We start from the raw sequence: 904,870 nt of genomic DNA on the forward strand, positions 1-904,870 counted from the left end.
AGCGCAATTCAATCGCAGCCGGCAGCCCGGGCAATCGCAAGATGGGGCAAGCCAGCCGGTCGCTATCCGACGCTTCCCGGCTGCACTCTCCGCTGTCGGCCAAGCTGATACGCAAGATAGAGCGCCTGACCGGGGACGAGGAGGAGAAAAGCAAACGTTCCCTGCTCAGGCTGCACGGCAGCGATACCGGCCATGTCGATGACATGCTGGCGCCGCTCAAGATCAACTGGCTCGTCTCGGTGGATGATTCGGTCGCCTCAGGCGAACTCAGCAGGGCCACGCCGCCGCCGGGCTGCACTCTGTCGGCGGAAGGGAAATGCGTCTTTCCGGTACTGGAGGTGCCGCAGCTGCCGCCGCGGCGCGAGCTGACACCCACCGAAGCCTTTTTCACCTACCCCGGCCCAGGCGCCAACAACCTTGGCTATGCCCAATGGATGCAGTCGCATCCTCTGCATCGCGTGTTCCGGCAGGTCTATCCGCTCCATGAAGCGATCAGCTCGCTGGGGCAGCCTGTCGAGACGCCCATGCATGCCCTGTTGAGAGGCGGCATCTGGAAGCCGCTGAGCTTATACCACACGCTGATGGTGCTGGTGGAAGACGCTGCAAGCGAAGGCCGTTCCAGTGCGTTTGAAACCTTGTTCCGCAACGCCGTGGCGGTCAGTCGCCAGGCTGACGGCTTATTGAAGAAACAGGCGGATTTTTTCAGCCGTTTTTTCAGCGTGCTGATTGCGCTTGGGAACCAGGTGGGAAATGCGGACAACGAGCGCCTCATTGAAACCTTGAGGCAGGAATGGCTGGAAACGGATTTCAACGTCCTGTCCGGCCATGTCGAAACCCATGCGCCGCAAGCGTATTGGCAAGCCGCCGAGCCTGCGCGCATGCAGGCTTCCGGCAGGCGCAGCCTGGCCGATGCGCTGGGGCAGGGCGACATGTCGCCTCGTAAAAGGCAGAAGACGGGTCATGACCGGGACGCTTCCACGGCCGACAGCAAGGGTCAAGCGGCTTTCGCGCTGCAAGCGCCGGGTTCGCCCTGCCAGGATGGGCTGCGCACGCCAGATGCGGACGACAACGCCGAGCGCTCGCCCCCCCTGGAAGGCAAGCGCACTCCGGTCGGGTCGCGCAGCCTTTCATGGAATACACCCCCTCTGAAACGCAAACCCAGGATGGCCGAACTGCCATTCAAGGCATGGGTGGCAAGCGCCTCCACCAAAGAGGCGGGCGCATCGCCGGCCACTGCCCGGCCACCGTCCGGCCAGCTAGCCAGCGGCGCATTGGCGTCCGGCGCAGCCATCACGCCGGCGGACCCGCACGGCGGGCAGTTGTCCAACTAGCGACGTGGCGTTGCCGGGGTGCGGATGGCAGGCGCCTAAGCGCCAACGATCCAGCCTTCCAGCGCATCGAACGGGGGCAGGCCGTAGCGCGCCTCCCGTCTCTGCCAAGCCCAGGCGGCAAGAATCCCGCATAGCACCGCGTCGAGCAGGTCTGCGCTGCCGTCGTCGATCAGCGCAGACCTGAAGCGGCCGGCGTCGAGCTTCACGGCCCATCGGTGCTGGCCGGCTTCAAGCGCCGCGACGATGCGTTCGCGGGCATCGCGGCGCGCCGGCGTCTGCTTGCTGGGCTGGTCGTTCTTGTAGGAGTCGCGGGTGATGTCACGCGCCACCATGCCGGGGTAACCCTCCAGCGCAACCCGGTCCGGGTCGCCTGGGTGCAGGTGGTAGATCGTCACGCCCGACGCCAGCAGCTGCGGCACGCCCGCATGCAGCATGTAGGCCACCGGCGGATTGACCCATTTCATCGACGGCGACGAACCGGCGGGATAGTCGGTTGCCCGGTGTGCAAACTTGCCGCCCACGGGACGCGCATCGCAGAAGGCCTTGAAGGTGGTGCGCAGGTCGGCACGGCTCAATGTGCCGAGATGGCGCATCAGCGCTTCCCAGTCGGTGGGCCAGCCCAGGTGCTCCACCAGTTCGCGCGGCAGCGAGAAGGGAAAGTCAAAGGCGCCCAGCCATGGACCCGGCTGGCGCAGCCAGGCATCGAAAGCCGCATGGTCAGGCAGGGAAACCAGCGACGAGAGCACATAGACATCGCCCTGCAGCTCGCCGCTGGCAATGGTGACGCCCTTGCGCCGGCTCGGCGCCGAGGTGTAGTCGATGCCGTGCAGTTTCATGCCAGAGCGCATGCCGCCAACGGTCGGCACATCAGAATCCTCCCGCCGGAGCCTGTATCGCGGCGATATCCGGCGGCAGGCCGTGGGCGCCCGGCATCCAGCCCAGCAGTGCCGAGGCAGCGTAGGCGCACAGGCCCAGTACGGCGAAGAGGGCGAGCAGACAGTAGAGGAGTCGGAGCCTGGGATTCATGGCAATTGGCGAAATAACTGGCGGTAATGGCTGGATTATTACGTGACTTTCTTGCAATCGGCAGTGCGATGGCGCACAGAGCGAAACCAGTGGGCAGGTTGGAACTCTTCCTGTGTCGCGTGGACTCAGGCCGCTTGCTGTTTGTCACCGTAAAAAGGAGTGTTTCGATGGCCTCGAATTCGAATAAGTCAGTACCAAAAAACAGATCGCCAAGGAAAAACCTCGCGCTTGCTACTGGGCAGACAGGAGGAAATAAGCCCGACGTTCCTCACCGGGGCCAGGGAGCCGGCGCACCGGTGGTCCAGGGCCGCGGCAGCAATCCGGCAAGCCTACTGAACGCGGCGTTCCCGCCGGCGGACCGCGTGGCGAACATGGACCGTCCTTCCATCACGACAGCGGTGAATGCCAGCCGCCCGACGATTACCACCACCACGAATTCCACTGCCACGACCGTAACAAGCACGACCGTCACCAACACGACAACGGTGCCGCAGCAGCGTGTCACGCTATTGAGCCATGACGGCGACTTCGTCTCTCCGGTATGGGACCACTATACCGAGTGCGCCACGCCGATCCATGGCATACGTATGAACGATGCCTGCGGCACTGAACTGGTCAGGCAGATAGGGCGCATACCGTGCACGACAAATTTTTATCCTGCTGATGATGCCTTTATCGACGGCTTCATTGAGGTAGTGCACGGAACTTTTGCTTCCGAAAAAGGCATTGCAGACCTGGAAAAAGAGCAGCAGTGCTGGATCGACCACCAGAAGCGGGTACCATCGGCGCAGCAGGAAAAGCTGAGCGTGTGGATCAAGCTTTTCCAATATGCGTTGATGGCGGCAAAGGCGTTGCACAAGGACGAGGGCCAGGCCGACTGGCCGGACCCGGCCGGGAAGCTCGCCAAGTTGCGTAATCCGATCGATGGGATGCGCAGGAACCTGGCTCGCATCCATCTCGGGGATCTGTCCAGCCAGGACACCAGCTGGCTGGGCGGGACAGGGAACGCGTCCAGCGGATCGCATGCCTCTCCCGCGCCCGACAAGCACCGGCGCACTGGTTCCATGACGGCCTTGCTTCCTTTCCCATCGCCTGGCGGCGGGAAAAAAATGCCTCCGCAGCTTCCCGAGGAAAATATCGAAGGTTTTGATTCCAAGGAAGAAGCGCTGCTTGCCTGGAGGAGGAAAGCCGACAGGCAGTTTGACAAACAGGATGTCAGCCGCTCCCTGTTGCAGTTCTTCGAGCGATCGCTTGGGACCATCTCCACGGACTGGCCCGCCCTTCATTGCATCGCGTACAAATTTCTCGCTTCCATCGTCTTTGCCGAATCGACCCGGGGGATAGGCATCGGCGAAGCGCTGGTCGAGGCGACGGCGAATGAACTGGGCTATGTCAACGAGATATTGATCCTTCGTGAAAAGCTCAAGGCCGTCGTCAGACCCGACTCGGGCGCAACGCCGGAAGACAAACGCTATTGCCAGATGTGGCTCGACTTTTTTGGCAAGGTCAGTGATCTGATGGATTTCAGGCGCGACAATCGGGAAACGGCAATCACCGACTCGCCTGACATGACCCAGACCCTGGCCAACTGTGAAATCGCTTACGACGCCCTGGTGAAAGCGATGCGGCAGGCCGATGAGCTCATGCGCCGGCAGGATGAGGATGCCCGGGCCAAGCAAAAGGCCGAGCGGGCAAAGGAGCGGCGCCGGAAAGGCCGGTCGATGGATTTCCTGATGCCAAGCAAGACGAAAAGGGCAGCACAGCCTTCCGGCACCCGGGATACCGATGCGATTGGCCTGTCGCCGCGGAAAAAAATTGCGAAGGAAGCCCAGCCGCGGGACAAGGTCGCGGGCGAAAAGCCTTCGGTAAAAATGGCGGCGGACATGGACGGCGTGGCGATGCAGGAAGGAGCGCGCGCCCGGAAGAAGTCGCCCGCAGCCGAGAGCTTGCCTGACAGCGGACTTTCGCGAACGAGCCAGCCGACCAGTCCAAAAGGCGGCTCCACACCGAAGCAAAAGTCAGCAACGCTCGAAGTGACGCAGCAGGATGCCGGGCCGGCCCGGGCGGCGGAAAAGAAAAAGGCGATATCCAGGGCAACGCAGGCTGATCAGGAAGGACGCGTCGATGGCCCGAAAATCGAAGAAGGCGACAAGCCCCGGAAAGGCGGCAAGGAGAAAGGCGAGGCGAAGGAGGTAAGGACAGGGAAGAGGGAGAAGACGCCGGCCAAGGTTAGCAAAGGCACGAAGGAAGATTAAGCGATGCCTGTCCCGGGTCCGCTTGTGCTGCAGCGGGCCGGCAGCGCAAGGCTGCTCATGGAATGAAACAACCGCCAGAGTCGCGAAAGGCCTTGCGGCGCCTGGCGATTCTGGCGGTTTTGGAGATCATTGCTGGCGTTGACCATCATGCGGTGTTGCTTCATCAACGTAGCCAGGCCGGCATCAGCGTGGCGCGGCATCCGGCAGCACCACGTTCACATCCAGCACCTCCAGGTTGCCCTGACGATCAAGCGAAATCTTGATGTCGTCGGCATTGACCTTGGTGTACTTGGAAATGACGTCGATCAGTTCCTTGTGCAGGGCCGGCAGGAAGTCAGGTCCCGCGGTGCCATTGCGCTCCCGCGCGATGATGATCTGCAGCCGTTCCTTGGCCGCGTTGGCGGACTTGGGTTTGTTGCTGAACAGGAAAGAGAGCAGGGCCATATCACTTGCCTCTAAAGATTCTCTGGAACAGCCCGGGTTTTTCATAGGTGGTGAAGCGCATCGGCACATCTTCGCCGAGGAAGCGCGACACCACATCCTTGTAAGCCTGCGACACGTCGCTGCCTTCGATGTGGATGGCAGGATTGCCCTGGTTGGAAGCATGCAGGACCGATTCCGACTCGGGAATGATGCCGATCAGCGGAATGCGCAGGATCTCCTGGACGTCGGTATAGGACAGCATCTCGCCGGCTTCGACGCGCTTGGGCACATAGCGCGTGATCAGCAGGTGTTCCTTGACCGGTTCGCCGCCCGACTGGGCACGGCGCGACTTGGCCTGGATGATGCCCAGGATGCGGTCGGAGTCGCGCACCGAGGAGACTTCCGGATTGGTGACGATCACTGCCTCGTCGGCGAAGGTCAGCGCCATCACGGCGCCGCGCTCGATGCCGGCCGGGGAATCGCAGATCACGTATTCGAAGTCCATCGCGGCCAGGTCTTTCAGCACCCGCTCCACGCCTTCTTCGGTCAGCGCGTCCTTGTCGCGGGTTTGCGATGCCGGCAGCACGAACAGGTTTTCGCAATGCTTGTCCTTGATCAGCGCCTGGTTCAGGGTGGCTTCCTGGTTGATCACGTTGATCAGGTCGTATACCACGCGCCGTTCACAGCCCATGATCAGGTCGAGGTTGCGCAGACCGACGTCGAAATCGAGCACGGCGGTCTTGTGGCCGCGCAGAGCCAGGCCGGACGCGAAGCTGGCGCTGGAAGTGGTTTTGCCAACGCCGCCCTTGCCGGACGTTACGACGATTATCTTTGCCACAAACAAACTCCTTTATTAGAAAACGGTGTTGACAACGTTTAACGATGCAATGCGCTCGTCATTGCGATGATTTCTATGCGGTCGCCCAGCAGCCGCACCTGACCAGGCGCATGCGCGAGGTCCTTGGGCAGTCCATCATCGAATGTGCGGTAGTAGCCGGCAATCGACACCAGTTCCGGCTCCATGCTCATGGCGAAAATCCGGGCATTGCTGTCGCCGGAGGCGCCGGCCAGCGCCCGGCCGCGCAGCGGCGCGTAAACATGGATGCTGCCGTCGGCAATCAGTTCAGCGCCATTATTGACCGCGGCGGTGACGATCAGGTCGCAGCCATGGGCATAGACCCGCTGGCCGGCACGCACCGGCGTATCGATGATCATGGCGCCGCGCGCCACAGGCGGCTGTGCCGCAGGCGCTGGCTGTGCCGGCGCAGCCTGCGGCACAGGGGCGGCGGCGGGTGCTGCAGGTGCAGGCTCCGGTACCGCGCGCGGTGTGCCGCGCGGCTTGGCAACCACATCCAGCGACAGGCCATGCGCCAGTATTTCCGCTTCCAGCGGCGGCGGCGCATTGCGCACCGCAACCGGATTGAGGCCATGCGACTTGAACAGCGCAATCAGACCCGGCCAGTCGACGGTCGCAGGCGCGGGCGCCATCGAACCAAGGTCGAGGATGGCGAATTCGCCATCGAAGTAGTCGGCGGCGCCGCCCGTCATTTCCGTCATCGCCGCCTGCAGTACCGGCATGCTGGTATCGCCGAGGATGGCTGCGACCGCGACGACAGTGGAAATCTTGATTTCGATGGGCTTGCGCACTTGGGTATTGGACATAAGAAACCAGGGATGAAGACAAGAGATTTCCGGACCGGCGGACTTGTCGCGCCAGAACGGATATTGCAGGCACTCAATAAAACGGGCCGCGATCCGGCGGCCCACTTGCAAGGGTGCTTGTAACCGCTTGCAGTCCGGCGGCCATTATAACGTCAACCGTTCTGCTTTCTTCTTCCTCTGGCGACATAAAGCGAGCTGAAAATCGTTTTTCCTGCTTGCTGACAGGGCGGCAGAAGCGATGAGTCCGGCATAAAGGTTACAAAGCGAATTTTTTCGAGGAGACAATTCGCATGAACCCAGTCAATCGCTTCGTGCCGGCTGCTTTTCGTGACGCAGGCAGGCACGACGACACCGAGAGCACCGAATCCTGTTCTGAAGAGGAAGTGGCTGCCAACAGGCAATTTGAGCAGACGGTATCGGAACTTGCCCGTGCCCTGATGGCATGGAGTCCCGAACTGATCGGCCCGGATGTGCCGGCCTGCGCGTCCCACCCTGCCGCCGGTGCGCCTGTCGAGTTCCTGACGGAACTGGACGTGCAAACCCGTCCGCGGCTGGCATTGCGGCGGGAGGTGATGGCATGGCTCAAAGGGCTGGGCGGAAACGCGCAGCGACAACAGCAGGTGCTGGACGGCATTGGAGACAACAGCGGGGCCGTCCCGGCGATGGCGCTTTACCAGATGCTGCGGGATATGAACTGAACCGTGGCGGCCTGGCACTGCTCGCCCTGAAGCGCAAAGGCCGCGGATTCCCGCGGCCTTTGCCTGCAGCCTGCGTGGCGGTGCTTACGCCAGCGCCGCCGCCACCTGCTCCAGATGCGTATCGGTGCTGCCGAACTGCATCTCGATGGCCATCAGGCGCTTGAAGTAATGGCTTACGTCGAGTTCGTCGGTGACGCCCATGCCGCCGTGCAGCTGCACCGCCTGCTGGCCGACGAAGCGGCAGGCCTGGCCGACCACCACCTTGGCGGCCGACAGGTCGCGCCGGCGGCGCGCCGGGTCGGTATCGGTGCAGCGCACCGAGGCCAGGTAAGCCATCGACCGCGCCTGCTCGATATGCAGCACCATGTCGGCCATCCTGTGCTGCAGGGCCTGGAATTTGCCGATCGGCACGCCGAACTGCTTGCGGGTGCGAGCGTATTCCACCGTGGCAGCCAGCAGCTTGTCGAGCGCGCCGACGGCTTCGGCGCAGATCGCGGCCAGGCCGACATCGAGCACCTCGCCGATGCGGCCTTCCGCATCGTCGCTGGACTCGCCCAGCAGGGCCTGCGCCGGCAGGCTCACGTTATCGAGCAGGACTTCGCCGCCGATCGCGCCATCGACCATGGTAAAGGGCGTGATGCGCAGGCCGGCCGCATCCCTGGGCACGGCGAACACGGCCATTGCGCCGGGCTGGTCCGGACCCTGGATGCGGGCCGTCACCAGCAGCACGTCGGCCTGGGGCGCATACGCAATCATGCTCTTGCGGCCGTTGAGCACATAGCTGTCGTCGTCCTCGCGGGCGCTGGTCTCGATGGCTTTCCAGTCGAAGCGGCTGGCCGCCTCGTCATGGGCAAACACCGCGATCATTTCGCCGCCGGCCAGTGCAGGCAGCATCGCTTCCTTCTGCGCCGGGCTGCCCAGCGTGGCCAGCGCCCTGGCCGCCATGACCGCGCTGGAGAGGAAAGGCTCCAGCACCAGGCCTTCGCCCAGCGCCGTCATCACCAGCATGGTGTCGATCGCGTTGCCGCCCAGGCCGCCGTCTTCTTCCGGCACGTTCAGCGCCGTCAGGCCGAGGTCGGCCAGACCCTGCCAGACCTTGCGGTCGGCATGGCCTTCACGCGCCGCCTTGGCGCGCTCGCGACGGGTTTCGAAGCTGTAATCCCGGGCGATGAAGCGCCGCGTGGTGTCCTGCAGCATCTGCTGCTCTTCAGTGAATGTGAAGTCCATGTCTTACAGTCCCAGGATCATTTGCGAGATGATGTTCTTCTGAATCTCGTTGGAGCCGCCATAGATCGACAGCTTGCGCATGTTGAGATAGCCGGCGGCCAGCGGCGTGGCGTAGTCGGGGCCGATATGCTCGCCCTGGTAGCCGGCGGCCATCGCCTCGCGCCGCAACTGCAGCGCATAAGGACCGACAGCCTGCGTCAGCAGTTCGGTGATGGCCTGCTGGATCTCGGTGCCCTTGATCTTCAGGATCGAGGCTTCCGGCCCCGGCGCGCGATGCTCCGCTTCCGCCGACAGCACGCGCAGGTTGGTGATCTCCAATGCGGTCAGGTCGACTTCCACCTGCGCCACGCGGGCGGCGAACAGCGGGTCCTTCAGCAGCGGCTTGCCATTCTTCTGCTCCTGCAGCGCAACCCGCTTCAGGCGTCCGAGCTCGCGCTTGGCGATGCCGATGCCGGCGATGTTGGTGCGCTCGTGGCCGAGCAGGAACTTGGCATAGGTCCAGCCCTTGTTCTCCTCGCCGATCAGGTTTTCCACCGGCACCCGCACGTTCTCGAAATAGACTTCGTTGACCTCGTGGGCGCCGTCCATCGTGATGATGGGGCGCACCGTGATGCCGGGCGTGTCCATCTTCACCAGCAGGAAGGAAATGCCGCGCTGCGCCTTGGCTTCGAAGTCGGTGCGCACCAGGCAGAAGATCCAGTCGGCATACTGTCCCAGCGTGGTCCAGGTTTTCTGGCCATTGAGCACGTATTCATTGCCTTCCCGTACCGCGCGCATCTTCAGCGAGGCCAGGTCCGAGCCGGCGCCCGGCTCGGAATAACCCTGGCACCACCATTCCTCGGCCGCCAGGATCTTGGGCAGGAAGCGCTGCTGCTGTGCTGGCGAGCCGAAGGCCATGATGACCGGCGCCACCATCTTCAGGCCGAACGGCACCGCGCGCGGCGCGCCGGCCGCGGCCGACTCTTCCTCGAAGATGTACTGCTGGGTGGCGTTCCAGCCGGTGCCGCCGAACTGCTGCGGCCAGGCCGGCGCAGCCCAGCCCTGCTCATGCAGGATGCGCTGCCAGCGCACGTAGTCGTCACGCTCGACGATCAAACCGCCCAGCACTTTTTTCCGGATGTCGGCCGGCAGCTTTTCCTGCATGAAGCTGCGCACCTGTTCCCGGAATGCGGTTTCTTCCGCTGTGAAATTCAAGTCCATATCAGTCTCCGACGCCGCTCTTAGAACGCGGCGATGCCGGTTTGTTCGCGGCCCAGGATCAGCGCATGGATGTCGTGGGTGCCTTCATAGGTGTTGACCACCTCCAGGTTCACCATGTGGCGGATCACGCCGAACTCGTCCGAGATGCCGTTGCCGCCCAGCATGTCGCGCGCGATGCGGGCCACGTCCAGCGCCTTGCCGCAGGAATTGCGCTTCATGATCGAAGTGATCGAGGTCGCCGCCGTGCCTTCGTCCTTCATCCGGCCCAGCCGCAGGCAGCCCTGCAGGCCCAGCGTGATCTCGGTCTGCATGTCGGCCAGCTTCTTCTGGATCAGCTGGTTGGCCGCCAGCGGCTTGCCGAACTGCTTGCGGTCCAGCACATACTGGCGCGCGGTGTGCCAGCAGGCTTCGGCCGCGCCCAGCGCGCCCCAGGCGATGCCGTAGCGGGCCGAGTTCAGGCAGGTGAACGGGCCCTTCAGGCCGCGCACGTCCGGGAAGGCATTCTCTTCCGGGCAGAACACGCCATCCATCACGATCTCGCCGGTGATCGAGGCGCGCAGGCCGAACTTGCCGTGGATGGCCGGGGCCGACAGGCCCTGCATGCCTTTTTCCAGGATGAAGCCGCGGATCGCGCCTTCGTCGTCCTTGGCCCAGACCACGAACACGTCGGCGATCGGGGAGTTGGAAATCCACATCTTCGCGCCGGACAGCTCATAGCCGCCGTCGACCTTCCTGGCGCGGGTGACCATGGAGCCGGGGTCGGAGCCGTGGTTGGGTTCGGTCAGGCCAAAGCAGCCTATCCATTCGCCGCGGGCCAGCTTGGGCAGGAACTTCTGCTTCTGCTCTTCGGTGCCGAATTCATAGATCGGCACCATCACCAGCGAGGACTGCACGCTCATCATGGAACGGTAGCCGGAATCGACGCGCTCGACTTCGCGAGCGATCAGGCCGTAGCTGACATAGTTCAGGCCGGGGCCGCCGTACTGTTCGGGAATGGTTGGGCCGAGCAGGCCGAGTTCGCCCATTTCACGGAAGATGGCCGGATCGGTGGTTTCATTGCGGAAGGCGTCCAGCACGCGCGGCTGCAGCTTGTCCTGGCAGTAGGCAGCCGCGGCATCGCGCACCATGCGCTCTTCGTCAGTAAGCTGCTGGTCCAGCAGCAGCGGATCGTCCCAGTGGAATTGTGCTTTGGCTTGCATGGCGTTCTCCAGATTGAATGTTCGTTCTAAGACAAGGGTCGGCCGGCGCGACAGGGCGCAGGCCGGTTCGGATCAGACTTCCCGCTGCAGCAGCGACAGGCCGAGTTCGGCGCGGCGCCGCAGCCACTGGCTGGCGCGATAGCGCGGATCGCCGGTTTCCTGCAGCAGGTTGTTCAAGATGGTCAGCACGGTGCGTGTGCCCAGCTCGTCGCCCCAGGCCAGCGGCCCGCGCGGATAGCCCAGGCCCAGCGTGACGGCACGGTCGATATCGGCCGGCTCGGCGATATTCTGCTGCGCAATCTCGGCGGCGATATTGATGATATGCGCCACAACGCGCTGCGACACCAGGCCGCTGCTGTCGCGCACCAGGCTGACCGGCACGCCATCCGCGCCCAAGAGGCCGCGCGCCATCTCGGCATAGGCGGCATCGGTCGCCGGCGTGGTCATGGCCACGCGGCGGCGGGTCAGGTCGAACAGGGTTTCCACGCCGACCGTGCGGCGCGGGTCCAGGCCCTGCGCCACGCAGCAGCGGGTGGCATCGTCGCCCAGCGGCGTAACGAGGCACAGCGCGCGCTCGCTCGGCTTGTCGCCGTCTTCCACGGTCACGCCGGCTGCCTGCAGGAAGGGCGCGATGCGCGCCGCCAGTTCCGGCCGCGCCTGCGACAGCCAGACGGAGGGCGGCAGCGCGGAGGAGGGCGCCGGCTCGGCGGCGACGTCCTTCTTGCCTTCGGCGCTGTAGCGGTAAAAGCCATGGCCGACCTTGCGGCCGACCGCGCCGGCGTCGAGCATCTGGCGCGTCAGATTCTGCGGACGGAAGCGCGGCTCTTCGTAGTATTGGTGGTAGATCGATTCCATTACCGGGTGAGACACGTCCAGGCCGGTCAGGTCCATCAGTTCGCACGGGCCCAGCTTGAAGCCGGGGCCGTCGCGCAGGATGCGGTCCAGGGTCGGGATGTCGGTCACGTTCTCGGCCAGGATGCGCAGGCCCTCGGTGCCGAAGCCGCGGCCGGCGTGATTGACGATGAAGCCCGGCGTGTCCTTGGCGCGCACTGCGGTGTGGCCCCAGTGGCGGCCCAGCGCCAGCATGTAGTCGACGATTTCCGGCGCCGTCATCAGGCCGCCGATCGCTTCGACGATCTTCATCAGCGGCACTGGGTTGAAGAAGTGGAAGCCGGCCACCTGTTCCGGCCGCTTCAGGCCGGCGGCGATCGAGGTCACCGACAGGGAAGACGTATTGGTCGCCAGGATGGCGCCCGGATTGACGATCTCTTCCAGCGTGCGAAACAAGGTCTTCTTCGCTTCGAGCTGTTCGATGATGGCTTCGACGACCACATGGCAGCCGGCCAGCTGCTTCAGGTCGTCGCCGGCATGCAGGCGGGCGATCGCGCTGTCGGCGGCGTCGCGCTGCAGTTTGCCTTTCTCGGTCAGCATATTGAAGGTGCCGGCCAGCGCCTGCCTGGCGGCCTCGGCGGCGCCGGCGCGGGTGTCGTTGAGCCAGACCGTGGCGCCGGCCAGCGCGGCAATCTGGGCAATGCCGCGCCCCATCACGCCGCAGCCGACGATGCCGACGACCAGTTCGGGGGAGCTTGGCTCAGGAAGGTAACTGGATTGCATGCTTGTTCTCCTGGGATGTTCTCTTGTTTCGCCGCGACGCCAGGTCGGGAGTTTTTCAGTGCAAATTTTTATTCTGCACGGTGGAATGCTGTTTGGGCATGCGGAACTCTATGTGAGTGCCATAGAGATGTCAAGAATTGCCGCCCCGCCGCGGACTGATTGATCGGAGGCAATGCTGGCGAATGCAGGCCGTTTACCGCGCTACGCCAATTCACACTAGAATGACGGTTTTGCAGTGCAGAATTCAATTCTGAACCAAATTGATTTTTGGGTTCCATTATGACAGTATCGCCTGAAACAGAATGCATGTACGACAGCATGCGAGGAGACAATATGCTGAACCACTCGGCCGAACCGGCTTTGCCGCGCCGCATCCACGAGGCTTTTCTGCCGTGGGTTGCAAGCCATCCCGACAATATTGCCCTGACGGACGACCATCTGACCTTGCGCTACCGCGAGATGCCCGATGCGGTCGGCGCGGTGGCGGCGCAGCTGGCGGCAGCCGGCGTGCGCGCCGGCGACAGGGTATTGCTGGTTGCCGAGAATTCGGTGGCCCTTGCGGTGTGCATCCTGGCGGTGAGCCAGCTTGACGCCTGGTCCGCGACGGTGAATGCACGCCTGTCGGCCCGCGAGATCGACAATTTCATTGCCCATTCCGGCGCGCGGCGCACGCTGTATTTCGGCGCCGGATCGGCTTCGGCGCAGGCGCACGGCCAGGCCCGCGGAGCGGAATTGCAGCAATGGCCCGTGATCGGGCAGGTCGCCATGGGCCCCCTCAACATACGCACCGAGCCTGAACCGGTGTTCGATGCTGCTCGGCGCCAGCCCGCCGTGCTGGTCTATACCTCCGGCACCACCGGCGCGCCCAAGGCGGTGATGCTGAGCCATGCCAACCTGCTTTTCATCGGCAACAACAATCGCCGCATGCGCAATCTGGCGCCGGGCGACACGGTCTACGGCGTGCTGCCGCTGTCCCATGTGTACGGCTTGTCGGCGCTGCTGGTGGCGTCGATGATCAGCGGCGCCAGCCTGATGCTGGTGCCGCGCTTCTCGGAAGCGGCCCTGGCGCATGCGCTGGCCATGCGTGGCGTGACCGTGATGCATGGCGCGCCGGCGATGTATGCCAAGCTGCTGGCCTGGAGCGAGAGCAGCGGCAATCCGCTGCCGGCGCCGCACCTGCGGGTAGCCCAGTCCGGCGGCGCGCCGCTGACGCCGGCCCTGAAGTCGGCATTTGAAAAGGCCTTCCATCTGCCTCTGCAGAATGGCTACGGCATGACCGAGGCCGCTCCCTCGATCTGCCAGACCCGGCTCGATGCGCCGCGCACCGACTGCTCGGTCGGACAGGCGATTCCCGGCGTGGAAGTGCGGCTCTACGCCGCTGAGCAGGATGCGCAGGGCGTGGGCGAGATCCAGGTACGCGGACCGAACGTGATGCTGGGCTATTACCAGGCGAGCGAGCTGACCGCCGAAATCATCATCGAGGATGGCTGGCTGCGCACCGGCGACCTCGCGCGCATGGATGCCGACGGCGCCTTTCACGTCGTCGGACGCAGCAAGGAGCTGATCATACGTTCCGGCTTCAATGTCTATCCGATCGAAGTCGAGCAGGTGCTCAATGCGCATCCCGACGTGGTGCAGTCGGCCGTGGTCGGCCGCGCCGTCGAAGGCAACGAGGAAGTGATGGCCTTTGTCGAGGTCGTGGACGACGCGCAGATCGACGAGGAGGCGCTGCGTGCCTATGCCAGGGAGCGGCTGTCGCCTTATAAGGTGCCAAGCCGGATCGTGATCATGGAACACCTGCCGGCGGCGGCGACGGGCAAGATCCTCAAGAAGGAATTGCAGCGCATGGCCTCTGCCGGCTACTGACCACGGCATTGACATCGATAACCAGGGGAGCAAGACCATGACGCAACAATTGATGACGTCGCCCGATGCCGTCCTGAGCCGGCCCAATATCAAGGAAGACCGGCATTTCGTCACCGCCCTGGCGCGGGGCCTGGAGCTGCTGGCCTGCTTCCGCTCGGGAGACAAGCTCCTTGGCAATCAGGAACTTGCCGAGCGCAGCAGGCTGCCCAAGTCCACTGTCTCGCGCCTGACCTACACGCTGACCAAGCTGGGCTACCTGCAATACGACGAGCAGGCCGGCAAGTACCGGCTCGGCACCGCGACCCTGGCGCTGGGAAGCGCGATGCTGTCGCGGCTGGACATACGGCAGATGGCGCGGCCCCTGATGCAGGAGCTGGCCGATTTCTCGCACACGATGGTGTCGCTCGGCATGCGTGACCGGCTGAGCATGATCTACGTTGAAAACTGCCGCAGCCAGGCAGCGCTGACCCTGCGCCTGGACGTGGGCGCGCGCATTCCGGTGGCCAGCACCGCGATGGGCCGTGCCTACCTGGCGGAAGTCTCCGCCAATGAGCGCAACGACATCCTGGAGCGGGTGCGCGACCTTGACGAGCTGGCCTGGCCGGCGCTGCGCGACCGGGTGATGCGGGCAGTCGACGAGTATCACACGCTGGGTTGCTGCACCTCGTTCGGCGACTGGCAGCCGGACGTGAACGCGATTGCGGTGGCCTTCAGGCCTACGGAAAACGCGGCCCCGCTCAGCATCAATTGCGGTGGACCGGCCTTCAACCTGTCACGCGAATTCCTGCTGGAAGAAGTAAGGCCAAGGCTGATCGAACTGGTTTCACAACTGCGGCGGCCGTCCGTCGCGCACTACGGCTGACGGCGCTGGCATCTGCCGGTCTGGCGCCTGCCGCGGCGGCGGCGACCGGTTCCGCCGCGGTTTCCGGCTGCTGCGCCGTACAGACCGCGGCCACCGCCTCGCGCATGTCGGCCAGGCGCAGGGGCTTGACCAGATAGGCGCGCGCACCGGCGCGCATGGCGGCCTGCGCATGACGCGGATCGTCATGCGCGGAGAGGACGATGCAGGGAGGCGGCGCAGCACGAGCGCATAGTGCTGTGAGCAGCGCCAGGCCATCCATGCCGGGGAGGGCGAGGTCGCACATCACCAGGTCCACCCTCCGATGCGCCAGCAGCGCCAGCGCTTCCTCGGCTGTGCCGGCGCAATGCACGGCGAAACCCAGCTTCTGCAAAACGGCCGTTGCCAGCATCCGTTCCACGGAGCTGTCATCGATCACAAGCGCACGGCGGGAAGGCGCAGGTTGAACGAGCGGCGTTGAAATCTCCATGCGTGAACTCCCAAATGACGGAACGGGCGTATTAGTATCGCGTCGGCGATGAATGCTCATTGGCCTGGCTCAACTGCTGGCAACGCAGTACATGGTCGAGCTGCAGATTGAAACTGCAGTAGGCCTTGCCGATCTCGGCCAGAAGACGGGCCAGGCCGGCGCGCTGTCCGGCCTGGCACTTCAATTCCAGTACCCGGCACAGTCCCGCCATCCGCCATCCGGCGATCGAGGCGCAGCTGCCGGCAAGCGCATGCGCCACCTTGCGCAGTTGCGGCATGTCGCTTCCCGCAGCCGCCTGCCGCAATGCCGTCAGGCGCGCTTCCGTATCGTTCCGGAAAGTCAGCACGACATCGTCAAAGCCGGCGCCGAACAGGCTGGCCAGGGACAGCAGTTCGGCCCTGGTCAGCGCATCGCGCCGGCTGGCTTCTTCCACGGTATGCGGCGGCAGCCAGAGCAGAAGCAGGTTGCGCAGCGGCACGGGCTGCAGAGGCTTGACGCAGACATCATCCATGCCCGCGCGCAGGCAGGCGTTGCGTTGCTCATCCGACGATGCCGTCGTGCAGGCAATCAACGGCACCGCGCCATGCCGCTGCATGGCGCGAAGGCGCGTGGTTGCTTCAAACCCGTTCGTGCCTGCCATCTGGCTGTCCATCAGGATCAGGTCATAGGGACGTTTCCTGTGCCGTTCGAGGGCCTGAAGGCCAGTGGTCGCCATCTCGGAAGAAAAGCCCAGGCTGTGCAGCATGCGCTGGGCCACGATGCAGTTGACCGGACTGTCATCCGCGACGAGAATGCGGCGCGCCATCGCGCCGGGAACACGGCGTCCGGAATCCATGGCTGAAGACAGTCCGTCAGATGGCATGTGGCTTTCGGTTTGAACTGGAAGGCCGTGCAAAACATCATGGCCATGAACGGCCGGCACGGGCGAGGCTCATGGTAGGCCCCGTCCGTGCCGGCTGTCAAAAGAGGCAGCGCTCGTCAGGCGCTCATCAATTGATCCCAGGTGGCAGGCTCGGGGCCCGATGGCTCGTCCGATACCGGCGCCGTCCGGTTCTTGCGGCCGGCGGCCTGGCGGTTGCGGGTGGTCGACGGCGGCAGGCGGCGCAGGGTGCGCAAGGCATCGGCATCGCAAATGCCAATCGAGCGCTGGTCGACGGTGATCAGGCCGATTTCATTGAACGCCGACAGCGTGCGGCTCACTGTCTCCAGCGTGAGGCCGAGGTAGCTGCCGATCTCGTGGCGCGTCATGCGCAGGTTGAACAGCTTGCTGGAATAGCCCATGTCGGCAAAGCGTTCCGACAGCGACACCAGGAAACGCGCCACCCTGGCCTCGGCACTGAGCGCGCCGAGCATGCTGACCATGGCCTGCTCGCGCACCAGTTCCCGGCTCATCACGCTGTACATCGCATGTTCGAGTTCGATATGCGTACGGCCAAGCGCGGTAAATTTCTTGAACGGCAGCAGAACCAGGTCGCAATTGGACAAGGCAACCGCTTCCGAGGCGTAACGCCGGGTATGAATGCCATCCACGCCGAACAGATCGCCTTTCATCGGGAAGCTCAATACCTGTTCGTTGCCGTATTCATCGATCAGCACGGTTTTCAGGAAACCCGAGTGGACGATATACAGCGTGTCGAACGGCTGGCCGATGGTGTGAATGCGTTGCCCGGTCTTGAATTGCACATGCTGGAACAGCAAGTCGTCATCGTTCATCGTGGATGTCGCTGGAATCCGCAGCAGGGCGCACAACTCCTTCAGATTGGACCAGAGTTTTCCCTGGCGTTGCCAGCCGGCTTCCATCGGTGGCAAGCGCAGCGACATCGCACCGGCCTCGGAACGGTTTTCTTGAACTTGCGTGGCACCCATAGCGATCTCCCAAATCAGTGCATAGATACAGCGTCGGGCCGGAAAGGGGACGAAAACCTGTTCCCGGCAATGGTCTTGCATGACGTCAATGTCTTGCGTGCCTTGCCTGCCAGAAAGACGACGCACGGTTTTTGCGTCTTCGAGTTCGGCAGCCAGATTTGTAACTGTTAGAAGCAAGGCGCGTGAAACACATGGGCAGTATCCCAATACTGGCGGTTACTGACTATCGGGATGCGCTGAATGAGGGTGTAGGGATTTTCCTACCCTTGTCCTACATGTTCTCTGTCAGACAATTGGTGCGCTGAAAGATCGATGTGATGGTTTTAAAGGCTGAAAAGCCTAAGGGTAGGGATAGAGAATTAACGACGAGCGAAAATTATAGTCGCATCGGCATCAGCAGCCGATGCGCTACCGCGTACTGCACCAATTCAGCCAGCGAGGGCATGCCCATCTTGTGCAGGATACGGGTCTTGTGGGTGCTAACGGTTTTGACGCTCAGGTGCAGCAGTTCGGCAATTTCCGTAATTGATTTGCCGATCACAAGCAGGCTGAACACCTCGAATTCGCGGTCGGAAAGGTATTTGTGCGGCAACTCCTCGACCGACGGCATGGCTTCCATGGCCAACTGCTCGGCTACCTCGATGCTGATATACGGCCTTCCGGACGCCACCCGGCGGATAGCGCTGACCAGCTGGGTGCCTGCGCTCTCCTTGGTCAGATAGCCACGGGCACCTGCCCGGATGGCTCGCACCGCATACTGTTCTTCTTCATGCATCGTCAGGATCAGTATGTTGAGCTTTGGCATCTCGTCCTTGATCTGACGGATCAGCTCGACGCCGCTGCGGCCTGGCATCGACAGGTCCAGCATCAGCAGATCGAATCCGCCCTTGCGCACCTGCGCCAGAACTTCGAACCCATCCACTGCTTCACCCACCACTTCAATGTCGTCTGCGCCATCGAGAATGCGCTTGAGTCCCTCGCGCATGATGGTGTGGTCATCTGCAATTACGATGCGAATCATAGTCGGCTTGCCTTCGGCAAATTCCTTGTTTGAAATCTTGAGCACGATCGGTTGTTGCCTGACGTGCATGTCCATTGCTTGCGAAAGTATAGATAGGTTGGGCGGGTACGCCTAGCCCATGCAGTGTTTTTGATAAGTACCGATGATGCGGGCAACTTGATTAGCGCCGTCAATTCCGAACTTGAACGTTTCATAGGCAACTTCTGGTATGCAGGCGTCAGAATGCAGATACATGACAAATGAGCAATTATTTGTAAATATTGGCCAAATGCTGATTCTGCGCATACAGGTCGATTAAGCCAAGTGCGACGATAAGCTTAATTTCTTGTGATGGAAGTGCTTTTTGGTAATCGCGCGCGGTGCCGTTAACGATAGATCGGTAGACAACAGGGGTGGCTATGGACCACGTCGGGTCAGGAAGAAAAGGAGACTTGAGTGACGACTCGGGCAGGGAAATAACTGCTTCCGTGCTTGAACTCGTCGGCAACGCGCTTGAAACCACGTCCGTCATATGGCAGATCGAAGACGATCTGGTCTGTATACTGCGCCCCGCCGCAGCATCGGAACAGGCTGACACCGCCCCGGTTTACCTTGACTCGATGGCTGCGCGTGCACTGCTTCATCCCAACGATCACGGCGAACTCAATGCGGCGCTCAGCCGCTGCCTGTCGAGAAGCATGCCTATCGTTACCGTCGATCTGCGCATCCGTACGCCTGAAGGATGGCTGGCGTGTACAGCACGCATGCGCGGCACGGCGTTTGACGAAGGTGGCCACATTACCCGCATCGTGGCCATGTTCCATCCGATTGCCAGTGGAACGCCGTTGCAGGCATTCCCTGGCGGCGATCTGCCGCCAGGGAAAGGCGCGAAGCTGCCCGCGCTCGGCGATCTGCCGCAGGCAGCCGGCTTTCCGCTTCCGGAAGCGCGCGCATTGTCCAAATTTCTCGCAGCCCAGGCACGGGTGATGAAAATGGTCCTGCATGGCGACGATCTGCAGGCCATCCTCGACGACATCGCGCGCATGGTCGAGCAACTGGCGCCGCAGGCGCTGTGCTCGGTGCTGCTTCTGAGCGAGGATGGCGAGCATTTCATTCGTTCCGCCGCGCCGTCGCTGCCATCGTCGTTTCATCAGGCTATTTTGCAGCTGACGGTGGACCCGGCCACCGGTTCCTGCGGCGCTGCCGCCTACCGGCGCGAACCGGTCATTACCGCCGATACCGCCAGCGATCCGCTGTGGCGCAATTACCAGAGTCTGTCGGTGCCCCATGGATTGGCGGCTTGCTGCTCCAGGCCGTTCTTTGGCAGGTCGGGCCAGGTGCTGGGCACCGTGGCAATCTATCATCGCGTACCGGGCGCGCCGGACAAGTTCGACATGCAGATGCTGGCCGCCGCGGCCGACCTCGCCGGCGTTGCCGTCACCGCCTACATCGCCGAGCGTCAGATACGCGATCTTTCAAGCTATGACGCATTGACGGGCCTGCCCAACCGCGATCGTTTCCGGCAACTGCTTGAGGAGGAGTTGCGCCAGGCGCGTCGGCGAGGCCAGGCGGCGGGCCTGCTGTGCATCGACCTGGACCGCTTCAGGCTGGTCAACGAAAGCCTGGGGCAGAAGGCCGGCGACGCGGTGCTGCGGCAGACGGCGCGGCGCCTGCGCCAGGTTGCCGGCGCAACGGACGAAACTGCCCGGCTGGGCGCCGATGAGTTCGTCGTGCTGGTGCGTAATCCGTCCTCGCTGGAAAGCCTGCGGTCCATGGCGCGTGAACTGGCGCTGGCCCTGGCTGAACCGGTCGAAGTCGACCTGCGGGTGTTTCGCCAGACGGCCAGCATAGGCTTATGCCTGTTTCCGGACGATGGCGACGATGCGCAGGCCCTGATGCGGGGCGCCGACCTGGCAATGAGCCAGGCCAAGGCGCAGGGCGGCAATGCCGTCTGCCATTACGCTGCCGACATGCTGGCCGCTTCGGTGCAGCGGCTGGCACTGAGGGCGGATCTCCCCGGCGCGGCGCAGCGCAACGAACTGCGCCTGCTGTACCAGCCCAAGCTCGATCTGCGATCCGGCGAGGTGACAGGCGCGGAAGCGCTGGTGCGCTGGGCGCATCCGCACTATGGCGTGCTGTCGCCGGCCATGTTCATTCCCATCGCCGAAACCTCCGGCGACATCATGCATATCGGCAATTGGGTAATGCACGAAGCTTGCCGGCAGATGGCGGCCTGGCGCGCGGCGGGCCAGACCGTGCTGCCGGTCGCCATCAATTTGTCGGCGCGCCAGTTTGCCGACCCGGCGCTGGCGGCCAATATCGAATCGGCCCTCCGGCACTACGAGCTCGACGGTGAACTGCTTGAACTCGAGGTGACGGAAAGCCTGGTGATCGAGGACCCGGCGCGGGCGATGAAAATCCTGTCTGCGCTGCAGGCGATTGGCGTCCGGATCGCGGTCGATGACTTCGGCACCGGCTATTCGTCATTGGCGCAACTGAAACGCTTTCCGGTGGACAGCCTGAAGATAGACCGATCCTTCGTGCAGGACATTCCGGGCGAGCCGAACGACGCCGCCATCGTCAAGGCCATCATCGCGATGGGGCATGCACTCAATCTGAAAGTCATCGCCGAAGGCGTTGAAACAGCCGATCAACTGAATTTCTTGCAGCGTCACGACTGCGATGCAATCCAGGGCTATTACCTGAGCCAGCCCTTATCCGTCGACCAGTTGCGGGACTTCATGCAGCGGCATCACGCCGCTTCGCTCATTTGGCGTCCGGCTTGACTCGCATCCAGCGGGCGATGCCGACGATGACGAGGATGCCGACCAGATCGGCCATTGCGCTCTGGGTGCTGACAGTGAAGCCTGCCAGGCCCTTCAAGCCCTGGACCATCATCCAGGCGCTCAGCGCCGACAGGGCGACGTGGCTCAGCGGGCCGGAGTAGTTCTTCGAAAAAGCGGAGAGGAATCGGGATTTATTGGGTTTGGACTGGTTGTTCATGAAAAACCTTGATGAGCGGGGAAGTGGCGACAGGATCAACACATTATCGCGACAAACAAAAGTTTCCCCAAGTAAATTTCTTACCAGGATTTATGAAAGGGTGATTCGGCGCGGCGAGTGTGCTTAAAAAGCTGCATTCCGTTATCTTCTTGCAAATAATCATTATCTTTTTGTTATTTGCACGAAAATCACCGAAGTCGGCATGTTACATCAGGTTTTGCGGCTGTGCGCATTACGTATGATTTCACGCAAAGATATAGCGGTTTTTACCGGCGGTCTTTGCCTTGCCGACAGCCTCCTCGACCATCTCGGTCAGAGCTGCGGCGCTGTGCAGTTCGGCTGGATGAAAGCAGATGCCGATGCTGGCCGTTATCCTGATCTCCATGCCGTTTATCCTGAACGGCCTGGCGATTGCCGCCAGCAGCTTGCCTGCGACGATCTCGGCGTTTTCGGAGGTGTTTACGTCGACCACCAGGATGCCGAACTGGTCGCCGTCGAGCCTGCCGACGACATCCGATTCCCGTACTGCGCGCATGAGCCGTCGCGCCACTTCAGCCAGCAACTGGTCGCAGTGGCGATTGCCATAGGCCTGGTTGAGTTGCCTGAAACCGTCAAGGTCCAGCAGCAGGAGCGCCGCGCCGTTGTAGCCGCAACGGCTGCCGCGCTGCACCTGGTGCTTCAGCAGTTCCATGAACAACGCCCTGCCAGGCAAGCCGGTCAGGCTGTCAAAGTTGGCATTGCGCCAGTTGTGCTGTTCTGCCTGACCGGTATTGCCCAGTTCGGCCAATTTCAGCATCAGGCTGCCATCGTCGAGCCGGCTGCCGCTGACCTGGCACGCAGGCCTGGCCGGGTATTCCTGTTCAAAGCAAAAGCTTGGTTCGGATATCAGCCGGCGAATTTGCTGTGCGACGGCTTCGGCGGGAGGAAGGGCGCCAAAGTCGCCGCGCTCGGCGCGGTACCGGAGGATGTCGGCTAGCTGGCTGCCGTCGCCGGCCAGGTTTTCCGGCAGGTCCAGCATGGCGGAAAAGCGCGTATTGCATAGCCGCAGGCGGTATTCCGGGTCGAACACGGCCAGGCCGTTTTCCTGGCTGTTTGCGATTGCAAGCGCAAGGCTGCGCTCCCTTGCCAGCGCGGCTTCGATGGTGTTCCGACGTGTCTCGTTGTCCGCTTCGGGCGCCGGGACCAGGCGCCTGGCCAGGCGGGGCAGCTGGTCGATGTACAGTTCCTCGCTGTCCTTGACCAGGTAATCCAGGCCTTCCTGGCGCAAGGCCGGCGCTGCCTGGCCAAGGTCGGCCGGTTCCACCAGCAGCAGGACGGGCAGGTCGGGACGGGACTTGCGGGCAGCGCGCAGGATGTCCAGCCCGTTGCCGCCGCCAAGCCGGAAATTCGCCACGAGGAGATCGATACGGTGCTGCGACAGCGCGGTGATGCCTGCCATGTCGCTGCTGACCAGTATGGCGTCGATGCCGTGCGGTTCCAGGCGGCGCTGGACGTCGCGTGCGCGCAGGGCATCGGATTCAGCGTAGAGCAGGGTGCAGTGGTTGGACATGGCGGGCAAGGTGGGTCGTGTGAGGGAAGCGTCGCCTGGCACGGCAGGAACCGGGCGTGGCAGCCGGTGGAGTCAGTTGAGGAATTTCTCGTTTCTGGTAATGACGGTCATGTCGACGAAGGTCGAGCCGGTGTGGCGTGTTGGCGAAAATTCCACCGGAAAGCCAATGTCGTAATTTTTCAGCGTGATCGTTTCGAGCGCGGCGATGAATTTCTCGCGGCTCAGGTCTGCGCCGGCGCGCCGCAGTCCCTCGGCAAAGACCTTGGCGGCGATATAGCCCTCCAGGCTGGAAAAGTTGGGTTCGCCCTTGCCCTCGTTCTTGAGCGCGCGGGTGTATTCCGCCACCACGGGGTTCGAAGCCTTCCAGGGAAACGGCACGACCTGCGATACGCCTACACCCTGGCCATCGGCGCCGAGCGCCTGCGCCAGCGGCTGGCTGCCGACGAAAGACACATTATGGAACTGGCCGGTATAGCCCGCGGTCCGCATCTGCTTCACCAGGGCGGCCGACGCCGCATACGTGCTGATCTGGATGATCGCATCGGGGCGCTTGGCCAGCAGGCGCTGCGCCGCCTGGCTGACGTTGTTGCTGTTGCGCTCGACCGTCGCGCTGTCCACGAGTGTCATGTTGCGCTTGTCGAGCGCGCGCCTGACGCCATCCAGGCCGGCCTGGCCGTAGGCGTCATTCTGGTGGAACGCAGCGATATGGCGGACGCCGACGCGTGCCAGTTGATCGACCAGATGTTCGGTCTCCTCTACATAGCCGGCCCGGATGTGGAATATCTGCCGGTTGAATGGCTCCCGCAGGGACAGGGCGCCGGTGAAAGGCGCGAAAAATGGCACTTTGGCGCTGGTAAAGACGGGCAGTGCCGCGTTGCTGGTCGGCGTGCCGACGTAGCCGAACAGGGCGAACACCTGGTCATTCTGTATCAGGCGCCGGGTATTCTCGACGGTCAGCGCCGGTTCGTACTTGTCATCGGCCGTGACGATCTCGATCTTTCTGCCGTGGATTCCGCCCTGTCTGTTGACCTGGTCAAAATACAGCCGTGCGCCGGCATTGAGGTCTATGCCCAGCTGGGCAGCGGGGCCGGTGAACGCGGCTGACTGGCCCAGCAGGATGCGATTGGCGCTGACGCCGGTTTCGGCGAGGCAGACCATGGGTGACAGGACCAGCAGCAGGGAGGCGACGCTGCGGGCAAGGCGGTTGGATAAGGAAAACATGAGTAGCCTTTGGGCAATCTTGACGGCAATCCGAATGTATCAGAAAAATGCATGCTCACAGGCAATATTTGTATTGATTTTAAGAAATTCATGCAACGGGCCGGCGGTTCAAAGACAAGCGCCCGTTGTCGGCGCGATGAAACGCCATAGGTAAAAACCCCGTGGTCGTTTCGGAAATTATTCCGGGTGCGCAAGTCGATTCAGTTATAGTGATGCTCGGTCAGCGACCTAATGTGAGAGAACGTTTACCGGGGTGAGTGATACTGAACCTGCCGGGTCCGACTCTCCGGCCGGCATGGCGATCCAGGATGATCTTCAGCTTCAGGGCAACGCGGCCGGCGTCAAGGAAAGTCTCTGTTAATTGTCTGTTTGAATGGTCACCATGCTTCATCTTCTTCGTCGCGGCCTTTGCCTGGCCTTTGCTTTGACAGCCGCTGCAGCCCACGCCAATGTGGTCGTGGTCCTGAATTCCCGGGATGCCACCGTCAGCCTGCTGGACCAGACGACGCATCAGGAAATCGGTTCTCTTCCAGTTGGCAAGGAGCCGCATCATCTGATGGCGACGCCGGACAACAAGTCGCTCATCGTCGCCAGTGCCGTCAGCAATGAACTGATTTTCCTGGACCCGCGCACCGGCCAGATGCAGCGCCGCATTCCGGACATCATCGATCCCTACCAGATCGGCTTTTCGCCCGACAGCAAGTGGTTCGTCTCCAATGCGCTGCGCCTGGACCGGGTGGACATCTATGCCTATGACGGCAAGGACATGAAGCTCAGCAAGCGGGTACCGCTGGCCAAGATGCCCAGCCACATGGCGTTCACCAAAGACAGCAAGATGGTGTTCATCACCTTGCAGGGCAGCGACCAGGTCAGCGCCATCGACCTGACGACCCAGACAGTCAAGTGGACCATGCCGGTCGGAAAGCTGCCGGCCGGGATCGCGATGACGCCGGACGAAAAATATCTGCTGGTCGGCATCATGGGCAGCGATTATGTCGAAGTGATCGACTGGCGCACGCAGCAAACCGTCAAGCGCATCAAGGCAGGGGCGGGCGCACATAATTTTCGCCTGACCGGCGACAAGCGTTTCATCTTCGTTTCCAACCGCGTTTCCAATACGATCAACATCATCGACCAGGAAAAACTGGAGAACGTCGGCACGATCGACGTTCCGGGCGGCCCGGACTGCATGGAACTGACCGACGACGGCAAGACGCTGTGGGTCACGCTGCGCTGGATCAAGAAGGTGGCGGTGATCGACGTGCCCAGCAAGAAAGTCATACAGATGATTCCGGTGGGTCGCTCTCCGCATGGCGTCTATTTCATCAATCATTCTCCGAGGTAAGCGGGTGCGACGCCTTGTCGCTACGTTCTGCATCGTCCTGTCTGCTGCGCCCGCCGCGCAGGCCGGCGATTGCCGCGGCACCATCTACCTGACCTTCGACACCGGCAGCCAGTCGCAGGCGCAGCTGGTTGCCGACACGCTGCGCCGTCATCATGCCAAGGCCACCTTCTTCCTGGCCAATGAAAAGACCGTGCGCGGCGATTATTCGCTGGATCCGTCCTGGGCGTCGTACTGGAAAGCCCTGCGCGACGATGGCCATGCTTTCGGCAGCCATACCTTTGACCATGTCTATGCGCTACGCGATGCGGCCGATGGCAAGCTGGAAGTACGGCCGCAGTTCGGCCCGCAGGCCGGCAGGAAGCTGATCTGGACTCAGCAGCAGTATTGCGATGAACTGCGCCGGGTGGACAGCCGGTTCCGCGAACTCACCGGCGCCGGGCTGGACCCCTTCTGGCGCGCGCCGGGCGGCAAGCTGACCCGGGTCAGCCAGGCCGCTGGCCAGGCCTGTGGACTGGCCCACGCCGGCTGGGCACCGGCCGGGTTTTCGGGAGATGAACTGCCGAGCGAGCGTGTATCGAATCAGGAATTACTGGCGCGTGCGCTGAACGGACTGCGCGACGGCGATATCTTCATGGCGCATCTGGGTATCTGGTCCCGCAAGGAAGCATGGGCGCCGGCGGTGCTGGAACCATTGCTTGCGGGGCTGGAACAGAAGGGCTTTTGTTTTGCGACGCTGCGCGAGCATCCTGACATCGGCAAGCGGCTGCGGTCCGGCGTCGCCGTGAAAGGAAATCGTCCGTGATCGCGTCGCTGTCTGATTCTTTTGCCATTGCCCAGGCGTGGCTGTTCGAAACCGTTGTGCAGCCGCTGCTGTTCTGGTCCGGCCTCGGGGAGTTCACCGAGAATGCCTTCGAAGGCACCGAATGGTTTCTGATCGGCGTCTGTGAACTGGTGCTGCTATGGCTGGTGCTGCGTCCGTTGGAGGCAATGATCCCCGTACATGCGTTCGATGATCGCCGTGCGCGCTGGAATGACTTCATCTACACCGTGGTGCATCGCCTGGGCGCCTTCACCCTGGTGATCTTCTTTTTGCTGGACCCGCTGATCGACCAGTTCACAGCCTTCCTGCATCTGCACGGCATCCATCAGTTCGATCTCGACAAGATCTGGCCCGGCGTCACCGACCTGCCGCTAGTGTCATTCTTTCTCTACCTGCTCGTGCTGGACTTTTTCGATTACTGGTATCACCGCGCGCAGCACAATATCGGCTGGTGGTGGGGCCTGCACAGCCTGCATCACAGCCAGCAGAACATGAACCTCTGGAGCGATGACCGGAATCATTTGCTGGATGACCTGCTGCGCGATCTGTTCTTGGCGGTTATCGCGCTGTTCATCGGCGTGCAGCCCGGACAATATGTGCTGCTGGTTGCCCTGTCGCGCATTCTGCAGAGCGTTCAGCATGCGAACATCCGGCTGCATTTCGGCTCGGTCGGGGAACGCCTGCTGGTTTCACCGCGTTTTCATCGTCTGCACCATGCGATCGGCATCGGCCATGAGAGCCGCGGCCGCGGCAGCCTTGGCGGCCACAACTTTGCCGTATTGTTTCCGGTATGGGATTTGCTGTTCGGTACCGCGCGCTTCGGCGATGGATTTGCGCTGACCGGGATCCGGGACCAGTTGCCGCCGCCGCAGGGCAAGGGCAGGGATTATGGCCGGGGCTTCTGGCGCCAGCAATGGCTGGGCCTGCGGCGCATGGTGGAGTACGGGCAGCGGGCGCGTCGCTGACGCCCCGCTGTGATGGATGACGCTGCTTCAGGCGCGCCGCGCAATGCGGCGGTCGCGGGCATTGCCCCAGATGGTGTCGGTGCAGTCGCTGATATGGCGCATTTCGCCGTCCCGGCTGACACAATAGTCCTTGAAGACGATCATGTCCTCGATCTCGACGTCATGGGCAATCCGGGTGTACTCGAAAATCATGCTGCGAACCACTTCGGCGCCGCCGACGATGTGGCTGCCATGCCCGATCCACGTCGGCCCGACGATGTGGCAGCCGGCTTCGATATGCGCACCGGAACCGATGTACACCGGGCCTTCGATGGTGGTGCCTTCCCAGTCGATGCGCGCGTTGAGTCCGACCCAGACGCCGTCGGCCACCTGCTTGCCCGGCAATTTGAGGCTTTCCACCTCGCCCTGCATCACGCTTTGCAGCACGGTCCAGAAGTCGGTGATGCTGCCGATATCGATCCATTCGAAGGGGCGACCCTGGGCGTAGAACGGCAGGCCTTTTTCCGCCAGCAGCGGGAACAGGTCGGAACCGATGTCGAACTCGGTGCCTGACGGAATCAGGTCGATCACTTCCGGCTCGAAGATATAAATGCCGGTGCTGGCGAAGTTGGACAGTGCCTCTTCCTGTGCCGGCTTTTCCTGGAAACGCTGGATGCGGCCATCGGCGTCGGTCACCACCACGCCATAGCTCGATACCTTGTCCCAAGGCACTTCCTTGGTAATCACGGTCGCCATTGCGCCCTTGCGCTTGTGCTCTTCAACAGCAGCCTTGATATCCAGGTCGATCAGTGCATCGCCGCACAGGACGATCGTCGTTTCATCAAAGAAGCCGCCGAATTCCTGGATTTTCTTCATGCCGCCGGCCGATCCCAGCGGGACCGGCACGACTTCGCCCTTGTCGTCCGTATAGCCTTCGAAGGAATAGCCGATACGCACGCCGAATTGCTGGCCTTCGCCGAAATACTCTTCAATCTTTTCGTGCAGGTGACTGACATTGACCATGATCTCGTCTACGCCGCAACGCGCCAGATGCTCGATCAGGTAGGCCATCACGGGCTTGCCCAACACCGGGATCATGGGCTTGGGCACATCGTAGGTCAGTGGCCGTACGCGCGTCCCCTTGCCAGCGGCGAGTATCATTGCTTTCATATATTCACTCGTGAGTAATAGTTGTTGATCGGTAACGATAGCCTGCGGTCCAGGATAGCAGACTGCTGTGCCGGGGGCGGGCATGACAACGCCGAACCACGGCTGGGTGTCATTATGACAACCAAGTCGCTGATCCGGCGTTTTTTGGTGGGCGTGGAACGAAGTGATGCTGCTTTCCGTTCCCGCTGCGCCCACGGCAAGGCTTATACGACTGCCATCTGTTCGCGCATGGCGGTGGTCGGCGCTACCTGGATGAATTCGCTGCTGGAGGAAGCCGCCGCAGCAGCAGCTGCAGCCTTCTTCTCCTGCTGCTCGATCCTTGCGCGGGATGGCGGCAGGCGGCGCAGGGTTTTCAATGCGTTGATGTCGTGAATATAGATCGAACGCTGATCGACCGAAATCAGGCCCAACTCGTTGAATGCCGACAGCGTGCGGCTGGCGGTTTCCAGGGTGACGCCCAGGTAATTACCGATTTCACGGCGCGTCATCGGCAGGTTGAATGCCTTGCCAGAGTAGCCGATTGCAGAGAAACGCTCGGACAGCGACACCAGAAAACGTGCGACACGGGCTTCGACCGTCAGGGAGCCGAGCATGGTGATCATGCCCTGTTCACGGATCAGCTCGCGGCTCATCAGGCCGTACAGTGCGGTTTCCAGAACCGGGTTGGTGCGGCCAAGCGCGGCAAATTTTGCGAACGGGATCAGGATGATGTCGCAGCTCGACAGTGCCACTGCCTCGGACGTGTATTTCTTGGTGTGAATGCCATCGATGCCGAACAGGTCGCCCTTCATCGGGAAGCTGAGGATCTGTTCATTGCCGAATTCATCGATCATGACCGACTTCAGGAAGCCGCAATTAACGATGTAGAGCATGTCGAACGGCTGGCCCGCGGTATGGATGCGTTGACCGGCCTTGAACTGGACGTGCTGGAAATGCTGGTCGTCGTCGCCGACGAATGTGCCTGACGGAATGCGAAGGAGATTACAGACATCATGCATATTGGACCAGATTTTATGCGTGCGACTGCCCGATCCCGCAGACCGCGTCGGTGTAGTGGTCGGAGCAGTGTTGCTTTCGATAGTTTGCGCACACGACATGGTGATCTCCTGTGATGGGTTAAGTTTGAATCGATTAGCGCCGCATCTTTTAAGCATCAGCATTTCTGTGCGGCAGTCTCAGGAAGAAGTATGTCGAAATGAAAACGCGGCCGGTATAGGACAGGCACTTGTTGCGTTGTAGGAAAAGATGAAGTCCCGCGACTTTTTCGCGTTTCTCGGGCGGGGCGAAGAGGAGGACAGCGAGGCAGGTTTACTGGCGTCTCGTGTCGGAGGTAGGAGTACGACTGCGTTTTTTATAGCTGGTTGCAGGAAAATACTGCTTTTCGCCCCCTACACGTCAGATATTTGCGCTTGTTTTGCGCGATGTCGGCTTTGAACAGGTTTTAGCAAGAGGTAAGTGATTTTTCTGACAACTTTACTGGGCGGGTCTGGCTGGCTGCAACGAAACAGGCTTACCGACGATTTGGAAACATAAAATGAACATGAAGCCGATAAACGATTATTATTCTGTATAAATATACAGTACAATTCCAGCCGCTTTCGCCGTGAAAACGGACGAAGTCATCAATAGCGGCACATGAAAAAGATTCTTCTTACCCTCATCCTGGCTACGGCCTACTTCGGTGTCTCTGCGAAAAGCGGTGATGCCGTGGAGATGCTGGTCGATCAGGTCCTGGAAAAAACGGGCGACCTGCTGCGTGGCGCGGGAGTGCGCGGCGGTGCTTCGGTACAGGCGCCGGGCAATCAGCTCATCGAGGTTGCCTTCTCGCCGAATGAGGGAAGCGAGGATCTGGTCGTCAAGGCCATCGGGTCGGCGCGGAGCAGCATAGGCGTGGCGGCGTACTCGTTTACCTCCCCGGTCATTGCCAAGGCGCTGCTCAACGCCAAAAGACGAGGCGTTGACGTGCGGGTGGTGGTGGATGAGAACGGGAACAAATCCAAGGCCAGCCTGGCGGCACTGAATCTGCTGGTGGGCGCGGGCATTCCTACCCGCACGATTTCGCGTTACGCGATTCATCACGACAAATATATGGTGGTGGATAAATCCACCGTGCAGACCGGCTCCTTCAATTACAGCAAGGCAGCGGCTAAATCGAACAGCGAAAACGTGGTGGTTATCTGGAATAACCCCGATCTTGCCCTGTCTTATCTCAAGCATTGGCAGGACCGCTTTGATCAGGGCAGGGAATACAGGAGTACTTACTAACGCCTTTCCGGCTGTGTAGTGTTCCTAATGGCGGTACTTGCTGCTGATGGCCATTTCCACGACCCGCAGGTCCGCCTCGATGGACTGGACCGATTCAGCCTGAGCAACCCGGACCAGTTCGCACAGCACGCGTCTGAGAACCGCCTTGTCTCTCTCGCTGGTGTCATCCCTAACGGAAGAAACCAGCATTTCTATCATCTCGTCGGATCGTTTCATGGCCCTCGTTCTCCTTGGATGCGGCTATGCCTGTACACACTCTTGATTGGGAAGTGTTATGCAATCGGCATGCCAGAGAGTGGATGAGGAAGGAGGGCGGGGAAATCCCTCGTTTACCGGCGCCATGCCTCGGCAACGGAGCTTTTGTGTTGATGTTGGGAAAAAATTACGACGACAGCACATTGAAAAAAAAGCAATCCTGGTAAAAAAGGACCGGCAAAGTTTTCATGATGCCGGCAACGCGTGATGGCGTCGGCAATGAAAAAGGCCACGTATGAACGTGGCCTTTTGTATTCTGGCTCCCCGACCTGGACTCGAACCAGGGACCTGCGGATTAACAGTCCGTCGCTCTACCGACTGAGCTATCAGGGAAAAGAGGCGCTATTATAGGCGGGATATTGCAGTTCGCCAAGAGCGCATTTGAAAAAACTTACCTCGGTAATACAGTGCTCTCACTAAAGAGAAAGAGGGCCTGATTTTGCAATCAGGCCCTCTTGTTCTGGCTCCCCGACCTGGACTCGAACCAGGGACCTGCGGATTAACAGTCCGTCGCTCTACCGACTGAGCTATCAGGGAAAGGAGGCAAGATTATAGTCTTGCCGTTCTTACTTTGTCAAAGCATTGCAACAAATAAAGACTGCTGTCAGTCGGGCGGCTGCCCGGCTGGTAACTGGTATCAGAGAACGCTGGCGATTGCCTTCGCAACCAGGTCAATGTTCTTGCTGTTCAGGGCGGCAACGCAGATGCGGCCGGTGTCGATCGCATAGATGGAATGCTCGGTGCGCAGGCGCTCGACCTGTGCCTTGGTCAGGCCGGAATAGGAAAACATGCCGCGCTGGCGGACCACGAAACCGAAGTCCTGCGACGCGCCATTTTCAGCCAGCTTTTCCACCAGCAGCTTGCGCATCTCGCGGATGCGCAAACGCATGCCAGCCAGTTCCTCTTCCCACTTCTGACGCAGTTCCGGCGTCGACAGCACGGTGGCAACCACCTGGCCGCCATGGATGGGCGGGTTGGAATAGTTGGTGCGGATCACGCGCTTCAACTGCGACAGCACGCGGGCGGCTTCCTCGGCGCTGACGGCCACAATGCTCAACGCGCCAACGCGCTCACCGTACAGCGAGAACGACTTGGAGAAGGAGTTCGATACGAACAGCGGGCCGCCGGTCGCGGCGAAGCGATGCACCACGTTGCCATCCTGCTCGATACCGTCGCCAAAGCCCTGGTACGCCATGTCCAGGAAAGGCAGCAAGCCGCGCTGGCCGACGACGTCGATCACCTGGTCCCACTGGGCATCGGTCAGGTCGGCGCCCGTCGGATTGTGGCAGCAGGCATGCAGCACGACGACGGAGCCGGCCGGCATGGTTTGCAGCGCATTGAGCATGCCGTCAAAGTTCACGCCGCGGGTGGCCGGGTCGTAGTAGGGATAGCTGTTAACAGTGAAGCCAGCCGATTCGAACAGCGCACGATGATTTTCCCAGCTCGGATCGCTGATCCAGACCTGCGCATCCGGGGAGAAGCGCTTCAGGAAATCCGCGCCCAGTTTCAGGCCGCCGGTGCCGCCCAAAGCTTGGACGGTAATCGCACGTTTTTCTTGAATTACAGCGCTATCAGCCCCAAATACGAGTTCTTGCACCGCTTTGTCATAAGCAGCCAGGCCGTCGATCGGAAGATAGGTACGCGGCGCGGCTTTCTCCATCAACAGCGCTTCCGCCTTGCGCACGCATTCCAGCAAAGGCACCTTGCCGTTGTCATCGTAATATACGCCGACGCCGAGGTTGATCTTGTTGGGATTCTTGTCCGCAACAAAGGCTTCGGTAATGCCCAGAATCGGGTCGCGGGGCGCCATCTCGATGGCGGCAAAGAGGGATGCAGGAGCAGGTGCGTTCATTGTGGTTGAATGAAAAGTTGACCGCAAAATCGATTACAGTCGGGTTGGATACTGCGCGGAGGGTAGTGTTGCCTTGCGTAAATATGCAGCCTGATATTTTACCAAAGGTCTGATGACAATGGCTGAATTATCCGAGGTTTCCAGCACGATCGACGAATCGAAAATCATCACTTTCCCCAACTCCGCCTACCAGCTCTACCAGCCGTTTCCGCCTGCGGGCGATCAGCCGGATGCGATTGGCAAGCTGGTCGAGGGCATAGACGATGGTTTGTTCTACCAGACCCTGCTCGGGGTGACTGGCTCCGGCAAGACCTACACGATGGCCAATGTGATCGCCCGTTCGGGCCGTCCGGCCATCGTCTTTGCGCCCAACAAGACCCTGGCGGCGCAGCTCTACAGCGAATTCCGCGAGTTCTTCCCGCGCAATGCGGTGGAGTATTTCGTCAGCTATTACGACTACTATCAGCCGGAAGCCTATGTGCCCCAGCGCGATCTGTTCATCGAAAAAGATTCTTCGATCAACGAACATATCGAGCAGATGCGCCTGTCCTGCACCAAGTCGCTGATGGAGCGGCGCGACGTGGTGATCGTCGCCACGGTGTCGGCGATCTACGGTATCGGTAATCCGAATGAATACCACCAGATGATCCTGACGCTGCGTGCCAAGGACAAGGTCAGCCAGCGCGATCTGATCGCCCGCCTGATCCAGATGCAGTACACCCGCAATGAAGTCGACTTTGGCCGCGGTACCTTCCGCGTGCGCGGCGATACCGTCGATATTTTCCCGGCGGAACATGCGGAACTGGCCATCCGGGTCGAGACGTTCGATGACGAGATCGAAAGCCTGCAGCTGTTCGATCCGCTGACCGGCCGCATCCGGCAAAAGATCCCGCGCTTTACCGTGTATCCCGGCTCGCATTACGTCACGCCGCGCGGCACCGTTCTGCGGGCGATCGAGTCGATCAAGGAAGAGTTGCGCGAACGGCTGGATTTCTTCCGCAAGGAGAACAAGCTGATCGAGGAGCAGCGGCTGGAGCAGCGCACCCGCTTCGACCTGGAGATGATGCAGGAAATCGGCTTCACCAAGGGCATCGAGAACTATTCCCGCCACCTGAGCGGCGCCAAGCCGGGTGACCCGCCGCCGACGCTGGTCGATTATCTGCCGCGTGATGCGCTGATGTTCCTGGACGAATCCCATGTGCTGATCGGACAGTTGAGCGGCATGTATAACGGCGACCGGGCGCGCAAGACCAATCTGGTGGATTATGGCTTCCGGCTGCCATCGGCACTTGATAATCGTCCGCTGCGTTTCGACGAGTTTGAAACCAAGATGCGGCAGACGATCTTCGTCTCGGCAACGCCTTCCGAATATGAAGGTTCGCATGCCGACCAGGTCGTCGAGCAGGTGGTGCGTCCGACTGGCCTGGTGGACCCCCTCATCTCGGTGCGTCCGGCAAGCACCCAGGTCGATGACCTGATGTCGGAAATTACCGAGCGGGTGGCGAAGAACGAGCGCGTGCTGGTGACTACCCTGACCAAGCGCATGGCCGAGCAGCTGACCGAATTCCTGAGCGACAACGGCGTCAAGGTGCGCTACCTGCACAGCGATATCGATACCGTCGAGCGGGTGGAAATCATCCGCGACCTGCGTATCGGTACTTTCGACGTGCTGATCGGCATCAACCTGCTGCGCGAAGGTCTGGATATTCCGGAGGTGTCGCTGGTGGCGATCCTGGATGCGGACAAGGAAGGCTTCCTGCGTTCCGAGCGCAGCCTGATCCAGACCATAGGCCGCGCCGCACGTAACCTGAACGGCATGGCCATTCTGTACGGCGACAAGGTGACGGACTCAATGAAGCGGGCGATAGAGGAAACCGAGCGGCGCCGCGCCAAGCAGGTGGCGTTCAATACCGCCAACAACATCACGCCGATGGGTATCCGCAAGGAAATCCGCGACCTGATCGATGGCGTCTATAGTCCGCAGGAAGCACGCGCCGAACTGCAAGTGGCGCAGGAGCAGGCAAAGTATGAGTCGATGAGCGAAAAACAGGTCAGCAAGGAGATCAAGCGGCTGGAGAAGGCGATGATCGACCATGCCAAGAACCTGGAATTCGAAAAGGCGGCCCAGGTGCGCGACCAGTTGCGGATCCTGAAGGAGCAATTGTTTGGCGCCGGCGGTTCCGACAATGTCGTGCCCATCGCCCGCAGTTAATCACCGAACAACGTAAAATCGCGTTTTTGCTACCGGGTGCAGCCGATGTCCGACGCGATTCCTTCCTTGTTCACCGATGCGCTGAAGCTGGCGCATTCCTCCTGGCGGCCAGTGCTGCATGACGGGCTGGCCGCGGTTTCGCGGACCAGTCCGAATTATCTGCCCGAGCTGGCCGCGGATACCTTTTTACCTACCGAAGGCCGCATTTTCGCGGCGTTTTCCCAGCCTCTGCCGTCGGTTCGCTACGTGCTGGTGGGCGAGGGGCCTTATCCACGGGCTGAAAGCGCCACGGGTTATTGTTTCATGGATGGCGCAGTGCATGCGCTCTGGTCGGAAAAGGGCTTGTCCAAGCCAGTCAATCGCGCGACTTCCCTGCGCAACTTCATGAAAATGCTGCTGGTGACCAGCGGCCACCTGAAAAAGGGCCAGACCAGCGGCGCCGCGCTGGAGCCAATCGCGGCCCAGGCCAGCGCTGCCGGTTCGCCATGGATCCAGACCCGCGAAGAATTGCAGGACAAGCTGCTGGGGCATGGTTTCCTGCTGCTGAATGCGGCACTGGTTTTCCGGCCCCATGTGCCGCCGCTGAAAGAGGCAAAGGCTTGGCAGCCGCTGATGCGGGCAGTGTTGTCCGCGCTGGCTGCGCAGGCTGAAACGGAGAAGGCGGCATTGCCAACCATGGTGCTGTGGGGCAAGGCGGCGGAACTGCTGAGCGGCCTGCCGGAAAATGCGCTCTTCCCCAAGGCCGTATCCGAACATCCTTACAACCTGACCTTCATCGATAACGCTGGCATGCAGGCCCTGTTCGGTCCCATGGACCTATTGCACAGATGATACGTTAATCGCCTAGCTGTGAAATAATGCTGCCCGCCGCAGAAATTCAGAAGGTTCCATCCGAAACCAATACCTGACAAGATTACTCAAGTTTGATATACTTGACTGAAATGTTCGGGAATGTCTTTTCCGTGTACTTGGAGCCGGATGCATGCGTTTAACAACCAAAGGCCGTTTTGCCGTCACCGCGATGATTGACCTGGCGCTGCGCCAGGACAAGGGTCCGGTTACGCTCTCCGGCATCAGCCAGCGTCAGGAAATTTCCCTGTCTTACCTCGAGCAGCTGTTCGGCAAGCTGCGCCGCCATGAAATCGTCGAATCCGTGCGTGGTCCCGGCGGCGGTTATCACCTGGCGCGCAAGGCGGAAGACGTGACGGTGGCCGACATCATCATCGCCGTCGACGAGCCGCTGGACGCCACCCAGTGCGGCGGCAAGGAAAACTGCCATGGCCATACCCCGGAAAACGGCACCCGCTGCATGACGCACGACCTGTGGGCGACGCTCAATGCCAAGATGGTCGATTACCTGGACTCGGTTTCCCTGAAGGACCTGGTGGACCAGCAGAAGCAAAAAATGAATGAACACAACGTGGTCGTCGTACATCGTCCCCAAGCGGCCGCCTGATCCGAACGGAGTTGAATACTATGAATGCACCTTTGACCAAAAACCTGATCGACACCCTGAAAGCGCCGCATTTCCCCATCTACATGGACTATTCGGCGACGACGCCGATCGATCCGCGCGTGGCCGACAAGATGATTCCCTACCTGCGCGAGCAGTTCGGCAATCCGGCGTCGCGCAGCCACATGTATGGCTGGACCGCGGAGCAGGCGGTGGAGCAGGCGCGTGAACAGGTGGCGGCGCTGGTCAATGCCGACCCGCGCGAAATCATCTGGACCTCCGGCGCGACCGAAGGCAACAATCTGGCGCTGAAGGGCGCCGCGCATTTCTACAAGACCAAGGGCAAGCACATCATCACGGTCAAGACCGAGCACAAGGCCGTGCTGGACACCGTGCGTGAACTGGAGCGCCAGGGCTTCGAGGCCACTTACCTGCAGCCGCAGGACAATGGCCTGATCACCATCGCCCAGCTGGAAGAGGCAATCCGCCCGGACACCATCCTGGTCTCGGTGATGCTGGTCAATAACGAGATCGGCGTGATCCAGCCGATCGACGAGATTGGCGAACTGTGCCGCAAGAAGGGCATCATCTTCCATTGCGACGCTGCCCAGGCGACCGGCAAGATGCCGATCGACCTGCAGAAGACCAAGGTCGACCTGATGACGTTCACCGCGCACAAGACTTATGGCCCGAAAGGCATCGGCGCGCTGTTCGTGCGCCGCAAGCCGCGCGTGCGGATCGAGCCGCAGATGCATGGCGGCGGACATGAGCGCGGCCTGCGTTCGGGCACGCTGCCGGTCCACCAGATCGTCGGCATGGGCGAAGCCTTCCGCATCGCCAAGGAAGAGATGGACAGCGAGATCGAGCGCATCCGCGCGCTGCGCGACCGCCTGGCCGCTGGCCTCACACAAATGGAAGAAGTTTATGTGAACGGCGACATGGAGCATCGTGTGCCGCACAACCTGAATGTCAGCTTCAACTATGTGGAAGGCGAATCGCTGATCATGGCGATCAAGGACATCGCGGTGTCGTCCGGTTCGGCTTGTACTTCGGCCAGTCTGGAACCATCTTATGTGCTGAGGGCGCTGGGTCGCAGCGACGAGCTGGCGCACAGCTCGATCCGCTTCACCTTCGGCCGCTTCACCACCGAGGAAGACGTGGACTTCACGATCCAGCTGATCAAGGACAAGGTGACCAAGCTGCGCGAACTGTCGCCACTGTGGGACATGTACAAGGAAGGGATCGACATCAATTCGATCCAATGGGCGGCACACTAATTACTGCATTCAAGGAGCAACACCATGGCTTATTCGGACAAGGTACTGGACCACTATGAAAACCCGCGCAATGTGGGCGCGTTTGAAAAGGGCGACGAGAGCGTCGGCACCGGCATGGTCGGCGCGCCGGCCTGCGGCGACGTGATGAAGCTGCAGATCAAGGTCGGCGCCGACGGCGTGATCGAGGATGCGAAGTTCAAGACCTATGGCTGCGGCTCGGCGATTGCGTCGTCGTCGCTGATCACGGAATGGGTCAAGGGCAAGACCCTGGACCAGGCGATGTCGATCAAGAACACCCAGATCGCGGAAGAACTAGCGCTGCCGCCGGTGAAGATCCACTGCTCGATCCTGGCGGAAGACGCGATCAAGGCCGCGGTGCAGGACTACAAGGCCAAGCACGGCGCAAGCAGCGAAGTCGCCTGAGGGCAGGGCGGCATGGGCGGACGGCAATGACGTCCGCCAGCTTCATGGAGAGAGTGTAACGATGGCAATCACACTGACTGAAAAAGCGGCAAAGCATATCACCCGCTACATAGACCGGCGCGGCAAGGGCCTGGGCCTGCGCTTCGGCGTGCGCACCACCGGCTGTTCCGGCCTGGCCTACAAGCTGGAGTATGTGGACGAGGCGACGGCGGAAGACAATGTGTTCGAGTCGCATGGCGTGAAGGTCTTCGTCGACCCGAAGAGCCTGCCGTATATCGACGGCACCGAACTGGACTTCGCGCGCGAAGGCCTGAACGAGGGCTTCAAGTTCCATAACCCGAACGTCAAGGACGAGTGCGGCTGCGGCGAAAGCTTCCGCATCTGAGCCGCGATACCTGCCTTGCTCCGGCAACAGGCGTCGCGCCTGTGTTGACCCAGCCTGTTGAAGTCGGACAGGCTTTTGTTTTAGATGACCATGCAAAATCACTTTGAGCTGTTCCACCTGCCGCAGCAGTTTGACGTCGACATGAAGGCGCTGGACCAGGCTTATCGTGAAGTGCAGAACCAGGTGCATCCGGACAAGTTCGCCAGCAGCCCCGACGCCGAGAAGCGCGTCGCGATGCAATGGGCCACCCGCGCCAACGAAGCCTACCAGACGCTGAAGTCGCCGCTCAGGCGCGCCACCTACCTGTGCGAACTCAACGGCGTGGACCTGCAGGCCGAGTCCAACACCGCGATGGCCCCGGCCTTCTTGATGCAGCAGATGGAGTGGCGCGAGGCGCTGGACGACGCACGCGCCGGCCGCGACCTCGATGCGCTGGAGCGCCTGGACCAGGATCTCGGCGCGGTGCGCCGCCAGGAGCTGGGCCAAATCGGCGCCGCGCTGGACGGCCGCGACTTCGCCACCGCCGCGCAGGGCGTGCGCCAGCTGATGTTCCTGGAAAAATTCGGCGACGAAGTCGCCGCCGCCTTTGACCGCTTGACGGATTAAGACCACACCATGGCATTACTGCAGATTTCAGAACCCGGCATGTCGACCGCACCGCACCAGCACCGGCTGGCGGTAGGCATCGACCTTGGCACCACCAACTCGCTGGTCGCCACCGTGCGCAACAGCATTCCCGAAGTGCTGGACGACGAGGAAGGCCATGCGCTGCTGCCGTCGGTGGTGCGCTACCTGCCCAACGGCCACGCCAACATCGGCTACAAGGCGCAGGCGGCGCAGACCACCGACCCGCGCAATACCGTGGTGTCGGTCAAGCGTTTCATGGGGCGGGGCCTGAAGGACATTGCCCATGCGGAGAACATGCCGTATGACTTCGTTGACCAGCCAGGCATGGTGCAGTTGCGCACCGTCGCCGGCGTCAAGAGCCCGGTCGAGATCTCGGCCCAGATCCTGGCGACGCTGCGCCAGCGCGCCGAGGATGCGCTGGGCGACGATCTGGTGGGCGCGGTGATTACCGTGCCGGCCTATTTCGACGATGCCCAGCGCCAGGCGACCAAGGACGCGGCCAAGCTGGCCGGCCTGAACGTGCTGCGCCTGCTCAACGAGCCCACCGCCGCCGCGATCGCCTATGGCCTGGACCATGCCTCGGAGGGCGTGTACGCGGTGTACGACCTCGGCGGGGGCACCTTCGACATTTCCATCCTGCGCCTGTCCAAGGGCGTGTTCGAAGTGCTGGCCACCGGCGGCGACTCCGCGCTCGGCGGCGACGACTTCGACCACAGGATCTTCTGCTGGATCGTCGAGCATTCCCACCTGTCGCCGCTGTCGGATGAAGACACACGGGTGCTGATGGTGAAGGCGCGCGAAGCCAAGGAACTGCTGTCGACCAATGCGGAAACCCATATCGACGCGGTGCTGGGCTCGGGCGAGGAAGTGCACCTGACGCTGACCGCATCCACCTTCTTCGACATCACCCAGCACCTCGTTGCCAAGACCATTGCCGCCTCGCGCAAGGCGCTGCGCGACGCCAGCCTGGCGGTGGATGATGTCGACGGCGTGGTGCTGGTGGGCGGCGCGACCCGGATGCCGCATATCCGCAAGGCTGTCGGCGATTTCTTCCAAACCCTGCCGCTGGCCAACATCGATCCCGACAAGGTGGTGGCGCTGGGCGCCGCGGTGCAGGCCAACCTGCTGGCGGGCAACCGCGCGCCGGGCGACGACTGGCTGCTGCTGGACGTGATTCCCCTTTCGCTGGGCGTGGAAACCATGGGCGGCCTGGCCGAGAAGGTCATTCCGCGCAACTCCACCATCCCCTGCGCGCGGGCGCAGGAATTCACCACCTTCAAGGATGGCCAGACCGCGATGGCGATCCACGTGGTGCAGGGCGAGCGCGAACTGGTGTCGGACTGCCGCTCGCTGGCGCGCTTCGAGCTGCGCGGCATACCGCCGATGGCGGCCGGCGCCGCCCGCATCCGCATTACCTACCAGGTCGATGCCGATGGCCTGCTGTCGGTGTCGGCGCGCGAACTGCACTCGGGCGTGGAAGCCGCGATCACCGTCAAGCCGTCCTATGGCCTGGGCGACGACGACATCGCCCGCATGCTGCAGGAATCGTTTTCTTCCGCCGACACCGACATGCAGCTGCGCGCATTGCGCGAGGAGCAGGTGGAAGCCGAGCGCATCCTGCTGGCCACGCAATCGGCGCTGGATGCCGATGCCGCCTTGCTGTCGGACCAGGAACGCACCGAGATTGCCGGGCTGATCGAGTCGCTGCGCAGCACCGCGCAGGGCAGCGACCACCAGGCCATCAAGGAAGCGGTGGAAGCGCTGGCCCGTGGCACCGAGGAATTCGCCGCGCGGCGCATGGACCGCAGCGTGCGTGCCGCGCTGGCCGGCCGCAAGCTGGACGAGATTGCCTGAACGGGCGCATTGAACAACAGGATTTTTGAAGGAAAGCCACGTGCCACAAATCGTCGTGTTACCCCATCCCACCCTGTGCCCGGAAGGCGCCGTGATCGAAGCGCCCAAGGGCATGACGGTCTGCAATGCGCTGCTGGAAAACGATATCGAGATCGAGCATGCCTGCGAGATGTCCTGCGCCTGCACCACCTGTCACGTGATCGTGCGGGAAGGCTTCGATTCGCTCAACGAGCCACTGGAAAAGGAAGAAGACCTGCTGGACATGGCATGGGGCCTGGAAGCCAATTCGCGGCTGTCCTGCCAGGCGGTAGTGGACGAGGACGACCTGGTGGTGGAAATACCGAAATACACCATCAACCATGCGCGTGAAAATCACTGAGCGAGGAGGCGACCATGAAGTGGACCGACACCATACGCATTGCGGAAGAGCTGTTCGAGAAGCACCCGGAAGTCAATCCGCTGACGGTGCGCTTCACCGATCTGCATCGCTGGGTCTGCGAGCTTGACGGCTTCGATGACGAGCCGTCGCGTTCGAATGAAAAGATACTGGAAGCCATCCAGATGGCCTGGATAGAGGAAGCGGAGTAGGAGTAGGGCGTCAGCCTTGCGCACCGCTCAAAGCCCTGCCGCCATGACTGGCGCCAGGGCTTTTTGATTTCCGCCGCAGCCAGCCTGTTGCAGTTTGTCAGCAAGGCAGGCTAGAACGCATCCAGACGGTCCGGCCCTGCCGCCTGCCTCCGTTCAGGACAGACTCTGCGTCAGCAGCGCCTCCAGCACCTTGGTCTGAAACTGCCTTTCCGTCGTAATCGCATAAAAGTTTTCGAACACCTCCGGCACCACGCAGTATTGCTGCAGCAGACCCGTCTTCAATTCATCCTGCACCACCACGGCAGGCACCAGCGCCACGCCGCCCGAGTCGCGCGCCAGCAGGCGCAGCATGGCCATGTCGTCGACCTCGGCGAAGATGTCCACGGCAATGCCCCTGGCTTCGCACAGCATGTTGAACTCGGTGCGGATGTCGCTGCTGTGGCCAGGCAACAGCAGTTTCATGCCCTTCAGGTCGGCGGGAAAACGGAATGGCCTGTTGCTCGCCAACGGCTTGCCAACCAGGCAGACCGGCTGCCGGGCTATCCGGCGACAGCGCCACGCCTGTTCCTCATCGGCACTGACGGGCCGGTTCGACAGCACGATGTCGAGCTTGTGCACCGCAAGCCGGCCGAGCAGTTCGTCCAGCGTGCCCGACTCCAGCACCAGCTTCACGTCCGCCATGCCCATCACGGGACGCAGGAAATTTTCCTGGAAGTTGCGTGACAGCGTGGCAACCGCGCCCACTCGCAGGCGCTGCGATCTCTGGCCACGCCCGGCCGCCACGACCTCGATAAGCTCATTGCCCATTGCGAAAATATTGTCGGCGTAGTCCAGCACCACATGCCCGAGTTCGGTGAGCTTGAGCGCGCGGCCCTCGCGCACGAACAGCGCGTAACCGAGCTGCTCCTCAAGCTGGCGGATCTGCATCGACAGCGCCGACTGCGACACGTGCATCTGTTCCGCAACCCGTGTCAGGTGGCCTTCCTTGGCGACCATCCAGAAATAGTAGAGATGGCGGTAATTCAGGCGTGTGAAAGGCATCGTTCTGTTTTACTGATGAACTAATGGTTAATTATATATTTTACTTAAGCTGTGAGGGGCGGCAAAGTAGCGCATCTTTTTCGTGGGAGTCAACAATGATAAATCCTGGTATCACCGCATGGCTGTGGCTTATGCCGCTGGCCTATGCCTCTGCCTTCGTTCCCGCACTCGCCGGCGTTGGCGAGCGCCATGCATGGCGGATCGCGAAAGGCAGCGCGGCAGCGGTCCTTGGCCTGGTTTTGAGCGTTCTGGCCGTGGCGGCCTGGGAGGCGCGCGCCGGCGCCGCCGCCATCGATGCGCCGGGCCTGGCGATGGCTTGCCTGATCGGCCTGCTCGGCTGGGTCATCCTGTGCTTTTCTCACCGCTATCTGCAGGGCGAGCCGGGCCAGCGCGGCTACATCGCCGCCATGCTGTTCACGCTCGCATCGGTCAGCGTGGTATGCATCACCGATCATCTTGGCGTGCTGGCGCTGGCGTGGCTTTCCAGCAGCCTGGGCCTGCACCGTCTGCTGATGTTCTATGCCGATCGTCCTGTCGCCTGCGTGGTCGCGCACAAGAAATTCCTGGCCAGCCGCCTGGCGGATGTCAGCCTCGCGCTGGCGCTGTGGCTCATCCATGCCGAGGCCGGCACGCTTTCCATGCAGGGCATCGCCGCGCATGTGGATGCCTCGGCAAGCCTGGCGCCCGGCATGCACGCCGCCATGGCGCTGGTGGCGCTGGCGGCGATCTTCAAGTCGGCGCAACTGCCGGTGCATGGATGGCTGATCCAGGTCATGGAAGCGCCGACGCCGGTGTCGGCGCTGCTGCATGCGGGCGTGGTCAACCTCGGTGGTCTTGTGCTCATCAGGCTGGCGGCGCTGCTGTCGGCGGCCCCGGTGGCGCAGGCGATGCTGGTGGTGGTCGGCAGCCTGACCGCGGTGCTGGCCGGGCTGGTGATGATGACGCGCATCAGCATCAAGGTGCGGCTCGCATGGTCGACCTGCGCGCAGATGGGCTTCATGCTGCTGGAATGCGGTCTGGGCCTGTATGAGCTGGCCCTGCTGCATCTGCTTGCGCATTCGCTGTACAAGGCTCATGCCTTCCTGGCGGCTGGCGAAGCGGTGACGCATACCCGTCGCCGCCAGTTGTTTCCCGACAGCGCCGCAGTTTCTGCGCCACAGCGCCTGGCCGGGCGTCTTGCCGCCGCGCCGCTCGCCATGGCTGCCGTCTGGCTTTCCACGACGGCGTGGCAGGCAGTATCGCCGCATGCGCAAGTGCCTGCCATCGCGGTGCTCATCATCGGACTCGGACTTGCCCCGCTGCTGTGGCAGGACACCTTGTCGCGCATGCTGCGCGGCGTGCTGGCCGTGCTGCTGCTGGCCCAGCTCTATGTCGGATGGCATCTGGCGTTTTCCGCGCTGCTGTCCTTGCCAGACAGCCAGGTTGCCGCGCCCCTGGTGGCCTGGGTGGCCGCCTGCTTCGTGCTGCTGTATGGCGTGCAGGCCTGGCTGCTTGCCTTTCCCGGCGGACGCCTCTCGGTTGCCCTGTATCCCTGGGCCTATGCCGGCTTTTATCTCGATGAGCGCTTCACCAGGCTGGCCTTCCGCATCTGGCCGGTGCAGTTGCCTCAGCGCGCACCACATCCATTCCCTATCGTCGCCGGAGAACAAGCATGAAGATCGCAGACGCCGTATTTCGCCCCGGACAGGAGAGCATCGTCGAGTCGCTGGAAGCAGCCTGCCAGGCGATTGCGCCCACCTGGCCGCTGGACCGTTTCATCGCCGTCAATCCTTACTGGAGCTGGGTGAACCAGCCTTTCAATGCCGCCGCGCAGCAGCTCGGCCGCCTTGCAGGCAGCCGGATGTGGATGCCGCGCAGCTTTTACCAGGACGCGTGGGACAAAGGACAGCTGACGCGCGCGCATCTGGCGCTTGCGGTCAAGGAGGCCGGCGCGGCATTCAGTGTCGACAGCGTGATCGAAGCCATGAGGCAGCCGGCGCCGCTTCCTGCTGCGCTGCCATTGCCTTCGGACCTGCTCGACGCGTCACGCGACCTGTCCCGCGAGCCGGCCTGGCGCACCGCCATCACGCATCAGGTAAGCCAGTTCTGCGCCGCGTATTTCGATGCCGAACAGGCAGACTGGCATCTGCCGCATGAAGCCACGCTGTATGCGGGCTGGCGAGCCAATATCCTGCATGACTATGGCATTGGCATGCTGATGAATGCGCCGCAACTACGCACCCGCGTTGCGGCCCTGCCTGGCACAGCGATGGAAGCAATCGGCATGGCCATCGAAGGGCTGGGCATGAAGGCCGCCGGCAGCAAGGATTTGATGACCGCCTGCCTGCTGCGCATCAATGGCTGGGCCGCATGGTGCGCCTATCTGCGCTGGCAAGCCCGGCTGGAAGGCAGGGACGACCAGCATATCGTCGATCTTCTGGCCATACGCCTGTGCTGGGAGTACCTGCTGCATGAAGAAACGGCCGGCGCCGACGCGGCAGCCTGGCGCCAGGGCTGGGGCGGCATGCCGGGCACCGATGCCGGAGAGCCGGATGTCGATGCATTGCTGCAAAGAGGCCTGGAGATCGCCTATCAGGAAAAGCTGTGTGCGTCGCTGATGCGCAGGCCTGCGCAGCCTGCCGTCGCCGCTGCCGTGCAGGCCGTGTTCTGTATCGACGTCCGTTCCGAGGTGCTGCGCCGCGCGCTCGAGGCCGTTTCGCCGCAGGTGCAGACCATGGGATTCGCAGGCTTCTTTGGTCTGCCCGTCAGTTACCGGGCGCTGGGCAGCGATGTCGCCCGGCCGCAGTTGCCCGGCCTGCTGCCGCCCAGCCTGTATGTGACGGACAGCTGCGGCTTGCCCGACCAGGATCGGGCGCTGGCCGCTTCGCAGCGCGCCAGGCTGGCCGCCGTCAAGTCGTGGCAGCCGTTTCAGCGCCTGCCCGGTTCTTCGTTCGCGCTGGTGGAAACCCTGGGGCTTTCCTATCTTGCCAAGCTGGTCAGGCGCAGCCTGCCGGCGAGGGATGCGTCGGCAGATCCTGGCAGACAGGGCCTGGCGGCTCATCCGGGCCTGCGTCCGGTGCTGGTGTTCGAAGGCAGCGACGCGCTGGCGCAGCAGGTCGATCTGGCAGAGAAGGTGCTCAAGGCCATGGGCCTGCGCGACGGCTTTGCCCGCATCGTGCTGCTTGCCGGACATGGCAGCCAGAGTGCAAACAATCCGCATGCCGCCGGCCTGGATTGCGGCGCCTGCTGCGGACAGACCGGCGAGGTCAATGCGCGCGCCCTGGCCGGGCTGTTGAACCAGCAGGGCGTGCGCGATCTGCTCGCCATGCGCGGCACGCCGATTCCGGCCGACACCCTGTTCGTCGCCGGCCTGCACAACACCACCACGGACGAGGTGACGTTGTTCGACACCGATGCCGCGCCAGCCAGCCACCGGCAGGAACTGGCGGCATTGCGCGACTGGCTGGCGCGGGCTGGCGACCAGGCGCGCCGGGAGCGCGCGCCGGCACTGGGTATGGCGCACTTCGAGGCGCGGCCGCAGGCCCTGCGCAATGCGCTGGCGCTGCGCGCCAACGACTGGGCGCAGACCCGGCCGGAGTGGGGGCTGGCCAACAATGCCGCCTTCATCGCGGCGCCGCGCGTGCGCACCCTCGGCATCAACCTGCAGGGACGCAGCTTCCTGCATGATTACCAGTGGACCCAGGATGCCGACAACAGCATCCTGGAACTGATCATGACCGCGCCCATGGTCGTGGCGCACTGGATCAACATGCAGTACTACGCATCCACTGTCGACAATGGCCGCTACGGCAGCGGCAACAAGGTGCTGCACAACGTCGTCGGCGGCCACATCGGCGTGTTCGAAGGCAATGGCGGCGACCTGCGCATCGGGCTGCCGATGCAGTCGCTGCACGATGGACGGCAGTGGATGCATACGCCGCTGCGCCTGTCGGTGTTCATCGAGGCGCCGCGCGAGCGCATCGAGGCGGTGATGGACAGGCATGCGGTGGTACGCCAGCTGGTGGAAAACCGCTGGCTCAGCCTGTTCAGGATCGACAGCCAGACCGATGCCGTGGAAGCCTTCAGCAACGGGTGTTGGCAAGCCCAGCAGCAACTGGGAGCCCGATAGAAAACGCCCCTGTTCCGGCTGGAACAGGGGCGTTCGATGCAGACTGCCTTGATGCGTCGTCTTAACGGTCTGGCTGCAGATAGCCATCGACCACCCGCACCCGGTCGCCCTGATGCCAGGCTGGCTGGTTGTTGTACGGGAAGTTGCGTACCTGGCCGTTTTCCATGCGCACCCTGACCTGATAGCTGGTCGCGGTGCGAGTGCGCTTCTCGACTTCATTGCCGGCATAGCCGCCGCCGACCGCGCCGGCTATTGTCGCCAGGGTCTTGCCGCTGCCGCCGCCGATCTGGTTGCCCAGCAGGCCGCCGACCACCGCGCCGCCCACCACGCCGACGCCGCTGGGATCGGCCTGCGATTGCACTGCATGCACCGATTCCACCCGGCCGCAATTGCCGCAGGCACGGGCCGGCTGGGCCACGCGCAACATGTCCTGCGAATAATCCGGCGAGCGATGGCCGCTTTGCGATGCGGACAGGGAAGCGGCCTGTTGCTGGCGAGGCGCCGGCGCCTGGTCTTCTTCCTTCAGGGCCAGCCGGTCGCTGCCGACGGCCTTGGGCGTTTTTGCCACCGCAGCCGGTTTTGTCGTCGCTGACTGGGCCGGTTGCGGCTGCGCCGCTTCCGCGGCCGCCTTGCTTTCACTGTGGGAATTGGGCAGCAGGCCGGCCATCGCGGCCACGCCGGTGAGGCTGGCAAGCATCACGGAAATGGCCGCGCCGGCGACCAGCGGATGAAGTCGGTTGGGCTTGCTGCCTGGCTTGTTATAGGTATCCATCATCGGCTCCTGTTGTTTGCTTTTTATTATCTGCAAACAACTGTGCGATTAACAGACTGAAGGTGTGTCAGGTGTAAGGGGATGTAACGCCCAGGGGCCAATGAAAACTGGCCCGCCTGCGTTTGCGCGCAGGCGGGCCAGGAGGGAGGCAGGAAACGCGGCGAAGAGGCGTATCAGTCTTCGCGCCGCAGGTGCGGGAACAGGATCACGTCGCGGATATTCGGCGAATCGGTGATCAGCATCATCAGCCGGTCGATGCCGATGCCGCAACCGCCGGCCGGCGGCATGCCGTATTCCAGCGCCCGGATATAGTCGGCGTCGTAGTACATCGCTTCCTCGTCGCCGGCATTCTTCGCCGCCACCTGGGCCTGGAAGCGCGTCGCCTGGTCTTCCGCGTCATTCAACTCGGAGAAACCGTTGGCGATTTCGCGGCCGGTGATGAACAGCTCGAAGCGCTCGGTGATGCCCGGTACCGTGTCCGAGGCGCGTGCCAGCGGCGACACTTCGACCGGATAGTCGATGATGTAGGTCGGCTCCCACAGCTGCGCTTCCGCCGTCTCTTCGAACAATGAAAGCTGCAGCGCACCCAGCCCGGAAATCGCATGGGGCTTGACGCCGAACTTCAGCAATTCCGCCCGCAGGAAGTCGGCATCCTGCAACTGCTCGGCGGTGTAGTGCGGCGCGTACTTGTTGATCGCTTCCACGATGGTCATGCGGTGGAAGGGCTTGGACAGGTCGAGCTCGCGGCCCTGGTAGGTCAGCTGCGCGGTGCCGTGTGCATCGACCGCGGCCTGGCGGATCACGGCTTCGGTGAAGTCCATCAGCCACTTGTAGTCGGTGTAGGCGGCGTAGAACTCCATCATCGTGAATTCCGGATTGTGGCGCGGCGACACGCCCTCATTGCGGAAGTTGCGATTGACTTCGAACACCCGGTCGAAACCGCCGACCACCAGCCGCTTCAGGTACAGCTCGGGCGCGATGCGCAGGAACATTTCCATGTCCAGCGCATTGTGATGGGTGATGAAGGGCTTGGCCGCCGCGCCGCCGGGAATGGCGTGCAGCATCGGCGTCTCGACTTCCATGAAGCCGTTGTCGGCCATGAAGCGGCGGATCGAGGACATGGCCGCGGTGCGCGCCTTGAAGGTGCGCCGGGTGTCCTCGCTCATGATCAGGTCGACATAGCGCTGGCGGTACTTGGTTTCCTGGTCGGCCAGACCGTGGAACTTGTCCGGCAGCGGCCGCAGCGACTTGGTAATGAGGCGCAGCGTGCTGACCTTGACCGACAGCTCGCCGGTCTTGGTCTTGAACAGCGTGCCCTCGGCGCCGAGGATGTCGCCCATGTCGTAATGCTTGAAGGCTTCATGCGCTTCTTCGCTCGTCAGCTCGTTGCTGATATAGAGCTGGATGCGGCCATCGGCGCGCGGGCCGGAAGCGTCCTGGATGGTGGCGAACGACGCCTTGCCCATCACCCGCTTCAACATCATGCGTCCGGCGACGACCACCGTGACCGGCTGGCTTTCCAGCAGATCGCGGTCGACATTGCCGTATTCGGCCTGCAGCGCCGCGGCCTGGTGCTGCGGACGGAAGTCATTGGGAAAGGCCGGTCCCTGCTCGCGCAGCGCCGCCAGCTTGCCGCGCCGCTCGGCGATGATGGAGTTCTCGTCCTTTTCTTCCGTCAGCGCGGTGTATTTGTCAGTCATCATGCTTAAACGCCTTGTTTCAGGGAGGCGGCAATAAAGCCGTCGAGGTCGCCGTCGAGCACCGACTTGGTGTTGCCGGTTTCGAAGCTGGTGCGCAGGTCCTTGATGCGGGACTGGTCCAGCACGTAGGAGCGGATCTGGTGGCCCCAGCCCACATCGGTCTTGGAGTCTTCCAGCTTTTGCTGCTCGCTCATGCGCTTGCGCAGTTCCAGTTCATACAGCCGCGACTTCAGCATTTCCCAGGCCTCGGCCCGGTTGCGGTGCTGGCTGCGGTCGTTCTGGCACTGCACCACGATGCCGGACGGCGCATGGGTCAGGCGCACCGCGGAGTCGGTCTTGTTGATGTGCTGGCCGCCAGCGCCGGAGGCGCGGTAGGTATCGACGCGCACATCGGCCGGGTTGACGTCAATGTCGATCGACTCATCCACTTCCGGATACACGAACACGCTGGCAAACGAGGTATGGCGGCCGCCGGCGGAGTCGAACGGCGACTTGCGCACCAGGCGATGCACGCCTGTCTCGGTGCGCAGGAAGCCATAGGCGTATTCGCCTTCGACCTTCAGCGTGGCGGTCTTGATGCCGGCAACTTCGCCCTCGGACTGTTCCAGGATCTCGACCTTGAAGCCCTTGCGCTCGCAATAGCGCAGGTACTGGCGCAGCAGCATCGACGCCCAGTCCTGGGCCTCGGTGCCGCCGGCGCCGGCCTGGATGTCGATGAAGCAGTTGTTGGGGTCCATCGGGTTGGCGAACATACGGCGGAATTCCAGGGTTTCCACCTGCTTCTGCAAGCCGGCCGCGTCGGCCTCGATGGCTTCGAGCGTGTCGTCGTCCTGCTCTTCGCGGGCCATGTCGAACAGGTCGCGGGCATCGCGCAGTCCGGCATCGATTTCGGTGAGGGAATGGACCACGCCTTCCAGCGCCTTCTTTTCCTGGCCGAGGGCCAGCGCGCGTTTCTGGTCGTTCCAGACGGTGGGATCTTCGAGTTCCTGGTTGACCTGCTCTAGTTTCTCTGACTTGTTATCGAAGTCAAAGATACCTCCGAAGTTCAGCTTCCCGGGTGGTCAGGTCGGCCAGCAAGGCCGACAGGGAATTGAGGCGTTCTGCTTCCATGGTGTGTGCGTCTCGTGCGGGGGAAACCGGCGATTATAACTGAAGGGAAGGGTGGGGTTGAGGCGGCGGAACGGTCGTACATGCCCATGAACCGGAACGCTGCGAGCTTTGAGGGAAATTGGCTTCGCTTGTCGTGCTTGCCGGTTCCAACGGTTTATTACAGCGATTGACTATGGAACGCGTTCGAAAGAAATGCTTACGAACTAAAAACGCGTGGCTGGTGGAATTTTCTCGCAGCCATCATTAACTCCGAAAACGCGGTTAATGATGGCTGCGATATTTCCAACATCCGAAAATGAAGTACATAAATCACTATCTTGTTCCTAATATAGTAAAGAGAGTAAAAAATGATTCCTGCGAAAGAATGTTCTACGAGAGCCAACTCGAAAAATGCCGCGATCGGTGCGGCAGACATTGGCAATAGTCCAACTAAGTCCGTATTTCCGGCATCAATTAATTATGTGAATTTGTATGGTGAAGAGCGTGAGTTTCCTGTTCTGCCTGAAAGTCTTCCTGCAGCTAAATGCTCGGAAATTATTTTGGCGATTGAACTGTATGAACATGCATTTTGCTTAAATTTTGGTTCCGAAAATGTCTTGGGCTTGAAGTTTGATGGAATATCCTATCCCGCTGATAAAACCTTGCAGGAAATTCATGAGCTAATTGACCTTGGCAAGCCAACACGTGTGACTGTGGAATGGAAAGATATGCCGGCAGTCAAAGAAATACTTGAAAGGAAAACTGGTAAAAATGGAGCCTGGAAAATAGAGCACTTTGGCGAACTCGGATTCTGCTCGAACGATTTTTCATCTCTTTAGGATGCCGAAAAATTCATAAAAGATTTTTCGGAAGATATGGCCAGACTGAACATAGGCTTGAAAAGCGAAGTTCAAACGGTAGGAGGCCTTTCCAGACATAGCCGGCCGGCTTATAACGCGCTTATTTACATTCCAGTGCTAGAGGCAAAAAAGATAATTCGTGCAGCGGCCGCAAGTGAGATTTACAGCGCTGCTCCTTTTGTGGCTCAGGCAATGAGGGATCCTGAAAATAACTCATTGGGAATGTTGCCGCTTAATGTGCTATGCAATCTGGGTCCGTTTCTGGCGCCCACTTTGCCCAGGGAAGATGCCTTTGAAGAAATGAAAAATAAAATTCAACAATCGAAGGATATGTTCTTCGAAAAAGAAAAGTTTCTCCGTATAAAGCCCATTCAGGCAAAGGGCGTACGAGCATCAATTGGCGCAACAAGTTGTTTGTTGCTTGATAAAAGTTGGATGGGCAGAGCGCAGGCTGAAAAGCTCGAGAATATTGCTGGCCTAGATTTTTCCCAAAAAGGCTTGGACTTGAAATTCCCCAATAAGGAATATGCTGAACGGTTCTTTCATGGATTGAAAAATTCAGGATATTCTTCAATTGCTTTTTACGAGGGTGCGAGCGGCGATAAGTTCGGAGAATACGAAGCCGTTGTCCATATAGAAAAACTGCATGAAGTCAAAAAATTCGTGGAAGTTACTTGTGGCTATGGCTCGTCCTACACAAAAGATTTGTTCGGCACCAGCAAAGGAATAGCACTTGACACAAATTTCTTTATTGACGAGCTGACATACATTGGCAACCTCAAGAATTCATCCGCTGCGCAAAAAAAACAAATGGCAAAGGCAGTATTGGATGGATTCCTGGATCGGCTGAAGCCGAGTGAGGCTGTTGGGCTTCAACAGGCAATTTCAGAACTGGCGCGACCGAATGCTAAGGAGGAGCCAGGACCGCTTCAGTTTCTGAGGGAGCGTACTGGCATGAAAAGCATCATGCCCGGTGTGTCTTATTCCGACGAGGCAGGCGCTTACAAAGCCGCTCTGGCGAAGATTGGCAAACTGATTACTGAAAGAGGTTGATTTTATGGCAGGCCATAGACAGGCCTGCTGTCTCGGAAAAGGCTGTCAATTACATGCGTCATGGCAGTAAGACTGGCAAGAACAGCTAACTTTAAAGATGTTCCATTTTCAGGAACTGCTATGCCAAATGCTTTTTGCAGACCTTGGAGCAGACACTGTTGAAATTGCAGAAACCAGCCACCTTCGCCATGGCTGGGTTTTGCCATCGTTCCTTGCGGTCTAGCTGTCAGATAGGGATGTGGGATGTGCTATCCAAAGCGAAAACCGTCTTTCCGCCTAGATAACCGTCTGCTTTCTTCCTGGGCAAGCCTCGCTTCGCCAGCCTGAACCCCTGATTCCCGGCCAGTCGACAGCGAAGGCCGCATGCCACGAAGAACATTCGGTTCACTCAAGCCGGCTCCGCATGCTCCACCAGCAGCTGCACCCTGGTCCTGCCATTGAACTCGTTCGCATCCAGCCGGAACGCCACATTCACCCGTTCCGGCAATCCATCCGCATGACCGAACCAGATTGCGTCGTATTGCTGCCCATTCTTTTCCAGCAGCAGCTTCAGGTGCCGTTCCTTCAGCACGCGCTGGCTCACCACCCGGAATTCATCGCAGAACACCGGCGGCGCGAAGCCCTGTCCCCAGACGTGGCCGTCGATCAGCTCGATGAAGGCGGTGGAGAAGTAGGCGTCTTCCAATGGTCCGTCGGTTTCCAGCACGCGTTCCAGCTGCGCCTTCGTGAGTGAGGCTCGACCGACTTCCTCGAACGCATGGGTGAAGCCTTCGAGGTTGTCGGCGCGCAGCGTCAGGCCGGCGGCCATCGAGTGGCCGCCAAATTTTTCGATCAGCGTCGGCGCATGCTTGGACACCAGGTCCAGGCCGTCGCGCAGGTGGAAGCCGGCAATGGACCGGCCCGAGCCCTTGATCAGGCCGTCGCCGGCCGGCGCGAAGGTGATGGTGGGGCGGTAGAACTTGTCCTTCAGGCGCGAGGCGACGATGCCGATCACGCCCTGGTGCCAGCTGTCGTCGTAGATGCTGATGGTGGTGTTGTCGCGCGGGTCGATATGGTCAAGCGAAGCCAGCGCGCTGTCCTGCATCTGCGCCTCGATCACCCGCCGCTCGCGGTTGATGGTGTCGAGCTGCTGCGCGATTTCCCAGGCGCGGCCGGCATCGTCGGTGGTCAGGCATTCGATGCCGAGCGACATGTCGGCCAGCCGGCCGGCGGCGTTCAGGCGCGGCCCGACCGCAAAGCCGAGGTCGAAGGGACTGGCGCGGCGGGCTTCCCGGCCGGCCACGCGAAATAGCGCCGCAATGCCGACATGCATGCGGCCGGCGCGCATGCGCTTCAAGCCCTGCGCCACCAGCACCCGGTTGTTGGCGTCGAGCTTGACCACGTCGGCCACGGTGCCCAGCGCCACCAGGTCCAGCAGCGCATCCAGCCGCGGCTGGTTCTCTGCCGTGAACACGCCGCGCCGGCGCAACTCGGCCCGCAGCGCAAGCAGCACATAGAACATCACGCCGACGCCAGCCAGGTTCTTGCTCGGAAAGCCGCAGGCCGGCTGGTTCGGGTTCACGATCACCCGCGCCGCCGGCAGGGTGTCGGCCGGCAGGTGGTGGTCGGTTACCACCACCTCGATGCCGCGCCGGTTGGCTTCGGCCACGCCATCGATGCTGGCGATGCCGTTGTCCACGGTGACGATGATGTCCGGCGACTTTTCCCGTACCGCCAGTTCCACGATTTCAGGCGTCAGGCCGTAGCCGTATTCGAAGCGGTTGGGCACGATGTAATCGATTTTCGCGCCCATCGCCTTCAGGCCGCGCAGCGCAACCGCGCAGGCGGTGGCGCCGTCGCAGTCATAGTCGGCAACGATGGTCATCCTCTTCTGCGCGGCGATCGCGTCGGCCAGGAAGACGGCGGCGGCGTCCACGTGCAGCAGGCCGGATGGCGCGATCAGCGCGGAAAATTCGGACGACAGCTCGCTGGCATCGACCAGGCCGCGTGCCGCGAACAGCCGCGCCAGCACCGGGTGCACGCCGCTCTGGCGCAGCATCTCCGCGTGGCGGAAGGAATAGGGGCGGGTGGCGATGCGGGTCATGGAACGAGTCGGGCGAGAGAAGGTTGGAGCCAGAATTTTTTCAGGGCCAGGCGGCTGACGTCGGTTTCGCGCAGCCGGTTGCCGTCGCTGGTGACGAGTTTAAGCCCGCCAAGCTTGCCGGCGCGCAGCCCGGCAAGCAGCGGCGCGAGCCAGGCTTCGTCGATTGCATGGAAGGCTTCCAGCCAGGCGGACCAGTCGCCGGCCAGCGCCGGCGCGCTCAGGTCGTCGATCAGCAGCAGGCCGCGCTCGGGCGCGGCAGCCAGCAGTGCGCCGGCGTCGGCCGGCAGGCTGTTTCCCTTGCCGGCGGCCAGCGCGCGGGGCCAGCCCGATGCCCAGACATGGCTGTAGGCCGGCTGCGGCATGGCCTGGCCGGCGGCGCCGCCGCCCCACAGCCAGACGGAATTGACCGGTTTGGCGCCGCGTGCGGCGCGCGCTTCGTTGACCGGGTGGGCATGCCATTCCATCTGCACTTCATTCTGCAATTTGCGCCAGGCGCGTTCCCCGGCGCCCCTGGGCATCCAGATATCGATGTTGCGGCCGCAGGCGGCGTCCATGGTGGCGGTTTTCAGGTCGCGCCAGTCGTCCGAGCGCAGGAACCAGGTGTGCGCGTCGCCATAGCGCAGCGGCAGGCCGGCTTCCTCGAACAGGGCGTAGGCGCTGTCGAATAGCGCACGCGACTCGGCCTCGTCCAGCGCCAGGTGGCGGCGGTCGGTCAGCACCAGATGGTCGCGCGCCACGTGCAGATGCGCCGGCTGCAGCATGAACCATTCGCCGGCGTCAGGCGCGAGGCCGGCCGCCGCCATCGCGGCCGGCGCCACCGGCGGACTGCCGCCTTGCTCCATGCCGGCCTGCAGTCCGAAGCGGCGCGCCAGCCAGGCTTCATGCGGCAGCGCATGGGAAAAATCCTCGCTGGCCTGCAGCGCGCCGGGCGTGCCGCGCGCGGCGAGCAGGGCAAACGCGGGCAGGCGCAGGGCGCGCAGCAGGTCGGCGGCAAGTTCCGGAGAGGGGAAACTGAAGGGAAGCAGGATATCGAGTTGCGGCATGCCGGGATTGTAAAGGCAAAGCGACAAAGGGGATTGCGCCGGATATACGGGATCGGTCCCGGGCGGGCAAACCATTGTCATCCTGTCATTCTTTTGCGCAATGTCCTGAAATGAAACCCGGACTATGGCAAACTGCGGGCGGCATCGCGAGGCGGTTGCCGCTGGCCGCATTCCGCGGCCATGTCCCGTCGCCAACCGCTCCACTGCTTTTCGCCTTCAGGAGTTTTCATTTGAGTCTCAAGAACTTGCCATTCGAATGGCTGGTCGGCCTGCGCTATACCCGCGCCGGCAAGCGCAGCGCGCGCAACAGTTTCATTTCCTTCATTTCCATGATCTCGATGGCCGGCATCGCGCTGGGCGTGGCCGCGCTGATCGTGGTGCTGTCGGTGATGAACGGCTTCCAGAAGGAGGTGCGCGACCGCATGTTGTCGGTGCTGGCCCATATCGAGGTGTTCGATCCCACCGGCGCCTTGCCCGACTGGCAGCAGACCGCCAAGGAAGCCTTCATGGACCGCGAGGTCAAGGGCGCGGCGCCCTATGTCGCCGGACAGGCGATGATGACCCGCGACGACACCGTGCGCGGCGTGGTGGTGCGCGGCGTGCTGCCGCAGGAAGAGCCCAAGGTGTCGGATGTGGCGGCGCAGGTGAAGCAGGGCAGCTTCAATGACCTGCGGCCGGGCGAATTCAATATCGTGCTGGGGCTGGAACTGGCGCGCAGCATGCAGGCGCGGGTCGGCGACCGGGTCACGCTGATCGCGCCGCAGGGCCAGGTCACGCCGGCCGGCGTGATACCGCGCCTGAAGCAGTTCACCGTGGTCGGCATTTTCGAGGCCGGCCATTTCGAGTTCGATTCCTCGCTGGCCTTCATGCATCTGGAAGACGCGGAAAAGATGTTCCGCCTGTCGGCCCCGTCCGGCCTGCGCTTGCGCATCGCCGACATGCAGCAGGCGCCGCAGGTGGCGCAGGACCTGTCGCGCATCCTGTCCGGCGACGTGCTGATCCGCGACTGGTCGCAGCAGAACCGCAACTGGTTCGCCGCGGTGCAGACCGAAAAGCGCATGATGTTCATCATCCTGACCCTGATCATCGCGGTGGCCGCCTTCAACCTGGTGTCGACCCTGGTGATGACGGTGACCGACAAGCAGGCCGACATCGCGATCCTGCGCACGCTGGGCTCCTCGCCGGGCTCGATCATGAAGATCTTCATGATCCAGGGCGCGCTGGTGGGGCTGATCGGCACCGCGCTGGGCGTGGGCGGCGGCGTGCTGGTGGCGCTGAACGTGGATGTGATCGTGCCCTTCATCGAGCACCTGCTGGGCGTGCAGTTCCTGCCGCGCGACATCTACCTGATCAGCGCCTTGCCGTCCGACCTGCGCTGGCCGGATGTCTGGACCATCGGCCTGGTGGCGGTGGTCTTGGCCTTCGTGGCGACGCTGTATCCGAGCTGGCGGGCGGCGCGGGTGCGCCCGGCAGAGGCGCTGCGCTATGAATGATCCGGAAATGACAACCATGAATAGCGTAATGAATCAGCAAAAAGCAGAGCAGAAGGCGGCAAGCCAGCCGCCGGCCGGCCAGGCGGTGCTGGCCTGCCAGGGCCTGGGCAAGACCTATACCCAGGGCAAGTATTCGGTGGACGTGCTGTCGGGCATCAGCTTCGAGGTGCATCGCGGCGAGCGGGTGGCCATCGTCGGCGCGTCCGGCTCCGGCAAATCCACGCTGCTGCACCTGCTGGGCGGGCTGGACGTGCCCAGCAGCGGCAAGGTCCAGCTGCAGGGCCGCGACTTCGCCTCGCTCGATGAAAAGACCCGCGGCCGGCTGCGCAATGAATCGCTGGGCTTCGTCTACCAGTTCCATCACCTGCTGCCCGAGTTTTCGGCGCTCGACAACGTGGCCATGCCGCTCCTGATACGTCGCATGCCGCGCAGCCAGGCGCACGAGATCGCCGCCGCCATCCTGGCCCGCGTCGGCCTGGAAAAGCGCATCACCCATGTGCCGGGCGAGCTGTCCGGCGGCGAGCGCCAGCGGGTGGCGCTGGCGCGGGCGCTGGTCACGCAGCCGGCCTGCGTGCTGGCCGACGAGCCCACCGGCAACCTCGACCGCCAGACCGCGCAGAAGACCTTCGACCTGATGCTGGAGCTGTCGCGCACGCTGGGCACGTCCTTCGTGATCGTCACGCATGACATCGAGCTGGCGCGCCATTGCGACCGGGTGCTGCGGCTTTCCGACAATGGCTTGGAACCCTACGTGGACTGAGGACAAACCGCGATGTGGATAGACACCCACTGCCACCTTGACGCCGGCGAATTCGGCGGCGCCTCCGATGCGATTGCGCGGCAGGCCGGGGAACAGGGCGTCGGCCAGATCGTGATCCCGGCAGTGGACCGGCACAACTTCGGCCTGGTGCGCGACCTGTCTGCCCGCCAGCCGAATTGCCGCTATGCGCTGGGCATCCACCCGATCTGCGTGCCGGGCGCCGGCGAGGAAGACCTCGACCTGCTGCGACAGACCGTGCTGGGCGCGATGGACGATCCGAACCTGGTGGCGATCGGCGAGATCGGCCTGGACTTCTTCCTGCCCAATCTGTGCGAGCCGGCGATGCGGCAGAAGCAGGAATACTTTTATCAGGAGCAGCTCAAGCTGGCGCGCGACGTCGGCCTGCCGGTGCTGCTCCATGTGCGCCGCTCGCAGGACATCATCCTGAAATACCTGCGCCGCATCAGCCTGCCGGGCGGCATCGCCCATGCCTTCAACGGCAGCTTTCAGCAGGCGGAAACCTTTATCGCACTCGGATTCAAGCTCGGCTTTGGCGGCGCAATGACCTTTCCGCGCGCGCTGCAGATACGCCGGCTGGCCTCCACGGTGCCGGCCCCGGCGCTGGTGCTGGAAACCGATGCGCCGGACATTTCTCCGGTATGGCTGCACCCGCAGCGCAACACTCCCGAACAACTGCCGCGCATCGGCGCGGTGCTGGCCGAGCTGCGAAGCATGCCGGTCGACGAGATCGCCTCCCTCACCACCGCGAACGCGCATGCCGCGCTGCCGCGGCTGCAGCTACCCGCCTAATCGCCGTGCGCAGCCTGCTGCTCGGATTCGCATCCGGCGTCGGCCTGCTGCAGACCCGGCCCGCGCTGCCCGGCGTCATGCAAACCGTTTTGCTGCTTGCTGCCCTGTTGCTGGCGGCCGTGCTGGCCTGCCGCATGCGGCGCGCTTCGACGCGCGTGCTGGCCCGCACCGCAAGCGGCGCCATCGCCGGTTTTTTGTGGGCCGCGCTGCTGGCCACGCACTACCTTGCCGAGGAACTGCCCGTCGCGCTGGAAGGACAGGAAATCACGGTGACCGGCGTAATCGCCAACCTGCCATATCGCTTCGAGCGCGGCCTGCGCTTTCACTTCGCGGTCGAGCAGGCGGCAAGTGCCGGGGGCGGCGCGCTGACGCTGCCGTCGCGGATCGCGCTGTCCTGGTATGACGATCCGCGCGCGAAACTGTCGCCGCCGGTCCTGCGTCCGGGAGAGCGCTGGCAGCTGTCGGTGAAACTGAAGCGGCCGCATGGCAATGCCAACCCGGGCGGATTCGACTACGAGGTCTGGCTGCTGGAGCAGGGCCTGCGCGCCACCGGCAGCGTACGCGGGCTGGGTCCTGACAGCGGCAATCGCAGGCTAGCCGCCTTTGTCTTCAGCCCGACGGCCATGGTCGAACGTTGCCGCGGCTGGCTGCGCGAGCGGATGGCGAAGGTGCTGGCCGGGCAGCGCTATGCGGGCGTGATCATTGCGCTGGTCATTGGCGACCAGCGTGACATAGGCCAGGACGACTGGAAGGTCTTCACCCGCACCGGCATTGGCCACCTGGTGTCGATCTCGGGCCTGCATATCACCATGGTCGCCGGCCTGTTCGCGGCGCTGGTGCAGGCCTTGTGGCGACGCTCCTTCCACACCCGCGCCCAATTGCCGCTCCTGCTGCCGGCGCAGAAGGTGGCCGCGCTGGCCGGCACGGCGGCGGCGCTGGTCTATGTGCTGCTGGCGGGCTTCGGCGTGCCGGCCCAGCGCACGCTCTACATGATTGCCGTGCTCGGCATGGCGCTGTGGACCGGGCGCATCGCCAGCGTGTCGCATGTGCTGTGCACCGCGCTGGCGGTGGTGCTGCTGCTGGACCCGTGGGCGGTGCTGTGGCCCGGTTTCTGGCTGTCGTTCAGCGCGGTGGCGGTGATCCTGTATGTCTCGGTCGGACGCGCGCGCCCGGCGTGCCAGGATGGCGCGGCATCGCGCATGCAGGCGCTGTCCGACGCCGCACGCACCCAGTATGCGGTGACGGTCGGCCTGGTGCCATTGACGCTGCTGCTGTTCGGCCAGATCTCGCTGGTCAGTCCGCTGGCCAATGCGATTGCCATTCCGCTGGTGAGCTTCGCGGTCACGCCGCTAGCGCTGGCCGGCAGCGTCGCGCCGGCGCCGCTGTCGGCCTGGCTGCTTCTGGCGGCGCACTGGCTGGTGGCGCAGCTGGCGCTGCTGCTGGAATGGCTTAGCGGCTTCGCGCTGGCGGTGTGGACAGCGCCGATACCGCAATGGTGGATGTTTGCGCTGGGCCTGGCCGGCATGCTGTGGCTGCTCGCGCCACGCGGCTGGCCGGCACGTTGGCTGGGCCTGCTGCTGTGGCTGCCGCTGCTGCTGAATGCGTCCGATGCGCCGGAGCATGGGTTTCGCGTGACGGCCTTCGATGTGGGGCAGGGCAATGCGCTGCTGGTGGAAACCGCAAGCCATCGCCTGCTGTATGACACCGGGCCGGCCTATACGCCCGATTCGGATGGCGGCAGCCGCGTGATCCTGCCGTACTTGCGCTATCGCGGCATCAGCCGGCTGGATGCGATGCTGGTCTCCCACAGCGACATCGACCATGCCGGCGGCGCCTTGTCGGTGCTGGACGAAATCGACGTCGGCTGGGTCGGCTCCTCGCTCGAACCGGACCACGAGATCATCAACCAGGCCAGCCGCCACAGCCGCTGCCTGGCCGGGCAGAACTGGACCTGGGACGGCGTGCGTTTCGAGATGCTGCATCCGACGCCCTCCATCTACGACATTCCCGGCCAGAAGCCCAATGGCCGCAGCTGCACGTTAAAGGTCAGCGCCGGCGGCGTCTCGATGCTGCTGGCCGGCGACATCGAGGCGCCGCAGGAATCGCTGCTGCTGTCGGGCATGCCGCAGCGTTTGCCATCGACCGTGCTGCTGGCGCCGCACCACGGCAGCGGCACCTCGTCCACGTCGGATTTTCTGGATGCGGTGGCGCCGCAGATCGCGGTATTCCAGGTCGGGTACCGCAATCGCTACCGGCATCCGAAGGCGGAGGTGGAGCAGCGCTATGCGGCGCGCGGCATCAGGCGGCTGCGTTCGGATCTGGATGGCGCCGTGATGCTGGACTTCGCCGCCAGCGGGGGTGGCGAAGTGCCGGCAGCCGTCGGCGTCGAAACCCGCAGGCTGACGCAAAAGCGCTACTGGTTTGGCAGGTAGCGGAAGAAGCGCAGCAAGGACATTCCAGGCGGTATCGCCCCGGCGTTGCGCATGTCAGCGGCTGCACCCGATGTTCGCGGAGGTGGGGAAATAAACCTGGAGACGCCTGCCATCTCCGGCCTCTCCAGTCAGGGCTCAATTCGTTTATCGCCTACTGGCCCCGAGTCCGGTCGTTAGACATGATGATGGTATTCGTGGAATTTGTTGCGCTAAGCGCATCGCCCTCGTGGCCGTGGTAGTCGGGCAAATTGCGGTGGCTGGGATTCTCGCAATCAGCGCCGCCGGCCACTGCATCAAGACTGCTTTCCGATAAGGTCTGATTGTCGCTGGAACTTTCGGAGGCGGCACTGCCAGTGTCAATGCTGCCGAAATCTGCTTTGCCAGTGCCGGCCGACTGTTTTTGGGTTCATCGCTCACAATCCGGATCCTCAGCAAGCGGTTTATATTTTTGTCACAATCATTCGATGAACGAATATTTGGTGACCTAGCTTTCGTGCGTTGATCGCTCAAACATAATCCGGTATTCATCAATTCTTTCCGGGCGGGATGACTCGCCGGCTGGGCTAATGGCGTCATCAGCGCTGGCTTCCGCATGGATCATCGCCTGCTGGAACGAGGTGGTGGGAGGGGAAGGCTGGCTTTCTTTTGAGGCATCACCAGCTTTCCCTGTCAGGTGCAATGTCATGCCGGCGGATACGTTCCGCAAGCTTTGAACCATACGAAAGAAAAACAATGACGATGCGCACCGCCTGCCTGACCATCCTCGCCATGCTGGCCTTCGCCGCCAACTCCCTGCTGTGCCGGCTGGCTCTGAAGGACGGGCATATCGATGCAGCCAGCTTCACCGCCTTGCGCATCGGTTCGGGCGCGCTGGTGCTGGCGCTGGTCATCCGCGCGCGCGGCGCGCGGCCGCTCGCCGCCGGCAACTGGCGTTCGGCCTGGGCGCTGTTCGTCTATGCCGCCGGCTTTTCCACTGCCTACCTCGGGCTGTCCGCCGCGACCGGCGCCCTGGTGCTGTTCGGCGCGGTGCAGGCAACCATGATTGGCTACGGCCTGTATGCCGGCGAAAGAATGACGGCGCGGCAGGTGGCCGGGCTGGCGATCGCGGCGGCCGGCCTGACAGCCTTGCTGTTGCCCGGTCTCGCGGCGCCGTCCTTGCCGCATGCGCTGCTGATGGCCATTGCCGGCGTCGCCTGGGGCGTGTATTCCCTGCGGGCCAAGGGCGCCGGCGATCCGGCCAATGCCACCGCCGGCAATTTCCTGCGGGCGGCGCCCATGGCGCTGGCGCTCGGGCTGGCCTGGCTGCCGTGGTCGCGCATCGGAAGCGCCGGCATCGCCTATGCGCTCGCTTCGGGCGCGCTGGCTTCCGGCCTGGGTTATGTGATCTGGTACCAGGCCTTGCGCGGCCTGAATGCGACGACGGCTGCCAGCGTGCAGCTGTGCGTGCCGGTGCTGGCCACGCTGGGCGGCGTGCTGCTGCTGTCGGAACCGCTTTCCTGGCGTCTGCTGTATTCGGCCGTGGCGATTCTGGGTGGCCTGGCGCTGGTCATATTGGGAAAGGCCAGGCCGCGGCAGGGATGAGTGCCGGGCTGGTTTTCCAACGGACGCAGGCTGCGTCCCGGGCAGGTATTACCCGCATGCCCGGGCCGAAACCGCGCCGGGCTTGATTTATTCGGTCATCGATTCACCGTTTCATGGATACCGGCATCGAATTTGATCACGAAAGAAATGTCGCGCAAATGTGCGATTAAAGAACTTGTCGTCAGAACGATATTTGCGACGAGAACCGATCGATGCCAGGGAGCATGCCATGAAGCATAGCCAGAACCAGAATGGACAAGCCAGCGCAAGCGACCCGCAGGCCGGAACGGATGCCGAGCTTTCCGACGATATGCTTGATGCGATCACGGGCGGTGGGAGCAATGCCGTGCCGACCGACATCGAACCCGAACCGGTCGCCAAACCGATCAATGATCTGGTCGGAAGAGTCGTGAGTAAAAACTTCGCCTGATATCGCTTTCCGCCCTCGCGCAAAGGCGTGGCCCGGCATTCCCGTAGAATGCCCTCTCCGACATCAACGCCTCGCCGCAGCAGTCCATGACCCAGCAGCTGATCCAGTTCGTCCACGCCAACAGTTTCCCAGCCGATACCTACCGTGTGTTTTTCAGCCACCTGAAGGCGCACTACACGATTTCCGCCTTGCCGCTGCATGCCCACAATCCCGACTATCCGATCGAGAACGGCTGGGCGGCGCTGGTGGAGGAACTGGTGGATGCGCTCGACCCGCGCCATCCGGCCATCCTGGTCGGGCATTCGATGGGCGGCATGCTGAGCCTGATGGCGGCGCGCGCCCGGCCCGATCTGGTGCGGGCGGTGGTGCTGCTGGATGCGCCGGTCGTGGCCGGCTGGCGCGCCTTGCTGCTGCGCATCGCCAAGGCGGTGGGTCTGGACCGCAAGCTGTCGCCGGCGCGGTTTTCCGAAAAGCGCCGCAACCGGTTTCCCGACCGCGAAGCGGCTTACCAGCACTACGCCGCCAAGCCGCTGTTTGCCGCCTGGCCGCCCGCCGTGCTGCGCGACTACGTCGAACACGGCACCGTGGCGGCCGACGAGGGCCTGACGCTGCGCTTCACCCGCGAAGCGGAAACCGCGGTCTACCGGAGTCTGCCGCATCACCTCGGTTCGCTGCTCAAGGGCAATTTCCCGGTGCCGGTGGGCTTCATCGGCGGCGCCGACTCGGTGGAGTGCCGCCAGGCCGGGCTGCGCGCCACCCGGCGCCTGGTCGGCCGGCATTTCCGCAGGATACCCGGCGGCCACCTTTTCCCGATGGAACATCCGGCGGCCGCCGCCGGCGCGGTGCACCAGATGGTGCAGGCGCTGCTGCACGCCTGAATTGCGCGCCTGCAACATTCCGGCTTTAGCGGAATCAATGACCCTGCCTGCGACGGCTGGAACCAAAAGGGTTTGCGGTATAATTTCCATTTCCCGCACGTGCCGTTCGGCACCATCTGTAATGACCAAGTTTGTATTCGTCACTGGCGGCGTCGTGTCTTCCCTGGGCAAGGGAATCGCCGCCGCCTCCCTGGCTGCGATCCTCGAATCCCGCGGCCTCAAAGTCACCCTCCTGAAGCTGGATCCGTACATCAACGTCGATCCCGGCACCATGAGCCCGTTCCAGCACGGCGAAGTGTTCGTCACCGATGACGGCGCCGAAACCGACCTCGACCTCGGCCACTACGAGCGCTTCATCACGCCGAAGATGAAGAAGGTGAACAATTTCACCACCGGCCAGATCTACGAGTCGGTCATCCGCAAGGAACGCCGCGGCGAGTACCTCGGCAAGACGGTGCAGGTGATTCCGCACATCACCAACGAAATCCAGGAATACATTCACCGCGGCGCCGAAGGGCATGACGTGGCCATCGTCGAGATCGGCGGCACGGTCGGCGACATCGAATCGCTGCCCTTCCTGGAAGCGGCACGCCAGCTGGCGCTGCGCGCCGGCCGCAATTCCACCGCCTTCGTCCACCTGACGCTGGTGCCTTACCTTGCTTCGGCCGGCGAACTGAAAACCAAGCCGACCCAGCACAGCGTGCAGAAGCTGCGCGAGATCGGCATTTCGCCGGACGCGCTGCTGTGCCGCGCCGACCGCCGCATTCCGGACGACGAGCGCGCCAAGATCTCCCTGTTTTCCAATGTGCAGGAAGCCGGCGTGATCTCGGTATGGGACGCCGACACCATCTACAAGATCCCGCAGATGCTGCATGACCAGGGCCTGGACGCGATCGTCTGCGAATGCCTGGCGCTGTCGCCCAAGCCGGCCGATCTGTCGATGTGGACCCGCCTGGTGCATGCGCTGGAAAACCCGAAGGCCGACGTCACCATCGGCATGGTCGGCAAGTACGTCGACCTGACCGAGTCCTACAAGTCGCTGACCGAGGCGCTGCGCCATGCCGGCATCCATACCGAGAGCCGGGTCAATATCGAGTACGTGGATTCGGAAGAGATCGAGCAGCATGGCACCGGCCAGCTGCAGAAGTTCGACGCCATCCTGGTGCCGGGCGGCTTCGGCAAGCGCGGCGTGGAAGGCAAGATCGCCGCCGCCCGCTTCGCCCGCGAAAACAAGATCCCGTATCTGGGCATCTGCCTGGGCATGCAGGTCGCGCTGATCGAATATGCGCGCAACAAGGCCGGCCTCGTGCATGCCAATTCGACCGAGTTCGACGACAGCACCGAGCATCCGGTGGTGGCGCTGATCAATGAATGGCAGAACCACGACGGCAAGGTCGAGAAGCGCGACATCAATTCCGACCTCGGAGGCACCATGCGCCTGGGCGCGCAGACCTGCGAGGTCAAGCCGGGCACGCTGGCCGCCGAGATCTATGGCGCCGTGGTGACCGAGCGCCATCGTCATCGCTATGAAGCCAACAACCATTACCTGGGCCGAGTGGAAGAAGCCGGCCTGATCGTGGCGGCGCGCACGCCGACCGAGTCGCTGTGCGAGATCATGGAACTGCCGCGCAGCGGCGAGAATGCCCACCCGTGGTACATGGGCGTGCAATATCACCCGGAGTTCAAGTCCACGCCGCGCGACGGCCATCCGCTGTTCATCTCGTTCATCAAGGCCGCGCTGGCGCACAAGCAGGCGCTGTCTGAAAGGAAAGCAGCATGAAGCTGTGCGGATTCGATGTTGGCCTGGAGCAGCCGTTTTTCCTGATCGCCGGCCCCTGCGTGATCGAATCGCGCCAGATGGCGCATGACACCGCCGGCCAGTTGAAGGAAATCACGGCCGCGCTGGGCATCCCCTTCATCTACAAGTCGTCCTTCGACAAGGCCAACCGTTCGTCCGGCACCTCGTTTCGCGGGCTGGGCATGGAGCAGGGCCTGGACATCCTGGCGGACGTGAAGAAGACGCTGGGCGTGCCGGTGCTGACCGACATCCACGCGATCGAGGAAATCGCGCCCGTTGCCTCTGTGGTCGACGTGCTGCAGACGCCGGCCTTCCTGTGCCGCCAGACCGACTTCATCCAGGCCTGCGGCCGTTCCGGCAAGCCGGTCAACATCAAGAAGGGCCAGTTCCTGGCGCCGCATGACATGAAGAACGTCATCGACAAGGCGCGCGATGCGGCCCGCGAAGCCGGCTTGAACGAAGACAATTTCATGGCCTGCGAGCGCGGCGTGTCCTTCGGCTACAACAACCTGGTGTCGGACATGCGCTCGCTGGCGATCATGCGCGAGACCAACTGCCCGGTGGTGTTCGACGCCACCCATTCGGTGCAGCTGCCGGGCGGGCAGGGCACGTCTTCCGGCGGCCAGCGCGAATTCGTGCCGGTGCTGGCGCGCGCCGCGGTGGCGGTCGGCATCGCCGGCCTGTTCATGGAAACCCATCCGAACCCGGCCGAAGCCAAGTCCGACGGCCCCAACGCGGTGCCCCTGGGACGCATGAAGGAATTGCTGGCGACCCTGCAGGACCTGGACCGCGTGGTCAAGCGCGGCGGTTTCCTGGAAAACGGCTTCGCTTAAGGCGTCAGGCAGCCAAAGAACAACGGGCCCGGCACGGCGGCCCGCACCTTTTTCGTACACATTGGAGAGACTTGAATGAGCGCTATTGTTGACATTATCGGCCGCGAAGTAATCGATTCCCGTGGCAACCCGACCGTTGAATGCGATGTGCTGCTGGAATCCGGCGTGATGGGCCGCGCCGCCGTGCCGTCGGGCGCATCGACCGGTTCGCGGGAAGCCATCGAGCTGCGCGACGGCGACAAGAGCCGCTACTTCGGCAAGGGTGTGTTGAAGGCCTGCGAGAACATCAACACCGAGATCTCCGAAGCCATCATGGGCCTGGACGCCAATGAGCAGGCCTTCCTGGACCGCACCCTGATCGACCTCGACGGCACCGAGAACAAGGCCCGCCTGGGCGCCAACGCCACCCTGGCCGTGTCGATGGCCGTGGCCAAGGCGGCCGCCGAGGAAGCCGGCCTTCCGCTGTACCGCTACTTCGGCGGTTCGGGTGCGATGCAGATGCCGGTGCCGATGATGAACGTGATCAATGGCGGCGCCCATGCCGACAACAACCTGGACCTGCAGGAATTCATGATCATCCCGGTCGGCGCGCCCAGCTTCCGCGAAGCGATCCGCTACGGCGCCGAGGTGTTCCACACCCTGAAGAAGATCCTGCACGAGAACAAGCTGACGACCGCGGTCGGCGACGAAGGCGGCTTCGCGCCGTCGGTGGCCAACCATGAGGCGGCGATCAAGCTGATCCTGCAGGCCATCGAGCAGGCCGGCTACGAGCCGGGCACCCAGATCGCGCTGGGCCTGGACTGCGCCGCTTCCGAGTTCTACAAGGATGGCAAGTACCGCCTGGACGGCGAAGGCCTGGCGCTGTCGTCGTCGGACTTCACCAACCTGCTGGCGACCTGGTGCGACAAGTACCCGATCATCTCGATCGAGGACGGCATGGCCGAGAACGACTGGGAAGGCTGGGCCACGCTGACCAGGACCCTTGGCAAGCGGATCCAGCTGGTGGGCGACGACCTGTTCGTCACCAACACCAAGATCCTGCGTGAAGGCATCCAGAAGGACATTGCCAACTCGATCCTGATCAAGATCAACCAGATCGGCACCCTGACCGAGACCTTCGCCGCGATCGAAATGGCCAAGCGCGCCGGCTACACCGCGGTGATCTCGCACCGTTCCGGCGAGACCGAGGACTCGACCATTGCCGACATCGCCGTCGGCACCAACGCGCTGCAGATCAAGACCGGCTCGATGTCCCGTTCGGACCGCATGGCCAAGTACAACCAGCTGCTGCGCATCGAGGAAGACCTGGGCGACATCGCCACCTACCCAGGCCGCGAAGCGTTTTACAACCTGAAGTAACCCGCCCCCGCCGGCGGTGCGTGCCGCCGGCTGATACTTGCGAAGTGCGTCCATGCGTCTGATTCTGTTTAGTCTTGCGGCCTTGCTCATCCTGGTTCAGTTTCCGCTTTGGTTGGGCAAGGGCGGATGGCTCAGGGTTTGGGACCTGGACCAGCAAGTGTTCGCCGCGCAGAGAAAGAACGACGAACTGCGGGCACGCAATGGCAAGCTTGCTTCGGAAGTACAGGACCTGAAGGAAGGCACCGGCGCGATCGAGGAGCGGGCGCGTTATGAGCTTGGCATGATCAAGGAAAACGAGATCTTCGTGCAGATTCTTGACCCGAACACCAGTCCGCCGCTGCAGGAAGTGGCCGCGCCGGTCAAGCCGGTGAAGAAGCCGCCGCCGCGCAAGAAGCAGCAATAAAAAAAGCGCCATGCAATGGCGCTTTTTTTATGGTCGATGCAGATTGGGGCACTGGAACTGAAAGGTCGTCATCGCCTTTCAGGTTCATACCTGAAGGTGAATGCGTCGGGGAGGCAAGCAAGAATGCAAGTTCCGAAACAGTTGCGGTTGCGGTTGCGGTTGCGTTTCGCGCAGCGACAGCCGCCGTTGTTTTTGAATTGGTCGTTGCCTCTTAAGTTGCCGTTGTTTTTGAATTGGTCGTTGCCTCTTAAGTTGCCGTTGCTTTTGAAGTTGCCGTTGCCGTTGCCGTTGCTTTTGAAGTGGCAGTGAAGTCCCGTTGAGCGCGCCGTGTCAGCGGTGCCCGGAGCGGGAAAAGGTGCGGCGTCTGTCTGAGCCAAGCTTTAGCTTGGCGAGTTTAGCCGCGCCCCGCTCCGGGTACCGCTGGCACGGGCACCCCGCGCAGCGGGGCGCGATCATCGGGTCGCCTTTTTTGGTTACTTTTTTGGCGAAGCAAAAAAGTAACCCGGCCGCCGGGGCGGACTCCCGGCTTGTCTCCACGGCAGTGCACCCGTCTTGCGTCACCCGGCAACGCCCGGGCAGCACTGTCGGTGTTGTCTTTGACGTGTTGGTTGAACATGGCTTAACGTCAAAAGCAACTGCTGCTTCGCAGTGACGTCTTTACGGCGGGTGAAACAGCACGACCTCACTATCGTCATGACTAGGCCGGGAGTTCGCCCCGGCGGGCGACCTACTTTTTTTGCTTCGCCAAAAAAAGTAGGCAAAAAAAGGCGACCCGGTGATCGCGCCCTCGCTGCGCGAGGGTCCCCGTGCCGTCGGTGCATGGAGCGGGGCGCGGCTAAACTCGCCAAGCTGCGCTTGACTCAGACAGACGCCGCACCTTTTCCCGCTCCACGCACCGACGTCACGGCGCGCTCAACGGGACTTAAAAGCAACGGCAACTGCAACTTCAGAGGCAACGGCAACCGCAACGGCAACGCCAACTGCAACCGCAACTGCACCGCAACCGCAACGGCCCCTCAATGCCTGCTCGGCCCCGGCGTCTGCAACGCATCCAGCGTGGTATCCGCCGCAAACAGCTGCGCGCAGTCCACCTTGTCGAAGTCGTAATGCTGGCCGCAGAAGTCGCAGTCGATGGCCAGATGGCCGACCTCGGCGATCGCGGCCTCGACTTCCTCCTGGCCCAGCATCTTCAGCATGTTGCCCACCCGTTCCCGGTTGCAGGTGCAATGAAAGGCCGGGCTCAGCGGGTCGAACACCCGTATCGTCTCTTCCCAGAACAGGCGCCGCATCACCGTCTGGATATCGGTGCTCAGCAGTTCGTCCGGACGCAGCGTCGAGGCCAGCATCACCGTGCGATCCCAGGCTTCCAGCGCATCGTCGGAGGAAGGCGCGCCCACGCCGCCCTGGGTCGGCAGCTTCTGCAGCAGCAGGCCGCGCGAGACTTGGTCGTCGGCCGCCAGCCACATCCTGGTGTCGAGCTGCTCGGAACGCATCATGTAGTTCTCGATGATCACCGCCACCGAGCCGCCGTCCAGCGGCACGATGCCCTGGTAGGGCTGCTGGCCGGGCAACTTGTCCTTGGGGTCGAGCGTGATGGCGAAGCGGCCGTTGCCGTTGCGGTTGACCAGCTCGGTCAGCGTGATGTCGTCCGCCACCACCGCATCCGGCGCCAGCTTGGCAGTGGCGCGCATCTTCAGCTCGGCATCGCATTCCACCACCAGCAGATGCAGCGGGCCGTCGCCGTGGATCTGCATCACCAGCGCGCCATTGAACTTCAGGTTGGCCGACAGCAGCGCCGCCGCCGCCAGCATCTCGCCCAGCAGCGCGCGCACCGGGCGCGGATAGTCGCGCCGGGAAAGGATCTCGCGCCAGGTGTCGGAGAGTTCTACCAGCTCGCCGCGCACCGGCGTGTCTTCAAACATGAATTTCTGCAGGGTATCTGTCATCAATCGATTCGCTTCAGGCTAGTCTTGAAGTCCTGCGCCCGCTGTACATAACCGGCGCTGGGGCGTTGAAGGCCGGCGACTTCCTCGTCCGAAAGTATCCGCGCCACTTTGGCAGGCGAACCGATGATGAGCGCATTGTCCGGAAACTCCTTGTTTTCCGTGACCAGCGCACCGGCGCCAACCAGGCAATTGCGGCCTATCTTCGCGTTATTCAAGACCACCGCCTGAATCCCGATCAGCGTGTTGTCGCCGACGGTGCAGCCATGCAGCATCGCCTGGTGGCCGACGGTCACGCCGCGTCCCAGCGTCAGCAGAAAGCCGGGATCGGTATGCAGCACCGCCGATTCCTGGATGTTGCTGTTCTCGCCGATGGTGATCTGGTCGTTGTCGCCGCGGATCGTGACGTTGGACCAGACGCTGGTATGCGCTTCGAGCTTGACGCGCCCGATCACGGTCGCGGTTTCCGCAACGTAAGCGGTCGGATGAACGTCGGGGACGAGGTCGCCCAGTTGGTAGATGGCCATGGATTTTTCGTAGAATGGAAGGTTTTTGACGAGCCGTATTTTAACGCCGCCTCCATGAATTCACCGACCACCGAACAAGCCATCAACGATGAATTGCGCGCCGCCGCCCTGCACTGGCTGCTGGAAGCCGATCCGGCCAGCAAGGCGGCAGGCGTCACCGCATTGCGCCAGCGCTGGCTGCAGGGCGCCGTCCGCCTTGCGCCTGAGCTTGAACTGGCCGCGCCGGCGGGCGTGCCGGGCCGGCCGGCGCGACCGGAACTGGTGCCGCCGCTCTCCGTGCAGCGGCGCTCGATGCGCACGGTGGAGGGCAGGGCGGCGCTGCTGCATGCGCTGGCGCATATCGAGTTCAATGCGATCAACCTGGCGCTGGACGCTCTCTGGCGCTATGCCGGCATGCCGGCCGATTACTACGCCGACTGGCTGCAGGTGGCGGCCGAGGAGGCGTATCACTTCTCGCTGCTGGCGGCGCACCTGGCCACGCAGGGCCATGCCTATGGCGACTTCAGCGCCCACAACAGCCTGTGGGACATGGCCGAAAAAACCGCCGGCGATGTGCTGGCCCGCATGGCGCTGGTGCCGCGCACGCTCGAAGCCCGCGGGCTGGATGCGTCGCCGCCGGTGCGGGCCAAGCTGGCCCAGGCCGGCGACCTGGAAGCGGCCGCCATCCTCGACATCATCCTGCGCGACGAAATCGGCCATGTGGCCATCGGCAACCGCTGGTACGGCCATCTGTGCCGCGCGCGCGGGCTGGAGCCGGTGGCGACCTACGCCGAGCTGGCTGGCCGCTACAAGGCGCCGCCGCTGCGCGGGCCGTTCAACATGGAAGCGCGCCGCGCCGCCGGATTTTCCGAATTGGAGCTTGCGCAATTGGGCTGCTGATAGCGGATTGCGGGCTGCGGCGGCAACGCTACACTGGAATCACAAATCAACGGACCATCATCGGGAGTTCAACATGAAGACACCAGTTACCTCGGCGATCGCGCTGGGCATGCTGCTGGCCGCGCTGGCAGGCTGCCAGCGCAACGATACGGCGCGCACCGAAGGGCCGGCCGAGCAGGTAGGCCAGAAGATCGACCAGGCCGCGGTCAAGGCCACCGAAGGCATCAACAAGCTGGCCGAGAAGGCCGGCGCCGGCATGGAAAAGGCGGGCGAAAACATACGCAGGGAAGCCGAACAGGCCCAGGCCAAGAACGGCGAGAAGAAATGATTCCCGCCGCGCCGGCTGGTTCCAGGGAACGGAACGTCAGCCGGCCGGCGTCGCCTGCTGCGCTTCCCGCTCGCGCAGTATCCTGCGCTGCACCTTGCCGGTGGTGGTCATGGGCAGCGCATCGAGAAACTCGATTTCCTTCGGGTATTCATAAGGCGCAAGCTTGCCCCGCACATGTTCCTGCAGTTCCGCCACGAGGCGCTGGCGGGCGGCCTCATCGGCAATGCCGGCATTCTCGGCCAGCACGATGAAGGCCTTGACGATATTGCCGCGCTCCGGGTCCGGCCTGGGCACCACCGCCGCATTCCCCACCGCCGGATGCTTGACCAGGCAGTTCTCGATCTCCGATGGACCGATGCGGTAGCCGGCGGCCTTGAACATGTCGTCCGCCCGGCCCTGATACCACAGATAACCATCGGCATCGCTGCTGGCCAGATCGCCGGTGCGGCACCAGTCGCCGCTGTACTTGGCCGCGGTCGCCTGCGGATTATTCCAGTAGCCCAGGAAGAACACCGGGTCGGGATGGCCGTGGATGTCAGTGCGGTGCAGCGCCACCTCGCCCACCGCGCCGGGCGCCACCGGATTGCCGTCGTCGTCGATCACCGCCACCTGGTGGCCGGGGTAGGGCCGGCCCATGCTGCCCGGCCGCGCTGGCCAGCGACCGGCGCTATTGCCCACGATGTAGTTCATCTCGGTCTGGCCGAACATTTCATTGACGGTCACGCCCAGCGCATCCTGCACCCAGTGGAAGACCGCGTCGCCAACCGCTTCGCCGGCGCTCATGATCGCGCGCAGCCGCAGCCGGTAATGTTCGCGCGGCGCCGGGATCGCCTTCATCATCATCTTCAGCGCGGTGGGGAACAGGAAGGTGTTGGTGACGCCGTACTTCTCCATCAGGCGGAAGGCCGTTTCCGCAGAGAAGCGGCCGCGGTAACCGACGATGGGCATGCCGAAATACAGCGATGGCAGCAGGGCGTCCATCAGGCCGCCGGTCCAGGCCCAGTCGGCCGGCGACCAGAACACGTCGCCCTGCTGCGGAAACCAGTTCTGCGAGGCGACGAAGCCGGTCAGGTTGCCCAGCAGGGCCGACTGCGGCAGCAGGGCGCCCTTGGGCGCGCCGGTGGTGCCGCTGGTGTAGATCAGGATGGCCGGATCGTGCGCGGCGGTCTCCACCGCATCCAGGTTGCCGTCGGAGGCCGCCAGTTCCGATGCCCAGTCGAGTTCGCCGTCGCACTGTATGCCGAGCAGCCGCCTGAGCGCCGGGCAGTCGCGGCGCACCTCGTTCAACGCCGCAATCGCGGCCTGGTCGACAATCGCCATCGCCGCGGCGCTGTCCTGCAGCCGGTAAGCCAGCGCTTCCGGGCCGAACAGGATGGACAGCGGCATCGCGACCGCGCCGATCAGGTGGCAGGCAATATGCGCCACGGCGGTTTCCGGCCTCTGCGGCAGCACGATGGCGACCCGGTCGCCGCGGGTCACGCCATGCCGGCGCATAACCTGCGCCAGTAGTTTGGCGTCGCGGTGCAGGTCGGCATAGGTGAGGCTCGCGGCATTGCCGGCATCGTCCTCGTAATGGATGGCGATGCGCTGCGGATCGTTTGCCCAGCGGATGCAGCACAGCTGCGCAATGTTGAAGTCGGGCGGCACATGCCAGTAAAAGCCCTGATACAGCGCGTCGTAGTCGTCAGTCGCGGGCGCAGCGTTGTTGCTGGCGGATATCATGCTGTCTCCATTATAATTATCGAACGATCGTTCTTTTTAAGCTGCTTTTCGGCAAAGTGGCCGAATAGCGCCCGTATTATCGCTTGGCGCCTCTTTCCTCACCAGTTACCAGACACCGGATCACCATGAAACCATCCCGCTCCGAATTCCTGACCATCCGCCGCCTGCGCTACCACATTAGGCACTGGGGCGACGCCGGCGCACCCAAGCTTTTCATGGTGCACGGCTGGATGGACGTGTCCGCCTCGTTCCAGTTCATGGTCGACTGCCTGAAAAAGGACTGGCATGTGATCGCGCCCGACTGGCGCGGCTTCGGCCTGACCGAGTCGGCCCATTCCGACACCTACTGGTTCAACGATTACCTGGGCGACCTCGACGCGATACTCGACCACTATGCGCCCAACGAAGCGATCAACCTGCTCGGCCACAGCATGGGCGGCAACGTGGTGACGACATATGCCGGCGTGCGGCCGCAGCGCATTGCGCGGCTGATCAACCTGGAAGGCGTGGGTATGCCGGCCAGCCGCCCGGAACAGGCGCCGCGTCGCATCGAGAAGTGGCTCAATGAACTGCGCACGCCGCCGGCGATGCGCTCCTACGGCTCCCAGGCCGAAGTGGCGGCGCGGCTGCAGAAAACCAATCCGCGGCTGTCCGACGAGCGCGCCGCCTTCCTGTCGGGCCACTGGGCGCGCGAAACCGCGCCCGGCGTCTGGGAAATCCTGGGCGACCCGGCCCACAAGGGAATCAGCCCGCTGCTGTATCAGCGCGACGAGACCATGGCCTGCTGGGCGCGCATCGAGGCGCCCACGCTGTACATGGAAGCCAGCGATACCGACCTGTGGCGCTGGATGGGCGCGCGGGAAGAGGCCAGGCTTGAAATCGACCGTCGCATCGCCACCATACCGAAGGTGACGTCCCGCATGATAGAAAACGCCGGCCACATGCTGCATCATGACCAGCCCGAGATCCTGGCCGACATCATCGAGGGCTTTTTGGCCTAGGAGCCTGCGGAACGGCCAGCGTACAATCATGTTTTCCCAAGCAGAACCCGGCCCCGATACCGCATGCGCAACTTTGATCTTCACTGTCATTCCAATGTGTCCGACGGCGTGCTCGCGCCCGCATCGCTGGCGGCGCGCGCCAAGGCGCGCGGCGTCGATGTCTGGGCCCTGACGGACCACGACGAGGTCGGCGGCATCGCCGAAGCGCGCGCCGCCGCCGCGTCGCTGGGCCTGTCTTTCGTGCCCGGCGTGGAAATCTCCATCACCTGGGCCGGCCAGACGGTGCATATCGTCGGCCTGCATGTCGATGAGCGCAACCCGGTGCTGCTGGCCGGCCTGGCCCGCACCCGCTCGGGCCGCGAGCTGCGCGCCCGCGAAATGGCCGATCAGCTGGCGGCGGCCGGCATACCCGATGCCTACGAGGGTGCGCTGGCGTATGCCGGCAACCCGGACCTGATTTCCCGCACCCATTTCGCGCGCTACCTCATCGACCGCGGCGTCTGCCGCGACGTGCCGTCCGTGTTTCGCAATTACCTGATCGAAGGCAAGCCCGGTTACGTGCCGCATCGCTGGGCCACGCTGCAGCAGTCGGTCGAATGGATCAGGGCGGCCGGCGGCACCGCCGTGATCGCCCATCCCGGCCGCTACAATTTCGACGCTATGGCCTACGATGCGCTGTTCTCCGAGTTCAGGGACCTGGGCGGCACCGCCATCGAGGTCATTACCGGCAGCCACACGCCCGACCAGTACGACGAATATGCCAGGGTCGCGCAGCGCTACGGCTTCCTGGCCTCGCGCGGCTCGGACTTTCACGGCCCAGGCGAGTCCCGCGTGGACCTCGGCGCGCTGCCGCCGCTGCCGTCCAGCGTCACGCCGGTCTGGCACGACTGGGTTATCTGAAGATGGCTTTTGGCCGGGCGCGGGCTCTTGAAGAGCTTGGCGCCCGGCCGCATATGCAGGGCGTTTGAAAGGGAGACAAAGCAATGAAACGAATTTTCCTGTTCCTGGCGACGAACATCGCGGTGCTCGTTGTGCTGTCCGTCGTCCTGTCGCTGCTGGGTGTGAACCGCTTCCTGACCGGTTCCGGGCTCAACCTGCCGATGCTGCTGGTGTTCTCGGCGGTGGTGGGCTTCACTGGTTCCATCATTTCGCTGCTGATCAGCAAGCCGATGGCGAAATGGTCGACCGGCGCCCAGGTGATCGATGCGCCCGCCAATTCCACCGAGCTATGGCTGCTCGACACCGTGCAGAAGCTGTCCGACCGGGCCGGCATCCGCATGCCCGAGGTCGCCGTCTACGAAGGCGAGCCGAATGCCTTCGCCACCGGCGCCTTCAAGAATTCGGCGCTGGTGGCCGTCTCCACCGGCCTGCTGCAGGGCATGACGCGCGACGAGGTCGAGGCCGTGCTGGGTCACGAGATCGCGCATATCGCCAACGGCGACATGGTGACCATGACGCTGGTGCAGGGCGTGGTCAACACCTTCGTGGTCTTCCTGTCGCGGGTGGTCGGGTATGTGGTCGACCGTGCGATCTCGCGCGACAACAACAGCGGCCCTGGCATCGGCTACATGGTCACGGTGATGGTGTGCCAGGTCGTGTTCGGCATTGCCGCGTCGATGATCGTGGCCTGGTTCTCGCGCCATCGCGAGTTCCGCGCCGACGCCGGCTCGGCACAGCTGCTGGGCAGTCCGCAGCCCATGGTCAAGGCATTGGCCCGCCTCGGCGGCGTCGAGCCCAGCCACCTGCCGGAATCGGTTGCCACGCTGGGCATCCATGACAAGCCCGGTTTCCTCGACCTGTTCTCGACCCATCCGCCGATCGAGCAGCGCATTGCCGCGCTGCGCGGGATGCGCTGAGGCGGTAGTCAATTTCATTTCAGGAGGGCGGCGGCGTGAAGCTTCCGCCTTTTTTATTCGATGAGCCAATTTTTCCAGATCCATCCAGATAATCCCCAGCTGCGCCTGATCAGGCAGGCAGCGCAGATCATCCAGTCCGGCGGCATCGTCGCGCTGCCGACCGACGCCTGTTACGCGCTGGTGGCGCGGCTCGACGACAAGAACGCGGTCGACCGCCTGCGCCGCATCCGCGGCATCGACGACAAGCATCACCTGACGCTGCTCTGCCGCGACCTGAGCGAGATCGCCCAGTATTCGCGGGTAGACAACCGCCAGTACCGGCTGCTGAAGGCCGCCACGCCCGGCGCCTATACCTTCATCCTGGAAGCCACCAAGGAAGTGCCGCGCCGCCTGAGTCACCCGTCGCGCAAGACCATCGGCCTGCGGGTGCCGGACAACGCCATTGCCCAGGCCCTGCTGGAAGAACTGGGCGAGCCGCTTCTGGGCACCACCCTGATCCTGCCGGACGGAGAGCATCCGCTGTCCGACCCGGAAGAGATACGCGACGGACTGGAAAAGGTGATCGATCTCATCATCGACGGTGGCGCCTGCCAGCTTGAACCCACCACCATCATCGATCTGAGCGGCAGCGAGCCCATCCTGGTGCGCCAGGGCCTGGGCGACGCCGCACCGTTCGGGCTCTGAGCTGGCCAGGCCCGCAATTTGCCTCTGTTAAAATCCGTGCGATGAACAATCTGATCCAGACCTTTGCCGTCTACGCGCTGCCCATCCTGTTTGCGATCACGCTGCACGAGGCCGCGCATGCCTATGCCGCGCGCTACTTCGGCGACAATACCGCCTTCATGGAAGGCCGCATGAGTCTGAATCCAGCCAAGCATATCGACCCGGTCGGCACGCTGCTCATTCCCATCGTGCTGTTCTTCGTCGGCAGTCCCTTCCTGTTCGGCTATGCCAAGCCGGTGCCCGTGGAATACCGCAACCTGCGCAATCCCAAGCGCGACATGGCCTGGGTGGCGCTGGCGGGGCCGGGCGCGAACCTGCTGATGGCCTTGCTGTGGATGATCGCCGTGATCGTCCTGAGCATGTTCATGGATGCCGGCGACTACTTCATGCGCATGGCGCAGGCCGGCATCCTGACCAACCTCGTGATCTTCGCATTCAACCTGTTCCCGGTGCCGCCGCTGGACGGCGGCCGGGTGCTGACCAGCATCCTGCCCGCGCCCTATGCCTACAAGTATGCGCAGCTGGAAAACTATGGCTTTTTCATCGTGCTGGGCCTGGCCATGCTGGGCTTTCTGAAGTACTGGATGGCGCCGGTGATGATGGTTGCCAATAACGCGCTGATGGCGCTGATTTCCCCCCTGACTTTTCTTTTGAGCTGAACCAACATGTACCCTGATCGCGTAGTCTCCGGCATGCGCCCCACCGGCGTAATGCACCTTGGCCATTTCCACGGCGCCCTGAAGAACTGGGTGAAGCTGCAGTCCGAGCATGAATGCCTGTTTTTCGTCGCTGACTGGCATGCCCTGACCACGCACTACGACGATCCGAGCATCATTGAAAGAAGCACCTGGGACATGGTGATCGACTGGCTGGCCGCCGGCATCGACCCGGCGCAGTCCACCCTGTTCATCCAGTCCAAGGTGCCCGAGCATGCCGAGCTGCACCTGCTGCTGTCGATGACCACGCCGCTGGGCTGGCTGGAGCGGGTGCCGACCTACAAGGACCAGCAGGAAAAGCTGGCCGACCGCGACCTGGCCACCTATGGCTTCCTCGGCTATCCGCTGCTGCAGGCGGCCGACGTGCTGATCTACCGCGCCAGCATGGTGCCGGTGGGCGAGGACCAGGTGCCGCACATTGAAATGATGCGAGAACTGGCGCGCCGCTTCAATCACATCTACGGCAAGGAAAAGGACTTCGAGGAGAAGGCCAAGGAAGCGGTGAAGAAGCTGGGCGGCAAGCGCGCCCGTCTCTATACCGAGCTGCGCACCGAGTTTCAGGAAAAGGGCAGCGCCGACGCGATCGAGCAGGCGCGGGCGATGCTGGACGAGGCGCAGAACCTGTCCATGATCGACCGCGAGCGCCTGTTCGGCTATCTCGAAGGCAGCCGCAAGCTGATCCTGGTGGAGCCCCGCGCCTTGCTGACCGAGGCCTCCCGTCTGCCGGGCCTGGATGGCCAGAAAATGTCCAAGAGCTATGGCAACTCCATCGGCCTGCGGGAAGACCGTGAATCGGTCACCAAGAAAATGCGCACCATGCCGACCGACCCCGCCCGCGTGCGCCGCACCGACCCGGGCGAGCCCGAGCGTTGCCCGGTCTGGCAGCTGCACAAGGTCTATTCCGACGAGGCGACCAAAGAATGGGCAGCCACTGGCTGCCGCAGCGCCGGCATCGGCTGCCTGGAATGCAAGCAGCCCGTGATCGACGCGGTGCTGAAGGAGCAGGAGCCGATGCGCGAGCGCGCCCAGCAATACCTGGACGACCCAACGCTGGTGCGCGCCATCATCGCCGACGGCTGCGAGAAGGCGCGTCGCATGGCGCAGGAAACCATGCGCGACGTGCGCGAAGTCATGGGCCTGTCCTACAACTGATGGCCGCGCATGCTCCCGTGGCAGCCGCCTCGCCCTGGGTGCGGCGCTTTGCCCCGCTGATTCCGGCAGGCGAGGTGCTGGACCTGGCCTGCGGCAGCGGGCGCCACGCTCGTCTGCTGGCCGAACTGGGCCATCCGGTGCTGGCGGTGGACCGGGATGAGCAGGCGCTGGCTGCCTGCGCCGCGCCCGGCATCCGCTGCGAGCGGCATGACCTGGAAAGCGGCGCGCCGTGGCCCTATGCCGGGCGCCGGTTCGCCGGGATCGTGGTGACCAATTATCTGCACCGGCCGCTGCTGGCGCCGTTGCTGGACGCGCTGGCGCCGGGCGGCGTGCTGATTTATGAAACTTTTGCGGCGGGCAATGGCCAATATGGCAGGCCGTCCAGCCCGGATTTCCTGCTGCAGCCAGGCGAACTGCTCGAACAGGTCAGGCTGCATGACAATGGCATGCGGGTGCTGGCTTACGAGGATGGCTACCTGGCCCAGCCCAAGCCGGCGCTGGTGCAGCGCATCTGCGCGCTGCGCCATGAACCCGAGGCCGATCCGGCGCGGGCGCTGGCCTTGTAACCGATTGTGGATGGCGGTACCGCCGTCCAAAGCTATCCGCTACAATCGTCCCCTTAAACAATTTTCCCTCATACAACATCATGATCCAGGGCAGCATCGTAGCAATCGTCACTCCCATGCATGCCGACGGCAGTCTCGACCTGCCCGGCCTGCGCAAGCTGATCGACTGGCACATTGCCGAAGGCACCGATGGCATCGTCATCGTCGGCACCACCGGCGAGTCGCCGACGGTGTCGGTGGAAGAGCATTGCGAGCTGATCAAGGTGGCGGTCGAGCATACTGCCCGCCGCATTCCCATCATCGCCGGCACCGGCGGCAATTCCACCGCGGAAGCGATCGAACTGACGCGCTACGCCAAGGAAGTCGGCGCCGACGCGTCGCTGCAGGTGGTGCCGTATTACAACCGCCCGACCCAGGAAGGCATGTACCAGCATTTCAGGAAGATCGCCGAATCGGTCGACCTGCCGGTCATCCTGTACAACGTGCCGGGCCGCACCGTGGCCGACATGTCCAACGAAACCATCCTGCGCCTGGCCGAAGTGCCGGGCGTGGTGGGCGTCAAGGAAGCCACCGGCAACATCGGCCGCGACACCGACCTGATCCGCCTGGCGCCGGCGTCCTTTGCCGTGTATTCGGGCGACGACCCGACCGCGATGGCGCTGATGCTGTGCGGCGGCAAGGGCAACATCTCCGTCACCGCCAACGTCGCGCCGCGCGCCATGCATGAACTGTGCGTCGCCGCCATGGCCGGCAATATCGCCGAGGCAGTGCGCATCAACAACCGCCTGCTGCCGCTGCATAACAAGCTGTTCGTCGAACCCAACCCGGTGCCGGTGAAATGGGCGATGGCGGAAATGGGCCTGATGGACCATGGCATCCGGCTGCCGCTGGTGCCGCTGGCCGACGGCCTGCGCGAGACGGTCCGCGCGGCGCTGCGCGAGTCCGGTGTATTACAATAGCCAGCTTTGCTGGTCCGGGGCGGCCATGCCGCTCGTCCTTTCTGATTCAGCACGACCATGACCTCTCGGAAGATCACCCCTATGGCAGAACGCAGCACCGTGCAGCGCAGCATCGCTTATGCGCTCGCCCTGGCCAGCCTCGCTGGCTGCGGCTCCATCAATTCCTCTTTCGGCACTCTGCTCGAACCGGAACGCATCGACTACAAGAGCGCGTCGACCGCCGCCAGCAAGGGCAAGTCGCTGGAAGTGCCTCCCGACCTGACCCAGCTGCAGCGTGACAACCGTTACGCACTGCCCGAGTCGACCAACCGCGGCACCGCCACCGCATCCGGTTTCAACATGGCGCAAAGCGCCACGGCAGCTGCTGCACCCGCGGCGTCCGCCACGGCGACGCCGGTGGCGCCGCGCGTGACGGAGCAGGCGAGGGTGGAGCGCGACGGCAGCCAGCGCTGGCTGGTGGTGAAGATGGCGCCGGAAGTGCTGTGGCCGCAGGTCAAGGAGTTCTGGCAGGATTCCGGCTTTCTGATCGCCTCTGAGAATCAGGAAGCGGGCGTAATGGAAACCGACTGGGCGGAAAACCGCGCCAAGATACCGGAAGGCTTCCTGCGCAATACGCTGGGCAAGGCGCTGGATTCCTTCTACTCCACCGGCGAGCGCGACAAGTTCCGCACCCGGTTCGAGCGCACTGCCGACGGCAGTACCGAGGTCTATATCAGCCATCGCGGCGCCCAGGAAGTGCTGACCGGCGTGGAAAAGGAAAGAACCGTCTGGACGCCGCGACCCGCCGATCCCGAACTGGAAGCCGAATTCCTGTCGCGCCTCTTGGCGCGCCTGGGCGTCGAGAACACCCGGGCCAAGGCGATGGTCGCCAATGCGCCGCCGGTCGATCAGTCGCGAGCCAAGCTGGTGCGCGCAGCCAACGGCGGCGTGGTCCAGGTCGACGAAAGCTTCGAGCGCGCCTGGCGCCGCGTGGGACTGGCGCTGGACCGGGTCGGCTTCACGGTCGAAGACCGCAACCGTTCGCAGGGCGTGTATTACGTCCGCTACGTGGACCAGAACCAGGACGCCAATGGCAAGGTTGCCCAGAAGGGCTTCCTGAGCCGGCTCTTCTCCAGCTCCAAGGATGACAAGTCCAAGCAGGCGCAGCGCTACCAGATCGCCGTCAAGCCGGCCGGCGAGGTCAGCCAGGTCAGCGTGCTCAATAACGAAGGCAATCCGGAAACCTCCAAGACCGGCGATCGCATCCTGGCCTTGCTGACCGAGCAGCTGAAGTAAGGACGGGTAAGGGTTTGAGATTTGCCAGTCTGGGCAGCGGCAGCGAAGGCAATGCACTGCTGATATCGGGCGGTTCCGGCCCCGGCGCCGCCCGTACCAGCGTCATGCTGGACTGCGGCTTCGGCATCCGCGAAACCGAGCGCCGCCTGGCGCGCCTGGGCATGCTGCCGGGCGAGCTGAACGGCATCGTGGTCACTCACGAACATTCGGACCATGTCGGCGGCGTGTTCAAGTTCGCCCGCCGTCACCGGGTGCCGGTCTGGCTCAGTTACGGCACCTGGCAGGCCGTGCAGCGCGACTGCCATGACGTGGCCATCCATATCTGCCGCGATGGCGACGCACTGCACATAGGCGAACTCGAACTGACGCCCTATACGGTGCCGCATGACGCCCGTGAACCGGTGCAGTATGTGATCAACGACGGCAAGGCCCGCTTGGGCGTGCTGACCGATGCCGGCCAGTCCACACCGCACCTGGTGCAGGCGCTGGGCGGCTGCGATGCGCTGGTGCTGGAATGCAATCACGACCGCGACATGCTTGCCAACTCGCGCTACCCCTGGTCGCTCAAGCAGCGCATCGGCGGCGCCTACGGTCACCTGTCGAATGACACCGCGGCCGAGATCCTCGCCGCGCTCGACCGCAGCCGGCTGCAGCGCATTGTCGGCGCGCATCTGAGCCAGCAGAACAATACCCCCGAACTGGCCCGCCAGGCGCTCGAAAGCGTGCTTATGGGCGGCGGGCCCGACATCATGATCGCCTGCCAGGCAGAGGGCTTCGGCTGGACCGGCATCGAAGCCTGAGTCCAGGGCCGCTCTGAAGGCGTGACCCGTGCCTATGGGCCGATCCGCAGCCTGTGCCGCATTCCTGTTCCCACACGGTTTCCAACGCTTTCACAAGACGAAAAAAAACCGGCCAGAAGGCCGGTTTGAGATCGCTATGCTGATTACTTGGCTGCAGCAGCGGCGCTGGCGGCTTCGGAAGCTGCGGAAGCAGCAGCGGAAGCGGCGGCAGCAGCGTCGGATGCGGCGGAAGCGGCTTGTGCAGCAGCAGCGTCAGCAGCCGGCGCGGCGGCAGGGGCTTCAGCAGCCGGTGCAGCAGGTGCGGCAGCCGGAGCAGCGGCAGGCGCTTCAACAGCCGGTGCGGCGGCAGGAGCAGCAGCTTCTTCTTTCTTGCCGCAAGCCGACAGAGCAACAGCAGCCAGCAGGGTAGCGATCAGATATGTTTTTTTCATGGAATTTCCTCAGTAGATTAGCAATTTACGACGAATGGTTACCGGTGGTATCGCTCGATAGGCATACAGAGCCCGTGCCGGGTGGTCAATGATGCACCGCACAAGCCAGCTTTCCTAAGCCAGCCATTATAGCGGAATCATTTGCCATTGGGATAAAGCCAACTTCACCGGCGGCCTTAAAACCCGGTTTTGCTTCGCCTTTTATGTAACAAAAGTTTACGAGTGGCATTATCCCGGTAACAACCATCCATCCTCGTACCACGTGTACAAGGCTTCCTGGACATCATCGGAACTTGCCGCCACGTCCTCGCCGCTCAGCGAGCGCTCATTGGCCAGCAGCAGCAGCGCCTTGCGATCGGCCCGGCCGATGGCGAATGACTCGCCGTTGATGAACAAGTGCTTGCCGGCATACAGCATGCTGGTCTTGCGCGACAGCTTCACGCCTTTTTTCAGCACGCGCTGGCGGAACTTGCCGGGTTGCAGCATGGAACCGGGAGTATCGAAGACCACGCTCGCCTTGGGCTCGGACATGTATTCGCCGAGGAAAATCGCGATGTCGTCTTCGGTGAAGCGCACCTTGGCCAGTTCCGCGGCCACGGCGTCGAGCATCGGCTTGCCGATTTCCGCCGGGTGTTTCGCGGGCGACAGGTCCGGATCGGCATAGCGGCCGGGCAGGTCGATGCTGTCGGCCATGAACTGCAAAAAGGCTTCCCCGAGTTCCTGGTACGCCGGCGCACGAAACCCGATCGAATAGGTCATGCATTCGCCGACCGCCGTGCCGTCGTGCGCGTAATGCGGCGGCAGGTACAGCATGTCGCCCGGTTCCAGCAAGAACTCCTCTTCCGCCTCGAATTTGGCCAGGATCTTCAGCGGCATGCCTTCCACCAGCGACAGGTCTTTCTGGGCGCTGATGCGCCAGCGGCGCTGGCCGTGCGCCTGCAGCAGGAATACGTCGTAGGAGTCGAAATGCGGTCCGACGCCGCCGCCATCGCTGGCATAGCTGATCATCAGGTCGTCAAGCCGCACATCGGGAATGAAGCGGAATTGCCGCAGCAGGGCGTCGGCCGCATCGTCATGCAGGTTTACGCCCTGCACCAGCAGCGTCCAGTCCCTGCGCGCCGGATCGGGCAGCGTGGTCTGCGGCCCGGACTGCAGGTCCCACTTGCCGCCGGCGCGCGTGATCAGGCGGGATTCGACGTCGTCCCGTGCGGCCAGCGCAAACAAATCGTCCCGCGGCAGCAAAGCCTGGAAACCCGGCAGCGCTTGCCGGATCAAAAGGGGTTTCTTGTGCCAGTAATCGCGGAGGAACTGGGCCGGCGTGATATCGCCTAACAGAGTCATTTTTTTCATGGCGGTATTATCCCGGAAACGGGCGGCAGCAGGTCGCCCCGATCGCATCCGACGCGCCGCGTATAATCGCCGTCATATTCACTGAAAGGAAGGGTCATGAAGATTGCCAAGAACACCGTAGTGACAGTCCACTACAAATTATCGGATGCCCAGGGCAATCTGATCGAGGAAAGCAGCGAGCCCATGGTGTATCTGCATGGCGACTACGAAAACACGCTGCCGGCAATCGAAGCCGCGCTGGACGGCAAGGAGCAGGGCTACCAGGGCCAGATCCAGGTCGAGCCGGAAGATGCATTTGGCGAATACGACGCCGAACTGGTCAAGGTGGAGCCGCGCAACCGCTTTCCCGAAGACACCCAGGTTGGCATGCAGTTCGAGGGCATGCCCGACTCGGGCAGCGACGAGGAAGCAATGATCTTCACCGTCACCGATATTGCCGACGACAAGGTCGTGCTGGATGGCAATCATCCGCTGGCGGGCATGGCGCTGCGTTTCGAACTCAATGTGACTGAAGTCCGCCCTGCGACGGACGAGGAAATCGCGCATGGCCACGTGCATGGCGCCCATGGCCACGGTCATCATGACGATGATGACGACGAAGGCGACGCCTTCCGCACGATACAGGTCCACTAAGCCGGCATCCACGCCAGGCGCCCAGGCGGCCCCGCCCAGTCGGTTCGTGCGAACGACACTGGCAGCGGGGCCGTTTCCTTTGGATCAGCGCTCGCTCAGCGAAAACAGCGTTGCGTCCTCCGGCCTGACGTTGACCTTGAGCCATCCCGCCGGCAGCGCCAGTTCGCCGAGATTGCCGCGCCAGCGGATGCTCTTCGGCGCCGGCAGGCGGGCGCTCCCATGCACCACCAACACCTTGCCGCCGTAGCTGCCGGCCAGCGCCAGGATCTGGCGCCGCACTTCAGCGAAGCCGTCCCGCGCGCCGTCCGGGCTACGCACGCCGGTGCGCCCGGACAGCAGCGCCGGGTTGCCGTCGCAGAACAGCACGATGCCATCCCGCTTTTCCCGCTGGGCGAAGGTAAAGGTGCGCTGCAGCCAGTAACGGTTGGCAATCAGCCTGTCTTCGAATTCGCCGTTGCGGCCGGCATCGGTCAGGTAATGATTATTGGGCGCCGGCAGGTTGACGGTGGCAAACACGATATTGCCCACTTCCCAGCGCGCGTTTTCGGCATAGCTGCGGAATTTGCTCGAGGTCGACTGGCGCGACAGCGGAAGCCGCGTCGCGCCAAAACTCATTTCATCCTGAAAATACACGTCCCTGACCCGGGTCAGCCGTTCCATCGCGGCCGGACGGCCATTGCTGCGCTTGCAGTCGGCCCAGTCGCTTCCGGCCAGCGACAGCACCACGCCGTTCTTGGCCTGCGACAGCAGGGCCAGCCGCTGGTCGTACAGCGCATCGCTGCAGGGTTCGTCCACCGCCTTCACGCCATTGACCACCACGAACGCCAGGTTGTCCGCATCGCTCTCGATGATGGCCTTGCGCATCACGCCGTCGTCGGCCGCGCCGCGAAACACATGGCCGATGGCGCCGAAGCTGAATGGCATGGGCTGGGCCGATGCTGGTGACGCGGGCAGGGCCAGCGCCAGCATCAGCCCCAGGCAGCGCGCATGCAGCGCAGTCATTCGCCTTCTTGCTGCAGCAGGGCTTTCAAACGGTACAAGGCTTCCAGCGCCTCGCGCGGCGCCATGGCGTCCGGATCGAGTTCGGCCACGGCCTGCGCCAGCGCGCCCGGCGCGGGCGGCGCCTCGTCTTCCGGTTCGACCGGAGAAGCGGCAGGGGCGGCGGAGAACAGGTCGAACTGCGGCGACGGCTGCATCGAATGCGCTTCCAGTTCGGCCAGGTGGCGGCGGGCGGCGCGGATCACCGCCGGCGGCACGCCGGCCAGCTGTGCCACCTGCAGGCCATAGCTCTGCGAGGCCGGGCCGGGCTGCACCGCATGCAGGAAGACGATGCTGTCCTTGTGCTCCACCGCCGACAGGTGCACATTCGCCGCGGACGGATAAGCCTCCGGCAACTGCGTCAGCTCGAAGTAGTGGGTGGCGAACAGGGTGAAGCTGCGGGTGGTTTCGATCAGGTGCCGGGCAATCGCCCAGGCCAGCGCCAGGCCGTCGAAGGTCGAGGTGCCGCGGCCGACTTCGTCCATCAGCACCAGCGACTGCGCGGTCGCGCCGTTGAGGATGGCCGCCGACTCGGTCATCTCGACCATGAAGGTGGAGCGTCCGCCGGCGAGGTCGTCGGCCGCGCCGATGCGGGTATAGATGCGGTCGATCGGCCCGATGGTGGCGCTGGCCGCGGGAACGAAGCTGCCGACGTAGGCCAGCAGCGTGATCAGCGCAACCTGGCGCATGTAGGTCGACTTGCCGCCCATATTGGGGCCGGTGATGAGCAGCAGCCGCTTGTCGTCGCCGAGCACGCAGTCATTGGCGATGAAGCGCTCGATCGTGTTTTCCACCACCGGGTGGCGGCCCTGCTCGATGGCGAGCATGGGCGCGTCGACCAGCAGCGGCGCGCACCAGCCATGGCGCAGCGCATGGCTGGCCAGGGACATCAGCACGTCGGTTTCGGCGATTGCACGGGCCACCGACTGCAGGGTGTCGATATGCCCGGCCAGGTCGCGCAGCAGCTGTTCGTACAGCTGCTTTTCCCGCGACAGCGCGCGCTCCTGCGCCGACAGCGCCTTGTCTTCAAATGCCTTCAGTTCGGGCGTGATGTAGCGCTCGGCGTTCTTCAGAGTCTGGCGGCGCCGGTAGTCTTCGGGCACCTTGTCGGTCTGGCCGTGGGTGACTTCGATGTAGAAGCCATGCACCTTGTTGTATTCGACCCGCAGGTTGGCGATGCCGGTGCGCGCCCGTTCACGGGTTTCGAGGTCGAGCAGGAACTGGCCCGCATTCTGCGACAGGCCGCGCAGCTCGTCGAGTTCCGCGTCGAAGCCGGCCGCGATCACGCCACCGTCGCGCACCATGGCGGCCGGCTCGGGCATGATGGCGCGCGTCAGCAGGTCCAGGCAGGCATCCGGCGTGGCCAGCCGGTTTCCCAGGCCCACCAGCAGCGATGCGTCCGCATCGCGCAGGCAGCTGTCGAGGCAGCCGCGGATGGCGGGCAGTTGCTGCAGGCCGCGCGCCAGGCCGGCCAGGTCGCGCGGCCGCGCCGACAGCAGGGCGATGCGGGTGGTGATGCGCTCGATGTCGGGCACGTCGCACAGGCTGTCGGACAGGCCGGCGCAGCCGTCGGCGCGCAGCAGCGCATTGATTGCGGCATGGCGCCGCTGCGCGATCTGGCGTTCGCGCAGCGGATGATGCAGCCAGTGGCGCAGCATGCGCGAACCCATGGTGGTGCGGCAGTGATCAAGCAGCGAGAACAGGGTGGGGCCGGGGTCCTGGCTGCGCAGCGACTCCGACAGTTCCAGGTTGCGTCGGGTGGCCGCGTCCAGGCCGATGAATTCGTTTTCCCTTTCCACCGTCAGCGAGCGCACATGCTGCAGGCTCTGGCTTTGCGTCGACTGCGCATAGCGCAGCAGCGCACCGGCCGCGCCCAGCGCGGCATGCAGGCCATCGGCGCCGTAACCGGATAGCGTGGCCGACGACAGTTGCGCCAGCAAGGCCTTTTCGCCGGCCGGCACGTCGTAATGCCAGGCCGGCACCGTGGTTGCATGCGCCACCCACTCGGCATCGGCATCGCAGTCTTCGCCCAGCAGGATTTCTGCCGGCGCGATGCGTTCCAGTTCATGCCGCAGCCGCGCCTGCACGAAGCCGGGTTCGCCGGAAAACTCCATCAGGCGCAGCGCGCCGCTGGCCATGGACAGCCAGGCCAGGCCTATCGACATGGTCTTGCGCTGGGCATGGCGGCACAGCGCCAGCAGCGGGCGCTCCGCCTTTTCCGGCAGCAGGTCGGCATCGGTCAGGGTGCCGGGCGTGATGATGCGCACCACCTTGCGTTCCACCGGGCCCTTGCTGGTGGCGGGGTCGCCGATCTGTTCGCAGATCGCGACCGACTCGCCGGCCCGCACCAGCCGCGCCAGGTACTGGTCCACCGAATGGAACGGCACGCCGGCCATCTTGATCGGCGCGCCATTGGAGGTGCCGCGCTGCGTCAGCGTGATGCCGAGCAGCCGGGCCGCCTTCTCGGCGTCGTCGAAGAACAGTTCGTAGAAGTCACCCATGCGGTAGAACAGCAGGATGTGCGGATAGGCGGCCTTGATGCGCAGGTACTGCTGCATCATGGGCGTCTGTTTATCGATGTTTTGCAGAAAGCTGGTGTTTTCAGTGGGTTTCAACGCTGTGTCCGTCCGATTGCTTGCCTGTTGCGCTACGGCCTGATGCCGAACGCATGCTTACACGCAATAAAATGAGGGTGTCGGGCTGGCACTGCCATTACGCGGCAGGCCAAAGACAGGATTGTATGCGACCGGCTACGTCAAAGGGGGACCGGAGCTTCAGGCAAAGTGCGGTTCAGGCATGCCCTGGCTGGCGCAATACGCTTCGAATTCCGGCAGCGGCAGCGGCTTGCTGAACAGGTAGCCCTGGCAGGCCGGACAGCCCTGCGCGGCCAGGAAGTCGCGTTGCGGCGCCGTTTCCACGCCTTCGGCGATCAGCGTCAGGCCCAGGCTCTGGCCGAGCGCGATGATGGAGCGCACGATCGCCGCGTCATTCGGGTCGTCCAGCACATCGCGCACGAACGACTGGTCGATCTTGAGCTGATCCAGCGGCAGCCGCTTCAGGTAGGCCAGCGAAGAGTAACCGGTGCCGAAGTCGTCAAGGGAAAACATCACGCCGTGCGACTTCAGCAGGCTCATCCTGTCGATCACCGTGTCGATTTCCTCGATGATCACGCTCTCCGTCAGTTCCAGTTTCAGGCGGCGGGGATCGGCGCCGCTGCGCATGAGCGCGTCCAGTACCTGCGCGACGAAATCGGGATGCAGGAACTGGCGCGCGCTGACGTTGACGGCGACGGACAGGTGCGCCATGGCCGGCACTTGCGCCCAGCGCGCCAGCGTCGCGCAGGCGGCCTCCAGCACCATGCGGCCAAGCGCCAGGATCAGGCCGGATTCCTCGGCCAGCGGAATGAACAGCGCCGGGCTGACCAGGCCGCGCGCCGGGCTGCGCCAGCGCACCAGCGCTTCCGCGCCCATCACCCGGGATGCCGCATCGACTTGCGGCTGGTAATGCAGCAGGAACTCCTCTTGCGCCAGCGCCTGGCGCAGGTCGGCCTCGAGCGCGGCGCGCGCCGTCACGGCCTGCTGCATGTCGGGCGTGAACAGGCGCAGGGTATTCTTGCCCGCGTTCTTGGCACGGTACATGGCAAGGTCGGCGCGCTTGAGCAATTCGGTCACGGTGTCGCTCTGCTGCCTGATCAGGGCGATGCCGATGCTCACGGTGCTGTGATGCAGCAGCGTGGCCAGGCGGTAGGGCGCGTTGAGCGCGTCGATCATGTGTGTTGCCGCCTCGGCTGCCTGGCGCTCGGCACCCGGCTCATCCGCCACCAGGCCCGGCAGCAGAATCACGAACTCGTCGCCGCCCAGCCTGGCAACGGTGGCATCGGCATCCATGCAGCCGGAAAGCCGCTGCCCTACCTGCTGCAGCAGCAGGTCGCCCTGGTCGTGGCCGACCGAATCGTTCAGGGTCTTGAAGTTGTCGAGGTCGACGAAGAACAGTGCAGCCAGGCCCTGGCTGAAGTCGTGGGTCGACAGCAGCGCCTGCAGGCGTTCCCGCAGCAGCGCCCGGTTGGGCAGTCCGGTCAGCGGGTCGTAGTAGGCGAGCCGATGTATCTTTTCCTGGGCCGCATTGCGTTCGGTGACATCGGTGTTGATCGCCAGGATGGACTTGGGCTGGCCGGCATCGTCCCGCACCAGCGTCCAGTGTCCTTCGACGGCGATGCTGCTGCCGTCCTTGCGCCGCTGCACGATCTCGCCGCGCCATTCGCCATTGCGGATGACCTGCCCGGTAGCGGCATAGAACTGCTGCGGGTCGGCGTAGAGCAGGGTGGCGATCGACTTGCCAACCGCTTCGTCGGCGCGCCAGCCGTACAGCCGCGCCGCGCCGTCATTCCAGAAATGGATGCCATGGTTGAGGTCGCGCACGATGATCGCATCCTGTGCCTTGTCCAGCAGGGATGCCTGGGCGCCGATGCGCTGGGCCGCTTCCTCGCGCTCCATTTCCATGGCGGCGCGGGCCGCGAAGATGCGCAGCGTCGAGATGCCGAAGTCGGAGGCGGGCGACGCCTGTCCGCTCATGACCAGCAGCATGCCGATCGGCTCGCCGGCGCCGTTTTGCAGCAACGCGCCCATGCAGGACTGGCCGTTGAGCTGTTCCAGCGGCGAGCCGGCGGGGAAGCGGCCTTCCAGCCGCATGCCGCCAGCCGCGGCGCCTTGCCGCAGCAGGCTGTCGCAAGGCGATCCCGCAATCGCGAAGCTGCCGTTGGCGATCAGCTCGCCATGCACGATGGCCGCCACCGTCGCGGCTTCGCCAGGCTGTTCGGGATGCAGGCGGATCGCCAGCGCGGCCCGGGCCTGCAGCGCATCGGTGATGTTGCGGCAGAGCTGCTCGAAGAACTGCTTGCCCGTGCTGGACGACACCCCGGCCGCAATCTTCAGCACTGCCGCCTGCATGCGCCGCTGCTCTTGCTGGGCACGCAATGTGAGCAGGCCGTAGGCAAGGTTGTCGGCCAGCTCCTGCAGCAGACGTGTTTCTTCGACGGTGGCATCCTGGACGGCGTCGGAATACATCGCCAGCACGCCGAATGCGCGGCCCTGGTCGCGCAGCGGCAGGCAGAACACCGAGCGGTAGCCGCGTTGCGCCACCCATTCCAGCCAGGGTGAGAACACCGGGTCGCCGGCATAGTCGGGGTCATGCAGAAGGTCGCCGGAGATCGAAGGCTGGGCGCTGCGTATGGCCTTGCCGGCCGGGCCGCGGCCTCCCGGATGCTGCTCCGACCAGCTCATTCTCAGCTGTTTCAGATATTCCCTGTCACGGTCGTCGCCGGCATGCGCGACCGGCACGACGCTGCGCCTGCCATCCTGTTCCGCCTGGCCGACCCATGCCATCCGGTAGCCGCCGACCTCGCGGATCACGTTGCATACCTGCTGCAGCAGGGTGGCTTCGTCGGAAGAGCGCAGCAGCGCTTCATTGCAGCGTCCCAGCATTTTCAGCGCACGATTGGTGTGGCTCAGTTCCAGCGCCGCTTCCTTGCGTTCGGTGATGTCGATCGTGGTGCCTATCATGCGCAGCGGTTTGCCATGCGCATCGCGGCTGACGATGGTGCCGCGGTCCAGCACCCAGGTCCAGGCGCCGTTCCTGCCGCGCCGCCGCAGTTCCGCGTGGTAAGCCGGAACGCGACCCTTTGCCGCGTCCAGCGCCATGCGGCTGACGCGCTCGACATCGTCCGGATGAATATGCTCGCGCCATGTTTCAACGGTTTCGGTCGCTTCCCCGTCGCCGTAGCCCAGCATGGCGCGCCAGCGGCGGGATATATGCACCAGGCGGCCCGGAATATCCCAGTCCCATATGCCGTCGCCTGCGCCTTCAAGGGCGAACTTCCAGCGCAGTTCGCTTTCCTGCAGCGCCTGCTCCGCGCGCTTTCGTTCCGTGATCTCGTTGAGCAGCAGGGCATTGTTGTGACGCAGTTCCCTGGTGCGCTGGTCCACCCGTGTTTCCAGCACATCGCGCGCGGTGCGCAGCTTTTCTTCCTGGACCTTCTGTTCGCTGATATCGGTATGGGTGCCCAGGGTGCGCAATGGCTGGCCGTCGGCATCGCGCGCAACCACCATGCCGCGTGTCAGCAGCCATTTCCATTGGCCGTCCCTGGCCTGCACCCGCTGGGTGTTGACGAACTCCGGGGTCTCGCCGCGCAGATACCGTTCAAATTTGTCGATGACGGCCGGCTTGTCGTCCGGATGCACCAGACTTTCGAACTTGTCGATGCTTCGGTCCGGATTGACTGTCGGATAACCCATCAGCATGGCCCATTCCTTCGACATCTTCACCGCGCCGCTGCGATGGTCGAGATCCCAGACGATATCGCCGGCGCTCTCCAGTGCGGTCTTCCATCGGAATTCGCTGGCCACCAGCGCCGATTCAGTCTTTGCCTGCAGCCGGATCTGGCGCACCAGGCGGAATCCGAGCAATTCAAGCAGCAGCACCAGGCCGGTCACCGCAACGGTATTGACGAACGTGTCAGACCGCCAGGGTTCCAGCACCTCTTCCTTGCCCAGTGCCGCCACGGCGATCAGCGGGAAATCCGCGAGCCCTACGTAGCCATAAATGCGCTCCACGCCGTCCTGCCGCGCGGTCAGCAGGGCATTGCCTTCGCTGCCTTTGGACAGATGGTCGCGGTACAGGGGCCGGTCGGAGACGTTCTTGCCGATCAGGTTTTCCGCGGCTGGCCAGCGCGTGAGCACCTTGCCGTCCGCCATCATCAGAATGATGGCGCCGTCCTTGCCGATATCGATGCGCTGGTGGAAATGCTGGAGATAGGTCAGGCGGATTGCAGCAACGGCAACGCCGGCAAACTGTCCCGACGGGCTATTGATGCGGCGCGACAGAGTGACAACCCAGGCGCCCGTGGTGCGGTCTCTGAACGGCGGCCCGACGACGGCGGCGGCGCCGGGATTGTCGCGGTGATAAATGAAATATTCGCGAAATTCGCTGGTCAGATCGTTTCGCATGAATTGCTGGGAATTGACCAGCCACCGTCCCTGATTGTCCATGACCGTAAGCTTGTCCAGAAGGGCGACTTCCTGCGTCAGCCGCACCAGGAGCTGATGCATCGACTGCCTGTGGTCTGTCCCGAGGCCGTCGGCCTCCGCTTGCTGGACGATGCTGATCAGAGCGGTATCGGCAATCCGCAAGGTGTCGTTGGCATGCCGGGAAACGGCGCGCGCCAGGTTGGATGCCGACGTTCTCGTTTCGGCCAGCTGCTGCTGGCGAGTGCTCATGCTGCGCCAGCCATTGATGCCCAATACCAGCAGGCAAGCCGTAACCACAAACAGGGCTGCCACCATGCTGGTCGAAGGCTTGCGCCTGGCTACGCGATGGTGGCGCATCAGTCGGCCCAGATGGTGTAATGCTGCATGCATGGTCGTGATTCGCTGCTGAAGCCGCGTTGGAATTGTATGGAAATTGAGTAGGAATCAAAAGTTAATATACATTAACTTTTGATATATGCACCGATTGAAGCGGCTCCATGAACCTGGAAAGTGATGATGGTGGGCAAAATTTCCTGCTTTTCCATTCGTCGCCGCTATCGTCGAAGACTGGCCCGCAGCCACCAAGTCAACCGGGTCAGCGGTTGCCTGACATCCTCCCGGGACGCTAGACCAGTGGGCGATTTGCCGCGCGCTTGGCCTTCTGCGCATGGCAGGCGCGGATGTATCCCTTCAATTCCTCATAGACGATGGGCTTGGGAAAGTAGGTGACGCCTCTGGGCAGACCGCCCCTTGCCTCCAACTCCTCAATGCTGAGACTGGTCAGCACCGCAATATTGATGTCCGCCAGCTCTGAATAGGACATCACGGTCTGCATTACCTCGTAGCCGTCGATGCCGCGCATTACGATATCCAGGAGGAGTATGTCGGGCCTCACGCCGGCGATATCGATCAGGGCCTTGTAACCGTTTTCGCACATCCTCACCTCGATCGGCATCTTCCATGAGGTGAGCTGTGCTTCATAAATGCCGCGCTGGACCGGATTGTCCTCAACGATCAGCACGGTGAAACGCTCATCGTTCGGGGGCGGCGTCTTGCCGATGGTCGCCTTGTAGGCATGTACGGCGGAGAGTGGGATGCGGCGATGGCCGCCGCGCGTCTTCCATGCTTCGATTTCACCCGACTCCACCAGATGCTGCACAGAAGTAACCGACATGCCGAGCAACGTTGCTGCCTGCTGGGTAGTGCATACACCTTCAGTCATTTTTGACTCCGCTTTCATGATTTTGTTAATTCTCATAAAAAATACCAAATATGTCAAATTATTGTATTTATCGAAATTTTGGCCTATGATGTCGTTTCCATGAGGACATATTTATGAAGTCGCAAGGCTATTTGTCGAAAACAACAGTTTTCCGTCAATCATGGTTCTCATCTTTTACGTCGCGTTCGCGTATGCCGGACGCAGCAGCAACGTTGTGCGCAATGACACCTGAAAAAATGGATAAGGAAGAAACGATGAATGACTTGGAATCGGTAGCTGGTTCATCTGCCAGCTGCAACCATGGACCGATGCTGGATGCGCTGATGGCCAACCTGAAAGTGACGAGTGACGCTGCGCTGTCGCGCAAGCTGATGGTGCCGCCGCCGGTGATCAGCAAGCTGCGCAACAACAAGATCGGCGTTTCGGCAGGCCTCCTGGTGCGGATTCATGATGTCACCGGCATGTCGATCAACAAGGTCAGGACCATGCTGGGTTTGCCGATTCCGCAGCCACGCGAAGGCAGGACGCTGAAGAATGTCGTTTATAGCCCGATCGCGCCGCTGCCGGCCAGGAAGCGCCGTAGCTCGCGCAACGCGGAGTAGGCAATGCAACAGCGCCGCTGTCGCGGCGCTGTTTTGAGGCTTGAAGGACTAGCCAAATTTGCGGGAGCGGTTGTCGCCACGCCGGTTTTCCGACCCGGCGCCGCGATTACCCGTGCCGCTGCCGGCTGTCCTGCCCGACGGCGCCGCCGCTGTCCGTCCACGCGGCTGTGCATTGGCGCGCGGCGCATTGTTTCTGCCGCCGCCGTTACCACTGCGCAGCTGGATAGGCTGCGGCCGTGCAGTCGGATCCGGCTCGAAACCGGCAATCACTTCCCTCGGCAGCTCACGCTTGATCAGGCGCTCGATGTCGCGCAGCATGATGTGCTCATCCACGCATACCAGTGAAACCGCTTCGCCCGTGGCGCCCGCGCGGCCAGTGCGGCCAATGCGGTGCACATAGTCTTCGGGCACGTTCGGCAGATCGTAATTGACCACATGCGGCAACTGGTCGATATCGATGCCGCGCGCCGCGATATCGGTCGCTACCAGCACCTGCAGGCTGCCGTCCTTGAACTCGGCCAGCGCCCGCGTGCGCGCCGACTGGCTCTTGTTGCCATGAATGGCCATGCCGGTGATGCCATCCTTGCCCAACTGCTCCACCAGGCGGTTCGCGCCATGCTTGGTACGGGTAAACACCAGCACCTGACGCCAGTCATGGGCCTTGATCAGATGGGCCAGCAGCGGATGCTTGCGGTCGCGGTCCACCGGGTGAATTTTCTGCGCAATGACCTCCACGGTCGAATTGCGGCGTGCCACCTCGATCATCGCCGGCGAATCCAGCAGGCCGTCGGCCAGCGCCTTGATCTCGTCGGAGAAGGTGGCGGAAAACAGCAGGTTCTGGCGCTTGGGCGGCAATGCGGCCAGCACCTTGCGGATGTCGCGGATGAAGCCCATGTCCAGCATGCGGTCGGCTTCGTCGAGCACCAGGATTTCAATTTTCTTCAGGTCGATCGTGCCTTGCTGCATATGGTCGAGCAGGCGGCCGGGGGTGGCGACCAGGATGTCGACGCCCTGTTTCAGCGTCTTGATCTGCGGATGGATGCCGACGCCGCCGAAGATCACGGCCGACGTCAGCTTCAGGTATTTGCCGTAGATGCGCACGCTTTCTTCCACCTGCGCAGCGAGTTCGCGGGTAGGGGTTAGGATCAGCGCGCGAATCGGCCGTGCGGCCGAGGCAGGCTGGGTACCCGCGCCGGAAAGCCGGTGCAGGATGGGCAGCGTGAAGCCGGCGGTCTTGCCGGTGCCGGTCTGCGCGCCGGCCAGCAGATCGCCGCCGGCGAGGACGGCGGGAATCGCTTGCTTCTGGATGGGGGTGGGGGTGTTGTAACCCTGTTCTGTAACGGCGCGAACAATTGCTTCGGACAAGCCGAGTTCTTTAAATGACATAAAGCTCTATTGGATGGATCGGCCCGCCATGAGCGCCAGTAGCCGGCAGACGGATCGGGAAGTAGGGGTCGGAGTCGACAGCGGCAGCATACTGGCAGTGTGCCGCGGGGCGCAGTATAACAGGCGCGCCAGAGTGGCGCGCCGAAGCAGTGCGTTGGCGTGCTGGATCAGCGGGAGAATGGCGACAGGTGCGCGACCATCTGGGCGAAGATCTTCGGATTGCCGGCGATGATGTCGCCCTTGTACAGATAGTCGGATTCGCCGGCGAAGGTGCCGACGATGCCGCCCGCTTCGGTGATGAGCAGCGAGCCGGCGGCGGCGTCCCAGGGCTTCAGGTTCTTTTCGAAGAAGCCGTCGAGGCGGCCGCAGGCGACATAGGCCAGGTCCAGCGCCGCCGCGCCAGGACGGCGCAGTCCGGCGGTTTTCTCGGTCATGATCTTGAACATCTTCAGGTATTCATCCAGCGCGTCCAGGTTGGAGAACGGGAAGCCGGTGCCGACCAGGGCGTCTGCCAGCCTGTCGCGGCGGGTGACGCGGATACGCTTTTCATTCAGGTAGGCGCCAGCGCCCTTGGATGCGGTGAACAGGTCGTTGCGGCTCGGGTCATAGACCACTGCCTGCGTGATCTGGCCGCGCTGCTGCAGCGCGATGGATACGCAGTACTGGGGAAAGCCATGGATGAAGTTGGTGGTGCCGTCGAGCGGATCGATGATCCACACGTTTTCATTCTCGTCATGCAGGTTGGCCGATGCGCCAGATTCTTCCGCCAGGATCGCGTGATCCGGGTAGGCACTACGCAGCACCTCGATGATTGCCTGTTCGGCGGCCTGGTCGACTTCCGTCACGAAGTCGTTGTGGTTTTTCTCCGTGACCTGCAGTCGGTCGAGGTCGAAGGAGGCGCGGTTGATGATGGCGGACGCGCGGCGGGCGGCTTTGACCGCCGTATTGATCATGGGATGCATAGTGGTTCCGTTAAAATGGCGCATGCCTCGCGAGGCAATGGACCGCATGGAAAGAATATTAATGAGCGATGCGGTCCGGTTGGCTTGGTTCGTACTGCTTGCCAGCCCGTCCGCGAAATTCCCGCTATTTTAAATGAAGCCTTGAAAATCAGTATGTCTCTTTTCCACCGCGTTCGCTTTGTGCTGGTCGAAACCAGTCGTCCCGGCAATATCGGCGCTGCTGCCCGCGCCATGAAAACCATGGGCTTCTCCGAACTCGTGCTGGTACGTCCACGGCGCGACGATGCGCTGCAGGAGGAAGAGGCGGTCGCATTCGCCAGCGGCGCCCAGGATATTCTGAGTGGTGCACGGGTTGTCGAGACGGTCGATGAGGCGCTGGCTGGATGCAATTTTGCGGCCGCGGTCAGCGCCCGCCTGAGGGAATACTCGCCGCCGGTACTCACGCCGCGCGGCATGGCGGCGCATCTGGCGGGGGATGAAAGCCGGCATGCGGCGGTCCTGTTCGGTAATGAGCGTTTCGGGCTGCCTAACGAGGTAGTGCAGCGCTGCAATGTGCTGATCAATATCCCGGCCAATCCCGACTATTCGTCGCTCAATCTGGCGCAGGCCGTGCAGGTGCTGGCCTATGAATGCAGGTTGGCCTCGGTGGGCGACGCGTTGCCGGAGGCAGGCGTCGGATTCCGCGGCGAATCGGCCGACAGGGTGCAGACCGACGGCATGTATGGCCATCTGGAGGAGGCCCTGATTCATCTGGGTTTTCTGAACCCGGCCAGTCCTAAAAAGCTGATGCCGCGCATCAAGCGCATGTTCGCGCGCGGCGGTCTTGAAACCGAGGAGGTCAATATCCTGCGTGGCGTTGCCCGCCTGATTCTCCAGGCCGAGCCAGGAAAGAGAGGGCAGGGTCGGGGTGTGGCGGATGTTGGGCAGCAAGGTGAAGCGCCGTCGAAGGAAAGCGGCGGGCGGCATGGAGGCCAGGAGGAGTAATAGGCGGCGAGCCGGGTATGCTGCCGGGCCATTGACCCGATCGCATAGCGCATCAGCACAAAACGCCCATGGGGGCGGCGCATACCCTATGCAACCTTGTACTGCAGGCTAAATCGGTTACCTGAGCCGGCATGCCAGCTATAACGCGCGTCAACCATGTGGCACGCGCTGGATCGGGTGCCGGTAAGCATGGTTGATTGCTGGTCTGCTGATGCAACGATAATGATCTGGCAATCAGTAACGAAGCGCCGAAACTGCAGCAAGCGAGGATGAGACAAGCGAGGATGAGACAAGCGAGGATGAGACAAGCGGGGATGCCGGGGCCGGGCCGGCCATCGCAAAACCGAAAGCTGGTACCCGCCCCGTGATCCTTGCCTTAACTCCAGGCCCGCAGCAAACCCACCGCCAGGCCTTCCAGTGCGAATTCTTCGCGCCCCGGATGTACACGGATGGTTTCAAAGTCCGGATTTTCCGGAAGAAGCTCGATCACCGAGCCAGACTTCTTGTAGCGCTTCACAGTGACATCATCGCCCAGCCGGGCAACGACGATCTCGCCATTCTTGGCGCTGTCAGCCTTCTTCACCGCCAGCAGATCGCCATCCATGATGCCGGCGTCGCGCATCGACATGCCTCGCACCTTCAGCAGGTAGTCGGGCTTGCTGCGAAACAGCGACGGGTCAACGCTGTAGGTAGCATCGATATGCTCCTGCGCCAGGATGGGGGAGCCGGCAGCCACCCGGCCGACCAGGGGCAGGCTCAGGTGCATGACTGCCGGGTGCGGCGCCGGAACCATGCCGCGCAAGCCGGTTCTGTCGTGGGAGGCGTCCACCAGGCGGATGCCGCGCGACGTGCCCGGCGATATTTCAATCGCGCCCTTGCGGGCAAGGGCCTGCAGATGTTCTTCGGCGGCATTGGCGGAACGAAAGCCCAGTATCTGGGCAATTTCAGCGCGCGTAGGCGGAAAGCCGGTGTTTTCGATGGCATCCTGGATCAGCTTGAGGATCTGTTCCTGGCGGGCGGTAAGTTTGATCATGGAAACACCTGGAATGTAAGAAGCGGGGTGCCGAAATGTAAAGCTGTGTGGAATGACAGCCTGTATTTTTATACAGTGGCTGTGTAAAAGCAAGCGTGTACCCTGTTAATTAAGCGCTTTTAAAGGAAAATATTGCCGAAGCAGTGAATTGGCTTGAGTCGATTCCGGCTTTCTAGTATGATCGCGGGTTTTCCTCTTCCCACACTCGTCTTGACGCCGGGGTGGGCGATTCTTCAATCAGTCCAAAAGGAGTTTTCATGCGTCATTATGAAATCGTATTTATCGTTCACCCGGACCAGAGCGAGCAGGTTCCGGCGATGATCGAGCGCTACAAGGGCATCGTTACCACCCGCGGCGGCGTCGTTCACCGCGTTGAAGACTGGGGCCGTCGCCAGATGGCTTACATGATCCAGAAGCTTGCCAAGGCACACTATGTTTGCCTGAACATCGAATGCGACAGCGAGACCCTGGCCGAAATCGAAACCGGCTTCAAGTTCAACGACGCCGTCCTGCGCCACCTGACCGTCAAGATGAAGCGCGCTGAAACCAGCCCGTCGCCGATGATGAAGGCAGTGCAGAAGGAAGACGCCGCCAAGAGCCACCGCGCTGAAGCCAGCGCCGCCTAAGGCGAGGGATATTCCCGGAGCGTGAACCAGTTTCAGTTTGTTGCAACAATTGCCGAGCGCGAGGTTCTGCGCTACACCCCGGCAGGCATCCCGATCGTTTCCGCCCGTTTGCTGCATGTCTCGCAGCAGACCGAGGCAAGAATAGACAGACGGGTGGAATTTGAAATCGCCGCGGTTGCCGCCGGCGAGATTTCAGGAAGATTCCACAATGCCGACTTGGGCGGAACCTACCGGTTTTCCGGCTTTCTCTCTCGCAAGAGTCGCAACAGTAAAAGCCTCGTGTTTCATGTCAGCGATTTCGAGGCAGTCAACCAACATAGTGATATAGATACAGGAGCCTAAAATGGCATTCGGTAAAAAATTCGACAAGAGCAAGCTCAAGGAAAAGCGCAAGCAGCAAAACCCCCTGTTCAAGCGCAAGAAGTTCTGCCGCTTCACCGCCGCCAAGGTCGAGCAGGTGGACTACAAGGACGTCGACACCCTGAAGGACTTCGTCCAGGAAAACGGCAAGATCATGCCGGCACGCCTGACCGGCACTCGTGCCCACTACCAGCGTCAGGTCGACACCGCGATCAAGCGCGCACGCTATCTCGCGCTGCTGCCGTACACCGACCTGCACAACGCGTAATCGACGACTGGAATAGGAGAAAAACATGCAAGTCATTCTGTTGGATAAAGTCGTCAACCTGGGCAATCTGGGCGACGTCGTTCGCGTCAAGGACGGTTACGCCCGTAACTTCCTGATCCCTAACCGCATGGCACGCCGTGCAACCCAGGCCGCCGTGGCCGAGTTCGAAGTCAAGCGCGCCGACCTGGAAAAGGCTGCCGCCGAGAAGCTGGCAGCTGCCCAGGCCCAGGGTGAAAAGATGAGCGGCCTGACCGTCCAGATTTCGCAAAAGGCTGGCGTTGACGGCCGCCTGTTCGGTTCCGTCACCAATGCAGACGTTGCCGAAGCACTGAGCAAGCAGGGCTTTGCCGTTGAAAAGGTACAGGTTCGCATGCCCCAAGGTCCGATCAAGACCACCGGCGAGCATCCTGTCACCGTTTCGCTGCACACCGACGTGGCCGTCGAACTGACGGTTGCAGTGCAGGGCGAGCACGCCTGATATACGGATACTCATCCGATAAAAAATGCCGGGGATTCCCGGCATTTTTTTTGCGCGTTCCGCCTCTCGGGCAGCTGCTGCGCCGCAGCGGCGCAGCGCCCACCGATTCAGCTGTTGCCTATCATCCGACGCAGGAAGATCTTGAACTGCGCGACTTCCTCGGGCGTGAAGTCACGCAGATGATGGTTCAGCGCATTGATGGCCACCAGCGTCATCTGGTCGGCCAGGCTCTTGCCCTTGTCGGTCAGGCTGACCTGCACCATGCGCCGATCGGCATGACTGCGCAGGCGTCGTATGAAACCCTTTTCTTCGAGCCGGTCCAGCGCACGCGTCATGGCGCCCGTATCGATGGCCATTTCCCGTGCCAGGTCGGCTGCGGTGTCTGCGTGGCCGTGCAGCAGGCGCAGAAAAATGCCGAGCTGGGCATGGGTCATGTCGAACTCGGCAAGCGCGCGGTCTATCGTCGTGCTCAATTGCCCGCCGGCGCGTTTGAGCAGGTAGCCGATGCTCTCGTCCGGGGTGTAGTTGTCCAGTCGGTAAGGTTGGCTCATGGGCGGCGTCAGGTGAAAGGAGCAGCCAATGTAAACAGGGTGCATCCAATTATCAAGTACCGTATCGCACGGTAAACAGTTCGGTCAGCGAATTTCTGGCCTGCTGCTTTGGCCAGCGGCGAGCAGGTATAATGCGCGCCATGAATAGCCGTCCCGATCCGCAAGTCGATTCCCTACGCGTCCCGCCACACTCCATCGAAGCAGAACAGTCCGTGCTGGGCGGCCTGCTTCTGGATAATGCTGCCTGGGACCGCATCGCCGATTTCGTTAGCCAGGAAGATTTCTATCGGTTCGATCACCGCTTGATCTTCCAGCATATTGTCAAATTAATCAACAATTCCCGCCCGGCGGACGTGATTACCGTCTATGAGGCGCTTTCCTCGTCCGGCAAGGCCGAGGAGGTCGGTGGCCTCAGCTATCTGAATGCGCTGGCGCAGAACACCCCATCTGCCGCCAATATCCGCCGCTATGCCGAAATCGTGCGTGACCGCGGCGTGCTGCGCAAGTTGATCACGGTCGCGGACGAGATTTCCGGCGACGCCTTCAACCCGCAGGGCAAGGAAGTCAAGCAGATGCTGGACGAGGCGGAATCCAAGATTTTCGCCATTGCCGAAGAGGGTGCGCGCGGCGCCCAGGGTTTCCAGGAAATCCAGCCGCTGTTGACCCAGGTCGTCGAACGCATCGATGAGCTCTACAACCGCGACAGCCAGAATGACATCACCGGCGTGCCGACCGGTTTTGTCGACCTGGACCGCATGACGTCCGGCCTGCAGCCGGGCGACCTTGTCATCGTCGCCGGACGTCCTTCGATGGGCAAGACGGCATTCTCGATCAACATCGGCGAAAACGTGGCGATCGACAGCGGCCTGCCGGTGGCTGTGTTTTCGATGGAAATGGGCGGCGCACAGCTGGCCATGCGTATGCTGGGCTCGGTGGGCAAGCTCGACCAGCACAGGCTGCGCACCGGCCGGCTGGCCGACGAGGACTGGCCGCGCCTGACGCATGCGATCCAGAAGATGAACGATGCCCAGCTCTACATCGACGAGACGCCGGCGCTGAGTTCGATCGAGCTGCGCGCCCGTTCGCGTCGCCTGTCCCGGCAGTGCGGCAAGCTGGGCCTGATCATCGTCGACTACCTGCAGCTGATGTCGGCCAACTCCGCCGGCGAAAACCGGGCAACGGAAATTTCGGAAATTTCCCGTAACCTGAAGGGCCTGGCCAAGGAGCTCAACTGCCCGGTCATCGCGCTGTCGCAGCTGAACCGCTCGCTGGAACAGCGGCCGAACAAGCGCCCGGTAATGTCCGACCTGCGCGAATCCGGCGCTATCGAGCAGGATGCCGACGTCATTCTGTTCATTTACCGCGATGAAGTGTATAACCCCGATTCCCAGGACAAGGGCACTGCCGAGATCATTATCGGCAAGCAGCGTAACGGCCCCATCGGGGCGGTTCGGCTGACTTTCCTTGGCCAGTTCACCAAGTTTGACAACTACGTTGGCAATGCGCCGATGTACAGCAGCGAATAAACGCCGTTCGCGCCAGCCCAAGGACGCTGTCCCCCCTTTTTATCTGGAGAAACAATCATGTTTGGACGTCTGATGCCCAACGAGGGCAAATTTTTTGAGCTGTTCATTCAGCATGCCGACCTGTGCGTCAAGGGCGCGCGCGAGATGGTGGCGCTGATGACCAGCTTCGATGACCTGGAAAACCGGGTGCATGCCATTGAAGGCATCGAGAAGCAGGCTGACAAGGTCACCCACAACACGCTGGAAATGCTGCACAAGACCTTCATCACGCCGCTGGACCGCGATGACATCCATCAGCTCATTACCCGCATGGACGACATCCTCGACCTGCTCGAAGATGCGGCGCAGACGATCTCCCTGTACGACATCAAGAACACCACGCCGGAAGCCAAGCGCCTGGCCGAACTGTGCCTGGCCTGCACGGAAAAGGTCCGCGCCGGCGTCGCGCTGCTGCACAACATGGACAATTCGCGCGAAATTCTCGCCATCTGCGCCGAGATCGACCGCCTGGAATCGGATGCCGATCATGTGATGCGCGCCGCCATGTCCAAGCTGTTCCGCGACGAGCCCGACGTTCGCAACCTGATCAAGCTCAAGGCCATTTACGAGATCCTCGAAACCGTGACCGACCGCTGCGAGGACGTGGCCAATATCCTGGAAGGCATCATCGTCGAAAACGCCTGACGTTTTCAGGCGCCGGCGGCTGCATGCCGCCCCCTCCGGCGAGCGCCATCCCCTGGCGTTCGCCTGCCTCAATAGAATCCCAAGAACAATTATGCAAACTCTACAGATCAGCATTTATGCTCTCGCATTCCTTGTTGCGCTGGCGCTGATATTCGATTTCATGAACGGCTTCCATGATGCCGCCAATGCAATCGCCACCGTGGTATCGACCGGCGTGCTCAAGCCGCAGACTGCAGTGGCCATGGCCGCCGCCTTCAACTTCGTCGCGATTCTGGTGTTTCAGCTGAAAGTGGCGACGACGGTGGGGAAGGGCACGATCGATCCCGCCGTAGTCGACCACTATGTGGTGTTCGGCGCGCTGGTTGGCGCCATCGTATGGAATCTGATCACCTGGTATTACGGTATTCCTTCGTCCTCGTCACATGCGCTGATCGGTGGCCTGGTGGGCGCCGCTGTCGCGAAGGCTGGCACCGGTTCCCTGATCGCCGGCGGACTGCTCAAGACCATTCTGTTCATCGTACTGTCGCCACTGCTGGGTTTCATCTTCGGCTCGCTGATGATGGTGCTGGTGTCCTGGCTGTTCGTGCGGGCAACGCCGCGCCGGGTCGACAAGTGGTTCCGCCGCATGCAGCTGCTGTCTGCCTCGATGTACAGCCTGGGGCATGGCGGCAACGACGCGCAAAAGACCATGGGCATCATCTGGATGCTGCTGATCGCCGCCGGTGCCTCCTCGCCGGATGAGCACTTGCCATGGTGGGTCGTGATCTCCTGCTACACCGCCATTAGCTTGGGCACGCTGTTCGGCGGCTGGCGCATCGTCAAGACCATGGGCCAGAAGATCACCAAGTTAAAGCCTGTCGGCGGCTTTTGCGCCGAGACGGGGGGCGCGATCACGCTGTTCCTGGCAACCGCACTGGGCGTGCCCGTATCGACCACGCACACCATTACCGGCGCCATCGTCGGTGTCGGCGCTTCCAGGAAGATGTCGGCGGTGCGCTGGGGCGTGGCCGGCAACATCGTCTGGGCCTGGATCTTCACGATCCCGGCTTCGGCCTTCATGGCGGCGATTGCATGGTGGATAGGCACGCTGATTCTTTAAACTGCGTGCATCCGGTAGCAGGCCTACGCGGGAACAAGATGAAAAATGCGCCACTTGCCTGGCGCATTTTTTATGTCATTTTCCGGGGAAAATCCTTATGCAGCCAAGCTCGGCACATTCATCCTCAACTGGCGGTGCGGATATCATGACCGTCCTCGGCGGTCAGGTCGATGCATCGCAATCGGCACAATGCCTCTGTGACCTGGCTGGAATAAGCTTGCCGCACTTTCCGGCGTGACGGCCAATGCGCTTGATACCTACCGGCCGACGAAGTCACAAAGGCCGTGCGTGCATGGGAAGCGCATGGCGATACGGTCATTGTGGTCTTCAATGATCTGGCAACCGCAGCCCTGAAAAAAAACCGGGCCTTCGAATGCAATTCGCCGGCCCGGTTGACGTTGAGTAGTCAGTGACTTCTTTGGATGCGGGAGCAAGTCCCGCCTTCATTGCGGCTACAGCACCTCGCTCGCATGGTCTGCCAGGCGCGACCGCTCGCCGCGTGCCAGCGTCACATGGCCGCCGTGCGACCAGCCCTTGAATCGGTCCACCACATAGGTCAGTCCACTCGAGCCTTCGGTCAGGTAAGGCGTATCGATCTGCGCGATGTTACCCAGGCAGACGATCTTGGTGCCAGGACCCGCGCGCGTCATCAGGGTCTTCATCTGCTTGGGCGTTAGGTTCTGCGCCTCGTCGATGATCAGGTACTTGTTGACGAAGGTGCGGCCGCGCATGAAGTTGAGCGACTTGATTTTGATGCGTGAACGGATCAGGTCCTGGGTGGCGGCACGGCCCCATTCGCCGGCATCGTTATCCGACTTGTTGAGCACTTCCAGGTTGTCGTCGAAGGCGCCCATCCAGGGCGACATCTTTTCCTCTTCGGTGCCAGGCAGGAAGCCGATGTCTTCGCCGACCGGCACGGTGACCCTGGTCACGATGATTTCGTTGTAGGTCTTGGTCTCCAGCACCTGCGTCAGGCCGGCGGCCAATGCCAGCAGGGTCTTGCCGGTGCCGGCCTGTCCCAGCAGCGAAACGAAATCGCATTCCGGATCCATCAAGAGGTTCAGCGCGAAGTTCTGCTCGCGGTTGCGTGCAGTGATGCCCCAGACGCTGTTCTTGTTGTGGCTGTAGTCGCGCAGGGTGCGGATGACGGCGGTCTTGCCGTTGATCTGCGTGACATTGCCATAGAACGACGCCTCGCCATTGCTGGGCTCCATGTAGACGAACTGGTTGACCAGCATCGCCGGCACCAGCGGACCGGTCAGCCTGTAATAGGTATAGCCGGTGCCGTTCTTGCTCTCCTGCCAGGACTCCATGCCCTTGCCATGCTTGGTCCAGAAGTCGTCCGGCAATTGCAGGATGCCGGAGTACAGCAGGTCGGTGTCTTCCAGCACATGGTCGTTGAAATACTCTTCCGCCGGCAGGCCCATCGCACGCGCCTTGATGCGCATGTTGATGTCCTTGGACACCAGCACGATCGCGCGCCCCGGATACTGCGCTTCGAGCGCGCGCACCACGCCGAGAATCTGGTTGTCGGCCTTGCCCACCGGCAGGCCTTCGGGCAGCTCGATATTCTGCAGCTTGGTCTGGAAGAACAGGCGGCCGCGGGCATCCTTGTTGCCCAGCTTTGCCAGCGGGATGCCATCGTCGATCGCATTGTCATCGATGTCGGCAACCAGCGCGTCGAGCGAGCGCGACACCTGGCGCGCATTGCGCGCCACTTCGGACATGCCCTTCTTGTGGTTGTCCAGTTCTTCCAATGTCATCATCGGCAGATAGACATCGTGTTCCTCGAAGCGGAACAGCGAGGTCGGATCATGCATCAGCACATTGGTGTCGAGCACGAACAGCTTGGTGCTGCCAGCCTTGTCGGCGGCGCGGCTGGTGCTGGACTTGGCGCGGGTTTCGACCGCCTTCAATACCTTCGGGCGCGATTTGGCCGCGGCGGGTTCGGGCAGCTTGGCGCGGGTGACAGGCGCGGGTTCAGGCTTGGCAGGCGTGGCGGCAGGTTCAAGCAGCTTGATCGATGGCTTGACGGTCTTGCCTTTTTCCGCCTTGGGATAATCGCTCGGGGATAGCAGCGTTGCAGGCTTGGTAGGTAGTTTCGGAAGGGGCATCAGGACCTCAATCTAGGATGTCCGCAGCCCGTCAGCCGGGTGGGCGAACGGACAGGAGGGACGGTTGGCGGGGTAGTGCATGGAATGGCTGCGGTACCGCAGAATGCAAAAAGCCGTTTTGGAAAAGGAAGGCTCCTTTTCTTCAAACGGCTCTGGACTGAGGTTTCTTTTAGGCTTCAACGTATCGAGCGAATTAATGGATAGCCTTCACGAATTCGAGCACTTCATCAACATGCCCGGGCACTTTCACTCCACGCCATTCTTTCACTAATCGCCCGGAAGCGTCAATGATGAATGTGCTGCGATCAATGCCGCGCACGGCTTTTCCATACATGGTCTTGCTTCTGATCACATTGAACAGATTGCAGACGGCTTCATCGGGATCCGAAATCAGTTGAAAGGGCATCGCAAGCTTGCTGCGAAAGCTCTCGTGGGAGCGCAGGCTGTCGCGGCTGACGCCGAAGATCTCGGCATTGGCCTGCTGGAACTCCGGATACAGTTCGCGGAAACGGATGCCTTCCGTCGTGCAGCCTGGCGTATTGTCCTTGGGATAGAAGTACAGAACGATGTTCTTGCCCCGATAGTCTGCAAGGTGAAAAGTCTGGCCGCTGGTCATGGCGGCAGAAAAATCAGGCACGATATCGTGCAGCGCAGGTGGGCTCTCTACCACAGTGTTCTCCTGTTGTTACGTCGATGTTTGCCGGCCGATGGGCGTCGGTCAAAGCCATAGAGCGGGCCAGCAGGGAGAACGTTCACCGTTCGGGCGATCGTCGCCGGGTGGCGGCCGCCCGGGAATGCAGGCCATGTTGGGCCGGATTTCCGGGTTTCAAGTTCAACATCGTTCAGGCGGTTCCGGCAGCCATCGGCATGCGGACGGGCCTGTGCAGGTGAGCGGATTTTCAGCCCTGCGATGTTTCCAGGATCAGGGCCAGCGCCACTTTCCGGCCCTCGGCCATCAGGATGTTGTAAGTCCGGCATGCCGCCTGGTTGTCCATGGTTTCGACGCCGACCCGGCGCGTATTGAGCGACGCGATCAGTTTCGGATGGATGAAGCGCTGGCGGGCGCCGGTGCCGAGGATCACGACATCGGGCGAAAGGGCGTCGATGCGCTGGAAATCTTCAGCGGTGAGGGCATCGAAGGACCTGACCGGCCAGTCGACCGGCGCCATTTCGGGCATGACAACTAGGCTGCTGTGAAATTGGACGGCATTGATCTCGACGCCGCTCTCGTCGTAGGCGGTGACGGTCTGGTATTGCTGGGTGGAGGTGGCGTGTAGCTTCATGAGATGAATGGGCCGGCCATGTCGGGTGCCGGCACACAGGCGGAAATGAGGGGCATTGTAACGGTTTTCGATCTCCGGACTTTCGGTATCGATTGATAAAACCAGTTGCTTTCGGCAAAATGGCCCTTTTATCGCGGCGCAGCAATCAGCCTGACCGCCCCACCTTTCAAGGAAGCGCCCCGTGCGACCGATTCAGAAATCCAGGAAACTGGCAGACGTCTGTTACGACATCCGTGGTCCCGTGCTGGAAAAGGCACGTCAGATGGAAGAGGATGGTCACAAGATCATCAAGCTCAACATCGGCAACCTGGCCGCCTTCGGATTCGACGCGCCGGACGAGATCGTGCAGGACATGATCCGCAACATGGGCAATGCTTCCGGCTACACCGATTCCAAGGGCCTGTTCGCGCCGCGCAAGGCGGTGATGCACTACACCCAGCAGAAGAACATTACCGGCGTCACCATCGACGACATCTACCTGGGCAATGGCGCCTCCGAGCTGATCGTGATGAGCATGAATGCGCTGCTCAACACCGGCGACGAAGTGCTGGTGCCGGCGCCCGATTATCCGTTGTGGACCGCGGCGGTCAGCCTGTCCGGCGGCACGCCGGTCCACTATGTCTGCGACGAGCAGTCGGAGTGGATGCCCGATATCGAGGACATCAAGAAGAAGATCACGCCCAATACCCGGGCCATCGTGGTGATCAATCCGAATAACCCGACCGGCGCGCTGTACTCCGTCGACCTGCTGAAGGAAATTGTCGAACTGGCACGCAAGCACCAGCTGGTGGTGTTTGCCGACGAGATCTACGACAAGGTCCTGTACGACGGCAACACCCATACCTCGCTGGCCTCGCTGGCCGACGACGTGCTGTTCATCACCCTGAACGGCTTGTCGAAGAATTACCGCTCCTGCGGCTATCGCGCCGGCTGGATGGTGGTGTCGGGCGAGAAGAAGCATGCGAAGGACTACATCGAGGGCCTGAACATGCTGGCGTCGATGCGGCTGTGCGCGAATGCGCCCGGCCAGTTCGCCATCCAGACCGCGCTCGGTGGCTATCAGAGCATCGACGACCTGGTGCGTCCGGGCGGCCGGCTGCTGCGCCAGCGCGATCTGGCGCACAAGCTCCTGACCGACATCCCGGGCGTCACCTGCGTCAAGCCGAAGTCAGCGCTGTACATGTTCCCGCGGCTCGATCCGAAGATGTACCCGATCGCGGACGACCAGCAATTCGCCTATGAACTTCTAGCGGAGGAGCGGGTGCTGATCGTGCAGGGCACCGGCTTCAACTGTCCGACCACGGACCATTTCCGCGTCGTGTTCCTGCCCAACACCGACGACCTGACCGAAGCGGTCGGCCGCATTGCGCGCTTCCTCGACGGCTACCGGCGGCGCCACAGCATCGCATAACGAGCGCACAGGCAAGGCGGGCCGGCGGTCCGCGCTTGCTGCAGGTAGCCGGCCGATGCCGGCGCCATTCCCATCCCCAATCATTTGTCACCAGAGTCCGGAATCACCATGAAACCCATCAAAGTAGGCTTGTTAGGCATAGGCACCGTCGGCGGCGGCACCTTTGACGTCCTCAAACGCAATCAGGAAGAGATTCGCCGCCGCGCCGGCCGCGGCATCGAGATTGTGATGGTGGCGGACCTGAACACGGCCCGCGCCACCGAGCTGACCCATGGCCAGTGCGAAGTGGTCGACGATGCGAACCTCGTGGTGAACCATCCCGACATCGACATCGTGGTCGAGCTGATCGGCGGCTATGGCATTGCCAAGGAGCTGGTGTTGAAGGCCATCGCCAATGGCAAGCACGTGGTCACGGCCAACAAGGCGCTGCTCGCCATCCACGGTACCGAGATCTTCCGCGCCGCGCAGGACAAGGGCGTGATGGTTGCCTTCGAAGCGGCAGTGGCCGGCGGCATTCCCATCATCAAGGCCTTGCGCGAAGGCCTGTCGGCCAACCGCATCGAATGGGTGGCCGGCATCATCAACGGCACCACCAACTTCATCCTGTCCGAGATGCGCGACAAGGGACTGGACTTCGACACCGTGCTGAAGGAAGCGCAGCGCCTGGGCTATGCCGAAGCCGACCCGACCTTCGACATCGAAGGCGTGGACGCGGCCCACAAGGCAACCCTGATGTCGGCGATTGCCTTTGGCATCCCGGTGCAGTTCGACCGCGCGCACGTGGAAGGCATCACCAAGCTCAGCGCCACCGACATCCGCTATGCCGAGCAGCTGGGCTACCGCATCAAGCTGCTGGGCATTGCCCGCCGCACCGATGCCGGCATCGAGCTGCGGGTGCATCCGACGCTGATCCCGTCCAAGCGCCTGATCGCCAACGTCGAAGGCGCGATGAACGCGGTGCTGGTGCAGGGCGACGCGGTGGGCGCGACGCTCTACTACGGCAAGGGTGCCGGCGCCGAGCCGACCGCCTCTGCCGTGATCGCCGACCTGGTCGACATCACCCGCCTGGCCACCGCCGACCCCGGACACCGGGTGCCGCACCTGGCCTTCCAGCCGGATGCGATGTCGGACACGCCGGTGCTGCCGATGTCGGAAGTCACCACCAGCTACTACCTGCGCATCTGCGTGGCCGACAAGCTCGGCGTGCTGGCCGATATCACCCGCATCCTGGCCGATGCCACCATCTCCATTGACGCGATGCTGCAGAAGGAGCCGGGCGAGGGCGAGACCCAGACCGACATCATCCTGCTGACGCACCAGACCCAGGAAAAGCATGTCGATGCGGCGATTGCCCGCATCGAGGCGCTGCCGACGGTGGAAGGCCGGGTCACCCGGATCCGGCTCGAGCAACTGGCCTGAGTCCGCGCGGCATGTCCGCGCATGCCGCCCCGGCCTTGCCCCGCGTCCGCCGGGGCAAGGCCGTATAATTCGCCATCCCCACGCTATACGCCACCAGACAGCCGATGCATTACATCTCCACCCGCGGCCATGCCGCAGCCCAGAACTTTTCCGAAATCCTGCTGGCCGGCCTGGCGCCGGACGGCGGCCTGTATCTGCCGGACACCTATCCGCAGGTCAGCGGCGCCGAACTCGATGCCTGGCGCAAGCTGTCATATGCCGACCTGGCCTTCGAGATCCTGTCGCGCTTCGCCACCGACATCCCGGCCGAGGACCTGCGCGCGCTGGTGAAGAAAACCTATACCGCCGAGGTGTACTGCAACGGCCGGGAGGGCGAGGATGCCGCGCTGATCACGCCGCTGTGCACGCTGGAGGAAAAGGATGGCGGCAAGCTGATGCTGCAGGCGCTGTCCAATGGCCCGACGCTGGCCTTCAAGGACATGGCCATGCAGCTGCTGGGCAACCTGTTCGAATACACCCTGAGCCGCCAGAATGCCGAGCTCAACATCCTCGGCGCGACCTCGGGCGACACCGGCAGCGCGGCCGAATATGCGATGCGCGGCAAGAAGGGCATACGGGTGTTCATGCTGTCGCCGCACCGCAAGATGAGCGCCTTCCAGACCGCCCAGATGTTCAGCCTGCAGGACGAGAACATCTTTAACATCGCGGTCGAAGGCGTGTTCGACGACTGCCAGGACATCGTCAAGGCGGTGTCCAACGACCTGGCCTACAAGGGCGCGCAGAAGATCGGCACCGTCAATTCGATCAACTGGGCGCGCGTCGTGGCGCAGGTGGTGTACTACTTCCGCGGCTACCTGCTGGCCACCACGTCGAACGAGCAGAAGGTGTCGTTCACCGTGCCATCCGGGAATTTCGGCAATGTCTGCGCCGGCCACATCGCGCGCATGATGGGCCTGCCGATCGACCAGCTGGTGGTGGCCACCAACGAGAACGATGTGCTGGATGAATTCTTCCGCACCGGCATCTACCGTGTGCGCAAGTCGTCCGAGACCTATCACACCACCAGCCCCAGCATGGACATCAGCAAGGCGTCCAACTTCGAGCGCTTCATCTACGACCTGCTGGGCCGCGATGGCGAGCGGGTGGCGGCGCTGTTCCGGAAGGTGGAAACCCACGGCGGCTTCGACCTGTCGGGCGGCCCGGGCAGCGACGGCGACGAATTCGCCAAAGTGGCGCAGTACGGCTTCGTGTCCGGCAAGTCCATCCACCAGGACAGGCTGGCGACGATACGCGACGTGCATGCGCGCTACGGCGTGACCATCGACACCCACACCGCCGACGGCGTGAAGGTGGCGCGGGAGTGCATCAAGCCGGGCGTGCCCATGATCGTGCTCGAGACCGCGCTGCCGGCCAAGTTCAACGAGACCATCCAGGAAGCGCTGGGCCATGACGCGGAACGCCCGCACGGCTTCGAGAACATCGAGTCGCTACCGCAGCGCTTCGTGGTGATGCCGGCCGACGCCGCCCAGGTCAAGCAGTACATCGCCGTCCATACCGGACTCTAGGAAGCGACCATGAATGCCAGACCCATGCTGACCGTGCGCGAGGCGCTCGATTTTCTGATGGGCGCGGCGCGCCCGCTGACCGACACCGAAACCGTGTCCACGCTGCAGGCCAACGGCCGCGTGCTGGCGGCCGACCAGTACTCGCAGCTCGACGTGCCGCCGGCCGACAATACCCAGATGGATGGCTATGCGGTGCGCGCCGCCGACTGCGCCAGCGGCGCGGCGCGGCTGCCGGTATCGCAGCGCATCCCGGCTGGCCATGTCGGCCAGCCATTGCAGCCCGGTACCGCTGCCCGCATCTTCACCGGCGCGATGATTCCGCCCGGCGCCGATGCGGTGGTGATGCAGGAAGCCTGCGAGGCCGATGGCGACCTGGTGCAGGTCAATGCGGCGCCGCAAGCCGGCGCCTGGATCCGCCGCGCCGGCGAGGACATCCGCGCCGGCAGCGTAATCCTGCCCGCGGGCACGCTGCTGCGGGCGCAGGAAATGGGACTGGCGGCCTCGGTGGGCCTGGCCGAACTGCCGGTACTGCGCCGGCCGCGGGTGGCGGTGTTCTTCACCGGCGACGAACTGGCGATGCCGGGCGAGCCGCTGGCGCCGGGCGCGATCTACAACTCCAACCGCTACACCTTGCGCGGCCTTCTGGAAAATCTCGGCTGCGAGATCACCGACTACGGCATCGTGCCGGATACGCTGCAGGCCACCCGCGATACGCTGCGCGCGGCGGCCGCAGGCAATGACCTGATCATCACCTCCGGTGGCGTGTCGGTCGGCGAGGAAGACCATATCAAGCCGGCGGTGGAGGCGGAAGGCAGGCTCAACATGTGGCAGATCGCGGTCAAGCCGGGCAAGCCGCTGGCCTTCGGCGAAGTCAGCCGCAACGGCAATGCCGGAGACAGCGCCTTCTTCCTCGGCCTGCCGGGCAATCCGGTGTCTTCCTTCGTGACCTTCCTGCTGTTCGTGCGGCCCTTCATCCGGCGCCTGGCCGGCATGGCCGATGCGGCGCCGGCCGGCTTCATGCTGCGTGCCGACTTCGCCTGGCCCAGGGCCGACCGCCGCAATGAATTCCTGCGCGCCAGAATCAACGCCAATGGCGGCCTGGACCTGTTCCCCAACCAGGGTTCAGGTGTGCTCACCTCCACCGTCTGGGGCGATGGCCTGATCGACAATCCGCCCGGCCAGACCATTGCGCCCGGCGACCTGGTGCGCTTCGTTCCGTTCAACCAGATGCTCTACCTGTCATGAAGATACAGTTGCGCTTTTTTGCCAGCATTCGCGAGGCGCTTGGCACGTCGCAGGAAACGCTGGAGCTGCCGCGGGAGGTCGATACCGTGGGCGCATTGCGCAGCCACCTGCGCGAGCGCGGCGAGGCGTGGGCGGCGGCGCTGGCGCCGGGTCGCGCGCTGCGCATGGCCTGCAACCAGCAGATGGCGGACGAGGCCACGCCGCTGTCCGAAGGCTGTGAAGTGGCTTTCTTTCCGCCAGTGACCGGCGGCTGATTCAAGCGGAGCAAACCATGCCGGTACGCGTGCAGACCGAGGATTTCGATTTGTCCACCGAGGTGCGCCAGCTGCGCGCAGGCCGGCCCGACGTGGGCGCGGTGGCCACCTTCATTGGCACCGTGCGCGACATCAACGAAGGCGCCAGCGTGGCCGAGATGGAGCTGGAGCATTATCCCGGCATGACCGAGAAGGCGCTGGAAGACATCGTCGCGCGCGCCAGGGTGCGTTTCAACCTGGCCGATGCGCTGGTGATCCACCGCGTCGGACCCTTGCTGCCGCAGGAGCAGATCGTGCTGGTGGTGACTTTGTCCGCCCATCGCGGCGAGGCGTTTGCCGCTTGCGAATTCATCATGGACTACCTGAAGAGCGAAGCGCCGTTCTGGAAGAAGGAGCAGACGCCCGACGGCGCGCGCTGGGTGGACGCCCGCAGCAGCGACGAAGCCGCGCTGCGCAGGTGGTCGGAGCCGGCCGCGTGAGCTGGCTTGCGGTCGGAATAGGCGCCGCGCTCGGTGCCTGGCTGCGCTGGCTGCTCGGCATCGCGCTCAATACCGTACATGCCATCCTGCCCTACGGCACGCTGGTGGCCAACCTGGCCGGCGGTTTTCTGATCGGCATCGCCGTCGCGTTCTTCGAGCGCTTCCCCGGCTTGCCGATTGAATGGCGGCTGTTCGCCGTCACCGGCTTCCTTGGCGGCCTGACGACCTTTTCCACCTTCTCCGCTGAATCGATGATCCTGCTCCAGCGCGGCCAGTACGGCTGGGCGCTGGGTCATATCGCGCTCCACCTGGTCGGCTCGATCGCCTGCTGCATCGCCGGGTTCGCCGCATACCGCGCATTGGCGGGCTGAATCCGCAGGGCATGGCCCCTGTCGATGCAGCCTGTTTTCCGCCTCCAAATTTCTCTCTTTAAAGACCGGGTCGCGGTAGCGGTCAGCCGCGCGTCATACCGTGGCGCTTGACCTATATCAACCAGGCAGTCACCGGGCAGCCGCTACAGTGACTGCAGCCGGCGCTTGCGGCACACGCTTGAAAAGCGAATCAACAGCCCAATTTGTCGCTTAGATTAAAACTATCAGGAGCATTACGATGCGACTCGACAAACTCACTACCAAACTCCAGGAAGCCCTGGCCGACGCGCAAAGCCAGGCCGTGGGCAATGACAATCAATATATCGACCCGGTGCATCTGCTGATCGCCCTCTTGAACCAGGATGACGGCGGCAGCCGTTCGCTGCTGCAAAGGGCCGGCGCCAATATCGGCGGCCTGACCAGCGGCCTCAAGAGCGCCCTGCAGCGCCTGCCCAAGGTCAGCGGCACCGGCGGCGAGGTGCAGATCGGCCGCGAACTGCTGTCGCTGCTGAACCTGGCCGACAAGGAAGCCCAGAAGCATGGCGACCAGTTCATCGCCAGCGAAATGGTGCTGTTGGCCCTCACCGAGGACAAGTCCGAGGCCGGCCGCCTGGCCCGTGAAAACGGCCTGACCCGCAATGCGCTGGAAGCCGCGATCACCGCGGTGCGCGGCGGCGGCAACGTCAATTCGCAGGATGCCGAAGGGCAGCGCGAATCGCTGAAGAAATACACGATGGACCTGACCGAGCGCGCCCGCCAGGGCAAGCTTGACCCGGTGATCGGGCGTGACGACGAGATCCGCCGCGCCATCCAGGTGCTGCAGCGGCGCAGCAAGAACAATCCGGTGCTGATCGGCGAGCCGGGCGTGGGCAAGACCGCCATCGTCGAAGGCCTTGCCCAGCGCATCGTCAATGGCGAGGTGCCCGACAGCCTGAAGGGCAAGCGGGTCCTGTCGCTGGACATGGCGGCCTTGCTGGCCGGCGCCAAGTACCGCGGCGAATTCGAGGAACGGCTCAAGGCGGTGCTGAAGGAGCTGGCGCAGGACGAAGGCCAGACCATCGTCTTCATCGATGAGCTGCACACCATGGTGGGCGCCGGCAAGGCCGAAGGCGCGATGGACGCCGGCAACATGCTCAAGCCGGCGCTGGCCCGTGGCGAGCTGCACTGCGTCGGCGCCACCACGCTGGACGAATACCGCAAGTACGTCGAGAAGGATGCCGCGCTGGAGCGGCGCTTCCAGAAGATCATGGTGGACGAGCCCAGCGTGGAAGCCACCATCGCCATCCTGCGTGGCCTGCAGGAGCGCTACGAGGTGCATCATGGCGTGGACATCACCGACCCGGCCATCGTCGCCGCGGCCGAGCTGTCGCACCGCTATATCACCGACCGCTTCCTGCCCGACAAGGCGATCGACCTGATCGACGAAGCCGCTTCCAAGATCAAGATCGAGATCGATTCCAAGCCGGAAGTGATGGACAAGCTCGACCGTCGCCTGATCCAGCTGAAGATCGAGCGCGAGGCGGTGCGCAAGGAAGCCGACGAGGCATCGCAGCGCCGCTTCGGCCTGATCGAGGAGGAGATCGGCCGGCTGGAGCGGGAATATGCCGACCTGGAGGAAATCTGGAAGTCGGAAAAGGCGGCGGTGCAGGGCAGCAAGCACATCAAGGAAGAGCTGGAAAAGGTGCGCCTGCAGATGGAGGAGGCCAAGCGCAAGAGCGACTGGCAGAAAGTCTCCGAGCTGCAGTACGGCCGCCTGCCCGAGCTGGAAGCGCAATTGAAGCAGGCCGATGCCGACGAAGTCACCCCGGGCAAGCCGCAGCTGGTGCGCACCCAGGTGGGCGCCGAGGAAATCGCCGAAGTGGTGTCGCGCGCGACCGGCATCCCCGTGTCGAAGATGATGCAGGGCGAGCGCGACAAGCTGGTGCACATGGAAGATGAGCTGCACAAGCGGGTGATCGGCCAGCACGAGGCCATCGTCGCGGTGTCGGACGCCATCCGCCGCTCGCGCGCCGGCCTGGGCGATCCGGGACGGCCGTATGGTTCCTTCATGTTCCTGGGCCCGACCGGCGTCGGCAAGACCGAGCTGTGCAAGGCGCTGGCCAGCTTCCTGTTCGACACCGAAGAGGCGCTGATCCGCATCGACATGAGCGAATTCATGGAGAAGCATTCGGTGGCCCGCCTGATCGGCGCGCCGCCGGGCTATGTCGGCTACGAGGAAGGCGGCTACCTGACCGAGGCGGTGCGGCGCAAGCCCTACAGCGTGATCCTGCTCGACGAGATCGAGAAGGCGCATCCGGACGTGTTCAACGTGCTGCTGCAGGTGCTGGACGACGGCCGCATGACCGATGGCCAGGGCCGCACGGTGGACTTCAAGAACACCGTAGTGGTAATGACCTCCAACCTGGGTTCGCACAAGATCCAGTCGATGGAAGACAGCGACCCGGCGCTGGTGAAGCTGGCGGTGATGGCCGAGGTGCGCGGCCATTTCCGGCCGGAGTTCATCAACCGGATCGACGAGATCGTGGTGTTCCATGCGCTGGACGAGAAGAACATCGGCGCCATCGCCAAGATCCAGCTGGCAGTGCTGGAACAGCGCCTTGCGAAGATGGACATGGGGCTGCACATGAGCGACGCGGCATTGCAGAAGATCGCAGAGGCCGGGTTCGATCCGGTGTATGGCGCCCGGCCGTTGAAGCGGGCAATTCAGCAGGAAATCGAAAATCCGCTGTCCAAGGCGATCCTGCAGGGCAAGTTCGGACCGAAGGATGTCATCGACGTCAACGTCAGCAATGGCGAACTGAGTTTCGACAAAGCCGCCGCCTGAACTGGCTCACCCAGCAAGCCCGCCTCTCCGGAGGCGGGCTTTTTTATGGGAGATACTTATCCACAATTTATGTGATTAACTCTGTGAGTAAGTCTGTGGGCTAGTTGGCAAGTTGCTGATTCATATGGGAAATATTTTTTTGCCATCGGCACGAATATTTATTGAGCGGTGCATAACTTTGTTCCCGATTTGCAGAAGTTTTTTCCACAAAATATGTGGGCTAGTTTGTGGATAAGCCGGATGCAAAAAATGCAAGTCATTGATAGACAAGGACTAATCCGTGCAGGCGAGAAAATGGTCAGTTCGGCGCAGCGAGCCGGCTGGCATCAGGCGCGATGCCGTCGGCAAGCGACGCAGCCAGCACACCAGCCAGCATGGGGAAAAGGCCCGAGTTTTCCACAGAATGTGTGGGCTACCCTGTTGATAAGCAGGGTGTCAAAATCCCAAGTGGTTGATATGCAATGAAAATTTTTCGCCTTCGGAAAAAAGGCAGTAGGAGGGACGAGTGGGCAGGGGGCGGCAGGAAGGGAAACGCAGCTGGAGGTCGTTCACTGCCCCGCAAGGCCTGGCTCTGAACGACCTCCGGCGTTGCCGGCAGGCTCAGATTTCGAGATTGTCGATCAGGCGGGTTGCACCCAGCTTGGCGGCGGCCAGTACCACCAGCGGCTCGCCCTGGGCGATATCGCCAGCCGAAGGCGGCTGCAGGTCGATGCGCTTGCGGATGGAGATGTAGTCGGGCTTCCAGCCACGGTCGGCCAGGCGGGCCATCGCGTCGCGTTCCAGCGTGAAGATGTCCGGCTGCCCCTTGCGCACTTCCGCCGCCACTTCATTCAGGGTCCGGTACAGCGCCGGCGCTTCGGTCCGCTCCGGCTCCGACAGGTAGACATTGCGCGACGACAGCGCCAGGCCATCCTCGGCCCGGTAGGTTTCGGCGGCGACGATCTCGGTCGGCAGCGCGAACTGGCGACACATATTACGCACGATCATCAACTGCTGGTAATCCTTCTTGCCGAACACGGCCACCCTGGGCTGCACGCAGGAAAACAGCTTCAGCACTACCGTGGTGACGCCGACGAAGAAGCCCGGCCGGAATTCGCCTTCCAGGATGCCGCCAAGGTCGTTCGGCGGGCTGACGCGGAACTGCTGCGGCTCGGGGTACAGATCCTTTTCAGTCGGCGCGAACAGCACATAGACGCCTTCCTTTTCCAGCTTCTCGACGTCGGCATGGAAAGTGCGCGGATATTTGTCGAAGTCCTCGTTCGGCCCGAACTGCAGCCGGTTGACGAAGATGGAGGCGACGATGGGGTCGCCATGCTTGCGCGCCAGCCGCATCAGCGACAGATGGCCTTCATGCAGATTGCCCATGGTGGGCACGAAGGCGGTGCGCAGCTGGCCGCGCATCTGGTCGCGCAACTCGTCGATGGAGGAAATGATTTTCATGAATCGGCCTTCTTGAATGCGCCGCGATCCGCGGCCGGAAAGATTTCAGCTTGGTGTATAGGATAGCCGCACATAGATAGGCGCGAACGCCTCGGCCTGGGTGATTTCGATCAGGGTTTCCTTGGCCAGCTCCAGCAATGCAATGAAATTGACGACCAGCACCGGCACGCCCATTTCCGGCTGAAACAAATCGGAAAACTCGACGAAGCGCGCCGACTGCAGGCGCCGCAGGATGCCCGTCATATGGGCGCGTACCGACAGCGTTTCGCGATTGATCGTGTGATGCGCTACCAGCCGGGCGCGCTTTTGCAGGTCGGCCCAGGCTGCCTGCAGGTCCGCCGCATTCACTTCCGGCCAGCGCAGCACCAGGTTCTGCTCGATGTGGATCTGGGCCGCCACGGTGTCGCGGCCGATCTGCGGCAGTTCATCGATCTGGCGCGCGGCCAGTTTCATCTGCTCGTATTCGAGCAGTCGCCGCACCAGTTCCGCGCGCGGGTCGGCGGCTTCCTCGTCGTCGGCCTTCTTCACCGGCAGCAGCATGCGCGACTTGATCTCGATGAGCATGGCCGCCATCAGCAGGTATTCAGCCGCCAGCTCCAGATTATGCAGCCGCACCTGCTCGATGTAGCCCAGATACTGGCGGGTGACCTGCGCCATCGGGATGTCGAGGATGTTGAAGTTCTGCTTGCGGATCAGGTAGAGCAGCAGGTCCAGTGGCCCCTCGAAGGCATCGAGGAAGATGGCCAGCGCATCCGGCGGGATGTACAGGTCGTTGGGCAGCTTGAGCAGCGGCTCGCCGTACAGCCGTGCCAGCGGCAGGTCGTCGTGCGCCGGGTCCGCCGCGATGCTGTCGGGCGCCAGGGCGGTGTCGACGCTCATCACAGAACGATCAGGTGTTCTGGTAGACGTAAGGCTTCTGGCGCACGCGGGACGCATTCAGGCGGTCCTGGGTGTCGAGGTCGAGCGCCGGCTGGTCCCACAGGCGGGCGCGGCCTTCGCGCTGCGACGCTTCCAGATTCGGGTTCTGCTGTTTGAGGGTGGACAGGAACTGGGTCAGTTCGGATTGGTAGCCTTGCTGCTTCTTGCTGGGTTTCATGGGGTTTTAAACAAGGTGTGGGATGGAAACAGGCGCTATTCTACCCTGAGTGTTGCAGGATTTCGTCACGGGAGAGTCTATGAAAACATTGCTTGCGGGACTGCTGGCGCTGGCCTGCCTGCTGTCGCTCGGCGCCTGCGACCGGGAAGGACGTCCGATACAGGAGTTTGGCTTGGATAAACTGGCGAAAGGCATTTCCACCGAGGCCGACGTGCGCGGCGTGATGGGACAACCCGATACGGTGTGGGAAGAGGAAAGCGGCGCGCGCACGCTGGAATATCCGAAAGGGCCGGAAGGCAGCCGCACCTGGATGTTCGAGATCGACCGCAGCGGCAAGCTGGTGGATTACCGACAGGTGCTGACCGAGGAGACCTTCGGGAAAATCAAACCCGGCATGAGCCGGGACGCGGTCCGGCGCCTGCTGGGCAAACCCAAGAGCGTGGCGGAATTCAAGCTGAAGAACGAGGAAGTGTGGGACTGGCGCTACCTCGACGCCACGCAGAAAACCCGCATGTTCAATGTGCATTTCGACCGCGCGACCGGCCGTGTGACCGGCACCTCGGCATCGCCCGACCCGCAGGCGAATTATTAAGAGCCTGCGCGGCGGTGCGGCCGGGAAACCCGGGACGCTCCGCCGTCAGCGCTTCAGGCGGCGCCGCATGACCGTGGGCGCCGGCTCCACCGGGTTGGCATGCCCGTATTCGAGCTCGGGCGCAAGTTCGAAGCCGTAGGCGGCATACAGGTCGAGCAGGCGGGCCTGGTCCGACCGCACCGCGAGCCTCAGCTCTTCAACGCCGCATGACTGGGCATGGTGCACTACCGCTTCCAGCAGATGCTGCGACAGGTTCTGTCCGCGGTAGCGGGGCAGCACGCCCATGCGCAGGATTTCCCACACGTCGGCATCGCCGTCCACCGGCAGCCAGCGCACCGCGCCGGCCGGCTGCTCGTCGATCAGCAGGATGAAGCCGCCGCCACGCTGTAGATGCTCCGCCACCTGCACAGCGGTCTCGCGATGGCCGCTCGACGTCACGGCCACGGTCTGGCGCCACGCGGCCCGCGTCAGTTCAGCGAGCAGCGTGGCGTCCGCCAGCGTGGCTTCGCGCAGCACCAGGCCCATGGCTTAGCGGATGCGCATGCCGGGCTTGGCGCCCGGCCACGGATTGAGGATGTAGATGCCGGGATCGGCCTTCTCGTCGGCCGCCGATGCCGCCAGCACCATGCCTTCGGAAATGCCGAACTTCATCTTGCGCGGCGCCAGATTGGCCACCAGCACCGTCAGCTTGCCAACCAACTGCGCCGGATCGTAGGACGACTTGATGCCCGAGAATACATTGCGCATGCGGCCTTCGCCGACATCCAGCGTCAGGCGCAGCAGCTTGTCCGAGCCGTCCACGGCGGCGCAGTCGACGATCAGCGCAATGCGCAGATCGATCTTGGCGAAGTCGTCGATCTTGATCTCGGGCGCCAGCGGCTCGATGCCGGCAGCGGCCGGCGCTTCGTCGGCCGGCGCTGCGGCCGGTGCGGCGGGGGCGGCGGGGGCGGCGGGGGCGTCGAACAGTGCGTCCAGCATCTTGGGCTCGACCCGTGTCATCAGATGGGAATACGTGTTGATTTGATGGCCGGTCGGCAGCGGCGTGCCGACGTCGGACCATTGCAGCGGCCCGACATTGAGCAGGGTTTCGACCTGCTGCGCCAGCGCCGGCAGCACCGGCTTCAGATAGATGGTCAGGATGCGGAACGCCTCGATCAGGCGGCTGCAGACTTCCTGCAGCAGCGCGCCGTTTTCCGGATTCTTCGCCAGTTCCCAGGGCTTGTTGGCGTCGACATAGGCATTCACCGCGTCGGCTTCCTCCATCACCGCGCGCAGCGCCTTGCCGTACTCGCGGCCTTCATACAGCGCCTGTATCGTGGCGCCGGCCTCGCGCAGGCGCGCCAGGAACGGGTCTGCCGCATTGGCCCAGTCCGAAGTCACGCGGCCGTCGAAGCGCTTGGTGATGAAGCCGGCGGCGCGGCTGGCTATGTTGACGTACTTGCCGATCAGGTCGCTGTTGACGCGGGCGATGAAGTCTTCCGGATTGAAGTCCACGTCCTCCACCTTGGCCGACAGCTTGGCCGCGATGTAGTAGCGCAGCCATTCCGGGTTCATGCCGACTTCCAGGTAGCGCAGCGGCGAGATGCCGGTGCCGCGCGACTTCGACATCTTCTCGCCGCTGACCGTGATGAAGCCGTGCACGAACACATTGTTGGGCACCTTCAGGCCGGCGAAATGCAGCATCGCCGGCCAGAACAGGGTGTGGAAATAGGTGATGTCCTTGCCGATGAAATGATATTGCTCGGTGGACGGGTCGGCCATGAAGGCGTCGTAGTCGCGGCCGGTTTTGGCGAAGTAGTTCTTCAGCGAGGCCAGGTAGCCGATTGGTGCATCCAGCCAGACATAGAAATACTTGCCCGGCGCGTCCGGGATCTCGATGCCGAAGTAGGGCGCGTCGCGGCTGATGTCCCAGTCGCCCAGGCCGTCATCGCCTTCCAGCCATTCGCGCGCCTTGTTGGCCACTTCCGGCTGCAGCCGCTTGTCGTCCAGCGCCCATTCGCGCAGGAAGTCGCGGCACTTCGGGTCGGACAGGCGGAAGAAATAGTGCTCGGACGACTTCATCACCGGCGTCGCGCCGGTCAGGGTGGAATACGGGTTGATCAGCTCGGTGGCCGCGTAGACCGCGCCGCAGACTTCGCAGGAATCGCCGTACTGGTCTTTCGCATGGCACTTCGGGCATTCGCCCTTGATGTAGCGGTCGGGCAGGAACATGCTCTTGACCGGATCGAAGAACTGCTCGACGGTCTTCACTGAAATCAGCTTGGCGTCGTCGCGCAGCCGGCGATAGATGTCCTGTGACAGCTGGTGGTTTTCCTGGCCGTCGGTGGAATGCCAGTTGTCGAAGGCGATATGGAAGCCATCCAGGTATTGCTTGCGGCCGGCGGCGATGCGGGCGACAAATTCCTGCGGCGTCACGCCCGCCTTTTCGGCGGCGATCATGATGGGCGCGCCATGCGCGTCGTCGGCGCCGACGAAGTTGACTTCGTTGCCCTGCATGCGCTGGAAACGCACCCAGATGTCGGCCTGGATGTACTCCATGATGTGGCCGATATGGAATGCGCCGTTGGCGTAGGGCAGGGCGGTCGTGACGAATAGCTTGCGCGGCTGTGGCTGGCTCATAGGGAAATGCGTTCGGGTAAAAGAGAGTGGCGAACTGGATAAAGGGTCAATTCTAGCAGTCCAGGCGCGGTTGCCGCGCCCTGACCCGGGCCGCGGCCGCATGGATGCCGGGCGGCGCAGGCGCTAGAATGGCGGTTTTCCCAGCACAGGCCGGCCCACAGAGCGGCCGCCCACACACATTCCGCCATGACCGTACGCACCCGCTTCGCTCCCAGCCCGACCGGCTTTCTCCACCTCGGCGGCGCCCGCACCGCGCTGTTCGCCTGGGCCTATGCCCGCCGCTTCGAAGGCGTGTTCATCCTGCGCATCGAGGACACCGATCTGGAACGGTCCACGCCGGAAGCGGTGCAGGCCATCATCGACGGCATGCAGTGGCTGGGCCTGCATCACGACGAAGGCCCGTTCTACCAGATGCAGCGCATGGACCGCTACCGCGAGGTGATCGCCCAGATGCTGGAGGCGGATACTGCCTATTACTGCTACTGCACGCCGGAAGAGGTGGAGGCGATGCGCGAGCGCCAGCGGGCGCTCGGCGAAAAGCCGCGCTACGACGGCACCTGGCGCCCGGAGCCGGGCAAGACGCTGCCGCCGGTGCCGGAAGGCCGCAAGCCGGTGGTGCGTTTCCGTAATCCGCTGGACGGCGAGGTCACCTGGGAGGATGCGGTCAAGGGCCCCATCACCATCGCCAACCGCGAGATGGACGACCTGATCATCGCACGCCCGGACGGCACGCCCACCTATAACTTCTGCGTGGTGGTCGACGACTGGGACATGCGCATCACCCATGTGATTCGTGGCGACGACCATGTCAACAACACGCCGCGCCAGATCAATATCCTGAAGGCCCTGGGCGCCACGCCGCCGATCTACGGGCATGTGCCGATGATCCTCGGCGCCGACGGCGAGAAGCTGTCCAAGCGGCACGGCGCGGTCAGCGTGATGGAATACCCGGCCCAGGGTTACCTGCCGGAAGCCATGCTGAACTACCTGGCACGGCTGGGCTGGAGCCACGGCGACGAGGAAGTCTTCACCATGGAACAGTTCTGCAGCTGGTTCGACCTGGATCACCTGTCCCGGTCGCCCGCCCAGTTCAATCCCGAAAAGCTGGCCTGGCTGAACAATCACTACATCAAGGCGGCCGACAACGAGCGGCTGGCCGCCCTGGCCCTGCCGCAACTGGAGCGGGATGGCGCCGGTTTCGATGGCGCGCCGCCCTTGCCGGCGGTGATTGCGCTGATGAAGGAACGCGCCGCCACGATCGTGGAGCTGGCCGACGCGGCGATGCTGTTCTATCGCCAGCCACGTCCCGATCCGGCATTGCTGGCCCAGCACCTGACCGACGCGGTGCGGCCGGCGCTGGCCGACTACGCCGAGCGGCTCAGGGCGGTTGCCTGGGACAAGGCCTCGCTGTCGGCCATGCTCAAGGAAGTCCTGGCGGCCCACAAGCTGAAAATGCCCCAGCTGGCAATGCCGCTGCGCCTGCTGCTGACCGGCCAACTTCAGACGCCGTCGATCGATGCGGTGATCGAGCTTTTCGGTCGCGACGTGGTGCTGGCGCGTTTGTGCCAATAGGCACGGTGAGGCGCGATGCGATCGGCTGGCATCGCGCCGTCAGTTAAAAAATTTGGCGGAAGTTAATAAACTGCATCGGTTTTATGGCAGAGTACGCGCCATGGGGGTGGCTAAGAACAATACCGACCGGAAATGTCGCGGCGTTTGATGCCGCCGTCCGACCCCGGAATCCGGACAAAAAGGGCGTTCAATGGAAACGCACAGGATGGAGACAGAAGTCGACGCGCTGGCCAGGCTGACCAGCGCCAGCGAGCTGGAAATCTACCGGCGCATTTTCTATGCGTCGCCCGACTATATTGCCTTCAGCCGCTTGTCGGACGGCTGCTTCATCGACGTCAATCCCGGTTTCGAGCGCCTGCTTGGCTTCCGGCGCGAGGATGTCATCGGCAGGACTTCCTACGAAGTCGGCATCTGGCCTGAATTCGGCGCGGACCAGCGCCTGGCCTACTCCAGGAAACTGCTCCAGGAACGGGCCGTGCGCGATTATCCCGGTTATCTGCGCTGCGCCGATGGTCGCGTGATCGAGGTCGAGGCCTCCGCCAACATTGTTGAAATCCATGGCGAGGAAGTGCTGATCGCAATCGTGCGCGATGTCACCGAGCGCAACCGCGCCGCCGCCGCGCTGCGCGAAGCCGACCGCCGCAAGGACGAGTTCCTGGCGATGCTGGCGCATGAACTGCGCAACCCGATCGCGCCGATCAGCATGGCGGCGCAGTTGCTGATGGGCGCGCCGGGCGATGCCGCCCGCGTGGACCAGCTGAGCCAGGTCATTGCGCGCCAGGTCGGCCATATGGTTGGCCTGGTGGACGACTTGCTGGACGTGTCCCGCGTTACCCGTGGCCTGGTGGTTCTGGAGCCGCATGCGCTGGACCTGAACATGCTCCTGATCGATGCAGTCGAACAGGTGCGTCCGCTGCTCGATGCGCGCCGCCACATTCTGACGGTCACGCCATCCGAAGGACCGGCCTGCGTTTCCGCCGACCGGTCCCGGATGGTCCAGATTGTCGCCAACCTGCTCAACAACGCCGCCAAATACACGCCGGAAGGCGGCGCCATCAGCCTCACGATCAGCCTGCAGCCGGAGCATGTCGAACTGGCCGTCAGCGACAATGGCATCGGTATCGCGCCGACGCTGCTGTCGCAGGTATTCGATCTGTTTACCCAGGCCGAGCGCTCGCCCGACCGGTCGCAGGGCGGGCTGGGGCTCGGGCTTGCGCTGGTCAAGAGCCTGACGGAGTTGCATCGGGGTACGGTATGCGCCAGCAGCGCCGGGGTCGGGCAGGGCAGCCGTTTCGCCGTGCGCCTGCCGCGCCTGTTCCTGCCGGACATGGCGCCCGGCCAGATGCAGCCCGAACTGCTGGCGCATGCGCCGGCCCATCCACTGCGTATCCTGCTGGTGGATGACAACGTCGATGCTGCCGATACCCTGGCCGCCTTCCTGAAGGACGCCGGACACCAGGTGACGGTGAGGCATGACGTCAGTGGCGCGCTGGACGCGCTGGAAGCCGGCATGCCGGAAATCTGCATCTTCGATATCGGTCTGCCGGATGTCGACGGCTACAGCCTGGCGCGCCGCGTGCGCGCACTGCCGGGCGGGCAGGATTGCCGGCTGCTGGGCCTGAGCGGCTACGGCCACGAACGGGATCGCGCCCGCGCGTTGCAGGCCGGCTTCGACCAGTATTTCGTGAAGCCAGTGGATACCGGCAGCCTGATGTCGCTGCTGGCGCAATGGGCCGCCTGAATCGATTCCAGTCCGTGTGAAAAAAGTTCAACGAGGATATTTGTATTGCGGAAAACCCTTTGCTATAATTCGCCGCCTGTTCGGGGGTATAGCTCAGCTGGGAGAGCGCTTGCATGGCATGCAAGAGGTCAGCGGTTCGATCCCGCTTACCTCCACCAACAGCAAATGGTTTGGCAATATCGTGTGTGGCCAGCAGTACGGGCAGTTTTCTGTCCCCATCGTCTAGAGGCCTAGGACATCACCCTTTCACGGTGAGTACAGGGGTTCGAATCCCCTTGGGGACGCCAGGACAGGCCCGCCAGCCGACGCAAAAGGCTGGCGGGTCTTTGTTTGAAGACGCTCAGGTTACATAGTGCGGTGGTCGCAAAGTTTTAGCAAAGGCGATTTACAGCATAGTATTGCTAGGCTATAATCTCGCTTCTTCGCACAGGGGGGTATAGCTCAGCTGGGAGAGCGCTTGCATGGCATGCAAGAGGTCAGCGGTTCGATCCCGCTTACCTCCACCACCGCAGGAGAAGCAGGAACGCAGTTCAGTAGTACAGCAGCAAAGGCCGGCAGTACGGGCAGTTTTCTGTCCCCATCGTCTAGAGGCCTAGGACATCACCCTTTCACGGTGAGTACAGGGGTTCGAATCCCCTTGGGGACGCCAGCATTATCCGGGCAGCGATGCCCACATCACAGACGGGGCCGCGAAGCGGCCCTTGATTTTAGGCAGCGTGGTTGCCAAAAGTAGTCGGACAGTTTTTGTCCCCATCGTCTAGAGGCCTAGGACATCACCCTTTCACGGTGAGTACAGGGGTTCGAATCCCCTTGGGGACGCCAGTAAACAGAAAAAGCTCCGCAAGGAGCTTTTTCCATTTGTTAAGTCCCCAATAGGAATGCGCTTGAGCGCATTCCGGGGATTCGAAGCGACCGGGCTTGCAAGCCCGGTCGGCGGCCTGCAGGATGTAGGCGAATCCCCTTGGGGACGCCAGTAAACAGAAAAAGCTCCGCAAGGAGCTTTTTCCATTTGTTAAGTCCCCAATAGGAATGCGCTTGAGCGCATTCCGGGGGATTCGAAGCGACCGGGCTTGCAAGCCCGGTCGGCGGCCTGCAGGATGTAGGCGAATCCCCTTGGGGACGCCAGTAACAGGAAGGGCCGGATCGAAGATCCGGCCCTTTTCTTTTGTGCTTCCCACTGACGTCAGGCAGCAAGCCTCGAAAGAGTCCGGCACGCAGCCCGCGCCGGTTTGCCTGAGCCCGGAAACCCGGGCTTCGGCGCTTACTGGACGGTGATCTGCTTCGGCTGGTCCGCTGCCTTCTTCGGCAGGGTCAGGCTCAGCACGCCGTTTTCCAGCTTCGCCACTGCGGCGGCATCGTCGACTTCGGTCGGCAGCGTGAACACGCGGCCGAATTTACGTGCGGTGCGTTCGGTCAGCAGCGCTTTCTGGCCTTCGGCAACCTCATTCGTCACCCTGGATTCGGCTTCGATCGACACGCGCTTCTTGTCGACGGAAATCTTGACGTCTTCGCGGACGATGCCTGGCAGTTCCGCCTCGATGCGGTACGCGGCGGCGGTTTCCACTACGTTCACGCGCGGCGCCAGCGGCGCGTTGTCGAGCAGGTTGCCGACCAGGCGCTCGAAGCTGCTGTCGAAGGCGCGGTTATTAAGGACGGGAAAAGCACGGTTACGCAGAATGACATTCATTTCTTTTTCTCCTGAAGTGGTCTGGAGCCTCGCTCCGATGGTCCGTAAATAAGGCGCGCCAGACCGATTTCAAGAGTCCGAAAATGGCGAATTGCGTAGGAGGGAAACGTTCAGAGTCCGCCGCCCATCGGCCATGCCATGTCGGGCGTGCGGCGCCGGTCCGGGCCGTTTTGCAGCATGCGCACGATGCCGGCATTGTCGAAATGGACGTGCATCACCGAGTCCCAGGCATTGCTTTCCCGGTAGGGGTAGGACCAGACCTCCAGTTGCGGCAGCGTCAGGTAGGACGTGGCGCTGGGCGCGCCGACCAGGTGCAGCACTTCCTGCTTGTCCGACTTGCCGGGCACGATCCTGCTGAAATGCGCGTTATCGAGCACCTGCTCATAGGAGATCAGCCGGCCGTCGGCGCCGATGCGCGCCATGAAAGTGGACTGGCCCCACGGGCCGGTCATGTATTCCAGCAGGTGGGTATTGCCCTCGCCGTAACGGTGAGTCGGCTCGCCCAGCCGGGCCACGATGCTGGCTTCCGACTCGCCCGGCTGCGGCGGCGCGAGATAGATGCTGCCGCAGCCGCTCAGGCTGGCGAGCGCAAACAGGGCCGCAAGCGCGGCGGTCCGGCAAGTGATCATTTCTGTTCTCCTCTGGGCGGCATATAGGGTTTGAATCACGGGCGGTAATCCGCTATACTCGCCGATCCTGTCCATTCGGGCTGGTATTTTATTAACACTTTGTTCACGGTGTCCGGGGTAATCTCTCCAGGCACCGCATGTGAAAGGTACATCATGTCGGTAGAAAAAAGCAGCAAGGCAGCGATCATCGCGGACAACGCGCGCGGCCAGAATGATACTGGTTCCCCGGAAGTGCAAGTCGCACTGCTGACGGCCCGCATCAACGAACTCAACAGCCATTTCAAGGCCCACACCAAGGATCACCACTCCCGCCGCGGCCTGATCATGATGGTTAACCGCCGCAAGAGCCTGCTGTCCTACCTGAAGGGCAAGGACGCAACCCGCTATCGCGCCCTGATCGAAAAGCTCGGCCTGCGCAAGTAATCATTGCCAGATCCAAGAACCATGTGAAATGCCTGCGTCAGTGATGCTGATGCGGGCATTTTTCGTTTTGCGGTTCTTTCGCAGTCTGCTGGATGCATGATGACGGCGCGATGATGTCGCGTCGTCCGTGGTGAGGTGGAACGACAGCTCCTGAAAATCTGTCGGCAAAATAGAAAGGAATCACCGTGTTCAATAAAGTAAGCAAGACCTTCCAGTACGGTCAGCACCAGGTCACCCTGGAAACCGGCGAAATCGCTCGCCAGGCTTCCGGCGCAGTCATGGTGTCGATCGAGGACACCGTCGTGCTGGCGACCGTCGTGGCCAAGAAGGATGTGAAGCCGGGCCAGGACTTTTTCCCGCTGACCGTTGATTACATCGAGAAAAGCTATGCCGCCGGCCGTATCCCCGGCGGTTTCTTCAAGCGCGAAGGCCGTCCTTCGGAGAAGGAAACCCTGACCTCGCGCCTGATCGATCGTCCGATCCGTCCGCTGTTCCCGGAAGGTTATCTGAACGAAGTGCAGATCATCATCCACGTGCTGTCGGTCAATCCGGAAATCGACCCCGACATCGCTGCGATGATCGGCGCCTCGGCCGCGCTGTGCGTGTCCGGCATTCCGTTCAACGGCCCGATCGGCGCGGCGCGCGTCGGCTACGTCAACGGTGAGTACGTGCTCAACCCGACCGTGTCGCAACTGGCCAATACCCAGCTCGACCTGGTGGTGGCCGGCACCGAGACCGCCGTGCTGATGGTGGAATCGGAAGCGCAGGAACTGTCCGAGGAAGTGATGCTGGGCGCGGTGGTGTATGGCCACGACCAGATGAAGGCCGTGATCGATGCGATCCACGAGCTGGTGCGCGACGGCGGCAAGCCGGAACTCGACTGGCAGCCCGCTGCAAAGAATGAAGAGCTGATCTCCCGCGTGACGTCGCTGGCCGAAGGCCCGCTGCGCGAGGCTTACCAGGTGCGCGACAAGCAGGCCCGTACCGGCAAGCTCAAGGACGTCTCGTCCCAGGTCGCCGCCGCGCTGGCCGCCGATGGCGTGTCCGCCGACAGCGTCGAAGTGGGCAACATCCTGTTCGATCTGGAAGCGAAGATCGTTCGTTCCCAGATCCTGGAAGGCGAGCCGCGCATCGATGGCCGCGACACCCGCACCGTGCGTCCGATCTCGATCCGTACCGGCGTGCTGCCGCGTACCCACGGTTCGGCCCTGTTCACCCGCGGCGAAACCCAGGCGCTGGTCATCGCCACGCTGGGCACCGCGCGCGACGAGCAGAAGATCGACGCGCTGATGGGCGAATACAGCGACCGCTTCATGCTCCACTACAACATGCCGCCGTTCGCCACCGGCGAAACCGGCCGCGTGGGCACGCCCAAGCGCCGCGAGATCGGCCATGGCCGCCTGGCCAAGCGCGCGCTGCTGGCAGCGCTGCCCGCGCCGGAAGACTTCAGCTACTCGGTGCGCCTGGTATCGGAAATCACCGAGTCCAACGGCTCGTCGTCGATGGCGTCGGTCTGCGGCGGCTGCCTGGCGCTGATGGATGCCGGCGTGCCGATGAAGTCGCACGTGGCCGGCATCGCGATGGGTTTGATCAAGGAAGGCAGCAAGTTCGCCGTCCTGACCGATATCCTGGGCGACGAAGATCACCTGGGCGACATGGACTTCAAGGTGGCCGGCACCGCGCAGGGCATCACCGCGCTGCAGATGGACATCAAGATCCAGGGCATCACCAAGGAAATCATGCAGGTCGCGCTGGCGCAGGCCAAGGAAGGCCGCGTGCATATCCTGGCCAAGATGCAGGAAGCCGTGCCGCATGGCAAGGCTGAACTGTCGAACTTCGCGCCGCGCCTGATCACCGTCCGCATCAACCCGGAAAAGATCCGCGACGTGATCGGCAAGGGCGGCGCGGTGATCCGTGCGCTGACCGAGGAAACCGGCACCCAGATCGACATCAGCGATGAGGGCGTGGTCACCATCGCTTCGGTCGACGCCGCTGCCGGCCAGGAAGCCAAGCGCCGCATCGAGGAACTGACCGCATCGGTGGAAGTGGGCAAGACCTATGAAGGCACCGTGCTGAAGCTGCTGGATTTCGGCGCCATCGTGCAGGTGATGCCGGGCAAGGACGGCCTGCTGCATATCAGCCAGATCGCCAACGAGCGCGTCAACGCGGTAGCCGACTACCTGAAGGAAGGCCAGCAGGTTCGCGTCAAGGTTCTGGAAACCGACGACCGCGGCCGCCTGAAGCTGTCGATGAAGGCCGTGGCTGCGGAAGCCGCTCCGGAGTAAGGCAAAAGCGCTTTTCTGTTGCATCTGAAAAATCCGGGGCTTGCCCCGGATTTTTTTTGCTCACGGCGTGGACGCCTTGCCTGCCGGGCCTGGGCCGGGAACAATTTCGCTGTATCGTGACGATGGTTTGTCTGGCAGCGGGAAATCAGTGCAGCGGCGCGAAGAGTCGCGCGTTGACCCGGGCAGCTTGCGCAGCCTGCCTGCATTTTCTGCAGCCTGGTGTGAGCTAACAGACCGATGGGCCGGACCCGCCATTCCTATACTCCCTGCTGTTTGCTGAAATGCCTGCTTCCACCGATTCCCGACCCATGATGCTCCCATGTCCGCAATGCAACCTGAAATGCCGTTCTTCATCATCCTCAACGCCGCATCCGGCCACCGGGAGTCCGACGTCACGCGGGGAATCATTGCCCGCGTGATGCAGGAAGCGGGGCGCGAGCATCACCTGCGCCTGGTGGAGGATCCTGCCGATCTTGCCGAGGTGGCGCGGGCCGCCGTGCTCGAGGCCAATCATGTCGGCGGCGCCGTGGTGGTGGCCGGCGGCGATGGCACCATCAACACGGTGGCCAATGCGGTGCTGGCCAGCGCATGTCCGCTGGGTGTGCTGCCGCACGGCACCTTCAATTACTTCGGCCGCACCCATGGGATACCGGAAGATCCGGAGCAGGCGGTGCGCATGCTGCTGACCGCCACGCCGCGTGCGGTGCAGGTGGGAATGGTCAACGACAGGGCATTCCTGGTCAATGCCAGCCTGGGGCTGTATCCCAAGCTGCTGGAGGACAGGGAAGCGTGGAAGCAGCAATATGGCCGCAGCCGGTTGGTGGCCTTATGGGCCGGACTGGCCAGCGTGCTGCGCACCCGGCGCCAGCTGCGCTTGCGGCTGGAAAAGGATGGCGAAGTCGCTGGCTGGCGTACGCCGACGCTGTTTGTCGGCAATAACCGGCTGCAACTCGAGCGCATAGGCATGGAGGAAGCCGATGCGCTCGACCAGGGCTTTCTGGTGGCGATTGCGCCGCAGCCGGTTGGCACCCTGTCGCTGCTCTGGCTGGCGCTGCGCGGCGCGCTCGGCAACCTGGGCGATGCCAAACATGTGCGCAGCTTCCTGCTGCGCGAACTGGAAGTGATGCGGGCCGGACGGCGCGCACGCAGCATTAAGGTGGCGGTCGACGGCGAAATCATGCAGATGGCCGAACCGCTGCGCTTCCGGGTGTCGCCGCAGCCGCTCTATCTGCTCAAAAGCGGCGCGCCGGCGGGTGAGGCGGCATGAGCCTGGTGATCCAGATTTCCGACACGCATTTCGGCACCGAGCAGGCCGACGTGGTGGAGGCGCTGGTGCGCCTGGTCCGGGAACAGGCGCCCGACCTGGTGGTGCTGTCCGGCGACATCACCCAACGCGCCCGGCGCAGCCAGTTCGCCGCCGCGCGCGCCTTTGTCGACCGCCTTGCGCCGACGCCGCTGGTGGCCATTCCGGGCAACCACGACATACCGCTGCTCAACGTCGGCCTGCGCCTGCTGGCGCCGTATGCCAATTACCGGCGCGCCTTCGGCGAGGAGCTCGAGCCGGAATTCGAGCAGCCGCAACTGCTGGTGGTGACCGTCAATACCACGCGGTCCTACAAGCATGCCGACGGCGAAGTCTCGCCGGCCCAGATACAGCGCGTGGCCGCCAGGCTGGAGGCCTCGCCGGCGGCGCAATTGCGCATCGTGGTGACGCATCAGCCCATCTGCGCGCTGTTGCCGGAGGACGAATGCAACGTGCTGCATGGCAGCGCCGCCGCGGTGCGACGCTGGGCGGAGGCGGGCGCCGACCTGATTCTGGGCGGCCATATCCATCTGCCTTATGTCTGCGCGTTGCATGAGCGGCATGACAAGGTGGCGCGGCGATTGTGGGCCGTGCAGGCTGGCACCGCGGTGTCGTCGCGGGTGCGGCATGGCGCCGGCAATTCGGTCAACCTGATTCGCTATGGCGACGCCGGCAGCGACGGCAAGCGCTCGCCGCTGTCGTGCGCCGTGGAGCGCTGGGACTACCAGCACCAGACACGGCACTTCATGCCGGTGAACGTGATTGCGCTCGACCTGGACCGGGATGCGGCGCCAAGGACGGCAAACGATATTTCCAACGATTGACAAGGAACGTATATGGCAGCTAGCAACCTGTTGGCGCTGATCGACGATATTGCCAGCATCCTCGACGATGTCTCGGTGATGGCCAAGGTCGCCGCAAAGAAGACCACCGGTGTCCTGGGCGACGACCTGGCGCTGAATGCGCAGCAGGTCACCGGCGTCAATGCCGACCGCGAACTGCCGGTGGTATGGGCCGTGGCCAAGGGATCAATGATCAACAAGGCGATCCTGGTGCCGGCCGCGCTGGCCATCAGCGCCTTCGCGCCATGGCTGGTCACGCCGCTGCTGATGATAGGCGGCGCCTTCCTGTGCTACGAAGGCTTCGAGAAGCTGGCGCACCGGTTCTGGCCGCATGGCGGCGATGCCGGGCACGAAGCGCTGGCGCATGCGCTGGCCGATCCGAAGGTGGACATGGTTGCGATGGAAAAGGACAAGATCAAGGGCGCCGTGCGCACCGACTTCATCCTCTCGGCCGAGATCATTGCGATCACGCTGGGCGTGGTGGCCAACGCGCCGCTTGCCACCCAGGTGCTGGTGCTGTCGGGCATCGCGGTGGTCATGACCATTGGCGTGTACGGCCTGGTCGCCGGCATCGTCAAGCTCGATGACGGCGGCCTTTACCTGAGCCAGCGCCCGGGGCCGGGAGCGGGTTTTCAGCGGGCGCTGGGACGGGTGATCCTGGCTGGCGCGCCCAAGCTGATGAAGCTGCTGTCCATCGTCGGCACCGCCGCGATGTTCATGGTCGGCGGCGGCATCCTGGTGCATGGCATACCGGCGCTGGGAGAGTGGCTGCATCATCTGGAAGAGGCCGCGCATGCCGTGCCTGGCGTGGGTGGCGTGCTGGGCTGGCTGGCCAGCGCTGCCGGCGGCGCGGTGGCGGGCGTGGTGGCGGGCGCCATCGTGTTCATGGTCGTTGGCCTGGGCAAGAAGCTGGTCAAGCGCAAGTAAAAGCGACTGCAGGTTTTCGCCGGGGCCGGCAGGGCGCCAGCGCGCTGTTGGCGCGGCGGCCAGCCTGCCGGGCATCTCCTCCGAGCCTGGTGCAGGACGACCGTTTTGGCGCCTGGTGACCCGGCAGACGCACATGGCCATCTACTGTTGGTGACGGCGTCTGCACATAATTTCAAATTAATTGCACATACGTTCAACATCAGTTATATTCTCGCCAGCTTTCAGGCTGGCAAGGCTGCCTCGCCAGCCTTTTCCGCACGCCAGACTACTTCAGCGGAACAGAATACTGACAGGAGACCCGTATGTTTCACGCCAAAAAGGCCTTGTGCGCCACCGGCCTTTGCGCCGCATTCCTGAGCCCGGCGCATGCCGCTACCGATATCCAATGGTGGTATTCGATGACCGGCGCGCTGAGCGACCGTGTGCTCGAACTGGCTGACCAGTTCAACAAGAGCCAGTCCGATTACAGAATCGTCGCCACCTACAAGGGCGGTTACGACGAGGCGATGGCAGCCGCGATCGCCGCCTATCGCGCCGGCAATGCACCCAACATCCTGCAGGTATTCGAAGTCGGCACCGCCACCATGATGCATGCCAAGGGCGCGGTGGTGCCGGTGGCAGATCTGATGAAGAAGGCGGGCGAGAGCTTCGATCCGTCCGCTTATGTGCCTGCAGTAGCCGGCTATTACACGTCGGCCCGCGGCGAGATGCAATCGCTGCCGTTCAATGCCTCGACCACGGTCTTCTACTACAACAAGGACAAGTTCGCCAAGGCCGGGCTGGACCCGGAAAAGCCGCCGGTGACATGGCAGGACGTGGTGTCCGCCGCCGCCAAGCTGAAGGCCAGCGGCGAGCGCTGCGCCTATACCACGGGCTGGCAGTCGTGGGTGCACCTGGAAAGCTTCTCGGCCTGGCATAACGTGGAATTCGCCAGCAAGGGCAATGGCCTGGGCGGCCTCGACACCCGCCTGAAGTTCAACAGTCCGCTGCATGTGCGCCATGTCGAGAACCTGGCGAACTGGATCAAGCAGGGCTACTTCAATTACGGCGGCCGCAAGAGCGAGCCGGACGCCAAGTTCTTCTCAGGCGAATGCGCAATGCTCACGTCGTCCAGCGCCACCTACGCCAACATCGCCAAGAACGCCAAGTTCAAGTTCGCGGTGGCGGCGTTGCCGTATTACAGCGACGTGCCGGGCGCGCCGCAGAACACCGTGCTGGGCGGCGCCTCGCTGTGGGCCATGAGCGGCAAGAGCGCCGACGAGAACAAGGGTGTGGCGCGCTTCTTCAAGTTCCTGTCGCAGCCCGAGGTGCAGGCCAAGTGGCACCAGGACACCAACTATCTGCCCACCACCAAGGTGGCTTACGATCTGACCCGCAAGTCGGATTTCTACCAGAAGAACCCCGGCACCGACATCGCCGTGCAGCAGATGATCGTCAAGACCACCGACAAGTCGCGCGGCATCCGCCTCGGCAATTTCGTCCAGATCCGCAACATCATCGACGAGGAACTGGAAAACGTCTGGTCGGGCAAGAAGACGGCGAAGGAAGCGCTGGACGCGGCGGTCAAGCGCGGCGACGAGCAGCTGGTCCGGTTCGAGAAGGCCAACCGCTAGTCGCGGCAATACAAGGGAAATCATGGAAAAACGCGCCCGCTATAAATCCGCCTGGCTACCTTTCGTGCTGGTTGCGCCGCAGCTGATCGTCTCCGTGCTGTTCTTCTTCTGGCCCGCGGTGCAGGCGCTGTACCAGTCGGTGCTGCTGCAGGACGCCTTCGGCAGCAGCGTGCAGTTCGTCTGGTTCGAGAACTTCGAGGCGCTGTGGAACGACCCGAGCTACCTGGAGTCGTTCAAGACCACCGCGATCTTCTCGGTATCGGTTGCGGTGCTGGGCCTGACGATATCGCTGATCCTGGCGGTCTTCGCCGACCGCGTGGTGCGCGGCACCGCGATCTACCGCACCTTCCTGATCTGGCCCTATGCGGTGGCGCCGGTGGTGGTGGGCGTGCTGTGGATGTTCCTGCTCAGCCCGACCCTGGGCATCATCGCGCATGCGCTGCGGCCGCTGGGCATCGACTGGAACCATACCTTGAACGGCACCCACGCGATGATCCTGATCGTCATTGCCGCGGTCTGGAAGCAGATCAGCTACAACTTCCTGTTCTTCCTTGCCGGCCTGCAGTCGATACCGAAGTCGCTGATCGAGGCGGCCGCGATCGACGGCGCCGGCCCGGTGCGGCGCTTCTTCTCCATCGTCTTTCCGCTGCTCTCGCCGACCACCTTCTTCCTCTTGGTGATCAACATCGTCTATGCCTTCTTCGACACCTTCGGCATCATCGAGGCGACCACGTCGGGCGGGCCGGGCAAGGATACCGAGATCCTGGTGTTCAAGGTCTTCACCGACGGCTTCAAGGGCGGCGACCTCGGCAGCTCGGCGGCGCAGTCGGTGGTGCTGATGTTCATCGTCATCACGCTGACCGTGGTGCAGTTCCGTTACGTTGAAAAGAAAGTGAATTACTCATGATCGAGCGCAGACCAATACTCGACATGATCAGCCACCTGGTGCTGATCCTGGGCGTGCTGATCGTTGCCTTCCCGGTCTACGTGGCCTTCGTCGCCAGTACCCAGACCGTGGAGCAGTCGGCGATGTCGCCGATCTCGCTGGTGCCGGGCAGCCACATGATCGAGAACTACAGCCAGGTGCTGGGCGCCGGCACCACCCGCACCGCGGTGGCGCCGGTGGGCCGCATGATGTGGGTCAGCCTGGTGTCGGCGCTGGCGATTGCGATTGGCAAGATCGCGATCTCGATGCTGTCGGCCTTCGCGCTGGTGTACTTCCGCTTCCCAGGCCGTGGCCTGTTCTTCTGGATGATCTTCCTGACGCTGATGCTGCCGGTGGAGGTGCGCATCACGCCGACCTACAAGGTGGTGTCCGACCTCGGCATGCTCAACACCTATGCCGGCCTGACGATACCGCTGATGGCCTCGGCCACCGCGACCTTCCTGTTCCGGCAGTTCTTCCTGACCGTGCCGGACGAACTGGCGGAGGCGGCGCGCATCGACGGGGCAGGGCCGCTGCGCTTCTTCAAGGACGTGATCTGGCCGCTGTCGCGCACCAACGTGCTGGCGCTGTTCGTGATCATGTTCATCTATGGCTGGAACCAGTACCTGTGGCCGCTCCTGATCGCCACCGATCAGGACATGTACCCGATCGGCATCGGCATCAAGCGCCTGATCGCCGGCGGCGACGCGGCGGTGGAATGGAACATGGTGATGGCCACGCTGATCATGGCAATGCTGCCGCCCGGCCTGGTCGTGGTGATCATGCAGAAATGGTTCGTCAAGGGACTGGTCGATTCGGAGAAATAAGGCGCTGGCCTCGCGGCCGAAGGCGCTCCCAGAGGAAACCGCCGCGCCATTACGGTCGCGGCACAGGAAAGAGACATGGCACAAGTACATCTGAAAGACATCACCAAGACCTACGGCAGCGGCGCCAAGTCGGTTGCCGTCATCCACGGCATTTCGATCGATATCGAGGATGGCGAATTCATCGTGATGGTCGGCCCGTCCGGCTGCGGCAAGTCGACGCTGCTGCGCATGGTGGCCGGCCTGGAAGAGATCACCGGCGGCGACATCGTGATCGGCGACCGCGTGGTCAACAACCTGGAGCCCAAGGACCGCGACATCGCGATGGTGTTTCAGAACTACGCGCTGTATCCGCACATGAGCGTCTACGAGAACATGGCCTATGGCCTGAAGATCCGGCGCTTTTCCAAGGAAGACATCGACCAGCGGGTACAGAAGGCGGCCGGCATCCTGGAGCTGGGCGCGCTGCTGCAGCGCACGCCGCGCCAGCTCTCCGGCGGCCAGCGCCAGCGGGTGGCGATGGGCCGCGCCATCGTGCGCGAGCCGGCGGTGTTTCTGTTCGACGAGCCGCTGTCCAATCTCGACGCCAAGCTGCGGGTGCAGATGCGCCTGGAAATCCAGAAGATGCATCGCGCCCTCGGCACCACCAGCCTGTACGTGACCCATGACCAGGTCGAGGCGATGACCCTGGGCCAGCGCATGATCGTGATGAACGGCGGCCGCGCGGAGCAGATCGGCACGCCGGCCGAAGTCTATGGCCGGCCAGCCACCACCTTCGTGGCCAGCTTCATCGGTTCGCCGCCGATGAACCTGCTGCATGGCAAGGCGGCCGCGGGCGGCTTCCAGCTCGAAGGCAATGGCGCGGTGTCGCTGCCGGCCGGCGTTGTCCTGCCGACGCAGGCCGACTGCATCCTGGGCATACGGCCCGAGCACCTGCAACTGGGCCGGCCCGGCCTGGACATGGAAGTCGAGATGGTGGAGTCGCTCGGCGCCGACCTGCTGGTGCATACCCGCGCCGGCAGCCAGTCGCTGGTGATCCGCGCCCCGGCCGGCACGCCGGTCGAAGCCGGGCAGCGGGTCAGCGCCGGCTTCGATGCCAGCTCTGTCCACTGGTTCGACGCTGCCACGACCCAGCGCCTCAACTGACGCCATTGCGCGGCGTGGCTGCGCGAAAGAGGAAGCCTCATGATCCGATTTGCAAATGCGCTCGCGGCGTCTGCCATGCTGCTGATGGCGCTCGGCCATGCCGGCGCTGCAGACGTGCTGGGCACGCGGCCGGCGCATCTTTCCGGCGAATTGCCGGCGGTGCCGAACGACGCGGCGATCCTGACCCGCATCTGGGCGCCCGACATCGATGAAGGCTATGTGCCGCAGGGCGTGACCATCGCCGACGGCGCGCTGCTGGTGTCGAGCTACCGCAGCGCCGATCCCAAGGTGGGCAGCGGGCCGTGCCGGGTGGCGCGGATCGATCCGGCCAGCGGCCGCACCACCGGCCAGTTCGACATGCCGGGCACCTGCGGCCATGCCGGCGGCCTGGCCTACCTGGGCCAGGGCATGCTGCTGGTGGCCGATACCCGCAAGCTCTACAAGATCGACCTCGCGCGCGCCCTTGCCGGGCAGGGCGATTTCGTGGTCGCCACGCTGGCGCTGGGCGGCGACATGAAAGGCTCGCTGGCTAGCTTCGACGGCACATCCATCTTCATCGCCTCATCGGAAAAGGATGCGGAGAAGGCGCGCGGCTTCTTCCTGCCGCTGTCGCTGTTCGACACCCACAACGGCGCGGTGCTGACGCCGGCCGATGCCAGCCGCATCTTCGCGGTGCCGGCGCTGGCGCAGGGCGCCGCCTTCGACCGCGACGGCGCGCTGTGGATGACCTTTTCCAACAGCAAGGCTGGCGCGCTGAAGAAGCTCGATGCCGCCAGCGGCGCGGTGCTGGCTTCCCACGACATGGTGATCGGCATCGAAGACATTTCCTTCGATGCGCAGGGCCGCCTGTGGACGGTGTCGGAAGCGGGCACGCTGCGCTGGTCGCGCTGGTCGCATTCCTATCCGGTGCTGTTCTCCGTCGATCCGGCGCGGCTGCGCTGAGCCGCGCGAGGGGATGCCTGCAGTATCATGCTTGTCAATTGACTATCAACGAGGCCGGCCACAGGGCCGCCCCTATGGAAACGCCGCCATGCATCAGGATAAGCAGATCGTCCCTTCCACCGAGGATTCGGCCCAGTACATCAATGCCATCACGGTGGCGCGCCTGTACTACTACCAGGATATGACCACCACCGACATCGCGCGCGAACTGAATCTGTCGCGCTCCAAGGTGTCGCGCCTGCTGAGCTTTGCGCGCGACAACGGCCTGGTGGAAATCCATATCAACGATCCGCGCGACCATCCGCAGCAGATCGAGGCGGAGCTGAAGCAGCGCTTCGGCCTGCCGCAGGCGCATGTGGTGTCGGTGCGCGAGTCCGGCGGCGAGCGGGAATGGCTGGAGCGGGTGGCCAGCCATGCCGCCAGCTACCTGAACCGGCTGGTGCAGTCCAACATGGTGATCGGCCTGGCCTGGGGCAACACGGTCAATGAAATCGTCTCGCGCCTCACGCCCAAGTCCACCGTCAACGTGGAAGTGGTGCAGTTGAACGGCTCGGGCACCACGCACAGCATGTCGAACGCGTTTTCCAGCGAGATCATCATGCGCTTCGCCACCAACTACGGCGCGCGGCCGCAGCCGTTCCCGGTGCCGGCCTTCTTCGACTATGCCGAGACCAAGACCGCGTTGTGGCGCGAGCGCAGCGTGCGGCGGCAAGTCGAGCTGCAACAGCGCTGCGACATCCTGGTCTACAGCGTGGGTGCGCTGGCGGCCGAAGTGCCGAGCCAGATCCACAGCGGCGGCTACCTCGATCCGCAGGACCTGCAGGCCGTGACCGAAGCCGGGGCGGTGGGCGACATCGCCACCGTGTTCTTCCGCGCCGACGGCAGCTATCGCGACATTGCGCTCAACAGCCGCACCAGCGGCCCCGACCTCGACCTGTTCAAGCGCGTCAGGCATTCGATCTGCGTGGCGTCCGGCCGCGGCAAGGTGGAAGGCCTGCGCGCCGCGCTGCGCGGCGGCTTCGTCAATGAACTGATCATCGATGAGCCCACCGCCAGGCTGCTGCTGGAGAGCAGTCCGCCGGACGCGCCGCAGGCCGGCGCGGCGGGAGCGCAGCGATGACGGAGTCGATTCAATACAAGATCATCCAGCATCTGGTGGTGGCCCTGATTGCCGGCGGCATGATCGGCCTGGAGCGCAGTTACCAGGGGCGACCGGCGGGCTTTCGCACCCATGTGCTGGTGTGCGTGTCGGCCAGCATGCTGATGCTGGTCACGCTGTACCAGTCGGTCTGGTACGGCATGGAAGCAGGGCATGCGCCCACCAGCACCGACCCGACGCGCATGGCGCAGGGCATCATGACCGGCATCGGCTTTCTGGGCGCTGGCGTGATCATGAAGGATGGCTTTTCGGTGCGCGGCCTGACCACCGCGGCCTCGATCTGGATGACCGCTGCGATCGGCATCCTGGCCGGCATCGGCTTCTATTTCCCAGTGGTGGTGGTGACGGTGCTGACGGTATCGGCGCTGTCCTTCTTCCGCTGGCTCGAAGGCGTGCTGCCGTCCTATTACTACGCGCAGCACGTGGTGCGCTTCCAGTCCGGCAGCGTGATGGAGGAACAGGCGCTGCGCGAACTGATCGCCGAGCATGGCTTTTCCATCGCCAACCTGAGTTACGGCATGCATGACGCCGGCCGCACCTTCGAATACCGCATGGTGATCCGCTCGCGCGACCGCGCCAATGCCAGCCGTCTTGTCGATTCCTGGCGCAGCATGCGCCACGGCGTGATCGAGTTTCGCATCGATCCCGCCTGATCCCCCAGCCTGAAGGAGTAATACACGATGTGGCCTTTTCCCCGTGTCATCGCGCATCGCGGTGGCGGCACGCTTGCGCCGGAAAACACCCTTGCCGGCCTGCGCTGCGGTCTGGCGCACGGCTATCGCGCCGTGGAGTTCGATGTGATGCTGGCCGCCGACGGCGTGCCGGTGCTGATGCATGATCCCGCCTTCGGTCGCACCGTGCCCGGCATCGGCAACGTCGCCGAAACCAGCGCCGCGCTGCTGGCGGGCATGGATGCCGGCAGCTGGTTCGGCCCGCAGTTCGCGGGCGAGCCGGTGCCCGACTTTGCGCAGGTAGTCGGTTTCTGCCACCGCGAGGGCATCTGGATGAACGTCGAGATCAAGCCTTCGCCCGGCTTCGCTGCCGAGACCGGGCGCGCCGCCGCCGCGCTGCTGAAGCAGATGCTGGCGCAGCAGGCCGACGCCAGGCTGGCCGATGATGCATCGATGCCGCTGCCGCTGTTTTCCTCGTTTTCGCCGGAAGCGCTGATGGCGGCCCGCGACATCGCGCCGGACATCCCACGCGGCCTGCTGATCGGCCATGTGCCGGACGACTGGCAGGCCAGGCTGGAGCAGGTCGGCGCGATGGCGCTGCATACCAACCACAAGAACCTGAAGCAGGAACAGGCGCAGGCGATCAAGGCCGCCGGTTATGGCCTCTTCTGCTATACCGTCGACGACCCGGAAGCGGCCAGGCGGCTGCTGGACTGGGGCGTGGATGCGTTCTGCACCGACCGGATCGACCTGATCGGACCGGACTTCGCCGGTTAAGGCTGCATACGCCGGACGGGGATGGTCTAAGGCAGCGTGCTGGAAAAAGCACGGTTTGGTATAGAATTGGATGAAATTCCATCCATTCCTGGATCGTCATGACGCCCAGCAAACCTCCTGCACCCAAGAAGCCTGTCAAATACCCTCCGCATGAAGCCGGGCGGCAGTTGACGGTCGCGCAGAACGTCGCACCCTACGGCGCCGGATTCACCGCCAGCGCCATCGACATGGTCGGCGCGATGCGGGCCGGCATGCCGGCCCAGATCGTTGCCGACACCGCCAGCCGGCTGGGCATCAGCCAGGACAGGTTGTACGAAAGCCTGCGCCTTCCCCGCAGCACGCTCAAGAGCCGCGTCAGCAAGGGCCAGCCGCTGGCAGCGGTGGAGCAGGACCGGATGTACCGGGTTCACCGGGTGCTGGAGCGCGCCCAGGCGGTGCTGGAAGACGAGGCGGCCGCCATCGCCTGGATCAACCGGGAGAACCGCGCGCTGGGCGGCGAGGCGCCGCTGGCGCTGCTCGACACCGAGGCCGGCTATGAGCTGGTGCAGGACACCCTCTGCCGGATCGAATACGGCGTGCTGTCCTGATGGCGGCCGGCGTCACGGTCTGGCGCATCGCCAAGCACACGCTTGAATTTTCCGCGGCGGACCTGAGCGGCGGCGGCGCAAGGAAGACGGGCGGGCGCTGGAACAGCAAGGGGCGGGCGGCCGCCTATGCCTCGGCCAGCATTGCGCTGGCCACGCTGGAAACCCTGGCGCACCTTGGCGACAGCATCGCGGTGCGCAATGCTTTTCTGGTGCGCATCGATATTCCGCTGCCGGTCTGGGAACGGCGCAACCGCATCGAACCGGCCAGCCTCGATCCGGCCTGGCTGGCCGAGCCGGCAGGCTCGGTTACGGTCTTCCTCGGCGACCAGTGGCTAGACAGCGCCGCGGCGGCGGTGCTGGAAGTGCCGTCGGTGATCGTGCCGGAAGAAAGCAATTTGCTGATCAATCCGGCCCATGCGGATGCCGGCCTGATCCGGGCCGCGGTAGCGCGCCAGTTCATCTACGATCCGCGGCTCTGAGGCCGCTTTGCGGCGTCAGGCGTGCGCCGCCAGCAGGCGCCTGGCCAGCTCCACGAAGCCCGCGCCGCAGCGCGCCCCGGTTACATAGGCCGGCGCATGGCGCATGCGGTCGGTGAAGTCGGCCACGTTGGCCACCCCCACCGCATGGGGAAAGTAGGCAAACATCGGCTCGTCGTTCGGCGAGTCGCCGATGAACAGGTAACGTTCCCGCTCTGCGTCCAGGTCCACGCCGTAGCGTTCCCGCATCAGCGTGCGCGCCATGCCCAGCTTGTCGTAGTCGCCGAACCAGCCGTTGACATGGATGGAGCTGATCTTGGCCGTCATGCCGGCGTCGCGCATCAGCGCGGCGATGCGGTCGACCTCGCCGCTGGGCAGCGCCGGCACGTCCTCGCAGAAGTCGATTGCGATGTCGGCGATGCGGCAGAACTGGTCCGACGCCAGCGCGCAGCCCGGCACCGCTTCCAGTATCGCGGCGGCAATGTCCTTCAGGCGCGCCGCATTGGCGGCGCGGGTCGCTTCGTCGGCCAGGAAGCGCTGGCGCAGCTTGCGGCTCTGGGCATCGTGCCAGAAGTAGAAGGCGCCGTTCTCGCCCACCACCGCATCCACCGGCCACATGCGGGCGATGTGGTCGCACCAGCCGGCCGGCCGGCCCGTGATCGGAATCACCCGCAGGCCGCTCTGCTGCAGCGCTTCCAGCGCGGCATAGGCGTCGGCCGGTAGCTTGCCTTCCGTGGTCAGGGTGTCGTCGATGTCCAGAAACAGGCCGGTGATGCGGGACAGGGTGGCGTCTGGCAGGTCTTGCAGGGGCAGCATGCGGTTTTTTTCTTTCCTAGTCTTGTTGCAGTGTGATCAGCACCGGCTGGTGGTCGGATGCCTGGGTGAGGCCGTCGACCCGGACATCCGCAATCCGCGGCGCCAGGTCGTCGGTCACGTAGATGAAATCGGTGGTCATGGCCGATGGCCATTGCTCCCTGTCGTACAGGCCCAGCGTCAGCGAATGCGGCACGCCCGGCCAGCGGGACGACCAGGCATCGTGCAGCGCGGGGCTGCCGTCGGCATGGGCCTGCTGCATGCGGGCATGCAAGGCATCGTCGGGCTGGTAGTTGAAGTCGGCGGTATAGATGGCCGACGCCGGACGCGGCAGGCTGCGGAAGGTGCCCTCGCTGCTGTCGGTCTCGACGAAGGCGCGCGCTTCGGCGCAGGCCTCGGCATGCAGGCCGCGCAAGGCTTCTACTTGTGCTGCGCGCTGCGGCGCCGAATAGTATTCGAGGTGGGTGGTGACTACCCGAGTCAGGCCGAACGGCGTTTCCAGCACCGCCTCCAGGGCCATGCGGCGCATGCTCTTCACGCTCGGGTCAGGCGGCGCGGGCAGCAGGTGGCGCAATACCTGGCGCACCGGCAGCCGCGACAGGATCATGTTGCCGAAGCGGCGCCGGCGGCCCTGCTGGCCCGGCAGGTCGACCGCCACGCCCTCGATCGCCGTATAGCCCGGCAGCAGCGCGGCCAGCGCGGCGAACTGATTGGCGTCGTTGTTGCCCTTCAGGGCCGGGAAGTTGTCCGCCACTTCCTGCAGGCATAGCACGTCGAAGTCGGCCAGCGCGCGCGCATGGTTGACGATGCGGCGCAGATCCACCACGCCGTCGCTGCCGCGGCCCCACTGGATGTTCCAGGTAATCAGATTCATCAGGCGCTCTCCTGTTCCAGGCCGGTTGCCAGCCGGCGTCAGGCTGGCTCGATGCGAAACCCCAGCACGCTGCCATTGGCGCGGTGCCAGGTTTCGGCCAGCCGGGTGGCATTATCGCGGTCGCGCGAGCGGATCACCATGCGGTATTCGAAGATGCGGCCCGAGTCTTCCATGCTGTAGCTCATGTTGGCGATGGAAAAGCCGTGCGCGGCGATCAGTTCGCGCAGCGCCTCTTCCCCCATCACGCTTTCCGACTGGAAGCGCACCACGTGCTGCGCATAGTAATAGGCCGGCAGGATGCGCTCCACCCAGCGGAAGATGGACAGCGCCGCCACGGTCAGCGTCGTGACCATCAGCACCGGGAAATAGAAGCCGATGCCGGCCAGGATGCCGATGGCGGCCGTCATCCAGATCGAGGCCGCGGTGGTCAGGCCGCGCACCGACAGGCCGTCCTTCATGATCACGCCGGCGCCCAAAAAGCCGATGCCGGTCATGATGCCCTGCGCCATGCGGGTGGGGTCGGTACGCACGCTGTCGGCCAGCGGCGCGATATACCAGCTCGACTGGTACAGCGTGACCAGCATCAGCATGCTCGACGAGACGCACACCAGCACATGGGTGCGAAAGCCGGCGGGGCGGCCATGGTAGCTGCGCTCCAGGCCGATCAGGCCGCCCGCCACCAGCGCGGTGAGGAGGTGAAGCAGGATGTTTTCGTAAAGAAGATTCATGCCGGCAGCTGCGGGACCACGCCTTCCATGTAGAGAGCAAAGCGCGCCCGTTGTTCCGGGCTCATGTGCAGGCCGGCCTTGGTGCGGCGCCACAGGACGTCGTCGGCCTGCTGCGCCCATTCGTGCTCGATCAGGTAGCGCACTTCGCGTTCGTACAGGTTGCCGCCGAAATATTGGCCGAGGTCCGACGGCGTTGCGGCATCGCCCAGGATCGCTTCGGCCTTGCTGCCGTGGCGCTGCATCAGCGCGGCCAGCAGGGTCTCGGGCATGCCGGGATAGCGCGCGGCGAGCCGCGGCAGAAAGCCAGCCTGTCCGGCCGGCCCGAGGTCGCCGCCGGGCAGGGGTTCGGTGCCGGTCCACTTGCCGCCGGCCTTTTCCATCCAGGGCGCGAGCTTGTCCAGCGCGGCCTCGGCCAGCTTGCGATAGGTGGTGATCTTGCCGCCATACACCGACAGCTGCGGCACGTTGACATCGCCGTCTTCCAGCACCAGCGTGTAGTCGCGGGTGACCGCAGACGGGTCCTCGGTGCCATCGTCGTACAGCGGACGGATGCCGCTGTAGCTCCAGACCACCTGGTCGGGCGTGACCGGGCGGGCGGAATAGCGGCTGACCTGGTTGCACAGGTAATCCAGTTCCTGCTGGCTGATCTTCCCGCCTTCGCTGATGTCGTTGACCACCATGTCGGTGGTGCCGATCAGCGTGAAATCGCGCTCGTAGGGAATCATGAAGATGATGCGCTTGCCGCTGTCCTGCACGATGTACGCATGCTCGCCTTCATACAGCTTGGGCACCACGATATGGCTGCCCTTGACCAGCCGCACGCCGGCCTTGGTTTTGGCCGTGCCCATGCTGCCTGCCACCTTGCTGACCCACGGTCCGGCCGCGTTGACCAGCATGCGCGAACGCACCGTATGACGCTGGCCGGTGCGCAGGTCTTCCAGTTCGGCATGCCAGAGGCCGTTCTCGCGGCGGGCGGAAAGGAATCGGGTGCGGGGCAAAATCGCGGCCCCATGCTCGGCCGCCGAGCGTAGGTTCAGCAGCACCAGGCGGGCATCGTCGACCCAGGCGTCGGAATAGATATATCCCTTGTGGAATTCTGTCTTCAGGCCGGCGCCGTAGGGCGTGCGCAGCAGGCTGATGCCGGAGGAGCGCGGCAGGGTGGTCTTGCCGCCGAGGCGGTCATACATCAAGAGGCCCAGCCGTATCATCCAGCCCGGCCGCAGACCCTTGGCATGCGGCATCACGAAACGCAGCGGCCAGGCGATGTGCGGCGCAATGCGCAGCAGCACTTCGCGCTCGGCGAGCGCTTCGCCCACCAGACGGAATTCATAATGTTCCAGATAGCGCAGGCCGCCATGGATCAGCTTCGTGCTGGCCGACGACGTTGCGCTGGCGAAGTCATTCTGCTCGCATAGCGCAACCGACAGACCGCGGCCCGCGGCGTCGCGGGCGATGCCGGCGCCGTTGATGCCGCCGCCGATGATCAACAAGTCAACTTGGGAAGGAAATGTCATGAACGTTTGTGCCGAGCGTGTGAACAACTGTCAATATACGCCGCTTTGAACGTATGTGCAAGTTGTTTGAAATAATGTGCAGTGCAGATTGCCTACGCGGCTTGTAGGCATCGTCCGACCCGCTTTTCTCCTGTTCGCTGATTGTTGGTCCGCCATGCGCTTCCGATAATCGAACCACTTTTTGGCCAAGGCCACCATGCACGCCGGCAGCTTTCCAGCAGCGGGCAGCCAACAGAAGACATCATGCAAAACCTGACGGACGACATTCACTACATCCAGCCGGCACGCCCGGCTAGTGCCCCCGCGGCGTCGGCGCGGGCGGCGACGCCCCTGCGCCGGCTGTACCGCGAACTGATGCGCGACCAGCCCGAGCCATCGGCGCTGCAGCGTGGCGAGGAATGGCTGCGGCAGCAACTGACGGCGACCGACCGGCTGGAGTCGGACCTGCCCGAGGACATCGACGACATCGGCGACTGGATCGCCGCCAGCACCGCCCTGGTCGGCCAGCGCTACCGCCATTACCTGGAAGCGCGCAAGGCCGGCGGCCCGCGCCAGTACTTCACCAGCAAGTCGCATGCGCTGTATTTCCTGAAATCGGTTGCGCCGACCAAGCTGGTCGACGGCGCCTGGCTGTATGGCCTGACGCCTTACTGGAACGATGCCCGCTTCACCGCGCTGATCCGCATCTACCTCGAGGAGCTGGGCGACGGCGTGCCCGAGCGCAACCACGTCCTGCTGTTCAAGCGGCTGCTGGCCGCCCATGGCTGCGAGCACTGGGAAAACCTGAGCGAAGACCATTACGTGCAGGGCGTGATCCAGCTGGCGCTGGCGCGCCATGCCGGCGACTTTTTGCCGGAAGTCATCGGCTTCAACCTCGGCTATGAGCAGCTGCCGCTGCACCTGCTGATCTGCGCCTATGAACTCAACGAACTCGGCATCGACCCGACCTACTTCACGCTGCATGTCACGGTCGACAATGCCGACACCGGCCACGCCCGCAAGGCGCTCGAAGGCCTGGTGGAAACCATGCCGCGGGTAGGCGACCGGCGGGCGTTCATGCAGCGCGTGGCGCGCGGCTACAAGCTCAACATGCTGGGCGCCGGCACCAATTCCGTGATCGCCGAGTTCGACATCGACCGGGAAATCGTCGCTGTCTTTACCGCCAAGAGCGCAACCGGCAAGGAGGCCCACTCCGACTATTGCCGCATCGGCGGCCGCGCCGTCAATGACTGGCTGTCGGACCCGGCGCAGATTCCCGCCTTCCTTGATGCGCTGGTCGAGCGCGACTGGATCCGGCGCGGCGACGATCCGCAGAACAGCCGCTTCTGGCGCCTGCTGCAGGGCGAGCGGGCCGAGATGTTCGGCGTCTTTTCCGCTTATGAGCAGCAGGTGATCCACGACTGGATCGCGGCCGGCTGGGAAGGCGCGCAGCGCCGCCAGATCAGCTTCCGGGCGCGGCAGCGGCTGATGGATACGCTGGGACAGCCGGCGCCGAGCGACTGGCATGGCGTGCGCGGCGTGCTGCGCAACCCGGCGCAGCGCAGCGCGGCGGACGGGCAGAACGACTTCAACCTCGAACTGCGTACCCTGGAAGAAACCCTGGCGGCGCAGGAAAGCCGCGAGCAGGCGATGGAACTGCTGGTGCAGCTGATGGCGCCGGCCAGCCACCATACGCCCGCTGGGCTGATGGCCACCCGCATCTACAGCCGCATGCTGGCCTGACGCTGCAGGCTGGCGGCAGGGCAGCGGCGGATGCGTGGGCGATCCAGTATCATCGAAGGGTTTCCATCGCCTCCTGCGCAGCCATGTATCTGATCAACAAGAAAACCGGCGTGCCCGAACCGCTGCCGGAAGACGAGGCTGGCGACCCGCCTTCAGGCGCCGGCAAGCCGGACAAACCGCGACGCGAGGCCGGCAGTTTCGGCCGCCGCAAGCCGGAACCCATTCCCGGCGAATTTACCCGCACCTCCGACCGCAAGCGGCCGGCACGCGCCAGCGCCAGCCCGTGCGAATACACCCGCACCTCGGACCGCAAGCGCAAGCCGGCCACGCCGCGCGAACCCGGCGCGCCGCCGGAAAAGCCGGCGCAGTCGGCCAAGGCCTATGCCGTCTGGCTGCTGGCGCGGCAGGATTACAGCGCTGCCGCACTGCGCCGCAAGCTGGGCTCCAAGGGCTATGACGAGACGGAAGTGGAAGACGCGATGGCCTTCGTCATCGGCAACCGCTATCAGGATGACGGCCGTTTCGCCGAGCAGCGTTCACGCGGCATCGAGAACCGCGCCGGCAACCGGCGCATCGAAATGACCTTGCGGCAGAAGGGGATCGACGCCGACCTGGCCAAGACGCAGGTGCAGCAGCTAGCGCCGGAGGAGGAGCGGGTGCTGCATGCGGTGGCGAAATTCCAGGCCCAGGTCAAGCGCGACGGCATGAGCCAGGAGCTGAAGCTGAAGATCTATCGCTTCCTGGCCTACCGCGGCTTTTCTTCCAAGGCCATCCGGGCCGGCATCGAATCGCTGGGCACGGATGGCGGCTGGGTGGACGACGTCGGCGAGAGTGAATGATGGCTATCGCGGGGCGGTCCGACCGCTAGAGCACGGGCCGGCGCCTGCCGGCGCCGGTGACGGCCTCGAACCCATGCGCCAACTGCAGCAGCGCCAGTTCGCCCTGGTGCCTGCCGATGATCTGCAGGCCCACCGGCAGGCCTTCCGCGGTGAAGCCGGCCGGCACCGACATCGCGGGATGGGTGGTGGCGGTGATGGTGTAGCAGGAGCGCATCCAGTCGATGTAGTTGTCCATCTTCACGCCGGCGATCTCGTCCACATAGGGCTGGTCGATGTCGAACGGCGGCACCTGGTTCACTGGCGCCACCAGGAAATCGTATTTCTTCATGAAGCGGTGCATGCGCATGAACAGCGCCGTGCGCAGCTTTTCGGCACGCGCCAGCTGGGAAGCGCTCAGCTTGCGGCCGGCCTCGATATTCCAGACGATGGTGTCCTTCAGCACGCCCGGGTGACGGTCCATGATGGCGCCGTAATGCAGCTCGAAGGCATAGGCGCGCAGCGCCATGAAGATGTCGTGCGCATCGCGGAAGTCGGGGCAGTCCTCCTCGACGATGCAGCCGAGGTCCTCGAACGTCCTGCGCTGTGCATCCAGCACTTTCGTCACCCGCGGATCGACCGGCAGGCCGCCCAGGTCCATGCTCCAGGCGATGCGCTTGCCGCGCAAATCGCTTTCCAGCGGCGCGCGGAACTGCTCGCCGCCCTGGCTGATGGCCATCGGGTCGCGCGCATCGTGGCCCGCCATCACCGACAGATGCAGCGCCAGGTCCGCCACGCTGCGCGCCATCGGGCCATGCACCGACAGGTTGCTCCAGCCGTTCTGCGAGGGAAAGTCCGGCACCCGGCCGACCGAGGGCCGCATGCCGACCACATTGCAGTAATTGGCCGGGCAGCGCAGCGAGCCGCCCATGTCGGTGCCGTCGGCCAGCGGCGCCATGCCGGTTGCCAGCGCCACCGCCGAACCGCCGGACGAGCCGCCGCAGGTCTTGCCCAGGTCATAGGGATTGCGGGTGGCGCCGAAGACGGCGTTAAAGGTCTGCGAGCCGGCGCCGAACTCGGGCGTGTTGGTCTTGCCGATGCTGATCGCGCCGGCTGCCTGCTGCCGCTCCACCAGCAGCGCGCTGCGGGTCGGCACATAGTCCTCATGCACCTTCGAGCCATAGGTGGTGCGCATGCCGCGGGTCATGATCAGGTCCTTGTGCACCACCGGCAGGCCGTGCAACGGGCCGAGCGGCTCGCCGCGCGCCTGCGCCTCGTCGGCCGCCAGGGCCGCGGCCATCGCCTGCTCGGCATGCAGGGTGACGATCGCATTGACCTTGGGGTTGACCGCCTCGATGCGCGCCAGATGCGCTTGCATCACCTCGCGCGCCGACAGCCGGCCGGCGCGGATCTGCGCCGCCATCTCGACGGCGGAAAGAAAACAGAGATCGTCGTTCATTGTCAGTACCCCAGTGATTGCGGCAGCCACAGCGCCAGTTGCGGGAAGGCGGTAACAAGCAGCAGCGCCACCAGCATCGAGCCTACCATCCACAGGGCCCAGCGCACGGTGGACTCCATGGTCACGCCGGCGATGCGGGTGGTGACCATCAGATTGACCGCCATCGGCGGCGTGAACTGGCCGATGGCCATGTTCATCGTCAGGACGATGCCGAACCAGACCGGGTCCCACTTGTAGGCCGCTACGATGGGCAGCAGGATGGGCAGGAACACCAGGAAGATCGACACCGCGTCGAGCAGCATGCCGGCGATCAGCATCATGATGGTGATCATCAGCAGCATCAGCGCCTCGTTCGAGGTGAAGCCCAGCAGCAGCTTGGCGAAGGCATCGAAGGCGCCCAGCGTGGAGCCGGCATGGGCGAACACCCCGGCCAGCGAGATGATCAGCAAGACGACAGCCGAGATCTCGGCCGATTCCACCAGCACCTCGTACACCTTCCTCATGGTCAGCGTGCGGTACACGAAGAGGCCGACGAAGAGGCCGTAGAAAGCCGCCACCACCGCCGCCTCGGTTGGCGTAAAGAGGCCGGTGCGCAGGCCGCCGAGGATGATCACCGGCGCCAGCAGGCCCCAGATCGCTTCCTTGAAGCTGTCCCAGAAGCGCGGCGTCGGCTCGTCCGACGCGGTGCCCCAGCCGTTCCTGTAGGAGAAGTACAGGGTGGGGATAATCAGCGACAAGCCTGCCAGCACGCCGGGCACCACGCCGCCGGCGAACAGCGCCGGCACCGAGGCCGACGGTACCAGCACGCTGTAGAGAATCAGCGCGACCGAAGGCGGAATGAGGATGGCGGTGGAGCCGGCGGCAGCGATCAGCGTGGCCGAGAAGGGTTTCGGATAGCCCTGCTTGAACATTGCGGGAATCATCACCATCGCCACCGCGGCGGCGTCGGCCGGCCCGGAGCCGGAAATGCCGCCCAGGAACATGCATACCAGGATCGCGACGATGCCCTGCGCGCCGCGCCGCCTGCCCACCACGGCGGACGCAAAGCGCACGATGCGCAGCGCCACGCCGGCGCGCTCGAACATCATGCCGGCCAGGATGAACACCGGCAGCGCCAGCAGGGGATATTTGGCGATGCCGTTGTAGGCATTGGTCGGCACCGACATGATGCCCAGGCCCTCGATCAGAATGACCGCGGTGCCGCTGATGCCCAGCGCCACCGCCAGCGGCGCGCCGATGGCCATCAGCAGCGCAAAGCCGAGAAAGAGGATCAGGCTGCCTTCGGCGATCATGGGCGGCCTCCGGCGCGCGCCACGCGGATCAGGCGTCCCAGGATGCGCAGGCAGATCAGCACCGACAGCAGGGGCAGCCAGAGGCTGTAGATCCATTGCGGTATGCCGATGCCGGGCGAAGTGGTGTCGTACTGCCAGTCATCGAGAAACAGGAAATAGCCGTACCAGGCCATCACGGCAAACATCACGATGCCCAGCGCCATCGACACCATGTCGAAGAGGCGCGCCATCGGGCGCGGCAGCCGGTCGGTGATGAAGGTCATCTTGATATGGCGGTCGCGGGCAAAGGCGGCGGCCGCGCCGAACAGGGTCAGCACCACCATCAGGAAGATCGAGAATTCCTCGGTAAAGGCGAAGGATACGCTGGTGAAATAGCGCACCAGCACATTGGCGAAGGTAATGATGCAGATCAGGGCCATGGCCAGGGCGGCGCAGGCTTCCTCTATCCTGAGCGGCACCCGCGGATGGTCTTCCGGGGCGTCGTCTTTTTCAGGCAATTCACTCATGGTTTGTAGGCAGGGAACGGCCAGGGACCGCGTAAGAAAAACGCCGCCGGCGGGTAGGCAGGCGGCGGACGTAATGCGAAAGGCTTATTTGCGGGCGGCGATGTCGGCTTCGGCCTGCTTCACCAGGTTGGGGCCGATGGTCTTGGCCCACTTGTCATACACCGGCCGGGTCATCTGGCGGAACGGCGCCAGTTCGGCTTCGGACAGGCGGGTCACCTTGACGCCGGTGGCCTCGACTTCCTTGTAGGCGCTGCTGTCGGAAGCGGTCAGGCCCTTGCGCGCCATCGCGGTTTCCTCCTTGCCTGCCTGCACGGCCGCTTCGCGCACCGCGTCCTGGTCAGCCTTGCTCCAGCTCTCCCAGACCTTCTTGTTGACCACGAAGATCAGCGGGTCGGCGACATAGCCCCAGACCGTCATGTATTTCTGGCCGACCGCATGGATCTTGGCGCCGGTGAAGACCGACACCGGGTTCTCCTGGCCATCGACCGCGCCCGAAGCCAGCGCCGGCTGCGCATCGGCCCAGCTCATCTGCGTCGGGTTCGCGCCCAGCGCGGTGAAGGTATCGTTGAACAGCGGCGAGCCGACCACGCGGAACTTCATGCCCTTCATGTCGGCCGGCGTGCGGATCTCGTGCTTGGAATTGCTGATCTCGCGATAGCCATTTTCACCCCATGCCAGCGGCACCACGCCGTTCTTTTCCAGCACCTTGAACAGTTCCTTGCCGGTCTGGCCCTGGGTCAGCGCGTCCAGCGCCTTGTAGTCGGGCAGCAGGAAGGGCAGCGAGAACAGGTTCAGTTCCTTCACCTGCGGCGACCAGTTGATCGACGAACCCACGGCGAGATCGATCACGCCCTGGCGGATCGCGGTGAATTCACGGGTCTGGTCGCCTGCCACCAGCGAGGTGCCGGGATACATCTTGATGTTGATGCGGCCCTGGGTCTTTTCCTTCACCAGTTCGGCCCAGCGCTCGCCGCCCTTGCCCCACGGGAAAGCCGTGCCCAGCACGGTGGAAAGGCGGTATTCGGGCTGGTATTTCTGCTGCGCGAAGGCAGGCATGGATACGGCGAATGCGGCAGCGATTGCCGCGGCGAACAGGGTTTTCTTCAAGATATTCTCCAAGTGGCTGGCGGCTGCATTCCCGAGGAAACGCCGCTCTGAATAGGGGTGCGCAAGGCACTCGCTGTTTTACAGCAATCTTGTGAGGGAGGCAACTGGAGGAGGGGCAATGGCCCGCCTTCAAATTCACTGTGGAGGGCGTCTTGTGCAACCGGTGCAATCGCGGGTTGCGCTACGCTCCACGCGGGCTGCGGCTTCCAGAGCCCACCCTTTTCAACGAAAGGTCGAATGCCCTTACGGGATATTTCACCCGACAAAAAAGCCGGCCCCGAAGAAGACGGGGCCGGCTTTGGTGGTGATGCGGCGTCGTTCAATAACGCCAGGGATTGTCGGGGCGCCGGTCATGGCGGTTGGGCACGCCGTCGCCGTCGCGGTCCCAGCGCGGACCATGGCGATGATCGTGCCAGCGCCGTTCGCGCCATTCGTCGCGGTACAGCGGACGCGGCTGCACATACACCGGGCCCGGCTGGACGTAGACTGCGCCGGGCTGCACATAGCCGTAGCTCGGCGCGCCATACACCGGCGGCGGGGCAACGTATCGCGGCGGCGGCGCGATGTAGCGGGGCGGCGGTCCATAGGGCGAGGGAGCGACATAGGCGCCGGGAACGCCGACATTGATGTCCACATCCACCCGCGCCATCGCCGGCGCGGCAGCCAGCAGCGCGGCGCCGGCCAGCAGGGACAGGATTGCGGAAGAAATGAGCTTCATTGCGATCTCCATTCGTAGGCGTTCATTAAAGCGCCAAAGTCGCCGCGCAGGCGCTGTGCAGCGGTAAGCGTCGTTACAAGATGTATCTTCGGCATCATGGGTTTGTAACGCCGGGCGTCAGAAAGCGCTTACACCCTTAAGCGTGGATGTCTGATTCCTAATATCCGGTCTTTGGCCAAGAATACAACACCCGATTCTTTCCGAGGCATCCAATGAACCAGCAGCCAGGCAATCCGCCGCCACACGCCGATCCGCAATCCGTTTCCGGCACGCTGCACAACGACGAGCAGCGGGTGCTGCCCGTCATCGAGGAAAAGCTGGATGTGCGCAAGGTGACGGTGGAAACCGGCGCCGTGCGCGTCAGAAAGATCGTGCATGAGGAAAGCCGCACCATCGACATGCCGCTGACGCAGGAAGAGGTGAGCATTACGAGGGTGCCGGTGAACCGGATCGTGGAAGATAAATTCCACTCCCGGCAGGAAGGCGACACGCTGGTGATTCCGGTATTCAAGGAAGTCATCACCAGGCACCTGGTGTTGCTGGAAGAAGTGCGCATCACGACGCGACGACATGTCGAACAGAGTGCGCAGCAAGTCAGCGTGAAGCGGGAAGAAGCGGTGGTGGAGCGCTATGACGCAGAGAGCGGAATCTGGAAGCCCGACGCTGCGCGATAGCGTTAGCCACTTGTCACAAAACCAAGCAGCCAACTGAAGGAGCAAAGACATGGACCAGACAGTGATAGGCGTATTCGATACGTATGACCACGCCGAGCGGGCCAAGCAGCAATTGATTACCCGCGGTTTCTCGGCCAATGACGTGCAGGTCCGCGCCCACGGCGCCGACATCGGCACGACAGGTACGACGGGCACTACCACGACCACGCGCGACGATGATGTCGGCTTCATGGACAGCGTGCGCAATTTCTTTGCCGACCTGTTCGGGCCGGACCAGGACGATGCCGGCCATTACTCCGAAGCGGTGCGCCGCGGCGGCGCCGTGGTGGCTGTCACGGTATCGGACGAAAGCCGTGTCGAGAGTGCCCGCGAGGCGCTGGCCGCCACCGGCGCGGTCGATATCGAAAAGCGTGTCGCGGAATGGCGCGCCAGCGGCTACGAGGGCTATCGCAGCGATGCGGCGCCCTATACCCGCGACGAGATCGAGAAGGAACGTGCCCGCGTGATTCCGGTGGTGCAGGAAGAACTGGAAGTGGGCAAGCGCCAGGTCGACCTGGGCGCGGTGCGCGTGGTCTCGCGCATGGTGGAAACCCCGGTCAAGGAGTCGGTCACGCTGCGCGAGGAGCATGCCAGCATCGAGCGCCGCCCGGTCGATCGTCCGGCATCCGAGGCCGACCTGAATGCGCTGCGCGACCAGAGCATCGAAGTGCGTGAAACCGCGGAAAAGGCCGTGGTGAGCAAGAGCGCGCGCGTGGTGGAGGAAGTGGTGGTCGGCAAGACCGCGTCCGAGCGTACCGAGCAGGTGAGCGACACGGTCCGCAACACCGTGGTGGATGTGCAGAACGACGGCCGCACCACGACCGGCGCGACCGCCAGCGCCACCGGCGCCACCGGCAGCATGATGGGCACGACCGCCGACAACATGGCGGCCACCCGCACCTCGGCTGACTACGACGATGACTTCCGTAGCGACTGGAACACCCGCTACGCATCGATGGGCGGCAGCTACGACGACTATGCGCCGGCCTACCGCTATGGCTCGACACTGGGCTCGGACACCCGCTACAAGGGCCGTTCCTGGGACGACATCGAGACCAATGCCCGCAGCGACTGGCAGACCAAGTACCCCGGCAGCGACTGGGAGCGCTTCAAGGCCGCGGTGCGCCACGGCTGGGAGCGGGTTACCGGCCAGCGCCGTTGATCTGATGCCGGCGCCTCGCCTGGCCTGACGGGCCGAGCGGGGCAGGCAGCGAAAGCAACATGCCCGCGATGCTTCATCGCGGGCATGTTTTTTTGCGGCCTGGGCTTGCGCGCCGGCGTTCGCGACAGCGCGCAAGCCCAGGCCGATGGCCGGCTCAGCGGGCAGTCGTTTCCGCGGCCTCCAGCAGGGCCTGTATCTCTGCGTCCTCGGCACTGGCGCGTGCGCTGAGCCCGGCCCAGTTCGGGGCGGAGACGCTGACGCCGTGGTCCAGCAGTTGCCGCACCAGTGCGGCATCGCCCTCGCGAACGGCCGCATGCAGCAGTGTGTCGCCGCGCACATGGTCGTGCATGTCGAGCGGCAGGTCGAGAATGATCAGGCCATTGACCAGCATCGCGAGGTTGCAGGGCAGGCCGCTCTCGAACAGGAATTTCTGGGAATTGACCTGCTGCTTCATGGCGGACGCATACTGGATTTCATCCCGGGCATGCCGTTCCTCGTCGAGCGCGCTGTTCTCCTGTTCCAGCATGGCCGCGATTTCCTGCAGCCGGCTTTCCATTTCCTGCGCGGCGCTGCGCACGGCCTGGCCTCGTTCGGCGGCGTCGTCATCCGCGGCTGGCAGCGGTGCTGCCGCCGTTTCGGCAGATGCCATCGCCGGTTCGGACCTGCCGCCGTCGGCGTCAGCCGGAATGCAGTTGCGCCATTGCACCGGCAGCCACAGCAGGATGCCGCTGACCGCGGCCCCGGCCGCAATAGCGATGGCCATGCCCGGCATGCTGCCCGGCGCCAGAAGGCGGTGCTCCAGCGCCAGAAGCGCCGTGCCAGTGGCCAGCGGCAGCAAGAGCAGTGCGCTGGCGGCGAGCGGCATCATGCGCGGCAGCCGTGGCGCGGGCCAGTAGGCAAGGCGCTGCAGCGCAAACAGCTGCGCCAGGCCGATGGCTGCATACAGGCCCCAGGCCAGCAGCCGCGCCGGGTGCGATGCCGGCAGCGCCGTGCCGGCCTGCTGCGCCAGCGCCAGGGCGCCGGCCATGCTGGCAAACAGCAGCAGGGGCGCGGCCAGCGCGCACAGCGCAAGGAGGACGCCGTGCCGTTGCCCCGCCGACGGGGCAGTGTGGCGCAGCACCGGCGGCGGCGACAGGCAGTACCAGGCGCTGGCGGCCAGCACGCCGGTCAGCATGCACAGCCCGGTCAGGTCAATGCCGGCGAGGATGAGCGATGGCGCGGATGTCCAGGAAAAGGCCGCCACGTCAGCTTCCGCACAGGCCCAGCACTTTTTCCTGCTGGGTGCAGGCCCGGGCCGGCGTGGCAGCTCCGGGCGCCGCCACCGGCCTGCTGCCGGTCTGCGCGGTACGCTGTGCGATGCAGTTGCGCATGGTTCGCTCCATGGGCGGGTAATAGCTCCAGCCCTTGCCCAGCGCCGGCAACTCCAGTTTCACTTCCTTCCACTTCGCATGTCCCTGCGCCTGCAACTGATCGAAGTTCTGGCACAGCGACTCGGCAAAGGCATTCAGGTAGCGCGTGGTGTGCTGCAGGTTGTAGTCATAGGTGACCAGGAAGGCCTTGACCGTCAGCGTCGGCACTTCCTCGGTGATCCAGTTCGGATAGCTGGACGGGCGGATCGCCGCCGGATAGTAGGTTTCCACCGCGCGCCGGGTTTCCGCCGCCTTGTCGTCCAGCTTGAGCAGCTTGATGAACTGGCGCGCTTCCGGCTTCATGTCGGCAAACAGCTTGGCCGGCTGGCCGGCGACGATGACTGCGACATCCACCGACTTGTCGGTGGTCAGCTTGATCAGGGCTTCTTCGTTGCTGACGTAGGTCGCATTGGCTTCCGGCAGCGGCTGGTTGAACATCAGGCGGTACAGGGTGGTGGCCGACAGCGCGGTGCCGCTGCCCACCGGTCCGATGCTGAGCTTCTTGTCCTTGATTTCATGGATGTAATTGAGCGGCGAATCGGCGCGGGCGACGAAGTAGATTTCCTCGTTATAGAGCGGCATCACCACGCGCAGCGGCCGGATGATGCGGCCGGCGGAACGGTTGCCGCTGGCCGCCTGGTCCAGGAAGGCCTGGTAGACGTCGGACTGCACCAGCGCGAATTTCACGCCCGGCTCGTCGCGCAGGCGCGCCACATTGTCGGCCGACCCCTTCGAGGGCAGCACTTCCAGGCTGATGTCGGCCGGCTCGGCGATGTACTTGGCCAGGTCGCGTCCGATCTGGATATAGGTGCCGCGCTCGGATGCCGTGACGATCTTGAATTCGGCTTTCGCCTGTGCAACGGCGGGAAGCAGACTGAGCGTCAGCAGCAGGGAAATAAGGCGTCTCATGTCGGCTCCTGGTTCTGTCGTTATGGATGGGATGCGCTGCAAAGATTCATTGCCGCCATGGCCGCGCTGCAGGCGGGGTCGCTTGCCGACGCGCGCGGTGCGGCGGCGGGCGGGTCGGCAGGCGGCGCGGAGGGCTGGGGAAGCTGGCGTCGGATGACGGGCTTGTCGGCGGGCTTCTCGGCCGGCTTGGCGACGGACGCCGCGGCTGTTGCGGGCAGGCTTTCGACGGCTGCCTGCGCCTTCGCCGGCGGCGATGAAGGGGCAGGCGGGGCAGGGGATGGCAGCGACGGCGTGTCATCGTCGGTCGGCTCCGGCGCCACGCCGGCCGACCGTGGCGCGGCGCGCTGTGCCGCCGTGGTGTCATCGCGCGGCGAGAGCAGCATGGCTAGCGAAAGGCCGGTCAGCGCCAGCAGCGAAATGAACCACAGCCGTACCGGCCAACTGGCGCGTGACGGCGCAGCAGGCGCGACAGGCCTGGAGGACAGCGAGAGTTGCGAGGCGATCGCATAGCCCGGTATCTGCGACGGTGCGGTCGAAGGGGGACTGTAATTCGGCCTGAGCGGAGCGCCTGCCGCAGGCAACGGCGCGGCGGACGGCCCTTGCGGCTTGGCTTGCGTGGCAGGCGGCACGGCACCCGCGGTCCCGACTGCCTCGTGTGCGGCTGGCCTCTCCACATCCGTTCGGTCGTGGCCAATATTTTCCAGTTGGGAAAATAGACGACTCATGGTCCGTCCTCGTGGAAATGATGAATTATTTAAAACAATGTTAAATGATTGCCTGCCGGACTCATGTTCTCGTGAGACAAGAACTTAGCAAATTATAACGAAAAAGGTTAGTGCGGTGAGCGGATTGTTAAACTTTGAGTTGCAACATCCCCTTTGCAGGTTCCCGGCGGCAGCGCTCAGTGCCGCCAGATTGTGATGGCCAAGGGCGCGACAGCCGCAAAGCGAGGAAATGGCGTGCTTTTCAGTCGCTGTGCGTAGGCTTGCGGCAACCTGCTTTTGTTATTCTTCCGCTTTTCCGGCAATTGCCGGAACGCCTCTTTCATTTCCTCGATGACCTCTTCCACACCATCCTCCCGTCCACGTCTTTCCACGATGATCACCATGGGCATCTGCGGCACCGTGCTGATGACGGTGTTCGTCCTGGTGGTGCTGGTCGATGAATTCGCACGCAATTACGCGCAGCGCCAGGCCGGCGTCCGGCTGCAGCAGCTTGCCTGGCAGATGCGCGATTCCCTCAACCGCGGCATGCAGGATGCGTTTTCCGATGTGAGCCTGCTGTCCGAGCTGGCCGAAGTGAGGGAGGCACACGAGCCGGCCGACATGCGGCGCGCCATGGAGCACATGCAGCGCATGTCGCCCAATTACGCGTGGATAGGCATGGCCAATCCGGATGGCACGGTCTATGCCGCCACCCAGAAGCTTCTCGAAGGCAGGGACGTCAGCAGCCGGCTGTGGTTCCAGAATGCGCGGTCCGGCGTTACCGCGGTCGATTACCACCCCGCTGTGCTGCTGGAAAAAAAGCTGCCGCAAAGCGCCGACCCCTGGCGCTTCGTCGATGTATCGGTTCCCGTTCTGCGTCGCGACGGCTCGGTGCGCGGCATCATGGGCGCCCATTTGAGCTGGGGCTGGGCGCGCGAAATCGCGAAAAACCTGCTGGCCCCGACCAGCCAGCAATACGGCCTGCAGATCCTGATCGTGCGCAATGACGGCACGGTGTTGCTTGGCCCTAAGTCCATGGAAGAGAAGATGCTCGCCTCGCCGGCGGTGGAACAGGCGCGCCGCGGCACCAGCGGCGCCGTGGATGAAATGGCGGACGGAAAGCGTTACCTGACCGGCTTTGCGTTGACCGGGCAGGACATCGGTTTCAACGCGTTGAAGTGGGCGGTCCTGGTGCGCCAGCCCTACCACGACGCCATGGCCGACTTCGCGGTGCTGCAAAGCCGCATCATCCTGGTCGGCGCAGCGCTGGCGCTGCTGCTTGGCGGCGCCGGCCTGCTGTTTGCGCGCAGGGTATCGGCGCCATTGATCCGCCTGGCCGACGCGCTGGAACATTACGAGCCGGACCGTCCAACGCCGGTGCCCGTGGTCAGCCAGTTTCATGAAGTGCATCTGCTCTCGTCCACACTGGGCGACATGGTGCGGCGCGAGGAACGTCACCTCGCATCGCTGCAGCGGCTCAATGAAAACCTGGAGCAGACGGTGAAGGAGCGCACCCGCGAGATCGAGACCAAGGCGCGCCAGCTGGAGCAGGCGCTGGAAAAGCAGGGCCAGATCCAGGCGAAGCTGCAGGAAAGCGAAGCGGAACTGCGGGCAACGCTGCATCACGCCAACGACGCCTTCATTGCCTTCGACGAGCATTTCAACGTGCAGGAATGGAACGGCCAGGCGGAACGCCTGCTGGGATGGACCCGTTCGGAAATGCTGGGGCAATCGCTGGTGGAAGCGATACTGGCGCCGCCGATGCGCGCGGCGCGCAAGGCCGGCATGAGGCAGTTCCTTGAGGAAGGCGACTCGGCCATGGTCAACCAGCGGGTGGAAATCGAGGTGCTGCGGCGCGATGGCGTCGGCGTGCCGGTGGAAGTGTCGGTGGCCCATGTGCCGCGCCGCGCGGGGCACCTGTTCATCGCCTTCATGCATGACATCAGCGCCCGCCGCACCCTGCACGAATCGCTGGAAAGAATGGCCATGAAGGACATGCTTACCGACCTGCCGAACCGGCGCGCGCTGATGCACAGGCTGCCGGAGGCCGTTGCGCGGGCCGGACGCACCGGCAAGCCGCTGGCGGTGTTCTTTCTCGACCTGGACGGCTTCAAGGGAATCAACGACCGGCACGGCCACGACGCCGGCGATGAACTGCTGCGCATCCTGGCGCAGCGCATCGTTTCCACCGTGCGCCGCACCGACACCGTGGCGCGCTTGGCAGGCGATGAATTCGTGGTGCTGCTGGATATGCTTAGCGCACGCGACGATGCGCTGGAGGTGGCCCGCAAGCTGCTGGTGGTGCTGGCCGAGCCGTTCCCGCTGGAGGCGGCCACGGTGCAGCTGAGCGGCTCGATCGGCATCGCCATGCATGAGCCTGGCTCCAGCGAGCAGGCCGATACCCTGCTGTGCCGGGCGGATGCCGCGATGTACGAGGCCAAGAAGGGCGGCAAGAGCCGTTTTGCGCTGGCGCTGCCGGCCTGAGACCCGCCTGCCGCCGCCCTGGGGCGGCCGCGGCGCCTGTCATGACCATGAGCCGGCGCCATTGGTCTTCAGTCCCCGTCCGAAATCCATCAGCGGCTCTTATACGCCATTCGCATAGCGGACTTGAAAAAATGTATTTCCGCTTGGCTGTCAATAGCCCTAAAATTGCCGCCTTTGCAAAACGCGACGCCGCAGCGCTGTTTGCCGCGTCCATGGGCGCAAGCGATGCGGCCCGATAATCACATGATCCAGATAGAATCCGTTTCCCAGCGCTTCGCCGGCGCCCACGGTCCGGTCGACGCGGTGCGCGATGTCAGCCTGCAGATCGCCCGAGGCGAAATTTTTGGCATCATCGGCCGCAGCGGCGCAGGCAAGAGCACGCTGGTGCGCACCCTCAATATGCTGAACCGGCCCAGCGAAGGCCGCATCCTGGTCGACGGCCGCGACATGACCGCGCTGAACGCGAGCGATCTGCGCGCCGCTCGCCGCGAGATCGGCATGATCTTCCAGCACTTCAACCTGCTGTCCTCGCGCACCGTGCGCCAGAACGTGGCGCTGCCGCTGGAACTGGCCGGGATGTCCGCCGCCGACATCGACAAGCGGGTCGGCCCGCTGCTCGAACTGGTTGGCCTTACCCAGCAGCAGGACCGCTACCCGGCCCAGATCAGCGGCGGCCAGAAGCAGCGGGTCGGCATCGCCCGCGCGCTGGCCAACCAGCCCAAGGTGCTGCTGTCGGACGAGGCCACTTCGGCGCTGGACCCGGAAACCACCCGCTCCATCCTCGAACTGCTGCGCCGGATCAACCGCGAGCTTGGCCTGACCATCGTGCTCATCACCCACCAGATGGAAGTGATCAAGGCGGTCTGCGACCGCATGGCGGTGATGGATGCCGGCCGCGTGATCGAGCATGGCGCAGTCATCGACGTGTTCCGCCAGCCGCAGCATGAAGTCACCCGCGCCCTGATCGGCGACGTGATTTCCCAGGAATTGCCGCGCGGCGTGCTGGAGCGGGTGCGCGCGCGCCTGGCCGAGACCCGCGCCGGCACCGGCCGCGACCACCTGTTCCGCTTTGCCTTCACCGGCTCGGGCGTGGACCAGCCGCTGCTGTCGGAAGCGGTGCGCCGCTTCGGGCTCGATTTCAACATCCTGCACGGCCAGATCGACGAGATCCAGGGCCAGGCGTTCGGCTCGCTGGCCGTGCTGGCCAGCGGCGAGCCGGCCCAGGTGGCCGAAGCCGTGCAATTTTTCCGCACCCACGGCGTGGTGGTGGAGGAGCTGAACCATGTCATCTGAAATGCTCGACCTGTTTATTAGCGCTTTCGGCGAAACCCTGCTGATGGTGGGCGTGTCCGGCCTGCTGGGCGGGCTGATCGGGGTGCCGCTGGGCATCCTGCTGTACCTCACCGACAGCCGCGGCACCCTGCCCAATCCGGCCTTCAACCGGGTGGCCGGCCTGGTGGTGAACGCGGTGCGTTCGACGCCTTTTATCATCCTGCTGGTGGCGGTGATTCCGCTGACCCGCTTCTTCGTCGGCTCGTCGATCGGCACGGCCGCCGCCATCGTGCCGCTGACCATCGCCGCCGCGCCCTTCGTCGCGCGGCTGGTGGAAACGGCGCTGGCCGAAGTCGACCGCGGCCTGATCGAGGCGGCGCAGGCGATGGGCGCCACCACCCGCCAGATCGTGTTCAAGGTGCTGGTGCCCGAAGCCTTCCCCGGCATCGTCGCCGGCCTGACGATCACCTTCGTCAGCCTGGTCGGCTATTCGGCAATGGCCGGCGCGATCGGCGGCGGCGGGCTGGGCGACGTCGGCATCCGCTACGGCTACCAGCGCTTCCTGCCGGAAGTGATGCTGATGGTGGTGCTGATCCTGATCGTCTTCGTGCAACTGGTGCAGTCGCTCGGCGACTGGCTGGTGCGCCGCCTGCGCCACCGCTGATTTCTTGCAGTCCTCAACTACAAAAGGAAAATCCATGAAACGTCGTCAACTGTTGAAAACCGCCGCGCTCGCCGGCCTCGTCGCCGCCGTCTACGCCGCGCCGCTGCAGGCGCAGGACAAGCCGATCAAGATCGGCGTCACCGCCGGCCCGCATGCCCAGATCATGGAAGCCGTGAAGAAGGTGGTCGAGAAGGATGGCGTGAAGCTGCAGATCGTCGAGTTTTCCGATTACGTCCAGCCCAATGCCGCGCTGGCCGCCGGCGACCTCGATGCCAACAGCTACCAGCACCTGCCTTACCTGGAAGCCCAGATCAAGGACCGCGGCTACAAGTTCACCTCGGTGGGCTACACCATCACCTTCCCGATGGGCATCTACTCGAAGAAGATCAAGTCGCTGAAGGACCTGAAGGACGGCGCCCGTTTCGGCGTGCCGAACGACCCCACCAACGGCGGCCGCGGCCTGCTGCTGCTGCAATCGCAGGGCCTGATCAAGTTGAAGCCCGAAGCCGGCCTGAAGGCGACCGCGCTGGACATCGTCTCCAACCCGAAGAAGCTGAAGATCGCCGAACTCGACGCCGCCCAGCTGCCGCGCTCGCTGGATGACCTCGACGCCGCCGCCATCAACGGCAACTATGCCGAATCCGCTGGCCTGAGCCCGACCCGCGACGCCATCGCCGTGGAAGACGCCAAGGGACCGTATGCCAACGTGATCGCCGTGCGCACCGAGGACAAGGACAAGCCCTGGGTTGCCAAGCTGGTCAAGGCGTATCACAGCGCCGAAGTGAAGCAGTTCATCAACACCAAGTTCAAGGACTCGGTGATCACTTCCTGGTAAGCGGCACGTCCCATGGCCGGTCCGCGTTCGCTGGAACTGTTCTGCCGGGTGGTCGATAATTTCGGCGACATCGGCGTGTGCTGGCGGCTGGCGCGCCAGCTGGCCGGCGAACATCGCGTCGCGGTCAGGCTGTGGGTGGACGACCTGGCAAGCTTCCGGCGCATCTGCGCCGAAGTCGACCCCGCCGCGGAGGAACAGTGGCGGCAGGGCGTGGTGGTGCGTCGCTGGCACGAGGCAATGGCGCTGCCCGCGCCGGCCGACATCGGCGACGCGGTGGTCGAAGCCTTCGGCTGCATGTTGCCGCCTGCCTTCGAGCAGGCGATGGCGCAGCGGCCGGCGCCGCCGGTCTGGATCAACCTCGAATACCTGAGCGCGGAAGACTGGGTGACCGGCTGCCATGGCCTGCCGTCGCCACATCCGCGGCTGCCGCTGACCAAATATTTCTTCTTTCCCGGCTTTGAAGCCGGCACCGGCGGCCTGCTGCGCGAAGCCGGCCTGGAAGCGCGCCGCGACGCGCTTGCCGCCGACGCCACGCAGCGGACGGATTTTCTGGCCAGCCTCGGCGTGCGCCCGCCGCCTGGTGCGCTTCTTGTCTCCCTGTTTTGCTATCCGCAGGCGCCGCTGCCGGCGCTGCTCGACGCGTTGCGCGACGATGCGCAGCCGAGCCTGCTGCTGGTGCCGCAAGGCGTGGCCAGCGCACAGCTCGCCGCCTGGGCCGGCAGGCTGCCGGCGCCGGGCGAGGTGCTGCGGGCGGGCAGCCTGTCGTTGCAGCAGGTGCCGTTCCTGGACCAGCCCGATTACGACCGGCTGCTCTGGTGCTGCGACCTCAATTTCGTGCGCGGCGAGGACAGCATGGTGCGCGCCCAGTGGGCGCAGCGGCCGCTGGTATGGCAGATCTATCCGCAGCAGGAAGACGCTCATCGCGTCAAGCTCGATGCCTTCCTGGCGCTGTACTGCGCCGGCATGGCGCCGGAGGCGGCGCAGGCCTGCCGCAACGCCTGGCATGCATGGAACGGTGACGGCGACATCGGCGCCGGCTGGCCCGCGCTGCGCGCGTCCCTGCCGGCCTTGCAGGCGCACATGGCCGGCTGGTGCGGACGGCTGCGCGGCCTTGGCGACCTGGCCGGCAATCTGCTCGATTTCATCGCAAGGCGGGCGCTAAGCTAGATGGTGCCGTGCCGAAGTTGCCACGCTGCAGGCTTCTAGCGGGCCGTCCTGAAAATCGGTTAGAATAGCAGGCTTTATTTTCGCGAGCGGCCGCATAACAGGCCGCGCGCGGCACTGCCGGGCAGCCCGCCGCGTATCTTTCCCAACGTTTTTCCCATTTTTAAATTCAGCTATGAAAACCGCACAAGAAATCCGCGTCGGCAATGTCGTGATGGTCTCGGGCGAGCCGATGGTGGTTCTGAAAACCGAATACACCAAGTCCGGCCGCAACTCTTCCGTCTGCAAGATGAAGATGAAGAACCTGCTGACCGACGCCGGCCAGGAAGCCGTCTACCGCGCAGACGACAAGTTCGACGTCGTCACGCTCGACCGCAAGGAAGCCACCTATTCCTATTTCGCCGACCCGCTGTATGTGTTCATGGACAGCGACTACAACCAGTACGAAGTCGAAGGCGAGAACCTCGGCGAAGCCATCAACTACCTCGAAGACGGCATGCCGTGCGAAGTGGTGTTCTACAACGAGAAGGCAATCTCGGTCGAACTGCCCACCACCGTCGTGCGCGAAGTGACCTACACCGAGCCGGCCGTCAAGGGCGACACGTCGGGCAAGGTCTTAAAGCCTGCCAAGATCTCCACTGGCTTCAACGTCAACGTGCCGCTGTTCGTGGGCCAGGGCGACAAGATCGAAATCGATACCCGCACCGGCGAATACCGCAGCCGCGCGAAGTAATCCATCGTCAGGAAGAAAAGGGGCTGCAGCGTTGCTGCAGCCCCTTTTTCATTGGGCGTCGCGGTCAGCGCAGTTTGCACAGACGGGCAATGCGTTCCGCCGTGGCGGGATGGGTGGACAGATAGGCTGGCTTGTCATCCTTCGCGCCGTTCAGGCGCTCCAGCGCCGCTGCCAGGCTGGCAGCGCTCAGGCCGCCGGCCTTGAGCCAGTGCGCGGCATACAGGTCGGCTTCGCGTTCCGCGTTGCGTGAATAGTGCAGGTCCAGCATCAGCGGCGGCAGGGCGGCTACCAGGCCGGAAGCGTCGCCGAACAGCGCCATCCCGGCCGCGCCCACCGCTGCGCCATGCACCAGCCGGTGCACCATGTGCCGGTGGTGCAGGTGGCCCAGTTCATGGGCCAGCACTGCCATCAGCGCATCTTCATCGTCAGCCAGCAGCAAGACGAGTTCGTCGGTCAGCACGATGCGGCCTGCCGGCAGCGCAAGCGCGTTCGGGCCGATGCGGCTCTTGCGGAACAGCAGTTCGAAATGCGGCGTATCGGCCGTGCTTGCGGCCAGCGTGCTGAAGCGGGTTCTTATGTGCTGCTGTTGCTCTTCCGGTAAGCGGCTGGCATCGAGCAACCTGGCGTCCAGCGCCTGCATGGTCGCGTCCCCCAGCCGACTTTCCACCGACGACGGCAGCATGGTTGCGACCAGGTCCGCCGCCACCGGTAGCGCGAAACGCCACAGCAGGGCGATGATGGCGGCCATCGCCAGCGCCGCCAGCAGCGTGGCTCGCCAGCTTTGCTGCAGCCGGCTGACCAGGCCATCGGTGTGGCCGGTTGCAGCCAGCATGCGGGCGAAGCCTTCCCGGTCCTCGATCTCGAGATAGGCGCCGTCCGGGAAGGTGACGAGGCGCGTGCCGTGCCGGCTTGCTTCCGATACCCGCAACTGGGACAGCGGACAGCACCGGCTGGCCTCGCCGCTGATGCTTGCCACATCGCCTTCCACCGTCAGAACCACGCGGTAGCGACGCGACGTCTTGCCATCGAAATAGGCGGCATGAATGCTCATCGAGCAGGCCTCATAGGGACAAGTCAAAATCCAGCAGGTCGGCCACGCCTTCGCCGGTGGCGCCGGCCCGGGCCTGTGCATCGGCGACGAAATCGTCGAGGCTTCCATCGACCAGCAGCGCGACCGATTCGAGTTGGTATTTCATCAGGCGCATCTTTGCGAAAGGCATGTACAGGCCCAGCGTGCAGACGATCGCCAGCAGGTTGGTCAGCGTGATGAAGGCAACCCGACCGGGCGCGACCCGGCTTTCGAAACGGTGTGGGCCGATGGCAGTGTGGTTCCAGACCAGGTTCTGCAGCATCGCGTTAAATACCGGATACATCAGCATGACCCATGCATAGAGAACCGCCATGAATACCAGCGTGCCGCCATAGGCTTCGAGCGCCATGCCGCGTTTGCCCAGGGCGACCTGCAGGCCGAACAACAGCAGGCCCAGTACGATGACACCCGCCATGAACACCAGGAACGCTTTCAGGTACAGCATATAGAACCGTCCGACCCTGGCATCGAAGCAAAAGCGGCTGGCGCCATAACGGCTTTCGCTGTGCTGAAAGCGCTTGATGCGCTGGTGCGCCATCGGCGCCAGCAGGAAGGCCGTCAGCGAGGCAATCGCGGGCCACAGCAGATAGGCGACATAGGCGCCCGAGACGCTGCCGCCAAACCCGAAACGGATGCTCCGGTAGCTGGTGTTATAGAGCTTGAACTGCAGGCTTCGCCAGATCAGCCAGGGCAGTGCCGCAATCAGCAGCAAGGCCAGCGCGCCAGCCAGCAGGCCTGGCATTTCGGAGAACAGTTGATAGGCAACGAGCAGCAGCAGCGCCACCGCGCGACCCTTGAGTATGGCTTTCGGCTCGCCATGGTAGTCGAAGCTCGCGCCTGCCAGGCGGGTGTTGCCGTAGAAGTAGCGGGTGCGCCGGACCTTGGCCCAGGCCGAGTAAATACCCAGCGTGATGATGGACAGGAAGGTGTTGGTGATCCAGATGCGAAAGTACTCGGCGCCAGTGCCGGTGAAACTGACGGGCTCGACCATGACCAGCTGGCCGTCGGGGAAGGGCGTATCGGTTGCGGGAAGGATGGCGGACATCGAGGTTCCTGGAGGTGAAGGAAGCACGCAGATTGCCTGCCTCCAGGAAATTGTCAATCAATGATAAAAATTATTAGCGAGGGTGAAGCAGGGTCAGCCCTGTTCCTCGGCCACTTTCAGGATCAGCTTGCCGAAATTGCGGCCCTCGAACAGCATCAGCAGCGTCTGCGGGAAGTTTTCCAGGCCGTCGACGATGTCCTCGCGCGACTTGAAGCTGCCGTCCTTCATCCATTGCGCCATCTTCGCCGCCGCCTCCGGGTAGCGGTCGGCCCAGTCGAACACCACGATGCCTTCCATGCGCGCCCGGTTGACCAGCAGCGACAGGTAGTTTGCCGGGCCCTTGACCGGCGTGGTGTTGTTGTACTGGGAGATCGCGCCGCAGATGATGATGCGCGCCTTCATGTTGATGCGGGTCAGCACCGCGTCCAGGATATCGCCGCCGACATTGTCGAAATAGACGTCCACGCCGTTCGGGCAATGCTGCTTCAGGCCGTCCTTCACCGAGCCGGTCTTGTAGTCGATGCAGGCATCGAAGCCCAGTTCATTGACCACGAAATCGCATTTCTCCTTGCCGCCGGCAATGCCGACGACGCGGCAGCCGCGCTGCCTGGCGACTTGTCCCACCGTTTGCCCGACCGCGCCGGCGGCGCCGGACACCACCACGGTTTCGCCCGCCTTGGGCTGGCCGACTTCCAGCAGGCCGAAATAGGCGGTCATGCCGGGCATGCCCAGCGCATTCAGGTACTTGGGCAGCGGCGCGGCCGACGGATCGACCTTGTAGAAGGCCGCTGCCTTGTCATCGGCGGCGCCGATCCAGTATTGCTGCACGCCGGTGGCGCCGGAGACGTAGTCGCCCACGGCGAATTTCGGCGACTTCGACGCGACCACGCGGCCAATGCCGCCGGCGCGCATCACTTCGCCGATGCCAACCGGGCGGATATAGGATTTGCCTTCATTCATCCAGCCGCGCATGGCGGGATCGAGGGAGAGATAGATGACCTTGACCAGGATCTCGCCGTCGACCAGTTCGCGTACCGGTTCGGACGTATTCTGCCAGTCGCTGTCCTTGGGCGTGCCGACCGGGCGGGCGGCAAGGCGGAACTGCTGGTTGGTGAGGGTGGTTGTCATCGTGGTCTCCTGTTGAGTTGGGTGAGGCACTATACCGCAGATTGAAACGGTCGTGCTTTTTTCACCTTTTGTAAGAAAACAGGAACTTTCTGTTCGTTCATCAGACCAAGCCGGGAGCTTTGCGTTCCGCAAGCTCAATATTGTTGCGCCAGAGCATAAACTCGATGATCTGCCGGTTCCGGCAAGCCAACAGCGACTTACCCGCAGGTTGAAACGCGCCACCGACGCGGCCCTGCGTCCCTAAACCGGCCCTTGTTCTAGTTATTTCCAGGAGATCCCATGCTTCGTTCCGAAACCCTTTTTGGCAAGCGCGAACCCAATTCCACCACCCCCAATTCACCGCTGAACGCATCCACCCCTGGCACCCAGCCGGGTGGCATGTCCAGCGCTGTCAAACCGGCGCCCAGCCCGGCCGGCATGGGACCGGGCGGCGCCAGCGGCGCTGCGCCTGCACCGGCCGCACCGGCCCCGGCTTCGTCCGAAGGTGGCAGCAAGCTCATCGTCGGCCCGAAGATCAAGCTGACCGGCGGCCAGATCACCGACTGCGACACCCTGGTGGTGGAAGGCACGGTCGAGGCAACCATGGAAGCGCGTGAAATCCAGATCGCCGAGCAGGGTTCCTTCAGCGGCTCCGCTGAAATCGACGTCGCCCATGTGCGCGGCACCTTCGACGGCAACCTGACGGCCCGCCAGAAGCTGGTCATCTATTCGACCGGCAAGGTCATCGGCACGGTGCGTTATGGCAAGATCGTGATCGAAGAAGGCGGCGAACTGGCCGGCGATACCCAAGTTGGTTCGGAAGGCGCTCGTTCCGGCCTGTCCGTGGCCAAGGCAGCCGTCTGATCGCATACCGATTCAGCGCTAGACCGTAACGATGCCGGCGCCCATAAGGGCGCCGGCATTTTTGTTTCAGGGGTTTATCTTCCGAAACCCCGGCTCGTGCGACAATACCCGGCTTTGCCGCATCCGAACACCAACAACATGACGCACCCGGAATACATCCTTACCCTTTCCTGCCTGGATCAGCGTGGCATCGTCCATCGCGTATCGGGCTTCCTGGCCGAGCATGGCTGCAACATCATCGATTCCGCGCAGTTCGGCGACGCCCAGTCCAAACTGTTCTTCATGCGCGTGCATTTTTCGCTGGAAGACAGCGGCATCGGCGACGCATTGCTGCGCAGCGACTTCGCCGTGCTGGGCGACAGCATGCAGATGAACTGGCAGTTGAACGACGCGCACAAGAAGCCGCGCATGCTGATCATGGTATCGAAGATCGGCCATTGCCTGAACGACCTGCTGTTCCGCTACAAGAGCGGGCTGCTGCCGGTGGAAATTCCGGCCATCGTGTCCAACCACACCGATTTCTACCAGCTCTCGGCCAGCTACAACATCCCGTTCCACCACCTGCCGCTGGCGACGGGCGCATCCGCCGAGGCCAAGCGCACCCAGGAAGAGAAGGTGCTCAACATCGTGCGCGAGCATGATATCGACCTGGTGGTGCTGGCCCGCTACATGCAGATCCTGTCGCCGCAGATGTGCGAGGCGTTAAGAGGTCGTGCGATCAACATCCACCATTCCTTCCTGCCCAGCTTCAAGGGCGCCAAGCCGTATTACCAGGCCCATGACCGCGGCGTGAAGCTGATCGGCGCGACGGCGCACTTCGTCACCAGCGACCTCGACGAAGGCCCGATCATCGAGCAGGATGTGGAGCGTGTGGACCACGCGATGGGTCCGGACACCCTGACCGCCATTGGCCGCGACGTCGAATGCGTGGTGCTGGCGCGGGCAGTCAAGTGGTTCGTGGAACACCGGATCCTGCTGAATGGCCACAAGACGGTCGTGTTCAGGTAAGCAACAAGATTCAGATCGCCGGATCAGCAAAACAGGCAGGTTTTCCTGCCTGTTTTTTATTGCGCGGCCGCGTTTCGCCAGGGTGGCGCCGTCAGCCCAGCACGCGCCGGAACCAGGCGCTGATGTCGTCCACTTCCTCCTGGCAGACCGAGTGCGGCATCAGGTACTCATGCCATTCCACCTCGTATCCCAGCGAGCGCAGCAGATCGCGGGACTGCTCGGCGCGGATGATGGGAATCACCTGGTCGCCGCGGCCATGCGCCATGAAGATCGGCGTGGCCTGGTTGGACAAATGCCGTTCCTCGGCAATCGTGGTGTGCAGCGGCACGTAGCCCGACAGGCAGAGCAGGCCGGCCAGTTTCTCCGGATGGCGCAGGCCGGTCTGTATGGTCATCGCGCAGCCCTGGGAAAAACCGGCCAGCACGATGCGCTCGGCGGGGATGCCGCGCGCCTTTTCCTGGGCGATCAGCTGTTCCACCATCGCCTGCGACGCCCGCAAGCCTTTTTCATCCTCGCGGCGCGACAGGTCGGCGCCAATGATGTCGTACCAGGCCCGCATCACATAACCGTTGTTGATGGTGACCGGCATGGTGGGCGCATGCGGAAAGACGAAGCGGATGTCCTGCATGCCGGCCAGGTCCAGTTCGCGCACGATGGGCACGAAGTCGTCGCCGCTGGCGCCCAGGCCGTGCAGCCAGATCACGGAGGCGGTGGGATTGGGGCCGGTTTCTATTTCTATGGTTTCAAGCGCTGCGGAAGTCATCTGTGGGAAGCCTCATGCGGTTTTGGGACGGATTGCCGATTTCGGCCGGAAGACCTTGCATACCGACTCGTTGGCCTCGATGTACGGACCGCCGATCAGGTCGATGCAGTAGGGCACGGCGGCGAAGATGCCTGCCACCAGCTGCTTGCCCTCGGCGTCCTTCAGGCCTTCCAGGGTTTCGCGGATCGACTTGGGCTGGCCGGGCAGGTTGATGATCAGCGCCGCATGGCCATCGGCCTCGCGGATCACCGCAACCTGGCGCGACAGGATGGCGGTGGGCACGAAATGCAGGCTGATCTGGCGCATCTGTTCGCCAAAGCCCGGCATTTCCTTGGTGCCCACGGCCAGCGTGGCTTCCGGCGTCACGTCGCGCCGGGCCGGGCCGGTGCCGCCGGTGGTGATCACCAGGTCGCATTGCAGCTGGTCCACCAGCTCGATCAGCGCGGCCTCGATCTGGTCGCGTTCATCGGCAACCAGGCGGGTTTCCACCTCGAACGGGCTGGCCAGGGCGCTGGCCAGCCATTCATTCAGGGCGGGTATGCCCTGGTCCTGGTAGACACCGCCCGATGCGCGGTCAGACACCGACACCAGGCCGATGCGCGCGGCGCCGTCATTCCTCATCGTTTTCTCCTTCGTTTTCCTGATCGGTTTCGGCCGGCTTGGCGGCGCCGCCCTGCAGCTGCTTCAGCACCTGGAAAATTTCGCGGTAGGCCTTGGGCGGCTTCTGTTCGGCCTGTTCGCGGCGGGCATTGCGGATCAGGGTGCGCATCTGCTGCACATCGAGTTCGGGATACTGTGCGCGCAATTCGGTCAGCGCGCCGTCGTCTGCCAGCAGCTTGTCGCGGCGGCGTTCCATGGCATGCATCGCGGCGGTTTCGGCGCGCGACGGCTGCTTCCAGCTGTCGATGGTCTTGCGGATCAGCGCGACTTCCTCGTCCTCGAGGGTGCGCATTTTCTTGCCGACGTACTGCAGCTGGCGGCGGCGGCCTTCGTGGTCCTTGATGGTCTGGCATTCGAGGATGGCGTCGCGCACGTCTTCCGGCATCGGCACGCGCTTGACGCGTTCGCGCGGTTCGGCAATCAGTTCTGCGCCCAGCTTCTGCAAGGCGGTCATTTCACGCTTGAGCTGGGATTTGGATGGGCGGTCGTAATCCTGCTCGAACTCGTTCGACTGGAATCCGGTGGAGCCCCGGTTGGAATTAGGCATGATAGGGATGCGGCATGAGCCATTCGGTAAACGGCTGCTATGATAACTCTTTTACACGGCCCCCTAAAATCCGCTATGAACGATACCTTGTTTATCCACAGCCAGGACCAGTTGCGTGCGCTTGCCGAGGATGTGCTGCGTTACGCCAGGGAAGCCGGCGCCTCCGATGCCGCGGTGCAGATCAGCGAAGGCAGCGGCCTGTCGGTCACGGTGCGGCGGGGGGATGTGGAGACCATCGAGCAGAACAAGGACAAGGGCATCTCGGTCACGATCTACATGGGCAAGCAGGGCGCCGTGCGGCGCGGCAGCGCCAGTACCTCGGACTTCGCGCAGAAGTCGCTGAAGGACACGGTGGACGCGGCCTGCAATATCGCCCGCTTCACCGCCGAGGACGATTGCGCCGGCCTGCCGGACGAGGACACGCTGGAATTCCAGCCGCGCGACCTGCAGCTCTGCTATCCCTGGACCATCAGCGCCGAGGAGGCGATCGCCCTGGCCACCCGTGCCGAGGCGGCCGCCTTCGCGGTCGATCCTCGGGTGGCAAACAGCGAAGGCGCCAGCGTGCATGCGCAGCAGTCGCATTTCGTCAGCGCCAATACCCGCGGCTTCATCGGCGGCTACCCCTATTCCCGCCACACGATGTCGGTCGTGCCGATCGCCGGCCGCGGCGGCAATATGCAGCGCGACAGTTGGTATTCCTCGGTACGCGACCCGGCCAGGCTGGCTGCGCCCGAGGCGATCGGCCGATACGCCGCCGAGCGCGCGCTGGCGCGCCTGAATGCGCGCAAGCTCGACACCCGCAAGTGCCCGGTGCTGTTCGAGGCGCCGCTGGCCGCCGGCCTGCTGGGGGCCTTTGTGCAGGCGGTATCGGGCGGCGCGCTGTATCGCAAGTCCACTTTCCTGCATGACTCGGTCGGCAGCCGGGTCTTCGCCGACCACATCCAGATCGTCGAAGACCCGCACCGGCCCGGCGCGGTCGGCTCGGCGCCGTTCGACGAGGAAGGCGTGAAGACCGTTCGCCGCGACGTGGTGCGCGACGGCGTGGTGCAGGGCTATTTCCTGTCCACTTATTCGGCCCGCAAGCTGGGCCTGAAGACCACGGGCAACGCCGGCGGCGCGCATAACCTCAACATCACTTCCAGCCGCACCACCGCCGGGGATGACTTCGCCGGCATGCTCAGGAAAATGGGCACTGGCCTTCTGGTGACCGAACTGATGGGGCAGGGCGTCAATTACGTGACCGGCGATTACTCGCGCGGCGCGTCGGGTTACTGGGTCGAGAACGGCGTGATCCAGTACCCGGTCGAGGAAATCACGATTGCCGGCAACATGAAATCGATGTTCGAGCAAATCGTCGGCATCGGCACCGACACGCTGGTGCGCGGCACCCGTGAGACCGGTTCCATCCTGATCGAAAGCATGACCGTCGCCGGCAGTTGAGCGCAGCGCGGGCCTTGACGGCACGACGCGTCGCTGGCTGAATGAACTTTTGCATCGCCGCAGCTATTTGTATTGCGGCGTTTCGTTGCCGCCCCTACAATCTGCAACGCCGTTAGCCCGGCAACTTTTCACGTGCCGGGCTGCCGCCATTCCTATACATCACAAAGTCTCTGGAGATAACAACATCATGGAACGACGTTCCTTTTTGAAAAAAGCCGCGGTTGGCGCATCGGTAGGCGCGATTGCAGCGCCAGCGCTGGCGCAGTCGCAGCCCACCGTCAACTGGCGCCTGGCGTCGAGCTTCCCGAAATCGCTGGACGTCATCTATGGCGCTGCCGAGCGCATGTCCAAGCGGGTAGCCGAACTGACCGGCGGCAAATTCAACATCCGCGTGTTCGCCGCGGGTGAAATCGTTCCGGCGCTCCAGGTGGTGGATGCAGTGCAGGCCGGCACGGTGGAAATGGGCCACAGCGCGGGCTATTACTATTTCGGCAAGGACCCGGCATTCTGCTTCGACACCGCGGTGCCTTTCGGCCTGACCTCGCGCCAGCAGACTTCCTGGTTCGAGTTCGGCGGCGGCAAGGAACTGATGCGCGAGTTCTACAAGGACTACGGCATCCTGAACTTCATGGGCGGCAACACCGGCACCCAGATGGGCGGCTGGTACCGCAAGGAGATCAAGACCCTGAAGGACATGGAAGGCCTGAAGATGCGCATCAGCGGCCTGGCCGGCCGCGTGGTGCAGCGCCTGGGCGTGGTGCCGCAGCAGATCGGCGGCGGCGACATCTACCCGGCGCTGGAAAAGGGCACGATCAACGCGGCGGAATGGGTTGGTCCGTACGACGATGAAAAGCTGGGCTTCAACCGCGTGGCGCCGTTCTACTACGCGCCGGGCTGGTGGGAAGCGAGCGCGCAGCTCAACTTCATGGTCGGCATCAAGGAATGGGAAAAGCTGCCGAAGGAATATCAGCATGCCTTCGAAGTCGCCAGCCATGAAGCGCACCTGTTCATGCAGGCCGACTTCGACCACCGCAATCCGGCCGCGCTGGCCCGTCTGCTGAAGGCAGGCGTCAAGCTGCGCACCTTCTCGCGCGACATCATGGAAGCCGCTTACAAGGCGTCGACCGAAGTGATGGAGGAAGAAGCAGCGAAGAACGCGAAGTTCAAGAAGATCTACGAGCCGTGGAAGCAGTTCCGCCAGAACCAGAACCAGTGGTACTCGGTGTCGGAAGCGCCGATCGCCAACTTCATGGTCAGCCGCAAGTAAATCACAGCAAATCACAGGTCGGCGGATCCGCCGTCCTGCAGTTGTTTCAAAGCGCCCGTAGCACGCAAGTCCTACGGGCTTTTTTCTAGTGTCGTAGCCGCAGCAAAGGAGCAGTAAGCCAAGTCAGCATCATTCACCCAGGAGAAAATATGGAACGTCGTTCGTTCATCCGCACCGCCGGCGCCGGCGCACTCGCCGGAAGCCTTGCCTCGATTGCCACCCCATCCGTGGCGCAAACCCTGCCTTCCATCAACTGGCGCCTTGCCTCCAGTTTCCCGAAATCCCTCGATACCATCTACGGCGGCGCCGAAACCCTTGCCAGGCGTGTAGCCGCGCTCACCGATGGCAAGTTCGCTATCCGCGCCTTCCCCGGCGGCGAGATCGTGCCGGCGCTGCAGGTGGCGGATGCGGTCCAGGCCAATACCGTAGAAGTGGGCCATACCTGCTCCTACTATTATTTTGGCAAGGACCCCACCTTTGCATTCGACTGCGCCGTGCCGTTTGGCTTGAACTCACGCCAGCAGACTGCCTGGTTCGATCAGGGCGGCGGCCGTGAGCTGATGCGCGACTTCCTGCGCGACTACGACATCGTCAACTTCATGGGCGGCAATACCGGCACCCAGATGGGCGGCTGGTTCCGCAAGGAGATCAAGACGGTCGAGGACCTGAATGGGTTGAAGATGCGCATCGGCGGCTTTGCCGGACGGGTGATGCAGCGCCTGGGCCTGGTGCCGCAGCAGCTCGCAGGCGGCGACATCTATCCCGCGCTGGAAAAGGGCACCATCGATGCGGCCGAGTGGATCGGGCCCTACGACGATGAAAAGCTGGGCTTCAACAAGGTGGCGCCTTTCTACTATGCGCCCGGCTGGTGGGAGAGCGGCCCGCAGATCTCCTTCTATGTGAATGCAAAGGAATGGGAGAAGCTGCCCAAGGTCTATCAGGCGGAATTCGAAGCGGCTTCCTACGAGGCCCACGTGGTCATGCAGGCACAGTACGATGCGCGCAATCCGAGTGCGCTGGCGCGCCTGCTCAAGAGCGGCGTCAAGCTGCGCAGCTTCTCCCGCAGCATCATGGACGCCTGTTACAAGGCGGCCCAGGAGGTGATGGAAGAGGAAGCGTCGAAGAATGCCAAGTTCAAGAAGGTTTATGAACCGTGGAAGCGTTTCCGCCAGGACGAAAACCAGTGGTTCTCGGTAGCCGAGGCAACCCTGCAAAACTATATGAACAGCGCACGCTGATTTTTGCAAGGCATTGATCCAGCCTGAGAGACGTCGCGATGCGGCGTCATTCTGAGGCCCAGCTTGGGCCGGCACGCAAACAGGTGCCCGCTCCGTAAGAGGGAAACCCAAAGAAAAGGCCCCGCCATCGAGCGGGGCCTTTGTTCTTGTTGCATGGCGACCTGTATTTGATCGCCGGGCTTGCAGGATGCTACTTCTTCTCGCCCTCGGTCGAGAAGTTCAACTGCGGCTCGCCGCCGTCGGCTGGCTTCTGTTCCTCGCTGGTGGAGAAATCCAGGTTGGGCTGAGTCTCGGGCTGGCTGTTCTCGGACGGCGTCTCGATGCGCAGTTCAAGCTGCTCCTTCATGTCGGCATGCTTCTCCACCGACACCAGCTGCGGGAAGGCGATGATGAGCGACACCATCACCACCTGTATCAGCACGAAGGGCACCGAGCCCCAATAGATGTCCGAGGTCTTGACCTCCTTGGGCGCCACCGAGCGCAGATAGAACAGCGCAAAGCCGAACGGCGGGTGCATGAAGGAGGTCTGCATGTTCACGCCCAGCAGCACGCCAAACCAGATCAGGTCGATGCCCATCTTTTCGGCGACCGGACCCACCAGCGGCACCAGGATGAATGCCAGCTCGAAGAAGTCGAGGAAGAAGGCAAGTCCGAAGAACAGGATGTTTACCACGATCAGGAAGCCGGCCTTGCCGCCCGGCAGGGAGGTCAGCAGGTGCTCCACCCACAGGTCGCCATTCACGCCGCGGAACACCAGCGAGAATACGCTGGAGCCGATCAGGATGAAGATCACGAAGCAGGACAGGCGGGTGGTGGAATCCATCGCCTGCTTCAACAGGCTCCAGCTCAGGCGCCGGTTCATGATGGCCAGGATCAGTGCGCCCAGCGCGCCCATGCCGCCGCCCTCGGTCGGCGTGGCGATGCCCACGAAAATCGTGCCGAGCACCAGGAAGATCAGCGCCAGCGGCGGGATCAGCACGAACACCACGCGCTCGGCCATGCGCGAGAGCATGTTCAGGCCCAGCTTGCGATTGAGGTAAGCGAACAGGAAGCAGACTGCGGTGGCCAGGGAAGCGCCGTAGATCATCACCTCATCGGCGGGCTTGTTCGGATGGCGTGCGCCGAACCAGCCGTCGAACAGGTAAGTAATGCCTATTGCCACGACGAGCAGCACCGCCAGCGACTTGACGCCGCTCGATCCGTCCGGCTGGCGCAGGTTGCGTGCCTCCAGCGGCAGGGCCGGCGTCGCGCTCGGGCGGAAGATCGATACCGACATCACATAGCCGGCATACATGGAGGTGAGAATCAGGCCCGGCAGGAATGCCGCCTTGTACATGTCGCCAACCGACCGGCCGAGCTGGTCGGCCATCACGATCAGCACCAGCGAGGGCGGGATGATCTGCGCCAGCGTGCCGGAAGCGGCGATCACGCCGGTGGCCAGGCGCTTGTCGTAACCGTAGCGCAGCATCACCGGCAGCGAGATCAGGCCCATCGAGATCACCGATGCGGCCACCACGCCGGTGGTAGCCGCCAGCAGCGCGCCGACGAAGATCACCGCGTACGCGACGCCGCCGCGGATCGGCCCGAACAGCTGGCCGATGGTGTCGAGCAGGTCTTCCGCCATGCCGGATCGCTCCAGGATCAGGCCCATGAAGGTAAAGAAGGGAATCGCCAGCAGGGTGTCGTTGGCCATGATGCCGAACAGCCGGTTGGGCAGGGCTTGCAGCAGTTCCGGCTTCAACAGGCCCAGTTCGATGCCCAGCAGGCCGAACAGCAGGCCGTTGGCCGCCAGGGCGAATGCGACCGGGAAGCCCGACAGCAGGAACAACACCAGTGCGCCGAACATGATCGGCGCCATATTTGCAATCAGGAATGCGCTCATGATTTTCTGTCCTAGTCGAGCTTGTTGGCGGCCTTGATGGCGGCGATTTCGTCTTCCGGATTGGCCGCGTGCTTCTCGAACTCGCGCGCATCCACCAGGCCGGCGAGGAAGCCAAGGCGCTTGATCAGTTCGGAGACGCCCTGCAGGATCATCATCACGAAGCCGACCGGGATCAGCAGTTTGGCCGGCCACAGGATCAGGCCGCCGGCATTGCTCGACACTTCCTGGTTGCGGATCGATTCCATCGCGTAGGGAATGGAGAAATAGAGGATCAGCAGCGACACCGGCAGCAGGAAGAACAGGAAGCCGAGGATGTCGATGATGGCCTGGGTACGGCGCGAAAAACGGCCCACGACGACATCGATGCGCACATGTTCATTGCGCTTCAGGGTATAGGCGCTGGCCAGCATGAACATCGAGGCAAACAGGTACCACTGGATCTCGAGCCAGGCATTCGAACTCATGTTCAGGCTGTAGCGGATGATCGCATTGCCGGCGCAGATCAGCACTGCCAGCAGAAGCGCCCAACTGACCGCGAGGCCGATCTTTTCATTGATCGCGTCGATCAGACGCGCAAGCGAAAGCAGTAAAGACATGGTTTGTCTCCGTCTTGATTTTCAGATATGGGGGGTTGCCCTCGAGTGGCGTGGCGGTACGTCTGGTACGGGCTTGTTCCTGCGTGAGCGGGTGGGAGTATATGACATTTCTGATAAGGAACAAGCGTTTCGGCATAAAAACCCGCAACGCCGCCAGGACGGCATTGCGGGGACTTTGTGTGGATATGCAGGAGTGTTAAGCCGCGATGATCCTGGCCTTGGAGCGCAACGTCGACGGAGTATAGAAAAAAATGCCTGTCGATGGAAAAAAAATCCATGCACGCCAAAAAAAGTTTTGCCGGTTTGCCAAAATTGATTCGGTCAACGGCAGCACGTGCGGAAGATGGTTGGTGAAGTCGTGAAAATACGTCATCACATGATCAGGCCGGCGTAACAGGTCCTGTTGAAACCGCCGGCCTGGCAACAATCTTCAGCCCAGTTCCGCGCGTACCCTGGCGATGGCCGCCCGTACCTGATTGGGCGCGGTGCCGCCCACATGGTCGCGTGCGGCGACCGAGCCTTCCAGTGTCAGCACCTCGAACACATCGTCGGCAACCAGGTTGCTGAACTGGCGCAGGTCGTCCAGCGACAGGTCGGCCAGGTCGCAGCCGCGGTCGACGCAGGCGCGCACCGCATGGGCGACCGCTTCATGTGCGTCGCGGAAGGGCAGGCCTTTCTTGACCAGGTAATCGGCCAGGTCGGTCGCGGTGGCATAGCCCTGGAAGGCGGCGGCGCGCATCGCTTCCGGGCGCACCGTGATGCCGCGCGCCATGTCGGCGAAGATGCGCAGCGTGTCGGTGACGGTGTCGACGGTGTCGAACAGCGGTTCCTTGTCTTCCTGGTTGTCCTTGTTGTAGGCCAGCGGCTGGCCCTTCATCAGGGTCAGCAGCGCGATCAGGTGGCCGTTGACGCGTCCGGTCTTGCCACGCGCCAGTTCCGGCACGTCCGGGTTCTTCTTCTGCGGCATGATGGACGAGCCGGTGCAGAAGCGGTCGGCGATGTCGATGAAGCCCACGCGCGGGCTCATCCAGATCACCAGTTCCTCGGACATGCGCGACACATGGGTCATTACCAGCGCGGCGGCGGCGCAGAACTCGATGGCGAAATCGCGGTCGGACACCGCGTCCAAGGAGTTGCGGCAGACATCGTCGAAGCCCAGCGTGGCGGCGACCCGTTCGCGGTCGATCGGGAAGGTGGTGCCGGCCAGCGCCGCCGCGCCCAGCGGCAGGCGGTTGACGCGCTTGCGGCAATCCGCCATGCGTTCGGCGTCGCGGCCGAACATTTCCACGTAAGCCAGCATGTGATGGCCGAAAGTGACCGGCTGCGCCACCTGCATATGGGTGAAGCCGGGAAGGATGGTGTCGGCATGCTGTTCGGCCAGGTCGGTCAGCGCGAGGCGCAGTTCGCGCAGCAGGCCGCTGATGTCGTCGATCGCATGGCGCAGGTAGAGCCGGATGTCGGTGGCAACCTGGTCGTTGCGTGAACGGCCGGTGTGCAGCCGCTTGCCGGCGTCGCCGACCAGTTCGGTCAGGCGCTTTTCGATATTCAGGTGGACGTCTTCCAGGTCGAGCAGCCATTCGAACTGGCCGGCGGCGATTTCCGACTGGATCTGCGCCATGCCGCGCTGGATATCCTGCAGGTCCTGGCGGCTGATGATGCCCTGTTCGGCCAGCATGTCGGCGTGGGCGAGCGAGCCCTGGATATCGAACTCGGCCAGGCGCTTGTCGAAGAACACCGATGCGGTGTAACGCTTGACGAGGTCGGAAACGGGTTCGGAAAAGCGTGCCGACCACGCTTCACTTTTTTTGGAGAGTTGTGCTGTCATAATTGTGTCCCGGAGAATTACGGGATTATAGAGCAAGCGGGTAGGCCTTCCGACTGGCAGGGACCGCTTGGACCCGTAGCGTCTCGTTCTCGATCTTATCCATGTCCGCAACCGTTCCGGCCGCCGCGCCCGTATCCGTTCTGCCCGACTGCTGTAACCTCGGCGTGATCCTGCGCACGCTGGTGGCGGTGAACGGCGCGGTGATGGTGGCCATCCTGGCGCAGGCGCCCACCCTTGGCGCGGCCATCCTGTCCTTCATCGAGGCCTCGGTGCTGGTCGAGCTCGCCAGCCTGGCTTCCCTGCTCATCCTTTGCGCGGCCAGGAAGCCGTTGGCCCGTTTCCCGCCCTGGCTGCAGCGCCCGGCCTGCATGGCGGTGCCGGCCTCGGTCACCGCCGTGATCATCCGTTTCCTGGCCACGCTCAACCTGTATGTGGTCGACCCGGCTGGCCTGGCGATGATCCAGGGCGTGGTGACTGCGGCGCTGCTGGGCACGGTGCTGCAGCATTACTTCGAACTGCGCACCCGCGCCTTCTCGCCGGCGCTGGCCGAGGCGCGCCTGCAGGCGCTGCAGGCGCGCATCCGGCCGCATTTCCTGTTCAACAGCCTCAATGCGGTGCTTTCCCTGATCCGCACCGCGCCGCGCCAGGCCGAGGCGACGCTGGAAGACCTGGCCGAACTGTTCCGCGCCCTGCTGCGCGATGCGCGCGACCTGACCACGCTGGAGCAGGAACTGCGGCTGTGCGAACAATATCTTTCCATCGAGAAAATCCGTCTTGGCGAGCGGCTGCAGGTGGAATGGGAACTGACCAACATGAGCGACGAAGTGCTGCACAGCGCCCAGATCCCGTCGCTGCTGCTGCAGCCGCTGCTGGAGAATGCGGTGCATCATGGCGTCGAACCGGCGCGCGAGCCGATGCTGGTGCAGATCCACCTGAGCCGATGGGGCGACAGGCTGGACATTGCCGTGATCAATCCGCATCATCCTGACCGCAGTTCGCCCGGCAACCATATGGCGCTGGACAACATCCGGGAACGCCTGGCGCTGCTGTATGACGTCGAGGCACAGCTGGTGACGACGATTGCGCGCGGCTTTTTCGAAGTGCGCCTGCGCTTTCCCTATGTCAAGGAGAGTTAATGAGTCAACGCATATTCATTGTGGACGATGAGGAGCATGCCAGGTCGCGGCTGGCCATCCTGCTGGCGGATATCGCGGAAGAATGTCCGAATGAGCTGGTCGGCCAGGCCAGCGACGCCGCCGGCGCGCTGCAGGGCATCGTCGACACCCGGCCGGACATCGTGCTGCTGGATATCCAGATGCCCGGCATGAACGGCCTGGACCTGGCCGCGCGGCTGGCGCGGGAAGGGGAGGAAATGCCGGCGGTGGTGTTCGTCAGCGCCCACGAGGACTATGCGCTCAATGCCTTCGACGTGCATGCGCTGGACTATCTGGTCAAGCCGGTACGGGCGGCGCGGCTGGCGCAGGCCTTGAAGCGCGTCGCCACCTTGCGCGGCCGCAGCAGCGGTACCGCCGAAGCGACGCCGCGACGGGCGCATTTCACCGTGCACGAACGCGACCGGCTGCTGCTGGTGCCGGTGACCGATGTGCTGTACCTGAAGGCGGAGCTGAAATACGTGACCCTGCGCACCCGCACCCGCGACTACCTGATCGAGGACTCGCTGTCTTCCATCGAGGAAGAACTGGACGATGTGTTCGTACGCGTCCACCGCAACACCCTCGTGGCGCGCAAGGCCATCATGGGCGTCGAGCGCGGCGTGGTGGGCGCCGACGGCGAGAGCGAGCGCGGGCAGGAAGCATGGCAGGTCATCCTGCGCGATGTCGCTGAACGCCTGCCCATTTCCCGAAGGCAATGGCCAGTGGTCAAGGCCCTGGTGCGTTGAGCCGGCGCCATGACCGGAATCGCATGGATTGCGTTGGGATAACGCTCGTGCGCATGGGGCGCGCCGCCTATTGTTCAGCTGCGTCTCATAGGATAGCCTGTTGACTCTATTGCCATTGGCCACCTTTTCATTCAGCCCGACGCGTGAACCCTGACCCTGGAAACGACCCGACCCCGACCTTGCCGGCGCCCGTACTGGCCAGCGGGGCGCGGCTGATCGCCTGCCGGGAGTGCGACCTGCTGCAATATGAAGTAGCGCTGGGCAATCATGCCGATGCCCACTGCAGCCGCTGCAACAGCGTGCTCTACCGCGGCACCCGCGCCAGCCTGCCGCTGATGCTGGCGCTGATGGCGAGCTGCGCGGTCCTGCTGGTGGTCTCCAACCTGTTTCCGATCGCGGTGCTGGAAGTGCAGGGCGCCCATGTCGAGGCAACCCTGATCAACACCGTGGTCACCGTCTATAACCAGGGGCGCGAACTGGTGGCCACGCTGGTGCTGCTGACCACCATCGTTCTGCCGGCCATCGAGATCGTCTGCATGCTGTACCTGCTGGTGCCGCTGGCGCTGGGCCGCATCGCGCCGGATACGCCGGCGGTGTTCCGGCTGGTGCTGGCCATTCATCCGTGGAGCATGATGGAAATCATGCTGCTGGGCGTGCTGGTCACCCTGGTCAAGCTGACCGACTTCGCCAACATCATTCCGGGCGTGTCCCTGTGGTCGTTCTGTGCACTGATCGTGTTCTTCACCATGGCGGCATCGGCCTTCAGCGTGCGCGATTTCTGGAGTTGGGTGGAAGAGCGCGAGACGGCGCTGGACATGAAGGAAAGCCTGCAATGAAAACACCCGTACAACCGGCGCGCGATGGGAGCGCCTGATGCCTTCCGCCCTGCAGCAGGGCCTGGCTTCCTGCCACAGCTGCGGCATGCTGTCGCGCCTGCCGGCGCATGCGCGCGGCCATTGCCCGCGATGCCATGCGCGGCTGCATGCGCGCAAGCCCGACAGCCTTTCCCGCACCTGGGCGCTGGTCATCCTCGCCTATATCCTCTACATCCCGGCCAACCTGCTGCCCATCCTCGAGAGCCGGGCGCTGCTTACTGCCGAGAGCGACACCATCATGAGCGGCATCCTGATGTTCTGGGAGAGCGGCTCATGGATGATCGCCGGCCTGGTATTCATCGCCAGCATCGTGGTGCCGCTGACCAAGCTGCTGGCGCTGACCTGGCTCCTGGTGTCGGTGCAGCTGAAGAGCCGGCGCCGCGCGCTGCAGCGCACCCAGCTGTTCCGGCTGGTGGAGTTCGTCGGCCGCTGGTCGATGCTGGATATCTATGTCGTGGCGCTGACGGTGACGCTGGTGCAGGTCGGCACGCTGGCCTCGATCGAGGTCGGACCCGGCGCACTGGCCTTCGGCGCGGTGGTCGTGGTGACCATGGTGGCCGCCCATACTTTCGACCCGCGCCTGATCTGGGACGCCGCTGGAGATGCCCGTGAGTGAAGACAAGCTGCCGCAAGGCGCATCCCCGATTCCCGACGCGCTGCCGGTGCCCAAGCGGCGCTGGGCAGTCAACATCGTCTGGCTGATTCCGCTGGTGGCGGCGCTGGTGGGCGGCTGGGTCGCGATCCATTACCTGATGCAGCGCGGTCCCACCGTGACCATTGAATTCGCCAATGCCGACGGCCTGGAAGCCGGCAAGACCAAGGTGCGCTACAAGGAAGTCGACATTGGCACCGTGTCGGCGATCGCCATCGCCAAGGACCGCAGCCATGTGATCGTCACCGCCAAGATGGCCAAGCAGGCCGAGGACCTGCTTGTGACCGACACCAAGTTCTGGGTGGTGCGTCCGCGGGTGACCCTGAACAGCATCAGCGGCCTGGGCACGCTGCTGTCGGGCGCCTATATCGGCCTCGATGCCGGCAAGTCGGAGGAAGGGAAGTGGGACTTCAAGGGCCTGGAAACGCCGCCGCCGATTCCGTCCGACCTGCCGGGGCGGCGCTTCAAGCTGCATGCCGACGACATCGGCTCGCTGTACGTCGGCGCGCCGGTGTACTACCGGCGGGTGGAAGTGGGCAGCATCACCGCCTACAAGCTCGATGAAAACGGCAAGGGCATCACGCTGGAAGTGTTCGTCAATGCGCCGCACGACCGCCTGGTCACCACCAATGCCCGCTTCTGGCATGCCAGCGGCATCGACGTGTCGATCGAATCCTCGGGCGTGAAGCTCAATACCGAGTCGCTGACGTCCATCATCGTCGGCGGCATTTCCTTCCAGGCGCCGGAGGAAACCGCGGCCGGCGATGCGGCTCCGGCCGATGCCTTGTTCACGCTGTACGACAACAAGGCAGCGGCGTTGAAGCTGATCAGCCGGGAAGTGCATAGCTATGTGCTGTACTTCGACGAGTCGCTGCGCGGCCTGGCGCCCGGCGCGCAGGTGGACTTCCGCGGCATACCGCTGGGCGAGGTGAAGTCGGTCAGCATCGAGTACGACCGTGAAGACAAGGTGGTGCGCTTCCCGGTGGAAATTGATATCTATCCAGAGCGCATGCGCGCTCGCTACCGTCCCGGCGCGCCGGAGATGTCGGCGATGGAGCGCAATCCGCAGCAGCTTCTGGACCGCATGGTGGCGCGCGGCTTCCGCGCACAGCTCAAGAGCGCCAACCTGCTGACCGGCCAGCTCTACGTGGCGCTGGACTTCTTCCCCAAGGCGCCGAAGGCCAAGATCGACTGGAACAAGAAGCCGGTGGAGCTGCCGACCGCACCGGGCGCGCTGGAAGACATACAGCAGACCCTGGGCAACATCGCGGGCAAGCTGGAGAAGGTGCCGTTCGACACGATAGGCAACGACTTGAGCCGCGCGCTGAAGACCCTGGACACTACGCTCAAGAGCGCCAACAGCACCCTGAAGCAGGTCGACAGCAGCGTCGTGCCGGAACTGCGCGGCACGCTGGAATCGGCGCGCAAGGCGCTGGGCAATGCCGAACGCACCCTGGCGTCGGATGCGCCGGTGCAATCCGACCTGCGCGACACGCTGACCGAAGTCAGCCGCGCCGCGCGCACCCTGCAGGACCTGGCCGACTACCTGAGCCGGCATCCGGAGTCGCTGATACGCGGCAAGAAAGGCGATTGACATGAGAAGAAAAGCCCGCGCCGCCATCGGCTGCATTGCATTGACCATCGTGCTGGCGGCGTGCGGCAGCGCGCCCAAGGACAAGTTCTACACGCTGGCGCCGGCCAGCGTGATGGCGCCCGCAACCGCAGCCACGGCGTCCGCGCCGGCGCGCTACGGCGTAGCCATCGGTCCGGTGCGGGTACCGGAAGCGCTGGACCGCACGCAGATGGTGGTCAGGGAAGGCCCGAACCGGGTCGAGATCCTCGACCAGCACCGCTGGGCGGGTTCGCTCAGGAGCGAGATCGCGCGGGCGCTTGCCGCCGGCGTCGGCGCACAGTTGCCCGAGGCCCAGGTCAGCGTGCATGACGGCCAGGCGGGCCGCAATGCGGCTTACCGGGTGGCGGTCGACATCGAGCGTTTCGATGCGACGCTCAATGACAGCGTGGCCGTGCAGGCTTTGTGGACCCTGCGCCAGGAGGGCGGCAAGGAACTGGGCAGCGGCCGCTTCGCCGCCACCGAGCCGACCGGGCCGGGCGGTTATGACGCCATTGCCGCCGCCTATGGAAAGGCGCTGTCGGCAATGAGCGCAGAGGTGGCGAAGGCTGTGCGCGGTGCGCAGGCGGCGCCGCGCTAGCTGGCCGCTTGCGGGTCCAGGCGACGGTCTGCGTGCCGTGTGCCGCGCCGGCCGGTGTTGTCCACGATTGCCCTCAGCAGCCTTTCCGTTCTCGCGGGATTGGCGCCGGATGGCACGGAGGTGCCCTGAAAGGTGGCCAGATAAACCAGGCTCTGCGGATTGCTCGCCAGCAGGTCGGCCAATGTGGGAAAGCGCGCGCGGCTTTGCGGGTCGGGATTGACCTGGTCGAATGCGACGTTCCGGTCCAGCAGCATTTCAATCAGCATGGCGGCGCGGTCGGCCTGCCGTGAACCGGTCAGCTGCGCAAAACCCTGGCAGACATGAAACGCAAGCGAACGGGCCTGGCGGTCGGCCAGCGCATGCCTTGCGCCCAGGTTCAAAAGCTTGATCGCGGCATCCCATTGTCTGGCCTTGACCGCTGCCATCAGCGGCATGTCGCCGTTAGCCGCCGGCATGTTGAGCCGCGCGCCTAGTCCGATCAGAACCTCCATTAACGCGAGGTCGCCAGCCTGGGCAGCGCTGCTCAGCAGGGTATGGCCGTCGCCGGTATAGCGGTCGATGTTGTCCTGCAATATCTGGAATTCCTGCAAGGCCGTAAGGAACAAGGGCAGGAGTGCCTCGCGCTCGAGCATGCGCTGCGCTTCGCTGGCGAGCGCGTTTTCATCGACAGACGAACGGTAGTGGCCCATGGCAAAGCCAAGTGCCATCGCGTCGGCAAGGCGGGTGGCCGCAAACAGCCGCGATGAAAAGGCGCCGGCTGGCAGTGTCAGGGTGTCGAGGTCATGCTCGCCGGCGATCAGCGCCTTGCTGGTGTTTTCCAGTTCCACGGACGATGCCGGCCGCAGCGCCGCATGCAGGCATGCATTGGACAAACCAGGCCGCGCGGCGCGCTGCAGCAGCCAATGATGCAAGGTTTCCCGGGCTGTCAATTCCCAGTTCTCATTCTTGGTATTGTCGTCGTCGTCGTCGTCGTCGTCGTCGTCGCTGGCATCGATGGCGTCGAGCATGGCAATCGGATCGCAGCCGGCATCCAGAATCGCGCTCAGGGCTTCATCCGCGCAATTCTTGGCAACCGCGGTGCGCAGCGCTTTCCAGGCGGCTTTGTGTCTGTCATGCGCTGTGGCAACCGGTCCGCTCAACAGCGCTTGGAGTACGGAAAAGCACCCCATCTCCACAACCTCCTTCATGTCGATGTGGGAGAGGTCGAATGTGTGGTAGGCCGCCAGGGTATGGGCCAACTCGATCTTGTCATCGTCAGTGGCGTATGACATCAGCGGAAACTCGGCGTACGCTTCCTTAAGGTCGATGCCAGGTACGCTTAGCAGGGCATGGACAATTGCCATGTGGCGGTTTTTTGCGGCTACTTCGAGTGCAGGGCCAATGGCCTCGGTATCCCAGTGTAATTTATCGAAAGACAGCAATCTTTCTGCAGCCATCAAGTGATTTTCTTTGGCGGCCCAAGTCAGTGCATGGGCGCATCCTTCACTGTCCCGTTCGATCTCCCTTGCAGCCAGGAAGGCTTCGATGATGCCAGTTGACTCGGAGTAATTGAGAACAGCGTGTGTGAATGGAGTCCAATTTTCGTTGGCCACTCCTGCGCGGATCAGCATGTTGGCTGCATCCTCCGTAGCAAGCGCTGCGCGCAACACGTCTACGTGGCCCTCTTCAACCACCCAATGCAACAAGTCCCAATAGTCGTCATCATCACTGTTTGCCAGGAGAATGTGCGGCTCGGCCAACAGCCTCAAAACGACCGGCAAATGATTATTGCCCGCGGCAAAGCTGAGCGCGGTCCCGCCACGCCTATAGCCGAAGTTCAGGTTCGTGTCGGGCACCTCCAGCAGCGCCTGTACCGTGTCGAGATGCCCGTTCATGGCAGCCAGTACCAATGCGCTGAAATCGCCATAGCTATCGACCTCCTCGGATGCCACCATGTTCGCGTCCAGGCCAGGCAAGGCCAGGAGCGCCCGCACCATCTCGGTGTTGCCCCGTTCGGCGGCGACCAGAAACACATGCTTAGGCTCTTTTTCGCCGAGTGTCGGCTCGACGTCATGGCTTCGGATCAGTTCCAGCACAAGACCGCAATGGTTGCCGTCGAATGCCCACTGCAGCATGCTCCAGCCATCCTTTGCCTGGGAAGGAATTCGGATGGTTGGATGCGACAGCAGCATCCGTATCACCTCGACGTGCTGGCCCTCCACAGCATGGCGCAAGGCAGTCCAGCCTTGGGCGTCCCTGGCATTGACGGCAATGGCCGGCGCCGTGAGCAATACCTTCACCAGGCTTTTTCGACCATGCCTGGCGGCCCAGCGCAATGCCGTCCAGCCCTGCGCGTCCTCGGCGTTGACATCGGTCCTGCCGCAGGCGGCCAGGTCGAACACGCTTTCATAGGCGTAGTCCATGACCGCCAGATGCAGTGCCGTGCGGCGATTGGCATCCCTGGCGTTGATATCGATCCGAGTATTGCCTAGTAGAAGCCTGATGGTGTCGGAATCGCCTTCCTGGATGGCAAGGTGCAACACTGTTTTTCCGTCTGCGTTCCTGGCATCCACATCGACCAGCTTGCTGGCAAGCATGGTCTGAATGAGACTCTCGTCCAAGCCGCCAGCGGCGCGAAGCCATTTTCGGTCACGTGCATTGGGAGACAATTCCGCCAGCCATTCCGGCAGGCTATCGGACTCCGTTTCAGCCTCGCCAGAACTCTCTTCCGCACCGTCTCCGGCGCCAACACATTCCCTGGCAGCGATGGTCTGGATAGGGTCCTTGGGTGAGCCACCGACGGCTTGATATATTTGCTCTAGCTGATCGGGAGACACTGGCACCAGCCATTCCGACAAACTAACGGACGCCTCGTCAGCTTCCCCAGAACTCTCTTGCGAGCCCTTGTTGCTGGCAACACATTCTCCATCGCGCTCGTCGGAAGATTGTTTTGCCGGCAAGCGCGACGGGTCATCGGGTTTCTCTTCAGCTTTCGGGGGTGGAAGTCGCGGCCCTGAGGTGATTCGTTCGGGGCCAGCTTGTGAAGGCGTGCGGGCCTGGTGACCTGGCATGTCGAGCAGGGCGAACCCTGCCTTGTCCTGCTGCCTGGTAAGCAGCGGCATGGCAAGCATCTGCGGAACGGGCTGGCTTGCCCTGGCCTTCACTACTGCGTCGGTGTCCCGAAAAGACTGCGGAAGATGCCGCTGTCCGGCAATGGGCTGGCTGCCTAGCGTGGTTTCATTCATGGTCGGGTCCCGGTGGAGAAACAGGTTTGAGGCGTCTGCCCGACCATGCAGCATGGCCGGCTACCTGAAAGGCGCCGCCTGAGTTTCCTGATTCCGGCCCGGGTTCACACCATGAAGCGAACCCAGGCCCGGGACAAGCGCTAGTCCGCCACTGTCACCCCGCGCCAGAACGCGACGCGCCCGGCGATTTCCTTCGCAGCATCCTTGGGCTCGGGGTAGTACCAGGCCGCGTCCTTGTTGACCTGGCCGTCGACCACCACGTCGTAATAGCTGGCCACGCCCTTCCACGGGCAGGTGGTGTGCGTCGCGCTCGGACGCAGCATCGCGCTGTTGACGGATGCGGCGGGGAAATAGCGGTTGCCCTCGACGACGACGATGTCTTCCTGCGCAGCCTCGGCAATGACGGCCTGGTTCCAGACAGCTTTGGTCATGATGCGTCCTCCGGTGGTGGGTTAAGGGTGGTCAGCCGGTGTTGCGCAGTCCGGCCGCGATGCCGTTGATCGACAGGTGGATGCCGCGGTTGACCCGGCCATCCCGCGGCTTGTCCTCCGCGGCATTGGCGCGGTTGCGCTTGATCAGTTCCACCTGCAGATGGTTCAGCGGGTCGAGATAGGCGAAGCGGTTCTTGATCGAGCGCGCCAGAAGCGGATTGGCCGCCAGCCTTTCCTTCGTTCCCGTGATCTGCGCCAGGCAGGCCACGGTCTGCTCATGCTCGGCGCTGATGCGCCTGAAGATCGCATTGCGTAGGCGCTTGTCGGGCACCAGTTCGGCATAACGTGAGGCCACTGCCAGGTCGGTCTTGGACAGCACCATGTCCATGTTCGACAGCAGGGTGGCGAAAAAGGGCCAGTCGCGGAACATGGACTTGAGCAGCGACAGGCGGGCGCTGCGCTCGCGCTTGCTGCCCGCGTCCAGCCAGGCCGAGATCGCGCTGCCAAAGCCGTACCAGCCCGGCAGCAGCAGCCGGCACTGGCCCCAGGAAAAGCCCCACGGTATCGCCCGCAGGTCCTCGATGCGGCGGCTGGCCTTGCGCGAGGCCGGGCGCGAGCCGATGTTGAGTTCGGCGATCTCGGCGATCGGCGTGGCGGCAAAGAAGTAGTCGGTGAAGCCCGGCGTGCCGTACACCAGGTCGCGATAGGCGTGATAGGCCAGCTCGGAGAGTTCGTCCATCACGCGCTCGAACTCGGCCAGGCGGCCGGCTTCGCGGCGGTTGTCGGAGGGCGGCATCAGGCTCGCTTCCAGCGTGGCCGACACCAGTAGTTCCAGGTTGCGCCGGCCGATTTCCGGATTGGAGAATTTCGATGCAATGATCTCGCCCTGTTCCGTCAGCCTGATCTGGCCGTTCACCGTGCCGCTGGGCTGGGCCAGGATCGCATCGTAGCTGGGGCCGCCGCCGCGGCCGACGGTGCCGCCGCGTCCATGGAACAGGCGCAGCGTGACGCCGGCGCGCTTGAACACTTCCACCAGCCTGGTCTCGGCCTTGTACAGTTCCCAGTTCGAGGTCAGGAAGCCGCCGTCCTTGTTGGAGTCGGAATAGCCCAGCATCACTTCCTGCAGCTCGCCCTGCTTGGCGATGAGCCGCCGCACCACGGGAATGGCCATCAGGTTTTCCATGATCTCGGCCGCGCGGCGCAGGTCGGGAATGGTTTCGAACAGCGGGATCACCATCAGCTCCAGGTCGCTTTCCGGCTCGGCCGCGCCGGCCTCGTGCCAGCGGCTGCGCAACAGGCCGGTTTCCTTCTGCAGCAGGAAGACTTCCAGCAAGTCGGATACTTCCTCGGTATGGGAAATGATGTAGTTGCGGATCGCCTTGACGCCGTAGCGCTCGCGGATCTCGCGCGCCGTGCCCAGCACCGCCAGCTCGGACCGGGTCTCGTCGCTGTAGCTGATGTAGGGCGAGTACAGCAGCCCGGGCCGCGCCAGTTCGGCCAGCAGCAGCGCCACCTTGGCTTCCTCGTCCAGCGCGGCATAGTCGGACTCGACCCGCGCGCAGGCGAACAGTTCCGACAGCACCCGCTCATGCACGTCCGAACTCTGGCGCATGTCCAGCGTGGCCAGGTGGAAGCCGAAGATCTCGGAGGCCCGCAGCAGCGACGCCAGGCGCGGCCGCACCATGGCCGCGCCGAAATGGCTGGTCAGCGAGTCGACGATGGTCTGCAGGTCCAGCGTGAACTCGATGGCGCTGGCATACGGTTCGGCATGGCCGACTTCCTTGCGCAGGATGTTGGTCGCGCCCAGCGTCCGGGCGCTGGCGGCCAGCCTGGCATAGATGTAGATCAGCGCGCGCCGGTAGGGCTCGTCGTTGCGATGGTCCGACAGGTCGGGCGAGGCATCGGCCAGCGCCTGCAGTTCCGGGCTGACGCCCACCAGCAGCGTGGAAATCGACAGCTCCGCGCCCAGCGCATGCACTTCCTGCAGATAGAAGTCGAGGATGGTGGTGGACTGCCGCACCAGCGCATGCTGCATCGTGGCGGCGTTCACGTTCGGGTTGCCGTCGCGGTCGCCGCCGATCCAGCTGCCCATCTGCACGAACGGCGGCAGCTTGGGGCTGGGGCTCTTGTTGCGCAGTTGCGGGAACTGGGCGGCGAACTCGACTTCCATGTCCTCGTACAGCGCCGGCAGTTCGCGCAGGAAGGTGATGCGGTAATAGGAGAGCGCGTTCTCGATCTCGTCGGCCACGGTCAGCTTGGTGTAGCGCAGCATCCGGGTCTGCCACAGCGTGGCGACCTGGGCATGCAGCAGTTCGCCGTTGCGGGTGCGCTCGCGCGGCGTCAGCGGCAGGTCGCGCTCGGCCAGCAGGCGGGCGATTTCATGTTCCGCATCCAGGATGCTCTTGCGCTGCACTTCGGTCGGATGGGCGGTCAGCACCGGCGACACCAGGGCGCCGTCGAAGAATTCCCGGATCGCCGCGCCGGGCACGCCGGCGTCGTCCAGCTTCGACAGCGCATACGGAATGCTGCCCGGCTGCGCGGCCGAGCCGGCCAGCAGGTGGGCGCGGCGGCGCCGGTTGTGGTGCTGGTCCTCGGCGATGTTGGCCAGGTGGGAAAAGTAGGAAAAGGCGCGCACCACCGAGATGGTCTGCTCGCGCGTGAGCTTTTTGAGCATGCGGTTCAGCTCGGCCCCGGCCGCGGAATCGGCCTCGCGCCGGAAGCGCACCGCGGTCTGGCGCACGGTCTCCACCACGTCGTAGACGGCGTCGCCTTCCTGTGCCCGCAGCACCTCGCCCAGCAGGCGGCCCAGGAGGCGAATGTCCTCCTTCAGCGGTTCGTCCTTGGCGATGGTGGAAGATGCGGGCCGGGTGGATGTCTTTACCTGCTTTGCCATGATGGGGTTGCGCGCTCCATAGAGGGGGAATGGGGTCAGCGGGCGAAAGTCGGCATGCTAAAATCGGCCGCCTTCCGCCCCTGAAAAGAGACTGTCTTGAATGCTGCTGCCTTGAATCCTTTTACCGGAAAACTTGTCATTGCCTCACGCGAAAGCCGGCTGGCGATGTGGCAGGCCGAAACGGTACGCGCCCAGTTGCGCGAATTATATCCGCACAGTTCAGTTGAAATTCTGGGAATGACCACCCGCGGCGACCAGATTCTCGATCGCACGCTGTCCAAGGTTGGCGGCAAGGGCCTGTTCGTGAAGGAACTGGAAATCGCCATGCTGGAAGGCCATGCCCACCTGGCGGTGCATTCGCTGAAGGATGTGCCGATGGAGCTGCCGCCGGAATTCGAGCTGGCCGCGGTGCTGGAGCGCGAGGATGCGCGCGACGCCTTCGTCTCCAACGACTACGACAGCCTGGCCGACCTGCCGGCCGGCGCCGTGGTCGGCACCAGCAGCCTGCGCCGCCAGGCGCTGATCGCCGCCCGCTTCCCGCACCTGGTGATCCAGCCGCTGCGCGGCAATCTCGACACCCGGCTTGCCAAGCTCGACCGCGGCGACTATGCCGCCATCATCCTGGCCGCCGCCGGCCTGAAGCGCCTCGGCCTGCCGCAGCGCATCCGCAGCCTGCTGGAGCCCGAGCAAAGCCTGCCGGCGCCGGGGCAGGGCGCGATGGCAATCGAGATTCCCGCCGGCCGCGAAGACCTGCGCGCGCTGCTGGCGCCGCTGAACCATGCCGACACTTCGGCCGCGGTGCGCGCCGAACGCACCCTGTCGCGGGTATTCGGCGGCAGCTGCCAGGTGCCGCTCGCGGCTTACGCCACCGTCAGCGGCGACCTATTGCACATGCGCGCCATGGTCGGCACGCCCGACGGGCAGCGCATCGCCCGGGCCGAGGCCAGCGGCCCGGTCGACGCGCCCGAAGCGCTGGGCGAACAGATCGCGGCGGCGCTCAACACCCAGGATGCCGCCGCCATCCTGGCGGCGTGCAAGGCGGATGCCTGATACCGTCGTCATCACCCGGCCGGCGGCGCAGGCCGCCGCGCTGGCGCAGCGGGTAGCTGCGGCGGGCCACGAGGCCATCGTCTTTCCGCTGCTGGCGATCGATCCGCTGCCTGACCAGTCGGCCCTGCGCGCCGCCCTGGCCGATGTCTCTCCCTATGCGCTGGTGGCCTTCGTCAGTCCGAATGCGATCGACGCCGCCTGCGCCATCCGCAGCGAATGGCCGCGCGAGGTGACGCTGGCGGTGGTGGGCGAGGGCAGCCGCGCCGCGCTGGCCCGGCACGGCATCACCGACGCCAATGCCACCATCGTCAGCCCGGCAAACACCCGGCGCACCGACTCCCAGACCCTGCTGGAAACCCTGGATCTCGACCGCCTGCGCGGCGGCCGGGCGCTGATCGTGCGCGGCGAAACCGGACGCGAACTGCTGGGCGATGCATTGCGCGGCGCCGGGATGCAAGTGCAGCAGCTAGCTGCTTACCGGCGCAGCATTCCCCCGCTGGATGATGGCCGCCGCCGGCAGCTGCTGCGTCTGCTTGATGCCGACAGCATCTGGATCATTACCAGCTCGGAAGCCTTGCGCGGCCTGATCGGGATGGCGACCCAGGCCGGCGGCAGGGATTGCGTTGTAAAATTGCAACAAATGCGCCTGCTGGTTCCGCACGAGCGGATCGAGGAAACCGCGCGGGAACTGGGTTTCTCCTCTGTGGCGCTGACCGGATCAGGCGACGAAGCGCTGCTTGCCGCGTTACAATTCCGCGGATGAACGAACCGCCTTACAACCCTGACCTTCCCCAGCCGCCGCACCTTGCAGCGGGAACAGCGGACCCCATGGCGCCTTATCTACGCAATCGCAACGGACGTATCGGTTATGTGCTGCTGGCTGTGCTGGCCCTGCTGCTGGCATTGCAATGGTGGAGCAACCGCTCCGAGCTGCGCCAGCTGCGGCGCGAGATGGCGCAGCGGCTGCAGACCGGCGACACCATGGCCACCGAGAGCCGTGCGATCGCAAGAACGGTGCAGGATGATGTCAAGGAATTGCAGGCCAAGGTCTCGGTACTCGAAAACAAGCAGGTGGAAGGGCAGAGCCAGCAACTGGCGCTGGAGCAGCTGTACCAGGAGCTGTCGCGCAACAGCGACGACTGGGCGCTGGCGGAAATCGAGCAGGTGCTGTCGACCGCCAGCCAGCAGCTGCAACTGGCCGGTAATGTGCAGGGTGCGCTGATCGCGCTGCAGAACGCCGATACCCGGCTGTCCCGCTCCGACAAGCCGCAGTTCATCACGATACGGCGCGCCCTGGCGCGTGACATGGAAAAGCTCAAGGCGCTGCCTTCGGTCGACGTGACCGGCATCGCATTGCGGCTCGACAGCCTGATCAGCCAGGTCGACCGGCTGCCGCTGCTGGCCGATGAAAAGCCGGCGCTGCCGGCAACGCCGGCGAAGAACCACGCCGCAGCGGCCGACGGCACGCCGGCGCAGGGCCCGGCCTGGATCGGTGCGCTGAGCGACAAATGGCAGAGTTTCTCCAGCGAGATGTGGACCGAAATCCGCCAGCTGCTGCGGGTGCGCACCGTCGACACGCCGGACGCGCTGATGCTCTCGCCCAGCCAGGCCTACTATGTGCGCGAAAACCTGAAGCTGCGCCTGCTCAGCGCCCGCTTGGCCTTGCTGTCCCGCAATGAAAACGCGTTCCGCAGCGACCTGATGGCGGCGCAGGATACGATCAACCGCTACTTCGACACCCGCGCCCGCCAGACCCAGTCGGCGCAGACCCTGCTGAAGCAGGTGCAGGCGAGCGACCTGACGATCGAGATGCCGACCCTGAACGAAAGCCTCGGCGCCGTGCGCAACTACAAGTCCAAGCCCTGAACCTCATGCGCATCTTTCTCTGGCTCGTCGCACTGCTGGCCACCGCGATCGGACTCGCGGTGATGGCCCGCTTCAATGCCGGCAACGTGGTGCTGTTCTATCCGCCGTACCGGGTCGATCTGTCGCTGAACTTCTTCCTGCTCCTGCTGCTGCTGCTGTTCCTGCTGAGCTATGGCGTGCTCAATGCCATCCGCACCGCACAGAAGATGCCGGCCCGGGTAGCGCAATATCGCCGCAGCCGGCGCGAGCGGGAAGGCAACCGCGCCTTCCGCGAAGCGCTGAAGGCCTTGTTCGAGGGCCGTTTCGGCCATTCGGAAAAGGCGGCGGTGCGGGCGGAAGACCTGGAGGAGAACCGGGCCCTGGCGGCGCTGATCGGCGCGCGCGCGGCGCACCGGATGCGCCAGACGGCGCGGCGCGACGCCTGGCTGGCCAAGGCCGAAGCCGAACCGGCACTGAAGGCCGCCCGGCTGATGACGGCCATCGAATTGCTGGTCGACGAGGACAAGCCGGAAGCCGCGCTCGACCATGTGCGCGAACTCAACTCGACCGGCACCCGCCATATCCACGCGCTGCGGCTGGCGCTGAAAGCCAACCAGCGCGCAAAGAACTGGCCGGAGGTGCTGCGCCTGACCCGTTCGCTGGACAAGAACAATGCGCTGCATCCGGCGCTGTCGCAGCGCCTGCGTGAACTCGCCTACGACGACCTGCTGTCGGCTCGCAGCCACGACGCCGAGTCGGTACGCCGGGTCTGGGCGGAGGTGCCCGCCGCGGACCGCATCAAGCCGGCGATTGCCGTGCGCGCCGCCGATGCCTTCAACACCCACGGCCTGCATGAGGAAGCGGCCGGCGTGGTGGAGAAGGCGCTGGCCGAGGCTTGGGACGACAGGCTGGTCTGCGCCTACCGCCGCGCCGCCGCGCCGGAAGGATCGCCGGCCCTGCTGGCCCAGATCGAGCGCTGCGAGCAATGGGCGCGCAGCCATCCGGGCGATGCCGAGCTGGGCCTGACGCTGGGCACGCTGTGCCTGAAGCAGAAATTGTGGGGCAAGGCGCAGCACTATCTGGAGCAGGCGCTGTCGGATGCGATCGATTCCGACACCGTGCGCGAAATCCACCTGAAACTGGCGCAGTTGCATGAGGCGCTGAACCATCCCGAGCAGGCCGCCGCCCATTACCGGCAGTGCGCGCTGACCAACCTGATCTGATGGCCGGCTTGATCCGCGTCTCGTGCGCTGAGCGGCAAAGCCGTTATAATCTGCCGACTTAAAATTCTTACCACTTCTGGAAAGCACACCATGAGTCTTAACGACGTCAATTCGGGCCGCGACGTGCCCAATGATTTCAATGTCATTATTGAAATTCCGATGAATGCCGATCCGATCAAGTATGAAGTGGACAAGGATTCCGGCGCGATTTTCGTGGACCGCTTCATGGGCACGGCCATGCACTATCCGTGCAACTACGGCTATGTGCCGAAGACCATCTCCGACGACGGCGACCCGGTCGACGTGCTGGTGATCACGCCGTTCCCGCTGATCCCGGGCGTGGTGGTGCGCTGCCGTCCGCTGGGCATGCTGAAGATGAGCGACGAAGCCGGCGGCGACGCCAAAGTGCTGGCGGTGCCGGTTGATAAAGTGCTGTCGATCTACAGCCACTGGCAAAAGCCGGAAGACCTGAACGAACTGCGCCTGCAGCAGATCCAGCATTTCTTCGAGCACTACAAGGACCTGGAAAAAGGCAAGTGGGTCAAGGTCGAAGGCTGGGTTGGCCCGGAGGAAGCCAAGCAGGAAATCCTGAACGGCATTGAGGCCTACAACAAACTGGAAGCCCAGGGCCAGGCCTGATTCCAGTCCTGATCGCCTGACGAGCGGGCGCGCCGATCCGGAAGGGGCGGCGCGCCCGTTTGGTATATGACGGCGGCGCCGGGACACTAGGGGCGCAGTTGCAGTTGCAGTTGCAGTTGCAGTTGCAGTTGCAGTTGCAGTTAGGGTCCCCGTCTGTGTACCGCCGTGCCATCGATGTCCGGAGCGGGAAAAGGTGCGGCGTCTGTCTGAGTCAAGCGCAGCTTGGCGAGTTTAGCCGCGCCCCGCTCCGGGCATCGACGGCACGGGAACCCCGCGCAGCGGGGCGGCACAGTCGGGGTCGCCTTTTCTTGCCTACTTCTTTTGCTGGACTTTGTCCATTTTTCCACAGCGGGTAAGCCCGAAGAGTTCTACCATGAAGCACCGACTCCGCAACGAGAGGTGCATCATGCCATCGTTCCCGAGCTTACCGATTGCAGTTTAGTATTCCGTCCCCTGTTTTCCAAGCGGGTATGGCACTCCGTTCAGATCCTGATCAAGGGGGCCATCCTTGCTGTGGGTTCGCGCACCGTGACGGCCATCCTGCGCGTCATGGGCCTGTCTGAAGACCAACAGTTCCAACGCTTCCATCGGGTGCTCAATCGCAACACATGGTCGACCCTGCAGGCAAGCCGGCGTTTGCTCATGGCACTCATCGACGCCTTCGCTCCCTTGGGCCCTCTGGTCATGGCGCTGGACGATACCATCGAGCGCCGGCGCGGCGCCAGGATTGCCGCTCGTGGCATCTACCGCGACCCGGTCTGGTCCAGCCACAGCAATGTCGTCAAGACCAGCGGCCTGCGATGGCTTTGCCTGATGCTGGTGGTGCCCATTCCCTGGGCACAGCGTCATTGGGCCTTGCCCTTCTGTTGCGCTCTGACGCCCTCGGCGCGCTACTACGCCAACCGCCGTCGCCAGCCGGTCACGCTGACGGACCGAGCCCGTCAGATGCTGCGCCAGGTGCATCGCTGGCTGCCCGATCGGCGCATCGTGGTTGTGGCCGACAACAGCTTCTCGGTGCTTCATCTGCTTGCCGCGGTGCGGCGCGACGTGACCATGGTCACGCGCCTGCGACTTGATGCAGCCTTGTACGAACCGGCGCCTGCGCGGGTGCCCGGCACGCGCGGGCGGCCACGGCTCGTCGGCCATGCACTGCCGAAGTTGCAGCAGGTGCTGGATGCCGCAGATACGCAATGGAAAGCCATCACGCTGGCTTATTGGTACGGGCACACGCACAAGCGGCTTGACGTGGCCACCGGCACCGCCCTGTGGTACCACGGTGGCGCGCCGGCAGTGCCCCTGCGCTGGGTGCTGGTACGCGACCCTATGAAGCAACTCAAGACCCAGGCCTTTCTCTGCACCGACCAGAAGGCCAGTGCGCCGCAGATCCTGAACTGGTTCGTCAAGCGCTGGCAGATCGAAGTGACCTTCGAAGAAGCACGTGCCCATCTGGGCGTGCAAACCCAGCGGCAATGGTCTGACCGCGCCATTGCCCGGGCTACGCCCGCCATCCTGGGCCTGTACTCGGTGGTGACGTTGCTGGCAAGTCAACTGCTGACATCACAAGTCATCACGGTTCGTCAGGCAGCCTGGTATCGCAAGGAGTGCGCCACCTTCTCCGACACCATTGCCATGGTACGGCGATGGCTGTGGCAAGCCGATCATTTAGCGATCTCTGAAAAACCACCAGACATGATAAAAATCCCGACGGATTTGTTTCTGCGCCTGACTGATACGCTCAGTTACGCCGCTTGAATGGACAAAGTCCAGCTTTTGGCGAAGCAAAAGAAGTAGGTCGCCTGCCGGGGCGAACACCCGGCCTGGTCATGACGACAGTGCAGTCGGCTTGTTTCACCAGGCGTAAAAACGTCACTGCGAAGCAGCAGTTGCAGTTGCCTTTAGCAGTGCGCTGCGATCACTGCTAAGGGCAACATCGCCAGTGCTGCCCAGGCGTTGCCGGGTGACGCAATGCGGCTGCACTGCCGTGGAGACAAGCCGGGAATCCGTCCCGGCGGCCGGGTCACTTTTTTTGCTTCGCCAAAAAAAGTAACCAAAAAAAGGCGACCCGGTGATCGCGCCCCCGCTGCGCGGGGGTTCCCGTGTCAGCGGTACCCGGAGCGGGGCGCGGCTAAACTCGCCAAGCTACGCTTGGCTCAGACAGACGCCGCACCTTTTCCCGCTCCGGGCACCGCTGACACGGCGCGCTCAACGGGGCTTCACTGCCACTTCAAAAGCAACGGCCACTGCAACGGCCACTGCAACGGCCACTTCAACGGCCACTTCAACGGCCACTTCAACGGCAACGTCAAAAGCAACCGCAACTGTCGCTGCGCGTACGTCAAAGGCAACCACAACTGCCGCTGCGCGCAAGACCACCGCAACGGCCGCCCCCACCGAATCCACCTCCACCCTAAAGTCCCGCCACTCCCCGCCGATAAACCACTATCGGCCGCACCGTCCGCGCCAACATCGATCAATAAGGATTCCCCATGCAAGCAAGCGCCCAGATTTCCGCTCTCCCTTCTGGCCACCGCGCCGACGCCTCCGCCGGCAACGAATACCTGGCTTTCAAGCTGGGCCAGGAAGAGTACGGCATCGACATCCTGAAAGTGCAGGAAATCCGCGGCTACGAAAGCGTCACCCGCATCGCCAATGCACCGGAGTTCATCAAGGGCGTGATCAACCTGCGCGGCATCATCGTGCCGATCGTGGACATGCGCATCAAGTTCAACCTCGGCGAGCCGCGCTATGACCAGTTCACGGTGGTGATCATCCTGTCCATCGCCGGCCGGGTGGTGGGCATGGTGGTCGACAGCGTGTCGGATGTGACGACGCTGCAGCCCGAGCAGATCCGCCCGGCGCCGGAGATGGGCACGGCGCTCAATACCGATTACCTGGTGGGCCTGGGCACGCTGGAAGAACGCATGCTGATCCTGCTCGACATCGAACGCCTGATGTCCTCCGCCGAAATGGGCCTGATCGATCGCGCGGCGGCCTGATGTATTGACGCTTCAACAAGGCTTGTCGCATCGCCGCGACAAGCCCGGCCCGCAACACGAACTGGACTGCAAATACCTTTCTGATTTCAATGCTGGCGGCTAAAGACTGCGTTTAAGCTGTCGTTAAATTTACCAGATGCAACTTTTTCGCATCCGTCATCAGATAGGATCCTCTCATGCAAGCCAGCATTTCCTCCCCCAGCAGCATCCATGCAGCCGCGCCCATGACCGGCGCCGACGCCTCCGCCGGCAACGAATACCTGGCTTTCAAGCTGGGCCAGGAAGAGTACGGCATCGACATCCTGAAAGTGCAGGAAATCCGCGGCTACGAAAGCGTCACCCGCATCGCCAATGCGCCGGAGTTCATCAAGGGCGTGATCAACCTGCGCGGCATCATCGTGCCGATCGTGGACATGCGCATCAAGTTCAACCTCGGCGAGCCGCGCTATGACCAGTTCACGGTGGTGATCATCCTGTCCATCGCCGGCCGGGTGGTGGGCATGGTGGTCGACAGCGTGTCGGATGTGACGACGCTGCAGCCCGAGCAGATCCGCCCGGCGCCGGAGATGGGCACGGCGCTCAATACCGATTACCTGGTGGGCCTGGGCACGCTGGAAGAACGCATGCTGATCCTGCTCGACATCGAACGCCTGATGTCCTCCGCCGAAATGGGCCTGATCGATCGCGCGGCGGCCTGATGTATTGACGCTTCAACAAGGCTTGTCGCATCGCCGCGACAAGCCCGGCCCGCAACACGAACTGGACTGCAAATACCTTTCTGATTTCAATGCTGGCGGCTAAAGACTGCGTTTAAGCTGTCGTTAAATTTACCAGATGCAACTTTTTCGCATCCGTCATCAGATAGGATCCTCTCATGCAAGCCAGCATTTCCTCCCCCAGCAGCATCCATGCAGCCGCGCCCATGACCGGCGCCGACGCCTCCGCCGGCAACGAATACCTGGCTTTCAAGCTGGGCCAGGAAGAGTACGGCATCGACATCCTGAAAGTGCAGGAAATCCGCGGCTACGAAAGCGTCACCCGCATCGCCAATGCGCCGGAGTTCATCAAGGGCGTGATCAACCTGCGCGGCATCATCGTGCCGATCGTGGACATGCGCATCAAGTTCAACCTCGGCGAGCCGCGCTATGACCAGTTCACGGTGGTGATCATCCTGTCCATCGCCGGCCGGGTGGTGGGCATGGTGGTCGACAGCGTGTCGGATGTGACGACGCTGCAGCCCGAGCAGATCCGCCCGGCGCCGGAGATGGGCACGGCGCTCAATACCGATTACCTGGTGGGCCTGGGCACGCTGGAAGAACGCATGCTGATCCTGCTCGATATCGAATGCCTGATGTCCTCCGCCGAAATGGGCCTGATACAGCAGGCCTGACCTTTTCCAGAGAGCCATGATGAACAAGACAAGCATGAAGGTAAGAACCCGCCTGGCGATCGGCTTCGGCGCGCTGACGCTGTTTCTGATCGTCGTCGCCGGCCTCGGTGTACGCAGCATGGCGCAGATCGAAAAGCGGCTGGAAGACATCGTGCATGTCAATAACGCCGAATCGAACCATGTCACATCGATGCGCGCCACCGTAGCCGATCGCATGATCGCGCTGCGCAATCTGGTATTGCTGACTGAAGACGCGGAGATGCGGCCGGAAGTCGAGCGCATCGAAGCCCAGACCAGGAAATACAACGGCCATGTGGAAAAGCTCAACGCGCTGTTCGCGTCCGAAGCCAGCACCCTGGCGAAGGAAAAGGAGCTGATGGCCAGCATCATGGAAGCTGCGCAGGCTGCTGCGCCCATCATGGAGCGTGCCGCCAAGGCAGGCCTGGCCAATGACAATGAAGGCGCTACCCGCATCCTGATCAAGGAATTGCGTCCGGTGCAACGCACCTGGATGGAAAAGCTGACCCAACTGGCCGACTTGGAAGACAAGCTGTCCTCCGAGGCCATGGCGGAAGCCGGGGCCAGCTACGCCTTCGCCCGCAACCTGATGCTGGCCATTAGTGCGCTGGCGATTGCCATCGCGGTTGCGGCCGGCTGGCTGATCACGCGCTCGCTGACCCGGCAGCTCGGCGGCGAACCGGACGAAGCCGTCGCCATCGCGAGCCGCATCGCCGCCGGCGACCTCGCCACCGACATCCGCCTGCGCGCCGGCGACACCGACAGCATGCTGTGTGCATTGAAGAAGATGCGCGACGACCTCGCCGCCATCGTGACCCAGGTCCGTGCCGGCACCGACACCATTGCCACTGCCTCGGGCCAGATCGCCTCGGGCAACATGGACCTGTCCTCGCGCACCGAGCAGCAGGCTTCCTCGCTGGAGGAAACCGCCTCGTCGATGGAGGAACTGACCTCCACCGTGAAGCAGAATGCCGACAACGCCCGCCAGGCCAACCAGCTGGCGCTCACCGCATCAAGCGTGGCCACCCAGGGCGGCGAAGTGGTGGCCCAGGTGGTCGACACCATGGCCGCCATCGACAGCTCCTCGAAGAAGATCGTCGACATCATCGGCGTGATCGACGGCATCGCCTTCCAGACCAACATCCTGGCGCTGAACGCGGCGGTGGAAGCGGCCCGCGCCGGCGAGCAGGGCCGCGGCTTCGCGGTGGTGGCCACCGAAGTGCGCAGCCTGGCGCAGAAGAGCGCGGCGGCGGCGCGCGAGATCAAGGGCCTGATCGGCGACTCGGTGGAAAAGGTCGAGGCCGGCGGCCGGCTGGTGGCGCAGGCCGGCGGCACGATCCAGGAAGTGGTGGCCAGCGTGCAGCGGGTGACCGACATCATGGCTGAGATCACCGCGGCTAGTAATGAGCAGAGCGCGGGCATCGAGCAGGTGAACCAGGCCATTGCGCAGATGGACCAGGTGACGCAGCAGAATGCGGCGCTGGTGGAGGAAGCAGCGGCGGCCGCCGGTTCGATGCAGGACCAGGCCGCCACGCTGTCGCAGGTGGTGAGCGTCTTCCGTGTGTCGGGCCACGTGGCAGCAGCCGTGCCGGCGGCTTCCAGGCAGCGCACCGCGCCGTCCGCATCGCCGTTGCCTGCGCCCCGGCCTGCCGCCGGCGCCAGCCGCGCGGTTGCGCCGGCAGCGCCCAAGCGGGTGGCGGCGACGGCAGGCAGCGACGCTGACTGGGAAGAGTTCTGATAACCGGGCCGGGATGCCGGCCCATGCAAGGCATTGAAGATGACAGAAATGGCGCAGGCAACAACGCAGGAAGCGGCGGAAGACATTTATCTGGGGCGTCAGCCCATCGTCGACCGCGCGCAGCAATTGCAGGGCTTCGAACTGCTGTTTCGCAACAGCCTGCAGAACCGGGCCATGGTGGTCAATGATGCGGCGGCAACGTCCTCGGTGATCGTGCATACCCTGTCCGAATTCGGCATTGACAGCGTGCTCGGCGGCTGCACCGGCTTCATCAACTGCGATATCGGTTTCCTGATGAGCGATGTGATTTCGCTGCTGCCGCATGACAAGGTAGTGCTGGAAATCCTGGAGACGACGGTCTCCAACACCGACGTGCAGCGACGCTGCCTGGAACTGAAGGCGCTGGGCTTCCGGCTTGCGCTCGACGACTTCCAGGGCGCAACCGACAGCAACCGCGCGCTGCTGCCGATGATGGACATGATCAAGGTCGACATCGCCGGCCTTTCGGGCGACGCGCTTGAGCGGGTGTCGCGCGATGTGCGCACGCTGAATGCAACCAGGCTGGCGGAAAAGGTGGAAACCCTGGCCCAGTTCCAGCATTGCCGCGACCTGGGCTATCACCTGTTCCAGGGCTATCACTTCGCCCATCCCGAAATGGTCAGCGGCCGCCGGCTGTCGTCTTCCCATGCGGCGCTGCTGCGTCTTCTGGCGATGCTGCAGCAGGACGCCGACATCCGCCAGATCGAGAACGTATTCAAGGAACATCCGGCGCTGGCCGTGAACCTGCTGCGCCTGGCCAATTCCGCGGCGATGGGGCAGCGCCAGCCGCTGCGCTCGGTGGCCAATGCCATCGTGGTGCTGGGCCGGCGCCAGTTGCAGCGCTGGCTGCTGCTGCTGATGCTGGCCAGCGCGGACGCAGGCCAGTCGGGCGCTTCGGCCCTGCTGCATCTGGCCGCCACCCGCGGCAGGCTGATGGAGCTGCTGATGCAGGCCGAACAGCCTTCGCTGGCCGACAGCGCCTTCGTCACCGGCATCGTATCCGTGATGGACGTACTGCTTGGCCAGCCGCTGCGGCAGGTGGTCGACACCCTTGGGCTGGCCGATGACATCCGCGCGGCGCTGCTCGAGCGCACGGGGCCGATAGGCCAGCTGCTGCGCCTGGCGCAGGCGCTGGAGAGCGATGACGACAGCATCGTGCGCGAATACATTACCGCCAATGCCTCGCGCGCCGCGCTCACCATCAATCACAGCCAGGGCCAGGCGCTGCTCTGGGCAAACAAGGTTTTGCAGGCGGCATGATGCACGGACAAACAACAGGCGTGGCGCCGGCGACGGGTGCGAAGATCAGGGTCGTGGTGGTGGACGACTCGGCGCTGATCCGCAGCGTGCTGCGTGAAATCATCGACAGCCAGCCGGACATGGAAGTGGCAGGCGTGGCGCCCGACCCGATCGTGGCGCGCGAGATGATACGCAGGCTGGACCCGGACGTGCTGACGCTGGACGTGGAAATGCCCAAGATGGACGGCCTCGATTTCCTCGAAAAGCTAATGCGGCTGCGGCCAATGCCGGTGGTGATGGTGTCGACGCTGACCGAGCGCGGCTCCGAGATCACGATGCGGGCGCTGGAGCTGGGCGCGGTCGACTTCGTCACCAAGCCCAAGATCTCGATCCAGCACGGCATGCAGGAATATGCCGACACCATCGCCGACAAGATCCGCGCCGCCGCCCGTGCCCGCATTCGCCGGCACGTGGCGGCGCCGGCCGGTGCGGCCGCGACCGCGGCCAGCGCCGCCAGGCCGCTGCCGGCATTGGGCAATCCGCTTGCCAGCAGCGAAAAGCTGATCATCATCGGCGCCTCCACCGGCGGCACCGAGGCCATCAAGGAATTCCTGCTGCAGATGCCGCCGGATTGTCCCGGCATCCTGATCGTGCAGCACATGCCGGAAGGCTTCACCCGTTCCTTCGCCGAGCGGCTGGACAAGCTGTGCCGCATCGCGGTAGCCGAAGCGGTGCATGGCGAGCGGGTGCTGCCTGGCCATGCCTATCTCGCGCCCGGCCATTCGCACCTGCTGCTGGCGCGCAGCGGCGCCAACTATGTGACCCAGCTCGACCAGGGGCCGCCGGTCAACCGCCACCGGCCTTCGGTGGACGTGCTGTTCCGCTCGGCGGCGCTCCATGCCGGCAAGAACGCGGTCGGCGTGATCCTGACCGGCATGGGCCGCGACGGCGCCGCCGGCATGCTGGAAATGCGGCACGCCGGCGCCTGGAACGTGGCGCAGGACGAGGCCAGTTGCGTGGTGTTCGGCATGCCGCGCGAGGCGATCGCAGTGGGCGCGACCCATGAAACCGGCCCGCTGAAGGAATTGCCGGGCATGGTGCTGGCGCAGCTGACCCGCCAGGGCGGCCGCGCGCTGAGAGTGTGAAATGCGTCGGATCGACGATGTAAAAAAAATGCCCGCCGCTGGTGCGCCGGGGCTCAAGTTTTTGACGTGACCTGCCGATATGCAGATATCGGTTTAAGGATTGAATGGAGCAATGATGGCTGATCCGAAAATGAAGTTTCTGGTGGTAGACGATTTCTCGACCATGCGCCGCATCGTGCGCAACCTGTTGAAGGAACTGGGCTACAGCAACGTGGACGAGGCGGAAGACGGCGCGATGGCCCTGTCCAAGCTCAAGAACGAACAGTTCGACTTCGTGATCTCCGACTGGAACATGCCGGTGATGAACGGGCTGGACATGTTGAAGAGCATCCGCGCCGACGCCGCGCTGGCCAAGCTGCCGGTGCTGATGGTGACGGCCGAGGCGAAGAAGGAAAACATCATCGCTGCCGCCCAGGCCGGCGCCAACGGCTACGTGGTCAAGCCGTTCACCGCGGCCACGCTGGACGAGAAGCTGGCGAAGATCTTCGAAAAACTCGAAAAGGTCGGAGCCTGACATGGAAGCCGCGCGGCCGGACCTGACGGCGCAGGGCGGAGAAGGGCAGTTGCAGGAAGCGTTGCTGGCGCGGGTCGGCCAGATGACGCGCAGCCTGCACGACAGCCTGCGCGGCCTCGACTTCGACAAGCTGATCGAACGCGCCGCCTACGACATCCCGGACGCGCGCGACCGGCTCGATTATGTCGCCCGCCTCACCGAGCAGGCGGCGCAGAAGGTGTTGAACGCCACCGAGCTGGCCAGTCCGCTGCAGGACGGCCTGGCCAGCGGCGCCGATGCGCTGGCCAGCGACTGGCGCGCCGCGCTGGCGGATGGCAGCATGCCGGCCGCCAGCCGCGCACTGGCCGAGCGCACCCTGGGCTATCTGGCGCAGGCAAGAGCGGACAGCGACACCACGCGCGCCCATCTGATGGACATCATGATGGCGCAGGACTTCCAGGACCTGACCGGGCAGGTGATACGCAAGGTCACCGAACTGGCGCATGGCCTGGAGCAGCAACTGGTGCAGCTGCTGGTGGACTATGCGCCGGGCGACGTCCGGCGTGAAACCAATACCGGCCTGCTCAATGGCCCGCAAATCAACCCGACCGCCAGCCCCGACGTGGTGGCGGACCAGGCGCAGGTCGACGATCTTCTGGAGAGCCTGGGCTTCTAGCCGGACGCTATCCGTTCCACGTCTTTTTTCAACCAGCCTCGCAGCCGACCGATGTCCCTATCCCATTTCCTGGTGCGCACCGCTTTGCTCGACCCGGCGCGCAAGGTGGTCGCGCATCGATTCGCCTGGCAGCGCAATGCGCCCGGTGCGTCGGACGACGCGCTCGCGCTGCAGCTCGCGGCCGGCCTGCATGATGAAGACAAGGGGTGGCTGCTGGCCGATGGCCACCTGATTTTGCCTGCCACGCCGGCGGCCCTGGAGGCAATCGTCGCCACGCCGCTGCCGCCGGCGGCGCTCACGCTGTCGCTTGACGCCGCAACGCTGCAGGGGCCGCAAGGGCAGGGCTGCGCCGCCGAACTGCGCCGCAAGGGCTATGGCCTGGCGCTGCGCGACGCCGATGCCGACGGTATCGACGCCGCACTGTGCGGCCATGCCACCCAGCTCGAACTTGATGGCGCCGCGGCGGGGCTTTCCGCCCGCTTGAAACGCGTCGCCGCCATGCGCCGCCCATCGACCCGCATCGCACTGCCCGGCATCGGTGTCTGGGCGCATTACGACACCTGCGCCAAGGCGGGCCTGCATGTCTATGCCGACCAGCTGCTGCGCGCGCCTGCGCCGCCGCAGGACGCACGCGGCCTGAATGCATCGCAGACCGTCATCCTGCAGCTGATGGAACTGGTCAACCGCAATGCCGACCTGCGCGAGCTGGAAGCCGTGCTCAAGCGCGACCCGGCCATTTCCTACAAGCTGTTCAGGTATATCAATTCGGTCGGCTTCGGCCTGGGCGCGGAAATCAACTCGATCCGCCATGCGGTGACGCTGCTGGGCTACGCCACGCTGAACCGCTGGCTGGCGCTGCTGCTGGCCACCGCCAGCGCCAGTGAATATGCCGCGCCGCTGATGAAGACCGCCATCATCCGCGGCCGCTTCGCCGAGCTGCTGGGCCTGTACCTGCTGCCCCGCAATGAAGCTGAAAACCTGTTCGTGGCCGGCATGTTCTCGATGCTGGACCGCCTGCTGGGCATGACGATGGACGAGGCGCTGGCGCAGATACCGCTGTCCGAAGCGCTGTGCCAGGCGCTGCTATCGCGCCAGGGCATCTATGGTCCTTTCCTGGCGCTGGCGGAAAGCTGCGAGCAGCCGGACGGCGACAGCGCGGCGCAGGCCGACGCGCTGTTCCTGTCGGCCGAGCAAGTCAACCGCGCCCATCTGGCGGCGCTGGCCTGGGCGCAGAACCTGAAGCTGTAGACGGTCCTATGCAGCAGCGTCGGAGCGGCTTCTTGGCTTTCGCCATCCGTCGCTGCTATATTTTCGCCTTGCGCGTCAGGCCGAAGGCTTGGCCGGTTACCTTGCCGTCCAACCTTGTCGATGAAAGAGCCTGTCATGGATTCTTCCCGTGCAGCCACTGCCGCGCATGACGCCGTGCAGCATTTCTTCGATGTAGATCAACCGCCTCCTCCTGAACCCCACCCCAGCGGCGCTCCCGGCTTCACAGCAGACAGCCGGAGTACAGCGTATTACTGCTGCCGATGAGCTGGTCGGCGGGAAGAAGAGTATGGATTCGCACGGCGACTGTGGACAATCGCCATCCTCAACCTGCCTCCATGCTGTCGTTGCTGGTATGCCGGGGTGTCCAGACCGGCATCATGAAGGGGGCATTGGACTGCATGGACATCCTGATTAATGAAGCCGGCTTGCCGGAGGCTGACACGGTCAAACTGTTGCGCAGCCACTTTGAACGCAAGTCGAATGCGGAATGCAAAGACCTCGAGGCGAGGTCGAATGCTTTCCCCGACTTTTCGATTGGGCCGCAGCGTGCCATGCCCTTTAATGGGCTGTCCGCCATCGACTCTCTCTTCTGCGACTGGCTGGGCGCCAGGATGAAGGCGTACATGCAAAAGATCCTGGCCTCCTCCCTGCCTGACACGGCCAAACGCGACGTGCTCCGGCTGGATTTTCCGGACCGTTCCCAGTTCCTGCGCATGAGCCGGGCGCTTCGCACCTACTGTTCCACCGTGCGCGGCAGCAGCTTGCCTGAGACGATGAAGCAGGAACTGACAAGCCGCTTGCGCACCCATTTCGATCCGGCATGCTCGCTGCTCTGAGTTCACTGCCCTGAACCGCGCGACATGGCAGGCGCCGGCTGCTGGCAGGCCGGCTCTGCCGCCAGGCCGCCCGCTTCGGCGAGCAGCACGCCGTTTGCCCCGCTGTTCCAGCGATGGCCATGGAAGCCATGACGCGATAATGCGGGCTCACCTTGGGCATTTGCGCCAGCTTCATGCCCGCAGCCGGAGCGCCGCATGGCCGAAGACAGCGAACTCGAAAAAACCGAACCAGCCTCACAGAAGCGCCTCGATGAAGCGCGCGAGCAGGGCAATGTCCCGCGCTCGCGCGAACTGGCGACCTGCAGCGTGCTGCTGGTCGCCGGTTGCGCACTGTGGATGCTGGGCGGCCGGCTGGCCGCGCAACTGGGCAGCCTGCTGGCCAACAGCCTGACCTTCGAGCGCAGCCAGGCGTTCGACATGGACCTGCTGGTCTCGCGCGCCGCCTCGCTCCTCATCGATGTGCTGCTGGCATTCGCGCCGGTGGCGGCAGCGCTGATGCTGGTGGCGGTCGGCGCGCCGCTGCTGATCGGCGGCTGGAACTTCAGCACCAAGGCTTTCATGCCCAACTTCGGCAAGCTGAACCCCCTGAGCGGCCTGGGCAACCTGGTGTCGTCGAACGCGCTGGTGGAATTGGGCAAGGCGGTCGGCAAGACCGTCCTGGTTGGCATCGTGGCCTGGATCGTGGTGCGCGGCAAGCAGGACGCGGTCATGGCGCTGGCGCTGGAGCCGCTCAACGTCGGCAGCGCCCATCTGGGCCAGCTGCTGCTGCAGTCTTTCATGCTGATCGTTGCCGCGCTGGTGGCCATCGCCGCCATCGACGTGCCGTACCAGCTCTGGCACCACGCCAGCCAGCTGAAGATGACGCGCGAGGAGCTGCGCCAGGAAGCCAAGGAATCCGAAGGCAATCCGGAGATCAAGGCCAAGATCCGCGCCACCCAGCGCGAGATGGCGCGGCGCCGCATGATGTCCGAGATCCCGACCGCCGACGTGGTGGTGACCAACCCGACCCACTTCGCGGTGGCGCTCAAATACACCGACGGCAAGATGCGCGCGCCCAAGGTGGTGGCCAAGGGCGCCGACGAAGTCGCTGCCAAGATCCGCGAATTGGCGGCCGAGCATCATGTGCCTCTGCTCGAAGCGCCGCCCCTGGCGCGCGCGCTGTTCCGCCATGCCGAACTGGGCGACGAGATCCCGGAAGCGCTGTACACCGCGGTGGCGGAAGTGCTGGCCTATGTGTTCCAGTTGAAGGCCCATGCCAGCCATGGCGGCCTGAAGCCGACGGCGCCGACGGCGCTGGAGGTGCCGCCAGGGATGGATCCGTTGGAAGACAGTCCCGGGCAATAGCACAGCAAACCTGCCAACAGGCTGTCGCGTAGTCCGGGCCTTACGGCGGCTGGCTGGTCCATGTGAATTCACCTTGTGACAGTGATGGCTTTGAAGAGCGCTCCCGCATCTCCCTGGCAGTTTCCCCATGCAAGCGCATCTGTTTATCTTTGTGCGCCTTTCGCGCCGTCTTGATCAGCACGACCGGTTTGTCGTGTTTTTAGCAGTCCTTACACACGTCATGTGGCAAGCAGTCGGTTCTGTAAGCGGAACATTCATCTGAAAAAAGCGCACCAAAATCCAACATTGTGCGAATTCCGAATTGCTTTGGTTGAAATAAAGGCCAAGGTTGTCGAGCCAAATGCGGCCTCGGCAAAGCCGGATTCGCAGCTTTGAGACCACGCATTTGCCAGAGCGGCAGGTCCGGTCTGTCTCATCCGGGGTCCCTTTCTTATACCACCAGAATCGAGAGGAAAAATATGGATAAGGCTCGCTTTGCAGGGAGGAGTGCTTGGAGTATTTTGGATGATCGTCTCCCCAGGAAATTTCAATTGACGACGCTGCAAAGAAGCTGGTGAAGGAATTAACAGGAGAAGATTCCGTTTCTAGTGAAAGCAGTTATGCAGCTTATGCTGAATTTCCTGCATCTGTTTCGAAGGCGGCCCTGACTGCTCTGCTAAGCATGCACGGAGAGCGGGAAACCAGTCACGTCCAGGAGAACGTGTCGCAAATGATGACGGATGCACGGCAAAAATATCTGAAATAGGCTGGGACGGCAGACAAGGCGAATTTAACCACTGAGTTTGACGGCAAGGTCATTAACCTGCTGGTTCAAAGGTTAAGCGGAAGGGCGCGCTTGTTCTATTGTGGAAAAGCCCAGGAGTTGAGTCGAGCGTTACAGAACGGCACTTCCACTAAATATATGTACAACCAGGAAATGGTCCATTTCATGCGCGAGGTAATGGATCCGGAAGCCTACTATCTGGAAACTGAGGTAGTGAATGCCTTGAGTTTGATAGGTAATGAAAAAGAAAATGTGGTTGATGGGCTGGTTTACCTATTTAAAGGAAATATAAATAGCGACTTAATGAAACAGATGCGGGAATTTGACAATGTTTTGTCTGAAATTTTGAATAATAAAAAATTTGGTGATCCGGAGAGTGAAAAAAGGCTGGCTTTTCGAAGAAATTTCATTGAAAAAGCAAGGGAAAAGCTGGCAAACCGACTACCTGAGCCAGACAGGACCGAATACTTCAAGTTTGAAAAACAACAGCGAGAAAATTTAAGCCAGGGTCGCATTGATTACGATAGTTATCGGAGTTCCGTGTTGGGATGGATAGTCAAGCGTCCTCTGCAAGAAGGATTAAAAAAGGCATTGAGCGGGAAAAATGTTGCGGAGTGTCGTGAGATTTTGGTTAATTTAATTAAAGAAAACGGGGCCTACAATAATCACTATCATTTATTCTATGATGACTTGCAAGCTAAAGGAAAAGTGCAAGGCATTTATCAAAAGTTCCTGGGTGCTGCTTTTGCTTATGTGGACTCGAAGCCGAGCGTCCTAAAAACCAGCCAGGAGAAGTATGCCGAATTTGTAACGGCGGCGAAAAGCCGATTGCTGCAGGCTTTGCCGGAATCGATTTCCAAAGCGCATGCGCAGCATGTGAAAGTCATTGATGAGTTGCTGCAAAAGGGGTTCATAGAGCAAGCAGGATATTACGAGAGCAGGGATACTTATCTGTTAGGGCTAATTGCCCCCGTAAAAGATGATAGACATCCCGTTCGCGGCGCGGCAAGCAGCGCTTTCGATGAGTCGGTGTTAAACGCACCTCATCTGGAAAAAATTGTTACTGATGCATTGCAAAAAAGTATCAGATCGAACAATAAAAAAAACGACACCTTGGAAGCCTTAATCATGTGCTGGGGGGGATTCGTGAATAGCCACCACGACGATTTCAGTTTGCAGCCGGTTTGTGAGGCAAAATCGGCTTACTTGAAAACGAAAAATTCAACGCATGCCAACGACCAGCTCATGAAATTCAGGGTCGACGGTGAGTTTAGTGTCGAAGCCCGCAAGCAACTAGTCAAACAGTTGCCCGGGAATCTGCGCCCATCCTATGACGCGCATGAAAAGCTTCTCCTCGATCATCTGGGAAAAGGCCATATAACTCAGCAGACTTACTGGAACGGCATGGTCTTGTTTTTAAATGAACATTTTCGTTTTCCAAGTTAATTAAACCAGGATAATCCCGCAGCTATCGACGCGGCAAAAGCTTGCCAAAGGCATCCGGCCGCGCGGGGCACAGCCGGAAACCGGAAGAAAAGGAGGAATCTTCCTAACGCATCGCGCAAGCAAAAAAGCGCCATAACCACCCTTTGTTCGCTGGATGCAACTCCCTTTGTATCGCCAATAATGTCTCCAGAAATGCCTCTGTGGCGCCATGGTGGCGACGGGGCGCACTCCAGGAGCAGCATTGGCTAATACCGGTATTCATGCAAACACTGACTTGTCGGTGGAAAAGGGACTGTTCTGCCCGCCCGGAGCCGCCCAATGAACGGCCTGACCCTGCCGGCCTGGCTGCGCAACGCCAATTCCAAGGCCCTGGCGGCGCCGGCCATCATCATCATGATGCTGGCGATGATGGTGCTGCCGCTGCCGGCCATCGTGCTGGACATGTTCTTCAGCTTCAATATCGCGCTGTCGGTGATCATCCTGCTGACCAGCCTGTACACCATCAAGCCGCTGGACTTCATGGCGTTCCCGGCGGTGCTGCTGGTGTCGACCATGCTGCGGCTGTCGCTCAACGTGGCTTCCACCCGCGTGGTGCTGACCGAGGGCCACACTGGCCCCGACGCGGCCGGCAAGGTGGTCGAGGCGTTCGGGCACTTCCTGATCGGCGGCAATTACACCGTCGGTATCGTGGTGTTCATCATCCTGACCATCATCAACTTCACCGTCGTCACCAAGGGCGCTGGCCGCATCGCGGAAGTGGGCGCGCGTTTCGCCCTTGACGCGATGCCGGGCAAGCAGATGGCGATCGACGCCGACCTGAACGCCGGCCTGATCGCCGAAGCCGAAGCGCGCCGCCGCCGCACCGAAGTGGCCCAGGAAGCCGAGTTCTATGGCGCCATGGACGGCGCCTCCAAGTACGTGCGCGGCGATGCCATCGCCGGCATCATGGTGACCCTGATCAACGTGGTTGGCGGCCTGGTGGTGGGCATGGTGCAGCACGACATGGCCTTCGACGCGGCGATCAAGAACTACACCCTGCTGGCCATCGGCGACGGCCTGGTGGCGCAGCTGCCATCGCTGATCATCTCCACCGCGGCCGGCGTGATCGTCTCGCGCGTCGCATCCGAGCATGACATCGGCAGCCAGCTGATGAACCAGCTGTTCGCCAAGCCGCAGGTGCTGATGATCACCGCCGGCATCCTGGGCGGCATGGGCATCATTCCCGGCATGCCGCACGTGCCTTTCCTGTTCCTGGCCGGCGTGCTGGGCGGCGGCGCCTACCTGCTCAAGAAGCGGGCCGCGGAAGCCGCCGCGGCGCCGGTGGTGGAAGCCGCGCCCGTGCTGCCGGCGCCGGAAACCGAGGAAGCCACCTGGCAGGACATCGTGCCGGTCGACACCCTGGGCCTGGAAGTGGGTTACCGCCTGATTCCGCTGGTGGACAAGACGCAGGGCGGCGAGCTGTTGAAGCGCATCAAGGGCATCCGGAAGAAGTTTGCGCAGGAAGTGGGTTTCCTCTCGCCGCCGGTGCATATCCGCGACAACCTGGAGCTGAAGCCTTCCGGCTACCGCATTGCGTTGAAGGGTGTCGAAATCGGCGCGGGCGAGGCGCATGCGGGCCAGTTCCTGGCGATCAACCCCGGCATGGTCACCGGCACGCTGCCCGGCACCGTCACCAGCGACCCGGCCTTCGGCCTGCCTGCCACCTGGATCGACGCCAGCCTGCGCGACGAGGCCCAGGCCATGGGTTATACCGTGGTGGATGCCGGCACCGTGGTGGCCACCCATCTGAACCATTTGATCACGATGCATGCGGCCGAGCTGCTGGGTCGCGGCGAGCTGCAGCAGCTGATCGACCACCTGAACAAGGAGTCGCCCAAGCTGCTGGACGACCTGGTGCCCAAGATGCTGCCGTTGTCGACCTTGCAGAAGGTGCTGCAGAACCTGCTGACCGAAGGCATCCATATCCGCGACATGCGGACCATCGTCGAAACGCTGGCCGAAAATGCCGGCCATTTCCAGGATGCCGGCGACCTGACCGCGCTGGTGCGCATCGCCCTTGGCCGCGCCATCGTCCAGCAGTTGTTCCCGAACGGCGGCGAGCTGACCGTGATGGCGCTGGACAACCGGCTGGAGCGGCTGCTGATGCAGGCATTGCAGACCAGCGGCCCCGATGGCGCCGGCATCGAGCCGGGCCTGGCCGACACGCTCGTGATGCAGACCGCCGAGGCGGTGCAGCGCCAGGAGCAGATGGGCATCACGCCCGTGCTGCTGGTGCCGGGCCAGTTGCGCGCGGTACTGTCGCGCTTCCTGCGCCGCAGCCTGCCGCAGTTGAAGCTGCTGTCGCATGCGGAGATACCGGACACCAAGACCATCAAGGTGACGGCGCTGGTGGGAGGGTAGGGGGAGGGAGCATTGCTGCGCCTAACGGCAACGGCAAAGGCAAAGGCAACGGCAACGGCAACGGCAACGGCAACCACAGACGCCGCCCCTACCGCCTCACCATCCCCTCCCTGCGAGGCGAGCGTCCTCCCCCCATCCCCTACCTGGCCTTCCTGAACGGATTACGCTCGTCCAGTTCATCCATGTAGGCAGCAATCCCGCCGCTCTCCTGCTCCAGGAAACGCTCCACCGCATCGCTGAAGGCTGGATGCGCCAGCCAGTGGGCCGACCAGGTTTTCTGCGGCAGGAAACCGCGCGCCATCTTGTGTTCGCCCTGCGCGCCGCCTTCGAAAGCGGCCAGGCCGCGCTCGATGCAGAATTCCAGCGGCTGGTAGTAGGCCGTCTCGAAATGCAGGCAGGCATGCTGCTCCAGCGCGCCCCAGTAGCGGCCGTACAGGGTCTGGCTGTCATGCACCACCAGCGATGAGGCGATTGGTTTGCCGTCGCGCTCGGCGATCACCAGCAGCAGGTTGTCCGGCATGGACGCGCCGATGCGCAGGAAAAAGTCGAGATTCAGGTAGGGCGAGGAATAATGCGCCGCATAGGTGTGGTCGTAGCAGCGCTTGAAGAAACGCCAGTCGGCTTCGCCGATCTGCGCGCCTTCCAGGCGACGGAAGGTAATGCCGGCGTCCCGCACCTTGCGCCGTTCGGCGCGGATGTTCTTGCGCTTCTTCTGTTCCAGCGTGGACAGGAACTGCTCGAAATCGTCGTAGCCGTCATTGAGCCAGTGAAACTGCACGCCGTTGCGCAGCAGGAAACCGGCCCGCTCCAGCGCTTCGGCCTGCTGGGGCGGCGGATACAGCACATGAGTGGACGACACGTCCGCCTGCTGCTGCAGGGCCAGCAGCGCCTTGACCAGCGCCGACCTGGCGGTTTCATCGCGCGCCAGCAGCCGGCCGCCAGTGACCGGCGTGAAGGGAATCGCCGACAGCAGCTTGGGGTAGTACTCCAGGCCATTGCGCCGGTAGGCGTCCGCCCAGGCCCAGTCGAATACATATTCGCCATAGGAATGGCTTTTCACGTACAGCGGCATGGCCGCCGCCAGCGTGTCGTCCTGCCACAGGGTCAGGAACTGGGGTTGCCAGCCGGACTTGCGCGCGGCGCTGCCGGAGGCATGCAGCGCGTCGAGGAAGGCATAGGACAGAAACGGGTTGGCGTCCGCCTGCAGCGATAGCAGGGAAGTCCATTGCGCCTGACCGGCCTCGGCCAGGGAAGCAATAATGCGCGTGCGATAATTCAGGGTCAGCCTCATTCAAGCATGATTGATGGAAGAATCGCCAGGGCGCCGACCGGTACATTGGTGCTCCGGGTTTGCCGGACTCCTGGGTTGCCGATGGCCGGCGCGGGGCTGGGCTGTTGCTTGGCCCGGCGCGAGCAGCCCATTCTACGCAAAATCCGTCGCCGCGTTTGCGCCACCCGGCCGACGGCGACAGTGGCGGGAATGCATGGAACACTTCCCGGTCCAAGCGTTTCCGGCAGAAGCACAAGCACCGAGCATGTCATCAACCGCCCACTGGGCATTCCAAGGCAGAGCACATGAATAACAAGGAATTCTTCAATCTCTATTCCCACGATTTTGCCCGCGTATCGGTCGCCATCCCGTATTGCCGCGTCGCCGATCCGGCATTCAATGCGAAGGAAACGATTGCACTGGCAACCGAAGCGGCCAATCGCGGCGCGGTACTGATCGCCTTTCCGGAACTGGGCTTGTCCGCTTACACCTGTGACGACCTGTTCCACCAGCGCGCGTTGCTCGATGCCTGCAAGGCGGCGCTGGCAAGCATCGTCGAGGCATCTCGGACGCTGCCGGCGGCGCTGGTGGTCGGCTTGCCGCTGCAGGTGGACCATATGCTGTTCAACTGCGCCGCGGTGGTTGCCGACGGCCGCATACAGGGCGTGGTGCCCAAGACCTATCTGCCCAACTACGGCGAGTTTTACGAAGCCCGGCAGTTCAGCGAGGCCGACGCCGCCATCAGCGACCAGATCGAGCTGCTGGGCCAGAGCGTGCCGTTCGGCGCGACCTTGCTGTTCGAAGTGGCCAACATGCCGCTGCTGCGCTTCCACGTGGAGATCTGCGAAGACCTGTGGACGCCGATTCCGCCGTCCTCCTATGCCTCGCTGGCCGGCGCCACCGTGCTGGTGAACCTGTCAGCCTCCAATATCGTGGTCGGCAAGTCGCGCTATCGCCACCAGCTGGTGGGCCAGCAGTCGGCGCGCTGCCTGTCGGCGTACTTGTACTCATCGGCCGGACGCGGCGAATCCTCCACCGACATGGGCTGGGATGGCCAGGCGCTGATCTACGAGAATGGCGAACTGCTGGCGCAATCGGAGCGGTTTTCCGATGCGTCGCACCTGATCTGCGCAGACATCGACCTGGAGCGGCTGTCGCGCGAGCGCATGCATGTGACGACCTTCGGCGACAGCGCCCGTCGCCATCGCGACCAAGTGGCCGAATTCCGCACGATTTCCTTCGAAGTGAATGTGCCCGTGTCCGGGACGCTGAAATTGGAGCGGCATGTCGAGCGCTTTCCCTATGTGCCGTCGGACCACCGGCTGCGCGACGAGCGCTGCATGGAGGTCTACAACATCCAGGTGCAGGCGCTGGTGCAGCGGCTGTCGGCTTCCGGCATCAGGAAGGTAGTGATTGGCGTGTCGGGCGGTCTCGATTCCACCCATGCGCTGCTGGTCTGCGCCAAGGCGATGGACAGGCTGGGCTTGCCCCGCACAAACATTCTCGGCGTGACCATGCCGGGTTTCGCCACCAGCGGCCGCACCCTGGAGCAGGCCAGGAAGCTGATGGAAGTCGTCGGCTGTTCGGCCAGCGAAATCGACATCCGGCCGAGCTGCCTGCAAATGCTGAAGGACATCGGCCATCCCTACGCGGAAGGCCAGGAAGACTACGACGTTACCTTCGAGAATGTGCAGGCGGGCGAGCGCACCAGCCACCTGTTCCGCCTCGCCAATTTCCACAATGGCATCGTGCTGGGCACCGGCGACCTGAGCGAACTGGCGCTGGGCTGGTGCACCTATGGCGTGGGCGACCACATGTCGCACTACAACGTCAATGCCAGCGTACCGAAAACGCTGATCGTCCATCTGGTGCGCTGGGTGGCGGAAACCCACCAGATCGGCGCCTCCGGTTCGGATGTGCTGATCAAGGTGCTGGAAACCGACATCAGCCCGGAACTGGTGCCCGGCAAGTCGGCCGACGTGCCCGACCAGAAGACCGAGAACGTGATCGGCCCTTACGAACTGCAGGATTTCAATCTCTATTACACCCTGCGTTTCGGCCTTACCCCGACCAAGGTGGCTTTCCTGGCGCTGTCGGCCTGGGGCGACCGCAACGCGGGAAGCTGGCCGGAAGGGCCGCATGTGGCGCGCAACCAGTACACGCTGGCCGACATCAAGAAAAACCTCGGCATTTTCCTGTATCGCTTCTTCAAGACCAGCCAGTTCAAGCGTTCATGCGTTCCAAACGGACCCAAGGTCGGCTCGGGCGGATCGCTGTCGCCACGCGGCGACTGGCGCGCGCCCAGCGACTCCGAAGCCTCGGTCTGGATGGAGGAATTGAAAAATATTCCGGAACAATAAGCGGTTCAGTTGCGCCGCCAGGCCTATTTATCGGAGAAAATTGCAAGCCGTCGGCTATACTCCCGGCCGGTTACCGTAATGATGGTGCAGATGTTAGCTACTGATCCGCACCATCTTGCTTCCCGGTTCCGGGACGACTGACAGACACTGTGCAATCCAACAGAAGGAGCTTTTCGTGAAACAGATTACTGCGATTATCAAACCGTTCAAGCTCGACGAAGTGCGCGAAGCGCTGGCCGAAGTCGGCGTGAGCGGCTTGACGGTGACCGAAGTCAAGGGCTTCGGACGGCAGAAAGGCCATACCGAACTCTATCGCGGCGCCGAATACGTGGTCGATTTCCTGCCCAAGGTCAAGGTCGAAGCGGTGGTGGACGATGGCGTGGTGGATGCGGCGGTCGACGCCGTGATCAAGGCCGCCCGCACCGGCAAGATCGGCGACGGCAAGATCTTCGTGCGCGCGGTCGAGCAGGTGATCCGCATCCGCACCGGCGAGACGGGCCCGGACGCGGTCTGACAGCAGGGAATAACGATGGCGGAAGCGGCGCCGGCCGTTTCCCGATGCGGTCCCGAGGCCCGGCTAGCTCTGCGCCTTCAGCAGCACCATCACCGCGCCGGCGCCGCCATCGGCGGCGCGCGCCTGGCAGAACGCCAGCACCTCATCCTTTTGCACCAGCCAGTTCCGCACCTTTTTCTTCAGCACCGGTTCGCGGTTGACCGAACCCAGTCCCTTGCCATGGATCACCCGCACGCAGCGCAGGCCGCGGCGGGTGGCGAGCCGCAGAAACTCGGCCAGCGCCTCGCGCGCCTCGTCGGTGCGCAGGCCATGCAGGTCGAGCTGGCTTTGCGTGACCCAGTGCCCGCGCCGCAGCTTGCGCACCACTTCCTGGCCTATCCCCGTGCGGGCATAGCTGAGCCCCTCGTCGGTTTCCAGTAGCGACTCGATACTGAACTCGTCCGATAGCGACTGCGCCAGCGCCGCCTGCTCGTCGGCCAGATGCTGACGCGCCACCGGCTCGGGCAGCGGCGGGGCGTGCGGCGCCTTCTCGCTGGCGCGCAGCGGCGCCACATTGCCTATGCTGTGCCGGAACAGGTTGGCCTCGCGCTGCGCCAGCGCTTCCTCCTCGCGCCGCCTGGCTTCGGCCCGCGCGCGCGCTTCTTCCTGTTCCTTCAGCCGGTCGCGCAGCGATTGCAGCGCCGCGAAGTCCTTGATGCCCGCCATGACTGCTTCATCCGGTGAATGACGATGACTACGCTTCCTGGCTTTCCAGGTAGCGCTGGGCGTCCAGCGCCGCCATGCAGCCGGTGCCGGAACTGGTGATGGCCTGGCGGTAGACGTGGTCCTGCACGTCGCCGGCGGCGAACACGCCCGGTGCGGTGGTGGCAGTGGCCATGCCTTCCAGGCCGGTCTTGGTGACGATGTAGCCGTTCTTCATTTCCAGCTGGCCTTCGAAGATGCCGGTGTTGGGCTTGTGGCCGATTGCAATGAACACGCCGTGCAAGGGCACTTCGGTGACGTTGCCGTCCTGGGTGGACTTGATGCGGATGCCGGTCACGCCGCTGTCGTCGCCCACCACTTCATCGAGCGTATGGTTCCACTTGATCTCGATCTTGCCTTCGGCGACCTTGGCCATCAGGCGGTCGATCAGGATCGCCTCGGCGCGGAACTTGTCGCGGCGATGCACCACAGTGACCTTCTTGGCGATATTGGACAGATACAGCGCTTCCTCGACCGCCGTATTGCCGCCGCCGACCACGGCCACTTCCTGGTTCTTGTAGAAAAAGCCGTCGCAGGTGGCGCAGGCCGACACGCCCTTGCCCATGAAGGCTTCTTCCGACGGCAGGCCCAGGTATTGGGCCGAGGCGCCGGTGGCGATGATCAGCGCGTCGCAGGTGTATTCGCCGGCGTTGCCGATCAGGCGGATCGGCTTTTCGCTCAGCTTGGTGGTGTGGATGTGGTCGAACACGATTTCCGTGTCGAAACGCTCGGCATGCTGCAGCAGACGCTGCATCAGCTCCGGCCCCTGCACGCCCATCGGGTCGCCCGGCCAGTTCTCGACGTCGGTGGTGGTCATCAGCTGTCCACCCTGCTCGATGCCGGTGATCAGCACCGGCTTGAGATTGGCGCGGGCGGCATAGACGGCGGCGCTGTAACCGGCGGGGCCGGAACCGAGGATCAGGACGTGAGCGTGTTTGGGAGTGGACATGGCGATATGTGAAATGGAAAGAAACGGGAGTGGCAAGACTGGCAATGCCGACAAAGGAAAGCTGCGGGGCAGCGGTCCTGTCGTATATCATGCCGGTCGGGCCGAATTCAACCAGTGCGGATTTCGTACAGTGTTGCAGCCTGAAAATGGTTAAGATTATAGACCAAGCCATCCGACAGTCTGGCTTGATCCCCAGAAACATTCCACGTAGCAATACCCAGCCCCCAGCCGTTTGTTGCACGCCTCCGATTTATGACAAGAACGAGCCAAACCTATACCCGCGACACCAGCCCGCAACCGCAGTTGCCCAGCCGTCTGGTGCGCCTGTTGTCGGAAGCGAAGTGGCTGGTGCTGACGGTGCTGACCACGTATCTGGTGCTGATCCTGCTGACTTATGCCAAGGCCGACCCCGGCTGGTCGCATGCCAGCATGGTGCCGCGGCTGCACAACTGGGGCGGGCGCATCGGCGCCTATATCGCCGACCTGGCGCTGTTCATTTTCGGCCTGTCGGCCTGGTGGTTCTGCGTGTTGCTGTTCAAGGCGGTCTGGCTGGGTTACCGCCGGCTGGCCGACGGCGGCATCGAGGAGCCGGAAGCCATCTACCGGCAGGAAAAGATCATCCGTGCCATCGGTTTCGTGATGATGCTGGCCGGCAGCGTCGGCCTGGAGCATGTGCGCATGTACAGCCTGAAGGTGGCGCTGCCGCGGGCGCCGGGCGGCGTGCTGGGCGCCCTGATCGGCGGCAGCGCCCAGAATGCGCTCGGCTTCACCGGCGCCACGCTGCTGCTGGTGCTGCTGTTCGGCCTGGGCTTTTCGCTGTTCTTCCAGGTGTCCTGGCTGACCCTGGCCGAGCGCATCGGCGGCTTGCTGGAAAATTCGGTGGCGTTGGCGCAGAAGCTGTACGCGGCCCATGTCGACCGCAAGCTGGGCCAGGTCGCGGCCGTCAAGCGCGACGTGGCGGTAGTGCAGGAGCGCGCCAAGATCGTCGAGGCGCCGCCGGTGCGCATCGAGCCGCAGATCGTCACCGTGCCCAAGGCCGAGCGCGTGGTCCACAAGGACCGGCAGGCCAGCCTGTTCGGCGTCGATAATCGCGATACCAACCTGCCGCCGCTGTCGCTGCTGGACGAGGCGCCGCCGGCGCAGGAGACGGTCAGCGTCGAAACCCTGGAATTCACCAGCCGCCTGATCGAGAAGAAGCTGTCGGACTTCGGCGTCGACGTGAAGGTGGTGGCGGCCTATCCGGGGCCGGTGATCACCCGCTATGAGATCGAACCCGCCACCGGCGTCAAGGGCAGCCAGATCGTCAACCTGGCGCGCGACCTGGCGCGGGCGCTGTCGCTGACCTCGATCCGCGTGGTCGAAACCATCCCCGGCAAGAATTACATGGGCCTGGAACTGCCGAATCCGAAACGGCAGATCGTCCGCCTGACCGAGATCCTCGGCTCCAAGGTCTACAACGACGGCGTCTCCAGCCTGACCGTGGCCCTAGGCAAGGATATCGCCGGCCATCCGGTCGTCGCCGACCTGGCCAAGATGCCGCACTTGCTGGTGGCCGGCACCACCGGCTCGGGCAAGTCGGTCGGCATCAACGCCACCATCCTGTCGCTGCTCTACAAGGCCGACCCCAAGCAGGTGCGCCTGATCCTGATCGACCCGAAGATGCTGGAACTGTCGATCTACGAAGGCATTCCGCATCTGCTGGCGCCGGTGGTGACCGACATGAAGCAGGCCGGCCATGCGCTGAACTGGGCCGTCAATGAAATGGAGCGGCGCTACAAGCTGATGTCCAAGCTGGGCGTGCGCAACCTGGCCGGCTACAACCAGAAGATCGCCGACGCCGAGAAGAGCGAGCAGAAGATACCGAATCCGTTCAGCCTGACGCCGGACGCGCCCGAGCCGCTGGAGAAGCTGCCCACCATTGTCATCATCATCGACGAGCTGGCCGACCTGATGATGGTGGTTGGCAAGAAGATCGAGGAACTGATCGCCCGCATCGCGCAGAAGGCGCGCGCGGCCGGCATCCACCTGATCCTGGCAACCCAGCGGCCATCGGTGGACGTGATCACCGGCCTGATCAAGGCCAATATCCCGACCCGCATCGCGTTCCAGGTCAGCAGCAAGATCGATTCGCGCACCATCCTCGACCAGATGGGCGCCGAGGCATTGCTCGGCATGGGCGACATGCTCTACATGCCGCCCGGCACCGGCCTGCCGGTGCGGGTGCACGGCGCCTTCGTGTCCGACGAGGAAGTGCACCGGGTAGTCGACCACCTGAAGGAACAGGGCGAGCCGAACTACATCGAGGGCATCCTCGAAGGCGGCGTTGCCGAGGAAGGCGGCGAAGCCGGCGCGGCGACGGGCGAGGGCGGCGGCGAAAGCGATGCGCTGTACGACCAGGCAGTGCAGGTCGTGCTGAAGAACCGGCGCGCATCGATCTCGCTCGTGCAACGACACTTACGAATTGGTTACAATCGCGCCGCCCGCCTGCTGGAACAAATGGAACAGAGCGGCGTCGTATCCAGCATGCAATCCAACGGCAACCGCGACATCCTGGTCCCGGCCGGCAATACTGCAGAATAGGACAGCACTTGACCTTCAAAGCCCGAATCAAACCGTTGCTGGCCCTCGCGCTGGCCCTGCCCGCGCTGGCGCAGGCCGCCGCGCTGGACCAGTTCAAATCCTTTGTCGGCAGCACGAAAACCGCGCGCGGCGAATTCACGCAACGCCTGGTGAAGAACGAGGGCGGCGCTGCCAAGGTGTCCAATACGTCCACCGGCACCTTCGAGTTTTCCCGTCCAGGCAAATTCATCTGGATCTACAAGAAGCCGTACGAGCAGCAGTTGCAGGCCGACGGCGAAAAGCTCTACATCTACGACAAGGACCTGAACCAGGTTACCGTGCGCAAGCTCGGCAATGCGCTCGGCTCGTCGCCGGCGGCCATCCTGTTTGGCAGCAACGACCTGGAAAAGAACTTCACGCTGAAGGATGCCGGCGAGCGCGACGGCATGGAATGGCTGCAGGCCATACCGAAAGCCAAGGACACCACCTTCGACCAGATCGGCATCGGCCTGCGCGACGGCGTGCCGGTGGCGATGGAACTGCGCGACTCCTTCGGCCAGGTATCGCTGCTGACCTTCACCCGGTTCGAGAAGAACCCGGCGCTGCCGGACAGCCAGTTCCGCTTCACGCCGCCCAAAGGCGCGGACGTGTTCGAGCAGTGAACCATCCCGGCACCGCGGGCAGCGCGCCATGACCGACCTGTTCAGCACCGCGCCGCGCCAGCCGCTGGCCGAGGCCTTGCGGCCGCGCAGCCTGGATGAGGTGGTGGGCCAGCGCCACCTGCTGGGCGAGGGCAAGCCGCTGCGGCTGGCCTTCGAGTCCGGCAAGGTGCATTCGATGATCCTGTGGGGTCCGCCGGGCGTGGGCAAGACCACGCTGGCGCGGCTGATGGCCGATGCCTTCAACAGCGCGTTCATTGCCCTGTCGGCGGTGTTCTCGGGCGTCAAGGATATCCGCGCCGCGATGGAGCAGGCGCAGCAGAACCTTGACCAGCATGGTCGCCACACCATCCTGTTCGTCGACGAGATCCATCGCTTCAACAAGTCACAGCAGGACGCGCTGCTGCCGTTCGTTGAATCGGGCCTGGTGACCTTCATCGGCGCCACCACCGAAAACCCCAGCTTTGAGGTCAACTCGGCGCTGCTGTCGCGCGCCCAGGTCTATGTGCTCAAGTCCCTGACCGACGAGGAGATGCGGCAGTTGCTGCAGCGGGCGCAGGCCAGCGGCCTGGTCGACCTGGCGTTCGAGGATGTCGCCATCGACGCGCTGGCCGGCTATGCGGACGGCGACGCCCGCCGCTTCCTCAACCTGCTGGAGCAGGCGGAAGTGGCAGCCCACACGCAGGGTGTGCGCACGATCGACGCCGCCTTCGTCGAGAATGCGATGACGCTCAATGCGCGCCGCTTCGACAAGGGCGGCGACAACTTCTACGACCAGATCTCGGCGCTGCACAAGTCGGTGCGTGGCTCGCATCCCGATGCGGCGCTGTACTGGTTCTGCCGCATGATCGACGGCGGCGCCGACCCGCGCTACCTGGCGCGCCGCATCGTGCGCATGGCGTGGGAAGACATCGGCCTGGCCGACCCGCGCGCGATGCAGGTGGTCAACGATGCAGCCGAAACTTACGAACGCCTGGGCTCGCCCGAAGGCGAGCTGGCGCTGGGCCAGGCCGTGATCTACCTGGCCATCGCGGCCAAGAGCAATGCCGGCTATAACGCCTTCAACCAGGCGATGGCCTTTGTGAAGAAAGACAAGTCGCGCGAAGTGCCGGTGCACCTGCGCAATGCGCCGACCAGGCTGATGAAGGAACTCGGCTACGGCCACGCCTACCGCTACGCCCATGACGAGCCGAACGCCTATGCCGCCGGCGAGACCTATCTGCCGGAAGGCATGCCTGAGCCGGGCTGGTATCAGCCGGTGCCGCGTGGCATGGAAGCCAAGATCGCCGACAAGCTGGCCTGGCTGCGCCAGCTGGACCGGGACGCCGGCAAGGCCGATTAGCGTGGCGCGCTCCATGCTGCGCGCTGTTTAAGCTCCTGGCCGGCTTTTCGCCGCGGCGCAGGCATGGTTGCCAGGACAGCCTTGTTACAATGGCGGCTTTCGAAACAGCCAGCCGTCCGTCATGATAGACATCCAACTACTACGCAAAGATATCGCCGCCGTTGCCGAGCGCCTGGCAGCGCGCAAGTTCCAGCTTGATGTAAGCGCCTTCAACGAACTGGAATCCGAGCGCAAGCAGATCCAGACCCGCACCGAGGAATTGCAGGGCCGTCGCAACAGCCTGTCCAAGCAGATCGGCATATTGAAGGGCAAGGGCGAGGATGCCTCCGCAGTCATGGCCGAAGTGTCCGGCATAGGCGACGAACTGAAGGCGTCCGCCGCCCGGCTTGATGACGTGCAGGCGGCGATGGGCCGCTTCCTGGAAGCGGTGCCCAACCTGCCGCATCCCTCGGTGCCGCTTGGCGCCGATGAGTCGGGCAATGTCGAAGTCAGGAAAGTCGGCCAGCCTCCCGCCTTCGACTTCGAGGTCAAGGATCATGTGGACATCGGCGCGCGCCTGGGCCTGGACTTCGACACCGCGGCCAAGCTGAGCGGCTCGCGTTTTGCCGTGATGAAGGGCGGCATCGCCCGTCTGCACCGCGCGCTGGCCCAGTTCATGCTGGACACCCATGTCGAGGAGCACGGCTATACCGAGTGCTATACACCCTATATCGTCAATGCCGATTCCCTGCGCGGCACCGGTCAGCTGCCCAAGTTCGAAGCCGACCTGTTTGCGGCGAAGAAGGGCGGCCAGGAAGGCGAGGGCGAGGCGCTGTACCTGATACCGACCGCGGAGGTGCCGCTGACCAATATGGTGCGGGACGAGATCGTCGCCCGCGACAGCCTGCCGATTCGCCTGACCGCGCATTCACCATGCTTCCGCTCCGAGGCCGGGGCATATGGTCGGGATACCCGCGGCCTGATCCGTCAGCATCAGTTCGACAAGGTGGAAATGGTGCAGATCGTCGAGCCGGAGCATTCCTACGACGCGCTGGAGGAAATGCTGGGCCATGCCGAGAACATCCTGAAGAAGCTGGGCTTGCCCTACCGCGTCATCACGCTCTGCACCGGCGACATGGGCTTCGGCGCCGCCAAGACCTATGACATCGAAGTCTGGGTGCCGGCGCAGGGAACATACAGGGAAATTTCCTCGGTATCGAACTGCGAGGCATTCCAGGCGCGGCGCATGCAGGCAAGATTCAGGAATGCCCAGGGCAAGCCGGAACTGCTGCATACCCTGAACGGCTCCGGCCTGGCAGTGGGCCGCACCCTGGTTGCGCTGCTGGAGAATAATCAGCAGGCCGACGGCAGCGTGCTCATCCCGGCGGTGCTGCAGCCCTATATGGGCGGTCTGGAAAGACTGGCGCCGGCCGCGTAAGCGGATTTGAAATAAAGCGCATTTTCCCTATTCCAATTCTGGAAACCCCTCTGCTATAATTCAGCGCCTTGCGGGACTGCGGTGCCGCAAGGAATCAGACCAGGAAAGGTGGCAGAGTGGTCGAATGCGCTGGACTCGAAATCCAGTGTACAGTTATGCTGTACCGTGGGTTCGAATCCCACCCTTTCCGCCAGGACACAAAAAGCGTTAAGAATCAAAGGCCTAGCTGCTAGGAAACGACTCATAACCACACACATTTACCACACACGTTGTGGCGACTAGCGAGGCTCCAGAGATGGAGCCTTTTGTGTTTCTGTTATTTGTCTTTGGCATGAAGGACGATCAGATGGTTGAGACAAGCCAAGAATCTATACCTATGAAGAGTCCAGACATCCTTGCGCACGACCACGAGAGAAGAACAAAGCTTTTCGGCGCGTATATAGCATTTATTGCGGCGGCAGTAGTTGGCGCGATAGCAAACGATGGAAAATTTACAACACAAGGCTGGATGCTATCTCTTTGGATGCTATCTCTCCCCTTCCTTGGTGCTTATCTTCTTGTTGATCATATTGTTTCGGTTGTCCAAAAACGAGAGGTAAGTGGAGTTCGCGGGGCGCTCCAATACATAGGATTGTCTCTTAGTAACCTTGGCTTCGCAGCACTGTTAGCGGCCTACTCGTGGATTGTGTCAATTCTTTATATCGGCTTAGTGTTGAGCCTTTTCTTCGTTGTGATTAGCGTTGTAATGGTGGGCAAACATAGCGAGGACTATTGATGTCTCAGTTTCCCTACTCTGGTCTTTGGCGCAGATTACCCCCGACCTGACCGGGGGGAAAGTTTTACCTCAAAAATCTCAGAGCCCACCTCGTGACATGGGCGTGGGTCTTTCCCCCCGTGGGTGTCCGCTGGTCTACCTGGGGATAATCTGGGGCCTCTAATGCACCAGCTCTGATGCATAAGCCTTGCGCTGCTCTAGAAGCTCCAAGGTATCTTGAAGCATACAGATCTGTTGCAGGACTTTCCGGCGCTCTGCCTGCAGACCACTACTCAACAGCAGAGAAGACTTTACCTTCAGCATGTCTATCTGCTTCTTTGTTGAGACGATGTTCTCTTCTATGCCATCAAGTAGGCGTTCTCGGGTTGTTCTGGTGCCCATGTCGCCTCCATAAGAAGGTGACTCCCTGTCGCTTTGAAGAAGGCAACCAAAAATCGTTCCGTCTCATCCGTATTTTGTGTCTCAAATCTTACAAGTTACTGAACAGTAGATCTGGACCGTTTACACCGTCTCACAAGTTGTCCCACAAATCATTCTCACATCTGCACAGATGGGCTTACGTCCAGTCCAAGACGCATCTTCCCGCCGTACTATTTTCAGTTTTATAAAAATTAGCTTTTTAGTCCTCTCCTTCCGAACATGGTCGACCTTCGGTCTTCCACATAAACCCTTGCGCATCGAGATGTGCGCAAGCTTCTTTCTTAACCACTGTCCTATTTCCTGTAATATTCGCAACAATTCTTTTTGGAAAGACGAGCAATGGTGCGGTCTATACTTCGGTTATATGCTTCGGTAGGACTTGCACTGCTTTTAGCAGGCTGTGGTGATGGTTCTCAAAATGATAGCCCATCCCTCTATGAAGGCACGACCTTGATAGTCAAGGGTGTCCGCTACGAGCGTCCCCCTGGAATCTACGAATGCGGCTCTTTGCCCGTAGACGCGATATGTACCCCCGCCGACCCAAGACCGAGTTATGAGGCCGGAGTGATCCTAGTCGGGTTGAACAGTGCTGATGAAAAAGAAGTTACTAATGCGCTGTTAGCGTACGGCCTTTCGGTTAGGGATCGTCTTGAGTTGCGTGCTATAGGTGACCTGCCTGCGCTTACATATTTGACCGTTGTAGTACCCGTGTTTTTTGAAGAACAGTGGGCAGAAGCCTTCCATAAGGAACCACTAACTCTCGGAGCATGGACCAATAGTTTTGGCTATCCGTCTTGAAGGACCTTTGGGACTCTCTTGATTAACCTAGGGTCTACACCGGATCAAGCTAAGATTCCGAACAACTCTGTTGGTTTCTGAAGTAGCCCCGTGATTCTCCGGACCGTCGGTATTCCTTAAACTAACGATTAGGAATACTGCTATGGATATGCCTATGCCTTCGGGAAGAAATCAGCAAGTGGAAGTCATTACCGGGGTCCAGCGGCGCAGACGCTGGACCCCGGAACAGAAGCTGGAATGGGTCAAGCGCAGTATGGAACCGGGGATGTCGGTGTCCCTGGTGGCTCGGGAAGCGGGTATCACCGCCAGCCAGCTGTTCCAGTGGCGCAAGGCCTATACAGAAGGATCGCTGGTTGCCGTGCGTGCCAATGAGCCCGTCGTGCCAGCGTCTGAACTGCAGGATGCAATGAAGCGCATCAAGCAACTGGAAGCGGCATTGGGACGCAAGACCCTGGAGAATGACATCCTCAAGGAAGCGGTGGACCTTGCCAAAGCAAAAAAGTGGATTGCGCGCTCGCCGCTGTTGCCCGGGGACGACCAATGAGACTGGTGTGTTCGACCCTTGGCGTGGCGCGCAGTCATCTCGTGGCACTGCTCAACCGTTCTGACGACTGGACTGACCGCCGCACGGCACGCAGCCGGATGGATGACACGTTACTGCTGGAAGACGTTCGGCACGTCATTCACGGCCTCGGCACCTATGGCTATCGACGGGTCTGGGGCGTATTGCGACATCAGCATCCCAGGCCGAACGGACAGTCTCCTAACCACAAACGCGTCTATCGGGTCATGCGGGACCATGGCCTGCTGCTCTATCGTCATGGTCAGCGACCGGTCTCTACCCGCAGACACGATGGCAAGGTAGCCGTCGACAGCAGCAATACCCGCTGGTGCTCGGATGGCTTTGAAGTGGCTTGCGACAATGGCGAACGGGTACGGGTAGCCTTTGCGCTGGACTGCTGCGATCGGGAAGTCATGAGCTGGGTGGCGACAACAAAAGGCATTGACGCCGGGCTGGTGGGCGACTTGATGATGCAAGCGATCGAGTCACGATTTGGTCCAAACAGCACGGCGCCATCGGAGATTGAATGGCTGACCGACAATGGCAGTTGCTATACCGCTGCTGAGACACGATCATTTGCGCGTGCACTTGGTCTCAAGCCGGTGACCACGCCGGTTTCCAGCCCGCAGAGCAACGGGATGGCCGAGAGTCTGGTCAAAACCATCAAGCGCGATTACGCCAAGCTGGCATTGCGTCCGGATGCCAAAACTGTGATGCAACAATTGGTGGACTGGTTTGAGCACTACAATACGAAGCACCCGCATAGCGCCCTAAAGTACCTGCCGCCACGCATGTTTAGAGAGAAACAGGCTTTGATTAACTAACGCCGGTGGTACGGGAATATAGGGGCGAGACCAGTTTCACTCTTGAAATCTCTGGAGATAGCTCTACATTAAGAGAGTCTCCTCTGAACCCATTAGGTTTGGATTCAACCCGCACTCCGAAAGGTCTGCGGGTTTTCTTCTGCTTCCCCTCCCGAACGTCTTAGAGCGGGGATCAGGCTACCGTCTGGTCCTTACTCCAGCAGGTCTCACCCTATACACGGGAGTATGGACTCGGCAAGTGTGCTCCTCGACTGTTGTAGGTGCAGTTGAATGCTCTGCTATTTGACGCAAAACATCTCTGCCTTTTGGAGTTAGCAAGATAGCAACTTTCCTGTTGTTTTCTGGATCTCTGCGTGACCGCAATAGTCCTAGCCCGCCAGAGTTTTCGCCTTTGCTGATGGAAAGAGTCTTGAGGTACCTAGATGTGGTACTGACTTTCAGCCCCAGGGAATCTCCAATCTCCCTCATGCAGAAATCTTTATTCGTCGCTGCCGCCAAGAAGAAGCAAATCTCTCCTGCAGTTATATGCGGGTCCATGTCCCGGAAGATTTTGAACATCCGTAGTTGCCCCTCAATGGACCTTAGCAGTTCTTCTGGTGGCACTTGATATTCCCCGAGATAGTTGTCTTCCCGAAATGTAATCGTTACTTTTGTTTTTTGCAACTTTCTATACGAGCTTGTATGAATCTTAGGTGATCAAGCATCGGCGTAATACACGCTTGGATTAACTGCACACTTTCTATCTCTTAGATTGGCTCAGAAAGTAGTGTGGCGTGAGATGGAGATAGGGACTCATTTTATTTAGTATTCGCTGGTCGATATTTCCCGTGTTCGACTACATGTGTAGCCCTTGAAATAGCCCCTTAGAACGGAAAGTCTTCTGCAACCACATTAAAATCAAATTTTTGATCAATATTTCCTTCGCTGGTTTCCAAACGAAGCATTCCATGGCCGGATAAAGGATATTTGTCTTTAATTTCGTCCCCTCGCCAAGCAAATGCCAAAGTTCTTTGAGCTGAAACACTTACCTGCGCCCATCCATCTTTTCCTATCCTAGTGGTAGGAGAGGGAATAAAATATCGATAATTATAGGGCTTAATGTCGGAGTCGTGGTATGGGCACTCCCTCCCTCCTGCAGACAATTTCCATTTATTCCCTGCATAGAGATAGACCGCCGATATATCCGGCGATACACGATCGGTCTTATTATGTAGATCAAAAACGAAGTCTAAAGTGGCTGTTGCATAGTCAGATGTTTTTGTTAACTTGGCCTCAGGGGTCCTAGCCACCACTTGTATTTTGTTTTGGGAACGGGCGCGCGCCTCTTCTTTTGCCCATTCGATATTTTTCCGAAGTTCGGTTTGCAAGTAGGATATTGAGCTACCGTAGACAATGTGCCGCTTATGCTTTAGGTCGAATGGAATATCATTAGGATCTTTAGTAAGAAGAAGGCAAATTTTTTCCTTTGCGTGTGCATATCCGAGTTCATAGAATACATTTGCATTCCGCGTCGAAAGATCAGCGATAATGAAATCGGACATATCAATTTGCCTAAAGATCCTATCTAACATTCCCTCGTCGAATATCTGCTCATCTAATCTTTCAGCCTTGACGCCGCATTCGGTTGCAACCTGTTTAATGCCAAGCTTATAAGTATCATTAAAATCATCGCTAAATGGCATAATGACAAAGGCAAAGCAATTATTCTTTACGATATCCACATTTGTCCTATGAATGAATCGGCATGGAGTCTTTGATCTTGCCTTTAGGTATAGAGTCCTAAAAAGCCAGTCAAGATAATATGTAGAAAAATCTGAAGCGATATCTCGTGATATGAGAGCGACATTCCCGGCGTTACCCTGATATTTGCCATAAGACTTTACCGGGCCATTCTCAATAGGTACCTTAAAAGACTACTTGCGAATTTGAATAACAGTATCTGGTTCTTTGCTTAATTTAGGACGCCGCAGTTCAGCATCAGCCGAAGTCAAGCACATAAACTGCACCTCAGCCTTGGGGTAGTTCCCAAAAACGTAGGGAGGCTGTGCTTCATTTGTATTCACTACTTGAAGCATCTTATTTTGGCTAACACAGTATTGGTTAGCTTCTTGAAATGCTTCTGCCTTCAATGTGCCAGAGCCAGAAAACCCAGTTGCGGCTTGGCGGGACACCATATAGGTGTCTTGACCGATGGGTATAACTCCGGAATTTGCAGCACATCCAGCTATTAGCGCAACTGACGCGACCGATATTTTCCGCATGTTTGGTTCCAAAGATGAAAACCATAATGTTACACGTTCAAAAGGTTCTCAAATAGTTCGGTGAGATAATCTTCGATGGCTTTTAAAGCCAAAGACACAACCCAGGTAACCAATGCAGCAACGAAACCGCTTCGAGCACCAGCGGAGCAAACTGGACCCGTCTGTAGACGACAATTGTGGTTCCCAGCATGGCATCAAATCGTGTTCCTACCTCCTCATGTTTGTAATAGACAACGGTACGGCAACACGGTAATATGTTTCCTATCGGAAATTACTGCTCCGAATTTTCACTTTGTCTTCTCACACTTTTCCATACCACAAATCAAAATGGCTTTGAACCAAAACGCGATCATGAATGCCCTTGACTGGGCGTATGAGAAGGCTGTCAACGGCGTCCCTGGCCTCGATTCAGCACAAGAAATGGCGACCGATTATCTCAAAGGAGAAGAGCCGTTAACAGACAAAGCAAATTCTTTGATTCGTTGGCAGAACACTAAGGCTGCGACCTCGGGATTCTTAACTGGTCTCGGAGGTGTTGTGACGATGCCTATAACGATTCCTGCCAATATAACAAGTGTCCTATATGTCCAAATACGGATGATTGCTGCAATCGCGCATATGGGTGGGTATGATTTGAAAGATGATCGAGTAAAGTCTTTAGTCTACGCTTGCCTTTGCGGCAGTGCTGCTACAGAGATCATTCGGGACATCGGAATCAAGGTAGGAACAAAGATAACTGAGAAGGCAATAGAAAAGATATCAAGCCAACTGATTATAAAAATTAACCAAGCTGTTGGCTTCAGGCTGCTGACCAAATTCGGGCAAACCGGAATGATAAATATCGCGAAAGCTGTCCCCTTAGCAGGTGGATTAGTAGGAGCTGCATTCGATTCAGTTGCAACAAACACAATCGGCAACATCGCTCGGGATACCTTCATTCCGGCATAAGCAGCAAGATTTACATTCGCTGAAGTCCGAAGCCGGCTCTAAGTTTGCGAGAGCAACTTAGGGCTGCCTGGAAAAGAATTTGCCAAAATATCTGTAAGCCCACCCCGTTCTGTGGGCATAGTCTTTACCCCATGGTATCCATTGGTCTGCCTGGGGAAGATTCGGGAACATACTCAGCGTATTCGGCTGACTTCCCTCGCATAGCGTAGCCGCAGGATCTTCACCCTGTCCTCCAGCATCTCTATCTGTACACGGAACAGATCATGCCTAGTCCTAGCGGTGTCTGTGGGAATACTCGCTAGTATTTCTGACATGACCCGGATACGATCCTCCGAGTTAGCTATGTCCCGTGCAAGTCTATAGACGTTTATTTGATAAACCAATGACCCAGCCATATCCCTCTCCGCATAATCTAAGTCTTGGGAAAGCACTGTGCTGTTATGGTTCCGACTGCCCAGCTATGGATCGACGAGAGCACCACTGAAGGGGCTAATAAATCATCGTTTACTGGTTTTTTGTACAGTACTTCGTCTACAATCCCGCTGCGGTGTGCTTGCTGAGGCACTGAAAGGGTTGGGATTACGGTACGACGCACCTCTGCCGCCAGCCGTAATAAGATCGGGATTAGCGCCGGTCGCCGCACCTGTTAAAGCTCTGTATAGCGAAGCTGTTAGCGTTTGTACCGCATCTCACAGTAAAACTGAGCCTCTGTTTCAGACTGCATTGTTACCATCTGCGAAAGGCATGTTTCCATGAATGCCCGTTTATCGCTAGTAAGCCCGAAGACAATCGCACTGGCGATAATGCAACACCCAATAACAATTGATCCGGCTATTTTCATCAGGTTCTTTCGTTGATAAGGACTATTGCATTTTATCAACCAGAAATAATTTGGCGCTAAAATCTGAGAGCCCACCTCGTGATACGAGCGCGGCCCTTCCCCCCGGTGGGGTATGCTGGTCTACCTAGAGGATATCCTGGGGCCTACCTATCGTCATCCCAAGCTCCTTGCCTTATGGCTTGCCGCTTGCGAAGTACCTCAAGACTTCTCTTTAAGATTTCGCGCTGTTCACGGATCAGCTCATGCTTCCTTCCATAACTACTTGGTCCTGAGTTATGCAGGAGTGCATTTAGGGCAGTCAGCCGTATTTGCAGGACTTCGATGCTTTGCGTAAGTCGTCCAAGGTCTTGATGGTGTGCGGTCATCATGAATGATCCTATCTTGCTTGGTGTAAAGAGTTCAGGTGGTGCCTCTAGGGCCGCTCTGGGTTATGCCAAGGGCTAATACCCTTCCATGTCTCTCTCAGTTATAGCGAAGCGAGTTACTAGCACCGCAACTACGCAAGCCACGACTGTGAGGGCTATAAGCAGCTTCATCTTTGTTCTATTGGTTGAGTAGTGAAGTGATGATGAGTTATTTGCCTGACATCCTTTTGACGAAGTGCTGACGGATAGCTGACACCGGGATGTCGTTTTCCAGAGGGCTAGTGCCATACACATGTCAGTTCGTAGGTTCTTTTTAGGTATACCTCAAGGGAACTGTTGAACTCATCAATAAAACTGGTTCGATATAGTTCTTTACACTACCCAAAGCGAACTGGTACATTACGAACTATCCAAAACGAACTGGGAGTTCTCAATGTTAGTCCGTGCTTACCTCAGAGCCTCGACCAAAGAACAAGATGCACAGCGTGCTAAGGAGGATCTTCAGTCCTTCGCTGATGAACGAGGACTGAGAATTGCTAGCTACTACCCTGAGAATGAGTCTGGAGCCTCCCTGAAGCGTCCAGAGTTGTTCCGTCTGCTCTCTGATAGCCAACCTGGGGACATCCTCTTGATTGAGCAGGTAGACCGCCTGTCTCGTCTGAATGCTGAGGACTGGACCAGGCTCAAGACTGAGATCCAAGCTAGACGAATCAAGGTGGTGGCTCTGGATCTTCCTACCTCATGGATGATGGCAACCAATACCGATGAGACTACCTCTAGGATGCTGGAAGCTCTCAACGGGATGATGCTCGACATGCTGGCAGCCATAGCTCGTAAGGACTACACAGACCGCCGTAGGAGGCAGCAGCAGGGAATTGAGAAGCTCAAGGCTGAGGGAGGCTACAAGGGCCGGCAAGAAGACACTGAGCGCAATGAGGCAATCATGAAGATGCTCGCTCAGGGGACTAGCTGGAATCAGATCATTGCTGCTACTGGATGCAGCCGGTCTACCCTATCGAGATTGGGGCAGAGGTTAAAAAACACTACCCCGTGAAAAATATTTTTAATAACGGGTCCTGAGGATTATTCAGATAAGTTGTGCGCCGAAGTCAAGCAGATCTTGCAGAGGATATGGCGCAGATGCATACCAGATCAGATCACCAGTTCGTCGCAATATTGCTCCCAAAAATCATGTGCTCCCCACATTACCTGTTCGGTTGAATAAATGGCTTGGCCATCATAAACAAACATCTGCGTGATTTCCTCGCCGCTTGGCGTGACATATACGTCAACCGTTAGCGTGCTGATATCTGGTGACGGAGAGTCTGTCAAATGGCGATGCTTCGATGCGTCAGCTAATTCGCGACAAATCTTCAGCCAATGACACTGCGCTTTTATATGATCCCGAAACTTCCTTTCTCTCGGGAATTCAAGCCGCATGGATTGGTTGAGTTCGGCATACACCCAGTCGCACATTTGCCAAGCTGCAATTGCGCAATTGATCGCTTGATAATGATGCTCAATGGTATGAGATGGAATTGTTTGGAGTTGCGCTATGTCCCACTCCAGTTTAAGTAATTGATCACGCGCGCGCCGAAGGCTAAAGGTTTTGTACTGTTCCAGAAAGCTACTAGGTTGAGGGATAACCACGGTCCGTTTGTTCATACCTAAAAAATGGTTATTAAATTCCAGATTGTAGAGCAGTAACGTAATGCTAGTCTGAAGGTCCAATTAATCACCTTGCCGCAAAAAAACGCTAATCGCTTTGGGTCGAACTGCGACATTAATCATCTATTGCACTTCGTAGTATGAATTTACTTTCCTGCTGGCACTTTCTTATGTTATGTTCTTTGCCTGTTCGTGGCCAACCACGGGGTCAACAAATAACTTGCGAAAGAATCAATGAGCACTTGCAGAATGCTGGGATGTAGCCTGCCAACTATGGGCTACAGCACCCTCTGCGATAACCACAAGCGACGCAATAGGAGGCATGGACATCCTGAGCAAAGATCCGTTACTTCCTATGAGCTGGAACCGTTCAGGAAGCGCGTAAAGGCTCGTATCGAGAAGAATGCTAGCAACCCTACATGGAAACTCCTGCGCGATCGCTGGGAAGCTCTGGAGGGCATTGCAAAGGGCCATGTGGAACAGTATGGAACGGGGGTTCCTTACAATCTCCACCAGCGCGAAGCATGGGCCAATGTCGCTACGCTGGGAGCAGCGGCACAAACCATGGACATCATTGAGATTGTCCTCGCCATGTACCTTATGCAGGAAGAGAATCCATATCGGTTCAAGTCTGATGAAGCGTTCAGTGGCCAGCTTGTGCGTAGGGTCCGCAATCTTGCTCCTACCAGCATCGCTACCTATCAGGACTTCAGGACGAACAAGGCAAAGCGGGTCTATAGGGATCTCAAGCCCAGAACCGTGGAGATCTTGGCGAGGATGCTACAGGAGACCTTTGGAGTCGCTGGTTTGACTGTGGCGAAGTTGGAACAGCAGGAGGCCGCCCAAAAGCAGAATGAGCAGCGATCTCTGCATAACGCTTTAAGCGAGTTGGTATGACTGTGGGTCCGCTGACGGTAACTCAAGAAGCGTTCAAGATTCTTATAGCAGAACTTGAGATCCATAGGAACAGTCCTGGAGGAGCGCATAGGGCTGCCTTGCTTGAGCTTGTAGACGTAATGACGCAGTATGCGTTCGATAATGAGTTCGGCCGCAAGGCGTTTGGCCTCCCAACGGGATGTGGGAAGACCTCCGCAATCGTTGCATGGATCACGGCGGTTCACCGGCTTGGAATGGAAGACGTTGCGGTATCAATTGCTGCGGGACAGGTGGAGGCTCTTTGCGGGATCAAGCGTAGCCTCATCCGCCATGGAGTCCCTGAGTCGCTCATCGGTCTCAAGCACAGCCAACTCGCTTCGGAGCCATCCACGGGAAAGGAAGACCACCGGTTTCAACTTGTGACTCATGCGAGAGTTCGTGGGGGAACTGTCGTTGACTTGTTGTGCAGGCATGGCGAGAAGAAGCGAAAACTCATGATCTACGACGAGACCTTCTTCCGCTCCAATACGTCATCTGTGTCTCTGCGTGATCTCTCGGTTGCACTCAAGGGTTTTGTGGAACATGTCGATCCCATGGGAAGCTCCTATGCACCCTTAGTGTCGTATCTGGAGCGTTGCCGAGGCTTGATTGAGGCACGGGTGAACGAGCTGAATGCGGGAAGCTCGGAGTCGGTCATCCGCCTCCCAGAACTGCATCCGACAGAACTGAACGGATTCCATGGTCTGCTGGATCAGGCGATGGTGAGAATGGTGAACATTGATCCCTTGAAAAGCCTCTTGGAGGTGTCCCAGAAGCCTCTGCGAGTGGTATCAACAGGACAAGGAGCCGGAGTCATCTGGCACGAATTGGCAATTCCACGTGAACTCCACAATGTCATCGTTCTTGATGCGTCATATCACATCAGGAAGATCGTCCAGCTCGACGACACACTGACCGAAGGATGGTCGTTCAAAGAGTTCGACGTAAAGCGGTATAACAACGTCACTGTTCATCAGCTACTGGCTTCGGGAAGCAGGACGGCGATCACACAATCGTTCAAGGCTGAACGTCAGAATCGAGACATCAGCAAAGAGATCGTGGCAGTCGTGAAGAGCCATTCCGACTCGAAGGGCATTCTGCTGTTCACGTACAAAAGCCACGGCATCGACATTGGAAGGCGGCTGCTGGAGGACATGCGAGGCGCGGGGATCGATACCGAGGAGCGATTCTCGGACGGCAGGAAGCGGATCAATCTCCTGACCTGGGGTAGCGAGACCAGCCTCAACGACTTCGTCCACTGCGATGTGGTCATCATGGTAGGAGTCATGCAGAGAAGCCAGCTCGACATCGCCGCCATGATGGTGGGTCAGCAGGACGATCTATCGGCAGAGATCGACAACAAGACAATCAAAGTCATGCTGGATTCCGAAGTTGCCCATTTGGTCTACCAAGGTGCGTCTCGTGGCTCATGCCGGATCATCGAAGACGGACAAGCCAAGTCAATGAATCTGTATTTCATCCACAAAGACTCAAACATCCGGGAGGAGCTTGCGAAAGTGATGCCCGGAGCTGCCTGGAAGACGTGGGAGCCGAAGTACACGGTCTCCGTAAAGACCTCGATCAAAGACGCACTGGCGTTACAAATTCATCAATACCTTGAAAGCGTCCCTGAGACTACCGAAAAGGTCTCTTCTGTCGTTATCAAGAAGGCAATTGGAATAAAGTCCAATGACGAAGCAGCCAAGAAGGCATTCTCAAGGGCTATTGAATCTGTTCTTCGACTAAGCGAGGAGTGGATTCAGGATGGTCGCTCAATGAGGCGGAAGGCTTCTGTGTTCTAGTAGGTCTTCATTTAAGGGACATCTTCCTAATAGATCTTATAGGAGCATGTCCCCTAATTGAAGGGGCAGCTATATCCCTTTGTGGTATTCACCGTCCAGATGCTTCACCGCAACAGCATCTCCCCGTACAATCCTTGGAATAACCAGAAGGCAACTCTAAGGAATCACTGTGGCGAAGAACTTTAACCAATTAGCATCATTTGTCTGGTCTGTTGCAGACCTTCTCAGAGGCGACTACAAACAGTCCGACTACGGCAAGGTGATCCTGCCGTTCACGCTCCTCAGACGCTTGGACTGCGTCTTGGAAAGAACCAAGCCGGCTGTCTTAGCGGAACACGAAGCCAAGAAGAGCCTTGGAATCGACCTGACTATGTTCCTGACCAAAAAGGCGGAACAGTCGTTCTTCAACACTTCCCCGTTTGACTTTGGGAGGCTCCTTGGCGATCCAGCGCAGATCAAGGCCAATTTGGTCTCCTACATCAATGGGTTCTCCGAGAATGCTAGGGACATCTTTGAGCGGTATGACTTTCACAAGCAGATCGAGAAGCTCGACGACTGCAATCTCCTGTTCCTAATCGTTCAGAAGTTCGCCGCCATTGACTTCCATCCAGAGGTGGTCAGCAATGCCGATATGGGGCTAGTCTTTGAGGACTTGATCCGTCGGTTTGCTGAATTGTCTAACGAGACCGCCGGTGAACATTACACGCCACGGGAAGTAATCCGCTTGATGGTCGATCTGCTTTTCACCGCCGATGACGAAGCCTTGACCAAGCCAGGTATTGTTCGCTCTGTGTATGACCCAACTGCCGGTACAGGTGGCATGTTGTCTATCGCTGGAGAGCATCTCCACGGGTTGAACCCCAAGGCGCGGATGGTCATGTTTGGACAGGAGTTGAACGGCGAGTCCTATGCAATCTGCAAGGCCGACATGCTGATCAAAGGCCAGGATGTCAGCAACATCATCATGGGAAATACTCTTTCGGATGATGGCCACTCTGGCAAAGAGTTCGACTACATGCTGTCCAATCCTCCTTTCGGTGTTGAATGGAAGAAGGTCGAAAAGGAAGTCCTCAAGGAACACGAGCAAAAGGGATTTGCTGGTCGATTCGGTGCTGGTCTTCCACGGGTGTCGGACGGCAGTCTGCTGTTTCTGATGCACCTCTGCTCGAAGATGCGTCCCTATGACAAGACAAAAAACGAAGGTGGCTCACGCTTTGCCATCGTCCTGAACGGCTCTCCCTTGTTCACAGGTGGAGCTGGGTCAGGTGAGTCCGAGATTCGCCGCTGGATCATTGAAAACGACTGGCTGGAAGCCATCATAGCCTTGCCTACCGACATGTTTTACAACACGGGCATCGCCACTTACGTCTGGATGGTGACGAACAAGAAGGACGAGCAGCGCAAGGGTAAAGTCCAACTCATCAATGGTGCGGAGTATTACCGAAAAATGCGCAAGTCGCTTGGAAGCAAGCGGAAGGAGCTAGGCGAGAATGACATTGCTAGACTTGTTGAAGTCCATGGGCGATTCGAGGAGCTGCGCCATGTGAAGGTACTAGATGGCGAAGGTAAGGTAGTCAGCGAGTCATTGGAGCCAGCCGACACGCCGATCTCGAGTTCTCCTGAAGGCGGCAGGGTGGAATCCTTTATGGTGTCACGCATCTTCGACAATGCCGATTTTGGCTTCAGCACAATCACTGTCGAACGTCCGCTGAAGAATGAGCAGGGCAAAATCGAGACGGACAAGAAGGGCAAACCCAAAGCTGATGCAAAGCTGCGTGATACCGAAAATGTGCCGCTGAAAGATGACATCGATTCGTACTTCAAACGAGAAGTCCTGCCGCATGTGCCGGACGCATGGATTGACCACGGCAAGACTAAGGTAGGGTACGAAATTCCATTTAATCGTTTCTTTTACCAATATACGCCACCACGGTCACTTGAGGAAATTGATACGGAATTAAAGGCAGTGACAGGTGAAATCCTTAATTTGCTGCAACAGGTGACAGCATGAGGTTCAAGCCGTATTCAAAGTATAAAAAGTCAGGAATTGAATGGCTTGGCGAAGTGCCAGCGCACTGGAAAATTAGAAAAATTAAATGGCTCTTTCAAATACAAAAACGGATAGCTGGCACTCTAGGCTACGACGTATTGTCAATAACCCAACAGGGGATTAAGGTAAAAGATACAGAAAGCGGAGACGGGCAGCTTTCAATGGATTACTCGAAATACCAGTTCGTAGAAATTGGCGATTTCGCTATGAATCACATGGACTTGTTGACAGGGTACGTTGATATTTCTAAGTTCCATGGAGTGACCAGTCCCGATTACAGAGTATTTACTGCAAGAGATTTAACTATCTGTTTCAAGCAATATTTTCTCTACCTATTTCAAATTGCGTACAAAAATAAAATTTTTTATCCGTTCGGACAAGGGAGCTCACATCTAGGAAGATGGAGGTTGCCAACAGACCAGTTCAACGCTTTTCTCCTTCCATTACCAGAAGTTGAAGAGCAAATTGCCATCTCTGCTTTCCTTGATCGTGAAACCGCTAAGATTGACACCTTGATTTCCAAGCAGGAAAAGCTGATCGAACTGTTGAAAGAAAAGCGGCAAGCCGTCATCCTACGCGCTGTTACAAAAGGAACAAATCCAACAGTACCAATGAAGCCCAGCGGCGTGGATTGGATAGGAGATGTACCTGCACACTGGGAAATTCGGTCAATCAAGTCGATTCTATGCGAGAGAATTGAGAAAAATGATCCAGTAAAAACAACTTTTATCTTATCTCTTACGATGGAGCAGGGAGTGATCCCCTATTCGGAAAGATCGGGTGGTGGGAATAAGGCAAAGGAGGATCTGACCGCTTACAAGTTAGCATATCCGAATGACATTGTGATAAACAGCATGAACGTGGTTGCAGGATCGGCTGGTTTATCGAAATTCTTCGGTGCTGTAAGCCCTGTTTACTACATGCTTTTCCCAAGGCAAAAGGAAGACAAAGTCGAATATTTTAGCAATATTTTTCAATGCCAAAGTTTTCAGCGAAGCTTGCTCGGATTGGGAAATGGAATAATGATGAAGGAGGCTGAGTCATCAGGAAAGTTAAACACTATCCGGATGCGTATTCCAATGGGAAAATTGAGTGCACAAGTCGTCCCTTACCCAAGCTCCCAAGAACAAGAGAGCATCGTGCATTACATAGACAGTGAGCTTAATAAAATTGATGTGCTAATTGCCAAGTCAGAGCAAGCGATTCGCCTTCAAATGGAGCACCGCTCAGCGTTAATTAATGCCGTTGTGACTGGAAAAATTAACGTAATGGAAGCTATTACAGACCTCCAACAAGCCGCTTGACCATGACGACGAGAACAATAACTATGGTAGGTCAGCATCAATGAGCAGTCCGCACAAGGAAATCCACTTCGAGACCGACATTGTCAAGCATCTTGCCTCTCATGGTTGGCTCGAAGGCGATCCCGCGAAGTACGACCGCGAGTTGGCTCTGTACCCCGAGGATGTCATCGGATGGATCAAGGATTCACAGCCGAAGACTTGGGAGAAACTCAAGACGGCGAACAACGGCTCCACTGAGAAGACGCTGCTCAATCGCCTGACTCAGGTTCTGGACAAGGAAGGCTCGTTGGCGGTCTTGCGGCAAGGATTCAAGGACATCAGTTCGGGCAAGATCGACATGTGCCAGTTCCAGCCAGCCCAGGCGATCAATCCAGAGACACTAGAGAAGTACCAGCACGTGCGGTGCCGTGTCGTTCGTCAGGTCCGGTACAGCCTGTCGAACGAAAACTCCATCGACTTGGTCTTTTTCATCAACGGCATCCCGGTTGCCACGGCTGAACTGAAGACTGACTTCACCCAGTCCATCGAGGATGCCAAGAACCAGTACCGGTTTGACCGGATTCCCCGCGAGCCAGGAGCCAAGCGTGAGGAGCCGTTATTGGCATTCAAGCGGCGAGCATTGGTTCATTTTGCGGTATCCACAGATGAAATCTGGATGGCTACGGAACTCAGAGGGAAGAGCACTTACTTCCTGCCCTTCAACCTTGGGAATAACGGCGGAGCTGGCAATCCTGCTAATCCTTCGGGTTACCGGACGGCGTACTGGTGGGAGCGGACGTTGCAGCGCGATGCCTGGCTCAACATTGTTGGAAGGTTCGTCCATCTGTCCCGTGAAGAGAAAAAGAATGACGAAGGCAAGAAAATCGTCACGGAGCGACTGATCTTCCCTCGGTTTCATCAATGGGAAGCCGTTACAAAACTCCTGGAGACCGCCAAGGATGAGAAGGCTGGACAGAAGTACCTCATTCAGCATTCTGCCGGATCGGGCAAGACGAACTCGATAGCATGGCTGGCACATCAGCTATCGAACCTGCACGGCGATTCGAATGCCAAAGTGTTCTCCTCGGTAGTCGTTATCACCGATAGGACAGTCCTCGACCAGCAGCTTCAAGATGCCATTTACCAGTTCGAGCACAAGCAAGGGGTTGTCTGCCGGGTTACCAATGAGGGTGTGAAGTCAGCTCAATTGGCCCAGGCACTGAAGGATGGTGTTCCGATTATCATCGTGACAATCCAGACCTTCCCATTTGTCCTGGAAGCGATCCAAGCCGATACCTCATTGAAGAACCGGACGTATGCAATCATTGCCGACGAAGCCCATTCATCCCAGACGGGCGCGACAGCAAAGAAGCTGAAACAGGTACTGACCGCAGAACAGATCGCAGAGGGTGAAGAAGTTGGCGTGGATGATCTGCTGGTCGCAGAAATGGCGGCACGTCCTCAACCCAAGACCCTTAGCTATTTTGCATTTACGGCGACACCCAAGGCGAAAACCCTGGAGTTGTTCGGGCGCGTTCCTGATCCATCCAAGCCTCCCTCCGAATCCAATCTTCCTGCTCCATTCCACGTCTATTCCATGCGTCAGGCCATTGACGAGGGCTTCATTCTGGATGTGCTGAAGAACTACACACCCTACAAGGTAGCTTTTAAGCTGGCCCACAACGGCAAAGACTACGACAGCGAGGAAGTCGATCAAAGCCAGGCCATGAAGTCACTGATGGGCTGGGTAAAGCTCCATCCCTACAACATCTCTCAGAAGGTTCAGATCATTGTTGAACACTTCAGGGCGCATGTGGCATGGAGACTCGAAGGCAAGGCGAAGGCAATGGTCGTCGCGTCCTCCCGCAAGGAAGCCGTCCGCTACAAGCTGGCAATCGACAAGTACATCAAGTCCAAAGGCTATAAGGACTTAGATACGCTGGTGGCGTTCTCTGGAGAGGTCATCGACCCAGAGAGCAGACCTAGTCCCTTCACTGAGCCAAACATGAACACTGGACTCAAGGGGCGTGATCTTCGGGAAGCCTTCGATACAGAGGAGTTCCAAATTCTACTGGTAGCCAACAAGTATCAGACCGGCTTTGACCAGCCCAAATTGGTTTCTATGTACGTCGATAAGAAGCTGGCAAGTGTCGCTGCCGTGCAGACCCTCTCAAGGTTGAACCGAACCTATCCCGGCAAAGATCAGACCTTCGTGATCGACTTCGTGAACGACCCAGAAGAGATCAAGGCAGCATTTCAGCCCTACTACGAGACAGCCGAGCTAATGGATGTCTCCGATCCTAACTTGATCCATGACCTCCAAAGCAAGCTCGACGCTTCCAAAATCTATACGCCGGAAGAAGTCGATGGGTTGGTGCTTGCGTTTTTCAAAAAGAACCAGAAGGACATGCAAGCCAAGGTCGCCCCTGCCGTTGACCGCTATCGGGTTCGCTTCGAAGAGGCTGTTGAAGCCGACGACAAGGAAGCTATCGATGAGCTGCTGATTTTCCGTAAGGACGTTGGGGGCTTTATCCGCGCCTATGACTTCTTGTCCCAGATTGTTGATTACGCCGATACTGACTTGGAGAAGCGTTCGATCTTCTTCAAGCACCTCCTGCCGTGGCTGAAGGACGAGCGCAGCCGGAAGTCGATTGATCTCTCCGGGGTCAAGCTCACCCATTACAAGCTGAGTGAAAAGGGCAAGCAGGCGATCAAGCTGGAGCAAAACAGCGATGAGTACAAGCTCCAGCCACTCACCAGCGTAGGTTCAGGCCAACCTCATGATCCAGACGTTGTCCTGCTAGGAGAGATAATCGCCAAGATGAATGACCTGTTTGAAGGCGATCTGACGGACAACGATCTACTTGCATTGGCGAATCACGTGGGCGGCAAGATGATGGAAAGCGAAATGCTTGAACAGCAGGCGGCTGCGAACTCCAAGGAACAGTTTGGTGCGAGTCCCGACTACAAGGCTGTGATGATGGAATCCGTAGTCGATGGCTTGGACAAGTATCAGGAGATGGCTAAACAGGTGCTGAACAAGTCGTCCGTGCAGGAAGGACTTGCCGAGATTCTTTTGGAGCTAGTGTATTCAGGTTTCGCAAAGAAACGACATGGTGCCTTGGAGATGAGCAAATAATGGAACTAGAGCAAAACGAGGTTCGGCAGTATCAGTACGGCATTGTGCAAGTACAGAACTTGGCAAACCATATCAATGCCTCCTCTGATTGTTATCCTGAGACGGCACCATCAGAACGAGCAGCTATTTTTCGCTATCGCCTTATGGATTTGATTGGCTTGGTTGAGTTAAGTCCTCAGGAAAAGTGTATTGAACTTCAAATGGCATTAGACTTTTGCTCGATGCAGTCTGAAATGAAAAAATAGGAGATCAGCCTCCAGTTTCTCTAGACGCGAGCCTCCCAGAGCCGTACTCTGGGAGAACAATCGGAAGTACGGATCAATGGAATCTGGACGGCTCTGAAGGAAGCCGCTAAGGCCGGCCTGTTTAAGTTGTAAATTGGAAATAGTTATTCATCAAAAACATAATATTTCCGCCCATTGATTGGGCGAGAGGACAATCGTTTCCGGTTCTTGTTGCTGCTACCTGCGTTCCCTTTGTCATAATTCGACAAATTTCCGGCTTCTTTGTCAGGAAATGTCCTGCGAACATCGGCTGTCGAAAAAATCTTCGGTACAGTCTTTTCTTCAATAGCTTGCTTTAGCCTGTTTATGAACGGCTTTTTGACAGAGAATTTGTTGACTAGCGGCATATTATGCTCCTCATGCAAAGCGTCCATCTATTAGACACTTCAAAGATCAGCAGGTTTTAAGCTAAAGCAGAGTTTTTGTAGTCTCTGCAACGCGTTGACTCTATACGGGAATCCCCAGAGATCCTCCATAGGTTACCTGAGAGAGGGCCTCAGCTTTCTGCTTGACGCTGGCTCCTGAGGAATAAAGCCCATAGGTAATCCGTGGTTTGTCATGGCCTACGATGTCCGCCGTGGTGTTCTCGTTGACTCCTGCTTGCTCTAGCTGGCTGACTACGGTTTTCCTGATGGAGTGGAAGACATGCTGCTCTCCGAAGCCCAGCTTGGTTTTCAGATGCCCAAAGCGTTTTCCCAAAGCAGCACTGCGTTTTCCAAAAGATCCTTCATCTGTGCCGGGGATAATGAATCCATCCTTGCTAGAGGCCCTCAGACGGTCCATGAGAGGCTTTAGGGCAGGGTGGAGAGGAACCTCACGGATACCGGCAGCAGTCTTACTATCAACGATCCTGAGGCCTTGCTCTGATACATGCTCAGTCTTGACCTGTCCCAGTTCCTCAATCCGACAGCCGGTATAGGCAGCACAGGCAATGAGATCAGCGAGAGGTTGGTCTTTCTTGTCGAGTGCAGCCTGATGCAGCCTGGAGACTTCCTCAGCAGCAAATGGAACCCATGCTCTCTGTTTGACGGTCTTAGCCGTGGATGTCCTAGCGAGGTTCTTGACTGTGAACAGAGGGAGCAGGTCAGTCCCGTACTTGTCATCCATGTAACTGATAAAGCTACGGATGAATGTGAGCCGCAGGGAAATAGTCTTGTCTGAGAGTTCCTTCTCCGTCCTCAGCATGGAGAGGTAAGTCTTCACACTGTTCTTGTCAATGTCTGCAGTGGTCTTGAACTTCTCGCAGAGATCCTTCACAGCGTTCTTCTGGAGAGCCTGAGTCTTGGGATTCAGGTGCTTGATTGTTTCTGTCCAGTCATCGAAGTTAGCCGTGAGAGGCTGCACATTATGGAAGATCACCCCTACAGCCTCTTGCGCCGCTTGAACTCCCTCCTTGACCGCCAGCTTCTCAACCCATTCATAAGCAAGGCCCTCAGCTACCTCTTTGCTTATCTCATCCGTAGTCGTCTCGATAGCCTTGCGCCACTCTATGACCTCCCAGAGAATCCCGTTGGCTGGATCATAGGTCCCCTTGGCTTGCTCTAGCTGGTCTTTCCATCGTGCAATGACAATAGGGAGACGTTTCTCAGCCACTCGCTGTTCTCTAGTCTCCAAGGACTGGATGAACCGTGCCTTGTTATCAAAGATTTGGCGTAGTGCTTTAGGGATTTCAAGGACTGCATAGAATCCTTGTCGGCGCTTCTGAAGATACTTGGGAAGTGTCATGTGGCAATCGGGGAAAGTATTAACCACACACATTTACCACACACGTTGTCTTTTGGAAAGCAATTAAATTCAATAACTTATTGACGAATATGGGTATCTTGTTTCCCATTCGCAAAGTCCCACCCTTTCCGCCAAGGATCAAGAAAGTCGCACTGAACAAGCCCCGCCGAGCGGGGCTTTTGTTTTTCCGCGCCGGATTCTTCTGCAACCAAGTACCAGCCCGCGTTGTGTCTGTTCCTTTGCCTCTCCGCAATCGCCGGCACACTCCTACAGGCTTTGAAGTGTTTTTCTGACTGAACCTCCGGTCGATATTGTCTACTATGGATTCGTCTCCTCCTCCGTCCCCCTGGATGGATTTGGCCCGCACCAGGTGCGGGCCTTTTTCGTTGGAATCGGTAGTTGGCGTCAATTGTTCAAAGTCAGGTGCCGTTCGCCGAAACACAGGTACATTTCGAAAACCATGAACAGTCGTGATGTCTCTTTCAAGGAACGCGTGGCAAACAGGCTTCGGTACCTGTGGCGGCTGGCTATTCCCTTGTGGAAATTTCGGGACGCCAACCGGGGCACGATCGAACAGCGGATAGCAAATTACCGGTTCAACCGTGAAATGCGCAACATCCTTCCCTTTTTCATGCTCAAGTGGGCAGGCATCGCCCTGTGCCTGATGAAGATGACCGAACTGCTGTCCGGACTCATGCTGAGCAATGCGGCCCAAAGCACGGATCACCTGTGTGCCACGCTGCTATGCATGGGAGCCGGCATTGCCTTTGCGTTCGCCTGCATCGTGCTGCTAGTTCTGACCACCAGCTATCTTTACCTGAGTTGCGTGGAGCGCTAAACCCGCAACGGCGCCGCAGCGCCAATTTACTGCGGCGCCACATGAATGTGATAAAGGCCCCACGGACATAGGCCAAAACGCTGGTTCAGCGGCTTTGCGGCCATCTCGGGAAAGCGGTCGGCGTCATAGACAGCCCACAGCGGACCCAGCCCGCCCAATGCCATGGGCTGCTCATCGAGCCGGGTGGCGACGATGAAGCGGTACTTGCGCAGATCGCTTGCCTCGACCCTCACTGCATAGCCATCGATTGCCCGCAACAACACGCTCGCATCGGCGGCCGCTCCGGCGGCCTTCAGCACGTCCACCATCGCCGGGCCTGAGAGTCGGTGAGCCTTTTCATCGTATTCGATGACCGGGGAAATGGTGTGCCGCGGGAGTCTGTCGAGCGCTGCGAAGTCAAAGGTCCATGCCCGGTCGAAGCTCAGCTTCTGCTTGACCATTAACTGGTCGAGCGCGGGATCAAGGGCGCCCCGATTGGCTCTGGTGATTGCGCCGGTCACGGTTAGCAGCGCAGGGCCGCCGGACTGTGTCGCGCTTGGCTTTGCATGCGTAAATGGAGAAAGAACCGCGGCCGCTGCGGCGGCCGTCGTATGCAGGAATACGCGTTTTTTCATTTGGGGAAAGGAACAATCTAAGAGGTATCAATCTTCAACATACTGGGCGCCGGCCAGCATGGCAACCCTCCCATGCAGCGTGCCTTGCAAGTGACTTTCTATCGTCGCCAAATCAGCCTTGTAGCTTTCTTCACTGCTTTCAAGCCACATCATGCGGCGGAAGACGGCGCGCGCCCTGTTTGCGGTGCTTGTATTCGGTGACTGGATCTGGGTTTTTGTCGAATGCTTGGACAGAGTGGTGACGAAGGGGAAGAGCGCGGCCGCCTTTAACTCGCCATTGACCATGCCCTGGTTCAGATAGATATCATATTCCGTGTCCACCGGGATTCCTGCTTCCAGATAGGCCAGCAGTTTGCCCCGGGAGGCACCGTTGACCACGTATGCAGTCGTCCCGACAAACGAAATCCTGGACAGATCCAGCGGGATGACCATGCGTTTTTCCATTAACTGACTCCGATTAAGCGCAAGCATCATCATGATGTCCATTTGCAGAGGGTTGATATCGGTAAAGAGCAGGTCCCATTGCGCACTGCCGTTTTCAGCCAGAACGCCTTCAATGACTTCCATGCTGGTCAGCCCGAATTGCGCATCGTCCTCCAGCACCATGAATGATCGGCCATCGTCCGGCTGACGTTCTATGACGCGTTGATGACTCAGGAAACAGCCTTTTTCACGCCAGCTGCGTTTGCCAGGGATCGCATTTTTTTCGGCCGTCGCTTCGTCAAGAGCGGCAAATCGCTTCAATTCCCAGCCTTCACGGCGGCACCTTGCGAAGTTGGCTTCCAGAGTAGACCGACGCTCGACGGCATTGTCCAGGTTGATGTAATGGCATTCCATAGAGAAGTCGCCTTATGTGAAGTGGTGGGCGAGTGGGTGCTGAGGATAGAACTTGCTCGCCTTCAAGGTTACTAGTTGAGTAACGCCGTGCCGAATGTTGCTCAACATCAATCAAGCGGTCGGCCATGCTTAGTGTTTGGAACCCCTTCCTTGATCGCCCTTTTCTGGAAAGACAAATGGATTCAAACCTGCCTCATCGGAACCTCTCCGCGGAAGCACCCGAATACACCGCCGAATGGTTTAATGCCGCCCGTCCCGTATGGGACAGGCTGTTGCCGCAATTGGATGCGCGGCTGGTACTGGAGATCGGTTCTTATGAAGGGGCGAGCGCGTGCTACCTGATCGATGTGCTAAGCCAGAAAGCGCCCCTGGAAATCCACTGCATCGATCACTGGAAAGGCGGCATCGAACATCAAACCGCTGCCGTCGACATGGCCCAGGTCGAGCAGCGTTTCCTTCGTAATACCGCCATCTCGATCGCTAATGGCGCATTCCCGGTCGACATGCATATCCACAAGGGCAGTTCGGAAAGCTGCCTCGGCGCCTTGCTGAGCCGGCAGCCCAAGCCGCAATTCGATTTCATTTACGTCGATGGCTCGCACCAGGCAGCCGACGTGCTGCTTGACGCCAGCATGGCATTCCGGCTGCTCAGGGTCGGCGGCATCATGGTCCTGGACGACTATCTCTGGCATGAGACGCTGGCGGGAAACAGGGACCCCCTGGCGGTGCCGAAGATGGCGATCGATGCCTTTATCAACTGTCATTTCAACCGGCTGCGCATGGTTTCAGCGCCGCTGTATCAGGTGTTCCTGCAGAAGCTGGTCGAATGATCCGGCGCGGAGCAGCTGGTTCCGACTGACTGGGCAACCGGTCGCAGGGCGGCGGGCTAGAATGTGCGGTAAATCGCGGCTGGTCCTCATGCTGCGGCACCGACAAGGGAGAGCAAGCAGATGGCAGGCCCGCTGGATGGATTGAAAGTGATTGAAATGGCCGGTCTCGGCCCTGCGCCGTTTTGCGCGATGATGCTGGCCGACATGGGTGCCGACGTGGTGCGCATCGAGCGTCCCGGCGCCACCAGCGTCACCGGCACGAACGGCGCATACGATGTCCTGTCGCGCAACCGCCGCATCCTGAAGCTGAACCTGAAAGAGGACGCCGCACTGGAAAGCGTGCTGGCGCTGGTGGAGCGGGCCGACATTCTCATCGAGGGATTCCGGCCGGGCGTGATGGAACGCCTGGGGCTCGGGCCGGAGATCTGCCTCTCGCGTCGCCCCTCTCTTGTGTATGGTCGCATGACAGGCTGGGGGCAGACCGGTCCGTTGGCCCATGCCGCCGGGCATGACATCAATTACATCGCCCTGAGCGGCGCACTGCACGCGATAGGCAGGGCAGGCGAACCGCCGGTAGTGCCGCTGAATTACGTCGGCGACTTTGGCGGCGGCGCCATGATGCTGGCCTTCGGCCTGCTCTGCGCGTTGCATCATGCCCGGCTCACCGGGCAGGGGCAGGTGGTCGATGCCGCCATGACGGATGGCGCCGCGTTGCTGTCGGCAATGATGTACGGCATGCATGCGGCCGGTGTCTGGAGCAACCGGCGCGGTGAAAACATGCTCGACGGCGGCGCCCATTTCTACGGCACTTATGCCTGCGCCGACGGGAAATACGTATCGGTTGGCGCGATAGAGCCGCAGTTCTACACGCTGCTGCTGGACAAGGCAGGCATTGCCGATGCCGCGTTTGCCGACCAGAATGCCCTGCGGCACTGGCCGCAGCTCAGGGAACGCCTGGCGCAGATCTTTCTCACCAGGACCCGGGCCGAGTGGTGTGCGCTGCTGGAAGGCAGCGATGCCTGCTTCGCGCCGGTGCTGGACTGGGACGAAGCGCCGCTGCATCCCCATAACCAGGCACGGCAGACTTTCGTGACGGTGGACGGCGTGCTGCAGCCGGCGCCTGCGCCACGCTTCAGCCATACACCCCCGGCCACGCCCGCGTATGCGGCAGCTTCTTTGGATGACAGCGCCGGCATCATCGCCGATTGGGGCAGGGCGGACCTGAACGGAAACAAGACCGGGGGCTGAGCGGTCCCGGCGGCATGCATGCGCAGGCTCGATGCTGTCCTTTGGACTCAACACAAGCAGTCAACACAAGGTCTGGCGTAGCATGCGCAGTAACGATTCCCGATGGAGCGCTCATGAAATTACGTACGCTGCTGCTGTTGCTGCTATTGCTGGCCATTACCCTGTTCGTCGCATTGAACTGGCCGGTCATCATTGCGCCGACCACCCTGTCGCTGCTGGTGACGACGGTGGAGGCGCCCCTGGGCTTGATCATGCTTGGCATGCTGCTCTTGCTGACCGGTGCATTTGTCGTTTTCGCCGGTGTCCACCAGACCGCGATTCTGCTCGAGGCGCGACAGCAGGCCAAGGAACTGCAGGCGCAGCGCAAGCTGGCCGACCAGGCCGAGGCATCGCGCATTTCCGAACTGCATCAGCTGCTCACCGCCACGCTGCAGAAGATGGATCAGCAGACGCAGGAAAACCGCCTGGCTACCCACGCCCGCATCGATGCGCTCGAGCAGAACCTGCGCGCCGCCCTCGCTCAGGAAACCACCACGCTTTCCGCCTATATCGGGGAACTGGAAGACCGGCTCGAGCGCGGCGCGGCGGGCATCCAGCCGCTGCGTGGCGGCTGAGTCGCGGCATCAGCGTGGCATCGGTGCGCCAGCTAACCGACACCGGCAAGCCGGGCCAGTATGTTGGTCGGCGGCCGGCTTTTCAGACGAAAAGCCGGCGAGTCATCCGTTGTGGAGAATGAAAATGCAAAACCCTTCCGAAAACATTCCGCTGATCCAGATGCAGCAGGCCGAAAGCGGCCATTGGCAGGTCAATCAGGTAGGCCTGACCGAACCGCTGGCTTCCTTTGCGGAGATGGAAGCCGCAGTCGATTATGCGAGCGATTTTGCGCAGACCAGCGGTGGTCGCATCGTCCAGCACCTTGACTAGGAGCCTGCGTGGCAGAAGGCCTTGATGCGAGACGTTCGAAAAACGAGGGCGACTTGGTAGCAGCGAAACGCCCGGGGGGTAAGGCGCTGCTTTGCCGACCCCCTGGGCGAGGGTGGTGATGTCAAAGCGCACCGTTTTCCCGCGCATTGCAGCCGACGACCGTTCTGCCGCGCAAGGTCCCGGGCCAGTGGCGCAGGGCCGTCCCGGGCTGCGCGCCATGCTGGAACTGGTACGAGACGCGGTGTCGGCCTGGAGTCGTGACTATGCGCCCAGCATGGGGGCTGCGCTGTCGTATTACACGATCTTTTCGATTGCCCCGCTGCTGCTGATCGTCATTTCCATCGCCGGCATGTTCTATGGCGAGGAAGCGGCACGCGGCGCCGTGTTCTATCAGGTCAGGGACCTGATGGGCGACGGCGCCGCCGTCGCGCTGCAAGGGCTCCTGGCCAGCGCGCGCAAGCCGGCCGAGGGCATCGTTGCGGCTGTCATCGGCGTGGCGCTGCTCGTCGTCGGCGCAAGTTCGGTGTTTGGCGAACTGCAGAGCGCGCTGGACAGGATATGGCACGTCCCGGAACAGGAAAAATCCGGCGGGCTGTGGAAGCTGCTCCGCACTCGCCTGGTCTCCTTCGCCATGATCATTGGCATAGGCCTGCTGCTGATCGCCTCGCTGCTTGCCAGCGCCATGCTGGCGGTGCTTGAAAAATGGTGGGGTACGCTGTTCGGCGCCCGTGCGCTGCTGGCCAGCGCACTCAACATCGGCTTGAGCTATCTGATGATCACCGTGATGTTTGCGATGATCTACAAGATCATGCCGCGCGTTCGCATCGCCTGGCGCGACGTCTGGACTGGTGCGGCGATCACTTCTCTGCTCTTTACGGCAGGGAAGTATGCAATTGGCCTGTATATCGGCACCAGCGGTGTCAGTTCCACCTTCGGCGCCGCCGGCTCGCTGGTTGTGATCCTGGTATGGGTGTACTACTCGGCGCAGATTTTCCTGCTGGGCGCCGAATTCACCTGGGTATACGCCCACCGCTACGGCTCCCGCCGTTCCTCTCGATCCACCTGAAAAAACGTACTCCGGCACCCGTGCGCCAGCTCCCGGTGCTGCTCGCATGGGCAGCACGGGCATGCCTTGCCGGCGGCCCCTGCGTTTTTGTGGGGCGTTGTTAGTTTCCGTCGTTCGAACAAAAGATCTGTTGCCGGCTTAATTCGGGAACAGGGGGTGCTTCCGCGTTACTCAACGCACTGTTCAAGCAAAAAAACCTCCGAAAAAGTCCGGTTTGCAACGTCCAGTCCTTCCCGAATGCTACTAGCCGGCTCAACGATAAAAATTCATTCATTGGGTGTTCTGCGGAGCATTTCATGTCACCTTGCCGGCGTGCGCTTTTGGGCCCGGCCTTTCGCCATATTGGGCATGTTCGTCGCATGCGGTCCCGCATCAGGCCAGCAATTCAACGGCAGGCTGATGGATGCGGTCAGGCTGACCTTATTGCACGAGCCGCAGATAGGCGCTGCCAACCGGCAGTTGATGCTCAGCGAAGGCCAGCTCCAGGCCACCCGCGGTGAATTCGACACGGCGCTCAGTACCGGCGTGGAACTGGCGCAGGCGCGCTCTCCCTTGCTGCAGGCGCTGCAAAGCCCTGCAGCAAGCCAGGTTGACAGCAACACGGCTGCCTATCTGCTGGGCGCGACGACCCGTCTGCGTTCGGGTGTGACGGTGGCGCCCAGCATCAGGATCAACCGGGTGCGCGACAACATCAGTTCGCTGACTTCGCCGGCCACCAGCACCGTCGCGCTCAATTTCACCGTGCCCCTCCAGAAGGGCAGCGGCGCCCGCTTCAATACCGCCGCGGAACGGGCAGCGGAGCAGGTGCTGGCTTCGGCAGACATGAACCTGCGGCACACCATTGCGTCCCGGATCAGCCGCAGCGTCAATGCCTACTGGGATTACCTGGCCGCACTGCAGGCGCTGGAGATCCGCCGGCTCTCCGAAAACCGCTCGCTGCTGTTGCTCGATGATGCTCGCCGGCTGGCCAAGGGCGATGAAATCCCGCAGGCCGATGTGCTGCAATACGAGGCGCAAGTGGCGCGCGACCGTGGCCTGCGTATCGCCGCGGAGCAATCGCTGGTGGAAGCGCGCACGACGCTGGTGCTGGCCATGGGCATAGCCGGTCAGCCCGAAACGTCGATGCCGGCGCCCAGCGACGATTTTCCCGAGTTGCCCGCCGTCGTCATGGAGACCCTGTCCCGGCCATGGCCCCATTCGGCGCTGGCTGCGCGCTTTGACGTCAGGGCGCAGCAGCGCCGCGTTGACGCTGCCGAGATTCTGTATGAGGCAACGCGGCGTGACCCCGTTTCGCAGCTCGACCTGACCCTGTCGGTCGGCTATAGCGGCCTGCGTGAAAACCGGTCCGCGCTCGCCGCCTGGCAGGCCCTGAACGCGCCGGCGGCTGGCTTGAACGCGTCGATCGGCATGGTCTACGTGCTGCCGGTGCAGGGCAATGCCCAGGCTGGCCTGGTCCGGCAGCGCGCGGCGCTTGCCGAGCAGGCGCGCCTTGAACTTGATGGCCTGATGCAGGCCGCGCGTGCCACTGTCAGCGTGCAGCGCGCCAGCGTTTCCAGCGCAGCCCTCCAGTTGGAGCAGGCGCGGCAGCAGGTAAGGCTGCAGACACAGGTGTTTGCCGACGAGCGCAAGAAGTACCGTCTTGGCCTGGCCACCGTACTGGATCTGCTTACCGCCGAGGCAAGGCTTACCGCCGACGAACTTGGCGTGATCGACGCGCGCCGGCGTCTTGCGCAAGCCCTGGCAAGCTACCGTTTCGAGACTGCCACCCTGCTTGGGGCCGATGGCGACGAGCAGCGCATCACCATGGAATCATTGACGACTCTTCCGGAGCTGCCATGAAGCAGGAAATGTTTCGCAAGTCGGCGCTGGAGAACCTCGCCACGCCCGACCGGCTGGATGAGGCCATGCGGATTACCCGTCCGCGCGCCTGGGTGGCCCTGGGCGCCATTCTGTTGATCCTCGTCTCCAGCCTGGTCTGGAGCATTTTCGGCACGCTGCCCGCCAGCGTGGAGGGGCAGGGCATCATCATCCGCGAGGGCGGCACATTCAACGTCGTCTCCTTCGGGACCGGCGTGGTAACGGAACTGGCCGATCTCAATATCGGCGACCCGGTCCATAGGGGGCAGGTACTGGGCCGGATCGCCCAGCCTGAAATGGAGCAGCAGGTCGCGGCGCAGCGCAAGGTGGTCAGGCAACTGGGCGATGAGCAAAATGACCTGATCAGCCGCACCGATGCATTACGGCCCGTGCAGGAAAAGTCGGTCAAGCTTCAGCAGGCGATGCTTCTCCATACCATCGCAACCCGGGAGGAGCAACTGCAATCCCTCCGGACCATTCTTCAGGGGCAGCGGGAATTGCTGGGCGATGGCCTGATCACCCGCCAGCGCTACGAGCAGACCCGGCAGCAGGCTCTTGGCGCTGAAAGCGATATCGACAATGCCCGCACCATGCTGCAAAAGCTTTCCGTCGAGCAGATCGAGGGCGCGGCAGCGCGCGAAAACCGTTTGCGCGAAGTGGGCAACCGCCTGTTGCAGGCACAGAGCCGGCTCGAGGACCTGCTGCTGCAGCATGATCTCGCTTCCCGCATCGTCAGTCCGCATGACGGCGTCGTGGTCGAGACGATGGCGATGCAGGGCGACGTCGTCAAGAACGGCCAACCCATCGTCAGTGTTGAAATTAATGAAGGCCTGCTGGAAGCGGTTGTCTACCTGCCGCCGAATTCCAACGCCAAGCTGCTCAAGGCGGGCATGCCCGCCCAGATTTCGCCGGCAACCGCCAAGAAGGAACGGTTCGGCTACCTGGTCGGCACCGTGACGGCGGTGGCGCAATATCCGGCGACCGAATTGGGCATGCTGTCGCTGTTTAACAATGCCACCCTGGTGCGCGAGCTGACACGCAACGGGCCGCCTATTTCGGTCCAGGTCCAGTTGACCAGGGATGCCGGCACCCGCAGCGGCTATCACTGGTCCTCCAACGCAGGAGCCAAGGTTGAGCTTTCCAGCGGGACCCTGGCAACGGGCACGTTTGTCGTGGAAAAGAAACGCCCGATCAGTCTGCTTATCCCATTGTTGCGCGAACTGACCGGGACCTGACCATGGGCAAGTGGAACACGTTGCTGCGCCGCCTCAACGGCTGCAGGGTAAAGACGCCGACGGTGCTGCAGATGGAGGCGGTGGAATGCGGCGCGGCCGCCCTCAGCATCGTGCTGCAGCATTATGGCCGCTACGTCTCGCTGGAGGAACTGCGCATTGCCTGCGGCGTTTCGCGCGATGGCAGCAAGGCCAGCAGCGTGGTGCGTGCCGCACGCGCGCATGGGCTCAAGGCCCAGGGCATGCGGCTTGAAATCGACGCGCTGCATCACTATGCCTGCCCGATGATCCTGTTCTGGAACTTCAACCACTTCCTGGTCCTGGAAGGACTGAATGACAAAAAAGCCTGGATCAACGATCCGGCGACCGGCCCGCGCGCCGTGACCATGGATGAATTCAATCGATCCTATACCGGCGTGGTGCTGCTGTTCGAGCCGGAGCCCCATTTTGAACGTTCGCCCGATCCCAACGGCATTGTCGTCGCACTGGGCCGCCGGCTGCGCAACGTGCGGGGCGCGGCTGCCTATGTGCTGCTTGCCGGCCTGGGCATGGTCATACCCGGCCTTGCCATCCCCGTGTTTTCCCAGGTCTTTGTCGATAGCTACCTGATCGGCAGGCTGCAGGGCTGGGTCAAGCCGCTGCTGCTGGGCATGGCGCTGACCGCCGTGCTCCGCGCTTTGCTGACCTGGCTTCAACTGTCCTATCTGCTCAGGCTGGAAACCCGCCTCTCCCTGACGGCGTCGGCCAATTACTTCTGGCATCTGCTGCGTCTGCCCATCGAGTTCTTCAGCCAGCGGCACGCCGCCAGCATTGGCCAGAGGGTAAGCATCAACGATGGCATTGCACGCCTGGTTTCCGGGGAGCTTGCGGTCAATGTGGTAAGCCTGGTCACGCTGGTGTTCTACCTGGCCATCATGCTTTCCTATGATGTGCTGCTGACAGTGATCGGCGTCTCGCTGACCATGCTCAATGTGCTGCTGCTGGCCGTGATCTCGCGAAAGCGGCGCGATCGCACCATGCGCCTGCAGCAGCAGCGAGGCAAGCTTGGCGCCACGCTGGTTGGCGGCATCCAGACCATTGAAACCATCAAGGCGGGCGGCGGCGAGGCCGATTTCTTTGGCCGCTGGTCTGGCCTCAAGGCGGGCGTCAACAATACCGAGCAGGACCTTCTGTTCTACACCCAGCTGCTTGGCACCCTGCCTGTGCTGGTATCGGCAGCCATCACCGCCTGCATTCTGGGCCTTGGCGGTTTGCGCGTCATGTCGGGGGAAATCACGATCGGCATGCTGATCGCATTTCAGAGTCTGATGGCTTCCTTTTCCAGCCCGGTCAACAATCTCATGGGCCTGGCCGGCAGGTTGCAGGAAGCCGATGCCGACCTCAAGCGCCTAGACGACACGCTGCGTTACCAGGTTGATCCACGATTCGCGGCATCCGACGCGCCGGCAAACGGGTCGGCGCAGGATACGCATGCGCCAGAGGAAAAGCTTCAGGGTGCCCTGGAGCTGCGTCATGTCAGCTTCGGCTACAGCAGGCTGGAACCGCCACTGCTGGAAGACTTCAGCCTGCGTCTCGCGCCAGGGCAGCGCGTGGCGCTGGTCGGCGCATCGGGAAGCGGCAAGAGCACGGTGGCGAAACTGGTCATGGGCCTGCATCAGCCGTGGTCGGGTGAAATCCTGTTCGACGGGCGTCGCCGTGGCGACATCAGCCCACGCGTACTCAGCGCCAGCCTGGCCGGCGTGGATCAGGACATCTATCTGTTCTCCGGCTGCATTCGCGACAACTTCACGCTATGGGACAGCAGTGTGGCCGAGCCGGACCTCGTGCGCGCCGGGCATGATGCGGCAATTCACGACACGATCGCCAGCCGCGCCGGCGGTTACGACACGCTGGTGACGGAAGGCGCCAGCAATTTTTCCGGAGGCCAGCGGCAGCGTCTTGAGATCGGCCGCGCCCTCACGGGCAATCCGCGCATCCTGGTGCTGGACGAAGCGACCGCGGCGCTCGACACGGCCACCGAGAAGGAAATCGACGACAGCCTCCGCCGTCGGGGCTGCACCTGCCTGATCGTTGCGCACCGCCTCTCCACGATACGCGACTGCGATGAAATCATCGTGATGGACCATGGCCGCATTGTCGAGCGCGGCACCCATGACACGCTGCTGCGGCGCGCGGGCGCCTATGCAGCACTGGTTGGGGAGATCGCAGCATGATGGCCACCGATAGCGCCGGCGTGGCCGCACACTCGGTGCAGTTGCTCGCGCACTATGGCCAAAGACAATTTCCGCTGGCTCTGGAGCCGGTGGTGCTGGGTGTCAGCAACACGGTATGGCTGGTGGAGCAGGGCGGCGTCGACCTGTTCCATGTGGCCATTGCCGGCGGGGTGCCAACGGGCGCGCGGCGTCATGTATGCCGGATCAAGCCGGGCGAAGTCATTTTCGACCGACCCGGGTCGCCTGATTCCGCATTGATGGCAGTCGCCCTTTCCCGCACCGCGTGGATCCGCCTGGAAAACGCCGGCGAAGGCGTGGCAGGCGACCGGGTTGCGGAACAGGCTCTGCAAGAGCTGAAAGAGAATTGGCATCGCACGCTATTGCGTGCCATACCCGGCTTGCCTGCCGAAGCGGTTCAGGCAAGGGCCGGTCATGTCGCGCTGCTGAACGTGCTGGACGAGCAAGCGGGCCAGGCGCAGGTGCGGGAGCATGCACAGCTTCGGCAGGGCGCGCTGGCGGAGCTGCAGCAGATGCGGCATGCGCTGTCCGAGGTGGCTCAGGTGCTGTCGACTTCGGAGACCCGGCTGCCTGCAGCGGCTGGCAACCCGCTACAGGCGGCCTGCACCCTGGTGCTGCGCGCCTCCGGCATCTCTGACCGCGGCCTGAAGGCGATTGCCTTGACTGCATCGAGAAGCGAGCCGTGGCTGGAAAGCTTTTGCCGTGAACATCAGCTGATACAACGGCGGGTAAAGCTCAACGGCCCGCTCTGGTGGCGCCAGGATCACGGTGCGCTGCTGGCCTTTCGTGCCTCCGACGAAAAGCCGGTTGCATTGCTTCCAAATGCCAGCGGCTATGTGCTGAGCGACCCGGAAACCGGAACGACGTGCAGCGTGGATGCCGCAGTCGCCAGCACCCTGACGACCCATGCAGTCCAGTTCTTTCCCAGCCTGCCCGGCGCCGCGCTTCGGTTCAAGGACCTGGTGTGGTTCGGCCTGACCGGCAGCCGCCGCGACCGCCTGCGACTGATCACCTTCGGCCTGGCGGGCGGGGCCGCTGGCATGGTTTCCCCCATCGCCATGCAGGTGCTGACCGATTCCGTGCTGCCCTCCGCCGAACGCGACGAGCTGGGGCAATTGATTGCGCTGCTGTTCATGACAGGCATCTGCATGACGGCGTTTACCTTCTGCCGCGTCCTGGCAACGATGCGCATCCGCACGCGTCTCGGCAACAGCGTCCAATGCGGTGTGATCCAGCGGCTGCTGGGGCTTCCGGTCGCTTTCTTCCGCGATCATGAGGCGGGCGATCTGGCGCAGCGGGCCATGGGAATCGATGCGGCTCTCCAGATCATCAGCAATACGGTGGAAAGCGCCATTTTCGGCTGGCTGTTCGGCCTGTTCAGCCTGTTCTATCTGTTCTTCCTGGACCTGCGGCTTGCCGTTTTGGCCATCCTGCTGGTTGGCGTGCAGTTGGCCTGGACGCTGGTCATGAACTATCGGGCCTTGCTGATCGAGCGTCAGAGCGCTGCGTTGTCCGGGCGTATCGCCAGCCAGGTTTTCCAGCTGCTCACCGGCATTGCAAAACTGCGCGCCCATGGCGCGGAGCGGCGTGCGTTTTCAATCTGGGCCGGGCTGTTCGCGCAGCAGAAGGCGCTGGATATGCGCATCCATGGAATCGGCAACGCCAATGCCACTTTCGACGCCGGTTTCGGGCTGTTATGCAGCATCCTGCTGTTCGGTTCGGTCGCGTTTCTGTTGCCCGACATGCGCGCGGGTGAATTCCTGTCCTTCAGCGCCGCTTTTGCGCAGTTCCTCGGCGCAACCATGGCCTTGGGCAGCGCGCTGACCAGCAGCCTCAGCGTGATACCGCTATACGAAAGGGCGCGGCCGATACTGCAGGCCATCCCCGAAGCCGTCGCAAGCGCGCATTTACCCGGCAGGCTCAATGGCGCAATCGACATCAGTGGACTGTCGTTCGGCTATGAAGCCAATGGGCCGGATGTGCTCAGCGATATCAGCATCACCATCCGCCCCGGCGAATTCATCGCTCTGGTTGGCGCGTCGGGCTGCGGCAAGTCCACGTTGCTGCGCCTGTTGCTCGGCTTCGAAACACCGCGCTCGGGCGCGATTTACTACGACGGCCAGGATCTGTCCGGCCTGGACAAGGTGGCGATACGGCGCCAGATCGGCACCGTGCTGCAGAGCGGGAAGCTGATAGCGGGCGACATGTTCACCAACATTGTCGGCACCGCCCCCCTGGCCATGGAAGACGCCTGGGAAGCTGCCCGGATGGCCGGGCTGGAGGAGGATATCAAGGCCATGCCCATGGGCATGCATACGATGATCAACGACGGCGCAACCACAATTTCCGGAGGACAACGTCAGCGCATGATGATTGCGCGGGCCATTGTCGGCAAGCCGGCCATCCTTTTGCTGGATGAGGCAACCAGTGCTCTCGATAACCGCACACAGGCGATTGTGACAAGCAGTATTGCCAAGCTGAAAGCCACCAGGATTGTCGTTGCCCACCGTCTTTCGACGATCGCCGGGGCCGACCGTATTTTCTTTATCGAGCGAGGACGCATTGTGGAGAGCGGGACTTACCAAGAATTAATGACACTAAACGGGCGTTTTAAAACACTGGCTGAAAGGCAACTCATATGAGCAAGCTGCTGCTGGCTGAAGGCGATAAATGGGTCGACCAGGCCCGCAACGGCAACCAGGACGCGTTCAACAAGCTGATGGAAGCCTATTACAGCAGGGTGTGGCGCTTCCTTCTCAAGTGGGTGAAGAACCGCGACGACGCCGAGGAACTGACGCAAGAAACCTTTCTGGCGGCTTGGCGCGCGCTGCCTGGCTACCGGGCGGGGTCGCAGTTTTCCACCTGGCTGCTGGGCATTGCGCTCAACCTGGCACGCAACCATCACAACCGGGTGGTGAAAAAGCGCCTGAACGATGTGGAACTGGACGAGTCGCTTTACCTGGAACGGCCGGGTGGGCATGATATCGAACCGGAGTCGCAATACCAGCGCAAGCAGGCGATGATCGCGCTGCAGCAATCCATCGACCGATTACCCGAGGACATGCGGGAAGTCATGGTGATGGTCAAGCTGGAGGGCATGCTGCTTGAGGATGTCGCCAGCATGCTGGGCATTCCTTCCGGAACGGTGAAAAGCCGGCTGTCGCGCGCCAAGACCAAGTTGATGGAAGACATGGGGCGTCATTTGTAGTCGGGTCACGGCGGCGGGAGGCGGAACGAAATGCCGACCGCAGTTGCTCAACCTGTCGAATACACCCGTTTTCACCGACTTTACCAAGGACATCAACATGAACGACAAGGAATCCAAACTCGACCACCTGCTGGCAGATCTGGCAGCATCCTATGCCCGTACCGCGCCGCCGCGGGATGGGCTGGAAAAGCTGAAGCGCCGCATGCAGGCGGAGACCAACACGCTGTCGGACGCCGACCTGGAATGGCTTGCCGCCGCCGGCAGGGTTCTGGGCGTGGAGCCCAAAGGCAACAAGGACGAATGACCGTTCAGCCGGCCAGGCTCGACAGATTCCCAAGGCGAAGCCCTGGCGCCGCAAGCCCGGCCATCAAGCCGGATGCCGGCTGGCCGATACAACTGGCAAGCGCAGCGCCATCACCGCAGTCAGACCGACAAATACCGCGCACCCTTCATTTCCCCTCTGAATGTCCCGCAGCTAACTGCAGGCGGCCGTTGTTGATCCCTTTTCCCTGAAGGCAGTACACTGTCGCGGCATGTAGCGCGATTGTCGCGCTGCCTGGCGACGGACATGGATCCGGATGGTGGCTTCCAGCCTGCGTCCCGACGCGGAACACAGGCGCTCATGGCCTGGTCCCATGGCATGGTGCTTGCACAGTCCTGCCATCCAGGCCTAGGAGCCTGCGCGGCAGAAGGTTCGGCGGCTGCAACGCGCGAGAAAACGGTCCAGTTCGGTATCACCACCTGCTCCCAGGGGTTCGGCAAAGCAGTGCTTTGCCCCCTGGGCTTGTTGGTACTACCAAACTGTCCTCGTTTTTCGCACGTTTCGCTACGCCGCCTTCTGCCGCGCAGGCTCCTAGCCTTCCGCTGCCGTACCGGCCTCATCAATAAAAAAACCAGGAGATGTAATGAATCAGCGCCCTGCGAAGTCTTCCATTGTCTTGCGCCTGCTGGGAAGCGCCTTGCTTCTCCCCGGCCTTTCGCTTGCCAGTCCATTCGCCTATGTGCCCAATGAGAAGTCGGGTACGGTATCGGTCATCGATGTTGCCAATGACAGCGTGGTCACCGACATCAAGGCCGGCAGCAAGCCGCGCGGCCTGGCCATCGCCGGAAACCGGCTGTATGTCAGCGACCAGCCGGCCAACGCGCTGGTGGTGATCGACCTGGCCAGCCGCAAGCCAGGCGGAACGGTTGCGCTCGGCGAGTCGCCGGAAGGCGTGTCGGCTTCGGCGGACGGGAAATGGATCGTTGCGGCCAGCGAGGTCAGCAATGCGGTCAGCTTCATCGATGTCGCCAGCGGGCAAAAGGCGTTTTCCGTCACCACGGAAGGCAAGAATCCGGAGCATGCGGTGTTCAGTCCCGACGGCAAGCTGCTGCTGGTGAGCGCCGAGGAAGCCGACAGCGTGGACGTGGTGGATGTGGCGCAGCGCAAGCAGGTGGCGTCGATCAAGGTCGGCATGCGCCCGCGCGGCATTGCCTTCCGGCCTGACGGCGCTGTCGCCTATGTCGCCTGCGAACTGGCCAGCACGGTGTATGCGATCGATGTGCCCGGCCGCAAGGTGATCAAGGAAATCAAGGCCGGCAATTTTTCGAATGGGGTAACCATGTCGCCCGATGGCAAGCGGGTCTACGTCTCCAATGGCAAGGATGGCAGCGTGTCGGTGATCGACACCGCCAGCAATGCGGTCGTGGCCACGATTGCGGTCGGAAAACGCCCCTGGAACATGGCGATCACGCCGGATGGCAGCAAGCTTTATGTGGCCAACGGCCGCTCCAATTCGGTGTCGGTGATCGACACCGCCAGCAATACGGTCAGCAAGGAAATCAGCGTCGGAGAATTGCCATGGGGAGTCGTGATCCAATGAACGCCATCGTCGAAGGAAACGCGCTGCAGGCGCAGGTCAGGCCGGCAGCACGGTACACCTGGCAAGCCATTGTGCTGCACTGGCTGCTGGCGGTGCTGATCATCGGCATGCTGGTGCTCGGCTATTCGCTGGAAGACATCCCGCGCAATACGCCTGCGCGCGGCTTCTATGTGAACCTGCACAAGTCCTTTGGCGTGCTGGCCCTGGTGCTGGTGCTGGTGCGGCTGGGCTGGCGTTTCAGCCACAAGCCGCCGCCGACGGCGCCCGGCATGCCGCGCTGGCAGGCGGTCGCGGCCGCCTGGAGCCACGGGCTGCTGTATCTGTGCATCCTGCTGCAGCCGCTGTCGGGCTATCTGGGATCCTCGTTCGGCAAGTACGGCGTGAAGTTCTTCGGTATCGAACTGCCCAACTGGGGCTGGGAAGACAAGGCGCTGCGCGGCTTTTTCGGGGAAGTGCATGAAGCGGTCGGGTTCACGCTGGCAGTGCTGATCGCCATCCATGTGCTGGCGGCGCTGAAGCACTTGCTGATCGACCGCGACCAGGTATTCCAGCGCATGATGCCGGGCGGGCGCAGATCCTGACCGCACCGACGATCTCCTCCACTTCCAGAACCGGCCGCGCGCCGGTTTTTTCTTGGCCGGGCCCGGCCGGCATCCTGAAGGACTCTGCTGCTTGCTGCTGCATTGAAGCTCTTATTACAACTTGGGACAGTGTTGTTGCAAAAGGGAGCAGCCGTCCAGGCAATCGCCTCGACAGGACAGGCACGGCGCCCGCCATCAGCGGCGATGCATGGCCTCCCCATGGGGAAAAGGGCAAATTTTCCCGACCGGCGGCAGCGCCGGCAGGCTGGCACACGGATTGCGTTAATAGCGATGGCAGCAGGCGAACCATCGCTCCAACCATCCCATGACAGATAAAGAGGAAGACACCATGAATCTCGCAGACATCAGCAAGCTCGGTATCAAGAATCCGTTCAAGGAGCGCTACGACAACTTCATCGGCGGCAAATTCGTCCCGCCAGTGAAGGGCCAGTACTTCGAAAACATCAGCCCCGTGATCGGCAAGACCTTCTGCGAAGTGGCGCGTTCCACCGCCGAGGACGTGGAGCTGGCGCTGGACGCCGCCCATGCCGCCAAGAAGGCCTGGGGCAAGACCTCGCTGACCGAGCGTTCGCTGATCCTGAACCGCATCGCCGACCGCATGGAAGCCAACCTGCAACTGCTGGCGACCGCCGAAACCATCGACAACGGCAAGCCGATCCGCGAAACCATGGCTGCCGACATTCCTCTGGCGATTGATCACTTCCGCTATTTTGGCGGCGTGATCCGTGCCCAGGAAGGCTCGATTGCGCAAATCGATTCCGAGACCTATGCCTATCACTTCCATGAGCCGCTGGGCGTGGTTGGCCAGATCATTCCGTGGAACTTCCCTATCCTGATGGCAGTGTGGAAGCTGGCGCCGGCGCTGGCCGCGGGCAACTGCGTGGTGCTGAAGCCGGCCGAGCAGACGCCTGCCTCCATCATGGTGCTGATCGAGCTGATCGGCGACCTGCTGCCGCCTGGCGTGATCAACATCGTCAATGGCTTCGGCCTGGAGTGCGGCAAGCCGCTGGCGTCTTCCAAGCGCATCGCCAAGATCGCCTTCACCGGCGAGACCGGCACCGGCCGCCTGATCATGCAGTACGCCTCGCAGAACATCATCCCGGTGACGCTGGAGCTGGGCGGCAAGTCGCCCAACATCTTCTTTGAAGACGTGATGGACAAGGACGACGCCTTCTTCGACAAGTGCCTGGAAGGCTTCGCGATGTTCGCGCTGAACCAGGGCGAGGTCTGCACCTGCCCGTCGCGCGTGCTGGTGCAGGAATCGATCTATGACCGCTTCATGGAGCGCGCGGTCAAGCGGGTCGAGGCGATCAAGCAGGGCAACCCGCTCGATTCGTCGACCATGATCGGCGCCCAGGCTTCGCAGGAGCAGCTGGAAAAGATCCTGTCCTATCTCGACATCGGCCGCCAGGAAGGCGCCAAGGTGCTGACGGGCGGCGCGCAGAACATGCTCGACGGCGACTTCGCCAGCGGCTACTACGTCAAGCCGACCATCTTCGAAGGCCACAACAAGATGCGCATCTTCCAGGAAGAGATCTTCGGACCGGTGGTGTCGGTGACGAAGTTCAAGGATGAAGCCGAGGCGCTGGAGATCGCCAACGACACGCTGTATGGCCTGGGCGCCGGCCTCTGGACCCGCGACAATGCGCGTGCCTTCCGCGTCGGCCGCGAGATCCAGGCTGGCCGTGTCTGGACCAACTGCTATCACCTGTACCCGGCCCATGCCGCGTTCGGCGGCTACAAGCAGTCCGGCATCGGCCGCGAAAATCACAAGATGATGCTGGAGCACTATCAGCAGACCAAGAACCTCCTGGTCAGCTACAGCCCGAACGCGCTCGGCTTCTTCTGAGCCGGCGTACAGGCAGGCGCATGCCGCGGCATGCGCCTGGCATCGATGTGATAACGAGATGGGATGGCGTCATGGAAGCACTGGTACCCCGCGTCACCGCCACGCCGGCCGCACTGGAACTGATCGCGCAGTTGCGGCAGAAGCATGGCCCGCTGATGTTCTTCCAGTCGGGCGGCTGCTGCGACGGCAGCTCGCCGATGTGCTACGCCGCCGGCGAATTCAACGTGGGCGACGAAGACGTCTATCTCGGCAACCTGGATGGCGTGCCGTTCTACATCGGCGCCGACCAGTTCGAGTACTGGCAGCACACACAATTGATCATCGATGTGGTCAATGGCATGGGCGGCATGTTCTCGCTGGATAACGGGACAGGCAAGCGCTTCCTGACCCGTTCGCGCATCTATACCGACGAGGAGTCGGCGCAGCTGGAAGGCAAGCGCACCCACGGCGACAGCCTGCGTGACGGGCAGTCGGGACATCCATCGCATCAGGCAGAACAATCGCAGTAATTTCCGAGGAGACTGTAATGCAGAAGAAGAGCTTAGCCATTTTCGTTGCCCTGGCCCTGTCCGCGTCGTTTGGCGCGCAGGCGGCAGGCGTGACCAACGCCATGCTGGAGAGCACCGGCAAGGACAATGCAAGCGTGCTGAACTGGGGCATCAGCCAGGACGGCCAGCGCTTTTCGCCGCTGACCCAGGTCAATGCCAAGAACGTATCCAAGCTGGTGCCGGCCTGGTCGTTCTCGTTTGGCGGCGAGAAGCAGCGCGGCCAGGAGTCGCAGCCGCTGATCTATAACGGCAAGATGTTCGTTACGGCGTCGTATTCGCGCATCTTTGCGCTGGACGCCAAGACCGGCAACAAGCTGTGGAAGTACGAGCACCGCCTGCCGGACGGCATCATGCCGTGCTGCGACGTGGTCAACCGCGGGGCCGCGCTGTACGACAACCTGGTGATCTTCAGCACCCTGGATGCGCAGCTGATCGCGCTGAACCAGGACACCGGCGAAGTGGTGTGGAAGGAGAAGGTCGACGACTACGCCGCTGGCTATTCCAACACCGCCGCGCCGCTGATTGCCAAGGGCCTGCTGCTGACCGGTGTGTCGGGCGGCGAGTTCGGCGTGGTGGGACGCGTCGAGGCGCGCGATCCGAAGACGGGCCAGCTGGTCTGGTCGCGCCCGATGGTCGAAGGCCACATGGGTTACAAGTACGATGCCGACGGCAAGGCCATCGAGAATGGCATTTCCGGCACCACCAACAAGACCTGGCCGGGCGACCTCTGGAAGACCGGCGGCGCGGCCACCTGGCTGGGCGGCACCTACGATCCCAAGACCGGCCTGGCCTACTTCGGCACCGGCAACCCTTCGCCATGGAACAGCCATCTGCGTCCCGGCGACAACCTGTATTCCTCGTCCACCGTGGCAATCGACGTGACCACCGGTCAGATCAAGTGGCACTACCAGACCACGCCGCATGACGGCTGGGACTTCGACGGCGTCAACGAGTTCGTGACCTTCGACCAGGGCGGCAAGCGCCTGGGCGGCAAGGCCGACCGCAACGGCTTCTTCTACGTGGTCGACGCCAACAACGGCAAGCTGGAAAACGCCTTCCCCTTCGTCAAGAAGATCACCTGGGCTACCGGTATCGACCTCAAGACCGGCCGGCCGAACTACACGCCCGAGGGCCGTCCCGGCGACCCGACCAAGGGTGCCGACGGCAAGAAGGGCCAGTCGGTGTTTGCCGCGCCGTCCTTCCTGGGCGGCAAGAACCAGATGCCGATGGCCTACAGCCCGAAGACCAGCCTGTTCTACGTGCCGGCCAACGAGTGGGGCATGGAGATCTGGAACGAGCCGATCACCTACAAGAAGGGCGCGGCCTTCCTTGGCGCGGGCTTCACCATCAAGCCCTTGAACGACGACTACATCGGCGCGTTGCGCGCCATCGACCCCAAGACCGGCAAGATCGCCTGGGAAGTCAAGAACAATGCGCCGCTGTGGGGTGGCGTGCTGGCGACCGCCGGCGACCTGGTGTTCTATGGCACGCCTGAAGGCTATCTGAAGGCGCTGGACGCGAAGACGGGCAAGGAGATGTGGAAGTTCCAGACCGGCTCCGGCGTCGTGGCGCCGCCGATCACCTGGCAGGAAGGCGGTACGCAATATGTGGCCGTGGTGTCGGGCTGGGGCGGCGCAGTGCCGCTGTGGGGCGGCGAAGTGGCCAAGAAGGTCAATTTCCTGGAGCAGGGCGGCTCGGTCTGGGTGTTCAAGCTGTCATCGCTGTAAAGACGTTTCGTTGTAGGCTCTCCCGCTGCCTTCAGGCAGACTTGCCGGTGACCATGATGTGGTTGCCGGTTTTTTTTGGCCTGCGGCAGGGCGAGGGGGAAATGGTGCAGTTGCAGTTGCTTCTGCGGTTGAGGTTGTTTTTGAAGTTGCCGTTGCCGTTGTAGTTGCCGTTGCTTTTGAAGTGGCAGTGAAATCCCGTTGAGCGCGCCGTGTCAGCGGTGCCCGGAGCGGGAAAAGGTGCGGCGTCTGTCTGAGTCAAGCGAAGCTTGGCGAGTTTAGCCGCGCCCCGCTCCGGGTACCGCTGACACGGGAACCCCGCGCAGCGGGGCGCGATCATCGGGTCGCCTTTTTTGGTTACTTTTTTGGCGAAGCAAAAAAGTAACCCGGCCGCCGGGACGGACTCCCGGCTTGTCTCCATGGCAGTGCAGCCGTGTTGCGTCACCCGGCAACGCACGGGCAGCACTGTCGGTGTTGTTGTTCAAAAGGCTTTGAACATTAAACCTTTAACGTCAAAAGCTAACTGCTGCTTCGCAGTGACGTCTTTACGGCGGGTGAAACAACACGACCTCACTATCGTCATGACCAGGCCGGGAGTTCGCCCCGGCAGGCGACCTACTTCTTTTGCTTCGCCAAAAGAAGTAGGCAAGAAAAGGCGACCCGGTGATCGCGCCCTCGCTGCGCGAGGGTCCCCGTGCCGTCGATGCATGGAGCGGGGCGCGGCTAAACTCGCCAAGCTGCGCTTGACTCAGACAGACGCCGCACCTTTTCCCGCTCCACGCACCGACGTCACGGCGCGCTCAACGGGATTTAAAAGCAACGGCAACTTCACAAGCAACTGCAACTGCAACTGCAACTGCAACTGCAACTGCAACTGCAACTGCAACTGCAACTGCAACTGCAACTGCAACTGCAACTGCAACTGCAACTGCAACTGCAACTGCAACTGCAACTGCAACTGCAACTGCAACTGCAACTGCAACTGCAACTGCAACTGCAACTGCAACTGCAACTGCAACTGCAACTGCAACTGCAAAAGCCGCTGCCGCTGCGCGATTTGCACTTTGCTCCTGCCCTGTGTACAATGCGACCTCTCAGACGCGGGGTGGAGCAGTCTGGCAGCTCGTCGGGCTCATAACCCGAAGGTCGTAGGTTCAAATCCTGCCCCCGCAACCAAGGTTTCAAAGCAAAAGGCCCGCAATCGCGGGCCTTTTGCTTTTCCCTTCCCCGTCACAGCGCGCCGTCAACGCGGCTTGTACTCCACCAGTTCCATTGCCACCCGGCCGCCGCTGTAGAAGGTGGTGGAAAGACGCTCGACCCGTTCCAGCTTCACCAGGCCGACGCCACGGCAATACCATTCGGTGGTGGTCACGGGCACCTTGTTGAAGCCGCGCACCGGGTCAGTGAAGAGCGTCATCTCGGCATGGCCGGCGACCCGGGCGCAATGGTCGAAGCTGCCGGCGGCAACCGTCAGCTTCTCATCTACCGCCTCGACCGTGTAGGTCATCAGCAAAGGTCGGCCATACTTGATCTCACGCGGGTATTCATTCTTGCGCAGCACCGTGTAGGCCACGGTCGGCGTGCGCCAGCTGTCGCCAAGCTTCAGCGGCAGCTTCAGCACCGTGCGCGGCGCTTCATCCAGGCTGGCCTGTTCCTGCAGGTCCAGGCGCTGGGCAATGCGCACGATGCCGTCCGGCCGTTCGCGCAGCCAGTATTCGATGCCGATGTTGTCGGGCGTCTCGCTGCGCCGGATGAACAGCGGCTTGCCGTCGTAGACGCGTTCGTCCAGCACCCGTATGGTCTGCTGGCTTCGGCTGGTGGCGCCGTCGCTTTCGGTCTCCACCGCATAGGTCCAGCGCGCGCCGGGCTGCAGCGGGAAGTAGGACGTGCTGTCCCTGGCGCCGCAGCCGGACAACGCCAGGAAGGTGAGCAGGGTGGTTGCGCGCATGCTCATTTCTCCGGCAGTTGAGGGGAGGGCGCGTCGCTGATGCGGATCTTGATCTTGGGGTCCGCCGCGTTGCGCAGCCATGAGTTGCTTGCGCCCAGCGCCGGCGGCTCGGTCGAACCGATCTGGCTTACGCCCTGGCGGTTCTTCTTCATCGCCTCGCCGAGCAGCGCATGCAGGTCGCGCGCATACGGCAGCTTGTAGGCCCTCGGTTCCTGCGCCGGCTTGTTGTCGCGCAGCGCATTGACCCAGATGTAGAGCGCGCCCTGCTGCTTTCTTTCCTTGTCGGGCTCTTCCACCACCACCGCCAGCAGCACGAACTTTTCCGGCGGGGTGTTCGGCGCCGGCCAGCCCAGCATGCCCTGGAACGCCGCCTGCGCGACGAAATAGGAAGCGGTCACCAGCAACACCATGCCTGCCTTGACCCATAGCGGCCAGCGCGTTGCCAGACATAGCAAGAGCAGCAGGAAGGCCAGGGCGACGTAGAGCAGGGTCAGCAGCAGGGAATGATCGGTCATGGCGATTGGACGATGGTTTTGGGCAGGGTGTTGATGTCGGCGACGTTGCCGTCGGCGGTGACGGTGAAGCGAACCGCGGTGCGCTCCGCGCCTTTGGCCGGAAGCCTGACGCTGCCGTAATAGACGACGTCGGCGCGCGGATTGACCTTGACCACGGACACGGTTACGTCCACCGGCGACTGGTTGCGGCTTTCGTAGTACTGCACGTTGACGGTGTATTCGCCGGGCGCGAAGCCGCGCAGCGTCACCACTTCCTGGTTCAGCGGATTGATCACTTCGCGGCCATTGACCAGCAGGGTGTCGCCGACGGTGCCGCGGTCGTCGCGGTCCAGGTGCATCAGGCCGCCTTCGCGCTGGCGGAACCAGGCCAGGTTGCCGGCCGGGTCCTGCACCCAGGTGTCGATGTCGTTGGGGTCGTTGTCGGGCCAGCTGACCGTGATGATGAACTCCGCCTTGGCCGGCACGTCGCCCGCCTTCTTCGCCTTCGGGTTCATCGCCAGCACCGCGATGATGAAGCAGAACACGAAGGCGATCAGAATGTTGAACAGCATGTCGTAGAACGGGTCGACATCGCTGTCGCGCCGGCTGCGCCGCCTTGGCATCAGGCAGCCTGTCCGAGCGCGGTCTCGGCGTACTGCATCGCGTCGGCCAGCAGTTCATCGGCGCAGCGGTCGAGCCGGGTCAGCTGCAGGCCCAGCAGCATGTTGGCCACCAGGCCGACCGCGGTGGTCAGCAGCGCGATGCCGAGGCCGCCGGTCAGGGTCTTCAGCAAGTCCTGTGTCTGGCTCGGATCGAAGCTTTCCAGCCGCGAGATCTGGATCGCGAGGATGGAAAAGCCGATCACCTTTCCCAGGAGGCCCAGCTTGATCTGGATGCCGTTGACCCACCAGGCGCCGTCATTGGGGCCGTGCAGCCGCTCGGCCAGCACGTCGGCCAGGCGGCCGCGCGCGCCGGCATCGGCCGGCTGCTGCGCCAGCAGGTTGCGGAAGTAATCATCGATATGGCTGTGCGGCCGGCCGCGCATGCCGCGACGCCAGCCTTCCATGCTGGCGCGCTCGGCGCACAGCCGCTGGCTGCGCCGGCCGCACCACAGCGTGGCCACGGCGAAGATGGCGACGATGGTCATGGTGATGCCGGTCGGGTCGGCATCCAGCAGCATGCGCCAGACGCCGTACTGCCACAGCAGAACTGCCGCAAACAGCAGCACGCCGGCGAAGGCCAGCCAGGTCAGGAAAAGCGTGTCGGCGGAAGCGGCGTCGCGCTGCATGGTGTCTCCATCGTTCTTGTGATGGAGGACGGAGGCAATTTCCATGCCCCGCGGCATGAACATGGAAGACCGCCGGCCCGGCGTCCGCGCTGCTCCAGCAGGAAACAATGCTGTTGCAAATTGGGACAGCCGGGCAGGGGGCTAGTGATGCAGCTTGCGGTAGATGGTGTTGCGCGATACGCCCAGCGCGCGCGCGGTGGCCGACACATTGCCGCCGTGCGCTTCCAGCGACTTGCGGATCACCGAGGTTTCCACGTCTTCCAGCGTGGTCATGTCGCTGACCACGCGGGTGACGGTGTCGGCCACTTCCCGGCGACGGGCGTGGCTGATGTCTTCCAGGAAGTCGTCAGGCAGATGGTCGATGCCGATCTCGGCATCGTCGCCCAGCATCACGATGGCGGTGCGCAGCAGGTTGGTCAGCTGGCGGAAATTGCCCGGCCAGTTGTGCTCCTTGAACATGCGCATGACTTCGGCCGACACCTTGCACGGATGGCCGTCGGATTCGCTTGCCAGCAGACGGTTGATCACCACTTCGAGGTCGGTGCGCTCGCGCAGCGGCGGCAGCTTCACCACCAAACCGTTGAGCCGGTAATACAGGTCTTCGCGGAAGGTGCCCTGGGCGATCATGTCGCGCAGGTTGCGGTTGGTGGCGCAGATCAGCGCGACATTCACCGGGATCGACTTGGTGCTGCCCAGCGGCGTGACCATGCGGTCCTGCAGCACCCGCAGCAGCCGCACCTGCAGGCTGACCGGCATGTCGCCGATCTCGTCGAGGAACAGGGTGCCGCCATTGGCCTGCAGGATCTTGCCGATGCTGCCTTTCTTGCGCGCGCCGGTGAAGGCGCCGTCTTCATAGCCGAACAGTTCGGACTCGATCAGGGTTTCGGGTATCGATGCGCAGTTCACCGCGACGAAGGGCCCGCCGCTGCGCGGCGAATCGTTGTGGATGGCCTGTGCCAGCAGGTCCTTGCCGGTGCCGGTCTCGCCGGTGACGAGTATTGAGATGTCCCGGCCCAGCACCTTGCCGACCTTGTCGATGAGCCGCTGCACCTGCGCATCGCCCGTGTTGAGGTAGCGCAGGCTGGACAGGCGGCGCGCGGCATTGTCGAAGGATTCGGCCCGTGCCGGCGCGACCGGCCTGGCTTGCTGGGCTGGCGCTTCCTGCTCGGCCGACAGTGGTGTCATGTTATGGAACACCATGTTCGTGCGGCGCATCTCGGCACGGGCATAGACCCGCACGCCGTTATGCAGGCACAGGTTCAGGAGCGACGGCGCGGCGGTACGGTAATGGTCGAACAGCGACGACACCGGCAGGCCGAACAGGGAGCTGAAGGTATGCGTCTGCAGCGCCGACAGCGGCAGGCCGAGCTGGAACAGGCCGCTGCGGCTGGCCGACAGGAAGCGGCCGCTCGGCGAGAACGATGCAATGCCTTCCATCAGCGTGCCGATGAATTCCGGGCGGCTGTGGAAGTGCAGGGTGATGGCTTCGTCGAAGGCGGCGGCGAACAGGTTGTTCTCTATCATCTGCGCCGACATGCGCACCAGCGCCATCGTGTGCTGATGGTAGCTGCGCTGGTCGCCGGTCACGTCGAGCACGCCGATCACGTTGCCCTGGTGATTGAAGATGGGCGAGGCCGAGCAGGTCAGGAAGTGATTGGCCACCAGGTAGTGCTGGTTGGCATGCACCAGGGTCGGCTTCTTCTCGACGATGGCGGTGCCGATCGCATTGGTGCCCTTGCCCTCCTCAGACCAGGAAACGCCCGGCTGCAGCGCCACGCGGTTGGCTTTTTCCAGGAAGTCGGCGTCGCCCAGCGCATGGACGATCACGCCGTTGGCATCGGTCAGCACCACCATGTTGTGGGTGTTGACGATCTGCTCGTAGAGCGTCTCCATCACCGGCAGCGCATGGGTGTGCAGCACCCGGTTCTGCTCGACCAGCAGGCTCAGGTCGCTGCGGCCGAGGGGGCTGAAGTCGGGATGCTCGGTCTCGGAGAGGCCGTAGGATGCGCAACGCTGATGGGATTCATTAAGCATGATGTTCGAGCAGATTGCAGAAAGCATGCCATCTCTTCCTGCCGCTGCGCGAACGCCGGAACCGGCTTCGCCGGTGTTGTCTCCTGCCATAACCGCTCCTTCTTGGTTTGAGGGCGTGATGCACTTTAAGTAGCTATTTTTTCGCAATGGTACACCTGTTGAGAAATGGCGCAACCGTTTACCGAACAGCGCGTAAGGCAAGGTGGGAAGCCGGCTGGCACGGCAATTGCGGTAGGGAGGGCATTCGCTTTTCATACACAGGAGACATTTCATGCGCAAGACATCCTTCCTCTGCACCCTGGTCCTGGCGGCTTCCGCCTTTCTTTCGCCGGCGGCGCATGCCCACGGCGACGTGACGCCGCAGGTGGTCGATACCAAGACGCTGCCGCCGCTGGGCGACAAGTGGGCCGCCGAGAATCCTTACCGCGACAACAAGGAAGCGCAGAAGGTCGGCGCCTCGGCTTTTGGCGCCAATTGCGCACGCTGCCACGGCATCGAGGCGATCTCGGGCGGCATCGCGCCCGACCTGCGGCTGCTGGACCGCGACTGCATGACGCAGAAAATCGAAGCCAAGCGCAAGGCCTGCATCAAGGACAACGACGAATACTTCAGCAGCAGCGTGCGCAAGGGCAAGGTGCGCAACGGCGCGGTCTACATGCCGCCGTTCGAGGGCGTGCTGAACCAGGAAGCGGTGTGGGCCATCAAGGCTTATCTGGAAACCCGGCGCGAGGTGAAGTAACGCCTTACCTCGTACCCACCAGGCCGCCATGCAACGATGGCGGCCGTATAAAAATATTGGAGACCTCATGTTTTTTCCCCTCATACGCTGCGCGGCCACGCTGATGCTGGCCTGCCTTGCGCTGACGATGTCGGCGCCGGCCAGCGCCGACATGGACAAGATCCGCCAGTCCGGCTCCCTCAAGGTGGCGGTCTACAAGGACATGGCGCCGTTTTCCTCGGACGATGGCGGCATCGATGTCGACATCGCCGACGCGCTGGCGAAAAAGCTCGGCCTGAAACTGGCGCTGCTGCCCTTTCCCGCCGGCGAGGAAGTGGGCGACGACCTGCGCAACATGGTGTGGAAGGGCCATTACCTCGGCTACGGGCCGGCCGACGTGATGCTGCATGTGCCGGTGGACCGCTTCCTGGTCGCCCGCAATGACAAGGTAGAGATCTTCGCGCCGTACTACCGCGAGACCGTGCGCCTGGCCTACAGCAAGGACGCGGTGCCGCGCTTCGACGGCCTGGATTCGCTGCAGGGACGCGAGATCGGCGTGGAAAAGGTGTCCATCGCCGCCGTGCTGCTGCTGGGCGAGGGCGACGGCAAGTTCCGCGACAAGGTGCGCATCTATCCGACCGCGGTCGAGGCGCTGCAGGACCTGAAGGCCGGCAAGCTGGCCGGCGTGCTGGCCCACCGCTCCGAGATCGAATCGGTGCTGCGCGACGATGCCCGTTTCGGCATCCAGCAGGTGGCGTTCCAGCGGCTGCCGGCGCAGGGCTGGGCGGTCGGCATGGCGGTGAAAAAGGAGGCGCGCGACCTGGCGCAGGCGCTGCAGCAGGCGCTGGCCGAGCTGACCGCCTCGGGCGAAATGGGCCGCATCTTCGCCAGGCATGGCGTCCAGCCTGTCACGCCCTAGGGCCGCGCGGCTGGCCGTGCTGCGGGCGGCATTAGCCTGGCTGCTGCTGGCCTGCTTCACCGCCGGGCCGGCGCTGGCCGGCGCGCTCACGCGCGAAGCGCTGGCGCGCTATTTCCCGTCGCCGCTGATGGTGGGCGAGCGCGACGCCACGCTGCCGGTCTGGCCGCTGCTGCGCCAGAACGCCACCGCCACCGAGCTGGTGGGCTATGCCTTCGAATCCATCGACTTCGCGCCGGTGCCCGGCTTTTCCGGCGTGCCGATCAACCTGCTGGTGGCCATCGATCCGAAGGGACAGTTTCTGGACGTACGGGTGGTGTCCCACCATGAGCCGGTGTTCCTCGAAGGCCTGGGCGAGGCGCCGATGGCGCGCTTTGCCAGCCAGTACCGCGGCCTGGCGCTGCACCAGAGCATCGCCATCGACACCGCGCCGCGCGCCGGACCGAAGCAGGATGGCAATGTGGTCCATATCGACGGCGTGGCCAAGGCCACCGCCTCGGTGCGCATCATCAACCAGAGCGTGCTGTCGTCGGCGCTGAAGCTGGCGCGCGCCCGGCTGGGCTTTGCCGGCGCGGCCGACCCCGATCAGATCGCTCGCCTGAAGCCGGATGTGTTCGAGAGCCTGTCCTTCGAGGCATTGCAGAAGGAGGGCCTGGTCAAGCATGTGACGCTGACCAACCGCCAGGCCGAAGCGGCCTTTGCCGACAGCGACGCGGCCGGCATCGATGCCGAGGCGCTGGCCAGGCCGGATGCGGTGATGAGCGACTTCTACGTCGCGCTGGCCTCGGTGCCCAGCGTCGGGCGCAACCTGCTGACGCCGGCATCCTGGAACAAGCTGGCAGGCCGGCTGGACCCCGGCGACCATGCGCTGCTGGTGCTGTATGAAGGGCGCTACGGCATCACCGGCGACGACTTCGTGGCCGGCACCGCGCCCGACCGCCTGCTGCTGAAGCAGAACGGGCTGGCCATCGAAATGCGTGACCTCGACCTGGATCTGAAAACCACGGAGCCGGCGCTGCGCGGCAGGTCGCTGCGGGTGTTCCGCATCATTGCCCAGTCGGGGCTGGACCTGGCGCATCCGCTCGAACTGGCGCTGGTGGTCAGGCGTGCCAAGGGCATCATCTATCCGGAGCGCTTCCAGCGCGAGTTTGCCAGCCGGCTGGCGCTGCCGGCGCGCTTTTACGATGCGCCGGTTGCCGCCGACAAGACCTGGGTGGCGGTATGGAAGCAGCGCTGGCCCGACCTGGCGCTGCTGGCGGCCGGGCTACTGGTGCTGACGGTGGCGCTGGCGCGGCAGAAAGCGCTGACGTCCAGCCGGCGCCGCTTTGCCTGGTTCCGCCAGGGCTATCTGTTGTTCACCGCCTTGTTCATCGGCTGGCATGCGCAGGGCCAGCTCTCCATCGTCAACCTGACCGGCCTGCTGCAGGCGATGCGCGACGGCCGCGACCTGTCCTTTTTCCTGTACGACCCGATGACGGTGTCGCTGTGGGCCTTCGTGCTGGTGTCGCTGCTGGTCTGGGGACGCGGCACCTTCTGCGGCTGGCTGTGCCCGTTCGGCGCGCTGCAGGAATTCGTCGGCAAGGCGGCGCGCCTGCTGCGGGTGCCGCAGATCAGGCTGCGGCGCGCCACCGACGCCCGGTTGAAGCTGCTGAACTACCTGGCGCTGGCGACCATCCTGGCCAGCGTTTTCCTGGCGCCGGCATGGACCGACGCGCTGGTGGAAGCCGAACCGTTCAAGACCGCGATCACGCTGAACTTCGTGCGCTCCTGGCCCTTCGTGCTGTATGCCGGCGGCCTGTTGCTGGGCAGCGCAGTGGTCTACAAGTTCTTCTGCCGCTACCTGTGCCCGTTCGGCGCCGGCCTGGCCGTGCTCGGCCGGCTCCGGCTGTTCGACTGGCTGCCGCGCCGCAAGGAATGCGGCAAGCCGTGCCAGACCTGCCGCCACCGCTGCGAATACGAAGCGATCCGCCCGGATGGCGGCATACGCTACGACGACTGCTTTCAGTGCATGGACTGCGTGGTGATCCACCAGAGCGACGCGCTGTGCGCGCCGCTGATCCTGGAAAAGAAGCGCGCCCGCGTCATTCCCGTGCATTCCCTGTCTTCCTGACCTGCAAGGAGCCGCGATGCAACGCCGTACCTTCCTCTCCGCCGCAATGGGCCTGGGCACGGCCGGCGCGCTGGGCTGGGGCCTGTTGCGGCCCGCGGCCGGCGAGCTTGCGCGCGGGCCGCGGGCGCGGCTGCGCATGCATGCCGGCGCCGACCTCGCCTTCGGCACCGAGATCAGCGTCAGGGTGCTGCACGACGATGCCCGCGTTGCCGAGCTGGCGATTGCCGATGCGCTGGCCCAGGCGCGCACGGTGGATGCGCTCATGAGCATCTACCGGCCCGGCAGCCAGGTACATACGCTGAACCGCGACGGCTGCCTGGCGCAGCCCAGCCCGCATCTGCTGGCGGTGCTGCAGGAAGCGGCCCGGCTGTCGGCCCTGAGCGACGGCGCGTTCGACATCACCGTGCAGCCGCTGTGGGACCTGGCGCGGCAGGGGCAAGACGGCGCGCCGGCGCTGTCGCTGATAGGCTGGCGGCGCATCAGCGCGGACGCCAGCGGCGTCATTTTGCAGCCCGGCATGGCGATCACCCTGAACGGCATCGCGCAGGGCTATGCGCTGGACCTCGCGCGCGCCGCGCTGGCGGCGCGCGGCATCCGCCATGCGCTGATCGACACCGGCGAATTCGGCGCGCTGGGCCAGGCTGAACAGGGCAGGGCCTGGACTCTCGGCGTGCGCGACCCGCGCCGGGCGGAGGGCTATGCCGGCGCGCTCGCGCTCGACGGCCGCTGCGTCGCGACTTCGGGGGACTACGCGAGCGCCTTCAGCGCCGACTTCCGCCGTCACCATATCTTCGACCCTGCCACCGGCGCCTCGCCGGCCGAACTCGCCGCCGTGACGGTTGCCGCGCCCACCGGCATCCTGGCCGACGGCCTCTCGACCGCCTGCATGGTGATGGGCGCCCGGCGCTCGCTGGCCCTGGCGGCCGGCATCGAGGGCGTCGACCTGCTGGCCATCGACAAGGCGGGCCGGCACTGGCACAGCGCCGGTCTGCGCTGGCAGCCGGCGGCGGGATAGGGATGCCTTCTGCGGTTCCACATGCGGGCATGTCTTGCTTCTCTGCAAGGCGGGGCGTGTCCGCATTTGCTGTTACCATTCCTGCCTTTCTGTTGTTGTCCGCCATCCTTCCAGTTCACCTCTCCACCGTCCCGCCATGCCTTCGATCCTTGCGCTGAACCGTTTTTTCCTTTTGTTTGCGATGCTGTTTCTGTCCGTCTGCGGACTGGCCCAGGCCCAGGAAGCGCCCGACGCGCTGATACGCCGCGTCAGCCAGGAAGTCATGGATCTCGCCCGCAACGATCCGGCCATCCAGGCCGGCGACCGCAGGCGCATCTATGCGGTGGTCGAGTCGCGCATCCTGCCGCACCTGGATTTCCAGCGCGGCACCGCGCTGACCATGGGCCGCAACTGGCGCCAGGCCACGCCCGAGCAGCGCCAGAAATTGTCGGAGGAATTCCGCAACCTGCTGCTGCACACCTATGCCGGCGCGATGTCGCAGATCAAGGACCAGACCATGACCTTCAAGCCGCTGCGCATGGACCCGACCGACACCGATGTCGAAGTGCGTTCGGAGGTACGTTTGCCGCGTCGGCCGGAGCCGGTGGAGGTGAGCTATCGGCTGCACAAGTCCACCAGCGGCTGGAAGATCTACGACGTCAATGTGATGGGCGCCTGGCTCAGCGAGACCTACCGCACCACCTTTGCTTCGGAAGTGAACAAGGGGGGGATCGATGGGCTGATCCATACGCTGGAAGAGAAGAACCGGCAACTGGCGGCGCGTGATGCGCAGGAAGGGAGCAAGCCGTAACGAAGATAGCTTGTCATATGTAGTGACGCGTGGCCACATTGCATCCGACAGATAACGGTTGCGGTTGCCGTTGCCGTTGCCGTTGCAGTTGCAGTTGCTTTTGAAGTTGCGGTGGCAGTTGCAGTGAAATCCCGTTGAGCGCGCCGTGTCAGCGGTGCCCGGAGCGGGAAAAGGTGCGGCGTCTGTCTGAGTCAAGCGAAGCTTGGCGAGTTTAGCCGCGCCCCGCTTCGGGTACCGCTGGCACGGGCACCCCGCGCAGCGGGGCGCGATCACCGGGTCGCCTTTTTTTGGTTACTTTTTTGGCGAAGCAAAAAAAGTGACCCGGCTGCCGGGACGGACTCCCGGCTTGTCTCCACGGCAGTGCAGCCGTCTTGCGTCACCCGGCAACGCACGGGAAGCACTGTCGTAGTTGTTGTTCAAAAGGTTTTGGACATTAAACCTTTAACGTCAAAAGCTAACTGCTGCTTCGCAGTGACGTCTTTACGGCGGGTGAAACAACACGACCTCACTATCGTCATGACCAGGCCGGGAGTTCGCCCCGGCAGGCGACCTACTTCTTTTGCTTCGCCAAAAGAAGTAGGCAAGAAAAGGCGACCCGGTGATCGCGCCCTCGCTGCGCGAGGGTTCCCGTGCCGTCGATGCATGGAGCGGGGCGCGGCTAAACTCGCCAAGCTAAAGCTTGGCTCAGACAGACGCCGCACCTTTTCCCGCTCCATGCACCGACGTCACGGCGCGCTCAACGGGATTTAAAAGCAACGGCAACTTCACAAGCAACGGCAACTTCACAAGCAACTGCAACTGCAACTGCAACTGCAACTGCAACTGCAACTGCAACTGCAACGGCAACGGCAACGGCAACTGCAACGGCAACGGCAACGGCAACGGCAACGGCAACGGCAACGGCAACGGCAACGGCAACGGCAACTGCAACTGCAACTGCAACTGCAACTGCAACTGCAACTGCAACTGCAACTGCAACTGCAACTGCAACTGCAACTGCAACTGCAACTGCAACTGCAACTGCGCACACGTTGAAGCCAACCATTACCGCTTCCACCCAAGTCCCAGACGCCATCGCGCCACGATCGCAAACTGCAAAGACCCGGTCAACCGGCATGGTCACGCGCCCACCGGCGCCACGCCCCTGCGAACCATGTCTTCCTACGAAAGCAAGGTCAGCGACAGAGGCCGCCGCGCTACTGCCTCTCCCTCACCAGCCCGCCGCAGCACCATCGCTGCGCGGATCCGAACCGCCCTCCAGCAAGCCATTCGGATGGCGGATGATCGCGCCCGCATGGCCCATGGTTTCATCCCAGGCGTCCAGCACATCCACCTCATGTCCCATGGCCCGCAACGCAGCCACCGTCTCGCCGGAAAAACGCGCTTCCAGTTTCAGGGAGTCGGTGGTCTGGCCCCAGGTGCGGCCCAGCAGCCAGCGTGGCGCGCTGATGGCGGCCTGCGGGTTCATGCCGAACAGCGCGATGCGCGAAAACACCGCGCTCTGCGACTGCGGCTGGCCATCGCCGCCCATGTTGCCGTAGACCAGGGTGCGGCCGTCGTCGAAGCGCGCCAGCGCCGGGTTCAGGGTGTGGAAGGGCTTGCGGCCCGGTGTCAGCGGGTTGCGCGCCGCCGGGTCGAGGCTGAAGCTGCAGCCGCGGTTCTGCCAGTTCACGCCCGAGGCGGGCAGCACGATGCCGCTGCCGAACTCATGGTAGATGCTCTGGATGAAGCTGACCGCCACGCCGTCACGGTCGATCACGCCCATCCAGATCGTGTCGGCCGGACCCATGCCCTTGCCCCAGGGCGCGGCATGCAGCGGGTCGATGGCGGCAGCCATCCGGTCCAGCGCGTCGGGCGCCAGCAGGCTTTGCGGGTCGACCGTCATGTAGGCCGGGTCGGTGATGTCGCGGTCGCGAATGGCGAAGGCGCGCTTGGTCGCCTCGACGCAGGCATGCACGAAGGGCGCGCCGGCCGGGTCCATGCCGGCCTGCAGCAGCCGGTCGATCTGGCCCAGGATCAGCAGCGACACCAGGCCCTGCGTCGGCGGCGGCATGTTGTAGACCGTGCCCAGGCTGTGCCGCAGCGCCAGCGAGGTTTTCCATTCGGCGCGGTGGCGGGTCAGGTCGTCCAGCGCCAGCGGGCTGTCCAGCCGCGCCAGGTCGGCGGCCATGGACCGGGCCAGGTCGCCGCGGTAGAAGTCGTCCAGGCCGGCGCGGGCCAGCTGTTCCAGCGTGGCGGCCAGCCGCGGCTGCAGGAACAGGCTGCCGGCGTCGGGCACGGCGCCGCCGGGCAGGAAGGTGTCGGCAAAGCCGGCGATGCCGACCAGTTCGTCGCGCTTGCCGGCGGTGCAGCGCGCCTGGCTCAGCGTCACCGGGATGCCGTGGCGGGCATAGTCGATCGCATCCTGCAGCAGCCGCGCCAGCGGCAGGCGTCCGCCCAGTGCCTCGCGCGAATAGCCCTGTGCCGCATCCCAGCCGGAAATGGTGCCGGCGACCGTGTTGGCCGCGACGCCGCCGCGAAACGGAATGGCGGACAGGCCACGCTCACGGTAGGAGGCAATGCTGGCCGCGCCTGCCGCGGCGCCGCAGGCTTCCAGCCCGCGCGGCGCCTCGCCCGGCCGGGCAATCAGCCAGAAGCCATCGCCGCCTATGCTGTTCATGTGCGGATAGACCACGGCGATCGTGGCGGCGGCGGCAATCATCGCCTCGACCGCATTGCCGCCCTCGCGCAGCACCGCCATCGCGCTCTGCGCCGCCAGCGCATTGGGGGCGGTTGCCATTCCATGCCGGCCGCGCGCCGGGTTGGGGGATGCATTCATCATTTGGCGCTCCGTGGCCTCATCGTTTCAGGGGAATCAGAACCTGCTGCCGGCGCGCATAGCGCTGCGCCAGCATCGCGCACAGCATCAGCTGGATCTGGTGGAACAGCATCAGCGGCAGCACGATCATGCCCACGGCATGGCTGGCGAACAGCACCTTGGCCATCGGCACGCCGCTGGCGAGGCTTTTCTTGGAGCCGCAGAACACCAGCGTGATTTCATCCTCGCGCGACAGGCCCATGCGGCGGCTGATCAGGGTCGAGATCCCCAGCGCGGCGCCGAGCAGCAGCAGGTTGATGACCACCAGGCCGGCCAGCGCCGAAGGCGGCAGTTGCTGCCACAGGCCCTGGATCACCGCTTCGCTGAAGGCGGTGTAGACCACCAGCAGGATCGAGCCCTGGTCGATCAGGCGCAGCGACGGCTTGTGGCGGTCGACGAAGCCGCCGATGCGCGGCCGCAGCATCTGGCCGGCGGCGAAGGGCAGGAGCAGCTGCACGATGATCTTGAGGATGGAATCGAAAGAGGCGCTGGCCGAAATGCCATGCACCACGAACAGGCCCACCAGCACCGGGGTGATGAACATGCCGATCAGGTTGGACGCCGAGGCGCTGCAGATGGCGGCAGGCACATTGCCGCGCGCCACCGCCACCAGGGCGATCGACGACTGCACCGTGGAGGGGAGCATGCACAGGAACAGCAGCCCGGTGTAGAGCTCCGGCGTGATCAGCGTCAGGGCCAGCGGCTTCATCAGCCAGCCCAGCAGCGGGAAGACGATGAAGGTGCTGGCCAGAATCACTAGGTGCAGTCGCCAGTGGGTGGCGCCGGCGACGATGGCTTCGCGCGGCAGCTTGGCGCCGTGCAGGAAGAACAGCAGCGCAATGGCGACACTGGTCACGTCATGCGCGACATCGGCCACGCGGCCGGAACAGGGCAGCACGCTCGCAAGAATCACAGTGAACGCAATGGCCAGCGTGAAGTTGTCCGGGAAGTAACTAGGGCGTGTCATGAGGCAGGCAATCCGTTGATAAAAAACAGCCGCGTATGATACGCGCCCGGAAAAATCTTTGCTTCCTTATAAGCAAGCAGCATGCCGGCCCGCAAGCCTTGTGAGCCGGCCTGATAACTTTTCCAATCGCTTCGTTTCGGGGACGGAAGTTGCCGTCCCGCCAGCCTGCCCGGGTCCGCCGCGGATGCAGGGAAAAACCGGGATGGCCGCAAGGGCCGCAAGGGATGCCAATCCCATGCTGCTGAAATGTAAATAAATCAATGTCGGCTTAATTTACACATTCATGCCGGTGCCTTTTTCAATTCGCACTAAATACCTGAATCGATACGCCTTTGCCAGGCTGGCCCGTTTTGTGCAATTACCTGAATAGCCCGGCTTTTCAATTTGCATAGCGCATTTCAGCGGGCATGGCCGCCATCCAGGCGGACGTGGGGGCAAGACCTTTTCGATGGCGGAGCGATGTTGTTGTATCAATGGAAAATGCCGTTTCGAACGCGCCGGAATACTGGTGAAAACGACCGGTCCTGATTGTTCGCATTAAGGAAATTTCATGGAAACCATACTGTTAAAAGGCAAGGCGGTTCCGAAATTCGATCATGCATTGATTGCATTTCTGGGTGTGCCGGAGGTGGAAGCGATCACCGCTGGGAGCGTGCGCCAGTTCGGCATAGAAAATGGCGATGGCGAGGTGTATCGCATCATCGGCGCCGAGAGCGAGCAGGTATATGACGCGCTGATCGGGCGATTGCGCAATCTGCATTACCGCATCGAAGCGCTGCGGGAAAGCAGCTTTGAAAAATTCAGGGCTGTGGCGCGCATGCCGCCGGAACTCTGACTGCAGGTTTCATTGTGGGCTGATGCAGGGGCTAACCGCCCGATTGCTGACGCCAGGTCTTATCGGCCTTTCGTGAAAGCCGGTATGCATCATCGATCATGGTGCATACCGGCTTTTTCACTCGTGCGGATGGGCGTCACTCAACAGGCATCCGGCTGAACGCAGCGATGGCAAATGCCCAGGAGCCTGCGCGGCAGAAGGGACGGGAGTGCGATTGCAAACAGCAGTGGGTTTGCGATCTGATATTGTCCGGGCTTGGCGAAGTTGCCCGGCCAACATCCGGCTTGCATTCGTCCTTTCTAATTTCAACCTGTCCCTCCATGGCTTCTTCCGACCAGCAAGGTCAACCCAATTTCGATCATCCGCCCACGTTCCGCGCCGCCGTTGCGCTTGCCGCGCACAAGGGAGACCAGAGCGCGGAAGCGCTGGCCCTGCGCTTTGGCGTGACGCCGCAGCAGGTGCTGGCCTGGCACGACGAATTGCTCGAGCACGCCGGCCTGGCATTCCAGACCGAAGGCGAGGCGGCATCGGTCGAACTGTTCGACCATGCCGAACTGGCGCTGACGATCGCCGAGAACTCGACGCAGGGTTTTGCGATGATGGACCAGCGCGGCTATTGCCTCTACGCCAACCGCGCCTGGCTGGAGATGACGGGTTACACGGTGGAGGAAATCCGGTCCAGGCCGCTGCATGACCTGGTGCATCATCACTACCCGGATGGCCGGCCTTATCCGATGGAGGCCTGCCCGATCGACCGCGCGCTGCCGGAGCGCTTCGATGTCCGCGCCCATGAAGACCTGTTCTTCCGCAAGGATGGCAGTACGTTTCATGTGCTGTGCGCCGCCAGCCCCATATTCCGCAGGGGCGTGCCGGTGGCTACCGTGATCGAGATCCGTGACATCACCGAGCAAAAGCAGATCGAGTGGAAGGAGCGGCAGGCGATCCGGTCTGCGATCGCGGCCGCCGAAGCCAATGCAAAGTACCGCACCTTCTTCGAGCAGGACAATTACTTTGCCTGCGTGATGCTGCCCGACGGCACCCTGATCGAGGCCAACCGTCTTTCCGTCGAGGGCTGCGGCTTCCGGCGCGAGGACATGATAGGCCGGAAGTTCTGGGAAGGCGGATGGTGGAGCCGGTCGGACGCGCTGATGAAACAGGTGCGCGCCGGTGCGCTGGAAGCGGCGGAAGGGCATACGGTCCGGTTCGAGACGCGGTATTTCATCGCCGACGGCAGCCAGCGCATGGCCGACCTGGTGCTCTCGCCGGTCACAGACGATGCCGGGCAAGTCCTCTTCGTTGCGCCGACCGCGGTGGACATCACCGAAAGCAAGCGCGTCGAACAGCGGCTGAGCCTGCTCGATACCATCAGCCAGGCAACCCGCAATGCGCTGGACGCCCGGACCATCATGGCGGATGTGACGCGGCTGGTCGGCGTGAGCCTGGATGTGACCCGTTGCGCCTATGCCGACGTCGAAGCCGACAACGACCAGTTCACGATACGCCACGACTGGACCGCCGCGGGCGCGGCCAGCACGGCCGGCGTCTACTCGCTGAACCTGTTCGGCCAGCGCGCTGCGCAGGACATGCGCTCCGGGCGGACGCTGGTGATCAGGAATGTGGACGCGGAACTTGCCATCGGCGACGGCGCCGCAATGTTCAATGTAATCGGCATCAAGGCCATCATCTGCTGTCCGCTGGTCAAGGCCGGGAAGCTGGCGGCGATGATGGCGGTGCATCATGCGTTGCCGCGCAACTGGACGGCCGACGAGATCGCGCTGGTGGAAGCGCTGGTGGACCGCTCCTGGGCCCACATCGAGCGGGTGCGCAGCAACGAGGCGTTGCGCCGCAATGAAACCCACCTGCTGTCGCTGTTCGAGCAGACGGCAGCCGGCATTGCCGAATCGGACCTGGCGGGTCGCATCGTCAACGCCAACGAACGCTATTGCCGGATGCTGGGACGCAGCCGCGCCGAACTGATCGGACGGTCGATCGAAGAGCTCACCCATCCGGACGACCTGGCGCTGACGGCGCTGCAGTTCCAGGAACTGGTCCGGGACGGCAAGCCATTCGAGATCGAGAAGCGCTACCTGCGCGCGGACGGCGCGGCGGTGTGGGCCAATACCGCGGTGAGCCTGATCCGCGACAGCGGCAGCGCCTCCGGCGATATCGCGCTGGCGGTGGTGCTCGATATCACCGAGCGCAAGCGGGCCGAGGAAAAACTGAAGGAGGCCGACCGGCGCAAGGACGAGTTCCTGGCGATGCTGGCCCATGAACTGCGCAATCCGCTGGCCCCGATCGGCGCGGCGGCCGACCTGCTGCGCCTGACGCAGCTCGACGAAGCCCGCCTGGCCCAGACCAGCGCCATCATTTCCAGGCAGGTCAGGCACATGACAGGCCTGATCGACGACCTGCTGGATGTGTCGCGCGTGACCCGCGGCCTGGTCAAGCTCAGTCCCGTCAACCTCGATGTCAGGACCATCGTGTCGGACGCGGTGGAACAGGTGCGCGCGGCCATCGAAGCGCGGCGACATCACCTGACGGTGCAGCTCGCGCCCGAATCCGCACTGGTTTGGACCGACCGCAAGCGGATGGTGCAGGTGCTGGTGAACCTGCTGCACAACGCCGTGAAGTACACGCCGGAAGAAGGCAGCATCGTCGTGTCCATCGACGTGCAGCCGGAGCGGGTGCTGTTTGCCGTGCAGGACAATGGCATAGGCATGTCGGCCGAGCTGATCTCCAGCGCCTTCGACCTGTTCACCCAGGCCGAGCGCAGCCTGGACCGGTCGCAGGGCGGCCTGGGCATCGGCCTGGCGCTGGTGCGCAGCCTGGTGGAGCTGCATCGCGGCACGGTCTGCGCGCAGAGCGCGGGCAGGGGGCTGGGCAGCCGCTTCACGGTATCGCTGCCCCGGCTTGGCGAGCCGTTGCGGCCCGCGGGCGCATGGCAGGAACATGCGATTGTCCCGGTGCGTCAGCGCGCGCTGACGATCCTGATCGTCGATGACAACGCCGACGCCGCCGCCATGCTGGCGATGTTCCTGGAAGGCTGCGGGCACAGGGTGCTTGTCGAGCATGATTCCCATGCCGCCCTGGAACGGGCCGGCCGCGAAGCGCCGGACGCGTGCCTGCTCGACATCGGCCTGCCGGGCCTGGATGGCAATGCGCTGGCACGGGCATTGCGTGCACAGCCCCGGACGGCATCGGCATTGCTCATTGCGGTAACCGGCTATGGCCAGGAGCGTGACCGGCGCGAGGCGATGGCGGCGGGCTTCGATCATCACTTCGTCAAGCCGGTGGATACCGCCGACATTCTTGCCTTACTGAAAACCATTAATTAAGTGTAATTGTCAATTCCTGGTTTGTTCATTGTCGGCTTTTATTACACAAGTTAACAGATGCCAGGAAAAGGATAGCCTTAAGTCTTTGATTGAAAAGTGAATGGCAATTTTGGCCCGGAAATTGCATTGTTAAATGAAAAACAGGCATTTAACAAATTATGGCAACCCGCGATTTCCGCCTGGACACTCTTCGTGGTGTCTTTCTTGCAATTATGATGATCGACCATCTCGGTACGCGGATGGCCGAGTTCACTTATCAGCCCTTCGGTTTCGTGTCGGCAGCGGCGGCGTTCGTGATGCTGTCGGGCTACATGAATGCCTTTACTTCGCCCGCTGCTTATCCCGGCCTGCGCGCGCTGCTGCGCCAGGCGTGGAAGCGCGCATCGCGGGTCTACCGCTATCACTTCGTGCTGCTGCTGGCGCTGCTCGCCCTTGCCGTGTTCATGACCGCCTATCTGCAGCGTCCCACGCCGCTCTATCCGGAGCGTGGCGGCGCGCTGGGCATGCTGGCCTATGGCGCGCTGCTACTGCACCAGCCGTCCTACATGGACATCCTGCCGATGTATTTTCTGTTCCTGCTGCTCAGCCCGCCGCTGCTGGCGGCGCTGCACAGGGGGCATGACTGGCTCGTGATCGGGGGCAGCGTCGCATGCTGGTTCCTGGGCCAGGTGCTCGACCCCCAGGAGTGGCTGGAAGCCAGCCTCGGCACGGGCGTCAGCACCGGTTCATTCAACCTGCTTGCCTGGCAACTGCTGTGGGTGACCGGCCTCTATGCCGGTTTCCTGCACAAGGTGCGACGCCAGACGGCGTTCTTCCATCATCGCGCTCTTTTATGGATGGCGCTCGCCATCGCGGCCGGCTTCTTCCTGGTGCGGCACCAGCTGCTGCCGGTCAGCGATGCCTTTCTGGCCCACGTGGAAAAGGAAGACCTGCGCATCCTGCGGGTGGCCAACATCGCAAGCCAGGTGGTGCTGTTCTGCTGGCTGATCCGGCTGGTGCCGGCCAGCCGCGGCCTGCCGTGGTTCCGTCTGCTCGGCAGGTATTCGCTGCCGGTGTTCTCCTTTCATATCCTGCTGGTCTATCTGCTCGAACCGCTGTCCTGGCGTGTCGCCTACTGGTTTGGCTACAGCGTGAACTTTCTCTATACGGCGGCGGTGCTGGCCACCCTGACCCTGCCGGCATTGTTCTACCGCGCCTATGAACAGGCGCTGGCGGCAGGCGGCCCGCGCACCTGGGCAGGGCGGCTGCATGCGGCGGTGCTGGCGGGAAGGCATCCATTCTCGGGCGCAAAACCGGCAAGGGCGCTGGACGCCAAGTAAGGCGGGGCTTGTATCGGCATGCCCGGAGGGCGGCGACGCTCATCATGGGTGTGGCGCAACGTCGCCATGCGGTTCATGCCGTTGCCAGCGCCAGCGATCAGGCTGACGCCGCGCCAAGGCGGCGCCCGGCCGTCAGTCCAGCGTCAGCAGGTAAGCCACCATATCCCGCGCATCCTCCTCGCTCACGCCGAGCGCCGGCATGGCGGTGTGCGGATCGATTTCCTGCGGCTGGCGTATCCAGCGCGCCAGGTTCTCCGGCGTGCTGGGCAGGTTGCGCACGATGATGCGCCGGGTCGCGAAGCCCTTCAGGGTCGGACCGACATACACCTCGGAGCCAGTGATGCCCGGAATCTGGTGGCAGGCATGGCAGGCATACTGGGTCAGGGCCAGCCTGCCGCGTGCCGGGTCGCCGGCGACGCCGGGGGGCGCCGGTGGCTGGCCGCAGGCGGCGAGCATGCCCGCCAGCGCCAGCATGCATCCTGTGCGCCAGCTCATCGTGCAGCCTCCGCCATCGTTGCATAGTCGCGCGGCGACAAGGCCGGCAACTGCGCCATGAAGGCCACCACGGCCCAGATGTCCTCGTCCGCCAGCCGGAATTCCCAGGCCGGCATGCCGCTCATCTTGATGCCGTGCCGGGTGATCCAGTACATCTCGCCCGGCTTCCAGCGCCTGGCCGCGTCGACCAGGGGGCCCGGAATCGGCTGCATGCTCTTGCCGATGTCATGCTGCGACACCCCCGGCGCGCCGTGGCACTGCACGCAGCGCGCGGCGTAGATCGATGCGCCCTGGCGCACCATGCGCGGCGCCGACAGGTCGGGCGGCGTGATGTCGCGGGCATGATGGCGCACCGAATAATGCATGCCTCTTTCCAGCACGGTATAGACAGGCTGCCAGTGCTGCTTGGTGGCGCCGATGTTGTACCAGCCGGAAAAGAGCAGCAGCGTGCCGGCAAGTGCGGAGAGCACGATGCCCGCCGCCAGCGTGGCGGCCACTGTCAGCAGGACCAGTCGCTTGTTGGAAGTCATGAGAACGATGATGTGATGAAAGCAATACGCCGCTTGAACCCGAATGCCGCCTATTCTGCACGGCCTGCGCCGGCTGTCGACGCGTCCGCGCAAGCGCAGGCGCTCCGAACTCGGCAATTTCCATTGTTCTTGTGCGGACCGTAGCGGCGGCGGAGGAAAACTTGGCAGAATTTGCCATCGCGTACTGCGCAGACTTCCTTCCGGACGCTTTTTGAAACAGCCGCCATGAACCCGCATCGTTTTCCTCGCCCTTTTCCTTTTCCCTGCCAGGCCTTGGGTCGGGCCGCGGCGTGGGGCGGGGCCTGAGCATGGCGCGACGCGGCCATGCCGGCGCTGTCCGCGCTGTCGGAACGGCGCTGTGCCTGCTGTTGCTGGCTGCCTGCGGCCGCGACGAGGAAAAGGCGCCGCGGGTGGCCGGCGGCGACGCCGTGCGCGGCATGGCGCTGATGGCGCAATACCAGTGCGGCGCCTGCCATGCGATCCCCGGGGTGCAGGCGGCGGGCGGCGAGGGCGGCCCGTCGCTGGAAAACTTCGGGCGTCGCAGCTATATCGCCGGGCGCCTGCCCAACATGCCGGACCGGCTGGTGGCATGGATCGTCGACCCGCCGGCCCTGGTGCCCGGCACCCGCATGCCCGTGATGGGCGTGTCGGAAAATGATGCGCGCCATATCGCGGCCGCGCTGTACACCCTGCGATGAGACGGCGCGCCCGCCATCGCCTGGCCATGCTGCCTGCGCCGCTGCTCTCGGGCTGCGGCGCGCAGCTGTCGCAGTCGGTGCTGCATCCCGCCGGCCCGGATGCGGCCATCATCACGCAGCTGACCTGGCTGCTGTTCGGCGGCGGCCTGATCGTCTTTCTCGGCGTGATGCTGCTGCTGGCGCTGTCGCTGCGCGGCGGACGGCCGGCCGGTACGCTGTTATGGATCGCCGGCGGCGGCATTGCGCTGCCGGTGGCGGTGCTGTCGGCGCTTCTGCTGTTTTCCACCTGGCGCAGCGGCCAGCTCAGCACCCGCACCTCGCAGGATGCGCTGCATGTGTCGGTGACGGCGCGCATGTGGTGGTGGGAAGTGCGCTACCGCGATCCGGCCAGCGGCCGCGACATCGTGCTGGCCAATGAACTGCATGTGCCGGTCGGGCGCAAGGTCTACGTCGGCCTGTCCGCGGCCGACGTGATCCACAGCTTCTGGGTGCCGGCGCTGGGCGGCAAGATGGATGCGATACCGGGCCGCGTCAACGGCCTGGTGCTGCACGCCGACCGGCCCGGCATCCACCGCGGCCAGTGCGCCGAATACTGCGGCGAGCAGCACGCGAAGATGGCGCTGCACGTGGTGGCCGAAAGCCAGCAGGAGTTCGATGCCTGGCTGGCCGCCCAGGCGCGGCCGGCGGCGCCGGCCGGCAATGCGCTGACCGAGCGCGGCCGCGCCGCCTTCCTGGCGCAGCGCTGCAATGCCTGCCACGCCATACGCGGCGTGACCGAAGGCACCGACAACGCCGGCGAGGGCACGCTGGGCCCGGACCTGACCCATGTCGGCAGCCGCCGCTACCTGGCCGCGGGCGCGCTGCCCAACCATGCCGGCGCGCTGGCGGGATGGATCGCCGGCGCGCAGGCGGTCAAGCCTGGCGCGCACATGCCGTCGTTCGAGCGCATCGACGGCGCCAGCCTGTCGGCGCTGGCGGCCTACCTGGAGCACCTGAAATGAACCAGCGCGCACCTGCCTGCGCCGACGGCCTGCCCAGCGCCCTGCCGCGCCCCGACGGCGAACTGGCGCAGCTGAAGGCAATCTGGGAAACCCCGCGCGGCTGGCGCTTCTTCAAGAGCGTCAACAACACCAACATCGGCCTGCTTTACATCGGCACCGCGCTGCTGTTCTTCCTGCTGGCCGGCATCCTGGGCCTGCTGATCCGGCTGCAGCTGGCCGTGCCCGACAACACCCTGCTCGGGCCGGCGGCCTACAACCAGGTCTTCACCATGCACGGCACGGTGATGATGTTCCTGTTCGCCATTCCCGTGGTGGAGGCGATCGCGGTGTACCTGCTGCCCGGCATGCTGGGCGCGCGCGACCTGCCGTTTCCGCGGCTGTCGGCCTATGCCTACTGGGCCTACGCCTTCGGCGGCCTGGCCTTCTTCTGCACGCTGTTCGTCGGCCTGTCGCCGGACGGCGGCTGGTTCATGTATCCGCCGCTGACCGGCACGAAATATTCGCCGGGCATGAATGCCGACTTCTGGCTGCTGGGCATCGGCTTCATCGAGATCTCCGCGATTGCCGGCGCGATCGAGCTGATCGTGGGCATCCTGTTCACCCGCGCGCCGGGCATGACGCTCTCGCGCATGCCGGTCTATGCCTGGGCCATGCTGGTGGTGGGCGTGATGATCGTCTTCGCCTTTCCCGCCATCATCGCCAGCACCGCGCTGCTGGAAATGGAGCGCGCCTTCGACTGGCCCTTCTTCATTGCCGAGCGCGGCGGCGACCCTTTGCTGTGGCAGCATCTGTTCTGGTTCTTCGGTCACCCGGAGGTCTACATCATCTTCCTGCCGGCGGCCGGCATGGTCTCGACCATGATCCCCACCATTGCCGGCCAGCCGCTGGTCGGGCGCAGCATGGTGATCGCGGCGCTGGTGGGGGTGGGCTTCTTCAGCTTCGCGCTGTGGGCGCATCACATGTTCACCGCCGGCCTGGGCCTGATGTCGATGAGCTTCGTGTCCGTGGCCAGCATGGCGGTGGCGGTGCCGACCTCGATCCAGGTGTTCGCATGGATCGCCACGCTGTGGCGCGGCACGATACGCATCAACGCACCGGCGCTGTTCCTGCTCGGCTTCATGTTCATCTTCGTGCTGGGCGGCCTGACCGGCGTGATGGTGGCGGTGCTGCCGTTCGACTGGCAGGTGCACGACACCTACTTCATCGTCGCGCACTTTCACTACGTGCTGATCGGCGGCATGGTGTTTCCGGTGTTTGCCGCGATGTATTACTGGCTGCCGCTGGTCAATGGCAACCTGCTGTCGGAGCGGCTCGCGCGCTGGATCTTCGGGCTGATGTTCGGCGGCTTCAACATCGCCTTCTTTCCGATGCACCTGACCGGCCTTTTGGGTATGCCGCGCCGGGTCTATACCTATGGCGCGGAGCAGGGCTGGGGACTGCTCAACATGGTCTCCACCGTCGGCGCCTTCCTGTTCGCCGGCGGCGTGCTGCTGTTCATCGTCGATGCGGTGCGGGCGCTGCGCCGGCCCGCGGGCGACGCCGGCAATCCCTGGCGCGCATCCACGCTGGAATGGCTGCCCTCGGAAGACTACGCCACCCGCAGCATCCCGCAGGTCGACAGCGCCGATCCGCTGTGGGACCGGCCCGCGCTGATGGAGGAGGTGGAAGCCGGCCGCCACTGGCTGCCGGGCACGGCGACCGGGCTGCGCGAAACCATCGCCACCTCGCCCATTGCCGCGCGCCCGCGCTACCTGATGGTGCTGCCGGGCGACAGCTGGTGGCCGCTGGTCGCCGCTGCCGGCACCGCCGGCTTTTTCCTGCTGCTGACGATGAAGCTGCATGTCGTCGCGTGGCTGTGCGGCCTGACCGCCATCGCCGGCGTGCTGGCCTGGCTGTGGCAGTCCGACCAGCCGCCGCCGCAAGCCACGGCCAGGGTGTCGGACCGGCTCTGGCTGCCGGTCAATGCAACCGGCCCGGCGTCGCAGTCGTGGTGGGCAACGCTGATCATGCTGGTGGTCGACGCCATGGTGTTCGCTTCCTTCCTGTTTGCCTTCATCCACCTGTCGATGCGGCTGGACATCTGCCCGCCGGCGGGCGCCGCCTTGCCGCAGCCGCTCTGGCCGCTGCTGTCTTCCGGGCTGCTGGCGGCGGGCTCGCTGCTGATCGCATGGGCGCGGCGGGCGGTGACGGCGCAGGCGTCGCAGCGCGGGTTGCGGATCGCGGTGGCGGCGGCGGCCGTCTGCGCCACCGCCGCCTTCGCCGCCGAATGGCATGGCCAGGTGCAGGCGGGCCTGGCGCCTTCCTCGCAGGCATGGAGCGCGACCGTGGCCGCGATGCTCAGCTACCAGGGCCTGCATGTGCTGTTGCTGCTGCTGATTGCGCCTTACCTGCTGGCCCGTTCCTGGAGCGGCCGCCTGGGCGCCGCCAGCCGCGCCACCATCGACAACTGCGCCCTGATCTGGCATTACACGACGCTGCAGGGCCTGGTGTTCGCGGCAGCGGTCAACTGGCTGCCGCGCCTGATGGGATGACGACGATGCGCGGCGACGACCACCTGATGGCTATCCTGTTGCGCGCCAGCGCGCCGCTGCTGGTCTGGGGCGCGCATTTCTTCCTGTGCTATGCCTTCATCGCCATCGGCTGCACGGCGGGCATCGGCGGGACGACGTTGAAGGCGTTGCTGCTGGCGGCCACCGCGCTGGCGCTGGCCGCCGCGGTAGCGATGGCGGTGCGGCCCTGGCGCCGCATCAACGGCCCGGCGCCGGGGCGGCTGCGCGACCTGGCGGCGCTGTGCGGCGCCGGCCTGGCCGTGATGGGCATGGGCTGGACGCTGATTCCGCTGTGGCTGCTGGGTGTTTGCGGCCGCTAGCTTCATGGGCGGTTTTGCTGCGCAGGGCGCCTGGTGGAATGGCAAGCGAACCGGCCACGGCAAGCGCATCAGACCCGGCCCCAGCGCCGTCGCCGCTTAAACAATTGCGCCGATCATGTTATATTCCCGCGTCCTTTGGGGAGTAGCCTGCTTCCGTCCCCCGGAAGCGCCCGCGTCAACATACTCGGCGATGTTCCATCCCGTGGCGCTGGCAGCCCAGGAGCCTGCACGCAGGCTCCTTTCAGGTTGGCGAGACTAATGGCATGACGGCGCGCCCAGGTCGGGCCGCGCCGCATGCCTTTTTTCGTGCCCGACCCGGAATATCCCTATGAATTTTGCCGCTACCTTCCTGCTTGCCCTAGCCATGTCCACCGACGCCTTCGCCGCCGCGGTCGGCAAGGGCGCCGCGTTGCATCGTCCCCATCTGCGCGAAGCGCTGCGCACCGGCCTGATCTTCGGCGTCATCGAAGGCCTGACCCCGGTGATCGGCTGGCTGCTGGGGCAGGTGGCGGCGCCCTATGTGTCCGCCTTCGACCACTGGATTGCCTTCGTGCTGCTGGGCGGCCTGGGGCTGCGCATGATACGGGAAGGCTGGTCGGGCGACGAGGAAGAGGAAGAGGCGGAAAAGCCGGGCCGGCATTCCTTCTGGCTGCTGGCCATCACCGGCGTGGCCACCAGCATCGACGCCATGGTGGTGGGCGTGGGCCTGGCCATCATGGACGCCGACATCGCCATCACTGCCGCCGCGATCGGCTTTTCCACCTTCGTGATGGTGACGCTGGGCGTGATGCTGGGGCGCGTGCTGGGACGCATCGCCGGCAAGCGCGCCGAAATCATCGGCGGCATCATCCTGATCGGCATCGGCTCGCTGATCCTGTACGAGCACCTGAGCGCAGCCTAGGCGCCTTCTGCCGCGCAGGCGCCTAGAAGATCTCCACGCTGCCGCTTGGCGACTGCACCTGCAGCAGCCGCGCGGCGACCAGCTGGTCGTACAGCTGGATCTGATTGCGGCCATGCTGCTTGGCGTAGTAGAGCGCCTGGTCGGCATGGCCCAGGATCACCACCGGGGTGTCGCTGCTGATGCTGGCATAGCCCACGCTGACCGTGACCCGGCCCACCTGTGGAAACTCATGCTCCTCCACGGTCTTGCGGAAGCGCTCGAAGGCCAGCGACGCGTTCTTCAGCGTGACCGCGCGCAGCAGCACCACGAACTCCTCGCCGCCAAAGCGGAAGATGCGCTCGTTGGCGCGGAAGGAGGCCTTGAGCATGTTGGCCACCAGGATCAGCACCTCGTCGCCATAGACATGGCCGAAGCGGTCATTGATGTTCTTGAAGCGGTCGATGTCGACCACGGCCAGCCAGTTTTCCCTAGCCTGCGCGCTGTGCCGCCGCTCGGCCCGGCCCGGCAGCTGCGGCTGGCGGGCATGGCCGCCCTGCGCCGTCATGCGGGCGAAGCGGGTATCGAAGGTGCGGCGGTTGAGCAGGCCGGTCAGGGCGTCGCGCTCGCTGTAGTCGATCAGGTTCTTGTGGTTGGCATAGACCTGGACGATGCCCCTGATCAGCGCCCTGGTGTCAGGGGCGCAGGGCGCGGCGTATTCCAGCCTGACGCAGCAGCAGACCCGGTCGCCGAGGCAGACCGGCAGCCAGAGCAGGCAATGGCCGCTGCCATCGGTCTGTTCCAGTTCGACCGCCTTGCGCCGGATGGCATCGGACAGCGCGGCATCGCAGGGAACCACGCGCACCGATTTTTCCGGGTCGGCCGGCGCTTCGAACTCGGAGCGGATGCGGCCGTCGCCGTGCATCGTGACCCTGGCCTGCAGGAAGAAGTCATCCGCGGCCTGCAGTACGGCCAGCGTGGCCACCGACAGCGCGCCGGTCAACTGGAGCAGGGCGGAAGCCAGTGCGATATCCAGCGGCTCATGCTCGCGGCAGCGGGTGATCTCGGCGAAATGAAAAAGGAGCAAATCCAAGCGCAGTCCTCGGGAAGGGCAATGCAGGGAGCGGCCTTGCAAATCGGAAAGGGCCTGCGTGCATCAAACGGGTGACATGCTACCGCATTCGGCGTGTCAGCCGTTGATCGCGTTGGCCTCCGGCGCCGAACTTCCGGCCGGTGCGTCGCCGGCGTCCTGGGCGCGCAGCAGCGAGAGCACCGCCTCGGCTTCCAGCGGGCGGCTGAACAGGAAGCCCTGGTAGGCATGGCAGCCGAGTTCGCGCAGCAGCTCCAGTTGCCGCGGCGTCTCCACCCCTTCGGCCACCACCGTCATCTTCAGTCCCTGGCACAGGTTGACGATGGTGCGCACGATGGCCAGGCTTTCCTCGTCGTGGCCGAGGTCGCGGATGAAGGCGCGATCGATTTTCAGGCACTGGGCCGGGAGGCGCTTCAGGTAGGCGAGGCTGGAATAGCCGGTGCCGAAGTCGTCGATGGCGATGTCCACGCCCAGCGAGCGGATGTCCTGCAGCAGCACGTCGATGTCCTCATGGCTGGCCATCACCGTGCTCTCGGTGATCTCCAGTTCCAGGCTGCCGGGCGCGATGCTGTTGGCGGCCAGGCACTGGCGCAGCATCGGGATCAGTGCGTCGCGCTGGAACTGTCGCGGCGACAGGTTGACCGCCACCTTCACCTGGCGTCCCAGGCTGTCCTGCCAGGCGCGCATGTGGCGGCAGGCTTCGGCCACTACCCAGGCGCCGATGCTGACGATCGCGCCGCTGGCCTCAGCGATCGGAATGAAGCGGGTCGGCGGCACTTCGCCCAGCACCGGGCTGGTCCAGCGCAGCAGGGCTTCGAAGCCGGTGATGCGGCCGCTCGGGATGTCGACCTTGGGCTGGTAGGCCAGCCGCAGTTCGCCGCGCTGCAGCGCCTGGCGCAGCTGGCTTTCCATCGCCAGCCGCTCGTCCAGCACCAGGTGGCTGCTCTCGGAAAAGAACTGGACCGCATCCTGCCCTTCGCCGGCGGCGCGGTGACGCGCCACGTCGGCGCGGCGCAGCAGCTCCCCAGCCGCGCTGCCGTCGTCGGGGAAGGAAGCGATGCCGATCGCCGGGCCGAGATAGAAGTCGCGCTGGCCGACCGCCACCGCGTCCGACAGCGCGCCGTGCAGCCTGGCGGCGAGGGCGGCCAGGCTGCCGCGTTCGCCGTCGCAGCGGATCGAAAGCGCGAACTGGTTGCCCATGGTGCGCGCCACCGAGGCATCCGGCGCGGCCTGGCGCAGCAGCTGCGCCGCCTGCCTCAGCACGGTGTCGCCGGCGGCATGGCCCATCAGGTCGATGATTTCCTGCAGCCGTTCCAGCGACAGCGCCATCACGCCCACGCATTCGCCGCCGCCGGCGGCATGGATTTCCGCGTCCAGGGTGCGCAGGAAGCGCGCCTGATTGGGCAGCTCGGTTGGCAGGTCGAAGTCGGCCAGGTAGGCCAGCCGCACTTCAGCCATCTTGCGTTCGGAGATGTCGGTGCGCACGCAGACGATCTGGGCTTCGCCGGTGTCGCTGATCAGGCGCGACGTGGTGCTGATGAAGGTGCGCATCTGCCCGGCGCTGTCCACTACCTCGGTTTCATCGACCATGTCGCCGCCGCCCGCCAGCACCCGGGCATAAGTCTGTTCGCGTTCGCCGGCGCCGTGCGCATCCGGCGTTTCCTGCTCCAGGCGGCCCAGCAGTTCCTCGCGCCGCTTGCCGGCGAAACGGCAATAGGCATCGTTGACCAGCACGAAGCGGCGCTGGCTGTTGAGCACGTACACCGGGCTGGCGATGGCGCCGAGGATGCTGCCCAGGTAATCGGCGCTCCTGGCCAGCCGCGCCTCGCTGGCGCCCAGCCGCTCGATCAGCGCGGAACGGCGCGCCGCATCGCGCGAGATGCGCCAGGCCATCACGCACAGCGAGAGCGTCGCCAGTCCCAGCAGGCCGGCAGCGATCGCCACCCGTTCATGCCAGAACGCCAGCGCGTCCTCCTTGTCCATGCCGGCAATCATCACCAGCGGATAGCTGCGCACCTTGCTGTAGCCATAAATGCGGCGCACGCCATGGGTCGGGCTGATGGCTTCGAACGTGCCGAAGGCCGAGACCGGCAACTGGCTCTGGAACAGCGGCGTGCCGGCAAACGAGCGGCCGACCACGCCCGCCGCCGCCGGCCCGCGCGCCAGCATGGTGCCGTCGGCGTGCATCAGCGTGATCGAGCCGCCATCGCCCAGGGCCACCTGGGCATAGAGGTTGACGAAGTAGACCGAGTCGATGCGCGCCACCATGGCGCCGATGCGCTTGCCGCTGTCGTCGAGCAGCGGCCGGCCCAGGGTCAGGATGCCGCGTCCGCTGGCGGCATCGATGCCGCTGATGGTGATGGCGAGGGTGTCGTCCGGGCCGGGAACCGTGTTCGCCGGCATGTCGGGCGGCAGCGGGCTGCCTGCCAGCAGGTGGCCGTCCTGGTCCAGCAGCGAAATGCCCAGCACATCGCGCGGCAGGGGCGGCAGGCGCATCGCCGGGCGCTGGCTGTCGCCGGATGCGGCGCGGGCGGTGCTTTCCAGGTAATCCTCGCGGGCATTGTCCAGCAGCCGGTCCAGCGCATAGGCGGCGCTGGCGGTCTGTGCCGAGAAGGCCGTGGCCAGGTTGCGCAGATTGTTCTGTTCCTGCCGCAGGGTGTCGTGGTAGCTCGCCGTCAGCGACAGCGCGGTACCAAGCACCATGACCGCCAGCAGCGCGATGGCGGCAATGCAAAGCCGCGGCTGCGGCGGCAGCGCCGGCGCATGCCGGGCGGAAAACGGTTTGTTGAGAGGAAACATGCGGCAGCTGGTGATTCGATCGGCAAGCAGTCTTGCCCCTTAACAACTGGGCCGCCGCTACTCTACTGCAAACGGGGAAAGACTGTGTGCGATTATTAAACATTTTATTCAATAATGTTTACATTCTGTACAAAACGCTAACTTTGATTGACTTTACTTGCCTCTGCTCGGCTGATACCATTGGCCGATAATGAAACAATGTTTTGCTGTGCAGAACAATCCGGCGAGGGTGATGTTGCCCTGATCCGTGACCGGAAACCTGGAGTTCGAGGAGACAAGAAAATGAGTGTAAAAGCGCTATTTAACCTGGACGGCAAGGTCGCACTGATTACCGGCGGCTCCCGCGGCCTGGGCCTGCAGATGGCCGAAGCGCTGGCCGAGATGGGCTGCCGTCTTGCCATCACCGCGCGCAAGGACGACGAGCTGCAGGAAGCGAAACGGCATCTCGAAGCACAGGGCGCCGAAGTGCTGACCATTGCCAGCGACCTGTCCGACACCGCCGGCATTCCGGCCATGGTGGAGCAGGTGGTGCAGCGCTATGGCGCCATCGACATCCTGGTCAACAATGCCGGCGCCACCTGGAACGCGCCCGCCGAAGACTATCCCGACCATGCCTGGCACAAGGTGATGAACCTGAACGTGGACGCGCTGTTCTTCGTCGCCCGCGAAGTCGCGCGGCGCTGCATGATCCCACGGCAGTCGGGCAAGATCATCAACATCGCCTCGGTCGCGGGCCTGCGCGGCAGCGCCACCAACGTCACCACGGTGGCCTATCACACCTCCAAGGCGGCGGCGGTCAACATGACCCGCGCGCTGGCGTCCGAATGGGGCAAGTACAACATCAACGTCAATGCGATCTGCCCCGGATTCTTTCCATCGAAGATGTCGGCCGGCCTGCTGGAAAAGGTGGGCGAGGGCATCATCGCCCGGGCGCCGCTGCACCGCATCGGCGGCGACGAGGACCTGAAGGGCTCGGTGGTCTTCCTGGCCAGCGAGGCCTCGCGTCACATCACCGGCCAGGCGCTGGCGGTGGATGGCGGCGTCAGCGCCGTCTGATTTTTATCTCACGCTACAAAGGGACGGCGCCCGCGTCGTTGCATTCCATGAGTTCAGATCCGCAAGACCGTTTTACAGGCACCCGGCCGGTGGCGCCGCAGCATGCCTTCGACACCGCGAAACTGGCCGCCTTCATGCGCGACCACGTCGAGGGCTACAGCGGTGAGCTGCAGGTGGAGCAGTTCAAGGGTGGCCAGTCCAACCCGACCTTCCTGCTGTCTGCCGGCGGCAAGAAATATGTATTGCGGCGCAAGCCGCCCGGCACGCTGCTGCCCTCGGCCCATGCGGTGGATCGCGAATACCGCGTCATCAGCGCGCTGGCCGATACCGACGTGCCGGTCGCCAGGGCCTATGCGCTGTGCGAGGACGAAAGCGTCATCGGCACCGCTTTCTACATCATGGATTACGTGCAGGGCCGCATCCTGTGGAATTCGGCGCTGCCCGACCATGCGCCGGCCGAGCGGGCCGCGCTGTTCGACGAGATGAACCGCGTGATCGCCGCGCTGCACAGCGTGGACTACCAGGCCGTTGGCCTGGAAGGCTATGGCAAGCCGGGCAACTACCTGGAACGCCAGGTGGCGCGCTGGACCAAGCAATACCGCGCTTCCGAGACCGAAAAGATCGAGGCGGTGGAAAACCTGATCGCCTGGCTGCCGGCCAACATCCCGGCCGGCGACGAGACCCGCATCGTGCACGGCGACTACCGCATCGACAATGTGATCTTCCATCCGACCGAGCCGAAGATCCTGGCGGTGCTGGACTGGGAGCTGTCGACGCTGGGCCATCCGCTGGCCGACTTCGCCTACCACTGCATGACCTGGCGCATGCCGCCCGGGCCATCGCGCGGCATGGCCGGGCTGGACCTGCCGGCGCTGGGCATCCCGACCGAGGAGCAGTACCTGGAAGCCTACTGCCGCCGCACAGGCCGCGCCGACATTTCCAGGAGCGACTGGGAGTACTACATGGTGTTCAACATGTTCCGCCTGACCGGCATCCTGCAGGGCATCATGGCGCGGGCGCTGCAGGGCAATGCGTCCAGCGCCGAGGCGATGGTGGCCGGCAAGCGCGCCCGTCCGCTGGCCGAGCTGGCCTGGCAACTGGTGGAACGCAATCAGCAACGCGCAAGTTAATCGAGACAACAGGAGACAACGATGCAATTCAGCTATTCCGACAAGGTCATCGACCTGCAGAAGCGGGTCACCGCATTCATGGACGAGCATGTGTACCCGGCCGAGGAAGCCTTCGAAGCCGAGATGGATGCCGCCCGCAAGAACGGCAATCCCTGGGTGCCGACCAAGACCGTGGAAGCGCTGAAGGAAAAGGCGCGCGCCGCCGGCCTGTGGAACCTGTTCCTGCCCGAGTCCGACATGGGCGCTGGCCTGACCAACCTGGAATATGCGCCGCTGTGCGAGATCATGGGCCGCTCCCATATCGGGCCGGAAGCCTTCAACTGCTCCGCGCCCGACACCGGCAACATGGAGACCCTGGCGCGTTATGGCACGAAGGAGCAGCAGGAGCAGTGGATGAAGCCGCTTCTGGCCGGCGAGATCCGCTCCGCCTTCGCGATGACCGAGCCCGACGTGGCATCGTCCGACGCGACCAACATCGAGGCGCGCATCGAGCGCGATGGCGACGAATACGTGATCAACGGCCAGAAATGGTGGACCTCCGGCGCCAACGATCCGCGCTGCAAGATCCTGATCTTCATGGGCAAGACCGACCCCGACAATCCGAACCGGCACAAGCAGCAGTCGATGATCCTGGTGCCGATGGATGCGCCGGGCGTGACCGTGCTGCGCCACCTGCCGGTGTTTGGCTACGACGATGCGCCGCACGGCCATGCCGAGGTGCGCTTCGAGAATGTGCGGGTGCCTGCTTCCAACATCCTGCTGGGCGAGGGCCGCGGCTTTGAAATTGCCCAGGGCCGCCTGGGACCGGGCCGCATCCACCACTGCATGCGCCTGATTGGCCGTGCCGAGCGCGCGCTGGAGAAGATGTGCCGCCGTTCGCTCAAGCGCGTCGCCTTCGGCCGCCCGGTGGCCGACCAGGGCGTGACCCGCGAGCGCATCGCCAACTCGCGCATCCTGATAGACCAGGCCCGTTTCCTGGTGTTGAACGCCGCCTACATGATGGACACCGTGGGCAACAAGGCAGCCGCCAAGGAAATCGCGATGATCAAGGTGGCAGCGCCCAACATGGCCTGCCAGGTGATCGACTGGGCCATCCAGGCCCATGGCGGCGGCGGCGTCAGCGAGGACTTCGGCCTGGCGCGCGCCTATGCCAGCTCGCGCACCCTGCGCCTGGCCGACGGCCCGGACGAAGTGCACCGCAACGCCATCGCCAAGCTGGAACTGGCGCGCTATAAAGAGCGCTGATCGAAGAAAGTGTTAAAGGAAGCCGTATCCATGTCGGACCGTCACCTGGCCTTCTGGCCCAAGAATCAGCCGCGGCACCTGACGCTGCCGCGGACCAATCTGTTCTTCAACGCCGAAGTGTCGGCGGCGCGTTACCCGGACAAGCCTTATCTGGTGTACTACGACACGCCTGTGACCTTCCTGCAGTTCAAGGAGGAGGCCGAGCGCATCGCCGGCTTCCTGCAGCAGGAATGCGGCGTGAAGAAGGGGGACAGGGTGCTGCTGTACATGCAGAACAGCCCGCAGTTCGTGCTGGCCTATTACGGCATCCTGCGCGCCGATGCGGTGGTGGTGCCGGTCAACCCGATGAACATGACCGAGGAACTGCGTCATTACGTCAGCGATACCGGCGCCACGGTGGCCTTCGCGCCGCAGGACCTGCTGTCCAACATCGCGCCGCTGCTGGGCGAGGGTCTGAAGCACATCGTGGTGGCGGCCTATTCGGATTACATCCGCACCGGGCATGACTATCCGGCGCCGGCATACATCACCGCGCCGCGCGAGCCGGTGGCGGGCACCGGCCTGACCGCCTGGACCGACATGCTGGCGCACGGCCTGCAGCCAGGCCCGATGACGGCCGGCCCGGACGACCTGGCGGTGATGCCGTATACCTCGGGCACCACCGGCCATCCCAAGGGCTGCATGCATACCCATCGCAGCGTGATGTACAACGCGGTGGCCGGCATGACCTGGGTCGGCACCTTGCCCGACTCGGTGCTGCTGTCGGTGCTGCCGTTCTTCCATGTGACCGGCATGCAGGGCAGCATGAACACGCCGCTGTATGCCGGCGCCACGCTGGTGATGCTGCCGCGCTGGGACCGCGACGTGGCGGCGCGCCTGATACAGCGCTACCGCATCAACGGCGTGCAGCTGATCTCGGCGATGGTGGTGGACCTGCTGTCGCATCCCGGCATCGGCGAGTACGACCTGTCGTCGATCAACCGCATCAGCGGCGGCGGCGCGGCGATGCCGGAAGCAATAGCCCAGAAGCTCAACGACATGCTGGGCATCCCGTATGTGGAAGGCTACGGCATGTCCGAGACCATGGCCGCCACCCACCTGAACCCGATGCAGCGGCCCAAGAAGCAATGCCTGGGCATGCCGCTGTACGACGTTGACTCGCGGGTGATCGACGCCCACACGCTGCTCGAAGTGGCGCAGGGCGAGTCGGGCGAGATCATCGTCAGCGGGCCGCAGGTAATGCAGGGCTACTGGAACAATCCGGGCGCGACCCAGGACGCCTTCATCGAACGCGACGGCAAGCGTTTCCTGCGCACCGGCGACATTGGCATGATCGACGAGGACGGCTACTTCTTCATGGTCGACCGCCTGAAACGCATGATCAACGCATCCGGCTTCAAGGTCTGGCCAGCCGAGGTGGAGGCGCTGATGTACCACCATCCGGCCATCCAGGAAGCCTGCATCATCGCCGCGCCCGACGCCAAGCGCGGCGAGACCGTCAAGGCGGTGGTGGTGTTGAAGGAAGCCTACCGTGGCAAGGTCAGCGAGCAGGACATCATCGACTGGGCGCATGAGAACATGGCGGCCTACAAGAGCCCGCGCATCGTCGAGTTCCGCGACGCCTTGCCCAAGTCTGGCTCGGGCAAGGTGATGTGGCGCGAGATGCAGGAACAGGCCACGGCGGCCGCCAAGGCCGCCGGCTAGCACGTTGCAGACCATGCACACAATGCAAACAAGGAGGAGACAGGCATGCGATTCAAGGACAAGGTAGCCATCGTCACCGGCGCGGCCAGCGGCATCGGCCGCGCCACCGCGCAGCGGTTGTACGAGGAGGGCGCCGCGCTGGCGCTGGTGGACCGCAACGAGGAGGCGCTGGCCACGCTGGCGGCGACGATGCCGGACCCGCAGCGGGTGCTGTTGCGCGCCTTCGACATCGGCAGCGAGGCCGAGGTGGAACGCTTCGTCGCCGACGTGCACGCCCGTTATGGCCATGTCGACGTGCTGTGCAACAACGCCGGCATCGCCGGCGGCGACTACTCGCCCATCAGCGAGACCGACACCGAAGTCTGGCAGCGCATCCTGCAGGTCAATGTGATGGGCGCGGTCAACTTCACCAAGTATGCGTCGCGCATCATGCGCGACCAGAAGGGCGGCGCCATCGTCAACACCGCCTCGGTGGCGGGCGTGCGCTCGGGCGCCGGCGGCAATGCCTACAGCGCCTCCAAGGCAGCCGTGATCAACCTGACGATGACGTCGGCCTGCGACCTCGGCCAGTATGCGGTGCGGGTCAATGCGGTCTGTCCCGGCCTGATCGAAACCGGCATGACCGCCCCGGTCTTCGAGCGCGCCCGCGCCGCCGACAAGGAAGACAGGCTGGGCTCCCGCTGCGAACTGCGGCGCTACGGCCGTCCGCAGGAAGTGGCCGCGGTGATTGCCTTTTTGGCCAGCGACGATGCAAGTTATGTGACGGGCCAGGCGTTGCCGGTGGATGGCGGGAATACGGCGTCGCTGAATCTGCCGGGGATGAAGGTTTAGGAATGACTAAGGTGGTCTTTGACGTTCATTTGCTCGGCGAATCCTGTTCAGTATCAATGCCTTATGCAACGTAGTTGTACTGAGAAGTTCTTTCGCGTCAACTCAAAACGCAGCCATAATTAGAGCCATACTGACTTTGCTAGGCAAGTCATGGCTCTGTAAGGCCGTCTATGGCGTTGACCTATACACAACTGCAGGCACTCAAACCGAGAACCAAACCTTTCAAGAAGTCTGATAAAGATGGCTTGTATGTGGAGGTACTGCCTTCTGGCTGATGCCAGGAAGCGGCGAGACGAAGCTGGGTCATTGCTGGCTGCAGGCATCAGCCCGGCAAAGTCAAAGCAGGAGAGCAAGCACCAAAAGCGGGCAGAGGCTGCCCGGGCTTTGACACTTAAGGCTGCGCTGAAGAAGTAAGCGGATCACAAAAGAAGAGCGTTATAGAGGGCAATAACAAAGATCGCGGCAACGGCCGATGAAACAGCAGACTCTAGCGATGGCAGCAGACCACGGTATTGAACAGCATCGCAAGCCGACCAGGTGCAATGTGTTTCTGGAGAGGATGAACCGGATCATTCCCTGGTATGCACTGTGCGCGGTCGTCTAGCCGCATTATCCAAAGAAAGGAAATGGGCTGCCGCCTATTGGGCTGGAGCGAATGCTGTGCATTCATTTCCTGCAGTACTGGTTCAACCTGGCGGATCTGGCGTACGAGGAAGCGCTCTACGACAGTGCCAGCCTGCGACGCTTTGCCGGCATCGACCTGGGCAGCGAGCCGGTGCCGGATGCGACCACACTGCTCAAATTCCGCCGCCTGCTGGAACAGCACAAGCCGGCCGAGCGTTTGTTTGCAGAAGTGGGCCGTGTACTGCAGGCTGCCGGATGGCCAACGCGGCACTGGCGAAGATGGAGGGCTTGCGCACTCGCATGTACGACGCCGATATCAAGCGTGGACGACCCGGCATCGCATGCGAGAAGCTACTGCGCGCGATGCTGCTGCAGGTGCTCTACAGTGTGCGCTCGGAGCGGCAGCTGATGGAGCAGGTGCAGTACAACATGCTGTTTCGCTGATTCGTTGGCTTGTCCATGGACGATACGGTGTGGGTGCCAACTGTGCTCACGAAGAATCGTGAACGCTTGGCCGAGCACGATGCCATCATCGCGTTCTTCAACGAAGTGGTGACCATGGCCGACGAGAAAGGCTGGTTATCGGGCGAACACTTCAGCGTGGACGGCACGCTCATTGGAGCCTGGGCCGGCCACAAGAGCTTCGTGCGCAAGGCGGAGGACGACCACGACGACAGCGCGACGACGATGGCGACTTCAAGGGACAGCCCCGCAGCAACGAGATCCATGCATCGAAGACCGATACGGATGCGCGGCTGTATCGTAAGGGCAAGACCGCCAGCGAACTGCGATTCATGGGACATACCTCAAGCGACAATCAAGCAACTAGTGTGGCGTCCCGCAAATAAGCAAAGCGCCGCTGCCGTCGACAAGCGCGGATTGTGATACGTGTAGTAAAGGGGGGAGGCAAGCGACGGCTCCGCGGCGGCGCCGCTTGCGCCGGCCAGCTCAGGACCTGTTGCGCCGATACTATGGGCCCCGCAGCGGTCTTTTCCTGGCTTTACGGGGCGCTGGCGTCGCTATGGTCGCCGCCACCGGGCGGTGGCCGAGGCTGGCGCCGCCTACCTCGTCGAGCGGCTTGCCGGATGAAAGCGCGGTGCTGACGCGGGGTGGCGCGCTGTCGCCTGTATCGCGCTGTTAGGGCTGGTCGCCGTTCTGCCTGGACAGGTCCTTGGGATCCGACATGGCCTTCGGGTCCAGGGCGCCCAAGTTGCAGTCAGTTATATCCGCTTCCCCAGTGAGCGTGTGCCATGCGATCGCAATCTGCACGAAAAGAGTTGTCATGCCCCGCTTTCCCGGCACGTCGTTTGAAGTCCATCATGCCCTTGTCAGTCGTGTCGGCTGCATCACGCATAGCTCATCACGGGCGCGCAGCGCCGCGGTGCTGCCGCAAGAAGCTTCATCAAAACAGTCCTTTATTTACCCCGTATCAAAATGTTAAGTATGGGTTCGGCATTAAATAAATAGCTTAGCCGAACAGAAATATTAATCGAAGGACGCACAGACAAATCCATGAGTAGCCATCTGGAGAGGATCAATGGGCGCGTCGTGGCATTGCAGGTTGACGCCAAGGCAGACTGGACTATGCTTCTTATAGCGGCATTGATCTTTGCCGCAGGACAGGCAATCGAATTCTTGCTTCTCTCAGTTATGACAAGAATTACCTGAGCTTGTGCAAATGGGACTGCGGCTGGTATACGACGATCGTGGAGCACGGCTACGATATCGAGCCGCACGGCCATAGCAAGGGGGACGCGGCGAACTGGGCATTTTTTCCCGCTCTGCCACTGATTGCAAAAGCCTTGTTCCACCTGTTTGGCTTTTCTGCCGCAGGCGCGCTGATCATCACAGGAAAAGTATTCTTCTTCTTGTCCATCTACTGGTTCATGAAACTCGTGAGGCTTTACAGCCCGGACGTTCCTGCTTGGCTGGCAGGCGTGACCGTCGCCTTCAGCCCATACGCCATCTATGGCAACGTCGGCTATACAGAGCCGCTTTTCCTTCTTTCCACATGCAGCTTTTTTTGCTTCTTGAAAAGGAAAGAGTATGTCGCAAGCGGCCTATGCGGCGCCTTTCTCACCTCGACAAGATTCGTCGGGCTGGCCGCGATCTTTTCCTATGCCATCGGCGCGATCAAGCAATTCCATTCCAAGGCCGATTCCCGTTCGGCTATCCTGCTCGGTTTGCTGCTCATTCCGCTGGGGTTGGCTATTTTCATGCTGATGCTCTACCTGGTGGTGGGAGATAGCCTAGCCTTCTCCAACGTGCAGCGAGCATGGGGAAGAGCCCCGCAAAACCCTTTATGGATTATCGACAAGGGATTGCGCGGATCGGCATTCGACGTTTATTCAACTGTGACTGCACTGGCCGCACTATTAGCATTGCTGGCGCTGTTGCTGCAGCGCCGCCATGCGCTCATGGTGTTTTCGCTGATCTGCTCCGTCGTTCCCCTGATGACCGGCTTATGGAGCCTGCCGCGCTATATCTGGTGGCAGGCGCCGCTGCTGCTGCTGGTCGCCGAACTCCTGCACAGATCCCGCAGCGCCTTCCTGGCCATTCCCGCGGCACTTGCGGGGCTATGGTTCATGTATTTCTCCTGGTTCTCGGGAAAGGGGTTCGTGATATGAGGAAGGTGCACACTTCCCTGATTCTTCTCCTTGTGGTGTTCTATATCAGCATCGCCTATCTCATCGTGCATCCGAACGTCAGCACGGCCTACAAATCCTATTACATCACGCGCGATTCCGACCTGACCATAAGGGAAAGAAAGGCGCTGCAACCTATCCACGCGAACATGGAAATTTCCTATGTGGACCAGCGGGTCGGATACGACGGCTGGCATGCCGCGGAAGGCGGATACCGCTGGAGTGCGGGCCGGTCCTCCAAAATCGTGTTCCTGCTACATCCCGGGTTGGACAGACAGGGCATGCGCACTCTGTCGCTGAAGATAACGCCCTTGGACAGGCAGCAGACCGACGTTTTCATCAATGGCAAGCTGGTTCATTCCGGCGTGGTTTCCACGAGCAGCCAGGTCAATATCGTGTTCCCGGCATCCCTTCTCCTAGAAGGGGAAAATGTGATTCGGATAGATTGCCCCAATGCGCACGGCACCGAAACGGACCGGCGCAAGAGAGGAATTGCCCTTGACTCATTCTCCCTTCGCTAGAGCGGATTCCGACTGAACTGACGCGACGGGGGGCATATGAGCGGGCAGCGGTCGGTTTCATCCGACCAGTACTGGGCGGCGCAAGGCCGCATCGCCGCCAGCCAGCGTCGCCTGCCGCCATAGCCACTAGAGCGTTTTCAACGCTTACTTGCCATAGCCGGCATGGCGGATGTAGTGCTCGCATTCGTAGCGGGAAACTGGTCGAGCAACTCGCCGATAGCAGCCAATGGTGTGTCGACAGTCCGCTTAGCCGCTTTTCTGGGCAGCGTTCTCAGCTTGGCAAAGACCTGCTTTGTTGGGTATAAAGCCAGGGCTGTAAGGTGGCAGGTCACGCAATTGGGCTCTTGCGGCCTGGATCGCACTTCAGCAACGCCAGCCACCTTATGTGAGCCAAGATTGTCCAGCACGACGATATCACCAAGCGGCCGTTGCGGCACGAACATCTGTCGTACCCACGCCCAGATGCATAGCCATTGTGAATAGAGCCATTTGCAAGACCAAATTCCGCGACGTCTTTTCACTCAAGGTTCAAATAGTAGCGTTTATATTCCGGAGATAAAGGTGTAGGGGTAGTCGACGACGAGTCTGCATCGTCCACCACCCAGTACCGTCGGGTGCAATACCTCGAAGGAACAATGCACCAATCGTCGCTCAGGAAGAGCAGCATTTGCGGTCCAGGCGGCAACGCATAATGCAATGCCTTTCGAATAGCATGCCTCGCGGGAGACGGTGCAGCTAATGCTCGGTGCAATTACTTGAACCACTTGCAATGTATCTGGCCCGCAGGCACAGCAGGGCTTCAGGCCTGCCGTTTTCCTCTTCTGCGCGGCAGTTCGGCTTGAACTCGCCAACCACCTAATCGTCCAGAAACCCCCCTTTGTAAAAACTCCACGCCGTGCCATCGTGCAAATAGAAGAAGCCGTCGCCGCAGGCGTCCTTGCCCGGGAAATAATCCCGGTACTGCCGCGGCACCAGCCGCGCCAGTTCTTCCTCGCTCAGTTCCTCGAATTCCTCCGGCGTGATCGCTTGTCCTACCCGCAGTCTTCGGCCTGCCATGACAATTCCTTTTCGATTGGGAAGCCCGATTATAGAGAAGGCGGCCGTTTTTCCCGATGGGAAACGGGTGGCGCGTCAGGGTAAAACAGCGGGTAAATGTTTCGGAGAAAAATACAAATGTAAATAATTGTTATCTTGTCTTCCAAAAGCGGGGGTCGGCCGTTATGTGTCCTAAATCAACAATCCGTACGGAGATTTTCTTCATGACGACCCAAAACCGATTCGACGCCGATCTGACCGTCCGCTCTTTTGCCTACGTGGCAAAACAGCTCGCCCAGGGCGCAGCAGCCCCTTCGGCGCTGTATGAGCAGATCCTGGCGGAAGCGGAAAAACATCGCAGCGCCCTGCGCCTGATGCGCCGCGACATGGTTGAGAAGGTCGAAACCGCGCTGCGCAGCCGCACCGTGACCAAGGGCGAGTTCCAGCGCCTGTGCGATGCCGCAGTGCAAAAAATCGAACTGGCCCAGCAAGCCATCACGCGTATCGCGATGCAATACGCACCGCAAAGGCTGGCAGCCTGACGAGTCTTTGCGTCAGGTAGCCAGCCTCTGCGCTGCCTGAAAGCCTTGTTGGTGTGACCAGGAGCAAACCCTGCCGGGCGTGTGCCAGCATCCCCGGGGGGCCGTAACCCGGATCGTCATTCCAGCCATGCTTTGCCATTGTTCTTGTCTGTCGTCATTGTCGCTCTGACAGTTTTTTCTACAATGACGCATGTCCGAACTCGTCATTGCCGGTTTCACCGCCATCATCGTCCTAATGACCGTGGCGCCACTGTCGCGTTCCTCGCGCTGGTGGATACGCGGCCTCGACTTTCCCCGCCTGCAGATCTGCGCAGCCGGTCTCCTGTTGCTCGTCGTGCAACTGAGCCTGCTCGACCTGAGCGAATTTCCCGAACAGCTAATGCCGGTGGCAACAGTTGCCTGCCTGATCTACCAGGCGTGGTGGATCCTGCCTTACCTGCGACCCTATCCCAACGAAGTCAGGATGACGCCGGCGCCTGCCGACAGCGACCGGGTGCGCATCCTGTCGTCCAACGTGCTGATGACCAACCGCAATGCCGACGCACTGATCGCGCTGGTGCGGCAGCATCAGCCCGACATCCTGGTCACGCTGGAAACCGATGCCTGGTGGCAGAGCCGGCTCGACGTGCTGGAAAGCGACTATCCGCATACCATCAAATGTCCGCTGGAAAATACCTACGGCATGCATGTCTATTCGAAACTGCCGCTGGAGGATGCCGAGACCCAGTTCCTGGTGCAGCCGGACGTGCCATCGATGCACGCGATGGCGATCCTGCGTTCCGGCCAGCCGGTGCGCATGCACTTCCTGCATCCGGCCCCGCCGAGCCCTACCGAGAACGACGAATCGACCGAGCGCGACGCCGAGCTGCTGGTGGTGGCAAAGAGCGTGGTGACGGTGCCCGGCCCGCTGGTCGTCGCCGGCGACCTGAACGATGTCGGCTGGTCTGCCACCACCCGGCTGTTCCGCAAGATCAGCGGCCTGCTCGATCCGCGCGTCGGGCGCGGCATGTTCAATACTTTTCATGCCGGACACTGGTTCATCCGCTGGCCGCTGGACCATCTGTTTCACAGCCGTCATTTCACGCTGTCGTTCATGCAGCGGCTGCCGAGTGTCGGCTCCGATCATTTTCCTGTGCTGGTGGAACTGGTGCATGATGCCGCCGCCGGCGCCCGGCAGCACGGCCTAACCGCCGACGCCGACGACAAACAGATTGCCGATGAAAAGATCGCGAAGGAACCGGTGCGTCCTTCCGATGTGCATGAGCCGGAAGTCTAGGAGCCTGCGCGGCAAGGCTCGCGTTCATTTCCATCCACGCTGATCAGGCGAGCCAGTCTGCTGCCACCCGCGCCGCCTGCGCCACGATCTCGTTGCGCGGCTTGGCGTCGGGCGCCGTGCCGGTCAGGTAGATTGCCAGCGTGACCGGTGCGCGTTGCGACGGCCACAGCACGGCCACGTCGTTGGTGCTGCCGTAGTCGCCGGTGCCGGTCTTGTCGCCGACCCGCCAGCCGGCTGGCACGCCGGCCCGGATGCGGGCGTCGCCGGTAGTGTTTCCCACCAGCCAGTCCTGTAGCTGCGCGCGCTGCGGCGCGGCCAGTGCGTCATCGAGCACCAGCCGCTTCAGCGTGGCGCTCATCGCCGCCGGGGTTGTGGTGTCGCGCTCGTCGCCCGGCAGCGCCGAGTTCAGCGCGGTTTCCCAGCGGTCCAGGCGAAACGCCGTGTCGCCTACGGAACGGGCATAGGCGGTCAGCCCGGCAGGGCCGCCGACCAGCTGCAGCAGCAGGTTGCCGGCGGTGTTGTCGCTATGCTGGACGGCGGCCGCGCACAGTGCCTCCACCGTCATGCCGTCGCCGACGTGGGCCTGGGTCACGGGAGAGTAGGTGACCAGGTCCTGCCGGGTATAGCGGATGCGCTGCTGCAGCAAGCCCGGGCGGCGGCTGCTCTCCGCCAGCACGGCAGCGGCGAGCACCGCCTTGAACGTGCTGCACAGGGGGAAGCGTTCCGCGGCGCGCCAGGCAAGCGTCCTGCCGCTGCCGGTATCGATGGCGCACAGGCCGAGCCGGCCTTCAAAACTGTGTTCTAGTGCCTGCAGCCGCGCCAGTGCCGCCGTGTCGCGCGGCGTCGGCGCAATGCCCTGGCAACCGGCGAGAAGGGGCAGGGCGGCGGCCCGCAGCAGCAGGCGGCGGCGGGGAAGCGCAGGGGAATGGGTATCAGGCATGGGCGGCGTGGCAGGGAAGTGGAGGAGGCGGCATTCTAGAGCAGTTGCAGCGTAGCCGGCTTGTCGAGACCGGCCAGCCGGGCCGGAAGCACTGCCGCAGGCTGGCGTGGCCAGCCTGCGCTTTAACCGATGCCGTCAGGCGAAAGTGTCGACCGCGCCGTCGCGGGCAATTCTCACCACGCCCTGGCGCAGCTGCGGCGCTTCCGCGCCGGCATGGTCGGCGGCGTCGCGGCCACCGGATCGGTTGCCGCCTTCGAAGCCGGCAAACTGCTGCTGGCCGCCGGCGCTGACATTGGCCTGGCCGAGCTGGATGCCGGATTCGCCCATCATGTCGCGCAGCCGCGGCAGCGCGGCTTCCAGCGCCTGCCTTACCTCGGGCTGCGCCGCCATGAAGTCCACCGTCGCCTGGTTGTTGCTGACGCTGAGCACCACCTGCATCGGTCCGAGGTCGGGCGGATTCATCGTCAGCGAGGCGCTTTGCTCGCCGCCCTGCGCCATCCAGACGATCTTCTGGCCCAGGGCCTGGTCCCAGGCCGGCGTGCCGACTGCCGGGGTGAGCTTGTCGACATGCGTCGTCGGCGCATGCACGGCCTGGCTGGCGGCCTGCAGCGTGGCCAGCGCGGTCGCCGGGGCGGCGGCATCGGCCTGCGTGGCGGCCTGGATGGGCAGCGGGCGCTGGCTGCCGGCATCGGCCGCGGCCATCGCCTTGCCGAAGGCGGCATGCAGGTCGGGCGCGGCCTGGCCTTCGCCCTTGCCGGCCAGCGCGGTGTCGCCTTCCTGCACTGCGCCTGCCTGCGCGCGCAGCTCCAGCGGACCCTGTGGCCCGGCATCCTTGCCGCCCCGGCCAACGGCAACGCCTGCCGCGGGTTCCGCCGCGGTGCCAGCCTCCTGCGCCGGCGTGGTGCTGGCGGCCGCGGTGGCGCTGGCCATGAGCTGCATCATCAGCGCCGCCTGCGGCGCGCCGGGAATGTCGGCCAGGCTGGCTGCGCTGTCCTCGGCGGCCGGCTGCTCGGCCTGCGCGCCTTCACTGGCTTGCGCAGCCGCCGGTGCAGCGGCAGCCGGCTGCGCCGGCGCCTGCTCGGCGGCTTCGGCGCGGCCGCTCTGCGGGGCAGGCTCGGCCTTGCCCGCCTGCTGCCGCGCCGCTTCCGGCGCGCGCGCCTGCTGCTGCGGCGGGCGGGGCGAGGGCGGCGGCGCGGCGTTCGCTTGCGACGGCGGCCGCTGCGCCACCTCGCGCGAGAGCAGCTGGTTGAACGGCGTGGACGGCTGCTGCTGGCCAGCCTTGGGAGCGGCCGCGTTGCCGCTGCCCAGGCCAGCCAGGGTATTGACGATCGAGGGAAGATTCATGTGCGGCCCATCCGTGGTTAGCGTTTGTAGAGCAGCTTGCGGGCTGCCTGTTCATCGGTTTCTTTCTGTTCCCGCTTGGCGACCTTCAGGTTTTCGGCCTTCTGGGCGCGGCTGCACAGCGCGTCGTAGGATATGCGCTTGCGCTCCGATTCGCGCCAGCCGTTGCGTTCCTGCTCCACCCGCCATTCGGCATCGCGCACCACCTGCTGCTGGCCGGTGATGGCCTGGTCCAGCTTGTCCATGAATCCCTGGAAATTGCGATAGGCCATGGGCGTGAAGCCGGTGGTCATCGTGACCTGGAAGCGGCTGGCATAGTCGTCGCGGTAGCCGGAGAGCAGCGCCAGCTTCTGCTGCGCATCCTCCACCGCGCGCACCGCGCGGCCCAGCCGCTTGGCAGCCTCGTCGACATCCTTGGTTGCCAGTTCGATCAGTGTGGTCAGTGCGGAAATATCAGCCATGCGCCATTATCGATGCGGCAAACCTGCGCCCATCAGCCGAACAAAGCGGAAAGTTGGCCGCAACTCTCGGGCATGGTCGACTGTTCATGGATGCCCTGCTGCAGGAAGCTGGAAATGCGCGGCTGCAGCGCGATGGCTTCATCCAGCATGGCGTCGCTGCCGGCGCTGTAGGCGCCGACCGCGATCAGGTCGCGGCTGCGCTGGTAGCGCGAGGTCAGCTGCTTCAGGCGCCGCGCCAGGGCCTGCTGCTCGGGCGTGGTGATGCTGTGCATCACGCGCGAGATCGACTGCTCGATGTCGATGGCGGGATAGTGGCCGGCCTCGGCCAGCGTGCGATTGAGCACGATGTGGCCGTCGAGAATCGCACGCGCCGAGTCGGCGATCGGGTCCTGCTGGTCGTCGCCTTCGGTCAGCACGGTGTAGAAGGCGGTGATGGAGCCGCCGCCTTCGCGGCCGTTGCCGGTGCGCTCGACCAGCGCCGGCAGCTTGGCGAACACCGAGGGCGGATAACCCTTGGTTGCGGGCGGCTCGCCGATGGCCAGCGCAATCTCGCGCTGCGCCATCGCGTAGCGGGTCAGCGAGTCCATAATCAAGAGCACGTTCTGGTTCTGGTCGCGGAAATGCTCTGCGATCGCGGTGGTGTAGGCGGCCGCCTGCAGCCGCATCAGCGGCGGATTGTCTGCCGGCGCGGCCACCACCACCGAGCGCTTCAGGCCTTCGTCGCCCAAAATCTGTTCGATGAATTCCTTGACCTCGCGGCCGCGTTCGCCGATCAGGCCGACCACGATCACGTCGGCGCTGGTATAGCGCGCCATCATGCCCAGCAACATGCTCTTGCCCACGCCGGAGCCGGCGAACAAACCCATGCGCTGGCCGCGTCCGACGGTCAGCAGGCTGTTGATGGCGCGTACGCCCGTGTCGAGCACTTCGGAGATCGGGGCCCGGCCCAGCGGGTTGGCGGCGCGCACCGACAGCGGCGCGGCGTGGCTGGCATTGAGCGGGCCGAGGTTGTCGAGCGGCCGGCCGGCGCCGTCGACCACCCGGCCCAGCAGTTCGATGCCAACCGGCAGGTGGCGGGTACGGTCGCTCGGCCGACGGCGCGGATGATTGACCGCGCCGGGGCGGGGCAGGGACTGCACCACTTCCACCGGGAACACCCGGCTGCCCGGCACCACGCCGTCCACGTCGCTCTGCGGCATCAGGAACAGGCGGTCATTGTCGAAGCCCACCACCTCGGCTTCGATGCGGGTGCCGTTGGGCAGCGGTATCGTGCAGGCGCTGCCCACGGCCAGCTTCAGGCCCACCGCTTCCATCACCAGGCCGGCCACCCGCGTGACCCGGCCCGACACCTGCAGCGGCTCGGCGATGGTCAGCAGTTCGCGGCAGTCGCGCAGATAGGCGCGCCAGCGCTCGCCGGCCGGGCCGAGTTCGTGGTTCATGCCAGCCATTGCCCGTCCTTGCCCAGCGAGGCGGCGATGCGCTGCCAGCGGCTGGAGGTGGCTGCATCGATCTGGTTGCTGGCGGTCTCGATGCGGCAGCCGCCGCGTTCCATCGTGGCTTCATCCAGCACCCGCCAGCCGGCGCTGGCCAGCTCGGCGCCCATGCGCTCGCGCACCAGCAGCGCATCGTCCGGATGCAGGAACAGCAGCGCCGGCTGCTGCAGCGTGGGCAGGTAGCCGATTGCATCGTTGACGATGGGCAGCACCCGTTCCGGCTGGATGGCCAGCGTGGTCTTCAGCATGGCCTTGGCCAGGTCCAGCGCCAGGTCCAGCAGGTCCTGCGCCACCAGTTCCTTGGCATGCGCGATCTCGGCGCCGAAGGCCTGGCTCAGTTGCTGCAGCAGGGTGTTTTCTTCCAGGGCCTGGGCGCGGCCCTGTTCCATGCCGGTCTGGTAACCCTGCGCCAATCCCTCGGCCAGGCCTTCGCGCCGGGCCTGCTCGCGCGCCGCGGCGATCTGCTCGCGCGCCTCGGCCAGCAGGGCTTCGGTATCGATCTGCGGCTGCTCCGGCTCGGCCGGCGGCGGCGGCGCCTCGGGCTCGCCGAAGGAAGCCATCTCCCAGCGCTGGTAAGCGGTCTGCCGCTCTTTCGGCAAGGCGTCAGACATAGGCGTCCTCGCCCTTCGCGCCCAGCTGGATCTGGCCCTCGTCGGCCAGGCGGCGCACCACCTGCAGGATTTCCTTCTGCTGCGCCTCGACCTCCGACAGCCGCACCGGTCCCTTCGATTCCAGGTCCTCGCGCATCATCTCGGCGGCGCGCTGCGACATGTTCTTGAAGATCTTTTCCCGCATCTCGTCCGACGTGCCCTTGAGCGCAATGATCAGCGACTCGGACTGCACCTCGCGCAGGATCACCTGGATGCCGCGGTCGTCGATCTCCATGATGTTGTCGAAGACGAACATCTCGTCCATGATCTTTTGCGCCATGGTCTCGTCATAGGTGCGCAGGTTGGCCATCACCGACGTCTCGCCTTCGCCCGACATGAAGTTCAGGATCTCGGCCGCGGTGCGTATGCCGCCCATGGGCTTCTTCTTCACGCTCTCGTTGCCCGACAACAGCTTGGTCAGCACTTCATTCAACTCGCGCAGCGCGGCCGGCTGCACGCCGTCCAGCGTGGCGATGCGCAGCACCACGTCGTTGCGCAGCCGCTCGGTGAAGCGGTCCAGCACCTCGCAGGCGTGGTAGCGCTCCAGGTGGACCAGGATGGTGGCGATGATCTGCGGATGCTCGAAACGGATCAGGTCCGCCACCGATTCCGAGTCCATCCATTTCAGGCTTTCGATGCCGCTGGCGTCGCGCTGCCCGAGGATGCGGTTGAGCAGCGACGAAGCCTTGTCGTCGCCCAGCGCCTTGGTCAGCACGGTGCGGATGTATTCGTCCGAGTCCAGGCCGATGGAGGTGTTCTCCTCGGTCTTCTCGATGAATGTCGACAGCACCTTTTCCAACTCGTCGTTCTGCACCGCCTTCATCGACGACATCGCCGCGCCCAGCTTCTGCACCTCGCGCGGACCCAGGTATTTCATCACTTCGGCGGCTTCATCCTCGCCCAGCGCGAGCATCAGAATCGCGCCTTTCTGTACGCCTGCATCACTCATTGCCATCCACCCAGTTCTTGACGATATTGGCCACCATGCGCGGGTCCTGCCGCGCCAGCGCCTTGGCCGCTTCCAGATTTTCCTGGTAGCTGCGCTGCTTGGGCGCCGGCAGTGCATCGCTGCTCAGCTCGACCACGGCGCCATCCTCTTCCATGTCGTTTTCCAGCGCGGCCGTATCGCCGCTGTTGTCCGGCAGGGCCGGCGGCGGCGGTGGCGGCGACACGGTGCGCAGCAGCGGCCGCAGCATCCTGAAGTACAGGAACAGCAGCGCCAGGCCGATCAGCAGGTAGCGTCCGCCTTCCTTGGCCAGGGCGATGTACTCCGGGTTCTTCCAGTACACCGGCTCGACCTGCACTTCCTTCTCTGGCGTCACGAACGGGCTGTTGAGCACGTTGAGCGAATCGCCACGCTCCTTGTTGAAGCCCATCGCTTCCTTGATCAGGTCGGTGATCTGGGCCTTCTCGGCATCGGTCAGGGCGCGGGTGGAAGGCTTGCCGCTCTTGTCCATCTCGGTGCGGTAGTTCAGCACCACCGCCACCGACAGCCGGCGCAGTCCGCCCATGGGCTGCTGCGTGTAGCGGATGGTCTTGTCGACCTCGTAGTTGATGGTGCTGTCGCGCCGGGTATTGCCGGCCTGGGCCGGCGCCGCGCCTGGCTGGCCGGGCGCGGCCGGCTGGCCATTGATGGGCGCGGTGGCGTTGGCCTGCGGCTGGTTCGACAGCGCGCCCGGCACGCCGCCCGCGCCAGCGCCGGCCGGGCCGCTGGCCTCGCTGCTCTGCTGGCTGCGGATCGATGCATTGTCCGGCGTGCCGTTGGGCTTGTAGGTTTCGGCGGCCTGCTCGATGCGCGAGAAGTCGACGTCGGCGGTCGCCTCGGCCCGCACGTTGTTGGCGCCGACGATGGGCGTGATGATGGACTCGATGCGGCGCGCGATGCCCTGCTGCAGCTCCTGCACGTATTTCAGCTGGGTGGCGTCGAGCGTGTTGGCATTGGCCGGCTTGTCGTTGTTGGACAGCAGGTTGCCGTCCTGGTCGACCACGGTGACGTTCTTGGCCGGCAGGTCGGGCACGCTGGACGCCACCAGGTGCACGATGGCGCTGACCTGCTGCGCGTCCAGCGTGCGGCCGGGGTGCAGGTTCAGCAGCACGGAAGCGGTGGGCTTCTGCTGCTCGCGCACGAACACGGTGTTCTTGGGCATGGCCAGATGCACGCGGGCAGCCTGCACCGCGGCGATCGACTGGATCGAGCGCGCCATCTCGCCTTCCAGCGCGCGCTGGAAATTGACCTGCTCATGAAACTGCGACACGCCCAGCTTCTGGTTTTCCATCAGCTCGAAGCCAACGCCGCCGCCCTTGGGCAGGCCCTGCGCCGCCAGCTTCAGGCGCACGTCATGCACCTGCTCGGCCGGCACCAGGATGGCGCCGCCGCCGTCGGCATATTTGTAGGGCACGTTCAACTGCTGCAGCGAAGCGACGATGGCGCCGCCGTCCTTGTCGGTGAAGTTGGAGAACAGGACCTTGTATTCGGTCTTCTGGCTCCACATCCAGATGCCGGCCATGACGGCCAGCACCGCCGCCGCGCCGATGGCGGCCAGCACCTTCTTGCCGGTGGGGCTCTGGACAAAGCCCATCACGCCCGCTGGCTGGGGCAGGATGACCGGGCTTGCTTCTATCGCTTCCATGTGTGCTTTCGCATGAATCTATCCGCCTTGTGCTGATCAGTGAATATTGCACTGAATCAATTTTTTTCGCATGGGTGATTGTCGTCCGGCGCGCCAGAATCAATCCGGGGAAAAGAGCCCGATTTCGGCCGCTGATCCAAGGGCTGGCCAGGGGCGGCGCTGTTAAGGTAGCGGCGTGAAATAGCGGCATGGAGCGCGACATGAGCATCAACGGAATAGACAGCAGCAGGATCGAGGCGATGGTGGCGCGGCTGCGCAACGCCGCCGCGCGCGCCGCCGGCCCGGTGACGGCGCCTTCGGAAGCAGGCGAGGCGGAGCAGGCCGGCGCGGCCAGACGGCTCGACTTCGGCGAGGCGCTGCGCAGCTCGCTCGACCAGGTCAATGGCGCCCAGCGCAAGGCCGAGGACCTGGGGCAGCGCTTTGCGCTGGGCGACGACAGCGTGAACCTGTCGGACGTGATGATCGCCAGCCAGAAGGCCAGCATCGGCTTCCAGGCCACGGTGCAGGTGCGCAACAAGCTGGTGTCGGCTTATCACGACATCATGAACATGCAGGTGTGACGGCGCACGGCGCGTTTTGCCGCCCCGCGCGCAGCGTCCGGGCCATAGCCATATTCGTAATATGCCGCACGGCCGGCGGCATGCCCCGCCTTGCCAATCCCGCTATAAGTGTCTCCGGCCGCTGCGAAGCCGGTTGCTGGCCGCCTTGCGCCACACGCCTTGTGCCGGATTAAACCTGCGCCGGAAAGTGCATATCGATTCGTCATAAGCGCGGCGCTCGCCATGCCGCAGGGGCTTCGCTTCCTCGGCGACGGGCATACACTGTGTTGCATGAGGCAGGCTTGCCTTGCAAGCCCGCACTCTGTCAGGACCTGACGGACCCGACTTCCTCCCGCCCGCCAAGCCCAAAGTCATCTTGCTTTGGAGACCATCATGAATACCACACACCTCGTCCTGTTCGCCGTACTGGCGACGGCAGCGGCAGGCATCCAGGCACAGCAGGCCGAATTCCGCGCGCCGGACAGCGGCTTCCATTCCTCGCTGACGCGGGCGGAAGTGCGCGCCGACCAGCGTGACGCATTCGTTGCCGGCCTGACGCCGCAGAAGATGCATGACGGCCAGGACATGCACTACGCCGCTGGCAGCCAGGCACGGCGCGATGTGCGGGCCGACGCCATCCAGTCGGCACGGCTGCATCGCCGCGACGGCACGCGCAGCATCTACTTCGGCGACTGATCCCGTCCGGCGATGCTGGCGGCAGGCCTGCCTCCCGGCATCGCGAAGGCCTGCCACAGGTTGGCCGCCACATCGCCGGCGCCCATGCAAAGGAGGCGAATCATGAACACCCTCAGGAACACCGTAGCGCTGGCCGCAGCGGCGCTGGCCTGCACGGCGGCGGTCGCTGCCGACGCGCCCGCCGGCAAGGCGCGGACCGACCAGCAGCTGATCAAGAGCGCGATGTCGGCGGCGCCCCGCAAGGTGGGGGCCGGCGCCACCATCGTCGCGGCCGACAAGGACGGCGGCATGCGCACGCTGCGCGAAGGAAGCAACGGCTACACCTGCATGCCGGACAACCCGGCCACGCCGGGGCCCGACCCGATGTGCATGGACCGCGCCGCCCTGGACTGGGCCGGCGCATGGATGGCGCACAAGCCGCCGGCGGCCGGCAAGGTCGGCTTCATGTACATGCTGGCCGGCGGCACCGACGCCAGCAACACCGATCCGTATGCCACCAGCCCGGGCGCCGACAAGCACTGGGTCAAGACCGGCCCGCATGTGATGGTGGTCGGCGCGGAGCAGGCGTTCTACGACATGTATCCGAAAAACCCCGACCCCGACACCGCGATGCCTTACGTGATGTGGCCCGGCACGCCGTACCAGCATCTGATGATTCCGGTGAAGTAGAAGGACGTCGGCGTCGGTAGGTAAGTCGTTGATCGCACGGAACGATCGGGTGCGCAGGCTCCTATTGGGCTTGCCTCCGGATGCGGGCACAACGCAACGCGTCGCGGAGGCAGTCTTTAATTTGGTCAGGAGAAATGATGGGCGACAGGAATTCCCGGGTAGCGTCTGCGTCAGGCACGGCGTATTCACGTGATGAGATGCCAAATCTGGAAATGGCAGACGAGAACATGAAGCCAAATATGGCACGGTTACAAGGCATGGGCGCCGGCATGGCGACAGATCGCCCGATGCCACATATGTCCGCGCGCACTCCCTTGAACACGAGTTGGGATCACGTTGTGCTGGAGATTTCCAGGGACAGTCTGGTAGACCTGGAGAACGCGTTGAAACAGCCGAAATACAGTCAACTGCTGATGTACTCATTTGAGCCCGGTGGTCTGGACGATGGCGAAGCACCAGGCGCATTTTCAGCCGACTTAAAAGCCAGACTCGTATCCGGGGTGGCAGCGGCCAAGGAGGAAGCCTCCGCCAGTGAGCAGGCTTCCAGCGATTCTGCCCTGCAATCTGCTGTAGGTCTTGCGGCCCGACAGCAAGCGCTGGACTCTGGCATTAGCCAGGGCGTCTGTCACCAGGGGCCAGCGCCTGGCTTTCCTGTGCAATGCTCCCGGCAAGGGATGCTGCAAGCAGGTCTGAACAGATAGTTCTTAATGAAAATATCAGGCATCCCGGCTTGTGCGTTGCGCGGGATGCCGGTGGCGCGAGCGAGCAGGTTGCCCGATCGCATGGAACGTCAGGGCGAGCCCGCTCACTCACACGGCCTGTCTGCGGGTACCTGCGCCATGGAATGCACGCAGCGCTTCGCAGGCAACCTTCTTTAATTTTCGACAAGGAAAAACAATGGCAACCACATTCCCGGCCGTAACGGATTCCCGCACATCGGCGCCTCGGAACAAGCAGGCAGCCAATGCTGAAGCCCTGCTGCGCGGCACGAACAGTGTTTCGTCCAGAATTCCCGATGTGCTATTGACGAACGAGCGCACCGAACCGCGCGTTGTGCAGCGAAACATATCGGATCTGCTTGCGCAGGAACGGTCTGGCGAGGAATGGGACACGATCAGGAAGTTGCCCACGCATCAGGCCCGGTACACAGCGCCTGTGTTGAACATGCCTGACGTGCGCCTCGACATCGACGCGGCTGCAAGCGCGCAAGCATCGGCGCTCATGGTGACGGATGAACGGGCTGCCGCCAACTGCTGTGGCTGCCTGCCCTGCAATCTGCTGTAGGCCTTGTTGCCGCATTCGCCAGCCGTGCTGGCCAACTGCACATTGGCCACGGCGTCCACCACCTGATCCCGCGCCTGCCAGCCCCGCTCTCCTGCAAAGAAGCCGGGGCGGCGGGGCCGGAAAGGCAGGTTATTCCTCCAGCCGGAATCCGGCTTTCAGCGTCACCTGGAAATGGGCGATGGCGCCATTGACGATGTGGCCGCGGGTTTCCACCACTTCGAACCAGTCCAGGTTCTTCACGGTCTTCGAGGCGCGTTCTATCGCATTGCGGATCGCGGCATCCGAGCCGTCAGGGGAAGAGCCCACCAGTTCAATGATCTTGTAAGTATGTTCGGACATGTCGTCACCTTTCTTTTCGTCGTGTATGAGGGCATTCCAGCCGGCGCCGACGGCGCGCCAGCGTGCTCAGGCTAGACCAGAGCGACCGTCACTGGTTCAGGCAGACCCGGGAAAGATTGCGGGTGCTCAACAGTAAGTCGGCAGGCAGGCTCGGCGAGTGACGCGGCAAAAAGAGAGGGAGGGAGTATCGACAGAACGGGGAGCATGCCGTGGCAGGCATGGCGGCCGGGCAGGGCCGTGGAGAGGATATGGACCGATGCCATGCATGGCCGCGCAAGGCGGCCTGCAGGACTTTGACGGGGTGCGCGATATTGCCGGCGCAGCCCCGGCATTCTTCATGCCGTCATCAATGACGGCGACGCTGCTGTCCGCCGCCCATCGGGCCGCGTTTCTCGATGTGACGGAAGGTGATGCGGCCCTTGCTCAGGTCATAGGGCGACAATTCCAGCGTGACCTTGTCGCCGGCCAAAATGCGGATGTGATGCTGGCGCATCTTGCCCGAGGTATAGGCGATCAGCTGGTGGCCGTTATCCAGGTCGACCCGGAAACGCGAGTCGGGCAGGACTTCGGCAACCAGACCATTCATTTCAAGCAGTTCTTCTTTAGCCATGTTCTTTTCCCTTGTAATCGTTGGCGCCCACGCAAAAGGCGAGGGCACGGCAAAGCGTGGCGCGGCAGCGCGCGCGTCTGTTCTGATGGCAGCCTGGAGCGTGGGCCGCCGGTGAGCTTGTCTTGCCGGTGCCGGCGCGACGCCTGGCGGCAAGGCCTGTCGTTACTTGCTTGCGCCAGCCAGGCAGCATGGCCGGCGCGGTGATTGTTGCGTTGAACAGTCAGCAGGCTGGAAAGGCGTTTGCTTGCGACTGGGCGATGTGGATGGAAGGCGGTGCTGCGTTCCGGCCAGGTTATTGACCGACAAGTCAGTATTATACCCGATCCGCCCGCTTCGCGCCTGGCATGGCCTGGCGCCGGCCGTCATCGTGATGGCTGATCCGTGTCAATCGGCATGGCCGAACGGCGGTTGCAACGGGCGGACTAAGCCGGGTGCCGCTACGGCAATGGTCAACGCATCGAAAAGGAGATTCATGGATTCCGTTCCCCAAGCCCCATCCAGCCCGCGTGCCGCGCTTTCATCGGCTGGCGACGAGCCGCCATCCTCCGCGCCGGCGAGCCAGGCCGCGCCGGTGCTGTCGCAGCCGCAGGCCGACGACGGTGTCAGGCGCTTTTTCCATGCGGCTGCCGGCGGGCCGCGGGCGCAGCCCGGCGCGCTGTCGCAGGCGTGGTCCGCGCTGCCGGACAAGCAGGATTGAACCGGGCCGCATGGCGGGGCAGCGATTTCGCCAGCCGGCCATGCGCAGCCGCATCACTGGCTGCGCGCGCTTCACGTATGCTGGGTGTTTTTCAGCGGAATCCAGCACCATGTCGATATTCTCCTCTGCCGCCGTGCGCGCCCTGGCGCCTCATCTGGTTGATCTGGTCAAGGGCGTGCTGCCGCTCTTCACGCCCGAGCGCGAAGCGGCCGAAGCGCCGCCCGAACAGGTCGACGATGTGCAGCAGCGGCAGATCAGCGAGCTGCAGCAGGCCGCCACGCTGCAGGCCACGGCCATACGCGAACTTGCCGAGCGCAGCGAAGCCTCGATGCGCGCGCTGGAAGCGGAACTGGCCGGGCAAAAGCGGCTGACGCAGGCGGCCCTTGCCGTCGCGGTGCTTGCGGCGCTGCTGGCGGTATGGGCCTTGCTGCGCTAGCCGGCCGCCGTATCAGCCGGCGCCGTGAAGCCGGGCATTCTGGTCGCGCTCGACCTTGCTGACATAGCGCTGCACCAGCGCCAGCGTCGCCGCGTTCGGATTGATGAAGGCGCAGCCTAGGCGGCGCGCCACCCGGCCGTTGTAGAGCGTGAGTTCGCAGCAATTCATCACGCACAGGTGAACGATGACATTCTGCGCGCCCGGCAGCTGCAGTTCGCAGTGGCTGTATTCCGCGCCCGGATTGGCGTCGAGCAGCTGGTGGTCGTCGATCAGCGCGAGGCCGCCGGCGCTGACGTTCTGCACCGCAAACGATACCGGCGGCGGGCCGGCGTCCTGGGCGATCTGGATCGCGCAGCGCGGCGACAGCACGCGGTAGTGCTCGCGCCGCTGCAGCCGGATCATGGTCTTGGGCAGCGCAATGCGCAGCGCCGGCCGTCCGTCGTGCAGGCATGCGGTCGCCTGCTTGGCGAAGAAGGCGATGCGGATGCGATCCAGCGCGGTATCGAAGGAGATGCTGTCGCTTGCCAGAATCCGGTCGATCTGCGCCTGCTCGCGGGCGGTGTCGATGATCACGCTGCCCTCGTTGACTTCCAGCACCGCGGTGGCGAGCGCTTCCTCGCCGTCGGCGAAGATCATGCGCACCAGTTCGTGCTTGTCTTCCAGCCGGCGCAGCAAGGCGATGATTTCACGGCGCGAGTGGATCAGGTAGGGCCCGACGTCGTCGACGCCGATATTCATTTGCAGGTTCATTCAGGTCCATCAGAGGGTTGATCGGGTAAGGCGGCTTTTTCAAGCCGGTAGAGCCAGGCCAGCAGTTCCGCCACGGCGCGGTACAGCGCCGGCGGAATGTCGCGGTCGAGGTCGACCTGCATCAGGAGCGCCACCATCTCCCTGGATTCATGCAGGAATACGCCATGCTCGCGGGCGCGCGCGATGATCTGGTCGGCCACCAGCCCATAGCCCTTGGCGACCACGCGCGGCGCCTTGTCGCCCTGGCCATAGGACAGCGCCGCGGCGCTGCGGCGCGGGTCAGACGGGTTCATGGCGCACGGCCATCAGGTCCAGCGGCAGGCCGGCCGCTTCCAGCGCGGAGGCCAGCTCGCCGCCGCTGGCGCGCAGCAGCGCGGCGCTGCCGCCATCCTGCGCGCGCAGCGTCAGCTGCAGCCGGCCGCCCTGCAGCTGCAGGCTGCCGGCAACGGCGCCCAGTGCCGGCAGCTCCAGCCTGACCGTGCTCTGCCAGGCGCGCTCGGCCGGCGGCTGCGCCGTGGCGGACTGGTCGCGGGCCTGTTCGCGCACTTCCCATTGCATGGCCTGGCCCGGCAACAATTCGCCCTGCCAGCTCACGCCGCGCTGTTCCAGGGTCTCGAGCTGCAGGCGGATCAGGGGCGCGGCGTCGAGCGCCGGTGGCGCGCCATCGGCATGGGAAGGCGCGGCCATGCCGGGCATGCCCTGGATGACCTGCAGCTCGGAAGGGCTGTCGGCGGGAATGACCTGCGCGGCCTGCATCTGCGGCTCGCGCTGCAGCTGCGGCAGGGAACGGGCGCCGTGCGCCCACTGGCTGACGTGAGACTCATAGAACAGGCCGCTGTACTCCAGGCTGCCTTGCAGCGCCTGCGCCAGCGGCGCGGCCTGCAGAGGCGCGTTTGGCGCAGCCAGCGGCGCGGCGCCGGCCAGCGCCGCCATTGGCGCCGACGCGCTTGACGCGGCCGATGCCTGCATCAGGCTGCTGACCAGCCGGGCGGCGGGACTGACGGATGTTTGGTCCTGCGCTGCCGGCCGCTCCAGCAGGAACAGCGGGCGCGGCTCGCGTCCCACCATGGTCAGCGACAGCTGTTCCCCGACCCGGGTGCCTTCCGGCAAGGCCATGCGGGCGGCGGTATCGGCAATGCCCACCACGAAGTCGCCATTGGACAGGCGCGACAGCACCTGCGCCTGAAACGCCTTGCCGGTTTCCAGCGCGGTCAGGCGGCGCAGGCTTTCCTGGCCGGGCTCGCCGAGCGCGGCGACCGGCACCGTAGCGCCGACCGGCGCAGCCGGGGCGATGCCGCCGATGCCGCCGATGCCTGGAGGAGCCGCCATGGGCCGGCCTAGCCCTTGTGGCCGTTATGGCCGCCAAGGCCCTTGTGGCCATCGCGCTGGGACGGCCGCTGGGCGACGCCCTGCAGCAGCCGCGACAGCTGGTGCAATGAAGGTTCGGTGATGTTGCGTATCTCGCGGTCGTCCGCCAGGATGGATTGCAGCAGGCGCACCTTGCGCGCCCGCAGTTCCGCCGGCAGCGCGGGCGCCGGCCCGCCGTGCCTGAGCACTTCCACCTGGTCGGCGCAGGCCTGTTCCAGCCGCTGCAGCGCATCCCAGTCGTGCGAGCGGGCCGCGGTGAGCATCTGGCGCGTCAGGGTCGACACATTCTCATACAGGCGGATGACGTCCTCGCTGCTCATTGCCATGGGCCCGCCACTGTCAGGCCGGACCGGGCCGCGCCGGCGTGCCGCGGGGCGGGCAGAGCACAGGCGCTGCCTGCGCCATGCATACTTCCAAACATACTTCTGTCTCCTGATCCGGATTGAGGCCGCGCTGTCGACTGCCGTCGTGAAAGCGCCCAGGGCGCGAAAATCACACTCTAACGGTATAACGGCAGCTTCAATCAGGACTTTAGAGGGGCAAAGCTGCCCTTATTCAGACATCAACATGGTCGGGACGCCGGGGCAGGGAGGCCGGGCGCGATGGCGCCCTTGGCCGGGCCGGCCTGGCGATGGCGGCCGACTTGCCCCGGTCGCACGAACCGGCCAGGCCGGAGGCGCTAATCCACCAGCTTGTGCTTGATCGCGTAATGGGTCAGTTCGGCATTGTGCCGCAGCCGCATCTTGGCCAGGAGGCGCGAGCGGTACATGCTCACGGTCTTGACCGACAGCGCCAGCTCGGCGGCGATGTCGCTGACCGCCATGCCCGAGGCGATCATGGTCAGGGTCTGGAATTCCCGGTCCGACAGGCTTTCATGCAGCACCTCGTCGCGGTCGTCGCTGACCTGGTTGGCCAGTTGCTGCGCCAGTTCCGGGCTGATGTACTTGCGCCCCGACGCCACCTGGCGGATCGCATTGACCAGCTCGGCCGGGGCGCTCTGCTTGTTCAGGTACCCAGAAGCGCCGGCCTTCAGCGCCCGCACCGCGTACTGGTCTTCGCGGTGCATGGACAGCATCAACACCGCCAGCGCCGGCTTTTCCTTGCGGATCTGCTTCAACACCTCGATGCCGCTGCGGTCGGGCATGGAAATGTCCAGCAGCAGCACGTTGCTGTCGCAGCCGCGCACCAGCTGCACCGCCGACAGGCCGTTCTCGGCTTCGCCCTCGACCACGATATTGCTGGTGTCGGCCAGGATCTGCTTCAGGCCCTCGCGCACGATCGCATGGTCGTCGGCAATCAATACCTTGATGGTCTTCCCGTTGTTCCTGTTCATGATGCGGCCGCTTCCCGGTGATGTTCGCGCGCCGGCGGCAAGGGCAGCCGCACCGCCACCCGGCAGCCCGGCCCGGCGTCGTTCGGCCCGACGTCGATCTTGCCGCCCAGCGCATGCACGCGCTCGACCATGCCGCGGATGCCGAAGGACTTGGGCTTCATGCGGTCGGCCGGCGACAGGCCGCGGCCGTTGTCGCGCACTTCCAGCGCAATCGCATCGTCCAGCACGTCTAGCCTGACTTCAACCCGGGAAGCATGGGCATGCTTGCCGATATTGGTCAGGGCTTCCTGGAAGATGCGGAACAGGCCGGTCGCCTGGTCCGCCGGCAGGTCCACGTCCTCGACGCTGGCGTGGGGTCCGCGCAGTTCGCACGGTATGCCAAGCTGCTTCTCGAATTCCTGCGCCTGCCAGGCAATCGCCGCGACAATGCCCAGGTCCAGCGTGCTGGGGCGCAGGTCGCGGGAAATCCGGTGCGCCGCTTCTATGGTGCGGTCCACCAGCGCATCCACGTAGTCCGCCTTTTCGCGCAGCAGGGTGTTGCCCTCCGGCAGGCGCCGGGTAAGCTGGGACAGGGCCATCTTGATGGCGGTCAGGTTGCCGCCCAGGTCGTCGTGGATTTCCCGCGCGATCCGGGTGCGCTCCTCTTCCTTGACCCGCTCCACGTGGGCCGACAGTTCTTCCAGCTGGCGCCGCGAGCGCAGGATGTCCTGCGCGGCCTTCTTGCCCTGGGTGATGTTGGTCATCAGCCCGTCCCACTGGATGCCGACGCCGTCGATGCGGCGCGGCGTGGCGCGCAGGTTGATCCACTTGATGTCGTGCCAGGTCTCGATCCAGATCCGGCCTTCCCAGTTCCAGCCCGCCAGGCGGCCGGCCGATGCCTGCATCGTCTCCAGGTAGGAAGCGCGGTCTTCGGGTTCGATCAATTGCAGCAGCAGGCCGGGGTCGTTGCGCAGCCGGTTGGCGGAGATGCCCAGCAGGCTGGCGCAGCCGCGGCTCAGGTACGGGAATGCCTGCGTGCCGTCATCGCGCAACAGGAACTGGTACACCAGTCCCGGGGTATTGGAAGCAACCGCTAGCAGGTCGGATGTGCCCGCCTGATGTGCCGCTTCCTGGCTGTCGTGCTGAATGCTTGCCGCCATGCTGTTCTCGTGCCGCCATCCGCCGCTTGATGGCGAAAACGGCAATTGTTATTTCTTGTTCGTAAAATTGTTGCGCATTTCTAATCGAACGCCGCAACGATTGCCGCACAATAGCATTTTTGTGTGGAAACCTGAAGCCAGCGCAAACCCGGTGTGACGGGAAGCGCACACCGCATTGTTTCTTGTGGGAAATTGCGCTATAAGATTGTTTCTGTCTGCCCACCGGTGAACATGCTAAAGACCGGAGGCCGGCTGCCGATAATCAGGGGCAGGAGAGGGAAGCGGAAACCCCCAGCGGATAGTACGACTGGCGCCGGCGCCCTGAACACGCACTGCTAACACTTGAATAACGCAACACCGAACCCCGCGGAAAAACGATGGTCGTCAGCATGAAAACAGGCCGGGTGCAGCAACGTGCCGAAGGCTTGAAGGAATTCGAATTTACCGCACGCGATTTCGAGCGGGTGCGCGCGCTGATCTACAAGCAGGCTGGCATCGCCCTCGCGCCGGGCAAGCAGGAAATGGTCTACAGCCGCCTGGCGCGGCGGCTGCGCTCGATTGGCATGCATTCATTCGAACACTATCTCGACATGCTGGAGCAGGACCGCGCCAGCGCCGAGTGGGAGTCGTTCACCAATGCGCTGACCACCAACCTGACCTCGTTCTTCCGGGAGGAGCATCATTTCCCGATCCTCGCCGAGCATGTGCGCAACCGGCGCGACGTCAAGGTCTGGTGCTCGGCCGCGTCCACCGGCGAGGAGCCGTACTCGATCGCGATGACGCTGTGCGAAGCCTTCGGCACGCTGACGCCGCCGGCGGAGATCCTGGCCACCGACATCGACACCAATGTGCTGGCCACCGCCGAGGCCGGCGTCTATCCGATCGAGCGGGTGGAGCGGCTGTCGCCCGAGCGGCTGCGCCGCTTCTTCCAGCGCGGCACCGGCGCCCAGGCCGGGCTGGTGCGGGTGCGGCCCGAGCTGCGCAAGCTGATCACGTTCCGCCAGATCAACCTGCTCGACGACAGCTATCCGATCAAGTCGGCCTTCGACGTGGTGTTCTGCCGCAATGTGATGATCTATTTCGACAAGCCGACCCAGGGCCGCATCCTGTCGCGCTTTGCGCCGCTGATGAAGCCGGACGGCCTGCTGTTTGCCGGCCATTCGGAAAACTTCCTGTATGTCAGCGACGCATTCAAGCTGCGCGCCAAGACGGTCTACCAGCTGGCTTCGGCTCGCCCATTCTGAGAGCATCCATGCCCATCGCCAAGCCCGAGCATTTCGCCAGCAACCTGTACTACGACCGCACCTTCGACAGCGACGCCGCGAAAATCCTGCCCGGCGAATTCTATTGCACCATCAAGGACATGCTGATCGTGACGGTGCTGGGTTCCTGCGTGGCGGCCTGCATCCGCGACCGGGTGTCGGGCATCGGCGGCATGAACCACTTCATGCTGCCCGATGGCGGGGACAGCGACAATCCGCTGATTTCCGCCTCGGCCCGGTATGGCACCTTTGCGATGGAAGTGCTGATCAACGAACTGCTCAAAAGCGGCGCGCGCCGGGAAAACCTGGAAGCCAAGGTGTTCGGCGGCGGCAACGTGCTGCGCGGCCTGACGGCGCTGAATGTCGGCGAGCGCAATGCCGCCTTCGTGCGCGCCTACCTGAAGGCCGAGGGCATCCGGGTGGTGGCGGAAGACCTCAACGACGTCTTCCCGCGCAAGGTCTATTTTTTTCCGCGCACCGGCCGGGTGCTGGTCAAGAAACTGCGGGAACTCAACAACAACACCCTGGTCAACCGCGAACAGGATTACGCCAGCCGCCTGCAGGGCGGCAAGGTCGGCGGCGAGGTCGAGCTGTTCTGACGCGTTGCGCCATCCGGCGATTTTTTTCCGCCGCCGGCCCGGCGCCAGCCGGCCGGCGGCGGCCGGCGTGCTATGCTCCCGCCATTTCAAAACCAACCCCGCAAGCTGTCCATGACTACACCGACTCCCGTTCCCAGCCCGGCGCAGGCCGCACGCGTCCTGCTGAAACAGCTGCAGGCTGATTTCGAGGTGTTCCGCCAGGCCAAGCCACTGGCCATCGGCATCGACAAGCAGCTCATCGCCAAGCTGCCCGATGTCAACCGCAAGGTGCTGCGCATTGCCCTGGGCATGCACACCAATTCGCTGCGCTACCTGAAGGTGATGGAAAAGGCGACCGAGCGCTTCAACCTGGAAGGGCAGGTCGATGGCGAAGTCACCGACACCCATCGCAGCCATGCCGCGCAGACCGTGCGCGAGCGGCTGAAGAAGGAAGCCGACCAGCGCCGCGCCGAGCGCGCCGCCCAGCAGGCCGAGGAAGCGCGCCGCCAGAGCGAGGAAAAGCTGCACCAGCTGGCGGCCAAGTTCTCGCGCGGCCGCTGATCCACAGGGCCAGGCTTCTCCGGCCCGCGTTGACGCGCCGGCCGGCATCCCAAGGAAGGCTGCAGCGCGATCCATGCGATGCAAAAGCGGCCAGTGCAGTTTCGTAGTGTGCAATACCCCGTAGGGGCATTACGCCATCGGCCAAGCACGGAAGGCCGTCGCCATGACCATCACGGTACGCGACGCAAGGTGCAATGCCCTTCGGGTAGTGCGCCCTACGACCTCTGCTTCCAAGCCGTGCCCCATTTGTAAATGAGAATGATTCCCACTAAAATGGCGGCCGTGTTTCGGAAAAATAAGAAACACGGCGACCGGCGCGGTTAACGCCCGGACGCATTCATCGTCATTTCCGCCAGCCAGACCGGCATTCGCGCCGGCAGTCAGCCAGAAATTTTCCTGTTTCGTCCCGGCCGGACCGCGGCATTGCCGCGCGCCGCGCATGCCTTGCAGCCGGGACGGCAGCGCAACCTACATCAGACCAAGGTATCCCATGCCATTGCGCCGTACCGCGCTCGCCCTGTCGCTGGCCGCCATCCCTCTTTCCCCTGTCCTTGCCCAGACCGCGCCGGCCGAACTGGCGCCGGTGGACGTGATCGGCGAGCGCGCCGGCAGCTACAAGTCCAATAGTGTGCAGGTCGGCACCTTCCGCGACCTGGCGCCGCTGGACGTGCCGCAGACCAGCAATGTGGTCACGCGCGAGGTGCTGGACGCGCAGGCCGCTTTCGGCCTGTTCGACGCGCTGCGCAACACCGCCGGCGTGACCCGCTCGCAACTGTCCGGCTCGACCTACGACAACATCGCGATCCGCGGCATCCTGGTCGAGAACCGCGGCAATTACCGGCTCAACGGCTCGCTGCCCATCATCAACCTGATCGACGTGCCGCTGGAGAACAAGGAGCGGGTCGAGGTGCTCAAGGGCGCATCGTCGCTGTACTACGGCTTCGTGCCGCCGTCCGGCATCGTCAACCTGGTTACCAAGCGGGCCGGCAGGCAGGACGTGACCGACTTCACACTGACGGCCAACCAGTACGGCGGCGCCAGCATGCATGCCGACATCGGCCGCCGCTTCGGCGATGCGCAGCAGTTCGGCGCCCGCGTCAACCTGGCCGAGGGCAGGGAAGATACCGGCATCGCCAACTACGGCGGCAGCCGGCAGCTGGCCAGCGCCGCGTTCGACTTCCGCGCCAGCCGCGACCTGGTCTTCAAGCTGGACCTGGAGCATTACCGCAAGACGGTGTCGGAGCAGGCGGCGATCCGCATCCCGGGCGCCGCCAACGGGCGCATCAGCTTGCCCGGCGTGCCGAACAACCGCCAGAACCTGGCCGCGGAATGGCAGAAATACGATGCCCAGGCGACCAACCTGCTGTTTCGCACCGATTATTCGATCAACGACAACTGGTCGCTGCTGCTGGAAGCCGGCAAGGCGCGCACCGAACGCGACCGCCATTTTTCCGAATTCCGCAGCTACAGCCTGGCCAGCGGCGACGGCACCCTGCTGAATTACTTTGGCCGCGGGCAGACCTATGACAATGAAAACTACCGCGCCGAGGTGACCGGCCGGCTTGCCACCGGGCCGCTGGCCCACGAAGTCAGCCTGGGCTACAACCTGAACCGCCGAGGTTCCGCGTCCGGCGCGTCCGCCACCCCGGTGGGCGTGGCGCAGAACCTGTACGACCCGGTGCCGATCGCGCGGCTGTCCCCGGCCTATACGGTGCCGTCCGCCCGTTCCGACATCCGCGACGCCGGCTGGTACCTGTCGGACCGCATCCAGATCAGCGAACGCTGGCAGGCCATGGCCGGCCTGCGCAGCAGCAGCTACCGCAGCGCCTCGGCCAGTTCCCGCTACGAGGCCGACGACGTGACGCCGTCGCTGTCGCTGATGTTCAAGCCCAGCCCGAAGACCTCGGTCTACGCCAGCTACATCGAGGGCCTGGAGGAGAGCGGCCAGGCGCCGCTGAACCGCGCCAATGCCGGCGAGTGGCTGGCGCCGGCGGTGGCCAGGCAGAAGGAGATCGGCGTCAAGGCGGAAGTGGCGCAGGGCGTGCTGCTGCAGGCAGCCTGGTTCGACATCCGCCGCCCGTCCACCACGGTGGATGCAAACAACCGCTTCGTGCTCAACGGCCTGGCCGAATACAAGGGCGTCGAACTGGCGGCGTCCGGCGAGATCAGCCGCGACCTGTCGGTGATCGCGTCGGCGCTGTTCCTGGACGCCAGCCAGCGCAACGCGCAGAACCCGGCCACCTTCGACAAGACCCCGGAGAATACGCCGCGCCGCACCGCCAGCCTGTTTGCCGAATATCGCTTGCGCCAGGTGCCCGGCCTGGCCGTGAGCGGCGGCCTGTTCTACGTCGGCAGCCGCCCGGTGAACAATGAAAACCAGGCCAGCATCGGCGGCTACGCCACGCTGTCGCTGGGCGCGCGCTACACCGCCCGCATCGCCGGCAAGCCGACCACCTTCCAGGCCGTGCTCGACAATGCCACCGACAGGAATTACTGGAGCGCCGCCGGCAATGGCTATATCGGCGTCGGCGCGCCGCGCACATTGAGGCTTTTGGCCAGGGTGTCGTTCTGATGCGGGCAACGGCTGTCTGGCTGCACCGCTACCTGGGCCTGGCGCTGGGCGCCGTGCTGCTGGTAAGCGGACTGAGCGGCGCCTGGATCGTGTTCGGCAAGAGCATCGACGCCTCGCTCAACGCCAGCCTGCTGCGGGTGCAGCCGCAGGCCGGGCGGGCGCCGCTGGAGCAGGTGCTGGCTGCGGCGCGGCAGGGTGCGCCGGGGCTGGAAGCAAAAACCGTCTTCCTCCCGGAGCAGCCCGACCTGGCGCTGGAAATCCGGTTTCGCGGCACCGACCTGCGCGCCTACGTCGACCCCTACAGCGGCGCGCTGAAGGGCACGCGCCATGCCGGCGACAGCCTGAACGGCTTCCTGCTGGACCTGCACATGCATCTGCTGTCGGGCAAGACCGGCGAGCAGGTGATGGGCTGGGTCGGACTCGGCGCGCTGGCGCTGTGCCTGGCGGGCCTGTGGCTGTGGTGGCCGCGCCGCGGCGGCTTTGGCAAGGCGCTGGGCGTGAAATGGGGCGCGTCGCCGTACCGGGTCTGGCGCGACCTGCACAAGCTGGCCGGCGCGGCATTGTGCCTGTTCATGCTGCTGGGCGCCGGCACCGGCGCGGCGCTGGCGCTGCATGACGTGCTGACCGAGCCGCTGCTCAAGGCCCTGACCGGCGAGGGCACGCGCCGCAAGCCGCCGTCATCGCGCCCGCCGGCCCCGGCAGCGACCGCGGCCAGCCTGTCGGCCATGCTGCAGGAGGCCAGCCGCCTCCATCCGGACGGCCGCATCACCCGCGTCGGCCTGCCGTCAAGGCCCGATGAGGCGGTGCTGGTGCGCATGCGTCTTCCCGGCGAAGTGCACCAGTATGGCCGCACCTTCCTCTGGTTCGACCGGCACGACGGCGCGCTGCTGCGCCAGGACAATGCGCTGCAGGCCAACCTCGCCACGCGGGTGCAGAACTGGTTCTATCCGCTGCATACCGGCAGCTATGGCGGCCTGGCCACGCGCTGGCTGCAACTCGTCGCCGGACTGGCGATGGCATTGCTTTCCCTGTCCGGTGCCTGGCTGTTCTACCGCGGCTGGCGGGCGCGCACGGCGGCGCGGCCCGCGCCGGTCCGCGCCGTCCCGTAGCGTTTCCCGCTATTGGCCCATCTCAGCTGTGGGCAACGATGACATGGTAGTGGCCGCGGCCGGCGCGCTTGACCTCGTACAGCGCCTCGTCGGCCTTGAGCGACAGCGCTTTCATGCCGATGCCGCCCGATCCGGTGAATGTGACGCCTATGCTGGTCGAAACGGCGTGCATCCGGTCTTCGACCATGAACGGCCGGGCAATCGCCTCGAGAATCTTCTGCGCCACGCCGGCGGCTTCCTCCTGGCCGCCGATACCTTCCAGGATGACGGTGAACTCGTCTCCGCCCAGGCGGGCGACCGTGTCGGTCGAGCGTGTCGCCATGCGCAGCCGCTGGGCAAACTCCTTCAGGACCAGATCGCCGGCGGCATGGCCGAAGGTGTCGTTGATCGCCTTGAAATGGTCCACATCGAGATACAGCAGCGCCAGGCCGGCGCCGGTACGGCTGGTGCGCGCGAGCGCGTCACCGAAGCGCTCCTCGAAGGCGCGGCGGTTCGGCAGGCCGGTCAGGGAGTCCGCCCGGGCCTGCATCTGCAGCTGCCGCTCCTGCTGCTTGAGCGTGGTGATGTCGGTGGAGAGGATGTAGATCCCGGCGACCCTGCCGTCATGCATCTGGGGAATGTAGGCGCTCTGCAGCGACCGGGTGTCGCCGTTGATGTTCATGTCGATGTCGAAGCGGACTTCCCGCCCCGCCAGGCATTCCAGGAAGTAGCCCTTGCGCTCCTCGAAGGCATCGGTGCCGATCACCTGGACCACCGGCTTGCCTATCATGTCGGCCGGGGATATGCCCAGCCATTCGTGGTAGGTGGCATTGGCAAACCGGTACACCAGGTCGCTGTCGACGTACGCGATGTAGACCGGAAGATTGTCCGCGATCGTTCGCAGCCGCGCCTCGCTTTCCGCCTGCGACAGTTCGCTGTTCTTGCGGGCGGTGATGTCGATGCCGATGGCGTAGAAGCCGTCGGGATGCCCCGCCGCGTCCAGCCTGGGCAGGTAGGTGGCGTGATAGTGCGCCCTGGCGCTGCGCAACTGCATCTCTCCCTCGAAGCTGACCCGTTCGCCCGCCATTGCCCGTTCCATGTAAGGCCGCACTATCTCGAACTCCGCGAACCGCCTTTCATGGGCGTGGCTTACCGGCTTGCCGGTGAGGTTTTCGCTGGTGCTGCCGTAGTGGCGCGCCCCGCGCTCGTTGATGTACACGAAGTTGCCGTCGCGGTCGACCTGCGCAATCATCACCGGCAGGTTCTCGGTAATGGCGCGCAGCCGCAACTCGCTTTCGATGCTGCGGCGCTCGGACTGCTTGACGGCGCTGATGTCCTTCATCGCCACCACCGCGCCCAGCTTCTTGCCTCCCGAATCGGCCATGGCCTTGCCGCTGGCCAGCAGGACGCGCGCGGGCTGCTTGTCAGAGGCGATCAGCATTTCCTGGTCATGCACGGTTTCGCCGTTCATTGCCCGCACCAGCGGAATGTCGCCTGTACGCAGGCGTGTCCTGCCATCGGGCTGATACAGCCTGTACTCCAGCGCCCACTTGTCCGGCGGCAGGTCCTGGGGACCCAGGCCGTGGAAGTCACGCGCGGCCCGGTTGAACACGGTCAGCCTTCCCTCCGCGTTGCACGCGACGACGCCGACGTCGATCGTGTCGAGCACGGCGTCGAGCAGCCGTTCCTTTTCCTCCATCTTCCTGGCTGTCTGCCGGCGCTCGGTGATATCGCGGATGAAGGCGCCGAACAGCACGGCGCCGTCGATGCGATAGGCTGTCAGCATCATCTCGACCGGCACCTCGGTGCCGGACTTGGTCCTGGCACGCATTTCCAGCTGCCGGTTCAGGTAGGGGCTGTCGCCGGTGGCGAGGATATCGCGCATTCCCTGCTCGAACGCGGCTTGCAGCTTCAGGGGAATGAGCGTGCTGGTCAGACGCTTGCCGATCGCCTCTTCGCGGCGCCAGCCGAACATGCGCTCGGCAGTATGGTTCCAGCCGGTGATCGTGCCGTTGGCGTCGGTGGCGACGAAGGCGTCGTTGGCGCTTTCGATGATGGTCCGGAAATGTTCTTCGCTGGCCTTGAGGCGCAGTTCACTGCGCATGCGCCGCTCCACCTCGGCCTGCAGAGACCGGTTGCTTTCCTCGAGCGCACGGGTGCGTTCCGCAATGCGCTCCTCCAGATCGGCGTTGAGCTGCTGCAGGGCCAGTTCGGCGAGCTTTTTTTCCTGGATGTCCTCGATGACGGAGACGAAATAATGCGGCAGCCCGTCGCTGTCGCGCAGCAGGGATACCGTCAGGTTGATCCAGATGACGGCGCCCTGCCTGGTGATGTAGCGCTTCTCCATGGAGAAGGTCCGCTGCTGCCCGCTCAGCAGCGCTTCGGTCAGGGCGAGGTCCTTTTCGAGGTCGGGCGGGAAGGTGACATGCTGGAAGGTCGTCGCCATCAATTCGTCCGCCGGATAGCTCAACAGGTCGCACAGCGCCTGATTCACGCGCAGGAAGGAGCCATCCAGCGCGACATGCGCAATGCCCACGGCCGCCTGCTCGAACGTGGCGCGGAATGCGTCATTGGCCTGCCGCAGCGCATGCCGGCTCTGCACGGACGCCCTCGCCAGCGCGGTTTGGGCGATCTCCGCCTCGACAAGGCCGGCCAGATCCCGCAGGCAAGCCTGATCCTCGGCGCTCATCTCCCGGGGCCGGGTATCGATGATGCACAGCGTGCCGATCGCTTGCCCGTCCGGCGACTTCAGGACCTGGCCGGCGTAGAAGCGGATGCCGGGCGCGCCGGTGACGAGCGGGTTGTCCAGGAAGCGGGCATCGCCGCATGCATCCGGCACCACCAGCATCGTCTCGTGACGAATGGCGTGGTCGCAGAAGGCAATCGCGCGCGGCGTTTCCGTCTCCGTGATTCCGCAGCGTGACTTGAACCACTGCCTGCTCCGGTCCACCAGGCTGACCAGCGCGATCGGCACGCCGAAGACCCGCTGCGCCAGCCGGGTGATGCGGTCGAACCGCTCTTCCGGCAGCGTGTCCAGAATGCCGATGGCGTGAAGGCTGGCCAGGCGAATTTCTTCATGCAGCGCTGGGGGGTGAGAATCCATACTTCCAGGAAATTAAATTATTTCCTAGAAGTATTAATTAGTTCTGGTTGTCTGTCTATCGGTCATTGGGATTCTCGTTGCAGCCTGGTATCGAATGGCATGGAGCCGGCTCCATGAATACCGGGACCATGATGTTTTTGGCAACCGGACGGGACAGGCTGCCGCGGGCAGGGCCAATGTCGTCAGGCGGGCCAGGACGCGATGGCAGGGGACAGGACAGGGCGAGGCCGGACTGGCGTCAGGCCTGCAGTTCGCGGTACATCGCCACGAATTCGCGGCTGAGCTTGTGGCCGGCGTCCATATGGATCAGGGGCAGGCTCAGGCCATGCGATTCCCGCATCTTGACCGAACTCGACAGCCTGGTCTGCAGCAAGGGCAGCTTTTCCTCGACCAGCTGCGCGACCAGGCGCTGCGGGACCGAGGCGCGCGCCTGGAACTGGTTGACCACGATGCCTTCTATGCGCAGCGCCGCATTGTGGTCGGCCCGGATCTCGTCGAGGTTCCTGAGCAGCGTGTAGAGCGCCTGGCGCGAGAATTCGTCGCAGTCGAAGGGAATCAGGCAAACGTCCGCGGCGATCAGCGCCGACTGCGAAAAAAAGTTATAGGCCGGCGGCGTATCGATGATGATCTCGGCAAATTCCTCCGACAGCTTGTTGAGCGAATCGCGCAGCTTGTAGATCTTGTGGCGCGATTCAAGCTTGGACTGCAGATCGCCGATCTCCGGGTGGGAAGGAATCAGGAACAGGTTGTCGAACGGCGTCGGATGCACATAGTCGCTGTCCGGCGTCGGATAGAACTGGAAGTCGAGCGACTTTCTGAAAAAGTCGGCGAGCGTCGGCGTCAGCGCCGACGCCGCGGCGCCGCCGAGATAGCGGCTGGCATTGCACTGCGGATCCATGTCGATGAGCAGGGTCTTGAGTCCTTCGCTGGCGGCGATCGCCGCGAGGTTGACCGCGATGCTGGATTTGCCGACACCGCCTTTCTGGGTAAAGACCACGCGCTTCATGAGGCTCCTCTCGAATTTGCACCGACAGTAACTGAAAATGCTGCATTGCGTCAAATGCCGTCCGCCGGCCCGGGCCATGTTTGCGATAATAACGGCCATACTTCCACGCAACGTCCGTGCATAATCAGCCGGTCGCGATGCTGCTGCTTGCCAGCGCAGACAGGCGGCCAGCGCAAAAACCCAAGAGCCGGCAAAAATTGAACAAGAGCGGAATTCTTCTCCACGTCGCAGGTTTATGGACGCTTTCCACGCTGGACGCGTCGGCAAAGTGGCTGGTGCTGGCAGGCGTGCCGGTACTCATGGTGACCCTGGTGCGCTACCTGATGCATGTGCTGCTGATGACAGCCGTCGTGCTGCCGTCGCAGGGCAGGGCGCTGCTCAGCACACGGTCGCTGTCCCGCCAGCTTGTCCGCGGCCTGCTCATGGTCTTGTCCACGGTGCTGTTCTTCTCCGTGCTCAGGCGCCTGCCGCTGGCCGAGGCGACCGCGCTGAACTTCATGGCGCCGCTGTTCCTGATGGCGATGGCGCCCTGGCTGCTCAACGAGCCGCATCGCCTGCATCGCTGGGTCGGCGTGCTGCTGGGTTTCACCGGCGTGCTCATCGTGGTGCGTCCGGGCGCGCAGCTCGACCCCGTCGGCGTTGCCCTTGGCCTGCTGACGGCCATCACCTTCGCCTTTTTCCAGATCGCCACGCGCCGCGTCGCGCATGACCATCCGCTGACCACCAATTACTATGGCGGCCTGTTCGGCTCGGTGGCCCTGCTGCTGGCGCTGCCGTGGTTCTGGACCATGCCGGCCTTGTCGGCGGCGCAGTGGCTGCTCCTGCTTTCCACGGGACTGACCGGTTTCCTGGGACACCTGATGCAGATCATGGCTTACAGCAGGACGCAGGCAACGCTGCTCGCCCCGTTCAGCTATTTCCAGATCGCGGCGGCGGTCACGCTGGGCGGACTGGTTTTTGGCCAGCTGCCGGACCTGACGACCGCCGCCGGCATCGCCCTCATCTGCCTGGCAGGGCTCGCAGTGGTGTTATGGGAATCGCGCACGATGATTCGACGGCTCGCCGAACGCCAGTGACCCGGGCCGGCGCCATCGGCGTCGCCGTCACCGTGCGGGCGCCACGCTCAGGCCGGCGCGCGCCAGCCGTGGCGGATCGATGAAGTCGATGAAGCGTTCGCCGCCGGCCGTGCGCAGCATCCGGTCCGCCCGGGCCTTGTCCGCCGCGTCGAGCGACCGGTAGTAATCGCGCGCCCGCTGCAGCATCCATAGGCTGTACGGGCGGACGATGCGCTCGCCTTCCCGGCCTTCCAGCGCGAAGGCATGCATGCCGATCGCCCGTGGCAGCGGGTCGCCCGGATGGGCGGCCATCCAGCTTTCCACCCGGCGCGCCGAGTCGGCAAGCACCGGAAGCTGCTCGGCGAACATGCGCCGCAGCACAGGAAGCAAGGTCGCAGGCATGGCATCGTCGGGCAGGAACTGGCCGGCCAGCGGCGTCGGATGCTGCATGCGCTCGACCCATTGCACCACGTTCGGCGCCAGCCTTCGCATCAGCTCGCCGCTCTTTGGATCGCGATACTGGTGGGCATACAGCGGACCGATCAGGCCGAAATCGCCGATCGAAGGCCGCCCGCCGAACAGGAAGGGATGCTGCCCGAAATGGACATCGAGTTCGGCAAGCAGCTTTTCGTAGGAAGACTCGACGGCCGCCTGCATATGCGGCTGCGCGCCTAGCAGCACCGCAGCCTGCGCAAAGGGCTCGGCGCGACGCGCGCCTATTTCCTTCTGGCGCTGCGGCGGCGCATCCGGCGCGCTGAGTTCGCCGAACGATTGCATCGCCCATTCCCGGTTGTGATGCCAGCGGTAATGCATGGCCGGTATGACCAGCCACTCGTCGCCGTAGGTTTCCAGCAGCAGCGCGGCAAGCCGCTGCAGCGGCGTGTCGGGGTAAACCGACGGGCCCGGACTGTGGGCCTCGAGCGCGTCGATGATGTCGGTGCTGTCCTGCAGGCAGTCGTCGTCCGGCGTGATCAGCACCGGAATCACCGGAAACCCGACGCGGGGAACGATCACTTCCCGGAAGGCGGCGGCGTCGGCCGCTATTTCCTCGAAAGGAATGTCCTTCCAGCGCAGATAGGCGCGCACCTTCCCCGTGAAGTAGCTGATCTGTGCGCCATACAACGTGTAGCCATGTTCCTGCATCTGCGTGCCTCCCAGTTTGCGACACGGCCCGACCTGGCCTGTCCGAGCCCGTGTTCATTGCCGAGCCGGCAGTGTACTGCGCGGCGCCCGGACCATGTCCGGATTTGTGCGATGTGCGCCCTGCGCTGCGTCAGAGGACGGTTACATCAAAGGAAGGCCAGTCATTGCCGGTGAATGCCGCCGCGAAGGGAACGTCGGCAGCACATCCCCGTCACACTTGAGAGCAGACGATCGCAAGCCGCTGGCCGGCCCGGTGTCTGTACAGAGCAACGCGCATCTATGACAAGGAGTGACAGTATGGCTGTTGACGACAATCGCTTGGTCCGGAGGGGGCTGCATCCGCTTCACGGGATCCTGCTCGCCGGGACGATTCCCCTGTTCCTGGGCGGCCTGGCAGGCGATCTCGCCTACTCATCGAGCTACCAGATAGAGTGGAGCAATTTCGCGTCCTGGCTGCTCGCAGGAGGCCTTGTATTCGGCGGCCTGGCCCTGCTGTGGGCCATCATCGACCTGGTCCGCGCCGACCGTCGGGGCGGGGCGCTGCTCCTTTACATGCTCCTGCTGCTGGCAACCTGGATCCTCGGGTTTGTGAATTCGCTGATCCACGCAAAGGATGCATGGGCAAGCATGCCCATGGGTCTTGTTCTCTCGGTCATTGTGTTACTGCTGGCGCTCGCATCGACATGGATCGGGTTTGCCAGGTTCGGCGTAGGAGGTGGACGATGAAATATTTGCACAAAACAAAAGTGGTCCGCCTGCGCCTGCTGGCGCCGATCGCCATTGCAGGCCTGCTGATCGCATGCGGCAGCAACGCCGCCGACGCCGACCAGCGCGGTCCCGACCCGGTGCTCCCGGAGCCGCATCGCGGGCTGCTGCCGTCGATGAAGATTGCCGAACCGGCGCCCTGGGACGGGCAGAAGCCGACGGTACCCGAGGGCTACACCATCTCGGCCATCGCCACCGACCTCGCGATTCCGCGCCAGACGCTGGTGCTTCCGAACGGCGACATCCTGGTTGCGGAAGGAAAGGGCGGCAATGCGTCGCCGATGCGGCCCAAGGACATCATTGCGGGCTACATCAAGGCCAAGGGCACCACTTCCGTCAAGAGCGGGAACCGCCTGACCCTGCTGCGCGACGCCGACGGCGACGGCGTGTATGAGGTCAAGACCGTCTTCGCCGACAAGCTCAATGCGCCCTACGGTCTAGCCCTGGTCGGCGGCAAGCTCTATGTCGCCAACCAGGACGCGCTGGTGAGCTTCGATTACCGCGAGGGCCAGACGCAGGCAAGCGGGCCGCCGGTCAAGATCACGGACCTGCCATCGATGATCAACCATCACTGGACCAAGTCGCTGGCCGCCAGCCAGGACGGGCGGTTTCTCTACGTGGGCATCGGCTCCAACAGCAACATCACCGAGCGCGGCATGGTGGCCGAAGTCGACCGCGCGATGGTGTGGGAAATCAATCCCCAGACCGGGGCGCACCGGCCTTATGCCACCGGCCTGCGCAATCCCACTGCGCTCACCATCCAGCCCGGCACGGGTCAGTTGTGGGCGGTCGCCAACGAACGCGACGAGATCGGCCCGAATCTCGTGCCGGACTACCTGACGTCGGTGAAGGAAGGCGCCTTCTATGGCTGGCCCTACAGCTACTGGGGCCAGCACGTGGACGACCGCGTACGGCCGCAGGACCCGAAGAAGGTTGCCGCGGCGATCAAGCCCGATTACGCGCTGGGTTCGCATGTGGCCGCGCTCGGGGTCGACTTCTCCGAAGCCTCGATGGGCGAGAAATTCGCGGACGGCGCGTTCGTCGGCGAGCATGGCAGCTGGAATCGCCCTGATCCGGCCGGCTACAAGGTGGTGTTCGTGCCGTTCCGCGACGGCCGTCCGGCCGGGCCGCCAGTCGACTTCGTGACGGGCTTTCGCGACGCCAACGGAAAGACCCGTGGGCGGCCGGTGGGCGTCACCGTGGACCCGCGCGGCGCGCTGATCGTGGCGGACGATCTCGCCAACACGATCTGGCGCGTGACGCCCGCACGTCGCTGAGGCGCCCGGAAGCCTTGGGGGCCGCGGCGGTCGGCCCCTGCATGAGCCGCCGGCGGTTCCGCCAGCAAGGCGCGAGGGATGCGTGCGGCGGTCGCGTGCGTCCGCTATGCGCTGCGACGGCGACTGCGCACAATGAGGAGTCCATGAAGAACGCCAGCCATGCCGGCAAGCGGCGCGGCAGAGCCGGTTGCGCCCTGTTGCTGTTTGCTGCCGTGCTGGGTGCGCCCGCCATGGCAATGGCGCAACAGCAGGACGGGCTGATCCAGCTCATCAACGCCTTTCGCGAGGCGCCCGGCGCCTGTGCCGGGGCTGCGACGAAGCCAGCCGGCCCGCTGTCGCCGGAACCCAGGCTGGCGGAAGCCGCATTGTCGCGGGATGGGGGGCAGGCACTGAAGGAGGCCGGGCTGCCCGTTGCTGCCATGGAAGCGATCTCGGTATCCGGCCCCGCGAGCGCGGCAGCGGCCATGGAGGCGATCCGGGGCCGGTATTGCGCCGTGCTTGCAAAACCCGAATACACCTTGATAGGCGTGTCGCGCAAAGGCGATACGTGGCGCGTCGTGCTGGCCCGCCCGCGCTTCCCGGCATCTTCCACTGCGCTGGAAGGCGCAGACAGGAAAATCCTGGACCTGGTCAATGCAGCCCGTGCAAAGGCGCGCACCTGCGGGGTGACACGCTACCCGGCGGCACGGCCGCTTGCATGGAATGAAGCGCTTGCGGACGCGGCGCGCGCGCACAGCACCGACATGGCCAGCAACAATTATTTCGCGCACGCAGCCAGGAACGGCGAACACGCCGGCGAGCGCGCGGAAAAGGCCGGGTACCGCTGGCGCCGCATAGGCGAAAACATCGCCGCGGGCCAGGATTCCCCGGGCAGCGCCGTGGACGGGTGGCTCTCCAGCCCCGGCCATTGCGCGAACCTGATGGATCCCCGGTTCACGGAAATGGGCGCTGGCCATGCGATCGACAGGAAAAGCGACCTGCTGATCTACTGGACCCAGGTGTTCGGCACGCCGCGCCGGGGAACTGCCGGACAATGAGTAAGGACAAGCCAGTAGATGCCTGCCCGCGCCTGCCCGTCAGATAGCCTCCGGCGAGACGCCATGACATGCCAGTAACTGCCATCCAGGCCGTACAAATGGCCGGGCTGGCGCCGGGCCAGGCATGCCTACCGCACGGCAAAGCCGGGGGGCGCGGCGGCAGCCACCATGTTGGCGGACGCATGCAGGATCTCCAGCATGAGTTCGCTGAAACCGTCCCAGACGATCTGCACGCCCAGGCACAGCAGGATGAAGGCGGACAGCCGCAGAAAGACCGCCGTGCCGGCATCGCCGATCAGGCGCAGGAGGCGGTCGCCATAGCGAAAGGCGAGGTAGACCAGCACACCGATGATGGCGAGCGCAATCAGGGCGCCCCCCATCTGCAGCAGCGATATCACGAGCCGCGCGTCATGCAGCGCGACGCCCACCGTGATGGCGACGGAAATGGAGGCCGGACCGCAACTGATCGGGAAGGTGAGCGGATAAAATGCCTGGCGCTGCGCATGGTCCGGCGTGAAGGCGTCCGCCAGGGCGGCGCGGCTGTCCGGCGTCGTCGGCGTGGCGCCCAGCAGGCGCCACGCCACGGAAGAGAGGATCAGGCCGCCGCCCACGCGCACGATGGGCAGCGAAATGCCGAAGAAGTCGAGGACATAGGAACCGATGAGCATGGAGCCGGCCATCAGCCAGAACATGTTGCGCGCGATGCGGCGCGCCAGCAGCGCGCGGGTGATGGGCGAGGCGCCATCGGTCAGGCTCAGGAAAATGGGCGCCGTCGCCGCCGGGTTGAGGATGGGCAGCATGGTCGCCAGCACGAAAAGAAAACCCTTGGTCAATGCCAGCGCTAACTCAATTGTCATGGTGGGATAGGTTGGTGCGATTGTCCGGGGAAAGGAGCACTGCTTGCTCTTCCTCGGTCATCAGGCGCCGCGGCAACAGCGGCAAATCAATCCCGGCGGCGGCCGCCGCTGCCAGGCCAGGCAGGAGGATGAGCAAGGTCGGTAGCTGGCACCAGCGCTCCGGATTCACCCCGACCGACCGGCTGCTCAATGCAAGGACTGCCAAGAACGCAAACGAAATCGCCGCGACCGGCGTGCCGAGGCTGCCCCGGATGCCCTCGCGGCGGGAGCGCTCGCTCAGAAACAGGGCCTGGGTGTGATCGAAATGCACTTGCGTGATTCGGCGCATGATCCGTCGCCCTCCTTCAGGAAAGCCGCCGCGCATGGCGGAAACGCGCATAGCGGTTCAGAAGCTCGTTGATCATCTGGTCCCGCGTGTAGCCGGTCACATCATGCGGCTGGTCGCCCTCGGAACTGTAGGCCATGGCCCGGTAGTGCCGGGTCTCCGGTTCGGCAGGCTCGGTCGCGGCCCATGCGAAGCTCGGCGCGCGGAAGCTGCGGGCGCGAACCGTATACCGGAACAGGCCATGCTCGCCGTGCGGTATGGTGAGATCGAGCCGTTCCGTGCTATAGGCGGCCTCCGGCGCCAGGCCGCTGTCGCGCATCTGCGCCGCGACCGCTTCCAGGGCGGGTCGCGCGCTGTCGGCGAGAAACGCCGTGATTTCCCGCTTGTCGTGGAAGTGCGTGATGCTTGCCAGCCGCTGCTGCCAGTTCATGCCCGCCGTGGCCGGCGGCGCATCGGCGGCGCTGGACAGATCGATCGACGAACTCGTCGATTCTGTCTGCAGCGCGCGCAGCAGCCCGTAACAGATGAACAGCATGATCACGGCGAACGGCAATGCGCTGGCCAGCGCGGCGGTCTGCAGCGCCTGCAGCCCGCCCGCCACGAGCAGCACGGCCGCCACGACGCCGGCGCAGACCGCCCAGAAGATGCGCTGCCATACCGGCGGATTCGGCGCCGCGCCCGAGGTGATCATGTCGATCACCAGCGCGCCCGAATCCGCCGAGGTGACGAAGAAGGTGATGACGAGCAGGGTTGCGATCGAGGACGCGACCACGGAAAGAGGCAGTTGCTGCAGCACTTCGAACAGCGCGGTCGGCAGGTTGTCGGCCACCGTCCGGACGATGGGCGCCGTGCCGCTCAGGTCGAGCGCAATGGCGGTATTGCCGAACACGGTCATCCACAGGAAGGTGAAGAGCACGGGCACCAGCAGCACGCCGCCCACGAATTCGCGGATGGTGCGGCCGCGCGATATGCGCGCAATGAACATGCCGACGAAGGGCGACCAGGAAATCCACCAGCCCCAGTAGAACAGCGTCCATTGGCCCAGCCAGGCATTGGGCTCGTAGGCATACATGCGGAACGTGCGCTGGACGACCGCGCTCAGGTAGGTGCCGATGTTCTGGACGAAGGCCTGCAGCAGGAAGACGGTCGATCCGGTCGCCAGCACGAAGCCGAGCAGGGAAATGGCCAGGATGATGTTGAGTTCCGACAGCCGCTTGACGCCCTTGTCGAGCCCGGTGCCGGCCGACACGGTCGCCATTCCCGTGATGACTGCGATGAGGGCGATCTGGACTGTCGCGCTCACCGGCAGCCCGAACAGATAGGCGAAGCCGGCATTGACCTGCAGCACGCCGAAGCCAAGGGAAGTCGCAATGCCAAACATCGTGCCGAGGACAGCGAAGATGTCGATGGCGTGGCCGATCGGGCCATGGATACGGTTGCCGATCAGCGGAAACAGGGCCGAGCGCAGCGTCAGCGGCAAGCCGCGCCGGAAGGCGAAGTAGGCCAGTGCGAGCCCGATGACAATGTAGATCGCCCAGGCATGCAGACCCCAGTGGAAAAAGGTGAGCACCATGGCCTGGCGCGCCGCCTCGATCGTGCGGCCTTCGCCCACCGGTGGCAGCGCATAGTGCTGGATCGGCTCGGCCACGCCAAAGAAGAGCAGGCCGATGCCCATGCCGGCGCTGAACAGCATGGCGAACCAGGAGAGGTAGCTGTATTCCGGCTCGCTCTCGTCAGGGCCGAGCCGCACGTCGCCGTAGCGGCTCAGCATCAGAAAGATCACGAAGAACAGGAAAATGGCGACGGCAACGATGTAGAACCAGCCGAAGTCCCGGACGATGGCCTGCTGCAGCGCGTCGAACAGGCTGCCCGCCCGCTTCGGAAACACGGCGCCGTAGAGGGCGAAGGCGATAATCAGCGCAGCCGAGATGTAGAACACGGGCGGGTTGACCTGCATCCTTGGTCGGGCGCCGGGGGCGACGGCATTCTTGGGTAGAGGCTCATCCATCGGTCCGGCACTCCTCCAGGTTCGTTAACGGTACGGGATGGCGCTGGCACGCCTTCCCGGGTCGCCGATGCTCGTTCGGCAAACAGATGAGCATGACATCTGGGAATGACTGTTCCTGCGGAAGAAAGTTTTAGGGTTGGGCGGAAGAAAATGTCTTTTATCCGGTTGCGCCGGCAAAGGGGGCCGGCGATGGCCGGGGGGCGATGCAGCCAGCGCCTGCCTGGCGAGGCCGTGGGCAAGTTCGCCAAACGATATAAAATGTCGCCTTTTCCTGTTGCGGCCGCTTGCGCAGGCCGTAGCGATCGCCACCCTGCAGGCATGCGCAGCAGGCGCCGCCAAGGGGACACAAGCTGCTCGTCGGTTGTTCCCGCTTCGACGGTGAAGGTCAGCCACCCGGCGCTGTCCGGCCACCGCCGGATGGCATCCGTTCCCCTGTTTGTTTTCCATGGTTGCGGCCCTGCATGACAGGCAGTTCCTGGCCCGGCGGCCGCCTGCGCCTGGGCGATGAGCAGATTCTTGATTAACAGATAAATGACTTCAACGACTTACAAGAAAAGGACCCTGTCCGTCGCCCCGATGATGGACTGGACAGACCGCCATTGCCGCATGTTCCACCGGCAGATCAGCCGCCACACCTGGCTCTATACCGAGATGGTGACCACCGGCGCGCTGCTGCACGGCGATGTGCCGCGCCACCTCGACTTCGACGGCGCCGAGCATCCGGTCGCGCTGCAGCTGGGCGGCAGCGAGCCGTCTGACCTGGCGCACGCCGCGCGCCTGGGCCAGCAGTGGGGCTATGACGAAATCAACCTCAACTGCGGCTGCCCGTCCGAGCGGGTGCAGAAGGGCGCGTTCGGTGCCTGCCTGATGGCCGAGCCGCTGCTGGTGGCCGACTGCGTCAAGGCGATGCGGGACGCGGTCGACATCGATGTCACGGTCAAGCACCGCATCGGCCTCGACCGGCAGGAGTCCTATGACTTCGTGCGCGATTTCGTCGGCACCATTGCCGAGGCCGGCTGCGCCACCTTCATCGTGCATGCCCGCAATGCCATCCTGAAGGGCCTCAGTCCCAAGGAGAACCGCGAGATCCCGCCGCTGCGCTATGACTATGCCTACCGGCTCAAGCGCGACTTTCCCGCGCTGGAAATCATCCTCAACGGCGGCGTGCGCACGCTGGCCGAGATCGACACCCACCTGCAGCATGTCGATGGCGTGATGCTGGGGCGCGAGGCTTATCACAATCCCTGGGTGATGGCCGGATTCGATGCCCGCTACTACGGCGACACCGCCGCGCCACGGTCGCGCGCCGACGTGCTGGCGGCCATGCTTCCCTACATCCGGAACCAGCTCGCCCTGCATGGCCCGGATGCGCCGGGCGGCGGGCTGCGCCTCAACAGCATCACCCGCCACATGCTGGGCCTCACCATGGGACTGCCGGGCGCCCGTCGCTTCCGGCAAATGCTGTCCGACCCGAAGCAGCTCGCCAAGGGCGACCCGTCGCTGCTGCTGGACGCGCTGGCCAGCCTGCCGGCCGCCGCCTGACCTCCTTCTCCCGCGCTGCCCTTGCGGGCAGCGCCGGCCTGCCTCGCCGCCTGGCATCCGATTTCGTTACCGCGGGTGTCCGGTATGGATGTAACGATTGCCCTTGTTGCATGTAAGTTTTACCCCTGCATTCGACTGCTTTCCGTGAGTTGCGCCCAAATGACTGTTTCTTAAGGCTTTCAGCCGATAAAAACGTTGGCACGGAAACTGCGTTAACAGACTCCGTAAAGCGGGTTTGCAATCTGGCAATGCAAGAATCGCAAGCCGACTGCCGCAGGCTGTGCCCCGCATGCGGCCTCAATGCAGCGGCTGGCAATGCAGATGCAATCGAACCGGAACCAATACAAGGAGCCCACATGCAAGCACTATCCAGGCTGTCCAAGGCCATGCTGGCCACGGCGGTGGTCAGCGCAGCGCTGATCGGCTGCGAGCGGCGTGCTGCCGACACCACGTCGCCCGGCGCATCGACCAGCAGCGCGACCACGCCAAGCACCACCGCCTCGCCGTCCACCGGCAGCGCCGGCAGCGGCGGCAGCGGCGGCACCATGTCCGGCGGCTCGACCACCGGCTCCACCGGCGCCGGCGGCACCGCGGCCGGCACCACCTCGGATGGCAGCACGGCTGGCACCGCGGGCGCCACTGGCGCCACGGGATCGTCCGGTTCCGCCAGCGGCTCGGCTGGCGGCGGCATGTCGGGCAGCGCTGGCAGCAGCGGCGCAGGCAGCACGGGATCGGGCGGCGCCGGCATGTCGGGCAGCACGACCGGCGACGGCACCTCCGGCAGCACCGGCGCGACCGGCGCAGGACCGTCCGGCACCACTGGCACCGGCGGCACGTCTGGCACGACGGCCAGCGGCGCAGCACGCTGAGATCCGCGCACTAATTTGCAAGACGACGCGGCTGGCCCCGCCGCCCGCCGCGTCCTGAACAGAACCACACTTCAACAACCTTTTTGGGGGGATTTACCATGAAAAACACCACACGCACTTCCGCACTGATGATGGCCCTGCTGCTGTCGACCGCCATGCTCGGCGCCTGCAAGAAAGCCGATGACACGGCGGCCACGCCGGCAACCACCGGCACGACTGCCACGACCACCACCACCACGACCACCCCGGCCGCGCCCGCAGCGCCTGCAGCGACGGACACGACCACCGCGCCGGCCGCTGACTCCGCCGCCGCAGCCGCCAACAATGCCGCAGCCGCCGCCAACAATGCCGCCTCGGCAGCGGGCGCCGCCGCAGCCAATGCCACCGACAAGGCCGGCGACGCGCTGGGCGACTCCGCCATCACCGGCAAGGTCAAGGCAGCGCTCTTGGCCGATGCCGAAGTCAAGGGCACCGACATCAATGTCGAGACCAACAAGGGCGACGTGATGCTGAGCGGCTTCGTCGAGAGCCAGGCGCAGATCGACAAGGCGGCCACGCTGGCCAAGAACATCGACGGCGTCAAGCAGGTCAGCAACAAGCTCGAAATCAAGAAGTAATGCACGCGGCGGATGACCTTGCCGTCGTCCGCCTGACCGCCGCGCGGCAGGCGCAGGCATGAGCGGCATCTTCGACGTCGACTGGGCCGAAGTCTTTGCCTTCGGCGTCTCGCCGCTCGAAATCGTCGTGCGCGGCACGGCGATGTACTGGTTCCTGTTCGTGATCTTCCGCTTCGTCGTGCGGCGGGACGTGGGCTCTGTCGGCGTGGCCGACATCCTCATCCTCGTGATCGTCGCGGATGCCGCACAGAACGGCATGTCCGGCGAGTACACCTCGGTGGCCGACGGCATGCTGCTGGTCGGCACGCTGATCTTCTGGAATGCCCTGCTGGACCGCCTCAGCTTCCACTTTCCCGCCTTTGCCCGTTTCACCGAAGCGCCGCCGCTGCTGCTCGTCAAGGATGGCCGCATGCTGCGCGCCAACATGCGCCGCGAATACATCACCGAGGATGAACTGTGGACCCAGCTGCGCCAGCAGGGCGTGGACGACCTGGCGCAGGTGAAGAAAGCCTATCTGGAACCGGATGGGGAATTCAGCGTGATCCGCAAAAATGACTAGCTGTCCGTGCTGCGTGTGCCGCCAGTGCTTTCAGTGATGGCGGTAATGCGGCCGGCGCACCACGTGATAGCGATAGCTGTCGTCCTCATTGTCCGCATCGGGCATGCCGAATTCGCTGCGCAGCTCATGGCGCCGCGTGCGGATGTCGCAGGTCAGTGCGTCAAATGACAGGTCGAGGCCGTCGAGCTGCGGAAACAGCCGGGTCTGCTCGTCTTCGATATGGTGGCCGATGCAGCTTGCCAGCGTGGTGAACTTGGCATTGTAGAGCCGGTCGCCGGCCTGCATGGTTTCAAGTTCGCCGACCAGCCGCCGGATGATGGCATGCTCGACTTCGGCCTGCTCCAGGATGAAGGTATCGTCCATCACTTCGGCCAGCGCCGGATACAGGTGCTCCTCCTTGACCTGGGCGTGGATCACGATTTCGGTGCACGCCAGTTCCACCAGCGTCTGGCGCGCATCGTCGGCGGCGCTCTCGCGCAACCGCTCGAATGCCGCGAACAGGACCAGCAGGCGGTCGTGATCCTCGGTCAACATATCGATGATGTCGGTTGCCTTGCGGCCCATGGCGTTCTCCCCGAATGCGTGCTGGATTCGTTGAGCAATCTTCATGCCCATCGCTGTGTGTAACCGTTTGTCACTATCCGCGCCGCAAGGCGAGCCGGTCTCATCCATTGTCGATGTTGCATTCTTTACCGCGACTGCCTGCAAAATTTACTGAGGCCGCATGGCGCTCTTGCCGCCCTTGCCGGCGTGGCCGGAAAAGCAAGCTGGGCATGCTTGTTGCCTAGCCCAGTACATGATCGCACTAACGCATGACAGAGGACCTCCATGGAAAGCCGCCTCAAACAATATCCGAATGGTGCACGCGGCTCCCTGCGTGTGCTGAAGGGAGGCGCTGCAACGCGTCCGGGCCGGACGCGCGCGCCGCGCCTTTCCAGCCTGTTCGCGCGGGATGCCAGCGCAACCGAAATGCTGCAGGGTTGCCCGGTGGTGACCGCTGCCGGCGACTGGGTGGGCGCGGTGCGCTCCATCCTGATCGACGTGCGCAGCCGGCAACTGCGCTATGTGATGCTGCTGTCGCGGCCCGGAAACGCGCTGGTCGCCATCCCGTGGCATGCGCTGTATTTCGACTCCTCGCTGTCGCGTCTGGTCTACTTCACCTGCACCTGATGCGAACACACCTGCATGCAGGTTGCCGGGCCGGTCCCGGCCAGGTCAGATGAGTGGGGAGAGAGAGCATGGCTACACTGGAACAAAGCATCGATGTCAACGTCCCGGCGGCCGCCGCCTATGCGCTCTGGCTGCAGGCGGAAGGCTATCCGCGCTTCATGGAAGGCGTGCGGGAAGTAAGCCGCGTCGCAGACAACCGCCTGCACTGGCGGGCCATGCGGCACGAGCATGACGTCGAATGGAACTCCGAAATCACCGAAACCATTCCCGACCAGCTGATCCGCTGGCGCGACCTCGGCGGCCAGCACCATGGCAGCCTGGCGTTCGAGCCCTTGCAGGCCGGCCAGACCCGGATCCGCATGCGCATGGAATTCGATGCGCTGCCGATCGACCGCGAGCAGGCGCTGACCCAGCGCATCGCGGGCGATCTCGACCGCTTCAAGCGCATGGCCGAACAGCAGGGCATGCCGGCTGAAGGCAGCGACGCCATGGCCGGCGCCAGCGCCTCTGCCAACGCTTACGCCAGCGCCGATGCTGCCGGCAGCGCCGACGCTTATGCCGACGCCACCCGGAGTCCCGTGGGCAAGACAGTCGGCCAGACCGGCGCCGAGCGCGAAGAGGCACGCGCCTCGACCACTGCCGGCGCACAGCAGGCGCAGGCTGCACAGGGCGCGCATGGTGACGGCGAACAGGACGCGGCAGGGCGCAGCGACGGCGCCGCCCGCGGCGGCCCCCAGGCTTGGCTGCGCAGCCAGTTTGCCGGCTGGGAAGATCCGATGGCGCTGGTGCGCAAGGTCACCGAGGAAGCGGACCAGCTGTTTGCGCGCTTCATCGGCCGTCCGATCGCGGCCAAGAGCGGCGAAGGCGGCGAAGCCGGCAAGTGGATGCCGCCGGTGGAAGTGCTGCAGCGCGACGACCGACTGCTGATCTGCGTCGATCTGCCCGGCATCAGCCGCGAGAGCGTCCATGTCGAAGTCCAGCGCGACCGGGTGCTGGTTGACGGCGAGCGCAAGGATGAATTTGCATCCGGCAATGCGCCCGGCTTTCGCCGTTCGGAGCGCAGCTACGGGCCATTCCACCGCACCGTGCCGCTGCCCGAAGGCGTCGACCCGGACTCCGCGCAGGCAAGCATGCGCGACGGCGTGCTGGAAATCTCGCTGCGCATGCCCAGCCCGGCCAAGCGGCGCGGCAAGCGGCTGGACATACAGGACTGAGCGGCGCGGCCAGCGGGCCGACCGTCCGGGGCGCGGCATGGAACGCCTGCTGGCGGTGCATGTGCCGGGATTGATGACCGGCCGCCAGTCCAGCAGCCAGCCGGTTTTACCTCTTTCGTCACGCCGGCGGCATGGCGCCGGCCAGTGATGTGTCGACTTTCTTTGAAACAGGAGCGTCGTTGCATGCTTGCAGACCTTACCGGATGGATCAGCGCGCTGATCCTGATCCTCACCATCTCGCGCCAGGTGTACAAACAGTGGCGCAGCCGCAGTACCGCCGGCGTGTCGAGCTGGCTCTTCATCGGCCAGCTGGCCGCCTCCACCGGCTTTGTGATCTACAGCTTCCTGGTCGAGAACTGGGTCTTCGTCGCCACCAATGCCTTCATGCTGCTGACTGCCGTGGTCGGCCAGCTGATCTATCTGGACAATCGGCGGCGCGAAGAAAAAAAGCAGAATCGCATGCCCGGTACCGCGCCGCGCAATACCGAACCGGCATAAAGTTTGCATAATTGTCATGATATGGCCACCGTCCGTGGCTGCCGCGCCGGCCGAGACGCCTGCCCGGCGCCGGCGGCGCCGCTTTTCAATCGATGCAGAGGTAATGCAATGAATGACCCAGACGAACATGAACATAGTCCCAAGACGCTGCTCAAGACCATGGCGGTTGCCGCAGTGCTGGCTGCCGCGGTGAGCGCCTGCAACAAGTCGCTGGACAAGCCGGCGCTGCCGCAGCCTCCCCGGCCGCATACTTCCGAGGCCAGTCCTGGCCCCATTGAACTCAAGCGCGCCATCTTCAGCGTACAGCCGGGCGATCCGGTGTTTTACCGCGCCGGCGAGCAGCACGCCCCGCGATTCGTGATCCAGACCTGAGCGCCGTGTCAGTGTTGAACAAGGAGGGAGCGATGTTCCGAGTCACCATCGCCATGCTGCTGGCAGGCTGCTTCATGGCCACTGCCGCGCACGGGCAGACGCCCGAGGCCCCGGTGCAGCCGCAGACCGAAAGAGGCGTGCAGTATCTGTGCGGCGGCGTCGGGCAGGATGAGTCCGAGTACATGAAAACCCAGGCCCGCAGCCATGGCCTGCTGATGACATTCGCCACCCGCGACGGCAGTTACCTGGCCAAGGTGCATGTCGACATTGCCGACCGCAAGGGCGCCCACCTGATGGCCATCGATTGCGATGCGCCGATGCTGCTGGTCGACCTGGCGCCCGCCAATGGCTATCGCATTCTGGCGCAGACCGGCGGCGTCAGCCTGCATCGCACCGCCAGCGTCAGAAAAGGGGGCAACAACCGCGCGGTGTTCGTCTGGCCAAGCCAGGACGGCCCGTCGGAGAAACCGACCCGCGCCGAGAAGCGCGGCCTGCCCGAACCGGACGGCCCATCCGACCCGCAGGGCGAACCGCAACTGCGCAGCCAGTCTGAAATGCGGCGCCCATAAAACTGCCCGACGTGAAAACAGCGCGGCATGAAAGCGTTCCGTAGGAATGCCTTCATGCCGCGCTGTCATTGTGCGGCATGCCTGCGCGATGCATCGAGACCGTGTCCCGACGCCGCGCCGGCAGATTACTTGGCCTGCTGGCGGGAAGCCGCGTCCTGCACCTTTTCGCCGCCGCGCTCGACGTCCTTGCCCATGCCTTTCATCGTGTTGCAGCCGGTCAGGCCCATCACCATCAGCACACCCATTACAGCGATCAGTTTTTTCATGATGTTTTCCCTATAAGTAATTAGCCATGACGGCCATCTTTCCTGTATTTGCCTTCTTGCCCGTCGCCAGGAAAGCCACGCCGGAGGCAATTCAAAAAAAGCGGCTCAGCGCCGCGAACGGATCATTTGCGTCAGGGACGCCAGTCCGCGCGTGGCCACCCGCATCTTGGCCGGGTCCTGCAGGGTCGTGGTGATCATCGCGGCGGCGCTGCTGACCAGCGGCGCGGCGCGGCCGAGGCTGCTGATGGCGCGCCGCGGCCCGATGACGACCAGCGCCGCCACGCCGCCGGCGATCAGCCAGGGATGGCTGAGCAGCCAGCGCATGCTCTGGCTGCGCGGAAAGGGGTGGCTCACCGGGTCATGCATCATTTCCTTCATGCTCGGGCCGGGGTCTCCCGCATCCACTGCATTCAACTGCTGGCGATAGGACGCCCGGCTGGCATGGATCCTGGCCAGCAGCGCATCGCGCTGTTCTTCCAACGGCCCGTCTTGCGGCGGCTTTACGGTCATAGCGTTTCCTTGATCAGGTCAATGTCACGCTGCACTTCTGCGCGCACATGGGAAAATGGCTCGGATGGCGCGACATGCTTCCTGGCCAGGAACAGGCCGGCGCCGGCGCCGGCGCCAAAGGCAAGAAACACCAGCCAGGCCACCAGGATGCGGTAGTCGCTTTCCCAAAAGCTGACGATGATGGCCACGCCCAGGAAGACCGTTGCCAGCAGGCCGAAGATGGCGGCGATGGCAAAGCCGATCGCCTGCTTGACCAGAACCGCGCCCTGCATCTTCGTTTCGATTTTCAGCAGGCTCAGGTAGTCGCCGACGCGCTCGCTCATCATCAGCGCGAGCTGTTTGGATTTTTTTATCTTCTCGAACACATGAAACCCCAGATCTGGTTGGACGATGGACAAGCGCAGCCCGGCAGGCAGGCCGCGCGCCCTGTCAGCGGCGCGTGATCGCGCCCAGCACCAGGCCGACGCCGGCGGCGATCGCCAGCGCCTGCACCGGTCTTTCCTTCACATATTCGCTGGTCATGTCGACGCCGCGGGTCAGTTGTTCCTGCGCCTGGCCAGCCATGTCCTGGGCCGCCACGCGCATCGTGCCGAAGCGCGCCAGCAGGCGGTCGCGGGCGTCGCGCAGTTCACGGTCGGTCAGGGTGGACGCCTTGGCGAGCAGGGCATCGAGATCTTTCTTCAGGTCGGCAAGGTCGCCGCGCAGATTGCCGCCGGAGCTGGCGCCGTTCTGGTCTTCGGCGTCCATGTCGATGGCGGATGACAGGTCTCCCGGGTAGTTCGTTTCCATTGACTTCTCCTGTTTCTCTGTTTTGAAGGGACTGAACTTCTTGGGCTGGTGTTGCAAGGGCTGTGCCACACAGCCGAAAACGCCGTAACAACTTGATAACACTGGAAATACGGGGCAGAGCGTACCGGATGGTTGCTGCTCTGTCATGGAGTTTGCACAACTTACATGCATATTTTTCCACTATTCCGCGGTGATCGATGGTCCCTGCGACCGCGGTCGAAGGCTAGGAGCCTGCGCGGCAGAAGGGTTGGCGGCTGCAAGGCGCGAGAAAACCGTCCAGTTCGGCATCACCAACTGCGCCGAGGGGATCGGCAAAGCGGTGCTTTGCCCACTGGGCTTGTTGGCACTACCAAACTGTCCTCGCTTTTCCGCACGTTTCGCAACAAAGCCTTCTGCCGCTCAGGCTCCTGGTGACGTCGCGCAAGGCAGCCTGCCACGTGCTGTGCGGCACAGGTCGGGTCCGTTATCATCGCGGCATGACACCATTCCGCACATCCATCTTGGCCGCGGGGCTGGCACTGGCGGCCACGTCTGCCCAGGCGCAGCCGCAGCCGCAGACCGTTCCCGACACCATGGCCCAGCGCACGGCCGCCTGCATCGGCTGCCACGGCGAACAGGGCCGCGCCGCCAGCGACGGCTACTATCCGCGCATCGCCGGCAAGCCGGCCGGCTATCTCTACAACCAGCTCATCAATTTCCGCGAGGGCCGGCGCAGCTATCCGATGATGGTCTACATGGTGAGCCATCTGTCGGACGACTATCTGCAGGCGATGGCGGAGCATTTCGCCAGCCTGCATCCGCCGTATCCGCCGCCGCAGCCGCTGCAGGCAAGCGCGGCGCAGCTCGCGCGCGGTCGCCAGCTCGCGCTCGATGGCGACCGCAAGGCCGATGTGCCGGCCTGCGTGGCCTGCCATGGCACGGCCCTGACCGGCATGGCGCCGGCCATCCCCGGCCTCCTGGGCCTGCCGCGCGACTATCTCAGCGGCCAGTTCGGCGCCTGGAAGAACGGCACCCGCCATGCGGCGCGGCCTGACTGCATGGCGACCCTGGCCACGCGGCTGTCGGTGGAAGACATCAGCGCGGTCTCGGCCTGGCTGTCGCAGCAGCCGGTGCCGGCCAATGCCATGGCCGTGTCCGACACTGCCGCCACGCTGCCGCTCGACTGCGGCAGCGTGGCGCAGGCGAGAAAGGCGGGCCGGCCATGAAGCGCGTGCTGATCCTGGTCGTGGCGCTGCTGATCGCGGTGCCGGCCGCCGTACTGGCCTGGCAGATGATGCAGCATCCCGACCGCGCGCATGCCGCGCAGCCGGTGGCCGACAAGGCGGCCCAGATCACGCGCGGCGCCTACCTGGCCCGCGTCGGCGACTGCATGGCGTGCCATACCACGCGCGGCGGCCAGCCCTATGCCGGCGGGCGCGCCATCGCCACGCCGTTCGGCGCGCTGTACTCGCCCAACATCACGCCGGACGCCACCGGCATCGGTGACTGGAGCGCCGACGACTTCTGGCGCGCCATGCACAATGGCCGCGGCCGCGACGGCCGCTTCCTGTACCCGGCCTTTCCCTACACCAGCTACACCCAGGTAAGCCGCGAGGACAGCGACGCCATCTATGCCTGGATGCGGACCCTGGCGCCGGTGCGGCAGGAAAACCGGGAACACGCATTGCGCTTCCCGTACAACCAGCGCTGGCTGCTGGCCGGCTGGCGCGCGCTGTATTTCCGCCCCGGGATATTCGAGCCTGAGCCTGGCCAGCCGCCGCAGTGGAACCGCGGCGCCTACCTGGTGCAGGGGCTGGGGCATTGCGTGGCCTGCCACAGCAGCCGCAATGCGCTTGGCGCCACGCCGCTGCGCGGCGACCTGTCGGGCGGCATGATCCCGGTGCTGAACTGGTACGCGCCGGCGCTGACGCCGCAGGGCGCCACCGGCATGGCCGACTGGGATACTGCCGACCTGGCGCGTCTGCTCAAGACCGGCGTATCGATGAAGGGCGCGGTGTATGGGCCGATGGCGGAAGTGGTGGCGCAGAGCCTGCAGCATCTGAGCGACCAGGATGCGCGGTCGATGGCGGTCTACCTGAAGTCCCTGCCGCAGCAGGCGGCGACGCCGGCCGCTGCCGCCACGGTCAGCGATGCGCAGGCGCAGCGCCTGCTGGAGCAGGGCGCGAAGCTGTACGAGAAGCACTGCGCCGAATGCCACCGGGCCGACGGCAGCGGCAAGCCGCCTGCCTACCCGCGCCTGGCCGGCAACCATTCGATCGCCGCCTCGTCGGTCAACCCGATCCGCATGGTGCTCAACGGCGGCTATCCGCCCAGCACCGCCGGCAATCCCCGGCCGTACGGCATGCCGCCGTATGGGCCGATGATGAATGACGAGGAAGTGGCGGCGGTGGTCAGCTATGTGCGTTCGGCCTGGGGCAACCAGGGCGCGGCGGTGGGGCCGGGGGAGGTGAGTCGTTATCGGACGGTGCCGTTGGAGTAGAGGCGGATTGCGGGGGCGCTCGTTGCCGCGGCACGGCGGGTTTGGCTTGTGGCGGTATCGAGGAGGGGCTGGTATGCAGTTGCGGTTGCAGTTGCCGTTGCTTTTGAAGTTGCGGTTGCCGTTGCAGTGAAATCCCGTTGAGCGCGCCGTGTCAGCGGTGCCCGGAGCGGGAAAAGGTGCGGCGTCTGTCTGAGTCAAGCGCAGCTTGGCGAGTTTAGCCGCGCCCCGCTCCAGGTACCGCTGGCACGGGCACCCCGCGCAGCGGGGCGCGATCATCGGGTCGCCTTTTTTGGTTACTTTTTTGGCGAAGCAAAAAAGTGACCCGGCCGCCGGGACGGACTCCCGGCTTGTCTCCACGGCAGTGCAATCGCCTTGCGTCACCCGGCAAGGCACGGGCAGCACTGTCGGTGTTGCTTTTGACGTGTTCGTTGAACATGGTTTAACGTCAAAAGCAACTGCTGCTTCGCAGTGACGTCTTTACGGCTGATGAAGCAACACGATCACACTATCGTCATGACCAGGCCGGGAGTTCGCCCCGGCAGGCGACCTACTTCTTTTGCTTCGCCAAAAGAAGTAGGCAAGAAAAGGCGACCCGGTGATCGCGCCCTCGCTGCGCGAGGGTCCCCGTGCCGTCGGTGCATGGAGCGGGGCGCGGCTAAACTCGCCAAGCTGCGCTTGACTCAGACAGACGCCGCACCTTTTCCCGCTCCACGCACCGACGTCACGGCGCGCTCAACGGGATTTAAAAGCAACGTCAAAAGCAACTGCAACTGCAACTGCAACTGCAACTGCAACTGCAACTGCAACTGCAACTGCAACTGCAACTGCAACTGCAACTGCAACTGCAACTGCAACGGCCATTGCACCAGTGCCTCCCCAAACTAGCCTTGAAGCGCAGCACCTACAACCCGCGCATTGCGCCGCATCGGCGCGCTCCCTCATCACCCAATTCCATCCTGCACCGCACCATCAAATCTGCTTGACCAAAAATCATGTTCAGACCGAATATCCGACAAACGGACATTAATTCGATCAGCGACACGGACCACAGCAGCTTTCCCTTAATCCAGAGGACAGGAAAGAATGGGCTTGACCGATCCAGTGAGCAAGGAAGCGCCCGCCGGCGACCAGGTGTTTCGCCGGATGCGTATTGCGCCCGCCTACAAGGCGGTCTCCGCGGAGATCGAGCGCATCATCCTTTCCGGTGCGCTGGAACCTGGCGCGCCGCTGCCCACCGAGCAGGAACTGGCGCAGCAGTTCGGGGTGAACCGCTCCACGCTGCGCGAGGCGATCCGGCAGGTGGAGCAGGAAGGGCTGGTCGAGCGGCGCGAGGGCCGGCGGCTGTTCGTTGCCCTGCCGGGCCTGACGGATTTTGCGCCACGCGCCATGCGCGCGCTGGTGCTTCAACAGGCAACATTTCATGAACTGTGGCAGGTGGCCGTGGTGCTGGAGCCGCTGGCGGCGCAGCTTGCGGCAAGCGCGGCGCGCGATGATGACCTGCAGGCGCTGGCGGCGAACCTGGCGCGGATGGACGCGCTGGCGCAGCAGGCGGCAGCAGACAATGCCGGGGCCGAGGCGCAGCGGCAGGCGGCCCTGATCGAACTCGATGTGCAGTTTCATGCGCTGGTGGCGCGTGCCGGGCGCAACCGTGCGCTGATGCTGGCGCGCGAGCCGGTCAGCCTGCTCTACAACGCCACGCTGTCCCGGATGCAGGAGCAGTTGCCGCAGATGCATGCGCGCAACCTGGCGGCGCACCGGCATATTCTTGACGCCCTGCGACGGCACGATGCCGAGCGGGCGGAGCACTGGATGCGTAAGCATATTGTCGATTTCCAGCGTGGCTTCGTGCTGGCACAACTGGACATGCATGTGCCGGTGTCGATGGCCGAATAAAACCCGAGACGGAGGAGACCATGAAAAAAAGCAAAAGCAGTCAGCAGGCAGGCGCGGCGATAAGGCCACGCCATGGATGGCGCACGGGCGCGGCGGTGGCGGTCGCCACCGCGCTGGCGGCGATGGCGCCGGCCCATGCGCAGGAAGTGTTTCGCATCGGCGTGGTCAGCTTCCTGTCGGGCCAGGCGGCGGAAAGCTTCGGCGTGCCGGCGGTCAATGGCGGCAAGGTGCTGATCGACGCCTTCAACAAGGGCGAGGCGCCGGCGCCGTATAACAAGGTCGGCTTCGGCGGCATGAAGATCGAGGCGGTGTATGTCGACGAGAACGGCGGCGCCACCAAGCAGGTGCAGGAACTGCGCAACCTGTACGACCGCGAGAAGGTCGATGCGGTGGTGGGCTATGTCGGCTCCGGCGACTGCCTGGCGGTGGCGCCGGTGGCCGAGGAAATGAAGCGCTTCCTGATCCTCTACGACTGCGGCACGCCGCGCATCTTCGAGGAAAACAAGTACAACTACGTGTTCCGTACCGCCTCCCACGGCACCATGGACAACGTGGCGCTGGCGCGCTACCTGAAGCAGCACAACGTGAAGGTGGGCACGATGAACCTGATCAACCAGGACTATGCCTGGGGCCAGGACTCGCGCAAGGACTTCGTGCTGTCGATGGAAAAGCTCTATCCCGATGCCAAGGTGCAGTCCGACCTGCTGCCCAAGTTCGGCTCCGGCCAGTACGGCACCGAGATCTCGCAGTTGATGAGCAAGCCGGCCGACCTGGTGCATTCCAGCTTCTGGGGCGGCGACCTGCAGAGCTTCATCCTGCAGTCCGGACCGCGCGGCCTGTTCAAGAAGTCGCAGGGCGTGCTGTCGGCGGCCGACCATGTGCTGCAGGGCCTGGGCGACAAGATGCCGGATGGCGTGATCCTCGGCGCGCGCGGCGCCTACGGCCTGATGGCGCCGAAATCGGATCTCAACGACTGGTGGTGGAAGGTTTACCAGAAGGCCTACAACGTCTATCCGGTGCAGGCGCCGTACCGCATGGCCCAGGCGCTGATGGGCCTGAAGCTGGCGGCCGAGAAGGCGATGGCGGCCAATGGCGGCAAGAAGCCCACGCCGGAGCAGCTGGCCGAGGCGCTCAAGGGATCGGAATGGGCCTCGCCGGGCGGACGCATCCGCATGGTGCTGGGCGACGGCCATCAGGCGATCCAGGAAACCGCGATCGGCCGCACCAAGTATGACGCTGCGAAGAAGATGGTCACGCTGCAGGACATCCAGCGCTTCCCGGCCGAATGCGTCAATCCGCCGGCCAACATGAAGTCGGAAGACTGGATCAAGGCCAACTTCCCCGGCGCCAAGTGCGACTAGGAGCCTGCGCGGCAGCAGGCGGCGTAGCGCGTTGCAGCCGCCGAACGTTCTGCCGCGCCGGCTCCTAGGGCAAGCCGGTTGACCACGGCCGCCGGCGCCTGCAGGCAAGCCTGCAGCAGGCCGGCGGCCATGCTCCATCCTTCCAAGGAGGCCAAGCATGAATCAGTTGATCACCATCCTGATCGACGGCATTACCTACGCATCGTGGCTGTTCATCGTTGCGCTGGGCCTGACGCTGGTATTCGGCGTATTGAAGATATTGAACATCGCGCATGGCAGCTTCTATGCGGTCGGCGCCTATGCCGCCGCCAGCTTCGTTTCCTGGTTCGGCGCGATGCAGTTCGCGCCTTCCTGGTCGCTGGTGGCGATGCTGCTGGCCGCGGTGGCGGTGGCGGCGCTGGTGGCGCCGCTGTGCGAGCGCAGCCTGCTGAGGCCCTTCTACGGCCGCGACGAAGTGCTGCTGGTGCTCGTCACCTATGCGCTGTTCCTGATCCTGGAAGACGTCACCAAGCTGATCTGGGGCGTCAATCCCTATTACGTGACCGACCCCTATGCGCTGTTCGGCAATGTCGACATCGGCGAGCAGTCCTATGTCGGCTATGACTTCATGCTGGTGGCGGTGGCCGTGGTGGTCGGCGTGGCGGTCTGGTGGGGCCTGAACCGCACCCGCCAGGGCAAGCTGGTGCTGGCCGTGATCCACAGCGAGGAAGTGGCTTCCAGCATGGGCGTGAACGTGTCGCGCGTCTACATGCTGGCCTTCGGCGTGGGCATCTTCCTGGCCGCGCTGGGCGGCGCATTGACCGCGCCGATGATCTCGGTGCAGCCGGGCGTGAGCGTGGGCGTGATCATCGTCTCGTTCGCGGTGGTCATCATCGGCGGACTGGGCAGCATACCGGGCGCGGCGATCGGCGCGCTCATCGTCGGGCTGGCGCGCTCGCTGGCGGTGCATACCGCGCCGGTGGCGGAGCTGTTCTCGGTCTACATCGTGATGGCGGTGGTGCTGATGTTCAGGCCGGAAGGCCTGTTCCAGCGCATACAGGCAAGGAAGATCTGACATGCAAGCGACTTCTGCAACCCTCGACAAGCCCGCGCTGGCAACGCGCCATGGCGCCGGCCGGCCGCGCACGCTGCTGGCCGGCCTGGTGCTGATTGCCCTGCTGATCGGCGCCGGCGCGCTGCTGCCCAAGTGGCTGACCTTCCTGCTGACCATGGCCGCCTCGCATGGCCTGGTGTCGCTGGGCATCGTGGTGCTGATGCGCTGCGGCGTGGTGTCGTTCGGGCAGGGCATGGTGTTCGCCCTCGGCGGCTATACCGCGGCGCTGCTGTTCAACCGGCTCGGCATGACCGACGCGCTGGGCATGGCGCTGGCCGGCGGCCTGGTGGCGGCGCTGGCGGCGCTGCTGGTGGCGCGCCTGATTGCCGGCTACCGCGGCATCTTCTTCGCAATGCTGACGCTGGCACTGTCCATGGTGCTGTACGGCGTGCTGGTCAAGACCGATGCGGTGGGCGGCTCCGACGGCTTCAACATGGGACGCGCCACGCTGCTGGGCCAGGCCCTGCCGGACGCCAGCGTGGGTTACCTGCTGTACGCCGTGACCATCGGCCTGTCCGGCGTGCTGGCGCTCGCGGCGCGCGTCTACTTCGACAGCACCCGCGGCCTGGTGTCGCTGGCGGTGCGCGAGAACGAGCTGCGGGTGGAATACCTGGGCGGCTCGGTGCGCCAGGCCGTGGCCGCCAACTTCGTGATCGCCGCTTTCCTCGGCGGCGTCGGCGGCGCGCTGACGGTGATGTCGCTGGGCCATATCGACCCCAACTTCAGCTACTGGACCAGTTCCGGCGAATTCGTGTTCGTCGCCATCCTGGCCGGCTACCACAGCGTGCTGGCGGTGTTCATCGCCTCCACGCTGCTGGAAATCGTGCGCTCGTTTTCCAGCCTGTATTTCCCCAATACCTGGCAACTGGCGCTGGGCATCTTCCTGCTGCTGGCGATCCGCTTCCTGCCCGGGGGCATCGGCTCGCTCTGGGCCGGCGGCAAGATCAAGACCGGCGGCGGAGGCCGGCCATGAGCGCGCTTCCCGATACCCGCAACGCGCCGGTGCTGCAGGCGGCCGGCCTGCAGAAGCGCTTCGGCTCGGTGGTGGCCGCCAGCGACATGTCGCTGGAAGTGGGGCATGGCGAGCGGGTCAGCCTGATCGGCAGCAATGGCGCCGGCAAGACCACCTTCGTCAACATGATCACCGGCTATATCCGGCCCGATGCCGGCAGCATTGCGCTGGATGGCCGCGCCATCACCGGCATGACGCCGCGCGCCATCACCCACCTGGGCGTGGCGCGCTCGTTCCAGATACCGCAGCTCTGCGCCGGCCTGACCGTGCTGGACAACATGCTGGTGGCCACCGCCTGCCATGGCCGTAGCCTGTCCTTCCTGAGGCCGGCGCACCGGGCCGATGCGATCGAGCGCGCCGAGGCGCTGCTGAAACGCTTCGGCCTGGCCGCGCAGTCCGGACGGCGGGTGTCGGAATTGCCCGGCGGCGTGCGCAAGCTGCTCGATATCGCAATGGCCCTGACCGAGCAGCCGCGCCTGCTGCTGCTGGACGAACCGACCAGCGGCGTCAGCGTGGAAGAAAAGTTTCCGATGATGGACACCGTGATGCAGGCGCTGGAGGAAGAGGCGATGACGGTGCTGTTCGTGGAGCACGACATGGACATCGTGGAGCGCTATGCGAGCCGCGTTGTGGCCTTCTACAGCGGCCGCATCATCGCCGACGCGGCGCCGGCCGATGCGCTGGCCAATGAAGAGGTGCGGCGCTATGTCACCGGCACCTTGCGCTAGGAGGAAGTGAAAATGCTGCAGATCAAGGCAATCAATGTCGCCATCGAAGCCGTGGAAATCCTGCGCGGCTTTTCGATCGATGTGCCGGCCGGCCAGATGGTGGGCCTGATCGGCCGCAACGGCGCCGGCAAGACCTCGCTGATGCGCTCCATCATGGGCCATCTGCCGCTGCGCGGCGGCAGCATGACGCTCGACGGCCGCGACCTGGCCGGCATGCCGCGTCACCTGCGCGCCGGCCTGGGCATAGGCTACATGCCCGAGGACCGCGGCCTGGTGCCGGAGCTGACGGTGGAGGAAAACATCCTGGTGCCGGTGTGGGCTTCCAAAGCCCTGAAGGAGGCGGAACGCCTGGAGTTCGTCTACAGCGTGCTGCCCGAGATGAAGGAGATGCGCGAGCGGCGCGCGCTGCTGCTTTCCGGCGGCCAGCAGAAGCTGGTGGCGTTGGGCAGGGCGCTGGCGGTCGGCACCCGCTTGCTTTTGCTGGACGAACCCTTCGAAGGCGTGGCGCCGGCACTGTCGCAGCGGCTGTCCGAAGTCATCGGCAGCCTGCGCGGCAGCCAGTTGTCGGTGCTGATCTCGCAGTCGGACCTGAATCATTCGAGCTCGCTGCTGGATGCGGAGGTGGTGATCGAGCGCGGCGCCAACGTGGCCAGGGAGGCGGCATGAAAGTACACGATCACTGGGCTGGGTTTAGCGTGCCGCCGATACGGCACGAGGCCCATTTCGGCGACCGCATCGTGCGCTGCTTCGCCGACCGGCCGGCATCCTTCCACGCGATGTTCGGGGAAGCGCTGGCCAGCCATGCCGACAGGCGGGCGGTGCTGTTCAACGGCGCCAGCCTGAGCTATCGCGAACTTGACCGGGAAGTGGGGCGCATCGCCGCTGGCCTCGCCAGCCATGGCGTGGAACGCGGCGAGCGCGTAATGATGTTCATCGGCAACCGGCCCGAGTTCGTGTCGGTGCTGCTGGCGATACAGCGCCTGGGCGCGATCGCTGTGCCGGTGGGCATACGCGAGCAGCGGCCCGGACTGGCCTACATGCAAAGGCAGAGCGGCGCGAAGGCTATCGTATTCGACGCCGCGCTGGCGGCGGTCGTGCCTCAGGAGGCCGAGACGCCCGGCCTGCGCCTGCGCATCTGCGTGGATGACGCGGGCGACGTGGACGACGCCGGTGCGCTGTCGCTGCCTGCGCTCGGCAGCGGCTTCATGCCGGCCAGCGACGCCGCGCCGGTGCGCGAGGAAGATACCGCGGTGCTGCTCTACACCTCGGGCACCACCGGCAATCCCAAGGGCGCGATGCTGAGTCACATGAACATCGTGCATTCGACCATGCATTACCAGGCCTGCTTCGGGCTGGACCACCATGACTGCGCCGGGCTGGCGGTGCCGGCCAGCCATGTCACCGGCCTGATCGCCGTGATCGCCGCCATGCTGCGCGTGGGCGGCGCGATGCTGATCTTTTCCGCGTTCCAGGCCGAGGAATTCGTCGCCGTCGCGGCGCGGGAGCGCATGACCTACACCCTGATGGTGCCGGCGATGTACAACCTGTGCTTGCTGCGCGGCCGCATGGAAGCGCATGACCTGTCGGCCTGGCGCATCGGCGGTTTCGGCGGCGCGCCGATGCCGCCATCGACAGTGGACGCCATGGCGCGGCAGTTGCCGGGCCTGGCCCTGGTGAACGCCTACGGCGCCACCGAGACCACGTCGCCCACCACGGCCGTGCCGCCCGGCACCAGCGTTGCCGGCAACGACTCGGTCGGCGTGGCGCTGCCGTGTGCCTCGGTGATCGTGGTCGACGATGACGGCAGGGAAGTGGCTGCGGGGGTCAGCGGCGAGTTGTGGATAGGCGGCCCGATGGTGGTGCGCGGCTACTGGGACAATCCGGAAGCGACCGCCGCCGGCTTTACCGCCGGCTACTGGCATTCCGGCGACATCGGCTCTATCGACGAGAACGGCTTCGTGCGCATCTTCGACCGCAAGAAGGACATGTTGAACCGCGGCGGCTACAAGATCTATTCGGCCGAGGTGGAGAATGTGCTGATGGCGCTGCCCGGCGTGCTGGAGGCGGCGGTGGTGGGCAAGCCCTGCCCGGTGCTGGGCGAGCGGGTGCATGCCTTCGTCTATGCGCCCGGCGGCGTGACCGATGCCGACGCGGTGCGGGCGCATTGCGCTACCCGCCTGGCGGACTACAAGGTGCCGGAGGAAGTCACGGTGATGGATGCGCCCCTGCCGCGCAATGCCAATGGCAAGCTGCTCAAGCGGGAATTGCGGGATAGGGCGGCAAGGGCCTGAACCGGATGCTGCCGGGTTTGGCGATGGCTGGTGCAGCCATCGGTTCGATTGAAGTGCTGCGCGGCTCAGGCCGGTCTGTGTTACGCGGACGGGCCGATCGAGTCATCGGCGGCCAGTTTCTTTACAGCCGGCTTCAGTTGCGCCCATGGAACGCCATGCGGTTCAACGGCGCCGACCGGCAGTTGCTGCAGGCCGGGCGAGAACGGTAGCGTGATCGCTACGCCAGGCAGCACGCTGCCGCTGAGTTGAAGTTCGCCCGGTTCCACGCCGCCGACGATGCCTGCGAGGTCGGTGTCGGTGATGCCTTGTGCAGCGTGAGCGATACGGGATGCCGCCTGCTGGAAAATAGTGGTCATGTGACAGTCTCTTGAAGTGTGTTTTGACGATGCCGCCCCTTGATGAAGACGGGGAAGCGCAACCAGGAAGGCCTTGCCGTGTGTACCGTCAGCAAGGCACGCTCCTGCAGGACGTGGTTACCGCGTGCGCCGAAACGGTTCCGGCCGCGGCCGTGGGCAGGGTTGCATTGGCCGGGCTTTCTGTCCGGCCCGCCATGATTGGCCGCGGCTGCCAGCCAGGAAGGCCGGCGGTGTCCTGCCGGCGCGATCGCGCGCTTCGAACGGCGAAACATCCCGGAAGTCTCCTTGCCTTCCAGCGGTACAGCAATAGAACGACCGTGCAAAAAAAGCTGGTCAGCATTGTCCATCCTTCGTATGATGACCGCCAATAAGTTCGTTAGAAGAACAGAGACAAAGGACAAGCACGATGCGCCAGATGCCCGATGGTTTGTTGCTGATCGCAAAGCGCGCCTGCCCGACCTGTGCGCTGGTGGAGCCGCTGGTGTCGCGCCTGGCGGCCGGCGACCTGCCGCTGAAGGTCTATGTGCAGGACGATCCCGGCTATGCCGGCGACACCGGCGGCGCCGCGGAGGTGGTGGACGACCGCGAGCTCGAACACTCCTGGCTGCTCGATATCGAAGTCGTGCCGACCCTGATCCGCGTCGAAGGCGGACGCGAGGTCGAGCGCACTTATGGCTGGCATCGCGACGACTGGCGCCGCATCAGCGGCCTGCCCGACCTGGGCGCGGATCTGCCTGCCATTCGCCCCGGCTGCGGCTCGAAGACACTTGACCCCGGCATGCCCGAGACGCTCGCGCTGCGCTTCGGCGACGTGCAGTTCGCCTCGCGCACCATTGCGCTGGGCGACGAGGAAGACCTGATGGAAGCCTGCTACGAGCGCGGCTGGACCGACGGCCTGCCGGTGGTGCCGCCGACCCGCGAGCGGGTGCTGCGCATGCTGCAGGGAACCAGCCGCAAGCCGGATGAGGTGCTGGGCCTGGCGCCGCCGGACCTGGCGCCGTGCACGGTGGAGAAGGTCGCCATCAATGCCGTGATGGCCGGCTGCAAGCCGGAGTACATGCCGGTGGTGCTGGCAGCGGTGGAAGCGGCGCTGGTGGATGAATTCGGCATGCATGGCGTGCTGTGCACGACCATGTTTGCCGGGCCGGTGGTGGTCGTCAACGGACCGGCCGCGAAGGCGGTCGGCATGAATTCCGGCGTGAACGCGCTGGGGCAGGGCAACCGCGCCAATGCCACCATCGGCCGCGCGCTGCAGCTGGTGATCAGGAATGTCGGCGGCGGCCGGCCGGGCGAGGTCGACCGCGCCACGCTGGGCAATCCGGGCAAGTACACCTTCTGCTTCGCCGAAGCCGAAGGCGGCGGCTGGGATTCGCTGGCCGTCGAGCGCGGCTTTGCCGCCGATGCCTCCACCGTCACCCTGTTCGCCGGCGAAGGCGTGCAGGGCATCGTCGACCAGAAGTCGCGCACGCCGGAGTCGCTGGCGAAGAGCTTCGCGCTGTGCCTGCGCGCGGTAGACCATCCCAAGCTGGCCATGGCCGGCGACGCGCTGCTGGTGGTGTCGCCCGAGCACAGCCGGGTGTTCATCGAGGCCGGCTGGTCCAAGGCGCGGCTGCGCGACGAACTGACTTCCTTGCTGACCTTTAATGCCGACGACATGCTGGCTGGCGCCGGCGGCATTGCCGAAGGATTGCCGGCGGCGCTGGCCGGCAAGCAGGTTCCCAAGTTCCGCCCCGGCGGACTGTTGATCGTGCGGGCCGGCGGCAGCGCCGGCCTGTTTTCCGCTGTCATCGCCGGCTGGGCCGCTTCCGGCCCCACCGGCTCCACCCCCGTTACCAGGGAGATCGCAACATGACGCAACAAACCCTCCTGCTGGACCCGACCGCCGAGCGCGCGCCATCGGCGCGGGCGCGGCTGGCGCGCCCGGCGACGCTTGCCGGCGCCACCGTCGGCCTGCTCGACATATCCAAGGCGCGCGGCAATGTGTTCCTCGACCGTGTCGACGAACGGCTTGCCGCGATGGGCATCGCGGTCAAGCGCTACAAGAAGCCGACCTTCACCCGGGTGGCGCCGACGGCGCTGAAGCAGCAGATCGCCGGCGAATGCCAGCTGGTCGTTGAAGGCCTGGCCGACTGAGGCTCCTGCACGTCGTGCTGTATGCATGACATCGCGGATCTCGAAGGTCGGGGCATACCCGGAGTAGGCATTGCATCCACAGAGTTTGTCGAGGCGGCTGCGCTGCAGTCGAAGAGCCTGGGTTTCGACCCGGCGATGGTGTTCGTGCGGCATCCGATACAGGACCGCAGCGACGAGGAGATGCGCGCGCTGGCCGACGACGCGGTCGACGCCATCGTCGCCGCGCTTACCAGCAAGCCATAGCAGCCTGCGCGGCACAGCGATACCGGCGGCAACCGGCGCCAAGGCGCCCGGTTTCGCCGCCGTCGCCGCGCCGCCTTGCGCCGCAAGGCAAAGCGCGGTCGCGGCATGAGCGCCCGGCCCGACATGGCGCGGCTGCCTTCGGTGGACAGCATGCTGCGCTGGCCGCTGATGACAGCGCTGACCGAGGCGCATGGCCGTACGCTGGTGCTGGACGCGGTGCGCGCCGAACTGGCGGCCTGCCGCGCGGACGGCGCGGCGCCTGCCCATGAAGCAATCGCCGCAGCCGTGGAAGCGCGGCTGCGGCGATTGCTTGCGCCCAGCCTGCGGCCGGTGCTGAACCTGACCGGCACGGTGCTGCACACCAACCTGGGCCGCGCCCCCTTGCCGCAGGAAGCCATCGACGCGATGGTGCAGGTGGCCAGGGGCGCCTCCAACCTGGAATATGACCTGGGCAGCGGCAAGCGCGGCGACCGCGACAGCCACCTGGAAGAATGGCTGTGCCGCCTCACCGGCGCCGAGGCCGCCACCGTGGTCAACAACAATGCCGCCGCCGTGCTGCTGGCCTTGAACAGCTTGGGCGCGCGGCGCGAATGCATCGTCTCGCGCGGCGAACTCATCGAGATCGGCGGCGCCTTCCGGCTGCCCGACATCATGGCCCGCGCCGGCTGCCGCCTGCGCGAGGTGGGCACTACCAACCGCACCCATCTGCGGGACTATGCCGACGCCATCGGCCCGTCCACCGGCCTCTTGATGAAGGCCCATACCAGCAATTACCGCATCGAGGGATTCACTGCCGAGGCCGACCCGGTGGAGCTGGGCGAGCTGGCCGCGCGCCACGCGCTGCCGCTGGTGGTGGATCTCGGCAGCGGCACCCTGACCGACCTGACCCGCTACGGCCTGCCGCCCGAGCCGACGCCGGCCGACGCATTGCGCCAGGGCGCGGGCATCGTCACCTTCAGCGGCGACAAGCTGCTGGGCGGCCCGCAGGCCGGCATCATCGTCGGCCGCGCCGACCTGGTGGCGCGCATCAAGAAGAATCCGATGAAGCGGGCGCTGCGCTGCGACAAGCTGACCATCGCCGCGCTGGACGCGGTGCTGCGGCTGTATGCCGACCCGGACCGGCTGGCGCAGAAGGTGCCGGCGCTGCGGCTGCTGTCGCGGCCGGCGGCGGAGATCGAGGCCCAGGCGCTGCGCCTGTTGCCGGCGCTGGCGCAATGGGCGGGGCCGCGCGCGGCGGTCGATGTGGTGCCGGCGATGAGCCAGATCGGCAGCGGCTCGCTGCCGGTCGACCTGCTGCCCAGCTTTGCCTTGCGGCTGCGGCCCAGGCCGGGCCAGGGCGCGCAGCAGCTGGCGGCTGCGCTGCGCGGCCTGGCGCTGCCCGTGATCGGCCGCATCGCGGATAAGGCGCTGCTGCTGGACCTGCGCTGCCTCGACGATGAAGCCGGCCTGCTGGCCGCGCTGGCGACGCCGTGATCGTCGCCACCGCCGGCCATGTCGACCACGGCAAGACCACGCTGATCCGGCTGCTGACCGGCATCGACACCGACCGTCTGCCGGAGGAAAAGCAGCGCGGCATGTCGATCGACATCGGCTTCGCCCATGCCGATCTGGGCAACGGCCAGGCGGTCGGCTTTGTCGATGTGCCGGGCCATGAGCGCTTCGCGCGCAACATGCTGGCCGGCGTGGCGGCGGTGGACTTTGCGCTGCTGGTGGTGGCGGCCGACGACGGCGTGATGCCGCAGACGGTGGAGCACTTGGCGGTGCTGGACCTGCTGGGCGTCGCGCACGGCGCGGTGGCGTTGACCAAGACCGACCGGGCCGATGCGGCGCGCATTGCTGCGGTGGCGGCGGACATCGCCGCGCTGCTGGCGCCCACCGGCTTGCGCGATGCGCCGGTGTTCCCGGTGTCGGCCATCGACGGCATGGGGATAGAAGCGCTGCGCACCCACCTGGCCCGGGCGCAGCGCGGCCTGGCAGCGCGCGCGCAGAACGGCAATTTTCGCCTGGCGGTGGACCGCAGCTTCACGCTGCCCGGCGCCGGCCTGGTGGTGACGGGCGCCGTGCTGTCGGGCAGCGTTGCCGTCGGCGACAGCCTGATGCTGTCGCCGGCAGGCCTGTGGGCCCGGGTTCGTGGCATCCGCGTCCATGGCGAGCCGGTCATGCAAGCCGTTGCCGGCATGCGCTGCGCGCTCAACCTGGCCGGCGACATCGGCCGCGAGGATGTCGGCCGCGGCGACTGGCTGCTGGCAGCGGCCGTCCACGCGCCGGCCCGGCGCATCGATGTGCGCGTGCAGGCATGGCGCCAGGCCGATGCCCCGCTGCTGCACTGGACACCCGTGCAGCTGCACCTGGGCGCGGCCGAGCAGAGCGGCCATGTCGCGCTGCTGGAGGGCAAGGCGGTGGCGCCCGGCGAAACGGCCCATGCGCAACTGGTGCTGGACCGGCCGCTGCCGGCCTTTTACGGCGATCGCTTCATCCTGCGCTCCCCATCTGCCCAGCGGGTGATCGGCGGCGGCAAGGTGATCGCGCCGGCGGAGGGCGGGCAGCGCCTGTCCAGGGCGGCGCGGCTGGCAAGGGCACAGGCGCAGGACGCGCCGGACGCGGCGCAGGCGCTATCGGCCCTGTTGCACGCCGAGCCGCTGGGCATTGCGCTGCGCGATTTTGTCCAGTCGCGCAATCTGGCTACCGACGAGGCTGCACAACTGGTATCCGGCATGGATATCGCCCTGTTCCAGCAGGGCGACGCCACGCTGGCGCTGGATGGCGGCTACTGGCAGGCACTGCTGTCGCGCCTGCCGCAGGCGCTGGCCGAATGGCACGCGCTGCATCCCGATGCCATCGGCCCAAGCGACGCCGTGCTGATGCAGCGCCTTCGTGGAGAAGCGCGCCCCGAAGTCCTGCAGGCCGCCATACGGTGGGCGCTGGAGCAGGGCGTGCTGGTGCGCGACAGGCGGCTGCTGCGCCTGCCGGGCCACAGCCCGCAACTGCTGGCTGCCGACAGGGAACTGCTGGCGCGCATCGAGCCGCTGCTGCGCGCCGGTGGCCTGCGCCCGCCCATCGTCGGGGAGCTGGCCGCCGCGCTCGGCATGGAGCGCGAAGCGCTGCTGGCCTTTTGCGAGCGCATCGGCCGCCTGGGTTACCTGGAGCCGGTCGCACCCAACCGCTATTTTCTGTCGGAGACGGTGGCGGCGCTGGCCGCGATGGCGGACGAACTGGCGCGCGCCTCGGACAATGGCGAGTTCGACGCGGCGCAGTACCGCAACCGTACCGGCATAGGACGCAACCTGACCATCGAAGTGCTGGAATACCTGGACCGCGTCGGCATCACCCGTTATGCCGGCGGGCGCCGCAGGATGGCGGGGTGAGCCCATAAAAAGTGGTTCTCCGAAGCGTCTGGTTCGCTCGGCAGGCCTTACGGAATCGATCAGCGCCGTGTTACCCTGCCGCATCGGAAGGACAACGCATCCCGGTGGCGCGCCCGGACTTCAAATCCGGTGAGACCTGCAACGCAGGTCTGGTGGGTTCGACTCCCATTTCCTTCCGCCCTGTCTTCGTCCTGCATGTCCTATGCAAAGTTGTGTTCTCGTGGCAATTTTACAGTCTAAAAATTCGTTCTTCGCCCGGTTAACGCGCACATGCATTAAAATGCCTGCTGCTCTCAACCGGAACCGATGATGTTTATTTTTTCTCTGGGCGCCGTGGCCTGGCTGGCCGCACTGACTGGCGCCGCTTATTCCCACTATTGCTATCGCCGCAGGAATGACCAGGTATACGAGGCTCAACTGGGCAAGTCGTACACGGGCGGAACTTGGTAAATTTCAACGCCTGTCACGATGCCTGTTGCAGGTTTCCCAGGTTATTCGGGTTACCGCAGGCTTTTGGTTCCCTTGCTCGCGCTTTGATTGGCGGTTTTTTTCCATAGTGCAACCTGCTGTTGCACAAAGGCGTATTCCTGTTGGGATGCCAATGCCATCTTGACCACAATGCCCCGATGGGAAGCGAGTAGGCTGTCCAGTACGTCAAGCATCACGGCGCATGCCTCTTCCCGCAGTGATTCGCATTGCTCCACATCGAAGCATGGAACCAGGACCAAGCTGCTTACTCCGTTCTCTTTGGCATTGCTGAAAACCTTGATATAGGTCTGGCGTATCGTCTCTTTTTGCTCTGAACTGAGTTCCTCTCGCCCGAGGAGATTGGACAAGGTCAGGGAGTAAGACCGGTCGAGACGCAGTTCGTCAGTCGGCATAATAAAATGCGTTGTCGACATCACTTCTTTTTCATTTGTTGCCGCATAAACCGGGTTTTCCTGACCGTCTTTATTTGAAGATTGCCGGGTTTTTACCGTGTCGGCCGCCAGCCTTATTTTTCTTTTCCTCGGAACGGCCTTTCCAGCGGAAGCGGCTGTGGCAAATAGCGGTTTTTTCGTGAACCCGTCAAGGATTTTATTTGTCGCGCTATTTGTTCCGTATTTCGTCGCAGATGCATGCATCATGATCATTCCAGGATCGTTCATATCACTGGGCAGTATGCCGCACTGAAGCTGGAGCTGGCTGAGCCCATGTTTGGCCGCTGTTGCTCTGGCTGTTTTGGCAACTTCTTGCGCCCTTAATGCCATATAGCTTTCTGGGTCGGCAATTGCCTGGTTGAATTTTTCCGTGATCCTTGGATCGGATGAGAAAAGCCTTATTTCAGGCAGTTCGGCTTCTACAGTTCTTTGCGTTACGATTGGTGTAATCATCGCATCGATACATCTATCGATGGTATTTTCCGTGTAATTAAATATCGGGGTTAAAATTATTTCCTTTTTTTCTTTTATGGCTGTATTAATAAATTTCTGATAGGCGGAAAACAACTCCGCTTCCTGTATTGGGTTAATATCGTTGGAAATGTCTATTAGGCGGCAAACTGTCAGAACTTGTTTATTGAATTTGATGGACTTGTCTTCCCCCGGAACTTGTTTGTCCATGTTTGCAATTGCGTGCAGAGTTTCCTGCCGGTTGACTGCTGTCTCCGGAAAATAAATGTCCGTCGATAGTGAAATCATGACGTGAGCCGTGTCGTCGTAATGTTGCAGGTTCATGATCGCGGGATCGAAAGGCGCTCTGTACCCCTGCAATTCGGAGTTCACGGGAATGATGGCAGCATACGGGTTTTTTTCTTTTTGGACGATATAAGGATGGTCGCGCAAAGCCAAATAATGTGCTGCGACGTTCCATGCGCGAAGTTGACTATTTTTATTAATAGTATTTCTAAAACAGTCGCCCTGCCTATCTTTCCGGTTGAAAAGATTTACCCAGGCGATGCAGAAATCGGAAAATCCGGAGATCCTTCCAGGGTTTATGGAACTTGAGTTTAATTTTTTGATATCGTTAATAAATTCATCGAAAGCCTTTATTTTTTCGGTCCCAAAGATTTTTAATTCTTCCGGTAACTGGGAGGCCGAATTCCAGGGCGCGTCAAGCTCCCCATTTCTACGATCTGGTTGCCATTGAAAAAAGTCATCCTCGAAGGCAATGCAATCAATCATGTTGTCGTTCCTTGCCTTCGTCTCTTTTGTTTCCTCCTCTATCTGCCTTCTTAGTTCCTTGGCTATTTCAAGGAAATATACTGAAGAGCATTTAACTTTGGATAGATTTTCTTTTCCCAGGGAATGCTGCACAATTCCTCTCATGGATTTGATCCAAACTGTGGCGTTGTCTGTAACTTTGTTGATGCCGCTGCTGCCGTTTTGACCTTCAGAAAAATTGGATAGCTCGAACGTTGGCGCACAGGCGAGAAATTTGAGAAGAAACCTTTGAGCGAGGTGTTCCTGATCGCTGTAAAGCACCCAGTCAAAGAACCGAGTAATTAAATTGCTCGATCTTGGCCTGGAATAAAGGATGATTTCCTGAGTTTTTTTTCCGTCATGGGCGGTCGATTGCTTGTAAAAAGCGTGTAGAACGTTATTCGAGCCCAATCCATTGCTTGATTGCACGAATTTATTAATCTCAAGGAATTGATTGCGAAATGATTCGTATGCACTTTGCTTTGCGACCTCCATCCGCTTGGCGCTATTTTGGATTTCGACAAGCTGATCAAGTGAGGAAACTACTGGAATTTCTTGTTCAAAATTGTTCCCTGAAGCACCTTGTGAAGGTGAAAGAACATCTTCAATTTCTTTGAGTTTTTCCAGGTTAATCGATAACTGGGTAGAGCTTTCTATCGGAATAACAATCATGATGTATCTTCAATAAGCAAAAATTTTTAGATCGGCAAAACTGTGCTAGACCATTTTTGATTTGTCCGTTGGACTGACAGGGAAAACGTCGACGTCGACGCCAGGAGCCTGCGCTGCAGAAGGCGGCGCCGACTCCTGGCATAGGTTTTTTGTGCTTATCCGCGGCTTATTGATTGGGAACAACACGAAGGAAAAGGATGCCGCCCAATCAGCGTTTAGACGTCTTAATAATGAGCGAGGCGACATGTGCCGCACGAACTTGAGGCCCAGGGACGGGCGGGCTGGCTTTTGTGAAGGAGTAAGAGAGTCAATCGCGAATGCGTGCCGGACGCGGCACTGCCTGCTGACCGCTACTGGGGTTTTAACGCGCCGCCAGCGCCTCGCCAATCAGCACCAGCACCGGTCCACTGCATGCCGCCAGCCCCGTCTCCAGCTCCGCCAGCCGCAGCTGGAACACATGCTCGTCAGCCAGGCTGCAGTTCTCCACCACCACCACCGGCGTATCCGGCGACTGGCCGCGTTCCAGCAGCTTGCGGGCGGTGACCATGGCTTCGCGGCCGCCCATGTACTGGACCAGGGTGTCGCAGTGGGGAAGGGTGACGATGTCGGGTTCGCCGGGCGCGGTGGCCGAGGTGAACAGGGCGACGCTGCGGGCGACGCCGCGGCGGGTCAGGGGGCGGCGGGCGGAGGCGGCCGCCGCCAGCGCGGCAGTGATGCCGGGAATGATTTCGTAGGCGATGCCGGCGTCTTCGAGTGCCCGCAATTCCTCGTCGGCGCGGCCGAACAGCATCGGGTCGCCGCCCTTGAGACGCACTACCAGCCTGTGTCTGCCGGCGGCATCCACCAGCAGTTGATTGATCAGGGCCTGCGCCGTGGAGCGCTGGCCGGAGCGCTTGCCGACCGGGATCAGCTCGGCCTGCGGACACAGCGCCAGCATGTCGGCTGTCACCAGCGCATCATGCAGCACGGCATCGGCCTGGGCCAGGATGCGCGCGCCGCGCACCGTGATCAGGTCGGCGGCGCCGGGGCCGGCGCCGATCAGGTAGACCTTGCCCTTGCTGTCTGCCATGCAGTCGCTTGAAATCAGGCCAGCCGTATCATGCCGGCCGCCACCGTCTGGTGGCTCACTTCATCGATCAGGATGAAGGCGCCGGTGGCGCGGATATGGTCGTAGCCGTCCGCCGCCAGCGGCTGGGCCACGTTCAGCGATACCCGGGCGATGCCGTTCAGGCCAACCGCGTCGCCGGCATGGCGCTCCTGGGTGTTGATGTCGAGCAGGCTGTCGATCTTCGTCACGCGTGCCGCCACCTGGCGGGTGGTGTGCTTGAGCCAGTACTTGCGGCGCAAGTCCAGCGGTTCTTCCGACAGCCAGCAGATGTCCGCCTCCACGGTTTTGAGCAGCGTGGCGGGCCGTTCGGCCGATGCCAGCATGTCGCCGCGGCTGATGTCCAGGTATTCGTTCAGCAGCAGCGTGACCGACTGGCCCACGGCCGCGCTCTGCAGCGAGCCGTCCAGCGTGACGATGTCCTTCACGGTCGCGCTCTGGCCGCCCGGCTGCACCACCAGCTTGTCGCCGATGCTGACCTTGCCGGCCTCGATGCGGCCCATGTAGCCGCGGAAGTCGTTGGCCTGGTGGCCATCGTGGCGCGCCACCAGCTGCACCGGGAAGCGCAGCGGATCGTCGTGCGACTCGTCATACACGGTCAGCGATTCCAGCAGCTCGATCAGGGTCGGGCCCTGGTACCAGGACAGCTTCTCGCCGCGGGTCACCACGTTGTCGCCGGCCAGCGCCGACAGCGGGATCGGACGGATGTCCTTGAGGCCCAGCTGCTGCGCAAAGGCCTGGTAGGCGGCGACGATGCGGTCGTACACGGTCTGGTCGTAGTCCACCAGGTCCATCTTGTTGACCGCCACCACCACATGCTCGATCTGCAGCAGGTGGGCAATGGTGGAATGGCGCTTGGTCTGGATCAGCAGGTCGACGCTGCCGTCGTCATTGAGCTTTACCTTGGAGACGTCGATCAGGATGATCACCGCGTCCGCGGTGGAAGCGCCGGTCACCATGTTGCGGGTGTACTGCTCATGCCCCGGGGTGTCGGCGATGATGAACTTGCGCTTGGGCGTGGCGAAGTAGCGGTAGGCCACGTCGATCGTGATGCCCTGTTCGCGCTCGGCTTCCAGGCCGTCGGTCAAGAGCGACAGGTCGATGGTGTCGCCCACGGTGCGCTTGTGGCGCGAACGCGATACCGCATCCAGCTGGTCGGCGAAGATGCCCTTGCTGTCGAACAGCAGGCGGCCGATCAGGGTGCTCTTGCCATCGTCCACCGAGCCGGCGGTAATGAAGCGCAACAGGCCGCGCTCGGTCTGTTGCGATGGGCTTTGCGCGGCTTGCGCTGCTTGTGCTACCGGGGCGTTCATCAGAAATATCCTTCTTTCTTGCGTTTTTCCATCGAGGCTTCCGAGGTCTGGTCGTCCATGCGGGTGGCGCCGCGCTCGGTGACCTGGGTCACGGCGGTCTCGGCGATGATCGCGTCCACCGTGGCGGCGTCGGAGGCGACCGGGCAGGTGCAGGAGATGTCGCCCACGGTGCGGAAGCGCACGATGCGCCTCTCCACCTGCTCGCCTTCGCGGGGCGGGGTCAGGTCGGTCAGCGGCACCAGCAGGCCGTTGCGCGGGATCACCTGGCGCTCGTGCGCGAAGTAGATCGGCGGCAGTTCCAGCTTCTCGCGGGCGATGTATTGCCAGACGTCGAGCTCGGTCCAGTTCGAGATCGGGAAGACCCGCATGTTCTCGCCGGGATGGACGCGGGTGTTATACAGGTCCCATAGTTCCGGCCGCTGGGCCTTGGGATTCCACTGGCCGAACTCGTCGCGGAAGGAAAAGATGCGCTCCTTGGCGCGTGCCTTTTCCTCGTCGCGGCGGGCGCCGCCGATGCAGGCGTCGAACTTGTATTTCTCGATGGTTTCCAAGAGCGTCACCGCCTGCGCCGCATTGCGCGAGTCGGTCTGCGGGTTGCGCAGGCGCACGGTGCCGCGCTTGATCGAATCTTCCACGGAGCCGACGATCAGGCGCTCGCCCAGTTCGGCCACCCGCTTGTCGCGGAAGGTGATGACTTCCTCGAAGTTGTGGCCGGTGTCGATATGCACCAGCGGGAACGGGAAGCGGCCGGGGCGGAACGCCTTTTCGGCGATGCGCAGCAGCACGACCGAGTCCTTGCCGCCCGAGAACAGCAGCGCCGGGTTGCTGCACTCTGCCGCGACTTCGCGCATGATGTGGATCGCTTCGGACTCCAGCCAGTCCAGGTGGCGGTTGGCCGCGGCGTCGGTCAGGAAATGTTCGACTGCTGTGTTCATGATGGTGGTCCTACTGTTGTTCAACGTTGTACTGCGTTATGCGATTTGCTTGATGCGGATAAGCTTGCCGTCGACCACGTGCAGTCCGCATTCCTTGGACTCCGGGTTTTCCCACCACCAGCGGCCGGCGCGCACATCCTCGCCGGGCGCGATGGCGCGGGTGCAGGGCTCGCAGCCGATCGACGGGTAGCCGCGGTCATGCAGCGGGTTGTACGGCACGTCGTTGCTGCGGATGTAGTGCCATACATCCTCTTCCGACCAGTCGGCCAGCGGATTGAATTTCACCATGCCGTGCGCCACGTCGTCTTCCTGCACATGCAGCTCGGAGCGGGTGGCCGACTGCGCCCGGCGCTGGCCGGTGACCCAGGCCTTGTTGCCGGCCAGGGCCCGGTTCAGCGGATCGACCTTGCGGATGCGGCAGCATTCCTTGCGCATGTCCACGCTGTCGTAGAAGGCGTTCAGGCCGTTCTGCTGCACGTAGGCATCGACCGCAGCAGGGTCTGGCCGGTAGGCCTCCACTTCATAGCCATAGACTTCGCGGATGCGGTCCAGCATGCCCAGGGTTTCCGCATGCAGCCGGCCGGTCTCCAGCGTGAAGATGCCGATCGGCAGCTTTGCGCGCAGGATCAGGTCGGTCAGCACCATGTCTTCCGCCGCGAGGCTGGACGCGAACACCGCGGGCGTGAAGTCGGCGGCGATGCGCGCCAGGGTCGCACGGGTGGCCGCGACCAGGCCGTCGTAGTCGGCGGAGATCATTTCTGCGCTGCCTCGGCTGCGCGGTCGGCGCGGCGGAACAGGGGCATCTTCTGGTCCCACGATGCCTGGTAGGCTTCCGAGAAATCGGTCAGGCCCTTCAGTGCATCCTCGATGCTGCGGTCCGGCCGCGTGGCGAAGGCATTGAAGCCCACGCGCTGCATGTAGAACAGCTGGTCGCGCAGCACGTCGCCGATGGCGCGCAGCTCGCCGGCAAAGCCCAGGCGGGCGCGCAGGTTGTAGGCGATGGAATAACCGCGGCCGTCGGCGAACTTGGGGAAGTCCACCGCGATCAGCGGCAGCGTTTCCACGTCTTCCTTCAGCGCTTCCGGCCGCTCGTCGCTGGCCAGCCAGACGGCCACGTCGCCGCGCGCCTTGAGCGCGTCGCGGCGCGCCTGCCATACGGCCAGCGGCACGATGACGCGGCCTTCGGGAATGGCGACCGATTCAGCGGTTTCGCCTTCTGCCAGCTTGACTACCTGCCAGTCGTCGGCAACGATCTGGCGGTCCTTGATGATGTCACGCATATGCGTCTTCTCCTGCGTTGTGGTGCGCCTTGATCGGGGTCGCGTACACGTATTCCTTGAATGGGGCCACGCCGATGCGGCGCACGGTGTCGATGAAGCGCTCGTCCTCGGTGCGCTCGCGCACATAGACTTCGAGGATGCGCTCGATCACGATGGGCATCTGGTGCGCCGAGAACGACGGTCCGATGATCTTGCCGATCGAGCTCTCGTTGCCCTGGGCGCCGCCGAGCGACACCTGGTACCACTCGGCGCCGTCCTTGTCCACGCCCAGGATGCCGATGTTGCCGACATGGTGGTGGCCGCAGGCATTGATGCAGCCCGAGATGTTGAGCTCGATGTCGCCGATGTCATGCTGGAAGTCGAGGTTGTCGAAGCGCTCGGCGATGGCCTGCGCGATCGGGATCGATTTCGCATTGGCCAGCGCGCAGAAGTCGCCGCCCGGGCAGCAGATGATGTCGGTCAGGAGGCCCAGGTTGGGCGTGGCCAGGCCGTGCGCCTTGGCTTCCTGCCACAGCGCGAACAGCTCGCCCTGCTCGACGTCGGCCAGCACCAGGTTCTGCTCGTGGGTGGCGCGCAGTTCGCCGAAGCTGTAGCGGTCGGCCAGGTCGGCCACGAAGTCCATCTGCTCGGCCGAGATGTCGCCCGGCGGAATGCCGGTCTTCTTCAGCGACAGGGTGACGATGGCATAGCCCGGAACGCGATGCGGCTTCACATTGCGGTTGATCCAGCTGGCGAAGGCCTTGTTCTCTTCCTGCTGCGCGGCCAGCGCGGCGCCGCCGTCTTCCAGCGTTTCATAGGCGGGCGGCGCGAAGTAGGCGGCCACGCGGTTGAATTCCTGGTCGGTCAGGGTGCTCGGGCCCTCTTTGATGTCGGTCCATTCCGCTTCGACTTGGCGCGCGAATTCCTCGGCGCCGATGGCCTTGACCAGGATCTTGATGCGGGCCTTATAGATGTTGTCGCGGCGGCCGTACTGGTTGTAGACCCGCATGATCGCTTCGGTATAGGTCAGCAGGTGGTCGCGCGGCAGGAATTCGCGGATCACGCTGCCCAGGATGGGCGTGCGGCCCATGCCGCCGCCAACCATCACCCGGAAGCCCACTTCGCCGGCCTCGTTCTTCACCACGGTGAAGGCCAGGTCATGCACGGCGGTGGCGGCGCGGTCCTCGACGGAACCGTTGAAGGCGATCTTGAACTTGCGCGGCAGGTAGGCGAATTCCGGGTGGAAGGTGCTCCACTGGCGCATGATTTCCGCATAGGGGCGCGGATCGACGATCTCATCGGCGGCTACGCCGCAGTATTCGTCGGTGGTGATGTTGCGGATGCAGTTGCCCGAGGTCTGGATCGCATGCATCTCGACCGATGCCAGCTTTTCCAGGATCTCCGGGGTTTCCTCCAGGTTGATCCAGTTGTACTGGATGTTCTGGCGGGTGGTGAAATGGCCGTAGCCGCGATCGTGCTTCCTGGCGATCTCGGCAAACATGCGCATCTGCTTCGAGGCCAGCAGGCCGTAGGGCACGGCCACGCGCAGCATGTAGGCATGGCGTTGCAGGTAGAGGCCGTTCTGCAGGCGCAGCGGGCGGAATTCATCCTCGGCCAGCTCGCCGGACAGGCGACGCCGCACCTGGTCACGGTATTGCGCGATGCGTTCCTTGACGATCTGGAAGTCGTATTGGTCGTAGCGATACATGGTCTATCCTTAATGAGGGCGTCGTTCAGAGCACCAGTTTGGCTGCTACCCCGGTCAGCGTCACGGCCAGCAGGCCGCGCAACGCACGTTCCGGCACCGCACGCGCCGCCAGCGAACCCAGGGTGATCCCGGGCACCGAACCCAAGAGCAGCATGACGAGCAGTTCCCAGTTGATGGACCCGAGCCACCAGTGGCCGATGGCGGCAATGGCGGTCAGTGGTACGGCGTAGGCGATATCGGTGCCAGCGATTTCGGCGGGCTTCAAGCGCGGATACAGCAGAACCAGCAGAGTGGCGCCGACAGCTCCGGCGCCAATGGACGATATTGTAACCAATGTGCCGAGTACCGCACCGGACACGATGGTGGCGGCCACCAGCGCATTGCCCTGCAATTGCCGGCCCGGATGGGCATTCATCCAGTTCTGCATGCGGGTACGGAACAGTATCGCCACCACGGTCAGCAATACCGACACGGCGATGGAGTAACGGATGAACTGGCCGATTTCCTCGTTGAGCGTGCCGAAATGTTTCAGGCCCAGGGTGGCCAGCAGCGCGGCCGGCAGCGCGCCCAGGCACAGGCGCTTGACAATGTTCCAGTGGATATTGCCGTGATAACGGTGGGCAAACGTGCCGGCGGTCTTGGTGGCGGAAGCAAACGCCAGGTCGGTGCCCACCGCGACGGCCGGATTGATGCCGAACAGCAAGGTCAGCAGGGGCGTCATCAGCGAGCCGCCGCCGACGCCTGTCAGCCCGACCAGCAGTCCCACCGCAAATCCCGATCCTACATACGTTAAAGTCATAAGCCCCCGCACAAACGAGCCGGAATCGTAATAAACTTCCCGCTTATGCACAACGACATAGTATTTATTTGCTTATATGCATATGCGTAATATGCATTTCGGCATTCACCCTGACTTCCAGCTCCCATGAATCTTCATCAATTGCGCTTCGTCCGCGAGGCGGTCCGCCAGAATTTCAATCTGACCGAGGCGGCCAAGGCCCTGTTTACCTCCCAGCCCGGCGTCTCCAAGGCCATCATCGAACTGGAGGAAGAGCTGGGCGTGGACATTTTCACGCGGCACGGCAAGCGCATCCGCGGGCTCACCGAGCCGGGCCGGGCGGTGCTGAAGTCGGTGGAAATGGTCATGCAGGAAATCGAGAGCTTGAAGCGCATCGGCAAGGAATTCGCGGCGCAGGACAGCGGCAGCTTCACCATTGCCACCACCCATACCCAGGCCCGCTATTCGCTGCCGCGCGTGGTGCAGCAGTTCGCCCAGAAGTTTCCCAAGGTCAGGCTGTCGCTGCTGCAGGGCAACCCGCGCCAGGTTGCCGAGATGGTGCTGAACGACCAGGCCGACCTGGCGATTGCCACCGAGGCGATCGCCGATGTCGACGGCCTGATTTCGCTGCCGTGCTACCAGTGGGAGCACCTGGTGGTGGTGCCGCCGGAACATGCGCTGCTGCGCGCCAAGCCGCTGACGCTGGAGGAGATCGCCACTTATCCGCTGATTACCTACGATGCCGCGTTCGCCGGCCGCAACAAGATCGACCATGCCTTCGCGCTGCGCTCGCTGAAGCCCGACATCCTGCTGGAGGCGATCGACGCCGACGTGATCAAGACCTATGTCGAGCTGGGCATGGGCGTGGGCATCATCGCCGGCATGGCCTTCGACCCGGAGCGCGACCGCAACCTGCGCGCCATCTCGGCCGGGCACCTGTTCGGCAGCAATGTGTCGCGGGTGGCGATGAAGCAGGGCGCCTACCTGCGCAGCTACGTGTACACCTTCATCGAACTGATGACGCCCACCATCAACCGCAAGCTGATCGACCAGGTGATCAGCGGCGAGCAGACGATGTATGAATTGTGATGCGGCCTGGCGTGGCCGGCGGCGTTGCGGCAAGGCCCGCCGGCCGGAGGCTTGCCGCTATAATGCCGGGCTACTTTTGACCACCATTCCACGCCCCTGCACATGAAGCTAGCCACCCTGAAGGACGGCACCCGCGACGGCCAGCTGGCGGTCGTTTCGCGCGACCTCAAGACCGTTGCCATTGCCGACGCCATTGCGCCCACGCTGCAGCGCGCGCTTGACGACTGGCAGTTCATGGCGCCGCAGCTGATCGAACTGTATGAGCAGCTCAATGCCGGCCGCGCGCCGCGCGCCTTCGATTTCGATGCCCGCAACTGCATGGCGCCGCTGCCGCGGGCCTACCAGTGGGCCGATGGCTCGTCCTATGTGAACCATGTGGAGCTGGTGCGCCGGGCGCGCGCGGCGCAGATGCCCGAATCATTCTGGCACGACCCGCTGATGTACCAGGGCGGCTCCGACGACTTCATCGGACCGACCGACGACATCGTCGTCATGTCGGAAGACTGGGGCATCGACTTCGAGGGCGAGGTGGCGGTGGTCACCGACGACGTGGCCATGGCCGCCACGCCCGAGCAGGCCGCCGGCCATATCCGGCTGCTGATGCTGGTCAACGACGTGTCGCTGCGCAACCTGATCCCGGCCGAACTGGCCAAGGGCTTCGGCTTCCTGCAGTCCAAGCCGGCGACCGCGTTCTCGCCGGTGGCGGTCACACCCGACGAACTCGGCCCGGCGTGGCGCGACGGCCGCCTCCACCTGCCGCTGCGCGCAACCTGGAACAACAATCTGGTCGGCCAGCCCAACGCCGGCGACGACATGGTGTTTGGCTTCCCGCAACTCGTCGCGCACCTGGCCAAAACGCGCAATGTGCGCGCCGGCAGCATCGTCGGCTCGGGCACGGTGTCGAACAAGGATGCGCGCCGCGGCTATACCTGCATCGCCGAAAAGCGTGCGCTGGAAATGATCGAGGGCGGCGAGCCGACCACGCCCTTCATGCGTTTCGGCGACAACATCCGCCTCGACATGCGCGATGCCGACGGCAGGTCCATTTTCGGCGCCATCGACCAGAAAGTGGTGCAGGGCGAGCCGCCGGTCAGCCGCTGAATCCTCATTCGACACAACAACAGGAACAACCATGCAATCCAAACTCTTCCGCTGGTTCGCCGGCATGTCCTGCATTTCGCTGTCCGTGCTGATGGCCCAATCCGCCCATGCGCAGATCAAGGTGGGCGTCACGATTTCCACTACCGGCCCGGCGGCCGCGATCGGCGCGCCGACCCGCAATGCGATGCTGCTGTGGCCCAAGGAAGTGGCGGGCCAGAAGGTCGAATACATCATCCTCGACGATGCGTCCGACACCACCAACGCGGTGCGCAACCTGCGCAAGCTGACCACCGAGGAAAAGGTCGACATCGTGGTCGGCCCCAACACCACGCCGAATGCGCTGGCGATGCTGGACGCGCTGGCCGAGTCGCAGACGCCGATGGTGGCGCTGGCGGCGTCGGCATCCATCGTCGAGCCGCAGGACGCGCGCCGCGCCTGGGCCTTCAAGATGCCGCAGAACGACACCCACATGACCACCATCCTGACCCAGCACATGGCTGACAACGGCGTGAAGACGGTGGCCTTCATCGGCTTCGCCGACGCCTATGGCGAAGGCTGGTGGCGCGAGTTCTCCAAGCTGGCCGAACTGCGCAAGCTGCAGATCGTGGCCAACGAGCGCTTCGCCCGCACCGATACCAGCGTCACCGGCCAGGTACTGAAGATCATGGCCGCCAAGCCGGATGCCGTGCTGGTGGCCGGCTCGGCGACGCCGGCGGTGCTGCCGCAGAAGACGCTGGTGGAGCGCGGCTACAAGGGCCGCATCTACCAGACCCATGGCATCGCGACGCTGGAATTCCTGAAGGTGGGCGGCAAGGACGTGGAAGGCACCTTCTTCCCGACCGGCCCGGCGGTGGTGGCCAAGCAGCTGCCGGAAAACAACCCGGTGAAGAAGGTGGCGATGGATTTCACCCGCCGTTATGAAGCGGCCTATGGCGAAGGCACCGTGACCCAGTTCGCGGCGGACGCCTGGGGCGCCTGGATGCTGATCGCCAATGCCGTGCCCCAGGCGCTCAAGAGCGCCAAGCCGGGCACCTCCGAATTCCGCGCCGCGCTGCGCGCCGCGCTGGAAAACACCCGCGAGCTGACCGTGCCGCAGGGCGTGATCAACATGAATGCCCGCGACCATGTCGGCCTGGACCAGCGCTCGCGGGTGATGGGCCGCATCCAGGGCGGGCGCTTCACCTACGCGTACGGCGGCTAGACGCACAAGGCCTGCCGCCGACTGTCGTCAACGGGATCAGGCGGCGCGCAGGCCTTCCAGCAGCTTCACCGTGGCGTCGAACAGCGGGTCGCCCGGGGCGGCAAGGGCGTCGCAGATGGTCAGATGATTGCGATCGGGCAGCGCCACGTCCGCCGTCAGCCTGTCCTTCCAGACCGACCCGATCAGCGCGTTCTGGCGCTTGAACTCCTCCGATTCCAGCCCGCCCACGGCGGTCACGAAAGGCGCGTCGGCCGCCTGCGGCATGAAGGCCGGCGACAGCGGCCCGATGTGTTCCGTCTTCAGCTTCAGATCCACATTCACATAATCGGCATGCTGCACCGGGGTCAGGTCGTACAGGCCCGACAGCAGCACGCCGCCGCGCACCAGGTCGGCCGGCAGGTCGTCGGCGAAGCGCGGCCACTGGGCCGCCAGCATCATCGCCGCCAGGTGGCCGCCGGCGGAGTGGCCGGCCACCACGATGCGGCTGGGGTCGATGTCGTACTGCTCGGCATTGCGGTACAGCCAGGCCAGCGCCCGCAACTGCTGGCGCGTGATTTCCTCCAGCGAGGCCGTCGGCGCCAGAGTGTAGTTGGTCAGCGCGACATTGAAGCCGGCGCGTACATAGCCGGGGACGATGAAGGAAAAGTCGGACTTGTCCAGCGAGCGCCACCAGCCGCCATGAATGAATACCAGCAGCGGCGCGCCGCGCTTGCTTGCCGGGAACAGGTCCAGGCGTTCCCCCGCGCTCTCGCCATACGCCAGGTCGAGCAGGCCGGCATGCGTGCGGCGCACATGGGCCGAGTCCTTCTGCCAGCGGGTAAAGATGCGGGCATGGTCCGGCACGGCGGCGCGGGCGTTGAACTGGGCATTGTAGTAGGCGGTGGGATCTTGCATCGCAGTGGCGGCGTGAGAATGGAGAGACGGGATGATAGCACCCGCGTTTGCGCTGCTGAAGGCCGGCCCATGCCAGTGCGTCCCCCCGATGGAGGGCGGGGCATTAGTCGCCGCATTCTTGATATTGGTCGCCTGGCCTGCAATCTGGGGATGCAAAAACGGCATGACGTCTTAACATGTAGCTTCCTGACGGATGCGATGGGAGCCGTGATGCCGACCGAGCAGATTGGCGATTATGAAATCGAGTATTCGGGCATGCATCTCGCTGAGAGCGAGGGCTGGACCGCGTGGGTGGAAATCTATGGCCCATCCCGCAATCCGATGCACCGGCAGCCCGTGGTGCCTTCCCAGCGGGTGGCGGTCGAGACCAGTTTTTCCACCCAGCAGGAAGCCGAGCAGGCGGCGCGCCGGATCGCCATCGACATGCTGGAACAAGGCCATCATCGCGCTTCGCCTGGCTGAGCCCGTCCCGAGGCCATCGCAAGGGGGACGCTGTCTGCGTGAACTCTTGCGCGCTGCGGCAATCGGACCGTGATTGTATTGGGAGAATGACGACATGACGATGTGTACTGCATGCAGCGCGCTGCAGCAAGGTGGACACGAGCATGCCGCACTGATGAGTCTGGGCCGTCGTGGCTATATGCAGTCGGCGAAGGCCCGCACCAGCGGCGGCGAATATTTTGTATGCAGGCTGTGCGGCGCGGAATGGCGACGCGAGAACGGCATGCATGAAGTGGTCAGGAAGAAAGCCGGCTGGAGCCTGTCACGGCTGCGCTGATGCGCTGACGTCCGTGCGGCGCGCCGCCTTGCTGCAGGCGCTGCCGCTTATTCGTTCCTATTGCAACGCAGTGCGCCGCGCCAGGGCTGACATCAGCAGCGCGCCGGCGGTTGCTGCCGCCGTATCGAGCAGGACGTCGGTCAGCCGGGCCTCGCGGAACGGCAGAAAGGACTGGTGGAATTCATCGCCGGCGCCGGCCAGCATGGTCAGGCCCACCGCAACGAGCAGGCTGGGACGCCGCATCGACAGCCACACGAGCACACACCAGCCGCCGTAAAACACCACATGGTAGACCTTGCTGAAGTCATCGCGGCCCGGCAGATGGGCAACGGTGGTTTCCTGGCCGCCCATCCAGAGCAGCAGCAGGTACAGCGTCAGCGCGGTGACGGCATAGCAGGCGCTCGGCAGGCGTCGGAGCAGGGCATAGAGATCCATAGTGGGCAGTCCAGGCGGATGAAACGGGCAGACGGTGTCCGCAGAGAGCGGATTTTGCCGGTTCAGGCACGGAATGCGCAAGTTGCGGCAGGGCAGGGGACGCTAGACTTGGGCAACAGCGCCGGCAAGCTGGCGTTGTCCTTGTTCATGGACAGTCATTTTCCGCGAGGCACTCATCTTGTCTTCCTTTCCCGATTTGCCTTCCGGGGCACCCCGAAGCGACGGCCACATCGTCAACCGCATCCTGCTGACCAACGACGACGGCATCGACGCGCCCGGCCTGGCCGTGCTCGAACAGGTCGCCGCCACGCTGGCATCCGAAGTCTGGGTGGTGGCGCCGGAACATGACCAGAGCGGCACCTCCCATTCGATCAGCCTGCACCAGCCGCTGCGCTACAGCCGGCGCGGGGAACGCCGCTTCGGCATTTCCGGCACGCCCGGCGACTGCGTCGTCATGGCGGTGCGGCACCTGATGCAGGACAACCCGCCCGAACTCATCCTGTCGGGCGTCAACCGCGGCGCCAACCTCGGCGTGGAAACCGTGTTTTCAGGCACGGTGGGCGCGGCGATGACGGGCATGCTGTTCGGCATTCCGTCGATTGCGCTGAGCCAGACCTTCGGCGACCCGGCCGCCGTGCGCTGGGACACCGCGCGCCAGGTCGCGCCGGACGTGATTCGCCGCCTGTATGCCGCCGGCTGGGACATCCATGCCTGCCTGAACGTCAACTTCCCGAATGTGGCCCCGGCCGAGGCCGGACCGCTGACGCTGACCCGGCAGGGCGTGGGTCTGGTCAAGGGCATCAACGTGGTGCCGCGTACCGATCCGCGCGGCCTGACCTATCACTGGCTGCAGTTCCACCGCGAAACCGTGGAGAATGCGCCCGACACCGAAACCGCGGTGGTGCGGGCCGGCGGCATCGCGGTCACGCCGCTGCGCTTCGAGCGCACCAATGAAGACGCGCTGGCCCATCTGCGCAATGCGCTGTCGCAGCGCTGAAGGAGGCCGTCGCCGAGCTGGCGGCGTGGCAGGCAACGCATAAAATTCAAAGGGCGGACCATCCACGCACCGACTTTTGAGCGACAATTAACCGTTCATCGAACAAGTGCAGCAGGATGAAGCATCATGGACGGGCGACGACCACGCAGCATAGGACGCGCGATCCTGTTGCTGCTGCTTTGCGCGGCACTGGTTTTCTGGCTGCTGTTCGCTTCGCCCGTCGCTGCGCTCAGGCGCATCCAGGAATGGATAGACAGCCTGGGCGCCTGGGGGCCTGCAGTATTCCTTCTCTTCTATATCGTGGCGGTGGTGGTGCTGGTGCCGGGCTCCATGCTGGCGCTGCTGGCCGGCCTTGCCTACGGCATGTGGGGACTGCCGCTGGCGCTGGCCGCCGCCACCACCGGCGCGTCGATATCCTTCCTGATCGCGCGGCACCTGCTGCGTAGCCAGGTGCAGGCCATGACCCGGCGCCGCCTGATATGGCGCGCTTTCGAGCGTGCGGTCAGCGAGGGCGGCTGGCGCATCGTTGCCCTGGTCAGGCTCAGCCCGGTGCTGCCGTTCAATCTGCAGAATTACTTTTTCGGCATTACCCGTATTCCGTTCCGGCACTACCTGCCGGCCACGCTGCTGGGCATCGTTCCGGGCACCACGGTCAATGTCTCGCTGGCCACCGCCGGCTATGCGATCAGCATGGACGGCATCGCCGATCTCTGGCATCCGCTCAAGCTGCTGCTGTTCGCCCTCGGGCTGGCGGTGACCGGCATTGTCTGCTGGACCATCACCCGCCGGGTGCGCGCCATCCTGCGCATTGCCGCAAAGGCGGCAGGCGAGCCCTGATCCTTTCCCTGCACGACTGCGATTTGCTGTCGATTTTCGATCCAGGCGATGCCTTCGTTTTTTACATGATGACCATCATAAAAAAGAGTATAGTGACGGCACCCGACATCGCATTGGAGCCGTCATGAATCCATCGCCCGACCACACCGCAGCCGCCGCGTCGCCACCGAGGCCGGTAGCCGTCGATCCGCGCACCCGCATGCTGCTGGAAGCGCCCATCGTGCCGACCCTGCTGCGCCTGGGCGCGCCGAACGTCGCGGTGATGGCCGCGCAGGCGGCGGCCGGGCTGATTGAAACCTGGTTCGTCGGCAAGCTCGGCACCGACGCCCTGGCCGGGATGGCCCTGGTGTTTCCCGCCGTGATGCTGATGCAGATGATGTCCGGCGGCGCCATGGGCGGCGGCATCGCGTCCGCGATTGCGCGCGCCATCGGCGGGCGGCGGCACGACGACGCCAATGCGCTGGTGCTGCATGGCGCCGCCATCGCCATCGGATTCGGCCTGGCCTTCACGCTGGCGGTGCTGCTGGGCGGACGCTGGCTGTATGGCGCGATGGGCGGCAGCGGCGCGTCGCTGGACGCGGCGCTGACCTATTCTTCCTGCGTGTTTGCCGGCGCGACCCTGATCTGGCTGTTCAACGCGCTGGCGGCGGTGGTGCGCGGCACCGGCAACATGGCCGTGCCGGCGCTCGTGACCTGTGCCGGCACGGTGCTGCTGGTGCCGCTGTCGCCATTGCTGATCTTTGGCTGGGGCCCGGTGCCGGCGCTGGGCATCGCCGGCGGCGCCATCGCGCTGCTGCTGTACTACCTGCTGGGCACCATCGCGCTGGCGGCTTACCTGATGTCCTCGCGCAGCCTGCTGCGGCCACGGCTGCGCGGCCTGCGTTTTCAGCGCGCCCTGTTCTGGGACATCCTGCGCGTCGGGCTGGCCGGCGCGGTGTCGACCGTGGCGACCAATGTCGCCATCGCGGTAACGACCTCGCTGGTCGGCGGCTTCGGCAGCGCATCGATCGCCGGCTACGGCACCGCGTCCCGGCTGGAATACCTGCTGGTGCCGCTCGTGTTCGGCCTCGGCGGACCGCTGGTGGCCATGGTCGGCACCTGTATCGGCGGCGGCCAGCGCCGGCGCGCGCTGCAGGCGGCATGGCTGGGCGCGGCAATCGCCTTCGGCCTGACCGAAGCGATCGGCCTGCTGGCGGCAGCCTTTCCGCTGGCCTGGCTGCGGCTGTTCGACACCGATCCCGCGATGCTGGAAGCCGGCAGCCTCTACCTGCGCACCGTCGGACCGTTCTACGGTTTCTTCGGCCTGGGGCTGACGCTGTATTTCGCTTCCCAGGGCGCGGGCCGGCTCAAGTGGCCGGTGCTGTCCAACCTGGCGCGGCTGGCGGTGGGCGCCATCGGCGGCTGGCTGGCGCTGCGCTGGGGCGGCCTGGCGCTGGTATTTGCGGCGCAGGCGCTGGCGCTGGTGGTGTACGGCGTGCTGAATGCGGCGACGGTGGCGGCCGGCGCCTGGCAGGGCGCGCTGCAATGGCCGTTCCCGCGGCGCGGCATGGTTTCCTGAGCGGGCGCGCCGCCGTTACACGGCTGCCCGGCGGGCTTCGGGAGGGTGGGCCAGCATGCGGCGCAATTCAGGCAGCACCTGAGCGCGCCAGTGCGGCCCGGAAAACACGTCCCGGTGGGTGGCGCCTTCGACGTCGAGATGCTGCAAGGCCGATGCCGGCAGGCCGGTGCACAGCGCATGCGCGGCCCGGGTCTGGCCGGCGCCGCAGATCTCGTCCGACGCCGCTTCCACCGTCAGCAGCGTGCCATGGCGGATGCGGTCCGGCCGCACCGGCCGGCCGCGATGCCGCAGCATGCCCCGGGCCAGCGCGCAGCGCTGGAATACCTCGCGCAGGTTGTCCAGATAGAATTCGGCGGCCAGGTCCAGCACCGGCTGTTGCGGCGGCAGGGCGCTGCCCAGTTCCAGCATTGCGCGCCAGAAGATTAGCGGGTCGCCCAGACCGGCGGCAACCGAGGTCAGGCGCCGCCGCTGCTCCATGCCGATCGACGCCACCAGCTGCATGGCGCCGCCATAGACGCGGCGCCCGGCGCCCGGCAGCGGCGCCGGCACGACGCTGATCAGTTCCGTCTCGAACCAGTCCAGCGGCGCCCCGGTGGCGAAGCGGTTCACCGGGCTGGGATGGATGCGGGCGTCGATCGGGCCTGCCATCAGCGTCAGGCTGCGCGGCTGGGCCGGATCGCCGTCCTCGGCCAGCAGGGCCGCCGCCGCCAGCGCCGGCACGCAGGACTGGCAGATCGCCACCATGTGCGCGCCCGGCCCGATGGCGCGCATGAAGCGCAGCACATAGTCGATGTAGTCGTCCAGGCCGAAGTGGCCGGCCGACAGCGGCACGTCGCGGGCATCGGCCCAGTCTGTCACATGCACCTGGTAGTCCGGCAGCAGGCCCAGCACGGTGTCGCGCAGCTGCGCCGCCGCATGGCCCGACATCGGCGCCACCAGCAGCAGCGGCGGCGCGTCCGCCGTGCCGGCGCGAAAGCGCAGCAGCCGGCCGAACGGTGCATCGAGCACCGTTTCTTCCTGCACCGTGACGCTGCCGCCCGGCGTGTCCAGGCCGAGGCCGGCCAGCCCGAAATTCGGGCGCGGCTGCCGCAGCGTCTCGCCGTACGTGCTTTCCAGCATCGCCGCGAGCGTTCGCAGTCCCGGCGGATGCATCAGCCAGTTCAATCCTGTCTGGCCGGCGGCGGGCTGCTGGTTCTGGTAGGGCATGCATCACTCCTCAAGGGGGGAACAGTACTGACCGGCTGCAGGCAATTGGGTTCCGGTCGCGGCGATGCGCCTATGCCGCGACGCCTGCCTGATCCGGCCTGGAACGCAACCAGGCCGACGGCGGAACGCCGAACCGGGCGATGAAGGCGCGGGAAAAGGCCGGCTGGCTCTGATAGCCGACCCGGATCGCCACCTGCTCCACCGGCAGGCGCTGACGCAGCAACTGTCGTGCCAGTTTCATCCGGCGCTGCGCGATGTACTCGGCCGGCGGCATGCCGACCTGCTTGTGAAACTGGCTGGCGAACTTGCTGCGCGACATGCCGGCCATGCGCGCCAGCGCATCCAGCGGCCACGGCTGCGCCGGCTGGCGCTGCACCGCCTCCAGCACCCGCGCCAGGCCGGGGTCGGACAGGCCAGCCAGCGCATCCTGCTCGAGCCGGCCCGTCGCGTGGGCATGCCGCAGCAGTTGCACCACCAGCACTTCGCACAGCCGGTTCAGCATGAGCCGGCGGCCGCCGTGCTGGCTCCGCGCCTCGCTGTCGAGCAGTTCCAGCGTGCAGTGCAGCAGGGGCGCGTCGGCCAGGCGGACATGCAGGCAGTCCGGAAGCATGGGCGTCGGCGCATGGGCATCCTCGCCTTCCAGGGCCAGGTTGGCGCAGACCAGGCTGACCTCGCTCCCCGGCGGCACCACCAGATGGTGTTGCAGCCCGCGCGGATAGAACAGCACGGCAGGCTCGTCGATATGGATGGACGGCCGGTCCGGATGATGCATCACCACGGTGCCGCTGCGCACCACATGCAGCTGTCCCAGGGCGCCGGCGCCGGGGAAATGACTGTTGCCGCAGAAACGGCCATCGAAGAAGACGGTCGCGTTAAAAACATTTCTATCCAGGAATTCGGAAAGTCTGTCCATGGTGCCTGTGTGATGAGACGAAAGAGCATGAATTCGGGATGGGCGGGTATGGCGCGACGGGACTTGTCGGCTATCCTCCCGTCCTGTTTTCGACATTTCTCCATGGAAATTTAATCGGTTTGAAGGACTTTTCACCCATGCATGAACAGGCATTGCGCATGCGCAATATCCACAGCCGGGCCGACCGCCTGATGCTGTCCGTGATCTGGACCATGTTCGCCATGGCGCTGGGGCTGGCGGGCTGGCACGACACGCTGGGCTGGGCACTGGCGATCGGACTGCCGGCCGCGCTCGGTCCTACCGCCGCCATCCTGCTCGCGCCCGGCTCCCGCACCAGCCGCTACGTGGTGGCAACCGCGCTGATGGTATTTTCAGCCCTGCACATCCACCAGTCCGCCGGCGCCACCGAGCTGCACTTTGGCATCTTCGTGCTGCTGGCCTTTCTTCTCTGCTATCGCGACTGGTCGGTGATCGTGGTCGGCGCCGCGGTCATCGCGCTGCATCACCTGAGCTTCAACTACCTGCAGGAATGGGGCTTCGGCGTGCTGTGCTTTACCGATACCGGCCTGGGCCGGGTGCTTGCGCATGCCGCCTACGTGGTGGCCGAGACGGCGGTGCTGTCCTATCTGTCGCTGCTGCTGCATCGCGAAGCGGTCCAGGCGGCGGAACTGGGCGCGCGGCTGGACCAGGTCAATGCCTCCGGCGATGGTCGCATCACCCTGGCGGCGCCATCCACCGCCGCGCTGAGCGATGGCGGACGGGTGCTGGAAGGCATGATGACCACGCTGCGCGATGCCGTGGCGGTGGTGCATGCCGGCACCGAGGCGATTGCCGGGGCCGCGCACGCGATCGCCGACGGCAATGCCGACCTGTCGCGCCGCACCGGCAGCCAGTCCGCCGGACTGCGCCAGACCGCGGAGGCAATGGCGCAGCTGACCGTGGCCGTGAAGGACAACGATGCCGATGCCCGCCAGGCCAGCAGCCTGGCCGCCGGCGCCGCCGATATCGCCGAGCGTGGCGGCCAGGTGGTGGAGCAGATGATCGATTCGATGGAAGCGATCCGCGCCCGGTCGCGCCGCATCGTCGACATCATCGCCGTGATCGACGGCATTGCCTTCCAGACCAACATCCTGGCGCTGAACGCGGCGGTGGAAGCAGCCCGGGCCGGCGAGCAGGGCCGCGGTTTCGCGGTGGTGGCCTCGGAAGTGCGCGGCCTGGCGCAGCGCTCGGCCGCCGCCTCCCGCGAAATCGCCGCCCTGATCCACGACTCGGTCGCCGCAGTCGATGCCGGCGACAGCCTGGCCGGGCAGGCCGGACGCACCATGGAGGACATCGTCAGGGCCGTGCAGGAAGTGGCCGCCATCATGGCCCGCATCGTGGCTGCCAGCCATGGTCAGGCCACCGGGATCGCCAGCGTCAATGACGCCATCGCCGGGATGGACCGCGGCACCCGCGACAATGCGGCCCTGGTGCAGCAGGCCGAGGCGGCCGCGGCCAGCATGCAGCAGCAGGTGCAGCTGCTGGGCCAGGCGGTGGGCGCTTTCCGTCTCGCATAAAAGATTGATCACGGATTGAATCCGTTTCGCCGGGTCCGCCGTAGAAAGAGGGCAGTTGCGCAATTTCCCTTTTCCCACGGAGGCATGAATGAAACACGCATTGAAAGCGGCAGCAGCAGTGATGACGGTAGCGACGCTTGCCGCATGTTCCACCCCGGCGATGATGAGCGACATGAAGGCGCCCGTCGCCCCCGCGGCAGTCAGTGTCCCGGCCGGCCACAAGGTGGCGATGATGACGACCGGCATGGGCGATCTGACCTATGAATGCCGGGCCAAGGCTGGCATGCCCGGCCAGTGGGAATGGGTCTTCACCGGCCCGGACGCGATGCTCTACGACATGAACCGGAAGATGGTCGGCAAATACTATGGCGGCCCGACCTGGGAAGCGGCTGACGGCAGCAAGGTCGGCGGCAAGCAGCTGGCTGTGGCGCCGTCACCGAATGCCGGCGCGATTCCGCTGCAGCTGGTGCAGGCCGGCCCGGCGACCGGCAATGGCGCCATGAGCGGCGTGAGCTATATCCAGCGTCTCAACACCATGGGCGGCGTTGCGCCCATGGACGCCTGCGGCGAATCCATGGCCGGCATGAAGAAAACCGTGAAGTACCAGGCCGATTACGTGTTCTACAAGCCAGCCTGATTCCGGCCGGCCAATGTGATGCGACCCGCGCAGCCAGGGGCTGGAGCGGGTCGCAGGGGATTTAGGCATGATGCCTAAAAACGAATGTCGATTTCAATCGACGTCTTCAATATACGCCCGAACGACGGCTTATTGGCGCACGCATGTTTTGATATCGCACAAACAAATTCGCTGGAAAGTATGACGTTCATCGTATAAGGGCAAGCACGTTTTGCCCCGCAGGATGATTACCTGATGCGCGGCATCAGTTCGCCGGTATTGGGATTGACATAGCCGCCCGGGACGCCGAGATAGCGCTCGCCGGTTGACGGATTGATCACGTCGCCGTTGCCGGTGGGAGGATAGTACTGGCCGGTGGCGGGATTGATCGCGCCCGTCTCGGCCCGTTCCGGCGACGGTGGCTGCAACCTTGACAGGTTGCCTTGCCGTTCGCGTTCATCGGCCTGATGCCGGTTTTGCGGCGCCGGGACAGCCCGTCCGGCATCGGACTGATTGGGCTGACTGGACGGATCGGACTGACTGGATGGGTCGGCCTGCGCCAGTGCCATAGTGCAGAAGCCCGCGCACAGCAGGGCGGGCAGGATTTTTTTCATCATGTCAATTCTGAGCCGCCAGCCGGCATAAGGTTCCGGCCGCCCTACAACAGCCCTACAGCAGCCCTTCGAACGGCAGCACCTCGACCATGTCGCCCGCCTGCACATTGCCCTGTTCGTGGCCCAGCACCACCATGCAGTTGGCCTCGGACATCGAGCGCAGGATGCCCGAGCCCTGGGCGCCGGTGATGCGCACCTCGCGGCTGCCGTCGGCGGCCACCGACAGGATGCCGCGCTGGTATTCGGTGCGGCCCGGCTTCTTGCGGATCGCGCCCTGCGAGCGGACCGCGAACAGCGGCAGCGGCGGCACCTGCGCGCCCATCATGTGCAGCAGCGCCTCGCGCGCGAAGAAGTAGAAGGTCACCATCACCGCCACCGGATTGCCCGGCAGGCCGAACAGATAGGCGCTGTGCCCGGCGGAGTGGATCTTGCCGAAGGCCATCGGACGGCCGGGACGCATGCCTATCTTCCAGAAGGTCACGTCGCCCAGCTGGGCCATCATCTGCTTGGTGTAGTCGGCCGCGCCGACCGACACGCCGCCGGAGGTGATGATGGCGTCCGCATTCTCGCAGGCCGAGCGGAACGCGGCTTCCAGCGCGGCCGGATCGTCGGCCACCACGCCCATGTCGATGATGTCGCAGCCCAGGCGCCTGAGCATGCCGTAGAGCGTGTAGCGGTTGCTGTCGTAGACGCAGCCCTCGTCGAGCGGCTCGCCGATCGAGCGCAATTCGTCGCCGGTGGAAAAGAAGGCCACCCGCAGCCGGCGCTGCACCGGCACCTCGGCCACGCCGAGCGAGGCCAGCAGGCCAAGGTCGGCCGGCCGCAGTATCTTGCCTCGGGCCAGCGCGGGCTGGCCAGCTGCCAGGTCTTCCCCGGCCAGCCGGCGGTTGTCGCCGGGGCGCACCACATTCGGCGGCAGCATCACGCTGGCGGTGTCGGACTGGCTGGTGAATTCCTGCGGCACCACGGTATCGCAGCCTTCGGGCATCACCGCGCCGGTCATGATGCGCACGCATTCGCCGGGGCCGACCGGGCCGTCGTAGGCGCGGCCCGCATAGGACGTGCCCACCACCCTGAGCGACAGCGGCGCGTCGCCTGCCAGCTCGGCGCTGGCGAAGGCGAAGCCGTCCATCGCGGAATTGTCATGGGCCGGCACATTGATCGGCGAGACGATGTCGGCCGCCAGCACCCGGTCGAGGGCGCTGCGGATGGCAACCTTCTCGACCGCATGCAGCGGCAGCACGAAACTGCGGATGATCTGCTGCGCCTGCGCCACCGGCAGGGCGTCGGGGTCATAGCCGGACAGGCAGCTGACGACCTGGTCCAGGGTGGGGTGGGTGGTTTGATCAGGGGGTGGTGTTTGCTTGATCGACACTTTTTATCCGCCTATATAGGACATTTCAACTTTCTTGCGCGGGCCTTGCGCCAGCCCTTCGGTGCTGCCGGTGCGCAGTTCGGAGTAACGGTCGCCGCGGGCGCGCCAGACCTGCGCCACCGCGCTGGAGATCTCCTGGTCGCTGTGCCCGGCGCGCAGCAGGGCGCGCAGGTCGTGGCCGCTGGTGGCGAACAGGCAGGTGTAGAGCTTGCCCTCGGTCGACAGCCTGGCCCGGGTGCAGTCGTGGCAGAAGGCCTGGGTCACGCTGGAGATCATGCCCACCTCGCCGCCGCCATCCGCATAGCGCCAGCGCGCCGCCGTTTCGCCGCTGTAGTTCGGGTCGACCGGCTGCAGCGGCATCACTTCGGAAATGCGGCGGACCACCTCGGCCGAGGGAATCACTTCATCCATCTTCCAGCCGTTGGACGCGCCCACGTCCATGTATTCGATGAAGCGCAGGATGGTCGGGCTGCCCTTGAAGTGGCGCGCCATCGGCACGATTTCCTGGTCGTTCATGCCGCCCTTGACCACCATGTTGACCTTGACCGGGCCAAGCCCGGCGCGATGCGCCGCCTCGATGCCGTGCAGCACGTCCGAGACCGAGAAGTCGACATCGTTCATGCGGCGGAACACGGCATCGTCGAGCGCGTCGAGCGACACCGTCACCCGGTTCAGCCCGGCGTCCTTCAATGCCTGCGCCTTGCGCGCCAGCAGCGAGCCGTTGGTGGTCAGGGTCAGGTCGAGTTCGCGGCCGTCCGGCGTCTTCAGCGCGCGCAGCATGGCCACCAGGTTCTCCAGGTTCTTGCGCAGCAGCGGTTCGCCGCCGGTCAGCCTGATCTTTTCCACGCCGTGGGCGACGAACAGGCTGGCCACCCGGGTGATTTCCTCGAACGACAGCAGCGCGCTGTGCGGCAGGAACGCATAGTCCTTGTCGAACACTTCCTTGGGCATGCAGTAGACGCAGCGGAAGTTGCAGCGATCGGTGACCGAGATGCGCAGGTCGCGCAGCGGACGCGCCAGGCTGTCGGCGAGCAGGCCGGTGGGCTGCTCCAGGCTGGCGGGGATGCGCGGCGCCGATGGCAGGCTGCGGTAGTCGGCGACGGGAATGATTCTGGATGACATGGCAGGCGGTTCAGGTTCGGCTCGGTTGCATTCTATTGACATGGGCGGCCGGTCGCATGGCCCGGCCGCTTAACGCAGGTACGATACCACGAGGCCTGCTACCGCACATGCAAGGATCAGCTTGATGGTATCGGCCTTGTAATGCACCAGCGCCAGCAGGGCAAGCGCGCTGATCGCGATCGCCGCCCAGTCCCAGCGCAGCGGCGGCAGGTCGAGCCTGAAGACATGCCAGGCGAAGAACAGCGCCAGGCTGATCACCACGCCGACCACGGCCGCCGAAATTGCGGTCAGCGGCGCGGTGAGGCGGATATCGCCACGCGTCGATTCCACCAGCGGCCCGCCCGCCAGGATGAAGATGAAGGAAGGCAGGAAGGTGAAGAAGGTCGTCACGCAGGCCGCCGCGGCGCCGGCCAGCAGCAGGTGGTCCGGGCCGAACAACGCCTTGGTCCAACCGCCGACGAAGCCGACGAAGGCCACGATCATGATCAGCGGACCGGGCGTGGTCTCGCCCAGGGCCAGGCCGTCGATCATTTGCGTCGCGGTCAGCCAGTGATAGGTTTCCACGCCGCCCTGATAGACATAAGGCAGCACCGCGTAGGCGCCGCCGAAGGTCAGCATCGCGGCCTTGGTGAAGAACCAGCCCATCTGGGCCAGCGGCGCCTGGCGGCCGTACAGCAGCGCCAGCGCCAGCCAGGCCAGGATGCCGATCCCGATGCCGACCGCCAGCAGCTTTGCCAGGTGCGGGCCGCTGTAGCGCGCATGCGGCGGCGGCGGCGTCGCATCGTCGATGATCGCCGGTCCGTAGCTGGCCTGCGCACCTGGCCCGTGTCCGCCGCCAGGCTGGAACTTTGCCGGCAGCAGGCGCCCGCCGACCATGCCGGCCAGCGCCGCCGACAGCACGATGACCGGGAAAGGCAGGCGCAGCACCGCGATGGCCACCAGCGCAGCCGCTGCGATGGCGACCAGCCAGCCGTTCTTCAGTGACCGGCTGCCGATGCGCCAGGCGGCGGCGAGCACGATCGCCACCACCGCCGGCTTGATCCCATACAGCACGCCGGCCACCACCGGCAGATTGCCGAAGGCCAGGTAAATCCATGAAAGCAGGATCAGGATCAGCAGCGAAGGCAGCACGAACAGCGCCCCGGCGATGATGCCGCCCCAGGTGCGATGCATCAGCCAGCCGATATAGATCGCCAGCTGGGTGGCTTCCGGTCCGGGCAGCAGCATGCAGTAGTTGAGCGCATGCAGGAAGCGCTGCTCGGAAATCCAGCGCCGGCGTTCCACCAGTTCGGTATGCATCAGGGCGATCTGCCCGGCCGGACCGCCAAAGCTGATGAAACCCAGCTTGAGCCAGTAGGCGAACGCTTCAGCGAGGCTGACCGGGGGCGGCGCCGTTGTCTTGTCCATCTGTCCTTGCCTTTCGCGGCGCAGAAAAAAGGGAGCGAAAGCTCCCTTGGGTTGTGTTCCATTGCTGTCGAATGCCAGCCCGGACCGGTTTGGTGCGCATGAAGCGCAGCGTCTTCCAGTCCGCGCCGTACGCTGCACAGGCAGCCCGCCACGCCCGTCGGGCGCGGCGGGCAGGAAATCAACGATTGGTTTCCACCTGGATCAGCGGCTCGTTCGACACCGGCGGCAGCGGCTTGCGTTCGCGCGGCACGCGCGGCGCCGGCTGGATGCGGGCAGCCGCTTCCTGGGCTGCACGCAGCTTCTCCGGATCGGTGCTTGCCAGGGTCAGACCAGCGGCGCTGAGCATGGCATTGAGCTCCTGCAGCGGCATGTTGGCGCCTGCCTTGGCAGGAGCCGCGCTGCTGGCGACCGGCTGCGGCTGGGCGGCAGCAGGCGCCTGCGCCGCTTCCGTCGCTTCCGCTTCGACCGGCGCTACCGCTGCCGGCTGCGCCTCGGCGACGGGCGCGCTCTCGGCGTGTTCCACCGGGTTGGCGTCAACCGCTTCGGCTTGCTGGACAATGGCTTGCTGGACAACTGGCGATGGCTGTTCGTCCATCGCCGGCGCAGCGTCGGTGTCCACCGCGCGGGTCGGCTCCGGCTCGACGGCCGCAGGCGCTTCCGGCTGCGCTGGCGCAGCTTCGGCCAGCGTGGCCGCCTCGGCATCCACCGCTGCGGGCGCAATGGCGCTCGCTTCGGTATCAGCCACGGCTTCGCTGGTTTGCGCAGGCACGGTCGGCGCCGCTTCGTCGGCGGCAGGCGTTGCCTGTTCCGGCTGTGCGCTCGCTTCGGCGGGCACGACTTCCACCGTGGTATGGCTGACCGTGACGTCCACCGTGCTTACCGCGATCACGGTGGCGTCGGGAGCCGCCTGGCTGGCAGCCTGCTCTTCGGCAATGGCTGCGGCTTCGCCGGCGATGGCGGCGCCCGCTTCCAGTTCCTCGCCGTTTTCGCCGATCTCGCCGTTTTCACGTTCACGACGATTGCGGTTGCGGCCGCCACGACGGCGACGGCGGCGCGGCTGGTCATCGCCTTCCTCGCCGGTCTCGGCCATCTGGTTTTCCAGGCCTTCCTGCTCGGCGCCGGTCTCGGCCGCCGATGCCGCAATCGCAGCCGCCGGGATTTCCGGCGCGACTGCCGCCGCGGTCAGTGGCAATGCTTCCTCGCTGGCTGCCGCCACGGGTGCGGCTGGCTTGCGCTCCTCGCGCGGTGCGCGCGGTGCGCGCTCCCGCTTGCCTTCACCAGCCTCGCGCGGCTCGCGTGCCTCACGCGGCTCGCGACGACCCTCGGCGTTTTCACGCGGTTCCCTGGCCTCGCGCGGCTCGCGCGGAGGACGTGGCGGGCGCACGGACTGGCCGGCCGGCGCCGCTGCCGGCACGGCGCCGGCGGCTGGCTTGGCCAGCATGTCGTCACGGCCTTCGACCTTGCCGGCGTCGCGCTCATCGCGCTCACGGCCACCGCGTCCGCCGCGGGCACGGCCACGCTGGCCATTGCCGCGCTGGTTGCGCTCGGCACGTTCGCGCGCCACTTCCGGCTTGGCCGCGGCGACCGGCGCCGGCACTGGTGCAACGACCACCGGCTTCTTGCGGAACAGGCCGAACAGGCGGCTCAGGAAGCCTTCCTCAACCTGGGGCGCGGGCGCCACCGGAGCCGGTGCCGGCTCGGGCGCCTTGCGCTCGACGATAGGCGCCGGCTGGTCCGGCGTGATGCTCTTGACCATCGCCTCCTGGCGCGGCTTTGCTTCTTCCTTCTGCCGCTTGTCGTAGCCGATGTCGGTTTCCGCCGCGTCGGCCATGCTGTAGCTGGCCTGCATGTCTTCCAGTCGCGGATCGTCATGCTTTAGGCGTTCCAGCTTGTAGTGCGGCGTTTCCAGATGCTTGTTTGGAATCAGGATCACGCTGACGCGGTGCCGGGTCTCGATCTTCAGGATCTCGCCGCGCTTTTCATTCAACAGGAAAGCGGCGACATCGACCGGCGCCTGCACATGGATCGCGGCCGAGTTTTCCTTCATCGCCTCTTCCTGGATGATGCGCAGCACCTGCAGGGCGGACGACTCGGTGTCCCGGATATGGCCGGTGCCGTTGCAGCGCGGGCAGGTCACGTGGCTGCCTTCCGACAGCGACGGGCGCAGGCGCTGGCGCGACAGTTCCATCAGGCCGAAACGGGAAATCTTGCCCATCTGCACACGGGCGCGGTCGAAGTGCAGCGCATCCTTCAGCCGGGTCTCGACTTCGCGCTGGTTCTTCGAGTTTTCCATGTCGATGAAGTCGATCACGATCAGGCCGCCGAGGTCGCGCAGGCGCAACTGGCGGGCCACTTCATCGGCCGCTTCGAGGTTGGTGTTGAGCGCGGTGGTCTCGATGTCGCTGCCGCGGGTGGCGCGGGCGGAGTTGACGTCGACCGACACCAGCGCTTCGGTATGGTCGATCACGATGGCGCCGCCCGATGGCAGCGGCACGGTGCGGGAATAGGCGGTCTCGATCTGGTGTTCGATCTGGAAGCGCGAGAACAGCGGCACGTCGTCGCGGTAGCGCTTGACCCGGTGCACCATATCCGGCATCACGTGGCTCATGAACTGCTGGGCCTGGTCGTAGATGTCGTCGGTGTCGATCAGGATTTCACCGATGTCGGGCTGGAAGTAGTCGCGGATCGCGCGGATCACCAGCGAGGATTCCTGATAGATCAGGAAGGCGCCGGAAGCGGACTGGCCGGCGCCCTCGATGGCGCGCCAGAGCTGCATCAGGTAATTCAGGTCCCACTGCAGTTCATCGACATTGCGGCCGATGCCGGCGGTGCGGGCAATGACCGACATGCCGCTGGGCAGGTCCAGCTTGTCCATGGTCTCGCGCAGTTCCTGGCGGTCTTCGCCTTCGACCCGGCGCGAAACGCCGCCGCCGCGCGGATTGTTGGGCATCAGCACCAGGTAGCGGCCAGCCAGCGAAATGAAGGAGGTCAGCGCCGCGCCCTTGTTGCCGCGCTCTTCCTTTTCCACCTGCACCACGATTTCCTGGCCTTCGCGCAATGCGTCGCGAATGCTGGCGGTGCGTACGTCCACGCCTTCCTTGAAATAACTGCGGGCAACTTCCTTGAAGGGGAGGAAGCCGTGGCGTTCTTCGCCGTAGTTGACGAAGCAGGCTTCGAGGGAGGGTTCGATGCGGGTGATGACGCCCTTGTAGATGTTGGACTTGCGTTGCTCGCGTCCGCTGGTTTCGATGTCGATGTCGATGAGCTTCTGCCCATCGACAATCGCCACGCGCAGTTCTTCCTGCTGCGTGGCGTTGAATAGCATGCGTTTCATGATTCACTCCGTGACCTTGAGGTCATCTTCAATGCCGCTGGCAACCCGTGTCGCCGTATGCGGCTGGCATTTATGGGGCGCATGCTGGAGCGTGTCTGGTCTGACTGGCCTCACGAAGCCGGTTGCATTGCCGTCGGCACTGCATCGTGCATCCTCGCCGTACTTCCGGTACGGCGCGTTGGCACGCCTTGGTCCGAGGGAAATCGACCTCGGCCTCGTTGAGTCCATTCAATCCAGACACGCTGCAGGGCGGAGTGTCCGAAGGGAATTGCCTTGGTGTGCGGCGTCGCAGCGCATGCGCTGAAGCCGTACGGGCGCTGACGCGGTTTTATCCGGGTGCCGAGTGCGTACTGAAAGCAGGCCGGACGCACATGCAAGGGGCAGGCGCGCGGAACACGGCAACATCGGTACGAGACAGCTCGGTCAAGCCTAACGGAACGTCATGGTTCAACAGTTTCGGCAACCCGGGTACAACCACATCCACCAGCGAGCCCGCACAACAGGCGCTCTCGCCGGAAAAATCCTGAACATCCAGACATCCGATCCAACATTTCCGCGCGCCGCCCGATTGCAACAACGGTGGCAACCCTGGCTCGCGCAACAAATGCTGCATACACATCTTTTCCATCGAATTTGCAATAAGGCGAGGCCGATGGAGACGCCCCTGTGTAGAATGTGCTTTTTATTCTTACACTTACGCCGCAGCCTCCTGGCTACGGCCGGTCGATTATATATTCAAAATGAAGGACTTAGCGAGCTTTTCAGGGAACAGCGAAAGAATCCCGGCCGCAACAGCGCAACCACAAGTCCTCAGCCAAGTCCAACTGGTCACGATTTCGGAAGAAGAAGCCGGTCAGCGTATCGACAATTTCCTGCTGCGCATCTTCAAGGGCGTACCGAAAAGCCATGTCTACCGGGTGCTGCGCTCGGGCGAGGTGCGCGTCAACAAGGGCCGCGTCGACCAGACCTACCGGCTATGCGAGGGCGATGTGCTGCGCCTGCCGCCGGTGCGCACCAGCGAACGTGCGCCCTCGGGCGCGCCGGGCGCCGAATTCACCATCCTGCTCGAAGACAGCCATCTGCTGGTCATCGACAAGCCGGCAGGGGTGGCGGTCCATGGCGGTTCCGGCGTGAGCTACGGCGTGATCGAGCAGCTGCGTTCCTCCCGCCCGGATGCCAAGTTCCTCGAACTGGTGCACCGGCTGGACCGCGATACCTCGGGCATCCTGATGCTGGCCAAAAAGCGCTCCGCGCTGACCAATCTGCACGAGCAGATCCGGGAAGGCAGCCTCGACAAGCGCTACTTCACGCTGGTGAAAGGCGACTGGACCAATCCGCGCCAGCACATCCGGCTGGCGCTGCATAAATACAGCACAGCGGACGGCGAGCGGCGGGTCAGGGTGCAATCCGACGGCATGGCGTCGCACACGATTTTCAACCTTGTGAAAAAATATGGGCCTTATGCCTTGCTCGAAGCGGAACTGAAAACCGGGCGGACCCACCAGATCAGGGTGCATCTGGCATCGAGCGGATTTCCGATTGTCGGAGATGATAAATACGGCGACTTCGCCCTGAATCGCGAAATGCAGCGTTCCGAAGGGCAGAGGGCGGCCTTCAAGCGCATGTTCCTGCATGCGCACCAGCTGACCTTCATTCATCCCGACAGCGGCAAGCCGGTCACGCTGAAGGCGGGACTGCCGCCGGAATGCCAGCGCCTGCTCAAGGCACTGGAACAGCAAGCCGCGGGATGACGCACAATTTGCAACTATCTAGAATGTCGTTACCAGAAAGCGAAAGGGCCTGAACGGCCACATCATGCCAAGAAAACAATTTGATCTCATCGTATTCGACTGGGACGGCACCCTGATGGACAGCACCGGCACCATCGTCAAGTGCATCCAGGCCGCCGCGCGCGACCTCGGCCTGCCGGTTCCGGACCATCGGGCGGCGTCCTATGTCATCGGCCTCGGCCTGCAGGACGCGATGGAAGCGGTGCTGCCTGACCTCGATCCAAAATACTATCCGCGCATGGTGGAGCGCTATCGTTACCATTACCTTGCCCAGGACCAGGAACTGACGCTGTTCGACGGCGTTGCGGACATGCTTGCCGACCTGTCCCAGCAGGGCTATTTCCTGGCAGTGGCCACCGGCAAGAGCAGGGTGGGGCTCAACCGCGCGCTCAACACCGCCAAGCTGCTGTCGGTGTTCGACGCTACTCGCTGCGCCGATGAAACCTTCTCCAAGCCGCATCCGGCCATGCTGCAGGAGCTGACCCGGGAACTTGGCCAGGATCTCAGGCGCACCGTCATGATCGGCGATACCACCCATGACCTGCAGATGGCCATCAACGCCGGCGCCGGCGGCATCGGCGTGCACTATGGCGCTCATACGCCCGAAGAGCTCAAGCCGCTCAACCCCCTCTTCACCGCGGATTCCGTGCCGCATCTGCATGCCTGGCTCAACGAGCACGCCTGATGAGCGACACCGATATTTTCGTTTGCGAAGCGGCGGAACTTGAAGAGGGCGGCAGGGGCGTACGTTTTCCGGTCACCGCCGGCTCTGAAGACCGCACCGGGTTTGTGGTGCGCTACGGCGGCAGCGTGCGCGGCTTCCTGAACCGCTGCGCCCATGTGCCGATCGAGCTGGACTGGAACGAAGGCCAGTTCTTCGAACTGAGCGGCCTCTATCTGATGTGTTCCACCCATGGCGCACTCTACGACCCTGACACCGGGCGCTGCGCGGGCGGCCCTTGCCGCGGCGGCAGCCTTCGCCCGATTAGCGTCGTCGAGCGAGAGGGCAAAATCTACTGGCAGCCGGACGACTACATCCGTCCAGTCCGGGCCTGAGGCAGGCAACCAAGCAACGAGCGATAACAATGAGCATGGATAACCAGAATAATTCGACTGCCTCCTCCACGCCGCCCGAAGCGCCGCTGCGCAGCGTCGCCTGGGAACGTGAAACCCTGGAAAAGCTGGCCTTTGCAACTTTAGCCGAGCAGCGCGCCCGGCGCCGCTGGAATATTTTCTTCCGCTTCCTGTTCGTCGGCCTGATTCTGCTGGGCCTGGCGCTGGCGTTCGACTATACCGGCGCCGATATGGAGGCCGTGGGCAAGCACAGCGCACTGATCGAGATCGACGGCACCATCGAAAGCGGTGGCGGAAGCGGCTCGGCCGATTCCGTGATACCCGCCCTGAACCGCGCCTTTTCCGATGTGGCGGCGGTCGGCGTGATCCTGCGCATCAACAGCCCCGGCGGCAGCCCTGTGCAGGCCGGCATCATCAACGACGAGATTCAGCGCCTGCGCAAGGCTTATCCGCAAAAGCCGTTGTATGTCGTGGTGGACGAAATGTGCGCCTCCGGCGGCTATTACATTGCCGCAGCGGCCGACCGCATCTATGTCAACAAGGCTAGCATCGTCGGCTCCATCGGCGTATTGATGGATGGCTTCGGCTTCACTGGCCTGATGGACAAGCTGGGCATCGAGCGCCGGCTGCTGACGGCAGGCGAGAACAAGGGTTTCATGGACCCGTTCAGCCCGGTGCAGCCCAAGCAGGTCGAGTATGCACGCGGCATGGTCAATGAAATTCACCAGCAGTTCATCGACGTCGTGCGCCAGGGGCGCGGCAAGCGGCTCAAGGAAACGCCGGAAATGTTTACCGGCCTGTTCTGGAGCGGCGCGCGCGCAGTGGAACTGGGCCTTGCCGATGGTTTCGGCACCGTCAATACAGTGGCCCGCAATGAATTAAAGACCGATGACATCGTCGATTACACCAAGCACGAAGGACTGCCCGAGCGGGTGCTGAAGAAGTTCGGCGCCGCGGTGGGCGCCGGGGCCGGCGCCTCCCTGCTTGGCAATGCGGGCGCCAGGCCTGCGCTGCGCTAGAGCACGCCGTCCGGCGGCATCCGGATCATTGGGCCAGCAGGGAAAAAACAGTCGGCTTCTTGTGGAAGTCGGGTAGCTTCCCGGCGTCCACATCCCGTTTCCAGCGCGCAGCCGGCTGCGTCCGGATACTTTCCGTGGCCAGCGTGAGGTCGGTGGCGACGGAAATCAGCGTGCCCGGTTGACATGCCGCCGCCAGGGCTTCCAGCAGCGCGGCATTGCGGTAAGGCGTTTCAATGAACAACTGCGTCTGCCGCTCGCGCCGGGACCGGTCTTCCAGTTCGCGCAGGCGCTTCTGGCGCTGCACGGCATCGGTCGGCAAATAGCCGTTGAAGGCGAAACTCTGTCCGTTCAGGCCGCCGGCCATGACCGCCAGCAGCAGCGACGACGGCCCGACCAGCGGCCTGACCCGAATATTTTTTTCATGCGCAAGCCGCACCAGGTTGGCGCCCGGGTCGGCCACCGCCGGCACGCCCGCTTCGGAAATCAGGCCGGCATCCTGGCCATCCAGCAACGGTTGCAGCAGGGCAGGCAGCGCCGCTGCCTGGGTATTGACATTGAGCTCGCTGATGCGGATTTCCTGCATCGGCCTGGCAAGCGGACGCGCTTGCGCCACGGTTTTCAGGAATGCCCGCGTAGTCTTCGCATTCTCGGCAATGAAATAGTCCAGTCTTGCCGTGGCGGCTTGCACTTCCTCCGGAATTACATCGGAAAGCGTGCAGCCAGATGCGACGTCCGCCGGGCCGAGCGTATTGGGTAGCAGATAGAGCGTGCCGGTCATGGATTGGGATATATCAGGTATGGGCGGTGAAAAAGGCAATGCCTGCGCGGCGCAGCATCGACGTCAGCGCAATCAGCGGCAGGCCGGTGAGGGCGGTCGGGTCGGCGCCGCGCACGCTTTCCAGCAGGGCAATGCCCAGCCCTTCGTTGCGGGCGCTGCCGGCGCAGTCATAGGGCTGCTCGATGTGCAGGTAAGCATCCAGTTCCGCGTCCGGCAGGTCGCGAAAAGCGACGAAGGTCTGCACATTTTCAATCTGGAGCGGCGTCCGGGCCGCAGGTCGGCCATCCAGCAGGCACAGTGCGGTATGAAATATCACCTCACGGCCGCGCATCAGTTGCAATTGCGCCAGGGCGTTGTCATGTGTTCCGGGCTTGCCGATCTGAATCCCGTCCAGCGTGGCGACCTGGTCGCAGCCTATAACCAGGCATCCCGGGGCCTGCGACGAGATCGCCATAGCCTTCTGCTCACACAGTCGCATCGCAGTCGCTTCCGGCGATTCACCTGGCTCCGGCGTCTCGTCGATGTCCGGCGACAGTACTTCAAACGGAAGGCGCAGGCGCTCCAGCAGTTCCTTGCGATAGGGAGAACTTGATCCGAGTATCAGTCTAGGAGCGGCGTTTTCTGGCATGGCGCGTCGGGATGGCGGTGAATTGATCAAAAACCCGTCTAAGGCTTTGACGATTAAAGAAAAAGCCTGTTATTATCGCAGGTTTTCCGGCTATGCCTAAACCTATGGACGCTTTCGTCATCGACGCCTTTGATTTTTGTCGTCAAAAACTTGAGCGCGCCGGCGAAACGGCGCTTGCGGACATGCCGCGGCTGACAGCCGAACTCACCGATGCGCAGGGCAGCCTGCACTGGGCGGTGCAGGGCGGCTCGGATGGGAAGGGTCATCCCAAGCTGACGTTGCAGGTGTCCGGTCCGGTGCATCTGCGTTGCCAGCGTTGCCTGCAGCCTTTCGAGTTTGCGATCGATTCGTCCTCGGTGCTGATTCTCGCCCAGGACGAAGCCAGTGCCGATGCCCTTGAAGAGCAATTGGACGATGACAGCGTCGACGTCGTTGCCGGTTCCAGAACCATGGACATGGCGGCAATGATCGAGGATGAAGCCCTGCTGGCGCTGCCCTTGTCGCCAAAGCATGATGTCTGCCCGGACCCGGCGGATTTCGCGGCGGCCAGCAGCAAGAAGGCGGAATCGCCGTTCGCGGTGCTCAAGAATTTGAAGTAGTGATTCGACCCTGGCTGGATGCGGGGTGTTTCAAATACTGCCGGTCTCGTGCTGGCAGGGATGTTCCCGGTTCCGGCAGTCGAATCATCAGTCGGATGTGTTAAAATTTCAGATCTCAGTTTTAGGAGTTATCATGGCAGTTCAACAAAATAAGAAGTCCCCGTCCAAGCGTGGCATGCATCGCGCGCATGATTTCCTGGTTGCGCCTCCGATCGCGGTAGAGCCGACCACCGGCGAAACCCATCGTCGTCACCACATCAGCCCGAACGGTTTCTACCGTGGCCGCAAAGTGCTGAAGACCAAGAACGACGAGTAATCACACCATTGTGCCAAGCTGAACGCGGCGTAACGAGTTATACGACTTGGCGCCGCTTTTTATATGCTCAAGCAACATTTTCTGTCATTTTGACTCATGCCGATTCTGGCCGATAATGCGGTTGGGCCAGGCACTGAAACAATAATGACAATTACACTTTCCATAGACTGCATGGGTGGCGACCACGGTCCGTCGGTCACTGTTCCCGCTGCAGTATCCTTTCTCGCCGCAGAGCCCGGCGCCGCGCTGATATTGGTTGGTAAAACCGAGGTCATCGAAGCCGAACTCAAAAAGCACAAGGCAGCAAACCACCCCCGTATCACGATCGTCAATGCCACCGAGGTGGTCACGATGGACGATACGCTGGAAGTGGCGATGCGCCGGAAGAAAGACTCCTCGATGCGGGTTGCGATCAGCCTGGTCAAGGAAGGCCGCGCCCAGGCGTGCGTCTCGGCCGGCAACACCGGTGCGCTGATGGCGGTTTCCCGTTACCTGCTCAAGACCCTGCCTGGCGTTGACAGGCCAGCGATCTGCACCATACTCCCTAACCAGAAAGACGGCCCGACCTACATGCTGGATCTGGGCGCGAACGTCGACTGCGAGCCCCAGCACCTGCACCAGTTTGCCCTGATGGGCTCGGCCCTGGTGTCGGCCATGGAAGGCAAGTCCAAGCCTACGGTCGGCCTGCTCAATATCGGCGAAGAGGATATCAAGGGCAACGACCTTGTAAAGCGGACAGCGCAGCTGCTGCGCGAAGACCATGCCCGCGGCATCCTGAATTTCCACGGCAACGTCGAAGGCAATGACATTTTCGAGGGCACGACAGATATCGTCGTCTGCGACGGCTTTGTCGGCAACGTGGTGCTGAAGGCGTCAGAAGGCGTTGGACGGTTCGTCAAGAACGCGCTGACCGCCGAGTTCAAGCGCAATCCGCTGAACATGCTCGGCGCGCTGATCGCCAGCGGTGCCATTCGCGCTTTTTCACGCCGCATGAATCCGTCCCGCTACAATGGCGCCAGTCTGCTGGGCTTGCGCGGCCTGGTGTTCAAGAGCCATGGCGGCGAAAACGCCTACGGCTACGAATTTGCAATCAAACGCGCGTACGAGGCAGTGCACCATGATGTACTTGCCCGGATTTCAAAAGCCATCGCGGAACTGATGCCTCAGGCAGGTCAGTCAGCACAGACCGAAGACGCCCAGCCTGCTCCGCGACTCACCGAAGATAAAACCGCATGACCCTTTACAGCAAAATCATCGGTACAGGTAGCTACCTGCCGCCACGCCGGGTAAGCAATGATGAACTGTCCGCGCAACTGGCGGAGCAGGGCATCGAGACCTCCGACGAGTGGATCGTATCGCGCAGTGGCATATCGGCCCGTCATTATGCGGATGCCGACATGAAGTCCAGTGATCTCGCCGTCAAGGCCGCGCAGAATGCGCTCGACATGGCAGGCTGCAGCGTCAACGAGGTCGACCTGATACTGTTGGCGACTTCCACCCCGGATTATTTCGGCGGTTTTCCCAGCACCGCATGCGTGGTGCAGAACAAGCTCGGCATTACCAATCACTGTGCAGCGGTAGATATCCAGGCGGTATGCAGCGGCTTCGTCTATGCACTGTCGATGGCCGACAGCTTCATCCGGACCGGCATGCACAAGAAGGTGCTGGTGATCGGCGCCGAAGTGTTTTCCCGCATTCTGGACTTCAAGGACCGCACTACATGCGTGCTGTTCGGCGATGGCGCCGGCGCAGTCCTGATGTCCACCGCGAATGAGCCCGGCATACTGGCAACCCGATTGCATGCCGACGGCAGCCAGGCCGGCATACTGTGCGTCCCTGGCAGTGTCAGTGCTGGCGCGATTGCCGGCAGCGCCTTCCTGCACATGGATGGCCAGGCGGTCTTCAAGCTCGCGGTGTCGGTGCTGGAGAAGGTCGCGCACGAGGCACTGGATGCTGCTGGCGTGTCGGCTTCCGAGGTCGACTGGCTCATTCCGCATCAGGCAAACATCCGCATCATGCAGGGCACGGCCCGGAAATTGGGCATGCCCATGGAAAAGATGGTGGTGACCGTCGATCAGCACGGCAACACATCGGCGGCATCGATCCCGCTGGCGCTCGACCAGGCCATGCGCGATGGCCGCATCAAGCCGGGCCAGACCGTGCTGATGGAAGGCGTCGGCGGCGGCTTTACCTGGGGTGCGGCGCTGGTCCGCATGTGACAGACAAAAAAGACAAGAAGACACGATGAAATTCGCATTTGTATTTCCCGGGCAGGGATCGCAGGCCATCGGCATGCTCAATGGTTTCAGCGAAAACCCGGTCGTCAAGGACACCCTGTCCGAGGCCTCCGAAGCCATCAAGGTGGACCTTGCCAAGCTGGTCGCCGAAGGTCCGAAGGAAAAACTCGATCTCACTACCAATACCCAGCCGGTGATGCTGGCTGCCGCGGTCGCAACCTGGCGCGCCTGGTTGGCTGCCGGTGGTGCAATGCCGGCGCTGGTAGCCGGTCATAGCCTGGGCGAATATTCCGCGCTGGTGGCAGCCGGCGCGATCCAGTTTGCCGACGCCGTGCCTCTGGTACGTTTTCGTGCGCAGGCCATGCAGGAAGCGGTGCCGGTCGGGCAGGGCGGCATGGCTGCCATTCTCGGCCTTTCAGATGAGGACGTGCGCGCCGCCTGTGCCGATGCGGCGCAGGGCGAAGTTGTCGAGCCGGTCAACTTCAACGCGCCGGCCCAGGTCGTCATCGCAGGGCACAAGGGCGCGGTCGAGCGCGCCTGCGAGGCTGCCAAGGCACGCGGCGCCAAGCGTGCGCTGGTCTTGCCTGTCTCGGCGCCGTTTCATTCGTCGCTGCTGCAACCCGCTTCGATCAGGCTGCGCGATTACATGGAGGGGCTGACCTTCGCCGCCCCAGCCCTGCCGCTGATCAACAATGTTGATGTGGCCATCGTCAATGATCCGGCGTCCATCAAGGATGCGCTGGTGCGCCAGGCTGCCAGTCCCGTGCGCTGGGTTGAGACCGTGCAGAAGATCGCGGCGGAAGGCGTAACCCATGTGATCGAATGCGGTCCCGGCAAGGTGCTGTCCGGCCTCACGAAGCGGATCAACGGCGACCTCACCGGCGATGCGATCGTCGATCAGGCATCTCTCGAAAGAATACTGGAGCTCGTTAAGCAATGACCAATCCTGCACAACTGGAAGGCCAAATCGCGCTCGTGACCGGCGCTTCGCGCGGCATCGGGCGCGCGATTGCGCTCGAGCTGGCAAGGCAGGGCGCAAGGGTGATCGGCACTGCGACGTCAGAAGCCGGCAGCGCCGCCATCTCTCAATATATGAACGAGCTCGGCGAAGGCCGCGGTCGCGGCATGGTGCTGGACGTAAACGATGCGGAGCGCTGCGCTGCGCTTGTTGCCGACATCCAGAAGGAATACGGCGGCCTGTCCATTCTCGTCAATAACGCCGGTATCACGCAGGACCAGCTGGCCATGCGGATGAAGGACGAGGAATGGGATGCCGTCATCGCAACCAACCTCACTTCGGTGGCCCGGCTGTCGCGGGCCGTGCTGCGCGGCATGATGAAGGCCAAGCAGGGTCGCATCATCAACATTACGTCAGTGGTCGGATCGGCAGGCAATCCCGGACAAATGAACTATGCGGCAGCCAAGGCTGGCGTGGCCGGCATGAGTCGTGCGCTCGCGCGGGAAATCGGCAGTCGCAACATCACGGTCAACTGCGTAGCGCCTGGCTTCATCGATACCGACATGACGCGCGCTCTGGATGAGCAGCAGGTCTCCTCGCTGCTTCAGCAGATCCCGCTGGCCCGGCTCGGTCAGCCGTCGGACATCGCGGCAGCCGTGGCATTTCTGGCCTCGCCGCAAGCTGGCTACATCACTGGCACCACGTTGCACGTCAACGGCGGCATGTACATGAACTGAATGCGATTCGAGCTGACTGGAGCTTAATCGCAGGATGTTTTGCATGCCGCGGCCGGTACCGCCGAATCGCAGTCCGAAAATCAATTTTTCGCGCGCAAACCTGATAAAATGCGCGCACTTTCTGCAACCCCACCCTTTGGAGGCACAACATGTCCGATATCGAAACACGCGTCAAGAAGATCGTCGCTGAACAACTTGGCGTAGCCGAGGCAGACATCAAGACCGAATCTTCTTTCGTTGACGACCTTGGCGCTGATTCGCTCGATACCGTTGAGCTGGTCATGGCTCTGGAAGACGAATTCGAAATGGAAATTCCTGACGAGCAAGCCGAGAAAATCACCACGGTCCAGCAAGCCATCGACTACGCCAAGGCGAACGTCAAGGCCTGATCGAACCAGTTTGAAAGATTCCAGGAGATACGTTTGAGCCGCTCACAACAGCGCCGCGTCGTTATTACTGGTCTGGGATGCATTTCGCCCGTCGGCAATTCCATCGACGATGCGTGGAGCGCCCTGACTGCCGGCACTTCAGGCATCGCAACCATCACGCGCTTCGATGCATCATCCTTCAGCACACGCTTTGCCGGCGAGGTAAAGGGATTCAAGGTCGACGACTATATTCCTGCCAAGGAAGCGCGTCACATGGATACCTTCATCCACTATGGCATGGCTGCCGGCATGCAGGCCATGCAGGACAGCGGCCTTGAGGTGACCGACGCGAACGCGGATCGCATCGGAGTCATTGTCGGCTCCGGCATAGGCGGCTTGCCGATGATCGAGGAAACCCACGCAGAACTGACTAGCCGCGGTCCACGGCGCATCAGTCCGTTCTTCGTGCCAGCGTCGATCATCAACATGATTTCCGGCCATCTCTCCATCAAGTATGGTTTGAAAGGGCCGAATCTGGCGATCGTTACAGCCTGTACCACAGGTTTGCACTGCATCGGCGCCGCAGGCCGGCTTATCGAGTACGGCGATGCGGACGTGATGATTGCAGGCGGCGCCGAATCCACGATTTCACCGTTGGGGCTGGGTGGCTTTGCTTCCGCGAGAGCCTTGTCGGCCCGGAACGACGATCCACTGACCGCCTCCCGCCCCTGGGATAAGGATCGCGATGGATTCGTGCTGGGCGAAGGCGCAGGCGTGATGGTGCTTGAAGAGTATGAGCACGCCAAAGCCCGTGGAGCGCACATCTATGCCGAATTGCTCGGTTTTGGAATGAGTGCGGATGCATATCACATGACCGCGCCGCTGGAAGATGGTGATGGTGCGCGTCGTTGCATGCTGGCTGCGTTGAAAAACGCGGGCGTCAACGCGGACCAAGTCAATTATGTGAATGCACACGGGACGTCGACGCCGCTGGGAGATGTGGCCGAGACAATCGCTATCAAGCGTGCACTGGGTGATCATGCGAAAAGCGTCGTCGTCAACTCGACCAAATCCATGACGGGCCATTTGCTTGGCGGCGCCGGTGGCCTTGAATCGGTCTTCACGGTGCTCGCCGTGCACAAGCAGCTCTCGCCGCCGACGATCAACATCTTTAATCAGGATCCCGCATGTGATCTCGACTACTGTGCCAACATCGCGCGTGACATGCCGATCAATGTAGCGGTGAAAAATTCGTTTGGTTTTGGCGGCACAAACGGAACACTTGTTTTCGGCAAGATCTGACATCCAGAGCCGCCGCTATCCCATCAAGCGGTTCTGCCAACAACCATGACCATCGCGGTCTCGGTCATGGTTTCTCCCTCTCGCCTGCTTACCGCTGCATCTCGCGGCATGGCTGCGCTCGCCGCCCTGGCGCTTGCCCTGATTCTTTTCGCCAATTCAAATTTAAGCGCGATTTTCCGCTTTCAAATTTCGCTGGTTGCCTCCATCTTGCTGGGATGCGCGATATTTATGCTGCGGCGCCCCGGAAAAACGTTCCATATTGATATTTCCGGCATCGGACAAATCCGGTTGACGCAATATAGCGGGGTGTCCATACCATACAAAAATACAGGCATGCCCTTAGACGGTTCATCCGGCCAACTGGTTCAACTGAGTCCGGATTCTATTCTCTGGCCGCATATGATGTTGTTGCGCCTCAAGACTGCCCAGGGTGGGCTTTTTTCAATCCCTGTTCTGAATGACAGTCTGGCCTCCTCGGATTTTGCGCAGTTGCTGGTTTCGTGCAAATGGATTGCTGCTCAGCCGGCCCTTCGTAAAATAAATGATTAACCCGGGTAGAAAATTGAACTTGTTTAATTTCACTGAGTCAACATATCGTCGCGTACATGTTGCACAATATCAAGGATTTGCGGATTGACGACCGAACGCGACATTGATCAACTGCTAGTTGAGCGCGTGCAGCGCGGCGACAAAAGAGCGTTCGAGCTATTGGTCTCCAAATATCAACGCAAGCTCATGCGGCTGGTGTCGAGGCTGGTGCGCGACCAGGCTGAAGCGGAAGATGTTGTTCAGGAAGCTTTTATTAAAGCTTACCGCGCATTGCCGCAGTTCCGTGGCGATTCCGCGTTTTATACTTGGTTGTATCGAATTGGAATCAATACCGCGAAGAATTATCTTGTTACCCAAGGCAGGCGGGCCCCAACGTCAACTGAAGCCGATGCAGAAGAAGCAGAAACTTTTGACGATGGAGAGCACCTAAGAGACATCAATACTCCTGAGTCGATGCTGGCAACCAAGCAAATCGCCGAAACGGTGAACGTTGCAATGGATGCCTTGCCTGAGGAATTGCGAATGGCGATTACGTTGCGCGAGATTGAAGGATTGAGTTACGACGAAATCGCTGAGGCAATGGGATGCCCAATCGGCACCGTGAGAAGTCGTATTTTTCGCGCCAGGGAAGCAATTGCCGAAAAGCTGCGACCTCTGCTGGGTACCGCACTGGATAAACGCTGGTAAGAATAAACAGAACAATGAGTTGTTTACAAGGGATTGGTTGTCAGTTTTGGTGAGGTTAATTATGGATACGAAAAGCTTGGTGCAGGAACGGATTTCGGTTTTCGCAGATGGCGAGACCAGCGATGAACAACTGGAAATCGCGCTGGCGGACCTGCATCAGCAGGATGGGAAAGAAACCTGGGCCCTCTATCACAGAATAGGCGACATCCTGCGCTCTGATGAAATGGATGTCCCGATGAGCGCGGGATTCTCTGCGCGCATGGCGGCTAGCCTCGCTGCCGAACCCGCCTTACTCGCCCCCAAACGTACAAGCAAACCTGCCCGGACGGGTGCGCGCCGTTTCGCACTGCCTGGCGTCCTCGCCGCGGCGGCTGCCGCAGTGGCATTCGTTGGTACGCCGCAGCTCATCGTCGCGTTCCAGGGGCAACCTGCAGCAGCGCCTGCATTGGCTGTAGTTGCGGACGGTGGGGTGGAACGCACTGCACTGACCGCCGGAGCGCGTCCTGGCCAAGTGCTGCGCGAACAGGGAATTGATGAATACCTGATGGCGCACCAGCGGTTTTCTCCTTCCGTGTACAGCTCTGCTCAATATGCGCGTTCGGCTACGTTCGCAAACGAATCTGGTAAATAATCTTTATGCGGCGAACACTGGCCCTGTTTAAATTTGTTCTAGCTGTCTCCAGTTTTATCGCCTTCAGTTCGCATGCAGAGCCTGCGCCGACGGGTGAATCCCGCGACGCGCAGGCTTTACTGCGCACCATACAGTCGGCAGCACAAAAACTGAATTACTCCGGCACCTTCGTGTACCAGCAAGGTAGCCAGGTGCGTACCTCCCGTATTACCCATCTGGTAGAGGGTAAAAACGAGATCGAGAAACTCGAAGTCCTGGACGGGCAGCCTCGGGAGTACATACGCAGCAATGATGAAATCATCTGCTACGTTCCCGATGCAAAAACCCTGCTTGTCGAGAAACGCGTTGCACCAGATGTCTTTCCGGCGCTGCTTGCGGCCAATGCCGATGCGCTTGCCGACCATTACACAGTCCGCAAGGGCGAGTCGGGCAGGGTGGCCGGCTTTGATTGTCAGTCCGTGATTCTCGAGCCCAAGGATGACCTCCGCTATGGTTACAAGCTGTGGGCCGAAAAATCTACCGGGTTGCTACTGCGGGCGCAGACGATCAACGAAGCTGGTGCAGTCGTGGAACAGATATCCTTTACCCAATTGGCAATCGGCAACGTCGACCGGAACCGGGTAAAGCCAAGCTTCGCCAATACCCGGGGCTGGCGGGTGGAGAATGCAGTCATGAGCCAGGTTGATCTGTCAGGTTGGACCGTGAAGCGGCTGCCGCCTGGATTCCTGAGGACACGCGAACTCAGGCGCATGGTCTCCGACATCCCGGTGCAGCCGGGAATGCCTCCCAGCCAGCGCGAGGTTTCCCAGATCGTCTTCTCTGACGGACTTGCTGCCATCTCGGTATTCATCGAACCCGGAACGCAAAGCCGTACCGAAGGCTCCCTCCAACAAGGAGCGATGAATATTCTTGGCAAGCGGCAAGGCGAATTTTGGCTTACCATTGTTGGCGAAGTGCCATCGAATGCGATCCGTCAAGTAGCGAATTCCATTGAATATAAACCGAGCAAGTAGCCAAATGAAATCAGCGTATCCCGTTAGGCGCCTTTTATCCGTCATGATATTAGGCGCTGTGGGCGCTTTCAGCGCGCCCGTGTCTCCTGTTTTTGCTCAACCTGCAGTCGCAACGCCGTCGGCAGCCTTGCCTGACTTTACGGACCTGGTCGACAAAGTCGGACCCGCCGTGGTCAATATCCGTACTACGGAACGCAGCAAGATGGGCGCCCAGGGAAATGGCGGCCTCCCTCCGGGAATGGATGATCCGGAAATGCAGGAGTTCTTTCGCCGCTTCTTTGGGGTTCCCATCCCGCGGCAGCAACCTGAGGCGCCACGCGGCCGTCGCCAGGCGCCTCAGCAGCAGCAAGAGGAAGAAGTGCCGCGCGGCGTCGGTTCCGGCTTCATCATCTCGCCGGACGGCTATGTTCTGACCAATGCCCACGTCGTCGATGGTGCCGATGAAGTGTATGTGACGCTGACTGACAAGCGCGAGTACAAGGCAAAGATCATCGGTGCGGACAAGCGTACCGACGTGGCGCTGGTAAAGATTGAAGGCAGCAATCTGCCCCGGCTGAACTTTGGCGACTCCAACAAGCTGCGGGTCGGCGAATGGGTGATCGCCATCGGTTCGCCGTTTGGCCTGGACAATACCGTCACCGCCGGCATCATCTCCGCCAAGGCCAGAGACACTGGCGATTATCTGCCGCTGATTCAAACCGACGTTGCCGTCAATCCCGGCAACTCCGGCGGCCCGCTGATCAACATGCGGGGCGAAGTCATTGGCATCAATTCGCAGATCTACAGCCGCTCGGGCGGTTATATGGGCATTTCGTTTGCGGTGCCGATCGATGAAGCCATCCGCGTTTCCGAGCAGTTGAAGACCACGGGACGCGTGACGCGTGGCCGCATAGGCGTGCAGATTGGCGAAGTCACCAAGGATGTGGCCGATTCGCTGGGCTTGCCCAAGGCGAATGGCGCACTGGTGCAGCGGGTCGAACAGGGCGGGCCTGCAGAGAAAGGCGGCATCGAGGCTGGCGATATCATCGTCAAGTTCAATGGCGTGGCCATTGAAAAGTCGAGCGACCTTCCGCGCATGGTCGGCAATACCAAGCCAGGCGCGCGTTCCACCGTGACCGTCTGGCGCAAAGGCGCTGCGCGCGACCTGACGATCAATATCGGTGAGATGGAGCCTGATAACAAGGTGGCCAAGGAAGAGGCAAGAAAGCCCAAGCCCGAACAGGCAGTCAATACCCTCGGACTGGCGGTGACGGACCTGACCGAAGCGCAGAAGCGGGAATTGAAGATTGATGGCGGCGCAGTGATCGAGAACGCGGAAGGTGCGGCGGCGCGTGCAGGCTTGCGTCCCGGCGATATCGTCCTGCGGATCAACAACACTGACGTCAAGGATGGAAAGCAGTTCAACGCGCTGGTTTCCAAGCTCGAGCCCAAGAAAACCGTGCTGCTGCTCGTGCGGCGGGGCGAAGCCTCCCAGTTTGTGACCATCAAGCCGAACGGGCAATAAGCCCGAGCGCAGCAGGCCGCGTCAAGTGCGGCCTGCTGCGGTTTCACGAGCAACCTGCTTCCAAATTTCACCCCCAAGCCTCAGCCCGCCCGCACTTGATCGATTTCATCCTCTACTCACGGTCGTATTGCCATCTATGCGAGGACATGCTCGCAGCGCTGCATGTCCATCCGCAGGCAAGCCGGTTCCGGATAAAGGTGCTTGATGTCGATGAGGATGAGGATCTGGTGCGTCAGTACGATGAACTTGTGCCGGTGCTCGTCGGCATGAAGCCGGACGGTTCCAACGTCAGGATCTGCCATTATTTCCTCGATCAGGAAGCGCTGCACGCTTTCCTGTCACCCTGAGCGCCAAGTTTCCGCATCGTCACTGTGTGAAATCCGGTAAAATGCGCCGCTGAATAACCATACCGTAGCAAGGCGCTCGCCTGGGGAGAGCTTCCCCCTCAGAGCGCCTTTTTTGTAATTGGCATCTTGTTAATGAACAACATACGCAATTTCTCGATCATCGCGCATATCGACCACGGAAAATCCACCCTGGCCGATCGCATCATTCAGCTCTGCGGCGGCTTGTCGGACCGCGAAATGGAAGCGCAAGTCCTGGATTCGATGGATATCGAGCGCGAGCGCGGCATCACCATCAAGGCACAGACGGCGGCGCTGTCGTACAAGGCGCGCGATGGCCAGATCTACAACCTCAACCTGATCGACACGCCGGGGCACGTCGACTTCAGTTATGAAGTCAGCCGTTCGCTGTCTGCCTGCGAGGGCGCGCTGCTGGTCGTGGACGCATCGCAGGGCGTGGAAGCGCAGACGGTGGCAAATTGCTATACGGCGCTGGATCTTGGTGTTGAAGTGGTGCCGGTTCTTAACAAGATCGACCTGCCTTCCGCCGATCCGGATAACGCCAAGGGCGAAATCGAAGAAGTGATCGGGATCGATGCGAGCGACGCCGTGCTGTGCTCCGCCAAAAGCGGGCTGGGCGTCGAGGATGTGCTGGAATCCCTGATCGCCAAGGTGCCGCCACCCAAGGGCGACCCGGATGCGCCGCTTCAGGCGCTGATCGTCGACTCCTGGTTCGACAACTATGTCGGCGTGGTGATGCTGGTCAGGGTAATGAATGGCACCCTGCGTCCCAAGGACAAGATCCTGCTGATGGCGACCGGCGCCCAGCATCTGGTGGAGAGCGTTGGCGTCTTTACGCCCAAATCGGTCGCACGGGAAACCCTGTCGGCCGGCCAGGTGGGCTTCATCATCGCCGGCATCAAGGAATTGAAAGCGGCCAAGGTCGGTGACACCGTGACCCTGGCGTCCAAGCCGGCGCCGGCGCCGTTGCCAGGTTTCAAGGAAGTCCAGCCGCAGGTGTTTGCCGGCCTGTTCCCGGTCGAGGCAAATCAATACGACGCGTTGCGCGACTCCCTCGAGAAACTCAAGCTCAACGATGCCGCGCTGATGTATGAGCCGGAAGTGTCGCAGGCGCTGGGCTTCGGTTTCCGCTGCGGTTTCCTTGGATTGCTGCACATGGAAATCGTGCAGGAACGCCTGGAACGCGAGTTCGACATGGACCTGATCACCACGGCACCTACGGTGGTCTATGAGGTCATCCTGCGTGACGGATCCACGCTGATGGTCGACAATCCGTCCAAGATGCCAGAACCGTCCAAGATCGAGGAGATCAGGGAACCCATCGTCACCGTGAACCTGTACATGCCGCAGGAATATGTCGGTTCGGTGATCACCCTGTGTACGCAGAAGCGGGGCGTGCAGACCAATATGAGCTACCACGGCAAGCAGGTGCAGCTAACCTATGAAATGCCGATGGCGGAGATCGTGCTGGACTTCTTCGACCGCTTGAAATCGACCTCCCGCGGCTATGCCTCGATGGATTACGAATTCAAGGAATATCGCGCATCGGACGTGGTGAAGGTCGACATGCTGATCAACAGCGAGAAGGTGGATGCGCTGGCGATTATCGTGCACCGTGCGAACAGCCAGTACCGTGGCCGTGCCGTCGCGGCGAAAATGCGCGAATTGATACCGCGCCAGATGTTCGACGTGGCGATTCAGGCAGCCATCGGCTCCAACATCATTTCCCGTGAAAACGTGAAGGCCTTGCGCAAGAACGTCCTGGCCAAATGCTATGGCGGCGATATCAGCCGCAAGCGCAAACTGCTCGAAAAGCAAAAGGCCGGCAAGAAACGCATGAAGCAAGTTGGATCAGTGGAAATTCCGCAAGAAGCTTTCCTGGCAATTTTACAAGTGGACGAGAAATGACATTGCAAGCATTGTTGGGAAACTTTGCGCTGATTCTGTTTGTGCTGACGGTGGCGACTGGCATCGTCTGGTTCCTGGATGTGTTTTATCTCTCCAAGCAGCGCCGGGCACGTGCTGACGCCGCGCTGGCCGAATTCGATGCTCGCAATGCGCGACTTGCTGCCGACGGCATGGCGCAGGAAACGCATGGGCGTAGTGCTATCGCCGAGCGTTTGCTGAAGCAGCCGACCTGGGTGGAATACTCCGGCAGCTTTTTTCCGGTAATCGCCCTCGTTTTTATCCTGCGTTCCTTTCTTTTCGAACCGTTCAAGATTCCTTCGAGTTCGATGGTACCGACGCTGCAGATCGGCGACCTGATCCTGGTGAATAAATTCACCTACGGTATCCGGCTGCCGGTGGTGAACAAGAAGATCATCGATATCAACACGCCGCAGCGCGGCGACGTGATGGTCTTCAAATATCCTAAGGACATCTCCCTCGATTACATCAAGAGGGTAGTGGGTGTGCCGGGCGACCGGGTCGAGTACCGGAACAAGAAGCTGAGCATCAATGGGAAAGACGTTTCCTACAAGCAGCTCCCCGACTACCTGGATGAAGAGCACCTGACGTATTCGAAACAGTTTGAAGAAAATCTGACCGGGGTGTCGCACCGCATTCTGAACGACGACAGGGCACCCGCCTATGTGCCGAATCCGGATGCTTTCCCGCGTAAGGAATTGTGCAGCTACAACTCGGAAGGATTCGTGTGCACAGTGCCTGCTGGACATTATTTCATGATGGGCGATAATCGAGACAATAGTCTGGATAGTCGCTACTGGGGTTTCGTGCCGGACGAATACATTGTGGGCAAGGCATTCTTTGTCTGGATGAACCTCGGTAATCTGAAGCGGATAGGCAGTTTTCATTAGGCATGGCGGGAGCGAATCGATGAAAGTGTGGTCAAACAAAAAGCAGTACGGCGTCTCGTTGACCGGCCTGATTTTTTTGCTCGCAGTGCTTGGTTTTATCGGTGTTCTGGCCTTGCGCATCGTGCCATCCGTGACGGAGTACATGGCGGTCAAGAAGGCGATCTCGGCAGCCAAAGTGGCTGGAACGACGCCCCAGGAAATCCGGTCCGCATTCGATCGTCATGCCGAGATCGCTTACATCCGTTCCATCAGCGGCAAAGACCTGGACATCAGCAAGGAAAACGACGTCAGTTTCTCTTATCAGAAAGTGATACATCTGGCCGGTCCGGCGAGCCTGGTGCTGGACTATGAAGGAAGCACTTCATCCAATCCGGCGTCCAGGAAGGCCGAATAGCGGGCACCTCATACCAACATGATGGATTTGACATTACTGCAGAACAGGCTGGGCCACACGTTCAAGGACGCCGCGCTATTGCAGCAGGCACTGACGCATCGCAGCCATAGCAGTCTGCATAATGAGCGGCTTGAATTTCTCGGCGATTCGATACTGAACTGCGTGGTTGCTTCGCTGCTTTTCGAGCGGTACACGAAAATCGACGAAGGAGACTTGTCCCGGCTGCGCGCCAATCTCGTCAAGCAGCAATCCCTGTATGAAATCGCGCAAAAGCTCGAGTTGTCGCATTTTCTGCGCCTGGGCGAAGGCGAACTGAAGTCCGGCGGCTTCAGGCGGCCGTCCATCCTGGCCGATACGCTGGAAGCCCTGTTCGGCGCGGTGTTTCTCGACGCCGGTTTTGAAGCGGCGCGCAAGGTTATACGCACGCTGTATATCTCGATCCTGGATACGGTCGATCCGAAAACATTGGGCAAGGATGCAAAAACCCTGTTGCAGGAATTTCTCCAGGGAAAAAAGATCGCTCTGCCGCAGTACAACGTCGTTGCCACCCACGGCGCGGCGCACAACCAGGAATTCGAGATTGAATGCCTCGTGCCCAAGCTGGACATCCAGGTGTTCGGCACCGGCGGCAGCCGGCGTGCTGGCGAGCAGGCCGCCGCCAAGCTGGCGCTGGAAGCCGTGCAGAAGGCCCTGACGAAATCGCCCGCCGGCACGCGCAAGAGCCGGCCGCGCGCTTCCCAACTGAAGCTGGCCGGCATTGCCACGGTGCAAGCCGAGCTGCCGATCGACGATGCCGTGCCGGAAAGGACGGCACCATCGCACTCCGAAGCCAGCCAGAAGCAAACCGCCCAGCCGGCCGATGAAGCCACACCAGGCCAGCCGCTGGCCCCTACCCATACCAAGACCGCATGACTGACTCTGTTGCAACACCCGCGTTTCGCTGCGGTTACATCGCCATCGTGGGCCGTCCGAATGTCGGCAAATCCACCCTGATGAATGCGCTGATCGGCGCCAAGGTCAGTATCACCTCGCGCAAGGCGCAGACCACGCGCCACCGCATCACCGGGATCCAGACGTCCGAGCGGGCACAGTTCATCTATGTCGACACGCCCGGTTTCCAGACCCGGCATGCCAATGCGCTGAACAAGAAACTCAATCGCACGGTCAGCGACACCCTGACCGCGTCCGATGTGATCCTGTTCGTCGTCGAGGCTGGCACCTGGGGGCAGCCCGACCAGCAGGTGCTGGACCTGATCCCGGCCAATGTGCCGTGCATCCTGGTGATCAACAAGTCGGATTATGTGAAGGACAAGAAGGCGCTGATGCCATTCGCCCAGAAAGTGGCCGGGCTACATCCCTTCGCCGCCGTGGTGCCGGTTTCTGCCAAGCAGCGTTTTCAGCTGCAATACCTGCAGGATGAAATCGAGCAGCGCCTGCCGGAAAATGAGCCGATTTTCGATGCCGATGACATTACCGACCGCAGCGAAAAATTCCTGGCCGCGGAAATCGTGCGCGAAAAGGTGTTCCGCTTCGTCGGCGAGGAACTGCCTTACACCAGCACGGTGCTGATCGAGAAGTTCGAGCAGGAAGGCAATCTGCGCCGCGTGTTTGCCGCCATCCTGGTCGAGCGCGATGGCCACAAGGCGATGCTGATCGGCCAGAAGGGCGCCAGGCTGAAGGAAATCTCCACCCAGTCCCGGCTCGATATGGAAAAACTGTTCGGCGGCCCTGTGTATCTGGAAATCTGGGTCAAGGTCAAATCGGGCTGGGCTGACAACGAAGCCGGCTTGCGGGCTTATGGTTATGAATAGGCCACGGCGATGGATGCGGATCGCCAGCTAGACCAGGATGGGCATATTGCGGGGCGCAAGGCGGCAGCGCCTGCCGTCAAGTCCAGCGCTGCGCCAGCCAGGCGGCAACGTACGCCGGAGCGGGACATGCGGGTGGCCGAGCAGCCGGCCTTCGTGCTGCACAGCTATCCCTACAAGGAAACGAGCCTGATCGTCGATGTGCTGTCGCGCGACTATGGGCGGGTGGCGCTGGTTGCCAAAGGGGCCAAGCGGCCGCATTCCAAGCTGCGCGGCGTGCTGCAAACCTTCCAGCCTCTGTCGGTGGGCTGGAGCGGCAAATCCGAAGTACGCAATCTGACGTCGGCCGAATGGCTGGGCGGCCTGCTGCCGCTGGAGAAGTCCGCCTTGCTATGCGGTTTTTACCTCAATGAACTGCTGGTCAAGCTGCTGGCGCGCGACGACCCGCATCCAGCGCTGTTCGATCACTATGTTGAAGCACTGAACAGGCTGGCGCATGAGGAAGCGGCGCCCATCGTACTGCGGCGCTTCGAACTGGCGCTGCTGCGCGAAACCGGCGTGGCCGGCGATATCGCGGTCGATGCAACGAGTCGCCAGGCGGTCGAGCCGGATCGCTGGTACGTGGTCGATCCCGAGCGCGGCCCGCGGCCCGCTCTGCCTTCCGATACCTGGCCGCGGGTGGCGGGCAAGACGCTGCAGGATATGCAGCGCGGCGACTATGCCGACGCGGCTACCCAGTCGCAAAGCAAGTTCCTGATGCGCTTCCTGCTGGCCCATCACCTGGGCGGCGCGCCGCTCAACACCCGCCAGATCCTGCTCGATCTGATGCAGTTGTAAAACCCTACTTTCAGGATCCGTCTCCCATGAGTTATCTGCAACCGGCCAGTCAGGTCATTGAACTGGGTGTCAATATCGACCACGTCGCCACGGTGCGCAATGCGCGCGGCACGGTGTATCCCGATCCGCTGCGCGCGGCCTTGCTGGCCGAGGAAGCCGGCGCCGACCTGATCACGCTGCATCTGCGCGAAGACCGGCGGCATATCCGCGATGCCGACGTGCAGGCGATTCGCCCACGCCTGGTCACACGGATGAATCTCGAATGCGCGGTGACGCAGGAAATGCTGGATATCGCCTGCGCGATACGGCCGCAGGATGTATGCCTGGTGCCGGAGCGGCGCGAGGAGGTCACAACCGAGGGCGGACTGGACGTGCGCCGCTATTTCCCGGCGGTCCAGGCGGCGGTGCGGCAGCTGCAGGCCGAAGGCATACGCGTAAGCCTGTTCATCGACGCCGACCCGGACCAGATCGCGGCATCTTCGGAAGCGGGTGCCTCGGTCATCGAGCTGCATACCGGCCGTTATGCGGATGCTGAAGGCAACAGCCAGCAACTGGAACTGGAACGCATCCGGGCAGGCGTGGCGCACGGCATCCGTCATGGCCTGAAGGTCAATGCCGGGCACGGCCTGCACTACACCAATGTGCAGGCGATTGCCGCGATTCCCGAGATTGCCGAGTTGAATATCGGCCATGCGATCGTCGCGCAGGCGGTATTCGACGGCTGGCAGAAAGCGGTGCGCGACATGAAAGCCATCATGGTGGCCGCCCGCCGCGGCGTCGCGCCATGATCTACGGCATTGGCACCGACATCATCCAGATCAGCCGGATCGAGGCGGCGCTGGCCCGCAACGGCGACCGTTTTGCGCAGCGCATACTCGGGCCGGAAGAGTACGCCAAGTACCAGCGCCGGCGCGACAAGGTGGCGGTGCGCGGCATCCGTTTCCTGGCAACCCGCTTTGCCGCCAAGGAAGCCTTTTCCAAGGCGATTGGCCTGGGCATGCGCATGCCCATGACCTGGCGCGGCGTGCAATTCCTGAATGCGCCCGGCGGGCGGCCGATCGCCGTCGCCAATGGCGTACTGAAACACTATATGGACGACAATGGCCTGAGCGCGCAGGTCACGCTGACAGACGAGGCCGATTACGCGGTCGCCTTCGTGATCGTGGAGAAAAACGCATGAATGCAGCACATCAATCGCCGGTGGCACGCAACCGGCCCGGACCGGTAATGCTGGATGTAGTGGGGCTCACGCTCACCGAGGACGATGCGCGTCGCATCCGCCATCCGCTGACGGGCGGCGTGATCCTGTTTGCACGCAACTTCACGGACCGTGCACAGTTGTGCTCGCTGACCAGGGCCATCCACGATGTGCGGCCGGGCGTGCTGATTGCCGTCGACCACGAAGGCGGACGGGTGCAGCGCTTCCGCACCGACGGTTTTACCCATCTGCCGCCGATGCGCCTCCTGGGCCAACTCTGGGACGAAGATCCTGAAGCGGCGGCGCGCGCCGCCACCGCGGTCGGCTTCGTGCTTGCTTCGGAGCTTCGGGCCTGCGGCGTCGATCTGTCCTTCACCCCCGTGCTTGACCTCGACTACGGCGGCTCCGGCGTCATCGGCGACCGCGCCCTGCATCATGATCCGCGCGCGGTGGCGCAATTGGCCAAGAGCCTGAACCACGGCCTGGCCCTGGCCGGCATGGCCAATTGCGGCAAGCATTTTCCGGGGCATGGCTATGTCGCCGCAGACTCCCACGTGGCGGTGCCGGTGGATGAACGCAGCCTGGAAGACATCATCGCCAGGGATGCGAAGCCCTACGACTGGCTGGGCATGAGCCTGTCCGCCGTGATGCCGGCCCACGTGATCTATCCGCAGGTCGACAGCCAGCCGGCCGGGTTTTCGCGCCGCTGGCTCACGATATTGCGGGAGCAGATCGGCTTTCAGGGCGTGATCTTCAGCGATGACCTGAGCATGGAGGGCGCCAGCGTCGCCGGCACGGCGACCGACGCGGCCCGGGCAGCCCTGAATGCCGGCTGCGACATGGTCCTGATCTGCAATTCGCCCGACAAGGCCGACCAGCTGCTGGCGCAGCTGCCGGCCGATGCAGGCAGCGCCGAGTCGGCTGCGCGCATCGATGGCTTGCTGGCGCGGGGCGGCGCCCCCACCTGGGACGCATTGCAGCAGGATGCGCGTTATCAGGCCGCGCGCGCACTCGCGCTTTCCCTGCGCGCCATGTAAAGGCGCTGCCCGATTCCGACCTGGATTTGTTGATGAATGATGTCCGACCCGACCACCCCTGATCCACGCACCGTCGTCCTCGATACGGTCAGCAAGCTGCCGCATCTGCCCGGGGTGTACCGCTATTTCGACAGTGACAACAATCTGCTCTATGTCGGCAAGGCGCGCGACCTGAAGAAGCGGGTGTCGAGCTATTTCCAGAAGACCCATTCGAGCCCGCGCACGGCGATGATGGTCGAGCGCATCGCGCGCATGGAAACCACGGTCACCCGCAGCGAGGCGGAAGCGCTGCTGCTGGAAAACAATCTGATCAAGACGCTGCAGCCGCGCTACAACATCCTGTTCCGCGACGACAAGTCCTATCCATACCTGAAACTGACCGGGCAGGACTTTCCCCGCATGGCTTATTACCGTGGCGCGGTGGACAAGAAAAACCAGTACTTCGGGCCGTTCCCGAGCGCCTGGGCGGTGAAGGAGTCGATGCAGATCCTGCAGAAGATATTCCTGCTGCGCACCTGCGAGGATTCGGTCTTCGCGAACCGGACCCGGCCCTGCCTGCTGCACCAGATCCACCGCTGCAGCGGCCCCTGCGTGAACCTGATCAGCAAGGAAGACTATGCGGCCGACGTCGAGAATGCCGCCAACTTCCTGCGCGGCCGTCAGAATGAACTGATGGCCAGCCTCGAGCAGAAGATGCATGCCTATGCCGCCGACCTGCACTTCGAGCAGGCGGCAGCGGTGCGCAACCAGATCAGCGCGCTGTCGCGGGTGCTGCAGAAGCAGACCATGGAGACCGGCAGCGATGCCGACATCGACATCATCGCGGTGCTGGTGCAGGGCGGCCGCGCCTGCGTCAATCTGGCGATGGTGCGCGGCGGCCGGCATCTGGGCGACCGCGCCTATTTCCCGCTGCATCTGGAAAACGGCATGAACGCCAGCGACGAGCCGGTCGAGCAGGAAGTGCTGAAAGCCTTCCTGGCACAGCACTATCTGGACAAGTTCATTCCGGCCACCCTGGTGCTGAACATGGAGCTGAACGAACCCGAACTGATGGTGGCGCTGATGGAGCAATGCGGCCATCGCATCAACCTGGTGTTCCAGCCGCAGGGCCAGCGCCGGCAGTGGCTGGAGATGGCGCAGAAGGGCGCCGAGATCGCGCTGGCCAGGCTGCTGTCCGAGCAGGGCTCGCAGCAGGCGCGCACCCGGGCGCTGGTCGAGGCGCTGGCGCTCGAAAGCGAGGACATCGAAACCCTGCGCATCGAATGCTTCGACATCAGCCACACCCAGGGCGAGGCAACCCAGGCTTCCTGCGTCGTGTTCCATCATCATGCGATGCAGAACGGCGAATACCGCCGCTATAACATCAACGATGTCACGCCCGGCGACGACTATGCGGCGATGCGCCAGGTGCTGATGCGCCGCTATGAAAAGGTGGCCAATGGCGACGGCGTGATGCCCGACATCGTGCTGGTTGACGGCGGCAAGGGACAGGTCGAGATGGCGCGCCAGGTGTTCGAGGAACTCGGCCTGGACATCAGCCAGATTGTCGGCGTGGCAAAGGGGGAGGGCAGGAAGGTCGGCCTGGAAACGCTGATCTTTGCCGACGGCCGCGCACCCCAGGAACTGGGGCGCGACTCGGCGGCGCTGATGCTGATCGCCCAGATTCGCGACGAGGCGCATCGTTTCGCTATCACGGGCATGCGCGCCAAGCGGGCCAAGGCGCGCCAGACCTCGCGGTTGGAGGAAATCGAGGGCATAGGCGCCAAGCGCAGGCAGAAATTGCTGGCACGCTTCGGTGGCCTGCGCGGCGTAATGGCCGCCAGCGTCGAGGACCTGGCATCCGTCGACGGCATTTCGCGTCAGCTTGCGGAAGACATTTACCGGCAACTCCATTAAATTACGGCCTGCGCCGCCACCGCGTCCGCGCGCCGCCAACCTTTTACAACAAGAACTGACTTATGCCGCTGAATATTCCGATTCTGCTCACCTGGCTGCGCGTCGCCATGATTCCCTTGATCGTTGGCGTGTTTTACCTGCCAGACAGCTGGATCTCGCTCTTCGACAAGGGCGTGGCGTCCACCGCCATCTTCATCGCCGCCGCCGTCACCGACTGGTTCGACGGCTACCTGGCGCGGCGCTGGAATGAAACCTCGGCTTTCGGCGCCTTTCTCGATCCGGTTGCCGACAAGCTGATGGTGGCCGGCGCCTTGCTGCTGCTGGTGCAGCTGGGCCGCGCCGATTCCATCTTGGCCTTCATCATCATCGGCCGCGAAATTGCCATCTCCGCCTTGCGCGAATGGATGGCGCAGATCGGCGCATCCAAATCGGTAGCGGTCAGTTCGATCGGCAAGATCAAGACGACGGCGCAGATGATGGCCATTCCGATGCTGTTGTACTACGGTGAGCTGTTCGGCGCGATCGACACCGGTTTCTGGGGCCAGATCCTGCTGGTGATCGCCGCGCTGCTGACCGTCTGGTCGATGTTCTATTACCTGCGCAAGGCGTGGCCGCTGATACAGGCGACCGAGCGGGCCCAGTCGTCCGGAATAAAATGATGCGTGCTTGACACACAAGTTCAAATCTCTATAATGCTGGCTTCTCCAGTGACGCGGGAGTAGCTCAGTTGGTAGAGCGCAACCTTGCCAAGGTTGAGGTCGAGAGTTCGAGACTCTTCTCCCGCTCCAAAGTATCGTTGGAAAGAGGCCTGTCCGGCTTCTTTTTTTACCGGAAAAAGCTGGAAGCAAGTGGATCCAAAGAAATTTTTTGAAGATTCCTACTTGCAAAATTTACTGAATCGTCTATAGTGGCGGCTCGAAAAAACGCGGGAGTAGCTCAGTTGGTAGAGCGCAACCTTGCCAAGGTTGAGGTCGAGAGTTCGAGACTCTTCTCCCGCTCCAGAATAAATCTGGGGCCGTGTTTGATGAAGTGGTTCCGGAAATGCAGGGCAGTGTGTTGTAGTAGGTGAAATGCGGGAGTAGCTCAGTTGGTAGAGCGCAACCTTGCCAAGGTTGAGGTCGAGAGTTCGAGACTCTTCTCCCGCTCCAGATTCGAAAAGGAAGTCCGCGAGGACTTCCTTTTTTGTTTCCGGCGGGCGGCTAACATGAGTCGGTTGATGTACATCCGGCAAATATTCAGGCGTTTTTCTTGCCTGAATAAAAATGTCTGGCTGGGCTGTACGTCTGTCGATAAATGCGTATAATCACGCCCGTCGACGTGCTGGAACGAAATGCACGGTGATGAAAGCAGTAGTCCGGTGCATGCATGCATGTGCTGGAACGTAGTAAGGCAGTACAGTCATTGAGTCAATGGCGGGGTAGCAAAGTGGTTATGCAGCGGCCTGCAAAGCCGTGTACGCCGGTTCGATCCCGACCCCCGCCTCCATCCTCTCTTGACGCTTCAGGCGCGTAGCTCAGCTGGTTAGAGCACTACCTTCACATGGTAGGGGTCATTGGTTCGAATCCACTCGCGCCTACCAGAATAGCGGCAGCAAGTCTGCCTGGAAAAGCCGACCATCACTGGTCGGCTTTTTTGTTTGCCTTCGGTTTTCCTTTTCTTTCTTTCCGTTTCTTTTCATCACGCATTTGCGTTTCGACAATGTTTTTGTGTGGGTTTCCGCACATACAAATGTTGTCGAAGAGTCTATTGTTTGTCCTCAAGCCTGTATCAAAAAATCTGTACATACTGAACCCGCGCTGAGCACTGACAGAGCGATCCCTGGAGCGCGCTGGCATGCGGGGAGGCGATTCGAGCATGAAATCGCAGACACTTTTTCGGAAAAAGAGACAACCATGAAACTAAAATTATTGACCATATCGTTCCTGGGCGCATCGCTTGTTGCTTGCGGCGGCGGCGGCGGTGGCGGAGGCGGCGGCACTACCCTTGATACGAGCGTGGCATACCAGCTCACCGCTCGGATCAATGGCGTTGATGTCCCGAACTTTGTCGTCAAGCCAGGCGAGAGCAAGGTTCTGGGCATTACCACTGGACAGGACGTGGAAATCATCGCCAACGCGCCGTCCACCATACTCACGACCGATAACGGCGCCGCCAGTGCGGCAGAATTGGCCAATACAAGCACGAACTACCGTGCCCGTTTCACGACGACCCAGCACACGATTGCAAAGCGCGTCTTTGCGCAATCGACCAATCCGCTCAATACGGCGGGCGTCGTCATCACGGTCAGCAGCAGCGATTCCAGCTTCAATGCAGTCACCCCGAAAGTGGGCGATCGCTTCACCTATGCCGAGACCGACAAGACATTGGCCGGAACTACCGTGCCGTTCCCTCTGTCCACGCACATCGTTACCGCGCTGACCGCGGCTGGATGGGATGAGGACTTTGCCAATCCGGGCAATGTCGTGATGTCGAAAGTTAACTTCAATAAGGATGGCAATCGTATTGGCTACCAGGCAACAGCCAACGATCCGAACGGCTGCAAGAACGCGCTGTTCAACCCGGAAGAGAAACTGCTCGCATTCCCATTGGTCCAGGGCAAGACTTATGGCAGCAGCTGGACAACCTCCTGCGCGCCGGACAGCCAGCTGGAAACGCTCAGCGCCGTCGTCGGACCTTATGAGCAGGTGACTACTGCCGGTGGCGTGTTCAGGGCATTCAGCATCGAGACCAGGACTGTCGTAACCAACAGCACGGATCTGCGGTTGCCGGGCAGGGGTTATCAGCAAACCGTCACGGTCTGGTTTGATCCAATTCTCGGCCGCAACGTGAAATACCGTGGCGTGCGTTCGTATCCAGGTGGCGAGCCGACGACCGATAGGGACAAGTTCCTGACCGAGACAAATATTGACCTGACGAATGTAGTCAAGAACTAAACCTGCGCCGCTTCTTTGCTCCTGAACTTTTGTGGACGAAAAAGCGCAGATGCAGTGCTGGGCCTGTATGCATACGGAGCCCAGCTTTGATCGTCCTCAGAAAGTGGCCGAAAATACAAAATTACTCTATGCCAATTTTTTTGTTTATGGCATGCTAACCGCGCGTAACAGAACGGCAAGTTTCGTTTCTCTTCACAGCCATCACCAGATTTCCTGCCGCATCCGCCCGGAGCGCATTTACCCATAAAGCAAGGAGAAGACCAATTGAAGTTTAATCAAGCCCATCTCATCAGGCGGACCACCAGCGTTGCATTGATCGGCGCAATGCTGGCACTAACCGGCTGCGTCACCACGCCCGATTATCCATCGCTGTCTGCCGACCGTACCGAGGCGCCCAAGCATGAATACCTGATCGGTCCGGGCGATACGGTCAATATCACCGTCTGGCGCAATCCGGAAGTATCGCTGAGCGTGCCGGTTCGTCCGGATGGCAAGATCACCACGCCTCTGGTGCAGGACATGAATGCCAGCGGCAAGACCGCGACCCAGCTCGCCCGTGACATGGAAAAGTCGCTGGAAAAATACATCCAGCAGCCCATCGTCACCGTGATCGTGACCGGATTCGTTGGTCCCTACAGCGAGCAGATCCGCGTGATCGGCCAGGCAGCCAAGCCCCAGGCTCTTCCGTACCGTGAAAACATGTCTTTGATGGATGTGCTGATTGCAGTAGGCGGCGTCACTGAGTTTGCTTCCGGAAACCGTGCAGTTATCGTGCGCAATGTGGATGGTAAGCAACAAACCTATTCGGTTCGCCTGAATGATCTGATCAAGCGCGGCGACCTGTCGGCAAATGCGGCAATGCGTCCGGGAGACATCCTGGTCATACCGGAAAGCTTTTTCTGACGAGAGTCGCAGCAGGCATGAAGGGCTGCATTCCGGAGTCGCCGCGCAGCCGCGGAACACGACTAAGGTCAAGGCAGCCCTTCCTGTAAGGAAATAAACTCCGTATGCAGCAGGAAAAATTGCTTAAAATAAATTGTTACGGATTGATTCAGCGTCCCCGATCGTTTTTTAAATGGCCATAATGTTGCGGCGCAAATTGTTTAAATAACAGAGTTTGTTAAGTCGCGACCTTGTAGGCAAACGTATAATTTCACCCGTTGTTCCGGTTTTTCATCATCCGCAATGATCGTGCGGCAATGCAACATGAAATTCACGAGGACGTCGGTTAGCGGCAGATAGATGGAGAGGTAGAAATGGAAGAAACGATCAACCAGGTGCTCTTCCTGTTAAAGGGCGTATGGAAATATCGGTGGCATGCTGTGATCGTCGCCTGGGCAATTGCAATCGCCGGCTGGGTGCGCGTATATACGCTGCCCGACGATTACCAGGCGTCGGCCCGTGTCTTCGTGGATACCCAGAGCATCCTGAAGCCGCTGATGGCCGGCATGACCACCTTGCCCAATGTCGAGCAACAGGTTTCCATCATGAGTCGTACCCTGCTCAGCCGTCCCAATGTGGAAAAGGTTATGCGCATGGTGGACCTCGACATCCGGGCCAAGACGCCCAAGGAAAAAGAGGAACTACTCAACGACCTGATGAAGCAGATCAGGATCGTCGGCACCGGCCGCGACGACATCTACACGCTCTCCTACAGCGATGAAAACCCGCGCGTGGCCAAGGACGTGGTGCAGGCCTTGCTGACGATCTTCGTCGAGGGCAGCTTTGGCGACAAGAAGAACGATTCCGACAAGGCGATCCAGTTCCTGGATGAGCAGATCAAGAATTATGAAACCAAGCTGGTGGCCGCAGAGAATGCGCTGAAGGACTTCAAGATCAAGCACAGCGGTTCGCTGCCCCAGGGCGGCGACTATGGCACCCAGGTGCAGGCCGCCAGCGATGCGCTGAACCAGGCCAGGCTCGACCTGCGCGAGGCGGAACAGGCGCGCAATGCGATCCAGACCCAGATCTATGGCAACGGCACCGGACCGAACGGCGCGGTGGCAGTCAACCCTGAACTGGATGCGCGCATCCTGACGCTGCAGAAGAACCTCGATACGATGCGCATGCAGTTCACCGAGCAGCATCCGGACATCATATCGACCAAGCGGCTGATCAAGCAGCTGGAAACCCAGAAGGCAGAAGAGGCCAAGACCGCCAAGCCGGGCGGCGACCGCGGCGCGAGCTACAGCCCGATGCTGCAGCAGCTCAATGTTTCGCTGTCCACCGCCGAGGCGCGGGTGGCATCGATGCGCGCCAGGGTGGATGAATACACCACACGCTACGACCGCCTGAAGGCGCAGAGCGTCAACGGTCCGGAACTTGAAACCCAGCTGGCACAGCTGAACCGCGACTACCAGGTCAACAAGGAGAATTACTCCCAGCTGGTGGCTCGCCGCGAGTCGGCAAGACTGTCCGGCGACCTGTCCAATACCACCGACATGGTGAAGTTCCGCGTCGTTGATCCGCCAACCGTGCCGCTGACGCCTGCCGGCCCAAATCGCCTGCGACTGGCTTCCCTGGTATTCGTCGGCGCCCTGATTGCCGGCATCGCAATTGCACTGCTGATGAGCCAGCTGCGTCCGACTTACCTCAGCCAGCATGGACTGCGCGAATCGACCGGCCTGCCTATCCTGGGCTCGGTCTCGATGAACTGGACCGACCATGAGAGGGCGAAGCGCAAGCGCAGTTTCTACGCGTTCGGCGCCTCCCTGGCGGTGCTGATCACGCTGTATGCAGGCGTGATGGCGCGCATGCTGCTAACGACGTGATGACGACATTGGCGCGGCGCGAGTCGCCGCTGCAACAGCTTCGGATGCATTGCATTGAATACGATTGGGAGAAAGCGTGAGCATTATTGAAAAGGCCGCTGGCCGGCTTGACCGCAACAAGGTGGACAAGCCACTCGTACATGATATCGACAACCCGCTGGCGCGCGACTTCGGCCATCATGACCCCGTGATGGAGGCGGCGGTCGCCTACGCGCCGCAGCACGAGCCCATGCCAGACATGCGGCAGCCGAGCGGCCAGCCGAGCCGGCGCGTCGAGATCAACCTGGAGCAACTGCACCGGCTGGGCATGGTGACGCCGGAAGGCGGACGCACGCCTGTGGCCGAGGAGTTCCGGATGATCAAGCGTCCCCTGATCAAGCACGCGTTGTCCAAGGGCGGCGGCGTGGAGCGCCACAACAACCTGATCATGGTGACGAGCGCGTTGCCGGGCGAGGGCAAGACCTTCTGCGCCATCAACCTGGCGATGAGCATCGCGATGGAAATGGACCATACGGTGCTGCTGGTCGACGCCGATGTGGCGCGTCCGTCGGTGCCGCGCTACCTCGGCATCGAAGCCACCGAAGGCCTGATGGATGTGCTGCTCAACGACAAGCTCGACCTGTCGGACGTGATGCTGCGCACCAATGTCGATACGCTGCGCATCCTGCCGGCAGGACAGCCGCACAAGAATTCCACCGAGCTGCTGGCCAGCCTGTCGATGAGCAACCTGCTTGATGATATCGCGCGCCGCTACCCGGACCGTATCGTGATTTTCGATTCGCCGCCCTTGCTGATGACGACCGAGGCCAAGGTGCTGGCCAGCCACATGGGACAGATCGTGATGGTGGTCGAGGCCGAAACCACGACGCAGCATGCGGTCAAGGACGCGCTGCGACAGCTCGGCAGCGACAACAATGTCAGCCTGGTCTACAACAAGACCAAGGCCTTCTCCGGCAACAGCTATGGGTATGGATATAACTGATGGCGCGTCACACTTGCAAAGAATTCGTGCGTCGTCCCGCAGCGCTGGCCGCACTGGCCGTGCTGGGTATGCAGGCAGCGCCCGCGCTGGCTGCTGACTGGCGTTTTACCCCGACGCTGACGCTGCGCGAAACCTATAGCGACAACATCCGGTTGGCGCCGACGGGCAATGAGCAATCGTCATTCGTGACCGAAGTCATGCCGGGCTTTGCCGTGAACGGCCTTGGCCGCCGTTCCCAGTTTCAGGCCACCTATCAGGCGCGTGGCGTTACCTACAGCAACGATGTCGGCAGCAGCAATCTGCAGAACTATCTGAATGCCCGAGGCACCGCGCAACTGGTCGACGACCTGCTGTTCATCGATGGCACGGCCAACATCACCAATCTCAGCACCTCGCCGTACGGACCGCAGGCAATCAACAGCAGCTATGCGATCAACAACCGCAGCGAAGTGCGCACCTATTCGATCAGTCCCTATGTCCGCCAACGCTATGGTTCCGTGGCGCAGGCGGAAGCGCGCTATACCCACCAGGGTCTGAGCAGCGACACCCCCGGCTTTTCCAACTACAACAGCGACCTTCTCAATCTTTTCGTCAACAGCGGCGAGGCATTCCGCCTTGTGAGCTGGGATGTGACGGCATCGCGCCGCCATAGCAGCTACAGTTCGCTCAATTCGGTCGACAACGATTATCTCAATGGCGTATTGCGCTACAAGCTGACCGATCAGCTCAGCCTGACTGGCTCGGCGGGCTATGAGCGCTATACCTACCAGAGCATCAACGACGGTCCCAGGGGTGCATCGTGGAGTGTCGGCTTCGACTGGAGGCCGTCGTCACGCACCAGCCTGGCCGCCACCGCCGGCCGCCGCTTCTTTGGCGATACGTACAGCCTGAACGGCATTCACCGCAGCCGCTATACGACCTGGAACGTCAGCTACAACGAAGACATCACCACCACCCAGCAGCAGCTGGTCGATTCCGGATCGATCAGCACCACCGCTTTCCTTGACCAGGTGTTTTCTGCGACCATCGCCGACCCGACGGCGCGCGCGCAGGCGGTAGAGGCATTCATCCGCGCCACCAATCTGCCTGCAACCCTGGCCAACCCAAATGCCGGCTTGTCCAACCGCTTCTTCTTGCAGAAGCGGTTGCAGGGCTCGGTGGCGCTCAACACCGGCAAGTCCACGGTGCTGGTGTCGGTGTATAACACCCTGCGCCGTCCGCAGACGGGCGTGTCCGACAACGTCGGCCTGCTTACCGCCAGCAACCAGCTATTCATCGACGAATCGCGCCAGCGCGGCGTGAGCGGCCTGTGGAATCTGCGGCTGACGCCATCGACCTCGATGAACCTGAATGCGCGTTATTACCGCACCACCTCGCTGCTGAGCAACCGCACCGACGACAACACGCTCGTCACGCTGGGCCTGTCGCATCAGCTGTCGCCAAAAACCACCGGCACGGTCGAGTTGCGCCGCTACCAGGGCTCCTACAGCCAGACAGGAACCGATTTCCGCGAGAACGCGATTTCGGCTTACTTGACCATGCGGTTATAGCGGAGAAACTACATCGATGTATGAATCTTTTTACGGGCTGCATGCCAAGCCCTTCCAGTTGCGGCCGGACCCGAATTTTTTCTTCGGCAGCAAGGGCCACAAGCGCGCCATGTCCTACCTGGAGTACGGACTGTCGCAAGGCGAGGGCTTCATCGTCATCACCGGTGAAGTCGGCGCCGGCAAGACCACGCTGGTGCGCAACCTGTTTCGCAAGCTCGAGTCGAACCGCATCATTGCGGCCCAGATCGTCAACACCCACCTGAACTCCGACGACACGCTGCGCTCGGTCGTGGCCGCCTTCGGCCTGCCTTTCGACGACCCGAGCAAGACCGGCCTCTTGGCGCGGTTCGAGCAGTTCCTGCGCTATAGCGACAAGCAGGGCAAGCGGGTGCTGCTGGTGGTGGACGAGGCGCAGAACCTGACGCCGCAGACGGTGGAAGAGCTGCGCATGCTGTCGAATTTCCAGACCAACGAGAAGTCGCTGCTGCAGACCTTCCTCCTCGGGCAGCCGGAATTCCGTCGCACGCTGCACAGCGAAGACATGCAGCAGCTGCGCCAGCGCGTGATCGCCACCTATCATCTCGGGCCGATGGATGCCGCCGAGACCCAGGCCTATATCGAGCATCGCCTGCAAACGGCAGGCTGGAAGGGCGATCCGGTGATCACGCCGGAAGCCTATGCGGCCATCTTCGACTACTCGGGCGGCATACCGCGCAAGATCAACACCCTGTGCGACAGGCTGTTCCTGATGGGCTATCTCGAAGAACTGCATCAGTTCAATGCGGAAGAGGTGGGCGAAGTCATCAAGGACATCCAGGAAGAGTTCACGCCGCCGCCGCCGGAAATGAGCGCATTGCCGGCCTACGCCGGCGGCATGCCGCGCGGCTTTGCCGACACCACGGCCGAGAGCATGGAGCACCTCGACGAGAGACTGTCCAAGATCGAGCGTTCGGTCACCTCGGTGCTGGATGTGCTGAAGCGGCTGATCTCGACGTCGAAAATCTGATACCTGATTAAAAAGCTCCCTGTCCGGCGCCAGCGCCTGTGGCGGGGAACAGGAGTACACCATGCAGACAGGCATTACACATTCAGGCGCGCAAGGGCAGGCGGCATCAGGCCCGATTCGCAATGCAATGACGATCGACGTCGAGGACTACTTCCAGGTCTCGGCTTTTGCGCCCCATATCCCGCGTGAAAACTGGAACAGCATGGATTGCCGCGTCGAGCGCAATGTGGAGCGCATCCTCGCCTTGCTCAAGGAACGCGACGTCAAGGCCACCTTCTTCACGCTGGGATGGATCGCCGAGCGTTATCCGCAGGTGGTGCGCGCCATTGTCGATGGCGGCCACGAGCTGGCCAGCCACGGCTATGCGCATCTGCGCGCATCCGACCAGAGCGCCGAGGAATTCCGCGACGACATCAGCCGCAGCAAGGCGCTGCTGGAAGATATTTCGGGCCAGCAGGTGCTGGGCTACCGCGCGCCCAGCTTCTCGATCGGCACCCGTAACCTGTGGGCGCTGGATACGCTGCGCAACGCCGGCTACCGCTACAGCTCCAGCATCTATCCTATCCAGCATGACCATTACGGCATGCCCGATGCGCCGCGCTTTGCGTTTTATCCCAACGGCGAGGACGGCCTGCTGGAAGTGCCGATTACCACGGTGCGGGTGATGGACCGCAACTTCCCGGCGGGTGGCGGCGGCTACTTCCGCTTCTTTCCGTATGCGCTGTCGCGCTGGTTCATCGACAAGGTCAACCGCGACGACAGGCAGGCGGGCATCTTTTACTTTCATCCCTGGGAAATCGATCCGGGACAGCCGCGCCAGCATGGCGTGGGCTTCAAGACCCGCTTCCGCCATTACGTCAATCTGGACCGCATGGAAACCCGTCTGCGGGCACTGACCCGCGACTTCCAGTGGGATCGCATGGACAACATTTTCTTGCATAAATCATGAGCGCCATTATCGAAGCATCGCAGGACCGCGCACGGGCCAACGCGGCGCACGCCGCGCCACAGATCCGCCTGATGCAGCCGCAGGATGCGGCGCGCTGGGATGAGTTCGTGCTGAACTGCCCAGAAGCCAGCTTCTTTCACCGCGCAGGCTGGCAGAAGGTGATCGAACAGGCCTTCGGCCACAAGACCTATTTCTACCTGGCCGAGGTGGATGGCCGCATCGAGGGCGTGCTGCCGCTGGCCGAAATCAATAGCCGCCTGTTCGGGCATTCCCTGGGCTCGCTGCCGTTCTGCGTCTATGGCGGCCCGGCCGCCACGTCCGATGCCGTGGCCGATGCGCTCGACCGCGAAGCCCAGGCACTGGCAGCGAAGCTGCAGGTGGGCCATCTGGAATATCACAACGTCGCGCCGCGCCATGCCGACTGGCATGCCAAGGACCTGTACGTGACCTTCCGCAAGGAGATGGACCCGGACCCGGAAAAGAACATGAACGCCATCCCGCGCAAACAGCGCGCGATGGTGCGCAAGGGCATCAAGGCCGGCCTGGCCAGCGAGATCGATGCCAACGTGGACCGCTTCTTCACCGCCTATTCCACCAGCGTGCACCGGCTCGGCACGCCGGTCTTTTCGAAGAAGTATTTCCGGCTGCTCAAGGAGACTTTCGGCGACGACTGCGAGGTGATGACCATCACCAAGGATGGCGGCCTGATCAGCAGCGTGATGAGCTTCTATTTCCGCGACGAAGTGCTGCCTTATTACGGCGGCGGCATGCCGGAAGCGCGGGAAGTCGCCGGCAACGACTTCATGTACTGGGAACTGATGCGCCGCACCTGCACCCGCGGCTACCGCATCTTCGATTTCGGGCGCAGCAAGAAGGGCACCGGCTCGCACGACTTCAAGAAGAACTGGGGCTTCGAGCCGACGCCGCTGCACTATGAGTACAAGCTGGTGCGCGCCACCGAGGTGCCGGACACCAATCCGCTCAATCCCAAGTACCAGCTGATGATACGCACCTGGCAGAAGATGCCGATCGCGCTTGCCAACCTCATCGGCCCGCATATCGTCAAGAACCTGGGCTGAACCGTGGAGCATCTCCTTTACCTGGCGCACCGGATTCCTTACCCGCCCAACAAGGGCGACAAGATCCGTTCCTATCATCTGCTGCGGCACCTGTCCGAGCGCTATCAGGTGCATCTGGGCACCTTCATCGATGATCCGGCTGACTGGCAGTACGTCGACGCGGTCAAGAAGCTGTGTGGCGAAACCCATTTCGTGAAACTGGACAGCCGCCGCGCGCGCGTGATGAGCGCGACCGCGTTGCTGTCGAACCGGCCGCTGAGCCTGGACTACTACCGCAGCCGCTCGCTGTCGGAATGGGTGGCGCGGCTGCATCGCAAGCTGCCGGTGTCGCGGGTGCTGGTGTTCTCGTCGGTAATGGCGCAATTCGTCGAGCCGCAGCGCTATGCGCGCAAGGTGATCGACTTCGTCGATGTCGATTCCGCCAAGTGGAGCCAGTATGCGGTGCAGAAGTCCTGGCCGATGAACCGGGTGTATGCCCGCGAGGGCAGGCAGCTGCTGCGCTACGAGCGCCGCGTGGCGCGGGATTTCGATGCGTCGCTATTCGTCTCGGCGCAGGAAGCGGCGCTGTTTTCCGGCCTGGCGCCGGAAAGCCAGGCCCGCATCGGCTGGTTCAGCAATGGCGTGGACAGCAGCTATTTCTCGCCGATGCATGACTTCGACAATCCGTATCCGGAAGGCGGACCGGTCATGGTCTTCACCGGCGCCATGGATTACTGGCCCAATGTCGATGCGGTGCAATGGTTTGCCGACGAGGTGCTCCCTGGCGTCCTGCAGCGGCATCCGCAGGCGCGCTTCTATATCGTCGGCTCCCGGCCGGCGCCGCAGGTGCAGGCGCTGGGGCAGCGGCCCGGCATCCATGTCACCGGCACCGTGCCCGACGTGCGCCCCTATCTGGCCCACGCGCAGATATCGGTGGCGCCGCTGCGCATCGCGCGCGGCATACAGAACAAGGTGCTGGAAGCCATGGCCATGGCCAAGCCGGTGATCGTGTCGCCGCAGGCGCTGGAAGGCATCAGCGCACAGGCCGGCCGCGATCTGCTGCTGGCCAGCGATGCCACCGAATTCGTCGGCCTGACCTGCGACGCGCTCGATGAACTGCCGGCCGACCTCGGACGCGCGGCACGCGCGCAGGTGGAAGCCAGCTATAACTGGGACGTCAACATGTCGCGGGTCGACGCGCTGCTGGACATCCCCTCCCATCAATCGAGAACTGCGTCCACATGCTCCTGACCGAAACCCGCGCCGCGCCCCGCGACATGCTCAAGACCATTGCCATCGCCGTGGCGGTGCTGGCGCCGTTCCTGATCTACGCGGCAACGGCGCGTTCCATCGTCGCGATCTGGAACAGCTCGGAAACCTTTGCCCACGGCTACGTGATCCTGCCGATCAGCCTGTGGCTGATCTGGAAGCGGCGCACGACGCTGATGCAGATGTCGCCGCAGCCTTACTGGCCGGCCCTGCTATCGCTGGCGGTGTGCGGCTTCGGCTGGCTGCTGGCCGAGATGGGCGACGTGCAGGTGGTGCGGCAGTATGCGTTCGCCGCGATGCTGCCGCTCACCGTCGTGGTGGTATGCGGCCTGCGCATCTCCTGGGCCATTGCCTTTCCGCTGGCCTATGTGCTGCTGGCCGTGCCGTTCGGCGAGGTGTTCATCGATCCGCTGATCAACGTCACCGCCGACTTCACCGTCTGGGCTCTGCAGATGACCGGCATTCCGGTGCTGCGCGACGGCACCAATTTTTCCATCCCCACCGGCAACTGGTCGGTGGTGGAAGCCTGCAGCGGCGTGCGCTACCTGATTGCCTCCCTGACGCTGGGCTGCCTGTATGCCTACCTGACCTATCGCTCGCGCAAGCGGCAACTGCTGTTCGTGCTGATCTCCATCCTGGTGCCCATCGTCGCCAATGGCCTGCGCGCCTACATGATCGTGATGATCGGGCATCTGTCCGGCATGGAGCTGGCCACGGGCGTGGATCACATCATCTACGGCTGGCTGTTCTTCGGGCTGGTGATGTTCATCATGTTCTGGCTGGGCAGCCGCTGGCGCGAGGACATCAGCGCCGCCGATGAGGCCGATGCCGAGACGGTGCGCCGCGATGGCGCCAGCGCCGCCAGTTCGGTGCAGGTGGCGGCGGCTGCGGCAGCAGTGGTTGCCTGCCTGGCATTCTGGCCCCTGTACGCCGGTTTCACCCTGCGCGCCAACGAATCGGCTGCCGCGCCCAGTCTCTCCGGCCTGCAGCCAGCCTGGGCGGCCGGCCAGCCGTTCACTGTCTGGACACCGCGCCTGAACAAGGCAGCCGCCACGCTGAACCAGGTGCAAGCGCAGGATGGCCAGCAGGTCGGGCTGATGGTGCGTTATTACCGAAACCAGCCGCAGGGCGCCGGATTGATCAGCTCGACCAATCAGCTGGTAGGCGATGTCGAGACCGATCCATGGCGCCGTACCGGCTCTTCGGCGCGCATCGAGGACATCAATGGGCGGCAGTTGCAGGTGCGGGAAACCCGGCTGCGAGGACCGGACGGCGCGCTAGTGGCCTGGCAGTGGTACTGGATCGATGGCGGCTTCACCGCCAACGATTACCTGGGCAAGCTGCTGCAGGCCAAGGAGCGCCTGCTGATGCGCGGCGACGATGGCGCCGGCATCCTGGTCTATGCCCGCTATGACGAAAATCCGGACGCCGCACGCGCCGCGCTGCGCAGCTTCATTGCCGCGCAACTGCCTTCGCTGGAGGCGACGCTAAATGCAAACCGGGCGCACTGATGGTGTCGAAGCGATGAGTGCCGCGCCTCTGGTCGTCCATCTGATCTACCGCTTCGACTTCGGCGGGCTGGAAACCCTGGTGGCCGAATGCATCAACCGCATGCCGGCGCGCCAGTACCGGCATGCGATCGTCTGCCTGACCGGCTACACCGAATTTGCCAGGAAGATCAGCCGCGACGACGTGCAGATCATCGCGCTGGACAAGCCGCCCGGGCTGGGGCTGGGCACGCACCTGAAACTGTGGAAGTTGCTGCGTCAGTTGAAGCCAGCCGTGCTGCACAGCTACAACCTGGCCGCCGTCGAATATGCCTGCACCGCCGCGCTTGCCGGCGTGCCGGTGCGGGTGCATGCCGAGCATGGCCGCGATGCGGCTGACCCGCATGGACTGAACCGCAAGCACAACCTGCTGCGGCGCGGCGTGACCCCGTTCATCGACCGCTACATCCCGGTGTCGGACGACCTGCAGCGCTGGCTGCGCCAGGTGGTCGGCGTGCCGGATGCGAAGACCCTGCTGATCGCCAACGGTGTCGATACCGAGCGCTTCGCGCCGCGCCAGCGTGACTATCCGCGCCGCGAATTCGTGATCGGCACGGTGGGCCGCATCCAGGATGTGAAAAACCACAGCGGCCTGATCGATGCCTTCCTCCGGCTGCGCGAAATCCTGCCGGAGGATGCCGGCCGGCTGCGCCTGGCCATCATCGGCGACGGGCCCTTGCTGCCGCGCATCCGCGAAAAGGTCGATGCGGCCGGCTTGCAGGACGTGGTGTGGCTGCCCGGCTCGCGCACCGACATCGCCGAACTGATGGCCGACTTCGACGTGTTCGCGCTGCCGTCGATTGCCGAAGGCACGCCGGTCACCATCCTCGAAGCCATGGCATGCGGCTTGCCTGTGGTGGCATCCCGAGTGGGCGGCATACCCGAAGTGGTGCAGGAAGGCGTCACCGGCCTGATGCCGCCCCCGTCGGACGCCGAGGCGCTTGCCAGGGCGCTGGCTGTTTATGTGGAAGACCCGCAGCTCGCCGCGCGCCACGGCGCCGCCGGCCGCGAGCGGGTAGAGAAGAGCAACAGTATCGCCGCCATGGTGGCCGGTTATGCCGGCTTGTACGACACCCTGCGCGCAATGAAAACCAGAACCAGCAAGGCCTGACTATGTGTGGAATCGTCGGAATCTTCGATATGCGCCAGATGCGCGACATCGACCTGCAACAGCTGACGCGAATGAATGAAACCCAGCACCACCGCGGCCCGACCGAGGGCGGGGTGCATCGCGAGGCGGGCATCGGCTTCGGCCATCGTCGCCTGTCCATCATCGACCTGTCGTCGGGGCAGCAACCGCTGTTCAACGAGGACCACAGCGTGGTGCTGGTGTTCAACGGCGAGATCTATAACTTCGTCGCGCTGATGGATGAGCTGACCGGCCTGGGCCATACCTTCCGCACCCGCTGCGACACCGAGGTGATCGTGCATGCCTGGGAAGAGTGGGGCGAGGCCTGCGTGCAGCGCTTCCGCGGCATGTTCGCGTTCGCGCTGTGGGACCGCAACAAGCAGACCATGTTCCTGGCGCGCGACCGGCTCGGCATCAAGCCGATGTACTGCGCGCTGCTGGACGACGGCATGTTCCTGTTCGGTTCGGAGCTGAAGGCGCTGATGTCGATACCGGGGCTGTCGCGCGAACTCGACCCGCATGCGGTGGAAGACTATTTCGCCTATGGCTATGTGCCCGAGCCGCGCACCATCTTCAAGGGCGCCTTCAAGCTGCAGCCGGGCTACATGCTGACGCTAAAGGCCGGCGCGGCCACGCTGCCGGCCCAGAAGCAATACTGGGACGTGCCGTTCAAGCCGCATGCGCCGATGTCGGCCGAGGAAGCCGAGCAGGAACTGATCGTCAAGCTGCGCGACGCGGTGCAGAGCCACACGGTGGCCGACGTGCCGCTGGGCGCTTTCCTGTCCGGCGGCGTCGACTCCAGCGCAGTGGTGGCGATGATGGCCGGCATGAGCGACGAGCCGGTCAGCACCTGCTCGATCGGTTTCGACGACCAGGCCTACGATGAATCGGAATATGCAGCCGAAGTGGCGCGGCAGTACAAGACCACGCATTACCGCGAAGTCGTAGACAAGGATGACTATGGCCTGATCGACACGCTGGCCCGGCTCTACGATGAACCCTATGCCGACAGCTCCGCCATTCCGACTTACCGCGTATGCGAACTGGCCAGGAAGCGCGTCACCGTGGCCCTGTCCGGCGATGGCGGCGACGAGAATTTCGCGGGCTACCGGCGTTACCGGTATGCGATGGCGGAGCAGCGGGTGCGCTCGGTGCTGCCTTCCTCGCTCAGGAAGCCCGTGTTCGGCTTCCTCGGCAATGTCTATCCGAAGGCGGACTGGGCGCCGCGCATGTTCCGCGCCAAGACCACGTTCGAGGCATTGGCGCGCGACCTGGTGGAAGGCTATTTCCATGGCGTGTCGGTGATGCCGGACCGGGTCCGGGCGCAGCTGTTCTCCGACGGCTTCAAGCGCTCGCTGCAGGGCTACAGCGCCATCGAGGTCATGCGCGGCCATGCGGCCAACAGCCCGACCGACGATCCGCTGTCGCTGATCCAGTATGTGGACATGAAGACCTGGCTGCCGGGCGACATCCTGACCAAGGTCGACCGCGCCAGCATGGCCCATGCGCTGGAAGTGCGGGTGCCTCTGCTGGACCATGAGTTCGTGGAATGGGCTTCCGGCGTGCCATCGTCGCTGAAGCTGCGCGGTCAGGAAGGCAAGTATTTGCTGAAGAAGTCGCTGGAGCCGCATCTGTCGCATGATGTGCTGTACCGGGACAAGATGGGCTTTTCGATTCCGCTGGCAAGCTGGTTCCGCGGCCCGCTGCGCGAGCGCGTGAAGCAGGCCTTGCTGGGGCCTACGCTGGCCGGCACGGGCATCTTCAACATGCGCTTTTTGCAGGACATGGTAGAGCAGCACCAGTCGGGCCGGCGTGATTACACCGCGCCGATCTATACCGTGATGATGTTCGAGGCTTTCCTGCGCAACTGCCTGGAGGAGGCGCCGGCGCATAGCCTGGCAGCGGCCTGACCAGGGTTGGTCACGGGCGGCCCTCCTGCCTCAGCCGTAGTGTGAATATCCCGAAGGGACATTCACCGAATGTGAATCATGGAATATGGTCGACATGGCGATGTCGGGACGTAATTGCAGTTGCCGTTGCAGTTCCAGTTGCAGTTGCGGTTGCCGTTGCCGTTGCCGTTGCCGTTGCCGTTGCCGTTGCCGTTGCCGTTGCCGTTGCAGTTCCAGTTGCAGTTGCAGTTGCAGTTGCCGTTGCAGTGGCTTTTGAAGTTGCCGTTGCTTTTAAGTCCCGTTGAGCGCGCCGTGCCGTCGGTGCGTGGAGCGGGAAAAGGTGCGGCGTCTGTCTGAGCCAAGCGCAGCTTGGCGAGTTTAGCCGCGCCCCGCTCCATGCATCGACGGCACGGGGACCCTCGCGCAGCGAGGGCGCGATCACCGGGTCGCCTTTTCTTGCCTACTTCTTTTGGCGAAGCAAAAGAAGTAGGTCGCCCGCCGGGGCGAACTCCCGGCCTGGTCATGACGAAAGTGAGATCGTGTTGCTTCACCCGCCGTAAAGACGTCACTGCGAAGCAGCAGTTGCTTTTGAAGTTTGAAGTTTGAAGTTTGAAGTTTGAAGTTTCAATACGAACTTCAACAACAACACCGACAGTGCTGCCCGTGCGTTGCCGGGTGACGCAACGCGATTGCACTGCCGTGGAGACAAGCCGGGAGTCCGTCCCGGCGGCCGGGTTACTTTTTTGCTTCGCCAAAAAAGTAACCAAAAAAGGCGACCCGATGATCGCGCCCCCGCTGCGCGGTGGTTCCCGTGTCAGCGATACCCGGAGCGGGGCGCGGCTAAACTCGCCAAGCTGCGCTTGACTCAGACAGACGCCGCACCTTTTCCCGCTCCGGGCACCGCTGACACGGCGCGCTCAACGGGACTTAAAAGCAACGGCAACTTCAAAAGCCACTGCAACTGCAACTGCAACTGCAACTGCAACTGCAACTGCAACTGCAACTGCAACTGCAACTGCAACTGCAACTGCAACTGCAACTGCAACTGCAACTGTCGCTGCGCGTGCTTTAGCTGCAACTGCAACCACGATCCGACATCGCCATGTCGACCGCAATCCACTATCGCTGAAATGCACCTCGGGGGATATTTCATCCTACGCCGATGCCAGAGCCTAAAAGGAATGGCCGGCTTGCGCCGGCCATTCCTGTGCTTGCTTTCCTGTGTTAGCGCGGCGCGTTGTGCTTGGCCATCGCCCAATCTTCATACCAGCGATAAAACTCCGCCAGCCCCTGCGCCAGCGACGTGGCCGGCGCGAAGCCAACCCAGTCCCTCAGCCTGTCGGTATCGGCATAGGTCGCCGGCACATCGCCCGGCTGCATCGGCTGAAAATCAATCACCGCCTTGCGCCCCAGGGCCTGTTCCAGCGTGGCGATGAAATCCATCACCCGCACCGGCTGATGATTGCCGATATTGAACACCGCATGCGCCGGACGCCCGTTCGCGGCCGGCGTCGGCTTGAACAGCAGCCGCACCACGCCCTCGACGATGTCGTCGATATAGGTGAAATCGCGTTCCAGCTCACCCTTGGCAAAGACCGGTATCGGCTCGCCATTGACGATCTTGCGGGTGAAGCTGAAATAGGCCATGTCGGGCCGGCCCCATGGTCCATACACCGTGAAGAAGCGCAGGCCGGTCAGGGGCAAGTCGTACAGATGGCTGTAGGAATAGGCCATCAGCTCGTTGGATTTCTTGGTGGCGGCATACAGCGACACCGGGGCGTCGGTCTGGTCGGACTCGGCGAACGGCACCTTGGTGTTGGCGCCATAGACGCTGCTGCTGCTGGCATACACCATGTGCGCCGTGCGGTGGCGGCGGCAGGCTTCCAGCATGTTGGCAAACCCGACCAGGTTGGACTGGATATAGGCGGCAGGGTTTTCCAGCGAATAGCGCACGCCGGCCTGGGCCGCCAGATGCACTACATGCGTGGGTTGCACCGACTCGAACAGGGCGGCCACCTGCTGGCCATCCGACAATTCCAAGCGCTGGCAGGCGATGCCGCGCGGCGCCAGCAGCGCCGCGACGCGGTCGTGCTTGAGCTGCGGGTCGTAGTAGTCGTTGAAGTTGTCGCAGCCGACCACGCGGTGCCCCATGTCGGCCAGGCGCGCGGCGACGAAGCTGCCGACAAAGCCGGCAGCGCCCGTCACGAGGATGGTGTGCTGCGTCATCGCGCGTCGGCCTGGCCGCGCCGGCCGATGCCGTAATAGGCCAGCCCGGCGTCGGCCACCGTGGCCGGGTCGTACAGATTACGGCCATCGAAGATGGCGCGGCCGGCGAGCGTCTGGGCCAGGCGCTCGAAGTCGGGCGAACGGAACTCCTTCCATTCGGTGACCAGGGCCAATGCGTCGCAGCCTTCGACTGCTTCCCATGCATTGCCGCACAGGGTGATCTGGCCGCCGAACGCTTCTTCGCCATGTTCCTGCAACAGCAGGCGCCGCGCTTCCGAGGATGCTACCGGGTCGTAGGCGCGCACCTTGCAGCCGGCTTCCAGCAGTTTCCTGATCAGCACCAGGCTGGGCGCTTCGCGCATGTCGTCGGTGTTGGGCTTGAACGACAGGCCCCATAGCGCCAGGGTCTTGCCGCGCAATTCCTGGAAACTGCCGAAATGGCGGACGATCTTGTCGAACATGATCGCCTTCTGTTCTTCATTGACCGTCTCGATGGCGTTGAGCAGATGCAGCCGGCGGCCATGGTCCACCGAGGTCTTGAGCAGTGCCTTGACGTCTTTCGGGAAGCAGGAGCCGCCATAGCCCATGCCGGCGTAGAGAAAATGCGGCCCGATGCGCGGGTCCGAGCCGATGCCCATGCGCACGGCCTCGATGTCGGCGCCCAGCAGCTCGGCCAGGTTGGCCAGTTCATTCATGAAGCTGATGCGGGTGGCCAGCATTGCATTGGCCGCGTACTTGGTCAGTTCGGCGCTGCGTACATCCATGAGGATCAGCTTGTCGTGATTGCGGCTGAATGGCGCATAGAGCTTGCGCATGATGCTGGTCGACTGCGGATCGTCGCTGCCGACCACGATGCGGTCCGGCCGCATGAAGTCGTCGATCGCCGCGCCTTCCTTGAGGAATTCCGGATTGCTGACCACGGTGTAGTCGATCGTCACGTCGCGCTTGGCCAGTTCCTCGGCGATCGCGGCGCGCACCTGGTCGGCGGTGCCCACCGGCACGGTCGACTTGTCGACCACCACGATCGGGCGCGTCATGCGCTGGCCGATGCTGCGCGCGGCCGACAGGATATGGCGCAGGTCGGCGCTGCCGTCTTCGTCGGGCGGCGTGCCGACCGCAATGAAGATTACCTCGGCATGCGCAACCGCGCGGTCGTAGTCGGTGGTAAACAGAATCCGGTCAGCCGCCGCGTTGCTGGCGACCAGCTTGTCCAGGCCCGGTTCATGGATCGGGATCTGGCCCGCGTTGAGCATGTCGATTTTCCTGGCGTCGACGTCAAGGCAAAGGACCGTGTTGCCGACATCGGCAAAACAGGCGCCGGAAACCAGGCCAACGTAGCCGGTGCCGATAATGGTAATTTTCATAAGCGGATTCAGTGTTAAGAGTCGAAAACGGATGCCAGTGCGGCTCGGCCTGGCACAAGGTCAGCAGTATAGCGGCGGCGTCAGGCAGTCCGAGCCTAATAACGCCGGGCTGAATCAGCATCAATATTCTTGCCGCGCCGGGTGCTGCTTTCCGGGCCGGGCAAGAACATCGAAGCAAATTGCACTGCGTTAGATATTGCTCAATGTAAATGTTATCAAGAATGAATTATCATTCAACTGTGCCGGTTTTCCAATTGATTTAGCGCAATAAACGGTGCGTCGCCGCAAAACTGCTTTACTATGCGCCGGCTCATTGCGGACTATGGTCAATCAGGCATGATGCTGCGTTTTTCTTACATGCACGCGCGGCCGAAGGCTACAACACAAGGTAGCACCGCTTTCAGACAGGACAATGAAACTACTTACGTTCAGCACCTTGTTTCCCAACCAGCAAAGGCCCAACCACGGCATTTTCGTGGAGACACGCCTGCGTTACCTGGTGGCCAGCCGCCAGGTACAGTCGCGCGTGGTCGCCCCGGTGCCCTGGTTTCCCTTTACCCATCCGCGCTTCGGCCTGTATGCCAGCTATGCGCAGGTGCCGCGCAGCGAGCAGCGCTTCGGCCTGGACGTGAGCCATCCGCGTTATCCGGTGATTCCGAAGATGGGCATGAGCGCCGCGCCGGTTCTGCTGGCCAATTCGCTGAAGTCCTCGCTGGGCCGCATCATCGACGAAGGCTATGACTTCGACCTGATCGACGCGCATTACTTCTACCCGGACGGCGTGGCCGCCGTGATGCTGGGGCGATATTTCAACAAGCCCGTGGTCATCACGGCGCGCGGCACCGATATCAACCTGGTGCCGCAATACCGGCTGCCGCGGCGGATGATACGCTGGGCAGCCGAGCAGGCGGCCGGCATGATCACCGTCTGCAATGCGTTGAAGGACGAGATGGTGGCGCTGGGCATCGACGGCAGCCGCATCACGCCCCTGCGCAATGGCGTCAACCTCGACCTGTTCCAGCCGGGCGACCGCGCCGCGCTGCGGGCCGAGCTTGGGATGGAAGGCTTTACATTGATGTCGGTTGGCCACCTCGAACCCCGCAAGGGCCATGAACTGGTGATCCAGGCCATGCCGGCGCTGCCCGATGTGCATCTCAATATTGCCGGCAGCGGGCCGGACCGCAAGAAGCTCGAGGAACTGGCCCAGGCGCTGAAGGTGCAGGACAGGGTGCGCTTCCTTGGCCCCTTGCCGCAAACCGAGCTCAAGCGCTGGTATGGCGGCGCCGATGCGCTGGTGCTGGCCTCCAGCCGGGAAGGCTGGGCCAATGTGCTGCTGGAATCGATGGCGTGCGGCACGCCGGTGGTGGCGAGCAATGTCTGGGGCACGCCGGAAGTGGTGGCGTCGCCGGAGGCAGGGGTATTGATGCGGGAACGCACGCCGCATGGCGTGGCCGAGGCGGTGACGGCGCTGCGCGCTGCTTATCCGTCGCACGAGGCGACCAGGCGGTATGCCGAGCGATTCAGCTGGGATGACACCACGCAGGGGCAGATCGCGCTATTTCAAAGGATTGCTGCACAGGGCAGGGCATGAAAATACTGTATCACCACCGAACCCGTTCCAAGGACGGGCAATACGTTCATATTGAAGAGATGATCCGCGCGCTGCGCCAGCTCGGCCATGAAGTCATCGTGGTCGCGCCGCCGAGCGCCGAAACCGAGGACTTCGGCTCCGATGCCGGCATGGTCGCGTGGCTCAAGCGCAGCATCCCGCAGTGGATGTATGAACTGATGGAGCTTTCCTACAGCCTGGTTGCCTACCGCCGCCTGGTCAGGGCAGTGCGCGAGCATCAGCCGGATTGCCTGTATGAGCGCTACAACCTGTTCCTGCCTGCCGGCATCTGGCTCAAGCGCAAGTTCGGGCTGCCGATGCTGCTCGAAGTGAACGCGCCGATCTTCGAGGAACGCACCCGTTACGACGGCCTGGCCCTGAAGAAGCTGGCGCGCTGGTCGCAGGCCTATACCTGGCAGGCGGCCGACTATGTGCTGCCGGTGACCCAGGTGCTGGGCGACATCGTTGCTTCCTACGGCGTGCCGCGTGAACGGATCGTGGTGATTCCCAACGGGATCAATGCCAGCCAGTTCAGCGCAGCGCCCGAGACCCGTGCCGCCAAGGCGGCGCTCGGCCTGGACGGCAATATCGTGCTTGGGTTCACCGGTTTCGTGCGCGACTGGCACGGCCTGGACAAGGTGATCACGATGATCGCCGACGATCCGCCCGAGTCCAGCCGTCATTTGCTGGTGGTGGGCGACGGACCGGCACGAGCGGCCCTGGAAGCGCAGGCCACCGCGCTCAACATCCGGCATCGCGTCAGTTTCACTGGGGTGATCGGGCGCGATGAGGTCGCGCGCTATGTCGCCGCCTTCGATATCGCCCTGCAGCCGGCAGTGGTGGAATATGCGTCGCCGTTGAAGCTGTTTGAATACCTGGCCCTCGGCAAGGCGATTATTGGCCCTGCGCAACCAAACCTGATGGAAATCCTCACCGACGGTCAGAATGCGGTATTGTTCGACCCGAAAGCGGCCGATGGCATGGCAGGTGCGATCGGCAAGCTCAGCGCCGACGTTGCCCTGCGCGAGCGCATGGGCGAGAACGCTCGCAAGACCATCAGTGAGAAGCGACTGACCTGGCGGGAAAACGCGATACGCGCCGTCGAACTGTTTAAAAGGATTCCGAAGCATGCGTGACATAGTCATATTCGGCATCATCTTCGGCCTCGTTCCCGTGATGTGGAAGCGGCCCGCGATCGGTGCCCTGGTGTTCATGTGGATCAGCCTGATGAATCCGCACCGCCTCGCCTACGGCCCGGCGCATGATTTCCCGTTTGCGATGATGGTGGCCGCAGTCACGATCCTGGCCGTGCTGTTTTCAAAGGAGCCGCGCCAGTATCCGGTCACGATGCCGACCGTGCTGCTGGTGGTATTCATGATATGGGCCACGGTCACGACCCTGTTTGCGATTTCGCCTCCCGCCCTGGTCAACGCGGAATGGAGCCGCGTGATCAAGACCTTCGTGATGGTGGTCGTCACTATCATGGTGGTGCAGAAGGAAGACGACCTGAAGAAGATGATCTGGATCCTGGCGCTGTCGCTGGCGATCTTTGGCGCCAAGGGCGGCCTGTTCACGCTGGCGACAGGCGGCTCGTATCGCGTGCTCGGGCCGAGCGGCAGCTATATCGCCGAGAACAATTCCCTGGCGCTGGCCTTGGTGATGGCCGCGCCCATGGTCTGGTACCTGCGGCTGCAGGCGCAACGGCGCTGGCTGCGCCACAGCCTGGAGGCGCTGACGGCCCTGACCATGGTGGCGGCCGCCGGCTCCTACTCGCGTGGCGCCTTGCTGGCCGGCGCCGCAATGATGGGCTTTCTGTGGCTCAAGAGTCGTAACAAGGTCAGCACCGGCCTGGTGCTGCTGCTGATGATCCCGCTAGTGTTTCTGGCCATGCCAGAGCAGTGGCACGAGCGCATGTCGTCGATTGGCGAATACAAGACCGACGGCTCCGCGCTAGGCCGCATCAATGCCTGGTATTTCGCGATGGAAGTGGCGAAGAACCATGTGCTGGGCGGTGGCTTCATGGTGTTCAATCCCGCAATGTTCCGGGTGTATGCACCGGACCCAACCGATTTCCATGCGGCTCACAGCATCTATTTCCAGGTGCTGGGCGAGCATGGCTATATTGGCCTGGCGATCTTCGTCGGCCTGTTGGCCTCGACCTGGCACATGGCGTACCGCATCATGAAGAAGATCCGCATGCACCCCGAACTCAAGTGGGCTGCCGACTTCGCCGCGATGTCACAGGTCAGCATGATTGGTTACATGGTGGGTGGCGCCTTCCTGTCGCTGGCTTATTACGATTACTTTTATTACGTGATGGCGGCGCTGGTCGTTACCCAGCGCATCGTCAACAGGCAGCTTGCGCCTGCCGTACCCAAGAATGTGCTTGGCCAGGACATGGAACTGCAGCCGCGGGCGGCGCTGAAAGCGGGAAGGACTCATGCCGGTGCCTGACATGCAGAATTCCTCGTTACCACTGACACTGACTCGCGGTGATGTGCCGCCGCAAAGCCGCGGGCTCGCGGCGCGCTTTTCCAACGGATTGTTTTCGCTGCTGTCGCCCCAGGGCCAGCATGCCCGGCTGACGATCCTTCTGTTTCACAAGCTGCCCCTGTTCGCCGACCCGCTGACGCCGAACGAGCCGGTCTTTGCGCAGTTCGAGCACATCCTCGACTACCTGAAGGAGCATGCCACTGTCCTGCCGCTGACCGACGCCGCCTCCGCGCTCGCGCGCGGAAAGCTGCCAAAGAAGGCGGTCGCCATCACCTTCGACGATGGCTACGACGAATGGCTCAGCACCGTCAGTCCGGCGCTGCGCGCGCGCAACATGCAGGCAACCTTCTTCGTCACTACCGAGCAGTTGGACGGGCCGGCGCTCTGGCATGAACGCATCATCGCGGCGGTGCGTGCGCTGCCCGACAGCGGTGCGCGCCTGCCGTATGGGTTCGCCGCCTATGCCGACCTGAAGCAGCCCGGCAACCGCATCAGGCTGATTTCCGAATTGCAGGAGCGGCTCAAATACGCGCCGCTGGCGGAGCGCCTGGGCGCCATAGAAATGATCGAGGCGCAGGTCGTGTCGCCGCTGGTGTGGCCCAAACCATTCAACCGCGATTCAGTGCGCCAGCTGCACAGCCAGGGATTCGAGATCGGCGGCCATACGGTCAGCCATCCGATCCTGAATGAATGCGGCGATCAGCAGGCCATGGAAGAAATCGGCGGCTGCAAGGACAGGCTGGAAGCCATCATCGGCGGTCCGGTGCACAGTTTTGCCTATCCAAACGGACGGCCGCTGAAGGACTATGACGGCAGGCACGTCGCCATGGTGCGGTCTTGCGGCTACAAGGCAGCGGTCGCCACCAGCGGCGGCGCCGCACGGCAAGGCTCCGACATCTACCAGCTGCCGCGCTTTACACCGTGGGGACTGACCAGGGAGCGCATGGCGCTGCAGCTGGCGCGCAACCTGATGACGCCCGAGCGCAAGGCGGTGGTGACCGTTCCCGTCGCCAGGGCCAGGCAGGAGAGCACGGCCCGGACGCCAGTGCGCTGCCTGATGGTGGCCAGTACATTCGCGCCATTGCATGGCGGCTCGGCCGTGGTCTACGAAAACCTCTGCATGCACATGCCGCCGGGCAGCGTGCGGGTTCTGACCGCGCACACGAATTACCTCAATGGCCGAGAGATCGAAGGCTGGCGCGAACATGATGCCGCTGCCGTGTATCCTGTCGACCGCATCAAGCTGTTGCGGCCGATGATGCAGCCGCCGCCGGCCAATATCGCGGTGTCTCTGGCACGCTTCGCTTTCCAGGACATCCCGCTGTACGTCAACGTCCTGACCTCGGCAGTCAAGCTGGTCAGGCAGCATCAGATCAACGTGATCTGCATCGGCGAACTGGTGTCGGGCAGCTGGCTCGGGATCGCGCTGAAGAAGATATTCGGCACCCGGCTCATCATCTACGTGCATGGCGAGGAGATCACCACCGCCACCGGCGGCCGGCTGCATGGCAACAAACGGCGCGAGTACCTCAATGCGGCCGACAAGGTGATTGCGGTCAGCGCCTTTACCTGCGACGCCCTGACCCAGCAGATGGGCCTGCGCGCCGAGCAGGTGTCGCTGGTGCCCAACGGCGTAGATACCGAACGCTTCACGCCGGGTGAACGCGATCCGGAACTTGTAAGCAAGCATGGACTCCAATCATGCAAGGTAGTGCTGACCCTGGGTCGTCTGGTCGCGCGCAAGGGTGCCGACATGGGCATACGCGCAATGGCCAAGGTGATCAGGCAGCGCTCCGATGTCCGCTACCTGATCGTTGGGGAAGGCGAACTCAGGCCCGAACTCGAACGTCTGATCGCCGAGGAGAACCTGGGTGAATACGTCACGCTGGTGGGCAAGGCATCCGAAGAAGATCTGGTCCGTTATTTCCGGCTTTGCGATCTCTTCCTGATGCCTAACCGCACGATGCCGGATGGCGACACCGAAGGCTTTGGCCTGGTCTTCCGTGAAGCCAATGCCTGCGGCAAGCCGGTCATTGGCGGCCGTGCCGGTGGCGTGGTGGAAGCCGTGGTCGACGGCCAGTCGGGCTTCCTCGTCAATGGCGAAAATCCGGACGAGATTGCCGGGCGGGTCCTGGCCTTGCTCAACGATGAAACCCTGGCGCGCTTTCTGGGCACACGCGGCATGGAGATTGCGCGGTGTAACAACACCGAGGCAGTGGCCAGGCAGTTTGTGCAGATCTCGGAACGCGTGCTTCGACAACGCTGACGCGTTACAGGGGGAGGGTATGGCGCAGGCAGGCTCGCTTCGCTTGCGCCCGGGTAGACGGCGCTTCTTATTTACAATACGAAAGATACGCCATGTCTTCGCTGCACACGCTGTCCCTTGTCATACCAAGCTATAACCGTGGCCATCTGATCGATGAGACCATCGCGTCTGCCCTGAACCAGGAAACGCCGTTCGACGAGATCATCGTCGTCGATGACGGTTCCACGGACGACACCCTCAGCCGCCTTGAACGCTATGGCGACCGCATCACGGTGATCGCGTCCGCCAATGCCGGCGTCCAGAAAGCCCGCAACAGCGGCGTCGCCGCAAGCCGTTCTTCCCACGTCGTGCTCTGCGATTCCGACGATCTGCTGCATCCGGCATTCTGCGCCGCCGTGCACAGGGCCATGGCCGCGGAGCCCAGGGTCGACATCTGGTACAGCAATTTCATTCCCTTCACCAGCGATGGGGATCAGGCCGACAAGCTGGCGCAGGCGCCGGCCGACTTCCTGGAAGGCGCCCGATGCGGCGACGGCTATTGCACAGAGATTCCGGACCTGTACCGACGGGTGCTTCGCTACCAACCGTTCTTTCCTTCGGGCAGCGCATTCAGCAAGCGCTTCTATGAGACCGTCGGTGGCTATGACGCCCGCTTCAACCGCGTTGGCGGCGAGGACTTCGAATTTCTGTTGCGTGCGGTCTGCCGTGGCCGGCTTGGCTATCTGACTGTGCCGCTGGTGCGCGTGCGTAAGCACGACAGCAACGATTCCCGCGATACCCTGCGCATGCTGCAGGGAGAAATCCGCATCCTTGAACATTCGCTGCAGACGCATCCCGGCGCAGCGCAGCATCGCCAGCAGGTGCAGGCCGTGATTCACCAGCGCCGGCGCGAGGCTTTCGATATCGCTTATGCCCGTGGCGATTTTTCTTCCGCAAAGGAAACCGCGGCGGAATTCGAGAACCTGCCCACCGATCCGAAATTCCAGCTCAAGCGCGTGATCACCGCCTGCCCACCGATGGTGCGAAATGTAGTCTGGCGCTGGAGCCAGTCCGGTAGCAGCGGAGCCTGACGCGATCAAGGCGGGCCAGTGGAGCCCGCAATGCAAAAGCGCCGGGTTGCATCGCGATGCAGCCCGGCGCTTTGCTTTCCCTGATTTGCTCTAACTTGCCGCAGTCGCCTGCGTTTGCGACACGGAAGCCGGCGCCTGGCCCGCGTCCATCGCTGGAAAAATGGCGTCGATCGCCTGTTCACACGCCGTCATCGAATAGCGCTCCATCACCCGTTGCCGTCCGCTGGCGGTCAGCTGCGCCGACAAATCAGGCTCCTGCAGCAGCCTGCCGGCCGCATCGGCGAACTCCGCCGGGCTGTTGGCGATCAGCAGTTCCCTGCCATGCTCTGCCGCGATGCCTTCGGCGCCCAGCGTGGTGGAAATCACCACCCGGCCGTAACCGAAGGCTTCCAAGATCTTGATGCGCGTGCCGCCGCCGGCACGGATGGGCACCAGAACGGCGTCGCACGCCTCGTAGTACGGCGCGACATCGGGCACATCGCCATGCAGCACGAAGGCGCCTTGCGCCGCCTGCTGTTTCATCCAGTCGGTTGGGCCGCGGCCGATCACGGTCAGGATCGCATTGTCCTGGCCAACCTGCTTGCGTATGGCTGGCATGATCTCCTGCGTGAGCCACTTCACCGCGTTTTCATTGGGCGCATAGTTGAGCGTGCCGACAAACAGCAATTGCAGCGGCGCGCGCGGCAGGCGCGCGGGAAGCTGCGCCGGCACCCGTATCGTGTTGGGAATCACGCCGATCTGGCCTTCGGGAAAGCGCTGTCCAAGCAGGGCCTTGTCTTCCGGCGAGCACAGCAGCACGCGTTCCATCTCGTTGAAGGCGCGGGCTTCCTCGCGCGCCAGCTTTCTTGCCTCCAGCCATTCCAGCACATAGCCCATCTTGCCCAGATGCGGCACGCCCAGCATGTTCACCTGCAGCGCCTGTGAACGCGATTCGATATCGTCAAGGTCGAGGATCTTGCGGTCGGCCGAGACGCCGAGCTGCGCTTGCATCGCGCGCCACAGCGGCATCAGACGAATGCGCGATACCAGGACCGCATCGAAATGCTCGCTGCGGAACTCGCTCAGCCGGCTCATGATGTGGTCCACCGGCCAGGTAGACAGCAGCTTGGGATGCGGATTCATCAGCCTGGTGAGGGTGTTGCGCTGCCGTTGCCGCAGCGGCTCACCCTCGTCGGCCACATTGAAGAACACGGTGCGGCTGCACAGGTCCTTCCAGCGTTGCGCGAGGATCTCGGGATGGGTGGGGCGGTCTACCGACACGCAGATCATCGTAATGTCGAAGTGCCGCGCCAGCGCTTCCAGCATGTTCCCCAGCCGCATGGCCGTGCCCTGGCCGCCCAGCGCCGGCAGGGTCTGGGTCAGGATCAATAATTTTTTACGTGTCATCGGTGTACCTCTCGTAGTGCCTTTTGATTTCGGAATGCGTTGCTGTCGGCTTCGCTGCTATTTCGACGCCATGTGCCGGGCATGCTGCAACAGCAGCACCTTGCGCAATAAGTCGACCAGGCGCGGCACGCGCCGTTCCAGCCGCGGCGGGCCGCCCTTGCCGCGCATGCCATCCAGGGCGCCAAGCATGCAGGCCCGCGCCTTCTCGGTCTGCGACTTCGACATCAGGATATTGGCCAGGAACAGCGAGCGGTCGAGCAGCCGCAGCCGCAGGCGGCGGCGGTGGGCGGCCGGCGTGTGCCTGGACCAGAACAGGATGCCGTTGCGCGTCATCAGGTAAAAGTAATACGGCGGCCGGTGCAGAAGGTCGTAGGGATAGCGCAGGTGACGGGCGCGCGCCTCGAACGCGACCAGGCTGCGCCATCCTGCCTGCGACAGGCGGGCGCCGATATCGGTGTCCTCATAGTAGGCAAACAGGGCTTCGTCCAGCAGCCCGATCTGCCGCAGCGCCGCCACCCGGTACAGCACTACGGTGCCGGCTACCCACATGGTGGCAGCATGCTCGGCTTCCCAGGCGCGCGCCTCCTCGATGTTGCCGGGGCGCGCGGTTTCCAGCCGCGGCCAGTCGTGCCGGGCGCCGCAGAAATCGATTTCCTGGTCATCGTCGAGCGCAACGATCACGGGTGAGGTGGCGCCGCAATCGGGATGTGCCTGCATCAGCGCGACCAGCTGCTCCAGGCAGTCGGGGTCGATCACGGCGTCGCTGTTGACCAGCCAGATGAAGTCCGCGTCCTGGGCCAGCGCCATGCGCATGGCCACGTTGTGGCCGCCGGCGAAACCCAGGTTGGTGTCCTGCCGCAGCAGGGTCACGCGGCTCGCATCGATCCCCTGCCGCAGCAGCTGATAGTCCTGCTCGGCCGAGCCATTGTCGATCACCACGATCGATGCGTCATAAGTGGCGCTGGGGCGCAGCGCAAGCAGCGACTCGACGCATTCCAGGGTCACGGCGGCGGAATTCCAGTTCAGGATGCTGATCAGGATAGTCTGCCTGCCTGGCGCCGCATCGTCATGCACGGGCGGGTTGGTGGGCGTCACGATAGGAATTCTCCAAAAATAGCCGGGCCTGGCCGTTGCGGGCAGCCCGTTTCAAAAAAACGAAGCGTCGTGGCGCTTGCGGTCAGGCGAGCCGCGCTTTCAGGCCATTGGCGACATGGTGCAGCTCGGCCGACAGCGGATGCCCGGTAAGGCGCAGTGCGACATACCAGACGCTTGCCAGCGGAAGTGCCAGAATCAGCAGGACCGCCATCGGCGGGAGCGATGCCGGAAGGATGGCCTTGAACATTAGCGCCGCGGCCAGGCAGATCAGCGCCACCGCTGCGCTTGGCCACAGGGCCACGAGCATGGTGCTGAAGCGATGGCCAAGGTAGGCGTAGTGCTGGTAGATCATCACCGGCGCCGCTACCAGGGTGGCGGAGCAGATCGACCAGGAAAAACTCTCGATGTCGCCCTTGAAGAGCACGTAGCCGAACACGATGCGCGTGGCGAGCATGGCGACGATGGGCGTGGCTGAAAGGTAGGGCCGGCCGATCGCGGTCAGCGCCGTCGAGGTATAGTTGAACATCATGCCGACGGCCGATGCAAGCAGCAGCGCATCGATCGCAGGGACGGCTGGCAGCCATTTTTCGCCATACAGCGTCGCGATGATTTCTTCACTGAATACATAGGTCAGCGCAAGTGCGGTCCAGCCGACACCGGTCAGCAAGCTGGTGGCGCGGTTGATCAGCGGGCCAAGAGGTTCCTTCTTGTGGTGCGCCTGCGAGATGTAGGAAAGGGAGCCATAGTTGACGGTGCTGCCGGCCACGTAGGTAAAGATCGACACGGTGGAGCTGGCGCGGCTGAACAGGCCCACCAGCGTGGCATTGCCCAGCTTGCCGAGCAGGATGTCGGGCAGCGCATTATTGATAGAGCCCAGGCAGTTCGACAGCAGCGACCCAACGCCGAAATGCATCACGTGGCGCCATTTGCGAAAGCTGGGCAGCCACGGCAGGATCTTCGGGCGCAGCGGAATATAGGCGATGGCGCAGGCAATGATATTGGCGAGGTTGGCCCAGGCCATGCTCATGGTGCCGAAGCCAAGGGCTGCCAGCCCCAGGCAGGTTACGGCAAAGGTCGCCGTGCCGACGACATTGACGATCGCCTGCTTGCCTGCCGCGAACTCGCGCGTCAGCATCGAATGAGTAATCGAGCCGAATGGGATAAAGAGAAAGCCGATGGCGAGCACCTGCATCACCGGCAGCATTGCCGGTTCATTGAACCATCGGCTGATGGCGCCGCTGGCGAGGAACAGCGCAACGGCAATCAGCCAGGAAGTCGTAAACATCACGCCGATGGCGGCGCGCATGCGCTCCTCGGTCAATTCCGGCTCGCGCTGCAGATAAGTGCCAACGCCGAAGTCGCGGAAGATGTGGGCAATGTTGACGAACACGACCGTCATCGAGAACACGCCGATCTCGGCGGGGCTGAGCATGCGCGCCAGCAACATGCTGACGATGAACTGCACAATCGTCGCTCCCGTGGACGAGAAGAAATTGATTACCAGGGAGCGGCGGATATTGGTCATGACGAAGCAGCGTTCTTATCGGATGAAAGGGGATCAGGAAGTCAGGCTGGGAAACAAGGCCGATTCCTTCATCTGCCCGATCACCTTGCGCGAGGTCTTTTCATAGCGGTCGCTGACGAAGCGCAGCGAACCGATGAAGTGAATGAAGACGGTGTCGCTGTTCATCACGTCGGGTGTGCCGTATTCCGGATAAGGTAATACCTGGGTTCCAGCTGCATTGGCCACCAGGTAATTAGAGGTGATCTGCTCGGTGCCCCAGGCGGACCAGCGCTGCATGCCAACCTTTCGGGCCATGCAGTTGGAAAAATGCACCAGGTCTTCACGCATGCTGGTAGAAGGCGGGAAGCCGGTGAAGCCCGAACAGCCGCGCACATAGAGCGCGTCGGTCGGCAAGCCTACCTGCGCCATGCAGGCTTCGGAATAGCCCTGGATATGCAGTTGGCCATAATAATCGCCCTGGGCATTCGCGCTGGTCGTGGCCAGAGTAATCAGCTTCTGCTTTGGTGCTTCGCCGAGTACGAAGCCGACGCGGCGCGAGATGGCTTGCAGGACTTCCTTTGGCTGGTTGACCGTGACCGTGTCTGCGTCGAGCTGCACAACATAGGATTCGCGCGCGTAATCGCAGATCGCCAGAAGCCGCTCCCAGGTACCGCCGCGCGGGATGTCAGGATGAGTGAATTCATCGGCAGCGCGCAACTCGATATGTGGCACATGCAGCTGCAGGATCTTGCGGTCCGTTTCATCAATGCTGGGATCGCACACCACCACTATCCGCTGCGGAGCGGCAAACCCGACAAACGACTTCAGGGCCACCAAGTAGGCCAGCACGTCGCGCTTCTGCACCATCGACAGCAGCGTAAAGGGCATCGTTCCGGGCTTCAGCGGCGGCGTGTCCAGGATGCCGCGACTGGCTTTTTGATGTAGCCAACGGTAATAGTCTCTTCTCAGGCGCTGCTGGATTTTGGAAATGATGGACATTGTGGCTGTATTCAGTGTTGAGGAGTCACGGACGCACTACTTGGAAAACCCTGCCAGGAAAGTACATCCGGCAGGGGAAGTTTTGTCGGTACGCGATGGGTTTCTTCCAGGAATAATGCATTAAGGAAATGTTGGTAGGGAGTATAGCATTGCTCAAATGACCAAATGTTGATGAAAGCCGCATAGTTGAGTTCGCGTAAAAACCCTCGTCCCGACCTGTTCCAGCGTTACCGGCCTTTCCAGGTCGTTTCACACCTTGACCGTGCGATGGAGCGGATCGCTGCGCATTGAGAAGCGACAATCCGCGCGCTGAATCGATGCGGCCAGTTTGCGTTAACTGAGCGCTTGGAGCGTTTCTTTATTCTTCTCCCTTGGCGGCAACCGCAGCCTTGTGCGCAAGGTGACGCACGAGCAGCCCAGGCGGCATTCTCAGCCAGTGTGCGCGCACGAACAGCAGCCGCCGCGCCAGCCCGGTGAATCCGTCGTCGCAGCTTGGGTGCTGCGGCAGCAGCGCCCGGCCATACAGCCCATCCATCAGGCGCGTCGTCATTGGTCCCGGCCCAAGGCGCGCCGCGGCCTGCAGCGTTGCCGGCGGTACCGGCGTTCCCAGCAGTTGGGCTGAAAAACGCAGGGCATAGAACACCACGCGTTCCAGATCGAGTTCGCTTGCCCGTGCCAGCAGTTCGGACCAGAAGCCGGGCAGGGCAGCGAAGTCGCGCAGCAGCAGGTCGAGATCGCTCAGGTCGCGCAAGCCCTTGTCGAGCTCTTCTTCATGGAACAGATGGCAGGCGCTGTGGATCACCATATCGACCGGGGCCAACACCAATACGCCGGGCCGGTCCGGCAGCGCGCGGGCAGCAGCAATGAGCCTGGCCGAGTCCGGCTTGCTGGACGCCGTCGTCGGCAGGATCGCGTGATGCACGTCGACCACGGTCATGCGCCGGCCATGCTGCATGGGCGGCAGCTCATGCATCCATGCGCGGTAATAGCGGTCATCGTAGGCGCTGTGGTGGCTGGTGGCCCAGCCATGCATCATCAGTGCGGCTTCGGCCTGGTTGATGCGCGCCCTGGGCACCAGGATATCGATGTCGGCAAAGCTGCGGCCACTGGCGGCGGGCGCGCCGGCAGCCAGATAGGCCGCGCCCTTGAGCAGGATCAGCGGCAGCCCGGCACTGTCCAGCGCCTGCCCGATCTGCGTGATTTCCCACTCCACCGCTTCCCGGTGGCGCTGCGCCACCAGCAGGGCGCCCTCGAAATGGGGCATCGCCTGCGGTGCAATCGCGGCCGGTGCATGGCGCTGCGCCAGCAGGGCGATGCGCGCGAGCAGCTGAGCCGCACGCGCTTGGCGCAGCAGCAGGTCCCAGTCCGCCAGCGACAGGCCACGCAGCCGTTCCGGGTCGCGCAGGACCCGCAGCAGGACAGGCGCCGCCCTCACCGCGTGCCTGCCTGGCTGGCCAGCCGGTCGAATGCGGCAATCGCTTCGTCAAGCCTGCTGTAACGGAAGTCGTAGCAATCGGACTGCGCAACGACGCCTTTGAGCGCTTCGAACCCGGCCGCACCGAGCCGGGTGTAATTGAAGGCATTGTCGGCCACCCGCATGAAGGCGCGGCTGCGCGGCACCGGCGTCAGCGAAAGCGCCGCATCGGCTTCGTAGCGTGGAAACACGATCCAGCCGGGCCGTGCAACCTCGCCGGCGCATTCGATGCTGCGGCTCGGCGCCTTCATCTGCGCCACCGTTCCCTTGACCGTATCCATCACGCTGGGGCTGAAGGTGGCATGCGGCACGTAATGCTTGATCACGTCGATCGAGGCGTTCTTCAGGCTCACGGGCCTGGGCAGGGGAACCAGCGCGGCGTCCTGGCGGCGGACCAGGGTCAATTCATCCGACAGCAGCCGCCAGCCATGATGAATCAGCGCGGCGCACAGGGTGCTCTTGCCCGAGCCGGGAGGCGCCGGAAGGATGGCGGCATGGCCATTCTTTTCGACCACGGCGGCATGAATGATCAGGTAATGCTGCGCATTGCTGGAGACGCACCAGTTCAATCCCCATTCGAACATCGGGAACGCCTGGCTGGCGGGCAGTGCGGCGAAGGGCGCGTGGCCGTCGGTGATGAAGTCCACTTGCGGCCTGAACCAGCGACGCAGCCCGCGCGGCGGCGCAAGTTCGACGTGGAAGTCGGCAAAGGGGCCATCGAGCAGCGGATAGTCGCTGTAGAGCAGGCCGAAGGAAGACGCTACCCGTTCGAGGCGGGTGCGCAGGCAGGCGATGAAGGTCCCGGTGCGGAAATACACGCCATCGCCCCTCAAACGCAGGCGCAAGTCGGCGTCTGGCAGTTCGGAAATCTTCAAGATGGGGTGTGCTCGATCAGGCTGAGGGCGGCAAGTTCGGACAGCAGCTGCTCGGCAAGCGCAGCAGGTACGGTGTCGGCGTCGAGATCCCATTCGGCGGCCAGGAAACCGGCCAGGCTGTCCCGGTCCGCAGGACCTTGCCGCAGCCGTTCCAGCAGGCTGGCCGCGATGCCACTCAGCAGGTGAGTGTCGCCGGAGAGGTCGTTGTAGACCACCGCTTCCTCGTCGTCCGACAGCATGCGCAGGCGCTGTCCGGCGCGCAGCTTCCAGTTCATCTGGACGCGGTGTGCAGGCGCATCAGCCGAGGTTGCGCGGTTGCGTGAAAGGCAGACCCTGGGTGGCGCCCAGGTAGCTCATGATGTCGTCTTCGGTCCACTTGATGCCGGCGCTGGGCGTGTAAATGCCATTGGCCTGCCATTCCTTGAAGATCGCGATGGCCTGCAAGTCGGTCGGATATTTATTCAGGCCGGCCTTGAAGTTGAGGTAGGCGGCGATGATGGACTTCACGACTACCGGCGTTTCGCTGCCATTGAGGGCCTCGTACAGTGTCGCCTCGTCCAGCGAGGTGCTCTTGGCAGCCTGGCCTGGCGGCACGTCTTTCTTGTCAACGCGGCTGGGAAATGCATCGTAGAACTTCTGCGGCGCGCCGGTACGGAACATCAGGCTGGAACTGCCGAAGATATCGACGAAGCGGGTTTCCTTGGGCACAGGCCACTGGCGGTTCGGATCCAGCCAGTTGGCCGCGGTAATGCCGTCGCATGCGGCCGCCTCGGTGTTCTGCTGGCTCAGGTTGGCGGAAGCGAAGCCGGAAGGCGACTTGCAGGCGACCTGTGCGAGCGCGGAGCGGCTGGTGAGGGTTAGGATGACTGCTGACGCACCCACACCGGCCCGGGTGAACCTGCGGCGCGATGGATTACGCACCTGCGGAGGCGTTGTCGCTGCGCCGTTCTCCGGCTGGCGACCCGTTTCCTCATGTCCAGAATTTTCCATCGTCATGTCATGCACTCCCGTATCTTCAATTGACGCCATTTTAACCGTCTACTTGAATACTAACAGAATGTAATTCAAAGTTGACAAACAGCATGATGTCTGATTGCTATTGCTTTGACGCTACGCAAGAAGAAGTTGCAAATATCGCATCAATTTTGCCGATTGTCGGCATCATGTTCCAAAAATGCTCGGCCCGACACGGCTTCCAGCGCCGCAGGGTATGATGTTTGCAGAAAAAGTTGCAAATAATATAATTAAATTATCGCATGTGTTGTGCGTGGCCGATTCGAATTCGGTCAACAAGATTCTTCATGAAAGGTCGTTTCATGCGTTTTCCGCTTTTCGCCAAGTTTCTGTGCGGCGCTGTGATGTTGTCCGGCAGCGTGGCGGCGCAGGCCGACAGCGCAGGCGCCGGACAGGGCCTGGGCGGCCGCAGGCCGCAGGCACTGGTCGAGGAGGCTGCACGCTATGAGCATGCGGAAGGCGTGCCGCGCGATTATGCCCGCGCCATCGAGCTCTATTGCGCGGCAGCCAGGGCCGGCAATGCCGACGGGCAGTACGGGCTGGCATGGATGTATGCGAACGGGCGCGGCGTTGCGCGCGACGACGGCATGGCAGCCCATCTGTTCGGACTGGCCGCCGAGCAGGGTCATGTCCAGGCCGCCACCATGCGCCAGCTCGCTTCCGGCAAGCCCGTGGTCCCGCCCTGCATGGTGCCGCCCCCAGCCGCCACTGCAGTCGCCGCGCCGGCCGGCGCGGCGCCGAACTATCCGCGCGGCCACATCTACAACACGGTCGGCAAGGTATCGTTCAAATACGAAATCGATCCGGAGCTGGTGCTGGCATTCATTGCCGTGGAATCCGGCTTCAATGCCAAGGCGGTGTCGCCCAGGAATGCGCAGGGCCTGATGCAGCTGATCCCGGAAACCGCACAGCGCTTCCGCGTCAAGGATGCGTTCAACGCCGAAGACAACATCAAGGGCGGAGTCGCCTACCTGCAGTGGCTGCTTGCGTTCTTCAAGGGCAATGTGCCCCTGGTGGCGGCCGCCTACAATGCCGGCGAACGCGCGGTGGAGCGTTATCGCGGCATTCCGCCTTATCCCGAGACCCGCGACTATGTGCGTCGGATCACCGCGCTGTACCGCAAGACCACCCATCCTTACCGGGAAGGGCTGGTGCAGGCCTCGCCCATCCTTGCCGCATCTTCCGGTACCTCCGGCGTCAAATAGGCGGATCGAGCGGGCGGTCTGCCGCTGGCACGCACCACGGAATGATCCAGCCCGCAACACACAGCATGACCTGGGTGATGTCGCCGTAGCGGCCATTCCATTGCTGCTGCCATTCCAGCGCGAACACCGCCACGGCGGTCAGCACGGCGCCGATCAGCGCCGTCCCGCGCGGTAGGGCCTCGGGCATCGCAATGCGCACGAACCAGGCCAGCGCCATGAACACCCACAGCAGTTCGAGGATGTTGGAGAGCCCGGCGACGCTGCGCATCTGGCCGGCAAACAGCGTCCAGTTGAATGTCGCCACCATCCACGGCCCGCCTGGCGCCAGTTCCGCAACCGAAAACCCGAGCGCGACCATCAGCATGCCCAGCCAGGGCACCATCCGCAGCGGCAACTGGCGCAGCAGGAGGCTGGCCAGCAGCGCGATGCAGGCGCCGGCGCACGCCTCCAGCGACAGCACCCGGCCAACGATGAGCGTCTTGGTCACCAGCAGCGCCAGCAGCGTCAGCGTGAACAGCCCCAGCGCCGGCCTGCCCGGACGCGCCAGCAGCAGCACCATCGCAGCCATGCCGGTGAACAGGCAGGCGTAGGTCAGCAGCTGCGCCATCACGATGCGCTGCGGGTCATGCAGCGCATGCCACAGGCCGGATAGGGCGCGGCGCAGGTGGCTTACATCCAGGGTCGGCACCAATGGGCTGGTCTGCGACAGCAGCCACAGGCACACGATCACCAGCCCGGTGTTGGCCAGTGCGCCATGCCGGAACCAGCGGTCGCGCCAGGCCTGTATCAATCCCCCATGGAAGGTATGCCGCAGCATGGTGCCGGCGAGCAGCGCTCCCAGGCCGCTGCCGAGCGCATTCATCGCGATGTCGACCGGCGAAGCCACCCGCGCCGGGTTGAACTGCTGCAGGCATTCCATGGCCAGGCTGAGCCCGGCGCCCATCACGGTGGCGAGCGCTGCCGCCTGCGTGGCGCGCATCGTCCCGGCCAGCCAGAGCGCGGCAAGCAGCCCGAAGGGCGCATAGACCAGCACGTTCTGCAGCACGTCGGCCTTGTCGAGATGGGCCGGCCAGTTCAGCAGAAAGGCCATCGACGGCAGTTCCGGTGCGTTCCAGTGCGCAAACGGATAGAGGCTGCCGTAGACCAGCAGCGCGGCATAGCAAAGCACCGCGGCCAGCATGCGCCATGCGGAGCGGGCGGGGACGAGAGGCGTAACGAGAGGAAGGTCGTGCGGCATGGAAGAGGGGAGCGTCAAGCTTGATCAGACCCGGGTGGAGGCGGATTGTACGCGAGTAGAATGGCACGCGCGTTGCCGCCTGCGGCCCATAGCTATCCCGTATTCCACCTTCACAAGGCTTTGCTCTCTATGCCAAAAACCATACTCGTGACCGGCGCCTCCGGATTCATCGGCTCGCATACCTGCGTCGAACTGCTGCAGAGCGGGTTCGATATCGTCGCGCTGGACAACCTCTGCAACAGCTCGCGCAAGGCGCTCGACCGGGTGCGCCGGATCACCGGCAAGGATTTTCCGCTGCACGAGGCCGACATCCGCGATCGTGCAGCCCTGGACGCCGTGTTATCGCAGCACCGGATCGATGCGGTGATTCATTTCGCCGGCCTGAAGGCGGTGGGCGAATCGGTGGAAAAGCCGCTGCTGTACTTCGACAATAACGTGGCGGGCAGCGTCAACCTGCTTGAGGCGCTGGCCGACGCCGGCGTCAAGGTGTTCGTGTTCAGTTCGTCGGCCACGGTCTATGGCGACCCCGAGGCATTGCCGCTGGTGGAAAGCGCCCGCCTGTCCGTCACCAACCCGTATGGCCGCTCCAAGCTGATGGTAGAGCAGATACTGGGCGACCTGGCGCACTCGGACGCCGCCTGGCGCATCGGCGTGCTGCGCTATTTCAATCCGGTCGGCGCCCATGAAAGCGGGCTGATCGGCGAAGACCCGCGCGGCATTCCAAACAACCTGATGCCCTTCATCGCGCAGGTGGCGGTGGGGCGGCGCGAAAAGCTGTCGGTGTTTGGCGATGACTATCCAACGCCGGACGGCACCGGCGTGCGTGACTACATCCATGTGGTGGACCTCGCCAAGGGCCATGTGGCGGCGCTGAACCGCCTGTTCGCGCACGACGGCGGCTTCACGGTCAACCTCGGCACCGGGCAGGGATACAGCGTGCTGGAAACGGTGAAGGCATTCGAAGAGGCAAGCGGCCGGCCGGTGCCGTATCAGATCGTGCCGCGCCGTCCGGGCGACATTGCCAGCTGCTACGCTTCTCCCGACCTGGCGGCGCAGCTGCTGGGATGGCGCGCCGAGAAGGGCATGCGCCAGATGTGCGAGGACCACTGGCGCTGGCAGAGCGGTAATCCGGAAGGCTTTGGCGACGACTGAGGCTCGCGTGCGGCGGGGCCGGCAGGCCCCGTTGTGAGGGGTTGTCGCCGCGATGGCGGCATCGGGCGCCGATGTTTCAGGCGCGCGCCAGGTCCGCCAAAAGTAAAAGGCCGGTTGACGATGTCAACCGGCCTTTCAAATCGTGGTGCCCACGGAGGGACTCGAACCCCCACACCTCGCGGCACATGGACCTGAACCATGCGCGTCTACCAATTCCGCCACGTGGGCCTTGGGATCTGCTGCTTCCCAAAGAAGACTGGCATTATAGAGACAAATTCCCCGAAGTCAACATGGCTTGAGCGATTTCTTGCAACTGGCATAGTTCTAGGCGAATGAAGCCTTAGTCCGTTACACTACCCGCTCAATTTTTAACCACCAACACCACACGCTCTTGAGCCAATTTCCCTATTCCATACCCAGCCGCGAAGACATCCTCGGCATCCTCCGTACCGCAAGCGAACCGCAAGACGCCAGCACCATCGCTGCGGCGTTGCATGTGGGACCCGATGAAACCGAGGGTCTGATGCGCCGGCTGAATGCGATGGAGCGCGACGGCCAGATCAGCTCGGAGCGCAGCGGCATCTACAAGCTGAGCCACATGCCCAACTTCGTTGAAGGCAGGGTCAGCGGACACCGCGACGGCTATGGCTTCCTGATTCCCGACGACGGCGGCGACGACCTGTTCCTGTCCGAGAAGGAAATGCAGAAGGTGCTGCATGGCGACCGGGTGAAGGCGCGCGTCTCCGGCACCGACCGCCGCGGCCGCCCCGAAGGCACCATCGTCGAAGTGGTGGAGCGAGCCCACAGCCGCGTGATCGGCCGCCTGCTCAACGAGAACGGGGCCTGGATCGTGGTGCCCGAAGACAAGCGCATCGGCCAGGACATCCTGCTGGCAGGCTCGCCGGGCAAGGCCAAGAGCGGGCAGGTGGTGAGCGTCGAGCTGACCGAGCAGCCGTCCCGTTATACCCAGCCGGTGGGCCGGGTGATCGAAGTGCTGGGCGACATCGACGACCCCGGCATGGAGATCGAGATCGCGGTGCGCAAGTTCGGCGTGCCGCACGAGTTTTCCGACGCGGCGAAAAAGCAGGCTGCCAAGCTGCCCGCGGAAGTGCGCGAGACCGACCTGGACGGCCGTGTCGACCTGCGCGACATCCCGATGGTGACCATCGACGGCGAGGACGCCCGCGACTTCGACGATGCCGTCTATTGCGAGCCGGTGAAGATCGGCCGCAGCAAGGGCTACCGCCTGATCGTGGCCATTGCCGACGTCAGCCATTACGTGCGTCCCAACGATGCGCTCGATGCCGACGCGCTGGAGCGCAGCACCTCGGTGTATTTCCCGCGCCGCGTGATTCCGATGCTGCCGGAAAAGCTGTCCAACGGGCTGTGCTCCCTGAATCCCAACGTCGATCGCCTGACCCTGGTCTGCGATGCGGTCGTCACCGCCAAGGGCGAGATCAAGGCTTACCAGTTCTATCCCGCGGTGATCCACTCGGCCGCGCGCCTGACCTACAACGAGGTCGCCGCGATCCTGACCAATACCCGCGGCGTGGAAGCGGCGCGGCGGCAGGAACTGGTGCCGCACCTGCAGAACCTGTACGACCTGTTCCACGTGCTGCTGCAGGCGCGCCATGCGCGCGGCGCGATCGATTTTGAAACCACCGAAACCTATATCGTGATCAACGGCGCCGGCAAGATCGAGCAGATCCTGCCGCGCACCCGCAATGACGCGCACCGCCTGATCGAGGAATGCATGCTGGCGGCCAACGTCTGCGCGGCCGACCTGCTGGAGCGGCACAAGCATCCCACGCTGTTCCGGGTGCATGCCAGCCCGAGCAAGGAAAAGCTGGACCAGCTGCGCACTTTCCTCAAGCAGATGGGCCTGAACCTGGGCGGCGGCGAGTCGCCCAGCGCGTCCGACTATGCCGAGCTGCTGCCGAAGATCAAGCTGCGTCCCGATGCGCTGCTGCTGCAGACCATGCTGCTGCGTTCGATGCAGCAGGCGGTCTACAGCCCCGAAAACATCGGCCACTTCGGCTTGTCCTATGAAGCCTATGCCCACTTCACCAGCCCGATCCGGCGCTATCCCGACCTGCTGACGCACCGTGCGATCAAGGCCATCCTGCAGGGCAAGCGCTACGATCCGCGCGGCATCGAGGTCAGCGAGCTCAACACCCAGCTGTCTCCGGCCGGCCGGCGCAAGGCGGCGCAAGACAAGGCCAGCGGCAAGAAGAAGCTCGATGGCGACTATGCGATCTGGGAATCGCTGGGCGTGCACTGCTCGGCCAACGAGCGCCGCGCCGACGAGGCTTCGCGCGATGTCGAAGCCTGGCTGAAGTGCTACTTCATCCGCGACCGCCTGGGCGAGGAGTTCACCGGCACGATCTCGGGCGTTGCGCCTTTCGGCATCTTCGTCCAGCTCGACACCCTGTTCATCGAAGGCCTGGTGCACGTGACCGAGCTGGGCGCCGATTATTTCCAGTACGACGACACCCGCCATGAACTGCGTGGCGAGCGCACCGGCATGCGCTACCAGCTGACCGACCGCGTCACGGTGCAGGTCAGCCGGGTCGACCTCGATGCACGCAAGATCGACCTTCGCCTGGTCAACGAGCCCGGCATCCATACCCAGCTGAAGAACGAGGCGCGGCGCGCAGACGGCGAGCAGGGCGGCCGCAAGAAAAAGCGCGGCAAGGCGGACGAGGCGCCGGCAAGCGGCCCGGCCGCTCCGGGTAGCGAGCCGGCCGACATTGCCCAAATCGCCGACACGCCTGTCGACACCCGGCAGGCGCCGCGCAGGACGCGTGGCGGCAACGTCGACAGCGGCGGCAACACCAGTAACAGCGGGAACGGCGGTAATGGCGGCAACCGCAAGCCACGCGGCGCGGCGGGCGCCGCGCCCAAGGCACGCACTTCCCGCAAAAGCGCCGGCGACAAGTCCGGCGGCAAGAAGAAACGACAAAAGTAAATGAAAAGCAAACTGATTTTCGGCTTCCACGCCGTCACCGCACGGCTGCGCCATGAAGCGGAAAGCATTGAAGAAATCTACGTCGACGCGGGGCGTCACGACCCGCGCATGCGCGAGCTGCTGCGGGCCGTGCAGGCCGCCGGCGTGCGGGTGATCCAGGCCGACGAGCAGCGCCTGTCGAGCATGGTGGGCAGCCGCAGGCACCAGGGCGTGGTGGCCAAGGCCGGCGCCATCTCGCTGGCGCGCAACCTCGACGAACTGCTGGACGTGGTGGTCGGCCCGCCGCTGCTGCTGATCCTCGACGGCATCACCGATCCCCATAATCTCGGCGCCTGCCTGCGGGTTGCCGACGGCGCCGGCGCCCATGCGGTCATTGCCCCCAAGGACCGCGCTGTTGGCCTCAATGCCACTGCCGCCAAGGTGGCCAGCGGCGCCGCCGACACCGTGCCCTACATCACCGTGACCAACCTGGCCCGCACCATGCGCGAGCTGAAGGAGCGCGACATCTGGCTGATCGGCACCGCCGACGACGCGGAGAAGGGCCTGTACGATGCCGACTTCAGCGGCGGCACCGCGCTGGTGATGGGCTCGGAAGGCGAGGGCATGCGCCGCCTGACCCGCGAAACCTGCGACCTGCTGGTCAATGTGCCGATGATGGGCTCGGTGGAAAGCCTGAATGTGTCGGTGGCTTCGGGCGTGTGCCTGTACGAGGCGCGCCGCCAGCGCATGGTCAAGGGCGTCTGACAGCGCCTTGACGGGCTGGCAATGCCAGCGCGACGTGATTTGCCGCTACCATCAGTGTCTTCCGTTTCGATTCCATCCATTCCATGTTGACCCGGCTGCGCGAGGACATCGCCAACATCATGCAGCACGACCCGGCGGCGCGCAGCCGCTGGGAAGTGCTGACCTGCTATCCAGGACTGCATGCGGTCCTGCTGCACCGCCTGGCGCACCGCTGCTGGACGCGCGGCCTGCACTGGACGGCGCGCTTTATCTCCCATATCGGACGCTTCCTGACCGGCATCGAGATTCATCCCGGCGCCACCCTTGGCCGCCGGGTATTCATCGACCATGGTTTCGGCGTGGTGATCGGCGAGACCGCGGTGGTCGGCGACGACTGCACCATCTACCAGGGAGTGACATTGGGCGGCACCTCGCTGGTCAAGGGCGCCAAGCGCCATCCGACGCTGGAGCGCGGCGTGCTGATCGGCGCCGGCGCCAAGGTGCTGGGCGGCTTCACTGTTGGCGAGGGCGCCACCGTGGGTTCCAATGCGGTGGTAGTCAAGCCGGTGCCGGCCGGCGCCACCGCGGTCGGCAATCCGGCGCGCATCATTGAAAAGGGCGATGCCAGCCCGGCCCGGCAGGCGGCGGCGCGGATGTTTGCCGCCTATGGCGTCACGCCCGATGCCGACGATCCGCTGTCGAAGGCGCTGCATGGCCTGATCAACCAGACCGCCACCCAGGAAGCCCAGCTCCAGCGCATTCTTGCGGCGCTGCAGGCGGCAGGCATTGCCTGCGACAAGCTGGCCGACCTCGACCGTTTCGACCCCGACCAGCTCAACCGGCTGGTGGAATAGGAGAATTTGATGAGCGACGATCTGCCGCTGGATGCGGTTGAAGTGCGTGTGCTGGCGGTGCTGGCCGAAAAGGAGCAGCTGACGCCGGATAATTATCCGATGTCGCTCAATGCGCTGGTTGGCGGCTGCAACCAGCTTTCCAGCCGCGACCCGGTGATGACGCTGGCCGAAGAGGAAGTGCGGGACGCGCTCGATCGGCTGATGGCCAAGAAGCTGGCGGCCGAGGTCAGCCAGGCCGGCGCGCGGGTGGCGAAATACGAGCACCGGATGCGCCTGCGCTGGACGCTGGAACAGGACCGGCTGGCCGCGCTGGTGATGCTGATGCTGCGCGGCCCGCAGACCGCGGCCGAGGTGCGCAGCCGCGCCGGCCGCATGCATGAATTCGGCAACGTTGCCGCGGTCGAGGAAGCGCTGCAGTTCCTGATCGATAAATACCCGCCGCTGGCGGTGAAGCTGGCGCGCGCGCCCGGCGCCAAGGAAGCGCGCCATGCGCACCTGTTGTCGGGCGAGCCGGCCGAGGGCATGGAGCAGGCGGCCGGGCAGGCAGTCGCCGCACCGCGGCAGGACCGGGTGTCGCAGCTGGAGGCGGAGGTGGCGCAGTTGCGGGAAGAACTGGCCAGGCTGTCGGCGGAGTTCGCCGAGTTCAGGCGCCTGCTGGAGTAGCCGCGCAGGCGGCTTGCCAAAGAGACGATGCAATGAAAATGGCGCCCGCGGGCGCCATTTTATTTTGCCGAACGACGCGGCTTACAGCGTCTTCAGCGCGGCCTTGGCTTCCTCCGCCTTGCCTGACGCGCCACCCTTGGCCACGACTTCCTCCAGGTTCTTGCGGGCGGCTTCCTTGTCGCCTGCCTTCATCTGGGCCATCGCCAGGTTGTAGCGGATGTTGATCGCATTGGGCGCGGCTGCAGCGGCCTTTTCCAGGTAGGGCAGGCCGCGCTTGATGTCGCCGCGCTCCACCAGGATATAGCCCAGCGTGTCCATCACCGCCGGGTTGTTGGGCGCCAGCGCCAGCGCCTTCTCCGCATACTCCACCGCGCGCGCATCCTTCTGCGCCTGGTAGGCCATTGCCAGGTTGTTCAGGGCGCCGATGTTGTTGGGCTCCTGCTTCAGCACGGTCTGGAACTGGTCGATGGCGCCCTTGCTGTCATTGTTGTTCAGGCTCATCGTGGCCATGTGCAGGCGCACCGCGGTGTCCTGCGGATGGGCCTTCAGCCAGGCAGCCACCTTGGCGTCGGCATCCTTGGCGCGTCCGGCCTTGGTCAGCGCCTCATGCAGCTTGACCAGCACCGCATTGCCGCCATTCACGGCCATCGCCTGCTCATAGGGCTTGACGGCTTCCGCCGGCTTCTGCTGCAGCATCATCAGGTCGCCTTCGAGCGAATAGCCGACCGGCAGCTTGGGCAACTGCTTCTGGATCTCGCGCGCGGTGGCCAGCGCTTCCTGCGGCTTGCCGGTGCGTGCCTGCACTGCCGCCAGCGCCACCTGCGCTTCGAGATAGTCGGGCTTGAGGGAAACGGCTTTCTTCAGCGAGTCGATGGCCGCGCCCTGGTTCTGCATCAGCATCTGCACCGTGGCGATGCGGTACTGCGCCAGTGCCGAATTCGGCGCCAGGCCAGCCAGCTTGCGGTAGGTGTCGAGCGCGCCTTCCTTGTCGCCATTGATCAGCGCGGTCTGGCCGGAGAAGTCCAGCACTTCCGGGCTGCTTGGATTGCTGACCAGCAGCCGCTGCGCCAGCGCCTGCGCCTTCTGCTTGTCGTTGATCTGCAGATAGTGGTTGCCCAGGCGCAGCGCAGCCGGCAGGTCGTTGGTGTTGACGTTGGCGGCGCGCTCGTACAGCGCGGTGGCCTCGTCGTTCTTGCCCTGCGACTTGGCCAGGCTGGCCAGCGCGGTGATGGCCTCGACGTTGTTCTTGTCCTTCTCGATGAAGGCTTCGATGCGCGCCTTGGCGGCATCGGGCTTCTTCTCGGCCACGTCAACCTGGGCCAGGTTCACCACCGGCGCGAAGTAGGTCGGCTGCAGCTTGGCCGCTTCCTCGAAGCTGGTGCGGGCCTGCGGGAACTCGCGGCGGGCCAGGTGGACATTGCCCTTCAGGGTCTTGATGGTGGCGTCGTTCGGCTTTTCCTTTTCCAGCTTTTTCACCGCGGCCAGCGCCTGGTCGTATTCCTTCAGGCGCAGATGGTTCATCACCAGCAGCATGCCGGGCTGGGTGCTCTTGTTGTCGAGGTTGCTGGCCATTTCGAGTTCGGCCATGCCGCTCGCATTCTCGCCCTGCGCCAGCTTGCTCATGCCCAGCGCTGTGCGGATCATCGGCGCCTGCGGCGCCAGCGTGGTGGCCTTCTCGAAGTATTCGGTGGCCTTCTCGTAATCCTTCGACTTCATGTAGGACTCGCCGGCCAGGCTCAGCATCTGCGGGTCGGACTGGGTTTGCTGCATCATCGGGCCGAGCACCGCCAGCGCACGCTGCGGGTCGTTGTTCTTCAGCAGGATGGAAGCGAGGAGCTTGGTCGCATAGGGATTGCCGGGATTGGCATCGATATAGCGCTTGACGTTGCGCTCGGCCTGCTCGTTGGAGCCCAGCGCGAACTGGATGGCGCCGGCCAGCAGCAGGCTGGGCATGTGGTCGGGCGCGACCTTGAGCACCTGCTGGATCGACTCCAGCGCCTGCTTCTGATTGTTCTGGCTGAAGTCCAGCAGAGCCTGCGCATAGCTGACGCTGGGCGATCCGGGCGAAAGCTTGCGCGCAGCCTCGATCTCGGCCTTGGCCTCGTCGAAGCGCTTCATCGCAATCTCGAGATTGGCCTTGGCGATGCGGTTCTGCACATGGTCGGGCTTGATCTTGATGGCGGCGTCATAAGCCGCCATCGCCTCGTCATTCTTGTTCTGCGCGCGCAGCAGGTCGGCCTTGGCGATCAGCGCCTCGGTGCTCTGCGGATTCTTCGCCACGGCCTGGTCCACCATGCGGGTTGCGCCAGCGACATCTTTTTCTGCATAGGCGATGCGGGCCAGGCCCACCAGGGCCAGCGGCGCGTCAGGCGTGAGCTTGAGGGCGTCGTTATAGGCTGCCTTGGCGTCGGGGATCTTGTTCAGCGCGGTATAGGCGTCGCCGCGGATGACTTGTGCGCTGGCGTCGCTCAGGCTGCCGGCGGCGTTCAGGGCGTCCAGCGCTTCCTGCTGCTTGCCCTGCGCCATCAGTGCCCTGGCGAGCTGGGGCGCGGTCTTGTCCTTGGCCACGCCAAGATCCATCGCGCGACGGATTTCCTTCTCGGCCGACAGCGGGTCGCCGGATTCATTGTAGATGGTGCCGAGCAGGAAGCGCGCCTCGGCGTCGTCCGGCTTTTTCTGCAGCGCATTCTTCAGCTGGATGATGGCGGCCTTCTGGTCGCCCTTCTGGCGGTACTGGGCGGCTTCCGCCACCAGCGCTTCCGGGCTGTCGCTGCGGCCGCAGCCTGCGAGACCGCCGAGCAGCAAAATTCCGGACATTACGGCGGCCGATGTGGCCAGCTTCGTCTTCTTACTTGGCATGACTTTTCCTCTGAACTTGGTGTGGCGGCGCTGCCGTCACACCGATCTTGACGACGCATTCCGACAGGGCGCACCGCTGCCGGATCGTGCACGTATTTCGCGTAATTTCCTGCGGAAGCGTGTGGCGCTGTACGGTGAGCGGTGACTGTCTTATATCAGTTTGGCATGAGAGTACACCAACCGCCCGGCGTTGACACATGATTCTTTATAGAATTGCACTTGTTTTGAGGAAACGCACAGAACGGCAGGCGCCTGGCTCCGGCGGCCGATAATCACATCCGGGCCATGATGTATGATCCCGGCTTATCGTTATCAGATCAATCACAGGGCGCCCGACAAACCGGCTCTGGCAACTCCGCTTCGGCATGCGCGACCGGAGACTGCCACGCGCATTTTTGTCGGGCGCTCACAGCTACAGGACGGCAACAGCAGCATGCATTCCCTCAAAGAAGTGAAAAACCTTGTCAGCGACACCCTCGGCTTGGGCGAGCGCGGCGCTACCCTGACCGCGGACAGTCCTTTGCTGGGCGCGATTCCCGAACTGGATTCGATGGCGGTGATCAACCTGATCACCGCACTGGAAGAGCAGTATGGTTTCAGCATCGCCGACGACGAGATCAGCGCGGAGGTGTTCGAAACCCTGGGCAGCCTGGCCGCTTTCGTCGACCGGAAGCTTGCCTGATGCAGGCCGCGCCCAGCCATCCGCCGGCGCGCCCGTTCTTCCTGCAAGCCGCTCCCGGCAAGCGCTTCTGTCTGTATCACCCGCCGCAGGGCGCCGCGCGCGGCATGGTGCTGCATTTGCCGGCCCATGCCGAGGAAATGAACAAGTCGCGCCGGATGGTGGCGCGCCAGTCGCGGCTGCTCGCGCAGCATGGTTTTGGCGTTCTCCAGCTCGATCTCTACGGATGCGGCGACAGCGAAGGCGATGCCGGCGATGCCCGCTGGGAAATCTGGCGCGCCGACGTTGCCTGCGCGCTGGACTGGCTGCGCACCCAGGCCGACATCGCGCCGACGCTGTGGGGTCTGCGGCTGGGCGCCTTGCTCGCGCTCGACGTGGCGCAGCAGCGGTCTGACCTTGCCTCCCTGCTGCTATGGCAGCCGGTCACCGACGGCGCAGCCTACTTCACCCAGTTCCTGCGGCTGAAGCTGGCGGCCGACATGCTGGCCGCTGGCAAGGGCGAGGCCGGCGGCGTGGACGCGCTGCGGCGCCGTCTGGCCGGCGGCGCCACCCTGGAAATTGCCGGCTATGCGCTGGCGCCGGCGCTGGCGGCGGCGATCGACGCCGTGGCGCTGGCCGGCATGGCCGCGCCGCCATGTCCGGTGCATTGGCTGGATCTGACGCCGCAAGCCGGGCGCGGCATGCCGCAGGCGCGTGCCGCGGCTGCGGCGCGCTGTGCGGAGCAGGGCTGGCAGCTGTCGACGCAGACGGTGCAGGGGCCGGCTTTCTGGAGCAGCCAGGAAATCGCCGAGGCGCCCACGCTGCTCAATGCCAGCCTCGCCCTGCTGGCCGGGGAAACCGCTTGAACATCGAGGAGCGGGGCGTCAGTTTTCAGTGCGCCGGCTGCTGGTTGTACGGCGTGCTGTCGCTGCCGGCGGCCATGCCGGCGTCGGCGCGGGGCGTGGTGCTGGTGGTCGGCGGCCCGCAATACCGGGTCGGCAGCCATCGCCAGTTCACCCTGCTGGCGCGCGAACTGGCGGCGCAGGGCGTGCCGGTGCTGCGTTTCGACTACCGCGGCATGGGGGACAGCGAAGGCGAACTGCGTGACTTCGCCGACGTGGAGCCGGACCTGCGCGCCGCCATCGACGCGTTTTTTGCCGAAGTGCCCGGCACCACGGAAGTCGTGCTGTGGGGCCTGTGCGATGCCGCGTCGGCAGCCATGTTCTATGCGCACCAGGACCGGCGGGTAACTGGCATGGTGCTGCTCAACCCCTGGGCCCGCACCGAGGAGGGGGCGGCGCGCGCCTACCTGCGGCATTACTACCTGAAGAGGCTGTTCGATCCCGGGCTGTGGAAGAAGATCGCCGCCGGCCGCTTCAAGCCGGCGGCGGCGCTGCGCTCGTTCCGGGGGCTGCTGGGCAAGGCGGCAGGCGGTAACGCGGCATCGAGCCAGCCGGCAGAAGCCGCGCAGGCTGCCAGCCAAGCGCTGCCCCAGAGGATGCTGGAAGGCTATTCCCGGTTCCGGGGGCGCACGCTCTTTATTACCAGCGGCGCCGACCTCACCGCCCGTGAATTCGAGGCGCTTGCGGCTGGCCGCGAATGGCGCCGGGCAATGCGCGGCAGGCAAGTGGCGCGGGAACGCCTGCCCGACGCCGACCATACTTTCTCCCGCACCGAATGGCGCGACCAGGTGGCGCGCTGGACCGCGGATTGGCTGCAGCGCTGGTAAGCGGGGGCAGGGAAGCGGCGCTTCCTGCCGTGGCGGCTAGGAGCCTGCGCGGCAGAAGGCGGCGTAGCGAAACGTGCGAAAAACGAGGCCAGTTTGGTAGTACCAACAAGCCCAGGGTGGCCCCCTGGGCGCAGGTGGTGATACCGAACTGGACCGTTTTCTCGCGCGTTGCAGCCGCCGACCCTTCTGCCGCGCAGGCTCCTAGCGCTCGGCCGGCCCCGGACGCAGCCGCCGCCAGCCGGATTTCAGCAGGCCGCCGCCGAGGTGCAGGGCCGCCGCCGCGATGCCGCGCACCGAGCGCAGATTGAACGCAATGATCCCGCACCGCGGGCGGCTGTGCGACATCCAGTCGCGCTTGTAGGCGTCATCCCCAGTCAGGTAGTCGACTTCCCTGACCCGGTCGACATCGATTGCATGACGCATCAGCCGTTCGGTCAGCAGGGAGCCGATCGAGAGACTGGCGAATTTTTCGTCATAGGCCAGCTTGTAGATCGAGGCGACGCCGGCGCAGACGATCCAGAGCTGTGCCGCGGCCGGCTCGTCGTCGACGGTGGCAATGCCCAGCCGCAGCCAGCCCCGGTCGGCGCAGAGCCGCATCAGGCCGGGCATGAAGTCCGGTGCCGGCTCGGGCGACTTCCAGCTTGCTGCGTATATCTGTTCATAGGCGGCAATGGCGCTTTCGAGTTGCGCTCCGCCGGTCACGATCTCGAACCGCGCCCGGCCCGACTTGTCCAGTTGCCGCCCTTTGCGCTTGAGCGTGTTTTTCAGGCGCGACGGCAATCCGGCCGCATAGTCGTCGTAGCAGCGGCCGGCGACGTCGAGATACCAGTTCTGAAAGCAGAAATAGCGCTGGGTCGCCATGCCGGCCGAGCGCAGCGCCTGCAGCAATGCCTCGAAGGACGGGTCGTCGGGATCCAGCGGATGCAGGTCCAGGACGTCCCAGCGCGGCCGTTCGGCGGCAATCGCCGCCGCCAGTGCGGCCAGCGCCTGGTGCTGGGCGGCTTCGTCGCTGCCGATGAGGCCGTAAAGGGAGCTATACCAGTTGGACAGGCCTTCCAGTTGCCGCATGCCGTGACGGCCTGCAGCTTCACGCAGCGGCAGCACGCATGCCAGCTTGCCGTCGCTCTGTGCGCGCACGCCGTAGAGGCGCAGCCGCGCATCGCTGTCCAGTCCGGCCGCGGCCAGATGCCTGAACCAGGGAAGGCTGAAGAACAGGCCTCTTTGTGACAGCGCCTGTTCAAACAGGGCAGGGGCCTGTTCCGGCAAATCGGCAAAACGGGTATGGGCTTCAGCGACGAACATCGACGGTAGGGTGCATGGAATGCTTCATCAGAAAAGGGCAGCTCACTGTGGCTGGTAAACCAGAATGCAATATTGCTAATAATCAACTACCTGGCATTATTTCTTGCCAAGACTTGTCACATGTTTATCATGTGCGCTTGCCGAGCTATTGGGCGCTTATCGTAATGCTTATCGGAAATTTATCCGGATGCGCTACGCAAGGTTTGCGCTATATCGAGCCGCACTATAACAAGTGCGGAATGCCGCCCGGTAGTCCGCAGTCTTATTCTAATGCCAAGAAAGTTTGATGCAGTTCGGAAATCTAGTGACTTTTTGATATCCCCAAGTCGCATCGATGCGACAATCGAATATCGAAAGCCGCAAGAAGGCTGGCATTGCTTGATGCACTGCAGCATGAATTGCCGGCACGACGAATGTTCTATGTTTAAATGCTTCTTGGATAATTCGTTTCTTCATAGTAATATTTATTTTAGGAAATAAATATTGTTGTGATTGGTCAAGTTGCTTTCCGATCGCGTCGGCAGCCTGGCTTTTGCCTGTATTGACCGGGCCGTTCCCGAAGGGCGCGCGCCGGTATGAGTCTGGAGTAGAAAAAGTGTTAAAAATTTCTAATCACTACGTATCGAAGATTGCTTCCGCACTGCTGATTATCGAGATAGCGATCCTCATTGCGTCTGCCTACCTGGCTGCGGCGATACGCCTGCCGGGCGAAGGCGGTTTCTTCCGCACCGACGACCATCAGTTCCTGCCATCGGCAATGGCCTTCGCGCTGTCCATGGTGTTCGCCATGACGGCGCTGGGCATGTACCAGCATGACTTCCGCGAAGGACTGCGCAACACCCTGCTGCGCATGATGCCTTCCTTCCTGCTGGGCTTCGTGCTGACTGCCTTCTTGTTCTACATGATGCCGAGCTTCTACTTTGGCCGCGGCATCCTGATGCTGATGCTGGCGTTCGCCGCCTGCGGCATCCTGGTGGTCAGGGTAGTGCTGTTCAAGTCCTCCGAATCGCGCCTGCTGGAGTCGCGCATCCTGTTCCTCGGCGCCGGTGCGCTGGCCCGGGAATGTGCGGACCTGGCCAGCAACAATGGCGGCTATCACAAATATGACGTGGTGGGCTTCGTGCCCATGCCCGACGAAACGCCGGCCGTGGCCGGCGGCGCCATCCTGCCGGTGGGCCGGTCGCTGGTCGCCATTGCCAGCGAACACAATGCTTCCGAGATCGTGGTGGCCGTGCAGAACCGGCGCGGCGGCGCCTTTCCGATCCGCGAACTGCTGGACTGCAAGCTCAACGGCATCAAGGTGATCGATTCGGCCACCTTCTTCGAGCGCGAAGCCTGCCAGATCCGCGTCGATTCGCTGCAGCCGAGCTGGTTCGTGTTCGGCAGCGGCTTTGATCAGACATTCATGCGCAGCCTGGTCAAGCGCGCGTTCGACCTGTTTGCCAGCCTGCTGATCCTGCTTGGCACGCTGCCCGTGACCGCGGTCACCGCGCTGCTGATCTGGCTGGAAGACCGTTCGCCGATTTTCTATCGCCAGGAGCGGGTGGGCGAGGACGGCAACACCTTCATGGTGCTGAAATTCCGCAGCATGCGCACCGACGCCGAAAAGGAAGGCGCGCCGGTATGGGCCAAGACCGGCGACACCCGCACTACCCGGGTCGGCCGGGTGATCCGCAAGCTGCGCATCGACGAGATTCCCCAGGTGCTGAACGTGATCAAGGGCGACATGAGCTTCGTCGGCCCGCGCCCGGAGCGCCCGTTCTTCGTCGAGCAGCTGTGCGAGCAGGTCCCTTACTACAACATGCGCCACAGCATCAAGCCGGGCATCACCGGCCTGGCCCAGGTTCGCTACCAGTACGGCGCCTCGGTGGAAGACGCGGTGCAGAAGCTGCAGTACGACCTGTACTACGTGAAGAACAACAGCCTGTTCCTGGACCTGCTGATCCTGCTCGATACGCTGCAGGTGGTGCTCCTGAGCAAAGGCAGCAGGTGAACCTGGCGAGGTCAGCGCCATGGTAGTCAACGTCATCGCGGTCAGCTACGGCATCGCGGCGGCGGCCTTCCTCCTGCTGACGCTCCTGATGGTCACGAGCTGGCGCGGCCTGCTGCACGGCATTGCGCTGGCGGTGGCCAGCGGCCTGACCGCGGCATGGGCCGGCCTGGTGGCGCAACAGGCCACGCATGGCATACAGCTGTCGCTGTTTTCCGATGTGCTGGAACTGGCGCGCGACGCCGCCTGGACCGTGTTCCTGCTATTGGTGCTGAACCCATACCGCAAGAGCGGCGGCACGCCGGCGCTGCAGTCGAAGCTGGCCCTGCCGGCGCTGGTGGCGCTCTACCTGCTGTGCACGGTCGGCACCGTCTACACCCGCTGGATCGCGCGCGACGTCGATGCGATGGTGTACTTCATGTTCAACTTCGTCGGACGGGTGGCGGTGGCCGTGATCGGCATGCTGCTGGTCGAGCAGCTTTACCGCAGCACGCCGCCGCAGGAGCGCTGGGCCATCAAGTTCGCCTGCCTCGGCATCGGCGGCCTGTTCATGTACGACTTCTATCTCTACAGCGACGCCATGCTGTTCCGCTCGCTGAGTTCGGAGATCTGGGCCGCGCGCGGCATGGTCAATGCGCTCGCCGTGCCGCTGATCGCGGTCTCGGCGGCGCGCAATCCGAAATGGTCGCTTGATATAGCGGTGTCGCGCCGGGTGATCTTCCATTCGGCCGCGGTGTTCGGCGCCGCGCTTTACCTGCTGCTGATGGCCGTGGCCGGCTACTGGCTCAAGTTCTTCGGCGGCAGCTGGGGCGCGGTGATGCAGGTCACCTTCTTCGCCGCCGCGCTGGCGCTGCTGGCCGGCATCGTGTTCTCTGGCACCGTGCGCTCGCGGTTGAAGGTCTTCATCAGCAAGAATTTTTATAACTACAACTACGACTACCGCGAGGAATGGCTGCGTTTCACCCGCACCCTGTCGACCAAGGGGCCGGGACTGGGCGAACGGGCCATCCAGGCCATCGCCGACCTGGTCGAGAGCCCGACCGGCGCGCTGTGGCTGCAGGGCGATGCAGGCTACAAGCTGGAGGCCCAGTGGCATATGCCCGATGCGGCCGGCAGCGAGCCGGCCGGCAGTGCGTTCTGCCAGTTCCTGGAGCAAAGGCAATGGGTCGTCGATCTCGGCGAGCTGAGGGACAATCCGGAAAAGTACGACAACCTGGCGCTGCCTGGCTGGCTGGCAGGCCTGGAGCGGGCCTGGCTGGTGGTGCCGCTGATCATGCATGAGAGCCTGCTGGGCTTCGTGGTGCTGTCCCAGCCGCGCAGCCGCATCGTGCTGGACTGGGAAGTGACGGATCTGCTGAAGATCGCCGGCAACCAGGCCGCCAGCTACCTGGCCCAGCAGCAGACGGCCAATGCGCTGATGGTGGCGCGCCAGTTCGAGTCATTCAACCGGATGTCCACCTTCATCGTGCACGACCTGAAGAACCTGATCTTTCAGCTTTCGCTGCTGGTGGCCAATGCCGAAAAGCACAAGAACAACCCCGAATTCCAGAAAGACATGATGGAAACCCTGGACAATTCGGTCAAGAAAATGAAGCTTCTGCTGCACAAGCTCAACAGCAGCGACTCGATCGAAGGGCCGGCGCCGCTTTCTCTTGATAAACTGCTAACCCAGGCGGTGGCGCTGAAGTCGCAGTTCGAACCCAGGCCGACGCTGGAACTGGCCGACACCGGCCTGACCTTGCTGGCCAACTGGGGCCGCATGGAAAGGGTGGTGGGCCACCTGATCCAGAACGCGATCGAGGCTTGCGGCCGCGACGGCCGGGTGCTGGTACGATTGCGCCGCGACGGCGCCAACGCCGTGATCGAGGTTGCCGACAACGGCACCGGCATGAGCCAGGAATTCATCCGCGACCGGCTGTTCAAGCCGTTCGAGACCACCAAGTCCGCCGGCATGGGCGTGGGCGTGTTTGAAAGCCGGGAATATGTGCAGGAACTGGGCGGCCATCTGGAAGTGAAGAGCCGGCAGGGCGAGGGCACCAGCTTCATCATTACATTACCGCTGAACGGCCAACGGGCCGCGCAGCAGCAAGACGAACAGCAAGAGGAGTCGGCGTGAGCCAGTCTAAGAAACATCTGCTTATCATCGAAGACGATCCGGGCCTGCAGAAGCAGTTGCGCTGGAGCCTGGACGACTATGACGTTCTGGTGGCGGGCGACCGCGAGGCGGCGCTGGCCATGGTGCGCCGGCACGAGCCGGCCGTGATCACCATGGACCTTGGCCTGCCGCCCGACCCGGACGGCGCCACCGAGGGCTTCGCCACGCTGCAGCAGATCCTGTCGCTCACGCCCGACGCGAAGGTCATCGTCCTGACCGGCAACCAGGACCGCGCCAACGCGGTCAAGGCCATCGGCCTGGGCGCCTACGATTTCCACCACAAGCCCTTCGATCCGGAGATGCTGTCGCTGGTGATCAACCGCGCCTTCTACCTGCATGCGCTGCAGAAGGAAAACCGCAAGATCCTGTTGAACCAGGCCGACTCGCCGATGGCCGGCGTGATCAGCCGCGACCCGGGCATGCTCAAGGTCTGCCGCAGCATCGAGAAGGTGGCGCCAACCTCGGCCAGCGTGATGCTGCTGGGCGAAAGCGGCACCGGCAAGGAAGTGCTGGCGAGAGCCCTGCATCAGCTCAGCCCGCGCGCCGACAAGCGCTTCGTCGCCATCAACTGCGCGGCGATTCCGGAAAACCTGCTCGAGTCGGAGCTGTTCGGTTATGAAAAGGGCGCCTTCACCGGCGCCGCCAAGCAGACGCTGGGCAAGATCGAGACCGCCAACGGCGGCACTTTCTTCCTCGACGAGGTGGGTGACCTGCCGATGCCGCTGCAGGCCAAGCTGCTGCGCTTTTTGCAGGAGCGAGTGATCGAGCGCATCGGCGGGCGCGAGGAGATTCCGGTGGACGTGCGCATCGTCTGCGCAACGCACCAGAACCTGAAGGAACTGGCCAGCGCCGGCCGCTTCCGCGAAGACCTGTACTACCGTCTCTCGGAGATCGTGATCACGATACCGCCTCTGCGCAACCGCATCGGCGACACCGCGCTGCTGGCGCATCATTTCAAGAACCGCTTCTGCAGCCAGGAGGGCCGCTCGTCGCTCAGCTTCAGCGACGATGCAATGACGATGATCGAGGCCCATCCGTGGCCGGGCAATGTGCGCGAGATGGAAAACATCATCAAGCGCGCGGTCATCATGGCCGACGGCCCGCAGATCGTGGCCGACGACCTCGGCCTGGGCGATTCGCCGGCGACCGATGAATTCATGAACCTGCGCCAGGTGCGCGATGAAGCCGAGTACAAGGCCATCATCAAGGCGCTGGCCCGGGTCGACGGCAACATCGTGCGTGCCGCCGAGCTGCTCGGGGTGAGCCGCCCGACGCTGTACGACCTGATGAGCCGGCACGGCATCAAGTAAGGCGAGCCGCAATGAGCCTGTTCGCAAGCGACTTCATCCAGGCCTCGGCGGTGCGCGCGCCGGAGGCGGAAGCGCTCGTCTACGGCGAGCGCCGGCTTACCTATGCCGAGCTGGCGCGCGAGGTGGAAACCTGGTCGCAGGCCTTGCTGGCGCATGGCATCGGCGCCGGCGAGCGGGTTGCCGTCTACTTGGAAAAGCGGGTCGAGACGGTGGCGGCGCTGTTCGGCGCGGCCGATGCCGGCGCGGTGTTCGTGCCGGTCAACCCCTTGCTCAAGGCCGAGCAGGTGGCCTATATCCTGGCCGACTGCGACGTGCGTATCCTGGTTACTTCGGCCGAGCGGCTGGCGGCGCTGGCGCCTGTGCTGGCCGGCTGCGCCAGCCTGCACACCGTCATCGTGACCGGCCAGGCAAGCGCCGCCGCGCTGCCGCCCAAGGTGCGGCTGGTGCCGGCGTCCGAGCTGCCGCCGGCCGCGCCGCCGCGCCAGCGCCACCGCCGCATCGACGCCGATGTCGCCGCCATTCTCTACACCTCCGGCAGCACCGGCCAGCCCAAGGGCGTGGTGCTGTCGCATCGCAACCTAGTGACCGGCGCCAGGAGCGTGGCCGCCTACCTGCATAACCGTGCCGACGACCGCATCCTGTCGGTGCTGCCGCTGAGCTTCGACTACGGCTTGTCGCAGTTGACCACCGCCTTCCTGTCCGGCGCCTGCGTGGTGCTGATCAACTACCTGCTGCCGCGCGACATCGTGCGCGCGGTGGCGCGCGAGCGCATTACCGGCCTGGCCGCGGTGCCGCCGCTGTGGATACAGCTGTCGCAACTGGAATGGCCGGAGTCCGGCACGCTGCGCTACCTGACCAATTCCGGCGGCGCCATGCCGCGCACCGCGCTGTCGGCCTTGCGCAGGCTGCTGCCGCAGGCCGAGATCTATCTGATGTACGGCCTGACCGAGGCCTTCCGCTCGACCTACCTGCCGCCGTCGGAACTGGAACGCCGGCCCGACTCGATAGGCCGTGCGATTCCGAATGCCGAAGTCATGGTGGTGCGGCCCGACGGCAGCCCGTGCGACCCCGACGAGCCGGGCGAACTGGTGCATCGCGGCGCGCTGGTGGCGCTGGGTTACTGGAACGATCCCGCGCGCACCGCCGAGCGTTTCCGGCCCGCGCCCGGCCGCGAGGGCGGCCTGCCGCTGCCCGAGATCGCGGTGTGGTCAGGCGACACCGTGCGCATGGATGCCGAGGGCTTTCTGTACTACGTCGGCCGCAGCGACGACATGATCAAGGTATCGGGCTACCGGGTCAGCCCGACCGAGGTGGAAGAGGTGATCTATGGCGCCGGCGGCGTGCTGGAGGCGGCCGCGGTGGGCCTGTCGCATCCGGCGCTGGGCCAGTCGATTGCCGTGGTCGCGGTGCCGCTGCCCGACGCCGATGTCAGCGCCGACAGCCTGGCCGCCGCCTGCCGGCGGGCGCTGCCCGGCTACATGGTGCCGGCCACCATCGTGATCCGGCACGACAGCCTGCCGCGCAACCCGAACGGTAAGATCGACCGCAAGCTGCTGCAAGCCGAGCTGGCAGCCCCGCAACTGAAGAAGCAGGCATGATGAGCAATTCCCGCAATACCCGTCCGGTGCATGCGCCGCAGACCCATTTCCAGACCGAGAACAACTGCCTGCTGGTGGGCGGCATTCCGGTCACGCGGCTGGCCCAGCGCGTGGGCGCCACGCCGTTCTTCGCCTATGACCGCAGCCTGCTGACCAGCCGCGTCGCGCACCTGCGCGCCAGTCTGCCGGCCGCAATCGAGCTGCATTACTCGGTCAAGGCCAACCCGATGCCGGCGCTGGTGCAGCACATGGCCGGCCTGGTCGACGGTTTCGACGTCGCTTCGGCCAGCGAAATGCGGGTGGCGCTCGATACTCCGATGGATGCCGCCGAGGTCAGCTTCGCCGGCCCCGGCAAGACCGATGCCGAACTCAGCCAGGCGATCGCCGCCGGCGTGGTGCTGAGCCTGGAGTCGCCCGGCGAGGCGCGGCGCGCCGCGCGAATCGGCGAGGCGCTGGGCATCCAGCCAAGGGCGCTGCTGCGGATCAATCCGGATTTCGAGATGAAGTCGTCCGGCATGAAGATGGGCGGCGGCGCGCGCCAGTTCGGCGTCGACGCCGAGGAAGCGCCGGCGCTGCTGCGCGAGATCGGCGCGCTCGGGCTGGACTTTCACGGCCTGCAGATCTTCAGCGGCTCGCAAAGCCTGTCCGCCAGCACCATCGTCGATGCCCAGAGCCAGACTTTCCAGCTGGCCCAGCGGCTGGCCGACCATGCGCCGGCCCCGATCCGGCTACTTAATATCGGCGGCGGCTTCGGCATTCCCTATTTTCCCGGCGAGCAGCCCCTGGACCTGCATCCGATAGCGGACAACCTCCATGCCTGGCTGCCGCGCGTCAGGGACGCCTTGCCGCAGGCCCACGTGGCCATCGAGCTGGGCCGCTACCTGGTGGGCGAAGCCGGCGTCTACATCAGCCGGGTCACCGACCGCAAGGTGTCGCGCGGCCAGACCTTCCTGGTCACGGACGGCGGCATGCATCACCAGTTGGCAGCGTCCGGCAACCTCGGCCAGGTCATCCGGAAGAACTACCCGGTGGCGATTGCCAGCCGCATGGAAGCCGGCGAGCAGGACACGGAAGTCGTCAACATCGTCGGACCGCTGTGCACGCCGCTCGATATCCTGGCCGACCGCATGCCGCTGCCCCATGCCGATGTCGGCGACCTGGTCGCGGTGTTCCAGTCGGGCGCTTATGGACCGACTGCAAGCCCCGCCGGATTTTTGAGCCGGCCCGCCGCCGGAGAAGTGCTGGTATAGCAGGAACAGCACAAGTGATCGTTAAGTGGTCGTTGAAAGAACTTTTTCGTCTGTATGTTTCCATACTAAAAAAGTTACAAACGTTCTCAAGAGAATTTACAAAATTGCGCGATAAGCGCACCAACATGAAAGGAGCCACGCGATGGCCAATATCTACCCAGTGATCCTGTCAGGCGGATACGGCACCCGTTTATGGCCGCTGTCCCGGGCCGCGCTGCCCAAGCAACTGCTGCCGCTCGCCTCCGAAAAAACCATGCTGCAGGAAACCGCGTTGCGCGTGGCCGGCTGGCCCGAGCTGCAGCCGCCGCTGCTGGTGTGCGGCGACGAGCACCGCTTCCTGGTGGCCGAGCAGCTGCGCGAGATCGGCATCAAGCCGACCGGCATCCTGCTGGAACCCGAAGGCCGCAATACCGCGCCGGCGGTGGCGGCAGCGGCGCACTTCCTGCTGGCCCGCGACAAGGAGGCGGTGATGCTGGTGCTGCCTGCCGACCATGTGATCGGCGACGTCGAGGCCTTCCATGCGGCCGTGCAGAGGGCGCTGGACGTGGCGCTCGGCCAGGGCGCGCTGGTGACCTTCGGCATCGAGCCGACCGCTCCGGAGACAGGCTACGGCTATATTCGCCGCGGCAACACGGTGGCTGGTTTCGATGGCTGCTTCAGCGTCGACCGCTTCGTCGAAAAACCCGACGCCGCCACTGCCCAGCAATTCCTGGCCGACGGCGCCTACAGCTGGAACAGCGGCATGTTCCTGTTCGAGGCCTCGCGCTATCTGGACGAGCTGCGGCAGTTCCAGCCCAGTATTGCCGAACGGACCGAAGCCGCGGTCGCGGGCCGTCACGGCGACCTCGACTTCTGCCGCATGGATGCCGACGCATTCGCCGCCAGTCCGTCCGACTCGATCGACTATGCGGTGATGGAACATACCAAGCATGCCGTCGTGGTGCCGGCCTCGCTGGGTTGGAACGATGTCGGTTCTTGGTCGGCATTGTGGGAAGTGCAGCAGGGCGACAACGACGGCAATGTGCTGCGCGGCGACGTCTATGTCGACCGGGTGAAGAATTCGCTGGTGCGCTCCGAGAGCCGGATGGTGGCGCTGATCGGCGTGGAAGACCTGGTCGTGGTGGAAACCGACGACGCGGTTCTGGTCGCGCACAAGAACCATGTGCAGGACGTGAAGAAGGTGGTCGAACACCTGAAGCGCCACGAACGTACCGAGCACCTGAATCACACCCGCGTCTACCGGCCCTGGGGCTACTACGAGGGCATCGACGCCGGCAGCCGCTTCCAGGTCAAGCGCATCATGGTCAAGCCGGGCGAGAAGCTTTCGCTGCAGATGCATCATCATCGCGCCGAACACTGGGTCGTCGTGCGCGGCACCGCCCGCATTACCTGCGGCGAAACCGTGAAGCTGCTGAGCGAGAACGAATCGACCTACATCCCGATCGGCGTGACGCACCGGCTTGAGAACCCGGGCAAGATGCCGCTGGACATCATCGAAGTGCAGTCCGGCAGCTATCTGGGCGAAGACGATATCGTGCGATATGAAGACATTTACGCACGCGCACCCGAGTCCAAGACGCAGTAATTTCTGTCGGAAAGTTTTACAGGCTGATGACGGCGGCGCCGCAAGTGATTGAATTCACGCGGTTCCGCCGCGGGCATGGTTATTGCTAAATCCTCTGTGTAACAGTTTGTAAGCAAAGAAATAATTGTGATTTTTACAATTAGCTTTGCGGCCGCCAGGCCGGGCAGGCAGACACCGGCCAGGCGGATACCGAGAGAGGATGGACACCATAATGACTACCCAACAGCAGATTGCCATCAGCACCATTCCCCCCGCGGCGACGCGGTTTGCACGGCGCGACTTTCTCAGCGCCCACATCGTCGAAGTCGGCATCCTATTGCAGGAACAGTTCGGCGTTGAACATGCGGCTGCCTTCCTGAAGGACAACTTCATTCACCTTGACGTAGCGATGCGGGTGCTGCTGCGTCCGGCCGAACGCCGCCGGCCGCAGGCCTGAGCGTCAGCCGCCCGCCTCATTTGCCCTGCAGCAGGCGGCTGATGTAATTTCCCGGAATCGCATAGGCAATGCCGCTCGGATTGCTGACCGCGTTTTCCTTGACTCCCTTGACATAGACCATATTGATGATGCCCACCACGCCGCCGGTAGCCGGGTCGAACAGCGGGCTGCCGCTGTTGCCGGGATAAGCGGTGGCATCGAGCTGGAACACCATCAGCGACGAGCGCTGGATCTGGGCGATCATCTTCGCGTCAAGCCGGCTGGCGGTGGATGCCGGCATCGCCAGCGGCGTATGCGCCGACAGCATCGCGCGATGGGTCACATGGCGCATTCCCAGCAGCATGCCGAGCGGGAAGCCGGTAAAGCCCAGCATCTGACCTTCCTCGACCTTGTCCGAGTCCTGCAGCTTCAGCACCGGAAGCGGCGTGCCGCTGATGCGCAGATGGGCCAGGTCATGTTCCTTGTCGACCGCCGCCACGGTGGCAGTGCGAAACACCGGCGCAGCGCCTTCCCCGGTAATGATGCCCAGCATCTCCTTCTGCTCCGTGTTCAGGGCGGCCGGCAGCACATGGGCATTGGTGATGACGCTCAGGCCGTCGCCCACGGCGAAACCGGTCCCACGAAAATCGGCCGACGGACTGCGGGTCTGCTGGAAGGTGCCGATGGCGACGACTGCCGGCTTGACGCGCTTGATCACCTCCACCATTTCCTGGGCCTGCACGGGCAGGGCGGCCAACATGGCCATGGCGAGCAGGCAGGCACGGCGACGACGGAGAAACATGGAAAACCCCTTAATTAAACAAGCACAGTGAAAGAAGAGAATAAGCGCGGGGCGCTGGCAGCACATGTCTCAATCGCCAACCGCGTGATATCGCCAGCGATACCATGCGATGCCGATCAGCTCATAGATCGCATACCAGGATTGCCGCAAGCCTTCCGCGCTCGGCAGAAACGCCGAGAACCCCAGCGGCGGATGGCTGAAAAAAAGCGTAGGGGCGGCGACCACCACCAGGCCGGCGCGCTGGAAGGCATTGCGGGCGCGCGGCATGTGCATCGCGTCCGTCACCAGCAGGATGCGGGTGACGGCTTCAGGCCGCAGCACCTGGGCGCTGAAACTGGCGTTTTCGGCCGTATTCCTGGACTGGCCCTCGATCCATTTCACCGGCACGCCGAAATCCTCGCGCAGCGCCGCGGCCATCGCGTCCGCCTTCGACCAGGCGTTGTCGTCCGCCGCGCCATTGCCGCCGGAGACCAGCACCGGCAGCCTGGTTTCGCGCTGCAGCCGCGCGGCGTAGCGCAGCCGCCCAAGCGCGATGTAGTCCGGAATATCCCGCCCGCCATATTCGGCCGCATCCCGCAGCCGTCCCGCGGCCAGCACGACAATGGCCTGGGCGCCGGTCTTGTGCACAGCTTGGAGGGGCGCGGTAAGCCGCTCCAGCGGCGCGACGAAGAGGCGCGCGCCGGCGGTCGTCGACAGTACGAACAGCGCCGCCACGGCGCCATAGAAGACCACGCGGCCGGCCATTGGCGACCGGCGTCGCAGCAGCAACCCGAGCAGCATCAGGACAAACAGGCTGCTGGGCGGCAGTATCAGTTCACGGGGAAGATCAGCCAGCGTTGCCAGCACAGCGGTCATGCTCATTGCGTTCCTGCGCTCCTTCGGAAAATGCGCGCCAAGTAGATACCATGCGTGCGATTGCCGTCAAGCAGGAATACAAAGAAAGCCTTGCCGAAATTTCATCCAATTCCCTTGAAGCCACAAACCGCCATGCTAGAATCTCGTCCTCACTCGGCCCGAGTGGTGAAATTGGTAGACACAGCGGACTTAAAATCCGCCGCTTACCCGAGAGGGGGCGTACCGGTTCGATTCCGGTCTCGGGCACCAAATCACCAGATCAAAAGATTGCCTTGCCTTAGGCATCATTAAACTGTTCAGTGCTTACTTCATCAGGTGATAGAGCGGTTGCAAAAAACTTCCGTCATCACCGGCACAGAATGGTGCTCAGTCATCTTGCATTTGATAATTCTTCCACGACCCTCACCCTCTCTTCATCCGTACTAGTAACCGCAAGAAGTAATGCCTGAGCTTTTCAACATGTCTGACATAATAAGCAAGCACTAAAACATAGTACTTTTTGTAGACTAATGGCATTATTTTAGGTATTTCACATTCAACAAAATAATTGCCGACGCTCGCATCTTTCAACTTCTTTAATTCGAAAAAAGGATCGATTCCGAGGGTTGACAGGTAGCGATAGAATGGGCCATCTGTAATATCTACAGGCGAATCATGGCGTATCAAGAACCGATCATTCACCGCCATACTAAAGTTTTTCAACTTTGAATACCAATAATATTCGAGGCCCCAGGTTGACGTGGAATCTGAAAAACAGTCAATTACCGCAAGCAATCCTTCTTTTGAAAAGATTGGGGCCATGACCTCAACAAAGCTGACTTCGCGCCAAGTGTTAGTCTGTTTACTCTTCAAAAATTCCCAATAAGTACTAGAATCTGAGGCTACAGCACCTTGATACAAGGTTTTTCCATCACTACATCCTGCGCGCAAGAGTGCGCCTAAGTCGTAAAAGCTAATGCCTACGTCAGGATCGAAAAAAGCGAATGATTCAAAATGAAGCATGTCTGGAAACTCCAGAAAAAACAGTCGAGCGGAATCGAATTTTGAAAGGCCTCCCTTTATGAGCCAGAAATTCTCGTGGACTGTAAATTCTATGGGTTGGTATTGCGATATAACAATGACGATATCATTATCGTAAAAATAATCTGTCAGGCAGAGTGGGCATTTTTGACCGCATCTTATAAAAAGAAGAAATCGTCCGGTTTTTTTGCCAATTTTCTCCACCGAGACCGTTCTTGAGTTGAGATTTAGATCAGCTGGAAGATTCATATCATTGTTAGGAAAATAGTCTGTTGACGCAATCATTTTATTGTGACTGCATTGAATGAAACGCCTAATGTTTAGTGGGGTTTGGATTGTGTTATATGGATTTAAACTTCAAACATTAGACGAGTACTGCTAACTCTAAAAAAATCTGTAAACGCAGCAGGATGCACCGAGTCAACAGTGGTCCGTAGGTCGGATGAGTTCTGATCAGCGTCAATGACCGTCGGTCGAAATTACCACGTCGTGCCTGACACTAAAAACGCTCTTCTAAAAGTTATTGGATGCTCACACTTATATTACTTTTGCTGTTGGGCTGGCGATAAGAAGAGTTGAATTTCTTTTGGATATTATCTTCCCAAGTTTTAAAAATGGAATTTCTACGAATTTATAAAACAAAAAGCATAATAAGACGGTTGCTGATATTGTGAAGAATGGGAAAAGTATGGTATCCGGTGAAATTATTTGTCTGATAAACATTGCGGGGAGTTGCTGCAGTTGGCCATGCAATAAATACAACGAGTAACTGGACTGTCCGAGGAGGCATGTCGGAACTAGTAATGCTATCCTGAACTTCGAATCATTCGATTCTAATGATTTAGATGTGGAAAGCCGATATTCTATTTCTCCGAGCATCCATAAGAAGCCAGTGGCAATGATCGCTGCAAAGGTGAAAGTGAGATTGTATTTATTGATCGTAAGCGTATGGCCGAAGTGGTTTGGAAAAAAAATAAAAAAAAGTGAGAGAAATGACAGGAAGGCTGTTCCAGCGAATGACACTATCAAGGCCATTTTTCCGAAAAGCATGTTTGGCGTCACTCCTTTCTCATGCGCCCAGCGAAGCAAAATTCCCAGAAAGAATGCTGGCCAAAAGGAAAAGAACAGTCCGCTATCCCTTAATGTTGGTATTGCTGTGGCAAAGATTGACGCAGCCAACACCAACATTAATATTTTTTTTCTCCGTGACTTAAAGAAACTCGTAAGATAGATGACAATGTAAAGTTGAATTTCGATGGAGAGGGACCAGTAGACGGCATTAATTGGACTGAAGGCATCCTGCAAATTTCCATTTTTGTTGAAAAAAACTTGTGTCAATGTTGCTATCTTTAACCAATCGATGGCGCCAAACTGAAGCCATTTTGGTGAAGGAACGTGATAGACGCCAGATTTTAAAGAGCTTATAGCTTCTACGAAGTAGGGCAAAGCCGCGATAAGCAATATCGATGCCCAAAATGGCGGCATCACACGAATTAATCGGCGGAGAAGGAAATTATTCGGATGTTGCCCTTTGCGAATTGTTTCTTCGGCAGAGGCATAGATGCAATACCCTGAGATTACAAAAAAAATGGGTACACCCTGGTACCCGTATCTCGCGATAGCAAACAAAAAAGGCGACAAATGCTGAAGTGAATCAGCGATGTGAAACAGGAACACCCAAAGCGCTGATAGGCCACGAACACACTCAAAGACAGTAGTTACCTCGAAACGAGGCTGTTTAATTTCTGGATCCATCGGTATCTTTCGGTTAATTTCCGGATGGAATTATACATAGCTGCCCAGCATGTAAGCGAATCTTTACTCGTTAAAGTAGGCGTGCTGAAAAATCAGGTGGGTAAGCTGGTGGCTTGGATCTGTTAATAGCAACATTGTCAACTGGCGTCGTTTGCTGAAATTAACATTGCGACTTCTTCTCAAAGTGACTGAAGTCGGACAAGGGTTGCCTTGTGCGGAGTCATGCAGATTTAATGGAAATCCTTTTCTTGCCAAGCAAATGGACTCTTTCTTTTTCTTGTTAATAAGGCAAGTCAATCGTTTTTATGTACTACATGGCCAATGGGGAAAATTGTGTTATCTCACTCGGCTATTGCCTTGACGCGATAGTGTCCTAGGTAACTCGCCAGTCTCTTTCGCCAGATGTAGCCGGTGACCTAGCTCGCCGCATCGGTAACTCATGCAAGTTGTCAAAAAATAGGTTTGCTGTTTTTATGAAAGTAGTTTACTGTAAGTAATGTTTTAGTATGGATACAATGCGTTAGGCTTCTTCCTTCGATTTCGTATCCTCATGCGTGTGGATGTGTCCGCACTCAGTTTTACTGAAATGAACAATAGCGATTAATGAAGAGGGCGGCGGTTCGGTTGCACCGTCGTTGATTAAACAGGCAAGGCAAATGGGAAAACGCCATGCCTCCTACGCGATATCGGTGAACATGCTGCCTCGATTTTCTGTAATTATCCCCAATTTTAATAACGGATTAACGCTTGCGCGGGCAATTGAATCGGTTCTGGCGCAAACATTCGCAGCGCACGAAATCATCGTTGTGGATGATGGCTCGACTGACGATTCAAGAGCAGTTGCTGAATCCTACGGCGAACGCGTTCGATATTTTTGGCAGAACAATCAAGGGGTTTCCGCAGCTCGAAACTACGGCGTGGAGATGGCCACGGGGGATTGGTTAGCGTTTCTCGATGCTGATGACGAATATTATCCTAATCGTTTGGAAGCACACGCTCGCTGGATCCAGGATGAGCCCGATCTTGATTTCTTGTTAGGAGATCAGGAATCGCGGACGCCAGATGGCGAATTAATTGAAACGTTTATCGCAAAATCGCAAGGCGGTCGCGCAATCCTGAACGATAGCAGTGGTGCTGATCGCATCTCGTTATCTGTCGACGATTTCGAAAACTTGATCAGCGACGGTTTTACTGAAATCAGAACGATTTCCGTCCCTAAAAAGCGTTTTGTTAGTCTAGGTGGTTTTGCATCGAAATTGAAGATTGGGGAAGATTTGCATTTTTTTGTTCGACTTTTTGCCGTTAGTCACAAGGGCGGAGTTGTTCCAGAAGTTTTATCAATATATTACATCTACCCATCAAGTGTTTTGAGAAAAGATCCGCTGCTAGCCATGCGGAACTTTGTGGATGCCGTCGAAATTTTGGAAAGGGATGTATCGTCAGCTCCTGCAGGGATAAGGCGAGGTGTCAGGCAGAAGTGTAGAGCAAGCAGACTCAGTCTGTCCTATGCGCTATTACGTGCGAATAGGAAAGGCGCCGCATTTCTCAATATAGTTCCTAACTTTTTGAAAGCGCCATCATTGGCGACCATGAGAGACGTGGCGTCGATATGTCGCGGCTTTCCCAGCGAGGCCAAGTTCAACGAAACACGTAACGAGCCAGTTGGCAAGATTCCCGCAAATTAATCCGTGTGTTCATCGCATTTGTTCGGTCTCAAAACATGATGGCCTGATGTCATCAAACGCGTTCAAAATATAATATGGAAATAAGCGTCGTTGTATGCACAAGAAACAGAGCTAATTATCTGGATAGGATGCTAATCAGCCTGCAGCAGTTGCAGGTGCCAGATGGTCTGGAGTGGGAAATTATATTTGTCAACAATGGTTCTTCGGACAATACACGGCCAGTTCTTGAAAGTTCTCAAAAAAGATTTTCCGTTCCAGTCAAGATTATTGATGAGGATCGCCCCGGCTTATCCTATGCAAGAAATGTAGGTTGGAAAGAAGCAAGCGGGAGAATTATCGCTTTTACTGACGATGATTGCTACCCGCATAGTGATTGGTTAGCGCAAATCCATCAAGTATTGGGTGATCCGCACGTCGGCTATGTAGGTGGGCGGGTATTATTGTTTGACTTGACCGACGCTCCAGTCACAATACAGATTTCTGAGTTAACAAAGGACTTTCCAAAAGGAAGTCACATCGAGTCAGGGAATATCATTGGTGCCAATATGGCTTTCAAGCGGCAGCTTTTGGACCAGGTGCAAGGCTTCGATTGTCGCCTGGGCGCAGGAACTCGCTTGCGAGCGGGCGAGGATACTGATCTTTTGATCAGAGCTTCTCTAGCTGGCTTTGAAGGACGTTACGACCCTTCCATCATCGTTTACCACCACCACAGGAGAAAACCCGGCGCTGACATCCATAAGCTTTCTTCCGGATATGCGTACGGACGCGGAGCTTTGTCAATGAAGACGATCTTGGAATCGGATGCAAAATCATTGTATCTGAAGAATTGGTACTGGCGTATCCGTTCTTTGATTGCCAAGAAAAGATTTCTTGAATGTCTGGAAGAGGCGAGGGGAGCAGTTCTTTTTCTCTCGGAATCAAGAAAGAGCAAGTCGTCTGCATTTACAAAGGCAGGGTAGCGCAAAGGCGAATGTTGAAAACCCCGTCAAGAGTCTAAAAAGGGAGTGTAGTCAAAACAGACTATTGTGAAATTCAGAGTACTGATGTAAGTGGTATGCTTATGCCTTTTTTATTGATTCAAAATCTATAAAGTATTAAATGTTTTTCGCAACACAGTTTGCTGCCATGTTTTAAATTCTATTGCGCATTCCTTCCAGTCGAATTAATATCCTTTGCGCCAGCTGACCTCAATTTCAGGTGAGGTGCCTAGCGGTATTGGTCGATTGAGAATTCTTGGGGGGCGCATGGCTGGTTGTAAATCGAATACTTTCTCCGATCGTATTCTTGGAAACATCGCATCAGGTATATTTTGGATAATTATCGGAGCGGTCTGCTTCCTTTTAAAAATTCAGAATCGCAGGTCGCAAAACGACAAAATTCCCAGCGGCGACTCCGATCTAGTCCCCAAGCGAATCGCTTTCTGCGAGAATGGCGCCGGATATGGCGGTGCAATCATTTCCCTCGCCGCTTTCATAGAGAAGATTCCAGCGCCGTTCGAGCCCATTATTTATACGACGATACACTCGGAACATTACGCACGGCTCACGGGCCTTGGCTTGTCCCGACATATCCACCACTCACGGCTCATCAATACGGTACACCTCACCAAATTCGGGATTCCCTTCACCTCCACGATAGACAATTTATTCAATCTCCTTCCAACAGCTGCGCGCTACTACCGCGCGTTCAAGCGTGACGAGGTGGACTGCGTTTATCTCAATAACGATGCCAGCTGCAACTTCGCTGCCGCGATAGCAGGACACCTTGCAGGCCTTCCTTTAATTCTTCATGCGCGTGGTTTCAACAGCGATACCAAGGGAAATCGATGGGTACTGTCTAAACTTGACCAATGCATTCCTGTCTCTCATGCCGTGAAGGATGAATTGGTCCAGTTGGGTGTGCCGGCGGAGAAATGTACGGTAGTGCCAGAGGGCCTGGACCTCTCGGTATTTCGCCCGCGATCGCCAAACGGTTTGGTTCGCCAGGAACTCGGTTTAGATCGCGACGCGCCGGTCGTCACGCTGGTTGGCGGCCTAGTCGATTGGAAAGGTCAGGACGTGATGCTGGCTGCCGCACCTTTAATCTTCCACAGTCTTCCCAATGCAGTGATTCTTCTCGTCGGCAGCGCCTACGGAAGAGACAATAAATTTGCTGACATGATCTTCGAGCAGGCGGCGTCCGCTGCCATGCGGGGAAGAGTTCGTCTGCTGGGAGAGCGGGACGATGTGGCTGAGATTCTCGCCTGCAGCGATGTTGTCGTGCATGCCTCGACTAAGCCCGAGCCATTCGGCCGTACTTTTCTCGAGGGGATGGCGCTTGGAAAGGCAGTGATTGCGTCGAATGAAGGCGGCCCCCTGGACGTCATTTCGCATGGCCGGGATGGACTTCTGATACAGCCCAGGGATCCTCTCGTCTTGGCGCACGCCGTTATCGGGATTCTCAAAGACCGCCAGTTAATGGCCAAGCTCGGATATAACGCCGCGGCGAAGGCGACTGCGTTTTCCATCGAAAGTCATGCAAGCCAGATTTCGGCTGTGCTGTGCGATGTGTTGAAGTTGCGGCTTGTGCCGGAAAATGCACGACAAGTCGCCGTCGACGACGGCAACATAGAAACCACTCAGAAGGATGCGGCGTAGAGCAGAGTGCTCGGCGCTGCAATCCGCATCGTTCAATGATGGATGGTTTTTGACGACACGCCGGCTTTAGTGCCGGCAGAGAGGGTCCTCATGAGCAGAACGCCAGGTAACGACGAGACCACGGTGATGAGGAAGAAGCAACTGGATAGCACTACCCCGTGAATCGGATCAATGCCTAGAAGGTTGAGGCAATAGAAAAAGGTGACTTCGCGCGCGCCTAAGCCTCCCAGGCTCAAAGGCAGTACGGCCACGATGGATGATGCGAGAAACACGGCGAGGTAGGGAATGTATTGCGATATCGAGACGTTTAGAAAGGCCAACAGCAGGCCGATGCCGATAAGCTGCAACAGCTGAACCGCCAGGCCAGAGGCGAATATCCGTAACGTGGTAGGGAATCTGAAGCTGAAAAATAGCCTATGGCCGATCAGGAAGCTTAGAAGCGTCAATACAATGCAAGCAAAGGCCGCCCTAGATGACCACGATCCATGCCACCCCAACCCCACCCAAGGCACCAACCCGCACAACAACAACAACAAACACAACAATCCACTAACCCGATCCGCCAGCGTCACCAGCACCAGCTTCTTCACCGGCACACCCTGCTGCCGATTCAACACGAAAATCTTGTACCCATCCCCGCCTATTCCTCCCGGCAGGAACAGGTTCAGAAACATCCCCGCGTAATAAAGCCGCAGGTTCTGTCCCTCCGACAGCACCACACCCACATGCCGCTGATAGATATTGAGCCGCAGCGCAGCCACGATCTTGGATGCATTGAATAGCACAAATGCTCCCAGCAGCCAGGGCCAGCCACCGGGACGGTTAAGGATGGCTTTGATCTCGGTGAAATCAAGCTTCTGTGCCAGAAATGCCACCAGCCCCACCGAGACCAGGACCTGGACGGCAAGCTTGATCCACTTACGTGCGCGGCTGGACAAGGATCTGCTTCTTGATGTTGTAGGGCTTCTTGTTCTGCGACTCGTAATAGGTGCGCATGATCAGGTCCGCCATGAAGCCGGTGGTGATCAACTGGATGCCGGTGAAGGTCAGCAGCACGCCGACGAACAGCAGCGGCCGGCCGCCTATGCTGCCCACCATGATCTTTTCCACCAGAAGGTAAAGGTTGATCAGCACGCCCACCAGGAACAGCGCCAGTCCGGTGCCGCCAAACAGATGCATCGGACGCTGGCCATACTTCTGGAAGAACAGCATCAGCATCAGGTCGCTGGCAACCTTGAAGGTGCGGCCCAGGCCGTATTTCGATACGCCGGCATGCCGCGAGTGATGTCGTACTTCCATCTGGGTCATCCTGGCGCCGTACATGCTGGCCAGCACCGGGATATAGCGGTGCAGTTCGCCGTACAGTCCCAGGCTCTTGGCAACGTCGCTGCGGAACAGTTTCAGGGTGCAGCCATAGTCCTTCATGTGCACGCCAGTGCTGCGGCGTATCAGCCAGTTGGCGATCTTGCTGGGCACCTTGCGCAGCAGGAAGCCGTCCTGGCGCTTGGCGCGTATGCCGGCGACCACGTCCCAGTTGCCTTCTTCCATGCACTTGATCATCAGCGGGATGTCCAGCGGGTCGTTCTGCATGTCGCCGTCGAGCATCACGATCAGTTCGCCTTCCGCGGCATCGATGCCGGCTGCCATTGCCGTGGTCTGGCCATAGTTGCGGTTCAGCACCAGGATTCGGGTGGATGGCGAACCGTACTGCTCGATCTCCGCGACGGTGCGGTCGCTCGAGCCGTCATCCACGAAGATCACTTCGTGCTCGATGCCGGCGAGCGCCTCGGCAATGCGGCTGGTCAGCAGCGCAATATTGCCTTCCTCGTTCATGACCGGGATGACGACTGATAAAAACATGACTATTCCTTATGGGAGTTCTGAATGGCAAGCTGGCGGCGACCTGCATTTTACCGATGAGAAGGAGCGGGCACCACAAAGTGGGCGACGACGAAGGGCATCGTATCCTTGCCGCCATAACGATAGGGCAGGCTGATGGCCTGGGCTGGCGCCAGCCTGGCGTTCGGATAGGCCTTGCGGAAGCTGTCCAGCCAACCGGTTTCCTCGCCGGCGCGCATGACCAGCAAGCCTTCATCGGGAAGGGCAGTCCGCTCTTCCAGCATCCTGGGCAACAGCAGCGTGCGCAGGGCAGGACGCTGGAAATGCAGATTGCCGGCCAACAGCTTGTCGACGGCGACGACCTCATGCACCTGCGGAAAGCGCTGTGCCAGCTCTTGGGTCAATGCCGGATAGGGATGGTGGGCACGCACGTACCGTCCGTAGGATGGTCCGAGATACACCCGCAGCGGCAGGGCGATCACAAAGCATGCGGCGACGAAGGCAGCAACCTTCATGATGCGACGGAATACCGCCGGCTGGGCCAGGCCGGGCAGCAGCAGAAAAAACAGCAGCGGCGCCGAGAACAGCATGGGCTGCATCCAGCGGTCCTTGACCCGGGTCACTTCGCCAGTGAGCACGATGATGATGATGGACCCGAGGTAGCCGGCATAGAGCCAGAGGAAGAACAGCGCTTCCGTGCTGGGGCGTCGAAGAACGGACCTGGCCGCCTTGCCGAAAAAAGACCTGCATGCCAGCAGATAGATCAGCCATATCGGCGTGATGAAGCTGACCGTGGCCACCAGCAGGCTGCGCAGGCCGGCAAGCACATTGAGCAGGAAACTGGTGGTGCTCTCATCCTTCATCTGTTCGATGGTGCCGCCGGCCGCGGTGTTGAAATGCTGCAGCACCCACAGGCCGTGCGGCAGCAGGCATAGCACCGCGACGGCAATGGAGACGACTATCCTGCGGTTCCAGACAATGGCCCGATGCTGGGGCACCATGAGGCTGGCGACAATCAGCCCGATGGTGAAGATCACGAAGTTGTACTTGGTCTGCATGCCCAACCCCAGCAGCAAGCCGAACAGGGCGTAGCGGGTAGCCGTGGGGCGCCGAAGCAGGGCGAAATAGGCATACAGCGACATGCTGGCGATGGTTGTCAGCAGCACCGAGTGGGTCAGATCGCGCTGCGCCTCCCAGCCTATCTGCGGCAGCAGCAGCAGTGAGGCGGAGACGGCCATCGCCCCCAGGCTGCCGACCAGCGGTCTGGCGGTGAGAAACAGAAAAAAGTAGATACCGAACAGGCACAGGCTCTTCAACAGCGCCAGGGCGAACAGGTTCAGGCCCAGCGTGGAGAACAGCAGCCATTGCAGCCAGTTATACAGCGGCGGCTGCGTGCCGTAGCCCATGCGCAGATGCTGGAACTCGAAGGCCTGCTCGGCTTCGTCCAGGTCCAGCGAGTCGGACAGGTTTAGCCGGATCAGCAGATGCGCCAGGAAATAGAGCGCAAGGACAAGAACGAAGCGGGTCGCTTGCCTGTCTCTGAGCCATGACTGCTGAACCGGCAGCGGATCGCGTGGGGGATTGTGCATGCGTGATGGTTGGTGCCAAAGAGAAACCGAGGCCGGATGTTAGCAAAGTTGCGGTCTGGATGGTTTGCCCGAGCACGGCAGGCGGAACAGTAAACCCGGTTCCGCCTGCTGGATGGGGTGACAGACCGGCCCAAGTTGGGTGCGCTGCGGCGTGTGGCGAAGAAGGCAGCCGTCAGGGCTCAGCCTTGCCGGCAAGCCGATATGCGGTTCGCCGCCGGACAATGAATCGCCAAAAATTCCTGCTTCCACTCCGATTAAACCTCTGTATAATTTTGAACGGTCGTGCTTTTTAGACGGTACAAGGTACAAAATAACGGAGGCAGCATGGATTTGAACTACAGTGCGGAAGACATTGCATTCCGCGATCAGGTCAGGGCGTATCTCGACGCCAATCTCCCCAAGGATCTCCAGCAGAAAGTGCTGAACCACAAGCGCCTGTCGAAGGAAGACTTCGTGCGCTGGCACAAGATCGTCGCCAAGCAGGGCTGGGTCGGCACCGGCTGGCCGGTCGAATACGGCGGCACCGGCTGGAATGCGGTGCAGCGCCATATCTGGGAAGAGGAATGCGCCCGCGCCGGCACGCCGCCCATCCTGCCTTTTGGCGTGAACATGGTGGCGCCCGTCATCATGGCCTTCGGCAACGAGGCGCAGAAAAAATATTACCTGCCGCGCATCCTCAATTGCGACGACTGGTGGTGCCAGGGCTATTCCGAGCCGGGCGCCGGTTCCGACCTCGCTTCCCTGAAAACCCGCGCCGAGCGCCAGGGCGACCATTACATCGTTAACGGCCAGAAGACCTGGACCACGCTGGGCCAGCATGCCGACATGATCTTCTGCCTGGTGCGCACCGACACCGGCGCCCGCAAGCAGGAAGGCATTTCCTTCCTGCTGATCGACATGAAGACGCCAGGCATCACCGTGCGCCCTATCATCATGCTGGACGAAGACCATGAAGTGAACGAAGTCTTCTTCGACAACGTGAAGGTGCCGGTCGAGAACCTGATCGGCGAAGAGAACAAGGGCTGGACCTACGCCAAATACCTGCTGGGCCACGAGCGCACCAATATCGCTGCCGTCGGCCGCGCCAAGCGCGAGCTGCAGTTCTTGAAGCGCATCGCCACCGAGCACCTGAAGAACGGCAAGCCCATGCTGGAAGACCCGGTATTCGCCGCCAAGGTCGCGATGCTGGAAATCGAGATCATGGCGCTGGAAGTCACCGTGCTGAAGGTTATTTCCGAGGACAGCAAGCGCCGCGGTCCAGGACCGGAAGCCTCGATGCTCAAGGTCAAGGGCACCGAAGTGCAGCAGATGCTGACCGAACTGATGGTGGAAGCCGTCGGACCGTACAGCCTGCCATTCGACCGCCACTATCTGGAAGGCCAGGAAGCGCACAGCGTCTTTGGCGACGATGACGCCGCGCCGCTGGCATCGTACTACTTCAACTTCCGCAAGACGTCGATCTATGGCGGATCGAACGAGATCCAGAAAAACATCATCACGCAGATGATCCTCGGACTGTAGGAGACAAGCATGGACTTTGAATTTACGCAAGAACAGCAGCAGTTTTCCGATGCCTTGCGGCGCTGGATGGAAAAGGACTACACCTTCGAGCATCGCAAGAAGATCCTTCATTCGGAGACCGGCGTGTCTTCCGATGCATGGAACACGCTGACCGAGCTCGGCATGACGGCGCTGCCGGTGCCGGAAGAGCAGGGCGGTTTCAGCGGTTCCGCCATCGACATGATGGTGGTGATGAAAGAAATCGGGCGTGGCCTGGTGGTGGAGCCGTATCTTGCCACCGCGCTGGGCGCGCAGTTCCTGAACCTGGCTGGCAAGCAGGAAAGCCTGCTGGAGCAGGTCGCCACCGGCGAACTGAAGCTGGCCGCGGCGCTGGGCGAGAAGCAGGCGCGCTTCGACCTGTTCGACATCACCACCACGGCCGCCGCCAGCGGCGACGGCTATGTGCTCAATGGCACCAAGGTCGTGGTCATCCACGGCGGCCAGGCTGACCAGCTAATCGTGTCAGCCCGCAGCGGCGGCGCGCAGCGCGACACCAAGGGCATTTCCCTGTTCCTGGTGCCGGCCAATGCAGCCGGCGTCAACCGCCGTGACTACCGCACCATCGACGGCCAGCGCGCCGCCGACATCCGGCTTGAAAACGTCCAGGTGCCGGCATCGGCGCTGCTGGGCGCCGCCGGCGAAGGCTGGGAAATCCTCGATGCGGCCGCCGATTATGGCGTGACCCTGCTGTGCGCCGAAGCCATCGGCGCGATGGAAGCGCTGAACGCTTCCACGCTGGACTACCTGAAGACCCGCCAGCAGTTCGGCGTGCCCATCGGTAAATTCCAGGCGCTGCAGCACCGCATGGCCGAGATGTTCATGCAGTACCAGCAGGCCAGCTCGATGGCCACGCTGGCTGCTGTCAAGGTGGCGTCGAGCGACCCGGTTGAGCGTCGCCGCACGGTGTCGGCTGCCAAGGCCAGGGTAGGCCAGGCGGCCCGCTTCGTGGGCCAGCAGGCGGTGCAGCTGCATGGCGGCATGGGCGTGACCGACGAACTGCCGGCGGCGCATCATTTCAAGCGCCTGACCATGATCGAGCAGACCCTGGGCGATACCGACTACCACCTGGCGCGCTTCGTCGCCCAGCCCGGTTTTTCGCAAGCGGCCTGATCGCAACCCGGCAAAGGACTCCTCATGGCACAGCTGAAATGGTATTTCGAAGACTTCGAGCCCGGCCGCACCATCCCGGTGGGCAGCCGCAACGTGGACCAGGATGAGATCATTGCCTTTGCCAGGCAATTCGATCCGCAGCCTTTCCATGTCGACCCGGAAGCGGCGGCGAAGTCCATGTTCGGCGGCATCATCGCCAGCGGCTGGCATACCTGCAGCATGATGATGCGCATGATGGTGGACGGCTTCCTGTCTGAAGCCGCCAGCCTGGGCTCGCCGGGCGTGGACGAGATCCGCTGGTTGAAGCCGGTACGCGCCGGCGACACGCTGGCGGTGACCACCACGGTGCTCGATGCACGCCCTTCATCCAGCCGGCCGGACCGCGGCGTGGTGCATACGATGTGGGAAGCGAAGAACCAGCATGGCGAGACGGTGGCTACCGTCAAGGGCATGGGCATGTTCCTGCGTCGGCCCGAGCAGGGCTGATGCGCACAACAATAACGAACCTGATGGAGACGAGATGCGTGAAATCGCAACGCTGGCCGAGCTGAAGGCTCTGGTCGGTCAGGAAGTGGCGGTATCGGACTGGGTGGAAATCAACCAGGAGAGGGTCAACCAGTTTGCGGAAGCAACCGGCGACCACCAATGGATACATCTCGATGTGGAACGCTGCAAGCGCGAGTCGCCCTTTGGCGGCCCGATTGCTCACGGCTTCCTGACGCTGTCGCTGCTGCCGATGCTGATGCAGAACTCGGTGCGCATGACGGATGTGCGCATGGGCGTCAACTATGGCCTGAACAAGGTCCGCTTCCCGGCGCCGGTGCCGGTAGGCAGCAAGGTACGCAGCCGCACCACGGTGCTGTCGGTCGAGGATATCGAAGGCGGCGCTCAGGTGACCTGGCAGGTGACGATAGAGCGTGAAGGCGGCGACAAGCCGGTCTGCGTGGCAGAGTCGATTTCCCGTCGCTATACCTGAGTCTTTACCTGCAGCAGTGAAAAAAAGGCGCGATGCGGGCAACCGCATCGCGCCTTTTTTACGTGGGTGCGCGGCGCTTGCAGCGGCCGGCATCGATGCATCAGCGCTTGGCGTACTGGCTTGCGCCGAACAGCACCTCGCGCGCCTTGTCGTCGGTGATGGGCTTGCGCAGGTTGGCCAGCACTTCCACGCCGCGCTGCACCGCCGGCCGTGTGGCAATCTCGTCGAACCATCGCTTCAGGTTGGAGAACTCCTCGATTTCCACGCCCTGGTTCTTCCAGGAACGCAGCCACGGGAAGGTCGCGATGTCGGCGATGGTGTAGTCGCTTCCTGCCAGGTATCCCTCCTTGGCCACCTGCTTGTCGATCACGCCGTACAGCCGCTTGGCTTCATTGGTGTAGCGGTTGATTGCATACTCGACCTTCTCCGGCGCATAGATGCGGAAGTGATGCGCCTGTCCCAGCATCGGGCCGACGCCACCCATCTGGAACATCAGCCACTGCAAGGTGGTGAAGCGGTCGCGGTCGGTCTGGCCCAGGAACATGCCCGTCTTGCTGGCGAGGTAGAGCAGGATGGCGCCCGACTCGAACATCGACATCGGCTTGCCATCGATGCCGTCCGCATCGACGATGGCCGGTATCTTGTTGTTCGGCGAGATCGCCAGGAACGCCGGCTTGAACTGGTCGCCAGCGCCGATATCGATGTGATGCACCCGATAGGGCAGGCCGGTTTCTTCCAGCATGATGTGAACCTTGTGGCCATTGGGCGTGGCCGTGGAATAGACGTCTATCATGAACTTCCCTTGAAGTTGAACGGAGGATGCGGTGCTGCAGGATTATGCAGAAGTTTGCGGGTTTACGCAGGCCGTAACGGTTGCGGTTGCGGTTGCAGTTGCAGTTGCCGTTGCCGTTGCCGTTGTTTTTGAAGTTGTCGTTGCTTTTAGTCCCGTTGAGCGCGCCGTGACGTCGGTGCATGGAGCGGGAAAAGGTGCGGCGTCTGTCTGAGCCAAGCGCAGCTTGGCGAGTTTAGCCGCGCCCCGCTCCATGCATCGACGGCACGGGGACCCTCGCGCAGCGAGGGCGCGATCACCGGGTCGCCTTTTTTTGCCTACTTTTTTTGGCGAAGCAAAAAAAGTAGGTCGCCTGCCGGGGCGAACTCCCGGCCTAGTCATGACGACAGTGCAGTCGGCTTGTTTCACCCGGCGGAAAGACGTCACTGCGAAGCAGCAGTTGCTTTTGAAGTTTGAAGTTTCAATACGAACGTCAACAACAACACCGACAGTGCAGCCCGTGCCTTGCCGGGTGACGCAAGGCGGTTGCACTGCCGTGGAGACAAGCCGGGAGTCCGTCCCGGCGGCCGGGTCACTTTTTTGCTTCGCCAAAAAAGTAACCAAAAAAGGCGACCCGATGATCGCGCCCCGCTGCGCGGGGTCCCCGTGTCAGCGGTACCCGGAGCGGGGCGCGGCTAAACTCGCCAAGCAAAGCTTGGCTCAGACAGACGCCGCACCTTTTCCCGCTCCGGGCACCGCTGACACGGCGCGCTCAACGGCACTTCACTGCAACGGCAACTTCAAAAGCAACGGCCAACTGCAACGGCAAAGCAGTTGCCATGACATGCCGCATCAAGGAGTTCCATCCTATGCTTTGTGCTTGATCGACGGCCCCATCGTCGTCAACTGCCAAACACTTGTGCCAATAAAAAAGGCATGCTTGCGCATGCCTTTTGCATGATGCTGCCCCGATCAGGAACGGGTGATCGGCAGTTCCATGTCCTCACCTGGCAACGTCATGTGCTTGGCCAATTCCAGCTTGGCCACTGCATTACGATGCACCTCGTCGGGGCCGTCGGCAATACGCAGCGTACGGTTGCCCGCCCACATGTAGGCCAGCGGGAATTCGTCGGAGACGCCGGCCGCGCCGTGCGCCTGGATCGACCAGTCCAGCACCTGCTGGGCCACGTTCGGCGCCAGCACCTTGATCATCGCGATCTCGGACTTCGCATGCTTGTTGCCCACGGTGTCCATCATGTAGGCAGCCTTCAGCGTCAGCAGGCGCGCCGTGTCGATCTGGATGCGCGACTCGGCAACGCGCTCGCGCCAGACGCTCTGCTCGGAAATGCGGCGGCCAAAGGCCACACGCTCGTTCAGGCGGCGGCACATGTACTCCAGCGCGCGCTCTGCCACGCCAATGGCGCGCATGCAGTGGTGAATGCGGCCCGGTCCAAGGCGACCCTGGGCGATCTCGAAGCCGCGGCCTTCGCCGAGCAGCATGTTGGATGCCGGCACCCGGACATTCTCGAACAGGATCTCGCAATGGCCGTGCGGCGCGTCGTCATAGCCAAACACCGGCAGCGGCCGCTTGATGGTCACGCCCGGAGTATCGGCAGGCACCAGGATCATCGACTGCTGGGAGTGACGGGCCGCTTCCGGGTCGGTCTTGCCCATCAAAATGAAAATCTTGCAGCGCGGATCGCCGGCGCCGGAGATCCACCACTTGTGGCCATTGATCACGTATTCGTCGCCATCGCGCTCGATGCGGGTGGCGATGTTGGTGGCGTCGGACGAGGCCACGGCCGGCTCGGTCATGGCGAAGGCGGAGCGGATCTCGCCACGCAGCAGCGGCTCCAGCCAAAGCTGCTTGTGTTCCTCGCTGCCGTAGCGCTCGATGGTCTCCATGTTGCCGGTGTCCGGCGCGGAGCAGTTGAACACTTCCGGCGCCCAGCCCACCCGGCCCATGATCTCGCACAGCGGCGCATAGTCCAGATTGGACAGGCCTTCCGGCGCGCGCTTGGACTTGGGCAGGAACAGGTTCCACAGGCCCTGCTCGCGCGCCTTGGGCTTCAGGTCCTCGATGATGGCGGTGGGCAGCCAGCGATTGCCCTTTTCAGTGCCGTTGCGGTCGATCTCGGCCTTGTAGGCTTTCTCGTTCGGATAGATATGCTCATCCATGAAGCGCAGCAGCTTGCCTTGCAGTTCCTTGCAGCGGTCTGAATATTCGAATTCCATGTCATCTCCTCGTTGAATTGTTGTTTCAGGAACGGGCGCCGGAAGCGTATTCCCAGCCCATCTCGGCCATCGGACGCGTTGCCTGGCCCGCCTTCAGCGCCTGCTCGCTCGACGCGGTGCCGTCGACATAGCGCTTCATGATGCCCTGCAGGATGCCGGCCATGCGGAACATGTTGTAGGCCAGGTAGAAGGTGAAGTCCTCGCGCCGGATGGTGCGACCGGTGCGTTCGCAATACTTCGCGATGTATTCCTCCTCGCTGGGAATGCCGAGCGCCTTGTGGTCCAGGCCGCCGATGCCGCGGAACTGGCCGGGCGCGATATGCCAGCTCATCAGGTGATAGGAAAAGTCGGCCAGCGGATGGCCCAGCGTGGACAGCTCCCAGTCCAGCACCGCCAGGATCTTCGGTTCGGTGGGATGGAAGATCATGTTGTCCAGACGGTAGTCGCCATGCACGATGCTGGTCTCGTCGCCGGGCGGAATATGGGCAGGCAGCCATTCGATGAGCTTGTCCATGGCCTCGATCTTCTCGGTCTCGGAGGCCTTGTACTGCTTGGTCCAGCGGTCGATCTGGCGGGCGAAGTAATTGCCCGGCTTGCCGAAGGTTTCCAGGCCGATCGCCTTGTAGTCGATGGTGTGCAGCTGCGCGATCACGCGGTTCATCTCGTCGTAGTAGGCAGCGCGCTCCTCGTTGCTCATGCCGGGCATGGACTGGTCCCACAGCACGCGGCCCTGCACGAAGTCCATCACGTAGAAGGCGCGGCCGATGACGGATTCGTCGGTGCACAGCGCATACTGGCGCGGCGCCGGGAAGCCGGCCCGGTTCAGTGCATCCATCACGCGGAACTCTCGATCGATCGCATGGGCCGAGGGCAGCAGCTTGGCGGCCGGGCCCGGCTTGGTGCGCAGCACATAGCTGCGGCCGTTGGCGGTGAGCTTGAAGGTGGGGTTGGACTGGCCTCCCTTGAACTGCTCGACATTCAGCTGTCCCGAGTAGTCTTCCACGTGCTGCTGCATATACGCCTGCAGCGCGTCGACATCAAATTTCTGGCGCTCCGACACCGGCTTGGTGCCCATGAACTCTTCGTACATCGTGTCTCCCACATGTGAGTCGGAATCTTGTTGTCGGGGCATTCTACCGCATAAAATCGTACGATCGTACTAATCGAAAGACGTTTTTGCCGGGCTTCAGCGCCGTGACTTGCGGTACTGTTCGAGCAGGATTTCCATCGTGGTGCTGCGGGTGTCGTCCTGCAGCACGGCCGGCGCGGCATGGTTGACGAAGCGCACCACCCAGTCTTTTGCATGGGTGCCCACGTCCAGCGCGTTGATGCAGCCGGCGGTCTGCGCGAGGTTGCCCAGGAACAGGCGCTCGCCGGTCAATGCCAGCGACAGGATGGCGCGGTTGACGCCGCCATGCAGCACCAGCAGGGCCGTATCCCAGTCGCTGTCCTGACGCAGCCGGTCCAGCGCCGGATGCACGCGGTCCATCAGCTCGCCGATCGATTCGCCATTCAGGAAGCGCCTGTGCTCGGGCACCACGCCTTCGAATGCGCCGGTAAAGGCTTCCTGCAGGTCGGCGTCGGCGATCGATGCCAGCTTGCCGCCGCGGATCTCCACCAGCTCGGGCCAGACTTCAAGCGCAATCTCCTGGCCGGTCTGGGCCAGCACGCCCTGTGCGGTCTCCACCGTGCGCGGCAGGCCCGACACAATCACGCGGTCGAAGCGCACGCCATCGCTTGCGAAGACCCGTCCGGCCGCTTCGGCCTGGGCGCGCCCCTGTTCATTCAGCGGCACCGCTTCCGGCAGATAGGGCTTGCCGGCATCGTCGAAATAGGTCACGTTCCCATGCCGCATCAGGTAGATGCGGCGTCGTTTTGCTGTCGTCATCGTCGAGGCCTATTTGTATTGCGGTTTGCGCTTTTCCAGAAAGGCGCTGATGCCTTCCTGCGCATCGCGGTGATGCAGGCTCTCGACGAAGTTATGCTTCTCGGCCTTGAAATGCTCGTCCAGCGTGTTGTCGCAAGCGTCGCGCGCAAGGGTCTTGATGCGGCCGGTGGCATTCGGCGATAACGCGGCAAGCTCCTCGGCCCATGCCAGCGCATGTTCCAGCGCGGTGCCGTCTGCGACCACGCGGTTGACCACGCCGACGTCATGCAGGCGGCTTGCAGCCACCGGCTTGCCTTCGATCATGATCTCCGTGGCGAGCTGGCGCGGCAGCGCATGCGACAGAAACCAGGAGCCGCCGCCATCAGGCGTCAGGCCGACCTTCACGTAGGCCATCACGAACTTGGCGGAAGCGCCGGCGACGATCAGGTCGCAGGCCAGCGCCAGCGAGAAACCGGCGCCTGCCGCTGCGCCGTCCACGGCCGCAATCACGGGCTTGGGACAGTTGCGTATCGCATCGGTCCAGCCGTTGAGCTGGTCGATGGAGTCGGCCTGCACCGCCTTGTCCTTGCCGCGGTTCTCCAGCAGGCGGTTCAGGTTGCCGCCGGCGCAGAAGAAGTTGTCGGCGCCGGTCAGCACCACCGCGCGGATCGAACTGTCACGCTCCACGGTGGCCAGCGATTCCACTGCGGCGGCGTACATGTCGGGGTGCAGGGCGTTCTTTGCGCCCGGATTGGACAGGGTGAGAATCAGCGTGGCGTCCTGTCGGGAAGCCTTCAGTTCAGCGGTCATGTCGCGGGGAAGGGATGGTTGGGATGAAGGATCATATACCGCGGTCAGCATGCTTGAAAAGCATGGTCGTGCGATTGTGCCCGCGGGTTGCTGCGGTTACTATTCCTGCGGCGCGCCCCGTGCCATCGGCGCGGGCGCCTGCATCCAACAACAAATCAAGGAGATCAGATGTTCAAGCTTTGCGGTTTCGCTCTCAGCAATTACTACAACAAGGTCAAGCTCGCGCTGCTGGAGAAGGGTGTGGAGTTCGAGGAGGAGCTGGTATGGGCGGACCGCTCGGCCGCACTCATGGAGAAGTCGCCTCTGGGCAAGATACCCTACTGCGAGACAGAACATGGCCCGCTGTTCGAGTCGCAGGTCATCATGGAATATATCGAGGACGCCTATCCGCAAAACCCCTTGCTGCCGGCCGACCCTTACCAGCGCGGCCTGCAGCGCGAACTGATCACCTTCATGGAACTCCACCTCGAACTGGTGGCGCGTGAATTGTACGGGCAGGCCTTCTTCGGCGGCACGGTTTCGGAAGAAACCAAGGAGCGTGTCGGCAAACTGCTCAAGCGCAATGCCGCCGCCTTCGGCAAGCTTGCCAAGTTCGGCCCCTACATTGCCGGGGACCAGTTCACCATGGCCGACTGCGCCGCGCTGGTGCACCTGCCACTCATCAGCATGGCCAGCAAGATCGTCTATGGCGAAGACGTGCTGGCGGCGTACCCGGTGCGCGAATACACCAGGATGCTGGCGGAGCGTCCGACGGTGCAGAAGGTCAATGCGGATCGCAAGGCCAACGAGGCGATGCGCAAGGCAATGAAGTAAGCCTGTTTGTGCTGCGATGGCGCAAGCCGCGCCGTCGCAGCACAAGGAGGCATCTGCGCTACAGCGTTGCCAGCCGTTCCAGCGCCAGCTTCAGGGTGGCGTCCTGCTTGGCGAAGCAGAAGCGCACGATGCCCGATTCCCTGGGCTGGTGATAAAACGCCGACACCGGTATCGCCGCCACGCCCATCTCCGTCGTCAGCCACTTCGCAAATTCCGCTTCCGGCAAGTCCGACACCGCGCGATAGTCCACGCACTGGAAGTAAGTACCGTCGGACGGCAGCAGCTTGAACCGGGTCTGCGCCAGGCCGTCGCGGAACAGGTCGCGCTTTCGCTGGTAGAACGCCGGCAGTTCGAGGTAGGGCGCGGGATCCTTCATGAAGGCGGCCAGGCCATGCTGCACCGGCGTGTTGACGGTGAAGACATTGAACTGGTGAACCTTGCGGAACTCATGCATCAACGCCGCCGGCGCGGCGACATAGCCGATCTTCCAGCCGGTGACATGGTAGGTCTTGCCGAAGCTGGAGACGACGAAGGAGCGGGCCGCCAGTTCCGGGTGGCGGCAGACCGATTCATGCCGGTGACCGTCATACACCATGTGTTCGTATACCTCGTCGGACAGCACCAGGATGTCGGTGCCGCGCACGATGTCGGTCAGGGCCGCGATGTCTGAGCCGCGCAGCACCGAGCCGGTTGGATTGTGCGGCGAATTGACCATGATCAGCCGGGTACGCGACGTGACTGCCGCCGCCACCTTGTCCCACGGCACGGCATAGCCGGCATCGCTCACCTCCATCTGCACAAAGACCGGGACGCCGCCCGCCAGCTGGATTGCCGGCACATAGCTGTCGTAGGCCGGCTCGATCACGATGACCTCGTCGCCCGGATGCACGCAGCACAGCACCGAAGTAAGGATGCCCTGGGTGGCGCCGGCCGTGACCGTGATCTCGGTGGCCGGGTCGTAGCGATGGCCATAGATCGCTTCCACCTTGTCGGCGATGACCTCACGCAACTGGGGAATGCCGGTCATCGGCGGATACTGGTTCAGGCCGTTGCGCATGGCGTCGGCCACGGCATCGACCAGCGCTGGATCGCAGTGAAAATCGGGGAAGCCCTGACCCAGGTTGACCGCGCCCTTTTCAGTGGCCAGCGCGGACATTACGGTAAAGATCGTGGTGCCGACGTCGGGTAGGCGCGAGGTGATGCGGGAAAAATCCATGCTGTGAGCTGCTGTGTCAGTGGCCATGTTCATGCGTAATGAGAAAGGGAATGGGTTGTTCAGGCAATTCGTTGTGGCCGCTCATTCTAACGGCACGGCAGCCGGCTTTGCAGCCTCTTGCGCCGCCTCGTGCTCGCGCACCCAGGCTTCCGGCGTCAGGATGCGGAACATGCCGGCCTTGGCCGTGCGCCGTGCCAGCTTCAGCAGCGCCTTGTCCTTGGTCACCAGCATCGATGCCTGCGCATCGCGCGCCAGTTCGAGGAACTTCTGGTCGTCGCGGTCGCTGCAGGCCGGCAACGGCGTGCTGCCGGCCGCTGCCGTCACCATGCTGATCAGTGCGTCGAACTGCGCCTCGGCTGTCGGCCGGGTTTCCTCGCTCAGAGGCAGGTGCGGATAGCGCAGCACATGATGCCATTCATCGCGGCAATCGGCGCGCGTGACGGCTTGCGCCTTGCCTTGTTGCAGGGCCAGCAGGAGGGCGGCCCAGCGTGGATCGTGGAAAACGAAGAGGTCGAGCAGGACGTTGGTATCGAGTACGAGGCGATTCGGTATCATTGCGGAAAATTTTTTCGTGGAAAGTGCATGCTGATTGTTTTATCCCCCGCCAAGAGCCTGGACTACGCATCGCCGGTCAATGCGCCGGAGCATACCCTGCCTGAATTCATCGATCATTCCGCCGAATTGATAGCCGGCCTGCGGCAATTGTCGCCTTCCGATATCGCCAGCCTGATGAAGATCTCGGACCCGTTGGCGGTCCTGAACGCCGGCCGCTATGCATCGTGGACGCCGCAGTTTAACAGCGACAACGCACGGGCGGCAGTGCTAGCCTTCAACGGCGACGTCTATGCCGGCCTGGAGGCGGCCACATTGCCGGCGACGGCGATAACGCACCTGCAGTCGCATGTGCGCATCCTGTCGGGCCTGTACGGGGTGCTGCGGCCGCTGGACCTGATGCAGCCTTATCGCCTGGAAATGGGCACCCGCTTGAAAACATCCCGCGGCGCCAGCCTGTATGCGTTCTGGGGAGATCTGGTCAGCAGGACGCTGGCCCGTGAATTGCGGGAGAGGCAGTCGGCCGCCCTGGTCAATCTGGCTTCGGAAGAGTATTTCAAGGTGGTGCAACCGGCGCTGCTCGGCGTGCCAGTGGTCACGCCGGTTTTCCAGGACTGGAAGGACGGCCGCTACAAGATCATCTCGTTTTACGCCAAGAAGGCGCGTGGCCTGATGGCGCGCTATGCCGCCATCAATGCCGTGACCGACCCGGAGCAGCTGAAGGATTTCGATCTCGACGGTTACGCCTACGATGCAGCCGCTTCCGAGCCGTCGGCGTGGTACTTCAGGAGGCGTTGAGGATGCGCCGGCCCGGAATGGCGGGCCGGCTTTCGGTGAAGAATTACCAGATCTTCCACCAGGGCGAAGTCTTTTCCTTGCGTTTGCCGCCGCTGGCAGCCAGGTCGCTGTTGGGGAAGTTCTGCTTGAACACCCGGGCGGCGTCGTCGCGAAGTTCCGGCATGCCCAGCGCATCATAGGAACGCATCATGATGTACAGCGCATCCTCGACCGCGGGCGTGTCCTTGAACTCGCGTACCACCTGCTGCGCGCGGTTGGCAGCGGCCAGATAGGCGCCGCGCCGGAAATAGTAGTTGGCCACGTGCACATCGTAGCGGGCCATTGCATCGACCAGGTAAGCGAGGCGGTCGCGCGCATCCTGGGCATAGATGCTGTTGGGGAAGCGGTCGATGAGCAGCTTGAAGGAATCGAAGGCTTCGCGCACCGCCTTCGGGTCGCGCTCGGTCAGGTCCTGGCGGGCGACAAAGTCGAACAGGCTCAGCTTGTCGTTGAAGTTGATCAGGCCGCGCAGGTAGTACATGTAGTCAACGTTCGGATGGTTCGGATGCAGCTTGATGAAGCGCTCGACTGCAGCCAGCGCCTGCGCCTGGTCGCCGGAGCGATAGTAAGCGTACGCGATATCCATCTGCGCTTGCTGCGCATAGGTGCCGAATGGGTAGCGCGACTCCAGCTTCTCGAAATACTTGATCGACTTCTCGTAGCCGCCGGCCTTCAGTTCGTCGCGCGCCTCGGCGTAGAGCTTTTGCGCCGACCAGTTCCGGGTTTCGTCTATGGGTTCGGTTTGCAGTAAACTGCACGCCGAAAGCGACAACATGAATGCGATCAAAAGAATTTTGAGGGATTTTTTTTGCATGGGAGTTTCGCGTGAAGACGACTGAACAATAGATGATTATAGCTGATGGGATTTGCCGTGCCGCCAATTGAAGACCCGAACCAACCCGACTTTCCGACCGACCAGGACGACGACTTTGGCGACGATGCCGAAGCCGGCGCCGGTGATGGCGCGCCAATGACGCTTGTGCTGTCGGAAGCCGACTGCGGCATGCGTCTCGACAAGGTATTGACCAGCCGGCTGCCGCAATATTCGCGCAGCCGCATCCAGCAGTGGATAGAAGAGGGCCATGTCACCGTCGACGGCAAGACCGCGCGCGCCAAGACCACCATGTTCGGCGACGAGACCGTGCTGGTTCAGCCGCAAGCGGCCGCCGATGCGCATGCCTACGAACCGGAAGCGATGGCGCTGGATATCGTGCATGAGGATGACGCGATCATCGTGATCAACAAGCCGGCAGGACTGGTGGTGCATCCTGGCGCCGGCAACTGGTCGGGCACGCTGCAGAACGGCCTGCTGCATTATCACAAGCCGATTGCCGATGTGCCGCGTGCCGGCATCGTGCATCGCCTGGACAAGGACACCAGCGGCCTGATGGTGGTCGCCAAGACCATGCAGGCCCAGACCGACCTGGTGCGCCAGTTGCAGGCGCGCACCGTGCACCGGGTTTATCTGGCGCTGGTATGGGGCACGCCGCAGGTTGGCGGCAAGGTCGATGCGGCCATCGGGCGCCATCCGCGAGAGCGCATCCGCATGTCGGTGCAGAACAATCTGAGCGCCAAGCCGGCGGTCACCCGCTTCCAGCGACTTGCCACCGGCGTGCTGGATGGCAAGCCGGTCAGCCTGGTGCAGTGCGAACTGGAAACAGGGCGCACTCACCAGATCCGGGTGCATATGCAGCACCTGGGTTTTGCGCTGGTGGGCGATGCGCTGTATGGCAAGCCGCATCTGGCATCGGTGTTTCACCGCCAGGCGCTGCATGCCTGCCGGCTGGGCCTGATCCATCCCGAAAGCCGGGAAGAGTGCGAATGGACCGCGCCGCTGCCGGCGGACTTTGCCGCCCTGCTGGAAAAGGCCGGCATTGCCAGCGCGAATCTCGACGCATGAGCAACCTGATCGTTCCCGAATGGAAGGTTGACGCGGGGCCGGTGCGTGCCCTGTGTACCACCCGCCGCGGTGGCGCAAGCCAGGCGCCCTATGGCGATGGCGCAGGCGGCCCGGGCCTGAACCTGGGGCAGCATGTCGGGGACGATGCGGCCCATGTGAGCGCAAACCGTGCCTCGCTGCGAGCCTTGCTTCCCTCCGATCCGGTCTGGCTGAACCAGGTGCATGGCGCCGACGTGGTCGGTGCCGGCACGGTTTCGGGCGTGCCCGACGCCGACGCCAGCTTTGCCACGACGCCCGGCGTTGTCTGCGCGGTGTTGACGGCGGACTGCCTGCCGGTCCTGTTCTGCGACCTGAGCGGGCAGGTAGTGGCGGCAGCCCATGCCGGCTGGCGCGGCCTGGCGGCGGGCGTGCTCGGCAATACGGTAGCGCGGATGCGTGATGCCGGCGCGCAGCAGATACAGGCCTGGCTGGGACCGGCGATCGGGCCGCGGCGTTTCGAAGTCGGTGTGGACGTGCTGCAGGCCTTTGCTGGCCTTGACCCGGCAGGGCGGCACTTTGCATTGCAGGCAAATGGAAAATACCTTGCCGATATCTATGCGCTGGCGCGCCTGGCGCTTCATGCCTGCGGCGTGGACCTGTTTGCTGGCGGCGACTACTGTACGGTCGAGGATGCGCCGCGCTTCTATTCCTACCGTCGGGATGGCGTGACGGGGCGCATGGCCTCGCTCATCTGGATCGACGCCTGATGAGCTAGCCCTGGCTCTTGCCGGGCGGCTCCTTGTCCACCGCCTGCTCATCATTAGCCGCTACACGGGCAATCGCGGCCTCGGCCTGCCGCTGCTGTTCCGCAATGCGGCGGCGCTTGCGCTTGCCTCCGCCGCTGATGTATAAGAGTATGGCCACTGGCAACAGGCCATAGAGGATCAACGTCATGACGCCGGCGACCGCATTTTCTTCCGCGATCGACATCATGAGCACGACATACATCCAGCCAATGGCGACTATGAACATGAGGAACACCGCTGGTAATGAAGAGTTGAAACCCTAACGATACGCGAAACCTGGAAGACAAGCATGAAGACGCTCACTCCGCAGGATGCAGCAGCATGGATGGCCCAGCTGTCCGACCCGAATGCATGGCAAAGCTGGCTCAAGCAGCCACAGATGGGGCAATTGAATGGAAACGGCTTGTTGCCCGGCTCCTTGTCCTCCGACCTGGCAGTGCTGATCGAGCCGGAGGCGCTGACCCGCCTGCAAAGCGACTATGTAAGGGAGTTCTCGACACTCTGGCAAAGCCTAGTCACATCGAGCACCCCGGACATCAAGGACAAGCGCTTTTCCGGTGAAGCCTGGAAATCCAACGCGCTGTACGCCTTCAACGCCGCGGCCTATTTGCTCAACGCCCGCTTCATGATGGCCATGGCCGACGCGGTCAAGGCTTCGCCCAAGGTCAAGCAGAAGATCCGGTTTGCGATCCAGCAGACGATAGACGCGATGTCGCCGTCGAACTTCCTGGTCACGAATCCCGAAGCGCAGAAGAAGCTGGTCGAAACCAAGGGCGAGAGCCTGGCCAAGGGCATCGCGCTGATGCTGGCCGACATGCAGAAGGGCCGCATCTCCCAGACCGATGAAACCGCGTTCAAGGTTGGCGAGAATGTCGCCACCACCGAAGGCGCGGTGGTTTTCGAGAACGAGCTTTTCCAGCTGATCCAGTACAAGCCGCTGACCAAGACCGTGTTCGAGCGCCCCCTGCTGCTGGTTCCGCCGTGCATCAACAAGTTCTACATCATGGACCTGCAGCCCGCAAACTCGCTGGTCCGTTATGCGGTGGAGCAGGGCCATACCGTGTTCCTGGTGTCCTGGGTTAATCCCGACGCTTCGCTGAAGCAGGCAAGCTGGGACGACTATATCGAGACGGGCGCGATCAAGGCGATCGAGGTGGTGCGCGACATCACCGGCCAGGACCAGATCAATACCCTGGGCTTCTGTGTCGGCGGCACCATTGTCGCCACGGCGCTGTCGGTGCTGCTGGCGCGTGGCGACAAGCCGGCATCCAGCCTGACGCTGCTGACCACGCTGCTCGACTTTTCCGACACCGGCGTGCTGGAAGTCTATATCGACGAAGCGCAGGTGGCGCGCCGCGAAGCCGAGATCGGCGGCGGCGGCATGATGCCGGGCCGGGACTTCACCGCCGCCTTCTCCAGCCTGCGCCCGAACGACCTGGTATGGAATTACGTCGAGCAAAGTTACCTGAAAGGCGTGGAGCCGCCGGCCTTCGATCTGCTTTACTGGAATGCGGACGCGACCAATCTGCCCGGTCCAATGTTCTGCTATTACCTGCGCAACATGTATCTGGAAAACAATCTGCGCGAGCCCGGCAAGCTGCAGGTGGCAGGGCAGAGCGTCGACCTGGGTCGCCTCGACCTGCCGGCCTTTGTCTACGGCTCCAAGGAAGACCATATCGTCCCGTGGCAGGCGGCGTACGAGTCGCTGAACCTGATCAATACCAAGAAGCGCGCCAACAGCCGCTTCGTGCTCGGTGCTTCCGGCCACATTGCCGGCGTGATCAACCCGGCCGCGAAGAACAAGCGCAGCCACTGGGTCAACAAGGCCACGCCTGCCGGCGCGGCGGAATGGTTCGAGACGGCGACCGAGAAACCGGGAAGCTGGTGGACCGAATGGGCAGCGTTCCTGGCCGAGCAGGGCGGCAAGGAAATCAGCGCGCCGAAACGCTACGGCAACGCGAAATACAAGCCGGTCGAAGCGGCGCCGGGCCGCTACGTGAAGCAGAAGGCGGTGGCCTGATCAGCAGGCCGCGGCATGTGGTACGGTGTGAAACAGGGCTAAAGTCCTGATTTTTAGAACTATAATTCGAAGGGCGCCACCGTGCGCCCATCCATTCCAGGTCCTATCTAGAGCGCAGCGAGAGAGCGTATTAAAGTGAATTTTCCAATGAACAGTGCCAAGAAGGCGTCCGAGCGCTTGATCAAGAAATACCCGAACCGCCGTCTGTACGACACGCAGACAAGCTCCTACATCACGCTGACCGATGTCAAGCAGCTGGTGCTCGGCAACGAGGAGTTCACCGTGGTCGACGCCAAGACCGACGAAGACCTGACCCGCAGCATCCTGCTGCAGATCATCCTGGAGGAAGAGTCCAACGGCTCGCCGATGTTCTCCAGCGGCGCGCTGGCCCAGATCATCCGCTACTACGGGCATGCGATGCAGGGCATGATGGGTTCCTACCTGGAAAAGAACATCCAGGCCTTCATCGACATCCAGAACAAGCTGACCGAGAACTCCAAGGGCCTGTACGAAGGCAAGCCCTTCAGCCCGGAAATGTGGACCCAGTTCATGAGCGTCCAGGGGCCGATCATGCAGGGCATGATGACCAACTACATCGAGCAGAGCAAAACCCTGTTCATCCAGATGCAGGAACAGATGCAGAACCAGACCAAGAACATGTTCGGCACTTTCCCGTTCGCGCCGCCGGCACCGCCAGCGCCCCCCGGCGGCGAAAAGAAGGACAAATAAGCCCGGCCGGAAGGCCGGCGTCGATGCGGGTACAATAGCGGATTCGTTTTTTTCCGCTATTTCCCCCACCTCATGTCTAACCTTACCTCGCCGACGCCCAAGGTCGGCTTTGTTTCTCTTGGCTGTCCGAAGGCGCTGGTCGATTCCGAACAGATCCTGACGCAATTGCGCGCCGAGGGCTACGATACCGCCAAGACCTACGATGGCGCGGACCTCGTCATCGTCAACACCTGCGGCTTCATCGACGCCGCCGTGCAGGAATCGCTGGACGCCATCGGCGAAGCGCTGAACGAAAACGGCAAGGTCATCGTGACCGGTTGCCTGGGCGCCAAGAAGGACGGCGACGGCGACGACATCATCCAGAAGGTGCACCCGAAGGTGCTGGCCGTGACCGGCCCGCACGCGCTGGGCGAAGTGATGGACGCAGTCCACCTCCACCTGCCCAAGCCGCACGAGCCCTTCATCGACCTGGTGCCGGCGCAGGGCGTGAAGCTGACGCCGCGCCACTATGCCTACCTGAAGATTTCCGAGGGCTGCAACCATCGCTGCAGCTTCTGCATCATTCCGTCAATGCGCGGCGACCTGGTGTCGCGGCCTATCGCCGACGTGATGCTGGAAGCGGAAAACCTGTTCAAGGCTGGCGTCAAGGAACTGCTGGTCATTTCGCAGGACACCAGCGCCTATGGCGTGGACGTGAAGTTCCGCACCGGTTTCTGGAACGGCGCGCCGCTCAAGACCCACATGACCCAGTTGGTGGGCGCGCTGGGCGAACTGGCCAAGCAGTATGGCGCCTGGGTGCGCCTGCATTACGTCTATCCCTACCCGCATGTGGACCAGATCATTCCGATGATGAATGGCGGCCATGTCGTGCCCTACCTCGACGTGCCGCTGCAGCATGCGCATCCGGATGTGCTGAAGCGCATGAAGCGCCCGGCCAATGGCGAAAAGAATATCGAGCGCATCCGCGGCTGGCGCGAGTTGTGCCCGGATATCACGATCCGCTCCACCTTCATCGCCGGCTTCCCTGGCGAGACCGAGGAGGAATTCCAGTACCTGCTCGACTTCCTGGAAGAAGCGCAGATCGACCGTCTCGGCTGCTTCGCCTATTCGCCGGTGGAAGGCGCCACCGCCAATGAACTGGCCAACCAGTTGCCCGAGGAAGTGCGCGAGGAACGCCGCGGCCGCGTGATGCAGCTGCAGGAGCGCATCTCGGCCGAGCGCCTGCAGCGCAAGGTCGGCAAGACGCTGTGCGTGCTGGTGGACGCGGTGGACCGCACCGGTGGCGCCACCGGCCGCTCCGCCGCCGACGCGCCCGAGATCGATGGCGTGGTGCATATCAAGGCGCCGTATGAGCCGCATCTGAAGCTCAAGGTCGGCGAGTTCTACGATGTCACCGTGACCGCGGCGGACGCCCACGACCTGTGGGCCAAGGCATGACCAGCCGCCTGCTGCGTGCCGGGCTGTTGTGCCTGGGCCTGCTGGCGGGCGGCGCGCAGGCGCAGGATGCCGCCGGCGGACTGTTCTCGCGGCCGGTGGTCCTGCGCGGGACGCTCGGCGAGGCCAACATCCAGATGCAGGTACGCCCCAAGGCCGATCCGACCGAAGGCATCGAAGGCAGCTATATCGTCTTCGGCCGCAGCGGCCAGATCCTGCTGGCGGGCGAGACCGATGGCGACAGCCTGCTGATGGAAGAATCCGAAAATGGCACCGATGTGTCGGGCCAATGGGAGGGCCGCCAGCAGGACGGCGAAGTGCGCGGCACCTGGCAGTCGGCCGATGGCGCGGTCTCCAGGCAGTTCGTGCTCAAGCCCATCGACGCAGGCAATGCTGCCGCTTCAGCCAGGCCGGCATCGCGCTAGCGCACGTTGAAGTCATTGCATCAGGAGGACAAGTGAGCGAAGAAAAATCATTGCAGACCCGGCTGATACACCATGATTACCACGCCCCGGACGGCTTTGCCGCCTTCCCGACGGCGATCCATCATGCCTCCACCGTGCTCTTCAAGGACGTGGCGGCGCTGCGCTCGCGCAACTGGCAGGACAAGGCCGGCTATACCTACGGCCTGCATGGCACGCCGACCACGTTCACCCTGGAAGCCCGGCTGGCCGCGATCGAAGGCGGCAGCCATTGCGTGCTGGCGCCCAGCGGGCTGGCCGCCATTGCCATGGTGGATCTGGCGCTGCTCCGAACCGGCGACGATGTGCTGCTGCCCGATAACGTCTACAACCCCAGCCGCGAGCTGGGCAATTGGCTCGGCAAGGACTTTGGCATCAGCGCCCGCTATTACAATCCCATGGTCGGCGCCGGCATTGCCGGGCTGATACAGCCCAACACCAGGCTGATCTGGACCGAGGCGCCGGGCTCGGTGTCGATGGAAGTGCCGGACATTCCGGCAATCTGCGAGGCCGCGCATGCGGCCGGCGCGCTGGTGGCGATCGATAACACCTGGTCTGCCGGCATCGCCTTCGCCGCCTTCGACCATGGCGTTGACATCGTGATGCAGGCATTGACCAAATACCAGTCGGGCGGCTCGGATGTGCTGATGGGGGCGGTGATCTGCCGTGACAAGGCGCTGCACCAGCGGCTGGAGACGGCGCACATGCGTCTCGGCTATGGAGTGGGCGCGGACGATGCCTACCTCGTCTCGCGCGGACTGGCAACGATGAAGCTGCGCTTCGATGCGCATGATCGGGGTGCCCGGCAGGTCGCTGCCTGGCTCAAGGCCAGGCCGGAGGTCAGCGTGGTCTTGCACCCGGCTTTCCCCGACTGTCCGGGCCATGCGCACTGGGCGCGCGACTTCACCGGCGCCGGCGGCCTGTTCTCGGTAATCTTTGACGAGCGCTACAGCGAAGCCCAGACCGACCGCTTCATCGACAGCCTGCGGCTGTTCAAGATTGGCTATAGCTGGGGCGGCGCTAACAGCTTGTGCGTGCCCTACCGCATGCAGGGCATGCGCCAGGGATGGCACGCGAAAGGCCAGCTACTGCGCTTCAATGTCGGGCTGGAAGAGCCGGCGGATCTGATTGCGGATATCGAGCAGGCGATGAAGGTGCTGGGGTAATACTTGCCTGCTCAGGCTGCGCAGTCAGGCTTATTGACTGCTCAGCCTGGCCCCTTTGGCGCGTAGCAAGTTGGCGATCTCGGTATGCCCCCTAGAGATGGCGCGGTCCAGTGCATTGCTTGTCCCGTTACTGCTGTCATTGACTGCAATGCCACGGTCGAGCAGCAATTTCACAATGTCGATGAACCCCCGTTCAGCTGCGTAGGTGAGCGGCGCGGTTCCGTACCCATCGACCACATGGATGGATGCGCCGTTGGCCAGCAACTGCTGAACGATGTCCACGCTCCCGCTAAAAGTTGCTTCTAGCAGCGCCGTCCTGCCGTGTTTATTCGCAAAATGGGTCTTGGCGCCATGCTTCAGCAATAGCTTGACGTTGTCCGCAGTCCTTGATCTGCTGGCATTAATCAAAGCGGTATTCCCATCATGATCGACCTGATTGATGTCCATGCCTAGTTCCAGCAGGTGTTTCAGCATGGCAGTACTGTTACTATTCGCCGCCGCGTGCAGGGCATTAACGCCAAGAGATCCAACATGTTTCAGACTCGCCCCGTTGGCGAGCAGTACGTTCACTATTTCCAGGTGTCCCCGCCATGCCGCCTGCATCAGCGGTGTGTTCGATGTTTCCTTGGGCTCCACTTCCGCTCCATTGGCAATCAGCACGTTCAACACTGGCATGTTTCCAATGAATGCGGCCGCTGCCAGCGCCCCGTGGCCGTTCACGTAAGCATTGACGTTGCAGCCATTTGCGAGAAGGAACTGGATTACCGGCACATCGCTATGTTGAGCAGCCATGGATAGGAGAAAGCTGTGGCATGGCCGTTGCGCGTTCAGATCCACGCCATGAGACAGCAGCGCAATGATCGGAACGCTGTCACCGGACGTGACCGCGCAATCCAGTGCGCTGTAATGATTCTTTGCCTGATGGCGGATATCCGCTCCCTTTGCGATCAGCGTCTTTACCAGATCAAGGCTGGCCCCTTTCCGGCTAACAGCCCGCATCAGCACCGAATTGCCATGCGCATCGGTCGCATTGACATCCGCGCCTTTTGCCACCAACAGGCTGCATACCGCGTCACGTCCGCATGCCACGGCGATGATCAACGGCGTATCCCCCTGCGCATCCTTGCTTTCCAGCCCAGCCCCGCACGCCAGCAGCAATGCCGCCTTGACCACCTTGCCGCTCCTGCAGGCTGCCAGCAGCGCCCGGTCGTTCTGCTGCTGGTCGGCCTGGATGTTGCCGCCATCGTGCTGCGCGGCCAGCATAGTCACAAGCTGCAGCACCTCCTGCCGGGTGGTGCCAGCCTGGTCGATGACATGGCCCGGGCTTGCCAGCAGGCTCAGCAGCACCTCGATATGGCCGCCCTCGGCGGCAAGCTGGATGGCGCTAGCGCCGCTCTGGTTAAGCTGTGCCGCGCTGGCGCCCCTGCCCAGCAGGCGCCGTACGATGTCGGCATGGCCGCCAGCGGCGGCCAACATGAGCGCGCTGTCCCCGTTCCGGTTCACATGATGCAGATCAGACTTGCTTGCCAGCCGCCTGACCATCTCCGCATGGCCATGGCTGGCAGCCAGCATCAGCGGTGTGTTGCCCTCGTGGTTAGCCATGAGCACAGTCCGCGCGTTGGCCAGCAATGGCGACAGGATAGTTAACTGGTTCATCAGCGCAGCCATATGCAGCGGCGTGTTGCCCGCATGGTCGCCCATGCCCGCATCCGCACCGCGTTGCAACAGCAACTCGATCATGTTGGCATTGGCGTTGCTCACTGCATGATGCAGCGCGGTAGCGCCGGTTTGCGCGTCACGCTCGTTGATGTTGGCGCCATGCTCGAGCAGCAGAAGCACGGCGGCGGACTTTCCCGCCGATACGGCATGGCACAGCGCATGGTATGTGGCCGCTGGGCCGGGAGCAGTGCCGAGCAGCAGGCTCATCACCGCCGTGTTGCCGGCGCTGGCGGCAGCGTATAGCAGCGCCTGGTCGTCGCCGCCTGCAATGGGCCGCAGGGTAGGCCGGGTCCAGGTGAGCTGCACGCCGGCCGCCGCTGGGGGTCCGATAAGCGTAATGCCGGGATGCGGCGTTGGCGTGGCAACAGCCATGCCGGGGAGTGGCTGTCCTACTGGGACGGCGGGTTCTCCAGGGGCAGCAGTCGGAACGGGATTCAATCTCGGTGGGGCGAATTCGACATCCATGGCACTCTCCTTTATGCATGCATCGGAAGAAAAACCGCCCTCAAAACGAGGGCGGGCAATGTGAAGCGTGCATGGGTAGCGCGGTAGGGCGTTTGGTTCAACCAGCAGGGGAGATGCGCGCAATCCTCAGTTTGGCGCAACAAGCGATAACGTGTTCATCCCTTGAAAAGTCGGCTCAGCCTCGTTCAAGCCGGTATGGGCTTATTGTCATTCAAGGCGAAGAAGCCGCGCAGCAAGCGGTACGCCTTCCACAGCCAGGCTGCGCCCCACACCACGAAGGCAAGCGGAATCCCCACCACGGTGGCGAACAGCAGGCCGCCGAGGATCATCCAGACGACATACCACCAGAAGGACCGGATCTGCCATGTATGGTGGCTATAGACGAAGGTGCCGGCCGCGTCGTCGCGTTTCAGGTAACTGATGATCAGCGGCACCCAGCCAAAGGCGCCCATCGAAAACACCAGGCTGGCGGCATGGAACAGGTAAAGCCACCAGGCAAGGTTCTTGCGGGACTGCAACTGCGTATCGAGTACCAGCTCCTGCATCATCTGCGGCCTCCAAGGTCGTGCCTGGCGTTATTGCGCAAGCAGGGCCAAGATGCCGTCCAGACCGGAAAAATTCAAGGCGACATCGGCTTGCGCGCGAACAACAGGTTTGGCGCGGTACGCCACCGACAGGCCTGCCACCGACATCATCTTCAGGTCGTTCGCGCCGTCGCCCATCACGATGGCTTTCCGGGCCGGGATGCCGAGCTCGGCGCAGACCCGCTCCACGGTACGCTTCTTTTCCTCGGCGTCGACGATGCCGCCGACTACCTTGCCGGTCAGGCGGCCATCCGCGACTTCCAGCACATTGGCGTGGCTGTAGTCGAGGTCGAGCCGCTGACGCACACGGTCGGTAAAGAAGGTAAAGCCGCCGGAGACTAGCAGCGTCTTGACGCCGGCTGCATGGGCGGCGGAAATCAGCGCTTCCGCGCCAGGGGAAAATTTCAGCCGTTCGTCATACACCTTCTGCAACGCATTCGCGTCCAGGCCTTCCAGCAGCGCCACGCGGCGCGTCAGGCTTTCCGCGAATTCGATCTCGCCGCGCATCGCCGCTTCGGTTATGGCCGCCACCTGGGGCTTCAGGCCCTGCATGTCGGCGATCTCGTCGATGCATTCGATGGTGATCACCGTGGAGTCCATGTCCATGGCCAGCAGGCCGAAATCCGACAAGCGCCGGCCGGGTTCGATGAAGGTGGCATCCACCCTGGCCTGCAGGCTGGCCTCCTCGATCTGGCTGCGTACCGCAGGACCGTCGGCCACATCGACGCAGCGCCATGCGTGAGCATGGACCTGCTCGATGCGTGCCGGTTGGCACGGGGCCGCCAGCCGGTCTATGGTTGCGCGGTCGGTGCTGCCTTGGAAAATCAGGTTCATAAGCTGAGTCAGTAAAAAGAGTGGTTCAACCCACCAGCGAGCGCAGGGTGGACTTCACCTGCTGCACACGGGCGGAAAGGTCGGGCATGTTGGCGGTGATGCGCAGCTTGTCCTGGCCGTTGAGCTTGATGTGGCGGTTCTTCTGGATCAGCTCGATGATGCGCATCGCATCCACCGGCGGATTCGGTTCGAACTGCAGCAGCGCCGATTCCGCATGCGCATCGATCTTGACGATGCCCAGCGGCTTGGCGGCGATGCGCAGCCTGTGGGTCTCGATCAGTGCGCGCGCCGGATCGGGCAGCTTGCCGAAGCGGTCGATCAGCTCTTCCTGCAGGTCGTCCACCGCTTCCTGGCTGCCGCAGTTGGCCAGCCGCTTGTACAGCGACAGCCGTTCATGCACGTCGCCGCAGAAGTCATTCGGCAGCAGCGCCGGCACGTGGAGGTTGATCTCGGTGGTGGAGGACAGCGGCGCCGCGAGATCCGGCTCCTTGCCATTCTTCAGCGAACGCACGGCTTCGTTGAGCATGTCCGAATACATCTGGAAGCCGACCTCGATCATCTCGCCGGACTGGCTCTCGCCCAGCACCTCGCCAGCGCCGCGGATTTCCAGGTCGTGCATGGCCAGGTAGAAGCCGCTGCCCAGCTCCTCCATCTGCTGGATGGCGTCGAGCCTGCGCTGGGCCAGCTTGGTCAGGCCCTGCACATCATTGACCAGCAGGTAGGCATAGGCCTGGTGATGGGACCGTCCGACCCGGCCGCGCAGCTGGTGCAGCTGCGCCAGGCCGAACTTGTCAGCGCGGTGCATCACGATGGTATTGGCGCTCGGCACGTCGATGCCGGTTTCAATGATGGTGGTGCACAGCAGTATGTTGAAGCGCTGTGCCACGAAGTCGCGCATCACCTTTTCCAGGTCGCGCTCATGCATCTGGCCATGCGCCACGCCGATGCGCGCTTCCGGCATCAGCGCTTCCAGCATGGCCTTGCGGTTCTCGATGGTCTCGACTTCATTGTGCAGGAAATACACCTGGCCGCCGCGCTTGAGTTCGCGCAGGCAGGCCTCGCGGATCACGCCTTCGGATTCGCTGCGCACGAAGGTCTTGATTGCCAGCCGCTTCTGCGGTGCGGTGGCGATCACGGAAAAGTCGCGCAGTCCTTCCAGCGCCATGCCCAGCGTGCGCGGGATCGGCGTGGCGGTCAGGGTCAGCACATCGACCTCGGCCCGCAATGCCTTCAGCGCTTCCTTCTGGCGCACGCCGAAGCGATGCTCCTCGTCGATGATCACCAGGCCCAGGCGCGCAAATTTCACGTCGCCCGACAAGAGCTTGTGGGTGCCGATGACGATGTCCACGGTGCCGTCGCCCATGCCCTTGATCGCCTGGCTTACTTCCTTGCCGGTGCGAAAGCGTGACAGTTCGGCGATCTTCACCGGCCAGTCGGCAAAGCGGTCGGCGAAGGTCTGCGCATGCTGCTCGGCCAGCAGCGTGGTCGGCGCCAGGATTGCTACCTGCTTGCCGCCCAGCACCGCGACGAAGGCGGCGCGCAATGCCACCTCGGTCTTGCCGAAGCCGACATCGCCGCAGATCAGGCGGTCCATCGGCTTGCCGCTGGTCATGTCGTGGATGACCGCATTGATCGCGGCCGCCTGGTCTGGGGTTTCCTCGAAGCCGAAGCTTTCGGCGAAGGCGACATAGTCATGCGCCGAGTATTCGAAGGCATGACCCTGGCGCACCGCGCGGCGGGCATACAGGTTCAGCAGTTCGGCAGCCGTATCGCGCACCTGCTGCGCGGCCCGGCGCTTGGCCTTGTCCCACTGGCCCGAACCCAGGCTGTGCAGCGGCGCATCCTCAGGCGATGCGCCCGAATAGCGGGAAATCACATGCAGCTGCGACACCGGCACGTAGAGCTTGGTCTCCTTCGCATATTCCAGATGAAGGAATTCGGTCTCGCCTTCGCCGAGGTCCATGCTGATCAGGCCCATGTAGCGGCCGATGCCGTGACTGACATGCACTACCGGGTCGCCGATCTTCAGTTCGGACAGGTCGCGCACCATGGCCTCGACCTGGGTCGCGGCTTCCTGGCGTTTGCGGCCAGCCCTGCGTCCCGATCCGGCATACAGCTCGGTCTCGGTGATGAAGGCGACATGCCCGAGTTCGGGCGCCAGCTCGAAGCCCGCATGCAGCGGCGCCACGCCCAGCATGACCGGCGCGGCGGAGGTGATGAAGTCCTGATAGCCGTCGCACAGCGACAGCGGCAGGTTGTATTCGCTGAAGTATTGCTGCAGGGTCTCGCGCCGGCCGCTGCTCTCGGCGCAAATCATCACCCTTCGGTCGGTGCGATCCAGGTAGCTGCGCAGGTTTGCCAACGGATCGTCCATGCGCCGGTTCACCGCCAGGTTGGGCAGCGGCGAAGAAAGCGCAGACGGCGCATCGTCATACTGCAGCGTCAGGCGGCCGTGCGCCTTGGCCAGCGTGAAGAAGTCCTCGTCGGTCAGGAACAGCGCCTGCGGCTCAAGCAGCGGCCGTTCGCGGTCGCTTTTCAGGAAACGGTAGCGCGACTGGGTATCGTTCCAGAAGCGCTTGATGGCGCCGTCGATGTCGCCCAGGAGCGCAATGGTGGTGTTTTCGGGGAGATACTGGAACAGCGTGGCGGTGTGGTCGAAGAACAGCGGCAGATAGTATTCGATGCCTGCCGACGCGATGCCGTTGCCGATGTCCTTGTAGATCGCCGAGCGGGTCGGGTCGCCTTCGAACACCTCGCGCCAGCGTCCGCGAAAGGCGGTGCGGGCGGTTTCGTCCATCGGGAATTCACGGCCAGGCAGCAGCCGCACCTCGCGCACCGGATACAGCGAGCGCTGGGTGTCGGCATCGAAGGTGCGGATGGTTTCTATCGTGTCGCCGAACAGGTCGATCCGGTAGGGCAGCGCCGAGCCCATCGGGAACAGGTCGATCAGGCCGCCGCGCACCGAGTATTCGCCAGGCGACATCACCTGGCTGACATGGGTATAGCCAGCCAGCGTGAGCTGCGACTTCAGCCTTGCCTCATCCAGCGTCTCGCCCTGCTTGAAGAAAAAGGTGTAGGCCGCCAGGAAGGAGGGCGGCGCCATGCGCGTGAGAGCCGTTGTCGCAGGCACGATCAGCACGTCACACTGGCCGTTCTGCAGTTCATGCAGGGTGGCAAGCCTCTCGGACACCAGGTCCTGGTGCGGCGAGAAGGCGTCGTACGGCAGGGTTTCCCAGTCTGGCAGCAGATGGCAGCGCAGCGCGTCCTGGGTGTCGTCGCCACGGAACCAGGGGATCTCGTTCTGCAGTCGCTGGGCATCGCCGGCATTGGCGACCACGACTGCCAGGGTCTGCCCACGCGCCTTCAGCGTCAGTGCAGCCTGCGCCAGCAGGTAGGAATCGGCCGAGCCGTGGACGACTGGGAGCGCAAAACGGGAGCCGGGTTTGGGAAGAATGTTTTTGAGGTCAAATGGCATCGGAAGGCGGTATCGGGAGTGCCATGTCAATGAAGTGGCGCAGGGCCGCTGATTTGACAGTAAAAAGAGTTGCGATTATAAACCAAGCATCTTTTTTCCATTGCCGCCACCCGCGCCGCCCGGCGCCCATACCATGATCCCTCCCCGGTACTTTGCCCTGATTCCCGCCGCCGGCGTCGGCGCGCGCATGGGCGCCGCCATGCCCAAGCAGTATGCGAGCCTGGCCGGCAAGCCCATGCTGCGCCATGTGCTGGACACCTTTGCAGGCATGGAAGCCATCACCCACACCTTCGCCGTGGTGGGTGGCAGCGACGGCTACATCGACGACCTGATGCGCAACGGGCCCAGCCTGGCGGGACGGGTGACCATCGTGCGCGATGGCGGCGACACCCGCCGCCAGTCGGTGCTTAACGGCCTGCTGGCAATGCGTCCGCAGATCGCCGACGATGAATGGGTGCTGGTGCATGATGCCGCCCGGCCCGGTCTCAGCGCTGGCCTTGCCGTCCGGCTGATCGAGGCCCTGCACGCGGATGACGTTGGCGGCCTGCTGGCCCTGCCCATCGTCGATACGCTCAAGCGCAGCGACGGCGCCGGACGGGTTGACGCCACCGTGCCGCGCGATGGCCTGTGGGCTGCCCAGACGCCGCAGATGTTCCGTTACGGCCTGCTCAGGAAGGCGCTGGAGGCCGCAGCGGAAGTGACCGATGAGGCCAGCGCAATCGAGGCGCTCGGCTTGACGCCGCGCCTGGTGCCGGGCAGCCCGCGCAACCTGAAAGTAACGCTGCCGGACGATCTCGCTCTGGCTGAACTCTATCTGAAAGCATTGAATGACTGACACGACCATGCCGCCGTTCCGCGTAGGACAAGGCTACGACTGCCATGCGCTGGTGAGCGGGCGCAAGCTGGTGATCGGCGGCGTCACGATTCCGCATGCCACCGGGCTGCTCGGACACTCCGACGCCGATGTGCTGCTGCATGCGCTGACCGATGCGCTGCTGGGCGCGGCCGGACTGGGCGACATCGGCCGCCATTTCCCCGATACCGCGGCCGAATTTGCCGGCGCCGATTCCCGCGTGCTGCTGCGTGAAGCCATCGGACGCGTCCGGGCCGCCGGCTACCTGGTCGGCAATGTCGACGCCACCATCATTGCCCAGGCGCCGAAAATGGCGCCGCATATCCCGACCATGGCGGCCAATGTCGCCGCCGACCTCGGCGTTGCCGTCGGCCAGGTGAACATCAAGGCCAAGACGAATGAGCGGCTGGGCTACCTCGGGCGCGAGGAAGGCATCGCCGCTGAAGCGGTTGCCTTGCTGTACCGCGCATAAACGTCAGATCTTGCCGGCAGGCGCAAGCTGGAACGCGATGCGGGCCAGCAGGCCGCCCTGGTCGCGGTTCGACAGGCGCAGCGTGGCGCCGTGGCGCTGTACCACCCGTTCCACGATGGCCAGCCCGAGCCCGGCGCCGTTGGCCTGGCTGCGCGCGCTGTCCAGGCGCGTGAATGGCCGCAGCAGCTGCTCCAGCTCGCTGTCGGGCACGCCGGTGCCGCGGTCGCCAACTTCCAGCACCGCCTTGTCGCCGTCGCGCCAGCAGCGGATATCGATGTCGGTGCGGCTGCTTCCCGGTGTCTTGCCGTAGCGGCGTGCGTTCTCGATCAGGTTGTTGACCACGCGCCGCAGGTCGATGCCATTGCCCAGCACTTCCAGGCCGCTGGTCACATCCGAAAAGATCTGCACGTCGGGCAGGCGCGACGCCTCGCGGGCGATGTCCATGATCAGCGCCGACAGGTCGACCGGCTGGCGTACTTCCTCGCCGGCAGGGCGGGCGTAGTCAAGGAACTGGCCAATGATGGCGTCCATCTGCGCCAGGTCGGACTGCATGCCGGCGCGGGCGTCATCGCTCAGCTTGGCCATTTCCACTTCCAGCAGCATGCGCGAGATCGGCGTACGCAAATCGTGCGAGATGCCGGCCAGGATCAGCGTGCGGTCTGATTCGACCCGGTTCAGGTCCACCACCATCTGGTTGAAGCTGCCGTTGGCCTCTCGGATCTCGGTGGGTCCGCGCTCGGGCAGCGGCGCCGGCTGCTGGCCGCGGCCAATCGCTCGCGCAGCCTGCGTCAGGCGCGCCAGCGGCAGGTTGATCAAGCGGCTGATGAAGGCGGCGCCAGTCAGCGACAGCAGCAGCGTGATCGTGGCCCATCCCAGCAGTTGGATGCCGGAAGTGCGTTCGATGCGTTCCCGGTCCAGCGTCAGCCAGTAATCGTCGTCATCGATGGTGAAGCTGATCCAGAAGCCGGGAATGTCATTCACCGAGCCGGCGAAGCGGGTTTCAATGCCCAGCCGTGAGCGCACCATGGACTGGATCAGCGGCATCAGCGTGGTGTCCTGCGGCGGCGTGACCTTGTCGTTTTCCTCGCGTGGGTAGACCCGGATGCCTTCATTGCTGGCGAGGTCGAACAGCAGCTCGCGGCGCGACGTCGGCGCCGAATGGAGCAGGGCGGAGCGGGTAATCGTGACGATGGACGCCACCTGGCTGGCTATCTGCTCGGCGCGCGGCGTGCGCTCGACGATCCGGAAGCTGACAACCCATGCAGCCATGCTGGCCGCAATCAGGAATGACAGCAGGAAAAAAGTACGCCAGTAGAGTCCGCTGGTGAGCCAGGCAAACCGTGCAGGCTTGGCTAGCATGGAACCGCGAGCACACGCTTCAACGTGGCTGTCCTTCCGGAATGAAGACATAGCCCAGACCCCAGACCGTCTGTATGTACAGGGGATTGGACGGGTCCGGCTCGATCAGCTTGCGCAGTCGGGAGATCTGCACGTCGAGGCTGCGGTCGAACACCTCGTATTCACGGCCGCGCGCCAGTTCCATCAGCTTCTCGCGCGACAGCGGCTGCCGGGCATGCCGCGCAAAGACCTTGAGCACGGAAAATTCGCCAGTGGTAAGCGAGATGTTCTGGCCGTTCTTCTTCAGCGTGCGGGTGCCGAGGTCGAGCACGAAGTCGCCGAAGGTAAACGTCTGCGGGGTTTCCGACGGCGCGCCGGGCGCCTCTTCCGGACCGCGCCGGCGCAGCACTGCGCTGATGCGCGCCACCAGTTCGCGGGGATTGAAGGGCTTGGGCAGGTAGTCGTCCGCGCCCATTTCCAGGCCCACGATCCGGTCGACATCCTCGCCCTTGGCGGTCAGCATGATGATGGGTGTCTGGTCGCCCGCACCGCGCAGCCGGCGGCAGATGGACAGGCCATCCTCGCCGGGTAGCATCAGGTCGAGCACCAGCAGGTCATAGCGCTCGCGCAGCCAGAGCTTGTTCATCGCCTGCGCATTTTCCGCCGTCACGACATTGAAGCCTTGCTCGGCCAAATAGCGTCGCAACAGGTCGCGCAGACGGATGTCATCGTCCACGACCAGAATCTTGGCTTGGTGGGTATTGGTATGGCTGGTCTGCATGCCAGAAAGGTTTGTCGTATTCATTTTGCTATGGTAACGTCAGGCGCGCGGCCGGTTAAGGATGTTTTCTGCGGGCATTACAAAGTGTTACACACTTTACCGGATCCAAGTTCGGACATTGAGCAAACCGACATACACTTTTGACCTGTGACGATAAGCGTCGGCGCCTGACATCCCGAAAGAATCCATGATGAGAAAAACGCTGGAAAAAGTTTGCCTGTCCTTACTCCTGATTACAGGCGCGGTGACCGGGCTGACTCAGCAACGGGACCAGGACCCGCGTCATGCCAGGGACGAAAGAAGCCAGCCTGCCGAACCCCGTGCCCAGCGTCCCGATGGGGATCGCAGCGGCCGCGACGGCCGCAACCAATCAGAGCAGCCGCGCCAGGGACGGCTTTCGCCGGAGGAGCGTCAAGCCTTGCGGCGTCAGATCGATGAAGCAGGGCATGACATTTACCGTTCCCGTCGTTGACCGACACGATACTCAGTTTTTCCAGGGGCGCGACGCTTCCCATTCCTTCCACGCGCTGGCTGCAGCCAGGCATTCGGGCAAATCGTAAAACTTCCCTTTGATGGCTGCCCCGCGGGGGCCCTGGAAGGTGTCGCCATACGTACTCATCTCGAGCCTGCAATCCTGTTCGGGATTGGCCAGATAGCGCTTTTCGGCCATGCATCGCCGCGCCATTTCCTCCCGGATCGGCGCCAAGCGCTTCGCCCGTGCGTCTTCGCATTTTTGATCGAGCGCACGCAGACGCGCTTCGTCATCCTCGGCGCCTGCCCGGCTGGCGAGGAGGGACAGGATAAGCAGGCAGAGAAGCGGCAACTTGCTCATGCATCTTGCTCCAGTTGAGTTTCCACAGGCTGCGCATTGGAAGCCAATGCGCATGCGCCGGTTCTGCTTCCCACGGCGCGCTCGGATGTCCAGCGCCTTGACCAGGTACTGAACTCGTCGGCAGGAATCGGCCGGCTCATATAGTAACCCTGGCCGCTGTCGCAGCCCATCTCCGATAGTAGATTCCACACCTGCCTAGTTTCGATACCCTCGGCAACCACCCGCAGGCCCATGTTGTGCCCAAGGTCGACGGTGGATCGGACGATCTTGGCGTCATTGGCGTCATGCTCCATATTCTTCACGAAAGACTTGTCGATCTTCAGTTCATGCACCGGCAGTTGCTTGAGGTAGGCGAGCGAGGAATAGCCGGTGCCGAAATCATCGATCGACAGCTGAACGCCCAGCCCATGCAAGCTGTTGAGGGTATTCAGCGCGCGCAGGGGGTCGTCCATGATCGCGCTCTCGGTGATCTCCAGGCAGAAGGAGGATGCCGCGACATGGTGCCTGCGCAGTATCGCGGTGAATTTTTCGGCCAGATCCTGATCCATCAGGTCGCGTGCCGAGATATTGACGGAAATACGCGGATGCATGTCTTCCTTAGCCAGTCGCGCGCAGAGTGCCGCAGCCTGGTCCAGAATCCATAACGTCAGCACGCGGATGAAGCCTGTCTGCTCGGAAAAAGGAATGAACTGGTCTGGAAACACCATTCCTCGTTCGGGGTGAACCCACCGCACCAGGGCTTCCAGGCCATGTACTTCGCCCATGCCCAGTGACAGCTTGGGTTGCACGTAAAGCCGGAGTTCGTTGTGGTCGACCGCATGGCGAAGCTCGCTGAGCAGCGACAGGCTTTGCTGGCTGCTTTCATCGTAGGCCGGGTCGTACACCACTGCCTGGTTTCCGCTGCGCTTGGCCACGTGCATCGCCACTTCGACATGGCTCAGCAGGGATTCGGCATCCCGGCCGTGCTCGGGGTAGGCGGCTATGCCTATGCCCGCACCGAGGTCAACCGCCTGGTCGTCCAGCGATATGGGTTTTTCCAGCGACTTGAGCACGCGGGTTGCCACTGCCTTGGCATCGTCCAGCGTTGCGTCGACCAGCATGAGGGCAAATTCGTCTCCGCCAAGCCGCGCGATGTTGGCGCTGTCCACGCCGGCATGCTCGACCAGCCTGTTGCCGACCTTGCGCAGCAGCGCGTCGCCAAAACCGTGACCCAGCACGTCATTGACGTTCTTGAAGCGATCCAGGTCCATCATCAGAATATGGCAACTCTTTGCCGTTCCCAGCGCGTGGGCAAGCCTCCGGGTAAATTGCGCCCGGTTAGGCAGGTCGGTCAATGCATCCCAGTAAGCCAGCTTGTGGATCTCCATTTCGCGTTTGCTGATGCCATTACGCATCGAGACAAAGGCATTCGACAGTTCCAGTATTTCCTCGCCGCCACCGGATGGAATGGGGCCGTCATAGTCGCCGGCGCCCAGCCGTCGCGCGGTGCTGGTCAGCTCGCGCAGGGGGCCGGTAATGCGCCGCGCGGTCAGCAGGCTGAAGACGGCGGCGATAACGATCACGCCCGCAGTCAATACCAGCAGCATCATTTGCAGTGCATCGTAAGGCGCGATGGCAGCCGCGACCGAGCGCTGCAGCACGGCAACCGCTGTTTGCCTTTCCGTACTTGCCAGGTCAATGACAGAGCCCCTGTAAGCGCCGTCATTCCCGGCGATATCCAGGCTGGCCTCGCGCGAACTGCCGCGGGACTGCATGGCGCGCAATAGATTGACGGTGTCACTGGAGGCGAGGGTGGTGGCGCTGATCCGCCAGTTGCCTTGAGCCGGGCGGCTAAGAAAACTCACTTCCAGTGATGACAGGTCGCGCATGTCATTGGCCAGCCGCTGGTCAATCGGAAATGCCATCGCAACCCATCCGACGACAACGGGCGCCTTGACCGGAACGACAACGATCTGGAACGGCGCGTCGTCAACAATGCCGGTGCCGACTGCACTTCCTTCGCGCGCGGCAATGTCCACCAGTTCCAGGATCAGCCGCTGCACATCCACGGAAACCGATTGCGCAGGCCCGGTGCGCATTGCACGCTCGACATCAACCATCACGGTCACCGATGCGCCGATGCGCTCACCATGATTGGTTAGAACCGACGCGATCGTCTCTTCGTCGCGGCTGGCAATGGCGGAAAGGAATCCATAATCCTTTGCCAGCAGCTGCGCTCCCTGGGTGAGCATCTCGGCATTTTGCCGAAGCAGCCTGTGGAACACGCGTTCTCCGACAGCCACCTCTTCTGCGACAAGGGCACGTCCATTGCGCTCGATCGCACTATTGATGATGAAATAGGTGGCGAGCTGGACGCCGAGCACCAGAACGAGGAGCAAGGCGACGATGCGTCTTTCAAGGCTTTTAAACATCGTCGATCAATGCGGCTTGCTATCGGTAGCGGGATTCAGCGCAATGCTGACAGCAACGTCCTGCTTGACGATCGAGATCTCCGATTCCGGCATCGTGGCGCCCAACAGCAGTTGGGGATGCCAGGCCTTAAGCCTATACTTGCCGGCTGGTAAATCGGTGATGCGTACTCTTCCCGTATCGTTCGTCTTGCCAAAATAGGGCGTATTGACTACTTGAATGTAGGCCACCATGCGATCGTGGATATTGCAGCCAATTACCACTGTGCCAGGTTTATCGAACAGCACGGGGCTGCCGGGTGTTCCAGAGTACAGTTTTAGTTCAAACGGTTTCGCTGGCGAAAAGGAATAAACATGGTGACGCACCGTGTCGTTGTTCGGAAAGGCAATCTCCGAGCCCGTTTGTATCACTGTCATTAAGGGCATGAATTTCCGGCTTTTCTGCTCAATTTCCGCTGGTCTTGGACGCGCCGGCAGAGTGCCTGTTAGGGACTCGAGGTAGATGGCAGCGTCTGCCACTCCATTGCCATGCGCATCCTTGACATCGACTTCGAGCGATGCGGCAAATAGAGAGCCTGACAAGCTCAGGCTGCAGGCGGCTAGCGTAAAAGTAGTGGATTTCAGTTTCATCGTTGTGCTATCTGCTTCTCGTGTCACCGGGACGTGTCGCAACATTGTCCATTGGAAATATTTCTCAAATGTACCATATGTTTTGTTGTAGAGAATGAAGCGTGCTGTGAAGCCGGATAGGCGACAAGACAACTTGTATGCGGGTGGCTACACCCTAGGCTTTAACTTCCTGAAACACACCTTTCCTTGCGCATATCCTTTCACGCCGCAGCTCACTTCCAAAATGATGCAGCGGCTGATATACTCAGTGGTTCGCGGCTGTAGCTCAGCTGGATAGAGTACTTGGCTACGAACCAAGGGGTCGTGGGTTCGATTCCTGCCAGCCGCACCAAATAAAGAAGGGCCAGATCTTGGATCTGGCCCTTTTGGTTTTGGAAGCCGAAACTGTATCGAGCGCAAAGAATTGGTCGATAGACGATAGACAAGACGTGATTGCAGGTCTCCCTATCTTCTTCGAAGACATGCATTTTTCACCGCACTGCGGTGGCCAGAATCGCACTCGTTGATGATTTTTGCGTATCCGGAATGCTTTGCTTCTGAACATGAAAGGCAGGTGCGCCTGGACGCGGCTGCGGATGTTCCCGGCTGATCAGAATGATCGCCGCCAACGTAAATATGACGATCAGAAAATCGATTTTTAACGCACGTATGCGTTTTGCCCGCCGGTAAGCAGTCAAGTCGTATTTATTTAAGCTCATATAATTTCCCGGATGGTGACGCCATTTTATTTTGGCTCAGCCAGCGAAGAAAATTACAACAACTTTTTGACCCAGGTGTTTCGAGGCAAAGCAAAACCTAAGCAAACACAAGGAAGGCAACGGTAGCCCAGAACCCTCCAAGCCCTGCAATCAACAAAATAACCGGCGTGTTCACTTCGCGCCGCGCGTGACCTTGGCTGAATTGCCAATAATTGCCTAGTTTCATAGTGCCTTCGGGAGCCCGTGGTATGAGTCCGTCATTCTTTCTAGTTTAGAAGTAGGACTTTGAAACGAACCGTTTGGTTCACTCCGTCCTCGCTGATAAGCCGCAACGCCTCAGGCGTCCGGTTGGCTTACGATAAGGATCGCCACCAATGGAGAAGTGCTATGAAGGCAGGTAAACAATACCCTCAATTCCAGAAGCCCGATCCGGACTTCAGTCCGTCGATCCCGCCCACTCAAACGCCTGAGCAGCCGCCGGCCGTTCCCCCGGCCAGCAGTCCGCCTGGCAAAGAGGCGAATGAAGAGGAATTGCCTGTTCCGCCGATCTTTCCCACCGCATAAATCCTTCCCCTTGAAGGAGTAAGGCGTGACAGCCACTTGGCGCTTGCATGAAATGTTCACTTTGCTGGGCCATGGCGCATGGTTCTCAGGATAATAACGGGCATGCCGGCTTAAAAAGCCTTGGCAGGCCGCCGAAGTCCTGGTTCAGCCGTGGGAGGGGACGACCAGAATACTTCATGTGCCGTTTTTGCGGGGCAAAATGGGTTTTCGAGTCAGTCACTGCAGGGTTTGCCGAGAACCGTTGGCGAGCAGCGTAATGCTGGGAACCCGGTAAAGAATTCAGATTTGGACTGACAGCGCCATTCATTCTTTCCTACATCTTTACAGGGGTCTGTCCTATATCAGCCTGATAACCCAACCGATACCATACAGACATATTGCACATCGTTGCAAACCGTCGAATGGAGGTAGGTATGCCGCTGCAAATGGCTTTCGGGATTACTGTGCGCGATGTACGCGCTGTCTTGGCAAAGTACGCCAGCAAAGTGGTTTGCGCGTCTGATGTAACGAACGATGTGCTGGCTGCGAAATTGTTTCATTCCTTCTCAGAAGAGGAAATGGACGACATTGCCTTGGCCGCCATGGACGCATTTCTGGAGGATAAGCCGGAAGCTGACGGCGCACACCGCGCCATTCGACGGATACTGATCAAACGCGGCGTGTTGGACGTATCCCGACGCGTTTCCGAAAAGCAAGCAGTTTCTGTCGCCGCGCGCGAAAGCACACTATTTGCGACCGCCCACCACTAGTAGTTTTATCGCCTTAATCATACCAGCCGTTCCAGGCCGGCAGGGAGGACCCCTTGCCGGCTTTTGCATTGTTGGTTATGCCCAGGTTCAATCGTCCAATCAAAGCGTAGCGTTGGACGTCTCGCGTCCTTGCAGTGCGCTCAGGAAGCGATGATCTCCATCCCATTCATCATCCTGCATTTACAGTCAGATCCGCACTCCCGTCTCTCGACGACAGTTGCTGTATGTAAATCTTCCCCGCTGCGCTATCATGGTGAGGATGAGCAATAACAACGCCTCCGCCGCTGTCGCAATGATCGTGGCGTCAACCTTTCTCTTTTCCTCCATGGATGCTGCCACCAAGTATCTTGGCAACTTCCTGTCCGTCGTCCTGGTGCTGTGGTGCAGGTATACAATCCAGGCCAGCATCATGGCGGTAGTGGTAGGAAAGATTCGTGGCATTTCGGGCTTCCGCACTTTGCATCCTCGCTTCCAGCTTTTGCGTGGAGTGCTGCTGGCCTCGATTAGTGTTCTGGCATTTTTCAGTATGCGTCAAATGCCCTTGGCCGAATTCACCGCGATCATTATGTTGTCTCCAGTCTTAATCACGGCATGTGCTGGCTGGTTGTTCAATGAGCGCATTGGAAAATTACGTTGGGCTCTCGTCACCAGCGGGTTTCTGGGCACGATCATTGTTATCCGGCCGGGAAGTGGACTGTTTGGTTGGGTCGTTATCATCCCGCTGCTGGCGATGGTTATCTCCAGCGGCTACAGCTTAATTACCAGTAAGCTTGCCGTTCTCGAAAACCCATACACAACCCAGTTCTATAGTGGCGTTATCGGCAGTTTGCTGCTCTTTCCTTTCCTCATGCTTGAGCGAAAGGAATTGCTCAACTTTTTTACCCCGGCAAACGTTACGCATGGCAGCATGCTGCTCTTGATTGGCATATTGGGAACGGTAGGACACTTATTACTTATTATGGCGTTCAGCCGCGCCGGTACCTCCAGCTTGATGCCCTTTACGTATGCACAAATCGGCTTTGCCGCAATGATGAGCTGGCTATTTTTCGACCATGCGCCAGACTTCTGGGCCTGGATCGGAATGCTGATGATTGCAATGAGCGGAGGAGCCACGGCCTGGTTAAACATAAGAAAAAAGCCATAACTTCACAGCAGGGCAATAATCCCCATTTCTCGGTTCAGTTTCGTTCCATCTCTGCCTGATGGAAATAGGCTGACAACACAAGTCGGTCGTGAGTGGAAAGGTCTGTAAATTCGTACCCATGCTTGCAGCCGCTACCGTTATCGCTGGGCACGATTGATCTGAGTATGATGCCAAGGTCAACGAACGCTGTCTCGCCGACCGCATTGATCTTGAATTTAATTCGACCCCGCTGACCTACTTCCCCGAAAGGATGCCTGATGTTAGCCGAGGCGCCGCCGAGACTCATATCAGCAATAATTGCCGCGACATTTTCCTCATGCGCGTTCATTGAAACCGACGCGATGATACTGACAGGTATGCGCGCGCGATGCCTGATGGTTGCACAGCTAAGCTCTTTCGGATAGGACAAGTGTAAGTACGGATGAGGAGAGTGGACGGATTTCACTACATAGGCGCTGAATGCGTATGCCTTCTTTCCGGAAAAAGCGCGGACAATGAATATTTGACTATCGCGAATCAGAACATATTTGTCATCAACGATGGGCATCGTGACAAGGACTGTGCGATTTTTAACATAGCCGATAAAGCGAGCGGTGTACCGAGCCGATAAACCCTGTTGATGAAGAAAAAAAGTTTCCCCGACTTGCCACCTTACTTCATCCATAAGGACTTTTTCGTCACTGCCTTGTTCCGACGCGGAAGCCTGTCCGGCCACCGCAGGAGCAGTTTCATTCGCACCCGGTTTGCCTCTTTCAGCTTTAGCATCAAATTCATTCTGCCGAAGATAGCCACTGTCGACCAATGTAGCTATCTGTTCCGCAGACTCGATCACAAAGCCTTGCGATAGCAGCAAGTCGCCATTGGCAGAATAGACAGAGCGAGGTAGTGCCTTACCAACGCTCAACAGGTGCGCCGGTACCGGGATCAGTAAATTCGAAGCCATGCTTTCTTTGTGTACGGTCGGTTGATGCGGACTGCAACTGGCCGACATCGCTAGTGCTGCGATGCCCGGTGTGCTAAATCCTCATGATATGGGAAATTCCACCCACGGCGAAATCGTACACGAATTATATTTTTCTTTAGGAAATTTTTTCGCTCTCCTGTTCGCATGCGCTTTTTGAAAAAACGCCTCTGTGGCTGGCTCAAAATCTCCTGAAAGACACTTGCGGAAGTGTGGTGGTTACAATTTCATAGCGACATCAAATCGAGACCGGGTCGTGCTGATATCAGTTACACTTTCGCGCCGATAAGTCGCTAGAGTGAATAAGAAACTGGAAATCGCGGTAATAATTTAATCATGCCGATCACCATTGCCGTCATTGAAGGTCATCCAATATTTCTGGCGCATTTTACTGAGATTATAAAATCGGATTCCGATTTTTTGCTCGTTGGAACAGCCGTGGATGGCCGGCAGGGCCGTCAATTAATTCAGGACGTCAATGCCGATATTTACTTGCTGGATCTGGCTTTGCCGGATATGAGTGGCCTAGATTTGCTTTCTGAAATTACTTCTCTGCGGCCGCAAGCAAACACAATGATTATCAGTCTCTTCGATGATGAGCTGAATATTTTGTCCGCAATCGAAAGAGGTGCTGCCGGGTATCTTCTGAAAAGCATCGAGCCAAGTGCTTTTATCTCCGCGTTGCATGACTTGCATGCAGGAGCTTCTCCGCTCAGTCCCGTGGTGGCAAAAAAGCTCCTGCACGTCGTCAGAAGGCACGGAGCGGAGAAACAAAGCCACCCGGTCTCTTCAAGACGTTCTACTGATTCTGTCTCTGAAATGCTGACAGAACGCGAAAGCCAGGTTTTGCGCGAACTTGCGCTTGGGTTGGCGTTTCGTGAAATCGCAGAAAAGCTTGCTATCTCCTGTCATACGGTTGCTCAGCACGTTCGTAATATTTACCGAAAGTTAGGAGTCAGCTCAAGGGGGCGAGCGGTTTACGAAGCAACCAAAATGGGTATCCTGCAGGAGTGAGCTTCTCGGGACGCTTGTGCTTCACCGGATAAGGTCATTTTATCCCAGAGCCCAAGGCCGAAGTGAACCATTTTTGTTGAAAAGTCAATGCCATTGGGACGATGTCTAGGGCAAAAGGGATCCTTGCCACAAGTCATCAAACAGTTGGGAACAGCAGCAAGTGATGTTGGGAAAAAAAGGAAGACTTGCATGGACCTTAGGGCGGCGCTCGATACACAGGTCGAATTGCGCCGCAAAGCCCCAGTGTTTTACACCGCCTGGATATTAGCTGCTTGCTTTCCCTTCGCTCCTTGGATGGGATCGAAGTCCACCCTCTGTCCTTCTTTTAGCGTTTTAAAGCCGGGCATCTGTATCGCAGAGTAGTGTGCGAACAAATCTTCTCCGCCACCATCAGGAGTAATGAAGCCGAACCCTTTGGAGTCGTTAAACCATTTCACGGTGCCAGTTGCCATATCGCGTTCCTAGTTCAATAGAGAAATGATCCCGGATCGACAGTCACATCAGGCTACCGACCGGGGACTTTGGTACCAATAATTACAATATTTGGCCACCAATAGTATACAATTGTTGCCCCGGACATTCGTTTCGGTCAAGAATTTTTTTATTTCATCTGAAAAGTTTGGTCCGTCCGGGCACCTAGGCGATTCTGGGATATTACGGAGTGCTAGGTATAGTCACTTTTGGTCGGCTAACGCCCACAAGCAGGTAAGATTCCGATCTGCTATCGCTACAATGCTGTATATGGCATCCGGGCGCATACGTCGAGGGCAGAGCGATGGTGAATGTCCTCTGACGGTATTGAAAAACGTTACGAGGTTAATCGGTTTGTTTGACTTGATTCAGAGCTAGACATCTAAATGTAACGTCGAGGTTACATCGTGACGCGTTCTCACAAGTCAACCCAATAAATTCCTTCAAGTCACCTCAAGCGCTACCTGAGAAAAGCTTCAGGCGGCAAGGTATCACTGATGAGTAATGTTTGCGCTACCTGAGGCATACATTAATTTATCAAACGTGACCTGGAAGTAGCGGAAGACAGTTAAAAATGAAAAATTTTGGCATTCGGCGCGACGTTTTATAAAACTGCAGAGGAAGGATATGGCGCGCTGCTCTTTGCATAGCTTCAACGGGTGAAGGAATACGTAGGTAACCGCAGCTGAGTCATGCGGCAAGTAGCACGCTTCTCCGGAGCAATCTGTTGGGAAAGGGGGCAACGTCACTGCAACATTTTGACCGTTCGAAACGTCGCCACTAGTCGAACGGAGTACTCCGACACCACTATTCACACCCCTGGCGTCAGTTATCTGCGCTAAAAAAAATGACCAGACAAGTGACTGGAAAACAAAATTTGCGGATTTTTTGCTAGATCCGAAAAGCTACATATTTTCTCGCACTGTCAATGTGGTTAGGGTGATGGTGCGAGTGGTTCTATCTTTAGAGACTAAAGCTGAGTACCCTGCAGCAGGTTCTCGGCTTATTTGATTGAAACTTGCCTTCACTTACTCCCATTTGAGTCAAAAGTCGATTCGACTCTGAACGAGGCGTTATCATCGCGTCTGCCGGGGTCGCACCATTGTGCGGGCTGGCTCACCATTTGATCAGTTACCTAACGAGGTATTCATAATGAGTAAAGTTGAAAAAGTAGCGCTAGTTACAGGTGCAGGATCCGGCATAGGGCGTGCTATTTCGTTGCGCTTGCTTCAAGACGGGTTTGTCGTAATTTTGGTAGGGCGACGTCGCGCAGCGTTGGAAGAGACAGCAGCGCTTAGTGTTTCGGGTGGAAAAGCAATGGTGCTGCCAGCAGACATATCTAAAGAAGAAGAGGTTGATGCTTTATTTGAAAAGGTAAGGCAAGAGTACCAAAGATTAGATCTGCTATTTAACAATGCAGGAATATTCACTCGATCGGCGTCGATTGAGGATGTGTCTTTGGAGAACTGGCAAGCAGCGGTTGATGTGAACCTGACTGGGGCTTTTCTTTGTACCCGGGCAGCATTTCGATTAATGAAGAACCAGCTTCCTCGTGGAGGAAGAATCATCAACAACGGCTCGATCTCGGCGCATGCTCCAAGACCACATTCGGCTACCTATACGGCTACGAAACATGCCATCACAGGATTGACAAAAGCGACTTCTCTTGATGGGCGCAAGTACGACATTGCCTGCGGGCAAATAGACATAGGGAATGCCTCTACGGATATGACCGAGAAAATGGAGCGGGGTATCCTTCAAGCCAATGGTTCCACGGCGATAGAACCAACTTTCGAAACTCGCTACGTTGCTGACGCAGTCTCGTATATGGCTGGTTTGCCTTTGCATGCCAACGTCCAATTCATGACCGTAATGGCAACGAACATGCCGTTCATCGGTCGCGGATAGTCAGGTATTGATGCTGTTCCAGATAACTGCTGGTACAGTTTTGATTGTCTTCCCCAACAGCGCTATTAGCTTGCGTTGGCCGATTTTTGGGGCGCAGCACATAGCCTTGTTTGTAAACGCTTGCAAGGGTGTATTGAGACTTCGTCAGCATTTCCAGTTTCAGCCGCAGCTGGAAGATGGTCACTCTGATGTTACTTCCCTCAGTCGACTTGCCGCTGGATTTAAACAAGGCGACCAAATCTTTGATCAAGATGACTGTCCCCATCTGATTAAGAAACAGCTCCGCCAAGGCACATTCGGACGGCGTTAAGTGGATTGCCTTGGACTGAAACGACAGCAGCCGCACGTCCGGAATCAAAGTTAATGATCCAAAATGCAGCTTGGTTTTCAGGATATTTTTTCTTCGGAGCGCGGCGATGGTGCGGCGACCTAGATCCGACATCGACACCGGCGTGCATACCCAGTCGGCCACGAAGTCAGGGAAATCAGGCGCTTCCGCCAATGCCGCAGTCGATCTGAAAATCAGAACAATAGGCGACATGACGATTGGCAGGAAAGGCGGGTTCTTGATGAAAGTAAGTTCTTTCTTCTCAAGCAATTGAATCTTTTGCACGTATGCAGGTTCCTGTGCGTCGATCAATAATGCGGATGGTCGATCAGGAAAGCTAAGCAGGTGTTCTGGACGCAAGGCACCGATATCAGTAATATCCCACTCGAATTGATCCTGCTGCGCACCTAGCCTGGGAGACACGGCCTGTAACTCTTCCTTACTCGCGTCGAGCATATTGAAGAGTTCTTTCCCTATGACTTTCAAAATAATCCTCATCATTCGACTCCGTTGGCGGTAAGCGTTGTAAGGAACGTGTTCGTGCTAAATCGATCCAGCGAGTGCCATTTGAAACCAGATTTTTACCCTTTGTTAATCTTGGCACCTTGCTCTCTCAGGTAGTCGACCAGTTTGTATCGATTCTGATATTTCTGTTACTTCGTTTCATCTTTCTTATTGCACATCCCCATTTGTAACCATTAGTATATGACTTGTGTTAGCAATAACGCGGTATGTTAGAGAAAATAATTCTCCACTGACACGAGCAATTTTAAAATCTATAGCAATGATCGTGAGACATTGTTTCTCTGGGTCAAGTATTCGTCTCAACTTTGCTGTTGAGCCAAATTGTCTTTGTTACTGCTCGACATAGTTCGTGCAAATTTTGCAGGGCCTTTGGTAATTAAAGCTTTTACTCTTTCGAAACTGGTAATTCAGCCACAGGTGTCGGTAACACCATTTTGCCCAGTATTTTCTGATTTAAGCGTTCAGGCATTTGAAATGCTGTGGCTGCCAAAGTCGGGAGATGAAAAATAGACTGATTTTAAAATATCGGAGGAGAGATGATTCAAGTGGTTGTCGTCGACTACAAGGCAGTTCAGCATTTCAATCTTGAAAAAAAACTCAGAGAACATGGATTTGAGGCTACCATCGTCAATGATCTTGTGCAGCTTACTATGCATTTATTCAATAGACATGTTGACGTTGTAATATTCGATCTAGACTTCTTTGGCTTTGCGGAGGTGTTGGCTGTTAAGAAAATTAGGTCTCTACGAAATCTTCAGTCGCTTGGAATTGTCATCCTCGCTTCCAATTTTAAAACTGCCGATCGCCTTGAATTAATTTCCAGCGGCGCAGATGCATTTTTATCAAAGCCTGTAGAAACCGAAGAACTTATGGCTTATATAAGAAATATATATCGCCGTGCCAACACGAGTCAGGAATCCGCCCCGGCAGCCCAATGGCATTTCCATCGTAACGAATGGCGCTTGGTAGCCCCATCTGGCACCTCCTTGACGCTGAGCCATTTGGAAGTCAGCTTAATGGATATGCTGATAAAGTCTATTGGGAAGCCAGTAAAGAGGAAGGATATTATTGCAATAGGCTTTGGGCTGGATCCTTTATCTTATGACAATCGCCGTCTTGATTCGATTGTAAGTAGACTTCGCCGCAAACTTCACGAAGCGTATCCTCGGTCCCAGCCAATTAAAGTTGTTCATTCTGTAGGCTACATATTTACTGAGCCAGTGAGAAGCGATTGATGAATGCGCGCGTGCGGTTGGTTGCGGTGATAAGATTTCTTTACGAATGCAATGTGGTGGGCATGACCTCTGACCTTTTTAAAAAATCATGAGTCATGCGAGAAATAAGCAGCGTGAACCTTCAGCATTTCGATTTTTACTGATATATCGGCTTTGAGCTTTCGCTTGTATGTATGGACGACTCAGGTATCGTCGTCAGCTCTATAAAAAATCCCAAAGTAAACAATTTTCCTGAGTATTGGTGACCCGACACCTTTTCATTTTATGCGTATTCTGTTGGGCAAAGTGGAGAAAAGCGGTTGCGTTCCCTTCTTCTGAGGTCTGGCTCATGGTGGGCTCTGACGAAGTCTCGGTTTCCCTGATTTATTCGCATCGCGTACATATTCTTGCACCTGCTTGATGAGCAACTAAAAAGCCAATGTGCAGGCCTGAGTCAAAGATTGAAAATCCCCGTTCGTTGCTGATTTTTGCATTTTTGTTCGATCTTCGTCGAGCGACCGGCACAACAAAGTTTATTTATTTTCTCCAAAAAATTTCAGGAACTTCAGGTTGAAATTTTGAAACATACGATCCCGCTTGCTCGCTCTTCGTTCGGGCTTTGCAAACCGTAGGTTTAATCAAATTAAATTCCCTGGAGAAACTGTAAATGCGGTTGGAACTAAAAGTGATTGGCGAACGTCTGTTTGACGCGATCATGTTAAATTACTGCACGCTTGCCAATACACTTTTGCAGCTGTGCTGTGAAACGGACCCTATCCAGATGATCGTTACGCGTTTTGAAGAAAAGCCGCAGGTCAAAGACTTTTTAATTGAGATGGACGGAGCATCGGTCATCTTAGTCGAAGCCACAGACCTTCTAACGATTGAGTCTTTGCAGTCTATGGACCGGAAAGAGCTCGCGTTTCTAGGGCAGGCAGGAAATGCGACCCGTCTCCTGCCGCTGATTGCGGTATTCAATTCGCCGGAATTGCTGTCCGAAATACGCGAATTGCCCGATATTATTTCTGATTGGACTTTTTTCCCTCTTGAAACTGTCGAGTTGGCGAGAAGGATATTCTCGGCATTGAAACGAAAGAATATCGTAAAAACAAAAGTGTTATACGGTGCGCTTTCTTTGATCAGCGAGTCTCGCGCGTTATTGTTTTTCGGAGATGGTGTACATCTAAGCCGGTCTGAATTTGCTTTAATGGAACTTTTTCTGAGTCAAATGGGCACCGTAATTCCACTAGCTGACTTGGCCATGTTGTTTAAATCGACAGGAAAATCCACGGAAGGAAGCAACATCCGGGTTACGATATTCCAGCTTCGGCTCAAGCTCGAAATGTTGACAAAAGGGCAGTACACAGTGACCAGTGTTTACAAGCGGGGTTATTGTTTGAAGCAAAAGTCTCGCTCGACGATCAAAGAAATCTCCGATGGATTGGATGCGCGGCAACGTGTCGCTAGCAGACTCGTAGGCTAAAAAGGCGCGGCAGGTTTTTTTTTCACCTTGCAGCGCGTAATGACGTATAATTCGCCGCATCGTTGAGATTCGAGCTAGTAGTGGTGCAGTATCAGTCTGTCATTCCTTACTTGGTTGAAACGATGTATCGGGTAAAACCCAACTTAACTGAAATAGGAATTTGTATGGCAAATGGTACTGTAAAGTGGTTCAATGATTCGAAGGGCTTTGGTTTCATCACCCCGGACGAAGGCGGCGAAGATCTGTTCGCGCACTTCTCCGCGATCCAGTCGAGCGGCTTCAAGTCGCTGCAGGAAAACCAGCGCGTTTCGTTCGAAGTGACCACCGGTCCTAAGGGCAAGCAAGCATCGAACATCCGTCCCGAATAAGCGACGTTGCATGTTGAAAAAAACCCCGGCAAGCCGGGGTTTTTTTATTTCTGTCCCTTCCTCTCCGTCTGTGCCTTCCTGCGTCTGTCCCTTCCTCTTCCTCTGCTTTTGCCTTTGCTGGGCTCATAGTGCCTTAACGGCACAGATTGCCCTATCGCGACTTCGTGTCAGCCCGCTTTTCCGTTCAAACCGGTTCTGTGATGTCTCAATACGCGATTATCTTTCTATTGAGTAATTTGCAATAAAGGTTTATAAAATGCGCTGCATCTCAACAATGAAGATGGCCCGAAGAAGGTCGTCGTGGTTGGCATGCAAATGACTCGGTGGGTTTTCGGATCATGGCATCGGTCCGGGCTTCTCATCCGAAGAAAAGATCGTGCAGAAAATCACGCGAAGTTAAAACTTTAATGATACGGAGACAGGCATCATGAATAAGTTGAGCAAAAGCGTTGTAGCAACCAAAACCTCACCACGCCGCAAGTTCTTGGGAAAGGCCATTGCGGGGACCGCCACTGCGGCCAGCTTTCCGATGATCGCGTCAGCTCAGGGAGCGACGCAAATGCGCTTTCAGAGTACCTGGCCGAGCAAGGACATCTTCCACGAGTACGCGCTCGATTTCGCCAAGAAGGTCAATGACATGACCGGCGGTGATCTGAAGATCGAAGTGTTGCCAGCAGGCGCCGTGGTGCCTGCCTTTGGCCTGCTCGACGCGGTGTCCAAGGGCACTCTGGATGGTGGCCACGGCGTGATGGGCTATAACTATGGCAAACAAAGCGCGATTGCCTTGTGGACCTCCGGCCCGGTATTCGGCATGGATGCCAACATGGTTCTTGCCTGGCACAAATACGGCGGCGGTAAGGAACTGCTCGATAAGCTTTACACGTCGATCGGCGCCAATATCGTGTCCTTCCTGACCGGGCCTATGCCAACGCAGCCCCTGGGCTGGTTCAAGAAGCCCATCACCAAGCCGGAAGACTTCAAGGGACTCAAGTTCCGTACCAATGGCCTGGCGATCGATCTCTTTACAGCAATGGGCGCTGCGGTGAATGCGCTTCCTGGTGGCGAAATCGTCCCGGCGATGGACCGCGGGCTGCTGGATGGGGCCGAGTTCAACAATGCCACCTCCGATCGCGTGCTCGGGTTCCCGGACGTCTCCAAGGTCTGCATGCTGCAGAGCTTCCACCAGAGTTCGGAGCAATTCGAAATTACGTTCAACAAGACCAAGTTCAACGGCCTGCCAGACAAGATGAAGGCCATCATCGCCAATGCGGTGGAAGCGTCATCTGCCGACATGTCGTGGAAAGCAATCGACCGCTATTCCAAGGACTATATCGAATTGCAGACCAAGAACAACGTCAAGTTCTACAAGACGCCCGATGCGTTGCTGCAGGCGCAGCTGACGATCTGGGACGATGTGGTGGCGAAGAAGGGCGCCGACAATGCGCTCTTCAAGGAAGTCGAGGCGTCGCAGCGGGCATTTGCCGAGCGGGCAATGAAGTGGGACATGGATACGAACAATAACCGTCGCATGGCCTACAACCATTATTTCGCCAAGAAAGCCGCCGCACCGAAGAAGACCTGATTCCATCTCGACATTGTTGCAGACGCCACCCGGCCCGGCCGGGTGGCGTTTTACTGTGCCGGCATCGCAGCCGGTCATGTTGTTTGAGATTTTTCTGCAGAATCGGGAGGCGGCAGCATGCAACGTTTCTTATTTGTGGTCGACGGCATAAGCAGTTGGGTCGGGCAGGTGTTTTCCTGGCTGGTCCTCACGCTGACGCTGCTGATTTCCTGGGAAGTGTTTTCCCGCTATGTGCTCAACAGTCCCAATCCATGGTCCTTTGACCTGATGATCATGATGTACGGGACCATCATCATGATGGCAGGCGCCTATACCCTGGCCAAGAATGGCCATGTCCGCGGCGATGTACTGTACGGTTTCTTCCCGCCGCGCTTGCAGGCGGGGCTGGACCTGCTCTTGTATTTTCTGTTTTTTATTCCCGGCATCATTGCACTGGTCTGGGCTGGCTATAGCTATGCGGCGGAGTCCTGGGCTATCGCCGAGCATTCGACGCTGACAGCCAACGGCCCGCCACTTTACTTCTTCAAGACGACGATCCCGATCGCAGGCGCACTGCTGCTGCTTCAGGGCGTGGTTGAAATCATTCGATGCGTGATATGCCTGCGCGAAGGCGAATGGCCGGCGCGCAAGAAGGACGTCGAGGAAGTCGATGTGGAGAAGCTCAAGGATATGGTCCAGGTCAGTGACGCGGATATCGCCGGCCTGGACAAGTACGTCGACGCCAAGGCAGGGAGCAAAACATGAGAAAAGAAGTCTGGTTTGGCGTCTCCATCCTGGTTGCCATCGTCATCAGCCTGTTCGTGCTGATGCCGCCGCCGTCGGAGATGACGAATGGCCACCTCGGCCTGCTGATGCTGGCGCTGATCGTCGTGGCGATCATGCTGGGCTTTCCAACAGCGTTCACGCTGATGGGAATGGGCGTGATCTTCACCTGGTTTGCCTACCGCAGCCAGAACCCCGACCTGGCGGTCCAGCAGACACTGGACCTGATGGTGCAGCGCGCCTATTCCGTCATGGCCAATGACGTGCTCATTTCGATCCCGTTGTTTATCTTCATGGGCTATCTGGTCGAACGCGCCAACCTGATCGAGAAACTGTTCCGCAGCCTGCACCTGGCGATGGCCCGGGTCCCCGGCTCGCTGGCTGTGGCCACCATCGTGACATGCGCCGTGTTTGCGACCGCGACCGGCATCGTCGGCGCGGTGGTGACGCTGATGGGATTGCTGGCCTTGCCGGCCATGCTGAAGGCTGGTTACGGCACGCAGCTGTCGGCCGGCGCCATCACGGCGGGTGGCGCGCTGGGCATCATCATCCCGCCTTCGGTGCTGCTGATCGTGTATGGCGCAACGGCAGGCGTGTCCGTGGTCAAGCTGTATGCGGGCGCCTTCTTCCCCGGCCTGTTGCTGGCCACACTGTATGTGGTCTATGTGATCGTGGTGGCCAAGCTCAAGCCGCATCTGGCGCCGCCGCTATCGGCGGAGGATCGCAAGGTGGCCTTGCCGCCTTACGCGGTGGCGATAGAGAGCGCTGGCGGCCGCCGCGCGGTGCCGGGGCTGCTCGCGGCAATCAAGGGCAAGCGCAATGTCGGCGTTCCTTCAAAGACGCTGATGTCGCAACTGCTGATTGCATTGCTGCCGGCGTTCGCGTTTCTCGCGATGATGGCGGCGGTGTATCCGATCGTGACTGCGCCCGAAGAAGCAAAGACGGAACTGGTCGAGATGGGAACGGAAAGCACCGCGCTGTCGGACAGCAATACCGACGGCGGACTGGCCGAGCCGGGCACGGATGGCGGGCTTGCCGAGCCTGTGGCAGAGGGAGGGCTGGCAGAGCCATTGGCATCCGGTGGGCTGGCCGAGCCGCCGCCGTCGGACGCGGCATCGCAGGCGCCGCCCGTGCAGGCGCCCCAGGGCGCGGCCAATGCCACGACGAAGCCTGCCGCGCCCGCCGTTCCTTCGCCTGACCAGCCTGCCGCGAAACCGGCGCCGCAGGGATACTGGGTTGCGCTGGCGATCGGGCTGGCTGCGCTGCTCGTGTTCTATGCGATCTTCACCTTCGCCAGGCTGGAAGTGTTCAAGATGCTGCTCGGCTCGCTGTTCCCGCTGATGTTCCTGATTCTGGCGGTGCTGGGCAGTATCGTGTTCGGACTCGCCACGCCAACCGAGGCAGCGGCGATGGGCGCATTGGGCGCGCTGTTCCTCGCGGCAGCCTACCGGCGTCTCAACTTCGGCATGGTGCGCGAATCGGTTTACCTGACGGCCAAGACCAGTGCGATGGTGTGCTGGCTCTTCGTTGGCTCCAGCATTTTCTCGGCCGCCTTCGCGCTGCTGGGTGGCCAGGAAATCATCAATGCCTGGGTATTGTCGATGGACCTGACGCCGCTGCAGTTCATGATCCTGGCGCAGGTCGTGATCTTCCTGCTGGGCTGGCCGCTGGAATGGACCGAGATCATCGTGATCTTCATGCCGATCTTCGTGCCGCTGCTGGGGCATTACAACATCGATCCGCTGTTCTTCGGGCTGCTGGTGGCTATGAACCTGCAGACTGCCTTCCTGTCGCCGCCGGTGGCGATGTCGGCTTTCTATCTGAAGGGCGTATCGCCGCCGCATGTGACCCTGAACCAGATCTTCCTGGGAATGCTGCCATTCATGGGACTGCAGATCATCGCCCTGATCCTGTTGTACATGTTCCCTGCGATCGGCATGTGGCTGCCGGAGATGCTTTACAAGTGAGGCCGTACTGCCTGGCCTGACTTGACCGAATGCCGGCCGGAGCGATCCGGCCGGCATTTTTCATTAAGCAGGGCAGGCAGAGGCGCTCTAGGAGCCGGCGCCGCGGCGCCAGTAGTCCGGCCGGGCGTAGGCGCGCCGGAGAAATTCGACGAAGGCGCGGATGCGCAACGGCAAATGCTGGCGCTGCGCAAACACGGCGTAGATCGCGTTGCCCGGCGCGGCGAACTCGTCCAGCACCGTCACCAGCTGGCCGGCCTCGATGGCCGCGCCGACTTCCCACATCGATCGCCACGCCAGGCCCTTGCCGGCCAGAGCCCAGTCATGCAGCACCGCGCCGTCGTTGCAGCCCATGTTGCCGGAAACCTTGAGCGTGACGTTGCGGCCGTTGTGGCGGAACACCCAGCCGCGCTGGCTGCCTTCGCTGCTGATCGGCAGGCAGTTGTGGGAGGCGAGATCGTCGAGCGATTCGGGGTGGCCGTAGCGCTGCAGATAAGCGGGGGAGGCAACCACCACCCGCTGGTTGTCGGCCAGTTTGACGCCGATCAGGCCGGAGTCGGTCAGCGAGGCAATCCGCACGGCGACGTCCACGCCTTCGCCGATCAGGTCGACCATGCGGTCGTTCAAATTAAGGGTCAGGCTGACGTCGCGATGCTCGGCAAGGAAAGAGGGCATCAGCGGTGCGACATGCAGGCGGCCAAAGCCTGCCGGCGCCGAGATCGACAGATGGCCGGTGGCATTGGCGCTGCGCTCGGCGACCGAGGCTTCGGCGTTTTCCAGGTCGGCAAGGATACGCTGGCAGCTTTCCAGAAAAGCCGTGCCCTCATGGGTGAGGGCGATTTTCCGGGTGGTTCGTTGCAGCAGCTTGACGCCTAGCCTGGCTTCCAGCGCATCAAGGCGCCGGCTGATCATGGCCGGCGCCACGCCCTCGGCGCGCGCGGCGGCCGACAGGCTGCCCTTGCCAACCACGTCGACGAAGGTGGAGATCTGCTTGAACTGGTCCATGCGGTTCAGCCGGGCGTCGCGGCTGGCGCCTGCAGTGTTGCTGTCCCGTCCAGTTCGAAGCGGTGCACCGCGCCATTGACATCGATGCCGAGCCAGCCGCCGCGCGGCGGCTGACTGTCGGCGTCCCAGTCCGGCAGCACCAGGCGCACGTTGTGGCCATGCTGGTGCCTGCCGGGACGATGGGTGTGGCCGTGTATCAGCAGCGCGGCGCCGCTTTGGGCAAAGAGCGTGTCGATCGCGATTGGATTGACGTCCATGATCTCCATCGACTTGCCCATCTGCGCTTCGCGGCTGCCGCTGCGCAGTCCTTCGATGAGCGCCTTGCGCTTCTGAAGCGGCTGCGACAGGAAGGTTTGTTGCCATTGCGGGCTGCGCACCTGTGCCCGGAACGCCTGGTAGTCGACGTCATCGGTGCACTGGGCGTCGCCATGGGTCAGGACGATATGCCGGCCTGCGATGCTTGCCACGTAGGGATCGGGCAGCAGCGTGAGGCCGGCTGCCCTGGCGAATCCGTCCCCCACCAGGAAATCCCGGTTGCCGGCGATCCAGAAAAGCGCCACGCCGGAGGCGCTGAGCGCGGCCAGCGCATCGACGATGCCGCGTACGAAGGGCGTGTCGATGTCGTCGTCGCCGGCCCAGTATTCAAACAGGTCGCCAAGGAGATAGAGTTGCCTGGCGCGGGACGCATGCTGCGCCAGAAAGGCCGCGAACAGCGATGCCGTGGACGGCGAAGAGGGCTGCAGGTGCAGGTCGGAAATGAACAGCGCGACCATCTCTGGCCGCGCTGCGGTCGCCGGCGAGTGAGGGGCCGGCGTAGTCATGTCACGTTTTCGCAAAGGTGTAAACGGTCAGACGATTTCCGCTTTTTCGATGACGACGTTTTGCGCCGGCACGTCGGAAAACATGCCGCTGCGGGTGGTTTGCACGGCGCGGATCTTGTCGACCACGTCCTGGCCTTCAATGACCTTGCCGAAGACGCAGTAGCCCCAGCCGTCCTGGCCCGGGTAGTCGAGGAAGGAATTGTTCTTCACGTTGATGAAGAACTGCGCCGATGCCGAGTGAGGGTCGGAGGTGCGCGCCATGGCCACGGTGTAGGCTTCGTTCTTCAGGCCGTTCTTGGCTTCGTTTTCCACCGGCGCATTGGTCGGCTTCTGCTTCATGCCCGGCTCGAAACCGCCGCCCTGGATCATGAAGTTGTCGATCACGCGGTGGAAGATGGTGCCATCGTAATGGCCGGCCTTGACGTAGTTGAGGAAGTTCTCGACGGTCTTGGGCGCCTTGTCGGCGTCGAGTTCCAGCTTGATGACGCCGTGGTTGGTGGTGAGTTGGACAGCCATGATGATTCCTTGATGGTTGGATGAATGGGAAGCTTGAAAATGGGAGGTCCGTTGCCGCTTACTTGACGAGGCTGGCTGACTCGATGATGACAGGCTTGGCAGGCACGTCGCCCGGACCGGTCTGCACTTCCTTGATCCGGTCGACAACGTCCGTGCCCTTGATCACCTTGCCGAATACGGCATAGCCGGCGCCGTCCTGGCCGGGATAGTTCAGGAAGGCGTTGTTCTTCACGTTGATGAAGAACTGCGCGGTTGCCGAGTTCGGCACCGAGGTGCGGGCCATCGCCAGCGTGTAGGGTTCGTTTTTCAGGCCGTTCGCGGCTTCGTTCTCGATCGGGGGATTGGTCGGCTTCTGCTTGCCGGATGCGTCGAAGCCGCCGCCCTGGATCATGAAGTTATTGATGATCCGGTGAAATACCGTGCCATTGTAATGGCCGCTCTTTACATACTGCAGGAAATTGGCGCTGCTCTTCGGCGCCTTGTCCTGGTTCAATTCCACCGTGATGTCGCCCATGCTGGTCTTGAGCAGGACCTGCGGCGCGTCGGCCGCGGCGGCCAGGCCGGTCAATGTCAGGGCGGCCACGGTGGCCAGGGTCGTCAGGGTACGGCGCATGCCTTGCATCTGTGCTTCCTTATTGCTCATCGAAGGGGTGGAAAGACGTTTCGGTGCTGCGGTGCGGCGCGTCCGGGGAGGGCGCTTCGCGCCGGAACGGTGATTCATCGGTGCTATACTGCCGCGCGAAACCGCATTTTAACAAAATAAGCGCCAGGCACAGGTTCCGTGCCACCGCCGCGCCGCCTCGCCCTCCAGCATGTCGGCACTGCGGGTGCCGACTAGTCCCGTTACCGGCCCACACAGCATCCATTCATGACCGCACTAAAGATCTACAACACCCTCGCGCGCGAGAAACAGGCATTTACCCCAATCGAACCCGGCAAGGTCCGCATGTATGTATGCGGCATGACGGTCTACGATTACTGCCACCTGGGCCATGCCCGCGTGATGGTGGTGTTTGACCTGGTGCAGCGCTGGCTGCGCGCGCAGGGATTTGAGGTGACCTATGTGCGCAACATTACCGACATCGACGACAAGATCATCCGGCGCGCGGTGGAAAACAATGAAACCATCGGCGAGCTGACCGGCCGCTTCATCGCCGCGATGAACGAGGACGCCGCGGCGCTGGGCGTGCAACGGCCGGACCATGAGCCGCGCGCCACCGACCACGTGCCGCAGATGCTGGGGCTGATAGGCCGCCTGGAACGCAACGGCCTGGCCTACAAGGCCGGCGATGGCGACGTGAACTACTCGGTGCGCGACTTCGCCGGCTATGGCGCGCTATCCGGCAAGTCGCTGGACGACCTGCGTGCCGGCGAGCGGGTCGATGTCAACAGCGGCAAGCGCGATCCGCTCGACTTCGTCTTGTGGAAAGCGGCCAAGGAATCGGAACCCGACGCGGTGAAGTGGGATTCGCCATGGGGACGCGGTCGTCCGGGCTGGCATATCGAGTGCTCGGCCATGGCATGCGAGCTGCTGGGCGAGCATTTCGACATCCACGGCGGCGGCCAGGACCTGCAGTTCCCGCATCACGAGAATGAAATAGCGCAGTCCGAAGGCGCGACCGGCGAAACCTTCGTGAATTACTGGATGCATAACGGCTTCGTCCGTGTCGACAACGAGAAGATGTCCAAGTCCCTGGGCAACTTCTTCACCATCCGCGAAGTGCTGAAGGATTTCGATGCCGAGGTCGTGCGTTTCTTCATCCTGCGCGCCCACTACCGCAGCCAGCTCAATTATTCGGACGCCCATCTGGCCGATGCGCGCGGCGCGCTGACCCGGCTCTACACCGCGCTGAAGGAGGTGGCGCCGGACCAGCAGCCGCTGGACTGGTCTGAAGACCATGCGGTGCGCTTTGCCGAGGCGATGAATGACGACTTCAATACGCCGATAGCGATGGCCGTGCTGTTCGAACTGGCCAATGAAGTCAACAAGACCCGCTCGCCGACGCTGGCGCGGCAGTTGAAGGCGCTGGGCGAGGTGGTCGGCCTGCTGGGCCGCACGCCGCAGGCCTTCCTCCACGGCGGCGCGCAGGACGATGCCGACGCAGCTGGCATCGAGGCCCGCATCGCGGCCCGCGCCGCGGCCAAGAAGGCGAAGGATTTCGCCGAGGCCGACCGCATCCGCGCCGAACTGCTGGCCGATGGCATCGTGCTCGAGGACAAGGCGGGCGGCGTGACTGAATGGCGCCGGGCGTAATCGGCATGGCCAAGAGCTTACAGGGCGATACCCAGCTGTTCGTTCCCGCTTACTGGGAAGACGCCAAGCAGGAACTGATGAAGCGCGACCGCATCATGCGTCGCATCATCCCGATGTTTGGCGACCTGCACCTGGTGGGTCGCGGCGACCCGTTCACCACGCTGGCGCGCTCCATCGTCGGCCAGCAGATTTCCGTGAAGGCGGCGGAAACCGTCTGGCAGCGGCTGCTGGCGGCGTGCCAGAAATGCACGCCTGTCCATGTGATCAAGGCCGGCCCGGAGCAGCTGGCCGCTTGCGGCCTGTCGCGGCGCAAGGCCGAGTACATCCTCGACCTCGCCGATCACTTCAAGGCCAAGCGGGTGCATGTGGCAAAGTGGGAGGAGATGGACGACGAGGAAGTCATCGCCGAGCTGCTGCAGATTCGCGGCATCGGCCGCTGGACCGCCGAGATGTTCTTGATCTTTAATCTGCTGCGCCCTAATATTCTGCCCCTTGACGATGTCGGCTTGCTGCGCGGCATCAGCATGAATTATTTCTCCGGCGAGCCCGTCTCGCGCAGCGATGCGCGCGAAGTCTCCGCCAACTGGGAGCCGTGGCGCACGGTCGCCACCTGGTACATGTGGCGTAGCCTCGAGCCAGTCCCGGTAGAATACTGACTTTTCCCGAATTTCCCGCCTGTCGAATCCCAAGGAGCCACGGTGAGCAAGGTAACTTTCCTCAATTTCGAGCAACCTATTGCAGAACTCGATTCCAAGATCGAAGAACTGCGTTTCGTGCAGGATGATTCCGCGGTCGACATCTCCGAAGAGATCGAACGGCTCTCGCGCAAGAGCCAGCAGCTGACCAAGGATATCTACGCCAAGCTCACGCCCTGGCAGGTGTCGCAGATCGCGCGCCATCCGCAGCGTCCGTACACCATGGACTACGTCAACGAGATCTTCACCGACTTCCATGAGCTGCATGGCGACCGCAGCTATGCCGACGACCTGTCCATCGTCGGCGGCCTGGCCCGCTTCAATGGCCAGGCCTGCATGGTGATCGGTCATCAAAAGGGCCGTGACACCAAGGAGCGCGCGATGCGCAACTTCGGCATGCCCAAGCCGGAAGGCTATCGCAAGGCAATGCGGCTGATGAAGCTGGCGGAGAAATTCAACCTGCCCATCTTCACCTTCGTCGACACGCCCGGCGCCTTTCCAGGCATTGATGCCGAAGAGCGCGGCCAGTCCGAGGCGATCGGCCACAACCTGTACGTGATGGCCGAACTGAAGGTGCCGCTGATTGCCACCATCATCGGCGAAGGCGGCTCCGGCGGCGCGCTGGCGATTGCCGTGGGCGATGCCGTCCTGATGCTGCAATATGCAACCTATTCGGTGATCTCGCCGGAAGGCTGCGCCTCCATCCTCTGGAAAACCGCGGAGCGCGCGTCGGATGCGGCCGAGGCACTGGGCCTGACCGCGCATCGCCTGAAGGCCATCAACCTGATCGACAAGATCGTCACCGAGCCACTGGGCGGCGCGCACCGCGACCCGAAGCAGATGGCCTCGATGTTGAAGCGCGCGCTGGCGGACAGCCTGCGGCAGTTCCAGGGCATGCCGGTGCGCGACCTGCTGGCCGCGCGGCATGAAAAGCTGATGAGCTATGGCAAATTCAAGGAAATCTCGCAGCCTGAATAGGGAAGGCGGCGTCGCCGCTGCGTATGAACGCGCGCTGGGAGCGATCCTGGCGCGCGTTGCCGTTTCCGGGCCGGCGCTGCGCATCGGCATCGCCTTCAGCGGCGGCCTGGACTCGTCGGTGCTGCTGCACCTGGCAAGCCGTCATGCAGAAGTGCACAACCTTGCACTGACGGCGTTTCATATCCATCACGGCCTGAGCCCGAATGCCGATGCCTGGATGGCGCATTGCGCGCGCGAGGCTACGGCCTGCGGCGTGCCCATGCTGTCGCGCAATGTCCGCCTGGGCGATGGCGGCGGCCGGGGCGTGGAGGAAGCGGCGCGGATTGCCCGCTACCGGGCCTTGGGCGAGCTATGCCGCGAAACGGGCTGCAGCCTGCTGCTGACCGCGCATCACCAGGACGACCAGGCCGAAACCGTGCTGCTGCAACTGCTGCGCGGCGCCGGTTTGCCGGGCCTGTCTGGCATGGCGCCGTTTCAGCCCGGCCATGACCTGCTGGGCGACGGCGTGGCGCTCGGCCGGCCGCTGCTGGGACTGCGCCGCGCTGAACTGGAAGCGTTCGGCAGCCAGGCAGGGCTGAGCCACGTCACCGATGAATCCAACGCCGACGCGCGCTATCGTCGCAACGCGCTGCGCCAGGATGTGGCGCCGGTGCTGGAGCGGCATTTTCCGGGCTTTGCGCCGCTGGTGGCGCGCAGCGCCGGCCATGTGCAGAGCGCCCAGGCGCTGTTGCAGGAGCTGGCCGAAATCGACCTTGCCGCCTGCCGGGCCGCCGACTGGAGCGCGCCGCTGTATGTGCCGGCGCTGCAGACGCTTTCCGCTCAGCGCGCCGACAACCTGCTGAGGCACTGGCTGTACCGCAACCGGGTGCAGTTGCCAAGCGCGTCGCGCCTGGAGGAAATCCGCAGCCAGATGCTGGGCGCGGCGGGCGATATGCATCCCTTCTTCGACTTCGGGCCGATGACGCTGCGCCGCATCGGCAGCAGGCTGGAACTGCATCCCCGGCTCGGCACGCCGCCGGAGGCGCCGATAACTCTGCGCTGGGAGGGCGAAGCCGAACTGCCTGTGCCCGCCTGGCGCGGCAGGCTGGTGCTGGAGCCCACCGACGGGCTGGGGATCAGCCAGGAAGAGTTGCGGCGCCATCCGCTGATACTGCATCCACGCGCTGGGCAGGAACGGCTGAAGGTGGCGGCGAACCGGCCGTCGCGCAGCCTCAAGGCGCTGTACCAGGAGGCGGAGGTCGCGCCGTGGCGCCGGCTCTGGTCGCCGCTGCTGTACCTGAACGGCGAGCTGGTGTTCGTTGCCGGCCTGGGCATGGACGTGCGGCATGCCGCGATGGGCGATGCCGTGCTGCTGCGCTGGGAATCCGATTGATCTGATCCTGGCAGGGCTGCTGGCGGCAGCGCGCCGGCTCGCGCCGCTCGCCCGAGCCCGGCTTGCAACTTCTTGTCAGTCTGTGTTACGGCCTGTAAAATCGTGCGTTTGTTTTTCCACTCATCACACTTCCCATGGCTTTAATCGTACATAAATACGGCGGCACTTCGATGGGCTCGACCGAGCGCATCAAGAATGTCGCCCGGCGCGTCGCCAAGTGGCATGACGCCGGACATCAGATCGTTGTGGTGCCGTCGGCCATGTCGGGAGAAACCAACCGCCTGCTCGGCCTGGCCAAGGAAGTGATGGCCCAGCCCGATCCGCGCGAACTGGACATGCTGGCCTCCACCGGCGAGCAGGTCTCGGTGGCGCTGCTGGCGATGGCGCTGCAGTCCATCGGCAAGGACGCGGTGTCCTATGCCGGCTGGCAGGTGCCGGTCAGGACCGATTCGGCCTTTACCAAGGCGCGCATCCAGTCGATCGACGACGCCCGCGTAAAGCGCGACCTCGACGCCGGCCGCATCGTGATCATCACCGGTTTCCAGGGCGTGGACGACAACGGCAACATCACCACTCTCGGCCGCGGCGGCTCCGACACCTCGGCGGTGGCGGTGGCGGCAGCGCTGAAGGCGGCCGAATGCCTGATCTACACCGACGTCGACGGCGTCTACACCACCGACCCGCGCGTGGTCAGCGACGCCCGCCGCCTGCGCACCGTGACCTTCGAAGAGATGCTGGAAATGGCGTCGCTCGGTTCCAAGGTGCTGCAGATCCGCTCGGTGGAATTCGCCGGCAACTACCGCATGCCGACCAGGGTGCTGTCGTCATTGACCGACCCGATGATCCCGCTGGAAGAGGAAGCGCGTTCCGGCACCCTGATTTCGTTTGAGGAAGATACACACATGGAACAAGCCACCATCACCGGCATCGCATTCAACCGCGACGAAGCCAAGATCACCGTCATGCAGGTGCCCGATCGTCCCGGCATCGCTTACCAGATCCTCGGCCCGATCGCCGACGCCAACATCGATGTCGACATGATCGTGCAGAACCAGGGCGTGGACGGCAGGACCGACTTCACCTTCACCGTGCCGCGCGGCGAGTACAACCGCGCAATGGACGTGCTCAACACCAGCGTGAAAGCGCACATCGGCTCGGGCAACATCGTCGGCGACACCAAGGTATCGAAAGTGTCCGTGGTGGGCGTGGGCATGCGCAGCCATGTGGGCGTGGCCTCGCAGATGTTCCGCACGCTGTCGGAAGAGGGCATCAACATGCAGCTGATCTCTACTTCCGAAATCAAGATTTCTGTGCTGATCGACGAGAAATACATGGAGCTGGCGGTGCGCGTGCTGCACAAGGCGTTCGAGCTGGAAAAAGCCTGATTTAGCGCCGGTTGCCATTGACCAAGTCCCCTTCAGAAGTTATGATGCGGGACTTCGTTGGACGGACATGCAATACCGTCAACGTGTGGAGACGTGGCCGAGTGGTCGAAGGCACTTCCCTGCTAAGGAAGCATACGGGCTTAAACCTGTATCGAGGGTTCGAATCCCTCCGTCTCCGCCAAAGCAATCACTGAAAACAGCCGCTTCCGAGTGGCTGTTTTCTTTTCCGGGTGCGCCTCAGTATCACAACCCGATGCAAGACCTTGGCTGCGCGTGAAACGGGGCAAAGGTGTGCTTGTAGTGGGCGATATGGTTGCAAGCTCCGAGAGATTACGTCAATCCACCTTGCTCCCATTGCCAGGAGAGTGCAGCGTTGCCGGCTTGTTTGCCGGTGATCCTTGGGCGACGCGATCTCATTCAATCCTTCCTCAGAAGACGAATCATTTATGGCCGAGCTGGCAAGGCTGACCTTCCCCGATCTGGTTTCCCTGGCGATTGCATCGTCCAACGTCAGCGCCGCATGCGCCTGTTCGTCCCACACCCTGCGCAGTTGGCAAAGCGTTCCGCTGGCGCTGGCCGACACGGATTTCAGGGACGTGGGCACGCTTCTGGAAGACCCCTATGTCGAGCCGACATTCGTGGAATATCATCCGGCCGGGACACGCTATGGATCGCCGGATGCGCCCATTGCGCCGCGCTATTTTCCCTGCAACCGCGCCAACGTATCGGCATGCGTGCGCTGCGGCCGGACGTTCCTCCGCTATGTGGAAGCGGGCGGCTACTTCGTCGACCGCAGGATACGCGCGCTGTCGCCGGATCTGCTGGTTGACGCGCCGCTTCCCGAGGCGTAGATCAACGTCGCGGCCTCAGGCAGAAAATGCCTGGTTTCTACACCCGCTCCGGCTGGATGCCATCCCGTTGCGCAACCAGTTCCCTTGCGATATCGAAGAACGCCCGCGGAATGGCGCCGGATTCCGATGCGCGGCTTGCCAGCGCCAGCTGGGTGATCACGCTGGGCGTATCGAAGGGCCGGAACAGCACGCCCTTGATGCCCAGGCTCTGGAACAGGTCGGGCAGGATGGAAATGCCGCAGCGGGCCGCTACCAGGCCCGTGATCGTGGCCACCTCGCGTGCTTCCATCGTGACCTTGGGCGTAAAGCCCGCCTCGGCGCAGAGCCGATAGATCTCCAGGTTCAGCGTCGTGCCCTCATCCCGCGGAAACATCACGAAGTCCTCATTCCTGAGGTCATCGATCGACAAATGCGCGATATCCGCCAGCCGGTGATTGTCAGGCATCAGCACTGACAGCTGATGGTTCTGGAGGGTCGTCATCGCGATCTGGGTCGGAATATCGGTATTTATCGGCCGGATGAATGCCAGGTCCAGCGAGTGGTCCTCGAGGGCGGCCAGCTGCCGCATGGTCGACATTTCCTGCATCACCAGCTTCACGTTCGGGTACCGGGTGCGGTAGGTGTTGATGATCTTCGGAAAAATCGGCGTGAAGGCGGTGGACTTGATGAAGCCGATCTTCAACTGGCCGATCTCGCCCTTTTCAACCCGACGCGCCGTCTCCGCCGCGCCGGCCGCCAAGGCCAATACGCGGTAAGCGTCCTCCAGGAAGATCCGCCCGGCTTCGGTCAGCCGTATCGTGCGGCGCGAGCGGTCGAAAAGCACGGCGCCGATTTCCTCTTCCAGCGCCTGCACCTGCTGGCTCAGCGGCGGCTGTCCGATGTGCAGGCGGTCCGCGGCGCGCGTAAAGGAAAGCTCCTCGGCGACGGCGACGAAATACCGCAGGTGACGTAACTCCATATCGTATCTGTTTAAAGTATGGGTAAGCTACAAAACATATATTAGACAGATGACTTTTGCAAACCTATGATCTGTCCATGGCAAATAAAACCACTCAAGGAGACTGAAATGCCAAACGTGGGTATGCGCATTAACGAAGCGATCGTTCGTCCCGACCCGGCCGTCATCGACGCCTTCAGGCATCTCCCGGTCGCCAATATCGGCGACAGCATCAACCGCACCTTCTGCATGCATCCGGCGATCAGGCCGTACAACGACAACCCGCTGGCCGGACCGGCCTTCACCGTCAAGGTCAGGCCCGGCGACAATCTGCTGCTGCACAAGGCGCTCGACCTGGCGGCGCCGGGCGACATCATCGTGGTTGACGGCCAAGGCGACATGTCCAACGCGCTGATCGGCGAACTGATGGTGCTGTGGGCGATCAAGCGCGGGCTGGGCGGCATCATCATCGATGGCGCGATCCGCGATGTGAACCGCCTCAGGACCGTCAGCATTCCCGTCTATGCAGCGGGCGTGACGCCGGCCGGGCCTTACAAGGAAGGCCCGGGCGAGATTAATTTTCCGGTGGTCTGCGGCGGCGTTGTGGTCCATCCCGGCGACATCATCGTCGGCGACGCGGACGGCGTTGTGGTGATCAATCCGCGGGATGCCGGCAGCGTACTGGAAAAGGCGAGCGCGAAGTCGCGGGACGAGCAGCAAACGCTGGTCGACATCGAGAACGGCACATGGGGCCGTAGCTGGGTGGACGCGACGCTGGCCGCGAAAGGCTGCGACCTGGGGCGCTGATGCCAACGGGCCATCCACCGCTTGCCTAACCAGAATTGCCGGCCTCGCCGGCACAGGGCCGCCATGAGGGAGACAAGGATGTCGACACGCCGATTGCAGTCGGTGCTCTGTCTGGACGACTTCGAAGCCGCCGCCAGACGGCACCTGCCGAGACCGCTGTTTGGTTACATCGCCGGAGCCGCGGAGACCAATGCGTCTCTGCGGTTGAATGCGCAAAGCTATGGCCGCTATGCATTTCTGCCCAAGGTGATGGTGGACGTATCCAAGCGCTCTCAAACCGTGACCCTGTTCGGCGAGACCTATGCTTCGCCGATCGGCATAGCGCCGATGGGATTGAGCGCATTGACGTCCTACCGCGGCGATATCGTGCTGGCGCAGGCGGCCGAGGAAGCACGGGTGCCGATGATCATGAGCGGCTCGTCGCTGATTCCGCTGGAGGAAGTGGCGCGGGTGTCAAAAGGTGCATGGTTCCAGGCCTATCTTCCGGGCCAGGTCGCGCAGATCAAGGCGCTGATTGAACGCGTTGCGCTTGCCGGCTTCACGACCCTGGTGATCACGGTCGACACGCCGGCCCAGGCCAACCGGGAGAACAATGTCCGCACCGGGTTTTCAACGCCGTTGCGCCCGAGCTTGCGTCTCGCATGGGATGGAATGTCGCGACCGTCCTGGCTGCTCGGCACGTTCGCCCGCACGCTGGTTCAACACGGCATGCCGCACTTCGAGAACAACTATGCCACGCGCGGCGCGCCCATTTTGTCTGCCAATGTCGTCAGGGATTTCTCGGACCGCGGGCATTTCACCTGGGAGCACCTGAAGCTGATCCGCAGCCTGTGGCAGGGGCCGCTGGTGATCAAGGGCGTGCTTGGCAGCGCCGATGCGATGATGGCCTGCCGCATCGGCGTGGACGGCATCATCGTGTCGAACCACGGCGGTCGCCAGCTTGACGGCAGCGTCGCCCCCTTGCTTGTACTGCAGCAGATCGTCGAGGCGGCCGGGACGACGCCGGTGATGATCGACAGCGGCGTGCGCCGTGGCTCGGATGTGCTGAAGGCGCTTGCGCTGGGCGCGCGCATGGCCTTCGTCGGCAGGCCTTTCGCCTATGCCGCCGCGGTGGCCGGCAAGGCCGGAGTCGCCCACGGCATCGCGCTGCTGAAGGAAGAAGTCTCCAGGAACATGGCCATGCTGGGAATTTGCGGCATCAATGAAATGACGATGGAGCGCCTTGTCGCATTCGACCGGCAGGCCGTTCCCTTCGAACACATCGCTACTGACGAAAGGGCAGCGTAATGACAGTCAAACTCAAGGTGGTGCGCTCGGGCACCTGGACCAATCCGGTTTTCGATGAACTGGTAGGCAGCCATGCCGGCGTCGATCTCGACGTGTTTTCCGTCAGCGGCGCCGATCAGGAAGCCTGGAGCAAGCTGGCGCAGGCGCAGGTGTATCACCTGATGGCGTCACGGGACGACTTGCCCGCGCAGTGGCATGTGACCGATGAACTGCTGCAGCGCTGCCCGAACCTGCTGTGCGTTTCCTCGTCGGGCGCAGGCTACGACACCATCGATGTCGAGGCATGCACGAAGGCCGGCGTAGCCGTGGTGAACCAGGCCGGCGGCAATGCGATGTCCGTGGCGGAGCAAGCCTTCGGCCTGATGATCGCGGTCTCCAGGCGGCTGTGCGAACAGGACCGGCGGCTGCGCCGCGGCGAGCGCTTCAGCCGGGAAGAGGTGATGGGCCACGACATCGGCGGCAGGGTGCTCGGCCTGGTGGGCATGGGGCATATCGGCACGCGCATGGCCATCCTGGCCCATGCGTTCAACATGACGGTCCTGGCGACCGATCCCTATCTGACTGCGCAGGAAATAGAGCAGAGGGGCGCGACGCCGGTTGCCATGGATGAACTGCTGGCCCGCTGCGATATCGTCTCGCTGCACTGCCCGCGCAACAAGGAGACGCTGGGCATGTTCGATGCCGCTGCCTTCCGGGCGATGAAGCAGGGCGCCCTGTTCATCACCACGGCGCGCGGCGGCATCCATGACGAAGCCGCACTGGCGCATGCGCTGCAGACAGGTCACCTGCGCGGCGCCGGGCTGGACGTATGGAGCGTCGAGCCGCCGCCTGCCGACCACCCCTTGCTTGCGATGGACAATGTGGTCGCTACCCACCACACCGCCGGTGTGTCGCATGAAGCGCGCTACAACATCGCCAAGATCGCCGCAGAGCAGATCGTCCTGCTGGCAGGGGGCAACAGGCCGCCTCGGCTCGTCAATCCGGAAGTCTGGCCTGTCTATGCGCAGCGTCTCAGGCAAGCGCTGCTGTAGCAAGATCGTGGCGCATGTGCTCACGGTCCAGCACGTGCGCCGGCTTATCCACATCCGGCATCTCGTCTGATTGCCCGGCTTTCATTAAAACCATCCATCCCAATGGAGAAGGAGACAAACCATGTCCAGACAACCGTTCGCCCGCAAGCGCAATTCCCTGCCCGCCATGCTGGCGCCCCTGGTGGCCGTCGCGGCGATGCTCGCTCCCGGCGTGGGTGCGGCGACTGACGCAAGCACCTACCCAAGCAAGCCGATCAACCTGATCGTCGCCTACGCGGCGGGCGGCGGGTCGGACATGGTGGTGCGCCTGCTCACGCCTTTCATTGAAAAGGAGCTTGGCAACAACGCCAGAATCGTCGTCTCCAACAAGCCGGGCGCGGGCGGCGCGATCGGGTTCAGCGAGCTGGCGCGCTCCGCGCCGGACGGCTATACGATAGGCCTGATCAACACGCCGAACGTGTTGACGATACCGATCGAGCGCAAGACGACCTTTACCTGGCGCAGCTTCGATTTGCTCGGCAATATCGTGGACGACCCGGGCAATTTCTCGGTGCATGCCGACAGTCCGATTAAGTCCCTGCAGGAGCTGGCAAGGCAGGCGAAAGCCACGCCGGGAAAGATCAGCGTGGGAACCACCGGCACCGGCTCGGACGACCATCTGGCGATGCTGCTGTTCCAGAAGATTGCGAATGTGCAGATGATCCATGTGCCGTACAAGGGCGCGTCGGAAGTGCGCACCGCGGCGCAGGGCCAGCAGATCGACGTGGCCGCGGTCAATATCGGCGAGGCCCAGCAGTTTGCCAAGGCCGGCACGCCCTTGCGCCATCTCGGCGTGATGAGCGCGGCACGCAATCCGCTGGCGCCGGATGTGCCGACTTTCAAGGAGCAGGGCTACGACATCAACCTGGTGTCGCTGCGCGGCCTGGCTGCGCCCAAGGGCCTGCCGGCGGACATACGCGGCCGCCTCGTGGCCGCTACCGAGAAGGCCATCGCCAACCCGGAGTTCCAAAAGAAGGCAACGCAGGCCTTCGCGCCAGTGCGCTATCTGGCGCCGGACCGCTATGAAGCCGAGCTCAAGGAAAGCGACGAGCAATTCCAGAAATTGTGGAAAGACATGCCCTGGGGCGAGAAATAATCAAGGAGGAGCAACGCTGATGACCCGTCCTGAATTCCTGCATGCCTGTTGCGAGGTCCTCGGCGCCATGCACGTGCTGACCGCGCCGGAAGACATGGCGCCGTACCTCACCGACTGGCGCGGCCGGTTCACCGGCAGTGCCGCCGCCGTGCTGCGCCCCGCCGATACCCTGCAGGTCGCGGCCGTCGTTGCCCTGTGCGCCGAGGCGAAGGTGCCGCTGGTGCCGCAGGGCGGCAATACCGGCCTGGTGCTGGGCAGCGTGCCCGACCTTGCGGGAAACGCGGTCGTGCTGTCCCTGAAACGCATGAACCGCATCCGTGCCATCGATCTCGTCAACAACACCATCACGGTGGAGGCCGGCAGCATACTGGAAGAGGTGCAGAACGCGGCCAGCAAGGCGGACCGGCTGTTTCCGCTGTCGCTGGCGGCCGAAGGCAGTTGCACCATCGGCGGCAACCTGGCGACCAACGCCGGGGGCACGGCCGTTCTGCGCTATGGCAGCATGCGCGACCTGTGCCTGGGACTGGAAGTGGTGACGGCGGACGGGAAGGTCTGGGATGGCCTGCGGGGACTGCGCAAGGATAATACCGGCTACGACCTGCGCAACCTCTTCATCGGCGCCGAAGGCACGCTGGGCATCATCACCGCCGCCGTGCTGAAGCTGTTCCCGCAGCCGAAGGCGCAGGTGACGGCACTGGCAGGCTTGAATACGCCGCAGGATGCGCTGCGCCTGCTGGCGATGGCGCAAGCCACCTGCGCTGCAGGCCTGACCGGATTCGAACTGATGTCGGCATGCAGCGTTGCGCTGGTGGCCAGGCATTTTCCGCAGATGCGGACCGGATTCCAGGACGCCCATGCCCAGTATGTGCTGCTGGAGATTTCCGACAGCGAATCGGAAGCGCATGCCACTGCCATGCTCGAAGCAGTGGTCGAGGAGGCGATGGAAGGCGCGGTGCTGTGCGATGCGGTCGTTGCCTCGTCCATTGCGCAGTCCAGGGCACTGTGGAGCCTCAGGGAACACATCACGCTGGCCCAGGCCGCCGAGGGCAAGCATGTCAAGCATGATGTCTCGGTGCCGATTTCGTCGATCGCCGAGTTCATCGGCCAGACCGACGCGCTGCTGCAGCAGGCCTTTCCCGGATGCCGGATGGTGACCTTCGGGCATCTTGGCGATGGCAACCTTCACTACAACGTGTCGGCGCCGGAGGCGATGGCGGATGAAGCCTTCATTCAACATCAGGAGGCCATCAACCTGATCGTGCATGACAGCGCCGTGCGGTTCGGCGGCTCGATTTCGGCCGAACATGGACTGGGCATGCTCAAGCGCGACGAGATACGGCGCTACAAGTCAGACGTGGAAATGGAGCTGATGACGGCGATAAAGAAGGCGCTCGATCCGCATCAGCTGATGAACCCCGGCAAGGTGCTGTGAGCCCGCGAGCCCGACCTCCCGACACGCTGCGCTGACTGCCTGTCGCAAGCCTTCTGGCAACGGCGCTCGATGGCTGACGGTAAGCCGGGGCCGTCGCGATCCTGCCGCGGCGCGGTATCATGCGGCTCCGATTCATCGCTGCCCATCGTCCATGCTCACGCCCGAACAGTTCTTCGCCTTCCTTGCCGCGGCCATCCTGATCACCGCGTCGCCCGGTCCGGACAACCTGATGGTGCTGGGCTTCGGCGTCTCGCGCGGGCGCAGGCAGGGCATGGTGTTCGGGCTGGGCTGCGCGCTCGGGTGCCTGAGCCATACGCTGCTTGCCGCGGTCGGCATCAGCGGGCTGATTGCGGCGTCGCCGATGGCGTTCGGCGCATTGAAGGTGGCGGGCGGCCTGTACCTGCTGTGGCTGGGCGTGCAGGCGCTGCGCAGCCGCGGCGGCGCCAAGGTGGGAACGGTGGCCGGACCGCAATTGCCCTTGCGCGCGCTGTTTGCCAAGGGCCTGTTTGCCAATGCGATCAATCCCAAGGTCGTGCTGTTCTTCCTTTCCTTCCTGCCCCAGTTCGTGATTGCCGACAACGGCCATGTGGCGCTGCAGACGGTGCAGCTGGGCCTGACATTCACGCTGCAGGCCGCCGTGCTGTTCGGGGCGCTAGGCTATTTCTCCGGCGGCATAGGGCAGTGGCTGCAACGGCGGCCGGGTGCGCCGCTCTGGCTCGATCGCATCGCCGGCATGATCTTCATCGGGCTCGGACTGAAGCTGATCGCCGGTCGATGACGGTCAGGCCGGCGACCAGCTTCATGTCACGGCCGCCTCAGTAGCGATACCTGAGTTCGGCGAACACGGTGCGCTGCGGGAAGGGATGAAACAGGAAGTACTTGCGGTTGTTGATGTTGTCGATGCCGGCGGCAACCGTCCAGTGCCTGTCATGCTTGTACTGCACCCGTGCATCAAGCACCAGGTAACTCTGAAAGCCCTGGTAAGTGCCGGGGTTGATATCGCTGTTGTCCACGGTCGCATAGACCCTGCTGCTGTAGCGCGCCGCCAGTGTGTGGCTCCATTGTTCGTCCGGCCGCCAGGTGGCTACCGCGGTGGCGCGCCATGCCGGTACATACGGCGTGCGTTTCCCGACCGAGGTGGCGCCGGCGGCGGTTGGCGCATAGCCGCTGTTGGCCACGATCTTGGCATCCACGTAGGTCATGCTGGCCGACAGGTCGAGGCCGCGTGCCCAGGCATTGCGCCGCTCGGCCACCAGCTCGATGCCGCGCTGGCGGGTGCGGTCCAGGTTCTGCACGAAGGACAGCGGCGTGGCAATGCCGGCGATGGTGGAGGTCTGCGCAACCAGTGCATCGTCGACCAGTTCCCCGAAGAGCGACAGGCGCAGCCTGCCGTCGGCATCGCTGCGTTCCAGCGCCAGTTCTGCCGAGCGTACGTCCTCGGGCTTGAGAAAGGGATTGGCCTGGATGAAGGCGGTGCCGGTCTGCACGCTCTGGTACAACTCGCCGACCGTGGGAAAGCGCAGCGCCCTGGCCAGCGAAGCCGTCGCCGACCACAGCGGCGCGGCTTGCCACGACAGCGAGAATTTGGGCGAGAAGCCGGACCGGCGCACTTCGGGCTGATTGATCGGAAACAGCGCGCCGCTGGCGTTGCTGGAGAGATTGAAGCCGTCATAGGCGTGCCAGCGCTCGTAACGGCCGCCCACTGACGCCGTCAGCGATGGCGCGACCTGCCAGACATCCTGCGCCCACAGCGCCTCGGTCCGGGTGCTGCCGCGGGCATCGCCGGTCAGCGCGCCGGCGGCGCCGGTTTCCCATTGCGTAGTGGCGTAGCTCGGGCTTTCCAGCCGATAGCGGTCGAGATGCGCGCCTACGGTCAGGCGATGGCGCGCGCCGTCGGCCTGACGCCATCCGCCGGAAAGATCCAGCGTGCTCCAGCCGGTGCCGGCGGCATCGGTGATGCGGCCGGCGGCGTCGCTGCGGCCATAGGCACCGGTCGATGTGCGGACCAGGTCCTTGCCATAGCTGAAGTTGCTGGCCTGCGCTTCCCAGGTGAAAGCCTGGTCGCGGGCGGAGCGCAGCGACAGGCCGTGCATCCAGTGCGCTTGCTCGGTCGTGTTGGCGGAGTAAAGGCTGCGCAGGCCAGCCGCGCCGTAGCCGTTGCCGTTCAGGGCTACCGTCCCGGATGCCGCGCCGTAGTAAGGCTGGCCGCCGGCATCGCGCAGGAACGACGATGCGCCGGCTTGCGCACTGTTTTGCCAGTAGCCCAGGGTATAGGCCGCGCGCATGCCGGCGGGAAGGTCGTAGCCCAGCTTGAGCGTTGCGCTGTCCTGCACGGTGTGGGTCAGGTTGCCGGCGCCGACGATCTGTATCGGCGCGCCGCTGCGGTTGCGGTCGGCGATGGCGCCCTGGATCGGCGTCGCCGCGCCCGCGGCCTGCGCCGACTGCGCGCTGGTCAGGTAGGTCACCGGCTGGCTGAAGCTGCTGAGATGATTGAAGGCCAGGCGCCACGACCAGTCGCCGCTGCGGTCACCCAGGCTGACGCTGGCCTGGGTCGCGGGATAACGGTCGCTCTGCCCGTAAAGACTGAAGTTCTGGCTCGACAGCGTCAAGCCGGCCGCGGCTTCGAAGCCGGTTGGCTGCCTGGTGCTGATCTCGGTCACCGCGCCGAAGGAATTGCCCGGATAGGCGGCCGAGTAGGGCCCATACAGGGTGTCGATGCGTTCGACCTCGCCCGGCGCCACCATAAACCATTGCGGCGAGCCATTCTGGTTATTGTTGTTGATCAGGGCCGAGAGAAGAATGCCGTCGACATAGATCAGGCTGCGCGCGCTGGCATTGACGCCGGTGGTCCGCGTTGCCATCGGCGCCTGGGTGTCGCCGATGTAGCGCTTGCGCAGCAGGATGCTGGGCTGGTATTTCAACAAGTCTTCGGTATTGACGGCATTGACGGTCTCCGCCGCCTGGCGCGCCGTCACGCTTTCCACGGTGTGTCCGGGCTGGGCGCGCGCCGCCGGCATGGCTTCCGACTGGATGGTAACTGCGGGCAGGGTCTGGTCGTCTGCCTGGGCATGCAAGGCGCCCAGGCAGGCGAGTGCCGCGGCCGTTGGCCGCAAGGTGATGTATTTCATGAAGGATTCCGATTCGTCCCGTTGCTGCTGACGCCGCCCGGAAGGCGGACGGCGTGCAGGAAGCGCCGGCCGGGCAACGGTTGCCATCGGCCAGCACATGCTTGTCCGGGCAGCGCATGGCGTGCCCGGCGCGACACAAGGTCAGGTCAGCAAACTGCCGGCGGCGCCCGCGGCTGTGCGCTGCGCCAGGCATGCAGCAGCGAGGGCGCCAGGAAGAACAGCAAAGGCCGCGCGGGCCTGCTGGCGGTGGGAAGAATCGGTACGGCCACGACCGGCACCTGCAACGCGTCGGCATGCAGGTGGCAGAACGGGCAGTGTTCCAGGTGGAGGGCAGGGGAAGAGGCAGGACCGTGACTGCCGGCATGCGCATGGCCGGTGTCTGCGTCGGGCTCGGCATCGGTGCTGCACAGATCCTCCGGCGCGTCGTCGGCGTCGACGTGAGTCTGCGCATGGGATGCGGTGGCCGCCTGTGCGAAGGCATGGGAAATTGCCGGCGCCACCGATGCGATGACGACCGCGAACATGGCCAGCCAGGCTGCCACCGCACGCTGCAATTTCTTTTTCCCCATTGTTAATATTTTAACAGAGGGTTAAATCCTGTTCAAAGGCGGGATGACGGCACAGGACGGATTCAGGTGCCGAAATACGGGCCGAGGCTGCCGTCCGGATTGAACATGCGCTTCGTGCTGCGCTGGGTCGGGCCATCGTAAGAGGAAGCAGCGCCGCTGGCCGCGGTGGTGTCGCTGGGCTGGTAGGGCTTGCCCCGCATCGAGGAGCAACCGGCGGCGGTGGCAAGAATCATCAGCACGATAACGGTTTTCATGAGCATTTCCCTCTCTGCAAGGCGGTAATTCGTCCATTGTAAAGCCGGCTCCGGGTTCGGTATTGCGCCGCATCGCCCTGATCTGGCCTGCGACCGGTAAAATGTGCCGCTCTGAAAAATGTTTCTCCCCTCTCAACTGGCTTAATTGATGATCATCGCAACACACTCCGGAAAATTCCATGCAGACGATGTCTGGGCTGCAGCCGTGCTCAACCTGATGTTCCCGGGCAGCGAACTGGTTCGCACGCGCGACCCGGCCACCATTGCCCGCGCCGATTTCGCCGTCGATGTCGGCGGAGTCTGGGATGCGGAGAAGGGCCGTTTCGATCATCACCAGAAGGGTTTCCAGGGCGCGCGCGCTTCCGGCGTGGTGTATGCGAGCGCCGGACTGGTGTGGAAGGAATACGGACCACGCTGCGTGTCGCTGGTGGCCGAACAGGCAGGCCACGCATTGAGCCTGGCGCAGGCGACGGAAATCGCCAATGCGATCGATGCGGATCTGGTGCAGTACCTCGACATGTCCGACACCGGCGCCGCCAGAAGCGCGCCGGGCAGCTATGGCTTGTCGGCCATCATCTCCGGCTTCAATCCGAGCTGGCTCGATGAGCAGGCCGCCGGCGGCGCCGAGGCGGCGGACGCCCTGAGAATGACGCGTTTCCGTCGTGCCATGGAGATTGCGACCGACATCCTCCGCAATGGCGTCCTGTACCGGGTGGGCGCGCTGCAGGCGGTGCAGCAGGTGCGCCAATCGCAGCGCCTGGATGACGGACGGCTGCTATTCCTCGAAAACAGCGCTCTGCCTTGGGCGTCCATCGTGCGCAATGAAATGCCGCAGGTGCTGTTCGTGATCAGCCATAGCGTTGCGGAACAGCGCTATATGCTGCATACGGTGCCCAGCGCGCCCGAAAGCTTCGAGGCGCGCAAGGATCTGCCCCAGCACTGGGCCGGCCTGCAGGGAGAGCAACTGGCAGCCGCGACCGGCGTGCCGGATGCGGTGTTCTGCCATAACAACTTGTTCATCGCCGCCTGCAAGTCCTGGGACGGCGTTCTCGACATGGCGCGTCAGGCGATCGATGCCTGATCTTCATTGCGTATAACCTTTGAAAGGAAGCTGATGGATAAGGTAAAAGCCGTATTGACCGGACATAGCCGTGGCCTCGGGGCGGCGATTGCTGCCGAACTGGCGGCGCACGGCATCCCAACTCTGGCGCTGGCCCGCAACGGCGGAGCGGCAGGCAAGGGGCTCGAGCAGGTGGAACTGGACTTGTCCGACTCGCAGGCGCTGGCTGCGTGGCTGGCCGGCGGCCAACTGGCCAGCTTCCTGGCGGGAGCATCGACGGTTTTGCTGATCAACAATGCCGGCATGCTGCAGCCGGTCGGGCCGCTTGCCATGCAGGCGCCGGACCAGGTCGCGCGCGCCATCGCGCTCAATGTCGCAGCGCCACTGATGCTGGCAGCGGCGGTGGCCGCCGTGCCGGTTGCGGACAGGCGGATAGTGCATGTGTCTAGCGGCGCGGGGCGCAATGCCTATCCGGGCTGGGCGGTTTACTGCGCCGGGAAGGCGGCCCTGGACCACCATGCCCGCGCTGCCGCACTCGACAATGCGCCCGGGCTGCGTGTGTGCAGCCTGGCGCCGGGCGTGATCGACACCGACATGCAGGCGCAGATCAGGGCCAGCGACCCGGCGAGCTTTCCGCTGCGCGAGCGTTTCGAGGCATTGAAGCAGCAGGGCCAGCTGGACACGCCTGCCGACTGTGCCCGCAAGCTGCTGCGCTATCTGCTGAGCGCCGATTTCGGCCAGGAGCCGGTAGCCGATCTGCGCGACGCTTGAAGTTCGGTGCGCGCCGCCTGGCGCCGCTGCATCAATAAAAAATGCCTGCTTGAAAAGCAGGCATTTTTCTTTCAACCCGGTTAAGAGCGGTTGAATCAGGCCTTGCGGGCCTTGCGACGCGACAGACCGAAGCCGAGGAAGCCCAGGCCGAGCAGCGCCACCGTGGCCGGTTCCGGAACCTGGTTGCCGCCACCGCCGAAGATCACGTCCAGCGATCCATTGATGCGCTGGGTGCCGGTCGGGTTGAAGTTGTTGAGCTGGCCCGACTGGAACGTGATGTTGTAGAACGGATTCGGGCTGGTGAAGTATTGGCTGCCGGCCGTGGTCAGGTTCAGCGAGGACGATGCGCCGAAGCTGCCGCAATTGATGCCGTTGGTGGCGCCGCAGGTGGACAGGCTAGGATCGAGCGTGCCCTGGCCGGAGCTGGGCATACCGGTGGCGATCAGGTAGTCGTCGCTGCCCCCGGTGACGCTGAAGGCACTGGTGCCACTGCCCGGCTCGCCAAATTTGCTGTCGGCATTCGGGTCGATGAAGATGCGCAGCGAGCCGCCTGGCGAGAAATTGAAGGTGGCGCCGCTGCCGGTGCCGGCCTGCAAAGTGCCGTTGCCCTGGAACAATGCATACATGCCGTACTGGTTCGCGCTCACTCCGCCGAGCTGCGAGGCGACAGGGGTGCTGCCATTGTTGGCAACGAACTGTCCTGCATTCCACAGCAGGGAAACCTGGAAGGTGTTGCCCGAAAAGGTGATGACTTCGTCGTAGTTGCCGGTGATCTTGTCTGCGGTGAAGGTATTTGCCAATGCACCTGCAACCGAGCTCTCGGTGACCTGGAAATCAGGGAAGGACTGGGCGGAAGCCAGGCCTGCGCTCAGTGCCAGTGCGCCGGCCAGCAGGATATTTTTTGTTGGGTGATTCATGTTTTCTCCGATCAATTGTTACATGGGCGACGTGTCGTCTTCCCACGGAGTAAGCAAGATAGGGGCCAAACGTGAACTTCTTTAAAAAACAACCGTTTACAAAGATCCCGGGAATTTGTCCGCAAGAAATGTAAAGTAAACCGGCAGTGTTTCAATAAGGCATTGAAATTGAAGGAAAAGTGCTGTTGGGCGGGGAAGATTGCACAGCAGGTCGGCAGATACTGAATTGTTTCTTGGGAATCTCGATGTGTAAAACAGGATTTGTCGGAGAAATTTACACAAACGATTTGGCCAGGGACACCGGCGTTTTAACAATATTCTTGTGGCAATGGAAGGTCGGGCAACGCAAGTACCTGAAATACCCCTGCATGCGGCGTGGACGGAGGCGCGGCCCGCGGCGGCGCTGCGGCCGGCGGGTCGGGTGCGGGAGTGGATTGCAGCGGGAGGGGGGGTGCCAGACCCGGGCATGCGGTTCGGCTGGGCGGTACTGTTTAGTGCGGGCGCGGCACGACGCATGCCGCACCCGGCGACGGTCAGGCAGGAACCGGCTGTACGCCGCTCAGCCGAAGATGATCCAGGCGGCCACCAGGATGATCAGCAGCGCCCGCACGATGTAGTACACCGTACGGTTCCAGGCCTTGAAGCGGCGGCGATAGCGGCCGGCGTGCCAGAAGACGCGGAACACCTTGTTGATGCCGCCGGTCTGGTCGCCTGTCTCGTTGGGCGAGCTGGCGGCGGTCATGATCGTGCGCCCCAGCCACTTGTTGATGATTTGCGCCCAGCGGTAGCGCATCGGCCGCTCGATGTCGCAGAACAGGATGATGCGGTTGACGTCGCTGGAATTCTTCGCCCAGTGCAGGAAGGTCTCGTCGAAAATCACTGCCTCGCCATCGCGCCAGCTATAGCGCTGGCCGTCGACATCGATGAAGCAGCGGTCGGTATTCGGCGTGACCAGGCCCAGGTGGTAGCGCAGGGAGCCCGCAAACGGGTCGCGGTGGCTGTTGAGCTTTGCGCCAGGCGGCAGTTCGGCAAACATCGCGGCCTTGACCGAGGGTATCTGGCGCAGCAGGGCCACGGTCTTCGGGCACAAGGCTTCCGCGGAGGGATGGCTGGCGTCGTACCACTTCAGATAGAAGCGCTTCCAGCCGGTCTTGAAGAAGGAATTGAAGCCGGCGTCGTCATTCTTTTCCGCCGCTCGGATCTTCTGCATCGCGATCAGGTTCAGCGCCTCGCCACGGATCATTTCCCAGTTCTCCTGCAGCGGCTTCAGGTCGGGAAACTGGCTGGTCGGCAGATACGGCGTGGACGGCACCCCTGAAAACATGTGCATGAAGGTGTTGAGCGGAGAGACGAACGACGAGTGATCGAAAATCTGGCGGAAGAAAGGCAGCCTGACCCTGCCGCGGAAATGGATGTGCAGGATGGACAGCAGATAGATGGCGACAATGGTCCACTTCATGGCGGCAACAGGAAAGGTAAGGATAGAAAAGGAAGGAGGTCGCTCGCGGTAAGAAAGCAACGAGAGACGCGATTTTAACCTTTTTCAAAATTTTCCTAATTATTGTTGCTTTTTTTGATTGAGATGATTTTCGCTTCTGATCTATCTTCGCAACGCTGACGTGCGGCGAAGGCCGAAGGACGATGCTTGATTCGATCGCAGCCTTGCACCGCCGCCGGTCGCTACAATGCCGGATTGATAACGTCAGGCAATTTCTTGATGACCACAAACCGATTTCCCCTTCATTCACTGAAGCGCGTATCGCCTCGCCATCGCCGGGCGCCGGCCATGTCCGCCCTCGTGGCGACGATCCTGCTCGGCCTGGCGCTGATGCTGGGCATGCGCCCCGCCGTCGCACAGGGCGCCAAGGCCGCGCCGGCGCCGGCCGCGGCGGCTGCTCCTGCCGCCGCGCCAGCAGCGCCGCCGGCCCCGACGCCTATCGCCCTGGCCGACGTCGCCGTCGAAGCCGAGACCGCGAGCGCACTGGTGCGGCGCTTTGAGGCCCGCAGCCGCATGCAGGATGAGCTCGACAGCGCCAGCGAGGAGCTGCCGGTGCTGGCACGCGACATGGCCGTGCGCACGCTGGAGATGCGGCGCCTGCTCACCCGCAACGCGCCGCTGGAAACGATACGCAGCCTGGAAGCGGAATGGCGCTACCTGGAAAACCGCTCGTCGGCGATCACCCGCGACCTGACCCGCGCCGCGTCCCAGCTCGACCGCGACCTAGCCGAACTCGACAAGCTCGACGCCACCTGGAGCGCCACCCGCGAAGCGGCCATCACCGGCGCCGCGCCGGCGCCGGTGATGGCGCGGGTGCGCGAAATCGCGGCCGAAGTTGCCAAGACCAAAAAAACCGTGCTGGAGCGGCGGGCGCGTGTGCTGGCCCTGCAAAGCCAGTCCGCCGAAGTGGGTTCGCGGGCGGCCCAGGCGACCCAGGCGCTGGCGGAGGCCAGCGAGCAGGCGGCGGCGCGCCTGTTCTATACGGACAGCCCGCCGATCTGGCTCAGCGATCCGTTCGACGTGCATGCGCGCGAGTTGCCCGATGTCGGCACCAGCGGCATGGGAGAAACCGTCGCCCTGGCAACCTATATCCGGAACAATCTGCGCAATTTCGGCATTCACGCGCTCGCATTCCTGGCGCTCGCCGGGCTCCTGTACCTGATCCGCAGCAAGGTGCAGGTGCTGAGCCAGACCGACCGCAACCTCAAGCGCACAGGCAAGATTTTCGACATGCCTATCGTCAGCGCGGTGCTGCTGAGCCTGCTGCTGGCGGCCTGGTTCTATCCGCGCGCGCCGCGGCTGTTCTGGCTCGCCGGCGGCGTATTCAGCGCGATACCCACGCTGATCTTTTCCCGCCGGGTCATCGAGCGGCATCTTTATCCGGTGCTGTATGTCGTGGTCGGCTTTTATGTGCTTGACAAGCTGCGCGGCGTGCTCACGCCGCTGCCGGTGATCTGGCGCTGGGCCATGCTGGCGGAGATCGTTTTCTTCCTGCTGGCCCTGGTGCTGACCCTGCGCCACTCCCGGCGCAAGCCGGACGGCCCGCCCTGGACCGCGACCGCCGCCTGGCGCGCGGTGCGCTGGGGCGCATGGCCGGGCCTCCTGGTGTTTTCAGTGGCGCTGGCTGCCAACCTGGCGGGCTATGTGCGCCTGGCCGACCTGCTGACCGCCACCGCATTCTTCAGCGCCTTCAGCGCCGTGGTTGCGTATGCGCTGACGCGGGTCGGCGAAGGCCTGCTGCATGCCTTGCTGTGCGTGCCGCCGCTGTCCTTTCTCGGCATGGTGCAGCGTCATACGCCGCTATTGACCAGCCGCTTCAACCGCTTTTTGAAATGGGTGGCCTTCATCGTGTGGCTCGGCCTGACGCTGCGCGCGCTGGGCCTCTTGCCGCCGGTGCTGAGCCACCTCGACGCGCTGTGGGAAGCCAAGCTGCCGCTGGGCTCGCTGGAAACCTCGGTCGGCAGCGTGGTGATCTTCATCCTCACCATCTGGGGCACCTTCCTGGTATCGCGCCTGGCCCGCTTCATTCTGGAAGAGGAAGTGTTTCCCAACCTGTACCTGGAGCGCGGCCTGCCGTATGCGATCAACCGCGTAGTGCATTACCTGGTGCTGCTGTCGGGCTTCGTAATCGCGCTGGGGGCCATGGGCGTGGACATGACCAAGTTCACGATCCTGGCCGGCGCGTTCAGCGTGGGCATCGGTTTTGGCCTGCAGAATATCGTCAACAATTTCATCTCCGGCCTGATCGTGCTGTTCGAGCGGCCGATCAAGGTGGGCGACACCATCGAGATCGATGGCCAGACCGGACGGGTGCAGCGCATAGGCATACGGGCCAGCGTGGTGCTGAGCACCTCCGGCGCGGAAGTGATCATCCCGAACGGCAAGCTGATTTCCGACAAGGTGATCAACTGGACGCTGTCGAGCGGCCGCAGGCAGATTTCGGTATCGGTGCTGCTGAAGCTGGATGCGGATGTGAGCCGGGCGCGCGAACTGGTGCTGGGCGTGGCGCGCCGCCACAAGAGCGTGCTGCAGGCGCCGCCGCCGGAAGTGCTGTTCGTGCGGCGCGGCATCGACCAGCTTGAGTTCGAACTGCGGGTCTGGACCGATGCGCTGGACGCCTGGATGGAGGTCAAGAGCGACATGACGGCGGAAATCAACGAGGCGCTGCGGCACAATGAAATCGTCGGCGCCGTGCCGGACAAGCCGGCCGATGCGCCCGCCGCGCCGGTGGTGGCCGACCTGCCGCCGGGCTCGCTGGCGGAGCAGGAAGCGGCCGCGCCAGCCAGCCCGGAAACGGAACAGGTCCGTCCGGCGGGCCCTGGTGCGGTTCCGCCAAAGACTTGAACTGGTTGGAATTCATGAAAGGCATGCGAAAGCATGCCTTTTTGCCTATTTGTTGCCTTATTTCCATGCAAATTGGAAAATAAAATTGTTTATCGGTAAATTTTGCGCGTAATTTTTGCTACAGATAGGAAATAATTTCTAGCGGGAATGAACTTTCTGACGTTTCCTCATGTCAATATCGGCGTGTTGATGTAGGGAAATCTTTGTTAAACGTTCAGAAAGACATTCATGTCCTCCATTCTTTTCTCGCTGCCTTGCCGACGCTCCGCGCTGTCCGCTGCGGCTGTTCTGACCCTGTTCATGTCCGCCTCGGCTTCGGCTGCAACCCTGCAGGTCGGCCCGGGTAAAACCTTCGCCACCCCGTGCCGCGCGTTTGCCGCGGCTGCCGACGGCGATACCGTCGAGATCGATGCCGCCGGCAGCTACAACGGCGACGTCTGCGGCATCGGCCGCAGCTGGCTGACCATCCGCGGCGTCAATGGCCGTCCGAAGATCAATGCCAATGGCGCCAATTCCATGGGCAAGGGCATCTGGGTGGTGCAGGGCACCGGCACCGTGATCGAAAACGTGGAGATGTATGGCGCCGCCGTGGCTGACCGCAACGGCGCGGCGCTGCGTCTCGACGGACGCGACCTGACCCTGCGCGGCAGCTACCTGCACGACAACGAGAATGGCATCCTGACCAATAACGACGGCGTTTCCAACATCGTCATCGAGAACACCGAATTCGCCAATAATGGCTACGGCGACGGCTATTCCCACAACCTGTACATCGGGCACGTGAACAGCCTGGTATTTCGCAACAGCTATTCGCACGACGCCAAGGTCGGCCATAACCTGAAGTCCCGCGCCAATACCAACACCATCGTCTACAGCCGCTTTTCCAGCTCGGTCAACCAGCCCAGCTACGAGATCGATCTGCCCAACGCGGGCAAGGCCTATGTGATCGGCAACGTGATCCAGCAGCCGGCATGGAACAACAATCCGGCGCTGCTGGCCTTTGGCGAAGAGGGCGCGAGCAATGTCGGCCAGGAACTGTACGTGGTCAACAATACCTTCATCAATGAAGACAGCTCGCGCGGCACCTTCATCATGGTCGGCGGCGACGTGACCACCCCGGTGCTGATGCAGAACAACCTGTTCGTCGGCACCGGCACCGCCAGCACCCAGTCCAACACCGTCGACCGCACCAACCTGCGCACGCTGTCGGCCGCCTTCGTCGACCGCGCCGGCTACGATCTGCGTCCGGCCAGCGGCTCGCCGGCGATCAATGCGGGTTCGGCGCCGGGCAGCAGCGCGTCCGGCCTGTTGCTGACGCCAACGCTGCAGTACAAGCATGTCGCCGGCAGCGAGGCCCGTCCGGTCAATGGCGCCATCGACATCGGCGCCTATGAAGCCGCGACAACGCCGACCACCACCACGACCACGCCGACCACCACCGCGCCAACCACCACGACCTCGCCGTCGACCACGCCGACCGCGACCAACTGGGTCGCCTGCGCAGGCGAGGGCGGCACCTGCTCGTTCAGCGGCACCCGCCAGGTACGCTACGGCGCCAACGGTGTCTACGCCTACAAGTCGGCCACCGATGCGATCAGCTGCAGCAACGCCGTATTCGGCGACCCGGTCTATGGCCAGGCCAAGTCCTGCAGCTATGCAGACACCACGACCAGCACCACCACCCCGACGACAGCGCCGACCACCACGACTTCGCCGTCGACCACGCCGACCGTGAGCAACTGGATCGCCTGCGCAGGCGAGGGCGGCACCTGCTCGTTCAGCGGCACCCGCCAGGTGCGCTACGGCGCCAACGGCACCTACGCCTACACGTCGGCAACCGGTGGTGTCAGCTGCAGCAACGCCGTGTTCGGCGACCCGGTCTATGGCCAGGCCAAGTCCTGCAGCTATGCAGACACCACGACCAGCACCACCACCACGACGACAGCGCCGACCACCACCACGACCGCCACGGCGCCCAGCACCCAGACCTGGACCCGTTGTGCAAGCGAGAACGGCACCTGCAGCTTCAGCGGCACCCATCAGGTCCGTTACGGCGCCAACAATGTCTATTCGTACAAGTCGGCGACCGGCGCGATTTCCTGCAGCAATGGGGAATTCGGCGACCCGGTCTATGGGACGCAGAAGTATTGCGATTACCTGAACTAGGCGCGTGACGGCGACGCAGCCCGGCTGCGCGCATGAATGCCAAAAAGGCTGCCCGCAAGGTGCAGCCTTTTTTTATGCCCGGCTTTCCGGAAGCCGGGTTCGTCCAGCCCTGTTACGGCCTGGCGCCGATCAATGGTATTGCGGCGTGCCCAGCCAGGCCTGCAGCTGCCGCAGCACGCTGAATTCGCGCAGCCCGGCCTCGGGGTCGCAGGCAATGAGTTCGGTCAGCCGGGGCGGGAAGGCGCTGGCGCGGGCGTCCAGGATGCGGTAGTTGCGCAGCCGGTTGGCCTCGGCCATCGACACGATGCCTGGCCAGCGTTCCGGCCCTGGCGTGACGCCGATCAGGCGCCGGCCGAGCGGACCGATCAGGCTTTCCAGCTGCGGCTGCGGCGCGATGCCCTTCCAGTGTGAATGCACCACGATACCGACATCCGGATGACGCATCAGCATGTCATCCAGTATCCAGGCCCAGCGAAACAGCCAGGCTTGCTGGATACCGGCTTTCAAGGGAGAAAACGGCGAGAGGCGTGATGTTGCGCTGGCCGGATGCAGCACGCCGTCAAATTCAAGAAAGAGTATGCGCATATCCAGACCCGGTGAGCGAAAGTCGCACCAAGGTACTGTATGCATATACAGTTGTCAAGTTGTCTTCAGCCGTAGGCAGGATGCCGCGCTCAACTGTTGATGAAGTCGGCCAGCCTCGCGCGCAGGTTGTAGTCAAGCTGCCATTGCCGGCGCTCGGCGGAGGACTGCGCCTGCGCCGCCAGCTCCTGCTCCGACAATGCCGCCTGCGCCTGGACCAGGCGATGCGCCTGGCCGGCGTCGGGCAGGACGGTGCCGAAGAAGGCGACGGTGTCGCCGCGCTGGATCAGCAGCGTGGGAAAATTCTCCACGTCGAAGTCGCCGACGATGTCGGCTTCATCCTCGACGTCGATCCAGACGAATTGCTTGTCCGGATGGCGCTCGGCGAGCGCTTCGAAGGCCGGGCGGTACTGGCGGCATACATCGCACCATGCCGCGCACAGGCAGGCGACGAACCAGACGTCGCCCGAAAGCGCGTCCAGCAGTTCGCTGCGGTTGTCATGCTGAAGGGTCAGGCTGCTCATGGGCCGGTATTTTAGCCTACACGCAGCCCGGCTGGCCGGCTGCCGCCCAATCGCATCTGCCACGGTAAAATAGCCGAATGCCTACGATTCTCGCCCTGGAAACCTCGACCGAGCTTGCCTCCGTCGCCCTGTATGTCGATCAGCGTCTGCTTGGCCGTGACGCCGCGCCGGTGCAGACCCATTCGCAAACCCTGCTGCCGCTGGTGCAGTCGCTGCTGGCCGAGGCCGGCATCGCGCTGGCCGACTGCGACGCCATCGCCTTCGGCGCCGGCCCCGGCTCGTTTACCGGCGTGCGCACCGCCTGCGGCGCCGTGCAGGGCCTGGCCTTCGGCGCCGGGCTGCCGGTGGTGCCCGTCGTCACGCTGGAAGCGATGGCCCAGGCCTGCCACGAGCGCACCGGCGCGACCGATGTGCTGTGCCTGCTCGATGCGCGGATGGCGGAGGTCTACTGGGCGCAATACCGGCATGGCCCCGACGGCTGGCAGACGGTGATTGCGCCGGCGCTGGCCAAACCGGCTGACGTGGCGCCGCAGGGCGCCGTGGTCGCCTGCGGCAACGGACTTTCCGCCTATGCCGAGGCCTTCGCCGCAGCCGACTTCATCGCGTGCGCCGAGCCCGGCGTCATGCCGCATGCCGCCCAGGTGGCAACACTGGCGGCGCAGCGCTTCCTGCGCGGCGAAACCATGGATGCGGCAAGCGCGCAGCCGCTGTATCTGCGCAACAAGGTGGCGCTGACGACCGCGGAGCGCATGGCGGGGAAGGCGGCATGAGCGCCCAGCCCGCCGGTAACGCGCTGCGCTTTTCTGCCATGCGGGTGGAAGACGTGCCTGAGGTACTGCGCATCGAGCAGGCGGCCTATCCCTTTCCCTGGACCGGCGGCAATTTCCTCGACTCGATCCGCAGCGGCTATCTGTGCCGCGTGGGATGGGATGCATCCGGCCGCATGGTGGGTTATTTCCTGATCATGTCGGCGCTCGACGAAGCGCACCTGCTCAACATCACCGTGGACCCGCCGGTGCACGGGCGCGGCCACGGCCTGGCGCTGCTGGAGCATGCCACCGACTGCGCCAGGGAGCGCGGCATGCGTTCCATCATGCTGGAGGTGCGGCCGTCCAACCAGCGCGCGCTGGCCATCTACGAGCGCTATGGCTACGGCCGGATCGGCGTGCGGCGCAATTATTATCCGGCGCCCAACAATACCCGCGAAAACGCGATCGTCATGAGGATGCCGCTATGAATTCAAGTTCAGGCCGACGTGACCAGGTGATTGCCGAAATGGGCCTGGGTCCGGTATGGAACAAGCGCCGCCAGGCGGCGGACGCCTCCGCGGCGCAGCAGCCCGACCTGCTGGCGCCGGTGGAAGAAGCGCCGCCCGTGGCTGCCGCGGCAGAGCAGGCGTCACCTGCGATTCACCTGGAAGCCCCGCCGGCGGCGCCGCCGGCCGGGGAGGTAGCCCGGATGGACTGGGATGCGCTGCAGCAGGCGGTTGCCGGCTGCGTCAAGTGCCGTCTCTGCGAGACCCGTACCCACACCGTATTCGGCGTGGGCGACCGCAAAGCGAAATGGATGTTCATCGGCGAAGGCCCCGGCCGCAACGAGGACCTGCAGGGCATCCCGTTCGTCGGGCCGGCCGGCAAGCTGCTGGACAACATGCTGCTGGCCATGGGTCTCTCGCGCACCGAGAACGCCTATATCGCCAACGTGGTCAAGTGTCGTCCGACCGATGAGAACGTCCGCGACCGAGCGCCCTCGCCGGAGGAGGCGGGCGCCTGCATGCCCTACCTGCAGCGCCAGATCGAGCTGGTGCAACCGGTCGTGCTGGTGGCGCTCGGCAAGACCGCCGCGGTGTCGCTGCTGGACCTGCCGCCCGACAGCGCAGTGGGCAAGCTGCGCGGGCAGGTTTTCCATTACCGCGACATGCCGCTGGTGGTCACCTATCACCCGGCCTACCTGCTGCGCCGCCTGACCGAGAAGGGCAAGTCATGGGCCGACCTGTGCCTGGCGATGCATGCCTATGCCGGCCAGCGCTGATAGCGGGCCAAGATGCCAGGAGCGGTTTCACCGCCGCTGGCATCAGCTGACCGACCCGCATGTCAGGGCGCTGGCCTGGCTGATCGACGCGCCCTCGCTGCTGGACCCGGCGGCGCCGCAGTGGGCGGGGCGCATCGCCGAACTTGGGAGCGATGCCGGCGATGCGGCGCGGCCCTGGCTGCTGGCCCTCGACGCGGCACCGCAGGCGCTGCATGCCCATATCGCGCTGCATTCCCATGCCCGGCTGGGCCGCTACGCCGAACAGCTGATGACCTTCTACCTGCAGCACCTGGGCGTGCTGGCCGCGCACAACCTGCAGGTGCGCGACGCTGACAAGCGCACGCTGGGCGAATTCGATTTCCTGGTCTGGCGCGGCGACGCGCTGCTGCATTGGGAGTTCGCCACCAAGTTCTATCTGCTGCAGTCGCCGCCGGCCGGCGCGGTGCGCCAGGAACGCGCGGACTATTTCGTCGGCCCGAATCTGGCCGATAGCCTGGGCGCGAAGATGCAGAAGATCTTTCAGCGGCAATTGAGCCTGTCGGACCATCCGGCCGCGCAGCCGCTGCTGCCGCAACCGGTAAGCGCCGCCCAGGCGCTGGTCAAGGGCTGGCTGTTCTATCCCGACGGAGACTATCCGGTGTCGCCCGCGCTAGGCGTGTGCGCTCTGCATTGCCGGGGATTCTGGTGCGGACTCGATGCATTGCCCGAGGCGCCTGCCTATGCGGTGCTGCCGCGCCTGTCCTGGCTGGCGCCGGCGCGGCTGGCTTCGGCCGATACCCTCGACCGCAGCGGGCTTGCCGGGGAACTGGCCAGGCGCTTTGCCGAGGACGAGGCAATGCCGGTGCTGGTGGCCCTGCTGCGGTTGGAGGGCGGCGTCGCGCTGGAAATCGCGCGCGGCTTCATCGTGCCGGAAGGCTGGCGCGAACGCGCCGGGCAGCGGGTGCAGGCAGTGGTGGAATAGGCCGTCCGGGTTCGGCCGCCGGCCGCGGGCCGGCTCAGTGCTTGTGTTCGCCGATCAGCGCCAGCGAGTCATGCTCGCGCTGGTTGGCCGCATGGCGGCGCATCACCATCAACATCGTGCTGGAGACGAACAGGCCGAACAACACGATCACGATATTGACGTTCAGGTCCAGCTTCACCATCAGCGCGTACAGCACCAGCATGGTCAGCACCGACAGGTTCTCGTTGAAGTTCTGCACCGCGATCGAATGGCCGGCGCTCATCAGCACATGGCCGCGATGCTGCAGCAGCGCATTCATCGGCACCACGAAGTAGCCGGACAGCGCACCGATGATGACCAGCAGCGGATAGGCCACCCAGACATTGGTGACCATCGTCATCAGGATCACCACCAGACCCATCGCCACGCCGAGCGGCATCACCGACAGGGATTTTTTCAGCGGCACGAAGCGGGCCGCGGCCACCGCGCCCAGCGCCACGCCGATCGCCACCACGCCCTGCAGGATGGCGGCGCGGTCGAGCGCCATGTGCAGGGACTTCTCGGCCCATTTCAGCACGATGAACTGCAGCGTCGCGCCGGCGCCCCAGAACAGGGTCGTCACTGCCAGCGAAATCTGGCCGAGCTTGTCGGCCCACAGCCGGTTGAAGCAGCCGGCGAAGTCCACCATCAGCTTGACCGGGTTGCGCTCCTGGTGGCTGTAGCGTGCGCCGGTATCCGGAATGCGCAGGTTGAACAGGGCGGCGACGATGTAGGAAACCACGATCACCAGCAGCGCGCCTTCCACCGGCGTGTCGATGCCCAGGTCGAAATACGGTACGTCGACTTGCATCAGCGCCGCGCCGATCCTGGGATTGACCAGCGTGCCGCCGAGCACCGTGCCGAGGATGATGGATGCCACGGTCAGGCCCTCGATCCAGCCATTGGCGGCCACCAGTTTTTCCGGCGGCAGCAGTTCGGTCAGGATGCCGTATTTCGCGGGCGAGTACGCCGCTGCGCCAAAGCCGACGATCGCATAGGCAAGCAGCGGGTGGACGCTCAAAAACATCATCCCGCAGCCGACGATCTTGATCAGGTTGGTGATGAACATCACCCGGCCCTTGGGCAGCGCATCGGCGAAAGCGCCGACGAAGGCGGCCAGCAGCACATAGGAGAGTACGAAAAACAGCTTGAGCAGGGGCGTCATCCACGCCGGGGAATTCGTGCTGGCAAGCAGGGAAATCGCTGCGATCAATAAGGCATTGTCGGCAAGCGAAGAAAAGAACTGCGCTGCCATGATGGTATAAAAACCGCGATTCATCCGTTAGTGTCCGCTGGGAAAGTAGTCTGCCTCCGAGTCGCTTTATACCATGAAACTTCTGGTGCTCCGGCGAATTACGGTCGGTTGGCGGAGTATGGTCAAGTAAAATGAAAAGTTGCTTCTTCATTACTTGAAAAGGTTTGCCAGAAAAATGCCCAGGCCCATTCTCGCCACGATCGATATTGCTGCAATGCAACGGAATCTTGCCGCCGCACGCGCCCACGCCGGCAGGGCCAGGGTCTGGGCGGTGGTCAAGGCCAATGGCTATGGCCACGGCCTGATGAACGCGCTGCGCGGCTTTGCCGACGCCGACGGCATGGCGCTGGTGGAGCCGGACGCCGCCGTCCTGCTGCGGCAGCGCGGCTGGCGCAAGCCGGTGCTGCTGCTGGAAGGCTTCTTCGATGCGGCCGACCTGGAGGCAGTGGCAGGCCACGGCCTGGATACCGTCGTCCATTGCGAGGACCAGCTGCGCATGCTGGAAACCGCGACCCTGCACAGGCCGGTCAATATCCATCTGAAAGTCAACAGCGGCATGAACCGGCTGGGATTCCGGCCGCACCAGATTGCTTCCGTGCATGCCCGCCTGCGCGCCTTGCCCGGTGTCGGGCATATCGTCCTGGTGACCCATTTCGCCAATGCCGACGATGAGCACAACCAGGCCCTGCCGCTGGCCGAGCAGGTGCGGCGCATGCGCGAGGCGGCGTCGGGGCTGGATGTGCCGCTGTCGATGTGCAACTCGGCGGCCAACCTGCTGCACGGCGAACTGGCGGAGGACTGGGTCAGGCCCGGCATCATGCTGTACGGCGGCACGCCCAGCGCGGCGCCGGCCGCCGGCTTTGGCCTGACGCCGGCAATGACCCTGTCCAGCCGCCTCATCGCCATCCAGCAAATAACGCCAGGCGAGGCGGTGGGCTACGGCAGCCGCTACGTCGCCCAACAGGCAATGCGGATCGGCGTGGTGGCCTGCGGCTATGCGGACGGCTATCCGCGCCATGCGCCCGGCGGCACGCCGGTTCTGGTCGACGGCGTGCGCTGCGCGCTGGCGGGCCGGGTGTCGATGGACATGCTGACCGTAGACCTGACCAATGTGCCGCAGGCGCAGGTGGGTTCGCCCGTGACCTTGTGGGGCGAGGGATTGCCCATAGATGAGGTAGCTCAAGCTGCCGGAACGATAGGCTACGAACTGATGTGCGCGGTGGCGCCGCGGGTCGCTGTCGCGGTGCGCGGCGACAACTGACGACAAGACATGGCAAAAGCGAAAACCAATTACACCTGCAGCGCCTGCGGCGGCATCACCAGCAAGTGGACCGGGCAGTGTCCGGCCTGCGGCGAATGGAACACGCTGGTCGAAACCACCATCGAGACCGGCAACAACCGCTACACCACCAGCCAGCCGCAGGGCCTGGCGCAGGCCTCGCCGGTGATGAGTCTGGCCGACATCGAGGCGATCGACGTGCCGCGCTTCGGCACCGGCATCGAGGAATTCGACCGGGTGCTGGGCGGCGGCCTGGTCGCGGGCGGCGTGGTGCTGATCGGCGGCGACCCCGGCATCGGCAAGTCCACCCTGCTGCTGCAGGCGCTGGCCAACCTGTCGCGGGTCAAGCGGGTGCTGTATGTGAGCGGCGAGGAATCCGGCGCGCAGATCGCATTGCGCGCCAAGCGCCTGGCCGTCGATGCCCGCGAACTGATGCTGCAGGCAGAGATTCAACTGGAAAAGATCATTGCCACCCTGGCCGAGCAAAAGCCGCAGGTGGCGGTGATCGACTCGATCCAGACCGTCTACTCCGATGCGCTGACCTCCGCGCCCGGCTCGGTGGCGCAGGTGCGGGAGTGCGCCGCGCAGCTTACCCGGGTGGCCAAGCAGACCGGCGTCACCATCATCATGGTGGGCCATGTCACCAAGGAAGGCGCGCTGGCCGGGCCGCGGGTGCTGGAGCACATCGTCGACACGGTGCTGTATTTCGAAGGCGACACCCATTCCAGCTTCCGCCTGGTCAGGGCAATCAAGAACCGTTTCGGCGCGGTGAATGAACTGGGCGTGTTCGCAATGGGCGACAAGGGCCTGAAGGGCGTCTCCAATCCCTCGGCCCTGTTCTTGTCGCAGCATGACAACCAGGTGCCGGGTTCCTGCGTGATGGTGACGCAGGAGGGCACCCGGCCGCTGCTGGTGGAAGTGCAGGCGCTGGTCGATGCGTCCCATTTGCCGAATGCGCGGCGGCTGTCGGTGGGCCTGGAGCAGAACCGGCTGGCCATGCTGCTGGCCGTGATGCACCGGCATGCCGGCGTGGCGGCATTCGACCAGGACGTGTTCATCAACGCGGTCGGCGGGGTGAAGATTGCCGAGCCTGCCGCCGACCTGGCGGTGCTGCTGGCGATCCAGTCGTCGATGCGCAGCAAGCCGCTGCCGCGTGGCTTGGTGGTGTTCGGCGAAGTTGGCCTGGCGGGCGAGATCCGTCCCGCGCCGCGCGGTCAGGAAAGGCTGCGCGAAGCCGCCAAGCTGGGTTTCTCGCTGGCGCTGATTCCGAAGGCGAACGCGCCCAAGCAGCCGATCGAGGGCATGACCATCATTCCGGTGGAGCGGATCGACGATGCGCTGGCGCGGGTGCGCGAACACAGCTGAAACGCAACTATCGAGAAAAATCTGCAATAGAAAGCCAGCCGGCTGCGCCGCCGCCTGCAGTTCGTAAGGAAGCGTGAAGGGCCGGATCAGGCCTGAAGGCCGGTTCCCACGCCCTGCAGCACCAGGCGCGCCGCCGCGGTGCCGCTGCGCACCGCCGATTCCAGCGTGGCCGGATAGTCGCTGGCCGTGTAATCGCCGGCCAGCGCGAGTCCTGCAATTCCGATGTCGTTCGATGGACGCTGCAGGTCGGGTGTGCAGGCAAACGTTGCCCGCTTTTCCGAAATCACCCGGCTCCATTGCGGCGCCGCCAGCGTAGGCATGCGCAGCACCTCGGCCAGTTGCGCCGCAACCTGCGCTGCCAGCGCTTCGTTGCCCTGTTCCAGCGCAGCGCCGGAGGCGCTGACCACGACCGCCAGCAGGCCGGCGTCCGAAGCGTTCAACTGGCCGCGGTCGAAGACGAATTGGCCCCAGTGGCCAGCCCCGGGCGCGTCCTGCAAGGCCAGGAAGATGCGCGGCAGGCGCACGCTGGCCGCGTATTGAAGATAGACCGTGGTGATGGCTTCCCAGTCGAACGCCGGCACGACGCTGGCCTGCGCCAGCGGAGCGAGCAGGGCGGCGGCTTGGGCAGGCGCGGTGGCCAGCACCACCGCATCATGCGCCTGCGGCTGATCCTGATCCTGATCCTGTGACTGCATTCCCAGACGCCAGCCGCGGCCGGCACGCTCAAGGCGTTCGACCCTGGCGCCGTAGACGACCTGCCCGCCATGGCGTTCGATGTGCATCGCCGCATGCCGCGGGAACAAGGCGCTCAGGTCCACCCGCGGCAACAGCATGTCGGAAGCGCTGCGGCGCGCACCCAGGCTGTCGCGCAGCACATTCAGGAAAATCCTGGCGGAGGCGAGCTCGGGCGGGGTGTTGAGCGCCGCAAGGCAAAGCGGCCGCCACATCAGCCGCACCAGGGTGTCGGTCTGGTCGTGGCGCTGCAGCAGTTCTTCCACCGTGCAGTCCTGGTTCAGTTGCCAGCCCATCCAGCGGGCGGCGGTGGAGAAGCGGGCCAGCGCCATGCGGTCGGCATGACGCAGGCCGCGCGCGCGCAGCAGGGCAAGGGTGACGTGCCAGGGCGCCGGCAGGCGCGGCGCGATGAACGTCATGCCCGTGCCGTCCGGGTAGCACATCTGCAGCGGCAGGCGCAGCAGCACCGATTTCTCCGCAACGCCGATCAGCCGCAGCAGCCGCAGTGTTTCGCCATAGGCGCCGAGCAGGATGTGCTGGCCGTTGTCGAGGGTGCGGCCGTGGCTGGAAATCACCCGTGCGCGGCCGCCCAGGGTGCGCGACGCTTCATACAGCGTCACGCTCGCGCCCTGCGTGGCCAGTTCCACGGCGGCGGCGCAGCCGGCCCAGCCGCCGCCAATGACCGCGATCCGTGGCGTCGTCATGCCCGTCGGCCGGCGTGGCGAGGCCCGGCGTCAGCCGCGCACATAGGTTTTCCACGCCAGCCACAGCTTGCGGATCGGCGTCAGCGAGATCTTGTGCTCCAGCACATGGAAGCGGTCCGCCTCGATTTCGCTCAGCAAGGTGCGGTAAATCGACGCCATGATCAGGCCCGGCCGTTGCGCCCGCCGGTCCTCTTTGGGCAGCACGGCATAGGCTTCTTCATAGGCTTGTTTTGCGCGTTCTGTCTGGAAGGCCATCAGCTGTTCGAAGTTGTCGCTGTGACGCGCATTCAGGATGTCGGCGGCGGTAACCTGGAACTGCTGCAGCTCGCTGATCGGCAGGTAGATGCGGCCCTTGCGCGCATCTTCTCCCACGTCGCGGATGATGTTGGTGAGCTGGAAGGCCAGGCCGAGCCGCTCCGCATAGTCCAGGGTTTCCGGCCGGGTAGCGCCGAAGATGCTGGCCGACAGGATGCCGACCACGCCCGCCACGTGCCAGCAATAGCGCTTGAGCGCCGGGTAGTCGAGGTAGCGGGTCTGGTTCAGGTCCATTTCCATGCCGTCGACGATGGCCAGCAGATGCTTGCCGTCGAGGGAATAAGGCACCAGGTGCGGTTCCAGCGCCTTGGTCACCGGGTGCGTCGGCGCGCCAGCCAGCATGGCGCCGATTTCCTTCCGCCACCAGGCCAGCTTGGCGCGCGCCACCGATTCGTCGGTGGCTTCGTCCACCGTGTCATCGACCTCCCGGCAGAAGGCATACAGCGCCGTGATCGCGCGGCGCCGCTCCGTCGGCAGGAACAGGAAGCTGTAGTAGAAACTGGAGCCGCTCTGGGCGGCCTTTTGCTGGCAGTAGTCGTCTGGTGACATGAATCGGTAAGTGGATGGAGGGCGGCCGAGCCGGGCAAAGCCGCTATGCTAGCCGAGAACCCGGTTTTAAGACAGGCAGGCAGTCCGGGAGCCGGCGCGGTCGTGCGCCCAAACGGGAAAAGCGGTGGACCCGCCTCAGGCCGGCTGCCGCATCAGGGCGCGCGCCAGCAACAGCGCCCAGTCGGCCCGGCCCAGCCTGGGGCGGCGCCGGAACACATCGTAGTCGGCCTGCTCGATGCGCTCCAGTATGCGCAGCCCGCCCTGCACGATCAGGCGCAGTTCCCAGCCTATCCGTCCGCGCAGCCGCCACGCCAGCGGCGCACCCGACAGCATCAGCGCGCGGGCGCGGTCCACCTCGAAGCGCATCAGCGCACGCCAGCGGTCATCGCTTTGCTGCCGGCCGATCTGCGCTTCCCCGACGCCGAAACGCGCCAGGTCTTCCAGCGGCAGGTAGATCCGGCCCTTGTCCCAGTCGATCGCCACGTCCTGCCAGAAGTTGATCAGTTGCAGCGCGCTGCAGATGGCGTCCGACTGCCGCAGGCTCTGTGCATCCTGCACGCCATACAAGTGCAGCATCAAAGCGCCGACCGGGTTGGCCGAGCGCCGGCAATAGTCGAGCAGATCCGCATAGGTGGCATAGCGCACGGTCACCACATCCTGGCGAAATGCCGAGAGCAGGTCGCGCATCGGCTGCAGCGGCAATGCGTGGGCGGCAACCATTTGCGCCAGGCGGACAAACAGCGCTGATTCGACTGACTGCCCGGCCTCGATGCGGTCTAATTGCGCCGCATAGTCCTGCAGCGATGCCAGCCGCTGGTCGGCGCTGGCGTCGCCTTCGTCGGCGATATCGTCAGCGCTGCGGGCAAATGCATAGATGGCCTCCACCGGCGGCCGTAGCCGTGCCGGCAGCAGGATGGAAGCCACCGGGAAGTTCTCATAATGATCAACTGACATCGATTTCCTGAAATCCAAATGCCTTATAATTACTAACTCATCAGTCAGTAACCATCCGGTCCACAGGCTACGGCCCTCATCATCGTGGCGGCCGGAGCGTTTTTTTGCCCCGAATAGTAAAGGAATTCACCGTGCCCAACCTTAACCACGTGCGCGCCAACTCGCCGCGACGCGCTGCCAGCGCCTATCTTGCTGTGGCCGGCCTGGCGCTGAGCCTGGTCCTGGCCGGCTGCTCCAAGCCGGTGGAGAAGGTGGAGGAAGTGCGGCCGGTACGGGCGATCAAGATGGCGGCGGCCAGCACCCGCACGGTGGCGCAGTTTTCAGGCGAGATACGGGCGCGGTATGAATCGCGGCTGGGTTTCCGGGTCGGTGGCAAGATCGTCTCGCGCAAGGTCGACGTGGGCGCCATGGTCAAGCGCGGCCAGGTGCTGATGCAGCTCGACCCGCAGGATCTGCAGCTGGCGCAGTCGCAGGCCAACGCCGCGCTGGGCGCGGCCGAGAGCAATCTGGAACTGGCCAAGGCTGAACTGGCGCGCTACAAGGATCTGCGGGAAAAGAACTTCGTCAGCCAGGCGGTGCTGGACGCCAAGGAAACCGCCTACCGCTCCGCCCGCGCCACGCGCGACCAGGCCGCGGCGGCCCTGCGCACCCAGCGCAACCAGACCGGCTACGGCAACCTGGTGGCCGATGTCGACGGCGTGGTGACGGGCATCGATGCCGAGACCGGGCAGGTGGTGTCGGCCGGCACGCCGGTGGTGCGGCTGGCGCAGCTGGGCGAGAAGGAAGTCGTCATCAGCATTCCGGAAGACCAGGTCGATGCGCTGCGCAAGGTCAGCGACGTGACGGTGCGCACCTGGGCCAATCCCGATGAGGCGCTGCCCGGCAAGCTGCGCGAACTGTCGCCGGTGGCCGATACCGCCACCCGTACCTACACCGCCAAGATCAGCCTGCCCAAGGCGCCGGAGGATGTACGCCTGGGCATGACCGCCTACGTCACCTTCAGCGCCAATGGCGAAAGCCCCATGCTCAAGGTGCCGCTGACGGCCTTGGTACAGAATCAGGGCGCCAGCGCAGTCTGGCTGGTGGAAAACGGCACCGTCCGGCTGGCGCCGGTCCAGCTTGCCGGCGCCTCCGGCAATGAGATGCTGGTAGCTTCCGGCCTCACTCCCGGCCAGGTCGTCGTCACCGCCGGGGTGCATCTGCTCAAGCCCGGCCAGAAGGTCACCGTGCTCGATGCCGAACCGGTAGCCCAGAACAACGCCGGGACCGCCAAATGAAGGGCGGCTTCAACCTCTCGCGCTGGGCGCTCGAACACATACCGCTGATCCGCTACCTGATGGTGGTGCTGCTCCTGGGCGGCGTGCTCAGCTACAGCAAGCTGGGCCAGGACGAAGACCCGCCGTTCACCTTCCGCGCCATGGTCGTGCGCGCCTACTGGCCTGGCGCCACCTCGCTGCAGATGGCCGACCAGGTCACCGACAAGCTGGAAAAGAAGCTGCAGGAGACGCCCTTCATCGACCGCATCAGCAGCTATTCCAAGCCGGGCGAGACCCTGATCATCCTGAACCTGCGCGAGTCGACCCCGCCGCGCGAAGTGCAGAACGCCTGGTACCAGGTGCGCAAGAAGATCGGCGACATCCGCGGCACGCTGCCCGGCGGCGTGGTCGGCCCGTTCTTCAACGACGAGTTCGGCGACACCTTCGGCTCCATCTTCGCGCTCTCCGGCGACGGCTTCACCTATGCCGAAATCAAGGACTACGCCGACTTCGTGCGCCAGCAGCTGCTGAAGGTGCCGTCGGTGTCCAAGGTCGAGCAGTACGGCGTGCAGGACGAAAAGATCTATATCGAGTTCTCCCACAAGCGCTTCTCGCAGCTGGGCGTGCCGTTCGAGACCGTGGTGGCCCAGATCAATGCGCAGAACGCGGTCGAATCCACCGGCGTGCTGGTCACCCCCAGCGACAACCTGCAGGTCAGGGTCAGCGGCGCCTTGCGTTCCGTGTCCGACCTGGAGAACCTGCAGCTGCGCGCCAACGGCAGCAACTTCCGCCTCGGCGACTTCGCCACCGTGCGGCGCGGCTTCCGCGAGCCGCCGCAGGACAAGATGCGCTTCAACGGCCATGAGGTGATCGGCCTGGGCATTTCGATGGAGCGCGGCGGCAACATCATCGAACTCGGCAAGAACCTGCAGAAGGCCACCGCCGAGATCCGCGCCAAGCTGCCGGTGGGCATCGAGCTGCAGCAGGTCACCAACCAGCCGGAAGCCGTCGCGTCCTCGGTCAATGAATTCGTCCATACCCTGATCGAGGCGGTTCTGATCGTGCTGGCGGTCAGCTTCGTGGCGCTGGGCCTGCACACCAAGCCGCTGCGGCTGGACGTGCGTCCCGGCCTGGTGGTGGCGCTGACCATCCCGCTGGTGCTGGCCGTGACCTTCCTGTTCATGCGCATCCTCGGCATCGACCTGCACAAGATCTCGCTCGGCGCGCTGATCATTGCGCTGGGCCTCTTGGTGGATGACGCCATCATCGCCGTGGAGATGATGGTGCGGAAGATGGAGGAGGGCCTGTCGCGCTTCGACGCCGCCACCTTCGCGTATACGTCGACAGCTATCCCGATGCTGACCGGCACGCTGATCACCGCGGCTGGTTTCCTGCCGATCGGCCTGGCCAAGTCGGCAGCCGGCGAATACACCTTCTCGATGTTCTCGGTCAATGCGCTGGCGCTCTTGATCTCCTGGCTGGCGGCCGTGATCTTCACGCCCTACATCGGCTACCTGCTGCTCAAGGTCAAGCCAGCGGCCCATGCCGACGGCCACCACGAGCTGTTCGACACGCCGTTCTACACCCGCTTCCGGCGCCTGGTGTCGCGCTGCGTTGAATGGCGCAAGACCACCATCGCGATCACGCTGGCGGTCTTCGCGCTGGGCGTGCTGGGTTTCCGTTTCATCGAGCAGCAGTTCTTCCCCGACTCGTCGCGGCCGGAACTGATGGTCGAAATGTGGCTGCCCGAAGGCGCATCCTTCGGCGCCACTGAAAACCAGGTGAAGAAGTTCGAAGCTTTCCTCGCCAAGCAGGACAGCATACGCAGCTATACCAGCTATGTCGGCACCGGCAGCCCGCGCTTCTATCTGCCGCTGGACCAGATCTTCCCGCAGACCAACGTCGCGCAGCTGGTCGTGGTGCCCAAGGACCTGAAGAGCCGCGAGGCGATGCGCCAGAAGATCACCGAACTGTTCAAGACCGACTTCCCCGAAGTGCGCGGCCGCGTGCGCCTGCTGCCCAACGGACCGCCGGTACCTTACCCGGTGCAGTTCCGGGTTACGGGCCTTGAAGTGGGCAAGGTGCGCGAGGTGGCCGACAAGGTCAAGGAAATCATGCGCGCCAATCCCAACACGCTGGGCGTGAACGACAACTGGAACGAGTCGGTCAAGGTGCTGCGCCTGGACCTCGACCAGGACAAGCTGCGCGCGCTGGGCGTGACGACGCAGACCGTCATGCGCACCGCCAATACCATCCTGTCCGGCACCACCATCGGCCAGTTCCGCGAGGGCGACAAGCTGATCGATATCGTGATGCGGCAGCCGGTCGACGAGCGTTCCAGCATCGAGCTGCTCAATGGCACCAGCGTGCCGACCGCCAGCGGCAAGGCGGTCACCATCTCGCAGCTGGCGCGCGCCCATTTCGTATGGGAGCCGGGCGTGGTCTGGCGCGAGGGCAGGGAATGGGCGATCACGGTGCAGGCCGACGTCGTCGAAGGCATACAGGGCCCGACGGTGTCAAACCAGATCGATCCCAAACTGAACGAGTTGCGCGCCGCGCTGCCGGCCGGCTACCAGATCAAGCTGGCCGGCGCCATCGCCGACAGCGGCAAGGCGCAGGACTCCATCGCCGCCAATGTGCCGCTGGTGATCTTCATCATCTTCACGCTGCTGATGCTGCAGCTGCACAGCTTCTCGCGCTCGCTGCTGGTCTTCCTCACCGGCCCGCTGGGCGTGACCGGCGCGGCCATGGCGCTGCTGCTGCTGCAGCGGCCGTTCGGCTTTGTCGCCCAGCTCGGCGTGATCGCGCTGTTCGGCATGATCATCCGCAATTCGGTGATCCTGATAGACCAGATCGAGCAGGACATCGCCGACGGCGCCGAGCCCTGGAACGCGGTGGTGGAGTCGGCCGTGCGCCGCTTCCGGCCCATCATCCTGACCGCGGCGGCGGCCGTGCTGGCCATGATTCCGCTGTCGCGCTCGGTGTTCTGGGGGCCGATGGCGGTGGCCATCATGGGCGGCCTGATCGTGGCAACCGGCCTGACCCTGTTGTTCCTGCCGGCCCTGTATGCCACCTGGTTCCGGGTCAAGCGGCCGCAGCCGATGGCATAATGTCAAAAATCACGACGGCGGCCGGAAAAATCCAGTAAAATCCGCGCTTGAAGTTGAAATGCCGATCGCAACGGCACAGCAGGGCGACCCACTTGCACTTCCCGGTCGCCCTTTGCTTTTGCACCGGACTATTTGCGCGAGGATGGCGAAATTGGTAGACGCACCAGGTTTAGGTCCTGACGCCAGCAATGGTGTGGGGGTTCGAGTCCCCCTCCTCGCACCACAGAACGATTATTTTTTGGACGATTCACATGGCAACTGAAGTCGAAACTCTGGAAAAACTTGAGCGTCGCATCACGATCACGCTGCCGCTGGCTGATGTGCAGGCGGAAGTGGAAAAGCAACTCAAACTCCGCGCCCGCACCGCCAAGGCCCCCGGTTTCCGGCCTGGCAAGGTACCGATGAAGATGGTGGCGCAGCAGTACGGCTATCAGGTGGAATCGGACGTGCTCAATGACAAGGTCGGCCGCGCGTTCGCCGCAGCGACCGACGAGAACCAGTTGCGCGTGGCTGGCTTCCCGAAGATCGAAGCCAAGGAAGGCGCACCGGAAGGCATGGTTGCCTTCGACGCCACTTTCGAGGTTTATCCCGAAGTCAAGGTCGGCGACCTGTCCGCCGCCGAAATCGAGCGCACCGTGGCTGAAGTCTCGCCGGCCGAAATCGACAAGACCATCGACATCCTGCGCAAGCAGCGCGTCCACTACCACGTCAAGGGCGAGCAGGGCGAGCACGGCGACGGCGGCGCGGACCAGACCGCACAAAACGGCGACCGCGTCACCATCGACTTCGTCGGCAAGATCGACGACGTCGAATTCCCGGGCGGCAAGGCTGACGACTATGCCTTCGTGCTGGGCGAAGGCCGCATGCTGCCGGAATTCGAAGCCGCCACGGTTGGCCTGAAAGTCGGCGAGTCCAAGACCTTCGACCTGCATTTCCCCGAGGATTACCATGGCAAGGACGTGGCCGGCAAGACCGCCCAGTTCACCGTGACCCTGAAGAAGCTGGAATGGGCGCACATGCCCGAAGTCGATACCGAATTTGCGAAGTCGCTGGGCATCCCCGACGGCGACCTCGACAAGATGCGCGAAGACATCAAGAACAACCTGGAACGCGAAGTGCAGAACCGCGCCAAGGCCAAGACCAAGGACAGCGTGATGGATGCGCTGATCAAGCAGGTCGAGCTGGACGTGCCCACGGCGCTGGTTGACCAGGAAGTCGAGCGCCTGATGGAAATGACGCGCCAGGACATGCAGCAGCGCGGCATGAACATGAAGGACATGCCTTTCCCGCGCGAGCTGTTCACCGCCCAGGCCGAGCGCCGCGTGCGTCTGGGACTGATCCTGGCCGATCTGGTCAAGGAACAGAACCTGCAGGCAACGCCTGAGCAGGTCAAGGCCCAGGTGGAAGAGTTCGCCAAGAGCTACGAAGATCCGCAGGAAGTGATGAAGTACTATTTCAGCGATCGTCGCCGCCTGTCGGAAGTCGAAGCTCTTGTATTGGAAGAAAACGTCGTCAATTACGTGCTTGGCAAGGCGAAGGTCACCGACAAGCCGGTGAGCTTCGACGAATTGATGGCTAATAACGCGCAGGGCTGAGTCCCCGGTGCGATCTCAGAGGGAAATCACATGACTACTAGCATGATGGGAAACAGCGCGCTCGATACACAGATGCTCGGCATGGTGCCGATGGTGATCGAGCAGAGCGGCCGCGGCGAGCGTGCTTACGACATCTACTCGCGTCTGCTGAAGGAGCGCGTGATTTTCCTGGTTGGCCCGGTGAACGACCATAGCGCCAACCTGATCGTTGCGCAGCTGCTGTTCCTGGAAAGCGAAAATCCCGACAAGGATATTTCGCTCTACATCAACAGCCCGGGCGGCTCGGTATCGGCCGGCATGGCGATCTACGACACGATGCAGTTCATCAAGCCGGACGTATCGACGCTGTGCACCGGTCTGGCTGCGTCGATGGGTGCTTTCCTTTTGGCCGCTGGCGCCAAGGGCAAGCGCTTCTCGCTGCCGAATTCGCGCATCATGATTCACCAGCCGCTGGGCGGTGCGCAGGGCCAGGCAGCGGACATCGAAATCCAGGCGCGGGAAATCCTGTATCTGCGCGAACGTCTCAACGCCATTTTGGCGGAAAAGACCGGCCGCCCGGTCGAGCAGATCAGCCGCGACACCGATCGCGACAATTTCATGTCGGCGGAACAGGCCATGGACTATGGAATGATCGACAAGGTGCTGAGCAGCCGCGCGTGAGTCAGCGGCTGACTGAATGAAAAAACGCCCTGGCCAGCAACGCCCGGGCGTTTTGTTTTAGTGCAATTATGCAATATGTTTCAATTGTCAATTTATTGCGCAGACTCGTGACGACATTTCGATTCGCGGGTAAGATCGTAGAACCCTTTTTCCAAAGCTTTTTCCATGTCCGATAAAAAGTCCTCCAGTGGTGAAAAACTGCTGTACTGCTCGTTCTGCGGCAAGAGCCAGCATGAAGTGAAAAAACTCATTGCAGGCCCGTCGGTGTTCATCTGCGACGAATGCATTGATTTGTGCAATGACATCATCCGGGACGAAGCATCGAGCATCGAGACCGTAGCCGGTCCGAAGTCGGATCTGCCCACGCCCCAGGAAATCTTCGACATGCTGGGCCAGTACGTGATCGGCCAGGAAAATGCGAAGCGCATTCTGTCAGTCGCCGTATACAACCATTACAAGCGCCTGAAGCATCTTGGCAAGAAGGATGAGGTCGAACTCTCCAAGAGCAACATCCTGCTGGTCGGTCCTACCGGCTCCGGCAAGACGCTGCTGGCGCAGACACTGGCGCGCATGCTGAATGTGCCGTTCGTGATTGCCGATGCCACCACGCTGACCGAAGCAGGTTACGTCGGCGAGGATGTGGAAAACATCATCCAGAAGCTGCTGCAGAACTGCAATTACGAAGTCGACAAGGCGCAGCGCGGCATCGTGTATATCGACGAAATCGACAAGATCTCGCGCAAGTCCGACAACCCGTCGATCACCCGCGATGTGTCCGGCGAAGGCGTGCAGCAGGCGCTGCTGAAGCTGATCGAGGGCACGATGGCCTCGGTGCCGCCACAGGGCGGCCGCAAGCATCCGAATCAGGACTTCGTGCAGATCGACACCACCAACATCCTGTTCATCTGCGGCGGCGCCTTTGACGGCCTCGCCAAGGTGATTTCGGAGCGTTCCGAGAAGAGCGGCATCGGTTTCGGCGCCAGCGTCAAGAGCCAGGCCGAGCGCACGGCCAGCGAAGTGCTGCTGGAAGCGGAACCCGAGGACCTGATCAAGTTCGGCCTGATTCCCGAGCTGGTCGGCCGTCTGCCCGTGGTGGCGACCTTGAGCGAGCTGAATGAAGCGGCCCTGATCCAGATTCTGCTGGAGCCGAAGAATGCGCTGGTCAAGCAATATGCCAAGCTTCTGCAGATGGAAGGCGCCGAGCTGGAAATCCGCCCGGCGGCCCTGCACGCAGTAGCACGCAAGGCGCTGGCGCGCAAGACCGGCGCCCGCGGCCTGCGGTCCATCCTTGAACACGCGCTGCTGGAAGTCATGTTCGAACTGCCAAACGAGCAGAACGTCGCCAAGGTTGTCATTGATGAAAATACCATCACCAATGGCGCCAAGCCGATCCTGATCTATCACGAGCAGCCCAAGGTATCGGGCGCCAAGTAAAGCAAAGGGTGCGGCCGCTGGCGGCACACCTTTGCGTCAAATTGTAAAGTCCCCAAGTTTTTCTTTGTTTCTCAGGCAAAACCGCTACAATTTGCCCTGTCAACACACAAACAGGCTTACATCGAAAAGCCATTCGCGCATAAAAACGTGAGTGGCTTTTTTTATTTTTTTTGCAACTAAGCATGTTTTTTGTTGATGCCCGGGCTTGTGTTTCGGCTGCTCGCGCCAACATCATGAACAGGATTTTTGATAAGGCCCGCCATGACGACTACTTCTACTGTTACCGCACCTACCCAACTGCCGCTGCTGCCATTGCGCGACGTCGTCGTTTTTCCGCATATGGTGATACCGCTGTTCGTAGGCCGTCCAAAATCAATCAAGGCTCTCGAAGCCGCCATGGAACAAGGCAAGAGCATCATGCTGGCCGCGCAGAAAGCTGCTGCCAAGGATGAGCCCTCCGCCGAAGATATTTACGAGATCGGCTGCATAGCCAATATCCTGCAAATGCTGAAGCTGCCTGACGGCACTGTCAAAGTGCTGGTCGAGGGCGCACAGCGCGCACGTATCCAGAAAATCACCGAACTCGACAGCCATTTCACTGCCGAGCTGACCCCTGTCGAATCCGAGCCGGGTGATGAAGCGGAAGTCGAAGCGATGCGCCGCGCCATCGTCCAGCAGTTCGACCAGTACGTAAAGCTCAACAAAAAGATCCCGCCCGAGATCCTGACCTCGCTGGCTGGCATCGACGACGCCGGCCGCCTGGCCGACACCATTGCCGCGCATCTGCCGCTGAAGCTGGAGCAGAAGCAGGTCATTCTGGAAATCTTCGACGTGGCCAAGCGCCACGAGCATCTGCTGGGCCAGTTGGAAGGCGAACTCGACATCCTGCAGGTCGAGAAGCGCATCCGTGGCCGCGTGAAGCGCCAGATGGAAAAGTCGCAGCGCGAGTATTACCTGAACGAGCAGGTCAAGGCGATCCAGAAGGAGCTGGGCGAGGGCGAAGAGGGCGCGGATCTGGAGGAGCTCGAGAAGAAGATCGTGCTCGCCAAGATGCCCAAGGAAGCCCGCGAAAAGGCGCAGAGCGAGCTCAAGAAGCTCAAGTTGATGTCGCCCATGTCGGCCGAGGCTACCGTGGTGCGCAACTACATCGATACGCTGATCGGTCTGCCGTGGAAGAAGAAGTCCAAGGTCAACAATGACCTTGCCAATGCCGAGCAGGTGCTGGAAGACGATCACTATGGCCTGGAGAAGGTCAAGGAACGCATCCTGGAATATCTCGCCGTGCAGCAGCGCGTTGACAAGCTGAAGGCACCGATCCTGTGCTTTGTCGGCCCTCCGGGTGTGGGCAAGACGTCGCTGGGCCAGTCGATCGCCCGCGCGACGAACCGCAAGTTCGTGCGTATGGCGCTTGGCGGCGTGCGCGACGAAGCCGAGATCCGCGGCCATCGCCGGACTTACATCGGCTCGATGCCGGGCAAGATCCTGCAGAGCCTGTCCAAGACCGGCGTGCGCAACCCCTTGTTCCTGCTGGACGAGATCGACAAGCTGGGCATGGATTTCCGCGGCGATCCTTCGTCGGCGCTGCTGGAAGTGCTGGATCCGGAACAGAACCACACCTTCTCCGACCACTACGTCGAAGTGGATTTCGACCTGTCGGACGTGATGTTCGTGGCGACGTCCAACTCGTACAACATCCCGCCGGCCTTGCTGGACCGGATGGAAGTGATCCGGCTGTCCGGCTATACCGAGGACGAGAAGACCAGCATTGCGCAGCGTTACCTGCTGCCCAAGCAGATCAAGAACAACGGCCTGAAGGAAGGCGAGATCACGGTCACCGAGGACGCGATCCGCGACATCATCCGTTACTACACCCGGGAAGCCGGCGTTCGTTCGCTCGAGCGTGAAGTGTCCAAGATCTGCCGCAAGGTGGTGAAGATGCTGCTGTTGTCCAAGAACGAGCGCAAGGTGGAAGTCAATTCCGCCAATCTCGACAAGTTCCTGGGCGTGCGTCGCTTCGACTTCGGCGTGGCCGAGAAGGAAAACCAGGTTGGTCAGGTGGTCGGTCTGGCCTGGACCGAGGTCGGCGGCGATCTGCTGACGATCGAGGCGATCACGATGCCTGGCAAGGGCGGCGTGATACGTACCGGTACCCTGGGCGATGTGATGAAGGAGTCGATCGAAGCCGCCCGCACGGTGGTACGCAGCCGGGCAAAATCGCTGGGCATCAAGCCGGAGGTGTTCGAAAAGACCGATATCCATATCCACGTCCCGGAAGGCGCAACGCCGAAGGACGGTCCTTCCGCGGGTATCGCGATGACGACCGCGCTGGTGTCGGTTTTCTCCGGTATCCCGGTGCGTGCGGATGTTGCGATGACCGGCGAGATCACACTGCGCGGTGAAGTTCTGCCGATCGGCGGCCTGAAGGAAAAGCTGCTGGCGGCGCATCGTGGCGGCATCAAGACCGTGCTGATTCCCGAGCAGAACGTGAAGGATCTCGCGGAGATTCCGGACAACGTGAAAAACAAGCTCGAGATCGTGCCGGTGCGCTGGATCGACAAGGTGCTTGAAATTGCGCTGGAGCGCCAGCCGACACCGCTCTCCGACGAGGAAATGGCTGAAGCAGCGGTGACCAAGCCGGCCGACAAGGCTGATCCGAACGTCGTGAAGCACTAAGGCGCTTCCGGCCCCGAAATCGCGCTCTCCGGAGCGCGATTTTTTTTGGCTCGGGCAGAATGTCATCTGTTGTAAAAATGCAAATGTTGGATCCTTGACACGTTCTGGGCCGACTTGTTAAATACTCGCTGCGGATTTTCTGCATCCTCGATGATCGATTTATCGTGCGAAAAATCGCAGAGGGGAATAATGAGACGGAGGAGCGACAATGAACAAGACAGAACTGATAGACCATATCGCCGCATCGGCGGAGATTCCCAAGGTGACGGCCACCCGGGCGCTGGATGCCGTACTCAAGGCCGTCACCAGCACGCTCAAGGACAGCGGCTCTGTGACGCTGGCTGGCTTCGGCACGTTTTCGGTGGGCAAGCGGGCGGCCCGCACCGGGCGTAATCCGCGTACCGGCGACCAGATCAGGATCGCCGCCGCACAGGTGCCAAAATTTAGGCCTGGCAAAGCATTGAAAGATGCGATAAACTAGCCGCCTTTGTCGCGGTGACAAGCGGCAAGACCTGGCTGGCTCAGCGTATAGCGGTTTTATCGGGTGCTTAGCTCAGTTGGTAGAGCGGCGCCCTTACAAGGCGTAGGTCGGGAGTTCGAGCCTCTCAGCACCCACCAACAGCAAGTCAGGAATGGAAGGCTTACAGCTTTCCGGCAGTACCAAGGAGTGGTAGTTCAGTCGGTTAGAATACCGGCCTGTCACGCCGGGGGTCGCGGGTTCGAGTCCCGTCCACTCCGCCAGAAAACCAAAAAGGCGAACTTATGTTCGCCTTTTTTCATATGCGCTAGAATTTCGCGCACCAAGCAATTTGTCCGTGATCGGTAGACCATGTTCGATTTCATCCGTACCCACCAACGTTTGATGCAGTTTCTGCTGCTGCTCCTGATTGTTCCTTCATTTGCCCTGCTCGGCCTGGAAAGCTATACCCGCATGGGCGATGAAACCAATGTCGTGGCCAAGGTGGGCGGACAGAAAGTCACCAAGGAAGAACTGGATGCGGCGCAGCGCCAGCAGGCCGACCGGCTGCGGCAGGCCTATGGCGCCCAGTTCGATCCACGCATTCTCGATACCCCCGAAGCACGCCGAGGCCTGCTCGACAACCTGATCGCCCAGAAGGCGCTGGCCGTGGAAGCGGCACGCAACCACCTGTCGGTATCCGACGCGGCGCTGCAGCAGAGCATCCTGCAGATTCCGGAACTGCAGTCCGCCGATGGCAAGTTCGATGTCGAGCGCTACAAGGCGCTGCTGGCGGCGCAAGGCATGACGCCGACCATGTATGAAGCGCAGCTGCGCCAGGAAATGGCCCTGCAGCAGATCAATGCAGCCGTGCAGAACAGCGCATTTGCGCCCAAGTCGCTGGCGACCCGCCTGTCGGAAATCAACGAGCAGCAGCGCGAAGTGCAGGAGCAGCTGTTCAAGGCGTCCGACTATGCCGCCAAGGTCAAGGTAACCGACGACATGCTGCAAGCCTATTACGACAAGAGCGGCAGCCGGTTCGAGACGCCGGAGCAGGTGAAGGCCGAATACGTGGTGCTGAACGCGGCCAATATTGCCAGCCAGGTGTCGGTCAGCGATGCCGACATCAAGTCGTACTACGAGCAGAATGCGAAGCGCTACACCACGGAAGAGCAGCGTCGCGCCAGCCACATCCTGATTACCGCGCCCAAGGAGGCGCCAGCCAAGGAACGCAGCGCCGCCAAGGCCAAGGCAGATGCACTGCTGGCGCAGCTGCGCAAGAATCCGGGCGATTTCGCCAAGCTGGCCAAGGAAAACTCGCAGGATCCGGGTTCGGCGGAACGTGGCGGCGACCTCGACTTTTTCGGCAAGGGCATGATGGTCAAGCCTTTCGAGGACGCTGCCTACAAGCTCAAGAAAGGCGAGATCAGCGACGTGGTCGAGTCCGAGTTTGGCTACCACATCATTCAGGTCACCGACATCAAGCCGGGCGGCGTGCGCTCGCTGGAGCAGGTGAAGGACGAGATCGCGAGCGAGATCAGGAAGCAGCTGGCGGCGAAGAAGTACACCGAGATGGCCGAGACCTTTTCCAACACCGTCTATGAGCAGGCCGACAGCCTGAAGCCGGTGGCCGACAAGCTGGGCCTGAAGATCGAGTCCGCGACGATCACCGGGCGCGAGCCCAAGCCGGGCCTGGGCAAGGATGTCCCGTACAACAATGCGAAGTTCCTGGCCGCGCTGTTCGCCGACGAAGCGGTGCGCAACAAGCACAATACCGAGGCAGTGGAAGTGGCGCCCAACACGCTGGTGGCCGGCCGTGTCGTGTCCTACCAGCCCAAGGCGCGTCGTCCGCTGGAAGAGGTGAAGACGCAGGTCAGGGAACTGGTGCTGCAGCAGGAAGCGATGGCGCTGGCGAAGAAGGCGGGCGAAGCGCGCTTGGCCGAGCTGCAGACCAGGACCGACGCCAACGGCTTCGGCGCGGCCAAGATGGTTTCCCGCACCGCCGCCGGCGGACTGGACGAAAGCGCGTTCATGGCAGTGATGAAGGCCGATGTGAGCAAGCTGCCTGCCGTGGTCGGCGCGGAATTGCCTGGCCAGGGTTATGGCGTGTACCGCATCAACAAGCTCGCGCCTGCTGCCAAGGTCGATGAAGCACGCCGTACCGCCGAGCAGCAGCAGATCGCCGCCGCCCTGTCGCAACAGGAAACGCTGGCCTACATCGACGTGCTGAAGAAGCGCGCCAAGACCAAGCTGGTGAATTCGCCTGCGGCCCCGGCGGCTGCCGGCGAGCCGGAAGGGCAGAAGTAGGCAGAAGAACGGAGCAGCGCAACAGCCGGCACGCAGGCTTGTCGGATACAAAAAAAAGGCGCGAAACCCAAGGGTTTCGCGCCTTTTTGTTTTGGGGCGCATGGCAGGGAGCCCTCGCACACCGCCCTTGGTTCAGCGTCCTTTCCCAGGCGCGTCGCACCCGGCTGGAGAAAGGGTCAGGACGCACCCCGGTCTGCCGCCAGCAGCGTCCCAGCCGCATCGTCGAATGCCTGTGCCGAGATGCCCACGATCTCCAGCACCATGGCGTCGCCGAAGCGGGTGAAGTTGCGGCGGATGGACTTGTTGTACGCAGGGTCGTAATGGTCGATCAGCAGTTCTTCCACCAGCGGCTGCATTTTCCCCTCCAGCGCCAGCTGCTGCCAGTGACTGATCTTGTCGCGGCCGTACAGCATGGCCAGGCAATCCAGGCGGGTGTTCAACGCCTCGGGCGCTTCGACGAAGTGCACATAGTCCTCCATCAGCAGCGCGACACGGTCGGCCTGCGTCAGCTGCACCGAGACGCATTCCGAGGCACGGATCTTTTCCATCAGCGCCTCCGGCACCCGCAGGTTGCCGACCTTCTTGCTCTCCGATTCGACATACACCGGGCGCGACGGATCGAAGCCCTGCAATGCATGCCAGAGCCGGCTCTCGAACATTTTCTGGCTGGGCTGCGGCTCGCTGGGCAGGTGGCCCAGCACGGAGCCGCGATGGGCCGCCAGCTGCTCCAGGTCCAGCACCTGCGCGCCGTGCCGGTCCAGGGTCTGCAGCAGGCGGCTCTTGCCGCTGCCGGTGGTGCCGCACACCACGATGAAGCGAAACCGGGCCGGCAGTTCGGCCAGGGCCTGATTCACCTGGCGCCGGTATTCCTTGTAGCCGCCATCGAGTTGTACTGCCTGCCAGCCTACCTTGGCCAGGATGTGGGCCATTGCGCCGCTGCGGTTGCCGCCGCGCCAGCAGTAGACCAGCGGTTTCCAGTCGCGCGGCTTGTCCAGCAGCGTCCTTTCCAGATGGTTGCCGATGTTGCGCGCCACCAGCGCGGCGCCTTTCTTCTTGGCCTCGAACGGGCTGACCTGCTTGTACAGGGTGCCGATCTCGGCGCGCTCGGCGTCGTCCAGCACGGGGCAGTTGATGGCGCCGGGGATGTGGTCCTCGGCGAATTCGGACGGACTGCGAACGTCGATGATGGTGTCGTAGCTGCCAAGATCGGGCAGCACGGTGGAAATGGGTAGCAGGGCAGGAAACTTCATTGAATCACTTTACGAGCAGGGGTTGCAGCCGTGGCCAGACGGTGTCGAGCAGAAGCGGCTGGGCGTCCGCGGTGGGATGCAGGCGGTCGCTCTGGAACAGCTCCGGCCGTTCCACGAGCCGTTCCAGGAAGAAGGGCACCAGCGGCACCTTCTGCGCGGTGGCGAGCTTGTTGAACACCGCGGCAAATTGGCGGGTGTAGTCCGGGCCGTAGTTGGGCGGGATCTGCATGCCGACCAGCAGCACGCGGGCATGGATGCCCTTGGCGGCGCTGATCATCGCGCGCAGGTTGTCCTCAGTGGACGCGACCGGCAGGCCGCGCAGCGCGTCGTTGGCGCCCAGTTCCAGCACCATCACGTCGGGCTTGTGCTTGTCCAGCAGCGCCGGCAGGCGGGTGCGTCCGCCGCTGGTGGTGTCGCCGCTGATGCTGGCGTTGACCACCCGCACGTCCAGGTTTTCCGCCTTGATCCGTTTTTCCAGCTGCGCGACCCAGCCGCTGCCGCGCGCCAGGCCGTATTCCGCGGAGAGGCTGTCGCCCAGCACGAGCAGGGTTTTTGATGCAGAATAGGCGCTCGCCGTGGCGCACAGCAGCGCGGTCATCAGCAGAACGCGCCGTATTTTCCCAACCATCGATATCCTTTCCAAGATTGCCTGCATGCCTGCACCGATCAATGCCGAAGTTGCGATTGAAGTTTCCCACCTGAGCAAGCGGGTCGCCGATGCGGCCGGTGAACTCACCATTCTGAAGGATGTGAATTTTACAGTGCAGGCGGGCGGCACGCTTGCCATCGTCGGCGCGTCCGGCTCGGGCAAGTCCACCTTGCTGGGACTGCTGGCCGGTCTGGATACGCCGTCCGAAGGCACGGTGCTGCTCAATGGCGCCGATATCTATGCGCTGGACGAGGATGGCCGCGCCAGCCTGCGCAAGGAACAACTGGGCTTCGTGTTCCAGTCATTCCAGCTGCTGGCGCATCTGACCGCGCTGGAAAACGTGATGCTGCCGCTGGAGTTGCGCGGCGACCGCGATGCCCGCGCCCGGGCCGCGGCCATGCTGGAGCGCGTCGGCCTGAAGGCGCGGCTGGGCCATTATCCGAAATACATGTCGGGCGGCGAGCAGCAGCGGGTGGCGCTGGCGCGCGCCTTCGTCAGCGAGCCGCCGCTGCTGTTTGCCGATGAACCCACCGGCAGCCTGGATGCCGCCACTGGCGACGCGGTGATCGAGCTGATGTTTGCGCTGAACCGGGAGCGCGGGTCGACGCTGGTGCTGGTCACTCACGACACCGCGATTGCCGCGCTGTGCGAACGCACCATCACGATTGCGGCCGGCCGGCTGGTCAACGATCAGCAGCTGCGCGTATCAGCTGGTTGAGACAGGTCCGCACCGCTCGCGGCAGCTCGCTGGCCACCAGGCCGACCGGGCCTATGCCCTGATCCACCAGACTGTCGGCGGCGGCGCCATGCAGCCATACCGCCCCCAACGCCGCTTCCCATGCCGGCCAATGCTGCGCCAGCAGTGCGCCGCACAGGCCGGCCAGCACGTCGCCGGTGCCGGCGGTGGCCAGCGCCGGCCCGCCGGTGACATTGATCGCCACCAGCCCGTCCGGACGGGCAATCACGCTGCCCACGCCTTTCAATACCACCACCGCGCCAAAGTCGGTGGCGAGACGGCGCGCCGCAGCCAGCCGGTCGGCTTGCACCTGGGCGGCGCTGCAGCCGAGCAGGCGGGCCGCTTCCAGCGGATGCGGCGTGAGCAGCGCGCCGCCGCGGCTGACCAGCGCCGTGCGCAGGTCGGCGCCGGCGGACACCATGTTCAGCGCATCCGCGTCCAGCACCAGCGGCGCCGCGCCGGCCAGCACCTGGGACAGCATGGAGCGGGCCTGGCCGCTGCTGCCCAGTCCGGGGCCGGCCACCAGGGTGGCGTGTTCCAGGTCGAGATCGGCGGCGCGGCGGCACATGATTTCCGGATGCGGCGGATCATAGGCCGGCGGATCGGCCAGGAAACCGGCGAACACGCGGCCGGCGCCGCTCAGCGCGGCGGTGCGGGCGGCCAACACCGCTGCGCCTGACATGCCCTGGGCGCCGCCGAGGATGGCGACATCGCCGAAACTGCCCTTGTGGGAATTCTGCCGGCGCGGCCGCAGGCAGGCCGCAAACAAGTCGGCGCCGGCCAGCCACGCGCCCGGCGCCGGAAAGAGCGACGGGTCGATCTCCAGGCTGGCGACGTCCACCAGGCCGGCGTGGTCGCAGCCATCGGCGGTATGCAGGCCCGGCTTGTCGGCGATGAAGGTCAGGGTATGGCTGGCCTGGATGGCCACGCCGTCGGGGCCGACGATGGCGCCGGTGTCGGCATCCAGGCCGCTGGGCACATCCAGGGCGAGCACCGGGCAGCGCAGGCGGTTCACCGCGCGCACCAGGTCCGCCAGGTCGCCCGCGATGGGCCGGGCCAGGCCGATGCCGAACAGGCCATCGAGCACCAGGTCCCAGCCGGCCGCCATGTCGGCCTGGCCGAACTGCCCCGTGCTGGCCTGCGCCCGGCGCAGCGCATCCGCCGCATCGGCCGACAGCGCGGATGGATTGCCGCGAAAATCGATGGCCACCGGCCAGCCCCGGCCCGCCAGCAGCGTCGCCGCCTCCATCGCGTCGCCGCCATTGTTGCCGGGGCCGGCAAGCGCCAGCACCCGGCCGCCAGCCGGCAGGAGCCGCATGGCGAGATCGGCGGCGGCCGCGCCGGCGCGGCGCATCAGCGCGCCGGTAGGGGCGGCCGCCAGCGCCGCGCGTTCGATGGCGCGCACCTCGGCCACGCTGTAGAGGCTGCGCGCCGGCGTCATGACAATGCCTGGGTCAGTCCAAGCACATGGTCAGCGATGGCAAGCGAGGCGGTCAGGCCGGGCGACTCGATGCCATACAGGCCCAGGTAATGGCCGCTGCCATGGGAGGCGAACAGGAAGTCGGCGGCAGGCGCGCCCGGCGGGCTGATCTTGGGCCGGATGCCGGCATAGGCCGGCTGCAGCGAATGCGAGGGCAGCGCCGGCCAGTAGGCCCGGATCTCGGCATAGAAGCGGTCGGCCCGGGCCGGGTCGACCAGGTAGTCGATCTGCTCGTCTTCCAGCCACTCGACGTCGGGACCGAAGCGTGCCTGGCCGCCCAGGTCGAGGGTGAGATGCACGCCCAGGCCGCCGGGCTCGGGCACCGGGTAGATCAGCCGTGAAAACGGCGCACGGCCGGCCAGCGAATAATAGTTGCCCTTGGCGAACCAGGCGCGCGGGATGCTGGCCTCATCCAGCCCGGCAATGCTGCGCGCGATGCGCGGCGCCCACAGGCCGGCGCAATTGACCACGGTGCGGGCATGCAGCAGGAAGCCCTCGTCGTCGCTGCCGGCGCCGGCTTCGGCGACCCGCAGCACGATGCCGTCGTCGCGCCGCTCGCCGGACAGCACCTGGCTGGCGAACGCGATCACCGCGCCGGCATGTTCGGCGTCGCCCTGCAGCGCCAGCATGTAGCCGTGGCTGTCGATCACGCCCGTCATGGGCGAGTGCAGGGCGGCGGTGCACTGCAGCGCCGGCTCCATCGCCCTGGCTTCCTCGGCGCTGATCATGCGCACTTCCGTGCAGCCGTTGGCATGCGCCTGGGCGGCGATTTCGGCCAGGCGCTGATGCTGCGCGGTATTGGTGGCGACCACCAGCTTGCCGCAGCGCTGATGGGCGATGCCGCGCTCGGCGCAGTAGTCGTACAGCGCATCGCGGCCGGCCAGGCACAGCGCCGCCTTGAGGCTGCCGCTCGGGTAGTAGAGGCCGGCGTGGATGACCTCGCTGTTGCGTGAACTGGTTTCCATGCCGATGGCGGGGTGCGATTCCACCACCATCACTTCGCGCCCGGCCTGGGCCAGCGCGCGCGCGACTGCCAGGCCAACGACGCCGGCGCCGATAACAATGACGTCCGTCTTATCCATAACGTGCAAGTGTGAGTCCTTCCGTATCAATATCTGTAGTCTGTCCCGAGATCAGGTCGGCGACCAGCTTGCCCGAACCGGCCGCCATGCCCCAGCCCGATGCGCTATGCCCAATGTTGAGATGCACATTGCGCAGCGCTGTCGGGCCGACCAGCGGCACGCCGTCGGGCAGCATCGGCCAGACGCCGCTCCAGAAACTGGAGGCATTGTAATTCGCCGCGTCGGGAAACCAGTCCTCGCCGACCTTGACCAGGGTGCGCAACGCCGCCTCGCGCAGTTCGGGCGCGGGGAAGCCGAGCTCCACCGTGCCGGCCACCCTGATCCGGGTGCCGAGCCGGGTCACCGATACCTTGTAGCTCTCGTCGGCGACCGACGCCAGCGGCGCCTGGTCGAAGTTGCGGATGGCCACCGATGCCGAATAGGCCTTGACCGGATACAGCGGTACCCGGATGCCGAGCCGGCGCAGCAGCGGCAGGCTGTCGTAGCCGGCGGCAATCACGACGGCGTCGGCGGCGAAGCGCTGCTGGCCGATGGCGAGGGTCACGCCGTTGCGGTCGGCTTCGATCGCGTCGACCGCGCTGTCGAAGTGGAACACCACGCCCATCTCCTGGGCAATCACGCGCAGCTGGCGGGTAAACAGCGGGCAGTTGCCGGCTTCATCGCCCGGCAGGTGCAGCGCCGAATTCAACGGGGTGTGATAGGCCAGGGCGGGCTCGATCAGCCTGGCATCGTCGGAATCGATCAGGCGGTGCGGCAGCCCGGCCTCTTCCAGCAGCGACAGCAGCGGCTGCGCCAGCGCGCGTTCGGTCTGGCTGCGAAACAGTTGCAAGAGGCCGCTGGTCTGCTCGTACTGCAGGGCGTAATGCTCGCGCAGCAGATGCATCAGTTCGTTGCTGTAGAGCGCCAGGCGCTGCATGCGCAACTTGTTGACCTGGAAGCGCCCGATATCGCACTCGGCCAGCCAGCGCCGCATCCAGCGCCATAGCGTGGGGCTCATGCCGGGCTTGAGCACCGCCGGGGACTCCGGCTTGAACAGATAGGACAGCAGCTTCTGCGGCATGCCGGGCGCAGCCCAGGGCGCGGCATGGGCAGGCGCCATCAGGCCGGCATTGCCGAAGCTGGTTTCCAGCGCCACATTGCTGTAGCGCTCGAGAACGACGGTCTGATGCCCTGCCGCCGCCAGGAAATAGGCGGTGCACACGCCCGCCACGCCACCGCCGACAACGGCTATCTGCATTGAATCCGGTTCCCGAGAGGTGGTGCAGCCTGATGAGTGCGGCGCCGCAGGTTCAGCGGCGCGTGGTGTGAAGAGGAATCTGAGTAAGGCATGCGGGGCAAGGCGGCTGCGAAGAGTTGCATAGAGTATCCGCAAACCTTGCCCAGCACAATTGATAGCCCGCTCCAGCCGCGGCCGGTGCGGGCAATCGTCTGAAATTGCACACGCCGGCCGGGCAGTCAGCGACGATCAGCGCGGCTGGTACTGCGGTTGCTGGTACTGCGGTTGCTGGTACTGCGGTTGCTGATACTGCGGTTGCTGATACTGCGGTTGCTGATACTGGGGTTGCTGGTACTGGGGTTGCTGGTATTGCGGTTGCTGGTACTGAGGCTGCTGGTATTGCGGGCCCTGCGCCTGCTGCTGCGGCTCGGCGACATAGATCTCGACCCGGCGGTTGCGTGCCCGGCCGGCCTCGTTGTCGTTCGACGCGATCGGCTCCCGTTCGCCACGCCCTTCGATGGCAACCCGCTGCTGCGCCACGCCGCGGCTGGCCAGGTAGTTGCGCGCGCTGGCGGCGCGGTCGATCGACAACTGGTTGTTCAGCGCATCGCTGCCGGTGCTGTCGGTGTGGCCGATGATGGTGACCTGCGCAGCCGGGTTTTCCACCAGGCCGCTGGCGAAACGGTCGAGGATGGGGCGGAAGTTCGACTTGATGTCGGCGCGGCCGGTATCGAAGGAAATGTCGCTCGGGATCTCGAGTTTCAGACGATTGTCCTGGGTCTGGGTCACCTGAACGCCGGTGCCGCGCGTTGCCTGCTCCATGGTCCGCCTCTGGTTTTCCATGCGTGCGGACCAGACGTTGCCGATGACGGCGCCAGCCGCGCCGCCCAGCACCGCGCCGGTAGCTGTACGGCGTCCGCCGCCGCCGCCGGTCGCGGCGCCCAGCACGGCGCCCAGGCCTGCGCCCACGCCAGCGCCGGTGGCAGTGCCGCGTTGGGTCTGGTTCATGTCCGCGCAACCCGAGACGGCGAGGACGGCAGTGAGCATGGAGATCGTTAATTTACGCATAGGGCATCCTTTTTCTTTGGTAAGACAAAAGCTGGCGCGCGGCTCAGCCTGGCCGAATTGTCACCGATGACGGCTCCCGGCACTGTACGCTGGCGTACATACGGGTGCATGCAAGAAAGCTACGCTAGACACCATTGATGCAAGCCTTCTTGCGCTGGATCAGCCGATCCGCATCGAATACAGACTTGTTCCGATGACTCCCGATGACCGACATTGACGCCGTTCCGTGCAATCAACTGCTGGCCGCACTGCCAGCGGGCGCGTTGCATGCCCTGCTGCGTGACGGCTTGCTGGATCGGGTATCGCTCGACGCCGGCAGCGCGCTGCATGAGCAGGGCGGGCGGATCGATCAGGTGTACTTCCCCGACGACGTGGTGATCTCCTTCATGGCCGTGGCAAGCCAGCGCATGACGCTGGAAGTCGGCCTGGTTGGCGATGAAGGGGTAGCGGGCATTGCCGTTGCGCTGGGCAGCATGGTGTCGCCGGTGCATGCCGTGGTCCGGCGCGGCGGCATGGCGCTGCGCATGCCGGCCGACGCCTTTCGCCTCGCGCTGGGCCGGCATCCCGAGCTGGCGCAGGCCGTGGCCCGCCATGCCCATGGCCTGCTGGTGCAGGCGAACCAGGCCGCGTTCTGCAGTCATTTCCATTTGCTGGAAGCGCGCCTTGCCCGATCGCTGCTGATGATGCGTGACCGGGTGCAGTCGAATGCGCTGCATCTGACGCATGAAATCCTGGGCTTGGCGCTGGGCGTGCGGCGGGTGGGAATTACCAAGGCGGCCACTAGCTTGCAGCAGCGCGGGCTGATCAGCTACAGCCGCGGGGAAATACGGATCCTGGACCGGCACGGACTGGAAGTGGCGTCGTGCGGCTGTTATGCGCTGGTGAAGAAGCTGGCCGAAACATAGGCAGGTTTTCTGATTCTTCTGCCTGCCTGATGTTGCAAGGAACGACAAAGCGACAAGGGCGCGGCCAGTTCAATGCCGCGCGCCCTTGTGCAGACTGTATTACTTCGCCTGGTTGCCGATCAAACCGCCAACCGCGGCGCCACCCACCGTTCCCATCGTGCTGCCGCCGGTAAGGACATTGCCGGCAACACCGCCAACGCCTGCGCCGATGGCGGTGTTGCGGGTCTGCGGCGACATGCCCGAGCAGCCGCCGATGCCGACCAGCGCGGCCACAACCACGATACCTGCCATGGACTGCTTGATGATCTTCATTTTTTCTCTCCTTGGTTCCGTCGGGTTAAGAAATCGCACCTGGTCAGGCGCGTCATTCACGCCCGATCCTCCTCAGCATAGGATGGCGCCTGGAAAGTGTCTGTGCGCTGCCGTACCAAGCACTACAGCTGTCCCGCCGCGCTTGCCTGCATTGCACTGATGCATAAACCTGCGCATCTATGTTCGTTAGCGTACTGAATGCAGCGGGCCGTTGCGGGACACTGCGGCCATGACGAAAAGGCCTGGCTGCGAAACGGCGGGCGTGAAGATATGGCAAAGGCAATCCCATCCGGCAAAGGCAATCAACGCAAGCGCTGCATCGCCGCGCTGGCATGCGCCTCGCTGCTGGCGAGCGCTGCGGCCGGCGCTGCCGACAACGAGCGTCTGCGGCAATACCGCGAGTCGATGGAAGGAGCGCGCGCCACTTACACCGCCGATGCAAGGCATTGCAGGCAGGATGGCGACAGCCGCGCCCTTTGTCTGGCCCAGGCAAAGGGCGAATACAAAAAGGCGACTGCCGAAGCGGTCGCCCACTGGCGCAATACGGCCCAGGCCAGAACCGATGCGCGCATCGCAGCGGCGGACGCCGACCATGACGTCGCCAGGGCGCGCTGCAAGCTTGGTCCCGCCGGGTCGCGGGCCGACTGCATGCGGCAGGCCAAGGCAGAGCGCCTGGCAGTCACGGCCGACGCCAGGTCGGACCTGCGCGTGACCGAGGCGCGCAATCGCGACAAGGAAGAAAGAAAAAAGGCTTACTACAGGGCGGCGCGTGAAAAATGTGACGCCCTGGCTGGCGCTGCGAAGGAGGCCTGCATGACTCTGGCCCGGGCGCAGTACAGCGAGTAAAGGGAGCTCCGCGATCGCGGAAGACCGAGGATGCCTTCGCAAGAAGGCAAATTTGAAACATCAATAAAACAAAGGAAATCATCATGACCATCACCAAACGCATTGCAGCCGCCGTCTTCACCGCATCCATGCTGGCCCTGACCGGCTGCGCATCCGGCCCGTTCGCCAAGAGCGAAAAGACCGAGTCGCCCAAGCAATACGCAGGCGACGCCCTGATCACCACCAAGGTCAAGGCAGCGCTGGTCAATGACCCGATGCTCAAGGCGCGCGAGATCAATGTCGAGACCTACCAGGGAACGGTGCAGCTGAGCGGCTTCGTCGCTACCCGCGAAGAGGCTGCCAAGGCCGGCACGGTGGCACGCGGCATCGAAGGCGTGACGTCTGTCAAGAACGACATCCGCCTGAAGTAAAATCCGGGCAGGGAGGGGCCGGCGATACCGGCCGCCGCGAGGCGCGCGGCGGTATGCCGGCCCTTGCATGAAGCGGCTGCGCCAGCGCAAGAAACGACAATGAACAAACCTTTTGAAGCTGCACCGCAGGCGCCAAGCGCAACCCGCAATCCGGAACCCGACATCGTTCCGGTCGAACGTCCCGGCGCCGAACCGGCGCTGACAGTCAATCCCCGCGTGGCCGTCGACGCCCGCGGCCTGGCTTTATGCATCATCGCCTCGGTGGCCTTTCTGTATGCGCTGCAGTGGTCACAGAAATTCCTGATCCCGGTGATGTTCAGCATCTTCATCTCCTATACCTTGAATCCCGTGGTCCTCTGGCTGCAGCGCATGCGCATGCCGCGCGTGGTCGGCACCACCCTGGTAATGCTGGTGCTCACGCTCGGCGCGGCGGCCGCGGCCAACACCCTGCGCACCCAGTTCCAATCCATCATCGACGGCCTGCCGGAGGCCGCGCACAAGATCTCCAGCGCAGTGGCGCATGCCCAGCAGGGCAAGAAGTCGGCGATCCAGCAGATGCAGGAAGCCGCGGCCGAAATCGAGAAGGCCACCAGCCAGGCGGCAGGCAACAAGCCGCCGGCGCGCACGGTCGTGGTGCCTGAGTCCCCCAAGCTGCGCATAGGCGACTGGGTCTGGGCCGGCTCGCTGGGCGCGGTGGGCCTGGTCGGGCAAACCACCATGGTGCTGTTCCTGGTGTTTTTCCTGCTGCTGTCGGGCGACACCTTCAAGCGCAAGCTGGTCAAGCTTACCGGGCCGACCCTGAGCCAGAAAAAAATCACGGTACAGATACTCGACGACATCAACACGTCGATCCAGAACTACATGTTCATGCTGCTGGTGACCAACCTGCTGCTGGCGGCGATGATGTGGATCGCGCTGCACTGGATCGGCCTGGAAAATGCCGGCGCCTGGGCCGCGGCCGCGGGCTTCCTGCACCTGGTTCCCTATTTCGGGCCGCTGCTGATCACGATCGCCACCGGCGTCACCGCCTTCCTGCAGTTCGGCACCGCCTCCACCGCCTTCCTGGTGGCCGGCATCTCGCTGGGCGTGGCGACCGTGGTCGGCACCTTCGTCACCACCTGGATGACCGGGCGCATCGCCAAGATGAATCCCGCCGCGGTCTTCATCGGCCTGCTGTTCTGGGGCTGGCTGTGGGGTATCTGGGGGCTGCTGCTGGGCGTGCCCATCATCGTGGTGATGAAGGTGATCGCCGAGCATGTCGAAGGGCTGCAGTCAGTGGCGGAGCTGCTGGGCGAGTGATGCGGCGCCCGCCGCCGGCGCGGCAGGCTTTCCGTTTGGTATGGCCGGGCATTACAATGGCGCCCATTTGACAACACGATGGCCACCATGAACCTGCGTCGATCCCTGTTGCGCGGCATTGCCGCCTCCCTGTTGCTTGCCGCTGCGCCCGCCGCGCTGGCGCAGGCCTATCCTTCCAAGATGATCCGCTTCGTCGTGCCGTATCCGGCCGGCGGCCCGCTCGATGCGATTGCCCGGATGCTTGCCGAGAAAATGCGCGACGGCATGGGCCAGCAGGTCATCGTCGACAACAAGCCCGGCGCCGGCGGCAATCTTGGCGCCGACATCGTGGCCAAGTCCGCGGCCGATGGCTACACCATCGTGATGGGCGCGGTGGCGACCCATGCCATCAATCCGACGCTGTTCGCCAAGATGCCCTATGACCCGGTGCGCGACTTCGCGCCCGTGTCGCTGGTGGCCAGCGTGCCCAATGTGCTGGTGATGAATCCGGACATCGCCAGCCGCAACGGCATCGCTTCCGTGCCTGACCTGGTGAAGTATGCCCGCGCCCATCCGGGCCAGCTCAACTTCGCGTCCGGCGGCAACGGCAGCGCCGGGCATCTGGCCGGCGAGCTGCTCAAGTCCATGGCCAAGGTCAGCATGGTGCATATTCCTTATGCCGGCGCGGCGCCTGCCCAGCTGGGCCTGCTTGCCGGCCAGACCGACCTGATGTTCGACAACCTGGCATCGGCCAGCCAGAACATCCGCGCCGGCAAGCTCAAGGCGCTGGCGGTCACCACGGCAAGGCGTGCAGAGGCCGTGCCCGATCTGCCGACGATCTCGGAAGCCGGCAAGGCCGAAGGCCTGGGCGGCTTCGACATCAATACCTGGTTCGGCGTGCTGGCGCCGGCCGGTACGCCGGCCCCGGTGGTGGAGCGCCTGAATGCGGAGATCCGCAAGGCGCTGCAGTCGGCCGACGTGCGGGAGCGCATGAGCAAGCTGGGCGCCGAGCCGTCGCCCACCTCGCCCGAGCAGTTCGCGTCGCTGATCCAGGCCGAGCTGAAGAAGTATGCGGCGGTGGTGAAGGCGTCCGGCGCCAAGGTCGACTAGGCGACTGAGGCGCTTCCGGCCCGACCAGCCCAGGCGAGGCCAGAGATAAACTGGCCGGTATCGATTAACTGGTCAGGCCCGAAGCGCCGGAAGCGTTCCAAAGACCAGACCATCGCCGGTGCAACCTCTGGCAGGCGTCATGCGCCGTCCACAGCGGGATGCACGCCTGCCTGCGCCACGGCGCGGCGCATCAGCGCCTCCATCGCGTCCGGCGGCAGGGGCCGTGAAATGTAATAGCCCTGCACCTCGTCACAGGCAAGCTCGCGCAGCAGCCGCAGTTCTTCCTCGGTTTCCACGCCCTCGGCCACCACGCTCATCTCGAGCACATGCGCCATCGATACGATGGCGCGGAAGAAGGCCACGCCCTGCGCGCCGGAGCCCAGCTGCGACGTGAATGCGCGGTCGACCTTGAGCACGTCGAGATCGAGCTGCTGCAGCTGCGACAGCGAGGAATAGCCGGTGCCGAAATCATCCACCAGCAGCCGCACGCCCAGCGCCTTGATCGCGGCCAGCTGCTCCGCCACCGGACGGTCGGCGGCCAGCATGCAGGACTCGGTCAGCTCCACTTCCAGCAGCCCCGCGTCTATCCGGTGGCGCGCCATGCAGTCCGCCAGCATCGCCGCCACGTCGCCCTGGTTGAACTGCTGGGCCGAGACATTGATCGACACCGGCACTGGCGGCAGGCCCAGACCTTGCCAGGCGCCCAGCTGGGCGCACACCTTGTCGGCCACCTGCTCGCCCAGCGTCAGGATCAGCCCCATGGACTCGGCCACCGGGATGAACTCCAGCGGCGGCACCATGCCGCGCTGCGGATGCTGCCAGCGCACCAGCGCCTCCATGCTGCGCAGCTCGCCGGTGAAGGTGTCGACGCGCGGCTGGTAATGCACCAGGAACTGGTCGCCCTCGATCGCATCGCGCAGCGCCTGCTCCAGCGCCAGCCGCTGCACCAGGCTGGCCGACAGGTCCGCATGATAGAACCGGAACTGTCCCTTGCCGCTGGCCTTGACGGCGTACATCGCAATGTCGGCATGCTTGATCAGCGTCTCCGCGTCCTCGCCGTCGGCAGGGTACATGCTGATGCCGATGGATGCATGCACCGCGTGCCGGCTGCCGTCGGCGAGCACGAATGGCGTTGACAGCGCATCCACCACCCGCGCGGTAATGGCTTCGACCTGATCAGCGCTGCCGATCTGCTCCAGTATCACGGTGAATTCGTCGCCGCCCAGGCGCACGCCATGGTCGCCGGGGCGCAGCGCGCTGCGCAGCCGCAGCGCCGTCATGCGCAGCAACTGGTCGCCGGCCGCATGGCCCAGGGTGTTGTTGATGTTCTTGAAATCGTCGAGGTCGAAGAACAGCAGGGCCAGCATGCCGCCGCCGGCCTGCGCCCTTGCCAGCATCTGGGGCATGGTCTGCATCAGCCAGTGCCGGTTGTGCAGCGTGGTCAGCGCATCTTCATTGGCCATGCGGGCCAGCTGCTCGGCATGCGCGCGCGAGTCGGAGATGTCGCGCACCGTCATTGCCAGCGCATCCTCGGACCGGACCAGCTTGCGGTGCAGCCACAGGGGCCGGTCGCGCCCGACGGCGCTGACCTGGAATTCATCCTCGTGGAAACCCTCGTCCATGGCATGGCGGAAGATGTGCATGACCTTGTTCAGCGCGGCGCCGCGGTATAGCTCGCTGAAGGACTTGCCAATCAGTGCGGCGCGCGCATAGCCGACGAAGGCGGCGCCGCGCTCGTTGCAGTCTTCGACCTGGAAGTCGATGATCTGGCCCTGGCCATCGGTCTGGCTGCGCACCATGAAAAAGCCCTCGCGGGCGCCGTCGGTGGCCAGCCGGTAGGTGTCCTTGATGCGCGCCTCGCGCTGCGCATGGGCGGCGGCGCGCAGGGAAGCCAGCATGCCTGCAATGCCAGCGATGATCAGCACCACGGTCAGGGTCGTGGCATAGCGCCGGTCGGTCAGCGCGGCTTCCTGGGCAGCGATGTAGATCTGGCTGGTGGCAAGACCGGCTGTTGCCACCAGCGGATAATCCGCAAGCCGTTGCCATGCCAGAATGCGCGCCGCGCCATCGCTGAACTGGCCGGCACTGCCTGGCAGCACGCCGGCATCGCCTTGCGGCCCCGGCGTGGACGCCAGTAGCGCGTGTCCTGCCTGCGCGCTGTCGCCCGTCCTGGCGGCGACGAGGGCGCCGTCGAGGCGGTGCAGCGCAATAAGGTCCTGGCCGCTCATGCTGGACTGGTCAAAGAAGGAGAGCAGGACGGCAGGTTCGACCGCAACCAGGATCACGCCATCGAACCCGCCATTGCGGTCGCGCAGCGCCCGGCTGAAGGCGATCACGGGCCTGCCGAATGAGCGGCTGATATAGGGCTGGCTGATGAACAGGCCGACATCGGCGCTGCCCTGGTGCGCCCTGAAGTATTCCCGGTCAGCCACGCTTTGCGGCGATGGATTGGGCATGGTGCTGGACAGGTTGCGTCCGTGACGGTCGAACACCACCACGTAGAGCTTGGATGTGGGTGGATACAAGCCGTGGCCAGCCTGGTCTTCCAGAGAGGGCCGCTGGCTGGTGTTCTCCCAGTAGTACTTCAGCGTCAATGTGATCTGGTTGATTTCGCTGACGGTGCGCTGCAACTGCTCGGCGTAGGAACGTGAAAGCGCTTGCGCATGCAGCGTGGCCCCCGCTTCGGCCAGGCGGCGCTCCCGTACTGCCTTGGCGCTGACCATGATCCATATCAGCGCAATGACCAATGCGCACAGCACGGGCAGGGCGATTGCCAGGCGCGGCAATCTGTTCATCTGTATCTTCAAGGTAAAAACGTCTCCGGCCAGGCCAGCACAGCTTGCGGTTGGCATCGCCAACCATGTCAGGCTTGCTGTCTTTCATCAGCTTGGGGCGCATTATTGCATCGTCCGGGCGCGGCAAACAGCACTCGGCGGTTTTTGATGTAACGCAAGGGAAACCGCAAGGCGGGGTTCTAGCATGGGCTGGCTTTGATGACAACCTGAAATGACCAGAGGAGAGTGCCATGTTTAAACATCTGCTGGTGCCTACGGACGGCTCGCCGCTGTCTGCCAAGGCGGTGCAGGCCGCCGTCGGTTTCGCCAGGGAGGCCGGCGCACGCATCACGGCGGTGTCGGTAGCGGAGCCGTTCCCGTACTCCGCGCTGTCCGAATCCGCCTTTCTGCCGGACCAGACCCGGTATGAAAAGCAGATGCAGGACCAGGCGCGACGTCACGTGGACGAAGTGGCGGAGGCGGCGCGCGCCGCGGGCGTGCCCTGCGAAACCCGGGTCGCGCTGTCGTTCAGTCCTTACGAGGAAATCGTGCGCCTGGCCGATGAACTGGGCTGCGATGCGATCTTCATGGCCTCCCATGGCCGCAAGGGCGTCAACAGGCTGTTCGTGGGCAGCGAAACCCAGAAAGTGCTGGCGCACAGCACATTGCCAGTGATGGTGTTCCGATGACCGCGGCGACTTCTGGCAATGGCAAATGGGCGCCGCGCCTGACACTGGGCCTGCCGGCGGTGGATGCCGCCCATCGCGACCTGCTCGACGAACTGGCGAGGCTGGCCGACATGGCCGATGCCGAATTCCCGGAAAGCTATGCGCGCTTTGTCGCCCAGGTCGAAAAGGACTTCCGCGAGGAGGAAGACCTGATGGAAGCCAGCAGCTTCTCGGGCCTGCCCAGCCATCGCGAACAGCATGCCCGGGTGCTGGGCGGATTGCACCATGTGGCCAGGCAAGTGATGGCCGGCGAGCTTGCGCCGGGAAGGGAAGTGGTCGCGCTGATGCCCGGCTGGTTCCTGCTGCATATCGAAACCATGGACAGCGCGATGGCGCTATGCACCCAGGGCGCACAGGCCAGCGTCTGATCGCGCTGCGGCGCAGCGCCTGGCTGTCAAACGGAAGCGGCCTTGCGGGCGCCTCCTACCCCAGCTGCCTCGCGACCGTTTGCGCTGCCTCCGGATAAAGCGGACGCAGCACGGCAACCAGGTCATCCAATGAGCCGCCGCAGGTAAAAACCAGCATGTCGCCTGGCTGGCAACGGGCCAGCATGCGCGCCAGCGCCTGCCTGACATCCGGTTCGGCATCGCTCCAGCCGACGCCCGCTTGCCGGGCTCCGGCCAGCAGGTGATCCGCGGTATCGCCCGGCGGCCGTCCGCGGGGTTCGGCCTCGTAGACCAGCAGTTCGTCGAAACCGCCGCCGCAGATGCGGCCGATATCGGCGAGGTCGCAATCGCGACGGTCGCCCGGCACGGTGATCACGGCGCGCAGCCTGCCGCTGCACAGCGAGCGCGCCATCGCCACCAGGCTGGCGCAGGCGGCGCTGTTGTGGGCATAGTCGACCAGGATGGCGATGCCGCCCGCCTCGAACAGGTTGGCGCGCAGCGGATTGCCGGCCGCGTCCGAGACGAAACTGGCCAGCCCTGCCACCGCCAGTTCCGGCGCATGCCCGGCGCCGATCAGCGCCGCCGTGGCCGCCATGGCATTGGCGACGTTATGCATCGCATGGCCGCCCAGCGCGGCAGGCATGGCGTTCACCCCGATCAATGGACGGTGCCGCCCCTGGCTGGCCAGCATGATGCGGCCGTCTTGCAGGTAGACGCCGCGGCCGCCCTGCGCCAGATGGCGCAGCAGCACGGGCGCCGCATGATCCATCGAAAAGTAGATCACCTCGACGCCGCGTCCCAGCCGGGCGCGCATCGCCACGCAGTGCCCATCCTCCGCATTCAGCACCGCCGCCCTGCGCGCCGAGCGGGCCACCACCGATTTCACTTCCGCCAGCTCTTCCACGCTGTGCACGCCGTCCATGCCGAGATGGTCGGCGCTGACATTGAGCATCACCGCCACATCGCAGCGATCGAAGCCGAGGCCGCGCTTGAGCAAACCGCCGCGCGCCGTTTCCAGCACGGCGACCTCGGCGTGCGCGGCTTCCAGCACCATGCGGGCCGACCAGTAACCGGTGCAGTCGCCCTCGTCGATCTGCTGGCCGGCCACGTGTATGCCTTCGGTCGTGGCAATACCCGTGCGCAGGCCGGCGCGCGTGAGCGCATGCCCGAGCATGCGCGTGGTGGTGGTCTTGCCATTGGTGCCGGCAACGGCAATGACGGGAATGCGGCCGTCGCCGCCATGTGGGAACAGCGTATCGAGGAGGGCGCCGGCTGCCTGCCTGGCAGGTTCCGCCCCCATGCAGTCCATCTCGGCCGCGTCGGCCACATGCAGCCGCTGCTGCCTGTATCCCCAGCCAAGCTGTGCCGGCTGTCCCGGCTCGGCCAGCGTCTGCAATGGAATCCGCCGCGCCAGCGCCGCCCTGGCGATGGCCGCCGCGCCGGGTGGCGTCGCATGCTGCTGCGCAAGCAGGCGCAGGCTGGACAGTGCCGCTGCGGCATCGGCATCGGCCGCCTGGCCCTGCAGCAAACGGGCTGTGATCTGCATCGACTGCTCCAGCGCGCTTTCGGCAAGCGCTTCGATCCGATAGCCCAATGCGATCCGGTAGCGCTGCGGCCAGCCATGCTCCTGGCGCACGGTCCAGAAGGCGGTCGTGCAGCCGGCCGCACGCTGCAGGGCTTGCGCAAGGGCGCAGACCAGGTGAACCGCGGTGGCATGCCTGGCAAGCGCCGGCCCGGCAAGCGATGCCAGCAGCGCTGCGGCCGCTTCCGGAAGAGGCGTCGGGGGAATGTCATGGCCAAGTTCGATCACGGCCATCAGGCAAGGCTGTCTGGCGTAACGGTTCGGGCCGCGCAGGAAGCGCAGTTCGGTCAGATTCATCGGTTGCTGGCGCTGGTGCAGGCAGCGGCGTGGGCATTACTCATGTTCGAGGTAATCGATGGGCATGTCGCGGTTGCTCTTGCTGCCGGCCTCGGTGCGGCTTACGGCGATCAGGCCGATATCGACTTCCTCCGGGAAGAAATCGATGGCCCGGCTCAGCGCCTTTTTCAATGGCACGCCCTCGGCAATCCAGCTGTAGACGGTATGGGCCAGCAGGTGCCGCACGATCTGTTCGCCGATGCCGGTTGCGGCCACCGCGCCATGCGGTCCGGCGTAAAAGCCGCTGCCGATGATGGGCGTGTCGCCAACCCGCCCCAGCAGTGCCGGCGCGGTGCCGCCGGTGGAGCCGGCAACGGCAAAGTGGCCCTGGGCGTCGCGGGTAACGGCGCCAACCGTGTCGCCGCCCTGGGGCGCAGGGTAGTTCCAGTATGTGTCGAAGGCCTGGTTGTCGACGCCGGGCAGGGCAGGGCTGCCACTGGCCATGCGCTCCTTCAGTTCCTGATGGCGCCGGCGCGCATGCTCGCTGATCACATGCGGCTGCTGCAGGCCAACCTGCGCGGCGAACCGGCGCGCGCCGTCGCCGGCCAGCAGCCAGTGCGGCGTTTCCGCCACCGAGCGCGCTACCCGCACCGGATTGCTGATGCCCTGCAGGCAGGCCACGGCGCCCAGCCGGCCGCGGGTGTCCATCACCGCCGCATCCATTTCGACCGTCGCGCCGTCAAGGCCCAGCACCGAGCCGCTGCCGGCGTTGAAGCGGCCGTCATCCTCCATCGTCACCACGGCGGCGACGGCGCCGTCCAAGGCATCGCCGTCGCGCATTGCCGCAATGGCGGCGTGGGCGGCGCGCACGCAACCATCCGCATAAAGGCTGGGCGCCCCAGCCCCGCCATGCACGATTACCGCCATTCTTCCCGCATGCCCGTTCATCATTCACCATCCCGATCGAAGCATCAATTCTGGCGCATCAATCGCACTGTGTATGTGCGATGGTTGACATAGCAGGCAAGCGTCGAGCTACACAGATTAAAAAATGCAACTATCGATAAAGTTTTTACGCTTTCCGAAAAACCAAACGACAAACCCGCTGCCAGAAGAATCGCCGTTTACGACCAAGCGTGACGAGGCGAGGCGAGGACCGTGGCAATCCTGCCGCGCCATGCGTTTTCAGCATCACGACAATGCATTTCCCTGCGCGTGGGGTTCACTATTCTCCCGGCGCAGGCTGCGCCGCCTGCCCGGAAAATCCATCCATCAAGCCAACCCGGTCAGCGCATCGTGCCGCCGGTGGCGCCGCCGCCCATGCCGCCGGAGCCTGCCGCGCTGGAAGCGCCGCTGCCGCCTGCCGAGCCGGCGGTGCCCGAGGATTTATTGCCCGTGCCCAGCTGGCGGCTGTTGCCGCTTTCCATGCCGGCCGCGCCTTGGCCGGTGCCGGTGGCGCCGGAACTGGAGGTGCCGGATGCGCCGGACATGCGGTCGCTGCCATTGGTGGCGCCCGGGGTGCCGGATGCGCTGTGCTGACGGCTTACCGACGGCGTGCTGTCATGCCGGCTGGTGCCTTTCGGGCCGCGTTTTTCCGTCGTGGCTGCGCCGTCCATCAGTCCCTTGCCAGGCGCCTCGCTGGCGTGGCCGGATGGATGGCTGTCGTGGCTGCCGCCTTGCTGGGCGTAGGCCGATCCGGCAGCAAGCAGGGAAGTCAGCAGCGTGGCAATAAGTTTGCTCTTCATGAAGTGCTCCTAATGGAAAAGAGGCGCAAGGCGGTAATCGCCGCGCATGCCGGTTAGAAAATGGCTGCAGGCGGAGTTCAATCAACTGTCGCCCGAGGGGTGTTCGGACAAGCTTTGGCCGTTTTCATCGGCCTGCCATCGCAACGCGCAGGCATGGCCAGGGGAAATTTTCCCGCACGGATGGGTGGCGCTAAGCCGGCAGTTAGGTATGCATTTCTGACAAGAGAGTCATCCTTCGTCCTATACAGCGATAGATGAGCGTTCATTAGGATGAGTCAGTGCCGATGCCGTCACTGTCGATAAAGCCAGTGAAGCGGGCAGTGCATCTGACTTTCGTTGACTCTTTCAGAAAGGAATATCATGGCTTCCACCAAGCAAGACTCCAAGCAGGGCAAGCAGGGCGACCGAACCAGCATGCGCGGATTCGCATCGATGGACCCGAACCAGCAGCGGGCCATCGCCAGCGAAGGCGGACGGGCGGCACATCGCAGCGGCAATGCGCATGAATTCACTTCGGAAGAAGCACGCCGTGCCGGCAGCATGAGCCACAAGAACAGTCGCAAGAACAGCGGCAATCAGGGCAGCGCGTCGGCCGGCAACGAGGGCGGCGGTTCGACCCGCGGCGGCACCAGCGAGCAGCACGCGGAGGCTGGCCGCCAAAGCCACAAGAACCAGAAGTAAGGAACACCGGAATCAGGCAAAGCGGCGGATGCGGGGCGCATCCGCCGCTTTGCATTTGTCCTACTGATATTTGCCCGGACGGCAGGCGGCCCGGCTTCAGATATTGCAGAGCCTGGCGCCGGGGCGCGGGCTGAAGTCGCGGATTTCGTCGACCAGGCCGGCGGCGAGCGCATCGCGGGCAGTCAGATGCAGGTCGGTGTGGGCATGTACCTGAAGCTGCGCCGGGGTGAGCTTCAGAAACCGCCGCATCACCGATTCGGTTCGGCTGTCGTCGGCGCGCAAGCCTTCCACCACCACGGCCAGTTCATCGGCGGCAATGCCGGAATGCGGCGACGCATGCGACTTGTGGATCATGAAGCGGGCCGTTTCCGACGCATAGCGGCGCTCGCCGGCGAGGAACAGCGTTACGGCAATCGACGCCACCACGCCGGCGTTGTACATGATGAAGCGCACCGGCGACGCCGACAGCACGTTGTAGAGGCAGATGCCGTCGCTGATGTAGCCGCCGTGGGAATGCACCAGCAGATGCGCGGTGGTCACGCCATCCTGCGCCATCTGGGCCAGCGCGTCGAACACGCGCCGCACCATGGAATCGTTCACATCGCCCGACAGGGTGTACCAGGCCTCATTGCCTGCGTCTTGGGTCATCCGCTTCCTCCTCGTCATCCGGCGCTGCGCTGCGCCATACGGATCAGAGTGCGCCGCGGCCGGTTTGTTCAGCAGCCACCCGACCAGCGGAAGCGGGCGCCCGCCTGGAGGAAAGTGCGGCATGTCATGACCCTTGCTATGTCTTGCCAGCAGCCACTCCCGCACATGCGCCATGTCCCTGGCCTGCTCGCACCGCTTTCCCACCAGCTTCGCCGGCCGTCCAGAAACATTTGGCCCGACGCTCTTATAATGCCCGGATGGAAAAATTCTTCGTTGTTTGCGGCGCCGCATCGGCATTCATCGGCGTGGCCGCCGGCGCCTTCGGCGCGCATGGGCTGAAGCAGCGGCTGGATGCCGACATGATGGCCGTATTTGAAGTCGGCGTGCGCTACCAGATGTACCACGCGTTCGCGCTGATCGCCACGGCCTGGGTCATCAGCCGCTGGCCCGGCAGCCTGGCCAACAGGGCCGGCTACCTGTTCATCGTCGGCACCGTGCTGTTTTCCGGCAGCCTGTACCTGCTGAGCCTGTCGGGCATACGCTGGCTGGGCGCCATCACGCCGCTGGGCGGGCTGGCCTGGCTGGCCGCCTGGGCCTGCCTGGCCTGGGCCGTGCTGAAAGGCTGAAAACCCGCCGGGCGGATGGCCGCCCCAGACTTTCTCACTGCAGCAGCTTCAGCCCGGGCGGCAGGGTGTCGCCCAGCATCCGGCGTTCGTCGGCTTCTTCCAGTTCCACCACTTCCAGCACCATCGCGCTCCAGGCGGGCGCCGCCTGCGCCATGCGCAGGCGCTCGGCCACCCGCTGGCGCAGCGCGTCCGGCAGGTCGCGGCTGCGGTCGCCCGTCAGGCGGGCGATGTGGGCAGCAGCAAAGGCGGCCGGCTCGATGCGACGCCAGTCCAGCGTCAGCAGCCATTCCAACCAGGCCGACGCCGCTTCCACCGGCGCGACTTCATGCGCGCTGCCATGCACCGGCACCCGGGCGCCTACCCGGCCCAAGGCCCAGAGCATCAGGCGCTGGTCCGGCCGGGCCTGCAGCTGTTCCAGCAGCCAGTCGCCGATCTCGACCTTGTAGGCGCCGGGGATGCGTTCCAGCGAAGCCGCCAGCCGCAGCATGTCATCCAGTCCGCCCGGCGTCAGCGTCGGCGGACGGCGCTTGCGCTCCCGTTCGTCGGCCTGCACGTTGAACGCAAAATCCTCCAGCAGCCGCAGCTGCGCCTCGGCCGGCAGCCCGGCCGCCACCCGCCGCCACAGCGTCCACCACTCGGCGCATACCTGGCTGTCGGCGCGGTGCTGCGCGCCTTCCGGGAAAATGGTCCAGAGCTGCTCGATGCGCCAGTCGTCCAGCGGATAGCCGATGCCGGGGCGCAGGCAGTAGCCGGCGAGGTTGAGCCACAGCCGTTCATGGTCGGCCGAGCGGCGCCTGCCGCGCGCGCCTTTCCACAGCGCGTCGTAGAGCTTGCGCAGCAGCGGCAGGTCCCAGCGCTCGCGGCTGCCGAGCAGCTTCTCCAGGTGCAGGCGCAACTGCCGGATCTCCTTGGGCGGCAGATTCTGGCCGCGCTGGATGAAGACGCGCTCGATTTTCTGCACCGCCTCCGCGAAGCCGGACGGCAGCCCGGGCTCGCCGGCCTCCGGCCCGGCCTCGACGCCGCGCAGCTGGAACTCCAGTTCCCAGCGCCGGGCCGGGTCGTGCGCGGCCACGCAGGAAACCTGCAGCGTTCCCAGTTCCGTCAGCATGCTGGCCAGCCGCACTTCCATTTCCTGCTTGCCGCGGCCCTGGTCCGCCGGCAGCACCGCCGCCAGCGGCGGCAGGCGCTGCGCATCGGTTGCGGATAGGTCGACCAGTTCGCCGGCGGTGGCCGCACCCGTCGACGCGGCAAGATGGAAACGCACCGGCTGGCCCAGTCGCAGTCCGAAAACCCGTTCCTCCAGCAGCAGTTCGGCGCCAGGCTGGCTGCCGCGCGGCAGGATGCAGACGGCCGGCTCGCCAGCCTGCTGGCCGCCTTCCAGCGCCAGGAAATAACTGCGGGCCGCGCCGCCGCCGATCTTCTGCGCCTGGCCTCGACGCGCCAGTCCATGGGCCACCGCGCCGCGCGCGACGGCCACATCGGGGTTGTCGTTGTGAAGGAGGGTCAGTGGCGCGCTGCGCCATGCCTGCAGCACGTCGATCAGCCGCTCCGACAGCGCGTTTGCGCGGAACACGCCGCCGTTAAGCAGCAGCGTGTCGGGCATCGCCGGGCTGTGCCGGTCGTCCGCCTCCAGGCCCAGGGCCTGCCGCGCATCGGCCGTATGCCGTTGCAGGAAGCCGGCCAGGTGACGGGTGATGGCGGCGTCGCTGGCATACGGCAGGCCGAATTCGACCAGGCCGCCGCGCCGCGGCCGGCTGGTTTCGTTCGCCGGCACGCGCGGGAAAAAACCGTCCACCAGCAGCTGCCGCACTTCCTCGCGGCCCAGCTCCACCGAGCGCGCCGCGCCGACCAGGCGGCTGCCGCCGCCCAGCAGCGTGACTGGCGCCTGCTCCGGGGCGTCAGTCGCGAGCAGCTGCTCCTTGGCCGCGCGACAGCGCTCCATCAGCTGCGACATGCGGCTGGCCGACAGCTTCTGCGGCGCGCTGCCCGGCTGGGCCGGGTGCAGCCGCGACTCCGCCAGGTGGGCCAGCACCAGGTCCATGTTGTCGCCGCCCAGCATCAGGTGCTGGCCGACGCCGATGCGGTCCAGCACCGGCTGGCCGTCGTCCATCGCCACCCGGATCAGGCTGAAGTCGGTGGTGCCGCCGCCGACGTCGGCCACCAGGATCAGGCGGCTTGCCGCCAGTTCGTCGGCCAGCCGGTCGCGGTGCCGGTGCAGCCAGTCATGCAGCGCCGCCTGCGGTTCCTCCACCAGCTGCAGCCGCGGCAGGCCGGCCAGGCGCGCCGCCTGCACCGTCAACGCCCGCGCCCCTTCGTCGAACGAGGCCGGGATGGTCAGCACCACGTCCTGGCGTTCCAGCGGATGCTGCGGGAAATGCGCATTCCAGGCGCTCCTGACATGCGCCAGGTAGCTCGCGCTGGCGTCCAGCGGCGATATCCTTGCCACGTCGTCCGGCGCGCCCCAGGGCAGGATGGGCGCGGTGCGATCCACCGCCGCGTGCGACAGCCAGCTCTTGGCGGACGACACCAGCCGTCCCGGCACCTGGGCGCCGAGCCGGCGCGCAAGCTGGCCGATCACGGCCGGCTCGTCGGCCCGGCTCCAGGGCAGGCGCAGCGCGCCGGGCGCAAACTCGCCGGCGGCCGGATGGTAGCGCAGCGAAGGCAGCAGCGGCTCGGCCCGCACCTCGCCCGGCGCCACCAGCTGCTCGATGGCGAAGAGGCGCACCGCGTCGTCGCCGGGGGCGGCGTAGGCAACCACGGTATTGGTGGTGCCGAGATCGATGCCGACGATGTAGGCGCTCGCCGGGGTGTGCCGGCGCGGCTCGCCGCCGCGCGTCCCGGCGCCGCGTTCAGGCGCCTGTTTCGCCATGCCTAGTCCGGACGGGCGCCGCGGACGTCGAATTCGACATTCCAGCGGGCGCTGCCGTCGCGCGGCACGGCCGCCAGTTCCAGCGTGCCGGTTTCGCTGACCCGCGCCTGCAGCCGCACTTCAACCACCTGGCCGGGCTGGCGGCCGTCGGCCGGCAGCGTGGCCTGGATCTCGTCGAGTTCCTGCAGCTCGTCCGGCTGCCAGTAGTCCAGCAGGGCGCCGATCTGGTCCTGCCTGCGCACGGTGGAACCGAAGAAGCGGAAATGCACCGGCTCGCCGACCACCAGGCCGAATTCCTGGTCCAGCACGGCGGCCTCGCTGCCTTCCTCCATGCCGAACGGCGCCACGCACAGCGCCTGGATCGGCGGCTCCATGCCGGGGATGGCCGGCATCGCCGATTCCACCGCGACATAGTAGGCCGCGGCCGTGCCGCCGCGGATGCGCACGCCGCGCCCGCGCCGCACATGGCCGTAGTAGGCCGCGCCGCGCGCCACGGCGAGGTCGAGGTCGGCGCCGGCCAGCAGCCTCGCCGCCGGCGCGTTTTCCGCGGCCAGCCAGCTGTTTACCGTATCCAGCGTGCGCTGCGCCAGCAGCTCGGACTTGAAGATGCCGCCGTTGAACAGCACCGCGGTGGGATGCAGGAAGCTCGCGCCCGGATGCTGGGCGGCGAAGCCGGCCAGTTCCGCGGTCGCGCCCTGCTGGCGGCCGAGGAAGGCGGCCAGGTGGCGGGTGATCGCCGCGTCCTGGGCGAAGGGCAGGCCGATCTGGGTCAGGCCGGCGCGGGTGCGCGAGGCCGGGCGGGCCGACGCGTCCACCTGCGGGAAGAAGCCTTCCAGGATGGTGGCTGCGACTTCCTCGCGCGTGAGTTCGGTGCGGATCGAGCCGCCGATCAGCTTGGCGCCGCGGCTGGGCACCACCACCGGCAGCGATGCCAGGGAAGGGTCGGACAGCAGGCTTTCCTTGGCGGCGCGGCAGGCATGGGTGAGCGAACGCATCTGCCACGGGTCGAGCTGGGTGCCGGTAGCGGCCAGCTTGCGCGCCACGCCATAGGCCAGGGTCAGGTCCATGTTGTCGCCGCCGAGCAGGATGTGGTCGCCCACCGCCACCCGGTGCAGTTCCAGGTTGCCATCGCGCTCCAGCACCGCGATCAGCGAAAAGTCGCTGGTGCCGCCGCCGACGTCCACCACCAGGATGATGTCGCCGGTGCGCACCTGCTTGCGCCAGTCGCCGCCGCTGCCCTGTATCCAGCTGTACAGCGCCGCCTGCGGCTCTTCCAGCAGGGTGAGGTGTTCGTAGCCGGCGGCGCGCGCCGCCTCGGCGGTGAGTTCGCGGGCGGCCGGGTCGAACGAGGCCGGTATGGTCACCGTCACGTCCTGCGCGTCGAACGGCGCATCCGGATGGGCGTGGTTCCAGGCCTGCTTCAGATGGTCGAGATAACGGATCGACGCTTCCACCGGCGACACCCTGGCCAGATCGGCCGGCGCATCCACCGGCAGGATGCCCGCGCGCCGGTCCACGCCCGGATGCGACAGCCAGCTCTTGGCCGACGACACCAGCCGGATCGGCGTGGTGGCGCCGCGGCTGCGGGCGAATTCGCCGACCGCATACGCCTGGCTGTCAGTCCAGGGCAGCGCCAGCGCGCCGGCCGGCAGTTCATCCGCATGCGGCAGGTAGAGGAACGAGGGCAGCAGCGGCAATAACTCGACCGAGCCGGGGCCGGTCAGCTGCGGCAGCGCCAGCACGCCGTGGCTGGTCTTTTCGCCATCGGAGGCGGCGCTGTCGACATAGGCCAGCGCGCTATGGGTGGTGCCGAGGTCAATGCCGATGCAGTAGCGCGGCGCGTTCGCGTTGTCGTTCACAGCTCCACCTCCGCCGGCGCCAGCACATGCACGTTATGGCCGTCGGCCACTTTCGGCAGATGCACGTCGGTGGCGCGCCAGCCCCGATGGCCGACCACGCCATTGAACGGCGCGCTGCCGACCACGTTGCCGGTCAGGCGGATCGCCGAGGCGTCGAAACCGGGGCTGACGGTGATCTGGCTGCCTTCGGTCTCGCGCAATACCGGCTCGATCATGAAATGCTCGCGCAGCACCTTGCGGCAGCCCTCATGCACCACGCGGGCGGCGGCGCCGATGTCGGCGTCGGAATAGGCGGACAGGTCTTCGGTGGCGAAATCGATCAGGCGCGCATCGCGCTGCAGCATGCCCAGCAATTGCAATGCGGCGTCGGGCGAGGCTTCCTTCAGGATGCGCAGCGCCGGCTTCGGCTCGGCCGGGGCGGCAGGCGCGGCCGGCTGCGGCGCTGCGTCCTGCTCAGGCAGCTTGTCGATCCGGCCGGCATAGTCGGGATTGCCCACAATCTTGAAAAAGGCGCCGAATGCGAGCGACACGCGGCTGAAAAAGGACGGGCGGGAAGGCGCGCCGCCAGGGTTGGGCTTGTTCATTTGCTATTCCTTTGGTTCTCGACAAGCGGGGGATTATGTCAGAAGCGCGCCAGAGGGGAGTTGATCCGGCGGAAATCGACGCTGTTGGTCCGCTGCTGGTTCGCTGTTGGCCAGTACGTGCCAGCGCGTGCGTTGTCGGGCATTTCGTTCTGTGAGAGGCTACATGATAAATTCACATCCACTTTTTTCCAACTCATCCGTGGCTGCCGCCCGGCCTGCCGCCGAATGCAATGAATTCCGACGATCTCCAGTGTTTCATCGAAGTGGCCGGTTGCGGCAGTCTTTCAAGGGCCGCGGTGGTGCTGGGCAGCGACCAGTCAACGGTGAGCCGCCAGATGGCGCGGCTGGAAAGCGCCACCGGCGTACGGCTGCTGCATCGCAACGGCCGCGGCGTGGCCCTGACCGAAGCCGGAGAAGCGCTGCTGGCCCATGCCCGCCGCATCGGCGCCAGCATCGCCGAGGCGCGCAGCGCGGTGCAGGCCTTTTCCGACGCCGGACCGTCGCAGGTCGTGATCGCAGCCCAGCCCACCATCGCCCGCATGAGCTTCGCCGCCATCGGCCGGGTGGTCAGGCAACGCTTCCCGCGGACCCGGCTGCGTTTCGTGGAAGGCCTGGGCAGCCACATGCTGAACTGGCTGGCCGACGGCGACATCGACCTTGCCCTGCTGTACCTGCCTTCCCATGCCGGCGCCCTGAAGGTGGACCGGCTGCTGCGCGAACCGCTGCACCTGGTGGCGCCGCCGTCCTTCACCCACATCGGCGCCGACTTCCCGGTGCGCCACCTGGCCGAGGTGCCGCTGATCCTGCCGAGCACCCATCACGGCCTGCGGCTGCTGGCCGAATCGCTGGCGCAGAAGGCCGGCATCCGGCTCGATATCGCGATGGAGTGCGACACCTCCACCAACGTCACCCGGCACTTGGTGGAGCAGGGGGAGGGCTGCACCCTGTTGCCGCTGGCGGCGGTGGCGGACGAGGTGGCGCAGGGGCGGCTGCGCACCGCCCGCCTGGTAGAGCCGGACGTGGTGCGCGACGTCGTCATCGCCAGCGCCCGCAACCGGCCGCCGGTGCCGCATCTGTGGGACATCAGCCAGGCGCTGCGGCAGGAAATGGCGCAGATCGTCGCCGGCGGAGGCTGGCCGGATGCGTCGCCCGCCGACTAATTACGACCGCATGAATCCATGCATGACAGAAATGCGAAAAACCCCGCGCATGCAGGTCCTCCATCCATGACAATTCGGCACGGTCGATAAAACATCACGCGCATCCGGCGCGGCAACCCAAATTTATTGAAGGCGATGGCCCCATGAACAACACCGAATCTTCCCTGACCCCCGGCAACGCCACCCAGAACGCGCAACGCAGCGGCGGCCGCATCCTGGTCGACGCCCTGCGCATCCACGGCGTGGACCGCCTTTTCTGCGTGCCGGGCGAGAGCTATCTCGACGTGCTAAACGCGCTGCATGACACGCCCGAGATCGACACCATCGTCAGCAAGCATGAGGGCGCGGCGTCCAACATGGCCGAAGCCGACGGCAAGCTGACCGGCCGGCCCGGCATCTGCTTCGTCACGCGCGGTCCCGGCGCCACCCATGCCAGCTGCGGCGTGCATATCGCCTTCCAGGACTCGACGCCGATGATCCTGTTCATCGGCCAGGTGGCGCGCGAGCACCGCGGCCGCGAAGCCTTCCAGGAAGTCGACTATGTGCAGATGTTCGGCCCGCTGGCGAAGTGGGTGGCCGAGATCGACGACATCCGCCGCATCCCGGAATTCGTGGCCCGCGCCTTCCAGTGCGCGACCTCGGGCCGTCCCGGCCCGGTGGTGCTGGCGCTGCCGGAAGACGTGCTGGACGGCAGCGCCGCGGTGGCCGATGCGCCGGCCTATCGGCCGGTATCGGCTGCCGCCTCGGCCGAGGACGAAGCCGCGCTGGCCGCCGAACTGGCCAAGGCCAGACGGCCGCTGGTCATCGTCGGCGGCTCGAACTGGAGCACCCAGGCCGCCGCCGACCTGGCCGAATTCGCCGCCGCCTGGAACCTGCCGGTGGCCTGCGCGTTCCGCCGACAGGACATCATGGACAACCGCAACGACCAGTACGCCGGCCACATGAGCCTGGGCATCAATCCGCGCCTGGCCGAGCGGGTGCGCCAGGCCGACCTGGTGCTGGCGGTCGGCACTCGGCTGGGCGACATCACCACCGACGGCTACAACCACCTGAGCGTGCCGCAGCCGGCGCAGCGCCTAGTGCATATCCATGCCGACGCCAATGAACTGGGCCGGGTCTATCAGCCGGCGCTGGCGATCAATGCCGGCGTGACGAACGCAGCCGCGATGCTGCGCCGGCTGCGTCCGACCGCGCACCTCGCATGGAATGAATGGACCAACGCCGCCCGCAGCGACTACCTGGCCTTCACCGAAGTGCCGGCGGTCGATCCGTCCTACCAGGGCGTGGACATGGGACGCGTGGTCAATATGCTGGACCAGTCCCTGCCCGACGAAGCCGTCCTGACCAACGGCGCCGGCAACTACAGCGTCTGGCTGCATCGCTTCTACCGTTACCGCCAGAACCGCACCCAGCTCGCCCCCACCTGCGGCGCGATGGGCTATGGCTTTCCGGCGGCGATCGCGGCCAAGCTGCGCCATCCGGAGCGCGACGTGGTCTGCTTCGCCGGCGACGGCTGCTTCCTGATGTATCCGCAGGAGCTGGCAACGGCAGTGCAGTACGGCGCGCCGTGCGTCATCATCGTGGTCAACAACGGCATGTACGGCACGATACGGATGCACCAGGAAAAGCGCTTCCCGGGCCGCATCAGCGCCACCGGCATTCACAACCCCGACTTCGTCGCGATGGCGCACGCCTTCGGCGCCTATGGCGAGCTGGTGGAATCGGCCGACCAGTTCGAAGCCGCCTTCGCCCGCGCCCGCGCCAGCGGCAAGCCGGCGCTGCTGGAACTGCGCACCGACCCGCGCCAGATCACGCCGGCGATGCGCCTGAAGGACTAAGGCGCTCCGTTTGGGGACGATACGACTGCATCACCACACAACGACACAGACAGGGAACGAGACATGAATACGGAACGAAAACAGGTGCTGGCATTTCGCACATTGCCGCCGGACCAGCTGGCGCGCATCAGCGCGCTGCATGAGGTCACGGTGGCCGATCCCAGCATTCCGGCCCAGCGCGCCGCTTTCGAGGAAGCGCTGCCGAAAGCGCATGGCATGATCGGCTCGGTCTTTCCGATCGATGCGGCCATGCTTGCCCGCGCGCCGCGGCTGGAGGTCATCTCCAGCATCTCCGTTGGCGTCGACAACTATCCGCTGCCGGCGCTGGATGCGCGCGGCATCGTCCTGTGCCACACGCCGGGCGTGCTGACCGAGACTACCGCCGATACCCTGTTCGGGCTGGTAATGGCCTGCAGCCGGCGCCTGGTCGACCTGGCGCAGCTGGTGCGGGAGGGCGGCTGGAAGAGCAATATCGGCCCCGACCTGTTCGGCTGGGACGTGCATGGCAAGACGCTGGGCATCCTGGGCTATGGCCGCATCGGCCAGGCGGTGGCGCGCCGGGGCGCGCTGGGCTTCGGCATGCCAGTGCTGTACCACGCGCGCCGTCCGCATGAACTGCCGGAGCTCGCGGGCCGCGCGCGGCATGCGCCGCTGGAAACCGTGCTGGCGCAGTCCGATATCGTGGTGGTGACGCTGCCGCTATCGGATGAAACCCGCGGCCTGATGGGGGAACGCCAGTTTGCAACCATGAAGCAAGGCGCGATCTTCATCAACGGCGCGCGCGGCGCCATCGTCGATGAGGCCGCCTTGCTGGCCGCGCTGGACAGCGGCCACCTGCGCGCCGCCGGCCTGGACGTATTCGCCACCGAGCCGCTGCCGCTGGACTCACCGCTGCGCCGCCATCCCAAGGTCACGCCGCTGCCGCATGTGGGTTCGGGCACGCATGAGACCAGGCATGCGATGGCGGAACTGGCGACGACCAATCTGCTGCGGGCGCTGGCGGGGGAGGAGCCGGTGGCGCGGTATGCGACCGGCGGTGCGTAGGTAACGCCGTAAGCATCGGGCATGTGAGCCCATGGCGTCATGGCCGCAGCTGCTGCAGCGGCTGCACCTGCTCACATTATGGTTGTGCCGGTGGCGTGATGGGATCGACTTTCGCGCCACGATGCTCGCTGCGCCATTTTCCTGCTGCCACGGCGAAGTCGAACATGTCCTTGACTGAGATGGTCCCGGTGGCGAAGCTGGGACCATCGGGACCAATGGCGTGAATCTTATGAACGTCTGCCGTTGTTGTCACAACGGTCGCATCCGCCCACCAAAAAGAAAATCAGGATGATCACGACACCATTGCGCACATTCCCGGCTGAACTGGATAACTTCTCCCAATCCTAAAGGCTCCGGTCCTTCTCGGAGTCGTGGGCCATTCTTATCGAAAGTGTGAATCAGACTTTCTTGAAGTCTCAGCATTTCTTCCAGGCTTAATTCCGTCCCGCCGGAGAAAGTCTCCAGCAATTCATCCTGCACTACCGGTCGATCTAAACTGTTTGGCATAGCGCCTTTCAAGGTGGATTCAAGAAAACGCACCATGTGATTCGGTGCGGCGGGTCCGTAACGTGTTTTGCGAGGAAGATCCGCTCGGATAGGTCCTGGCCATCCACGCAGCGTCACGCCACCTGGTGCGCCTGGCCAAACAGGTAGCCCTGATACCCATGGCAGCCATGACGAGCGAGGAAGTCGCGCTGCGCCTCGACCTCGACACCTTCGGCAATCACGTCGAGCCCCAGTATCCGGCCCAGCGCGAGTATGGTGCGCACGATGGCGGCGTCGTTCGGGTCCACCAGCACGTCCCTGACGAAGGACTGGTCGATCTTGATCTGGTGCAGCGGCAGCCGCTTCAGATAGGACAGCGATGAATAGCCGGTGCCGAAATCATCCAGCGCGAAGCGTATGCCATGCTCTCTGAGGCCTTCCATCTTGGCGATGGTGTCATCCGAATTTTTCACCAGCACGCTCTCCGTCAGTTCAAGCTTGAGCAGGCGCGGATCGGCGCCCGAGGAAGCAATCGCAGCCAGCACCTGCTGCATGAATTCCGGATGGCCGAACTGGCCGGCGCTGACGTTGACTGACATCGTCAGATGCGCATGGTCGGGTCGCGCCGACCAGCTGGCCAGCTGCCTGCAGGCGATTTGCAGCACCCAGCGACCGATGCCCCGGATGAGCCCGGTTTCTTCGGCCAGCGGAATGAAGGCCTGCGGAAAGACCAGGCCCTGGCGCGGATGACGCCACCGGATCAGCGCCTCGTAACCCACGATGCGGCCGGTGCCTTCGACTTGCGGCTGGTAATGCAGCTCGAACTGATGCTGATGCAGCGCCGCGCGCAGCTCACGCTCCAGGGCCACCCGCGCGTTGATTGCCGATTGCATGTCGGGATCGAAAAAGCAGGCCGTATTGCGGCCCATCGCCTTGGCGTGGTACATCGCCAGGTCCGCCTGCTTGAGCAAATCATCGACGTCGACGATGTGCCGGTCGAACAGGGCCACGCCCACGCTGGGCGTGCAGTGATACTCGATGCCATTGAGCTCGAAGCGGCGGGTGAAGCCAGCCAGGATCTTGCGCACCACCAGTTCCGCATGGGCGCCGGCCGTGACCGCGTCGCCGGCAATGTCCTCGATCATGATCACGAACTCATCGCCGCCGAGGCGTGCCACCGTATTGGACTTGCGCACGCAGCCTTCCAGGCGGCGGGCGACGGCTTCCAGCAGGCGGTCGCCCTTGTCATGGCCCAGCGTGTCATTCAAGCTCTTGAAGTTGTCGAGATCGATGAACAGCAGTGCGCCTATGCGGCCGCTACGCCTGACGGCATTCAGGGCAAGCCGCAAGCGGTCCAGCAGCAGGCGCCGGTTGGGCAAGCGCGTCAGCGGATCGTAAAAGGCGAGCTGCTCGATCTGCTGTTCCGCGATCTTGCTCCTGGTGATGTCGCGCTGGATCGAGACGAAGTGGCTGACGCGGCCGCTGTCATCCGTAATGGGCGTGATGGTCAGGGCCAGCCAGTACTGCTGGCCGTGTTTCCCGTAATTGATGACTTCGCTGTACACCGGCTCACCCTGGCGCAGTGCTGCGCGGATGCGGTCGAGTTCGGCGCGGCTGGTCTCCGGGCCCTGCAGCAGGCGCGGCGAACGGCCGAGGATGTCGTGTGCGGTGTAACCGGTCAGGCGCTCGAACGCATCGTTGACGAAGACGACCCGCGGGCCCGGCTCCTCGAGCGGACTGGCATCGGTAATCATCACCACCTCATTGACGCGGGACATGCAGGTGTGGAAGAGCGTTAATTTTTCCTGGCTCAAGCGGTGCTGCGTGATGTCCTGCATCGTGCCAGCGATGGTGGCGCCGCTCTTCTCATGGCGCAGCTCGGCCCGCTGCATGACGTAAGTCGTGTCGCCGTGTTCCGTGATGATCCGGTGTTCCAGCTGCATGGGCTTTTCATCGCGCACCAGCGCATGCAGGCGCCGCAGCAAGCGTCGGCGATCCGGTTCGGGCACCCTGGCCATCAGGGCCTTGGTCGACGCGATGCCGTCCGCCTGCGCCCGGAGGCCAAGGATGGCGTAGAACTCTTCCGTGCCATGCAGGCGGCCGGTGCCGAGCCGCACTTCCCAGCTCCCTATGCCGGCAATACGCTGCGCCTGCTTCAGGTGATCGGCGAATTGTCTGACTTCCTGGTTCATCCAGCGCAATTCGGCAGCGGTGCGTTCCAGTTCGCGATTACGCTGGCGCAGCTCGAGCAGCACCATGATCTGGTCCGCCAGCATGCGCAGCATGCGGATGCGGATGTCGTCCAGCGTGCGCGGCACCGTGTCCATCACGGCCAGCGCGCCCAACGCATAGCCATTGCTGGAGATAAGCGGACAGCCTGCATAGAAGCGCAGTCCCGGCGAGCCTGTGACCAGGGGGTTATCCGCAAACAGCGGATCGTCCGCCGCATTGGTGACGATGAATGGCTGGGTGCCGCGGATCGTGTGATTGCAGAAAGCGCTTGATCTTTCCGTCTGCTTCAATGCAAGTCCGACCGATGACTTGAACCATTGGCGACGCTCATCCAGCAGGGTAATGGCGGCGATGGGCGTATTGCACAGGCTGGCCGCGGATTCGGCAATACGGTCGAACGCTTCTTCGGGGTCGGTATCGAGCACGTCGAGCGACAGCAGGAATTCGAGTCGACGCCGCTCATGTTGCTGGATGTCCATAGCCTTTACGCGAAGGCTCCCGTTCCGAGGTATGCCGATCAGTGTACAACCGGTATCGCCGGATGCAAGCGGGGTGCTGCATGGAGATGTTCCGTCAAGCAGGTGTATTGAGCATGCTGCCTCGGATGAAGTCAGGGAGTAGCGCCAACGTCAAGGCGCGTGGCACGGCGCAATCCCGACTTGACAGCGCATGGGTTGCAGCCCATGGTGAAGGTACGGTCTGCCGGGCCGCGATAGCGGGCCATGCATTCCGGAAAGCGATTTGCCTTTCATCAAGCAATATGGCAGGAGGCATGAACCTATCCAAGGCGTTCAACTCCTACCTGCTCCAGATTGGAATAGGAGAACTTCATGAATGTATTGATTACAGGACACCACATCGACTTGACCCCCGCCATTCGGGAATATGTGGAAACCAAGCTGGACCGGGTTGTCAGCCATTTTGATCAGGTCATCGACGTGGCCGTGATCCTTGGCGTCGAAGCGCCTGCCGAGAAGGAAAAGCGCCAGCGCGCGGAAGCGAACATGCGCATCAAGGGCGACGTGATTCACGCCGAAAGCTATGCGGAAAACCTGTATGCAGCGATCGACCTGATGGTCGACAAGCTGGAGCGTCAGGTGCAGAAGATCAAGGGCAAGGTGCAGGGCCACCGGCAGGAGAGCGCGAAGCGCATGCCGGAGGAAGAGATCTGATCGGGCGTTGCTGCCTGCCTGGCTAGGCGCTGACTGCCCAGCCCGCTCCCGGTGCATCAGGCGCACAGTGCGGCGCCGGGGGTGGCGGAAGAACATTCTCTCGGGAATGCCCCGTAAAAAAGCACGCATGCATCGCTGCATGCGTGCCGCAACCGCCGAACCGTCGATCTACTCCGCCGCCAGCCCCAGGTCGGTCGCCACCTGCTTGCGCAACATGAATTTCTGTATCTTCCCTGTCACCGTCATCGGGAAGCTTTCCACGAAGCGTACATAGCGCGGGATCTTGTAGTGGGCGATCTGCCCATTGCAGAAGGACTTGATCTCCTCTGCATCGGCCTGCATGCCTGGCCGCAGGATAATGCAGGCGCATAGTTCCTCGCCATATTTCGGGTCCGGCACGCCGACACATTGCACGTCCAGCACCTTCGGGTGTCGGTAAAGATATTCCTCCACCTCGCGCGGATAGATGTTCTCGCCGCCGCGGATCACCATGTCCTTGGAGCGGCCGACGATGCTGCAGAAGCCGTTGTCGTCGATCACGGCCAGGTCGCCGGTATGCATCCAGCGCGCCGAGTCAATGGCTTCACGGGTCTTTTCCTCGTCGCCCCAGTAACCCAGCATCACCGAGTAGCCGCGGGTCAGCAGTTCGCCCTTTTCGCCGCGCGGCACGATGCGGCCTTCGGCGTCGACGATCTTGACTTCCAGGTGCGGATGCACCCGGCCCACGGTGGAGACGCGCAGGTCGACCGGATCGTCCACCGAGCTCTGGAAGCTCACCGGCGATGTTTCGGTCATGCCGTAGGCGATCGTGATTTCCTTCATGTGCATCTGCTCGATGACCCGCGTCATCACCTGGATCGGGCAGGGCGAGCCGGCCATGATGCCGGTGCGCAGGCCGGAGAGGTCGTAGCTGGCAAAGTCGGGATGGTCGAGGATCGCGATGAACATGGTCGGCACGCCATGCAGGCCCGTGCATTTTTCCGACTGCACCGTGTCCAGCACGGCCTTGGCGTCGAAGCCCTCGCCGGGGTAGATCATCGCCGCGCCATGCGTCACGCAGGCCAGGTTGCCCAGCACCATGCCGAAGCAGTGGTACAGCGGCACCGGAATGCACAGCCTGTCCTTCTCGGTCAGGCGCATGGCTTCGCCGATAAAGAAACCGTTGTTGAGGATGTTGTGATGGGTCAGCGTCGCGCCCTTCGGGGCGCCGGTGGTGCCGGAGGTGAACTGGATATTGACCGCGTCATCGAACTGCAGCGTGGCGGCGATGCGCTCCATCTGCTCCAGGTCGTCGGCCGTGGCTGATTCCAGCACCGCGTCGAAGTTCAGCATGCCGGGCGTGTTGTCGGTGCCCAGCCTGATCACCTGGCGCAGATGCGGCAGCCGGGCCGACTTCAGCGCGCCGGGCGCACTGTGATGGATCTCGGGCACCACGTCCTGCAGCATCGCAATGTAATCGCTGCTCTTGAAGCTGGGCGCGAGGATCAGCGCGCTGCACTGCACCTTGTCCAGCACATATTCCAGTTCGGAGCGGCGATACGCCGGGTTGATGTTGACCATCACCAGGCCGGCCTTGGCTGTGGCGAACTGGGTCAGCACCCATTCGGCGCAGTTCTGCGACCAGATGCCGATCCGGTCGCCGGGGTTCAAGCCGAGCTTTTGCAGACCGGCGGCCAGCCGGTTGACGCGCTCGTGAAATTGCCGGTAAGTCCAGCGCACATTCTGGTGCGCCACCACCAGCGCCGGCTGGTCGCCATGGCGCTCTGCCACGCCGTCCAGGAATGCGCCGATTGTTTCGCCGATCAAGGGCACGTCATGGGCGCCGTGGACGTAGCTTGCGTGCTGCATGAAAAATCTCCTGTAGTCCATTGCCAGTCAAGGCCGCGGCTCGCGCGGCCCTGCCAGCATTGCAAAAAAAGCTTACTGCTTGCTGACCAGCGGGCAGCCGGACTGGGCCAGCGGCCGGAATGCTTCATTGCCAGGCACGGTGCCGACGATCTTGTAGTAGTCCCAGGGTGCCTTGGATTCGGCCGGTTTCTTCACCTGCAACAGCAGCATGTCATGCACCACGCGGCCATCCGCGCGCAGCGTGCCCTTGGGGATCACCACGTCGGAAATCGGCAGCTCGCGCATCTTCTTCATCACCGCGCCGGTCTCGTCGGTGCCGGCGGCCTTGATGGCCTTCAGGTAATGGGTGACGGCCGAGTACATGCCGGCCTGCGCCATGGTCGGCATCTTTTTCTGGATGTCGAAGAAGCGGCGCGACCAGGCCCGGGTTTCATTGTTGGCGTCCCAGTAGAAGCCCTCGGTCAGGTACATGTCCTGGGCGTAGTTCAGGCCGATCGCATGAACGTCGCTGATGAACATCAGCAAAGGCGCAACCAGCTGCCCCTTGGAGGCGATGCCGAATTCGCCGGCCTGCTTGACCGCATTGACCGTGTCGCCGCCGGCATTGGCCAGGCCGATGACCTTGGCCTTGGAGGTCTGGGCCTGCAGCAGGAAAGAGGAGAAGTCGCTGGCATTGAGCGGGTGGCGCACCGAGCCCAGCACCTTGCCGCCGCCGGCGGCCACCACGTCCGATACGTCCTTTTCCAGCGACTTGCCAAAGGCATAGTCGGCTGTCAGGAAATACCAGCTGTCGGCGCCGCGTTTCATCAGCGCGCGGCCAGTGCCGACCGAGCTGGAATAGGTGTCGTACATCCAGTGCGCGCTGGTAGGCGTGCATTTCTCATTGGTCACCGTGCTCGATGCCGAGCCCACCACGATGGCGACCTTGTTCTTCTGCTGCGCCACTTCCATTACCGCCAGGGCCACGTTGGTCGGCACCAGGTCCATCAGCGCGTCGACCTTCTGCTGGTCCACCCATTCCCGCGCCCGTGCCGAGGCAACGTCCGCCTTGTTCTGGCTGTCGGCGCTGACCAGTTCGATCGGCTTGCCCAGCACGGTCTTGCCGAAATCGTCGATCGCCATCTTGGCGGCAACGACCGAGCCCTTGCCGGACAGGTCGGAATACAGGCCCGACATGTCGGTCAGGATGCCGATCTTGACGACGTCGTCGCTGACCTGGGCCGAGGCAGAACCGATGCCTGCTGCAATGAGGGCGGCCGCGCAGAGCGTCCTGGTGAACTGGTGCATGCAATGTCTCCGTTGGTGTGCTTGTGATGGGTCATGCCAGGCGGCGCCGCTGTTCTTGTTGTTCGCCGCTTCGCGCATGTTTGCCGTAAGGCGTTAACCAAGCCGCGCCGCCTTGCCAAAAAACACCGATGGCATGCGGTCTTTGAGTAAGACTCAGTTAATTGCAGCCGATTGTATGTGCGATGTGACGCTAATGGCAAGCGATTGTTTGTTGAATTATTGCTGTCAAAATCCGGATTTTGTGAGCTATACTCAGAAAACCGTGCGACTACCTCCGCTTGCTGCGCCCTGGTCGCATTTCACACCCTCAACCACAGGACACTGCAGTCATGGCACAAACATTCCTCAATCTCCCGGGTTTAACCTTCGACCATGGCGAAGACATCGCCGCGCTGCGCGAGACGGTGCAGCAGTTTGCGCAAGACCAGATCGCGCCGCGCGCCGCTGAGATCGACCGCACCGACCAGTTTCCGATGGACCTGTGGAAAAAGATGGGCGAGCTGGGCCTCCTGGGCATCACGGTGGACGAGGAGTACGGCGGCAGCGCCATGGGCTACCTGGCCCACATCGTGGCCATGGAGGAAATCTCACGCGCCTCGGCCTCGGTCGGCCTGTCCTACGGCGCCCACTCCAACCTGTGCGTGAACCAGATCCGCCGCAACGGCAGCGACGAGCAGAAGGCGAAATACCTGCCCAAACTGATCTCCGGCGAACACGTCGGCGCGCTGGCCATGTCGGAGCCCAATGCCGGCTCGGACGTGGTGTCGATGAAGCTGCGCGCCGACTTCCGTGGCGACCGCTGGGTGCTCAACGGCAGCAAGATGTGGATCACCAACGGCCCGGATGCGGACGTGCTGGTGGTGTATGCCAAGAACGATATCGAGGCCGGCCCGCGCGGCATGACGGCCTTTTTGATCGAGAAGAACTTCAAGGGTTTCTCGGTGGCGCAGAAGCTCGACAAGCTGGGCATGCGCGGCTCGCACACCGGCGAGCTGGTGTTCCAGGACTGCGAGGTGCCGGCGGAGAACGTGCTGGGTGGCCTGGGCCGTGGCGTGAACGTGCTGATGTCAGGGCTGGACTACGAGCGCACGGTGCTGTCGGGCGGGCCGCTGGGCATCATGTCGGCCTGCATGGATGCGGTGGTGCCGTATGTGCATGACAGGAAGCAGTTCGGCCAGCCGATCGGCGAATTCCAGCTGATGCAGGGCAAGCTGGCCGACATGTATTCCACGATGATGGCGTGCCGCGCCTATGTGTACGCGGTGGGCCAGGCCTGCGACCGGGCCAAAACGCCGGACGCGGTGCGGGCGTTGAGGAAGGATGCGGCGGGCGCGATTTTGTACTCGGCGGAGAAGGCGACCTGGATGGCGGGCGAGGCGATCCAGGCGCTGGGCGGCAACGGCTACATCAACGAGTACCCGGTGGGCCGGCTGTGGCGCGACGCCAAGCTCTACGAGATCGGCGCCGGCACCAGCGAGATCCGCCGCATGCTGATCGGCCGCGAACTGTTTGCCGAGACCCGGTAAGCTGCACAATCACCAAGGAAGAATGACGCGATGAACAGCATTGAATCCAAGCTCAATCCCCGCTCCGAGGAATTTCAGGCCAATGCCGCGGCAATGAAGGCCGTGGTCGACGACCTGAAGCAGAAGGTCGCAGCCATCGCCCAGGGCGGCGGCGCCGCGGCCCGCGACAAGCACACCGCACGCGGCAAACTGTTGCCGCGCGACCGGGTGCAGATGTTGCTGGACCCCGGCACGCCTTTTCTCGAACTGTCGCAGCTCGCGGCCTACGAGATGTACGACAATGCCGCGCCGTCGGCCGGTATCATTACCGGCATCGGCCGCGTGGCCGGCATCGAATGCGTGATCGTCTGCAACGACGCCACCGTCAAGGGCGGCACCTATTACCCGATGACGGTGAAGAAGCACCTGCGGGCGCAGGAAATCGCGATGCAGAACAAGCTGCCCTGCATCTACCTGGTCGACTCCGGCGGCGCCAACCTGCCCAACCAGGACGACGTGTTCCCCGACCGCGACCATTTCGGCCGCATCTTCTACAACCAGGCCAACATGTCGGCCGAGGGCATACCGCAGATCGCGGTGGTGATGGGCTCCTGCACCGCGGGCGGCGCCTATGTGCCGGCGATGAGCGACGAGTCCATCATTGTCAAGGAACAGGGCACTATCTTCCTCGGCGGCCCGCCGCTGGTGAAGGCGGCCACCGGCGAAGTGGTGAGCGCGGAAGACCTGGGCGGCGGCGATGTGCATACCCGCCTCTCGGGCGTGGTCGATCACCTGGCCAAGGACGATTTGCATGCGCTGTCGCTGGCCCGCACCATCGTCTCCAACCTGAACCGGCAAAAGGCGCCCGACATGCTGCTGCGCGATGCGGTAGAGCCGAAGTATCCGGCCCAGGAGCTGTATGGCGTGATCCCGGTCGATACCAGGAAGCCGTTCGACGTGCGCGAGGTCATCGCCCGCATCGTCGACGGCAGCGTGTTCCAGGAATTCAAGGCGCGCTACGGCACCACGCTGGTCTGCGGCTTCGCGCATATCTTCGGCATGCCGGTCGGCATCATTGCCAACAATGGCATCCTGTTTTCCGAATCGGCGCTGAAGGGGGCGCACTTCATCGAACTGTGCTGCCAGCGCAAGATCCCACTGGTGTTCCTGCAGAACATCACCGGCTTCATGGTTGGCCGCAAGTACGAGAACGAAGGCATCGCCCGTAACGGCGCGAAGATGGTGACCGCCGTGGCCACCGCCGCCGTGCCCAAGTTCACCGTGATCATCGGCGGCAGCTTTGGCGCCGGCAACTATGGCATGTGCGGCCGGGCGTTCTCGCCGCGCTTCCTGTGGATGTGGCCCAATGCCCGCATCTCGGTGATGGGCGGCGAGCAGGCGGCCAGCGTGCTGGCCACCGTCAAGCGCGACGGCATCGAGGCGCGCGGCGGCAGCTGGAGCGCCGAGGAAGAGGGTGCGTTCAAGACGCCGATCAAGGAACAGTACGAACATCAGGGCCATCCCTACTATGCCAGCGCAAGGCTGTGGGACGATGGCGTGATCGATCCGGCCGACACCCGCATGGTGCTGGGCCTGGGGCTTTCGGCCGCGCTGAATGCGCCGGTGCCGGAGACGAAGTTCGGCCTGTTCCGCATGTAAGGAGACGCAATGGACTACCAGACACTGGAAATACGGCAGGAGCAGGCGGTTGCCACCGTCTGGCTCAACCGGCCCGACGTGCGCAATGCCTTCAACGAGACCAGCATCGCCGAACTGACCCAGGCATTCAGGGGGCTGGATGCGGACAGCTCGGTGCGCGCCGTGGTGCTGGCCGCGCGCGGCGTGGCCTTCTGCGCCGGCGCCGACCTGAACTGGATGAAGAAGATGGCAGGCTACAGCCGCGAGGAAAACCTGGAAGATGCGGCCGGCCTGGCGGCGATGCTGCGCGCCATCAATGACTGCGGCAAGCCGGTGGTGGCGCGGGTGCAGGGCGACTGCTACGCCGGCGGCATGGGGCTGGCTACCGCCTGCGACATCGTGGTGGCAGCCGAGACGGCCAACTTCTGCCTGTCCGAAGTGAAGCTGGGACTGATCCCGGCCACGATTTCGCCCTACGTGATCCGCGCCATAGGCGCGCAGGCAGCGCGCCGCTACTTCATCACCGCCGAACGGTTTTCCGCGGCCGCCGCGCAGCGCATGGGCCTGGTGCATGAATGCGTGCCGGCCGATGGGCTGGACGATGCGGTTGGCGCGCTGCTGAAGGCCCTGCTGGCGGCGAGCCCGGATGCGGTAAGCGCGGCCAAGAGGCTGGTCAATGACGTGGCCGGGCAGCCGCTGACGGATGCGCTGGTGCAGGACACCGTGGTGCGCATCGCCGACATCCGCGCATCGGAACAGGGGCGCGAAGGCGTGCGCTCCTTCCTTGAAAAGCGCAAGCCGTCCTGGCTGGAATGAGAACTGGAGAAACCATGTTTAGCAAGATACTGATTGCCAATCGCGGCGAAATCGCCTGCCGTGTCGCCGCCACCGCGCGCCGGCTGGGCGTGAAGACCGTCGCCGTCTATTCCGAGGCCGATGTGAATGCGCGCCATGTCGCGTTGTGCGACGAATCGGTGCCGGTCGGGCCGGCCGCCGCCAAGGAAAGCTATCTGCGCGCCGACAAGATCATCGCCGCGGCGCTGGCCAGCGGGGCGCAGGCAGTGCATCCGGGCTATGGCTTCCTGTCCGAGAATGCAGGCTTCGCCCAGGCCTGTGCGGACGCGGGCATCGCCTTCATCGGCCCGCCGGCCTCGGCCATCGATGCGATGGGCTCGAAGTCGGCCGCGAAGTCGCTGATGGAAAAGGCCGGCGTGCCCCTGGTGCCCGGCTATCACGGTGACAACCAGGAGCCGGAATTCCTGCAGGCGCGCGCCGACGAGATCGGCTACCCGGTGCTGCTCAAGGCCAGCGCCGGCGGCGGCGGCAAGGGCATGCGCATTGTCGAGCGTTCCGAAGACTTCAAGGCCGCGCTGGCGTCCTGCAAGCGGGAAGCGATCAGCAGCTTTGGCGACGACAAGGTGCTGGTCGAAAAGTACCTGACGCGGCCGCGCCATATCGAGATCCAGGTGTTCGCCGACACCCATGGCAACTGCGTCTACCTGTTCGAGCGCGACTGCTCGGTGCAGCGCCGGCACCAGAAAGTGCTGGAGGAAGCGCCGGCGCCGGGCATGACGGAAGAACGCCGCCGCGCAATGGGCGAGGCGGCGGTCGCCGCGGCACGGGCGGTGGGCTATGTCGGTGCGGGCACGGTTGAATTCATCGCCAACCAGGACGGCTCCTTCTACTTCATGGAGATGAATACCCGGCTGCAGGTGGAGCACCCGGTAACCGAAATGATCACCGGCCAGGACCTGGTGGAATGGCAGTTGCGGGTAGCCTGCGGCGAGCCGCTGCCGCTGGGCCAGGCCGATCTCGCCATCCGCGGCCATGCGCTGGAAGCCCGCATCTATGCGGAAAACCCGGACAACAACTTCCTGCCGTCGATCGGCACGCTGCGCCACCTGCGCATGCCGGAAGCGGTGTCGTTCAGCCTGGGCGAAAACCCGGCGCATCCGGCGCCGGTGCGCATCGACAGCGGCGTGCGCGCCGGCGATGCGATCTCGCCTTTCTACGACCCGATGATTGCCAAGCTCATCGTCTGGGGCCGCGACCGCGAGGAAGCGCTGGCGCTGATGGCCAATGCGCTGACGCATTACCAGGTGGTCGGCCTGACCACCAACATCGCCTTCCTGAAGCGGCTGGTGGAAAGCGTGCCGTTTGCGTCCGCCGATCTCGACACCGGCCTGATCGAGCGCAATCATGCGGCGCTGTTCCCGCTGCCGGCTGCCGCCGGCACGGAGGCGCTGGCGCTGGCCGCGGTGGCGTTGGTCTCCGGCGAGACCAGGCATGGCGCGGCGACCGGCGCCGATCCCTGGGCGCGCACCGACGGCTGGCGCATGAATGCATCGCTGCGCCGCAACTTCCGCTTCACCGACCGCGAGCAGGCGCGCGAGGTCGGCCTTTCCTACCTGGCGCACGGCTGGCAGCTCTTGCACGGCGACGCGTCCCATGAAGTGACCCTGGTGCGCCGCGAGGGCAATGACTATGCGGTGCGGCTAGACGGGCGGCTGGTGCGCGGCACGGTGGTGCTCAACGGCGAGGAAGTGCATGTCTTCGCCGGCGAGCGCCACCTGGTGCTGGGCTACAGCGATCCGCTGGCCCATGCCGGCGAGTCCGAGGACGAAGGCGGCAGGCTGACCGCGCCCATGCCGGGCAAGATCGTCGCCATCCTGGTGAAGAAGGACGAGGCGGTGGTGAAGGGTGCGCCGCTGCTGATCATGGAGGCGATGAAGATGGAGCACACGATTGCCGCGCCGCGCGACGGCGTGGTGGAAGAGCTTCTGTATGCCACCGGCGACCAGGTGGAAGAAGGCGTGCAGCTGCTGGCATTTCAGAGCTAGCAGGTGCATGCCTGAACAGAAGCCAGACGACACAGCATGACGACGCCATTGAAAGCAGGCCGCAAGCGCGAGGTACTCGGCACCCGGTCCGAGCGGCGCGTAAAGGAGATCCTGGTCGCGGCGCGCCAGGTCTTTTCCGACAACGGCTATGAAAACTCCACCACGCTCGACATCGCGCGCGAGCTGGGCATTTCGGAAGCCACGGTCTTTTCCTACTTCAGCAGCAAGCGCGACCTGTGCATGCAGGTAATCAAGGGATGGTATGACGAGATCTCGCTGGTGCTGGAGCAGGAAGTGCCGCTGGTGGTGGGCACGCGGGCCCGACTGCATTTCGTGGTGCACAAACACCTGGTGACGCTGATGCAGGACGGCACCGGCATGTGCAAGCTGGTGCTTTCCGAAGGCCGCAGCGCCGATGCCGAATTCGCCGACCTGATTGCCGAGCTCAAGCGGCGCTATACCGCGCCGCTGATGAAGGTGCTGGCGGCGGCGCAGCGCGACGGCGAAATCCGGCAGGACATGCCGCTGCCGCTGCTGCGCGACATGGTCTATGGCTCGATGGAGCATGTGCTGTGGGATTACATGGTCAACCGCAACAAGCCCGATATCGAGACGACCGCTGGCCAGCTGACCAACATGCTGTGGGCCGCGTTCATGCCGGTTAGCCAGTCGCTTGAGCAGCTTGCCAGGTTCCGGGGGGAGGTGTCGGAGGCGTTGCGGCGCCTGGAGCAGGGCACGCAGGGTTGACGGGGTCTAGCGTGTCAGGGGACATGGACACGTGAGACCGGTCCTTGTGGCCTGCCATGCCGAGGCAATCGATGAACACACGCGGCAAGCCGGCATGGGGTCCTGCATCGGCCGTTGGGTCCGCCACAACTAGCCGGCAACAAAAGGCCGCCCGCTCTTTCGAGGGGACGGCCGACCAGATGACTGCAAGCCAGGGTTTAACGGCTGCTGCCGCCGCTGGCGCCACTGCTGGAACTGCCCGCACCCATGCCATGGGTACCGGCGCCGGTGCCGCCCATGGTGCCGGAGGTGCCGCTACCCGAACTGCCGCTCATGCCCGACGAGCCGCTGTTGATGCCGGACGAACCGCTGCTGCCCGACATGCCGGAGCCACCGCTCATGCCTGACGAGCTGCCGCTCCCAGAAGTACCCGAGCCACCGGTCATTCCGGAGGAGCTCGTACTGCCGGAGGTGCCCGCGCCGCCACTCATGCCGGAGGTACCAGTACTACCCGAGGTGCCCGAGCCGCCGCTCATGCCGGAAGCGCCAGAGGTGCCGGAGCCACTGCTCATGTCGGACGAACTGCTGCCGCTCTTGCTCGTCGTGCCGCCGGAAGTCGTTCCGCCGCTGCCGCCGGTCATTGCCGCGCCGCTGCTCGAACTGGGGCTTCCGCTCATGCCGCCACCCGTGCCGCCGCCGCCGGCGCTCTGCGCCATTGCCGAACCTGCGAATGCCATCGCTGCAATCATTGCTGCAATTGAAATCTGCCTCATGTTCACTCCTTGTTAGGTCGTGTTAAGAGCACCACGTTGGGTGCGAGGCTTCAATGTAAGCAATGATAGGAAAACGGGCAGTAGGACAAACCCCGAACTTCGGGTAGGAGGGGAAAACGAATCGCCATAGGACAATCGGCAGTCGCCAGCCGTTAATGATGCGGCAATAGCCGGATTGCCGTGATGAGCCTGCGCAAATACTGTCGAGTTGAAAGGGCAGGTCTGGAGTCAAGACAGGCGCTCTGCTGCTGTACGCTGAATCAGCCGTGGTTGCGCTTGCCGCGCGCAGGAGGTTCGTAATGGCGCAGCAGATAGCTGCCCAGCCAGGCATGGATGTCGGGCGGCATGGCGATGCCGTCGGCCTGGTCGCCCGAATCGAGCATGCGGGTGCCTTCGCCATAACTTGCGGACGCCGACACGATCGCCGGCTCGTCGTTTTCCACGCGCCACAACAGGAATATCTTTGGTTCTGGCGCCGCCCAGTTCTCGAAATAGCCGTCGTTCTCATCGGGGTAGAGTTGCAGCGCCACGCCATGCAGCAGGCGGCTGTCGGGCGTCAACGCTCGTGCCTGGGCGCTGGCATCGGCCCGGTCCACGCTGACTGCTTCAGGCCGCCAGCGGGCCTGGTCCCACATGCTGGCCGGGCGCCGCCAGCGCATCAGGACTGCCAGCGGCAGTTCAGCCATCAGCATTGGTCTTCCCTCCGCCGGCGCTCAATTTGCACCGGGTTCCTTGGACTTCTTCACATCCTCGCTGGGCGCTGCGCTGCCGGACTTCTCGCTGTGCACCGGCGGCGGAACGGCGCGGGCCTGCTCCTGCGCGCCGGAGGCGGTAATCCCGGCGACGGAATCATTGCCAACGGCGGGGTAGGTCTTCCAGCCATTCTTCGCTGCGTCGGTACGCCAGCGCCGCGTGACCTCATCCATTGAAGCTGCCAGTTCCTGTTTTTCCTTTTGCGCTTTGGCGGCCGCCTGCTCGGCGGCACTGGGTTTTGCCGCGCTTGCCGCCGGCCCTGCCGCCTGCGTCTCGCCCGCCATCTTTCCCTTGGGCGCATCGCCTGCCACCGCGGCGCCTGGCGACGTGCCGCCCATGGCCGGGCCGCTTGTGTTGCCGCCGGCGCCTTCGGGTATGCCCGGCGTGCCGCTTGGCATCTGGCTCTTGCTCGCTTCACGCGAGCGCTCCATGATCTCGCCGCTGCTCTTGCTGCCGGCGGCGAGCTGCCCCGGAAAATTGGTCTGCCGTACTTCGCTTCGGTTGCCGCCGGCACGCTCGCCGCAGGCGCCGAGCAGCAGCAGGCCGCTTAGCGCTAGGCAGCCCAGCAGCGCAGTTCGTTCACGCATAGTCGCTCCCCCTTGCCGGCTGTGCCGGCTGCGCCGGCGGGGACTGGCTTGCATGGCGGCCATGCGGCGCCGTTGCCTTTCCGGCCTTGACGTCTTCGTACCAGAGCGCATGGTGGCTGGCTGCCCAGGCTTCGTCCACCGTGCCGTGTCGCATTGCCTCATAGGCGCCCGGCGTGCCCCAGGTGCCGATGAAGATATGGCCCATGCTGGCGGCGATGTAGATCACCGCGCCGCCGACATGCAGGTAGTTGGCCCATTGCAGCAGGTAACGGGTCTGCCTGAAATTGACGAAGTCCAGCATCAGCCCGGATACCGAGACGATGATGCCCAGCAGCGCCACGCCGCCCCAGAACCACACCTTCTCGCCGGCATTGAAGTAACCGGCCGGCACATGCTTGTGGCTGACCAGGCCGCCGCCTTTTTTGATCCAGTCCCAGTCCCAGCGCCGGAACAGGTTTTCGCGCAGGAAGGTGAAGAACATCAGCACGGAGCAGGCAATGAACAGCGGCCCGACGAAGTTGTGAAGATACTTGGAGAGGATGGCCACCCAGGAAAACGCGTTGTGGCCCATCAGGGGGATCAGCAGCTGCTTGCCGTACATGATGATCAGCCCGGTCAGCGCCAGCGCCAGGAAGCTGAAGGCGGTGGCCCAGTGGATCACCCTGTCCCAGAGCGTGAAGCGCTGTATCCTGCGGCCCGACTCGGGTCGGTCCAGCCGGGCCGGACCGACCGCGCGGTAGAAGCCGAAGATGAGCAGCGGCACCACCAGCAGGATGGTGCCGGCGATGGTGGCGATCGGCCCGTTGCGCAGGGTGCGCCAGGTATTGCCGCCGCGCTGCAGCAGCACATCCATTTCCGGCTGCAAACCAAACGGCTTGATGTAATGGCGATCGATATGGCGGCGGCCCGAGTCGGCGTCGCCCAGCCCGGGTTGCGGCGTATCCTTTTCCACCTGCAGGATGGTCTGCTCCTCGGCATAGGCCGGCACCGCCTTTTCATGCGGCACCGCGGCCCAGGACATCGCCACGGCCAGTTGCAGCAGCATGCCAAGAAGCCAGGCGGCGAGGACGCTGTGCCGGGTCGGGTGTGGATGCATGGCGGCTCTCCTGTTCTGCTGTTGTCTTGCCCGGCTCAGGGCATGCGGTTGTATTCGTTCTGGCGCCTGTTGCGATTGTCGATGGCGGCATTCCAGGCCATGCGGTCGCCGTGGTAGTGGCGTTGCGATGGCATGTTGTCGGGCTTGCCGTCGTAATAGCCATGCACCCAGGGCGGATGCTGTTCCACTTCCAGGCAGCCGGTGAGGCCGCATGCCATCAACGCAAGGAGCAATACGCGGACGCGGCTCATGTCGGAAACTTTCTCGGGTTGTTCTGGAAGTCGTTCGGCACCTGGTTCCGGCGCGGGCCATCGCCCTTGTTTTCCACCTTGCCGTTGTTGCGCCTGGTCTCATAGGCGATGTCCCAGCCCCACAGTTCCGGCCCATAGCCGCGGGTTTCCACACGCTGCCGATAGATGTCGGCAATGATGCTGGCATCGCCGCCCAGCAGCGCCTTGGTGCCGCATTGCTCGGCGCAGACCGGCAGCTTGCCCTCGGCGATGCGGTTGCGGCCGTACTTCAGGAATTCCGCTTCCGAGTTGTCCGGCTCCGGGCCGCCCGAGCAGAAGGTGCACTTGTCCATCTTGCCGCGATGGTTGAAGGCGCCGGGGTTGGGGAACTGCGGCGCGCCGAACGGGCAGGCGTAATAGCAGTAGCCGCAGCCTATGCACAGGTCCTTGCTGTGCAGGACGATGCCGTCGGCCGTATGGTAGAAGCAGTCCACCGGGCACACCGCCATGCAGGGCGCGTCGGTGCAGTGCATGCAGGCTACCGAGATCGCCGCCTCGCCCGGCACGCCGTCGTTGACAGTGACCACCCGGCGCCGGTGCATGCCCCATGGCACTTCGTTCTCGTTCTTGCAGGCCGTGGCGCAGCCGTTGCAATCGATGCAGCGCTCGGTATCGCAAATGAATTTCATCCTGGTTGCCATCGTCGCTCCTTGCCGCTCAGGTCGTTACCAGACGGCACAGCGAGACCTTGGTCTCCTGCATCATCGTCACCACGTCGTAACCGTAGGTCCAGCCGGTGTTGACCGCTTCACCCAGCACGATGGGGGCGGCGCCGGCCGGATAGTTTTCCCGCAGGTCCTCCCCCATCCACCAGCCGCCGAAGTGATACGGCATCCAGACCAGGCCCGCCGGCACACGCGGCGTGACGAAGGCGGTGATCTTCATGCGCGCGCCGGTGGGGGTTTCCACCCAGACGAACTTGCCGGTCTGCACACGGAGCTGGGCGGCGTCATGCGGGTTGACTTCCACGAACATGGTCTGCTGCAGTTCCGCCAGCCAGGGATTGGAACGGGTTTCGTCGCCGCCGCCCTCGTATTCGACCAGCCTTCCCGAGGTCATGATCAGCGGATAGTCCTTGGCGAAATTGATGTCCTGCACCGACTTGTAGAGCGTCGGCAGGCGCCAGAATGCGGCCTTGTCCGGATAGGTCGGATAGGCGGCCACGAGATCGCGCCGCGGGCTGACCAGCGGCTCCCGGTGCACCGGCACCGGATCGGGAAAATTCCACACGTGGCAGCGGGCGCGCGCATTGCCATACGGCGCGCAGCCATGCGCGATCACCACGCGGATGATGCCGCCCGACATATCGGTCTTCCAGTTGTTGCCCTCGGCCTGCTTCTGCTCCTCGGGCGTGAGTTCATTCCACCAGCCCAGCTTCTTCAGCAGCACATGGTCGAACTCGGGATAGCCGAATTGCATCTCGCTATCCTTGTTGCTGGAGCCATCGGCCGCCAAGAGCGGCAGGCCGTCATGCTCTACGCCCCAGTTGGCCCGGAACGGCAGGCCGCCCTCGGCCACCGGCTTGGAGATGTCGTACAGGATGGGCGTGCCGGGATGCTTCATCTCCGGCGTGCCCCAGCACGGCCAGGGCAGGCCGTAGTAGTCGCCCTTGCATGGACCGTATTCCGCCAGCAGCGTGGTCGGATTGAAGGTGTGCTTGTTTTCCATGTGCAGCTTGAGCCGCTCGGGCGAAATGCCGCTGTAGCCTATGGTCCAGACGCTGCGGTTGATCTCGCGCAGGATGTCCTCGATCACGGGTTCGTTGTCGACCACCTTGATATGCTTGCAGAGTTCATTGGCGAAGCCGAACTTCTTCGCAAACAGGTACATGATCTCGTGGTCGGTCTTGCACTCGAACAGCGGATGGATCACCCGCTCGCGCCACTGCACCGAGCGGTTGCTGCAGGTGACCGAACCCTGGGTCTCGAACTGGGTAGTGGCCGGCAGCAGGTAGACGCCATCCTTCCTGCCGTGCATGGCCGCGGTCATGGTCGGGTAGGGGTCGATCACCACCAGCAGGTCCAGCTTCTGCATGGCCAGCTTCATGTCGGGCAGGCGGGTCTGGCTGTTGGGCGCATGGCCCCAGTAGACCACCGCCTTGAGGCTGTTGGGCTGGTCCACGAACTGCTTGTTCTCGTTGACGCCGTCGAACCAGCGCGACACCGTCATGCCGGGCTTTTCCATCAGCGCCTTGCTGGCGAAGCGGCCCTGCAGCCACTGGTAGTCCACGTCCCAGACCCGCGCGAAATATTTCCAGGCGCCCTCGGCCAGGCCGTAGTAGCCGGGCAGGGAGTCGGGGTTGGGGCCGACGTCGGTTGCGCCTTGTACGTTGTCATGGCCGCGGTAGATATTGGCGCCGCCGCCGGCCACGCCGATATTGCCCAGCGCCAGCTGCAGGATCGACAGCGCGCGCACATTGGCGGTGCCGACATGGTGCTGGGTAATGCCCATGCACCAGACCACCGACGACGGCCGGTTGGTCGCCAGCATTTCGGCCGCCTTCTTCACCGTCGCCTCGGGCACGCCGGTGACGTCCGACACTTTCTCCGGCGTCCACTTCGCCACTTCCTTGCGCACCTCGTCCATGCGGTAGGTGCGACGTTCGATGTATTCCTTGTCTTCCCAGCCGTTTTCGAAGATATGCCAGAGGATGCCCCAGACCAGCGCGATATCGGTGCCGGGCCGGATGCGCACATAGTGATGGGCAAAGCGGGCGGTGCGGGTGAAGCGCGGGTCGATCACGATCATCTTCGCGCCGAGTTCCTTCGCATGCAGGAAGTGCAGCATCGAGATCGGATGCGCCTCGGCCGGGTTGGAGCCGATGAACAGCACCGCCTTGCTGTGGCTCAGGTCGTTGAAGGAATTGGTCATGGCGCCGTACCCGTAGGTCTGGGCCACGCCGGCCACCGTGGTGGAATGGCAGATGCGCGCCTGGTGGTCGGTATTGTTGGAGCCCCACATGGAGACGAACTTGCGCAGCAGGTAGGACTGCTCGTTGTTGTGCTTGGACGAGCCGATCCAGAATATGGCATCCTGCCCGGCCTGCTGGCGCAGCTGCAGCAGCTTGTCGCCAACCTCGTTGATCGCCTGATCCCAGCTGATGCGCTGGTATTTGCCGTTGACCAGCTTCATCGGATAACGCAACCGGTGCTCGCCATGGCCGTGTTCCCGCACCGATGCGCCCTTGGCGCAGTGGGCGCCGAGGTTGATGGGCGAGTCGAATGCCGTGTCCTGCCGCACCCAGACGCCGTTCTGCACCACCGCTTCCACCGAGCAGCCAACAGAGCAGTGGCTGCAGATGGTGTGCTTCACCTCGGGCTTGCCCTGGTCGGGCGTCACATGGGTGGTCTGCGCCTCTGCCTGCTGCATCACGCGCAGCGGCAGTTGCTGCGCCAGCAGTCCGCCGCCGGTCACTAGCCCGGCGCGTGCAAGAAAGGCACGCCGGCTCAGGCCTTTCGGCACGCCCTGGCCAAGGCTGCGTGGCACCAGGGTGGAACGCTTGACGGTGTCACCGGTTTTACGGAGCAGGGTCATGGGCAGCCTCAGAATTGACGCGCTTTGGCGTAGTACTTACGGATGTGCTCGGTTTCGTGATAGCCGCCGGAAGGAGGCTCCGTGCTCTCGGCCGCGCTGGCCTGACCGGCCGCCTGTATGGGAGCGCTACGGGACAGAAGGGCAAGCGCTGCGCCCAGCAGGCCGGCATTGGCGCTGGTACGCAGGAATCCGCGGCGGCCATTGGCCGGGTTTGGCAAATCGGCAGCGTGCGTCATCTGCGGCGCGGGGCTACGAACTGGAACGGGTTTTGGCGCGGCGGTTTTGGTAGGCATGATGCGGCTATTGCAAGAGCCGTGCCCTTGGACGTTTCGCGACGGGTTCCGGGCCTTCCATCGGCACCCATTGTCGAACCCGCAGGGGGTTGAACAAGTTGCAAGCACCTCTTGTAAATCTTAGCGGTCAGTATCGCAACAAGGGTTTCAAGGCGCCAATGGGTGCAGAGCAATTGCTTTCATCAGTGCATTACTGATCTGGCCGATTCAATGCGGGCATGCGCATCGGCGTGAAAGTTGGATCAAGCAGTCTCAGAAAACGGCGATCGCGCTTGAACGAGCGGAACAGCGGGTACGGGAAGGGGGAAACGGCAGACGGATTCATCGCGGCTCGCCCGGCCGACTCATGCGATTCTCCGGCGGCGGGCTTGAAATGCAGGAACGTGTATTCGCGTGCGCGCTTACACGCCCGCACAGTCTCCAATCTCGAAAGCCTCCCTCTCCAGTTCCACGAAGGCATCAAGCACGCGCGCGACATGAAGGTAAAAGCGCGCACCATGCGCATTGCGCATGTCAGCCAGGCAAGCCTGCACCCAGCCGGCGATATGCTCATTGAAGAAAGCCTTCTGCATTCGCAGGGGCCTTCCCTGCTGGATCAGCAGCGCCATCGCCTCGCAAAGCGATCCGAGGTGATCCTCCAGCTCACTGGCATCGGCTTGCCTGGCCACGCCCAGTTCGCGCAGCGTGCTCCGCAGCGCTGCCAATGGCCGGTCCATCATGAATCCGGATAAGTAAAGCGATGCATGCGGATTAATCAGCGGCGTCCCGGTTGAAACGAACAGCGCATCGAACTCCTCGCGTACCGCCTCGGCATCCATGATGCCGGCAACCAGTACCAGCTGTTCCCAGGCCGGTGCAAGCTTCCCGGTCGCGCCATCGATTGGATCCGCAGTGGCAAGCGCATCGAGCAGGCCGGCGGATGGCGGGGAGAGCAACAGCGTAGCCAGCAGGCCGTAAAAACGAGCGCGGGCCTGCTCTTCGGCTGGCAGCAGAATGAATGGCTCCCGCCCACTGTCGGACTGCATATCGGCCGGTTCTGTGTCAGAGACCGGGGAAAACCTTACATGATCCGTGGGCATGAATTCGTCCGGCTGAGGAGGGGCGCGGGAAAGGCTGAATAGTGCTTCCAGCAACATCTGCTCCGTCTTTATGCACGAAATGCTTCCTGAACGGTTGGAGATCGATCAAAACCTGAGCTTCGATGCGTCGTGGCAACGGATCAGGTGGCTTGTTGTGTTGTCCCGTGAAATAGCCGCGATGGAACGAAATAACGAATCTCTTTACCCACCGGCAGACTTATTTTGAGAGGCTAAAATGGATTTATTTAAATGTTTGTACGCTCCATACAGCATTCGCAATGAAGGCAGGGATGATAATTCGGAAAATTCCATGCTGGTTATTGAAACTCCAAAGCGCGAGGCTTGGCCCCTGTCACCTTCAGGAGCATTCGCGGAAGAATCCACCCCCTTGGGGCTAGCCAATTTACCAGCGAGTTCACGAAGAGCGGCTGGCTCCGACGTTTCCCGCCCTCGTAAAACTCTACATGAAAGAGTCCTGAATTTTGTTAAGGGATGTTCGTCCAGATTTAAGGGATTCTTTGCGCAAAAAAAACTCATTTCTGACTTCGAAAAATATATCTCTACAAAGGATTGCTTCCTGAAAGGTGGAAATTTATGTGCAGTGTGGCAGGATGTGGAGAATGGTTTCTTTTCTGGCGCCAAGGTCGGTCATATAGAAAAATTATGCAATGAAATTTGCCGAAGGGTTGAGCATGCCAACCAAAATCAGTTGGAAAAGATTAATAAATTCGTTATTGATTTGGAAGGATATGCAAAAGACAGCACATTGAAAAATTTGGCGGACGTGTATAAAGGATTTTTCTCAACATTATCAGATGCATTGATATCGAGAAATCTCGATCAAGGTCTGGAACATTTTGTAGAGGCTGTGTACGTGCAAGAACGGGGAAGAGGCGGGAAGGATTTAACGCCCTTGCCTGTGGTGAAAGCAGAAATGCCCGATGTACTTTCGAGAGTTTACCAACTGCAACTTCGGTCCATGCTGCGCGCACCCCATGATGGAGCCGATGAAGAAAAATGTTTGGAAGATAAAAAATTAGAATTAAAAAACAATTTCTTGAAAAGGGCTGATAAGGTATATGAGGATGTCTGCTCCAAACCCGGGAATGGGGCGCTCACAAAATTTGCGTGCGCGGGCGTAAGGAGGAAATTTGAGGAGGAATTCGAGAGACTTGTGAAGGATATTCTCGTGACCCGTTTTTAAGTTTGGAAATCCTGAATACGAGGTGAAATCAGGAGTGTCATTGAAGGCTTCGCGTCGAGTGGCATAAATTTTTGTTGAAAGCCTAATGATGGTGAAGAATTTTTACAATTGCTGCTTTGGCCTAAAGAGGCCATGTCGACCCGGGTTTCGCCTTTATTTGACGGCTTTTGGAAGAAACTTTCCTGAACGTCCTGCAGAAAAACGGAGCTTGTAGATGCATTTTCGCCATTGTTCGCAGCATCAATGCATTACGCTTGTCACATTCCTTTCAGCGAAAAATGGGCTTCACAGCGCATGCTAGTCGCTCAGCAGCATTTCAATCGGGTACGGATTGTGTGGTTTTCATGAAAGTGGTGTGTCAGAAGTCGATCCGCCACTTGTCAACAACAGGCAAGCTGAAAATTCCATGGCTACCCATTAATCCTTACAGCTCTGCCTTCCCTGATGTCGCTGATTGGAGGAACGATCCGGATTTGCTGCTGCTGATCAATCGCAGCAGATATCAGCGTTGCTTGGGACAGCGCCATTGCCCCGCTTCTGTCAGTTTGACATGGCGGCCACCACGAGATGGCCTGGCTGCCAATCGATGGTGGTGCAGACTTTAATACCACGACCACCGACTGGCATCTCTCCTATCGTCGATATGCAACAGCAATGAAACGATAGGCGGGCTGCTAGTGCAGAAGCGAGCTTAACTTGGCACGTGTGACCCGCCAGCCTGGCTTATTCCCCACCCGGCGGCGACAGCACATCCCGGCTGCCGTTGCTCGACATCGCCGACACGACTCCTGCCGCTTCCATCTGCTCCACCAGCCGCGCTGCGCGGTTATAGCCAACCCGCAACTGCCGCTGCACTGCCGAGATCGACGACTTGCGGCTGCGGATAACGAATGCCACCGCCTCGTCGTACAGGGGGTCGGCTTCCGCATCGGCATCCGCCGCTGGCGTGTCGGCCGCCTCTTCGGCGACCGCCGGACCGGCCAGCACCGCGTCCTCGTAATCGGGTTCGCCGAACTGCTTCAGGTATTCCACTACCCGGTGCACCTCCTGGTCGGAGACGAAAGCGCCATGTACCCGTTGCGGATAGCCTGAACCCGGCGGCAGGAACAGCATGTCGCCATGGCCAAGCAGGGCTTCGGCGCCCATCTGGTCAAGCACCGTGCGGGAGTCGATCTTGGACGACACCTGGAAGGCCACCCGGGTGGGAATATTGGCCTTGATCAGGCCGGTGATCACGTCCACCGAAGGACGCTGCGTAGCCAGGATCAGGTGGATGCCGGCGGCGCGGGCCTTCTGTGCAAGGCGGGCGATCAGTTCCTCGATCTTCTTGCCGGCCACCATCATCAGGTCCGCCAGTTCATCGATCACCACCACGATCATCGGCAACGGCTCCAGCGGTTCGGGCGCGTCCGGGGTGAGGGAAAACGGATTGGCGACCTTGCGGCCGGCATCGGCGGCGTCGCGGATCTTCTGGTTGTAGCCGGCCAGGTTGCGCACGCCCAGCGCAGACATCAGGCGATAGCGCCGGTCCATCTCGCCCACACACCAGGAGAGCGCATTGGCCGCCAGCTTCATGTCGGTCACCACCGGCGCCAGCAGGTGGGCAATGCCGTCATAGACCGACAGCTCCAGCATCTTGGGGTCGATCATGATCAGGCGCACATCCTCGGGCGTGGCCTTGTAGAGAAGCGACAGGATCATCGCATTGATCGCCACCGACTTGCCCGAGCCGGTAGTGCCGGCCACCAGCATGTGCGGCGCCCGGGCGAGGTCGGTGACCACGGGCCGGCCGGTGATGTCCTTGCCCAGCGCAATCGTCAGGTGGGATGGCGAGCCGCGGTAGGCGTCGGACTCCAGGATTTCCGACAGCCGTATCATCTGGCGCCGGGTGTTGGGCAATTCCAGGCCCATGCAGGTCTTGCCGGGGATGGTTTCCACCACGCGGATCGAGGTCAGGCCCAGCGCGCGCGCCAGGTCCTTCATCAGGCCGACGATCTGGGCGCCACGCACGCCGGTGGCGGGTTCGACCTCATAGCGGGTGATCACCGGGCCGGCGCCGGCGCCCAGCACCGTGACCGGCACCTTGAATTCCTTCAGGCGCTGCTCGATCAGCTGGCCGGTCTGCTCCAGTTCCTCGGCGGAGATATCGATGGTGGCGCCATCGGCGGCGTCCAGCAGGGTCAGGCCCGGCAATGGCATGGACTGTGGCCGTCGCGGCGGCGGCGCAACCGACGCCATGGACGCCGCGGAGGCCATTGCGTAAGCCGGTGGCGCCGTGCTGGCCAGGCCAGGGTTGCCGGCCGCGCCCAGCGCAGGCATGTCCGCACCCAGGAACAGGTCGCTGCTGTCGATCACGGGGATGTCCGGTGCCGGCATCGGCTCGGCATGCCACGCGGCCGGCGATGCGGCGGCGGAGAAACCAGGTGGCAGGAATTCGCTGCTGTCGATGACTTCGCCAAAACCCGGTGGCAGGAACAGGCTGCTGTCGATGGTTTCCTCGTCCGCCGGTGGAAAATGGGCGGCCGCTGCGGTGCCGTTGACCGGGGCGGGGGAGGGCGACGGGATGGTCCCGGCCTGGGGCGCCTGCCTCGCAGTCGCGGACACTGGCGCTGCCGCCGGGCGCGGCTGGCGCAGGGCTTCGCGCCGCTCGCGTTCGCGGCGCGCGGCCGATTCCTCGGCGCGCGCGCGTGCCAGCATCGCCTCGGTGGGACGCAGGCTCTCGACCGCATCCCAGGCGCTGGGCGCGCGCGGCGTTGGCCGGGCCGCGGGCTTTTCGGCAGCCGCCACAGGCTGCGCCTGGCGGCGTCCGGCGACGGTTTCCTGCGGCGGGATCGGCGGCGGCAGGGTCCAGGACTGGTGCTTGCGCGGTGGCGGCGTGGTGGCGGCGCGCAGGCTGCCCGGGTTCGACCTTGCCGGTGGCGGCTCGGCCGACAGGGTGCGGCGCGGCAGCAGCGTCTCGCCCGGCAGGGACGGTCCGCGCAGCGCCACATCGTCTTCCGTTTCGGTCCTGGCGCCTGGCCGGCCGAACAGCCAGAACAGGCCCAGCGCCATCACCGCCAGCAGCAGCAGCGCGCTCAGAACGCCGCCGAACGCCTGCGTCAGCCCGCCGGCCAGCCAGTGACCGAAAGCGGCCGGCGCCGGGCCGGTGTCGGGCTGGCTGCGCAGCTTCGCCTCGAGTGCGCTGCTCGCGCACAGGATCATCAGGGTGCCCAGCCAGAGTCGTATCGAGCCGCGGCCGCGCGCGCCGGGACCCATGCCCAGCAGGCCGCCGGCCAGGCGTGCAAGCAAGGGCAGCACCCACAAGACCGACCAGCCAAAAAAGGAAAAAACAGCGATTTGCATACTTCGGATTGCGGTGGAGTCGTAAAGCCCGTTGTCGCGTGGGTGTCAGCGTTCGGGGAAATGGCGTGGCAGACATGAGACAGGAGCCTGCGCGGCAGAAGAGTCGGCGGCTGCGACGCGCGAGGGCTGGTGCCGAACCGGACCGTTTTTCGCACGTTTCGCTTCGCCGACTGCTGCCGCGCAGGCTCCCAGTATCTCGAATGCGCGATTAACGCCCGAGAGAGCGATAGACTTCTGTATCCTGTGAAATGGAAAGCAGGCAGTTTACCCGAAACCCAACACGACGCGGCCGCGAAAAGGGTCTTGTTTACCGACTATCCATCAGCCATGAACACTCTTGATGACACCAGCAGGCAGGCCGGCGTTTCCAGCCTGCCCGGAAATGCCCTTGTCGCGTTGGAAAGCGTGCTGTTCCCGGCGATCGAACCGTATCGAAGCGGCACGCTGCCGGTCGACCGGCTGCACACCCTGTACTGGGAGGAATGCGGCAATCCGGACGGCGAACCGGTGCTGTTCCTGCATGGCGGGCCGGGCGGCGGGCTGTCGCCGCGGCATCGTCGTTTCTTCAACCCGGCGCATTACCGCATCGTGCTGTTCGACCAGCGAGGCGCCGGCCAGTCCACGCCGCTGGGCGAGGTGCGGGACAACACGACGCCGCTCCTGGTCGACGACATTGAACGGTTGCGGGAAATGCTGGGCATCCAGCGCTGGCTGGTGTTTGGCGGTTCATGGGGCGCCACCCTGGCGCTGGCTTATGGAGAACGCCATCCGGAACGGTGCAGCGGTTTTATCCTGCGCGGCGTGTTCCTGTGCAGCCAGGAGGAAATCGACTGGTTCATGACCGGCATGGGCAAGTTCTTCCCCGAAGCCCATGCGGCGTTCGCCGCCGAGGTGCTGCCTTTCGAACCCGGCGACCTGCTCAATGCCTATGCCGAGCGCCTGTTCGGCAACGATGCGGCCGCCATGCTGCGCGCGGCGCGGGCGTGGAGCGTGTATGAAAGCCGCTGCGCCTATCTTCACCCGCAGCCCGAATCGGCGGCCGGCGACAGTGACGCGGCCTGCCTTGCCATTGCCCGGCTGGAGGCGCATTACTTCCTCAATGCCGGCTTCATGGAATCGCAGGCCTTGCTCAACAACCTGGAGCATATCTGCCATCTGCCGGCCTGCATCGTGCAGGGCCGCTATGACCTGATCTGCCCGCCGGTGACGGCGATGCGGGTGCATGCGAACTGGCCCGGATCGCGCCTGGACATCATCGCTGACGCCGGCCACGCGGCGTCCGAGCCGGGGATTGCGGCCGCGCTGGTCAGCGCCACCGAGCAGTTCCGCACACAGCGCCGCTTCGGGTAGCGTCGGCCTGCTCATGGCAGCCGACAGCGGTATGCCAACTGTCCTACAACATGACGGGAGCTTGTCTGATATCAACATTTCTGCGCAGTGTTTATTCTTCCATCATCGAACTGGGGAACCAACATGCGTAAATATCAATCAGGCGTTATTGCTCTCGTGCCCGCTGTGGTGTCGGCGGTGTCGGTCTACGTCCTCAGTTCGGCGGAATTCCTGCAGAACTCGCTGCCTTTCGTTCCATGAAAAAAGCCGTCGGCAATGCCCGACGGCTTTTTGGTGCAGCAGGGCGCCAAAGCGCCTTGCAGAGCGTTTCGTTCAGAAAGAGTGACGAACGCCGACGTTGAACAGGCGCACGCTCTGGCCAAACTGCTCGCCACGGAAGGTGTTGAGCGCCACGTCGCTGTCGTTTTTCGTGTATGACACCGAGGTATAGACGTTGGTGCGCTTGGACAGCTTGTGGGAGTAGCCCAGTGCATACTGGTCGCTACGGCCTTCGGCAAGGTCTGTCAGTTCATTGCGGATGAAGGACGCCATCACGCTGCCGGCAGCGCCGACCGGCACGGTAACGCCAGCCAGCAGGTTACGGTCCTTGCCGCCGCCGCTGATGCTGCCCAGGCGATTTTCCGCATAGCCCAGATGCGCCGTTGCCATGCCAAAGTCATAGGTGCCGCCAACCAGCAGAGCGCGATTGTCGCCGGTTGATGTGCCGAACCCGGCAGGCGCGGCCACCGTGTTCGCCTTCAGGTAAGCCAGTTGCAGGTTGAGCGGACCGTTGGCGTAGTTCAGTCCCAGGCCCGTGCTGCGCTTGGCCGAGTAGTCGCCAGCCTGCTCGCCAAGGCTGTAGGTCAGCGTGCCTGCCAGGCCTGCCACGGTCGGGGTGCTGTAGGCGATGGTGTTGTCGGACCGCAGGAAGGGGTCGGCGGCATAGGTGCCATAGCCGAACACTTTCTGCGAATTGCCGGCGAGGTTAATGTGGAAAGGATCGATCTTGTCGAGCGCCGTGTAGAGCACGGTTTGCTGACGACCCAGTTTCAGGCCACCGAAATTGCCGTCCAGTCCGACCCAGGCCTGGCGTCCGAACAGGCGTCCGCCTTGCCCGGAAGTGCCGTTGTCGAGATTGACTCCGCTTTCCAGCACGAACTGCGCCGCCATGCCGCCGCCGAGGTCCTCACGGCCCTTGAAGCCGAGACGGCTGCCTGACTGCTGGCCACTCTCCATCGAGACGGTCTTGCCGGCGGGGTTGCTGTCGTCGCGCCTCGCAATGCCGATATCCATCACGCCATACACGGACACGCTGGTCTGCGCTGCGGCGCCACCGGAAATGGCTGTCAGCACGGCCAGTCCTGCTACTGCTTTTTTCATCTTGGCTATCCCATTTGATGCTGTGTGTTTGAACGTCGCTTGGCTTTTTGCCGTACGAGTATTTGCCGGATGCAATGCGTCCGACAGAGCATGGCGTAAGGTCTGCGCCGGGCAAATGACGGATACCGGAAGGTGTTTCCTCCCTGCATCAGACAACACGTGCCATTGTAGGGACCGCAGCAGCACGGATTGACGGTGCGTGAAGCAATGTACTATTGCTGCGAAAGAAACAATTGTGGCCGATCAAGGCGGCGCAGCCCGGTTCGGCGCTTTGGCCAGCGCCAGCTGGGCTGTTCCAGGGTGTGGACGCCTTGCACCAGGGTTTCACCGTATTCCTTCTCAAGCGCTATCGTGGTGGCGCCGCCTTCCCGCTCTAGCGCTGCCACCAGGCGCGTGGAGTGGGATACGACGACGATCTGGCTTTCGCCGGAAGCCTTGATGATCAGCCGCGCCAGCGCCGGCAGCAGGTCCGGATGGAGGCTGGTTTCGGGTTCGTTGAGCACTATCAGCGCGGGTGGTCGAGGAGAGAGCAGGGCGGCGATGCATAGCAGGTAGCGCAGGGTGCCCTCCGATAGTTCCGCGGCAGACAGCGCCCTGAGAAGCCCATGCTGCCGCATCATGATCTGCAGGCCGTTGCCTACCGGCTGGACACCCACCATGGCGCCGGGAAAGGCGTCGGACACCGCTTCCTTGAGCCCATCTGCATCGCCGATCTCGCATATGGTCTGCCATGTCGATGCCAGGCTGGCGCCATCTGCGCTCAGAACCGGGGTATGGGTGGCAATCTGCACGCGTCGCGCTGGTGCATCGATATCGGTGCGCAGGTGGTCGTAGAAACGCCATGACCGTATCAGTTCGCGCAACGTCAGCATCTCGGGAGCGGCATGGGGGTCCGCCAGTTCAGCAAGCATGCTGTCGAATGGCGACAGGTTTTCAGTCATCTGGCGCCAGGATCCATCCGCGGCCCGGGTATGGACGCCCCAGTTTTTACGATCCACCAGCAGGCCTGCTGCCCGCAGGAAGGCACCGCTCCAGATGCATTCGCGCTTGATTGCCGGATCAGCACCGAACATGGACGCGGAGGGCGAGGGCAGGCCGAGGTCGATCGCATAGCCAAGTTGCCCGGTGCAGAAGCCGAGCTTGAGATTGACCGGCTCGTTGCGGCGCGTGCCCTGAGGCGGATGCATGCCCTGCCGCACCGCCGCGGAGATGGTTTCCGGTCCGGCCCAGAGCGTCGACTGCAGGCCGCCTTCATCGGCCAAGGCAGCAATCAGGCGTCCCTGGGCGGTAAAAGCGAGCAGGCGGAGCGCACGATAGAGGCTGGACTTGCCGCTGCCGTTGGCGCCGGTGACGATATTTAGCTGGCTCAGGGGGATGATCAGCTTCCGGATAGAGCGGTAGTTTGCAATGGCAAGGGTGGTGAGCATTTCGGCAGTGAGTAACGATTGATTGGGCTGGAAACGCCGCACTATGCAGCGGCGGTCGAAGCAGCATGTGTGACATCTGTTCGTTACCCGATCCGACCATCGTCGATCCTGATTCAGGAAATGCAATTATCGAACAAAAGAATCCAATATGGGAAATCAAGACCCGAACCACCAAGAAAGGGAGAAGTGGCAAAGTTTCATACATGATTTCTGCGTGTCGCAATGCAGAAGGAAAATCCGCATTTTCCGTTGAGAGAAGACGCCTGCTAATTGCTAATACAAGGAAAGCGTTGATCGAGATCAGGATCTGGAGTGTGATCCGCGTCAGGCCGGAACAGCCTTCGTTAATTCCCGTCGAAATGACAGCAACTTTGCCATTGTGAAAATTTTCAGGATGCAAGGCGGCTGCACAGACTTCATTACTCAATGAAAGGATCAACGATGAAAGTTTCTACCAACAGCGCCCGTGTGATGCTGGCGGCAACGGCGCTCATGCTTGTCCTTGGCGGCTGCAACCGCAGTGCTGACACGGGTACGGCGGCGGGCGGCAGCGGAACGTCCGGCAGCACGGCTGCTGGGGCTGGCACTGCCGGCACCGGAACCAGCGGAACGAGCGGCGCCACTGGCACGACCGGAACCGGTACCAGCAAATAAGGCGTTGGGCGACCGGCGAGTCAAGTAAGATTCAGTCTGATCCCATTAATGCAGTCATGGCCCGCGCAAGATCGCGGGCTTTTTGAATTGGTCGTACAGGCCGGCCGGAAGGCGCCAGTAAGTGCAAATAGCTGGTAATGGAGGCTTGGCGGAATTTTGTCGCTTCGCTTTCATCTTCACGAATTACCCATAATTTGCATTATGTAAAATCAAATGTGGAATTGCGTATTGGAAGATCATTCTTTAGTATCCTTGCCTTCCCTTACGCGCCCGCCGATAAGCAGGCATCCATCTCCCAAGCGCCTATCTGTGCCCAGCCCGGCGGCCGGCTTCAACTCAATCGCGGTGCCCTGGCCTTGCGCCGGGCCGCGTTCAGATAAGCTTCCGTGGAACGCTGGCGCTCCAGGCCCAGCAGTTGCCCGACCAGCTCCACTGATTCCTTTTCAAGTTCACGCACCGCAAAGGTATTGCGCAGCGTGCGGCCGCCTTGTCGCGGCATTTCCAGGCCGGCGCGCTCAAAGGTTTTTTTGACCTGGCGGTACACGGTGGCCTTATCCAGAGGCTTGCCCGTGGAGAGCGCTGCGGGAAACAGCAACTGGCCCGGTATATCCAGCTTTTTCCGTTCCTCCACCCACTGCATGACCTCGGCCAAGGCAAAGGGACGCAGCAGCGTCTTGTGCTCTCGCGTGGTGCTGTGGGCGGACTCCGGCCTGACGGTAACGGGTAATGAGCCCGCGCTGTCCAGAGAACCGATATCGCGCATCTTTGCGTGCATGGCCTCGGCAACTGTCAGGCCAGCACCCAGCATCAGAGCCTGCATCGCGCGGTCGCGCCGGCGCTTCCACCCGGCGGGCGTCGCATTCGCGACGGGCAGCGCATGCATGAAAGCCTGCTGCTGTGCATCGTCCATCACCACCATTTCCAGGTCCTTGCCGCTCGCGCCTTTCGTCTTGTAAATCTGGAAGGCGGTACTCTGGGCAGGATTCGGCGAGACTTCCAGGTGCTGGAATACCCGTTCCAGCATGCGTACATATTTCACCCTGATCGTGCTCTTGAGCTGCTCCGCAGCGCCAGTCTCGGCCGCCTGGCGGCTGTCCAGGAATTCCAGGATATCGGCGTCATTGACCGTATAAAGGGTCTTGCCGTGATCGCGCATCCAGCGGTGGAACTTGCCGAACATCAGGGTATAGACCTGGATGGTTGCGGGCCTTAGCGGCTGCGCTTTCTTGTCGGGGTCGCGGTAAGCCGGGACACGCCTGCCTAGTTCCACGAACTCGGGCGATGCGATGAATGCCTTGAACGGCGTCATGGGATCGGAAGCCCAAAAATGACCAGTGTCGAATAGCGAGCTTTTCATGGCGAATCAATTTTCCTGTTGGAATCTGAAAACGTAAAATCAATTCAATGCGGTTCAACCGGAAGGATTCGCCATTATAAGGAATGCACCTCTGTGATGCATGTGCAATGTCAATAAAATTTAATATAAGTGATTGATTTCTATCGTGGTTACCCTTCCTTGCGTTTTTGGTGGGAATGGAGTGCGTAGGCTTACGTGTTAAATTCTTTTGGCCGCCGCCCCAGGTTTCGTCCGACTGCCCTATCGGATTTTCCTTGCCCGATTTTGCTGCTAATTAGCCGCTTTCCCCCCTTTTTTAGTGCTCCTCTTTTCTGGCGGCTTGGGTTTTGTTTTCTGGTTTTATTAATGCTTCTTTGATAGTTGCATTTTCAAAGATGGATGGCATTCGCCAATAAAAAAACGGACGACCACGCGGTCGTCCGTTCCTGTTTTCCCGAAAGCCGGTTGGGTTCGCCTATGCAGCTTCCGCCACCCGTGCGGCGATATGTGCCAGCGCCTCATCCACCTGGTCCACCAGAATCAGGCACAGGTCGCCATCGTTCAGGCTGCCCAGCGCGGTGTCGATGGCGACGAATTCGCCGCGGATCTCCCTGACGGAGCTGGTGCGGCGGCTGCCTTCCAGGCCTTCCCGCAGCAAGGCGATCACCTCGCCATCCTGGCGGCCCCGCTGGCACTGGTCCTGGTACAGCAGCACGTCATCGAACACGTCGCCGAGGATGCGCGTCTGCTGGCGGATGTCTTCATCGCGACGGTCCCCTGCCCCGCTGATGACCACCGAGCGACGCCGTGCCGGCAAGGTTTCCACCGCCTTCACCAGCGCCAGCATCGCATCCGGGTTATGGCCGTAATCGGCGATGACGGTGGCGCCGCGGTAGCGGAACATGTTGAAACGTCCCGGCGCATTGTCGCTGTCGTTTGAAAAAGACCGCAGGCCGGCGCGGATGCTGTCCCAGCTCACCCCTACGGCCCAGGCCGCAGCCACCGAAGCCATTACATTTTCGACCTGGAAGGCCAGCGTGCCGCCCAGGGTGATGGGCACGTCGGCAAGCGGAATGCGCACTTCCCCGATGCCCTCGGCCGCCACCAGGTCCCGGCCATCGACGAACACCACCCGCAGTCCCTGCGCCCGGTGCATGGTCATCACCGGGTGATGCCGGTCGGCGGCGAAATAGGTCACCTGGCCGGCGCAGTTTTCCGACATCGAGGCAACGATGGGATCGGCCGCGTTGAGCACCGCCATGCCGTTCTGCGCCACGTTCTGCACGATCACCCGCTTCAGCACCGCGAGATCTTCCACCGTGGTGATGTAGTTCAGGCCCAGATGGTCGCCGCTGCCGATGTTGGTGACCACCGCCACCTGGCAGCGGTCGTAGCCCAGGCCTTCCCGCAGCACGCCGCCGCGGGCGGTTTCGAACACGGCCGCGTCCACGTCCGGATGCATCAGCACGTTGCGGGCGCTCTTGGGGCCGCTGCAGTCGCCGCTGTCGATCCGGCGGCCCTCTATATACACGCCGTCGGTATTGGTCATGCCGGTGCGCAGGCCGCCGCTGCCCAGCAGGTGGGTGATCAGGCGCACCGTGGTGGTCTTGCCGTTGGTGCCGGTGACGGCGACCACGGGAATACGGCCGTCTTCACCCGCCGGGAACATGTCCTCGATGATGCTTTCGCCGACGGCCCGACCCTTGCCGTACGACGGCGTCAGGTGCATGCGCAGTCCGGGCGCGGCATTGACTTCGACGATGCCGCCGCCCTGTTCCTCGATCGGTTTCAGAACGCTGTCGCAGACCATGTCGACGCCGCAGATATCCAGCCCTACCATGCGGGCCGCTTCCACCGCGCAGGCGGCAACCGACGGATGCACGTCGTCCGTGACGTCGGTGGCGGTGCCGCCGGTGGACAGGTTGGCGTTATTGCGCAGCATTACGCGCTGGCCGCGGGACGGCACCGAGTCGGCCTCGTAACCCTGTTCGGCCAGACGCGCCAGGGCGATGTCGTCGAAGCGGATGCGGGTCAGCGACGTGGCATGGCCGGTGCCGCGGCGCGGGTCGCTGTTGATCAGGTCGACCAGCTGGCGCACCGTATGCTCGCCGTCGCCCACCACCTGCGGCGGATCGCGGCGGGCTGCGGCCACGAGCTTGTTGCCCACCACCAGCAGGCGGAAATCGTCGCCGGCGAGATAGCGCTCGACGATCACTTCATCGCCATACTCGCTGGCGATGGCAAAGGCCCGCAGCAGGCTTTCCCGGTTGCCGATATTGACCGTGACGCCCTTGCCCTGGTTGCCGTCCTTGGGCTTGGTGACGACCGGCAGGCCGACCTGCTGGGCCAGCGCCCAGGCGGCCTCGGCCGTGGTGGCGATGCCGCCGCGCGGCACCGGCACGCCGGCGGCGGCCAGCAGCTTCTTGGTCAGTTCCTTGTCTTGCGCGATCGATTCGGCGATGGCGCTGGTGCGGTCCATTTCGGCGGCCTGGATGCGGCGCTGGCGGCTGCCCCAGCCGAACATCACCATGCTGCCGCTGGTCAGGCGGCGGTAGGGAATATTGCGGGCGACGGCGGCGTCGACGATGGAGCCGGTGCTGGGTCCGAGGCGGATGTCTTCATCGAGTTCACGCAGCCGGGCCAGCGCGCCGTCGACGTCGAACGGCAGGTCCTGCTGCGCCGCCCGGCATAGTTCGATGGCGAGATCAAAGGCCAGCCGGCCGACATCTTCCTCGGTATATTCCACCACCACCTGGTAGATGCCGCTTTCCAGCGTGGGCGTGGTGCGGCTGAAGGTGACCGGGCAGCCGGCATTGGCCTGCAGGCTCAGCGCGGTCAGTTCCAGCACATGGGCCAGCGACACCGCGTCGTGGTGGCCGCTGGGCTGCAGCATCGGCAGCAAGGGAAAACGGGCGCGCAGCCGGTCTTCAAAACCCTGCATGCGGGCGATATCGCTTTCCTGCGCCGCGCACTCGATGACGGCTTCGATCGAGGTGTGCTGGCTCCAGAGGTTGGGGCCGCGAAGCGCCCGGATTCTTGATACTTCCATAAATTTGATCCTGTCCCGTAATGACTGTCCGGCCAAGCCGGCTTTAATGCTTGGCCCGTTGCGCCTCGGCGCCGAAGGTGCGCAGGCCGGCGCAGATCAGCTCGGCCGGAATCTGCAGCGCCCAGGCGCTGGCCACCGCGGCCAGCACGCTGTCCGGCGCAAGGTCGGCGCCGCCCAGCGACAAGGCGCCGGTCAGCACGGCATGTTCATTCCTGCCGTTGGCCAGCACGACGTCGCCGTCGCGGGCGAACACGGCGCGGCCGCCATCGTCGCGGTGCGCGGCGATCACCTGCAGCGAGGCCGATGGCGCATAGAAGATCACGTCGCCGTCGCACAGCTCGGCCATCTCCACGGCCTGGTGGTCGGCCGCGTTGAGCACGGCCACGCCGTCGGGCAGCACCACGTCGACCTGGGTGCGGGCCACGTTGTAGAGCTGGTCGCGGTTGCGGATGTCGAAGTCGGCCAGCTGCTCAAGGCCGGAGACGTCGGTCACGACGCCGACGCTGCAGCGGTCGTAGGCCAGGCCTTCGCCGAGGATCACGCGGTTACCGTTTTCCATCACGGCTGCCTGCACCGAGCGGTTGATCAGCAGGCTCTGGCCGGCTTCCCAGGTGGCGCAATCGTCCTTGCGGATATGGCGGTTGTTGAGGAACAGGCCGTCGGCGCAGGCCACGCCGACATGGCGGTGGCTGGCGCACAGGATCTTGCCGATCAGGCGCGCGATGCGGCTGGTGTCGCGGCTGCCGGTGATGCCGACCACCGGGATGCGAGCATCGTCATTGGCGGCGAACAGGTGGTCGATGATGGCGGCGCCGACCGGCTGTGGCTGGCCGGTGGCGGGCTTGGTATGGGCCAGCAGGCCCGGCCCGGCATTGACCTCGATGATGGCGCCGCGCTGTTGCGACAGAGGCTTGGAAATGTCTTCCACCACCAGGTCGACGCCGGCAATGTCCAGGCCGACCACGCGGGCCGCCAGGCTGGCCAGCGCCGCGGTATCCGGGTGAACGCGGTCGGTGACGTCGAAGGCTACGTTGCCGTTGCGCTGCAGTTCGACCTTTTCGCCGGCGGCCGGCACGGTGGCGCGCGAACGGCCCTGGCGCGCCAGCTGCAGGGAAAGCTCGTCGCCTTCTTCGAGCTTCAGCGGCTCCAGCGGGAATTCCTCGTCCTCGCCGCGGCGCGGGTCGGTGTTGACCTGCGACTCGATCAATTCGGCGATGGTGGACTTGCCGTCGCCGACCACGGCGGTGGTTTCGCCGGCAGCGGCGGCAACGACCCGCTTGCCCACCACGAGCAGCCGGTGCTCGACGCCGGAAATCGACTGTTCGACGATCACGCCGCTGCCTTCCCGGCTGGCCAGTTCGAATGCGGCTTCCACCTGTTCGCGGGTGGTCAGGTCGAGCGACACGCCGCGGCCATGGTTGCCGTCATAGGGCTTGACGGCGACCGGCAGGCCGATGTCTTCGGCGGCGTCCCAGGCGTCGGCCGGGTCGTCCACCAGGCGGCCCTGGGGCACCGGCACGCCGCAGCTCTGCAGCAGCGACTTGGTCAGGTCCTTGTCGCGCGAAATGCCCTCGGCGATGGCGCTGGTGCGGTCGGTTTCGGCAGTCCAGATGCGGCGCTGCCGCGCGCCGTAGCCGAACTGCACGAGGTTGCCGTCGTTGAGGCGGATGGACGGGATGCGGCGCTCGGTGGCGGCATCGACGATATGCGCGGTGCTGGGTCCGAGACAGATGCTGTCAACCATCTCGCGCAGGTTGCCGATGGCGGCGGCCACGTCATACGGACGGTCTTCGATGGCGGCCATCAGGAGTTCACGCGCCGCTTCCAGCGCGGTGCGGCCGACTTCTTCCTGGCGGGTGCGGAAGGCCACCTTGTAGACGCCGGACTCCGAGGTCTCGCGAGCCTTGCCGAAGCCGGTCGGCATGCCGGCCAGGCTTTGCAGTTCCAGCACCACGTGCTCCAGGATGTGCGCCGCCCAGGTGCCCTCGCGCAACCGCTCCAGGAAGCCGCCGCGCTCGCCGACGCCGCAGCGGTGCTCGACCAGTGTCGGCAGCCAGGCGGTCAGGCGCTCGTACAGTCCGGGGATCTTGTTGGAGGGGAACTGCTCCAGCTCGCCGATATCGACCCAGGCTTCGATCACGGGCCGGTAGGTCCAGATGTTCGGGCCGCGCAGATGGGTCACGCGGCGAAATACCAATTCTTTCTTTTTCATCATCGTCTGATTCTTGACGGACCGGCTGCCGTCATGCTCGGTTAAGGATTGCCCATCGTTGCGGCAACCAGGTGCTCCATAAGGCTGTATACTCCCGGACCGCCGCCAGCCAGTCCGCTGGACCGACAGAATACCGGAAATAATTGCCTCTCGGACATATGATTCCTCGGATGGGGTATATTGCCATCCCGTTTCAACGGAACAAGTCTCCTTACTTTTTCTAACAAAACTGCGTGCCGCCAGCGGTGCGCATGGAGTTTGCCGCAGAATGACCACCGTATTGCCACTCCCCGACCGACCCGCCGGCGACCTGCCGGAGCAGTGGCGGGATGTTGTAGAAAAACGTCTCGCCGCCGGGGAGAACGTTGTTACCTGGGTTACGGTTGACCTCGACGCCCGGCATCACTTCGCCGACGGCATCGTCCTGCTGACCGATCGTCGCATTCTTGCACGCGCGCCGGGCGAACAGGACTGGCGCGACTGGGCGTTCGAGCCCGGCATGCGGCTGGAACATCATGACCATGCCGGCGTCGGCCATCTGGAACTGGTGACGCCTGCCGGCCGCCTGGCCGCCTGGCATTTCACGCTGGGCATGAACCTTTTGGCAATGCGGGTCATCGATCAGTTCCAGCTGAGGCTGCAAAGCCACCTCGACGGGCTGGAAGTCGAGTCGGAAGACCAGACGGTCTGCCCGAGCTGCAAGGCGCCGCTGGAACCGGACCAGGATGTCTGCCCGGTCTGCACCAAGGTGATCCACACGCCGCCCTCCACCTGGACGCTATTCCGGCTGTGGCGCTTCGCCCGGCCTTACCGCGGCCAGCTGCTGGCCGGTTTCCTGCTGACGCTGCTGGGCACGGCGGCCAGCCTAGTGCCGCCCTACCTGACCATGCCGCTGATGGACAACGTGCTGATCCCGTACCAGAACGGCCAGCGCATCGACCCCGCAGTGGTCGGCATGTACCTGCTGGGCCTCCTGGGCGCGGCGCTGCTGGCCTGGGGCTTGACCTGGGCCAAGACCTACATCCTGGCGCTGGTGTCGGAGCGCATCGGCGCGGACCTGCGCACCACCACCTACGAGCACCTGCTGCGGCTGTCGCTGGAATATTTCGGCGGCAAGCGTACCGGCGACCTGATGGCGCGCATCGGCAGCGAGAGCGACCGCATCTGCGTGTTCCTGTCGCTGCACCTGCTGGATTTCGCCACCGACGTGCTGATGATCCTGATGACCTCGGCCATCCTGTTTTCCATCAACCCGTGGCTGGCGCTGGTGACGCTGGTGCCGCTGCCCATCATCGCCTGGCTGATCCACGTGGTGCGCGATAAGCTGCGCACCGGTTTCGAGAAGATCGACCGGGTCTGGGGCGAGGTGACCAATGTGCTGGCCGACACGATACCGGGCATCCGGGTGGTGAAGGCATTCGCCCAGGAAAAGCGGGAAGCGGCGCGCTTCCGCCTGGCCAACAAGCACAACCTGGCCGTGAACGACCGGATCAACCGGATCTGGTCGCTGTTCTCGCCGACGGTATCATTGATGACCGAACTGGGCCTGCTGGTGGTGTGGGCCTTCGGCATCTGGCAGGTCTCGCGCGGCGACATCACGGTGGGCACCCTGACCGCCTTCCTGGCCTATATCAGCCGCTTCTATTCCCGGCTGGATTCGATGAGCCGGATCGTTTCAGTGACCCAGAAGTCGGCCTCGGCCGCCAAGCGCATTTTCGACATCCTGGACCATGTCTCCAGCGTGCCCGACCCTGCGCAGCCGGCCCGCCTGGAGCGGGTGGAAGGCCGGATCGAGGTGCGCGATGTTGGCTTCCGCTATGGCAACCGGGCGGTCAACCGCGGCGTGAATCTCACCATCGCGCCGGGCGAGATGATCGGCCTGGTTGGCCACAGCGGCTCGGGCAAGAGCACGCTGGTCAACCTGATCTGCCGCTTCTACGACGTGGCCGAAGGCTCGATCCGGCTCGACGGCGTGGATATCCGTTCCTTCGCCGTCGCCGACTACCGCAGCAATATCGGCCTGGTGCTGCAGGAGCCCTTCCTGTTCTTCGGCACGATTGCCGAGAACATCGCCTACGGCAAGCCGGACGCGACCCGCGCCGAGATCATGGCGGCGGCGCGCGCGGCCCATGCCCACGAGTTCATCCTGCGCCTGCCGCACGGCTACGACTCCATGGTGGGCGAGCGCGGCCAGGGCCTGTCCGGCGGCGAGCGGCAGCGCATCTCGATCGCGCGGGCGCTGCTAATCGACCCGCGCATCCTGATCCTGGACGAAGCCACGTCCTCGGTCGACTCCGAGACCGAAAAGGAAATCCAGAAGGCGCTGGACAACCTGGTGAAGGGCCGCACCACGATCGCCATTGCGCACCGTCTGTCGACGCTGCAGCGGGCCGACCGCCTGGTGGTGATGGACCGCGGCCAGGTGATCGAACAGGGGCCGCATGATGAACTGATGGCACGGCAAGGCGCTTATTACCGGCTGTACCAGGCGCAGGCGCGCAATGTCGATCGCGACATTGATGATACGAGGCTACCGGCTTAAGCAAGCGTCATCAGGCGGTGAAGGCGCGTCGAACGTACGCAACAAGTTCTGGCAAGCAAATGGAGCGTAAAGGTTTTGCAAGAGCGCTTCGTCCAGTCGAGAATCGCACGCCGAGTCGGGCCTTCAAAGCGGATTCGGTGGCAAGCTCGTCTGGAAAGGCGTTTTTGGATGGCGAGACAAAAGTCAACAACGCAACTTAAGGAACCAGACACGTTTCAGGATCACACAGCTCGCCCTTTCACTACGGAGTTGATCATGAATCCCACGACTGAGGCCAGAACCACGAGGACCGTCACGACTACCACCACGACCACCGCTGTAAGCCAGCCAACCGCGACCAGAGACGCACCAGATTCAGGCCCGACCATGAAATTGAAGGATAGGGGCGATGTACCACACGACACTTACGAGATACCCAATCCTTTGGTGCGAATGGGGGAAAAAGCGGTAGCTTCCTTGAGAGGCCTGTTTTTCACCACCATGGATGCCAAATGGATAGCGCTGTACCACATCCTGACCGATGTCTCCGAGATCCCCTACAGCCCTTCAGGCAGCGAATTTTTGAGCGGCCTGGAAGCCGTGGTAGCGGAGAACAAGCATCGTTTCCCGGCGTTGCGCGAGTTGCGAGACAAGATGGTCGATCTAACAGATGGAAAAGAAACAACAGCGCAGGTGCAGGTATTCCTGGATCTGTTCAAACTGCTGCTAGAGATGGAATCACCGTCCACCGAAGATCCCCATGTCGCGCTCCTTTGCAACTTCGAATCAGCCAAAAAAATATGCAAGCAGTTGGATTCCATGCTCATCAGCACGGAGTCGGCATCAGTGCCGACCTTGAGGTCGGCGGATGACGACTGAGTATCCACCCGCGTGAATCATTAATCAGACTTGGGGCCGGTTAGCACGACAGGAACCGATCCTTGCAAGGAAGTTCGAAAGGAAAAGCTCGCCGGTCGGAAAAAAATCGGTCGGCGGGCAAAGTCGGAGCGCACGGACCATGGCGGCATCAGTGCGTGGTTTCGTTGGATTGAAGTACCCTGTTTAAAGGCTTGATGGCTGGCGAATGAGTGTGGCGGCGACATTGCCCTCCTTGACCGGAGGGCAATTCAGTTCGTCAAATCCCGGCCGCCAGGCCTGATCAAAGGTGGAATTTCCTTATAAAGGGAAAATTCTGCGCAAAGAAATCAACGTTTTCGGAGAAGAGAAGTGAGCATGGACGGCGATCAACTGCAACTTTCCCGCGACAGCTTCGGCAAGCTGGTGCTGACCACGGCTGACGGCCAGCAGCACGCGGGCGTGGCGCCGGTGCGCGCCTTTCCGATCCAGGCGCCGGATGAAGGCATTTCTCTGATGACCGGCGATGGCAAGGAAGTGGCCTGGATACCTTCGCTCGCCGCGCTGTCCGCCGCGACGCGGGCGCTACTGGAGGAGGAGTTGCAGGGACGGGAATTCATGCCCGAGATCCTGGCGATCCGCGCGGTGTCCAGCTATGCCACGCCGTCCACATGGCAGGTCAGCACCGACCGCGGCGATACCAGCTTCGTGCTGCGCGGCGAGGAAGACATCCGCCGCATCAGCGCTGACACCCTGCTGATTTCTGACAGCCATGGCATCCATTTCCTGCTGCGGGATCTGCATGGCCTGGACCGACAGAGCCGGAAGATACTGGACCGGTTTTTGTAGGGAGGAAGCGCGGCGACGGCGCGGTGATTCTCGGGTTCGGGTAACGGCAAGTGCGGTTGAATTGGGGGTGAGGTGCCGCTGCGGTTGCAGTTGCAGTTGCGGTTGCAGTTGCGGTTGCAGTTGCAGTTGCAGTTGCAGTTGCTTTTGAAGTTGCCGTTGTTGTTGCAGTTGCTTTTGAAGTTGCGGTTGCCTTTAAGTCCCGTTGAGCGCGCCGTGCCGTCGGTGCATGGAGCGGGAAAAGGTGCGGCGTCTGTCTGAGTCAAGCGCAGCTTGGCGAGTTTAGCCGCGCCCCGCTCCATGCACCGACGGCACGGGGACCCTCGCGCAGCGAGGGCGCGATCACCGGGACGCCTTTTCTTGCCTACTTCTTTTGGCGAAGCAAAAGAAGTAGGTCGCCTGCCGGGGCGAACTCCCGGCCTGGTCATGACGACAGTGCGGTCGGCTTGTTTCACCAGGGGTAAGGCGTCACTGCGAAGCAGCAGTTGCTTTTGAAGTTTGAATTTTGAAGTTTCAATACGAACGTCAAAGACAACACCGACAGTGCTGCCCGTGCCTTGCCGGGTGACGCAAGGCGGTTGCACTGCCGTGGAGACAAGCCGGGAGTCCGTCCCGGCAGCCGGGTTACTTTTTTGCTTCGCCAAAAAAGTAACCAAAAAAGGCGACCCGATGATCGCGCCCCGCTGCGCGGGGTCCCCGTGCCAGCGGTACCCGGAGCGGGGCGCGGCTAAACTCGCCAAGCTGCGCTTGGCTCAGACAGACGCCGCACCTTTTTCCGCTCCGGGCACCGCTGACACGGCGCGCTCAACGGGACTTCACTGCAACGGCAACTTCAAAGGCAACTGCAACAACAACGGCAACTTCAAAAACAACGGCAACTTCAAAAACAATTGCAACCGCAACCGCAACCGCAACTGTCGCCGCGCTTACGTCGAAAGCAGCTGCAGCGATGCGCTACTACTTGAAAAGCAACCTTCAGCCCTTCCCCTCCTACCCCACGTGCCGCCGCACCCAGGCCACAATACTCCCCGCATCCATCGCCCCCGCCTGCCGCGCCACCTCGCGCCCATGATGGAACAGCGCCAAAGTCGGAATGCTGCGAATCGCATGGCGCGCCGCCAGCTCCTGCGCTTCCTCGGTATTGAGCTTGGCGACCCGGACCGCCGGCTCCAGCTGCTGGGCTGCCTGCGCATAGGCCGGCGCCATCGACCTGCAGGGACCGCACCACGGCGCCCAGAAATCCACCAGCACCGGAATGTCGCTGCGGCTGACCTGCTGCGCAAAGGTCTGCGCATTCAGTTCCACAGGATGCCCGGCAAACACCGGCCGGCCGCATTTACCGCAGCTGGGATGCATGTGCAGCCGGGCGGAGGGCACCCGGTTCACGGTATTGCAATGGGGACAGACGATATGCAGGGATTCGCTCATTGCATGCTTTCCTCAAGAGAGTTCATTCGGGATAGGACGGATGGCGCCGGCAACGGTTCAGTGCTGGCGCGGTAAATGCTTGATATCTCGCAGACGCCGCAAGCTGCATGCCGGCTTCTTTCCCTATCTTGCACCAGGAGGCTTATGTTTCAACCATCAATCACCCCCGTACGGCTGCATCAGAATCCGGGCGACATTCCGCCCGAGGTGCCCAACATTCCTTCGCCGCAGCCCGAAATCAATCCCGGCTACGAGCCGCAGCCGGAAATGCCGCCGCCGGAACAGGACCCGATCAGCCCCGATTCCCCATCCGGCCCAGGCGTCGTGCCGCAACCCGCCACGCCCGAAGTGCCGCCGATGCCGGACATGCAGGCACGCGCCAGGCTGCACTGACGGCGCGCCAGCGCCATGCGCAAACCGGCGGCATGCTGCCGGTAATTTTTTCAATCTGCGTTCTTTTGCACTGCGGGATTACAATGGCAGCGCCGCGGCCGGGCGACTCGTTCCGGCCGCCGTCCGATGCCAACCCAGGATTTTCCCGTAATGCGTTTCTTGCACACTTCAGACTGGCACCTCGGCCAGACCTTGCACAGCTTCGAGCGTTTCCATGAACACCAGGCCTTCCTCGACTGGCTGATCGACACCATCGTGGCCGAACAGGTGGATGCGCTGCTCATTGCCGGCGACATCTACGACAACGCCAATCCGTCGGCGGCCTCGCAGAAGCAGCTGTACCGCTTCCTGCGCCGCGCGAAGTCGGCCGCGCCGCATCTCAATATCGTCATCATTGCCGGCAACCACGACTCGGCCGGCCGGCTGGAAGCGCCGGGGCCGCTGCTGGAGGAACTCGACGTCAGCCTGGTCGGCAATGTAGTGCGCGACGCCGACGGCAATATCGACTACGGCCGGCTGGTGGTGCCGCTGAAGGACCGCGGCGGCCAGGCGGCGGCCTGGTGTCTGGCGGTGCCGTTCCTGCGGCCGGGCGACGTGCCCCGCGCGGATGGCGCGACGGACGCCTACACAGAAGGCATTGCGCTGCTGTACAGGCAGGCGCTGGCGCATGCGCTGTCCTGCCGGCAGGCCGGCCAGGCCATCATTGCGCTTGGGCACTGCCACATGACCGGAGGCGCCGCGTCCGAGGACTCGGAGCGGCGCATCGTGATCGGCGGCAGCGAGGCGCTGTCGGCCTCGATGTTCGGGCCCGAGATCGCCTACGCGGCGCTGGGCCACCTGCACCTGGCGCAGATGGTCGGCAGGCAGCCGCACCTGCGCTACTGCGGCAGTCCGCTGCCGCTGTCGTTTTCCGAGGTGAACTACAACCACCAGGTGCTGCGGGTCGATCTCGACGGCGAGCGTGCCGGCGAGATCCTGCCATTGCCGGTGCCGCGCGCGGTGGACCTGCTGCGGGTGCCGCTGAAGCCGGCGCCGGTGGAAGACGTGCTGGCGGCGCTGCGCGCGCTGCCGCCGGGCGGCGAAGGCGTGCCGCCCTACCTCGAAGTGCGGGTGCGCCTGGATGCGCCCGAACCTGGACTGCGGGCCAAGGTGGAAGCGGCGCTGGAAGGCCGCCATGCCCGCCTGGCCCGGATCGACACCAGTCTGCCGGTGCGCGGCGAGGAGGACGGCGCTACGCTCTCGCTGGACCAGCTCGACCAACTGCAGCCGGACGAGATCTTTCGCCGGCTGTACCGGCAGAAGTTCGATGCCGAGGCGCCGCCCGAGCAGCTTGCCGCCTTCACCGAGCTGATGCTCGGCATGGACGAGGAGGCCGGCGCATGAGGATACTGGCCATACGCGGCAGGAACCTGGCTTCGCTGGCCGGCGAGTTCTGCGTCGATTTCGAAAGCGAGCCGCTGCAGTCGTCCGGCCTGTTCGCCATCAGCGGCCCCACCGGCGCCGGCAAGAGCACCCTGCTCGATGCGCTGTGCGTGGCGCTGTACGACGCCACGCCGCGCCTGCTGCGCGCCGGCACCCGCGGCATCGCCCTGCCCGATGTGCGCGGCGAAGTGGTGACGCCCTACGACACCCGCAACCTGCTGCGGCGCGGCGCTGCAGATGGCTATGCGGAAGTCGACTTCATCGGCAATGACGGTATGGCCTACCGCTCGCGCTGGAGCGTGCGGCGGGCGCGCTCCAAGGCCGACGGCAGCTTGCAGAAAACCACGATGACGCTGCTGCGCCTGCCCGGGGAGCAGGCCATCGGCGGCACCAATTCCGAGGTCAAGGCCGAGATCGCACGGCGCATCGGACTGTCGTTCGAGCAGTTCACCCGCGCCGTGCTGCTGGCGCAGAACGAGTTCTCCGCCTTCCTGAAGTCCGACGACAACGAGCGCGGCGAACTGCTGGAAACCCTGACGGGCAACCAGGTCTATACCGAGATTTCGCGCCGGGCCTACGAGCGGGCCAAGGAAGAACTGGCGCGCGCCAAGCGGCTCGAAGAGCGCCTGGCCGACCAACGTCCGCTGGCGCAGGAAGAACGCGCGCGGGTCGACAGCGAACTGGTGGACGCGGTCGGCCAGCTGGCCGTCGCCGATGCCGGCCTGGAGCGGCTGGCGCGGCAGCTGCGCTGGCGCGAGGAAACCGACCGGCTGCTGCTGGCAGAACAGCAGGCGGCGGCCGCGCTGGCAGACAGCGTGGCGCGGCGAGATATGGCGCAGCCGCGCCGGGACCGGCTGCGGCTGGTCGAGTCGGTACAGGCGGCGCGGCAGCTGGTGGACGAGGGGCGGCGCGTGCTGGCCGACATCGGGCGCACCCGGCAGGTGCTGACGCAGCATGAGCAAACCCTGGAAAGGTCCGTGGCCGCGGTGTCGGATGCCCGGCAGCGCCTGGCGACCGCCAGCGACAGCCTTCATGCGCTGGAACTGGCGCAGTCGGCCGAGGCGGCCAGGCTGGACCAGGCCAAGGCGCTGGACGTGCGCATCGCCGACCACCAGCCCGGCCTGGCGGAGGCGGCCAAGCTGGCCAGCCAGGCGCACGAGGCGGTGGCGGCGGCGCGCCAGAAGCAGCATGCGCGACAGCAGGAACTGGAACAGGCGGCGCAGCGGTTGCGCCAGGCACGCGAATGGCTGGCCAGTCATGAGCGGCTGGCCCCGCTGGCCGAGGGCTGGCAGCGCTGGGACACCCTGTTCGGCCAGGCGCAGCAGCAGGCAAGCCAGCATGCGGCGGCGCGCGAGGCTGCCGGCACCGCCGCCGCGCGGTTGGACAAGGCGCGGCAGGCGGAGCAGGCACAGGCCGAATCGCTGCGCCAAGCCAGTGCTGCCCAGCAGCAGGCGCTGGCGCAGCGCGACGCCGCCGTGCTGCGGCTACGCGAATGCGAACAGCAGGATGTCGGCGCGGCGCGCGAAGCCTTGCAGCGGCAACGGGAACAGCTGGCCGATGCCGAACGCCTGTGGTCGGCGCTGTGCGAGGCCGGGGCGCGCCAGGCGGCGCTGCGGGCCAGCCTGGAACGCCATACTGCCGCGGCGGCCCAGGCCACGAGCCGGCTGGAACAGGCCGCACAGGCCCAGCCGGCGCTGGATGCGCGGCTGGAACAGGCTGAGCATGCGCTCAAGCTGGCCGAGGCGGCCTGCGGTGAGACCGCCGAGCAGCTGCGGGCCAGCCTGGAGGATGGCGCGCCCTGCCCGGTCTGCGGCGCCGAGGAGCATCCTTACCGTGCTGTCGATCCGCGCTTCGACAGCCTGCTGGCCACCCTGCGCACCGACCTTGCAGCGCTGCGCCGGGCCGCGCAGGAAAACCGCGACAGCCAGGCCGCCGAGCGCGCCCTGCTGGCCGCCGCCCGCCAGCAGGGTCAGTCCGCCGAAGCCGAACTGGGCGCGCTGGACGCGCCGCAGCGCGAGCGGCGGGCACTGTGGGCCGCCCATCCCTTGCTGGCGGTCGCGGGCGGACTTGCCGCGGTGGCGGAGCAGGAACGCCAGCAGTGGCTGAACCAGCAGCGCCAGGCCAACCAGCGCCGGCTGCAGGAACTCGACGCTGCCGAGCAGGCGCTGCGCCGTGCGGCGGCGGCGCGCGACGCCGCCCAGCAGGCGCTGGACCAGGCCGGCATCCGCCTGGCAAGCGCCACCGAATCCATCACCGCCGGCCGGCTCGAACTGGCGGCCGCCAGCCAGGCCGGCGCCGCCGCGCAGGAACGGGAGCAGGAACTGGCGGCCCGCCTGCAGGACGGGCTGAACGCGCTGGACGCGCTGCCGCTGGACGACGGGTGGCAGGACGTCTGGCGCGCCGACCCGGCCCGGTTCCACGAGCGCTGCGCGCGTCATGCCCAGTCCTTCCTGGCCGCCACCAAAGTGGCCGGCGAAGGACAGTTGCAGGTGGCCGCGCTGGAAATGGAAGTCCAGGCGTTGAACCAGGCGAGCGAAGCCGCGCGCGCCGAGGCCGGCCGCGCCACCCAGGCCTGGACCATGCTGGAACAGGCCGGCCGTGCGCTGGCGGCGGACCGGGCCGCCTTGTTCGAGGGCCGGCCGGTGCGCGAGGTGGAAGCCGCCATGCAGGCCGCGCTGCAGGCGGCGCGCACCCGCCAGCAGCAGGAAAACGAGGCTTGCCAGCAGGCGGCGCTGGCGGTGGGCCGCTGCACCGAGGCGCTGGACATGGCCCGCGGCCGGCTGGCCGAGCTGGGCGCTGCCTCCAGCGAGGCGGCGAGCCGGCTGGACGACTGGCTGGCGCAGTATCGGGAACGGCATGGCGCGTCGCTGGACCAGGACGCCCTGCTCGAATTGCTGCAGGCCGATGCCGCCTGGATGCAGGACGAGCGCGCAGCGCTGCAGGCGCTGGACTCGGCCGCCGAGCGCGCCGAGGCGGTGGCGCGGGAGCGCCAGGCGCAACGGGAGGCGCACCTTGCGGCTGGCGAGGAAATCTGGCGTGTTTCCGAGCACGATGCCGCCGCCCTGCGCCTGCTGCTGGAGCAGGCAGGCCATGCGCGCGGCGCGCTGCATCAGCGCGCCACCGCCCTGCAGCTGGCGCTGCAGCAGGACGACGCCCGCCGCCGCGGCGCGGCCGAGATGCTGCTGCTGATCGAAGCCCAGGAAACGGTGCAGCGCCGCTGGGCGCAGCTGAACGAGCTGATCGGCTCGGCCGACGGCAAGAAATTCCGCAACTATGCCCAGCAGTTCACCCTCGACGTGCTGCTGGGCTATGCCAACCGGCACCTGGCCGAACTGGCGCGGCGCTACCGGCTGGAGCGGGTACGCGACACCCTGGCGCTGATGGTGGTGGACCAGGACATGGGCGAGGAACTGCGCTCGGTGCATTCGCTGTCGGGCGGCGAGTCCTTCCTGGTGTCGCTGGCGCTGGCGCTGGGCCTGGCCTCGCTGTCGTCGAACCGGGTGCGGGTGGAGTCGCTGTTCATCGATGAAGGTTTCGGCAGCCTGGACGCCGACACCCTGCGGGTGGCCATGGATGCGCTGGACGGGCTGCAGGCGCTAGGACGCAAGGTCGGCGTGATCACCCACGTGCAGGAAATGACCGAGCGCATCGCCACCCGCATCCTGGTGCGGCGCAGCGCCGCCGGCAGCAGCGAGCTGGCGATCGCGCAGGGATGACGGCGGCGGAACGGGAAGAGCAAAGGAGGAAAGGTTTTTCAACGGGCATTCAAACGGGTAATTCAACAACCATACAAGCAAAAGGAGACCGCCATGCAATATGAAACCCTGCTGTACGAAGTCAGCGAGCACATCCTGACCCTGACGCTGAACCGGCCCGACCGGCTCAATGCCTTCACCGGCACGATGATGGAGGAGCTGATCGCCGCCTTCGACCGGGCCGATGCCGACGACGACGTGCGCGCCATCATCGTCACCGGCGCCGGCCGCGGCTTCTGCGCCGGCGCGGACTTGTCCCAGGGCGCCAAGACCTTCGACTTCGCGGCCCGCGCCGACCGCCCCGACAAGCAGGGCACGCCGTTGCGGCCTGACGGCGGCATCGACTACAGCCATGAGTCGGTGCGCGACGGCGGCGGCCGGGTGTCGCTGCGTATCTTCGAATGCATGAAGCCGGTGATTGCGGCCATCAACGGGCCCGCGGTGGGCGTGGGCGCGACCATGCTGCTGCCCATGGATATCCGCATCGCCTCCAGCGACGCCCGTTTCGGCTTTGTCTTCGCCCGCCGCGGCATCACGCCGGAGGCCTGTTCGAGCTGGTTCCTGCCGCGCGTGGTCGGCATCAGCCAGGCGCTGGAATGGACCATGACCGGGCGGGTGTTCCCGGCCCAGGAAGCGCTGGAAGGCGGCCTGGTGCGCAAGGTGGTGGCGCCGGAGGCGCTGATGGAGACGGCGCGCTCGCTGGCCAGGGAAATCGCCGAGAATGCGGCGCCGGTGTCGGTGGCGCTGGCACGGCAGATGATGTGGCGCATGCTGGGCGCGGACCATCCGATGGAAGCGCACAAGGTGGATAGCCGCGCCATTTACTCCCGCGGACGCAGCGGCGACGCCAAGGAAGGCATCAATTCCTTCCTGGAGAAGCGGCCGCCGGCGTTCTCCGAGACCGTGTCGGGCGACATGCCGGACTTCGTGCCCTGGTGGCAGCCGCGTCCCTACCAGTAAGCTTCAGGCGGCGCGTATGCCCAGCAGGCGCGCCGCGTCCGCCAGGCCAGCGCACTGAACCAGCGGCGTTGCGCCGGCCATGCGCAGCCCTGGTCCGGCGCGGTCGAACAGCACGACCGCCCTCTCGGTATTCAGATGACGCGACATGTAGACAAAGCCGTCAACCGCGTCCGGATGCCGGTAAATCGCCTGCGACCACTTCTGCGGCAGCCGGTAGGAGGCATTGCCCGACAATGCCGCATGGCCGCCCAGTCGCTTCAGGCTGGCGCCGGTCAGGTCGGCCAGCTTGAGAGGCCGGCCGCCAAAAACAATCACGAAACGGCTGGAGATGCTGTCCGGATGCACCAGGAACTGGCCGCGCACCGCCACCGCGTCATGCAGCAGGGTTTCCGCCACGGCCAGCGCCAGGCTCAGGCCGAAATAGCAGGTGCCGTACTGGCGATCGGGGTCGTCGAAGCGGTTGCCGCCGGTGCGGCCGAAATGCGGCTCGCCGCTGTCATAACGGGAAATGCGCACCAGCGCTTGCGGCGGCAGGGTCACGATGGGCAGATGGTCCGGCAGGCTGGGCAGGCCCAGGCGGCGCGTGCGCGGCGCCGCCGTCATGCATCGGCAAAGGCGGCGGCGGCGGCCAGCACCTCTTCCACCTGCCCTTTGGCAAGCGCCTGCAGCGGGGTCCTTTTGCCCAGCGACAGCCTGGGCGTGGTGAAGAACTCCCATTTGGCGCCGCCCGGCAGGCTGCCCAGCGCACGCGAGACCCGTTCCAGCACCGCGCGGTCATACCGCGCATCGGCGAAGAAGGCGGGATAGAGAAAGTCGCCGGACGGGCCGGCCAGCACGAACAGGCGCTGCGCCCGCACCGCCGCGCTCAGCGCCTGGCGCGAAATGCCCAGCCGTTCGCGCATGTCCGCCGAACCCAGAAGGCGGCCGGCGGCGACATCGTCGCGGCGACGCTGCGCTTCCTGGCTGCGCAGGCCGGCCATGAAATCGCTGCCGGCCGGGCCCGAGCCCAGGCCGGCATCCTTCTCCGTTTCCTGCTGGCTGGCGGCGGCAGCCGGCGCCGGGTCCGCCAGGCCTTCCTTTTCGGCCGCGGCAAGCAGCGCCTGGCTCATCACCTGGTACAGCGCGCGGCGGCGGGTTTTCGGCACCGAGCGCGCCAGCGTCGAATAGGCGCGCAGGAAGGAATCGGCGTTGCCGGGCGCGTTGGCCGCACCGGTTTGCAGGAAATCGGATACTGCCTCTGCCAGCAACGTGGCGGCGGCGCTGGAATCGGTGGCGGATGCGCCGGGTGTTTGGTGATAGGACATGAGCGGCCTCCTGAATATGGGGTCAATGTAGCCGTCCGGGTGAATGGTGTCAACCAGGACAAACAGGAAAAGCAAGACAAACGGCGCTGGCGGACGGTAGCGCACTGCGGTCATGCCCTTTCGCCTGCGCCTGCCTGTCGGCTGTTACACTGCGCATCCCGCCGTCCCTACCTGTTCCCCGCCGTGAATTCCAGTTCCTTTTCCAGCCTTGCGCTGTCGCCCGCCATGCTTGCCAATCTCAGCCAGCTTGGCTACCACGAAATGACGCCGATCCAGGCCGCCAGCCTGCCGGTGGTGCTCGACCGCCGCGACCTGATCGCCCAGGCCCGCACCGGCAGCGGCAAGACCGCCGCGTTCGGCATCGGCATGCTGCAGCGCCTGAATCCGGCCTGGTTCGCGGTGCAGGGCCTGGTGCTGTGCCCGACCCGCGAGCTGGCCGACCAGGTGGCCAACGAGCTGCGCCGGCTGGCGCGCTTTGCGGCCAACATCAAGGTGCTGACGCTGACCGGCGGCATGCCGATGCGGCCGCAGATTGCGTCGCTGGAGCATGGCGCGCATATCGTGGTGGGCACGCCGGGCCGGGTGGCCGACCATATCCAGCGCCAGACCATCGATCTTTCCACCGTCCAGACCCTGGTGCTGGACGAGGCCGACCGCATGACCGACATGGGCTTCTACGAGGAAATGTCAGGCATCGTCTCGATGACGCCGGCGCGCCGCCAGACCCTGCTGTTTTCCGCCACCTATCCGGACGACATCCGCCAGGCCACCGCGCCCTTCCTGCGCGACCCGGTGGAAGTGCGGGTGGAGTCGCGCCATGACGACAGCGGCATCGTGCAGCGCTTCATCGAGATCGGCGCCGGACCGGAGGCGCGCGGCGCGGCGGTGGCGGCGCTGCTGGACCACTATCGGCCGCAGTCGACGCTGGCGTTCTGCAACACCAAGGCCCATTGCCGCGAACTGGCCGACGCACTGCACGCGCAGGGTTATACGGCGCTGGCGCTGTACGGCGACCTGGAGCAGCGTGAACGCGACGAGATCCTGGTGCTGTTCGCCAACCGCAGCTGCTCGGTGCTGGTGGCCACCGACGTCGCCGCCCGCGGCCTGGACATCCAGCAGCTGGAAGCGGTGATCAACGCCGATATCTCGCGCGACGCCGATGTCCACGTGCACCGCATCGGCCGCAGCGGACGCGGCAAGGAAGCAGGACTGGCGCTGACGCTGGTCGGGCCGGGCGAACGCAAATGGGTCAAGGCGATCGAGCAGGACCAGGGAACGGCCGTCACCTGGGAAGCGCTTGAAGCCTTGACGCCGGCCGCCGGCGAGCGCCTGCGGCCGCCAATGCGCACCCTGTGCATCCAGGGCGGCAAGAAGGACAAGCTGCGTCCCGGCGACCTGCTGGGCGCGCTGACCGGCGATGCTGGTCTGACCAAGGAACAGGTCGGCAAGATCAATGTCTTCGAATTCATCACCTACGTCGCGCTGGAGCGCGGCATCGCCGAACAGGCGGCGCAGCGGCTGGCCGCCGGCAACATCAAGGGGCGCCCGTTCCGGATGCGCTTCATCGATGCCTGACTGCCACAGGCGCCAGATTCAGGCAGGTTCCGATGCGAAGCGCACCACTCCACCACTGACCGTGCAATGCACCAGTTCCATCGCGCCGCCCAGGAGCGGCGCCGCCAGGATCTTGTAGGTGTCGATGTCCACCAGCCGCGCCAGTTCCTGACCCTTGCCGACCAGGCGCCGGCGGCGGCCGTCGAGCGAGCCGAGATAGGCCCAGCGGTCCACCACGTGCACCTGGCGCAGGCCGGCGCCGCGCTCGACGATGCCCACCGCGCCTGGGAACGGCCACACCGCCTGCTGCATGCCGGCCAGCGCCTCGCGCAGCCGCGCCGCATGCGCCACGGCGGTTTCGGTGCCGATGCAGGCGCCGTTGCAGCGGCCGAGCTGGCGGGAAAAGCAGCCGCGCCTGCCGACCTGGTTTTCCAGGCCCAGCAGCGCCGGGCACAGGCCATGCCGCCGCGCCAGCGCCCGCAGCCCTTCCAGCGCCGAGGCGCGCGAACCGAACAGGCCATACAGCATGCGTCCCGGCGCCTGCTCGCCCGAGCCGCGGATCACCGGCTGCGCCGCGCCTTCGTCCAGCGCCAGCGCGTAGGTGTCGCGCACCATGCGCAGCAGCGCGTTGTAGGCCGGCTGCATCTGCTTGATCAGGCGCGATTCCAGCAGCAGCGCGCCGACTTCGCCCGCGGTGCGCTCGAATTCCACCCGCGCCGTGTCGCGCAGCATCGCCGCTTCCTCGGGCGTGCGCAGGTGCGACAGCACCCGGCTGCGCAGGCAGACGCTCTTGCCGATATATACCGGCCAGCCGTCGTGGCCGATGAAACGGTACACGCCCGGCAGACGCGGCAAGGCGTCGAGGCTGGCGCGGTCGATGTGGTCGGGGTAGCAGAAACCGGCGGCTGGGCTGGGCCGCAGGATGAGGCCAACGGAAGAAACGCGGGAACGCATGACGGCAGTGAGGGAAAACGGCAGATCGGCCGGGCATTATGCCACCGGCGCACCGGTGCTGCCGGAGGCCGGCATGAAAAAAGGCAAGCCCTTCCTGCGACCGGCCAAGCGCGAAAGGTCGAAAGGATCAAGCTTCGCCGCAAACCGCCATGCAAAAATAACAACGTTGATGCGCTGCGCCAACGAAAACCAATAACAACTCCCGCCGCTTCCCATGGAGATGCACGTGAAACAATTGTCTATTGCCTGCCTTTGCGGCCTTGCCCTGTCCTGTGCCGCACTGCCTGTCCATGCCGTCGACGGCGTTTCGTTCGAAGCAGGCACCGGCAGCCATGTGCAGTTCGCGCGCGGCAGCCTGATGTGGAATTTCCAGAAGGCGCTGCACGAGTCCGAGAACCTCGCCATCAAGGGCTACTGGAACCTGGACCTGGCCCATTGGCGCGGCACCCGTTACAACAACCAGCCGGGCCAGCACCAGAACCTGAACGAGATCGGCATCACGCCGATGTTCCGGTTCCAGAAGCCAGGCAGCAAGTTCTACGGCGAGGCCGGCATCGGCGCGCACCTGCTGTCGGAGCTGTACAACAACAGCGACAACCGGCTTTCCACCGCATTCGAATTCGGCAGCAAGCTCGGCATCGGCTACATCTTCAGCCCGCGCGCCAGCGTCGGCCTGTCGATCCAGCACTACTCCAACGGTGGCATCAAGCACCCCAACAGCGGCGTCGACTTCGTCTCGATGAAGGTCAGCTATTTCTTTCCGTAAGCACGCGCCGCAATAAACCAAGCTTCTACATCCGCCCCGCCAGCGACAGCGTTCATGCTGTCGCTAATCGCCCACATTCAGCAAATTTTGCGACAGGTCAAATACATTCGGCTGTCCGGCCTTTAGCTTGAGGCAAGGCGCCTGGATTCATCGCCTGCCTGCCCGACCGGGCGGGCCTCCATGTCATTTCCGCAGCGGCCGGCCCCAGCGCCATGCCGGGTCCGGTGCTGCCAAGACCAAGGAAGAAAAATGGAAGATGATCTCGTTCAACGCATCAAGGCAAACCCGGAGTACCACAGGCTGGTGGCGCGCCGTTCCCGCTACGGCTGGACGCTCGCCGTCATCATGCTGGTGGTCTATTACGGCTACATCCTGCTGATCGCCTTCAACCGCGACTTTCTTGCGACCCGGATGGGCGCAGGAGTAATGACCTGGGGCATACCGATCGGCCTGTTCGTGATCCTCTTCACCGTGGTCATCACCGGCATCTACGTGCGGCGTGCCAATGGCGAGTTCGACGAGCTGACGGCCAGCATCCGGGAGAAGGCCCTATGAGCCGCGCCATCCGGCCCAATCGGCCCACTCGGCCCATCCATGCGGCCGCGGCAGCGCTGCTGGCCACCGCCGGCAGCCAGGCGCTGGCCGCCGGCGACGCGCTCGGACAGACCGTCAAGCAGCCCACCAACTGGACCGCGATCGCCATGTTCGCGGTGTTCGTGGTGTTTACCCTGTTCATCACGAAATGGGCGGCCGCCAAGACCAAGTCGGCCGCCGATTTCTATACCGCCGGCGGCGGCATCACCGGCTTCCAGAACGGGCTGGCCATTGCCGGCGACTTCATGTCGGCCGCTTCCTTCCTCGGCATCTCGGCGGCGGTGTACCTGAACGGCTATGACGGCCTGATCTACTCGATAGGCTTCCTGGTCGGCTGGCCGGTGCTGACCTTCCTGATGGCCGAGCGCCTGCGCAACCTGGGCCGCTTCACCTTTGCCGACGTGGCGGCCTACCGCTTCGAGCAGACGCCGATACGGCTGTTCGCCGCGGCCGGCACGCTGGTGGTGGTGGCCTTCTACCTGATTGCCCAGATGGTCGGCGCCGGCCAGCTGATCAAGCTGCTGTTCGGCCTGGAATACTGGATCGCGGTGGTGATCGTCGGCACGCTGATGATGGTCTACGTGCTGTTCGGCGGCATGACGGCCACCACCTGGGTGCAGATCATCAAGGCCATCATGCTGCTGGGCGGCGCCACCTTCATGGTCTTCATGGTGCTGTGGCAGTTCAACTTCAGCCCCGAGGCGCTGTTTGCCAGGGCGGTCGAGGTGCATCCCAAGCAGCAGTCCATCATGGGGCCGGGCGGCTTCATCAAGGACCCGATCTCGGCCATCTCCTTCGGCATGGCGCTGATGTTCGGCACCGCCGGCCTGCCGCACATCCTGATGCGCTTCTTCACCGTCCCCAGCGCCAAGGAGGCGCGCAAGTCGGTGTTCTGGGCCACCACCTGGATCGCCTACTTCTACCTGCTGACCTTCATCATCGGCTTCGGCGCCATCGTGCTGGTCTCCACCAACCCGGTGTTCAAGGACGCGGCCGGCAAGCTGCTGGGCGGCGACAACATGGCGGCCGTGCACCTGGCCACCGCGGTCGGCGGCAACGTCTTCCTCGGCTTCATCTCGGCCGTCGCCTTCGCCACCATCCTGGCCGTGGTGGCGGGCCTGACGCTGTCGGGCGCCTCGGCCGTCTCGCATGACCTGTACTCGGTGGTGATCAAGAAGGGCACCGCCACCAGCCAGGACGAGCTGCGGGTGTCGCGCGTGACCACCGTGGCGCTGGGCCTGATCGCGGTGGTGCTGGGCATCGTGTTCGAGAAGCAGAACATCGCCTTCATGGTGTCGCTGGCCTTTGCCGTGGCTGCCTCGGCCACCTTCCCGGTGCTGTTCATGTCGGTGCTGTGGAAGAACTGCACCACCCGCGGCGCGGCGCTGGGCGGCTTCGTCGGGCTGATCACCGCGGTGGTGCTGACTGTGCTGTCGAAGTCGGTCTGGGTGGACGTGTTCCACAACAAGGACGCGATCTTTCCCTATACCTCGCCGGCGCTGTTCTCGATGACCGCGGGCTTCGTCGGCATCTGGCTGTTTTCCCTGATGGACAACAGCGAGCGGGCGCGGCGCGACCGCGCCGGCTTCGAAGCCCAGACCGTGCGTTCGGAAACCGGCATCGGGGCATCCGGCGCGTCGGGACACTGAGCATGGGACGGCCCGGCCTGACCGCGGAGCGGCTGCTGGCCCTGTTCGCGGCGGGCTGGATGCTGCTGAACTATCCGCTGCTGGCCCTGTTCGGCCGGCTCGGCCCGGTGGCCGGCATACCGGCGCTGTACCTGTATCTGTTTGTCGCATGGGCCCTGCTGATCGCCGGCATCGCGCTGGTGCTGGGCCTGGGGCGCGACGCCTACGACGAGCAGGCATGAGCGGCAGGCTGGACGGCTGGCAGATCGCGCTTGCGTCTGCCTGCTATCTCGGCCTGCTGTTTGCCATCGCCTTCCATGCCGACCGCCGCGCCGCGGCCGGCGCCAGCCTGATCGGCCATCCGGCGGTCTATGCGCTGTCGCTGGCGGTGTACGCCAGCAGCTGGACCTTCTACGGCAGCGTCGGGCGCGCCGCCGCCGACGGCATCGGCTTCCTGCCGGTGTACCTGGGGCCGACGCTGATGGCGGCGCTGTGGTGGATCGTGCTGCGCAAGATGATCGTGGTCAGCAAGGCCAACCGGATCACCTCGATCGCCGACTTCATCGCCTCGCGCTATGGCAAGAGCGCCCTGCTGGGCGGGCTGGCCACGCTGGTGGCGGTGGTCGGCATCGTGCCCTACATCGCGCTGCAGTTGAAGGCGGTCTCCGCCAGCCTGGCGCTGCTGCAGAGTTTTCCCGGACCGCTGCCGGCGGCCGGGCCGGTGTGGACCGACGCCGGGCTGCATGTGGCGCTGCTGCTGGCCGCCTTCACCATCCTGTTCGGCGCGCGCCATCTGGATGCGGCGGAGCGGCATGAAGGCATGGTGGCGGCGGTCGCCTTCGAATCGGTGGTCAAACTGTGCGCCTTCCTGGCCGTTGGCCTGTATGTCAGCTATGGCATGTACGACGGCCTGGGTGCGCTGTTTGCCCAGGCCGGCGAACTGCCGGCGCTGCAGGCCCTGACCCTGCCGGGCGCCGGCGCCAGCCAGGGCGGCTGGGCCTGGCTGACCCTGCTATCGATGCTGTCGATCCTGCTGCTGCCGCGCCAGTTCCAGATCGCGGTGGTGGAAAACGTCAGCGTGCGGCATGTCAGAAGCGCCAGCGTGCTGCTGCCGCTATACCTGCTGGCGATCAACCTGTTCGTGCTGCCGATCGCCTTCGCCGGCCTGATGCGCTTTCCCGAGGCGCATGCCAATGCCGACCTGTTCGTGCTCACGCTGCCTCTAGCTGAAAACCAGCCTGCGCTGGCGCTCTTGGTGTTCATCGGCGGCCTGTCGGCCGCCACCGGCATGGTGATCGTGGAAACCACGGCGCTTGCCACCATGGTGTGCAACGACCTGGTGATGCCGCTGCTGCTGCGCCTGGGCTTCTTCCGGCTGGCGGCGCATGCCGACCTGAGCGCGCTGCTGCTGGGCATACGGCGGGTGGCGATCGTGGTGCTGATGGCGCTCGGTTACGCCTATTCGCGCGCCGCCGGCGAAGCCTATGCGCTGATGGCGATCGGCCTGATCTCCTTTGCCGCGGTGGCCCAGTTCGCGCCGGCGGTGCTGGGCGGCCTCTACTGGCGCCGCGGCAACCGCAACGGCGCGCTGCTGGGTCTGGCGGCCGGCTTCCTGGCCTGGCTCTACACCCTGCTGCTGCCCTCCTTTGCCCGCTCGGGATGGCTGCCGGCCAGCTTCCTCGATCCCGGCCCGTATGGCCAGGCCTGGCTGCGGCCTTATGCACTGTTCGGGCTGGAGGGCATGGACCCGGTGTCGCATGCGATGTTCTGGAGCATGCTGGTGAACTGCCTGGCTTATGTGGGCGTGTCGCTGCTCACGCGCCAGGATGCGATCGGCCAGGTGCAGGCGCGGCGTTTCGTCGACCCGGCACAGGGCAGCCCATCGGCCTGGCATGGCGCGGCGCCGGCTGAGGCGATGCTGGCGCTGGTCGGCCGCATCCTGGGGCCGGCGGCCGCGCAGAACCTGCGTCGCCAGCATCCGCAGGCCTCGCCCGGCATGCTGATGCACGAGGCCGAGATGGCGCTGGCCGGCGCGATGGGCGCGGCATCGGCCCGGGTGATGGCGCGCTCGGTGCTCCAGCAGGAAAGTTTGGCCGCCGACGACATGCTGGCACTGCTCGACGAGAGCGCGCAGGCCATCGCCCACAGCCGGGAACTGGAACAGAAGTCGGTTGAACTGGAGCGCGCGTCGGCCGAGCTGCGGGCGGCCAACCAGCGGCTCACCGAACTGGACCGGATGAAGGATGACTTCCTTTCCACCGTGACCCATGAACTGCGCACGCCGCTGACCTCGATCCGGGCATTTTCCGAAATCCTGCGCGACCATCCCGACCTGCCGGCAGGCAAGCGCGCCGCCTATCTCGACATCATCATCCGCGAAAGCGAGCGCCTGACCCGCCTGATCAACGATGTGCTGGACCTGGCCAAGCTCGACGCCGGCCGCGCCGAATGGCATGCCGAGCCGCTGGACCTGGCGCAGGTGGTGCGGGACGCGCTGGAAGCGGGCGGCCAGCTGCTGCGCGACAAGGGAATCGCGCTGGAGACGGACCTGCCGCCGGCGCCGCCGGTGCGCGCCGACCGCGACCGGCTGATGCAGGTGCTGCTCAACCTGCTGTCGAACGCGGCCAAGTTCTGCAGCCCGCAGGCCGGCCGCATCGCGGTGACGCTGCGCCGGGAAGGCGATGCCTTGCGGGTGGCGGTCAGCGACAACGGCCCCGGCGTGCGTCCCGAAGACCGGGAAATCATCTTCGACAAGTTCCGCCAGGGCGGCGGCGACACGCTGACCGGCAAGCCGCAGGGCACCGGCCTGGGCCTGCCGATCAGCCGCCGCATCGTCAGCCATTTCGGCGGCAGGCTGTGGCTGGAAGACGCGCCGGGCGGCGGCGCGCAGTTCGTCTTCACGCTGCCGCTGGATACCGCGCCGCAGGCAACGCCGGCAAGCCCGATGGAGAACCCACCATGAGCGCAAGAATTTTGATCGTCGACGATGAACCGAACATCGTGCTGTCGCTGGAGTTCCTGATGGAACAGGCCGGCTTCGAGGTGGCCGTGGCGGAGGATGGCGAGGCGGCGCTGGCGCAGCTGGCCGCCTTCCGGCCCGACCTGGTGCTGCTGGACATCATGCTGCCCAGGCTGAACGGCTACGAGGTCTGCCAGCGCCTGCGCGCCAATCCCGACTGGTCCGGCATCAAGGTGGTGATGCTGTCGGCCAAGGGCCGCGAGCTGGAAGTCAGCAAGGGACTGGCGCTGGGCGCGGATGCCTACGTGACCAAGCCGTTCTCCACGCGCGAGCTGATCGCGCTGGTGCAGAACCTGCTGGCGCAGTGACGGCAGCCATGGCCGCGCCCGGCATCTCGCACCTGCAGCGGCGCTACCTGCTCATGCTGGCGCTGCTGTTTGCCGCCCAGGTGGGCATCGTCGCGGCCGTGCTGCTGCTGGCCGGGCTGGACATGGAGGCCGGCCAGCGCGCGGCCTTCTATCAGGCGCTGGGACAGCAGGCCGGCATGCTGGCCGTGGCCGCACTGATGCTGCTTCTACTGCTGGCGCTGGCATTGAAGCGGGTGTTCGGCCGCTGGCTGGCGCCCCTGTCCCGGCTGTCCGAGGAAGCCGCACTGCTGCAGTCCAATCCCGCCCACCGCAGCGCCATCGACGGCGCGCCGCCGGTGCGTGAACTGGCGGGCCGCTTCAATGCGCTGGCCCACCAGCTGCAGGCCTTGCAGCAGGAAAGCCGCGACAGCATCGACAATGCGCTGCGTTCGCTGGCGCAGGAACGCAACCGCCTGGCCGCGCTGATGGCCGACCTGGCGCTGGGCGTGGTGATGTGCAACCTGGAAGGCCGCATCCTGCTCTACAACAGCCACGCCAGCGCGCTGCTGGACAATGGCGCCGGCGCCGCGCCCGGGCTTGGCCGCTCCCTTTTCGGGCTGATCGAGCGCGGCCTGATCGTGCATGCGCTCGAACAGCTGCAGCACAGGCTGCAGGAACGGCCGGCCGGCGAAGCCGCGCCGGTGCTGCACGACCTGCCGCGCGCCGCGTTCGTGGCCGGCATGCCGGATGGCCGCATGATGCGCATGCAGATTGCGCCTGTGCTCGACGATGCGCAGGCGCTGTCGGGCTTCGTGCTGACCGTGGACGACATCAGCCGGCAGGCGCAGGCGCAGGACCGCGATGCGGCGCTGCTGGAGCGCCTGCTGCGGCAGGCGCGCGCCGGCGTTGCCAGCATCCGCGCCGCCGCCGAGACGCTGGGCGCCTATGCCGATATGGCCGTGGAACGTCGCAGGCGCTTCATCGCGGCCATCGAGGAAGAGTCGCAAACGCTGGCCGCCGCCATCGGGCAGGCGACCGTGCAACGCGAGGACGAGGCGGCGCGCAGCTGGCACCTGGAGGAAATGCGCGGCGACGACCTGCTGGCACTGCTGCAGCGCCGGCTGGAAAGCCGTTCGCTGCAACTGGGCACGCGGTCCCTGTGCGAACCGGCGCCATGGCTGCAGGTCGACAGCTATGCGCTGGCGCAGGCGCTGGCGCGGCTGGGCGCTGCCATCCTGCGTGAATGCGCCACCGGCCCGCTGGCGCTGCAACTGGGCGCCGAGGGCCGGCTGGCCTGGCTGGACTTCGTCTGGCAGGGCCGCACGCCGTCGCCGGCACTGCTGCGCCAGTGGGAAGAGGAAGCGCCGGACGGCGGCGCCAGCCTGCAGTCGGTGGCGCAGCGCCATGGCGGCGAGACCATGCTGCTCCACCAGGAGGGCACGCCGCGCTGGCGCCTGCTGCTGCCGGCCCTGCCCGCCAGTGCGGCCCTGCCGCTGCCGCGGCCCAGGCCGTCGCGGCCCGAGTTCTATGACTTCGACCTGTTCGGCCAGGCCGGCCAGAACGCGGCGCTGGACGCCACGCCGCTGTCGCGCCTGTCCTGCACCGTGTTCGACACCGAGACCACGGGCCTGGACCCGGGCGGCGGCGACGACATCATCGCCATCGGCGCGCTGCGCGTCGTCAACGGCCGCGTGCTGCGGCAAGAGCAGTTCGAGCGGCTGGTGCGGCCGCGCCGGCCGGTCTCGCCGGCGTCGTTTGCGGTGCATGGCATCAGCGACGACATGCTGCGGCGCCAGCCGGGCAGCGCCGAAGTGCTGGCGCAGTTCCATCGCTTCGTGGAGGACACGGTGCTGGTGGCGCACAACGCCGCATTCGACCTGCGCTTCCTGCGCATGCGGGAAGCCGAGGCCGGCGTCGCCTTCGACCAGCCGGTGCTCGATACGCTTCTGCTGTCGCAAGCGCTGCATCCGAACCAGGCCGAGCACAGCCTGGAAGCCATCGCCGCCCGGCTCGGCGTGGCGGTGGTCGGCCGCCATACCGCCCTGGGCGACGCCATCGTCACGGCGGAAGTATTTCTGCGCATGCTGCCGCTGCTGGCCGACGCCGGCATCGTCACGCTGGGCCAGGCGCGCGAAGCGGCGCGGCATACCCGCTATGCCCGGCTCGACTACTGACGATCCAGGAGCCTGCGCGACAACCTTCAACGGACCCTAGGACGATGCATTCCACCGTAAGCCTTCCCCGCGCCGCTTCCGGTTTCCTGCCGGATCTGCGCCGCCTGCTGCGCGCCATTGCCCGCGCCGACCATGCCGGCCTGCGTCGCGCGGCCGATGCCGCCCGCGCGCTGGAGCACGACTGGGCGCAGAGCGCGCCGGCCGCCGCCCTGACGCGCCTGATCTCCGCCGTGTCGGACGCCCTCACCCGGCGCGCCATCGCGCTGGCCGGCGCCGACCTGCCGCCGCCGGCCGCGCGCTGGTGCTGGATCGCGCTGGGCAGCGAGGGGCGGCAGGAACAGACCTTTGTCTCCGATCAGGACAATGGCATCGTGTTCGACGACAGCGCCGATCCCGGCGGGCTGCGGCGCCACCTGCTGCCGCTGGCGCGGCGTGTGAATCAACTGCTGGACGACTGCGGTTTTGCCCTGTGCCCGGGCGGCATCATGGCCGGCAATCCGGCCTGCTGCCTGTCGCTGCATGAATGGCGCGAGCGCTTCGACCGGTGGATCAGCGAGGGCGACCCGCTGGCGCTGCTCAATGCCACGATTTACTTCGACCTGCGGCCGCTAGCCGGCGACCTGGCGCTGGCAAGCGCGCTGTCGGCATGGACCGTCCGCCGTGCCGCGGACAACCGGCGCTTCCTGTTCCAGATGGCCGACAACGCGCTGCGCCGCCGTCCGCCGCTGGGCCTGCTGCACCGCTTCGCGCCGGAAAAGTCCGGGCCGCATGCCGGCGCCATCGACCTCAAGCACAATGCCGCCGCGCTGTATGTGGATGCGGCCCGGGTGCTGGGCCTGGCCTGCGGCGCCGACGCCTGCGGCACGGTCGGCCGGCTGCGCATTGCGGCGCAGCGGCAGCTGCTGCATCCGGCCGAAGCGGCCGACTGGGAAGACAGCTTTCACTTCATCGCGCTGCTGCGGCTGCGGCTGCAGCAGCAGCGTTACCTGCGCGGCGAGGCGATGGACAACTATCTGCGCCCCGACACCCTGGAAGCCGGCGAGCGGCGGGCGCTGCTGCATGCGCTGCGGGCGGCCGGGGCCATGCAGCAGAGGCTGTCGCAGTTGTTCCTTGGAGGCGGTTCCGGCCTATAGCGCCGCCGCGCCGTCGGACTCGGAACCCATGCCAGTCGCTTACGCGCCGAGATAGATGAGCTTGAACAGGAACACCGCGGCAATGATCCAGACGATGACCTTGACCTCGCGCGCCCTGCCGGTCAGCAGCTTCAGCGCTGCATAGGTGATGAAGCCAAATGCCACGCCCTCGGCGATGGAGAAGGTGAACGGCATGGTCAGCGCGGTCACCGCCGCCGGCACGCTCTCGGTGGTGTCGGTCCAGTCCACATGCACCAGGTCCTGCAGCATCAGGCAGGCAACGTAGAGCAGCGCCGGCGCGGTGGCATAGGCCGGCACCACGCCGGCCAGCGGCGCGAAGAACAAGCACAGCAGGAACAGCGCGGCCACGGCCACCGCCGTCAGGCCGGTGCGGCCGCCGGCCTGCACGCCGGCGGCGCTTTCCACATAGGCCGTGGTGCTCGATGTGCCCAGGAAGGAACCGGCGACGATGGCGGTGCTGTCGGCCAGCAGCGCCTTGTTCAGGCGCTCCATCTTGCCGTTCTTGAGCAGGCCGGCGCGGTTGGCCACGCCCATCAGCGTGCCGGTGGCGTCGAACAGCTCGACCAGGAAGAACACCAGCACCACATTCAGGATGCCGAAGGACAGAATGCCCATGATGTCGAGCTTGAACAGCGTCGGCGCCATCGACGGCGGCATCGACACCACGCCGCCGAACTTGTTGTCGGCGAACACGAAGCTCAGCAGGGTCACCGCCAGGATGCCGATCAGGATGGCGCCGCGCACCCGCAGCCGGTCAAGCGCCACGATCAGCAGGAAACCCACCACGGCCAGCACGGCCGATGGCTTGTGCAGGTCGCCCAGGCCCACCAGCGTGGCCGGGTTGGCCACCACGATGCCGGCGCTCTTCAGGGAAATCAGGCCGAGGAAGAGGCCGATGCCGACCGTGATGGCGGTGCGCATCGACGGCGGGATGCCGTTGACGATCTGCTCCCGCAGGCGGAACACGCTGACCAGGATGAACAGGCAGCCGGAGATGAATACCGCGCCGAGCGCCGCCTGCCAGGAGATTTTCATGCCCAGCACGACGGTATAGGCGAAATAGGCATTGAGACCCATGCCCGGCGCCAGCGCCATCGGGTAGTTGGCATACAGGCCCATGATCAGCGTGCCCAGCGCTGCGGCGAGGCAGGTGGCGACGAAGACCGCGTCCTTGGGCATGCCGGCGTCGCCCAGGATGGCCGGATTGACGAACACGATGTAGGCCATGGTCAGGAAGGTGGTCAGCCCGGCCAGCAGCTCGGTGCGGACGTCGGTGCCGTTTTCCTTCAGTTTGAAATAATTTTCCAGCAGCGCCACGGCGGTCTCCAGGTCTGGTTGTTGTGGCCCGGCGGATTAGCGACGCGGGCATTCTTGGGATGGCCACGACGATAGCGCACCGAAGCCCCCGCCATATTGCGATACAGCGATATTCGGTATGCGTTTTCAGTGATAACGGGTATCACCGAAAGCGATGGTGCGCCGCGCTCTTCGCCCCTGCCGTGCGGCCCGGAGCAGTTTGCGGATGCCGCCACAGGCAATGTTGCCTGTCCAAATCAGCGCGACATCGGCATTCGGCACTTTGCCTACTGGAAACGTACCGAAGGAACTCCCGCCTTGGCCACTGTCCAAGCACATTCAGCATCCACCGGCACCGTTCTCGCGGCAACTCACGCATGGATTACCACCAAGGCGAAAAAACGGGCCAGGCCACCCCGGGCCGTCCCGATGCGCGGCGCCGCCACAAACTGCGCCAGCATGCGGCAAGCCTGGCCGTCGGCGTCATCATGTTCGTGGTGTCGCTCGGCCTGATGCAGGCAGTCAAGTCCCCTGCGACACCTGCTCCCGCCGCAGAAGTCAGCAGCGGCGCGCCGCCCGTTGCGCAAGTGTCCCCGATGCCGCCGCTGGCCAGCAGCGGCGGTTCCGGCGCGGGCGACACGAGCGCCGGCGCGGAGGAAAGCGAACCTGTTCCCGCCCGGGCGGGTGGACCCAGCGCGCCGGCTCCCGCCCCGACGATTGCCGCGCAGATCATGGGCATGCCATCGGTCTACATCCATGTGCTGGACGAAAACGCGCGCGAAAAGGCCAGGCTGCTGGCGCCGGAACTGAAAAGGAAAGGCATTGCCCTGGCCGGCATCAGGATGGTCAGCGACGGTCCGCGCGCATCCGACCTGCGTTATTTCCGTCCGTCCGAAAAGGAGGAGGCCATGCAGGTACAGGCAGCCCTGCTGTCGCTGGGCCTGCCGGCACGCCGGCTGAAAAGGATCAGCGGCTTCGAAAGCAGCGCGGTACCCCGGCAATACGAGCTATGGCTTTCGGCGGATTACAAGGGCTGAGCGCGGCCGGGCGGCGCCTGGGTGGCGGCGCTCATGCCTGGCCGCCGGTGGCGCGAGCGAGCTTGACGTTGAGCACGAAGTTTTCCAGCGTCAGCTTGGCGATGGAGGACACCACGATGTAGTCGCGCTCGCGGTCCGGCATGGGACGTATGTTCTCCTCGTAATGCTCGACCACGGACGAGGCGATCAGGCGGGTGGCGTCGTCCTCGTCGATGTTGAGCATGCCCCAGTCGATCGGGTCGGCAAGTTCGATTTCCCTGATCAGTTCTTCCACTGTCTTCAAGTCGATGGCCATTGCTTTCCTTTCAGTGACGCAGCGGCAGACGCCGCGCTTTCATCTTACCGCCGCCCACGCATGCCGGAGCCGATGGCGCGCCGCGACCGATGGGGGCGGGATAGATTCAGAACAGCTTCTGCGCATTTTTTGGCCGGCGCGAGGGGAATCCCGGCGCCGGGACATGGTCAAAACGCTCATGTTTATGAAAGGAAAGAGGCAATGAAAAAAGACCAGGAACCGCCGATGCCGGATGACAAGAGCACGATTTCCAGCAGTGGCGGCGAGAAAAGCGTGCGCGAGACCGGCACCCGGCCCTTCACCATCGACCTGACCAAGCCGGACGGCAAGGAGCAAGTGCCATTGCAGCCCAACGATCGCGACGAGGTGCCAGGCGGCACCCAGTCCAGCGGCCCGCGGGAAGTGATGAAACAGGCTTACAAGGACGTGGAACAGGGCCAGGTCGATACCGACCTGCGGGAACAGCGCGGCGTCGAGGAGACGGTGGACAAGCCTTTCACTCCGGCGGAAAGCATGCCGCAGAAGAAGCACGGGCGCACCTGAGTCGTGCCGCGAGGGCCGAAGGCATGGCGCTAGCCCGCCCTGCCTTATCGTGCCCGTTTTCCTTCAAACCTTGCCGGACGATACACTGCCATGGACATACCCACTTCGCCCGATGCCTGCGCCAACCAGTTGCTTGCGCGGCTGTCAGCGTCGGAATACAGCAACCTGTATCCGCACCTCGAGTGGACCCCGTGCGCGCTGAAGTCGACGTTCTACCAGCGCGACCAGCCTATAGACCATGTCTACTTCCCGCTCAGCGGCGAGCATTCGGTGCTGGCCATCATGGAAAACGGTACCGCGGTGGAGGTCGGCACGGTGGGCAACGAAGGTTTTTCGCCGGTCGATATCCTGACCGGCAGCGAACAGTCGCTGGAAACGGTGACCTGCCAGATTGCAGGCGAGGCGCTGAAGATGCCGATCGCGCCATTCATGGCGGCGATCGAAGGCAATACCGGGCTGCGCAACCTGGTCTTTCGTTACCTGCGCGCCTATATGGCGCAGGTAAGCCAGTCGGTTGCCTGCAACCGACTGCATACCATCGAGGAGCGCTTCGCCAAGTGGCTGCTGATGAATCATGACCGGGTGCCCGGCGACGAGATCCATATCACCCAGGAATTCCTGGCGGATATGCTCGGCGTGCACCGTCCGAGCGTGAGCCTGATTGCCCGCCAGTTCCAGCAGCTCGGGTTGATCCGGTACAGCCGCGGACTGGTGACCATCCTGGACCGGCCCGGCATCGAGGATGTCTCCTGCGAATGCTATGGCGTGGTGAGGAAGCAGTTCGAGCGGGCGCTGGGCATCAAGGCCGGTTAGGCGCCGGCGTTCAGCGTTCAGCGTTCAGCGTTCAGCGTTCAGCATTCGTCGCCACCCGCCGGTCAGGCTGCCCAGGCGCAGCCTGCTCAGCCGCCGTCCCCCTCGCCCAGCAGCGCGCTCTTGAGCTTGCTGTCGGCCGGGCGCTCGCCCAGCCAGATCTTGAGCAGCACCGTATAGAAGGCCGGCTCGGCAATGACCTCGCCAACCTGCCTGCCATTGAGGCTGACCGACGTACCCTGCCCCGGCAGGAAGTCGATGGCCAGCGCATCGCCCTTCTTCAATTCCGGGATCGTCGAAAACAGCTGGCCGAAACGTCCCAGCGGCTCGGCCAGCCTGGCGCGTTCGGCCTTGTCGACGTTCTGCTCGATGCCGGCCAGGAAAGCCTGGCCGAATTCATCCGCATTGACGCCTCGCAGCATCACGATGCGCATGCGCTTTGGACCTGGCACCGCGTAGACATCAGCCGGATGTTTGTGCTTTTCGCCCAGGTAGAGGCCGGCCGAATAAACGGAAAAGATCATCTTGTAGCGCACGCCGGCGCCGTTGAGGCGCAGCTCCCTTCCCTGCATCCGGATGCCGTCGTCGAATGGATAGCCTCCCACCGTGGCGGCTGCGGCACTGCCGGCCACCAGCAGGGTGCAAAACAATATCGATAGTTGCATTTTCAGGTTTTGCTTGCGGTGTCTCATGGATTTATTGGTCTTCGTGGGTTCGGGGCCAGCAAGCATAGTGTCTCGATTGCCCATATGCAATGCCTGCATGGCCAGAGGCTGAAACCTCGGCACGGCGCGGCACGCCGGCATGAAAAAACCCCGCCGCGGCCATGCCGGGACGGGGTTGCGGTTCACGGAACCGTAAGTGCGCGCGCTAGATCCGCGCCTACACCTTGGGCGCGTTCACGTCGCGCTTGGCCTGACGATATCCCGCCAGGGCCGTCTTGAACTGCTCGAAGGCGGCGTCTGCGCCGTCTGCCCCGGCCATGATCAGCGCATCATCCGCGCCGCCATCCGGCAGGCTGGACGGAATGCCGGCCTGCTGCAGCAAGGCGGACGCCCCGCCCAGCATCATCATCGGCTTGCCATGGCGATACTGGTCGCGCAGGAAGTCCATCACGTCGGGATCGCCCTTCCAGCCTTCGATGGCTGCTTCGCCCGACGGCACGATGACGGCGTCGTACAGCACCGCCGGCATGGCTTCCACCGAGACCTCGACATTGAGCGGATCGCCGTCGACCGGCATCACCTGCCCCAGCAGCGGACCGACCAGGCGCGGCACTGCGCCCTCGGCCAGCAAGGCGGTGTACAGGCCGCGGACCGCCGAGGCTTCCACGCCATTGGCCACCAGCAGCGCCACCCGGCGCGTCTTGATGCTGCCATCCCCCGGGAAGTGCGTGATCGACAGCGATGGCGACGGCGCATAGGTCGGCAGCGTATGCGTTGCCAGCACCGGCGCGGCCTGTGGCAAGGGGATGCCGATGCCGTCCGCCACGCCCTGCGCCAGTTCGTCGGCTACGTTCATCAGCAGCGACACCACCCGCTGCCGCACGGCCAGCGTCTGCACCCGGGTCAGCTCGAAGCGGAAGGCCTTGACGATGTGCTGCTTTTCGAAGGTGGTCTGGCTCTGCCAGAACAGCCGGGCCTGCGAATAATGGTCGGCGAACAGCGCCGCCTTGCCGCGCACCTTGTCTTCGGCGATGTGCTCGGGAAAGCTGGTGAAGCCGGCGCCGTAGCCCGCCTGCGCCGGCGATCCGCCCGCCAGCGAATTGGGCTCATACGCCACGCGGCCGCGATGGATGGCCTGGCGATGATGGCCGTCGCGCTGGTTGTTGTGCACCGGCGCCACCGGCGAGTTGATCGGAATCTCGTGGAAGTTCACGCCGCCCAGGCGGGTGATCTGGGTGTCGAGATAAGAGTGAATGCGGCCATGCAGCAGCGGGTCGTTGCTGAAGTCGATGCCCGGCACCACGTGCGCCACGCAGAAGGCCACCTGCTCGGTTTCGGCGAAGAAGTTGTCCGGGTTGCGGTTCAGCACCATCTTGCCCACCGGCTTCAGCGGCACCAGTTCCTCGGGAATGAGCTTGGTCGAGTCGAGCACGTCGAAGCCGAAGCTGTCGGCTTCTTCCTCGGTGAAGACCTGCAGCGCCAGCTCCCACTCGGGGAAGGCGCCCGCTTCGATCGCTTCCCACAGGTCGCGGCGATGGAAGTCGGGGTCGGCGCCGGAAATCTTGACCGCCTCTTCCCAGACCAGCGAGCGGGTGCCGGCGATCGGCGTCCAGTGGAACTTCACGAACACCGACTGGCCTTCCGCATTCACCATGCGGTAGGTATGCACGCCGAAGCCCTGCATCATGCGGTAGCTGCGCGGGATGGCGCGGTCGGACATGGCCCACAGCATCATGTGCGTGCTTTCCGGCGACAGCGAAGCGAAGTCCCAGAAGGTGTCGTGCGCGCTGGCGGCCTGCGGAATGCCGTTATTCGGCTCGGGCTTGACCGCGTGGATCAGGTCCGGGAACTTCATCGCATCCTGGATGAAGAAGACCGGCATGTTGTTGCCCACCAGGTCCCAGTTGCCCTCATCGGTGTAGAACTTCACGGCAAAGCCGCGGACGTCGCGCGCGGTGTCGGTCGAGCCGCGCTCGCCTGCCACCGTGGAAAAGCGCACGAAGACCGGGGTCTGCTTGCCGGCCTTGGTCAGCAGCGAGGCCCGGGTGATATTCGAAAAATCGCCGTAGCTCTCGAAATAGCCGTGGGCGGCCGAGCCGCGGGCATGCACCACCCGCTCAGGGATGCGCTCATGGTCGAAATGGGTGATTTTTTCGCGCAGGATGAAGTCTTCCAGCGCAGTCGGTCCGCGCAGGCCGATCTTCAGCGAATGCTGGTTGTCGGCAATCGGCACGCCCTGGTTGGTGGTCAGGATCTGGCCGGTCGAATCGGTGCGCACCCGGTCCAGCGGGTCGGAAACCGGGCTTTCGCCCTGCGGCGGCACGCCCTTGCCAACCTTGTCCGACGCCTGGTTTTCGGAAGTGGTGCTGGCGCCAACCAGCGCGCTCGTCGGCGCGGCCGTGGCGCCGGCAGCCGGCTTGCGCGCCGCTTCGCCATATTCGCTGCCCTTGGTCGGGTTCTGCGGCATTTCAGCCGCCAGCGCCTGGCTGGCCGTCATTTTCTCAAGCAGGCGTTCCTTCTGCTTGTCCTTGCTCTGCAAGGTCTGCGGCGCGGTGCCGGTGGATGGCGCCGATACCGTGGCGAGGATGGAACCCGCGCCTTCGTCGGCGCCCTTCTTGTTTTTCTTTGTTGCCATGATGTTTGCCTCGTAGGTGAGCGTCCCTGCGCCTGCCTGGAATGGCGGCGGGAACGAAAATAGGGTTGAGGAGGAAGTCGACGGGTCCGGGCGGCCGTCATTCAGGATGGAACTGCTAGGGACTGACTGCCGGGATCGAACCCATGCACCTTATCAGCCGCGCGCGCTGCGGCTGATAGGCGCATTTCCGATAGCGTTGTAGGAAGAGCGGAAGTTTTGCGCCGGATCAAACCCGGCACTTCAGCCAGCCAGGCCTTCAGCCGGCCGGCGGGCGACGCCACTGGCGGGCCAGCACGTCGCGGATCAGCGCCGGCTCCACTGGCTTGACCAGGTGATGATCGAAACCGGCTTCCTGTGCCTGCTGGCGGTCGCGCTCCTGGCCCCAACCGGTCACCGCGACCAGCACGGTGCCGCTGGTGGCCGGGTTGGCCCGCAAGGCGCGCGCCAGCGCATAGCCGTTCAGGCCCGGCAGGCCGATGTCGAGAAAGGCAAAGTCGGGCTGGAAGGCGGGCGCCGCTTCCAATGCGCGCAGGCCGTCCGCCGCGACCAGCAATTCATGGCCCAGGCCCTGCAGCAGCGTGGCCAGGCTGTTGGCGAAGTCGACGTTGTCGTCCGCCAGCAGGATGCGGAAGCGCTGCGCCGGCGCCGCTTCCGGCGCACTGGCGCCCTCCTCCGGCCCTGCCGCCGCGGCCAGCGGCAAGGTGGCGACGAACGCGCTGCCCTTGTCGGTGCCGTCGCTGAACGCTTCCAGCGTGCCCTCGTGCAGCTCCACCAGGCGCCGCGCCAGCGTCAGGCCCACGCCCAGGCCGGCATTGGAGCGCTCCAGCGAGTAATCGACCTGGGTGAACATGTCGAAGATGCGGGTCAGCATCGCCGGCGACAGGCCGATGCCGTTGTCGATCACCTTCACCACCGCGCGCCCCTGGTCCACGCTGGCCTCGAGCCGTATCGCGCCGCCGGAATCGGTGTATTTCGCCGCATTGTTGAGCAGGTTGGAAAACACCTGCGACAGCCGGGTGGCATCGGCTTCCAGCCAGACCGGCTCGGCGGGCAACTGCACGTCCAGGGTGTGGCCGCGGCTCTGGATGAATGGCTCGGCCAGCTCCACCGCGCTCCTGATCACCTGCTGCAGCTGCACCGGGCTGCGCCGCACCATCAGCTTGCCGGTGGTGATGCGGGACACGTCCAGCAGGTCGTCCACCAGCCGCACCATCTGCCGCAGCTGCCGCTCCATCACCTCGCGCGAGCGGCCGGCCAGCGCCGGGTTGGCGCCGGCAATGCGCAGGATTTCCAGGCCGTTCATCAGCGGCGCCAGCGGATTGCGCAGCTCGTGGGCCAGGGTCGCCAGGAATTCATCCTTGCGCCGGTCCGCCACCCGCAGCGCCTGCTCGGCGCTGCGGCGCTCGGCGGTTTCATGCTCCAGCACGCGGTTCGACTGCTCCAGCGCGGCCGCGCGTTGCCCGACTTCGTCGAGCATGTCGTTGAAGGCATCCACCAGCACGCCGATCTCGTCGTTGGTGGTCTTCTTCACGCGCAGCGAGAAATCGCGGCGCTGCATGACTTCGCGGGCCACCGTGGTCACCGCCAGGATCGGACGGATGAAGGCGGCCTGCAGCCACAGGGAAATCATCCCGGCCAGCGCCAGGCTGCCGGCCATCACCGAGCCGAGGATGACGGCATAGTTGCGCAGCCGGTCCATCAGTTCGTAGCGGGCGCGCAGGTAGACCGTCAGCACCAGCTCATGGTTGGCGACCAGCTGCTGGTACACCACGATATGCTCGCCGTCGATGTGGTAGCCGGCCGCTTGCGCCACCGGCGGCACGATGCTGCGCTCCCGGTCGCGAGCGTAGGAAGCGAACAGCTTGCCGCCGGGACCGTAAATGGCGGCCGCGACGATGGCCGGCCGGGTCTTGAGCAGCGCCAGGTTCTCGGTGGCGGCCTTGGGATCGTTGAAGGTCAGCGCCGGCGCGCTGGAGCGGGCAATCAGGTCGGCCTGGGTGCGCAGGTCGTCCAGCCAGGCCGACTGGTAGGTGCGGATGTCGTACGCCAGCATGGCCAGCGCCGACAGCAGGAGCCCGGTAAAGGTGGTGGCCAGCACCACCAGCATCAGCTTCCGGGTGATCGACCTGCTGAAGAATTCCGGCATCAGTTCGGACCCGGCTGCACGATGGCGACCGACATCAGCCGCGAGCTGAGCTTGAAGTCGCCGCGCTCGGCGGCCGCATTCGACACTTCAAAGCGCAGCCTGCCATCCGCATGGCGGAAACTGATCACGCCGGCGGCCTGCTCGTCGGTGACGGTTACGGTCCAGCGCTGCGGCACCTGGGCCAGTAGACTTTCCACCTGCTCGGCCTCGCCCGGCCCGATATAGAGAAGGTGGATATCCTGAAGACTCTCTCCCGGGCGGATGCGCCGTATCGTCACGGGCCGGTTGTTGACGTTGCGGCCAACGGTCGACAGCAGCAGTTCCGCCGCGACCGGCTCGGCATTGACCACGCCGATCACCAGCGGCGAGTCGGCCAGCGCGAAGGCGCGCGACGGCCATTCGATATAGCCAAGGAAGTTATACAGGTAGGCAGCGCGCGCGCTGGCGTCCTGCTGGCTCAGTTCGCCGGACGGCGCCGCTTCGGCCCCGGACAGGGCAATCGCCAGGGCCAGCGTCGCCGCGATGGCGACGAGCGGCGCCAGGCCACGCGCCAGCAGACGGCCGATCGCGCGCGCGCATCGGGAAAACAGGGGGTCAACCAGGGAATCGCTTGGAGAACAGGCGGGCATTCAATCTTTCCAATCAGTGTCGTCCCGCCACGCTGCGCGAAACGATTGCTTTCCGGCGGCAGGCCGCAAGAGCCAGCGGCGCACCAGGAGCCTGGCATGCGTTTTCGGAGAGACCGAAGCATCTCATGCGGAAGGCCCGTTTGCAAAGCCGGGAAGCCGACAGTATACAGCGCCAAAAAACTTTCCATGCATCAAAGCCCGGCACACATGTTGCAAGCGGCAAATGTTTGCGCGGAAGCGTAATGACGTTATGCTCCAGCGCATATAATCCGCGTCAAATTTATTGCCGGCATGACAGCATTTCCGGCAACGGCCCATCGAGACATCCCGACTGCTTCCTCCATGCTATCCAGCGCCAAATCCCCTGTTCCCTTCTATGTCGCCATCGTCGTCCTGAGCGCGGTGATTTTCGCGGTCGATACCCAGACCCGCGTCGGTTACGCGGAATGGCTGCTGTACCTGATCCCGGTGGTGCTGACCCTGTTCCAGAAGCGTCCGCTGGCGCCGTTCTACGTGGTGGGCGGCCAGATCGCGCTGATGGTGGTCGGCTTCGTGATGTCGCCGGACGGCATCGACACCCAGATCGGCGCGATCAACCGCTTCATGGGCTTCGTGGTGCTGGTCTGTATCGCCTACCTGGTGCGCAAGGTGATCATCGAGCGCAACCGCGCGCAAAAGCTGATCTGGCTGCAGCAGGGTGACGGCGAACTGTCCAACAGCATGCTGGGCGAGCTGGACGTGAACCAGCTCGGCGACAAGATCCTGCACACCCTGTGCCGCTATCTCGACGCGCAGGTGGCGCTGCTGTACCGGGTCGAGGCCGGCCTGCTGGTGCCGACCGCCTCCTACGCCGGCGCGCGTTCTCTCTCCGAGCTGCCCTGCCTGACCATGGGCCAGGGACTGGCCGGCGAAGCCGCGCGCAAGGGCGACATCGTGGTGCTGTCCAACCTGCCCGAAGACTACCTGCAGGTGACGTCGGGCGTCGGCGGCTCCCGGCTGTCGCGGCTGCTGATCGTGCCGGCCACCGCCGACGGCAAGCTGCAGGGCGTGCTGGAAATCGGCTTCCTGCGGCCGGGCGCCGACATCGAGGCCGCGCGCGAACTGCTGCGGATGACGGGCGAAGGCATCGGCGTGGCGATCCGCTCGGCGATGTACCGCCAGCACCTGGCCGACCTGCTGGAAGAAACCCGGCGCCAGAGCGAGGAGCTGCAGGTGCAGCAGGAGGAACTGCGCCAGTCCAACGAGGAGCTGGAGCAGCAGAGCGGCATCCTGCGCAAGTCGCAGGCGCAGCTGGAACAGCAGCAGGCCGACCTGGAACAGGCCAATTCCCAGCTGGAGGAACGCACCCAGCGCCTGGAATTGCAGAAGGCGCGCCTGGTCGAAGTGCAGAGAAACATGGAGGCAAGCGCGGTCGAACTGGAACGCGCCAACCAGTACAAGTCGGAATTCCTGGCCAATATGTCGCACGAGCTGCGCACGCCGCTGAACAGTTCGCTGATCCTGTCGCAGATCCTGGCGGACAACAAGCCCGGCACCCTGACGGCCGAGCAGGTGCGCTACGCCCAGACCATCCATGCATCCAACAATGACCTGCTGGCGCTGATCAACGACATCCTGGACCTGTCCAAGATCGAGGCCGGCCACATGGAAGTGCGGCCGCAGACGCTGGCCATGTCCGCGCTGGTGGACCCGCTGCGCCGGCTGTTCGAGCCGATCGCCAGGGAGAAAGGCCTGGCCTTCGAGGTGCGCATCGCCGAACACGCGCCGGCAAGCCTGGTCACGGACAGCCAGCGGCTGACCCAGGTGCTGCGCAACCTGCTGTCGAACGCCTTCAAGTTCACCAGCCGGGGCGAGGTCGTGATGGAAGTCACGCAGAGCGGCCGCAACGTCTGCTTCGCCGTGCGCGACAGCGGCATCGGCATTCCCGCCGAGCAGCAGGAAGTGATCTTCGAAGCCTTCCGCCAGGCCGACGGCAGCACCAGCCGCGAATACGGCGGCACCGGCCTGGGGCTGTCGATCTCGCGCCAGCTTGCCCGCCTGCTGGGCGGCGAGATCCGGGTGCAGAGCGCGGTCGGCCTGGGCAGCACTTTCACGCTGGAAGTGGCAGCCGAACTGGCCGGCGCCGAATCGACGCCAGCCGGCCCGGCAGCCCAGCCCCCGCTGACGCGCGCCACGCCGCGCGCGGCGGCACAGAACGCCGGCGCCAGCGCCAGCACGAGCCTGTCGCAGCCACTGCAGCCGCGCGCACAGCCCGCGCCAGTGCCCGCGCCGCAGGCGCCCACCATCGCCGGCATCAGCGACGACCGCAGCGGCCGCGGCCGCGAACGGCTGATCCTGGTGATCGAGGATGACCAGCGCTTCGCCACCATCCTCTACGACCTGGCGCACGAACTCGACTTCGACTGCATCCACGCCGCCACCGGCGACGAGGGCTACCAGCTCGCGCGCGCGCACCAGCCCAGCGCCATCCTGCTCGATGTCGGCCTGCCCGACCAGTCCGGGCTGGGCGTCCTGGAACGTCTTAAACGCGACCCCGACACCCGCCATATCCCGATCCACATGCTGTCGGTGGACGACCATACCCATACCTCGCTGGAAATGGGCGCGGTCGGCTTTGCATTGAAGCCGGTGGCGCGGGAAGGCCTGATCGCGGCGATCGAACGCCTGGAGCAGAAGCTGCAGAAGGCCGCCCGCCGCATCCTGCTGGTCGAGGACAACGCGCCGCTGCGCGAGAACCTGGCGCTGCTGCTGTCGGGCGACGACATCGAGATCACCACCGCCGGCACCGTCGCCGAGGCGCTGCGCCAGGTGTCGGAAACCACCTTCGACTGCATGGTGATGGACCTGATGCTGCCCGATGCCTCCGGCTACCAGCTGCTGGAGCAGATGGCGGCCGGCGGCAAGTATTCCTTCCCGCCCGTGATCGTCTACACCGGCCGCGCGCTGTCGGCCGAGGAGGAGCAGCGCCTGCGCCGCTATTCCCAGTCCATCATCATCAAGGGCGCGCGCTCGCCGGAGCGGCTGCTCGACGAAGTCACCCTGTTCCTGCACCGGGTGGAAGCCAGCCTGCCGCCCAACCAGCGCGAGCTGCTGCTGCAGGCGCGCCAGCGCGACGCCGCTTTCGAAGGCAGGTGCATCCTGATCGCCGAGGACGACGTGCGCAACATCTTCGCGCTGACCAGCATCCTGGAGCCGCTGGGCGCCCAGCTCGTGGTGACCCGCAACGGCCGCGAGGCGGTGGAAGCGCTGGAGGCGCGGCGCGACATCGACCTGGTGCTGATGGACCTGATGATGCCGGAGATGGACGGCCTGGCGGCCACCCGCGCCATCCGCAAGATGCCAGAGCATGCCCGCCTGCCCATCATCGCGCTGACCGCCAAGGCCATGCGCGACGACCGCCAGCACTGCCTGGATGCCGGGGCCAACGACTATATCTCCAAGCCGATCGACGTCGACAAGCTGGTGTCGCTGTGCCGGGTCTGGATGCCGCGCTGAACGGAGCACGCCATGGCGCATGCACTGACCACATTCGACATCGAGCTCACGCTGCTGCTGGAGGGCGTGTACCAGAAATACCAGCACGACTTCCGCCACTACGCCCGCTCCTCGCTGCGCCGGCGCATACGCCAGGCGATGGAGCGTTTCGGCTGCCGCAGCGTGTCGCACCTGCAGGAACGGGTGCTGCACGAGCCGGAAGTGTTTGCGCAGATGCTGCAGTACTTCACGGTGCAGGTTTCCGAGATGTTCCGCGACCCCGAATATTTCCTGGCGCTGCGGCGGCAGGTGATCCCGCTGCTGTCGACCTATCCGTCGATCCGCATCTGGGTGGCCGGCTGCAGCACCGGCGAGGAAGTCTGGTCGCTGGCCATCCTGCTGGCCGAGGAAGGGCTGCTGGAACGCAGCATCATCTACGCCACCGACATCAACCCGGAAGCGCTGAAGGCGGCCGAGGCCGGCATCTATGCGATTGACCGGGTGGCCCAGTTCAGCCAGTCCTACCTGCGCGCCGGCGGCACCCGCTCGCTGGCCGACTACTACACGGCCACTGTGCACGGCGTGCTGCTGGACCGCTCGCTGCGGCGCGGCGTCGTGTTCGCCGATCACAGCCTGGCCACCGACAGCGTCTTTTCCGAAGTCCATCTGGTATCCTGCCGCAATGTCCTGATCTACTTCGACCGGGAACTCCAGGAGCGCGCGCTGAAGCTGTTCGACGAGGCCCTGATCCACCGGGGCTTTCTGGGCCTCGGCAGCCGCGAGACATTGCGCTTTACCAGCCAGGCCAGCCGCTACGCAGAATTCTGCGCCAGCGAACGCATTTACCAGCGACTCTGACATCACACTTCAATCACCATGCAAGCATCCGTAGCCACAACCGCGCCCCCGTCAGACATTCATATCCTGGCGGTAGACGACATCCAGCAGAACCTGGTGGCGATCGAGGCCCTGCTGGCGCGCCCGGGCCTCAGGGTTCTGAAGGCGGCTTCCGGCGTGGACGCGCTGGAGATCCTGCTCAAGCAGGAGGTCGCGCTGATCCTGCTCGATGTGCAGATGCCCAACATGAACGGCTTCGAACTGGCCGAACTGGTGCGCGGCAATCCGCATACGCGCACCATTCCGCTGATCTTCATGACTGCCGCCATCAACGAGCCGCAGCGCAGCTTTCGCGGCTACCAGGCCGGCGCGGTCGACTTCCTGTACAAGCCCATCGATCCGGAAGTCCTGCGCAGCAAGGTCAATGTGTTCGTCGAGATGTTTGCCCAGAAAAAGCAGCTCTCGTCCCAGCTCGACGAATTGCGCGAGGCGCTCAGGGTCAACGAGATGTTTACCGCAGTGCTCGGGCACGACCTGCGCAATCCGCTGGCCGCGGTGCTCAACGGCGCCGAGCTCCTGCTGCTGATGTCCGGCGAGAAGAAGGTCAATGCGGTGGCGACCCGCATCCGCTCCAGCGCGCAGCGCATGGAAAAGATGGTCAGCCAGCTGCTGGACGTGGCGCGCATCCGCTCCGGCGGCGTGGCGCTGGAGCTGGCGCCGGGCAATGTCGAGCAGGTCTGTCGCCGCATCGCCGATGAGCTGAGGCAGGCCGGGCACACCAACCCGGTCGCCATCCACTGCACCGGCAGCGCCGACGGCGTGTTCGATCCGCATCGCATCGGGCAGGTGCTGTCCAACCTGCTGGCCAATGCGCTGGCGCATGGCGAGGCCGAGGCGCCGGTCAGCGTGGAGATCGACGGCTCGGAGCCGGACTGGCTGCGGCTGCGCATCCATAACCGCGGCGCCATGCCGGAAACCATGGTGGCGCAGGCTTTCATGCCGTTCCGGCCCGGCCGCGAAGGGCGCGGCCAGCCTGGCCTGGGCCTTGGACTCTTCATCGTGAAGTACTTCATCGACGCCCATCGCGGCACCATCACGCTCGCCTCCAGCGTCACGGACGGCACCACCTTCACCATCCGCCTGCCGCGCCGGATCGGCGGCGACGCAGCCTGAGCCGCCTGCCGGAAGCCCGGACTCAGCCGGGCGGCGCCTGCCTGCGGCCGGGCGCGGCGAAGGTCGACAGCGCTTCGCTGATATCGGCGAATTTCACGGGCTTTCCGCACAGCCGGTCGAAGCCGGCGTCGCGCGCGCGCTGCACGTCAGCCGGGCTGTTGTAGCCGGAGACCGCAACCAGCGGGATATGCTGCAGGGCCGGATCGGCGCGCAGCGCCCGGGCGAACGCAAAGCCATCCATGTCGCCTGGCAAGCCAATGTCGCAGAAGATCAGCTGCGGCATGATCTCGTGCGCAATCTTCAGGCCGGAATGCGCGTCGGAGGTGATATCGAGCTCGCAGCCCATGATTTCCAGCATGTGCCTGAACAGCTGAGCAAAATCGCGGTTGTCCTCGATGGCCAGCACCCGCAGTTGCGGCTTGTCGTCGCCCGCAGCCGCCTGGCTGCCCTGGCCGGCGCCGCCCGGCTGGTTCAGCAGCGGCAGCGTGACGGTGATGGTCTGGCCCTGCCCCGGGCCCGGGCTGGCGGCGTGCAGGCTGCCCTGGTGCAGCGCGGCGATCGCCTGCGCCGCGGTCAGGGCCACGCTCATGCTGCCCTTGCTGCTGCCGGCGGCAGGCTCGGCCAGCGGGTTAGCCTGCTCGCCAAAGCCCGGCCCATGGTCGCGGAACGCGATGCAGACGCTCTGCCCCTGCACCTCGATGCCGATCTGCAGCCGACGCCCGGCGGGACTGGCCTTGACCGCATGCTGCAGCAGGCTCTCGAACAGCTGCCCGAGCCGCCGGCCATCCGCCATCACGAACACCCGGCTTTCCGTGGCTTCCAGCTCGACGGCGCAGTTCTTTTCCTGCAGGCGCGGCGCCATCTCGCGCAGGGCCGCGGCCAGCACGTCATCGACCGCGGTCGGCGCGCCGGCCAGCCGGACGTCGCCAAACAGCAGCGCCGACAGGTCCACCATCCGTTCCAGCGTCTGGGTCAGCGCATGGATCTGCCGGTGCAGGATGTTGCCGGCGCTGCGCAGGCGGTCGTCCGCCAGTCCCACCACCTGGAACATGTCGGAGACGGCGCTGATCGCCGCGGCGGGGTTGCGCAGTTCGTGGCTGAACAGCGAAATGAAACGCTGATGCTGCAGATCGCGCTTGCGCGGCGCGGCCAAGGCCTCGCCCCCGGCTGCGTCGGCCGGCGCGGGCGCGGGCGTGTCAGGCGCGTCGCGTGTGTCGCGTGTGTCACGTGTATCGAGCCCGTCATGGGCCGATGCCGGCTCCAGCGTCTCCGGCTGCTGCAGCAGCCGGGCCAGTTCGGGTTCGCTTTCCAGGAAGGCGCGCAAGTCGGGTTCCACCGCAATGTCGGGATGCAGCCGGGCCCAGAAATGCACCTTGACGATATAGGCAATCAGCGAGAACAGCTGCCCGCTCCATTGCCGACCGAGCACATGCTGCACCGCGTCCCGGGCGCGCTGGTTGTGCTCCGGAGCCAGCGCGATCGCGCCGCAGGCCATGAACAGCGCCTGCTCGACCGGCTCGCCGGGCTGGGGCAGGCTGGTCAGCGCGCCCGATGCCGCCAGCAGCACCTGCAGCGCCGCCTGCAGATGGGTTGGACGCGGCGGCAGGTAGCGCAGCAGCGTCATTACTTCCTCGACCGACTGCGGCGCCGCGCTGCGGTCGCCGGCGGGATAGCCCTGTCCGAGCAGGAAGCCCGCATGCCGCATCACGCAGTAGCGGGCCGCACAGAACCGCGACAGATAAACGAACAGCCGCTCCTTGAACAACGAAGGCAGCGGATTGTCGAGATACGCTGCCTGCCCTTCCATCCAGAACTGCTGCAGCACTTCCGGCGCGGCCGGCGTGGACAGGAAGAGATTTGGCACCAGGCCAAGCCGATTTTGAATCTCTTGTTCGAACTGCGCTTTGGACTGATAGCTGCTGGACATAAAGAGTCAGGATAGCGGTGGAAAGAGTGAGGATGCGTGCCGTGCGGGCTGGCGCCGGTTCCCCGGCGGGTGGCGGGTGAGCGTAACACGAAACAGCCGGCCACCGGGACTGCCGCCGCCGTCTTTGCGCACGCGCATTGTCTGCCGTCATTCAGGCAGCGGATTGATCCGGGCCTTTGCGATACTGCGACAAAACCCCTCGCCATGAACATCGATTCCAAGCCAACCCCTACTCCCATGCCGCTGGCGCGCGCCAGACGCACGGAACAGCCTGGCCTGGCGGCGCCGCGCGCCCAGCGCCGGCTTGGCGCGCTGGTATTCCTGCTCTGCGCCCTCGGCTTTTCGCTGCTGGCCTTTCAGGTCGCCCGCAATGGACCAGCCACCATGTTCGACCTGCCGCTGGCGCAATGGCTGCATGCGCACCAGGCCCCGGCGCTGACCGATGCGCTGCTCGCCATCACCCACCTGCATGCCCCGGGCGGCATCGCGGTGCTGGCCAGCGGCCTGGCGATGTACCTGTGCCTGAAGCGGGATCATTACTGGCTGCTGGCCGTGATGCTCACCATGCCGGCCGGCATGGCGCTGAACATGCTGCTGAAGCTGGCATTTGCGCGCCAGCGTCCGGTATTCGACGAGCCGCTGCTGCACCTGGCGACCTTCAGCTTCCCCAGCGGCCACGCGGCCTACAGCACGATGCTGTATGGCCTGCTGGCGGCCTATGTCGCGCATCGGGTCGACCGCTGGCAGTGGCGCCTGGCCAGCGTGCTGGCCTGCGCCGCGCTCATTGGCCTGATCGCCTTCAGCCGGCTGTACCTGGGCGCGCATTACCTGACCGACGTGGTGGCTGGCATCCTCGAAGGCGTGGCCTGGCTGGCCCTGGTGTGGATGGGAGTGACCACGCTGCGCCGGCGCCAGCGGCCCGGCGCCGGGTACTAGTACCCGGCCGTTCGGCGCCGCAGCAGCAGGCGCCTAGCTGAACGACTCGGGCGGCTTCGGCTCGCCAGGCAGGGGAATGAACTCGGTCTCGCCCGGTACGGTATCGAAGCCGCCATTGCGCCAGCGTTCCTTGGCTTCCTCGATGAAGGCGCGGTCGCTGGCGACGAAATTCCACCACAGGAAACGCTCGCCATCCATCGGCTCGCCGCCCAGCAGCATCAGTCGCGCCGGCGACAGCGCCTGCAGCGTTACCGGCTCGGCCTGGTTCAGCACCGCCATCTGCCCGGCAGGCAGCACGCCTTCGTTGATGCTGACGTCGCCCGAGAGCGGGTAGATGCCGCGCTCGGCATAGGCATCCGGCAGCACGAAGCTGGCGCCGGCTTCCATCTCCACGGCGATGTAGAACATGCTGGAGGCGCATTGCACCGGCGAGGTCTGGCCGAAGGCGCTGCCGGCGATCAGCCGCATCGACACGCCAGGCATCTCGATGACGGGCAGCGTGGCGGCCGGATGGTGAACGAAGGCCGGGTCGCAGTGTTCCTGATCGCGTGGCAGCGCCACCCAGGTCTGCAGTCCCTGCATACGGCCGCCGCTGGCGCGCAGGTCGGCCGGCGTGCGCTCCGAATGCACGATGCCGCGCCCGGCCGTCATCCAGTTCACGTCGCCGGCGGTAATGCGCTGCAGCGAGCCCAGCGAATCGCGGTGCTCGATGGCGCCCTCGAACAGATAGGTCACCGTGGCAAGGCCGATATGCGGATGCGGCCGCACGTCGATGCCCTGCCCCGGCCCGAATTCCGCCGGCCCCATGTGATCGAAGAACACGAACGGTCCCACCATGCGCCGCGCCGCCGATGGCAGCAGGCGCCGCACCGAGAATCCGCCGAGGTCGCGCTCATGGGGGGCGATGGCAATGAAAGGCTGCATGGACATGATCGTGCTCCCAGCTTGTGATGGGTGAAATGAAGGAATCAGCCGGCGGCGGGCCGCGGACTGCGCAGTCGGATCAGGCCTTCCTGTGCGATGGTCGCCACCAGCACGCCCTGCCGGTCGTACACATAGCCCAGGCACAGGCCGCGCCCGCCCGAGGCGTTCGGACTTTCCATCTCGAAGCGCAGCCAGTCGTCCATCCGGAACGGCCGGTGGAACCAGATCGTGTGGTCGAGGCTGGCGATCTGCAGCCGGCGGTCGCCGGGGCGCACATCGTGCGGCTGCAGCGAGGTCCACAGCAGGCCGTAGTCGGAGACGTAGGCAAACAGCGCTTCATTGATCAGCGGGTCGTCGCCCAGCGTGATCGGCGCGCGGGTCCATACCTGCTTGTTTGGCTCGGTGGTGTGGCTGCTGAAGATATCGCCGCCGCTCTCGGCCCGGAAATCGACCGGCACCGGCTGGTAGGGACGCGCCGCATTGGCCTGGTTGCGCCAGCGCGGCAGCAGCGATTCGATCCGCTCCGGATCGGCATCGGTAGGCATGTCCTTCTGGTGCGACAGGCCCACTTCCACCGCCTGGAACGAGGCCGACATCACGAAGATCCGACGTCCTTCCTGGAACGCCACCACGCGCCGGGTGCTGAAGCTGCCGCCGTCGCGCACCCGCTCGACCTCATAATCGATCGGCAGCCGGTGATTGCCCGCCAGCAGGAACATCGCATGCATCGAATGCGGACGCCGCCCGTCGACCGTCTTGACGGCCGCATACAGGGACTGACCCAGCACCTGTCCGCCGAACACATTCGGGCTGCCCATGAAGTGGCTCTGGCCACGGTAGCGGTCGGCGCCGATTTCCTCGAGCTGCAGCAGGCGGATGATTTCTTCGGTGTTGTAGAGCGTCGGGTCTGGCATGGGCAAGGGTGGAATGTTAAACAGAATGAAACGCATCTTATTCCAGTTTGACCACTGTCGTCGATGATCGACTAGGTTAAGGTTTCGACAATACCGGGGAGTATGATGCTTATACCAATCCCAATTCATAACGCGCCAGATGAAACCGATGGATTTTTTCGTCTGGCAAGGCGGGTGAGGAGTCAATAGCCCAGCTATTGACGACGATCCCAACGCGGCTAGGCGGAAAAAGACACGGTTTCATGGCGCATTATGGGTTGGGATTGGTATTACATGCGCGGCCATGCGGCCGGCTCTCCCGAAACGGCCGCGCATGCACCTGATGATCTCCACTTATGGAAGCACGCCCCATGGAATATAAAGTCGTCGATACCCAGATCTCTCCGGAAGGCCGCCTGGAAGTCCTGTCCAAGGCCGAAATTCACAAACTGCTGGATAACAGCCACGGCGGACTGCACCAGGTCTTCCGCAACTGCTCCCTTGCCGTGCTCAACTGCGGCAACTACCTCGACGACGGCAAGGAACTGCTGGAACGCTACCCTTCCTTCGACATCGACATCATCGAGCGGGAACGCGGCATCAAGTTGGACATCAAGGGCGCGCCGGCCAGCGCCTTCGTCGACGACAAGATGATCAGGGGCATCCACGAGCACCTGTTCGCCGTGCTGCGCGACGTGCTGTTCATTGCCGACGAAGTCAACGGCAACGTCAACTTCGACCTCAACACCTCGGCCGGCATCACCGATGCGGTATTCCACATCATGCGCAATGCCGGCGTGATGCGCCCGCTCACCAATCCCAATCTCGTGGTCTGCTGGGGCGGCCATTCGATTTCCCGGCTGGAGTACGACTATTCGAAGAAGGTCGGCTACGAACTCGGACTGCGCATGCTCGACATCTGCACCGGCTGCGGCCCAGGCGCGATGAAGGGCCCGATGAAGGGCGCCACCATCGGCCATGCGAAACAGCGCATCGGCACCGGCCGCTATCTGGGCATTTCCGAGCCGGGCATCATTGCGGCGGAGTCGCCCAATCCCATCGTCAATGACCTGGTGATCCTGCCCGATATCGAGAAGCGGCTGGAAGCGTTCGTGCGCACCGGCCATGGCATCGTCGTGTTCCCGGGCGGCGCCGGCACCGCCGAGGAAATCCTCTACATCCTCGGCATCCTGCTGCACCCGGACAATGCCGAGCAGCCCTTCCCGCTGGTCTTCACCGGCCCGCAGAACGCGGCCGACTATTTCGCCCAGATCGACGCCTTCATTGGCTTGACGCTCGGCGAGGAAGCGCAGCGGCGCTATGAAATCATCATCGACGACCCGGTGCGGGTAGCCAAGACCATGGAAGCCGGCATGCGCCGCGTCAGGGAATTCCGCAAGGCGCGGACGGATGCCTATTACTTCAACTGGACGCTGAAGATCGACCACGAGTTCCAGAAGCCCTTCCTGCCCACCCACGAGAACATGCGCAACCTGCGCCTGCACAAGAACCAGCCGACGCACCTGCTGGCGGCCGACCTGCGGCGGGCCTTTTCGGGCGTGGTGGCCGGCAACGTGAAGGAGCAAGGCATCCGCGCGATCGAGCAGTACGGCCATTTCGAGATCCATGGCGATCCGGCCATCATGGAGCCGATGGATGCGCTGCTGACCGCGTTCGTCGAGCAGCACCGGATGAAACTGCCCGGCAAGCAGTACGTTCCGTGCTACCGGGTCATCAAGTAGGGTTGGCGTAGGTCTGCGGCGCCTCACGGTCGGCGTCGAGCTCGGGATAGTGCCGGAAAATGCCTTGTTCGTTGAACGGCAGGCGGCGCGGGGATTGCAGATAGGCGGCAATCCGCGGCCGCCGCGCCACGGCGTCATGCAGGGCCATCAGGTGCGGCAGTCCGGGCGCGAGGTGCGACAGCGCCTTGGGAAATGCATACTTGAGCCCTTCAACGAGCTGGAACATCGACAGGTCGGCATAGCTCAGCGCCGCGCCGGCCAGGTAGTCCGGACCGTCCGGGTTCGCCTGGAGTATCCCCTCGAAGTAGCGCAGGAATTTCTCCATGCGGGCATCAGTGAAGTCGCGGGCACGCCGCAGCGCCTCGCTCTTCTGGTCGTCGTAGTACATTCCCGACGCGACAGGATGATGGGTGTCATGCGCTTCCGTCACCATGTCGGCGATCGTCAGCTGCAGTTGATTCACCCAGCAACGACCGGCCTCCTCCGCGGGCGCCAGGCCGAGTCGTGGCCCTAGAAAATACAGGATATTGGCCGTTTGGCCGATCACCAAGCCATCAGATACAAGGAATGGCGGCGCAAACGGCGGATGGGCGGCGTCACGCTGCCCCATTGCCGCCATCAGCGCCGGACTTCCCTCCTCCCGGGCGACGTCCTGATAGTCGACACCGCTTTCCTCGAGCGCCAGCCTGACGAATTCGCCGCGGCCCTGTATGCCTGGCCAGTAATACAGTTGATAAGTCATGAGCATTTTCCTTTACCGCTGAAATGGCTGCAGAGCGCAACAAGCGACAACAAGCAGCCGCAAAGATGCAATTCAGCAATGTTAATAAAGAATAATTATTGTTGTTGAAACATTCCTGGTGAACGAATGTTCGATCCCGCGAACGGCGCATACCGACTTTACCGGGAGAATGATTGAATGACCGTGGAATCAAACGTATTTGCACAGCAAAATCTGGTTCAGACCCTCATTCACCGTGCTGCCACCAACCCCGACGAAACAGCCTATCACTTCATCAGTGATCTTCCCGGCGCCCATATCAAGCTGACTTGCGCAAACCTGCTGTGGGAGGCAGCCAGCCTGGCCGTCGTCCTGCAGCAAGAAAATCTCGGCGGCAAGCCTGTGCTGCTTGCCTGCCGCACCAACCGCGCCTTCGTCGTCGGCCTCTACGCCTGCCTGCTGGCTGGCGGTATCGCCGTGCCGACCGCACCGCCGCGACGTGAAAGCCTGAAGCAGCGCATCCAGTTCATCGCCCGCCATGCCGGTGTGGCGGCCATCCTGACCGACAGCGACAGCGTGATGGCAACCGGCTTCATACCGGAACTGCCCAGGATCGCCATACCGCAGGAAAACGATACGGCTGGCCGGGCCGATCCCTGTACGTGGGAACCGACGGAAATCCGCCCCGACACGCCTGCGCTGATTCAGTACACCTCGGGCACGGCCGCCGACCCACATGGCATTTTGCAGACCCACGGCCGCCTGGCGCGCGCCTGCGCCGCCGTCCGCCGTTCTTTCGGGCATGACCGGCAGAGCGTGAGCCTGATCACGCTGCCCCTGTTCCACGAGGTCGGCCTGATGTATGGCGTTCTGGAGCCGATGATGAGCGGCATTCCGGCCGTGCTGATGACACCCGCCCAGTTCGTGCAGCGTCCGGGACGCTGGCTCTACCTGATTCAGCATCACCGCGTCACCACCATCGGCGGCCCGAACTTCATGTTCGATATCCTGCTGCGCAAACTGCGTCCCAACCATCTTCGCGGCGTCGACCTGTCGTCGCTCCGGGTGTGCTTCTGCACCGGAGAGCAGGTGCGCGCCGCTACTCTGGCCCGCCTGCTCGACCTGCTGGGGCCGGTCGGCTTGAAATAGCAGGCGCTCCTGCCTTGCTACAGCCTGAGCGAGGCAGGCCGCCACGTCACCGGTTCGCTGGGAAAGGAAGGCCCGGGCACGGACCAGCCCGGCATTGCCGGCCTGTCGCATCCCGTGGTGAGCTGCGGCATGGCGCATGACGACAGCCGCATCCTGGTGGTCGACCCGGTCTCGCGCCGGCAGGCCGCCGAGGGCGAGGTCGGGGAAGTCTGGCTGCAGTGCGATTCCGCCGGCCTGGCCTACTGGAATGAGCCCCTGGTTTCCGAGGCGGTGTTCGGCGCCATGCTCGACGACGGCGACGGCCCCTTCATCCGTACCGGCGACATCGCGTATCTGCGGTCCGGCGAACTCTTCGTCGTCGGCCGCCTGGCCGACCGGATCCGGCTGTGCGGCGCCTACCATGCGCCGCAGGACCTGGAACTGCTGGCCGAGCGCAGCCATTGCGGCCTGCGCCCTTCCTCCTCGGCAGCGTTCACCGTGGATGGCGTGGAACGCCCCAAACTGGTCATCGTTTGCGAAATCAGGCGGGAACTCATGCGACGCCGGGAAAAATGGCCGCAGATGGAGACGGCAATCCGCAATGCGATCCGCCGGGTGCACCTGCTGCCCGTGGACGACGTCGTGCTGCTGGCATCAGGCAGCCTGCCCAAGACGTCCAGCGGCAAGGTCCGCCGCAACCAGTGCCGCACCGATTACCTCAACGGCACGCTGCCCACCGCCGACGCCCACGAGAGCAGGCGTCGCCATGGCGCCGAACCGGCGACGCCTTCCCATTACTAAGTCCCTGCGATGCGCGGCCGGGAGCCGGGCCGCTACCCAATCAAATCACCGCACCCACGGACGCAGACCATGCCCCTACTACAAACCGGCAATGCCAACCACTATGCGCTGCGCATCGAAGGACGCGCCTGGCTCGATGACCAGACGATGGAGCAGATATGGTCGGTGCTGAAGGCGGCGTTCCAGCCGCTGGCACCGCGCCAGGAACTGATGTTCATGATCCTGCTGCCCAACGGCGCAACCCCATCCCGCTGCCTGCCCCGGTCGGTGTTCGAGTCGTCGCTGGCCACGCCGGCCATGCTGGAGGAGGCGCTAGGCTTGAGCATGCCGCCCTGCCGCGATGACAGTCTTTATTCCCGGGTGCCGAACGGCAGCTCGAACTGGAAGTCGGCCAGCCTGTCGTAACCTAGAACTTCTCGTAGCCGGCCAGGTAGCGCCACTGGCCCGGTTCCAGCCCGGCCAGCGGCACCCGGCCGACACGGATGCGCCGCAGCGCAACCAGCCCCAGGCCGGCCTCGGCGCACAAGCGCTCTAGCAGGCCGCGCGGCGGTGTTTTCAACACGATTCGCAAGCGGGTTTCGCTCTGGCGGCTTGCCTTCAGGCCGGCGACTGCCTTGCCGTTGAACAGCATGCCCTGGTTGATCCGCGCCAGCTGCTCGTCACTGACCTGCGTGCCGGTGTCGGCGATGTATTCATGCTCGATCCGGGCCGCATCGTCCACCAGCCGGCGCGCCACGCGCCAGTCCTGTGTCAGAACCAGCAGCCCGCTGGCCTGGGTTTCGAGGCCATCGGTCAATTGCAGGCCGACGAAGTGTTTCTTCAGCGGGCGTGTGCCGGAGCGGTCGGCGGAACTGCGCGTCGCGTGCGTCAGCGCCGGCACAATCAATCCGGCGTCCGGCTTGCCGGCGGGCCCGGTGTCGAGTCCGACCGGCTTGTGAAACAACAGGGTGACCGGCGGCGCCGCCTCGGCGCGTGCGCCGGCAGCCAGCACGACGCGGTTTTCCGGCCCCACACGCAGGCCCGGCTCCTCGCATACCTGGCCGTCGACCAGCACCCAGCCGCCTTCGATGTATTGCTGCGCCTCGTTGCGCGAACAGCCGGTTTCCTGGGCCAGGCGCTTTGCGAGGCGGAGTGTCTCGATCTCGTTCATTGGGCGGCAGGCGCCAGCAGCGCCAGTTGTTCCGTATTCAGGTAGCACCACTGGCCAGGCGCCAGGTCCAGGGCATCCAGCGTCAGGCCGCCGATGGCGACGCGCCGCAGCGCAGAGCAGTGATTGCCTGCCGCGGCCAGCATGCGCTTGACCTGGTGGTATTTGCCCTGTTCCAGCACGATCTCCAGTTCATGTTCCGACACCCTTTCGCAGCGCTGCGCAGCCAGCGGCGCGGGTTCGTCATGCAGCTGCACGCCATTGCGCAGCCGCTCGAGCAGTTCGTCGGTGACCGGTTCATGGGTGGTGGCAACGTAGACCTTGGGCACATGCCGGCGCGGCGACGACTGCGCATGGATGAAGGCGCCATCGTCCGACATCAGCAGCAGGCCAGTGGTGTCATGGTCCAGCCGGCCGACGGGCTGCACCTCGCGCCAAGTGAACTGTTCCGGCAACAGCGTCAGCACGCCGGGATGGTGGCTGGGCTTGCGTGAACACTCGATGTCCACCGGCTTGTTCAGTGCGATATAAATATGCTGCCGGTAAGTCCATTCCTCGCCAAACACGGTGAAGACCAGCTGGTCGGGGTCCAGCGTCAGCCGGTAGTCATCGGCTGGCTGGCCATTGACCGTGACCTCGCCGTCCTCCACCAGTTGCCGGCACCATTTTCGGCTGCCGAAGCCCTGCGACTGCAGCATGCGATCCAAAGTCAGTTTGCTCATGGCGGCACTGTACCAGAAGCGACTTCCGTTTCAGCGGCCGATTCCGGTTAAGCTAGAGCGCCTTCGCCCCGTATCCAGGCGCAGGCACACGATGACGGACACCTTATGCTTTTCAAGTTCCTGCGCACACTCGCAGCCATCCTGCTGATCGCCGTGACACCGCTGCCCCATGCCGGCGATCAGCTGCAGGTCGGCTCCAAGCGCTTTACCGAGTCCTATGTGCTGGGCGAGATCCTGACCGCTGCGGCCAATGCCGCCCAAGCCGGCCAGGTCGTGCATCGCCGCGGCCTGGGCAATACCGCCATCCTGTTCGAAGCCCTGAAGGCTGGCAGCATCGATGTCTATCCGGAATATCTGGGCACCATCAGCCAGGAAATACTGCGTCATGCCGGGCCGGTGCCGATGGAACAGGTCAGGCAGGAACTGGCGGCGCTGGGGCTGGGCGCCGGTGTGCCGCTGGGCTTCAACAACAGCTACGCGCTGGCCATGCCTGAAGACCAGGCGCAGAAACTCGGCATCGTCCGGCTGAGCGACCTGGCGCGCCATCCGGCGCTCAGGCTGGGCCTGTCGCATGAATTCATCGGCCGCGCCGACGGCTGGCCTGGCCTCGCCCGGCGTTATCGTCTGGCCAACCAGCCTCGCAGCCTCGATCATGGCATAGCCTACGATGCCCTCGCCGCGCGCCAGATCGATGTGATGGACATCTACACGACCGACGCCCGCATCGGGCGCATGGGCCTGCGCGTGCTCGAAGACGATCTCGGCTATTTCCCGCGCTACGACGCGATGCTGCTATACCGGCTGGATGCGCCCGGGCGCTTCCCGGTCGCCTGGCGCGCGCTGCAGCGTCTCGAAGGCAGCATCAGCCAGCAGCGGATGATTGCGCTCAATGCCGCGGTCGAACTGGAAGGCCGCAGCTTCGCCCAGGCTGCGGAGGAGTTTCTGAAGGACACGGCCGTCCACCCGGCAACCGAGGCCAGCGCCAGGCCGGCGGTCGCCGCTTCCGGCGGCCTGCAGGCCAAGCTGCTGGAGCGCTTGCTGCCGCTGACCGGGCAGCACCTGTTCCTGGTGCTCGTCTCCGTGGCCGCAGCGACGGCGACCGGCGTGCCGCTTGGCCTGGCGGCCTCGCTGGTGCCGGGCTTGCGCCAGCCAGTGCTGGGGCTGGCCGGCGTGTTGCAGACCATACCGTCGCTGGCCCTCCTCGCCATGCTGATACCGCTGCTGGGGGCGATCGGCACCCGTCCGGCGCTGATCGCGCTATCGGTCTATGCGCTGCTGCCCATCGTGCGCAATACCTGCGCCGGCCTGGCGCAGGTGCCGAACGGCCTGCGCCAGGCAGCGCAGGCGCTGGGCATGCGCCGCACCGACATATTGCTGCTGGTGGAACTGCCGCTGGCGTGGCCGCTGATCCTGGCCGGCGTGAAAACCGCGGCGGTCATGACGGTAGGGACGGCCACCGTCGCCGCCTTCATCGGCGCGGGTGGCTATGGAGAACGGATCGCGGTCGGACTGGCGCTCAACGACAACCAGATGCTGCTGGCCGGCGCCATACCGTCCGCCTTGCTGGCGCTCGTCACGCAAGGCTTGTTCGAACTGGCGGAAAGTGCGCTGCGCCGGCGCGGCGCGAGCTAAGCTGCACGCCCGACTTACAGCTTGCCGGCTTTTTTCAGGCGGTAGGTCAGGCCTTCGACGATGTCCTTGAAACCACCAGCGCGGGCGAAATCGAGCGCGGTCATGCCGGCGCCATTTTTCAGCGTCAGGTCGGCGCCTTCGTCCAGCAACAGCTTCACCGTCAGAATGTGTCCGCCGCGCGCCGCCATCATGATGGGCGTGGTCTGGTTCGGCGATTCCGCGTCGATATAGGCGGAATGGTCCAGCAGCAGCTGCACGATCTGGTTGTTGCCGACCGCGGCGGCATAATGCAGCGCGGCCCAGCCGGTCTGGTTCGGCTCCGCGCCCTTGTCCAGCAGGACCTTTGCCACGTCATACCTGCCCTTGTAGGCCGCCATCATCAGCGCGGTGTCGCCATTGCGGGCGCGGGCATCGAGGTTGATGTCTTTCGTATTGAGCAGCAGGTCGAACACCTTGCCGGCATCCTCCCGCACGGCAATGATCAGTCCGGTCTCGCCGCGCTCTTCATCCACCGTGTTGGGGTCGAACCCGCGCTGCAGCAGCGACCGGACCAATTTGATGTTGTCGAGCTTGACCGCGCCGAAATAGTCGTCGTAAGCACCGGCGAAAGCGATGCCGGGCAGGACGGAGAGAAGGACCGGCACCGCCAGCAAGCGCAGCGCCTGGCGGCGGGAAAGGCGGGAAGTCAGGACGTCATGCATGGGCGTGGGCGCTGGAAAACAGCTTGAAGAAGTTGTCGGTGGTGTGGTGGGCGATGCGCTCCAGCGGTTCGCCGCGCAGCGTGGCGAGGAAGTCCGCCACATGCCTGACGAAGGCCGGCTCATTGGTCTTGCCGCGGAACGGCACTGGCGCGAGATACGGAGCATCGGTCTCGATCAGCATGCGATCGAGCGGAACGGCGCGCGCCACCGCCTGCAGTTCCCGCGCGCTCTTGAAGGTCACGATTCCGGAAAACGAGATATAAAAACCCATTGCAATGGCCGCCTCGGCCACTTCCAGCGATTCGGTGAAGCAGTGCATCACGCCGGCCACGCCGCCCTTGTCGGTGCCCGCGCCCTCCTCGCGCATGATGCGCAGCGTGTCTTCGGCGGCGGCGCGGGTGTGAATGATCAGGGGCTTGCCGGTGGCCCGCGATGCGCGAATATGCGTGCGAAAGCGTTCGCGCTGCCATTCGAGGTCGCCTTCCAGTCGGTAGTAATCCAGACCGGTTTCGCCAATGGCAATGATCTTTGGATGGTCGGACAGCCGGGCCAGGTCGTCCACCGAAGGTTCCGGCGTGTCCGGGTAATCAGGATGCACGCCGACCGACGCATAGATATGTGGATGGCGCTCGGCCAGCTCCAGCACCTGCGGGAAGTCAGGCAGGTCCACCGACACGCACAGCGCATGCGTGACACGGTTCTCCGCCATGCGGTTGAGCAGTTCCGGCATGCGCTCGGCAAAATCCGGAAAATTGATGTGGCAATGGGAATCGATAAACATAGGGCGCCATTGTACGCAATGGCGCAGGCGCTTGCCGGGCCTCGCTTGCCGGCCACCGCATCGCATTGGGCAAGTCTGCCGGTCGTCGGGCAGCCGGGGACGCTGGCGTTGCCACAAGCGCCTTCACGGTTCGTTGCCCGTCAAGACCATGCCGGCGAAAAGCGTCCCGGCGAAAAGCGTCGCTAAAACACGGTGCAGTCTGATATTAAAAATATAGCGCTCCCCCTGTCTTGCCAGCCGGGAACTCCGCGCTGGAGTTGGTTACCCCAATAAGGCTGCTTTTGGTTTTCAGATGCAGCACAACTTGCGAAGGTATTCCTGGGGAAAATAATGACTAAAACTCTTTCAACTGTATTGCTTGGCACTGTGCTTCTGCTGTCCGCCTCGGCACATGCCGCAGGCGCTTATATCGGCGCCAACGTCGGCAGTGCCGAGCACAAACTGTCCATAGACGGCGATTCGGGCAAGGAACACAAGACCGGCGTCAAGCTGTACGGCGGCTACGCCTTGACGGAAAACTTCGGCATCGAGGCCGGTTACGTCCATCTCGGCAAAGTCAGCAATTCCGATACGGACGGCTTCAACACGGCTTCGCTGGACTACCGCGCCCGCGCCTTGTATATCGCCGGCACCGCGGCCATGCCGCTGACTCCGGAATTCTCGGTGTTTGCCAAGGCCGGCGTGACAAACAACCACGGCAAGGTGACGGCGCGCTTGAATGGCTTTAGCGACAGCATGAGCCGCTCCAACACCGCCGCGATGTTCGGCATCGGCGCCGAGTACGGCTTTGCAAAGAACATGAGCGTGGTTGCGGAGTATGAAAACTTTGGCAAGGTGATTGACGGGGATGAAGGCAATACCAAGGCGCAGATGGTTTCAGTCGGCCTGCGCTACAAGTTCTGAGGAAGCGGTGTTCTGAGCGCTGTTTCGGGAAGCCGGCGCTTTGGCTGGCTTCCCTTTTCATTTCTGGCGCACATTCCGCCGGTTCTGCCGAATCGCCTGCCGCTAGCACGCCGGGCGCTGCAACATACCGCAGGACTGAACGCGCCTAAAGCGTGTGGGTGGCGCGCGACGACGTAATCGCCGCGCCGAGGATTTCCTCGATACGCTGACGCGTGCGCTGGCCGCTCTCATCGGCGGGAAAATGAACCCCGATGCCTGGCGCCTTGTTATTGTGGGCGCCGGCTGGCGTGACCCATACCACCTTGCCGGCGATCGGATATTTGCTGGCATCGTCCATCAGCGACAGGATCAGGTAGATTTCGTCGCCCAGCTGGTGGCTGCGGCTGGTCGGAACGAAAATGCCGCCGTTTGCCAGAAAAGGCATGTAGGCAGCATACAGCGCCGCCTTTTCCTTGACGGATAGTGACAGTACGGAGGGACGGGGCGGCGCGGCGCCGCTGATTTCTGCCATGGCCAACCTATGCGAAAACGGTGGAGTAATCCAGCAACATGTCTTCGATGAACAGCTTGGGCGACAGCGGATGGTCTGCAATGGCCCGTCTTTCGTTCATCGACTTCATCACCGCCAGCAGTTTGTTCGCGTCTGCACGCTTGGCAAGCGCGTCGATTTCCCGGCGGTGTTTTGGATAATAACGGATCTTTCCGGAAAACTTGACGGAAAACACGTCATAGAGCCAGCGCTGCAGCCAGGCGGTTATGTCCGCCGGCGAGGATTTCTGCAACTGGTCCGCTGTCTTCAGCGCCGCGTCGGCTGCCGGCTTGGCCAGATGCGCCAGCAGCGTTTCGACCGCGTCCCGCGATCCCGCCTGCGACTGCGCCAGCGCCGCGAGCGGCGCGCCACCCTGCTCGGCCAGCCAGCTTTCGGCTTCCGCCGCGCCCTGCGCCTGAAGCCAGGCCAGGGCCTGCGCCGCGCCTGGCATGGGCAGCGGCACCTTGCGGCAGCGTGAGACGATGGTTGGAAGCAGACGGTCGATATTGTGGCTGACCATCAGGAATACGGTTGCCGGCGGCGGCTCTTCCAGGGTTTTCAGCAAGGCATTGGCGGCAATCGCGTTCAGCGCCTCGGCGGGATACAGCAGCACTACGCGGCGGCCGCTGCGATGGGTCGATACGTTGATGAAGTTAGCCAGTGCACGTATCTGCTCGATGCGAATTTCTTTCGAGACGCCTTTTTCCGCCTTTGCCGCCTTCCCGGTTTCAGCACCGGCGTCATCCACGGCGCCGGCATCCTCCATGCTCTCCGGGCGCACCCGCCGGTAATCCGGATGCGCATACTGGGCAAACCAGCCACAGGCCAGGCATTGCCCGCAGGCATGGCCATCCGGCAGAGGCGCCTCGCACAGCAGCGCCTGGGCGAGCTGTTCGGCGAACTGGGTTTTTCCGACGCCCTGCGGCCCGTGCAGCAATACCGCATGCGGAAAGCGCTCCCGCATCTGCATCACCTGTGACCAGGCTTCGACTTGCCAAGGCAGGGTCGGGCTGATTGTTACCGCCATTACTTGTCCACCATCAATACTTCATGAATCACTTTAATATTCCAAAGATTTTTATTCATAATCAGTCACTTACAACATAAATTTGAAGTTCAACTTAATTCTTCGATTATTTCTGCAAGTGCCTGATTTACTTCACTTATTGTCTGAGTAGAGTCAATCAGACGGAACCGCTTGGGAAACTGTTCGGCCCGGCGCAGATATTCAGCCTGGGTGGCGGCAAAGAATGCAGCCTGCTCCTGCTCGAAACGATCGAGATCGCGCGACTTGTCCAGACGGGCGCGCGCCACTTCCAGCGGCACGTTGAACAGCAGCGTCAGATCGGGCTGCAGGTGCGGGTGCACCCATGCTTCCAGCGCGTCGAGCTTTTCCCGCGCCAGTCCGCGCCCGCCGCCCTGGTAGGCGAAGGTGGCGTCGGTAAAGCGATCTGAAACGACCCAGTCGCCACGGGCAAGCGCAGGTTCGATCACCTGGGCGAGATGCTCGCGGCGCGATGCAAACATCAGCAGCGCCTCGGTTTCCAGATGCATTTTTTCCTTCAGCAGCAGGCCGCGCAGTTGTTCGCCGAGCGGCGTGCCGCCGGGCTCGCGGGTGGTGATCACGGTATGGCCCATCTCGTGCAGCAGCGAGGCCACGAAGGACAGGTGGGTGGACTTGCCGGCGCCGTCTATGCCTTCGAAGGTGATGAATTTTCCTGGTGTCATGAATGTGAAGCGATCGCTATCGTTGATATTTGTTCACTGCCTGGTTGTGTTCCGTCAGGCTACCCGAAAAATGGCTGGTGCCGTCGCCGCGGGCGACGAAGTACAGTGCATCGGTGCGGGCCGGATTGAGCGCCGCGGCCAGCGCCGCCGTTCCCGGCAGCGCGATCGGTGTCGGCGGCAGGCCGGCGCGGGTGTAGGTGTTGTACGGCGTATCGGTCTGCAGGTCGCGCTTGCGGATATTGCCCCGGAAACGCTCGCCCATGCCATAGATCACGGTGGGATCGGTCTGCAGCATCATGCCCTGTCGCAAGCGGTTGACGAACACGCCGGCAATGAGATCGCGCTCGGATTTCTGGCCAGTCTCCTTTTCCACGATGGATGCCATGATCAGCGCCTCGTACGGCGTCTTGTACGGCAGGCCCGGCGCACGGCCCGTCCAGCTTTCCTCCAGCTTTTTTTGCATCAGCGCATGGGCGCGCCGGTAGATCTGCAGGTCGCTGGCGCCCTTGGCAAACAGATAGGTATCGGGGAAAAACAGGCCTTCCGGCTGACGGTAATCGGGCGTCACCTTGGCCAGCAGTTCTTCATCGCTCATGTTGACGGTGTCGTGCTTGAGGGCCGCATTCTCAGCGATGGCCTGGCGCATCTGGCGGAAGGTCCAGCCTTCGATCACGACCAGCGCGTGCTGCGCGAATTCGCCGCGCACCAGCTGCTCGACCAGCCTGCGCGGCGTGGCGCCGGGTTCCAGTTCGTAGGCGCCGGCCTTGATCTTGCCGCTCTTGCCGCCCAGCCTGACCAGCGCTTCGAGCAGCAGCGGCTGTACCGGCACCCCGGCCGCCGCCACCTGCTCGGTCGCGCCGCGCACGCCGCTGCCGGCTTCGATGGTGAAGCCGATCGCCTCGCCATCCTTCTTCATGATGGGCTGCCCGGCCCAATAATAGAAGCCGAACGCCAGCGTCGCGACAAGGACGGTCATTATTGCAAGAAACTTTTTCACACCACTCCGCCTGTTCAAATTCGCGCCCGACCGAACGCGTTTTTCTGACGCCACTATAATCGAGCCGTCATGATAATCGGTGAATCCGTCAATCAACTAATCCCATGAGCACAAGCACCACTCCCTGGCTGGACTTTCTGGCCACCCAAGGCGCCCGCCTCTCTGCATCGACCGCGCCGGAAGTCGTCGGGTTCCAGGACGAATCCAGCGCCGCGAACATCGTCGTGCCGCTGACCCATCTCGGCCTGATCGCCGCCACCGGCGAGGAAGCCGCGTCGTTCCTGCATAACCAGCTGACCAATGACGTTCAGGCGCTTGGCCTGTCGGAGGCGCGGCTGGCGGGCTACTGCACGCCGAAGGGACGCCTGCTGGCAACCATGCTGATCTGGAAATCCAGCGACGCCATCCTGCTGCAACTGCCGCGCGAGATACAGGCGACGGTGCAGAAGCGCCTGCAGATGTTCATCCTGCGCGCCAAGGCAAAGCTGGCCGACGTCAGTGACAGCCAGGTGGCGCTCGGGTTGGCCGGCCCGGATGTCGCGGCCGCGCTGGCGCCATGGTTCCCCGACTTGCCCGCTGCCGCCTATGGCGTGAAGCAGCAGGCCGCCGGCACCCTGATCCGCATGCCGGATGCGGCCGGCGTGCCGCGCTTCCAGTGGATCGCCCCCCTGGAAACCGCGCAGCAGGCCTGGCCGCAACTGGCGCAAAGCCTGCGGCCGGCCGCCACCGCCGCCTGGCGCGCGCTCGACATACAGGCTGGCATACCCCTGGTCGTGCAGGCGACTCAGGAGCAGTTCGTGCCGCAAATGATCAACTTCGAAGTGCTGGGCGGCGTCAACTTCCGCAAGGGCTGCTACCCGGGCCAGGAAATCGTCGCCCGCAGCCAGTACCTGGGCAAGCTCAAGCGCCGCATGCTGCCGGCACAGGTGGCTGCCACCGGCGTGCGGCCCGGCACCGAGGTGTTTGCCAGCAGCGACCCGGACCAACCCTGCGGCCAGGTCGTCAATGCCGAAGCCAGCGGCGACAGGACGCTGTGCCTGGTGGAACTGAAGACCGCTGTGCTTGAGCAGGGCGGCGACATCCGGCTCGGCTCGGCGTCCGGCCCCGTGCTCGAGATCGGCACGCTGCCCTACGAACTGATCGACCCGACCTGAACGGCCTGCGCATGGATTTCTATGTCTATTACAAGGTCGCGCCGGATGCGGCCGCAGCACTGGCGCCGCGGGTGAAGCAGCTTCAGCAGCAGCTCGCGGCCAGCCACGGCGTGGCCACCGCCCTGAAACGCCGCCCCGGCGAACAGAATGGCATGCAGACCTGGATGGAGGTCTATACAGGCGCGCCGTCCGACTTCGCCGCGGCGCTCGAGATCGCGGTTAGGGAAAGCGGCATCGCGGCATGCGCCACCGGCGGGCGCCACACTGAAATCTTCATGGACCTGGAAGCATGTGTCTGATTGTGTTTGCATGGCAGGTGATTCCTGGCCTCTCGCTGCTGGCAGCAGCCAACCGCGACGAATTCTACGAGCGTCCTGCATTGCCGGCGCACTGGTGGGCGGATGAGCCCGACGTGTATGCCGGGCGCGACCTGCGTGGCAATGGCACATGGCTGGGCATTACCCGCGGCGGCCGTTTCGCCGCCCTGACCAATGTGCGCGACCCGCAGTCTTTCCGCCCGGACGCGCCATCGCGCGGCGCGCTGGTGTCCGACTTCCTGCGCGGCAGCGACAGCGCCGCCGATTACATCGAGACGCTGGCGCATGATGCCGACCGTTATAACGGCTTCAACCTGCTGGTGTGCGATGGCACGGACCTGATCTGGTACACCAACGCGGACACGGAAGATCCGCGCAACGGCATGCCGCTGCCGCATGGCATCTACGGCCTGTCGAATGCCTTCCTCGACACGCCCTGGCCCAAGGTGCTGCGCAGCAAGGCGGAATTCGCCAGCCTGCTGTGCCAGGGCGCGCCCGTCGATGCCTACTTCGACATGTTGAGCGATGCCACCCGTCCCAGTGACTGCCGCCTTCCCCACACCGGCGTGCCGCTGGAATGGGAGCGGGTGCTGTCGCCGATCTTCATCGAGTCGCCCGGCTACGGCACCCGCTGCTCCACGGTCGTGCAGCTGCTGCAGGACGGCAGCGCCCAGCTGGCCGAGCGGCTGGCCGAGCCGTGCGGCGCCGCGGCGCCTGTCATCCAGGAGAAAATCTACGGCGCATTGCGATGTGTTCGATCCCCGCGTCCATGAACATGTCGCCTTCAGGCTCGAAACCGTGCCGGGCATAGAAGTCGCGCGCAGTAAGCTGGGCATGCAGCACGACGTCGCGGTCGCCGCGGCGGCGTGCCTCGTCCATCAGGGCGCATAGCACCAGGCTGCCGGTGCCGGCGCCGCGCGCGTCCTGGCGCACCGCCATCCGTCCGATATGGCCATCCGGCAGCAGGCGGCCGGTCGCGACGGGCACGCCGTCCTGGTAAGCCACCGCGTGCAGCGACTGCGCATCCATCTCATCGAGTTCCAGCTCGGCCGGAACGCCCTGTTCGACTACGAACACCTGCTGCCGCAATGCGGCGGCGGCCTGGCGCTGCTGCTCCCAGGAGCCGATCACGATGCGCGTGCTCATTGCTGCACCGGCGCCAGCCGCTCCAGTTCGGCCAGCCGGGCGCGCCATGCATCCGGCAGCGCCACGCCCTTGCGCACCGTGGTGTCGGCATACACGTAAACCAGTTCGCCGGCAATCAGGAATTCCTCGCCGCGGTAGATTTCCAGCACGTAGCGCATCGAGCTGCGGCCGAGCGCGGCACAGCGCACGCCGATGTCGAGCATGTCGTCGAAGCGCGCCGGCGCGTGGTATTCGACGGTGGCCTTGCGGGCAAACATTTCCTGGCCATCCTCGGCCTGCTGCATCACGCCGGGCAGGCCGGTGGCGCGCCAGTATTCGGTGAAGGCGACATCGAAATAGGTCAGGTAGTGGCCGTTGAAGACAATGGCCTGCATGTCGACTTCGGCCCAGCGCACCCGCAAGGGGTGGAAGAATGCAAAATCCGCGCGTGCCATGACGCTCCTTTTCAAATTGACTTGATTGCATGATGGCCTTTGGCCCGAGCGAACGCTCAGGCCGTCCAGCCGCTTTCCGATACGATTTTCCAGTGCCCGGCTTCGCGGCCCCAGTACTGCCGCTTGCGGATCGACGAGCGCTTGCCGCCCGACACCGCGTCCATCGTGAACGTGGCCACGATCAGTTCCTCGCCCGGATAACGGAACAGGCTCAGCTCGCGCAGCGCCAGCGTCGGCTTGTTCAGCTGCTGGATCGCTTTCTGCTGGCGCGCCAGCCAGTCATCGAGCGTGTCGGCCTGCTCGCTGCGAAAGCGGCTCGCATAGTGATGCCGCAGCTGGTCGAAGTCCTGCAGCTGCAGCGCCGAGCGCCAGTTCTCGACCATGGCCTGCGCCTGAGCGCGCTCGGCGTCGACCTGTTGGCGCGGCACGAACTCGGCGTCGCGCGCAATCACGACCGGCGTCTTGTTGACCTCGACACCGGCATAGACCTGGCGCAGGTCGGGATTGGTGAGCACCACGCAGCCGTCGGACGACAGGGGCGGCCGGCTGTAATTGCGGGACGGCGTCCCGTGCAGCCAGATCCCGGACCCTTCCCGGCCCTGCAATTTATCCCATTCATTCGGATAGCTCAGGGGCAGCGCGCCCACGCCATAGAAGTCCGGCAGTCGGTAGCCCGCCAGGCGGCTGGTGACGTAGTACACGCCCAGCGGCGTCTTCTGGTCGCCTTCTTTCTGCTTGTTGATGCCCAGCTTGCCCTGGCTGATATAAAAGTCCTGCGCAAAGCGCAGCTCGCCCTGGCGGTTTTCGTAGACATACAGCCGGGAACGGTGGGCATCCACCACCAGCACCCGCTTCTGGTCGGGACGCAGCTGCAGCACCGCGCGCGGCACCCTGGAAGGGTCGGGGCGTTCGGTAAGGGCCTTGATGCGCGCCATGGCTTCCTGCCTGAGGTCGGCCAGCGCCTCGGGCGCAGCCCCTTCGACCGCGCCGATCCGGTCGACGGGGCGGGTTTGCATCATCAGCAGGTCGCCGCGTACCAGGTGGCCGAGCTGGAAAGTGGGATACGCGTTCACCAGCGCATCGGCCTTGGCCAGCGCGTCGCGCAGGTGACGGTTGCCCAGATCCTTGTAGACCTCGATGAGCATCTGGTCCGGATCGATCCGGCCCGCGCCCGTGGCTGGCGCGGCCGGCAGCAATGCGCTTGCGGCGGCCATGCAGCAGCCGAGGAATCGTGTGCGCAATCTCACTCTCATCAACCGGCCGTGCGTTCCTGCTTGATCAGCCACTTGCCGCGCTGGCGTTCCAGTTCCAGCGTCTTGCGGCTGGTGGCGCTGAGGCGGTCGGATACATAGCTCTGGCGGAAATGCACGACGGCGGTATTGCCTTCGGTGGTTACCTGCGGCTTGTCGATGTCGACCTTGATGCGGCCCTTGCCGGCAATGCGCTGCTGGCGCTCCTCGACCCATGCCTTGCGGGTCATGCCGCCGGCAGGGTCGAAGTCGGGCGCGTAATGGGCCAGATAGGCCTGCACGTCGCGGGCGCTCCAGGCCCTGGCCCAGCTCTGCACCGCGCTCAGCACGGCCTCCCGTTCGGCGGCGGCTTCCTGCGCGGCCCGTGCCTTGGGATCGGGTTTCTCGGTCTTGTCGGCCTTGTCGGTCTTGTCGGCCTTGACCATGCGCACCGGCGGTTCGGCACGCCTGGCGGCGTCCGCCCGCGCCGGTTGGGGCGGCTGCGGCACTGCCTCGCGCGGCGCTGGAGCCGGCGCCGGTCTGGACTCGGGCCTGGCTACCGGCGCCGCCGCTCTGGCTTCCACCGGCGCGGCGGCAACGATGGTGACCGCAGGCGGCGCCGGCTTGCCCGGCGCAAGCGCTACCGCAGCTGGCGCAGGCGACGCCGGAGGCTGCGCTGCGGCTGCCGGCGTTGCCGCGGCAGCAACCGGCGTCGGCGCCACCGGGGCCACCGCCAGCGAAGCGGACTGCGCGCCCGGCAGGGTGAGGTTTCGCACCAGCGCGAGCTGCGCTGGCGCCGGCTTGCCCGGCTGGACCTGCAGGGCCTTGTCGTAGGCCTGGCTGGCCAGGCGTGCATGCACGTCCCCCAGATTGTCGAATGCGGTGGCATAGGCCGGATGCGTGCGCAGCGCCTTGTCCAGCGCTGCCTTGGCCTTGTCGTACTGGCCTGAAGCGGCATACAGCACCGCCAGGTTGTTGTAGGGCTCGGGCAGCTTCGGATAGTCCTGGGTCAGTTTGCTGAAGATGGCAATCGCCTCCGCGGGCCGGGTCTCGGAGAGCATCACGCCTTTCATGAAGCGCATCTGCGCGTCGGCCGGCTGTTTCGCCAGCAGCGCGTCGATGCGCCTGAGCGCTTCCTCACCCTGGCCGTTGCGGGCGAGGCGCGCGATGTCGGCAGCCTCATCCGCCCGCGCCGGGCCGGCGCCAAGCAGCAGCGCCAGCAGGGGCGGAACAAGGAAGCGGAACCGGATCGGCGGGAAGGACGAACTCATCAGGCGTCGTGTGCGGAAAAAAAACCGGTATGGTACACCGGCGAGGCAGCCACCGGTCAGGTTCTTCCGTGGCCCGTCGCGCATGCCGGTTCAGCAGCGGCAAGGCAACCCCGCCACGCCGGCAGGCTCAGCGCTCGATGAATTCCCGGATCAGCTGGTTGATGCGCGCCGGCTGTTCATGCACGACCCAGTGGCTGCCTTCGGGAATGCGGGTCAGGTCCACGTCCGGCACCACGCTCTCCAGTCCATCGAGCAGGCCCTTGGGCAGAGCCATGTCGCTTTCGCCCCAGATCACCTTGGTCGGCACGCGTATGGTGAAGTCTTCCGGCTTCATCTGCGACTCCAGGCGGGCCGGCCCCGCATTGCCTTCAGTGGGCGGATGCAGCGGCGAGGCGCGGTAGTAATTGACGCCGCCGGTCAGGCCGCGCGCCCAGCATGCGTGGTACTTCGCCCTGGTCTCGCCGGTAAACCAGGGCGCCGGCGACTTGCCCATGCCGGTCAGGAAACCTTCCATCATCGCGAAGTCATTCTGGGCCAGCGCCTTCTCGGAGCCATCGGCGCGCAGCCAGTTCATGTAGGCGCTCGCGGCCTGCTGGGCCGGGTCGTTTGCCAGCGCCTTCATGAACAGATAGGGATGCGGCGCATTGACGATCACCAGCTTTTCCAGCATTGCCGGCAGCGCCAGCGCGAAACTCCAGGCGATCGCGCCGCCCCAGTCATGGGCCACCATGATGCAGCGGTCGTAGCCGAGCGCACCGATGAGCAGCTTCAGATCGTCGATGATGAGCCTGGCCTTGTACTGGGCCGGGTCGGACGGCATGTCCGACAGGTTGAAGCCGCGCAGGTCCGGCGCAACGGCGTAATACTGCTGGCCGAACTCGGCCAGCTGCTCATGCCATTCGTACCAGAACTCCGGAAAGCCGTGGACGAACAGCACCAGCGGACGTCCGGGATCGCCGGCGCTGGCGTAATGCAGGCGGGTGCCATTGGAGAGGCTGGCGTATTGCTCGGTCTTGATCGCGGCGGACATGGCGGCTCCTGTTGATGTGAATGGCAGAACGGCAAAGGGCGTGCTTCAGCCCTTGAGCTTCTCGCGCAGCATGTCGCGGATGTGGGGGGCGGCCGCATAGGGATCGCCGGGATTCTTCTGCTGGATGATTTCCTCCATGCGCTGCTGCACATTGCCCAGCGCGCCGGGATGGGAATAGATATAGAAGCGGTCATCGCGGATGGCATCGAAGGTCCATTCCGCCACCTGCACCGCCGACACCTTGCCCGAGCCGACCGCCTTGTCCGACATGGCCTGCGCTGCGCGCTGGCTGGCCGTTGGCGGCGTGTCCTGCTTCAGGTCGTCCGGACGGTTGCGGTGCGAGGCCGATATGCCGGTCGGCACGAAGTAAGGGCACAGCACCGATGCGCCGATCGGCGCGTCCACCAGCTTCAGGTCCTGGTACAGCGACTCCGACAGCGACACCACCGCATGCTTGGAGACGTTATAGATGCCCATGGTCGGCGCATTGAGCAGGCCGGCCATCGACGCCGTGTTGACGATGTGTCCCTGGTAGCTCGAATCCTTGCTGGCGCATTCCAGCATCAGCGGCGTGAAGATGCGCACGCCATGGATCACGCCCCACAGGTTCACGCCCAGCACCCATTCCCAGTCGGCCTGCGAGTTTTCCCAGACCAGGCCGCCGGCGCCGACGCCGGCATTGTTGAACAGCAGATGGACCGCGCCGAAGGCACGCATGGCCTCGTCGGCCAGCGCCTGCACTTCCGCGGCATGGCGCACGTCGCAGCGCAGCGCCGTCACCTGGGCGCCCTGCTGGGCCAGTTCGGCGCGGGCGGCTTCGAGCGCATCCTGCTGGACGTCGGCCAGCACCAACTTCATGCCCAGCCGTGCGCCGATGTTGGCGAATTCCCGGCCGAAGCCGCTCGCTGCGCCGGTGATGACGGCGACCTTGTTCTCGAATGTATGCATGTTGTCTCCTTTGTCTGTGCGCCTCTGCCGGCGCTCTTGTCGGGCGGCCGCGGAGGGCCGCCCCGTTTTGCTAGGCCCGGCGCAGCTGATAGCCGATGCGCGGGAAATGCACCACTACGGTTCCGGCCCGCTCGTCCTCGCGCCGCACCGCATACGCGATCTCGCTGGCGGCAACCAGTTCGCCCGCCACCGGGTCCTGCGCATAGTCGGCCGGCGTCACCGTCACCGGCGTGCCGAGTGGAATGCCATGGGTATCGACGAAGCTTGCATCCGGCGTTGCCGGCTCGGCCGCGCGCGCAATCTGCAATGCTTCCTCGCCGCTGAGCTTTTCGGGCTGCGCCAGCGGGAAGGCCTCGATGGCGTTCATCCAGGTCCGCAGACGCGGGAACTGGTCGAGGATGCCGGCCACCGCCTTGGCCTGGCGCACGAACCAGAGGCAATGGTAGACCGAGAAATCGGCAATGCCAGGCTGTTCGCCCAGCAGCCACGGCTGGCCGCCGGCCAGCATGTCCTCCAGCCAGCGCAGATACTGCGGCAGCGCCGCCGCTGCATCGGCCGGATGCATGCGCGCTGCATTGCCGCGCATTGCGGTGCGGTCGGCGCTGAACGCCTGCATCTGCTCCGGCGTCAGGTGGCCAAACAGGCTCTGTACGCCGGCCGGCTGGAACACATAGGGAATCACGGTCCAGAACAGGGTGCTGTCGGCCCACTGCGCCAGCAGCCTGGCCTGCCCCGCCACCGGCGCTGGATACAGCGTGGGCGACGGCGCTATGCGGTCCAGCACGGCGCAGATCAGCGCGGTGTCGCAATAGATGTCGGCGCCGATCTGCATCACCGGCGTGCGGCGATAGCCGCCTGTCAGCGGCATCAGGTCCGGCTTGGGCATGATGATCGGGATGATCACCGACTTCCACGGCAGCTTCTTCCAGGCCAGCACGCGCCTGACCTTTTCCGCGAACGGCGACGTCGGATAGTGATGCAGGATGATGTCAGTCATGGCGCGGCGCCTCAGGACAGCTTGACCAATTGCTTGCCGAAGTTCCTGCCCTTGAGCAGGCCGATGAAGGCCTCCGGCGCGGCGGCCAGCCCGTCGGCCACCGACTCGCGGAACTTCAGCTTGCCGCTGCCGACCAGTTCGCCCAGTTCCTGCAGGCCCTGCGGCCAGAACTCGGGATGCTCGGAGACGATGAAGCCGCGCATCGACAGCCGCATCGTCAGCATGGTGCGCAGGTTGTTCAGCACCATCGGCTCGCCGTCGTAGCCGGCGATCAGGCCGCACAGCGCGATGCGGCCGAACGGGTTCATGCGGGCGATGCAGGCGTCGAAGATCTCGCCGCCCACATTCTCGAAGATGGCATCGATGCCGTCCGGCGTGGCCGCCTTCAGGTCCTGCGCCAGGTTGCCGGCCTTATAGTCGATGCAGGCATCGAAGCCCAGTTCATTGACCACATAGGCGCACTTCCCCGGACCGCCGGCAATGCCGACGGCGCGGCAGCCGCGCACCTTGGCCAGCTGGCCGACCACGCTGCCGACCGCGCCGCTGGCGGCCGACACGACGATGGTCTCGCCCGCCTTGGGCTGCATGATCTGGGTCAGGCCATACCAGGCGGTCATGCCCGGCATGCCGACCGAGCCGAGGTAGGCCGACAGCGGCACCGGGCCATCCTTGACCCGGCGCAGGCCGGCGCCGTCGGACACGCCCATCTCGGACCAGCCCAGCATGCCGACCACCTTGTCGCCCACCGCGAATTTCGGATTCTTCGATTCGACGATCTCGCCCACCGTGCCGCCCACCATCACCGCGCCGATCGCCTGCGGCGCGGCATAGCTCTTCACGTCCTCCATGCGCATGCGCATGTAGGGGTCGAGCGACAGGTAATGATTGCGGATCAGCACCTGGCCGTCGCTGATGGACGGCACCGGCACCTGCTCCAGCCGGAAGTTGTCGGGGCTGACGTGTCCCTGGGGACGGGATGCGAGGACGATCTGCTGATAGGTGCTCATGAGTACTCCGCCTGATGGATTTAACTGCAAACGAAACTGCGGGAAACCGGTTCAGCCCTTGTCTATGCGCGGGCCGGCGTCGGTGCGCTTCAAAAACTTGAAGGTGCCCATGGACTTGGCCACCAGCCGTTCGCCGTCCCATAGCTCGCCTTCGCAGAAGCACATGGTGCGGGACCGGTGGAAGGCGTGCCCTTTGGCCACGATGCGGCCGCCGGCCTTGCCGCCGGGCTCCATGAAGCTGGTCTTCATCTCGATGGTGACGCCGCCGCGGGCTTCCGGGTCGAGCGAGCGGCCGGCCATGGACATCACGACGTCAAGCAGCGTCATCACCACGCCGCCATGGGTCACGTGCCAGCTGTTCATGTGGCGCGGCTGCAGCGTCAGGGCGATCTCGGCGCGGCCGTCGGCCATGCCGTGGAATTCGACGCCGAGGTCGTGCAGGAACGGGATCTCCGCCGGGAACGGCTGCTGTTTCGGGGTGAACGCCGTCATCAGTGCACCGACGACACGCCGCCGTCGACGGCGAGGATCTGGCCGGTGATGTGCTTGCCGGCGTCGGAGGCGAACAGCAGCGCCGCGCCCTTCAGGTCTTCGTCGTCGCCGATGCGCTGCAGCGGCGCACGCTTGGACAGGTTCTCCTCGCCGCGCTGCTCCAGGATGCCCTTGGTCATCTTGGACGGGAAGAAGCCCGGCGCCAGCGCATTGACGGTAATGTTGTGGCGGCCCCATTCGCCGGCCAGGGTGCGGGTGAAGTTCACCACTGCGCCCTTTGAGGTGTTGTAGGCGATGGTCTGCATCGAGTCCGGGCCGTTGCCGGACAGGCCGGCGATCGAGGCGACATTGACGATGCGGCCGTACTTGCGCGGAATCATCGACTGCTTGCCCACTTCCCGCGACAGCAGGAAGATGCTGCGGATGTTCAGGTTCATCACCTTGTCCCAGGCTTCGGTCGGATAGTCCTGGGCCGGGGCGCCCCAGGTGGCGCCGGCATTGTTGACCAGGATGTCGATGTGGCCCAGGCGCTTCATGGCCTCGGCCACCAGCGGGCCGACTGCTTCCTCGCGCGACAGGTCGGCGGCGATGGCGCTGGCTTCGATGCCGCGCGACTTCAGGTGCGCTACCGCTTCATCGAGATCGGATTGCTTGCGCGAGGACAGCACCAGGGTGGCGCCCTGCTCGCCCAGCGCTTCGGCGATCTGCAGGCCGAGGCCGCGCGAGCCGCCGGTGATCAGGGCGGTCTTGCCCTTGAGGTCGAATAACTGTTGGGTGGTTCTCATCTTGTCTCCTTGTGACTCGTCGAGTCGTCCTTGTTTGAATGGCGGGAATGCGTCGTCGCTCCCGATGTCATGTACGGCTTGCGTGAGGTGGGATAACCCGAAGGGGCATCCCACCGTGGACCGCAAACGGAAAACGCAATTAGACAAACTCCCTTGATCAGCCAATGGCGCAATACCCTTCGGTCATTGCACCCTACGCGATCGGGAAAGTCCTAGATTTCATAATCCATGCACTGGCGCGCCTCGCGTACGGCGATGACGAACGGCTTCAGGGCGACGTGCTGCGGATGGTCCTGGTAGGCGTCGAGCGCGGCGCGGTCGGCGAATTCCGAGTACAGCACCACGTCGTAGGTCGCCTCCAGGCCGGGCTGGGCCAGCGCCACTTCGAACTTCAGGATGCCGGGCACGATGCCGGCGCAGGCGTCCAGCAGTTCCTTCATCTTCTGCGCATTGGCCGCGCGGTCCGCGCCTTCGGCCTGGTCCTTCAGTTTCCACATCACGATGTGCTTCAGCATCGATGCTCCGTATCGTTTCAGCCTCTGAATGAACGGCGCGCAGGCTTGGCCCGCCCGCGCGCCGCGCGGTGTCAGAACCAGTCGTCCTGCATGTCCAGCGTGGTGGTGTCGACGGTTTCCAGCAGGTCCAGCTGCTGATGCACCTTCGGCAGCTCCCACTTGAAGAAGTAGGCACAGGCCTGGAGCTTGCCGCGGTAGAAGTCGGCGTCATGGCTTTCCTTGCCCACCGCCACCAGCGCCTGCTCCAGCCAGATCCACGCCAGCACCGTATGGCCAAAGGCTTCCAGGTACAGCGAGGCGTTGGCCAGGGTCTTGTTCATGTCGCCGGCGGCGTACAGCACGCGCGTCACCGCGTCAATGCGCTGCAGCGCCGCGCCCAGCGCATGGGCATCGGCCGCCAGTTCCTTCACGGCCAGCGCGCGGTCGATTGTTTTCTGCACCGCATTGGCATAGGCCTTGAACGCCGCGCCTTCCTGCATCACGACCTTCCGGCCGAGCAGGTCCAGGCCCTGGATGCCGTGCGTGCCTTCGTGAATCGGGTTGAGCCGGTTGTCGCGGTAGAACTGCTCGACGTTGTATTCGCGGGTATAGCCATAGCCGCCATGCACCTGGATCGCCAGGTTGTTGGCTTCCAGGCACCACTGCGACGGCCAGGACTTGACGATGGGCGTCAGCATGTCCAGCAGCAGCGAAGCCTCGCGCACCGCCTCCGGGTTCTCGTTGGTGCGCTGCTCGTCGACCAGCAGCGAGCAGTACAGCGCCAGCGCCATGCCGCCCTCCACATAAGCCTTCTGCGCCAGCAGCATGCGCTTGACGTCGGTATGCTCGATGATCCTCAGCTGCGGCTTGGCCGGGTCCTTGTTCATCGGATGCCGTCCCTGCGGACGGTTGCGCGCATAGTCCAGTGCATGCAGGTAGCCGGTATAGCCCAGCACCACCGCGCCCAGGCCGACGCCGATGCGGGCTTCGTTCATCATGTGGAACATGTTGGCCAGGCCCTTGTGGACTTCGCCCACCAGGTAGCCGATGGCGCCCGCCTTGCCCTGCGGCTTGAACTTGCCCTCGCCGAAGTTGAGCAGGCAATTGGTGGTGCCGCGATAACCCATCTTGTGATTCAGGCCGGCCAGCACCACGTCATTGCGCTCGCCCAGGCTGCCGTCCTCGTTGACCAGCTTCTTCGGCACGATGAAGAGGGAAATGCCCTTGACGCCGGGAATGAGCTTGCCGTCCGGGCCGGGCACCTTGGCCAGCACCAGGTGCACGATGTTTTCCGACAGTTCATGCTCGCCGGCGGAAATCCACATCTTGTTGCCGGTCAGGCGATAGGTGCCGTCTTCCTGCGGCTCGGCGCGGGTCACGATGTCGGACAGGCTGGAGCCGGCCTGCGGCTCGGACAGGCACATGGTGCCGAAGAAGCGGCCTTCGAGCATCGGCTCGACAAAGGTCCTGATCTGTTCAGGCGTGCCGCACTTGAGCAGCGTGTTGGCATTGCCTATGGTCAGGAAGGGGTAGGACGAGGTGCCGACATTGGCTGCCTTGAAGTAGGCAAAACCGGCTTTCTCGACCACGCAAGGCAACTGCATGCCGCCGCGCTCGTAGTCCTGGCCGGCAGCCATCAGGCCGGCCTCGCAGAATACCTTTAGCGCCGCGCCGACTTCCGGAATCATGTCGACCCGCTCGCCGTCGAAATGCGGCTCCTGCTGGTCGCTCTTCTTGTTATGCGGAGCGAACAGGTCGGTGGCGATCTGTTCGCAGGTGTCCATGGCGGCGTTGAAGGTCTCGCGGCTGTGGTCGGCATAGCGCGCACGCGACGTCAGCGACTCGACGTTGAGCCATTCATACAGCAGGAAGTCGATGTCGCGGCGGGATAGAAGTTTGGATTGCATGCTGGTCTCCGTCGCGCAGGTCCGTGCCTGCGCGATCCTGTTGATGAGATGAGGCAGGCGCCCGCCGCAGCCGGAGCCGCCTGCGGGCGCTGGGGGCAGCCGTGCGCCGCCCCCGCGCTGTCGCGCTTAAACGACTTCGAACAGGCCGGCGGCGCCCTGGCCGCCGCCGATGCACATCGTCACCACCACCAGCTTGGCGCCGCGGCGCTTGCCCTCGATCAGCGCATGGCCGGTCAGGCGCGCGCCCGACACGCCGTACGGATGGCCAACCGCGATCGCGCCGCCGTTGACGTTCAAGCGGTCCATCGGGATGCCCAGCTTGTCGGCGCAGTACAGCACCTGCACGGCGAAGGCTTCGTTGAGTTCCCACAGGTCGATGTCCTCGACCTTCAGGCCGGCCTTCTGCAGCAGCTTGGGGATCGCGAATACCGGGCCGATGCCCATTTCGTCCGGCTCGCAGCCGGCGATGGCAAAGCCGCGGAAGATGCCCAGCGGGGTCAGGCCGCGCTGCTCTGCGAGCTTGCTGTTCATCACGATGGCAACCGAGGCGCCGTCGGAGAACTGGCTGGCGTTGCCCGCGGAGATCACGCCGCCCGGCACCGCGGTGCGGATCTTGGAGACGCCTTCCATCGTGGTGTCGCCGCGGATGCCTTCGTCGGCGTCGATGGTGACTTCGCGGGTCATCAGCATGCCGGAGGCCTTGTCGGCCACGCCCATGATGGTGGTCATCGGCGCGATCTCGTCCTTGAACTTGCCTTCGTTCAGCGCGGCGAAAGCCCGTTGCTGGCTGCGCACGCCGTATTCATCCTGGCGCTCCTTGCTGATGTTGTAGCGCTTGGCCACGTTCTCGGCGGTCTGCAGCATCGGCCAGTAGATTTCCGGCTTGTTCTGCTTGAGCCAGGTCTCGACGATCATGTGCTTGTTGGCTTCCTGCTGCACGCAGGAAATCGATTCGACGCCGCCGGCGGCATAGACGTCGCCTTCGCCGGCGATCACGCGCTGTGCCGCGGTGGCGATGGTCTGCAGGCCGGAGGAGCAGAAACGGTTGATGGTCATGCCGGCGGTGGTGACCGGGCAGCCGCCACGGATCGCGATCTGGCGGGCGATGTTGCTGCCGGTCGCGCCTTCTGGCGTGGCGCAGCCGATCAGCACGTCTTCGACTTCACCGGGCTCGATGCCTGCGCGCTGGATGGCATGCGACAGCGCGTGGCCGCCCATGGTTGCGCCGTGGGTCATGTTGAAGGCGCCTTTCCAGGACTTGGCAAGGGCGGTGCGGGCGGTCGAAACGATGACGGCGTCAGTCATGTGGGTCTCCTGGTTGGAATGAAATTCGGTATGCGGCGATTGGCGCCGGGTTGCGAAACAAACTGGAACGACTTTTTCTTGTGCAGCGAGAATAGCATAATTAAGTACGGTCGTTCGCAAAACTTTTGACAGTCTTTCACCCTTTTCAGGGCGTTGTCATTTTTCGCCGGGCAACGCCGGCAGCGGCGCGAACAGCGCTTCGATATCCTCGCTGGAAAAACCGGCGCCTTCCGAAGCGCGGTCGGCCAGGATGCTGTCGGCCAGCGCCGCCTTTTTCTCCTGCAGCGCGACGATTCTTTCCTCGATGCTGCCGGCCACGATCAGCTTGTAGACAAACACCGGCTTGTCCTGACCGAGGCGGTGCGCGCGGTCGGTCGCCTGGTTTTCCGCGGCCGGGTTCCACCATGGGTCGTAGTGGATGACGGTGTCGGCGGCGGTCAGGTTCAGGCCAACGCCGCCGGCCTTGAGGCTGATCAGGAACAGCGGCACTTCGCCGCGCTGGAAACGCTGCACCGGCAGGCTGCGGTCGCCGGTTTCGCCGGTCAGCATCGCATGCGGCATGTCGGCTTCAGTGAGCGCGGCGGCGATCAGGTCGAGCATGGCCGTGAACTGGGAAAACACCAGCACCTTGCGTCCCTCGGCCAGCAATGCCGGCAACATCGTCATCAGCATGTCGAGCTTGGCCGACTGCGCTGCCTTGGCGGCGGAGAGCTTGACCAGGCGCGGGTCGCAGCAGGCCTGGCGCAGCTTGAGCAGCGCATCGAGCACGACGATGTGGCTGCGCGCCAGGCCCTGCCCGGCGATCGCTTCCCTGACCTTCTTCTGCATGGCCGCGCGCACGGTTTCGTACAGGTCCCGTTGCGCCGCCTCGAGTTCCACCTTTGCCACGATCTGCGTCTTGGGCGGCAGTTCGGTCGCCACCTCGTCCTTTTTTCGGCGCAGCATGAATGGCCGCAGCCGGCGTGCCAGCAGCGCCCGCCGCGTCTGGTCGTCCGACTTCTCGATCGGATTGCGCCAGCGCTTGTTGAAGTCCTGCTGGCTGCCGAGGAAACCCGGCAGCAGGAAATCGAACTGCGACCACAGTTCGCCAAGGTTGTTTTCCAGCGGGGTGCCGGTCAGGCACAGCCGGTGCCGCGCGTTCAGCTGGCGAATCGCGGCCGCGCCGCGGGTAGCGGCGTTCTTCACATACTGGGCTTCATCCAGGATCAGCAGGTGCCAGGCATGCGCGCCCAGCGCTTCATGATCGCGCCAGATCAGCGGATAGGTGGTCAGCACCAGGTCGGAGGCGCCGATCTGGTCGAAGCGCTCCTTGCGGGCCGGGCCATGCAGGTCCAGCACCTTCAGCCCGGGCGCGAAACGCGCCGCTTCGGCCAGCCAGTTCGGCACCAGCGTGGTCGGCATCACTACCAGCGCCGGCCGGTCGAGCCGCCCGGCCTCTTTTTCCGTCAGCACATGGGCCAGGGTCTGCACGGTCTTGCCCAGCCCCATATCGTCGGCCAGCACGCCCGCCAGCTGGTGGCGGCGCAGGAACTGCATCCAGTCCAGGCCCTGCTGCTGGTACGTGCGCAGCGACGCCTTCAGCCCGCGTGGCGGCGCCGTGGTCTGCAGGCCGCCGCCTTCGCGCAGGCGCTGCGCCAGGTCGCGTGCCGCGGTGTCGCCGTGAAATTCCCAGCGGCCAGTGTCGCCGAGCGCCTCGAGCCGGCCAATATCCTCCGGTGCGAGTTCCAATTCGCCATCCGCCAGCGTATCGAACAGGTCGATCAGCGTGCCCACCACCGGTTTCAGGCGCGCGGCGCGTATGCGCAGCCGGTCGCCCTCGGGGCTGGTCAGTTCGATCGCCTCGTCATCGGCGATGCCGTCCAGCCTGCCCTTGCGCCAGCGGGCGTCGCGCCGGAACAGTTCCAGCAGCAGCGGCTCGAGGCGCACATTGCGGCCGTTGACCACAATCCCCAGTTCCAGCCCGAACCAGCCGTCGCTGCGCTGACGGGCGACGCCGTCGATGGCGTCGACATCGATCACATTGAAACGGCTGTCGGGCGCCATCCTGATGCGCCAGCCCTTGCCGCGCAGCAGCGGCAGCGTGTTCTGTACCAGGCCGGACCAGGCATCCCGTTCCTGCGGCGTGAATATCTGCCGCGGCAGGCCATGGTGCTCATGATGATCGACATTGCGCCTGCGCAGTCCCGCCGCGCCCAGCTCCCTGACCCGCGCCGATTCGGATTCGGGCCTGCGCCTGACCTGCACCATGCGCTGCTCGGGGTCGGAAAACAGGGTGGCGTCGCTGAAGGCAGGCACGACGATGTCTTCGTAGCAGAATTCCACGGTCGCATAGTCGAGCATGCCGGGCCGGTAGGCATAGCGCGCTTCATTGTCCAGGTAGACCGACCGCGCTTCCAGCGCCAGCACCGGCACCGGCTCAGTATCGATGGTGCGAAGCGAGGAAAGCTGCTCCAGCGGCGGCGGCGGCAAGGCCGGCATGACTTCGCCCAGCACCGAGGCGACCAGTTCCGCTTCCACCGGCAATATGGGCGGCATCGTCAGATAGGCGGCGACGCTTTGCGCCGGCAACGACTGCATGGTCTGAGGCAGCTGCACCGGGCCGGCCTCGAGCGCTATCGGATCGAGATACCACGGCGGTTCCAGTCCGGTCACGGGCTCGGCGACCGGCTCGACGCCGAGCACCGGGCGCAGCAGGCCATTCTCCACCACCTGCCATGCGATGGCGCCGGCACGGGAGGCTGCGCTGCAAAACGGGCCGCGCATGCCCTCCCTGCTTGCTTCGCCGTCGCTGTCAGCTGCGGCCTGGAGGTACAGCCTTCCCGTCGTCACCAGCTTTTCCAGCGCTTCCGCGCCGGCCTTGCCACGCAAGAAGAAATTGAGGTCGTAATCGCTCTTTCGGGTTGCCCAGAGCGCGCGCAGGATGGACAGATCCTCGTCCACGATGAATTTCGGCGGCTTCAGCAATGCCGCCTGCACATTGTTCCAGCTCTCCCCCGGCCGGCTCCAGTTGCCGTCGGCATTGCGGCGCGCCTTGTACATGCCCACGGCATAGCATTGCTGCCGCGGCGCCCATTCCAGCAGGTAGATCAGGCCCAGGTCCGACTTCGCCGTCTTCCTTGCCTTCGTCGGCCGGCTGGCCTGGCACTGTGCCCGGAAGCTCTCCAGCCAGCGCAGCATTTCAGGCCGTGGTCCGCCGCCTGCGCCAGCCTTCCTTTCAAGGTTGGCCAGCAGCGCCGCGCCGACATGCTTGCAGTTGCTGCCAACCGGGCAGCTGCACCGCCCCATCGCGCGCAGGCCCTTTTTTTCCTCATGGAAAACAATATCCACCTTGTAAGGAAGCGTCTCCGAGCCCTTTACATCGGCGAACAACATGCCGCGGCCCCAGGCGACCCTGATCACTGCATCGACGTAGTCGTAGGCCTTATCGAGGGTTGCCGGTGCGATCCAGTTTCGCACCGCTTTCTCGTCATAGACAACTTCATGGTCTGGCGTGGATTTCATGCTGGGGTGTTTGCCTCGAACGGGAAGACGGGTAACGGAATGGACAGGTCCGGACAGACCGGGAACGGTTGAGGGCAGCCATTGTAAGGCAGCCGGCAGCCTGGCTGCAGCCCGAGGCGGGAAGCGGCGTAAGAATCCAGTAAGTTTCAAGCAAGCCTGCCGTAAGGTAAGACTCCTACACTGCGCCTCAGCATCATGAATTCGCGGGCCCGGCCCGTACAACAAACATTTCAACGGAGACATCATGAGCACTGTGCAGACCGCTGCCTCGGGCAGCATGACCAAGGAGGAGCGCAAGGTTATCTTTGCCTCCTCACTGGGAACGGTATTCGAGTGGTACGACTTCTACCTCTACGGCTCGCTGGCCGCCATCATCGCCAAGCAGTTCTTCGCCGGCACCGACCCCAGCACCGCCTTCATTTTCGCGCTGCTGGCCTTCGCCGCCGGTTTCATCGTCCGCCCGTTCGGCGCGCTGGTGTTCGGTCGCCTCGGCGACATGATCGGCCGCAAGTACACCTTCCTGGTCACCATCCTAATCATGGGCGCGTCCACCTTCATCGTCGGCCTGCTGCCCAACTACAATTCGATCGGCATCGCCGCTCCCATCATCCTGATCATCCTGCGCATCCTGCAGGGCCTGGCGCTGGGCGGCGAATATGGCGGCGCGGCCACCTATGTGGCCGAGCATGCGCCTGAAGGCAAGCGCGGCTTCTTCACTTCCTGGATCCAGACCACCGCAACGCTGGGCCTGTTCCTGTCGCTCATGGTGATCCTGGGCACCCGCACCGCCGTGGGCGAAGAGGCGTTCGCCGCCTGGGGCTGGCGCGTGCCGTTCCTGGTGTCGGTGTTCCTGCTGGCCATTTCGGTGTGGATCCGCCTGTCGATGAATGAATCGCCGGCCTTTGCCAAGATGAAAGCCGAAGGCAAGACCTCGAAGGCGCCGCTGTCCGAAGCATTCGGTCAATGGGCCAACCTGAAGATCGTGATCCTGGCACTGATCGGCCTGACCGCCGGCCAGGCCGTGGTCTGGTACACCGGCCAGTTCTACGCCCTGTTCTTCATGACCCAGACGCTGAAGGTCGACGGCGCCACCGCCAACCTGTTCATCGCCGCCTCCCTGGTGATCGGTACCCCGTTCTTCGTGATCTTCGGCATCCTGTCGGACAAGATCGGCCGCAAGCCCATCATCCTGGGCGGCTGCCTGATCGCGGCGCTGACGTATTTCCCGATCTTCTCGGCGCTGACCCATTACGCCAACCCGGCGCTGGAAAATGCGATCAAGAATTCACCCGTGGTGGTGACTGCCGATCCGGCGAAATGCCAGTTCCTGTTCAATCCGACCGGCACCAAGAAATTCACTTCCTCCTGCGACATCGCCCGCACCCAGCTGTCCAATGCATCGGTGGCCTATACCAATGTGGCCGGCGAAGCCGGCTCGGTGGCTACCGTCAAGATCGGCGACAAGGTGATCAACGGCTACGACGCCACCAGCCTGTCCAAGGAAGAGGCCGCCGCCAAGGATGCCGCCTTCAAGAAGGAACTGGGCGACGCCGTCAAGGCAGCCGGCTATCCGACCAAGGCCGATCCGGCGCAGATCAACAAGCCCATGGTTCTGGCGCTGCTGACGCTGCTGGTGATCTACGTGACCATGGTCTACGGCCCAATCGCCGCGATGCTGGTGGAAATGTTCCCGACCCGCATCCGCTATACCTCGATGTCGCTGCCCTACCATATCGGCAACGGCTGGTTCGGCGGCCTGTTGCCCACCACCGCCTTCGCGCTGGTGGCCTACAAGGGCGACATCTACTACGGCCTCTGGTACCCGATCATCATCGCCCTGATCACCTTCGTGATCGGCATGCTGTTCGTCCGCGAGACCAAGGATCGCAACATCTACGCGAACGACTGAGGCAAGCCAGGCGTTCCCGACGCCTTTTCCACCCCCGAACCGCCGGCATCACGCCGGCGGTTTTTCTTTGCGCATTGTCCTTTACCACGCCGATATGACTGTCCAAACCGAACGACGTTTGGTATTGTCGCGCTGGTAATTTCCCATTATTCCTGACACACATTCCCCGCAGAACGCCATGACCATACCCGCACGCCTCGGCACGCCCCTGTCACCCACTGCCACCAAGGTCATGCTGCTCGGCTCGGGCGAGCTGGGCCGCGAGGTCATCATTGCGCTGCAGCGCCTGGGCGTGGAAACCATTGCGGTCGATCGCTATGAAAACGCGCCCGGCCAGCAGCTGGCGCACCGCGCCCACGTGATCGACATGACCGACGGCAACGCCCTCGCCGCACTGATCGCGGCCGAGCATCCGGACCTGGTGGTGCCGGAAATCGAGGCGATCGCCACACCCACGCTGGTGGAGCTGGAGCGCGACGGCAAGGCCACCGTGATTCCGACGGCGCGCGCCGCCTGGCTGACGATGAACCGCGAGGGCATCCGCAGGCTGGCCGCCGAGGAACTGGGCTTGCCGACATCGCCTTACCGGTTCGCCGACAGCCTGGAGGCCATGCGCGCCGCCTGTCAGGAACTGGGATTTCCCTGCATCGTCAAGCCGGTGATGTCATCCTCCGGCAAGGGCCAGTCCAAGCTCGACGGCCCGGACGACGTGGAGTCCGCATGGCATGCCGCGGCGGCCGGCAGCCGGGTTGATTCGGGACGCGTGATCGTCGAGGGCTTCATCCGTTTCGAGTATGAGATCACCCTGTTGACGGTGCGTTCGCGCAATGCCCGGGGCGAGGTCGAAACCAGCTTCTGCGACCCGATCGGCCATGTCCAGGTGCAGGGCGACTATGTCGAATCTTGGCAGCCCCATCCGATGCCTTCGCTTGCGCTGGAGCGTTCCCGGGAGATCGCCCGCAAGGTGACCGACAATCTCGGCGGACTGGGCATTTTCGGCGTGGAACTGTTCGTCGCCGGCGACATGGTGTGGTTCTCGGAAGTCAGCCCGCGCCCGCATGACACCGGCATGGTGACCATGGCAAGCCAGTTCCAGAGTGAATTCGACCTGCATGCGCGCGCGATCCTGGGTCTGCCGGTCAATACGGCGCTGCGCTCGCCGGCCGCTTCGGCCGTGATCTATGGCCAGCATGAAGCCGTCGGCATAGCGTTCGAAGGCCTGGCCGACGCCCTCGCCGTGCCCGGCTCGGATATCCGGCTGTTTGGCAAGCCGCAATCCTATGCCCGCCGCCGCATGGGGGTGGCGCTGGCCGCCGCGGAGGATATCGAGACGGCGCGCCGTCATGCCAAGGAAGCGGCATCCAGGGTCAAGCCCGTCCTGCCATGAAACTGACGCTACCGCACCGTGGTAGCGTTTACACCGGCCCGGATATCTTCCGCGCCGGTTCGCTTTTTCTTTATGTCAGCCTGCTGGTGGAAACCGGCGTGCTGCTGTGGATGGCGCATCCCGGATCGGCAGGCGTCGTCAAGATTGCCCTGTTCGTGGTGGGCGTGCTGGCGACCGTCGCCCTGGTGCGCCTGATCAGGCCGGGCCTGCTCCTGATCGGCAGGCGCCATGTGCTGATGGAGCTGCTCGCATCCTGCACCGCCATCGGCATGCTGTCGGTGCAGGCGCAGTTGCCGATTGCTCCCCTGCCCTGGTGGATCGGCCTGGCCGGCGTGTTTCCGCTGGTTTTGCCAGCGCCGCACGCCATGGCGGTGATACTCGGCATCTCGGCGACCGGCGTGCTGACCAGCGTGGCTGGCGGCAGCCAGCCCGAAGACTGGTTGCCCGGGTTTTTCGTCACGCTGTTTGCCGGCATGCTGTCGACCTGGCTGTCGCGCGCCATGGAAATGAACCTGGCCTCGCTGGAACAGGCGCTGACCAACGAGCGCCGCTTCAACGTGATTGCACGGGCCGCCAAGCATGTGTTCATGATTACCGACCGGCATTTCAACACGACCTACATTAATCCAGCGGTCAACGACGTGCTCGGCTACACCGAGCACGAGATGACCAGCGGCGCCGCGCCCGAGATCCACCCGGATGACCTCGCGCGGCGGAACGACAACCTGCGCCTGCTGCGGCGCACGGCCGGCACCAGCCTGTCCATGAAACTGCGCATCAGGCATCGCGAAGGCCACTGGGTATGGCTTGAAATCCGCGGCTACAACATGCTGCATGATGCGGCCATCAGGGGCATGGTGTTCAGCATCGAGGACATCAGCGCGCGCGTCGAGGCTGAACACAAGCTCACCGAGGAACATGCGCTGCTGCGCACGGTGCTCGACCTGAATCCGGCCATGATCTATGCAAAGGACCGGGACGGCCGCTTTACCATCACCAACGCCAGCTTCCAGAGGCACAACGGCTGCACCTCCGACATCGAGCTGCACGGCAAGACGTCGGAGGAACTGCAGGCGCTGCAGAAGGCCCGCGGCCGGCTGTTCGTCAATCCGGATGCGGCGCACCGGCTGCACCTGCAGGACATGAATGTGATACGCAGCGGCGTACCGGTGGAAAACCTTGAAGTGCAGGACTTGCGGGATGGCGAAGCGGAGCGTTGGTATCGCACGTTCAAGTATCCGCTGCGCGACGCCAATGGCGTCACTTCGGGCATGCTGGGCATCGTTCGCGACGTCACCGACAGCAAGGAATATGAAATGCGGCTGGAACACCTGGCCATGCATGATGCCCTGACCGGATTGCCCAACCGGCGCTATGTGCTCAAGGCCATCGCCGACCAGATCGTGCCCGAAGGCCAGATGCCGCCGCAGGTCTCGGTGCTTTATCTCGACCTCGACTTCTTCAAGAGCGTCAACGACACGCATGGCCACGACATGGGAGACCGCTGCCTGATCGAACTGGCCCGCCGCATCCAGTCCACCGCCGGTCCGCAGGACATGGTGGCCCGCTTCGGCGGCGATGAATTCATCGTGCTCACGCATGACAGTACCGAAGTCGCCTGTGAACGCGCAGCGGCCTTGCTAGACATCCTGGCCAAGCCGATCATCATCGGCGACATCGTGGTGAAGCTGCATGCCAGCATCGGCGTGGCCCAGCTGTTGCCCGAGCACCGGACGCCATCGGAAGTCATCCGGGACGCCGATGCCGCGATGTACCAGGCCAAGGAACGGGGCCGCAATCGCGCACAGCTCTTCAACGCCCAGTTGCAGCTGTCAGCGACGCGCCGCGCCCAGATGGACGTGGCATTGCGTTTTGCGCTGGAGCGGCACGAGCTGACCCTGGTCTATCAGCCGCAGGTTGCGCTGGCCGACGGCCGGCTATGCGGCTTTGAACTGCTGATGCGGTGGAACAGCCCGCAATACGGCGAGATCAAGCCGGACGACTTCATCCCCATCGCGGAGAGTTCCGGCATGGTGGTGCCCATCGGGCTATGGGCGCTGGAGCAGGCCTGCCTGCAGTTGAAGCAGTGGCATCAGAAATATCCGCGCAAGATGCCGTTGACCCTGGGCGTGAATGTGTCGATGCGACAGCTGATGCATGCATCCTTCATCGGCGAAGTAGCCCAGATACTTGACCGCACAGGCGTGATGCCGCAATTCATCGAGCTGGAACTGACCGAGTCTTCGGCCATGGCCAATCCGCAGCAGACCATCGAGAACCTGGCCAGATTGAAGAGCCTGGGCCTGCGTCTGGCGCTGGACGATTTCGGCACTGGCTATTCCTCGTTGGCCTATCTGCAAAGGCTGCCGATCGACGTATTGAAAATTGACCGTGCATTCGCACGCGGCCTCGGCCAGGAGAGCAACGATGCCGGCATCGTGCAGCTGATCCTGACGCTGGCCCAGCTGCTGGAACTCGACACGATCGCCGAAGGCGTGGAAACGGCGGAACAGGTTGCCGCCCTGCGGCGCATGGGATGCCGCATGGGACAAGGCTATTTCTTCTCTGCCGGCGTGCCCGCCGCCCAGGCCGAACACCTGCTCTCCGCCGACAGCAGCTACTCGCTGTCATCCAGCATACCGGCCTGAGCCGCATCCGCGCGCCACAGCGCATACCCGCACTTCCCCCGACGCGCGCCTGCCCAGGCGCCAGGAACAATCAAAAAGTCCCGGTTACATAGCTTGCCGTTTTGATCATGCGCCCGCAATCCCTGTCCTGCAGGGCAGCGCCATGACCGCGGGAATCTACAAGACGGACCAAGCCCCATCCTGCATCGTTCCCGCGACGAGGCCATTGTCCGGCGACGCCCGGCATGCCAAATATCCCATGCAAGACCATCCGTCTTTAACCAAAGGAGAAGTAATGGACAACCAGAAAGTTGGATCGCCGCGCGCAACGGACTCACCGAGGCGTTTGCCTGACAACGGCGCCACGCCGCTGTCGCCGCGCACGGCTGTGCCGCGCGTTCTCGAACGAGAGCGTGACGCACTGCTCGCGGAGATCCGCAAAAGCGACTCCTTGTGCCAGGTTTTTTTTGATATGGGTGACTTTATTGACAAAATGAGCTCGGCCATTGCCACGGAATGCGCGAAGGCCCGGAAAGCCAGAAAAGGCACAGCGAATGCAGGAAATGGCTGCGCAAATCAGTAATGCATTGGGCCAGGTAGACACCCATTTCGATAGAACGGATTTCGCCCAATGCAAAACCTATGTGGTTGCCGCGAAGTCAAACCAGGTATTGCTGCTCGCCGCCATTGATGGACTCAAGCAGGACCCCGATGGCGATCAGGTTTTTTCAGGAGTGCATCATCAATGCCTGCAGCTTGGGCAAAAAATCACGGCGCTGCTGCAGATAATAAACGAGAGGCTGAATCAACAAGAAGAACAACAACAGCAACGGCAACAGCAACAACCGAGATCACCTCGCCCGTCAGCCCCCAGATATGCGCAGAGCCCCGAAAGGCAAAAGAACCAGAAGACGAAAAAAACCGATGCAGTTCTCCCGCAATCTCCCACGGAGCAGCGTACTCCACGGTCTCCTGACAGGGAATCGGGCCGCGGACGGCTTGAAAAGATGCCCTCTCCGCCTTCGGGCAAGCGAGCCCAGGGCGATGAAGACAGCCCACAGTTTAAAAACAGCCCGGCCAAGCGTCACAAGGCGCAGGCGACCGAGCAGGCTGTCTCAAGCCCTTCCCAAAAACCAGGCGACGCGATGATTCCTTCCTCGGGTCCGGCAGATAACAAGTCGAGCATAGCGCCAGGTAGCAAGGCCACGGTGCCCAAGCTCGACTGGAGCAAGGCAAAGCCAGCCAACACCGGGCCTCACTCGCCGCTCAGCACCACGCCCCGCACGTCGAAACACACAGGCACCCAAAGCAAAGGAAATGAAAAACGAGGCGAGAACAATACCGTCACGTCGTCCCCGGCGCCAGCATACGACGCCAGGAGCGTGACGGGCGGCGAGGAACATCCTTCTTCCCCGCCAACGTCGCCGTCTTCTGCCCGGTCTGCATCCAAACCGGATTCGCCGCGCAAAGGCGTATTTTCGCCCTCGAAGCCTCTGAGGCCGCAACCCAAGCCGCGCCCACCCAGCATGCTGTTCTTGTCGCCACCAGTACTGCCCGGGTCGCCTGCCCGAAACGAAAAGGTTCGCGACGCAGACAGCGTTCACGATAGCGACGTGACAATCCTGCAAGGGCCGCCATCAACGCCGGTGGCCACAAGCACCATCAGCACGACAACGACAACGACAACGACGACCACGAGCGATGCAGGGCCGTCCACGCGGGAACAAGCAGACGCCTAGCAGCGTCATTGCGCTAGCGCCTGCAGCATGGCCACCGTAGCCCTGGCAGTGGCAGAGACACACATTCCTTGCTGCACCCCAGGCAATGGTCTGAACGATGCCGCGGTGGCATCGTCCGGAAACCGTGGATAGGCCAACCTGACTGCAGCCAATTTTGAAAGGGTAAGGAGCATGAAACGAGCGTCCACGCTTGACAAACACGGCAAACAAGCGGCTGAGCAAGTTGCGGCAACCGCGAAAGCCAGCATCGGCAAGGAGGAAAACAACGGTACGGCCGACAGCAAAACATCGGGCAACTCGCCTTTCAAGAAAATTAAATTAAGTAGTAGAAAGGAAAGCGTCTCAGGCAGGAACGTCAGCCATTCCGAAGAAACTGAACAGCGGCCAAGCTCGCCAATTTCTTCACCCCGCAGGGAAACGACAAATGCCGGGCAAACAACCCAGCCCCCGGTCGCATCCATGCGCAACGCCAACGCAAGCATGCCAGTGCTGCGCAATGCCAGCAGCAAGCTGTCCACGACCACCGGGGTGGGGGTCGGGGTCGCGGTGGCCCTGGCAGCGTCGGCCGACACGCAAGTACAAGCCAGTTCCGGCCCAAGCCAGCAGAGTTCGCTCTCCCCCGCGGCAGCCAACGCCAGCCGCCGTGAACAGTGGATCGCACAGGACAAGCCTTCCTTTGTTTTTGACGAAATTACCGACCCATCGTTGCTGGCGCTATTCGACACGCCGGCGCCGGATGCCACACCCGCAGCAGCAACGCCACCGTTGAGCGAACGGGAACAGAAACGGCAATTCCAGCCCATTGCGGATGCAATCACAAAGGCGTTGCAAAGTGATCTTGCCAACGTGATGCGAAAGTTCATGGAAACCAGTAGACAGCAAGGCGCTCGGACTCCCGAATACCAGGCAGCGCATCATGCCTTTTCCGGATTGATGCAAATGTTTAACCGAGCGAAGGTGGCCGCCGTTGATGGGCAGGAAGCTCAGATGATTGCCGAATTGCAGAACATTTGCCAGACGCTGGAAGAATTTATTGCAGTCGGCCTGAAGGATGTCATTCAGCAGTTCATTGGCGAGAAGTCGGAGAAGGCAACCCTGAAGACAGGGCTGCGTACCGTCCTGGCCCAGTGCCGAGAATGGCTTGGCGAAGACAGGGAGGAAACCGTTCGCCCGTGGTCGCCCTCGTTTGCGCCGTCGAATCCGCAGGGCAGGCAGCGCTCCGTATCCAGCCCGGTCAAGGCGAATGAACCGTGGGCGGAAACCGAAAGCGGCAAAATGAACCGGCTGTCAGCGAGCTTTTCCGGACCCATCAGCCCGCATCCGTCGCAACACCGTATTGGTCCTTCCATCCCGGGGACGGCAGCGACTCTTAGCCCGGCTTCCACGCCATCGGGCAGCCCCTTGAGCAGCCCGGTCCAGAGTCCGAAGGCGGTCGTGAGCCCGAAGGACGGCACGAAGTCGTTGTTCCGCCTTTCCACGCTGATCGGATCACCTGGATCGCCGCGAACCAAGGATGCATCACGCAAGGATTCTTCCGTCAAAGGTCAGAGCAAGCAGTCCTTGCTGAACGAATCGACATCCCAATCGAGTCTATCGATTCAGCAGGGCGACAAGCCGGCCACACCGGAAAAAGCAAAGACCGAGAAGAGTAAAAAGAAGCTTCAGTGAACATTCGGAGCGCTTGCGGCCTGACAGGCTCAGCCAAATGCGCGTGGACCTGGCGACGCGCCAAGGCGCGCATCCCTAGCGAAGCACGGCCGCGCAGCCCCGGTCTCATCCTGGCTGTATCGACAGGCCGGTCAAACCCAAAGCGTTTCAGATCCCAATCATCCAAAGGCAATCATGCAAACCACCAAAGCAACCTCATCCCCGGAGTACCGGACAAGCTCGGCACCGGCCGCCAAACCTGCACAAGGTTCTTTGCCGGCCTCTTCGTCACAGCCGTCGTCCGTACTGACGTCCCGCCCTGAGCTTCCCTCGCTGTTCCCGAGCAGCGTTGACGCGCAGGACGCAAGCCGGCTGAAGCACGCTGCACAGACTTCCAGCCCCGGATTCAAGCCTGCCGTGATTGCCGCTTCGGACGCCCGAAAAACACAGGGAGACGATGCCAAGGGTGCTTCAGCGGTGAATGCAGGCATCAAACGAGCCCGTGACGGCAAGGACGGCCCGGAGGCGAAGCCTTCCGGAACGGAACAGTCAAATCAAAAGACTGCCTCCGGAAAGCCGCGCCCCAGGGCTGCCGAAGCTGCAGACAATGAGGAAGCCGAAAGCACGTTGCAGAATTCGACCAAGCGGGCCAGGAAAGGCAGCAAGAGCGTCAAGAGGAGCATGAGCGTCAAGTCGGACAAGGCTCCTCGACCCAGGCCAGCCGACGACAGCGCCAGCCAAACCGAAGCGCACTCGCCGCGTCCAAAAATCATACCACCCTGACGCTGTCGAATCAGGCTGTCACGCCCGATGCCGATCCCGGGAGCCCCACTTCCTGGAAGCATGGCGCCCAAAGCCCGCGAGCCAGCACGGCTAGCCGCGCATCGATCACGCTTGCGCCCAGGCGAAACAGCAACGCCGGCGCGATGGAACGACCATCATCGCCGGCACCGCAGGCGGAAAAGCCGCCGGCTGACAAACCGGTTGCGCTCGACACCGCCAGCGCCAAGCCCATACTGCCCAAAGACGACTTCGCCTTCTCCGCATGCGACTCAGACACGGAGGGCGTCATCCGCGTCGTTTCCAGTGCTGCCGAGCAGGGCAAGGAGGGACAGACTGCGCCAGTGCCGGGCTTGCCGGACACAAGCGTGCCGACACACCGCCAAAGCAGCACGCCGCCGGTTCGGCAGGATGTGCCGGGAGGGTCTGCCCTGCCAGCAGAAATGACGGCACTAATGGACGAGCTTGACGCCGCGCTCGAAAAGCCCATCGACATGTAGCCAGGCCGAGCCGGCGCGGCGGGCTCAAGGGCGCAGCGACAAGGTGCCGATCTGCTCCTTTTCCACTTCCTCGCGAACAGTGCGCATCGGCAGGTAAGTCGCATCCACCCAGCGTTGCGCAAAATTGCTGTAGAGCGGTGACAGCACATTGCCCGACTGCCCGGTGGAATGCATGAAGCGGGAATTTTCCAGATTGGACAAGTCGTACAGGGCGCGCAAGCTCGCCGCATGATGATTGGTGTAGGGCGCGGCATCATCCCGCAGGTTGTTGCGCCCCACATTGACCGTATAGGTGTCACCCGGCGAAGGCAGCCTGAGTTCGAAGTAGCGCGCCAACGATGGCACTTTCGAGAATGGCCGGTGCTCCGACAGCGCCTCGTGCGCCACGCCCCAGCGCCATGCAGTCATCTGCTCGCCATAGCGCTTGCGCAGGTCGGCCAGCGCCGCCTCCAGAGAATCGGACAGCACATCCACGCATCTGGGCAGAGATTGCGCGCCCTGCGTAGCGCCGCACCAGGGATTGCCGGCGTCCATGGTGCGCAAGGCGTTGACGGTAGGCTGATGCACATTGCGCAATTCCCAGAAATCCTTCATCAGCGCTTCGCCCAGCGGCTGGGCAAACAGCTGGCGCGACAGTTCGCGCAGCCAAGCGTTATAGACCAGCGGCTCGAAGCGGCCCGCGTCCATGCTGCCATCCCAGCTGCCAAGCGCCTTCAAGGCAGCTCGGCCCTGCTCCGATTTCGGCTGCGCCTTGGCGAGCAGGGGCAGCATTTCGCGCGCCGCCAGGGACACCACGTCCTTCTGGATTCCGGCGAAGCTGTCCAGGTCATGCAGCGGCGCGCCTTCCAGCATGGCGGCGATGCGGTTGGCACGGTAAGGCCACACCCATTCGCTGGTCAGGAAATATGGATAGGCAGGGCCGACCACTTTCTGGTTGGCTGTCACGATCTGCTGCGACATCGGGTTGTATTGCCGCGGCAACTCGTCAAAAGGAATGAAGCCGATCCAGTCGTAACGGGCATCCCAGCCCGGGGCCGGCGCCAGGCCCTTCAGATCGTTGTCGCGGCGCCGGATCGGCACGCGCGCAGGCGCGACGAAGCCGATATTGCCTGCCACGTCCGCATAGACGACGTTCTGCTGCGGCGCGCCGAAGTCGCGCGTGGCCGACAGGAACTCTTCCCAGTCATGCGCCCGGTTGAGGCGCAGGCTGGCCTGGAAACTCATGTCGTCCGGCCGCAATGCGGTCCAGGAAAATGCCATCACGTGGCTTCGGGCGTCCATCGGCGCCCGATCCGCCAGCGGCAATGCGCCGCTGATGACCGGGCCATGGCGCGTCGCACGCACGGCGAGTTGCACGTCCGGCTCGCCCTTGACGCGTATGGTTTCCGTGCGCTGCTCGAAGTTGGCCCAGCCATCCGGAGTACGGTATTGGGAAGGGTTTTCAGGATTGATCTGCTCGATGTACAGATCCTGCACGTCCGAAGCCGTGTTCGTCAGGCCCCAGGCGATCCGATCGGTGCGGCCTATGATCACCGCGGGTAGGCCTGGCAGGGTCGCGCCGATCACGTTCAGGCCCGGCGCGGACAGATGGGCAAAATACCAGAGCGCGGGCGCGGTCAGGCCGAGATGGGGGTCATTGGCCAGAAGCGGCTTGCCGGTGCGGCTGCGGGCGCCGCCCAGCACCCAGTTGTTCGAGCCCATGCCTTCCACCAGGGAAGGCGGCGCAATGGCCGACACCTTCTCCAGTTGGGAAGTCACGCCAGCCAGCGACCGGTAAAGCCCGGTGTAGTCCTGCGTATGCAGCGGGGCATCGCCCGGATACGGCGGCAGAAAAGCCTGGATGCGCGTCATGTCCAGCTTCTGGGCCAGACGCATGCGCAACAGCTCCTGCGTCCAGTTCGCGCTCAGGTCCCAGGCCATCATCGTCATCCAGGCGATGGAGTCGGCGGCCTCCCAGGGCGCCGGCGCCGGCGCGCCGGTCAGCAAAAATTCCGGCGGCAGCGGTCCGGAACGCTGTTCAAGATAGCGGTTGACGCCTTCGGCATAGGCTTCCAGCGCCGCGCGCGCATCCGGCGCCAGGTTCTGGACAATGGCTTGCGCATTGCGCCGCACGCCCAGCGTACGCAGGAAACGGTCGGTATCCACCGCCTTCGGGCCGAGCACCTCGGCGACCCTGCCGGCGGCGATGCGGCGGTTCATTTCCATTTGCCACAGCCGGTCCTGCGCATGCACCACGCCCAGCGCAAAATAGGCGTCGTGGGCTGATTTGGCATAGATATGCGGAATGCCTTCCTTGTCGCGCACCACATCGACCGGGCTCTGCAAGCCATTCATGCTGAGTTCGCCGCTGGTCTTGGGCAGGCTCGCGCTGCGGTACCAGAAAAAGCCGGCTGCGATCAGCAGCAGCAATGCGGCAAGTCCGAGGGCGGCAATTCTTGCGATGGATTTCATTGGCAATCGATGAGGCGAAAAAGGCGATATGGTCGGCTGCGTGCGATCAGCCGGCTGCATTGCGCTCGGGCGCAAAAACGGGCGCAAGGCAAGCAGCCCTTGCGCCCGTCGGCATAGACAGGGCGATCCTTATTCGATGCCCTGGCTGGCCAGGTATTCCTCGTAGGTGCCCTGGAAATCGATGATCTGATCTTCCTTGACTTCCAGGATGCGGTTGGCCAGCGAGGACACGAATTCACGGTCATGCGAGACGAAGATCAGCGTGCCGGCATATTTCTCCAGCGCGATGTTGAGCGACTCGATCGACTCCATGTCCATGTGGTTGGTCGGCTCATCCATCAGCAGCACGTTGTGACGGCCCAGCATCAGCTTGCCGTACATCATGCGGCCCTTCTCGCCGCCCGACAGCACCCGCACCGGCTTCTTGACGTCGTCGCCGGAGAACAGCAGGCGGCCCAGGATGGAACGCACGGCCTGGTCGTCGTCGCCTTCCTGGGTCCACTGGTCGATCCAGTCGGTCAGCGTGCGGTCGGTGGCGAATTCCTCGGTCGGGTCCTGCGGCATGTAGCCCGGATTGGCGTTTTCTGCCCACTTCACGTTGCCGCTGTCCGGCTCCAGGCCGCACAGTTCGCCGCCGATGCAACGCAAGAGCGTGGTTTTACCAGCGCCGTTGGCGCCGATGATGGCGATCTTTTCGCCGGCTTCGACATTGATGCTGAAGTTCTTGAAGATGGGACGGTCGTAGGTCTTGGAAATGCCCTGCACTTCCACGGCCAGACGATGCAGCTTCTTCTCGCCATCGAAGCGGATAAAGGGATTGGCGCGGCTCGACGGCTTGATGTCGTCGACCTTGATCTTGTCGATCTGCTTGGCGCGCGAGGTGGCCTGGCGGGCCTTGGACTTGTTGGCCGAGAAGCGGCGCACGAAGTCCTGCAGCTCCGCGACCTTTTCCTTGGCCTTGGCATTGGCGGCCAGCTGCTGCGCGCGGGCCTGCGACGAAGCCAGCATGTAGTCGTCGTAGTTGCCGGGATAGACCTTCAGCGTGCCGTAGTCCATGTCGGCCATGTGGGTGCAGACCTGGTTGAGGAAGTGGCGATCATGGGAAATGATGATCATCGTCGAATTGCGCTGATTCAGCACTTCTTCCAGCCAGCGGATGGTGTTGATGTCGAGGTTGTTGGTCGGCTCGTCGAGCAGCAGGATGTCGGGATTGGAAAACAGCGCCTGCGCCAGCAGCACCCGCAGCTTCCAGCCCGGCGCGACATTGCTCATCGGCCCCTGGTGCTGCTCGATGGGCACGCCCACGCCCAGCAGCAGTTCGCCGGCGCGCGCTTCGGCGGTGTAGCCGTCGTACTCGGCGAATTTCGCTTCCAGGTCGGCGGCCTTCATGTAGTCGTCGTCGGTGGCGTCCGGGTTGGCATAGATCGCGTCGCGCTCGCTCATGGCCTGCCACATCTCGGTGTGACCCATCATCACCACGTCCAGCACCCGCATTTCCTCGAAGGCGAACTGGTCCTGGCGCAGTTTGCCAAGGCGCTCGTTCTGGTCCAGCATCACATTGCCGGCGCTGGGCTCGAGATCGCCGCCCAGGATCTTCATGAAGGTAGATTTGCCGCAGCCATTGGCGCCGATCAGACCGTAGCGGTTGCCGTCGCCGAACTTGACGGAAATGTTTTCGAACAGCGGCTTGGGGCCGAACTGCATCGTGATATTGGCGGTGGAAAGCACTGGGAAAATCCTTTACGGCTAAATTGAATAACCGGGGATTTTATCATGCGCGGGAGGTCGCCTTCGGCGACAAGGGGAAGAAGATGGGCTGTGGCTGGGCGACTTTCGTTGCCTTGGCCCGCGGATCAGCAGAGTTCCAGCCGTTTCTCGATGCGCTGCACCCGTTCCAGCACCTGGTCCATGGTCAACTGCTGACGTGCCAGGTCCTCATGCAGATGCAGATCGCTGCGCCGAAGCTCCATGCATGCCGCATCCACGCCCTGCATGCGCTGCCGGATGGTGGCGGTGTCTGCCTTAATGTCGGCAACCTCGGCCCGGAGTGCCTTGAGATGCTCGATGACCAGATTGTCGATGCTCATTCGTTTCTCCTGATGGTTAGGGTTAAGAAAATTGATCATGACGATCAAATAACTTACAACGCACAACTCGGAAAAGGCGACGCTACCCGAAATCCTGAGAGACAGCAAAATGAATCTACAAAAACATGCAGTCCTGCAACATGTCTATTGCTGAATAACCGGTCATCGAAACACTCGTTTCAATATCGTTCATTAGCAGCCGACCCTGGCTGCCAACCGCCAGCGTGGCCTTGGCTGGGATGTGGCCGAACGGCAAACCAGTCACCACGGGCAAGGGCAGCACTTCGCGCAAGTAACTCAGCATGCTAGAAAAGCCGTAGCCGTTGTCATAGTCACTGAGCCGGTACCCAGAGAAGTCGCCCAGCACCAGCGCACGCTGCCGGCCCAGCACGCCGCCATGCAGCAACTGCAGCAGCATGCGCTCGACCCGGTAAGGATGCTCGTTGATATCCTCGACAAAGAGGATGCCGCCATCGACCTGCGGCAGGTAGGGCGTGCCAAGCAGATGGACGATCATCGCAAGATTGCCGCCCCAGAGCGTGCCGGATACATCCAGCCTGGCGTTGTCGCTTCCTTCCCAGCTCACCTGGTGCTGGGGTCCGCGCAGGCAGTCGGTCAGGCTTTGCATCGCGTAGGGGTTGGGTTCGGCGCGGGTAAAGTCGTCGCATATCATCGGCCCGGCAAAGCTGGTCGCGCCGGTGGCCGCCAGCAGGGCCAGTTGCAATGCGGTGACGTCGCTATGGCCGACGATGCACTTGCCGCTGGCAGCCAGCAGTTCGTAGTCGAGCAAGGGCAGCAGCCGCGACATGCCGTAGCCGCCGCGCAGCGCAATGATGATATCGACGTCCGGATCGCGCGCGGCGGCATGCAGTTGCCCGACGCGCTCCGCGTCGCTGCCGCCGAAGCGCTGGTGCTTGCGCGCCGGATCATAGTAGTTGTGCACCAGCCAGCCACGCTCTTCCAGCCGCGCCAGCGCCAGGCGGAACGCGGCTTCATCCGGCGCATAACCGCCCGGCGCGACAATTGCAATGCCGGTGCGCCGTGGCGCGGTGTCAGGAAGCGTGTTGGTCATGGCATGCAGGAAGGTAGGAACGTCAGAGCTTATCGCAGTTTGCCGGGACAGCAGTACCGATAGCAGCAGTTACAGTTGCAGCGGCAGTCACAGCGGCGGTGGGCCGCTGCTTCGCCGCCAGGCGGCGCGCCGCGAAGAAGTCCTTCAGCAGCGCGCCGCACTCTCCGGCAAGAACGCCACCGACGACTTCGGTGTGATGGTTCAGCGTGGGCTGGGCAAACAGGTCCAGCACCGAGCCGCAGACGCCGGTCTTGGGGTCGCTTGCGCCATACACGATGCGCGCCAGCCGGGCATGCATCATTGCGCCGGAACACATCGCGCAGGGTTCGAGCGTGACGTACAGCTCGCATCCCGGCAGGCGGTAGTTGCCCAGCACGCGCGCCGCGGCGCGCAGCGCCATGATTTCCGCATGGGCGGTCGGGTCGTGCATCGCGATCGGATGGTTATAGCCGGTGGCAATCACCACGCCATCCTTCACCACCACCGCGCCGACCGGCACCTCGCCCAGGGCCAGCGCGCGGCCGGCTTCGGCGATGGCCAGTTGCATGTAGTCGGTGTCGCCCATCGTCAGTCGGCGCTGATCTCGGCCCAGCAGTTCGGCGTTTCATGCAGCACCAGCTTGTGCAGCTTCAGGCCGGTGCCATAGCGGTCGTGGAATACCGCCTTCAGGATGTCGAACGCGGTCTGGGCCAGGTTTTCCACGGTCGGGATGCGGTCGATGATCACCGTCTTGTGGTCGGGCAGGCCTTCCAGGAATGCGCGCACCGGCGTGTCTTCGCGGTACACCAGGAAGGCATGGTCCCAGACATCGACCAGGTGCTGCTTGGCCAGCGCCTTGACGTCGGAGAAGTCCATGATCATGCCGTTGTCGGAGCTGCCTTCGACATCGATCACGCTGCCCGTCAGCGTGATTTCCAGGGTGTAGCGATGGCCATGCAAGTTGCGGCACTGGCTCTTGTGGTCGGGGATGCGATGGCCGGCGTCGAATTCCAGCTTGCGGGTAATGGTGAGCATGAGGCTAGGGTATCTGTAAAAGTTTGTGGGTCTGCAGGCTGAGCTTCCAGCGCGGATTGCGCTTGCAGGTCTCGATGGCCAGCCGCGTGTTGGCCGCCGCGTCCGGGCCGTCCATGGCCTGCAAATAGAAATGCGTGAAATCCAGTCCTTCGTAGTCGGCCAGGTTCTGGCCGGCCTGCGGTATCACCACCTTGAGCTCACTGCCCTTTTCCACTTTCATGAAGGAACCGGCCTTGGGGCTGACGCAGATCCAGTCCACGCCTGGCGGCACATCCATCGTGCCGTTGGTCTCGATGGCGATCTCGAAGCCGTGGGCATGCATCGCAGCGATCAATGCGGCATCGAGCTGCAGCAGCGGTTCGCCGCCGGTGAAGACCACATACTTGCTGGCCGGGTAGCTCGCCGGCCACAGGCTGTCGATCAGCGCGGCCAGTTCAGCGGCGCCGGCATACTTGCCGCCGCGCTCGCCGTCGGTGCCGACGAAGTCGGTGTCGCAGAACTTGCAGACCGCGCTGGCGCGGTCGCTTTCGCGGCCGGTCCAGAGATTGCAGCCCGAGAAGCGGCAGAACACCGCCGGCCGCCCGGCGCGCGCGCCCTCGCCCTGGAGCGTATAAAAGATTTCCTTGACGCTGTAAGTCAAAACGTGAATTCCGAAGATGGTGGATGGCGCCTGCCGGCGCAAAGGGGCGTTATTTTCGCATTTTATGGACGGGCGTGCGTGACGGCCTGCGCCGGTGACAAGCTATACCATTCGCCTGTGCCTGGTTTTTTGCAGTTCGCTGGTAGGCGTAGGGTCTAGCGCCGTCGGTGTCCACAGCCGACCCGTTTGCGGCATCAGCGGCCAAATTAAGCGGAATTCGTGCTGTGAATGTCGTCATCAGACACCCCGGTGCCTGCTGAAAACAGATGCCGCGTCAGTCGCATCGAAACCGCCTGGCGACACCACATTCCCGACTCATCGTCACCGCGGCCTTCGCCTTGCACTCGCCGCAGCGCCTCACGTAGTTGCCTGCCACAGTCAATCGATTCGACGTTCACGAAGGATGCTATCGATCATGGATGCGCCACCCGGGCTGCCAGTTCGACATGCTGCAAGCGCCCATAGCAGGCACGCCACAGGCAACTTAACTCCAGCGCTGCCTGCCGTGCTCCTGCGGCACCGCCGCGCCATGCGCCCGCCATGCCCCTCCCATTTACTGAAGCCCCTGCCCGGATTGTTTCCAATCAAGCCAGCCGCGATTCCCATCGCTCATGCGCCTTGCCATGTGCCAATTCGCCCCTATCATTGACCCGACTCTTCAGCAAAAGGAATGACGCATGCCGGACATGGTAGTGGCAAGAAAGGAAGGCCTGTACTGCGTGCCGGGCCAGTTTTACATCGACCCGTGGCGGCCGGTAGACCGGGCCGTGATCACCCATGCCCACGCCGACCATGCCCGCGTCGGCCACGGCAGCTACCTGGCCGCCGAGAGCGGCGGCAATGTGCTGCGGGCACGGCTGGGAGAGATCAACCTGCAGACGCTGCCCTATGGCGAAACCGTGGTGCACAACGGCGTGACCGTGTCGCTGCACCCCGCCGGCCATGTGCTGGGCTCGGCACAGGTGCGCATGGAATACCAGGGCGAGGTCTGGGTCGCGTCCGGCGACTACAAGGTCGAGCCGGACGCCACCTGCGCGCCATTCGAGCCGGTGCGCTGCGATACCTTCATCACCGAATCCACCTTCGGCCTGCCGATCTACCGCTGGCAGCCGCAGGACGAGGTGTATGCCGAGATCAACGATTGGTGGCGCGGCAATGCCGAGGAAGGCCGGGCCAGCGTGCTGTACTGCTATTCCTTCGGCAAGGCGCAGCGCATCCTGTCCGGCCTGGACCGGGCCATCGGCCCGATCTTCTGCCATGGCGCGGTGGAGCCGCTGAACCGGGTCTACCGCGCAGGCGGCATCGACCTGCCGGACACCCTGCTGGTATCGGAGGCCACCGGCGGCAAGGCGGCGTTTCGCGACGCGCTGATCCTGGCGCCGCCATCGGCCGGCGGCAGCACCTGGATCCGCCGCTTCGGCGACTACAGCGACGCCTTCGCCAGCGGCTGGATGCAGCTGCGCGGCGCGCGGCGGCGGCGGGCGGTGGACCGCGGCTTCATCCTGTCCGACCATGCCGACTGGCCGGGCCTGATGTCGGCCATCGCCGCCACCGGCGCCGAGCGGGTCATCGTCACCCATGGGCAGATCGGCACCATGGTGCGCTGGCTGCAGCAAAACGGCCTGGAGGCCGGCGCCTTCGAGACCGAATACGGCGACGAGGACGATGCCGCGCCGGCGGCGCCGCAGCCGCAGGACCAGGAGCAAGCGCAGGCCCGGGAGCAGCCCGCCGATGCGTGAGTTCGCCCGCCTTTATACCGAGCTGGACTCGACCACCGCCACCAACCGCAAGCTGGCCGCGCTGCAGACCTATTTCGCCAGTGCCCGCCCGGAAGACGCCGCCTGGGCGGTCTACTTTCTGGCTGGCGGCAAGCCGCGCCAGGTGGTGCCGACCAAGCTGCTGCGCCAGTACACGATAGAACGGGCGGCGCTGGACGACTGGCTGTTCGACGAATGCTATGACGCCGTGGGCGACCTGGCCGAGACCATCGCCCATATCCTGCCGCCGCCAAGCGCCGAGAGCGATGTCGGCCTGTCGGTCTGGATGGAGGAGCGCATCCTGCCGCTGCGCGGCGCGACGCCCGAACGCATACGCGCGGCGCTGTTTGCCATCTGGGACGAGACCAACTGGCGCGAGCGCTTCCTGCTGATGAAGCTGATTGGCGGCAGCTTCCGGGTGGGCGTGTCGCGCCTCTTGGTCACGCGGGCGCTGGGCGAAGTCGCCGGCATCGATGCCAAGCTGGTCGCGCAGCGGCTGATGGGCTGGGTCGATGGCCGGGTGCAGCCCGATGCCGATCGCTATGCGCAGCTGATCGCCCCGCAGTCGGAATTCGAGCACCAGTTGCGCGGCGGCCAGCCCTATCCCTTCTTCCTGGCGCATGCGCTGCAGGTCGGGCCGGACACGCTGGGCGACATCGGCGACTGGCTGGCCGAATGGAAGTACGACGGCATCCGCGCCCAGTTGGTGCGCCGCAGCGGCCAGAGCTGGCTGTGGTCGCGCGGCGAAGACCTGATCACCGACCGTTTCCCCGAAATCAGCGCCGTGCCGCTGCCTGACGGCACCGTGGTCGATGGCGAAGTGGTGATCTGGCAGCAGGGCAAGCCGGCCCTGTTCGCCGACCTGCAGAAACGCATCGGCCGCAAGACGCTATCGGCCAAGATGCTGCAGGAATTGCCGGCCGCGCTGATCGCCTACGACCTGCTGGAACAGGATGGCGAAGACCTGCGCCGGCTGACGCAGCGGGAACGCCGCCAGCGGCTGGAAGCGGTGGTGGCAGAGGCCAATTGCCCGCAGCTGGTGCTGTCGCCGCTGATCGAGGCGGCCAGCTGGGAGCAACTGGCCCAGTTGCGCGAATCGTCGCGCTCGCGCGCAGTGGAAGGCATGATGCTGAAAGGCATGGACGCCCAGTACGGCGTCGGCCGCACTCGCGACGTCGGCACCTGGTGGAAATGGAAGATCGATCCCTACAGCGTGGACGCGGTGCTGATCTATGCCCAGGCCGGCCATGGTCGCCGCGCCTCGCTCTACACCGACTACACCTTCGCGGTCTGGGATGACGACCCCGAGGGCGGACGCCGGCTGGTGCCGTTTACCAAGGCGTATTCCGGCCTGACCGACGCCGAGATCGGCAAGGTCGATGCGGCGATCCGGCGCACCACCGTGGAAAAGTTCGGCCCGGTGCGCAGCGTGAAGCCGACCATGGTGTTCGAGATCGGCTTCGAAGGCATCGCCCGCTCCAGCCGGCACAAGGCCGGCATCGCGGTGCGCTTCCCGCGCATGCTTCGCATCCGCGACGACAAGAAGATCGAGGAGGCGGACACCCTGGCCACGCTGCAGGGCATGCTGCCGTGAAGTCCGAGCGCAACGCAAAGCTGACGCCGGAGCAGGCGGTCGAAGCCTGGTTCGCGGAGCGCGGCTGGACGCCATTTCCGTTCCAGCGCCAGGTCTGGCAAGCCTTTGCCGAAGGCCGCAGCGGCCTGCTGCATGCCGCCACCGGCGCCGGCAAGACCTATGCGCTGTGGATGGGCGCGCTGTTGCGCGGCATGCGCGGCCAGGCGTCGCCCGGCAAGGGCGCGCGGGTGCTGTGGATCACGCCGATGCGTGCATTGGCCGCCGACACCATGAAGGCGCTGCAGGCGCCGGCGGCCGATCTGCTGCCGGGCTGGACCGGCGGCCTGCGCACCGGCGACACCGGCTCGGCCGAGCGGGCGCGCCAGGTCAGGAGCCTGCCCTCGCTGCTGGTCACCACGCCGGAAAGCCTGACCCTGCTGCTCTCGGCCGCCGACGCCCGCGAACGCTTCCGCCATCTCGACGCCGTGATCGTCGACGAATGGCATGAACTGCTGGGCAGCAAGCGCGGCGTGCAAACCCAGCTGGCGCTGGCCCGGCTGCGGCTATGGCGTCCCGAACTGCTGGTCTGGGGTCTGTCGGCGACCATAGGCAACCTGCGGCAGGCCCAGGACGCGCTGCTCGGCACGGGCCAGGGAACGCTGGTGGAAGGCGTTGACGACAAGGACATCCTGGTCGACACCCTGCTGCCGCCGGCGACCGGCCGCTTCCCGTGGGCCGGGCATCTGGGCACCGTGATGCTGCCGGCCGTGGTGCGTGAAATCGAGCAGAGCGCGTCGACCCTGGTGTTCACCAATACCCGTGCCCAGTCCGAACTGTGGTACCAGAGCCTGCTGGCCGAACGCCCGGACTGGGCCGGCCTGATCGCGCTGCATCACGGCTCGCTCGACAAGGCCGTCCGCGACTGGGTGGAGATGAGCATCAAGGACGGCAGCCTGAAGGCGGTGGTCTGCACTTCCAGCCTGGACCTCGGCGTGGACTTCGCGCCGGTGGAACGGGTGCTGCAGATCGGCAGCTGCAAGGGCATTGCCCGGCTGCTGCAGCGGGCCGGACGCAGCGGCCACGCGCCCGGCCGGCGCTCCCGGGTCACGCTGGTGCCGACCAACAGCCTGGAACTGCTGGAAGCCGCCGGCGCGAAGCGCGCATTGGCGGCGCGCTCGGTGGAAGCGCGCATCCCGCCCAACAAGCCGCTGGACGTGCTGGTGCAGCATATGGTGACGATGGCGCTGGGCGGCGGTTTCCGCCCGGACGAACTGTACGGCGAAGTTAGGCAGGCCTGGTCCTATCGCGAGCTGGCGCCGGAGGAATGGCAATGGGCGCTGGATTTCGTAGCCCGCGGCGGCCAGAGCCTGGCGGTCTATCCCGAATACCGGCGGGTGTTGCCGGATGAGGAAGGCGTCTACCGCGTGCCGGACGCCACGCTGGCGCGGCGGCACCGGATGAACATCGGCACCATCGTGTCGGACGCGTCCATCCAGGTCAAATTCCTGTCCGGCGCCACCATAGGCTCGGTGGACGAATCCTTCATTTCACGACTGGCCAAGGGCGACCATTTCCTGTTCGGCGGCCGCATGCTGGAATTCATCCGCATCCATGAAATGACGGCGTATGTGCGCAAGGCCAGCGGCCGCAAGGGCGCAGTGCCGCGCTGGCAAGGGGGCAAGCTGCCGATGTCGTCGGAGCTGGCGCATGCGGCCCTGGCCTGCCTGGAAGAAGCCGACCACGCACGGTTCGCCGGCCCTGAAATGCAGGCCATCCAGTCCTTGCTGGAACTGCAGCGACGCTGGTCCGCCCTGCCCACGGCGCGCACGCTGGTGGCCGAGTCGCTGAGGAGCCGCGAAGGCTGGCACCTGTTCCTCTACCCGTTCGCCGGGCGCTCGGTGCATCTCGGCCTGGCCTCGCTGCTGGCCTGGCGCATCGCGCGCCAGCAGAGCGCCACGTTTTCGATTGCCGTGAATGACTATGGCCTGGAACTGCTCTGTCCCGACGCCATCGACTATGAAACCCTGCTGCTGCGCCCTTCGGCGCCGGTGCACCGGCTGCTGGCGGAAGACCATCTGCTGGAAGACGTGCTGGCCAGCCTGAACGCGGCCGAGCTGTCGCAGCGCCGCTTCCGGGAAATCGCCCGTATCGCCGGCCTGCTGTTCCAGGGCTATCCGGGCCAGCGCAAGAGCAACCGGCAGCTGCAGGCATCCTCCAGCCTGTTCTACGAGGTCTTCAGGAAGCACGATCCCGGCAATCTGCTGCTGACCCAGGCACAGCGCGAGGTGCTGGAGCAGGAACTGGAACTGGGCCGCCTGCGCGATACGCTGGCCGAACTGCGTGGTCGCGCGCTGGCCTGGCATGCGGTGCCGCGTGCCACTCCATTCGGCTTTCCGCTGATGGTGGAACGCTTCCGGGAAAAGCTGAGCACGGAAAAGCTGTCGGACCGCGTCGCCCGCATGGTACGGGAGCTGGAAAACGCCGCCGCGTTGCCGGAGCGGCGCCGATGATGGCGGGTGCGGTGGAGATCGAGGCGGCGGGCGAAATGCTGACGCTGCTGCCGCAGCGGGCGCTGTTCTGGCCAGCGCGGGCAATGCTGGTGATCGCCGATATCCATTTCGGCAAGGCCGCATCCTTCCGCGCCCAGGGCGTGCCGGTGCCGCGCGGCACGACAACGGAAAACCTGGACATGCTGACCACGCTGGCGGCTGCAACCGGCGCTACGAGCATCCTGTTCCTGGGGGATTTCCTGCATGCGCGTCATGCTCATGCGGCCGCCACCATGGCCGCGCTGCATGCCTGGCGCGAGCGGCACAGCCATCTGGCGCTGACGCTGGTGCGGGGCAACCATGACAGCCACGCCGGCGATCCGCCGCCGAGTCTGGCCATCACGGTGGTGGACGAACCCTACCGGATCGGGCCCCTCGTCTTTGTGCATCATCCGCAGCTGCACCCGGAGGGCTACGTACTGGCAGGCCACGTGCATCCGGTCTACCGGCTTGCCGCGCGCGGCGACGCGCTGCGCCTGCCGTGTTTCCTGTTTGGCCGGGAAGGCGGCATGCTGCCGTCCTTCGGCGCATTCACTGGCGGCCATCCGGTAACACCGGCGCAACACGACCGGCTGTTTCTGGCAGCGCCAGACATGGTGATCGAGCTGACTGCGCGAGGCCGGGGCCAGGCTTGATGCGCGGTTTATTGTGCGGCGTTGAAATCGGCAGCATCGACGGTGATCGGCCGCGGGCATCCTTCCAGAAATTTGCGGCGCGCCACCGCGTCGATCAGCTTGCGGTTGCGGCGATAGGCGCTGCGTGGCTCAATCTGGGCATCCTTCGGCAGGAAGTGCTTTTCCAGCGCCTCCGCGGACAGCAATGCAATGAATTCGTCTGCATCGATCTTGATTGAAAACCACAGGCCTGCGTGAATGGCGGTGTCTTGCTGGTTGGTTGGCATCGCGTACTCCTGACAGAAAAATGCTCTACTTCGTTTTGCATTGAAGAAATCAATGCGACAGACGAAGTATCCTGAACTGTCCAGTGACACGCTATCGGCGAACAATGATTTTTGTGTAGTCGATCAACTACACGCGTAACTAATGGCCTAGAGATTACCCTCAACTCCTAGTTAATTGCAGCTAACTTCACCGATAGTGGCAAACGCAGAGATACCAAGGTTCCTTGCTTGGCGCCCTTTCCTATGCTCAGGGTGCCGCCGAGATAGAGGGCGCGCTCCTGCATCCCCCGCAGCCCCCACGACTCGGTCGCCAGCAAGCGCTCGGGCGAGATGCTGGTGCCGTCATCCTCGATGTCGAGGCGCAGTTGCTCATGGTCCAGCCGGACGGTGATGTCCACCACGGTCGCCTGGGCATGCCTGGCCACATTCGTCAGCGCTTCCTGGGCAATGCGAAACAGCATTGCCCCGGCGTCCGCTCCGATAACGGGAAGATCCGGGTCGATCACGCAGTGGCAATGCACCCCGGTCTGGGCTTCGAGCTGGCTGGCCTGCCATTCGATGGCTTCCCACACGCCGAGCTGGTCGAGCACGCTTGGGCGCAGATCGGCGATCACGCGCCTGACGGTGTCCAGCGCGGCGTCCGCCTGCGCCATGGCTTCGGCCAGCAAGGGCGCGGCCTGCGCGTCGCTGCCGACGCGGCTGCTGGCCACCGACACATAGGCCTTGATGCCGGTCAGCACGCCACCCAGTTCGTCATGGATCTCGCGCGCAATCCGCTGGCGCTCGTTTTCCTTGATCCGTTCCTGGTGGCCGCCCAGCTCGCGCAGCGATTTCTGCGAGCGCCGCAACTCGGTCTCGACCTGCTTGAATTCGCTGATGTCGAGCACCGTGCCGACGATCGTGCGTCCCGAAGCGGCCTGGCCTTCGGCGATTTCGGCATGCAGCATCACATGGCGGACGGTGCCATCCGGCCGGGTAATGGACAATTCACAAGCGTCATACGTGCCTTCAAGCACATCGGCCAGGAAGCTGCGCCATAGCGCCCGCGTGCTGCCGGGCAGGCGGGACAGGACAGGCACATTGTCCAGTTCGGGTTCCATGCCGAAGATCCGGAAGCATTCATCCGACCACTGCTGCCAGCCGTTGGCCACATCCATTTCCCAGCTGCCCACGTGCGCGATCCGCTGCGCATTGTTGAGGCTGCGTTCGGTGCGGCGCAGAACGCCTTCCACCCGCTCCCGTGCGGCAATGTCCATGCTCAGCTGCGTGTTGGCAGCATGCAGTGCTGCTGTACGCTCTTCGACCAGCTGGTGAATATGCCGTGTCCGCGAACCTTGGGTGCGCAAATAGACGGCCGCCATGACGCTGGTGAGGACGCCGAACAGGGCGACCAGCCACGATCCCACCTGGCCACCGCTGCGTATGTCGGCGCCGCGCACCTCCACGCGCCAGGTGACGCCGCCAATCGGAAACGTCTGCGAGGAGGATCGCACGGTGGCATCCGTGCGCCTTTCCATGCTCTCCCCGTGCTGGAACGCCAGGACCTCGGTGCTTCCCTGAGAAACATAGGCCGCCATGTACATGCCATTCAACGGCCCGAGGCCGGAGTCGTCCAGGATCTTTTCGATCAGCTTGCCGGTAGGCATGCCCAGGCCGGTATAGCCGTAGACAGCGGCACGCCGCGCCTCGGGCGTGTCGAGCGGCATGCCCTCGCGGTAAATCGCCTTCACGACCACCAGCCGCGGCGGCGACGGCGGCACGAACAGGTAACGGATCACCGCTGTGGCGGAAGCCTCGCCGGTGTCGGTTGCCCGCTGCACGGCCTGGCTGATGCTGGGCTCCATCAGCGCGTCGAAACCGATGCCGACCAGGCCGTTGATGGTGCTCGGTTCAAGGTATTCCACGACCAGATACTGGTCACGGTCCGCTGCGCGCACCGGCTTGCCGTCCTTCAGGTCGCTGACTTGAAAGTCGGGATGCGTGATGCGCTTGCGCGACTCGTAGGCCGCGCGCTCGGCGTGCGGCACCAGCCGCAGGAAGGAAATGGAATTGAAAAACGGCCGCGTCTGGGCCAATGGTCCAACGAAGGCATGAAACTGCGCCTGGCTGATCGGGCCGAAGGTCGCGAACACCCGGTTCACGTCCTCAATCGTTTCCACCACCTCTTCCAGCCCCTGGCGCACCGTCTGGATGCGGAAACTGGCGCGGCGATCGAAGATCAGCTGTTCCATCGCCAGCTCCTGGTCGCGGGTCCAGGAATACAGCGCGGCGGTGGCCAGCAGGCCCAGGATCAGGCACAGCAGCGCCGGCAGAAAGGACGGGAAGGAAAAACGTTGTCGATACATGCGTGGCCGCTCGGCGCGATCTCTTTATGCAATCCGTCGTTGGAGGCGCCGCAGGCGATCCGGCTGCGATCCCGGAGTAATCCCAATGCCCGCGGCGAAGCCGTCATGAAAGCGCGGCGATCATTCCCACTCGATGGTGGCCGGCGGCTTGCCCGAAATGTCGTACACCACCCGGTTGATGCCCCGCACCTCGTTGATGATGCGGTTCGACACCCTGCCCAGCAGTTCATGCGGCAGATGCGCCCAGTGCGCCGTCATGAAGTCCTGGGTCTGCACCGCGCGCAGCGCCACCACGTATTCGTAGGTGCGGCCGTCGCCCATCACGCCGACCGACTTCACCGGCAGGAACACGGCAAAGGCCTGGCTGGTGGCGTCGTACCAGTTCTTGTGGAACATGCCCACTTCGCGACCCTCGCCCAGTTCTGCCGGCAGCGGAATGGCGGTGTTGCGCAGCTCCTCGATGAAGATCGCGTCGGCGCGGCGCAGCAGGTCGGCGAATTCTTTCTTCACCTCGCCCAGGATGCGCACGCCCAGGCCGGGGCCGGGGAAAGGATGGCGATACACCATGTCATGCGGCAGGCCCAGCGCCACGCCGAGTTCGCGCACCTCGTCCTTGAACAGTTCGCGCAGCGGCTCCAGCAGTTTCAGGTTCAGGGTTTCCGGCAGGCCGCCCACGTTATGGTGGCTCTTGATCGTATGCGCGCCCTTCTTGCCCTTGCCGGCGCTCTCGATCACGTCCGGATAGATGGTGCCCTGGGCCAGCCACTTCGCATTCGGCAGCCGGCCCGCCTCCTGCTGGAACACCTCGACGAACTCGGCGCCGATGATCTTGCGCTTGGCTTCCGGATCGGTCACGCCGGCCAGCTTGCCCATGAACTGGTCGGTGGCGTCGACGCGGATCACCTTCACGCCGAGGTTCTTGCCGAACATGTCCATCACCATCTGGCCTTCGTTCAGGCGCAGCAGGCCGTGGTCGACGAAGACGCAGGTCAGCTGGTCGCCGATGGCGCGATGGATCAGCGCCGCGGCCACGCTGCTGTCGACGCCGCCGGACAGGCCGAGGATCACTTCCTCTTCGCCGACCTGGGCGCGGATCTTCTCCACTGCCTCGGCGATGTAGTCAGGCATGTTCCAGTCGGACTTGCAGCCGCAGATCTCGTGCACGAAGCGCGACAGGATGGCCTTGCCCTGCATCGTATGGGTGACTTCCGGATGGAACTGCACCGCGTACAGGCGACGGTCCTCGTCGGCCATGGCAGCCACCGGACAGTTGTCGGTGGACGCCATCAGCTTGAAGCCGGGCGGCATTTCCAGCACCTTGTCGCCATGGCTCATCCAGACCTTCAGCATGCCATGACCTTCCGGCGTGACGAAGTCGGCGATGCCGTTGAGCAGCGCGGTATGGCCGCGCGCGCGCAGTTCGGCGTAGCCGAATTCGCGCACCGTGCCATTCTCGACCTTGCCGCCCAGCTGCTGCGCCATGGCCTGCATGCCGTAGCAGATGCCCAGCACCGGCACGCCCAGCTCGAACACGGCAGCCGGCACCCGCGGCGTATCGCCTTCGGTCACCGAGCTCGGGCCGCCGGACAGGATGACGCCGGCGGCGCCATAGCCACGCACGAAGTCGTCGCTGACGTCATACGAAAAGACCTCGGAGAACACGCCGCTGTCGCGCACGCGGCGGGCGATCAGCTGGGTGACTTGGGATCCGAAATCCAGAATGAGAATTTTTGAATGCATGGCGGGACAGGATGAAAAAAAGAACGACTTGAATGGAAACCGGCCGCCGGCGCAAGCCGGCGGCCGTGCATGATAGACGCTGGCGCTTACTCGGCGCGGTAGTTCGGCGCTTCCTTGGTGATCTGCACGTCATGCACATGCGACTCGCGCATGCCGGCCGACGTGATCTCGACGAACTCGGCCTTCTCGCGCAGTTCGTCGATGGTGGCGCAGCCGCAGTAGCCCATCGACGAGCGCACGCCGCCGACCAGCTGGTACAGGATGGCGATCACGCTGCCCTTGTAGGGCACCCGGCCCTCGATGCCTTCCGGCACGAACTTGTCGGCATTGTTGGCCGCGTCCTGGAAGTAGCGGTCGGCCGAGCCGTCGGACATCGCGCCCAGGCTACCCATGCCGCGGTAGGACTTGTAGCTGCGGCCCTGGAACAGGATCACTTCGCCCGGCGCTTCCTCGGTGCCGGCGAACATGCTGCCCATCATCACGCTGGATGCGCCCGCGGCCAGTGCCTTCGAAATGTCGCCCGAGAAACGAATGCCGCCGTCGGCGATGCAGGGCACGCCGGTGCCGGCCAGCGCTTCGGAAACGTTGGAAATGGCGGTGATCTGCGGCACGCCCACGCCGGCCACGATGCGGGTGGTGCAGATCGAGCCGGGGCCGATGCCGACCTTCACGCCGTCGGCGCCGTGCTCCAGCAGCGCCCGCGCGGCGGCAGCGGTGGCGATGTTGCCGCCGATGACTTCCACCTGCGGATAGTTGTTCTTGACCCAGCGCACCCGGTCCAGCACGCCTTTGGAATGGCCGTGGGCGGTGTCGACCACGATCACGTCGACGCCGGCCTTGACCAGCAGGTCGATGCGCTCTTCGTTATCCGGGCCGACGCCGACCGCCGCGCCCACGCGCAGCTTGCCATGCTCGTCCTTGGAGGCCAGCGGATGCTCGGTCGACTTCTGGATGTCCTTGACCGTGATCAGGCCGCGCAGCTCGAAGGCATCGTCGACCACCACCACCCGCTCCAGCCTGTGCTTGTTCATCAGGCGCTTGGCTTCGGACAGTTCGGCGCCGTCGCGCACGGTGACCAGCTTCTCGCGCGGCGTCATCTTCGCGCGCACCTCGGCGTCCAGTTCCTCTTCGAAGCGCAGGTCGCGGTTGGTGATGATGCCGACCACCTTCTTGCCTTCCACCACCGGGAAGCCGCTGATGCCGTGCTGTTGCGACAGCGCGATCACGTCGCGGATCTTCATGTCGGGCGGGATGGTGATCGGATCGCGCACCACGCCGGACTCGAAGCGCTTGACCTTGGCGACTTCACGCGCCTGCTCGCGGGCGGTCAGATTCTTGTGGACGATGCCGATGCCGCCTTCCTGCGCCATCGCGATCGCCAGACGCGCTTCGGTCACCGTATCCATCGCCGCCGACACCAGCGGGATCGACAGCGAGATATTGCGGGTCAGGCGGGTTTTGAGGGAAGTGTCCTTGGGAAGGATGTCTGAATAGGCGGGTACGAGCAGCACGTCATCGAATGTGAGTGCTTTTTGAAGTAGACGCATGGCGATTCCTGTAGGCGCAAAAGCGAATTATACAGAAATCGACGCCGGGAAAGCCCGTTGGAAACTGTCACAGGCAGGCGCTTTCGGTTGACACATCCGGCAAAGCATGAGGAAATCGTTGCCTTTGATCACTAATTAAAGGACTCACCATGGCCGCCACGACATTGCGCAGGCTTGCCTGCATGCTCGCATTCGCCGCCCTGCCGGCACTGGCCCAGCATGTCTGGCTCGACGAGAAGGGCGTCAAGCAGTATTCGGATCAGCCGCCGCCGGCCGGCACGCCGGCCAGCCGCATCCTGCAAAGCCCCGGCGCGCGCGGGGCGGCTTCCACGCTTACGACAGTTCCTGCGCCCAGCGGGCCGACGCTGGCCGAGCGCAATGCCGACTTTGAAAAGCGCCGCCTGGAGCGCGCCGAGCGCGAACAGAAGGAAAGCGAGCAGGCGGCGCTGGAAAAGGAAAAGAGCCGCAATTGCGAGCAGGCACGCGCTTACGGCCGGGCGCTGGCCAATGGCGGACGAATTTCCCGCACCGACGCCAATGGCGAGCGCAGCTATCTGACGGACACCCAGCGGGCGGAGGAAACCAGCCGGGTGCAGCGCGTGCTGGAGCAGTGCCGCAGCGGCAGCTGAGAGCAAGCCGCCGGGAACCGGCGGCGCGGCATGGCGGCGCTGCCGGATGAAGTCAGACGGCGCGGTCTTTCTTCACTGCGCGCCGGCGCCGCGCATCCTTGGGGTCGGCTACCAGGGGCCGGTAAATTTCCACCCGGTCGCCGTCGCGCAGCACGGTATCCGGCGCTTTCTTCTTGCCGAAAATACCCACCGGACACGGATCAGCATCGAAATCCGGCAGCAGGCCGCTGGCCATCACCGCGTCGCGGAGGGAGCTGCCTTCATCCAACGTCAAATCAAGCAGCTGCGGCGCCTGCGGCAGCGGATGGCAGACCTGAACGCGGATCTCAGCCATACACCACGTCCGCGCGCTTGGTGAAAGAATCGACGAAGCTGTTGGCGATCATGTTGAACACCGGACCGATGATCTGCTCAAGGATGCGGCTGGAAAATTCATAGTGCAGGTTGAAGTCGATGCGGCAGGCGTCGGCGCGCAGCGGCTTGAAGGTCCAAGTGCCTTCGAACTGCTTGAACGGCCCGTCGACGAAACGCATCACCATCTGGGTGGGCGGGGTGTTGGTGTTCTCGGTGGTGAAGCTCTGCCTGACCCCGTGATAATTGATCTTCAGCGTGGCCACCAAAGTATTGCCCTCACGATTCCGGACCTCGACCCCACCGCACCAGGGCAGGAATTTTGGATAATCCTCGACCCGGTCGACCAGGGCGAACATCTGCTCGGCGCTGTAGCCGACCAATACGGACTTGTGTACGACTGCCATTGACTGTGAACCGTTTGATAAAATGCGAAGGTTGAAATTTTAACCGACCGCCACCACTTCCCCTTGATGAGCATCGCAGACAATAAAAAAGCCTTTCACGACTACTTCATCGAAGAGCGCTTCGAGGCCGGCATGGTGCTCGAGGGCTGGGAAGTCAAGTCCATCCGCGCCGGCCGGGTCAATCTGAAGGAAGCCTATGTGGTGGTGCGCAAGGCCGAGCTGTATCTGTTCGGCTCGCACATCAGTCCCCTGCCCACAGCTTCCACCCATATCAACCCCGACGCGGTGCGCACCCGCAAGCTTCTGCTGCATTCGGCGGAAATCAGCAAGCTGATCGGCAAGGTCGAGCGCGCCGGCTACACCCTGGTGCCGCTGAACCTGCACTTCTCCAAGGGGCGCATCAAGTGCGAGGTCGGCCTGGCCAAGGGCAAGAAGCAGCACGACAAGCGCGAGACCGAGCGGCTGCGCGACACCCAGCGCGAGATTCAGTCGGCAATGAAGCAGAACCGGCGCTAGCAGCCCGGGAAGAATAATGCGCACCCGGTTACCCGGGAATGCGCAAGATGCGATGCGCGTAGCTTAGCGGTTCTTTGCAACGCGTTGCAGCGCAAACCATGCCACTGGCGAGAAAAGCGGGCTTGGCCAAGAGCCGCGAGCCTTGCCAGTCGCTCACGCCACCGATCCGCGTGGCCGCAATGGTGCGTCGCGTCTTCCACCGAAGTTCGCAATCAAGCGGCTGCACGCCAGCCTGAACCGCGCCCTTTCGTGGCGCCCACGCCCGCTTCGCATCGCATAAGCCTGCAATCAAGGGGCGGCAGGCCGTGACATTGTGGCGCGTGACGTTACCCAACTTGCACGAGAGTCAAGTGAGGGTTCCTGGCGCACCTTCCCGCTACGGAAAATGCCGAATGCCGTCGCGGGAATAGCTCAGGTCAGGGCCTGAGCCGAGCGCAACGCCTTCCCCTCCTTGCTCCCTTCCCTCTACCAACTCAGCGACGGAGAGCAGACATGCGCAACCAGCAGGGGATTTACCTATTCGCGGTCAGTGTCCTGACCGCTCTGGTCATTACCGGATGTGGCAGCAACAGCAATTCACCATCAGCCGGCACCGCGCCGACCTCTACAGTGATCAGCGGTATTGTGGCCAGTGGCGGTCCCATTGAAAACGCCCGCGTCGACATCAAGGACCAGACAGGAAAAAACGTAGGTTCGGGTGTGACGGCACCAGACGGCTCGTTCAGCATCGAGATCGATCCTTCCTTTAGTCCGCACATGGTGATGACGGCCACAAGTGCCGATGAAACATTGGTCAGCATGGTTGACACACGGGTCAGCACCACTGTCAATGTCAACACCATCAGCACGCTGATTGCCGCGTTGATGTCGGCAAGCGGCAATCCATCGGCTCTGGCGGCTGAACTGGCAAGCGGGCAAGTCACCTTTGACGAGAAATCCATTGTTGCCAACTGGGGCAAGGTAGAGTCCATTTTGAAGCCCCTGCTCACAGCCCTGAACACAGAAATTGCCGGCCTACGCTCAGGGCCCGCACCCGCCAACGGCACGGGGCCAGACCGGCTGCTGGATGCCCTGGATATCGGCATTACAAAAAATGCGGATAACACCAGCACCATCCAGATATCGATCAAGAGCGCCGGGGAAGAGCAGGAGATGCCCGTCATCAGGTTCACCAACAGCATGCTGCTGGAACGAATACTGAAGGACAACGGCATCACGCCCACCGCAATACAGAATCAGGCCATCCAGGCCGCGAACCTGCCGGCCTCCGGCACAAGTGCGCAGATCGCCGACCTGCTCAAGCGCATGACTGCCTGTTTTTCCTTGCCGGTCGCGACGCGGGTCGACATTGCAGCAGGAACCGTGACTGCGCCGCAATGCCGGACCCTTTTCAAGAACGACGATCCTGCGAACTACCTGCACTCCGGCGCAGTGGTGGGAGCCGCCAGCGCATTCCCGGGGCTCTTCGCCGAAAGCGGTACCGGCGCCGGCTACGGCCAGGGCACGTTTGAATACAGGCGAGACAACGGGGATATCGTGTTCAGTTTCATCTCGGTCAGCAAAACTCTGGTGTCACGCCGCGAGGAGTCGGTCGCCACGCCTGGGCGCGATGGCAAGCTGAGGCTGACGGGGAACCAGTACAGGTTCGCAGGGAGCGTCAATCCCATGGCCGAGGTACGTGGCTATATGCAAAGCGGACTAGGCGGTCTGATCAGTACAGGCTATGACATCAAGATACCGCTCCAGGAAATCAACGATGAAAAGATCGTCCGCGTCGATGTGACATCACCTCGCGGCGTCAGATATTCACTCGTTCGCGGGTCCAGTTCGATGACGCTGCCAAAACTCGACAGCCGTTTCAACCCTGAGGTTGACGACAATAGCGAGATCGTCGATTCCAGTTCGGCTTTTGTGCGGCTCAGAGTAATTACTGCTACCGACTCTCTATTTAACGACGGGAAATCGGCCCCTGCGGTGCCCTATACAGGAGAGCGCGACCTGCAATTGCCGCGCCAGAACGAGACCGACGATACGATTGCCTCCTACCCGCCACGCGGCATATGGACGCTGGCGTACTTCACGGCCAACAGCCAGGTTCCGGTAGCCACCCAGGCTGTCAGGACGAGAGCCAGGGCGATGTCGGTGGAAGAGTTGAAAAACAATCGGCCGGGGGTACCTCTGTACAGCTATTACCTCACGGACGAAAGTTTGAAGCCACTGCTGGATCGGCTGTATAGCTCTTCGCCCGGCAGCGGTTTGCACTTGTCGCTGCAGGATCTGCGTTCAACCTCTTATGCATGGTCAACACTTGTCCCGCCTCCCTTCACGCCTCTTGCGCCAGTGTCCCTTCGCGTAATGGGAACGCTGCTCACGCCGTCCAGCATACCGCCCTTCCTGGACTTCGTTGACAACGTTGACCTGAGTCCGGACATGAAGCAGGCGGAGGTGCCCTGCAGCTTCGACACCGGCGTCCTCCACTGCGATGCCCAGGGACGCTATCTGGAAAACACCTGGCTTGACGGCGTTCAGTTGCTTAGCCGGGATAACTATGGAAGGGAGTTCTCCTACGTGGCGAGCACATTGCGCCCTGCGCAATGAGATCTAGCCGCAGGCGCTGCCGGGCTCTGCCACCACCGCCATCGCCACCGCCACCGCAATGGGCGACCGGGGAAGTTGCAGCGATGCCGGGAAGCGCCAGGCCGCTGGCTCAGGTCAATTGCCGAGCCAGGTCTACGATGTCGTTCGCAAGGAAATCGAACTCGCCTTCGGCTACCCTGGGCAGGCGGGCCTCCTTGCCATACTCATGCGGACGGGTGACGTAAGCGGTGCGCAGCCCGTGCTCCCTGGCCGCGCGCAGGTCTTCCGGATGGCAGGCGGCCAGCAGCAGCTCGTTGGGGGCAACGCCCAGCAGGTCGGCGCAGCCCAGGTAGGTTTCCGGGTCAGGCTTGTAGTGGTGGAACAGCTCGGCCGAGATCACGCAGTCCCAGGGCAGGCCGGCGCGCTTGGCCATTTCCGTCAACAGCGAAAAGTTGCCGTTGGAGAGCGTGGTGATGGTGTAGGCGCTCTTGAGGAGGGCGAGGCCCTGCACCGAATCCGGCCAGGCTGGCAGGCGGTGCCAGGCCAGGTTCAGTTCATCGAGCTCAGCCCTGGGAATGCCGCCGAGGCCGTGGCGCGGTGCGACTTCATCGAGGATCAGGCGGTGCAGGCCGTCGATGCGGGTCCAGGGCAGTTCGCCATTGCGGACCCGGTTCATCGCAAGCGGATAGCCGGCGCGCCAGTCGGCGGCAAAGCGATCCCAGTCGCCGGCTACCCCATGTCGTTCCGCGACCGCGGCGGCTTCGGCGCTGATGCCGCCATGCCAGTCGACCACGGTGCCGAATACGTCGAAAGCGATTGCCTTGATGCGGGTGTTCATAGCTTGGGTGCTCCGGAAGTTGGCGAAGGCATCACCCTAACGCAAAACACCCTGCGTGATGCAGCGGCACCACGCAGGCTTGCGTCAACAATGTCCGGCAGCGAGCGCAACAACGGCTAGATTAGCGAATCATCCCCACCGCCGAAATCGTCGGACATGCCGCCATCGTCGAAGGCGACGTTATCGTCCGCCACGCCGTAGTCCTGCGTTTCCTGGGCCGGCGCCGTGCTGATGTCATTCAGGCCGGCATCCTGCGCCAGGCTGTTGTCGGCACCGGAAGTCTGGCCGGCGCCGGCGTCCGAGGTCAGGCCATGCTGCTGGCCGGCGTCGTTGCCATGATGGCTGTTGAGCAGGTTACCCAGGCCCTGAAACAGGAAAGCGCCGCCCGCGACGCCTGCCGCGGTGGCCGCCATGGTTCCCAGGAAGCTGCCTCCTCCTCCGCCCATGCCGCCGCCGAACCGGGACCAGCCGCCCTGGCGCTGGCCTGGGTATGGCACCTGTCCTTGCGGATAGGCACCCTGGCCGGCTTGTGGATAGGCGCCCTGCCCGGCTTGCGGATAAGGGATGGCGTTGAGAGTCGATGCGCGCTCCGGGATGGCGCTGGCTGGCGCCGCGGCGCTGCGGGCGCTGTTGCCCCAGGTGTCGGCGCCGCCGAGAAAGCTGCCGGAAGACGCCGGCCGCGCCGCCTGCGCCTGGCGCTCAAGCTCGGCGATGCGGGCCTGCGCGGCTTCCAGCGCCTGGTCCTGCAGCAGCGTGCGCTGCACCAGCAGGTAGGCGGCGTCGGGCTGGCGCGATACCGCGGCGTTGATCATTGCGTCGGCTTCGGGGTCGCGCTGCACGCCGCCGGCCTGGTTCAACTGGCTTAAGAACTGTTGCAGCTTTTCCTGTTCCTGCGGGGTCATGGTCATGCTCCTTGAGTTGGTGGACCAGCCGCCCGGTTAGCGTCGGCGGCACAGGCGCCATCTGGGGGCATGTTGGCAAGCGTACAAGGGCCGGCTGGGGCGAGATGCGCAACTTCTTGAGCACATCCCGATCCGGTCAACCGCCGGCACAAATCCCCTCAGTTGAAGGTAATGCCAAGCGCCGCCGCTGCGGCGCGGCGTTCTTCTGAAGTTGCACCCGACTTCTCGATAGTTGCAAAAGCGATCCAGGCAGCGCTGACCTCGAAATGGTCGCGCAGCGCGGCCCGGGTGTCGCTGCGGCCAAAGCCGTCCGTGCCCAGCGTCACATACGGCCCGGGCACCCAGGCGCGGATGCTGTCGGCCACTGCTTTCACATAGTCGCTGGCGGCGATCACCGGGATATCGCCCTGCAGCTGCTGCGTGACATACGGCACGGCCTGCTCGTCGCGCCAGCGGTTGTGGCGCTCCACCGCGATGGCCTCCCGGGCGAGTTCCGAGAAGCTGGTCACGCTCCATACCTCGGCGGCGATGCCGAAACGCTCCCGCAGCAGTTCGGCGGCCGCAAGCGCTTCCTTGACGATGGGCCCCGCCGCCAGCAGCCGCGCCTGCGGTGCGTCCACCGTGACGATGCGGTGCATGCCGCGCAGGATGCCCTCGCGCGCGCCTTCCGGCATCGGCGGCTGCGGATTGTTTTCGTTGGTGACGGTCAGGTAATAGAACACGTCATCGCCCTCTTCCAGCATGCGACGCATGCCGTCCTGCACGATGACCGCGACCTCGTAGGCATGGGCCGGGTCGTAGGCGACGCAGTTGGGGATGGTGGCCGCCACCAGGTGGCTGCTGCCGTCTTGATGCTGCAGGCCTTCGCCCGCCAGGGTGGTGCGGCCGGAGGTGGCGCCGACCAGGAAGCCGCGGGCGCGCTGGTCGGCCGCGGCCCAGATCAGGTCGCCGACCCGCTGGAAGCCGAACATCGAGTAATAGATGTAGAACGGCAGCATCGGCAAACCGTGCGTCGAATAGCTGGTGGCCGCAGCGGTCCAGGAGGAAATGGCGCCGGCCTCGGTGATGCCCTCTTCCAGGATCTGGCCGTCCTTCGCCTCGCGGTAGGACAGGATGGAGCCGATATCTTCCGGCTCGTACAGCTGTCCTTGCGAGGAATAGATGCCGAACTGGCGGAACAGGCTGGCCATGCCGAAGGTACGGGCCTCGTCGGCGACGATGGGCACCACCCGCTTGCCGATGCCGCCATCCTTCATCAGCGCGCCCAGCATGCGCACCAGCGCCATCGTCGACGACATTTCCTTGCCGTCCGACTCCAGCGCGAAGCGGGCATAGGATGCGATGTCCGGCACCGGCAGGCTGGCGCGCGGATCATGGCGGCGCGGCAGGTAGCCGCCGAGCGCGACGCGGCGCGCATGCAGGTGCTGCATTTCGGGACTGTCGGCGGCGGGCTTGTAGAAGGCCAGCGCGGCGCAATCGGCGTCGCTGATGGGCAGGTCGAAGCGGTCGCGGAAGGCCAGCAGTTCCTCGTCCTCCAGTTTCTTGTGCTGGTGGGTGGTCATCCGGCCCTGTCCGGCGCTGCCCATGCCGAAGCCCTTCTTGGTCTGGGCCAGGATCACGGTCGGCCGGCCGCGATGCGACACCGCGGCGGCATAGGCGGCATGGATCTTCTTCATGTCGTGGCCGCCGCGATGCAGGCGGTCGATCTCGGCATCGGTCAGGCTGGCGGCCAGCGCCTGCATCGCGGCGCTCTGGCCGAAGAAGCGGGCACGGTTGTAGGCGCCGTCGTTGGCGGCGAAGGTCTGCAGCTGGCCGTCCACGGTCTGGTTCAGCGCCTCGACCAGCGCGCCGCCGGCATCGCGTCCGAACAGCGGGTCCCAGTCCGATCCCCACAGCAGCTTGATCACATTCCAGCCGGCGCCGTCGAACAGGGTTTCGAGTTCGTCGACGATGTGGCCGTTGCCGCGCACCGGGCCGTCCAGGCGCTGCAGGTTGCAGTTGATGACGAAGGTAAGATTGTCCAACCCCTCGCGCGCGGCCAGGCTGAGCGCCGCCAGCGATTCCGGCTCGTCCATCTCGCCGTCGCCGAACACGCCCCAGACCCGCCGGTCCTGCGCCGGCAACAGGCTGCGGTGCTCCATGTAGCGCAGAAAGCGCGCCTGGTAGATGGCGTTGATCGGGCCGATGCCCATCGAGCCGGTGGGGAACTGCCAGAAGTCCGGCATCAGCCAGGGATGCGGATACGACGAAAGGCCGCGCGCGCCGTGGTGGCGGGCTTCGATCTCGCGCCGGTAATGGCCGAGGTCGGCTTCATTCAACGCGCCTTCCAGGTAGGCGCGGGCATACACGCCGGGGGCCGAATGCGGTTGGAAGAACACCAGGTCGCCGCCGAAGTCGCCATTCCTGGCGCGGAAGAAATGGTTGAAGCCGACTTCGAACAGGTCTGCCGCCGAGGCATAGCTGGCGATGTGGCCGCCCAGCTCGGCATGGGCGCGGTTGGCGCGCACCACCATGGCCAGCGCATTCCAGCGCATGATGCCGGCCAGTTTCCTCTCCACCGCCAGCGCGTCGGCGCCGCCGGGAAAGGCCGGCTCGTCGGCGGCGCGGATCGTGTTCACATAGGGCGTGTTGCGGGCGGCGCGCCACTGCACGCCCCATTCCCAGGCGGCGGAGGACAGTTTCGACAGGATGAAGCGGGCGCGCTCGCGGCCGCCGCTCTGCAGCACCGCCGCCAGGGCATCGACCCACTCGGCGGTTTCGGCCGGGTCGGCATCGGTGTGGGTGATGAGCTGGCTGGCGGGCGGCATATCCATGGCGGTCTCCTGCAAAATGTTGTGCGAACCAGTAAGGTACGCTTCCCTAGCCGGCATAGGGAACCGAATATTGCTGCATCGCGGATTCGAGACGGCATAAAATGTCGCAACTCAACAACTTGAAAGCATGCGATGCCGGAACTCAACCTTGACGCCGCCGACCTGCGCATCCTGCGCCTGCTCCAGGAAGACAGCGCGCAGAGCAATGTGGAACTGGCCGGGCGCATCAACCTGTCGCCCTCGCCGACCCTGGCGCGAGTGCGCAGCCTGGAAGCGCGCGGCGTGATCTCGCGCTACGTGGCCTTGGCCGATCCGCATGCGCTGGGCCTGAAGGTCAATGTGTTCATTCAGGTCAGCCTGGAAAAGCAGGAGGCCGGCGCGCTGGCGCGCTTCGAGCAGGAAGTCAGCCGTTTCGACGAGGTGATGGAGGTCTACCTGATGACCGGCGACGCCGACTACCTGCTGCGCATCGTGGTGCCCGACATCCAGGCGCTGGAGCGCTTCATCCTCGACCACCTGACCCGCATCCCGGGCATCAAGAACATCCGCTCCAGCTTCGCGCTGAAGCAGGTGAAGTACAAGACCGCGCTGCCGCTGGAGCATGCCGGCGCCAGGTAGCGATGGTCCTGCCGGTCCTTGACCCATCTCAAGCGCGTCCTGCGGCGCAGCCAGCACAGTAGGCAAGCAGGCGGCATGCACACGCCGCAAGGAGAGAGACGATGGAACAGGCTGCGCACGACTTCATCGTGGAAATTCTCGACCAGTGCCAGGACCTGGCGCTGGCCACCATCCGGCCGGACGGTTACCCGCAGGCCACCACGGTCAGCTATGCCCACGACGGGCTGACGATCTATATCGGCGTGGGCCATCAGAGCCAGAAGGCCGACAACATCCGCGCCTGCGACAAGGTGTCGTTCACCGTCACCGCGCCATATGCCGACTGGAGCGAGATCCGGGGACTGTCGGCAGCGGCCACCGCCCGCATCCTCGAAAAGCCGGAAGAGATCGAACGGGCCGGCGACTGCCTGCTCGGGCGCTTCCCGCAGGTCGGGCAATGGGCTGACGCTGCCCGCAGCGGCGCGGTGCTGCTGCTGGAAATCCGGCCTCGAATCATTTCGCTGCTGGACTACCGCAAGGGCTTTGGCCATACCGAACTGGTCGGCGCATGAGCGCCCTCGCGGAGCGGCGGTGAGCTGCGCGGCCGACCGCGACCCGTCTGCGCCGCTGGCGCGCCGGCGCGGGCCGGGGCGGCTGGCTGCGTGCCTGTACGGCGCCTATGCATGGGCCGCCTTTGCGCTGGTCTTGCTGGCCTTCGGCACGGCGATCGTTGCGCTGCGCAGGCCGGCGCGGGCAAGGCCGGTGGCGCGCGCCGGCTGCCAGCTGCTGTTCCGGCTGCTGGGCATGCCGCTCTCGGCGCATGGCCTGGAACGGCTGCCCCCGGCTACGCAGCGCCATCTGCTGCTGGTCAACCACAGCAGCTTTCTGGATGGCCTGGCGCTGGTGGCGATGCTGCCGGCGCGTCCCGGCTATGCCTTCGTGGTGCGCCAGCAGTTCCGCATACAAGGCCTGCTGTGCCCGCTGCTGCGCGCGCTGGGCACGGTGGTGCTGGCGCCGGCCAGCGCCGGCAGCCATGCCGGCAATGCGGCGCGCATCGCCCATGCGCTGCGGCGGCGCGGCAACCTGATCGTGTTTCCGGAGGCCGGCTTCGTGCCGGAGCCGGGTTTGCGGCGCTTCCACAGCGGCGCCTTCGTTACGGCCGCGCAGGCCGGCTGCCCGCTGGTGGTGGCCGGCCTGCGCGGCGCCCGGGAGGTGCTGCGGCCGCGCGGCTGGCTGCCGCGCCGGGCGGCCCTGACGCTGGAGATCGGGCCGACGCTGCAGCCCGACCGCGAAGACATAGGACCATGCATGCGCGCCGCGCGCCAGGCGATGCTGGCGCTGACCGGAGAACCGGACATGGCCGGGCAGACGCAGCGCTGAGCGCCTGCCCGGGCCATGCCGGGCCGCTTGACTTACATCAACCGCCGCGGCCATGCGCGGTGCGAACCTTGCTGCGTCGCGGCCTGCCCTCACCGCCCTGCTCCCGCTGCGCCTGTCCGGTTCCGCGGCCCGAATACACCAGCCAGAAAGCATGACCAATCCCCACATCGAGCGCCAGGCCGTCTTCACGCTGCAGGGCGTGGCCAAGACCTACGTCATGGGCGAGCTGCAGGTCCAGGCCCTCAAGCCCACCGACCTCGCGCTGTACGACGGCGAGCTGGTGGTGCTGCTCGGCGCATCCGGCAGCGGCAAGTCCACCCTGCTCAACATCATCGGCGGGCTGGACCTGCCCAGCGCCGGCACGCTGCGCTATGGCGCGCTCGACCTGTCGGCGGCCGACGACGCCACCCTGACCCGCTTCCGGCGCCATCATGTCGGCTTCGTGTTCCAGTTCTACAACCTGATTCCCAGCCTGACCGCGCTGGAAAACGTGCAGCTGGTCACCGAGATCAGCGACCATCCGATGGATGCCGCCGAGGCGCTGGCGCTGGTGGGCCTGGGCGAGCGGCTGGACCATTTCCCGGCCCAGTTGTCCGGCGGCGAGCAGCAGCGGGTGGCGATTGCCCGCGCCATTGCGAAGCGGCCCGACATCCTGCTGTGCGACGAACCAACGGGTGCGCTGGACTACCAGACCGGCCGCATCGTGCTCGACGTGCTGGACCGCATCAACCGCGAGTTCGGCACCACCACGGTGGTCATCACCCACAACGCGGCGATTGCCTCGCTGGCGCACCGGGTGGTGCATATCGGCAGCGGCAGCATCACCCATATAGACGTCAACGCGACCCGGCTGTCGGCGGAGCAGATCGCATGGTGATGCCGGCCTTCATCGGTGCGCTGGACCGCAAGCTGCTGCGCGACCTGTGGCGCATGCGCGGCCAGGTGCTGGCGGTGGCCATGGTGGCGCTGTGCGGCATCGCCACCTTCGTCACCATGCGCGGCTCCTACGAGGCGCTGCTCTCGGCGCAGCAGGCCTATTACGAGCGCTACCGCTTTGCCGATGTGTTTGCCAGCGTGCGCCGCGCGCCGTTGAATATCGTCAGCCGGGTGCAGGCGATTCCCGGCGTCAGCGAAGCCCAGGGCCGGGTCGTGTTCGACGCCTCGCTGGACGTGCCGGGGCTGGATGAACCGGCGAGCGGGCGGCTGGTGTCGCTGGCGCCGGACGGCGCCGGCCTGAACCGGGTGCACCTGCGTTCGGGCCGGCTGCCAGGCACTCTCAGCCGCAACGAGGTGCTGGTCAGCGAAGCCTTTTCCGGCGCCAACCGGCTGCGTCCGGGCGACACGCTGGGCGCGATCATCAACGGCCGGCGCGAGCGCCTGCGCATCGTCGGCATTGCGATCTCGCCCGAATACGTCAACGAGATCAAGGGCAACAGCTTTCCCGACAACCGCCGCTTCGGCGTGCTGTGGATGGACCGCGACGCGCTGGCCGGCGCGCTGGCCATGCGCGACGGCATCAATGACATCACTGTCACGCTGGCGCCGCATGCCAGCGAGCAGCAGGTGATCGCCGAACTGGACCGGCTGCTGGCGCCCTATGGCGCGATCGGCGCCTATGGCCGCAGCGAGCAGCTGTCGCACAATTTCTTGGCCAACGAGCTGGCCCAGAGCCGGGTCAGCTCGACCGTGCTGCCGGCGATCTTTCTTGCCGTGGCGGCCTTCCTGATCCATAACGTGCTGCTGCGTCTGACCACGCTGCAGCGGGCGCAGATCGGCCTCCTGAAGAGCTTCGGCTACAGTCGGCTGTCGGTCAGCCTGCACTACATGAAGTTCGCGCTGCTGACCGTGATGACCGGGGGCATGGGCGGCATCGCGGTCGGCGCCTGGCTCGGGCACGGGCTGGCCCGGCTGTATGCGCGCTTCTATCATTTCCCGCAGCTGTCGTTTGCGCTGTCGGGTTTCGCGATTGCCGCGGCGCTGTCGATTGCCGCGCTGTCGGCGGTGGCCGGCGCGCTGCTGGCCGCGCGCCGGGTGGTGACGCTGTCGCCGGCCGAGTCCATGCGGCCGGAAGCGCCGGCGCGGTTCCGGCCGGGGCCGCTGGAACGGCTGGGCCTGCAGCGCTGGATCGCGCTGCCGGTGCGCATGGTGCTGCGCAACCTGGAGCGCAAGCCGGCCAAGAGTCTGCTGTCCATCCTCGGCCTGGCGTCGGCGCTGGCGCTGGTGATCACCGGGCAGTACACCTTCGATGCGCTCAACGAGATCGTGCGGGTGCAGTTCCGGGTGGCGCAGCGCGATGATGTCACGCTGTCCTTCAACGAACCGCGCGACTGGTCGGTGGCCTACGACCTGGCCGCGCTGCCCGGCGTGCTGCGGGTCGAGCCGTTCCGCTCGGCGGCGGTGACGATGCGCTTTCGCCATCGCAGCAAGCGCACCGCGATCGTCGCGCTGCCGCCGCGGCGCGAGCTGCGCCGGGTGCTGGACGAGGACGAACGCGCCATCGACCTGCCGCCCAGGGGCATCGTGCTGACCCGCATGCTGGCCGACACGCTCGGCATCGCCGAGGGCGAGCACCTGGAGATCGCCTTCATGGAAGGCCAGCGCCAGCGCGCCGAAACGCCGGTGGTGCGCATCATCGATGAGCCGATCGGCATGCTGTCGTACATGGATGCGCGGGCGATGGCGGCGCTGGCGCAGGAACCGCTAATGGCCTCCGGCGCCTTCCTGGCGGTGGACCCGCAGAGCCAGGGCGCGCTGTACCGCCAGCTCAAGACGGTGCCGGCAATCCGCAGCGTCAGCCTCAGGGAAGCGACGCTGCAGAGCTTCCTGTCGACGGTGGCGGAGAACATGCGCATCAACACCGTGGTGCTGGTCAGCTTTGCCTGCATCATTGCGCTGGGCGTGGTCTACAACGCCACCCGCATCGCGCTGTCGGAACAGGCGATCGAACTGGCCAGCCTGCGCATCCTCGGCTTCACCACAGCGGAGGTGGCGGCGATGCTGCTGGGCCAGCAGGCGGCGCTGACCCTGGCCTCGCTGCCGCTGGGCTGCCTGCTGGGCTATGGCCTGGCGGCGCTGCTTTCTGAATTGCTGAGCCAGGACCTGTTCCGCATTCCGCTGGTGGTCAGCCACCGCACCTTCCTGCTGTCGATCGGCGTGGTGCTGGCCGCCGCAGCGGTGGCCAGCGCCCTGGTCTGGCGCAAGGTGCGCCGGCTGGACCTGATCGAAGTACTCAAGACCCGGGAGTAACGCTGCATGGAGTCACGCACCCTGATCAAGGCAGCGCCGGCGCCGGCTGCCGCGCCGCCCAGGCCCTCGGCAGCCAGGGCCGCGCCTGGCCGCAAGCGCATGGCCTTCATCGTGCTGGCGCTGCTGGCGCTTGGGCTGCTCGGCTGGCTGCTGTTCGCGCCGGCGCCGCTGGCGACCGAACTGGCCACGGTCAGAACCGGACCGATGCAGGTGGCCGTGAGCAACCAGGGCCAGGTCCGCATCCACGACAAGTACGTGCTGGCCGCGCCGGTGGCGGGCCGCCTGGCGCGCAGCGCGCTGGACGATGGCGACCCGGTGCGCCGGGGCCAGGTGCTGGCGACGCTGTATCCGACGCCGATGGACCCGCGCCAGCGCGAGCAGGCGCAGGCGCGGCTGGAGTCGGCGCGGGCGCTGGCGCGCGAGGCGGAGATGCGGGCGCAGCGCAGCGCCAGCGACCTGGCGCTGGCCGCCAGCGAACGCGGCCGGGTGGAGCGCCTGGTGGCCGAGAAGTTCGTCTCGCCGCAGGCGATGGACAAGGCCCGCTCGGCCGAGGCGGCGGCGCGGGCCGAGGCCGACGCCGCCCGCGCCCGCTCGCAGGCGACGCAGGGCGACGTGCGCGCCGCCCAGGCTGCGCTGATCGCCGCCGACGCCGCCGCCGATCAGCGAGGCCAGCAGCCCCTGCCGCTGACCTCGCCGGTGGATGGCTATGTGCTGAAGGTGCATGAAAAGAGCGAGCGCATCGTCGCCGCCGGAACGCCGCTGGTGTCGGTCGGCAATCCGGCCGACTACGAGATCGTGGTCGATGTGCTGTCCACCGACGCGGTGCGCATCAGGCCGGGCCAGACCATGTGGCTGGACGACTGGGGCGGCGGCCAGTCGCTGCGCGCCATGGTGCGCCTGGTCGAGCCGGTGGCCTTCACCAAGGTGTCGGCGCTGGGCGTGGAGGAACAGCGGGTCAATGTGATCGCCACGCCGGTGGATGCGCTGGGGCCGCTGGGCGACGGCTACCGGGTCGAGGCGCGCGTCGTCACTTGGGAAGCCGGGCAGGTGCGCAAGGCGCCCGGCAGCAGCCTGTTCCGGGTTGGCGACGCCTGGCATGTATTCGCGGTGGAAGACGGCCGGATCCGCGAGCGCACGGTGAAGATAGGCCAGCGCAACCAGGAAGAGGCGCAGGTGCTGGATGGCCTGGCGGACGGCGAGCAGGTGGTGAGGTTTCCGAATAACCAGATGAAGGATGGGATGCGGGTGCGGCCCTTGCCATGACGGCTGTGACCGCGGAGAGCAGCCAGGCAAGCCTGGGTTGCACCGGTCATGCAGTTTGCTGCCGGGAGCGCACGAAACGGCCGCGGCAACTGCCGCGACAGTTTGCCGCTTCTGCCAGCACATCGTCAGGACTTGTGTACGACGATGGAGCCGCCGTTCACCAAGGTCCCCTCGCTGGATGTCCCCTCGGTGCCGCTGGTGGTCTGGTTGTCGTAGTCGACGACATCCTCGCCGGTGTCGGGACTGGTATGGAAAATCCTGATGCGGAAGCGGTCGGCCTGTCCTATCTTGTCGCCATCGACGGCGGTGAGGATGAACTTGTAGCCGTCCACGCCATTCAAGGCGCCGCTTCCCTTGTACTGCGCCCGCGCACCGGCCACCACCAGCCAGTCGTAACTGGTGCTGCTGAAACCGAACTTGGCGCTGATGAAGCGGAACTGCGTATGGCCGGAAGGGACCGTTGCGCCCCTTTCATATTTCGATACAAAACCAAATGTGGCGCGTCCGCTGAGCGACGTATCCGCCCGGTAAGCCCCCGACGGGGACTGTATCCATCCGCCGCCAGTGACATAGCCGCCGGCGGGATCGTAGACGACGATATCCTGCGACACCTGCGCGTAACGCCCGGCATTGTCCGTGACCTTCAACGTGGCCTTGTAGATGCCCGGGTTCGGGTAGGTGTAGCTGCCTGATACCGTGCCGGTGCCGCCGCTTTCGGTCAGTGCGCCGCTGGCGGACGTGCCATCTCCCCAGGTCCACTGCGCCACATGGGTATCGGCGACGTCGGCGTCGACAAAGGTGGCCGACAGGTTGAGCGGCGTGCCAGTCGCCAGCACGATATTGCCGTTGATCGGGCCGATCGATGGTGCGGAAGCGCTAGGTACGCCAGGGCTCAGCAGGACCAGCCCTGTATTGGATGCGGCCAATATGCTGCCTGTGTCGGCGATGGCAATGCCTGCCAGTATCCTCAATCCCGCGTCACGCAAGGCGCGCGGCGTGCGGGTGTTCAAGTCGATCAGCCCTTCGGCGGCGCTCCAGAGGAAACCGCTGGCGGCTTGCGGAGAAAGCCCGAAATAACCCACCACCTGCCCGAGGTTGTTCACAGCCCATGCCTCCGAGTTCGCAGCACCCGGCGTGAGGTCGATCATGCCGTCGGCTTCCGTCCACAGATAGCCATGCAGTGCGCCGCTGTCGGTGACGGCATTGCCGACCACCTGCCCCAGGTTATTGCTGTGAATGGCAACCGATGTTCCTGTCTTGTCAGCGCGCAGGCTGCCGAGCGTGTTCATTTTTCCGGACTGCGGCGTCCATGCAAACGCCTGGGTCGAGCGAGTGCGCGTGACGAGATTGAAGGTAGTGGCGTTGCCGACGACCTGCCCGCTATCGTTGAGATTCTTTACCTCGGTCGAATAGGACAGGTCGGCCTGCCGCTGGCCGACGATGCCCAGGTCCTTGATCGATCCGTCCTTCCAGACATAACCATGCACCTCGGTATTGAGGCCAGCCGGCGCCGGCACGGTCGCCAGAAAGTCTCCGGCTATGGCGCCCTCCGCGTTGATCTTGAGCATGCCCAGGCTCGTGCCATTGGCAAAGCCGCTCACAGCGCTTGCCACGCCGTTTTTCCATCTGTACAGCAACTGCTTGCTGGGCACCTCCGCGTCTTCGATCTGGAAAGCGACTTCGCCGGCGTCATTGATATCAACGGCAGCGCCGTTCGTTTCCGCCTCGGGCAGGAAGTCGGACGCGCCCCCGGCAACGGTCCAGATGAACTGCCGCAGCTTTCCATTGGACAAGCGCGTGCCCACCACCTGCCCGGCATCGTTGACGGCGGAAACCAGGCCCAGGGTGTCCAGCACGGGATAAATCCTGGTTCCGTCGTAATAGCTGCCGGTAAACCGGCTGGCGCCGCCTGTGCCCGGCAGGTTCACCATGTTGAAAATGACCTTGCCCTGCGGGCTGATGCTGTTCTGATCCGCCGTGCCATTCTCGGCAAGATTAACCACCGTGTACTCCACATTGCCCACGGCTGCGGCTACTGCGCTCAGGGTTGGCGCCGGAACAGGCCCGTTTGCGGTGAGGCTGCCTTCGCCGCAGGCGGCCATGAGGCCGCAAAACACCAGAGCCAGACAGCCTCGACCAGGCACGGTCTGTGTCGCCGCCGTTTTCTTCATATTGGCATCCGCTGAATTGAGCCCCGCTTCCGGACAGACAAGTGAGGGGCAAATTGATCTATAAAAGCACCAAGAATCTTTAAACGAACAACTACAGGTTAGAATATTTTTACCAGAAGTCAAATACGGCATGAAACCGCCAGGTGGCGAATGCCCGGCGTTTCGGCAGGCGGATGGCGCCAGGGTTTGACGGGAACGCATTGGACAGCGGCGCTAGGCCGCAATAATGTCAGTTCAGAAAAATCGACTTTCCGGCTTTCTTCATGGCGTGTCCAACCAATCCAGGCAATCGGGGCCTGTACCGTCCTTTCATCCCGGCAAGCTGTCCCGATGGCTGACCACGACATCCCGGGCCGCCCCTACCAGCTGCGGCGCCTGCTCGGGCCGCTCCTAAGCCTGGCCATCGTTGCGATGGCGCTGTGGGGACTACAGGGCATGCTGCGCGAGAGCAGTCCGCACGCCATTGCCGCCGCCCTGCGCCTGCTGCCGCCGTCCCGTCTGGCGCTGGCGCTGGGCTGCCTGCTGCTGGCCTACCTGGCATTGACGCTCTACGACCTGCTCAGCCTGCGCTGGCTGGGCCGGCCGCAGCCGTGGCGCCGCAGCGCGCCGGTGACCGCGACCGCCTTCGCGCTGGGCAATGTCTCGTTCAATGCAATGGTGGTTGCAGGCGGCGTGCGCTATGCCGGATTGCGGCCGCTGGGCCTGGCGCCGTCGGAGGTCGCCCGGATGGCGGTCTTCGCCAGCCTCGGTTTCTGGCTGGGCTATGCGGCGCTGGGCGGCTTGCTATTCGCGCTCAACCCCGTCAAGCCCTCGGTGCGGCTTGCCGGCCTGCTGCTGCTGGCGCCCGCGGCCTACCTGCTGCTGTCGCGCCGGCCGCGCACGCTGCGCCTGCGTGGTTTCCGGATGACGACGCCGCCGCTGCCGCTGTGCGTCGGCCAGCTTGCCGCCGGGGTCACGGAACTGCTGGCCATTTCCAGCGTGCTGTGGCTGCTGCTGCCGGATGTTCCGGATCTTGCCTGGAGCCATTTCATGCAGGCCTTCCTGCTCGCCATCGTGGCCGGCAGCGCCAGCCAGGCGCCGGGCGGCCTTGGTGTATTCGATTCGGCCTTTCTGCTGCTGCTGCCGAAAGGCATCGATGTGTCGCAGGCGGTGGCCGCGCTGCTGGCCTTTCGCGTGCTGTATTACCTGGCGCCGCTGCTGCTGGCGCTGGCGGCCCTGGCGCTGCGCTGGCTTGTGCGACGCCGGGCCTAAATTGCTGCATTCCAGGCGACAACCTTTAGAATGTGCGCCTCTTCCCGGAACATTCCCATGCGCATCCTCCTTGCCGAAGACGACAACATGATAGGCGCCGCCGTGCGCGACGCGCTGCTGCAGGACGGCTACGTGGTCGACTGGCTGCGCGACGGCCCGCGTGCCGACGCCGCGCTGGCTGCCGGCGACTACGACCTGGTGCTGCTGGACCTGGGCCTGCCCGGCAAGCAGGGGCTGGATATCCTGCGTAGCCTGCGCGAGCGCCGCAAGACGCTGCCGGTCATCATCATCACCGCCCGCGACGCGGTGGAGTCGCGGGTCGCCGGGCTGGACGCCGGCGCCGACGACTACCTGGTCAAACCATTCGATCTCGATGAACTGGCCGCCCGCATCCGCTCCGCGCTGCGGCGCAGCGCCGGCCGCGCCGGGCCCGGGCTGCAGCTGGGCGGCGTTGCGCTCGACCTGGCGCGCCGCAGCGTGCAGCGCGACGGCGTCCCGGTCACGCTCTCGGCGCGGGAATACGCGATCGTCGAGGCGCTGGCGCTGCGGCCGGGCGCGATCCTGTCGCGCGCCCAGCTGGAGGAAAGAATGTACGGCTGGGGCGAGGAAATCGAGAGCAATGCGGTCGAGGTGCACATCCATGCGATCCGCCGCAAGCTGGGCCCGGACTTCATCCGCAATGTGCGCGGCGTCGGCTATTACATCCCGCGTCCGGATGGCGCCGCATGAAGTCGCTGCGCGCCCGGCTTTCGGTATTCCTGCTGGCGGCGGCGCTGCTGGCGGCCGGCGTCACCGGCCTGCTGACCTACCGCAACACCCTGCGCGAGAACGAGCAGCTGTTCGACTACCAGCTGCGCCAGACCGCGCTGTCGCTGCGCGACCAGGGCACGGCAGCCGGACTGCCGCCGGCCCCCGGTCCGGGCGAGGAAGCGCCGTCGGTGGTGGCGCAGATCTGGACCATGAACGGCACCACGCTCTACCTCTCGCATCCGGACAGCGGCCTGCCCGACCGCGCCGTGCTCGGCTTTTCCAATGTCGACGCCGGCAACCGCCGCTGGCGGGTCTACAGCATGGCCGCGCGCGGTCGCATCATCCAGGTGGCGCAGCCGCTGGAACTGCGGCGCGACCTGGCCGCCGCGGCCGCGCTGCGCAGCCTGCGTCCGCTCTTGATCTTCGCGCCGCTGATGGCGCTGCTGATCTGGCTGCTCGTCGACCGCGCCCTGCGGCCGGTGCAGCGGCTGGCGCTGGAAGTCAAGCGGCGCGACGCCGCCAGCCTCGAGCCGCTGCCGGAACACGACCTGCCGAGCGAGGTCGAGCCGGTGGCGCATGCGATCAACTCCCTGCTGGGCCGGCTGAAGCTGGCCTTCGACAGCCAGCGCGCCTTCGTTGCCGACGCCGCCCATGAACTGCGCTCGCCGCTGACGGCGCTGACGCTGCAGCTGCAGCTGCTGTCGCGCGCCAGCGACGCCGCCGCCCGGGAGGCGGCCGCCGCCCAGTTGCGGCAGGGCGTGGAGCGCGCCAGCCGGCTGATCGAGCAACTGCTGACGGCTGCCCGCACCGCGCCGGGCGAAGCGCCGGCGCCGCTGGCCCGGCTGGACCTGGCGGAGGCGGCACGCCAGGCGCTGGCCGACGCCTGGCCGCAGGCCGAGGCGCGCCGCATCGAACTTGCGCTGGACGCGCCGGCGCCGGTAACGATCAGCGCCGATGCCGACTCATTGCGCATCCTCATGCGCAACCTCCTGGACAATGCGATACGCTACACGCCACAAGGCGGCCAGGTGGCGGTGAACGTGGCGCAGCGCGGCGAGGAAGCGCTGCTGCGCGTGGACGACGACGGCCCCGGCATTCCCGCCGCGGAACGCGAGCGCGCCTTCCAGCGCTTCTACCGGGGCCAGGCCCAGGCAGCCGATGCCGACAGCACCGGCAGCGGCCTTGGCCTGGCCATCGTCGCCAATATCGCCGCCCGCCATGGCGCGCTGGTGGCGCTGGACGATGCGCCGCTGGGCGGCCTGCGGGTGGAAGTCCGGTTTCCGCTGCCAGCCCAGGCGCACCCTTCTGGAGAATCCCGATGAAAAAACTGATGCTGGCCCTGCTGGCCCTGCTGCCCCTGTTGACCTGGCAGACCGCGAACGCGGCCGACGACACCGCGCTCTGGGCCGGCCTGCGCGCCGGCACCCACGTGGCCCTGATGCGCCATGCGCAGGCGCCCGGCGTGGGCGATCCGTCGGGCTTCCGCCTGGACGACTGCCGCACCCAGCGCAACCTGTCGGCCGAGGGCAAGCGCCAGGCGGCGCGCGCCGGCGCCCTGTTTCGCGAACATGGCATCGCCCGCGCCACGGTGTACTCCAGCCAGTGGTGCCGCTGCCTGGACACCGCCGCCGGCCTCGGGCTGGGGCCGGTCACGCCGGAACCGGCCCTGAACTCCTTCTTCGAGAACGCCGGCCAGGAAAAGACGCAGACGGAACTGGTGCTGGGGCTGATCGGCCGCCACCCTTCGGCCACGCCGCTGGTGATGGTGACGCACCAGGTCAATATCACCGCGCTGATCGGCGGCTATGTCGAATCCGGCGAGATCGTCGTGGTCAGGGCCAGGGACGGAAAGCTGGAACTCGCCGGCCGCATCAGGCCGGCGCTGTAAGAAAGGACCCGGCGACCCGCACCATCCGGCATCGGCTTGTGGCATGATGCCGCCGGGATATTTTTTCCGGGACTCTGCAACAAAGCTGCAAAGACTCTGTCTCACGAGCTTATTGCCGCGAAACAATACCGCCACTTCTTGCCTCTGAGGAAACCGTTTCATGTCCGTCTCTTTCCGTCCACGCGTTTGCCTGTGCGTCCTGCCCCTGGCCCTGCTGGCCGCCTGCACGACATCGAGGCAGGCGGTGTACCAGAACGAAGCCTTCGGCGACACCAACACCTATTCCCACGTCTACCTGGCCAGCGCGGCCGAGACCTGCGAGGCGGCGCGCCGGGCGCTGCTGAGCCAGGGCTATGTGATCACCTCGTCACGCACCGACGCCGTCAATGGCCGCAAGAACTTCCAGCCCAACGGCGATGTGCATGCGGAGATCGAATTCCACGTGGTCTGCGCGCCGGACAGCGCCGACGGCAAGAACAGCGTCGCCTTCGTCAACGCCCTGCAGGACCACTATGCGCTGAAGAAGACCAACAACGCGGCCAGCGTCGGCGTGCCGGCGCTGGGCTCGGTGTCGCTGCCGTTTACCGGCAGCGACGATTCGCTGGTGAAGGTGGCCAGCCAGACCATCCTGGAGTCGAAGTTCTACGACCGCTTCTTCGGCCTGGTGGAACGCTATCTGCCGGCATCGGAAAGGCTGTCGGAGAAACCGCAGCCGGACAGCCTGCCGGCGCCGGACAAGCCGCAGGCGGAAAAATAGGCCTGGCGGCTAAAGGGACACCACCTGCGCGCCGTTAATAACCACATCCGACCACATCCGAACCACACCGCAGGCCCTTCGCGCCGATTCCGCTTCCGCCTCCCCATGCCGCTTTCCAGCCATCCTCGTTTCGCCGTGTTCGCCCTGGCCCTGCTGGCCGGCTGCGCCACCGCGCCGCCAGCGCAGGTGACGCGCGAGGCGCCGCCGCAATGGCAGGCGCCGCTGCCGCATGAAGGCAGCGGCGCGGCCCTGTCGGCATGGTGGCGCGGCCAGGGCGATGTGCTGCTGGCCGACCTGATCGACGCCGCCCAGGCGGCCAGCCCCAACCTGGCCACCGCCCGCGCCCAGATCGCCGACGCGCGCGCCACCCGGGTCGGCGCCGGCGCCGCGCTGCTGCCCACGCTGGACGGCAACCTGCAGGCCAGCCGCAGCAGCGCCCAGCCGCCGCTGCCGATGGCCACGGTGCTGCAGGGCGCGCTGCAGGCGCGCTGGGAAGCCGACCTGTTCGGCGCCAACCGCGCCGGCCGCGACGCCGCCGAAGCCAGGCTGGCCGGCGCCCAGGCCGGCTGGCACGAGGCACGGGTGACGCTCGCCGCCGAAACCGCCAGCCAGTATTACCAGTTGCGCACCTGCGAAAAGCTGGTGGAGGTGGCGGCCGCCGACGCCGCCTCGCGCAGCGAGACCGCGCGCCTGACCAGCCTGGCCGCCGACGCCGGCTTCCAGGCGCCGGCCACCGCCGCGCTGGCGCGCGCCACTACCGCCGAGGGCAACAGCCGCTTGGTGCAGCAGCGCGCCAGCTGCGACATCGACATCAAGGCCCTGGTGGCGCTGACGGCGATGCCGGAGGCCGAACTGCGGCGCCGGCTGCAGCAGCAGCCAGGCGTGCTGCCGCAGGAAGCGGCGCTGCGGATTCCCGCGCTGCCGGCAGCCGTGCTGGCGCAGCGGCCCGACCTGGCGCGCGCGGCCAGCGAGCTTGCCGGCGCCGCCGCCGACATCGGCGCGGCCGACGCCCAGCGCTATCCGCGCCTGACGCTGGCCGGCTCGGTCGGCGCGGCGCGCTTTCGCAGCAGCACCATCACCGGCTCGCTGGAAACCTGGTCCATCGGTCCGGTGGCGCTGACGCTGCCGATCTTCGACGGCGGCCGCCGCGCCGCCAACCTCGACGCGGCGCGCGAACGCTATGAGGCCGCCGCAAGCCGCTACCGGGCCGCGGCCCGCCAGGCGGTGCGCGAGGTCGAACAGGCGCTGGTCACGCTGGACGCCACCGCCCGCCGCGGCGAGGATGCGCGGGTGGCGGTCGAGGGCTACAGCGCCTCGTTCGCCGGCATCGAGGCGCGCTACCGCAGCGGCCTGGCCAGCCTGCTGGAACTGGAGGAAGCGCGCCGGATACGGCTCACCGCCGAGACGGCGCTGCTGTCCCTGCTCAACGAACGCACTGCCGCCTGGATTTCCCTCTACCGCGCCGCCGGCGGAGGCTGGGACGGCGCCCTCACCATCAGCGAACGCACCACGCCATGAAGAAGAACCTTGCCAGACCCGTGTTGATCCTGTTGCTGCTGGCGCTGTTCGGCGCCGGCGCCGGGCTGCTGGTTGGCCGCATCCGCCACGCGCCGCAGGAAGCCGCCGCGCCCAAGCCGGCGCTGACCGTCACCACGGTGCGGCCGCAGACGGTGGACATGCCGCGCCGGCTGGTGGCCAACGGCAATGTCGCCGCCTGGCAGGAAGCGGTGGTCGGCAGCGAGGCCGGGGGCCTGCGCCTGACCGACGTGCGGGTAAACGTCGGCGACAGGGTGAAGGCGGGCGACGTGCTGGCCGTGTTCGCCGCCGATGCGGTGCAGGCCGACATGGCGCAGGCCACCGCGGCGCTGATGGAAGCCGAGGCCGCGGCCGCCGACGCCGCCAACAATGCCCAGCGCGCCCGCACCTTGAAGGACAGCGGCGCGCTGTCGGCGCAGCAGATCAACCAGTTCGCCACCGGCGCCCAGACCGCCCAGGCGCGGGTGGAAGCGGCGCGCGCGGCGGTGGCCGGGCAGCGCCTGCGGCTGCGGCATACCCGGGTGCTGGCGCCGGACGACGGCGTGATCTCGGCCCGCAGCGCAACCGTCGGCGCGGTGGTGCCGGCCGGCGCCGAGCTGTTTCGCATGATCCGCCAGGGCCGCCTCGAATGGCGCGCCGAAGTCACCGCTGCCGAACTGGGCAATATCCAGCCCGGCGCGATGGCCACGCTGGCGGCGCCGGGCGGCGCCGAAGTCCAGGGCCGGGTGCGCATGGTGGCGCCCACCGTGGACCTGCAGAACCGCACCGCGCTGGTGTATGTCGACCTGCTGCCGCCGGACGACGGCGCGCCGCCGAACAATCGCGTGCTGCCGCTCCGGGCCGGCATGTATGCCCGCGGCGAGTTCGACCTCGGCAGCGCGCCGGGCCTGACCGTGCCGCAGCAAGCGGTGGTGGTGCGCGACGGCTTTTCCTATGTGTTCCGGCTCAATGCCGACAACCGCGTCAGCCAGGTCAAGGTGCGCACCGGCCGCCGCCAGGGCGAGCGGGTGGAAATCGTCGAGGGCCTTGCGCCCGATGCGCTGCTGGCGCTGGACGGCGCCGGCTTCCTGAACGACGGCGACCTGGTGCGGCGCGCCGACGGCCCGGCAGCCGGGCCATGAGGCGGCCGCAGCCGGCATGCCTCGTTCGATGAAACCCTGCAGCGCGCATCGCGCGCCCGCCCCCACCCCGACTTCCACCCTGCACCACGCCGTCCACCCAGAGGCCCAGCCGTGAATTTTTCCGCCCTCTCCATCCGCAACCCGATCCCGGCCATCATGCTGTTCGTGCTGCTGACGCTGGCCGGCCTGCTGTCCTACCGCGCCACCGCCGTGCAGGATTTCCCCGACATCGAACTGCCGGTGGTGACCGTCGTGGCCAACCTGCCCGGCGCCGCGCCGGCCCAGCTGGAAACCGAGGTGGCGCGCAAGATCGAGGACAGCGTGGCCACGCTGCAGGGTGTGAAGAACATCTACACCCGGGTGCTGGACGGCGAAGCCACCATCACCGTTGAATTCATCCTGGAAAAGCCGCTGGCCGAGGCGGTCAATGACGTGCGCGACGCAGTGGCCCGGGTGCGGGCCGACATGCCGGCCGACCTGCGCGACCCGTCCGTCACCAAGGCGTCCACCGCCGGCCGGGTGGTGCTGACCTTCACCGCCGCGTCCGCGCTGGAAGCCGGCGGCGCCCGCCGCCTGGACGACCAGGAGCTGAGCTGGTTCGTCGACAACAAGGTCGCCAAGCGCCTGCTGGCGGTGCCCGGCGTGGGCGCGGTCAAGCGCATGGGCGGCGTCAGCCGCGAAGTGCGGGTGGAACTGGACGGGCTGAAGATGGCGGCGCTGAACGCCTCCGCGCTGGACGTGTCGCGCCGGCTGCGCCAGGTGCAGCAGGAAGCGCCCGGCGGGCGCGGCGACGTCGGCGGTGCGGAGCAGTCGGTGCGCACCATCGCCACGGTGCAGAGCGCGGCCGAACTGGCGCGGCTGGACGTGCCCTTGCTGGATGGGCGCCATATCCGGCTGGACCAGGTGGCCACCGTCACCGACACCGTCAGCGAACCGCGCGCCGTGGCCACGCGCGACGGCCGGCCGGTGGTGGGCTTCGAGATCTTCCGCACCCGCGGCGCCAGCGAAGTGCGGGTGGCCGAGGGCGCGCGCGCCGCGGTGGCCGAGCTGCAGGCGGCCAATCCGAACGTGGTGCTGACCCAGGTGATCGACAATGCAGCGCCGGTCGAGGAAAACTTCGAGGGCTCGATGGAGCTGCTGTATGAAGGCGCGCTGCTGGCGGTGCTGGTGGTCTGGTGGTTCCTGCGCGACTGGCGTGCCACCCTGGTGGCCGCGGCCGCGCTGCCGCTGTCGGTGATTCCCACCTTCCTCGGCCTGGCCTGGTTCGGCTACACCCTGAACATGGTGACGCTCTTGTCGCTGGCGCTGGTGGTGGGCGTGCTGGTGGACGACGCCATCGTCGAGATCGAGAACATCGAGCGCCACCTCGACATGGGCAAGTCGCCGATGCAGGCGGCGCTGGAAGCGGCCGACGAGATCGGCATGGCCGTGATCGCCACCACCTTCGCGCTGGTGGCGGTTTTTTTGCCTACCGCCTTCATGGCCGGCGTGCCTGGCCTCTTCTTCAAGCAGTTCGGCTGGACCGCGGTGCTGGCCATCCTGGCCTCGCTGGTGGTGGCGCGGCTGTTGACGCCCATGATGGCGGCCTACCTGTTGAAGCCGCGCAAGCGCCACCAGCGCGACGACGGCTGGCTGATGCGGCGCTACATGGCCACCATGCAATGGTGCCTGCGCCACCGCATGGTCACCGCGATCGGCTCCGGCCTGTTCTTCGCCGCCTCGATCGCCTTGGTGCCGCTGCTGCCGACCGGCTTCGTGCCCTCGTCCGACCGCGGCCAGACCCAGATCAACATCGAACTCGCCCCCGGCGCCACGCTGGCGCAGACCCGCGCCGTGGCCGAGCGCGCGCGGCTGGCGGCGATCGAGGACAAAAACGTCACCGGCGTGTTCTCCTCCATCGGCGGCGGCTCCAGCGGCGACGCCTTCGCCCCCGGCGCGGCGGCCGAGGCGCGGCGCGCGGTGCTGACGCTGACCACCACCCACCGGCGCGACCGCGAGGCCTCGATGGCCGACATAGAGCGCGGCCTGCGCAGCCGCCTTTCCGCCATTCCCGGCGCCCGCTTCACGGTCGGCCCGGCCGACATCGGCGTGAAGATGCAGCTGGTGCTGCGCAGCGAGGACCCGGTGGCGCTGGCGGCATCTGCACAGCAGGTGGTGCGCGAGCTGCGCGGCCTCTCGGGCATAGGCAACGTCAATTCCAGCGCCTCGCTGGTGCGCCCGGAGATCATCGTGCGCCCCGACCCCGCCCGCGCCGCCGAACTGGGCGTGACCGCCGCCGCCATCGGCGAGACGGTGCGGGTCGCCACCGCCGGCGACTATGACGTCAATCTCACCAAGCTCAACTTCAGCGAGCGCCAGGTGCCGGTGCGGGTCAAGCTGCCCGACGCGGTGCGCGCCGACCTCGACGCGCTGGCCCGCCTCACCGTGCCGGGCCGCAACGGCCCCGTCATGCTGGGCAATGTCGCCAGCATCGAGATCGCCAGCGGCCCGGCCCAGATCGACCGCCTGAACCGCAGCCGCAACGTGACGCTGGACGTGGAACTGGGCAGCCGCGCGCTGGGCGAGCTGAACCAGGAGGCGCGCAACCTGCCCTCGATGCGCAACCTGCCGCCGTCGGTTCGCATTGCCGAGCTGGGCGACGCGCAGGAAATGCAGACCCTGTTCGCCAGCTTCGGCCTGGCGATGGCGATCGGCGTGCTGTGCATCTACGGCGTGCTGGTGCTGCTGTTCAAGGACTTCATGCAGCCGCTGACCATCCTTGCCGCGCTGCCGCTGTCGATCGGCGGCGCGTTTGTCGCGCTGCTGCTGACCGGGCGCGCGCTGTCGATGCCGTCCATGATCGGCCTCATCATGCTGATGGGCATCGTCACCAAGAATTCCATCCTGCTGGTGGACTATGCGATCCTGGCGCGCCAGGCCGGCATGGACCGCTTCGCCGCGCTGGTGGACGCCTGCCACAAGCGCAGCCGTCCCATCATCATGACCACCATCGCCATGGGCGCCGGCATGCTGCCGCTGGCGCTGGGCTGGGGCGCCGACCCGAGCTTTCGCTCGCCGATGGCCATTGCCGTGATCGGCGGCCTGATCACCTCCACGCTGCTGAGCCTCCTGGTGGTGCCAGCGGTGTTTACCTATGTCGACGATGTCCAGCAGTGGCTGCGGCGACGTTTCGTCAGGTCAACGCCGCACAAAGCGCCTGTGGTTGTCGAGGCGCAAACGACGGTGAAATAGCGGGATCGCCGCCGGATAAAACCGGGCGGCGGGTTGTCAGAAATTCACGAAGCACACAACCCAACTTTCGTGAGGACTGTCACCGTGAACATGAACATGCCATCCATCGCCGGCAAGCTGTCGCCAACCGCCACCAACATGATCCGCATGGACCATACCCATACGATGGCGACCTTTCACCAGTACGAGATCGACAGCAGCCCGCGCACCAAGCAGGGCCTGGTCAACACCATCTGCTTGGCGCTGGAGATCCATGCCCAGCTGGAAGAGGAAATCTTCTACCCGGCGCTGCGCGCCATGGACAGCAGCAATCCGGCGATCCAGAAAGCCGTGCCCGAGCACAATGAAATGAAGCGCCTGATCGCCAAGCTGCGCGGCATGCGTCCCACCGAAGCAGGCTATGACGACACCCTGTTCGAGCTCATGCGCGACGTGATGCACCATGTGGCCGACGAGGAAACCATCCTGCTGCCCGAAGCCGAGCGCCTGATGGGCGACCGGCTGGGCGACCTGGGCGCGCAGATGCTGAAGCGCCGTGTCGAACTGGCCGCACCGCGCGGCGGCGAGATCGCCACCAACATGCTGCGCGGCATGCCCAAGAGCACCATGATGCTGGCCGCCGGCGCGCTCATGGCAGGCACCTACCTGATGAAGCGCAACGGCAACCACACCCGCAACGACGCCTGAAGAGGAGAAAAGCATGGCTTCCGACGGAGAACAGAAACGGCTGGAGGACGCAGCCGGACCGCACGGCGCCCGCACCACCGAACTGGTGGGGGTGGACGACATCGGCCTGCCCAGCGGCATCCAGCCCGAGGATGTGAAGGACATGCCGCAGGCGGGTACGATGGCCGCCATGGGCGGGGATAGCGGCAGCGGCAGTTCCGGGGGCGGCGCCGGCAGTCACGGCGGTCACGCCGGTGCTCCCTCACCGCAGAAGGTTGGCGGCGGCGAGTCGCTGAGCCCCGGCGACGAAGCCGCGCCCGGCACCGTGGGCAGCGGCGACGATGTCTGCCCGGTATGCGCCGGCTCAGGCAAGAACGCCAGCGGCGGCGCCTGCCCCAATTGCCGCGGCACTGGCATCGTCACCGAAGGCATCGGAGGGGGTTGAGGCGTTGCGCGACGCCGGGCGCGTTTGGCACGCGCTGGCAAGCAGCTTGCGGGCGGCCGGCGTTGGGCGGCGGGCCGTTGCTGGTCTTGCGGCATGACAAATTTTGGCTGTCTGCCGGGAGACAGTGGGGGGATGTTGACTTATCCTCTGCAGGAAAGTGGCGGCTGCGTGGCGGGGTGCAATTGCAGTTGCAGTAGCAGTTGCTTCCGACGGTGCAGTCGCCGTTGATTTTGAAGTCGCCATTGCCGTTGATTTTGAAGTCGCCATTGCCGTTGCCGTTGCCGTTGCCGTTGCCGTTGCCGTTGCCGTTGCCGTTGCCGTTGCCGTTGCCGTTGCCGTTGCCGTTGCCGTTGCCGTTGCTGTTGCTGTTGCTGTTGCTTTTGAAGTTGCCGTTGCCGTTGCTTTTAAATCCCGTTGAGCGCGCCGTGACGTCGGTGCGTGGAGCGGGAAAAGGTGCGGCGTCTGTCTGAGCCAAGCGCAGCTTGGCGAGTTTAGCCGCGCCCCGCTCCATGCATCGACGGCACGGGGACCCTCGCGCAGCGAGGGCGCGGTCACCGGGTCGCCTTTTCTTGCCTACTTCTTTTGGCGAAGCAAAAGAAGTAGGTCGCCCGCCGGGGCGAACACCCGGCCTGGTCATGACGACAGTGCAGTCGGCTTGTTTCACCAGGGGTAAGGCGTCACTGCGAAGCAGCAGTTGCTTTTGAAGTTTGAAGTTTGAAGTTTCAATACGAACGTCAAAGACAACACCGACAGTGCTGCCCGTGCCTTGCCGGGTGACGCAAGACGGCTGCACTGCCGTGGAGACAAGCCGGGAATCCGTCCCGGCGGCCGGGTCACTTTTTTTGCTTCGCCAAAAAAAGTAACCAAAAAAAGGCGACCCGGTGATCGCGCCCCGCTGCGCGGGGTTCCCGTGTCAGCGGTACCCGGAGCGGGGCGCGGCTAAACTCGCCAAGCTGCGCTTGGCTCAGACAGACGCCGCACCTTTTCCCGCTCCGGGCACCGCTGACACGGCGCGCTCAACGGGATTTCACGGCAACGGCAACTGCAACTGCATGAGCAACGGCAACTGCATAAGCAACGGCAACCGCAACTGCAACTGTCGCTGCGCGTAAGTCAAAAACAGCGGCAACGGCAACAGCGACTTCAAAAGCAACTGCAACTGCGACGGCGGCGGTCCCCGTGACAGGCACGTTCCGATTCATGCCCGAACGCTAGCCCGTCGCACCGCCCCAATCGACCCGCCATCGCCAGCCAACACCCGATGAAAGATGCATTCATTCCCCGACCTTACGACATAAAGGAACCACCTTGCACCGCAGGAAATTTCTGATCGGCGGCGCCGCCCTGACCGGCGTCACAGCCATCGGCGGCATGGCCGTCGCCAAGGACCCGGAAGGTACCGGGAAAAATAAAACCCTTCCCCATTCCGGCACCGGGCCGGAAGCGCCGGAACTCACAGCCGATGCGCCGCATCGCTTCGAGGTCTGGGACTGGAGCAACAGGAAAGAGCCGGTGATGACCGGCGAGATGGTGCTGGACAAGCGCATCGACAATTTCGTCTACGAGGACGCCGAGATGGCCGCGGAGAACGGCGATATCGCCGTCTACCAGTGCAGCCGCTCGGCCATGCTCGGCGATGTCGAGATCGGCTTCACCATGCTGGCTGCCGACCGCAGCAACACCGAGTCCGGCAAGACGCCGTTGTACCAGGTGCTGGGCTGCTTCGCGCACCGCGGCACCTGGACCAGCTATCCCGCCTCCGATACCTTCAATGCCAAGAAGCTCTCCACCTTTCCCAAGCCCTTCAAGGTCGTGATGAAGAATGCCGAGGGCAAGGTGCTGCATACCTTCCAGATGCAGGACGGCAAGCCCATCAATGACCCGGACCTGAACCAGTGGCGCTCCGAGACCAAGCCGATACGGCCCAGGGTCACCCTGTTCATGATGCTGCCCTGGCAGAACACGCGGCCACGCAGCTCGTCGAAGCTGAAGAAGTACTACCCCGGCCTGACCGCCGATGGCCAGCGGCCGTCGCAGGCGAAGGCCCATGTCTCGGTGCTGTCGTGCGAGCCGATGATCACCGGCGGCTACGGCCCCCACTCCATCAATGGCCTGGCGAACATCTACGGCGCGCCGCGCTGGCCGCGGCCGCGCACCGGCTACGGGCCGATGCCGAAAGACCCTTACCTGGCCAACGGCGAATTCAACCGCAACGGCGGCTCGGCCTACGGCGGCCCCTACCTGGAAGGATGGGACTACGAACCCGGCTCGTTTTCCACCCACAACTGGTACACCGGCCCCGGCGGGCCGCGCTTCGACCGCTGCGTGATTCCTTCAGTGGTAGCGCTATGGGCCACCAATCCCAACGGCAAACGGCTGCAGGAGAACGTGCCGCACCGCGACTGGCTCGACGGCTGGGCCATGGCCTACTTCAACCACGGCAACCACTGGGTGCGCGACGTGAAGACCATGCAGCTGATGACCAGCAAGGAAGTCATGTTCAAGCCCTGGGGCCTGTATGGCAACTACTACGGCGGCGGCGCCGTCGGCCCGCGCTCGGTCTTCATCAACGGCAGCCAGCGCGACGGCAGCCAGGACCACAACTTCGACGGCCAGGGCTACATGTGGGGCAATGGCTGGGCGCGCGACTCCCTGCATTCCTATTGCAACGCCGGCTGGATCGCGCTGCTGCTCAACAGCCCGATGCATGCGGTGGGCAGCCGCTTCGACACCGCGGTGCAGATGATGATGGACCAGGGGCCGACCCAGAACATCCGCGAGAACTACATGGTGCGTTCCCAAGCCTGGCGCTGGCTGCATTACACGATGGCATGGAAGCTGGCATCCACCCATCCTCTGGGCCTGTCGCGGGCGGACGTGGAAGCCAGTTTCGCGCAGCACCTGGAACAGATCTACAAGGAGATCTACGTGCCCCAGGTCGTGCAGAAGAGCGACGACCCCTTCTTCCGCGGCCTGCGCAACCTGGGCCAGCCCATCATCCAGGACAGCGCCAACGGCAATGCCTGGACTGGCCAGGGCGGCGGGCTGGGCTATTACATGGGGCATGTGCTGCAGCTGATGCGCCAGACCGGCCTGTGGGGCGTAATGATGGCCAAGGGCGGCCATATCCGCGACGTGCTGCTGCTGCAGGTGCGCAACATGGACCAGTTCGCGCTGGGCTTACATGCCGACACCAATGGCATCAGCCAAACGATAGGCTTTGACAAGAAAGGCACATTCCCCGACAGCATGGCGCACTACCATCAGCTGTATGGCAAGAAGGACGAGGACCTGTTCTTGGGCCCCGACGGCAAGCACGTCAATGACCGCGATGTGTCGGTCCACCCGGTCATCCAGTACATCTACATCCGCCGCGACTACTTCCCCGAAATCGAGCACCCCAAGCTGGCGCCGGCGCTGGCCAAGGTCGACAAGCGGCTGGCCACAGTCACAGCCCGGGTAGCGGCGGCACTGGACCCGGACGCCAAGCGCGAACGCGACCATGTGTACCGCTATCCTGGCTTGGCGCCGATCAAGGCGCCGCCGGAGCTGGGGCCATTCGGCATGGCCCGGTCCGACATCGGAAAGGCGAAGGAGTCGTAAAGCACTTCCGGACTGACCAGGCAATCGATGCCGGCCACACCGGATTGACATGGGAAGAAACGCACGCGGACCTGCAGGGTCCGTAAGGTGCAATACCCGAAGGGCATTGCACCTTCGGCGGTAAAGCCACAAGTGAAGCTGGCGGCGTACCGGGTCGACGAAAAGGCGGAATGCCCCTTTGGGGTATGCCGCCCTACGCCATCCCGGCCATCCGCGCCATCAACGGCATGGCAAGAAGGCGGTCGCGGTCGCCGCCGCACCCGGGGACTGCATCACAAGGCTGGCACGGACCGAGTTGCATTCAGAAACCGTCCGGCTTGACCGGCCTTGCCTCGCCCTCGAAATTGCCCAGCACTTCCTCCGCGCGCTCGCGGCGCTCTGGATCGGCGTCGGCCTCGGCCGGCCCGGTCTTCGCCGGCTTGGCGATTTCCTTGCTGTTGCCGGTTTCATCGGTCGGATCGTAATGCGGCGCGATCGGACCAGTCTTGCCCTGATTGTCGTTTGCCATGCTGTTCTCCTGATGTTGTGCGGTTGCGTGCGAGGCAGGCTGCCCGCCGCCCGGATGGCCGCCGTGGATTGCGGTCACCGGGCCGGCGCCTGTGTCTCCCGTGGCGCAAAGCGATACGTCTCGCCGTGCTTCAGATAGATCACCCGGTTCTGCAGTTCGGCCGCCTTCACGGCTTGTTCAAAGTCCGACAGCGGCGACTTGAACACCGTGTAGTCGTTGTAATGGATCGGTATCGCGTGGCGCGGCGCTACCAGCTGCATCATGCGCACGCCGTCGGCGCCATCCATCGTGACCTTCATCACACCCAGGATGCGGGTGCCTCCCAGGTGCAGCAGCGCCAGGTCGACCTCCGGAAAGCGCTGCGGTATCTCCTTCAGGTCTTCATACATCAGCGTGTCGCCGCTGATGTACATCCGGTAGTCCGGCTTGCCGGCACCGCTGAAGTCGAGCATCGAGCCCATCACCGCGGGCAGCAGCCCGGCCAGCACGGGCGGGCCGTGCCGTCCCGGCATGGCGCTGATGCGCAGCGTGGTCTGGCCCTTGGTGACGACCAGCGTATCCCATGTGGCAAGCGGATAGCGCCTGGCGAAGCCCAGGTTTTCCAGCGCCACCGCCGACTGCGGCGTGGTCACCACGGGGATGGTGCGCGGCAGCTTTTCCTGGACCAGCTGGTCGAAATGGTCGCCATGGAAATGCGACAGGATCACCAGATCGACCGGCGGCAGGGCCTCGATCGGCATGGCCGGCTCGGTCAGCCGTTCCGATGTCAGCCCGTAGCCCAGCTGCACATGGTCGCCCTTGTGGAGGAAGTTGGGGTCGGTCAGGATGGTCAGGCTGCCATAGCGGATCAGCACCGTTGCCGTGCCGATGAAAGTGACCGAGCCGTTCTGGTCCGCAGCGGCAGCGTCGGCCGGCAGGTCCAGGGTCTGGCCCGGCGCCGATGGCGGCGCGGCCGTCACGAGCGCATTGTCCTGGGCCAGGGAGGCCAGGGGCGCGGCGAGCAGCATGGCCGCAATCAACGGCAATGCTGCCGGCCAGGATCGAAATGGAGTCATTGCATCGGAAAGGATAGGGAAGCGGCGGCTGCATGAGCGCTGCCGGCGCTTCCAGACCGCTTGTCAGCGTGCAGTGCCGCTGCTGCCGGTGCCGCCGCTACCGCTGCTGCCGCTCATGGTGCCGCCGGCACCGCGGCTGTTCATCGTGCCGTTGTCGGTCGCCGCACCGGTCATATTGCCTTTAGGGTTACCCATGCCATGCTTGCCGGCGGTTTCCTCGGCCAGCGACAAGTGCTGGTCCACTGCGGTGATCGTCTTTGCTGCATACGCCTGCAGGTCGGCATCCTTGGCCTTGGCCTGCACCCGCTCCAGCAGCTTGTGAGTATTTTCATGGTCGTTCAAGCCGCCCTGCTTCAGGTAACGCTTGTCGAATGCGTCCCCCTTCAGGCCCGACATCATCTTGGCCATGGCCTTGTGCTTGGCATCCGGCTCGGTCGGCAGCTTCACGCCCTTGCCGTCGGCCAGCGTTTGCAGTTCCTGCTGCGCCTTGGTATGGTCGTCGATCATTTTCTGCGCAAAGGATTTCACGTCATCGCTCTGCGACTTTTCCAGCGCTAGCTTGCCGGCGGCGATCTCGGAGATATTCGCATGGGCGATGTCGCGCATCATTTTCTGGTCAGCCGAGGCCACCTTGCCGGACGCGCCGGTGCGGGTCGATGAAGCGGCCGTGGTGCTGTTTGCCGTGGTGTCGCGATTGGTTGCGGCAGTGCCGGTGGTGCCGGTGTTCTGGGCGACTGCGCCGCCAAACACCATGGCAAGCGCTGCGCAGACGGCCATCCGTTTGATGTTCATATCCTTGTTCATGTCCAATCTCCTAATGTTGGGGGCAACGGCAGACCCGTTGCTCATTGATAGCCATTTTGATAAACCCCGACACCCGTTTCTATAGGCGACCTTCTGTAATCTACGTAGGAATAGCGGAACCACGCGGCATCGCAGCCGTCGAATCTCGACTGTTACGAAAATTGCAGAAAAGAATTCTTTTTCCTTGGCGTAACCATTTGTCACAATCATGGCGACCGCTTGCGTTATGATTTGTGCGCGATCAACGCATAATTTCCCAAAGGAATCATCCTTTCGACAGCAGAACCAACCGACGACCCCATGATTTCTGGCACCTCCACCGATCCGTTGAACCTCCCGTTGCCCCAGACTGACCACGCGAGCGCCGTCTGGCATCGGGACATGCCGCCGGAACTTGACCAGATCGTGGCCGGCCTGCCGCTGTCGACCCTGCTGGAACAGATCATCGAACGCTTCGAGACCGAATTCGACCGCAGGGCCTTTGGTTGCGTCCTGCTGCTGGACCGCAAGGGCCAGCGCCTGCTGGCCGGCGCCGCGCGCCGGCTACCGGCCGCTTACCTGGAACAGCTGCATGGCATCGAGATTGGCGCAGCCGCCGGCTCTTGCGGCGCTGCCGCCCACACAGGCAAGCCTGTTTATTCGAATGACATCGGCAGCGATCCGCGCTGGGCCGACGCCGGCAGCCTGGCGCTGGCGCATGGCCTGCGCGCCTGCTGGGCCACGCCGGTGCTGGGCGTGGGCGGCGGCGTGATCGGCACCTTCGCGCTTTACTTCGATCATCCGCGCGCGCCGCAGCAGCACGAGATCGATGCGATCGCGATCGCCGCCCGCACCATCGGCCTGGCCATCGAGCGCCACCTGTCGGACGAGCGCCTGCGCCAGCAGGAAGGACGGCAGCGGCAGGTGGTCAACAGCGCGCTCGACTTCGCCATCATCGGCGCCGGGCTGGATGGCATCGTCACCAACTGGAGCGAGGGCGCGCACCGGGTATTCGGCTGGACCGAGGCGGAAATGCTGGGCCAGCCGCTGTCGCGGATCTTCACGCCCGAGGACATCGCGCAGGGCCAGCCGCAGCGGCAGATGGACGCGGCGCTGCGCCATGGCCATGCCACCGACGAGCGCTGGCATCTGCGCAACGATGGCAGCCGGGTCTGGGTGTCGGGCGAATTGACGCCGCTGCGCAACGACATGGGCGAAGTGGTCGGACTGGTCAAGGCGGTGCGCGACTGCACCGACGAGAAGCTGGCCCAGACCCAGCTGCAGCGCCTCAATGAGTCGCTGGAAAACGAGGTGGCGCAGCGTACCCGCGAGCGCGACCGGATCTGGCGCAACTCGCCCGACCTGCTGATGGTGCTGGGCAATAGCGGCACCCTGCTGGCCGTGAATCCGGCCTGGACCCGCCTGCTCGGCTTCGAGGCGGCCGACCTGATCGGCCGGCGCTTCCATGCCTTCCTGCATCCGGACGATGTCGATACGGCGCTGTCGGCGCTGGCCCAGGCAGCCACCATGCCGTCGCTGCAGTTCGAGGCGCGCTCCCGCAGCGCCGCCGGCGAATGGCGCTGGTTTGCCTGGACCGCCGCACCCGAGGAAGGCCTGATCTACGGCAGCGGGCGCGACGTCAGCAATGAAAAGCGGCAGGCGGAACAACTGTTGCTGGCCAATGAAATGCGGCTGCGGCTGGCGCTCGACGCCGGCGACATGGGCGCCTGGCAGTACGACATCGGCACCGAACGCAGTGTCTGGCTGTACGGCATGGACGCGCTGCATGGCCTGTCGCCACGGCAGAGCATGGAGGCGCGCCGGCTGCACGGCTACCTGCGCCATGTGTATCCGGCGGACCGGGCCATCTTCGCCCAGGCGATGCGGCGCGCCTTGCGCACCGGCACCGACCTGCAGGCCGAGTACCGCATCGTGCGCGCCGGCGGCCAGGTACGCTGGCTGGAATCGCGCGCCCACATGGTGCGCGACGAGCGCGGCCGGGCGGCGCAGCTCTCGGGCGTCTGCATGGACATCACCCGCCGCAAGCGCACCGAGCAGGACCTGCGCTTCCTGGCCCGCGCCAGCGCCGAGTTCGCCGCACTGGTGGACTACCAGTCCACGCTGGAGCGCCTAGCCAGGCTGGCGGTGCCGACCTTCGCCGACTGGTGCGTGGTGGACCTGCTGCGCGAGGACGGCACCCTGGAACGGGTGGCGGTGGCCCACGTCGATGAACAGAAATCGCAGCTGGCCGCGATGCTGCACGCGCAGCTGCCGCCGGACCCGTCCATGCCGCACGGCATCTGGAACGTGCTGCGCACCGGGCGCGCCGAAGTCATCAGCGACATGCAGGCCAACATCCACTCGCATGCGCTGGGCGACCCGGAACGCATCGCGGCGCTGCGCCGCCTGGGCCTGCGCTCCTATCTCGGCGTGCCGCTGGCCACCCACGGACGCACGCTGGGCGTGATCACCTTCATCAGCGCCGAGTCGGGCCGCATCTATGACGAGGAAGACCTGGCGCTGGCCGGCGACCTGGCGCGGCGGGCGGCCACCGCGATGGAGAACGCCAGCCTCTACAAGGCGCTGCAGCAGTCCGACCGCGCCAAGGACGTGTTCCTGGCTACGCTGGCGCATGAACTGCGCAACCCGCTGGCGCCCATCAGCAATGCCATCAGCCTGCTGCGCCTGCGCGGCCTGGCCAAGCAGATACAGGGGCAGCCCGACCTCGGCCGGCCGCTGGAACTGATCGAGCGCCAGGTCGGCCAGCTGACGCGCCTGGTGGACGATCTGCTGGACGTTTCCCGCATCAACACCGGCAAGATCGAGCTGAGGCCGGAGCAGTCCGACCTGCTGGCCATCCTGCAAAGCGCCATCGAGACCAGCCGGCCGCACATCGAGGCGGCGCAGCACACGCTGGAAGTGGCGTTCGACCTCAAGGCGGCGCCGGTGCAGGCCGACCCGCTGCGGCTGGCGCAGGTATTTTCCAACCTGCTCAACAACGCCGCCAAGTACACCAACCCGGGCGGCCGCATCGCCATCGCGATGGAAGCCACCGCTGATGAGTACCTGGTGCGGGTGCGCGACAACGGCGTCGGCATCGCCGCGCCCATGCTCAAGGACATCTTCACCCTCTTCACCCAGGTTACCCACCCGGTGGAACGCAGCCAGGGCGGACTGGGCATCGGCCTGTCGCTGGTGGAAGGCCTGGTGCATCTGCACGGCGGCCGGGTCGAGGCGCACAGCGCCGGCAGCGGCATGGGCAGCACCTTCACCGTGCGCCTGCCGCGCAGCCAGCCGGCCGCCGACGCGTCGCCCGCGCCAGTGACCGAGAGCGTTGCGCCGCAGGCGCGGCCCTGCCGCATCCTGGTGGTCGACGACAACATCGACGCGGCCAGCACCGTGGCCGACCTGCTGCGGCTCCTGGGCAACGAGGTGCAGGTGGTGCATGATGGCCTGGCGGCAGTCAGCGGCGCGGCGGAGATGATGCCCGACGTGGTGCTGCTGGACATCGGCCTGCCCGGCATCGACGGCTTCGAAGCGGCGCGCCGCATCCGCGCCCAGCTCGGCAGCGGCATACGGCTGATCGCGCTGACCGGCTGGGGCCAGGAGAAGGACCGCTCCCAGGCCAGCGAAGCCGGCTTCGACGAACACTGGGTCAAGCCGGTGGCGCTGGACAAATTGCAGGGGCTGTCCGCGCGATGACGCCGGCGTTTTTGTTAAGCCTGGCTTAAGCCAGGCGGCTTAGTCTGTTCCCATCGTCAACCAGACAATGCATGAAGGGATCACAGATGAAACTCCGTCAAGCCACTGCCGCGCTGACCGTCGCCGGCGTTCTCGTCACCTCCGCCGCCGGCGCCGCCGGCTGGTCGCCCAAGGAATGGTTCTCCCGTCAGGAAAGCACACAGTCAGGTGCTGCAGCCACGGCGGCCGCGCCCGCCCCGGCTCCGGTGGCGCCGGCCACCGCGCCCAACTACCGCGCCATCGTCGATCGCTTCGGCCCGGCGGTGGTGGGCATCAATACCGAAGGTACGATGAAGACCGCCGCCCGCGGCGACAACGACGACGACCCGTTCTCGCAGTTCTTCCGCGGCGTGCCGGGCCGCGGCGGCCAGGCGCCGGTGCCGGTGCGCGGCCAGGGCTCGGGCTTCATCGTCGGCCAGGACGGCATCATCCTGACCAATGCGCATGTGGTGAAGGATGCGTCCGAAGTGACGGTCAAGCTGTCCGACCGGCGCGAGTTCAAGGCGCGCGTTCTGGGCAGCGACCCGGCCACCGACGTCGCGGTGCTGAAGATCGACGCCACCAAGCTGCCGGTGGTCACCCTGGGCGACCCCAAGCGCCTGGGCGTGGGCGACTACGTGCTGGCCATCGGCTCGCCATTCGGCTTCGAGCAGAGCGCCACCTCCGGCATCGTCAGCGCCAAGGGCCGCAGCCTGCCGGGCGACGCCTACGTGCCCTTCATCCAGACCGACGTCGCGGTCAATCCGGGCAACTCGGGCGGACCGCTGTTCGACGCCAGCGGCGCGGTGGTGGGCATCAATTCGCAGATCTACAGCCAGACCGGCGGCTACATGGGGCTGTCGTTTGCAATCCCGATCGATGTGGCGCTGTCGGTGAAGGATCAGATCGTTGCCACCGGCCGGGTCAGCCACGCGCGGCTTGGCGTGGCGGTGCAGGAACTGAATCAGACCCTGGCCGACTCCTTCAAGCTGCCGCAGCCGGAAGGCGCGCTGGTATCGTCGATCGACCGCAACAGCCCGGCCGCCAAGGCTGGTCTCCAGCCGGGCGACGTGATTTTGTCGTACAACGGCCAGGCCATTGCCCGTTCCGGCGACCTGCCGGCGCAGGTCGGCCTGGCAAAGCCAGGCGACCAGGCGAAGATGGAAGTCTGGCGCAACGGTAGGAAGGAAACCCTGACCGCCACCCTGGCCGGCTCGTCCGACAAGCTTGCCGCGGCAGCCCCCGCCAGCGCGTCCCGCGGCAAGCTGGGCGTGGCGGTGCGGCCCCTGACCGACGAGGAAAGGCAGGAAGCCCATCTGCGCGGCGGCCTGGTGGTGGAACAGGCCGGCGGCGCCGCGGCCCGCTCGGGCGTGGAGCCGGGCGACATCATCGTCGCCATCAACGGCACCCCGGTTGCCAGCGTGCCCGAGCTGCAGAAGCGGCTGGAACAGGCCGGCGGCCAGGCCGCGCTGCTGGTGCAGCGGGGGGAGACGCAGATCTTCGTGCCGGTGAAGCTGGGCTGACTTAGGCGCGGCAACGCCATGCTTGGCGGCGCCGCAGATACGATGTCCGACGGGACTGCTTATCAAATTTGATGCAGGATGCGCAAAACAGCCTTGGAGATGCCATGAGAACCAATGTGACGATAGACGACGCGTTGTACAGGAGGGCATTGGAAATGGCTGACCCAGCCATGGACAAAGCAGACATCTGGCGCGAGGCATTGTCAACGTTCGTGCGCGTACAGGCCGCCAAGAGGCTGGCAGAACTTGGCGGCGCCGCGCCCGACATGGGGGACATTCCCCGTCGCCGGGGCGATCCTGCCGCGCAGCCGGCATGAGCGTCCTAATTGCCACCTCGGTCTGGGTGAGCATTTTCGCTTGTGGAATTCTTCCCTGACGACGTTGCTGAGACTCGACCAGGTGTTGATCCATCCCATGGTGCTGATGGAAGTGGCCTGCGGCACGCCGCCAGCGCCCCGCTCCCAAACGCTCGCCTATCTTGGCTTCCTGCGCCCGTCAGGCCAGGCCACCATGAGCGAGGTACTCGACCTGATCGAGCGCGAGAAACTGTATGGCCAGGGATGCGGCCTGGTCGATGTCACGCTGCTGGCATCGACCCTGATTACCGCCGGGGCCAGCCTATGGACCCTGGACCGGCGGCTGGCGAGTATGGCGCAACGATTCGGCGTTGCTTACCAGCCGAAGGTGCATTGAGGCGGCGATCCGCGGCATACACCCGTGGCGACCACACTTGCCAACGTTGGGGGCGTATGCGCAAGACAAGGCAACAGGCCTGGGCGCGCGACGGCCTTTGCGCAACCAGGAGACCGCCGGCATCAACGGCTTGCTGTGAGGTATGCAGTCAGGAATGATCTCTAGACTGATTGATCAGCTGGATCTTGCTACGGTAATTTACTGCGTTGCGATGCGCAAGAGTAGTCGCGATGTCCAGTGCTTTCTGATAGTGCGCCAGCGCTTCCCCCGGCTGCTCGAGCAATACCAGCATGTTGGCGACATTAGCATGGGCGGAGGCGGTCTCGATCCGGTTGGCTCCGAGCGCCTTTTTACGGATGGCCAGCGCGCTGCGGTAGTGTGTCAACGCCTGTAGGTAATCCTCTTGGGCATGCAGTGTCAAAGCAACTTGGTCATGGGAACCAGCGGTGGAAAGGCCTTCCCGGCCTTTCGTCTTTTGGTCGATGGCCAGCGCCTGTTTAAAGTGATACAGTGCCTCCGCATGCATTCGCTGTCCGCTCAACAGCAAGCCCATATTGAAATGGCAGACCCCGGTTGTCGCATGTTCAGTGCCGAGTTCTTTCTCGTAGATGATCAAAGCCGCGCGGTAGTGGTATAGCGACTGCTCAAAATTATCTTCCTCTTCAAGCATGTCAGCTTCAGAAAGGTGGGCATCAGCGGTTGCAACACGCTCAATGTTCACCACCTTTTCGCGGTTGGGCAGCGCTTGGCGGTCTTGGTTCGGCACCTGGTCAAGTTCCCCGTGCGCCTCGAGCAGCTTGGCTATCCTCACACGACAGTACCCGGTTTCGACATGATCAATGCCCAGCACCTTTTCGCGAGTGGTCAAGGCCTGACGGAAGTGTTCCAATGCCTTATCAAGATCGCCCTTCGCTATCAGCAGCTCAGCAATCCTAGTATGGCAACCAGCGGTTTCGGCGTGGTCAACACCTAACATTTCTTTATAGATGGCCAACGCCTTGTCGTAGTGCTCAAGTGCTTTGAGAAGCTTGCGCTGCGCTTTCTTCGGCAAGAAGATAGCGAATGACCAATCTGTGGTTCCAGCTTGCTCAGTACCCAGCACCTTTTCATGAATGGCTAATGCTTTGCGGTAATGAGTCAGCGCCTGATTAGGCTTATTCTGATCCTTTAGCAGCAAAGCAATCTTGGCATGACAATCTGCCGTTTTGGCATGTTCGATGCCTAGCACCTTTTCGCAGATGGCTAACGCTTGAAGGTAGTGCGTCAGCGCCTGGTCAGACTTGTCTTGACTCTTTAACAGTACTGCTATGTTGACGTGGCTAGCAGCGGTTTGGGCATGCTCAACGCCCAGCACTTTTTCACGGATAGCCAGCGCCTTGTGATGGTATTCCAGCGCCTGTTCAGGCTTGTCTTGATTCTTTAACAGTACTGCGATGCTGAAGTGGCTAGTAGCGGTTTGGGCATGCTCAACGCCCAGCACCTTTTCACGGATAGCCAGCGCCTTGTAATGGTATTCCAGCGCCTGTTCAGACTTGTCCATGCGACGCAATCCGGAACCGATAGCGCTGTAGGAACTGGCAGTAGCGGCATCCTCCTTGCCCAACACCTTTTCGCGTATAACCATCGCCTTGTAATGGTATTCCAGCGCCTGTTCATGCTTACCCATGCTACTCAATACGTCACCAATGTCGCTGTAGGACTTTAGAGTAGCGGCATCCTCCTTGCCCAACACTTTTTCGCGTATAGCCAGCGCATCGTGATGGTATTCCAGTGCCTCTTCATGCCGTCCCAGCCTACTCAATACGTCACCGATGTCGCTATAGCAACTGGCAGTATCGGGATCTTCCTTGCCTAACACCTTTTCGCGCATAACCATCACCTTGTAATGGTATTCCAGCGCCTGTTCATGCTTACCCATGCTACTCAATACGTCACCAATGTCGCTGTAGGACTTTAGAATAGCGGCATCCTCCTTGCCCAACACTTTTTCGCGTATAGCCAGCGCCTTGTGATGGTATTCCAGCGCCTGTTCATGTTTGCCCATGCGACCCAATACGTCACCGATGTCGCGGTACGAACTGGCAGTAGCGGCATCCTCCTTACCCAACACTTTTTCACGTATAGCCAGCGCCTTGTGATGGTAATCCAGTGCCTGTTCATGCTTGCCCATGCCACTCAATACGTAACCGATATTGCTGTAGGACTTTAGAGTATCCGGATCCTCCTTGCCTAACACCTTTTCACGGATAGCCAGCCCCTGGTAAACGAAGGCTAATGCGTCTGCATTCTTGCCTCTGTCACGCAAGACCTCTGTAATTGCATGGATCAGGATCACCCGGGTCAGCTCCTGCCTTGCAGTGCGCATGGCGGGTCGCGCATCCGCCCCCTCAATCGCGCCATCGATGCGCTCACGCACCATCATCAGCGCTTCCGGCGAGGATGTCTCTATCCACTGCACCATGTCCTTCAAGGCCTCAGCCGTGAACCTCGAGCTGTCCTGCTCCAGCAATCCAGCCAGCCCCTGCGCCAGACAGTATTCAAAAACCGACTTGTGAATAAATTCCAGCCTCCCGGCCCGTGGCCGCAGCGGCAGGCTGTTTAGCAGTTGCGCCGCTTTCTGTTGGCGCAGCCGCACGAAGTCCTCCTTCGTTAGCACCAGCCGGCGCGTCTGCTCCTTCCGTTTTTCCACGCTCAGTTGATCCAGCGCCAGCTGGCGTTTCCTGTAGCGGCGGCCTGCCTTGTGCTGCACCAGCCATTCCAGACCGGCCCAGGGGGAACCGGTTTTTTGCGCATCCGCCACAGCCAGGCTTTCGGCACGGCTTTCGCATGCCAGCAGCGCGGTCTCGCAGGCAAAGGCCCGGAAGCCGGCCGCCAGGCTGCCATGCTCTTCCAGCAATTGTTCCAGCACCTTGTCGTCCAGCAGGCCCTGCCCGTTGTTGGCCATGTGCTCGATGAAGCTTTCATAGATGTCCGAGCGTGTCAGGCTTTCCAATGGCTTTTTGCTCACCGTCTCCCAGCTCTGCCACAGCAGGTAAAGCACGAAGGGGTTGCGCAGCACCGCCCTTATTTCGGCCGAGCCCTGCAGCCTGGCTTCGTAGCTGCGGCAGGTCGCGTCATCCCAGGCCAGGTGCTGCTTCAGATAGGCCAGCAACTGCCCGGTATCGAAGGCCAGGTAGTGGCAGCTCTGCAGCTTGTCCTGCCAGGCAAAGCGTTCCCGCACCTGGTCTTGGGGCACAGTGCCGGGACGGCAGGTGACGATCAGCCTGGCGCCGGGCGGCAGGCCCAGGTGCTGCGCCAGGTTGGCGGGCGCCTGGTCGTCGATGCGGCATTCATCGTAGCCGTCCACGAACACCACCGGCGCGGCCTGGCCGGGCTGCAGGCGATGGCGGGCCAGCACGTTCGCACAGGCGCCCTGCAGGGCGCCATGGGTCCAGCTTGCCAGGTGGGTGCGGATGAATACCGGCATGACCTGCGGCCTGGCACGGTTGGCGGGATCGGCGAAATGCTGCCACCACTGCTGCAGCAGGCGGTCGGCCAGCACATGGGTGCTCAGGCTCTTGCCCAGGCCGGCCTCGCCCGACAGCAGTAGTGCGCCTGCCTCGGGCGAGGCCACGAAGTCTTCCAGCACCTGCTGCAGCATCCGGGGCGGGTTGTGCATTTCCTCCTTGCCGGCGTCCTGTTCATGCCTTTGCCAGTAGGCTTCGACCGAGCCTTCGATGGGCAGCAGGGTGACCTGGCACGGCACATAATGCCGGGCTTCCTCGCGCCGCCCGTGCAGCGCAAGGTCAAGGTGCAGCGCCAGGCTGACCAGCGCATGGTCGGCATGCATCTGCGGCGCCATTTCCCGCAATTGCTGCAACACGTCGGCAATGCCGGCGCGCTCGGCCGAACGGGCGTGCCAGCAGGCCCGGATGAGCTTGCGAAAAGCGGGCGGGCAATCTGCCGGGATAGGCATTCTCTCGCCGGCCCTGATCTTGTCGAAGCCAGGGTCTTCCCTGTGCACCTGTTCCCAGAAACTGGGTCGCTCGCCGTGGCTGACCATCTGCCAGAACACCAGGCCCAGCGCGTAGATGTCAGTCGCCCTGCTGCTGTGGCGGCTGCGGTCGCCGCCTATGTTCTCGGGCGCGATGGAGTCGCCATCCTGCAGCCCCTGGCCGACGGCGCTGGCCTCGGCGGATTCGAGCAGTGCATCGACCTGGGCCACGCCAAGGTCGGCCAGCTTGGCCCGGCCATACTGGTCAATCAGGATGTTCTCGGCCTTCAGGTCGCGGTGCAGCATACCCTGCCCATGCAGATAGGCCAGAGCCTGACTGATTTCCGTCATCCATTGCCACAGCCGGGACGCCGGAATGGGCTGGCCATCCTTTTGCCCCTTCTGCAATGCGGCCTGCAGGCTGCCCTGATGACAGAACTCCATCACCAGATAAGGCGCGCCCTCCTTATGGCAGATGCCATGGAATTGCACGATGCCCGGGTGGCTGCTGGTGCCCAGCCGGGCCACTTCCCATTCCAGCGCCTCCACCACCTCCTCGTCTGATAGCGACAAGTGCTGACGGGCATGCTCGACGTCAATTTTCTTCAGCGCCACGTCGCTGCTGTCCCAGCGGCCGCGATAGACCTTGCCAAAGGCGCCGTTGGCAAGGAAGTCGCCGACGACGATCTGGCTGGCCGGGATCCGGTTGACGCCACTGAAGGCCACCGACGTCGCGCTCTCAGGCAAGGACGCAGGCGCGGTGCCTGTCGAGGTCGCCGTCTCGACCTTGCCATGCAGGGCGTCGCCGGCGGCGCGGGCATCGCTGCCACTCGGCGCAATGCCCGTATGGGCGCCAGCCGACACTTTGGCGGCATGAGGTTCCTGCTCGCCGGCATCGCTGCCGCTCTCTTTGGCATCACTGGCCCGGGCATCCGGCCCGGCATGAGCAAACTGCGGTTCCTGCTCGTCATTGCTGTCGGCTTCGCCGCTTTCCTCGGTGTCGCTGTCGCCCTCCCGGGGCGACAACCCGGCCCGGGATGCGGGCGCCCAGGATGGCTTGCTTGCCGCACCGTTACCCGGCACAGCCTGCTGGCCTGCCATGCGCGGCGGTGTTGGCAAGGGGCGGTGAGGAAATCTCGCCTGCGAAGGCGTCGTCACCAGCGGCGCACCTGCTACGCGGATTGCAGGAACTTGCGCCGGGTTCGTCGTGATCGGCACTTGGCGGTTCGAGGTCAGCTGTGCTGGCGTGGAAGAAGTAGCCATCTGGTCATTTCTCCTTGAAGGATGCACTGCGGATGGTTGGGAGCGGGCACCGCAGGTCGGCGGCACGGGCCAACATCCCTACGGCGAACTGCCCGCGGCAAAGGCCCTTCCCGATCGGAGATGCGCGGACTTGCCTGATAGCCAGGACGGGACCGCTGCACCGTCGAAGCGGACTCGAACGTAGCCGGCATGCTTTTATTGGTGAAGCGAGATTAAGTGGCGCGGCCAGGAAATTAACACTGTCGTCCGGCGTCGGCACGGAAGAACTTATCTGCACCGGGCTGTGCTGTGTCCGTACACGCGACGTGGATCTGAATGGGTGGAATGCGCGGCGAGTTGTAAGCCAGTCGGGCTGCACCATCGGCATGGCCCTCCGGACCGTCAGTCTGTGCACGGCATGATCTGACGAGAAGTACGCCGTTGGTGGACGACACGACGGCGCTTGCGGCAAGTAAGCCAGACCGATTCTGTTGCCGGGGAGGCTAGCCGGTGCAGGCTAGCGCGATGAAGCCTCCTATGGCGTTCGGAGGATGTCCGGGAAGCGCCGGAACCGGCCAGGCGCAAGGCGCAAGGCGCAAGGCGCAAGGCGCAGCGAGGATACGGATGCCTGTTGATCGCGACATCCAGGCGCCTTGCCGAAGTTCGTGACACGCGTCAGGAAGGTGTGCCTATCCGCCGCCTGCCCGCCTCCGGCGCGGCCAGCGCCTCCACCTCGCGCATGCTCTCCCGCGAACGCTCCACCAGCGCGATGTAATCCTCGGTGTCGCGGGTCTTGGCCGCCACCTCGTCGTCGTTGAGCGTGCGCAGCACCCGCGCCGGCATGCCGACCACCATGCTGCGTTCCGGCACCTGCATGCCGGAGCGCACGAAACTCATCGCCGCCACCAGCGACTCGGCGCCGATGACCACACCATCCATCACCACCGCGTTCATCCCCACCAGCGCATTGCGGCCGATGCGGCAGCCGTGCAGGATCGCGCCGTGGCCGATATGGCCGTAGGTCTCGATCACGGTGTCGAATTGCGCATAGCTGTGCATCACGCAGGCATCCTGCACATTGGCGCCCTCCTCCAGCACGATGCGGCCGAAGTCACCGCGCAGGCAGGCGGTGGGGCCGATATAGCAGCGCGCGCCGACGATCACGTCGCCGATCAGCACGGCGCTCGGATGCACATAGGCGGTGGGATGGACGACCGGCGTAATGCCGTCGATGGAATAGACTTTGACCATGCTGTTGACCGGGTGCGGAAATGGCCGCTATGGTAACCGATAGGATGCCAGCCTGGCGCAGCTAATCCCCCTCATCGCGCCGCCACGTTCAGGAAGCCGGCTTCTTCTTCGCCAGCTGCTTTTCGAAGGCTACATCGAGCTTGCTCACCTTCTTCGGCGTCTGCGGCCCGTAGGCATTGACGTACGCAACGAATTCATCCTGCTCCAGCGATGGGCTGAGCCGTTCCATGTCGCCGCTGTCGGTCATCAGCGTCAGGTAGAACAGGCCGTCGGCGCTGCGCACCATCGAATAGTCGGGGTTGCCGCTGCGCCGCTTGAGCCTGTCGACTGCCGCGCTTGCCCTGGTTGATCGCATTCCCGGTCCTTGCGTCTTTGTGAAGCAGGCATGATAAGGCAGATCGGGCGGCGTTGTTTTGATCCGGGCCGCCGCCCCGTGCCATTACTAAGCCGCCACCCGCGGCGCCATCGCGTCGCGCACCTGCTGCAGCGAGGCCGGATCCTCGATCGTGGTCAGGTCACCCGGATCGCGGCCTTCGCATACCGCCTGTATCGCCCGCCGCAGCAGCTTGCCGGACCGTGTCTTGGGCAGCATCGATACCACATGCACCTGCGCCGGGCGCGCCACCGCGCCGAGCTGGCGGTCGACCGTTGCCATGATCTCGGCCTGCAGCGCCGCCACGCCATCGCTTGCCACCGCATGCCGCGGTATCACGAAGGCCACCGCCACCTGGCCCTTCAACTTGTCCTCCACGCCCACCACCGCGACCTCGGACACGTTGGGATGGCTGCAGATGCTGGCCTCGATCTCGCGCGTGCCCAGCCTGTGGCCGGCGACGTTGATCACGTCGTCGGTGCGGCCGAGGATGAAGTAATAGCCATCCGCATCCCGTATGCCCCAGTCGAAGGAGGAATACACCGGCTGGTTGAAGTTGGACCAGTAGGTGTTGAGGAAACGCTTGTCGTCGCCATACACGGTCTGCATGCAGCCCGGCGGCAGCGGCGCTTCCAGCACCAGCACGCCCTTTGCGCCAACGCCGCATTCCTCGCCGCTGACTTCGCTGATGACCTTGACCCGGTAGCCCGGCATCGGCACGCCGGGGCTGCCAAGACGGGTCGGCTTGTCCTCGATGCCCTTGGCGATCGACAGGATGGGCCAGCCGGTCTCGGTCTGCCAGTAGTTGTCGATCACGGGCACCTTGAGCGCGTCGGCGATCCAGGCCGACGTGGTTTCATCCAGCGGCTCGCCGGCCAGGTACAGCGCCTTCAGCGAAGACAAATCATGTTTGTCCATCAGTTCCTGCGGCTGCTTGCGCAGCACGCGGATCGCGGTCGGCGCGGAAAACATCCTGGTGACACGGTACTTCTCGACCAGCTGCCACCAGATGCCGCCGTCGGGCCGCGTCGGCAGGCCCTCGTACATCACGGTGGCCATGCCGGCGATCAGCGGGCCATAGACGATGTAGGAATGGCCGACCACCCAGCCGATGTCGGAGGTGGCGAAGAAGGTTTCGCCGGCCGCGCCGCCGAAGATGTGCTGCATCGACGACGCCAGCGCCACCGCATAGCCGCCGACGTCCCGCTGCACGCCCTTGGGCTTGCCGGTGGTGCCGGAGGTGTAGAGGATGTAGGACATCTCGTTGGACTCCAGCCAGGTCACGGGCACCGTGGCGTCCAGATGCTGCTGGCGCAGGCTGGCGTAATCCGCGTCGCGGCCCTGTTCCATCTGCATCGGCACCATGCCGCGGTCCACCAGCAGCACCCGTTCCGGCTTGTGGCTGGCCAGGCGCAGCGCCTCGTCCAGCAGCGGCTTGTAGGCCACCCGCTTGCCGCTGCGCGAGCCGGCATCGGCGGACACCACCAGCCTGGGCTGGGCATCGTCGATGCGGGTTGCCAGGCTGTTGGCCGCAAAGCCGCCGAACACCACCGAATGCACCGCGCCGATGCGGGCGCAGGCCAGCATCGCGAACACCGCCGGCGCAATCATCGGCATGTAGATCAGCACCCGGTCGCCGCGCGCAACACCCAGCGACAGCATGATGGCGGCCATGCGCTCGACTTCGCGCTGCAGCTCGTGGAAGGAATAGATGTGCTCGCGCGGGTTGCCGTCCGCATCCTCCTCGGTGCTGACCGCAATCAGCGCGGCGCGCTCGGGATGGCTTTGCGCCCAGCGGTCGACCGCGTTATGGCACAGGTTGGTGCGTCCGCCGGCAAACCACTTGTTGAACGGCTTGCGGCTGTCGTCGAGCACTTGGGAATACGGGGTTTCCCAATGAATACGTTGTGCTTCCCCGTCCCAGAAAGCCTCTGGATCGTCGATCGAGCGCTGGTAAAACTCTGCATAGTTCATGGTGTGTCTCCTCCGGTTCCATCCCTGTGCTGCGTGACCAAGGTGCTGGCGGCGTCAGAAAGCGTCGCCCGGCACCCTTACCCATCCTTCCATCAATACCCTTGCGCTGCGGCTCATGATGGCCTTGTCCACTTTCCATTCGCCTTCGACCTGGCTGGCCTGGGCGCCGACCCGCAGCGTGCCGGACGGATGGCCGAAGCGCACCGCCTCGCGCGCGCCGCCGCCGGCCGCCTGGTTGACCAGCGTGCCCGGTATCGCCGCCGCGGTGCCGATCGCCACTGCCGCCGTGCCCATCATCGCGTGGTGCAGCTTGCCCATGGACATGGCGCGCACCAGCAGGTCCACATCGCCGGCGCCGACCTTCTTGCCGCTGGACGACACATACTCCGCCGGCTTGGCAACGAAGGCGATCTTGGGCGTGTGCTGGCGCTTGGCCGCCTGGTCCACGCCCTGGATCAGGCCCATGCGCACCGCGCCATAAGCGCGCAGCGTTTCGAATTTCGTCAGCGCCACCGGGTCGCTGTTGATCGCGTCCTGCAGCTCGGTGCCGGTGTAGCCGATGTCTTCGGCATTGACGAAGATGGTGGGAATGCCGGCATTGATCATGGTGGCCCTGAGCGTGCCGATGCCCGGCACCTCCAGGTCATCCACCAGGTTCCCGGTCGGGAACATCGCGCCGCCCGCGCCTTCTTCCTCGGCCGCCGGGTCCATGAATTCCAGCTGCACCTCGGCCGCCGGAAAGGTCACGCCGTCGAGTTCGAAGTCGCCGGTCTCCTGCACCATGCCGTCGGTCATGGGTACATGGGCAATGATGGTCTTGCCGATATTTTCCTGCCAGATGCGCACCGTGGCCATGCCATCGCGCGGAATGCGGGACGCATCGATCAAGCCATTGCTGATGGCGAACGGCCCGACCGCCGCCGACAGGTTGCCGCAGTTGCCGCTCCAGTCGACGAAGGCGCTGTCGATGGACACCTGGCCGAAGAGATAGTCGACATCATGGCCGGGCCGGGTGCTTGCCGACACGATCACGGTCTTGCTGGTGCTGGAGGTGGCGCCGCCCATGCCGTCGATCTGCTTGCCATAGGGGTCGGGGCTGCCGATCACGCGCAGCAGCAGCGCATCGCGCGCCGCGCCCGGCATCTGGGCGCGTTGCGGCAGGTCCTGCAGGCGGAAGAACACGCCCTTGCTGGTGCCGCCGCGCATATAGGTGGCGGGTATCTTGATTTGAGCTTGATGAGCCATGGACATGGTTCCTGATGAATGAGAGCTTGCCGTCTGGCGGCAGGCGGCGGCGCGTGCGCGCCGCCGCGATGACGATGATGCTAGGGGACTGCGCTTACGCAGCGCTGACGGACTCGAGGAAGTCCTGGGCGAAGCGCTGCAGCACGCCGCCGGCTTCGTAGATCGACACTTCCTCGGCGGTGTCGAGGCGGCAGGACACCGGCACCTCAACACGCTCGCCATTCCTGCGATGGATCACCAGCGTGAGATCGGCGCGAGGCTTGCGCTCGCCAATCACGTCGAAGGTTTCGGTGCCGTCGATGCCTAGCGTGAGGCGATTCACGCCCGGCTTGAACTCCAGCGGCAGCACGCCCATGCCCACCAGGTTGGTGCGGTGTATGCGCTCGAAGCCCTCGGCCACGATCGCTTCCACGCCAGCCAGCCGCACGCCCTTGGCGGCCCAGTCACGCGAGGAGCCCTGGCCATAGTCGGCGCCGGCGATCACGATCAATGGCTGCTTGCGCTCCATGTAGGTTTCAATCGCTTCCCACATGCGGGTGACGCGGCCTTCGGGTTCGATACGCGTCAGCGAGCCGGGCTTGACCTTGCCATCGACCACCACCATCTCGTTCTTCAGCGTCGGGTTGGCAAAGGTGGCACGCTGCGCGGTCAGGTGATCGCCGCGATGAGTTGCATAGGAATTGAAATCCTCTTCCGGCAAGCCCATCTTCGCCAGGTACTCGCCGGCGGCGCTGTCGGCCATGATCGCGTTGGACGGCGACAGATGATCGGTGGTGATGTTGTCGCCCAATACTGCCAGCGGCCGCATGCCCGTCAGGCTGCGCGCGCCGGCCAGCGCACCCTCCCAATACGGCGGACGGCGGATATAGGTGGTCTGCGGACGCCAGTCATACAGCGGCTTTACCTGCTCGCCGTTGTCGACCGTCAGCGCAAACATCGGCTCATACACCTTGCGGTACTGTTCAGGCTTCACGCTGGAAGCAACGATCGCATCGATCTCCTCGTCGGACGGCCAGATGTCGGCCAGCGTCACAGGTTTGCCGTTGGCATCGGTGCCCAGCAGATCCTTCTCGATGTCGAAGCGTATCGTGCCGGCGATTGCATAAGCCACCACCAACGGCGGCGAGGCGAGGAAGGCCTGCTTCGCATACGGATGGATGCGGCCATCAAAGTTGCGGTTGCCCGACAACACGGCGGTGGCATACAGATCGCGCTCCACCACTTCTTTCTGGATCACCGGATCGAGCGCGCCGCTCATGCCGTTGCAGGTGGTGCAGGCAAAGGCCACCACGCCAAAGCCCAGTTGCTCCAGCTCGGGCATCAGGCCGGCTTCTTCCAGGTACAGAGCCACCGTCTTCGAACCCGGTGCCAGTGAGCTCTTGACCCAGGGCTTGCGCTGCAAGCCTAGCCTGTTCGCATTGCGTGCCAGCAGGCCCGCCGCGATCATGTTGCGCGGGTTGTTGGTATTGGTGCAGCTGGTGATAGCCGCGATGATCACCGCGCCATCCGGCATCAGGCCGGGTTCGTTCTCGACCTTGCCGCTGATGCCGCGCTCGGCCAGCTGCGAGGTCGGCACCCGGTTGTGCGGATTGCTCGGGCCCGCGATGTTGCGTACCACCGTCGACAGGTCGAAGTGCAGTACCCGCTCGTATTCCGCGTTCTTCAGGCTGTCAGCCCACAGCCCGGTTTCCTTCGCATAGGTCTCCACCAGGCTGACCAGTTCATCCTCGCGGCCAGTTAGCTTCAGGTAGCGGATGGTCTGCTCGTCGATGTAGAACATCGCGGCGGTGGAGCCGAATTCGGGCGCCATGTTGGAGATGGTTGCGCGGTCGCCCAGGGTCAGATGCGCCGCGCCTTCGCCGAAGAATTCCAGGTAGGACGACACCACCTTGGACTTGCGCAGGAACTCGGTCAGCGACAGCACGATGTCGGTGGCGGTGATGCCCGGCTGCGGCTTGCCGGTCAGTTCCACGCCGATGATGTCGGGCAGGCGCATGTAGGACGCCCGGCCCAGCATCACGCTCTCGGCTTCCAGGCCGCCGACGCCGATGGCAATGACGCCCAGCGCATCCACCATCGGCGTATGCGAGTCGGTGCCGACCAGGGTGTCGGGAAAGGCCACGTTGTCCTTGACCTGCACCACCGGGCTCATGCGCTCCAGGTTGATCTGGTGCAGGATGCCGTTGCCCGGCGGGATCACGTCGACATTGCGGAAGGCCTTCTTGGTCCAGTTGATGAAGTCGAAGCGATCTTCATTGCGGCGGTCTTCGATGGCGCGGTTCTTGTTGAAGGCGTCGGGGTCGAAGCCGCCGCATTCCACCGCCAGCGAATGGTCCACCACCAGCTGGGTCGGCACCACCGGATTGACCAGCGCCGGGTCGCCGCCCTGCGCGGCAATGGCGTCGCGCAGGCCGGCCAGGTCCACCAGCGCGGTCTGGCCCAGGATGTCATGGCAGACCACGCGCGCTGGGTACCAGGGAAAGTCCAGGTCGCGCTTCCTTTCGATGAGCTGCTTCAGCGAGTCGGTGAGCATGGCCGGGTCGCAGCGGCGCACCAGGTTCTCGGCCAGCACCCGCGAGGTGTAGGGCAGCTTGTCGTAGGCGCCGGGGCTGATGGCGTCGACCGCGGCGCGGGCGTCGTAATAGTCCAGCCCGGTGCCGGGAAGCTGCTTGCGATGTTCGAGGTTCATGATGGTCCTGCTTTACTTGCGATCACTGATCGGCACGAAGGCCAGGTCTTCCGGGCCGACATAGTTGGCGCTCGGACGAATGATCTTGTTGTCGATGCGCTGCTCGATGATGTGCGCGGCCCAGCCGGAGGTGCGGGCGATCACGAACAGCGGGGTGAACATCGCGGTCGGCACCCCCATCATGTGGTAGGACACGGCCGAGAACCAGTCGAGGTTGGGGAACATCTTCTTGATGTCCCACATCACGGTTTCCAGGCGTTCGGCGATGTCGAACATCTTGGTCGAGCCGGATTCCAGCGACAGGTTGCGCGCCACTTCCTTGATCACCACATTGCGCGGATCGGAGATGGTGTAGACCGGGTGGCCGAAGCCGATGATGACTTCCTTGTTCTCCACGCGCTTCCTGACATCGGCCTCGGCCTCGTCCGGATTGTCGTAGCGCTTCTGCACTTCGAACGCGACTTCATTGGCGCCGCCATGCTTGGGGCCGCGCAGCGCGCCGATGGCGCCTGTGATGGCCGAGTACATGTCCGAACCCGTGCCGGCAACCACGCGACCGGCGAAAGTGGAGGCATTGAACTCATGCTCGGCATACAGGATCAGCGACACGTGCATCGCCTTGACCCACGACTCCTTTGGCGCATGGCCGTGCAGCAGGTGCAGGAAGTGGCCGCCGATGGAATCGTCGTCGGTCTCCACCTCGATGCGGCGGCCGTTATGGCTGTAGTGGTACCAGTACAGCAGCGCCGAACCCAGCGACGCCATCAGGCGGTCGGCGATGTCGCGCGCGCCCGGCGTGTTGTGGTCATCCTTCTCCGGCAGCACGCAGCCCAGCACCGACACCGCGGTGCGCATCACGTCCATCGGATGCGACGATGCCGGCAGCGCTTCCAGCACGGTCTTGAGGTTGCTCGGAATGCCGCGCAGCGAGCGCAGCTTGGCCTTGTAGCCCTTCAGCTCGCCCGTGGTCGGCAGCTTGCCATGCACCAGCAGGTAGGCGATTTCCTCGAACTCGGAGGTGTTGGCCACGTCCAGGATGTCATAGCCACGGTAGTGCAGATCGTTGCCGGTCTTGCCCACGGTGCACAGCGCGGTATTGCCGGCGGTGACGCCGGACAGGGCGACGGATTTCTTCGGTTTGAATGCGGCTGCCTGTTGATCGCTCATCGTTTTCTCCTGATTCTGGTTAGCGGGCTTTTTGCTGCGCGAACAGCGCGTCGAGCTTCTGCTCGAAGTCGTGGTAGTTGATGCGGTCGTACAGCTCCATGCGTGTCTGCATGGTGTCGACCACATTCTTCTGCGTGCCTTCGCGGCGCACGGTGTTGTAGACGTTCTCGGCCGCCTTGTTCATCGCGCGGAAGGCCGACAGCGGATACAGCGCGATGCCGACGTCCGCCGTCTTCAGTTCTTCCACGGTGAACAGCGGCGTGGCGCCGAACTCGGTGATGTTGGCCAGGATGGGCACCTTGACCGCGCTGGCGAACTGCTTGTACATCGCCAGTTCGGTAATGGCTTCCGGGAAGATCATGTCGGCGCCGGCCTCAACGCAGGCCACCGCCCGCTCGATCGCGGCTTCCAGGCCTTCGACGGCAAGCGCGTCGGTGCGGGCCATGATCACGAAGTCCGGGTCGGTGCGCGCATCCACCGCGGCCTTGATGCGATCCACCATCTCCTGCTTGCTGACGATTTCCTTGTTGGGCCGGTGGCCGCAGCGCTTGGCGCCGACCTGGTCTTCGATATGCATCGCGGCGGCGCCGAACTTGATCATGGACTTGACGGTGCGGGCCACGTTGAAGGCCGAGGAGCCGAAGCCGGTGTCGACGTCCACCAGCAGCGGCAGGTCGCACACGTCGGTAATGCGGCGCACGTCGGTCAGCACATCGTCGAGGTTGGAAATGCCCAGGTCAGGCAAGCCAAGCGAGCCGGCCGCGACACCGCCGCCGGACAGATAGATGGCGCGGAAGCCGGCGCGCTTGGCCAGCAACGCGTGGTTGGCATTGATGGCGCCGATTACCTGCAGCGGGGATTCTTCCTGGACGGCTTGCCGGAACGCGGCGCCTGCGGAACGTAATGTCATGATGTGCCTGAATGAAGTGGTTTCAAATGGAACGATACGGATGGCTTTATTGCAATGGCCGTGCCAGAATTTGCGCAATTCGGCAGGCACACGAATTTCCCTATATGGATCAATCACCTACCTGCACCATTGGGATAAGAGAGTGGCAAGGATGACACCATTTGACTGTTCTGTAGCCGGCAATTGTGTTTCAATACCGGCCATTGCATGAAACACTGAAACAGGGATGAAACATGGCTTCAGCATTTGATGAAACATCGATGCAGGTCGACAAGCCAGTGCTCTGGACCGTGTCGATCTCCCGGCTGTTCCACCTGTTCCGCGATATCACGCCGGAATTCGACGAGCGCGCCATCATCGAGCCGATCAATCTCGGTTTCGAGGAAGCGGTGGAACACATCCGCGCCCGCCTGGAAAACGAGCGCTGCGACGCGGTGATCGCCGCCGGCTCGAATGCCGCCTATCTGAAAAGCCGCCTGCCGGTGCCGGTGGTCGTCGCCCGCGCCAGCGGCTTCGACGTGATGCAGGCGCTGGCCAGGGCGCGCCGCATCTCGCCGCAGATGGGCATCATCACTTACCAGGACACCTTTCTCCAACTGACCGAATTTCAGGCGGCATTTGGCCTGCGCATTGCGCAACGTACCTACGCCACCGCCGAGGATGCGCGCACCCAGATCGGCGAGCTGAAGGCGGCCGGCGTGAAAGCCATCGTCGGCACCGGCCTGATCATGGACCTGGCGGAGGAAGCGGATCTGGCGGGCGTGTTCCTTTATTCCGCCGGCTCGATCCGCCAGGCGTTCGAAGATGCACTGGAAATCGCCCGCTTCACCCGGCTGGAAAGCAGTCGCGGACGCGGCGGCTCGGTCAGCGCCGCCCTGCGCGCCCGCCACGGCCTGAAGGACCTGCGCGGCGAATCCGCCGCCATGCAGGCGGTGCGGCAGATGACGATGCTGTACGCCCGCTCGCCGGCAACCGTGCTGATCCAGGGTGAGACCGGCTCCGGCAAGGAGCTGGTGGCGCAGGCCATCCACCGGGAAAGCATGCTCGGCCATGCCGCCGGCAAGCCTTTCGTCGCGGTCAATTGCGGCGCCATTGCCGAGTCACTGCTCGAATCTGAACTGTTCGGCCATGAGGAAGGCGCCTTCACAGGCTCGCGGCGCGGCGGACGCCCGGGTTTGTTCGAGGCGGCGCATCGCGGCACCCTGTTTCTCGATGAAATCGGTGAAATGCCGCTGGCCCTGCAAACCCGGCTGCTGCGGGTGCTGGAAGAGCGGGAAGTGATGCGGGTTGGCGGCACCCGGCCGGTTCCGGTGGATGTGCGCATCATCAGCGCCACCCACTGCGACCTCGACGCCCGCGTGCGGAACGGCGAGTTTCGCGCCGACCTGTTCTACCGGCTGTCCGTGCTGCGCCTGCGCCTGCCGTCGCTGCGGGAACGCCCGGAAGACCTGACCGGCCTGGCGGAATGGCTGCTGAAGAACGCGCTGGCGGCGCTGGGCGTGCGGCCGCATGCCAATCTGCATGCGGAAGTCCAGGCCTGCGGCCCGCTGTTGCGCAGCTACGGCTGGCCCGGCAATGTGCGCGAGCTGCGCAATATGATGCAGCGACTGGCGCTGTTCCTGTCCGCCGAACCGCTGCAGGCGCTGACGCCCGCCTTCGTCGCCTCGGTGGCGCCGGAACTGGGCGTGGCGGCGGCGCCGGTGCAGCCCGACGCACCGGTTGCGGAACCAAACGACATATTGCATGTGCTGGCCCGCTTTGGCGGAGACCGGAGCGCGGCTGCGCGTCATCTGGGCATCAGCCGCACTACCTTGTGGCGCAGGGTCAGGCAGGCGGAGGCGGAAGCACCGGATTGAAGCGAGGCTGCGCTGTCACGGTGCGCGGGATGCGCAGCGGCGAAACCCTGCTCCGCCACCGCAGCCCAGCCTACTCGTCCTTGGCGCCGTCGATCCCGAGTTCGTGGATTTTGCGGGTGATGGTGTTGCGCCCGATGCCCAGGCGCACCGCCGCGTCGTTCTTGCGGCCGTGGGTGTGGCGCAGCGCGGTCTTGATCAGCGCCGACTCGAACTGCCGCCCCAGCGCATCCATCACTTCCGGCCGGCCGGCTGCCAGCATTTGCGCCGCCTCGCTTTCCAGCAGCGCAATCCAGTTCGGCCGTTCTGGCGGCGCCATGTCCGCAAAGGCGGCGGGCATGGTACTGGCAAGCGTCGGGCTGGCGGGATGGTAGCCGTCCACGACGGCGGGCGCTGGCGCGACGAATTGCGGCGCCGGCGCCATCGCCGGCTGGGCGCCGCCGGCGGCGGCCAGGTTCTGCTGGCCTTCCAGCAATTCCGGCGGCAGGTCCTTGACCTCCACGGTCTGGCCGGGCGCCATCACGGTGATCCAGTTGCACAGGTTTTCGAGCTGGCGCACATTGCCTGGCAATTCCAGGTGCGACAGGAACTGCATCGCATGCTCGGACATGCGCTTGGCTTCCACGCCCAGCTGCTTGGCGCTCTGAGACAGGAAATGCCGGGTCAGGATGGGAATGTCCTCCCGCCGCTCGCGCAGGCTCGGCAGGCGCAGCCGGATCACGTTGAGACGGTGATACAGATCCTCGCGGAACAGACCTTCCCGCACCCGCGTTTCCAGATTCTGGTGAGTCGCCGCAATCACCCGCACATTGGCCTTCAGCGGCTGGTGGCCGCCAACCCGGTAGAAATGGCCGTCGGACAGCACCCGCAGCAGCCGCGTCTGCAGGTCAAACGGCATGTCGCCGATCTCGTCCAGGAACAGCGTGCCGCCCTCGGCCTGTTCGAAACGTCCGCGGCGGGTGGCCTGCGCGCCCGTAAAGGCGCCGCGCTCGTGGCCGAACAGTTCGGACTCCAGCAGGTCCTTGGGAATCGCCGCCGTATTGAGTGCGATGAACGGCTGCGATGCACGCGGGCTGTGCTTGTGCAGCGCCCGGGCCACCAGCTCCTTGCCGGAACCGGATTCGCCGGTAATCAGCACCGTCACGTTCGACTGCGACAGCCGGCCGATTGCGCGGAACACGTCCTGCATCGCCGGCGCCTGGCCGAGGATTTCCGGCGTTTCCGAAATGGTCTGTTCCTCGTTCGCCTCGCGCAGGCTTTCCTCCAGCGCGCGGCGGATCAGTTCCACAGCCTTGTCGAGGTCGAATGGCTTGGCCAGGTATTCGAAGGCGCCTCCCTGGAAGGCGGCCACGGCCGAGTCGAGGTCCGAGAACGCGGTCATGATGATGACCGGCAGGCCCGGATGGCGCGCCTTGGCCGCCTGCAGCAGCGCCAGGCCAGACTCGCCCGGCATCCGGATATCCGAAACCAGCACCTGGGGCGTGGTAGTCTGCAACGCCTCCATCGCGTCGCGGGCATTCGAAAAACTCCGCGTCGCGAGGTTCTCCCGCGCCAGCGCCTTTTCAAGTACCCAGCGTATCGATTCGTCGTCGTCAACTATCCAGATTGGTTTCATAAGTGTTCTGCATCCCGTATTGCGTTATTCTTCGGCCCGGGCGCGGTGGGCGCCGACGGGCAGGCATCAGGGCAGAGGTATAAGTATCCTGAAATCCGTGCATCCGGGACGGCTTTCGCATTCGATCACTCCCATGTGCTGCTGAATGAAGGTTTGCGCCAGCGTCAGTCCCAATCCGCTTCCGCCGTCGCGGCCGGAAACGAGCGGATAGAAGATGCGATTTTGAATCTCAGGAGGAATCCCCGGCCCGTTGTCCACGATATGCAAGTCTAATGCCAGGCGATAACGCACCTTCACCAGCGTGACCTGGCGCGCCACCCTGGTCTGGAACGTCAGCACCGCATCGCCCGCCTCGATCCGCTTCGCCAAAGCCTGTGCCGCGTTATGGGCGATGTTCAGCACGGCCTGGATCAGCTGCTCCTTGTCGCCGCGGAACTCGGGCACCGAAAGGTCGTAGTCGCGCTTGATGGTCAGCCCGTTCGGAAACTCGGCCATGATCAGGCTGCGCACCCGCTCGAACACCTCGTGGATATTGACGTCGCCAACGATATGCGGCCGCCGGTGCGGCGCCAGCAGGCGGTCCACCAGGGTCTGCAGCCGGTCGGCTTCCTTGATGATGACTTGCGTATATTCGCGCAGCGGATTGAGCTGCCGCTCCGGCAACTCCAGCTCCAGCAGCTGCGCCGCGCCGCGGATGCCGCCCAGCGGGTTCTTGATCTCGTGCGCCAGGTTGCGGATCAGTTCCTTGTTGGCCTGGCTCTGGTCCATCAGGCGTTCCTCGCGGTCGAGCTTCAACTGCTGCACATTCTCGCGCAGCTCGATCAGCACCGGCATCTTCGGATCGTCCAGCGCGGTCACCATCAGGTGCACCTGCAAGGGATCGCGGCCCATGCGCTCCAGCACCAGGTCCTGGCGCTTGTCGTCGAACAGATGGGCGGCTGCCTGGGTGAAGATGTCCTGCAGCTTGTCGCCATTGAGGAACATGTCGGTCAGCCGCTGGTTCTGCATCACTTTCAGCGAGCTTTCCAGCAGGTTTTCAGCGGCGGGATTGGCGTAGCTGATGCAGCCTTGCGCATCGAGCACGAGCACGGCGGACGCAAGCAGGTCCAGTCCGGCGAGAGAGGGAAATTTGATAGTCACGAAGGTTGGGTCACAATCTCTGGCACAAAAGAAAAAGGCCGCAGTATGCGGCCCGGTCATCGAACGCAAATGCGTATGCTATTTTAGATTGCCTATCTCGCGCTTCAGCGCTTCGATATTTTTTTCGGTACGGCTCAGGTCGTCCTTCAGCGCCGCCACCCTATCCTGGTACTTGGCGTAGTTGCGTTCGTCGCCGCGCCGCTCCGGTTCGCCATTGTTGTACTCCTGCTTGATGGCAGCCAGCTTGCGCTCCTCGCCTTTCAGTTCCTCGGCCAGGATCTGCATCCGGTCGGTGTCGCGCGCCTTCTGGGTGGCGCTGTCTATCTTGGGAAAGTCGCCCGGACTGGTGGCGCCGGCGGGACGGCTCAGTGCGGCGGTTTGTGCAACCGGCTTCTTGTAGGGCGATGGAATCATCGAGATTCCCTGCATGTCCACCCGCTTGCAGCCCTTGGTCTCGCCGGTGTTCTTGTATTCCCGACTGCCGTCTGTATTCGTGCAAACCCAGACATCGGTCTGCGCATGCGCACTAGTCAGCATGGCGGCGCCAAGCAGCAATGCTGACAGGCGGGGAAATGAGGAGAGAGTTGACATAACTTTCTTCCTGGAAATTTTTTAAAACGTTAGTGTAGGGTAACAAGCGGCCGCTGACAAACATTGTTAGCCCGTTTCGGCGCAGGCACAACAGCCTGAATGCAAAAAAGCGGGAAAGGCCGCTGGCCTTTCCCGCTTTCAGCATGCATCCGGTCGTGAATGACCGATTACAGCGAGTAGTACATGTCGAACTCGATCGGGTGCGTGGTCATGCGGAAGCGCTGGACTTCCGTCATTTTCAGCTCGATGTAAGCGTCGATCATTGCGTCGCTGAACACGCCGCCGCGGGTCAGGAACTCGCGATCCTTGTCCAGGGCTTCCAGCGCTTCGTCGAGCGAGGAGCAGACGGTCGGGATCAGCTTGTCTTCTTCCGGCGGCAGGTGGTACAGGTCCTTCGAGGCAGCCTCGCCCGGGTGGATCTTGTTCTGCACGCCGTCCAGGCCAGCCATCAGCAGCGCGGCGAAGCACAGGTAGGGGTTGGACGAAGGATCCGGGAAGCGGGTCTCGATACGACGGCCTTTCGGGTTCGACACGTGCGGAATGCGGATCGACGCCGAGCGGTTGCGGGCCGAGTAAGCCAGCTTCACCGGTGCTTCAAAGCCCGGAACCAGACGCTTGTAGGAGTTGGTGCCCGGGTTGGTGATCGCATTCAGCGCCTTGGCATGCTTGATGATGCCGCCGATGTAGAACAGCGCGAACTCGGACAGGCCGGCATAGCCGTCGCCTGCGAACAGGTTCTTGCCATCTTTCCAGACGGACTGGTGCACGTGCATGCCGGAACCGTTGTCGCCAACGACAGGCTTGGGCATGAAGGTGGCGGTCTTGCCGTAGGTGTGGGCGACGTTCCAGATCACGTACTTCATGTTCTGGGTCCAGTCGGCGCGCTCCACCAGGGTGGAGAACTTGGTGCCGATCTCGTTCTGACCGGCGCCAGCCACTTCGTGGTGGTGCACTTCAACCGGGATGCCCAGCGATTCGAGGATCAGGCACATTTCCGAGCGCATGTCCTGGAAGCTGTCGACCGGCGGAACCGGGAAATAGCCGCCCTTGACGGTCGGACGATGGCCGGTATTGCCGCCTTCGAACTTCTCGCCGGTGGACCAGGAGGCTTCTTCGGAATCGATCTTCACGGAGCAGCCGGACATGTCGACTTTCCACTGCACGCTGTCGAAGATGAAGAATTCGGGTTCCGGACCGAAGTAGGCGGTGTCGCCCAGGCCGGAGGATTTCAGATAGGCTTCAGCGCGCTTGGCGATGGAACGCGGATCGCGGTCGTAGCCCTTGCCGTCGGAAGGTTCGATCACGTCGCACTGCATGAACAGCGTGGTCTCTTCCATGAACGGGTCGATGTTGGCGGTGTTCGGGTCCGGCATCAGGATCATGTCCGATGCTTCAATGCCCTTCCAGCCAGCGATGGAGGAACCGTCGAATGCATGGCCAGATTCGAACTTGTCCATATCGAAGTGAGACACGGGAACAGTGACGTGCTGTTCCTTGCCCCGGGTATCTGCGAAGCGGAAATCAACGAATTTCACTTCGTTGTCTTTCACCATTTTCAAGACCTCTGCGGCCGTCATTGCCATGCGAATCTCCTAAATTGAGCAAATTGATAGTGGTTGGTCAGCCGGGGAACACGCGCCGGTTGGGACGATTGCCTGGAATGCGACCGAACTCAGGCCGGAATGATAGCAGATTCCATGCCACCGAATTGATCAAAGCCAATGAAACGGTTACGCGTTAATCTCACCGGTTTACAGGGGAAAAACCGGCTCGTAGACCGTGCGCGAATCGTACAGTTCACGGCATCTGCACCAGAATTGGGCGCACTGTGACGCGATGGCACCAAGATGGTGCCTTTGACTTCCATCCTCACTCTTTTGCATTGTTTTGGTGCGTGCGCGTTGTCTGATTTATACGGCGCTATAATGCGCGCTTTCCAACCGGGAGTACGCGATGAAAACCGCTGACGACATCCTCACCATGGCGCGCGCCCGCGCCGCATCGGGACAGCTTCCTTACGCTGGCGCCGTGACGCCGCAGGAAGCGTACGAGCTCCTGCAATCGGCCCCGCATGCAAAACTGATCGACGTTCGCACCAATGCCGAGCGTGACTGGGTCGGCAAGGTCAATGTCCCGGATCACAAGCAGGGTGCGGTGCAATGGAATCTGTATCCGGGTGCAAGTCCCAATCCGGAATTCAGCGCACAACTGGCGCAGCAGGCTGGAAAGGACGACGTTCTGCTTTTCCTATGCCGTTCAGGCGTGCGTTCCCGCCACGCAGCCAAGCTGGCCACCGAACAGGGCTATCAGAACGCCTTCGATATCCTGGAAGGATTTGAAGGTGACAAGGACGCCGAGGGCCACCGCAAGACGGTGGGCGGCTGGTGCAAGGCTGGCCTGCCGTGGACAGGCGCCTGACACGCCCGGCGTGATGGCCGGGACCGCAGCGGCGGCCGATATTGGTTCCGCCGGCTACCTGCCCTGCCGCTGGAAAGTCACATAAGCCGACAGGGCAGCGCCTGACCTGCCGGTGCTGCCAGAATCCATGAAAAACGCTGCGATTCTTACGGTTGCGGCCGGTCAGCCGACCTTTACCGAATGCTCCCGCGTGGCGTGGAAAGTGATTTTCGGCCAGCGTTCCTGCGTCAGGCGCAGGTTGACGCCCGAAGTGGCCAGATAGGCCATGTTGCCGGCGGCATCGTAGGCGATGTTGTGGCCGGCCGCCGATTTCTCGAAATCCGCCAGTACCCTCTTGTCGTCGCAGGAGATCCAGCGCGCGCTGCTGATGCTGGTGCCTTCGAACACCGCATCGACGCCGTACTCGTTCATCAGCCGGCTGGCGACCACTTCGAACTGCAGCACGCCTACCGCACCGAGGATCAGGTCGCCGCTGTTGACCGGCTTGAACACCTGCACGGCGCCCTCCTCGCCCAGCTGCTGCAAACCCTTGTGCAATTGCTTGACCTTCAGCGGATTGCGTATGCGCACGGAGCGAAAGAAATCCGGCGCAAAGTAGGGAATGCCCGTGAATTGCAGCAGTTCGCCTTCGGAAAAGCTGTCGCCGATCTGCATGTTGCCATGATTGGGCAGGCCGATGATGTCACCGGCATAGGCCTCCTCCACCTGCTCGCGCGACGAGGCCATGAAGGTCACCACGCTGGAGAGCTTGATGTCGCGGTTCAGGCGCAGATGCTTGATCTTCATGCCGCGCTCGAAGCGCCCCGAGCAGACACGCAGGAAAGCAATGCGGTCCCGATGGGCCGGGTCCATATTGGCCTGGATCTTGAAGACGAAGCCGGAAAATGGCGTTTCCGTCGGCGACACCGCGCGCACCGTCGCATCGCGCTCGCGAGGCGGCTGCGCCCAGTCCAGCAGCGCGTTCAGGATTTCCCTTACACCGAAGTTGTTGATCGCCGAACCAAAGAATACCGGTGTCTGCTTGCCAGACAGGAAAGCGTCCAGATCGAACGGATGCGATGCGCCATGCACCAGCTCGACTTCCATCTTCAACTGCTCGATTTCGAGCGGGAACATCTGCTCCAGCCGCGGATTGTCTATACCCTTGATGACTTCGAAGGTCTGGTCCGCCTTTTCGCTGCCCGGCGCGAACAGCATGATTTCATCGCGCAGCAGGTGATACACGCCGCGGAAGGTCTTGCCCATGCCGATAGGCCAGGTGATCGGCGCGCATTGAATGTCGAGAACCGACTCCAGTTCATCCAGCAGCTCGAGCGGATCGCGCGTCTCGCGGTCCATCTTGTTCATGAAGGTGATGATGGGCGTATTGCGCATGCGGCAGACGTTGAGCAGCTTGATGGTCTGCGCTTCCACGCCCTTGGCGGCGTCGATGACCATCAGCGCCGAGTCGACCGCCGTCAGGACCCGGTAGGTATCCTCGGAGAAGTCCTGGTGGCCCGGCGTATCCAGCAGGTTGACCACGTGATCGCGGTACTCGAACTGCATCACCGAGCTGGCCACGGAAATGCCACGCTGCTTTTCGATCTCCATCCAGTCCGACGTTGCATGGCGTCCGCTCTTGCGCGCCTTGACCGTGCCCGCCAGCTGAATCGCGCCCGAAAACAGCAGCAGTTTCTCGGTCAGTGTCGTCTTGCCGGCGTCCGGGTGGGAAATGATGCCGAAGGTGCGACGGCGGGCAACTTCGCGGGCGATCAGCTCGCCGGATGCGGTGCGCGTTGCCGGTGCGGCATCGGCGCTAGGCAGATCGGGAATGGAAGACATGGCAGGGGCCTTGCGAAAAGGCGAGAAGTCTACCGCCTATTGCGCCTGAAGTCTAATTGACCTAGCGCCGATCAGCGCCGCATTTCCCGCAACCGGAACCGCAGCCTGTCTTCCGCGATATCGAGATCGCGTTGCATGGCCAATTGCCGTCGGCCGGCGTCCTGCCTGCGGTCCAGCAGTCTCTCGATTTCATTGAGCAGCGTGGTGCGCCGTTCGGGGGAAACATTGGGGCGTCGCAGTTCCTTGCGGATCTCTTCCATCCGCCTGTCGTTCCGGCGCGCCTCGTTCTGATCGTTCTGCAGCACGTTGCGAAGATTCTGCACCTGGGTTTCTAATCCATTGATTTCCCTGCCCTGGCGATACTGGTCAAGAAAAAGTGCTCGCAGGTGCGGCGGGCAATCACCGACATTGTCCGGCCGCCCGCGCCGACCAACCTCAAAGCCGTTTTCGGGCTGGCAGTAGCTGAGCAGGCCTTCCATCCGGCCCGACAGGTAAGCGTCAAGATCGGGTTTGATATCGGCCTTTGCGCAGGCGCTTGCGTGTTCCTGCAACCTCCCGGCGGGCTCGCCGCTGGCGCCATCCGTATAACCTATCTGACGCCAGTCGGCGTTCTTGCACTGTTCCGGGCTCAGGGAGGCGCAGGAAGAAAGAAGGAATGCGCTGAATGCGATGACAGAACGTTTGAACATGTAATCTCCCCGGGAATTTACTTTGTGTAAGCATTTCGCGCCGGAGTATCCCATGGCATGGGCAAAAAAAACCCGCGGCGCAATGCACCACGGGTTAAGTCGCTGCCTGCAAGCTGCACAGGAAGATCACAAGATCAGATTACGCTGACCGATGTTCCGCGCCTTGCGCGCCGACAAAAGTCATTAATAAAGCAAAAGCGTCCGCGCGTTAACGGCGACGGACGCTTTAATGGCGCGCACTTTACTTTAACGATCAGCCTTACATCTGGCGCGGCTTGAACTGCTTGTCGCTGATACGGAACTTGTTGCGCCGGTCGCCCATCAGGCTGCGCAGCTCGGCGATGCTCAGGTCGGTAACCTCATGCATGCGAATCAGAAGGGAGGCGCCTACCGGGAGCCGGCGGTGCCGGATCTTACTGATCACGGGCGGCGCGACTTCCAGCGCGCGCGATAGCGCAGCATCGTTCTTGAGCTTCAATCTGCCAATAATGGAAGCCAGCAGATTGTCCGGGTCATACTTCACCGTGTTGGCGTTGTGCTCTGTGCTCATTTCGTCTCGCTCTTGGTTAGTTTGGTATTTGCATTCTGGCCACGAGGAACATTGCCATTTTGATATATCGCAAGCGTCTGTTCGGCAACCGGTTACGCATGCCTCGGTATGCTCCGTGGATGCATGCATGGCCCCCTGGGTGATTAATTACCGCTGCCGAATTCCGCTTCTTCTTCCAGGTAATCGTCCCGGCAATTGCTGCTGCAAAAACGCCGCACACTGTCCACAGGCTGGTCGCAGTACCAGCAGCTTCCCTTGGGCTGCAGCGCCATCAGCGCGCTGGCACTGCGCGGCGCGTTGCTGGCCGCCACAGACGGATGCGGTTCGTGGTCGGAATGTGCTTCGATCATGATGTCCTCCTGGATGCACAGCGAATTACTGAAAAACAAGTACCCGGCAGAGAAGATTACATTTTTGACAACTACGTCACATGCGTGTAATCAAACGTCTTTCCAATTACCTTCGGCATTCACTGCTGGCTGCCGCCTTTTACGATGTCTGTTGCGGCCGGCTAGCGAGGCCAGGCGCCGTGGGCGTGGCTGGTGGTGGCTCTACGACCGCGGGCCAGCCGCCACGAGCAGACTGCAGCGGATCTTCTCCAGCAGGACAGCATCGATCGAGCCGCGCCACCAACGCAATGCGAAGGCTTTCTGCCTGGCGTGCCCGACGATGACCAGGTCGGCGTTGAGTTGATTGGAAAGCGCCTGGATCACGTCGGCGGGTTCGCCGACTTCGAGATGATCCACCACGCTCAGCCCGGCTTCGGCGAGAAGTGCATGGCCGGCGGCAATCTCCTGCTCCATCTTCTGCTTCTCCGCGACCAGCCCTTCTTCCACGCTCAATACCGCGGCGGCGGCGTATTCCCCCACCAGGAGGTAGGGAGGCGGCGTGACAACCACCACTAGATGCACCTGCGCTTCAGGCCCGGGGGCGAGCTTTATGCATTCATGCAATGCATAGCGGCTTTCAGGACTTCCGTTATAAGCAACCAGAATCGTGCGGTACATGAATGTCTCCTTCACGTAGCGGTGCGGTGGGTGGATGTGATGGGCGGATGGTAACTGCTATACGGCCGGGTAGCAACATCTTGTCTTGGCCCCGGCCTGCACCGGCATTGGTCAGGCGCTTGCCGTCCATGTCGGCCTTGCCTGAGCCTGCCTTTTAAAGAAGAGCAATATCATTTCGCGTACGATATGCCGCTCGTCGTGTTCCAGCAAGTGCAGATCCTCGACAAGCGAGACTTCATCGCGCGTCATTCGCGCCAGCAAGGCGCTCACCTCGCTGTTTTGATCGGATGACGAAACATGGGAGGATTCGGCCACGGAGCCGAAGCGCAGCCAGTCCGCCGGCACATCCAGCCAGCTCGCCAGGGCGCGCAGCTTGTCCTGTGTGGGTATCGACTGGGCAACGAGCCACTTGCGTGCCGCATGCACGGTGATCGGACGCCCTGGATAGATTTCATTGAAGTGTCGCGCCAGCACGGTCGGACTATCCGGCGTATAGCGTGCCCGACGCAATGCGCTCTTGAGCCGCTCGCAAAACTTTTCTCGTTCTTCTGCAATATGCATATCGCCCTCCCTTCGAGGCGCTCAGCTGATGGCGGCTTGCCGAGGGCCGCTCGCTTATTGTTGATTCCGGCAAGTGGCTGTTGCGATTGCAGAGCAGCCGTATTGCTAGACTACCGAAGCGACTTTCGAATATCTGTGCGGCAACCAACATAGCGATCATTGCTTATCGCGTAGGGCGATGGCATGCTTCAGCGCTTGAGCCAAGGAGGGACAATGTCCAATGCAGGAAGAGAGAGAGGAAGAAATGTCTTTAATGAGCCCCTCGTGCCTTGCTCGTTCAACCCGCTGACGGGCTATTTCAGGGACGGCTGCTGCCGCACCGGCGAGGAAGACACCGGCACGCACGTAGTGTGCGCCATCATGACAGCCGACTTTCTAGCCTTCAGCCATGCGAGAGGCAATGACCTGAGCACGCCGCGGCCTGAATGGGGCTTTGCAGGGCTCAGACCCGGCGACCAGTGGTGTCTGTGTGCGCTTCGCTGGAAGGAGGCGTGGCAGGCTGGTGTAGCGCCGCGCGTGGTACTGGAAAGCACCAACAGCCGGGTGCTCGACTTCATTGCGCTGGATGACCTGCAGGAATATGCATGGCAGCCGGACCTTTCCTGAGGGCCGGTTCCAGATGCCAGGCTGGACGCCTAGCGCCCGTCGTAATTCCTGCGTCGGGAAGGTTGGAGCAGCACACGCAAGGCAACGTCGATGTCGACTCGCCGGTTCTTGAGAAAATTGGCTGCGTAGCCGGTGCCGTGCAGCTGCTGCATACGGATTCCCTGCTTCACAAAACGGGCGGTATGCCAATCGGGGCGTGTCGGGGTGGAAGCGGGAAAGTCCCAGGAATCTTCATTTCTTTGCGTCTGCATGATCGTCTTTTTGTAAAGGAAAAGAAAAACGGGAACTGCAATATAGCAACATTGAGCGACGCGCCAGTATGGATTAAGCAATTTCCGCTGTCTGTGCGGAACCGCACAGATAATTAATGCTCAAAACCTCTTGACGTGCGGGTGGCGCAGTTACAACCAACCGGGACTTATTTTAGTTTCCCGCCACTGCGAGTCAATGTCCGGTTTACATTTTTGCAGGCTTTATTGCGGCAATCGGCTTCGCCAGGCATTTAGTTGCCTATGATGCAACTGCCCTTCGGCGCTTGCGCGCCTTAACGTGACACAGCCTTACTGCTCATGTGCATGCCATGAATTCAGATGATCTGGAGTGTTTCGCGCGCGTGGCAAATTGCGGGAGCATTTCCCGCGCGGCGCTGGAACTCGGCAGCGACCAATCCACTGTCAGCAGGCAGATGCTTCGGCTCGAAGCGACAACCTGTTCCCGCCTCTTCCATCGCAGCGGGCGCGGCGTCATTCTCACCGACGCCGGCCGTCTTCTGCTGGAACATGCCAGGCGGGTCACTGAAAGCGTCGAGGAAGCGCGACGCGCCATTCATGCCTATTCAGATCAAGGGCCGGCCGAACTCGTCGTCGGTGCGCAGCCGACCATCGCACGTACGATATTCGGACCGGTTGGCTCGGCATTGCGCGAACAGTTCCCACGCACACGGTTGCGATTTGCGGAAGGGCTCAACGCCAACATCCTGTCCTGGCTTTCCACCGGCACCGTGGATGTTGCGGTGATTTATGTGCCATTGCAGGCAAGCGGCTTGAAGATCGACATTCTGCTGCAGGAGCAGTTGCACCTGATCGTGCCGACCAGCCAGACCGACGTGGACAGCGAGTTTCCCGTGCGCCGGCTTGGCGACGTGCCGCTCATCCTGCCGAGCGCACCGCACGGACTGCGCCATCTCGCCGAGTCGCTTGCCAGCCGGAGCGGCATTTCGCTTCATGTGGCCATGGAATGCGACGCGTCGATCAGCGTCACGAAACGCCTGGTGCAGAACGGCTGCGGCTACACGCTGCTGCCGCTTGCCGCCGTTGCCGAGGAAGTTGCGCAGGGCACGCTGAAGGCCGCGCAACTGGTAGGCGCGGACGTCACCCGCGACGTGGCCCTGGCCACCGCCAGGAACCGGCCGGGCGGATCGGCACTCTGGAATGTGATGCAGACAGTGCGGCAGGAGGTTCGCCATGTTGTTCAGTCAGGCGCATGGCCAGGGGCCTTATTGCGTGACGCATGACCGTTCGCGGCGGCTTAATTTACAGTAAGAAACAATGTTTATTTAAAAATAGTTGCTCTACGGGAACATTTTCGCTATAAATACGGTCTGTTTAACAGTGTGCATCCGGCAACACACTCAGCTTTCAACAACGGATCGGAAATCATGAAGCAACCTAGTCTGGCCAAGCTCAACACCTATGACCCCAACCCGCTGCTCGATACCGTTACCGAGCATCTGAATGTCAAGAATGACGCGGCCCTGTCGCGCGCGCTGGCAATCGCACCACCGATCATCAGCAAGATCCGTCACCGCAAGATGGTCGTTGGCCCAGCGCTCCTGATCCGCATGCATGAAATCACGCATATCAGTATCAAGGAACTCCGTGCATTGATGGGCGACCGCCGTCCCATCTTCTGCTGACTGCCTCGTTTGACACCGTCCAGGCCATCAACGCCTTCTATCAAACCAGTTAGTTTAATCAATTCGCTTAATCAACTGAGAATCATTATCATTTGACCCTGTCAATACATTCCAGTGAAAGGGTGAAATCATGGTGACTGCTGCGAGAACGATCAGCCAGGTGGCGATGCATATGGCGGTGTCCTTCGGTGTTCTGTATATCCTGACCGGCTCCTTCGTGGCCGGTGGCGCCGCCGCCGTCCTGGAGCCGATCTGCAATGTCATCCTGATGCCTTTTCACGACCGGTTCTGGGAAAGGGTCAGGCAAAGGGTCGAGGCACGCGAACCGCGCGGCGCGGACACCGCCGTCTCTGCGCAGGCCACCCTGCAGGCCTGATCCTCCGCATCACGGGCCTGCAACCATGCAGGCCCATCCATGGTCTATTCATCATTTCCGCGAAAAGAGAAGATGCGATGGCAATGACCAGCACTTACACCAGTCCCGAACCCGCCCGCCAGGAAGTCGACCAGCTTGGCGGCCCCACCGTGATCGAATTCGGCGCGCCGTGGTGCGGCTACTGCATGGCGGCGCAGGCGCCCCTGGCACGCGCCTTTGCCGGCCATCCCGACGTCCGCCATATCAAGATCGAGGATGGCAAGGGCAAGGCCCTGGGCCGATCCTTCCGGGTCAAGCTCTGGCCCACGCTCGTGTTCCTGCGCGACGGGCGAGAAGTGGCGCGCCTGGTCCGGCCTGACGGCGTGGCCGACATTGAACGTGCATTGCAGGAAGTCGGGCAACCGGCATGAGGGCAGGCGGCGGTTAGGAGCCTGCGCGGCAGAAGGCGGCGCAGGCTCCTAGCCCACGATATGCGCGATCAGCGGCAGATGATCTGACGCGACCCGCGCCAGCGGCGTGGCATGCACCCGCACCTCGACCAGCCGGTGACGCGGGCTGATCCAGAGGCGATCCAGCGCAAACATCGGCAGACGCGACGGAAAGGTGCATGGCGCCGGCACCGGCTCGAAGCGCGAGGTCAGCCAGCGCAGGGGCCGGCCCCAGACAAACCATTCATTCAGATCGCCCGTCAGGATGACCGGCATGCGGTCGGTGTCGAAGGCCTGCAGCAGCAGCCGGATCTGGTGCCGGCGTTCGGCCGGCCGCAGTCCCAGATGGGTGGCGATGATGCGCAGCGGATGGCCGTGGCAATCGAGGTCGGCATCGAGCGCGCCGCGCGGTTCCCTGCTGCCGAAGGACAGATCGATGGACCTGCTGGCCACCACCGGATAGCGGCTCAACACGGCATTGCCGTAGCGACGTTTCGGCGTGTCCTCGGCCACCCCTTCCACCGCATGAAAGCCGGTCATCTGCTGCAGCAGGTCCAGCACATTGGGCCCGGCCCCGCCCAGCGGCACTTCCTGCAGCGCGATCACGTCCGCATTGATTTCCCCCAGGACGCCGGCGATCCGCTCCGGCGCATAACGGCCGTCGGTGCCCACCGCGGCATGGATGTTGTAGGTCGCCACCGTCAGCGGCCAGGGATCGAGATCCGGTTCCGTGCCGGCCCTGCCGGCCTGATCGATCAGGTCGGTCAGGCCGGTCATTTCCTGCTGCATGTCTTTTGTCAGTTTTTCCAAGCGCCCTCCCGCGCGGCAAACAATTTTTGCAAACCCAGCGCCGCGGCGATCAAAAGCAGCGCCACCAGCGCCACGACGGCGACGGCGCCGAGGCTGGGCCGGCGCACCGCCTCGGCGAGATGATGAACGAAGGTCACCGTCAGCACGATCCCAGGCGCCATGCCCAGCACGGTGCCGATCAGGAAGTCCCGCAGGCCGATGTGAGACGCACCGGCCACCACATTGATCACAACGAAAGGCGCCACCGGCAGCACCCGGATCACCATCACTGCCAGGATGCCGCGCCTGGCGATGCGCTTGCTGAGCCGGTTGATGCGCTCGCCCAGCAGGCTGCGCACGGCGTCGCGTCCCGCCCACCAGCCCAGGCCGTAGCTCAGCGCCGCGCTCAGCGTGGAGCCGGCAATCGCGTACAGCGCGCCATACAGGGGCCCGAACACGATGCCGGTCACGGCGATGAGCAGCGTCACCGGCACCATCAGCGCACCCGCCAGCGCAAAGGCGGCGACCGCGATCAGCGGCGTGAACGGCATTGCATCCAGTGCCCTGGCGGCCGCCTCCAGGCTTGCGAAATTGACCGCATCGCCCAGCGGAGTGGCGCGCCATGCCACGGCAAGCAGGCCCAGCAGCAACGCCAGCACACCCAGCCCGATCAGGCGCCGCGACACCGGCTGGCGCGCCTCCTCGGGCAGGAATTCGGCGACCAGCTCATCGGGCGTGATCGGGCGCTCCGGGTCAAACACCGCATCGTCTATGGCAAGCAGCGCCATCTCGGGCGTCACCACGGGATCGATCGCGACAAGCCTGCGCTGCCGGCCCAGCTGCTCGATGGCGCGCAGCAGGCTGCCTCCGGCATGCATCGCCCCGGCCACCGCTTCCGGCGATGTGCCCAGGTGCTCGCCCAGCAGCCGGCCGCGCATGTGCGCAATCGCCGCCCTGACGCGCTCGCCCTGCTCTCCGGCAGCCGCTTCCAGTGTCAGGTTGCACTCGGTGTCGAAGGCCATCGAGCGGTTGCTCATGTTGGCTGAACCGACGCAGAAGAGATCGTCGTCAATCGCGAAAACCTTGCTGTGGACGTTCAGGCAACCCTCCGACAGGCCTGGCACCTCGGGGGACATCATGCGGTATCGACCGCAGACGTCGGCCGCCCGGAGGCACTGGTGGATGCGCGCGCGCAATGCGCCCATGGTGGCCTGCTCCAGCCAGCCGCTCTGGTGTCTGGGCGATACCACGACGATTTCGGGTGCGTCGGGGGATGACAGGCGTTGCGCCAGCGCATTGCACAGCGTGTCGGAGGTGAAGTACTGGTTCTCGAAAAACATGTGGCGGCGCGCCGACGCGATCGCATCCAGATACAACGCGCGCACCTCGGTCACGCCGGGAGCGCCTTCGAATGCCGGCTCGGTGCGGGATATCGCCACCTCGACATCGGTGACGTCGGGCATGACGTCCGCGGGCCAGGGATCATGGGCGCCGCGACCGGGCGTAGCCGGCCGCTGGCCAGTCGCCCTCTTCCAGCGCTGCCTGGCCAGTTCGCCCAATGCCGCGGCGACCTCGCCATCCACCATCGCCTGTACGTCATGGAACGGGCCGTAAGGCTTGCCGTCGGCGTCCACCCGCAAGGGATTGGCGCCGGCATGTTCCTGGGTATCCCAGCGGCACTTGGTGATATCGAGCCCGCCGACAAAGCCGACCTTGTCGTCCACCACCACGATCTTCTGGTGATGCGACGCGCCGACCGGATGCCTGTCATCCATATGAAAGGCCATGCGGCGCTGCCGGCGCCAGCTGGTGCGGTAAGCCGGCAGCAGTTCGCGCTCGAGCGCGTAGAGCATCGCGAAGTCCCAGTTCAGCACATGGACGCGCAGCTGCGGCCTTTCTTCCAGCAGCGCATGCAGGAAGTCGCCCAGCGCTTCGGGATAGCCGTCGCCGGCGCCGCCGGGCGCCATCACCGTGCGCCGATCGATATCCCAGCTCAGAATGAGGATGCTGTCGCGCGCGCCCAGCATGGCCTGCCGCACCGCCCTGAAATAGGCGTCGGCATCGATCAGCAGCGCGAAGCGCCCCGCATGCGCCAGCCGCCAGCAGTTGCGGCCGGGCTGCAGTAGCGGCCGGCACCGGGCATGGCTGGAAACTGGCGACAAGGTGGACATCTGGCAGGGACGTTGGCAAAAACCCTATTTTCATTCGGCATCGCGGCTGGCACATTGCGCCGACACGCGTTGGCCGCGCAAACCTGGGCCGGCATCGCTTCATCAGCCTCTCCGATCCCTGAAAACCAGGCGCCGCAGCCCCTTACTGCTTCCGGCGCGCGCCCGTCCGCGGCGCAAAAAAAAGCTGCATCGCGCAAACGATGCAGCTTCTGCGACACCGCTTCGCGGCGCCTGCCCTGAAGGCGATTACTTCCCGGCGTTGGCAGCGCGCAGGCTGGTGTCCTTGATCTTGCCGCCTTCCACCACGCCCATCAGCACGTTGGCAATGGTGCCGCCCTTGTCATCCAGGCCTTCGATCTCCTGCGGATTGTTTTCCGGCGGCAGCGACTTGAATGCCTTGTCCATCTGCTCGCGGATCTTCACGCCGTCGGTGACCGTGCCGGCCAGCTTCATCGCCACGGCGGTGGCATGCACCGCAGTGTAGTTCAGGCTGACTTCCGAGCTCGGATCGCGATTCGGATCGAGCTTGTGGAAGTTGTTGACGAACAGCTTGGCGTTCGGACGCGGGTCGGCAATCATCGGCAGCACGCCGACCGAGCCTTCCAGCGGGCCGTAGCCGCCGACCACCTTGGCCATTTCATCCAGCTTGGCCTGGTCCAGAACCAGGAAGCCGCCCTTGAAGCCGAGGTCGCGCGCCTGCTTGGCCACCAGTGCGGTCGGCTCCGAAGCGCCGCCGATGAACAGCACGTCAGGCTTGCCCTGCAGGACCTTGGAGACGCCGCTGTAGAAGTCGGTCGCCTTGTTGTACGACATGGGATTCTCGGCGACGATCTTGCCGCCGGCGGCTTCCCACTTCGGCTTGAAGGCGGCGGTCCATGCCTTGGCATAGTCGTGGTCGGCATTGGCGATGGCCACGTTCTTGCCGAACTTGGCCATCTCAACCTTGATGAACGGATCGATATAGATCGTAAAGTCAGGCGGAATGCGCACGCTCATCTTGTTGCCGCGCTCGGTCACCTGCGGCAGGCTGGTATAGGCCAGCAGCAGCGTGTTGGACTTCTCGTTGAAGGCCTGCACGGCGAAGATGCCGCCGGAGTGCGGCACCAGCACGGCCGGGGTCTTGTGCTGCTGTATCAGGCGCTGCACGTTGATCGCGGTTTCGCTGGGGTTGTACTTGTCGTCGAGAGAGACGATCTCGATCTTGTATTTCTTGCCGCCGACTTCCAGGCCCTTGGCATTGATTTCATTGGCGGCCATCTCCATGCCCATCAGCACGTTCTTGCCGTACAGCGCGGCGCCGCCGGACAGCGGGCCGGAGTAACCGATCTTGACTACTTCCTGTGCCATTGCGTTGCCGCCGAATGCCAGGGCCACTGCCACGGCCAGATAAGCCGGTTTCATTGTGATACGCATTATTGAGTCTCCTTCTGTGGATGGGAATTGCACTTGCAACGACATTGACACATCAGCACCCTGTCAGGCTATCAGGCGCCGATATAGGCCTTGCGCACCGCTTCGTTGTTGAGCAGCTCGTCCCGGCTGCCTTCCATCACGATGCGCCCGCCTTCGATCACATATGCACGGCTGGCAATGCGCAGCGCGGCATAGGCGTTCTGTTCGGCCAGCATCACAGTGGTGCCGGCCTTGTTGATTTTTTCAATGACTTCGAACATCTGCTTCACCACCAGCGGCGCCAGGCCCAGCGAAGGCTCGTCCAGCAGCAGCGCCTTGGGGCGGGACATCAGCGCGCGGCCGATGGCCACCATCTGCTGCTGGCCGCCGGACAGCGAGCCGGCGTTCATCTCGCGCTTTTCATGCAGGATGGGGAACATCTCGAAGACTTCATCCAGCGTCTTCTTGATGCCGCGGCTGTCGCGCCGGTGCACATAGGCGCCCAGCGTCAGGTTCTTCAGCACGGACATCGCCGGGAACAGCTTGCGGCCCTCGGGGCACTGCACCACGCCCTTTTCGACGATGTTGGACGGCTTCATGCCGACCAGCTCGGTCTTGCCGAAGCGGATGCTGCCGCTGGCGGCGCGGTGCAGGCCGCTGGTGGTCAGGAAGATCGAGCTCTTGCCGGCGCCGTTGGCGCCCAGCAGCACCACCAGTTCTCCCTCGTTGGCGTGGATGTTGATGTTGTTCAGTGCACGGAAGCTGCCGTAGTTCAGCGACACGTTTTCAAGCTGCAGCATTTTCACTCCCCAGATACGCTTCGATCACGATCGGGTTGGCGCGGATCTCTGCCGGCGTTCCTTCCGCGATCTTCTCGCCATAGTTCAGCACCATGATCTTGTCGGCCAGGTTCATGATCATGTCCATCTTGTGCTCGATCAGGCAGACCGTCATGCCATGCTTCACCAGCTTCTGGATCAGCTCGGCGATGCCCACCGTCTCTTCCGGATTGACGCCGCCCGCCGGCTCGTCCAGCAGCAGCATCTTGGGGTCGGTGGCCAGCGCCAGCGCAAACGCCACCCGCTTGCGTTCCTCCTGCGAGATGTCGCCGGCAACGCGGTGCGACACATGGGACAGGCCGACGAAGTCCAGCGCTTCCTGCGCCTTGATGCGGCAGATGCGCTCCTCTTCCTTCAGGCGCCGGGTGCCCAGCAGCACGTCCAGCAGGCCGGACTGGGTGCGCAGGCGGTGGCCGACGATCAGGTTGTCCAGCACCGTGGCCCGGTCGAACAGGTTGGTGGCCTGGAAGGTGCGGGACACGCCCAGCTTGGCCACCTGGTCGGCGCGCAGGCCGGTCACGTCCTGGCCATCGAAGAGGATCTTGCCGGATGTCGGCGGGATCGCGCCCGAGATCAGGTTGAAGAACGTGGTCTTGCCGGCGCCGTTGGGCCCGATGATCGCGTTAATCTTGTTGCGTTCGAAGTTGATGCTCACGTCATGGACCGCGGTCAGGCCGCCGAAACGCTTGGTCAGGTTCTGTATTTCAAGCATGCGAGCTCCCCTTCTGCTGGCCGCGGCCGATCACGCCGCCGGCCGGTGTCTGTGTCTTTGCCTGCTTCGCCGCGGCTTCGCTTGCCAGGCGGGATGCATTGCGCGCCCGCCATGCCAGGTAGGAGCCGACCACGCCATGCGGCACGAAAATCACCAGGATAATCAGCAGAGGACCGAACACGATGAAGCGGTAATCCTGCAGGAACTGCAGATACTGGGTCAGCCATGGCACGGCGATCGAACCCAGCAACGGTCCCAGCAGGGTGCCGATGCCGCCCACCAGCATGTACATGGTCATGTCGAAGGTGTGCTCGACGCTGGCGATGCCGGGGCCAAGGAAGCGCACGAAACCGGCATACAGGCCGCCCGCCAGACCGGCGTAGAACACCGACAGCATGAAGGCCAGCACCTTGTTGCGCATCAGGTTGATGCCCAGCGCCTCGGCCAGGTCGTCGCCGTTGCGAATGGCCATGAAGGTGCGGCCCAGCAGCGAGTTGGCGATGCGGTGCATGGCCCAGACCGACAGCGCCAGGAAGAACAGCACCAGGTAATACTGCGAGCGCGGCGCCTCGAAGTCGATGCCGGCAAAGCCGGTCGGCGCCGGAATGCCCATGATGCCCACGGTGCCGTGGGTCAGGCCTTCCCACTTCTCGATGAGCAGGTACATGATGTAGCCCACGCACATCGTGAAGATCGAGAAGAAGTGTCCCTTCAGGCGCAGCGACACCAGGCCGACGAAGAAGCCGATGAAGGAGGCGACAAAGCCCGACAGCGCAAACGCCGGCCAGAACGACCAGCCGTGGTCCACCGTCAGGATGCCCACGGTGTACGCGCCAACCGCCATGAAGCCGCTATGGGCCAGGTTGAACTGGCCGGTGTAGCCAGTGATCAGGTTCAGGCCGATGGTGGCGATCGCAAACACATAGGCGGTCGCCATCACGGTCAGGTAGTAGTCATTGCCGGCGGCAAAGAAGGGAAAGGCGATCGCCAGGGCCAGCAGCAGCAGCCAGCCGATTTTTCCGTCGATGATTTTCATGATCAGCGGGCTCCCGTGGTGAACAGGCCTTGCGGACGCAGCGACAGCACCACCACCAGCAGCACGAAGGCGATGATGTCCTTGTAGTCGGTCGAGATGTAGAAGGCGCCGAAGGATTCGGCGAAGCCGATGATCAGGCCGCCCAGGATGGCGCCCGGCACGCTGCCCATGCCACCCAGCACGATGATGACGAAGGCCTTGGTGATCACCAGGTTGCCCATGGCCGGATAGACCAGGTTGATCGGCGCGTACAGTGCTGCGGCCACCGCGGCCAGCACGCCGGAGATGGCAAAGGTCATCATCGCCACGCGGTTGGCGTCGATGCCGACCAAAGCCGCGCCGTCGCGGTTCTGCGCCATCGCGATGATGGTGGCGCCGGTGGTGGTCTTGCGCAGGAACAGGTGCAGCGCCAGCATCAGCGCGAAGGCGGCGACGATGATCAAGAGGCGCTGCGACGGCAGCGTCACGCCGCCCATGGAGATGATGCCGGCATACGGCGTCTGCATGCGCCGGAAATCGGCGCCGAACATGGCTTGCGCGCTGGCTTCCAGGAACAGCAGGATGCCGATCGCGGCGATCATGTGGTGCAGGCCTTCATGGTGGCGCAGCGGATGAAAGACCAGGCGCTCGGAGATGACGGCGATCACTGCCACCACCACGCCGGCGCCGGCCATCGCGACCCAGTAATTCAGGCCCCAGTTCGACATCAGGAAAAAGGCGGCGAACGCGCCCACCATGTAGAACGCGCCGTGCGCAAAGTTAGGCACATGCATGATGCCGTACACCAGCGTCAGGCCCAATGCGACCAGACTGTACACCCCGCCGAGCGTGAGCCCGTTGAGGATCTGCTCCAGTATCAACTCCAAGATTCGTCTCCTTAATATTCCACGATGCGTCTTGCAAGACGCATCACGCTTGCTCTGACCGGCGGCGAACCACCCGGGAACTACCCACTCTCTTGTCGAAAATGTGAACGCTCGTTTTTATTTTTTAAGCGCAGTCGAACCGTATCATCACTGGTAAATTAAGGTCAATAAAAATGAGCCATTATTTTGCAGTGCAGAACAAAAATAGAAAAAATTTTGACTTATCGCCGACGAGCGGTAGTTTTGGATGAAAACTGCGGAACTTCAAGGTAGTTTTGTACTGCAACCGGCACTCAACACAGAGGCCACTGCGGTGTTGACGCCCATGGCTAAGCAATCACTTGTTTCGCTGTGCGGTACAGCATTCCGTTTTTGTTGACTGGCTGGCGGACGGATGGTAGGTTTGGACCGATGGCATGCTAACAAAACCACAAGCCACCGGCAATCGGCCAATGCCGTGCCAGCACCGGCTCTCTCCATAGAGAACCGTCCCATAACGACAGGAGACACCATGTTGAAAAAACTGATGCCCGCACTGGCCATCGCCACGGCAGCCTTGTGCGCTGCACAGCCTGCATTCGCGCAGTCCGCCAGCAACTACCCGAACAAGCCTATCCACATCATCGTGACCTTCACCAGCGGCGGCGCGCCCGACATCCTGGGCCGGCTGATCGGCGACAAGCTTAGCGCCGCCTGGGGCCAGACGGTCATCGTGGAGAACAAGCCAGGCGCAGGCGGCAACATCGGCGCCGACTATGTCGCCAAGTCCGCGCCCGACGGCTACACGGTCGTGGTCGGCACGGTGGGCACCCATGCCATCAATGGCGCGCTCTACCAGAACATGCCCTATGACATGACGCGCGACTTCAGCCCGGTTACGCTGCTGGCGTCCACGCCGAACATGCTGGTCGTCAATAACAATGTGCCGGCCAAGAACCTGAAGGAGTTCATCGACCTGGGCAAGAAGGAAGGCAAGATGACCTTCGCCTCGTCCGGTTCGGGCACGTCGATCCACGTCTCCGGCGAGCTGTTCAAGACCATGACCGGCATCGACATGCAGCACATTCCGTACAAGGGCCGCGCCAGCGCCATTCCCGACCTGCTGGGTGGCCGGGTCACGATGATGTTCGACAACATGCCGTCCAGCCTGCCGCTGGTGCGCGAAGGCAAGCTGCGCGCGCTCGGCGTCACCAGCGCCAAGCGCTCGCCGGCAGCGCCCGACATTCCCACCATCGCCGAATCGGGCCTGCCCGGCTTTGAGGCGGTTTCCTGGTTCGCGCTGTTTGCGCCGGCCAACACGCCGCGCCCGATCGTCGACAAGCTGCAGACCGAGGTCAGCAAGATCCTGAAAATGCCGGACGTATCGAAGAAGCTGATGGACCTCGGACTCGAGCCGTCGGGTTCGTCTCCGGATGAACTGGCCGCCTACCAGAAGACCGAGATCGCCAAATGGTCCAAGGTCGTCAAGGACTCCGGCGCGAAGGTGGAATGATGACGACGCCAGCGCGCTGGAAACAGCGGCCCGAAGGCGCCAACTGGGGCGACTTCGGCCCGGACGACCAGCTGGGCCGGGTCAACCTGATCGGCAGCGAGCAGATCTTGAAAGGCGCGGCGGAAGTCCGTGCCGGCCGCAGCTTCTGCCTGTCGCTGCCGCTGGATCTGCCCGGCGGCAACGCGCTCAACGCCAGGCGTAATCCGCCGCGGCTGCAGCCGACATGGCGCGGCGACACCCCGGTGCTCAACTACGGCATGGATGGGCTGGATGCCGACAGCATCGATGTCGTCTCCGACGACCAGGTGCTGCTGTGCCTGCAGTACTCCACCCAGTGGGATTCGCTGGCCCACGTCGGCGCGCGTTTCGACGTGGCGGGCGCCGGCGCCGAGGAAATGGTGTACTACAACGGCTACCGCGCCGGCCACGACGTCAAGGGTCCGCCCGAAATGCAGGAAGGCTGCGGCTGCGACGGCGGCGGACACAGCTCGCATGCGGATGCGCTGGGCATCGAGAACATGGCGGTGCATGGCATGCAGGGCCGCGGCGTGCTGCTGGACCTGGCCCGGCATTTCGGACGCGAGCGCAAGCTGATCGGCTTCGACGAGATCTCCGCGGTGATGCGCGAGGACGGCGTGACCGTGGAGCGCGGCGACTTCCTGGTATTGCGCACCGGCTTCGCCGAGGTGGTGATGGAAATGGGCGGCACGCCGGACCCGCAGGTGCTGCACCATACCTGCCCGGTGCTCAATGGCCGAGACCAGAAGCTGCTGCAATGGATCACCGACAGCGGCATTGCCGCCATCTGCGCCGACAACTATGCGGTGGAAGCTTATCCCGCACCGGAAGTGGCGGGCCGCAAGTCCATCCTGCCGCTGCACCACCACTGCCTGTTCAAGCTGGGCATACCGCTGGGTGAACTCTGGTACCTGAAGGACCTGGCCGACTGGCTGCAGGCCAACGGCCGCCATCGCTTCATGCTGACCGCGCCGCCGCTGCGGCTGCCGGGCGCGGTGGGATCGCCGGTAACGCCGATCGCGACCGTGTAGGCAGGCGCAAGCGAATGGGGCGCAGTCCGCATCGCGGAGTGCGCCCCATTTTTCGTCTGCAGGCTGATCAAGGCCTGAACAGTCCCCACAGCACCACCGCCCATGTGGCAACCGAGAGCAGCACCGTCAGCATCACCGCCGCGCTGCCGAAGTCCTTCGCATTGCCCGACAGCGGATGACGCTCGAGCGAGATCCGGTCGACCACGGCCTCGATCGCGGAATTGAGCAGTTCAACCACCAGCACCAGCACCATGCTCCCCACCAGCAGCAGCTTCTCGAGGGCCGACACCGGCAGCAGCAGCGCCGCAATGGTGGCCGGCACGATCGCCCACAACTCCTGGCGGAACGCATGCTCATGCTTCCAGGCGCTCGCCAGGCCCTGCAATGAATAGCGCATCGCGCCGGCAATGCGGCTCAAGCCACTCTTGCTCTTGAATGCCGAATAGGCCGGCTCGTCGGGTTGCATCAGTAGGTGCCCGGCAGCAGGATGCTCTTGTCCACCTTCTGCACATCGGTCAGGCCGCACAGGGCCATCGTGATGTCGAGTTCCTTGCGGATGATCTCCAGCACCCGTGTCACGCCCTCCTCGCCCATCGCGCCCAGTCCATACAGGAAGGCGCGGCCGATATAGACGCCGCGCGCGCCCAGGGCCAGCGCCTTGATCACGTCCTGGCCGGAGCGGATGCCGCCGTCCAGGTGCACTTCCATCCTGTCGCCCACCACGTCCATGATGGCCGGCAGCGCATTGATTGAGGAGTCGGCGCCGTCGAGCTGGCGCCCGCCATGGTTGGAGACGATCAGCGCGTCCGCCCCGCTCTGCGCCGCCATGCGGGCATCCTCCGGATCCATGATGCCCTTGATGATGAGCTTGCCGCCCCAGCGCTGGCGCAGCCATTCCACGTCATCCCAGGAAAGCCGCGGGTCGAACTGTTCGGCGGTCCAGGCTGACAGCGAGGACATGTCCGAGACGTTGGTGGCATGGCCGACGATGTTGCCGAAGCCGCGCCGCTTGGTGCCCAGCATGCCCATGCACCAGGCCGGCTTGGTCGCCATGTTCATGATGTTCTTCAGCGTCAGCTTGGGCGGCGCGGTCAGGCCGTTGCGCAGGTCCTTGTGGCGCTGGCCGAGGATCTGCAGGTCCAGCGTCAGCACCAGCGCCGAGCAGTTGGCGGCGCGGGCGCGCTCCACCAGGCGGCTCATGAAGTCCCTGTCCTTCATGAAGTAGACCTGGAACCAGAAAGGCTTGCTGGTATGGGCGGCGATGTCTTCGATGGAGCAGATGCTCATGGTCGACAGCGTGAACGGCACGCCGAATTTCTCGGCGGCCTTGGCCGCCAGGATCTCGCCGTCGGCATGCTGCATGCCGGTCAGGCCGGTCGGCGCCAGCGCCACCGGCATCGACACCGGCAGGCCGACCATGGTGCTGGCCAGGCTGCGGCCTTCCATGTTCACCGCGACCCGCTGGCGCAGCTTGATCCTGGCGAAGTCGTCGCTGTTGGCACGGTAGGTGGACTCGGTCCACGAGCCTGAATCGGCATAGTCATAGAACATGCGCGGCACGCGCCGTTCGGCCAGGATACGCAGGTCTTCGATATTGGTGATCACGCCCATCGTTGTCTCTTTCTGGTGTAGGGGTTTTTCGCAGGCAGCATTATGGCCGGGAAATGCTGTTGTCATACAAGCTCGACAGATGAAATTAATTGTCGCGCGCCTTGCATGGAACCGTGTCCGGCGAAATGCGTTTTTGATATATTTTCACATTGTGATATAAAGCCATATTGCATTGCACCAGTTTCCAATGAAAAACACTGATCAGCCACTGGAGAACGACAAGACGTCGATCCAGGTTATTGAACGCATGATAGGCCTGCTGGACGCGCTGGCCGATTATCCCGACCCGGTCAGCCTGAAAGAGTTATCCGCCGTCACCGGCTTGCATCCCTCCACGGCGCATCGCATCCTGAACGACCTCGTGATCAAGCGCTTCGTCGACCGCGCCGAGCCTGGCACTTACCGGCTCGGCATGCGCCTGCTGGAACTGGGCAACATCGTCAAGAGCCGGCTGAACGTGCGCGAGGCGTCGCTGGACTTCATGCGGGCGCTGCACCGCAAGACGCACCAGACCGTCAACCTGTCGGTGCGCCAGGGTGACGAGATCGTCTATATCGACCGCTCCTTCTCCGAGCGCTCGGGCATGCAGGTGGTCCGCGCCATCGGCGGCCGGGCGCCGCTGCACCTGACGTCCACCGGCAAGCTCTTCCTGTCGGCGGACGATCCCAAGACCGTCAGGGCCTATGCCACCCGCACCGGCCTTGCCGGCCATAACAAGAATTCCATCACCGACCTGGCCAAGCTGGAACGCGAACTGAGCCTGGTGCGCGCACGCGGCTATGCCCGCGACAATGAAGAGCTGGAACTGGGCGTGCGCTGCATGGCGGCCGGCATCCGTGACGACAGCGGCAAGCTCATTGCCGGCCTGTCGATCTCGGCGCCCGCCGACCGGCTGCAGGAAGAATGGATCACCGACCTGCTCAGCACGGTCAACGAGATTTCCGCTGTGCTGGGGCATGTGCCGGCGCCGGAGGGCGCCGAGCCGGCGCGCTGAACCGGCGTACCTCGTATTGAAAACGGCCGCACCAGGCGGCCGTTTGCGTCAGGAACTCTGCGCAGTAATGGTCCGGCCCAGCGCGGTCGGACGCGCATTCTCCAGCCATTTGCGGATGCGTCCTGCATCGGCGAGACGCGAACTCTTGCCCTTGGAATCGAGGAATACCATCACCACCGGCCGGCCCTCGATCTTGGCCTGCATCACCAGGCAGCGGCCTGCCTCGGAGATATAACCGGTCTTCTGCAAGCCGATCTGCCAGTCGGGATTATCGACCAGGTTGTTCGAATTGCGGTATTGCAGCATGGGCCCGCCCGGCTCGACCGCGTACTTGCTGTCGGTCGAGTACTGCCGGATGACCGGGTGATGATGGGCGGCGATCACCAGCTTGGCCAGGTCGCGCGCGGTGGAGACATTGCTGCTGGACAGGCCGGTGGAATCGACATAGTGGGTGTTGACCATGCCCAGGGAGCGCGCCTTGGCGTTCATGGCCGCGACGAAGGCCGGCAAGCCGCCGGGGTAGTTGCGGCCCAGCGCCGACGCGGCGCGGTTCTCGGAACTCATCAGCGCGATGTGCAGCATGTTCGCGCGGGTCAGCTGGGAACCCACGCGCAGACGGGAATGGCTGAACTTCTCGCGGTCCACGTCTTCATCGGTAACCGAGATCAGTTCATCCATGCTCTGATTCGCTTCCACCACCACCAGGCTGGTCATCAGCTTGGTGATGGAGGCAATCGGCAAAGCGATCTGGGCATTCTTTTCGAACAGCACTTCAGCCGTGGACTGGTCGATCACCAGCGCGGCGTTGGACTTCAGGTCCAGCGGATCACGTGTGAGATTCAGTCCGGCGAGATCCCCCGCGGTCATGACGGGCGGCACCAGCGGCACTGCCGGCGCCGGCGCCACGCGCTGGTACACCACCTCGCGCCGGCCCTTCTTGCCACGGGTGACCTTGCGGACCAGCTTTTCCTGCGCAACCAGCGGCGCAACCTTGCCCTTGCTACGGCTTTCGCCTGCGGCGCGCCCGGCCTTGGCGGCTGCCTTCTTTGCCGGCTTGCTGTCGGATTTGGCCGCGTGCTTCTTGACGACGGCGGATTTCTTGGCGGGTTCCTTGGGAGCGGATTTGGCGAGCGCTGGTGACGACACGACGAAGGAAAATAAAACGGAAAACATCATGGCTAGCGCAGTTCTGGCCATCGCAACTCCTGGAATTTTGACGCGTGGGGAGGCTTGCAGTTTAGCAAACTGGCTTAATTTCGCAAGATAATGAAAGGCTTAGCGTCGAAATTTCAATAAGTTTCGAGCTTTTTTGGAACCGGTTTGGCGGAAATGTGACGTTCCAGCGACACTGCGGACACATTGATCCGGCCGCTGGAACGCAGGCTCAGGCTTTTCAGGCCGATGTAACCGCATCGGCAATCGCACGGCCGAGGTCGGACGTGCTGGCGGTTCCGCCCATGTCAGGGGTGAACGGCGCATGGTCCGGCCCGGCTTCCAGCACCTTTTCAATCGCGCGCAGCACGGCGGCGCCCGCTTCCGGGTAACCCAGGTGCTCCAGCATCATCGAGCCGCACCAGATCTGGCCGATCGGATTGGCCAGGCCTTTGCCATAGATATCGGGCGCGGAGCCGTGCACCGGCTCGAACAGCGACGGGAACAGGCGCTCGGGATTGATATTGGCCGATGGCGCGATCGCAATGGTGCCGGTGCATGCCGGGCCCAGGTCGGACAGGATGTCGCCAAACAGGTTGGACGCAACCACCACGTCGAACCATTGCGGGTTGCGCACGAACTGCGCGGTCAGGATATCGATATGGAACTTGTCGGTCTTTACATCAGGGTACTTCCTGGCCATTTCAGCCACGCGCTCATCCCAGTACGGCATCGTGATCGAGATGCCGTTGGACTTGGTGGCCGAGGTCAGGTGCTTCTTCGGCCGGCTCTGCGCCAGGTCGTAGGCGAACTTGAGGATGCGGTCCACGCCCTTGCGCGAAAAGACGCTTTCCTGGAACACCACTTCACGGTCCGTGCCTTCATACATGCGGCCGCCGACGGACGAGTATTCGCCCTCGGTGTTTTCGCGCACCACGTAGAAGTCGATGTCGCCCGGCTTGCGGTTGACCAGCGGCGACGGAATGCCAGGCATGAGCCGGCAGGGGCGCAGGTTGACGTACTGGTCGAAGTCGCGCCGGAACTTCAGCAGCGAGCCCCACAGCGAGATATGGTCAGGCACCGTGTCGGGCCAGCCCACCGCGCCGAAGAAGATCGCGCTGTGGCCGCCGATCTGGTCCTTCCAGTTGTCCGGCATCATCTGGCCATGCTTGGCGTAGTAGTCGCAGGAAGCAAAGTCGAAATGGTCGAACTTCAGGTCGAGCGAGAACTTGCGGGTGGCGGCATCGAGCACGCGCAAGCCTTCGGGTACGGTCTCCTTGCCTATGCCGTCGCCGGGAATGACTGCAATCGTATTCATACTTTTTATTCCAGAAAGGTGGCGAAGCCGGAAACCGGCTCGCGGTGGGTGACCAGGCTGTTTTCGATCTTGCTCTGGTCCGCGTATCCCAGCGCCATGCCGCACACCACCTGCTCGTTGTCGGGCAGCTGCAGCTTGTCGCTGATGATTCGATGGAACTGGGTGAAGGCTGCCTGCGGACAGGTGTCCAGGCCGCGGCCGCGCGCCGCCACCATGATGTTCTGCAGGAACATGCCGTAATCCAGCCAGGAGCCGCGCTCCATGATCCGGTCGATGGTGAAGATCAGGCCCACCGGCGCGTCGAAGAACACGTAGTTGCGGGCATGCTGCGCCTGCATGCCCGCCTTGTTGTCGCGGGTCAGGCCGAGCAGCGCGTAAAGGTCCCAGCCCACCTTGCGGCGGCGGTCGATATAGGGCGACACCCATTTGGTCGGGTAATAGCTGTACTCCTCGGCATGCTGCGTGGCGCGCTCCGGGTCGAGATAGGCGTCGACGATGGCTGCCGAGAGCCCGTCCCTGGCGGCGCCGGTCAGCACATAAACCTTCCATGGCTGGGTGTTGGTGCCGGACGGCGCGCGCGACGCGACCTCCAGGATCGCCTCGATGTCTTCGCGCGCAACGGCTTGCGGCAGGTAGGCGCGGATCGAGCGGCGTGAAGTGATCGCCTCGTCGACGATGGCCTGCTGCTGGTTTTGGATCATGCCGGATCTCCTTCAACTAGAACGGTTTGCAGCAAGGCCCGCATCGGTTCCGGAATCGAAGCCGGACGGCGGGTTTCGCGGTCTACATAGACATGGACGAAATGGCCGCAGGCGGCGGCGCTGTCATCGTCATTGCGGAAAATGCCGACTTCATAACGTACGCTGGCATTGCCCAGCCGCGTCACGCGCATGCCCGCCGTGACCTGGTCGGGAAAAGCGACCGATGCAAAGTAATTGCACTGGGTTTCCACCACCAGTCCGATCACCGGGCTGCGTTCGACGTCGAGCACGCCATTAACGATCAGGAACTGGTTGACCACCGTGTCGAACCAGCTGTAATACACCACGTTGTTCACATGCCCATAGGCGTCGTTGTCCATCCAGCGCGTGGTAATCGGATGGAAATGGCGGAAGTCGCCTCGTTTTCTGGTCTCTGGTTTCATTATTTTTTGACGACGAAATAGACGCCGATCACCGCCAGCAACATGCCTGCCACGCCCGTCAGGCTGAAGGCCTCGCCAAACATGAGCCAGGCCATCAGTGCGGTGGTCGGCGGAGTTAAATACAGCAGGCTGGTGACGCTGGTGGCGGCGCTTTTCCGGATCAATGCAAACAGCAGGAAAATCGCCCCGATCGACAGCGCCAGGATGGACCACAGCAAGGCGCCGACGAAACGCGGCGTCCATTGTACTGTCTGCAGTGCGGGTGTGAGATGTTCGAACGCGACCGCCAGCGGCAGCACGACGGCGAGGGACGCTGCAAACTGGATCAGCGTACCTGTACGCAGATCGAACTGCGGACAATGCCGCTTCTGGTACAGCGTGCCGACGGTAATCGACACCAGCGCCAGCAGGCATAGCGCGATGCTGTGCCATGTAAGTCCGATCACGGAAATCTTGTTCGCCACTACCAGGCCGACGCCAGCGATGCCGAAGGCCAGTCCCAGCCATTGCCGGCCATGTACCCGTTCGCCGATCAGCGGCGCCGCGAAGGCCGTCAGGATAGGCTGCATGCCCACGATCAGCGCCGACAGCCCGGCCGGCATGCCGATCTTGATCGCGCACCAGACGCCACCCAGGTAGCCGGCCTGCACCAGCACGCCGGCCAGGGCAATATGCCCGACCTTGCCGCTCGGCCATGGCGCGCGCATCAGCAGCACCAGCGGCCCGAGCACCAGCAGCACGCCCACGAAGCGCAGCAGCAGAAACGTCAGCGGCGGCGCGTAAGGCAGGCCAAACTTGGCGACGATGAAGCCGGTGCTCCAGATCAGCACGAAGACGGCGGGCATCGCGGCGACCCAGGCATTGGCAGGAGCGGCCGCCTTGGCGGCGCCGGCGGCGGGCGTGTTCATGATGAGGAAGCGGGCATTGCTGCGCCGGCATAGGTGGAAGCCATCGACACCGTTTGCAGGTGGACTGCAACGGTGTCGTCGATATTTCTGCCGTAGCCGCCGGCCATGGCGATGGCCACCGGCAGCTTGCGCGAGGCGGCCGCGTCCAGCACCAGGCGGTCGCGACCGGCCAGTCCGTCCATGGACAGTTTCAGGCGGCCAAGCCGGTCGCCCTCGTGCGGATCGGCGCCGGCAAGGTAAATGATGAGCTGCGGGGCAAAACGGCCGAACATTGCATCCAGCGCCTGCGCAAGCGCAGCCAGGTATGCCGCGTCGCCAGCGCCGTCTGGAAGCGCCACGTCGAGATCGCTCTGCTCTTTCTCGAACGGATAATTCAGTTCGCCGTGCAGCGAAAGCGTAAATACGGATTCGTCACGCGCGAGGATCGATGCCGTGCCATTTCCCTGGTGAACGTCAAGATCGACAATCGCCACCCGCTGCACCCGACGCTCCGCCTGCATCAGCCTGGCGGCGATGGCGGCGTCGTTGAACACGCAGAAGCCTTCGCCATGATCGGCATAGGCATGATGGGTACCGCCGGCAAGATTGACCGCCACCCGCTCTTCCAGCGCGGCGCGGCAAGCGGCGATGGTGGCGCCCGCCGAGCGGCGCGAGCGTTCGACCATCTGTTCGGACCAGGGAAAGCCGATCTGGCGCTGCTGCTGTGGCGTCAGCTCACCGGACTGCACTGCGCGGATATAAGCGGGATGATGCGCCAGCGCCAGCACGCCATTGCTCGCCGCGGGCGCTTCCAAAAACTGGATGTCGTGCGGCGATGCAGCGAGCGCATCCCGCAGCATTCGGTATTTCGCCATAGGGAACCGGTGACCGGCCGGAAGCGGCAACACGAAATGGTCGCTGTAAAAGGCTTTCAATCTGATTCAGGACGGCGAAGGGAAATGAAGTTTAGCACGGCCGATTGCACTCATATTGTGCGAATAACATTGCCTCTACACTATTGCTTCAAGGAGATGGGGCGTTTTGACGGCCCGTTGATGTAGGTCAGAACCGCCTGAACCATTGTGCGGTGCAAGGAAAATCGCTTGACACATCGGCATAGCGACTTAGAATACCGCTTGTTGCGCTGCACAATGAATCTGGCGGGGCAATGGCATACTCTACAATTCTTAGGAGAAATCCCATGTTTTCATTCCAGGAACAAATTTCGGCGGCAACGAAGAACAACCTCGAAAGCCAACTCGCACTGATCACCGCCCTCACTGGCAAAGCCTTTGAAAGCGTTGAAAAGGTCATCGAACTGAACATGAACGTCGCCAAGGCCGCGCTCGATGAATCCACCGGCAACGCCCGCCAGCTGCTGGCCGCGAAGGATCCGCAGGAATTCATCGCGCTGAGCGCCAGCCAGGCACAGCCGAACGCTGAAAAGCTGGCTTCCTACGGCCGCCACATGCTGACCATCGTGTCCGGCCTGCAGTCCGAAGTGGCAAAAGCCACCGAGACCCAGATCACCGAACATAGCCGCAAGCTGGCTACCCTGGTCGACGAAGTGTCGAAGAATGCGCCGGCCGGTTCGGAGAACGTGGTCGCGTTCATGAAGTCGGCAATCGCCAGCGCCAATGCCGGCTACGAGCAGCTGAGCAAGAGCACCAAGCAGGCAGTCGAGGCGATGGAAGTCAACATGAACACCGCCGCCGCCCAGATGACCCAGGCCGCTGGCAAGACCGGCGCCCGCGTCGCAGCCGTGGCAGCTGTCAAGAAGTAAGCAGCCCGGCCCCGCCAAGCCCCGCCCGCGATTGCCGGCGGGGCTTTTCATTTTCAACTGATCTTTTGTTCGGTGAAAAACCACCGACCTGAGCAAGGTCAAGCCAGTTGCGAAGACCCTTGTCGGTCACCTTCCCGTCATATCAAGCTACCAGCGGGAGTTCGACGCTGCCTTCCGTCGTGGCGAACTCCATCGACCTAATCCGGGAGACAACGTCATCCGTCCCGACGCCCTCTGCCGACCCCGGCCTGACATGGGCATGGGAATGACCCAGCGGGTCGGACGATGCTGCTATCGCCCGTGCCGGGCAATCGCGCGCGCCAGCGCCAGCACCGGCACGAAGGCAATCAGCACGATCGTCATCGCCGGCAGCGCCGCTTCAGCCAGCCGTTCGTCCGACGCCAGCTGGAAGGTGATTACCGCCAGGGTATCGAAGTTGAACGGCCGGATCGTCAGCGTGGCCGGCAGTTCCTTGATCACATCGACGAACACCAGCAGGCCGGCTGTCATCACGCTGCGCCACAGGAGCGGCATGTGCACCCGCAGCAGCATCGATCCCAGGCCATGACCGAGGCTGCGCGCGCTGGCGTCCATGGCCGGGGTGATGCGCGCCAGGCCCGCCTGCACGCTCTGGTAGGACACCGCCAGGAAACGCACCAGGTAGGCATAGACCAGCGCCACCAGGCTGCCGGCCAGCAGCAGCTTCATGCCGTGCGCGGACAGCCAGTTGTCCACCCGTGACAGCGGAATCAGGATGCCGACCGCGATCACCGCGCCGGGAATCGCGTAACCCATGCTGACGACCCGGTTAGCCCATCCCTGCACCCGGCTGCGCGACACCCTCGCCGCATACGCCAGCAGCAGGCAGATCACCACCGCGAGCACGGCGGTCACGCCCGCCACCGTCACGCTGTTGGCCAGCCAGCCCAGATAGCGGCTGCCGATCGCCAGCGACTCTTCCTGGCGCATCAGGCGGATGAGGATCAGCAGCGGCAGCACGAAGCCCAGCAGCACCGGCAGCGCGCAGCAGGCGGCGGCAACCAGGCCGGCGCCCGCGGACAGGCGCTGCACCCTGCGCCCGCCGCGGCTGCCCACGGCGTAGTAGCGCGCCCGTCCGCGGCTGCGCTGCTCGACATACATCAGCCCGAGCACGGATACCAGCAGCACGGCGGCGATCTGCGCCGCGCCGGTACGGTCGGAAAAGGCATACCAGGATTTATAGATGCCGGTGGTCAGCGTCGGCACGCCAAAGTAAGCGACCGCGCCATAGTCGGCCAGGGTTTCCATGATCACCAGCGCCAGGCCGGCCACGGCAGCAGGCCGCGCCAGCGGCAGGCTGACCTGGAAAAAACTGGCCCACGGGCCGGCGCCCAGGGTGCGCGCCGCATCCCACATGCGCGGACTGCGCTCAAGGAAGGCGGTGCGCACCAGCAGATAGATATAGGGATACAGCACCAGCGCAAACACCAGCCCCGCGCCGCCGACCGAGCGGATCTCGGGAAACCAGTACTCCCGCGCCTGCCAGCCGGTCAGCTCGCGCAGGCCGGACTGCAGCGGCCCGGAGAACTGCAGGAAGTCGGTGTAGGCATAGGCCACCACATAGGACGGCATGGCCAGCGGCAGCACCAGCGCCCATTCGAACAGGCGCTTGCCGGGAAAATCCCAGGCCGCCACCAGCCAGGCGCAGCCTATGCCGACCGCCGCCGACAGCAGGCCGACGATGACGACAATGGCCAGGCTGTTGGCCAGGTATTCAGGCAGGACGGTCGACCATAGATGCAGAAACGTACCCGTGCCCGCCTCGCCACCAACCAGGTTCGCCAGCACGCCCAGCACCGGCACGCCGACCGCCGCCGCGGCCACCAGCGAGATCAGCAACAGGGGATGGGGAAAGGAGGCGCGCGACAAGCGGCGGGGCGAGGGGCGCGACAGCGCCTGTGGCGGCATGGATGCTGACATGAAGGAGGAACGGTGCCTGTACGATGTTCTAAATGAGAATTATAATCATTAAACTTGACTGACCGTCATCTTTTCCCCTACCGGCTTCATGACATCCAGAACCGCTGCACCAGCGCACCTTCGCATTGAATCCATCCATGTCGGCTACCAGACCGGCCGTGCCGTCCACGAGATCGTCCATGGCCTGTCGTTCTCGCTGGATCGCGGCGACATCGCCTGCCTGCTTGGGCCATCCGGCTGCGGCAAGACCACCGTGCTGCGCGCCATTGCCGGCTTCGAGCCGGTGACTGCCGGGCGCATCGAACTGGGCGGGCGCGAGATCAGCCGCAAGGGTCATACCGCCCCGCCGGAAACCCGGCAGGTCGGCGTGGTGTTCCAGGATTACGCGCTGTTCCCCCACCTCACCGTCGCTGGCAATGTCGGCTTCGGCCTGCGCCGCCTGGACGCTTCCGCGCGCCAAGCCAGGGTGGCCGAACTGCTGGATCTGGTGGGGCTGGGCGCGCAGGCCGAGAAGTATCCGCATGAACTCTCCGGCGGACAGCAGCAGCGCATCGCGCTGGCGCGGGCCCTGGCGCCACGTCCCGACCTGCTGCTGCTGGACGAGCCGTTTTCCAACCTCGATGTCGACCTGCGGGAACGCCTGGCGCTGGAAGTGCGCGACATCCTGAAGGAACTCGGCACCACCGCCGTGCTGGTGACACATGACCAGCACGAAGCCTTTGCCATCGCCGACCAGATCGGCGTGATGCATGAAGGCCTGATCGTGCAATGGGACAACGCCTACAACCTCTACCACCGCCCCGCCGACCGCTTCGTCGCCGACTTCATCGGCCAGGGCGTGTTCACCCCGGGCACGGTGGACCTGCAGAACCAGCGTGTCATGATCGAGCTGGGCAGTTTGCCGCTATGGCGCGGCGTCGACGTCTGCGCTACCGACGAGCGCGATGCGCGGGTGGTCGACGTCCTGCTAAGGGCCGACGATGTGATACACGACGACGCCAGCCCGATGCGCGCGGAAGTCGTGCGCAAGGCGTTTCGCGGCGCTGAGTTTTTATACACCCTAAAGCTGCCGAGCGGACAGACGCTGCTGGCGCTGGTGCCGTCGCATCATGACCATGCGATCGGGGAGAAGATCGGCATCCGTCTGGGTGCGGATCACGTCGTGACGTTTCCGGTCAATACGGCGGCGTAGTTGACGTGCATACCATTGCTGAGGCGAGTTAAAAGTCCATCGCCCAATCGTGTTTTCGCCTTTGAAAAGGTTGCACAACCTGTTTCGTGGCAATTGGGGTGGCGGTAAGTCATTGCAAGAACGGATATTTTTTAAGGGTGTCGTCACCTAGTTTAGGTGCCTGGCGGTTTATTCGCGCTCAGCATCACTTCGCTAATCTAATTCCATTGAGGAACTAAAATGCACGACACAAAAATCGCAATTGGTAGAAATGGAAAGAATTTACCCCTGGAAACAAGCTCGGCAATCACGGACGACGCATTGAAAGACATAGTCGGCGGGTACGAATGGTACCCCACATTCGACGAAAAAAATAAGGTCATCCGTATCGTTCCTGGCGATATTAACGACTTCGACAATCCATTCTTTCGCATCCGTGTAAGAGACATATATTTCGCAAAAATAAATCAGGGTTTTGAGATCATTTTTACAACAGAATCTTCCAATAATTGGAGCCCACAAGCAAAATGAAGAAAATTTTCCTGGCGCTCCCTTAAAATTTGACCTGCGGCTTTCTGTATCCAGCCTTTAATGCAGCGCATTTCCAGTTTTCCGCCACTCTCTTTTCCGTTTCAAAATTTTTTTTTGCTTAATAACGCCATTTTCACTTTCATTCTCGCAATTGATTGTTTATAACACGAATTTTTGCGTGTTCGAAATCAACTGAACAAAAGAAACACGGAAATAGCTGACTAGCGCAATTTTCCTTTATTAAAACCTGGTAGTTCATTTTTAGATTTTCAGAAAGTTTTCTAATTTCATTAACCAGAAAATTTTCAGCAAAACGCTCAACCCTTTTTCTATTTTGATTTGCTGACAGCCGATGACTTTCCCTGCGCGAGCCAAAACCGTTTAGCTCACTGGATCACCGTCTTCTGCCGAACTTCGTTTTCGGCATGCAACCTTAAGACCAGCCCACTAAGCCGCATTCTGCTCGGCGTCATGCCAGCGCATGATCAAACGTTCAATGCGCGCCGCCGCTTCGTCGTCAAGCAGGGCCGGCTGCGTGCACAGCTGCATCAGCAGCGCCTGCGGCTGATCCGACCGCTGGCCCGCCCGCAGCGCATCCTGCAATACTTGGATTTGCTGCTTCAGCCGCTCCTGCGACAGCATTGCCGGGCTGTCCACGCCCAGCCGGATCTCCATCTGCAGGATTTCCTGCATCACCGCCTCGCGGTTTCGCTGCAGCGTCGCGCGTAACGTCTCGCCGCCCTCCAGCGCGGCGGCAAAGCGCGCCGCCATCGCCCGTTCGCTGCCGCCGCCCAGCGTTGGCAATGCATCCCATTCCTGACGCAAGGCTTGGCGAAGGGATTCATCCAGGGCGCCTTCTATCACTGACTGCTCAGCGCGCCGGCACAGCATGAACTTGCGCTTCAACAGCTCGGCCTGCGCCTGCGACGCCGCCTGACGCGCCGCATCGGCCCGCTGGCGCAACGCACCGACAGCCGCTTCATAGCGCGCCTCGATCTGCTGCTGCGCCGCCCGCGGCACCGGCCCGATCTCCTTCCAGGCGGCGGCGCTATCGCGCAGCAGTTGCGACAGCGTCGGCAGCGGCGCATCGACCGCGGCTTCCAGCGAAGCGCACAGCGCCTCCTTGCGCTCCAGGTGCTGCTGGCGTTCGGCGTCGGCGGTCTTGGCCGATTCGCGCCGCTCGGCAAACAGCGCGTCGCAGGCCTGGCGGAAGCGTTGCCACAAAGCCTGCTCTTCGTTGCGCGGCAGCGGCAGGCCGCGGGCATAGTCCTGCCAGCGCTCCTGGATGGCGCGCAGCGAATCGGTGGCGCGCGGCGCGCCCGCGTCCATCGACTCGACCTCGGCAATCAACTGCTCGCGCCGGGCCACTTCGATCTGGTGGCGGCCGGACAGCGGCTTGCGCAGCAGGTCGAGCGCCTTCGAAAAATCCGCGTCGGCCGCCTTGCGTTCGCGGCGCTCGATGGTGCCCAGCCGCTGCCAGGCCTGGGTGTAACGGCTGAGTGCAGCGGACACCGCTTTCCAGTCCACCGACTCCGGATCGCCTGCCACACCCGTGCTGTCGGCATAGGCAATCACTTCGGCTGTCAGCGCATGCGCCTTCTCCAGATTGTGCCGGCGCTCTTCGGCCAGCATGCGGAAATGCTCGGCCACGGGCGCATAGGCAGCGGTGCAGGCAGCATCGAAGCGCTGCCAGGCGTCCTTGCCGGCGGGGCCGGCAGATGCATCCAGCGCCTTCCAGCGTTCGCGCAGGCTGCCGACCTTCTGGGCACGCTCGGCCACCGGCATTTCCTGGTCCGCCAGGTCCTGGGCCGCTTTCAGCAATTCCTCGCGCGATACGTTGCCGCCCCAGCGCGCCCAGCCCTGCAGCCGCGCCAGTTCGGCGCGCAGGCGCGACAGCCGCGCCATGCGTTCCTCGCCCGGGCGCATGGCCTTGAAATCCATGGCCCGCAAGGCCTTGTCCTGCTCCGATGCCGCCTGCAGGCTGCCCTCCTCCAGCGCGGCTTCCAGCGCGGCAAGCGCCGCGTCCATTGACCGCCGGGCCTCTGCCGGATCAACCGCCGGCTCGGCTTGCACCACCGGGCCAGGTTGCGGCGGCTCTGCCGCGACCGGATTGCGTGCATGCCGTATCGCCGCCAGCAGCGCCGCATGGCGCGCAGACAGTTCCGGCGCCGCGCTGTCAGGCAGGGCCGGCAAGGCCTGCCAGGCCTGGCGCAGCGCCGCGTCATCCAGCTGGGCCGCGTCCGCTTGCGCCCGTGCTTCCCATTCGTCGAGCAGCGCAGCGCGGGCAGCGATCGCCGCCTGGCGCCCGGCGTGCGCCGCCAACGCCGACTTCAGGCGCGTGGCCTGGTCGCTGAATGCCTGCACACGGGCCGGCGGCAATGCGCTCGCCTCGGGCGACTGCAGCAGCGCGGCCACTGCGGCTTCCAGCTCATCGAGCTTTTGTTGCGCATCCGTCGGCATCTCGCCGGCGACGGATGCCTCGAGACGGGCCAGCTCGGCATTTGCGTCCAGCAGGCCGCGTTGCAGATCGGTCTGCGCCTGCAGGCGCTGGCGCAGACGCTCACGGCTGGCATCGAAGCGCTCGCGCAGCGCCGCCGGCGCATCGCCCACGCTGCGCCAGGCATGATCGAGTTCGGTCACCTGGCTGACCACCAGCTGCGGCGTGGCGGCCAGCCGCTCGGCCTGTTCGATGGCTTGAAGGGCCCGCGCCTCGCGGGCCTCGGCCTGGTCCAGCGCGTCCAGGCGTTGCTGCATCAGCTTGGCAACGCGCCGGTCAGTATTGCGCACCGCCTGGAGCACCTGCGTCAGGTGGACGCGGCTGTGCAGATGCTGGGCCGCCTGCCGGCGCGCGTCCGGGTAGTCGCACTGCAGTATGAATGCGGCCGCTGCCGCTTCGTCATGCGCCACTGCGATGGCCTGCTCGAGCATCGCCTGGCGCTTTGCGCGCTGCTGCTCGGCGCGGTCTACCTGCACGCTGGCCACGGCGACGGGTTCAGGCTGGGTGTCGCGCTTGAGGACGCGCCGGATAAGGGAACGGAACATAGATGGGGGCCGCGAAATTCGGGAAACCGACATCATAGCAATACGCGTCCCCTCGGGTGCCCGGGTCACCATCGCAATGCAGATCCCCTCATGGATTTGCCGTTTTTGCACCGCAATGGCGCTCCAGCTTTTGCGTGCGCTCAAACAGCGCCACGACAGACCATGCACGCACCAAAACATGGCATTGACCCGATGACGAATCGGCCACACCCCGGATCGACCTTGGCACGCATTCTGCTAAAGGGTGTATCTGCGAGTCATCGCAATCCATTCCGATCAATTCTTCCAATTAGGAGTAGTAACCATGTCCCGTCGCACCCTCTTGAAGGCGACCGCAGCCGGCGCACTGGCGCTGATGGCGTCGTCCTGGATGCAGCACGCAATGGCAGCCGATACCATCAAGGTCGGCATTCTGCATTCGCTGTCCGGCACCATGGCCATCTCCGAGACATCGCTGAAGGATGTGGCGCTGATGACCATCGAGGAGATCAATGCCAAAGGCGGCGTGATGGGCAAGAAGCTGGAGCCGGTGATCGTTGACCCGGCCTCGAACTGGCCGCTGTTTGCCGAGAAGGCGCGGCAGCTGGTGAGCCAGGACAAGGTGGCCGTAGTGTTCGGCTGCTGGACCTCGGTATCGCGCAAGTCGGTACTGCCGGTCTTCAAGGAGCTGAACAGCCTGCTGTTCTACCCGGTGCAGTATGAAGGCGAGGAACTGGAGAAGAACGTGTTCTACACCGGCGCCGCGCCCAACCAGCAGGCGATTCCCGCAACCGAATACCTGATGTCCAAGGAAGGCGGCGGCGCCAAGCGCTTCGTGCTGCTGGGCACCGACTACGTCTACCCGCGCACCACCAACAAGATCCTGCGCGCCTTCCTCAAGTCCAAGGGCGTCAAGGACAGCGATATCGACGAGGTCTACACCCCGTTCGGCCATTCCGACTACCAGACCATCGTCGCCAACATCAAGAAGTTCTCCGCTGGCGGCAAGACCGCGGTCATCTCCACCATCAACGGCGATTCCAACGTGCCCTTCTACAAGGAACTGGGCAATGCCGGCCTGAAGGCAACCGACGTGCCGGTGGTGGCCTTCTCGGTGGGCGAGGAAGAACTGCGCGGCGTCGACACCAAGCCGCTGGTAGGCCACCTGGCTGCCTGGAACTACTTCCAGTCGGTGAAGAACCCGGTCAACGCCGCCTTCATCAAGCAGTGGAAGGAATACGCCGTCGCCAAGAAGCTGCCCAATGCCGACACCGTGGTCACCAACGACCCGATGGAAGCCACCTATGTCGGCATCCACATGTGGAAACAGGCCGTCGAGAAGGCCAAATCCACCGACACCGACAAGGTGATCGCCGCCATGGCCGGCCAGACCTTCAAGGCGCCGTCGGGCTATGAGCTGACGATGGACAAGACCAACCATCATCTGCACAAGCCCGTGATGATCGGCGAGATCAAGGCGGACGGCCAGTTCAGCGTGGTGTGGAAGACCAAGGGCCCGATCCGCGCCCAGCCTTGGAGCCCGTTCATCGCCGGCAACGAGGACAAGCAGAAGCTATAAGAGTCTGCCCCAGGAAGCTGCAAGCATGCCGGGGCGCACAGCAGGCCGTCGCCCCGGCTTCTTTTTGTCCGCATGCATCGCCATGCATGCGGCGCCGGATAAGAACATGAACCTACTTTACAAACTGATGGCAGCGCTGCTGCTGTGCCTGCAGGCGGCGCTGGCGCATGCCGCGATCGACGCCGCGCTGCTGGCGCCGCTGGCAGGAGACGATCCGGATGCCCGGATCGAAGCGGTCGGCCAGATTGCCGCGCTGGCCAATGACGATGCATACAAGGTGCTGTCCGCCCTGAAGAACGACACCCTGTATGCAACGCCCGAAGGCCGCGTGCTGGTGGTCGATGGCGACCAGGCCTGGGATCCGGCAACCGGCGCCAGCGCGCCGGCGCCGGACGGCATCGACGGCATCACGGTGAACAACCGGCTGCGCGGCGCCGTCGAAGGCGCCATGGCCGGCCTGCGGCTGTTCTCGAAAGACCGCAACGAGCGCCTGGCCGCGGCCCGCGCGCTGCAAAAGGGCACGGACGCCGCCCAGGCGCCCCTGATCGTCAAGGCGCTGGCGCAGGAAACCGATGCGGAAATAAAGCCGCTACTGGAAATGGCTGCCGCCACTGCCAACCTGCAGTCGCCCGACCCGACGGTGCGCCGCGCCGCGGTGATCGCGCTGTCCGACAGCAGCAATGCCAGCCTGCGCCCGGTATTGCGCCAGATGCTGGAGAAAGGCACGGACGGCAGCTACACCGAGCCCGATGAAAGCGTGCGCATCGCCGCCGTGGGCACCCTGCAGAAGCTGGAACGGCGGCTGGCCTTCACCGAGATCGTCGGCAACCTGTTCTACGGCGTCTCGCTGGGCAGCGTGCTGCTGCTGGCTGCGCTGGGCCTGGCCATTACCTTCGGCCTGATGGGCATCATCAACATGGCCCATGGCGAACTGCTGATGATAGGCGCGTATGCCACCTATGCCTGCCAGCTGTTCTTCCGCAAATACCTGCCCGGCGCGCTGGACGCCTACCTGCTGGTGGCGCTGCCGGTGGCCTTCCTCGCTTCGGCGCTGGTGGGCATCGTGCTGGAACGCACCGTGATCAGATGGCTCTACGGCCGGCCGCTGGAAACCCTGCTGGCCACCTGGGGCATCAGCCTGATCCTGATGCAGACGGTGCGCAGCCTGTTCGGCGCGCAGAACGTGGAAGTGGCCAACCCGGCCTGGATGTCGGGCGGCATCACCGTGCTGGGTTCGCTGGTGCTGTCGTGGAACCGCATCGTGATCATCTTCTTCTCGCTGGCCGTGGTCGCCGTCGTGTGGCTGATCCTGAACAAGACCCGGCTCGGCCTGTTCGTGCGCGCCGTCACGCAAAACCGCCGCATGGCCGACTGCACCGGCGTCTCCACCGGGCGGGTCGACATGATGACTTTCGGCCTCGGCTCCGGCATCGCCGGCCTGGGCGGCGTGGCGCTGTCGCAGCTGGGCAATGTCGGCCCCGACCTCGGCCAGAGCTATATCGTCGATTCCTTCATGGTGGTGGTGCTGGGCGGCGTTGGCCAGCTGGCCGGCACCGTGATCGCCGCCTTCGGCCTGGGCGAGATCAACAAGTTTCTGGAGCCATTCTCGGGCGCTGTGCTGGCCAAGATCGCGATCCTGGTATTCATCATCATCTTCATCCAGAAACGTCCGCAGGGGCTGTTCGCACTCAAAGGCAGGAGCGTCGAATGAAGACCACCTTGTTTTCCCGGCCGGCATGGGCCGGCATCCTGGCCTGCGCGCTGCTGCTGGCGCTGCTGCCCGTGTTCAACCTGGCGTTCGAGCCAGGCCATCCGCTGCATGTATCGAGCTACATGGTGGCATTGATCGGCAAGTTCATGTGCTACGCGATGGCGGCGCTGGCGCTCGACCTGGTGTGGGGCTATACCGGCATCCTGTCGCTGGGCCATGGCGTGTTCTTCGCGCTGGGCGGCTACGCCCACGGCATGTACCTGATGCGCGCCATCGGACGCGACGGCGTCTACCAGAGCAACCTGCCCGACTTCATGGTGTTCCTGGACTGGAAAACCTATCCCTGGTTCTGGTCGATGACGGACAGCTTCTGGTACAGCATGCTGCTGGTGGTGGCGGTGCCGGGCGTGCTGGCCTTCGTGTTCGGCTACTTCGCCTTCCGCTCGCGCATCAAGGGCGTCTACTTCTCCATCATCACCCAGGCCATGACCTTCGCCTTCATGCTGCTGTTCTTCCGCAATAACACCGGCTTTGGCGGCAACAACGGCTTCACCGACTTCAAGCGCATCCTGGGCCATGCGATCACCTCGCCGTCGACCAAGGCGGCGCTCTACCTGATCACGCTTAGCATGCTGCTGGGCGCGCTGATCCTGTGCCGCTGGATCGTGCGTTCCAAGCTGGGCCGGGTGCTGCAGGCGGTGCGCGACTCGGAATCGCGCCTGATGTTCATCGGCTACAACCCGCTGTGGTTCAAGCTTTTCGTCTGGACCCTGTCGGCCGTGCTGTGCGGCATCGCCGGCGCGCTGTACGTGCCGCAGGTCGGCATCATCAACCCGTCCGAGATGTCGCCGGGGAATTCGATCGAGATGGTGATCTGGGCAGCCGTCGGCGGCCGCGGCACCCTGCTCGGCCCCATCATCGGCGCCTTCTCGGTCAATGGCCTGAAGAGCTGGTTCACCGGCGCCTTCCCCGACCTGTGGCTGTATGCGCTGGGCCTGCTGTTCATCCTGGTGACGCTGTTCATGCCGCAGGGCATATTGGGACTGGCCGGCAAGCTGCGCCGGCAAAAGGAGGCTGCATGAGCGAAGTACTGAAACCCGGCCAGCAGTACCAGGCCGAGCCCGGCGACGCCGCCACCGCCTACGGCAAGGTCAAGGGCGAAGGCGTCGACACCAGCCATGGCGCCATCCTCTACCTGGAAGACATCACGGTGTCGTTCGACGGCTTCCGCGCGCTGAACAAGCTCAACCTCGACATCTCGGTGGGCGAACTGCGCTGCATCATCGGCCCCAACGGCGCCGGCAAGACCACGATGATGGATGTCATCACCGGCAAGACCCGGCCCACGTCCGGCAGTGCCTGGTTCGGCCAGACCATCGACTTGACGCGCATGACCGAGTACGACATCGCGCATGCCGGCATCGGCCGCAAGTTCCAGCGGCCCACGGTGTTCGAGCAGCACAGCGTGTTCGAGAACCTGGAGCTGGCAATGAAGATGAACAAGCGCGTCAAGCAGACCCTGTTCTCGCGCCTTAACTCGGAACAGAAGGGCAAGATCGACGAGATCCTGAAGCTGATCCGCCTGTCCGGCCAGGAACACCGCCCTGCCGGTTTGTTGTCGCACGGCCAGAAGCAGTGGCTGGAAATCGGCATGCTGCTGATGCAGGAGCCGCAGCTATTGCTGCTGGACGAACCGGTGGCCGGCATGTCGGATGCCGAGACCGAGCGCACCGCCGAACTGCTCAATGAATTGCGCGGCAAGCATTCCATCATGGTGGTCGAGCATGACATGGCCTTCGTCACCGAGATTGCGCAGCAGGGCCGGGTCACGGTGCTGCATGAAGGTTCGGTGCTGGCCCAGGGCACGATGCAGCAGGTGCAGTCGGACGAGCGGGTGATTGAAGTGTATTTGGGAAGATGACGATGAGCCTGCTCCAGGTTGACAAGCTGAACCAGTATTACGGCGCCGCACATACGCTGCGCGGCGTATCGATGGCGGTGGAAAAGGGCCAGTGCGTGGCGCTCCTGGGCCGCAACGGCGTCGGCAAGACCACGCTGCTCAAGTGCCTGATGGGCGTGCTGCCGGCGGCCAGCGGCAAGGTGGTCTTCAACGGCCGTGACATCACGCGGCTCAAGCCGCACGAGCGCGCCCGGCTGGGCATTGCCTATGTGCCGCAGGGCCGCGAGATCTTCGCCCGCCTGACGGTGGAGGAAAACCTGTTGATGGGCATGGCCACCCTGCCGGCGCGGCGCGCCGCCACGATCAAGGGCGAGGTGTATGAACTGTTCCCGGTACTGAAGGACATGCTGGGCCGGCGCGGCGGCGACCTGTCCGGCGGCCAGCAGCAGCAGCTGGCGATTGCCCGCGCGCTGCTGGCCGAACCCAAGCTGATCATCTTCGACGAGCCGACCGAAGGCATACAGCCTTCCATCATCAAGGACATCGAACGGGTGATCCGCCTGCTGCGCGAGCGCGGCGACATGGGCATCCTGCTGTGCGAGCAGTACTTCGACTTCGCCCATGCGCTGGCCGACAAGTTCGTGGTGCTGTCGCGCGGCGAGGTGGTGGCATCCGGCATGCAGGAACTGATGCAGGGAGAGGACGTGAAGCGTCACCTCGCGGTATAGTGCGGCCCATGAGATTGCTGGAGCCCCATCCCCCGACCGATGCCGCCACGAACCGCCAGCACTGGCATGCCAGGCTGTCACTCGGCTTCGCCGATGACCGCGGCACCACCCGCCTGATCGAGCGCAGCCACGTCGGCCCGCTGCGGGTGCAGAAGCCGCTGTATCCCGAGCAGCCGTCCGTATGCCATGCGATCGTCGTGCATCCCCCAGGCGGCGTGGTTGGCGGCGACCAGCTCGCAATCGATTGCGCCGTGGGCGACAGCGCGCATGCACTGGTGACTACGCCCGGCGCGGCCAAATGGTACCGCGCCAACGGCCATGTATCGCGGCAGGAACTGACCCTCAGCGTCGGCGCCGGCGGCTCGCTGGAATGGCTGCCGCAGGAAACCATCTTCTACAACGGCGCCGACGTTGCGCTCGACACCGCCATCGAGATGGCGGCCGATGCCAGCTTCATCACCAGCGATATCCTCTGCTTTGGCCGCACCGCTTCCGGCGAATCGTTCGACCACGGCCGCGTGTCGCAGCGCCTGCAGGTGCGGCGCGGCGGCAAGCTGGTGTGGTTCGAACAGGGCGCGCTGGTCGGCGGCGACGATGGCTTTGCCGGGCCGCTCGGGCTGCATGGCAACACCGTCTGCGCCACCCTGCTGGCCGTCGGCCGCACCGCTGGCGCAGCCTGCCTGCAGGCCTTGCGCGAAGAAGCAAGCGACCGCTTTGGCGTGACGCAAATGAAGTCGGTGCTGGTGGCGCGCTACATCGGCGACTCCAGCCAGGAAGCGCGCCGGCTGATGCACAGGGCCTGGGGCGTGCTGCGGCCGGCGCTGCTGGAGCGCGACCCCATCGTGCCGAGGATATGGCAAACATGACCTTACCCTATCCAGGAACATCCAAGGAAAAACAATGGAACTGACCCCACGGGAAAAAGACAAGCTGCTGATCTTCACCGCGGCGCTGCTGGCGGAACGCCGCCGCGCGCGCGGCCTGAAGCTGAATTATCCGGAAGCCGTCGCGCTGATCACCGCCGCCATCATGGAAGGGGCGCGCGACGGCCGCACCGTGGCCGAGCTGATGTCCGAGGGCACGAAGATACTGAGCCGCGACGACGTGATGGACGGCATACCGGAGATGATCCCCGATATACAGGTCGAAGCCACCTTCCCCGACGGCACCAAGCTGGTGACCGTGCACCACCCGATTCCCTAGGAGAGGCCATGATTCCAGGCGAAATGCTGATCGAAGACGGCGAAATCGAACTCAATCCCGGCCGTGCCACTGCCACTGTCACCGTGGCCAACAGCGGCGACCGGCCGGTGCAGGTCGGCTCCCACTTCCATTTCTATGAAGTCAACCCTGCGCTGGTGTTCGACCGCGAGGCGGGCTATGGCATGCGGCTCAACATTGCGGCCGGCACCGCGGTGCGCTTCGAGCCGGGCCAGGAGCGCACGGTGGAATTGGTGGCGCTTGCCGGCGACCGCATCGTCTATGGCTTCAACGGAAAAGTGATGGGAAAACTGAAATGACGAGAATCACGCGCGCGGCCTATGCGGAAATGTACGGCCCCACCACCGGCGACCGCATCCGCCTGGCCGACACCGGCCTCTTCATCGAGATCGAGAAGGACTATGCGCTGTACGGCGAGGAAGTCAAGTTCGGCGGCGGCAAGGTGATCCGCGACGGCATGGGGCAGTCGCAGCGCGGCCATGCTGACGTGATGGACACCGTGATCACCAATGCGGTCATCCTTGACCACTGGGGCATCGTCAAGGCTGACATCGGGCTGAAGGAAGGCCGCATCGCCGCCATCGGCAAGGCCGGCAATCCTGACATCCAGCCAGGCGTGACCATGGCCATCGGCGGCGCCACCGAGATCATTGCGGGCGAAGGCATGATCGTCACCGCCGGCGGCATCGACAGCCACATTCACTTCATCTGCCCGCAGCAGATCGAGGAAGCGCTGATGTCGGGCGTGACCACCATGCTGGGCGGCGGCACCGGCCCGGCGGTCGGCACCGCCGCCACCACCTGCACGCCCGGTCCCTGGCACATCCATTCGATGCTGTCGGCCACCGATGCCTTCCCGATGAATATCGGCCTCTTGGGCAAGGGCAATGTCAGCCTGCCGGGCCCGCTGCGGGAACAGATCCAGGCCGGCGCGATCGGCCTGAAGCTGCACGAGGACTGGGGCAGCACGCCGGCCGCCATCGACAGCTGCCTGTCGGTTGCCGAGGAGATGGACGTGCAGGTCGCGCTGCACTCCGACACGCTCAATGAAGGCGGCTTCCTGGAACACACGCTGGCCGCGTTCAAGGACCGCACCATCCACACCTTCCACACCGAAGGCGCCGGCGGCGGCCACGCGCCGGACATCATCGCCGCGATCGGAGAGTCCAACGTGCTGCCCTCGTCCACCAACCCGACGCGCCCCTATACGGTCAACACCCTGGACGAGCATCTGGACATGCTGATGGTCTGCCATCATCTGGATTCGGCCATTGCCGAGGACATCGCCTTTGCCGAATCGCGGATCCGGCGCGAGACCATCGCCGCCGAGGACATCCTGCATGACATCGGCGCGATCTCAATGATGTCATCCGACTCGCAGGCCATGGGCCGGGTTGGCGAAGTCATCATGCGGACCTGGCAGACGGCCGACAAGATGAAGGCGCAGCGCGGCGCGTTGCCGGAAGACAGCAGCCGGCATGACAACTTCCGCTGCAAGCGTTACATCGCCAAGTACACCATCAACCCGGCCATCACGCATGGCATCTCGCATGTGGTGGGTTCGATCGAGGTGGGCAAGGTTGCCGACCTTGTGTTGTGGAAGCCAGCCTTCTTTGGCGTCAAGCCGTCGATGATCCTGAAGAGCGGCATGATCGCCGCGGCCCAGATGGGCGACCCGAACGCCTCGATCCCCACCCCGCAGCCCGTTCACTATCGCCCTATGTTCGGCGCCTATGGCCGGGCGCTGAAGACGTCGCTGACCTTTGTCTCGCAGGCGGCTTTCGATGCCGGCATCGGGCAGACGCTGGGCTTGCAGAAGACGGTGGTGGCGGTGAAGAACATGCGGGGGCTGCGCAAGCGGGACATGATTCACAACGGCGCGACCCCGCGGATGGAGGTGGATGCAGAGACGTATGAAGTCAGGGCGGATGGGGAGTTGCTGGTTTGCGAGCCGGCGAAGGTGTTGCCGATGGCGCAACGGTATTTCCTGTTCTAGGCGAGGGATTGCAGGGCTCTGGATTTAAAGGGACATTGCTTTTTTCTCTTGCCCTTATTGGTAGCAATCCGTAGGGTACCTAAGATTACCGTTGCAGTTGCAGTTGCAGTTGCAGTTGCAGTTGCAGTTGCAGTTGCAGTTGCAGTTGCAGTTGCAGTTGCAGTTGCAGTTGCAGTTGCAGTTGCAGTTGCAGTTGCAGTTGCTTTTAAATCCCGTTGAGCGCGCCGTGACGTCGGTGCGTGGAGCGGGAAAAGGTGCGGCGTCTGTCTGAGCCAAGCTTTGCTTGGCGAGTTTAGCCGCGCCCCGCTCCATGCATCGACGGCACGGGGACCCCGCGCAGCGGGGCGCGATCACCGGGTCGCCTTTTCTTGCCTACTTCTTTTGGCGAAGCAAAAGAAGTAGGTCGCCTGCTGGGGCGAACACCCGGCCTGGTCATGACGACAGTGCATTCGGGTTGCTTCACCCGCCGTAAAGACGTCACTGCGAAGCAGCAGTTGCTTTTGAAGTTGAAGTTTGAAGTTTCAATACGAACGTCAACAACAACACCGACAGTGCTGCCCGGGCGTTGCCGGGTGACGCAATTCGATTGCACTGCCGTGGAGACAAGCCGGGAGTCCGTCCCGGCGGCCGGGTTACTTTTTTTGCTTCGCTGTATAGACCGGGGACATGGGTAACAACTGTGCCGGGACATGGGTAACACTTTGGCGTATTCCATATCAAGCCAAAGGATTCTCTAACCATGCCCTGGAAAGACGTTGACATGATGACCCTTCGACAAGAATTTACGGCGCTAGCGCAGCAGGATGGCGTGAACTTCAGTGCCCTATGCACGCGTTTTGGAATCAGTCGCAAGACAGGATACAAATGGCGTGAACGCAGCATGACGCAGGGCCCTGCTGGCCTGCAGGACTGCTCGCGCAGACCCTGCAATACGCCACTGCGTACCAGCCAGGCAAACGAAGAGCTGGTAGTGAAGGTGCGTCTGAAACACCCCACCTGGGGCGGCCGCAAGATTCATCGCAGCCTGCTCAATCAGGGTCACATCCAGGTGCCAACCCCCAGCACCATTACCCGGATTCTGCATCGACATGGCTTGATCTCAGAAAAGGCAAGCGCAAACAGCACCGCCTGGCAGCGCTTCGAGCATGCCCAGCCCAATGATCTCTGGCAGATCGACTTCAAGGGCCATTTCCAGACCGGCCAGGCCACGTGTCATCCACTGACCGTGCTGGATGATCATTCACGCTACAACATCGTCCTGCAGGCTTGCCTGAACCCGGACACTGCCACTGTGCAGGCAGCTCTGGAAACTGCCTTTCGCCATCACGGCATGCCAGTACGGATCAACGCTGACAACGGTTCTCCATGGGGCAGTCCGTCGCAGCACGAGCATGGCATCACCAAGCTCACCATCTGGTTGATTCAGCTGGGCATTCGCATCAGTCACAGTCGTCCGGCTCATCCACAGACCAATGGCAAGGACGAACGTTTCCATCGCACGCTCAAGGCAGATGTGCTGCACGGGCGTCACTTCGTTGACCTTGAGGAGGTCCAGAACGCATTCGACCGCTGGCGAATGATCTACAACAACGAGCGGCCGCATGAAGCCATCGGCATGGCCACGCCGGTAACCCGGTTCCGGCAAAGCCGTCTGGCCTATCCCGAGCGATTGCCAGAGATTGTTTATCCGCAGGAAGACCTGGTGGAGACCGTCGGGTGGAACGGGCATGTGAAGTTCCACAAGCGCAGCTTTCGCGTCTCCAGCGCCTTGCACAGGCATCGTATTGCGGCCCGCGCCCTGTCAGGCCAGGACGGCATTTATGACCTGTACTTTGCGCATCAGCGATTTGGCCAAATCGACTTGCGCAATGCCGAAAAGCACGATTAAATCTGTTACCCATGTCCCGGCACATGTGTAACCTATGTCCCCGGTCTATACACTTCGCCAAAAAAAGTAACCAAAAAAAGGCGACCCGGTGATCGCGCCCCCGCTGCGCGGGGGTTCCCGTGTCAGCGGTACCCGGAGCGGGGCGCGGCTAAACTCGCCAAGCTGCGCTTGGCTCAGACAGACGCCGCACCTTTTCCCGCTCCGGGTACCGCTGACACGGCGCGCTCAACGGGATTTCACTGCCACTTCAAAAGCAACGGCAACTGCAACGGCAACGGCAACGGCAACGGCAACGGCAACGGCAACGGCAACGGCAACGGCAACGGCAACGGCAACGGCAACGGCAACACGATTACATCAGACATGTTCGACGACCACGATTTTTCCGACAAGCGCATCCACCAGATTCCCCATCATCCGGACAAACAGCACCTTCCACACCAAACCCTGAATAACATCCCATGCTGACCCTACACACCCGCATCAATGAGGCCGACGAGATCACCGGCGAACTCATCCTCCCCTATGAACTGCGCGAGAAAAGCCGCCTGCGCGCCACCCTCGCCTCCGGCGAGGAAGTCGCCGTCTTCACCGTGCGCGGCACCGTGCTGCGCGATGGCGATCTGCTGCGCGGCGATGATGGCCGCGTGGTGCGCATTGCCGCTGCGGCCGAAGCCACCTATCGCGTCGCCTGCTCAACCCCACGCGACCTGCTGCGCTGTGCGTTCCACCTCGGTAATCGTCATACCCAGGCCCAGGTGGGCGATGGCTTCCTGCGCATCCGCCAGGACAGCGTGCTGAAGGAAATGCTGGAAGGCCTGGGCGCCACGGTCACCGCGGAAGACGCGCCGTTCGAACCGGAGTCCGGCGCCTACGGCGGCGGTCATGGCCACCATCATGGCGACGACGGCGGCCATCATCCGCTGGCGCCGATCCCGCTGCGCCAGCGCATCCATCGCCCGACCGACAAGGCCTGATGCAATGAATGCCAGCGCATTGCTGCATCTTCTGCAACTGGCCAGCCCCTCACTGCCGATCGGCGCCTACAGCTATTCCCAAGGACTGGAAGCGGCGCTGGAAAGCGGCCAGGTCAAGAACGAGGCGAGCGCCAGGGAATGGATCGTGCATGCCCTGCACCAGGTGATTGCGCGCTTCGAGGGTCCGGTGCTGTGGCGGCTGATGCAGGCATTCGACGCCTCGGACGCGGACGCGGTCACGGCATGGACCGAACGCTTCCTGGCCGCCCGCGATACCGCCGAGTTCCGCGCCGAGACGGTGCAGATGGGCTATTCGCTGGGCAAGCTGCTGGCCGAGCTGAAGCTGCCGCGGCCGGAACTGCTGGCCCTGCTGCAAGCCCAGCCGGAAGTGCCGCTGCCCACCGCCATGGCCTGCGCAGCCGTCGCGCTGGCGGTGCCGCATGACGCGGCGCTGCTGGGCATGCTGTTCTCATGGGCCGAAAACCAGGTGCTGGTGTGCGTGAAGTCGGTGCCGCTGGGCCAGGTCGCCGGCCAGCGCCTGCTGCTGTCACTGCGGCCCGAGATCGAGGCCGCCGCCGTCACCGCGCAGTCGCTGCGCGATGAAGAACTTTCCAACTGGGCGCCGGGACTGTCGCTGCTGTCGATGCGGCACGAGGTGCAGTACAGCCGTCTGTACCGGTCCTGAATCCGCCCACTCCCAAGCAATCGAAACCGAATCAGAATCAGAATCAACAGGAGCAATCAATGACTAACCCTTCCAATCCCCTGCGCGTCGGCATCGGCGGCCCGGTCGGTTCCGGCAAGACGGCGCTGTGCGAAATGCTGTGCAAGCGCATGCGCGACCACTACGACATGGCCGTGATCACCAATGACATCTATACCAAGGAAGACATGGAGATCCTGATGCGGGCCGAAGCGCTGCCCGCCGAACGCCTGATGGGCGTGGAGACCGGCGGCTGTCCGCATACCGCGATCCGCGAGGACGCATCGATCAACCTCGAAGCCATCGCCCGCATGAGCGCCGACTTCCCCGACCTCGACCTGATCCTGGTCGAGTCCGGCGGCGACAACCTGGCGGCCACCTTCAGCCCGGAACTGTCGGACCTGACCATCTACGTGATCGATGTCGCCGGCGGCGAAAAGATTCCACGCAAGGGCGGCCCTGGCATTACCCGGTCCGATCTGCTGATCATCAACAAGACCGATCTCGCGCCGCATGTCGGCGCCAATCTCGACATCATGGCGCAGGATGCAAAACGCATGCGTGGCGAGCGCCCCTTCCTGTTCACCAATCTGCGCAGCGGCGACGGCGTCGAGGAAGTGGTTGCCTTCATCCGCAGGCAGGGGCTGCTGGACGCCGCCCGGCCAGGCTGATCAGACCGGCTTGTACTCGGCCTGGAAACGATCCAGGCCGGCCAGCAGCTGCTCATAGGCCTTGCCGACTTGGGTCGGGTCGCCCTTGACGCCGAGTTCGATGTGGCGCCGGGTCTGGGCGTCGCCGACGCTGGGAAGGCTGAATACCTTGACCAGCGGATACGCGGTTTCCACCGCTTCCATCAGCGGCGTCAGCGTCGATTCCATCGAGTCATAGACATACACCGACTTTTCCTGCCAGGCCACCTGGTGGAACAGGTGCGGGTAGACGGTGTCGAGCACCCATTCCATCATCGGATGCGCCATCACCGGAAAGCCCGGCACGAAATGATGGCCGCCGGCGCCGGCATTCTTCAGTGAAAACCCGGGGATCTTGTTGTAGGGATTGGGGATAATGCTGGCGCCCTGCGGAAACTCGCCCATCTTCAGCCGGTGCAGGTTTTCCGGCGCCTCCAGGCGCGGATCCTGCCCGGAGGCGGCGGCCATCTCGACGATGCGCTGCTCGATCAATGCCTTGGCTTCCGGATGCAGCACGACGGGCACGCCGAGCGCGGCGGCGGCGCACTGGCGGGTATGGTCGTCGGGCGTGGCGCCGATGCCGCCGAAGGAAAACACGATGTCGTCGCTGGCCAGGGTGCGCCTCAAGGTGGCGGTGATGCGCGCCGGATCGTCGCCGAGGTATTCGGCCCAGCCCAGCTGCATGCCGCGTGCCGACAGCAGTTCGACCGCCTTGGAAAAATGCTTGTCGACGCGTTTGCCCGAGAGGATTTCATCGCCGATGATGATCAGACCGATAGCCATGTGTTGTCCGTGTGTCGTGTTAGGTGGAAGGTTGAGGAAAATGCAATCACTGCATTATGTCGCAGCTGGCAGCGTCGTGTCTGGCTGCATGGTGTCGCGGCGCAGCTGTTCCAGCGCCGCCAGCAGGTAATGCTGGAACCAGAGCCCGGAGAACACGAACACCAGCACATAGACCCAGATGGCGACGCCGGCCATCAGCGGCAACAGCACCAGGAACAGCGCGCCGCCCAGCCAGAGCATGGTGGGCGCGGCGCCCATGGCGCCGACGGCAATGCCGATTGCCAGCAGCGGCCAGCGGTGCTGGCGCATCAGGATACGCCGCTCCTCGCCGCTGGCATGGTCGGCCAGCGCATCGTAGGCCATCACCCGGTAGGTCAGCCATCCCCACAGCAGCGGCTGCACCAGCAGGGCCAGCGGCGGCACCGCGTTGAGCGGCAGCGTCAACAGCCACAGGCAGGCAAACACGACGAAACTGCCCAGCGAGACCGCCAGGCTGCCGATCACGGAGCCGCCATGGCGCCGGTCCAGCCCCGGATACCAGCGCGTCGATACATGTCTGGCAATGGCGGGCATCGCTACGCCGCCGACAAACAGGAGCGCGGTCAATATCATCAGCGGCAACAGCAGCCACATCGCCATCAACGGCACCAGAAAGCTTCTGAGCGAGCTCAGGCCCATCCAATCCAGGGCCGAGCGGATCGCCTGGTACCAGCTGCTGTCGGCGAAGTAGGCACCGAGCCAGTCCATCATCGGCTGCAGGCCCAGCCAGAGCGCCAGCCCCCACAGCAGCAGGGAAAGCACGAAGGGCAGCACGGTCAGCAGCAGCATGCGCAGATGCAGCTGCGACAGCACCGCACGACCAAAGGTCTTGACGACGAGATGCATGGGCGCGGCTCACAGTTCAACGAAATCGGACCCACATTCTAACCGTCATGGCAACGATGTTCCGCGGAACGATTCCGGACCGGCGCTGTCTGATTCCCATTCCCCCATTGCCGTCCCGCTCATCTTCCGCCTGGCCAGTTTGCATGCCTTCTTCACACCGCCTTCTGGAATTTCTCGTCAATCTCTTCCGCCGTCGCACGCGGCTCTTCGCCGTG

The 904,870-nt window shown here is 63.5% G+C and carries 812 protein-coding genes, 22 tRNA genes and 3 pseudogenes (2 of these 837 cut by a window edge); 492 read left to right on the forward strand and 345 right to left on the reverse strand.

Annotation, left to right across the window (positions count from 1 at the left end):
* On the forward strand, positions 1-1,331 hold the 3' portion of the coding sequence (locus tag ABC383_RS01005) for a hypothetical protein (protein ID WP_413011165.1). 172 nt of this gene lie to the left of the window's left edge; the window shows 1,331 of its 1,503 coding nt (coding positions 173-1,503); the start codon falls outside the window, past its left edge; the stop codon is at positions 1,329-1,331.
* Positions 1,332-1,366: 35 nt separating this feature from the next.
* Here ABC383_RS01005 and ABC383_RS01010 read toward each other — a convergent pair whose 3' ends face one another.
* Positions 1,367-2,167, reverse strand: a complete 801-nt coding sequence (locus ABC383_RS01010; RefSeq protein WP_413011167.1) for a DUF429 domain-containing protein — start codon at positions 2,165-2,167, stop codon at positions 1,367-1,369.
* Positions 2,168-2,491: 324 nt separating this feature from the next.
* Between ABC383_RS01010 and ABC383_RS01015 the strand changes: the two genes are divergently transcribed.
* Positions 2,492-4,612: a hypothetical protein gene (locus ABC383_RS01015; protein ID WP_413011169.1), complete on the forward strand. Its 2,121-nt coding sequence runs from the start codon at positions 2,492-2,494 to the stop codon at positions 4,610-4,612.
* 183 nt (positions 4,613-4,795) lie between these two features.
* Here the strand turns inward: ABC383_RS01015 and minE are convergent, their stop codons facing one another.
* The 3 genes from minE to minC are packed head-to-tail and all read right to left on the reverse strand — an operon-like array spanning position 4,796 to position 6,697.
* The gene (gene minE / locus ABC383_RS01020; RefSeq protein ID WP_194714512.1) at positions 4,796-5,056 is read right to left on the reverse strand and encodes a cell division topological specificity factor MinE; all 261 of its coding nucleotides are present in this window, start codon (positions 5,054-5,056) and stop codon (positions 4,796-4,798) included.
* Between the two features lies 1 nt (position 5,057).
* Positions 5,058-5,873 (reverse strand): septum site-determining protein MinD, encoded by an 816-nt coding sequence (gene minD, locus ABC383_RS01025; RefSeq protein ID WP_413011171.1) that lies wholly within the window; start codon positions 5,871-5,873, stop codon positions 5,058-5,060.
* A 38-nt stretch (positions 5,874-5,911) separates the two neighbouring features.
* On the reverse strand, positions 5,912-6,697 hold the full coding sequence (minC, locus tag ABC383_RS01030; protein ID WP_413011173.1) for a septum site-determining protein MinC: 786 nt from the start codon (positions 6,695-6,697) through the stop codon (positions 5,912-5,914).
* 290 nt (positions 6,698-6,987) lie between these two features.
* On the opposite strand from minC, the gene ABC383_RS01035 reads away from it, so the two are divergent.
* On the forward strand, positions 6,988-7,395 hold the full coding sequence (locus tag ABC383_RS01035; protein ID WP_413011175.1) for a hypothetical protein: 408 nt from the start codon (positions 6,988-6,990) through the stop codon (positions 7,393-7,395).
* A gap of 84 nt (positions 7,396-7,479) precedes the next feature.
* Here the strand turns inward: ABC383_RS01035 and ABC383_RS01040 are convergent, their stop codons facing one another.
* From ABC383_RS01040 to ABC383_RS01055, 4 genes are all read right to left on the reverse strand, one after another.
* Positions 7,480-8,622 (reverse strand): acyl-CoA dehydrogenase family protein, encoded by a 1,143-nt coding sequence (locus ABC383_RS01040; protein WP_413011177.1) that lies wholly within the window; start codon positions 8,620-8,622, stop codon positions 7,480-7,482.
* Positions 8,623-8,625: 3 nt separating this feature from the next.
* Positions 8,626-9,822 carry an acyl-CoA dehydrogenase family protein gene (locus tag ABC383_RS01045; RefSeq protein ID WP_413011178.1) on the reverse strand — a complete coding sequence of 399 codons (1,197 nt, stop codon included), beginning with the start codon at positions 9,820-9,822 and terminating at the stop codon, positions 8,626-8,628.
* Positions 9,823-9,842: 20 nt separating this feature from the next.
* On the reverse strand, positions 9,843-11,021 hold the full coding sequence (locus ABC383_RS01050) for an acyl-CoA dehydrogenase (protein WP_194714506.1): 1,179 nt from the start codon (positions 11,019-11,021) through the stop codon (positions 9,843-9,845).
* Between the two features lie 72 nt (positions 11,022-11,093).
* Positions 11,094-12,635, reverse strand: coding sequence for a 3-hydroxyacyl-CoA dehydrogenase (locus tag ABC383_RS01055; protein ID WP_413011180.1), 1,542 nt, complete (start codon positions 12,633-12,635; stop codon positions 11,094-11,096).
* A 333-nt stretch (positions 12,636-12,968) separates the two neighbouring features.
* Here ABC383_RS01055 and ABC383_RS01060 point away from each other — a divergent pair, with 333 nt between their 5' ends.
* Positions 12,969-14,501 carry a class I adenylate-forming enzyme family protein gene (locus ABC383_RS01060; RefSeq protein WP_413011182.1) on the forward strand — a complete coding sequence of 511 codons (1,533 nt, stop codon included), beginning with the start codon at positions 12,969-12,971 and terminating at the stop codon, positions 14,499-14,501.
* A 37-nt stretch (positions 14,502-14,538) separates the two neighbouring features.
* Entirely contained in the window at positions 14,539-15,363 is an 825-nt protein-coding gene (locus ABC383_RS01065) for an IclR family transcriptional regulator (protein ID WP_413011184.1), read from the forward strand.
* On the opposite strand, the gene ABC383_RS01070 is transcribed toward ABC383_RS01065, so the two are convergent.
* The 5 genes from ABC383_RS01070 to ABC383_RS01090 form a co-directional block, all read right to left on the reverse strand.
* Positions 15,266-15,829: a response regulator gene (locus ABC383_RS01070; protein WP_413011186.1), complete on the reverse strand. Its 564-nt coding sequence runs from the start codon at positions 15,827-15,829 to the stop codon at positions 15,266-15,268. The genes ABC383_RS01065 and ABC383_RS01070 overlap by 98 nt on opposite strands.
* 31 nt (positions 15,830-15,860) lie before the next feature.
* Positions 15,861-16,664, reverse strand: coding sequence for a response regulator (locus tag ABC383_RS01075; RefSeq protein WP_413011188.1), 804 nt, complete (start codon positions 16,662-16,664; stop codon positions 15,861-15,863).
* Positions 16,665-16,807: 143 nt separating this feature from the next.
* Positions 16,808-17,629 (reverse strand): Crp/Fnr family transcriptional regulator, encoded by an 822-nt coding sequence (locus ABC383_RS01080; RefSeq protein WP_413016197.1) that lies wholly within the window; start codon positions 17,627-17,629, stop codon positions 16,808-16,810.
* 442 nt (positions 17,630-18,071) lie between these two features.
* Complete coding sequence (locus tag ABC383_RS01085) at positions 18,072-18,716, reverse strand: response regulator (RefSeq protein WP_194714535.1); 645 nt, start codon at positions 18,714-18,716, stop codon at positions 18,072-18,074.
* 413 nt (positions 18,717-19,129) lie between these two features.
* A complete protein-coding gene (locus ABC383_RS01090; protein WP_413011190.1) occupies positions 19,130-19,699 on the reverse strand; it encodes a hypothetical protein in 570 nt (189 codons plus the stop codon).
* Between ABC383_RS01090 and ABC383_RS01095 the strand changes: the two genes are divergently transcribed.
* Complete coding sequence (locus tag ABC383_RS01095; protein WP_413011192.1) at positions 19,682-21,481, forward strand: putative bifunctional diguanylate cyclase/phosphodiesterase; 1,800 nt, start codon at positions 19,682-19,684, stop codon at positions 21,479-21,481. The two genes, ABC383_RS01090 and ABC383_RS01095, sit on opposite strands and share 18 nt — an antisense overlap.
* Here ABC383_RS01095 and ABC383_RS01100 read toward each other — a convergent pair.
* The 3 genes from ABC383_RS01100 to ABC383_RS01110 form a co-directional block, all read right to left on the reverse strand.
* The gene (locus tag ABC383_RS01100; RefSeq protein WP_194714499.1) at positions 21,462-21,698 is read right to left on the reverse strand and encodes a hypothetical protein; all 237 of its coding nucleotides are present in this window, start codon (positions 21,696-21,698) and stop codon (positions 21,462-21,464) included. The two genes, ABC383_RS01095 and ABC383_RS01100, sit on opposite strands and share 20 nt — an antisense overlap.
* A 244-nt stretch (positions 21,699-21,942) precedes the next feature.
* The gene (locus tag ABC383_RS01105) at positions 21,943-23,247 is read right to left on the reverse strand and encodes a diguanylate cyclase domain-containing protein (RefSeq protein ID WP_413016198.1); all 1,305 of its coding nucleotides are present in this window, start codon (positions 23,245-23,247) and stop codon (positions 21,943-21,945) included.
* A 72-nt stretch (positions 23,248-23,319) separates the two neighbouring features.
* A complete protein-coding gene (locus tag ABC383_RS01110; protein ID WP_413011194.1) occupies positions 23,320-24,468 on the reverse strand; it encodes an ABC transporter substrate-binding protein in 1,149 nt (382 codons plus the stop codon).
* Positions 24,469-24,850: 382 nt separating this feature from the next.
* Between ABC383_RS01110 and ABC383_RS01115 the strand changes: the two genes are divergently transcribed.
* Genes ABC383_RS01115 through ABC383_RS01125 form a run of 3 tightly spaced genes read left to right on the forward strand, consistent with a single transcriptional unit; the run spans position 24,851 to position 27,598 of the window.
* Positions 24,851-25,813, forward strand: coding sequence for a YVTN family beta-propeller repeat protein (locus ABC383_RS01115; RefSeq protein ID WP_413011196.1), 963 nt, complete (start codon positions 24,851-24,853; stop codon positions 25,811-25,813).
* Positions 25,779-26,615 (forward strand): polysaccharide deacetylase family protein, encoded by an 837-nt coding sequence (locus ABC383_RS01120; RefSeq protein ID WP_413011198.1) that lies wholly within the window; start codon positions 25,779-25,781, stop codon positions 26,613-26,615. Before ABC383_RS01115 ends, ABC383_RS01120 begins: the two co-directional genes overlap by 35 nt.
* Positions 26,612-27,598, forward strand: a complete 987-nt coding sequence (locus ABC383_RS01125) for a sterol desaturase family protein (RefSeq protein ID WP_413011200.1) — start codon at positions 26,612-26,614, stop codon at positions 27,596-27,598. The genes ABC383_RS01120 and ABC383_RS01125 overlap by 4 nt, the downstream gene beginning before the upstream one ends.
* 27 nt (positions 27,599-27,625) lie before the next feature.
* On the opposite strand, the gene ABC383_RS01130 is transcribed toward ABC383_RS01125, so the two are convergent.
* Positions 27,626-28,747 carry a nucleotidyltransferase family protein gene (locus ABC383_RS01130; protein WP_413011202.1) on the reverse strand — a complete coding sequence of 374 codons (1,122 nt, stop codon included), beginning with the start codon at positions 28,745-28,747 and terminating at the stop codon, positions 27,626-27,628.
* Between the two features lie 203 nt (positions 28,748-28,950).
* Positions 28,951-29,745 carry a Crp/Fnr family transcriptional regulator gene (locus ABC383_RS01135; RefSeq protein ID WP_413016200.1) on the reverse strand — a complete coding sequence of 265 codons (795 nt, stop codon included), beginning with the start codon at positions 29,743-29,745 and terminating at the stop codon, positions 28,951-28,953.
* A 637-nt stretch (positions 29,746-30,382) separates the two neighbouring features.
* On the opposite strand from ABC383_RS01135, the gene ABC383_RS01140 reads away from it, so the two are divergent.
* Complete coding sequence (locus tag ABC383_RS01140) at positions 30,383-31,012, forward strand: phospholipase D family nuclease (RefSeq protein ID WP_413011204.1); 630 nt, start codon at positions 30,383-30,385, stop codon at positions 31,010-31,012.
* Positions 31,013-31,036: 24 nt separating this feature from the next.
* Here ABC383_RS01140 and ABC383_RS01145 read toward each other — a convergent pair whose 3' ends face one another.
* From ABC383_RS01145 to ABC383_RS01160, 4 genes are all read right to left on the reverse strand, one after another.
* Positions 31,037-31,228: a hypothetical protein gene (locus tag ABC383_RS01145; protein WP_413011206.1), complete on the reverse strand. Its 192-nt coding sequence runs from the start codon at positions 31,226-31,228 to the stop codon at positions 31,037-31,039.
* Positions 31,229-31,524: 296 nt separating this feature from the next.
* Positions 31,525-31,600, reverse strand: a tRNA-Asn gene (locus ABC383_RS01150).
* Positions 31,601-31,728: 128 nt separating this feature from the next.
* Positions 31,729-31,804 (reverse strand) — tRNA-Asn (locus tag ABC383_RS01155).
* 100 nt (positions 31,805-31,904) lie between these two features.
* Positions 31,905-33,119: an amino acid aminotransferase gene (locus tag ABC383_RS01160; RefSeq protein WP_413011208.1), complete on the reverse strand. Its 1,215-nt coding sequence runs from the start codon at positions 33,117-33,119 to the stop codon at positions 31,905-31,907.
* A gap of 118 nt (positions 33,120-33,237) precedes the next feature.
* Here ABC383_RS01160 and uvrB point away from each other — a divergent pair, with 118 nt between their 5' ends.
* The 10 genes from uvrB (at position 33,238) to iscX (ending at position 41,938) form a co-directional block, all read left to right on the forward strand.
* The gene (gene uvrB / locus ABC383_RS01165; RefSeq protein ID WP_413011210.1) at positions 33,238-35,331 is read left to right on the forward strand and encodes an excinuclease ABC subunit UvrB; all 2,094 of its coding nucleotides are present in this window, start codon (positions 33,238-33,240) and stop codon (positions 35,329-35,331) included.
* Between the two features lie 45 nt (positions 35,332-35,376).
* Positions 35,377-36,162, forward strand: a complete 786-nt coding sequence (locus tag ABC383_RS01170) for a uracil-DNA glycosylase family protein (protein WP_413011212.1) — start codon at positions 35,377-35,379, stop codon at positions 36,160-36,162.
* Between the two features lie 151 nt (positions 36,163-36,313).
* Positions 36,314-36,787, forward strand: coding sequence for a Fe-S cluster assembly transcriptional regulator IscR (gene iscR, locus ABC383_RS01175; protein WP_194714484.1), 474 nt, complete (start codon positions 36,314-36,316; stop codon positions 36,785-36,787).
* Between the two features lie 20 nt (positions 36,788-36,807).
* A complete protein-coding gene (locus ABC383_RS01180; RefSeq protein WP_413011214.1) occupies positions 36,808-38,061 on the forward strand; it encodes an IscS subfamily cysteine desulfurase in 1,254 nt (417 codons plus the stop codon).
* Positions 38,062-38,085: 24 nt separating this feature from the next.
* Positions 38,086-38,484 carry a Fe-S cluster assembly scaffold IscU gene (gene iscU, locus ABC383_RS01185; protein ID WP_413011216.1) on the forward strand — a complete coding sequence of 133 codons (399 nt, stop codon included), beginning with the start codon at positions 38,086-38,088 and terminating at the stop codon, positions 38,482-38,484.
* Between the two features lie 61 nt (positions 38,485-38,545).
* Positions 38,546-38,869, forward strand: coding sequence for an iron-sulfur cluster assembly protein IscA (gene iscA, locus ABC383_RS01190; RefSeq protein WP_194714481.1), 324 nt, complete (start codon positions 38,546-38,548; stop codon positions 38,867-38,869).
* Positions 38,870-38,959: 90 nt separating this feature from the next.
* Positions 38,960-39,475 (forward strand): Fe-S protein assembly co-chaperone HscB, encoded by a 516-nt coding sequence (hscB, locus tag ABC383_RS01195; RefSeq protein WP_413011218.1) that lies wholly within the window; start codon positions 38,960-38,962, stop codon positions 39,473-39,475.
* Between the two features lie 9 nt (positions 39,476-39,484).
* A complete protein-coding gene (hscA, locus tag ABC383_RS01200) occupies positions 39,485-41,350 on the forward strand; it encodes a Fe-S protein assembly chaperone HscA (RefSeq protein WP_413011220.1) in 1,866 nt (621 codons plus the stop codon).
* A 40-nt stretch (positions 41,351-41,390) separates the two neighbouring features.
* Positions 41,391-41,729: an ISC system 2Fe-2S type ferredoxin gene (fdx, locus tag ABC383_RS01205; protein WP_413011222.1), complete on the forward strand. Its 339-nt coding sequence runs from the start codon at positions 41,391-41,393 to the stop codon at positions 41,727-41,729.
* Positions 41,730-41,743: 14 nt separating this feature from the next.
* On the forward strand, positions 41,744-41,938 hold the full coding sequence (iscX, locus tag ABC383_RS01210) for a Fe-S cluster assembly protein IscX (RefSeq protein ID WP_217344152.1): 195 nt from the start codon (positions 41,744-41,746) through the stop codon (positions 41,936-41,938).
* Between the two features lie 153 nt (positions 41,939-42,091).
* Here iscX and ABC383_RS01215 read toward each other — a convergent pair whose 3' ends face one another.
* Positions 42,092-42,979, reverse strand: coding sequence for a LysR family transcriptional regulator (locus tag ABC383_RS01215; RefSeq protein WP_413011223.1), 888 nt, complete (start codon positions 42,977-42,979; stop codon positions 42,092-42,094).
* A 95-nt stretch (positions 42,980-43,074) separates the two neighbouring features.
* On the opposite strand from ABC383_RS01215, the gene ABC383_RS01220 reads away from it, so the two are divergent.
* Together ABC383_RS01220 and ABC383_RS01225 are read left to right on the forward strand one after the other, a co-directional pair.
* Entirely contained in the window at positions 43,075-44,634 is a 1,560-nt protein-coding gene (locus ABC383_RS01220; RefSeq protein ID WP_413011225.1) for an NADH-quinone oxidoreductase subunit L, read from the forward strand.
* On the forward strand, positions 44,631-47,087 hold the full coding sequence (locus ABC383_RS01225; protein WP_413011227.1) for a YbcC family protein: 2,457 nt from the start codon (positions 44,631-44,633) through the stop codon (positions 47,085-47,087). The genes ABC383_RS01220 and ABC383_RS01225 overlap by 4 nt, the downstream gene beginning before the upstream one ends.
* 61 nt (positions 47,088-47,148) lie before the next feature.
* Here ABC383_RS01225 and ABC383_RS01230 read toward each other — a convergent pair whose 3' ends face one another.
* From ABC383_RS01230 to prfB, 3 genes are all read right to left on the reverse strand, one after another.
* Positions 47,149-47,859: a glycine zipper 2TM domain-containing protein gene (locus tag ABC383_RS01230; protein ID WP_413016202.1), complete on the reverse strand. Its 711-nt coding sequence runs from the start codon at positions 47,857-47,859 to the stop codon at positions 47,149-47,151.
* A gap of 173 nt (positions 47,860-48,032) precedes the next feature.
* Positions 48,033-49,562, reverse strand: coding sequence for a lysine--tRNA ligase (gene lysS, locus ABC383_RS01235; protein WP_413011229.1), 1,530 nt, complete (start codon positions 49,560-49,562; stop codon positions 48,033-48,035).
* Between the two features lie 2 nt (positions 49,563-49,564).
* A protein-coding gene (gene prfB / locus ABC383_RS01240) for a peptide chain release factor 2 (protein ID WP_194715575.1) occupies positions 49,565-50,669 on the reverse strand; the annotation gives its coding sequence in 2 pieces (ribosomal slippage) (positions 49,565-50,587 and positions 50,589-50,669; 1,104 coding nt in all).
* 347 nt (positions 50,670-51,016) lie between these two features.
* Here prfB and ABC383_RS01245 point away from each other — a divergent pair.
* Together ABC383_RS01245 and ABC383_RS01250 are read left to right on the forward strand one after the other, a co-directional pair.
* Positions 51,017-51,487, forward strand: coding sequence for a hypothetical protein (locus ABC383_RS01245; protein ID WP_413011231.1), 471 nt, complete (start codon positions 51,017-51,019; stop codon positions 51,485-51,487).
* Between the two features lie 36 nt (positions 51,488-51,523).
* Positions 51,524-52,561, forward strand: coding sequence for a hypothetical protein (locus tag ABC383_RS01250; protein ID WP_413011233.1), 1,038 nt, complete (start codon positions 51,524-51,526; stop codon positions 52,559-52,561).
* A gap of 2 nt (positions 52,562-52,563) precedes the next feature.
* On the opposite strand, the gene ABC383_RS01255 is transcribed toward ABC383_RS01250, so the two are convergent.
* The 3 genes from ABC383_RS01255 to ABC383_RS01265 all read right to left on the reverse strand — a co-directional run bounded on the left by ABC383_RS01255 (position 52,564) and on the right by ABC383_RS01265 (position 55,687).
* Positions 52,564-52,767, reverse strand: coding sequence for a hypothetical protein (locus ABC383_RS01255; RefSeq protein WP_413011234.1), 204 nt, complete (start codon positions 52,765-52,767; stop codon positions 52,564-52,566).
* A gap of 182 nt (positions 52,768-52,949) precedes the next feature.
* The gene (recJ, locus tag ABC383_RS01260; RefSeq protein WP_413011236.1) at positions 52,950-54,644 is read right to left on the reverse strand and encodes a single-stranded-DNA-specific exonuclease RecJ; all 1,695 of its coding nucleotides are present in this window, start codon (positions 54,642-54,644) and stop codon (positions 52,950-52,952) included.
* Complete coding sequence (locus tag ABC383_RS01265; RefSeq protein WP_413011238.1) at positions 54,641-55,687, reverse strand: hypothetical protein; 1,047 nt, start codon at positions 55,685-55,687, stop codon at positions 54,641-54,643. Before ABC383_RS01265 ends, recJ begins: the two co-directional genes overlap by 4 nt.
* 230 nt (positions 55,688-55,917) lie before the next feature.
* Here ABC383_RS01265 and ABC383_RS01270 point away from each other — a divergent pair, with 230 nt between their 5' ends.
* From ABC383_RS01270 to ABC383_RS01285, 4 genes are read left to right on the forward strand one after another with little or no spacing between them, the layout of a single operon-like run.
* The gene (locus tag ABC383_RS01270; protein WP_413011240.1) at positions 55,918-57,180 is read left to right on the forward strand and encodes a lipoprotein-releasing ABC transporter permease subunit; all 1,263 of its coding nucleotides are present in this window, start codon (positions 55,918-55,920) and stop codon (positions 57,178-57,180) included.
* 28 nt (positions 57,181-57,208) lie between these two features.
* Entirely contained in the window at positions 57,209-57,940 is a 732-nt protein-coding gene (gene lolD, locus ABC383_RS01275; RefSeq protein ID WP_413011242.1) for a lipoprotein-releasing ABC transporter ATP-binding protein LolD, read from the forward strand.
* A gap of 12 nt (positions 57,941-57,952) precedes the next feature.
* Positions 57,953-58,750, forward strand: a complete 798-nt coding sequence (locus ABC383_RS01280) for a TatD family hydrolase (protein WP_413011244.1) — start codon at positions 57,953-57,955, stop codon at positions 58,748-58,750.
* A 5-nt stretch (positions 58,751-58,755) separates the two neighbouring features.
* Entirely contained in the window at positions 58,756-61,182 is a 2,427-nt protein-coding gene (locus tag ABC383_RS01285) for a DNA internalization-related competence protein ComEC/Rec2 (RefSeq protein WP_413011245.1), read from the forward strand.
* Between the two features lie 484 nt (positions 61,183-61,666).
* Here the strand turns inward: ABC383_RS01285 and ABC383_RS01290 are convergent, their stop codons facing one another.
* On the reverse strand, positions 61,667-61,867 hold the full coding sequence (locus ABC383_RS01290; RefSeq protein ID WP_413011247.1) for a hypothetical protein: 201 nt from the start codon (positions 61,865-61,867) through the stop codon (positions 61,667-61,669).
* Positions 61,868-61,914: 47 nt separating this feature from the next.
* Between ABC383_RS01290 and ABC383_RS01295 the strand changes: the two genes are divergently transcribed.
* From ABC383_RS01295 to ftsB, 7 genes are all read left to right on the forward strand, one after another.
* Positions 61,915-62,763, forward strand: a complete 849-nt coding sequence (locus ABC383_RS01295; protein WP_413011249.1) for a DMT family transporter — start codon at positions 61,915-61,917, stop codon at positions 62,761-62,763.
* Between the two features lie 229 nt (positions 62,764-62,992).
* Entirely contained in the window at positions 62,993-63,193 is a 201-nt protein-coding gene (locus ABC383_RS01300; RefSeq protein ID WP_413011251.1) for a hypothetical protein, read from the forward strand.
* Positions 63,194-63,279: 86 nt separating this feature from the next.
* Positions 63,280-64,071: an alpha/beta fold hydrolase gene (locus ABC383_RS01305; protein WP_413011252.1), complete on the forward strand. Its 792-nt coding sequence runs from the start codon at positions 63,280-63,282 to the stop codon at positions 64,069-64,071.
* A 121-nt stretch (positions 64,072-64,192) separates the two neighbouring features.
* Entirely contained in the window at positions 64,193-65,851 is a 1,659-nt protein-coding gene (gene pyrG, locus ABC383_RS01310) for a CTP synthase (protein ID WP_413011254.1), read from the forward strand.
* Positions 65,848-66,702 (forward strand): 3-deoxy-8-phosphooctulonate synthase, encoded by an 855-nt coding sequence (gene kdsA, locus ABC383_RS01315; protein WP_413011256.1) that lies wholly within the window; start codon positions 65,848-65,850, stop codon positions 66,700-66,702. The genes pyrG and kdsA overlap by 4 nt, the downstream gene beginning before the upstream one ends.
* Before the next feature lie 75 nt (positions 66,703-66,777).
* Positions 66,778-68,061, forward strand: a complete 1,284-nt coding sequence (gene eno, locus ABC383_RS01320; RefSeq protein ID WP_413011258.1) for a phosphopyruvate hydratase — start codon at positions 66,778-66,780, stop codon at positions 68,059-68,061.
* A 52-nt stretch (positions 68,062-68,113) separates the two neighbouring features.
* Positions 68,114-68,464 carry a cell division protein FtsB gene (ftsB, locus tag ABC383_RS01325; protein ID WP_413011260.1) on the forward strand — a complete coding sequence of 117 codons (351 nt, stop codon included), beginning with the start codon at positions 68,114-68,116 and terminating at the stop codon, positions 68,462-68,464.
* 68 nt (positions 68,465-68,532) lie between these two features.
* On the opposite strand, the gene ABC383_RS01330 is transcribed toward ftsB, so the two are convergent.
* The 3 genes from ABC383_RS01330 to ABC383_RS01340 all read right to left on the reverse strand — a co-directional run bounded on the left by ABC383_RS01330 (position 68,533) and on the right by ABC383_RS01340 (position 70,934).
* Positions 68,533-68,841: a hypothetical protein gene (locus ABC383_RS01330; RefSeq protein WP_413011262.1), complete on the reverse strand. Its 309-nt coding sequence runs from the start codon at positions 68,839-68,841 to the stop codon at positions 68,533-68,535.
* A 639-nt stretch (positions 68,842-69,480) separates the two neighbouring features.
* The gene (gene hslO / locus ABC383_RS01335; protein ID WP_413016204.1) at positions 69,481-70,410 is read right to left on the reverse strand and encodes an Hsp33 family molecular chaperone HslO; all 930 of its coding nucleotides are present in this window, start codon (positions 70,408-70,410) and stop codon (positions 69,481-69,483) included.
* Positions 70,410-70,934 carry a gamma carbonic anhydrase family protein gene (locus tag ABC383_RS01340; RefSeq protein ID WP_413011264.1) on the reverse strand — a complete coding sequence of 175 codons (525 nt, stop codon included), beginning with the start codon at positions 70,932-70,934 and terminating at the stop codon, positions 70,410-70,412. Before ABC383_RS01340 ends, hslO begins: the two co-directional genes overlap by 1 nt.
* Before the next feature lie 54 nt (positions 70,935-70,988).
* Between ABC383_RS01340 and ABC383_RS01345 the strand changes: the two genes are divergently transcribed.
* The gene (locus ABC383_RS01345; protein ID WP_413011266.1) at positions 70,989-71,813 is read left to right on the forward strand and encodes a ferritin-like domain-containing protein; all 825 of its coding nucleotides are present in this window, start codon (positions 70,989-70,991) and stop codon (positions 71,811-71,813) included.
* A 73-nt stretch (positions 71,814-71,886) separates the two neighbouring features.
* Positions 71,887-72,141: a hypothetical protein gene (locus tag ABC383_RS01350; protein ID WP_413011268.1), complete on the forward strand. Its 255-nt coding sequence runs from the start codon at positions 71,887-71,889 to the stop codon at positions 72,139-72,141.
* 36 nt (positions 72,142-72,177) lie between these two features.
* On the opposite strand, the gene ABC383_RS01355 is transcribed toward ABC383_RS01350, so the two are convergent.
* The gene (locus ABC383_RS01355) at positions 72,178-73,863 is read right to left on the reverse strand and encodes an acetate--CoA ligase (protein ID WP_413011270.1); all 1,686 of its coding nucleotides are present in this window, start codon (positions 73,861-73,863) and stop codon (positions 72,178-72,180) included.
* Positions 73,864-73,988: 125 nt separating this feature from the next.
* On the opposite strand from ABC383_RS01355, the gene ABC383_RS01360 reads away from it, so the two are divergent.
* The 10 genes from ABC383_RS01360 (at position 73,989) to ABC383_RS01405 (ending at position 82,911) form a co-directional block, all read left to right on the forward strand.
* The gene (locus tag ABC383_RS01360; protein WP_413011271.1) at positions 73,989-74,864 is read left to right on the forward strand and encodes an alpha/beta fold hydrolase; all 876 of its coding nucleotides are present in this window, start codon (positions 73,989-73,991) and stop codon (positions 74,862-74,864) included.
* Positions 74,865-74,927: 63 nt separating this feature from the next.
* Positions 74,928-75,764, forward strand: a complete 837-nt coding sequence (locus ABC383_RS01365) for a 3',5'-nucleoside bisphosphate phosphatase (RefSeq protein ID WP_413011273.1) — start codon at positions 74,928-74,930, stop codon at positions 75,762-75,764.
* Between the two features lie 83 nt (positions 75,765-75,847).
* Positions 75,848-76,720 carry a protease HtpX gene (gene htpX, locus ABC383_RS01370; RefSeq protein ID WP_413011275.1) on the forward strand — a complete coding sequence of 291 codons (873 nt, stop codon included), beginning with the start codon at positions 75,848-75,850 and terminating at the stop codon, positions 76,718-76,720.
* A gap of 60 nt (positions 76,721-76,780) precedes the next feature.
* Positions 76,781-77,404: an L-threonylcarbamoyladenylate synthase gene (locus ABC383_RS01375; protein ID WP_413011277.1), complete on the forward strand. Its 624-nt coding sequence runs from the start codon at positions 76,781-76,783 to the stop codon at positions 77,402-77,404.
* 41 nt (positions 77,405-77,445) lie between these two features.
* Positions 77,446-78,102 (forward strand): site-2 protease family protein, encoded by a 657-nt coding sequence (locus ABC383_RS01380; RefSeq protein WP_413011279.1) that lies wholly within the window; start codon positions 77,446-77,448, stop codon positions 78,100-78,102.
* A gap of 6 nt (positions 78,103-78,108) precedes the next feature.
* Complete coding sequence (locus tag ABC383_RS01385) at positions 78,109-79,311, forward strand: tryptophan--tRNA ligase (RefSeq protein WP_413011281.1); 1,203 nt, start codon at positions 78,109-78,111, stop codon at positions 79,309-79,311.
* Entirely contained in the window at positions 79,311-79,877 is a 567-nt protein-coding gene (locus ABC383_RS01390; RefSeq protein WP_413011283.1) for a class I SAM-dependent methyltransferase, read from the forward strand. The genes ABC383_RS01385 and ABC383_RS01390 overlap by 1 nt, the downstream gene beginning before the upstream one ends.
* A gap of 80 nt (positions 79,878-79,957) precedes the next feature.
* On the forward strand, positions 79,958-80,836 hold the full coding sequence (dapA, locus tag ABC383_RS01395) for a 4-hydroxy-tetrahydrodipicolinate synthase (protein WP_413011285.1): 879 nt from the start codon (positions 79,958-79,960) through the stop codon (positions 80,834-80,836).
* 81 nt (positions 80,837-80,917) lie between these two features.
* Positions 80,918-82,111, forward strand: coding sequence for an NlpB/DapX family lipoprotein (gene bamC / locus ABC383_RS01400; RefSeq protein ID WP_413011287.1), 1,194 nt, complete (start codon positions 80,918-80,920; stop codon positions 82,109-82,111).
* A 14-nt stretch (positions 82,112-82,125) separates the two neighbouring features.
* Positions 82,126-82,911 carry an MBL fold metallo-hydrolase gene (locus ABC383_RS01405; protein WP_413011289.1) on the forward strand — a complete coding sequence of 262 codons (786 nt, stop codon included), beginning with the start codon at positions 82,126-82,128 and terminating at the stop codon, positions 82,909-82,911.
* A gap of 143 nt (positions 82,912-83,054) precedes the next feature.
* On the opposite strand, the gene ABC383_RS01410 is transcribed toward ABC383_RS01405, so the two are convergent.
* Together ABC383_RS01410 and ABC383_RS01415 are read right to left on the reverse strand one after the other, a co-directional pair.
* Positions 83,055-83,342 carry a hypothetical protein gene (locus tag ABC383_RS01410; RefSeq protein ID WP_217344185.1) on the reverse strand — a complete coding sequence of 96 codons (288 nt, stop codon included), beginning with the start codon at positions 83,340-83,342 and terminating at the stop codon, positions 83,055-83,057.
* 228 nt (positions 83,343-83,570) lie between these two features.
* Positions 83,571-84,692: a ribosomal protein uL16 3-hydroxylase gene (locus ABC383_RS01415; RefSeq protein ID WP_413011291.1), complete on the reverse strand. Its 1,122-nt coding sequence runs from the start codon at positions 84,690-84,692 to the stop codon at positions 83,571-83,573.
* A 96-nt stretch (positions 84,693-84,788) separates the two neighbouring features.
* Here ABC383_RS01415 and ABC383_RS01420 point away from each other — a divergent pair, with 96 nt between their 5' ends.
* A complete protein-coding gene (locus ABC383_RS01420; protein WP_413011293.1) occupies positions 84,789-85,325 on the forward strand; it encodes an FKBP-type peptidyl-prolyl cis-trans isomerase in 537 nt (178 codons plus the stop codon).
* 84 nt (positions 85,326-85,409) lie between these two features.
* Here the strand turns inward: ABC383_RS01420 and ABC383_RS01425 are convergent, their stop codons facing one another.
* From ABC383_RS01425 to ABC383_RS01440, 4 genes are all read right to left on the reverse strand, one after another.
* Positions 85,410-86,327: a hypothetical protein gene (locus ABC383_RS01425; protein ID WP_413011295.1), complete on the reverse strand. Its 918-nt coding sequence runs from the start codon at positions 86,325-86,327 to the stop codon at positions 85,410-85,412.
* The gene (gene mutS / locus ABC383_RS01430) at positions 86,324-88,924 is read right to left on the reverse strand and encodes a DNA mismatch repair protein MutS (RefSeq protein WP_413016206.1); all 2,601 of its coding nucleotides are present in this window, start codon (positions 88,922-88,924) and stop codon (positions 86,324-86,326) included. Before mutS ends, ABC383_RS01425 begins: the two co-directional genes overlap by 4 nt.
* Before the next feature lie 213 nt (positions 88,925-89,137).
* Positions 89,138-93,775, reverse strand: a complete 4,638-nt coding sequence (locus ABC383_RS01435; protein WP_413011297.1) for an EAL domain-containing protein — start codon at positions 93,773-93,775, stop codon at positions 89,138-89,140.
* Positions 93,776-94,010: 235 nt separating this feature from the next.
* On the reverse strand, positions 94,011-94,607 hold the full coding sequence (locus ABC383_RS01440) for a response regulator (protein ID WP_413011299.1): 597 nt from the start codon (positions 94,605-94,607) through the stop codon (positions 94,011-94,013).
* A 113-nt stretch (positions 94,608-94,720) separates the two neighbouring features.
* On the opposite strand from ABC383_RS01440, the gene ABC383_RS01445 reads away from it, so the two are divergent.
* Positions 94,721-95,209 carry a hypothetical protein gene (locus ABC383_RS01445; protein WP_413011301.1) on the forward strand — a complete coding sequence of 163 codons (489 nt, stop codon included), beginning with the start codon at positions 94,721-94,723 and terminating at the stop codon, positions 95,207-95,209.
* 48 nt (positions 95,210-95,257) lie between these two features.
* Here ABC383_RS01445 and ABC383_RS01450 read toward each other — a convergent pair whose 3' ends face one another.
* Complete coding sequence (locus ABC383_RS01450) at positions 95,258-96,595, reverse strand: DEAD/DEAH box helicase (protein ID WP_413011303.1); 1,338 nt, start codon at positions 96,593-96,595, stop codon at positions 95,258-95,260.
* 167 nt (positions 96,596-96,762) lie between these two features.
* On the reverse strand, positions 96,763-97,557 hold the full coding sequence (locus tag ABC383_RS01455; RefSeq protein WP_413011305.1) for an inositol monophosphatase family protein: 795 nt from the start codon (positions 97,555-97,557) through the stop codon (positions 96,763-96,765).
* A 153-nt stretch (positions 97,558-97,710) separates the two neighbouring features.
* Between ABC383_RS01455 and ABC383_RS01460 the strand changes: the two genes are divergently transcribed.
* Positions 97,711-98,541 carry an RNA methyltransferase gene (locus ABC383_RS01460; protein ID WP_413016208.1) on the forward strand — a complete coding sequence of 277 codons (831 nt, stop codon included), beginning with the start codon at positions 97,711-97,713 and terminating at the stop codon, positions 98,539-98,541.
* A 376-nt stretch (positions 98,542-98,917) separates the two neighbouring features.
* On the opposite strand, the gene lexA is transcribed toward ABC383_RS01460, so the two are convergent.
* Complete coding sequence (gene lexA / locus ABC383_RS01465) at positions 98,918-99,574, reverse strand: transcriptional repressor LexA (RefSeq protein WP_413011307.1); 657 nt, start codon at positions 99,572-99,574, stop codon at positions 98,918-98,920.
* Positions 99,575-99,831: 257 nt separating this feature from the next.
* Here lexA and rpsF point away from each other — a divergent pair, with 257 nt between their 5' ends.
* From rpsF to rplI, 4 genes are read left to right on the forward strand one after another with little or no spacing between them, the layout of a single operon-like run.
* A complete protein-coding gene (gene rpsF, locus ABC383_RS01470) occupies positions 99,832-100,200 on the forward strand; it encodes a 30S ribosomal protein S6 (RefSeq protein ID WP_413011309.1) in 369 nt (122 codons plus the stop codon).
* A 21-nt stretch (positions 100,201-100,221) separates the two neighbouring features.
* On the forward strand, positions 100,222-100,542 hold the full coding sequence (gene priB / locus ABC383_RS01475) for a primosomal replication protein N (RefSeq protein WP_194713503.1): 321 nt from the start codon (positions 100,222-100,224) through the stop codon (positions 100,540-100,542).
* 1 nt (position 100,543) lies between these two features.
* Complete coding sequence (gene rpsR / locus ABC383_RS01480) at positions 100,544-100,828, forward strand: 30S ribosomal protein S18 (protein ID WP_194713504.1); 285 nt, start codon at positions 100,544-100,546, stop codon at positions 100,826-100,828.
* A gap of 25 nt (positions 100,829-100,853) precedes the next feature.
* On the forward strand, positions 100,854-101,306 hold the full coding sequence (gene rplI / locus ABC383_RS01485; RefSeq protein ID WP_413011312.1) for a 50S ribosomal protein L9: 453 nt from the start codon (positions 100,854-100,856) through the stop codon (positions 101,304-101,306).
* A gap of 107 nt (positions 101,307-101,413) precedes the next feature.
* On the opposite strand, the gene ABC383_RS01490 is transcribed toward rplI, so the two are convergent.
* Positions 101,414-101,857 (reverse strand): MarR family winged helix-turn-helix transcriptional regulator, encoded by a 444-nt coding sequence (locus ABC383_RS01490; protein WP_194713506.1) that lies wholly within the window; start codon positions 101,855-101,857, stop codon positions 101,414-101,416.
* A gap of 131 nt (positions 101,858-101,988) precedes the next feature.
* On the opposite strand from ABC383_RS01490, the gene ABC383_RS01495 reads away from it, so the two are divergent.
* The 3 genes from ABC383_RS01495 (at position 101,989) to ABC383_RS01505 (ending at position 105,166) form a co-directional block, all read left to right on the forward strand.
* Entirely contained in the window at positions 101,989-103,383 is a 1,395-nt protein-coding gene (locus tag ABC383_RS01495) for a replicative DNA helicase (protein ID WP_413011314.1), read from the forward strand.
* Positions 103,384-103,440: 57 nt separating this feature from the next.
* A complete protein-coding gene (locus ABC383_RS01500; protein WP_194713508.1) occupies positions 103,441-104,067 on the forward strand; it encodes a DUF47 domain-containing protein in 627 nt (208 codons plus the stop codon).
* 91 nt (positions 104,068-104,158) lie between these two features.
* Positions 104,159-105,166, forward strand: a complete 1,008-nt coding sequence (locus tag ABC383_RS01505) for an inorganic phosphate transporter (protein WP_413011316.1) — start codon at positions 104,159-104,161, stop codon at positions 105,164-105,166.
* Positions 105,167-105,618: 452 nt separating this feature from the next.
* Here ABC383_RS01505 and ABC383_RS01510 read toward each other — a convergent pair whose 3' ends face one another.
* From ABC383_RS01510 to ABC383_RS01520, 3 genes are all read right to left on the reverse strand, one after another.
* A complete protein-coding gene (locus ABC383_RS01510; protein WP_413011318.1) occupies positions 105,619-107,280 on the reverse strand; it encodes a PhoH family protein in 1,662 nt (553 codons plus the stop codon).
* A 193-nt stretch (positions 107,281-107,473) separates the two neighbouring features.
* Positions 107,474-107,950: a peroxiredoxin gene (locus ABC383_RS01515; RefSeq protein ID WP_413011320.1), complete on the reverse strand. Its 477-nt coding sequence runs from the start codon at positions 107,948-107,950 to the stop codon at positions 107,474-107,476.
* 229 nt (positions 107,951-108,179) lie between these two features.
* Complete coding sequence (locus tag ABC383_RS01520) at positions 108,180-108,563, reverse strand: Mth938-like domain-containing protein (protein WP_413011322.1); 384 nt, start codon at positions 108,561-108,563, stop codon at positions 108,180-108,182.
* 181 nt (positions 108,564-108,744) lie between these two features.
* Here ABC383_RS01520 and ABC383_RS01525 point away from each other — a divergent pair, with 181 nt between their 5' ends.
* From ABC383_RS01525 to clpB, 8 genes are all read left to right on the forward strand, one after another.
* Positions 108,745-109,974: a pyridoxal phosphate-dependent aminotransferase gene (locus ABC383_RS01525; protein ID WP_413011324.1), complete on the forward strand. Its 1,230-nt coding sequence runs from the start codon at positions 108,745-108,747 to the stop codon at positions 109,972-109,974.
* Between the two features lie 108 nt (positions 109,975-110,082).
* Positions 110,083-111,393 (forward strand): homoserine dehydrogenase, encoded by a 1,311-nt coding sequence (locus ABC383_RS01530; RefSeq protein WP_413011326.1) that lies wholly within the window; start codon positions 110,083-110,085, stop codon positions 111,391-111,393.
* 104 nt (positions 111,394-111,497) lie between these two features.
* A complete protein-coding gene (gene thrC, locus ABC383_RS01535) occupies positions 111,498-112,958 on the forward strand; it encodes a threonine synthase (RefSeq protein ID WP_413011328.1) in 1,461 nt (486 codons plus the stop codon).
* 9 nt (positions 112,959-112,967) lie between these two features.
* Complete coding sequence (locus ABC383_RS01540) at positions 112,968-114,203, forward strand: molybdopterin molybdotransferase MoeA (RefSeq protein ID WP_413011330.1); 1,236 nt, start codon at positions 112,968-112,970, stop codon at positions 114,201-114,203.
* Complete coding sequence (moaD, locus tag ABC383_RS01545; protein ID WP_413011332.1) at positions 114,200-114,457, forward strand: molybdopterin converting factor subunit 1; 258 nt, start codon at positions 114,200-114,202, stop codon at positions 114,455-114,457. Before ABC383_RS01540 ends, moaD begins: the two co-directional genes overlap by 4 nt.
* Before the next feature lie 17 nt (positions 114,458-114,474).
* On the forward strand, positions 114,475-114,936 hold the full coding sequence (gene moaE, locus ABC383_RS01550) for a molybdopterin synthase catalytic subunit MoaE (protein ID WP_413011334.1): 462 nt from the start codon (positions 114,475-114,477) through the stop codon (positions 114,934-114,936).
* Complete coding sequence (crcB, locus tag ABC383_RS01555; RefSeq protein WP_413011336.1) at positions 114,933-115,307, forward strand: fluoride efflux transporter CrcB; 375 nt, start codon at positions 114,933-114,935, stop codon at positions 115,305-115,307. Before moaE ends, crcB begins: the two co-directional genes overlap by 4 nt.
* Positions 115,308-115,545: 238 nt before the next feature.
* Positions 115,546-118,131, forward strand: coding sequence for an ATP-dependent chaperone ClpB (gene clpB / locus ABC383_RS01560; protein ID WP_413011338.1), 2,586 nt, complete (start codon positions 115,546-115,548; stop codon positions 118,129-118,131).
* Positions 118,132-118,731: 600 nt separating this feature from the next.
* On the opposite strand, the gene panC is transcribed toward clpB, so the two are convergent.
* From panC to ABC383_RS01575, 3 genes are read right to left on the reverse strand one after another with little or no spacing between them, the layout of a single operon-like run.
* Positions 118,732-119,571 (reverse strand): pantoate--beta-alanine ligase, encoded by an 840-nt coding sequence (gene panC, locus ABC383_RS01565; RefSeq protein ID WP_413011340.1) that lies wholly within the window; start codon positions 119,569-119,571, stop codon positions 118,732-118,734.
* 45 nt (positions 119,572-119,616) lie between these two features.
* Entirely contained in the window at positions 119,617-120,450 is an 834-nt protein-coding gene (locus tag ABC383_RS01570) for a segregation and condensation protein A (RefSeq protein WP_413011342.1), read from the reverse strand.
* Positions 120,451-120,460: 10 nt separating this feature from the next.
* Positions 120,461-120,667 carry a DUF3460 family protein gene (locus tag ABC383_RS01575; protein WP_413011344.1) on the reverse strand — a complete coding sequence of 69 codons (207 nt, stop codon included), beginning with the start codon at positions 120,665-120,667 and terminating at the stop codon, positions 120,461-120,463.
* A gap of 79 nt (positions 120,668-120,746) precedes the next feature.
* Between ABC383_RS01575 and bamE (ABC383_RS01580) the strand changes: the two genes are divergently transcribed.
* Positions 120,747-121,259 carry an outer membrane protein assembly factor BamE domain-containing protein gene (gene bamE / locus ABC383_RS01580; RefSeq protein ID WP_413011346.1) on the forward strand — a complete coding sequence of 171 codons (513 nt, stop codon included), beginning with the start codon at positions 120,747-120,749 and terminating at the stop codon, positions 121,257-121,259.
* Between the two features lie 45 nt (positions 121,260-121,304).
* On the opposite strand, the gene ABC383_RS01585 is transcribed toward bamE (ABC383_RS01580), so the two are convergent.
* Positions 121,305-121,784 carry a GNAT family N-acetyltransferase gene (locus ABC383_RS01585; RefSeq protein ID WP_413011348.1) on the reverse strand — a complete coding sequence of 160 codons (480 nt, stop codon included), beginning with the start codon at positions 121,782-121,784 and terminating at the stop codon, positions 121,305-121,307.
* A 3-nt stretch (positions 121,785-121,787) separates the two neighbouring features.
* Positions 121,788-123,878, reverse strand: coding sequence for a methionine--tRNA ligase (metG, locus tag ABC383_RS01590; RefSeq protein WP_413011350.1), 2,091 nt, complete (start codon positions 123,876-123,878; stop codon positions 121,788-121,790).
* Positions 123,879-124,064: 186 nt separating this feature from the next.
* On the opposite strand from metG, the gene gltX reads away from it, so the two are divergent.
* From gltX to ABC383_RS01625, 7 genes are all read left to right on the forward strand, one after another.
* On the forward strand, positions 124,065-125,450 hold the full coding sequence (gene gltX, locus ABC383_RS01595; RefSeq protein WP_413011352.1) for a glutamate--tRNA ligase: 1,386 nt from the start codon (positions 124,065-124,067) through the stop codon (positions 125,448-125,450).
* Positions 125,451-125,655: 205 nt separating this feature from the next.
* Positions 125,656-127,191, forward strand: a complete 1,536-nt coding sequence (locus tag ABC383_RS01600; protein WP_413011353.1) for a hybrid sensor histidine kinase/response regulator — start codon at positions 125,656-125,658, stop codon at positions 127,189-127,191.
* A gap of 82 nt (positions 127,192-127,273) precedes the next feature.
* A tRNA-Ala gene (locus ABC383_RS01605) sits at positions 127,274-127,349 on the forward strand.
* A gap of 53 nt (positions 127,350-127,402) precedes the next feature.
* Positions 127,403-127,478: transfer RNA gene (locus ABC383_RS01610), tRNA-Glu, on the forward strand.
* Positions 127,479-127,621: 143 nt separating this feature from the next.
* Positions 127,622-127,697 (forward strand) — tRNA-Ala (locus ABC383_RS01615).
* A 67-nt stretch (positions 127,698-127,764) separates the two neighbouring features.
* Positions 127,765-127,840: transfer RNA gene (locus tag ABC383_RS01620), tRNA-Glu, on the forward strand.
* Between the two features lie 97 nt (positions 127,841-127,937).
* Positions 127,938-128,013 (forward strand) — tRNA-Glu (locus tag ABC383_RS01625).
* Between the two features lie 439 nt (positions 128,014-128,452).
* Here ABC383_RS01625 and ABC383_RS01630 read toward each other — a convergent pair.
* A complete protein-coding gene (locus ABC383_RS01630) occupies positions 128,453-128,878 on the reverse strand; it encodes an Hsp20/alpha crystallin family protein (protein WP_413011355.1) in 426 nt (141 codons plus the stop codon).
* Positions 128,879-128,988: 110 nt separating this feature from the next.
* Positions 128,989-129,507 (reverse strand): outer membrane protein assembly factor BamE domain-containing protein, encoded by a 519-nt coding sequence (gene bamE / locus ABC383_RS01635; RefSeq protein ID WP_413011357.1) that lies wholly within the window; start codon positions 129,505-129,507, stop codon positions 128,989-128,991.
* Between the two features lie 153 nt (positions 129,508-129,660).
* On the opposite strand from bamE (ABC383_RS01635), the gene rpsO reads away from it, so the two are divergent.
* The 15 genes from rpsO to ABC383_RS01710 all read left to right on the forward strand — a co-directional run bounded on the left by rpsO (position 129,661) and on the right by ABC383_RS01710 (position 144,410).
* Positions 129,661-129,930, forward strand: coding sequence for a 30S ribosomal protein S15 (gene rpsO, locus ABC383_RS01640; RefSeq protein WP_194713528.1), 270 nt, complete (start codon positions 129,661-129,663; stop codon positions 129,928-129,930).
* Between the two features lie 185 nt (positions 129,931-130,115).
* Positions 130,116-132,215: a polyribonucleotide nucleotidyltransferase gene (pnp, locus tag ABC383_RS01645; protein WP_413011359.1), complete on the forward strand. Its 2,100-nt coding sequence runs from the start codon at positions 130,116-130,118 to the stop codon at positions 132,213-132,215.
* Positions 132,216-132,534: 319 nt separating this feature from the next.
* A complete protein-coding gene (locus tag ABC383_RS01650; RefSeq protein ID WP_413011361.1) occupies positions 132,535-133,482 on the forward strand; it encodes a diacylglycerol/lipid kinase family protein in 948 nt (315 codons plus the stop codon).
* Positions 133,479-134,342: a metallophosphoesterase family protein gene (locus tag ABC383_RS01655; protein WP_413011363.1), complete on the forward strand. Its 864-nt coding sequence runs from the start codon at positions 133,479-133,481 to the stop codon at positions 134,340-134,342. The genes ABC383_RS01650 and ABC383_RS01655 overlap by 4 nt, the downstream gene beginning before the upstream one ends.
* 12 nt (positions 134,343-134,354) lie before the next feature.
* Positions 134,355-135,287 carry a DUF808 domain-containing protein gene (locus tag ABC383_RS01660; RefSeq protein ID WP_413011365.1) on the forward strand — a complete coding sequence of 311 codons (933 nt, stop codon included), beginning with the start codon at positions 134,355-134,357 and terminating at the stop codon, positions 135,285-135,287.
* Positions 135,288-135,589: 302 nt separating this feature from the next.
* Positions 135,590-136,900, forward strand: coding sequence for a sn-glycerol-3-phosphate ABC transporter substrate-binding protein UgpB (gene ugpB / locus ABC383_RS01665; RefSeq protein WP_413011367.1), 1,311 nt, complete (start codon positions 135,590-135,592; stop codon positions 136,898-136,900).
* Positions 136,901-136,922: 22 nt separating this feature from the next.
* Complete coding sequence (ugpA, locus tag ABC383_RS01670; protein WP_413011369.1) at positions 136,923-137,807, forward strand: sn-glycerol-3-phosphate ABC transporter permease UgpA; 885 nt, start codon at positions 136,923-136,925, stop codon at positions 137,805-137,807.
* Entirely contained in the window at positions 137,804-138,652 is an 849-nt protein-coding gene (gene ugpE, locus ABC383_RS01675) for a sn-glycerol-3-phosphate ABC transporter permease UgpE (protein ID WP_413011371.1), read from the forward strand. Before ugpA ends, ugpE begins: the two co-directional genes overlap by 4 nt.
* 75 nt (positions 138,653-138,727) lie before the next feature.
* Positions 138,728-139,795 carry a sn-glycerol-3-phosphate import ATP-binding protein UgpC gene (locus ABC383_RS01680; RefSeq protein ID WP_413011373.1) on the forward strand — a complete coding sequence of 356 codons (1,068 nt, stop codon included), beginning with the start codon at positions 138,728-138,730 and terminating at the stop codon, positions 139,793-139,795.
* Positions 139,796-139,834: 39 nt separating this feature from the next.
* Positions 139,835-140,737, forward strand: a complete 903-nt coding sequence (locus tag ABC383_RS01685) for an NHL repeat-containing protein (RefSeq protein WP_413011375.1) — start codon at positions 139,835-139,837, stop codon at positions 140,735-140,737.
* 88 nt (positions 140,738-140,825) lie between these two features.
* Positions 140,826-141,857 carry a sugar-binding transcriptional regulator gene (locus tag ABC383_RS01690; protein ID WP_413011377.1) on the forward strand — a complete coding sequence of 344 codons (1,032 nt, stop codon included), beginning with the start codon at positions 140,826-140,828 and terminating at the stop codon, positions 141,855-141,857.
* Positions 141,854-142,549, forward strand: coding sequence for an MgtC/SapB family protein (locus ABC383_RS01695; protein WP_413011379.1), 696 nt, complete (start codon positions 141,854-141,856; stop codon positions 142,547-142,549). The genes ABC383_RS01690 and ABC383_RS01695 overlap by 4 nt, the downstream gene beginning before the upstream one ends.
* A 27-nt stretch (positions 142,550-142,576) precedes the next feature.
* Positions 142,577-143,344: a glycerophosphodiester phosphodiesterase gene (ugpQ, locus tag ABC383_RS01700; protein ID WP_413011381.1), complete on the forward strand. Its 768-nt coding sequence runs from the start codon at positions 142,577-142,579 to the stop codon at positions 143,342-143,344.
* 98 nt (positions 143,345-143,442) lie between these two features.
* Positions 143,443-143,931, forward strand: coding sequence for a type II RES/Xre toxin-antitoxin system antitoxin (gene parS, locus ABC383_RS01705; protein ID WP_413011383.1), 489 nt, complete (start codon positions 143,443-143,445; stop codon positions 143,929-143,931).
* Complete coding sequence (locus ABC383_RS01710; RefSeq protein ID WP_413011385.1) at positions 143,931-144,410, forward strand: RES family NAD+ phosphorylase; 480 nt, start codon at positions 143,931-143,933, stop codon at positions 144,408-144,410. The genes parS and ABC383_RS01710 overlap by 1 nt, the downstream gene beginning before the upstream one ends.
* Positions 144,411-144,425: 15 nt before the next feature.
* On the opposite strand, the gene ABC383_RS01715 is transcribed toward ABC383_RS01710, so the two are convergent.
* From ABC383_RS01715 to glpD, 4 genes are read right to left on the reverse strand one after another with little or no spacing between them, the layout of a single operon-like run.
* Positions 144,426-145,223: an HAD-IIB family hydrolase gene (locus tag ABC383_RS01715; protein WP_413011387.1), complete on the reverse strand. Its 798-nt coding sequence runs from the start codon at positions 145,221-145,223 to the stop codon at positions 144,426-144,428.
* 16 nt (positions 145,224-145,239) lie between these two features.
* Positions 145,240-146,094, reverse strand: coding sequence for an endonuclease/exonuclease/phosphatase family protein (locus ABC383_RS01720; protein WP_413011389.1), 855 nt, complete (start codon positions 146,092-146,094; stop codon positions 145,240-145,242).
* Between the two features lie 38 nt (positions 146,095-146,132).
* The gene (locus ABC383_RS01725; RefSeq protein ID WP_413011391.1) at positions 146,133-146,822 is read right to left on the reverse strand and encodes an MgtC/SapB family protein; all 690 of its coding nucleotides are present in this window, start codon (positions 146,820-146,822) and stop codon (positions 146,133-146,135) included.
* On the reverse strand, positions 146,819-148,336 hold the full coding sequence (gene glpD / locus ABC383_RS01730; protein ID WP_413011393.1) for a glycerol-3-phosphate dehydrogenase: 1,518 nt from the start codon (positions 148,334-148,336) through the stop codon (positions 146,819-146,821). Before glpD ends, ABC383_RS01725 begins: the two co-directional genes overlap by 4 nt.
* A gap of 243 nt (positions 148,337-148,579) precedes the next feature.
* On the opposite strand from glpD, the gene ABC383_RS01735 reads away from it, so the two are divergent.
* A complete protein-coding gene (locus ABC383_RS01735; RefSeq protein ID WP_413011395.1) occupies positions 148,580-150,058 on the forward strand; it encodes an iron-containing redox enzyme family protein in 1,479 nt (492 codons plus the stop codon).
* A gap of 83 nt (positions 150,059-150,141) precedes the next feature.
* Positions 150,142-150,897: a regulatory protein RecX gene (locus ABC383_RS01740; protein WP_413011397.1), complete on the forward strand. Its 756-nt coding sequence runs from the start codon at positions 150,142-150,144 to the stop codon at positions 150,895-150,897.
* A 25-nt stretch (positions 150,898-150,922) separates the two neighbouring features.
* Here the strand turns inward: ABC383_RS01740 and ABC383_RS01745 are convergent, their stop codons facing one another.
* The 5 genes from ABC383_RS01745 to ABC383_RS01765 all read right to left on the reverse strand — a co-directional run bounded on the left by ABC383_RS01745 (position 150,923) and on the right by ABC383_RS01765 (position 155,955).
* Entirely contained in the window at positions 150,923-152,332 is a 1,410-nt protein-coding gene (locus ABC383_RS01745) for an amidase (protein ID WP_413011399.1), read from the reverse strand.
* A gap of 2 nt (positions 152,333-152,334) precedes the next feature.
* Positions 152,335-153,624, reverse strand: coding sequence for a TRAP transporter large permease (locus ABC383_RS01750; protein WP_413011401.1), 1,290 nt, complete (start codon positions 153,622-153,624; stop codon positions 152,335-152,337).
* A complete protein-coding gene (locus ABC383_RS01755) occupies positions 153,621-154,130 on the reverse strand; it encodes a TRAP transporter small permease (protein ID WP_413011402.1) in 510 nt (169 codons plus the stop codon). The genes ABC383_RS01750 and ABC383_RS01755 overlap by 4 nt, the downstream gene beginning before the upstream one ends.
* An 84-nt stretch (positions 154,131-154,214) precedes the next feature.
* A complete protein-coding gene (locus tag ABC383_RS01760) occupies positions 154,215-155,237 on the reverse strand; it encodes a DctP family TRAP transporter solute-binding subunit (protein WP_413011404.1) in 1,023 nt (340 codons plus the stop codon).
* A gap of 319 nt (positions 155,238-155,556) precedes the next feature.
* Positions 155,557-155,955: a hypothetical protein gene (locus ABC383_RS01765; RefSeq protein WP_413011406.1), complete on the reverse strand. Its 399-nt coding sequence runs from the start codon at positions 155,953-155,955 to the stop codon at positions 155,557-155,559.
* 212 nt (positions 155,956-156,167) lie between these two features.
* On the opposite strand from ABC383_RS01765, the gene ABC383_RS01770 reads away from it, so the two are divergent.
* Both ABC383_RS01770 and ABC383_RS01775 read left to right on the forward strand, forming a co-directional pair.
* Positions 156,168-156,629 carry a YsnF/AvaK domain-containing protein gene (locus tag ABC383_RS01770; protein WP_413011408.1) on the forward strand — a complete coding sequence of 154 codons (462 nt, stop codon included), beginning with the start codon at positions 156,168-156,170 and terminating at the stop codon, positions 156,627-156,629.
* 49 nt (positions 156,630-156,678) lie between these two features.
* Positions 156,679-157,830, forward strand: coding sequence for a DUF2382 domain-containing protein (locus ABC383_RS01775; RefSeq protein WP_413011410.1), 1,152 nt, complete (start codon positions 156,679-156,681; stop codon positions 157,828-157,830).
* Between the two features lie 154 nt (positions 157,831-157,984).
* Here the strand turns inward: ABC383_RS01775 and ABC383_RS01780 are convergent, their stop codons facing one another.
* The 4 genes from ABC383_RS01780 to ABC383_RS01795 all read right to left on the reverse strand — a co-directional run bounded on the left by ABC383_RS01780 (position 157,985) and on the right by ABC383_RS01795 (position 161,256).
* Positions 157,985-159,073, reverse strand: a complete 1,089-nt coding sequence (locus ABC383_RS01780) for a hypothetical protein (protein ID WP_413011412.1) — start codon at positions 159,071-159,073, stop codon at positions 157,985-157,987.
* Between the two features lies 1 nt (position 159,074).
* Positions 159,075-160,148 (reverse strand): TAXI family TRAP transporter solute-binding subunit, encoded by a 1,074-nt coding sequence (locus ABC383_RS01785; protein WP_413011414.1) that lies wholly within the window; start codon positions 160,146-160,148, stop codon positions 159,075-159,077.
* Between the two features lie 20 nt (positions 160,149-160,168).
* Positions 160,169-160,873, reverse strand: a complete 705-nt coding sequence (locus ABC383_RS01790) for a hypothetical protein (protein WP_413011416.1) — start codon at positions 160,871-160,873, stop codon at positions 160,169-160,171.
* A 176-nt stretch (positions 160,874-161,049) separates the two neighbouring features.
* Positions 161,050-161,256 (reverse strand): hypothetical protein, encoded by a 207-nt coding sequence (locus tag ABC383_RS01795; RefSeq protein ID WP_413011418.1) that lies wholly within the window; start codon positions 161,254-161,256, stop codon positions 161,050-161,052.
* On the opposite strand from ABC383_RS01795, the gene ABC383_RS01800 reads away from it, so the two are divergent.
* From ABC383_RS01800 to efp, 6 genes are all read left to right on the forward strand, one after another.
* Positions 161,255-163,336, forward strand: a complete 2,082-nt coding sequence (locus tag ABC383_RS01800) for a diguanylate cyclase domain-containing protein (RefSeq protein WP_413011420.1) — start codon at positions 161,255-161,257, stop codon at positions 163,334-163,336. The two genes, ABC383_RS01795 and ABC383_RS01800, sit on opposite strands and share 2 nt — an antisense overlap.
* Before the next feature lie 243 nt (positions 163,337-163,579).
* Entirely contained in the window at positions 163,580-164,629 is a 1,050-nt protein-coding gene (locus ABC383_RS01805) for a methionine ABC transporter ATP-binding protein (RefSeq protein ID WP_413011422.1), read from the forward strand.
* Positions 164,619-165,272: a methionine ABC transporter permease gene (locus ABC383_RS01810; RefSeq protein ID WP_413011424.1), complete on the forward strand. Its 654-nt coding sequence runs from the start codon at positions 164,619-164,621 to the stop codon at positions 165,270-165,272. Before ABC383_RS01805 ends, ABC383_RS01810 begins: the two co-directional genes overlap by 11 nt.
* A 34-nt stretch (positions 165,273-165,306) precedes the next feature.
* Positions 165,307-166,107 carry a MetQ/NlpA family ABC transporter substrate-binding protein gene (locus tag ABC383_RS01815; RefSeq protein ID WP_194713567.1) on the forward strand — a complete coding sequence of 267 codons (801 nt, stop codon included), beginning with the start codon at positions 165,307-165,309 and terminating at the stop codon, positions 166,105-166,107.
* A 12-nt stretch (positions 166,108-166,119) separates the two neighbouring features.
* Positions 166,120-167,274, forward strand: a complete 1,155-nt coding sequence (gene earP / locus ABC383_RS01820; RefSeq protein WP_413011429.1) for an elongation factor P maturation arginine rhamnosyltransferase EarP — start codon at positions 166,120-166,122, stop codon at positions 167,272-167,274.
* 172 nt (positions 167,275-167,446) lie between these two features.
* Positions 167,447-168,004, forward strand: a complete 558-nt coding sequence (efp, locus tag ABC383_RS01825) for an elongation factor P (RefSeq protein ID WP_217345117.1) — start codon at positions 167,447-167,449, stop codon at positions 168,002-168,004.
* Between the two features lie 64 nt (positions 168,005-168,068).
* Here the strand turns inward: efp and ABC383_RS01830 are convergent, their stop codons facing one another.
* From ABC383_RS01830 to ABC383_RS01840, 3 genes are all read right to left on the reverse strand, one after another.
* Positions 168,069-169,055 carry a M48 family metallopeptidase gene (locus ABC383_RS01830; protein WP_413011432.1) on the reverse strand — a complete coding sequence of 329 codons (987 nt, stop codon included), beginning with the start codon at positions 169,053-169,055 and terminating at the stop codon, positions 168,069-168,071.
* A gap of 10 nt (positions 169,056-169,065) precedes the next feature.
* Positions 169,066-170,139 carry a YjgN family protein gene (locus ABC383_RS01835; RefSeq protein ID WP_413011434.1) on the reverse strand — a complete coding sequence of 358 codons (1,074 nt, stop codon included), beginning with the start codon at positions 170,137-170,139 and terminating at the stop codon, positions 169,066-169,068.
* Positions 170,140-170,232: 93 nt separating this feature from the next.
* The gene (locus tag ABC383_RS01840) at positions 170,233-171,267 is read right to left on the reverse strand and encodes an NADP-dependent oxidoreductase (protein WP_413011436.1); all 1,035 of its coding nucleotides are present in this window, start codon (positions 171,265-171,267) and stop codon (positions 170,233-170,235) included.
* Positions 171,268-171,319: 52 nt separating this feature from the next.
* Here ABC383_RS01840 and ABC383_RS01845 point away from each other — a divergent pair, with 52 nt between their 5' ends.
* From ABC383_RS01845 to purU, 3 genes are all read left to right on the forward strand, one after another.
* Entirely contained in the window at positions 171,320-171,511 is a 192-nt protein-coding gene (locus tag ABC383_RS01845) for a hypothetical protein (protein WP_413011438.1), read from the forward strand.
* A gap of 35 nt (positions 171,512-171,546) precedes the next feature.
* Positions 171,547-172,110 carry a bactofilin family protein gene (locus tag ABC383_RS01850; RefSeq protein ID WP_413011440.1) on the forward strand — a complete coding sequence of 188 codons (564 nt, stop codon included), beginning with the start codon at positions 171,547-171,549 and terminating at the stop codon, positions 172,108-172,110.
* Positions 172,111-172,248: 138 nt separating this feature from the next.
* A complete protein-coding gene (gene purU / locus ABC383_RS01855; protein WP_413011442.1) occupies positions 172,249-173,118 on the forward strand; it encodes a formyltetrahydrofolate deformylase in 870 nt (289 codons plus the stop codon).
* Between the two features lie 91 nt (positions 173,119-173,209).
* Here the strand turns inward: purU and ABC383_RS01860 are convergent, their stop codons facing one another.
* Genes ABC383_RS01860 through yjgA form a run of 3 tightly spaced genes read right to left on the reverse strand, consistent with a single transcriptional unit; the run spans position 173,210 to position 175,088 of the window.
* A complete protein-coding gene (locus tag ABC383_RS01860; RefSeq protein ID WP_413011444.1) occupies positions 173,210-173,881 on the reverse strand; it encodes an alpha/beta hydrolase in 672 nt (223 codons plus the stop codon).
* Positions 173,882-173,893: 12 nt separating this feature from the next.
* Positions 173,894-174,502, reverse strand: a complete 609-nt coding sequence (mog, locus tag ABC383_RS01865; protein ID WP_413011446.1) for a molybdopterin adenylyltransferase — start codon at positions 174,500-174,502, stop codon at positions 173,894-173,896.
* Positions 174,492-175,088: a ribosome biogenesis factor YjgA gene (gene yjgA / locus ABC383_RS01870; protein WP_413011448.1), complete on the reverse strand. Its 597-nt coding sequence runs from the start codon at positions 175,086-175,088 to the stop codon at positions 174,492-174,494. Before yjgA ends, mog begins: the two co-directional genes overlap by 11 nt.
* Before the next feature lie 75 nt (positions 175,089-175,163).
* Between yjgA and pmbA the strand changes: the two genes are divergently transcribed.
* The 3 genes from pmbA to ABC383_RS01885 all read left to right on the forward strand — a co-directional run bounded on the left by pmbA (position 175,164) and on the right by ABC383_RS01885 (position 179,033).
* Positions 175,164-176,528 carry a metalloprotease PmbA gene (gene pmbA / locus ABC383_RS01875; protein WP_413011449.1) on the forward strand — a complete coding sequence of 455 codons (1,365 nt, stop codon included), beginning with the start codon at positions 175,164-175,166 and terminating at the stop codon, positions 176,526-176,528.
* Positions 176,529-176,715: 187 nt separating this feature from the next.
* Positions 176,716-177,795, forward strand: coding sequence for a TRAP transporter substrate-binding protein (locus tag ABC383_RS01880; RefSeq protein ID WP_413011451.1), 1,080 nt, complete (start codon positions 176,716-176,718; stop codon positions 177,793-177,795).
* Positions 177,796-177,944: 149 nt separating this feature from the next.
* Complete coding sequence (locus ABC383_RS01885) at positions 177,945-179,033, forward strand: TRAP transporter substrate-binding protein (protein ID WP_413011453.1); 1,089 nt, start codon at positions 177,945-177,947, stop codon at positions 179,031-179,033.
* Between the two features lie 190 nt (positions 179,034-179,223).
* On the opposite strand, the gene ABC383_RS01890 is transcribed toward ABC383_RS01885, so the two are convergent.
* The 3 genes from ABC383_RS01890 to argH form a co-directional block, all read right to left on the reverse strand.
* Positions 179,224-180,915, reverse strand: a complete 1,692-nt coding sequence (locus tag ABC383_RS01890) for a TRAP transporter large permease (RefSeq protein WP_413011455.1) — start codon at positions 180,913-180,915, stop codon at positions 179,224-179,226.
* A gap of 11 nt (positions 180,916-180,926) precedes the next feature.
* Entirely contained in the window at positions 180,927-181,511 is a 585-nt protein-coding gene (locus tag ABC383_RS01895; RefSeq protein WP_413011457.1) for a TRAP transporter small permease subunit, read from the reverse strand.
* A 430-nt stretch (positions 181,512-181,941) separates the two neighbouring features.
* Positions 181,942-183,336: an argininosuccinate lyase gene (gene argH / locus ABC383_RS01900; RefSeq protein WP_413011459.1), complete on the reverse strand. Its 1,395-nt coding sequence runs from the start codon at positions 183,334-183,336 to the stop codon at positions 181,942-181,944.
* A 101-nt stretch (positions 183,337-183,437) separates the two neighbouring features.
* Here argH and ABC383_RS01905 point away from each other — a divergent pair, with 101 nt between their 5' ends.
* The 6 genes from ABC383_RS01905 to ABC383_RS01930 all read left to right on the forward strand — a co-directional run bounded on the left by ABC383_RS01905 (position 183,438) and on the right by ABC383_RS01930 (position 188,973).
* The gene (locus tag ABC383_RS01905) at positions 183,438-184,472 is read left to right on the forward strand and encodes a sensor histidine kinase (protein WP_413011461.1); all 1,035 of its coding nucleotides are present in this window, start codon (positions 183,438-183,440) and stop codon (positions 184,470-184,472) included.
* On the forward strand, positions 184,472-185,236 hold the full coding sequence (locus tag ABC383_RS01910; RefSeq protein ID WP_413011463.1) for a LytR/AlgR family response regulator transcription factor: 765 nt from the start codon (positions 184,472-184,474) through the stop codon (positions 185,234-185,236). The genes ABC383_RS01905 and ABC383_RS01910 overlap by 1 nt, the downstream gene beginning before the upstream one ends.
* A gap of 143 nt (positions 185,237-185,379) precedes the next feature.
* Positions 185,380-186,072, forward strand: coding sequence for a paraquat-inducible protein A (locus tag ABC383_RS01915; RefSeq protein WP_413011465.1), 693 nt, complete (start codon positions 185,380-185,382; stop codon positions 186,070-186,072).
* A gap of 37 nt (positions 186,073-186,109) precedes the next feature.
* Positions 186,110-186,727: a paraquat-inducible protein A gene (locus tag ABC383_RS01920; RefSeq protein WP_413011467.1), complete on the forward strand. Its 618-nt coding sequence runs from the start codon at positions 186,110-186,112 to the stop codon at positions 186,725-186,727.
* On the forward strand, positions 186,714-188,357 hold the full coding sequence (locus ABC383_RS01925) for a PqiB family protein (RefSeq protein WP_413011469.1): 1,644 nt from the start codon (positions 186,714-186,716) through the stop codon (positions 188,355-188,357). The genes ABC383_RS01920 and ABC383_RS01925 overlap by 14 nt, the downstream gene beginning before the upstream one ends.
* Position 188,358: 1 nt before the next feature.
* Positions 188,359-188,973: a PqiC family protein gene (locus ABC383_RS01930; protein ID WP_413011471.1), complete on the forward strand. Its 615-nt coding sequence runs from the start codon at positions 188,359-188,361 to the stop codon at positions 188,971-188,973.
* On the opposite strand, the gene ABC383_RS01935 is transcribed toward ABC383_RS01930, so the two are convergent.
* The 3 genes from ABC383_RS01935 to ppc all read right to left on the reverse strand — a co-directional run bounded on the left by ABC383_RS01935 (position 188,970) and on the right by ppc (position 195,521).
* Positions 188,970-192,197: an ankyrin repeat domain-containing protein gene (locus ABC383_RS01935; protein WP_413011473.1), complete on the reverse strand. Its 3,228-nt coding sequence runs from the start codon at positions 192,195-192,197 to the stop codon at positions 188,970-188,972. The genes ABC383_RS01930 and ABC383_RS01935 overlap by 4 nt on opposite strands.
* A 140-nt stretch (positions 192,198-192,337) precedes the next feature.
* Positions 192,338-192,628: a DUF427 domain-containing protein gene (locus ABC383_RS01940; protein WP_413011475.1), complete on the reverse strand. Its 291-nt coding sequence runs from the start codon at positions 192,626-192,628 to the stop codon at positions 192,338-192,340.
* Between the two features lie 31 nt (positions 192,629-192,659).
* Complete coding sequence (gene ppc / locus ABC383_RS01945; protein ID WP_413011477.1) at positions 192,660-195,521, reverse strand: phosphoenolpyruvate carboxylase; 2,862 nt, start codon at positions 195,519-195,521, stop codon at positions 192,660-192,662.
* A 111-nt stretch (positions 195,522-195,632) separates the two neighbouring features.
* Between ppc and hemC the strand changes: the two genes are divergently transcribed.
* From hemC to ABC383_RS01975, 6 genes are all read left to right on the forward strand, one after another.
* Positions 195,633-196,571 (forward strand): hydroxymethylbilane synthase, encoded by a 939-nt coding sequence (gene hemC, locus ABC383_RS01950; RefSeq protein WP_413011479.1) that lies wholly within the window; start codon positions 195,633-195,635, stop codon positions 196,569-196,571.
* Positions 196,564-197,334, forward strand: coding sequence for a uroporphyrinogen-III synthase (locus tag ABC383_RS01955; protein ID WP_413011481.1), 771 nt, complete (start codon positions 196,564-196,566; stop codon positions 197,332-197,334). The genes hemC and ABC383_RS01955 overlap by 8 nt, the downstream gene beginning before the upstream one ends.
* On the forward strand, positions 197,331-198,437 hold the full coding sequence (locus tag ABC383_RS01960) for a uroporphyrinogen-III C-methyltransferase (protein ID WP_413011483.1): 1,107 nt from the start codon (positions 197,331-197,333) through the stop codon (positions 198,435-198,437). The genes ABC383_RS01955 and ABC383_RS01960 overlap by 4 nt, the downstream gene beginning before the upstream one ends.
* A 5-nt stretch (positions 198,438-198,442) precedes the next feature.
* Positions 198,443-199,639, forward strand: coding sequence for a heme biosynthesis HemY N-terminal domain-containing protein (locus tag ABC383_RS01965; RefSeq protein WP_413011485.1), 1,197 nt, complete (start codon positions 198,443-198,445; stop codon positions 199,637-199,639).
* 90 nt (positions 199,640-199,729) lie between these two features.
* On the forward strand, positions 199,730-200,278 hold the full coding sequence (ppa, locus tag ABC383_RS01970) for an inorganic diphosphatase (RefSeq protein ID WP_413011487.1): 549 nt from the start codon (positions 199,730-199,732) through the stop codon (positions 200,276-200,278).
* A gap of 399 nt (positions 200,279-200,677) precedes the next feature.
* A complete protein-coding gene (locus tag ABC383_RS01975; protein WP_413011489.1) occupies positions 200,678-202,030 on the forward strand; it encodes an IS701 family transposase in 1,353 nt (450 codons plus the stop codon).
* Between the two features lie 450 nt (positions 202,031-202,480).
* Here the strand turns inward: ABC383_RS01975 and ABC383_RS01980 are convergent, their stop codons facing one another.
* Positions 202,481-202,684, reverse strand: coding sequence for a hypothetical protein (locus ABC383_RS01980; protein ID WP_413011490.1), 204 nt, complete (start codon positions 202,682-202,684; stop codon positions 202,481-202,483).
* Between the two features lie 80 nt (positions 202,685-202,764).
* Between ABC383_RS01980 and ABC383_RS01985 the strand changes: the two genes are divergently transcribed.
* From ABC383_RS01985 to flhA, 13 genes are all read left to right on the forward strand, one after another.
* Positions 202,765-203,274 carry a chemotaxis protein CheW gene (locus tag ABC383_RS01985; RefSeq protein WP_413011492.1) on the forward strand — a complete coding sequence of 170 codons (510 nt, stop codon included), beginning with the start codon at positions 202,765-202,767 and terminating at the stop codon, positions 203,272-203,274.
* A 224-nt stretch (positions 203,275-203,498) separates the two neighbouring features.
* The gene (locus ABC383_RS01990) at positions 203,499-203,972 is read left to right on the forward strand and encodes a chemotaxis protein CheW (protein ID WP_413016210.1); all 474 of its coding nucleotides are present in this window, start codon (positions 203,499-203,501) and stop codon (positions 203,970-203,972) included.
* Positions 203,973-204,196: 224 nt separating this feature from the next.
* Positions 204,197-204,664: a chemotaxis protein CheW gene (locus ABC383_RS01995; protein ID WP_413016212.1), complete on the forward strand. Its 468-nt coding sequence runs from the start codon at positions 204,197-204,199 to the stop codon at positions 204,662-204,664.
* Between the two features lie 16 nt (positions 204,665-204,680).
* Positions 204,681-206,420, forward strand: a complete 1,740-nt coding sequence (locus ABC383_RS02000) for a methyl-accepting chemotaxis protein (RefSeq protein WP_413011494.1) — start codon at positions 204,681-204,683, stop codon at positions 206,418-206,420.
* Positions 206,421-206,459: 39 nt separating this feature from the next.
* Entirely contained in the window at positions 206,460-207,719 is a 1,260-nt protein-coding gene (locus tag ABC383_RS02005; protein WP_413016214.1) for an EAL and HDOD domain-containing protein, read from the forward strand.
* Positions 207,719-208,843: a protein-glutamate methylesterase/protein-glutamine glutaminase gene (locus tag ABC383_RS02010; protein WP_413016216.1), complete on the forward strand. Its 1,125-nt coding sequence runs from the start codon at positions 207,719-207,721 to the stop codon at positions 208,841-208,843. Before ABC383_RS02005 ends, ABC383_RS02010 begins: the two co-directional genes overlap by 1 nt.
* Before the next feature lie 115 nt (positions 208,844-208,958).
* Complete coding sequence (gene cheY / locus ABC383_RS02015; RefSeq protein WP_194714900.1) at positions 208,959-209,357, forward strand: chemotaxis response regulator CheY; 399 nt, start codon at positions 208,959-208,961, stop codon at positions 209,355-209,357.
* A gap of 1 nt (position 209,358) precedes the next feature.
* Positions 209,359-210,012, forward strand: a complete 654-nt coding sequence (cheZ, locus tag ABC383_RS02020; protein ID WP_413011497.1) for a protein phosphatase CheZ — start codon at positions 209,359-209,361, stop codon at positions 210,010-210,012.
* 51 nt (positions 210,013-210,063) lie between these two features.
* Positions 210,064-211,260, forward strand: coding sequence for an EAL and HDOD domain-containing protein (locus tag ABC383_RS02025; RefSeq protein WP_413011499.1), 1,197 nt, complete (start codon positions 210,064-210,066; stop codon positions 211,258-211,260).
* Positions 211,261-211,679: 419 nt separating this feature from the next.
* Positions 211,680-212,117, forward strand: coding sequence for a hypothetical protein (locus ABC383_RS02030; RefSeq protein WP_413011501.1), 438 nt, complete (start codon positions 211,680-211,682; stop codon positions 212,115-212,117).
* A 195-nt stretch (positions 212,118-212,312) separates the two neighbouring features.
* Positions 212,313-213,461 carry a flagellar biosynthesis protein FlhB gene (gene flhB / locus ABC383_RS02035; RefSeq protein ID WP_413011503.1) on the forward strand — a complete coding sequence of 383 codons (1,149 nt, stop codon included), beginning with the start codon at positions 212,313-212,315 and terminating at the stop codon, positions 213,459-213,461.
* Between the two features lie 928 nt (positions 213,462-214,389).
* On the forward strand, positions 214,390-215,670 hold the full coding sequence (locus ABC383_RS02040) for a hypothetical protein (RefSeq protein ID WP_413011505.1): 1,281 nt from the start codon (positions 214,390-214,392) through the stop codon (positions 215,668-215,670).
* Positions 215,671-215,988: 318 nt separating this feature from the next.
* Positions 215,989-218,070 carry a flagellar biosynthesis protein FlhA gene (flhA, locus tag ABC383_RS02045; RefSeq protein ID WP_413011507.1) on the forward strand — a complete coding sequence of 694 codons (2,082 nt, stop codon included), beginning with the start codon at positions 215,989-215,991 and terminating at the stop codon, positions 218,068-218,070.
* Positions 218,071-218,209: 139 nt separating this feature from the next.
* Here flhA and ABC383_RS02050 read toward each other — a convergent pair whose 3' ends face one another.
* A complete protein-coding gene (locus ABC383_RS02050) occupies positions 218,210-219,361 on the reverse strand; it encodes a GNAT family N-acetyltransferase (protein WP_413011508.1) in 1,152 nt (383 codons plus the stop codon).
* Between the two features lie 284 nt (positions 219,362-219,645).
* On the opposite strand from ABC383_RS02050, the gene ABC383_RS02055 reads away from it, so the two are divergent.
* Both ABC383_RS02055 and ABC383_RS02060 read left to right on the forward strand, forming a co-directional pair.
* Positions 219,646-221,700, forward strand: coding sequence for an NAD(+) synthase (locus tag ABC383_RS02055; RefSeq protein ID WP_413011510.1), 2,055 nt, complete (start codon positions 219,646-219,648; stop codon positions 221,698-221,700).
* A 175-nt stretch (positions 221,701-221,875) separates the two neighbouring features.
* Positions 221,876-222,214 carry a P-II family nitrogen regulator gene (locus ABC383_RS02060; RefSeq protein ID WP_194713138.1) on the forward strand — a complete coding sequence of 113 codons (339 nt, stop codon included), beginning with the start codon at positions 221,876-221,878 and terminating at the stop codon, positions 222,212-222,214.
* A 63-nt stretch (positions 222,215-222,277) separates the two neighbouring features.
* Here ABC383_RS02060 and ABC383_RS02065 read toward each other — a convergent pair whose 3' ends face one another.
* On the reverse strand, positions 222,278-222,919 hold the full coding sequence (locus ABC383_RS02065; protein WP_194713139.1) for a Smr/MutS family protein: 642 nt from the start codon (positions 222,917-222,919) through the stop codon (positions 222,278-222,280).
* 28 nt (positions 222,920-222,947) lie between these two features.
* A complete protein-coding gene (gene trxB / locus ABC383_RS02070) occupies positions 222,948-223,904 on the reverse strand; it encodes a thioredoxin-disulfide reductase (protein ID WP_413011513.1) in 957 nt (318 codons plus the stop codon).
* 252 nt (positions 223,905-224,156) lie between these two features.
* Here trxB and ABC383_RS02075 point away from each other — a divergent pair, with 252 nt between their 5' ends.
* From ABC383_RS02075 to ABC383_RS02100, 6 genes are all read left to right on the forward strand, one after another.
* Positions 224,157-226,484, forward strand: coding sequence for a DNA translocase FtsK (locus ABC383_RS02075; protein ID WP_413011514.1), 2,328 nt, complete (start codon positions 224,157-224,159; stop codon positions 226,482-226,484).
* Positions 226,485-226,492: 8 nt separating this feature from the next.
* Complete coding sequence (gene lolA / locus ABC383_RS02080; RefSeq protein ID WP_413011516.1) at positions 226,493-227,125, forward strand: outer membrane lipoprotein chaperone LolA; 633 nt, start codon at positions 226,493-226,495, stop codon at positions 227,123-227,125.
* A gap of 28 nt (positions 227,126-227,153) precedes the next feature.
* Positions 227,154-228,464, forward strand: a complete 1,311-nt coding sequence (locus ABC383_RS02085; protein WP_413011518.1) for a replication-associated recombination protein A — start codon at positions 227,154-227,156, stop codon at positions 228,462-228,464.
* Between the two features lie 121 nt (positions 228,465-228,585).
* Positions 228,586-229,881: a serine--tRNA ligase gene (serS, locus tag ABC383_RS02090; RefSeq protein WP_413011520.1), complete on the forward strand. Its 1,296-nt coding sequence runs from the start codon at positions 228,586-228,588 to the stop codon at positions 229,879-229,881.
* A 102-nt stretch (positions 229,882-229,983) separates the two neighbouring features.
* Positions 229,984-230,074: transfer RNA gene (locus ABC383_RS02095), tRNA-Ser, on the forward strand.
* Positions 230,075-230,176: 102 nt separating this feature from the next.
* Positions 230,177-230,656 (forward strand): hypothetical protein, encoded by a 480-nt coding sequence (locus tag ABC383_RS02100; protein ID WP_413011522.1) that lies wholly within the window; start codon positions 230,177-230,179, stop codon positions 230,654-230,656.
* A 159-nt stretch (positions 230,657-230,815) separates the two neighbouring features.
* Here ABC383_RS02100 and ABC383_RS02105 read toward each other — a convergent pair whose 3' ends face one another.
* Entirely contained in the window at positions 230,816-231,037 is a 222-nt protein-coding gene (locus tag ABC383_RS02105; protein WP_413011524.1) for a hypothetical protein, read from the reverse strand.
* A gap of 979 nt (positions 231,038-232,016) precedes the next feature.
* On the opposite strand from ABC383_RS02105, the gene ABC383_RS02110 reads away from it, so the two are divergent.
* Positions 232,017-233,260 (forward strand): IS3 family transposase gene (locus ABC383_RS02110; RefSeq protein WP_413011525.1). Its coding sequence is split into 2 segments (ribosomal slippage): positions 232,017-232,362 and positions 232,362-233,260, totalling 1,245 coding nucleotides; the frame shifts between segments, so codons are not numbered across the junction.
* Between the two features lie 863 nt (positions 233,261-234,123).
* On the opposite strand, the gene ABC383_RS02115 is transcribed toward ABC383_RS02110, so the two are convergent.
* Both ABC383_RS02115 and ABC383_RS02120 read right to left on the reverse strand, forming a co-directional pair.
* Entirely contained in the window at positions 234,124-234,981 is an 858-nt protein-coding gene (locus tag ABC383_RS02115; RefSeq protein ID WP_413011527.1) for a hypothetical protein, read from the reverse strand.
* A gap of 192 nt (positions 234,982-235,173) precedes the next feature.
* Positions 235,174-235,521, reverse strand: a complete 348-nt coding sequence (locus tag ABC383_RS02120; RefSeq protein ID WP_413011529.1) for a hypothetical protein — start codon at positions 235,519-235,521, stop codon at positions 235,174-235,176.
* Between the two features lie 351 nt (positions 235,522-235,872).
* Between ABC383_RS02120 and ABC383_RS02125 the strand changes: the two genes are divergently transcribed.
* Together ABC383_RS02125 and ABC383_RS02130 are read left to right on the forward strand one after the other, a co-directional pair.
* A complete protein-coding gene (locus ABC383_RS02125) occupies positions 235,873-236,469 on the forward strand; it encodes an EcsC family protein (protein WP_413011531.1) in 597 nt (198 codons plus the stop codon).
* Positions 236,470-238,108: 1,639 nt separating this feature from the next.
* On the forward strand, positions 238,109-238,729 hold the full coding sequence (locus ABC383_RS02130; RefSeq protein WP_413011533.1) for a recombinase family protein: 621 nt from the start codon (positions 238,109-238,111) through the stop codon (positions 238,727-238,729).
* Between the two features lie 98 nt (positions 238,730-238,827).
* On the opposite strand, the gene ABC383_RS02135 is transcribed toward ABC383_RS02130, so the two are convergent.
* Entirely contained in the window at positions 238,828-239,406 is a 579-nt protein-coding gene (locus ABC383_RS02135; RefSeq protein WP_413011535.1) for a hypothetical protein, read from the reverse strand.
* A gap of 210 nt (positions 239,407-239,616) precedes the next feature.
* Here ABC383_RS02135 and ABC383_RS02140 point away from each other — a divergent pair, with 210 nt between their 5' ends.
* The 6 genes from ABC383_RS02140 to ABC383_RS02165 all read left to right on the forward strand — a co-directional run bounded on the left by ABC383_RS02140 (position 239,617) and on the right by ABC383_RS02165 (position 248,777).
* Positions 239,617-240,240, forward strand: a complete 624-nt coding sequence (locus ABC383_RS02140) for a hypothetical protein (RefSeq protein ID WP_413011537.1) — start codon at positions 239,617-239,619, stop codon at positions 240,238-240,240.
* Positions 240,237-242,060 carry a hypothetical protein gene (locus tag ABC383_RS02145; protein WP_413011539.1) on the forward strand — a complete coding sequence of 608 codons (1,824 nt, stop codon included), beginning with the start codon at positions 240,237-240,239 and terminating at the stop codon, positions 242,058-242,060. The genes ABC383_RS02140 and ABC383_RS02145 overlap by 4 nt, the downstream gene beginning before the upstream one ends.
* Before the next feature lie 169 nt (positions 242,061-242,229).
* The gene (locus ABC383_RS02150; protein ID WP_413011541.1) at positions 242,230-244,071 is read left to right on the forward strand and encodes a type I restriction-modification system subunit M; all 1,842 of its coding nucleotides are present in this window, start codon (positions 242,230-242,232) and stop codon (positions 244,069-244,071) included.
* Positions 244,068-245,414: a restriction endonuclease subunit S gene (locus tag ABC383_RS02155; RefSeq protein ID WP_413011543.1), complete on the forward strand. Its 1,347-nt coding sequence runs from the start codon at positions 244,068-244,070 to the stop codon at positions 245,412-245,414. Before ABC383_RS02150 ends, ABC383_RS02155 begins: the two co-directional genes overlap by 4 nt.
* Positions 245,415-245,454: 40 nt before the next feature.
* Positions 245,455-248,532: a type I restriction endonuclease subunit R gene (locus ABC383_RS02160; RefSeq protein ID WP_413011545.1), complete on the forward strand. Its 3,078-nt coding sequence runs from the start codon at positions 245,455-245,457 to the stop codon at positions 248,530-248,532.
* Positions 248,532-248,777, forward strand: a complete 246-nt coding sequence (locus tag ABC383_RS02165) for a hypothetical protein (RefSeq protein WP_413011547.1) — start codon at positions 248,532-248,534, stop codon at positions 248,775-248,777. Before ABC383_RS02160 ends, ABC383_RS02165 begins: the two co-directional genes overlap by 1 nt.
* 143 nt (positions 248,778-248,920) lie before the next feature.
* Here ABC383_RS02165 and ABC383_RS02170 read toward each other — a convergent pair whose 3' ends face one another.
* Together ABC383_RS02170 and ABC383_RS02175 are read right to left on the reverse strand one after the other, a co-directional pair.
* A complete protein-coding gene (locus ABC383_RS02170) occupies positions 248,921-249,163 on the reverse strand; it encodes a hypothetical protein (RefSeq protein ID WP_413011549.1) in 243 nt (80 codons plus the stop codon).
* 100 nt (positions 249,164-249,263) lie between these two features.
* The gene (locus ABC383_RS02175; protein WP_413011551.1) at positions 249,264-250,541 is read right to left on the reverse strand and encodes a tyrosine-type recombinase/integrase; all 1,278 of its coding nucleotides are present in this window, start codon (positions 250,539-250,541) and stop codon (positions 249,264-249,266) included.
* A 460-nt stretch (positions 250,542-251,001) separates the two neighbouring features.
* On the opposite strand from ABC383_RS02175, the gene ABC383_RS02180 reads away from it, so the two are divergent.
* Positions 251,002-251,379 carry a hypothetical protein gene (locus ABC383_RS02180; RefSeq protein ID WP_413011553.1) on the forward strand — a complete coding sequence of 126 codons (378 nt, stop codon included), beginning with the start codon at positions 251,002-251,004 and terminating at the stop codon, positions 251,377-251,379.
* 26 nt (positions 251,380-251,405) lie between these two features.
* On the opposite strand, the gene ABC383_RS02185 is transcribed toward ABC383_RS02180, so the two are convergent.
* On the reverse strand, positions 251,406-251,993 hold the full coding sequence (locus ABC383_RS02185) for a putative pterin-binding protein (RefSeq protein WP_413011555.1): 588 nt from the start codon (positions 251,991-251,993) through the stop codon (positions 251,406-251,408).
* A 27-nt stretch (positions 251,994-252,020) separates the two neighbouring features.
* Complete coding sequence (locus ABC383_RS02190) at positions 252,021-252,830, reverse strand: glycosyltransferase family 25 protein (protein WP_413011557.1); 810 nt, start codon at positions 252,828-252,830, stop codon at positions 252,021-252,023.
* Positions 252,831-253,006: 176 nt separating this feature from the next.
* Between ABC383_RS02190 and ABC383_RS02195 the strand changes: the two genes are divergently transcribed.
* The 16 genes from ABC383_RS02195 to ABC383_RS02270 all read left to right on the forward strand — a co-directional run bounded on the left by ABC383_RS02195 (position 253,007) and on the right by ABC383_RS02270 (position 272,014).
* Positions 253,007-253,660: a class I SAM-dependent methyltransferase gene (locus ABC383_RS02195; RefSeq protein ID WP_413011559.1), complete on the forward strand. Its 654-nt coding sequence runs from the start codon at positions 253,007-253,009 to the stop codon at positions 253,658-253,660.
* 120 nt (positions 253,661-253,780) lie between these two features.
* Positions 253,781-254,908, forward strand: coding sequence for a CaiB/BaiF CoA transferase family protein (locus tag ABC383_RS02200; protein ID WP_413011561.1), 1,128 nt, complete (start codon positions 253,781-253,783; stop codon positions 254,906-254,908).
* Positions 254,909-255,021: 113 nt separating this feature from the next.
* Entirely contained in the window at positions 255,022-255,522 is a 501-nt protein-coding gene (locus tag ABC383_RS02205; RefSeq protein WP_413011563.1) for a LapA family protein, read from the forward strand.
* Positions 255,523-255,646: 124 nt separating this feature from the next.
* Complete coding sequence (locus ABC383_RS02210) at positions 255,647-255,832, forward strand: hypothetical protein (RefSeq protein WP_413011565.1); 186 nt, start codon at positions 255,647-255,649, stop codon at positions 255,830-255,832.
* A 118-nt stretch (positions 255,833-255,950) separates the two neighbouring features.
* Positions 255,951-256,898: a YihY/virulence factor BrkB family protein gene (locus ABC383_RS02215; RefSeq protein ID WP_413011567.1), complete on the forward strand. Its 948-nt coding sequence runs from the start codon at positions 255,951-255,953 to the stop codon at positions 256,896-256,898.
* 348 nt (positions 256,899-257,246) lie between these two features.
* Positions 257,247-258,737 carry a TolC family protein gene (locus ABC383_RS02220; protein ID WP_413011569.1) on the forward strand — a complete coding sequence of 497 codons (1,491 nt, stop codon included), beginning with the start codon at positions 257,247-257,249 and terminating at the stop codon, positions 258,735-258,737.
* Positions 258,734-259,990, forward strand: a complete 1,257-nt coding sequence (locus ABC383_RS02225) for an NHLP bacteriocin system secretion protein (RefSeq protein ID WP_413011571.1) — start codon at positions 258,734-258,736, stop codon at positions 259,988-259,990. Before ABC383_RS02220 ends, ABC383_RS02225 begins: the two co-directional genes overlap by 4 nt.
* Before the next feature lie 2 nt (positions 259,991-259,992).
* Positions 259,993-262,200, forward strand: a complete 2,208-nt coding sequence (locus ABC383_RS02230; protein WP_413011573.1) for an NHLP family bacteriocin export ABC transporter peptidase/permease/ATPase subunit — start codon at positions 259,993-259,995, stop codon at positions 262,198-262,200.
* Positions 262,197-264,860 carry an NHLP bacteriocin export ABC transporter permease/ATPase subunit gene (locus ABC383_RS02235; RefSeq protein ID WP_413011575.1) on the forward strand — a complete coding sequence of 888 codons (2,664 nt, stop codon included), beginning with the start codon at positions 262,197-262,199 and terminating at the stop codon, positions 264,858-264,860. Before ABC383_RS02230 ends, ABC383_RS02235 begins: the two co-directional genes overlap by 4 nt.
* Complete coding sequence (locus ABC383_RS02240) at positions 264,857-265,426, forward strand: RNA polymerase sigma factor (RefSeq protein WP_413011576.1); 570 nt, start codon at positions 264,857-264,859, stop codon at positions 265,424-265,426. The genes ABC383_RS02235 and ABC383_RS02240 overlap by 4 nt, the downstream gene beginning before the upstream one ends.
* 97 nt (positions 265,427-265,523) lie before the next feature.
* Positions 265,524-265,730, forward strand: coding sequence for a hypothetical protein (locus ABC383_RS02245; protein ID WP_413011578.1), 207 nt, complete (start codon positions 265,524-265,526; stop codon positions 265,728-265,730).
* A gap of 601 nt (positions 265,731-266,331) precedes the next feature.
* Positions 266,332-267,288, forward strand: a complete 957-nt coding sequence (locus ABC383_RS02250) for a beta-propeller fold lactonase family protein (protein WP_413011580.1) — start codon at positions 266,332-266,334, stop codon at positions 267,286-267,288.
* Positions 267,285-267,869, forward strand: a complete 585-nt coding sequence (locus ABC383_RS02255; RefSeq protein WP_413011582.1) for a cytochrome b — start codon at positions 267,285-267,287, stop codon at positions 267,867-267,869. The genes ABC383_RS02250 and ABC383_RS02255 overlap by 4 nt, the downstream gene beginning before the upstream one ends.
* Before the next feature lie 349 nt (positions 267,870-268,218).
* On the forward strand, positions 268,219-269,739 hold the full coding sequence (gene adh, locus ABC383_RS02260; protein WP_413011584.1) for an aldehyde dehydrogenase: 1,521 nt from the start codon (positions 268,219-268,221) through the stop codon (positions 269,737-269,739).
* Between the two features lie 71 nt (positions 269,740-269,810).
* Positions 269,811-270,248: a DUF779 domain-containing protein gene (locus ABC383_RS02265; protein ID WP_413011586.1), complete on the forward strand. Its 438-nt coding sequence runs from the start codon at positions 269,811-269,813 to the stop codon at positions 270,246-270,248.
* 17 nt (positions 270,249-270,265) lie between these two features.
* Positions 270,266-272,014 (forward strand): PQQ-dependent methanol/ethanol family dehydrogenase, encoded by a 1,749-nt coding sequence (locus tag ABC383_RS02270; RefSeq protein WP_413011587.1) that lies wholly within the window; start codon positions 270,266-270,268, stop codon positions 272,012-272,014.
* 31 nt (positions 272,015-272,045) lie between these two features.
* On the opposite strand, the gene ABC383_RS02275 is transcribed toward ABC383_RS02270, so the two are convergent.
* Together ABC383_RS02275 and ABC383_RS02280 are read right to left on the reverse strand one after the other, a co-directional pair.
* Positions 272,046-272,432 (reverse strand): hypothetical protein, encoded by a 387-nt coding sequence (locus ABC383_RS02275; RefSeq protein ID WP_413011589.1) that lies wholly within the window; start codon positions 272,430-272,432, stop codon positions 272,046-272,048.
* Between the two features lie 327 nt (positions 272,433-272,759).
* The gene (locus ABC383_RS02280; RefSeq protein WP_413011590.1) at positions 272,760-273,074 is read right to left on the reverse strand and encodes a hypothetical protein; all 315 of its coding nucleotides are present in this window, start codon (positions 273,072-273,074) and stop codon (positions 272,760-272,762) included.
* A 36-nt stretch (positions 273,075-273,110) separates the two neighbouring features.
* Here ABC383_RS02280 and ABC383_RS02285 point away from each other — a divergent pair.
* Positions 273,111-273,187: transfer RNA gene (locus ABC383_RS02285), tRNA-Met, on the forward strand.
* A gap of 67 nt (positions 273,188-273,254) precedes the next feature.
* Here ABC383_RS02285 and ABC383_RS02290 read toward each other — a convergent pair.
* The 5 genes from ABC383_RS02290 to ABC383_RS02310 form a co-directional block, all read right to left on the reverse strand.
* On the reverse strand, positions 273,255-273,959 hold the full coding sequence (locus tag ABC383_RS02290; protein WP_413011592.1) for a hypothetical protein: 705 nt from the start codon (positions 273,957-273,959) through the stop codon (positions 273,255-273,257).
* 2 nt (positions 273,960-273,961) lie between these two features.
* The gene (locus tag ABC383_RS02295; RefSeq protein WP_413011593.1) at positions 273,962-274,474 is read right to left on the reverse strand and encodes a hypothetical protein; all 513 of its coding nucleotides are present in this window, start codon (positions 274,472-274,474) and stop codon (positions 273,962-273,964) included.
* Entirely contained in the window at positions 274,471-275,076 is a 606-nt protein-coding gene (locus tag ABC383_RS02300) for a DUF2135 domain-containing protein (RefSeq protein ID WP_413011595.1), read from the reverse strand. Before ABC383_RS02300 ends, ABC383_RS02295 begins: the two co-directional genes overlap by 4 nt.
* Positions 275,076-275,786 (reverse strand): hypothetical protein, encoded by a 711-nt coding sequence (locus ABC383_RS02305; protein ID WP_413011597.1) that lies wholly within the window; start codon positions 275,784-275,786, stop codon positions 275,076-275,078. The genes ABC383_RS02300 and ABC383_RS02305 overlap by 1 nt, the downstream gene beginning before the upstream one ends.
* A 96-nt stretch (positions 275,787-275,882) precedes the next feature.
* Positions 275,883-277,802 (reverse strand): sigma-54-dependent Fis family transcriptional regulator, encoded by a 1,920-nt coding sequence (locus ABC383_RS02310; RefSeq protein WP_413011599.1) that lies wholly within the window; start codon positions 277,800-277,802, stop codon positions 275,883-275,885.
* A 244-nt stretch (positions 277,803-278,046) separates the two neighbouring features.
* Here ABC383_RS02310 and pedF point away from each other — a divergent pair, with 244 nt between their 5' ends.
* From pedF to ABC383_RS02335, 5 genes are all read left to right on the forward strand, one after another.
* The gene (gene pedF / locus ABC383_RS02315; RefSeq protein WP_413011601.1) at positions 278,047-278,514 is read left to right on the forward strand and encodes a cytochrome c-550 PedF; all 468 of its coding nucleotides are present in this window, start codon (positions 278,047-278,049) and stop codon (positions 278,512-278,514) included.
* 67 nt (positions 278,515-278,581) lie between these two features.
* On the forward strand, positions 278,582-279,412 hold the full coding sequence (locus ABC383_RS02320) for a substrate-binding periplasmic protein (protein ID WP_413011603.1): 831 nt from the start codon (positions 278,582-278,584) through the stop codon (positions 279,410-279,412).
* On the forward strand, positions 279,387-281,519 hold the full coding sequence (locus tag ABC383_RS02325) for a 4Fe-4S binding protein (RefSeq protein WP_413011605.1): 2,133 nt from the start codon (positions 279,387-279,389) through the stop codon (positions 281,517-281,519). The genes ABC383_RS02320 and ABC383_RS02325 overlap by 26 nt, the downstream gene beginning before the upstream one ends.
* A 16-nt stretch (positions 281,520-281,535) precedes the next feature.
* A complete protein-coding gene (locus ABC383_RS02330; RefSeq protein WP_413011607.1) occupies positions 281,536-282,534 on the forward strand; it encodes an FAD:protein FMN transferase in 999 nt (332 codons plus the stop codon).
* A gap of 136 nt (positions 282,535-282,670) precedes the next feature.
* Complete coding sequence (locus tag ABC383_RS02335) at positions 282,671-283,324, forward strand: MlaC/ttg2D family ABC transporter substrate-binding protein (RefSeq protein ID WP_413011609.1); 654 nt, start codon at positions 282,671-282,673, stop codon at positions 283,322-283,324.
* A gap of 684 nt (positions 283,325-284,008) precedes the next feature.
* On the opposite strand, the gene ABC383_RS02340 is transcribed toward ABC383_RS02335, so the two are convergent.
* The 3 genes from ABC383_RS02340 to ABC383_RS02350 all read right to left on the reverse strand — a co-directional run bounded on the left by ABC383_RS02340 (position 284,009) and on the right by ABC383_RS02350 (position 287,148).
* On the reverse strand, positions 284,009-284,338 hold the full coding sequence (locus ABC383_RS02340) for a hypothetical protein (protein ID WP_413011611.1): 330 nt from the start codon (positions 284,336-284,338) through the stop codon (positions 284,009-284,011).
* A 196-nt stretch (positions 284,339-284,534) separates the two neighbouring features.
* Entirely contained in the window at positions 284,535-286,145 is a 1,611-nt protein-coding gene (locus tag ABC383_RS02345) for a gamma-glutamyltransferase family protein (protein WP_413011613.1), read from the reverse strand.
* 16 nt (positions 286,146-286,161) lie between these two features.
* Positions 286,162-287,148 (reverse strand): bile acid:sodium symporter family protein, encoded by a 987-nt coding sequence (locus tag ABC383_RS02350; RefSeq protein ID WP_413011615.1) that lies wholly within the window; start codon positions 287,146-287,148, stop codon positions 286,162-286,164.
* 550 nt (positions 287,149-287,698) lie between these two features.
* Between ABC383_RS02350 and ABC383_RS02355 the strand changes: the two genes are divergently transcribed.
* The 3 genes from ABC383_RS02355 to opgC all read left to right on the forward strand — a co-directional run bounded on the left by ABC383_RS02355 (position 287,699) and on the right by opgC (position 292,637).
* The gene (locus tag ABC383_RS02355) at positions 287,699-287,983 is read left to right on the forward strand and encodes a hypothetical protein (protein ID WP_413011617.1); all 285 of its coding nucleotides are present in this window, start codon (positions 287,699-287,701) and stop codon (positions 287,981-287,983) included.
* A gap of 320 nt (positions 287,984-288,303) precedes the next feature.
* Positions 288,304-291,318 (forward strand): PAS domain S-box protein, encoded by a 3,015-nt coding sequence (locus ABC383_RS02360; protein WP_413011619.1) that lies wholly within the window; start codon positions 288,304-288,306, stop codon positions 291,316-291,318.
* Positions 291,319-291,476: 158 nt separating this feature from the next.
* Complete coding sequence (gene opgC, locus ABC383_RS02365) at positions 291,477-292,637, forward strand: OpgC domain-containing protein (RefSeq protein WP_413011621.1); 1,161 nt, start codon at positions 291,477-291,479, stop codon at positions 292,635-292,637.
* A 132-nt stretch (positions 292,638-292,769) separates the two neighbouring features.
* Here the strand turns inward: opgC and ABC383_RS02370 are convergent, their stop codons facing one another.
* Positions 292,770-293,132: a c-type cytochrome gene (locus tag ABC383_RS02370; protein WP_413011623.1), complete on the reverse strand. Its 363-nt coding sequence runs from the start codon at positions 293,130-293,132 to the stop codon at positions 292,770-292,772.
* Positions 293,129-293,662 carry a c-type cytochrome gene (locus ABC383_RS02375; protein WP_413011625.1) on the reverse strand — a complete coding sequence of 178 codons (534 nt, stop codon included), beginning with the start codon at positions 293,660-293,662 and terminating at the stop codon, positions 293,129-293,131. Before ABC383_RS02375 ends, ABC383_RS02370 begins: the two co-directional genes overlap by 4 nt.
* 308 nt (positions 293,663-293,970) lie before the next feature.
* Here ABC383_RS02375 and ABC383_RS02380 point away from each other — a divergent pair, with 308 nt between their 5' ends.
* From ABC383_RS02380 to mntP, 5 genes are all read left to right on the forward strand, one after another.
* Positions 293,971-294,360, forward strand: a complete 390-nt coding sequence (locus tag ABC383_RS02380; protein WP_413011627.1) for a c-type cytochrome — start codon at positions 293,971-293,973, stop codon at positions 294,358-294,360.
* Complete coding sequence (locus tag ABC383_RS02385) at positions 294,357-295,361, forward strand: cytochrome c oxidase subunit II (RefSeq protein ID WP_413011629.1); 1,005 nt, start codon at positions 294,357-294,359, stop codon at positions 295,359-295,361. Before ABC383_RS02380 ends, ABC383_RS02385 begins: the two co-directional genes overlap by 4 nt.
* A complete protein-coding gene (ctaD, locus tag ABC383_RS02390) occupies positions 295,358-297,892 on the forward strand; it encodes a cytochrome c oxidase subunit I (RefSeq protein ID WP_413011631.1) in 2,535 nt (844 codons plus the stop codon). Before ABC383_RS02385 ends, ctaD begins: the two co-directional genes overlap by 4 nt.
* A complete protein-coding gene (locus ABC383_RS02395) occupies positions 297,889-298,230 on the forward strand; it encodes a hypothetical protein (protein ID WP_413011633.1) in 342 nt (113 codons plus the stop codon). Before ctaD ends, ABC383_RS02395 begins: the two co-directional genes overlap by 4 nt.
* A gap of 328 nt (positions 298,231-298,558) precedes the next feature.
* The gene (gene mntP, locus ABC383_RS02400) at positions 298,559-299,131 is read left to right on the forward strand and encodes a manganese efflux pump MntP (protein WP_413011635.1); all 573 of its coding nucleotides are present in this window, start codon (positions 298,559-298,561) and stop codon (positions 299,129-299,131) included.
* Between the two features lie 22 nt (positions 299,132-299,153).
* Here the strand turns inward: mntP and ABC383_RS02405 are convergent, their stop codons facing one another.
* Together ABC383_RS02405 and ABC383_RS02410 are read right to left on the reverse strand one after the other, a co-directional pair.
* Positions 299,154-300,200 carry a GGDEF domain-containing protein gene (locus ABC383_RS02405; RefSeq protein WP_413011637.1) on the reverse strand — a complete coding sequence of 349 codons (1,047 nt, stop codon included), beginning with the start codon at positions 300,198-300,200 and terminating at the stop codon, positions 299,154-299,156.
* A 96-nt stretch (positions 300,201-300,296) separates the two neighbouring features.
* A complete protein-coding gene (locus ABC383_RS02410) occupies positions 300,297-302,996 on the reverse strand; it encodes a bifunctional diguanylate cyclase/phosphodiesterase (protein WP_413011639.1) in 2,700 nt (899 codons plus the stop codon).
* A 282-nt stretch (positions 302,997-303,278) separates the two neighbouring features.
* On the opposite strand from ABC383_RS02410, the gene ABC383_RS02415 reads away from it, so the two are divergent.
* The 7 genes and pseudogenes from ABC383_RS02415 to ABC383_RS02445 form a co-directional block, all read left to right on the forward strand.
* Positions 303,279-304,052, forward strand: a complete 774-nt coding sequence (locus ABC383_RS02415; protein WP_413011641.1) for an SDR family oxidoreductase — start codon at positions 303,279-303,281, stop codon at positions 304,050-304,052.
* Between the two features lie 47 nt (positions 304,053-304,099).
* Positions 304,100-305,182, forward strand: coding sequence for a phosphotransferase (locus ABC383_RS02420; protein ID WP_413011643.1), 1,083 nt, complete (start codon positions 304,100-304,102; stop codon positions 305,180-305,182).
* 21 nt (positions 305,183-305,203) lie between these two features.
* Positions 305,204-306,427, forward strand: coding sequence for an acyl-CoA dehydrogenase family protein (locus ABC383_RS02425; RefSeq protein WP_413011645.1), 1,224 nt, complete (start codon positions 305,204-305,206; stop codon positions 306,425-306,427).
* Between the two features lie 30 nt (positions 306,428-306,457).
* Entirely contained in the window at positions 306,458-308,131 is a 1,674-nt protein-coding gene (locus tag ABC383_RS02430; RefSeq protein ID WP_413011647.1) for a long-chain fatty acid--CoA ligase, read from the forward strand.
* A gap of 45 nt (positions 308,132-308,176) precedes the next feature.
* Complete coding sequence (locus ABC383_RS02435; RefSeq protein WP_413011648.1) at positions 308,177-308,962, forward strand: SDR family NAD(P)-dependent oxidoreductase; 786 nt, start codon at positions 308,177-308,179, stop codon at positions 308,960-308,962.
* 472 nt (positions 308,963-309,434) lie between these two features.
* Positions 309,435-309,842 (forward strand): annotated as a pseudogene (locus ABC383_RS02440) (transposase); the annotation flags it as partial.
* Positions 309,764-310,425 (forward strand): annotated as a pseudogene (locus ABC383_RS02445) (IS5 family transposase); the annotation flags it as partial. The pseudogenes ABC383_RS02440 and ABC383_RS02445, both read left to right, overlap by 79 nt.
* Positions 310,426-310,723: 298 nt before the next feature.
* On the opposite strand, the gene ABC383_RS02450 reads toward ABC383_RS02445, so the two are convergent.
* Complete coding sequence (locus ABC383_RS02450) at positions 310,724-310,870, reverse strand: hypothetical protein (protein WP_413011650.1); 147 nt, start codon at positions 310,868-310,870, stop codon at positions 310,724-310,726.
* A 422-nt stretch (positions 310,871-311,292) separates the two neighbouring features.
* On the opposite strand from ABC383_RS02450, the gene ABC383_RS02455 reads away from it, so the two are divergent.
* Positions 311,293-312,213 (forward strand): hypothetical protein, encoded by a 921-nt coding sequence (locus tag ABC383_RS02455; protein WP_413011652.1) that lies wholly within the window; start codon positions 311,293-311,295, stop codon positions 312,211-312,213.
* Positions 312,210-312,752, forward strand: coding sequence for a hypothetical protein (locus tag ABC383_RS02460; RefSeq protein ID WP_413011654.1), 543 nt, complete (start codon positions 312,210-312,212; stop codon positions 312,750-312,752). Before ABC383_RS02455 ends, ABC383_RS02460 begins: the two co-directional genes overlap by 4 nt.
* Positions 312,753-313,607: 855 nt before the next feature.
* Here the strand turns inward: ABC383_RS02460 and ABC383_RS02465 are convergent.
* On the reverse strand, positions 313,608-313,808 hold the full coding sequence (locus tag ABC383_RS02465) for a hypothetical protein (RefSeq protein ID WP_413011656.1): 201 nt from the start codon (positions 313,806-313,808) through the stop codon (positions 313,608-313,610).
* Between the two features lie 203 nt (positions 313,809-314,011).
* Here ABC383_RS02465 and ABC383_RS02470 point away from each other — a divergent pair, with 203 nt between their 5' ends.
* Positions 314,012-314,329, forward strand: a complete 318-nt coding sequence (locus tag ABC383_RS02470) for a hypothetical protein (protein WP_413011658.1) — start codon at positions 314,012-314,014, stop codon at positions 314,327-314,329.
* Between the two features lie 190 nt (positions 314,330-314,519).
* The gene (locus ABC383_RS02475; RefSeq protein ID WP_413011660.1) at positions 314,520-315,605 is read left to right on the forward strand and encodes an endonuclease/exonuclease/phosphatase family protein; all 1,086 of its coding nucleotides are present in this window, start codon (positions 314,520-314,522) and stop codon (positions 315,603-315,605) included.
* A 43-nt stretch (positions 315,606-315,648) separates the two neighbouring features.
* Here ABC383_RS02475 and bla read toward each other — a convergent pair whose 3' ends face one another.
* From bla to fliF, 7 genes are all read right to left on the reverse strand, one after another.
* The gene (bla, locus tag ABC383_RS02480; protein WP_413011662.1) at positions 315,649-316,545 is read right to left on the reverse strand and encodes a class A beta-lactamase; all 897 of its coding nucleotides are present in this window, start codon (positions 316,543-316,545) and stop codon (positions 315,649-315,651) included.
* A gap of 135 nt (positions 316,546-316,680) precedes the next feature.
* Positions 316,681-317,889 (reverse strand): flagellar hook-length control protein FliK, encoded by a 1,209-nt coding sequence (locus ABC383_RS02485; protein WP_413011664.1) that lies wholly within the window; start codon positions 317,887-317,889, stop codon positions 316,681-316,683.
* A gap of 17 nt (positions 317,890-317,906) precedes the next feature.
* Positions 317,907-318,347, reverse strand: a complete 441-nt coding sequence (gene fliJ, locus ABC383_RS02490; protein ID WP_413011666.1) for a flagellar export protein FliJ — start codon at positions 318,345-318,347, stop codon at positions 317,907-317,909.
* Positions 318,348-318,379: 32 nt separating this feature from the next.
* Positions 318,380-319,795: a flagellar protein export ATPase FliI gene (gene fliI, locus ABC383_RS02495; protein ID WP_413011668.1), complete on the reverse strand. Its 1,416-nt coding sequence runs from the start codon at positions 319,793-319,795 to the stop codon at positions 318,380-318,382.
* On the reverse strand, positions 319,783-320,451 hold the full coding sequence (locus ABC383_RS02500) for a FliH/SctL family protein (protein ID WP_413011670.1): 669 nt from the start codon (positions 320,449-320,451) through the stop codon (positions 319,783-319,785). Before ABC383_RS02500 ends, fliI begins: the two co-directional genes overlap by 13 nt.
* Entirely contained in the window at positions 320,444-321,439 is a 996-nt protein-coding gene (fliG, locus tag ABC383_RS02505) for a flagellar motor switch protein FliG (protein WP_413011672.1), read from the reverse strand. The genes ABC383_RS02500 and fliG overlap by 8 nt, the downstream gene beginning before the upstream one ends.
* Positions 321,432-323,120, reverse strand: a complete 1,689-nt coding sequence (gene fliF / locus ABC383_RS02510; protein WP_413011674.1) for a flagellar basal-body MS-ring/collar protein FliF — start codon at positions 323,118-323,120, stop codon at positions 321,432-321,434. The genes fliG and fliF overlap by 8 nt, the downstream gene beginning before the upstream one ends.
* A 200-nt stretch (positions 323,121-323,320) precedes the next feature.
* Here fliF and fliE point away from each other — a divergent pair, with 200 nt between their 5' ends.
* From fliE to ABC383_RS02535, 5 genes are all read left to right on the forward strand, one after another.
* Complete coding sequence (gene fliE, locus ABC383_RS02515; RefSeq protein ID WP_413011676.1) at positions 323,321-323,680, forward strand: flagellar hook-basal body complex protein FliE; 360 nt, start codon at positions 323,321-323,323, stop codon at positions 323,678-323,680.
* Positions 323,681-324,052: 372 nt separating this feature from the next.
* The gene (locus ABC383_RS02520; RefSeq protein WP_413011678.1) at positions 324,053-324,355 is read left to right on the forward strand and encodes a DUF4148 domain-containing protein; all 303 of its coding nucleotides are present in this window, start codon (positions 324,053-324,055) and stop codon (positions 324,353-324,355) included.
* A 102-nt stretch (positions 324,356-324,457) separates the two neighbouring features.
* A complete protein-coding gene (locus tag ABC383_RS02525) occupies positions 324,458-325,024 on the forward strand; it encodes a hypothetical protein (RefSeq protein ID WP_413011680.1) in 567 nt (188 codons plus the stop codon).
* 197 nt (positions 325,025-325,221) lie between these two features.
* Entirely contained in the window at positions 325,222-325,725 is a 504-nt protein-coding gene (locus ABC383_RS02530) for a hypothetical protein (protein WP_413011682.1), read from the forward strand.
* A 196-nt stretch (positions 325,726-325,921) separates the two neighbouring features.
* Positions 325,922-326,308 carry a hypothetical protein gene (locus ABC383_RS02535; protein ID WP_413011684.1) on the forward strand — a complete coding sequence of 129 codons (387 nt, stop codon included), beginning with the start codon at positions 325,922-325,924 and terminating at the stop codon, positions 326,306-326,308.
* A gap of 129 nt (positions 326,309-326,437) precedes the next feature.
* Here the strand turns inward: ABC383_RS02535 and ABC383_RS02540 are convergent, their stop codons facing one another.
* Both ABC383_RS02540 and infA read right to left on the reverse strand, forming a co-directional pair.
* Positions 326,438-326,647, reverse strand: a complete 210-nt coding sequence (locus ABC383_RS02540; RefSeq protein ID WP_194713198.1) for a dodecin — start codon at positions 326,645-326,647, stop codon at positions 326,438-326,440.
* A gap of 346 nt (positions 326,648-326,993) precedes the next feature.
* A complete protein-coding gene (infA, locus tag ABC383_RS02545) occupies positions 326,994-327,257 on the reverse strand; it encodes a translation initiation factor IF-1 (RefSeq protein ID WP_413011686.1) in 264 nt (87 codons plus the stop codon).
* A 472-nt stretch (positions 327,258-327,729) separates the two neighbouring features.
* Between infA and ABC383_RS02550 the strand changes: the two genes are divergently transcribed.
* Together ABC383_RS02550 and ABC383_RS02555 are read left to right on the forward strand one after the other, a co-directional pair.
* Positions 327,730-327,954, forward strand: a complete 225-nt coding sequence (locus tag ABC383_RS02550; RefSeq protein ID WP_413011688.1) for a hypothetical protein — start codon at positions 327,730-327,732, stop codon at positions 327,952-327,954.
* A gap of 109 nt (positions 327,955-328,063) precedes the next feature.
* Positions 328,064-328,390, forward strand: coding sequence for a hypothetical protein (locus tag ABC383_RS02555; RefSeq protein WP_413011690.1), 327 nt, complete (start codon positions 328,064-328,066; stop codon positions 328,388-328,390).
* A 12-nt stretch (positions 328,391-328,402) separates the two neighbouring features.
* Here the strand turns inward: ABC383_RS02555 and ABC383_RS02560 are convergent, their stop codons facing one another.
* The 6 genes from ABC383_RS02560 to ABC383_RS02585 all read right to left on the reverse strand — a co-directional run bounded on the left by ABC383_RS02560 (position 328,403) and on the right by ABC383_RS02585 (position 332,980).
* Entirely contained in the window at positions 328,403-329,140 is a 738-nt protein-coding gene (locus tag ABC383_RS02560; RefSeq protein ID WP_413011692.1) for a flagellar brake protein, read from the reverse strand.
* The gene (locus tag ABC383_RS02565; protein ID WP_413011694.1) at positions 329,137-329,433 is read right to left on the reverse strand and encodes an EscU/YscU/HrcU family type III secretion system export apparatus switch protein; all 297 of its coding nucleotides are present in this window, start codon (positions 329,431-329,433) and stop codon (positions 329,137-329,139) included. Before ABC383_RS02565 ends, ABC383_RS02560 begins: the two co-directional genes overlap by 4 nt.
* The gene (gene fliK, locus ABC383_RS02570; protein WP_413011696.1) at positions 329,420-330,469 is read right to left on the reverse strand and encodes a flagellar hook-length control protein FliK; all 1,050 of its coding nucleotides are present in this window, start codon (positions 330,467-330,469) and stop codon (positions 329,420-329,422) included. The genes ABC383_RS02565 and fliK overlap by 14 nt, the downstream gene beginning before the upstream one ends.
* Before the next feature lie 8 nt (positions 330,470-330,477).
* Positions 330,478-330,834 (reverse strand): flagellar protein FliT, encoded by a 357-nt coding sequence (locus ABC383_RS02575; RefSeq protein ID WP_413011697.1) that lies wholly within the window; start codon positions 330,832-330,834, stop codon positions 330,478-330,480.
* A 353-nt stretch (positions 330,835-331,187) separates the two neighbouring features.
* Positions 331,188-331,841, reverse strand: a complete 654-nt coding sequence (locus ABC383_RS02580; protein ID WP_413011699.1) for a response regulator — start codon at positions 331,839-331,841, stop codon at positions 331,188-331,190.
* Complete coding sequence (locus ABC383_RS02585) at positions 331,838-332,980, reverse strand: sensor histidine kinase (protein WP_413011701.1); 1,143 nt, start codon at positions 332,978-332,980, stop codon at positions 331,838-331,840. Before ABC383_RS02585 ends, ABC383_RS02580 begins: the two co-directional genes overlap by 4 nt.
* 377 nt (positions 332,981-333,357) lie before the next feature.
* Between ABC383_RS02585 and ABC383_RS02590 the strand changes: the two genes are divergently transcribed.
* The 5 genes from ABC383_RS02590 (at position 333,358) to ABC383_RS02610 (ending at position 339,062) form a co-directional block, all read left to right on the forward strand.
* The gene (locus ABC383_RS02590) at positions 333,358-334,224 is read left to right on the forward strand and encodes a CheR family methyltransferase (RefSeq protein ID WP_413011703.1); all 867 of its coding nucleotides are present in this window, start codon (positions 333,358-333,360) and stop codon (positions 334,222-334,224) included.
* Between the two features lie 8 nt (positions 334,225-334,232).
* On the forward strand, positions 334,233-334,841 hold the full coding sequence (gene cheD, locus ABC383_RS02595) for a chemoreceptor glutamine deamidase CheD (RefSeq protein ID WP_413011705.1): 609 nt from the start codon (positions 334,233-334,235) through the stop codon (positions 334,839-334,841).
* A gap of 111 nt (positions 334,842-334,952) precedes the next feature.
* Positions 334,953-335,381: a ProQ/FINO family protein gene (locus ABC383_RS02600; protein ID WP_413011707.1), complete on the forward strand. Its 429-nt coding sequence runs from the start codon at positions 334,953-334,955 to the stop codon at positions 335,379-335,381.
* Positions 335,382-335,871: 490 nt separating this feature from the next.
* Positions 335,872-337,953, forward strand: coding sequence for a TonB-dependent siderophore receptor (locus tag ABC383_RS02605; protein WP_413011709.1), 2,082 nt, complete (start codon positions 335,872-335,874; stop codon positions 337,951-337,953).
* Positions 337,953-339,062 carry a PepSY-associated TM helix domain-containing protein gene (locus ABC383_RS02610; RefSeq protein ID WP_413011711.1) on the forward strand — a complete coding sequence of 370 codons (1,110 nt, stop codon included), beginning with the start codon at positions 337,953-337,955 and terminating at the stop codon, positions 339,060-339,062. Before ABC383_RS02605 ends, ABC383_RS02610 begins: the two co-directional genes overlap by 1 nt.
* Before the next feature lie 22 nt (positions 339,063-339,084).
* On the opposite strand, the gene ABC383_RS02615 is transcribed toward ABC383_RS02610, so the two are convergent.
* Together ABC383_RS02615 and ABC383_RS02620 are read right to left on the reverse strand one after the other, a co-directional pair.
* Positions 339,085-342,144 (reverse strand): PAS domain S-box protein, encoded by a 3,060-nt coding sequence (locus tag ABC383_RS02615; protein WP_413011713.1) that lies wholly within the window; start codon positions 342,142-342,144, stop codon positions 339,085-339,087.
* A gap of 238 nt (positions 342,145-342,382) precedes the next feature.
* Positions 342,383-343,150, reverse strand: coding sequence for a ParA family protein (locus tag ABC383_RS02620; protein ID WP_413011715.1), 768 nt, complete (start codon positions 343,148-343,150; stop codon positions 342,383-342,385).
* A 197-nt stretch (positions 343,151-343,347) separates the two neighbouring features.
* Between ABC383_RS02620 and ABC383_RS02625 the strand changes: the two genes are divergently transcribed.
* Positions 343,348-344,226 (forward strand): DMT family transporter, encoded by an 879-nt coding sequence (locus ABC383_RS02625; RefSeq protein WP_413011717.1) that lies wholly within the window; start codon positions 343,348-343,350, stop codon positions 344,224-344,226.
* A gap of 27 nt (positions 344,227-344,253) precedes the next feature.
* Here ABC383_RS02625 and ABC383_RS02630 read toward each other — a convergent pair whose 3' ends face one another.
* Positions 344,254-345,348: a glutathione S-transferase family protein gene (locus tag ABC383_RS02630; RefSeq protein WP_413011719.1), complete on the reverse strand. Its 1,095-nt coding sequence runs from the start codon at positions 345,346-345,348 to the stop codon at positions 344,254-344,256.
* A 297-nt stretch (positions 345,349-345,645) separates the two neighbouring features.
* Here ABC383_RS02630 and ABC383_RS02635 point away from each other — a divergent pair, with 297 nt between their 5' ends.
* The 3 genes from ABC383_RS02635 to ABC383_RS02645 all read left to right on the forward strand — a co-directional run bounded on the left by ABC383_RS02635 (position 345,646) and on the right by ABC383_RS02645 (position 348,427).
* On the forward strand, positions 345,646-346,074 hold the full coding sequence (locus tag ABC383_RS02635; protein WP_413011721.1) for a DUF2231 domain-containing protein: 429 nt from the start codon (positions 345,646-345,648) through the stop codon (positions 346,072-346,074).
* Positions 346,071-347,390, forward strand: coding sequence for a PQQ-dependent sugar dehydrogenase (locus tag ABC383_RS02640; protein WP_413011723.1), 1,320 nt, complete (start codon positions 346,071-346,073; stop codon positions 347,388-347,390). The genes ABC383_RS02635 and ABC383_RS02640 overlap by 4 nt, the downstream gene beginning before the upstream one ends.
* 143 nt (positions 347,391-347,533) lie before the next feature.
* Complete coding sequence (locus ABC383_RS02645; RefSeq protein WP_413011724.1) at positions 347,534-348,427, forward strand: CAP domain-containing protein; 894 nt, start codon at positions 347,534-347,536, stop codon at positions 348,425-348,427.
* A 128-nt stretch (positions 348,428-348,555) separates the two neighbouring features.
* On the opposite strand, the gene ABC383_RS02650 is transcribed toward ABC383_RS02645, so the two are convergent.
* The 3 genes from ABC383_RS02650 to ABC383_RS02660 are packed head-to-tail and all read right to left on the reverse strand — an operon-like array spanning position 348,556 to position 351,617.
* Entirely contained in the window at positions 348,556-349,284 is a 729-nt protein-coding gene (locus tag ABC383_RS02650; RefSeq protein WP_413011726.1) for a MarC family protein, read from the reverse strand.
* On the reverse strand, positions 349,274-349,612 hold the full coding sequence (locus ABC383_RS02655; RefSeq protein WP_413011728.1) for a hypothetical protein: 339 nt from the start codon (positions 349,610-349,612) through the stop codon (positions 349,274-349,276). Before ABC383_RS02655 ends, ABC383_RS02650 begins: the two co-directional genes overlap by 11 nt.
* Before the next feature lie 16 nt (positions 349,613-349,628).
* A complete protein-coding gene (locus ABC383_RS02660; RefSeq protein ID WP_413011730.1) occupies positions 349,629-351,617 on the reverse strand; it encodes a BCCT family transporter in 1,989 nt (662 codons plus the stop codon).
* 531 nt (positions 351,618-352,148) lie between these two features.
* On the opposite strand from ABC383_RS02660, the gene dusA reads away from it, so the two are divergent.
* The 4 genes from dusA (at position 352,149) to ABC383_RS02680 (ending at position 355,204) form a co-directional block, all read left to right on the forward strand.
* Positions 352,149-353,159 carry a tRNA dihydrouridine(20/20a) synthase DusA gene (gene dusA, locus ABC383_RS02665; RefSeq protein ID WP_413011732.1) on the forward strand — a complete coding sequence of 337 codons (1,011 nt, stop codon included), beginning with the start codon at positions 352,149-352,151 and terminating at the stop codon, positions 353,157-353,159.
* 356 nt (positions 353,160-353,515) lie between these two features.
* Positions 353,516-354,028 (forward strand): hypothetical protein, encoded by a 513-nt coding sequence (locus ABC383_RS02670; RefSeq protein ID WP_413011734.1) that lies wholly within the window; start codon positions 353,516-353,518, stop codon positions 354,026-354,028.
* Between the two features lie 98 nt (positions 354,029-354,126).
* Positions 354,127-354,645 carry a BON domain-containing protein gene (locus ABC383_RS02675; protein ID WP_413011736.1) on the forward strand — a complete coding sequence of 173 codons (519 nt, stop codon included), beginning with the start codon at positions 354,127-354,129 and terminating at the stop codon, positions 354,643-354,645.
* A 58-nt stretch (positions 354,646-354,703) separates the two neighbouring features.
* The gene (locus ABC383_RS02680; protein ID WP_413011738.1) at positions 354,704-355,204 is read left to right on the forward strand and encodes a DUF421 domain-containing protein; all 501 of its coding nucleotides are present in this window, start codon (positions 354,704-354,706) and stop codon (positions 355,202-355,204) included.
* A gap of 30 nt (positions 355,205-355,234) precedes the next feature.
* On the opposite strand, the gene ABC383_RS02685 is transcribed toward ABC383_RS02680, so the two are convergent.
* Positions 355,235-355,768, reverse strand: a complete 534-nt coding sequence (locus ABC383_RS02685) for a hemerythrin domain-containing protein (RefSeq protein WP_413011740.1) — start codon at positions 355,766-355,768, stop codon at positions 355,235-355,237.
* A 264-nt stretch (positions 355,769-356,032) separates the two neighbouring features.
* Between ABC383_RS02685 and ABC383_RS02690 the strand changes: the two genes are divergently transcribed.
* From ABC383_RS02690 to ABC383_RS02710, 5 genes are all read left to right on the forward strand, one after another.
* Entirely contained in the window at positions 356,033-356,374 is a 342-nt protein-coding gene (locus ABC383_RS02690; protein WP_413011742.1) for a PRC-barrel domain-containing protein, read from the forward strand.
* A 68-nt stretch (positions 356,375-356,442) separates the two neighbouring features.
* The gene (locus ABC383_RS02695; protein ID WP_413011744.1) at positions 356,443-357,588 is read left to right on the forward strand and encodes an Hsp20 family protein; all 1,146 of its coding nucleotides are present in this window, start codon (positions 356,443-356,445) and stop codon (positions 357,586-357,588) included.
* 183 nt (positions 357,589-357,771) lie between these two features.
* Positions 357,772-358,086: a PQ-loop domain-containing transporter gene (locus ABC383_RS02700; RefSeq protein WP_413011746.1), complete on the forward strand. Its 315-nt coding sequence runs from the start codon at positions 357,772-357,774 to the stop codon at positions 358,084-358,086.
* Between the two features lie 108 nt (positions 358,087-358,194).
* Positions 358,195-358,458: a hypothetical protein gene (locus ABC383_RS02705; RefSeq protein WP_413011748.1), complete on the forward strand. Its 264-nt coding sequence runs from the start codon at positions 358,195-358,197 to the stop codon at positions 358,456-358,458.
* 32 nt (positions 358,459-358,490) lie between these two features.
* A complete protein-coding gene (locus tag ABC383_RS02710) occupies positions 358,491-359,027 on the forward strand; it encodes a carboxypeptidase regulatory-like domain-containing protein (protein ID WP_413011750.1) in 537 nt (178 codons plus the stop codon).
* A gap of 125 nt (positions 359,028-359,152) precedes the next feature.
* Here the strand turns inward: ABC383_RS02710 and ABC383_RS02715 are convergent, their stop codons facing one another.
* From ABC383_RS02715 to ABC383_RS02730, 4 genes are all read right to left on the reverse strand, one after another.
* Positions 359,153-359,293, reverse strand: a complete 141-nt coding sequence (locus ABC383_RS02715) for an entericidin A/B family lipoprotein (protein ID WP_194713223.1) — start codon at positions 359,291-359,293, stop codon at positions 359,153-359,155.
* Between the two features lie 105 nt (positions 359,294-359,398).
* Positions 359,399-359,803, reverse strand: coding sequence for a hypothetical protein (locus tag ABC383_RS02720; protein ID WP_413011752.1), 405 nt, complete (start codon positions 359,801-359,803; stop codon positions 359,399-359,401).
* Positions 359,800-360,168, reverse strand: a complete 369-nt coding sequence (locus ABC383_RS02725) for a phage holin family protein (RefSeq protein WP_413011754.1) — start codon at positions 360,166-360,168, stop codon at positions 359,800-359,802. Before ABC383_RS02725 ends, ABC383_RS02720 begins: the two co-directional genes overlap by 4 nt.
* Positions 360,169-360,232: 64 nt before the next feature.
* Entirely contained in the window at positions 360,233-360,592 is a 360-nt protein-coding gene (locus ABC383_RS02730; protein WP_413011756.1) for an ElaB/YgaM/YqjD family protein, read from the reverse strand.
* 476 nt (positions 360,593-361,068) lie between these two features.
* Here ABC383_RS02730 and ABC383_RS02735 point away from each other — a divergent pair, with 476 nt between their 5' ends.
* Together ABC383_RS02735 and ABC383_RS02740 are read left to right on the forward strand one after the other, a co-directional pair.
* Positions 361,069-361,797, forward strand: coding sequence for a c-type cytochrome (locus ABC383_RS02735; RefSeq protein WP_413011758.1), 729 nt, complete (start codon positions 361,069-361,071; stop codon positions 361,795-361,797).
* A complete protein-coding gene (locus tag ABC383_RS02740; RefSeq protein WP_413011760.1) occupies positions 361,794-363,071 on the forward strand; it encodes a c-type cytochrome in 1,278 nt (425 codons plus the stop codon). Before ABC383_RS02735 ends, ABC383_RS02740 begins: the two co-directional genes overlap by 4 nt.
* Before the next feature lie 680 nt (positions 363,072-363,751).
* Here ABC383_RS02740 and ABC383_RS02745 read toward each other — a convergent pair.
* Positions 363,752-363,937 carry a hypothetical protein gene (locus tag ABC383_RS02745; protein WP_413011762.1) on the reverse strand — a complete coding sequence of 62 codons (186 nt, stop codon included), beginning with the start codon at positions 363,935-363,937 and terminating at the stop codon, positions 363,752-363,754.
* 223 nt (positions 363,938-364,160) lie between these two features.
* Here ABC383_RS02745 and ABC383_RS02750 point away from each other — a divergent pair, with 223 nt between their 5' ends.
* The 7 genes from ABC383_RS02750 to ABC383_RS02780 all read left to right on the forward strand — a co-directional run bounded on the left by ABC383_RS02750 (position 364,161) and on the right by ABC383_RS02780 (position 371,449).
* The gene (locus ABC383_RS02750) at positions 364,161-364,964 is read left to right on the forward strand and encodes a FadR/GntR family transcriptional regulator (protein WP_413011764.1); all 804 of its coding nucleotides are present in this window, start codon (positions 364,161-364,163) and stop codon (positions 364,962-364,964) included.
* Positions 364,965-364,984: 20 nt separating this feature from the next.
* Entirely contained in the window at positions 364,985-366,325 is a 1,341-nt protein-coding gene (locus tag ABC383_RS02755) for an ABC transporter substrate-binding protein (RefSeq protein WP_413011766.1), read from the forward strand.
* Positions 366,326-366,482: 157 nt separating this feature from the next.
* The gene (locus ABC383_RS02760) at positions 366,483-367,379 is read left to right on the forward strand and encodes a branched-chain amino acid ABC transporter permease (RefSeq protein ID WP_413011768.1); all 897 of its coding nucleotides are present in this window, start codon (positions 366,483-366,485) and stop codon (positions 367,377-367,379) included.
* A gap of 1 nt (position 367,380) precedes the next feature.
* Positions 367,381-368,391, forward strand: a complete 1,011-nt coding sequence (locus ABC383_RS02765) for a branched-chain amino acid ABC transporter permease (RefSeq protein ID WP_413011770.1) — start codon at positions 367,381-367,383, stop codon at positions 368,389-368,391.
* Positions 368,388-369,158, forward strand: coding sequence for an ABC transporter ATP-binding protein (locus tag ABC383_RS02770; RefSeq protein ID WP_413011772.1), 771 nt, complete (start codon positions 368,388-368,390; stop codon positions 369,156-369,158). The genes ABC383_RS02765 and ABC383_RS02770 overlap by 4 nt, the downstream gene beginning before the upstream one ends.
* A 12-nt stretch (positions 369,159-369,170) precedes the next feature.
* Positions 369,171-369,824 (forward strand): ABC transporter ATP-binding protein, encoded by a 654-nt coding sequence (locus ABC383_RS02775; RefSeq protein ID WP_413011774.1) that lies wholly within the window; start codon positions 369,171-369,173, stop codon positions 369,822-369,824.
* Complete coding sequence (locus ABC383_RS02780; protein ID WP_413011776.1) at positions 369,821-371,449, forward strand: class I adenylate-forming enzyme family protein; 1,629 nt, start codon at positions 369,821-369,823, stop codon at positions 371,447-371,449. Before ABC383_RS02775 ends, ABC383_RS02780 begins: the two co-directional genes overlap by 4 nt.
* A gap of 80 nt (positions 371,450-371,529) precedes the next feature.
* Here ABC383_RS02780 and ABC383_RS02785 read toward each other — a convergent pair whose 3' ends face one another.
* Both ABC383_RS02785 and ABC383_RS02790 read right to left on the reverse strand, forming a co-directional pair.
* Positions 371,530-371,805, reverse strand: coding sequence for a hypothetical protein (locus ABC383_RS02785; protein WP_413011778.1), 276 nt, complete (start codon positions 371,803-371,805; stop codon positions 371,530-371,532).
* Positions 371,802-372,152 (reverse strand): hypothetical protein, encoded by a 351-nt coding sequence (locus ABC383_RS02790; protein WP_413011780.1) that lies wholly within the window; start codon positions 372,150-372,152, stop codon positions 371,802-371,804. Before ABC383_RS02790 ends, ABC383_RS02785 begins: the two co-directional genes overlap by 4 nt.
* Positions 372,153-372,211: 59 nt before the next feature.
* Here ABC383_RS02790 and ABC383_RS02795 point away from each other — a divergent pair, with 59 nt between their 5' ends.
* From ABC383_RS02795 to ABC383_RS02815, 5 genes are all read left to right on the forward strand, one after another.
* Positions 372,212-373,657 (forward strand): thioredoxin domain-containing protein, encoded by a 1,446-nt coding sequence (locus ABC383_RS02795; RefSeq protein ID WP_413011782.1) that lies wholly within the window; start codon positions 372,212-372,214, stop codon positions 373,655-373,657.
* Complete coding sequence (locus tag ABC383_RS02800) at positions 373,654-374,181, forward strand: UGSC family (seleno)protein (RefSeq protein ID WP_413011784.1); 528 nt, start codon at positions 373,654-373,656, stop codon at positions 374,179-374,181. The genes ABC383_RS02795 and ABC383_RS02800 overlap by 4 nt, the downstream gene beginning before the upstream one ends.
* A gap of 105 nt (positions 374,182-374,286) precedes the next feature.
* Complete coding sequence (gene selA, locus ABC383_RS02805) at positions 374,287-375,654, forward strand: L-seryl-tRNA(Sec) selenium transferase (RefSeq protein WP_413011786.1); 1,368 nt, start codon at positions 374,287-374,289, stop codon at positions 375,652-375,654.
* On the forward strand, positions 375,651-377,546 hold the full coding sequence (gene selB / locus ABC383_RS02810) for a selenocysteine-specific translation elongation factor (protein WP_413011788.1): 1,896 nt from the start codon (positions 375,651-375,653) through the stop codon (positions 377,544-377,546). The genes selA and selB overlap by 4 nt, the downstream gene beginning before the upstream one ends.
* An 85-nt stretch (positions 377,547-377,631) precedes the next feature.
* Positions 377,632-377,724 (forward strand) — tRNA-Sec (locus ABC383_RS02815).
* A gap of 322 nt (positions 377,725-378,046) precedes the next feature.
* Here the strand turns inward: ABC383_RS02815 and ABC383_RS02820 are convergent.
* The 8 genes from ABC383_RS02820 to ABC383_RS02855 all read right to left on the reverse strand — a co-directional run bounded on the left by ABC383_RS02820 (position 378,047) and on the right by ABC383_RS02855 (position 387,517).
* Complete coding sequence (locus tag ABC383_RS02820) at positions 378,047-380,398, reverse strand: hypothetical protein (protein ID WP_413011790.1); 2,352 nt, start codon at positions 380,396-380,398, stop codon at positions 378,047-378,049.
* A gap of 361 nt (positions 380,399-380,759) precedes the next feature.
* Positions 380,760-381,467 (reverse strand): uroporphyrinogen-III C-methyltransferase, encoded by a 708-nt coding sequence (cobA, locus tag ABC383_RS02825; RefSeq protein WP_413011792.1) that lies wholly within the window; start codon positions 381,465-381,467, stop codon positions 380,760-380,762.
* A 14-nt stretch (positions 381,468-381,481) separates the two neighbouring features.
* Complete coding sequence (locus tag ABC383_RS02830) at positions 381,482-382,816, reverse strand: sulfate adenylyltransferase subunit 1 (RefSeq protein WP_413011794.1); 1,335 nt, start codon at positions 382,814-382,816, stop codon at positions 381,482-381,484.
* A complete protein-coding gene (gene cysD, locus ABC383_RS02835; RefSeq protein ID WP_413011796.1) occupies positions 382,816-383,751 on the reverse strand; it encodes a sulfate adenylyltransferase subunit CysD in 936 nt (311 codons plus the stop codon). The genes ABC383_RS02830 and cysD overlap by 1 nt, the downstream gene beginning before the upstream one ends.
* Positions 383,752-383,787: 36 nt before the next feature.
* Entirely contained in the window at positions 383,788-384,507 is a 720-nt protein-coding gene (locus ABC383_RS02840) for a phosphoadenylyl-sulfate reductase (RefSeq protein WP_413011798.1), read from the reverse strand.
* Positions 384,504-385,031, reverse strand: coding sequence for a DUF934 domain-containing protein (locus ABC383_RS02845; protein WP_413011800.1), 528 nt, complete (start codon positions 385,029-385,031; stop codon positions 384,504-384,506). The genes ABC383_RS02840 and ABC383_RS02845 overlap by 4 nt, the downstream gene beginning before the upstream one ends.
* Positions 385,024-386,718, reverse strand: coding sequence for a nitrite/sulfite reductase (locus ABC383_RS02850; RefSeq protein ID WP_413011802.1), 1,695 nt, complete (start codon positions 386,716-386,718; stop codon positions 385,024-385,026). Before ABC383_RS02850 ends, ABC383_RS02845 begins: the two co-directional genes overlap by 8 nt.
* 25 nt (positions 386,719-386,743) lie before the next feature.
* The gene (locus tag ABC383_RS02855; protein ID WP_413011804.1) at positions 386,744-387,517 is read right to left on the reverse strand and encodes a sulfite exporter TauE/SafE family protein; all 774 of its coding nucleotides are present in this window, start codon (positions 387,515-387,517) and stop codon (positions 386,744-386,746) included.
* Positions 387,518-387,643: 126 nt separating this feature from the next.
* On the opposite strand from ABC383_RS02855, the gene ABC383_RS02860 reads away from it, so the two are divergent.
* The 3 genes from ABC383_RS02860 (at position 387,644) to ABC383_RS02870 (ending at position 390,887) form a co-directional block, all read left to right on the forward strand.
* The gene (locus tag ABC383_RS02860) at positions 387,644-388,585 is read left to right on the forward strand and encodes a CysB family HTH-type transcriptional regulator (protein ID WP_413011806.1); all 942 of its coding nucleotides are present in this window, start codon (positions 387,644-387,646) and stop codon (positions 388,583-388,585) included.
* Positions 388,586-388,687: 102 nt separating this feature from the next.
* Complete coding sequence (locus ABC383_RS02865) at positions 388,688-389,686, forward strand: fumarylacetoacetate hydrolase family protein (protein ID WP_413011808.1); 999 nt, start codon at positions 388,688-388,690, stop codon at positions 389,684-389,686.
* 64 nt (positions 389,687-389,750) lie between these two features.
* Positions 389,751-390,887 carry an ABC transporter substrate-binding protein gene (locus tag ABC383_RS02870; RefSeq protein WP_413016218.1) on the forward strand — a complete coding sequence of 379 codons (1,137 nt, stop codon included), beginning with the start codon at positions 389,751-389,753 and terminating at the stop codon, positions 390,885-390,887.
* Positions 390,888-390,923: 36 nt separating this feature from the next.
* Here the strand turns inward: ABC383_RS02870 and ABC383_RS02875 are convergent, their stop codons facing one another.
* A complete protein-coding gene (locus tag ABC383_RS02875; RefSeq protein ID WP_413011810.1) occupies positions 390,924-391,781 on the reverse strand; it encodes an alpha/beta hydrolase in 858 nt (285 codons plus the stop codon).
* 210 nt (positions 391,782-391,991) lie between these two features.
* Between ABC383_RS02875 and ABC383_RS02880 the strand changes: the two genes are divergently transcribed.
* Entirely contained in the window at positions 391,992-392,243 is a 252-nt protein-coding gene (locus ABC383_RS02880; RefSeq protein WP_413011812.1) for a hypothetical protein, read from the forward strand.
* Between the two features lie 94 nt (positions 392,244-392,337).
* Positions 392,338-392,559: a hypothetical protein gene (locus ABC383_RS02885; protein WP_413011814.1), complete on the forward strand. Its 222-nt coding sequence runs from the start codon at positions 392,338-392,340 to the stop codon at positions 392,557-392,559.
* Positions 392,560-392,616: 57 nt separating this feature from the next.
* Here ABC383_RS02885 and ABC383_RS02890 read toward each other — a convergent pair whose 3' ends face one another.
* On the reverse strand, positions 392,617-392,994 hold the full coding sequence (locus ABC383_RS02890; protein ID WP_413011816.1) for a VanZ family protein: 378 nt from the start codon (positions 392,992-392,994) through the stop codon (positions 392,617-392,619).
* A gap of 178 nt (positions 392,995-393,172) precedes the next feature.
* On the opposite strand from ABC383_RS02890, the gene surE reads away from it, so the two are divergent.
* The 3 genes from surE (at position 393,173) to ABC383_RS02905 (ending at position 396,386) form a co-directional block, all read left to right on the forward strand.
* The gene (surE, locus tag ABC383_RS02895; protein WP_413011818.1) at positions 393,173-393,991 is read left to right on the forward strand and encodes a 5'/3'-nucleotidase SurE; all 819 of its coding nucleotides are present in this window, start codon (positions 393,173-393,175) and stop codon (positions 393,989-393,991) included.
* A gap of 126 nt (positions 393,992-394,117) precedes the next feature.
* A complete protein-coding gene (locus ABC383_RS02900) occupies positions 394,118-394,828 on the forward strand; it encodes a TVP38/TMEM64 family protein (protein ID WP_413011820.1) in 711 nt (236 codons plus the stop codon).
* A gap of 124 nt (positions 394,829-394,952) precedes the next feature.
* On the forward strand, positions 394,953-396,386 hold the full coding sequence (locus ABC383_RS02905) for an MATE family efflux transporter (RefSeq protein ID WP_413011822.1): 1,434 nt from the start codon (positions 394,953-394,955) through the stop codon (positions 396,384-396,386).
* 15 nt (positions 396,387-396,401) lie between these two features.
* On the opposite strand, the gene phaZ is transcribed toward ABC383_RS02905, so the two are convergent.
* On the reverse strand, positions 396,402-397,592 hold the full coding sequence (gene phaZ / locus ABC383_RS02910; RefSeq protein ID WP_413011824.1) for a polyhydroxyalkanoate depolymerase: 1,191 nt from the start codon (positions 397,590-397,592) through the stop codon (positions 396,402-396,404).
* Between the two features lie 70 nt (positions 397,593-397,662).
* Positions 397,663-398,505, reverse strand: a complete 843-nt coding sequence (locus ABC383_RS02915; protein ID WP_413011826.1) for an AraC family transcriptional regulator — start codon at positions 398,503-398,505, stop codon at positions 397,663-397,665.
* A 137-nt stretch (positions 398,506-398,642) separates the two neighbouring features.
* On the opposite strand from ABC383_RS02915, the gene ABC383_RS02920 reads away from it, so the two are divergent.
* Both ABC383_RS02920 and ABC383_RS02925 read left to right on the forward strand, forming a co-directional pair.
* Complete coding sequence (locus ABC383_RS02920; RefSeq protein WP_413011828.1) at positions 398,643-400,061, forward strand: methyl-accepting chemotaxis protein; 1,419 nt, start codon at positions 398,643-398,645, stop codon at positions 400,059-400,061.
* 88 nt (positions 400,062-400,149) lie between these two features.
* A complete protein-coding gene (locus tag ABC383_RS02925; protein WP_413011830.1) occupies positions 400,150-400,698 on the forward strand; it encodes a DUF3455 domain-containing protein in 549 nt (182 codons plus the stop codon).
* Positions 400,699-400,925: 227 nt separating this feature from the next.
* Here ABC383_RS02925 and ABC383_RS02930 read toward each other — a convergent pair whose 3' ends face one another.
* From ABC383_RS02930 to ABC383_RS02950, 5 genes are all read right to left on the reverse strand, one after another.
* Positions 400,926-401,294 (reverse strand): hypothetical protein, encoded by a 369-nt coding sequence (locus ABC383_RS02930; RefSeq protein ID WP_413011832.1) that lies wholly within the window; start codon positions 401,292-401,294, stop codon positions 400,926-400,928.
* Between the two features lie 52 nt (positions 401,295-401,346).
* Positions 401,347-402,660 carry a molybdopterin molybdotransferase MoeA gene (gene moeA / locus ABC383_RS02935; RefSeq protein WP_413016219.1) on the reverse strand — a complete coding sequence of 438 codons (1,314 nt, stop codon included), beginning with the start codon at positions 402,658-402,660 and terminating at the stop codon, positions 401,347-401,349.
* Positions 402,661-402,669: 9 nt separating this feature from the next.
* Positions 402,670-403,788 (reverse strand): GTP 3',8-cyclase MoaA, encoded by a 1,119-nt coding sequence (moaA, locus tag ABC383_RS02940; protein WP_413011833.1) that lies wholly within the window; start codon positions 403,786-403,788, stop codon positions 402,670-402,672.
* A 69-nt stretch (positions 403,789-403,857) separates the two neighbouring features.
* Entirely contained in the window at positions 403,858-405,195 is a 1,338-nt protein-coding gene (gene chrA / locus ABC383_RS02945) for a chromate efflux transporter (RefSeq protein ID WP_413011835.1), read from the reverse strand.
* 178 nt (positions 405,196-405,373) lie between these two features.
* Positions 405,374-408,529, reverse strand: coding sequence for a ribonuclease E/G (locus ABC383_RS02950; RefSeq protein WP_413011837.1), 3,156 nt, complete (start codon positions 408,527-408,529; stop codon positions 405,374-405,376).
* Between the two features lie 740 nt (positions 408,530-409,269).
* On the opposite strand from ABC383_RS02950, the gene ABC383_RS02955 reads away from it, so the two are divergent.
* The 4 genes from ABC383_RS02955 (at position 409,270) to ABC383_RS02970 (ending at position 412,412) form a co-directional block, all read left to right on the forward strand.
* Positions 409,270-410,280, forward strand: a complete 1,011-nt coding sequence (locus ABC383_RS02955; protein WP_413011839.1) for an RluA family pseudouridine synthase — start codon at positions 409,270-409,272, stop codon at positions 410,278-410,280.
* Positions 410,281-410,344: 64 nt separating this feature from the next.
* Complete coding sequence (locus ABC383_RS02960) at positions 410,345-411,004, forward strand: HAD-IA family hydrolase (protein WP_413011841.1); 660 nt, start codon at positions 410,345-410,347, stop codon at positions 411,002-411,004.
* Positions 411,004-411,375 (forward strand): Rieske (2Fe-2S) protein, encoded by a 372-nt coding sequence (locus tag ABC383_RS02965; protein WP_413011843.1) that lies wholly within the window; start codon positions 411,004-411,006, stop codon positions 411,373-411,375. Before ABC383_RS02960 ends, ABC383_RS02965 begins: the two co-directional genes overlap by 1 nt.
* Positions 411,376-411,410: 35 nt before the next feature.
* Positions 411,411-412,412, forward strand: a complete 1,002-nt coding sequence (locus tag ABC383_RS02970; RefSeq protein WP_413011845.1) for a S49 family peptidase — start codon at positions 411,411-411,413, stop codon at positions 412,410-412,412.
* A gap of 25 nt (positions 412,413-412,437) precedes the next feature.
* Here the strand turns inward: ABC383_RS02970 and ABC383_RS02975 are convergent, their stop codons facing one another.
* Together ABC383_RS02975 and ABC383_RS02980 are read right to left on the reverse strand one after the other, a co-directional pair.
* Positions 412,438-413,190, reverse strand: a complete 753-nt coding sequence (locus ABC383_RS02975) for an SAM-dependent methyltransferase (protein WP_413011847.1) — start codon at positions 413,188-413,190, stop codon at positions 412,438-412,440.
* A gap of 13 nt (positions 413,191-413,203) precedes the next feature.
* Positions 413,204-413,818: a Maf-like protein gene (locus ABC383_RS02980; protein ID WP_413011849.1), complete on the reverse strand. Its 615-nt coding sequence runs from the start codon at positions 413,816-413,818 to the stop codon at positions 413,204-413,206.
* A 104-nt stretch (positions 413,819-413,922) separates the two neighbouring features.
* On the opposite strand from ABC383_RS02980, the gene ABC383_RS02985 reads away from it, so the two are divergent.
* From ABC383_RS02985 to ABC383_RS03190, 42 genes are all read left to right on the forward strand, one after another.
* Positions 413,923-414,417: a YceD family protein gene (locus ABC383_RS02985; protein ID WP_413011851.1), complete on the forward strand. Its 495-nt coding sequence runs from the start codon at positions 413,923-413,925 to the stop codon at positions 414,415-414,417.
* 133 nt (positions 414,418-414,550) lie between these two features.
* Positions 414,551-414,733 carry a 50S ribosomal protein L32 gene (gene rpmF / locus ABC383_RS02990; RefSeq protein ID WP_194713757.1) on the forward strand — a complete coding sequence of 61 codons (183 nt, stop codon included), beginning with the start codon at positions 414,551-414,553 and terminating at the stop codon, positions 414,731-414,733.
* 144 nt (positions 414,734-414,877) lie between these two features.
* Positions 414,878-415,969 (forward strand): phosphate acyltransferase PlsX, encoded by a 1,092-nt coding sequence (gene plsX / locus ABC383_RS02995; RefSeq protein WP_413016221.1) that lies wholly within the window; start codon positions 414,878-414,880, stop codon positions 415,967-415,969.
* Positions 415,966-416,952, forward strand: a complete 987-nt coding sequence (locus tag ABC383_RS03000) for a beta-ketoacyl-ACP synthase III (protein ID WP_413011853.1) — start codon at positions 415,966-415,968, stop codon at positions 416,950-416,952. The genes plsX and ABC383_RS03000 overlap by 4 nt, the downstream gene beginning before the upstream one ends.
* Positions 416,953-416,977: 25 nt before the next feature.
* On the forward strand, positions 416,978-417,910 hold the full coding sequence (fabD, locus tag ABC383_RS03005) for an ACP S-malonyltransferase (RefSeq protein ID WP_413011855.1): 933 nt from the start codon (positions 416,978-416,980) through the stop codon (positions 417,908-417,910).
* Positions 417,907-418,665: a 3-oxoacyl-ACP reductase FabG gene (fabG, locus tag ABC383_RS03010; protein WP_413011856.1), complete on the forward strand. Its 759-nt coding sequence runs from the start codon at positions 417,907-417,909 to the stop codon at positions 418,663-418,665. The genes fabD and fabG overlap by 4 nt, the downstream gene beginning before the upstream one ends.
* Before the next feature lie 149 nt (positions 418,666-418,814).
* Entirely contained in the window at positions 418,815-419,054 is a 240-nt protein-coding gene (gene acpP / locus ABC383_RS03015) for an acyl carrier protein (protein ID WP_194713752.1), read from the forward strand.
* Between the two features lie 33 nt (positions 419,055-419,087).
* Entirely contained in the window at positions 419,088-420,335 is a 1,248-nt protein-coding gene (gene fabF, locus ABC383_RS03020; RefSeq protein WP_413011858.1) for a beta-ketoacyl-ACP synthase II, read from the forward strand.
* A gap of 45 nt (positions 420,336-420,380) precedes the next feature.
* Positions 420,381-420,884 (forward strand): hypothetical protein, encoded by a 504-nt coding sequence (locus ABC383_RS03025; RefSeq protein ID WP_413011860.1) that lies wholly within the window; start codon positions 420,381-420,383, stop codon positions 420,882-420,884.
* Positions 420,885-420,968: 84 nt separating this feature from the next.
* The gene (rpoE, locus tag ABC383_RS03030) at positions 420,969-421,571 is read left to right on the forward strand and encodes an RNA polymerase sigma factor RpoE (RefSeq protein WP_194713749.1); all 603 of its coding nucleotides are present in this window, start codon (positions 420,969-420,971) and stop codon (positions 421,569-421,571) included.
* A gap of 61 nt (positions 421,572-421,632) precedes the next feature.
* The gene (locus tag ABC383_RS03035; protein ID WP_413011862.1) at positions 421,633-422,202 is read left to right on the forward strand and encodes a sigma-E factor negative regulatory protein; all 570 of its coding nucleotides are present in this window, start codon (positions 421,633-421,635) and stop codon (positions 422,200-422,202) included.
* Positions 422,203-422,207: 5 nt separating this feature from the next.
* Positions 422,208-423,215, forward strand: a complete 1,008-nt coding sequence (locus ABC383_RS03040) for a MucB/RseB C-terminal domain-containing protein (RefSeq protein WP_413011863.1) — start codon at positions 422,208-422,210, stop codon at positions 423,213-423,215.
* Between the two features lie 4 nt (positions 423,216-423,219).
* Positions 423,220-424,719, forward strand: a complete 1,500-nt coding sequence (locus ABC383_RS03045; protein WP_413011865.1) for a DegQ family serine endoprotease — start codon at positions 423,220-423,222, stop codon at positions 424,717-424,719.
* A gap of 95 nt (positions 424,720-424,814) precedes the next feature.
* Positions 424,815-425,066: a glutaredoxin family protein gene (locus ABC383_RS03050; protein WP_413011867.1), complete on the forward strand. Its 252-nt coding sequence runs from the start codon at positions 424,815-424,817 to the stop codon at positions 425,064-425,066.
* Between the two features lie 132 nt (positions 425,067-425,198).
* Complete coding sequence (gene lepA, locus ABC383_RS03055) at positions 425,199-426,992, forward strand: translation elongation factor 4 (protein WP_413011869.1); 1,794 nt, start codon at positions 425,199-425,201, stop codon at positions 426,990-426,992.
* A complete protein-coding gene (lepB, locus tag ABC383_RS03060; RefSeq protein ID WP_413011871.1) occupies positions 426,989-427,900 on the forward strand; it encodes a signal peptidase I in 912 nt (303 codons plus the stop codon). Before lepA ends, lepB begins: the two co-directional genes overlap by 4 nt.
* Before the next feature lie 19 nt (positions 427,901-427,919).
* Positions 427,920-428,294 (forward strand): DUF4845 domain-containing protein, encoded by a 375-nt coding sequence (locus ABC383_RS03065; protein WP_413011872.1) that lies wholly within the window; start codon positions 427,920-427,922, stop codon positions 428,292-428,294.
* A 21-nt stretch (positions 428,295-428,315) separates the two neighbouring features.
* On the forward strand, positions 428,316-429,206 hold the full coding sequence (gene rnc, locus ABC383_RS03070; RefSeq protein WP_413016223.1) for a ribonuclease III: 891 nt from the start codon (positions 428,316-428,318) through the stop codon (positions 429,204-429,206).
* Positions 429,203-430,105 carry a GTPase Era gene (gene era, locus ABC383_RS03075; protein WP_413011874.1) on the forward strand — a complete coding sequence of 301 codons (903 nt, stop codon included), beginning with the start codon at positions 429,203-429,205 and terminating at the stop codon, positions 430,103-430,105. Before rnc ends, era begins: the two co-directional genes overlap by 4 nt.
* Before the next feature lie 9 nt (positions 430,106-430,114).
* Complete coding sequence (gene recO / locus ABC383_RS03080) at positions 430,115-430,939, forward strand: DNA repair protein RecO (RefSeq protein ID WP_413011876.1); 825 nt, start codon at positions 430,115-430,117, stop codon at positions 430,937-430,939.
* 26 nt (positions 430,940-430,965) lie between these two features.
* On the forward strand, positions 430,966-431,727 hold the full coding sequence (gene pdxJ / locus ABC383_RS03085; protein ID WP_413011877.1) for a pyridoxine 5'-phosphate synthase: 762 nt from the start codon (positions 430,966-430,968) through the stop codon (positions 431,725-431,727).
* On the forward strand, positions 431,724-432,119 hold the full coding sequence (acpS, locus tag ABC383_RS03090; protein ID WP_413011879.1) for a holo-ACP synthase: 396 nt from the start codon (positions 431,724-431,726) through the stop codon (positions 432,117-432,119). The genes pdxJ and acpS overlap by 4 nt, the downstream gene beginning before the upstream one ends.
* On the forward strand, positions 432,116-433,174 hold the full coding sequence (nagZ, locus tag ABC383_RS03095) for a beta-N-acetylhexosaminidase (RefSeq protein WP_413011881.1): 1,059 nt from the start codon (positions 432,116-432,118) through the stop codon (positions 433,172-433,174). Before acpS ends, nagZ begins: the two co-directional genes overlap by 4 nt.
* 39 nt (positions 433,175-433,213) lie before the next feature.
* Positions 433,214-435,070: an excinuclease ABC subunit UvrC gene (gene uvrC / locus ABC383_RS03100; protein ID WP_413016225.1), complete on the forward strand. Its 1,857-nt coding sequence runs from the start codon at positions 433,214-433,216 to the stop codon at positions 435,068-435,070.
* 62 nt (positions 435,071-435,132) lie between these two features.
* Positions 435,133-435,729, forward strand: coding sequence for a CDP-diacylglycerol--glycerol-3-phosphate 3-phosphatidyltransferase (gene pgsA / locus ABC383_RS03105; protein ID WP_194713737.1), 597 nt, complete (start codon positions 435,133-435,135; stop codon positions 435,727-435,729).
* Between the two features lie 53 nt (positions 435,730-435,782).
* Positions 435,783-435,858: transfer RNA gene (locus ABC383_RS03110), tRNA-Gly, on the forward strand.
* 137 nt (positions 435,859-435,995) lie between these two features.
* Positions 435,996-436,071, forward strand: a tRNA-Gly gene (locus ABC383_RS03115).
* A gap of 71 nt (positions 436,072-436,142) precedes the next feature.
* Positions 436,143-436,218: transfer RNA gene (locus tag ABC383_RS03120), tRNA-Gly, on the forward strand.
* A 263-nt stretch (positions 436,219-436,481) separates the two neighbouring features.
* Positions 436,482-436,555 (forward strand) — tRNA-Cys (locus tag ABC383_RS03125).
* 17 nt (positions 436,556-436,572) lie between these two features.
* A tRNA-Val gene (locus tag ABC383_RS03130) sits at positions 436,573-436,649 on the forward strand.
* Between the two features lie 313 nt (positions 436,650-436,962).
* Entirely contained in the window at positions 436,963-438,003 is a 1,041-nt protein-coding gene (locus ABC383_RS03135; RefSeq protein WP_413011884.1) for a hypothetical protein, read from the forward strand.
* 324 nt (positions 438,004-438,327) lie between these two features.
* The gene (locus ABC383_RS03140; RefSeq protein ID WP_413016226.1) at positions 438,328-438,906 is read left to right on the forward strand and encodes an XrtA/PEP-CTERM system exopolysaccharide export protein; all 579 of its coding nucleotides are present in this window, start codon (positions 438,328-438,330) and stop codon (positions 438,904-438,906) included.
* A 353-nt stretch (positions 438,907-439,259) separates the two neighbouring features.
* Positions 439,260-440,774, forward strand: a complete 1,515-nt coding sequence (locus tag ABC383_RS03145) for an XrtA system polysaccharide chain length determinant (RefSeq protein WP_413011886.1) — start codon at positions 439,260-439,262, stop codon at positions 440,772-440,774.
* 76 nt (positions 440,775-440,850) lie between these two features.
* Positions 440,851-441,756: an XrtA-associated tyrosine autokinase gene (locus tag ABC383_RS03150; protein ID WP_413011888.1), complete on the forward strand. Its 906-nt coding sequence runs from the start codon at positions 440,851-440,853 to the stop codon at positions 441,754-441,756.
* Positions 441,757-441,782: 26 nt separating this feature from the next.
* Positions 441,783-443,306, forward strand: a complete 1,524-nt coding sequence (locus ABC383_RS03155; RefSeq protein WP_413011890.1) for a TIGR03016 family PEP-CTERM system-associated outer membrane protein — start codon at positions 441,783-441,785, stop codon at positions 443,304-443,306.
* A gap of 16 nt (positions 443,307-443,322) precedes the next feature.
* On the forward strand, positions 443,323-444,312 hold the full coding sequence (locus ABC383_RS03160; protein ID WP_194713733.1) for an XrtA/PEP-CTERM system-associated ATPase: 990 nt from the start codon (positions 443,323-443,325) through the stop codon (positions 444,310-444,312).
* Positions 444,313-444,373: 61 nt separating this feature from the next.
* The gene (locus ABC383_RS03165; protein WP_413011892.1) at positions 444,374-445,261 is read left to right on the forward strand and encodes an XrtA system polysaccharide deacetylase; all 888 of its coding nucleotides are present in this window, start codon (positions 444,374-444,376) and stop codon (positions 445,259-445,261) included.
* Positions 445,258-446,340, forward strand: a complete 1,083-nt coding sequence (locus tag ABC383_RS03170) for a FemAB family XrtA/PEP-CTERM system-associated protein (RefSeq protein WP_413011894.1) — start codon at positions 445,258-445,260, stop codon at positions 446,338-446,340. Before ABC383_RS03165 ends, ABC383_RS03170 begins: the two co-directional genes overlap by 4 nt.
* Before the next feature lie 3 nt (positions 446,341-446,343).
* Positions 446,344-447,570: a TIGR03087 family PEP-CTERM/XrtA system glycosyltransferase gene (locus ABC383_RS03175; RefSeq protein WP_413011896.1), complete on the forward strand. Its 1,227-nt coding sequence runs from the start codon at positions 446,344-446,346 to the stop codon at positions 447,568-447,570.
* On the forward strand, positions 447,561-449,099 hold the full coding sequence (gene xrtA, locus ABC383_RS03180; RefSeq protein ID WP_413011898.1) for an exosortase A: 1,539 nt from the start codon (positions 447,561-447,563) through the stop codon (positions 449,097-449,099). The genes ABC383_RS03175 and xrtA overlap by 10 nt, the downstream gene beginning before the upstream one ends.
* Positions 449,080-450,246 carry a TIGR03088 family PEP-CTERM/XrtA system glycosyltransferase gene (locus tag ABC383_RS03185; protein ID WP_413011900.1) on the forward strand — a complete coding sequence of 389 codons (1,167 nt, stop codon included), beginning with the start codon at positions 449,080-449,082 and terminating at the stop codon, positions 450,244-450,246. The genes xrtA and ABC383_RS03185 overlap by 20 nt, the downstream gene beginning before the upstream one ends.
* A 2-nt stretch (positions 450,247-450,248) precedes the next feature.
* Complete coding sequence (locus ABC383_RS03190; RefSeq protein WP_413011902.1) at positions 450,249-452,174, forward strand: XrtA/PEP-CTERM system amidotransferase; 1,926 nt, start codon at positions 450,249-450,251, stop codon at positions 452,172-452,174.
* 62 nt (positions 452,175-452,236) lie between these two features.
* Here ABC383_RS03190 and ABC383_RS03195 read toward each other — a convergent pair whose 3' ends face one another.
* The 4 genes from ABC383_RS03195 to ABC383_RS03210 form a co-directional block, all read right to left on the reverse strand.
* Positions 452,237-452,551 carry a hypothetical protein gene (locus tag ABC383_RS03195; protein ID WP_413011904.1) on the reverse strand — a complete coding sequence of 105 codons (315 nt, stop codon included), beginning with the start codon at positions 452,549-452,551 and terminating at the stop codon, positions 452,237-452,239.
* Between the two features lie 467 nt (positions 452,552-453,018).
* Positions 453,019-453,237: a hypothetical protein gene (locus ABC383_RS03200; RefSeq protein WP_413011906.1), complete on the reverse strand. Its 219-nt coding sequence runs from the start codon at positions 453,235-453,237 to the stop codon at positions 453,019-453,021.
* A gap of 140 nt (positions 453,238-453,377) precedes the next feature.
* Positions 453,378-454,379 carry an NAD-dependent epimerase/dehydratase family protein gene (locus ABC383_RS03205; RefSeq protein WP_413011908.1) on the reverse strand — a complete coding sequence of 334 codons (1,002 nt, stop codon included), beginning with the start codon at positions 454,377-454,379 and terminating at the stop codon, positions 453,378-453,380.
* A complete protein-coding gene (locus tag ABC383_RS03210; protein ID WP_413011910.1) occupies positions 454,376-455,743 on the reverse strand; it encodes a UDP-glucose dehydrogenase family protein in 1,368 nt (455 codons plus the stop codon). Before ABC383_RS03210 ends, ABC383_RS03205 begins: the two co-directional genes overlap by 4 nt.
* Before the next feature lie 412 nt (positions 455,744-456,155).
* Here ABC383_RS03210 and ABC383_RS03215 point away from each other — a divergent pair, with 412 nt between their 5' ends.
* The 5 genes from ABC383_RS03215 to ABC383_RS03235 all read left to right on the forward strand — a co-directional run bounded on the left by ABC383_RS03215 (position 456,156) and on the right by ABC383_RS03235 (position 463,181).
* Positions 456,156-457,334 (forward strand): glycosyltransferase family 4 protein, encoded by a 1,179-nt coding sequence (locus ABC383_RS03215; protein ID WP_413011912.1) that lies wholly within the window; start codon positions 456,156-456,158, stop codon positions 457,332-457,334.
* Positions 457,331-458,488, forward strand: a complete 1,158-nt coding sequence (locus tag ABC383_RS03220; protein ID WP_413011914.1) for a glycosyltransferase family 4 protein — start codon at positions 457,331-457,333, stop codon at positions 458,486-458,488. The genes ABC383_RS03215 and ABC383_RS03220 overlap by 4 nt, the downstream gene beginning before the upstream one ends.
* Positions 458,481-459,806 carry a putative O-glycosylation ligase, exosortase A system-associated gene (locus ABC383_RS03225; protein WP_413011916.1) on the forward strand — a complete coding sequence of 442 codons (1,326 nt, stop codon included), beginning with the start codon at positions 458,481-458,483 and terminating at the stop codon, positions 459,804-459,806. Before ABC383_RS03220 ends, ABC383_RS03225 begins: the two co-directional genes overlap by 8 nt.
* Positions 459,793-462,111, forward strand: coding sequence for a glycosyltransferase (locus ABC383_RS03230; protein WP_413011918.1), 2,319 nt, complete (start codon positions 459,793-459,795; stop codon positions 462,109-462,111). Before ABC383_RS03225 ends, ABC383_RS03230 begins: the two co-directional genes overlap by 14 nt.
* 92 nt (positions 462,112-462,203) lie before the next feature.
* Positions 462,204-463,181, forward strand: a complete 978-nt coding sequence (locus ABC383_RS03235; RefSeq protein ID WP_413011920.1) for a glycosyltransferase family 2 protein — start codon at positions 462,204-462,206, stop codon at positions 463,179-463,181.
* 90 nt (positions 463,182-463,271) lie between these two features.
* On the opposite strand, the gene ABC383_RS03240 is transcribed toward ABC383_RS03235, so the two are convergent.
* The 8 genes from ABC383_RS03240 to ABC383_RS03275 form a co-directional block, all read right to left on the reverse strand.
* On the reverse strand, positions 463,272-464,567 hold the full coding sequence (locus ABC383_RS03240; protein ID WP_413011922.1) for a glycosyltransferase: 1,296 nt from the start codon (positions 464,565-464,567) through the stop codon (positions 463,272-463,274).
* Positions 464,568-464,624: 57 nt separating this feature from the next.
* Complete coding sequence (locus ABC383_RS03245; protein ID WP_413011924.1) at positions 464,625-465,662, reverse strand: glycosyltransferase family 2 protein; 1,038 nt, start codon at positions 465,660-465,662, stop codon at positions 464,625-464,627.
* 82 nt (positions 465,663-465,744) lie between these two features.
* A complete protein-coding gene (locus ABC383_RS03250) occupies positions 465,745-467,187 on the reverse strand; it encodes an oligosaccharide flippase family protein (protein ID WP_413011926.1) in 1,443 nt (480 codons plus the stop codon).
* A gap of 33 nt (positions 467,188-467,220) precedes the next feature.
* A complete protein-coding gene (locus ABC383_RS03255; protein ID WP_413011928.1) occupies positions 467,221-468,165 on the reverse strand; it encodes a glycosyltransferase family A protein in 945 nt (314 codons plus the stop codon).
* 358 nt (positions 468,166-468,523) lie between these two features.
* On the reverse strand, positions 468,524-469,600 hold the full coding sequence (locus tag ABC383_RS03260; RefSeq protein WP_413011930.1) for a nucleotidyltransferase family protein: 1,077 nt from the start codon (positions 469,598-469,600) through the stop codon (positions 468,524-468,526).
* Complete coding sequence (locus ABC383_RS03265; RefSeq protein ID WP_413011932.1) at positions 469,597-470,514, reverse strand: HprK-related kinase A; 918 nt, start codon at positions 470,512-470,514, stop codon at positions 469,597-469,599. Before ABC383_RS03265 ends, ABC383_RS03260 begins: the two co-directional genes overlap by 4 nt.
* On the reverse strand, positions 470,511-470,789 hold the full coding sequence (locus tag ABC383_RS03270; protein ID WP_413011934.1) for an HPr-rel-A system PqqD family peptide chaperone: 279 nt from the start codon (positions 470,787-470,789) through the stop codon (positions 470,511-470,513). Before ABC383_RS03270 ends, ABC383_RS03265 begins: the two co-directional genes overlap by 4 nt.
* A 22-nt stretch (positions 470,790-470,811) precedes the next feature.
* Positions 470,812-471,504 (reverse strand): hypothetical protein, encoded by a 693-nt coding sequence (locus tag ABC383_RS03275; RefSeq protein WP_413011936.1) that lies wholly within the window; start codon positions 471,502-471,504, stop codon positions 470,812-470,814.
* A gap of 326 nt (positions 471,505-471,830) precedes the next feature.
* Between ABC383_RS03275 and ABC383_RS03280 the strand changes: the two genes are divergently transcribed.
* Entirely contained in the window at positions 471,831-472,733 is a 903-nt protein-coding gene (locus tag ABC383_RS03280; RefSeq protein ID WP_413011938.1) for a lytic transglycosylase domain-containing protein, read from the forward strand.
* Here ABC383_RS03280 and ABC383_RS03285 read toward each other — a convergent pair.
* Positions 472,726-473,988: a VanZ family protein gene (locus ABC383_RS03285; RefSeq protein WP_413011940.1), complete on the reverse strand. Its 1,263-nt coding sequence runs from the start codon at positions 473,986-473,988 to the stop codon at positions 472,726-472,728. The genes ABC383_RS03280 and ABC383_RS03285 overlap by 8 nt on opposite strands.
* A 111-nt stretch (positions 473,989-474,099) precedes the next feature.
* On the opposite strand from ABC383_RS03285, the gene galE reads away from it, so the two are divergent.
* A complete protein-coding gene (galE, locus tag ABC383_RS03290; protein ID WP_413011942.1) occupies positions 474,100-475,122 on the forward strand; it encodes a UDP-glucose 4-epimerase GalE in 1,023 nt (340 codons plus the stop codon).
* Between the two features lie 143 nt (positions 475,123-475,265).
* On the opposite strand, the gene ABC383_RS03295 is transcribed toward galE, so the two are convergent.
* Positions 475,266-475,350 (reverse strand) — tRNA-Leu (locus ABC383_RS03295).
* 163 nt (positions 475,351-475,513) lie between these two features.
* Between ABC383_RS03295 and rnr the strand changes: the two genes are divergently transcribed.
* The 4 genes from rnr (at position 475,514) to ABC383_RS03315 (ending at position 480,330) form a co-directional block, all read left to right on the forward strand.
* Positions 475,514-478,090, forward strand: coding sequence for a ribonuclease R (gene rnr, locus ABC383_RS03300; RefSeq protein WP_413011944.1), 2,577 nt, complete (start codon positions 475,514-475,516; stop codon positions 478,088-478,090).
* A complete protein-coding gene (gene rlmB / locus ABC383_RS03305) occupies positions 478,091-478,834 on the forward strand; it encodes a 23S rRNA (guanosine(2251)-2'-O)-methyltransferase RlmB (RefSeq protein WP_413011946.1) in 744 nt (247 codons plus the stop codon).
* Positions 478,835-478,917: 83 nt separating this feature from the next.
* Complete coding sequence (gene cysE, locus ABC383_RS03310) at positions 478,918-479,667, forward strand: serine O-acetyltransferase (RefSeq protein WP_413011948.1); 750 nt, start codon at positions 478,918-478,920, stop codon at positions 479,665-479,667.
* A gap of 9 nt (positions 479,668-479,676) precedes the next feature.
* A complete protein-coding gene (locus ABC383_RS03315; RefSeq protein WP_413011950.1) occupies positions 479,677-480,330 on the forward strand; it encodes a YceH family protein in 654 nt (217 codons plus the stop codon).
* Between the two features lie 81 nt (positions 480,331-480,411).
* Here the strand turns inward: ABC383_RS03315 and prsT are convergent, their stop codons facing one another.
* Positions 480,412-483,189 carry an XrtA/PEP-CTERM system TPR-repeat protein PrsT gene (gene prsT, locus ABC383_RS03320; protein ID WP_413011951.1) on the reverse strand — a complete coding sequence of 926 codons (2,778 nt, stop codon included), beginning with the start codon at positions 483,187-483,189 and terminating at the stop codon, positions 480,412-480,414.
* Positions 483,190-483,622: 433 nt separating this feature from the next.
* Between prsT and ABC383_RS03325 the strand changes: the two genes are divergently transcribed.
* Genes ABC383_RS03325 through ABC383_RS03335 form a run of 3 tightly spaced genes read left to right on the forward strand, consistent with a single transcriptional unit; the run spans position 483,623 to position 485,576 of the window.
* Positions 483,623-483,871 (forward strand): acyl carrier protein, encoded by a 249-nt coding sequence (locus ABC383_RS03325; protein WP_413011953.1) that lies wholly within the window; start codon positions 483,623-483,625, stop codon positions 483,869-483,871.
* A complete protein-coding gene (locus ABC383_RS03330) occupies positions 483,871-484,713 on the forward strand; it encodes a hydrolase 2, exosortase A system-associated (RefSeq protein WP_413011955.1) in 843 nt (280 codons plus the stop codon). Before ABC383_RS03325 ends, ABC383_RS03330 begins: the two co-directional genes overlap by 1 nt.
* The gene (locus ABC383_RS03335) at positions 484,710-485,576 is read left to right on the forward strand and encodes a hydrolase 1, exosortase A system-associated (RefSeq protein WP_413011957.1); all 867 of its coding nucleotides are present in this window, start codon (positions 484,710-484,712) and stop codon (positions 485,574-485,576) included. Before ABC383_RS03330 ends, ABC383_RS03335 begins: the two co-directional genes overlap by 4 nt.
* Positions 485,577-485,777: 201 nt before the next feature.
* On the opposite strand, the gene ABC383_RS03340 is transcribed toward ABC383_RS03335, so the two are convergent.
* Complete coding sequence (locus ABC383_RS03340) at positions 485,778-486,878, reverse strand: GNAT family N-acetyltransferase (protein WP_413011959.1); 1,101 nt, start codon at positions 486,876-486,878, stop codon at positions 485,778-485,780.
* 595 nt (positions 486,879-487,473) lie between these two features.
* On the opposite strand from ABC383_RS03340, the gene ABC383_RS03345 reads away from it, so the two are divergent.
* The 7 genes from ABC383_RS03345 to ABC383_RS03375 all read left to right on the forward strand — a co-directional run bounded on the left by ABC383_RS03345 (position 487,474) and on the right by ABC383_RS03375 (position 497,202).
* The gene (locus ABC383_RS03345; protein WP_413011961.1) at positions 487,474-488,871 is read left to right on the forward strand and encodes a TIGR03013 family XrtA/PEP-CTERM system glycosyltransferase; all 1,398 of its coding nucleotides are present in this window, start codon (positions 487,474-487,476) and stop codon (positions 488,869-488,871) included.
* A 19-nt stretch (positions 488,872-488,890) separates the two neighbouring features.
* Complete coding sequence (prsK, locus tag ABC383_RS03350) at positions 488,891-490,984, forward strand: XrtA/PEP-CTERM system histidine kinase PrsK (RefSeq protein ID WP_413011963.1); 2,094 nt, start codon at positions 488,891-488,893, stop codon at positions 490,982-490,984.
* Positions 490,981-492,333 (forward strand): PEP-CTERM-box response regulator transcription factor, encoded by a 1,353-nt coding sequence (prsR, locus tag ABC383_RS03355; protein ID WP_413011965.1) that lies wholly within the window; start codon positions 490,981-490,983, stop codon positions 492,331-492,333. Before prsK ends, prsR begins: the two co-directional genes overlap by 4 nt.
* A gap of 11 nt (positions 492,334-492,344) precedes the next feature.
* Positions 492,345-493,931, forward strand: coding sequence for an acyl-CoA ligase (AMP-forming), exosortase A system-associated (locus ABC383_RS03360; protein ID WP_413011967.1), 1,587 nt, complete (start codon positions 492,345-492,347; stop codon positions 493,929-493,931).
* A complete protein-coding gene (locus tag ABC383_RS03365; protein ID WP_413016228.1) occupies positions 493,931-495,181 on the forward strand; it encodes a pyridoxal-dependent decarboxylase, exosortase A system-associated in 1,251 nt (416 codons plus the stop codon). The genes ABC383_RS03360 and ABC383_RS03365 overlap by 1 nt, the downstream gene beginning before the upstream one ends.
* Before the next feature lie 142 nt (positions 495,182-495,323).
* Entirely contained in the window at positions 495,324-496,766 is a 1,443-nt protein-coding gene (locus tag ABC383_RS03370) for a mannose-1-phosphate guanylyltransferase/mannose-6-phosphate isomerase (RefSeq protein ID WP_413011969.1), read from the forward strand.
* Between the two features lie 211 nt (positions 496,767-496,977).
* A complete protein-coding gene (locus tag ABC383_RS03375) occupies positions 496,978-497,202 on the forward strand; it encodes a hypothetical protein (RefSeq protein ID WP_413011971.1) in 225 nt (74 codons plus the stop codon).
* A 16-nt stretch (positions 497,203-497,218) separates the two neighbouring features.
* Here the strand turns inward: ABC383_RS03375 and ABC383_RS03380 are convergent, their stop codons facing one another.
* Positions 497,219-497,983 (reverse strand): S1 family peptidase, encoded by a 765-nt coding sequence (locus tag ABC383_RS03380; protein ID WP_413011973.1) that lies wholly within the window; start codon positions 497,981-497,983, stop codon positions 497,219-497,221.
* A gap of 69 nt (positions 497,984-498,052) precedes the next feature.
* Positions 498,053-498,844, reverse strand: coding sequence for a YdcF family protein (locus ABC383_RS03385; protein WP_413011975.1), 792 nt, complete (start codon positions 498,842-498,844; stop codon positions 498,053-498,055).
* Between the two features lie 150 nt (positions 498,845-498,994).
* Here ABC383_RS03385 and ABC383_RS03390 point away from each other — a divergent pair.
* A tRNA-Leu gene (locus ABC383_RS03390) sits at positions 498,995-499,087 on the forward strand.
* 153 nt (positions 499,088-499,240) lie between these two features.
* Here the strand turns inward: ABC383_RS03390 and ABC383_RS03395 are convergent.
* Positions 499,241-500,143 carry a hypothetical protein gene (locus tag ABC383_RS03395; RefSeq protein WP_413011976.1) on the reverse strand — a complete coding sequence of 301 codons (903 nt, stop codon included), beginning with the start codon at positions 500,141-500,143 and terminating at the stop codon, positions 499,241-499,243.
* A gap of 252 nt (positions 500,144-500,395) precedes the next feature.
* Positions 500,396-501,613, reverse strand: a complete 1,218-nt coding sequence (locus tag ABC383_RS03400) for an acyltransferase family protein (RefSeq protein ID WP_413011977.1) — start codon at positions 501,611-501,613, stop codon at positions 500,396-500,398.
* Between the two features lie 656 nt (positions 501,614-502,269).
* Here ABC383_RS03400 and ABC383_RS03405 point away from each other — a divergent pair.
* The 3 genes from ABC383_RS03405 to ABC383_RS03415 all read left to right on the forward strand — a co-directional run bounded on the left by ABC383_RS03405 (position 502,270) and on the right by ABC383_RS03415 (position 505,934).
* Positions 502,270-503,298 carry a glycosyltransferase family 2 protein gene (locus tag ABC383_RS03405; protein ID WP_413011978.1) on the forward strand — a complete coding sequence of 343 codons (1,029 nt, stop codon included), beginning with the start codon at positions 502,270-502,272 and terminating at the stop codon, positions 503,296-503,298.
* Positions 503,299-503,372: 74 nt separating this feature from the next.
* A complete protein-coding gene (locus tag ABC383_RS03410) occupies positions 503,373-504,257 on the forward strand; it encodes a glycosyltransferase family 2 protein (RefSeq protein ID WP_413011979.1) in 885 nt (294 codons plus the stop codon).
* Between the two features lie 213 nt (positions 504,258-504,470).
* Positions 504,471-505,934 (forward strand): glycosyltransferase family 4 protein, encoded by a 1,464-nt coding sequence (locus ABC383_RS03415; RefSeq protein WP_413011980.1) that lies wholly within the window; start codon positions 504,471-504,473, stop codon positions 505,932-505,934.
* Between the two features lie 32 nt (positions 505,935-505,966).
* Here ABC383_RS03415 and ABC383_RS03420 read toward each other — a convergent pair whose 3' ends face one another.
* Genes ABC383_RS03420 through ABC383_RS03430 form a run of 3 tightly spaced genes read right to left on the reverse strand, consistent with a single transcriptional unit; the run spans position 505,967 to position 509,362 of the window.
* Positions 505,967-506,872, reverse strand: a complete 906-nt coding sequence (locus tag ABC383_RS03420; protein WP_413011981.1) for a lysylphosphatidylglycerol synthase transmembrane domain-containing protein — start codon at positions 506,870-506,872, stop codon at positions 505,967-505,969.
* A complete protein-coding gene (locus tag ABC383_RS03425) occupies positions 506,853-507,794 on the reverse strand; it encodes a glycosyltransferase family 2 protein (protein ID WP_194710986.1) in 942 nt (313 codons plus the stop codon). The genes ABC383_RS03420 and ABC383_RS03425 overlap by 20 nt, the downstream gene beginning before the upstream one ends.
* Positions 507,795-507,844: 50 nt before the next feature.
* On the reverse strand, positions 507,845-509,362 hold the full coding sequence (locus tag ABC383_RS03430) for an ArnT family glycosyltransferase (RefSeq protein WP_413011982.1): 1,518 nt from the start codon (positions 509,360-509,362) through the stop codon (positions 507,845-507,847).
* Between the two features lie 324 nt (positions 509,363-509,686).
* Between ABC383_RS03430 and ABC383_RS03435 the strand changes: the two genes are divergently transcribed.
* The 4 genes from ABC383_RS03435 to ABC383_RS03450 are packed head-to-tail and all read left to right on the forward strand — an operon-like array spanning position 509,687 to position 513,008.
* Positions 509,687-510,883, forward strand: coding sequence for an acyl-CoA dehydrogenase family protein (locus tag ABC383_RS03435; protein ID WP_413011983.1), 1,197 nt, complete (start codon positions 509,687-509,689; stop codon positions 510,881-510,883).
* Positions 510,884-510,892: 9 nt separating this feature from the next.
* On the forward strand, positions 510,893-512,032 hold the full coding sequence (locus tag ABC383_RS03440) for an acyl-CoA dehydrogenase family protein (protein ID WP_413011984.1): 1,140 nt from the start codon (positions 510,893-510,895) through the stop codon (positions 512,030-512,032).
* A gap of 24 nt (positions 512,033-512,056) precedes the next feature.
* Entirely contained in the window at positions 512,057-512,518 is a 462-nt protein-coding gene (locus ABC383_RS03445) for a MaoC family dehydratase (RefSeq protein WP_413011985.1), read from the forward strand.
* A 34-nt stretch (positions 512,519-512,552) separates the two neighbouring features.
* Complete coding sequence (locus tag ABC383_RS03450) at positions 512,553-513,008, forward strand: MaoC family dehydratase (protein ID WP_413011986.1); 456 nt, start codon at positions 512,553-512,555, stop codon at positions 513,006-513,008.
* Positions 513,009-513,108: 100 nt separating this feature from the next.
* On the opposite strand, the gene ABC383_RS03455 is transcribed toward ABC383_RS03450, so the two are convergent.
* Positions 513,109-513,801, reverse strand: a complete 693-nt coding sequence (locus ABC383_RS03455) for a glutathione S-transferase N-terminal domain-containing protein (RefSeq protein WP_413011987.1) — start codon at positions 513,799-513,801, stop codon at positions 513,109-513,111.
* Between the two features lie 31 nt (positions 513,802-513,832).
* Here ABC383_RS03455 and ABC383_RS03460 point away from each other — a divergent pair, with 31 nt between their 5' ends.
* The gene (locus tag ABC383_RS03460; RefSeq protein ID WP_413011988.1) at positions 513,833-514,012 is read left to right on the forward strand and encodes a hypothetical protein; all 180 of its coding nucleotides are present in this window, start codon (positions 513,833-513,835) and stop codon (positions 514,010-514,012) included.
* 737 nt (positions 514,013-514,749) lie between these two features.
* Here ABC383_RS03460 and ABC383_RS03465 read toward each other — a convergent pair.
* From ABC383_RS03465 to ABC383_RS03480, 4 genes are all read right to left on the reverse strand, one after another.
* The gene (locus ABC383_RS03465) at positions 514,750-516,012 is read right to left on the reverse strand and encodes an acyl-CoA dehydrogenase family protein (protein WP_413011989.1); all 1,263 of its coding nucleotides are present in this window, start codon (positions 516,010-516,012) and stop codon (positions 514,750-514,752) included.
* Between the two features lie 25 nt (positions 516,013-516,037).
* The gene (locus ABC383_RS03470) at positions 516,038-517,102 is read right to left on the reverse strand and encodes a phosphotransferase family protein (protein ID WP_413011990.1); all 1,065 of its coding nucleotides are present in this window, start codon (positions 517,100-517,102) and stop codon (positions 516,038-516,040) included.
* Positions 517,103-517,198: 96 nt separating this feature from the next.
* Positions 517,199-517,900, reverse strand: a complete 702-nt coding sequence (locus ABC383_RS03475; RefSeq protein ID WP_413011991.1) for a histidine phosphatase family protein — start codon at positions 517,898-517,900, stop codon at positions 517,199-517,201.
* A 9-nt stretch (positions 517,901-517,909) separates the two neighbouring features.
* Positions 517,910-518,689, reverse strand: coding sequence for an oxepin-CoA hydrolase, alternative type (locus ABC383_RS03480; protein ID WP_194710996.1), 780 nt, complete (start codon positions 518,687-518,689; stop codon positions 517,910-517,912).
* Positions 518,690-518,857: 168 nt separating this feature from the next.
* Here ABC383_RS03480 and ABC383_RS03485 point away from each other — a divergent pair, with 168 nt between their 5' ends.
* Positions 518,858-519,502, forward strand: coding sequence for a glutathione S-transferase family protein (locus tag ABC383_RS03485; RefSeq protein ID WP_413011992.1), 645 nt, complete (start codon positions 518,858-518,860; stop codon positions 519,500-519,502).
* A 58-nt stretch (positions 519,503-519,560) separates the two neighbouring features.
* Here ABC383_RS03485 and ABC383_RS03490 read toward each other — a convergent pair whose 3' ends face one another.
* Both ABC383_RS03490 and ABC383_RS03495 read right to left on the reverse strand, forming a co-directional pair.
* Entirely contained in the window at positions 519,561-520,718 is a 1,158-nt protein-coding gene (locus ABC383_RS03490; RefSeq protein ID WP_413011993.1) for a pyridoxal phosphate-dependent aminotransferase, read from the reverse strand.
* An 81-nt stretch (positions 520,719-520,799) separates the two neighbouring features.
* Positions 520,800-521,273, reverse strand: a complete 474-nt coding sequence (locus tag ABC383_RS03495) for a putative toxin-antitoxin system toxin component, PIN family (protein WP_413011994.1) — start codon at positions 521,271-521,273, stop codon at positions 520,800-520,802.
* Positions 521,274-521,300: 27 nt separating this feature from the next.
* On the opposite strand from ABC383_RS03495, the gene yaaA reads away from it, so the two are divergent.
* The gene (gene yaaA, locus ABC383_RS03500; protein ID WP_413011995.1) at positions 521,301-522,068 is read left to right on the forward strand and encodes a peroxide stress protein YaaA; all 768 of its coding nucleotides are present in this window, start codon (positions 521,301-521,303) and stop codon (positions 522,066-522,068) included.
* A gap of 43 nt (positions 522,069-522,111) precedes the next feature.
* Here yaaA and ABC383_RS03505 read toward each other — a convergent pair whose 3' ends face one another.
* On the reverse strand, positions 522,112-522,921 hold the full coding sequence (locus tag ABC383_RS03505; RefSeq protein WP_413011996.1) for an outer membrane protein assembly factor BamD: 810 nt from the start codon (positions 522,919-522,921) through the stop codon (positions 522,112-522,114).
* Between the two features lie 45 nt (positions 522,922-522,966).
* On the opposite strand from ABC383_RS03505, the gene ABC383_RS03510 reads away from it, so the two are divergent.
* Both ABC383_RS03510 and pgeF read left to right on the forward strand, forming a co-directional pair.
* On the forward strand, positions 522,967-524,007 hold the full coding sequence (locus tag ABC383_RS03510) for an RluA family pseudouridine synthase (RefSeq protein WP_413011997.1): 1,041 nt from the start codon (positions 522,967-522,969) through the stop codon (positions 524,005-524,007).
* Entirely contained in the window at positions 524,004-524,753 is a 750-nt protein-coding gene (gene pgeF / locus ABC383_RS03515) for a peptidoglycan editing factor PgeF (protein WP_413011998.1), read from the forward strand. Before ABC383_RS03510 ends, pgeF begins: the two co-directional genes overlap by 4 nt.
* A 4-nt stretch (positions 524,754-524,757) precedes the next feature.
* Here pgeF and ABC383_RS03520 read toward each other — a convergent pair whose 3' ends face one another.
* On the reverse strand, positions 524,758-525,018 hold the full coding sequence (locus ABC383_RS03520) for a hypothetical protein (protein WP_413011999.1): 261 nt from the start codon (positions 525,016-525,018) through the stop codon (positions 524,758-524,760).
* Between the two features lie 63 nt (positions 525,019-525,081).
* Between ABC383_RS03520 and phaC the strand changes: the two genes are divergently transcribed.
* From phaC to ABC383_RS03545, 5 genes are all read left to right on the forward strand, one after another.
* Positions 525,082-526,812, forward strand: a complete 1,731-nt coding sequence (gene phaC / locus ABC383_RS03525; RefSeq protein ID WP_413012000.1) for a class I poly(R)-hydroxyalkanoic acid synthase — start codon at positions 525,082-525,084, stop codon at positions 526,810-526,812.
* Positions 526,813-526,959: 147 nt separating this feature from the next.
* On the forward strand, positions 526,960-527,541 hold the full coding sequence (gene phaR / locus ABC383_RS03530) for a polyhydroxyalkanoate synthesis repressor PhaR (RefSeq protein WP_413012001.1): 582 nt from the start codon (positions 526,960-526,962) through the stop codon (positions 527,539-527,541).
* A 72-nt stretch (positions 527,542-527,613) separates the two neighbouring features.
* A complete protein-coding gene (gene rimO, locus ABC383_RS03535; protein ID WP_413012002.1) occupies positions 527,614-528,978 on the forward strand; it encodes a 30S ribosomal protein S12 methylthiotransferase RimO in 1,365 nt (454 codons plus the stop codon).
* The gene (locus ABC383_RS03540) at positions 528,975-529,400 is read left to right on the forward strand and encodes a hypothetical protein (RefSeq protein ID WP_413012003.1); all 426 of its coding nucleotides are present in this window, start codon (positions 528,975-528,977) and stop codon (positions 529,398-529,400) included. The genes rimO and ABC383_RS03540 overlap by 4 nt, the downstream gene beginning before the upstream one ends.
* A 32-nt stretch (positions 529,401-529,432) precedes the next feature.
* On the forward strand, positions 529,433-530,602 hold the full coding sequence (locus tag ABC383_RS03545; protein WP_413012004.1) for a cystathionine beta-lyase: 1,170 nt from the start codon (positions 529,433-529,435) through the stop codon (positions 530,600-530,602).
* Between the two features lie 30 nt (positions 530,603-530,632).
* Here ABC383_RS03545 and ABC383_RS03550 read toward each other — a convergent pair whose 3' ends face one another.
* From ABC383_RS03550 to mfd, 4 genes are all read right to left on the reverse strand, one after another.
* Positions 530,633-532,786 carry an ankyrin repeat domain-containing protein gene (locus ABC383_RS03550; RefSeq protein ID WP_413012005.1) on the reverse strand — a complete coding sequence of 718 codons (2,154 nt, stop codon included), beginning with the start codon at positions 532,784-532,786 and terminating at the stop codon, positions 530,633-530,635.
* 185 nt (positions 532,787-532,971) lie between these two features.
* Positions 532,972-533,334 carry a DUF4870 family protein gene (locus ABC383_RS03555; protein ID WP_413012006.1) on the reverse strand — a complete coding sequence of 121 codons (363 nt, stop codon included), beginning with the start codon at positions 533,332-533,334 and terminating at the stop codon, positions 532,972-532,974.
* 27 nt (positions 533,335-533,361) lie between these two features.
* Positions 533,362-534,204, reverse strand: a complete 843-nt coding sequence (gene serB, locus ABC383_RS03560) for a phosphoserine phosphatase SerB (RefSeq protein WP_413012007.1) — start codon at positions 534,202-534,204, stop codon at positions 533,362-533,364.
* Between the two features lie 25 nt (positions 534,205-534,229).
* Entirely contained in the window at positions 534,230-537,679 is a 3,450-nt protein-coding gene (gene mfd, locus ABC383_RS03565) for a transcription-repair coupling factor (RefSeq protein ID WP_413012008.1), read from the reverse strand.
* 133 nt (positions 537,680-537,812) lie between these two features.
* On the opposite strand from mfd, the gene ispD reads away from it, so the two are divergent.
* Both ispD and ispF read left to right on the forward strand, forming a co-directional pair.
* Positions 537,813-538,514: a 2-C-methyl-D-erythritol 4-phosphate cytidylyltransferase gene (ispD, locus tag ABC383_RS03570; protein ID WP_413012009.1), complete on the forward strand. Its 702-nt coding sequence runs from the start codon at positions 537,813-537,815 to the stop codon at positions 538,512-538,514.
* A complete protein-coding gene (gene ispF, locus ABC383_RS03575) occupies positions 538,507-539,004 on the forward strand; it encodes a 2-C-methyl-D-erythritol 2,4-cyclodiphosphate synthase (RefSeq protein WP_413012010.1) in 498 nt (165 codons plus the stop codon). The genes ispD and ispF overlap by 8 nt, the downstream gene beginning before the upstream one ends.
* A 3-nt stretch (positions 539,005-539,007) precedes the next feature.
* On the opposite strand, the gene ABC383_RS03580 is transcribed toward ispF, so the two are convergent.
* Positions 539,008-540,363, reverse strand: coding sequence for an ATP-binding protein (locus ABC383_RS03580; RefSeq protein ID WP_413012011.1), 1,356 nt, complete (start codon positions 540,361-540,363; stop codon positions 539,008-539,010).
* A gap of 19 nt (positions 540,364-540,382) precedes the next feature.
* Positions 540,383-541,147, reverse strand: coding sequence for an osmolarity response regulator transcription factor OmpR (gene ompR, locus ABC383_RS03585; protein ID WP_323744785.1), 765 nt, complete (start codon positions 541,145-541,147; stop codon positions 540,383-540,385).
* 163 nt (positions 541,148-541,310) lie between these two features.
* Here ompR and ABC383_RS03590 point away from each other — a divergent pair, with 163 nt between their 5' ends.
* Positions 541,311-541,595: a hypothetical protein gene (locus ABC383_RS03590; RefSeq protein WP_413012012.1), complete on the forward strand. Its 285-nt coding sequence runs from the start codon at positions 541,311-541,313 to the stop codon at positions 541,593-541,595.
* A 12-nt stretch (positions 541,596-541,607) separates the two neighbouring features.
* Here ABC383_RS03590 and ABC383_RS03595 read toward each other — a convergent pair whose 3' ends face one another.
* Genes ABC383_RS03595 through ABC383_RS03605 form a run of 3 tightly spaced genes read right to left on the reverse strand, consistent with a single transcriptional unit; the run spans position 541,608 to position 544,993 of the window.
* Positions 541,608-541,955, reverse strand: coding sequence for a hypothetical protein (locus ABC383_RS03595; RefSeq protein WP_413012013.1), 348 nt, complete (start codon positions 541,953-541,955; stop codon positions 541,608-541,610).
* Positions 541,952-544,366, reverse strand: coding sequence for a putative bifunctional diguanylate cyclase/phosphodiesterase (locus tag ABC383_RS03600; protein ID WP_413012014.1), 2,415 nt, complete (start codon positions 544,364-544,366; stop codon positions 541,952-541,954). The genes ABC383_RS03595 and ABC383_RS03600 overlap by 4 nt, the downstream gene beginning before the upstream one ends.
* Positions 544,367-544,372: 6 nt before the next feature.
* Positions 544,373-544,993 (reverse strand): methylamine utilization protein, encoded by a 621-nt coding sequence (locus ABC383_RS03605; protein WP_413012015.1) that lies wholly within the window; start codon positions 544,991-544,993, stop codon positions 544,373-544,375.
* 254 nt (positions 544,994-545,247) lie between these two features.
* Here ABC383_RS03605 and ABC383_RS03610 point away from each other — a divergent pair.
* Positions 545,248-545,324 (forward strand) — tRNA-Arg (locus ABC383_RS03610).
* 139 nt (positions 545,325-545,463) lie between these two features.
* Here the strand turns inward: ABC383_RS03610 and ABC383_RS03615 are convergent.
* Positions 545,464-545,691, reverse strand: coding sequence for a hypothetical protein (locus ABC383_RS03615; protein WP_413012016.1), 228 nt, complete (start codon positions 545,689-545,691; stop codon positions 545,464-545,466).
* A gap of 977 nt (positions 545,692-546,668) precedes the next feature.
* On the opposite strand from ABC383_RS03615, the gene ABC383_RS03620 reads away from it, so the two are divergent.
* The gene (locus tag ABC383_RS03620; RefSeq protein ID WP_413012017.1) at positions 546,669-547,004 is read left to right on the forward strand and encodes a hypothetical protein; all 336 of its coding nucleotides are present in this window, start codon (positions 546,669-546,671) and stop codon (positions 547,002-547,004) included.
* A 259-nt stretch (positions 547,005-547,263) separates the two neighbouring features.
* On the forward strand, positions 547,264-548,148 hold the full coding sequence (locus ABC383_RS03625; protein ID WP_413012018.1) for a DMT family transporter: 885 nt from the start codon (positions 547,264-547,266) through the stop codon (positions 548,146-548,148).
* 34 nt (positions 548,149-548,182) lie between these two features.
* On the opposite strand, the gene ABC383_RS03630 is transcribed toward ABC383_RS03625, so the two are convergent.
* On the reverse strand, positions 548,183-549,091 hold the full coding sequence (locus ABC383_RS03630) for a flagellar brake protein (protein WP_413012019.1): 909 nt from the start codon (positions 549,089-549,091) through the stop codon (positions 548,183-548,185).
* A gap of 354 nt (positions 549,092-549,445) precedes the next feature.
* Between ABC383_RS03630 and ABC383_RS03635 the strand changes: the two genes are divergently transcribed.
* The gene (locus ABC383_RS03635; protein WP_413012020.1) at positions 549,446-550,123 is read left to right on the forward strand and encodes a response regulator; all 678 of its coding nucleotides are present in this window, start codon (positions 549,446-549,448) and stop codon (positions 550,121-550,123) included.
* Between the two features lie 248 nt (positions 550,124-550,371).
* Here the strand turns inward: ABC383_RS03635 and ABC383_RS03640 are convergent, their stop codons facing one another.
* A complete protein-coding gene (locus ABC383_RS03640; RefSeq protein WP_217344841.1) occupies positions 550,372-550,575 on the reverse strand; it encodes a cold-shock protein in 204 nt (67 codons plus the stop codon).
* A 1,171-nt stretch (positions 550,576-551,746) separates the two neighbouring features.
* On the opposite strand from ABC383_RS03640, the gene ABC383_RS03645 reads away from it, so the two are divergent.
* Entirely contained in the window at positions 551,747-552,502 is a 756-nt protein-coding gene (locus ABC383_RS03645) for an SDR family oxidoreductase (protein ID WP_413012021.1), read from the forward strand.
* Here ABC383_RS03645 and ABC383_RS03650 read toward each other — a convergent pair.
* A complete protein-coding gene (locus ABC383_RS03650; protein ID WP_413012022.1) occupies positions 552,486-553,331 on the reverse strand; it encodes a winged helix-turn-helix domain-containing protein in 846 nt (281 codons plus the stop codon). The two genes, ABC383_RS03645 and ABC383_RS03650, sit on opposite strands and share 17 nt — an antisense overlap.
* Positions 553,332-553,891: 560 nt before the next feature.
* On the opposite strand from ABC383_RS03650, the gene ABC383_RS03655 reads away from it, so the two are divergent.
* The 6 genes from ABC383_RS03655 to ABC383_RS03680 all read left to right on the forward strand — a co-directional run bounded on the left by ABC383_RS03655 (position 553,892) and on the right by ABC383_RS03680 (position 560,731).
* Complete coding sequence (locus tag ABC383_RS03655) at positions 553,892-554,590, forward strand: response regulator transcription factor (protein ID WP_413012023.1); 699 nt, start codon at positions 553,892-553,894, stop codon at positions 554,588-554,590.
* 646 nt (positions 554,591-555,236) lie between these two features.
* A complete protein-coding gene (locus ABC383_RS03660) occupies positions 555,237-556,052 on the forward strand; it encodes a winged helix-turn-helix domain-containing protein (protein ID WP_413012024.1) in 816 nt (271 codons plus the stop codon).
* 164 nt (positions 556,053-556,216) lie between these two features.
* A complete protein-coding gene (locus ABC383_RS03665; protein WP_194711028.1) occupies positions 556,217-556,420 on the forward strand; it encodes a cold-shock protein in 204 nt (67 codons plus the stop codon).
* Positions 556,421-556,847: 427 nt separating this feature from the next.
* Entirely contained in the window at positions 556,848-558,002 is a 1,155-nt protein-coding gene (locus ABC383_RS03670; RefSeq protein WP_413012025.1) for a TRAP transporter substrate-binding protein, read from the forward strand.
* Between the two features lie 117 nt (positions 558,003-558,119).
* Entirely contained in the window at positions 558,120-558,746 is a 627-nt protein-coding gene (locus ABC383_RS03675) for a TRAP transporter small permease subunit (RefSeq protein ID WP_413012026.1), read from the forward strand.
* Complete coding sequence (locus ABC383_RS03680) at positions 558,743-560,731, forward strand: TRAP transporter large permease (RefSeq protein WP_413012027.1); 1,989 nt, start codon at positions 558,743-558,745, stop codon at positions 560,729-560,731. The genes ABC383_RS03675 and ABC383_RS03680 overlap by 4 nt, the downstream gene beginning before the upstream one ends.
* An 87-nt stretch (positions 560,732-560,818) precedes the next feature.
* Here ABC383_RS03680 and ABC383_RS03685 read toward each other — a convergent pair whose 3' ends face one another.
* From ABC383_RS03685 to ABC383_RS03700, 4 genes are read right to left on the reverse strand one after another with little or no spacing between them, the layout of a single operon-like run.
* On the reverse strand, positions 560,819-561,733 hold the full coding sequence (locus tag ABC383_RS03685) for a LysR family transcriptional regulator (protein ID WP_413012028.1): 915 nt from the start codon (positions 561,731-561,733) through the stop codon (positions 560,819-560,821).
* 5 nt (positions 561,734-561,738) lie between these two features.
* Positions 561,739-562,554, reverse strand: a complete 816-nt coding sequence (locus tag ABC383_RS03690; protein WP_413012029.1) for a UDP-2,3-diacylglucosamine diphosphatase — start codon at positions 562,552-562,554, stop codon at positions 561,739-561,741.
* Positions 562,555-562,581: 27 nt separating this feature from the next.
* On the reverse strand, positions 562,582-563,070 hold the full coding sequence (locus ABC383_RS03695) for a peptidylprolyl isomerase (RefSeq protein ID WP_413012030.1): 489 nt from the start codon (positions 563,068-563,070) through the stop codon (positions 562,582-562,584).
* A gap of 58 nt (positions 563,071-563,128) precedes the next feature.
* The gene (locus ABC383_RS03700; RefSeq protein WP_413012031.1) at positions 563,129-563,692 is read right to left on the reverse strand and encodes a peptidylprolyl isomerase; all 564 of its coding nucleotides are present in this window, start codon (positions 563,690-563,692) and stop codon (positions 563,129-563,131) included.
* 246 nt (positions 563,693-563,938) lie between these two features.
* Here ABC383_RS03700 and cysS point away from each other — a divergent pair, with 246 nt between their 5' ends.
* The 7 genes from cysS to ABC383_RS03735 all read left to right on the forward strand — a co-directional run bounded on the left by cysS (position 563,939) and on the right by ABC383_RS03735 (position 570,605).
* Positions 563,939-565,324, forward strand: a complete 1,386-nt coding sequence (cysS, locus tag ABC383_RS03705) for a cysteine--tRNA ligase (protein ID WP_413012032.1) — start codon at positions 563,939-563,941, stop codon at positions 565,322-565,324.
* Positions 565,325-565,329: 5 nt separating this feature from the next.
* Complete coding sequence (locus tag ABC383_RS03710; RefSeq protein ID WP_413012033.1) at positions 565,330-565,980, forward strand: DNA-3-methyladenine glycosylase family protein; 651 nt, start codon at positions 565,330-565,332, stop codon at positions 565,978-565,980.
* A gap of 42 nt (positions 565,981-566,022) precedes the next feature.
* The gene (locus tag ABC383_RS03715) at positions 566,023-566,997 is read left to right on the forward strand and encodes an acetyl-CoA carboxylase carboxyltransferase subunit alpha (protein WP_194711037.1); all 975 of its coding nucleotides are present in this window, start codon (positions 566,023-566,025) and stop codon (positions 566,995-566,997) included.
* Positions 566,963-568,369, forward strand: a complete 1,407-nt coding sequence (gene tilS / locus ABC383_RS03720) for a tRNA lysidine(34) synthetase TilS (RefSeq protein ID WP_413012034.1) — start codon at positions 566,963-566,965, stop codon at positions 568,367-568,369. Before ABC383_RS03715 ends, tilS begins: the two co-directional genes overlap by 35 nt.
* Before the next feature lie 134 nt (positions 568,370-568,503).
* Positions 568,504-569,754 (forward strand): aspartate kinase, encoded by a 1,251-nt coding sequence (locus ABC383_RS03725; RefSeq protein ID WP_413012035.1) that lies wholly within the window; start codon positions 568,504-568,506, stop codon positions 569,752-569,754.
* A gap of 87 nt (positions 569,755-569,841) precedes the next feature.
* Positions 569,842-569,935, forward strand: a tRNA-Ser gene (locus ABC383_RS03730).
* Positions 569,936-570,200: 265 nt separating this feature from the next.
* On the forward strand, positions 570,201-570,605 hold the full coding sequence (locus ABC383_RS03735) for a hypothetical protein (RefSeq protein ID WP_413012036.1): 405 nt from the start codon (positions 570,201-570,203) through the stop codon (positions 570,603-570,605).
* Between the two features lie 37 nt (positions 570,606-570,642).
* On the opposite strand, the gene ABC383_RS03740 is transcribed toward ABC383_RS03735, so the two are convergent.
* Positions 570,643-571,563: a LysR substrate-binding domain-containing protein gene (locus tag ABC383_RS03740; RefSeq protein WP_413012037.1), complete on the reverse strand. Its 921-nt coding sequence runs from the start codon at positions 571,561-571,563 to the stop codon at positions 570,643-570,645.
* A 108-nt stretch (positions 571,564-571,671) separates the two neighbouring features.
* Between ABC383_RS03740 and ABC383_RS03745 the strand changes: the two genes are divergently transcribed.
* The 6 genes from ABC383_RS03745 (at position 571,672) to ABC383_RS03770 (ending at position 578,012) form a co-directional block, all read left to right on the forward strand.
* On the forward strand, positions 571,672-572,349 hold the full coding sequence (locus ABC383_RS03745) for an RraA family protein (protein ID WP_413012038.1): 678 nt from the start codon (positions 571,672-571,674) through the stop codon (positions 572,347-572,349).
* A 78-nt stretch (positions 572,350-572,427) separates the two neighbouring features.
* Positions 572,428-573,636 (forward strand): alpha-hydroxy acid oxidase, encoded by a 1,209-nt coding sequence (locus ABC383_RS03750; protein WP_413012039.1) that lies wholly within the window; start codon positions 572,428-572,430, stop codon positions 573,634-573,636.
* Positions 573,636-574,667: a hydroxyacid dehydrogenase gene (locus ABC383_RS03755; protein ID WP_413012040.1), complete on the forward strand. Its 1,032-nt coding sequence runs from the start codon at positions 573,636-573,638 to the stop codon at positions 574,665-574,667. The genes ABC383_RS03750 and ABC383_RS03755 overlap by 1 nt, the downstream gene beginning before the upstream one ends.
* Positions 574,668-574,788: 121 nt before the next feature.
* Positions 574,789-575,802 (forward strand): tripartite tricarboxylate transporter substrate binding protein, encoded by a 1,014-nt coding sequence (locus ABC383_RS03760; RefSeq protein ID WP_413012041.1) that lies wholly within the window; start codon positions 574,789-574,791, stop codon positions 575,800-575,802.
* Positions 575,803-575,821: 19 nt separating this feature from the next.
* Positions 575,822-577,234, forward strand: a complete 1,413-nt coding sequence (locus ABC383_RS03765) for an FAD-binding oxidoreductase (protein ID WP_413012042.1) — start codon at positions 575,822-575,824, stop codon at positions 577,232-577,234.
* A gap of 151 nt (positions 577,235-577,385) precedes the next feature.
* Positions 577,386-578,012, forward strand: coding sequence for a LysE family translocator (locus ABC383_RS03770; RefSeq protein WP_413012043.1), 627 nt, complete (start codon positions 577,386-577,388; stop codon positions 578,010-578,012).
* A 37-nt stretch (positions 578,013-578,049) separates the two neighbouring features.
* Here the strand turns inward: ABC383_RS03770 and ABC383_RS03775 are convergent, their stop codons facing one another.
* The 3 genes from ABC383_RS03775 to ABC383_RS03785 all read right to left on the reverse strand — a co-directional run bounded on the left by ABC383_RS03775 (position 578,050) and on the right by ABC383_RS03785 (position 581,185).
* On the reverse strand, positions 578,050-580,362 hold the full coding sequence (locus tag ABC383_RS03775) for a TonB-dependent receptor (protein WP_413012044.1): 2,313 nt from the start codon (positions 580,360-580,362) through the stop codon (positions 578,050-578,052).
* A 146-nt stretch (positions 580,363-580,508) separates the two neighbouring features.
* Positions 580,509-580,904 (reverse strand): DUF2946 domain-containing protein, encoded by a 396-nt coding sequence (locus ABC383_RS03780; RefSeq protein ID WP_413012045.1) that lies wholly within the window; start codon positions 580,902-580,904, stop codon positions 580,509-580,511.
* Positions 580,905-580,993: 89 nt separating this feature from the next.
* Positions 580,994-581,185, reverse strand: a complete 192-nt coding sequence (locus ABC383_RS03785) for a hypothetical protein (RefSeq protein WP_413012046.1) — start codon at positions 581,183-581,185, stop codon at positions 580,994-580,996.
* A gap of 148 nt (positions 581,186-581,333) precedes the next feature.
* On the opposite strand from ABC383_RS03785, the gene ABC383_RS03790 reads away from it, so the two are divergent.
* Together ABC383_RS03790 and ABC383_RS03795 are read left to right on the forward strand one after the other, a co-directional pair.
* Positions 581,334-582,266, forward strand: a complete 933-nt coding sequence (locus ABC383_RS03790; protein ID WP_413012047.1) for an MYG1 family protein — start codon at positions 581,334-581,336, stop codon at positions 582,264-582,266.
* Positions 582,267-582,299: 33 nt separating this feature from the next.
* Positions 582,300-583,016, forward strand: a complete 717-nt coding sequence (locus ABC383_RS03795; RefSeq protein ID WP_413012048.1) for an SDR family oxidoreductase — start codon at positions 582,300-582,302, stop codon at positions 583,014-583,016.
* Positions 583,017-583,111: 95 nt separating this feature from the next.
* Here the strand turns inward: ABC383_RS03795 and pepA are convergent, their stop codons facing one another.
* Together pepA and lpxO are read right to left on the reverse strand one after the other, a co-directional pair.
* Positions 583,112-583,933 (reverse strand): flocculation-associated PEP-CTERM protein PepA, encoded by an 822-nt coding sequence (gene pepA, locus ABC383_RS03800; protein ID WP_413012049.1) that lies wholly within the window; start codon positions 583,931-583,933, stop codon positions 583,112-583,114.
* Positions 583,934-584,492: 559 nt separating this feature from the next.
* Complete coding sequence (lpxO, locus tag ABC383_RS03805) at positions 584,493-585,392, reverse strand: lipid A hydroxylase LpxO (RefSeq protein ID WP_413012050.1); 900 nt, start codon at positions 585,390-585,392, stop codon at positions 584,493-584,495.
* 327 nt (positions 585,393-585,719) lie between these two features.
* On the opposite strand from lpxO, the gene ABC383_RS03810 reads away from it, so the two are divergent.
* Positions 585,720-588,275 (forward strand): mechanosensitive ion channel family protein, encoded by a 2,556-nt coding sequence (locus tag ABC383_RS03810; RefSeq protein ID WP_413012051.1) that lies wholly within the window; start codon positions 585,720-585,722, stop codon positions 588,273-588,275.
* 228 nt (positions 588,276-588,503) lie between these two features.
* Positions 588,504-590,441, forward strand: a complete 1,938-nt coding sequence (locus tag ABC383_RS03815) for a hypothetical protein (RefSeq protein ID WP_413012052.1) — start codon at positions 588,504-588,506, stop codon at positions 590,439-590,441.
* 129 nt (positions 590,442-590,570) lie between these two features.
* Here ABC383_RS03815 and ABC383_RS03820 read toward each other — a convergent pair whose 3' ends face one another.
* On the reverse strand, positions 590,571-591,026 hold the full coding sequence (locus ABC383_RS03820) for an HAD domain-containing protein (protein WP_413012053.1): 456 nt from the start codon (positions 591,024-591,026) through the stop codon (positions 590,571-590,573).
* An 89-nt stretch (positions 591,027-591,115) separates the two neighbouring features.
* A complete protein-coding gene (locus ABC383_RS03825) occupies positions 591,116-591,547 on the reverse strand; it encodes a thioredoxin family protein (protein ID WP_413012054.1) in 432 nt (143 codons plus the stop codon).
* 77 nt (positions 591,548-591,624) lie between these two features.
* Between ABC383_RS03825 and tsaB the strand changes: the two genes are divergently transcribed.
* The 4 genes from tsaB to ABC383_RS03845 are packed head-to-tail and all read left to right on the forward strand — an operon-like array spanning position 591,625 to position 594,539.
* Positions 591,625-592,317, forward strand: coding sequence for a tRNA (adenosine(37)-N6)-threonylcarbamoyltransferase complex dimerization subunit type 1 TsaB (tsaB, locus tag ABC383_RS03830; protein ID WP_413012055.1), 693 nt, complete (start codon positions 591,625-591,627; stop codon positions 592,315-592,317).
* A complete protein-coding gene (gene rimI, locus ABC383_RS03835; RefSeq protein WP_413012056.1) occupies positions 592,314-592,784 on the forward strand; it encodes a ribosomal protein S18-alanine N-acetyltransferase in 471 nt (156 codons plus the stop codon). Before tsaB ends, rimI begins: the two co-directional genes overlap by 4 nt.
* Complete coding sequence (locus tag ABC383_RS03840) at positions 592,781-593,578, forward strand: uracil-DNA glycosylase (protein WP_413012057.1); 798 nt, start codon at positions 592,781-592,783, stop codon at positions 593,576-593,578. The genes rimI and ABC383_RS03840 overlap by 4 nt, the downstream gene beginning before the upstream one ends.
* On the forward strand, positions 593,562-594,539 hold the full coding sequence (locus tag ABC383_RS03845) for a DUF1853 family protein (RefSeq protein ID WP_413012058.1): 978 nt from the start codon (positions 593,562-593,564) through the stop codon (positions 594,537-594,539). The genes ABC383_RS03840 and ABC383_RS03845 overlap by 17 nt, the downstream gene beginning before the upstream one ends.
* A 34-nt stretch (positions 594,540-594,573) precedes the next feature.
* Here the strand turns inward: ABC383_RS03845 and lplT are convergent, their stop codons facing one another.
* Positions 594,574-595,836 (reverse strand): lysophospholipid transporter LplT, encoded by a 1,263-nt coding sequence (lplT, locus tag ABC383_RS03850; RefSeq protein WP_413012059.1) that lies wholly within the window; start codon positions 595,834-595,836, stop codon positions 594,574-594,576.
* A gap of 151 nt (positions 595,837-595,987) precedes the next feature.
* On the opposite strand from lplT, the gene alr reads away from it, so the two are divergent.
* Positions 595,988-597,073, forward strand: a complete 1,086-nt coding sequence (alr, locus tag ABC383_RS03855; RefSeq protein ID WP_413012060.1) for an alanine racemase — start codon at positions 595,988-595,990, stop codon at positions 597,071-597,073.
* Between the two features lie 9 nt (positions 597,074-597,082).
* Positions 597,083-598,456: a DNA repair protein RadA gene (gene radA, locus ABC383_RS03860; protein ID WP_413012061.1), complete on the forward strand. Its 1,374-nt coding sequence runs from the start codon at positions 597,083-597,085 to the stop codon at positions 598,454-598,456.
* A gap of 86 nt (positions 598,457-598,542) precedes the next feature.
* Here the strand turns inward: radA and hpnE are convergent, their stop codons facing one another.
* The 3 genes from hpnE to hpnC all read right to left on the reverse strand — a co-directional run bounded on the left by hpnE (position 598,543) and on the right by hpnC (position 601,710).
* Positions 598,543-599,892, reverse strand: a complete 1,350-nt coding sequence (hpnE, locus tag ABC383_RS03865; protein ID WP_413012062.1) for a hydroxysqualene dehydroxylase HpnE — start codon at positions 599,890-599,892, stop codon at positions 598,543-598,545.
* 30 nt (positions 599,893-599,922) lie between these two features.
* Positions 599,923-600,756: a presqualene diphosphate synthase HpnD gene (gene hpnD / locus ABC383_RS03870; RefSeq protein WP_413012063.1), complete on the reverse strand. Its 834-nt coding sequence runs from the start codon at positions 600,754-600,756 to the stop codon at positions 599,923-599,925.
* A 135-nt stretch (positions 600,757-600,891) separates the two neighbouring features.
* Positions 600,892-601,710: a squalene synthase HpnC gene (gene hpnC / locus ABC383_RS03875; RefSeq protein ID WP_413012064.1), complete on the reverse strand. Its 819-nt coding sequence runs from the start codon at positions 601,708-601,710 to the stop codon at positions 600,892-600,894.
* Between the two features lie 131 nt (positions 601,711-601,841).
* On the opposite strand from hpnC, the gene ABC383_RS03880 reads away from it, so the two are divergent.
* The 11 genes from ABC383_RS03880 (at position 601,842) to ABC383_RS03930 (ending at position 615,202) form a co-directional block, all read left to right on the forward strand.
* Positions 601,842-602,987, forward strand: a complete 1,146-nt coding sequence (locus ABC383_RS03880; RefSeq protein ID WP_413012065.1) for an efflux RND transporter periplasmic adaptor subunit — start codon at positions 601,842-601,844, stop codon at positions 602,985-602,987.
* Positions 602,984-606,076, forward strand: coding sequence for an efflux RND transporter permease subunit (locus ABC383_RS03885; RefSeq protein WP_413012066.1), 3,093 nt, complete (start codon positions 602,984-602,986; stop codon positions 606,074-606,076). The genes ABC383_RS03880 and ABC383_RS03885 overlap by 4 nt, the downstream gene beginning before the upstream one ends.
* A 136-nt stretch (positions 606,077-606,212) precedes the next feature.
* Positions 606,213-606,299, forward strand: a tRNA-Leu gene (locus ABC383_RS03890).
* A 28-nt stretch (positions 606,300-606,327) separates the two neighbouring features.
* Complete coding sequence (gene tig / locus ABC383_RS03895) at positions 606,328-607,671, forward strand: trigger factor (RefSeq protein ID WP_413012067.1); 1,344 nt, start codon at positions 606,328-606,330, stop codon at positions 607,669-607,671.
* 30 nt (positions 607,672-607,701) lie between these two features.
* Positions 607,702-608,331 (forward strand): ATP-dependent Clp endopeptidase proteolytic subunit ClpP, encoded by a 630-nt coding sequence (gene clpP, locus ABC383_RS03900; protein WP_413012068.1) that lies wholly within the window; start codon positions 607,702-607,704, stop codon positions 608,329-608,331.
* Positions 608,332-608,496: 165 nt separating this feature from the next.
* Positions 608,497-609,765 (forward strand): ATP-dependent Clp protease ATP-binding subunit ClpX, encoded by a 1,269-nt coding sequence (clpX, locus tag ABC383_RS03905; RefSeq protein ID WP_194711070.1) that lies wholly within the window; start codon positions 608,497-608,499, stop codon positions 609,763-609,765.
* 261 nt (positions 609,766-610,026) lie between these two features.
* Positions 610,027-612,438: an endopeptidase La gene (lon, locus tag ABC383_RS03910; RefSeq protein WP_413012069.1), complete on the forward strand. Its 2,412-nt coding sequence runs from the start codon at positions 610,027-610,029 to the stop codon at positions 612,436-612,438.
* Positions 612,439-612,646: 208 nt separating this feature from the next.
* The gene (locus ABC383_RS03915) at positions 612,647-612,919 is read left to right on the forward strand and encodes an HU family DNA-binding protein (protein WP_217344734.1); all 273 of its coding nucleotides are present in this window, start codon (positions 612,647-612,649) and stop codon (positions 612,917-612,919) included.
* A 61-nt stretch (positions 612,920-612,980) separates the two neighbouring features.
* Positions 612,981-613,056 (forward strand) — tRNA-Val (locus tag ABC383_RS03920).
* Between the two features lie 46 nt (positions 613,057-613,102).
* Positions 613,103-613,179, forward strand: a tRNA-Asp gene (locus ABC383_RS03925).
* Between the two features lie 88 nt (positions 613,180-613,267).
* On the forward strand, positions 613,268-615,202 hold the full coding sequence (locus ABC383_RS03930; protein WP_413012070.1) for a SurA N-terminal domain-containing protein: 1,935 nt from the start codon (positions 613,268-613,270) through the stop codon (positions 615,200-615,202).
* Between the two features lie 176 nt (positions 615,203-615,378).
* On the opposite strand, the gene mnmH is transcribed toward ABC383_RS03930, so the two are convergent.
* Positions 615,379-616,452: a tRNA 2-selenouridine(34) synthase MnmH gene (mnmH, locus tag ABC383_RS03935; RefSeq protein ID WP_413012071.1), complete on the reverse strand. Its 1,074-nt coding sequence runs from the start codon at positions 616,450-616,452 to the stop codon at positions 615,379-615,381.
* Positions 616,453-616,456: 4 nt separating this feature from the next.
* Positions 616,457-617,080, reverse strand: a complete 624-nt coding sequence (locus ABC383_RS03940; RefSeq protein ID WP_413012072.1) for an arylesterase — start codon at positions 617,078-617,080, stop codon at positions 616,457-616,459.
* Positions 617,081-617,105: 25 nt separating this feature from the next.
* Between ABC383_RS03940 and ABC383_RS03945 the strand changes: the two genes are divergently transcribed.
* Complete coding sequence (locus ABC383_RS03945) at positions 617,106-617,819, forward strand: ABC transporter ATP-binding protein (protein WP_413012073.1); 714 nt, start codon at positions 617,106-617,108, stop codon at positions 617,817-617,819.
* Here ABC383_RS03945 and ABC383_RS03950 read toward each other — a convergent pair.
* The 4 genes from ABC383_RS03950 to ABC383_RS03965 form a co-directional block, all read right to left on the reverse strand.
* The gene (locus ABC383_RS03950; RefSeq protein WP_413012074.1) at positions 617,785-619,278 is read right to left on the reverse strand and encodes an NAD(P)H-hydrate dehydratase; all 1,494 of its coding nucleotides are present in this window, start codon (positions 619,276-619,278) and stop codon (positions 617,785-617,787) included. The two genes, ABC383_RS03945 and ABC383_RS03950, sit on opposite strands and share 35 nt — an antisense overlap.
* A complete protein-coding gene (locus ABC383_RS03955) occupies positions 619,275-620,399 on the reverse strand; it encodes an NAD(P)/FAD-dependent oxidoreductase (RefSeq protein ID WP_413012075.1) in 1,125 nt (374 codons plus the stop codon). The genes ABC383_RS03950 and ABC383_RS03955 overlap by 4 nt, the downstream gene beginning before the upstream one ends.
* A complete protein-coding gene (locus ABC383_RS03960; protein WP_413012076.1) occupies positions 620,392-621,636 on the reverse strand; it encodes a D-amino acid dehydrogenase in 1,245 nt (414 codons plus the stop codon). Before ABC383_RS03960 ends, ABC383_RS03955 begins: the two co-directional genes overlap by 8 nt.
* 228 nt (positions 621,637-621,864) lie before the next feature.
* Positions 621,865-622,683, reverse strand: a complete 819-nt coding sequence (locus ABC383_RS03965; RefSeq protein ID WP_413012077.1) for a YiaD family glycine zipper/OmpA-like lipoprotein — start codon at positions 622,681-622,683, stop codon at positions 621,865-621,867.
* Positions 622,684-622,886: 203 nt separating this feature from the next.
* Between ABC383_RS03965 and ABC383_RS03970 the strand changes: the two genes are divergently transcribed.
* Positions 622,887-623,588 (forward strand): Crp/Fnr family transcriptional regulator, encoded by a 702-nt coding sequence (locus tag ABC383_RS03970; RefSeq protein ID WP_413012078.1) that lies wholly within the window; start codon positions 622,887-622,889, stop codon positions 623,586-623,588.
* Between the two features lie 99 nt (positions 623,589-623,687).
* Here the strand turns inward: ABC383_RS03970 and ABC383_RS03975 are convergent, their stop codons facing one another.
* Positions 623,688-623,900 carry a glycine zipper 2TM domain-containing protein gene (locus ABC383_RS03975; protein ID WP_194711081.1) on the reverse strand — a complete coding sequence of 71 codons (213 nt, stop codon included), beginning with the start codon at positions 623,898-623,900 and terminating at the stop codon, positions 623,688-623,690.
* Between the two features lie 270 nt (positions 623,901-624,170).
* Here ABC383_RS03975 and ABC383_RS03980 point away from each other — a divergent pair, with 270 nt between their 5' ends.
* From ABC383_RS03980 to ABC383_RS03995, 4 genes are all read left to right on the forward strand, one after another.
* Positions 624,171-624,746 (forward strand): hypothetical protein, encoded by a 576-nt coding sequence (locus ABC383_RS03980; protein ID WP_413012079.1) that lies wholly within the window; start codon positions 624,171-624,173, stop codon positions 624,744-624,746.
* 83 nt (positions 624,747-624,829) lie between these two features.
* Positions 624,830-625,156, forward strand: coding sequence for a BON domain-containing protein (locus tag ABC383_RS03985; protein WP_413012080.1), 327 nt, complete (start codon positions 624,830-624,832; stop codon positions 625,154-625,156).
* A 99-nt stretch (positions 625,157-625,255) separates the two neighbouring features.
* On the forward strand, positions 625,256-626,455 hold the full coding sequence (locus ABC383_RS03990) for an AI-2E family transporter (protein WP_413012081.1): 1,200 nt from the start codon (positions 625,256-625,258) through the stop codon (positions 626,453-626,455).
* Between the two features lie 87 nt (positions 626,456-626,542).
* Positions 626,543-627,544, forward strand: a complete 1,002-nt coding sequence (locus ABC383_RS03995) for a tripartite tricarboxylate transporter substrate binding protein (RefSeq protein ID WP_413012082.1) — start codon at positions 626,543-626,545, stop codon at positions 627,542-627,544.
* A gap of 137 nt (positions 627,545-627,681) precedes the next feature.
* Here the strand turns inward: ABC383_RS03995 and ABC383_RS04000 are convergent, their stop codons facing one another.
* The gene (locus tag ABC383_RS04000; RefSeq protein ID WP_413012083.1) at positions 627,682-630,339 is read right to left on the reverse strand and encodes a bifunctional diguanylate cyclase/phosphodiesterase; all 2,658 of its coding nucleotides are present in this window, start codon (positions 630,337-630,339) and stop codon (positions 627,682-627,684) included.
* Between the two features lie 65 nt (positions 630,340-630,404).
* Here ABC383_RS04000 and ABC383_RS04005 point away from each other — a divergent pair, with 65 nt between their 5' ends.
* The 3 genes from ABC383_RS04005 to ABC383_RS04015 are packed head-to-tail and all read left to right on the forward strand — an operon-like array spanning position 630,405 to position 631,414.
* On the forward strand, positions 630,405-630,554 hold the full coding sequence (locus ABC383_RS04005; protein ID WP_413012084.1) for a hypothetical protein: 150 nt from the start codon (positions 630,405-630,407) through the stop codon (positions 630,552-630,554).
* Between the two features lie 15 nt (positions 630,555-630,569).
* Entirely contained in the window at positions 630,570-631,007 is a 438-nt protein-coding gene (locus ABC383_RS04010) for a universal stress protein (protein ID WP_413012085.1), read from the forward strand.
* Positions 631,004-631,414, forward strand: a complete 411-nt coding sequence (locus tag ABC383_RS04015; RefSeq protein ID WP_413012086.1) for a bacteriohemerythrin — start codon at positions 631,004-631,006, stop codon at positions 631,412-631,414. Before ABC383_RS04010 ends, ABC383_RS04015 begins: the two co-directional genes overlap by 4 nt.
* Positions 631,415-631,469: 55 nt before the next feature.
* Here ABC383_RS04015 and ABC383_RS04020 read toward each other — a convergent pair whose 3' ends face one another.
* The 3 genes from ABC383_RS04020 to ABC383_RS04030 all read right to left on the reverse strand — a co-directional run bounded on the left by ABC383_RS04020 (position 631,470) and on the right by ABC383_RS04030 (position 635,035).
* Positions 631,470-633,311: a Mur ligase family protein gene (locus ABC383_RS04020; protein ID WP_413012087.1), complete on the reverse strand. Its 1,842-nt coding sequence runs from the start codon at positions 633,309-633,311 to the stop codon at positions 631,470-631,472.
* Positions 633,312-633,347: 36 nt separating this feature from the next.
* Positions 633,348-634,241 carry an isoaspartyl peptidase/L-asparaginase gene (locus ABC383_RS04025; RefSeq protein ID WP_413012088.1) on the reverse strand — a complete coding sequence of 298 codons (894 nt, stop codon included), beginning with the start codon at positions 634,239-634,241 and terminating at the stop codon, positions 633,348-633,350.
* Positions 634,242-634,576: 335 nt separating this feature from the next.
* On the reverse strand, positions 634,577-635,035 hold the full coding sequence (locus ABC383_RS04030) for a hypothetical protein (RefSeq protein WP_413012089.1): 459 nt from the start codon (positions 635,033-635,035) through the stop codon (positions 634,577-634,579).
* 360 nt (positions 635,036-635,395) lie between these two features.
* Here ABC383_RS04030 and ABC383_RS04035 point away from each other — a divergent pair, with 360 nt between their 5' ends.
* Positions 635,396-635,716, forward strand: a complete 321-nt coding sequence (locus ABC383_RS04035; protein WP_413012090.1) for a KGG domain-containing protein — start codon at positions 635,396-635,398, stop codon at positions 635,714-635,716.
* Between the two features lie 96 nt (positions 635,717-635,812).
* On the opposite strand, the gene ABC383_RS04040 is transcribed toward ABC383_RS04035, so the two are convergent.
* Positions 635,813-636,364, reverse strand: coding sequence for an ATP-dependent Clp protease proteolytic subunit (locus ABC383_RS04040; RefSeq protein WP_413012091.1), 552 nt, complete (start codon positions 636,362-636,364; stop codon positions 635,813-635,815).
* Between the two features lie 257 nt (positions 636,365-636,621).
* Between ABC383_RS04040 and ABC383_RS04045 the strand changes: the two genes are divergently transcribed.
* Positions 636,622-636,990 carry a DUF423 domain-containing protein gene (locus tag ABC383_RS04045; protein ID WP_413012092.1) on the forward strand — a complete coding sequence of 123 codons (369 nt, stop codon included), beginning with the start codon at positions 636,622-636,624 and terminating at the stop codon, positions 636,988-636,990.
* A gap of 34 nt (positions 636,991-637,024) precedes the next feature.
* On the opposite strand, the gene ABC383_RS04050 is transcribed toward ABC383_RS04045, so the two are convergent.
* Genes ABC383_RS04050 through ABC383_RS04060 form a run of 3 tightly spaced genes read right to left on the reverse strand, consistent with a single transcriptional unit; the run spans position 637,025 to position 642,302 of the window.
* The gene (locus ABC383_RS04050; protein ID WP_413012093.1) at positions 637,025-639,859 is read right to left on the reverse strand and encodes an Hsp70 family protein; all 2,835 of its coding nucleotides are present in this window, start codon (positions 639,857-639,859) and stop codon (positions 637,025-637,027) included.
* A gap of 2 nt (positions 639,860-639,861) precedes the next feature.
* Positions 639,862-641,718 (reverse strand): Hsp70 family protein, encoded by a 1,857-nt coding sequence (locus ABC383_RS04055; protein ID WP_413012094.1) that lies wholly within the window; start codon positions 641,716-641,718, stop codon positions 639,862-639,864.
* On the reverse strand, positions 641,715-642,302 hold the full coding sequence (locus ABC383_RS04060) for a DUF2760 domain-containing protein (protein ID WP_413012095.1): 588 nt from the start codon (positions 642,300-642,302) through the stop codon (positions 641,715-641,717). The genes ABC383_RS04055 and ABC383_RS04060 overlap by 4 nt, the downstream gene beginning before the upstream one ends.
* A gap of 230 nt (positions 642,303-642,532) precedes the next feature.
* On the opposite strand from ABC383_RS04060, the gene ABC383_RS04065 reads away from it, so the two are divergent.
* From ABC383_RS04065 to ABC383_RS04075, 3 genes are all read left to right on the forward strand, one after another.
* A complete protein-coding gene (locus tag ABC383_RS04065; RefSeq protein WP_413012096.1) occupies positions 642,533-643,462 on the forward strand; it encodes a LysR family transcriptional regulator in 930 nt (309 codons plus the stop codon).
* Between the two features lie 143 nt (positions 643,463-643,605).
* The gene (locus tag ABC383_RS04070; RefSeq protein ID WP_413012097.1) at positions 643,606-645,300 is read left to right on the forward strand and encodes a thiamine pyrophosphate-binding protein; all 1,695 of its coding nucleotides are present in this window, start codon (positions 643,606-643,608) and stop codon (positions 645,298-645,300) included.
* Positions 645,301-645,363: 63 nt separating this feature from the next.
* Entirely contained in the window at positions 645,364-646,344 is a 981-nt protein-coding gene (locus ABC383_RS04075; RefSeq protein ID WP_413012098.1) for a 2-hydroxyacid dehydrogenase, read from the forward strand.
* 249 nt (positions 646,345-646,593) lie between these two features.
* Here ABC383_RS04075 and ABC383_RS04080 read toward each other — a convergent pair whose 3' ends face one another.
* Both ABC383_RS04080 and ABC383_RS04085 read right to left on the reverse strand, forming a co-directional pair.
* Positions 646,594-646,887 (reverse strand): hypothetical protein, encoded by a 294-nt coding sequence (locus tag ABC383_RS04080; protein WP_413012099.1) that lies wholly within the window; start codon positions 646,885-646,887, stop codon positions 646,594-646,596.
* A 77-nt stretch (positions 646,888-646,964) separates the two neighbouring features.
* Positions 646,965-649,541: a sensor domain-containing phosphodiesterase gene (locus ABC383_RS04085; RefSeq protein ID WP_413012100.1), complete on the reverse strand. Its 2,577-nt coding sequence runs from the start codon at positions 649,539-649,541 to the stop codon at positions 646,965-646,967.
* A 351-nt stretch (positions 649,542-649,892) separates the two neighbouring features.
* Here ABC383_RS04085 and hpf point away from each other — a divergent pair, with 351 nt between their 5' ends.
* Positions 649,893-650,234, forward strand: a complete 342-nt coding sequence (hpf, locus tag ABC383_RS04090; protein ID WP_413012101.1) for a ribosome hibernation-promoting factor, HPF/YfiA family — start codon at positions 649,893-649,895, stop codon at positions 650,232-650,234.
* Positions 650,235-650,402: 168 nt separating this feature from the next.
* Here the strand turns inward: hpf and ABC383_RS04095 are convergent, their stop codons facing one another.
* Positions 650,403-652,082 carry an AMP-binding protein gene (locus tag ABC383_RS04095; RefSeq protein ID WP_413012102.1) on the reverse strand — a complete coding sequence of 560 codons (1,680 nt, stop codon included), beginning with the start codon at positions 652,080-652,082 and terminating at the stop codon, positions 650,403-650,405.
* A gap of 72 nt (positions 652,083-652,154) precedes the next feature.
* Positions 652,155-653,369 (reverse strand): ABC transporter substrate-binding protein, encoded by a 1,215-nt coding sequence (locus ABC383_RS04100; protein ID WP_413012103.1) that lies wholly within the window; start codon positions 653,367-653,369, stop codon positions 652,155-652,157.
* Positions 653,370-653,698: 329 nt separating this feature from the next.
* Between ABC383_RS04100 and ABC383_RS04105 the strand changes: the two genes are divergently transcribed.
* From ABC383_RS04105 to ABC383_RS04125, 5 genes are read left to right on the forward strand one after another with little or no spacing between them, the layout of a single operon-like run.
* Complete coding sequence (locus ABC383_RS04105; RefSeq protein WP_413012104.1) at positions 653,699-654,895, forward strand: isovaleryl-CoA dehydrogenase; 1,197 nt, start codon at positions 653,699-653,701, stop codon at positions 654,893-654,895.
* Between the two features lie 30 nt (positions 654,896-654,925).
* Positions 654,926-656,533, forward strand: a complete 1,608-nt coding sequence (locus ABC383_RS04110) for a carboxyl transferase domain-containing protein (protein WP_413012105.1) — start codon at positions 654,926-654,928, stop codon at positions 656,531-656,533.
* 9 nt (positions 656,534-656,542) lie between these two features.
* Entirely contained in the window at positions 656,543-657,328 is a 786-nt protein-coding gene (locus tag ABC383_RS04115) for an enoyl-CoA hydratase/isomerase family protein (protein WP_413012106.1), read from the forward strand.
* A 14-nt stretch (positions 657,329-657,342) separates the two neighbouring features.
* Positions 657,343-659,352, forward strand: coding sequence for an acetyl/propionyl/methylcrotonyl-CoA carboxylase subunit alpha (locus tag ABC383_RS04120; RefSeq protein ID WP_413012107.1), 2,010 nt, complete (start codon positions 657,343-657,345; stop codon positions 659,350-659,352).
* Between the two features lie 36 nt (positions 659,353-659,388).
* Complete coding sequence (locus ABC383_RS04125) at positions 659,389-660,099, forward strand: TetR/AcrR family transcriptional regulator (protein ID WP_413012108.1); 711 nt, start codon at positions 659,389-659,391, stop codon at positions 660,097-660,099.
* A gap of 197 nt (positions 660,100-660,296) precedes the next feature.
* Here ABC383_RS04125 and ABC383_RS04130 read toward each other — a convergent pair whose 3' ends face one another.
* Positions 660,297-660,650: a hypothetical protein gene (locus tag ABC383_RS04130; protein ID WP_413012109.1), complete on the reverse strand. Its 354-nt coding sequence runs from the start codon at positions 660,648-660,650 to the stop codon at positions 660,297-660,299.
* On the opposite strand from ABC383_RS04130, the gene ABC383_RS04135 reads away from it, so the two are divergent.
* Entirely contained in the window at positions 660,649-660,867 is a 219-nt protein-coding gene (locus ABC383_RS04135) for a hypothetical protein (RefSeq protein ID WP_413012110.1), read from the forward strand. The two genes, ABC383_RS04130 and ABC383_RS04135, sit on opposite strands and share 2 nt — an antisense overlap.
* 244 nt (positions 660,868-661,111) lie before the next feature.
* Here the strand turns inward: ABC383_RS04135 and ABC383_RS04140 are convergent, their stop codons facing one another.
* The 8 genes from ABC383_RS04140 to ABC383_RS04175 all read right to left on the reverse strand — a co-directional run bounded on the left by ABC383_RS04140 (position 661,112) and on the right by ABC383_RS04175 (position 668,540).
* Positions 661,112-661,543 carry a DUF3305 domain-containing protein gene (locus tag ABC383_RS04140; RefSeq protein ID WP_413012111.1) on the reverse strand — a complete coding sequence of 144 codons (432 nt, stop codon included), beginning with the start codon at positions 661,541-661,543 and terminating at the stop codon, positions 661,112-661,114.
* A 21-nt stretch (positions 661,544-661,564) separates the two neighbouring features.
* On the reverse strand, positions 661,565-662,191 hold the full coding sequence (locus ABC383_RS04145; protein ID WP_413012112.1) for a hypothetical protein: 627 nt from the start codon (positions 662,189-662,191) through the stop codon (positions 661,565-661,567).
* Entirely contained in the window at positions 662,184-663,287 is a 1,104-nt protein-coding gene (locus tag ABC383_RS04150) for a formate dehydrogenase subunit gamma (protein WP_413012113.1), read from the reverse strand. The genes ABC383_RS04145 and ABC383_RS04150 overlap by 8 nt, the downstream gene beginning before the upstream one ends.
* A gap of 35 nt (positions 663,288-663,322) precedes the next feature.
* Positions 663,323-663,538, reverse strand: coding sequence for a hypothetical protein (locus ABC383_RS04155; RefSeq protein WP_413012114.1), 216 nt, complete (start codon positions 663,536-663,538; stop codon positions 663,323-663,325).
* Positions 663,535-664,206, reverse strand: a complete 672-nt coding sequence (fdh3B, locus tag ABC383_RS04160; RefSeq protein WP_413012115.1) for a formate dehydrogenase FDH3 subunit beta — start codon at positions 664,204-664,206, stop codon at positions 663,535-663,537. The genes ABC383_RS04155 and fdh3B overlap by 4 nt, the downstream gene beginning before the upstream one ends.
* A gap of 28 nt (positions 664,207-664,234) precedes the next feature.
* Complete coding sequence (locus tag ABC383_RS04165; RefSeq protein ID WP_413012116.1) at positions 664,235-667,111, reverse strand: molybdopterin-dependent oxidoreductase; 2,877 nt, start codon at positions 667,109-667,111, stop codon at positions 664,235-664,237.
* Between the two features lie 8 nt (positions 667,112-667,119).
* Positions 667,120-667,404, reverse strand: a complete 285-nt coding sequence (locus ABC383_RS04170) for a hypothetical protein (protein ID WP_413012117.1) — start codon at positions 667,402-667,404, stop codon at positions 667,120-667,122.
* A gap of 401 nt (positions 667,405-667,805) precedes the next feature.
* On the reverse strand, positions 667,806-668,540 hold the full coding sequence (locus ABC383_RS04175; RefSeq protein WP_413012118.1) for a TorD/DmsD family molecular chaperone: 735 nt from the start codon (positions 668,538-668,540) through the stop codon (positions 667,806-667,808).
* 253 nt (positions 668,541-668,793) lie between these two features.
* Between ABC383_RS04175 and ABC383_RS04180 the strand changes: the two genes are divergently transcribed.
* Positions 668,794-669,687 carry a hypothetical protein gene (locus ABC383_RS04180; protein ID WP_413012119.1) on the forward strand — a complete coding sequence of 298 codons (894 nt, stop codon included), beginning with the start codon at positions 668,794-668,796 and terminating at the stop codon, positions 669,685-669,687.
* 723 nt (positions 669,688-670,410) lie between these two features.
* On the opposite strand, the gene ABC383_RS04185 is transcribed toward ABC383_RS04180, so the two are convergent.
* Positions 670,411-673,029, reverse strand: a complete 2,619-nt coding sequence (locus tag ABC383_RS04185; protein WP_413012120.1) for a DNA translocase FtsK — start codon at positions 673,027-673,029, stop codon at positions 670,411-670,413.
* Between the two features lie 327 nt (positions 673,030-673,356).
* Here ABC383_RS04185 and pip point away from each other — a divergent pair, with 327 nt between their 5' ends.
* On the forward strand, positions 673,357-674,379 hold the full coding sequence (gene pip, locus ABC383_RS04190; protein WP_413012121.1) for a prolyl aminopeptidase: 1,023 nt from the start codon (positions 673,357-673,359) through the stop codon (positions 674,377-674,379).
* Between the two features lie 312 nt (positions 674,380-674,691).
* Here the strand turns inward: pip and ABC383_RS04195 are convergent, their stop codons facing one another.
* Together ABC383_RS04195 and ABC383_RS04200 are read right to left on the reverse strand one after the other, a co-directional pair.
* Positions 674,692-675,738 (reverse strand): porin, encoded by a 1,047-nt coding sequence (locus ABC383_RS04195; protein WP_413012122.1) that lies wholly within the window; start codon positions 675,736-675,738, stop codon positions 674,692-674,694.
* Between the two features lie 212 nt (positions 675,739-675,950).
* Positions 675,951-677,165, reverse strand: a complete 1,215-nt coding sequence (locus ABC383_RS04200; RefSeq protein WP_413012123.1) for an AAA family ATPase — start codon at positions 677,163-677,165, stop codon at positions 675,951-675,953.
* A 65-nt stretch (positions 677,166-677,230) separates the two neighbouring features.
* On the opposite strand from ABC383_RS04200, the gene ABC383_RS04205 reads away from it, so the two are divergent.
* Positions 677,231-677,548: a hypothetical protein gene (locus ABC383_RS04205; RefSeq protein WP_413012124.1), complete on the forward strand. Its 318-nt coding sequence runs from the start codon at positions 677,231-677,233 to the stop codon at positions 677,546-677,548.
* Positions 677,549-678,150: 602 nt separating this feature from the next.
* Here ABC383_RS04205 and ABC383_RS04210 read toward each other — a convergent pair.
* The 3 genes from ABC383_RS04210 to ABC383_RS04220 all read right to left on the reverse strand — a co-directional run bounded on the left by ABC383_RS04210 (position 678,151) and on the right by ABC383_RS04220 (position 684,416).
* Positions 678,151-679,176 carry a tyrosine-type recombinase/integrase gene (locus ABC383_RS04210; protein WP_413012125.1) on the reverse strand — a complete coding sequence of 342 codons (1,026 nt, stop codon included), beginning with the start codon at positions 679,174-679,176 and terminating at the stop codon, positions 678,151-678,153.
* A gap of 454 nt (positions 679,177-679,630) precedes the next feature.
* Positions 679,631-682,204: a cyanophycin synthetase gene (gene cphA, locus ABC383_RS04215; protein ID WP_413012126.1), complete on the reverse strand. Its 2,574-nt coding sequence runs from the start codon at positions 682,202-682,204 to the stop codon at positions 679,631-679,633.
* 43 nt (positions 682,205-682,247) lie between these two features.
* Positions 682,248-684,416 (reverse strand): cyanophycin synthetase, encoded by a 2,169-nt coding sequence (locus tag ABC383_RS04220; RefSeq protein WP_413016229.1) that lies wholly within the window; start codon positions 684,414-684,416, stop codon positions 682,248-682,250.
* A 268-nt stretch (positions 684,417-684,684) separates the two neighbouring features.
* On the opposite strand from ABC383_RS04220, the gene ABC383_RS04225 reads away from it, so the two are divergent.
* The 3 genes from ABC383_RS04225 (at position 684,685) to ABC383_RS04235 (ending at position 688,641) form a co-directional block, all read left to right on the forward strand.
* Positions 684,685-686,958, forward strand: coding sequence for a cyanophycin metabolism-associated ABC transporter (locus tag ABC383_RS04225; protein WP_413012127.1), 2,274 nt, complete (start codon positions 684,685-684,687; stop codon positions 686,956-686,958).
* A 255-nt stretch (positions 686,959-687,213) separates the two neighbouring features.
* Positions 687,214-687,816 (forward strand): hypothetical protein, encoded by a 603-nt coding sequence (locus tag ABC383_RS04230; protein ID WP_413012128.1) that lies wholly within the window; start codon positions 687,214-687,216, stop codon positions 687,814-687,816.
* A gap of 354 nt (positions 687,817-688,170) precedes the next feature.
* Entirely contained in the window at positions 688,171-688,641 is a 471-nt protein-coding gene (locus tag ABC383_RS04235) for a cyanophycin metabolism-associated DUF1854 family protein (protein WP_413012129.1), read from the forward strand.
* 987 nt (positions 688,642-689,628) lie between these two features.
* Here ABC383_RS04235 and trxC read toward each other — a convergent pair.
* Positions 689,629-690,066 carry a thioredoxin TrxC gene (gene trxC, locus ABC383_RS04240; RefSeq protein WP_413012130.1) on the reverse strand — a complete coding sequence of 146 codons (438 nt, stop codon included), beginning with the start codon at positions 690,064-690,066 and terminating at the stop codon, positions 689,629-689,631.
* Between the two features lie 144 nt (positions 690,067-690,210).
* On the opposite strand from trxC, the gene ABC383_RS04245 reads away from it, so the two are divergent.
* The 4 genes from ABC383_RS04245 to ABC383_RS04260 all read left to right on the forward strand — a co-directional run bounded on the left by ABC383_RS04245 (position 690,211) and on the right by ABC383_RS04260 (position 696,596).
* On the forward strand, positions 690,211-690,459 hold the full coding sequence (locus ABC383_RS04245; protein ID WP_413012131.1) for a hypothetical protein: 249 nt from the start codon (positions 690,211-690,213) through the stop codon (positions 690,457-690,459).
* A 150-nt stretch (positions 690,460-690,609) separates the two neighbouring features.
* Positions 690,610-691,842, forward strand: coding sequence for an exonuclease SbcCD subunit D C-terminal domain-containing protein (locus tag ABC383_RS04250; RefSeq protein WP_413012132.1), 1,233 nt, complete (start codon positions 690,610-690,612; stop codon positions 691,840-691,842).
* Positions 691,839-695,597 (forward strand): AAA family ATPase, encoded by a 3,759-nt coding sequence (locus ABC383_RS04255; RefSeq protein ID WP_413012133.1) that lies wholly within the window; start codon positions 691,839-691,841, stop codon positions 695,595-695,597. Before ABC383_RS04250 ends, ABC383_RS04255 begins: the two co-directional genes overlap by 4 nt.
* Before the next feature lie 93 nt (positions 695,598-695,690).
* Positions 695,691-696,596 (forward strand): crotonase/enoyl-CoA hydratase family protein, encoded by a 906-nt coding sequence (locus tag ABC383_RS04260; protein WP_413012134.1) that lies wholly within the window; start codon positions 695,691-695,693, stop codon positions 696,594-696,596.
* Positions 696,597-696,599: 3 nt separating this feature from the next.
* Here ABC383_RS04260 and ABC383_RS04265 read toward each other — a convergent pair whose 3' ends face one another.
* Together ABC383_RS04265 and ABC383_RS04270 are read right to left on the reverse strand one after the other, a co-directional pair.
* Positions 696,600-697,199, reverse strand: coding sequence for an RES family NAD+ phosphorylase (locus ABC383_RS04265; protein ID WP_413012135.1), 600 nt, complete (start codon positions 697,197-697,199; stop codon positions 696,600-696,602).
* Complete coding sequence (locus ABC383_RS04270) at positions 697,196-697,900, reverse strand: hypothetical protein (protein WP_413012136.1); 705 nt, start codon at positions 697,898-697,900, stop codon at positions 697,196-697,198. Before ABC383_RS04270 ends, ABC383_RS04265 begins: the two co-directional genes overlap by 4 nt.
* Positions 697,901-698,083: 183 nt before the next feature.
* On the opposite strand from ABC383_RS04270, the gene dbpA reads away from it, so the two are divergent.
* Complete coding sequence (gene dbpA / locus ABC383_RS04275) at positions 698,084-699,475, forward strand: ATP-dependent RNA helicase DbpA (protein ID WP_413012137.1); 1,392 nt, start codon at positions 698,084-698,086, stop codon at positions 699,473-699,475.
* Between the two features lie 18 nt (positions 699,476-699,493).
* Here the strand turns inward: dbpA and ABC383_RS04280 are convergent, their stop codons facing one another.
* Complete coding sequence (locus tag ABC383_RS04280; RefSeq protein ID WP_413012138.1) at positions 699,494-700,408, reverse strand: endonuclease; 915 nt, start codon at positions 700,406-700,408, stop codon at positions 699,494-699,496.
* Between ABC383_RS04280 and ABC383_RS04285 the strand changes: the two genes are divergently transcribed.
* The 9 genes from ABC383_RS04285 (at position 700,407) to ABC383_RS04325 (ending at position 710,009) form a co-directional block, all read left to right on the forward strand.
* The gene (locus ABC383_RS04285) at positions 700,407-700,604 is read left to right on the forward strand and encodes a hypothetical protein (RefSeq protein ID WP_413012139.1); all 198 of its coding nucleotides are present in this window, start codon (positions 700,407-700,409) and stop codon (positions 700,602-700,604) included. The two genes, ABC383_RS04280 and ABC383_RS04285, sit on opposite strands and share 2 nt — an antisense overlap.
* Positions 700,605-700,634: 30 nt before the next feature.
* Complete coding sequence (locus tag ABC383_RS04290) at positions 700,635-701,174, forward strand: acyloxyacyl hydrolase (RefSeq protein ID WP_413012140.1); 540 nt, start codon at positions 700,635-700,637, stop codon at positions 701,172-701,174.
* A gap of 249 nt (positions 701,175-701,423) precedes the next feature.
* Positions 701,424-701,729: a DUF485 domain-containing protein gene (locus ABC383_RS04295; protein WP_413012141.1), complete on the forward strand. Its 306-nt coding sequence runs from the start codon at positions 701,424-701,426 to the stop codon at positions 701,727-701,729.
* Positions 701,726-703,417, forward strand: coding sequence for a cation acetate symporter (locus ABC383_RS04300; protein WP_413012142.1), 1,692 nt, complete (start codon positions 701,726-701,728; stop codon positions 703,415-703,417). Before ABC383_RS04295 ends, ABC383_RS04300 begins: the two co-directional genes overlap by 4 nt.
* A gap of 2 nt (positions 703,418-703,419) precedes the next feature.
* Entirely contained in the window at positions 703,420-703,638 is a 219-nt protein-coding gene (locus tag ABC383_RS04305; RefSeq protein ID WP_413012143.1) for a hypothetical protein, read from the forward strand.
* Positions 703,635-706,358, forward strand: coding sequence for a sodium:solute symporter family transporter (locus tag ABC383_RS04310; protein WP_413012144.1), 2,724 nt, complete (start codon positions 703,635-703,637; stop codon positions 706,356-706,358). Before ABC383_RS04305 ends, ABC383_RS04310 begins: the two co-directional genes overlap by 4 nt.
* Positions 706,355-706,723 (forward strand): response regulator transcription factor, encoded by a 369-nt coding sequence (locus ABC383_RS04315; protein WP_413012145.1) that lies wholly within the window; start codon positions 706,355-706,357, stop codon positions 706,721-706,723. Before ABC383_RS04310 ends, ABC383_RS04315 begins: the two co-directional genes overlap by 4 nt.
* Positions 706,720-708,876, forward strand: coding sequence for a 3'-5' exonuclease (locus ABC383_RS04320; protein ID WP_413012146.1), 2,157 nt, complete (start codon positions 706,720-706,722; stop codon positions 708,874-708,876). Before ABC383_RS04315 ends, ABC383_RS04320 begins: the two co-directional genes overlap by 4 nt.
* A gap of 44 nt (positions 708,877-708,920) precedes the next feature.
* A complete protein-coding gene (locus ABC383_RS04325) occupies positions 708,921-710,009 on the forward strand; it encodes a DUF294 nucleotidyltransferase-like domain-containing protein (protein ID WP_413012147.1) in 1,089 nt (362 codons plus the stop codon).
* A 39-nt stretch (positions 710,010-710,048) separates the two neighbouring features.
* On the opposite strand, the gene ABC383_RS04330 is transcribed toward ABC383_RS04325, so the two are convergent.
* Positions 710,049-711,347 carry an NCS2 family permease gene (locus ABC383_RS04330; RefSeq protein ID WP_413012148.1) on the reverse strand — a complete coding sequence of 433 codons (1,299 nt, stop codon included), beginning with the start codon at positions 711,345-711,347 and terminating at the stop codon, positions 710,049-710,051.
* A 356-nt stretch (positions 711,348-711,703) separates the two neighbouring features.
* Between ABC383_RS04330 and ABC383_RS04335 the strand changes: the two genes are divergently transcribed.
* On the forward strand, positions 711,704-712,363 hold the full coding sequence (locus ABC383_RS04335) for a hypothetical protein (RefSeq protein WP_413012149.1): 660 nt from the start codon (positions 711,704-711,706) through the stop codon (positions 712,361-712,363).
* A 31-nt stretch (positions 712,364-712,394) separates the two neighbouring features.
* On the opposite strand, the gene ABC383_RS04340 is transcribed toward ABC383_RS04335, so the two are convergent.
* Positions 712,395-712,658 carry a hypothetical protein gene (locus ABC383_RS04340; RefSeq protein WP_217344661.1) on the reverse strand — a complete coding sequence of 88 codons (264 nt, stop codon included), beginning with the start codon at positions 712,656-712,658 and terminating at the stop codon, positions 712,395-712,397.
* 201 nt (positions 712,659-712,859) lie between these two features.
* Here ABC383_RS04340 and ABC383_RS04345 point away from each other — a divergent pair, with 201 nt between their 5' ends.
* Together ABC383_RS04345 and ABC383_RS04350 are read left to right on the forward strand one after the other, a co-directional pair.
* Positions 712,860-713,201: a hypothetical protein gene (locus ABC383_RS04345; protein ID WP_413012150.1), complete on the forward strand. Its 342-nt coding sequence runs from the start codon at positions 712,860-712,862 to the stop codon at positions 713,199-713,201.
* A gap of 90 nt (positions 713,202-713,291) precedes the next feature.
* Complete coding sequence (locus ABC383_RS04350; RefSeq protein ID WP_413012151.1) at positions 713,292-714,014, forward strand: Crp/Fnr family transcriptional regulator; 723 nt, start codon at positions 713,292-713,294, stop codon at positions 714,012-714,014.
* Between the two features lie 86 nt (positions 714,015-714,100).
* On the opposite strand, the gene ABC383_RS04355 is transcribed toward ABC383_RS04350, so the two are convergent.
* The 4 genes from ABC383_RS04355 to ABC383_RS04370 all read right to left on the reverse strand — a co-directional run bounded on the left by ABC383_RS04355 (position 714,101) and on the right by ABC383_RS04370 (position 720,086).
* Positions 714,101-714,676 carry a chalcone isomerase family protein gene (locus ABC383_RS04355; protein WP_413012152.1) on the reverse strand — a complete coding sequence of 192 codons (576 nt, stop codon included), beginning with the start codon at positions 714,674-714,676 and terminating at the stop codon, positions 714,101-714,103.
* Positions 714,677-714,893: 217 nt separating this feature from the next.
* Positions 714,894-717,311 (reverse strand): catalase, encoded by a 2,418-nt coding sequence (locus ABC383_RS04360; RefSeq protein ID WP_413012153.1) that lies wholly within the window; start codon positions 717,309-717,311, stop codon positions 714,894-714,896.
* A gap of 256 nt (positions 717,312-717,567) precedes the next feature.
* Positions 717,568-719,457, reverse strand: coding sequence for a sensor histidine kinase, YfiR-like protein-associated (locus ABC383_RS04365; protein ID WP_413012154.1), 1,890 nt, complete (start codon positions 719,455-719,457; stop codon positions 717,568-717,570).
* Positions 719,457-720,086: a TOL_0243 family YfiR-like periplasmic protein gene (locus ABC383_RS04370; RefSeq protein ID WP_413012155.1), complete on the reverse strand. Its 630-nt coding sequence runs from the start codon at positions 720,084-720,086 to the stop codon at positions 719,457-719,459. Before ABC383_RS04370 ends, ABC383_RS04365 begins: the two co-directional genes overlap by 1 nt.
* Before the next feature lie 342 nt (positions 720,087-720,428).
* Between ABC383_RS04370 and ABC383_RS04375 the strand changes: the two genes are divergently transcribed.
* The 3 genes from ABC383_RS04375 to ABC383_RS04385 are packed head-to-tail and all read left to right on the forward strand — an operon-like array spanning position 720,429 to position 725,570.
* The gene (locus ABC383_RS04375; protein WP_413012156.1) at positions 720,429-723,581 is read left to right on the forward strand and encodes a response regulator; all 3,153 of its coding nucleotides are present in this window, start codon (positions 720,429-720,431) and stop codon (positions 723,579-723,581) included.
* A 12-nt stretch (positions 723,582-723,593) separates the two neighbouring features.
* The gene (locus ABC383_RS04380) at positions 723,594-724,418 is read left to right on the forward strand and encodes a CheR family methyltransferase (protein ID WP_413012157.1); all 825 of its coding nucleotides are present in this window, start codon (positions 723,594-723,596) and stop codon (positions 724,416-724,418) included.
* A gap of 18 nt (positions 724,419-724,436) precedes the next feature.
* A complete protein-coding gene (locus tag ABC383_RS04385; RefSeq protein WP_413012158.1) occupies positions 724,437-725,570 on the forward strand; it encodes a hybrid sensor histidine kinase/response regulator in 1,134 nt (377 codons plus the stop codon).
* 22 nt (positions 725,571-725,592) lie between these two features.
* Here the strand turns inward: ABC383_RS04385 and ABC383_RS04390 are convergent, their stop codons facing one another.
* A complete protein-coding gene (locus ABC383_RS04390) occupies positions 725,593-727,434 on the reverse strand; it encodes a hybrid sensor histidine kinase/response regulator (RefSeq protein ID WP_413012159.1) in 1,842 nt (613 codons plus the stop codon).
* 267 nt (positions 727,435-727,701) lie between these two features.
* Between ABC383_RS04390 and ABC383_RS04395 the strand changes: the two genes are divergently transcribed.
* A complete protein-coding gene (locus ABC383_RS04395; protein ID WP_413012160.1) occupies positions 727,702-728,433 on the forward strand; it encodes a phosphatase PAP2 family protein in 732 nt (243 codons plus the stop codon).
* Positions 728,434-728,466: 33 nt separating this feature from the next.
* Here the strand turns inward: ABC383_RS04395 and ABC383_RS04400 are convergent, their stop codons facing one another.
* Complete coding sequence (locus ABC383_RS04400; RefSeq protein ID WP_413016230.1) at positions 728,467-729,357, reverse strand: pirin family protein; 891 nt, start codon at positions 729,355-729,357, stop codon at positions 728,467-728,469.
* Positions 729,358-729,401: 44 nt separating this feature from the next.
* The gene (locus ABC383_RS04405) at positions 729,402-730,307 is read right to left on the reverse strand and encodes an acyl-CoA thioesterase (protein ID WP_413012161.1); all 906 of its coding nucleotides are present in this window, start codon (positions 730,305-730,307) and stop codon (positions 729,402-729,404) included.
* Positions 730,308-730,621: 314 nt separating this feature from the next.
* Between ABC383_RS04405 and ppnN the strand changes: the two genes are divergently transcribed.
* Positions 730,622-731,992 (forward strand): nucleotide 5'-monophosphate nucleosidase PpnN, encoded by a 1,371-nt coding sequence (gene ppnN / locus ABC383_RS04410; protein WP_413012162.1) that lies wholly within the window; start codon positions 730,622-730,624, stop codon positions 731,990-731,992.
* Here ppnN and ABC383_RS04415 read toward each other — a convergent pair.
* On the reverse strand, positions 731,985-732,734 hold the full coding sequence (locus ABC383_RS04415) for a glutathione S-transferase (RefSeq protein ID WP_413012163.1): 750 nt from the start codon (positions 732,732-732,734) through the stop codon (positions 731,985-731,987). The two genes, ppnN and ABC383_RS04415, sit on opposite strands and share 8 nt — an antisense overlap.
* Before the next feature lie 177 nt (positions 732,735-732,911).
* Here ABC383_RS04415 and ABC383_RS04420 point away from each other — a divergent pair, with 177 nt between their 5' ends.
* The 3 genes from ABC383_RS04420 to ABC383_RS04430 all read left to right on the forward strand — a co-directional run bounded on the left by ABC383_RS04420 (position 732,912) and on the right by ABC383_RS04430 (position 735,047).
* Positions 732,912-733,862 (forward strand): AMP-binding protein, encoded by a 951-nt coding sequence (locus tag ABC383_RS04420; protein ID WP_413012164.1) that lies wholly within the window; start codon positions 732,912-732,914, stop codon positions 733,860-733,862.
* 129 nt (positions 733,863-733,991) lie between these two features.
* Positions 733,992-734,642: an acyl-CoA synthetase family protein gene (locus ABC383_RS04425; protein WP_413012165.1), complete on the forward strand. Its 651-nt coding sequence runs from the start codon at positions 733,992-733,994 to the stop codon at positions 734,640-734,642.
* A 69-nt stretch (positions 734,643-734,711) separates the two neighbouring features.
* Entirely contained in the window at positions 734,712-735,047 is a 336-nt protein-coding gene (locus ABC383_RS04430; RefSeq protein ID WP_413012166.1) for a hypothetical protein, read from the forward strand.
* A gap of 1 nt (position 735,048) precedes the next feature.
* Here ABC383_RS04430 and ABC383_RS04435 read toward each other — a convergent pair whose 3' ends face one another.
* Both ABC383_RS04435 and ABC383_RS04440 read right to left on the reverse strand, forming a co-directional pair.
* A complete protein-coding gene (locus ABC383_RS04435; RefSeq protein ID WP_413012167.1) occupies positions 735,049-735,792 on the reverse strand; it encodes an RNA pseudouridine synthase in 744 nt (247 codons plus the stop codon).
* Entirely contained in the window at positions 735,789-736,511 is a 723-nt protein-coding gene (locus ABC383_RS04440) for a pseudouridine synthase (RefSeq protein ID WP_413012168.1), read from the reverse strand. Before ABC383_RS04440 ends, ABC383_RS04435 begins: the two co-directional genes overlap by 4 nt.
* Positions 736,512-736,616: 105 nt before the next feature.
* Between ABC383_RS04440 and ABC383_RS04445 the strand changes: the two genes are divergently transcribed.
* Positions 736,617-738,143, forward strand: coding sequence for an ABC transporter permease/substrate-binding protein (locus ABC383_RS04445; protein ID WP_413012169.1), 1,527 nt, complete (start codon positions 736,617-736,619; stop codon positions 738,141-738,143).
* A gap of 14 nt (positions 738,144-738,157) precedes the next feature.
* Here ABC383_RS04445 and ABC383_RS04450 read toward each other — a convergent pair whose 3' ends face one another.
* Both ABC383_RS04450 and ABC383_RS04455 read right to left on the reverse strand, forming a co-directional pair.
* Positions 738,158-738,844 carry an ankyrin repeat domain-containing protein gene (locus ABC383_RS04450; protein WP_413012170.1) on the reverse strand — a complete coding sequence of 229 codons (687 nt, stop codon included), beginning with the start codon at positions 738,842-738,844 and terminating at the stop codon, positions 738,158-738,160.
* Complete coding sequence (locus tag ABC383_RS04455) at positions 738,837-739,625, reverse strand: TatD family hydrolase (RefSeq protein ID WP_413012171.1); 789 nt, start codon at positions 739,623-739,625, stop codon at positions 738,837-738,839. The genes ABC383_RS04450 and ABC383_RS04455 overlap by 8 nt, the downstream gene beginning before the upstream one ends.
* Before the next feature lie 330 nt (positions 739,626-739,955).
* On the opposite strand from ABC383_RS04455, the gene ABC383_RS04460 reads away from it, so the two are divergent.
* The gene (locus ABC383_RS04460; protein ID WP_413012172.1) at positions 739,956-740,528 is read left to right on the forward strand and encodes an outer membrane protein; all 573 of its coding nucleotides are present in this window, start codon (positions 739,956-739,958) and stop codon (positions 740,526-740,528) included.
* A 145-nt stretch (positions 740,529-740,673) separates the two neighbouring features.
* Here ABC383_RS04460 and ABC383_RS04465 read toward each other — a convergent pair whose 3' ends face one another.
* The 4 genes from ABC383_RS04465 to mltG all read right to left on the reverse strand — a co-directional run bounded on the left by ABC383_RS04465 (position 740,674) and on the right by mltG (position 743,761).
* The gene (locus ABC383_RS04465; RefSeq protein ID WP_413012173.1) at positions 740,674-741,039 is read right to left on the reverse strand and encodes a PilZ domain-containing protein; all 366 of its coding nucleotides are present in this window, start codon (positions 741,037-741,039) and stop codon (positions 740,674-740,676) included.
* Between the two features lie 7 nt (positions 741,040-741,046).
* The gene (locus tag ABC383_RS04470; RefSeq protein WP_413012174.1) at positions 741,047-742,084 is read right to left on the reverse strand and encodes a DNA polymerase III subunit delta'; all 1,038 of its coding nucleotides are present in this window, start codon (positions 742,082-742,084) and stop codon (positions 741,047-741,049) included.
* An 89-nt stretch (positions 742,085-742,173) separates the two neighbouring features.
* The gene (tmk, locus tag ABC383_RS04475; RefSeq protein ID WP_413012175.1) at positions 742,174-742,785 is read right to left on the reverse strand and encodes a dTMP kinase; all 612 of its coding nucleotides are present in this window, start codon (positions 742,783-742,785) and stop codon (positions 742,174-742,176) included.
* Between the two features lie 16 nt (positions 742,786-742,801).
* Positions 742,802-743,761, reverse strand: coding sequence for an endolytic transglycosylase MltG (mltG, locus tag ABC383_RS04480; protein WP_413012176.1), 960 nt, complete (start codon positions 743,759-743,761; stop codon positions 742,802-742,804).
* A gap of 125 nt (positions 743,762-743,886) precedes the next feature.
* Here mltG and ygfZ point away from each other — a divergent pair, with 125 nt between their 5' ends.
* The 3 genes from ygfZ to ABC383_RS04495 are packed head-to-tail and all read left to right on the forward strand — an operon-like array spanning position 743,887 to position 746,026.
* Complete coding sequence (gene ygfZ, locus ABC383_RS04485) at positions 743,887-744,936, forward strand: CAF17-like 4Fe-4S cluster assembly/insertion protein YgfZ (RefSeq protein ID WP_413012177.1); 1,050 nt, start codon at positions 743,887-743,889, stop codon at positions 744,934-744,936.
* 11 nt (positions 744,937-744,947) lie between these two features.
* A complete protein-coding gene (locus ABC383_RS04490) occupies positions 744,948-745,235 on the forward strand; it encodes a DUF4936 family protein (RefSeq protein ID WP_413012178.1) in 288 nt (95 codons plus the stop codon).
* Entirely contained in the window at positions 745,226-746,026 is an 801-nt protein-coding gene (locus ABC383_RS04495) for an NRDE family protein (RefSeq protein WP_413012179.1), read from the forward strand. The genes ABC383_RS04490 and ABC383_RS04495 overlap by 10 nt, the downstream gene beginning before the upstream one ends.
* Here ABC383_RS04495 and ABC383_RS04500 read toward each other — a convergent pair.
* The 14 genes from ABC383_RS04500 to ABC383_RS04565 form a co-directional block, all read right to left on the reverse strand.
* On the reverse strand, positions 745,971-746,399 hold the full coding sequence (locus ABC383_RS04500) for a GNAT family N-acetyltransferase (protein WP_413012180.1): 429 nt from the start codon (positions 746,397-746,399) through the stop codon (positions 745,971-745,973). The genes ABC383_RS04495 and ABC383_RS04500 overlap by 56 nt on opposite strands.
* Positions 746,396-746,833, reverse strand: coding sequence for an acyl-CoA thioesterase (locus tag ABC383_RS04505; RefSeq protein WP_413012181.1), 438 nt, complete (start codon positions 746,831-746,833; stop codon positions 746,396-746,398). Before ABC383_RS04505 ends, ABC383_RS04500 begins: the two co-directional genes overlap by 4 nt.
* A gap of 56 nt (positions 746,834-746,889) precedes the next feature.
* Positions 746,890-748,080, reverse strand: coding sequence for a L,D-transpeptidase family protein (locus ABC383_RS04510; protein WP_413016232.1), 1,191 nt, complete (start codon positions 748,078-748,080; stop codon positions 746,890-746,892).
* A 5-nt stretch (positions 748,081-748,085) separates the two neighbouring features.
* Positions 748,086-749,333, reverse strand: a complete 1,248-nt coding sequence (locus tag ABC383_RS04515; protein WP_413012182.1) for a L,D-transpeptidase Cds6 family protein — start codon at positions 749,331-749,333, stop codon at positions 748,086-748,088.
* A gap of 127 nt (positions 749,334-749,460) precedes the next feature.
* Positions 749,461-750,363, reverse strand: a complete 903-nt coding sequence (locus ABC383_RS04520; protein ID WP_413012183.1) for an alpha/beta fold hydrolase — start codon at positions 750,361-750,363, stop codon at positions 749,461-749,463.
* Between the two features lie 45 nt (positions 750,364-750,408).
* The gene (locus tag ABC383_RS04525; protein ID WP_413012184.1) at positions 750,409-751,311 is read right to left on the reverse strand and encodes an SDR family oxidoreductase; all 903 of its coding nucleotides are present in this window, start codon (positions 751,309-751,311) and stop codon (positions 750,409-750,411) included.
* Between the two features lie 70 nt (positions 751,312-751,381).
* On the reverse strand, positions 751,382-752,308 hold the full coding sequence (locus ABC383_RS04530) for a glutathione S-transferase family protein (RefSeq protein ID WP_413012185.1): 927 nt from the start codon (positions 752,306-752,308) through the stop codon (positions 751,382-751,384).
* A gap of 11 nt (positions 752,309-752,319) precedes the next feature.
* Positions 752,320-753,315 carry an NADP-dependent oxidoreductase gene (locus ABC383_RS04535; RefSeq protein ID WP_413012186.1) on the reverse strand — a complete coding sequence of 332 codons (996 nt, stop codon included), beginning with the start codon at positions 753,313-753,315 and terminating at the stop codon, positions 752,320-752,322.
* 51 nt (positions 753,316-753,366) lie between these two features.
* Entirely contained in the window at positions 753,367-753,807 is a 441-nt protein-coding gene (locus ABC383_RS04540; protein ID WP_413012187.1) for a PaaI family thioesterase, read from the reverse strand.
* Complete coding sequence (locus ABC383_RS04545) at positions 753,807-754,592, reverse strand: SDR family oxidoreductase (RefSeq protein WP_413012188.1); 786 nt, start codon at positions 754,590-754,592, stop codon at positions 753,807-753,809. The genes ABC383_RS04540 and ABC383_RS04545 overlap by 1 nt, the downstream gene beginning before the upstream one ends.
* Before the next feature lie 212 nt (positions 754,593-754,804).
* The gene (locus ABC383_RS04550) at positions 754,805-755,107 is read right to left on the reverse strand and encodes a Dabb family protein (protein ID WP_413012189.1); all 303 of its coding nucleotides are present in this window, start codon (positions 755,105-755,107) and stop codon (positions 754,805-754,807) included.
* A gap of 71 nt (positions 755,108-755,178) precedes the next feature.
* Positions 755,179-756,993, reverse strand: coding sequence for an acyl-CoA dehydrogenase (locus ABC383_RS04555; RefSeq protein WP_413012190.1), 1,815 nt, complete (start codon positions 756,991-756,993; stop codon positions 755,179-755,181).
* Between the two features lie 126 nt (positions 756,994-757,119).
* Positions 757,120-758,298: an acetyl-CoA C-acyltransferase gene (locus tag ABC383_RS04560; protein ID WP_413012191.1), complete on the reverse strand. Its 1,179-nt coding sequence runs from the start codon at positions 758,296-758,298 to the stop codon at positions 757,120-757,122.
* Between the two features lie 156 nt (positions 758,299-758,454).
* Positions 758,455-761,799: a DEAD/DEAH box helicase gene (locus tag ABC383_RS04565; RefSeq protein WP_413012192.1), complete on the reverse strand. Its 3,345-nt coding sequence runs from the start codon at positions 761,797-761,799 to the stop codon at positions 758,455-758,457.
* A 244-nt stretch (positions 761,800-762,043) separates the two neighbouring features.
* Between ABC383_RS04565 and ABC383_RS04570 the strand changes: the two genes are divergently transcribed.
* The 8 genes from ABC383_RS04570 (at position 762,044) to ABC383_RS04605 (ending at position 772,388) form a co-directional block, all read left to right on the forward strand.
* Entirely contained in the window at positions 762,044-763,708 is a 1,665-nt protein-coding gene (locus ABC383_RS04570; protein ID WP_413012193.1) for an MFS transporter, read from the forward strand.
* Between the two features lie 178 nt (positions 763,709-763,886).
* Positions 763,887-765,095: a formate-dependent phosphoribosylglycinamide formyltransferase gene (gene purT, locus ABC383_RS04575; protein ID WP_413012194.1), complete on the forward strand. Its 1,209-nt coding sequence runs from the start codon at positions 763,887-763,889 to the stop codon at positions 765,093-765,095.
* Positions 765,092-767,743, forward strand: a complete 2,652-nt coding sequence (locus ABC383_RS04580; RefSeq protein ID WP_413012195.1) for a putative bifunctional diguanylate cyclase/phosphodiesterase — start codon at positions 765,092-765,094, stop codon at positions 767,741-767,743. The genes purT and ABC383_RS04580 overlap by 4 nt, the downstream gene beginning before the upstream one ends.
* Before the next feature lie 274 nt (positions 767,744-768,017).
* Positions 768,018-768,305: a hypothetical protein gene (locus tag ABC383_RS04585; RefSeq protein ID WP_413012196.1), complete on the forward strand. Its 288-nt coding sequence runs from the start codon at positions 768,018-768,020 to the stop codon at positions 768,303-768,305.
* A complete protein-coding gene (locus tag ABC383_RS04590) occupies positions 768,277-769,461 on the forward strand; it encodes a hypothetical protein (RefSeq protein WP_413012197.1) in 1,185 nt (394 codons plus the stop codon). The genes ABC383_RS04585 and ABC383_RS04590 overlap by 29 nt, the downstream gene beginning before the upstream one ends.
* A gap of 171 nt (positions 769,462-769,632) precedes the next feature.
* Complete coding sequence (locus tag ABC383_RS04595; RefSeq protein ID WP_413012198.1) at positions 769,633-771,129, forward strand: hypothetical protein; 1,497 nt, start codon at positions 769,633-769,635, stop codon at positions 771,127-771,129.
* A 174-nt stretch (positions 771,130-771,303) separates the two neighbouring features.
* Positions 771,304-771,891, forward strand: coding sequence for a hypothetical protein (locus tag ABC383_RS04600; RefSeq protein ID WP_413012199.1), 588 nt, complete (start codon positions 771,304-771,306; stop codon positions 771,889-771,891).
* A 143-nt stretch (positions 771,892-772,034) separates the two neighbouring features.
* Positions 772,035-772,388, forward strand: a complete 354-nt coding sequence (locus tag ABC383_RS04605) for a hypothetical protein (protein ID WP_413012200.1) — start codon at positions 772,035-772,037, stop codon at positions 772,386-772,388.
* Between the two features lie 24 nt (positions 772,389-772,412).
* On the opposite strand, the gene ABC383_RS04610 is transcribed toward ABC383_RS04605, so the two are convergent.
* From ABC383_RS04610 to queE, 7 genes are all read right to left on the reverse strand, one after another.
* Positions 772,413-774,839, reverse strand: a complete 2,427-nt coding sequence (locus tag ABC383_RS04610; RefSeq protein ID WP_413012201.1) for a penicillin acylase family protein — start codon at positions 774,837-774,839, stop codon at positions 772,413-772,415.
* A 129-nt stretch (positions 774,840-774,968) separates the two neighbouring features.
* Complete coding sequence (locus tag ABC383_RS04615) at positions 774,969-776,567, reverse strand: ABC-F family ATPase (RefSeq protein WP_413012202.1); 1,599 nt, start codon at positions 776,565-776,567, stop codon at positions 774,969-774,971.
* A gap of 125 nt (positions 776,568-776,692) precedes the next feature.
* On the reverse strand, positions 776,693-776,926 hold the full coding sequence (locus ABC383_RS04620) for a hypothetical protein (protein ID WP_413012203.1): 234 nt from the start codon (positions 776,924-776,926) through the stop codon (positions 776,693-776,695).
* Between the two features lie 115 nt (positions 776,927-777,041).
* On the reverse strand, positions 777,042-777,998 hold the full coding sequence (ldcA, locus tag ABC383_RS04625) for a muramoyltetrapeptide carboxypeptidase (RefSeq protein WP_413012204.1): 957 nt from the start codon (positions 777,996-777,998) through the stop codon (positions 777,042-777,044).
* Between the two features lie 22 nt (positions 777,999-778,020).
* Positions 778,021-778,563 carry a tRNA adenosine(34) deaminase TadA gene (tadA, locus tag ABC383_RS04630; RefSeq protein WP_413012205.1) on the reverse strand — a complete coding sequence of 181 codons (543 nt, stop codon included), beginning with the start codon at positions 778,561-778,563 and terminating at the stop codon, positions 778,021-778,023.
* A 2-nt stretch (positions 778,564-778,565) separates the two neighbouring features.
* The gene (gene queD, locus ABC383_RS04635; protein WP_217344609.1) at positions 778,566-779,012 is read right to left on the reverse strand and encodes a 6-carboxytetrahydropterin synthase QueD; all 447 of its coding nucleotides are present in this window, start codon (positions 779,010-779,012) and stop codon (positions 778,566-778,568) included.
* A gap of 4 nt (positions 779,013-779,016) precedes the next feature.
* On the reverse strand, positions 779,017-779,652 hold the full coding sequence (queE, locus tag ABC383_RS04640; RefSeq protein WP_413012206.1) for a 7-carboxy-7-deazaguanine synthase: 636 nt from the start codon (positions 779,650-779,652) through the stop codon (positions 779,017-779,019).
* A gap of 677 nt (positions 779,653-780,329) precedes the next feature.
* Here queE and ABC383_RS04645 point away from each other — a divergent pair.
* The 4 genes from ABC383_RS04645 to pdeM are packed head-to-tail and all read left to right on the forward strand — an operon-like array spanning position 780,330 to position 786,166.
* Complete coding sequence (locus tag ABC383_RS04645; RefSeq protein ID WP_413012207.1) at positions 780,330-781,391, forward strand: ligase-associated DNA damage response exonuclease; 1,062 nt, start codon at positions 780,330-780,332, stop codon at positions 781,389-781,391.
* Positions 781,384-783,003 (forward strand): ATP-dependent DNA ligase, encoded by a 1,620-nt coding sequence (locus tag ABC383_RS04650; protein ID WP_413012208.1) that lies wholly within the window; start codon positions 781,384-781,386, stop codon positions 783,001-783,003. The genes ABC383_RS04645 and ABC383_RS04650 overlap by 8 nt, the downstream gene beginning before the upstream one ends.
* Positions 783,000-785,492 (forward strand): ligase-associated DNA damage response DEXH box helicase, encoded by a 2,493-nt coding sequence (locus ABC383_RS04655; protein WP_413012209.1) that lies wholly within the window; start codon positions 783,000-783,002, stop codon positions 785,490-785,492. The genes ABC383_RS04650 and ABC383_RS04655 overlap by 4 nt, the downstream gene beginning before the upstream one ends.
* Positions 785,492-786,166 (forward strand): ligase-associated DNA damage response endonuclease PdeM, encoded by a 675-nt coding sequence (gene pdeM / locus ABC383_RS04660; protein WP_413016234.1) that lies wholly within the window; start codon positions 785,492-785,494, stop codon positions 786,164-786,166. Before ABC383_RS04655 ends, pdeM begins: the two co-directional genes overlap by 1 nt.
* Before the next feature lie 8 nt (positions 786,167-786,174).
* On the opposite strand, the gene ABC383_RS04665 is transcribed toward pdeM, so the two are convergent.
* From ABC383_RS04665 to guaB, 4 genes are all read right to left on the reverse strand, one after another.
* Complete coding sequence (locus ABC383_RS04665) at positions 786,175-786,522, reverse strand: hypothetical protein (RefSeq protein ID WP_413012210.1); 348 nt, start codon at positions 786,520-786,522, stop codon at positions 786,175-786,177.
* Positions 786,523-786,599: 77 nt separating this feature from the next.
* Positions 786,600-788,777 (reverse strand): sensor histidine kinase, encoded by a 2,178-nt coding sequence (locus ABC383_RS04670; protein ID WP_413012211.1) that lies wholly within the window; start codon positions 788,775-788,777, stop codon positions 786,600-786,602.
* A gap of 120 nt (positions 788,778-788,897) precedes the next feature.
* A complete protein-coding gene (gene guaA / locus ABC383_RS04675; protein ID WP_413012212.1) occupies positions 788,898-790,517 on the reverse strand; it encodes a glutamine-hydrolyzing GMP synthase in 1,620 nt (539 codons plus the stop codon).
* An 86-nt stretch (positions 790,518-790,603) separates the two neighbouring features.
* Positions 790,604-792,064, reverse strand: a complete 1,461-nt coding sequence (gene guaB / locus ABC383_RS04680; protein WP_413012213.1) for an IMP dehydrogenase — start codon at positions 792,062-792,064, stop codon at positions 790,604-790,606.
* 149 nt (positions 792,065-792,213) lie between these two features.
* On the opposite strand from guaB, the gene ABC383_RS04685 reads away from it, so the two are divergent.
* Positions 792,214-792,693 carry a DUF4124 domain-containing protein gene (locus ABC383_RS04685; RefSeq protein ID WP_413012214.1) on the forward strand — a complete coding sequence of 160 codons (480 nt, stop codon included), beginning with the start codon at positions 792,214-792,216 and terminating at the stop codon, positions 792,691-792,693.
* Positions 792,694-792,745: 52 nt separating this feature from the next.
* Here the strand turns inward: ABC383_RS04685 and ABC383_RS04690 are convergent, their stop codons facing one another.
* Both ABC383_RS04690 and ABC383_RS04695 read right to left on the reverse strand, forming a co-directional pair.
* Complete coding sequence (locus ABC383_RS04690) at positions 792,746-793,027, reverse strand: RnfH family protein (protein WP_413012215.1); 282 nt, start codon at positions 793,025-793,027, stop codon at positions 792,746-792,748.
* The gene (locus ABC383_RS04695; protein ID WP_413012216.1) at positions 793,020-793,451 is read right to left on the reverse strand and encodes a type II toxin-antitoxin system RatA family toxin; all 432 of its coding nucleotides are present in this window, start codon (positions 793,449-793,451) and stop codon (positions 793,020-793,022) included. The genes ABC383_RS04690 and ABC383_RS04695 overlap by 8 nt, the downstream gene beginning before the upstream one ends.
* Positions 793,452-793,517: 66 nt before the next feature.
* Here ABC383_RS04695 and smpB point away from each other — a divergent pair, with 66 nt between their 5' ends.
* Together smpB and ABC383_RS04705 are read left to right on the forward strand one after the other, a co-directional pair.
* The gene (smpB, locus tag ABC383_RS04700; RefSeq protein ID WP_413012217.1) at positions 793,518-793,967 is read left to right on the forward strand and encodes an SsrA-binding protein SmpB; all 450 of its coding nucleotides are present in this window, start codon (positions 793,518-793,520) and stop codon (positions 793,965-793,967) included.
* Positions 793,968-794,459: 492 nt separating this feature from the next.
* Complete coding sequence (locus ABC383_RS04705) at positions 794,460-796,565, forward strand: hypothetical protein (RefSeq protein ID WP_413012218.1); 2,106 nt, start codon at positions 794,460-794,462, stop codon at positions 796,563-796,565.
* Positions 796,566-796,674: 109 nt separating this feature from the next.
* On the opposite strand, the gene ABC383_RS04710 is transcribed toward ABC383_RS04705, so the two are convergent.
* The 3 genes from ABC383_RS04710 to mdeB all read right to left on the reverse strand — a co-directional run bounded on the left by ABC383_RS04710 (position 796,675) and on the right by mdeB (position 801,097).
* Positions 796,675-797,382: a haloacid dehalogenase type II gene (locus ABC383_RS04710; protein WP_413012219.1), complete on the reverse strand. Its 708-nt coding sequence runs from the start codon at positions 797,380-797,382 to the stop codon at positions 796,675-796,677.
* A 116-nt stretch (positions 797,383-797,498) separates the two neighbouring features.
* Positions 797,499-798,284, reverse strand: coding sequence for a DUF2076 domain-containing protein (locus ABC383_RS04715; protein ID WP_413012220.1), 786 nt, complete (start codon positions 798,282-798,284; stop codon positions 797,499-797,501).
* Positions 798,285-798,442: 158 nt separating this feature from the next.
* The gene (gene mdeB / locus ABC383_RS04720) at positions 798,443-801,097 is read right to left on the reverse strand and encodes an alpha-ketoglutarate dehydrogenase (RefSeq protein WP_413012221.1); all 2,655 of its coding nucleotides are present in this window, start codon (positions 801,095-801,097) and stop codon (positions 798,443-798,445) included.
* A gap of 132 nt (positions 801,098-801,229) precedes the next feature.
* Here mdeB and ABC383_RS04725 point away from each other — a divergent pair, with 132 nt between their 5' ends.
* The 6 genes from ABC383_RS04725 to ABC383_RS04750 all read left to right on the forward strand — a co-directional run bounded on the left by ABC383_RS04725 (position 801,230) and on the right by ABC383_RS04750 (position 807,583).
* Entirely contained in the window at positions 801,230-801,715 is a 486-nt protein-coding gene (locus ABC383_RS04725; RefSeq protein ID WP_413012222.1) for an Lrp/AsnC family transcriptional regulator, read from the forward strand.
* Positions 801,716-801,816: 101 nt separating this feature from the next.
* A complete protein-coding gene (locus ABC383_RS04730; RefSeq protein ID WP_413012223.1) occupies positions 801,817-802,266 on the forward strand; it encodes a pyridoxamine 5'-phosphate oxidase family protein in 450 nt (149 codons plus the stop codon).
* A 19-nt stretch (positions 802,267-802,285) separates the two neighbouring features.
* The gene (locus ABC383_RS04735) at positions 802,286-803,074 is read left to right on the forward strand and encodes a lysophospholipid acyltransferase family protein (RefSeq protein WP_413012224.1); all 789 of its coding nucleotides are present in this window, start codon (positions 802,286-802,288) and stop codon (positions 803,072-803,074) included.
* Between the two features lie 151 nt (positions 803,075-803,225).
* Positions 803,226-803,951 carry an ABC transporter ATP-binding protein gene (locus ABC383_RS04740; protein ID WP_413012225.1) on the forward strand — a complete coding sequence of 242 codons (726 nt, stop codon included), beginning with the start codon at positions 803,226-803,228 and terminating at the stop codon, positions 803,949-803,951.
* Entirely contained in the window at positions 803,945-806,320 is a 2,376-nt protein-coding gene (locus ABC383_RS04745; RefSeq protein WP_413012226.1) for an ABC transporter permease, read from the forward strand. The genes ABC383_RS04740 and ABC383_RS04745 overlap by 7 nt, the downstream gene beginning before the upstream one ends.
* 6 nt (positions 806,321-806,326) lie before the next feature.
* Positions 806,327-807,583, forward strand: a complete 1,257-nt coding sequence (locus ABC383_RS04750; RefSeq protein WP_413012227.1) for an efflux RND transporter periplasmic adaptor subunit — start codon at positions 806,327-806,329, stop codon at positions 807,581-807,583.
* A 125-nt stretch (positions 807,584-807,708) separates the two neighbouring features.
* On the opposite strand, the gene ABC383_RS04755 is transcribed toward ABC383_RS04750, so the two are convergent.
* Positions 807,709-809,685, reverse strand: a complete 1,977-nt coding sequence (locus ABC383_RS04755; RefSeq protein ID WP_413012228.1) for a PKD domain-containing protein — start codon at positions 809,683-809,685, stop codon at positions 807,709-807,711.
* Positions 809,686-810,084: 399 nt separating this feature from the next.
* On the opposite strand from ABC383_RS04755, the gene ABC383_RS04760 reads away from it, so the two are divergent.
* From ABC383_RS04760 to ABC383_RS04805, 10 genes are all read left to right on the forward strand, one after another.
* Positions 810,085-811,005, forward strand: coding sequence for a putative bifunctional lysylphosphatidylglycerol flippase/synthetase (locus ABC383_RS04760; RefSeq protein ID WP_413012229.1), 921 nt, complete (start codon positions 810,085-810,087; stop codon positions 811,003-811,005).
* 57 nt (positions 811,006-811,062) lie between these two features.
* Positions 811,063-811,734: a response regulator gene (locus ABC383_RS04765; protein ID WP_413012230.1), complete on the forward strand. Its 672-nt coding sequence runs from the start codon at positions 811,063-811,065 to the stop codon at positions 811,732-811,734.
* Positions 811,731-813,077: an ATP-binding protein gene (locus tag ABC383_RS04770; protein ID WP_413012231.1), complete on the forward strand. Its 1,347-nt coding sequence runs from the start codon at positions 811,731-811,733 to the stop codon at positions 813,075-813,077. The genes ABC383_RS04765 and ABC383_RS04770 overlap by 4 nt, the downstream gene beginning before the upstream one ends.
* Positions 813,074-813,643, forward strand: a complete 570-nt coding sequence (locus ABC383_RS04775) for a histidine phosphatase family protein (protein ID WP_413012232.1) — start codon at positions 813,074-813,076, stop codon at positions 813,641-813,643. The genes ABC383_RS04770 and ABC383_RS04775 overlap by 4 nt, the downstream gene beginning before the upstream one ends.
* 160 nt (positions 813,644-813,803) lie before the next feature.
* Positions 813,804-814,400: a DUF2242 domain-containing protein gene (locus ABC383_RS04780; RefSeq protein ID WP_413012233.1), complete on the forward strand. Its 597-nt coding sequence runs from the start codon at positions 813,804-813,806 to the stop codon at positions 814,398-814,400.
* 105 nt (positions 814,401-814,505) lie between these two features.
* Positions 814,506-815,918 carry an efflux transporter outer membrane subunit gene (locus tag ABC383_RS04785; protein ID WP_413012234.1) on the forward strand — a complete coding sequence of 471 codons (1,413 nt, stop codon included), beginning with the start codon at positions 814,506-814,508 and terminating at the stop codon, positions 815,916-815,918.
* The gene (locus tag ABC383_RS04790) at positions 815,915-817,057 is read left to right on the forward strand and encodes an efflux RND transporter periplasmic adaptor subunit (protein ID WP_413012235.1); all 1,143 of its coding nucleotides are present in this window, start codon (positions 815,915-815,917) and stop codon (positions 817,055-817,057) included. Before ABC383_RS04785 ends, ABC383_RS04790 begins: the two co-directional genes overlap by 4 nt.
* A 111-nt stretch (positions 817,058-817,168) precedes the next feature.
* Positions 817,169-820,288 (forward strand): efflux RND transporter permease subunit, encoded by a 3,120-nt coding sequence (locus ABC383_RS04795; protein WP_413012236.1) that lies wholly within the window; start codon positions 817,169-817,171, stop codon positions 820,286-820,288.
* 90 nt (positions 820,289-820,378) lie between these two features.
* Positions 820,379-820,975: a hemerythrin domain-containing protein gene (locus tag ABC383_RS04800; protein WP_413012237.1), complete on the forward strand. Its 597-nt coding sequence runs from the start codon at positions 820,379-820,381 to the stop codon at positions 820,973-820,975.
* 13 nt (positions 820,976-820,988) lie between these two features.
* Positions 820,989-821,399 carry a hypothetical protein gene (locus tag ABC383_RS04805; RefSeq protein WP_413012238.1) on the forward strand — a complete coding sequence of 137 codons (411 nt, stop codon included), beginning with the start codon at positions 820,989-820,991 and terminating at the stop codon, positions 821,397-821,399.
* On the opposite strand, the gene ABC383_RS04810 is transcribed toward ABC383_RS04805, so the two are convergent.
* Positions 821,374-821,910 (reverse strand): hypothetical protein, encoded by a 537-nt coding sequence (locus ABC383_RS04810; protein ID WP_413012239.1) that lies wholly within the window; start codon positions 821,908-821,910, stop codon positions 821,374-821,376. The two genes, ABC383_RS04805 and ABC383_RS04810, sit on opposite strands and share 26 nt — an antisense overlap.
* Before the next feature lie 797 nt (positions 821,911-822,707).
* On the opposite strand from ABC383_RS04810, the gene ABC383_RS04815 reads away from it, so the two are divergent.
* Complete coding sequence (locus tag ABC383_RS04815) at positions 822,708-825,002, forward strand: hypothetical protein (RefSeq protein WP_413012240.1); 2,295 nt, start codon at positions 822,708-822,710, stop codon at positions 825,000-825,002.
* A gap of 301 nt (positions 825,003-825,303) precedes the next feature.
* Here the strand turns inward: ABC383_RS04815 and ABC383_RS04820 are convergent, their stop codons facing one another.
* The 3 genes from ABC383_RS04820 to ABC383_RS04830 all read right to left on the reverse strand — a co-directional run bounded on the left by ABC383_RS04820 (position 825,304) and on the right by ABC383_RS04830 (position 827,369).
* Positions 825,304-825,510 carry a hypothetical protein gene (locus ABC383_RS04820; protein WP_413012241.1) on the reverse strand — a complete coding sequence of 69 codons (207 nt, stop codon included), beginning with the start codon at positions 825,508-825,510 and terminating at the stop codon, positions 825,304-825,306.
* Between the two features lie 74 nt (positions 825,511-825,584).
* A complete protein-coding gene (locus ABC383_RS04825; protein ID WP_413012242.1) occupies positions 825,585-826,565 on the reverse strand; it encodes an MBL fold metallo-hydrolase in 981 nt (326 codons plus the stop codon).
* 63 nt (positions 826,566-826,628) lie between these two features.
* On the reverse strand, positions 826,629-827,369 hold the full coding sequence (locus ABC383_RS04830; RefSeq protein WP_413012243.1) for a DUF4142 domain-containing protein: 741 nt from the start codon (positions 827,367-827,369) through the stop codon (positions 826,629-826,631).
* Positions 827,370-827,750: 381 nt separating this feature from the next.
* On the opposite strand from ABC383_RS04830, the gene ABC383_RS04835 reads away from it, so the two are divergent.
* The 4 genes and pseudogenes from ABC383_RS04835 (at position 827,751) to ABC383_RS04850 (ending at position 833,284) form a co-directional block, all read left to right on the forward strand.
* Entirely contained in the window at positions 827,751-831,050 is a 3,300-nt protein-coding gene (locus tag ABC383_RS04835; protein WP_413012244.1) for a PAS domain S-box protein, read from the forward strand.
* Positions 831,051-831,136: 86 nt separating this feature from the next.
* A complete protein-coding gene (locus tag ABC383_RS04840; RefSeq protein WP_413012245.1) occupies positions 831,137-832,591 on the forward strand; it encodes a DegQ family serine endoprotease in 1,455 nt (484 codons plus the stop codon).
* Between the two features lie 104 nt (positions 832,592-832,695).
* Positions 832,696-832,908: a type II toxin-antitoxin system VapB family antitoxin gene (locus tag ABC383_RS04845; RefSeq protein WP_413012246.1), complete on the forward strand. Its 213-nt coding sequence runs from the start codon at positions 832,696-832,698 to the stop codon at positions 832,906-832,908.
* Positions 832,905-833,284: pseudogene (locus ABC383_RS04850) on the forward strand (type II toxin-antitoxin system VapC family toxin). Before ABC383_RS04845 ends, ABC383_RS04850 begins: the two are co-directional and overlap by 4 nt.
* Before the next feature lie 148 nt (positions 833,285-833,432).
* Here the strand turns inward: ABC383_RS04850 and ABC383_RS04855 are convergent.
* The 8 genes from ABC383_RS04855 to prpB all read right to left on the reverse strand — a co-directional run bounded on the left by ABC383_RS04855 (position 833,433) and on the right by prpB (position 848,108).
* Positions 833,433-838,520, reverse strand: a complete 5,088-nt coding sequence (locus ABC383_RS04855) for a tetratricopeptide repeat protein (protein WP_413012247.1) — start codon at positions 838,518-838,520, stop codon at positions 833,433-833,435.
* Positions 838,521-839,174: 654 nt separating this feature from the next.
* A complete protein-coding gene (locus tag ABC383_RS04860; RefSeq protein ID WP_413012248.1) occupies positions 839,175-839,750 on the reverse strand; it encodes an acyltransferase in 576 nt (191 codons plus the stop codon).
* Between the two features lie 88 nt (positions 839,751-839,838).
* A complete protein-coding gene (locus ABC383_RS04865; protein ID WP_413012249.1) occupies positions 839,839-840,105 on the reverse strand; it encodes a hypothetical protein in 267 nt (88 codons plus the stop codon).
* 87 nt (positions 840,106-840,192) lie between these two features.
* Positions 840,193-842,097, reverse strand: a complete 1,905-nt coding sequence (locus ABC383_RS04870; protein WP_413012250.1) for a propionate--CoA ligase — start codon at positions 842,095-842,097, stop codon at positions 840,193-840,195.
* Between the two features lie 54 nt (positions 842,098-842,151).
* Entirely contained in the window at positions 842,152-843,342 is a 1,191-nt protein-coding gene (prpF, locus tag ABC383_RS04875) for a 2-methylaconitate cis-trans isomerase PrpF (protein ID WP_413012251.1), read from the reverse strand.
* Positions 843,343-843,436: 94 nt separating this feature from the next.
* Positions 843,437-846,031, reverse strand: coding sequence for a Fe/S-dependent 2-methylisocitrate dehydratase AcnD (acnD, locus tag ABC383_RS04880; protein WP_413012252.1), 2,595 nt, complete (start codon positions 846,029-846,031; stop codon positions 843,437-843,439).
* 12 nt (positions 846,032-846,043) lie between these two features.
* Positions 846,044-847,198 (reverse strand): bifunctional 2-methylcitrate synthase/citrate synthase, encoded by a 1,155-nt coding sequence (gene prpC / locus ABC383_RS04885; protein WP_413012253.1) that lies wholly within the window; start codon positions 847,196-847,198, stop codon positions 846,044-846,046.
* Between the two features lie 19 nt (positions 847,199-847,217).
* Positions 847,218-848,108, reverse strand: a complete 891-nt coding sequence (prpB, locus tag ABC383_RS04890) for a methylisocitrate lyase (RefSeq protein ID WP_413012254.1) — start codon at positions 848,106-848,108, stop codon at positions 847,218-847,220.
* A gap of 233 nt (positions 848,109-848,341) precedes the next feature.
* Here prpB and prpR point away from each other — a divergent pair, with 233 nt between their 5' ends.
* Positions 848,342-849,964 carry a propionate catabolism operon regulatory protein PrpR gene (gene prpR, locus ABC383_RS04895; RefSeq protein ID WP_413012255.1) on the forward strand — a complete coding sequence of 541 codons (1,623 nt, stop codon included), beginning with the start codon at positions 848,342-848,344 and terminating at the stop codon, positions 849,962-849,964.
* Between the two features lie 70 nt (positions 849,965-850,034).
* Here the strand turns inward: prpR and ntrC are convergent, their stop codons facing one another.
* The 4 genes from ntrC to glnA form a co-directional block, all read right to left on the reverse strand.
* Positions 850,035-851,576, reverse strand: a complete 1,542-nt coding sequence (ntrC, locus tag ABC383_RS04900) for a nitrogen regulation protein NR(I) (protein WP_413012256.1) — start codon at positions 851,574-851,576, stop codon at positions 850,035-850,037.
* A gap of 66 nt (positions 851,577-851,642) precedes the next feature.
* Positions 851,643-852,716 carry a nitrogen regulation protein NR(II) gene (glnL, locus tag ABC383_RS04905; protein WP_413012257.1) on the reverse strand — a complete coding sequence of 358 codons (1,074 nt, stop codon included), beginning with the start codon at positions 852,714-852,716 and terminating at the stop codon, positions 851,643-851,645.
* 78 nt (positions 852,717-852,794) lie between these two features.
* A complete protein-coding gene (locus tag ABC383_RS04910) occupies positions 852,795-853,307 on the reverse strand; it encodes a DUF4124 domain-containing protein (protein ID WP_413012258.1) in 513 nt (170 codons plus the stop codon).
* A 167-nt stretch (positions 853,308-853,474) separates the two neighbouring features.
* Positions 853,475-854,890 (reverse strand): type I glutamate--ammonia ligase, encoded by a 1,416-nt coding sequence (gene glnA, locus ABC383_RS04915; RefSeq protein ID WP_413012259.1) that lies wholly within the window; start codon positions 854,888-854,890, stop codon positions 853,475-853,477.
* A gap of 370 nt (positions 854,891-855,260) precedes the next feature.
* Between glnA and ABC383_RS04920 the strand changes: the two genes are divergently transcribed.
* A complete protein-coding gene (locus ABC383_RS04920; protein WP_413012260.1) occupies positions 855,261-855,725 on the forward strand; it encodes a rhodanese-like domain-containing protein in 465 nt (154 codons plus the stop codon).
* Between the two features lie 162 nt (positions 855,726-855,887).
* On the opposite strand, the gene ABC383_RS04925 is transcribed toward ABC383_RS04920, so the two are convergent.
* The 6 genes from ABC383_RS04925 to ABC383_RS04950 all read right to left on the reverse strand — a co-directional run bounded on the left by ABC383_RS04925 (position 855,888) and on the right by ABC383_RS04950 (position 860,353).
* Positions 855,888-857,546: a peptide chain release factor 3 gene (locus ABC383_RS04925; RefSeq protein ID WP_413012261.1), complete on the reverse strand. Its 1,659-nt coding sequence runs from the start codon at positions 857,544-857,546 to the stop codon at positions 855,888-855,890.
* 71 nt (positions 857,547-857,617) lie between these two features.
* On the reverse strand, positions 857,618-858,289 hold the full coding sequence (locus ABC383_RS04930) for a DUF2799 domain-containing protein (protein ID WP_413012262.1): 672 nt from the start codon (positions 858,287-858,289) through the stop codon (positions 857,618-857,620).
* Positions 858,290-858,494: 205 nt separating this feature from the next.
* Complete coding sequence (locus tag ABC383_RS04935) at positions 858,495-858,785, reverse strand: hypothetical protein (protein WP_217344556.1); 291 nt, start codon at positions 858,783-858,785, stop codon at positions 858,495-858,497.
* A 143-nt stretch (positions 858,786-858,928) separates the two neighbouring features.
* Positions 858,929-859,135 carry a hypothetical protein gene (locus ABC383_RS04940; RefSeq protein WP_413012263.1) on the reverse strand — a complete coding sequence of 69 codons (207 nt, stop codon included), beginning with the start codon at positions 859,133-859,135 and terminating at the stop codon, positions 858,929-858,931.
* 201 nt (positions 859,136-859,336) lie between these two features.
* Positions 859,337-859,792 (reverse strand): universal stress protein, encoded by a 456-nt coding sequence (locus tag ABC383_RS04945; protein WP_413012264.1) that lies wholly within the window; start codon positions 859,790-859,792, stop codon positions 859,337-859,339.
* 111 nt (positions 859,793-859,903) lie between these two features.
* Positions 859,904-860,353 carry a hypothetical protein gene (locus ABC383_RS04950; RefSeq protein ID WP_413012265.1) on the reverse strand — a complete coding sequence of 150 codons (450 nt, stop codon included), beginning with the start codon at positions 860,351-860,353 and terminating at the stop codon, positions 859,904-859,906.
* A 213-nt stretch (positions 860,354-860,566) separates the two neighbouring features.
* Between ABC383_RS04950 and ABC383_RS04955 the strand changes: the two genes are divergently transcribed.
* Positions 860,567-860,959, forward strand: a complete 393-nt coding sequence (locus ABC383_RS04955; RefSeq protein ID WP_413012266.1) for a DUF2237 family protein — start codon at positions 860,567-860,569, stop codon at positions 860,957-860,959.
* Positions 860,960-860,988: 29 nt separating this feature from the next.
* Here the strand turns inward: ABC383_RS04955 and ABC383_RS04960 are convergent, their stop codons facing one another.
* Positions 860,989-861,210 carry a hypothetical protein gene (locus ABC383_RS04960; protein ID WP_194711256.1) on the reverse strand — a complete coding sequence of 74 codons (222 nt, stop codon included), beginning with the start codon at positions 861,208-861,210 and terminating at the stop codon, positions 860,989-860,991.
* A 329-nt stretch (positions 861,211-861,539) separates the two neighbouring features.
* Between ABC383_RS04960 and ABC383_RS04965 the strand changes: the two genes are divergently transcribed.
* The 4 genes from ABC383_RS04965 (at position 861,540) to ABC383_RS04980 (ending at position 863,660) form a co-directional block, all read left to right on the forward strand.
* On the forward strand, positions 861,540-862,472 hold the full coding sequence (locus ABC383_RS04965; protein ID WP_413016236.1) for a LysR family transcriptional regulator: 933 nt from the start codon (positions 861,540-861,542) through the stop codon (positions 862,470-862,472).
* Between the two features lie 144 nt (positions 862,473-862,616).
* Complete coding sequence (locus tag ABC383_RS04970; protein ID WP_194711258.1) at positions 862,617-862,874, forward strand: hypothetical protein; 258 nt, start codon at positions 862,617-862,619, stop codon at positions 862,872-862,874.
* A gap of 130 nt (positions 862,875-863,004) precedes the next feature.
* Positions 863,005-863,250, forward strand: a complete 246-nt coding sequence (locus ABC383_RS04975; RefSeq protein WP_413012267.1) for a DUF2061 domain-containing protein — start codon at positions 863,005-863,007, stop codon at positions 863,248-863,250.
* Positions 863,251-863,327: 77 nt separating this feature from the next.
* Positions 863,328-863,660 (forward strand): thioredoxin family protein, encoded by a 333-nt coding sequence (locus ABC383_RS04980; protein WP_413012268.1) that lies wholly within the window; start codon positions 863,328-863,330, stop codon positions 863,658-863,660.
* A gap of 48 nt (positions 863,661-863,708) precedes the next feature.
* Here ABC383_RS04980 and ABC383_RS04985 read toward each other — a convergent pair whose 3' ends face one another.
* From ABC383_RS04985 to ABC383_RS05015, 7 genes are all read right to left on the reverse strand, one after another.
* Positions 863,709-864,455 carry an endonuclease/exonuclease/phosphatase family protein gene (locus ABC383_RS04985; protein ID WP_413016238.1) on the reverse strand — a complete coding sequence of 249 codons (747 nt, stop codon included), beginning with the start codon at positions 864,453-864,455 and terminating at the stop codon, positions 863,709-863,711.
* Between the two features lie 20 nt (positions 864,456-864,475).
* Positions 864,476-866,638, reverse strand: a complete 2,163-nt coding sequence (locus ABC383_RS04990) for a VTT domain-containing protein (RefSeq protein WP_413012269.1) — start codon at positions 866,636-866,638, stop codon at positions 864,476-864,478.
* A gap of 246 nt (positions 866,639-866,884) precedes the next feature.
* Positions 866,885-868,051: an ABC transporter substrate-binding protein gene (locus ABC383_RS04995; RefSeq protein WP_413012270.1), complete on the reverse strand. Its 1,167-nt coding sequence runs from the start codon at positions 868,049-868,051 to the stop codon at positions 866,885-866,887.
* A gap of 71 nt (positions 868,052-868,122) precedes the next feature.
* A complete protein-coding gene (locus ABC383_RS05000) occupies positions 868,123-868,830 on the reverse strand; it encodes an ABC transporter ATP-binding protein (RefSeq protein ID WP_413012271.1) in 708 nt (235 codons plus the stop codon).
* Positions 868,817-869,581: an ABC transporter ATP-binding protein gene (locus tag ABC383_RS05005; RefSeq protein ID WP_413012272.1), complete on the reverse strand. Its 765-nt coding sequence runs from the start codon at positions 869,579-869,581 to the stop codon at positions 868,817-868,819. Before ABC383_RS05005 ends, ABC383_RS05000 begins: the two co-directional genes overlap by 14 nt.
* Positions 869,574-870,617 (reverse strand): branched-chain amino acid ABC transporter permease, encoded by a 1,044-nt coding sequence (locus ABC383_RS05010; protein ID WP_413012273.1) that lies wholly within the window; start codon positions 870,615-870,617, stop codon positions 869,574-869,576. Before ABC383_RS05010 ends, ABC383_RS05005 begins: the two co-directional genes overlap by 8 nt.
* A 2-nt stretch (positions 870,618-870,619) precedes the next feature.
* Complete coding sequence (locus ABC383_RS05015) at positions 870,620-871,483, reverse strand: branched-chain amino acid ABC transporter permease (RefSeq protein ID WP_413012274.1); 864 nt, start codon at positions 871,481-871,483, stop codon at positions 870,620-870,622.
* A gap of 511 nt (positions 871,484-871,994) precedes the next feature.
* Here ABC383_RS05015 and ABC383_RS05020 point away from each other — a divergent pair.
* Both ABC383_RS05020 and ABC383_RS05025 read left to right on the forward strand, forming a co-directional pair.
* Entirely contained in the window at positions 871,995-872,975 is a 981-nt protein-coding gene (locus ABC383_RS05020) for a Bug family tripartite tricarboxylate transporter substrate binding protein (protein WP_413012275.1), read from the forward strand.
* A complete protein-coding gene (locus ABC383_RS05025; RefSeq protein WP_413016240.1) occupies positions 872,975-874,024 on the forward strand; it encodes a cyclase family protein in 1,050 nt (349 codons plus the stop codon). The genes ABC383_RS05020 and ABC383_RS05025 overlap by 1 nt, the downstream gene beginning before the upstream one ends.
* 67 nt (positions 874,025-874,091) lie before the next feature.
* Here the strand turns inward: ABC383_RS05025 and ABC383_RS05030 are convergent, their stop codons facing one another.
* Positions 874,092-874,490: a diacylglycerol kinase gene (locus tag ABC383_RS05030; protein ID WP_413012276.1), complete on the reverse strand. Its 399-nt coding sequence runs from the start codon at positions 874,488-874,490 to the stop codon at positions 874,092-874,094.
* Positions 874,490-875,635: an alpha-hydroxy acid oxidase gene (locus ABC383_RS05035; RefSeq protein ID WP_413012277.1), complete on the reverse strand. Its 1,146-nt coding sequence runs from the start codon at positions 875,633-875,635 to the stop codon at positions 874,490-874,492. Before ABC383_RS05035 ends, ABC383_RS05030 begins: the two co-directional genes overlap by 1 nt.
* Before the next feature lie 187 nt (positions 875,636-875,822).
* Between ABC383_RS05035 and ABC383_RS05040 the strand changes: the two genes are divergently transcribed.
* A complete protein-coding gene (locus tag ABC383_RS05040) occupies positions 875,823-876,629 on the forward strand; it encodes an IclR family transcriptional regulator (RefSeq protein WP_413012278.1) in 807 nt (268 codons plus the stop codon).
* Positions 876,630-876,677: 48 nt separating this feature from the next.
* Here ABC383_RS05040 and pbpG read toward each other — a convergent pair whose 3' ends face one another.
* The 6 genes from pbpG to ABC383_RS05070 all read right to left on the reverse strand — a co-directional run bounded on the left by pbpG (position 876,678) and on the right by ABC383_RS05070 (position 882,065).
* Entirely contained in the window at positions 876,678-877,826 is a 1,149-nt protein-coding gene (gene pbpG / locus ABC383_RS05045) for a D-alanyl-D-alanine endopeptidase (protein WP_413012279.1), read from the reverse strand.
* 196 nt (positions 877,827-878,022) lie between these two features.
* Complete coding sequence (locus ABC383_RS05050; protein WP_413012280.1) at positions 878,023-879,099, reverse strand: tartrate dehydrogenase; 1,077 nt, start codon at positions 879,097-879,099, stop codon at positions 878,023-878,025.
* Positions 879,100-879,104: 5 nt separating this feature from the next.
* Positions 879,105-879,800: a nitroreductase gene (locus ABC383_RS05055; protein WP_413012281.1), complete on the reverse strand. Its 696-nt coding sequence runs from the start codon at positions 879,798-879,800 to the stop codon at positions 879,105-879,107.
* Positions 879,797-880,243 (reverse strand): acyl-CoA thioesterase, encoded by a 447-nt coding sequence (locus ABC383_RS05060; protein WP_413012282.1) that lies wholly within the window; start codon positions 880,241-880,243, stop codon positions 879,797-879,799. Before ABC383_RS05060 ends, ABC383_RS05055 begins: the two co-directional genes overlap by 4 nt.
* On the reverse strand, positions 880,243-881,151 hold the full coding sequence (locus tag ABC383_RS05065) for a DMT family transporter (protein WP_413012283.1): 909 nt from the start codon (positions 881,149-881,151) through the stop codon (positions 880,243-880,245). Before ABC383_RS05065 ends, ABC383_RS05060 begins: the two co-directional genes overlap by 1 nt.
* A complete protein-coding gene (locus ABC383_RS05070; protein ID WP_413012284.1) occupies positions 881,148-882,065 on the reverse strand; it encodes a histone deacetylase family protein in 918 nt (305 codons plus the stop codon). Before ABC383_RS05070 ends, ABC383_RS05065 begins: the two co-directional genes overlap by 4 nt.
* Positions 882,066-882,331: 266 nt before the next feature.
* Between ABC383_RS05070 and ABC383_RS05075 the strand changes: the two genes are divergently transcribed.
* Positions 882,332-882,913: a phasin family protein gene (locus ABC383_RS05075; protein WP_413012285.1), complete on the forward strand. Its 582-nt coding sequence runs from the start codon at positions 882,332-882,334 to the stop codon at positions 882,911-882,913.
* Between the two features lie 291 nt (positions 882,914-883,204).
* Here ABC383_RS05075 and ABC383_RS05080 read toward each other — a convergent pair whose 3' ends face one another.
* On the reverse strand, positions 883,205-884,872 hold the full coding sequence (locus tag ABC383_RS05080; RefSeq protein ID WP_413012286.1) for an ABC transporter permease: 1,668 nt from the start codon (positions 884,870-884,872) through the stop codon (positions 883,205-883,207).
* Positions 884,873-884,960: 88 nt separating this feature from the next.
* Here ABC383_RS05080 and ABC383_RS05085 point away from each other — a divergent pair, with 88 nt between their 5' ends.
* A complete protein-coding gene (locus ABC383_RS05085) occupies positions 884,961-886,064 on the forward strand; it encodes an ABC transporter ATP-binding protein (RefSeq protein ID WP_413012287.1) in 1,104 nt (367 codons plus the stop codon).
* Between the two features lie 219 nt (positions 886,065-886,283).
* Entirely contained in the window at positions 886,284-886,574 is a 291-nt protein-coding gene (locus ABC383_RS05090; protein WP_413012288.1) for a hypothetical protein, read from the forward strand.
* Positions 886,575-887,021: 447 nt separating this feature from the next.
* On the opposite strand, the gene ABC383_RS05095 is transcribed toward ABC383_RS05090, so the two are convergent.
* Positions 887,022-889,616, reverse strand: coding sequence for a DUF349 domain-containing protein (locus ABC383_RS05095; protein WP_413012289.1), 2,595 nt, complete (start codon positions 889,614-889,616; stop codon positions 887,022-887,024).
* A 304-nt stretch (positions 889,617-889,920) separates the two neighbouring features.
* On the opposite strand from ABC383_RS05095, the gene urtA reads away from it, so the two are divergent.
* The 15 genes from urtA to ureG all read left to right on the forward strand — a co-directional run bounded on the left by urtA (position 889,921) and on the right by ureG (position 902,969).
* On the forward strand, positions 889,921-891,174 hold the full coding sequence (urtA, locus tag ABC383_RS05100) for an urea ABC transporter substrate-binding protein (protein WP_413012290.1): 1,254 nt from the start codon (positions 889,921-889,923) through the stop codon (positions 891,172-891,174).
* Between the two features lie 106 nt (positions 891,175-891,280).
* Entirely contained in the window at positions 891,281-892,885 is a 1,605-nt protein-coding gene (urtB, locus tag ABC383_RS05105; RefSeq protein ID WP_413012291.1) for an urea ABC transporter permease subunit UrtB, read from the forward strand.
* Entirely contained in the window at positions 892,882-893,967 is a 1,086-nt protein-coding gene (gene urtC, locus ABC383_RS05110) for an urea ABC transporter permease subunit UrtC (protein WP_413012292.1), read from the forward strand. Before urtB ends, urtC begins: the two co-directional genes overlap by 4 nt.
* The gene (gene urtD, locus ABC383_RS05115) at positions 893,964-894,806 is read left to right on the forward strand and encodes an urea ABC transporter ATP-binding protein UrtD (protein WP_413012293.1); all 843 of its coding nucleotides are present in this window, start codon (positions 893,964-893,966) and stop codon (positions 894,804-894,806) included. The genes urtC and urtD overlap by 4 nt, the downstream gene beginning before the upstream one ends.
* An 8-nt stretch (positions 894,807-894,814) precedes the next feature.
* Positions 894,815-895,513 carry an urea ABC transporter ATP-binding subunit UrtE gene (gene urtE, locus ABC383_RS05120; RefSeq protein WP_413016241.1) on the forward strand — a complete coding sequence of 233 codons (699 nt, stop codon included), beginning with the start codon at positions 894,815-894,817 and terminating at the stop codon, positions 895,511-895,513.
* Positions 895,514-895,521: 8 nt separating this feature from the next.
* Positions 895,522-896,379, forward strand: coding sequence for an urease accessory protein UreD (locus ABC383_RS05125; protein ID WP_413012294.1), 858 nt, complete (start codon positions 895,522-895,524; stop codon positions 896,377-896,379).
* A 34-nt stretch (positions 896,380-896,413) separates the two neighbouring features.
* Positions 896,414-896,716: an urease subunit gamma gene (locus ABC383_RS05130; protein ID WP_194711290.1), complete on the forward strand. Its 303-nt coding sequence runs from the start codon at positions 896,414-896,416 to the stop codon at positions 896,714-896,716.
* Positions 896,717-896,724: 8 nt separating this feature from the next.
* Complete coding sequence (locus ABC383_RS05135) at positions 896,725-897,033, forward strand: urease subunit beta (protein ID WP_194711291.1); 309 nt, start codon at positions 896,725-896,727, stop codon at positions 897,031-897,033.
* Complete coding sequence (gene ureC / locus ABC383_RS05140) at positions 897,030-898,730, forward strand: urease subunit alpha (protein WP_413012295.1); 1,701 nt, start codon at positions 897,030-897,032, stop codon at positions 898,728-898,730. Before ABC383_RS05135 ends, ureC begins: the two co-directional genes overlap by 4 nt.
* Positions 898,731-898,821: 91 nt before the next feature.
* Positions 898,822-899,001 carry a hypothetical protein gene (locus tag ABC383_RS05145; RefSeq protein WP_413012296.1) on the forward strand — a complete coding sequence of 60 codons (180 nt, stop codon included), beginning with the start codon at positions 898,822-898,824 and terminating at the stop codon, positions 898,999-899,001.
* Between the two features lie 468 nt (positions 899,002-899,469).
* A complete protein-coding gene (locus ABC383_RS05150) occupies positions 899,470-900,618 on the forward strand; it encodes an IS481 family transposase (protein ID WP_413012297.1) in 1,149 nt (382 codons plus the stop codon).
* 168 nt (positions 900,619-900,786) lie between these two features.
* On the forward strand, positions 900,787-901,086 hold the full coding sequence (locus tag ABC383_RS05155) for a hypothetical protein (protein ID WP_413012298.1): 300 nt from the start codon (positions 900,787-900,789) through the stop codon (positions 901,084-901,086).
* Positions 901,080-901,595, forward strand: coding sequence for an urease accessory protein UreE (ureE, locus tag ABC383_RS05160; RefSeq protein WP_413012299.1), 516 nt, complete (start codon positions 901,080-901,082; stop codon positions 901,593-901,595). Before ABC383_RS05155 ends, ureE begins: the two co-directional genes overlap by 7 nt.
* A gap of 4 nt (positions 901,596-901,599) precedes the next feature.
* Positions 901,600-902,280, forward strand: a complete 681-nt coding sequence (locus ABC383_RS05165; protein WP_413012300.1) for an urease accessory protein UreF — start codon at positions 901,600-901,602, stop codon at positions 902,278-902,280.
* Between the two features lie 59 nt (positions 902,281-902,339).
* Positions 902,340-902,969 (forward strand): urease accessory protein UreG, encoded by a 630-nt coding sequence (gene ureG / locus ABC383_RS05170; protein ID WP_413012301.1) that lies wholly within the window; start codon positions 902,340-902,342, stop codon positions 902,967-902,969.
* Here the strand turns inward: ureG and ABC383_RS05175 are convergent, their stop codons facing one another.
* Positions 902,970-903,770: a competence/damage-inducible protein A gene (locus ABC383_RS05175; protein WP_413012302.1), complete on the reverse strand. Its 801-nt coding sequence runs from the start codon at positions 903,768-903,770 to the stop codon at positions 902,970-902,972.
* A 54-nt stretch (positions 903,771-903,824) separates the two neighbouring features.
* Positions 903,825-904,655 carry an EI24 domain-containing protein gene (locus ABC383_RS05180; RefSeq protein WP_413012303.1) on the reverse strand — a complete coding sequence of 277 codons (831 nt, stop codon included), beginning with the start codon at positions 904,653-904,655 and terminating at the stop codon, positions 903,825-903,827.
* A gap of 143 nt (positions 904,656-904,798) precedes the next feature.
* Here ABC383_RS05180 and ABC383_RS05185 point away from each other — a divergent pair, with 143 nt between their 5' ends.
* Positions 904,799-904,870, forward strand: the 5' portion of a protein-coding gene (locus tag ABC383_RS05185; RefSeq protein WP_413012304.1) for an alpha/beta hydrolase. The gene runs 840 nt beyond the window's last position; 72 of the gene's 912 nt are visible here — the first part of the coding sequence; it begins with the start codon at positions 904,799-904,801; its stop codon lies off the right edge, out of view.

Origin of the sequence: Noviherbaspirillum phoenicis (genome assembly GCF_047237965.1) — a bacterium.
Taxonomy (GTDB): Bacteria; Pseudomonadota; Gammaproteobacteria; order Burkholderiales; family Burkholderiaceae_D; genus Noviherbaspirillum_A.

Excerpts from the sequence above, each read along its gene's own strand:
- ABC383_RS03670 (WP_413012025.1), top strand. The coding sequence starts at position 556,848 with ATGAATAAGTTGAGCAAAAGCGTTGTAGCAACCAAAACCTCACCACGC.
- ABC383_RS04495 (WP_413012179.1), top strand. The coding sequence starts at position 745,226 with ATGTGTCTGATTGTGTTTGCATGGCAGGTGATTCCTGGCCTCTCGCTG.
- ABC383_RS01180 (WP_413011214.1), top strand. The coding sequence starts at position 36,808 with ATGAATGCACCTTTGACCAAAAACCTGATCGACACCCTGAAAGCGCCG.
- rpmF (WP_194713757.1), top strand. The coding sequence starts at position 414,551 with ATGGCAGTTCAACAAAATAAGAAGTCCCCGTCCAAGCGTGGCATGCAT.
- uvrC (WP_413016225.1), top strand. The coding sequence starts at position 433,214 with ATGTCCGACCCGACCACCCCTGATCCACGCACCGTCGTCCTCGATACG.
- ABC383_RS02760 (WP_413011768.1), top strand. The coding sequence starts at position 366,483 with ATGAATCAGTTGATCACCATCCTGATCGACGGCATTACCTACGCATCG.
- ABC383_RS02775 (WP_413011774.1), top strand. The coding sequence starts at position 369,171 with ATGCTGCAGATCAAGGCAATCAATGTCGCCATCGAAGCCGTGGAAATC.
- phaZ (WP_413011824.1), bottom strand. The coding sequence starts at position 397,592 with ATGCCCTACCAGAACCAGCAGCCCGCCGCCGGCCAGACAGGATTGAAC.
- ABC383_RS04335 (WP_413012149.1), top strand. The coding sequence starts at position 711,704 with ATGGATTACCACCAAGGCGAAAAAACGGGCCAGGCCACCCCGGGCCGT.
- ABC383_RS04925 (WP_413012261.1), bottom strand. The coding sequence starts at position 857,546 with ATGTCTTCCATTCCCGATCTGCCTAGCGCCGATGCCGCACCGGCAACG.
- ABC383_RS04305 (WP_413012143.1), top strand. The coding sequence starts at position 703,420 with ATGGGACGGCCCGGCCTGACCGCGGAGCGGCTGCTGGCCCTGTTCGCG.
- ABC383_RS05030 (WP_413012276.1), bottom strand. The coding sequence starts at position 874,490 with ATGCAACCCGACGAGCCGGCCTATTCGGCATTCAAGAGCAAGAGTGGC.
- ABC383_RS04015 (WP_413012086.1), top strand. The coding sequence starts at position 631,004 with ATGACCGCGGCGACTTCTGGCAATGGCAAATGGGCGCCGCGCCTGACA.
- ABC383_RS04115 (WP_413012106.1), top strand. The coding sequence starts at position 656,543 with ATGGACTACCAGACACTGGAAATACGGCAGGAGCAGGCGGTTGCCACC.
- dusA (WP_413011732.1), top strand. The coding sequence starts at position 352,149 with ATGACTTCAACGACTTACAAGAAAAGGACCCTGTCCGTCGCCCCGATG.
- ABC383_RS01070 (WP_413011186.1), bottom strand. The coding sequence starts at position 15,829 with ATGGAGATTTCAACGCCGCTCGTTCAACCTGCGCCTTCCCGCCGTGCG.
- ABC383_RS03760 (WP_413012041.1), top strand. The coding sequence starts at position 574,789 with ATGTCCAGACAACCGTTCGCCCGCAAGCGCAATTCCCTGCCCGCCATG.
- ABC383_RS03765 (WP_413012042.1), top strand. The coding sequence starts at position 575,822 with ATGACCCGTCCTGAATTCCTGCATGCCTGTTGCGAGGTCCTCGGCGCC.
- ABC383_RS01265 (WP_413011238.1), bottom strand. The coding sequence starts at position 55,687 with ATGCCGCAACTCGATATCCTGCTTCCCTTCAGTTTCCCCTCTCCGGAA.
- parS (WP_413011383.1), top strand. The coding sequence starts at position 143,443 with ATGACGCCCAGCAAACCTCCTGCACCCAAGAAGCCTGTCAAATACCCT.
- rpsF (WP_413011309.1), top strand. The coding sequence starts at position 99,832 with ATGCGTCATTATGAAATCGTATTTATCGTTCACCCGGACCAGAGCGAG.
- ABC383_RS01655 (WP_413011363.1), top strand. The coding sequence starts at position 133,479 with ATGAGCCTGGTGATCCAGATTTCCGACACGCATTTCGGCACCGAGCAG.
- phaC (WP_413012000.1), top strand. The coding sequence starts at position 525,082 with ATGAAGACGCTCACTCCGCAGGATGCAGCAGCATGGATGGCCCAGCTG.
- ABC383_RS02885 (WP_413011814.1), top strand. The coding sequence starts at position 392,338 with ATGACGATGTGTACTGCATGCAGCGCGCTGCAGCAAGGTGGACACGAG.
- ABC383_RS04865 (WP_413012249.1), bottom strand. The coding sequence starts at position 840,105 with ATGCGATCAACCAGGGCAAGCGCGGCAGTCGACAGGCTCAAGCGGCGC.
- bla (WP_413011662.1), bottom strand. The coding sequence starts at position 316,545 with ATGCCTGATACCCATTCCCCTGCGCTTCCCCGCCGCCGCCTGCTGCTG.
- ABC383_RS01740 (WP_413011397.1), top strand. The coding sequence starts at position 150,142 with ATGTATCTGATCAACAAGAAAACCGGCGTGCCCGAACCGCTGCCGGAA.
- ABC383_RS02225 (WP_413011571.1), top strand. The coding sequence starts at position 258,734 with ATGAAGCAGGAAATGTTTCGCAAGTCGGCGCTGGAGAACCTCGCCACG.
- ABC383_RS04565 (WP_413012192.1), bottom strand. The coding sequence starts at position 761,799 with ATGAAATCCACGCCAGACCATGAAGTTGTCTATGACGAGAAAGCGGTG.
- ABC383_RS01835 (WP_413011434.1), bottom strand. The coding sequence starts at position 170,139 with ATGTCCGCCATCCTTCCCGCAACCGATACGCCCTTCCCCGACGGCCAG.
- prpF (WP_413012251.1), bottom strand. The coding sequence starts at position 843,342 with ATGGCTCATCAAGCTCAAATCAAGATACCCGCCACCTATATGCGCGGC.
- cphA (WP_413012126.1), bottom strand. The coding sequence starts at position 682,204 with ATGGAAGTATCAAGAATCCGGGCGCTTCGCGGCCCCAACCTCTGGAGC.
- ABC383_RS02360 (WP_413011619.1), top strand. The coding sequence starts at position 288,304 with ATGGCTTCTTCCGACCAGCAAGGTCAACCCAATTTCGATCATCCGCCC.
- purU (WP_413011442.1), top strand. The coding sequence starts at position 172,249 with ATGACGCACCCGGAATACATCCTTACCCTTTCCTGCCTGGATCAGCGT.
- ABC383_RS01290 (WP_413011247.1), bottom strand. The coding sequence starts at position 61,867 with ATGACATTGCACCTGACAGGGAAAGCTGGTGATGCCTCAAAAGAAAGC.
- ABC383_RS02880 (WP_413011812.1), top strand. The coding sequence starts at position 391,992 with ATGCCGACCGAGCAGATTGGCGATTATGAAATCGAGTATTCGGGCATG.
- ABC383_RS04760 (WP_413012229.1), top strand. The coding sequence starts at position 810,085 with ATGGCTGACCACGACATCCCGGGCCGCCCCTACCAGCTGCGGCGCCTG.
- ABC383_RS04560 (WP_413012191.1), bottom strand. The coding sequence starts at position 758,298 with ATGACTGACGCCGTCATCGTTTCGACCGCCCGCACCGCCCTTGCCAAG.
- ABC383_RS03975 (WP_194711081.1), bottom strand. The coding sequence starts at position 623,900 with ATGAAGATCATCAAGCAGTCCATGGCAGGTATCGTGGTTGTGGCCGCG.
- ABC383_RS02050 (WP_413011508.1), bottom strand. The coding sequence starts at position 219,361 with ATGAGGCTGACCCTGAATTATCGCACGCGCATTATTGCTTCCCTGGCC.
- ABC383_RS01065 (WP_413011184.1), top strand. The coding sequence starts at position 14,539 with ATGACGCAACAATTGATGACGTCGCCCGATGCCGTCCTGAGCCGGCCC.
- prsK (WP_413011963.1), top strand. The coding sequence starts at position 488,891 with ATGGTAGTCAACGTCATCGCGGTCAGCTACGGCATCGCGGCGGCGGCC.
- ABC383_RS02355 (WP_413011617.1), top strand. The coding sequence starts at position 287,699 with ATGGAAACCATACTGTTAAAAGGCAAGGCGGTTCCGAAATTCGATCAT.
- opgC (WP_413011621.1), top strand. The coding sequence starts at position 291,477 with ATGGCAACCCGCGATTTCCGCCTGGACACTCTTCGTGGTGTCTTTCTT.
- ABC383_RS03645 (WP_413012021.1), top strand. The coding sequence starts at position 551,747 with ATGAGTAAAGTTGAAAAAGTAGCGCTAGTTACAGGTGCAGGATCCGGC.
- ABC383_RS02765 (WP_413011770.1), top strand. The coding sequence starts at position 367,381 with ATGCAAGCGACTTCTGCAACCCTCGACAAGCCCGCGCTGGCAACGCGC.
- ABC383_RS02170 (WP_413011549.1), bottom strand. The coding sequence starts at position 249,163 with ATGCCGCTAGTCAACAAATTCTCTGTCAAAAAGCCGTTCATAAACAGG.
- ABC383_RS01060 (WP_413011182.1), top strand. The coding sequence starts at position 12,969 with ATGCTGAACCACTCGGCCGAACCGGCTTTGCCGCGCCGCATCCACGAG.
- ABC383_RS02705 (WP_413011748.1), top strand. The coding sequence starts at position 358,195 with ATGAATGACCCAGACGAACATGAACATAGTCCCAAGACGCTGCTCAAG.
- ABC383_RS04040 (WP_413012091.1), bottom strand. The coding sequence starts at position 636,364 with ATGACCCAAGACGCAGGCAATGAGGCCTGGTACACCCTGTCGGGCGAT.
- rnc (WP_413016223.1), top strand. The coding sequence starts at position 428,316 with ATGGATTTGACATTACTGCAGAACAGGCTGGGCCACACGTTCAAGGAC.
- ABC383_RS03280 (WP_413011938.1), top strand. The coding sequence starts at position 471,831 with ATGCGTTTTCCGCTTTTCGCCAAGTTTCTGTGCGGCGCTGTGATGTTG.
- ABC383_RS04540 (WP_413012187.1), bottom strand. The coding sequence starts at position 753,807 with ATGACGGCGTTCACCCCGAAACAGCAGCCGTTCCCGGCGGAGATCCCG.
- ABC383_RS05085 (WP_413012287.1), top strand. The coding sequence starts at position 884,961 with ATGACATCCAGAACCGCTGCACCAGCGCACCTTCGCATTGAATCCATC.
- ABC383_RS04285 (WP_413012139.1), top strand. The coding sequence starts at position 700,407 with ATGACGGCAGTGAGGGAAAACGGCAGATCGGCCGGGCATTATGCCACC.
- galE (WP_413011942.1), top strand. The coding sequence starts at position 474,100 with ATGCCAAAAACCATACTCGTGACCGGCGCCTCCGGATTCATCGGCTCG.
- ABC383_RS04945 (WP_413012264.1), bottom strand. The coding sequence starts at position 859,792 with ATGTACCGCACGATTCTGGTTGCTTATAACGGAAGTCCTGAAAGCCGC.
- ABC383_RS02690 (WP_413011742.1), top strand. The coding sequence starts at position 356,033 with ATGGAAAGCCGCCTCAAACAATATCCGAATGGTGCACGCGGCTCCCTG.
- ispD (WP_413012009.1), top strand. The coding sequence starts at position 537,813 with ATGATCCCTCCCCGGTACTTTGCCCTGATTCCCGCCGCCGGCGTCGGC.
- pdeM (WP_413016234.1), top strand. The coding sequence starts at position 785,492 with ATGGCGGGTGCGGTGGAGATCGAGGCGGCGGGCGAAATGCTGACGCTG.
- ABC383_RS02860 (WP_413011806.1), top strand. The coding sequence starts at position 387,644 with ATGAATCTTCATCAATTGCGCTTCGTCCGCGAGGCGGTCCGCCAGAAT.
- ABC383_RS01985 (WP_413011492.1), top strand. The coding sequence starts at position 202,765 with ATGCAAGCAAGCGCCCAGATTTCCGCTCTCCCTTCTGGCCACCGCGCC.
- ABC383_RS02795 (WP_413011782.1), top strand. The coding sequence starts at position 372,212 with ATGCGCCAGATGCCCGATGGTTTGTTGCTGATCGCAAAGCGCGCCTGC.
- ABC383_RS03065 (WP_413011872.1), top strand. The coding sequence starts at position 427,920 with ATGAAAGTGTGGTCAAACAAAAAGCAGTACGGCGTCTCGTTGACCGGC.
- ABC383_RS04395 (WP_413012160.1), top strand. The coding sequence starts at position 727,702 with ATGAACATCGATTCCAAGCCAACCCCTACTCCCATGCCGCTGGCGCGC.
- ABC383_RS02980 (WP_413011849.1), bottom strand. The coding sequence starts at position 413,818 with ATGCCAGAAAACGCCGCTCCTAGACTGATACTCGGATCAAGTTCTCCC.
- ABC383_RS02890 (WP_413011816.1), bottom strand. The coding sequence starts at position 392,994 with ATGGATCTCTATGCCCTGCTCCGACGCCTGCCGAGCGCCTGCTATGCC.
- ABC383_RS01790 (WP_413011416.1), bottom strand. The coding sequence starts at position 160,873 with ATGAGTCGTCTATTTTCCCAACTGGAAAATATTGGCCACGACCGAACG.
- ABC383_RS04030 (WP_413012089.1), bottom strand. The coding sequence starts at position 635,035 with ATGAAGAGCAAACTTATTGCCACGCTGCTGACTTCCCTGCTTGCTGCC.
- ABC383_RS04960 (WP_194711256.1), bottom strand. The coding sequence starts at position 861,210 with ATGCAGACGCAAAGAAATGAAGATTCCTGGGACTTTCCCGCTTCCACC.
- ABC383_RS02195 (WP_413011559.1), top strand. The coding sequence starts at position 253,007 with ATGGATTCAAACCTGCCTCATCGGAACCTCTCCGCGGAAGCACCCGAA.
- ABC383_RS02695 (WP_413011744.1), top strand. The coding sequence starts at position 356,443 with ATGGCTACACTGGAACAAAGCATCGATGTCAACGTCCCGGCGGCCGCC.
- ABC383_RS01010 (WP_413011167.1), bottom strand. The coding sequence starts at position 2,167 with ATGAAACTGCACGGCATCGACTACACCTCGGCGCCGAGCCGGCGCAAG.
- ABC383_RS03990 (WP_413012081.1), top strand. The coding sequence starts at position 625,256 with ATGAACAAACCTTTTGAAGCTGCACCGCAGGCGCCAAGCGCAACCCGC.
- ABC383_RS04990 (WP_413012269.1), bottom strand. The coding sequence starts at position 866,638 with ATGTCCACCTTGTCGCCAGTTTCCAGCCATGCCCGGTGCCGGCCGCTA.
- ABC383_RS04020 (WP_413012087.1), bottom strand. The coding sequence starts at position 633,311 with ATGAATCTGACCGAACTGCGCTTCCTGCGCGGCCCGAACCGTTACGCC.
- ABC383_RS03795 (WP_413012048.1), top strand. The coding sequence starts at position 582,300 with ATGGATAAGGTAAAAGCCGTATTGACCGGACATAGCCGTGGCCTCGGG.
- ABC383_RS01710 (WP_413011385.1), top strand. The coding sequence starts at position 143,931 with ATGGCGGCCGGCGTCACGGTCTGGCGCATCGCCAAGCACACGCTTGAA.
- ABC383_RS03480 (WP_194710996.1), bottom strand. The coding sequence starts at position 518,689 with ATGACCGCTGAACTGAAGGCTTCCCGACAGGACGCCACGCTGATTCTC.
- ABC383_RS03205 (WP_413011908.1), bottom strand. The coding sequence starts at position 454,379 with ATGACGCAGCACACCATCCTCGTGACGGGCGCTGCCGGCTTTGTCGGC.
- ABC383_RS04225 (WP_413012127.1), top strand. The coding sequence starts at position 684,685 with ATGACCACCGTATTGCCACTCCCCGACCGACCCGCCGGCGACCTGCCG.
- ABC383_RS04375 (WP_413012156.1), top strand. The coding sequence starts at position 720,429 with ATGCTATCCAGCGCCAAATCCCCTGTTCCCTTCTATGTCGCCATCGTC.
- fliJ (WP_413011666.1), bottom strand. The coding sequence starts at position 318,347 with ATGGCTGATATTTCCGCACTGACCACACTGATCGAACTGGCAACCAAG.
- ABC383_RS02055 (WP_413011510.1), top strand. The coding sequence starts at position 219,646 with ATGAATAACAAGGAATTCTTCAATCTCTATTCCCACGATTTTGCCCGC.
- ABC383_RS02415 (WP_413011641.1), top strand. The coding sequence starts at position 303,279 with ATGAGTGTAAAAGCGCTATTTAACCTGGACGGCAAGGTCGCACTGATT.
- prsT (WP_413011951.1), bottom strand. The coding sequence starts at position 483,189 with ATGCCAAGTAAGAAGACGAAGCTGGCCACATCGGCCGCCGTAATGTCC.
- ABC383_RS01055 (WP_413011180.1), bottom strand. The coding sequence starts at position 12,635 with ATGCAATCCAGTTACCTTCCTGAGCCAAGCTCCCCCGAACTGGTCGTC.
- ABC383_RS04515 (WP_413012182.1), bottom strand. The coding sequence starts at position 749,333 with ATGAGTTCGTCCTTCCCGCCGATCCGGTTCCGCTTCCTTGTTCCGCCC.
- ABC383_RS04100 (WP_413012103.1), bottom strand. The coding sequence starts at position 653,369 with ATGCACCAGTTCACCAGGACGCTCTGCGCGGCCGCCCTCATTGCAGCA.
- pmbA (WP_413011449.1), top strand. The coding sequence starts at position 175,164 with ATGAACGATACCTTGTTTATCCACAGCCAGGACCAGTTGCGTGCGCTT.
- cheD (WP_413011705.1), top strand. The coding sequence starts at position 334,233 with ATGCCCATCGCCAAGCCCGAGCATTTCGCCAGCAACCTGTACTACGAC.
- ABC383_RS01360 (WP_413011271.1), top strand. The coding sequence starts at position 73,989 with ATGAAACCATCCCGCTCCGAATTCCTGACCATCCGCCGCCTGCGCTAC.
- cobA (WP_413011792.1), bottom strand. The coding sequence starts at position 381,467 with ATGGCAGACAGCAAGGGCAAGGTCTACCTGATCGGCGCCGGCCCCGGC.
- ABC383_RS03815 (WP_413012052.1), top strand. The coding sequence starts at position 588,504 with ATGTCCTCCATTCTTTTCTCGCTGCCTTGCCGACGCTCCGCGCTGTCC.
- thrC (WP_413011328.1), top strand. The coding sequence starts at position 111,498 with ATGCATTACATCTCCACCCGCGGCCATGCCGCAGCCCAGAACTTTTCC.
- ABC383_RS01455 (WP_413011305.1), bottom strand. The coding sequence starts at position 97,557 with ATGCATCCCATGATCAATACGGCGGTCAAAGCCGCCCGCCGCGCGTCC.
- ABC383_RS03745 (WP_413012038.1), top strand. The coding sequence starts at position 571,672 with ATGCCAAACGTGGGTATGCGCATTAACGAAGCGATCGTTCGTCCCGAC.
- rplI (WP_413011312.1), top strand. The coding sequence starts at position 100,854 with ATGCAAGTCATTCTGTTGGATAAAGTCGTCAACCTGGGCAATCTGGGC.
- ABC383_RS04950 (WP_413012265.1), bottom strand. The coding sequence starts at position 860,353 with ATGCATATTGCAGAAGAACGAGAAAAGTTTTGCGAGCGGCTCAAGAGC.
- ABC383_RS04940 (WP_413012263.1), bottom strand. The coding sequence starts at position 859,135 with ATGATCGAAGCACATTCCGACCACGAACCGCATCCGTCTGTGGCGGCC.
- ABC383_RS01750 (WP_413011401.1), bottom strand. The coding sequence starts at position 153,624 with ATGATCGCCGAAGGCAGCCTGATCCTCTTTCTCGGCTTTGCGCTGCTG.
- ABC383_RS04705 (WP_413012218.1), top strand. The coding sequence starts at position 794,460 with ATGCGCAACCAGCAGGGGATTTACCTATTCGCGGTCAGTGTCCTGACC.
- ABC383_RS03445 (WP_413011985.1), top strand. The coding sequence starts at position 512,057 with ATGGCACAGCTGAAATGGTATTTCGAAGACTTCGAGCCCGGCCGCACC.
- panC (WP_413011340.1), bottom strand. The coding sequence starts at position 119,571 with ATGAAAATCATTTCCTCCATCGACGAGTTGCGCGACCAGATGCGCGGC.
- ABC383_RS03695 (WP_413012030.1), bottom strand. The coding sequence starts at position 563,070 with ATGGCTGTCCAACTCACCACCAACCACGGCGTCATCAAGCTGGAACTC.
- tig (WP_413012067.1), top strand. The coding sequence starts at position 606,328 with ATGGCAACTGAAGTCGAAACTCTGGAAAAACTTGAGCGTCGCATCACG.
- ABC383_RS02930 (WP_413011832.1), bottom strand. The coding sequence starts at position 401,294 with ATGATGAAAAAAATCCTGCCCGCCCTGCTGTGCGCGGGCTTCTGCACT.
- ABC383_RS04525 (WP_413012184.1), bottom strand. The coding sequence starts at position 751,311 with ATGCATACATTCGAGAACAAGGTCGCCGTCATCACCGGCGCAGCGAGC.
- serB (WP_413012007.1), bottom strand. The coding sequence starts at position 534,204 with ATGAACCTGATTTTCCAAGGCAGCACCGACCGCGCAACCATAGACCGG.
- ABC383_RS02290 (WP_413011592.1), bottom strand. The coding sequence starts at position 273,959 with ATGCGCGCAACCACCCTGCTCACCTTCCTGGCGTTGTCCGGCTGCGGC.
- ABC383_RS03360 (WP_413011967.1), top strand. The coding sequence starts at position 492,345 with ATGAGCCTGTTCGCAAGCGACTTCATCCAGGCCTCGGCGGTGCGCGCG.
- ABC383_RS03210 (WP_413011910.1), bottom strand. The coding sequence starts at position 455,743 with ATGAAAATTACCATTATCGGCACCGGCTACGTTGGCCTGGTTTCCGGC.
- ABC383_RS02125 (WP_413011531.1), top strand. The coding sequence starts at position 235,873 with ATGAATGCCCTTGACTGGGCGTATGAGAAGGCTGTCAACGGCGTCCCT.
- ABC383_RS02640 (WP_413011723.1), top strand. The coding sequence starts at position 346,071 with ATGAAATATTTGCACAAAACAAAAGTGGTCCGCCTGCGCCTGCTGGCG.
- ABC383_RS02005 (WP_413016214.1), top strand. The coding sequence starts at position 206,460 with ATGACAGAAATGGCGCAGGCAACAACGCAGGAAGCGGCGGAAGACATT.
- ABC383_RS01300 (WP_413011251.1), top strand. The coding sequence starts at position 62,993 with ATGAAGCATAGCCAGAACCAGAATGGACAAGCCAGCGCAAGCGACCCG.
- ABC383_RS03685 (WP_413012028.1), bottom strand. The coding sequence starts at position 561,733 with ATGGACCAGTTCAAGCAGATCTCCACCTTCGTCGACGTGGTTGGCAAG.
- ABC383_RS01810 (WP_413011424.1), top strand. The coding sequence starts at position 164,619 with ATGTCATCTGAAATGCTCGACCTGTTTATTAGCGCTTTCGGCGAAACC.
- ABC383_RS02655 (WP_413011728.1), bottom strand. The coding sequence starts at position 349,612 with ATGCGCCGAATCACGCAAGTGCATTTCGATCACACCCAGGCCCTGTTT.
- ABC383_RS02670 (WP_413011734.1), top strand. The coding sequence starts at position 353,516 with ATGCAAGCACTATCCAGGCTGTCCAAGGCCATGCTGGCCACGGCGGTG.
- ABC383_RS02560 (WP_413011692.1), bottom strand. The coding sequence starts at position 329,140 with ATGAACCTGCAAATGAATATCGGCGTCGACGACGTCGGGCCCTACCTG.
- ABC383_RS03750 (WP_413012039.1), top strand. The coding sequence starts at position 572,428 with ATGTCGACACGCCGATTGCAGTCGGTGCTCTGTCTGGACGACTTCGAA.
- ABC383_RS04970 (WP_194711258.1), top strand. The coding sequence starts at position 862,617 with ATGAAGCAACCTAGTCTGGCCAAGCTCAACACCTATGACCCCAACCCG.
- ABC383_RS01145 (WP_413011206.1), bottom strand. The coding sequence starts at position 31,228 with ATGAAACGATCCGACGAGATGATAGAAATGCTGGTTTCTTCCGTTAGG.
- ABC383_RS02730 (WP_413011756.1), bottom strand. The coding sequence starts at position 360,592 with ATGGAAACGAACTACCCGGGAGACCTGTCATCCGCCATCGACATGGAC.
- ABC383_RS02605 (WP_413011709.1), top strand. The coding sequence starts at position 335,872 with ATGCCATTGCGCCGTACCGCGCTCGCCCTGTCGCTGGCCGCCATCCCT.
- ABC383_RS02030 (WP_413011501.1), top strand. The coding sequence starts at position 211,680 with ATGGACATCCTGATTAATGAAGCCGGCTTGCCGGAGGCTGACACGGTC.
- fdh3B (WP_413012115.1), bottom strand. The coding sequence starts at position 664,206 with ATGAAATTCATTTGCGATACCGAGCGCTGCATCGATTGCAACGGCTGC.
- ABC383_RS01690 (WP_413011377.1), top strand. The coding sequence starts at position 140,826 with ATGCATCAGGATAAGCAGATCGTCCCTTCCACCGAGGATTCGGCCCAG.
- ABC383_RS01365 (WP_413011273.1), top strand. The coding sequence starts at position 74,928 with ATGCGCAACTTTGATCTTCACTGTCATTCCAATGTGTCCGACGGCGTG.
- ABC383_RS05175 (WP_413012302.1), bottom strand. The coding sequence starts at position 903,770 with ATGGCTATCGGTCTGATCATCATCGGCGATGAAATCCTCTCGGGCAAA.
- lplT (WP_413012059.1), bottom strand. The coding sequence starts at position 595,836 with ATGAATCGCGGTTTTTATACCATCATGGCAGCGCAGTTCTTTTCTTCG.
- ABC383_RS02715 (WP_194713223.1), bottom strand. The coding sequence starts at position 359,293 with ATGAAAAAACTGATCGCTGTAATGGGTGTGCTGATGGTGATGGGCCTG.
- ABC383_RS04930 (WP_413012262.1), bottom strand. The coding sequence starts at position 858,289 with ATGGGATACTCCGGCGCGAAATGCTTACACAAAGTAAATTCCCGGGGA.
- tmk (WP_413012175.1), bottom strand. The coding sequence starts at position 742,785 with ATGACACCAGGAAAATTCATCACCTTCGAAGGCATAGACGGCGCCGGC.
- ABC383_RS02845 (WP_413011800.1), bottom strand. The coding sequence starts at position 385,031 with ATGCGTGACATCATCAAGGACCGCCAGATCGTTGCCGACGACTGGCAG.
- ABC383_RS01840 (WP_413011436.1), bottom strand. The coding sequence starts at position 171,267 with ATGACAACCACCCTCACCAACCAGCAGTTCCGCCTTGCCGCCCGCCCG.
- ABC383_RS02275 (WP_413011589.1), bottom strand. The coding sequence starts at position 272,432 with ATGGAGACAAGCCGGGAGTCCGTCCCGGCGGCCGGGTTACTTTTTTGC.
- recJ (WP_413011236.1), bottom strand. The coding sequence starts at position 54,644 with ATGACCCGCATCGCCACCCGCCCCTATTCCTTCCGCCACGCGGAGATG.
- hpnD (WP_413012063.1), bottom strand. The coding sequence starts at position 600,756 with ATGTCACCAGACGACTACTGCCAGCAAAAGGCCGCCCAGAGCGGCTCC.
- ABC383_RS04670 (WP_413012211.1), bottom strand. The coding sequence starts at position 788,777 with ATGTATCGACAACGTTTTTCCTTCCCGTCCTTTCTGCCGGCGCTGCTG.
- ABC383_RS01860 (WP_413011444.1), bottom strand. The coding sequence starts at position 173,881 with ATGACTTCCGCAGCGCTTGAAACCATAGAAATAGAAACCGGCCCCAAT.
- gltX (WP_413011352.1), top strand. The coding sequence starts at position 124,065 with ATGACCGTACGCACCCGCTTCGCTCCCAGCCCGACCGGCTTTCTCCAC.
- htpX (WP_413011275.1), top strand. The coding sequence starts at position 75,848 with ATGAAACGAATTTTCCTGTTCCTGGCGACGAACATCGCGGTGCTCGTT.
- ABC383_RS05035 (WP_413012277.1), bottom strand. The coding sequence starts at position 875,635 with ATGGGCGTGATCACCAATATCGAAGACCTGCGTATCCTGGCCGAACGG.
- ABC383_RS03680 (WP_413012027.1), top strand. The coding sequence starts at position 558,743 with ATGAGAAAAGAAGTCTGGTTTGGCGTCTCCATCCTGGTTGCCATCGTC.
- ABC383_RS04530 (WP_413012185.1), bottom strand. The coding sequence starts at position 752,308 with ATGACTGACATCATCCTGCATCACTATCCGACGTCGCCGTTCGCGGAA.
- ABC383_RS03025 (WP_413011860.1), top strand. The coding sequence starts at position 420,381 with ATGACCATCGCGGTCTCGGTCATGGTTTCTCCCTCTCGCCTGCTTACC.
- urtD (WP_413012293.1), top strand. The coding sequence starts at position 893,964 with ATGAGCGAAGTACTGAAACCCGGCCAGCAGTACCAGGCCGAGCCCGGC.
- era (WP_413011874.1), top strand. The coding sequence starts at position 429,203 with ATGACTGACTCTGTTGCAACACCCGCGTTTCGCTGCGGTTACATCGCC.
- ABC383_RS02410 (WP_413011639.1), bottom strand. The coding sequence starts at position 302,996 with ATGTTTCCTCTCAACAAACCGTTTTCCGCCCGGCATGCGCCGGCGCTG.
- ABC383_RS01905 (WP_413011461.1), top strand. The coding sequence starts at position 183,438 with ATGTCCGCAACCGTTCCGGCCGCCGCGCCCGTATCCGTTCTGCCCGAC.
- ABC383_RS01660 (WP_413011365.1), top strand. The coding sequence starts at position 134,355 with ATGGCAGCTAGCAACCTGTTGGCGCTGATCGACGATATTGCCAGCATC.
- ABC383_RS03655 (WP_413012023.1), top strand. The coding sequence starts at position 553,892 with ATGATTCAAGTGGTTGTCGTCGACTACAAGGCAGTTCAGCATTTCAAT.
- ABC383_RS03555 (WP_413012006.1), bottom strand. The coding sequence starts at position 533,334 with ATGATGCAGGAGCTGGTACTCGATACGCAGTTGCAGTCCCGCAAGAAC.
- ABC383_RS03710 (WP_413012033.1), top strand. The coding sequence starts at position 565,330 with ATGGCCAAGAGCTTACAGGGCGATACCCAGCTGTTCGTTCCCGCTTAC.
- ABC383_RS02610 (WP_413011711.1), top strand. The coding sequence starts at position 337,953 with ATGCGGGCAACGGCTGTCTGGCTGCACCGCTACCTGGGCCTGGCGCTG.
- ABC383_RS03970 (WP_413012078.1), top strand. The coding sequence starts at position 622,887 with ATGACCGACATTGACGCCGTTCCGTGCAATCAACTGCTGGCCGCACTG.
- ABC383_RS01800 (WP_413011420.1), top strand. The coding sequence starts at position 161,255 with ATGGGCATCTGCGGCACCGTGCTGATGACGGTGTTCGTCCTGGTGGTG.
- ABC383_RS01375 (WP_413011277.1), top strand. The coding sequence starts at position 76,781 with ATGAGCCAATTTTTCCAGATCCATCCAGATAATCCCCAGCTGCGCCTG.
- ABC383_RS04620 (WP_413012203.1), bottom strand. The coding sequence starts at position 776,926 with ATGAGCATCGACAATCTGGTCATCGAGCATCTCAAGGCACTCCGGGCC.
- lepB (WP_413011871.1), top strand. The coding sequence starts at position 426,989 with ATGACATTGCAAGCATTGTTGGGAAACTTTGCGCTGATTCTGTTTGTG.
- ABC383_RS01695 (WP_413011379.1), top strand. The coding sequence starts at position 141,854 with ATGACGGAGTCGATTCAATACAAGATCATCCAGCATCTGGTGGTGGCC.
- ABC383_RS03510 (WP_413011997.1), top strand. The coding sequence starts at position 522,967 with ATGGGATTTGCCGTGCCGCCAATTGAAGACCCGAACCAACCCGACTTT.
- ABC383_RS03315 (WP_413011950.1), top strand. The coding sequence starts at position 479,677 with ATGAGCGACGATCTGCCGCTGGATGCGGTTGAAGTGCGTGTGCTGGCG.
- ABC383_RS02790 (WP_413011780.1), bottom strand. The coding sequence starts at position 372,152 with ATGGACAATGCTGACCAGCTTTTTTTGCACGGTCGTTCTATTGCTGTA.
- ABC383_RS02680 (WP_413011738.1), top strand. The coding sequence starts at position 354,704 with ATGAGCGGCATCTTCGACGTCGACTGGGCCGAAGTCTTTGCCTTCGGC.
- ABC383_RS02855 (WP_413011804.1), bottom strand. The coding sequence starts at position 387,517 with ATGACTTTAACGTATGTAGGATCGGGATTTGCGGTGGGACTGCTGGTC.
- ABC383_RS04690 (WP_413012215.1), bottom strand. The coding sequence starts at position 793,027 with ATGGCTGAGATCCGCGTTCAGGTCTGCCATCCGCTGCCGCAGGCGCCG.
- ABC383_RS03045 (WP_413011865.1), top strand. The coding sequence starts at position 423,220 with ATGAAATCAGCGTATCCCGTTAGGCGCCTTTTATCCGTCATGATATTA.
- ugpB (WP_413011367.1), top strand. The coding sequence starts at position 135,590 with ATGTTTCACGCCAAAAAGGCCTTGTGCGCCACCGGCCTTTGCGCCGCA.
- ABC383_RS04830 (WP_413012243.1), bottom strand. The coding sequence starts at position 827,369 with ATGAACAAGGATATGAACATCAAACGGATGGCCGTCTGCGCAGCGCTT.
- ABC383_RS02660 (WP_413011730.1), bottom strand. The coding sequence starts at position 351,617 with ATGGATGAGCCTCTACCCAAGAATGCCGTCGCCCCCGGCGCCCGACCA.
- ctaD (WP_413011631.1), top strand. The coding sequence starts at position 295,358 with ATGAACCAGCGCGCACCTGCCTGCGCCGACGGCCTGCCCAGCGCCCTG.
- ABC383_RS03195 (WP_413011904.1), bottom strand. The coding sequence starts at position 452,551 with ATGGAGCGGGGCGCGGCTAAACTCGCCAAGCTGCGCTTGGCTCAGACA.
- urtB (WP_413012291.1), top strand. The coding sequence starts at position 891,281 with ATGAACCTACTTTACAAACTGATGGCAGCGCTGCTGCTGTGCCTGCAG.
- ABC383_RS04985 (WP_413016238.1), bottom strand. The coding sequence starts at position 864,455 with ATGACCGGCCTGACCGACCTGATCGATCAGGCCGGCAGGGCCGGCACG.
- minC (WP_413011173.1), bottom strand. The coding sequence starts at position 6,697 with ATGTCCAATACCCAAGTGCGCAAGCCCATCGAAATCAAGATTTCCACT.
- tilS (WP_413012034.1), top strand. The coding sequence starts at position 566,963 with ATGGCAAATTCAAGGAAATCTCGCAGCCTGAATAGGGAAGGCGGCGTC.
- metG (WP_413011350.1), bottom strand. The coding sequence starts at position 123,878 with ATGAGCCAGCCACAGCCGCGCAAGCTATTCGTCACGACCGCCCTGCCC.
- ABC383_RS03820 (WP_413012053.1), bottom strand. The coding sequence starts at position 591,026 with ATGCGCATACTCTTTCTTGAATTTGACGGCGTGCTGCATCCGGCCAGC.
- ABC383_RS02160 (WP_413011545.1), top strand. The coding sequence starts at position 245,455 with ATGAGCAGTCCGCACAAGGAAATCCACTTCGAGACCGACATTGTCAAG.
- ABC383_RS04505 (WP_413012181.1), bottom strand. The coding sequence starts at position 746,833 with ATGGCACGCGCGGATTTTGCATTCTTCCACCCCTTGCGGGTGCGCTGG.
- ABC383_RS03505 (WP_413011996.1), bottom strand. The coding sequence starts at position 522,921 with ATGCAAAAAAAATCCCTCAAAATTCTTTTGATCGCATTCATGTTGTCG.
- ABC383_RS01520 (WP_413011322.1), bottom strand. The coding sequence starts at position 108,563 with ATGAAGCTACACGCCACCTCCACCCAGCAATACCAGACCGTCACCGCC.
- ABC383_RS05065 (WP_413012283.1), bottom strand. The coding sequence starts at position 881,151 with ATGAACACGCCCGCCGCCGGCGCCGCCAAGGCGGCCGCTCCTGCCAAT.
- ABC383_RS04050 (WP_413012093.1), bottom strand. The coding sequence starts at position 639,859 with ATGGCGAAACAGGCGCCTGAACGCGGCGCCGGGACGCGCGGCGGCGAG.
- ABC383_RS04455 (WP_413012171.1), bottom strand. The coding sequence starts at position 739,625 with ATGTTTATCGATTCCCATTGCCACATCAATTTTCCGGATTTTGCCGAG.
- ABC383_RS04295 (WP_413012141.1), top strand. The coding sequence starts at position 701,424 with ATGGAAGATGATCTCGTTCAACGCATCAAGGCAAACCCGGAGTACCAC.
- ABC383_RS03980 (WP_413012079.1), top strand. The coding sequence starts at position 624,171 with ATGGCAAAGGCAATCCCATCCGGCAAAGGCAATCAACGCAAGCGCTGC.
- ABC383_RS02295 (WP_413011593.1), bottom strand. The coding sequence starts at position 274,474 with ATGACCGATCATTCCCTGCTGCTGACCCTGCTCTACGTCGCCCTGGCC.
- ABC383_RS03700 (WP_413012031.1), bottom strand. The coding sequence starts at position 563,692 with ATGCAAGGCATGCGCCGTACCCTGACGACCCTGGCCACCGTGGCCGCC.
- ABC383_RS01765 (WP_413011406.1), bottom strand. The coding sequence starts at position 155,955 with ATGAAGCTCATTTCTTCCGCAATCCTGTCCCTGCTGGCCGGCGCCGCG.
- ABC383_RS02250 (WP_413011580.1), top strand. The coding sequence starts at position 266,332 with ATGAATCAGCGCCCTGCGAAGTCTTCCATTGTCTTGCGCCTGCTGGGA.
- ABC383_RS03425 (WP_194710986.1), bottom strand. The coding sequence starts at position 507,794 with ATGTTTTTATCAGTCGTCATCCCGGTCATGAACGAGGAAGGCAATATT.
- moaD (WP_413011332.1), top strand. The coding sequence starts at position 114,200 with ATGAAGATACAGTTGCGCTTTTTTGCCAGCATTCGCGAGGCGCTTGGC.
- ABC383_RS03520 (WP_413011999.1), bottom strand. The coding sequence starts at position 525,018 with ATGTTCATAGTCGCCATTGGCTGGATGTATGTCGTGCTCATGATGTCG.
- ABC383_RS02200 (WP_413011561.1), top strand. The coding sequence starts at position 253,781 with ATGGCAGGCCCGCTGGATGGATTGAAAGTGATTGAAATGGCCGGTCTC.
- ABC383_RS03690 (WP_413012029.1), bottom strand. The coding sequence starts at position 562,554 with ATGACTACGCCGGCCCCTCACTCGCCGGCGACCGCAGCGCGGCCAGAG.
- ABC383_RS01890 (WP_413011455.1), bottom strand. The coding sequence starts at position 180,915 with ATGAGCGCATTCCTGATTGCAAATATGGCGCCGATCATGTTCGGCGCA.
- ABC383_RS05005 (WP_413012272.1), bottom strand. The coding sequence starts at position 869,581 with ATGCTTGAAATACAGAACCTGACCAAGCGTTTCGGCGGCCTGACCGCG.
- ABC383_RS03370 (WP_413011969.1), top strand. The coding sequence starts at position 495,324 with ATGGCCAATATCTACCCAGTGATCCTGTCAGGCGGATACGGCACCCGT.
- ABC383_RS01585 (WP_413011348.1), bottom strand. The coding sequence starts at position 121,784 with ATGGGCCTGGTGCTGCGCGAAGCCACGCTGGCGGACGCCACGCTGCTC.
- ABC383_RS03840 (WP_413012057.1), top strand. The coding sequence starts at position 592,781 with ATGAATTCAAGTTCAGGCCGACGTGACCAGGTGATTGCCGAAATGGGC.
- ABC383_RS05010 (WP_413012273.1), bottom strand. The coding sequence starts at position 870,617 with ATGAAAATCATCGACGGAAAAATCGGCTGGCTGCTGCTGCTGGCCCTG.
- ABC383_RS03735 (WP_413012036.1), top strand. The coding sequence starts at position 570,201 with ATGGCCGAGCTGGCAAGGCTGACCTTCCCCGATCTGGTTTCCCTGGCG.
- ABC383_RS04610 (WP_413012201.1), bottom strand. The coding sequence starts at position 774,839 with ATGAAATCCATCGCAAGAATTGCCGCCCTCGGACTTGCCGCATTGCTG.
- ABC383_RS03930 (WP_413012070.1), top strand. The coding sequence starts at position 613,268 with ATGTTCGATTTCATCCGTACCCACCAACGTTTGATGCAGTTTCTGCTG.
- ABC383_RS01100 (WP_194714499.1), bottom strand. The coding sequence starts at position 21,698 with ATGAACAACCAGTCCAAACCCAATAAATCCCGATTCCTCTCCGCTTTT.
- ABC383_RS04350 (WP_413012151.1), top strand. The coding sequence starts at position 713,292 with ATGGACATACCCACTTCGCCCGATGCCTGCGCCAACCAGTTGCTTGCG.
- smpB (WP_413012217.1), top strand. The coding sequence starts at position 793,518 with ATGAGCATCGCAGACAATAAAAAAGCCTTTCACGACTACTTCATCGAA.
- ABC383_RS04085 (WP_413012100.1), bottom strand. The coding sequence starts at position 649,541 with ATGGACATCCAGCAACATGAGCGGCGTCGACTCGAATTCCTGCTGTCG.
- ABC383_RS04340 (WP_217344661.1), bottom strand. The coding sequence starts at position 712,658 with ATGGCCATCGACTTGAAGACAGTGGAAGAACTGATCAGGGAAATCGAA.
- ABC383_RS02385 (WP_413011629.1), top strand. The coding sequence starts at position 294,357 with ATGAGACGGCGCGCCCGCCATCGCCTGGCCATGCTGCCTGCGCCGCTG.
- ABC383_RS02010 (WP_413016216.1), top strand. The coding sequence starts at position 207,719 with ATGCACGGACAAACAACAGGCGTGGCGCCGGCGACGGGTGCGAAGATC.
- ABC383_RS02735 (WP_413011758.1), top strand. The coding sequence starts at position 361,069 with ATGACACCATTCCGCACATCCATCTTGGCCGCGGGGCTGGCACTGGCG.
- fliF (WP_413011674.1), bottom strand. The coding sequence starts at position 323,120 with ATGGAAGCGATAGAAGCAAGCCCGGTCATCCTGCCCCAGCCAGCGGGC.
- ABC383_RS02970 (WP_413011845.1), top strand. The coding sequence starts at position 411,411 with ATGGATAACCAGAATAATTCGACTGCCTCCTCCACGCCGCCCGAAGCG.
- ABC383_RS01500 (WP_194713508.1), top strand. The coding sequence starts at position 103,441 with ATGTTTGGACGTCTGATGCCCAACGAGGGCAAATTTTTTGAGCTGTTC.
- ABC383_RS04845 (WP_413012246.1), top strand. The coding sequence starts at position 832,696 with ATGAGAACCAATGTGACGATAGACGACGCGTTGTACAGGAGGGCATTG.
- ABC383_RS04500 (WP_413012180.1), bottom strand. The coding sequence starts at position 746,399 with ATGAGCACGCGCATCGTGATCGGCTCCTGGGAGCAGCAGCGCCAGGCC.
- ABC383_RS04170 (WP_413012117.1), bottom strand. The coding sequence starts at position 667,404 with ATGCCTACCAAAACCGCCGCGCCAAAACCCGTTCCAGTTCGTAGCCCC.
- ABC383_RS04920 (WP_413012260.1), top strand. The coding sequence starts at position 855,261 with ATGAAAACCGCTGACGACATCCTCACCATGGCGCGCGCCCGCGCCGCA.
- ABC383_RS01990 (WP_413016210.1), top strand. The coding sequence starts at position 203,499 with ATGACCGGCGCCGACGCCTCCGCCGGCAACGAATACCTGGCTTTCAAG.
- ABC383_RS02320 (WP_413011603.1), top strand. The coding sequence starts at position 278,582 with ATGTTTTTTCCCCTCATACGCTGCGCGGCCACGCTGATGCTGGCCTGC.
- ABC383_RS02185 (WP_413011555.1), bottom strand. The coding sequence starts at position 251,993 with ATGAAAAAACGCGTATTCCTGCATACGACGGCCGCCGCAGCGGCCGCG.
- ABC383_RS02300 (WP_413011595.1), bottom strand. The coding sequence starts at position 275,076 with ATGCCAAGGCGGCGCAGCCGGCGCGACAGCGATGTCGACCCGTTCTAC.
- ABC383_RS01490 (WP_194713506.1), bottom strand. The coding sequence starts at position 101,857 with ATGAGCCAACCTTACCGACTGGACAACTACACCCCGGACGAGAGCATC.
- ppa (WP_413011487.1), top strand. The coding sequence starts at position 199,730 with ATGAGTCTTAACGACGTCAATTCGGGCCGCGACGTGCCCAATGATTTC.
- ABC383_RS02370 (WP_413011623.1), bottom strand. The coding sequence starts at position 293,132 with ATGAGCTGGCGCACAGGATGCATGCTGGCGCTGGCGGGCATGCTCGCC.
- ABC383_RS01215 (WP_413011223.1), bottom strand. The coding sequence starts at position 42,979 with ATGCCTTTCACACGCCTGAATTACCGCCATCTCTACTATTTCTGGATG.
- nagZ (WP_413011881.1), top strand. The coding sequence starts at position 432,116 with ATGAATGCAGCACATCAATCGCCGGTGGCACGCAACCGGCCCGGACCG.
- ABC383_RS02450 (WP_413011650.1), bottom strand. The coding sequence starts at position 310,870 with ATGACAACTCTTTTCGTGCAGATTGCGATCGCATGGCACACGCTCACT.
- ABC383_RS02485 (WP_413011664.1), bottom strand. The coding sequence starts at position 317,889 with ATGAATCTTCCCTCGATCGTCAATACCCTGGCTGGCCTGGGCAGCGGC.
- cheY (WP_194714900.1), top strand. The coding sequence starts at position 208,959 with ATGGCTGATCCGAAAATGAAGTTTCTGGTGGTAGACGATTTCTCGACC.
- pyrG (WP_413011254.1), top strand. The coding sequence starts at position 64,193 with ATGACCAAGTTTGTATTCGTCACTGGCGGCGTCGTGTCTTCCCTGGGC.
- ABC383_RS03650 (WP_413012022.1), bottom strand. The coding sequence starts at position 553,331 with ATGATGAGGATTATTTTGAAAGTCATAGGGAAAGAACTCTTCAATATG.
- ABC383_RS05080 (WP_413012286.1), bottom strand. The coding sequence starts at position 884,872 with ATGTCAGCATCCATGCCGCCACAGGCGCTGTCGCGCCCCTCGCCCCGC.
- ABC383_RS04400 (WP_413016230.1), bottom strand. The coding sequence starts at position 729,357 with ATGCAGCCTTTCATTGCCATCGCCCCCCATGAGCGCGACCTCGGCGGA.
- ygfZ (WP_413012177.1), top strand. The coding sequence starts at position 743,887 with ATGAGCACAAGCACCACTCCCTGGCTGGACTTTCTGGCCACCCAAGGC.
- ABC383_RS05000 (WP_413012271.1), bottom strand. The coding sequence starts at position 868,830 with ATGCTGCAGCTTGAAAACGTGTCGCTGAACTACGGCAGCTTCCGTGCA.
- ugpQ (WP_413011381.1), top strand. The coding sequence starts at position 142,577 with ATGTGGCCTTTTCCCCGTGTCATCGCGCATCGCGGTGGCGGCACGCTT.
- ABC383_RS01280 (WP_413011244.1), top strand. The coding sequence starts at position 57,953 with ATGTGGATAGACACCCACTGCCACCTTGACGCCGGCGAATTCGGCGGC.
- ABC383_RS03270 (WP_413011934.1), bottom strand. The coding sequence starts at position 470,789 with ATGAACTGGAAGCTGCGCGCCGGACAGCGCCTGCGCATGCTGTCGGAC.
- ABC383_RS05095 (WP_413012289.1), bottom strand. The coding sequence starts at position 889,616 with ATGTTCCGTTCCCTTATCCGGCGCGTCCTCAAGCGCGACACCCAGCCT.
- hpf (WP_413012101.1), top strand. The coding sequence starts at position 649,893 with ATGAATGTATTGATTACAGGACACCACATCGACTTGACCCCCGCCATT.
- hpnE (WP_413012062.1), bottom strand. The coding sequence starts at position 599,892 with ATGACGACGCCACGGATCGCGGTCATTGGCGGCGGCTGGGCCGGCTGC.
- ABC383_RS02905 (WP_413011822.1), top strand. The coding sequence starts at position 394,953 with ATGAATCCATCGCCCGACCACACCGCAGCCGCCGCGTCGCCACCGAGG.
- ABC383_RS04800 (WP_413012237.1), top strand. The coding sequence starts at position 820,379 with ATGAACATGCCATCCATCGCCGGCAAGCTGTCGCCAACCGCCACCAAC.
- ABC383_RS02600 (WP_413011707.1), top strand. The coding sequence starts at position 334,953 with ATGACTACACCGACTCCCGTTCCCAGCCCGGCGCAGGCCGCACGCGTC.
- tsaB (WP_413012055.1), top strand. The coding sequence starts at position 591,625 with ATGCCTACGATTCTCGCCCTGGAAACCTCGACCGAGCTTGCCTCCGTC.
- ABC383_RS04755 (WP_413012228.1), bottom strand. The coding sequence starts at position 809,685 with ATGGCCGCCTGCGGCGAAGGCAGCCTCACCGCAAACGGGCCTGTTCCG.
- ABC383_RS01080 (WP_413016197.1), bottom strand. The coding sequence starts at position 17,629 with ATGGAAGCCGGCTGGCAACGCCAGGGAAAACTCTGGTCCAATCTGAAG.
- ABC383_RS02675 (WP_413011736.1), top strand. The coding sequence starts at position 354,127 with ATGAAAAACACCACACGCACTTCCGCACTGATGATGGCCCTGCTGCTG.
- cysS (WP_413012032.1), top strand. The coding sequence starts at position 563,939 with ATGACCGCACTAAAGATCTACAACACCCTCGCGCGCGAGAAACAGGCA.
- ABC383_RS04585 (WP_413012196.1), top strand. The coding sequence starts at position 768,018 with ATGGACAACCAGAAAGTTGGATCGCCGCGCGCAACGGACTCACCGAGG.
- ABC383_RS03165 (WP_413011892.1), top strand. The coding sequence starts at position 444,374 with ATGCAGACAGGCATTACACATTCAGGCGCGCAAGGGCAGGCGGCATCA.
- ABC383_RS04450 (WP_413012170.1), bottom strand. The coding sequence starts at position 738,844 with ATGCATGACGTCCTGACTTCCCGCCTTTCCCGCCGCCAGGCGCTGCGC.
- ABC383_RS04785 (WP_413012234.1), top strand. The coding sequence starts at position 814,506 with ATGCCGCTTTCCAGCCATCCTCGTTTCGCCGTGTTCGCCCTGGCCCTG.
- ABC383_RS01495 (WP_413011314.1), top strand. The coding sequence starts at position 101,989 with ATGCGCGCCATGAATAGCCGTCCCGATCCGCAAGTCGATTCCCTACGC.
- ABC383_RS01795 (WP_413011418.1), bottom strand. The coding sequence starts at position 161,256 with ATGGTGATCATCGTGGAAAGACGTGGACGGGAGGATGGTGTGGAAGAG.
- ABC383_RS02305 (WP_413011597.1), bottom strand. The coding sequence starts at position 275,786 with ATGGAAATTGCCTCCGTCCTCCATCACAAGAACGATGGAGACACCATG.
- ABC383_RS01530 (WP_413011326.1), top strand. The coding sequence starts at position 110,083 with ATGAAACCCATCAAAGTAGGCTTGTTAGGCATAGGCACCGTCGGCGGC.
- acpP (WP_194713752.1), top strand. The coding sequence starts at position 418,815 with ATGTCCGATATCGAAACACGCGTCAAGAAGATCGTCGCTGAACAACTT.
- ABC383_RS02630 (WP_413011719.1), bottom strand. The coding sequence starts at position 345,348 with ATGCAGGAACATGGCTACACGTTGTATGGCGCACAGATCAGCTACTTC.
- hslO (WP_413016204.1), bottom strand. The coding sequence starts at position 70,410 with ATGACAGATACCCTGCAGAAATTCATGTTTGAAGACACGCCGGTGCGC.
- ABC383_RS03400 (WP_413011977.1), bottom strand. The coding sequence starts at position 501,613 with ATGGATCCAGAAATTAAACAGCCTCGTTTCGAGGTAACTACTGTCTTT.
- ABC383_RS01885 (WP_413011453.1), top strand. The coding sequence starts at position 177,945 with ATGGAACGTCGTTCGTTCATCCGCACCGCCGGCGCCGGCGCACTCGCC.
- ABC383_RS04570 (WP_413012193.1), top strand. The coding sequence starts at position 762,044 with ATGAGCACTGTGCAGACCGCTGCCTCGGGCAGCATGACCAAGGAGGAG.
- ABC383_RS04645 (WP_413012207.1), top strand. The coding sequence starts at position 780,330 with ATGCCGGACATGGTAGTGGCAAGAAAGGAAGGCCTGTACTGCGTGCCG.
- clpP (WP_413012068.1), top strand. The coding sequence starts at position 607,702 with ATGACTACTAGCATGATGGGAAACAGCGCGCTCGATACACAGATGCTC.
- ompR (WP_323744785.1), bottom strand. The coding sequence starts at position 541,147 with ATGAATACGACAAACCTTTCTGGCATGCAGACCAGCCATACCAATACC.
- ABC383_RS03405 (WP_413011978.1), top strand. The coding sequence starts at position 502,270 with ATGGGAAAACGCCATGCCTCCTACGCGATATCGGTGAACATGCTGCCT.
- fabG (WP_413011856.1), top strand. The coding sequence starts at position 417,907 with ATGACCAATCCTGCACAACTGGAAGGCCAAATCGCGCTCGTGACCGGC.
- ABC383_RS04860 (WP_413012248.1), bottom strand. The coding sequence starts at position 839,750 with ATGGTCAAAGTCTATTCCATCGACGGCATTACGCCGGTCGTCCATCCC.
- ABC383_RS04080 (WP_413012099.1), bottom strand. The coding sequence starts at position 646,887 with ATGGTGCGTTTTCTTGAATCCACCTTGAAAGGCGCTATGCCAAACAGT.
- ABC383_RS01735 (WP_413011395.1), top strand. The coding sequence starts at position 148,580 with ATGCAAAACCTGACGGACGACATTCACTACATCCAGCCGGCACGCCCG.
- ABC383_RS03430 (WP_413011982.1), bottom strand. The coding sequence starts at position 509,362 with ATGCACAATCCCCCACGCGATCCGCTGCCGGTTCAGCAGTCATGGCTC.
- ABC383_RS03740 (WP_413012037.1), bottom strand. The coding sequence starts at position 571,563 with ATGGAGTTACGTCACCTGCGGTATTTCGTCGCCGTCGCCGAGGAGCTT.
- ABC383_RS05180 (WP_413012303.1), bottom strand. The coding sequence starts at position 904,655 with ATGCATCTCGTCGTCAAGACCTTTGGTCGTGCGGTGCTGTCGCAGCTG.
- ABC383_RS02235 (WP_413011575.1), top strand. The coding sequence starts at position 262,197 with ATGATGGCCACCGATAGCGCCGGCGTGGCCGCACACTCGGTGCAGTTG.
- ABC383_RS05075 (WP_413012285.1), top strand. The coding sequence starts at position 882,332 with ATGTTTTCATTCCAGGAACAAATTTCGGCGGCAACGAAGAACAACCTC.
- ABC383_RS03595 (WP_413012013.1), bottom strand. The coding sequence starts at position 541,955 with ATGAGCAAGTTGCCGCTTCTCTGCCTGCTTATCCTGTCCCTCCTCGCC.
- ABC383_RS04025 (WP_413012088.1), bottom strand. The coding sequence starts at position 634,241 with ATGATGAACGGGCATGCGGGAAGAATGGCGGTAATCGTGCATGGCGGG.
- mutS (WP_413016206.1), bottom strand. The coding sequence starts at position 88,924 with ATGATGCAGCAGTACCTGCGCATCAAGGCCGCCTATCCGCACATCCTG.
- ftsB (WP_413011260.1), top strand. The coding sequence starts at position 68,114 with ATGCGTCTGATTCTGTTTAGTCTTGCGGCCTTGCTCATCCTGGTTCAG.
- ABC383_RS03170 (WP_413011894.1), top strand. The coding sequence starts at position 445,258 with ATGAGCGCCATTATCGAAGCATCGCAGGACCGCGCACGGGCCAACGCG.
- ABC383_RS03775 (WP_413012044.1), bottom strand. The coding sequence starts at position 580,362 with ATGAAATACATCACCTTGCGGCCAACGGCCGCGGCACTCGCCTGCCTG.
- ABC383_RS01920 (WP_413011467.1), top strand. The coding sequence starts at position 186,110 with ATGCCTTCCGCCCTGCAGCAGGGCCTGGCTTCCTGCCACAGCTGCGGC.
- ABC383_RS03455 (WP_413011987.1), bottom strand. The coding sequence starts at position 513,801 with ATGATAGACGTCTATTCCACGGCCACGCCCAATGGCCACAAGGTTCAC.
- ABC383_RS01725 (WP_413011391.1), bottom strand. The coding sequence starts at position 146,822 with ATGAATCTTCTTTACGAAAACATCCTGCTTCACCTCCTCACCGCGCTG.
- ABC383_RS02025 (WP_413011499.1), top strand. The coding sequence starts at position 210,064 with ATGTCCCTATCCCATTTCCTGGTGCGCACCGCTTTGCTCGACCCGGCG.
- ispF (WP_413012010.1), top strand. The coding sequence starts at position 538,507 with ATGACTGACACGACCATGCCGCCGTTCCGCGTAGGACAAGGCTACGAC.
- ABC383_RS04060 (WP_413012095.1), bottom strand. The coding sequence starts at position 642,302 with ATGAACAAGCCCAACCCTGGCGGCGCGCCTTCCCGCCCGTCCTTTTTC.
- mnmH (WP_413012071.1), bottom strand. The coding sequence starts at position 616,452 with ATGAAGTTTCCTGCCCTGCTACCCATTTCCACCGTGCTGCCCGATCTT.
- ABC383_RS01930 (WP_413011471.1), top strand. The coding sequence starts at position 188,359 with ATGAGAAGAAAAGCCCGCGCCGCCATCGGCTGCATTGCATTGACCATC.
- ABC383_RS02720 (WP_413011752.1), bottom strand. The coding sequence starts at position 359,803 with ATGACCGTAAAGCCGCCGCAAGACGGGCCGTTGGAAGAACAGCGCGAT.
- kdsA (WP_413011256.1), top strand. The coding sequence starts at position 65,848 with ATGAAGCTGTGCGGATTCGATGTTGGCCTGGAGCAGCCGTTTTTCCTG.
- ABC383_RS03600 (WP_413012014.1), bottom strand. The coding sequence starts at position 544,366 with ATGTTTAAAAGCCTTGAAAGACGCATCGTCGCCTTGCTCCTCGTTCTG.
- ABC383_RS03470 (WP_413011990.1), bottom strand. The coding sequence starts at position 517,102 with ATGTACGAAGAGTTCATGGGCACCAAGCCGGTGTCGGAGCGCCAGAAA.
- ABC383_RS02220 (WP_413011569.1), top strand. The coding sequence starts at position 257,247 with ATGTTCGTCGCATGCGGTCCCGCATCAGGCCAGCAATTCAACGGCAGG.
- chrA (WP_413011835.1), bottom strand. The coding sequence starts at position 405,195 with ATGGACAAGACAACGGCGCCGCCCCCGGTCAGCCTCGCTGAAGCGTTC.
- urtA (WP_413012290.1), top strand. The coding sequence starts at position 889,921 with ATGTCCCGTCGCACCCTCTTGAAGGCGACCGCAGCCGGCGCACTGGCG.
- ABC383_RS04780 (WP_413012233.1), top strand. The coding sequence starts at position 813,804 with ATGTCCGTCTCTTTCCGTCCACGCGTTTGCCTGTGCGTCCTGCCCCTG.
- hscB (WP_413011218.1), top strand. The coding sequence starts at position 38,960 with ATGCAAAATCACTTTGAGCTGTTCCACCTGCCGCAGCAGTTTGACGTC.
- ugpE (WP_413011371.1), top strand. The coding sequence starts at position 137,804 with ATGATCGAGCGCAGACCAATACTCGACATGATCAGCCACCTGGTGCTG.
- ABC383_RS04600 (WP_413012199.1), top strand. The coding sequence starts at position 771,304 with ATGCAAACCACCAAAGCAACCTCATCCCCGGAGTACCGGACAAGCTCG.
- ugpA (WP_413011369.1), top strand. The coding sequence starts at position 136,923 with ATGGAAAAACGCGCCCGCTATAAATCCGCCTGGCTACCTTTCGTGCTG.
- ABC383_RS03240 (WP_413011922.1), bottom strand. The coding sequence starts at position 464,567 with ATGACACGTAAAAAATTATTGATCCTGACCCAGACCCTGCCGGCGCTG.
- ABC383_RS02550 (WP_413011688.1), top strand. The coding sequence starts at position 327,730 with ATGGATTCCGTTCCCCAAGCCCCATCCAGCCCGCGTGCCGCGCTTTCA.
- ABC383_RS03185 (WP_413011900.1), top strand. The coding sequence starts at position 449,080 with ATGCAAACCGGGCGCACTGATGGTGTCGAAGCGATGAGTGCCGCGCCT.
- ABC383_RS01420 (WP_413011293.1), top strand. The coding sequence starts at position 84,789 with ATGAAGATTGCCAAGAACACCGTAGTGACAGTCCACTACAAATTATCG.
- ABC383_RS02975 (WP_413011847.1), bottom strand. The coding sequence starts at position 413,190 with ATGACCGGCACGCTCTATCTGCTACCCAATACGCTCGGCCCGGCGGAC.
- mfd (WP_413012008.1), bottom strand. The coding sequence starts at position 537,679 with ATGCCATTTGACCTCAAAAACATTCTTCCCAAACCCGGCTCCCGTTTT.
- ABC383_RS01925 (WP_413011469.1), top strand. The coding sequence starts at position 186,714 with ATGCCCGTGAGTGAAGACAAGCTGCCGCAAGGCGCATCCCCGATTCCC.
- glpD (WP_413011393.1), bottom strand. The coding sequence starts at position 148,336 with ATGACATTTCCTTCCCAAGTTGACTTGTTGATCATCGGCGGCGGCATC.
- ABC383_RS01295 (WP_413011249.1), top strand. The coding sequence starts at position 61,915 with ATGACGATGCGCACCGCCTGCCTGACCATCCTCGCCATGCTGGCCTTC.
- hpnC (WP_413012064.1), bottom strand. The coding sequence starts at position 601,710 with ATGTCAGTTGATCATTATGAGAACTTCCCGGTGGCTTCCATCCTGCTG.
- trxB (WP_413011513.1), bottom strand. The coding sequence starts at position 223,904 with ATGTCCACTCCCAAACACGCTCACGTCCTGATCCTCGGTTCCGGCCCC.
- ABC383_RS04200 (WP_413012123.1), bottom strand. The coding sequence starts at position 677,165 with ATGCTCACCACCCTTGCCATTGCAAACTACCGCTCTATCCGGAAGCTG.
- ABC383_RS04430 (WP_413012166.1), top strand. The coding sequence starts at position 734,712 with ATGCCCCTACTACAAACCGGCAATGCCAACCACTATGCGCTGCGCATC.
- ABC383_RS02580 (WP_413011699.1), bottom strand. The coding sequence starts at position 331,841 with ATGAACAGGAACAACGGGAAGACCATCAAGGTATTGATTGCCGACGAC.
- ABC383_RS03810 (WP_413012051.1), top strand. The coding sequence starts at position 585,720 with ATGTCCGCCCTCGTGGCGACGATCCTGCTCGGCCTGGCGCTGATGCTG.
- ABC383_RS01160 (WP_413011208.1), bottom strand. The coding sequence starts at position 33,119 with ATGAACGCACCTGCTCCTGCATCCCTCTTTGCCGCCATCGAGATGGCG.
- ABC383_RS04185 (WP_413012120.1), bottom strand. The coding sequence starts at position 673,029 with ATGCAAATCGCTGTTTTTTCCTTTTTTGGCTGGTCGGTCTTGTGGGTG.
- ABC383_RS04125 (WP_413012108.1), top strand. The coding sequence starts at position 659,389 with ATGACGACGCCATTGAAAGCAGGCCGCAAGCGCGAGGTACTCGGCACC.
- ABC383_RS01220 (WP_413011225.1), top strand. The coding sequence starts at position 43,075 with ATGATAAATCCTGGTATCACCGCATGGCTGTGGCTTATGCCGCTGGCC.
- ABC383_RS01380 (WP_413011279.1), top strand. The coding sequence starts at position 77,446 with ATGAACAATCTGATCCAGACCTTTGCCGTCTACGCGCTGCCCATCCTG.
- efp (WP_217345117.1), top strand. The coding sequence starts at position 167,447 with ATGAAAACCGCACAAGAAATCCGCGTCGGCAATGTCGTGATGGTCTCG.
- ABC383_RS04935 (WP_217344556.1), bottom strand. The coding sequence starts at position 858,785 with ATGAGCACAGAGCACAACGCCAACACGGTGAAGTATGACCCGGACAAT.
- ABC383_RS03945 (WP_413012073.1), top strand. The coding sequence starts at position 617,106 with ATGCCTGCACCGATCAATGCCGAAGTTGCGATTGAAGTTTCCCACCTG.
- ABC383_RS04490 (WP_413012178.1), top strand. The coding sequence starts at position 744,948 with ATGGATTTCTATGTCTATTACAAGGTCGCGCCGGATGCGGCCGCAGCA.
- ABC383_RS01830 (WP_413011432.1), bottom strand. The coding sequence starts at position 169,055 with ATGAGCATTCATGCCGCCTATTTCGATGGCAAGACGTCGCGTCGCTAC.
- bamE (WP_413011346.1), top strand. The coding sequence starts at position 120,747 with ATGAAAACATTGCTTGCGGGACTGCTGGCGCTGGCCTGCCTGCTGTCG.
- ABC383_RS05055 (WP_413012281.1), bottom strand. The coding sequence starts at position 879,800 with ATGATCCAAAACCAGCAGCAGGCCATCGTCGACGAGGCGATCACTTCA.
- ABC383_RS03660 (WP_413012024.1), top strand. The coding sequence starts at position 555,237 with ATGCGGTTGGAACTAAAAGTGATTGGCGAACGTCTGTTTGACGCGATC.
- ABC383_RS03995 (WP_413012082.1), top strand. The coding sequence starts at position 626,543 with ATGAACCTGCGTCGATCCCTGTTGCGCGGCATTGCCGCCTCCCTGTTG.
- ABC383_RS02075 (WP_413011514.1), top strand. The coding sequence starts at position 224,157 with ATGACAAGAACGAGCCAAACCTATACCCGCGACACCAGCCCGCAACCG.
- acnD (WP_413012252.1), bottom strand. The coding sequence starts at position 846,031 with ATGAACCTCGAACATCGCAAGCAGCTTCCCGGCACCGGGCTGGACTAT.
- ABC383_RS04545 (WP_413012188.1), bottom strand. The coding sequence starts at position 754,592 with ATGAGAACCACCCAACAGTTATTCGACCTCAAGGGCAAGACCGCCCTG.
- ABC383_RS03725 (WP_413012035.1), top strand. The coding sequence starts at position 568,504 with ATGGCTTTAATCGTACATAAATACGGCGGCACTTCGATGGGCTCGACC.
- ABC383_RS02140 (WP_413011537.1), top strand. The coding sequence starts at position 239,617 with ATGGGCTACAGCACCCTCTGCGATAACCACAAGCGACGCAATAGGAGG.
- ABC383_RS02210 (WP_413011565.1), top strand. The coding sequence starts at position 255,647 with ATGCAAAACCCTTCCGAAAACATTCCGCTGATCCAGATGCAGCAGGCC.
- ABC383_RS01720 (WP_413011389.1), bottom strand. The coding sequence starts at position 146,094 with ATGAATCTGATTACCTGGAACATCCAGTGGGGCCGCGGCAGCGACGGC.
- ABC383_RS02650 (WP_413011726.1), bottom strand. The coding sequence starts at position 349,284 with ATGACAATTGAGTTAGCGCTGGCATTGACCAAGGGTTTTCTTTTCGTG.
- ABC383_RS03615 (WP_413012016.1), bottom strand. The coding sequence starts at position 545,691 with ATGAGCTTAAATAAATACGACTTGACTGCTTACCGGCGGGCAAAACGC.
- ABC383_RS04260 (WP_413012134.1), top strand. The coding sequence starts at position 695,691 with ATGCAATATGAAACCCTGCTGTACGAAGTCAGCGAGCACATCCTGACC.
- ABC383_RS02310 (WP_413011599.1), bottom strand. The coding sequence starts at position 277,802 with ATGCTTTCTGCAATCTGCTCGAACATCATGCTTAATGAATCCCATCAG.
- ABC383_RS02100 (WP_413011522.1), top strand. The coding sequence starts at position 230,177 with ATGGAGCCTTTTGTGTTTCTGTTATTTGTCTTTGGCATGAAGGACGAT.
- ABC383_RS03395 (WP_413011976.1), bottom strand. The coding sequence starts at position 500,143 with ATGATTGCGTCAACAGACTATTTTCCTAACAATGATATGAATCTTCCA.
- ABC383_RS04870 (WP_413012250.1), bottom strand. The coding sequence starts at position 842,097 with ATGAACTATGCAGAGTTTTACCAGCGCTCGATCGACGATCCAGAGGCT.
- queD (WP_217344609.1), bottom strand. The coding sequence starts at position 779,012 with ATGCTCACCATTACCCGCAAGCTGGAATTCGACGCCGGCCATCGCATC.
- ABC383_RS05060 (WP_413012282.1), bottom strand. The coding sequence starts at position 880,243 with ATGAAACCAGAGACCAGAAAACGAGGCGACTTCCGCCATTTCCATCCG.
- ABC383_RS01805 (WP_413011422.1), top strand. The coding sequence starts at position 163,580 with ATGATCCAGATAGAATCCGTTTCCCAGCGCTTCGCCGGCGCCCACGGT.
- ABC383_RS04995 (WP_413012270.1), bottom strand. The coding sequence starts at position 868,051 with ATGCGTATCACAATGAAACCGGCTTATCTGGCCGTGGCAGTGGCCCTG.
- ABC383_RS04910 (WP_413012258.1), bottom strand. The coding sequence starts at position 853,307 with ATGTCAACTCTCTCCTCATTTCCCCGCCTGTCAGCATTGCTGCTTGGC.
- ABC383_RS01510 (WP_413011318.1), bottom strand. The coding sequence starts at position 107,280 with ATGCCCCTTCCGAAACTACCTACCAAGCCTGCAACGCTGCTATCCCCG.
- ABC383_RS04250 (WP_413012132.1), top strand. The coding sequence starts at position 690,610 with ATGCGTTTCTTGCACACTTCAGACTGGCACCTCGGCCAGACCTTGCAC.
- ABC383_RS04325 (WP_413012147.1), top strand. The coding sequence starts at position 708,921 with ATGCATTCCACCGTAAGCCTTCCCCGCGCCGCTTCCGGTTTCCTGCCG.
- ABC383_RS01895 (WP_413011457.1), bottom strand. The coding sequence starts at position 181,511 with ATGTCTTTACTGCTTTCGCTTGCGCGTCTGATCGACGCGATCAATGAA.
- ABC383_RS04345 (WP_413012150.1), top strand. The coding sequence starts at position 712,860 with ATGAAAAAAGACCAGGAACCGCCGATGCCGGATGACAAGAGCACGATT.
- ABC383_RS02395 (WP_413011633.1), top strand. The coding sequence starts at position 297,889 with ATGACGACGATGCGCGGCGACGACCACCTGATGGCTATCCTGTTGCGC.
- ABC383_RS01110 (WP_413011194.1), bottom strand. The coding sequence starts at position 24,468 with ATGTTTTCCTTATCCAACCGCCTTGCCCGCAGCGTCGCCTCCCTGCTG.
- rimO (WP_413012002.1), top strand. The coding sequence starts at position 527,614 with ATGTCTAACCTTACCTCGCCGACGCCCAAGGTCGGCTTTGTTTCTCTT.
- ABC383_RS03330 (WP_413011955.1), top strand. The coding sequence starts at position 483,871 with ATGCAGGCCGCGCCCAGCCATCCGCCGGCGCGCCCGTTCTTCCTGCAA.
- ABC383_RS04520 (WP_413012183.1), bottom strand. The coding sequence starts at position 750,363 with ATGTCCGCCGCGATCAAGACCGAGCAATACGCCAGCCTCTCCAATGGC.
- ABC383_RS02465 (WP_413011656.1), bottom strand. The coding sequence starts at position 313,808 with ATGGCAGGCCGAAGACTGCGGGTAGGACAAGCGATCACGCCGGAGGAA.
- dapA (WP_413011285.1), top strand. The coding sequence starts at position 79,958 with ATGATCCAGGGCAGCATCGTAGCAATCGTCACTCCCATGCATGCCGAC.
- ABC383_RS03410 (WP_413011979.1), top strand. The coding sequence starts at position 503,373 with ATGGAAATAAGCGTCGTTGTATGCACAAGAAACAGAGCTAATTATCTG.
- ABC383_RS01445 (WP_413011301.1), top strand. The coding sequence starts at position 94,721 with ATGAAGTCGCAAGGCTATTTGTCGAAAACAACAGTTTTCCGTCAATCA.
- ABC383_RS04065 (WP_413012096.1), top strand. The coding sequence starts at position 642,533 with ATGAATTCCGACGATCTCCAGTGTTTCATCGAAGTGGCCGGTTGCGGC.
- ABC383_RS04725 (WP_413012222.1), top strand. The coding sequence starts at position 801,230 with ATGCCGGAACTCAACCTTGACGCCGCCGACCTGCGCATCCTGCGCCTG.
- ABC383_RS02380 (WP_413011627.1), top strand. The coding sequence starts at position 293,971 with ATGGCGCGACGCGGCCATGCCGGCGCTGTCCGCGCTGTCGGAACGGCG.
- ABC383_RS04255 (WP_413012133.1), top strand. The coding sequence starts at position 691,839 with ATGAGGATACTGGCCATACGCGGCAGGAACCTGGCTTCGCTGGCCGGC.
- ABC383_RS03965 (WP_413012077.1), bottom strand. The coding sequence starts at position 622,683 with ATGCGTAAATTAACGATCTCCATGCTCACTGCCGTCCTCGCCGTCTCG.
- ABC383_RS03135 (WP_413011884.1), top strand. The coding sequence starts at position 436,963 with ATGAAACTAAAATTATTGACCATATCGTTCCTGGGCGCATCGCTTGTT.
- ABC383_RS02645 (WP_413011724.1), top strand. The coding sequence starts at position 347,534 with ATGAAGAACGCCAGCCATGCCGGCAAGCGGCGCGGCAGAGCCGGTTGC.
- ABC383_RS02130 (WP_413011533.1), top strand. The coding sequence starts at position 238,109 with ATGTTAGTCCGTGCTTACCTCAGAGCCTCGACCAAAGAACAAGATGCA.
- ABC383_RS04810 (WP_413012239.1), bottom strand. The coding sequence starts at position 821,910 with ATGGAGCGGGGCGCGGCTAAACTCGCCAAGCTGCGCTTGGCTCAGACA.
- ABC383_RS04220 (WP_413016229.1), bottom strand. The coding sequence starts at position 684,416 with ATGAAAAAGAAAGAATTGGTATTTCGCCGCGTGACCCATCTGCGCGGC.
- ABC383_RS03475 (WP_413011991.1), bottom strand. The coding sequence starts at position 517,900 with ATGACGACAGCAAAACGACGCCGCATCTACCTGATGCGGCATGGGAAC.
- ABC383_RS04605 (WP_413012200.1), top strand. The coding sequence starts at position 772,035 with ATGGAACGACCATCATCGCCGGCACCGCAGGCGGAAAAGCCGCCGGCT.
- ABC383_RS03225 (WP_413011916.1), top strand. The coding sequence starts at position 458,481 with ATGCGTGACATAGTCATATTCGGCATCATCTTCGGCCTCGTTCCCGTG.
- prpR (WP_413012255.1), top strand. The coding sequence starts at position 848,342 with ATGGCTTCAGCATTTGATGAAACATCGATGCAGGTCGACAAGCCAGTG.
- fliK (WP_413011696.1), bottom strand. The coding sequence starts at position 330,469 with ATGGCGGCTCCTCCAGGCATCGGCGGCATCGGCGGCATCGCCCCGGCT.
- ABC383_RS04715 (WP_413012220.1), bottom strand. The coding sequence starts at position 798,284 with ATGACCCCGCAGGAACAGGAAAAGCTGCAACAGTTCTTAAGCCAGTTG.
- cysD (WP_413011796.1), bottom strand. The coding sequence starts at position 383,751 with ATGAACACAGCAGTCGAACATTTCCTGACCGACGCCGCGGCCAACCGC.
- guaA (WP_413012212.1), bottom strand. The coding sequence starts at position 790,517 with ATGCATTCAAAAATTCTCATTCTGGATTTCGGATCCCAAGTCACCCAG.
- ABC383_RS01130 (WP_413011202.1), bottom strand. The coding sequence starts at position 28,747 with ATGAAAGCAATGATACTCGCCGCTGGCAAGGGGACGCGCGTACGGCCA.
- ABC383_RS04775 (WP_413012232.1), top strand. The coding sequence starts at position 813,074 with ATGAAAAAACTGATGCTGGCCCTGCTGGCCCTGCTGCCCCTGTTGACC.
- ABC383_RS01120 (WP_413011198.1), top strand. The coding sequence starts at position 25,779 with ATGGCGTCTATTTCATCAATCATTCTCCGAGGTAAGCGGGTGCGACGC.
- ABC383_RS02565 (WP_413011694.1), bottom strand. The coding sequence starts at position 329,433 with ATGAACCCGTCTGACCCGCGCCGCAGCGCCGCGGCGCTGTCCTATGGC.
- yjgA (WP_413011448.1), bottom strand. The coding sequence starts at position 175,088 with ATGCCTAATTCCAACCGGGGCTCCACCGGATTCCAGTCGAACGAGTTC.
- ABC383_RS02780 (WP_413011776.1), top strand. The coding sequence starts at position 369,821 with ATGAAAGTACACGATCACTGGGCTGGGTTTAGCGTGCCGCCGATACGG.
- pedF (WP_413011601.1), top strand. The coding sequence starts at position 278,047 with ATGCGCAAGACATCCTTCCTCTGCACCCTGGTCCTGGCGGCTTCCGCC.
- ABC383_RS01770 (WP_413011408.1), top strand. The coding sequence starts at position 156,168 with ATGAACCAGCAGCCAGGCAATCCGCCGCCACACGCCGATCCGCAATCC.
- infA (WP_413011686.1), bottom strand. The coding sequence starts at position 327,257 with ATGGCTAAAGAAGAACTGCTTGAAATGAATGGTCTGGTTGCCGAAGTC.
- ABC383_RS02265 (WP_413011586.1), top strand. The coding sequence starts at position 269,811 with ATGGAAGCACTGGTACCCCGCGTCACCGCCACGCCGGCCGCACTGGAA.
- ABC383_RS03635 (WP_413012020.1), top strand. The coding sequence starts at position 549,446 with ATGCCGATCACCATTGCCGTCATTGAAGGTCATCCAATATTTCTGGCG.
- ABC383_RS02960 (WP_413011841.1), top strand. The coding sequence starts at position 410,345 with ATGCCAAGAAAACAATTTGATCTCATCGTATTCGACTGGGACGGCACC.
- ABC383_RS04265 (WP_413012135.1), bottom strand. The coding sequence starts at position 697,199 with ATGACGGCGGCGCCGCGCACGCGCCGCCTGGGCCTGCCCAGCCTGCCG.
- ABC383_RS01575 (WP_413011344.1), bottom strand. The coding sequence starts at position 120,667 with ATGAAACCCAGCAAGAAGCAGCAAGGCTACCAATCCGAACTGACCCAG.
- ABC383_RS04650 (WP_413012208.1), top strand. The coding sequence starts at position 781,384 with ATGCGTGAGTTCGCCCGCCTTTATACCGAGCTGGACTCGACCACCGCC.
- plsX (WP_413016221.1), top strand. The coding sequence starts at position 414,878 with ATGACAATTACACTTTCCATAGACTGCATGGGTGGCGACCACGGTCCG.
- ABC383_RS03450 (WP_413011986.1), top strand. The coding sequence starts at position 512,553 with ATGCGTGAAATCGCAACGCTGGCCGAGCTGAAGGCTCTGGTCGGTCAG.
- ABC383_RS02830 (WP_413011794.1), bottom strand. The coding sequence starts at position 382,816 with ATGAACGCCCCGGTAGCACAAGCAGCGCAAGCCGCGCAAAGCCCATCG.
- lepA (WP_413011869.1), top strand. The coding sequence starts at position 425,199 with ATGAACAACATACGCAATTTCTCGATCATCGCGCATATCGACCACGGA.
- ABC383_RS02850 (WP_413011802.1), bottom strand. The coding sequence starts at position 386,718 with ATGTATCGCTACGACCAATACGACTTCCAGATCGTCAAGGAACGCATC.
- ABC383_RS02525 (WP_413011680.1), top strand. The coding sequence starts at position 324,458 with ATGAACACCCTCAGGAACACCGTAGCGCTGGCCGCAGCGGCGCTGGCC.
- ABC383_RS02470 (WP_413011658.1), top strand. The coding sequence starts at position 314,012 with ATGACGACCCAAAACCGATTCGACGCCGATCTGACCGTCCGCTCTTTT.
- ABC383_RS02350 (WP_413011615.1), bottom strand. The coding sequence starts at position 287,148 with ATGACACGCCCTAGTTACTTCCCGGACAACTTCACGCTGGCCATTGCG.
- radA (WP_413012061.1), top strand. The coding sequence starts at position 597,083 with ATGGCAAAAGCGAAAACCAATTACACCTGCAGCGCCTGCGGCGGCATC.
- ABC383_RS02770 (WP_413011772.1), top strand. The coding sequence starts at position 368,388 with ATGAGCGCGCTTCCCGATACCCGCAACGCGCCGGTGCTGCAGGCGGCC.
- ABC383_RS04145 (WP_413012112.1), bottom strand. The coding sequence starts at position 662,191 with ATGCGTGAACGAACTGCGCTGCTGGGCTGCCTAGCGCTAAGCGGCCTG.
- alr (WP_413012060.1), top strand. The coding sequence starts at position 595,988 with ATGCCCAGGCCCATTCTCGCCACGATCGATATTGCTGCAATGCAACGG.
- ABC383_RS03325 (WP_413011953.1), top strand. The coding sequence starts at position 483,623 with ATGCATTCCCTCAAAGAAGTGAAAAACCTTGTCAGCGACACCCTCGGC.
- ABC383_RS01995 (WP_413016212.1), top strand. The coding sequence starts at position 204,197 with ATGACCGGCGCCGACGCCTCCGCCGGCAACGAATACCTGGCTTTCAAG.
- ABC383_RS01230 (WP_413016202.1), bottom strand. The coding sequence starts at position 47,859 with ATGGATACCTATAACAAGCCAGGCAGCAAGCCCAACCGACTTCATCCG.
- ABC383_RS02530 (WP_413011682.1), top strand. The coding sequence starts at position 325,222 with ATGCCAAATCTGGAAATGGCAGACGAGAACATGAAGCCAAATATGGCA.
- ABC383_RS02000 (WP_413011494.1), top strand. The coding sequence starts at position 204,681 with ATGATGAACAAGACAAGCATGAAGGTAAGAACCCGCCTGGCGATCGGC.
- ABC383_RS01435 (WP_413011297.1), bottom strand. The coding sequence starts at position 93,775 with ATGCATGCAGCATTACACCATCTGGGCCGACTGATGCGCCACCATCGC.
- ABC383_RS01745 (WP_413011399.1), bottom strand. The coding sequence starts at position 152,332 with ATGAACGACGATCTCTGTTTTCTTTCCGCCGTCGAGATGGCGGCGCAG.
- ABC383_RS04425 (WP_413012165.1), top strand. The coding sequence starts at position 733,992 with ATGGCGCATGACGACAGCCGCATCCTGGTGGTCGACCCGGTCTCGCGC.
- ABC383_RS01250 (WP_413011233.1), top strand. The coding sequence starts at position 51,524 with ATGGCCAGACTGAACATAGGCTTGAAAAGCGAAGTTCAAACGGTAGGA.
- ABC383_RS01960 (WP_413011483.1), top strand. The coding sequence starts at position 197,331 with ATGAACGAACCGCCTTACAACCCTGACCTTCCCCAGCCGCCGCACCTT.
- rpsR (WP_194713504.1), top strand. The coding sequence starts at position 100,544 with ATGGCATTCGGTAAAAAATTCGACAAGAGCAAGCTCAAGGAAAAGCGC.
- ABC383_RS01040 (WP_413011177.1), bottom strand. The coding sequence starts at position 8,622 with ATGGACTTCACATTCACTGAAGAGCAGCAGATGCTGCAGGACACCACG.
- ABC383_RS01245 (WP_413011231.1), top strand. The coding sequence starts at position 51,017 with ATGATTCCTGCGAAAGAATGTTCTACGAGAGCCAACTCGAAAAATGCC.
- ureE (WP_413012299.1), top strand. The coding sequence starts at position 901,080 with ATGCTGACCCTACACACCCGCATCAATGAGGCCGACGAGATCACCGGC.
- lpxO (WP_413012050.1), bottom strand. The coding sequence starts at position 585,392 with ATGAAGTGGACCATTGTCGCCATCTATCTGCTGTCCATCCTGCACATC.
- ABC383_RS03375 (WP_413011971.1), top strand. The coding sequence starts at position 496,978 with ATGACTACCCAACAGCAGATTGCCATCAGCACCATTCCCCCCGCGGCG.
- rlmB (WP_413011946.1), top strand. The coding sequence starts at position 478,091 with ATGAAAAGCAAACTGATTTTCGGCTTCCACGCCGTCACCGCACGGCTG.
- ABC383_RS03620 (WP_413012017.1), top strand. The coding sequence starts at position 546,669 with ATGCCGCTGCAAATGGCTTTCGGGATTACTGTGCGCGATGTACGCGCT.
- ABC383_RS03190 (WP_413011902.1), top strand. The coding sequence starts at position 450,249 with ATGTGTGGAATCGTCGGAATCTTCGATATGCGCCAGATGCGCGACATC.
- ABC383_RS04855 (WP_413012247.1), bottom strand. The coding sequence starts at position 838,520 with ATGGCTACTTCTTCCACGCCAGCACAGCTGACCTCGAACCGCCAAGTG.
- acpS (WP_413011879.1), top strand. The coding sequence starts at position 431,724 with ATGATCTACGGCATTGGCACCGACATCATCCAGATCAGCCGGATCGAG.
- ABC383_RS02325 (WP_413011605.1), top strand. The coding sequence starts at position 279,387 with ATGGCGTCCAGCCTGTCACGCCCTAGGGCCGCGCGGCTGGCCGTGCTG.
- pepA (WP_413012049.1), bottom strand. The coding sequence starts at position 583,933 with ATGAATCACCCAACAAAAAATATCCTGCTGGCCGGCGCACTGGCACTG.
- ABC383_RS01085 (WP_194714535.1), bottom strand. The coding sequence starts at position 18,716 with ATGATTCGCATCGTAATTGCAGATGACCACACCATCATGCGCGAGGGA.
- ABC383_RS04360 (WP_413012153.1), bottom strand. The coding sequence starts at position 717,311 with ATGGCAACAAAGAAAAACAAGAAGGGCGCCGACGAAGGCGCGGGTTCC.
- ABC383_RS04130 (WP_413012109.1), bottom strand. The coding sequence starts at position 660,650 with ATGAGCAGTGGCTCCGGCACCTCTGGCGCTTCCGGCATGAGCGGCGGC.
- lexA (WP_413011307.1), bottom strand. The coding sequence starts at position 99,574 with ATGATCAAACTTACCGCCCGCCAGGAACAGATCCTCAAGCTGATCCAG.
- ldcA (WP_413012204.1), bottom strand. The coding sequence starts at position 777,998 with ATGACCAACACGCTTCCTGACACCGCGCCACGGCGCACCGGCATTGCA.
- minE (WP_194714512.1), bottom strand. The coding sequence starts at position 5,056 with ATGGCCCTGCTCTCTTTCCTGTTCAGCAACAAACCCAAGTCCGCCAAC.
- ABC383_RS04005 (WP_413012084.1), top strand. The coding sequence starts at position 630,405 with ATGTCAGGCTTGCTGTCTTTCATCAGCTTGGGGCGCATTATTGCATCG.
- ABC383_RS04315 (WP_413012145.1), top strand. The coding sequence starts at position 706,355 with ATGAGCGCAAGAATTTTGATCGTCGACGATGAACCGAACATCGTGCTG.
- ABC383_RS04465 (WP_413012173.1), bottom strand. The coding sequence starts at position 741,039 with ATGGCAGAAATCAGCGGCGCCGCGCCGCCCCGTCCCTCCGTACTGTCA.
- ABC383_RS04210 (WP_413012125.1), bottom strand. The coding sequence starts at position 679,176 with ATGAAAAGCTCGCTATTCGACACTGGTCATTTTTGGGCTTCCGATCCC.
- ABC383_RS03465 (WP_413011989.1), bottom strand. The coding sequence starts at position 516,012 with ATGGAATTCGAATATTCAGACCGCTGCAAGGAACTGCAAGGCAAGCTG.
- ppnN (WP_413012162.1), top strand. The coding sequence starts at position 730,622 with ATGGAATATAAAGTCGTCGATACCCAGATCTCTCCGGAAGGCCGCCTG.
- ABC383_RS05040 (WP_413012278.1), top strand. The coding sequence starts at position 875,823 with ATGAAAAACACTGATCAGCCACTGGAGAACGACAAGACGTCGATCCAG.
- ABC383_RS04805 (WP_413012238.1), top strand. The coding sequence starts at position 820,989 with ATGGCTTCCGACGGAGAACAGAAACGGCTGGAGGACGCAGCCGGACCG.
- ABC383_RS02635 (WP_413011721.1), top strand. The coding sequence starts at position 345,646 with ATGGCTGTTGACGACAATCGCTTGGTCCGGAGGGGGCTGCATCCGCTT.
- bamC (WP_413011287.1), top strand. The coding sequence starts at position 80,918 with ATGGCAGAACGCAGCACCGTGCAGCGCAGCATCGCTTATGCGCTCGCC.
- clpB (WP_413011338.1), top strand. The coding sequence starts at position 115,546 with ATGCGACTCGACAAACTCACTACCAAACTCCAGGAAGCCCTGGCCGAC.
- ABC383_RS02435 (WP_413011648.1), top strand. The coding sequence starts at position 308,177 with ATGCGATTCAAGGACAAGGTAGCCATCGTCACCGGCGCGGCCAGCGGC.
- ABC383_RS04535 (WP_413012186.1), bottom strand. The coding sequence starts at position 753,315 with ATGAGCACCTATCAGCAGATCGTCCTCGCATCCCGTCCCCAGGGACAC.
- ABC383_RS04195 (WP_413012122.1), bottom strand. The coding sequence starts at position 675,738 with ATGAAAAAAGCAGTAGCAGGACTGGCCGTGCTGACAGCCATTTCCGGT.
- ABC383_RS02500 (WP_413011670.1), bottom strand. The coding sequence starts at position 320,451 with ATGTCTGACGCCTTGCCGAAAGAGCGGCAGACCGCTTACCAGCGCTGG.
- ABC383_RS04710 (WP_413012219.1), bottom strand. The coding sequence starts at position 797,382 with ATGAACACCCGCATCAAGGCAATCGCTTTCGACGTATTCGGCACCGTG.
- prpB (WP_413012254.1), bottom strand. The coding sequence starts at position 848,108 with ATGACATTACGTTCCGCAGGCGCCGCGTTCCGGCAAGCCGTCCAGGAA.
- ABC383_RS04555 (WP_413012190.1), bottom strand. The coding sequence starts at position 756,993 with ATGCAATCCAAACTTCTATCCCGCCGCGACATCGACTTCCTGCTGTAT.
- ABC383_RS04695 (WP_413012216.1), bottom strand. The coding sequence starts at position 793,451 with ATGGCAGTCGTACACAAGTCCGTATTGGTCGGCTACAGCGCCGAGCAG.
- ABC383_RS04380 (WP_413012157.1), top strand. The coding sequence starts at position 723,594 with ATGGCGCATGCACTGACCACATTCGACATCGAGCTCACGCTGCTGCTG.
- hscA (WP_413011220.1), top strand. The coding sequence starts at position 39,485 with ATGGCATTACTGCAGATTTCAGAACCCGGCATGTCGACCGCACCGCAC.
- fabD (WP_413011855.1), top strand. The coding sequence starts at position 416,978 with ATGAAATTCGCATTTGTATTTCCCGGGCAGGGATCGCAGGCCATCGGC.
- ABC383_RS01955 (WP_413011481.1), top strand. The coding sequence starts at position 196,564 with ATGCCTGATACCGTCGTCATCACCCGGCCGGCGGCGCAGGCCGCCGCG.
- ABC383_RS02180 (WP_413011553.1), top strand. The coding sequence starts at position 251,002 with ATGAACAGTCGTGATGTCTCTTTCAAGGAACGCGTGGCAAACAGGCTT.
- ABC383_RS05020 (WP_413012275.1), top strand. The coding sequence starts at position 871,995 with ATGTTGAAAAAACTGATGCCCGCACTGGCCATCGCCACGGCAGCCTTG.
- adh (WP_413011584.1), top strand. The coding sequence starts at position 268,219 with ATGAATCTCGCAGACATCAGCAAGCTCGGTATCAAGAATCCGTTCAAG.
- ureC (WP_413012295.1), top strand. The coding sequence starts at position 897,030 with ATGACGAGAATCACGCGCGCGGCCTATGCGGAAATGTACGGCCCCACC.
- ABC383_RS03630 (WP_413012019.1), bottom strand. The coding sequence starts at position 549,091 with ATGGCTTCGAATTTACTGATCCCGGTACCGGCGCACCTGTTGAGCGTT.
- purT (WP_413012194.1), top strand. The coding sequence starts at position 763,887 with ATGACCATACCCGCACGCCTCGGCACGCCCCTGTCACCCACTGCCACC.
- ABC383_RS04980 (WP_413012268.1), top strand. The coding sequence starts at position 863,328 with ATGGCAATGACCAGCACTTACACCAGTCCCGAACCCGCCCGCCAGGAA.
- ABC383_RS03250 (WP_413011926.1), bottom strand. The coding sequence starts at position 467,187 with ATGACCAATATCCGCCGCTCCCTGGTAATCAATTTCTTCTCGTCCACG.
- clpX (WP_194711070.1), top strand. The coding sequence starts at position 608,497 with ATGTCCGATAAAAAGTCCTCCAGTGGTGAAAAACTGCTGTACTGCTCG.
- ABC383_RS03640 (WP_217344841.1), bottom strand. The coding sequence starts at position 550,575 with ATGGCAACTGGCACCGTGAAATGGTTTAACGACTCCAAAGGGTTCGGC.
- ABC383_RS03230 (WP_413011918.1), top strand. The coding sequence starts at position 459,793 with ATGCCGGTGCCTGACATGCAGAATTCCTCGTTACCACTGACACTGACT.
- ABC383_RS02255 (WP_413011582.1), top strand. The coding sequence starts at position 267,285 with ATGAACGCCATCGTCGAAGGAAACGCGCTGCAGGCGCAGGTCAGGCCG.
- ABC383_RS03960 (WP_413012076.1), bottom strand. The coding sequence starts at position 621,636 with ATGCAGATAGCCGTTGTCGGCGGTGGCGTGGCGGGCGTGTGCACCGCC.
- ABC383_RS01450 (WP_413011303.1), bottom strand. The coding sequence starts at position 96,595 with ATGTCATTTAAAGAACTCGGCTTGTCCGAAGCAATTGTTCGCGCCGTT.
- ABC383_RS01440 (WP_413011299.1), bottom strand. The coding sequence starts at position 94,607 with ATGACTGAAGGTGTATGCACTACCCAGCAGGCAGCAACGTTGCTCGGC.
- ABC383_RS01880 (WP_413011451.1), top strand. The coding sequence starts at position 176,716 with ATGGAACGACGTTCCTTTTTGAAAAAAGCCGCGGTTGGCGCATCGGTA.
- ABC383_RS03365 (WP_413016228.1), top strand. The coding sequence starts at position 493,931 with ATGAGCAATTCCCGCAATACCCGTCCGGTGCATGCGCCGCAGACCCAT.
- ABC383_RS02420 (WP_413011643.1), top strand. The coding sequence starts at position 304,100 with ATGAGTTCAGATCCGCAAGACCGTTTTACAGGCACCCGGCCGGTGGCG.
- xrtA (WP_413011898.1), top strand. The coding sequence starts at position 447,561 with ATGCTCCTGACCGAAACCCGCGCCGCGCCCCGCGACATGCTCAAGACC.
- ABC383_RS04750 (WP_413012227.1), top strand. The coding sequence starts at position 806,327 with ATGGAGTCACGCACCCTGATCAAGGCAGCGCCGGCGCCGGCTGCCGCG.
- ABC383_RS04590 (WP_413012197.1), top strand. The coding sequence starts at position 768,277 with ATGCAGGAAATGGCTGCGCAAATCAGTAATGCATTGGGCCAGGTAGAC.
- ABC383_RS03955 (WP_413012075.1), bottom strand. The coding sequence starts at position 620,399 with ATGGATAAGACGGACGTCATTGTTATCGGCGCCGGCGTCGTTGGCCTG.
- ABC383_RS01540 (WP_413011330.1), top strand. The coding sequence starts at position 112,968 with ATGAATGCCAGACCCATGCTGACCGTGCGCGAGGCGCTCGATTTTCTG.
- bamE (WP_413011357.1), bottom strand. The coding sequence starts at position 129,507 with ATGATCACTTGCCGGACCGCCGCGCTTGCGGCCCTGTTTGCGCTCGCC.
- ABC383_RS03785 (WP_413012046.1), bottom strand. The coding sequence starts at position 581,185 with ATGAAAACCGTTATCGTGCTGATGATTCTTGCCACCGCCGCCGGTTGC.
- cheZ (WP_413011497.1), top strand. The coding sequence starts at position 209,359 with ATGGAAGCCGCGCGGCCGGACCTGACGGCGCAGGGCGGAGAAGGGCAG.
- ABC383_RS03770 (WP_413012043.1), top strand. The coding sequence starts at position 577,386 with ATGCTCACGCCCGAACAGTTCTTCGCCTTCCTTGCCGCGGCCATCCTG.
- ABC383_RS03675 (WP_413012026.1), top strand. The coding sequence starts at position 558,120 with ATGCAACGTTTCTTATTTGTGGTCGACGGCATAAGCAGTTGGGTCGGG.
- mntP (WP_413011635.1), top strand. The coding sequence starts at position 298,559 with ATGAATTTTGCCGCTACCTTCCTGCTTGCCCTAGCCATGTCCACCGAC.
- ABC383_RS02900 (WP_413011820.1), top strand. The coding sequence starts at position 394,118 with ATGGACGGGCGACGACCACGCAGCATAGGACGCGCGATCCTGTTGCTG.
- moaA (WP_413011833.1), bottom strand. The coding sequence starts at position 403,788 with ATGTCATCCAGAATCATTCCCGTCGCCGACTACCGCAGCCTGCCATCG.
- ABC383_RS04415 (WP_413012163.1), bottom strand. The coding sequence starts at position 732,734 with ATGACTTATCAACTGTATTACTGGCCAGGCATACAGGGCCGCGGCGAA.
- ABC383_RS03435 (WP_413011983.1), top strand. The coding sequence starts at position 509,687 with ATGGATTTGAACTACAGTGCGGAAGACATTGCATTCCGCGATCAGGTC.
- rimI (WP_413012056.1), top strand. The coding sequence starts at position 592,314 with ATGAGCGCCCAGCCCGCCGGTAACGCGCTGCGCTTTTCTGCCATGCGG.
- trxC (WP_413012130.1), bottom strand. The coding sequence starts at position 690,066 with ATGAGCGAATCCCTGCATATCGTCTGTCCCCATTGCAATACCGTGAAC.
- ABC383_RS04035 (WP_413012090.1), top strand. The coding sequence starts at position 635,396 with ATGGCTTCCACCAAGCAAGACTCCAAGCAGGGCAAGCAGGGCGACCGA.
- fliG (WP_413011672.1), bottom strand. The coding sequence starts at position 321,439 with ATGAGTGATGCAGGCGTACAGAAAGGCGCGATTCTGATGCTCGCGCTG.
- earP (WP_413011429.1), top strand. The coding sequence starts at position 166,120 with ATGGCCGGTCCGCGTTCGCTGGAACTGTTCTGCCGGGTGGTCGATAAT.
- ABC383_RS04685 (WP_413012214.1), top strand. The coding sequence starts at position 792,214 with ATGGCCGCCACGACATTGCGCAGGCTTGCCTGCATGCTCGCATTCGCC.
- ABC383_RS02710 (WP_413011750.1), top strand. The coding sequence starts at position 358,491 with ATGTTCCGAGTCACCATCGCCATGCTGCTGGCAGGCTGCTTCATGGCC.
- ABC383_RS02965 (WP_413011843.1), top strand. The coding sequence starts at position 411,004 with ATGAGCGACACCGATATTTTCGTTTGCGAAGCGGCGGAACTTGAAGAG.
- tadA (WP_413012205.1), bottom strand. The coding sequence starts at position 778,563 with ATGGGCGACACCGACTACATGCAACTGGCCATCGCCGAAGCCGGCCGC.
- ABC383_RS05090 (WP_413012288.1), top strand. The coding sequence starts at position 886,284 with ATGCACGACACAAAAATCGCAATTGGTAGAAATGGAAAGAATTTACCC.
- ABC383_RS04820 (WP_413012241.1), bottom strand. The coding sequence starts at position 825,510 with ATGGCAAACGACAATCAGGGCAAGACTGGTCCGATCGCGCCGCATTAC.
- ABC383_RS01755 (WP_413011402.1), bottom strand. The coding sequence starts at position 154,130 with ATGAGTGAATTGCCTGAAAAAGACGACGCCCCGGAAGACCATCCGCGG.
- flhB (WP_413011503.1), top strand. The coding sequence starts at position 212,313 with ATGGCCGAAGACAGCGAACTCGAAAAAACCGAACCAGCCTCACAGAAG.
- mltG (WP_413012176.1), bottom strand. The coding sequence starts at position 743,761 with ATGACCGTCCTTGTCGCGACGCTGGCGTTCGGCTTCTATTATTGGGCC.
- ABC383_RS04155 (WP_413012114.1), bottom strand. The coding sequence starts at position 663,538 with ATGAGCCGCGTCCGCGTATTGCTCCTTGCGTTGATGGCATGCGGCCTC.
- ABC383_RS03380 (WP_413011973.1), bottom strand. The coding sequence starts at position 497,983 with ATGTTTCTCCGTCGTCGCCGTGCCTGCCTGCTCGCCATGGCCATGTTG.
- ABC383_RS04205 (WP_413012124.1), top strand. The coding sequence starts at position 677,231 with ATGTGTGACATCTGTTCGTTACCCGATCCGACCATCGTCGATCCTGAT.
- ABC383_RS03140 (WP_413016226.1), top strand. The coding sequence starts at position 438,328 with ATGCTGGCACTAACCGGCTGCGTCACCACGCCCGATTATCCATCGCTG.
- ABC383_RS04280 (WP_413012138.1), bottom strand. The coding sequence starts at position 700,408 with ATGCGTTCCCGCGTTTCTTCCGTTGGCCTCATCCTGCGGCCCAGCCCA.
- iscA (WP_194714481.1), top strand. The coding sequence starts at position 38,546 with ATGGCAATCACACTGACTGAAAAAGCGGCAAAGCATATCACCCGCTAC.
- guaB (WP_413012213.1), bottom strand. The coding sequence starts at position 792,064 with ATGCGTCTACTTCAAAAAGCACTCACATTCGATGACGTGCTGCTCGTA.
- ABC383_RS02425 (WP_413011645.1), top strand. The coding sequence starts at position 305,204 with ATGCAATTCAGCTATTCCGACAAGGTCATCGACCTGCAGAAGCGGGTC.
- ABC383_RS01680 (WP_413011373.1), top strand. The coding sequence starts at position 138,728 with ATGGCACAAGTACATCTGAAAGACATCACCAAGACCTACGGCAGCGGC.
- ABC383_RS04840 (WP_413012245.1), top strand. The coding sequence starts at position 831,137 with ATGAAACTCCGTCAAGCCACTGCCGCGCTGACCGTCGCCGGCGTTCTC.
- ABC383_RS05150 (WP_413012297.1), top strand. The coding sequence starts at position 899,470 with ATGCCCTGGAAAGACGTTGACATGATGACCCTTCGACAAGAATTTACG.
- ABC383_RS05135 (WP_194711291.1), top strand. The coding sequence starts at position 896,725 with ATGATTCCAGGCGAAATGCTGATCGAAGACGGCGAAATCGAACTCAAT.
- ABC383_RS02375 (WP_413011625.1), bottom strand. The coding sequence starts at position 293,662 with ATGACTTCCAACAAGCGACTGGTCCTGCTGACAGTGGCCGCCACGCTG.
- lon (WP_413012069.1), top strand. The coding sequence starts at position 610,027 with ATGACGACTACTTCTACTGTTACCGCACCTACCCAACTGCCGCTGCTG.
- ABC383_RS02520 (WP_413011678.1), top strand. The coding sequence starts at position 324,053 with ATGAATACCACACACCTCGTCCTGTTCGCCGTACTGGCGACGGCAGCG.
- ABC383_RS04770 (WP_413012231.1), top strand. The coding sequence starts at position 811,731 with ATGAAGTCGCTGCGCGCCCGGCTTTCGGTATTCCTGCTGGCGGCGGCG.
- ABC383_RS02165 (WP_413011547.1), top strand. The coding sequence starts at position 248,532 with ATGGAACTAGAGCAAAACGAGGTTCGGCAGTATCAGTACGGCATTGTG.
- ABC383_RS04370 (WP_413012155.1), bottom strand. The coding sequence starts at position 720,086 with ATGCCCGCCTGTTCTCCAAGCGATTCCCTGGTTGACCCCCTGTTTTCC.
- ABC383_RS04000 (WP_413012083.1), bottom strand. The coding sequence starts at position 630,339 with ATGAACAGATTGCCGCGCCTGGCAATCGCCCTGCCCGTGCTGTGCGCA.
- ABC383_RS02345 (WP_413011613.1), bottom strand. The coding sequence starts at position 286,145 with ATGATGAATGCATCCCCCAACCCGGCGCGCGGCCGGCATGGAATGGCA.
- ABC383_RS02535 (WP_413011684.1), top strand. The coding sequence starts at position 325,922 with ATGGCAACCACATTCCCGGCCGTAACGGATTCCCGCACATCGGCGCCT.
- ABC383_RS01340 (WP_413011264.1), bottom strand. The coding sequence starts at position 70,934 with ATGGCCATCTACCAACTGGGCGACCTCGTCCCCGACGTTCATCCGACC.
- ABC383_RS01050 (WP_194714506.1), bottom strand. The coding sequence starts at position 11,021 with ATGCAAGCCAAAGCACAATTCCACTGGGACGATCCGCTGCTGCTGGAC.
- ABC383_RS02330 (WP_413011607.1), top strand. The coding sequence starts at position 281,536 with ATGCAACGCCGTACCTTCCTCTCCGCCGCAATGGGCCTGGGCACGGCC.
- ABC383_RS01785 (WP_413011414.1), bottom strand. The coding sequence starts at position 160,148 with ATGAGACGCCTTATTTCCCTGCTGCTGACGCTCAGTCTGCTTCCCGCC.
- ABC383_RS04180 (WP_413012119.1), top strand. The coding sequence starts at position 668,794 with ATGCTGGTTATTGAAACTCCAAAGCGCGAGGCTTGGCCCCTGTCACCT.
- argH (WP_413011459.1), bottom strand. The coding sequence starts at position 183,336 with ATGACAGCACAACTCTCCAAAAAAAGTGAAGCGTGGTCGGCACGCTTT.
- ABC383_RS04365 (WP_413012154.1), bottom strand. The coding sequence starts at position 719,457 with ATGCCGGAATTCTTCAGCAGGTCGATCACCCGGAAGCTGATGCTGGTG.
- ABC383_RS04075 (WP_413012098.1), top strand. The coding sequence starts at position 645,364 with ATGAATACGGAACGAAAACAGGTGCTGGCATTTCGCACATTGCCGCCG.
- iscR (WP_194714484.1), top strand. The coding sequence starts at position 36,314 with ATGCGTTTAACAACCAAAGGCCGTTTTGCCGTCACCGCGATGATTGAC.
- ABC383_RS04955 (WP_413012266.1), top strand. The coding sequence starts at position 860,567 with ATGTCCAATGCAGGAAGAGAGAGAGGAAGAAATGTCTTTAATGAGCCC.
- ABC383_RS03145 (WP_413011886.1), top strand. The coding sequence starts at position 439,260 with ATGGAAGAAACGATCAACCAGGTGCTCTTCCTGTTAAAGGGCGTATGG.
- ABC383_RS03825 (WP_413012054.1), bottom strand. The coding sequence starts at position 591,547 with ATGAGCAGCCTGACCCTTCAGCATGACAACCGCAGCGAACTGCTGGAC.
- ABC383_RS05050 (WP_413012280.1), bottom strand. The coding sequence starts at position 879,099 with ATGAATACGATTGCAGTCATTCCCGGCGACGGCATAGGCAAGGAGACC.
- ABC383_RS03235 (WP_413011920.1), top strand. The coding sequence starts at position 462,204 with ATGTCTTCGCTGCACACGCTGTCCCTTGTCATACCAAGCTATAACCGT.
- ABC383_RS01650 (WP_413011361.1), top strand. The coding sequence starts at position 132,535 with ATGTCCGCAATGCAACCTGAAATGCCGTTCTTCATCATCCTCAACGCC.
- ABC383_RS04440 (WP_413012168.1), bottom strand. The coding sequence starts at position 736,511 with ATGAGCAAACTGACTTTGGATCGCATGCTGCAGTCGCAGGGCTTCGGC.
- ABC383_RS01600 (WP_413011353.1), top strand. The coding sequence starts at position 125,656 with ATGGAGACAGAAGTCGACGCGCTGGCCAGGCTGACCAGCGCCAGCGAG.
- ABC383_RS04310 (WP_413012144.1), top strand. The coding sequence starts at position 703,635 with ATGAGCGGCAGGCTGGACGGCTGGCAGATCGCGCTTGCGTCTGCCTGC.
- ABC383_RS04095 (WP_413012102.1), bottom strand. The coding sequence starts at position 652,082 with ATGCAGCACGCAAGCTACGTCCACGGCGCCCATGACGTGCCCTTGATC.
- ABC383_RS02475 (WP_413011660.1), top strand. The coding sequence starts at position 314,520 with ATGTCCGAACTCGTCATTGCCGGTTTCACCGCCATCATCGTCCTAATG.
- ABC383_RS03485 (WP_413011992.1), top strand. The coding sequence starts at position 518,858 with ATGTTCAAGCTTTGCGGTTTCGCTCTCAGCAATTACTACAACAAGGTC.
- ABC383_RS04300 (WP_413012142.1), top strand. The coding sequence starts at position 701,726 with ATGAGCCGCGCCATCCGGCCCAATCGGCCCACTCGGCCCATCCATGCG.
- ABC383_RS04245 (WP_413012131.1), top strand. The coding sequence starts at position 690,211 with ATGTTTCAACCATCAATCACCCCCGTACGGCTGCATCAGAATCCGGGC.
- ABC383_RS04420 (WP_413012164.1), top strand. The coding sequence starts at position 732,912 with ATGACCGTGGAATCAAACGTATTTGCACAGCAAAATCTGGTTCAGACC.
- serS (WP_413011520.1), top strand. The coding sequence starts at position 228,586 with ATGATAGACATCCAACTACTACGCAAAGATATCGCCGCCGTTGCCGAG.
- ABC383_RS01715 (WP_413011387.1), bottom strand. The coding sequence starts at position 145,223 with ATGCTGCCCCTGCAAGACCTGCCAGACGCCACCCTGTCCCGCATCACC.
- ABC383_RS05025 (WP_413016240.1), top strand. The coding sequence starts at position 872,975 with ATGACGACGCCAGCGCGCTGGAAACAGCGGCCCGAAGGCGCCAACTGG.
- ABC383_RS03495 (WP_413011994.1), bottom strand. The coding sequence starts at position 521,273 with ATGATACCGAATCGCCTCGTACTCGATACCAACGTCCTGCTCGACCTC.
- pdxJ (WP_413011877.1), top strand. The coding sequence starts at position 430,966 with ATGAGTTATCTGCAACCGGCCAGTCAGGTCATTGAACTGGGTGTCAAT.
- ABC383_RS02190 (WP_413011557.1), bottom strand. The coding sequence starts at position 252,830 with ATGGAATGCCATTACATCAACCTGGACAATGCCGTCGAGCGTCGGTCT.
- ABC383_RS04230 (WP_413012128.1), top strand. The coding sequence starts at position 687,214 with ATGAATCCCACGACTGAGGCCAGAACCACGAGGACCGTCACGACTACC.
- ABC383_RS02685 (WP_413011740.1), bottom strand. The coding sequence starts at position 355,768 with ATGGGCCGCAAGGCAACCGACATCATCGATATGTTGACCGAGGATCAC.
- ABC383_RS01305 (WP_413011252.1), top strand. The coding sequence starts at position 63,280 with ATGACCCAGCAGCTGATCCAGTTCGTCCACGCCAACAGTTTCCCAGCC.
- ppc (WP_413011477.1), bottom strand. The coding sequence starts at position 195,521 with ATGGCAAAGCAGGTAAAGACATCCACCCGGCCCGCATCTTCCACCATC.
- ABC383_RS02585 (WP_413011701.1), bottom strand. The coding sequence starts at position 332,980 with ATGGCGGCAAGCATTCAGCACGACAGCCAGGAAGCGGCACATCAGGCG.
- ABC383_RS04550 (WP_413012189.1), bottom strand. The coding sequence starts at position 755,107 with ATGCTGAAGCACATCGTGATGTGGAAACTGAAGGACCAGGCCGAAGGC.
- ABC383_RS02460 (WP_413011654.1), top strand. The coding sequence starts at position 312,210 with ATGAGGAAGGTGCACACTTCCCTGATTCTTCTCCTTGTGGTGTTCTAT.
- ABC383_RS03220 (WP_413011914.1), top strand. The coding sequence starts at position 457,331 with ATGAAAATACTGTATCACCACCGAACCCGTTCCAAGGACGGGCAATAC.
- ABC383_RS01940 (WP_413011475.1), bottom strand. The coding sequence starts at position 192,628 with ATGACCAAAGCTGTCTGGAACCAGGCCGTCATTGCCGAGGCTGCGCAG.
- ABC383_RS02740 (WP_413011760.1), top strand. The coding sequence starts at position 361,794 with ATGAAGCGCGTGCTGATCCTGGTCGTGGCGCTGCTGATCGCGGTGCCG.
- ABC383_RS04270 (WP_413012136.1), bottom strand. The coding sequence starts at position 697,900 with ATGTCCTATCACCAAACACCCGGCGCATCCGCCACCGATTCCAGCGCC.
- ABC383_RS02920 (WP_413011828.1), top strand. The coding sequence starts at position 398,643 with ATGCATGAACAGGCATTGCGCATGCGCAATATCCACAGCCGGGCCGAC.
- eno (WP_413011258.1), top strand. The coding sequence starts at position 66,778 with ATGAGCGCTATTGTTGACATTATCGGCCGCGAAGTAATCGATTCCCGT.
- ABC383_RS04110 (WP_413012105.1), top strand. The coding sequence starts at position 654,926 with ATGAACAGCATTGAATCCAAGCTCAATCCCCGCTCCGAGGAATTTCAG.
- ABC383_RS03255 (WP_413011928.1), bottom strand. The coding sequence starts at position 468,165 with ATGTCCATCATTTCCAAAATCCAGCAGCGCCTGAGAAGAGACTATTAC.
- ABC383_RS02925 (WP_413011830.1), top strand. The coding sequence starts at position 400,150 with ATGAAACACGCATTGAAAGCGGCAGCAGCAGTGATGACGGTAGCGACG.
- ABC383_RS03590 (WP_413012012.1), top strand. The coding sequence starts at position 541,311 with ATGATGAGAAAAACGCTGGAAAAAGTTTGCCTGTCCTTACTCCTGATT.
- ABC383_RS01035 (WP_413011175.1), top strand. The coding sequence starts at position 6,988 with ATGAACCCAGTCAATCGCTTCGTGCCGGCTGCTTTTCGTGACGCAGGC.
- ABC383_RS04235 (WP_413012129.1), top strand. The coding sequence starts at position 688,171 with ATGGACGGCGATCAACTGCAACTTTCCCGCGACAGCTTCGGCAAGCTG.
- pbpG (WP_413012279.1), bottom strand. The coding sequence starts at position 877,826 with ATGGCCAGAACTGCGCTAGCCATGATGTTTTCCGTTTTATTTTCCTTC.
- mdeB (WP_413012221.1), bottom strand. The coding sequence starts at position 801,097 with ATGGATATGCCGCCCGCCAGCCAGCTCATCACCCACACCGATGCCGAC.
- iscU (WP_413011216.1), top strand. The coding sequence starts at position 38,086 with ATGGCTTATTCGGACAAGGTACTGGACCACTATGAAAACCCGCGCAAT.
- ABC383_RS03160 (WP_194713733.1), top strand. The coding sequence starts at position 443,323 with ATGTATGAATCTTTTTACGGGCTGCATGCCAAGCCCTTCCAGTTGCGG.
- ABC383_RS02240 (WP_413011576.1), top strand. The coding sequence starts at position 264,857 with ATGAGCAAGCTGCTGCTGGCTGAAGGCGATAAATGGGTCGACCAGGCC.
- pgsA (WP_194713737.1), top strand. The coding sequence starts at position 435,133 with ATGCCGCTGAATATTCCGATTCTGCTCACCTGGCTGCGCGTCGCCATG.
- ABC383_RS01775 (WP_413011410.1), top strand. The coding sequence starts at position 156,679 with ATGGACCAGACAGTGATAGGCGTATTCGATACGTATGACCACGCCGAG.
- ABC383_RS04150 (WP_413012113.1), bottom strand. The coding sequence starts at position 663,287 with ATGCATCCACACCCGACCCGGCACAGCGTCCTCGCCGCCTGGCTTCTT.
- ABC383_RS04975 (WP_413012267.1), top strand. The coding sequence starts at position 863,005 with ATGGTGACTGCTGCGAGAACGATCAGCCAGGTGGCGATGCATATGGCG.
- ABC383_RS03755 (WP_413012040.1), top strand. The coding sequence starts at position 573,636 with ATGACAGTCAAACTCAAGGTGGTGCGCTCGGGCACCTGGACCAATCCG.
- ABC383_RS04435 (WP_413012167.1), bottom strand. The coding sequence starts at position 735,792 with ATGAACGAGATCGAGACACTCCGCCTCGCAAAGCGCCTGGCCCAGGAA.
- ABC383_RS02105 (WP_413011524.1), bottom strand. The coding sequence starts at position 231,037 with ATGGGCACCAGAACAACCCGAGAACGCCTACTTGATGGCATAGAAGAG.
- ABC383_RS04355 (WP_413012152.1), bottom strand. The coding sequence starts at position 714,676 with ATGCAACTATCGATATTGTTTTGCACCCTGCTGGTGGCCGGCAGTGCC.
- ABC383_RS02915 (WP_413011826.1), bottom strand. The coding sequence starts at position 398,505 with ATGGACAGACTTTCCGAATTCCTGGATAGAAATGTTTTTAACGCGACC.
- ABC383_RS03580 (WP_413012011.1), bottom strand. The coding sequence starts at position 540,363 with ATGCTAGCCAAGCCTGCACGGTTTGCCTGGCTCACCAGCGGACTCTAC.
- ABC383_RS02155 (WP_413011543.1), top strand. The coding sequence starts at position 244,068 with ATGAGGTTCAAGCCGTATTCAAAGTATAAAAAGTCAGGAATTGAATGG.
- fliE (WP_413011676.1), top strand. The coding sequence starts at position 323,321 with ATGAGCATCAACGGAATAGACAGCAGCAGGATCGAGGCGATGGTGGCG.
- ABC383_RS03940 (WP_413012072.1), bottom strand. The coding sequence starts at position 617,080 with ATGGTTGGGAAAATACGGCGCGTTCTGCTGATGACCGCGCTGCTGTGC.
- ABC383_RS04470 (WP_413012174.1), bottom strand. The coding sequence starts at position 742,084 with ATGGCGGTAACAATCAGCCCGACCCTGCCTTGGCAAGTCGAAGCCTGG.
- pip (WP_413012121.1), top strand. The coding sequence starts at position 673,357 with ATGAACACTCTTGATGACACCAGCAGGCAGGCCGGCGTTTCCAGCCTG.
- ABC383_RS01255 (WP_413011234.1), bottom strand. The coding sequence starts at position 52,767 with ATGGCAAAACCCAGCCATGGCGAAGGTGGCTGGTTTCTGCAATTTCAA.
- ABC383_RS01630 (WP_413011355.1), bottom strand. The coding sequence starts at position 128,878 with ATGAATGTCATTCTGCGTAACCGTGCTTTTCCCGTCCTTAATAACCGC.
- ABC383_RS04105 (WP_413012104.1), top strand. The coding sequence starts at position 653,699 with ATGGCACAAACATTCCTCAATCTCCCGGGTTTAACCTTCGACCATGGC.
- ABC383_RS02085 (WP_413011518.1), top strand. The coding sequence starts at position 227,154 with ATGACCGACCTGTTCAGCACCGCGCCGCGCCAGCCGCTGGCCGAGGCC.
- ABC383_RS02950 (WP_413011837.1), bottom strand. The coding sequence starts at position 408,529 with ATGAAACGCATGCTATTCAACGCCACGCAGCAGGAAGAACTGCGCGTG.
- ABC383_RS03540 (WP_413012003.1), top strand. The coding sequence starts at position 528,975 with ATGACCAGCCGCCTGCTGCGTGCCGGGCTGTTGTGCCTGGGCCTGCTG.
- ABC383_RS01390 (WP_413011283.1), top strand. The coding sequence starts at position 79,311 with ATGGCCGCGCATGCTCCCGTGGCAGCCGCCTCGCCCTGGGTGCGGCGC.
- ABC383_RS01350 (WP_413011268.1), top strand. The coding sequence starts at position 71,887 with ATGAAGACACCAGTTACCTCGGCGATCGCGCTGGGCATGCTGCTGGCC.
- lolD (WP_413011242.1), top strand. The coding sequence starts at position 57,209 with ATGAATCAGCAAAAAGCAGAGCAGAAGGCGGCAAGCCAGCCGCCGGCC.
- ABC383_RS01090 (WP_413011190.1), bottom strand. The coding sequence starts at position 19,699 with ATGCAGGACCATTTTCATCACCCGTGCCTGGGCTGCGAGAAATTTGGA.
- ABC383_RS02955 (WP_413011839.1), top strand. The coding sequence starts at position 409,270 with ATGAAGGACTTAGCGAGCTTTTCAGGGAACAGCGAAAGAATCCCGGCC.
- ABC383_RS02590 (WP_413011703.1), top strand. The coding sequence starts at position 333,358 with ATGGTCGTCAGCATGAAAACAGGCCGGGTGCAGCAACGTGCCGAAGGC.
- ABC383_RS04165 (WP_413012116.1), bottom strand. The coding sequence starts at position 667,111 with ATGACCCTGCTCCGTAAAACCGGTGACACCGTCAAGCGTTCCACCCTG.
- ABC383_RS01815 (WP_194713567.1), top strand. The coding sequence starts at position 165,307 with ATGAAACGTCGTCAACTGTTGAAAACCGCCGCGCTCGCCGGCCTCGTC.
- prpC (WP_413012253.1), bottom strand. The coding sequence starts at position 847,198 with ATGAGCGATCAACAGGCAGCCGCATTCAAACCGAAGAAATCCGTCGCC.
- ABC383_RS01570 (WP_413011342.1), bottom strand. The coding sequence starts at position 120,450 with ATGAGCGTCGACACCGCCCTGGCGCCCGACAGCATCGCGGCGGACCCG.
- ABC383_RS04825 (WP_413012242.1), bottom strand. The coding sequence starts at position 826,565 with ATGACTCCATTTCGATCCTGGCCGGCAGCATTGCCGTTGATTGCGGCC.
- ABC383_RS04460 (WP_413012172.1), top strand. The coding sequence starts at position 739,956 with ATGACTAAAACTCTTTCAACTGTATTGCTTGGCACTGTGCTTCTGCTG.
- ABC383_RS02065 (WP_194713139.1), bottom strand. The coding sequence starts at position 222,919 with ATGGCGGGCATCAAGGACTTCGCGGCGCTGCAATCGCTGCGCGACCGG.
- ABC383_RS02555 (WP_413011690.1), top strand. The coding sequence starts at position 328,064 with ATGTCGATATTCTCCTCTGCCGCCGTGCGCGCCCTGGCGCCTCATCTG.
- ABC383_RS01345 (WP_413011266.1), top strand. The coding sequence starts at position 70,989 with ATGAATTCACCGACCACCGAACAAGCCATCAACGATGAATTGCGCGCC.
- ABC383_RS02755 (WP_413011766.1), top strand. The coding sequence starts at position 364,985 with ATGAAAAAAAGCAAAAGCAGTCAGCAGGCAGGCGCGGCGATAAGGCCA.
- ABC383_RS04120 (WP_413012107.1), top strand. The coding sequence starts at position 657,343 with ATGTTTAGCAAGATACTGATTGCCAATCGCGGCGAAATCGCCTGCCGT.
- ABC383_RS01935 (WP_413011473.1), bottom strand. The coding sequence starts at position 192,197 with ATGAATGAAACCACGCTAGGCAGCCAGCCCATTGCCGGACAGCGGCAT.
- phaR (WP_413012001.1), top strand. The coding sequence starts at position 526,960 with ATGAACAGTGCCAAGAAGGCGTCCGAGCGCTTGATCAAGAAATACCCG.
- ABC383_RS01140 (WP_413011204.1), top strand. The coding sequence starts at position 30,383 with ATGAAAAAGATTCTTCTTACCCTCATCCTGGCTACGGCCTACTTCGGT.
- ABC383_RS04175 (WP_413012118.1), bottom strand. The coding sequence starts at position 668,540 with ATGTTGCTGGAAGCACTATTCAGCCTTTCCCGCGCCCCTCCTCAGCCG.
- ABC383_RS04070 (WP_413012097.1), top strand. The coding sequence starts at position 643,606 with ATGAACAACACCGAATCTTCCCTGACCCCCGGCAACGCCACCCAGAAC.
- ABC383_RS03790 (WP_413012047.1), top strand. The coding sequence starts at position 581,334 with ATGATCATCGCAACACACTCCGGAAAATTCCATGCAGACGATGTCTGG.
- moaE (WP_413011334.1), top strand. The coding sequence starts at position 114,475 with ATGCCGGTACGCGTGCAGACCGAGGATTTCGATTTGTCCACCGAGGTG.
- flhA (WP_413011507.1), top strand. The coding sequence starts at position 215,989 with ATGAACGGCCTGACCCTGCCGGCCTGGCTGCGCAACGCCAATTCCAAG.
- ABC383_RS02870 (WP_413016218.1), top strand. The coding sequence starts at position 389,751 with ATGTCCTGCATTTCGCTGTCCGTGCTGATGGCCCAATCCGCCCATGCG.
- ABC383_RS03550 (WP_413012005.1), bottom strand. The coding sequence starts at position 532,786 with ATGGATGTCGAATTCGCCCCACCGAGATTGAATCCCGTTCCGACTGCT.
- ABC383_RS01045 (WP_413011178.1), bottom strand. The coding sequence starts at position 9,822 with ATGGACTTGAATTTCACAGCGGAAGAAACCGCATTCCGGGAACAGGTG.
- ABC383_RS04595 (WP_413012198.1), top strand. The coding sequence starts at position 769,633 with ATGAAACGAGCGTCCACGCTTGACAAACACGGCAAACAAGCGGCTGAG.
- ABC383_RS02215 (WP_413011567.1), top strand. The coding sequence starts at position 255,951 with ATGTCAAAGCGCACCGTTTTCCCGCGCATTGCAGCCGACGACCGTTCT.
- ABC383_RS04045 (WP_413012092.1), top strand. The coding sequence starts at position 636,622 with ATGGAAAAATTCTTCGTTGTTTGCGGCGCCGCATCGGCATTCATCGGC.
- ABC383_RS03665 (WP_194711028.1), top strand. The coding sequence starts at position 556,217 with ATGGCAAATGGTACTGTAAAGTGGTTCAATGATTCGAAGGGCTTTGGT.
- rpsO (WP_194713528.1), top strand. The coding sequence starts at position 129,661 with ATGTCGGTAGAAAAAAGCAGCAAGGCAGCGATCATCGCGGACAACGCG.
- ABC383_RS02785 (WP_413011778.1), bottom strand. The coding sequence starts at position 371,805 with ATGACCACTATTTTCCAGCAGGCGGCATCCCGTATCGCTCACGCTGCA.
- ureG (WP_413012301.1), top strand. The coding sequence starts at position 902,340 with ATGACTAACCCTTCCAATCCCCTGCGCGTCGGCATCGGCGGCCCGGTC.
- ABC383_RS04140 (WP_413012111.1), bottom strand. The coding sequence starts at position 661,543 with ATGCTGATGGCTGAACTGCCGCTGGCAGTCCTGATGCGCTGGCGGCGC.
- ABC383_RS03915 (WP_217344734.1), top strand. The coding sequence starts at position 612,647 with ATGAACAAGACAGAACTGATAGACCATATCGCCGCATCGGCGGAGATT.
- ABC383_RS03215 (WP_413011912.1), top strand. The coding sequence starts at position 456,156 with ATGAAACTACTTACGTTCAGCACCTTGTTTCCCAACCAGCAAAGGCCC.
- ABC383_RS03985 (WP_413012080.1), top strand. The coding sequence starts at position 624,830 with ATGACCATCACCAAACGCATTGCAGCCGCCGTCTTCACCGCATCCATG.
- ABC383_RS02820 (WP_413011790.1), bottom strand. The coding sequence starts at position 380,398 with ATGATTGTTATTCCGATAGAAAGCTCTACCCAGTTATCGATTAACCTG.
- ABC383_RS01415 (WP_413011291.1), bottom strand. The coding sequence starts at position 84,692 with ATGAAAAAAATGACTCTGTTAGGCGATATCACGCCGGCCCAGTTCCTC.
- ABC383_RS01170 (WP_413011212.1), top strand. The coding sequence starts at position 35,377 with ATGTCCGACGCGATTCCTTCCTTGTTCACCGATGCGCTGAAGCTGGCG.
- ABC383_RS04765 (WP_413012230.1), top strand. The coding sequence starts at position 811,063 with ATGCGCATCCTCCTTGCCGAAGACGACAACATGATAGGCGCCGCCGTG.
- ABC383_RS04835 (WP_413012244.1), top strand. The coding sequence starts at position 827,751 with ATGCCGCCGGAACTTGACCAGATCGTGGCCGGCCTGCCGCTGTCGACC.
- uvrB (WP_413011210.1), top strand. The coding sequence starts at position 33,238 with ATGGCTGAATTATCCGAGGTTTCCAGCACGATCGACGAATCGAAAATC.
- ABC383_RS01425 (WP_413011295.1), bottom strand. The coding sequence starts at position 86,327 with ATGACTGCGCTGCATGCGCGCTGCCTGGGGCTGATGCTGGCGCTGGCC.
- ABC383_RS04445 (WP_413012169.1), top strand. The coding sequence starts at position 736,617 with ATGCTTTTCAAGTTCCTGCGCACACTCGCAGCCATCCTGCTGATCGCC.
- ABC383_RS04790 (WP_413012235.1), top strand. The coding sequence starts at position 815,915 with ATGAAGAAGAACCTTGCCAGACCCGTGTTGATCCTGTTGCTGCTGGCG.
- ABC383_RS02040 (WP_413011505.1), top strand. The coding sequence starts at position 214,390 with ATGCGCGAGGTAATGGATCCGGAAGCCTACTATCTGGAAACTGAGGTA.
- ABC383_RS04740 (WP_413012225.1), top strand. The coding sequence starts at position 803,226 with ATGACCAATCCCCACATCGAGCGCCAGGCCGTCTTCACGCTGCAGGGC.
- urtC (WP_413012292.1), top strand. The coding sequence starts at position 892,882 with ATGAAGACCACCTTGTTTTCCCGGCCGGCATGGGCCGGCATCCTGGCC.
- ABC383_RS03385 (WP_413011975.1), bottom strand. The coding sequence starts at position 498,844 with ATGAGCATGACCGCTGTGCTGGCAACGCTGGCTGATCTTCCCCGTGAA.
- ABC383_RS04010 (WP_413012085.1), top strand. The coding sequence starts at position 630,570 with ATGTTTAAACATCTGCTGGTGCCTACGGACGGCTCGCCGCTGTCTGCC.
- ABC383_RS04385 (WP_413012158.1), top strand. The coding sequence starts at position 724,437 with ATGCAAGCATCCGTAGCCACAACCGCGCCCCCGTCAGACATTCATATC.
- ABC383_RS02145 (WP_413011539.1), top strand. The coding sequence starts at position 240,237 with ATGACTGTGGGTCCGCTGACGGTAACTCAAGAAGCGTTCAAGATTCTT.
- ABC383_RS02230 (WP_413011573.1), top strand. The coding sequence starts at position 259,993 with ATGGGCAAGTGGAACACGTTGCTGCGCCGCCTCAACGGCTGCAGGGTA.
- yaaA (WP_413011995.1), top strand. The coding sequence starts at position 521,301 with ATGCTGATTGTTTTATCCCCCGCCAAGAGCCTGGACTACGCATCGCCG.
- ABC383_RS01115 (WP_413011196.1), top strand. The coding sequence starts at position 24,851 with ATGCTTCATCTTCTTCGTCGCGGCCTTTGCCTGGCCTTTGCTTTGACA.
- recO (WP_413011876.1), top strand. The coding sequence starts at position 430,115 with ATGGATGCGGATCGCCAGCTAGACCAGGATGGGCATATTGCGGGGCGC.
- ABC383_RS03440 (WP_413011984.1), top strand. The coding sequence starts at position 510,893 with ATGGACTTTGAATTTACGCAAGAACAGCAGCAGTTTTCCGATGCCTTG.
- ABC383_RS02615 (WP_413011713.1), bottom strand. The coding sequence starts at position 342,144 with ATGGATTCTCACCCCCCAGCGCTGCATGAAGAAATTCGCCTGGCCAGC.
- ABC383_RS02575 (WP_413011697.1), bottom strand. The coding sequence starts at position 330,834 with ATGGCAATGAGCAGCGAGGACGTCATCCGCCTGTATGAGAATGTGTCG.
- ntrC (WP_413012256.1), bottom strand. The coding sequence starts at position 851,576 with ATGAAACCAATCTGGATAGTTGACGACGACGAATCGATACGCTGGGTA.
- ABC383_RS03490 (WP_413011993.1), bottom strand. The coding sequence starts at position 520,718 with ATGGATTTTTCCCGCATCACCTCGCGCCTACCCGACGTCGGCACCACG.
- ABC383_RS02430 (WP_413011647.1), top strand. The coding sequence starts at position 306,458 with ATGTCGGACCGTCACCTGGCCTTCTGGCCCAAGAATCAGCCGCGGCAC.
- ABC383_RS03845 (WP_413012058.1), top strand. The coding sequence starts at position 593,562 with ATGCCGGCCAGCGCTGATAGCGGGCCAAGATGCCAGGAGCGGTTTCAC.
- ABC383_RS02120 (WP_413011529.1), bottom strand. The coding sequence starts at position 235,521 with ATGCGGAAAATATCGGTCGCGTCAGTTGCGCTAATAGCTGGATGTGCT.
- ABC383_RS02175 (WP_413011551.1), bottom strand. The coding sequence starts at position 250,541 with ATGACACTTCCCAAGTATCTTCAGAAGCGCCGACAAGGATTCTATGCA.
- ABC383_RS03885 (WP_413012066.1), top strand. The coding sequence starts at position 602,984 with ATGAAGGGCGGCTTCAACCTCTCGCGCTGGGCGCTCGAACACATACCG.
- ABC383_RS04730 (WP_413012223.1), top strand. The coding sequence starts at position 801,817 with ATGGAACAGGCTGCGCACGACTTCATCGTGGAAATTCTCGACCAGTGC.
- ABC383_RS01355 (WP_413011270.1), bottom strand. The coding sequence starts at position 73,863 with ATGATATCCGCCAGCAACAACGCTGCGCCCGCGACTGACGACTACGAC.
- ABC383_RS01410 (WP_217344185.1), bottom strand. The coding sequence starts at position 83,342 with ATGAAAAAAACATATCTGATCGCTACCCTGCTGGCTGCTGTTGCTCTG.
- ABC383_RS01135 (WP_413016200.1), bottom strand. The coding sequence starts at position 29,745 with ATGCATGATGTCTGTAATCTCCTTCGCATTCCGTCAGGCACATTCGTC.
- ABC383_RS05165 (WP_413012300.1), top strand. The coding sequence starts at position 901,600 with ATGAATGCCAGCGCATTGCTGCATCTTCTGCAACTGGCCAGCCCCTCA.
- ABC383_RS01965 (WP_413011485.1), top strand. The coding sequence starts at position 198,443 with ATGCGCATCTTTCTCTGGCTCGTCGCACTGCTGGCCACCGCGATCGGA.
- ABC383_RS03000 (WP_413011853.1), top strand. The coding sequence starts at position 415,966 with ATGACCCTTTACAGCAAAATCATCGGTACAGGTAGCTACCTGCCGCCA.
- ABC383_RS03040 (WP_413011863.1), top strand. The coding sequence starts at position 422,208 with ATGCGGCGAACACTGGCCCTGTTTAAATTTGTTCTAGCTGTCTCCAGT.
- ABC383_RS04580 (WP_413012195.1), top strand. The coding sequence starts at position 765,092 with ATGAAACTGACGCTACCGCACCGTGGTAGCGTTTACACCGGCCCGGAT.
- ABC383_RS02875 (WP_413011810.1), bottom strand. The coding sequence starts at position 391,781 with ATGCAAGATCCCACCGCCTACTACAATGCCCAGTTCAACGCCCGCGCC.
- iscX (WP_217344152.1), top strand. The coding sequence starts at position 41,744 with ATGAAGTGGACCGACACCATACGCATTGCGGAAGAGCTGTTCGAGAAG.
- ABC383_RS01225 (WP_413011227.1), top strand. The coding sequence starts at position 44,631 with ATGAAGATCGCAGACGCCGTATTTCGCCCCGGACAGGAGAGCATCGTC.
- glnA (WP_413012259.1), bottom strand. The coding sequence starts at position 854,890 with ATGGCAATGACGGCCGCAGAGGTCTTGAAAATGGTGAAAGACAACGAA.
- ABC383_RS02270 (WP_413011587.1), top strand. The coding sequence starts at position 270,266 with ATGCAGAAGAAGAGCTTAGCCATTTTCGTTGCCCTGGCCCTGTCCGCG.
- ABC383_RS03625 (WP_413012018.1), top strand. The coding sequence starts at position 547,264 with ATGAGCAATAACAACGCCTCCGCCGCTGTCGCAATGATCGTGGCGTCA.
- fliI (WP_413011668.1), bottom strand. The coding sequence starts at position 319,795 with ATGGCTGGCATGAACCACGAACTCGGCCCGGCCGGCGAGCGCTGGCGC.
- ABC383_RS04965 (WP_413016236.1), top strand. The coding sequence starts at position 861,540 with ATGAATTCAGATGATCTGGAGTGTTTCGCGCGCGTGGCAAATTGCGGG.
- ABC383_RS01910 (WP_413011463.1), top strand. The coding sequence starts at position 184,472 with ATGAGTCAACGCATATTCATTGTGGACGATGAGGAGCATGCCAGGTCG.
- ABC383_RS03035 (WP_413011862.1), top strand. The coding sequence starts at position 421,633 with ATGGATACGAAAAGCTTGGTGCAGGAACGGATTTCGGTTTTCGCAGAT.
- ABC383_RS05130 (WP_194711290.1), top strand. The coding sequence starts at position 896,414 with ATGGAACTGACCCCACGGGAAAAAGACAAGCTGCTGATCTTCACCGCG.
- ABC383_RS02700 (WP_413011746.1), top strand. The coding sequence starts at position 357,772 with ATGCTTGCAGACCTTACCGGATGGATCAGCGCGCTGATCCTGATCCTC.
- ABC383_RS01850 (WP_413011440.1), top strand. The coding sequence starts at position 171,547 with ATGCTTCGTTCCGAAACCCTTTTTGGCAAGCGCGAACCCAATTCCACC.
- pgeF (WP_413011998.1), top strand. The coding sequence starts at position 524,004 with ATGAGCAACCTGATCGTTCCCGAATGGAAGGTTGACGCGGGGCCGGTG.
- ABC383_RS01095 (WP_413011192.1), top strand. The coding sequence starts at position 19,682 with ATGAAAATGGTCCTGCATGGCGACGATCTGCAGGCCATCCTCGACGAC.
- ABC383_RS02205 (WP_413011563.1), top strand. The coding sequence starts at position 255,022 with ATGAAATTACGTACGCTGCTGCTGTTGCTGCTATTGCTGGCCATTACC.
- ABC383_RS04135 (WP_413012110.1), top strand. The coding sequence starts at position 660,649 with ATGTCGGACGAACTGCTGCCGCTCTTGCTCGTCGTGCCGCCGGAAGTC.
- ABC383_RS02245 (WP_413011578.1), top strand. The coding sequence starts at position 265,524 with ATGAACGACAAGGAATCCAAACTCGACCACCTGCTGGCAGATCTGGCA.
- ABC383_RS01460 (WP_413016208.1), top strand. The coding sequence starts at position 97,711 with ATGTCTCTTTTCCACCGCGTTCGCTTTGTGCTGGTCGAAACCAGTCGT.
- ABC383_RS04405 (WP_413012161.1), bottom strand. The coding sequence starts at position 730,307 with ATGCGTTTCATTCTGTTTAACATTCCACCCTTGCCCATGCCAGACCCG.
- ABC383_RS03605 (WP_413012015.1), bottom strand. The coding sequence starts at position 544,993 with ATGAAACTGAAATCCACTACTTTTACGCTAGCCGCCTGCAGCCTGAGC.
- ABC383_RS04745 (WP_413012226.1), top strand. The coding sequence starts at position 803,945 with ATGGTGATGCCGGCCTTCATCGGTGCGCTGGACCGCAAGCTGCTGCGC.
- lysS (WP_413011229.1), bottom strand. The coding sequence starts at position 49,562 with ATGATGACTGACAAATACACCGCGCTGACGGAAGAAAAGGACGAGAAC.
- cysE (WP_413011948.1), top strand. The coding sequence starts at position 478,918 with ATGTTGACCCGGCTGCGCGAGGACATCGCCAACATCATGCAGCACGAC.
- ABC383_RS01505 (WP_413011316.1), top strand. The coding sequence starts at position 104,159 with ATGCAAACTCTACAGATCAGCATTTATGCTCTCGCATTCCTTGTTGCG.
- ABC383_RS01105 (WP_413016198.1), bottom strand. The coding sequence starts at position 23,247 with ATGTCCAACCACTGCACCCTGCTCTACGCTGAATCCGATGCCCTGCGC.
- ABC383_RS02840 (WP_413011798.1), bottom strand. The coding sequence starts at position 384,507 with ATGATCTCCGCCGACTACGACGGCCTGGTCGCGGCCACCCGTGCGACC.
- ABC383_RS03950 (WP_413012074.1), bottom strand. The coding sequence starts at position 619,278 with ATGACGCCGGCGCGCAGCCTCTACAGCGTGGCCGAGGTGCGCGCCATC.
- ABC383_RS03340 (WP_413011959.1), bottom strand. The coding sequence starts at position 486,878 with ATGTTCGTCGCTGAAGCCCATACCCGTTTTGCCGATTTGCCGGAACAG.
- ABC383_RS03275 (WP_413011936.1), bottom strand. The coding sequence starts at position 471,504 with ATGGAAAATTCTGGACATGAGGAAACGGGTCGCCAGCCGGAGAACGGC.
- ABC383_RS02985 (WP_413011851.1), top strand. The coding sequence starts at position 413,923 with ATGGACGCTTTCGTCATCGACGCCTTTGATTTTTGTCGTCAAAAACTT.
- mog (WP_413011446.1), bottom strand. The coding sequence starts at position 174,502 with ATGAGGAATGACGGCGCCGCGCGCATCGGCCTGGTGTCGGTGTCTGAC.
- ABC383_RS01685 (WP_413011375.1), top strand. The coding sequence starts at position 139,835 with ATGATCCGATTTGCAAATGCGCTCGCGGCGTCTGCCATGCTGCTGATG.
- ABC383_RS01385 (WP_413011281.1), top strand. The coding sequence starts at position 78,109 with ATGTACCCTGATCGCGTAGTCTCCGGCATGCGCCCCACCGGCGTAATG.
- ABC383_RS02540 (WP_194713198.1), bottom strand. The coding sequence starts at position 326,647 with ATGTCCGAACATACTTACAAGATCATTGAACTGGTGGGCTCTTCCCCT.
- ABC383_RS01075 (WP_413011188.1), bottom strand. The coding sequence starts at position 16,664 with ATGGATTCCGGACGCCGTGTTCCCGGCGCGATGGCGCGCCGCATTCTC.
- ABC383_RS02865 (WP_413011808.1), top strand. The coding sequence starts at position 388,688 with ATGAAGCTAGCCACCCTGAAGGACGGCACCCGCGACGGCCAGCTGGCG.
- ABC383_RS05125 (WP_413012294.1), top strand. The coding sequence starts at position 895,522 with ATGAGATTGCTGGAGCCCCATCCCCCGACCGATGCCGCCACGAACCGC.
- ABC383_RS02620 (WP_413011715.1), bottom strand. The coding sequence starts at position 343,150 with ATGAAGCGCGTGGTCTTTACCCAGAAAGGCGGTGTCGGCAAATCCAGC.
- selA (WP_413011786.1), top strand. The coding sequence starts at position 374,287 with ATGAGCGCCCGGCCCGACATGGCGCGGCTGCCTTCGGTGGACAGCATG.
- ABC383_RS02335 (WP_413011609.1), top strand. The coding sequence starts at position 282,671 with ATGCCTTCGATCCTTGCGCTGAACCGTTTTTTCCTTTTGTTTGCGATG.